Source organism: Methylorubrum suomiense, from assembly GCF_022179765.1.
GTDB lineage: Bacteria > Pseudomonadota > Alphaproteobacteria > Rhizobiales > Beijerinckiaceae > Methylobacterium > Methylobacterium suomiense.
The window spans coordinates 1-689,385 of the sequence record NZ_BPRE01000001.1 but is presented as its reverse complement, the minus strand read 5'-3'; the positions used below and the strand labels follow the sequence as shown (position 1 = coordinate 689,385).

Sequence of the window (689,385 nt, the reverse complement as noted above, 5' to 3'; positions counted from 1 at the left end):
GGCGACCAACGCCCATTCGTCGTCGGACACATCAGACGGGTAGGCTTTCCGGGACTGGCTCATGACCCATCATCTGAGCCGTCCAGCCGATAGATCCATAACAGCCTCTAGAGCCTGCGCGACTAGACCCGGCCGCGCCAGTCGGCCGAGCAGCGGCGCGTAGCGCTCTGGGCCGAACAGCGCCAAGGGCACGGTGCCCCGCGCGATCGAGTAGATCCCGTTGCCGGCGCCGTAGAGGATCAGTGCAAGGGCGACCAGCGGCAGTTCAAAGGCCAGCAGCGTCACACCGAGCGCGACCAAGCTCATCGCCGCTGTCAGGGTCCACAGCGGGTGATGCCGGCCCTTGAACGACATCTCGACGATGCGGGCGGCGACCTGGGACGGCCCAATCAGCGCGCCGAACGTGACGGCCGAGGCCAGTGGGACGCTCCGCGCCTGCAACAACGTCAGCACATGCGCCGAGAGCAGGCTCATCACCCCGCCGCCGAGGATCAGCACGCCGGCCATTAGCAGGAACGGCCGGCGTTCCTTGGGCGCCAGGGCGACCACGGGTGCCGGGCCGTCGTTCGCCCACGCCGGTCGGACCGGTGCCGGTGGGATCAGGCCGAGGATCAGCGGCAGCGACACTACGAGCTGTAGGCCGGCATAGACAAAGCAGGCCCAGCGCCAGCCGCCTTGATCGAGCAGGAACGCCGACAGCGGCCAGCTCACCGTGCTGGCGAACCCGCCCCATAGGGTCAGGGTGGTGATCGCCGGACGCGCCTCGGCGCCGTAGAGGCGGCCGAGGGTGGCGAAGGCCGGGTCATACAGCCCGCAGCCCATTCCGAGGCCCAGCAGCAACCAGCCCGCTAGAAACACCCACAGAGCCGGCGCTAGGCCGAGCACGACCAGGCCGGAGGCGAGGAGTACGGCCGCGACTGCCAGGACCGGCCGGCCACCGCGCTCGCTGATTATACGGCCGACCTGCGGCGAGACCAGGCCGGCAGTGAGCAGGCCGAGGGACAAGCCGCCGAAGATCCAGGCGAGCGGCCAGCCGGTATCCGCCGCAATCGGCGCGGCGAGGACGCCGAGCAGATAGAACGAAGAGCCCCAGGCGAGGATCTGCACCACACCCAGGGCTGAGATCACCGGCCAGCGCCTGTCCCGGCCCACCAGGCTACTGCGTCCCGAGCACGGGCAGCCAGGCCGCCAGCGCCAGCAGCGAGACCAGCAGCACCGGCGGCGTGATGACCAGGCCGACCTTCATGTACTGGCCCCACGTGATGCGCTGGCCCTTACTGGCCAGCACGTGCAGCCAGAGCAGGGTCGCCAGGCTGCCGATCGGCGTGAACTTCGGGCCGAGATCGCAGCCGATCACGTTGGCGTAGACCATCAGCTCGCGGGTCAAAGGTGTGAGATCCGGGGCCTGCTGGATCGACAGCGCTCCGATCAGCACGCTCGGCATGTTGTTCATCACCGAGGACAGGATGGCCGCCGCAAAACCGGTGCCGACAGTGGCAACCCACGGCCCCTGCCCGCCCAACCAGACCAGGCCGTTGGCCAGCTCGTCGGTCAGGCCGGCGTTCCTGAGGCCGTAGACCACGAGGTACATGCCGAGGCTGAACAGCACGATCTGCCAGGGCGCGCCGGTCAGCACCTTGCGGATCGGAATGACCCGCCCGCGCAGCGCCAGGCCGAGCAGCACCGCCGCGCCGGCACAGGTGACGACCGAGACCGGCACGCCGAACGGCGCGGTGATGAAGTAGGCGAGCAGCAGCATGCCGAGCAGCGGAAAGGCCGCCTTGAACACCACCGGATCGCGGATCGCGTCTCGAGGCGGTTCCAGCTCGCCGACCGGGTAGGTCGCCGGCACGTCGTGCCGAAAATACGCCCACAGCACCACCAGCGTGGCGAGGAGCGAGACCAGGTTCACCGGCACCATCACGGCGGCGTAGCGCCCGAACGTCACGTCGAAGTAGTTGGCCGAGACGATATTCACGAGGTTGGAGATCACCAGCGGCAGGGAGGTCGAGTCGGCCACGAACCCGCAGGCGACGATGAACGCCAGCGCCGCCGCCGGGGGGAACTTGAGGTGCAGCAGGATCGCCAGGACGATGGGGGTCAGCAGCAGCGCCGCGCCGTCGTTGGCGAACACCGCCGCGATGGCGGCCCCGAGCAGGATCACCAGCGGAAAGAGCAGCCGGCCCCGGCCGCCGCCCCAGCGGGCGATGTGCAGGGCCGCCCAGTGGAAGAACCCGGCCTCATCGAGCAGCAGCGAGATGATGATCAGCGCCACGAACGTGAACGTGGCGTCCCAGACGATATGCCAGACCACCGGAATATCGCCGGGATGGATCACCCCCGTGGCGAGGGCGACGGCCGCGCCGGCCAGGGCGCTCCACCCGATCCCGAGCCCCTTGGGCTGCCAGATGACGAGAACGAGGGTGACGAGGAAAATGGCAAGCGCGAGCATCGGGATCGTTTCTTTTTATCGGTTGGATTGAGGCTCAGGCGGTGGCGACGCGTCGGCCGTGCTCGTCCACGACCCGCTCACCGTCCTCCTTCACGAACTCGCCCTGTTGCGCCGGCAGGAGATCCAGCACGGCCTCGGAAGGCCGGCACAGTGCGACGCCCTTGGGCGTGACCACCAGCGGGCGGTTGAGCAGGATCGGATGCGCCTCGATCGCGTCGAGCAGCTGGTCATCGGTCAGCGCCAGATCGCCCAGACCCAGCTCCGCGTAGGGCGTGCCATTTTCCCGGAGCACATCGCGCACCGCCAGGCCGGCGCGCGCGAGGAGCTGCACCAGCAGCGCCCGCGCAGGAGGGGTTTTCAGGTACTCGATCACGTGCGGCTCGATGCCGGCGTTGCGGATCATCGCCAGGGTGTTGCGCGAGGTGCCGCAGGCCGGGTTGTGGTAGATCACCACGTCCATCACGCGACCTCCGGCCGGGGCGACGTGGTGCCGGCCAACTGGCCGATCTCGCGGACCTTGGACGAGAGCGCCACTTGGTCGAGGCTTCGGAGCGGCAGGGCGACGAAGGCCGTGATACGGTTCTTGAGGTAGCGCTGTGCGGTCACAAAGGCCCGCTTGCGCTCGATCTCCGAGCCATCGGCCGCAGCCGGATCCTCGATACCCCAGTGCGCCGTGACCGGCTGGCCCGGCCACAAGGGGCAGGCCTCGCCGGCTGCGTTGTCACAAACGGTGAACACGAAATCGAGCTGCGGCGCCCCCGGCGCGGCGAACTCGTCCCAGCTCTTCGAGCGCAGGCCCTCGGTGAAATAGTCGGTTTCCTGCAGGGTTTGCAGCGCCAGCGGGTGCGGCTGCCCCTTAAGCTGGCTGCCGGCGGAGAACGCCCGGAAGCGCCCCTGACCGTCCTTGTTCAGCATGGCCTCGGCCAGGATCGAGCGGGCCGAGTTGCAGGTGCACAGAAACAGCACGTTGTAGATGCGATCAGGCATGGGCGACGTCTCCGGTGGGGGTGCAGCAGGCCACCAGGGCTTCCACCGCCGGGGTGCAGACCTCCGGCCGTCCCTGACAGCAGTCGCGCATCAGGAAGGCGATCAGGTCGGACAGCGCCGGATAAGTCGCACTGTAGATGATCGAGCGCCCGTCCCGCCGGGACTGGATCAGCCCGGCACGGCTCAGTTCCTTGACGTGGAAGGATAGGTTGGTGCTGGACACGCCGACCTCGCCGGCCAGCACGCCGGCCGCCAAGCCGTCCGGCCCAGCGGTGACGAGGGCGCGCACGATGCTCAGGCGGTATTCCTGTCCGAGGGCGGCAAACGCCGCCACGGCTTGCGTGCTGTCCATCATTGATGCAGTATCTCAATTATTATTGAAACGTAGATGAAAGCTCTGCCTTGGACAAGCCCCAGCAGCCGTTCAACGATGGAGTGCCGAACCTCTCAGAGACGCATTTCGAGGTGCCCGCAGTGGAACGGCTGCACCCGGCGCAGCCGTTCACCCACGCGCCCCGCTTCCTGATCCTCTACGGCAGCTTGCGCGAGCGTTCGTTCAGCCGCTTGCTCGCCTACGAGGCCGCCCGCCTGCTGGAAGCCATGGGCGGCGAGGTGCAGATCTATGACGCCCACGGCCTACCGCTGCCCGACGACACGACGGCGGACCATCCGAAGGTGCAGGAACTGCGGCAGCTTTCGATCTGGTCCGAAGGCCAGGTCTGGGTCTCGCCGGAGCGGCACGGCAATCTCACTGGCGTGATGAAGAGCCAGATCGACTGGCTGCCGCTGTCTGAGGGCAGCGTGCGCCCGACCCAGGGCCGCACCTTGGCTGTGATGCAGGTGTCCGGCGGCTCGCAGAGCTTCAACGCGGTGAACGCCCTTCGCGTGCTCGGCCGCTGGATGCGGATGATCGCGATCCCGAACCAGTCGTCGGTGCCGATGGCCTACAAGGAGTTTGACGACGCCGGCCGGATGAAGCCGGGGCCGCTCTACGAGCGCGTGGTGGACGTGTGCGAGGAGCTAATGAAGTTCACGCTGCTGACCCGCGAGCGGGCCGACTACCTCGTCGACCGATACAGCGAACGGAGAGAGCGGGAACCGGACCGGCTCAAGGCTGTGGCCGCCGACATCGGCTTCGTGAAGCGGTAATCGATCGGGGCGGGGTCGTGGCTGCCGACATCAGCTTAGAAAGAGCGTCCGGCGGCTGCGCCTGAGACATGTAAACGGCGCGTGCGGCAGAGGCCACGACGCGCCGTGAGTGGGTTCCGGGTCTCAGGAAGGAACTGCATTCATCATACGCGATCGGGGCGCTTGCGATCGTGTCACTTCAGCCACAATCCCTCCAGACGAGCCGTCATCGGAGTGTCATGCTAGACTAGCTCGTCGAAAGAACACCACGCCGCCGAGGCGGTGCTAGGGGCAACAGGTGCGATATGGCCTCGATTGAAGAACTCGCGAATACCTTGCGCAGGGTCGCTACCAGCGGCATGAAACCCAAGGCGCTCCTGGCTGCCGTGCGCGAGAAGTACCCTGAGGCGACCAAGAAGGAGGTCATCCGGGCGGCCTTCTATGCGCTAGCCGAAAGCCAGAGCGGCGATCACAGCGAACTGCACAGCTTCGCCTTGGCAGAGCGGTGTGGGGATGAGGACGACCCAGTAAGGGCAGCCAAGCTGCGCCGAAAAAAGAAGGATCGGCAGACCGAGCCAGAGGTTCAGGCCCCTCATTGATATCCGCTCCGCGGGCACAGGCAACTTGGTGTGCAAGCCTCTCTTGGTGGAGCTCAATGCTTGTCTGCACGAACCGGCCGAAGGGTATGTCGTCTGTCCTGGGGTCGCGGGCAACGGCTTGCAGGACCTCTTCCAGCGCCACGATGCGCTCGCTCGGCCTGCGGTAGGCTTGTTCTAGTTCATCCAGGGCGGCTTCGATTCGGGCCTGCATGCACTTACCTGCCTCAACTAGGATCTGTCGGCCTCGGCGTCGGGTGATCAGAACCGATCCATTCCTTCCGAGAGGGCTTGTCCGCCTCAAGCGGAGTCCTAGTCGACTCCTTCAATGAGGACGGCGGGGAGGCAGTTGAATCGCAAACGGAGGCTCTCCGTTCCTTCGCATATGACGCGCAACAAGCGCCGCCACTCGCACGAATGAATCACCGCTTTGGGGCGGCCGGCTCATTCCATTCGTTGTACGAAGGTTGTACGGCCGGAGTTTGCAGCTAGCTTCTGACGAGCCCTGCATGCGAGCCAAACGATTGGTCTGACTGGTAAATTTGATTGGAGCGGGCGATCGGGATCGAACCGACGACATTCAGCTTGGGAAGCTGACGTTCTACCACTGAACTACGCCCGCACCGGCAAGCTCCGCCGGTGGCCCGGAGGCGGGCGGAGCGTTGCGCGTTCTGGTTCTACGACTTGGCGGGCGGCTGTCCACCCTAAAAATGCGTCAGACCCCGTCCGGCCGGCGATGCGCGCCCGCGGTTCGGCCGGCGATCAGCCCATAGACCAAGCCGGAAGCCGCGCCCGTCGCGAGCAGGAGAATCGAGAGTCGCGCTTCGGCGACGGCCGCCGCACCGGTGGGTGGGGGGACGGCACCGCGGGCGAGCCAGGGCAAGGCGGCCGTCAGCGCGGCGCAGGCGCCGCCGTACCAGAACGGCGAGCGCAGACCGAGAATCTCACCGATCGCCGCCGTCAGGAGCGGCGGCAGCGCGAGGAGAAGGGCGAGCGCCTGGGCCAGGATCGCCAGCATCGCGGTGGCCATGTCCGGCGGGAGCCCGGCCACGAGGTCGGTGAAGCCTACCAGAAGTCCGGCGAGGCCGAGGCGACCGAACGCGTCACGCAGCGCCGGATCGAGCAGGGCTCCGCCGGCGAAGACGAGGACGCCCGCGGGCAGCGCCAGCAGCAGCGCCAGGACGCCCGTGACAAGACGCGTCAGCATCCGCAGCGCGACCGGCCTCAGCCGACGCCGGTCGGACCGTCGATCACCCGGCGCACCCGGCGGGCCAATTCCATCCGCTTGTAGGGCTTGTTGATGATCTCGAACTCGGTGCCGCCCGCATCGGTGCGCTCCAGGGAGGCCTCGGCATAGCCCGTGGTGAGCAGCACCTTGATCTTCGGCTGCCGCTCGCGGGCGGCGCGCGCCAGCATCACGCCGTTCATGCCACCGGGCATGATCAGGTCGGTGAACAGGAGGTCGATGCGCGCCTCGCCGTCGAGCACTTCGAGCGCCGCCTTCGGGCCGTCGACGACGGTGACCTTGTAGCCGAAATCCTCCAGGATCGTGCCGGCCGTGGCGGCCACGTCCGGCCGGTCGTCCACGACGAGTACGGTCTCGGTGCCGTGCCGGTCGGCCGCGCGCTGGGTCGGCAGACGCTCCTCGTCGACCTTCTGGTCGGAGGCGGGAAAGAGGATCCGCACGGTGGTGCCGTGGCCGACCTCGGAATACAGCTTGACCGAACCGCCCGACTGCTTGGCGAAGCCGTAGACCATGGCGAGCCCGAGCCCGGTGCCCTTCCCCTCCCCCTTGGTGGTGAAGAACGGCTCCATGACGCGCTTGAGGATCTCGGGCGGCATGCCGGTGCCGGTATCGGTCACCGACACGACGACGTAGGCGCCGCGCGGCACCGTCTTGTAGAGGGCGGCGTCGTCGTCCTCGATCAGCAGATTCTCGGTGCGGACCGTGACGGTGCCGCCGTCCGGCATGGCGTCGCGGGCGTTGATGAGCACGTTGAGCAGCGCGACTTCGGCCTGAGTCGGGTCGATCCGGGTCGTCCAGAGATCGGGCGCCAGAACGCTCTTGAGCACGATCGTCTCGCCGAGCGTCGTGCCGGTCATCTCGCTCATGCTCTCGACGAGGCCGTTGAGATTCAGGAGACGCCCTTCGAGGCGCTGCTTGCGCGAGAAGGCCAGCAGTTGATGCGTGAGCTTGGCGGCCCGATCGGTCGCCGCCCGCACCGCCTCCCCGGCCCGCCGCAACCGCACCGGGTCGATCTCCGGGCGCTCGAGTTGGGCGAGAATCACCTCGTTGTGGCCGGACACGACCTGCAGCAGATTGTTGAAGTCGTGGGCGATGCCGCCGGTGAGCTGGCCGAGGCTCTCCATCTTCTGCGCTTGATAGAGGGATTCCTCCGCGTCGCGGCGGCGTGAGACGTCGAGCTGCGAGCCGAAGAAGTAGACCAGATCACCCTGACGGTTGAAGACCGGCGAGACGAACAGCGCGTTCCAGAATGAGGAGCCGTCCTTGCGGTAATTCAGGATCTCGGTGGCGAATTCGCGGTGTTCGGCAATCGCCTCGCGCACCTCCGAGACCGTATCGCGATCGGTGTCCGGCCCCTGCAGGAAGCGGCAATTGCTCCCGATCAGCTCCTCGACCGTGTAGCCCGTCATGCGCACGAAGGCGCGGTTGGCGAAGATGATCGGATTGTCCGGCTGATGGGGGTCGGTCACGATCATCGGCATCCGCGTCGTCTCGACGGCGGCGAAGAAGATGTCGTGGTGCTGATCGACGACGCCGGACGGCCCGCTGCCGGAGACCGACGGATTTTTGCCGGGCGTCTTCGGCTTCTCGGGTGAGGAGGGCATCGTGTCGGAATTCCCGCGGGTCGCGACCCTCGGGGGCCGGTTCGCCTCTCAATCCGACGATGCCGGAGGTCGTTCCACGGGTAAAGGCTATGGAGACAACCGGTCAACGATGCAAAGTCACGCACCCACGAATGAAAAATTGAACCGGATGCCAGGGAACTAAAACAGCATTTCGCCAAGTCACCATTGTATGAAACCATACAATGGTGACTTGGCGATGCCGAGACGCCGGGGAAGACGTTCCGGTACCGGCCATGCCGGCTCCGGAACGCTCTGCGCTCAGACGTGGATCGCGCGCTTGTCGACGGCGAGCGCGGCTTCCTTCACCGCCTCGGTCAGGGTCGGGTGGGCATGGCAGGTTCGTGCGATGTCCTCGGCGGACGCCGCGAACTCCATCGCCACGGCGACCTCGGCGATCAGGTTGCCGGCATCGGCCCCGACGATGTGGACCCCGAGCACGCGATCGGTCTCGGTATCGGCCAGGATCTTCACGAAACCGTCCGTGGTGCCGTTGGCCTTGGCGCGGCCATTGGCCGTGAAGGGAAACTTGCCGGTCTTGTAGGCGATCCCGTCCTTCTTGAGCTCCTCCTCGGTCTTGCCGACCGAGGCGACCTCCGGGAACGTGTAGACGACGTTCGGGATCACGCCGTAATTCACGTGGCCCGACTGGCCGGCGAGGATCTCGGCCAATGCCACGCCCTCGTCCTCGGCCTTGTGGGCGAGCATCGGCCCGGCGATCACGTCGCCGATGGCGTAGATGCCGGTGACGTTGGTGGCGTAGTGGCTGTCGGTCTGAACGCGGCCCTTCTCGTCGGTCGCGACACCGACGGTCTCCAGCCCGAGCCCCTCGGTATAGGGGACCCGGCCGATCGCGACCAGAACCACGTCGGCCTCGATCGTTTCCGCCTCGCCGCCCTGGGCGGGCTCGACGGTGACCGTCGCGCCCTTATCGGCCACGGCGACGCCGGTGACCTTGGTCGAGAGCTTGAAGGTCATGCCCTGCTTGGCCAGGATGCGCTGGAACTGCTTGCCGACTTCGCCGTCCATGCCCGGCAGGACGCGGTCGAGATACTCGATCACGGTCACCTCGGCGCCGAGCCGACGCCAGACCGAGCCGAGTTCGAGGCCGATCACGCCCGCGCCGATCACCACCAGCTTCTTCGGGACTTGAGCGAGTTCCAGGGCGCCGGTGGAGGAGACGACGGTCTTCTCGTCGATCTCGACGCCGGGCAGCCGCGTCACGTCCGAGCCGGTGGCGATGACGATGCTCTTCGTCTCGAGCATCTGGTTGCCGCCGTCGTCAGAGATCACCTCGACGCGGCCCGCGCCGGCGATGCGGCCGCGGCCGTGGTAGCTGTCGACCTTGTTCTTCTTGAGCAGGAACTCGACGCCCTTGGTGTTGCCGTCGACTCCGCCCTGCTTGAAGGCCTGCATCTTCGTCAGATCGAGCTTCGGCGTGCCGACATCGATGCCGAGCTCACCGAAATGCTTGTTGGCTTCCTCGAACGCCTCGGAGGCGTGCAGCAGCGCCTTGGACGGGATGCAGCCGACATTGAGGCAGGTGCCGCCATGGGTCGCCCGCTTCTCGACCACGGCGGTCTTCAGCCCGAGCTGGGCCGCGCGGATGGCGCAGACATAGCCCCCGGGGCCGGTGCCGATGACGACGAGATCGTAGGACATGTGTTTCCTGGTCTAGAGGATTCATTCGGCGGCGGTACGCCGCGCACGGAAGCGGGCGGCCATCTCCTCGACCATTTGCGTCTCGATGCGGGTGCGCGTCGCAGTCGGACAGAAGTCGATCTCGTGGCCGGGTTCATCGAGGCGCCAGCCGAACGTATGCCCGTGCTCACCGAGCGCCACGGTTTTGAAGAAATCTCGATCTTTCAGCGGAGCGAAGATTGGGCCCGTGGCGATCTCATCCGAGAAGTCGAGCGTACCGCTCAGCCTATCGTCGAAGGTCACGCGGATGACGGGGTAGCCCAGTGCCTCGACCGAGGCGAAGCGATGCAGTTTCATCAGATCATGCCTCCGTCGTAGCGACCGGCCTGAATCTCATCCCAAATATAGGCGACCTGATCGCGGTTGTTCTCCAGCCAGCGCTGCACTGCCCTCATCTTCGGACGGGGCAGCGTGCCGTGCAGCACCTCCCCCGTCGCGATCGAGACCAACGCCTCCTTACCTCCGAAGAAGACGTGCAGGTGCGGTGGAACGTGATCCTTATGGTAGATCACCACCCGCACGCCCTCGACGATGGCAATCGTCGGCATCGTAGAGCGCCGCCGATCGGTCGATCTCAGAGATCGAGGACAAGGCGCGCCGGATCCTCCAGCGCTTCCTTCACCCGCACGAGGAAGGTCACGGCCTCCTTCCCGTCGACGATGCGGTGGTCGTAGGACAGGGCCAGATACATCATCGGCCGCGCCTCGATCTTGCCGTTGCGAACGACCGGCCGCTCCTCGATGCGGTGCATGCCGAGAATGCCCGATTGCGGGGCGTTGAGGATCGGGGTCGACATCAGCGAGCCGTAGATGCCGCCGTTGGTGATGGTGAAGGTGCCCCCCTGCATCTCCTCGATGGAAAGCTTTCCTTCGCGCGCCTTCTTGCCGAACCCGCTGATCTTCTTCTCGATGCCGGCAATCGACAGGTCGTCGGCGTCGCGCACCACCGGAACGACGAGGCCCTTATCGGTGCCGACGGCGATGCCGATATGGTAGTAGTTCTTGTAGACGAGGTCCTGCCCGTCGATCTCGGCGTTGACCGCCGGCACGTCCTTGAGCGCGCCGATCACCGCCTTGGTGAAGAAGCCCATGAAGCCGAGCTTCGTCCCGTGCTTCTTCTCGAACACGTCCTTGTACTGGCTGCGCAGAGCCATCACCGCGCCCATGTCCACGTCGTTGAACGTGGTCAGCATCGCCGCCGTGTCCTGGGCGGACTTGAGACGCTTGGCGATGGTCTGCCGCAGCTTCGTCATCCGCACGCGCTCCTCGCGGGCGGCGTCGTCCGGAGCGGACGGGGCGCGCGGGGGCGGCGGGGCTTTCGCCTGCTGAGCCGGCGCCTTGTCGCCGCTCGAAGAACCGCCCTTGGCGATGGCGGCGAGCATGTCGCCCTTGGTGGCGCGCCCGTCCTTGCCGCTGCCGTTGAGGGAGGCCGGATCGACCCCCGATTCACGGGCGAGCTTGGCCACCGCCGGGCCGCTCGCATCGGCCCCGCGTCCGGCGGCGGCGGGCGGAGCATCGCCGTGGCTGCCGTAGGAAGCGGAGGATTCCTGAGCCGGCTTCTCGGCCTTGGCGGAGTTGGCTTCGCCCGTCTCCTGACGCGCCTCGGCCTTGGTCTCGGCGGGCTCCGCGCTCTTCGGCGCAGCCTTGGCCTCGGACTTGGGCTCCGACGAGCCGGCGCCCTTGCCGCCTTCGACGATCGAGCCCAGCACGGCGCCGGGCTCCACCGTCTCGCCGTCCTTGACCAGGATCTCGCCGAGCTGGCCCGCGGCCGGGGCATTGACCTCGAGCGTGACCTTGTCGGTCTCGAGTTCCACCAAGGGCTCGTCCGCGGCGACGGTGTCGCCGGGCTTCTTGAACCAGCGGCCGATCGTGGCCTCGCTCACGGATTCGCCGAGCGTCGGGACGAGGATATCGGTTGCCATGCTCTGTTCGCGCCCCCTCTTCGGGGGCCTCCTGTCAGGATCGGGATGAGGGAAAAGCGGGCCTCAAGGGATGCTCACGGCTGCCGCAGGATCAGGGAGGGGACGGGCGCCGCCGCGTAGGCGAAACCGGCACGGGCCGCGATGACGGGATCGTCGGCGCCGAGGGCCAGCGCGCCGGCCTCGTCCTCGGCCTCGACCAGCGCGAGCCCCCAGGTGCTGTCGGGCTCGAACACCGGGCCCACCGCGATCGCCCTCCCCTCCCCCGCTCGCGCGATCCAGTAGGCCGCGTGCTCGGAGAACAGCGCCTTCTCCGCCTCCGTCGCGTCGAACGGGAAGCTCGGACGCGGCGGGGTCAATCGGAGGAGGAAGTAGGGCATCGCCTTTGGCCCGTGCGTTCCGACCCGTCAGTTCGCCAGGGCCTCGTTGAGGAAGGCCTGGAGCTGGGCGAGGTGCTTCGACATCAGGCCGACGGCGGTCGAAGCCGAGGCCGGGCGTCCGACATAACGCGCCCGCTTCGAGGCGGAGCCCGCCTGTCCCAGCACCCAGTCGAGATAGGGCTCGACGAAGGTCCAAGAGCCCATGTTCTTGGGCTCCTCCTGGCACCACACCACCTCGGCGTTGCGGAACCGGGTCATCTCGGTGGCGAGCGCCTTGAGCGGGAACGGGTAGAGCTGCTCGACGCGCATCAGGTACACGTCGTTGACGCCGCGCTTCTCCCGCTCGTCGTAGAGATCGTAATAGACCTTGCCGGAGCAGAGCACGACGCGGCGGATCTTGTCGTCGCGCACGAGCTTCACGCCCGACTCGTCCTGCTCGGCGTCGTCCCACAGGATGCGGTGGAAGGTCGAGCCCTCGGCGATGTCCTCGATCTTCGACACCGCCCGCTTGTGACGGAGGAGCGATTTCGGCGTCATCAGCACCAGCGGCTTGCGGAAGTCGCGCTTCAGCTGCCGGCGCAGGATGTGGAAGTAGTTCGACGGCGTCGAGCAGTTGGCGACCTGCATGTTGTCCTCGGCGCACATCTGCAGATAGCGCTCCAGACGGGCGGAGGAATGCTCCGGCCCCTGGCCCTCGTAGCCGTGCGGCAGCAGCAGCACGAGGCCGGACATGCGCAGCCACTTGCGCTCACCGGACGAGATGAACTGGTCGATGACGACCTGCGCGCCGTTGGCGAAGTCGCCGAACTGCGCCTCCCACAGCACGAGCGCGTTCGGCTCGGCGAGCGAGTAGCCGTACTCGAAGCCGAGCACCGCTTCCTCGGAGAGCATCGAGTTGATGACCTCGAGGATCGCCTGACCTTCCTTCACCGAGTTCAGCGGCGTGTAGCGCTGCTCGTTCTCCTGATCGATCACCACGGCGTGGCGCTGCGAGAAGGTGCCGCGCTCCACGTCCTGGCCGGACAGGCGCACCCGGTGGCCCTCGGTCAGGAGCGAGCCGAAGGCGAGGGCCTCGGCCGTCGCCCAATCGATGCCGACGCCCGTCTCGACCGCCTTGGAACGGTTGTCGAAGAAGCGCTGGATCGTGCGGTGCAGGTGGAAGCCGGGCGGGGGGGTGGTGATCCGCTTGGCGATGTCCCGCAGGGTCTCGGCGGGCACGCCGGTGCGCCCGCGGCGGGGATCGTCCACGTCCTCGCGCACCGCCTTGAAGCCGGACCAGCGCCCGTCGAGCCAGTCGGCCTTGTTGGCCTTGTAGCCGCCGGCGACGTCGAGCTCGCTCTCCAGCATGGCGCGGAACTCGGCCTTGCGGGCGTCGAGCTGCTCCTGAGACAGGTCGCCCTGCGCGACGAGCTTCTTGCCGTAGGTCTCCAGCGCGGACGGATGCTTCCGGATGAGCTGGTACATCTTCGGCTGGGTGAAGGCCGGCTCGTCGCCCTCGTTATGGCCGAAGCGGCGGTAGCACAGCATGTCGATCACGACCGGCTTGCCGAATTTCTGTCTGTACTCGGTCGCGACTTTCGCCGCGAAGGTCACCGCTTCGGGATCATCGCCGTTGCAGTGGAAAATGGGCGCCTCGACCATCTTCGCCACGTCCGACGGGTAGGGCGAGGACCGCGAGAAGCGCGGATCGGTGGTGAAGCCGATCTGGTTGTTGATGATGAAGTGGATCGAGCCGCCGGTGCGGTGGCCCTTCAGGCCGGACAGGCCGAAGCACTCCGCCACCACACCCTGGCCGGCGAAGGCCGCGTCGCCGTGGATCAGCAGCGGCAGCACCCTGCGGCGCTCGACATTGGGCTTGGCCTTCTGGTCCTGCTTGGCCCGCACCTTCCCCAGCACCACCGGATCGACGATCTCGAGGTGGGAGGGGTTCGCCGTGAGCGAGAGGTGGACGTTGTTGTCGTCGAAGGTGCGATCGGAGGAAGCACCGAGATGGTACTTCACGTCGCCCGACCCCTCGACCTCGGCCGGCGAGGACGAGCCGCCCTTGAACTCGTGGAACACCGCCCGGAAGGGCTTGGCCATCACGTTGGTCAGCACGTTCAACCGGCCGCGATGGGCCATGCCGAGCACGATCTCCTCGACGCCCAGCGCGCCGCCGCGCTTGATGATCTGCTCCATCGCCGGGACCATCGCCTCGCCGCCGTCGAGGCCGAAGCGCTTGGTGCCGGTATATTTGAGATCGAGGAACTTCTCGAAGCCCTCGGCCTCGATGAGCTTGTTCAGGATGGCCCGGCGCCCCTCGGGCGTGAAGGAAATCTCCTTGTCCTTGCCCTCGATGCGCTCCTGGATCCATGCCTTCTCCTCGGGATCGGAGATGTGCATGAACTCGACGCCGAGCGTCTGGCAGTAGGTGCGCTCCAGGATTCCGACGATCTCGCGGATCGTCGAGAATTCCATGCCGAGCACGTTGTCGAGGAAGATCTTGCGATCCCAGTCGCTCTCCTGGAAGCCGTAATGCTGCGGGTGCAGCTCCTCGTGGTCGCCGCGGGGGGCGAGGCCGAGCGGGTCGAGCTTGGCGTGAAGATGGCCGCGCATGCGGTAGGCGCGGATCAGCATGATCGCGCGCACGGAATCCTTGGTCGCCTGCTCGACCGAGACGCCGGTCGCGGCCACGATCGCCGCGCCCTTGGCCGAGTCGCCGGGCTTGCCCGGCTGCGCCTTGGCCTGGATCTTCTCGCCGAGGGCCTTCTCGAGCGCACCCCAATTGCCGTCGAGGGCGGAGACGATCTCGCCGTTCAGCGGCACCGGCCAGTTGGGCTTCTCCCAGGAGGCACCCTCGGCATTCTTCTTGACCAGGGCGTCGTCCTCGCCGAGTTCGGCGAAGAATTTCTGCCACTGGGGATCGACCGAATTCGGATCGCGGGCATAGGCCGCCTGAAGCTCCTCGATCCACGCGGCGTTGGCGCCGTAGAGGAAGGAGGTTTCGAGAAGCGCTTCGTTCGCGTCCTGGCGTGCCATGGCTGCCTGTCCTGTCCGCTCGGGCGGCCCGCGCGTCGTGCGGGCGGCCACGGTCCAAGTCCGATCCGGCGCGCCGTCGGTCGCGGAGCCTAGAGCCCCGCGTCGCGCCTCCGGATGGAATCGGGGCACGGATGCGCCCCGACGATCTCGTTCATATGGGTGGCGCGCGTTTGCGTGCGGTGCAACACAGCCGCGCGGAACCCGGTTACAGAGGTGCTCAACCCTTCAGCACTTCGACGAGGGTGCGGCCGAGCCGCGCCGGCGACGGCGACACGCGGATGCCCGCCGCCTCCATCGCCGCGATCTTGTCCTCGGCGCCGCCCTTGCCGCCGGAGATGATCGCGCCGGCATGGCCCATGCGGCGGCCCGGAGGCGCCGTGCGGCCGGCGATGAAGCCGACCATCGGCTTCTTGCGCCCGCGCTTGGCCTCGTCGGCCAGGAACTGCGCCGCCTCTTCCTCCGCCGAGCCGCCGATCTCGCCGATCATCACGATCGACTGGGTCTTCTCGTCGGCCAGGAACAGTTCCAGCATCGAGATGAACTCGGTGCCCTTCACAGGATCGCCGCCGATGCCGACCGCGGTGGTCTGGCCCAGGCCCTCGACGGTCGTCTGGAACACCGCCTCGTAGGTCAGCGTGCCGGAGCGCGAGACGATGCCGACGGAGCCCGGCTTGAAGATGTTGGCCGGCATGATGCCGATCTTCGACTCGCCCGCGGTGACGACGCCGGGGCAGTTCGGGCCGATGAGCCGCGACTTCGAGCCCTCGAGCGCGCGCTTCACCCGCACCATGTCGAGCACCGGAATGCCCTCCGTGATGCAGACGATCAGCGGGATTTCCGCCGCGATCGCCTCGCAGATCGCGTCCGCGGCGCCGGGCGGCGGCACGTAGACGACGGAGGCGTCGGCGCCGGTGGCCTCGCGGGCCTCGGCGACGGTGTCGAACACCGGCAGGCCGAGATGGGTCGAGCCGCCCTTACCCGGGGAGGTGCCGCCGACCATCTTGGTGCCGTAGGCGATGGCCTGCTCGGAGTGGAAGGTGCCGTTCTTGCCGGTGAAGCCCTGGCAGATGACCTTCGTGTTCTTGTCGATCAGAATGGACATCGGTCAGCTCAGCCCTTCTTCACCGCGGCGACGATCTTCTGCGCGGCGTCGTCGAGATCGTCCGCGGGGATGACGTTGAGGCCCGAGCCGCGGATAATCGCCTTGCCCTCCTCGACGTTGGTGCCCTCCAGGCGCACGACGAGCGGCACTTCGAGGCCGACCGCCTTCACCGCCGCGAGCACGCCGCGGGCGATGACGTCGCACTTCATGATCCCGCCGAAGATGTTGACGAGGATGCCCTTCACCTGCGGATCGGCGGTGATGATCTTGAACGCCGCCGTGACCTTCTCCTCCGAGGCGCCGCCGCCCACGTCGAGGAAGTTCGCCGGCTCCTCCCCGTAGAGCTTGATGATGTCGAGGGTGGCCATGGCCAAGCCCGCGCCGTTGACCATGCAGCCGATGGTGCCGTCGAGGGCGATATAGGCGAGGTCGTACTTGGAGGCCTCGATCTCCTTGGCGTCCTCTTCCGTCTCGTCGCGGAGTGCCACGATCTCCGGGTGCCGGTAGAGCGCGTTCGAATCGAACGAGATCTTGGCGTCGAGGCACTTGAGATGGCCGTCGCCGGTGAGGACCAGCGGGTTGATCTCCAGCATGCTCATGTCCTTGGCCGTGAAGGCCGCGTAGAGCTTGTTGGTGAGTTCGCCCGCTTCCTTGGCCTGCGGCCCGGAAAGCCCGAGAGCCTTGGCGACCGCGCGGCCGTGATGCGGCATGATGCCGGTGGCCGGATCGACCGAGAAGGTCACGATCTTCTCGGGCGTATCGTGGGCGACCTGCTCGATGTCCATGCCGCCCTCGGTCGAGACCACGAAGGCGACCTGTCCGGTCTCGCGATCGACCAGCATCGACAGGTAGAATTCGGCGGCGATGGCCGCGCCTTCCTCGATATAGAGGCGGTTGACCTGCTTGCCGGCGGGGCCAGTTTGGATCGTCACCAGCGTCTGGCCGAGCATCTCGGAGGCGAATTGCTTCACCTCGTCGATGGACTTGGTGACGCGCACGCCGCCCTTGGCGCCCTCGGGCGCGCCCTTGAAGGTGCCCTTGCCGCGGCCGCCCGCATGGATCTGGCTCTTCACCACCCAGACCGGACCGCCGAGCTCGTTCGCCGCGGCTTCCGCCTCTTCCGGCTTGAAGATCGCCACGCCGCGGGAGACGGGCAGGCCGAACTCCTTCAGGACGGCTTTGGCCTGATATTCATGGATGTTCATCGGGACCCTCGTCGGACGGGCAAGTGATAAGGCGCGGCGGGCGGCCCTCCCGCCGCCCGGTCTCCGGCCGGATGGCGTTGGCTCAGGCCAGCTTCTCGTTGATGCCCTGACAGGCGGCGATCAGGCCCTTCACGGCGCCGACCGACTTCTCGAACATCGCCTTCTCGTCGTCGTCGAAGGTCACTTCGAGAACGCGCTCCACGCCGTTCTCGCCGATCACCACCGGCACGCCGACATAGAGGCCGTCGACGCCGTACTGGCCCTCGAGATAGGCGGCGCAGGGCAGGACCCGCTTCTTGTCCTTGAGATAGCTCTCGGCCATGGCGATGGCGGAGGCCGCCGGGGCGTAGAAGGCCGAGCCGGTCTTGAGCAGGTTGACGATCTCGCCGCCGCCCTTGCGGGTGCGCTCGACCATGGCGTCGAGCTTCTCCTGGGTGGTCCATCCGAGCTTGACGAGGTCGGTCAGCGGCACGCCGGCCACGGTCGAGTAGCGGGTGAGCGGCACCATGTCGTCGCCGTGGCCGCCGAGCACGAAGGCGGTCACGTCCTCGACCGAGACCTTGAACTCCTCCGCGAGGAAGTGGCGGAACCGGGCGGAATCGAGCACGCCGGCCATGCCGACGACCTTGTTGGCCGGCAGCCCCGAGAACTTCTGCAGCGCCCACACCATCGCGTCGAGCGGATTGGTGATGCAGATGACGAACGCGTCGGGAGCATGCTCCTTGATGCCGGCGCCGACGGCTTCCATCACCTTGAGGTTGATGCCGATGAGGTCGTCGCGGCTCATGCCGGGCTTGCGCGGCACGCCCGCGGTGACGATCACCACATCGGCGCCCTTGATCGCGGAATAGTCGCTGGCGCCCGCATATTTGGCATCGAAGCCGTCGACGGGGGCGGATTCGGCGATGTCGAGCGCCTTGCCCTGCGGCACGCCGTCGACGATGTCGAACAGCACGACATCACCCAATTCCTTCAGGCCCGCGAGATGGGCCAGCGTGCCGCCGATCTGTCCGGCGCCGATGAGGGCGATCTTGCTGCGTGCCATGGGTGGTCTCGCCTCCGGTCGTAATTCGTGACGGTTCGGTCCTGCCCCGGTCTCGTGAATGCTGCGGTGCGGCCGAACCTTTGCCGATCAACGCTGATGCGGCCGGTGTTTGGCCGAAAAGCCACAGGGCATCAACCCGACCAAAGGGGAGGTAAGCAGGTGTCGGGCCAGCCCGCGAAAAGCGAACGAGCAACCGACCCGTGATAGAAACTGATTTAAATCAATAGTTTGCTGCGCATCCGCCCGCCGCCGCACGGCCGACGAAGTGTCCGTGACACAACTTCGTGTCTGTCATTCGAACCGGAATGCCCACTTCGCATCGCAATGCCGTTCTCAGAACGTACCGGTGCGCAGCGCCCGCTGGATCGACTGGATCACCGCACCGAGGCGGGCGTCGAGCAGGTCGCGCGGCACGTCCGAATCGTGCTGGATCGCGACCGGATGGGTGAAGCGGTAGCTGGCATCGAAGATCACGGCGATCGCCCGTTCCCGATCGCGGGCGGCGAACACGCCGGTGCCGATCCCCTCCTCGACGATTCGCTCCACCAAGGCCCGCAGGCGCACCCGGTGGCGCCGGGCGATCGGGCGGGCCGCGACGGCGGCGTCGAGATGGACGGCGAACAGGTGCGGCTCGCGCACCAGCATCTCGCTCTGCGCCGTGGCCAGCGCACCGAGGAAGCGCTCGATCTTGTCGTCGGCCGGGTCCGGCGCGTCGGCGATGTCGGCGAGTTCGGTTTCCAGCTCGCGCAACCAGCGCCCCGCCACCGCATCGAGCAGCGCGTCCTTCGAGGGGAAGTAGCGGTAGACGTTGGCGTGCGTCATGCCGGCCTCCGCCGCCACCGCCACGACGGTGACGCGTTTCGGCCCGAGGCGGGCGAGATGCTCGCTGGCGATGGCGAGAAGGCGCGCATCGGTCGAGATCGGAGTCGGACGGGCACGGGCGGCAGGGCCGCTGAGACGGGGAGGACGCGATTGGTTTCCCCGTGGATCGTTTCCGGAACTGACCGCCTCGCGATCACTGTCGTTCAGGGTAAAGGGGAGTGAGACGTTTCCGAACGGCAGCATGATATCCCGGGCACGAAGCGACAAGCGTGGGGGCACTCGACCGGACCCGGTCGAGAGCGGTGCCGTCCCACGCATGCGCGAGCCTTCCTGCCCGCGCCGCGCTTGGCAAGTCTTTCCGCACAAGGAATCGGTGTGGAGGCTGCGCTCTATGCGCGCAAAAGCTACGCAGCCCCCCGTGCGGGGCTTCCGGCGCCGGGCCTCGCACTGTACCCGGACGGCTTCGCCGCTCCCGCAAAACCGTCTATGACCGCCCGATGACCGCCCCCGAGACGCCGGCGCCCCTGCCCGGCGAACCGATCGAAGCGCGCCTGCGCCGTGGCCTCGGGGCCCGGTCGATCGTGCTCGTCGGTTTGATGGGGGCCGGCAAGAGCACGGTCGGGCGCCGCCTCGCCTCGCGCCTCGGCCTCATGTTCAAGGATGCCGACCACGAGATCGAGGCCGCGGCCAAGCTCACCATCGCCGACATCTTCGCGATCTATGGCGAGGCGAGCTTTCGCGAAGGCGAGGAGCGGGTGATCGCCCGCCTTCTGCGCGAGGGGCCGATGGTACTCGCCACCGGCGGCGGCGCCTTCATGCGCGAGGCCACCCGCGCCCGGATCGCGGAGGGCGGCATGTCGGTCTGGCTCAAGGCCGATCTCGACGTGCTGATGCGCCGCGTGCGCAAGCGCAACACCCGTCCCCTCCTTCAGACCGAGGACCCCGAAGCCACCATGCGCGCCCTGATGGAGGTGCGCCATCCGGTCTATGCCGGGGCCGATCTCACGGTGCTCTCCCGCGACGTCTCGCACGATCGGGTGGTGCAGGACGTGATGGAGGCCCTCGACCTGCATATGAACCCGTCCGCCCCCCGCAGAAGCCCCGCCATGCCACAACCCTTGCGTGTCAACGTTCCGCTGAACCAGGGCCGCGATTACGACATCCGGATCGGCCGCGGCCTGCTCGACGAGATCGGGATCGAAGCGCGCGATCTCGGTGCGCGCGCCGCCGGCATCGTCACCGACGAGACCGTGGCGGGCCTCTACGGCGAACGGGTCCAGGCGAGCCTGGAGGCGGCGGGCCTGCGCTGCGGGATGATCACCGTTCCGCCCGGCGAGGCGTCCAAGAGCTACGCGGAGTTCGCCCGCGTCAGCGACGGCTTGCTCTCCCACAAGATCGAGCGCGGCGACCTCGTCGTGGCCCTCGGCGGCGGCGTGGTCGGGGATCTGGCGGGCTTCGCTGCCGCGAGCCTGCGGCGGGGCGTCCGCTTCGTGCAGGCGCCGACGACGTTGCTCGCACAGGTTGATTCGTCCGTCGGCGGCAAGACCGGGATCAACTCGCCGCTGGGCAAGAACCTGATCGGTGCGTTTCACCAGCCCCGCCTCGTGCTGGCCGATACCGCGACTCTCGACACGCTGTCGGAGCGGGAGATGCGGGCCGGCTACGCCGAGGTGGCGAAGTACGGTTTGATCGGCGACGCCGAGTTCTTCGAATGGTGCGAGACCAACTGGTCCGGCATCTTCGCCGGCGGCCCGGAGCGAGACGAGGCGGTGGCTGCCTGCTGCCGCGCCAAGGCCGGCGTGGTCGTGCGGGACGAGCGTGAGGATGGCGAGCGGGCCCTGCTCAATCTCGGACACACTTTCGGGCACGCCCTGGAGCGCCTGACAGGCTACGATTCCGCCCGTCTGGTCCATGGCGAGGGCGTCGCCATCGGGCTGGCCCTGGCCTTCCGCTTCTCCGCCCGTCTGGGCCTCTGTGGCGGACAGGATGCCGGCCGGGTCGCCAACCACCTCGCCCTGGCGGGTCTTCCGACGCGTCTGCAGCAGGTGCCCGGCGGGGTCGGCGACCCTGACGCGCTTCTCGATGCCATGGCCCAGGACAAGAAGGTGCGCGACGGTCGCCTCACCTTCATTCTCGCCCATGGCATCGGTCAGAGCTTCATCGCACCGGATATCGATCGGGCGGAGGTGCGGGCCTTCCTGGAGGACGAGCTGCGCGGGTAACCCCCTCCCCCATCGTCCCGCCCATCATCCTGAGGTGCGAAGCGAAGCGCCGCATCGAAGGAAGGCTCCAAGATCGCGCGAGACGCTGAAGCTCTCCCTCATGGCCCCGCCGACGCGGGCATGTCGGAATGAAGGGGAGGGACGGGAGAGGCGCTCGCCTCAGGCGCGCTTCAACCGCCTCCCGAAAATCGCGGTACCGACCCGCACATGGGTCGCCCCCATCTGGATCGCTGCCGCGTAATCCGCGCTCATGCCCATCGACAAGATCGGCAGGCCCTGTTCCCGGGCGATGCGCGCCAGCAGCGCGAAATGGGGCGAGGGCGGATCCTCGGCGGGCGGAATACACATCAGTCCGTGGATCGCGAGCCCATGGGTGTCGCGGCACTCGGCGAGCAGCGTCTCGACTTGATCCGGCGCGACGCCGGCTTTCTGCGCCTCGTCGCCAGTATTGACCTGGATCAGCAGCTTGGGCGCCCTCCCCGCCCGGTCGATCTCCTTCGCCAGCGCCGCGGCGAGGGAGAGCCGATCAAGGGAATGGATCACGTCGAACAGGGCCACCGCCTCGCGAGCCTTGTTCGATTGCAGGGGGCCGACGAAGTGCAGTTCCGTCTCCGGAAATTGCTCCTTCAATGCCGGCCATTTCGCCGTCGATTCCTGCACGTAGTTCTCGCCGAACAGGCGCTGCCCGGCGGCCAAGGCCGGCAAGATCCCCTCCGCCGGCACGGTCTTTGAGATCGCGATCAGGTGGACGCTGGCCGGATCGCGCTCGCTGTCCTGCGCCGCGCGGCGGATGCCGGCCTGCACCTCGGCCAATCCTGCAGCCACGTCGGCCTCACCGACGGGAGGCATGGCGTCGAGGGATGTCGACTGTTCGCTCATTCCATGTTCCTTGCCGTATTCTTTGGCCGTCTTCCTGGGGCGCGGGTCGCTGGCGTTCAAGGCAGGCCCCAGCGTTTCGTTGACCCTTCGCGGGACGGATATGCTAGGTGCCGATCCCGAAGGCGATGCCCCCTCGGGACCCGCCCCCGTTCTCCGCTGATCCGGCGCCGTTCATGACCGACACCGCACATCCCGCCCCGAGCCTCGAACGCTACAACGCCAAGGACGCCGAGCCGCGCTGGCAGCGGGCCTGGGACGAGGCGAAGCTGTTCGAGACCCAGAACGACGACCCGCGCCCGAAATACTACGTCCTGGAGATGTTCCCCTACCCGTCAGGGCGCATCCATATCGGTCACGTGCGCAACTACGCCATGGGCGACGTGGTGGCCCGTTACAAGCGCGCCAAGGGCCACAACGTGCTTCATCCGATGGGCTGGGATGCCTTCGGCCTGCCGGCCGAGAACGCCGCCATGGAGCGCAAGGTCAACCCGCGCGACTGGACCTATGCCAACATCGCCACCATGCGCGGGCAGCTGCAGAGCATGGGCCTGTCGCTCGACTGGAGCCGGGAGATCGCGACCTGCGATCCCGACTATTACAAGCACCAGCAGCGCATGTTCCTCGATTTCCTCGACAAGGGGCTGGTCACGCGCCGCACCGCCAAGGTGAACTGGGATCCGGTCGATCACACCGTGCTGGCGAACGAGCAGGTGATCGACGGACGCGGATGGCGCTCGGGGGCCTTGGTCGAGCAACGTGAACTGACGCAGTGGTTCTTCAAAATCACCGACTTCGCTCAGGATCTCAGCGATGCCCTCGATGGGCTGGAGCGTTGGCCGGAGAAGGTCCGGCTGATGCAGAAGAACTGGATCGGCCGCTCCGAAGGTTTGGAGGTCCGCTTTGCCCTCGCCGCCCCCTTCGCCGGCACCGAGGAACTGACGGTCTACACGACCCGGCCCGACACCCTGTTCGGCGCGAAGTTTCTCGCGATCTCGGTCGATCATCCCTTGGCGAAGGCACTTGCCGAGAACGGCCCGGACGGTGAAGGCCTGAAAGCCTTCGCCGACGAATGCCGACGCATCGGCACCGCCCAGGAGGCGATCGATACGGCGGAGAAGCTCGGCTTCGACACGGGGCTCAAGGTCCGCCATCCGCTCGATCCGTCCTGGGAACTGCCGGTCTATGTCGCGAACTTCGTGCTGATGGAATACGGCACCGGTGCCGTGTTCGGCTGCCCGGCGCATGACCAGCGCGACCTCGATTTCGCGAACAAATACGGGCTCGGCAACACGCCCGTGGTCTGCCCCGAGGGGCAGGATCCCGCGAGCTTCACGATCACCGACACCGCCTATGACGGTGATGGCCGGATGATCAATTCGCGCTTCCTCGACGGCATGAGCACGGACGACGCGTTCCGTACCGTTGCCGATCGGCTAGAGGCAGAGAGCCTGAACGGCACGCCGGTCGCGCGTCGCAAGGTGCAGTTCCGCCTGCGCGACTGGGGCGTCTCCCGCCAGCGCTACTGGGGCTGCCCGATCCCGATCATCCACTGCGAGTCCTGCGGCCCGGTGCCTGTGCCGGTCGAGGATCTACCGGTGAAGCTGCCGGACGACGTCTCGTTCGACCAGCCGGGCAACCCGCTGGAGCGCGACCAAGCCTGGCGGCAAGTGCCCTGCCCCCGCTGCGGCACGGCTGCCCGGCGCGAGACGGACACGATGGACACCTTCGTCGACTCCTCCTGGTACTACGCCCGCTTCACTGCGCCGTGGCTGGCGGATGCACCGACCGACCGTAAAACCGTCGATCATTGGCTCGCCGTGGACCAGTATATCGGCGGCGTCGAGCACGCGATCCTGCACCTCCTCTACTCGCGCTTCTTCATGCGGGCGATGCGGGCGACCGGCTGGGCCGGTATCTCCGAACCCTTCGCTGGCTTGTTCACGCAGGGCATGGTGGTTCACGAGACCTATAAGGACCCGGCCGGTGCCTGGGTGCCGCCGGCCGATATCCGTTTCGAAACGGAGGGCGGCCAGCGCAAAGCGTTTCACGTGAAAACCGGCGAGCCGATCGAGATCGGCCCGACGGAGAAGATGTCGAAGTCGAAGAAGAACGTGGTCGACCCCGACGACATCATCGCCAGTTACGGCGCCGACACCGCACGCTGGTTCATGCTCTCCGACTCACCGCCCGAGCGCGACGTGATCTGGACGGAGGAGGGCGTGCAGGGCGCTGCCCGCTTCGTGCAGCGCGTATGGCGTCTCGTCCACGGAGCGGCCGCAGCGAACGGGGAGGGAGGGGCTACCGACCTCGTCCTGCGCAAGGCGGCCCATAAGGCCCTGGCTGCCGTCGGTGAGGACGTGGAGCGGCTCCGCTTCAACCGGTGCGTCGCCCATATCTACACGCTTGCCAACGCCCTGGACGAGGGTTTGCGTACCGGTGCATCCCGGGCCGCGACCGGGGAGGCAGCCCGCATCCTCGTGCAACTCATTGCCCCGATGATGCCGCACCTCGCCGAGGAATGCTGGCGCGTGCTCGGGCAGACCGGACTCGTCGCCGACGCGCCGTGGCCCGAGGCGGATCAAGCGTTGCTGTTCGAGGATGAGATCACCCTCCCCGTCCAGATCAACGGCAAGAAGCGCGCGGACGTCACCGTCGCGCGGGACGCCGATGCCAAGGCGGTCGAGGCTGCGACCTTGGCTCTCGATGCCGTGCAGAAGGTGTTGGAGGGACGAGCGCCCAAGAAGGTCATCGTCGTCCCAGGGCGGATCGTGAACCTCGTGGTGTAACCGATGCCCCCTGCCCTGCCGGAGCGGGCCGACACGATCTACGCTCCTGCCAGCGGCTTCGGTCGTGCGGCGGTGAGCGTCGTCCGGATCAGCGGTCCGGCGGCCGCCGCCGCGCTCTCTGCCCTGGCGGGCGACCGCCCGGAGCCGCGGCGGCTCTCGCTGCGTCGCCTACGCGATCCTGCGTCGGGTTCGTTGCTCGATCAGGCTCTCGTCGTTTGGCTGCCTGGCCCCGGTACGGCCACCGGCGAGGATATGGCCGAACTCCATTTGCATGGTGGTACCGCCGTGCGGGAAGCCGTGCTGCAGGCTCTGCGTTCCGTGCCCGGGTGCCGGCCTGCGGAGGCCGGTGCCTTTACCCGCCGTGCCTTCCTCAACGGGCGGATCGATCTGACCGAGGCCGAGGGCATCGCAGACCTGATCGATGCGGAGACCGAGGCGCAGCGGCGCCAAGCCCTGCGCCAACTCGATGGTGCCCTGGGTCGCCAAGTGATGGCGTGGCGCGACAGAGCCATCGATCTCCTCGCCGCCGCTGAGGCTGCTCTGGACTTTGCCGACGAGGGTGACGTGGACGAGGTAGGCCTCGACGCGGCGCAGGCCGAACGCGCGGCTTGCCTCTCGCGGGAAATCCGAGAAGCGCTGGCCGATGGGCGCCGGGGCGAACGCCTACGGGAGGGGTTCTTCGTCGTCCTGGCCGGTCCGCCGAATGCCGGTAAATCGACCCTGCTCAACGCTCTGTCCAAGCGCGATGCCGCCATCGTCTCGGAGATTCCCGGCACCACCCGCGACGCCATCGAAGTCCGCTGCGATCTCGGCGGCTTGCCCGTGACCCTCGTCGATACGGCGGGGCTGCGCGAGACAGACGATCCGATCGAGGCCGAAGGCGTGTCCCGCACCCGACGACGCATCGAGACGGCGGATCTTGTTCTGCACCTGATCCCGGCGGATGCTCCGGAGCCTGCATCGCTGGGGGGAATGACGACGATCCGGGTACACACCAAATCCGACCTCACGACGGTTCGGCTGCCGCAGGACGGTGCACTGGCGATTTCAGCGCGCACCGGTGCCGGTCTCGATGCCTTGCTCGATGCGATTCGCCAGCAGGCCCAGGCGTCTCTCGGGGGCGATGCATTGGTGACCCGCGAGCGCCATCGCGATGCGCTCAACCGTGCCATCGTTCACTTGGATCGCGTGGCCAGCGCGGCCCCCGACCATCCGCCCGAATTGATCGCCGAGGATCTACGCTTGGGCGTCCGAGCCCTCGGCGAAGTCGGTGGCCATGTCAGTGTCGATAACATGCTGGATCGACTCTTTGCCGGCTTCTGTATCGGCAAGTAAAATTTATTTGCCGGCTTATATATGATCTCAGGTTCGGCTTGACGTCCGTATCCTTCGGTCATCCTCCCGCGACTCAGAAGGCATCGTGACCCCAATCACTCGTCCGATTGCGAATCGTCACAGCCTAGCCAGTCCCTCCCATCTCACCCACAAGCTTCGAGGGGCAGGGCAGCCGAAGAGGGAAGGACGAGGAGCAAGAACACGGCTTTCGTTTCCCCAAGACAAACTCTCTCCGAATTTATGGCCACTGATGGTGACGAGGTGGAGGAGGCATCAGACGCCGTGTCGACGGTGTCAGATCCCTCCCCTATCGACCGCCCGTGATTCGAGCGACGAATCGCGTTGACCGCCCGGCGCACCCACGCGTAATCAACCCGTCATGCACCCTTCTCTGACGAGCTACGACGTCATCGTCGTCGGCGGCGGCCATGCCGGCGTCGAGGCTGCGGCCGCTGCGGCGCGGGTCGGTGCCCGCACCGCCCTCGTGACGCATCGTGCCGCGACCATCGGGGCCATGTCGTGCAACCCCGCCATCGGCGGCCTCGGCAAGGGCCATCTCGTGCGCGAGGTCGATGCCCTCGATGGATTGATGGGCCGCGTGGCCGACGCCTCGGGAATTCAGTTCCGCCTTCTCAACCGGCGCAAGGGTCCGGCGGTGCGCGGCCCTCGCACCCAGGCCGATCGAGCCCTCTATGCCCGTGCCATGCAGGCGGCGATCGCCGAGACGGCGGGTCTCACGGTGATCGAGGGCGAAGTCGACGATCTGATCATCGAGGGTACCACCGTCGCCGGTGCGGTGTTGGCGGATGGGCGACGTCTGTCGGCACGGGCCGTTGTCCTGACCACCGGGACCTTCCTGCGCGGGCTGATCCATATCGGCGAACGGCAGGTTCCGGCTGGCCGCGCCGGGGAGGGGCCCGCGCTCGGGCTGGCCGAGACGCTCGATCGTCACGGCTTCCGCCTCGGCCGCCTCAAGACGGGTACACCGCCGCGGCTCGACGGACGCACCATCGATTGGGCCGCCCTGGAGATGCAGCAGGCGGACGAGGATCCGGTCCCGTTCTCGACCCTCACCGAACGGATCACGACGCCCCAAATCGCGTGCGGGATCACCCGCACGACGCAAGGCGTGCACGATCTGATCCGGGCGAACCTGCACCGTTCCCCGATGTATTCCGGCGGCATCAGCAGCCGCGGCCCGCGCTACTGTCCTTCGATCGAGGACAAGGTGGTGCGTTTCGGGGACCGTGAAGGCCACCAGATCTTTTTGGAGCCCGAGGGTCTCGACGATCCGACCGTCTACCCGAACGGCATCTCGACGGCCCTGCCCGAAGAAGTTCAAACCGCCATCATCGCCGCGATTCCGGGCCTGGAGCGGACCCGTATCCTGCGGCCCGGCTACGCCATCGAATACGATTACGTCGATCCGCGCGAGCTCGACGCGACGCTTCAGACCAAGCGGCTGCCCGGCCTGTTCCTGGCAGGACAGATCAACGGCACCACGGGCTACGAGGAGGCGGCAGGGCAGGGGTTGGTCGCAGGCGTGAATGCCGCGCGCTTGGCCGGCGGCTTCGATCTCGCCGTGTTCGACCGGGCCGAGTCCTATCTGGGCGTCATGATCGATGACCTCGTCACCCATGGGGTGAGCGAGCCCTACCGTATGTTCACCTCGCGCTCGGAGTATCGCCTCTCGCTCCGCGTCGACAATGCCGATGAGCGGCTGACACCCCGCGGCGCGGCGCTCGGTTGCGTGGGTGCGGTCCGGGCCACCCATTTTGCCGCCTCTCAGGAGGATCTAAGGGGCGCGCGCGCCCAGCTCGATGCATTGAGCCTGACCCCGAACGAGGCGGCCGGTCACGGCCTCTTGCTCAACCGTGACGGCCTGCGTCGCAGCGCGTTCCAGCTTCTCTCCTATCCGGAAATTGGATGGGAGCGCCTTGCCGCGATTTGGCCGGATCTGGCGGAAGTGCCGCCGCGGACCGCCGAACGCCTTCGCACGGATGCAACCTACGCGGTCTATCTCGACCGTCAGCAGGCCGATATTGCCGCGTTCCGTCGTGACGAGGCGGTCCGCCTCCCGGCCTCCCTCGACTATGCTGCCATTGCCGGTCTGTCGAACGAGATGCGGGCCAAGCTCGATGGCGTCCGCCCGACCACGCTGGGGCAGGCCGCGCGTATCGAGGGGGTGACACCTGCGGCGCTGACGCTCCTGGCCGCGCATGCGCGGCGCGGGCGCCTACAGGCATCGGCATAGCTCGAAATGATCTTACCATCGTATCGACGTTCTGTACCTGGGATGCCTGGCGTGACCCGGGACGGGAGGGGCATCCATTCGGCTGCCTGCCACTTCCAGTCTTCGATGAGCATCGTCGAAGGATTTCGTTTCGATGCGTTTTCTCCATTCGTGACCGCCGCATGACCTCCGGCCAGCGCGCACGCGTTCTCGCTGCGCATAATGTTTCACGTGAAACAGCATCCGCGCTCGACATCTATGTGGAGCAGCTTGCACGTTGGCAGAACGTCAAGAACCTCGTCGGCCCAGCAACGCTGAGCGAGGTCTGGCATCGGCATGTCGCGGACGCCCTCCAGCTCCTGTCTCTGGCACCCACCGCGAACAGCTGGGTCGACCTCGGATCCGGTGCGGGCATTCCCGGTCTGATCCTGGCCATTGCCGGACGGGAACGGCAGGACTTCCATGTTGCGCTCGTCGAAAGCAACGCGCGCAAATGCGCCTTCCTTACCGAAACGGCTCGGCTGACCCGCGCGCCGGTCACCGTGCATAACGGGCGTATCGAAGCGGTCATCGGCAAACTTGCCGGTGCGGACATCGTTTGTGCTAGGGCGCTCGCGCCGCTGACCCAATTGCTGTCCTGGACCGAGCCTCTGTTGAAAAGCGGCACAGTCGGTCTGTTTCCGAAGGGCCGTGATGCAGCCGTGGAATTGACCGATGCGGACAGAGAGTGGACATTCGCCCGCGACCTGATTCCGAGCCGTACCGACTCGCAGGCACGAATCGTGCGCGTCACGTCGCTTTCCCGCGTGGACTCATGACCGATTCTTCACAGCCCAAGCCGCTCCGGGTGCTGGCGCTCGCCAATCAGAAGGGCGGCGTCGGCAAGACCACCACGGCGATCAATCTGGGCACTGCGCTCGCTGCCATCGGCGAGCAGGTGCTGGTGATCGACCTCGATCCCCAGGGCAACGCCTCGACAGGTCTCGGTATCGACCGCCGTCGCCGTCGAGTCTCGACCTATCATGTCATGGCCGGCGAGGCGCCCTTGGCGGAAGCGGTGACGCCGACCGCTGTTCCGCGCCTCTCGGTCGCGCCCTCGACTATGGATCTGCTTGGCCTCGAACTGGAATTGGCGAGCGCTCCGGATCGCGCCCACCGCCTGCGAAACGTCCTGCGCGATCTCACGCAGACGCCCGGCGCGGAGCCGATCACCTATGTCCTGATCGATTGCCCACCCTCGCTCAATCTTCTGACGATCAATGCGTTGGCCGCATCGGATGCGGTGCTGGTGCCCCTCCAATGCGAGTTCTTCGCGCTGGAAGGCCTGAGCCAGCTTCTGCGCACCGTCGAGCAGGTGCGGGGCGCCCTGAACCCGAAGCTTCAGATCCAGGGCGTGGTGCTCACCATGTATGACCCGCGCAACAACCTCTCGGCCCAGGTGGTGGCGGACGTGCGCGGCTTCCTCGGCGACAAGGTCTACGAGACCATGATTCCGCGCAATGTCCGCGTCTCGGAAGCCCCCTCCCACGGCAAGCCGGTGCTGCTCTACGATCTGAAATGCGCGGGATCTCAGGCCTATCTGCGCCTCGCATCCGAGGTTATCCAGCGCGAGGGCCGGGCACCGCCGCCCGCGGCCGCCGCGTAACAGACCCAACAGAGTAACGGAGTTTTCCAGTGGCGATGGCGGATGATGCGGGCCGGCCGCGGCTCGGACGTGGCCTCGCGGCCCTGATCGGCGATTTCTCCGACGACGCGCCGCGGGAGGATTCCCGCCCGCCCCAATCGCAGCGCAAGGTGGCGGTGGAGTTCCTGCGTCCGAATCCACGCAATCCCCGGCGCCGGTTCTCGGAGCCGGAACTCGACGAGCTTGCGGCCTCGATCCGCCAGCGCGGCGTCATTCAGCCCATCGTCGTCCGGCCCCTGCCCGCCGTGCCGGGGACCTTCGAGATCGTCGCCGGCGAACGCCGTTGGCGCGCCGCTCAGCGAGCCGGTATCACCGAGGCGCCGGTCGTCGTCGTCGAGATCGACGACCGTACCTCGCTCGAATACGCGATCCTCGAGAACGTTCAGCGAACCGACCTGAACGCCATCGAAGAAGCCGCCGGCTATGAGCGGCTGATGGGAGAGTTCCAGTACACCCAGGCCGAATTGGCGGAGTTGTTGGGCAAGAGCCGCAGCCATCTCGCCAATACGCTGCGGCTGTTGCAGCTCCCGCCCGCGATTCAGGATCGGGTCACGGCCGGAGAGATCACCGCCGGCCATGCCCGCGCGCTGCTTTCCGTGCGCGATCCGGAGGGAATCGCTCGACGCATCGTCGCCGAGGGCCTCTCTGTCCGCGAGGTCGAGGCTCTCGCCGCGGCGGACAATTCTGTGTCCGAAGCGCCGCGACCCGGACGACCCCGACGTGCCTCGGGCAGCGATACGACCCTTCGATCGCTGGAGGATGTGTTGGGCCGCGCTCTCGGCCACGCGGTGGCCGTGAAGGACAAAGCGAGCGGGGAGGGGGAGATCCGCATTCGCTACGGCAGCGCCGAGGAGCGCGACGCGCTCTGCCGCAAACTCAGCGGCTCGGGTGCGGAATCGTAAGCCGATACGCTTTACTAGTCGCTGTCAGATTTGATTTGCCGATTAAGTTCGTATGATAGATTGGATTAAATTATCCAAGTAATCGTGTAGGTTAATCCGATCGACAGCGCAGTACTCCTCGTCTAAGAGCCTCCGGCCCTTCCGCTCGATGCGGAAAGCCGCTGGAGGTACGACCATGTTCAACATGTTCAAGTCGCAATCGTCCCTCGACCTCACACCACGCAATTGCCTGACTGTCGCTCTGCTCTACTGCATGGGTTCCGACGGGGAACTCGATCCTGAGGAGCTGGGGCATCTGATGTCCGTGCTGGGCCGAAACACCACCCGGCAACAGCTCGACGCCGCCCTGCGCTACGCCCGGTCCACGCCGCCGCAGCAATTCCTCGCCGATGCCACGCCGCGGCTGCGGCCGGATCAGCGCCTCTGCATCGTCCTCAACATGATCGACAGCGCCATGGCCGATGGCGAGGCGGAGCCCGGCGAGCAGCGTCTCATCATGGATTTCGCCCGGAGCTTCGGTCTGAGCGAGGCTGATCTGACCCCGCATTTCCGGACCCTCGTCGCGAAGAACGACCGCGCGGTTCTCGACCGCTGAGGGCACCGCCTCCCTTGCTCAGGGCCGCCGCCGGGCCGCCTCGATCGCGATGCGCAGGAACATCGCCTGCGCCTGAGCGTGGGCAAGGTCCGGCTCGGCGCGGCGGCAGGCCAGCACGCCGTCCTGCAACCATGCCACCGCTTGACGCAGACCATCCGCCGACCAGCGGGCGAGCTGCGTCTCGGCGGTCGCCTTGCGACGGAAATGGAGGCCGCGCCAATTGGCAACGAGTTGGCTCGCGCTGCCCCGGGGATTGTCGAGGCGCAGCGACAGCAGCGTCATGGCATGGCGAAGGCCCGCGCCGAGCATGACCGAAGGATCCATCCCCTCGTGGCGGAAGCGGCGATAGGTGCGCTCGGCCTCCCCCGGGCGGCCGGCGAAGGCCGCATCGATCAGCACGTTGAGGACGCTGGCACCGACATCGCTGACGATCGCTTCCACGTCCTCGACGACGACACTGCCGTGACCGCGGGCATAGAGGGCGAGCTTTCCGATCTCGGACAAGCTGGCCCGGCGGTCGCTGCCGAGGCTGCCGACGAGGAGATCACGGGCATCCCGGTCGATGCGCAGACCGTCGTCCTGCAGCGTTCGGTCGATCAGATCGGCGAGCGTGCGCTCGTCGTCCGGATAGCAGGGGAGGGCGAGGGCCTTCGGTGACCCTTCGCAGAGTGTGCGCAGCGGCGCGGAGCGGGCAAGGTCGCCGGCCTCGACGACGATGCGAGCGCCCTCGATCGGCGCCTTCAGCACGGCATCGACCGCGGGAGCGTAGTTGCGGCTGCCCGAGCGCACCCAGATGGTGCGCGCACCGCCGAACATGCCGAGGGTGCCGGCCTCGTCCACGAGACGTCCGGGATCGCCCGCCAGCACGTCGCCGTCGAGACGGATCAGGGCGAAGGGATCGTCCGGATCCGCCACCAGCTTGGTGATCAGCCGCGCCGCCCGATCGCCGACGAGGCCGGTATCGGGGCCGTAGAGCAGAATGACCGGCACCCGCGGATCGGGGCCGCGCCGGATCAGCCCCTCGACATCGCCCGCTTTGACGGCCGTCATGAGGTCGCCCTCATGGGCTCAGCTGTTCGGCTTCACGGCGAGGACGGAGGCGATGCGGGTCTTGATCTGCTCCGCCAACACCTTGGCCAGCCGGATCTCGGCGTCGCGGGCGGCCCTCAGGGAGGCGAAGCGCTGGATCGACCGGTCGTAGGTCGCGGTCGAGGTCGCGACGCCCTCGGTGATGACGCGGCGTCCATCGACGCTCTCCAGGGCGTAGCGCACCGTTCCGACGATCGTGCCGGCCTCGGCGCGGGCGGTGGTCGAGGAGACGATCGGGGTCTGCACCTGCTCGCTGCCCTGCATCTTGAGACGGTAGCGCTTGGGCGGACCGGCTTGGCCGGAGCCGTCGAGGGCGAAGATCAGCTCGCTGCGCAGGTAATGTCCCAGACGCTCCTGATCCTGCGCCATGACGACGTCGTCGACCTGGATCGCCGCCAGAACTGTCTGCATCGACTCGCCCGAGGCGGTCGGTCCGTAGAGGGGACGAAAGCAGGCGCCGAGATTGAGCGCGAGCCCCAGGGCGAGCGCGAGCCGCGCGAGCCGGGCCCCCGGCCTGTCCGTCGCCACACCCATCCGATGCCTCACGGCTGCTCCTTGACCCGACGCGTGCACGGCTCCGCTTGTACGGCAAGCCGCCCGCCCGGTCATCCTGCCAGAACCATGCTTTACGAAACCTCTGCGGCGAGACGATGATCGTCCGGCGGGTGGGTCGCGCGCTTGCGCGCGAGGCGGCCGATCCCCATTTCTCCTCTACCGCAACCACGCTTCGATCAACGCCTTGACGCTGGACGAACGCGCGGCGTAAATTGGAACAAATGGCGAACAAACGAGCCCTGTCCTGGTCGGTTGCGCTGCGCGACCTGAGGGACGACCGAACCCGGAGAGCGGATGTGCGCGAGGAGCGTCTGCGAACGATGGCGGGCCTGCGCGGCAGCCCGGCCCTATCCCTGAGCGCGTGGCGCGGACGTTCGGGCCGGCGCTACGTCGTCGGCGTTCACGATCTCGCGGCGCCCGATGTCGCCCCCGCAGAGGTGGCTGAGATGGGTCCGGCGGTGCTGATCGCGGTCCGCCGCGATCGTGCCGGCATCGCCCAGCCCGTCTCGGTGACGGCCACCAGCGAGAGCCCGCGTGAGCGGCTGACCCGTGGTTGGCTCACCCGGGTCCGCCAGAAGGGCGCGACCGAGATGCACGTCCACCGCCTCGCCGAGGGCGAGGAGGAGCGTCGTGCCATCGTGGCGGATCTGGCGCTCGATGATGAGGCGGCCTCCGCCTGAAGCACCCGTCGCGGCGTTCCGCTGCGACACAGCGCACTTGCCTTGCGCGCGCCCGATCTCCAAACACGGGCGCGCCCGGATGCTTCGCCGGGCCGCGCAGGACGAGGCCGATGGCGCAGATTGACTCTCCGATCCCCGGCGGAACGGCCGAGCGGCCGCGCAGGCGGATCGGCCTGTTCCTCCCCTATATCCTGCTCGCTGCCCTCGTGCTGGCCTGGACGGTCGGCTGGTTCGTGATCCGGGCGCGAGCCGAGAGCGAGATGGATGCGTGGCTCGCCCACGAGGCGCAGGAGGGCCGGCAGTGGACCTGCGCCGACCGCTCCATCACCGGCTTCCCGTTCCGCCTCGAACTTCGCTGCGCATCGGTGCGCTTCGCCCGCTCGGACGGCCGCTTCTCGCTCGGGCCGATCACGGCGGTCGTGCAGATCTACGATCCGCGCCACCTGCTGCTCGAGGCCACCGGCCCGTTCCGGGTCGAACAGGGCGATCTGAGTGCCGATGTGAGTTGGAACGCGCTGGAAGCGAGCTTCCACGGCGCCTCCGACGGTTTCACCCGGGCTTCCGTCGTGCTGGATGCCCCGAAGGGCGTCGTGAACACGCCCGATCCCGGTCCGATCGATTTCGCCGCGCGTCATCTCGAACTGCATGCCCGCCCAACGCCCGGCCGCTTCGCCAGTGACGGCGCGGTCGACGTGAGCCTGCGCCTCGCCCAAGCCGCCGTGCCGCGCCTCAACGTCCTCGCGGGCAGCACCGACCCCGCCGATATCGACCTCGACACCACCATCGAGCAGGCCGCCGTGCTGCGCACCGGCACGGTGGCGAACGAATTGGAGACGTGGCGGCAGGCCGGTGGACGCCTCGACGTCACGCGTCTCTCGATCGCCAAGGGCGAGCGCCGGCTTCAGGCGAAGGGCGCCGCCGCGCTCGACCCCGAACACCGCCCGGAGGGCCGGTTCGAACTGCGCGCGGTCGGGTTGGAGGCACTGGTCGGGCAGGTGATGGGCCAGCGCTACGGGGCGGATAAGGGGGCGCTGATCGGCAATCTTGTCGGCCAGTTCCTCGGCGGCCTGCGCCGGAAGGAAGATGGCGAAGGCCGTGCGGCGGAGACCGGGACCGACGCGCTCAAGCCCCTGCCGACGCTCAAGCTCGGCGATGGCCGCCTGATGCTCGGCCCCTTCGCGGTGCCGAACGTGGTGGTGCCGCCGCTCTACTGACGCTGCGGGCCTCGCCCCCATCGTCGAAGGGCTGCCTCGGAGCAGCCCCCATCGCCGCTTCATCACGGCCTCATCGGATGGCCGTGCCGGCTATCGGATGGTGCGGCTACGACCCGGCGCCGTGACGCGACGTCCCCACTGCGACGTCGGGGAGGGCGCTCTCGCTGCGGACCGAACCGGACGGCGCGCCGCCGCGGGCCCGTCCGAAATCCGCCTCCGCCGTCTCCTGGCCCATGGCGACGATGCCGCGGCGGATCGTCCGGGTGCGGGTGAACAGCTCGTGCAGCGCCTCGCCGTCCCCCCAGCGGATCGCGCGCGACAGGGCGGATAGATCCTCGTTGAAGCGCCCGAGCATCTCCAGCACCGCGTCGCGGTTGGTCAGGAAGATATCGCGCCACATGGTCGGGTCGGAGGCTGCGATCCGGGTGAAATCGCGAAAGCCGCCAGCGGAGAACTTGATCACCTCGGACTGCGTGACCTCTTCAAGATCGGCCGCCGTGCCGACGATGTTGTAGGCGATCAGGTGTGGAACGTGGCTGGTGATGGCGAGCACGAGGTCGTGGTGCTCCGGCGTCATGGTCTCGACGATGGCGCCCAGGCCCTGCCACAGGGACCGCACCCGCTCGACCGCGGATGCCTCCGCGCCCTCGGGCGGGGTGAGGATGCACCATCGGTTGGAGAACAGGGTGGCGAAGCCCGAATCCGGCCCGGAATACTCGGTGCCCGCCACCGGATGGGCCGGCACGAACGTGTTGGCATCCGACAGATGCGGCGCCACGGCGGCGACCACCGCCGCCTTGACCGAGCCGACATCCGAAACCACGGCGCCGGGCTTCAGATGCGGCGCGATCGCCTCCGCCACCGCGCCGATGGCGCCGACGGGCACGCACAGGATCACGAGATCGGCGTCCCGCACGCCCTCGACCGGATCGCAGGTCGCGGTCTCGGCGAGGCCGAGCGCTCTCACCCGCTCGATCACCGCCGGATCGCGGTCGATGGCCACGATGGTCCGGGCGAGTCCGTAGGTGCGGGCGCCGCGGGCGATGGAGGAGCCGATCAGACCCAGACCGACGATGGCGATCCGCTCGACGACCTCGCTCACGCGCGGTCTCCGCCGAGGAAGTCGGTGAGGGCGGCGACGAAGGCCCGGTTGGACTCCGCGCTGCCGACCGTCACCCGCAGGGCGTCGGGCAGGCCGTAGGCGGTGACGCGACGCACGATCACGCCGGCCTTGGTGAGATGCGCGTCGGCTTCCGCCGCGCTGCGGCCGGGGGTGTCGGAGAAATGGACGAGAAGGAAGTTGCCGACGCTCGGCGTGACGGTCAGACCCAGAGCGTCGACCTCTCGGGTGAGCCAGACGAGCCACTCGTCGTTGTGGGCGACGGCCGCGGCGATATGGGCCTCGTCGGCGATGGCCGCAGCCCCCGCCGCGATGGCGCCGGCCGACAGGTTGAACGGGCCGCGGATGCGGTTGAGCGCGTCGACCACGCCCTCGGGACCGACCATCCAGCCGATGCGCTGCGCGGCCAAGCCGTGGATCTTCGAGAAGGTGCGGGTCATCACGACGTTGCCGGCTTCCAGCGCCAGTTCCAGGCCGGCGCTGTAATCGTTGGCCCGCACATATTCGGCATAGGCTCCGTCGAGCACGAGCAGCACGTTGCCCGGCAGCCCGGCATGCAGCCGGCGCACCTCGTCGAAGGGCAGGTAGGTACCGGTCGGGTTGTTGGGATTGGCCAGATAGACGATGCGGGTGCGCGGCGTCACTGCGGCCAGGATCGCATCGACATTCGCCGTGAGATCGGTCTCCGGTGCCACGACCGGCGTGCCCCCCGCCGTCAGGATGGCGATGCGGTAGACGAGGAAGCCGTGCTCGCAGAAGATGCCCTCGTCGCCGGGGCCGACGAAGGCGAGCGCCAGCAGGGTCAGGAGTTCGTCCGAGCCCGCACCGCAGACGATCCGGGCCGGATCGAGCCCGTAACGCGCCCCGATCGCCTCGCGTAGGCGCGCGGCGCTGCCGTCGGGATAAAGCGCCAGCGTCGCGGATTCCGCCCGCAGCGCCTCGACGGCGCGCGGGCTCGGCCCGAGCGGCGTCTCGTTCGAGGACAGCTTATGGATCTTGGCCACGCCCGGCGCGGCGCTCTTGCCGGGCACATAGGCTTCGATGGCGAGCACGCCCGGACGGGGGAGGGGGCGAAGCGCGGAGGGAGATGAGGACATGGTGGCAGCGTGGGGCGGCGAAGACGATGGCCGTCCCTCTACAGCATTTCGGGCCGGCGCGAGAGCCGGCCTATCGCTCGGCCGATGAGCCGACAGGCGCCGACTCATCCGGGATCGTGATCCGCGTGCGGTCGGGATCCGCCCGGCCGATCGGTCGGATCGGAACGCCGCAGGTTATTTCGGCTTCGCCTCGGGGGGCGTGGTGCCCGGCGGCAGCAGAAGGTTCTTGGTCACCGAGCCCTCCGGGCCGTACTCGCCGGCCACCGCGAGGCAGGCCTGCTCGCGGTTGAGATTCATCTGGTTCGACATCAGCGTGAAGATGCCCATCACCCGGTTGCCGAACGGCCCGCGCGGGCTGACATCCTCGGGCTTGGTGTTCTGCTTGGCGAGCAGCGCTTCGAACTCGCTCGTGCTGAGCACGTAGCCGCAGACATTGACCGCCGAGAAGATGTAGGCGGCGAATTCCAGCGCACGGGGGCTGGGCGCATTGCGGATCGGCCGGGGCGGGGCGGCGTCTTGCGTGCTGCCCTGCGCGGGCGGCGTCGCCGCGGGGGGCGTTGCCGGCTCCTGCGCGGCCGCAGGAGAGAGTAAGCCGCCGACAAGGGCGGCGGCGAGCAGAAGACGGGCGGTCATCGGACGTTCCTCGAAGCCACGGATTCTCACGATCCGCTTAGGAAGAGAGACCCGAGATAGTCCGACGCGCCGTCGTGTCAAAGCCGGGCCAGGGCCCGGAAACGGGCCCTGCGGCGCTTCACCACTTGTAGCTGATGCTTCCGAGCACGCGGCGTGCTTCGCCGTAGAAGCACTCGTTGGCGGAGATACAGGAAGAAACGAACCGCCGGTCACCGATATTTGTCGCGTTGATTGCCGCGCGCCAATTGCCCCATGTGTAATGCACCTGAGCATCGAAGAGCACATACTCGGGGACCACCAGCGTGTTGGCTACGTTGGCGAATGAACTTCCCACATAGCGCACGCCGCCACCGAAGCCGAAGCCGCGCCAATCACCACTTGGGATCGTGTAATCGGCAAAGATTGATGCCAATACCTCCGGGATACGGGTCGGCGTGCGCCCAACCTGATCCGCCTCGCCCTTGAGCGTGACGAGGTCGTAGGCGGTAAAGGCGCCGACGATGTTGAGTCCCTGGGCAAGATTGGCGACGGCTTGAACCTCGACGCCGCGCGAGCGCACCTCTCCGAGCTGCGAGCTGAAGAAGGTCCCCGGTACGGGCTGCACCACGTTCTGCCGCACGAGATCGAAGGCCGCGGCTGTCAGGAAGAAACCGTAGCCGATCGGCTCGAACTTGACACCGACCTCGACCTGTTCGCCGTATTCCGGCGCAAAACTGCGACGGTTTGCGTCCGAGCCGATCTGCGGCTGGAATGATGTCGAGTAGCTCACGTAGGGCGCAAGACCATCGACAAAATTGTAGATCAGGGCCGCGCGGCCACTGAAAGCCTCGTCACTGCGTTGGCTACTATTGGCGGGGGTCAGTCGGTCCCGCACAACGTTGTCGGCAAAATCCTGCCGTCCACCGAGCACGAGGGTCAACTGATCGGTAAGCTTAATCTGGTCCTGCGCGTAGATGCCGATTTGCTGGAAGGTGTCGGCATTCACAAGATAAGGCGCCGGCCTGCCGCGGATCTGTCCGTAGACCGGGTTGATAATGCTCAGGCCCGGCACGGGATAGAAGTTCGTGAAGTTGGTCCCTTGATTATCGTGCAGGTCGTAACGCTTGTAATCAAGCCCAAGAAGAAGATCGTGCCGGAAGTATCCGTCGAAGAAACGTGCCTCGGCTTGATTATCGACCTGAAAGATGCCGACCTTGGAGCTTGTCAGGAACTGGTAGCGGTTCAGAGTCGTCTCGGCCGCATCCACGTAGCCGGTCTGATTGAGGTATGAATTCTGGAAGCCGTCGCTGAATGAATAGCGAAGGTTTTGCCGGAAGGTCCATGTCGCGTCGATGGCATGCTCGAATTCATACCCGGCAAACACCTGCTCGCGCTGGAACGTGTTGAGCGCCGGATCACCGACGTTGAGCGAGCGTGGGATACGCAGACCGCTCGCATTCGGACGTACCGTTCCCGAATAGGGCAGGAAGTTCGCCGTAACGGCTGTCGAGTCGCGCTGATAGCTCGTCAAAATGGTGAGCGATGTTCCTGCATCCGGACGATAGGTGAGGGCTGGAGCGATATAGCCACGGTCGTCAGGCGCACCATCGACCTGCGTACCACCCTGACGGCCAAAGCCGGTCAGCCGATAGAACCATTTGCCCGAATCATCGGCAGGGCCGCCGATGTCGAAGGCGCCATAGACCTGACCAAATGAGCCGCCGCCGACCTCGACATAGCCGAACGGTTGGGCTGTCGGGCGTTTGGTGATCTGATTGATGATACCGCCTGGATTGCCGGCGCCGAAGAGAACGGCAGCGGGACCGCGCAGCACCTCAATGCGCTCCAGGCCGAACGTCTCTACCTTGAAGGTGCCAAAGCCATAGTTCAGCACCTGAAGCCCATCACGGTAGATACCGTAATCGCTCGCAATGAAGCCACGCAGCGTGAAGTAATCAACACGGGTATCAGCACCGAACGTACCGGAATAGACACCAGCCGTGTATTGCGTCGCCTGCGTTAGCGTTTGTGCCTTCTGTGCATCGATCTGCTCGCGCCCCACCACAGTGATCGATTGCGGCGTTTCGATCAGCGGCGTGTTGGTCTTGGTCGCCGTCGCCGAGCGGGTCGCGACGTAGCCATCGACGGGCCCGCGCGGATCCTCGCGCAGCGGGCGTCCACCGGCGACGGGCGGGCCGGGGACGGTACGGCCGGTTGCGGGATTGCCGCCGGCGCCACCGCCCGCGACCGAGATCTCTTCGAGCTGCGTGCTCTGTTGCGCGTGGGCGCCGACGGTCAGGGCCATCAGCGAGGCGCTCGCCAGGGCCGCCATTCGCAGTCTGGACGAGCCGATGAGTGTGTGAGCCGACCGCATCGCCGTGATTGTCCCATTTGCCCGAACCAGCGGATCCAGCCGATTGCGTGCCCCACACGCGACCGAATCCCTAGTTTGGAACTATGCTAAACTACTGTTATTACTGGCTTTTTGTAAGCTCAGCTGTAGTCAGGCAGGACGGGACGGACAAGGCGCGGGCCGGAACAGCAAGGGTGATAGCCGGGGCCTGTAGCAGGCACGCCACAGGATTGCGCGCAATTCGCGCATCGGCCGCCTTGGCGATCCGCGAAGTTGTACTTTGACGAAGATCCTCAATCCCGCCGTTGCGGCGAGCGGTGCGGAGGATTTCTTTCAAGAGATCGAGCCGGGTGGGCGATCGGTTCGAGGCCCCTTCACTGGCACAGCCCGCCAAGCGGCCTCGCTTTCGATGAGTCCGCTACACCGTCACCTGTGTCCCGACCTCGACGACGCGGCCGGTGGGGATCTGGAAGAAGTCGGTGGCGTCGTTGGCGTTCTTGGCCAGCGTGATGAAGATCCGGTCCTGCCAGAGCGGCATGCCCGAATGGGCGGCGGGCCGGATCGAGCGGCGCGAGAGGAAGAACGAGGTCGACATGATGTCGAACTTGAAGCCCTCGCGCTTCAGGAGCGCCAGCGTCCGGGGGATGTTGGGCGTCTCCATGAAGCCGAAGCGCATCACCACCCGCGAGAAGCCCGGCCCGACGGGCTCGATCCGCACCCGCTCGGATTCGGTTGCGCGGGGCCGGTCCATGGTCTCGACGGTGAGCACCACGTTCTTCTCGTGGATGACCTTGTTGTGCTTCATGTTGTGCAGCAGCGCCGCCGGAGCGATGTCGGGATCGCTCGTCAGGAACACCGCCGTGCCCTTCACTCGGTGGTAGGAGGTGCTCTTCTCCAGCATTCCGACGAGCTCGATCAGCGGCACGTCGGTCTTGCGGGTCTTGTTGACCAGGATCGCCACACCCCGCACCCAGGTCCACATCATCAGCATCAGGCCGCCCGCGAGCAGCAGCGGCACGTAGCCGCCCTCATGCACCTTGAGCAGGTTCGAGAGCATGAAGAGGAATTCGATGACGATGAAGGGTGCGATCGCGATCGCCGCCACGATCGGCGTCAGACGCACCACCTTCCACAGCACCACGTAGGCCATGGCGGCGGTCAGCAGCATCGTGCCGGTCACCGCGATGCCGTAGGCCGAGGCGAGGGCCGAGGACGAGCGGAAGGTCACTGCCAGGATCACCACGCCGAGGGCCAGCAGCATGTTGATCTGGGGCAGGTAGATCTGGCCCGAATGCGCCTCCGAGGTATGGCGGATCTCCATGCGCGGCAGCATGCCGAGCTGGATCGCCTGCCGCGACAGCGAGAAGGCGCCGGTGATGACCGCTTGGCTCGCCGTGACGGTGGCGATGGTGGCGAGCAGCACCATGGGGATCAGGCCCCATTCCGGCACCAGCTGATAGAACGGATCGGTCGTGTCGGGCTTGGCCAGCACCAAGGCGGTCTGGCCGAGATAGTTGAGCACGAGGCAGGGCGCGACGAGGAACAGCCACGCCACCTGGATCGGCCGACGCCCGAAATGGCCGAGATCGGCGAACAATGCCTCCGCCCCCGTCACCGCCAGGAACACCGCCCCGAGCGCCACCAGCGCGCCGGTGCCGTGGCCGAGGAGGTAATGCAGGGCGTACCAGGGATTGAAGGCGGCGAGCACGCCGGGATTGCCGACGATGTAGGGAATCGCGGCCGCGGCCAGCGCCAGGAACCAGATCACCATGATGGGACCGAAGAAGGTCGCGACACGGGCGGTGCCGTGGCTCTGGACGGCGAACAGCCCGACGATGATCGCCACCGTGATCGGCAGCACGTAATGGTCGAAGGCCGGCGTGACGAGCTTCAACCCCTCCACCGCCGAGAGCACCGAGATCGCGGGCGTGATGACGGAATCGCCGTAGAACAGCGAGGCCCCGAGCAGGCCCAGCATGAACACGATCTTGGAGCCGCCGAGCGCTTGGCGGGCCTTGGCCATCAGCGAGAGGATGCCGCCCTCGCCGTTGTTGTCCATGCGCAGGAGGATGGCGACGTACTTGATCGTGACGATCAGCAGGAGCGCCCAGATGATGAGCGAGGTGGTGCCGATCACCTCCTCGGGCAAAAGGATGCCATCGACGCGGGAAGGCGCGAGCGCCTCGCGGAAGGCGTAGAGCGGGCTCGTGCCGATATCGCCGTAGACGACGCCCACGGAGCCGACGGTCAGGGCCCAGAAGCCGGTTCGGGCGTGGCCGTGGGCCGAGGCTGCGGAGGCGTCGACGGCGCCGGCGGCGGTCGCGACCGGACCGCCCTCGCCGGGCGCCGGCCCACCGACGACGGGGGCTGCGGTGGAATCGGCCGGCAGGCTCGGGCTGGCTGGCTGGGTCATCGGACCGTAGGGTTCGGGTGCGCGCGTCGTCCGGAAGCGTCTGCCGGAGCCGCGTGAAGGGAATGCGTCGGTCGCCCGGATGAGCGCCGACCCGCCGCCGGTTCGGGCCGCGGAGTCATGCCCCGTGCCGTCGCCGCGGGGCGCCCGGGCAGGCCGGGCATCGCCGTGCCCGGAAGCGCGGGGTCGGGGACGGCAAGGTTCAGGCCGGGCATCGCGGCCTCGCGGGGCTGGCGGATCGAGCCAGCGTTAGCATGGGGTGCGACGCCCGAAAACGCCCCTGACGGGTTCCGGGGCCTGGCCCCCTCACGTCGGCCATCCGTAGGCAGAGCGCGCTCACGCGCGCTCCGGCTCACTCGGCGGCGTCGCGCTTGCCCTGGCCGAAGCGACGCTCGATGTAATCGATGACGATGCCCTCGAAATCCTTGGCCAGCGTCGCACCGCGCAGGGTCATCGCCTTCTTGCCGTCGATGAAGACCGGCGCGCTCGGGCTCTCGCCGGTGCCGGGAAGCGAGATGCCGATATCGGCATGCTTCGATTCGCCCGGCCCGTTGACGATGCATCCCATCACCGCGACGTTCAGGCCCTCGACCCCCGGATAGGTCTTCTTCCATTCCGGCATGGACGTGGTGATCCAGTTCTGGATGTCGCGGGCCAGTTCCTGGAACGTCGTGGACGTCGTCCGGCCGCAGCCGGGGCAGGCGGCCACGAGCGGCACGAAGGTGCGGAAGCCCATGGTCTGCAGGAGTTCCTGCGCGGCCTTGACCTCGACCCCGCGGTCGCCGCCGGGCTCGGGCGTCAGCGAGTAGCGGATCGTGTCGCCGATGCCGTCCTGCAGCAGGACGCCGATGGCGGCCGAGGCCGCGACGATGCCCTTCGAGCCCATGCCGGCCTCGGTCAGGCCGAGATGGATCGCGTAGTCGGAGCGGCGCGCCACCTCGCGATAGACCGCGATCAGATCCTGCACCGCCGAGACCTTCGCGGAGAGGATGATGCGATCCTTCGGCAGGCCGAGCGCCACCGCGCGGTCGGCGGAGGTGAGGGCGGACTGCACCATCGCCTCGCGCATGACCGCGCGGGCATCGATGGGGCGGGGCGACTTGGCGTTCTCGTCCATCAGATGCGTCAGCAGCTCGCCGTCGAGCGAGCCCCAGTTCGCGCCGATGCGGACCGTCTTGCCGTACTTGATCGCCTGCTCGATGATGGTCGAGAACTGCGTGTCCTTCTTCTCCTTGAAGCCGACATTGCCCGGATTGATCCGGTACTTGGCCAGCGCCTCGGCGCAGGCCGGATGGTCGGACAGGAGCTTGTGGCCGATATAGTGGAAGTCGCCGATCAGCGGCACGTGCACGCCGATCCGGTCGAGGCGCTCGCGGATCTTCGGCACCGCCGCGGCCGCCTCGTCGCGGTCGACGGTGATGCGCACCAGTTCCGAGCCGACCCGGGCGAGCTGGGCGACCTGAGCCACCGTGGCATCGATATCCGCCGTGTCGGTGTTGGTCATCGACTGAACGACGATCGGTGCGCCGCCGCCGACGGTGACCGAGCCCTCGCCCTCACCGATGCGTACGCCGACGGTGCGGTGGCGCGGGGCGGGCCCGGCGATCTCCGGACCGCGCAGGTTCGGGCTCTGAGCCTCGATCGGGTTTGCCAGGGCGTCGGGAGCTTCCATGACTTCCATCGTGCCTTCGCGGGTCGTCTGTTGTCCGCGCGTGCCAGCCTCGGGCGTTCCGCAGGCGCGGATGGGATCTTATCCGAATCCGGCGCGATCCGCGACGTGTCGCCTCAAGCCCGCGCGAACGGATGCGCGGCGCGCCTTGCGCTCAAGGCCGCTTCCATGTCGCATCCCAGGCGGGATGTCGAGCGTGGGTGCCGTGAATGCAAGGATGTCCCTGCGCCCACGCGCGTTAACCTGTATGCATCGGTCCTCCGCGAGGCAAAGAACCGCACGGAACCGATTGCTGCTTTGCACCATCTGTGGAAGCACCGCAACAATCGTGCGAGATCCGATGGACAGGACCAGCCCAGAGACGAGCGCCGCCGCCGTATCGCCGGAAACGTCCCGTGACGACGCTCACGACGACGCTCACAATCCCGTGACCGCGGTCCCGAGCCCGATAGCTCACACCACCCGCCCCGGGGAAGACTTTCGGGGGCTGGCCGGGCCGCGAGCCGAGAAGGCGGTGTCGCTGGCGCTTCAGGGCGGCGGCTCGCACGGGGCCTTCACCTGGGGCGTGCTCGACGCGTTGATCGAGGACGGTCGCGTCGCCTTCGAAGCGGTCACCGGCGCGAGTGCGGGGGCGATGAACGCCGTCGTCCTCGTCGACGGCTGGCTCGCGGGCGGGCCGGAGGGGGCACGCGCCGCCCTGGCGGCGTTCTGGCGCGAGGCGAGCCTGGATGCCGATCTCAAGCCGGTGCAGCAGACTTGGATCGACGGGCTGTTCCACGTCTGGAAGGGCAATCCCTTCGTCGAGGCTTGGCTGAAGGTGCTCAATCCCGGGCCCTATGCGGCCAATCCCCTCAACATCAATCCCCTGCGCGGCGCCCTGGAGCGGGTGGTCGATTTCGAGCGCTTGCGCGGGGCCAGCACCGCGAACGTGTTCGTCTCGGCCACCAATGTCTGGACCGGCAAGCTGGCTGTGTTCGATCGGGAGCGCCTGACCGCGGACCACGTCATGGCCTCGGCCTGTCTGCCCACCGTGTTCCAGGCGGTCGAGATCGACGGCGTGCCCTACTGGGACGGCGGCTATCTCGGCAATCCGGCGCTCTATCCGCTGCACGAGGCGCGCACCCGCGACATCCTGCTGGTTCAGATCAACCCGGTGGAGCGCCGCGAGACGCCCCGCTCCCCGCAGGATATCCAGAACCGGCTCAACGAGATCACCTTCAACGCCAACCTGATGCGGGAATTGCGTGCCATCGATTTCGTGCACGGCCTGATCGAGGAAGGCGGCCAGCAGGTGGAGGGGCTGGAGCGGGTCTTCCTCCACCGCATCGACGGGACCGACCTGCTCGACGATTATGCCGCCTCCTCGCGCCTCGACGCCCGCTGGCGGATGATCGAGCGCCTGCGCGACAAGGGCCGCCAGGCCGCGCAGACCTGGCTCGCGGAGGGCTACGACGAGGTCGGGGTGCGCTGCACCCTCGATCTGAAACAGGCCTATCAGTAACGCGGAGGCCCCGTGCGGATACCGGGATCCCCGCGGGGCCGATCCTTCCGTCAGGCGGAAGGACGGAGGCTTCAGCTCTTCTTGCGCTGAGACGCGTCCTTCGGTGGGGTGTAGGCGTCGATCGCGCGGCGGCAATTCTCGGAGAGCTTGGACCAGTTGGTCTTGAAGCACTGATCGGTGGCCGGATCATCCGGATCGAGATTGCCGCAATAGCTCAGGTAATCGCCGGTGCAGTACTTCTTCAGGGTCTCGTTGCCGCGCTTCGATTGCTGCGCCTGCGCCGGTGCGACCAGGAGGGCGGTCACGCCCGACAGCACGAGGGCAAGGGACGTCAGCTTCAAGGCCATGATGTTCGCTCGATCGCGGTTCAAGGGATAGATCCGGCGCGATGAGCCTGCCGCATGTCCGAAACAAGGCGGGCCGCGACCATCGCGAAATGGCTTTTCCTGTTACGGATTTGGACACAGGCCCGCAAGGGAGCCCACGGACCCGGCACATGCGCCCGAGGCGGGAAGGTGCCGCCGCGCACGAAGGATTTTCTCTAGGCGTGCGCCTCGGGGCCGACGCGAAGGCGGCGTCAGCGGTCCGCCATCGCGGCGGCCGGGAAGGCGCCGACATTCGGCAGGTGATCGCGCCGGGCCAGGGCGTCGGCCACCTCGCCGATGCGGCGGCGCAGTTCGGCGGTGTCGTCGCCGCGGGCGGCCAGGGCCGACCGGGCCTCATCCAATTCCGCTCGCAGGGCCTCCCGCTCGGCGCGCAGAGTCGCGATATCGGCCGGCGCCGGCGCCGCCGCCGCGTCGAGCGCCGCCTGCGGATCGGCGGCCTGGCTGCGACGGGCAGCCTTCAGGCTGTCGAGGACGGCGCGATGCGCCTCCTCCAGGGCGTGCAGCGTGGCGAGGCCGGCTTCGTGCTCGTCCCGGGACGATGCGAGATCCTGATCGAGACCGGCGATCCGCTCCTGCGCGCGGGCGAACTCGGCCTCGCTGCGCAGCCGCGCCGCGATCGCGGTCTCGGCCTCCATGGTGCGGGCCCCCAGAGCCGCCATGTCGGCGTGGCGCTTGGCGGCCGCGGCTTCGGCCCTGCGCTCCAGCCGGCGCTGCGCCACCGCGAACTCGGCGCGCAGATGGTCGCGCTCGGCGGCGACCTCGGCGGCGCTCACCGGCAGGGTCGCCTCGATCCGCCGCCGGGCCAGCCGGGTCGCACGGGCATTGACGGTGGGCAGGGCGATCAGGGCGCACAGGCTCGCCAGCAGGAAGCCGAGGCCGAAGATCATCACGGTCTCGATCACGCGGGCAGCCCTCGTGCGGCGTTCGGCCGATCCATCCGGCCGCGGGTCTTTTGCCCGGGTTGCCGCCGCGGAGGCAAGCGTCTCCCCTTAAAACGGGTTCCAGGTCGCGCGGCTCGTAAATTTGAGGTAGCCGACATTGATGCCGAGCCGGGCGCCGACGCCGGAGCGGATCGGCACCACGACCACGTCGCCGTCGGTGACGGCGGTCATGCCGAAGCCGCCGATGAAATAGGCCGAGCCGGCGACGCCGCCGAAGCGGCGGTAAAGGGCGGGCAGGGCCGGCAGATTGTAGACGAGCATCATGGTGCGCGCACCGTCGCCGCCGACGTCGAATCCCAGCGTCGGACCCTGCCAGTAGATCCGGCGCTGCCCGGCATTGCGGGTGTAGAGCGTGCCCTCGCCGTAGCGCAGGCCGCCGACGATCGCGCCCGACGCCTCCTGGCCGAGGATGTAGCCATTGGGCTCGCCCCAGCGCCGGGTCGCCTCCTCGATAGTCAGCGCGAGCCCCCGCGACACGCTGCCGAAGAAGCGGTGGCCGTTGTCGATGATCTCGGAGGGGCGGAAGGATTCGGGGCGTCCCCCGTCATCGACGGCGGCCGCCGGGGCGGCGGCGGCCATCAGGCCGGCGGCGAGGCCGAGCAAAGCGGCGCGGCGGCTCGTGCTCCGGATGGGATCGTGCGGCATGGTCGGTCTCCCTCGGCGGCGCCCGATCCTCGGTGCCGGAGACCCCGTGCCGGGACGCGACACGGGCGCTCCGGCCGGGCCGGGCCCGGGGAGAGAGCGCGCAACGATGGCTCGATCAAGTCAAGTTCCGGTTAACGAAGGGTTAAGCGCGCCCGCCTCACCCCCGCAGGCCGACGTCGAGCGCTTCCCCGGCGCGGCGGCGATCGAAATAGGTGACGGCGGTGTCCCGGGGCAGGTCGAGGTCGTCGCGGTAGCGGGCCGAGCCCAGGGCGGCGAAGGGGCCGTTCCGGTAGAAGCGGGCGTAATGCCCGTAGGTGACGATGCCGCCATCCGGCCCGATCACGTGGCCGCCGGCCATGGTCAGCACGTGGTCGCCGGCCGCCGTGTCCCACTCCATGGTGGGGGCGCAGCGGATGTAGATGTCGGCCTCGCCCGCGGCGATCAGGCAGAATTTCAGCGCGGAGGACGTCACCCGGCGCTCCCCGACGGCGAGGCGCTCCAGGCAGGCATCGGTGGCACTGTCGCCGTGCAGGCGACTCACGAGGGCGACGAGGCCATCGGCGGGCGCCTCCCGCACCGTGACCGGATGGAAGGCGGTGGGGCGCCCCTCCCGGATCGAGGCCTCGCGGGCGGTGAGGCCCGCCGCCCAGACGCGGCCGAGGCCGGGCGCGGCGAGGGCGGCGGCGACCGGCCGGTCACCCTGCACGAGGCAGATATTGACGCAGTACTGCTCGTTGCCGGCCAGGAAGTCGCGGGTGCCGTCGAGGGGATCGACGAGGAAGAACAACGGCGCGGGCGGCGCCGTGCAGGACGTCTCCTCGGCGATCACCGGGATGCCGGGAAAGCGCGCGGTCAGCGCCGAGACGATCAGTTCCTCGGAGCGGGCATCGGCGAGGCTCGCGGGCGAACCGTCCGGCTTGACCACGTGCGGGCAGTCGCCGCCGTGGAAGCCCCGCAGGATCCGTCCCGCCTCGCAGGCGATGCCCGCCAAGGCCTCCGCCACGGGATCGCGCAGAGCCTCCGGCACGGGGGCCGTCGGGGAAAGCGCGGGGAGCGGATCGGGGGGGGTCATCGCGGGGTCATGATGCGGTTAGGGTCGGGCGATCGATCGCGGGCAGGGCACACAAGCGGGCGCCGGGGCGACCCGGCACGGTTCGGCAAGCAAGGGCCGGGCAAATGGCGCGTCCCGGCCTGACTCGTTGCTGAACGGTGTCCCGCGCGTCCTGGCGGATCGACCCGCGCAGGCCTCTTCGGGCCCGATTTGGGACAATTCGAGACGGATCGGTCCCATTTCGGGCTGCCATCCGGTTGAAGCGTCCGCCCAAGCAATCGTGAAGGAAACCGTCGGGGGATCGGGAGGGATCCGTGGGGTCGGGCGCTCCCGAGCGATGACTGCATCGGCGCCAAAGGAAGGCGTGATCTCGCCTTGAGCGTCGGAAGGGAGGCGGGTCGCCGACAGCGCTCGCCGGTCGGGCGGGTGGGGTGCGCCTTCCCAAAGCCGCCTTCCATGACTATCGGTGCCCGGGTGCCCGCGCCGAACGCAGCCTTGCGGCCGCGGACCAGCGGGCGGCGAACTTGGACAAGAACGCGCGGCTTGCCGCGACATCCGGCATCGGAGCCGGCAACGGAGCGTGCCATGAGCGGCCCCAGCACCAGCCTCACCCTCGACGCCCTCGACCTGTCGGCGCTCCTGTGCTCCCGCGTCTGCCATGACGTGATCAGCCCGATCGGCGCCATCGTGAACGGACTCGAGGTGCTGGAGGACGACAACGACCCGTCGATGCGCGAATTCGCCCTCGACCTGATCCGCAAGAGTGCCAAGACCGCCTCGGCCCGGATTCAGTTCGCCCGCATCGCTTTCGGGGCGGCGGGCTCGGCGGGCGCCTCGATCGACCTCGCGGATGCCGAGAAGGTCTCGCGGGCGATGTTCGCCGACGAGAAGACCCAGCTTTCGTGGAGCGCCCCGCAGGCTCTGTTTCCGAAGAACAAGGTCAAGCTGCTTCTCAACTTGGTCGTCATCGCCTCGACCGCGATCCCCCGCGGCGGCCATATCGACGTGAAGGTCGCCGGCGACGGCGATGCGCCGACCTTCACCCTGCGCTCCAAGGGCAGCCATGCCCGCATCCCGAACCATGTCGAGGCGCTGATCGCCGGCACGCCCGAGGGCGGCACGGTGGACGCCCACGGCATCCTGCCGTTCTATGCCGGCCTCGTGGCCCGGGCCGCCGCCATGGACGTGCGCTTCGTCATCGAGGGCGACGAGGTGACGGTCAGCGCCACGCCGACCGAGGCCAAGACCGGCCTGCCCGGCGCGCCCGCCCCGAGTGTCGAGGACGAGCGCCCCTCCGACAGCGCGCCGCCCTCGGACACGCAGCTCGCTTAAATCGTGGCGGGCGGAATCTGCTACGGCTTATCTGTGCTTTCCGCCCTTCACGAAACCCTTCACTAACTTTCCAAGGCGAGAGTGCTCGGCGCACATCCTTTCGTGCGCGTTTGACGAGTGCCTGTCATGGACGATCTGCTTCGCGAGTTCCTGGTCGAGAGCGCCGAGCATCTGGACACGGTCGACGCGGAGTTGGTCCGTTTCGAGCAGGATCCGAACAACCAGCAGATCCTGCGCAACATTTTCCGCCTGGTTCACACCATCAAGGGCACCTGCGGCTTCCTCGGGCTGCCGCGGCTGGAGGCTCTGGCCCATGCCGCCGAGACGCTGATGGGCCGCTTCCGCGACGGCTATCCCGTCAGCGGCGCCTCCGTGACCCTGATCCTGGCGACCCTCGACCGCCTCAAGGCGATCCTCGCCGACCTCGAAGCCTCTGGCACCGAGCCCTCCGGCTCCGACGACGACCTGATCGGCGCCCTCGATCGCATGTCGTCCGAGGAGGCGCCGGCCCCCGCCCCGGCCCCCGTCGCCGCACCCGCCGCCGTCGTGCTGCCGCCGCCGGTGGAACGCGAGCTCAAACCCGGCGAGGTCTCGCTGGACGAGCTGGAGCGCGCCTTCCTGGAAGCGCCCGGCCCCGACGACTTCGCTCTCGAACCCGCTCCGGCCCCCGCCGCCTACGCCCCGGCCCAGGAGCCGGCCCGGGAACTGCCCGCCTTCGAGATGGCCTCGGACATGGCCGCCGAGGAGGCGCCTGAGCCGGCCGCCCCCCGCGCCTCCGCCGCCGCCTCGGGACCTGCCGAGGGCGGCGAGGGCGCCATCGCCAAGGCGCAGACGATCCGCGTGAACGTCGACACCATCGAGCACCTGATGACGATGGTGTCGGAACTGGTGCTGACCCGCAATCAGCTCCTCGAGATCGCCCGGCGTCACGAGGATTCCAGCTACAAGGTGCCGCTCCAGCGGCTCTCCCACGTCACCGCCGAGCTGCAGGAGGGCGTCATGAAGACGCGCATGCAGCCGATCGGCAATGCTTGGCAGAAGCTGCCCCGCGTCGTGCGCGATCTCTCGGCCGAACTCGGCAAGGGCATCGAACTGGTGATGTCCGGCGCCGAGACCGAACTCGACCGGCAGGTGCTCGACGTCATCAAGGACCCGCTCACCCACATGGTGCGCAACTCGGCCGACCACGGCATCGAGGCCACCAACGAGCGCATCAAGGCCGGCAAGCCCGCCCGCGGCACGATCCGCCTGTCCGCCTATCACGAGGGCGGCACGATCACGATCGAGATCGCCGATGACGGCAAGGGCCTGGACCTCGCCGCGATCCGCAAGAAGGCGGTCGAGCGCAACCTCGCGCCCGCCGCCGAGATCGAGAAGATGACCGACGCGCAGGTCGCGAAGTTCATCTTCCACGCCGGCTTCTCGACGGCCAAGGCCGTCACCTCGGTCTCCGGCCGCGGCGTCGGCATGGACGTGGTCAAGACCAACATCGAGACCATCGGCGGCGTGGTCGACATCGCCACCGAACTCGGCCGCGGCACGACCTTCACCATCAAGATCCCGCTGACGCTGGCCATCGTCTCGGCGCTCATCGTCAAGGCTGGCGCCCAGCGCTATGCGGTGCCGCAGATCGCCGTGCTCGAACTGGTGCGGGTCGATGCCAAGGGCGCGAAGGAAGGCGCCAACGCCATCGAGCGGATCAACGGTGCGCCGGTCCTGCGCCTGCGCGAGCGGCTCCTGCCGATCGTCACCCTCGACGGGCTGATGCGCGGACAGGCGACGGTGGAGGAGGGCGAGGTCGTCGAATCCGGCTTCGTGGTCGTCGCCCAGGTCGGGCGCCAGCGCTTCGGCGTCCTCGTCGACGAGGTCTTCCATACGGAAGAGATCGTCGTGAAGCCGATGTCGTCCAAGCTCCGCCACATCCCGCTATTTGCCGGCAACACCATCCTCGGCGACGGCGCCGTGGTGCTGATCGTCGATCCCAACGGCGTCGCCCGGCTCGTCGGCCAGAGCGCGCAGTCGGGCGCCGCGGCGGAGAGCGAGGTCGAGGAGGTCGAGACCGGCGACGCCAAGGCGACGCTCCTCGTGTTCAAGAGCGGCGCGGGCGGCTTCAAGGCGGTGCCCCTCTCCCTCGTCACGCGCCTGGAGGAGATCGATGCCACCAAGATCGAGTGGCTTGGCGGTCGTCCGCTGATCCAATATCGCGGCCGCCTGATGCCGCTGGTGCCCGCCGACCCGTCGATCCCGCTGCGCTCGGAGGGCAGTCAGTCGCTCGTCGTGTTCTCCGACGGCGACCGGGCGATGGGTCTCGTGGTCGACGAGATCGTCGACATCGTCGAGGAGCGGCTCGACATCGAGATCGCCGCGGACCGCTCCGACCTCATCGGCTCGGCGGTGCTGCGGGGCCGCGCCACCGACATCATCAACATCGCCCACTTCCTGCCGCTGGCCTACGACGACTGGGCGCGGGGTCCGCGCAAGACCACCACCAAGGCGCCGTCCCTCCTGCTAGTGGACGATTCGGCCTTCTTCCGCGACATGCTCACCCCCGTGCTGAAGGCGGCGGGCTATGCCGTGAGCGCGGCGGCGAGCGCCGACGAGGCCCTCAAGACGCTCCTGTCCAACCCCTCCATCGATGTCGTGGTCAGCGATCTCGAGATGCCCGGCCGCAGCGGCTTCGACCTCGTCGGCGCCATGCGCAAGGCCGGCGGGCGCCTCGCCGAGATGCCGGTGGTGGCGCTGACCGGGACGGTCGGCCCCGAGGCGATCGAGCAGGCGCGCAGCCTCGCCATCAGCGACCTCGTGGCGAAGTTCGACCGCTCCGGTCTGCTGGCCGCCCTCTCCGAGATCGGCGAGCCCGCCCTCGCCAGCGCTGCCTGATCCCGTCCTGTTGTGAGAGAGTCGACCGCCATGCAGGCCGCCAACGCCAACATCGCCCCCGCCGACACCACCGACTACGTGACGGTGTTCGTCGGAGAGACCATGTTCGGACTCACCATCGACCGGGTGCACGACGTGTTCGTGCCCGCCGGCATCACCCCGGTGCCCCTCGCCCCGAAGGAGATCGTCGGCCTGCTGAACCTGCGCGGGCGCGTCGTCACCGCCCTGTGCCTGCGCCGCCGCCTCAGCCTGCCCGACCGCGAGGCCGGCGCGGCGCAGATGGCGATCGGCCTGGAGCAGACGGGCGAGACCTTCGCGCTCATCGTCGACGGCGTCGGCGAGGTGCTGAAGCTCGGCGCCGAGACCCACGAGCCGGTGCCGATCAATCTCGATCCCCGCTGGCGCGACATCTCGCTCGGCGTCCACCGTCTCGACGGACGCCTGCTCGTCATCCTCGACGTCGACGCGCTGCTCGCCTTCGGCGAGGCCGGCCGCGACGCCAAGGTCGCGTGAGGGGAGATTCGATGAGGACCGGTCTCGTCGTCGACGACTCGGCGGTGATCCGAAAGGTCGCCCGCCGCATCCTCGAAACCCTCGACTTCAGCGTCCGCGACGCCGAGGACGGGCAGAAGGCCCTGGCGCTCTGCGCCGAGGAGATGCCCGCGGTGGTCCTGCTCGACTGGAACATGCCGAACATGGACGGCTACGACGTCCTGCGGCACCTGCGCCAGTTGCCCGGCGGCGATCGTCCGAAGGTGCTGTTCTGCACCACCGAGAACGACATCGGTGCCATCGCCCGGGCGCTGCGCGCGGGCGCCGACGAGTACATCATGAAGCCCTTCGACCGGGAGATCATGATGGCCAAGCTCGATCAGGTCGGCTTCACCGTGCGCCTGCCCGAACACGCCTGAGCGGCCCCGGCCGGCGGGCGCCGGACGCGCCGACGCTCCCGAGCCAGCCGAGCGGCCCGGGGAGGCCGCAGGGCTTCTCTCCCCTTCCTCCCACGGAGGCACGAAACGCATGTCGGCCATTCCGGCCTTCGCCCCTGGAACCGCGCCGCGCAGCGCGGTCAAGGTCCTGGTCGCCGACGATTCCGCCGTGGTGCGCGGACTGGTCTCCCGCTGGCTCGGCGAGGCCGGCCACGACGTGGTCGCCACCGCCCCGAACGGCCGCGCCGCCGTCGACGCGCTGGCGCGCTGCGCCCCGGACGTGGTGCTGCTCGATATCGAGATGCCGGAACTCGACGGCATCCAGGCCCTGCCGCTGATCCTGGCGCGCCAGCCCGGCGTGCAGGTCGTGATGATGTCGACGCTGACCCAGCGCAACGCCGACGTGTCGCTGCGCTGCCTCTCGCTCGGCGCCGTCGACTACATCCCCAAGCCCGAGAGCAATCGCGGCGTCACGACCTCCGACGGCTTCCGGGCCGATCTCCTGGAGCGGATCCGGGTGTTCGGCGCCGCCCGCGCCCGGCGCCGGCCCGTTCCCGCCGCGGTCGAACCCACCGCCTCGACGCAGCCCGCGCCCGCCCCGGTCTCGCGCCTGTCCGGTACGGTGACCCTGCGCCCGCGGCCGCGCACGATGACCGCCCCGCGCGTCCTGCTGATCGGTTCCTCGACCGGCGGCCCGAAGGCGGTCGGCGAGGTGCTCGAGAAGATCGGCGCGGCCACCCTGCGCCGCCTGCCGGTGCTCATCGTCCAGCACATGCCGCCGGTCTTCACCGCCGTCTTCGCCGACCATCTCGGCGCCCGGGTCGGCCTGCCGGCGGCCGAGGGCAAGGCGGACGAGCGGGTGCAGCCCGGCCGCATCTACGTCGCCCCCGGCGGCCGCCACATGCGGCTGTCGGGCACCGCGTCCGAACCGGTGATCCGCCTCGACGACAGCCCACCGGTGAATTTCTGCCGCCCGGCGGTGGACGTGCTCTTCCTCGACGCCGCCGCCCTCTACGGAGGGGCAACGCTCAGCGTGATCCTGACCGGCATGGGCTCGGACGGCACGGCGGGATCGCGCGCCCTCGTGGAGGCGGGTGGTCAGTTGCTAGCCCAGGACGAGGCCACCAGCACGGTGTGGGGCATGCCCGGAAGCGTCGCCAAGGCCGGCCTGTGCCACGCCGTGCTGCCGTTGCCGGAGATCGGCCCGGCCCTGCGCACCGCCCTCGGCGGGAGCGCGGCATGACCGAGGCGGATTTCGCCTTCCTGCGCGACTACCTGAAGAAGCGCTCCGGCCTCGCCCTGGGGCCGGAGAAGCGCTACCTCGTCGAGAGCCGGCTCTCGCCGGTCTGCCGCCGCTTCAATCTCGCGACCCTGTCCGATCTCGTCGGCACGCTGCGCCTGTCGCGGGAAGGCCCGCTGGAGCGGGCGGTCGTCGAGGCGATGACGACCAACGAGACGTTCTTCTTCCGCGACCGGGTCCCCTTCGACCTGTTCCGCGACGTGCTCCTGCCCCGCGCGATCGCGGCGCGCGGGGCGACCCGGCGCCTGCGGATCTGGTCGGCGGCGGCCTCCACCGGCCAGGAGCCGTATTCCCTGGCGATGCTGGTTCACGAGGCGGCCGCCCAGCTCGCCGGCTGGCAGATCGAGATCGTCGGCACCGACCTCTCGACCGAGGTGCTGGAGAAGGCCCGGCTCGGCCTCTACAGCCATTTCGAGGTGCAGCGCGGGCTGCCCGTCCAACTGCTGGTGAAGCATTTCACGCAGGTGGGCGAGCAGTGGCGCATCAGTCCGAAGCTCGCCGGCATGGTGAGCTACCGGCCGCTCAACCTGCTGCAGCCGTTCGAGCATCTCGGGCAGTTCGACATCGTCTATTGCCGCAACGTGCTGATCTATTTCGACGCCCCGACCAAGGCCGACGTGCTGGAGCGGATCGCCAAGGCGCTCGCCCCCGACGGAGCGGTGCTGCTCGGCGCCGCCGAGACGGTGATCGGGCTCACCGAGGCGCTGGTGCCCGACGGCCAGCATCGTGGCCTCTACCGCCAGGGGGCGACGCACCGGGCGGCCGCGCCGCAGAGACTCGCGGCGGGGTTTTGAGGCGAGACGACTTCTCTCGGTTGCACAAGCGCGCAGTTCGGCTCATCTTCCAACGATGACCGTCGAAGCTTTCTACCGCTTGCGCAGAACGGAGCCGGCCGCCGGATTCCGCGAGTTCGACATCGTGGAGCTGACCGCCGACGTTGTAACGGATGACGGGGATCCGATGAAGGCCGGCGCCCAGGGTACGATCGTGGGCAGTTGGGACGACGGTTCTTTCGAGGTCGAGTTTCCGGAACCGGAAGGCGCGTTGGCGACGGTCGCGGCGAGAGATCTGCGTCCCGTGGTGTAACGCCTCGCATGGGCTGGCCAGACGACCCGATCACCTGCACGGTCCACCGAGCCAAGATCACCGAATATCTGCTGAACCTCGACCATGCCCATGGAGCAGCCAAGGCGAGATTCTTCCTCGCCTTCGGTTATCGGCCCGATTCTCCCGAAATTCTATCGGCTTCGCTTTTGGTCCACGCGCATCCGATGCGCCTGACGCGGGATCTGATCACGGCCGAAGGCAAGCGCAAACTGGTCTTCGTCGGACCGATCCAGGCTCCCGACGGGCGACAGCCCTGGATCCGCACCGTGTGGCAGATCAACGATGCGGGTGAGGCGGCTTTCGTCACCGCCGTGCCGGTGAAAGGGCGGAGCGGGCCCGACGGCGGACCGATGGCGGGAGCCTGATGCTCCCGGCCACAGATCGCGGGCAGCTCACCCAAAATGCCGCGACAGCACCTCGCGCACGGCCTCGACCATCCGGTCCACCGGCACCGAGACCTGGGCGGGCCGGGCGGCCTTCCACTCGGCGTTGCTGGCGATGGCGGCGGCCGCCTGGGCGCCCTGGATCAGATCCTTGATCTGGACCTCGCCGGCCTCGCGCTCGTTCGAGCCCTGGATCACCACGGCCGGAGCCCGGCGGCGGTCGGCGTACTTCATCTGCGCCTTCATGCCCGCAGCGCCGAGATAGAGTTCCGCCCGGATGTTGTCCGCGCGCAGGCGGGCGACCAGGGCCTGGTACTCGGCGACGTTCTCGCGATCCAGGACCAGCACGACCACGGGGCCGGGCTTGGCCGCGCCCTCGACCAGGGGGCTCTTGGTGAGGCGCAGCGCCGAGAACAGCCGCGAGACGCCGATGGAGAAGCCGGTCGCCGGCACCGGCTCGCTGCGGAAGCGGCCCACCAGCCCGTCGTAGCGTCCGCCGCCCGCGACCGAGCCGAAGCGCACGGTCTGGCCGTCCTCGTTGGTCACGGGGAAGGTCAGCTCGGCCTCGTAGACCGGGCCGGTATAGTATTCGAGGCCGCGCACCACGGAGGGATCGGCCCGCACCCGGTCGGGGCCGTAGCCCGCCGCCTCGCACAGCCGCATGATGGCGTGGAGTTCGGCGATGCCCTCCCGGCCGGTCTCGGAATCCCCGACCACCGCGTGCCAGGAACCGAAGAACTTCTCCCAGAAGGCCAGCCGGTCGGCGCCCTCGTGCGGGGCGGCCTCGAAGCCGACATAGGCGAGGATGCGCTCGATCGCGTCGTCGGCGAGTCCCGCGCCCTTGGTGAAATCGCCGCTCTCGTCCTTCCGGCCGGGCCCGAGCAGTTGGCGGACGCCGTCCGCGCCCAACCGGTCGAGCTTGTCGATGGCGCGAAGCACCGTGAGCCGCTGGCTGGCCTTGTCGGCCCCGGCGAGGCCGATCGCCTCCATCACGCCGTCCAGGACCTTGCGGTTGTTGACCTTGACCACGTACTGGCCGCCGAGCCCGAGCCGGTCGAGCGTATCGGCCATCAGCATGCAGGTCTCGGCATCGGCCGCGACCGAGGCCGCCCCGACGATGTCGGCGTCGAACTGCATGAACTGGCGGAAGCGGCCGGGGCCGGGCTTCTCGTTGCGGAAGACGTAGCCGGCCCGGTAGCTGCGATAGGGTTTGGGCAGGACGTCGAAATTCTCGGCGACGTGCCGGGCGAGCGGCGCGGTGAGATCGTAGCGGAGCGAGAGCCACTGCTCGTCGTCGTCCTGGAACGAGAACACCCCCTCGTTCGGCCGATCGAGGTCGGGCAGGAACTTGCCCAGCGCCTCGGTGTACTCGACGAACGGCGTTTCCAGCGCCTCGAAGCCGTAGAGTTCGAAGGTCTGCCGGATCGTGTCCAGCATCCGGCCTTGCGCGAGCAGGTCGGCCTCGGTGCGGTCGGGAAAACCGCGCGGCAGGCGGGGTTTCAGGGTCTCGGCCTTGGCCATGTCGTCGCCGATCAGAAATTCTTCGAAAATGAGGCCCGGCTCTATCGCAGGCGGCGGCGCGGCGGCAAGCCGAGGCAACGGAGCACGGGCATCCCATTCAACCCCCTCAGAACAGCCGGCTCCCATCCGGCACGGGAAGGTCGGGGCGAAACAGCACGACGGCGCCGGCCGCGTCGGCGAAGCCCAGCGTCAGCACCTCGGACAGGAACTTGCCGATCTGTCGGGGCGGGAAATTCACCACCGCGGCCACTTGCCGGCCGATCAGGTCGTCGGGCGTGTAATGTTCGGTGATCTGCGCGCTGGAGCGCTTGTGGCCGATCACCGATCCGAAATCGATCACGAGCTTGAGGGCCGGCTTGCGGGCTTCCGGAAACGGCTCGGCGGCGATGATCGTGCCGATGCGGATATCGACGGCCAGGAAGGCGTCGAACCCGATTGTCTCGGATTCCGGCGCCTGCGGATCGTGGGTGACGTGCATGTCAGGCGAGCAGACGGTGGGCGAGGAGGGCTGCCAGCCCGAGCACGGCGAGCGGCATCTGGAACGGGCGCAGCCGCTCGAAGAACAGCGGCGCCTCCCCGCGTCGGGCCGCGATCGGATCGAGCACCGCGATGGCGACGTAGCCGACGATCAGGAGCCCGAGGGCGGCCACGACGAAGCCGAGGGCGAAGGCCACGAGCGCGCTGAAACCGAGGAGGAACAGCCCGAGCATCGTGACGATCTGCGAGACCCTGGCCCCGCCCTCGGTGCGGAAGCTGACGCCCCGGCGCACGCCCGACAGGAACAGCAGGATGGCGCAGCCCCACAGCAGGGTCAGCGTGAAGATCGCCGCGCCGGCCTCCCCGCGCAGCAGCCAGACGAGGGCGCCGCCGGCCAGGAAGGGCAGCATCGGTCCGTAGCCGAACACCACGCTGAGCCAGGGCACGGCCCTGGGCTCGTAGGCGTGGATCGTGCGGCCGTCGCGGCGATCGGTCAGGGGGCGGTTCATGGGGTCCGTCGCTGAGGCATTCCCGCCGGAAACGGGCGGGTCGTCCGCCTGTTCCGGTGGACTCGGACGAGCGGCGCTCCGGCGATGTCGTGGAGGGCCATCCGGGCTGCGGGGATGCCTCAGGCGGCTCCCTCGGCGGTGCGGGCCTCACGGCGGGCGGTCCGCCGCGCGTGGCGGCGCTGTGCGCCGCTCTCCTCCGTGGTGGCGGCGAGCCACCAGACCAGGCCGAACGCCGCCACGCCCGCCGCACCGAGGGCGAGGAAGCTGCCGGTCCAGCCGAGCCAGCCCTGAGCGAGCCCGCCATACCACGCCGAGAGCGCCCCGCCCGCGCCCTGCACCGCGTTGACGCATCCGAGCACGGTCTGGGTGCGGCCGGTGCCCCAGGTGAGATCGGCCACCACCACGGGCACGGCGACGCCGATGATCCCAGAGCCCACGCCGTCGAGCACCTCGGCGAGGATCAGCCAAGTGGGGTCATCGACGAAGGCGCAGATCGCGGCGCGCACCGGGAGCACGAGGCAGGCGGCGATGAGAAGCTGGCGGCGGCCGCGCCGGTCGGCGAGCGAGCCGGCCAGAAGCGCCACCGGCACCATCACGAGCTGGGCCACCATGACGTAGCGGGCGGTCCAGGCGACCGGATCGCTCGTCGTGTGGACGAGCTTCTGCCCGAGCAGGGTCAGCATCCCGCCATTGCCGAGCTGGAACAGGGCAAGCGCCACGGCCAGCACGAGGAGGCGGGTGTCGGAGAAGATCTGGCTATAGGACGAGCGGTCCGGGGCCTGCTCGTCCTCCTCCTTCCAGCCGAAAGAGCGGCGGCAGTTCCAGGCATCGGCCGGCATGGCGAGGGTCGCCGCGATGGCCGCCGCCGCCATGGCGCCGAGCACCCAGAAGGCCACGGCCGGTCCGAACCGGGCGGTCCCCAGGGTGATGAGGCCGGCGGCGAACAGGATGCCGAGATGATTGAAGGCCTGGTTGCGGCCCTGCTGGCGCGGAAAGGCCTCCTTGCCGACGATGCCGAGGGTGAGGGCCGTCACGGCGAGCAGCAGCAGCGTGCCGCCCGCCGCCGCGAGAAACTGCGCCGCCAGCACCGGCACAAAGCCGTGGGCCGGCATCAGCAGCAGGGTGCCGGCCAGGATCGCGGCGCAGGAGAGGACGACCAGCAGGCGCGGACGCTCGACCCGGTCGACCAGGGCCCCGAAGGGCCCGCTCAGCAGCAGGGCGCCGCCGCCGACGAGCGTGGTGACGAGGCCGATCTCGGACGGGCTCCACTGCCGCTGCTGCGCGAGCCACGTGCCGAGGAATGGCCCGAGCCCTCCCTGGATGTCGCCGATGAAGACGTTGATCAGGGCGAGATGGGTCGTGGGCGTCATCGGATCCTTCGGTCGAGCCTGGAAGACGCCCCTCCGCTCACGCGGCGCGGGCATCCTTGCTCGGCCATAACGCCCGGAGCAGACGGTTTTCTCATTTGCATCGGCCCGCGACCGGCACCCTGCGGGGAAGCGTGACCGTAAGCACCTGGGCCGGAACGGCGTTTCGCAGCTGCGGCGTGGCGCCTCAGCGATGCGCGAGCCAATTGCCGAAGCCTTCGGCGTAGTCTTCGGCGGCGCGGTCGAAGAGGTCGTCGGCACCCATCGATTGCAGGAGGGCGTCGCCCAGCACGCCGCCGACGCCCTGGCCGGCATATTTGCGACCCACTGCGCCGCGATAGGTCGTCAATTGTGCACCGGTGCGGGCGTCGATCACGTCGATATGGGCCGTAATCGTCGGATAACCGCCGATGACGATGCGGCGAGCCGCCGAGGGGATATCGATGAGGAGGACCGTCGCGACGAGACGTACCGGTCGCGTCCCCGGAGGCCGCTCAGCGAGCACGCGGACGAGCTTCGCTTTCAAGCGGGCCGTCGCGAGACTGCGCAGATGAGCGCGGGCTTCCGGTGTCGCCGTCAGCGCCGGGTCGGTCTGCGAAAGCTTGCGGTCGCGCAGGTAATCGTCCTCCGCCGAGGACCAGTCGATTCGCGCCTCGGGTGGGACCACGACCTCCAGGCCGACGACTTTCAAGTCCGCCGCCTCCTGCGGCGATAGGGTGTTGGGCGTGACGGTGACGCAGGCGGACAGGCCGACGGCCAGGAGCAGCGCGACAGCAAGGGGAAAGCGGAACATGGTCGGCAGCTCGGAGCATCTGCCGAAATGGCAGAGAAGTTCCGCCTACCACAACCAAAACGGGCATAATGTGGCGCCCCGGCCACAGTCCGGCGGGCGTGAATGGCCCTGCATCACCGACGAAAAAAGCCCCGGCGCGTCGGCGCCGGAGCTCGTGTCGTGGACGGACGTCGCTTCGCTCAGGAGGCGAGCGGCGCGCCCTGGCCCTGGGCGGCCTGGGCCTCTTCCATCTTCTGACGGTAGAGGCCGACGAAATCGATCGGATCGATGTAGAGCGGCGGGAAGCCGCCGTTGCGCACGGCTTCGGCGACGATCTGGCGCGCGAAGGGGAACAGCAGGCGCGGGCACTCGATCATCACCGCCGGATGGATCTGATCCTGCGGGATGTTGCGCATCCGGAACACGCCGCCATACTTCAGTTCAAACTTGAACAGCACGTCGTTCTTGATCTTGGCATCGCCTTCCAGCGACAGCTCGACCTCGAAATCCGCTTCGGCGAGTTGCTGGGCGTTGACGTTGACCTGAATGTTGATCTGCGGCCCACCCTCCTGCGGCTGCAGCGAGCGCGGCGCGTTCGGGTTCTCGAACGAGAGATCCTTGGTGTACTGCGCCAGCGCGTTGATCGCGGGGGTGAGGTCGCCGTCCTGGGCGCCGTTGCCGTTGGGTGCCGCGGTGTCGGCCATGACGAGTGTCTCCTCCTCGCGTCGTTGCTGCGCGGCTTCGAGGGCCGGCGCGCCTGACCGGCGCGGGCAGCGCGCTAACATGCCGCTTTCCCGCGAACAAGCCGGTGCCCTCGACCCTGTGTCCTGGCCCCCGCGCGAGAGGGCAGTGGAGCCGCGCGGTGCCGGCCTGCAGCGATTGCTCCGCCGGCCCGCCTGGAATCGCGCGCGGTCTCACCCATATCACGGCAAGGTCACGCGGTTCTCGACGCCGGAGACATTCACCTTCAAGATGCTGCGCCTCCGGCTCGATCCCCGCGCCGGGCTCGGCTAAGAGCTTCGAAAGCCTTTCGCGAGACGTCCCCTCGGGCCGCTGGCGGCTGCGGGTGCGTCGCCCCCGGGCCAGGCCGCGAGATCGGATCGCGCGGGGTCTCCCCTCCGGCAGCCCTCGGGTGTCAGCCTCACGCGTGCGACGGGCACGATTCGGATCGGTGATGCAGGATTCCTTCGACGCAACCACCCTGATTTTCCTGGCGCTCGCCGTCTTCGTCATCTGGCGGCTGCGCTCGGTCCTCGGCCAGAAGACCGGGACGGAGCGCTCGCCCTTCCGCCCGGTGGAGCGCAACCGCACCGAAACCCCCGGCAACCGGTCCGAGGGCGACAATGTCGTGCGCCTGCCCGGTGCCGATCGCGGCCAGCCCCCTGCGGCGCAGAGCGCGGCACCGCGCGACTGGCGCGGCATCGCCGAGCCGGGTTCGGCGGTCGCCCGCGGCCTGGAGCAGATCGTTCAGGTCGAGCCCGCCTTCGATCCGCGGGCCTTCCTGGAGGGCGCCAAGGGCGCCTACGAGGCTATCGTCACGGCCTTCGCCACCGGTGACCGCAAGACCCTGCGGGCGCTTCTGTCGCGGGAGGTCTGCGAGGGCTTCGAGCGGGCGATCTCCGAGCGCGAGAAGCGCCGCGAGACCGCCGAGACCACCTTCATCTCGATCGACAAGGCCGAGATCGTCGCCGTCGAGGTCAGGAACCGGGTCGCGCAGGTCACCGTGCGCTTCCTCTCGAACCTCATCACCGCCACGCGCGACGCCGAGGGCAAGGTGATCGACGGCAATGCCGAGACCGGCGTCGAGGTGCCCGACGTGTGGACCTTCGCCCGCACGCTCGGCGCGCGCGATCCGAACTGGCAGCTCGTCGCCACCGACGCGGGCGGCTGATTCCCTCTCGGCGCGATGTCGTTCCGACACGTTCTCCCTCGGGCCGCAGCGGTCTTCGTCGCTGCGGCCCTTTCCGTTCCGCTCGCCCGCGCGGAGGCACCGCCGCGCGTGGGCGACGGGGTACTGGAGCCGGTAGCGTTCTCCGCCCTTGCCGGCTGGCGCGAGGACGATGCGGCGGCCGCTCTCGACGCCTTCCGCCGTACCTGCGCCGCGCCGGGGCCGAACCCGCCCCAGGCCACGAACGTCACCGGCGACCCGGCCGACCTCGCCGCCGCCTGCGCGGCGGCGGCCGACCTGCCCGCGGACAAGGCCAAGGCGTTCTTCGAGGCGCGGTTCTCGGCCTACCGGATCGTGCGGCCGGCCTCCGGCGCCGAGCCCGAACGGCGCCTGGGCTTCCTGACCGGGTATTTCGAGCCGGAGCTGGTGGGCTCGCTCGAGCCCGGTCCCGGATACACCGCGCCCGTGCTGGCGCGCCCGGACGACCTCGTGACGCTGGCGCCCGGCGAGACCACGCCGGGGCTCGATGCGATCTACAAGGCGGGCCGCCGCACGGCGACCGGGCTCGAGCCCTATCCCGACCGCGCGGCCATCGAGGACGGCGCCATCGCGGCCCGCACCAAGCCCGTGCTGTGGCTGCGCGACGCGGTCGATCTGTTCGTGTTGCAGGTGCAGGGCTCCGGGCGGGCCCGCCTGCCCGACGGGCGCTCCGTGCGCGTGCTCTACGACGGCAAGAACGGACAGCCCTACACCTCCATCGGCAAGCTGCTCGTGGCGGAAGGGCACTTGCCGCTCAACGGGTTGAGCCTGGAGCGCTGGACGACGTGGCTGCGGGCCAACCCCGACCATGCCCGCCGGCTGATGCGGAAGAACGCGTCCTACGTCTTCTTCCGGGTCGAGCCGGTGGAGGATGCCCGCCTCGGGCCCCCCGGCGCCGCCGGCGCGCCCCTGAGCCCCGGCCGCAGCGTGGCGGTGGACGGCACTCTGTGGCGCTACGGCCTACCGTTCTTCCTCGAGGGCAAGCTGCCGGGTCAGCCCGGCCGCGGGCATCTCGTGATCGCTGCCGATACCGGTTCGGCCATCGTCGGCCCGGCGCGCGGAGACCTCTATGTCGGCACCGGTGCCAAGGCCGGAATCGCCGCGGGCGACCTGCATGACCGCATGGGCTTCGTGGTGCTCCTGCCGAAACCCGGAGCGACGCCGGCGATCGCGGAGCCCCGGCCATGAGGCCGCCACGGCGGCGCTCGCTCTCTCGCGAGGAGGCCTATCTGTGGGGTGAGATCGCCAAGCTGATCACGCCCCTGCGGGCGCGGGCACGGCCGAAGAAGCCGGCGCCCGAGGCCGGGCCGGACGCGGTGGCACCCGTGACGCCGGCTCTCGCCGATCCCTCTCTCGCAAAATCAGCCGCCGCCAAATCTACCCCCGCCAAGTCTGCTCCCGCCAAGCCTGCCACCCCTCGGCCCGCCACCCCCAAGCCGAGCCCCACGAAGCCGGGCCTCGCCAAACCCGATCCCGCCGCCGCGGTGCCGCCGACGGTGCGGCCCGCGGCCCAGGCGACCCCGCCCGCCGCCAAGCGGCCGGTGAAGCTCGGCGATCTCGCCGGCCTTCCCGCCGGTCGGCCCGCGGCCGCGCGGCCTCCCGCGGCTGCGCCTCCGCCGGGGCTGGAGCGCAAGGAGCGCCGCGGCCTGGAGCGCGGCACCCTGACGATCGAGGCGCGCATCGACCTGCACGGGCTCTATCAGGCGGAGGCGCATGCCGCCCTCGTCGGCTTCCTGATGCGGGCCCGGGCGGCCGGGCATGCTCGCGTCCTCGTCGTCACCGGCAAGGGAGGAGAGGCCTTCTCCGATGCGGGCTTCTCCGAGCGCGGCGTGCTGCGCCGGAGCGTGCCCCACTGGCTGCGCGGTCCGGAATTGCGCGGCCTCGTCCTCGGCTTCGAGGAGGCCGCCCGCCACCATGGCGGCGCGGGCGCGCTCTACGTGCGGCTGCGACGGCGCTGAGATGGCTCGTCCCACCGCCTACCCGGCTGCTTGGAACCTGCGCGCGGGACATTCGCTACCCGGCACCCCTTGAGCCGCCCCGCGAAACGCGATAAGGACGACTGCTTTCCAATTGCAGCCGTGTCGCATCCCTGGGGCTTCTTCCAAGCCAAGAGGAACCGATGCGTGGGCCGGACCGCTGCGCTCGCAGACGCGCCGGACCTGGGGCGTCTCCCCGGCGCCTAGCCCTGCTTTCCGACCGGCCGATCCTTCCCCCGCCTTCGTTGGTTGCATCCCCCCACATGACGTCACAGAACGACGCTCTCGCCCCCGTCGATGCCCCGTCCGAGGACGGCCCCGTGGCCGTCGAGGCCGCGGTGCGGCGCGAGGTGCGCCTGCAGGATCTCAAGTCCAAGTCGCCGACCGAGCTCATCGCCTTCGCCGAGGAGGTCGAGGTCGAGAACGCCTCGACCATGCGCAAGCAGGAGCTGATGTTCGCGATCCTCAAGCAGCTCGCGGCCAACGAGACCGAGATCATCGGTGCGGGCACCGTCGAGGTGCTGCAGGACGGCTTCGGCTTCCTGCGCTCGAACGATTCGAACTACCTGCCGGGCCCGGACGACATCTACATCTCGCCGACCCAGATCCGCCGCTTCGGCCTGCGCACCGGCGACACCGTCGAGGGCCCGATCCGCGGACCCAAGGACGGCGAGCGCTACTTCGCCCTGATCAAGGTCAACACGATCAACTTCGAGAACCCGGAGAAGATCAAGCACAAGGTCCATTTCGACAACCTGACGCCGCTCTTCCCCACCAAGCGGTTCAAGCTCGAGCTGGACAACCCGACCAAGAAGGATTTCAGCCCCCGCATCATCGACATCGTCTCGCCGATCGGTAAGGGCCAGCGCGCCCTGATCGTGGCGCCGCCGCGCACCGGCAAGACTGTGCTGATGCAGAACATCGCGCAGTCGATCACCCTGAACCACCCCGAATGCTACCTCATCGTGCTGCTCATCGACGAGCGCCCGGAAGAGGTGACCGACATGATCCGCTCGGTGAAGGGCGAGGTGATCGCCTCGACCTTCGACGAGCCGGCCACCCGTCACGTGCAGGTCGCCGAGATGGTGATCGAGAAGGCCAAGCGCCTCGTCGAGCACGGCCGCGACGTGGTGATCCTCCTCGACTCGATCACCCGCCTGGGCCGGGCCTACAACACGGTGGTGCCGTCCTCCGGCAAGGTGCTGACCGGCGGCGTCGACGCGAACGCCCTGCAGCGGCCCAAGCGCTTCTTCGGCGCGGCCCGCAACATCGAGGAGGGCGGCTCGCTCTCCATCATCGCCACCGCGCTCATCGATACCGGCTCGCGCATGGACGAGGTGATCTTCGAGGAGTTCAAGGGCACCGGCAACTCCGAGATCATTCTGGACCGCAAGGTCTCGGACAAGCGCATCTTCCCGGCCATCGACATCACCCGCTCCGGCACCCGCAAGGAGGAGCTGCTGGTGCCGCCGGATGCGCTCAAGAAGACCTACGTGCTGCGCCGCATCCTCAACCCGATGGGCGTCACCGACGCGATCGAGTTCCTCATGGACAAGCTGCGCCAGACCAAGAGCAACAGCGACTTCTTCGACTCGATGAACACCTGAGGCGGCGCTATCCGCGCCGCACGAGCAAGAGCCACAAACGGAATGGGTCGGGATCGGCGTCAGGCGCTTTTCTCGGCCCCGCCGCTTTCGAGCGGATCAGCACCGTCGAGGGGGTTTGACTGACGGCGGAGATCCGGATCGGAGCCCACCCAGGAACGGACGCGCATCACGGCAGACAAGTACGGCCGCGAGTCGTTCTCTGACGACCAGCAACATCCTGCATCCTTTGTGAAATTCGCGTAAGGCGCGAACCATCGCCCCGCGCCGACGTTGGCCCGCATCGATTGCCCGCGGTCACCGGGGAGACGGCGCATGGCCTCCGACAACGTATCCGACCTCATCGTCGAGACGCTCCAGCTGGCGGGCGTGCGGCGGATCTACGGGCTCGTCGGCGACAGCCTCAACGGCATCACCGAGGCGATCCGGGCGCGCGACGTGATCGAGTGGGTCCATGTCCGCCACGAGGAGGTCGCGGCCTTCGCCGCCGCGGGCGAGGCGCAGGTCACCGGCGAGCTCGCGGTCTGCGCCGGCTCCTGCGGACCGGGCAACCTCCACCTCATCAACGGCCTGTACGACGCCCACCGCACCCGCACGCCGGTCCTGGCGATCGCCGCACATATCCCGTCCTCCGAGATCGGCCTGAACTACTTCCAGGAAACGCGGCCCGAGCAGCTGTTCCGCGATTGCAGCCATTTCTGCGAGCTGGTCTCCGATCCGGCGCAACTCCCCAACGTGCTGGAGGCCGCGATCCGCAGTGCGGTCGGGCAGCGGGGCGTCGCCGTCATCGTCATCCCCGGCACCGTCGCGCTCAAGCCCGCGCCCGAGCGGACGCTGGCGGCGGCCTCGACGCTGCGGCCGCGCGCGCCGATCGTCGTGCCGCAGGCCGACGAGCTCGAGCGTTTGGCCGAGCTCCTCAACAACTCGAAGAAGATCACGCTGCTGTGCGGGCGCGGCTGCGCCGGGGCGCATGCCCCCCTGATGCGGCTGGCCGAGCGCCTGAAGAGCCCGATCGTCCACGCGCTGGGCGGCAAGGAGCATGTCGAGCACGACAACCCCTACGATGTCGGCATGACCGGGCTGATCGGCTTCTCCTCGGGCTACGCGGCCATGGAGGCCTGCGAGACCCTGCTGATGCTGGGCACCGATTTCCCCTACCGGCAATTCTATCCCGAGCATGCCCGCATCGCGCAGATCGACATCCGCCCGGAGAATCTCGGGCGACGCTGCCGCCTCGAACTCGGCCTCGTCGGCGACGTGGCGGCGACCATCGAGGCACTGCTGCCGCTTCTGTCGGGCAACGACAGCACCCGCCACCTCGACGCCAGCCTGAAGCACTACGTCAAGGCCCGCGAAGGGCTGGACGATCTCGCCACCGGCAAGCCCGGCCGCCGGCCGATCCATCCGCAATACCTGACCCGGCTCCTCAGCGAGGCGGCGACGGACGACGCGGTGTTCACGGCCGATGTCGGCACGCCCACCGTCTGGGCGGCGCGCTACCTCGCCATGACGGCTGGGCGGCGGCTGATCGGCTCCTGGGCGCACGGCTCGATGGCCAACGCCCTGCCGCACGCCATCGGCATCCAGGCGGCGAGCCCGGGCCGGCAGGTGATCTCGCTCTCGGGCGACGGCGGCTTCGCCATGCTGATGGGCGACATCCTCACCCTCACGCAGGAGAAGCTGCCGGTGAAGGTGGTGATCTTCAACAACGGCACGCTCGGCTTCGTCGAGCTGGAGATGAAGGCCGCAGGCTATCTCGAGACCGGTGTCGAACTGCAGAACCCGGACTTCTCCGCGCTCGCCCGTTCCGTGGGCATCCATGCCCGGCGGGTGGAGGATCCGGGCGATCTGGAGGGCGCGATCCGGGATATGCTCGCCCATCCCGGCCCGGCGCTCCTCGATGTCGTGACGAACCGGCAGGAGCTCGCCATGCCGCCGAAGCTTCAGGCCGAGCAGGTGAAGGGCTTCAGTCTCTACGCGCTGCAGGCGGTGATGAACGGACGGGGCGACGCCATCCTCGATCTCGCGAAGAGCAACCTCATCCGCTGAACATCCCGATCAGCGGGCGTCGACCATCTCGATCCGGCAATTTCTCCCATCCTCGTCCTCATCCTGAGGTGCTTCGCCGAAGGCGGAGCCTCGAAGGAGGGCTTCAGGGATCGCGCGTCAGCTGGAGCCCTCCTTCGAGGCCTCCGCTTCGCTCCGGCGCCTCAGGATGAGGGAGTTTGGTCGGAGAATCCGATTGGGACGGCTTTCACGAGCCTCGGGAGCCCACGGTTTCCTCCTTCTGCCGGACGGATTCCACCCGCAGCACCGTCCCCTCGACGCCGGACACCCGGACCTGTGTTCCGGCGGGCAGGTCCGGTCCGGCGAGGCGCCAGAGGGTGTCGTCGAGGCGGACGCGCCCTTCGCCCGCGACGATGCCGTTCTCCAGCCGGAAGCTGCGGCCGATCAGGCGGTGGGCTCCCAGATTCAGCATCGGCGCCCGCTGCCGGTTGAGGCGGCTCGCCAGCACCACGGCGGCGACGGCGAGCACCGAGAACAGCAGCAGCTGCCCCTGCCAGGGCAGCCCGAAGGCAGCCTCCGCCAATCCGGTCAATCCGGCGGCGAGGCCGAGCCAGACGAGGAAGACGCCGGGCAGGGCGAGTTCGCCACCCACGAGCAGCAGCCCGGCGATGATCCAGATCCAGGCGGGCCCGAGCGCGTCGAGAGCCGCCACGGATCAGACCTTCGGGGGAGCGGACGGGGTGGCGGGGACGCGCGGCGGCAGCCCGCCGCGGCCCGCCCCGCCGCTTCCGCCCTCTCCGAAGACCGAGCGGGTGATCTCGGCGATCCCGCCGAGGGTGCCCGCGAGCCCCGCCGCCTCGATCGGCACCACGACGACGCGCTGGTTCGGCGCCGTCGCCAGCGCGCGGATCGCCTCGACATATTTCTCGGCGACCAGAAAGTTCGCGGCCGCGAGATCGCCCTTGGCGATCGCCTCGCTGACCATGGCGGTGGCCTTCGCCTCGGCCTCCGCCCCGCGCTCCCGCGCCTCGGCATCGCGAAAGGCGGCCTCGCGGCGCCCCTCCGCTTCCAGGATCGCCGATTGCTTGCGCCCTTCCGCGCGCAGGATCTCGGCCTGGCGCTGACCTTCGGCCTCCAGCACGGAGGCACGCTTCTCGCGCTCGGCCTTCATCTGCCGGGCCATGGCACCGGCGAGATCGGCGGGGGGCAGGATGTCCTTGATCTCGACGCGGTTCATCTTGACGCCCCAGGGCGCAGCGGCCGCGTCGAGCACCCGCAGCAGCCGCTCGTTGATCTCGTCCCGGTGCGACAGCAGCTGGTCGAGATCCATCGAGCCGACCACGGTGCGGATATTGGTCATGGTCAGGGTCAGGAGCGCCATCTGAAGGTTCGAGACCTCGTAGGAGGCGCGCGCGGCATCGAGGACCTGATAGAACACCACCGCGTCGATCCGCACGCCCGCATTGTCCCGGGTGAAGGCCTCCTGGCTCGGCACCTCGACGACCTGCTCCATGATGTTCACCCGCCGGCCGATCCGCTCGACATAGGGGATGATCAGGCCGAGCCCGGAGCCGAGCGAGCGGTCGTAGCGCCCGAACCGCTCGACGGTGTGCACGTGACCCTGTGGGATCGTGCGGATCCCGATGGCGAGCGTCACGACGACGAGCAGGGCGAGGACGACGGCGAAGGCGCTCAGGCCGAGCGAGATGGTCATGAGCTCCCGTCTGTCCGTTCGCCGCGCGAATCGTGCGCCGCGTGCAGTGTAGAGCATCGTCCGGCAGACGGTATCCGGGCCGCCGCGCCTGGCCGCGCGGCCGCTGCCCGGTTTATGCGGCGGTCGCCCTCCCGACGCAGGCGCCGGCCGATCCGGAACGCGGGCTCACCGCTTCCACACGCCCAGCCGCTCGGTGCGGGCATGATCCTCGGCGGCGACGAGTTCGGGCGTGGCCTCCGAGGAGGCACGGCCGCCGCCGTTGAACAGCACGACCTCCGACACGTCGCGGCCCTCGACGGTGCAGACATGGGCGCTGCTGCCCGCCGCCGGCAGGCAGGTGACGGGCCGTCCGCGCAGGTATTTCGCGAGTTCGTCGGCCTGTCCGCCGCGCACCCATTCGACGCCGAACAGCCGCACGAGCTTGCCGCCGACCCGCAGGGTCGCGGTGTCGATCACCTCGGCGGCGCCGACGACGGCGTTGGCGTTGGCGGTGCGGGGTGGCTCGGCAGGGCGCTGCTCCGTCTCGGGGGGCGGCGTTCCGGCAGCGTTGGGAGCCGCGTCCGTCGGGGCGGCATCGGGCGCGGATTCTCCGGCGGGTGCCTGCGGGGCGGCATTGCGCGAGGCCTGCCTCTCGGACTGCGTCTCGCCGACGCCGTCCTCCCGCCCGGTCAGGACGAGGGCGGCCACCAAGGCCGCGCCCGCCAAGGCACCCAAACCCATGAGCACCACCGGCCGGCGGCTGCCCGCCGCCAGCCCGTCATCCACCCAGTCGCGCAGCCGCACCGCCGTCTCGCGGGACCGGACGGAAGCGGTGCGCAGGCCGCCACTCAGACGGTTCCTCAAGGCGGCTCCGCCGAGAGCGGGTCCGGCCAAGGCCGTTCCGAAGCGGGCGCCGTTCGCGGCCCCGCCGACCGGCGGGGGGGCGGACGAGGAGGTCGTCAAGGGAACAGCGAAATCGGGCGTCGTCGATGCCACGGGGGACGGCGCGGCGGGTGCCGGACGAGCCTTGGCCCTGAACCGCTCGGCCAAGCGGTGGCGCCAGCCCTCGACGGTTTCGCTGGCGGCACTCGCGAGGGCCCGGCTGCGCTCCGCCGAGGTGTTGGCCAGCGAGCGCGCCAGGGCGGATTGCGTCTCGACGAAGCGGGCGCCCGCCGCCCGCACGTCGGCGATCGGATCGCGCGGCGGCTCCGCAGGCTCCGGCGGCGGCAGGGCCGGCAGGACCAGCGCCGGGTGCTGTTCGGCCAGTTCGTCGACGAGGTCGTGGATGGTGAGCGGCACCCCAGCGCCTTCGCCCTCGCCCCGAAATCGGACCGCGCCGGAGCGATCGACGATGCGGTAGCCGGGCAGCCCGTCGGCGGGCTCGACGAAGCCCTCGGCGATCAGGGCGAGCGTGCGGCGCGCCACCGGACGGACCCGGCGGCGGTCGAGTTCGGCCAGGATGATCTGACGAATGCGGCGGTCATCCTCCGAGACCGGCATCTCGGGCGGAGATGCGATCTCCGCCCCGCTCCTCGCTGCGGCCTTTGCCGATCCCTTCACGCGCGGGTCACTCCGTCTCGCCGGCCGCTTCTCGGACCGGTCCCGGTCTCGCGCCTCCTCCTAGCACAATCGGGCGGGCCGGGCGGAACCGCAGGGCGGAGCCAAGCGCCGCCTTCCCCGCGGGAACCGCCGGTTGGAGGATCGCCCGCCGCCGTGCCACGCCCCTGCTGCCCCGTACCGGTCAGGCGCCGCCACGTCCGCCGACCGAGGCGCTGAGGGCACCGCGGCGCAGCACCCTACTCGTCTCCTCGACGATGACCGGGCGCCCGCTCGCGAAGCTCACCGTCAGCACCAATTCGCCCACGCCCTGCGAGCGGGCGCCGCGGCCGGGGCTTTCGGCGGTGAACTCGTGGATCGTGCGCACGAGGCAGGTCGCGGTTGCGGCATTGCACGAAACCCGCGGATCACCCTGCGGCTCGTAACGCCGCTCCGGCCAGCGCCGGGCGAAGCGGCGCTTCTCCGCCATCAGCGCGGCGAGCGACATCATGCGTCCATGGAAGCGGACCTGGGGGGCGTAGAAGCGCGGCGCCGCCGCAGCCATCCCGTCGCCGGGGCTCGACACGCTATCGAGATAGGCATCGCTCAGGCGCTGGGCCGAACCGGCCCATTCGGAGAAGCGCGGATCCGGTTCCGCGCGGGCCATGCCCTGCATCTCCCGCGGCGGCGTGAAGACCGGCGGCGCGACGCGGGCCGAACGCGGCGCCCGGCCCGCGGCCTCGCGGGCCGCCGCCTCCCGGGCCGCCTGCCGCCGGGCCTGCCGCTCCTCGCCCGCGCGGCGGGTGCCGCGCGCGGTGCGATGCGCGGCCGGGGTGTCGCCCGTGGCCGCCGAGCGGGTCTCGCGCCGGGACGGGGCCGTCGCCTCGGCAGGGGGCGAGGCCGAGGGAGGGGTCTCCGACCGTGTCACCGGCTGCGGCTCAGACTTCGGCTTGGCCGGCGCATCCGCTGCCTTGGCCGGAGGATCGACCCAGCCCGGTCCCTGCTGGGCGGCGACCGGCGACGACAGGGCAAGGACCGCCAGGGCGGTCGTAACGAGGAGGGGGCGCATGGCATCACCGATCGGTCAGGCGCGAACTGAAGGAACGCGGCCCGTCGCATGCGCGGTTCCCGTCCCGCGCTGCCGTCGGCGCATTCTCCGGAACCGTTGCTGATTTGCATCGGACAAGGCGGCCGACCCTTGACCCTTGCCGGATGCCGGTCCTCCTCCCCGAACCCTTTGCCCCAACCCTTGCCCTCCCGCCGGAACCTCCCACCTTGGGCGGGAGCCTTCAACCGGATCGCCGCTCCCCCTCGGTGGAGCGAGGGCGCGGTGGGCTCTCCAGAGACGGGTCCGGGCCCCTCTGGCGGCCGAGGCGTCGGTCGCGATGTCGGACCCCTTCGCGACCCGAGCGCTGACGCGGCGCGACTGCGTGCGAGACGATCTTGCCGGCCGCGATCAATCTGCCACTCGCCCTCCGCCCCCGAGCCCAGGGAGGCATGCCATGAGCCAGGCGGACGGAACACCGCGCCGCGCCCTGCTGCTCGTCAACGGCAAGGCCCGCAGCGGCGGGGCATCCCTCGACGCGATCCGGAACATCCTGCGCGAGGGTGGGCTCGATCTCGTCGAGCCGGAGAACAACCGCGACTGCCACGAGACCATCACCCGCCACGCGCCCTCGGTCGATCTCGTGGTGCTGGGCGGCGGCGACGGCACGATGAACGCCGCCGCGCCCGCGCTGGTGGAGACGAAGCTGCCCTTCGGCATCCTGCCCCTCGGCACCGCCAACGACCTCGCCCGCTCCCTGGGCCTGCCCCTGGAGCCGGAAGCCGCGGCGCGGGTCATCCCGACGGCCCCGGAGAAGGCGATCGATCTCGGCTGGGTCAACGGGCATTACTATTTCAACGTCGCGAGCATCGGCTTCTCCGCCGACCTCGCCGGCGAGCTGACCGCCGAGGCGAAGAAGACCTGGGGCACCGTGGGCTACGCCATCGCGGCCTTCCGGCTGCTGCGGCGCGCGCGGCCCTTCACTGTGACGATCGAGCATGACGGCACCACCGAGAAGGTGACCACGATCCAGGCCTCGGTCGGCAACGGGCGCCATTACGGCGGCGGCATGACGGTGCAGGAGGATGCCACCGTCGATGACGGCAAGCTCGATTTCTACAGCCTCGAGGTCGACCATTGGTGGCGGCTGGTGGCGCTGCTGCCGGCCCTGCGCCGCGGCACCCACGGACAGGCCGAGGACGTGCGCGCCTTCGAGACGACCGAACTCAAGCTCACGACCCGCAAGCCGCGGGCGGTCAACACCGATGGCGAGTTGACCACCTGGACGCCGGCCCACTTCAAGGTGATGCCGAAGGCGGTGCGCGTGCTCGCGCCCCCGATCGAGACGGGGGCGAACCGCATTCCCCTTCCCTTCAAGCTCTGACGCCGGACGGACCGACCGTGGACAGCCTGCTGCAACTCGCCGCCGACCCGACCGCCTGGGCGGCGCTCGCCACCCTCGTGGTCATGGAGGTGGTGCTCGGGATCGACAACCTCATCTTCATCTCGATCCTGACCAACAAGCTGCCGCCCGAGAACCAAGCCAAGGCCCGGCGCATCGGCATCGGGCTGGCGCTGATCCTGCGGCTGGCCCTCCTCGGCACGGTTGCCTGGATCGTCCACCTGACCGAGCCGGTCTTCGAGGTGTTCGGCAAGGGCTTCTCCTGGCGCGACCTCATCCTGATCGCCGGCGGCCTGTTCCTGCTCTGGAAGGCCACCAAGGAGATCCATCACACCGTCGATCCGAACCCGGAGGAGAAGGCCGGAAGCGGGGCGAGCATCGGCTTCGCCGCGGCGATCGGCCAGATCCTCGTGCTCGACCTCGTCTTCTCGATCGACTCGATCATCACCGCCGTCGGCATGACCGAGCACGTGCCGATCATGGTGATCGCGGTCGTCACCGCCGTGACCGTGATGCTGATCGCCGCCGATCCGCTCTCGCGCTTCATCGCGGCGAACCCGACGGTGGTGATGCTGGCGCTGGGCTTCCTCATCATGATCGGCATGACGCTGATCGCCGAGGGCTTCGGAGCGCATGTGCCGAAGGGCTACATCTACACCGCCATGGCCTTCTCGGCGGGTGTGGAGGGCCTCAACATGCTGGCACGCCGCCGTCGGCAGAAGAAGGCCGGAACCGCCTGAGCCGGCGGCGGCGCAGGATCGCCGCCGCACCGGACGTCACCAGGACTGCCGGGGCCTCGCTCCGGCGGTCGACGCGGCAGCGAGCGGGTTCGAGGGCCGGATCAGCCGCCCGCCTGCCCGCGCAGCAGCGGGCAGATACCGGCGCATTTCCCATGCCCCGGCAGGGCGTGGCGCAGGCAGCAGACCCGGCGGCGCGGCGCCTCGAGTCCGGCCAGGGCATCGGCGCGCATCAGGGTCAGGGCGGTGCAGGCCTCCTGCGGCCAGCGGAGCGCCCGCAAGGCTTCCTCCACCTCGCCGGCCCGCTCCGGCGTCTCGCGGGCCAGGGTCCCGAGCGTCCAGAACAGGTAGCCGCCCGCATTCTCCCACAGGAGACGCACCGACAGCCCGGTCTCGGCGCGCAGGAGCCGCACCGCCGGGGCGACGCATTCGGCGAGCAATCGATCGACCTGCATCGGCAGCGGGGCCGGGAGCGGACGTTCGGGCCCGAGGTGGAAGGCTTCGGGCAAGCCGTTCCCGGCGGCGAGGCGCAGGCGATCCGGTGCCAGCGCCAGCCCGAGCCGCGCCCCGGCGGCGAGCCCCGGCGCGATCAATCCGGCGAAGAGATAGGCGCTCCACAGCGACGCCACCGCCCGGCGCTCGCCCCCGGGATGCGTGTCGGCGAAGATCGCCAACGCATCCGACAGCGCGCCGCACGCGGCCAGATCCGGCAGCGTTCGCGCTTCCGGATCGGGATCGAGGCGCAGCCGGCCCGCGAAGACGGCGAAGCCTTCCGGCAGGGCGCCGTCGAGGGCGGCTTGGGTCGGAGGCCTGAGAGGACGGCTTGTCTCACCAGCGATAGATCAGGCTCCCGATCACCGTTGCCGGCGCGCCGCGATAGCAGTAGCCAGCTTGGCAGTTGTAGTAGTTGCGATCGAGGACGTTATAGCCGTTGATCTGCGCGCGGAAACCTTTGTATTTCGGGTCGATCGCGGCAAAATCGTACGCCACCAGCGCATCGAACAGCGTCACCGTCGGGTTGCGGAACGTGTTGAGTTCGTTCCCGAAGCTATGGGTCGTGAAGCGCGTGCCGCCACCGATGGTCAGGCCGGCGAGCGGCGAGGCAGGCGGGAACAGGTAGGTACCGAAGGCCGAGAACGTGTCGCCTGGGATGCCGGAGAGCGCGTTGCCGGAGATATCGATCAGCCGCGTCGAATCGTTGGGATCCGGCGTCGACTGACGCAGATAGCGCAGATCGAGATGGGTGTAGGCCAGCGTCAGATTGGTGCCGGGCGCGAAATTGGCGATCAACTCCATCTCGAAGCCGCGCGAGCGCACGGCACCGGACGCGATCTGCGCGGTGAGATTGTTCGGGTCCGTGCGCAGCACGCTGCTCTGCACGATGTCGAAGCCGGCGACGTTCGCCTGAATGTTCGTGTTCGGAATCAGATACTTGACGCCCGCTTCGATCTGATCGCCGGTTGTCGGCTTGAATGCGCGTTTGGCGGCATCGAAACCGATCTGCGGCGCGAAGGTCGTTGCATAACTCGCATAGGGCACGAGACCGGGCGCGAGCAGGTAGCTGAGACCCGCGCGGCCCGTGAAGGCTCGATCGTCCTGGGGCTGAGTCCCTGGGGTTCCTTCCGCGCGGTTGGTTTGGAACACCCAATCGTGCCGTCCCGACAGCGTCAGGATGAAGCGGTCGAGCTTGGCTTGATCTTGAAGATAGACGCCGACCTGATCCTGACTCTGGAAGTTGCGCGGGCCGAGCGGTGGTGCCGTGATGGGTTGGCGCCCGTAATTCAGGGTGAGAAGATCAAGATCCGGAGCGACCCCAAATCCGCTGCGGGTGTTGAAGTCGTAATGCGCGTAGTCGACGCCAGCGAGAAGCGTGTGCTGGACCGGGCCGGTCGCGAGATGGGCTTCGATCTGGTTGTCGAGCGTGACTTGGTTCAATTGTTCCTTCAGAAAGCCGGTTCCTCGATTCGCCAGCGTGCGCGCATCGTTCAATGAATTGATCTGCACATAGGCGTAGGAATTGGCGACGCCATAATAGCGGGCGTTCTGACGGAACACGAGATCGGGCGAGAAGCGATGCTCGAAGGCGTAGCCGATCCGGCCCTGCCGCTGCTTGAAGTCGGTGAGCGCAGGATCGCCCGAATAGAGCCGGGTGATCCGACCGTTTTCGTTAAAGAACGCCGGGTTTCCAGGCAGCTTATTCTCTTGGTACTCGCCCAGGAACGTCAGAGTGGTATCGGCTGAGGGCTTCCAAGTAAAAGCCGGAGCGATGTAGGTTCGGTCGTCGATGGCGCCGGGTAGGAAGGTGTCGGCCTGCCGCCGGATGCCGGTGATCCGGTAGGCCATCGTGCCGTCGCTTCCCTCGACCGGGCCGCCCAGATCGAAATTGCCCTGGAAGCGGTTGTAGTTGCCGCCTTGGAACTGCACTTCGCCGAAGGGCGTGAAGAGCGGGCGCTTGGTCGTCGCATCGACGATGCCGCCGGGCGAGCCGAGTCCGAAGAGGCCGGAGGCCGGGCCGCGCAGGATCGTGGCGGCCTCCAATCCGTAGGGCTCGATCCGCGGCAGCGTCAGACTGGAGCCGATCTGGCGCAGACCGTCGCGGAAGATTCCGTTGTAGGTCAGGTCGAAGCCGCGCACGTAGAAGGAATCGAAGCGAGGATCGAAGCCGAACACGTTCGATGAGGCACCGGCGACGTAGCCGAGCGCCTCGGTGACCGTCTGGACATTGCGGTCGTTCAATTGCTCGCGGGTGACCACCGTGACCGATTGCGGGGTCTCGATCAGCGGCGTGTTGGTCTTGGTCGCCGTCGGGCTGATCTGCGCGGTGTAGCCGACGACCCCGCTCGGCCCGCCCCCGCCACCGCTCGTGACGGCACCGTTGCCGAGGGCTGGCCCTTCGGTCAGCTTTGCCCCGGACTCGACCGTGATCGTCTCCAGCGACGTGCTGGCCTGTTGGGCGAGGGCCGGGCTCGTCAGTGCGGTGCTGGCGACGAGCAGAGCGGCGAGGTGCGCGGGGGCGTGGTGGCGGGTGGATGCAGGCATGGACGACTCGTGAAGCGGCAAGCCCCCTCGGTGCCGACGTCCACGCGCGTCATCAAGAGCAATACAATTGCTAGATGAATCTATAATAATTATAAATCTAACCGCCGCGGCGATTGATAAACAAAATCAGAATACTGCAGCGCAAAGCTCTAAAGGGGCAATCAGCAGAACTGTCCCGCCTGTGACCTAAGCGCAACAGATCTCTCCACTCAGAGAAGGGGTTGGCGAGCGGCGGCGTCCTCGCGGGCGCAGACCGCCGGGTCGGGCTTGGCACCGCCCGCCGCGAGCGCCTTCTTCAGGTCGGCCCTGGCTCGCTCGAGATCGGCACGGAAACCGGTATCGGCGAGCAGCACCGCGACGAGCGCCGAGGCGCCGGTGCGGGCCGCGACCACGTCGCTCAGCCAGTGGACGCCGCACACCACCCGGCTCTCCCCGTAGAGCCGGCTGCGCACGAGGAGCTGCGTCGCCTTTTCCGGGATCAGGTTCGCCATGATGAGACCGTAGGCCCAGCCCTGGCTCGCATGCCCGGAGGGATAGCTGTAGCTGTCGGCGAGTTCGGGCGAGCGGGCGACGCAGATCGGCGCGTCGTTGCCGACGAAGGGCCGCAGGCGGCGGTAGCGACGCTTGGTCTCGCGGGTGGCGCGGGCGATGTCGAGACGGGCCCGGTCGAGCAGTCGCATCAGGTCGGGCACGCGGGATTGTTCGAGCCGCTGGCCGAGGACGCAGGCATAATCCTCCAGCAGGGCCGCGCCGCCCTCGGCGACGTCGTTGGTGGCGAGCGCCCAGCGCTCGCTGCCCTGATAGGCCCGCGTCGCGTTGAAGGCGGCCCGATCCGCCGCCTCCGCCACCGAGTGGCCGGCGGGGGGCGGGGGCAGGATCGCGACGAGGTTCGGTGCGGTCGCGTCGGTGAGATAGGCCTTCGGCGCCGGCGCCCCCGGATTCAGCTTGTCCCTGTCCAGCGAGGGCGCGGATGTCTCCGGAGGCGGAGCCGCCTGCGGGGCCTCGGTCTGCGCCGCCAGGGGCAGCGCCGAACAGAGGGTCGTCAGAAGGACGGTCAGCAGGGCGGCGTGGCGGACCGGCGGACGGAGCATCGAACGAGGCACTTTCGAGAATCGGATACTGATCGAATCCGCATTTCTCTATGATGGACGTACGACAGCTTTGTCACAGTCCTGCAACATCCTGTTTCCTGACAGCTTTTCCGCGTTGTTCCCGATTTCGTGACCGCCGTGTCGTTCGGAGAATGGCGGATCAGGCGGCTTTCGGGCGATTCCGGCGAGCGGCCGGACCGGGGCCGGAGCCGTATCCGACCCCGTTTCATCGGGCCGACATCGCCGGCCCTTGCCGTGCCGCTCTGTCCCGCGACGAACCGGCCCCCATTCCGTCGGGGCGAGCTCCGGGCCTCAGCCGCGGATCGCCGCGGCGACCTCTCGGGGAAACTTCTCATGCGGGCTGAGAGCCCCCGGCACGGTGCGGGCCTCGACCCCGGCGGTCGCGATCAGCGCATCCATCTCGCCGCCCGAGCGACGGGGCGCCCGTTCCGGCCGCAGCACCCGCACCGGCGGAAGATCATTGCCGAACAGGGCCAGGAATTCCGCGCGGGAGCCGACCGGATCGAGCCCGCCGGTCACGAAGGCCGCCGTGCCGAAGCGTCCGCCGCTCTGGCGGGTGATGCGGTGCTTGGCCCGGATCACCTCGGGGGTCACGTGGGCGGCCTCCGCGTAGACATGGGCGCGCATCATCCGGCCGATGATCGGTGGGCTGATATTGATCCGGTAGAGCGCCTCGCCGACGAGCGGCATCTCGATGGCGCGGCGGATGCGCCCGAACCACTTGGCGCGCCGCTCGCCCATCGCGGTCGGCAGCGGCCCGCGCCAGGTCGGCGCCACCAGAACCAGCCGCCCGAAGGCGTCCGGGTGGCGCCGCGCGGCCGCCACGAGATAGGGCGCGGCGTGGCCCGCCGCGACGGCCAGCGCGTAGGGTCCGGGCGCGGCGGCGAGCAGCGCATCGAGGAAGGCGTGGTAGGTCGCAGGCGCGAGCGGCACCCGGGCGCGGGCCTGCGCGCCGAAGCCCGGCCAATCGGGCACGAGGCAGTGATGCCCCCCGGCCAGTTCGCGGGCGAGGGGCCGCATCTCCTCCCGGGCCGAGATCGAGGACAGGGCCGGCAGGAGCAGGGCGGCCGGTCCCGTGCCGATCTCCGTGCACGGCGTCGGGACGGATTGCCCCACGACCGTGAGGTCGAGAATGCGGGTCGTGAGCGTTGGATGGGAGGTGCCGGCCGTCGCCATGATCAAGCGGGTGTCCTGCTCGTCGAGCCGCCTCCGACCTGATCGCATCAGGCCGGCGGCCCTCAGTTCCGGTTACGTCGCGCGTTTCGACGAATCGGCATCCGCTTCCCCGAAACCGCCACCGAACTATGGACGGCCCGCGCGAGGATGTCCGCCGCCGGGAGGGAAGCGGCGGGACGAACGGACCTCCAGCTCCCTCCGACGCGTCGCGGGCGGGCCAATGCCGCCGCGACGCGATGGCCGTCGTTCCATCACGGCGTGCGGAGCGCCCCGCACACCGTCCCGCGCCTCAGGTCCGCAGCAATTCGTTGATGCCGGTCTTGGCGCGGGTGCCGGCATCGACGCGCTTGACGATCACGGCGCAGTAGAGACCGGGGCCGGGCGTGCCGTCGGGTAGCGGCTTGCCCGGTGTCGTGCCGGAGACGACCACCGAATAGGGTGGCACCCGTCCGTAGAAGGTCTCGCCGGTGGTGCGGTCGATGATGCGGGTCGAGGCGCCGATATAGACGCCCATCGACAGCACCGAGCCCTCACCGACGATCACGCCCTCGGCCACCTCGGCGCGGGCGCCGACGAAGCAATTGTCCTCGATGATGACCGGGTTGGCCTGGAGCGGCTCCAACACGCCGGCGATGCCGGCGCCGCCCGAGATGTGACAGTTCTTGCCGACCTGGGCGCAGGAGCCGATCGTCACCCAGGTGTCGACCATGGTGCCTTCGCCGACATGGGCGCCGAGATTGATGAAGCTCGGCATCAGCACCGCGCCCGGCGCGATGTAGGAGCCGCGGCGCACGAAGCAGCCCGGCACCGCGCGGAAGCCGGCGGAGCGGAACTCGGCCTCGCCCCAGCCCGAGAATTTCGACGGCACCTTGTCCCACCACGGCGACGAGCCCGGGCCGCCCTCGATCGGCACCATGTCGTTGAGGCGGAAGGAGAGCAGCACCGCCTTCTTCAGCCACTGGTTCACCTGCCAGGACTCGCCGGCCTTCTCGGCGACGCGGGCCTTGCCGGAATCGAGCAGGTTCAGGGCCTCCTCCACGGCCTCGCGCACCGCGCCGGTCGTCGCGGTCGAGACGTTCGCGCGATCCTCCCAGGCGGCTTCGATGGTCTTTTCGAGATCGGCGTGGGAGGCGGCTTGGGACATCGTCAGGTTCCGGCGGTTCGCGACGCGAAGGATCGGGCGTGCTTACAAAAGCCGCACCCTCCTGTCACCGCTCTCTCGGCACGAGATCCCGCAGGCGCCCGCCGACTCGCGAGAACCCCTGAACGAGGTCGCGCAACTCCCCGGCGATGCCGTCATGGACCGCCACGGCGACCTCGGGAAACTCACGCAGCACGCGGCTCATCACCGAGGGCGTCAGGCGCATCACGTCCGCCGTCTCCACGGCCCGGGCGTCCGCCGGCCGCTCGACCTGGCGGAACAGGGCGTTGCGCCCGATCAGCCCGGAGCGGGCAACCAGGGTCGCCGGCGCATCGTCGCGGCGAGACTCGACCGCGATCGTGCCGGACATCACCACGTAGCCGCCGTCGGACGGCTCGCCGCGGGCGAACAGGCGTTCGCCGGCCTCGAGCTGACGCCGATCCCCGGCAAAGCTCAGGAGGCGCAGGGCGTCGCGATCGAACAACTCGAACACCGGAGCGGCGGCCAGGATCGCGATATCGTCGTCGAGCCCCAACGCCTGTCCCGCCCCTCGGCCGATCCCGTCACGGCCCGGTGAAGCTTAACCGATACGGAACGCGCGCGAAACGCCGCCGCCGATTTCCTTTGCCGGGGCGCGCGAAGAGCGCCCCGCACAGCGGCCTCGGCTCTGCCGGGGCGTCGCGCGAAGCGAAGAGCCAACCAGCGGCTGCCGGCGCCTAAGGCTCCTCAGGGCAACAGCTTGTACCCGCCCCCCTCGGTGACGAGGATCGCGGCGGTGGCCGGGTTCGGCTCGATCTTCTGGCGCAGCCGATAGATATGCGTCTCGAGGGTGTGGGTGGTGACGTGGGCGTTGTAGCCCCACACCTCCGCCAGCAGCGTGTCGCGTCCCACCACCTCACGGCCCGCCCGGTAGAGGTAGCGCAGGATCGCGGTCTCCTTCTCGGTGAGCTTCAGCTTGGAGCCGCGCTCGCCGACGAGCAGCTTGGCGCCGGGGCGGAAGGTGTAGGGACCGATGCGGAACACCGCGTCCTCGCTGGCCTCGTGCTGGCGCAGCTGGACGCGGATGCGGGCGAGCAGCACCGCGAACTTGAACGGCTTGACCACGTAGTCGTTGGCGCCCGCCTCCAGGCCCTCGACCATGTCGTCGTCGGATTCCTGGGCGGTCAGGACGATGATCGGGCCACGATAGCCGTTGCGGCGCATGGCCCGCACGGCCTCGCGTCCATCCATGTCGGGCAGGCCGACATCCATCACGACGAGGTCGATGCGCTCCTCCGCCACCCGGGCCATGGCTCCGGCGGCGGTGCCCTCGCCGATGACGGAAAATTCCTCGTAGGCGTCGATCTGTTCCGTCAGTGCCTCGCGCAGGGCGTCGTCGTCATCGCAGACGAGGAGGCAATAAGGGTTCGACATCGACGACGTGACTTTCGGCAAGCTCATCCGGTGACCCGAGCCCAGAGGCTCGGGCAGGCGACAGAAAGGAGATCATGACGGAGGACTGGTCCGAGAGCATGTGCCCAAAGGTCCACCGTCGGCAGCGCCCGTACGGCCCTGCCTGAGCGTTAATTTAGATCATTCACGCCTCTAGACCATCCAGCACGTATGCTTATGCAGCATTTTCGCCATGTTCGACGGTCTGTCTCGCGCGCTAACGCACAGCCCGGACGGGCAAAAGGGCGACAACGCTACGGTGAAGGAACGAACCGGACATGACGCATGTCGGGCCGGGAACGGGCGGAAAGCGGAGGCCGGCGGCGCTGGCGATGGTGCGGGTGCATCCTCTGCCGGGCTCGCCCGATGCGGGCCGGCTCGTGGCGGGGGCGGCGGTCATCCCCTGCGCGCTCGGACGCTCCGGGGTACAGGCGGTCAAGCGCGAGGGCGACGGGGCCTCGCCCCGCGGCGTGTTTCGCCTGCGCGGTGGGTATTACCGGCCGGACCGCTTTCCCGTGCGGCCGGCGAGCCCGCTGCCGCTGCGGGCGACACGCCGGGACGACGGCTGGTGCGACGCCGCGCAGGATCGACGCTACAACCGGCCGATCCGCCTGCCGAGCCCGACCAGCGCCGAATCGATGTGGCGCGACGACGGGCTCTACGACCTCGTGCTCGATCTCGACCACAACCGCGGCCCGATCCGCCCCGGCCGGGGATCGGCCATCTTCATGCACATCGCCCGCGAGGGGTTTCGGCCCACGGAGGGCTGCGTCGCCCTCAGGCCCGCGGATCTCCGCCGCCTGCTGCGGCGACTCGGGCCGAAGACGCGGATCGCGATCGGTCCGGTGCCGGCCCGCCCGAAACGGTCGAAAGGCCGTTGAGCGCCTGATCCGGGGCGCCCCCTTACGACGAGGCGGCCTCCGCTGCATCGGAATGTGCTCCGCGCGGCCGGCGCATTCGCGTTCGCGGACGAATCCGCGTATATGAGAGAAATTCCAGCTACCAAGGTCATTTCCATGGCGACGGCGTCGTTCGACACCGCCCGGCGCGAGACGCGCGCCGTTCCTCCGATCGAGAAGGCCCCCGAGGTCACGGCACTCTCACGCCTGCCCGGCCGCAAGCGCTCGCTCGTCGGCCTGTCCCGGGCCGACCTGAAGCAGGCATTGCTCGAAATCGGCGTGGCCGAGCGCGAGACGCGGATGCGCGTCTCCCAGGTCTGGCACTGGATCTACGTGCGCGGCGCCCGCGACTTCGCCGAGATGACCAATGTCGGCAAGGGGCTGAAGGCGCAGCTTGCGGACGCCTTCACCCTGGACCGGCCGGAGGTCGTGAGCGAGCAGGTCTCGCGGGACGGCACCCGCAAATGGCTGCTGCGCATGGCGCCGACCGGCGCCCACGATCACAATCGCGGCGCCGAGATCGAGTGCGTCTACATTCCCGGCGACGATCGCGGCACGCTCTGCGTCTCGTCCCAGGTCGGCTGCACGCTGACCTGCTCGTTCTGCCACACCGGCACGCAGCGCCTCGTGCGCAATCTCTCGACGGCGGAGATCGTGTCGCAGCTCGTGGTCGCCCGCGACGCGCTCGGGGATTTCGCCGGGCAGATGCCGAGCAAGGATGGCGGCGAGGTCGGGCGCCTCGTCACCAACATCGTCTTCATGGGCATGGGCGAGCCTCTCTACAATCTCGACGCCGTGATCGACGCGGTGGCGGTGATGTCCGACCAAGAGGGCCTGGCCCTGTCGCGGCGCCGCATCACGGTCTCGACCTCCGGGGTCGTGCCGCAGATCGAGCGTCTGGGCCTCGAGGCGAACGCCATGCTGGCGATCTCGCTGCACGCCGTGCGCGACGATCTGCGCGACGAGCTGGTGCCGCTGAACCGCAAATACCCGATCGCCCAGTTGCTCGAGGCGTGCCGAAACTATCCGGGGGTGAGCAACGCGCGGCGCATCACCTTCGAATACGTGATGCTCAAGGGCGTCAACGATTCGGATGCGGATGCCCGCGCCCTGGTGCGGCTCCTCAAGGGCATTCCGGCCAAGATCAACCTGATCCCGTTCAATCCCTGGCCCGGCTCGAAATACGAGTGCTCGGACTGGGAGCGGATCGACCACTTCTCCGAGATCGTCTTCAACGCCGGCTACGCCTCGCCGGTGCGCACCCCCCGTGGGCGCGACATCCTGGCGGCCTGCGGCCAGCTGAAGAGCGAGACGGAAAAGCTGCGCGCCCGCGCCCGGATGATGCTCGAAGAGGGCCTCGGCGCCGAGGGGTTTTACGCGGGCGGGGACGATTGAGGAGTCCCCCCTCCATCCCGTCCCCCTCATCCTGAGGTGCCCGCCCAGCGGGCCTCGAAGGAGGGCTCCAGATGTCTCAGCGAGCCCTGGAGCCCTCCTTCGAGGGCGCCGCTTCGCGCCGCCACCTCAGGATGAGGGCGGTGGGTTGGGATGAGGATCCGGCAGCCGGTGAGACCCGGCCGCCTCGTCTTTCGAGAGAAATCAGAACCCGCGATTGGCGATCGAGGGCAGCGAGGGCTGCGTGTAGGCGCGGTTCACGTCCTTGCGGTCCATCGTGCCGTTGGTGTCGTTCGAGCGGCGGTAATTGCCGGTGTCGAAGCTCTGCGACAGGCCCGAATTGCCGGACTCCGTGCTGCTGCAGGCGGCGAGACCGCAGGCCAGGGCCGCGGCGAGGACGAGGAGCGTGGGGCGCATCGGACTGTTTCCTGAAGGGGCCGAAGCGTCGCCGCTCCGGCCGGTCCGTCGGCTTGCCCCGCCGGGGCCCGACCCGGCAAGGGCAAAGTGCCGGCGCGGGGGCGATCCCGCGCCGGGTGTGACCTATTCGGCCGCCGCCTTGAGGTACCGGCCGGGATCGTAGTTGAGGATCGGCCCGAGCCAGCGCTCGACCTCGGCCACGTCCATGCCCTTGCGCAGGGCATAATCCTCGACCTGATCGCGCTCGACCTTGGCAACGCCGAAGTAATGCGCCTGCGGATGGGCGAGGTAGAGGCCCGACACCGACGAGCCCGGCCACATGGCGTAGGACTCGGTGAGCTTCACGCCGATGCGGCGCTCCGCCTGGAGCAGGTCGAACAGCGTGACCTTCTCGGTGTGGTCGGGCTGGGCCGGGTAGCCCGGCGCCGGCCGGATCCCGTCGTACTTCTCGTGGACCAGCTCGTCGGGCGTGAAGGTCTCGTCGGGTGCGTAGCCCCAGAACTCGCGGCGGACGCGTTCGTGCATCCGCTCCGCAAACGCCTCGGCGATGCGGTCGGCGAGCGCCTTGACGAGGATCGAGCGGTAATCGTCGTTCGCCCGCTCGAAGCGCTCGGCAATGCGCACTTCCTCCAGCCCCGCCGTCACCACGAAGGCGCCGACGTAATCGGCGATGCCGGTCTCGGCGGGCGCCACGAAGTCGGAGATCGAGGTGTTGGGGCGCCCGTCGCGCTTCGACAGCTGCTGGCGCAGGCCGTGGAAGGTGGCGAGCTTTTCCGAGCGGCTCTCGCCGGTATAGAGCGCGATGTCGTCGCCGACGCTGTTGGCCGGCCAGAAGCCGATCACCGCCTTCGGGTTGAACCAGCGCTCCTCCACGATCTGTTTCAGCATCGCCTGCGCGTCCTCGAACAGGGCGCGCGCCGCCGGGCCCTGTTCGGGATCGTCGAGGATCGCGGGGTAGCGCCCCTTGAACTCGTAGGTCTGCAGGAACGGCGTCCAATCGATATACGGAACGAGGTCGGCGACCTCGTAGGAGCCGTAGACGCGGGTGCCGGTGAAGCTCGGCTTCTTCGGCTGATAGCCGGACCAGTCCACCTTGAAGGCGTTGGCGCGGGCCTTGGCCAGCGGCAGGCGCTGCTTGTCGAGTTCCGAGCGGGCATGCGCGTCGGCAACCTTGGCGTATTCCGCCCGCACCTTCTCGATGGTGGCCCCACGCGTCTCCTTCGAGATCAGGCTCGACACCACGCCCACCGCGCGGCTCGCATCGGTGACGTAGACCGCCTGCCCCTTGGCGTAGGACGGATGGATCTTCACCGCGGTGTGGACGCGGCTCGTCGTGGCACCGCCGATGAGAAGGGGCATGTCCATGCCCTCGCGCTCCATCTCGGCGGCGACGTGGACCATCTCGTCGAGGGAGGGGGTGATCAGGCCCGACAGGCCGACGATGTCGACCTTCTCGCGCTTGGCGGTCTCCAGGATCTTGGCGGCCGGCACCATCACACCGAGATCGATGATCTCGTAGTTGTTGCAGGCCAGCACGACGCCGACGATGTTCTTGCCGATGTCGTGGACGTCGCCCTTCACGGTCGCCATCAGCACCTTGCCGGCGGCCTGGCGCTGACCGGTGCCGCCATTGGCCCGCTTCTCCTCCTCCATGAAGGGTTCGAGATAGGCCACCGCCTGCTTCATCACGCGGGCGGACTTCACCACCTGCGGCAGGAACATCTTGCCCGAGCCGAACAGGTCGCCGACCACGTTCATGCCGGCCATCAGCGGGCCCTCGATGACGTGGAGCGGGCGCTCGGCGCCTTGGCGCGCCTCCTCGGTGTCCGCAACGATGTACTCGGTGATGCCGTTGACCAGCGCGTGCTCGATGCGCTTCTCGACCGGGGCCTCGCGCCAGGAGAGATCGGCGGTCTTGGCCTGGGCCGAGGCGCCGGTCTTGAAGCGCTCGGCGGCCTCCAGCAGGCGCTCCGTGGAATCCTCCCGCCGGTTGAGGACCACGTCCTCGCACAGCTCGCGCAGCTCCGCCGGGATCTCGTCGTAGACCGCGAGCTGGCCGGCATTCACGATGCCCATGTCCATGCCCGCCTTGATGCAGTGGAACAGGAACACCGCGTGCATCGCCTCGCGCACCGGCTCGTTGCCGCGGAAGGCGAAGGACAGATTGGACACGCCGCCCGAGATATGGGCGTGGGGCAGCGTCTCGCGGATCGTCCGCGTCGCCTCGATGAAGGCGACGCCGTAGGGATTGTGCTCCTCGATGCCGGTGGCGACGGCAAAGATGTTCGGATCGAAGATGATGTCTTCCGGCGGGAAGCCGACCTGCTCGGTCAGGATCCGATAGGCCTTGGTGCAGATCTCAACCTTGCGCTCGTAGGAATCCGCCTGGCCCTGCTCGTCGAAGGCCATCACGACCACCGCCGCGCCGTAGGAGCGGCAGACCTTGGCGGCCTCGATGAACTTCTCCTCGCCCTCCTTCATGGAGATCGAGTTCACGATCGGCTTGCCCTGAATGCATTTGAGGCCCGCCTCGATCACCTCGAACTTCGAGGAATCGACCATCACCGGGACGCGGGCGATGTCCGGCTCGGCGGCCACGAGGTTGAGGAACTCGACCATCGCCTTCTGGCTGTCGAGCAGGCCCTCGTCCATGTTGACGTCGATCACCTGGGCGCCGGCCGCGACCTGATCGCGGGCCACATCCAGCGCGGCGGCGTAATCGCCGTTGGTGATGAGCTTCCTGAACTTGGCCGAGCCGGTGACGTTGGTGCGCTCGCCGACATTCACGAAGGGAATCTCCTTCGTGAGCACGAAGGGCTCAAGGCCGGAGAGCCGCATCAGGCGCGGGATCTCGGGAATCGGGCGCGGCGTCTTGCCGGCGACGGCCTCCGCGATGGCGCGGATATGGTCCGGCGTGGTGCCGCAGCAGCCGCCGACCATGTTGACGAGGCCCGACTCGGCGAACTCGCCGACGAGCTTGCCCATGGCCTCCGGGCTCTCGTCGTAGAGGCCGAACTCGTTCGGCAGGCCGGCATTCGGATAGGCGCAGACCAGGGTGTCGCAGAGGCGGCTGAGCTCGGCGATGTGGCCGCGCATTTCCTTGGCGCCGAGCGCGCAGTTGAGGCCGAAGGTCAGCGGCGAGGAATGCCGCAGGGAGTTCCAGAACGCCCCCGGGGTCTGGCCCGAGAGGGTGCGGCCGGACAGGTCGGTGATGGTGCCCGAGATCTGGATCGGCAGACGGATGCCGGTCTCGTCGAAGACCTGCCACGCGGCGGCGATCGCCGCCTTGGCGTTGAGCGTGTCGAAGATCGTCTCGATCAGGATGAGTTCGGCGCCGCCGTTGAGCAGGCCGCGCACCTGCTCGACATAGGCCTGCTTGACCTGATCGAAGGTGACGGCGCGGTAGCCGGGATTGTTCACGTCCGGCGAGATCGACAGCGTGCGGTTGGTCGGGCCGATGGCGCCGGCGACGAACCGGCGGCGGCCGTCCTGCTTCTCGGCCAGTGCGGCAGCCTCGCGGGCCAGCCGCGCGCCCTCCGCGTTCAGCTCGTGGATGATCGATTCCATGCCGTAATCGGCCTGGGCGATCGTCGTGCCGGAGAAGGTGTTGGTCTCGCAGACATCGGCGCCGGCGAGGAAATAATCGAGGTGGATCTGACGGATCGCGTCGGGCTGGGTCAGGATCAGGAGGTCGTTGTTGCCCTTCTGATCGTGACCGTGGTCCTTGAACCGCTCGCCCCGGAAATCCTCTTCGGAGAATTTCAGGCGCTGGATCACCGTGCCCATCGCCCCGTCGAGGACGAGGATTTTCTCCGCCGCGCGCTCGCGGAGCGCGCGCTCGATCTCGGTGCCGTCGACGGGGGGGAAGGTGGTCATGTCGGACGATCCTGGATTTTCCGGGATGGCGATGGCCGAAAGCGTCGGTCCCATCAACCCACCTCATCCCGAGGTGCCGGAGCGAAGCGGAGGCCTCGAAGGAGACCTCCGGAAGGCACGGTGAACCCTGGAGACCCCCTTCGCGGCCGAGCTAACACTCGGCATTTCAGGAGGGGATCAGGGGGGAGAAGCGGGCGGTTACGCCGCCTTCGCGGCCGCCTTCGGGGCCTGCGAGCGCAGGCCGAGCAGGTGACAGATGGCGTAGACGAGGTCGGAGCGGTTCATCGAGTAGAAGTGGAAATCCTCCACGCCCTGGTCGACGAGGTCGAGCACCTGCTCGGCGGCGACCGCGGCGGCCACGAGGCGGCGGGTCTCGACGTCGTTCTCCAGCCCCTCGAAGCGGGCGGCGAGCCAGTAGGGCACGGAGGCGCCGGTGCGGCGGGCGAAGTTGGCCGCCTGCTTGAAGTTCTGCACCGGCAGGATGCCCGGGATGATCGGGATCTCGATGCCGGCGGCACGCACCTTGTCGAGGTAGCGGAGATAGATCTCGTTGTCGAAGAAGAACTGGGTGATCGCCTGATCGGCGCCCGCATCGACCTTGGCCTTGAGGGCGTCGATATCGGCATCGAGCGAGGCGGCCTCCGGGTGCTTCTCCGGATAGGCCGAGACCGAGACCTTGAAGTCGCCGATCCGCTTGATGCCGGCCACCAGATCGGATGTCTGGGCGTAGCCGCCGGGATGCGGCCGGTAGGTGTAGCCGACGCCCTCGGCCGGATCGCCGCGCAGGGCCACGATGTGGCGCACGCCCGCATCCCAATAGGACTGCACCACCGCGTCGATCTCCTCCCGCGTGGCGTTCACGCAGGTGAGATGGGCGGCGGGCTTGAGGCTGGTCTCGCGCACCATGCGGGCCACGGTGTTGTGGGTGCGCTCGCGGGTGGAGCCGCCCGCGCCGTAGGTCACCGAGACGAATTTGGGCTGCAGCGGCGCCAGTCGCTCGATCGAGGACCAGAGGATCTTCTCCATCTCCTCGGTCTTGGGCGGAAAGAACTCGATCGAGACGCGGATTGGGCGGAAGCCGTCGCGGCTGGCGCGGTGCTGGGAAGCGCTGGGCATCGGATCTCGTCCCTTCGTGTCCATTCGGTCTTGTTGTCGGATCATGTCTCAGTCGTGTCGGCTTGGCCGTCTTGATCTTGGCCGTCTCGTCTTGCCCGTCTCGTCTTGCCCGTGACGAAACCGCGTCGGGCCCCGATGTCAGGCCACCGCCCGCTCATCCTGCGCCGCCGGACGGATCGCGGCATCGTGGGCGAGCCAGAGCGTGACGGTGAGCGGATGCTCGGTGCCGTCGTCGGGAGCGAGATGGCGGCTCTCGACCCGGCCGAGGCCCGCCTGGACCAGCCAGCCCGTCACCTGCTCGGCACTGAACCCGAGGCGGCGATGGGCCTGGGTCTCGCGCAGCTGTTCGAGGCTGTGGGGCGCGAAATCGACCACGAGAAGGCGTCCGCCCGGAGCGACGAGGCGGGCGGCCTCGCGAAGCGCCCGGGCCGGATCGTCCAGATAATGCAGCACCTGATGCAGCACCACGAGATCGAAGCCCGCCCGGCCGAAGGGCGGCGCGTGCAGGTCGCCCTGGCGCAGATCGACCCGCGACAGGCCGGCCTGCTCCAGGTTCGCCCGGGCGACGGAGAGCATGGCGTGGCTCGAATCGAGTCCGGTGGCGCGGCCGGCGCGGGGCGCCAGCAGAGCCAGCATCTTGCCGGTGCCGGTGCCGAGATCGACCACGTGACGGATCGGCCGGTCGCCGAGGGCGGCGAGAACCGCCGCCTCGACGGTCGCCTCGGGGACATGGAGCGAGCGCAGCCGGTCCCATTTGGGGGCGAGGCGGGCGAAGAAGGTCTGGGCGGCCTCGGCGCGCTGCGCCCGCACCGAATCGAGCCGGGCCCGATCCTCGGAGAGCGGCGGCGCCTCGCGCTTGAGCGCGGCGATCAACGGCTCGACGAAGCCGATCGCCGCCTCCCGCAGGCGGAAGAACGCCCAAGCCCCCTCGCGATGGCGCTCGATCAGCCCGGATTCGACGAGAAGCTTGAGATGGCGCGAGATGCGCGGCTGCGACTGACCCAGGATGTCGGTGAGGTCGGAGACCGACAGCTCGCCCTCCGCCAGCAGCGCCAGAATGCGCAGGCGTGTCTCCTCGGCGGCGGCGCGCAACACGGCGAGGGCCTCGGCAAAAGGCACCGAAGCCGTTGGCGAAGCCGTCCCGGGGCTGCTCTCGCTAGACATAAAGATATCTTTATATTCGTAGTCGAAGGGGCGCAAGCGAATTCGCATGGGCCGGAGACCCGCAGGCCAGGATCTGCCGCGGCGGCCCCGCGCCGGGCCCCCGTTTCGGTTCGCCCGCTTGAGCTTCCCCCGGGCAGTCTTTAACCAAGTTGGGCAGCCTCCCGCGGCCGGGAGCCCGGCGGGCGCGATCGTTCCAGCCCGACCGGACGAAGGCCGAAACCGAGGCCAGACGTGGGCCGAGACACGGGCCAAGACGAAGGACCGGGATGATCGTCATCGAAGAGGGCCTGCCGACGCCGCTCGGCGCGCATTTCGACGGCCGCGGCGTCAACTTCGCCCTCTTCTCGCAGCACGCGACGGCGGTCGATCTCTGCCTGTTCGAGCCGGGCGTGCGCCACGAAACACGCACGATCCGGCTGCCCTGCCGGACCGACGACATCTTCCACGGCTACGTCCACGGCCTGCTGCCGGGCCAGCTCTACGGCTACCGCGTGTCCGGGCCCTGGGAGCCCGCCGCCGGTCACCGCTTCAACCCGGCCAAGCTCGTCCTCGACCCCTATGCCCGCGAGATCTCCGGCCGCATCCGCTGGCACGATGCGATCTTCGGCAATCGCCGCGGCGGCGTCCGCGAGGAGCAGCTCGACCGCCGCGACAGCGCCCCGTTCCTGCCGCGCTGCGTCGTGACGCGGCCGGACACCCCCGAGCCGGTGACGCTCTCGGCACCGCGACCGCTGCACGAGACGGTGATCTACGAGGCCCACGTCAAGGCGCTGACCATGACGCATCCGGCGCTCTCGGAGGCGGAGCGCGGCACCTATCTCGGTCTCGCGCATCCGGCGATCATCGAGCATCTGCTCAAGCTCGGCGTGACGGCGCTCGAACTCCTGCCGATCCAGGCCTTCGCCGATGACCGCTTCCTGGTCGACAAGGGTCTCGTGAACTTCTGGGGCTACCAGCCCTACAACTACTTCGCCCCCGAGCCGCGCTATCTCGGCGAGGGCGATGCCAGCGGCCTGCGCTTCGCGATCCGCGAACTCGCCGCGGCCGGCATCGAGACCCTGATCGACGTGGTCTACAACCACACGGCGGAGGGCGACCATCTCGGCCCGACGCTCTCGTTCCGCGGCATCGACAATGTCAGCTATTACAAGCTCGACCCGAACAATCGCCGCCGCAACATCGACTGCACCGGCTGCGGCAATACCCTGAACGTCGCCCATCCCCGCGTCCTGCGGATGGTGCTCGATTCCCTGCGGCATTGGGTGACCGTCTACGGCGTGGCGGGCTTCCGGTTCGATCTGGCCTCAAGCCTGGGCCGCGCACCGCACGATTTCACCCCCGAGGCCGCCTTCTTCCAGGCGGTGGCGCAGGATCCCGTTCTGTCGCGGGTGAAGCTCATCGCCGAGCCCTGGGATATCGGCATGGGCGGCTACCAGCTCGGCGGCTATCCCTATGGCTGGAGCGAGTGGAACGACCAGTTCCGCGACAACCTGCGCGGCTTCTGGCGGGGTGACCGCGGCACGCTGGCCAAGCTGACCCAGGGGCTCTCGGGCTCGCGCGAGATCTTCCTCCCATCCGGCCGCTCGCCCCTGGCCAGCATCAACTTCGTCGCCTCCCATGACGGCTTCACGCTGGCCGACGTCGTCGCCTACGAGGAGAAGCACAACGAGGCCAACGGCGAGGGAAACCGCGACGGCCACGGCCACAACCTCTCCTGCAATTACGGCGTCGAGGGGCCGACCGACGATCCGGCGATCCTGGGGAGCCGCGCCCGCCAGAAGCGCAACATGCTGGCCTGCGTGTTCTTCGCCCAGGGCGTGCCGATGCTGCTGATGGGCGACGAGCGCTCGCGCACCCAGAACGGCAACAACAACGCCTATTGCCAGGACAATGCGCTGAGCTGGATGGATTGGGAGACCGACCCCGATCCGGCTTTGGCCGAGTTCGTCGGAAATCTCGCGCAGCTCCGCCGCGTCTGCCTCTCCCTGCGACGGCGCCATTTCCTGAGGGGCGCCGAGGTCGAGGGCACCGGCCTCAAGGACGTGCACTGGCTCTCCCCCGACGCCGCCGAGATGGACGCCGCCGCCTGGGCGGACGGCGAACGCCAAGCCTTCGGCATGCAGATGAGCAACGACATCGCCGGCTCGGAGCGCGTGTTGATCCTGATGAACGCCGCGACCGCGCCCTGTCCCTTCGTTCTGCCCCTGGAGCTCGGCGGCCCGTGGCGCCCGGTCTTCGACACCACCCTGCCGACCGGCACCGTGCCCGAGGGCTCTCGGCCCCCGGTGGAAGCCGGCGGTACGGTCGATCTGCCCGAGCGGGTCGTGCTGGTGCTGAAGGCGGCGCCGGCCCTGGCCTGAGCCCCTTCTCCTCGGCTACTATTTCTACCTGAGGATGTATTTTCTTGTAAAGCAATCAAATTGAGATGACGCTTGCCGTCCGATTCGCGGAGGGAGCGTCCATGTCCGATCCGAGATTGCCGTCCGAAATGGACGATTACATGCGGTCGCTCGGCTGGGGCGAGCATCACGATCAATGGCATTACGAGCAGCGCTACGATTTCTGGCGGCATCTGGCGGCACGCGGCGATGCCGGTGCCGCGCAGGTCGTCGCTTACGGTGACGCCAAGGGCTGGAAGCGCGCGGCGCATCAGGAAGGAGCCCCCGGCCACGGGTTGCACTTCCTGGCCATGCACCGGGCGATGTTTCAGCTCCTGGCGGAGCGGTTCCCGCAGCACCGCCCGTATCTCGCCGGATGGCCGACGCCGCCCCAGGATCCGGCCGACCGGGACGATCCGGTGCCCGGCGGCGTGCCGTTCGCTCCTGAGAAGGCCCAGGGCATCGTCGTGGTCGAGACCCAGCCATCCCGGTTCGCCACGGATGACGACTTCGCCCTCTTCCTCGAAACGGATCTCCGGCCGACCCCCACCGATCCGACGAACCGGACCCCGGACCGGCAAGCCGGCCTGCACAACTGGCTCCACAACCGCTGGACCGATCCCGACAGCCCGGTCAATCTCGGCGACCCGACGGTGAACATCTTCAACGCCCGGTTCTGGCGGCTGCACGGCTGGATCGATCGGATGTGGTCGGCCTACCGGACCGCGCGGGGCGCCTCCGACGACGAGCCGCGCTACCGGGAGCTGCTGGACAGCTACCGGCACATGATGGCGCATGGCGGTCATCACGGCATGGCGATGGCCGGAGCGGCCGCCGCACCGCGCCCCGAGCGGCTGCGCCGCGCCTTCTCCGATTGAACATCCTGCCGGCATCCGGCCACCGGCGGATGCGGTCTCAAGATCGGACGCCTCGCCCTGGATACGCTCGGCGAGCGAGACCGCCCGATCACGTTGCTCACGGATAACCCCGCGCGCCATCTCGGCTTCGCGGGGGCTTCATGGCATCGTGAGCGCCGAGGCCGGAACGGGAGCGGAGATATGCAGGCAGGCGGCGGCGGAGCGGCTGCGGTCACGGTGGTCGATCATCCGCTCGTCCAGCACAAGCTGACGATGATGCGCGACCGCGACCGCTCGACGAAGGGATTCCGCGAGCTCCTCAACGAGATCGGCATGCTGCTGGCCTACGAGGTGACCCGCGATCTGCCGCTGGAGGCGATCTCGATCGAGACGCCGCTCCAGCGCATGGAGGGCCGCCAGATCGCCGGCAAGAAGCTCGTCCTCGCTCCGATCCTGCGCGCGGGCGTCGGCTTCCTCGACGGAATGCTCTCGCTGATGCCCTCGGCCCGCGTCGCCCATATCGGGCTCTACCGCGATCCGGACACGCTCCAGGCGGTCGAGTATTACTTCAAGAGCCCGTCCGACCTCGCCGATCGAACCGTGCTGGTGCTCGATCCGATGCTGGCCACCGCCAACTCGGCGGTGGCGGCGGTGGAACGGCTGAAGAGCCGGGGGGCGAAGGATCTGCGCTTCGTCTGCCTGCTGGCCGCCCCCGAGGGGATCGCCCGGTTCCAGGAGGCGCATCCGGACGTGCCGGTCTGGACGGCGGCGATCGACAGCCATCTCAACGACCACGGCTACATCGTGCCGGGCCTCGGCGATGCGGGCGACCGGATGTACGGCACGCGTTAGAAAAAAGACCTAACCCACCGCGCAGACCGTGCGGCAGCACCGTGTGGCCCGGCGCGAAGAGCGCCGCGCGCAGCGGCCTCGGCGTCAGCCGAGGCGTCGAGCGGAGTGAACACCCTGAGGCCGAGGACGCGGCCGCCGGCGCTTGAGGCCCAACTTATCGCGTCGGGATCGGCGTCTCGCCGCGGTAATCGTAGAAGCCGCGCTTGGTCTTGCGACCGAGCCAGCCGGCCTCGACATATTTCACCAGCAGCGGGCAGGGGCGGTACTTCGAATCCGCCAGACCCTCGTAGAGCACCTGCATCACCGACAGGCAGGTATCGAGGCCGATGAAATCGGCGAGCTGCAGCGGGCCCATCGGGTGGTTGGCGCCGAGCTTCATCGCCGTGTCGATCGACTCGACCGAGCCCACGCCCTCGTAGAGCGTGTAGATCGCCTCGTTGATCATCGGCAGCAGGATGCGGTTGACGATGAAGGCCGGGAAATCCTCCGACATCGTCGAGGTTTTGCCGAGCTTGCCGATGAAGGCCTTGGCCGACTCGTAGGTCGGATCCTCCGTGGCGATGCCGCGGATCAGCTCCACGAGCTGCATCACCGGCACCGGGTTCATGAAGTGGATGCCGATGAAGCGGTCCGGCCGGTCGGTGGAAGCGGCGAGCCGGGTGATCGAGATCGAGGAGGTGTTGGTCGCCACCAGGGCGTCGGGCTTGAGCGACGGACAGAGATCTTGGAAGATCTTGCGCTTGGTCGCCTCGTCCTCGGTCGCCGCCTCGATCACCAGATCGCAGGGGCCGAGATCCGCATAGGCGCGGGCCACGCCGATCCGCTCCAGGGCGGTGCGGCGCTGGTCCTCGCTGAGGCTGCCCTTCTGCACTTGGCGGGCGAGGTTCGCCTCGATCTGCGCGAGGCCGGCATCGAGCCGGTCGGCATCGCGGTCGTTCAGCCGGACGTCGAGGCCCGAGGCCGCGCAGACATGCGCGATGCCGGTCCCCATCTGGCCGGCACCGATGATGCCGACCGTCTTGATCTCGATGCCCATACCCGTCTCGCGTCTCACCTGCTGCGGCATCGCCGGGCGAACCGCCTGTATACCATGCGGCACTGCAACAAATGCGTCAAACCGGCTGTTCACCGAATCCGTACGGGTGTTGTCCGCGCCCGCCGGGGCAGGCGCGGAAACGCGCGACCTTTAGCGGTCCTTCGCCTTGGCGATCTCGGCCTGCAATTCCGGCACGACCTGGAACAGGTCGCCGACGAGACCGTAATCCGCCACCTGGAAGATCGGCGCGTCCTCGTCCTTGTTGACCGCGACGATGACCTTCGAATCCTTCATGCCGGCCAGATGCTGGATCGCGCCGGAGATGCCGACGGCGACGTAGAGGTCGGGGGCGACCACCTTGCCGGTCTGGCCGACCTGCCAATCGTTGGGGGCGTAACCCGCATCGACCGCCGCGCGGGAGGCGCCGACCGCGGCGCCGAGGGCGTCGGCCAGCGGCTCGATCAGTTCCTTGAACTTGTCTGCCGAGCCGAGCGAACGGCCGCCGGAGACGATGAACTTGGCCGAGGCCAGTTCCGGCCGATCGGACTTGGCGATCTCTTCGGATTTGTAGGCGGCGCCGAGCGCGTCGGGGGTCGCGGCCGAAACCGCTTCGACGGCCGCCGCCGCGCCGCCCTCTTCCGTCGCCTTGAAGGCGGCGGTGCGCACGGTGATGACCTTCTTGCCCGCGCCCGCCTGCACGGTCTGGATCGCGTTGCCGGCATAGATCGGCCGCTCGAAGGTATCGGGCGAGACGACCTTGATGATGTCGGAGACCTGGGCGACGTCGAGCAGGGCGGCGACGCGCGGCAGGGTGTTCTTGCCGGTCGTGGTGGCGGCGGCGACGATCGCGTCGTAGCCGTCGGCGAGCGAGACGATCAGCGCCGCATTGGTCTCGGCGAGGTCGTGATCGTAGGCGCCGTCCTCGGCATTGAGGACCTTCTCGATCCCGTCGAGCTTGGCCGCGGCCTCCGCCGCCGCCTTGGAGCCGGCACCGGCGACGAGGGCGTGGATGGGGGCGCCGAGCGCCTTGGCGGCGGTGAGGGCCTTGAGGGTGCCGTCCTTGATCTTGCCGTCGGCGTGCTCGACGTAGAGGAGCGTGGTCATCGGAAGGACTTTCGGAAGAGGGGAGGGGGCGCCGCTCGACCCGGAGGGAGCGGCGCGTGAATCGCGGGGACGATCGGAAGATGCCGGATCAGAAGACCCCCGCCTCGACCTTGAGCTTCTGAACGAGCTCGGCGGCGGAGCCGACCTTGACGCCCGCCGAGCGGCCCGGCGGCTCGGCGACCTTCACCACGGTCAGCTTCGGGCTGACATCGATGCCGAGCGCGTCGGGCGCCAGTTCCTCCAGCGGCTTCTTCTTCGCCTTCATGATGTTGGGCAGCGAGGCGTAGCGCGGCTCGTTGAGGCGCAGATCGGTGGTGACGATCGCCGGCAGCTTGAGCGCCACCGTCTGCAGACCGCCATCGACTTCACGGGTCACGTCGATCGTGCCCTCGCCGAACTCCACCTTGAACGCGAAGGTGCCCTGGGGCCAGCCGAGCAGGGCCGCGAGCATCTGGCCGGTCTGGTTGGAATCGTCGTCGATCGCCTGCTTGCCGAGGATGACGAGTTCCGGATTCTCCTTGGCGACCACCGCCTTGAGGATCTTGGCGACGGCCAGGGGCTCGCAATTCACGTCGGTCTTCACCAGGATCGCCCGGTCGGCACCCATGGCCAGCGCCGTGCGCAGGGTCTCCTGCGCCTGCTGCGGTCCGATCGAGACGGCGACGATCTCGGTGGCCTTGCCCTTCTCCTTCAGGCGGATCGCCTCCTCGACGGCGATCTCGTCGAAGGGGTTCATCGACATCTTCACGTTGGCGAGTTCCACGCCCGACCCGTCGGCCTTGACGCGGATCTTCACGTTGTAGTCGACGACCCGCTTGACGGGCACGAGAACCTTCATGGCAGTCGCTTTCCTCCGCGCCGTCGGATGGCCAACCGGGCGCTCATGAGGCGGCCGCGTCTGGCTCGACGGCAATCAGATCTTGATTGTCAGGGCGGCGGGACCGTAGCGAGGCGATTTCCCGCTTGTCAACGCGCCTTATGGGCAGCGTGGTCCTGCGAAAATCAGCGGTTCTGGCCCGGCACCCAGAGCACGTCGTCGGCCCCGTCGCGATTGGCCGCCCGCCCGGCGACGAACAGGAAGTCCGACAACCGGTTGAGGTATTGCAACGCTTCCGGCGAGATCGCCTCGCTCTCGTTGGCGGACAAGGCCACCACCAGGCGCTCGGCCCGTCGGCAGACCGTGCGGGCGAGGTGGAGCGCGGCGGAGGCCGGAGAGCCGCCGGGCAGCACGAAGGATTTCAGCGGCGGAATGTGGGCGTTGAGCGCGTCGATCTCGGCTTCGAGGCGCTGCACTTGGGCGGCCACCACCCGCAGGGGCTCGTAGCCAAGGGGCTCTTCGCTCGGCGGGGTCGCGAGGTCGGCGCCGAGATCGAACAGGTCGTTCTGGACCCGCGCCAGCATCGCGTCGAGGGCCGGCTCGGCGTGCAGCCGGGCCAGTCCGACGCAGGCATTGGTCTCGTCGACGGTGCCGTAGGCCTCGACCCGCAGATCCGCCTTCGAGCGGCGCTCACCGTTGGCGAGCCCTGTCGTCCCCTTGTCGCCGGTGCGGGTGTAGATGCGGTTCAGCTTGACCACGACGTCCCTCCCCACGGGCACGAAAAACCCGCCGGGCGATGGTGTTTCGCGCGCGGCGGGTCTTTGCAAGCGGGAAAACCGCGACCTCTGCGCCGATCGGGCGCTGGAAGCCGAGTACGATGAATGCCCCGCGCAGGCGGTCCCGGGACCGCGATCAGAACGTGTAGCCGACCTTGCCGCCGAAATTGGTCAGGCCGCGGTTGTCGCCGCACAGGCCCGCATTCGACATGTGCTCGACGGTGGCCATCACGCTCCATTGCGGGGTGATGCGGAAGCCGAGCGCGGCGGCCTCCCGGAAGAGGGGATTGCAGCCCAGCGTGTTGAAGCCGTAGGGCGTTTCCCCCTTCGGCCCGACATAGCCGTTATGGGCGGCGCCACCGAAGAAGCCTTCGATGAAGACGCGGCGTCCCAGCGTCTCGGGGAAGAGATCGACCGTCCAGGTGCCGCCGAGATAGGCGTAGCTGGTGCGCCCGCCGGTGTTGTAGCTGCCGCCGACGGTCGGACGCGGCACGAAGGCCTGCCAGAACGGATCGAGGCTGACGACCGGCTTGGCGAACAGGATCTCGCCGTTGACGTTGGCGGTGCTGAAGCCCGGCAGCTTGCCTTCGGCGCTTCCCGGATCCTGCACCGAGCCGCCGATGCGGATCTCGGACACGAAGCTGTAGGGCTGCACCGGCGCGGCGTAGGGCATCGGCGCGGGCGCCCGGGCGCCGCCGAGATCGGCAGCCTGCACGGCCGTGACGGCCAGCGCACCGGCCGCGAGCAGGGCCGTCGTCCGGGCAAGGGGAAACATCATCGGCGGTACATCCATTAGAACCGCTCTCGAATACCACGCGGCCCCGGACCCATCCCGCGGATTCATCCATCGATTACGCTTTGCTTCGGCGGTGGGGCGCGCGCGCCACACTCGGCGGCGGGCAGCCGTGCCGGACGTTGTCGCCCGCGCGTCGCTTCACGCAGGGCGGGTACAGATCAGGCGGTGCGCCACCAGACCACGCCCATGATGACGATGATGGCCACGAATTGCAGGAGCACGCGCAACCGCATCAGCTTCTGCGAGAGGTTGGCGCTCCCGCCGCGCATCATGTTGACGAGGCCGAACAGGAGGACGGCGGCCACCGCGAGGCAGGCGAGGAGAACGAGCTGATTGGCGGACATGGTGTGCGTTTCGTTCCGGTAGGAGCCTGGGCGCGCCGCGCGGGCTCATAGGGGTTGCGCGAGGGCCTGCCGCTCAGTTGCGGCGCAGCAGGCGCTCGAAATAGTCGAGTTCCTCTTGCGGGCGCGAGGGGTCGCCGAGCTTGCGCCGCAACTCCTCCATGATCCGGCGGGCGCGCTGCACCGCCGATTCGTCGGCGGTCGGCACCCGCACCCGGCCGTCGGAGATGTCGCGCCCGCGGGTCGGGCGGCCGAGCGGATCGTCGTCGGCGGCGCCGGGGCGGCCCTGCTGGCTGGATTGCTGGCCCTCGCCCTCACCCTGGCCTTCGCCCTCGGCCATCTGCTGCATCTGCTTCTGCATGCCCTCGGCGCCGCGCTTCAACCCGTCGAGGGCGCGACCCTGGGCATCGACCGCGTCGCCGCTGCGGCCCTGGCCGAGGGCGTCCTCGGCCTCGCGCATGGCATCCTCGGCATCGGCGAGGCCCTCCTCACCCTGGAGGCCCTGCTGCTTCATCCGGTCCTTGAGATCCTGAAGCTGCTCGCGCAGGCCCTGCTGGCGCTGGCCCATGCTCTGGCCCTGCTGCCCCTTCTGGCCCTGGCCCTTCTGACCTTGCCCCTGCTGCCCCTGTTCGCCGGGCTGGTTCTGGCCCTGCTGTCCCTGTTGTTGCTGGCCGCGCTGCCCCTGCTGGCCCTGAGGCTGGCCGTTCTGCTGTTGCTGCTGGCCCTGCCGCTGGCGCTGACCGGGGCGGGGGCGCTCCTGGCCCTGCTGCCCATCCTTGTAGGTCTCGTCGCGCAGGTCCTGCTGGTCGCGCGACATCTGGTCGAGCTCGTCGAGCTGCCGATTCATCTCCGCCATGCCGTCGCCGGACTTCTGGCCCTGGTTCTCGGCGCTCTGGAGATTCTCGAGGGTGTTGCGCAGCTGTTCGAGCAGGCGCTGGGCCTCGGCCGTGTCGCCGCGCTGCATCGCGTCTTGCATGTCCTTCAGCATCTTCTCCAGATCGTCGGGGGTGACGGTCTTGGCGCCCTGCTGCTGCTGGCGCTGCTGACGCTCGGATTGCTGCTGGCGGTTCTGCGGATTCTGCCGCTGGCGCTCGGCGAATTCCTTCATGAACTTGTCGAGGGCCTGCTTCAGATCCTCGGTGAGCTTCTTGACCTCCTCGTCGGGGGCGCCGCGCTCGATCGCTTCCTTCAGCCGGTCCTGGGCGGCGCGCAGCGCCTTCTCGGCATCGGACAGGTCCCCGTCCTCGATCTTGAGGGCCATTTCCCACAGCAGGTCGGCGACGCCGATCAGGTCGTCATCGGTCTGGGCTGTGCGCAGGCGCTTGGCCGCAGTGGTGAGGCCGAGGAAGATCGCGGGTTCCGGCGTGAACTGGTCGGGCGCGATCAGGAGCGCGTCCAGAGCCGTCTGGACGCGCTTGCGGTCGGTATCCGGCGCGGTGACGAGGCGGCGCCGCTCCTCCGCCAGGGAACGGGCGAGCGCCTTGCCGAAGGGGCGCGCCGGGAGCGTCGTCTCGGCGGGCTGCGTCCGGCCTTCCTGCCCGGCCTCGTCGCGCACCACGAGCGTCAGCCGCACGCGGGCCCCGGACCACGGATTGTCGGTGAGGTCGACGAGGGTCTTGGTGTCGTGCTCGCCGGTGGCGTCGGCGGGCAGGGCGAGGGCGATCTTCGGCACCGGCACGAGCGAGCGGCCGGGCTTCAGCGGTTCGACCAGCCCCTCGGCGGAGGCGATGCCGTAATCGTCCTTGGCCCGATAGGTCAGGGAGAAGGTGCCGCGCCCGTTCACCTCCAGCCCGCCGACCTGGCTGACCTCGGGCGCAAGATCGGGAATCGTCTCGACGACGAGGCGCTGGGGCTCGGAGCCGGAGGCGGCGATGCCGAGTTCGGCCGTGCCGCCAATGAGGCGGAAGCGCTCCTCGCGCAGCGAGGTCCGGGCTTCGGCCGCTTGGCCAGTCCCTTGGCTCAGGGCGCGGCGCGGGGCGGGCCTGTCGGTGCCCGCCTCCTTCTCGACCGGGACCAAGGCGGCATTCGGGGTCAGCTGCGCTTCACCCTGGCCGGCGATACGCACGATCAGGGTCGAATTCACCGGCGCGCGCAGGCGCTGAACCGCGTCCTTGCCGCCGGACATGGCAACGATCAGCGGCGGCACCCGCGTGTAGATCGGCGGATCGATCCAGCCGTCGACCCGGAAGCTGGGGGCGGCGGCCGGGGGCTCGCGCCAGTCGAAGGCGGCCGCCACACGACCGCGCCATTCCGGACCGGCGACGAACAGGGCCGCGAGCGTCGCGACCAGGGCGCCGGCCCGCAGCGCCCGGGGATCGTGCCGGGGCATGTCGGGCCGCGGTCGGCCGACGCGCAGCCGCGCCACGGCGGCGGCGGCCCGCGACTGGTGCAGGGCCCAGAGCGCCCGGGTCGCCGGATCGGTCCCGCCGACGGCGAGCGTGTCCTCGATCGCCGAGGCGGGATCGTGGGCGAGCCGGCTTCCGCTTCCGCCGGTCCGGGCAGCCTCCCGGTCGATCCGGGTCAGCGCCTCGCGCCGGCTCGGCCGCGCGATGCGCAGCAGCGGCACGAAGGCGGCGAGGGCGAGCAGCGCGAACAGGCCGAGCCCGATCATGCGCCAGACCGGCGACAGATCGAGCCAGAGGCCGAGCCAGGAGACGGTGAGGAACAGGAGCCCGACACCCAGCGGGCGCCACAGCACCGGCCAGACGCGTTCCCACAGGCCCGCCGCCCGTGCGCCGGCCACGAGCCGGTCGAGGCGCCGCCGCGCGTCGCCGTGCTGCGGCCCGGCCTCAGGGCTCGTCCGTTGCGCCTCGGTCATCGTGATCGGTCGCGGCTCCCGCATCGTCGGTCGGAAGCTAGCATGGTGGCGGGCCGGCACCATCGGGTCAAATCCGCCCAGCCGCGCTTGGCCGCCACGGCGTCCCTCCCCCTCCGCAAGGGAGGGTTTTACCCCAGCCAGTCGGGCATTCTGTCGAGGCGGATCAGATCCTCGTAGCTCGGCCGCGGGCGCACCACCGCCGAGCGGTCTCCCCTCACCAGCACCTCGGGCACGAGGCGGCGGCTGTTGTAGGTGCCGGCCTGGACCGCGCCGTAGGCCCCCGCGCTCATGACGGCGATCAGGTCGCCGGCCCGGACCTCGGGCATCTCGCGGGCCAGCGCGAGGTAATCGCCGGTCTCGCAGACCGGGCCGACCACGTCGGCGGTGATGCGGGGGGCATCGGGCGCGGCCCCGACGACCGGGCGCAGGCCGTGGAACGCCTCGTAGAGGGTCGGGCGGATCAGGTCGTTCATCGCCGCATCGACGATGACGAAGGTCTTGGCCTCGGTCGGCTTCACGTAGACCACGCGGGTGACGAGGATGCCGGCATTGCCGGCGATCATCCGGCCGATCTCGAAGACCGGGCGCAGGCCCAGGGGCTGGAATTGCGGGCGCAGGATCGCCGCCAAAGCCGCCGGGTCCGGCGGCGGGGCATTGTCGTCGCGGTAGGGGATGCCGAGGCCGCCGCCGAAATCGACGTGATGCAGCGCGTGCCCGTCGGCGAGCAGGGCGCCGGCCAGTTCGCAGAGGCGGCGCGCCGCGCTCGCGAAGGGGGCGAGATCGGTGATCTGGCTACCGATATGGGTGTCGACGCCGACGAGTTGCAGCCCCGGCATCCGGGCGGCGCGGGCATAGACTTCGCGGGCGCGGGTGATCGGGATGCCGAACTTGTTCTCGGACTTGCCGGTCGAGATCTTGGCATGCGTCAGCGCGTCGACGTCGGGATTGACCCGGATCGAGACCGGCGCGCGCTCGCCCCGTGAGGCGGCGACCTCGGACAGGGCCGCCAGTTCCGGCTCACTCTCGACGTTGAAGCAGAGGATGCCGGCCTCCAGGGCCGCGGCCATCTCCTCCTTCGTCTTGCCGACGCCAGAGAAGACGATGCGCTCCCCCGGAACGCCCGCGGCGAGGGCGCGGCGCAGCTCGCCCTCGGAGACGATGTCCATGCCGGCTCCCCGGCGGGCCAGGGTCGCGAGCACCGCTTGGTTGGAGTTCGCCTTCATGGCGAAGCACACCAGCGCGTCGTCGCCGGCGAAGGCATCGGCGAAGACACGGTAATGCCGCTCCAGCGTCGCGGTGCTGTAGCAGTAGAACGGGGTGCCGACCTCCGCGGCGAGCGCGGTCAGATCGACATCCTCCGCGTGGAGGCGTCCGTCGCGGTAATGGAAATGGTGCATGGCAGGCTTTGTAAGGGCCGCGCGGCGCTCCGGGAGGCCCCCGGCGCATCGCTGTCGCCCGCGTCTTTAGAGCACGATGCGGAAAAGTGGAATCCGGTTTTCCGGAATCATCGTGCGACCGCAAAGAGATAGAGCGTGCCGCTGTTTCCGTGGAAATGCAGCGCGCGCTCCCTCGGAGGCGCCACCCGAAAGTGGTTCGTCGCCCGGCGATCCGCCGCGATCAGAGGATCGCGTCGAGGATGAACGGTTCCTTCGGCACCCGGTAGCCGCGCTTGGCACCGCGGGAGGTGGTGACCGGCACGCCGTCGGCGGCCGGCGGAATCGCCGCGGGGCTCAGCTCGTCGCCGGCCTGCACGGCGTCCGGATCGGGTGCAGCGGCCCGGTCGCCGACGCCGACGCTGGTGGTCGGCAGGGCCCGCGGCGAGGCCAGCGTGCCCGGTCGCGCGGCGGCCGGAGCGACATTCGCCGAGGCGGTGCCGGGAGGCTCCAGCCCACCACGGCGCCCGCAGGCGGTGCAGGCGAGCGCGACGAGGCCGATCGCGATCAGGGCGGACAGACGGGAGGACATCGGCAGTTCCGGCACAGGTTTCGGCGACAGCTTAGCCGTTGCCGGCCCGCCGCGCGAGCCCGGCAGGGCCACAGGTCTGCCGAACGCGGCAAGCGCGGCCGGATCAGGAACCGAAGGCGGTCGCTACTCGGCGGCGGCTGCCGCCTTCGGCGGTTCGCGCTCGACGGTGCGGAAGGATTCGAGCTCGGCCATGAAGCTGCGGGCCCACCAATCCACGTCCTCGCGCAGCATGCGCTCGGCCATCGGCTTCCAGCGCTCCAGCCGCTCGGCCCGGGGCATGTAGAGCGCCTGCCGGATCGCCTCCGCCACCTCGAAGCGGTCGTAGGGATTGACCAGGAGCGCCTCGGGCAGCTGGCGCGCCGCGCCGGCGAACTTGGACAGGACGAGGACGCCCGGATCTTCCTCGCTCTGCGCGACGACGTATTCCTTGGCCACCAAGTTCATCCCGTCGCGCATCGGCGTGACGAGCCCGACCCGGGCGGCACGGTAGAGGCCGGCGAGCACCGGGCGGGGATAGGCCTTGGTGACGTACTGGATCGGCGTCCAGGCCGGCTCGCCGAGCGTCCCGTTGATGTCGCCGACCTTCTCGTTCACCTCGCGGGAGAGCTGCTCGTATTCCGGCACCTCGCTGCGGGATTTCGGCGTGATCTGGATGTAAACGACGTTGCCGCGCTGATCGGGGTTCGAGGCGAAGAAGCGATCCACCGCCTCCATGCGCTCGGGCACGCCCTTCGAGTAATCGAGCCGGTCGACGCCGATGAGAAGCTTGCGGGTGCGCAGACCCGCCATGGTCTCGCGCACGACCTTGTTGGAACCGGCCCGATCCGCCGCCTCCTTGAAACCGGCCACGTCGATGCCGATCGGGAAGGAGCGGATGCGGGTGCGGCGCCCATCGACCATCAGGGCGCCGCCGCCCAGCGGGATCCCCCGCATCGTGTCGATGAAATTGCGCGAGAGGTTCTGGACGTCCGCGTCGGTCTGGAGGCCGATCAGATCGTAATCGGCCATGGCGCGCAGCAACTCGTTGCTCGCCGGCAGCGTGTTGAACACGTCCGCCGCGGGCCACGGGATGTGGTGGAAGTAGCCGATCGGGTTGGCGATGCCCTGGCCGCGCAATTCACTCGCGAGCGGCAGCAGGTGATAGTCGTGCACCCAGATCAGATCGTCCGGCTCGACGAGCTTGGCGAGCGCACGGGCGAAGTTCTGGTTGACGCGCTGATAGCCGGCGTAATCCGAGCGCGAGAAGGTGCCCAGGCCGATGCGGTAATGCATGATCGGCCACAGGGCCCGGTTGGCGAACCCGGCATAATACTCGCGGTGATCCTGGGGCGAGAGGTCGAGCACGGCATACTGGATCGGACCGCGGTCGATCAGCTCCGGTTCGGAGCTCGCATCCTCGCAGATATTGCCGCTCCAGCCGAACCAGAGGCCCTCGTAGGAGGAGAACGCCTCCTTGACCGCCACGGCGAGGCCGCCGGCGGAGACCGCGTCTTTGCCCTCGGCGGGCACGGCGACGCGATTCGAGACGATGATCAGACGTGCCACGAACCCGGCTCCGGTCCTCGTTGCAGCGGATGCAGGGAATGCGCCCGCCTGTAGAGTCTTAAACGTCCGTGGGAAAACGCGCGGAACCCTCGCGTGATCCGTCGTGGCGCAGCCAAGCGCATCACCTCCCGCCGGTCAAGCGAGCAGAACGGGTTCCGACGCTCTGCCGCATGACCGGAGCGGAGGTTCGGCCCCCCCGTCACCGATCCGACACGGGACGGCAACGAATCAGCCATACGTTGCGCCGCGCGCCCCGTCACAAGCGCTGGCACAAGTCTTTGCACGGTCCCGCGCATGACCACAGACGGCGCTCCTCCCAGAGCGATGCATCGTCACCCGCCCACCGAAGCGCAACGGGATGTCTGGAAGGGGAACCCCGCCGCAGGGCCATTGGTTCTCCGGCCGAATCCTATTGCGGCCGTCGCACCCGGCGCCGGTCGCTCTTTCCGCTTCTTCGTTGCAGGAGTTGAGACCATGACTGCCTCCGCGTCACCGGATCCCGTCGGCGGGGCCGATCCCGCCGCCCGCCAAGCCGATCTGAAGGATCTGCGCCACGACGTCGAGGATACGGCTCATGTGGCCGTCGAGCGCGGCCGGGGCCTCGCGGCCGCCGCCCGCCAGCAGGCCTTGGATTACGTCGACCAGCGCAAGGGCGAAGCCGCCCGCTCTGTCGGCGATCTCGCGAAGTCCGTGCGCGATTCCGGGCAGACCTTCGAGGATCGCCCTAATATCCGCGCCTTCTTCGACAGCGCCGCCGACGGTCTCGATGACCTCGCCGGCTCGATCGAGCGGCGCGGCCTCGATGACTTCTACGCCGAGGCCGAGGCCTTCGCCCGGCGCTCGCCGGTGACGACGGCGGTGGCGACCTTTGCGGCGGGCTTCCTGTTGGCCCGCTTCGTCAAGGCATCGGGCCAGACCGAGCGCAGCGACCGGTACGACGACGGCTATCGGGCCTGAGGACGGAGACGACCACGATGGCAAGTCCTCCCCCCCCACCGCCGCCCTCGTCCTCGATCCAGGCTTTGATCGCGGACGCCCTGCGCGAGGCGAGCGAACTCGCCGGTAAGGAGATCGCGCTCTTCCGCTCCGAGATGACGAGCAATGTCCGCTCGCTGTTCGTCGGTCTCGGCATGATGGTCTTCGCCGCGGTGTTCGCGGTGACCGCGATGCTGGTGCTGATCGGCGCATTGGTGAAATACGTCGCGACCCTCGTGAACTCGGAATGGCTCGCCGCTCTCCTCGTCGGCGGCGTACTGCTCCTCATCGCGGTGATCCTCGGCATCGTCGGCGCCCGGGCGATGTCGCTCTCCAATCTTGCTCCGACCCGGACCACGCGGCAGGTCCGGCAGGATGCCCGCGCGCTGACGGAAAGGGTTTCGGGATGAGCGAATCGATCTCGGATCTCGAAAAGGACATCGAGCAGCGCCGCGCCCGGCTCGACGAAACGATCGACCGCATCCAGGGGCGCCTCAACGCGTCGAGCCTCGTCGACGAGATGCTCGGTTCGGCCCGGCGTACGCCCTATAGCGGCTTCTACGACGAGGCCCTCGACACGGTTCGGCGCAATCCTGTGCCGGTGCTGCTGATCGCGGCGGGCGTCGGTCTCCTCCTCAATGGGATGCGCAACGGCCGCCAGCGGGCGAGCCGCGCCGTGGTCCCGGTGGAGATCAAGCCCGTCACCGTGACCGGTGCCGACCGCACCTACGATCCCGACGCTCCGGCCGGGAGGCCTCCGCACGACCTGTCCGGCGAGCGACAGATCTGACCCCCGACCCCGCTTGAGCCCGCCTGCGGCGCCGGGATCGACCCCGCGCCGCCGCACCGCCCGAAATCGGAGCCCATCATGACGCAGAATCCCACCTCAACCCTTACGCCGGAAGGCACGCCGGTCGAGACGCTGCCGGAGCACCTGGCCGCCAAGGCCGGCATGCCGCGCTCCGGGAGCCTCGACCATACCCTGCACGCCGCCTCCGAGCGCGCCACCGCCCAGGGCCGCGACGCCAATGCCCGCCTTCAGCAGGGCCTGCACGACACGACCCGTGAAGCGTCCAACGAGGCCGCGAACCTGCGTGACCGCGCGGCGGAGCAGGCCTCGAACCTGCGTGATCAGGCCGCCGACAAGGCTGCGGAGTTGCGCGACCAGGCGACCGACAAGGCCGCGGAATTGCGCGATCGCGCCGGCGAGACGCTGCGCTCGGCACGCGAGCGGGCCGGCGAGACCTACGAGGAGGCCCGCTCCTGGGCCGAGGACCGCTACGACACGCATCGTCAGAACGCCGCCGATCTCGCCGATCGCGGCGCGCGGCAGCTGCGCCGCGGCCGCACCGCCACCGAGGAGTTCATCTCGGAGAATCCGTTGCTTGTCGGCGTGGTCGGTCTTGCCGCCGGCCTGCTGCTCGGGGCGCTCCTGCCGCGCACGCGCCAGGAAGATCGGGCGCTCGGCCCCTACGCCGACGACCTGCGCGACCAGGGCGTTCGCTACGCCCGCGATCTGACCCAGCGCGGCCGCTCCTTCGTCGAGACCGCCCTCGACCCCGAGAACATCGACGCCGCCGTCCAGCGTGCCTCGGCTCCCCCCTCAGGTCCGGCCACCGGTCGGGACGAGCGCGACGAGGCGGAGCGGACGGCGCACCGGCTCTGAAGACCCACCCATCCCTCTCATCCTGAGGCGGCGACGCGCACAATTGCCCTCGAAGGAAGGCTCCGGACGTCTCAGCAATCCCCGGAGCCCTCCTTCGAGGCCCGCCGCGGCGGGCTCCTCGGGATGAGGGCGAGGCTGGGATCGGCCGCTTCGATGCGGTTCATCGATAGTGGCCGGCCGGACAGGCTCGCGATGCGTCGCGCCTTCGGATAGCCTGGCGTCCATGACGCACGACGCGCCGCGGCTGCTCGCCTGCGGGGACACGGCCTTCACCATCGAGTTCGGCGCCCGGATCGACCCCGCGCTGTCGGCCCGCGTGCTGGCCCTCGACGCGGCCCTGGCGGCACGGGCGCTCCCCGGCATCCGCGAGACCGTGCCGACCTACCGCTCGCTCACGGTCCATCTCGATCCATTGACGGCCGACCCGGAGGCGCTCGGCCGCGCCGTCCTGGCGCTCGCCGAAGAGCCGCTGCCGCCGGTCGCGGCGTCCCGGCTCTGGCGCATCCCGGTCGTCTATGGCGGCGCGTTCGGCATCGATCTCGAGGCGGTGGCCGCCCATCACGGCCTGGATCCGGTATCCGTGATCGAGCGCCACGCCGCGCCCGAATATCGCGTCGCGATGATCGGCTTCCTGCCGGGCTACGCCTATCTCGAAGGGCTCGATCCCCGCCTCGCCCTGTCGCGCCGTCCGCATCCGCGCCCCGTCACGCCCGCGGGCACCATCTCCATCGGCGGAGCGCAGGCGCTGGTGGCGAGCATCGCCGCCCCGAGCGGCTGGCACCTGCTCGGCCGCACGCCGGTCCGAACCTTCGTGCCGGATCGCGATCCCGTCTTCCTGCTGCGACCCGGCGACCGGGTGCGCTTCGTTCCGACCCCGGCCGAGGACTGGGAGAGGCTGTCAGCGGCGGCCGAAGCCGGCGAGACGGTGGCCGAGTGGAGCGAGGCATGAGCCGCATCCTCCATCTCCTGCGCCTCTCCGGCGCGGCCTCGATCCAGGATGGCGGCCGGCCCGGCTACCTGCGCGACGGCCTGTCCGCCTCCGGCCCGATGGACCGGTTGGCGCACGAAGCCGCCAACCGTTTGGTCGGCAATCCGCCGGGCGCGGCGGCGATCGAGTGGGGGCTCGCCGCGGCGACGCTGCGCGTCGAGGGTGGGCCGGTGCGGCTGGCTTTGGCCGGTGCCTGCGGGCCGCTGCTCCTCGACGGCGAGCCCGTCGCGGACCACCGCTCCTTCGTGCTGCGGGAGGGCGCCGAACTGACCCTCGGGCGGCCGCGTACGGGCGTGTTCGCCACCCTCGCGATCGCTGGCGGCCTGGCTCTGCGTCCCGTCCTCGGCAGCGTCGCACTCCATCGCCGCGCCGGGATCGGCGGCCGCGACGGAGGCCCGCTGCAGGAGGGCGACCGCCTTACGCTCGCCGGCCCGGCGCCCGCGGGCGAGGCGGATGTCGGCCTCGATCCGGTCCCGCTCGAGAGCGACCGGCCGGTCCGCGTCGTGCTCGGGCCCCAGGACGATCATTTCACGCAGGAGGGCGTCGCGACCTTCCTGACGGCGACCTACACGGTCTCGGGCCAGGCCGACCGGATGGGTTATCAGTTCGACGGACCGGCCATCGCCCACGGCGCGGGCGGCTTCAACATCGTCTCCGATGCGACCGCGATGGGCTCGGTGCAGGTGCCGGGGTCCGGCCGCCCGATCGTGCTGATGGCCGACCGCCAGACCACCGGCGGCTATCCGAAGATCGCGACGGTGATTTCGGCCGATCTCCGCCGGATCGCCCAGCGACGGCCCGGCGAGACGGTGCGGTTCGAGGCTATCGATCTCGCCGCCGCGCGGCGATGCGCCCAGGCACGGGCGGCCGCACTCGATGCCCTTCCGGGACATCTGTGCCCGGTCGCGGGCGAGGCGGAGCGGTTGATGGCGGCCAATCTGGCGGGCGCGGCGGTGGATGCGCTCGGCGACGATGCGGCATCCTGATCGGTGACCGATCTCGCCCTGCCGCGTTGTCCGCCCGTGTCGCGCGAACCCTCCGAATCCCCCCGCCTCGGCTTCTGCTGCACCTTCATCCCGGATCCGGACCCTGAGCATAAGACGCTCAAGGCCGCCAAGGACGCGGCCAAGCTAATGAATCTCGGCACCGTAACCATGGCCAACCTCCAGCGTCTCGGCCCGGCCGAGCGGCGGAAGAAGCTGGAGGACGTGGTCCGCCACAATCTCGCGGCCCTGGAGCGGCAGGTCGCCTGGGTCGCCGCACGCCCGCCGCTGGAACGGCTCCTGCGCATGGCGAGCTCGCTCCTGCCCGGCTACACCCACCCGACGGCGATGCCGCTCTATGCCGAGCCCTCGTTCCGCGCCCTGATCGAGGCCGGGCTCGCCCGCATCGGCGAGCGGGCGCGCCAGGGAGGCGTGCGCCTCAGCATGCATCCGGGGCCGTTCTGCATCATCGCCTCGCGCAACCCGAACGCGCAGGCCAACGGCATCGCCGAGTTGGAGTACCACGCCGAGATCATGGCGATGCTGGGCTACGGCTCCGGCTGGCACCCGCATGGCGCCCACCTGAACATCCATGTCGGCGGGCGCGAGCCCGGCATCGAGGGCTTTCGCGAGAGCCTGTCGCTGATCTCGGAGACGGCGCGCAACCTGCTCACCGTGGAGAACGACGAATCCCTGTTCGGCCTCGATGCAGTCCTGCGCCTGGGTGACCGCATCCCGGTGGTGTTCGACATCCATCACCACTGGGTCGAGAGCCGCGGCGATTACATCGAGCCGGACGATCCCCGGATCGCGGCCGTGATCGCCTCCTGGCGTGGGGTGCGGCCGGTGAGCCATATCAGCGTGTCGCGCGAGAGCGTGCTGGCGGACCACGATCCCGGCGCCCTGCCGGACTTCGTCGGACTCTCGGAGCAGGGCCATTCCTGGCGCGATCTCGCCGCCCATTCCGATAAAATGTGGAACGAGGCCGTCAACGCGCTGGTGGCCCGCCACCTCGCCTGGACCGATTTCGAGATCGAGGCCAAGGGCAAGAACCAAGCGAGCGTCCCGCTCGCCGCGCAGATCGGGGGACGCCTCGGCGGCATCCGCGCCGCCGCCTGACGCAAGTCCCGGCGTCGCGCCCCATGCGGTCATCGCCGGGGGCGGGCGCCAACCGCCCTCGCGGCGCTTCGGCTCGCCGCCCGGGATCGTCATGATCGATCGTCTCGGCTACTGGCCGGACCGGAGGCGCGCCCAAGGTCAGGGTGACCAGGGCTGCGCCGGTAAGTTGACGGCAGCGCCCGACCCGAAAGGCCGATCATGAAGACAGCCGACTGCGACATCCTGATCCTGCCGGGCTATGCCGGCTCCGAGGAGGAGCATTGGCAGAGCCGCTGGGCGGGCCGCCTCAAGACGGCGCGGGTGGTCGAACAGGCGGATTGGCACCGGCCGGATCCGGAATCCTGGCGCGCGCGCATCGTCGAGGCGGTCGAGGCGGCGCATCGGCCGGTGATCCTGATCGCCCACAGCCTCGGCGTCGTCGCGGCGGTGGAGGCGGCGCCGCTTTTCCCCCCGAACGTGGTGCGCGGGGCGCTGCTCGTCGCCTTCCCGGACATCGAGGCTGGCACCGACCTGCCCGAGAGCGTGCGCGCCTTCGCCCCCGTCCCGCGCGACCCGCTGCCCTTCCCCTCGCTGCTGGTAGCGAGCCGCACCGATCCGTATTGCACCTACGCGCGGGCCGAAGACTACGCCTATGCCTGGGGCTCCGCCCTGGTGGATGCGGGCGAGTCCGGCCACATCAACGTGGCGAGCGGGCATGGACCCTGGCCCGAAGGCCTGATGCGGCTCGCCGGCTTCCTGAAGAATTTATAAGCCGTCGAAGCGAGCGATCGGCTCTGCCATGGGCTTGGCCGTCAGGAACTCCCCCGCCCCGGCCGGCGTTGGCCAAGCATATCCCAAATCACATCAGGCTGCCCGATGGCCCAGCGGCATCGGGGCGGCGAGAGAGGAATTCCATGGCGCCGATCGAGAACCCCACCGAAGCTCGCCAGGGCGAGAAGGGCAAGCCGGTCCTCTACGTGCTCATCGCCAGCTTGGTCCTGCTTGCGGTCGCGACCGTCGGTCTCCTGAGCTGGAACCGGGCCGAGTCGCCCGCCGACTATGCCGGCAAGAGCCAGGAATCGGCCCGTGAGATCACGACGGGCTCCGTCAACAAGGCGCCGTCCTCCAACAGCGGCAACGTCCCGGCCGAGAACCCGGCCTATCCGCAGCCGGCGCAGAAGAAGGCCAACTGAGCCCCACACTTCGACGCTTCGAGCAACAAAGCCCCCGGACACCGCGTTCGGGGGCTTTTTCATGCGCCGCTCCCCGCCATGTCCCCTGCCGGCAGGGATGAACGATCCGACCGCAACCTCGACGGGGCCGACCTTCCGCGCCATGTGTCGGGGAGCCCGGAACGCCGCAGGAGCCCGTCGATGACCCAATCCCCGCCCGAGACCATGCGCCAGATCCGCTTCGGCGGCGCGGGCGGGCCGGAGGTGATCGCGGTCGAGACGGCGCCGGTGCCGCGGCCCGGAGCGGGACAGGTCCTGATCGAGGTCGTGGCGGCGGGCGTCAACCGGCCCGACATCATGCAGCGCCAGGGCAGCTATCCGCCGCCGAAGGGCGCCACCGAGATCCCCGGTCTGGAGATCGCCGGACGCATCGCCGCCCTCGGCGAGGGCGTCGGCGGTTTCGCCCTCGGCGAGGAGGTCTGCGCCCTCGTCATCAGCGGCGGCTACGCCGAATTCGCCGTGGCCGAAGCCGGGCAGGTGCTCAAGAAGCCGTCCTCCCTCTCCCTCGTCGAGGCTGCGGGCCTGCCCGAGACCGTCTTCACGGTCTATTCCACCGTCGTCCAGCGCGGGCGGCTGAAGGCCGGCGAAACCTTCCTGGTCCATGGCGGGTCGAGCGGCATCGGCACCACCGCGATCCAGATCGCCAAGCAGCACGGCGCGCGGGTGCTCACCACGGCGGGCTCCGCCGAGAAGTGCCGGTTCTGCGAGGAGCTGGGCGCGGATGCCGCGATCAATTACCGCGAGGCCGATTTCGCCGAGGAGGTGAAGCGCCTCACCGACGGAAAGGGCGTCGACGTGATCCTCGACATGGTGGGCGCGGCCTACCTGCAGAAGAATATCGCCTCCCTCGCGGTCGAGGGCCGGCTGGTCCAGATCGCCTTCATGCAGGGCTACAAGGCCGAGAGCCTGACCCTGACCCCGATCATGCTCAAGCGCCTGACGATCACCGGGGCGACGCTGCGGGCGCAATCCAAGGAGGCCAAGGCCGCCATCGCCGACGGCGTGCGCGGCGAGGTCTGGCCGCTGGTCGAGGCGGGAAAGATCCGCCCCATCGTCCACGCCACCTTCCCGCTCGAAGACGCCCGGAAGGCCCACGAGCTGATGGAGACCAGCAGCCATTCGGGCAAGATCCTGCTGACGACCGGACGCTGATCGCTCGACTGCCGGGCATCCTGCATCCGATCCCCTCATCCAGAGGCGCCGCGCAGCGGCCTCGAAGGAGAGATCCGGGAATCGCGGGCGGGCTTGAGACCCTCCCACCCATCCCCCTCATCCTGAGGTGCTTCGCCAAAGGCGGAGCCTCGAAGGAGGGCTCCAGACGCCGCGCGATACGCTGGAGCCCGTCTTCCAGGCTGCTCCGCAGCACCGCAGGATGAAGGTGTGGGTGGGAGAAAGCGAGAGAGCCGGGCGAAGCCTTCCCGAACGGCGCGGAACTCCGATCCGGTGCCGGTGTTCGTCAGAACCCGCCGCTTCCGGCATTCTGACCTCGCAGGCCCTCCATGCGGCATCTTCCGATCGCCCTAGCGCTCGTCCTGACCCTTCCGGCCGCGCACGCCCTGGCGCAGTCCGGCCAGCGCGAGGGCCCATCCGCCGTCCCCTCGCCGCCGAGCCCGAAGGCCTCCGCCACCGGTGACGCGCCCGTATCGGGCCCCGGTACCGGCGGCACCCCGAACCGTCCGGCGGTGGTCGGTGGCACACCCGGTGCCGTGATCGGTGGGACGCCGACGAGCGGCCCGCCCGGCACCGGCGGTGCAGCCGGCGGCCCGTCGATCAGCGGGCAATAGAGCTCCGGCCCGAAAGGGGGAACCGGCTTTGGGGAAGCCGGTGCAGCAGGGGAATCGCGCGCGCCGGCTGGCCGCGGCCGGGCCGGGGGCTAGATCGTCTCGCATGACGCTCCGACTTCGCCTCGCCCTCGCGTTCCTCGTTCTCGCAGGCCCGGCCTGGGCGCAGGCGGACGTCACGCCGGGCTCCCTTCCCACCGCTCCCGAACCGCCGCCGATCCAATCGGATGCGGCGCGGTTGCTGCCGGTGCTGGCGACCCGCGGCATAGTCTCGTCGCAGGAGGCGCTGGCGACCCGTGTCGGGGTCGCGGTGCTGGAGAAGGGCGGCAACGCCATCGACGCGGCGGTGGCGGTGGGGTTCGCCCTGGCCGTGACCCTGCCGCGGGCGGGCAATCTCGGCGGCGGCGGCTTCATGATGGTCCACCGGGCCGCGAACCGCGAGACGGTGGCGATCGATTACCGCGAGACCGCCCCCGCGGCGGCAACGGCCGACATGTTCCTGGACGCCAAGGGCGAGCCCGACCGCGCCGCCTCCACCCGCGGCGGCAAGGCGGTCGGGGTACCGGGCACCGTGCGGGGCTTGGCGGAAGCGCATCGCCGCTACGGCTCGGGCAAGCTGACGCTCGCCGAACTCATCGCGCCGGCCGAGACGCTCGCCCGCGCGGGCATCCCGGTCGAGTCGGGGCTCGCCGATTCCCTGCCCCGCGCCTCCGGACTGCTCGGGGCGTGGCCGTCGAGCCGGAAGATCTTCTTCGAGGGCGATCATGTCCTGCCGCGCGGGGCGACGCTGAAGCAGACCGACCTCGCCGACACCCTCAAGGCCATCGCCGAGCGCGGGCCGGACGCCTTCTACGAAGGCGCGATCGCCCAGAAGATCGCGGATGCGGTGCAGGGTGCGGGCGGCATCATGACGGCGGCCGATCTCGCCGCCTACCGGCCGGAGATCCGCCAGCCGGTGCGCGGCACCTATCGCGGCTACGAGATCGTCTCGATGCCGCCGCCCAGCTCCGGCGGGGTCCACCTCATCGAGATCCTCAACGTGCTGGAGGGGTACGATCTGGCCAAACTCGGCACCGGCAGCGCGGCCGCACTGCACCTCATGGCGGAGGCGATGAAGCCCGCCTATGCCGATCGCGCCACCTGGCTCGGGGACCCAGCCCGCACCAAGGTTCCGGTGGCGGGTCTCACGTCCAAACCCTACGCGGCCGCGATCCGCGCAACGATCGACCCGGAGCGGGCGCGGCCCGCCACGGAGGTGAAGGCCGGCGACCCGCTGCCCTACGAATCGGACCAGACCACCCATTTCTCGGTGGTGGATGCCGAGGGCAACGCGGTCTCGAACACCTACACCCTCAACTTCTCCTACGGGATCGGGCTGGTGGCCGAGGGCACGGGGGTGCTGCTCAACAACGAGATGGACGATTTCTCCGCCAAGACCGGCGCGCGCAACGCCTACGGCCTGGTCGGGGGCGAGGCGAACGCGGTGGCCCCGGGCGCCCGCCCGCTCTCCTCCATGACGCCGACCTTCGTGTTCCGGGACGGCAAGCTCTATCTCGTCACCGGGAGCCCCGGCGGCAGCCGCATCATCACCACGGTGCTGCAGGTGATCGTCAACGTGCTCGACTTCCGGATGAACCTCGCCGAGGCGGTCGCCGCGCCGCGCATCCACCATCAGTGGCAGCCCGACATGCTGATGGTGGAGGAGGGCGTCTCTCCCGACACCCTGGCCCTGCTGCGCGCCAAGGGCCATCCGGTGAAGGTCGGGGCGAGTTCGGGCTCGGCCAATTCGGTGATGGCCGAGGACGGATTCCTCGCGGGCGCCTCAGACCCACGCCAGCGGGGGACGCTGGCGGAGGGGCATTGAGACACGCGGCGGTGGGCAAGCGCGGGCGCGCGAGCTAAAGGAGCGCCAGCCTCTCCGGACCGCCGATGCTCCTCCTCCGCTCGCTCGCCTTCAACCTCTGCTTCTATGTCGCGACGGCGCTGATCGCGATCGGGGGCCTGCCCGCCTTCGTCTCGCGCCAGGGCGTGATCCGGGTGGCGCAGTTCTGGGGCCGGACGGTGCTCTGGCTGCTGCGGGTGGTCGGCGGCACCCGGGTCGAATTCCGCGGCCTGCACAACATCCCGCCGGGGCCGCTGCTGGTCGCCGCCAAGCACCAATCGGCCCTCGAGACCCTAGCTCTGACGATCCCCTTCGACGATTTCGCCTACGTCCTCAAGCGCGAGCTGATGTGGACGCCGATCGTCGGCTGGTATTTTGCCCGCGGCGGCATGGTGCCGATCGATCGCGCCAAGGGCAGCAAGGTCATGGCAGCGATGAACGCGTCCGCCAAAGCCGCCATCGGTCAGGGCCGCCAGCTCATCATCTTCCCCGAGGGCACCCGCCGCCCGGCCGGCGCGCCGCCCGCCTACAAGCAGGGCGCCTCCCATCTCTACACCGCGCTGAACGTGCCCTGCCTGCCCGTGGCGCTCAACACCGGGCTGTACTGGCGTCGCCGGGGCTTCCGCCGGATGCCCGGCACCACCGTCATCGAGTTCCTGCCCGTCATTCCGCCGGGGCTGCCGCGCATCCAGTTCCTGAACACCGTGCAGGAGCGCATCGAGACCGCCTCCACCGCCCTGCTGGCGGAGGGCCGCGCCGACCTCGCCCGCCAGGGCCACCCCGTCGCGGTGCCGGTGGGCGGCGCCGAGCCGTCACCGGACGGGTCCGGGACGCTGTGAGGCGGCGCCCCTTTTTCGATCAAATCCCCTCATCCTGAGGTGCCCGCCTCGGCGGGCCTCGAAGGAGGGCTCCAGAAATCACCGCGATCCCTGGAGCCCTCCTTCGAGGGTGCCGCTTCGCGCCGCCACCTCAGGATGAGGGGGATGGATGGGGGAAGCGCGACGCGTCCCGCCCGCGCAGGATGATTCGGCGGCCAGGGAAGCCTTCGATCAGAGCGAGGCAGCGCTCACGCCGTTTTCGATTCCACATCGCGGTGTAGTGCAGAAACTCCAGAGTCAGTTGCTCCGGGCAGCCCTGCGGCCCCTCGGGACGCACACGACCGAGGCTCGACAGGGTGCGCCGCAGGACGCGAGCGGTACAGAGCCAAGCCGGCCGATCGAGATAGATCACCGTGTCGGCAGCCGCTAAGCGGGGACCGATCGTGCCGAGATAATTGCCGTCCGCGATCCAGGACGGAAGGGTGGCGATGCGCTCGACTTCGTCGCGGAACGCGTCCGATCCCGCCTCCACCCAACCCGGCCGCCAATAGGCATGGTCGAGATGGAACACCGGGAGCCCATGCCGGGCACCGAGGCGTCGGGCGAGGGTCGTCTTCCCGCTGCCCGGTGGACCCAGCACGACGATGCGCCGCGAGGCCGGATCGAGCCGCTCGCTCACGCCTTCGGACGACCCCGCCGCAGCAGGAACACGCCCTGCGCGCCGATCAGGTTCCAGAACCACCACGGCATCGAGAAGCGCATCGGGCGGCCGCGCACGTCGAGCGCCGTGGCCTTCTCGATGCGGGCGCCGACGAGGCGACACAGGCCGACGAAGTCGCGGATGGTGCAGTGGTGGATGTTGGCCGTCTCGTACCACGCCTCCGGCATGGTCTCGGTCACCGGCATCCGGCCACGGAAGGCGAGTTCGGCCCGCACGCGCCAATGGCCGAAATTCGGGAACGAGATCACGACCTGCTGCCCGATGCGGAGCAGATGCTCCAGCACGATCCGGGGGTTGCGGGTCGCCTGGATGGTCTGGGACAGGATCACGACGTCGAAGGCGCCGTCGGGATAGTTGGCGAGATCGGTGTCGGCGTCGCCCTGGATCACCGGCAGGCCGCGGGCGAGGCAGGCGTTGACGCCCTCGCGCGACAGCTCGATGCCGCGCCCGTCGACCCCGCGCCGGTCGCGCAGCAGCGCCAGAAGCGAGCCGTCACCGCAGCCGATATCGAGCACCCGCGCGCCCGGCGGCACGAGGCCGAGCACGACGATATGGTCGATGCGCGCCCCGGCCTCGCGGGGCAGGCCCTCGGCGGCGTCCCACGGGGCATCGGAAGCGGCGTCGGTGAAGCGTTCCGTCTCCACGGCGGTGTGTCCGCCGCTCACAGGCCGCGCGCCCGCGCCGCGGCGTCGATGAAGCCGCGGGCGGCGGAGAACATGGCCGGCTCGTCGAGGAGGAAGGCGTCGTGGCCCTTGTCGCTTTCCACCTCGACGAAGGCGACGGGGGCGGCGACCGCGTTGAGCGCGTGGACGATGGCGCGGGAATCGGCCGTCGGGAACAGCCAGTCGGAGGTGAAGGACATCACGCAGAAGCGGGTCTTGGAGCCGCGGAAGGCCTCGGCCAGCACGCCGCCATGGTCCTCGGCGAGGTCGAAATAGTCCATCGCGCGGGTGAGGTAGAGATAGGCGTTGGCGTCGAACCGCTCGACGAAGGAGAGCCCCTGGTGGCGCAGGTAGCTCTCGATCTGGAAATCGGCGTTGAAGGAGAAGGTCGGCGCGGCCCGGTTCTGGAGTCGGCGGCCGAACTTGCGGTGGAGCGCCGGCTCCGACAGGTAGGTGATGTGCGCGCCCATCCGGGCGACGCCGAGCCCCTTCGAGGGCCGGGTGCCGGCTTCGAGATAGCGGCCGTCCTCCCAGGCCGGATCGGCCATGATCGCCTGCCGTCCGACTTCGTGGAAGGCGATGTTCTGCGCCGAGTGGCGCGGGCCGGTGGCGATCGGCATCGCGGCGAAGACCCGCTCCGGGAAGAGCGAGGCCCATTGCAGCACCTGCATCCCGCCCATCGAACCGCCGATACAGAGGAAGAGGTCGGGCACGCCGAGCCGGTCGAGCAGCATCGCCTGGGCGCGGACCATGTCGCGGATCGTCACGAGCGGAAAATCGAGGCCGTAGGGCCGGTCGGTCGCCGGATCGAGGGAGGCGGGACCGGTCGAGCCCATGCAGGAGCCGATCACGTTGGAGCAGACGACGAAGTAGCGATCGGTGTCGACCGGCTTGCCGGGCCCCACCAGGGTCTCCCACCAGCCGGGCTTGGCCGTCACCGGATGGCGATGGGCGAAATGCTGGTCGCCGGTCAGCGCATGGCAGATCAGGACCGCGTTGGAGCGATCCGCATTGAGCGTCCCCGCCGTCTGATAGGCGATCTGGAAGGGTCCGAGCCGGGCGCCGGAATCCATCGCCAGGGGCTCGTCGGCGGAGAAGCGCATCACCGGGCTGCGCGGGTCCATAGCCTGCGAAACCTCGCTGCCGCGGCGCGCATCGTCGCGTGGGGCGGTCCCGATGCCCGGCTCGGCCGTGTGGGTGAGGGTCGAATCCATCGCGCGTCCCGGATGCCGAGCCCGGAGCCGGCCCGCCGGAGGAGCCGCCCGTCCTCCGCGCATCCCGCAAGATTTCGGGAGTCCGGGCCGCGGCGCCTTCGACGGGGCAGCTCTCGGCCGAACCTGCACCGGAGGTAATACCCACCCGGTCAAGCGTCAACGCGCGGTCGTGCCGGCGAGGCGCCCCGAATGGTCCGAGCCGCGCGGCGCCACCCATGCGGCGGTTCGCCCGGCGGCGGCGGCGGGGCTTTCATGCTATCGATTGCGCACGATGCTTCGCTTCGCCCGCTTCGGCGACCCCGTTTCGGGCCAACCCGCCGGAGGTCTTCCATGAACCGCCGTCAGACCCTGCGTGCCGGCGCCTCGTTCCTCGGTCTCCTCGCCGCCGCGCGCTTCGCCGGCCCGGCCTCGGCCGAAGCCGCCAAAACCTTCGAGGTGACGAAGACCGAGGCCGAGTGGCGCCAGGCCCTGAGCCCGGCCGCCTACGCGGTCCTGCGCGAGCACGGCACCGAGCGGGCGGGGACGAGCCCGCTCAACAAGGAGAAGCGGGCCGGCCGTTTCTCCTGCGCCGGCTGCGACCTGCCATTGTTCGCCTCGGAGACCAAATTCGAGAGCGGCACCGGCTGGCCGAGCTTCTACCAGCCCCTGCCGGAGGCGGTCGGCACGCAGGTCGACACCGCCTACGGCATGCGCCGCACCGAGGTGCATTGCCGGCGCTGCGGCGGCCATCTCGGCCACGTCTTCGAGGACGGGCCGCGCCCCACCGGACTGCGCTACTGCATGAACGGCGTGGCCCTGCGCTTCGAGCCCGCCACCGACCAGAAGGGAGCCGCGCTGTGAACTCGGACACCCCCCGTCATCCGCATTCCCCGAAATCGCTGCTGCTTGGTGGCTTGGCCGGGCTCGGCCTGCTGGCCGCCACCGTGCTGCCCCTCGCGCCGGTCTCCGCCGAGGAAGCCGGTCGGCGCCTGCCCGATGCGGCGGAGCAGGCCCAGGAAACCGCCGGGCTTCGCACCGCGACCCTCGCGGGCGGCTGTTTCTGGGGCGTGCAGGGCGTGTTCCAGCACGTGAAGGGCGTGAAACAGGCGGTGTCCGGCTATGCCGGCGGCACCAAGGCGAGCGCCCGCTACGAGGAGGTCGGCACCGGCCGCACCGGCCATGCCGAGGCCGTCCAGATCACCTACGATCCGGCGGTCATCCGCTACGACGAGTTGCTTCAGATCTTCTTCTCGGTGGCGCTCGACCCGACCCAGGTGAACCGCCAGGGCCCGGATACCGGCCCGCAATACCGTTCGGCCGTGTTCCCGGCCGATGCCGAGCAGGCGCGGATCGCCAAGGCCTATATCGGCCAGCTCGACGCCGCGAAGACGTTCTCCCGGCCGATCGCCACGAAGATCGAGCCGAACGCCGCCTTCTACCCGGCGGAGGACTACCATCAGGACTACATGACCCTGCATCCGAACAACGGCTACATCGTCGCCAACGATGCGCCGAAGCTGCAGGATCTCAAGTCATTCTTCCCGGAGCGGGCGAACCCGCAGCCGGTTCTGGTCGGCAAGTCGAAGGCGTAAGCCTCGACTCACCCGCTGTGAGGGTGGACGTCGGGGAACGGCACCGTCACGTCTCATCCTGAACCTCCCACCCCTGGCCCTCCCCGAGAGGGAAGAGCAGGGGGAGGGAGCGCTCCGAAAGGATCAGTCCTTCTCGGGCTCGATCTGCTGGAGCCCGCCGATATGGCTCTGGGCGTAGAGCGGCAGACCGATCTGGCCGATCAGGTCGAGCTGCGTCTCGAGGAAGTCGATATGGCCTTCCTCGTCGGTGGCCAGTTCCTCGAACAGATTTTTGGAGACGCGATCGTTGATCGAGTCGCAATACTTGGCAGCTTCCAGGTAGAGCGCCCGGGCGCCATTCTCGGCCGCAAGATCGCACTCGATGATCTCTTGGACGTTCTGCCCGATCTTCAGCGGGTCAAGTTCCTGGAGATTCGGAAAGCCGTCGAGGAACAGGATCCGATCGATGAACCGATCGGCGTGGTTCATCTCCTCGATGGATTCCTTGCGCCAGAATTTGGCGAGGTTAACGTAACCCCAGTCGTTCAGCAGGCGGAAGTGGAGCCAATACTGGCTAACAGCAGTCAGCTCGCTGCGCAGGCCCCGGTTGAGATATTCGATGACCTTCGCATCACCCTTCATCGACCCTTACTCCTCTGACGAGAGGCGTCGGGACGATCAGACGATTCGTCTCAGGCAGCGACGCCCTCGGGGTCTCTTGTAGTTTGGAATGATCCCAAACTGCAAGCCGAATTGCAGCTGCTCGTACAATCATGCCCCGCCTGGTTGTCGGCCTCGGCCAGGGCGCTGCGCAGGATCGAGCGGATGGTGCGGGCGCAGCGCCCGCATTTCGCGCTGCATCCGAGGCAACCATACACTTGGGCGGGGGTGCGCGGACAGCCGGGCCCCGGCGTGAGGCACGCACGGACTTGTCCGTCGGAGAGGACGTTGCAAGAGCAGACGATCATAGGGGATCGCGGACCTGTCGTGCCTGTCGGAATCCGCCGGGAGACGGCGGTGCCGGAAGCCTCTCAATCCTTCTTCGAAAGACGCCGCCGGAAGCCGGTGTCGGACGCTCTCAGATTAGAATAATTGAAAAGTTCAAGCCTTTCAGGACTTTAGCGGCGACACCGAACCCTGGCAACTCTTGACACGCGCTCTTGAATGGCGCGCGAGACATCTCCCGTCCCTGTTCCGAGACGCGTGGGGAGATCGGTCAAACCCCTTGGGGAAGCCCACCGATCGAGCGCGGGCAAGGACTTGCCCGGCGAATCGATGAAACGGGATTCGCGGTGATGCGCTCAATGCGCCATCAGAACCGGCACCCGTGCCTGCGACAGGATGTGGCTGGTCGGTCCGCCGAAGATCATCTGGCGCAGGCGGCTCTGGGTATAGGCCCCCTTGATGATCAAGTCGCAGCCGACGCTCTCGGCGGTGTCGAGATAGAGCTCGCCCGGTGTCCGGCGTCCAGCCAACAGCTCCTTGTGCGAGGCCTCGATGCCCTCCAGGGCCAGGGACCGGGCGACGTCCTCGGCGCTCGGCCCCGGCACCATGCCGCCCTCGGCGCTGAGCACCAGGGTGCGACGGGCCCGGCGCAGGAACGGCATGGCGAAGGCGATGGCGCGGGCCGTCTCGGTGGAGCCGTTCCAGGCGATCAGGATCGACTCACCGAGGCATGAGGGCGCCTCGGGTGGGGCGAGGAGGATCGGGCGCCCGCTCTCGAACAGGGCGGTCTCGAAGGTCGTCATGCGCGGAGCGCCGTCCTCCGGGCCCGGCCGACCGACCACGGTCGCCGAGAACAGGCGGGCATATTGACCGAGAAACGCGTCGCCCGGCGGCACGTCGGGACGCCAGCGATAGCGCGCGCCGGCATTGGCGGACGCGTCCGGCGAGCACACGGCGCCGGGCTCGCGGCGCGGCAGGCCCGCAGCCTCCATGGCGGCGACGAAGCGGGCGCCCGCATCCTGCGCCTCGGCCTGGTCGGCCTCCTCGTCGCGCAGCCAGGTCATGCCGCCGACCATGTCGACCGGAACGTATTCGGCGAGCGCGGGACGCAGCGCGACCCCCTCGATCAGGCTGCCGAAGCGACGGGCCACGAGGAGAGCCGTCTCGAACACCGAGGGGAGGGCGTCGTGCAGCGTGACCGGGACGAGCAGGGTCTTCATGGCCAGCCTCCTCGAACGGGCAGGAGCCTCACGGTGCGGATTTCCGTCGGCAAGGGCGAGGGGAAAGAGGCTAGATCGAATTGGGTGCGCGGGGAACCGGACCCGTCGTCGCCATCCCCTGCCGAGATGGGCCGTGCCGCAGGTCGCGTATCCGTTAACCAAGATTCATCCTGACCTCGTCCGCGCCTGATGCGCGATGAGCCGCCCATGGCCGGGACGAAGTCTGATCTGAGCCGACAAGCTTGTCCGTATCCAACAAGACCTGAGATGCTCGAAATCAAGTTCGGGGAACCATGCGCGCAAACGGCGGTTGTCGGACCGAAGTCGATATCACGGCCTCGACCGGTTCAACCGGTCTGTGAGGCCAAGACCCATGTCGATCTTTCCTGATCAGAGGTTTCGTATGCTGAAGAATTACGCCATCGCCTCCGCGCTCGTCGCCGTCATGGCCACCCCTGCCTTCGCCCAGAGCTCGGGCGATTTCCGCGTGGATGCCCTGCAAGCCAATTCGTTCGAGATTCAGTCGAGCCAGATCGCCCTGCAGAAGAGCCGCAACCCGGCGGTGCGCGCCTTCGCGAAGGAAGCGATCCGTGACCATCACGCCGCGGCCGTGGCGCTGACCGGCGGCGGGCGCGACGCGGTCGCGGGTGGCATCGGCGGTCCGATCGGCGGCCTCATCGAGGCTCCGCTGCAGGTCGCGGGCGGCGCGGTCGGCGCGGCCACGGGTGCGGCGGCCGGTGCCGTCGGCGGTACGCTCCAGGGTGGTCCGGTCGGCGGTCTTCAGGGCGCCGGTGCCGGTGCGGCGCGCGGCGCGGCGGCGGGAAGCCAGGCTTTCGATATCGACACCACGGCGGGCACCGGTCTCGGCGGTCGCTTGAACCCGCAGCAGCAGCAGATGCTTGCCGAGCTGTCCGCTGCTCCGGCCGGCCCGCAATTCGACCGGCTCTACGGCCGCCAGCAGGTGATGTCGCACCAGATGTCGCTGCAGATGCACCAGACCTACGCCCAGTCGGGCCCGAACCCGGCCCTGCGCAACTATGCCCAGCAGGCCGTGCCGGTGCTGCAGCAGCATTACGCGATGGCCCAGCGCCTGCCGGGCGCCCGCTGAGTCCAGCGATCCATTCGGTAACGAAAGAAGCGGCGGGCCGAGAGGCCCGCCGCTTCTTTTTGCGTTCGACGATGGGGGAACGACCGGGCAGGGAATGAACGCCGCCCGGCCGATCCGGTCAGTTGCAGTTGATCAGAGCGGAGGGGCTCAGGGGCTGACCGTCGCGGTTGACGACCGGCCGAAACTCGCCGCTCTCCGGATCACGCACGCGCAGCTCGCCGGTGGCGATGCCGAAATGCGCGCCGTGCAGGTGAAGCTCGCCCGACTCGACGGCCTTGCGCACGAAGTCGAAGGTCATGAGGTTCTGCAGGCTCTGGCCGACCATCGCGTATTCGAGGCGGGTGAGGTAACCCTCCTTGTCCTTGTGATCGCCGGCATCGGCGAGGGTCTTCTTGGCCGGCTCGACCAGCGACACCCAATTGCCGATGTAGTTTCCCTGCGACAGCGGATCGGAGCCGAGGCCGGCGGCCTTGATGCCGCCGCAGGTTGCGTGGCCCATCACCACGATGTGCTTGACCTTGAGGGCCACCACCGCGAATTCGAGGGCCGAGGACGTGCCGTGATGGCTCTCGCCCTTGTTGTCTTCGGCGGGCGGGACGATGTTGGCGACGTTGCGGATCGTGAAGATCTGGCCGGGTCCGGTGTCGAAGATCACCTCCGGGGCCACGCGGCTGTCGCAGCAACCGATCAGCAGCACCTCCGGCTCCTGGCCGGCGCCGAGCGCCTCGTATTTGCGCCGCTCGTTCGGCAGGCGCTCACCGAGGAAGGTTTTGTAGCCTTCCGTCAGAACCTCAGGAAACATCGTGTCGCTCTCCGGTTATGGTCGGGTGCGGCAGCGCATCTGCGGCCCCGATCGACCTTTTGAGCGTCGGACGGGGAGTGCCGCATCAGGCGCCGCCTCGGGCGGAATGACCCCGTTGCCGGTGATGTCACCGGCCTCGGGGTCGTGCGTTACGCCAATTTAAACGCACAGGCGTGCCCGGAACGTCCCCAGTCACGATTTGTTGCGCCAAAGCCGCCAATCCGGCCGGTTCGACCCGCTCTTCGCTCGCGGCAAGTGCGTCAAGGCACCACCAGCGCGTACCGCGGACCGGATTGTCCTCCGTTTCCGCCAGCCGGCTCGTGTCGATCGTGTCGTTGGGCAGCCTCACCACGAAGTAGCGCTCGCGGGCGTAGCGCGGCTTGCGGAACAGGTGGAACGGACCGTCGCAGACCGCCACCATCGGCCCCAATTCGACATCGGCGACGCCGATCTCCTCCGCCAGTTCGCGGCGGCAGGCCTCCTCGTGCGTCTCGCCGGGCTCCAGCCCCCCGCCGGGCATGAACCAGAAACCGCGCGCATCCGGCTTGTCGGGGTCGATCGGGCGCACGGCCTCGTACTCGATGAGCAGCAGGCGCCCGGCCGGGTCGAAGACCAGGGCGCGGGCGATGTCGCGGGTCGGCGGATCGAGATCGCTCATCCGCCTCGCCTATCAGCAAATCCCGGCGTCTCCGAGACCTACTCCAAGACCGCCGGCAGGTGCCCAGATCACCACCGGCAACCCTTCCGCGTCGTGCTCGAAATCGGGCGGCAGCGGCATGGCGCGTCCCTCCGCGATGTCGCGGGCGACGACGAGGGCGGCCATGGCATCGACATGATCGTCGGCCGCCACGCCCGGCGGAGGGGAGGAGGCGACGAGGGCCGGGGCCAGACCCGCCGCCGCGAGCAGCCGCCGGCGCTCGGCGAGGCCCGCCGCCTCCTTCTTCCCGGCTGCCAGGGGCCGGTCGCCGTTGAGGCGGAAGAAGGCGACCTCCGGATGCACCTCGTGAACCCGCGTCCGGAAGTCCGGCTCCGCCCGCAGGAGCGCGTCCACCTCCTTGATGGACCGGACGATGTTCCAGCACTGGATCGAGGGGGCGAAGGGCGGCTCGGACAGCGCGCGCGACAGGGCCTTGGCCGCCTCGTAATCCGCGGCGTAGACCGCCGCCCGCGGCGGCACCGGGAACACACTGGTGCGCTTGCGACCGAGCAGCGCCCGCGCCGCGCGGTCGGCCGAACGTCCCTTGTCGCGGATACGCTCGGGCAGGCCGATCGGTATGTCGATGCCGACGACGTCCGGCGCTTCCGGCGCTTCGAGGACGTCGCGCACCCGGGCAAAGCGGGCGGCGCGCCAGCGGCTGGGATCGTCGCGGTCGAGGAGCAGGCCGGCCCAGGCACCGCGGCTGCCGTCCAATCCCGCGATCCAGCGCGCCATCGGTTCTCCCTCGACATTCCGACCGCTATTCGGGTCTCTCGGCGCGATTGCTCCCCCGCTCGGCTTCGAGGACAATCGCACCCACCACACCGATACGGGGCAAGCGCTTGCGCGAGGATGCGACGAAACGGTTTTCGGGGAAGGCCCATCCATGAAGGTCGGGCTCCGCATCCTCGATTCCCGGCTCCAGGGTTGGGGCTTTCCGCGTTGGGGCAGCCCCGGCTCGGCCGGGCTCGACCTGCATGCCTGCCTCGACGCGCCGCTCCTGCTCGCACCCCAGGCAACGGCCGTGCTGATCCCGGCCGGCTTCTCCGTGCGGATCGGCGATTCCGAATGGTGCGGGCTGGTCCATCCCCGCTCGGGGCGGGGCCATCGCGACGGCCTCGTGCTCGGCAACGGCACCGGGGTGATCGATGCCGATTACGAGGGGCCGCTCCTGATCTCCGCCTGGAATCGCAATCCCGCGGGCGATCCGATCCGCATCGAGCCGGGGGAGCGCATCGCCCAGATCGTGTTCACCCGGATCGTGCGGCCGGATTTCGAGCTGATCGAGGATCTCGTCGACGGTGAGAGGGACGAGGATGCATCGGGCCGGCGCGGTCAGGGCGGGTTCGGTTCGACCGGGCTTCGCTGACCGGGATAAGCTTGGCCGTATAACGACTTACCGGCTCGCTCGCGCGAACTTTTCCCCACCTCGTCCGTTGATCAGGCCGAACCCCCAAAGCCCGGACGAGACGCCATGGCCGCCCACGAGATCCTCGGTTATTTCGAGCATCGCAACGACGGTGCCTGGATCTGCGTGAAGCCGTTCACGCTCAACACCCGGTCGAGCCGGATCGATATCCGCCGCGGCATGCGCTTCGAGTACGGACGGCGCGTCGGCGGCCTCGACCTCGCGGAGTATCTGGAGCAACTCGGCTCGCAGTTCGGGTCGTAATCCGCCGCCCCGCTACGCCTCACAGACGATAGGCCGTCCGGCAAGCGCCCCAGTGGCGCCCGAGGATGCGGATCGGCGCATCGACCTCGCGGACGAGGATCATGTCGCGCCCGACCTCGCGACGATAGGCCTGCACGGTGAAGGGCCGCGTGGAGCGCGCGGCGGTGATGCCGGTCCGGTCGTCGAAGATGCGCCGATTGCGGCAATGGGCATTGTTCCAGATCGGATCGCCCGGTCGTTGCGGCTGCGACACCCGGGCATTGTGGACCGGCAGGAACCCGTTGCGGTCGGTCGGGATGCAGAACAGCATCCGCTCGTCGGCGACGAGCGGCGGTTCGATCAGCGGCGGCATCAGGCGCTCCAGCGGTGCGACCGCCTCGCTCAGGAATTGCTGCGGGTCCGTGCCGGGGATCGGCCGATAGGCCGTGTCGAACAGGGCCTCCGGCGTCAGGCGCCCGGCGGCGATCTCGGCCTCCATCGCCTCGGCCATGCGCGCGGCCATGTCCTGGGCGCGGGCGACCAGCGGTGCGTACTCGGCCTCGATCTCGGCGAGGGTCGCCCGCAGGGAGGCGTCGGCGGCAGCCGACAGGGTCTCGAAAGCGCAGTGCAGGCCGAGGGGGCTCGCCGCCACGACGCGGGCATCGAGCCGACCGATCCGCTCGATCTCCAGGGATAGGCGCGTGCCGGGTGCGGGCGCCGTTCCCTCCGGACGGACCAGGACACCGCCGAGGCTGAGATCCGCCGTCTGGCCGCGACCGTTGGGAAGCGTCACGGCGCGCTCCACCGGATAGCGGTCGAAGCGGCGGCGGTCGCCCATCTCGGTCTGGCGGATCACGGCGACGAAGCGACGACCGAGGGCCTCGGTCTGCGTCGCGGCCGCGGCACTGGTGCCCTCGGCCCGCACCGCGAGATCGTCCATTTCGACCGTGGCGGCGGTCGCGACCCCGGCATCGCGGCTGACGCCGGAGACGAAGTTCGCCGTCTGCTGCGCCTCGGCGGCGAGGGTGCCCACCGTGGCGGCCTGATCCTCGGCGATGCCGCGCACGGTGGCGAAGGCCGGACGCATCGCCTCGACCGCCCCCGCCATCGCGGCGATGGCCGAGCCCGAGGCGCTCGCTCCCTCGCGCAGGCGGGCGATCCGGTCGCGCACCTCGGCGGCGGCGCGGCCGGTCTCGACGGCGAGCGCCTTGACCTCGCCGGCCACGACCGCGAAGCCGCGTCCCGCCTCACCGGCCCGGGCCGCCTCGATGGTGGCGTTGAGGGCGAGCAAATTGGTCTGGCGCGAGACCGCCGCGATGGTCTCGACGACGCTGGCGATCTCGTGGCCCGCCCGCTCCAATTCGGCGAGGAGGTCGCGGGCCTGCACCGACCGATCGTTGGCCGTGGCGAGGTGGTGGCCGGCCTCGTCCATGGCATCGGCGATGCGCCCCGAAGTCGAGGACAGCGTCCGGCTGGTGTCGAGCATGCCCGCGGCCATTCCGGCGGCGCCCTCGGCGGCCGTCGACAGCTGCTCCATCTGCGCACGGATGCGGGCAACGCCGGATTGCATCCGACCGACTTCGTCGCGGGTCGCGACGATCGAGTCGCCGACGCCGGTGATCGCGCTCAAGACGTCGGCCTCGACCGCGTCGATCGTCGCGTGGTCGGCGAGGGTCGCCGGCTCGGATACGGCGGACGGCGCGACGTCGGCCGCCTCCACCGGGGACACGGACCCTGCCTCCGCCGACGCCGGGGCGGGAGAACGGGAGGATGAGCGCGAGAAGAAACCCATGCGTGTAGGCTGCACAGCTTAGGTTAACAACACCTTCCCAAACATGCAGCGCAATGATGAAAGCACTGCTCCAGACACCGGGATTCGAGACGACGCTGTTGCGTTGTCACACGGCCGAGCCTTGTTTCGAGATTCGCCGCTCCGCTCACCAATCAATGCTCGAGGATCGTATCTTGAGCGGAAGAGGCACAGCCTTCCAAGTCTCATCGCCGAGCGGTGCCCGAGGGCCGAAACATCCGCGCTTACTTGAGAGCGACGGGTCACGGGGGATACGGGTGCGTTGCCTTTATCGTCGCCGAACCCTCGCGGGGAACGGATCGTCGGTGATACGATTTGGGATGTGGGTCGATGGGCTTCGAGCGATCCTGCGGCCACTTTGACGCATCCCAATGCGAGGCTTAGGTACTCACGACAATGCCTGCCGCGACGGCCCATCTCATCCCGCTCCCCGTCGAGGAGACGGCCCCGACGACCCGTGAGCGGATTGTGGAGGTGGCGGCCCGTTCCTTCCGGGAGATCGGCTACCAGAAGACCACGGTCGCCGACATCGCCCGGACCCTCAAGATGAGTCCGGCCAACGTGTATCGCTTCTTCGATTCGAAGAAGGCGATCAACGAGGCGGTGGTCGAACGGGTGACCGGCGAGATCGAGGGCATGATCGCGGCGATCGCCGACACGCCGAAGCTCGACGCGCCCGAGCGCCTCGCCCGCGTGATCACGGCCTTGCACACCGATTGCCGCCGACGCTGGGAGGCGCATCCGCGCGTCCACGAGATGGTCGAGGCGGCGATGAGCGAGAGCTGGTCGGTCTGCCAAGCGCATGTCGACCGGATCGAGGCCGTGTTCCGGCGCATGATCGAGGACGGCGTGCGCGAGGGCAGCCTCACGGTCGCTGATCCCAAGGCCGCCGCCGCCTGCCTGCACGCCGCGATCGTGCGCTACTGCCATCCCCTGCTGGTGAGCCGACAGCACGGCACCGCCCTGCCGCCGCTGCCCACCATGATCGCGTTCCTGCTCGGCGCCCTCGGGGTGTCCGGGCGTTAGGTCGCCGGTCGGCGCCGCCTCACTCCGAGGCGGCGCCCGGCGTCGGGGCCGGCTCCGACACGTTCGGCTGCGGACCGTCATAGCCCTCGATCACCACGATATCGGCCTCGGCCCCATCCTTCTGCAGGGCGCGGGCGGATTGGTAGAGGTCCGATTTCCAGCAATCGAGCGCCGCCTCGTAGCTGGGGAACTCGACGATCACGTTGCGGGCCCGTGCCGTGCCGGCCACCGCCTCGTAGGCGCCGCCCCGCACGAGGAAGCGACCGCCGAAGCGGGCAAAGGCGGCACCATTGGCCGCCGCATAGGCCTTGTAAGCCTCCGCGTCCCGCACATCGACCCGGACGATCCAATATCCCCTTGCCGTACCTTGGGTCATGCTCACGCTCCCTCCATCTCGGCGACGATCCGTTCCGCAATCCGACGGGGATCGTCGGCTCCGGTGATCGGACGCCCGACCACGACATGATCGATGCCGGCCGCGCGCGCCTGCCCCGGCGTCATCACGCGCTTCTGGTCGCCCAGGGCCGCATCGGCCGGGCGGATGCCCGGCGTCACGATCAGGCATTCGGTCCCGACGACCCGGCGCACCGCTTCCGCCTCGACCGCCGAGCAGACGATGCCGTCGATGCCGATGTCGCGGGCCTGGGCCGAGCGCTGCGCCACCAACTCCGTCACCGGCAGGGCGTATCCGGCCTCGGTCGCGTCGGCGTCGTCGTAGGAGGTGAGCACCGTCACCGCCAGGATCTTGAGGCCGTTCCCGCGCCCCTTCACGGCGGCCCGCATGGTCTGCGGATAGGCGTGCACCGTCAGGAACGTCGCCCCGAGGCCGGAGGCCGAGCGCACCCCTTCCTCGACGGTGTTGCCGATGTCGTGCAGCTTGAGATCGAGGAAGGTCTTCTTGCCTTGCCGGGCGAGGCGCTCGGCGAAGGCGAGGCCACCGGCATAACCGAGGCGATAGCCGATCTTGTAGAAGGTCGCCGCGTCGCCGATGCGCTCGACGAGCCGCTCGGCCGCGGCGACGTCGGGCAGGTCGAGGGCGACGATCAGGCGGTCGCGGGGGTCGGCGATGTCCGGCATCAGGCGCTCGAAGGAAAAGAACCGCGGGCAGCGATCCTCTCCCCGGGCGCGTCTGTCAACGCAGGTCCCATCACGGCGGCGACCTCCGCCCGCAGCACCGGCAGCAGCTCCGCCTCGAACCAGGGGTTCTTTCGCAGCCAGCCGTTGTTGCGCCAGGACGGGTGCGGCAGCGGCAGGATGCGCGGCCGCGACGAGGCCTCGATAATGTCACGCCAGCGCGCGACCGTCGCGGTCAGGCCGCCGGGCGGGCGGCCGAGATGCCAGCCCTGCGCGTACTGACCGATCACCAGGATCAGATCGAGCTCCGGCAAGCCGGCCAGCAAAGCGGAGCGCCAGGCGGGCGCGCATTCCCGCCGGGGCGGGCGGTCGCCGCCCTTGGCATCGAGACCGGGAAAGCAGGCCCCCATCGGCAGGATCGCCACCCGCGCGGCGTCGTAGAACGCGGCCTCCGAGAGGCCGAGCCAGGCCCGCAGGCGGACGCCCGAGGGATCGCAGAACGGCACGCCGCTGCGATGCGCCCGGTTGCCCGGCGCTTGGCTCGCAATCAGCAGGCGGGCTGTGGCGCTGCCCTGCACCACGGGGCGCGGCTCGTGCGGCAGGGCCGCCCCGAAGCGGGGCGCGTCGCGGCAGATCCGGCAGGCGCGCAGGGCCGCGGCGGTGGTGGCGAAGGGGTCGGACAGCATGACGCCCGGAAGATGGGGCAGGCGGGCCCACCCCACGATGCGTCATCCGCGCCCCATGGGACGACGCGGCTCGAAGCCCCGATGACGTATCGGCCTCTCGCGACCGCAGGAGGTCCGCCTTGCGGACCCCGATCACCGAGCCCGCATGCGGTTCTAGCCCTCGCCGGGCGCGTCCTCGATGTAGAGTTCCTCCAGCAGCACCTTGATCACCGCGACGAGGGGCAGCGCCAGCGCCACGCCCCACAGCCCGAACAGCACGCCGAGCAGGAGCTGGCCGGCGAAGATCGTGGCCGCCGGCAGGTCGAGGGCGCGGCGCTGGATGAAGGGTGTGAGGCCGTAGCTCTCCGCCGCCTGCACCGCGAGATAGACGCCCGCCGCCCCGAGCGCCGCATTGAAGCCGGAGGCGAGGCTGCTCAGCACGATGATGGCACCCGCGATCATCGGGCCGATGGTCGGCACGAAGGCCAGCAGGCCCGCCTGCAAGCCGAGGATCAGCGCGCCGCCGATGCCGAGGAAGGAGAGCCCGGCCCAGGTGAGGGCGAAGATCGCCGCCATGGTCAGAAGCTGGCCGAACAGCCAGTGCCGCAGGGTCTCGCCCGACCCGTCGAGGACGCGGGCGCCCTTGTCGCGGTGGCGCACCGGCACGAGGCGCAGGGCCCCGTTCCGGTAACTGCCCGGATCGGCCGCGATGGCGATGCCCAGGAAGGCGATGACGAGGACGTTGCCGAGGGCGTTGAACAATCCGAGCACGACGGTCGCCGCCGGCCCGAGCACGCTGCCGGCATCCGAGAGAAGAGAGCCGGGGCTCTTCAGGGCACCCGAGGCGAGGCCCGCAAGGCCGCCCTGCTTGCGGCCGTTGTCGTCCTTGCCGTCCTCGTCCGGCTTGGGATCGGCTTTGGGCGCCGCGTTGCCCGCCTCGCCGCCGCCCTGCTGCGAGAAATCGAGCTCGATGCCGTGATCCTTGAGCCAAGTCCGCACCGTCTCGGATTGCTGGCGCACGGTGGTGCCGAGGTCGCGCGCCTGGCTCGTCACCGTGGCGCCGCCGAAGGCGACGAGGCCGAGGGAGAGGCCGGTCAGCGCCAGCACGACGAGGGTCAGCCGTAGGGCCCGCGGCAGCGGCAGGATATGGCCCAGCGCCCGGGTCAGTCCGTCGAGGAAGACGGCGAGGAGAATGCCGGAGAAGATGAGGAGCAATGTCGCCGCGGCGGTCCAGGCCAGCCAGAGCCCGGCCGCGAAGGCGACGACGGCGATGCCGGCGGCCGCGAGCCGGCGCGGCCCGATGGAGGAGGGTTCGCTCATCGGGGATGTCATCTCTTGCGCGAAGTGTCGGGGAGACGTGTCGGGGATTGGGGCCGAATCGTGCCCGCGTTCAGGCCCAGGATTCGGCGGCGGCCTCGTCGGCGGCCGTCGCCTCGACCCAGCCGCCGGTGGTGCCGTCGGCGAGGTGCTCGCGCTTCCAGAACGGGGCGCGGGTCTTGAGATAGTCCATCAGGAAATCGGCCGCCCCGAAGGCCGCCTTGCGGTGGGGCGAGGCGGTGACCACTAGCACGATGCCCTCGCCCGGGCGCACGAGGCCGTGGCGGTGGATCACCCGCACGGCCTGGACCGGCCAGCGGGCGCGCGCTTCCTCGACCACGCGGCCGATCTCCGCCTCCGCCATGCCCGGATAATGCTCCAGTTCCAGGGCGGCGAGGCGCCCGCCCTCGTCGCGGCAGAGCCCCGAGAAGGTCACGACCGCACCGGCGCGCCCCATCAGATCCGCTTCGACGCGGGCGATCTCGGCGGCGGTGTCGAAGGGCTCGGACTGGATGCTGACCGGATTCATCGCACTCGACTTGAAGGGCCGTGCCGGACGCCGGCAGAGGGCTGAAGGCCTCGGCGCGGGTCTCGACCTACCCCAACGCCCCGTGCGCCTATATGGCTCATCGATGCCAACGCGCCACGGCGCGCCGGCCTTGCCAGCAGACGAGCCGCCCGTGACGCCCGACCTGATCCTGCCCTACGACGGCGTCCTCCCCGTTTTCGCCTCGCGGCCCGTGTGGTGCGGGCGCGGCAGCACGGTGATCGGCACCGCCTCCCTCGGAGCCCAGGCCTGGCTCGGCGACGACAGCGTGATCCGCAGCGATGGCCAAGTCATCACCGCGGGGGAGCGCTTCTGGCTCGGGGCCCGCTCGACCGTCCACATCGCCACCGAATCGCTGCCGACCCATATCGGCGACCGGGTCACGGTCGGTCGCAACGCCGTGGTGCATGCCTGCACCGTCGGTTCGGACGTGGTGATCGAGGACGACGCGATCATCCTCGACGGCGCGACGGTCGGCGACGGCGTGCTGATCGAGGCCGGCGCCACCATCTTCCCGCGCTCCACCCTGGAAGGGGGCTTCGCCTATGGCGGCAACCCGGCCAAGCGCCTGCGCCCGGTGACGCTCGCGGAGATCGCCGAGCGGGCCGAGCGGCTGCGCGAGGCCGCCGACGAGAGCGCCACCGGCCCGGATCCGGTTCCGCCGGAGGTGGAGGAGAGCGTGTTCGTGGCCCGCACGGCCCGGCTGTCGGGCCGCATCGCCCTGGGCGCGGGCGCCACGGTGCTGTTCTCCTGCGAGCTCGCCGCGGAGGTCGGCCCGATCGTGGTCGGCGCCGACACCAACATCCAGGACAACACGGTGATCCGCACCCGCGGCGAGGGCGTGGTGATCGGCCGCGACACCACCATCGGCCACAATGTCCGCATGAATGACTGCCGGATCGGCGCCCGGTCGCTCATCGGCATCGGCTCGGTGCTGGCGCCGGGCACGGTGGTGGCCGACGACGTGATGCTCGCTGGCGGCTCGACCACGGATCCGGGCCAGCTGCTCGAAGGCGGCCATCTCTGGGGCGGACGCCCCGCGCGCATCCTCGGCGCCCTCGATCCGAAGAAGCGGGCGATGATGGCGCATATCGTCGAGGGCTATTGCCGCCACGGGCGGGAATACCGGGCCCTGCAGGACGCGGAAGGGTAGGGCGGCGGGTCTGCGGAAACCCACCACTTCCCCTCCTCACGATTTCCTCACCGTGAAGCGGTCAGCTCCTTGATCCGCGAGGCGAGCGCCTCCATCGCGAACGGCTTCGTCAGCACCGCCATGCCGGGCTCGAGATGGCCGTTGCCGATCACGCTGTTCTCGGCGTAGCCCGTGATGAACAGCACCTTGAGGTCCGCCCGCCGCTGGCGCCCGGCATCGGCCATCTGGCGGCCGTTCATGCCGCCGGGGAGGCCCACATCGGTGACGAGCAGGTCGATCCGCATGTCCGATTGAAGCAGCTTCAATCCCGCCACGCTGTCGGCGGCCTCGATGGCGGTGTAGCCGAGATCCTCCAGAACCTCCGTCACCAGCATCCGCACCGACGGCTCGTCGTCGACGATCAGCACCGTCTCGCCCTGCCGGGCCCGCGCCGTCTCGCCGAGCGTCGGCGCCGTCTCGTCGGTGTCGGCCTCGCCGTCATGGCGCGGCATGTAGAGGCAGACCGTCGTGCCCTGGCCGAGCTCGGAATAGATCCGCACCTGCCCGCCGGACTGCTTGGCAAAGCCATGGATCATCGAGAGGCCGAGGCCCGTGCCCTGACCGATGGGCTTCGTCGTGAAGAACGGCTCGAACACCCGGGCGACCACCGCCGGGCTCATGCCGGTGCCGGTATCGGTCACGCACAGCGACAGGTACTGGCCCTCCGGAATGTCGTGAGCAACCGCCGCGGGTCGATCCAGCCACTTGTTGGCGGTCTCGATGGTGATGCGCCCACCCTCCGGCATGGCGTCGCGAGCGTTGATGCAGAGGTTCAGCAACGCGTTCTCGAGCTGTCCCGGGTCGATCAGCGCCGGCCACAGCCCCGCGGCTCCGACCATTTCGAGCGCGATCTCCGGGCCGATGGTTCGGCGGATCAGATCCTCCATGCCGGCGATGAGGCCGTTCACGTTGGTGGGCTTCGGCGTGAGCGTCTGGCGGCGGGAGAAGGCGAGCAGGCGGTGGGTCAGCGCGGCGGCGCGCTTGGCCGCCCCCTGCGCCACGCTCATGTAGCGGTCCATGTCGTGGAGCCGGCCCTGGCTCATCCGCGCCTGCATCAGCTCGAGCGAGCCGGAGATGCCGGCGAGGAGATTGTTGAAGTCGTGGGCGAGGCCGCCGGTGAGCTGGCCGACCGCCTCCATCTTCTGCGATTGCCGCAGCGCCGCCTCGGTCTGCGCCAACACCTCGGTCTGCGCCCGCTCGGCGGTGATGTCGCGGCCGATCGCGTAGGTGACCTCACCCGCAGGCGCCGCCACCCAGGAGATCCAGCGTAGGGAGCCGTCCTTGTGGCGGTAGCGGTTGACGATCCGCGGCTGGCCCCCCTCCGCCGCCAGGATGGTGGCCTCGACGGTTTCGGCATGGTCGGCGGCGACGACGAATTCGTTGACGTGACGACCGACGAGTTCGTCCGGCCGATAGCCGAGCATCTTGGTCCAGGCCGGATTGACCCGCCGGAAGACGCCCTTGAAATCGAGAACGAGAAGAAGGTCGGGCGATGTGTCCCACAGGGTGTTCAGTTCGAGCGTGCGCTCCTGAATCTGTTGTTCGAGGGTTTCGTTAAGCCGGTGCAGGCGCTCCTCGGCACATTTGCGGGCGGTCACGTCGTTGAAGAAGATCGCGATCTGCCGCTCGGCGGGATCGCCCACCCGGATCGCCCGCACGTCGAACCAGCGCTCGAACGTGTTCGCGTAATTCTCGAAATTGGCCGGCTCACCGGTCCAGGCGACGCGGCCGTAGGTCTCGAACCAGAACCGCTCCAGGTCCGGCGCGAATTCCGTGACCCATTTTCCGCGCAGATTGACCCCGGCCTGCCGCTCGAAGGCCGGATTGGCCTCAAGGAAACGGTAATCGACCGGACGATCCTCGGCGTCGAACTTCACCTCGACGATGGCGAAGGCCGTCTCCATGGTCTCCACGAGCGCCCGGAACCGGTCCTGGCTCCGGCGCAGGCGCTCGAACGCATCACGCTGGCGGGTCTGGTCGCGGACGATCTTGGCAAAGCCTTCGGGAGCGCCGTCCGCGCCGCGTAGGAGCGTCATCTCGCCCGATGCCCAGAACCGGCTGCCCGCCTTGCGCCGATGCCAGCGCTCGTCGCCAGCGCGACCCTCGGCGAGCGCGAGGCGCATCTCCTCGCGGTGACGGCCCTCGGCCCTGTCCTCGTCCGTGAAGATGCGCTCGATCGATGCGCCCACGATCTCCTGATGCGGCCAGCCGAAGATGCGCTCCGCACCCCCGTTCCAGTCCGTCACGATGCCGTCGAGATCGATGACGATCACCGCGAAATCGATCGCATTGTCGATGACATGCTGGAGGTGGTGGCGCGCGGGCATGGGCCCGTTTAGCGAATTATGGGGCAAAAAAAGAGATTGTCGTAGCGATCTCTTTGATTTTGCAAATGTCTTTGACCGTACAATCCAAGTACGGCCAAGATGCTTGGACGGTCAGGTTGGCATGCGCATTCGCCCCGGCGACCGTTTCTTGGAAGCAAAGTCGCTAGCCGCAGGCGATCTGATCGCAGCGCCGCACCGCCGCGATCATCCGGGCGAGCGATTTGACGCCCGGATGGCCCAGCACTCCGGTATTGCCCAGCACGTAGGACGGGGTTGCGGTCAGCCCGAGATTGGCCGCCACGTTCATGTGGGCGCGCAGGGCTTGGCGCACCTCCTCGCTGTCGGCGATCTGTTCGAGCTCGGCCCGGGGCACACCGGTCTTGGCCGCGGTCTCGAGGGCCTTGAGACCGTCGATCTGCCCCCTGGTGGCCAGCAATTGTCCGTAGAAGGCGAAGGCGGCCGCCGAGCCGAGCTTGCGCTGCACCGCGAGCGAGACCTTCGCGGCCTGGGCCGACATCGGCGACAGGATCGGGTTATGGACGAGGCCGATGCGCAAGGCCGCGTCGCTGCCCGAGAGCGCGGTGAGATCGGCCGCCGCCTTGCGGCACCAGGGGCAGTTGTAGTCGAAGAACTCGTAGAGCGTGACCTCGGCCTCGCGGGGCCCGAGATAGGTGACGCCGCGCAGTTCCTGGATCTGGCCGGTGATCTCGCCCGGCAGCCGCATGTTCGCGACCGGACGGCCCTCGTCGTTCTCGACCTTGAAGAACTGGCCGTAGCTCTGCGCGGCGGCAGGCCCCGCGACCGCGAGGCCGAGCGACGTGGCGAGGAAGCGGCGGCGGGAAAGAGGCATCGCGAACGACCGGAACAGCAAGGAATGAAGCGCAGGATAGGGGCAAGAATGGTTTAAGTTCGGCTTCGACCCTTCCGCCGTTCCGTCACGAGCCATGAGACCGCGTGGCCCTCAGGCGAGAACCTGCAGGCCGTGCTTCTGGACCACGGTCAGAAGCTCTTTGAGAGATCGATCTCTTCAACCCCCCTCATCCTGAGGTGCTGCGAAGCAGCCTCGAAGGAGGGCTCCAGGGATCGCAGCACCTCCTGGAGCCCTCCTTCGAGGCTCCGCTTCGCGGAGCACCTCAGGATGAGGACGAGGATGGGAGACGCACCAATCCGAGATCGATTTTTCTTGGAGACACAAGTCAAGCAGACCCTGAGACGCCGGCCCGAAGCCGCGTCGCAGGATGGGAGAACGGTATCACGTTCACCCATGCATCCTCACGCCGCCTCCGCCGTCGCCGCTCGCTCCTTCGCCAGCTTCGTCACGCCCACCTGATCGACCTTGCCGGTGCCCAGCATCGGCAGCGTCTCCAGCACCGCCACCTCGGCGGGGATGGCGAGGTCGGAGGCGCCGCGGCCCTTGGCGAAGGTCTGGTAGGCCGCGCGGGTGGCGCCCTTCGCTTCGGTGAACAGGATCAGGCGCTCGCCCTTGCGGGCATCGGCCACCGCCGCGACCGCGCTCGGGGCGTCGGGCCAGAGTTCGGCCGCCAGGGCCTCGACGCCGGCCAGCGAGACCATCTCCCCCGCGATCTTGGCGAAGCGCTTGGCCCGGCCCTGGATGGTGATGAAGCCGTCGGCGTCGAGCCGGACGATGTCGCCGGTGTCGTGCCACCCCTCCGGCGGCGGTTCGAGCTGGCCGGGTTTCTCGGCGCGCAGATAGCCCAGCATGATGTTGGGGCCGCGCACGGAGAGGCGCCCGCCCTCGTCGATGCCCGGCACCGGCTCCAGCCGCGATTCGATGCCCGGCAGGAGCCGGCCGACCGTGCCGAAGCGGTTGAACATCGGCGTGTTGAGGGCGAGCACCGGCCCGCATTCGGTGACGCCGTAGCCCTCCAGGATGCGCAGGCCGAACTTCTCCGCCCAGGTCTTGCGGGTCGTCTGCTTCACCGGCTCGGCACCGGCCACGACGTAGCGCAGGGAGCGCAGATCGTAGGAATGGGCCATCCTGGCATAGCCGGTGAGGAAGGTGTCGGTGCCGAACAGGACGGTGGCGTTCGAGCCGTAGATGAGTTCGGGCACGATCCGGTAGTGCAGGGGCGAGGGATAGAGGTAGACCGGCACGCCGGAGACCAGCGGCAGCACGAGGCCCGCCGTCAGACCGAAGGCGTGGAAGACGGGCAGCACGTTGAACACCTTGTCGCGCGGCCCGAAATCGATCCGCGCGGCGACCTGGGCGGTGTTGGCGAGCATGGCGCGATGGGCCAGCACCACGCCCTTCGGCGTGCCCTCCGAGCCAGAAGTGAACAGGATCGCGGCCGGATCCGCGCCCCGGCGCTCGACGAGCGGGCGGCGGGGGCTCAGGAAGCCCCGGATCTTGTCGCCGGTGCCGACGCTCGCCCGCACGTCCTCCAAGTAGATCAGGCGCACGGAATCCTTGATCCCGTCGATGAGCGCGCCGAGCCGGCCCTTCTCGATGAAGGCGCGGGAGGTCAGGATCGTGTCGACCTGCGCCGCCTTGCAGGCCGAGAGGACGGCCGCCGGCCCGGCGGAGAAGTTGATCATCGCCGGCACGCGGCCCGCGCTGGCGAGCGCGAAGAAGGTCACCGCCGCGCCGTTGGCGTTGGGCAGCATCAGCCCGACCGGCTTCTTCGCGTCCGGCAGGAGCGCCTGCAGCTTTCGGCCGAGGATGTTGGCGCCCATCACGAGGCGCGAATAGCGCATCGTGCCGGTGACCGGGTCCTCCAGGGCGGTGCGACGCCAGCCGTGGCGCTCGCCGGCCTCGATGAGGGCGGCGAAGACGCCGCGCTCGATGTCGGCGGTCTCGAAGACGAGATCCGACATGATGTCGTAGAGGGCAGCCCCCGCGGCGCGGCGGCGGTTCTTGCCCTTGAGGGCCGGATCGACCGTGAGCCGCACCGGCGGCATGATCGTCACGGTGATCTTGGGCCACCACGCCCGGCGCACCTGATCGCGCTTCAACCGCGAGAAGACCGTGCGCTCCGGCCCGTCGATCTTCACCGGCACCACCATGGCGCCGGACTTGTCGGCGATCAGCCCCGCCCCGTCATAGACCTTCATCAGACTGCCGGTGACGGTGAGCCGGCCCTCGGGGAAGATGATCAGCGTCTCGCCGGATTTGACCGCGTTGATGAGGGTGCGCGTCGCGAGCGGCCGGGTCGGATCGAGGGGCATCGCCTTGGCGACGCTGAGGAACGGCTTCACCCACCAGCGCTGCGCGATGCCGTGATCGATGGCGAAGACCGGATCATGATCGAGCAGCGACAGCGCCAGCGGCGCGTCGAGGAAGGAGACGTGGTTCAACGCCACGATCGCGTTCGGCCCCGCCTTCTCGACATTCTCCAGCCCCTTCACCTCCAGGCGGTAGATCGCGCGGAACAGGATCGAGAGCGCGTCGCGCAGCGGGTTCGTCGGCAGGGTCTTGAGAATGACGGCGCCGGCGATGAGGTTCAGCACCGCCACCAGCACGAGGAGCTGCGCCATCGAGAGGCCCGCGGCCTGGAGGATGGCGAGCCCCAGCGTGCCGCCGACCATGAAGGCGGCGGTGAGCACGTTGACCGCGCCGATGACGCGGGCGCGCTTGGCCTTCTCGGTCCAGGCCTGCACCGCGGCGAAGGAGGGCACGACATAGAGGCCGCCCGCCACGGCGAGCCCGGCGAAGTCGAGGGCGATGCGCAGGCCCGAGCCACTCGTGATGAAGTCGAGGGCGCCGATGGGCTCGGCCCCGGGCGGGGGCACGTGCGAGACCGCCCAGGCGAGATCGAGCCCGAACAGGCCCATCAGCACCGCGCCGACGGGCGTGGGCAGGAGCACGATGCGCCCGCTGGCGAGCCAGGAGGCGAGGCCCGAACCGACCGCAATGCCGACGGAGAAGATGGCGAGCAGGGTGGTCGCGACGATCTCGGTGCCGTTGAGTGTCTGCCGGACCAGCGTCGGCAGCAGCGAGAGCACGACGACGCCGACCAGCCAGAACCAGCTCACGATCACCGAGCCGCGCCACAGCCGCGTGTCGGACCACAGATCCTTGAGGAGGTCGGCGGTGGAGCGGGCGATGTTCGGATCGACCCGCAGGTCGGGCGCGCCCTCTCCGGTCTTCGGGATCGCCCGGGCGGCGAGCCAGCACAGGACCGCCATGCCGAGCAGCCCGGCGCCGAGCCCCAGCGCGTGGCCGCCCATGGCCATGGCGAGCCCCGCCGTGATGGTGCCCAGCAGGATGGCGAGGAAGGTCGCGGCCTCGACCAGCGCGTTGCCCGCGGTCAGTTCCTCGCGCCGCAGGTGGTCGGGCAGGATGCCGTACTTGATCGGCCCGAACAGGGCCGCGATGATGCCGAACAGGCCGAGCGCGCCGAACAGCAACGGCACCGAATGCAGCCAGAAGCCCAGCACCGAGAGCAGGGCGGCGAAGATCTCCACGAATTTCAGGCGGCGGGCCAGCAGCGCCTTGTCGTAGCGGTCGGCGAGCTGGCCGCCGAGGCCCGACAGGATGAAGAACGGGCCGACGAACACGGCGCTCGCCAGCGTCACCAGCACGCTGCCCTTCTCCCCGCTCTCGGCATTGACCTGGAACAGGATCAGCAACGCGAGCGCGTTCTTGAGGAAGTTGTCGTTGAACGCGGAGAAGAACTGGCACCAGAACAGCGGCGCGAAACGCCGCGTCGTCATCAGCGTGCGGAACATCGTGGTCTCCCGGCTTCCGGCATGACTGCCCGCCGACGGGCGGGGCGTCAAATCGAGCCTTTGCACGATGTTCAAATTATCTGGGTACGGTTCTCCCGCAAGGTTGATTTTGCACGACGTGCAATCTATCGCCGCCGGGCGTGCGAGCCCGCACGTTTTTCGGCTTTTCCCACCCACACCCTCATCCTGAAGTGCTGCGAAGCAGCCTCGAAGGAGCCCTCCAGGAATCGCTGAGACTTCGGGAGCCCTCCTTCGAGGCCCGCTGACGCGGGCACCTCAGGATGAGGGGTGAGGGTGGGACGGGCCCGAGCCGATGAGCTGCCCGAACCGCCATGCAGGATCAACCGGCACCGCCCCCTCGCAAAAGGGCCGTCCGCAGCAGCGGGCCGCGGGGCGAGCACGACCGGGACGGCTTCGTCGCGCTCGTGGCGAGCGCCGCCGAGAGTCTCGTGCGGCACGAGGGCTTCCGCGCGCTCGGGATGCGGCGGCTGGCAAGCACCATCGGCTACGCGCCGAACTCGATCTACAACGCCGTCGGCGACCTTGATCAGGTGGTGCTGCGGGTCAATGCCCGCACGCTGGAACGCCTGCACGGGGCATTGGAAGCCGTCATCGATCCCCGCCGGCCCCCGCGGGACAACGCCCTGGCCCTGGCCGATGCCTATCTCGTGTTCGTGGCCGCCGATCCGCGGGTCTGGAGCCTGCTGTTCGAGCATCTCGCCGCACCCGATCAGCCGTTCCCGGACTGGTACGCGGCGGCGCTGGCGCGGCCGGTCGGCCGCGTCGATGCGGTGCTGGCGCCGCTGATCGCCGAGCCGGCGGAGCGGCGCCGGGCGGTGGCGGCCCTGTGGGCGGCCCTGCACGGACTCGCCTCGCTCTCGACCTCGGGCAAGCTCGCGGTGCTGACGCCCGACGCGCCGCGCGAACTGGCGCGGCTGCTGGTCGGACGGTTTCTGGGGTGAGAATTCAGGCTTTCGCCGCGACGACGTGGGAGAGATGCGTTGCAGCGGCCTTCAGCGCGGCACGAAGACCGGTATAGAGCCCGCAATCGTCCCGTTGACCGGATCGCCCTCCCATGACCCAGCCCCCCGTCCCGACGCTTCGCCACTTCGAGGCGGTGGCCGAGCGCTACGACCTGATCCTCTGCGATGTCTGGGGCGTGCTGCATGACGGGCGCCGCGCCCATGTCTCGGCGGGCGAGGCGTTGATCCGGTTCCGAGCCTTGCCGGGGCCGCGGGCGCGGCGGGTGATCCTCGTCTCGAACGCGCCGCGTCCCTGGCCGGGCGTGCAGACAATTCTCGACGGCTACGGCGTGCCGCGGGAGGCCTACGACGCGATCCTCACCTCCGGCGACCTGACCCGGCGGCTGATCGCCGAGCATCCCGGCGAGCGGGTGCACCATCTGGGGCCGGAGCGCGACGCGCCGATCTTCGACGGGCTCGACCTGACGCTGGTCCCCGGCCACGAGGCGCAACGCGTCGTCTGCACCGGCCTGTTCGACGACGACACCGAGACCGCCGAGGATTACCGCGAGACCCTGGCGGAGTTCCGGGCCCGCGACGTGCCGATGATCTGCGCCAATCCCGATCTCGTGGTCGAGCGCGACAAAAAACTCATCCCCTGCGCCGGCCTGATCGCCCAGGCCTACGAGGCGATCGGCGGCGCGGTGGTCTATGCCGGCAAGCCGTACCGCCCGGTCTACGAGACGGCGCTCGCCATGGCGGGCGAGCTCGACGGAACGCACCCGCCCGAGATCGCCCGCACCGTCGCGGTGGGCGATGCGATCCGCACCGACATCGCCGGAGCGTCGGGCTACGGCATCCCCTCGATCCTCGTGGCCCGCGGCATCCACGCCGAGGAACTCGGCGTCACCGCCGACCACCACAGCCTCGGCGACATTGCCGAATGGCTCGCCGCACAGCCGGTGCGGCCCGATGCCGTGATCGAGCGGCTGACCTGGTAGAGCAGCGGCCCGAAAGGTGGTCGCCGGCTTTCGGGACACAGCCGACACGGCCCAAGATCTCCGGCCGTTATCCCTGCGCAGTCAAAAGCCGGTCCCCCGGTTGATCCACAGGTCGCCAACAGGGCGGGCGGTTGCTATGGGGGCTCGGATCCAAGCGGGACCGAGGACCCATGACGAGACCGGAGGCAGGCGGACCCAGCGGGGCGGAAGCCGTGCGCCACGAGCGGCTGCGAGCGCATTTCGCGGCCTGCGGCTACGTGCCGGCCTCGCCGCCGGTGCTGCAGCCGGTGGAACCCTTCCTCGAACTCTCGGGCGAGGACATCCGCCGCCGCATCTTCGTGACCCAGGATTCGACCGGCGCCGAGCTCTGCCTGCGGCCGGAATTCACGATTCCGGTCTGCCGCCTGCACCAGGCGCAGAGGCCCGGGGAGACGGCCGATTACAGCTATCTCGGCCCGGTCTTCCGGCTGGCCGCCGGGGAGCCCGACGAATTCGTGCAGGGCGGCATCGAGTCGATCGGGCGCACCGACACCCCCGCCGCCGACGCCGAGGTGATCGGCCTCGCCCTCGAAGGGCTCGACCTGCTCGGGCGCACCGAGACCGCGGTGCGGCTCGGCGATATGGGGCTCACCCACGCCTTCCTCGACGCGCTCCAGGTGCCGCCGGTCGCCAAGCGCCGGACCCTGCGGGCGATCGCCGCCGGCCGGCCGCTCGCCGAGGTCGCCAACAATGCCCAGACCGAGGATCCGCATGCGGGCCTCCTCGCCGCGATCCAGGGCCAGGATGCCGGCGCCGTGCGCGGCTTCGTCGAGGACGTTCTGTCGATCGCCGGCATCTCGCAGGTCGGCGGGCGCAGCGCGGGCGCCATCGCCGAGCGTTTCCTCGCGCGCGCCGCCGCGCAGGCGCAGGGCGGGGCGGGTCTGAACGCGGGCAACCGCGCGGTGATCGAGCGCTACTGCGCCATCAGCGGCGACCCGGACGCCGCGGCGGCCTCTGTCCGCGCCCTCGCCCGCGAGGCGGGGCTGGAGCATGCCGGGCTGGAGGCTGCGCTCAGCCTGTTCGAGGAGCGCACCGGCTTCATGGCGGCGCGCGGCCTGCCGATCGAGCGGTTCCGCTTCTCCGGCGGCTTCGCACGCAATCTCGACTACTACACCGGCTTCATCTTCGAGGTGACGGCAGAGGCCGGCGGTCCGACGCTCGTCGGCGGCGGGCGCTACGACGGCCTGCTGCAGCAGCTCGGCAGCCCCGTGCCGCTGCCGGCGGTCGGCTGCGCCTTCTGGCTGTCCCGGTGTGCGGAAGGAGCCTCGGCATGAGCGAGCAGCCCCTGGTTCTGGCCGTTCCCTCCAAGGGCCGGCTTCAGGAGAACGCGACCGCCTTCTTCTCCCGGGCAGGCCTCAAGCTCGTCCAGAAGGCGGGCGGGCGCGAGTATCGCGGCACGCTGGCCGGTGTCCCGGGCGTCGAGGTGCGCTACCTCTCGGCCTCCGAGATCGCCGGCCAGCTCGCGAGCGGCACCGCCCATCTCGGGGTCACCGGCGAGGACCTGATCCGCGAGACGCTGCCCGACCCGTCCTCCCGCGTGGAATTGCTGACGCCGCTGGGCTTCGGCCATGCCAGCGTCGTGGTGGCGGTGCCCCAGGCCTGGATCGACGTGCGCGCCATGAGCGATCTCGACGAGGTCGCGAGCGAGATGCGCCTGCGCCAGGGCAAGCGGCTGCGCATCGCCACGAAATACGTGAACCTGACCCGCCGCTTCTTCGCCGAGGCCGGCATCGCCGATTACCGCATCGTCGAGAGCCTGGGCGCCACCGAAGGCGCGCCCGCTTCCGGTTCGGCGGAGATCATCGTCGACATCACCACCACCGGCGCGACCCTCGCGGCCAACGCCCTCAAGATCCTCGACGACGGGGTGATGCTGCGCTCGGAGGCCAATCTGGTGGCCTCGCTCACGGCGTCCTGGGGCGAGACCGCCCGCGGGGCGCTCCGCACCGTGCTGGGCCGCATCGCGGCGGAGGAGCGGGCCCGCACGACACGAGAGGTGCGCGCCGGCCTGCCCGAATCCGGTGCGATCGATCTGGCCACCATCGCCGGCCTGCACGAGGCCGAGCTGCCCTACGGCGCCCCGCGCGGCGCCGACGGCGAGATCGTCCTGCGCTGTCCGGCCGATGCCGTGTTCGACCTCTCCGACGCGCTGGTCCAGGCCGGGGCGCGGGCGGTGACCGTGCGCCGGATCGACTACGCGTTCCAGGCGGAGAACCCGCTGGCGGAGCGGCTGCTGGCACGCCTCTGACGGCGTCTCCCCGCCCTTCATCCTGAGGCCGCTTCGCGGCACCTCAGGGTGGGGGCTTCGGATGGGATGACGCGGTGTGCCGGACTACTGCCCGCCCTGCTTGGCGAATTCCGACAGCACGCTGCGGAGGATCTTCAGCCGGCTCTCGTAGGCCGCCGTCAGACAAGCCACGTCCGCCTTGCAGGCGCGACGATCCGCGAGCCACGTTTCCTGGTCCTCCTGCATCTTGGTGCGGTTGCCCATCGGCAGCAGGTCTTTGAGGATGTCGAAGCGCACGCCCATCTCGACATCGAGGTCGTTGAGGGCGCGGGTGTCGCAGACCGCGCGCTCGTCCGGCGTCTCGGCCTTGGCGCAGGGAAAGCTCGCGGCGAAGGCCGGGCCGGCCACGAGACTCAGCATCAGGGCGAGGATCGGCGCGCGCATCGAAAGGTCTCCCGGTGGCGAACGGCCACGCTTGAGCCGTCAACCCGCGAGCGGCCCGGAGGTGCCGCCGGGCCGGACGATTCGGCCGCGCGCCGTGTTCAAAAACTCACGACCACGGCTTCACGATCGCCAATATGACGATGAGGATCATCAGGACCGTCGGCACCTCGTTGATGATCCGGTAGAAGCGCTGGCTGCGGGTGTTGCGGTCGGCGGCGAAGTCCTTGACCGCGCGGGAGAGGAAGCCGTGTACGCCGCTCATGGCGATCACCAGGGCGAACTTCGCGTGCAGCCAGGGCGCGGCGTAGTAGCCGCTCTGCCACGCGAGCCAGAGGCCGAGCAGCCACGTCGCGATCAGGGCCGGCGTCATGATCGCCTTGAGGAGCCGCCGCTCCATCACCTTGAAGGTCTCGGACTGCACCCGCGAGCCCGCCGGGAGGCCGGCGTGATAGACGAACAGGCGCGGCAGGTAGAGCATCGCCGCCATCCAGGCGATCACCGCGACGACGTGAAAGGCCTTGATCCAGGGGTACAGGGTTTCGGTCACCGGGCGGTGTGCTCCTGATTACGCAACGCGGAAAAACTCGTCTCGACCCGCATGGCTCCCGATCCGCGGATCGGGTGAACGCGGCCGGCGGGAATCCGCCAGCCTCTCCGTGCAGCGTCGATCGGACTCAGCGGCCCGCGCGCAGGCGCGCCAGCATCCGCTCGACATGGGCGACCGGCGTCTGCGGGGTGATGCCGTGGCCGAGATTGAAGATGTGCGGCAGGCCCGCCGTCGCCTCCAGGATCGCGTCGACCGCGGCGTCGAGCTTGTCGCCCCCCTCGATCAGCGTCTCGGGATGCAGGTTGCCCTGGGTGACGGTGGTGGCCGGAATGCGGGCGCGGAGCGCCGCGAGATCGACGCCCCAATCGACGCCGACCGCGTCGGCCCCGGTCTCCGGAACAACGCGGGCATGGCCGTCGAGGCCCGAGCCGCGGGCGAACACGATGATCTTCGCCTGCGGAACCTGAGCCCGGATGCCTTCGACCATGCGGGCGATGGGGCCGAGGGAGAAGCGCTTGAGCGCATCGCCGTCGGGCGACTCGGGCAGAACGCCGGCATGGGACTCGAAGATCTGCACCGCATCCACGCCGGCGCGGAACTGGCGGACGAGATACTCGGTCTGGACCGTGACCAAGCGATCGAGAAGCGCGTCGAGAAGCGCCGGATCGGCGGCGGCCAGCGCGCGGGCCGGGGCGAGGTCGGGCGTGCCGCGTCCGCCGATCATGTAGCTCGCCACTGTCCAGGGGGCGCCGCAGAAGCCGAGCAGCGTCGTCTCGTGGGGCAGGGCCCCCCGGATGCGCGTCACCGCCTCGAAAACCGGCGCGAGGTGGGAAAAGATCGCGGGATCGCCGGCCTCGCGCAGGCGCTCGAACTGGGCCCGGCCTTCGAGGGCGTCGAGGCGCGGACCTTCGCCCTCCACGAAGCGCACGTCCTGGCCGAGCGCGTGAGGCACCACGAGGATGTCGGAGAACAGGATCGACGCCTCGAAGCCGAAGCGGCGGATCGGCTGCAGCGTCACCTCGGTGGCGAAAGCTGGATTGTAGCAGAGATCGAGGAAGGAACCGGCCTCGGCCCGGGTCGCCCGGTATTCCGGCAGGTAGCGTCCGGCTTGGCGCATCATCCAGGCGGGCGGTGGCGAGATCGCCTCGCCGGAGAGCACGCGCAGAACCGGCCTGTCCATCGTCGCGTCCGCCATGCCGTCTCCCGCCCGCTCGGATACCGTGTCGGCGAACCGGAGAGGGCTCGGCCCTCGCCGTCCCCAACCCGGCCCTTCTTAAAGAAAGAGAGATTCTAGACTCTCTGTTTTTTCTCTTGGACGTTGGATCGTGGTGCCGCAAGCGCGTCCACAGGCCCTCCCCACAGCCGCGGCGTTAATCGGCTCTTAACAGATTGCCTCTAATCTCCCGGATAGGCCAAGCTTGCCAGGAGCTTGTGAGCCCGAGTGTGGCCGCCTGCGGCCGACGGTCCCGGATTCTCCCATTCGGCCGATTCCGGCAAGCCGTGCCGGACGCCGTGTTGAGGGCGGAGTCGACAAGTTCCCGCCCGCCCGGGAGTCGGCCCGGTTCGAAGCCGGCTTATCCCCATCCATCGACTCCTGCCGGGGCTGCTGGGGACAGACCCGTGGTTCGGACTCGGTAATCCATTCGAATCACACTCGTTTTCTGTGACATCGATCATCCCGACAGCCCCATCGCCGTCATTCCGGGGCGTCGCAGACGAACCCGGAACCCACCCGTGATGCGCCGCTTCACGAAGCCTCGCCCCTGGTCGTGGATCCGGGGTTCCGGTGCGCGGCCCTGAGATGACGGGGCGGGGTGGATCGCCGGGTTCGGATGAAGGCGGCGCATCCTCGCGCAAGCCCAGAACCGAGGCTCATCGGAACGGTCCGGCTTCCCTGCGGGCCCGCGCGCCTCTAAGCATCGCAAAGCGGGCCGCTTCGGGCGGCCCCGGATGCGTCATCGAAAGTCGATCCTCTCGCGATGAGCCGCAGTTACTTCCACCTCCATCTCGTCTCCGATTCCACCGGCGAGACCTTGATCAATGTCGGGCGTGCCGCGGCGGTGCAGTACGAGGGCATCTCGGCGATCGAGCACGTCTATCCCCTGGTGCGCTCGAGCCCGCAGCTCGAACGGGTGATCTCCGAGATCAAGGCGGCGCCCGGCCTCGTGCTCTATACGCTGGTCGGTCACGAATTGACCGAGCGGCTGGAGGAGGCCTGCCGCGAGACCGGCTCGCCGACGCTCAACGTGCTCCAGCCGGTGCACGCGCTCCTGCGCTCCTATCTCGGCGCGACCTCGACCGAGCGGCCCGGCGCCCAGCACATGCTCAATGCCGAGTACTTCAAGCGCATCGACGCGATGAACTTCACGCTGGCCCACGACGACGGCAACCTGCCCGACGACCTCGACGAGGCGGACGTGGTCCTGGTCGGCGTCAGCCGCACCTCGAAGACGCCGACCTCGATCTACCTCGCCAATCGCGGCCTCAAGACCGCCAATCTCCCTCTCGTGCCGTCGATGCCCCTGCCGCCGAGCTTCGACCGGGTGCGCAAGGCCCTGATCGTCGGCCTGATCGCCAGCCCCGAGCGCATCGTCCAGATCCGGCAGAACCGCCTGCTCAGCCTGAAGGCGGACGACAATTCCTCCTACGTCGATCGCGAGGCGGTTGCCGACGAGATCACCGCCTCGCGCCGGCTCTGCGCCAAGTATCGCTGGCCGACGATCGACGTGACCCGCCGGTCCATCGAGGAGACGGCCGCCGCGATCCTCGACCTCTACCGCGAGCACCGCCTGAAATTCATCGCCACCTGATGCCGATGCCCGACGAGACGGGCTTCGCCGCTGGCGAGCTGCGCGACGCCGTCGCGGCCGGACGCGGCCGGCTCACGGATCTCAGCCTGTCCTCCCGTGCACGAATGCCGCCGCCGGACCTGATGATCGGGGCGATCCATGCCGGGCTGCTGCGCGACTATTTCGGGCAGACCGTGGTGCTCGGCGCCAGCCTGTACGAGGTGACCGATGCCGAGGTGGCCGCCGAGGGAGTCCTCTTCCTCGACGGCGCGGTCCAGTATTGCGGGCAGCTCAACATCTTCCCGGTCGACAGCGAGGCCCGCTTCCGGACGCTCGCGGCGCGCCGGTCCGGCCTGCGGCCGGTGAGCATGGCGGATCCGGTCGTGCTGCTCGCGGGCCCCGGCCATCACATGTACGGGCACTGGCTGGTGGATTTCCTGCCCAAGCTGTTCCTGCTCCACCGGGCCGGCCACGACATCGCGCGGCTGCGCTACCTGCTGCCGGCCGACACGCCGGCCTTCGCCCGGACCTGGCTCGGGCTCCTGGGGATCGGCGCGGACCGGATCGTCGCCTACGACCGCGAGCGCGACCGCGTCGCCTGCCGCCGGCTGCTCGTGCCGACGGCCCTGCGCTTCATCGGCCGCGCCTCGCCGCTGATGCGCGAGGCCGCCCGCTTCCTGCTCGACCGCGTCACGCCCCGATCCCGCCCGGGCTGGCGCCTCGGCCGGAGCGGCCGGGCACGGCCCGCTTTGCGCAGGCTCCTGATCTCCCGGTCGGACAATGCCGACACGCACAATCGCCGCACCCTGACGGAGCGGGCGGAGCTGGAGGCGGGCGCGCGGGCGCGCGGTTTCGAGATCGTGCGGCCCGAAGGTCTGAGCGTGCCGGAGCAGGTCGCCCTGTTCCGCTCGGCCGACGTCCTCGTCGGCGAGTACGGCTCGGGGCTGCACGGCTCGCTGTTCGCCCTCCCCGGTGCGACCATCGTGTCGTTCCGCGACAACGGGACCGAACTCGGCTTCCTGCAGAACTCCCTCGACCACGCGCTCGGCCATGCCAGCGGCTACGTGTTCGGTTCGGCCCGGACGGGGGAGGGGTTCTTCTCGGTGCAGCCGCAGGATATCGACTTCGCCTTCGACTGGATCGACGCGCATCGCCTGCGCTGAGGCATCGGGCGATCGCGGGGCGATCCGCCCGATGGACCGGGGGCCGCCGACGCCCGGACCGGACATGACGGCACGATCGCGGCAAGCGATGACCCTCGCTGACGGAGACCACCCGCCTTGACGCTCGCTTCCCCCTGGCGCCCCGCCGAACCGCTGGTTCTCGCCTCGGGCAGCCGCACCCGGCGCGATCTCCTGGCGGGGGCCTCTCTGCCCGTCGAGGCGGTGCCGGCCGCGATCGACGAGCGGGCGGCGGAGCGCCAAGCCGGCGGCCTCCCGCCCACGGCCCTGGCGCTCCATCTCGCCCGCGCCAAGGCACGGGACGTGGCCGGGCGTCGTCCCGGCCGGATCGTGGTCGGCGCCGATCAGGTGCTCGAACTCGACGGCGCGATCCTGCACAAACCCGCCGACCGCGCGGCGGCGGCGGCCCATCTCGCCCGTCTCCAGGGCCGGACCCATGCCCTGCATTCGGCCGTGGTCCTGATCCGCGGCGAGGCCGAGGACGGCTTCGTCGAGACGGCATCGCTCACGATGCGCGCCCTCGACGAGGCGGGGATCGACGCCTACCTGAGATGCGCCGGCGATGCGGTCACGGCGTCGGTCGGCGCCTATCAGCTGGAGGGCGTCGGCATCCACCTGTTCGAGCGGGTCGAGGGCGCGCACGAGACCATCCTCGGTCTGCCGCTGCTGCCGCTGCTGGCACGATTGAGGGCAATGGGCCTGCTGGCCTTCTGAGAACGGGCGGCGGCATGCGCGATCCCCTGCAAGGTCCCTTGCAAGAGTCTCGGCAAGATTCCCGGCATGATCAGGCGCACGGGCATTCGCACGCGCCCGATGATGCCCACGATCACCATCACGACCATGGCCACGGCCATGCGCATGGTCACGTCCACGCCCCGAAGGATTTCGGCCGGGCCTTCGCCCTGGGCATCGCGCTGAATGTCGGCTTCGTGGTGGTCGAGGCGGCCTACGGGTTCCTGTCGAACTCCATGGCCCTGGTGGCGGATGCCGGCCACAACCTCTCCGACGTGCTCGGGCTCGCCGCCGCGTGGCTCGCCTCGGTGCTCGTGAAGCGAACGGCCACCGCCCGCTTCACCTACGGCCTGCGCGGCTCCTCGATCCTCGCCGCCCTGTTCAACGCGGTGACGCTGCTGGTGGCGACGGGTGCCATCATCGCCGAGGCGATCCAGCGGTTCCTGGCGCCGGCGCCGGTGGCGGGGACGACCGTGATGGTGGTGGCCGGGATCGGAATCCTCATCAACGGCTTCACCGCTTGGCTGTTCGCCTCCGGCGGCAAGCACGACATCAACATCCGCGGCGCCTATCTGCACATGGCGGCGGACGCTGCCGTATCCCTCGGGGTGGTGCTGGCCGGATTGGCGATCCTCGCCACCGGCTACGACTGGATCGACCCCGTGGTGAGCCTGATCATCGCCGCCTTCATCATCATCACGACCTGGGGTCTGCTGATCGAGAGTCTGCGCATGGCGCTCGCCGCCGTACCCCCGCGCATCGATCCCCAGGCGGTGCGGGCCTGCCTCGCCGGCCGTCCGGGCGTGGTCGGCCTGCACGATCTCCATATCTGGTCGATGAGCACCACCGAGGTGGCGCTCACCGCCCATCTCGTCGTGGCCGACATTCCCGAGGGCCGTTTCCTGAAGGAGACGGCGGAGGCCTTGCGCGCGCGCTTCGGCATCCACCACACCACCCTCCAGATCGAGCTGGAGGGTCGCACCGCCTGCACCCTGGCCCAGGATTGCACCGCATGACCCGGAAAGCCTTCGTCATCGGGCATCCCATCGCCCATTCCCGCTCGCCGATGATCCACGGCCACTGGCTCGCCGAGCACGGCATCGACGGCACTTACGAGCGCATCGACGTTCCTCCGGAGGCACTCGAGGCCTTCATCCGCTCCCTGCCCCGATCCGGCTTCGCCGGCGGCAACGTCACGATCCCGCACAAGGAGACGGCGTTCCGCCTCGTCGATTCCCTGACCGAGCGGGCCGAGCGGGTCGGGGCGGTGAACACGCTCGTCGTCGAGGGCGACCGGGTCGTCGGCGACAACACCGACGGCCTCGGCTTCATCGCCCATCTCGACCACAGCCTCGGCGTGGACTGGCCAGAGCGGGCCGGGCATCGCGCGGTGGTGCTCGGGGCCGGTGGCGCGGCGCGCGGCATCGTCGCCGGGCTGCTCGGGCGGGGGATGCGCGTCCAGATCGCCAACCGCAGTCCGGACAACGCCCGGTCCCTCGCCGCCCTCGATCCGGAGAAGGCGCAGGCGCTGCCCTGGGACGCCCTGCCCGAGGCGCTCCCAGAAACGGGGCTTCTCATCAACGCCACGTCGCTCGGCATGGTCGGGCATCCACCGCTCGATCTCGATCTCGCCGCCCTGCCGGCTCGGGCCGCGGTGGCCGATATCGTCTACGTGCCCCTTGAGACGCCGCTGCTGGCCGCCGCCCGCGCCCGCGGCCTCGCCGCGGTCGATGGGCTCGGCATGCTGCTGCATCAGGCGGTGCCGGGCTTTGCCGCATGGTTCGGCGTGCGCCCCGAGGTCACCCCGGCCCTGCGCGAGATGATCGTCGCGGACCTCGTCGGGAAATGAGCGGCGGCTCGCAGACACCGCGCAAGACGCCGCGCTTGCCGTTCGTTCTCGGCCTCACCGGCTCGATCGGCATGGGCAAGTCGGCCACCGCCGCGATGTTCACCGCCCGCGGTGTGCCGGTCCACGATTCGGATGCGGCGGTCCACGCCCTCTACGGGCCGGGCGGCGCGGCCGCGGGGGCGATCGGCGCGGCCTTTCCCGGAACGCTGACGGCGGAGGGCGGTGTCGATCGCCCGGCCCTGCGCGAGGCCGTGCTCGGCGACCCGGACAAGCTGCGGCGGCTGGAGCAGATCGTCCATCCCCTCGTGGGCGCGCAGGCCCGCGCCTTCCTCGACCGCCACGCGGCGGAACGCCTCGTCGTCCTCGACATCCCGCTCCTGTTCGAGACGGGGGGCCAAGCGCGCTGCGACGCGGTCCTCGTCGTCACGGCGCCGCCCGAGGTGCAGCGCGCCCGGGTGCTGGCCCGCCCCGGCATGACGGAAGGCGCCCTCGACGCGATCCTCGCCAAGCAGATGCCCGATGCCGAGAAGCGGCAACGGGCCGATCACGTGATCGACACGAGCCGCGGCTTCGCGGCGGCCGAGGCCGAGGTCGAGGCGCTGATCGCGCGTTTGGGCGGTGCCGACCCGGCCTCGAATCGATGAGCGCGAATGCACCGATCGACCCGACCCTCCTGGCCCTCCGCCGGGGCGATCTCGCCGGCACCCGCGCGCTGCGGCTGACGGGGCCGCTCGATGCCTTTCCCGACGAGGTGTTCGGCCTCGCCGAGACGCTCGAACGGCTCGATCTCAGCGGCTGCGGGCTGACGGCTCTCCCCGACGGGTTCGGGCGATTGCGTCGGCTGAAGGTGCTGTTCTGCTCGGGCAACCGCTTCGATCGGTTGCCGCCCGTCCTCGGCGACTGCCCCGAACTGGCCCAGATCGGCTTCCGTGGCACCGGGCTGCGGGAGGTGCCGGGCGAGGCCCTGCCGATGCGGCTGCGCTGGCTCACCCTGACCGACAACCGGATCACCCATCTGCCCGACGCGCTCGGCGCGCGGCCGCAACTGCAGAAGCTGATGCTGGCCGGCAACGCGCTCGACGCGCTGCCGGCCACGCTCGAGGGCGCGCCAAACCTCGAATTGCTGCGGCTGTCCGCCAATGCCTTCGCGACGCTGCCGGCATGGCTCGCGCATCTGCCGCGGCTCGCCTGGATCGCCTGGGCCGGCAACCCGGCCGAGGGCGGGACGGTGCAGGCCCGGGTCCCCGACGTGCCCTGGTCGCGGCTGGATCCCGGAGCCCTGCTCGGCGAGGGCGCCTCCGGCCGGATCGTGGCGGCGACCTGGCGGGCGGAGGAGGGGGAACCCGCTCGGCCCGTCGCGGTGAAGCTGTTCAAGGGGGCCATGACCAGCGACGGGCTGCCCGAGCGCGAGATGGCCGCCTGCCTCGCCGCGGGCCAGCATCCGAACCTGACCGGAGCGCTCGGGCAGATCGTCGATCATCCGGACGGCGCGCAGGGCCTGCTGATGCCGCTGCTGCCGGCGGATTGGCGGGTGCTCGCCGGTCCGCCGAGCCTCGAGAGCTGCAGCCGCGACGTCTACGATCCGGCCCTGCGCCTGCCGCTGGCCGCGGCGCTGCGGATCACCCTCTCGGTCGCGCGGGGGGCGGCCCATCTCCACGCCCGCGGCCTGCTGCACGGCGATCTCTACGCCCACAACACGATCTGGGATGGGACGGCGGGCACGGCGGTGCTGAGCGATTTCGGTGCCGCCTCCCTGTTGCCGCCCGGCCCCGCGGGCGCGGCTTGGCAAAGGATCGAGACCCGCGCCTGGGGCCTGCTTCTGGGCGAGTTGCTCGATTGTTGCACGAGCGATCCCGCGACCCTCGCCGAGCTGCGAGACTTGGAGCGGGCCTGCATTCAGGCGGATATCAGGGCACGGCCCCTCATGGCCGAGGTGGTGCAGGCTCTCTCCGCACACATCGGCGAGGCCTGTCCGGACGAGTAACCATTCCGGGTTAGAACCTCTCGATCCGCATCCCTCCGGCCGAGTGCGAACACCATGCTGCGCGAGATCGTCCTCGACACCGAGACCACCGGCACCGACGCCAAGGGCGGTGATCGGCTCATCGAGATCGGCTGCGTCGAGCTGATCAACCACGTCCAGACCGGCCAGACCTTTCACCAACTCGTCAACCCGCAGCGGGCGGTCTCCGAGGGGGCCTTCGCGGTTCACGGCATCTCGGACGCGATGCTCGCCGGCAAGCCGGTCTTCGCGGACATCGTCGATGCCTTCGTGGCGTTCTGCGGCGATGCGCGGCTGGTGATCCACAACGCACCCTTCGATGTCGGCTTCCTCAACATGGAGTTCGGGCGTCTCGGTCCCGCCGCTCCGCCGCAGATCGTGCTGGAGGACGTGGTCGACACGCTGCTCTTGGCTCGCCGCAAGCATCCGGGCGCGGCCAACAATCTCGATGCGCTGTGCAATCGCTACGGCGTCGACACCACGCGCCGGGTCAAGCACGGGGCGCTGCTCGACGCGCAGATCCTCGCGGAGGTCTATGTCGAGCTGCTCGGCGGCAAGCAGACGAGTCTCGGCCTCAGCGTCGCCGAGCCGGTGGAGACCGCGTCCGCCCTCGCGGCCGTCGAGTCGGGCCCGGTCGGACCGCGACCGATCCGCAGCCGCCTTGGCGACGCCGAGCGCGAGCGCCATGCCGCCTTCGTCGCGGGTCTGGGAACCAATGCGGTCTGGCGCGAATACCTCGGCGACCCCGAGACGGCTTGACCGTCACACGCCCGCATTGCTGCATTGCAAAACGTTTCATCTTGCGGCGCAGCATATTCAACCCCATACCATCCCTGTGGATGGCGGCGGGATGGACGGGACGATGGAAGCGCTCGAGGACATGGGGCACGAGACCCCGATCCGGATCGGAACGCGGGCGGCCGACAGCGAGAAGATCACGGTCAATCTCGGCTATGTCGATCTCGGCCACGTCGATCTGCTCGTGTCCGAGGGCGCCTACGCCAACCGCAGCGACTTCATTCGCACTGCGGTGCGCAATCAGATCGCCCATCACGCCGACATCACGCGCCAGTCGGTCGCCCGCAAGGCGGTCGAGCTGGGGATGCGGCATTACGGACGGGCGGAACTGGAGGCTGCTCGGTCATCGGGCACCACCCTCGACATCCGGGTGCTCGGCCTCGCGGTGATCGCCGCCGACGTCTCCCCCGACCTTGCCCGCGCCACCATCGCCTCCCTCGAAGTGCTGGGCAGCCTCCAGGCGAGCCCGGCCGTCAAACGGGCGCTCGCCGACCGCCTGCGCTGATCCCTCAACCCCCTCGTGACCCGGGCGCGTGCGCGCGCCCGTCGCCGACCCGGAAAGCGAGACCCCATGACCGATCATTCCTCGACCCTGATGTCCGATATGGCCGAAGCGACCCGGCTGACCCGGGCCGGACGGCTCGCCGAGGCCGCCGCCTTGATCCAGCGCAGCCTCGGTGCCGCCGGGCTGCCGGGTGCGGGCGGCACTGCGAGGAACGAGATCGCTGCCCGGCTCGAAGGTTTGGCCGGGGCGGCGGACCCCCGTTCGCAGGGTTATTCCGACGCCCAGGCCGCCGTTCTGCCGGAGCGGCTGCGCGACGGCATCGACCAGATGATGCGCAGCCTGCGCACGCTGGCTCCGGCCCTGAACGGCCTCGCCGGCGGCGAGGGCCGCGGAATGCCGCGCGAGGGAGATCCGTCCGTTGACCGGTCGTCCGACGGCGGACAGTTCGTCGCGCGCAGCTTCTCCAACGCGGCGGGGGCGCGGGATTACAAGCTGTTCGTCCCGAGCCCGCGGCCGGGCCCCCGGCCGCTCGTCGTGATGCTGCACGGCTGCACCCAGTCGCCCGACGATTTCGCGGCCGGCACCCGCATGAACCTGCTGGCCGAGGAGGAGGGCATCTACGTGGCCTATCCGCGCCAGTCGGGCCGGGCCAATGCCCAGCGCTGCTGGAACTGGTTCGAGCCCGCCGACCAGGGCCGGGAGATGGGTGAGACGGGCATCATCGCCGGGCTCGCCCGCGCCATCGCCACCGAGCATCCGATCGACCGCAGCCGGATCTACATCGCCGGGCTCTCGGCGGGCGGTGCGGCGGCGGCCAACATCGCCCGGGCCTATCCGGACCTGTTCGCCGCGGTCGGCGTCCATTCGGGCCTCGCGGCGGGCTGCGCCCGGGATCTGCCCTCGGCGCTCTCGGCCATGCGGGTCGGCGCGCCGGGCTCCGAGGCACCCGGAGGGGCTTCGGGTTTCGGCGCCGGCTCGGTCGCGCAGTCGCTGCGCGTGCCCACCATCGTCTTCCACGGCGAGGGTGACGGCACGGTCAGCCCGCGCAATGCCGAGGCCGTGCTGGCCCAGGCGGGTGTCGCCGGGCTGACGCCCCGGTCCGAGCGCGGCAGCAGCGCGGGCCATTCCTACCTGCGCACCCGCTACGCCGACGAGGCCGGCCGGGTGCAGGTCGAGTCCTGGTCGATCCAGGGGGCGGGCCATGCCTGGGCCGGTGGCAGCGCAACGGGCAGCTACACCGACCCGAACGGACCGGACGCCTCGCGGGCGATGCTGGACTTCTTCCTCGGCCACAGCCTGCCGAGCCGGAGAGATTGAGGTCGGGTTCTGGGCGCCCGACGGACGAAAGCCGCGACGGAGCGGCCACTCACGGCTTAGTCGGAGCCCCCAATCGCGGCCGCGTTTCGAGCGCGGCCGCAAGGCCCTCGGGATAGAGACTGACGCCCGCGTCCAGGATGTCGGGCCGGAACCAGCGCGCCGTGCAGGGCGCGCCGTCATCCTCGCGGAACAGGATGACGTCGCGCTCGTAGAGGGTCGCGTCGTGGAGCCGGAGATCGGCCGCGAACACGATCTCGTGGCCGAGCGCACCTTCATGGCGAAAGATGTTCTCGAAGACCGACCAGGGGCCGGTGATCGTCACGTCGCAGCCGAGTTCCTCTTGGAACTCCCGGATGAGAGCCTGTTCGCGGGTCTCGCCGAAGGCGATGCCGCCGCCCAGGGGACGCACGCCCATGAGGCGGCCGCCATCGTCGCGCACCTCCGCGGCCAGCAACCGGTCGCCGCGCCATGCCAGCCCGATCACCGTGGCGCGGATCTGTTGGAGCGGGCGCCACATTGTCACCGGTTTCCGGCCTCCCGCCATTCCGCCGCGGCCACGGCGAGCGCGTCGTGCCACGTCGCCCGGTCCGCCGCCTCGACCGTGAGCGTGACGGTTCGCGGCAGCACCAGCGCGCTCGCCAGCTCGCCGGCGAGGAGGCTGATCCCCTGATACTGGGCGAAATGGGCGAAGGTGACCGAGAGCCCGAGCGGATCGGGCGCGATGCCGGCCACGGCCAGCAGCTCCATGGGAACGGTCAGGCCGCAGCGCAGGGCCTTGGACAGGGCCTCCTTCAGGCACCAGAGCCGCATCAGCCCCTCGACCTCCGACCCGTCGAGGCGAGCGGCCATCCGCCGTTCGGCCTCCGTCATCTGGCTTGCCAGCGCGGGGACGGCGTCGGCGCGCACCCATTCGAGGTCGATCCCCATCGGGCAGCCCTCGGGAAAGGCGACCGCCAGCGCCACCGGCCCGGCATGGGACAGGCTGACGCCGAGATTGCGCAGACCTTCCCCCGACAGGACCGGCTGTTCCAGCACGCCGGGCCGGATCGCCAGCGCCCGCGGGTCGATCTCGGGATGGAGCCGCGCCAGCGCCTGCTTGGCCGCGAAGCGCCCGGCGAGCAGGCCGTGACGGCGGCGGGCATGCAGCCGGTCGGTGACGAGCGCCGCCTCGTCCGGATGCAGGAATGTCTCGCGGTTCGCGTCGAGCCAATCCAGGGAAGCGGCGGCCAGCGCCAAGCTCGCGCGCAGGGGCTCGCCTCGGCCGGTGAGGGTGAGGGGGACGGTGCGGACGAAGGGGCCTAAGGGCTCGGCGGATGGTCCGGTCATGGGCTGCCGATCCGATCAATCAGACTGTCCCACCCACCCCCTCATCCTGAGGTGTGGAGCGTAGCGAAGCCTCGAAGGAGGGCTCCAGCGGATCGCGCGATCCCTGGAGCCCTCCTTCGAGGCCGCTGGCGCGGCACCTCAGGATGAGGGGGTGGGAGAAAGCTCGACTCGGCCTCACCGAAGCGCGTGCTCCGGGCCAAACAAACTCTTACGCCTCCCGGTCATAGCGGAAGGCGTGCGCCACCCGTGGCATGCCGATCTTGTCGTAATAGGTCTCGACGCCCGGCGCGGCGGTGAGCAGCACGCTCGCCTCCGGACCCGCCGCCCGGCGCGTCTCCGCGATCAGCGTTTGGCCGATGCCGAGGCCCTGCACGTCGCGGGCAACCGCGAGGTCGGACAGGTAGGCGCAGAACGCGAAGTCGGTCAGCGTGCGGGCGACGCCGACGAGGCGCCCGCCGAGACGGGCGGTGACGATCAGGTCGGAGCCCGCGAGCATCCGGCCGAGCCGGTCGAGGGATTCGGCCGGGCGGCGCGGGGCGAGGCCGGAGGCGACGAGCACTGCCTGAAACTCGACCGCGCCGAGATTCGGCTCCAGCGCGTAGACGACGGCCTCGTCCGCCCGGTCACCCGTCCCCTCGCCCGCCATCCCGGCCTCAGGCCTCGCCGGTCTCGCTGGCGAAGCGGCCGTGGCAATGCTTGAACTTCTTGCCCGAGCCGCAGGGGCAGAGTTCGTTGCGGCCGACCTTGCCCCAGGTCGAGGTGTCGGTCGGGTCGCGCTCCAACACCGCCGCGTCCGCCGACAATTCGCGGGCGGCGTAGCCGTAGGCCGGGCCCGCGCCGCCATCGCTGCCGGTGCCGTCGAAATCCATCTCGTTGCGGCCGGTGGCCGGGTCGCGATGCTCCTCGAACATCGGCAGGGCCTGCGCCCCGCCGAAGCCGGCCTGTTCGAAGGCGCCGCCGGCCTGCGCGTCGGGCTCCTGATAGAGGATCTCGACGCGGGCGAGCTGCGCCGTCACCTGCTCGCGGAGCGCCGTGACGAGGCCGTTGAAGAGTTCGAACGCCTCCGACTTGTACTCGTTGAGCGGATCGCGCTGGGCGAACCCGCGCCAGCCGATCACCTGCCGCAGGTGGTCGAGCGTCACGAGATGCTCGCGCCACAGGTGGTCGAGGGTCTGGAGCACCACCTGCTTCTCGATATAGGCCATGACGTCGGGCGTGTTCTTCTCGACGCGGGCCTCGTAGGAGGCGTCGGAGGCCTTCTTCAGACGCTCCCGGATCTCCTCGTCGGCGATGCCCTCTTCCTTGGCCCATTCCTCGACGGGAAGGTCGAGATTGAGCAGATCCAGGCTGCGCTCCTTCAGCCCCGCCACGTCCCACTGCTCGGCATAGGCGTTCTCGGGGATGTGGACGGCGACCACGTCGTCGATGACGCCGTGGCGCATCTCGTCGACGGTCTCGCGCACGCTGTCCTGGCCCATCAGGTCCCGGCGCTGCTCGAACACGACCTTGCGCTGGTCGTTCATGACATTGTCGTACTTGAGCACGTTCTTGCGCATGTCGAAGTTGCGCGCCTCGACCTTCTGCTGCGCCTTCTCGATCGCCTTGTTGATCCAGGGATGGATGATCGCCTCGCCCTGCTCCAGGCCGAGGCGGGTGAGCATCCCGTCCATCCGGTCCGAGCCGAAGATGCGCATCAGGTCGTCCTTGAGGGACAGGTAGAATTTCGAGCGACCCGGATCGCCCTGGCGGCCGGAGCGGCCGCGAAGCTGGTTGTCGATGCGCCGCGACTCGTGGCGCTCGGTGCCGAGGATGTAGAGGCCGCCCGGCAGCGCCTTCTTGCGGCCCGCCTCCGGATCGGCCGGCTCGCCCGAGGCCAGCACCTTCTCGCGGTTCTCGGCGATCTCCTTCTTGAGCGCCTCGATCGCCGCCTCGCGCTCGGGGCCCTCGGCCAGTCCGCCGAGTTCCTTCTCGATGCGCATCTCGAGATTGCCGCCGAGTTTGATGTCGGTGCCGCGGCCGGCCATATTGGTCGCGATGGTGATGGCGCCCGGCACGCCGGCCTCGGCCACGATGTAGGCCTCCTGCTCGTGGAAGCGGGCGTTCAGCACGGCGAAGCGCTTGGTCACCCGGTTCTCGCGGGCGGCGGCGTAGACGTCGGTGAGGGCGTTCGGGTCGGAATAATCGAGGGCCTTGTAGCCGGCCTTGCGCAGGAGGTCGGCCAGCACTTCCGACTTCTCGATCGAACCGGTGCCGACGAGGACCGGCTGAAGGCGGCTATGCGCCTTGTCGATCTCCTTGATGATCGCGTCGAACTTCTCCTCGACGGTACGGTAGACCTCGTCGTCCTCGTCGACGCGCTCGATCTCCTTGTTGGTCGGGATCTCGACCACGTCGAGCTTGTAGATTTCGGCGAACTCATCCGCCTCGGTCGAGGCGGTGCCGGTCATGCCGGCGAGCTTCTTGTAGAGGCGGAAGTAGTTCTGGAAGGTGATCGAGGCGAGGGTCTGGTTCTCGGGCTGGATCGTCACCCGCTCCTTGGCCTCGAGCGCCTGGTGCAGACCTTCCGAGTAGCGCCGGCCCTGCATCATGCGGCCGGTGAACTCGTCGATGATCACGACCTCGTCGTTCTTGACGATGTAATCCTTGTCGAGCGTGAACAGGGTGTGGGCGCGCAGGGCCTGGTTCACGTGGTGGACGAGGGTGACGTTGTGGGCGTCGTAGAGGTCGCCCTCCTTGAGAAGGCCGGCCTCGCGCAGGGCCTCCTCGATGAACTCGTTGCCGGCCTCCGTCAGCGAGACCTGGCGCTGCTTCTCGTCGAGGTCGTAATGCTCCGCGACCAGCTGCGGCATGATCGCGTCGACGGCGACGTAGAGTTCCGAGCGGTCGTCGACCGGGCCGGAGATGATGAGCGGCGTGCGCGCCTCGTCGATCAGGATGGAATCGACCTCGTCGACGATGGCGAAGTGGTGCCCGCGCTGCGCCATCTGCGACAGCTCGTACTTCATGTTGTCGCGAAGATAGTCGAAGCCGAATTCGTTGTTGGTGCCGTAGGTGATGTCGCAGGCATAGGCGTCCTTGCGCTGCGTATCGTCGAGTCCGTGGACGATGGTGCCGACGCTCATGCCGAGGAAGCGGTAGACCCGGCCCATCCACTCCGCGTCGCGGGAGGCGAGGTAGTCGTTGACGGTGACGACGTGGACGCCCTTGCCCTCCAGCGCATTGAGATAGACCGGGAGCGTGGCCACCAGCGTCTTGCCCTCGCCGGTCTTCATCTCCGAGATGCCGGATTCGTGAAGCACCATGCCGCCGATCATCTGCACGTCGAAATGGCGCTGCCCGAGGACGCGCTTGGCCGCCTCGCGGACCGTGGCGAAGGCGGGCACGAGCAGGTCGTCGAGACGCGTGCCGGCGGCGAGCTGGTCGCGGAAGCCCTGGGTTCGGGCACGCAGCTGCTCGTCGGAGAGCGCGGCGAGTTCGGGCTCCAGGGCATTGATCGCGGCGACGCGCGGGCGAAAACCCTTCACTCGACGGTCGTTGGACGAGCCGAAAATCTTCTTGAGGGCACCGAGCATCGTGAACCTACGGTCCTGAAAAAAGTCGCGCGGCGGCGTTCCGTCAGAACGCCGCCGGCCTCGCGTTGGGCGGGCTTATAGAGGTAAATAGGGCGCCCCGCATCCGGAAGTGACGGGGCGAAGCTGAAGAGTCGTCGTGAGGTCTGAAATGGACCGGCCGACGCGCCGATGCCGGGCCCGGCCGAAAAAGCCCGCGGTGTCACGAGACCGCGCGCGGGTGTCCTGCCACGCTTGCCTTTGACCGGAAGAGGTTCCACCTCTGGCGCGCTGCGGCAGCCGCCGCGTGCCGAAAGATCAAGCCCCGCGCGAAGACCGGCCGGAAGATGCCGGCCCGCGGCGGCCTCGCCCAAGGACGAGCCGTTCCCGATGACGATCCCGACCCTTCTCCGGCGCGTGAGCGCCGCCGCCCTCCTCCTGGCGCTGCCGTCGCTGGCGCACGCGCAGGGCGCGGCCCCAGGCACGTCTTCGCAAGGCGCGGCCGAGTCGGCAGCCGCCGCGCCCGCCCCCGATGCGGTGGTCGCCAAGGTGAACGGTCAGCCGATCACGGGCGCCGATCTCGCCCTGGCCGCCGAGGATCCGGCCCTGTCGCTGCCCGGCGTGGACGAGGCCGCCAAGAAGAATCTGCTCGTCGATTACATGGTCGATCTCAAGGTCGGCGCGCAGGCGGCGGAAGCCGCCAAGGTCGGCGACAGCCCGGACTTCAAGCGCAAGCTCGCCTATTTCCGCGACAAGCTCCTGCTCGACGAATATCTCGAGCGCGAGACCAAGAAGTCGGTCACGCCGGAGGCCGCCAAGGCGCTCTACGATCAGACCGTGAAGTCGATGAAGCCCGAGGAAGAGGTGCGCGCCCGCCATATCCTCGTCGAGAGCGAGGACGAGGCCAAGAAGATCGCCGCGCGGGTGAAGGGCGGCGAGGATTTCGCCAAGATCGCCGGTGAGGTCTCGAAGGATCCGGGCTCCAAGACGGAAGGTGGCGATCTCGGTTTCTTCACCAAGGACCGGATGGTGAAGCCCTTCGCCGAAGCCGCCTTCAAGCTCGCGCCGGGACAGGTGTCCGACCCGGTCAAGACCCAGTTCGGCTGGCACGTGCTGCGCGTCGAGGAGAAGCGGGTGAAGCCGGTGCCGAGCTTCGACGAGATGAAAGAGCAGATCGACCAGTACCTGACCCGCAAGGCGCAGCAGGATACGATCATTCGCCTGCGCGAGGCGGCCAAGGTCGAGCGCACCGACGCGGCGCCCGCCGCCACGCCGCCCGCCGGCGAGACGAAGAAGCCGTAAGGCGAGGGGCCTTCAGGTCACGGACGGCATCACCATCGGGCGGTGCCGTCCCCTACGAAGGGATGCCGCGGGGTCGATCGGCCTTCGGCATCTCACGATCATGAAACAGGGCGGAAGGCGGCTTAATCCCGGTCAAAGGGCCGTAAGGTATGCATTGGCGGAATGTCGGGTTTTCGGCATGTGGCATACCAAATCCCAGTGTGCAGTGCGATATAGGCTTCAACGCAACGCACCCAAACATGGACCTGCCCCGATGATCGCTCTTCTGGTTCTCACCGCTGCCGTCGCCAACGTCGCTCTCGTCGTGCTGCTTGCCGATCGCTTCGGCGGTGAGGGTGGGGTCCACGCCTCCGCTGGCGAGCTGACCAGCCTGCAGACGACCCACAGCGCGACCCCGGCTCCCGCCGCGACCTACGCTCCAGCCAACGAGAACGCTGCCGCCGAGGCCGCTCGCCGCGCCGCGTAAACCCGAAGACACCGTTGTCCGATCAGCCCCGCCCCTGTGGCGGGGCTTTTTGCATGTGCGAAGGGTTCATCTATTTCAGCCGAGTCGCCAGTCGATCGGCGCCCGGCCGTGGTCCTCGAGCCATGCGTTCGCGCGCTGGAACGGGCGGGATCCCGGGAAGTCCCGCGCGCGGTTGAGCGGGGACGGATGGCCCGAGGCGACGATGCCGTGGCGGCGTGCATCGATCAGCGCCTCGCGGGCACGGGCTTGCGCGCCCCAGAGCAGGAACACCGTGGGCTCGTCGCGGGCGGAGACGGCCTCCACCGCCTCGTCGGTGAGCTGCGACCAGCCGAGCCGCAGATGCGCCCCCGCCTTTCCGGCCTCGACGGTCAGGGCCGAATTGAGCAGCAGCACGCCGCGCTCCGCCCAAGGGGTCAGGTCGCCGGTCGAGAGGTCGGGTTTGGCGCCGTCGGGAGCCAGTTCGGCGAGGATCACCTTGAGCGAGGCCGGCAGACGGCGCGACCCCACGTAGGAGAAGGCGAGCCCGTTGGCGTCGCCCGGCGTCGGATAGGGGTCCTGGCCCAGGATCACCGCCTTGACGGCGGGAAGCGGCGTCAGCGTCAGCGCCCGGAAGATCGCGGAAGGGTCGGGCAGGATGCGGGCACCGGCCGCCACGCGGGCATCGATGGCCCCCGCGACCGCGTCGGCCGCCCCCTCTCGGAAAAAGGGCAGGGCGAGCCAGGGAGAACCGCTCGCGCGGAAGGCGGCCAGCGCGGCCGCAACCGGGGCGGAGGTCGGATCGATCACGGAAAGACCTTCTACGGCAAGACCTTGAGTCGCGGCCCCGTCTCCGCCGGGAGCGGGGCTTGGGCGCGGATATAGGTCATCACCGCGTTGGCCAGCAGTTTCCCATCCGTCGCACCGATCAGGGTGCGGCCATCGGCCAGCATCCCGTAATCGTTGCCGCCGCGCAGCATAAAGTCGTTGGCGGCGACGCGGTAGGTGCGCGTCGCGTCGAGGGGTTCGTCGCCCACGCTGACCGCGGCGACGCGCCGGCCGGGCGGCGCCGATCCGTCGAGGGTCACGGTCAGGCCGGAGACATGGAGGAAGCGGCCAGACGCGCGGCCGAGATCGCGATAGCCGTTCTCCAGGGCCGCGCGCACGGTCGCCCCATCGAGCGCCACCAGCACCACCGTGTTGCCGAAGGGCAATTCGCTCAGGATGTCGCGCCGGGTGATCGCCGCGCCCGCCGGGTAGAGCCGGTCGCCGCGGATGCCCCCGCCGTTCATCAGGCCGATCTCGGCACCGGTGCTCATCCGCACGGCATCGGCGACGAGGCTGCCGAAGCTCGCCTCCCGCGACCGCACGCTGGCAACACGGCTGTCGAGGGGCGCCTGGGTCGTGCCGAGCGCCACGTCGAGTTCCCGCGACAGATCCCCTTCGAGGCGTGCCACCAGCGCGGCGGTCTCGGGATCGGGCGTCACCTGAGCGGTGTCGTGCACGCGGAAGGCCGCGCGCCAGCGCAGGGGGTCGTCGCCGGCGGAGGTGACGAAGACGTCCACCGCCGTGACGTAATGGGCATCGTGACTCGACTCGACCAGCACCGCCTGCCCGTCGTCGCGCACCACGAGATCGTGGTCGTGACCCGAGAGCAGGATGTCGACGATGCGGGCGCGCAGGATCGCGTCGTCGGTTGCCCGCGCGGTGTGGCAGACGCCGATAATCATCTGGGCGCCCGCCGCGCGCAGACTCTGCGCCTGGGCGGCGAGCGTCTCGATCTCCGGACCGAAGCGGAGATCTCCGGACTGGGATTTCTCCGGGGTCGATTGAAGCGCGATGCCGACGAGACCCAGGCGCACGCCGCCGCGTTCGATCAGCGCCGAATCCTTCACGCCGGGCAGCGGCCGGCCCGCGCCGTCGCGGAGGTTGGCGGCGAAGAACGGGAAGCGCGCCTCGGCCAGCCGCTCGGCGAAGATCCCGGGGCCGAAATCGAATTCGTGATTGCCCGGCACGAAGATGTCCGGGGGCGCGAGATTGTGGAGCGCCACGATATGGGCGCCCTTGTCGAAGCCCGACATCAGCGAGGGCGAGAAGCAATCCCCCGCATGGGCGTAGAGCAGCGGCACGCCGCGGGCCCGCTCGGCCTTCACCACGGCGTTGAGCCGGGCGAAGCCGCCGCGGCCCTCGGCCTCACCCATGGCGTAGATGTCGTTGACGAGGAGCAGGGTGAAGGTCGGCGTGGCGGCCCGCGCCGTACCGGCCGCGATCAGGCCTGCGCCGATACTCGCCCCGAGCCCCGCCACGGTGGTGCGGCGGGTGGGGTGGCGGGTCGCCCGATCGGATCGCATCGGCGCCTCAGCGCCTCAGCGCCGGGCGAGCCCGTCCCGTACCGCCTTGGCGTTGCGCCGCAGAGCCGGCCAGATCCAGGCGCCTGAGGCCAGGAACAGGCCCGCCGACATCGGCTTCAGTTCGACGGCCAGACGCTGGGCGAGGCCGGGATTCTGAAGCGGCACGGGCGGCGCGTCGGTCTTGCGGTAGACCACCGTGGTGTCCTCGCGCCAGTACTCGGTATGCGGCACGAGGCCGGCACGGCGGGCGAGGAGATCGAAGGTTTCGCGCACGTAGCCGTGGACATGGGCGAAGTGGAATCGCTCGTGCGGCGGCTTGGCGGTGGCGGCCATGTTCGGCACCGCCGCGTAGAGAATGCCGTCGGGCTTCAGCCAGCGGCTCAGCCGCTCCATCGTCTCGGCGGGGTTGCGCAGGTGCTCCAGCACGTGATGCGTGGAGATCACGTCGAAATGTCCGGCCGGGAAGCGATCCGGGTCCTCCGCCTCGGCCAGGACCTCGATGCCGTGCTGCCCGCGGGCATAGGTCGCGTAGTCCTGGCCCGGCTCGACGCCGATCACCGTGCAGCCGCGCTTCTTCGCCTCGGCCAGGAATTCGCCGGAGCCCGACCCGAAATCGAGGAGCCGCGCGCCGGGCGTGAGCTTGGGGGCCAGCAGATCGGCGCGGAAGACCGCCTCGCGGGCGGAGCGGTTGAGGTGGTGCCGCGGCGGGCCGCCGGCAAAGGCGAGCTGGTAATCGGCCCGGTAGGCGGTGGCGTAGTACTCGGCCAGCTCCTCCGGCGTCGGCATCGGATCGGTGCGGATCAGGCCGCATTGGGTGCAGGCGATCGAGCGCAGGGTCTTGAGCCGCCGGTCAGTCTCGGCGACGGAGATGGCCTCGCGCGATCCGCACAGATTGCACGCCGCCGCCGCACCCTTGTACGGGTAGCCGGTAAAGGGCACGAAGTGCTGCAGGAAGTAGCGGGGGGACTGCATGTCGCGCTGGCCTCCGGAGCGATTTCGGGCGAAGGGTTCGCCACATTCTCCGTCTCTCTTCGCCCCAAGACGCGCGAACTGACATTCGTGGTCTTGGATGGTCGCCTGCTCTAGATCGAACGGCGGGACCGCACAACCTGATCGCTCTGGCCTCGGACGGCCCTGCGTCGACGGAGGCGGTATGCCCGTGACCGGAAGCCCGATGAACGAACGCGTCGAACCCCAAACCCTGCTGCGCGAGCCCGTGCGGGTCGCGCCCACCGCCCTGCCGCCCGACCATCCGGCCGTACGGACCGGCCGCGTCGGCGTGCTCCTGATGAATCTCGGCACGCCCGAGGGCACGAGCTACTGGCCGATGCGCCGGTACCTCAAGGAATTCCTCTCCGACCGCCGGGTCATCGAGGTGCCGCGCCTGATCTGGTGGCCGCTCCTCAACCTCATCATCCTGACGAAGCGCCCGGGGCCGAAGGGCCGCGACTACGCCAGCATCTGGAACAACGAGCGGGACGAGGGCCCGCTTAAGACCATCACCCGCGGCCAGTGCGAGAAGCTCCAGGCGGCGATGGGCGACACGGTGCTGGTCGATTGGGCGATGCGCTACGGCAAGCCCGAGGTGTCGGTCCGCATCCAGGCCCTGCTCGACGAGGGCTGCGACCGCATCCTGCTGGTGCCGCTCTATCCGCAATACGCGGCGGCGACCTCGGCCACCGCCTGCGACCAGGCCTTCAAGGCCCTGATGCAGATGCGCTGGCAGCCGACCGTGCGCGTCTCGCCGCCCTACCACGACGATCCGGTCTACATCCAAGCCATGGCGGATTCGATCCGCGAGGGCTTGGCCAAGCTCGATTTCGTGCCGGAGGTGATCCTGACCTCCTTCCACGGCGTGCCCAAGAGCTACCTGCTCAAGGGCGACCCCTACCATTGCCAGTGCCTCAAGACCGGCCGCCTGATCCGCGAGGCGATGGGCTACACCCCGGAGCAGATGCGGGTGACCTTCCAGTCGCGCTTCGGCAACGAGGAATGGCTCAAGCCCTATACCGACGAGACCGTGCAGGCCCTGGCCAAGTCCGGCGTGAAGCGCATGGCGATCGTCGCCCCGGGCTTCACCGCGGATTGCCTGGAGACGCTGGAGGAACTCGATGGCGAGAACCGCCACTATTTCGAGGAGAACGGCGGCGAGAACTACGCCTTCATCCCCTGCCTCAACGACTCGGATCTCGGCATGCGGGTGATCGAGCACGTGGTGCGGCGGGAGCTGCAGGGCTGGATCTGATCCGGTGACGGCGCGCTCCGGCCTCGTCGCGATCCTGCCCTGCCGGGATCTCGACCTGTCGGAGCGGTTCTACGAGCGGCTCGGTTTCACCCGCGATGCCGGTCAAGACGATTGGCAGGACACGTACCGCATGCTGAGCCGCCCCGATGGCTCGCGGCTGCATCTCCGGCGGGCGGAGCCGGGTTGGCTGGCGCCCGAGCGTAATCCCTTCGGGCTCTATCTCTACGCCGAAGATGTCGAGACGATCGCCGCCCTCGTGTCCTCGGAGATCATCGGGGCCCGAGGGCCCGAGCGAACATCCTGGGGAACGCTGGAATTCGCGATGTCCGACCCGGACGGTGCACTGGTACGGGTCGGCAAGCCGCTGCGAAGATGAGTCTTGCAGTCGGGCATGCCGTTAAACCGCCCGATCCATGCCCTGACTTCGCCTTGCGCACCCCCGGAGCCCATGCTAGGCGACAGCCGCGCCGCGGGGAGACCCTCTTGGGCCTTCCGTGCCCGGCGCCATTCCAATCCCCACGGTCCTGAAGCCTCTGCCGTCGCGGGCGGGAGCGGGCTGAAGAGCGGCGGGCAAGGACAAGAGAGAGCGACGGGTGGCGCAGAACGGTTCCGAGGGTCCCCTGGTGGCAGGCGTTGCCGGTCGCTACGCATTGGCCCTGTACGAGCTGGCCCGCGATGAGCGGCAGGTCGACGACGTCGCCAAGAATCTCGAAGCCTTCGATGCGCTCTACAAGGAGAGCGCGGATCTCCGCCGCCTCGTGAAGAGCCCGGCCTACTCGGCCGAGCAGCAGACGGCCGCCATCGGCGCCCTGCTCGACAAGGCCGGCATCACCGGGCTGGCCGCCAACTTCATCAAGCTGTCGGCCGCCAACCGCCGCCTGTTCGCCCTGCCGGACATGATCCGCGCCTATCGTGAGCAGGTGCGCGAGGCCAAGGGCATCGTGCGGGCCGAGGTCCGCGTGGCGGAGAAGCCCTCCGACGCGATCATCGAAGAGATCAAGGGCTCCCTGCGGGATGTCGCCAAGACCGAGGTCGAGATCGATCTCCACGTCGATCCGGCCCTCATCGGCGGCATCGTCGTGAAGATGGGCTCGCGCATGGTCGACGCCTCGCTGCGGACCAAGCTCAACAACATTCGCCTTGCCATGCGGGAAGCGCGCTGAGGCTGTTCAAGCCTCGCTGAGCCCCCGATCCGACGAAACAGACACGTATCCGACCTTAAAGAGGCCCGACGATGGACATCCGCGCCGCCGAGATCTCCGCGATCCTGAAAGAGCAGATCAAGAATTTCGGCGAGGAGGCCGAAGTCACGGAAGTCGGGCAGGTGCTCGCGGTCGGCGACGGCATCGCCCGCGTCTACGGCCTCGACAACGTCCAGGCCGGTGAGATGGTCGAGTTCGAGTCGGGCGTGCGCGGCATGGCCCTCAACCTCGAGCAGGACAATGTCGGCGTCGTGATCTTCGGTTCCGACCGCGAGATCAAGGAAGGCCAGACCGTCAAGCGCACCGGCGCCATCGTGGACGTACCGGTGGGCAAGGGCCTGCTCGGCCGCGTGGTCGACGGCCTCGGCAACCCGATCGACGGCAAGGGCCCGATCCAGTCGACCGAGCGTCGCCGCGTCGACGTGAAGGCGCCGGGCATCATCCCGCGCAAGTCGGTGCACGAGCCGATGGCCACCGGCCTCAAGGCGATCGACGCCCTCATCCCGGTCGGCCGCGGCCAGCGCGAGCTGATCATCGGCGACCGCCAGACCGGCAAGACCGCCATCGCCCTCGACACCATCCTCAACCAGAAGCCGGCCCATGCCGGTTCGGACGAGAACGCCAAGCTCTACTGCGTCTACGTCGCCATCGGCCAGAAGCGCTCGACGGTGGCCCAGTTCGTGAAGGTGCTCGAGGACCAGGGCGCGATGGAATACTCCATCGTCATCGCCGCCACCGCCTCCGACGCCGCGCCGATGCAGTTCATCGCGCCGTTCTCCGGCTGCGCCATGGGCGAGTATTTCCGCGACAACGGCATGCATGCCGTGATCGTCTATGACGACCTGTCGAAGCAGGCCGTCGCCTACCGCCAGATGTCGCTGCTCCTGCGCCGCCCGCCGGGCCGCGAGGCCTATCCGGGCGACGTGTTCTACCTCCACAGCCGCCTGCTCGAGCGCGCCGCCAAGATGGGCGATGCCGCTGGCAAGGGCTCGCTCACCGCGCTGCCGGTCATCGAGACCCAGGCCAACGACGTGTCGGCCTACATCCCGACCAACGTGATCTCGATCACCGACGGTCAGATCTTCCTCGAGACCGACCTGTTCTACCAGGGCATCCGCCCGGCGGTGAATGTCGGCCTCTCGGTGTCGCGGGTGGGCTCCTCGGCTCAGACCAAGGCGATGAAAAAGGTCGCCGGCAAGATCAAGGGCGAGCTGGCGCAGTACCGCGAGATGGCGGCCTTCGCGCAGTTCGGCTCCGATCTCGACGCCTCGACCCAGCGCCTGCTCAACCGCGGTTCGCGCCTCACCGAGCTCCTGAAGCAGCCGCAATTCTCGCCGCTGAAGATGGAAGAGCAGGTCGCGGTGATCTACGCCGGCGTCAACGGCTACCTCGACAAGCTCCCGCTGCCGAAGGTCCGTGCCTTCGAGGATCAGCTGCTCGGCACGCTGCGCTCCAAGCATGCCGACCTGCTGAACGCGATCCGCGACTCGAAGGACCTGTCCGACGAGAACGCGAACAAGCTGAAGAGCGTCGTCGAAAGCGTCGCCAAGTCCCTCGAGGGCTGACGCCCACGCGGACGGCACGGATCCCTTCCCGCGGGAGGGGATCGAGGACGGCGGCCCGTCAGGCTTGCCGTCCCGGACGACACCCCCATCGGCTCCTCTCCCCTGAGGGAGAGGAGAGGCCCTTCCGAACGGACCCGGACGCCCCTCGATGCCTAGCTTGAAGGATCTGCGGAATCGCATCACCTCGGTGAAGGCGACGCAGAAGATCACCAAGGCGATGCAGATGGTCGCCGCCGCCAAGCTGCGGCGCGCCCAGAATGCCGCCGAGAACGGGCGTCCCTACGCCGAGAAGATGGCGAACGTGCTCGGCAATCTCGCCGGCAACCTGATCGGCGGCGTCGATGCCCCGCGCCTGCTCTCGGGCACCGGCCAGGACCGTGTCCACCTGCTCGTGGTCTGCACCGGCGACCGCGGCCTGTGCGGCGCCTTCAATTCCTCGATCGTGCGCCTTGCCCGCGAGCATGTCCGCAAGCTCGAGGCCGAGGGCAAGACGGTCAAGATCATGACCGTCGGCAAGAAGGGCCTCGACATCCTGCGCCGCCAGTACCGCGACCGGATCATCGAGAGCATGGATATCCGCGGCACCAAGCCGGTGGATTACGCCTTCGCCTCGGAGATCGCCGACAAGATCGTCGCCCGCTTCAATGCCGGCGAGTTCGACGTCGCGACGTTGTTCTACTCGGAATTCCGCTCGGTGATCTCGCAGATCCCGACCGCCCAGCGCCTGATCCCGGCCGAGTTGCCGGCGACCGACGGCTCGACCACCACGGGCGCCGGCGCCGACGCCGCCATGGAGTTCGAGCCGTCCGAGGAGGCGATCCTCGAGACGCTGCTGCCCAAGAACCTGACCGTCCAGGTCTATCGCGCGCTGCTCGAGAACGCCGCCTCCGAGCAGGGTGCCCGGATGAGCGCCATGGATTCGGCGACCCGCAACGCGGGCGAGATGATCAAGAAGCAGACGCTGGTCTACAACCGCACGCGTCAGGCCATGATCACCAAGGAACTCATCGAAATCATCTCGGGCGCGGAAGCGCTCTGATCCACCACACGCGCCCGCACGCATTCGAAGGACAGGCATCATGGCCAACACCGCCGCCCCCACCAACGCCAAGGGCAAGATCACCCAGGTCATCGGCCCCGTGGTCGACGTGCAGTTCGAGGGTCACCTGCCGGAGATCCTGAACGCGCTGGAGACCAAGAACCAGGGCAACCGCCTCGTCCTCGAGGTTGCCCAGCAGCTCGGCGAGAACACCGTCCGGTGCATCGCCATGGACACCTCCGAGGGCCTCGTGCGCGGCCAGCCGGTCGAGGATACCGGTGCGCCGATCCGGGTGCCGGTGGGTCACAACACCCTCGGCCGCATCATGAACGTCATCGGCGAGCCGATCGACGAGGCCGGCCCGATCCAGGCCGACACCTTCCGTGCCATCCACCAGCCGGCTCCGTCCTACGACGAGCAGTCGACCGAGGCGCAGATCCTCGTCACCGGCATCAAGGTCGTGGACCTGCTGGCTCCCTACGCCAAGGGCGGTAAGATCGGCCTGTTCGGCGGCGCCGGCGTCGGCAAGACCGTGCTGATCATGGAGCTGATCAATAACATCGCGAAGGCCCACTCGGGCTACTCCGTCTTCGCCGGCGTCGGCGAGCGGACCCGCGAGGGCAACGATCTCTACCACGAGATGATCGAGTCCAACGTCAACAAGAACCCGAAGGAGAACGGCGGCTCGGCCGAAGGCTCCAAGTGCGCGCTGGTCTACGGCCAGATGAACGAATCGCCCGGCGCCCGCTCCCGCGTCGCCCTGACCGGCCTGACCATCGCCGAGCAGTTCCGCGACGAGGGCCAGGACGTGCTGTTCTTCGTCGACAACATCTTCCGCTTCACCCAGGCGGGCTCCGAGGTGTCGGCGCTGCTCGGCCGCATCCCGTCGGCGGTGGGCTATCAGCCGACGCTCGCCACCGACATGGGCGCCCTGCAGGAGCGCATCACCACCACGACCAAGGGCTCGATCACCTCGGTGCAGGCGATCTACGTGCCGGCGGACGATCTGACCGACCCGGCCCCGGCCACCTCGTTCGCCCACCTCGACGCCACGACGGTGCTGTCGCGCTCCATCGCCGAGAAGGGCATCTACCCGGCCGTGGACCCGCTCGACTCGACCTCGCGCATGCTCTCGCCGGCGATCCTCGGCGAGGAGCATTACGACGTCGCCCGCCGCGTCCAGCAGACGCTGCAGCGCTACAAGTCGCTCCAGGACATCATCGCGATCCTGGGCATGGACGAGCTGTCCGAGGAGGATAAGCTGACGGTGGCCCGCGCCCGCAAGATCGAGCGCTTCCTGTCGCAGCCGTTCCACGTCGCCGAGGTGTTCACCGGCTCGCCGGGCAAGCTCGTGGCGCTCGAGGACACGATCAAGGGCTTCAAGGGTCTGGTCGAGGGCAAGTACGACGACCTGCCGGAGGCCGCCTTCTACATGGTCGGCTCCATCGAGGAGGCCCAGGAGAAGGCCAAGAAGCTCGCCGCGTAAGCGGGCGACTTTCCCCTTCGGAGGCGCGCGGGTCCTCGGACGCGCGCGCCGCTCAACCTCTCGCGGACACCTGACGCATGGCCACCTTCCAGTTCGATTTCGTCGGCCCCGAGCGGACGCTGTATTCCGGCCAGGTCGAGGCGGTGCAGCTGCCCGGTTCCGAGGGTGAGATGACCGTGCTGCCGGGCCACGCGCCGGTCATCACCTCTCTCAAGGTCGGGGTCATCACGGTCACCGAGCACTCCGGCGCCGGCAAGCGCATCTACGTTCAGGGCGGTTTCGCCGATATCGGCCCGAAGGCCGTGACGGTGCTGGCCGAGCGCGCCGCGCCGATCGAGGAGATCAGCCCGGCGACGATCGATCAGGAGATCGAGGCCGCCGAGATGGCCCGCGACGCCACGCAGGATCCGGCCAAGCGCGAGGAGCTCAACAGCCAGATCGTCCAGCTGCGCGAAGCCCGCTTCACGCTGAACCTCTGATCCACGCGCACGATCGATATTGCCGAGGGCGCCGGGAAACCGGCGCCCTCGCTGTTTTCGGGGTTCGCGCCGTGGCGTCCTCCTGCGGGCAGGTTTCCACGATGCCCGCCGCACGACCCTCCGCCTCTCACCCTTGCCCCTGCGCCGCGTCACGGGGGAGGGGGGACGGCGCGTCGATGGCCGCCAGTGCATGCGCGATGAGCCGGTCCCGGGCCGCCGCGTCGTCGGGGCAGCCCTCGGCCAGCCACCGGCTCCGCGCCGCGCGCAGGGCCGCCCCCACGCCCGGGCCCGGCGGGACGCCCCGCGCCACGAGATCGGCACCGGTCACCGGCAGGACCGGCCGCGTGCCGGCCTGGGCGATCCGGTCGAGGGCGATCCGGGCGCCCGGCGTCACGAGCGGGCGCGGCTCGCCGTCGAGGATGCGCAGCACGGCCCGTGAGGGAACGGCACCGTGTTCGGCGACGAGGGCCGGCACCTCCGCCGCGTCGAGGGCGGATCGGGCCCGAAGCGCGACGAGGGCGTCGGCGTAAGCGGTGAGATCGGCATGCTCGGCCTTGGACAGGCGCAGCCTCTCCTGGAGCCGATCGGCATCGTCCCGCGTCAGCACGGCCAGTGCCCCGAGGCGGATCACCGCATCCGGTTCGGCCCGTGCGAGCCGACCGATGTCACCGACACCGCCGGTGATGCGCAGGAGCAGACCCGTCTCGCTCAAGGTTGCGACGGCCTCGACGGCGCGGGGGGCGAGCAGCAGCTTCAGGAACTCGGCCCGCACCCGCTCCCGCGACAGGCGGTCGAGGCTGTCGCGCGCCGCGATGGCCGCCGCGAGCCCCTCCGGATCGGGCGCGCCGGCCCCGTAGCGGGCATGGAAGCGGAAGAAGCGCAGGAGCCGCAGGGCATCCTCGCGCAGGCGGGTGGCGGCCTCGCCGATGAAGCGCACGCGGCCCTCGGCCAGATCGGCCACGCCCCCGGTCGTGTCGTGGAGCCGCCCGTCCGCCGAGAGCGACAGCGCGTTGATGGTGAAGTCCCGCCGCTCCGCATCCCGCGCGAAGTCGCGGCCGAACCGGACCACGGCGTGGCGCCCGTCGGTCTCGACATCCTCGCGCAGGGTCGTGACCTCGTGCGGCTCGCCCTCCACCACCAGGGTGACGGTGCCGTGCTCGATCCCCGTCGGCACCGCCTTGAGCCCGGCCCTGCGGGCCCGCGCGATCACGGTCTGCGGCAGGAGCGTGGTGGCGAGGTCGATGTCGCTCACCATCCGCCCGAGCAGCGCGTCGCGCACGCAGCCGCCGACGAGGCGGGTCTCCTCACCGGGCATGGCCAGGGCGGCGAGGCAGGCTTGTACGCCGTCGCGGGCGAGAAGCCGGGCCGGGCCGCCGGGGTCGAGGCCGGGCGGCAGCACCGTCACTGGAAGTGGCCCGGCACCAAGCGCCCGTTCTCGTAGCGCGGCGGCACGTAGCCCTCGGCGTGGCGCTCCCCCGTCAGCCCGGCCATCAGCAGCGAGGCCACCACGACGAACAGCCCGGCGAGAACGAGGCGGGTCCATTGCGGCCTCCACTCGGCCCCGTCGAGGGGCGAGCGGCGGGCGAGAAGCAGCCATCCGGCGAAGAGGACGAAGGGCAGGGAGAACAGGGCGACCTGTTCGAGGACGAGGCGCAGCATCGGTTTCTTTTTGTCAGGTGTCGGGGCCGTCCGTCAGGCGTAGAGGCGCTCGTAGAGGTTATGCACGATCCCCGCCGTGACACCCCAGATCAAGTGTTCCCCGTGCGGGATGGCATAGAAGTAACGCGTCCGGCCCTGCCATGCCCGCGACCGGACGAGATGCCGCGCCGGGTCCATCAACAGGCCGAGCGGCACCTCGAAGGCGAGGTCCACCTCGTCGCGGTTGAGGGTGAGGGCGGCGTCCGGTGCCACGAGGCCGACCACCGGCACCACGAGAAAGCCCGTCGCCGAGAGATAGGGATCGAGATAGCCGAGCGGGCGCACCGCATCGGCGGGCAGACCGATCTCCTCGCGGGCCTCGCGAAGCGCCGTGTCAATCGGCGAGACGTCGCCCGGATCGACCTTGCCGCCGGGAAAGGCGATCTGCCCCGAATGGTCGCGCAGATGGGCCGCGCGCCGCGTCAGCAGTACGCTCATGCCCTCGGGCCGCTCGACCACCGGCACCAGCACCGCGGCATCCCGATGCGGCGCGGCCGGCGCCGTGGTCGGGCCGCCGGGATCGAGATCGTGGTCGCCCCGGGGGTTGGAGAGCGGCACACCGGGGCCGGGCGGCACGTGGGAGAGGCCCGCCTCCGCCCGTGCCAGGAAGCCGGCGCGGCGAAAATCGGCGGGATCGATCGATTCGGCCTGGCCGGTCGGTGCGGCGGCGCGCTCCGCCGGCCCCTCGGGCAGCTTCATGCGGCGGCCCCGGCCGGGGCGATGCGGTGGAACGCGCCGCCGGCCCATAGGCCGAGCCAAGTCTCGCCCTCGATATCCCGCTCCTCGACGAGGTCGACGAGGTCGTAGGTCAGCGCTCGGCTCACCAGGGCCGTCAGGCCGCCGCGCACGAGGATGTAGGGCTTGAGACCGCTCTCCCCGTCCTCGAAGCGCAGGGGATGCGCGGCATCGGCCGCGACGAGATCGTCGACATTGGTGCGGAAGGCGATGCGGCGGTCCTCGCCCTCGCCCTCGATCGCCATCTCGACCGCGGTGAACGGCGCATCGTCGACCTGGATCCGCACCTTCTCGACCGGCGTCACCAGCACGGTCGAGCCGTCGGGCTCCTTCCGCAGGATCGAGGCGAACAGCCGGACGAGCTTCGGCCGCCGGATCGCCGATCCGTTGTGGAACCATGACCCGTCGGAGGCGATGCGGATGTCGATCTCGCCGCAATGCTCCGGGTTCCAGCGTTCGACCGGCGGCGGCCCGCGCTTGGGCAGGTCACCCAGGGCGGCGCTGAGACGGGCGAGGGCGGGATCGGGGGCATCGTCGCTCATGCCCGAGACATATAGGCAAGGCGCCCGGCGCAGGGAAACGCCTCGAGGCTCGCACTTCGAACGCGGCGCCGAGGCCCGGCAGGCCCTCTGCGGCGTGCGGGCCAACCGGCGCGATCGATCGCCGCCGGGTCCTTCGCCGACGATTGTTCCACTGGGACCGGTTACCGGCCGGGCTTCTCCTTCAGCACCTTCCAGATGCCGGTCACGGCGACGAGCGCGCGCCCGCCGCTCGTCAGTGTGCCGCGCACGAAGACGAGGGAGGAGGTTTGGCGCACGATTTCCGGGACCACCTCGATCAGGTCGCCGATCCGGGCCGCGTCGACGAACTGGCTCGACATCTCGACGGTCACGCAGGGCGCGTCGTTTGCGGCCTCCCGCACCACGATGCTGAGCGCCCGGTCGGCGAAGGTCAGCAGCATGCCGCCATGGACGATGCCCACGAGATTGCCGTGCCGCTCGTCGGTGCGGACCGCGAATTCGCGTCGTCCCGCAATGGTGCGGTGATGGACCGGCCCGACATGGGCGATGAAGCCCGGATCGGTGAAGGCTTCCCAGCCGGCCGGAAACGCCGCGCTCTCCTCGTCGGTCATCAGGGCTCCGCCTCCGCGCCAAAAGTCCGGGTCGGCCCGCGCGAGATGCAAGATGTCGCGGGGCGCCTGCTCTCAGGTCTCGACCGGCCCATATAGAGCGCATGCCGGCGAAGTGGGTCGCCGGTCCGCCGAAAGCGTGGGCGGCAGAACGGGACTCGGGAGCCCTGACCGGCCCGACGGGATCGGTCCCGGCTCTAGCGCCCATCCGCCGCGCGGCAGCGCCGCGCTTGCGTTCGATGCAGGTTCGGCGCCAGACTTGCACCTTTCCTGGGCGCCCGGATCTCCGCGCCGCCCGGCATTCGGAGATTCGACCGCATGGCACAGGGCGCCGGTTCGGCCAGCACGACGAGCCTCGACGACGGGATCGTCGCCACCGCCGAGACCTGCCTGTCGGCGATCCACGAGGCGCGGGAGGCGATCCACGGGGTCATCTTCGGCCAGGAAAAGATCGTCGATCTGGCCCTCGTGACGATCCTGGCCGGCGGCCACGGCCTGCTCGTCGGCCTGCCGGGACTGGCCAAGACCAAGCTCGTCGAGACGCTGGGCACCGTGCTCGGGCTCGATGCACGGCGCGTGCAGTTCACGCCGGATCTCATGCCCTCCGACATCCTCGGCACCGAAATCCTCGACGAGGATGCCGAGCGCCGCCGCTCTTTCCGCTTCGTGAAGGGGCCGGTCTTCACGCAGCTGCTGATGGCCGACGAGATCAACCGCGCCAGCCCGCGGACGCAATCGGCCCTGCTCCAGGCCATGCAGGAGCATTTCGTCTCGGTGGCGGGCGAGCGGCACGACCTGCCGCGCCCCTTCCACGTGCTGGCGACCCAGAACCCGATCGAGCAGGAGGGCACCTATCCGCTGCCCGAGGCGCAGCTCGACCGCTTCCTGCTGGAGATCGATGTCGGCTATCCCGACCGCGCCGCCGAGCGCCGCATCCTGATTGAGACGACCGGCGTCGAGGACGCCAAGGCCCGGACCGTGATGACCACCGAGCAACTGCTGACCGCGCAGCGCCTCGTGCGGCGCCTGCCGGTGGGCGACGCCGTGGTCGACGCGATTCTCGACCTCGTCCGCTCCGCCCGTCCGGAGGGCGGCGATCCGAGCGTGGCCAAGAAACTGCTGTGGGGCCCCGGCCCCCGCGCCAGCCAGGCGCTGACGCTCGCCGTGCGCGCCCGCGCCCTGATCGAGGGCCGCGTCGCCCCCTCCGTCGCCGACGTGAAGGCGCTCGCCGAGCCGGTGCTCAAGCACCGCATGGCCGTCACCTTCGCGGCCCGCGCCGACGGCGAGAGCGTGACCGGCCTAATCGGCCAGCTCGTCGCCAAGCTCTGACGGAACGGACCCCATGGCCTCCACCCGGCTCGTCGAGGCCGAGAGCCGCCGCCCCGGGCGGCCCGAGACCGGCGGGGCCCTCGACCTCGCCGGGCGCATGCCGCGCCTCGTGCTCGAATCCCGGCGCGTCTCCGGCACCCTGGCCCATGGCCTGCACGGTCGGCGCCGGGCCGGGCCGGGCGAGAGCTTCTGGCAGTTTCGCCCCTTCGTCACCGGGGAGGCCGCCGCGCGGATCGACTGGCGCCGCTCGGCCCGGGACGACCGGCTCTACGTGCGCGAGCGCGAATGGGAGGCCGCCCACAACATCTGGATCTGGATCGACCGCTCCGCCTCCATGGGCTTCGCCTCGGACTTGGCCCAGACCTCCAAGGTCGAGCGGGCCCTGGTGCTGGGTCTCGCGCTGGCCGACACCTTCGTCGATGGCGGCGAGCGGGTGGGGCTCCTCGGCCTCACCCGGTCGAGCGCCGCCCGCGGCATCGTCGAGACCCTGGCCCAGTCGCTCGTCAACGATCGCGCCGGGCTGAATCAGGATCTGCCGCCGCCGGCGAGCCCCGGCCGTTTCGACGAGACGGTGCTGATCAGCGACTTCCTCACCCCGCTCGATGCCGTCCGTGCCTCGGTGCAGACCATCGCGGCCCGCGGCACCCACGGCCATCTCGTGGTCGTGGTCGACCCCGTGGAAGAGACCTTCCCCTTCACGGGGCAGGCCGTGCTGCACGACCCGCAGGGCAATACCAGCCTCGACATCGGCGAAGCCGGTGCCTGGGGCGAAGCCTATCGCCAGCGCATCGGCGCCCACCGTGACGGTCTCGCCGAGATCGCCCGGCAGCGGGGCTGGACGCTGACGATCCACCGCACCGACCGGCCCGCGACCGAGGCGGCGCTGCGCGTCCTCACCCTCGTCGCCGCCGCGCGCGGGCTCGGCTGAAAGGCAAGGCGTGTTCGGGATTCCCCTCACCTTCGCCGCTCCGCTGGCGCTCGCTGCCCTCGTCGCGCTGCCTGCGCTCTGGATCCTGCTGCGGGTGACGCCGCCGCGCCCGCGCCGCATCAGCTTCCCGCCGCTGGCGCTGATGGCCGACATCCTGCCCAAGCGGGAGACCCCGGCCCGCACGCCGCCCTGGCTCCTGATCCTGCGCATCCTCGCCGCCGCCTGCCTGATCCTGGCGGTGGCAGGCCCCGTCTGGAACCCCTCCGGCATCGGCGCCGCCTCCGGGCGGAACCCGTTGCTCCTGATCCTCGACAACGGCTTCACCGCCGCCCACGACTGGCGCGACCGCCTGCGGGCCGCCACCGACGAGATCGAGGCCGCCGCCCGTGACGGGCGCCCCGTCGCCCTGGTCGCGAGCGCGGAGAGTCCCGCGCCGTTCGAGGCGCGTCCCCCGGCCAATGCCCTGGAGCGGCTGCGGGCGATCAAGCCGCGCCCGCATCTGGCCGATCGGGGCGCGCATCTGGCTTCCATCGGCGCCTTCCTGGAGCGCGTGCCCGGCGCCTCGATCCTCTGGATCGCCGACGGCGTGCGCGGGGCCGGCGACACGGACTTCTCGAAGTCCCTCGGCGAACTCGCCAAGCGCCACGGCAGCGCCGTGACCCTGCTCAAGGCCGATCGCCCCCCCGCGCTCGCCCTCGAAGGCTCACCGCAGCAGCCCGGCGAGAAGCTCGCTGCGCAGGTGCTCAGGGCGGAGCCCAACGGCCGCGATTCCGGCCTCGTGCGGGCCTTGGATCCGAAGGGCCTGCCGCTCGCCGAGAGCCGCTTCACCCTGGAGCCGGAGGCCCGCGAGGCGACCGTGACCTTCGATCTGCCGGTGGAGCTGCGCAACGCCATCGCCCGGCTGGAGATCGAGGGCGAGGGTTCGGCCGGCGCCGTGGTGCTGATGGACGAGCGCGGCCGCCGCCGCCGCGTCGGCCTCGTCTTCGGCGGCACCCTCGATCAGGCCCAGCCGCTGCTGGCCCCGACCTACTATCTCGCCAAGGCGCTCGCGCCCTTCGCCGATGTGCAGCAGCCCCGCGGCGGCCAGGGCACGTCGGAGGCCATCGCGCAGATGCTCGACAATCAGGTCTCGGTCCTCGCCCTCGCCGATGTCGGCGCGCTGGATGAGCGAACCCTGGCGCGGGTCGAGCAGTTCGTGGAGGAAGGCGGGCTGCTTCTGCGCTTCGCCGGGCCGCGCTTGGCGGCAGGCAACGACCCGCTCGTGCCGGTGCGCCTGCGCCGGGGCGGGCGTTCCCTGGGCGGCACGCTGTCCTGGGATCGGCCGAAGACGCTGGCGGCTTTCGCCCCGGAGAGCCCGTTCGCCGGGCTCAATCCGCCGGCGGATATCGGCGTGCGGCGCCAGATCCTGGCCGAGCCCGACGGCGATCTGCCGGGCAAGACCTGGGCGGCGTTGCAGGACGGTACGCCGATCGTCACGGCGCAGAAGCGGGGCCAGGGGCTGATGGTGCTGTTCCACGTCACGGCCGACACCACATGGTCGAACCTGCCGCTGTCGGGTCTCTTCGTCGACATGCTGCGCCGGGTGGTCGGGCTCGCCGGCCCCTCGGCGAAGCTCGGCGAGGGCGAGGGGCGGCAGGCCAAGGCGGCTCTGCTCGCGCCGCGCCTGACGCTGGACGGGTTCGGCGCGCTCGGCTCCCCGCCCGCGAGCGCCACCGCGGTGCCGGCCGATTTCGCCGACCGCGCCGGCCCCGAGCATCCGCCGGGCTTCTACGGCGCAGCAGAGGGCGGCATCGCCGTCAACGCTCTGCGCCCCGGCGACCGCCTCGAACCCCTCGACGTCGCGGCGCTGACGGGCGCCCGGATCGGCTCCCTCGCCGGCGCCGAGACCGTCGATCTGCGCGCGGCCCTGTTCAGCCTCGCCCTCATGCTCCTGGCCCTCGACACCCTGGCCGGGCTCTGGCTCGGCGGTTTCCTGCGCGGCCCCGGCCGGCTCGCCCGCGGGCGCGCCGCGCCCGCCGCCCTGCTCCTCGTCGCTCTGCTGGGCGCCGGGCTTGTCGCGACCGCGCCGCCGGCCCTGGCGCAGACACCCGCCGCCAACCGGCCGAACGGCACCGAATCGGCCCTCGCCACCCGTCTCGCCTACGTGGTGACTGGCGATTCCACCGTCGACACCGCGAGCCGGGCCGGCCTGAGCGGGTTGACCCAGATGCTTGCGGCCCGCACCGCCCTGGAACCGGGCGAACCGGCTGGCCTCGACCCCGAGAAGGACGAACTCGCCTTCTATCCGCTGATCTACTGGCCCATCGTCGCCGGCCGCCCGCAGCCGAGCGAGGCGGCGATCCGCAAGATCGACGCCTTCATGCGCAACGGCGGCACCGTGGTCTTCGACACCCGCGACGCCCAGACCGCCCGGGCCGGCGGCCCGCCGACCCCGGAGACCGCCTATCTCCGCAAAATGCTCGGCACGCTCGAAGTGCCGGAGCTGGAGCCGGTGCCGCCCGACCACGTGCTGACCAAGGCGTTCTACCTCGTCGATTCCTTCCCCGGCCGCACCGCCACCGGGCAGACCTGGGTGGAGACGATCCCCCCCGCGGCGGAGGGCGGCGAGCGCCGCCCCGCGCGGGCGGGCGACGGCGTCACTCCGATCATCATCACCGGCAACGACCTCGCCGCCGCCTGGGCGGTCGGCCGCAACGGCGAGCCGCTCTATCCGGTCAACGGCGACCAGCGGCAGCGCGAGATGGCGTTTCGGGGCGGCATCAACATCGTGATCTACACGCTGACCGGAAACTACAAGGCCGACCAGGTGCATGTCCCGGCGCTGCTGGAGCGGCTGGGCCAGTGATCCATTTTTCAGACACGCGGCCGGCGCCAAACCCTTCCCGCTCTGCGGGGGAGGGGGCAGGGCTCTCCGCGCTTCATCCTGAAGGCCTGAGCCCATGCTGAGCCTCAGCTTCACGCCCCTCGTCCCCTGGCCGGTGCTGGCCGCCTTCGGCGTGCTCGCGGGCGTGCTCGTCGTCGTCGCGATCCTGGCCCGGGGGCGCACGGCGCTCCTGCGCGCCGTCGCCCTCGCCCTGGTGATCGCGGCGCTCGCCAACCCGTCCCTGGTGCGCGAGGACCGCGACCCGGTGAAGGATGTCGCCGCCATCGTGGTCGATCGCTCCGGCTCGCAGAGCCTGGGCGAGCGCCCGGCCATGACCGATGCGGTGAAGACCGAACTGGAGCGCCGCTTCGGCGCGCTCACCAACATCGAGCCACGCTTCATCGAGGTCGGCGACGCCCAGGGCGGGGAGGGCGACGACGGCACCAAGCTGTTCACGGCGCTGACCCAGGCGCTCGCCGACGTGCCCGCCGAGCGCATCGCCGGCATCGTCATGCTCACCGATGGCGTGGTCCACGACATCCCGGCCTCGCTGGAGACGCTCGGTCTCAAGGCGCCGCTGCACGTCCTGGTCACCGGCCGGTCCGACGAGCGCGATCGCCAGATCCGCATGCTGGAGGCGCCGCGCTTCGGCATCGTCGGCAAGGACGTGACGATCCGCGCCGAGGTGATGGAGCGCGGCGGCACCGGCCACGCGACCGTCAGCGTGCGCCGCGACGGCGAGGAGATCGACCGCCAGAGCATCGCGACCGGCACGCCGTTCTCGCTCACGACGCATATCGAGCATGGCGGCCCGAACGTGATCGAGATCGAGGTCGAGCCGCTGCCGGGCGAGCTGACCACGGTCAACAACCGCGCGGTCCTTCCCATCGAAGGCATTCGCGAGAAGCTCAGGGTGCTGCTCGTCTCCGGCGAGCCGCATCAGGGCGAGCGCACGTGGCGCAACCTGCTGAAGTCGGACGCCTCGGTCGATCTCGTCCACTTCACGATTCTCAGGCCGCCGGAGAAGCAGGACGGCACGCCGATCTCGGAACTGTCGCTGATCGCCTTCCCGACCCGCGAGCTGTTCGTCCAGAAGATCAAGGATTTCGACCTCATCATCTTCGACCGCTACGCCAATCAGAGCGTGCTGCCCTCGGCCTATTTCGACAACATCGTCCGCTATGTCCGCGAGGGCGGCGCCCTGCTGATCGCGGCGGGGCCGGAATTCGCCGGACCGGCGAGCCTCGCCCGCACGCGGCTGTCCGCGGTGCTGCCGGGCGACCCGTCGATGAAGGTGGTCGAACAGCCGTTCAAGGCCGCGCTCACCGAGACCGGCCAGCGCCATCCGGTCACCCGCGCCCTGCCGGGCTCGGAATCGAATCCGCCGGCCTGGGGCGACTGGCTGCGCATTGTCTCGGCCCAGACCCGGGCCGGGATCCAGCCGATCCTGTCCGGCGCCAATGGCCTGCCGCTGCTGGCGCTCTCGCGGGAGGAGAAGGGGCGCGTCGCCCTGATGCTGTCGGATCAGGCTTGGCTCTGGGCCCGCGGCTATCAGCAGGGCGGACCCTATCTCGACCTGCTGCGGCGGCTCGCCCACTGGCTGATGAAGGAGCCCGCCCTGGAAGAGGAGGCGCTCCGCGCCCAGACGACCGGCCGCGGTCGCGAGGTGCGCGTCGAGCGTCAGACCATGGCGGAGGAGGCCGGGCCGGTCACGATCACCGGCCCGACCGGCAAGGAGCGCACGCTGGCGCTGTCCAAGGCCGAACCCGGCCTGTTCAGCGCGACCTTCGAGGCCGAGAGCTTGGGCCTGCATACCCTGCGCTCGGGCAACCTCGTCGCCTTCGTCAGCGTCGGCCCGGCCAATCCGCGCGAACTCGCCGACGTGTTCAGCGACACCGACCGCCTGAAGGGCGTGGCCGAGGGTTCCGGCGGCACCATCCGCCGCGTAGCGGCGGCGGGGGGCGGCATCGAGGTGCCGCGCCTGCAGGTGATCCGCGGCGGCCGCCTCGGGGGCGCCGACTGGATCGGCTTCCGCCCCAGCGACAGCGCGACGGTGCGCGGCGTCGAGGTCTATCCCCTCGGCATCGGCCTCTGGGCGCTGGTGGCCCTGGCCGCGGCGGTGCTGGCGATGTGGCTGGTGGAAGGGCGGCGCGGGCGGGCGGTGTAGGGCCGCGGGACGGCGCTGTCGTAATCAATCGTCGGAGGACGCCGATCCGTCGTTCTCGGGATCGAGGCTGTACAGGGCCTCGAAATCCCGTCCTCCGTAGAACACGTTGGTGACGAGGATCCGATCGGGCTCGATCCTGTACGCGATCACAGCCCTGTGCTCGAAGGGTACCGTCCGCAATCCGGGCTCCAGATCGTCGCGAGGACGGCCGCCTCGGGGCGCATCGCCGATGCGTAGGCAGCGATCCCTGATCCGCTTCACGAAGCCTCGTGCGGTCGGGACATTCTGACTGACGTGCAGCACAATGCGGAAAATGTCCGCAAGGTCGCGCAGAGCCTCTGGTTGAAGCTCGACGTGCAGCCTACGCACGGGATGCGTCGTTCTCCGCTTGGGCGAACAGCGCCTCCAAATGCGCGTCCACCTCCTCAAGGCTTAAGGCCGGGCGCGGGTCGTCCAGAGAGCGCCGGATGCGGGCGCGGATGACGTTCAACCGCTCGGCATCGTCCCGGCGCCGGCGCTGCCACAGCCGCACGGCGTCACTCAGCACGTCGCTGGTCGAGGCATACTCGCCCGCCTCGACGCTCTCCCGCACCGCGCGGAGCTGTTCGGGGGTCATCGTGATGCTGATCGTCTCGGACGATGGCATGGCCGGTCACCTTCCTCGGAGGTTCCGGGATGGTCGCATAGGATCGAGCTCAACGCACGCCGTTCGTTGCAATGGGCGGTTGCCAGGAATTTGGGGCCGGACGCTCCAGAGATTGGCCGGCGCTGTCGCCCGAATGCCGACATCCGCCCTTATCGGCCGAATGTCCGCGACCGGCCGTTTCACGGGGCGGGCTAACCTGTGTAAGCCCGGGTCCTATGACCGAGCGACTTCCCTTTCTGGCCGGCGGCGGTGAAGCCGCCCGCATGATCGCCGAGCGCGATTGGTCGGGTCATCCCCTCGGCGCTCCGGAGACCTGGCCGGAATCGCTGCGCACGGCGCTGAGCCTCGTCCTCAACTCCCCCGAGAGCATGATCCTGGCCTGGGGGCCGGACCTGCATTTCTTCTTCAACGACACCTACTTCCCGCTGCTCGGCCCGCGTCTGTCCTGGGCGATGGGCGAGCGGTTCGATCGCGTCTGGGCCGATGGCTGGGATCAGGCGAAGCCCATCATCGACGAGGCCTTCGCCGGCCGCAGCCGCCGCTTCGAGGATCTGCCCTGGAAGCTCGCCACCGACCGGGGCGAGGCCGACACATGGTGGTCGTTCTCCTATTCGCGGGTGCTGGACGGGGAGGGGCGCATCGCCGGCCTGTTCATCTTCACCAACGAGACGACGAAGCGGGTGCAGGCCGAAGCGCGGCGGCAGGAGGTCGAGGCGGAGTTGCGGGCCGAGCGCGACCGGGCGCAGGGCGTGCTCGCCAATATGGGCGACGCCTTCCAGCTGCTGGATCGAGATTTCCGCATCCTCGACGTCAATGCCGCGGCGATGCGCATGGAGACGCGGCCCCGGGAGGCGATCGTCGGGGGCCTGCAATGGGAGGTCTATCCCGATGCCGATCCGGCCTTCGAGGAGGCCATCCGGCGCGCCATGGCCGAGCGCGTGCCGGTGGCGCTGGAGCACCGCTACACCTGGCCCGACGGACGCTCCGCCTGGATCGACCTGCGCGGCTATCCTGTGCCCGAGGGGCTCGCCCTGTTCTACCGGGACGTGACCGCCCGGCAGGAGGCGGCGGAGCACTTGCGCCGCAGCGAGACGCTCCTGGCCGCGACCCTCGACGCGCTGCCGGTCGGTGTCATCATCGCCGATGCGCAGGGGCGCATCCTGCGCGACAACGCCGCCAACCGGACGCTCTGGGGCATGCCGCCGGAGACCGGGAGCTGGGAGCAGTACGGCGAGTGGGTCGGCTACTGGCCCGAGACCGGGGAGCGCCTGCGCGCCGAGGATTGGGGCATGACCCGCGCGATCCTGCACGGCGAGACCGTGCGGGGCGAATTGATCGAGATCGAGCCGTTCGACGGGTCGGAACGGCGCCAGTTCCTCAACAATGCCGCGCCGATCCGCGACACGACGGGCGCCATCGTCGGCGGCGTGGTGGCCGAACTCGACGTGACCGAGCGCATCGCCGTCGAACGGCGGCTGCGGGAGAGCGAGGCTCTGGTCCGGGAGCATGCCGAGCGCGTCCAGCTGGCGCTGGCGGCCGGGGCGATCATCGGCACATGGTTCTGGGACGTGACCGCCGACCGCTTCACCGTGGACGACGCCTTCGCCCGCGCCTTCGGCCTCGACCCGGCCCTGGGCCGGGTGGGGCTCAGCCTGGAGCAGGTGGTGGCGACGGTCCATCCCGACGACAAGGCCGGACTCGCGCGGGCGATCGAGGCTGCCATCCGCCGGGGCGGCGCCTATGCTCACCAGTACCGGGTGCGGCGCACGGACGGGCGCTATTACTGGATCGAGGCCAATGGCCGGGTCGAGCACGGCCGTGACGGTGGGCCGACCCGCTTTCCTGGCGTCCTCATCGATGTGGAGGAGCGCCGCGCCGTCGAGGCCGAGCGCGACCGTGCCAGCGCGCTCCTGCGGGAGAAGGCGGTCGAATTCGAGACGCTGGCCGACAACATCCCGGTCCTGTGCTGGATGGCGCAGGCCGACGGGCAGATCTACTGGTACAACCGTCGCTGGTACGCGTATTCCGGCACCGATTTCGCCGCGATGCAGGGCTGGGGCTGGGAGGCGCTGCACGATCCCGCCACGCTCCCTGCCGTGGCGGCGCGCTGGCAGCACTCGCTCGCCACCGGCGAGCGCTTCGAGATGACCTTCCCCCTGAGAGGGGCGGACGGCATCTTCCGGCCGTTCCTGACCCGCATCGTGCCGATCCGCGACGAGGCTGGTGCGGTGATCCGCTGGTTCGGCACCAATGTCGACATCACCGAGCAGCGCGCGGCCCAAGACGCCCTGCGCGACCTGAACGAGACCCTGGAGGAGCAGGTCGCCATCCGCACCCGCGCCCTGATGCAGACCGAGGAGGCGCTGCGGCAATCGCAGAAGATGGAGGCGGTTGGCCAGCTGACCGGCGGCCTCGCCCACGACTTCAACAATCTTCTCGCCGGCATCTCCGGCTCGCTGGAACTGATGCAGACCCGCATCGGCCAGGGGCGGCTCAAGGACGTCGATCGCTACATGGGCGCGGCGCAGGGGGCGGCCAAGCGCGCCGCCGCGCTGACGCACCGCCTGCTCGCCTTCTCCCGCCGCCAGACGCTCGATCCCAAGCCCACCGACGTGAATCGCTTGGTCGCCGGCATGGAGGAGTTGATCCGCCGCACGGTGGGGCCGACCGTGACCATCGAGGTCGTCGGCGCCATCGGCCTCTGGCCCGCTCTGGTCGATCCGCCCCAGCTCGAGAACGCGCTGCTGAACCTCTGCATCAACGCCCGCGACGCCATGCCGGAGGGCGGACGCATCACCATCGAGACCGCCAACAAGTGGCTCGACGACCACGCCGCGCGCCGCCACGACATGCCGCCGGGCGCCTATCTCTCGCTCTGCGTGACCGATACCGGCACCGGCATGAGCCCGGCGGTGATCGCCAAGGCGTTCGACCCGTTCTTCACGACGAAGCCCACCGGGCAGGGCACGGGCCTCGGCCTCTCGATGATCTACGGCTTCGCCAAGCAGTCCGGCGGGCAGGTGCGGATCTATTCCGAGCTCGGCCAGGGCACGACGGTCTGCCTCTACCTGCCGCGCCATCACGGCGCGGCCGCCGAGCCCGATCCCTTCGGCCCCCTGGTCGACGCCCCGCGGGCCGAGCAGGGCGAGACGGTGCTGATCGTCGACGATGAGCCGACCGTGCGGATGCTGGTGACCGAGGTTCTGGAGGATCTCGGCTACACCGCCATCGAGGCCGCCGACAGCGCGGCCGGACTCCAAGTGCTGCAATCGGACGTGCGGATCGACCTGCTCATCACCGATGTGGGCCTGCCCGGCGGCATGAACGGTCGCCAGATGGCCGATGCGGCCCGCGTCTCGCGCCCCAGCCTGAAGGTGCTGTTCATCACCGGCTACGCCGAGAACGCCGCGGTCGGCAACGGCCATCTGGAGCCCGGCATGGCGGTGCTGACGAAGCCCTTCGTGATCGAGGCGTTGGGGCTGCGGATCCGCGAGATGATTGCGCGGGGGTAGGGCGCCGGCCCGCCGGATCGGTCAGCCGCCCGCCCAGGCCTCGACCGTGCGGCCGCCGAAGATCTGCGTCTTCGGCAGCGCGAAGATGAAGTAGGGATTGAGGCTCGGCGGGGCACTGGCCGCGTCGAGGCGCTCCTGCTGCTCCGCGCTCAGGCTCACCTCCAGGGCCGCGACGTTCTGCGCGAGCTGCTCCGGACGGCTCGCCCCCACCAGCACCGACGACACGCCCGGCCGCCGCGCCACCCAGGCCAGCGCCACCTGCGCCATCGGCCGCCCGACCTCCTCCGCCACCGCCCGGAGGGTGTCGACGATGCGGAAATTGGTCTCCGTGAACAGCCTGCCGCCGAAGGGATTGTCGCCGTTGAGGCGACCGTCGCTGCCGCTCGCGGCCGTCGCGCCCGCCCGGTCGGGCACGGAGCCCGCCGGCCCGGCCCGGTCCAGCATGTCCCGGCCGTACTTGCCCGTCAGCAATCCCGCCCCCAGCGGGCTCCACGGCACCAGCCCGAGACCGAGCGCCCGGCCGGCGGGCAGGATGTCGAGCTCCACGCCGCGGTCGATGAGCGAGTAGGCGTATTGCAGCCCGATCGGCGCGGGCAGGCCGTGGGCTCGGGCGAGCGTCGCGATCTGCGCCGCGTACCAAGCGGGCGCGTTGGAGAAGCCGTAATAGAGGATGTCGCCGCGGGACACGGCGTCGGTGAGCGCCCGCAGCACCTCCTCCGCCGGCGTGGTGCGGTCCCAGACATGGGTCCAGTACAGGTCGATCCGGTCCGTGCGCAGGCGGCGCAGCGATCCCTCCAGGCCGGCGCGGATGTTGCGGGCGCTGTTGCCGCCGGTGAGCGGCGTGCCCTGCTCGCGGGAGAATCCCGATTTCGTCGCGATCACCAGCCGGTCGCGCAGGGAGCGTTCGGCCATGAAGGCGCCGAGCATCGCCTCGCTCTCGCCGCCCGAATACACGTCCGCCGTATCGATGAAATTGCCACCCGCCGCGACATAGGCGTCGAACATCGCCCGCGAGGCCGTCGCATCGCTGCCCCAGCGGCCGGCGCCGAAGGTCATGGTGCCGAGTGCCAGGGGGCTCACCGCCAGGCCCGAGCGGCCCAGGGTCCGGTAATGCGTCAGGTCCATCGCGGCGTCTCCTCGTCGAGAGCCGGAGATAGCGCCGGGCGCGGGAAGCGATTAGCCGTGATCGGCGGCAAGCGCTTGTGAAGGGCATTCAGCAATGCGGCGGGGGACGCTGGACGATCTCGCGGCCTTCGCGGCGGTGGCGCGCAGCCGCAGCTTCACCCGCGCGGCCGCCGAACTCGGCGTCTCGGCCTCCGCCCTCAGCCACGCGATGCGGGCGCTGGAAACGCGCCTCGGCGTCCGCCTGCTCGCCCGCACCACGCGCAGCGTCGCCCCGACGCCGGCGGGCGAGCGCTTGTTGCGCTCCCTCGATCCGGCCCTTGCCGAGGTCGCCCGCGGGCTCGCCGCGCTGGCCGACTGGCGCGGCGCGCCGTCGGGCACGCTGCGGCTGACGACCTTCGCCTACGCGGCGCGCACGATCCTCGAACCGGCCCTGCCGGGCTTCCTGCTCGATCACCCGGACGTCTCGGTCGAGGTCATCGTCGACGACCGTCCCGTCGACATCGTCGCGGCCGGCTTCGACGCGGGCATCCGCTTCGGTGAAACGGTGGAGCGCGACATGGTGGCGGTGCGGGTCGGGCCCGATCTGCGCACGGTGGTGGTCGGGACGCCCGCCTATTTCGCGCGCCTGCCCCCGCCCGCGACCCCGGCCGATCTCGAAGCGCATTGCTGCGTGAATTACCGCCTGCTCGGCGGCGGCGGGTTGCTGCCCTGGGAATTCGCCGGCGAGGGCCGGGAATGGCGCGTGCGGGCGTCGGGCCAGCTCATCGTGAACGACGGCGCCCTCGCGGGGGCGGCGGTGCGGGCGGGCGCCGGCCTCGGCTACATGCTGGAGGGCGAGGTCGCGGACGACCTCGCCGCCGGTCGGCTGGTCCAGGTATTGGACCCGTGGTGCCCGCCCTTTCCGGGCTGCCACCTCTACTATCCGAGCCGGCAGGTCACGCCCGCCCTGCGCGCCCTCGTCGAGGCCCTGCGCTGGACGGGCGGTGGTGCCGCCGGGGCGGGGTGACCGCCCCGTCAGGCGGCCCGCACGGTGGCCAGGAAGTGGGCCACCTCGCCCGAGAGATGCTCCGACTGGCGTGACAGTTCGGAGGCCGAGGCGAGCACCTGCGTGGCGGCGGCGCCCGTATCTTCCGAGGCGCGGGCCACGCCGACGATGTTGCTCGTCACCTCGGCGGTGCCGGTCGAGGCCTGGGCGACGTTGCGCACGATCTCTTGCGTCGCGGCACCCTGCTCCTCCACCGCCGCGGCGATGCCGGTCGCCACGCTGCTGATCTCGCGGATGCGCCCGGCGATCCCGCCGATCGCGGCGACGGCCTGATCGGTCACGCCCTGCACCTGACCGATGCGCTGGCCGATCTCGTCGGTGGCCCGCGCGGTCTGGTTGGCGAGCTCCTTCACCTCGGCGGCGACCACCGCGAAGCCCCGGCCCGCCTCGCCGGCGCGGGCCGCCTCGATGGTGGCGTTGAGGGCGAGCAGGTTGGTCTGCCCGGCGATGTTGGAGATGAGGCCGACCATCGCCCCGATCTGCTCGGCGGCCTGGCTGAGTTCCTGCACCAGCCGCGTGGTCTGGTCGGCCTCGGTCACGGCCTGCTGCGCGAGGTTGGCCGAACCCGCCACCTGCCGGCCGATCTCCAGGACGGAGGTGCCCAGTTCCTCGGCGGCGGCGGCCACCGTCCCGACATTGGCGGCGGCCTCCTCGGCGGCGGCGGCCACGGCGGTGGATTGGGCGGTCGTCTGCGTCGCGGTCGCGGTCATGGTCTGTGCCGTGGCCTGCAGCTCGGTGGCGGCGGACGAGACCGTCCCGACGATCGATCCGACCGCCCGCTCGAAATCGTTCGCGAGCTCGACCATGGTCCGCTTGCGCTCGACCGCGGCGGCCTCGTCGGCGACGCGCTGGATCTCGGCCTGCTCGGCCGCCTTCTGGGCCACCATCGCCTTGATGCCGTCGACCGCACGGGCCACCGCACCGACCTCGTCGCCGCGGGCCGCTTCCTTGATCTCGGCGTCGATCTCGCCCTTCGCCATCCGCTGGAGCACGCCGACGAGGCTGTCCAGGGGCCGCGAGATGCCCACCAGGGCGACGAAGAACGCTGCGGCGAGGCCGACCAGCATGCCGAACACGGTGACGCCGATCAGGGTGTAGCGGGTGTTGTTGGTCTGCTCGGTGAGGATATCGGAGCCCCGCTCCATGTAAGCGGCGATGTCCTCCGCCAGCTTGCCGCCCTCGGCGATGATATCCGCATAGGTCGGATCGATGGTGCGGTGGACGAGGTCGATGGCTTCGCCGTTTCGGTTGAGGGCGCCGAGGCGGCGCACTTCGGTGGCGTCGCCCACGAATTTCTCGATGCGGGTGCTGATCTGCTCGACGCGCGCGGTGTAGGTCGGTGCTTGTTCGCGCAGATCGGCCAGCGCCTTCTGGATCTTCGGCGCCGCCGCCTCGAACCCGTCATTGGCCGCCTTGATCTGCCCGTCCTCGGTCTCGGCGATGATCCGGTAGACCCAGTAATTGAGTTCGTACATCAGCCGGTTGGTGTACCGGACCGTTCCGACGGCCCGCGCTTCCTGGACGATGAAACGGCTATAGGCATCGTCGATCGCGAACATGCGCGATTGCGCATACCAGACGCAGCCGCCGACGATGACGGCAATCAGGGAGATGACCGACGCGAGCTTGGGGAGGACTTTGACGCGAGCGAGCAGAGACATGGGCGCTTCCTTGCAGATGCGACCATGATCGCCGCCGAATGCTTAATGGCAGCCTAAGAAATAACATTTCCTGTGTTTTGGGCGCGCGTCCGAGGCTGGAGATGGGCGCTGCTCAGCGGACGGTATCCGCCGATACAACCGGTTGAGGTTGCGGGCTCATCGGGTGCGGGCCAACGCCCGTTCGGTCCGCTGAGGCTCAGGTCACGGGCTACTCCATTTCGCTCCGCGCACGATCCTTTCGAACCGGAGATGGTGGGCGGGAACGGATCGATTCCGCTGAACCGATGCGCTCTTTCAGCGGTCGCCCGATCCGAGGGCGCTTGCGGCTGGGTTCGCAGCTCACCGCATGCCGCCGCACCCATCGCCCGCCGACCCGATGATGCACGGGATGCAGAGGTCCCACGCACGGCGCAATGGGGGGAGCAGAAACCAGTCTTACCAAGGGATATGAGCATAGCGGAGACGCGATGCGGAATTATATGATAGAAATCTGTGTTAAAGTTCGCGGAATTCGTGTCTTTCGATCATGCGCCCACCTCCATAATCAGAAATAATGAAAAAAATTATTTGTAGAGGTGCCGCAAAATCGCTCGGGGCGGCGCATCGCCGAGCTGCCATACACAATCGGCTTCGCCTGCTGACCGCATATACCCTCACGAACGAAGTAAAATTGCTTAGCGGCGCAGCTATTCAATGAATGTCGATCTGATCTGTCTGACCGTCATTTTTGCTAATGATAATACTGATTAACGAACTGCCGGTATAGTGTTCGTAGATAAACTCGATAAATGGAATTGTTTGCAGCAAATTGCAGAAGAGGACGGCTTGCCGGTATGACGTATCCATTTTCATGGCATCGAAAGTTGTTTGTACTATTCGCCTTATCGCTTGCGTTCGCGAGCACCGTCATCACATCCGCATGGGCTGATGTCGATTTCACCGGTGGAAATGGATCGGGGCCGATCAAGGCATCCCATTCCAATCTATGCTTGGGTTTGTCGAGCGGCAGCACTGCAGCCGGTGCGCAGATCATTCAAGAAACTTGCAACGGCAGCGCCGCGCAGTTCTGGCAAGCGAAGCCATTCGGGAGCGGCTTCACCGTCGTGAATCTGGCGACTGGCCAATGCCTCGATTCGCAAATTTCGAACACGGCCGGCGGTGCGGTGATTCAATGGCCGTGCAACGGCAGCGGCCAGCAGACATGGTCGGTCAAGGCCCGCGGCGGTGGAATCGGGCTCGTCTCGGCCTATTCGGGGCAATGCCTCGATGTGTTCGGCGGCTTCAAGGACAGCGGAACGAAGATCATCCAATGGGGGTGCCATAGCGATGCCAATCAGACGTTCGTCCCCGTCGCTCTCGCAACGGGCGACGGCAGCGCCCTCGCCGAGAGCAGCGGGCGCAGTCCGATCAGCTTCGCAAATCGAACGGGTGCCGGGCCGATCAAGGTCGCCCATTCCGGCCTGTGCCTGACGGTCCCAGGTGGCAGTACCACGGGCGGCACGCAACTCGTTCAAGAGCCCTGCAACGGGAGCATCGCGCAGACGTGGCAGGTCAATCGCTTCGGTGACGGCTTCAATGTCGTCAATCGGGCGACCGGCCTCTGCATCGACTCGCAGATCTCGAAAGTTGCGGGCGGCGCTATCATCCAATGGGCCTGCAACGGCATGGCTCAGCAGACATGGTCGGCCGTGGCACAAGGTGATGGGTTCAGCCTGACTGCGGCCTATTCGGGCCAGTGCCTCGATGTCTTCGGCGGCGACAAAGAGAGCGGCACCAGGCTGATCCAATGGAACTGCACCGGTAACACCAATCAGACATTTATGGCCGGCTCAGCGACGAGCGACGGCGGTAGCCTCGCGGGCGACAATCAAGGCGGCGGCGGTGGATCGAATCCGGCCGGCAGCGCGCAGATCGGTGGAAACGGTGGGTCGATCTCACCCGGCGCATCGCCCCCCGCTGCCACCGGCCTGATCGTGGCCCGTCATTCGGCGATGTGTGTCGCGAACCCGAATGCACAGATGGCGGCCGGAACCGGCCTGGTTCAATGGACCTGCGAGCCGAAGGCCACGCATATGGATTGGCGGTTCGTCCCAGTCGGCAACGGCTACGAGATCCAGAACGTGAAGTCGGGCCTCTGCCTCACTGTCTCCGGGGGCGCCACGGCCAACGGAGCCGGCACGTCGCAGCAGGCCTGCAACAGAAGCGCCGGCAGTCTCTGGACGTTCCGGAAGGTCGGAAGCTTCTTCGAACTGGTCGCGGCCCATTCGGGACGATGCCTCAACATCTTCGACTCGTCGCGTACGGACAATGCCGCGGTGATCCAGTGGGATTGTACGGCGCAGGACAACGCCTTGTTCTCGCTCGTTCCGCCGGCCGCGCCATCGTTCTGGACGGCGCCGACTTCGCTCGGGATCGTTCCGGCCGCAGCGACGATGCTGCCTTCGGGCAAAGTCATGATGTGGGCGGCGGAGGCCAAATATTACTTCTCCAACGGTAACGGAACGTGGTTCACGGTGTACGATCCGAAGACCGGCAGCTCCGAGGATACTTATATCGCGAACACCGAACATGACATGTTCTGCCCCGGGACAAACCTGCTGGCGGATGGTCGTCTGGTTGTCGCCGGGGGCATCACTTCGGGTGCGACATCGATCTACAATCCCGATACCAACCAGTGGAGTTCAGGTCCGAAACTCAACATTTCGCGCGGCTACAATTCCAGCGTGACGCTCTCCACCGGCGAAGCCATGACTTACGGCGGCTCGTGGTCGGGTGGCCCCGGTGGGAAGAATGCCGAGGTCTGGTCGCCCGAGACCGGCAATTGGCGCGTCCTCTCGAACGTCCTCGGCAATGCCGGTGCGGAATCGGGCAACAACATTTACCGCAACGACAACCACTTCTGGATGTTCGCGGTGTCGAACGGATCCGTGTTCCGTGCTGGGCCGAGTCGGGAGATGCATTGGATCGGCACCCAAGGGAACGGGACGCTGACCAGTGCCGGTAGACGGAGTGACGATGCCCACTCGATGAACGGCACCGCGACGATGTTCGACGTCAACCGGATCTTCAAGGCTGGCGGCGCGCCCAGTTACGAGAACGATCCGGCGAACGGGCTGACCTACACGATCGACATCAGCGGAGGCTCGGGAACCACCCCCGTGGTCAAGGCGGCGCCGCCTCTCGCCTTCGCCCGAGCCTTCCACAACAGCGTGGTCCTGCCGAGCGGGGACGTCGTCGTGGTGGGCGGTCAAACGATGCCGGTCCCCTTCACGGACACCACCGCGATCTATCATCCGGAGATGTGGTCGCCGACGAAGAACACGATGGTGCGTCTTGCGCCGATCGATGTGCCGCGCACCTACCACAGCGTCGCGCTCCTCCTCACCGATGGGCGCGTGCTCTCGGCGGGGGGCGGCCTGTGCGGGAATGGCTGCTCTCAGAACCACCCCGACCTGCAGATCCTGACACCGCCCTATCTCTATGCCGCCGATGGGAGCCTCGCGAGCCGGCCGGTCATCGTCAGTGCCCCCGCAAAGGCCTTTCTCGGGCGACCGATCACGACCGTCACGGACCGCGCGGTCGGCAGCTTTGCCCTCGTGCGCCTCGGCAGCAACACGCACACGGTGGACAACGATCAGCGCCGCGTGCCGCTGACGATCTCCTGGTCGAGAGGGACGCTGTACGGCCTTGCGTTGCCGGCCGATCCGGGGATCGTGACGCCCGGCAACTGGATGCTGTTTGCCCTCGATGCGAACGGCGTCCCGAGCGTCGCGAAGGTCATCCGCATCCGATAGGTCCGCCCGTGAACGCACTCTTCTTCATCCGGGGAAGAGCGTGCCGAGACAGGAACGAGAGCCGTGTCCGATCAATCTCGATCGGACACGGCTCTCCGTTGAGCCAGGACATCGCGGGCTCAGGGGAGAGCACATACAAATCGTTGTTGCGATTCGCGTTTTCTTCCTGGGCTTGCGCTTCCCCGCGCAGGGGGATCGCGATGGCACGGCCGTTGTCGCTCTCGGATTCACATCGGACACGGATCGCGCCGCACCTGCCCCATGGTCCACCGAGCTGAGTTCGGGTCGAGGGCAGCGGGTCGCAGCGCTGGGTTTGGCGGCGGCTGCTCGCTAAGATCGCCGCCGCAGGGCCTATCCCCGGTGCGTTGCTGCTCGATGCCGCGCACGTGAAGGCACATCGCCCGGCATCGGGCGGAAGCAGGGAGCCTGGATCTCGGGTCCGCGGTCGCGGCGCCGGACAAGATGCGCCGCGCGATCCTACGCCAGGGCGCCCAGCCGCCGCCCGGCCCACAGCGTCCCGGCGGCGCCGGCGAACATCGCGACGCCGAAGACCCAGCCGGAGACGGCGCCGGCCATGATGCCGGACAGGAGCGTGCCGACGCTGCAGCCCAGTCCCGTCATCGCGCCCCAGCCCAGCAAGACGCCGCCGGCCAGACCCCGGAACACCTGTCCGCGGCTCGGCACGGCCGGACGGAACTGGCCGGCGACGAGCGCCGCGGCGAAGGAAGCGAGCACGAGGCCGCCGATGAACAGGCCGTTGGGGGTGAGAACCGCGTCGCGCAGGGCGGTGGCGCAGCCGCGAAAGGTGTCGAGGCCTTCCAGCCGCTCCGGTAATATTCCGAAGGCGCCGGCCGCCTGACGCGAACGCCCGCCGATCTCGGCGGTGACGCCCAGCGGCCCGATCCGGAGATAGCTGAGCGTACCGAGCGCTCCGACTGCGAGCCCGCCGAACCAGACCGGCCAGCGCGCCACGAACACCGCGTGGAGCGGATCGGCCGCGTGGCGCGGCTCCGGCGCGGGCAGCCGGCGCAGCAGCGGCCACGCCAGGGCGGCGAGAAGCGCGAGGGAGAGGGCGAGACTGCCGGCGTAGCCCAGATGGCGCGGCAGCCAGAGCACCGGGGCTTCCGACAGGCTGGCCAGGTAGAGCGGGTTCCAGGTCAGGAAGCCGAGGACGAAGCCGAGCCCCGTGCCGAGCAGCGCGAACGGCGCCGTCGGCGAGCCTTCGCCCAGCCGGTAGAGATGGGCGCTGATGCAGGAGCCCGAGATCGCCATGCCGGCCCCGAAGGCGAGTCCGGCCAGCGCCAGCACGGGACCGACCGGGGCGATATGCGCGTCCGGCGGCAACCGCGTGCCGGACGGGTCCGGCATCCAGGCACCCAGCACGACCGCGTAGCCCGCGACCCCCACGGCGAGCGCCGCCAGGATGCCGAGCATGCCCCGGGGATCGCCGCTCACGAGGAAGTCGCGCCACTGGCAGTAGAAGCAGAAGCGGCTGCGCTGGAGCACGAGGCCGAACAACGCGCCGAAGACGAGCGAGAGGGCGAGCCGGGTGCCCCCCGCCCCGCCCGAGAGCCGCCACGCGGCCGCCGCGAGCCCGGCCGCGACCAGGCTCGCCAAGGCTGCCCGCAGCGGTTTTCCGCGGGCGACCGTGCCGGGCGCAGGCCCGGCCGGGCTCGGCGCCAGGGCCGGCACGAGACTGGCCCGGCTCAGATGCCGGGCCGGCTTAGCGGCGATGCCGAGCGAACCGACCGGCTCCGCCAGAGCGTCCGACCGGCGCAGGTGCCGGTTCGCTTGCCACTTCACTTGCCGCCCCAGACCGTCCCGGCTAGGTTCACCACCGGCACGCCCACCGCGTTGCCGTACTCGGTCCAGGAGCCGTCATAGTTGCGGGCGTCGTAGCCGAGGATGCGGCTCAGCACGAACCAGGAATGGCTGGAGCGCTCGCCGATGCGGCAGGAGGTGATGATCGGCTTCGAGCCGTCGATGCCCGCCGCCGCGTAGAGCGCCTTCAGTTCTTCCTTGGATTTGAGGGTGCCGTCCGGGTTCACCGCCTTGGCCCAGGGGATGTTGACCGAGCCGGGGATGTGACCGGCGCGGATCGCCAGTTCCTGGATGCCGGCGGGGGCGATGATCTTGCCGCTGAACTCGTCGGGGGAGCGGATGTCGAGGATCTGCTCGTCCCGCTCCTTCTTCGCCACCGCCAGCACATCGGCGAAGCGGGCGCGGAGCTTCCCCGAGGGCGCTTGCGCGGTGAAGGTCGAGGCGGGCACCTCGGCGGTGCGGGTGTCGAGCGGACGCTTCTCGGCCTCCCATTTTTTGCGACCGCCGTCGAGGAGCTTGACGTTGTCGGTCAGGCCATACTGGGCGAACACCCAGGCGCCCCAGGCCGCGAACCAGTTGTTGTTGTCGCCGTAGAGCACCACGGTGGTGTCGCGATCGACGCCGAGGCGCCGGGCGAGCGCGGTGAACTTGTCGGGGCTGGCGATGTCGCGGCTCACCGTCTCGACGAGGTCGGTGTGCCACGCGACGTTCTGGGCATTCGGGATATGCCCGCGCTCGAACACGCCCGGCTCCACGCTGACCTCGACGATCCGGAGATTCTTGGCATCGAGATTCTTCTCCAGCCACTCGGTGGAGACGAGCGGGCTGCTGTTCGCCGCGCTCTCCTTCGCGGGTTTTGTGGCCGGTTCCTGGGCCGCGGCCGGGGCGGCGGGCAGGAGGACGGCGGCGGCGACGGCGAACAGGAAGGCGGATTTGCGCAGCACGGGTGAGGCTCCGGACAAGGCGGCAGCGATCGACCGGAGCGGCGGCGGCCGTTCCGTCGGGGGCTTGCTTCGAGGGAAATTGGGCAGGTCCGGCGGTGCTCCGGCCGCACCTCGAGGACAGGATCCGCTGGCGGGACCCGTTCCGAGGAGGGCCGGTCGTGACCGGACCGCACATCAATGTCGCCGCGCCTTAGCCATCCGGTCAACGAAATAATCGTCCGTTCTTCGGGAGTTTACGCGTGTCTATTTCTGCCCGCACCCGAATTTTCATGAAGGATTATCTTGGGCAATTTGGACGTGGTTCGACTCACGTCCCGATCCGCCCGAAAAAGCCCGCGATCTCCCGCGCCGCCGCGTCGGGCCGCTCCCGATGCGGGAAATGGCCCGCGCCTTCGAACGGCGCGAGATCGAGCTGGGCGAACGTTTCGCCGAGGCGGTCGGTCCAGGCATAGGGGAAGAGCGGGTCCTGCGTGCCCCAGCGGATGCCGGTCGGCACCGTGATCGGGGCCGTATCGGGCACCTCGCCCTTCAGCATCGCGAGCCGCCCCGCCTGCTGGCTCAGATACCAGTTGAAGCCCCCCTGCAGGTTGCCGGGCACCAGGAAATTGTCGGTGAAGGTGTCGAGCACATCGTCGAACGCGTGCGGATTGCCGCCGGCCCAATGCGTCAGGAAGTGGCCGATATAGGCGCGGCACGCCTCGCGCGAGGCGCCCACCACCTGCGCGGCGAAGGGCTGGAGGTGGAAGGACTGGTACCAGATCTCGGCCAGCATCTCCGGCTGGGCGAGCCGTGGACCGATGCCGGGATAGGGGCAATCGAAGAAGAACAGGCCGGTGAGCCGCTCCGGCGCGCGGCGCCCCAGGGCCTGACCGACATAGGCGCCGACATCGTGGCCGACGAGGCCCGTCCGCTCGATCCCGAGGCCATCGAGAAGGCTCAGGATGTCGGCGGCGTGCACCTCCGGGCCGGCTTGGTCCGACGGGCCGGGATCGGGCTTCTCGCTGGCGCCGAAACCGCGCAGATCCGGAGCGATCAGGCTGAACCGATCCGCGAGGCGGGCCATCACCGGCTCCCAGGTCAGCCAGAATTCCGGCCAGCCGTGCAGGAGCACCAGGGGCGGGCCCTCGCCCGTGCGCGCCACGTGCAGCCGCACGCCGTTGGCCATCACCGTCTCGTGCCGGATATCCATCAGACCCGCGTCCCCCATTCCGCGCGGGGGCAACGCGGCGGACCCGCCGCGCCGTTCCGCGGCGTCGGCGACACGGTGCCGACATCTTCGCGGGCGGCCGCTTGACCGGACAAGCTCAGCTGTTTCAATGCGCGCGCTCCGCCATCCGGCCGGGGACGAGGCGCGCGAGGCGGCAGATGGCGACGACGTTCCGGTGGTTCGCGCTCCCGCTCGCCCTGGGTTTCGGCCTCACGGCGTCCGGTTGCACGGGTTTCGCCTACATCTCCAAGACCTACGTCTCCCAGGTGCCTCAGGTCGTCACCATCGGCTGCAACGAGCCCTACGAGATCTACGACAATCGCCAGAAGCGCCGCGTGCTCGTGGTCTCGAACGCCCTGCGCGAGGTGACGGGCTGCGATATCGGGCGCCTCGGCGAGGGCCGCTCGCCCGCCGAGACCCGTGCCACCCGCTTCCGCACGGCCGCACGCACCTATCTCGACGAGACCGTGCGCGAGGATTGCACGATCACCGGCGAGACCGTCTTCAGCGACCTCCAGGCTGAGTTCGCCTATACCTGCGACGCGCCGGTCGAGCCCCGGGGCACAAAGGTGCCGCGCCTGCCGGGCCGACGCATCCAGCGCTGACGGTTTCGCGCGTCACCGCGCGGGACGGCGGTCGACCTTCGCCCGATGCAACAGGTCGAGCGCAGCGCTAGGACTCGGCCGGGCCGACGAAGGTCCGCTCGGTCGCGTCGCCCGCCGCCGCCAGCAGCGCCCGGGCGAAGGCCCGCGCCTCGCTCCGGTCGAGGCTCAGGATCGCGGTGACGGGACGCCCGCCGAGATCGGGCAGGCCGAGTTCCAGGCGCACGCCGTCGCCCTCCGCGGTCGCGGACAGGCTCCAGCCGCGCTCCCCGCCCTGGCCGGACTCGCTCATCGGGACGAATCCTCTCCGAAGCGCCCTCCGGCGAAGCGAATGCCGGTTCTGCGAAAGAAAGCGCGTGAGAACAGAGGCCTAGAGCCGTATCCGGCGTGATGCAATCGGCTTGGACGCGACTTCGGCTCCGGGGCTGCCCAGGACCGGTCCCCGTGATCCAGGCCGGACGCCCGTGCCGGGCAGGGCCGCGGGTGGCGCGATTGACGGGCGGGGCCGGGGATGATGTGTGCGCCGCGACCCGCCCGCGGGACGACATTCTTTTCTCAGAGAGAGCAGGGACGACCGACATGTCCGAGATCTGGTTCCGCACCGGCGAGGCGACGGTGCTCGCCGCCGAGGGGCAGTACACCGACGCGATGCCGGAGGTGCTGATCGGCTCGACCCGCGGCCCCGTGGGACAGGCTTTCGCCAGCATGCTGGGTCAGGTCCAGGGCCATACCCGCATGTTCGTGGTGCGCGACCTCAACCAGCTGGTCCGCCCCTCCACGATCATGACCACCAAGGTCACGATCCACACCGCCGAGTACGCGGAGCTGCTCGGCGGCGTCGTGCAGGCGGCGACCGGCGACGCCATCGTCGATTGCGTGATCGAGGGAATCCTGCCGAAGGACGGTCTCGACGAGCTCTGCATGATCATCACGATCTGGCTCGACGAGCGCTGCGGCAGCCACGAGGATCTCGACCGCAAGGATCTCTACCGCACCAATTACGAGGCGACGAAGCTCGCCATCGGCCGGGCGATGCGCGGCGAGCCGACGATCGACGAGCTGATCGCCAACCGAAAGACCGTCAAGCACTACGCCCTGGAAGGTGTGATCGAGTATTGATTGGCGCGAATGTGCGGGACGCGGCCCGGGCCGCGTCCTGTTCGAGCGGACCGGCGGCCGGCCCATGGCCGAAGCCGGTCCTGCCCGGAGGTGAAGACCCTCGGGATCGCTCATGAAGAGCGCCACGGTCTCAGACCGGCGCCGAGGCCTGCGGAGCGCGGGTGCGCACGGCACACGCAAGGCGAGCGGCGGCCTCCGACCCGACAGCCGCACCCTCTCTTGACAGGGAGATGCCTCGCTCTCGTTACGACGACCGCACGAGGGGGATGCACATCATGATCTGGGTCAAGGACCAGAGGTGCCGGTTAACTTATATCTGTGAGGATTGGTATCGAATCACCGGTCAGGAGCCGGACGAGTCCCTGGGATTCGGTTGGCTTGCCGCGATCCACCCTGACGATCGCCCTCTGATCGAACACAGTGTCAAGGAAGCCTGCCGACATCGCGTCGAGTTCATGATGCGGTTTCGGATCAGACGTCAGAACGGATCCTACGTCTGGATCATCGACGCGGCCACGCCCTCGTTCGCCCCCCTGACCCATGACTTCATCGGTTACTTGGGGCTGATCAGTCAGTACCAGGACGATACGCAGGATTTGACGGCCAAGGCCGAAGTCGGCGCGTTCAAACCGGGGCGAGCGGCTGCCGAATTCGGGCCGGTTTCAAAGCTCGACATCATCGCCGATCACTTGATCATGGCGAAAGCTGCATCGGTCGGCTGTGCGCCGGAAGTCATGACGGCGATCGACGGCGCGCTGCATGCGGCCGGCCGCGCTCTCGTCGTGGAAATGCAGAGAAACACGCAGCCGGAATCGCTTCACTGATTCTCGGCCGCCAGGAGACGGCGGAGTTCCGCATAGGCCCGTTCGCGGACCTCGTACGAGGTTCGCAGCAGGGTGCCCGGTTCACCCTGAGCCTCAGGAAGATCGTCTAGATCGCGCTTATTGCCGTCCTGTCTCAGAACCTTGGCGGCCTCGCAGCGCCATGTCGCATCGGCGACGTCGAACAGGAGCTGTGCTGCTGCTTGATCGCCGCCGGGGACAGTCTGGCCGTCAACGCAATTGCTGGCGATAAAGTCGTGCATTTTTGAGTTGTGCGCCATCTACTTGTTGCGGGGGCCGCTCTTAAGCGATTTCCGTCCGTTGTCCAGCGTATTCCAGTCCATTCGACTGCCTAGTCCGTGAAAACACGGAAATTTGAAAACAACTGTAGGGTCGTGGTGTTGCACTCGCCGATCGGTCGTTTAACGCGATCGTGTCGTCCCTCGGTCGAGCTCACGAGGTGGATGTTTCACCCGATTCAAGCTGCCGCTGACCGAACGGGCACCGTAATCGTTTCACGTTCTGATGAGTGAATAAAGGAAATAACTGCCCGGAATCCAATCAGGTTGATTTCAGCCAAGCCGCTGCTTAGGCGATGAGATCGTTACTGTTCCCATCTGGCCTCGATCCGCTGTCCGGTTTTGTTGAGTGTTCCAAGAGTGGGACCGGCAACAATTCTGCGATTTCAGCCAGACGAGGAGCTTTGCGGAAGTGGTGGGACAGGTGTGATGGGTTGGTAACCGGTTGCGCTAAAAGGTAAGAACAACAATGACGCGTGCCAGTGTGCTCGTTGATATGGAAATATTTGTGGAAGTGGCCAAGCACCGCAGCTTCAGCCGTGCCGCCGTGGAAATCGGTATCCCGATCTCGTCCCTGTCGCGACGCCTCAAGAGGCTGGAGGAAAGCATCGGGGTACGGCTGATGGATCGTACGACCCGGAGGATCACGCTGACGTCCTACGGCGAGGCCTTCTACGCTCAGGCTGTTCGGGTCGTCGAGGAAGCGCAGCGTGCTTATGACGACGTCGCGGCCGATGCGCGTGGGCTTCGTGGACTTCTCAAGATCGTGGCGCACCCGAATGCTTGGCTCTTGAACAGCTTCGCATCCTTCATCTCCGAATACCGGTCGACCAACGACCTCGTCGAAATCCAGCTTGATCTGAGCCACGGGCCCATCGACCTGATGGGCGACCGTTACGACCTGGCCGTGATGCTCGAACCTCCCAAGGAATCGGCACTCATCGTGCGAAAGATGCGCGACGTCGAGAATGGTATCTTTGCCGCCCCCGGCTATCTGGAGGATTGGGGGCGCCCCCATACCCCGTCCGATCTCGCGGATCATCATGTCATCGTGTCCGGCCAGGGATCGACGTGGTCGCTGAGCCGAGAGGGGGAAACGGTATCGGTCGCGGTGGCCGGCCCGGTTTCCTCCAACTCCCCCACGCTGACCCATCGGCTGGCCCTGGAGGGGCATGGATTGTTTGCCTCCGACATCCTGCAAGCTCGGGAGGATGTCGAAAGCGGGGCCTTGGTCCAAGTCATGCCGGCCTGGAAGCTCGAGACGACCTCGCTCTACATCGTGACGACGTCGCGCCTGCTCTCGGCCCGCGCCCGCAGCTTCATCGATTTCGTCCTGTCCCAAGAAATCCGCCCTCAGGCCGCCTAGAGCAGAGTCCGACGCAGAGATCCGGTTCGCCGAAGGTCGGCTCGCAAAGGGCGCCGGCACATGATGCAAGGCGGCAGATCCATCGCGGTCGCAAGAGGGGCACCGCCCGTTCCGGATGCCGGTCGTCCCGTGGTCGAGCAACCGATCGTCCGCCCCGAGTGGACGGCACCGAGCGCCGAGCGGCCGCCAAGCGGGACTTTCCCGACCGGTGCGGTGTCGCGTTGTGAGGCAGGGCCCCGAGCGGCGCCGGCCGGATGCGGCGAGCGGCCTTACGGGGCTGGTTTCGCCGAACGGGACCCGCCGGGCATGCGGGGATCGTCAGAACTCGATTCCCTCCTGCGCCTTCACCCCCGCGGAGAAATGGTGCTTCACGCTGCCCATCTCGGTGACGAGATCGGCGGCCTCGATGAGGGCCGGCTTGGCGTTGCGGCCCGTGACGACGACGTGGAGATCCGGCCGGCGCGCCCGCAGATCGGCGACGACGGTGTCGAGGTCGAGATAATCGTAGCGCAGCGCGATGTTCAGCTCGTCGAGGACGAGCAGGCGGATGCTCTCGTCCGCCATGAGGGCGCGGGCCGTCTCCCAGGCGTTGCGGCAGGCGGCGATGTCGCGGGCCTTGTCCTGGGTCTCCCAGGTGAAGCCTTCGCCGAGGGCGTGCCAAGCGATCTGGTCGCCGAAGCGTTGCAGGGCATGCGCCTCGCCGGTGTCCCAAGCGCCCTTGATGAACTGCACCACGCCGACCCGGTGGCCGCGCCCGAGCATGCGCAGCACCAGGCCGAGGGCCGCCGTCGTCTTGCCCTTGCCGGGGCCGGTATGGACGACGAGCAGGCCCTTCTCGATCTTCTTCGAGGCGACCTCGGCGTCCTGCACCGCCTTGCGCTTGGCCATCTTCTCGCGGTGGCGGTCGTCGTCGCTCATGAGCGGTGTCCTGTCGGGTCGGGGGAAGGCTTCACCGTCAGCGGCAGGCCGGCGACGGTGAGGACCACGCGGTCGGCTTGCGCGGCGAGCCGCTGATGCAGGCGCCCGGCCGCGTCGCGAAACCGGCGGGCGAGGGCATTGTCCGGCACGATGCCGAGGCCGACCTCGTTGCCGACCAGCACCAGGGGGCCCGGCGCGGCGGCGCAGGCGCGGGCCAGGGCCTCGGTCGCGGCCTCGAGGTCGGCCTCGGCGAGCAGGAGGTTGGTGAGCCAGAGCGTCAGGCAATCGACCAGCGTCGGCCCGGTCGCGGCCCTGATCGCCTCGGGGAGGGCGGTCGGCACGTCGAGGGTCTGCCAGCCGGAGGGACGCCGCGCCCGGTGCTCGGCGATGCGCGCCCGCATCTCGTCGTCCCAGGCCTGGGCGGTGGCGAGGTAGAGCCAGGGGGCGGGACAGGCTTCGATCAGCCGCTCGGCGTGAGCGCTCTTTCCCGAGCGGGCGCCGCCGAGCACCAGCGTCATCCGGTCGGGAGGGCGAGTATCCATGCGCGCCGGTTTGCACCGGGCGCGGTCGATCACGCAATGGCGCTTTGCAAGGCACCCTCACCCGCGTTAGAACGATGAAAAGGACGGTGCCCCGGCAACGGGGTGAAAAGGGAATGCGGTGAGGGACGATCCCGAAACCGCAGCTGCCCCCGCAACTGTGAGCGGCGAGTTCCTGCCGAGAGCCACCGGGGCGACCTGGGAAGGCGGCAGGCGCGATCGAGCATCTCTCGGGAGCTTCCTGAGGCGCTCGGCAGCCGTGAGCCAGGAGACCTGCCGTCCCGCGAAAAGACTTTTCTCGAATGCCGCCGGTGGGGCGGCCGGAGCCCGTGACCTATGACGACCGCGACCCTTCAGACCTCCGCCCTCCGCACCGGCGAGAGCGCCCGCACCCTGCTCGTCGCCGCCTTCCTCGGCCTCGGTCTCGTCTTCGTGGCGGGCTTTGCCCCGGCGGCGGTGCTGCACAATGCGGCGCACGATTTCCGCCACGCGCAGAACTTCCCCTGCCACTGATCGCTTTCCGACGCGCGAAAGCGGTTCCATGATTCTCCGGTTGGTGTCGGCAGCGCTCGTTGCCGGCTTCCTCGCGTCCGTCGTCACGACGGGCCTGCAGCTCGCGCTCACCTCGCCCCTGATCCTTCAGGCGGAGACCTTCGAGGGCGGCCATTCCCATGCCCAAGCGCCGTCCCCCGCCATCGCGCCCGCCGCGCTGATCGTGCACGCCCATGCTCATGCCCATGGTCCGTCGCAGGATCCGGCCCAGGGCGGAGCGGAGAAGCCCGACGCGTGGCAGCCCGAGCCCGGCCTTCAGCGCATGGCCTTCACCGGCCTCGCGACGCTGATCGGCGGCGTCGGCTACGCGCTGCTCCTCGCGGCGGTGATGCTGGCGCTCGGCCGCGAGCCGACCCCGCGCAGCGGGCTGGCCGTCGGGATCGCCGGTTTCCTCGCGGTGGCGCTCGCCCCCGCGGTCGGGCTGCCGCCGGAACTGCCGGGAATGGGGGCAGCGCCCCTCGTGCTGCGGCAGAGCTGGTGGATCATGACGGTCGCGGCGACGGGGATCGGCCTCTACCTTATCGCGGTCCGGCGGGTGCCGATCACGATCCTCGGCGGCCTCGTCCTGATCGTCGCCCCGCATCTCGCCGGCGCGCCGCAATCGATCGACACGGTCAGTTCGCAGGTGCCGCCGGCCAGCGCGGCGCAGTTCGCGGCGCGCTCCCTCGCCATCGGCTTCGTCTTCTGGGCGCTGATCGGCCTCGCCTATGGCTGGGCCTGGGGCCTGTTCGGGCGCGAGGCGAGTGACCGCGCGCATGCCTGAGGACCCGCGCGAGACCGTTCTCTCCGTCTGCACCACCTGTCGGGCGGCGGGCGATCCCGCCGAGCCGCGGGCCGGCGCGCGGCTGCTGGCCGCCCTGATCGCCGAGGCCGCCCGCGAGCCGGTGCCGGGTTTGGCCATCGAGGGCGTCGAGTGCCTCTCGGTCTGCAAGCGGCCCTGCTCGGTCGCGGTCGCGTCGGCCGGTCGCTGGACCTATGTCTACGGCGATTTCGACGCGCTGGAGAATCCGCAGGATTCCGCCCGCACCATCCTGGCGGGCCTGCGCCGCTATCAAGAGACTCCGGACGGCCTCGTGCCCTGGCGCGAGCGACCGGAGGCGTTTCGCAAGGGCGTCGTCGCCCGCATCCCGCCGCTGACCCCGACACGAGCGGAATCCTGACCCTCATGGCCATCCTCGAAAAAATTCCCTGCACCATCGTCACCGGCTTCCTGGGAGCCGGGAAGACCACGCTGGTGCGCCACACGATCGAGCAGGCCCGCGGCCGGCGGCTCGCCGTCATCGTCAACGAGTTCGGCGATCTCGGCTTCGACGGCTCGTTCCTGGCCTCCTGCGGCGTCGAGGGCTGCACCGAGGATTCGGTGGTGGAACTGCCCAATGGCTGCATCTGCTGCACCGTGGCCGACGATTTTGTGCCGGCCCTCACGAAGCTCCTCGACCGGCCGGAGCCGCCGGAGCACATCCTGATCGAGACCTCCGGCCTCGCCCTGCCCAAGCCCCTGGTCCAGGCCTTCCAGTGGCCGGCGATCCGCTCGCGGGTGACGGTGGACGGCGTCGTCGCCGTGGTGGACGGCCCGGCGGTCGCCTCCGGCCTGTTCGCCGAGGATCCGGACGCCCTGGCCAACCAGCGTGCCGCCGATCAGGCGGTGGATCACGACAATCCGCTGGAGGAGGTGTTCGAGGACCAGATCCTCTGCGCCGACCTCGTGGTGCTCAACAAGTCCGACCTTCTGGACGAGGCGGCCCGCGACAAGGTCCGCGCCGAGATCGAGGCGCATCTGCCCCGCGCCGTCGAGATCGTCGCCACCGAGCACGGTCGCCTCGATCCGCGGGTGCTGCTCGGGATCAGTGCGGCGGCCGAAGACGACCTCGATGCCCGCCCCTCCCATCACGGCGAGGGCGAGGACCACGACCACGACGACTTCGAATCGGTGGCGCTCCCCATCGGCGTCGCGGGCAGCCCCGAAGACCTCGCCGCCCGCGTCGAGAAGGCCGCCGAGACCGAGGGCGTGCTGCGCATCAAGGGCTTCGCCGAGGTAAAGGCCAAGCCGATGCGTCTCGTGGTGCAGGGGGTCGGCCGCCGCGTCGCCCACCATTACGACCGTCCCTGGAAGGGCAGCGAGCCCCGCGACGGCCGCCTCGTCGTCATCGGTCTCAAGGGTTTCGACAAGGACGCGGTCGCCGCCGCGCTGCGGGGATGATCTTTTTCGCAGGGCGACAGCCGCACCGGCAGGCAGGTCCATGATGGGCCTGCGGCGGCGCGCCTGGGCCTTGCTGCCGGCCCGGCAGCCCGCCTCTGCGCGGGCGACCGGCATGCCTGCGGATCGAGCCGGGAGGACGGGCGCGCCATGCACCTGATCCGCATCGATACGGTCTCCCTCGACGAGGGCGAGGCGGCGATCGATCTCGGCCAGACCCCCGGCGAGATCGTCGTCCTGTCCTTCACCGATACCGATCTCGCGGCCATCGCCCGCGCCCACGCATCCGATCCGGACCTGCCGTCGTTGCGGCTCGCCAAGATGGCGCAGCTGCGCCATCCGATGTCGGTCGATCTCTACGTCGATGCGGTGATCGCGCGGGCGAAGGTGTGCGTGATCCGCTGCCTCGGCGGCCTCGATTACTGGCGTTACGGCATCGAGCGGGCGAGTGCCGCCGCGCGGGCGAACGGGGTTCGGCTCGCGGTCCTGCCCGGCGACGACCGGCCCGATCCCCGTCTCGACGCCTTCTCGACCCTGCCGCCGGAGACCTGCGCGACCCTCGACGCCTATTTCCGCGCGGGCGGACCGGGCAACCTGACCAACCTGCTGCGGCGGCTCGCCGTCGAGGCCGGCCACGCCCTCGCGCCGGAGCCGCCCCGCGCGCTGCCGCGGGGCTTCGCCTGGTGTCCCGGCTGCGGCCCGGTCTCCGTCGAGCGGGGGGCGGAAGCCGCCGGAACGGGACCGCTGGCGCTGCTCCTCGTCTACCGCTCGGCCGTGCTCTCGGGCGAGACCGCGCCGGCCATCCACCTCACGGCCGCCCTGCGGGAGCGCGGGATCGGTTGCCTGACGCTGGCGGTGTCGAGCCTGAAGGACCCGGAGGCCGTCGCGGTGCTGCGGGCGACGCTCAGTTGCCATCGGCCCGACATCGTGCTGGCCGCCACCGCCTTCTCGGCCCGCGACGATGCCGGCTTCGTCCTCGACGCCGCCGATTGCCCGGTGCTCCAGGCCTACACGATCGGAGCGCCGCGCGACGCGTGGGCCGCCTCCGGCCGTGGCATGAACGCCTCCGATCTCGCCATGCAGGTGGCGCTTCCCGAATTCGACGGGCGCCTCTCCGGCTTCCCGATCTCGTTCAAGGAGGAGGGCGCGGCGATCGAGGGGTTCTCGGAGCGCCGCGCCGTGCCGGATGCCGCCGGCATCGCCGCCCTGGCCGACCGGGCCGCGGCCTGGATCCGCCTGAGACGGACCCCCCGCGCCGAGCGCCGCCTCGCGATGGTGCTGTCCGATTATCCGGCCCGCGGGGGCCGGGCCGGCTACGCGGTGGGCCTCGACACGCCGGAAAGCGCGCGGGCCATCGCCGCCGATCTCGCCGCGGCGGGCTTTTTCGCGGGCGCTTTGCCCGATGCCGAGTCCTTGATGGCAGGGCTGACCGAGGGCGAGGCGGGCTTTCCCGTGCCGCTCGCCGCGTACGCGGCGTGGTTTGCCGGCTTGCCGGAGGAACGACAGGCAGAGCTGACCGGGCGATGGGGCCGCCCCGGGGACGATCCGTCCTGCCGCGACGGGGCGTTCCGGTTCCGCGCCTTGTCCCTGGGGACCCTTACCCTCTTCCTCCAGCCCGACCGCGGACGCGCCGCCGACCGCAAGGCCGGCTATCACGATCCCGACGAGCCGCCGACCCACGCCTATCTGGCCTTCTATCTGGGTCTGCGGACCAGCGCCGATGCGCTGATCCATCTCGGCACCCACGGCACCACCGAATGGCTGCCCGGCAAGGCCGTGGCCCTCTCTCCCGATTGCTGGCCGGCCCTGGCGATCGGGCCGTTGCCGGTGGTCTATCCCTTCATCGTCGACGATCCGGGCGAGGCCGCACCCCTCAAGCGGCGGCTCGGGGGCGTGGCGCTCGGGCATCTCACGCCCACCGTCGAGGCGTCCGGCCTGACACCGGAGGCCGCCGCGCTACGCGAATTGGTGGAGGAATATTCGGCGGCGAGCGTCCTCGATCCGCGCCGCGCCGCCTTGATCGCCTCGGCGATCCTCGACGAGGCCGCCTCCGCCGGGCTGCTCGCGGGGGCCGGCATCGATGCCGATACGCCCATGGCCGACGCGCTGACCGCCCTCGACGCGCATCTGTGCGATCTCGGCGAGACGCCGATGCGCGATGGCCTGCACGTCTTCGGTCGTGCGCCGGAGGAGGCCGCCGAAGCCGTGCGGGCGAGCGCCGAGGCCGAACGGAACGCGCTCGTCGCGGCCCTCGACGGGCGCTTCGTGGCGCCGGGACCCGCCGGCTCCCCGTCGCGCGGGCGCAGCGACGTGCTGCCGACGGGCCGCAACCTCACCACGCTGGACCCGCGCGCCCTGCCGACCCGCGCCGCGACCCTGCTCGGCGCGAAGGCGGCGGACGCGGTGGTGCGCCGCTACCTGCAGGACGAGGGCGAGTATCCGGCCCGCATCGTCATGGATCTCTGGGCCTCGCCGACGCTCCGTACCGGCGGCGAGGACGTGGCTCACGCGCTCAGCCTGATGGGCGTCCGCCCGGTCTGGGATCACGCCTCGACCCGCGTCACCGGTTTCGAGGTGCTGCCGCTGGCCCTGCTCGACCGGCCGCGCATCGACGTCACCTGCCGCGTCTCCGGCGCCTTCCGCGACACCTTCCCGGAGACCCTCGCGCTGCTCGACCGCGCCGCCCGCGCCGTCGCCGCCCGCGAGGAGGAGGACGACGAGAATCCCCTCGCCGCCGCCCGCCGCCGGGGCGAATCCGCCGCCCGCATCTACGGCGCGGCGCCCGGCCGCTACGGCGCGGGCGCGGCCGAGACCGCGCTCGACGGGGCCTGGGAAGCGCGGGCCGATCTGGGCGCGGCCTATCTCGGAGCCACCACCCATGCCTATGGCGATGCCGAGGGCCTTGATGCGGGCTTCTCGGCCCGCGTGGCCGCGGCGGATGCCTATGTCCACGCCTTCGACGTCGCCGAGCGCGACCTTCTGGACGGCGACGCGGCCGCCGACGCCATGGGAGGGTTCTTCTCCGCCGCGTCCGCGGAGGGGCGTGCGCCCGCCCTCTACAGCCTCGACGTATCGAACCCGGAGGCGCCGCGCACCCGCACCGCCCGCGAGGACGTGGCCCGGCTGATCCGGGGCCGGCTGTCCCATCCCCGCTGGATCGCGGCGCAGCTGCGTCACGGCTATCGCGGGGCGCAGGAATTCGCCCAGGGCATCGACGCCGTGTTCGTGCTGGCCGCCGCCACCGACGCGGTGGCGAACGACGATCTGGACCGGCTCTACGGCGCCTGGATCGCCGATCCCGAGGTGTTCGAGGCCTTGCGCGCCGCCAATCCCCGGGCGACGCGGGCGATCCTCGAACGGTTCGACGCGCTGCGGGCCCGCGGCCTCTGGCAGAGCCGCCGCAACGCCGCCCCCGCCGACGCCCTGATGGCCGCCGAATGAGCGCCCGCCGCACCCTGCCCGAGGGCGCCCGCCGGGGGTGGTGCCCGTCGCTGGCCCGGCCGATGCCGACCGGCGACGGCCTGCTCGCCCGCGTCCATCCGCCCCTCGGGCGGCTCACCCCGGACCAGATGCGGGCCCTGGCCGAGGGCGCCCGCACCCACGGCAACGGCCATATCGACGTGACCGCGCGGGGCAATCTCCAGATCCGCGGCGTCAGCGAGGCGAGCGCGCCGCGCCTGGCCTGCGCGCTCGCGCAAGCCGGCCTCGGCGACACCCGCGACGACGGCGGCCCGCAGCGTCTGACGCTGACCGCGCCCCTCGCCGGCCTCGACGGGAGCGAGACCATCGACGTGCCCGCGCTCGCCCGCGCCGTCGAGGCGGTGGGCCTCGCGGTCCCGGGGCTTCCGGCCAAGACCCTCGTCGCGGTGGATGGCGGCGGCGCCTTCGGTCTCGGGCCGGTGGAGGCCGACTTCTTTCTCTTCGCCGAAGGGCGGGCGCAGGTTGCCTTCGGCCTTGCGGGCGCGGATGGGCCGATCCGCTGCGGGGTGCTGCCGGAGCTCGGGGCGGCCGGGGCGCTGGGCCTCGCGCTCGCGGCCTTCGCCGGTACCGGGCGGCGCCGGGTGCGCGACCTCGATGCGCAGCAGCGCGCCCTGGTCGCGGCGGCGGCGGGTTTCCATCCCCTCGCGCCGAGCCCGCTCGCGCCCGCGCCGATGCCGGCCGGACCGGGGCCGGCTGCCCTGCCGGAGGGGCGCGCGGCGATCCTCGTCCAGGCGCCGTTCGGCCGCTGCACCGCCGAGCGGCTCGAACGGGCGGCGGCGCTCGCCGGGCCGGACGGGGCACGGCTGAGCCCGGAGCGCGGATTCGCATTCCTCGCCCCCGGGACCGCCGACGCCACGGCGATCCTGCAGGCGGCCCTGGCCGAGGCCGGCTTCATCGTGAGCCCGGACGATCCCCGCCGCACGGTCTTCGCCTGCCCCGGCGCGCCCGCCTGCCGCTCCGGCACCACCCCGGTGCCCGATCACGCGGCGCGCCTCGCCGCCGTGCTGGCGCCCCTGGCAAACCCCGGTGGGGCGACGCGGTCCGACCCTGGGCCGACGGTGCATGTCTCGGGCTGCGCCAAGGGCTGCGCCCATCCGGGCCGGGCCGACCTCACGTTGGTGGCCCGCGACGGCGCCTACGACGTGGTGCTCGGCGGCGAGCCCGGCGATGAGCCGGCCACGCGTCTCGCTTTCGAGGCGGCGCTGGACCGGATAAGGAAGGCCGCCGCGGCCGGTCGCCCGGCGCTGGATCTCGCTTTTCGGGACGACCTGAGATGAGTGCCCACCCGAATGCGCGCTACGATTACATCCGCGACGGCGGCGCCATCTATGCCCGCTCCTTCGCGATGATCCGCGCCGAATCCGACCTCGCCCGATGGTCGGGGGCGGCCGAGCGCGTCGTCGTGCGCATGATCCACGCCTGCGGCATGACCGACCTGCCCCGCGACGTCGAGATGTCGGACGGTTTCGCCGTGGCCGGCGAGGCGGCGCTGAAGGCCGGCGCCCCGATCCTGTGCGACGTGCGCATGGTGGCCGACGGCGTCACCCGCGCGCGCCTGCCGGCGAAGAACGAGGTTCTCTGCACCCTCGGCGATCCGCGGGTGCCCGCCTTGGCCGAGCAACTCGGCACCACCCGCTCGGCCGCCGCCATGGAACTGTGGCGCGAGCACCTGCCCGGCAGCGTCGTCGCCGTCGGCAACGCGCCGACCGCCCTGTTTCGTCTGCTCGAACTCCTGGACGAGGGCGTCGCGCCCCCGGCCGCCGTCATCGGCATCCCGGTCGGCTTCGTCGGGGCGGCGGAATCGAAGGAGGCGCTGGCGCGGGACGGGCGGGTGCCCTTCGTCGTGGTCCATGGCCGCCGGGGCGGCAGCGCCATGACGGCCGCTGCCGTCAACGCGCTTGCGAACGAGATCGAGTGATGGAGGGCAGCGTGCGCATCGACGCCCCGGCCGAGACCGACGGCGCGGGCGAGGCCCTCGTCACCCGGAAGACCGGCACGCTCTACGGGGTCGGCATGGGGCCGGGCGATCCCGACTACCTCACCGTGAAGGCGATCCGCGTGCTGGAGCGCGCGCCGGTGCTCGTGCATTTCTGCAAGCAGGGCAAGCGCGGCAATGCCCGCACCATCGCCGACGCGGTGATGCGCGACCCCGCCCGCGAGTTTCCGCTCGCCTATCCCTACACCACCGAGTTGCCGCCGGATCACCCGGATTACGTCGCGGCCCTGGCCGGCTTCTACGACGAGGCCTCCGACCGGCTCGCCGACCATCTCGGCGCCGGCCGCGACGTGGCGATTCTGTCGGAGGGCGATCCCTTCTTCTACGGCTCGTTCATGCATCTGTGGCGCCGGCTCAAGGACCGCTTCCCCGTCGAGGTGATCCCCGGCGTGACCGGCATGTCGGGCTGCTGGACCCGGGCCGGCACGCCGATCACCTGGGGTGACGACGTGCTCACCATCCTGCCCGCAACGCTCCCGCGTGCCGCCCTGGCGGAGCGCCTGCGCGGGACGGACGCCGCCGTCATCATGAAGCTCGGCCGCCATCTGCCGAAGGTGCGCGCCGTGCTCGCCGAGACCGGCTTCCTCGACCGTGCGGTCTATGTCGAGCGGGGCACCATGGCGGGCGAGCGGGTGGTGCCGCTGGCGCAGAAGCCCGACGATGTCGCCCCCTATTTCTCGATGGTGCTGGTGCCCGGCGAAGGCCGCCGGCCGTGAGCGCGGCGGATTCCGGTGGACGCGTCACCGTGGTCGGCCTCGGACCCGGCGACCCGCGCCTGTTGACGGAGGCCGCCCGCGCCGCCCTCGACGCCGCCCAGGACCTGATCGGCTACCACCCCTATGTCGCCCGCGTGCCCGAGCGCGCCGGGCTGGTGCGGCACGCCACCGACAACCGGGTCGAGCTCGACCGCGCCCGCCACGCCCTCGAACTCGCGGCCGCCGGCCGCCGCGTCGCCGTGGTGTCGGGGGGCGATCCCGGCGTGTTCGCCATGGCGGCGGCTCTGTTCGAAGCTATCGAACATGGTCCGCGGGAATGGCGCGCCCTCGACATCCGGGTCGAGCCCGGCATCACCGCGATGCTCGCCGCCGCCGCCCGGCTCGGCGCGCCCCTCGGGGGCGATTTCTGCGCGCTCTCGCTGTCGGACAATCTCAAGCCCTGGGAGGTCGTGACGGCCCGGCTCGAAGCGGTGTTCCGCGCCGGATTCGCGGTCGCCCTCTACAACCCGATCTCGTCCGCCCGGCCCTGGCAGCTCGGCCGCGCGCTGGCCCTCGCCGCCGAGATCCTGCCGGCCACCACGCCGGTGATCTTCGCCCGCGCCGTGACCCGCCCGGACGAATCGGTCCGCGTCCTGACGCTGGCGGAAGCCCGCACCGCCCCTGCCGACATGGCGACGATGATCCTGATCGGAACGGCGGCGACGCGCCTGATCGAGCGGGAGGGACAGGTGCCGTTCGTCTACACGCCGCGCAGCGTCGCCGGTTGAGGAACGAGGCGACGGCATTCGGGCCTCGAACCCGGCCGATGCGATCTCGGGCGGCGGATCTGCGTGGCAGGGGGCCGGGGTGCCGATGGCTCGCAGGGCCCGAGATCAGCCGTCGGCCTGGAATGCAGCTCCGGCGGTCATGCTGCCTAAGCAGCTTTTCGGCATATTTCCCTTCTATAGGAATTTTAGCATTGACAGCGCGACGCTCCTGAGCTAGAGATATCCCACGCTCAAGAAGTGTGGATGGAGACCCCGCGATGCCGCGACGCTCCGGACCCCGCCGCGAGCCCGAGCCGCACTCTCCCGACAAGCCGCCTGCGCTGCGCAGAAGGCCGCCCCTGACCGCCCAGCGGTTGCGGGCGCGGTTCCTCGTCCATATCGCGCGTCAGATCGATCGGTTCGACGCCGCTCTCGATGCGGAGGCGGCACCGTCCGGGTTCGACTCGGCGAAGGTGCTGCGGGATCTGCGCGGGTTGAAGGCGTTGCTCGACGAAGTGAAGGCGGAGGAGGCGGGGCATGACGCGGTCGCGCCTTCCGTCGATCTCGTGGCTTTGCGCGCGGACATCGCGCGACGCTATGCGGCGTTCGAGGCGCACGAACCGGACGGCGCGCTTTCTGGAGAGCCTGCCCCGGACGCATCTCCAGGCCCTTGAGATCGATTGGCTCCATCTGGCCCGGGACGATCAGCTTCCCCCACCGGGCGACTGGACGACCTGGGCGGTGATCGGTGGGCGCGGTTCGGGCAAGACCCGCACCGGTGCCGAATGGGTGCGGGGCCTCGCCTACGGTGATCCGGTCTTCACCGAGATCGCCGTCGGGCGCATCGCCCTGATCGGCGAGACCTTCGCCGATGTGCGCGACGTGATGATCGAGGGGCCTTCGGGGGTGCTGTCCCTTCCCTCGCTCGGCCATGCCCCACCGTCGTGGCAGCCGTCCCGGCGGCGGCTCGTCTTCGGGAACGGTGCGGTGGCGCTCGCTTTCTCGGCGGAAGAGCCGGATTCCCTGCGTGGCCCGCAATTCGGTGCCGCGTGGTCCGACGAGGTCGGGAAATGGCGGGAGGCCGAAGCCGCCTACGACATGATCCAGTTCGGGCTGCGGCTCGGGACGCGGCCCCGCGGGCTCGTCACCACGACGCCGCGGCCGATCCCCCTGATCCGCCGGTTGCTCGCCGATCCGCGCAGCGTGGTGACGCGCTCGCACACCGCCGACAATGCCAGAAACCTCGCACCGTCCTTCCTGGATGAGATCGTCGGGCGTTACGCCGGCACGCGGCTCGGGCGTCAGGAACTCGATGGCGAATTGATCGAGGATCGGGCGGATGCTCTCTGGAGCCGCCAGGGGATCGAGCGGGCCCGTGTCACGGAGGCGCCCGCCCTGCAGCGGATCGTCGTGGCGATCGATCCGCCCGCCTCGTCGCGTGCCGGGGCCGATGCCTGCGGGATCGTCGCGGCCGGTCTGGCTGCGGACGGCACGGCCTATGTCCTCGCCGACGCGACCTTGGAACGGGCGAGCCCCGCTGCCTGGGCACGGGTGGCTCTGACGCTCTATCATCGGCTCGAGGCCGACGCCCTCGTGGCGGAGGTCAACCAGGGCGGCGAGATGGTGACCGCCGTTCTCGCCGAGGCGGATGCCGACGTTCCGGTGGTCCCCGTCCGCGCCACGCGTGGGAAGCTGGTCCGGGCCGAGCCGGTCTCCCTGCTCTACGCCCAGGGCCGTGTGCGCCATGTCGGCCCGCTGCCGCAACTCGAAGACGAGATGTGTGATTTCGGTCCGGGCGGTCTGTCCGGTGGTCGTTCACCAGATCGGCTGGACGCGCTGGTCTGGGCTCTGACGCATCTGATGCTGACCCATCGCGCAGAGCCGCGCGTGCGCCGCCTGTGAGGCCGCGCGACCGTCGCCGTCATGGTTAATTTCACGTGAAACATTGTCGTCGGGAGGAGTCCCATGCCCGGTCTGTTCGCGCGCTTGGCCCGTGCCGCCGGTTACGCGCCGCACGTCAAATCGGCGCCGATGCTCGCGTTGTATGGGGACGGACGGGCGGTCTGGACGCCGCGGGATTACGCGGCGCTTGCCCGGGAGGGCTTCCAGCGCAACGCCGTCGTCCACCGTGCCATACGCTTGGTCGCCGAAGCGGCGGCCTCTGCGCCGCTCACGCTCAGCGGCGCGGACGAAGCGCATCCCCTGATCGCCCTGTTGTCACGGCCGAACCCGCGCGAGGGCGGCGCGAGCTTCCTCGACCGGGTCTACGGACACCTGCTCGTCTCGGGGAACGCCTATCTCGAGGTCGTGGCCATCGACGGCGAACCCCGCGAGTTGTTCTGCTTGAGGCCGGATCGGATGCGGGTGGTGGCGGGTGCCGATGGTTGGCCCGTGGCCTACGCGTACAGCGTCGGCGGTCGCACCGTTCGCTACGACCAGACCGGCGATGTCCCGCCGATCCTTCACCTGACCCTGTTCAACCCCCTCGACGACCATTACGGCCTCTCGCCGATGGAAGCCGCCGCGGTGCCGCTCGACATCCACAATGCGGCGGGTGCCTGGAACAAGGCGCTGCTCGACAACGCGGCCCGTCCCTCCGGCGCCCTCGTCTTCGCCCCGGCGACCGGTGCCGCGCTGAGCGACACGCAGTTCACACGGCTGAAGGCGGAACTGGAGGCGAGCTATCAGGGCGCGGGCAATGCCGGACGGCCGCTGCTGCTCGATGGCGGCCTCGATTGGCGCCCGCTCTCGCTCACGCCGAAGGAGATGGATTTCGTCGAGGCGAAAGCATCCGCCGCCCGCGACATCGCCCTGGCCTTCGGCGTGCCGCCGCTGCTGTTGGGGCTTCCCGGGGACAATACCCACGCGAACTACGCCGAGGCGAACCGCGCCTTCTACCGGCAGACGGTGATTCCGCTGGTGCGCCGCACGGCGGACGCGATCGCCCGCTGGCTGGAGCCCGCGCTCGGTCCGGCCCGCCTGGAGCCCGACCTCGACGGCATCGAGGCGCTGGCGGCGGAGCGGGAATCGCTGTGGCGTCGGGTGCAAGCGGCGGAGTTCCTGTCGGTCGCCGAGAAGCGCGAGGCCGTCGGCTACCCCGCGGAAGCCGCACAACCGGGAGCCTGACGGCCCCGGCGGGCTTCGAGCCGAACGCGCCCTCATCAACAACCTGAGGCTTCTGCCATGGATGGCCATTTCACCGGCTATGCCAGCCTGTTCGGCGTGCCCGATCTCGGTCGCGACGTGGTCGCGCCGGGCGCCTTCGCCGCGAGCCTTGCCCGGCGGGGCGTGTCCGGGGTGCGCATGCTCTGGCAGCACGATCCGGCCGAGCCGATCGGCAGCTGGCTCTCGCTGGAGGAGGATGCTCTGGGCCTCCGGGTCTCGGGCCGGCTGAACCTCGCGGTCCAGCGTGCCCGCGAGCTCGACGCGCTGATGCGCGAGCGTGCCCTCGACGGGCTCTCGATCGGGTTCCGGGCCGTGCGGGCGCAGCCGGAGCGCGGCGGACGGCGGCTGATCGCCGTCGATCTCTGGGAAATCTCGCTGGTGACCTTCCCGCTTCAGCCCGGCGCCCGGATCGCCCGCGCGTCGCGGCTCCACGCTTCACGGCCGTTGCCGCGCCTTCGCCCCGCCCTCCGGCCGCCCGCGAGAGCCCGCGCCTGATGGGCCGATCCGCCTCACAGCTTCACCCCGAGAGGATGTCATGACCGAGATGCGCTTCGAAACCAGTGCCTCGTCCGGCCTGCCGGAGAACAAGGCCCTTCCCCTGGGCAGGGATGGGGCGATCGAGGAGTTTGCCCGCGCCTTCGAGGCCTTCAAGGAAACGAACGATGCGCGGCTCGCCGAGATCGAGGATCGGCTGACCGCCGATGTCGTGACCGAGGAGAAGCTGGCGCGCATCGACGCCGCCCTCGATCAGGCGCGGCACCGCCTCGACCGCATCAGCCTCGACCGTGCCCGGCCCCCACTCGGCGGAGCGGAGCCGCCGCGCGACCCCACCGCCACCGAGCACAAGGCCGCGTTCGACCTCTATGTCCGCGCCGGTGAGAGCGGTGGCCTCAAGCGGCTGGAGGAGAAGGCCCTGTCCGCCGGCTCCGGGCCGGACGGCGGCTATCTCGTGCCGCCGACCATCGAGCGCGAGGTGCTGCGCCGATTGGCCGAGATCTCGCCGATCCGCTCCATCGCCACGGTGCGCGTGGTGTCCGGCGGGCAGTACAAGCGCGCCGTCACCGTCAACGGCCCGGCCTCCGGCTGGGTCGCCGAGACCGCGCAACGGCCTCAGACCGACTCGCCGACCCTGTCGGAGCTGAGCTTCCCGGCGATGGAACTCTACGCCATGCCGGCGGCGACCCAGACGCTGCTCGACGATGCCGTGCTCGACATCGATGCCTGGCTTGCCGACGAGGTCGAGACGGCGTTTGCCGAACAGGAAGGCGTCGCCTTCGTCACCGGCAACGGCGTCGCCCGGCCGAAAGGGTTCCTGGCCTACGACACCGTGGCGAACGCATCCTGGACATCGGGCAAGCTCGGCTTCGTCGCCACGGGGGCGGCGGGCGCCTTCCCGGCGAGCAATCCGACCGACATCCTGTTCGACCTGATCTATTCCCTGCGCGCCGGCTATCGCCAGGGCGCGAACTTCGTGATGAACCGCCGCGTCCAGAGCACGATTCGCAAGTTCAAGGATGCGGACGGCAATTATCTCTGGCAGCCGCCGCTCGCCGCCGACCGGGCCGCGACCCTGATCGGCTTCCCCGTGGTCGAGGCCGAGGCGATGCCGGATCTCGCCTCGGGCAGCCACTCCATCGCCTTCGGCGATTTCCGCCGGGGCTATCTGGTGGTGGACCGCGCCGGATTGCGGACCCTGCGCGATCCCTATTCCGCCAAGCCTTACGTGCTGTTCTACACCACGAAGCGCGTCGGCGGCGGGGTGCAGGACTTCAACGCGATCAAACTGCTGCGCTTCGCCTGACGCTTCACGTGGAAAGGGCAGGTCTGAGGATGTCAGACCTGCCCTTTCGGTTTCGGTTCGGGATGCCGCCGTCCGTGAGAGGACGCCGCGCTCGTCGGTTGTCGCTCAGCGGGCCGAGCGTCGGCCGGGGCGAGCGACCCAACGGGTTTCCCCCGGCTGAGCCGCCACGTCGGCGGGGAGGGCTTCCATCTCGGCGGCCCGGTTGGAGATCCAGCTAGTGTGCTCGGCGGTCGGCGTCACGGCGGTGAAACCACCGCAGGCAGTGCGGGCGCGCCGATCCTGGCGCATGGCGCCGCTCGACCAGCTCACCACGCCAACCATCTGCCCGCCGCGCAGGATCGGACCGCCGGAATCGCCCAGACAGGCACCGGCGCCCGCAGTCTCGGCCAAGCGACGGGCATCGGTGACGACGGTGACGCGGTTGGCGACCTGCAGCGAGCCGATCGAGACGAGCTGGGCGGTGCGCAGCGTCCGCGCGGTGCCGCGGCGGTTCTCCGCCAGAACACCGTAGCCGGCAATGTCGACGGAATCGCCGGTGCCGATCGCGCCGCTGCGGGGATCGAGCGGACGGAAGCCGGCACCCACCGGGCGTTCCAGCTTCAGCATCGCGAGGTCAATGCCCGGTTGCTCCTCCGGCGTCGTGCCGGGGACGAATTCGGGATGCATGGAGGCTGCGACCACGCGCAGGCGGCGCTGGCGGAAGTCAGGGTCGACCACGAACACTTGGTAGCTCGCCTTGCGCATCACGCAGTGAGCGGCAGTGAGCACGAGATCCTGCGCGATCAGGGTGCCGGAGCAGATCTCGCCCTGGCTGCTCTCGATGCGCACCACCGACGCGCGCAATCCCCCCGGATCGCGGCTGGTATGACCTTCGACCACGGCCTGGGCCGAGAACGGCACGAGGCCGATCACGGCTCCAAGCAGACAGGCACGCAGGGGGCTCAGAGCCATCGAGGTTCTCCGAAGATCCGGGCGGTTCCAAAGCCGGACACAGCCAAGCGTATCTGAACGGAATTCGGCGGCCAAGGTCAGGTTCCAAAGTAGAAACGACGCGGCGATCAATTTCCGCTCAGCGAAAATCCGATCACCACCGCGCCGAAGCCCCCCAACCGGCCAAAGTTCGATCGATCCAGTCGCGCTGGGGGCCGAGCAGCACGGCCTGGGTCAGGCCGCCGCAAGCATCCTTGACCCAGGCGGCCACCGCCACGACCGCCTCGCCGTCGAGGACCGGACCGCCGGAATCGCCGTTGCAGCCACCCGCGCCGTGGGTCTGGAGCCAGACCAGGATACGGCTTTGGCCATAGGGCTCGACCGCGACGAGAGCCGCGCCGCGGTAGCGGCCGATCGAGCGGCGGTCGTTCGCCCGCGCCGCGCCGAAGCCGGCCAGCGTCAGAGCGGCGCCGGCCCGCGGTTGGCCCGTGCTCAAGGTCGCGGGCTCGAAGCGCGATGGCAGCGCCGCCTTGGTGCGCAGCAAGGCGAGATCGATGGAGCGGGTCCGCCCGCGGATCGCGTCGCCGTCGTAGCCCGGATGCACAGCGCGCGCGGTGATTTCGGCGAGCACGGGACGCCCGGCCTCGTCGCGATAATGGACCCGGTTGTCGGACACGCCCGCCACGCAATGGCCGGCGGTCAACACGGTGTCGGGGGCGAGCACGATGCCGGTGCAGACCCCGCCGCCGGAGGTCAGCACCATCACGGCGGAGCGACCGCCGGGCAGGTCCGCTCCCTCGCGGCCGCCGACGATGGCCGAGGCCGGCGATGCGAGGGTGCTCGCGACGGCGAGGACCGACAGCGCATCCCGCAGGCGCCTCAAAGGCGCGCGGCGGTCGGACGGGATCGACGCAATCATCTTCGACAATCGGTTCACGGGAGGGCGGCATGACCCCGATACGCGCGGCGGAACTCGGCGTCGAGCCGGTGAGCCTTGCCGAGATGCGCACCTTCCTGCGCCTCGGCTCCGACGAGACTGCCGAGGATGGCCTCGTCCTTGCCCTGATCGCGGCGGCCCGGGCCGCGGTCGAGACGGCGTCTCGACGCCTGCTCCGATCGGCCCGATTCCGGGTGCCGCTTCAGGTTTGGCCGCGCGACGGCCTGCTGCCGCTGCCGTTGAGCCCCCTCGTGGCGGTCGAGCGGGTCGGCCTGAGCGGATCGAGCGGCGTCGTGGAAGAGATCGCGCCCACCACGATCCGCGTCGGGCCCGATCCTTGGGACGCGACCTGCCTGCTGTTCGGGTCGGATCTGCCGACGCTCGACGGTCGTACCGCCCTGGTTGAGGTCATCGCGGGCTGCGGCGGCAACGGTCCGTCGGTACCGGAGCCGCTCCTCCAGGCCCTGCGCCTGACGGTGGCCGATTGGTTCGAGAACCGGGGCGATGCCGGCGAGGCCGGTGAACCCCGCACTCTTCCGCCCGCCGCCGCCGGTCTCGCCGCGGCCTGCCGTCGGATGCGGCTGTAAGCGCGCCGCTCGACCCGCCGACCTCCGTCCAAGGAACGGCGCGCATCATCCACATCGGGAGATCGTTCGATGACCCACGGGCCCCTCGGCGCGCGGCGGCGGCGCCTCGTGCTCGAACGACCGGTGGACGAGCCCGACGGGTTCGGCGGTCGGCTGCGCCGGTACGTGGCCGGCCCGATCCTGTGGGGGGCCGTGGAACCGGCGGGTTCGGCCACCGCACCGCAGAGCGGCCGACCTGGGCTCTACCGGATCCGCCTGCGCTACCGCCCGGACGTCGTCCCGGCCATGCGGTTGGCCGACGGACCGCGCCGCTTCGCCATTCGCTCCGCCGACGATCCCGACGGGGCGCGCCGCGCCCTGGTCTGCACGGTCGAGGAACTCATCGAGGAGGTCCCGCCATGGGTGAAGCCCTGAGCCCTCTGCTGGCGATGCGCGCCGGCATCCTGGCCCGCCTGCGCGGCGACGCGGCGCTCGCCGGGCTGATGGGCGGCGTGGTGCGGCTCTACGACGAGCCGCCGCGCGGGGCGGCACCGGTCTACGCCCTGTTCGGTGACGGCGAGGTCCGCGACGACTCCGTCGAAGGTGCGCGCCGCCATCGCCACACTCTGGCGCTGCTCGTCGTCGCCAAGCCCGGCTCGACCCGCACGGCCCTCGATGCGGCCGAGCGCATCGCCGTGCTCCTCGACGATGCACCGCTCGAACTCGACGGACATGCCCTCATCCTGCTGCGCCTCGCCGCCCTGTCCGCCGCCCGCGACGAGCGCACCGGCGAGGCCCGCGCCACGCTGACCTTCGAGGCCGTGACCGAGCGCCCGACGACCTGACCTCGAAGCCCACCCGGACGAACAGGGAGCCGACCATGAGCGCACAGAAGGGCAAGGATCTTCTGATCCGGATCAGCGACGGCGCGAGCGGCTTCACCGCCGTCGCCGGCCTGCGCGCCCGCCAAATCGCCTTCAACGCCGAGACCGTGGACGTGACGAATGCCGATTCCGCCGGGCGCTGGCGCGAACTGCTCGCCGGGGCGGGCGTGCGGCGCGCGGCGATCGCGGGAGCCGGCGTGTTCCGCGACGCGGCGTCCGATGCGCAGCTGCGGCAGATGTTCTTCGACGGCACCATCGATCGCTTCCAGATCGTGGTGCCGGCTTTCGGCACGATCGAAGGGCCGTTCCAGATTTCGAGCCTCGAATATCGCGGCGACCATGCGGGGGAGGTGACCTACGACATGGCGCTCGATTCCGCCGGTCCCCTCGGCTTCACGGCGGCCTGAGACGATGGCGAACCGCAGACGCGGCGAGGTGCCCCTCGTCCTTGGGGCCGAACGCTACACCCTCTGCCTGACGCTCGGTGCCCTCGCCGAACTGGAGGATGCCTTCGCCACCGGCGATCTCGCCGGCATCGCCGAGCGATTCCAGCGGGAACGATTGAGGGCCCGCGACCTCATCGTCCTCCTCGGTGCGGCCCTGCGCGGCGGCGGTCACGCCCTCGACGACGCGGCGGTGGCGGCCCTGCCGCTGGCGGGCGGCTTCTCGGCGGTGACCGCAGCTCTCGGGGAGGTGCTGGAAGCCGCCTTCGGCACTGCACCGGACCCTTGAACCCCACGGGTGGGACGGCGCCGGAGAATCCCCTCTCCGCCTTCCCGTGGGAGACCGCGCTGGCGCTGGACCTGTCGGTCCTGCGCTGGCGCCCGCGCGACTTCTGGGCGGCGACGCCCCGCGAACTCGCCGCTGCCGCGGGCCTGCAGGCCGACCGGTTCGGCGCGGCTTTGGGCCGGGCCGACCTCGACCGCCTCGTCGCCGCATACCCTGATCCGGAGACCGCCCGATGACCGGCAGCGACAGCGACCGCGGCACCGCCGAGCGGGTGCGCCAACTCGAAACACTGGACCGTCTCGCGCAGAAATTCGGGCAGAGTCTGTCGGCGGCCTTCAGCCAGAATCTGAATGCCGGGCGCCAGCTCGACAGTGTGCTCGGCACCCTGACGACCAAGCTCGCCGGGGTCGCGACCCAGGCGGCGCTCGAGCCCGTGAAGGCGGGAGTGAAGGGCCTCGTCGATTCGCTCCTGAGTTCGGCCGCTAGCGCCCGCAGTCCGGTGGCGTTTTCCCGGGGCGGTGTTCTCGACGGTCTCGGGTCGGACGGCGGGGCACGCCGTGTCCGACCCTTTGCCGGCGGCGGGGTCGTCGCCGCACCGACCTACTTTCCGATGACCGGCGGTGATCTCGGCCTGATGGGGGAAGCGGGCCCGGAGGCGATCCTGCCGCTCCGGCGCGGCAGCGACGGCCGCCTCGGCGTCGCCGCGGGCGGCAGCGAACGCCCGGTCGCCGTCACCGTCAACATCGCGACGCCCGACATCGAGGGCTTCCGACGCTCGGAAGCCCAGGTTGCCGCTCGCCTGGCCCGCGCCGTCGCTCGCGGGCGGCGAGCCTTGTGAGGGGGCTCTCGCATGCCGACCGATTTCCACGAGGTGCGCTTTCCCCTCGACGTGGCCCTGCGCGGCAGCGGCGGCCCGGTGCGACGCACCGAGATCGTCACGCTGGCCTCGGGGCGCGAACACCGCAACAGCCGTTGGGCGGATTCCCGCCGCCGCTACGATGCGGGCCTCGGCATCCGCACGCTGGACGCGCTTCACGCCGTGTTGGCCTTCTTCGAGGAGCGGCGCGGGCGCCTCTACGGCTTCCGCTACCGCGACCGGGTCGATCATCGGTCCGGCCCACCCTCGGGCCCGATCACTCCGATCGACCAGCGCATCGGCATCGGCGACGGCACCACCCGCGTCTTTGCCCTGGCCAAGACCTACGGAGAGGGCACGGCACCCTACCGTCGCACCATCGCCAAGCCGGTGGCCGGTTCGGTGCGCATCGCGGTCGCTGGCATCGAGGTGCCGTCGGCGCAGGTCGCCTGCGAGCCCGCGACCGGACTCGTCACCTTCGCCGCCGGCGCGGCTCCCCCGGCCGGCGCGTCCGTCACCGCCGGTTTCGAGTTCGACGTCCCGGTCCGCTTCGACACCGACGAGCTGTCCATCGACCTCGCGGCCTTCACGGCCGGCGAGGTGCCGCGGGTGCCGCTCGTCGAGATCGTGCCGTGAGCCTCGGGGAACGCAACGCTTGTCCCGATCGCCCCGCGACCGTGATCGCCCGCTGGGCACACGGAACGGGACGCCGTTCGGTCCTGGGCATCCTCGCGGAGAGCTGAACCGATGCGCATTCTTCCCGCCGCCCTCGCCGCCCGCCTTGCGGAAAACGCCACCACCCTGTGCCGCTGCTGGGCCCTGCATCGTCGCGACGGGCGCAGTCTCGGCTTCACCGATCACGACCGCGACCTGAGCTTCGGCGGTCTCGTCTACGAGGCTCGAACCGGGCTGGAAGCGGCGGAAGCGTCCGCCGAACTCGGCTTCGCCGTCGGCGGCGGCGAGGTCGCCGGGGCGCTGACCTCGACGGGCATCGCGGAATCCGATGTGGCCGCCGGCCTCTATGATGGGGCCGGCGTCGAGACCTGGCTGGTGGATTGGGCGATGCCGGAGGCGCGTCTGCTCCTCGACGTGGCGACCCTGGGCGAGCTGCGCCGGGCCGGCGGAGCCTTCGTCGCGGAGCTTCGGGGGTTGATGCATCGCCTCGACGTGCCGACCGGACGCAGCTTCCGGGCGACCTGCGACGCCGATCTCGGCGACGCCCGTTGCGGCGTGGCGTTGAGCGATCCGCGCTACCGCGCCGAGGGCAGGGTGGTCGCCGTCCCCGAACCGGGGCAGCTCGTGGTGGCGTTGGCGGCGATGTTCGCCCCCGATTGGTTCACCGGCGGGCGCCTCGCCTGGATCGATGGCGCCAATGCGGGCGGCAGCGTCGATCTGCGCAGCGAGACACGGGACGGCGCCGACCTCGTCCTCGATCTCTGGGAGCCGCCGCCGCACCCCGCCCTGCCGGGGGACGCCGTCCGGCTCACGGCGGGCTGCGACAAGCGCCTCGCCACCTGCCGCGACCGTTTCGCCAACGCCCTCAACTTCCAGGGCTTCCCGCATATGCCGGGCAACGATTTCGTGCTGCGCGGCGTCGAGGGCGATCGAGACCGCCCCGACGGTTCCAGCCTGTTCCGCTGAGGAGACGACGATGGATCGCGCCCTCGCGGACCGGATCGTCGCGGAAGCCCGCGGCTGGGTCGGAACGCCCTACCGGCATCAGGCCTCGCTCAAGGGCGTCGGCTGCGACTGTCTCGGTCTGCTGCGCGGCGTCTGGCGCGGCGTGCTGGGTTCCGAGCCCGAAACCGCGCCGCCCTACGCCGCCTCCTGGGTGGAAGTCGATCGCGGCGACGATCCCCTCGCCAGCGCCGCCGGCCGTCATTTCGTGCCGGTCGCGACCCCACTTCCCGCTTATGTCCCACAGCCCGGCGACGTGCTGCTCTTCGCGTTTCGCGCGTATTTGCCGGCAAAACACTGTGCCGTCGCCACCGGTCCGGCGGCGATGATCCATGCCCATGACGGCGCGGCGGTGTGCGAGGTCGCCCTGACGCCGTGGTGGCGCCGCCATCTCGCCCACGCCTTCCGCTTCCCCGGCATCGGCTGACGCACGGTCTCGAGCCCCGCTCGACGCTTGGCCCCTCGACCGACGGCGAGGCTCGCTTCCGCACGGCCCTCACGCTGGCTCGTACCGCCCGCGCGCTTTCCCTGGAACGGAGGACCCGCCATGACGACGATCGTCCTTCAGACGGCCGGCGAGGCGGTCGGCAGCGCACTGGGCGGCCCGATCGGCGGAATGATCGGCCGCGTCGTCGGTGCGGCGGGCGGTGCCGCTATCGACGTCGCTCTGTTCGGCGGGGCGGGACGGGCCCGCTCCGTCGAGGGACCGCGCCTGACCGAATTGGCCGGTCTCGCCTCCACCGAGGGGGCACCGGTCCCGCGCTTCTATGGCCGGGCACGCATCGGCGGCACCCTGATCTGGGCGACGCGACCCCTGGAAGTCGCCAACACGACGGTGGCGCGCACGCGCTCCGGCGCCAAGGGCGGGAGCGGCGGGCAGAAGAGCGTGCGCACCGCCTACAGCTATTTCGCCAATCTCGCGATCGGCCTCTGTGCCGGTGAGATTGCCTGGGTACGCCGGATCTGGGCCGACGGGACCGAACTCGACCTGACGACGCTGAACGTCCGCATCCATACCGGCAGCGCGACGCAGGCCCCCGACCCCCTGATCGTCGCCAAGGAGGGAGCGGGCAATGCGCCTGCCTATCGCGGCCTCGCCTACATCGTGTTCGAGCGCCTGCCGCTCGCCGCCTTCGGTAACCGCGTCCCGCAATTCGCCTTCGAAGTGATCCGCCCGGTGGAAGGACTGGCCCGCCGGATCCGCGCCGTCTGCCTGATCCCCGGCTCGACCGAGTTCGGGCTCGATCCGGTTCCAGTCAGCGAGGATGCGGGCTTCGGCGTTACCAAGCCGGCAAACCGTTTCCAGCTGCAGGGACAGAGCGACGTCATCGCCTCCCTCGACGCGTTGCAGGCGCTCTGCCCGAACCTCGTCCGGATTTCGGTGGTGGTGAGCTGGTTCGGGAACGACCTGCGGGCCGGCCATTGCACCCTGACGCCGCGGGTCGATGCCGAGCGGAAGACGACCAAGGGGGCCGAATGGGTGGTCGCCGGCTACACGCGGAAGAACGCTCCCGCCACCTCGCGCTCGGGCGACGTGGCGGCCTACGGCGGCACGCCTTCGGATGCGAGCCTGACCCGCCTCGTGGCCGAACTGACCCGTCGCGGTCTCGCTCCCGTGCTCTACCCATTCGTGATGATGGACGTGCCCGCCGGCAATGCGCTGCCGGATCCCCGCAATCCCACCGGGTATCAGCCGCCCTATCCCTGGCGCGGGCGCATCACCTGCCATCCCGCCCCTGGCCGGTCGGGCAGTCCGGACGGAACCCGAGAGGCGGCCGACCAGGTCGCCGCCTTCTTCGCGGGGCCGCAGGGCTACCGGGCGATGATCCTGCACTATGCCGGCCTCGCCGCCGGTTGGGCCGCAGCGGGCTCGCCGCTCGCGGGTTTCATCCTCGGCAGCGAGTTCGCGAGCCTCACCCGCGTGCGAGGGCCGGGCGGCCTCGCCCCCGCCGTCGAGCAATTCCGCAGGCTCGCCGGGGAGGTCCGTGCCCTTCTCGGCGCAAGCGTCGCTCTCGTCTACGCCGCCGACTGGACCGAGTACGGCGCGCAGGTGGACGAGGGCGGGGCCTCGGTGCGCTTTCCGCTCGACCCGCTCTTCGCCGATCCGGCGATCACGGCCATCGGCATTGATTATTACCCACCGCTCACCGATTGGCGCGACGGCACCGACCATCGCGACGCGGCGGCGGCCGGAAGCGTCTACGACCGGGCCTATCTGAGAAGCCGCCTCGGCGCGGGGGAGGCGTTCGACTGGTTCTATGCAAGCCCCGAAGACCGCGCCGCGCAGAAGCGGACGCCGATCACCGATGGCGCGTACGCCCAGCCGTGGATCTACCGGGCCAAGGATCTGGTCGCGTGGTGGTCGAACCCGCATGTCGAGCGGGTGAACGGCATCGAGACCGGCCCGACGCCCTGGGTGCCGACATCGAAGCCGATCTGGCTGACCGAGATCGGCGTTCCGGCCGTCGATCGCGGGACCAATGGGCCGAACGTGTTCCCCGATCCGAAATCGTCGGAGAACGCGGCGCCACCGTTCTCGCGGGGCCACCGCGACGACCTGATCCAAGTCCGCGGCCTCGAGGCGATCCTGACGCGGTTCGACCCGGCGGCAGACGATTTCGAGCCGGCTCATAATCCGGTCTCGCCCCTCTACGGCGGCCGGATGATCGCACCGGAGGACGTGTTCGTCTGGGCCTGGGACGCGCGGCCGTTCCCCGCCTTCCCGGCCTTCCGCTCGGTGTGGTCGGACGCCCAGAACTGGGCCCTGGGGCACTGGATCACCGGCCGCATCGAGGGGCTCGACCTCGACCGTCTGATCGCCGCGATTCTGACCGATCTCGGCATCGACGCGCCGGCCGCGATCGACGCCACCGGTTTTCTCGACGGCTACGTCCTTGATCGCCCGCTCTCGGCGCGCGAGGCGCTCGAGCCCTTGGCCCGGCTCTTCGGCCTCGACGTCTCGGTCTCCGCCGGGATCCTGCGGGTGCGCGGCGCGGACAAGGACTGCCTTCCGGTGACGGTCGACGCTGCCGATCTCGTGCTGACGGAGCGGGAAGACGCACCCCTGCGCCTCGTCCGGGCGGAGGAGAGCGAGCTGCCCCGAACCGTCGAGATCGATTTCTCCGACGGCGAGAGCGCGGAATATCGCCGGGCCACCGCGGCGGCCCGGCGCCCCGGCGGGACTCGGCGGCGGGAGGCGCGCATCGAGGCGGCCATCGTGACCCGGCGCGACGCGGCGCAGGTCCTGGCGGAGGCCCTGCTCGACGCGAGCCTCGCCGGGCGCGAGACTGCTTCCTTCGGCGTGAGCCCGCGCCGGATCGATCTGGAGCCCGGCGACCGTCTGCGCCTACCGGGCGGTGCCCTCCATCGCATCGCCCGCATCGACGATTCGCCCCAGGGCCGCCGGATCGAGACGCAGGCGGTGCCGCGCGGCGGTCGCGATGCAGTCCAGGGCCGCTCGACCCCGCTGCCGGAGCGGTCGCCCCCAGCCCTGCCCGGACCCGTCTTCGCCCGCGTCCTCGATCTGCCGACGACGCGGGGCGACCCGAGCCCGCTCTCCGCCCTCGCGGTCGCCGCCGAGCCTTGGCCCGGCGCCGTCGCGGTCTGGCGTTCGACGGGGGAGGGGGCGCCCTTCGCGCTCCATCGCCTCGTCGATCATCCGGCCTGCCTCGGCGAGACCCTGTCGACGCTGCCGCCCGGCCCGCTCTGGCGCTTCGATCGCAACGCCCATCTCGACGTGCGGCTTCGCCACGCGGAGGGTTTGAGCGCGATCGGGAAGGCTGCGGCCCTGTCGGGCGCCAATCTGTTCGCCCTGGTCGGGCCGGAGGGGGCGATCGAGATCCTGTCGGCGGCGGGTGCCGCGTTCACGGGATCGGACACGTGGCGGCTGACGACGCTGCTGCGCGGGCTCGGCGGCAGCGAGGCCGCAGCCGCTCGCCCGGCTCCGGCCGGCTGCCTGATCGTGCGGCTCGACGATGGCGCGGTCATCCCCCTGGTCGAGCGTCTCGACGAGGCCGGCCGCCCCTTCCTCTACCGGGTCGGTCCGGCGGACCGCGACCCGGCCGATCCGGTCTTCATCGGATTTGCGGCCAGTGCGGGCCTGACGGCCTTCCTCCCGCTGAGCCCGGTCCATCTAAGGGCCCGGCGCGAGGCCGGCGGTCTGCGGCTCAGCTGGACGCGCCGGGCCCGGCGCGAGGCCGATGCCTGGGAGCCCGCCGACGTGCCCTTCGACGAGGCGTCGGAATCCTACGCCATCGACATCCTCGATGGCGGTGGCGCCGTCCTGCGCAGCCTCACCAGCACGGTCGCGCATGTCCTCTACGCGGACGAGGTCGCCGATTTCGGCGGCCCCCGCACCGAGATCGCGTTCGCGGTGGCGCAGGTCGGCCTCGTCGGCGGGCGTGGTCCCGCACGACGGGCGTGGGTGCGCGTGCGCAGCTGATCCTTCGCGGGTCCCTCACGGAGTCGAGCATGGTGGAGAACACCCCCAGCCTGGCCCTGCCGCTGATCGCGGCGGGGCAGGCCCAGAAGCATGTCACCCACAACGAGGCCCTCGCGCTTCTCGACGCGCTGGTACAGCTCGCGGTGATCGACCGGGATCTGGCCGTCCCGCCCGGACATCCGGAGGAGGGCGACCGCTACCTCGTCGCCGCCGATCCGTCGGGCGCCTGGGCCGGTTGGGCGGGGCGCATCGCCCGCTATCAGGACGGGGCGTGGTTCTCCCTCGTGCCGCGTTCGGGCTGGCTCGTTTTCGTTGCCGACGAGGCTGAGATCTACGCGTTCACGAACGGTGCGTGGTCCCCGCTCCGGCCCGCCCTGACCGCGCTTCAGAATCTGACGCGTCTCGGCCTCGGCACGGCCGCCGATGCGCAGAACCCATTCGCCGCCAAGCTCAACAAGGCGCTCTGGACGGCGCTTACCACGGGCGAGGGCGGGGACGGCGATCTCCGTTATACCCTCAACAAGCAGGCGCCGGGGCACGTGCTCTCGCTCCTGCTGCAAACGGGCTTTTCCGGCCGCGCCGAGATCGGACTCGTCGGCAACGACGATCTCAGCCTGCGCGTGAGCCCGGACGGCGGCACTTGGACCACCGTGTTCACGGTCGAGCGCACGACCGGTGCGGCCCTCTTCGACAAGGGAATCCTGCGGGAGGAGCTGACCGTCTTCACCGCGTCGGGCGCTTGGACGAAGCCGGATTGGGCCCGCACCGTCACGGTCACCGCCATGGGCGGCGGCGGGGGCGGCGGGGGTGCCCGGCGCGGCGCGGCGGGCACGGTCCGCAACGGCGGGGGAGGGGGCGGGGCCGGTGCTCTCAACAGCGAAACCTTCGCGGCCTCCGAGATCGGCGCGACGCTGACGGTGACGATCGGCGCGGGCGGCGCCGGGGCGCCGGCCGTCACCACCGACGACACGAACGGCGCCTCCGGCGCGGCGGGCGGCGCGACGAGCGTCCACGACGGCTCGGGCTACGATCTCGTGCGCGCCTTCGGCGGCAGCGCGGGCGGCGGCGGGACGAATTCCGTACCCGGCAGCGGCGGAGCAGCGGGCGGGGGTGCCTCCCTCGAATCCGTCGGCGCGGGCGGTGCGGCCGGCAGCAATGGCGTCACCGGCGCCAGCGGCACCGCTGGACTGCGCGGCGCGGGCGGCGGCGGCGCGGGTGGGGGCCTCACCGGGGGCAATGTCGCCGCCCCCGGACGGAACGCGGGAGCCGGCTACGCCGTCGGAAACGGTCGCGAATCCGCCGGTGGCAGCCTCGGCGCGGTCGGTGCTGCGGGTGCGGCGGGCCAGGCCAAGAGATGGCCGCGCGGCGCGGGCGGCGGCGGGGGCGGCGGTGGAGCCGGGGCCGCGGACGGTTCGAGCGGCGGCGGCCGGGGCGGCGCGGGCGGCCTTCCCGGTGGCGGCGGGGGCGGGGCGGGCGCCGCCGTCAACGGCGCCGCCACCGGAGCCGGCGGCCCCGGCGGGCGCGGTGAAGTCTGGATCCTCGCCCGCGGGTGAGGCGACGGCCGCTGCCTCCCCATCGCCCCCCAACTTCTGTCGAGAGAACGCACCATGGATCTCAGCCCCATCGGCCGCGCCGTGCTGGTCGCTCGCGAAGGGCGTCGGCTCGAGGCCTACCGCGACAGCGTCGGGATCTGGACTATCGGCGTCGGCCATACCGCTGCCGCCGGTCCCCCCCTGCCGCGGGCGGGCCTGCGGATCACCGCTGCGGAATGCGACGCGATCTTCGCCCGGGACATCGCCCGCTTCGTCCGCACCGTCGCCCAGGCCCTCCCGGAACCGCTGCCACAGCACGCCTTCGACGCGCTGGTCTCGCTCAGCTTCAACATCGGCCCGGCGGCCTTCCTGCGCTCCACCGTCCTGCGCCGTCTGCGCGCCGGCGACCGGGCGGGCGCGGCGGAGGCCATGCTGCTGTGGAACCGACCCGCCGTGCTGATCCCGCGCCGGCAGGCCGAAGTCGACCAGTTCCGCACGCCCTACGAGACCGCCCTGCCGCGCCCCCGCCGCAGCGATCCGCCGCTCGCCGCCTCCATCCAGACCGAGCCCGCAGAGACGCCATCGCCCGGCTGGGTCGCGCGCCTGCGGGCGTGGCTCGGCAGCCGCCGCTGAAACCTGTCCGCTCCCGAGAAAGGATATCTGTCATGGCTCTGCCTGAACCGGCCACCCGGCGCTCCGCATCCGGTCTGCGCGGGCTGCTGCTCGCGGCCGCCGTCGTGATCGCCGCGCCCCGGGCCTGCACCCCCGCCCATGCCGCCGACGCCGTCGTCGTGCTGCCCTGGGGCGATGGCCTGGTTGCCCTCGCCCACGCCCTCGCCGGGCTGACCGGGCCGGTGCTCGCGGCCGTCGTGGCGGCCTTGATCGCCCGCATCGCCGGGCCCTTGCGCCTCCTCGTCACCGATGCCCTGGTGGAGCGGCTGGTGCGCAACGCCACCGACTACGCCCTCAACGCCGTTGCCGGCACGGTTCGCGGGCGAACCCTGACCGTCACCCTCGGCTCGGCAGTGATCGCCCGCGCGGTGCAGCGGGCGCTGGACGAGGCACCGGCCTGGCTGGTCCGGGCCGCGGGCGACGGGCCGGGGATCGCCGCCAAGGTGTTCCGCGCCCTGCCGCTGGAGGCGGACGCGACCGCCGCCAACACCCTGCACGCCGCCCTTGACCGCGTCCCCGGTTCCGCCCCGCGCCGGCCGCGCACCTGATCCCAAGGCGGCCCGACTCCCAAGGCGGCCCGAAGCGGGCCCGCCTCGCAAGCCGCTCCGGAGCGCCGCCGTGGACAAGATCGCCATCGAGGCCGCCCGTCTGCTGTTCGCCGATGGCGGCGCCGGCTGGATCGTCGCGGTGCTGCTCGGCATCGCCTGCCTGCATCTCTACCGCGACAGCCTGCGCAGTCTGGAGGCGCGGATCGAGGAGACCGGCGCCACGGCGGCGGCCCTGGAGCGGGCCTCGCAGACCAACATCGCGGTGGCTGCGGCTCTCGAGAGCCGGACGCGAACGCTGGAGGATCTGACCCGGCTCTCCGCCGAGATCGCCCGAGACGTCGAGCGCAGCGATCTCCGCACCCGCGACAAGCTCGAAGAGATCCTCCGGCGATTAAACGATCTCCCGCATCGCCCGCGGTCCTGATCGGACGATCCATTCGGGGGGGGACATGGGACGAGCCGCCTTCGCCAACCGGTTCGATCCGGGTGCTCACGGACGGCGGTGCCTTGCGCGGCGCCGGATCCGGGCCGCGACGGCCCGCTTCCGGATCGCGCTTCGGGACTTCGAGGATTCGATCCGCGCGCTGCACGGGGCCGCACACGATTATGCCCGAGACCTGGCGGCTGCCGGTCCGACGCCGCGAATCACGCGCGATGGTGACTCCGTACCGCATACCGGGCGGTCGGGCGGCGCAGGGCGCCGTGGGGAACCGTCACGGCCATCTGAACTTAACCCGCACCGAAGCTCGCCCGAGACCATGGCAACCGACCGCAAATCCACATTTCATCTTCCCGGTCGGTGTCGCGTCCCGAACATTCAGGACGCATTCAGTGCTCCGGCGCGAATGTCGTTTTCAATGCGCCAAGCTTTCGCCCTGTTGATCGTCGTCTCGACCGTCGCGGTTTTCGCGACGGATGCGGTCGGTCCTCTTGCCGAGGAGACCGGCGCCCTTGCGCCGGCGCCGCAGATCCGCGAGCCGATGAATCGCGGAGACGACTGTCTGTCGCCCGCCGATCTGCGCGAGGCGGTGGCCGACAAGCGCGTGGTCCCGCCGATCGCGGCGATCCGCGCCGCGCGTCAGGCGATTCCCCGGGCCGAGATTCAGCGCGCCCGGCTGTGCCGGCACGATGCCGGACTCGTTTACCTGCTCACCGCCTTGCGTCGGGACGGGCAATTCGTCCAGGTCATGGTCGACGGCCAGTCGGGGCAGGTCAGCGGGCAGTGGTAGGCCATCCCCAGCCGCCGGCCTTCAAGAAATCGCCGGTGCGTCGGGGGTGCACAAGGATTGAGAAACGTCGCTCCGGATAAGGTATTCCCGACGACGTTTTGAGGATCGAGGAGTGACCGACCGTGCGTCTGCTCGTGGTCGAGGACGACCGTGACATCAACCGCCAGGTGGTGACTGCGCTGGAGGAGGCCGGCTACGTCGCCGACAAGGCCTTCGACGGCGAGGAAGGGGGGTATCTCGGCGAGAACGAGCCCTACGACGCCATCATCCTCGACATGGGCCTTCCCAAGGCCGACGGCGTCACCGTGCTGCAGAATTGGCGCCGGGCCGGGGTGAAGACGCCCGTCATCATCCTGACCGCCCGGGACCGCTGGTCCGACAAGGTCGACGGCTTCGATGCCGGCGCCGACGACTACGTCACCAAGCCCTTCCACATGGAGGAGCTGATGGCCCGCGTGCGCGCGATTCTTCGGCGCGCGGCCGGTCATGCCAGCAGTCAGATATCCTGCGGTCCCGTCACCCTCGACACCCGCTCCGGCCGCGTCTTCGTCGACGGCAATCCGGTGAAGCTGACGAGCCACGAATATCGTCTGCTCTCCTACCTCATGCACCATACCGGCCGCGTCGTCTCCCGCGCGGAACTCACCGAACACCTCTACGATCAGGATTTCGACCGCGATTCCAACACCATCGAGGTCTTCGTCGGGCGCCTGCGCAAGAAGCTGGCGGTGGATCTGATCCAGACGGTGCGGGGCTTGGGTTATCTCGTTGATCCGAACCAGCCGGGCGGGAAGGGGTGAGGGGGCGAAGCCCTCGCTCAATTTCGTGGCAACCGCGCGGACCATGTCCTAAGGTCAAGGCGTGCGAGCCGAGGGCGCAGTCCACGGCTGGAGCGCCCCACTTCTCCGAACGGGTCCTTCCTGTCCCGATGCGTGCGACGACCCAGAAATTTCCTGAGCGGACCCGCCTCGGCAGCTTCTTCGCTGGTCTGAGCGCGCTGGTTTCCGTGTGGCCGGCCTCGGACCCGGCACGCTATCCACATCGCGACGAGGCCGATGCCCTGTTGAGCGATGGCCTCAGGATCGGGAATGACATGCGGGTCGTGATCGAGCGTGAGCATATCCGTGCGCAAGCCGAGGCGGAGTAGCGCACCGGCCCGGCAAGCGGGACCGACCGATCAGGGAAGTTCCGAGACGCAGCGTGACCGGACAGTCGTTGTCGAACGCGGGGTATCCTGGCGTGGCCCCCTGCCGCCGCCGGCCGTCCTCGACGATTTTCGAAAGCTCGTGCCGGATGCGCCCGAACGCATTTTCCGGCAGTGGGAAGGTGAGTCGGAGCATCGACGCTCCTATGAGAAGGCAGCGCTCGAAGCCTCCATCCGGCGCGATCTGATCGGACAGATCAGCGCGACCGTGTTCGCTCTTTCGGCCCTGGCGGTCTCCGCGTTCGCACTCTGGATGGGTGAACCCTGGGTCGCCGGAACGATCGGTGGCGGGACCATCGTTTCCGTCGTTGGGGCCTTCCTGTACCGACGCGGCTCGGGCAGGACGAAGGACAAACAGTAGAAGCCGCAATGACCGACCGCCTCGCCTGGCTTCCCCTGCGCCGCCGCTCCATCGCGGTCCGGCTCGCGGTCTCCTCGTTTCTGTCGAGCACCGCGATCCTCGTCATCGCGGCCTTCATCCTCACGACGCTCTACCGTGAGAACACTGAGCGGGCCTTCGACAGCCGGTTGCTCGTCTTCGCCAACAATCTCGCCACCGACCTCGTCTCCCCGAGCGATCCCGAGACGCGCTCCTTCTCGCTGGGCGATCCGCGCTTCGACCTGCCCCTGTCGGGCTGGTACTGGCAGGTCGGGCGGCCCGACGCGAAGCCGCGGGACCTGCGCACCTCGCGCTCGCTCGTCGGCGTCCCGCTGAAAGGTCCGGATCAGGCCGGCACCGCGACGATCGGCCAGATTCGCCAGGGTTATGGACGGGGCCAGGACGACCGGACGCTGCGCATCGTCGAGCGCGACGTCGATGTCGGTACGGAGGGGCGCTACACGGTGCGGGTCGCAGGCCCCGCCGACGAAATCGTGAACGACGTCGAGCGCTTCCGCTTCTCGCTGTTCATGACCTTCGGGCTGCTCGGCTTCTCGCTGGCGGCGACCGCGCTCCTGCAGATCCGCTTCGGCCTCGCACCCCTGCGCAAGCTGCGCACGGCGCTCGGCACCATCCGCCGTGGCGAGGCCGACCGGATCGACGGCGAGTACCCGCGCGACATCGCTCCGCTGGCCGGCGAGATCAATCTCCTGATCGAGACCAATCGCGAGATCCTGGAGCGCGCCCGCACCCAGGTCGGCAACCTCGCCCACGCTCTCAAGACGCCGCTCTCGATCATCGTCAACGAGGTCGGCAGCAGCGATGCGCCGCCGGAGCTGTCGGAGAAGATCCGCGAGCAGGCCGCGGTGATGCGCGATCAGGTGAACTACCATCTCGACCGGGCGCGCGCCGCCGCCCTGGCCGGGACGCTGGGCACCTCCACCGAGGTCGAGCCGGCGCTCGCCGGCCTCGTGCGCACCTTCGGCAAGATCTATCGCGACAAGGACATCGCCTACGAGGTCCGCGTCTCGCCGGGCCTGCGCTTCCGCGGAGAGAAGCAGGATTTCGAGGAGATGATCGGCAATCTCGTCGACAACGCGTCGAAATGGGCCCATGGCCGCGTCTCGATCGCGGCGACGCCGATCGGGGGCGACGATTATCCCCACCTCATCGTCGCCGTGGAGGATGACGGGCCGGGCCTGCCCGAGGAGGACCGCGCCGCTGTGCTCAAGCGCGGACGCCGCCTCGACGAGACCAAGCCGGGCTCCGGCCTCGGCCTGTCCATCGTCGCCGACTTGGCCGCCCTCTATCGCGGTCGGTTCCGCCTGGAGGCCGCCGGCCTGGGCGGGTTGCGGGCCGTGATCGAGGTGCCCGGCGACGCGCCCGCCGGGGCGGGGCAGCGTTGAGTCACAGAAGAGAATCGAGATTGACCGGCCAAGGTTACGCCCGGCCGGACCTATGCTAAGGCGCTACCTTCGCGCCTTGCGCTTCGCGTGACGACGTGTCGCCCGAGGGCGATGTCGTGCGGACCCTGCTCCGGCACTACACGGGGCCGAGCTAGTATTCAGGGGCCAATGACGGCGATCTGGTTCATTCTGGCGGCCATGACCGGCGCGGCCGTCTTCGCGCTGCTCTGGCCGATGTCGCGCCGCCGCCGCCAGGAGGTGGCTGGGGCCGAGCTCTCGACCGAGGCCGGCTTCTACGAGGATCAACTCGCCGAGATCGAGCGGGATCTCGCGCGCGGGCTGATCGCACCGGCCGAGGCCGAAGCCGCCCGCACCGAGGCCGCGCGCCGCCTCCTGCGCGCGAGCCGCGAGGAGAGTGCGGCGAAATCGACGCTGGCGCCGCTGGCGGAGCCGCATCTGCGTCAGCGCCGCGCGGCCTCCGCCTTCGCCCTGTCGACGATCCCCCTCGTGGCGCTCGTGGTCTACGGCTTGTACGGCTCGCCGAACCTTCCCTCGCAGACCGATGCCGACCGGAGCGCGAGTCGCGCCGGGGCGCAGGATCTGATGACCGCCATCGGCCAGATCGAGGCGCGTCTCGCGAGCCACCCGGACGACGTCCGCGGCTGGAGCGTGCTCGGCCCCGTCTATATGCGCCTCGGGCGCTACGACGACGCGGCCCGGGCCTATGCCGCCATTGTTCGCCTTAAGGGCGAGGACGCCTCCGCGCTCTCCGACTGGGGCGAGGCCCTGGTCGTCGCCGCCGACGGCGCGGTTTCGCCGGAGGCCCGCAAGGTGCTGAGCCGCGCCGCCGCCGCCGATCCGAAGGCCCCCAAGGCCCAGTTCTACCTCGCCCGCGGCGACGAACAGGCCGGCGACGTGGCCGGCGCGATCCGTCGGCTCGGCGCGCTCGCCGACGGGGCGCCCACCGACGCGCCCTGGCTTCCCACGGTGCGCGACACTCTGGCCCGCCTCAAGGGAGAGACCGCAGCGCCGGCGACGCCGGAGGGCGGCCCGAAGCCTGAGCAGCCCGGGGGCGGCGCGGCGGCCGGCAATTCCTCGGTCGCGGGCCCGGCGGCCAGCATCCAGGCGCTTCCGCCCTCGGAGCGGATCGACGCGATTCGCGGCATGGTCGAGGGGCTGGAGCGGCGCTTGGCCAAGCAGGGTGGAACCGCCGACGAGTGGCTGCGCCTCGTGCGTTCCCACGCGGTGCTCGGCGAGCGTGACAAGGCGCTCGACGCGCTGGTCCGCGCCCGCGAGGCCCTGAAGGGTGACGAGGCGGCCCGTGCTCGCTTGGACGCGCAGGCCCGTGAACTCGGCCTCGCCGAAATCCGCCCCGGCGGCATGCCCGGATCGGCCGAGGCATCCTCCGACGCCAAGCCGACCGAGACCGGTCCGTCGGAGTCCAGATCCTCCGACGCGAAGCCCCCGGGCGAGGCGCCGCGCGGTGGGGGGATGGATTCCGATGCCGCCGCCAATGCCATCCGGACGATGCCGCCGGCCGAACGGGAGGCGGCGATCCGCGGCATGGTCGCAACGCTCGACCGGCGATTGGCGGCCAAGGGCGGAAGCACCGACGAGTGGATGCGCCTCGTGCGCTCCTACGGGGTGATCGGCGACCGGGCCGCCGCGATCCAGGCGCTCGACCGGGCCAAGATGGCCCTCGCCGCCAATCCGGTCGCGGTGGAACGGCTCGACGCGCTCGGCCGGGAACTGGACCTCGTGGCCAAGCCCTGAAGGGCACCTCTGACAATCGGTCCCGCCCGCTCAACCTTGACCCGAGGGGCGCGCGGGCCGAAACCGTTCAAGCGAACAACTCTAAGAAAGATGTCAGGCCGCCCTTCGAGCCCTGCCCGAAGGCCAGGAACGCGCCGACGAACCGGGACGGAACCCTGTGACCCGCAAGAGCCGCCGCCTGATCCTCATCGCCTGCTGCGGGGCCGTGCTGGCCCTGGCGCTGGGGCTGATCCTGTCGGCGATGACCGGCTCGATCGTGTTCTTCCGCTCGCCCACGGAAGTCGCCGCCCAGGGCGTGGCACCGGGAACCCGCTTCCGCCTCGGCGGCCTCGTGACGGAGGGCTCGCTCAAGCGCGGCCCCGACCAGAATGTCGAGTTCTCGGTGACCGATACGGGCGCGACCGTGCCGGTGCAGTATCGCGGCCAATTGCCGGACCTGTTCCGCGAGGGCCAGGGTATCGTCGCCGAGGGCACCCTCGATATGGGCGGCGTGTTCCGCGCCGACACCGTGCTGGCCAAGCACGACGAGAACTACATGCCCCGCGAGGTCGCCGACGCTCTGAAGGCGCAGGGGCGCTGGCAGGAGGGCGGCGGCAAGCCGCCCGCGGAAGCAGCCAAAGAGACCCCGAAAGATGCCGCGAAGCCGGCCGCCGACGCGACCCTCGGCCAGCGCAGCGAGCGGTAGCCCCATGACCACCAACCGGATCGTGTCCGCGCGGGAGACCCATTCGTGATCGTCGAGCTCGGCCATTACGCCCTGGCGCTCGCGCTGGCCCTCTCTCTCGTCCAGGCGGTGATGCCGGCCTGGGCCGCCCGCTCCGGCGATGCGGCGTTGCGCGAGGTCGCGGTGCCGGCGGCGCTCGGCACCTTCGCCTGCATCCTGTTTTCGTTCTGCGCGCTCACCTACGCGCATGTCGCCTCGGACTTCTCGGTCCAGAACGTCGTCGAGAACTCTCACACGGCCAAGCCGCTGATCTACAAGATCTCCGGCGTGTGGGGGAACCACGAGGGCTCGATGCTGCTCTGGGTGCTCATCCTCGCCCTGTTCGGGGCCTGGGTCGCCACCGCCAAGAATTCCGTGCCGGCGGTCCTGCGCACCAACACCCTGATGGTGCAGGCCTCGATCACCTTCGTGTTCGTGCTGTTCATCATCACGACCTCGAACCCGTTCAGCCGCGTCGCCCCGGCGCCGCTCGAGGGCAACGACCTCAACCCGCTGCTGCAGGATCTCGGCCTCGCGATCCATCCGCCGCTGCTCTATCTCGGCTATGTCGGCTTCTCGATCACCTTCGCCTTCGCCGTCGCCGCACTGATCGAGGGGCGCATCGACGCCGTCTGGGCGCGCGCCGTGCGGCCCTGGACCCTGATCGCCTGGAGCTTCCTGACGCTCGGCATCGCCATGGGGTCGTACTGGGCCTATTACGAGCTCGGCTGGGGCGGCTGGTGGTTCTGGGACCCGGTCGAGAACGCCTCGCTGATGCCCTGGATCGCCGGCACGGCGCTGTTGCACTCCACCGTCGTCATGGAGAAGCGCGACGCGCTCAAGGTCTGGACGGTGCTGCTCGCCATCCTGACCTTCTCGCTCTCGCTGGTCGGCACCTTCATCGTCCGCTCCGGCCTCCTGACCTCGGTCCACAGCTTCGCTTCGGATCCGAGCCGCGGCGTCTTCATCCTCGGCATCCTCGCCCTGTTCATCGGCGGCTCCCTCAGCCTGTTCGCGTGGCGGGCGCCGATGCTGCGCCAGGGCGGCCTGTTCGCGCCGATCTCCCGCGAGGGCGCGCTGGTGATGAACAACCTTTTCCTCGTCGCCGCCTGCGCCACGGTGTTCGTCGGCACGCTCTATCCGCTGCTGCTGGAGATGCTGACGGGCGACAAGATCTCGGTCGGCCCGCCCTTCTTCAACTGGACCTTCATTCCCCTGGCGCTGCCGCTGCTGTTCATCGTCCCGTTCGGCCAGGGACTCGCCTGGAAGCGTGGCGATGCGGCGGCGGCCGCCCAGCGCCTGCTCGCGGCCTTCGCGGTGGCGCTCGTCGTCGGGCTCGCGGCCGCCGCGATGACCTGGGGCGGGCCGGTCATGGCACCGATCGGACTCGGCATCGGCGCCTATCTCATCATCGGCTCGGCCCTGGAGATCTGGGTCCGTGCCCGCGGCACCAGCCAGAGCCGCAGCCGCGATCTCGGCACGACGTGGCGCCGGGCGATCGGCCTGCCGCGCTCGGCCTGGGGCACCGCCCTGGCGCATGCGGGCGTCGGCGTCGCGGTGCTGGGTATCGCCGCGCAGGGCTGGGCCACGGAAGGCCTCGGCACCATCCGCCCCGGTGGGCAAGTGACGGCGGGTTCCTACGTCGCCACCCTCGACCGGGTCGGCCCGAAGAAGGGTGAGAATTACGAGGAGACTGCGGCCTTCCTGACCCTGCGCACCAAAGCCGGCGATTTCGTCGGCACGGTCGAGACCGGCAAGCGTTTCTACCCCTCCCGGCGGATGACGGTGACGGAAGCCGGGCTGACCACGATCGGGTTCAGTCAGATCTACGCGAGCCTCGGCGAGGTGATGCCCGACGGGTCGATCGGCCTGCGGCTCTACCACAAGCCTCTCGTGCTCCTGATCTGGATCGGCGCGCTGATCATGGCGGCGGGCGGCGGCCTGTCGCTCACCGACCGGCGCATGCGCGTGGGCGCTCCCGTCAAGGCGCGGGCGAAGCTGCCGCCGTCCGCGGTGCCGGCCGAATGACCCGTCTCCTCGCGCGACTCGCCCTGGTCCTGCTCCTCGTCCCGGCACCTGCCCTGGCGGTGCAGCCGGACGAGGTGTTGAAGGACCCGGCCATGGAGGCGCGGGCCCGCCAGATCTCGGAGGGCCTGCGCTGCCTCGTCTGTCAGAATCAGTCGATCGACGATTCCGACGCGCCGCTCGCCAAAGACCTGCGCCTGATCGTGCGCGAGCGCCTGAAGGAAGGCGATTCCAACAATCAGGTCGTCGATTACGTGGTCGCCCGCTACGGCGAGTTCGTGCTGCTGCGGCCCACCTTCGGCTGGCACACGCTGCTGCTTTGGCTGAGTCCGCTGCTCGCGGTGGGGCTCGGTGCCTTCGGCATCTGGCGCCTGTCGCGCCGCCAGGCCCCCAAGGCGGAGCGCCTGTCGGAGGCCGAGGCCGCCGAGGTCGAGGCGCTGCTCAAGCGGCCGTGACGGCGCGCTCGTCGAGCGTCCGCACCTCCGACCCCTCCCGCATGACGACGACGCGCCGCACGAACCGGGCGATGTCGGGGACCGAGCCCGGCACCGTCAGCTCCACCACCCGCTCGCCGCGGGAACGCTTCCTACGCCACTGGGCATAGGGATAGGCGTCGAGCGGCAGGAAGGTGTCGGCGCCGCGCGGGGCCGGAAACTGCCCGGTCGCTCCCGAATTGATCGGGGACAGCTCGATCCGGTCCGCATAGGCGGCGACGAAGGGCGCGGCCTCGATCTCTAGAACCTCGTGGGCGTGGTCCCGATAGGCGCGTCCGGCCAGCAGCGTCTAGACGCGCTTGCGGCTCAGCCAGAAGAACACCCGCCCGTTGAGCCGCGCGTGCCAGTCGGCCGGGACGAGGCCGTCGCGCAGGCAGCGGGTCAATGCCTTGTCGTTCAAGGGCTTCTGGTCGCGCAGCACGATCCGCCCGAGATCGGCCCGCTCGAGCACGATGCTCTCGGGGCGGCGCCGGAGAGCCGCCTCCCGCGCCGCGCCGTCGATGGCGAACAGGTCGAGCGCGGCCACCGGACTGAGCAGGCCGTGACGGCGGATCGTCGGCCATGCCCCGGCTTCCGCCATGTGGAACAGTGTCGGGCAGTCGCGCAGCCACTCGGCGCGCTCGTCCGCATTCATCGGCGCTTCCTCGTCGTCCCCGTGCGGCGCGCCCTGCTTTCGCCCGATCGACCGGGCAGGACTCGGCATCGACCGCCATCCTCAACGCAGCGAAACCCGATCCGAGCGCCATGCCGATCGCCGCACATCTTCGCCGCCTGCTCCTCGCGCCCCTGGCCGGCGTCGCCCTATCCCAGGCCGCGCAGGCGCATCCTCACGTCTGGGTCACGGCCAAGGCCGAGGTCGCCTACGAGGGCGGGCGCGTCGCCGGCATCCGGCACAGCTGGAGCTTCGATGCGGCCTATTCGGCCTACGTGACCCAGGGGCTCGACACCAACGGCGACGGCAAGCTCTCGCCGGAGGAACTCCAGGGACTTGCCACCGAGAACACCACGAATCTCACCGAATTCGCCTACTTCACCAAGCTCAAGGTCGCGGGGCGGGAGCAGGCTTTCGCCGATCCCCGCGAGGCCCGCATGAGCATGGAGGGCGATCGGCTGACCCTGAGCTTCCTGCTGCCGCTGAAGGCGCCCACCGCGCAAGGACGGGGCGTTGCGGCGCTGGAGGTGTACGACCCGACCTATTTCGTTTCCTTCAGTCTCGCCGAGGGGGCGGATGCCGTGCGCCTGCCGGGCGCCGCCGCCGGCTGCACCACCACCGTGACGCGGCCCAAGACCGTCGAGCCCGCAGTGGCCGAGGCTGGCAAATCGATGACCGAGGCGATGTTCGAAGCCCTCACCTCCGCGTCGAATTACGGCGAGCAATTCGCCAACCGGGCCATCGTCGCATGTCCCTGACGGCGGCCCTGGCGCCCAAGGAGCGGATGGGAAGCCGGCTGTCTCTCCGTCTCGCCCTCGCCGCTGGGGCGGTTCTCGCCGTCGCCGGTCTGCTGGCCATCCTCTCCTGGATCGTCGGGCCGACCCTGCCGGCGTCGCCGCCGCGCTCACCCTTCGGCATCGGCTTTCGCGAGGCCGCGCCGGCGGCGACCGGTCTCGGCGGATGGCTGCTCGCGGTCCAGTCGAACTTCTCGCGCAACCTGCAAGGGGCCGTGACGGCCTTGAAGGCGGGTGGCGACGGATGGGGCGGCTGGTGGCCCCTCGTCGTGATGGGCTTCGCCTACGGCGTGTTCCACGCGGCCGGGCCCGGACACGGCAAGGCGGTGATCGCCGGCTATATCGTGGCGGGCGAGCGCAGCCTGCGCCGCGGCTTCGCCCTCAGTGCCGCCGCCGCCCTCCTGCAAGCCTGCGTCGCCATCGCCATCGTCGGGATCGGCGCCCTCGTCCTCAAGGCAACGGCCAGCGGCATGACCCGGGCCGGCATCCTGATCGAGACCGTCAGCTTCGCCCTGGTGGCGCTGCTCGGCGCCGCGGTCACGTGGCGCAAGGCCGGACGGCTCGCCGCGCTGGCGACGGATGCGCCTGCCGCCGCCTGCGCTCCCGGCTGCGGCCACGTCCACCTGACCGACGCCGCCGCCCTGGACCGGCTCGACGGCTGGCGCGAGCGGGCCGCCGTGGTGGTTGCCGCCGGAAGCCGCCCCTGTGCCGGGGCGGTGCTGATCCTCGTGTTCGGTGCGAGCCAGGGCATGCTGGCGGCCGGAATCGCCGCGACGCTGGCCATGGCGCTCGGCACGGCGCTCACCACCGGCGCGCTCGCGAGCCTCGCGGTCTTCGCCAAGGCGCTGGCTTTGCGCCTCGCGGGCGGGCGCGGCCGGGCCGGAGCGCTCGCGGTCGGCGGCCTCGAACTGATGGCTGCCGCCTTCGTGCTGGTGCTCGGCCTCGCCCTCGTCCTCGGGATCGCCTCCGGCGCCGGCGGCTGAACGTCCTCTCGCCAAGGACGGCCCCGGCGTGGCAGGCTGACCGCCCGATCCGGAGGAGAGCCCCCGCGTGACCACACCCGGCGATGCCCTCGATGCTTTCGCACCCATCCTGAACTGGCGGCTCCTGAAAGGCTCGCACGCCTTTCCGGGGCCGGACGGGGGCACCTGCATCAACGAGGCGGCGATCGTCGCGGCGGGCCTGCCCTACCGGACGATCCGGGGCACGGAGGATTGCCCGCCCTGCTTCTCCCGCCCCCTCGCGGCCTACGCCCTCGGCCTCAACGACGCGATGCCCGAAGCCGAGCGGCAGGGGCTGATGGTGTTCGTGCTGCGCCTCTCGGGTTCGGCCGATCGCCCCGAGATCGAGGCGGCCCGCACCCGCTTCCTCGCGCTGGAGAGCGTGCGTCGCATTCTGCCGCCGCTGCTCGACCGGGCCGGTTTGCCCGCGCTCGCCGCCCGCTGCGAGATCGCGGCCGATGCGGAGGCGGCGCTTGGAATGGCGAAGACCGCCGAAGTGCAGGGCGGAGCGCTGTCCCACGCCGCCGCGGGGCGCCGGGCCTGGATCGTCGGAGCCCACGCATCGGCGGTCGCCCGCACCGCGACGGCGGCGATCCGGGCCTTCACCGATCCGCGCTGTGCGGCGGAAGTGGCGGAGGGCGCAGCGCCCTTCGCCGACGGCATCTGGGCCAGCGCCATGGGCATCCTCGACGGGGCCCTCGGCATCGGCCGGCAGGCTCCGGCGATCGATCCGACCTCGGCACGGGACCGTCTCGACGCGGCCCGCGCTCAGGCGTAGGCGCGCGGGCGCGGCGGCTCGGCCAAGTCGATCTCCATCGATTCGCAGTTGGCGAGCCAGCGCCCGGTCAGGTGGTAGAAGAAGGTGCAATGGCCGACGACCGCGATGGTCTGCTCCGGCCGTGCCCGAAGCCATTCCTGGAAGCCCAGGACGCGCTGGTCGAACAGAGTGCGGGGCTCGACATGCCACCCTTCGGGCCCGGCCGCGCCTTCGGCGTACCACCACGTCTCGGGCAGGTGATCGACCTGAAAATCCGGGAATTCTTGCGCGAGGACCGAGGCCGCGCGACCGATGTCGCAACTGCTCTCCTGGCATTCGCGGTGCAACACCTCGACCAGCACCTTGGGGGTCGCCGGGTGGTCCGCGAAGAGGCCCGCCGTGGTCTGGAGCGCGCGGGTCAGCGGCGAGGTGACGACGAGCTCGAACGGCACGTCGCGCAGCCGCGCGCGGGCGGCGGCGACCTGGGCGTGGCCGCGCTCCGAGAGGCGGGCGTCGATATGGCCGGGATCGCGCCCCGTCGCCTCGTGATGGGCGTTGAAGGTCGATTCGCCGTGGCGGATGCAGATGATGCGAGTGACGGATTGAGTCATGGGGCGGATGTAGGCGGCGGGCCCCCGCGGGCCAGCCATTGCGGCGGCGGGTCTCGCCCCGTTTCGAGTCACGGCCTGCCCTGCACCCTGCTGAGCGGCCGTTCGACGATCCAGGGTGAGCTGTTCGGCATCCGGGCGGCCCTGTTCTCCGGCCGCGGGGCACTGGCGGGCGGCACGCATGATGGGCGGATCGACCCCGGCATGGCCTGCGAGCCGTAGTACCGCCGCCTCCTCGACTGGGTGCGAGCGGACGGGCTCGCCGGGGAGTGACACGGCTCAGGCCGTGCTCGACAGCTTCATCAGCACGAGGCCGCCGACGATCAGCGCGGCGGCCAGAACCCGCATCGCGCTCAGCTCCTCTCCGAGCACCGCGATGCCGACCACGAAGGCGCCGATTGCGCCGACCCCGGTCCAGACCGTGTAGGCGGTGCCGAGCGGAAGCGTCCGCATCGCCCAGGCGAGCCCGGCGAGACTCACCGCCATCGCCCCGACGGTGACGAGCGAGGGCCAGAGCCGCGAGAAGCCGTCGGATTGCTTCATCGAGAAGGCCCAGACGACCTCGAACAGGCCGGCGGCGATGAGGATGATCCAGGCCAAGGCGGCCTCCCGGCGCGTGTCGCCGGGCCGTCCCGGTCTTGGACCCGAACTTGGCTCGCAAGCGGGGAGGACGTGGCCTCGCGGGCGTAGCTAAGGCACGCGACCCGGCTATTCCAGCCGCACCACCACGCTGTCGCTGGACCCGGCCGCATCCATCACCGAGATGCGCGCGAAGCCCGCGCCCTCCGGGCTCCAGTCCGATTGCCGGCGCAGGCTCTCGGCGACCGGGAGGCCGTCCACCATCCAGGTCAGTGGCGGCTGGCCGCCGAGCGCCTTGAGGGCGAGGCGGGCTTTTTCCCCTGCGCCGAGGCCGAGATCGACCCGCGCGCCGTCGGGCGGATAGGCGATCTTCAGCGGCACGCCGAGCGTCGCCGCGAGGGTCTTGGGCGCATCGCGGCGGATGTGGCGCAGCGGTGGAGGCAGGGCGATGGTCGCGGCCACCAGAGCCTCGCGCGGGCGCGGCAGCGGCTCGGGCTCCCCGCCGAACCGGCTGAACGCGTCGAACAGCATCGGCGCGGCGGCGCTGCGCCCGACGAGGCCCGGCACCGAGGCGCCGTCCGGCCGTCCGACCCAGACCGCGACGGTGACGCGGGCGTCGAACCCCAAGGCCCAGGCGTCGCGGTAGCCGTAGGAGGTGCCGGTCTTGAAGGCGAGCCGCCCCGCAGGGGCATTCTCCGGGGGCGGGGCGCCGCGCAGGATGTCGGCCACGTACCAAGCGGAGACCGGATCGGCGACCGCGCGTTCGGGCGCGGCGGGGCTCGGCGGCCCGTCGAGGCGATGCCGTAGGCTCGGCACGCTGCCGCCCCTTGCCAGCCCGGCATAGAGCCGGGCGAGGTCGGTGAGCGTGATGCCGAGCCCGCCCAGCGCCACCGGCAGGCCGGGCGCGGTGTCGCGCGGCAGCAGGATCGAGGCGCCCGCTCCCCGCAGCCGCGCGACGAAGCGGGCCGCACCGACGGTCTCCAGCAGATCGACCGCGGGGAGATTGAGCGATTGCTGGAGCGCGACGCGGGCCGTCACGGTCCCGCGATAGCCCAGGTCGAAATTCTCGGGGGCGTAGCTCGCGGCGAAGCGCGCCGGGCGGTCGTCGAGCAGGGTTTCGGGATGGGCGAGGCCGTTCTCGAAAGCGAGCGCGTAGATGAAGGGCTTGAGCGCCGAACCCGGCGAGCGCACCGCGGCCGTGGCATCGACCGCACCGGCGCGGGCGCCGTCGAGATAGCCGGCGCTGCCGACATGGGCGAGGACATGGCCGCTGCGATTGTCGACGACGAGGATCGCCGCCGACAGGGCCGGACCCAGAGCGGTCGCGCGCTCGGCCGCCAGTGTCTCCAGGCTTGCCTGGAGACGGGCATCGAGCGTCAGGCGCTGCACCCGCGCATCGGGATCGGCGGCGACCGCCTGCTCGGCGGCGTGGGCCGCGAGCATCGGAAACCGCTTTCGCGCGGTGGGCACCGGCTCGGCCTTGGCGGCGTGGGCTTCCTGCGGTGTGAGCAGGCCGCGCGCGGCGGCGATATCGAGCACCCGGTCGCGGGCGCGCCTCGCCGTTGCGGCGAAGCGGTCGGGCCGGCGGGTCTCGGGCGCCTGCGGCAGGGCGACCAGCAGGGCGCTTTCGGCGAAGGACAACCGGGCCGGCTCGCGGCCGAAATAGGCGAGGCTCGCCGCGCGCAGGCCTTCCACCGGGCCGCCATAGGGGGCGAGGGCCAAGTAGAGGTCGAGCACGCCCGCCTTGCCGAGGCGGCGCTCCAGCTCGACCGCGCGGATCATCTGCCGGAGCTTGGCGCGAAGCGAGCGCTCCGCCCGCGGCTCGACGAGGCGGGCGACCTGCATGGAGAGCGTCGAGCCGCCCGACACGATTCTCTGCGCGGTGAGCAACTGCCATGCGGCGCGGAGGGTGGCCGCCGGGTCGATCCCCGGATGGCTGTCGAAGCGGTGATCCTCGTAGGCCTTGAGCATGGCGAGGAAGCGCGGATCGACCTCGCCTGCGGTGACGGGCAGGCGCCAGCGCCCGTCGGCGGTGGCGAAGGGGCGCAGCAACTGCCCCTTCCGGTCGAGGATGACGGTGGAGCGGAGGGAGGCTGCGGTCAGGTCGAGGGGCGGGAGGGCGGCGGCGGTGCGCCACAGGGTGAGGGCGGGGAGGGCCAGAGCGGCGAGCACGAGAAGGGCGACGAGCGTCCCGACGCGTCTCCCTCCGCCCTCTGCGGGGGAGGGCGGCCTCCACGAGGTCGGGAGAGGAGAGCAACGTTTCCGCTTGGCTGCGTCCGACGCGAAATCTCCGGAAGCGTCGCTCCCCTCTCCCGCCTGCTCCGCAGGCACCCTCCCCCACCCAAGTCGGGCCTGCCCGACTTGGGCAGCTGCTTGCAGAACTCGGGCAAGCCCGAGGGCCGGCGGGGGGAGGGTTCGATGGGGCATCGCGCCTCATGGCCTACTTCGCCGACACCACCTCGACCGATCCGAACGCGGAGCGCCCGAACCGCTCGGGGCGGTACATGTCCTCGACGCTCGCCCCCGGATGCACGTAGGTGCCCGGCGAGACGACCCGCACCGTGTAGGCCGCCGAGAAGAAGGCCGATTGCTCCGGCGTGCGGTCGTAGGCCGCCACGAAGCGGTCGTCGCGGAACTCGGTATGGACCGGCAGCACGTCGCTCTTGGCGAAGCTCAATCCCGAGAGCGCGTCCGCGTCCAGAAGCTTCGGGTTGTCGATCTCCAGGCCCGCGGGCAGGCGATCGACGAGGAGCAGGCGCGCGGCGCTCGCCTTCGCCTCGGTCACCGTCAGCACGACGACGAGGCGGTCGTTCTGTCGGAGCGGCTTGCCGGTCTCCACCGGGCTGCCGTCGAGACGATAGAAGGCGCGCTCGACCGTGTAGCCGTGGGCGGCGGCGGGCTCCGGCGTGATCGGATTGCCGGAGACGCTGAGCGTCACCGGCACCGGCTCGCGGCCGGCATTGGCGATCCGCACCGGCCGCGCCTCCAGGGCCGGCGCCCGGTAGAGCCGCGAGAACGGGCCGGTCTCGGCCTTGCCGTCGATCGTCAGCCCGAGCGCGTCCGATTCCTTGGCGAGGCCTTGCGCGGCCAGGACCATCCAGGCGTTCTCCTGCGTGCTGGTCGCGCGGGCGTCGCCGCGCTCCTGACCGATCACCGCGGCCACGGGCTGGAGCGTCTCGCGGGCAAAGCCGGTCTCGGCGGACAGCGCCAGCAGGGCCGCGCCATCGCGCAGGCGGGAGCCGTAATCGGCGCGGTAATCGCCGTTGTCGCGGCCCGCCTGCAGCGCCTTCACCGCCGCGTCGAAGGCCTTTTGCGCCCGGCCCCTGTCCCCGAGCAGGGCGAGGGCGGCGGCGAGCTGCCCGCGCCCGAGCGGCGTGGCGAAATCCGCGATCTTGGTGTCGGCGAGGTAGCGCAGGTCGCCCATCACCGGCCGGCCGTTGCGGGCGAGCACGTAGGCCGCGTAGGCCAGATCCATCCCGCCATTCTCGACATTCGTGGTGTTGGCCACCGTGTTGCGCAGACGGTCGAGGGCGCTGTTGAACGCGGTCTGCGGCACCGCGAAACCGCGCTCGCGGGCGCGGGTGAGGAAGTCGGTCACGTAGGCATCGAGCCACGTGTCGCCCGCGTTCTCCGTCGACCACAGGCCGAAGGCCCCGCTCGAATCCTGGCGCGCCAGCACCCGCTCGATGGCCCCACGCACCCGCTCGTCCACGGCGCCGTCGAGGCCGAGTTTCTCCGTGGCAGCCAAGCCGTTGACGTAGAGGAGCGGGAGCGCCCGGCTCACCGTCTGCTCGGAGCAGCCATAGGGGTAGCGGTCGAGGGATTGCAGCAGCGCCGCCACGTCGATCCCGGCGAGGCGGTTGGCCGCCACCGAGACCGCGCCGGTGCCGGGCAGGATGTCGGCGAGCAGGTCCGCCGTGATGTCGAGGTTCGCGCCCGGCTCCAGCGGGTGCACCGAACGGCGCACCAGCGCACCGGTGCCGGGGCCGATGGCTAGGGCGAAGGATTGGCCGGCACTCCCCTGGATGCCCGGGCCGGTCAGCGTCAGGTCGAGCCGGGTGAGGCCGGGCCCCGCGGCGGTGATCGGGATCACGATCTGCCCCTTGGCGCCCGCCTCCAGCCGGAGCGTCGAGTGCAGGGCCTCGCCCGCCACCACGACGGGACCCGACAGGTCGAGATCGACCGTGTAGTCGCCGGCCCCGCCCTCGACATTGTCGAGCGCCACGAAGAAGCGCGAGCGGTCGCCGACATTGAGGAAGCGCGGCAGCGTGCCGGTGAGCACGACGGGATCGCGCACGATCACGTCGGCCTGCGCCTGACCCACCCGCGTCTTGGTCCAGGCGGTCGCCATCAATCGGGCGGTGCCGTTGAAGGCCGGCAGGTCCAGCGGAATGCGTGCCGTCCCATCGGCGCCGACCGTGACGACACCGGAATAGAGCGCCAACGGCGCCTGCGTCGGCGGCGTATCGGCGAGTTCGGCCGACCCGCCGTCGCCGCCGGAGCGGATCGCCCCGAGCGTGCCCTGCATGCCGTCGATCAGGTAGCCGTAGAGATCGCGCAACTCCGGCCCGAGCGCCTTCTGGCCGAAGAAGTACTGGAACGGGTTCGGCGCCTCGTAGCGGGTGAGGTTGAGGATGCCGACATCGACCGCCGCCAGCGTCACCCGCGCCTCCTCGCCGGCCTGAAGCCCGGCGATCTTGACCGGCACGGTCAGCGTGCCGCGGGGCCGCACCTTGTCCGGCGCTTCCAGCGAGACGGAAAGGCCGCGCTTCTCCCGGTCGATCGAGAACCATGCGAGGCCGAGTGCCCGACCCGGCATGCGCTTGGCCGCCTGATCCAGCGGCCGATAGGCGGTGGCGACGAGGTAGGCGCCGGAGCCCCATTCCGCCTTGACGGGGATATCGACCGTGGTGCCGCCCTCGGCGACGGTGACGTCGCGGATCTCGTGGACGTGATCGCTCACCACGGCAAGCGTCGCCGTGCCCGCGAATTTCGGCGCGAGCCGGGCCCGGAGGCGTTCACTGGACGCGTAGGCGGCCTTGTCGAGGGTCAGGTCCAGAAGATCGGGCACGTCGGCGCTCTCGGAGCCGCCCCAACCGACCGAGAATGTCACGCTCGCCGCCGCCTGCGGCTGGCCCGGCACGGTGGCCTCCAAGCGGTACTGCCCGAGGCCGACCGGCGCGGCGATGCGGGCGGGGGCATCGGCCGAGATCGCCGCGCGCCCGTCGGCGACGCGGCGGCTCGACTTCACCGGCTCGAAGCTCCAGCGCCCGTCCTCGCGGTACCATTGATAGGTTCGCTCGAGCTTCGACAGCGTCCAGACCACGCCGTCCTGGGGAAGGCGTCGCCCATCGGGGGCGGCCATCACGAGATCGAAGGTCGCGGTCGCGCCGTCCGAGAGCTCGCTGCCGAATCCCTTGCGGATCGCCAGAACGGGGTTCGAGGGCAGGATCGGCAGGGTCACGCTGCGGCTCAAGGCCCGCCCGCCCGGCTCGCCGACGGAGAGAGTGATCTTGGCTTCCAGCGGCCGGGGCGCCGCCAACTCCTGCACCGGCACGGTGAGGCTCGCCTGCCCCCGCGCGTCGGTGGTGGCCTTGGCCTCGGCCTCCGTGGTGGTGGCCTCCACCGCCTCGTCGTCGAGGCCGATGGAATAGCCGTCCAGGCCCTTGATGCCGGACGCGGTTGCGGGTTGCACCGCGACCGTGGCCGAGACGTCGAGGCCCGCGCCCGGTGCGCCGTAGAGGTAGCGGGCCGCCACGTCGATGGTGGCAGGCTCGCCGCGCGTCAGCGTCGGCGTCCGCGGGGTGAGGCTGACCTCCAGCCGCTCGGGGACGTAATCCTCGACGAGCCAGCTCGCCTCGCCGACCGGGGGCGCCTTCGGATCGGTGTAGGCGGAGACCCGCCACGTGCCGTGCATAGCGCCGGCCATCAGCGGCAGCGAGAGGGCCCGCCCGCCGAGCCCCGCGTCGGCGACCGCCGCGCGGCGATATTCGACACCGTCCGGCCGCTTCACCACGAGGGTGAGGGGCAGCCCCGCCACCGCCGCGCCCTGCGGATCGCGCAACAGGGCGGTCAACTGCACCGTCTCGCCGGAGCGGTACACCCCGCGCTCGGGGAAGACGTAGGCCTCCGCGCCGCCCGGCGCCACACGGCCCTTCACGCCGCGGTCGGACAGGTCGAAGGCGCCCTGCGCCAAGTCGAGGAAGCCGTAATCGTCGCCGATCTGCGCCACGACGAGGCCCGGCGCCAGCCCGCCCTCGCCGCGGGCCAGCCCGCCGGGGAAGGCGGCGTGGCCCTGGCCGTCGGTCTTGGCGGTGGCGAGCACGTCGTTGTTGCGGGCGACCAAGCGGATCTCGGCCCCCGACACCGCCTTGGCGCTGGCGAGCGAGCGGACCAGCACGTGCACGCCGTCGCGTCCCTTGAAGGCGGTCAGCCCGAGATCGGAGACGACGAACCATTGCGTTGCCTGGGTCTCGTACCCGCCCTCCTCGTCCGACGACGCATCGGTGGTGCCGGTGGGCTTGGCGAGCATCAGGTAGAGGCCGGGCTCGAGCGTGCCGACCGCCTGGAGCACGGGGAAGGCGGTGACCGCCTCGCGGTTCGTCTCGGCCTTCGCCGTGTCGAGCGTCCCCTTCCAGACCCGCTGGCCCTTCTGGTCGGCGATCCCCTTGGCGGTCGCGCCGCTGAGCTGGCTCAGGAACTCTTCCGAGCGAAGGGTCGGCAGCAGGCCACGGTCGCCGATGCGCAGCACCTCCACGTCGAGTGTGGGCGCGTTGACCGAGACAAGCGGCACGCCGGCCTGTCCGGTGCGCGGCAGGACGTAGTTGCGGCCGGTGAAGCGGACCTGGGGGGAGCGGTCGCGAACATAGACCTCGTAATCCGCGGCCTTCAGGAGGTTCTCGCCGACGGTGGAGGGCAGGCCCTGGCGCAGAACGAAGGCGTAGCGCTCGGAATGCTTCAGTCCGTCGACACAGAGCTGCTGGCCCTCCGCCGTCACCGCCGCGTTGCTCGCGCCCGAGACGGCGACGAAGGGGGCGTAATCGGACTTGGGTAGGAGCGCCTCCGAGAAGGTGAAGCAGACTCGCGGCGCGGCGGCGTCGGAATCGACCTTGTAGTCGAGGATGCGGAAGCCGTGCTCCTCGCGCAGTTTTTCGTAGGTGCCCCGCGTCGGCGCATCGTCCTTGAGCGCGAGGCTCGCCCGGTAGGCCTCCATCGCCGGGCGCCACTCGTTCTGCGCCGCCTGGACCTCGCCGAGGCGGGCGAGCGCGCGGGCCTCGTCGGCGGGCGTCCTCGCCTTGAGGTAACCCTGGTAGGCGGCGGCCGCCGCGCGGTTCCTGAGCTTGAGCCGGGCCGAATAATCGCCGCGCTCCTCGTCGGCGCCGGCCACGGCGGCGGTGCGGGCATAGTCGAGCCAATTCCGGATATCGCTTGGGTCGGCCGCGATGGCCGCGGCATAGGCATTCATCTCGGCATCGGGTTCGGCCTCGTCGCTCTTGCCCGCGGCCTCCGCCTCGCGGCGCCACTGGGCGGCCGTCTTGGCGCCGGGGGGCGCCTCGGCCTTCAGCGTCGCCTCCAGGCGCACGCCCGCGCTGGCGAGCGCCTCGCGCAGGAAGCCTTTCTGGACCGGGGCCGTGGCGGATTTCTGCGGTGGTGCGGGGCGGAGCGCCTGGGCGGCGGCGGGCGGGATCGCCGCCAGGGACGCTGTCATCAGCGCCGCCGACAGCACGGCGAGGCGCCGGATCCGGTTGCCCTGGGACATGCATCGCCTCCCCGACCGGCGCCGTGCGGTCTCGCGCGATCCCGTGCGCCGTCGGTGGCACGCTATCACTTGGAACGGGCGCCGCAACGCTCGTCACAGCTTGTCGGGGCGCGCCCGAGACGGGCATCATTCTCCCGGCGACGCGCCCGCGCGTCGGGACGGACGACGGCGATGCGACAGCGGATGGCAGCGATTCGAACGGGCCTTGCGGCGCTGGCCGCCCTCGGGCTCGCCTTCGACGCTTCGGCGCAGGCGGTCCCTCCGGCACCCGCCGCCAAGCCCGCGGTGCCCACCCCCAAGCCTGCCGCGCCCGCGCTCGATCCCACCTTCGAGGCGGCGCGGTCGGCCTTCGAGGCTCTGCTCGAGCCCGAGCGGCGCGCGGTGCAGGACGCGCTGGTCTGGACCGGCGACTATAACGGCGTGACCACGGGTGGCTTCGGGCGACGGACCTTCGACGGCATCGCCACCTATCAGCGGCGCACCGGGGCCCCGCCCACCGGCCAACTCGCCGCGCCGGAGCGGGCGGCCCTCGCCGCGGCGGCCGATGCGGCGCGGAAGGCGGCGCGGTTCCGGATTCAGACGGACGCTGCGAGCGGAGCCGCGATCGGCGTGCCGGAGCGCCTGCTGTCGAAGCGCAGCCCCCTGCCCGGCGGCACCCGTTGGCAGAGCGCCGATGGCCGCGTGACCCTCGACACCCGATCCTTTCCGCCCGGCACGACCGATCTCGACGCGCTGTTCGAGCGCGCCACCGCCGCGGCGCCGGAGCGTAAGGTCACCTACAAGCTGAAGAAACCCGACTTCATCGTCGTGACCGCCGAGACCGCGACGGGGCGCTCCTATGTCCGCTATGCCCAGGGCGAAGCCGGCATTCGCGGCTTCGCCCTGGGCTACGACCGGGCCCTTGCGGGCGAGGTCGAGCCCCTGGTGATCGCGGTGGCCAACAGCTTCGCGCCGTTTCCCGCAGCGGAGCCGCCCGCGCCGACGCCTCCGGCGGTCGCCTCGGCGAGGTCCGACCCCACGCCCCGACCGGGGCCCGGCCCCGCCGTCACGCCGGCCGCGCCGCCGGCCGAAGCGCGCGCCTCCGCGACGGGGTTGAATCTCGGCGGCGGGCACGTCCTGACGACGGCCTCCGCTCTCGACGACTGCCCGGCCCCCCGGATCGGCGGGTTGCCGGGCCGGAGCGAGGCACGCGACGCGGCCAATTCCCTGGTGCTGCTGCGGGTCGAGGGGCTCGGTGGCGGCGCAGGTCCGGTTCTTCGAGCGGATGCCGTCGGTGCGGACGAGGCGCTGCTGGTCCTCGCGGCGGGAACGGGCGGGGGCCGGAGCGTCGCCCCCGGCATCGCCGGACCCGGCGGCGTGTACGCGCCGCTCCAGCCGGGGGCGGGCGGCGCGCCGGTTCTCGATCGGGCGGGCCGACTCGTCGGCCTCGTCGCGCGGGCGCCGGTGGCGCCGCGCCTGATCGCCGGGGTGATGCCGCCCACGCGCTACCCGACGGTGCCGGCCACCGCCGTGGCCGCCTTCCTGAAGCGGAGCGGAATCGGATCTGCCCTGCCACCCTCTGCGGCGCCCGTTGCCACGGCGACGCCCGGTGCGGCCGTCGCGCCGGTTCTCGCCGCGGTGGTCGATCTCCAATGCGGGCCGTGAGCCCCGCACGACGATCCCGAAAGCCGGAGAGGCAGGGTCATCGCCTCGGTCGAGCGATGGCGCCACCGTCCCCGGGAACGGAAGGGGGAGCGCTTCGTGCAGTATCGGGGAAAGGGCCGCAGCCCTCCGGTCAGTCGACGACGACGGCGACGAGGGAAAACAGGCCGGCCAGCAACAGGTTGCAGGCGATGAGGACGACGACCGTCATGGAACGTTTCGTTCTTTCGAGGGAGGACCGGGAAGTCGGGAAGGCACGCCTGTCCGGGGATAGCCGGAGAAGCTTGAGGATGTGTTCCCTCACGTCCGATTGCGGCGGCGGCGGGGCCTCACGTGCCCGAAAGCGGTGCATCGAGAACACACTCGCTCCCGATCGGCCTCTGCGCTTGAATGGACGCTGAACCGGCTCGCACCGGCCGGCTCTCGGAAAGTTGTTAAGGTTGTTTTAACCGATGTGATTCCGCCGGCGTCCTGTTTCGGGACACTTATGGCATGGCCCTTCTGAGCGACTCCCTCCTGACCGCCGCCGGCCTGTTCGGTTTCGGCGCGACGTCCGCACCCGTTTCCGAGGCATCGGCAAAGGCCGAGCCCGAGAGGAGAAACCCTTCGTCCGACGGGCTCTCGTCGGATGATCCCTTCTTTCTTGCGATCGCCGAGGCGCTCCAGGAGGCCGGCTACCTGGATTCCTGAAAACCCGGCGATTAAGCCTCGCCGACGACCGGCGCCCATTCCGGGGCCGGTGCCGGAGGCCGACACGCATGACCGCACCCCGCGACGTCCCGCAGACATCCGCGCAGGACGTTCTGGCCGCGGTGGGCAATACGCCGCTGATCCGGCTGCGCCGTGCCTCGGAGGAGACCGGCTGCACCATTCTCGGCAAGGCCGAATTCCTCAATCCGGGTCTCTCGGTGAAGGACCGGGCCGCCCTCTCGATCGTGCGCGACGCGGAGAAGCGCGGCCTGATCCGGCCCGGCGGCACCATCGTCGAGGGCACGGCGGGCAATACCGGGATCGGGCTCGCCCTGGTGGCGGCGGTGCGCGGCTACCGCACCGTCATCGTCATCCCCGAGACCCAGTCCGCGGAGAAGAAGGAGACGCTGCGGCTCGCCGGTGCCCGCCTCGTGGAGGTGCCCGCCGTCCCCTTCGCCAATCCCAACAACTACGTCCACGCCGCCCGTCGCCTCGCCGAGCGCCTGGCCGAGACGGAAGAGGCCGGCGCCTTCTTCGCCGACCAGTTCGACAACGTCGCGAACCGCCGGGCCCATATCGAGGGGACGGGCCCCGAGATCGTCGCGCAGACCGGCGGGGCCGTCGACGGCTTCGTCTGCGCCGCCGGAACCGGCGGCACGCTGGCGGGCGTGGCGGAGGCGTTGCGGGCCGCCAAGCCCGGCGTGACGATCGCGCTCTCGGATCCGGAGGGTTCGGCGCTGCACAGCCTCTACAGCACCGGGACGCTCAAGGCCGAAGGGTCCTCGATCACTGAGGGCATCGGCCAGGGCCGGGTGACGAAGAACCTCGAGGGGTTCGCCCCGGACCTCTCCTTCCGGATTCCCGACACGGAAGCGCTCGAGATCGTTTTCCGGCTCATGCGGGAGGAGGGCCTGTCGCTCGGGGGCTCCTCGGGCATCAACGTGGCGGGCGCGATCCGGCTGGCCCGTGCCCTGGGGCCGGGCCACACCATCGTGACGATCCTGTGCGATGGGGCGGCGCGCTACGCCTCGAAGCTGTTCAACCCCGCCTTTCTCACGGAGCGCGGCCTGCCCGTCCCGGACTGGCTCGGCGCGCCCGCGGGCGACCTGCCGGACTGGCGAGCCTGAAGGGCCTTCGGCCCGGCTCGTCTGGCCTCCCCGCCCGTGCGAGGCGTGGGCCGAAGCCGTCCCGTGCTCCGCAACCCGCCGGAACCACGGCCTGTTCGCCGCGCGGTGGGCGGGGTGAGGCGGAGCACGCGGCGATCGCACGGACGTCGTGTGAAGGGGCCGAGGCGCTATCCCCGCGTCTTTCCGAGGCGCGCGATCAGCGCCTCGATGCGCTCGCCGACCGGTTCGGTGAGGCAGCCGGCGTAGAGGCTGCGCAGATTCTTGCCGAGATGGCGGCGCACGCCCTGGCTCAGCGGCGGCGCGGCGGCCTCCGCCTTGGGCTTCGTCTCGGTGACCGTCTTCGTCACGGATCGTCTCCCATTCTGGCCCCTCGGAGCCGGCATCCTGGCAGGCGACGGTTAAGGCGGGTTTTACCGGTATCGTTGACGGGTGGTTCACCACGGGGCGTTCTGGGGAGCCCCCGACATGCGGACGGCGCCCGACCCTTGCGGATCGGACGCCGTCTCGAGTTCTCAGGTTCCGTTATGCCGCGACCTCTTCCGACGAAGCGGCAGCCGTGTGCCTGGATTGCGCCCTAGAGCGTGCTGCATTTCTACGGAAACAGCAGCACGCTCTATCTCTTTGTGGTCGCACGATGATTCCGGAAAACCGGATTCCACTTTTCCGCATCGTGCTCTAGCGCGTCGACGGCAGGAGCAGGTCCGGCAGCCAGAGGGCGATGCCCGGCACGAGGCAGAGCAGGACGATCGCCACGGCCATCAGGATCACGAAGGGCAGCGTGCCCCAGATGATGTCCTTCAAGGGGATGTCGGGCGCGATGTTCTTGATGACGAAGATGTTGAGGCCTACCGGCGGGTGGATCAGGCCCATCTCCATGGTGATCGTCATCACGACACCGAACCAGACGAGGTCGAACCCGGCGGCCTTCAAGGGCGGCAGGATGATCGGCGCCGTCATCAGGATGATCGAGACCGGCGGCAGGAAGAAGCCGAGCGCGATCACCAGCGACAGGATGGTGGCGAGCAGCACCCAGGGCGAGAGCTGCATCGCGACGATGGCCTGCGCCGCCGCCTGAGAGATGTGGAGGTAGCTCATCACGTAGGCGTAGAGGAGCGACATGCCGATGATCAGCATCAGCATGGTCGATTCCCGCAGCGTCGCCGTGAGGATCGGGTCGAGGTCGCGGAAGCGCCAGACGCCGTAAATCACCGCGATGAGCGCCAGCGCCAGCAGGCCGCCCAGCCCCGCCGTCTCGGAGGGCGTGGCGTAGCCGCCGTAGAGCGCGACCATGACGCCGGTGAGCAGCACCACGAAGGGCAGCACCCGCGGCAGCGTCGAGAAGCGCTCCCGCATGCTGTAGGTGTCTTCCTTCAGGATCGGGTGCTGCGTGCCGGTCCGCTCGTAGGCCAGTTTCGCGGCGGCGAATTCCGAGCGGAAGCGGAACACCGACCAGCCGGCGAACAGCGCGACCAGGAGGAAGCCCGGCCCGATGCCGGCGAGGAACAGGCGCCCCAGCGATTGCTCGGCGGCGACCGCGTAGAGGATCATGGTGATCGAGGGCGGCAGCAGGATGCCGAGCGTGCCGCCCGCGGCGATGATCCCGGCGGCGAAGCCCGGCGAGTAGCCGCGCTTCCGCATCTCCGGAATGCCGGCCGAGCCGATCGCCGAGCAGGTGGCGGGCGAGGAGCCGGCCATGGCGGCGAACAGCGCGCAGGCGAAGACGTTGGCGATGCCGAGGCCTCCGGGGATGCGATGCATCCAGGCATGCATCGCCGAGTAGAGGTCCTGGCCGGCGCGCGAGCGCCCGATCGCCGCGCCCTTCAGGATGAAGAGCGGGATCGAGAGCAGGGTGATCGAGGCCATCTCCTCGTAGACGTTCTGCGCCACCGTATCGAGCGAGGCGGCGGGCATGAACGCGTACATGAAGGCGAGCGCGACGAAGCCGAGCGCGAAGGCGATGGGGATGCCCGACAGCATCGCCCCGAGCGTCGCCCCGGCATAGAGGAAACCGATCGCGGCGGTGCTCATCGGTGTCCTCCGGTCTTGGTGGTGAGGGGTGCGCCCGACAGGGAAGCCGCGTCGTCGCGGTTCTTGTTGAGATCGGCGCCCATGCCGATCTTGCGGCCGGCAAAGCCCGCGGCCCACGGTCCGTAGAGGAGGGCTTGCGCGATCTGCAGGACGAGCTGGAGCGTCAGGAGGCTCATGCCCGCCGACATCAGGACGTAGGGGATCCAGAGCGGCGGCCCCCAGGTCGATTGCGAGATCTGGCCGTCGACCCAGGCCTCGTGGAACAGGCTCCAGCTCTTCCAGGCGAAGAAGGTCACGAAGGCGAGGCTCACCCCATCGACGAGGATAAGACGCACCCGGTTGACCGCGGGGGAGAGCAGGCCGGTCAGCGCCTCGATGGCGACATGGCCGCGCTTGGCCTGCACGCCCGCCGCCGAGAGGAAGGTCGCGCCGACGATCAGGAACACGGCGCTCTCGTCCTGCCACTCGGTGGGCTCGTGCAGGACGTAGCGGATCACCACCGAGTAGCTCAGGACGAGGCAGGCCGCGACCAGCGCGAGGCCGCCGCAGACCAGGATGACGTGATTGAGCCGGCGCAGGGTCCGGTCGATGACCCCGAGAAGGCCCGGAACCCGCGGCTCCTCGGCCTTGCGGGTCTCGGAGGCGGCCGAGGCCGCGTCGAAGGCGTGGCTCATGCGACCTGCTCCGCCAGCTTGAGGAGTTCGGCGCAGGACGCGTTCTTGTTGGCGAAGTCCTTCCAGGCGGTGTCGCGGGCGATGTCGCGCCACTTGCCCAAAGTCGCCTCGTCGAGCTGAACGACCTTCGCCCCCGCCTTGGAGAACACCTCCTCGACCCGGGTGTCGTCGGCCTTGGCGCCCTCCTGCCCGAAGCTCTCCAGCTCGCTGCCGACCGCCATGATCAAGTCCTGCTGGTCCTTCGGCAGGCCGGAGAACACGATCTTGGACATCATGATCGGCTCGAGCATGAACCAGTAGGAGCGCTCGCGGCCCGAGGTCAGCGCTTTGGAGATCTCCTCCAGGCGGAACGAGATCAGGCTGGTGGAGGAGGTCAGCACCGCGTCGCAGGCCCCGGTCTGCATGGCGGCGTAGGATTCGTTCGAGGGCAGCGAGAGGGTGGCGGCGCCCGCCTGCTTCATCATCAGGTCCATCTCGCGCGAGCCGCCGCGGACCTTCATGCCCTTGGCGTCGTCCGGCGTCAGCAGCGGGCGCTCGCGGCTCGCGATGCCCCCGGCCTGCCACACCCAGGAGACGAGGACGATGCCCTTGGCGTCGAGGATCTCGGTGAGCTTCTTGCCGACGGGGGCGGTCTTCCAGGCGAGGGCTTGCGCGTAGGAGGACACGAGCGCCGGCATCAGGCCGATATTGAGTTCGGGGACCTCGCCGCCCGCGTAAGGGGAGGGATAGAGTGAGAGGTCGAGCGCGCCTTTGCGCATGGCGCTGAACTGGGCGTTGGTCTTCATCAGCGACGAGCCGGGATAGACCTGCACGTCGATGGCGCCCTTCGAACGCTCCTTCACGGCGGCGGCGAACTTGCGGCACATCCGATCGCGGAAATCCCCCTCGTCGATCGAGCCGCCGGGGAATTGGTGCGAGATCTTCAAGGTCGTGGCGGCCTGGGCGGTGCCGCGGCCGAAGGTCAGCAGAGCCGGTGCGGCGAGGCCGGCCGCGAGCAGGTGGCGGCGGTTCAGCGTCGAGGCGCTTGTCATGGCGTTTCCTTCCGAAATCCGCTTTCGCGGGTTCGCGCGCGGTATCCGCTTGTCGCGGTTCTATTGTGCGCTGCAAAATATTCTTGCTGCGCAACATAATATACAAGATCGCGCCATCTTGCATATTTTGTCAACCGCTCCGAATATGCTCTAGCAGGAAATCGCCGACGAGCTGCCGCCATGAATCAGACCCAGCGCCTCCGGCAGACGATCGAGGACGAGATCGTCGACGGGCGCCTCGCCGTAGGGTCCCGCCTGGACGAGACGCAGCTCGCGGAGCGGTTCGGGGTCTCGCGCACGCCGATCCGCGAGGCGCTCCTGCAACTTGCCGCCACCGGCCTGGTCGAGACCAAGCCGCGCAAGGGCATGGTGGTGAGTGCCCCGGAGCCGGGCCATCTCCTGGAAATGTTCGAGACGATGGCGGAGTTGGAGGCATCCTGCGGACGGCTCGCCGCCCGCCGCCTCACGCCGGAGCTGGAGGTCGAGTTGAAGGCCGCCCTCGAGGCCTGCCGCCGCGCCGCCGCCGAGGGCGATCCGGAAGCCTATTACGGCGAGAACTACGTGTTTCACACGGTGGTCTACCGGGCCTGCCGCAACGCCTTCCTGTGCGGCCAGGCCTTGGCGCTGCACCGGCGCCTCTCGCCCTATCGCCGCCTGCAACTGCGCACCCGCCACCGCGTGGCGCAATCGCTCAGCGAGCACGAGGCGGTGGTGACCGCGATCCTGGCGGGCGACGGCGCCACCGCGGCCGAGCAACTGCGCCGCCACGTGCTGATCCAGGGCGACGGCTTCTCCGAACTCGTCGCCAACCTGCGGGCCCTCGATACCAGCGCGGCGTGAGGCGCCGCCGGAGTCCCATCGAAGCCCTGAATAGAATTTCTATCTTGAGGTGTACTGCGCGACAGCGGGTGGCGCACGGTTGGCCCTCCGATGGAGCGGTTCGCGGCATGACCTTGACACCGCTCTTCGAGGCAGGCGCGATCGTGATGGCCCATGCCGGAGCCGCCCTGGCGGCCCTCGGGCTCGGGTCTGCCCAGCTTTTCCTGCCCAAGGGAGGAGCGCGTCACCGCATCCTCGGTTGGGGCTGGGTCGTGCTGATGGGGCTCGCCGCGGCGAGTTCCTTCGGCATCGGCGGCCAGCAGTGGAGCCCGATCCATCTCCTCTCGGCGGCGGCGTTGATCATGCTCGCCGTCGCAATCGTCCATGCCCGCGCTCGACGCATCGAGGCGCATCGCTGGACCATGATCGGATTGTTCGTCGGGGCCCTGGTGATCACCGGCCTGTTCACCCTGGTGCCGGGTCGCGTGATGCACGCCGTGCTGTTCGGAACGTGACGCGCCGGCCCGGACGGAATGGTGTCACGCGTCGTCGGTTCAGCTCCGAAACCCGAGCAGTTCGATTGCCTGACTGGCCCCTCGGGAAAGGCGGCCTCTAAAAGGAGCTACCGGCGAGTGTGAGGCCCGGTTGAAACAAGAAGGGGAATGCCGCAACCATCGAAAACATTATTCCAAAGCAAAAATCACGATACCCTGAGAGGCGAATATCGCTCGATGAGCGAATTGGATCTACCTATGTTAGGGATCGTCATAAAACTTCTTGTTGTTAATACGTCATTAGTATGACAAACGAAATGATGCCTAATCCGTAGGCACAAGGGCGGCTGGCGGATGCAGCGTTTCTGCCCCTCAGAAGTCAACCATGTCCTGGCTCAACAATCTCCGGCTGCTCGGCAAGCTGGCCATTCCAGCCGCCGTGATGCTCATCGTTTCCGCCGGCATCATCCTGTTGGCGCGGGATAAGTTGGCGACACTGGCGGAAAACACGCAGCACATCGTGGACGTCAATGCAGCCCGTGCGGTCATTTCTTTGCAGATGAACGTTGCCCTCGATGAGGCATCCATCAGCGAGAAGAACACGATCATCGAGACCGAAGATGCTGCGCTGGCTGCTCAGGTCGAGAACTTCAAGAACTCCAAGCAGCAGGCGCTCAATGCCATCGATCGGCTCATTGCACTTGCCGATACAGAAGCGCGGCGCGCGACCAATCTCGGCATCAAGGACGATTTGAACCTGTTCTTCGCCGCCGCGGAGCGGTCGATCGCGCTCGGCGTGAAGAACAACAACGCCGAGGCGTCCAAGGTGTCCAACACCGAGGTTCGTTCCGCACGCCGGAAGGTCGTCGAGTCGGTCACCAAGCGCGTCGAGACCAATCTGCGCGACCTCGAGGCCGCGAAGGCGCGGGCGGCGGAGATCGCCGGGGCGGCCTCCGTCACGCTCACCGGTCTCGCCGTGGCAGGATTGCTGGTGGCGTTCGGCCTGCTCGCCACCATTGCCATCTGGGGCGCCGTCCGGCCGATGGGTCGGCTCGTCGACGTCCTCCAGCGTATGGCCAAGGGCGACATCGATGCCGAGATCGCGGAGGCCCGCCGCGGCGACGAGATCGGCGCCATCGGCAAGGCTGTCGAAGGCATCAAGGCCATGGTCGCGCAGAAGGCGGCCGAGCAGGCGGAGATCAAGCGCATCGCCGACGAGGCGGCCGCCGTCGAGCGGAAGCGCACCATGTTGGAACTGGCCGACCGCTTCGAGCGGGCCGTCGGTGGCATTGTCGGCATGGTCTCGTCGTCGGCCACCGAGCTGCAGGCGACCGCTAGCACAATGACCGCCACGGCCACCGAAACGGCGAGCCAGTCCACCACGGTCGCGGCGGCCGCGGAGGAGGCAGCCTCCAACGTCAGCACCGTCGCCGCCGCCGCCGAGGAACTGGGCGCCTCCGTCCAGGAGATCGGACGCCAGGTCCACGGATCGGCCAGTCTCGCGCAGACGGCCGCAGGCGAAGCGGACCAGACGGCGCATTTCGTCGGCGAACTGAGCCAGGCCGCGACCCGGATCGGCGATGTGGTGAGCCTGATCTCGAACATCGCCGGACAGACGAACCTGCTGGCCCTCAATGCCACGATCGAGGCAGCCCGCGCGGGTGAGGCCGGGCGCGGCTTCGCGGTCGTGGCCAGCGAGGTCAAGGAACTCGCGGCCCAGACGGCCCGGGCCACGGGCGAGATTTCGGGCCAGATCGCCCAGATCCAGGGAGCGACGAGTCAGGCCGTGACGGCGATCGGGACGATCACGAGCCGGATCCGGGAGATCAACGCGATGACGACGACGATCGCCGCCGCGGTGGAGGAGCAGGGTGCCGCCACACAGGAGATCGTGCGCAACGTCTCGCAGGCGGCCAGCGGCACGGGCGAGGTGACGAGCAACATCGCCGGTGTGGCACAGGCCTCCGAGGAAACCGGCGCCGCCGCCAGCCAAGTGCTGTCCGCGGCATCCGAGCTCTCGCGCCAGTCCGAGCATCTCGGCGCGGAGGTGGCGCGCTTCCTCAACACGGTGCGGGCCGCCTGATGAGCGGGGCCGAGATCCCCACCCTGCCGACCATGGGCCTCGCGACAGGGCAGGTCAGCCGCCTCGTCACAGAATTGGCCGAGGCACAGGCAGCGGGGGGCGATCTCGGCTCCGAAGTGCCGGCTCTCCGGGCCGACCACGAGGCGCTCCTGAACCTGTACGGCGATCTGGAGCGCGAACTCGCCGGGCTGCAATCGGCGTTGGATCAGCTCGGTGTGCGGGGCCGTCTCGCCGGGGCGACGCTGCAGCCCTTGCTGGACGAGGTTCGACACCTCGCCAAGACGGCCCGCTGCGCCCCCGAGCGAGGCCAAGACGGCCAAGCTTGACGCCTCAAGCGGGTGACGACGACAGGCCGTCCGCCGAGCCGCGGATTGCGGTGGACCGACGGGCATGAACGCCAGCGATTGACGAAAATGCGAGGGGCTAGAGCGGCGCTTGACCGCTTTCGGCTGCGGGCAGGGCGGGCTGCTCGTCGGCTCGAACCGGCACGGGCGGCATGTCCCCGGCAAGGATGCGGATCATCTCACGGCGGCTCTCCAGCACGATGGCCGGGGGCTCGCCCACGATCCGGCACCAAGCCGACACGAACTCCGCGGCCGACATCAGCGTCAAAGCTTCCGCCGAGGGGAGATCCCCACGGTCCGTCATCCGATCCTCTCCGTTGACCGTATCGATTGACGGAGCAGCGCCGCATTTGGTTGCGCGAGGCTGCCAGAATGGTGAACGGGAGCTTGGGCCAAAACCTCAGCCGTCCGCGACCTCAACCTGATCGCCGACACCCTCGGTCTTGCCGCTGAGGCCGGGCACCTCGTCCAACTGGCGCAGGCTGGTGAAACGCCCGCGCTCTTCCCGGTAGCGGACGATCTCATGCCCATGGCCCTTGAGGGCGGGCACGGCGTCCAACTCGGCGGCCGTGGCCGTGTTCAGGTCGATCATGGAGGCCCCTTCGGTTGCGGCCTCGCCCAACGCCGGTGGCCGATCCCCGTTCCGGTGAGATCGTTCGTTGCAGACCGGTGTGCCGCGGCCAACGATCCCCCGGTCCAAACGGCCTCCAGCTCTTCTTGAAGCCGATCGAGACGCTGAAGGGCGATCGTTTCTCCCCACACGCTGATCAGAGCCGGGACGGAAGCCGTCCTTCGAAGGGGAATGCCGATTGCGGTTCGACGCGGCGCATCGCTTCGAACATCGGCCCTCGACTTTCGGGAAGGCCGGCGCGGTACGATACGCTCGGCGCCGGCCCGAACGGGAAGGCGGGGCCGTCAGCTGTCGCGGCCGCCTGAGACCAGCCGGTGCAGCTGCTTGAGGGCGAGGTCGTGCCCCGCATCCAGGGAGAGCGGCCCCACGAAGCCCCCGTCCCGGTCCATCATGTAGACCATCAGGGCATGTTCCAGGGTGAAGCCGCCATCCGGCAACGGCACCCGCTTCACCTCGGCGCGATAGGCCTGCGTCACCTGCGCGATCGCCTGCGGGCTCCCGGTCAGGCCGGTGATCCGCTCGCTGAACGAGGCCATGTAGTCCCGCATGATCTCCGGCGTGTCCCGCTCGGGATCGACGGTGATGTAATAGGCGTGAATGTCGCCGCCCTCGCGCGCGAACCGGTCGAGCAGATTGCCGAGATCCGCCAGGGTCGTCGGGCAGACGTTCGGGCACTGGGTGAAGCCGAAGAACACGAGGTAGGGCTGGCCCTTGAGGTCGCGCGAATCGAGCACGCCGCCCTTCGAGGATTCGAGTCGGAACGCGCCGCCCACCACGGAGATCGGCGGCGGCTTCGGCCCCCACGGCAGGAAGACCACCGTCGTCCCGACGATGGCGGCGAGGCCGAGGGCGAACAGGGCGAGGATCAGGCCCCCGCCCCGCTGCGGCCCCCGATGGGGGCCATCGGCGGGCTCAGTGGGCATGGTCGTGCCCCTTCTCATGCCCCTTGTCGGGCCCTTTGGCCGCGATGCCCTCGACGACGAACTCGACCGGCACCGTGCCGGCCCGCTCGAAGGTGAGGGTGCCGGCGATCCGCTCACCCTGCTTGAACGGCTGCTTCAGGTCGAGAAACATCAGGTGGTTGCCGCTGGGCGCGAGGGTCACCGTGCCGCCGGGCGGGATCTCGAGGCCGTTCGGAAGCGGCGCCATCCGCATCACGCCGCCCTCGCTCGACATGCTGTGCATCTCGGCGCGACCGGCCGCGGTCACGCTCGCGCCGGTGAGGCGATCCGGGCTGTTCCCCGTATTCGTGACGGTGAGATAGCCCGCCGCGACCTTGGCGCCGCCGGGCGTGGCGCGGCTCCAGGGATGGCCGATCTTGAGGGGGCCGGCGGAGTAATCGTGGGCTGAGAGCGGTCCCGCCGAAAGACCCGTGAGGGCAAGGCAAAGGGTGATGCTTCGTGCGAGGGCCGGCAGCGGGAGGGCGGACAGGCGCATGGTTCGTCTCCGATGGTGAAAGTCCCGGACGCGGGGCTCGGCGCCAGGGCGTGGAGGCTGAGGGACAGATAGGGAGCCCCGCCGATCGACGGGGCTCGCCGGGCCGGACGCGGCGTCGCACGCCGCGCTCACATCAATGGTGATGCTGATGACCGCCGGATTCGGGGGCTGTCGCGCCGGGGGCCTGGGCACCGATCGGAGCCACCGTGAAGGTCACCGGAACGGTGCCGGCTCGCTCGAAGGTGAGCGTGCCCGACACGGTCTCGCCGGCCCGCAAGGCTTCGGTCAGGTCGAGGAACATCAGGTGCAGCCCGCCGGGCTTCAGCGCGACACCCGCGCCGGGGGCAATCGTCAGGCCGCCCTCGACGGGGGCCATCTTCATCACCCCGTTCTCCGTCGACATCGTGTGAATCTCGCCGCGCCCGGCGCGGGCGATCGTGGCGCCGGTCAGCCGGTCGGGCTCCGAGCCGGTGTTGCGCAGGGTCACGTAGCCGCCCGCAACCTTCGCCCCGCCCGGCGTGGCGCGCAGCCACGGGGTCTCGATCGCGAGCGTGCCGGCCCTGGTCTCGGCGCTCGCCCCGGTCTCGGTTTTCGCGGGTGTCGCGGGGGCGGGTGTCGCGGCGGTCGTCTGAATTCCCGGCGCCATACCCTTGGCGGCCACGATCCGAACTGCGGGCGCGGGATTCTTGAGCGCACGGGCGTCCTGCCCCTGCGCCGGGATCTCGCTCCACCGCGTGCCGCCCCCGGGGCAATCCTGCTCGACCGGGAAGTAGATCGTCGCCCCCGGCTCGAAGGCGTCGGAGACCCGGGCGAAGAAGGTGAACTCGTCGACCTGATCGTCCGGCAGGCTGCCGCCGCTCCACGTGATCGTGGTCACACCCTCCGTGACGGTCCCGTGGAAGGACGGGTAGGGCTTGGCATAGGCCGACCGCGTGGTGGCGATGGTCCAGCCGGGCTTGGGCATCGGCTTGGCGCCGGTCACGCCCTCGGGGATCGAGACGCTGACGCGGGTGGTCGGCTGGCCGTCGCAGCCATGCATGATCTGGACGACGCCGCGATAGGCGGCGTTGGGCGCGGCCTCCTTGCGCTCCAGCAGGGCATGGGCCGAAGCGGCGGACGCGAGAAGCGGGACGAGGAGGAGGGTGGCGACCGGCAGGGCGGTGCGCGGATGGGCGTGGAACATGGTGGGATCCGAAAGCTGACAGCGAGGGCCGCGCGCGATCCGGGCTGCCGGCTCGGCAGGGGAGGGCGCGGCGGGGCGGGGTCCCGAACCGGTGCGCGGGCGGCATCGGCTTCCGGGAGCGGTCGCGGTCAGGCGAGCGGAGGCGCGCGGGCCTCCGCAAGTCGAAGAGGCGAGGCGCGGGATGCCTGCGCCGTGCGGCCCCGCCAGCCGGGCAAGGCCGCGTTCTCCGCCGTCCAGGCGACGAAGCCCGCAGCGGCGGGCGGTGGGGCGGCGGACGGAGCATGACCCGCCGCCGTGCAGCAGGCGGCGTGGAACGCCCCCGGGACGGGCTTGCCGTCCGGGGCCTTGTTGGTCCTGTCCGGCGCAGCGGCGCAGAGAAGGCCGGGCGCGCCCGCGACCGGCAGGGTCGCGATGCCGCCGAGCAGCGCCTGGAGCACCAGCGCGTAAAGTGCGACGACGGCCGTGAGCGCGCGCAGGCAGCGCGGCGCGCATCCCGTCCGGTCGCGGCTCTTCGTCGGCATGAGCCGAGAAGTAGAGCAGCCGCGTGCGGGCCGCCAGCGGATTCGCGGTGCTCCAAGGTCGGCGGGGGACCGAGCCGCGTGGCCCGCGCGCGTCAGGGCGAGAGCCACGTGCGCCACGACACCCGCGGCGCCACAATATGGCCCGGAACGGCATGGCTTCTTAACGTTGAGACCGCAACAACGTCGGCACGAGGACTTGGCGGGACTGTTGTCCCTGCCGATCCGACCGAACCGCACCTTCATCCAGAGCCCCGGATCGATGCTGCAGACCGCGCGCCCCACCCGCTCCCTCGCCTTCGCCCTCGCGGCCGCCACGCTCCTCGCCGGGCCGGCTTCCGCCCGCGAGCCGGGCTTCGCCCAGGCCGAATGGGCGCAGGACTATTCCTCGCCCTCGACCATGCAGGTCACCCGGTCCTCGACGCCGATCCTGTCGCCGCAGACGGTCGCCGCCACCGAGGCGATGGCCGAGAAGTATCATGCCATCGTCGCCCGCGGCGGCTGGCAGCCGGTCTCCGGCGCGGCCGGCCTGCGCATCGGCTCCCGCGGTGTGGCGGTCGCCGCCGTCCGCCAGCGCCTGATCGTGACGGGCGACCTCGACGCCAATGCCGGCGGCGCGGGCGTCTACGATTCCTACGTCGCGGCCGGCGTGAAGCGCTTCCAGGCCCGCCACGGCCTGTCGCAGACCGGCCAGATGAGCCCGGCGACCCAGGCGGCGATGAACGTGCCCGCCGACATCCGCCTGCGCCAGCTCGAGACCAACGTGATCCGCCTGCGCTCCTATTCGGGCGATCTCGGCCGGCGCTTCGTCATCACCAACATTCCGGCCGCCCTGGTCCAGACGGTCGAGAACGGTCAGGTCGTGACGCTGCATGCGGCCGGTGTCGGCAAGATCGACCGGCAGTCGCCGATCATGAACACCAAGGCGGTGGAGATCAATTTCAACCCGACCTGGACGGTCCCGGCTTCCATCGTGAAGAAGGACCTCATCCCGAAGATGCAGAAGGATCCGAACTACCTGTCGGACAACAAGATCCGCATCCTCTCGGGCGGCCAGGAGATCTCGCCGCGTTCCGTGAACTGGAACTCGGACGAGGGCACCCGCTACACCTACCGCCAGGATTCGGGCGCCGACTTCAACTCGATGGGCGTGGTGCGCATCAACATCCCGAACCCCTACGGCGTGTTCATGCACGACACGAACACCCGCGGCGTGTTCGGTGACGATTTCCGCTTCATCTCCTCGGGCTGCGTCCGCGTGCAGAATGTGCGCGAGTACATCACGTGGCTTCTCAAGGACACGCCCGGCTGGGACCGCGCCGCGGTCGAGCGCGCCGTCGAGGGCGGCCAGCGCATCGATGCCCGCCTCGCCCAGCCCGTGCCGGTCTACTGGACCTACATCACCGCCTGGGCGACCCCGGAGGGTACGGTCCAGTTCCGCGACGACATCTACAAGCGCGACGGCGTGAATGTGCCCTCGACCATCGAGGCGCCGACCCCGGTGGCGAGCGCCGCCGCGACCCAGCCCGAGACCTTCGAGCCGGGCGACGAGTAAGGCCGTTCACGACGCAGACCGATCCCGGCCCCCGGCCGGGATCGGCTTTTTTCCGTTGTGGCGTCCCCGTGGGACCCGAACGTAGCCTCCGCGACGATGAAGGTTCGCTCGCAAGCGGGCAGAGACACGGCGCGCGGCGTGGGGGCGTCTAACCCCCCGGTCCCGGCAGCCCGTGACGGCAATCTTCATGAACCCCGCTGCGACCTGAGAGCGAAGTGCGAGGCTGGTGGCCCGCAAACGGCGCGATCAGGCTCGTCGATTCCCGGCCTTGTCGACCGTCCCGAGGGTCGGCGATCGTCTATCCGTCTCATCCCGTCGCCTCGGCCACATCGGGCTTCCCCCCGTTGGCGGAACCGTCCATCCATGTGACCTGGCGCACATCGCTTCGGTCCGGTGGAGCCGACGCGGATTAAAGGCGAAGGCGCCCGCGTTAACTCGACATGGTGCCAGATCGCATGCGCTCGAAACGCCCCGAAATCGTCGATCTCCTCGTGCCGTTGCGGCGCTACGCCCGCTCGCTCACGCGGGATGCGATCAAGGCGGACGACCTCGTCCACGACACTCTCGTGCGGGCGCTCGAATCCCGGGCGAATCTGCGGCCCGACACCAATCTGCGCACGTGGATGATGACGGTGCTGCACAACGTCTTCATTGACGAGCAGCGCCGCAAGCGGGTCGAGGCCCGGCATGCCGACGTGCTGGTGCAGCTCTCCGACGACGTGGCCCCGCCGGCCCAGGAGGGGCAGGTGCGGCTGATGCAGATCCGCAAGGCCTTCGAGAGCCTGCCGGAGGAGCAGCGCGCCGCGCTCCACCTCGTCACTCTAGAAGGCATGGCCTATGCGGATGCCGCGGATGTTCTCGGCATTCCGATCGGCACCCTGATGTCGCGGCTTGGCCGCGGTCGCGCCGCCCTGCGGGCCTTCGAGGAAGGGAGCCGCAAGTCCCGCGGCTCGGCGAGTGCCTCGGACGAACCTTCCGAGCGAGGGCCGCCGCGATTGCGCCTTGTCGGTCGGGAAAGCGCGGCCTGAACCGGCGTTTACCGAGTATGAGCGGGCGACGCGCCTCGGAGGTGGGGGGCGGGCTCAGGAGAGGCATCGAGCCAGAAGGTCGAAAGTCTTGGCTGGCAGAAAGGACAATCGGAGTGGGCTGATGGTCGACCCGATCACGCAAACCGATCTCATTGCCTATATCGATGGCGAACTCGACCCGATGCGTCGCGTCGAAGTCGAGGCCCATCTCGCGCGCCATCCGGAGGACGCCGTCGTCGTGATGGCGGATCTGCGCGATCGCGATGCCCTGCGTGAGGCCTTCGCCGAGCCCACGACCAACGGACCCGAGCGCCTGCGCTCCGGCGCCCGCCGCATCGACCGCGCCCTGGCCTGGCAGCGGGTCGGCAACCGTCTGCGCCGTGCCGCCGCCATCGTCGTGCTGGTGGGAGCTGGCTGGCTGGCGCATACCGAAATCGGGACCTTCGGCGTGCCGAACTCCATCGCTTCGCCCATCGATCCTGCCCTGGCCGAGGAAGCGCAGCAGGCGCGCGAGGCGGTGCAGATCCGTGCTCGCGCGGTCTCGCAGCGGGCAACCTCAGCCTACGACACGGCCGACCTTGAAGCCGCCACGGGGGTCGATCTCCCGGACATGCCGAACGGCTGGGTCGTCCGCGACGTGCAGATCTTCCCCGGTCGGCACGGCACGGGGGTCGAGATCGAGATCGAGACCAAGGATCTCGGCGAACTCTCGCTCTTCGCCAAGCGCAGCAACGGCGCGATCGTTCCCGAGGGAAGCGAGCCGGTGGCGCGCTCGGGCGACGGCGCCACCGCCTACTGGCGCAACGGCCACACAGCCTATGCCCTCAGCGGTCCCCGGGACGATCCCGGCCTGCACGCCGCCGCCGCCCGTCTCGCCGCCGTCCGGCACTGAGCCGACACATCGAACGCGGCCGATGGAGGCCGCGGCCGGTCACTCTTGCGGGAGTGCCCCTACCCATCGCTAACCGTACGCATTATTCATGATGCGTCCGTTGCAGCCTCGGGTTCATGCGCCTCTTCGGCCTCATCGTTCTGGCCCTTGCCGGCCTCTACGGCCTCGTCGTCCTGTCGCTCGCGCTGGGGCAGAGGCGGCTGATCTATCCCGGGGCATGGATGGCGACGCCGTCCGTCGCCGGGGCGGTCGCCGGAACCGAGACGATCACCCTCCGCACCTCGGACGGCCAGAGCCTGCACGCGCTCTGGCGTGCACCGCGGCCAGGCTGCGGCGTCGTGGTGAGCTTTCACGGCAATGCCTCGATCCCCGAACCCCATGCCCAACGGTTCTCCGAAGGGGTGTGGCGACAGGGCGGCTGGGGCATCCTGGCGCCGACCTATCGGGGTTATCCGGGCTCCACCGGCCGTCCGAGCGAGGACGGCCTGATCCGCGACGGGGTGGCCGCCTATATCGCGGCCGCGGAGCGGGCACCGGGCGCCCCGATCCTGCTGCACGGCCATTCCCTCGGTGCCGCGGTCGCCGTCGCTGTGGCGGAGCGGGCGCCCCATCTCGGCCTCTACCTCGAAGCGCCGTTCGACTCGCTGAGCCATCTGGTCCATCTGCGGTTTCCGTTCGCGCCGAGCCGCTGGCTGCTCGCCGATACCTACCGCTCCGACCAGCGCATCGCCGGCCGCACCGAGCCGGTCCTAATCGTCCAGGGGGTGGAGGATCCGGTGGTGCCGGCCAAGCTCGCCCGCCGTCTCGCCGACGCGGCGGGCCCGCAGGCCGAGTTTCTCCTCATCCCCGGGGATCACATGTCGATCCTGGGGGAGGCCGACGCCCGGGCGGAAGCGCAGTTCCGCGCCCGGCTGGAGGGCCGTTGCGCCGGCGTGCCCGCTACGGCGGCGGTGCCCGACCCGCTCGCTCAGCCATAGGCCCGCAGCGGCGCTGCCTCCAGCGCCTGCAGCGCCATGCGGTAGGTCATGTCGTGCGAGGACAACGTGTCGGCGATGAAGCGGTCGAGGGCCGTCATGCCCCGCGGCGTCAGGCCAAGACCGGTCCGGGCGGCGCGAGCGACGAGGCCGTGTTCCTCCCCCGCCGCCAACACGTTGCGGACATGCGAGCGGGAGAAGCCGAAGCGTGGCCGCAGCCCGGCAAGATCGCCCTCGCGCACTGGCGCCGTGGGGGCGGTATGGGTGGCTTCCCACAGCAGCAGCAACACCCGCACGCCGTTGTTCATGGAATGGAACGGCAGGAGGTCGGTATTGGCCGCCAGGAAGCGCCCGATGACCGGAAACATCGTGGTGGAGGCGCCGCGCTGCGCCCGCTGAAAGGCCGGATCGCGGGTCAGGGCAAGCCCGTATCCGGTTTCGGGATAGAGCAGCCGGAGCGCACCGTAATAGGCGGCGAGGACCTCGCGGTCCCAGGCCAGAAGGGCTGCGGTAGGGCGCAGCAGGCGCACCCGCCCGTCCGCGGGCGAGCGCTCCATCGTGAGGTAGCCCGTCGCGACGAGGCGGGCGACGATCTCGTCGATCTGCCGCGGGCTGGTGAGGCCGAACACCGAGACGGATTGCTTGAACCGCGCGAGGGTCGGCCACGTCGCTCGATCCGCCGGATCGAACACGGCATCGTTGCAGACGATGGCGCCGAGGGCGGCGACGCGGCCCGCGGTGCTCTGCCAATGGCCCGGCAGGACGGTGAGTTCGTAATGCGCCATCGTGGTGGCGATGTAGACGGGCCGCATCTGCGCGAAGCCCGGATGGGCCAGCACTTCGCCGGTGGTCCGATGGTCGATCTCCGGGATGAAGCGCCGGAACAGGGAATCGTCCGGCTCGGCCGCCTTCCCATCCTCCTCCTGGTTCTGCTGCACGTGTCGTCTCGTCGCCCCCGCCGGAAGGGTGGCGAACCGTCGTCTCGCGTCCTGCCGGGCGGCTCGGCCAAGCAAGGCGGACAGCCGCCGCGACGCGAACGCCGCGGCAGCGTCACTGTTCCCCGGGGCGCGTTCGAACGTCCTCGGGGATTCCTGAGCGGTCAGGGATTCTTGCGCCCACGGTGATCCGGATCGACGCCGCCTTCCGGGGTCGTCTCGTTCTCCACATCGCCCTCGAACGTCGAGTCGGCCTCCAGATCCGCCGGGTCGGTTCCGGTCAGACCCCTGGACTGGCCGATACCGGGATTGCCCTTCAGGTCGGCATCGGTCGGCGTGTCCGTCTTCAGATGCTTCGACATCGCGGATCTCCTTGTCGCGTGAGACCGGGCAACCGCATCCGGCCGGCGCCGTTCCAGGCTGCGATGTCGCGGTGACCTCACAGGACGGCGGACAGAACCTCATCGAGGGTCACCGTGCGTCCCGCCTCGCGAGAGAGACGCAGCAGGGTGGATTGGCGGAAGCGCGGGTCGGCGGTGACCTCCCGGCCGAGCCAGCCGGGGGTGGAGAAGGCCTGCGCCTCCTCTTCCAGTTCGACCTCAGCCAGGATCATGCCGGCGAGGGCGCCGCCGTAGACATCGACCTCCCAGACGAGGCCGCCATGGAGCACCCGGTGGCGGGTTTTCTCGATCAGGCAGGTGTCGCAGACCAGGCGCAGCATGGCCTCCCCGTCCGCCCAGGGGATCTCGTACTCGAATTCCGGCCGGCCGAGGCCCTTGCGCTCGCCCTTGACGGTGAGGAAGGCGCGCTCGTCGTCGAGCCGCACCCGCACCTTCCCGTTCTCGAATTGCCCGATCAGGCCGTCCGTCAGCCGCCGCCGGCCGATCACGCCCGCCTTCCAGCCGTCATCGACGACCAGAAACTTCCGCTCGATCTCGAAACGCATCACAGGTGGTTCGCTGGATGACGGAACCGGCCCGCCTCCTTCAGCCGGATCCGACTAGGGCAAAACCCGATTGTGCGCCATCCGGTGCCGAGCTCCCGGCGAATGCGGCCGGCGCGGGGCTTGCCGCCCGGTCGCCGCTCAGCGCCAGAACGGCTTGGCATCGATCAGTTCCGCATGGGCCTCCGCGGCCTGCTCGAGCAGATCCGCGCTCCGGGCCTCGATATCCGCGGCGGTCATGCCGGCAGCGAACAGGGTCGAGGCGCCCGCCTCGATGCCGCCCTCCCGCACGACCTCGTCGCGCACCACGTCGTGGGCGGTGGCGATATCGTTGAGGGCGCCGAGTTGGTCCTGCAGGCCCGACAGCGCCTTCCCGAAGGCGGCGTGGCGCCGGGCGGCCTTGCGGCCGGGATAGAGCGTCGCGAAGAATTCCGCGCCGTAGCGCAGCTTCTTGGCGGCGATCCGCACCCGGTGGCGTTCCTCGGGGCTGAGGCGGTCGAGATGGCGGCCGCGCTTCTTCACCTGTCGGCGGCGGCGGTCGAGTTCGCGGTCGGCGAAGTCGCGGGCCGGCTCGTCGCGACGCACCGGCCGGTCGCCGCGTTCGTCCCGCAGCCAGGGGCCGGCATTGATCCAGCCGATCAGATCCAGCAACAGCGAGCGCCACGCCTCGGAATCGAGCAGAACTTCGACCTCGGCATAGGCCTTGCCGCGCGCTTCCTCCAATTGCCGCTCCAGGCCGAGCAGGCCGACCTCGTCGGGATGGCGCTCCCGCTCGGCCGGCAGGGTCGTGCTGAGGAAGACGTCGAGGTTGCGCGCGCGTCCCAGCGGCTCGGTCATCCGCTTCAGGTCGGCCTGCAGCCGCTCGCCCATCGCGTCCTCAACCAAGTCGCCGAACAGCGAGAAGGCCGAACGCAGGCGCCGGATCGCCACCCGCATCTGGTGGAGCGCGCTCGCGTCCCGCCGCTCCAGCAGGATCGCCTCGTTGAGCCGCATGTGGCGCAGACAGGCATGCGCGATGGTCCGGAAGGCGTCGGCGGCGGTCGCCTCTTCCCGCAGCGGCACCGGCTCCGCCTTGTGGACGCGATCGATGTCGCCGGACGCCAGGGCGTAGCCCCGCTCGGCCTTGGTGCGCACGCCGAGCCGCACCGGGACCAGGGCGCCGACCGCGTGGGCCAGGGCGAACAGGTCGCTGGCCTCGCCGTCCTTCAGTTCCAGCTCGATCTCGCAGATCGGTGCGATCCTGTCCCCGGCGGCGGGCGCCTCGACGCGGCCGACATCCAGGGCGATCTCGATCGTGGAGCTGCCCTGCCGCACCAGGAAGGTCTTGCGCGTCACGGCGGTGGTGAAGAGCGGCTCCAGCACGGCATCCCGTTCGAGGATGTCGGCGAGCGGCGTGTCGGCCAACAGCCCGAGATCGGGTTGCGCGCCCGCGATCGGGTGCTCCCATTCGGGCCGCGCGAACAGGCCGTCGCCCTCCCCCTTGAGGGTCTGGACATGGCGGTCGCCGATCCGGCGGACCCGCAGACCGAGACCGCCCGCCCGCAGAGCCCGGTCCGGCGTATCGTAATAGACCGAGGCAAGTTGTGCCTCGCCGCGCTCGGAGGCTTCCCGCAGCAGCGGATGGTCTTGCAGCTGGGCGATGTCGGACACCTCGCATTCCAGCTTCAACTCGATCTCCCGCGGCTCGCTCATCCGGTTCGTCCCGATCCCTGTTCCGTGTGTCTTCTGCCGCGGCGCGGCAATGCCTTCCACCTCGCTCAACGCGGCAGGATGCGGATTGGATCGGGTGCGCGACCCGGCTCCGTCCACGCCCGGCCCGACCGACACGAGACGCGCCGCGCGGCGTCGGGGAGACGGCTTTATCGGGAACTCATGACGAAGAGATCGCCATCGGGCCTCACCCGCGCCGACCCGCTGGGCTAAGGACGCCAGATGTTCCGCGATCGCCGCCCGTGCGATCGGCGCGAAAGTCCACTACATCCGTGCCGCCGGTCGCCCTAGACTCTTCGTGGGTGACCGTCCCCCGGACGGCGTGTCTCGTCCCGAGCCGCCGCACCGCGCCCGTTCCGAGCCTGCCAGAGCCTGCCCATGACCCTCATCGCACCCTCGATCCTCGCCGCCGACTTCGCGCGCCTCGGCGAGGAGACGCGGGCCATCGCCGAGGCCGGGGCCGACTGGATCCATCTCGACGTGATGGACGGACACTTTGTGCCGAATATCAGCTTCGGTCCGGCGATCGTGAAGGCATTGCGGCCCTGGACCGACAAGCTCTTCGACGTCCACCTCATGATCGCGCCGGCCGATCCCTACCTCGCCGCCTTCGCCGAGGCGGGCGCCGACGCGATCACCGTCCATGCCGAGGCCGGTCCGCATCTCCACCGCTCGCTCCAGACGATCCGGGGATTGGGCAAGCGCGCGGGCGTGGCGCTCAATCCCGGCACGCCCGCCGCCATGATCGAGCCGGTGCTCGACATGGTCGATCTCGTGCTGGTGATGACGGTCAATCCCGGCTTCGGCGGCCAGAGCTTCATCGGCTCGGCACTGGAGACGGTGTCCCGGGTCAAGGCCCTCGTGGGCGGCCGCTCGATCGGCATCTCGGTCGATGGCGGCGTCACACCCGAGACCGCCGGCCCCGCCGCCGCGGCCGGCGCCGACATCCTGGTCGCCGGCTCCGCCGCCTTCAAAGGCGGCCCGGCCGCCTACGCGGCGAACGTTGCGGCGATCCGCGCGGCGGCGGAGACGGCCACCGGTCGGGACGGCGCGCGATGCTGAAGGCCCTGATCTTCGACGTCGACGGGACCCTGGCCGAAACCGAAGACCTCCACCGGCAGGGCTTCAACCGTGCCTTCGAGACCCTCGGTCTGCCCTGGCACTGGTCGCCGGAATTCTACGCCGATCTCCTGAAGGTGATGGGCGGCAAGGAGCGCCTCGTCCACTACATCGAGCGCTTCCATCCGGACGAGGCGGAGGCGCTGAAGGCTCGCCTGCCGGAGATCCACGACCTCAAGACCTACTATTACGGCGAGCTTGCCGAGGGCGGGCAACTCGGGCTGCGGCCCGGAATCGGACGGCTGGTCGGTCAGGCGCGGGAGCGTGGCGTGCGGCTCGCCGTCGCCACCACGACGAGTCGGCCGAACATCGACCTGCTGCTCCGCCTCAATTTCCCCGGTGCCCATCCGTTCGACGTGATCGCGGCGGGCGACGAGGCGGCGCAGAAGAAGCCTGCTCCCGACATCTTCGCCCTCGCGGTCCACCGCCTCGGCATCGATCCGTCGGAAGCCATCGCCTTCGAGGATTCGGCCGCCGGCATCCGCTCGGCGCTCGGCGCCGGCCTGCCGGTGCTCGCCACCCGCAGCCGCTACACCCACAGCCACGCGCTGGACGGTGCCTTCTCGGCAGTCTCCGATCTCGGCGAGCCGGGAGCGCCCCATACCCACCTGCACGGCGTCGCGTGGCCGGGCGGGGTCGTCACCCTCGACGCGCTCGCCGACTGGCACGCCGGCCACCTGCACGGCGCCGCCTGACGCGCCCGGACCAACCGGGCCCGGGAACATCGTGCGCTCCTCTGTGTGAGAGCCGTCTCAGCTGAGCGCCGGCTGCCCGTTGGAGGCCGAGAGGCCGCCATCGACCGGCAGGTTCACGCCGGTGATGAAATGCGCATCCTCGCTCGCCAGGAAGGCGATGGCGCCGGTGATGTCGTCGGGCTTGGCGCCGCGGCCCATCGGGATGCGCTCCTCGAACTTGGCGACGAGTTCCGGCTGGTCCTGCATGCCGGCGGTGAAGGGCGTGTAGACCAGGGACGGATTTACCGCGTTCACCCGGACACCGCTCTTCGCCTCGTCCAGGGCGACCGCGCGGGTGAAGTTCGTCACCGCGCCCTTGGCGGCACAGTAGAAGCTGTGGTTCCAGTCACCGCCCAGGCCGGAGACCGACGAGACGTTGACGATGCAACCCCGGCTCTGGCGCAGATGCGGCAGGGCGAAGCGGGTCATGTAGAACACGCCGTAGAGGTCGGTCTCGATCACCACCGAGAAGTCCTTCAGGTCGCCCTCGTCGACCTTGCCGAGATGATCCTTGCCGGCATTGTTGACGAGCACGTCCAGCCGGCCGAATTGGTCGATCGCCGCCGCGATCAGCTCCTTGCAGCGATCCGCGTTCGACAGGTCGGCGGCGTGCACGAGCGTGTCCTCCGCGCCGATCTCACCCGCGACCTTGCGCAGGCCGTCCTCGTTCAGATCGGCGAGGACGAGCTTGGCCCCCTCCTGCCCGAAGCGGCGCGCCGTGGCCTCGCCGATGCCGGAAGCGGCGCCCGTCACGAGCACGACCTTGCTGGAAAAACGACCCATGATTGTCCCGCTTCCCTCCGACCGATGCCGGGTTCGCTGCAATTCCGGCTCAACGGGAGGCGGTCAGGCGGGTTCCGGCGGCGAAATCACACGTGAGGGAGGGAGAAGGGGCGAGAGCCGGATCGTTGCGACCGTTGTGGAAACCGAGGTCGACCCTCAGCGTCCGTTCCACGGTCGCCGCATGAACGCCGCGAGGGCATCCACGACACCGGCAGCGAGCGGTTTGTCCGGCTCCCCATAGGTCGCAACATTGGCCGCTTGATCGTCGGACGCGACGCGCTTCAGGACATGGTTCGTGTCCGGGAGAAGGACCAACTCGGCATCGGGGCGCGCCCGGTGCAAACGTTCCGCGTCGGCCCGCCCGACCTGGATGTCGCGCAGACCCTGGAGGATCAAGGTCGGTCCCGGAGTGGTCGCGATCAGTTCGGCGGGATCGTGTGCGAAGGCGCTGATCAGGAAGCCTTGTATCTCGGGCCGAAACAGCGGCTGCAAGGCTGGATCGATGTCGTCCGATGCCACCCGCTGCCCGACCTCAAGCTGAGCGATGACGGCCTCGGCGCGTTCGCGGATCGGTGCGTTGGCAGGGTTGCCGGCGATCTGCGCGCGGAGCACGTCGCCGAGCTTGCGCCCCATCGCCGAGACGAGCAGCAGCCCGCAGAGGTCGGCCCCTTGCCGGGCGGCGACCAGCGCGGCCAGGGCACCCTCGCTGTGCCCCAGTACCCAGACGCACGGCGTTCCCATCTGCTCCCGGATGGCGGCGGCCCAAGTCCGAATGTCGGCGGCGTAATCCTCGACGGTGACAGCGTTGGCGTCCGGGACGGCGCGCGCGCTGCTGAACAGGCCGCGCTTGTCGACGCGAACGCTCCTGATCCCGCGCGCGGCCAGCCCCTCCGCGATCAGGCGGTACGGCGATGCCCGGATACCGAGCGGGTTGTTGCCGTCACGGTCGGTCGGTCCTGAGCCCGGAACGATGAGGACGACGGGGCCATCGGCGTCGGCGGGTCCCGACACCGTTCCCGCGAGCGGCCCGGCGGGGCCCGGTGCCTCGATCGAACCCGAATCCCGCATCGGCGCTGCCTCCGAACGGGCTATGGCCAAGGCCATCAGGCAGGCCACAACCCAGCATCTCGGCCTTCGCTCCAACCCAACGGCCCTGCTCTCGACGGGATCGGCCGGGACGGCATGAGCGCCGCCCGCATCCGGCAGCGTAGCACGGGGATGCACCGGTGGGGCCTGCCCGGCGGTCGATGTTCGCCCGCGCCATCGGTTCCGTCCGAGGGCCGCCGGATCGCCGGCCATCGGCCGATGCCATGGCCGTAGCCCGGGTCGATGCGCGATCAGCACCAGCACCCTCGTGCGATCAGGGGGCGCTCATCGGTGAGCGGCATTTTCCCCCTGAAGGGCATGCGTGACGATGGCCGACCTCCTGCGGCGACATCCGTCGGCCAGCGGAGGGCCGGCGATCATGTCGGCAGCTTCCGCGGCAGCCACAGCCCCGCTGCGACCGCCACCAGCAGCGTGGAGGCGCCTGCGAGGCCGGCCACCGCGTGTAGCCCGGTGACGAAAGCCTGCTTCGCTTGAAGCGCCGCCTCGGGCGGAAGGCCGGGGTGAGCCAGCGTCTCGTTCAGTGTGCCGGCTAGGCCGGGGCCGAACAGCCGGAAGCAGAGGGCGGAAACGGACCCGAGCAGAGAGATGCCGAGTGCGTTGCCCAACTCGTTGCTCGTCTCGGCGATCGAGCCGGCCGCACCCGCCCGTTCGGCGGGCACGGCGGACACGGCGATCTCGGCGACCAAGCTGAACGACAGCCCATAGCCGAGACCCGCCACGATGGTCGAAGCGATGAGGGCGGGACCGCCCGTCTCGACCGTGGTGAGGAGAAGCAGGAGCACGCCGGTGCCGATCAGGGCGTGCGTTGCCACCAGCGCGGCTTTGCGACCGACGCGCTCGACGATTCGGCTGGTGCCGATGCAGGTGACCGTGAGCGTGATCGCACCGGGCAATGTCAGGAGCGCCGCGGCGAGCACCGGATGGTCAAGCACCGCTTGCAGGTAGATGCCTGAGAGAGAGCCGGTCGCCGACCAGACGACGAGCGACAGCAATCCCGTGAGGATGGCGATGGTGAAGACCGGATCGCGGAACAGGTTGAGATCCAGCAGCGGATCGTCGATCCGTCGCTGCCGGTCGATGAACAGCGCCAGCGCGCCGAGGCCGAGGCCGCCGACGAGCGCCTGTCGGCTGCCGAAGCCGTCAGCGGCCGCCGTCTTCACCGACCAGACGGTGAGCAGGAGCCCGAGGAAGGAGAGGAGCAGGCTCGCAAGATCGATCCGGCCGCTGCCGGCGTCGCGCACCTCGCGCAGGAACACGGGCGCCGCCACGAGGAAGACGACGACGACGGGAACGTTGATGAGGAACACGACGCCCCACGCGAACGACTGGAGCAGCAGGCCGCCGAGCACGGGGCCGATTGCGAACCCGGCCGCGAAAGTCGCCGCGAAGAGTCCGATGGCCTGCGCTCGCTCGCGAGGATCGGGGAACAAGGCGCTGACGATCGCGAGGCCGGAGGGCAGAAGCGTCGCGCCGCCCAACCCCATCAACGCCCGGCAGGCGATCAGCGCTGCGGGCGTTTCCGAGAACGCCGCGCCGAGCGAGCCGAGCCCGAAGACACTCGCGCCGATCATGATGAGTTTCAGCCGCCCGTGTCGGTCCCCGATGGTGCCGAATGCGATCAGCAGCGCACTGACGAGAAAGCCGTAGATGTCGAGGATCCAGAGTGTCTGATCCGCCGTCGGTTTCAGCGCGGCCGTGACGCGCGGTATCGCGAGATAGAGTACCGAGCCATCCATCGCCACGAGCAGCACGAGGCTGAGGACCGTGAGGAGCCCGAGCCACGATGACCGGCGGGACGGCAGCGCGATGGCATCGATCATGGGCGGGCTTCTCCGTACGATGGACACACGACCGCCCATGCCGCGCGGATCGCTCCGGCGGGTTGCAGCCCGATGCCCAATGCTATATACTAAAAGTAGGCTACGATCGGTATATAGGGATGTCAACCGCACCGTCGTCATCGCGCCGTATCCGCCTCAGCCGAGAGGACCGGCTGATCCAGCTCCTCGACGTCGCCTGGCGCATCATCCGGGAGGACGGCACGGATGCCCTGACCCTCGGCCGGCTCGCCGAGCAGGCCGGCGTCGCCAAGCCGGTCGTGTACGATCATTTCGGTACGCGCAGCGGTTTGCTGGTCGCGCTCTACGAGGCGTTCGACCGGCATCAGACCGCCATCATGGATGCGGCCTTGGCCGGCGCCGGGCCGACGCTTGCGGAGACGGCCGCCGTGATCGCCTCGTCCTACGTCGATTGTGTTCTCACGCAGGGGCGCGAGATCCCCGAACTGCTGGCGGCGCTCGCGGGATCGCCGGAACTGGAGGCGACGAAACGAAGCTACCTGGCGGCGTTCATGGAGAAGTGCCGAGGGGCGCTCGCTCCCTTCACGAACAGCCGCACCCTCGCAACGGCCAGCCTCTGGGCGATGCTCGGAGCGGCCGAGGCGCTGTCGAAGGCCGCCGTTACCGGGGAGATCACGCCCGAGCAGGCCAAGGATGAGCTGCATCGGCTGATCGTGGCGACGGTCGGGAGGGATGGAAGCGTAGAGATTGTCCCGGCTCGTTAACGCGAAGCGGGCTCCGATCGATGGGCGAGGGACAGCCTGGAACGATGACTGTGAACCTACGCCCGGCCACGTCGGTCGATGCCGTGGATGGCAGTCGCGTCCTGCGGCGCGCGATTGTCGAACTCTGCCATGCCGATCACGGGGGTGATCCGGCTCTGATCGCGGCCTGGATCGCCAACAAAACCCCTGAAAACTGGCTGGCGTGGCTGATGCAGCCGGGCGCTTCGCTTTTCGTGGCCGAGCGCTCGGCCGCGCTGGTCGGGGTGGGGATGGTCGATGCGGGTGGGATGATCCTCCTCAACTACGTTGCACCCGAGGCGAGGTATCGGGGGGTGAGCACCGCGTTGCTCAAGGCGATGGAGCAAGCCAGCATCGAACGTGGCGCGACCGCCTGTCGGCTGGAGACCACGAAGACCGCCAGACCTTTCTACCGAAGCCGAGGTTATGCGCCTGTCGTGGCGGACACTCCGATGATCTTGGCCAAGAACCTCGCCTGAAGTCCGCTGGGGATCCCCCGGCCATCGTCCCGGAAGTCGTGGGAATGGGCCCTCGCCCCGGCGCCGGCCCGAATCACCTTTCCATCCACCGCCCGGCGCAACGACTCTGTGGACCGTGACGAAACGGAAGGGGACGGCGTGGGACCCGGCCGGGCCGAACGGCGTTTGGAGGGGAGCCCGGTCCTGAACCGGCTCATCAGGGATCCTCGATGGCCAAGTCCAAGCCCGCCCCGCGCCGCAGCGACGCCCCGGAGCCGAACGCCGTCCCGCTGGTCCCCACGGGGGCGCTCGCCGTCTCTCTCCTCGGCCTCCTCGACGGACCTCGGCCGCTCGTCCACGTGGCGCGCGACGGGCGCAGGCTCGACGAGGTCGCCGCCATCCTGCGGGCGCTCGCGCCGGAACGGCAGATCGCCGTCTTTCCCGAATGGGATTGCCTGCCCTTCGACCGCGCCTCGCCCTCGCGCGGGGTGATGGGAACGCGCGCCGGCGTGCTGCGCTGGCTGACCGACCGGGACGCCCTGCCCGACATTCTCCTGACCACGGCACCGGCCCTGCTTCAGCGGGTGCCACCGGCGCAGACGTGGCGCGAGGCCCATGTCGAGATCCGCGTCGGCGACCGCCTCGATCCGGAAGCCCTGACCGCACAGTTGCGGCGCATGGGCTACCATCTCGACGACCGGGTGGACGAGCCCGGCGAGGTCGCGATTCGCGGCCGGACCATCGACGTGTTTCCCGCCGCCGCGCCGCTGCCCTGCCGCGTCGAGCACGCGAACGGGCGCGTCGCGGCGATCCGCTCCTACGACCCGGTCTCGCAGCGCTCCCGCGTCGAGACCGATCGGCTGGTGATCGATCCGGCCACCGAGATCGTCCCCGGCCCCGATTCCGACATCGCGGTGACGCCGTTCATCGGCGAGGAGCACCGGCTGGCCCGCTATTATCCCGCGTTGTCGACGGTGCTCGATTACGTGCCGGAGGCGCGCCTCGTGGTCGAGTCCGGTGTGGAGGGCCGCGTCTCCGCCGCTTTCGAGCAGCTCGAGGAGGCACGGGACGAGCTTGGATCGCCGGGCGCCGAGAGCGACACGCTCTATCTCGACCCCTCCGATTGGGCGGATCTCGTCGCCCGCCACGGCATCGCCACCGCCGATGCGGCGGAGGGCGAGGCGGTCGCGCTGTCCCCCTTCGTGCGAGAGAGCCGGCCCGAGGCCGCCTTCGCCCGGACGTTGAAGGAGCGCCTGAAGGCCGGTGACCGCATCGTCCTGACGGGGCCCAAGGCACCGCTCCGCCGGCTCGTGCGCGCCGCCGCCGAGCAGGACGGACGGACCCTACGCCTGATCGACGGCTGGAGCGAGGTGGCGGCGGCCGCGCCCGGCGCGATGCTGGCGATCGAGACGCCGATCCAGGCGGGGTTCCGGGTGCCGGAGGTCGGGGCGACCGTCATCGCCGCCGCCGACCTGCTCGGCGGATCGGATGCGGGCACGCCGCGGCAGGCCGCGATTCTGCCGATCGGCGAGGTCGAACTGCGGATCGGCGACGTGGCGGTGGACCGCGATCACGGCCTGTGCGTGTTCGAGGGCTTGGACGCGCTCCCCGGCGACGATGCCAGCGAGGGGGGCGGCGAGGATGCCCTGCGTCTGCGCTTCGCCGACGGGGCGATCCGCATGGTGCCGGCGTCCCAGGCCGACCGCATCTGGCGCTACGGCTCGGAGGTCGAGGCCGTTTCCCTGGACCGCCTCGACGGCGGCAGCTGGGGCCGGCGGCGGTTGGAGACGGAAGCCACCCTGGCCAAGGCCGCCCGCGCGATGCTGAAGGCCGCGGAGGAGCGCCGCACCGCCCGCGCCCCGCGCCTCGTCCCGCCGCCGCGGGAGATGGAGCGCTTCGCGGCCGGTTTCGGCTTCGCCCTGACCGGCGATCAGGCCAGGGCGGTCGAGGACACCCTGGCCGATCTCGCCACCGAGGTGCCGATGGATCGGCTGGTCTGCGGCGATGTCGGCTTCGGCAAGACAGAAGTGGCCCTGCGCGCGGCGGCGGCGGCGGTCTTCGCCGGGCGACAGGTCGCCGTCATGGCGCCGACGACGGTGCTGGCGCGCCAGCATGCCGAGACCTTCCGGCGGCGCTTCGCCCGCTTCGGCATCGCGGTGGCGCAGCTGTCGCGGCTGGTGGCGCCGGCGGAGGCGCGACGGGTGCGCGAGGGCCTCGCCGACGGTTCCGTGCGCCTCGTGGTCGGAACGCAGGCGCTCGCCGGGCGCGGCGTGCGCTTCCACGATCTCGGGCTGTCCATCATCGACGAGGAGCAGCGCTTCGGTACGAAGACCAAGGCGTCCCTGCGCCGGGCCGCGGGCACCGCGCATCTCCTGACGCTGAGCGCGACGCCGATCCCCCGCACCCTCCAGGCGGCGATGGTGGGTCTGCAGAGCCTCAGCGTGATCGCCACGCCCCCCGCCGTGCGCCGGCCGATCCGCACGGTCATCGCGCCGTTCGCGGACGATACGCTGCGCGCCGCGCTCAACCGCGAGCATGCCCGCGGCGGACAGAGCTTCGTCGTCTGCCCCCGCATCGAGGACATTGCCCCGATGGCCCGGCGCCTCGCCGCCCTCGTGCCCGATCTCGACGTCGTGACGGCGCATGGCGAGATGAAGCCCGCCGAGATGGACGCCGCCATGGTCCGCTTCGCCGACGGCGAGGGCGACGTGCTGCTCGCCACCAGCATCATCGAGAGCGGCCTCGACGTGCCGCGCGCCAACACGATGCTGGTCTTCGACGCCGAGCGGTTCGGGCTGGCTCAGCTGCATCAGCTGCGCGGGCGGGTCGGGCGCGGACAGCGGCGAGGCAGCGTCCTGCTGTTCGGTCATCCGGACAAGCCGCTGAGCCCCAGCGCCGAGAAGCGGCTGCGGACGCTGGAGGCCCTCGACCGGCTCGGCGCGGGCTTCGCCATCGCGGCCCGCGACCTCGATCTGCGCGGAGCGGGCGACCTCGTCGGCGAGGCCCAGGCCGGACATGTCGCCCGCGTCGGCCTCGGGCTCTACCAGCACCTGCTGCAACTGGCGCTGCGTGCCGCCAAGGGCGAGCCCGCCGAGGATTGGAGCCCGGACCTGCGGATCGGCGTGAGCGGGCGGGTGCCGGCCGACTACATCCCGGAACCCGAAATCCGGCTGAGCCTCACCATCCGCCTCCTGCGCCTGCGCAGCCGCAACGAACTCGACGCCCTGCGCGACGAGGTCGAGGACCGGTTCGGCGCGCCGCCGGAGCCGGTCGAGGCCCTGTTCACCTTGGCGGCCCTGCGCATCGGATGCCTCGGTCTCGGCATCGCGCGCCTCAGCGGCGGCCCCCAGGGGATCGCCGCCGATTTCCACGCCGACCGGGCGGTGCCGATGATGCCAGTGTCGGACGCCGTGACGCTGCGCGAGCGGCGGGTGGTCTGGCGCCGGGGTGGCGGCGATCCCGCCGAGCGCGCGCGTCAGGCTGCCGCGCTTCTTCGCCACTTGGAGAAGGCAGGAGCGCGGCACAGGTGACGGCAAAGGCCTGCGCGCCGCAGGACCTCGCGTCAGGAGCCCCATGTCGACGATCGATCGCGCCACCCTCGACCGGCTCGTCGCTCTCGGCCGCGCGCGGGGCGAACTCTCCGCCGACGATCTTCAGCGGTTCCTGCCGATCGATGCGATGGATGTGGACGCCCTCGTCCTCGTGATGCTGGAACTGGACGCGGCGGGCGTGAGCGTCGAGCCGGAAGCGTTCGGGCCGCGGGGCGAGCCGCCGGTGGGGCCGGTGCCCGAGCTGCCTGCCCCCGCGCGGGGCGCCCCGGCCCGAAATCCGGCCGTGGAGGCGGCCGCGCGAACGGGGGCATCCGGTTCCGCGCGCGGTGCCATGAATGCGGGAGCGGCGACCGGCACCGCCTCGGCCGGATCCGCGGAGGCGCAGCCGGCCGACCGGATCGTGCTGTTGGCCGGGCTCGTGGCCTTCGTCGTTCTGGCGGGCGGGCTGCTGCTCCTGTGAGCGCCCGGCGCGTGCCTATCGCCGCCCGATGAGCCGCTTCATCTCCGCGCGGGCGCGATGCTCGAAGCGTGCGAGGTCGGCGCGCCGCTCCAGCGGGAACAGGCTGGCGCCGGGGGGCAGGGCCAGGATCTCGGCGATCCGGGCCCGCTCGGGATAGAGATGCTCCAGGGGCGAGCCGGGCAGCGTCGCCGAATCGAGCCGATCCGCGAAGGCGGTGTCGTGCAGGGCGCGCACGATCTGATCCTCCAGCACCAGCCCGGGAGCGTAGCTGCGCAGGGTTTCGTCGTAGGCGATCTTCAGGAGATAGGCGGTGCGCCCGGCCACGAGGGCGAGGCTCGCGGCGATCACCCGGCCGTCGAGCCGCACGCAATCCGCCCGCACCGTCGGCGGGTCGGCCGGTGCCGTCTCGTCCTGCCGGAACAGGGCGCGGGCGAACAGGGCGCTGTCCGGGCGGCTTGCCAGGGCCGTGCCCGCGGCGCCCTTCCAGCCGGCGGCCTCAAGCTCCAGGAAGGCGTCGAGCGCCCGCTCCAGCGCCGGCCCCGTCGTCGCCACCTCGAAGGTCAGCGCCCCCGCCTCCCCGAGGCGGCGGCGGCGGCGGCGCAGATCCTTGAGGCGGCTCTTGTGGGGATGGTCGGCGAGGAAGGCGGCATGGTCCGCGCGCCGGTCGAGGACCGGGCGCTCGAAGCTCCCCACGGTGGCGACCTGCCAGCCGGCCCGCTCCATCGCGGCGACCAGCCCCGCGCCGAGACGGCCCTCGACGGGGAGCAGCGGCCAGCGCCAGCAGCGTCCCCCCGAGGCGCGGGCGAGGCCCGTCACCAGGGCATCGAGCCGGTCGTCGAGATCGGGACCGTCGGCGACGAGGGGGGTGGTCTCCGTCACGTAGGGGGAGAGGAAGGGCTGCGCCACCGCGCCGCCGAGCCCGGCGATGTCGGCCCGCAGGACGAAGGGCAGCAGCGCCGACAGACCGTCGGGACCGCGCACGGTGACCGCGGCGAGATCCGCCGGCCCGAGCCCGCTCGCCCGATGCGCCTCGACCGGGCGGCGGGCGTAGAACGGATGCGGCGCGACGGCGTGCCGGGTAAGGGCGTCCCAGGCTACCGCCTCGATGGCGGCGACGGGTTCGATGGCGGCCTCGAACGGGACCGGCGGGGCGGAGCGCAGCGGGAGGCCCATGGTCAGGCAGCACCGTGGCCGCGGGTGAAACTTGGGAGGAAGGGGAGGGGGAAAGCGGGTGTCGCGATCCCGTGCACGGCATAGGCGCCCGCCGCCATGGCGAGCCCGCGCAGCGCGCTGGCGCCGGCCATGGCGAGCGCCGCCCCGATCACGCCGAGCCAGGGAATGAGGACGAGGCAGAGCAGGACCGCGAGTGCCAGCATGGCCACGGTGATGGCGACGCAGAGCCGTTCGCCGCCGAGCATGGTCAGGATGTCCTCGCCCGGTCCGAACAGGCTCGCCGTGACGCCGCCAGCGACCAGGATCGCCAGCACCGGCAGGCTGTCGTGGAAATCGGAGCCGAACAGGCCGAGCAGCAGCGGGGCGGCGGCGAGCACGCCGAGGCCGACCAGCGCGGTGCCGAGGAAGGTCCAGCGCGCCTGCGCCCGCACCAGCCCGGCGAGCCCGGCCTCGTCGCCCTCGGCGCGGGCGGCGGCGAAGCGCGGCGCGGTGGCCGCCGAGGCGGCGTAGGCGACGAAGACCACGAATTGCTGGATGCGGGTGGCGGCGAAGTACAGGCCGACCGCGGCGGGCGGGGCGAGGAAGCCCAGCAGCACCACGTCGATGAAGCCGAAGGCGCTGGTGGCGAGTTCGGCCGCCGCGATCGGCAGGCAGGCGCCGAACCAGATCCGCCAGCGGTAACGCCGGGGGCCGGCGGGGAGGTGGCGGCGCAGACGCGCCAGCAGCAGGACCCCCTGGATGGTCGCCGCAATGCCGGTGGCGACGAGGGTGCAGGCGATGGCGACCCAGGCATGGGCAGGGGCGCCGAACAGGACGGCGCCGGCCATGCCGACCATGATCAGGCCCTGCCGCATCAGATAGGGCGGGGCGATGGCGAGCATCGGCCAGCCCTGGCTGCGGGCCACCCCTTCGAGATAATCCTGGAAGGCGAAGAGCGGCACGACGAGGACCGCGACGAGGACCGGGCCGCCATAGGGGCCGTCGAGCAGATCGTGCCGGATCTCGGTGAGGGCGAGACCGGCGAGGGCGAGACCCAAGCCGCCCGCCGCGCTGGCGAGCGCCCCGCCCAGCAGGAAGCCGCGCACCGCGTCGAGATGGCCGCGGGCCCGCTCGACGGGCAGGAAACGGCAGGCGCCCTGGGCAAGCCCCAGGGTCGCAGTGTGGCCGAGGATCGCGATCCAGACCCAGACGGTGGCGAAGATGCCGTATTCCGCGCCGCCCATCATCCGGGCCATCAGCACCTGCGCGAGATAGGCGCAGCCGGCGGCGGCGATGCGCAGGCCGAACACGCCGACCGCCGCCCCACCGACGCCCGATCGGGCCGCCAGCAGCCGGGCGCGTGCCCGCTCGGGGAGAGACGGGGCGCCCCGGAGGGAGCCGGCCGCCAACTCGTCCGCCGCCATGGCTGCACCCTCCCGCGGCGCCGGATGCGGGAAGGCCGACGCGCTCTCGGTTCACCCTAACCAGGGCGGTGTTTCAACCAGGTTAAGCCGCGCCTCGGTCCCGTTCGGTCTTCGCCGTCCGGTTCGAGGCTTCGCACCGTCGTCTCCCTGACCGGCCCCGGGTTTTTTGCGGTCGTCCATCCTTTCATCTGTCGGGACTTCCAGGAAACCGAGAGCGGTTCGATCAACATTTCGGTCGCAACTACGGTGCACTGCTTTCGAGCATCGCTCTCTTGTCTGCCCCCAGCGGCTCTACGGCCGATGAGCTTCCGATTTACAGTTGATGGGGGGATTTGTTTTGGATATGCCCGCTGCAGCTCGGTAATACGGGTCAATTGTTCACAATTATATTGATTTGGTTATAGAAGGCGGCTCGAAAACCGACATGACGAAGATTGATAAAACGCGCCATTCAATGATTACGGCTCGATCATTCTTTCATCGCATGGCTAGAGCGTCGGCGGTCGGTTCCCGTGCCCTGTGCCGAGTCAAGCTTGGCCATGAATCCGCCGGAGACCGTACGAAGCGGGGTCGCGCCCGCTTCTTGATAGGGGCCATGCTCATCCTCGGTGCCGGCCCCGCCGCCGCACTCGACGGCCAAGATCTGCTTGCGAAGCTGCGCCTGCAAACGGAACGATCCGGCTTTGTCCTGGCGGCCGAACGCGTCGAGGAAGTCGGGCGCAACCTTGTTCTGCGCGGCTTGCGGATTACGGCGACCGGCGGTCTCGATCTGCCGCCCCTGGAGGCCGGCGAACTGACCCTCGAAGGCGTCACGCCGCGCGCGGATGGCGGCTACACGATCGAGCGCATCGCCGTGCCCGACATCGCCATCGACGACGAGAAGAGTCACTTCGTCCTCCGCAACACGGTCTTCACCGGCTGCCAGATCGCGCCCAAGCCCGAGGGCCGGGCGTTGCAGGATCTGACCTATTGCCGATCCTTTGCGATGGGCCCGGCCGAGATCGGTGCCGGCGGTGTTCCGCCGGTCGCGACCTTCCAGCGGGTGACCTACGCGGTTCGCGAGCAACCCCGAGACACCGGCCTGACGTTCGAGTTCCGGGCGGACGGCCTTTCGTACAATTTCGAGGCTCTCGGCGAGGCCGCCAACAGCGAGGAATGGAAGAAGGTCGGCCTTCCAAAATCGCAGGGAAGCGCCGGCCTGAAAGGGCGCTGGTCGCTCGCGGACGGCCGCCTGGTGCTCGAAGAGGGGCAACTGGCCATGGACGGCTTCGGGCGTCTCGCCGTCGCCTTCGATCTTTCCGGTTATACGCTGGACGCGCTCTCCAAGATGCGGAAGGCGGTCGATCCGGCCACGATCGATTCACGCGATACCACCCGGAAGCCGTCGGTCGCCGCGCAGGCGGCCATGCTCCAAATGTTCGCCGGATTGACGATCAACGGCGCATCCCTGCGGTTCGAGGAGGGCGGCCTCACGAAACGGCTCTTCGCCTTCCTGGCCGAAAAGCAGAGTTTGTCGCCGCCGCAGCTCGTCACCGTCCTCAAGATCGCTGCCGCGGGTGAGGTCACGAAGCGCGCACAGATGCTCGGGCAGCCTCTGTCGGAGGCCGCTCTGCGGGCCGCCAATGCCTACCTCTCGGATCCGCGATCCCTGACCGTCACCCTCGCCCCGGCTTCCCCCGTGCCGGCCATTGCCCTCCTGATGGCGGCCCAGGGCGAGCCGGAGAAGCTGGTGACGCTTCTCGGCGTCAAGGCCCGGGCCAACGACTGATCGCCCGCGCCTCGCCGGATCGGCTCATCCGCCCCGATCCGCTCGCGAAAACGCCGCGACCCGACCCCTCCCATCGACCGAAGGAAACATCATGACGTGGATGCCGGCATTCCTCTTGGCCCTCGCCCCCTATGCCTTGGTCCCCAGTGCAAGCGCCTCGGCGCAGGACAGCAGCCGTGCCTACCTCGAACACAGAAACGATCTCGGCCTCATCGCCTATTGCAGTGACAAGGGGTGGCTCCCGGCCGATTCCGCGCAATTCTTCGAGATTGGCATTGCGGAGATCTACGGCAAACCATCTCCGACCCCGAAGGGCGATCTTCACGAGCGGAAGGGCCGCGAGGGCATTTCCTATCTTGAGGGCGAGGAGCAAACCCTCGCGGAACTGGCCGCCAAGAACAATGTCGAAGTTGCCGAGGTGTGCGAGCAGTACAAGGTTCAAATCAAGCTTGGAAAAGCAATCGCCGCCGGCAAAAAAGCAAAATGAACGAGCTTTTCCTATAGAGAGGCAGTCAGTGCTGCGGGCGGATGCGGAGCGCGTCGGGTCGCGGTGATCGCCCCAGGGAACCCTTTCGCGGAGTTGACCGGGAGGCCGAAGAGTCCGGCCTCGACCTGGGCGGCGGCCCCACCTCCGAGAGGAAGCGCCGCCCGACCGGGCCATCCGCACCTGCGCGAGATCGGCGCCCGCTCGGGGAGGGACGGGCCGCCCCGGAGGGAGCCCGACGGCTGACTCGTCCGCCGCCATGGCCGCGCGCTCCCGCGATGCCGGATACGGGAAGGCCGATGCGCGCTCGGTTCGACATCACCCGGGCGGCGTTTCGACCAGGGCAAGCTGCGGGACGGCCTCTCTCTGACCTGCGCCGTCGCCCGGTTCCCCGCTCAAGTCTCCGCCCAAAATTTCGCCCAGGCCGACGCGTCGAGATCGCAGGCTCCGGCCGCCAGCACCGCGTAGACCCGCTCGCCTCCGGGCCCGGCGGGGTCCGCCGAGGCGAGGCGCAGACGTGACAGGAGGTGGGAGGTCCAGGTCGCCCAGCCCGGCTGGTCCGGGTGGGCGCGCCCTCGGAACAGGAAGGAGACCTTGTCCCCCGATCCGGCAAGGCGGAAGATCAGGTCGCGGTGATAGCCCTGGGTGGCCACGTTCGCGAGCAGCACGCGGCAGCCGTCGCGCGCCCCGGAGGCCGCCGGCAGGTCGACGAGCCCCGCCTCCACTTGCGCCGAGAACCCCGCCTCGGCGAGGAAGGCCCGCATGCCCTCGCGGATTGCGTCGTCGCCCGCTTGGCTCGATGCGCGGGCCTCGGGCAGGGTCCAAAGCTTCAGCGGCACCGAGGCCGCGAGCAGGACGAGGAGGAGCGCCCGGAGAACGGATCGCGTCGAAACTCTAGGCCGCATGGCGCGCCATCCGGCGAACGGTCGGTGGGGAGACTTCCCGATCGTGTCGGCACATTCCGAATTCGAAGACGCAGAGCATCACGGCCACGAACAGCCAGTTCGCCACGCTCGCGCCGAGGCCGCCATGCAGCATGTCGTGATGCGCCGGAAAGGCGGCGATCAAACTGATGCGGCCGACATTGAGGGCAATGATCAGGCCGGCGCAGAGCCCGCACCAGGGCAGGCCGCGGCGCAGCCCGATGCCGCGTAGCGTGCAGAACATCGTCCAGCACAGGACGACCAGGGAGAGGTTGAGCATCGAGGAGCAGCTCGACTCGATCCAGAGATGCGTGCGTCCGTCGGCGAGGGCGAGGGTGTTGCCGAGCCGCGGCAGGCCGAGCACGGCGCTCACGAGCATCGCGTCGAGGGTCAGGACGACCCCGCTGCACAGCGACAGGGCGAGCTTGCCCCAGAACATCGGGACGCCGACGGCGAGGAGCAGCCATCCGCCCCGCGCGGCTGCGGAGTCCCGCGCCGCGTGCGCCACGACGTTGAGGGCCATCAGCGTCAGCCCGATCCAGGCGACATGACGGAGCGGGACGAGGATCAGGGCGAGGACGGCGAGGTGAATCGCGAACTCGGTTCGTCGCATCCCCCGGTCGGGCTCGGCCGCCAGCAGCCGGGCGACGAGTGCCAGGGCGATCCAGACGATGGCGCTGATGCCGAAGGTTCCCATCACCGCACCGGACAGACCCGATGCCGCGACCGCGTCGCGCACCGGGTGGAGAAGGGCATTGAGGAGGCCGACGACGAGCAGGGCGAGACGCGCCTCGCGCTCATTGAGCAGCGCCTTCCGGGCCGCCGGGGCATCGGACGCCACGCTTGTCACCATCCGCTCCGCTTCCGCCACGACGGCACCAAACGGCGCAGCGCCCGAACGCGCCGCGCCGAGATCCGCCGATTGGCCGCTCGCCTCAGAGATTCTGTTCCTTGGCCCTGACTTATTGGGCGTCCGACTTGGCGGCGCGGCGGCGCATCAGCATGTAGGCGCCGGCGGCGACGAGGAACGGCAGGCCGACGGCCGCCTCCGGACCGGGCGCGCCGCGGCCGCCACCGAACAGGCCTCCCAGGAAGCCGCCATGACCGGCGGCGGCCGGCGTGGCGGCCAGCGCGACGATGCTGGCGATGCCGACGATGTTGAGAATTCGCTGCATGTTTGCCTCCTCCGAGCCCATGCTCGAGCAACACTTTGCTTAGCCTGAGTGCTGCGGAGGCTCATCGTGGCGGTCTACGTAGCCGGGCCACCGATATGACGTGAGGCCGTCGCCGTCGAAAACGCTCGCGACCGTCGTTCGGACAATTCTCCATCTCGGGGCATGCCGCCGAAGCATGGAATTGGGACGGGGGACATCCCGGTCTCCTGGCTGGGAGCCGTGATCCGCCCGCGCGGTCGCTTCGACGGGTGAGCCTGCCGCACGCAAAGGCCGGCCGGGCGGGCAGCCCGAAGGATGGGGGCGGTGGGAAGCCGTCGCTCAAGCCGGGATCGGCCTGCGGGGGGGAACGGCCTGACTAGTTCCCTCGTGGGACGGCATCGGAGGATTCGCGACCCGTGGCGGGGCGGGTCGCGGTGCCGGTCCGGTCGGGATCCGCTTCCGGCTTGGCCGGGTCCGATTGCAGCAGCGAGAGGGTGATCGCGCGGGTCGCGTGCTCGGCCATGCAGCGCAGGCCCAGATCGTTCAGCCGGAACCGGCGCCCCAGCATGTGCGCCTCGTCGGTGCTGCGGGTCGAGAGGTAGCGCATCGCCGCGTAACGATGGACCAGCGGCACCGCCTCGCGGCGCGCGACCTCCTGCACGGTGCGGACCATGCGGTTGTAGTAATCGTCCTCGGCGAGGCTCGCGGTGAAGACCGGATCGATCAGCACGATGTCGATGTCGTGCGACATCACCCACTTGACCGATTCGTCGAGCGCTTCGGCGAAGGAGTCGATATCGACCCGGGCGAGCGCGTCGTTGGTGCCGACCTGCCAGACCACGAGATCGGGTTCGACCTCCGCCACGATGGTGCGCAGGCGCTCGCCCGCCCCGCTCGCGACCTCGCCGGGCAGGGAACGCGCCTCGACATCGATCTGCACGTCGGGCAGCGCGCTCTCCAGCGCGTTCTCGAGCTTGACCGGATAGCTCGACGCGGCGCCCAGGCCCGCCGAGGACGAGCCGATCGAGAGCACCCGGACCGGCCGCTTCTCCTTGAGCGCGGCCTTGACCGCCTTGAGCTTGGCGAGGGTGTAGAGCTTGGAGCCGGGCACGCGGCATTCCGGCGAGAGGCTCTGGTCGAGCGCCTCCGCTGTCTGTGCCGGGGCCGACATGGTCGGAGCCGGAGCGGCCGGCAGCGTCTCGGCGCGGGCCGGCACCGAGGCGAGGAGACCGATCCCGAGGGCGAAACTCAGGCCGGCGGAGAGGCCGAGCGCGGGGCGGCGCCGTCGGGCGGCGTCCGTGGGGCGCGCGGCTTGCGGGCACGCCATTCGACGAACCATGCGGTGAAACCCAGTGCGAACAGGCCGGACCCTACGACCGAAATGTCAACGAAGATACCGCCTCCGGTCTGGAAGCGCACGAACTGCGCGGCCAGGCTTAACAGTGAACCCATTGAGAAGACCGCGAGGGAATTGCGGCCCAGGCCCGAGAGGAAGCGGGCGAGCGGCATCACCCTTGGCGCGATCAGGCCGTAGACCGCCTGAAAAGCCAGCACCACCCCGCAGAAATGGATGAGCCGGCCGGGCGAGAGATACGTCTTGTCGAAGGTGAAGACGAGGCGCGGCTCGGGCACCAGCATCGGATCGGGGCGCAGCTCCAGCACGGCGAGGACGAAGCCGAGCGCCACGAGGGCGATGCCGAGCGGCGTCAGCCGCCGGGCCAGGGACCGCAGCCGCGGGCTCTCCCGACTCGTCTCGTTCGCGAGGAAGCCGAGCACCAGCAGCAGCTGCCAGCAGAGCGGGTTGAAGAACCAATCGCCCTCGCCCGGCCAGGACGGAAAGTTCCACTCGAACACGAGGCTCGCGCCGTAGAGCGACAGCGACAGGGCGAGCAGGAGCGCCCGGCTCAGGCGGCCCACCAGCACCACCAGGGGCGCGATGGCGATCAGCACCACGTAGAGCGGCAGGATGTTGAAGAAGCCGAGCTGGTGCGTGAGCAGCACGATGCCGACCATGGTCTGGATCGGGTCGCCGAAGAAGCCGCCGGCATTGTGCCATTCGAGGATGAGCGGATTGTCGAGGTAGAGCGCGCAGCCCGCGATCATGGCGAGCGCCAGCGACATGATCACGATCTGCGCCCGGTACACCTCGATCGTGCGCGACAGGAGCCGCAGCACGGTGGTGAGGCGCGGCTCGGGCTTGCCGTCGCGCCCCCGGGTCGCGAGCCCGATCGACCAGCCGGCCAGGAACACGAACAGCTCGGCGGCATCCGAGATGCCGTATTGCGAGAAGGTGTAGCGCTCGAAGAAGTTGCCCGGGATGTGGTTGACGAAGATCGTCACGAGGGCGACGCCGCGCCAGAAATCGATCGCGTTCGGCTCGCGCATCAGGCTCCACGTTCCGGCGGTGTGACGGCGAAGCAGCAGGATCCCGGCCTCCCGGGTCGGGACTCGGCTCCCGTCCGGTACCGTCCCGGGACCCGCGACCCGGAAGCGGAAGGCGCGTTCTGATAGACCGCACCGGGGCCGCTTGGAAAGCCACGGAGCGGTGATCCCTGGCTTCGAGATCCGGGATTGCGCCGCCATCCGAAGCCGCCGCCATCCGTTCCGGGGGCGCGACGGGCGCCAGCCCGAAAATCACCCCCGACATCGTCCCGAGACGCGTCGCGCGGTCGCGTCGAGCGGGACGACCGAAGATGAGGGGCACGGGCGAGGCATGCGGGCAAGATTTCGTGGCCCGCTCTGCCAACTCGCCACCTGCGGAAAACCTCTCTATAAGCCGCGCTTCGCGCGAGGCGGGAGGGCCCGCGCGCTTCACCTTTTGAGGTGAGCGGAGAGAGTGTCATGACCGAGCGGTGGACCCCGAAGACCTGGCGCAACCTGCCGATCCAGCAGGTGCCGTCCTATCCGGACGCGGACGCGCTCCAGGCCGTGGAGAGCCAGCTCTCGAGCTTTCCCCCGCTGGTCTTTGCCGGCGAGGCCCGCAAGCTGAAGGCGGCGCTGGCGCGCGTCTCGACGGGTCAGGCGTTCCTGTTGCAGGGCGGCGATTGCGCCGAAAGCTTCGACGAGCACTCGGCCGACAACATCCGCGATTTCTTCCGCGTCTTCCTGCAGATGGCGATGGTGCTCACCTTCGCGGGCGGCTCGCCGGTGGTGAAGGTCGGCCGCATCGCCGGTCAGTTCGCCAAGCCGCGCTCCTCGCCGACCGAGACGCTGGAGGGCGTGTCGCTGCCGAGCTACCGCGGCGACATCATCAATGGGCTGACCTTCACGGAAGAGGCGCGGATTCCCGATCCGAAGCGTCAGCTCGAGGCCTACCGGCAATCGGCGGCGACGCTGAACCTGCTGCGCGCCTTCGCGACCGGCGGCTACGCCAACCTCGAGAACGCGCATCGCTGGATGCTGGGCTTCGTGAAGGACAGCCCGCAATCCTCCCGCTACCGGGACGTGGCCGAGCGGATGTCGGACGCGCTCGACTTCATGCGCGCCATCGGGATCAACCCGGAGACGCACCAGGAGGTGCGCACCACCGACTTCTACACCAGCCACGAGGCCCTGCTGCTCGGCTACGAGGAGTCGCTGACCCGCGTCGATTCGACGAGCGGCGACTGGTACGCCACCTCCGGCCACATGCTCTGGATCGGCGACCGCACCCGCCAGCCGGACCACGCGCACGTGGAATACGCCCGCGGCATCAAGAACCCGATCGGCCTCAAATGCGGGCCGAGCACGACGCCCGAGGGGCTGATCCGCCTGATCGATCTGCTCAATCCGGAGAACGAGGCGGGCCGCCTCTCGCTGATCTGCCGCTTCGGTGCCGACAAGGTGGGCGACCACCTGCCGAACCTGATCCGCGCGGTCGAGCGCGAGGGCCGTTCGGTGGTGTGGGTCTGCGATCCCATGCACGGCAACACCATCGCGGCGGGCCGCTACAAGACGCGGCCCTTCGAGCGGGTGATGCAGGAGATCGAGGGCTTCTTCGGCGTCCATCGTGCGGAAGGGACCATCGCCGGCGGCATCCATCTGGAGATGACCGGCAAGGACGTGACCGAGTGCACGGGCGGCGCCCGCGCGCTCACGGCCGACGACCTGCAGGACCGCTACCACACCTATTGCGACCCGCGCCTCAACGCGGAGCAGGCGCTGGAAGTGGCCTTCCTCACGGCGGAGCTCGTCAAGCGCGAGCGCGCCGAGATCGAGCATCCGCGCCTGGACGCGGCGGAGTAAGGTTCTGACACGGGCGTCGGCGGGTCATTCGGCCTGCCGACGCCGTCGCCGCTCCGCCCGCGCCAATTCCTCGGCATTGAGAAAACCCGTCGCCGCGGCGATCTCGGCCGCCGGCATCGCGGTCTCGCGGCGCAGGCGATGCGCCTGGTCGAGGCGCAGGCCGAGATAGTGTCGATGCAGGCTCGTCCCGAGCCGCTCGCGAAACAGCCGCTCCAACTGCCGCACGCCGATCCGGGCGAGGTCGGCGAGCGCCTCGCGGGTCAGCGGGGCTTCGAGATTCTCTTCCATGACGGCGAGCACCCGCAGGAGCCGGGGATCGCGCAGGTCGAAGCGCTGGCGCAGGGCCATCCGCTGCGGGCTCAGGCCCTCGCGGATCTGGTTGTGCAGGAACCAGTCGGCGACGCCCGCCGCGAGGCCAGGGCCATGGTCGCGCCCGATCCGGTCGAGCATCATGTCGAGCGCCGCGATGCCACCCGAACAGGTCATTCGGTCGGGACCGACCTCGTAGAGCGAGCGCACCACCTCGACCCGCGGAAACCGCTCGCGGAAGGCCGGGATATGCTCCCAATGGAGGGTGCAGCGCCGACCGTCGAGAAGCCCCGCCCGCGCCAGCAGGTAGGGTCCGCCGGAAAGGCCGCCGATCACCGCCCCGGGCCGCAGGCTGAGCCGGCGCAGCCATGCGAACAGGGCCGGATCGTCGAAGTCCGACGGGTTGCCGCCCGCGCAGACGAGAATCCAGTCGGCCCCCGGTGATTCGGCGCCGATCGCCACGTCGGGGGCGACCGTCAGCCCGTTCGAGGCGGGCACGGGGCAATCGCCGGGCGCGGCGTGCCACCAGCGGTACAGGATGCGGCCTGACAGGGCGTTGGCCGCCCGCAGCGGCTCGACCGCCGCCGCGTAGGTCATCAGCGCGAAATCCGGCACCAGCACGAAGCCGACCGTCGTCGGCGCGGGGTCGGGGAGGGGGGCGGCGCACATTCTGCCGCGATCTGCGGGAAAGACGTCGCGATTTGCAAGGGGCGATCGGCCGAGCGGGCGTATGTAGGGCTTCGTGCCGAGGGGCGGTGGATCCCATCGATCCAATCCAACCCCCTCATCCTGAGGTGCCGCGAAGCGGCCTCGAAGGAGGGCTCCAGTGTATCGCGCGATCCCTGGAGCCCTCCTTCGAGGCCCCTTGCCGAGGCAAGGGGCACCTCAGGATGAGGGGATTTGGTGGGACTTCGCCACCGTCTCCACCGGCGATCCAAGAGAGTCGTGGCGATGCGCTATTCCCTCTTCAGCGTCCTCGGACAGGCCCTGCGGGGCCAGCGGGACTGGAAGCCCCAGTGGCGCGACGCGGCGCCGAAGGCCGAATACGACGTCGTCATCGTCGGCGGCGGTGGCCACGGGCTCGCCACCGCCTATTACCTCGCCAAGGAGCACGGCATCACCAACGTCGCCGTGCTGGAGAAGAGCCATGTCGGCTCCGGCAATGTGGGCCGCAACACCACCATCGTGCGCTCGAATTACGGGCTGCCCGGCAACATCCCCTTCTACGAGCACTCGATGAAGCTCTGGGAGGGGCTGGAGCAGGACATCAACTACAACGCCATGGTCAGCCAGCGCGGCGTGCTGAACCTCTACCATTCGGACGCCCAGCGCGACGCCTATGCCCGGCGCGGCAACGCCATGCGCATGGCCGGCATCGACGCCGAACTGCTCGACCGCGAGGGCGTGCGGGCGATGGTCCCGTTCATCGATTTCGACAATGCCCGCTTTCCGGTGAAGGGCGGCCTGCTGCAGCGGCGCGGCGGCACCGTGCGCCACGACGCGGTCGCCTGGGGCTATGCCCGGGCGGCCAGCGACCGCGGCGTCGACATCATCCAGAACTGCGCCGTCACCGGCATTCGCCGGGAGAATGGGCGCGTCACCGGCGTCGAGACCAGCCGCGGCTTCATCGGCGCGAAGAAGGTCGGCCTGTCGGTCGCCGGCTCCTCCTCGCTCCTGGCCGCCATGGTGGACATGCGGCTGCCGATCGAGAGCCACGTCCTCCAGGCCTTCGTCAGCGAGGGCGTGAAGCCCTTGATCGACTGCGTGATGACCTTCGGCGCCGGCCATTTCTACGTCAGCCAGTCGGACAAGGGCGGCCTGGTCTTCGGCGGCGACATCGACGGCTACAATTCCTACGCCCAGCGCGGCAACCTGCACACCATCGAGGACGTGATGGAGGGCGGCATGGCCCTCTGGCCGGGGCTGGGCCGCCTGCGGCTGCTGCGCCACTGGGGCGGCATCATGGACATGTCGATGGACGGTTCGCCGATCATCGACCGCACCGATATCGGCGGCCTCTATCTCAATGCCGGCTGGTGCTACGGCGGCTTCAAGGCGACGCCCGCGGCGGGCTTCTGCTTCGCCCACACCATCGCCCGCGACGAGCCGCATCCCCACAGCGCCGCCTACCGCCTCGACCGCTTCGCGACCGGTCACCTCATCGACGAGAAGGGCATGGGCGCCCAGCCCAACCTGCACTGATTTTTTGCGTCCCATCCAAACCCCTCATCCTGAGGTGCCGCGCTCCGGCACCTCAAGATGAGGGGGAGGAATGAGATCGGCCCGAGCAACGCCAACGAGGACGGACGAAGAGCCATGCGCATCCGATGCCCCTATTGCGGCGAGCGCGACAACGGCGAGTTCAGCTATCTCGGCGACGCCGCGCCCGTCCGTCCCGACGGAATGGACGCCTCATCCGAGGCGATGCACGACTACGTCTACCTGCGCGACAACCGCGCCGGGGAGATCCGCGAGCTCTGGTATCACGCCGCCGGCTGCCGCTCCTGGCTCGTCGTGACCCGCGACACCCGCACCCACGCCATCACCGACGTTCAGCCGGCCCGCGAGGTCGCCAAGACCCGCCGCGCCGAGACTCGCCTCGCCGAGACCCGCACCGTCACGCCCGCCGGGAGTGCCTCCCATGCTTGACCGCACGCCGACCTTTCCGCTCCCCGTCCGCGAGGCGGAGCAGGCGGGTCCGCCCCAGCCCTTCCGCACCGCCTCCGGCGGCCTGATCGACCGCCGCCGGGCGCGCGACTTCACCTTCGACGGGCGCCAGCTCACGGGCTATCACGGCGACACGCTGGCCTCGGCGCTGCTCGCCAACGGCGTGCGGCTGGTCGGACGCTCCTTCAAGTATCACCGGCCGCGCGGCCTGCTCTCGGCGGGTTCGGAGGAGCCGAACGCCCTGGTCGAGCTGCGCACCGGCGCCCGCCGCGAGCCCAACACCCGCGCCACCATGGCCGAACTCTACGAGGGGCTGGAGGCGACGAGCCAGAACCGTTGGCCCTCGCTCGCGGTCGATGCGCTCTCGGTGAATGCCCTGCTCTCGCCGGTCTTCGCAGCGGGCTTCTACTACAAGACTTTCATGTGGCCGGCCGCCCTGTGGGAGAAGCTGTACGAGCCGATGATCCGGCGCGCGGCGGGCCTCGGCCGAGCCGCGAATGCGCCCGATCCCGATACCTACGAGCACGCCCACGTCCATTGCGACGTCCTCGTCATCGGCGGCGGCCCGGCCGGCCTGTCGGCGGCCCTCGCCGCCGGGCGTTCGGGCGCCCGCGTCGTCCTCGTCGACGAGGATTTCCGGCTGGGCGGCCGTCTGCTGGCGGAGCGCCGCGAGATCGACGGGCTCTCCGGCTCCGATTGGGCCGCGCAGGCCGTGGCCGAGCTGGAGAGCCTGCCCGAGGTGCGGCTCCTGCCCCGCACCACCCTGTTCGGCGTCTACGATCACGGGGCCTACGGCGCGGTCGAGCGGGTCTCCGACCATCTCGCCGTGCCGGCCGCCCACGCGCCGCGCCAGCGGCTGTGGCGGATCGTGGCCAAGCGCGCGGTGCTCGCCGCCGGCGCCATCGAGCGCCCGCATATCTTCGGCGGCAACGACCGGCCCGGCGTCATGCTGGCCGGCGCGGTGCGGACCTACCTCAACCGCTACGGCGTGCTGCCGGGCGCCCATCCCGCCGTGTTCACGTCGAGCGACGACGGCTGGCGCACGGTCGCCGACATCGCCGCAGCGGGCGGGCGCGTGGCCGCGGTGGTCGATTCCCGCCCCGACGTTCCGGTGGCCCTGCGCCGCATGGCGGAGGCTGCGGGGGCGCAGGTGGTGGCCGGGGGGCAGGTGATCGGCACGCGCGGGCACCTCGCCCTGTCGGGCATCGAGGTGCGCGACGCCTACGGCAGCACGCTCCGCATTCCCTGCGATACGCTGGCCATGGCCAATGGCTGGAACCCGGTGGTCCATCTGGATTCCCACCTCTCCCGCCGTCCGGTCTGGGAGGAGGCGATCCACGCCTTCGTGCCAGGCCAATTGCCCACCGGCATGGTCGCGGCCGGCGCGGCCTCGGGCCGATTGACGCTGGCGGATGCCCTGGAGAGCGGCGCCCGACTCGGCGCCGAGGCGGCGGAATCCTGCGGCTTCGCGGCCGAGACCGCCGGGACGCCCCGGACCGATCCGGAATCGACCGCCCACACGCCGCTCTGGCGCGTCGCCAAGCCCAGGGGCAAGGCCTTCGTCGATTTCCAGAACGACGTGGCGGCCTCCGATGTCGAACTCGCCCACCGGGAGGGGTTCCGCGCCGTCGAGCTGCTCAAGCGCTACACCACGCTCGGCATGGCGACCGATCAGGGCAAGACCTCGAACCTCGCCGGCCTGTCGATCATGGCCGAACTGACCGGCCAGAACATTCCCTCGGTCGGCACCACGGTGTTCCGTCCGCCCTTCACCCCCGTCGCCATCGGGGCCTTCGCCGGTCATCACCGCGGCAAGGAGTTCCGCGCGAGCCGGCACGTTCCGAGCCATGCGTGGTGCCTTGAGAACAACGCCCAGTTCCTGGAGACCGGCCTGTGGCTGCGCCCGGCCTATTTCCCGCGGGCGGGTGAGACCGACTGGCTGCAGACGGTCGTGCGCGAGGTCGAGACCGTGCGCAGCAGGGTCGGCCTGTGCGATGTCAGCACCTTCGGCAAGATCGACATCCAGGGCCGCGACGCGCTGACCTTCATCGAACGGGTCTGCGCCAACCCGTTCGGCACCCTCAAGGTGGGCCGTTCGCGCTACGCCCTGCTGCTGCGCGAGGACGGCTTCGTCCTCGACGACGGCACCGTCTCGCGCCTGGCCGAGACCCACTTCGTGATGACGGCCTCGACCGCCAACGCCGCGAAGGTGATGCAGCACCTCGAATTCTGCCGCCAGTGGCTCTGGCCGGAACTCGACGTGCAGATGGTCTCGGTGAGCGAGCAATGGGCGCAATATGCCGTGGCCGGCCCGCGGGCCCGCGACGTGCTGCGCAAGATCGTCGATCCGCAGCACGACCTCTCGAACGAGGCCTTCCCCTTTTTGGGGGCGGCCGAGATCACCGTCGGCGGCGGTATCCCGGCGCGGCTGTTCCGCATCTCGTTCTCAGGCGAACTCGCCTACGAGATCGCGGTGCCGGCGGGCTACGGCGACGCGGCCTGGCGCGCCATCCTGCAGGCGGGCCTGCCCTACGGCATCTGCCCCTACGGCGCGGAGGCGCTCTCGGTGATGCGCATCGAGAAGGGGCATGCGGCGGGCGCCGAGATCAACGGCCAGACCACGGCCCGCGACCTCGCGCTGGGGGGCATGCTCGCCAAGAAGAAGGACTATATCGGCCGCGTGATGAAGGAGCGCCCGGCGCTGACCGATCCGGAGCGGCCGATCCTCGTGGGGTTCCGCCCGGTCGATCCGAGCCAGCGCCTGCGGGCGGGGGCCCATTTCCTCGCCCTCGGCGCCGAGCCGAGTCTGACCGCCGACGAAGGGTACATGACCTCAGTCGCGTTCTCGCCGTCGCTTCGCCACTGGATCGGGCTCGGCCTGATCCGTCGGGGCAACGAGCGCCACGGCGAGCGGGTGCGCGCCTACGATCCGGTGCGCGGCGGCGATGTCGAGGTCGAGATCTGCAACGCCGCCTTCGTGGATCCGGCGGGGGAGAGGATGCATGGCTGAGATCGCGACCCTCTGGCGGCCCCGCGGGGCCTGGGACCTCTACGCGCAGATCGGCCGGCACGGCCGGCGCGACGGTCCGGCCGGGCTGATCGTCGCCCCGCGCGAGGGGCTGGCGCTGGCGAGCATCACCGCTGCCGACGGCGCCGGGGATGGGCTCGCCGAGGCGATCCGGGCGCGGTTCGGATTGTCGCTTCCGGAGCCCGGTGCGGCCCTGTTCTCCGGCGAGACCGGGCTCGTCTGGTCCGGCCCCGACCAGTGGCTGGCGCTCGCCCCCGCCCGCGGCGACCTCGACGGGCTCGGCGCGGCGCTCCAAAACCTCGCCGCGGTGGCCGACCAGAGCGACGGACGGGCGGTGCTGCGGCTGTCGGGCCCGGACGCGCGCCGCGTGCTGGAGAAGGGCGTCTCGGTCGATCTTCATCCCCGCGCCTTCGCGGCCGGGCGCACGGCGGTGACGGCGGTGGCCCATATCGGCGTGCAGCTCTGGCAGCGCGACGACCGCCCGACCTACGAGCTCGCCGTCGCCCGCAGCTTCGCCGGAAGCCTCTGGTCCTGGCTCGAGGAGGCCGCGGCCGAATTCGGATGCGAGGTTCGCGCGAGCGCCTGAGGCGTCTCGCCCGCGCGACGGAATGCGCGGCCCGACGAGAGCCGACGGCCCGCTCCGTTCGGGCCGTACGGTCTCAGAAATCCGTGTGCAGCCGCGTCCCGAAGAAGTCCGCCGGGCCGCGGTCGCGGTTGTAGGCCGGGTTCTCGACGTGCTGGTAATCGAGGGACACGGTGACGCCCTTGGTTAGGTTCATCGCGTAATAGACCTCGACCGCTCGCTCCGGGCTGTAGTTGAGCCGCCCATCGCCGATCAGCAGGCCGAGGCCGCCATTTGCGAAATAGGCCCGATGCGTGCGGGAGATCGTGTTCGTCGAGGCGCCGAAGCCCACCGTGTCCTGCGGGCGGCCCCAGGCGGAGCCTTTCAGGGACAGGCCGCCGGAGATCGAGCCGTCGACATCGGTGAAGGACAGGCTCTCGTTGCGCCCGTCATTGGCGCTGGCGCGGGCGAACAGGCCGAGATCGGCGGTGAGCGCCTGCTCCAGATTGACGTAGACCCCGCTCTTGCGCCGCGGGGCGCGGGTGGCGATCACCGCCTCGTTGATGTCCGCGAAGGCGCCGCCCTGCGTCAGGGCCACCACCTGCCGGAAATCGGCGGTGTTGCCGACATTCGAGAACAGGCCGAGGCGCAGCCGGCCCGGCTGGTCGAGGGCGGGAAGCGTGTAGCGTCCCTCGAACTCGATATTGGTGCCCGCCCGCTCGAACACCCGGGGGTCCAGCACGTCGGAGGAGGGCTCTTTCGGCACCTGGGTGTAGGCGGCACGGACCGCGAACTCGGCGCGGTTGTACTCGACCATCAGCCCCTGCGTGAAGCCGGGGAGATTGGCGGGGAAATCCCAGGCGGCGGAGGCCCACAGGCCCCAGTTCATGAAATCGACCCGCGGGTCGTGGGCGTAGAGATTGCCGTCGAAGAAGTCGCCCAGGGCGAACTTGCCGGCGATCACCGTGATGCGCTCGACATCGCGGGTGCCGGCGATCGAGTTCGGCCCGTCCGGCACCGCCTCGGTCTCGCCGCCGAGGCCGAAGGTCTGGCGGACGAAGTAGCGATTGGAGCGCAGCTTCGGGAAGGGGGCGCCGGCCTTCTGCGCCTCGCCGTTGACGAAGCCGGCGACGCCGAGCGTGCGCGAGAGGCCGAAGCCCTGGCTGAATTCCGGATTGTAGTAGAGCTCGGTGCCCTCCCACAGCTTGAGGCCAAGGAACAGCGTCGCGGTGGTGGTGGCCTGCGCCTGATCCGGCACGAGGCTCTGCGGCCCGCGATAGGGCGCGCGGAAGCCGCCCACCGCCTGGTTCACGAACGTCGTCTGGCCGTGGAGCGAGAAGCGGCTGTCCTTCGGGCCCTCGTCCTCATCCGGCTGGAGGACCAGCGCCTGCGGGTGCCAGGTCAGCCGGGCCATCATCTTGTTGGAGACGAAGGCGGCGCGGGTCGTCACCGGCCCGCCATTCGGGCCCGGCACCGTGCCGAGATCGAACCGGCGGGTCTCGCCGAGGTCGCTGTAGCGGTAGTCGATCCCGAGCGAGAGATGCGGATGAACCGCGAATTGCACGCCGGCGCCGAGCGTGAAGCCCAGGGAGGATACGTCGCGGGAGGCGGTCGCGGTCGGGCCGCCGTCGAGGTCGGGATAGGTGGCGAGCACGCGTCCGCTGGCGGCGGTCAGCCCGGCGCTCGCGTAGACCAGATTGTTGCCGAAGGCGTAGCCGAGACGGCCGCGCAGCGCCCCGAACAGGCCGGTCTTCTCGCGGATCAAGGCGAAGGGGGGATCGATGCCCTCGTAGCCGAAGCCGGGGGCGTCGGAGCGCACACCCCGCTTGAGATTCGTGCCGACGAGATCGGCCTCGACCCCGTAGACGAAGGCACCGGTTTGCCAGTTCCAGCCGGCAAAGGCGCCGCCGACCACGGTGGTGGCATCGGCCCCGAGGTCGCGGCTGCCCGTGGCATCGCCCGTGGCGACGCGCGGCACGCGCCGGGCCCCGATCGTGGTCGGACCGAAATCGTAATTGCCGAAGGAGGCGCCCGCGCTGCCCTGGAGGCCGAGATAGGGACCGGACCAGTCGATCGCAGCCGCCAGGGCCGGGCGCGCCGCGAGGTCGGCGGCCTGCGCCCCTGATGCACCGAGCCCGACGAGAGCGGCGAAACAGGCTGCCCCCGTGCGGCATGCCTTGGCGCGGATGACTCGGCCTTCCGTGACGCGATTCGTCCGCAACCCCGCTGCCCCCCGCACGCTTCACGGGGCGGGGTACCAGATGCTCCCGCCTCCGTAATCCGGGTCGCATCGTTCCGTCGCGAACGGTTGCAGATGCGCCACGGCGCGACAAAGGCGGTATTCGTCCGACAGGACGATGACAGTCGGCGAAACGATCAGGAAATCGCGCGGGAGACACCGGATGGGCGCGGCGCGGCCACTTGCCGCTCTCAAGCGCTGCTGTAGGTAGACGGTGCCTGGACCCCCATCAGGTTAGGCAACCGACTTGAAGGGCGCATCGGTGACGATGCGCCCGCTTTCGTTTCACGGCATCGATCGGTGCCGAAAGGGCGGCCGAGACGCCTATTCCGCCGCGGCCTTGGCGGCGGCGGGCTTGGCGGCCGGCTTCGCGACGGGCTTGGGTGCCTCGGGCTGGATCGCGGCCTGCTGGTTCACGTCCGGCACGCGGGTCCAGGTCTGCGAACCGCACAGCACCTTGAGCATGCAGCCCTGCACGTTCAGCTCGGCCTCGCTCTCCCGCTCCAGGCTGACCTGATAGATCTTGCCCTCGTCGGCATTGTAGATCTCGCCCGCAAAGGCGGCATCGTCGGGCTTGAGGTTGTCGAGCAGCGTCAGGCCGATGATCGGGCGGGCGCGCTTCTTCGGGTCGGGGTTCTTGGCGTCGGTGCGCGGCGCGCCGGCATCGTCCGTGGGCGTCTTGAGCCACACCACCTTGCCGCAGGCATTGGCGCCGCTGGGGCCGCAGCGGTCGATCCGGATCTTGGCGCGGCCGTCGCCCGTCAGCCACGTGCCGGACAGGTCCTTGGGGGCGGCGTTCGCGGCGGTCGAGATCAGCAGGGCCGAGGCGGCGAGGCCGAGGCGGGCGGAAAGACGCATGGAAGGCTCCTGAGGCGGTGCCCCGGAAGGGGCGGGGGCTTACGGAGATCGATGGACCCGCCCTCCCGGAGGAGGAGCGGAACGTTCGCTCGCGATGAGGCCTCCGCATTCCGGCGAATTTTCGGCAGTGTTGCGCAAAAGCCATGGCGAGGCTGGACGGCCCCCGCTGTCCTGATCCTTCTGATGATCACGAAGGTCCGATGGGCCGCTTCGGTTGAGGACGGCCGAACCCGCCGCTATAAGCCGCGCGCGCCGGCTGCCCCTCTGCGCGTCGCGCGATCCTTCTCTTCTCAGCACCCGGACTGGACTCATGGCCCTCGAGCGCACCTTCTCCATCCTCAAGCCCGACGCCACCCGCCGCAACCTCACCGGCGCGGTCAACGCCGTGATCGAGGCCGCCGGCCTGCGCATCGTCGGCCAGCGCCGCATCCTCATGAGCCGCGAGCAGGCGGAGACCTTCTACGGGGTGCACAAGGAGCGTCCGTTCTTCGGCGAGCTCGTCGAGTTCATGACCTCGGGCCCGGTCGTCGTGCAGGTGCTCGAAGGCGAGAACGCCGTGGCCAAGTATCGTGAGGTGATGGGCGCCACGAACCCGGCCCAGGCGGCCGAGGGCACGATCCGCAAGCAGTTCGCCGAGTCCGTCGGCGAGAACACCGTTCACGGCTCGGATAGCGTGGACAACGCCAAGATCGAGATCGCCCAGTTCTTCACCGACGCCGACATCGCGGCGTAATCTGATCGCGTCGCATCCGGTCGGGTGCGACGCGATCCGGCGGGCGACCGCTTCGAGGTCGAGGAAGCCGTCTTGGCCGTCGGGCGAGCGTCGCCCGGCGGACTCACCCGCGCGCCAATCGCGCCGCGGGCGCCGCATTCTCGTCGCGGTGTGACTCTCCTGCGCTAGCGGTGCGGCCAAGCTTGGCCGGAAACAGGATCCCGACGATTTCCCGTCATGACGGATCCCGCTTCCATGCGCTCACCGCTTTCGCGCACCGGCCGCCTCGTGCTCGCGGCCGGCCTCGTTTCGCTGCTCGCCGCCTGCAACAGCGCCGGGCGCACCGGGCAGTACGCCGCGCTCGAGGGCTACACGCCCGACCCGACGCTCAAGACGGCCTCGAAGAGTAACCTCACCGGCCGCGTGCGCAACGCCTGCACGGTCGTCCAGTCTCGCCTCCAGAAGGTCGAGCAATCGACGCTGGCCGCGCCCTGCGGCTGCTACGCCGACCGTACCCTCGCCGCCCTGGACAAGGACGAGGTCGCCTCGTACCGCGCCACCGGCTACTTCAACGACACCGCCACGGCGAAGGCGCTGAGCGCCCTCGACAGCTGCAAGCTGCCGCGCCCGGTCTGATCTTCGAGCAAACCGGTTTCTCGGTCGGCCTCAATCGCCGGGGCGGGCCTCCACAGTCTTAAGGCTTCCGCTTCGCTGGAGCATCGTGCCGGATATCGGATCCGGCGCGGTGCTTCAGGCTGTTGCGCCGCATCGGCTTTTTCCTGAAAGCCGGTTCCCCCTTTCGGGCCGATGCTCCAGACGGACGCGGCTCAGAGCCGAAGCTTACGCTCGCACGGTTTCACGCGTGGGCCTCGTCCGGTCTATCTCCCGGTCATGACGCGGCTGGGATCGGCCTCTCACCGCACCACGTAGACCTGCGTCCCCACCGAGACACGCTCGATCAGGTCGGCGATGTCGTGGTTGTACATGCGGATGCAGCCGTAGGACGCGAAGGTGCCGATCGAGCTGGGGCGGTTGGTGCCGTGGATGGCGTATTCGCCGCCGCGCAGCGTCATCGCCGCCACCCCCATCGGATTGCCCGGCGAGCCGCCGCGGATGAGGTTGGGCAGCCAAGGCTTGTCGCGCTTCACCTCGCGGGGCGGCGACCAGTCGGGCTGGTAATACTTGCCGTCGATCTCGGTCGCGCCGCTCCACTGCTTGCCCGGCTTGCCGACGGCCACCGCGTAGCGGATCGCCGTGCCGTCGCCGTTGACGAGATAGAGCCGACGCTCGCCGGTGCGCACGACGATGCTGCCCCGCGCCATGCCGTCCGCGAACGGGACGATCTCGCGCGCCTGCGCCGTGCCGATCAGGCACAAACCGGCCATGAGCGAACCCGTCAGGGCCGCCCTGTACTTGCCTGTTCCGAACATCGAAGACCGCCTTTCCGAGCGTGACCGTAACTCGGAAGACGTTGGAGCGTTCCACCTTGCCGCATTGCTTCACAGACTTCGGCGTCGGGGCGCTATGCACCGTCGCTTTAAGTCACGGAGAATGCCGAACTGGCAGGTTCGCGCGCATTTTAAGTGTCGCGGTAAGCAGCCTCCGCTCACCGCTCGTGCAGATGGGCGGATTCCGGAGCGCGCGCCTGCCAGCCATGGCGGACGAGTTCCGGATCGGCATGCTCCTCCTGCGGGCGGCCGACGCAGAGATAGGCGACGAGGTCCCAGGCCTCCGGCACGTCGAGGAGGCGGGTGATACGGGCGGGTTCCAGGATCGAGACCCAGCCGACGCCGAGGCCGTGGGCGCGGGCGGCGAGCCAGAACGCGTGCACGGCGGCGACCGCCGAGTAGCGCAGCATCTCCGGCATGGTGGCCCGGCCGAGGCCGTGGCCGGCCTCCGTGGCGCCGTCGCAGAACACGGCGAGGTGAACCGGGGCTTCCTTCAACCCGGCGAGCTTCAGGCCGGCATAGAGGGCACGGCGCGCATCCGTGTAGCTGTCCCGCGCCGCCGCGTTGCAGCGCTCGAAATCCGCCGTCACGGCGGCCCGTCGGGCCGGGTCCGAGACCCGCACGAAGCGCCAGGGCTGGCTGTTGCCGACGGAGGGCGCCAGGGCCGCTAGGCCGAGGCAGGCCCGGAGCACCTCTTCCTCGACCGGATCGGCGCGGAAGCGGCGCACGTCGCGCCGCCACGCGAACAGGTCGCCGAGCCGCGCCCGAAAGGCGGCGTCGAAGACCGGCGGGCCGTTCTCGCGAGGATCGGGGGCATCGGGCATGCTCCGGCTTCTGGCGCCGAAGCGGGCCGCTGGCAACGGGCGCGCCCTTCGGGTGTGTCGGGCGGAGGCTTCGGACGAAAAAAGGGCGGCGCTCCGAAGAGGCCGCCTGAAGTCCTTGGGTCTCGAAACCTCCGGGTGTCGGCGAGCCGGATCCGGAATGACGCCCGAGGGCTGGGGAGCTCGGGTTTCGGGCGCCACCCCGAGGACGCGCCGACGAGGTTTCAGGTCACACATGATCGTGTTCCGGTGACCTTGGCAAGGCGAGATCGCGGCGGGAGCGTGGCCGAGATAGCCCAGAGTGCGACCGCGCACACGGTGTCGTCATGGTGGTTGCACCGAAGCCGGCAGGGCAGCCCGGCCATGCGTGGCCGGCGAAGCACCTTGTCGGCACGGGCCGGGCGGCCCATCATTCCCGGAGAAGAACCGGCGGCCCGATCCGGGCCGATGCGCCAGGGAGCGACGATGAGCGAGGGGCAGAGCGCCGAGCACCGCCCGAGCGAGCGGGACGCCCAGCGGGAAAAAGCTGTGGGCTCGCAGGTGATCCCGTTCCCATCCGCCACGACACCGCAGGTCGCCTTCCAGCGCGACGAGCTGCGGATCCTGTTCAATCTCTATGGCCGCCGCGTCGCCGAGGGCGAGTGGCGAGACTACGCGCTCGATTTTCGCCGCGACAAGGCGGTGTTCTCGATCTACCGGCGCACCTCCGAGATGCCGCTCTACCGGATCGAGAAGGATCCGAAGCTCGCCCGTCGCCAGGGCGCCTACGCGGTCATCGCGGCAAGCGGCCTCGTGATGAAGCGCGGCCACGACCTCGCACGGGTCATCGGCGTGCTGGAGGGCCCGCTGAAAGCGGTGTGATCCGGCCGGGCCTACGAAGGGGTTATCGGCTCGATTCCCCCTTCGTCGGCGTTCCCGGTCGTCAGGCCTGGCGCAGCCGGGCCGCCGCCTGCGCCAAGCGCCGGATCGCGGCCGGATCGGGTTTACCCGCCGGCACCACCCAGCTTCCGCCGACGCAGAGCACCGAGGGGTGGGCGAGCCAGTCCGGTGCGGTCGTCTCGGTGATGCCACCGGTGGGGCAGAAGCGCACCCGATGGAACGGCGCCGCCAGGGCCTTGAGCGCCTTCAGCCCGCCCGCCGCCTCCGCCGGGAAGAACTTGAACCGCTCGAGCCCGTGGTCGAGGCCACGCATGATGTCGGCCGAGGTCGCCACGCCCGGGAGATAAGGGACGCCGGAGGCGGTGGCGGCTTCGGTGAGGGGCGCGGTGAGGCCGGGACTGACGATGAACTTCGCACCCGCGCCGATGGCGGCGTCGAGGTCGCGGGCGTTCAGCACGGTGCCAGCGCCGACCACGGCACCCTCCACCGAGGACATCGCCCGGATCACGTCGAGGGCGGCGGGGGTGCGCAGGGTCACTTCGAGGGCGGTCAGCCCGCCGGAGACCAGGGCCTCGGCGATCGGCACGGCATCCGCCGCATCCTCGACGACGAGAACCGGGATCACGGGGACGGAGCGCATCAGCGCGTCGATGGGGCTCATGTCGGTGTCTCCCGGTGGTTCTCGTCGTCAGAGGCCCGCAGCCGCCAGCATCGCCGAGCCGCCGCGCTCGGCATCGTCGGCGCCGTGGCGCATGAAGGCGAACAGCTCGCGGCCGGTGCCGAGGCCGGGCGGCGGCGGGGTGGCGTCCTCGCGGGCATCCCATTCCGCCGGATCGACCAGCACCTCGAGCACGCCGTCCTCCGCCGAGAGGCGGATCACGTCGCCGTCGCGGATGCGGCCAATTGGGCCGCCGCCGACCGCCTCGGGGCTGAGATGGATCGCCGCCGGCACCTTGCCGGAGGCGCCCGACATCCGCCCGTCGGTCACCAGCGCGACCTTGTGGCCGCGGTCCTGCAGCACCCCCAGCGGCGGCGTCAGCTTGTGCAGCTCCGGCATGCCGTTGGCCCGCGGCCCCTGGAAGCGCACGACCACGACGACGTCGCGCTCCAGCTCGCCCGCCTTGAAGGCGGCGATGACGTCGTCCTGATCGGAGAAGACGCGGGCCGGAGCCTCGATGGTGCGCCGCTGCGGCTCGACCGCGCTGGTCTTGAAGGTGGCGCGCCCGAGATTGCCCTTCACCAGCCGCATCCCGCCATCCGGCTGAAACGGTGTCGCGGGCGGGCGCAGCATCGTGTCGTCGAGGGGCTCGGCGGGGGCGTCCTCGAATGTCAGATCGTCTCCCTCTCCCGAAAGCTTCGGGTCGCGGGCGTGGTCGCGCAGGCGGGTGCCGGCCACCGTCAGGATGTCGTCGTGCAGGAGCCCGGCATCGATCAGCGAGGCGATGACGTAGGACATGCCGCCGGCGGCGTGGAAGTGGTTCACGTCGCCCGCGCCGTTCGGGTAGACGCGGGCGATGAGGGGCACGACGCCGGACAGGCGATCGAAATCCTCCCAGTCGATGACGATGCCGGCGGCGCGCGCCATGGCCGGCAGGTGGATCGCGTGGTTGGTCGAGCCGCCGGTGGCGAGCAGGCCGACGATGGCGTTGACGATCGCCTTCTCGTCGATGCAGCGCCCGATCGGCCGGTAATCGTTGCCGTTCCAGCCGATCTCGGTCAGCCGGTGGATCGCCGCGCGCGTCACCGCCTGGCGCAGGCGGGTGCCGGGATTGATGAAGGAGGCGCCGGGCATGTGCAGGCCCATCACGTCCATCATCATCTGGTTGGAATTCGCCGTGCCGTAGAAGGTGCAGGTTCCGGCGCCGTGATAGGAGGCGGACTCGCTCTCCAGAAGCTCCTTCCGCCCGACCTTGCCCTCGGCGAAGAGCTGGCGGATGCGCTGCTTCTCCTTGTTGGCGAGGCCCGAGGGCATGGGACCGGCCGGGATCAGGATCATCGGCAGGTGGCCGAAGCGCAAGCTCCCGATGATCAGGCCCGGCACGATCTTGTCGCAGATGCCGAGCAGGGCCGCGCCCTCGAACATGCCGTGGCTGAGCGCCACGGCGGTCGAGAGGGCGATGACATCGCGGGAGAACAGCGACAATTCCATGCCGCGCTGGCCCTGGGTGACGCCGTCGCACATGGCGGGCGTGCCGCCGGCGACCTGGGCCGTGGCCCCCACCTCGCGGGCGAAGATCTTGATCTGCTCCGGGTAGCGCCCGTAGGGCTGATGCGCCGAGAGCATGTCGTTATAGGCGGTGACGACGCCGATATTCATGGCCCGGCCCGCGATGATCGCCGACTTGTCCTCGCCCGACGCCGCGAAGCCGTGGGCGAGGTTGCCGCAGGCGAGCTTCGGGCGGTGCACGCCGGCCTCGCGCTCCCGGTCGATCAGGTCGAGATAGGCGCGGCGGCTGTCGCGGGAGCGGGCGATCACCCGCTCGGTGACTGCGGCGACCTCGGGATGAAGCTCCGGCATGGCGTTTCGCCTCGTTCGTTTCGCGGGGTGCACGCAAGAACGGCGCCCGGCTCGCCCGTCCTTACCATGGAGCGGGTCGAAACGGGATTGCGGCCGATGGAGCGATCGGTCCGGGTGTCAGGACTGGCGGCTGCCACCCCACCCATCCCCCTCATCCTGAGGTGCGAAGCGTAGCGAAGCCGCGAAGGAGGCCTCCAGGGATCGTTCAGAGTTCTGGAGGCCTCCTTCGAGGCCCGCTCGCGCGGGCACCTCAGGATGGGGAATCGGATGGGATGAAGGGGCGGCGGAGCGAGCGGCCCTCAATCCGGCAGCGGCGCCTCGACGGTGAAGACGAGGCCGCGGGGGCGGTAGTCGATGGCGGCGCGGCCGCCGAATTCGGCAGCGAGCACGCGCTCGATCATGCGGGTGCCGAACCCGACCCGGGTCGGCTTCTCCACCATCGGGCCGTCGAGTTCCTCCCAGCGCAGCCGGAGCAGGGCGGGCGTCGGCCCCTGGCCGTCGGCGGAATCCTGGCTGGGCCGGGCGCCCGGAGGCTTGCCGTCGACCTCCCAGTTCAGGATCACCCGGCCGGAATCGTTGGAGAGGCCGCCATATTTCGAGGCGTTGGTGGCGAGTTCGTGCAGGGCCATCACCACGGCGAGCGTCAGGCGCGGCGACAGGCGCACCTCCGGCCCACCGACCCGGATGCGGCCCCGCGGGGTCACCCGGAACGGGCTGAGCGCGGTCTCGACCGCCTCGGCCAGGGTCGCACCGACATCGTTCTCGGAAGTGAGGATGTCGTGGGCGCCCGCCAGCGAGTTGAGGCGCGCGTCGAGCGTCTTCTGCGCATCCTGGATCGAGGCGGCGTTGCGCAGGGTCTGGTGGGCGATCGACTGCACCGTGGCGATCGAGTTCTTGACCCGGTGCTTCATCTCGGCGGCGAGCAGCGCGCGCTGCTCGTCGGCGCGCTTGCGCTCGGTCACGTCCAGCGAGATGCCCGCCATGGAGAGCGGCGCGCCGTCGGCCCGATAATAGGCTCGGCCACGCAACTGAACCCAGCGGACCTCGCCGCCCGGCCCGGTGACGCGATGCTCGACGTCGTAATCGGACCGCCGGTCGATGGCGGCCTGCATCGCGGCCTCGAGCTTCGGGCGATCCTCCGGCACCACGGCGGAAACGAGATCGTCGTAGGTGAAGGGCTCCTCGGCCGAGCGGCCGAAATTCAGCTTGCACAGCTCCGAGGCGACGAGGCGGCGCGCGCCCAGATCGAGGCTCCAGGCGCCGAGGCGGCCGGCGGCGAGCATGAAGTGCAGGCGGTTCTCGCTGCGGGTGAGATCGTCGTTGCGGCGCTCGACCTCCTGCTCCAGGGCGTCGCGGTCGCGCTGGAGCCGCACCAGACGGTCGCGCTCCAGCGTCACGTCGAACTGCGAGGCGAAGAAGTAGGTGAGCTGCCCCTCCTCGTCGAAGACCGGCGAGATCAGCAGCCGGTTCCAGAACACCTCGCCGCTCTTCTTGTGGTTCAGCAGGTCGATCTCGATCGGAACGCGCCGCTCGATGGCGTCGCGGATCCTGTCGACATCGGCGCGGTTCGTCTCCGGCCCCTGGAGAAAGCGACAGTTCTGGCCGAGGATTTCCTCGCGGCCGTAGCCCGTGAGCTTGATGAACGCGTCGTTGACGAAGACGATCGGGTTGTCGGGCTGGCTCGGATCGGTGATCAGCATCGGCATCCGGGTCGCCCGAACGGCGGCGGCGAAGGGGTCCGAGCTCTTGGCGACGCGGTGAAGTTCCGCGTCGATCCGGTCGTGCTCCTGGCGGCTGGTCACGGTCAGCGTTGTCCCGACGATTCCTTGGGGCGGTCGAACAGGCGGCCCCCCACGCCTTTCGGACGGGCAGCCCCATATCATCTCGGGCGCCACAATCGCATCACAGACGCGAGAGCGCTACCGCCCGTCACCCCTTCGGCGGGCCCGCGTAGAGCCCGGCATGGCTCTCCCGCAAAACATTCTTCTGCACCTTGCCCATGGCGTTGCGGGGCAGATCGTCGGCGAACAGCACGCGCTTGGGGCACTTGTACTTGGCGAGCCGCTCTTCCAGCGCCGCGAGGATGCCGGCCTCGTCCGGAGCGTTCTCGCCCGCCACCACCACGGCGGTGACGCCCTCCCCGAAATCCGGGTGGGCCAGCCCGATCACCGCCGATTCGACCACGCCGGGCAGAGCATCGATCTCGGTCTCGATCTCTTTCGGATAGACGTTGTACCCGCCGGTGATGATCAGATCCTTGCCCCGGCCGACAATGTGAACATAGCCGTCGCGATCGATCTTGCCGAGATCGCCGGTGATGAAGAAACCGTCCGCCTTGAACTCGGAGGCGGTCTTCTCGGGCATGCGCCAATAGCCCAGGAACACGTTGGGGCCCTTCACCTCGATCATCCCGACTTCCTCGGGGCCGAGCGGCGCGCCGGTCTCGGGCTCGACCACCCGCAGGGTCACGCCGGGCAGCGGGAAGCCGACCGTGCCGGCCCGCCGCGCGCCCTCGTAGGGGTTCGAGGTGTTCATGTTGGTCTCGGTCATGCCGTAGCGTTCGAGGATCGCGTGGCCGGTGCGCTCCGACCATTCGCGATGCGTCTCGGCGAGCAGCGGCGCCGAACCTGAGACGAACAGGCGCATGTGCGCGGCGGCTTCGCGGGTCAGGCCCGGCTCCTTGAGCAGCCGCGTGTAGAAGGTCGGCACGCCCATCATCGCGGTCGCCCGCGGCATCAGCTCCAGGATCTTCTTCGCGTCGAGGCGGGGCAGGAACAGCATGGTGCCGCCGGTGGCGAGCACGATGTTGGTGGCGACGAACAGGCCGTGGGTGTGGAACACCGGGAGCGCGTGGATCAGCACGTCGCGTTCCGTGAAGTGCCAGTACTGCGCCAGCGTCAGGGCGTTGGACACGAGGTTGTCGTGGCTCAGCATGGCGCCCTTCGAGCGCCCGGTCGTGCCCGAGGTGTAGAGGATGGCGGCGAGATCCTCGGGCCCGCGGGCCAGGTCGGCGAAATCGGTCGCGGCGGCGTCCGCCGCCTCGGCCATGCTGCCGTGCCCGTCGCCGCCGAGGGTGCGGATCTGCGCGACGCCGGCCTCGCGGGCCACGGCCGTGAGATCCGCCTCGCGGGCCGGATCGCAGACGAACAGGGCCGGCTCGGCATCGCCCAGGAAGTAGGCGATCTCGGCTCCGGTATAGGCGGTGTTGAGCGGCAGGAAGATCGCCCCGGCCCGCACCGCGCCGAGATAGAGGAAGATCACCTCCGCACTCTTCTCGACCTGCACCGCGACCCGGTCGCCGGGTCGCACGCCGAGGCCGACGAGGGCGTTCGCGTAGGCCCCCGAGCGGGTGAGGAGGTCGGCGTAGCTGTAGCGCCGGCCCTCGGTGACGGCTTCGATGAAGGTGGATCCGCTCGGATCGGCCGGGAGATGCGCGCGCACGAGATCGAACAGGTGGTTGCCGGCTGCCTCCGCCATCGTTTCCGTCTCCTACCCCGTCCCGATTCTTGTCTCCGCGACCGCATTGGCGCAGGGCGGCGCGCGGTTCAAGCGGAGCAGGCGGTCGGGGTCCCGCTCAGTCGGTCGGGATGCGGCCGACCGAGCAGAGGGTGCGCAGGGCTCCCGCGCTGTCGGTGTAGCAGCTCGCCGACCAGCCGTTCTGCTGGATGAAGGATTTGCGGCCCTCGCGCAGAGCCGTCTCGTAGGCCCGCGTGAGGATCGGCCCGATCGCCGCCGCCGGCTCGCCGATCACGGATTCCGAGGCGAGGGTCAGGTCGCGAAAATAGGCGGCGGACGGGGAGGGATCGCCCGAGGCGGCCTGCACGATCGGCTCGGCCCGGCAGGTGAGATTGAGCGTGACGCCGCTCGCCGTGCGCACGTCGATGCTCGGGCCCGTCCGCCGCCCCGGCTTCTTCGCGCCGGTGGCCTGGGCGATGGTCTGGGCGAGGGCGTCGCACGTGTCCGCCCGGCCGGGGGAGGGGGCGAGCAACGGGAGCGCGAGAAGGGCGGAGAGGAGCGAGCGGCGCATGGCGTCCCTCTATGCGCGCAGCCCAACGCAAGGAGCAAGACGGCGCGGCTTCGCCCGACCGCCCGGCTTCGCTATAGCCGAGATGCGAGCGGGCCGCCGATCTTCGAGGAATCCCCATGACGGTGTCGAGCGACGACGAACTGGCGGCCCTGAAGCGGATCGGGCGCATCGTCGCCGAGACGCTGGAGGCGATGGGAAGGGCCATCGAACCCGGCATGACCACGCGCGACCTCGACGCGATCGGCCGGGCCTGCCTGGAGGGGGCCGGCGCGCGGTCGGCGCCGGAGACGGTCTACGGCTTTCCCGGTGCCACCTGCATCAGCGTCAACGAGGAGATCGCCCACGGCATTCCCGGGGATCGCCGGATCGGGCCGGGCGATCTCGTCAACATCGACGTCTCGGCGGAGAAGGACGGCTATTTCGCCGATACCGGCGCCTCGTTTCCCGTGCCGCCGGTGACGCGGGCGGTCGAGCGCCTCTGCAAGGATGGACGCCGCGCCCTGTGGACCGGCCTGCGCCAGGTCGGCGCCGGCAAGCCCGTCGCCGGCATCGGACGGGCGGTGGGCACCTTCGCCGCGAAGAACGGCTACACCCTGGTGCGCAATCTCGCGAGTCACGGCGTCGGCCGCGCCCTGCACGAGGAGCCCACCGAGATCGCCACATGGCCCGACGCGTCGGAGCGCCGGATCATGGGAGAGGGGCTGGTGCTCACCGTCGAGCCGTTCCTGTCGCTGGGCGCCGACTTCGCCGAGAACGGCGACGATCCCTGGACCCTCTACAGCCGGCCGCGCGCCCGCACGGTGCAATACGAGCACACGGTGGTCGCCACCCGCAACGGGCCGCTGATTCTCACGATGGCGGGAGCGTGAGAGAGAACCGGGGGCGAGCGGGCTTGACCGTTCGGCCGGAGCCGCCGAAACCTGCCCCGCCGCGCCGGTAGACGCGCGGGCGAGCCGGGAGGAACGAGATGCCTGCGACGTGCGCCGTGGGACGTTTGCCGTGGCCGATCCTGCTGGCGGGCCTTTTGCTCGCCGCACCGGCCGCAGCCCAGCAGCCTGCGCCGGCCGATGCGCCCGCGCCCCAGGCGCGGCCGGCTCAGGCCCAGCCCAGACCTCAAGCACAGGGCCGTTCGAAGACCTCGGTGCCCCCGATCCAGATCTGGGACGCGCGCATCGAGGGGGGCGACCTGCGGATCAGCGGCAGCATCCGCAAGAGCAATCAGACCGTGGTCCTCGACGACGACATCTCCGTGCTGTCCGACCGGCGCGGGCGCTTCGAGTTCCGCCTGCCCTATCGGCCGGCCACCTGCGTGGCCGTCGTGAAGTCGGGCGAGGACGAGCGCGAGGCGGTGATCGCCAATTGCGCCCCGGAGGGACAGCCGGGCAAGGCGGGCGAGCCGGGTCCGCAGGGTGTGGCGGGGATCCAGGGACCGCCCGGTCCCGACGGTATCCAGGGACCGCCCGGCGCCCCGGGGCCGCAGGGGCAGAAGGGCGAACGCGGCGAGGCAGGCCCGGCCGGCGCGCCGGGTCCCGCGGGCCCGGCCGGCCCCAAGGGGGAGGCCGGCCCGAAGGGAGAGACGGGTCCCAAGGGAGAGGCCGGGGCCAAAGGTGAAGCCGGGGCCAAGGGTGAGGCGGGTGCCAAGGGAGAGGCCGGGGTCAAGGGCGAGGCCGCCACTGCGGCCGCGAGCCCGTTCCGGGTCGTGCGCACGCAGACCTGTCCGGAGACCGGCTGCACCCTCGCCTGCGATTCCGGCGAGGTGGTCGTCTCCGCGGTCTGCCTGAAGGGCGGGCCGGCGCAGTTCGAGGCGGCAACCTCCGCCACCTGTCCGGCCGGCAGCGGCGGCATCACCGGGCTCTGTGCCAAGCCGTGAGCGATCCCTGGAGCCCCGTTCGGGGCTCCACACGCAGGATCACGGGAAGGCGGGGTCGCGCGACGAGGGTCGCGCGCGCCGTCAATCCGGCAGGGCGATGAACCACTCGTAGGGGCCGGTCAGGCGATCGATCATCGCGGGTTGCAGCTGGAAGCCCGCGGGATCGTCCTCGATCAGGCCCGAGACCTGAGAGGCGTGCGCCTCCACCGCCCGGCGCTTGGCCGCCCGCTCCGCCTCGACCGCGAGGCGATAGCCCGACGGGGCCGCCCCGACCTCGCGCTCCGGCGGCAGGGTCCAACCCCAGACCGGGTAGGCGTAGAAGGCCGATCCCGGCAGATGCGCCTGGGCGAGATCGACGATGGCGGCGGAGGCCGTGTGGTCGCAATGGGGATCGTGCCGCCACGTCACGAACACGGCCCGCGCGCCGGCCTCCCGCGCGATGTCCGCGATGCGCGCCGCCGCCGCCTCGGCCTGCGGTCCTTCGCTCGGCACGCCGCCATCGGGCAGGCGCAGGAAGTGGATATGCTCCGCCCCGAGTCCCAGGGCCGCCATGGCCGCCACCGTCTCGGCTTCGCGCAGGCTCCGCAGGCGGTCGTGCGGATAGGCCTTGGAGTTCGGGTGCGAGCCGCAGCCGTCGCTGACGATGACGACCCGCACGCTCCGGCCGCGGGCCAGGGCCTGCGCGATCAGCCCGCCGCAGCCGAGGCTCTCGTCGTCCGGATGCGGCGCGACCACGACGAGGCCGCCCTCCGGCAGGATCGTCTCGAACGCCGCCACCGGCAGGGCGGTCACGGCCTCAAAGAAGGCATCGGCGCGCATGGGCTCCTCCCGTCGTTCGGTTGATGGGTCCGGTCCGGGCGACCGTTCGGGCGCGAGCCGCCTCAATCGGCCCGTGCCGCGAGATAGCGTGTAAACCCGCGGGCGCGCAGGTCGCAGGCCGGGCAGGTGGCGCAACCATAGCCCCAGGCGTGGCGCTCGCCCCGCTCGCCGCGATAGCAGGTGTGGCTCTCCTCGACGATGAGGTCGACCAGCGCCCGGCCGCCGAGTTCCTCCGCGAGCGACCAAGTCTGCGCCTTGTCGAGCCACATCAGGGGCGTGTGCAGGACGAAGCGGCGCTCCATCCCGAGATTCAGCGCGACCTGCAGCGCCTTGATCGTGTCGTCGCGGCAATCGGGATAGCCCGAGTAATCGGTCTCGCACATGCCGCCGACGATGTGGCGCAGGTCCCGCCGGTAGGCCAGGGCGGCCGCGAAGGTCAGGAAGGCGATGTTGCGCCCCGGCACGAAGGTATTGGGCAGCCCGTCCCGCTCCAGCGCGATCTCGCTCTCGCGGGTCAGCGCCGTGTCGGAGATCTCGCCGAGCGCCCCGAGATCGAGGGTGTGGTCGCGCCCGAGCCGACGCCACCAAGACCGGTCGAGGGCGGTCATCCCCCGGCGCAGGGCCGCGCGACGGTCGAGTTCGACCCGGTGGCGCTGACCGTAATCGAAGCCCAGGGTCTCGACCCGGGGGAAGCGGTCGAGCGCCCAGGCGAGGCAGGTGGCCGAGTCCTGGCCGCCGGAGAACAGCACCAGGGCGCCGGCATCGTTGCCCGTTGCGCTCTCCGCCATGGCTTATCAGCCCTCGTATTCGGCCCAGGACATCGGCGTCTCGAAGACGCGCACGTTCGACAGCCCGGGGATTGCCGGCTTGGCCTGATGCCAGATCCAGGCCGCGATATGCTCGGCGGTCGGGTTCTCAAGGCCCTCGATGTCGTTGAGGCAATGGTGGTCGAGCCGCTTCAGGAGCGGGTCGAAGGCGCTCTCGATGTCGTAGAAATCGATGATCCAGCCGGTCTTCTCGTCGATCTCGCCGGAGACCGTCAGTTCGACGCGGTAGGAATGCCCATGCATGCGGTGGCAGCGATGCGTTTCCGGCACGTTGGGTAGGCGATGGGCCGCCTCGAAGGTGAAGGCCTGCGTGATCTTCATGCTGTCTCAGCCGGCCGCGGGAGCCGGCACCGGGTTAGTGAAAGGCGGCGCGCCGCCAGAATCACCGATATGTCATCGAACCTCCCGGAATGCACGCGCGACCCCGGTATGCCTGCCGGAACCGGCACCCGCGCCGGCCGGTTCGTGAGGTTCACGGGATCAGGCCCACAAGCGCGTGCTCCGGGATGCGGCTGAAGATTCGCCCATTCGGGGTGGCGCCGGAAGCACGCGGCAATCTCCGATCGGGATGTCCCGCCCGCTTCCTCGACGCTGCGCCGCGCCGCCCGCACGGCTGACGATCGCGAGACCACCGAACAACTGCCGACGAACGGCCATCGAGGGATCATCATGAGCGGAACGGCACTGATCGCCGGTGTCGGCGGCATCGTCGGCAACAATCTGGCGCGCCATCTCGTCGCCACCGGCTGGACCGTCCAAGGGCTCGCCCGGAATCCGCCCGGCGACATCCCGGGCGTCGAGCCCATCGCGGCCGACCTGCTCGACCCGGCGGGCCTCGGAACGGCGCTCGCCGGGCGTCGTCCGAGCCACGTCTTCGTCACCACCTGGCTGCGCCAGGAAACGGAGGCCGAGAACATCCGGGTCAACGCGGCGATGGTTCGCAACCTCCTCGACGCGGTCCGGCCCGCCGGCACCACACAGCACGTCGCGCTGGTGACCGGCCTCAAGCACTATCTCGGGCCGTTCGAGGCCTATGGCCAGGGGACCTTGCCGGCCACGCCCTTCCGCGAGGAGCAGGGCCGGCTCGATGTCGAGAATTTCTACTATGCCCAGGAGGACGAGGTCTTCGCCGCCGCGGAGCGCGACGGGTTCGGCTGGAGCGTGCACCGACCGCACACGATCATCGGCTACGCTCTCGGCAACGCCATGAACATGGGCGTGACGCTCGCCACCTACGCCACGCTCTGCCGGGAGACCGGCCGTCCGTTCCGCTTCCCCGGCTCGGCGGTGCAGTGGAACGGCCTGACCGACATGACCGACGCGCGGTTGCTCGCCCGGCATCTCGCCTGGGCGGCGACGACGCCGGCGGCGCGCAACGAGGCCTTCAACGTCGTCGACGGCGACGTCTTCCGCTGGAGCTGGATGTGGAGCCGGATCGCCGCGTGGTTCGGCGTCGAGCCCGCGCCCTTCGACGGCGAGCCCAACCCCCTGGAGGTGCAGATGGCCGGGGCGGCGGCGCTCTGGGCGGAGATCGCCGCCCGGCACGGACTGATCGAGCCGGACCTCAACCGCCTCGCCTCCGCCTGGCACACGGATGCCGATCTCGGCCGCCCGATCGAGGTGGTGACCGATATGAGCAAGAGCCGCCGCCTCGGCTTCCTCGATTACCAGGCGACGGACGAGGCGTTCTTCGATCTGTTCGAGCGGCTCCGGGCCGCGCGGGTCATCCCGTGATCACCCTGTGAGGCTCGGCCCCGGTTCGACGTGAAGCGTGCAAACCGCCCCGACGGAAGGCCGTGATTGTCCGATCCACCCCCTCAGGATGAGGTGCCGCGAAAGCGGCCTCGAGGGAGGGGGTTGGATGGGAGAAGCCGGTCGAACGGACCCTCACGGGATCCCGATGATCTTGTGGGTCTGCAGCGACAGCCGCCAGCGGGCGTCCGACCGGCAATAGGCCACCGCTGCGGCGGTGTTGGCCGCCGCCTCCGGCCCATCCATCGGCTGGAGGAAGCGGTGGCGGAAGGGCAACTCGGCGAAGCGCTCAGGGGGAGCCTCGGCCTGGGGGAAGACGAGCTTGAGTTCGTGGCCCGAGGTCTGGGCCAGCGGGTTGCCGGCCTTGGGGCTCACGCAGATCCAATCGATGCCGGGCGGGGCGGGCAGGGTCCCGTTGGTCTCCACCGCCACCTCGAAGCCGCGGTCATGGACGGCGGCGATCAGCGCTTCGTCGAGTTGCAGCAGCGGCTCGCCGCCGGTGAAGACGACGTAGCGGTTGGCCTCGCCCCCGGCCCAGGTGGCGGCGATGGCGTCCGCCAGGGCCGCGGCGTCGGCGAAGCGTCCGCCGCCCACGCCGTTCATGCCGATGAAATCGGTGTCGCAGAAGGTGCAGGCCGCCGTCGCCCGGTCCTCCTCGCGGCCCGACCAGAGATTGCAGCCGGCGAATCGGCAGAACACCGCCGCGCGCCCGGCTTGGGCGCCCTCGCCCTGGAGGGTGTGGAACAGTTCCTTGACCGCGTAGGACATGCCGATTTCGCTGCGTTGCGCGTCTGCCCATACAGGGGCGCGGGGAACCGTGTCACGCCGCGCGTAATTCTGCGGGCACAACCCTGCCGACGAGCTTATCCGTTGGTGATCCGACGGTTTCTGCCATGCTCTCGCCACGGAGGGCACGTTGATGATCGCGCAATCCTTGCGCCGGACCCGCGCTTGTCCCTCGGGACGGAGCGACGCCCCGGCGCCGTCACACCGTTTCCTGCCCCCTTGCCCGAGATGAACCCGATGGTGAACCGAGTCTGGGGACGCCTGATCGCACGGCTCGCCGTGCTGGCGGCGGTGGCCGGCCCCCTGGCCGCTCCGGCGGCGGCGGTGACGACGCCGATCCTCGTGGTCGAGGCCGATTCCGGCAAGGTGCTCTACAGCCAGGGGGCCACCGATCCCTGGTATCCGGCCTCCATCACCAAGCTGATGACCACCTACGTCGCCCTCGACATGGTGCGCCGGGGCAAGGTCTCGCTCGACACGCTCCTGACCGTCTCGCCCGAGGCCGCGGCCGAGCCGCCCTCGAAGATGGGCTTCAAGCCCGGCACCCAGATCACCCTCGACAACGCCCTCAAGATCATCATGGTCAAGTCGGCCAACGACGTGTCCTGGGTGATCGCGGAAGGTCTCGGCGGATCGGTCGACGGTTTCGCCGACATGATGAACGAGACCGCGCAGCGGATCGGCATGCGCGAGAGCCGCTGGTACAACCCCAACGGCCTGCCCGAGCCGCGGCAATGGACCACCGCCCGCGACATGGCGATCCTGGCGCGCGCCCTGATGCGCGACTTCCCCGACCAGCAGGGCCTGTTCTCGATCTCGGCGATCCAGTTCGGCAAGGCCGTGATGGCCAACCACAACGGCCTGCTCGGGCGCTATCCCGGCGCCGACGGGATGAAGACCGGCTTCATCTGCTCGGGCGGCTTCAACGTGGTGGCGAGCGCGACCCGCGGGGGGCGCCGCATCATCGCCGTGGTGATGGGTCAGCCGACCGCGCGCGAGCGCGACATCAAGGCCGCCGACCTGTTCGATTACGGCTTCAGCCAGTCCGCGGGCTGGACCGCGCAGACCCTCGAGACCCTGCCGGCCTCCAACCTCGCCGCCCCGCCGGACCTGCGGCCCTATATCTGCGACAAGCGCAAGCCGCTTCCCGTCGACGAGGGGCCGGGCGCGCTGACGGCGGGCGCCGACGCCACCGCCACCCAGCTGTTCGGATCGGCCACCGCCGACACCTCGAACCTCGCCTTCGCGGCGCTGAGCGCCGCCAATGTCCGCGGGCGCAGCCTGCCGCCGCGCGCGCCGCTTCAGCCGATCGCGGTCTGGACCGGCCGCAGCCCGGCCGAGGGCGCCGCCGCCCTGGTCCAGGCCGAGCAGGAGGCCCAGGCCTCCAAGGAGGCCGCGCGCAATGCCAAGCTCGAAGCCGTGCGCGTCAAGCGCGAGGAGGCGAAGGCCGCCCACGCCGCCAAGGTCGAGGCCGCCAAGCAGGCCGCTGCGGAGAAGGCCGCCAAGGCCCGCGCCGCCGCCGTGACGGCGCCGAAGCCCGCCGCGAAGACGGCCGCCAAGGACAAGGTGCCCGCCGCCGCCAGCGCCTACACCGCCGCCGAAGCGCCGGCGAAGGCTGTGCCCAAGCATGCCGAGAAGCCGGCAGCGAAGAAGCCCGAGGCCAAGTCGGAGGCAAAGCCGGCCGCCAAGAAGACCGAAGCCAAGCCCGCCGCGAAGAAGGCCAAGGGCAAGGACGACGACGCCTGATCCTGTCCCGACCCGGCGCCGTCCCCTCCCTGCAACGGAGGAAGAGGCGCCGCCGCGGCTTGTCCGGTAGAGAGGGTGGAATCGCGGCTCTGTCGCCGCTGCTTCCGGACGTCGGCCCATGACCCAGACTGATCCCCGCCGCCCGGCGCCGATTCCGCTGACCGTCCTCACCGGCTTCCTCGGCGCCGGGAAGACCACGCTCCTCAACCGGCTGCTCGCCGATCCGGCGCTCGCCGACACGGTGGTGATCGTCAACGAGTTCGGCGAGATCGGACTCGACCACCTGCTGATCGAGACGGTCGATGACGGGATGATCCTGCTCGGGGCGGGCTGCCTGTGCTGCACCGTGCGCGGCGACCTCATCAACACCCTGGAGGATCTGCTGCGCCGCCGGGACAACGGCCGCATCGCCGCGTTCCGCCGGATCGTCATCGAGACCACCGGGCTCGCCGATCCCGCCCCGATCCTCCACGCCCTGATCTACCATCCCTACCTATCGCTGCGCTTCCAGCTTCAGGGCGTCGTGACGGTGATCGACGCGGTCAACGGTCAGGCCACCCTCGATGCCCACCCGGAGGCCCGGCGGCAGGCCGCGGTGGCCGACCATCTCGTGCTGACCAAGGCGGATCTTCCCAGGGCCGAGCCCGAGGCGCTCGCGGCGCGCCTCTCCGCCCTCAATCCGGGCGCGGCGATCCAGGGGCCGGACGTTCCGGCGGAGCGCCTTCTCGGCGGCCTGTTCGGGCTCGACGGCAAGCACGGCGATGTGCGGGCATGGCTCGGGGCGGAGGCGCCGGAGGATCATCACGACCATGCCGGAGGACACGGTCATCACGGGCATGATCATCACGGCCACCACCATCACGACGTGAACCGTCACGATGCCGCGATCCGCGCCTTCCATCTCACCAGCGACACGCCGGTGCCGCGCCCGGCCTTCGAGATGTTCCTCGATCTCGTCCGCTCGGCGCACGGGCCGAAGCTGCTGCGCCTGAAGGGGCTGGTGGCTTTGGCCGACGATCCCGAGCGGCCGGTGGTGGTGCACGGGGTGCAGCACATCGTCCATGCCCCCGTCACGCTGCCGGCTTGGCCCGACGACGACCGGCGCTCGCGGCTCGTCATGATCGTCCACGATCTCGACCCGGATTTCGTGCGCCGGATCTGGGACGCCTTCCTGGGCCGCCCGGCCATCGATGCGCCGGACCGTGCCGCGCTCACCGACAACCCGCTGGCGATTCCGGGGGGCTGACGCGAGGGTTCGGCCCTGGAGGCGCGCCTCGACCCGCGAGAGGGACGATCCCTCTCGAGACCCCGGACCTACTCGTCCTCGCCGAACTTGTCGGCCAAGAGGGCCTCGATGGCGTCGAGGGCGGCCTCGGCATCGTCCCCCAGAGCCACCACGGCGATGGTGGTGCCCTTGGCGGCACCCAGGGTCAGCAGGCCCATGATCGAGCGCCCGCCCACGGTCTCGCCGCCGCGGGTCACCGTGACGGCGGCGGCGTAACGCTCCACCGTCTGCACGAACTTGGCCGAAGCGCGGGCATGGAGGCCGCGGCGGTTGATGATCGGTAGGATGCGGCAGAGCCCACCCTCGGGGATCTCGGGCTCCGGCTCGATCTCGCCGTCCACGCTCTCGCTCATCGGCCTTCGTGCTCCCTCCCGGATCGGGACAGAGTGGTTAAGCCGGCTCTCGGGCGAAGGGAAGGCGCTGTCTCGGCGATTCCGGTGGGGCTACTTGCCCGCCAGAACCCGCGAGGCGACGTTGATGTACTTGCGTCCCGCCTCCTGGGCATGGAGCACCGCGTCGCCGAGGCTCTCGGCCTCGCGCACGCTGGCGAGCTTGATCAGCATCGGCAGGTTGATCCCGGCGACCACCTCGACCTGGCCGCCGTTCATACACGATAGCGCGAGGTTCGAGGGCGTGCCGCCGAACATGTCGGTGAGCACGACGACGCCCGCGCCCGAATTGACGCGACAGACCGCGGTCATGATGTCGCCGCGGCGCAATTCCATATCGTCCTCAGGGCCGATCGTGATGGTCTCGATCTGCTTCTGAGGCCCGACGACATGCTCCAGGGCGGCCTTGAACTCGGTCGCCAACAGGCCATGGGTGACGAGCACCATTCCAATCATCGAAGCGTGTTCCGACGCCCTGTGAGCGGAGACGCCATCTTGTGCAGCGCAAGGTGAAGCGCAACCCGGTCGCGGCGAATTGCTCGACGCAACGCCCTCACCATGACATGGCGGCGACACCGGCGCTACACATCGCGGACCTCACCGGGCACGAGAGCCGCCGGGTGCGTCCGTAAGGCCACGCTGGCGTCAAGCGCCTCCCGAATCAGGTATTCCCTCGGTTGGTCCCGTGCAAGGGACAGCCGCGGCAGGCTTACCCCCAAAAGACCCTCGCTCAGGAGACGCTCCGTCGCAGCCGGTCCCGCGGGCATCCGCTCGGGCGCTTCGACCAGATCGACCACGAGCCGCAGCACTGCCGCCTCCGCATGGGCCGCGAGCCGCCGCAGGCCGTGGCCGCGGATCTCGATCAGCCCGGCGAGCGTCGGGTGCGGCCGCGCGACGAGGCGCCCGTGACGCGCTTGCAACCGAATGCGGTCGTCGCCGACCAAGCGGGCATGGCGTCCCTCCAGGGCGGCGCGGTCGAGCAATGCGAGGCAGAGCGACGACTTGCCCGCGCCCGCCGGGCCCCGCACCAGCACGCCGGCCTCCCCGAGGAGGACGCAGCTCGCGTGGAGGGTCAGCGCGTCGGTCGGGGCGCTCACGCCGCGAGGTCGTCGCCGAAGCGGTCGGCCCGGGGCGCCACGGGCAGCCGCACGGTGAAGCGGGCACCGCGCACGGTCGGATGGCCCTCCTCGTCGGCGGGGCCGGGGCGGTTCTCGGCCCGGATCGTGCCGTGATGGGCCTGGATGATTTGGCGCGAGATCGACAGGCCGAGGCCGGAATTCTGTCCGAAGCCCTGCTCGGGCCGGTCCGTGTAGAAGCGCTCGAAGATGCGCTCCAGCGCATGCTCGGGAATGCCGGGGCCCTCGTCCTCGACGATGAACTCGACCTCGTTCTTCAGGCGGCGCAGCGCCACCCGCACCTGGGCACCGGGGGGCGAGAACGAGCGGGCATTGTCCAGCAGGTTGTTGACGACCTGACCGAGGCGGCTGTCATGGCCGATGATGCGGAACGGATCCTCCACATCGCCCGGCGGACGCTCGATGTCGAACCGGATCAGGGCCGCCTTGGCCCGTCGTCGCTCGTTGGCGACCGAGGTGACGGTGGTCAGCAGCTTGCCGAGATCGACCCGGCGCGCCTCGGCGCGGGCGAGCTCCGCATCGAGGCGGGAAGCATCGGCGATGTCGGAGATCAGCCGGTCGAGGCGCTTCACGTCGTGCTGGATGATCTGCATCAGCCGGCTGCGCGACTCGTCGGTCTTGGCGAGCGGCAGGGTCTCGACCGCGCTGCGCAGGCTCGTCAGGGGGTTCTTCAGCTCGTGGCTGACATCGGCGGCGAAGCTCTCGATGGCGTCGAGGCGGCGGTAGAGCGCCTGGGTCATGTCGCGCAGCGCACCGGACAGATGGCCGATCTCGTCGGTGCGGGCGGTGAAGTCGGGGATCTCCTGGCGCGACTTGATGCCTCGGCGCACCCGCTCGGCGGCGTCGGCCAGCCGGCGCACCGGACCGGCGATGGCGCCGGCCAGCAGGATCGACAGCACCAGCATCACCGCCGCCGCCACGAGGAACACCTGGAGCAGGCCGAATCGCTCGGAGGCGATGACGCGATCGATATCGCCCCCTTGCGTCGAGACCATCAGGACGCCGCGCACCGAGCCCGAGCGTTGAATCGGCACCGCCACCGAGACGATGGTCTCGCCGCGCTCGTTGCGCCGGGCGATGGTGCCGCGCGCGCCGGACAGGGCGGCCTGGACCTCGCGGAAACCGCGCCCGTCCTGCGGCCCCGCCTCCTCCTGGCCGGAGCGCTCGCTGACGACGAGGCCGAGAATGCGGGTGCCGATGAAGTCCCAGGTCCGCTCCAGCACATTGGGCTTCGGCGGCCGCACTGCGGTCTCGTTTCGGCCGACATCGCCGCGGGCGGACAGCGAGCGGGTGTCGAACAGGAGGCTGCCCTCGCGGTCGTAGACCCGCGCGCGGTTGCCGGTCGGCGTCACGAGGCGGCGCAGCAGCGGTGCGACCTTCTCCGGATTGAGCGAGAAGGCCAGGGAGGACGGGTCGTCGTCGAAGTCGCGGCCCTCACCCGCCTGCTGCTGCAGCAGCTTGTCGGGATCGACCCGGATCGTGTCGGTATCGACTGAGGCCTGGGCCGCGATGGCCAGGGAGATGATGTCGCCCTGGATCAGCAGGCTTTGGACCCGGGACTGGATCAGGCCCTGGCGGAACTGGTTCAGGTACAGGAAGCCGAACAGCAGGACGATCAGCCCGACGAGGTTGAGCACCACGATGCGGCGCGTCAGGCTGGAGGAGGCGCGCTGTCCCACCGCGTTCCACAGGTCCCGCGGCCAGGTCAGCGGCGGACGGGCGAAGGATTCGAGCAGGCGCACCAGGGCATGGCGGCGGGCGCCGCCCTGGGAATCTGGGTCTCGGGACAGGGGAGCGAGCATCCGCGGGCGGGCCTTCAAATCGGGGCCTTGGGCTTGCGTATGGGCGCTCAACCTTCCTTGAAGCGGTAGCCGACGCCGTAGAGCGTCTCGATCATGTCGAAGCTCTGGTCGGTCACCTTGAACTTCTTGCGCAGGCGCTTGATGTGGCTGTCGATGGTGCGGTCGTCGACATAGACCTGATCGTCGTAGGCCGCGTCCATCAGGGCGTTGCGGCTCTTCACGACGCCGGGACGCTGCGCCAGCGCCTGGAGAATCAGGAATTCGGTGACGGTGAGCGTCACCGGCTCGCCCTTCCAGGTGCAGGTATGGCGCTCGGGATCCATCATGAGCTGGCCACGCTCGAGGGAGCGGGCGGCGGCGGCGTCGGCGTCGCGTGCCGGGGCGCCGGGCGTCCCGTCCTTGGGGGCGAAGCGCCGCAGCACCGCCTTGACCCGCTCGACCAGCAGGCGCTGCGAGAACGGCTTATGGATGAAGTCGTCCGCGCCCATCTTCAGGCCGAACAATTCGTCGATCTCCTCGTCCTTCGAGGTGAGGAAGATCACCGGAAGGTCCGATTTCTGCCGCAGGCGCCTGAGAAGCTCCATCCCGTCCATGCGCGGCATCTTGATGTCGAAGATGGCGAGGTCGGGCGGGGAGTGGCGCAGGCCGTCCAGCGCCGAGGCGCCGTCGGTGTAGGTCTGGATCCGGTAGCCCTCGGTCTCCAGCGCGATCGAGACGGAGGTCAGGATGTTGCGGTCGTCGTCGACGAGGGCGATGGTCGGCATGCGAAATCCTTGACTGGACGGCGCGGCGCCGCGTCTCCCGTGCGGAAGGGCGGCGGCGCGGCACGCAACCCGCCGGGAGCGGTCGTGATGCCCCGCGGCGGGTCTCGTCCTTTACGACCATCGTTCGAAAAAAGCGAGCGGGGGTCTAAGCTTGGCCGTGACGGACCGGCGCGTTCGTGATCGCCGGCACCGCCTTTTCCGGCAGGATGCCGCACCCGCCGGAGGCCCCGCGCCCTCGTGCGGCGCGGGCGCGACGCGCTATGCTCGGGTCCGAACCGGGCGCCGACGGATCCGGGCGTCCGGGAGGGAGTTTTTCATGAACGACGACGCGACGCCCCCGGCCCCCGAGCGGCGCGGCCCGGCCGAGCCCCTTCCCGCGGCGCAGGCGCCGTTCGACGCCATCGGGCTCGCCCGGCAGCTGCTGCGCGGCGTGCGCGCGGGTGCCCTCGCCACGCTCGACGCCCAGGACGGCACGCCCTTCGCCTCGCTCGTCACCATCGCGACCGACCACGACGGCACGCCCTTGATGCTGATGTCGCGGCTCTCGGCGCATACGCGCAACCTCGACAAGGACCCGCGCTGCTCGCTGCTGTTCTCCGTCGGCGGCAAGGGCGATCCGCTGGCCCATCCGCGCCTGACCGTGACCGGCCGCGCCGCCCGCACCGACGAACCGCGCATCCGCGAGCGGTTCCTGGCCCGCCATCCCAAGGCCAAGCTCTACGCCGACTTCCCCGATTTCGGCTTCTTCGCCCTCGATCCGAATGCGGGCCACCTCAACGGGGGCTTTGCCAAGGCCGCGACGCTGACGCGGGACGAGCTGCTCCTCGATCTCGCCGGGGCGGAGGCCCTGGTGTCGGGCGAGCGCGGCGCGGTCGAGCACATGAACGAGGATCACACCGACGCGCTCGCCCTCTACGCGGCCGCCGTCGGCGAGACCGGCACGGGGTGGCGGCTGACCGGACTCGATCCGGAGGGCATGGACCTGCTCGCCGGCGACCGCACCGCCCGCATCTCCTACCCGGAGCCGGTGCGGGACATGGGGTCCCTGCGCAAGGTCTTGGTCTCCATGGCGAATGCGGCGCGGTCCGGCGCCGAGACTACCGGCTCCTGAGGATCAGCCGATCGCCCCGCACCTCGTAGGAGGGCAGGCGCGTCAGGAAGCTCTGGCCGAGCAGGTTGCCGGTCAGCGCGCCCGGCCGGCTCACCACCGCGTCGACCTGGCGCTCGGTGATCGGTCCGACCCGAATCGAATCGAGCCGGATCGGTGCGGTCATCGCGATGCCGTTGGCGGTGGACACGCGGAGTGTGTAGTCGCCCTCTGCCGGGCGGATGCCGAGGGCGGCGGCGTTCTCGGCGGTGAGCACCACGCTGCTCGCCCCCGTATCGAAGGCGAAGCGCTGCTCGGCGCGGCCGTTCACCTCGGCGATCACCGCGAAATCGCCGTCCGCGCGGCGGGTGATCGTGACCTCGCCGCCGGGGCCGACCACGGCCGTGCCGGGGCGCAGGGCCCCGATCAGGGTGGCGCCGACCCGCTGGGCGTCGTCGCGATAGGCATAGGCGCCAACCGCGAGCGCCCCGAGGCCGAGCCAGATCAGGGCCGCCCGGATCGTGTTCCCCGGCATGGCCAGGGCGTGGCGCCAGCGCCCGGCGGTGATGAGGAGCAGCAGCGCCGAGAGTGAGACGAGGCCGGCGAGCTGATCGGAATCGAGCCCCATGACGGGGCCGCCCTCGTGGTTGGCGATCAGGACGACGAGGCCGATGGCGAGGATCGCGAGCCCGATCCACCTCATCGCACGCGCGCCCCGCGCCCCGGATAGGCCCGGGCCAGCCGATCCGGCAGGATCGCCATGATCGCGCGCCGCTGCGGCTCGGACAGCGAGCCCCACAGGCCGATCTCGTCGCGGGTGCGGCCGCAGCCCTCGCACAGGCCGTTCCGCGCATCGAGCACGCAGACCTTGGTGCAGGGTGAGGAGGGCTTGGGAGACAGGGGGGCGATCATGGCCCTGGCAGATGGGACGGAGCGGGGCCGCGAATCAAGACGTGCGGGCGTAAGCAGCGGTAGCGCGCTGGGTGGCGAACACGCGACACCATCACCCAGCGCGACCGTTCCGACCGAATCGATCCGGCCTGTCGGTTCGCCGTCGAGCAAACCGGGATCCACGACGGGATTCGATCCCGGCAGACGGCGTCCCAGGTTTCGCTGCTCGGCCTCGGACTGCGCCGGGGTGTCCGGGGTCGCATCGCGTCGGCCTCCCCGTTCGCCTCGGAGTCGCTCCTTCGTTCTTCCGCGCTACGCCGTCGCTCCCACCAGGGCGAGCAGCACCGCGATCTCGCCGAGTTGCTGGCAGGCGCCGACCACGTCGCCGGTCTGGCCGCCGATCTTGCGGCGGGCGAGGGCCGAGAGGGCGAAGGCGGCGGCGGGCGCGAGGACGAGGCCGAGACCGAGGCCGAGCGGCGGCAGGCCCAGGGCCGCTCCGACGAGGGCCAGGGCGAGGCAGAGACCGCCGACGACCGCGAGGGTCACTTGGCTCGGACGGCCGACAGCGGCGCCCGCCCCGCCCGGCCGGGCGGGGGGCAGCCACGCGATCGGGACCAGGGCGGCGCTGCGGGAGACGGAGGCCGCGTAGAGAAGCGCGACCGAAGCGAGCCAGCCGGAGCGGTCGAGCAGCGTGGCGAGCGTCGCCGCCCGGAGCGCCAAGCCGAGGAACAGGGCGGTGCCCCCGAAGGCGCCGATGCGGCTGTCGCGCATGATCTCCAGGCTGCGCTCGGCGCTCCGACCGCCGCCGAAGCCGTCGGCCACGTCCGCGAGGCCGTCCTCGTGCATCGCGCCGGTGACGAGGGCGAGGGCGGCCAAGGCCAGGGCGGCGGCCACGAACGGGCCGAGCCGGATCTCCCAGGCCAGGACCAGCACGAGGGCGGCGGGCAGCGCCAGCAGCAGGGCCGCGATGGGAAGCATCCGCGGCACGGTGCGGAAATCCGGGATGCCGTAGGGGGCCGGCTCGTCGGGCAGCGGCGGGATCGGCAGGCGGGTGAAGAAGCGCAGGCAGGCGGCGAGGTCGTAGACCCAATCCGCGCCGGGAAAGGGAGGGCCGGGATCGCCGCCGCTGCGCTCGACCATTCCGGCTCCCCAAGGCGGTGATGCGCCCATTGCCGATGCGGCGCGCGGGCGCGGCCGCCTGTACCGCGGGCCCGCACGCTTCTATAGCGCTGGCGGGTCCGCGCCCGCTACGCGCCCCATCCGCCGTCCCGCCGCAATTTTCGGCAGCCGAGGCTCCCTGCGATGACCGAGAACGCCGCGCCGTTCGCCGATATCCGCCGCCTGATCGCCGAGATGCCCGGCCCCGACACGGATTCCGTCGCCGCGGTCCGGGCCCGCGATGCAACGTTGACCAAGCCGCCGGGCGCCCTCGGGCGGCTCGAAACCCTCGTGGAATGGCTGGCCGCGTGGCAGGGCAAGGCGAAGCCCACCCTCGACCGGCCGCTGGTCTGCGTATTCGCCGGCAGTCATGGAGTGACGGCCCGCGGCGTCTCGGCCTTCCCGCCGGAGGTCAACCGGCAGATGCTCGACAATTTCGCGGCCGGAGGGGCCGCGATCAACCAGCTCTGCGCCGCCTACGGCCTCGGCTTCCGGGTGTTCGACCTCGCCGTCGATCTGCCGACCGGCGATATCTGCGAAGGCCCGGCGCTTGATGAGAAGGGGTGCGTCGCCACCATGGCCTTCGGCATGGAGGCGGTCGCCGCCGGCACCGACGGCCTCGCCATCGGCGAGATGGGCATCGGCAACACCACCGTCGCGGCAGCGATCTACGCCGCGCTCTACGGCGGCGATCCGGCCCATTGGGTCGGGCGCGGCACGGGGGTGGATGCGGGCGGCCTCGCTCGCAAGGCGGAGGCCGTGCGCCTCGCGCTCCAGACCCATGCCGGCCATCTCGACGATCCGCTCCAGGTGCTCGCCCGTCTCGGCGGCCGGGAGATCGCCGCCATGGCCGGCGCGATCCTCGCCGCGCGGCTCCAGCGGGTGCCGGTGGTGCTCGACGGCTACGTGGCGACCGCCGCGGCCGCCGTGCTGCACGCCCTCGACGCATCCGCCCTCGACCATTGCGTCGCCGGCCATCTCTCGGCCGAAGGCGCCCATGCGGAGGTGCTGGAGCGGCTCGGGCTCGAACCGCTCCTGTCGCTGGGCATGCGCCTCGGCGAGGCCTCCGGCGCCGCCCTGGCGATGAGCCTCCTCAAGGGCGCGCTCGCCTGCCACCGCGACATGGCGACCTTCGAGCAGGCGGGGGTTTCGGGCAAGGCGGGTTGAGCGGTTGCTCGAACGCCCCCTCCCACCCAAGCCCCTCACGATGAAAGGGAAAGTGCGGGAGATACGCTTCAGGCGATTCCAGCCAGATGCAGCCCGACGCCCGCGGCGGAGGCCGCGAGCAGCGTCGGGATCACGCCCGCGCGGAAGCGGAACACCGCCAGGATCGCGGCGGCGCTCAGGACCAGCGCCGGCCCCTTCAGGCTCGACCAGACCGGGATGTCGAGCCGCAGCCCGAAACCCGGATGCAGGCTGCGGATCTCCGAGAACAGCAGGTGCAGCGCGAACCAGACCGCGAGGTTGAGGATCACCCCCACCACCGCCGCGGTGATGGCCGCGAGCGCGCCCGACAGCGACCGGTTCCCCCGCAGGGCCTCGACATAGGGGGCGCCCGCGAAGATCCAGAGGAAGCAGGGCAGGAAGGTCACCCAGGTGGTGAGCAGCCCGCCGAGCACGCCCGCGACGTAGGGGTCGAGCCCGCTCGCCTGCCGGAAGGCGCCGAGGAAGCCGACGAACTGGGTCACCATGATGAGCGGGCCGGGCGTCGTCTCGGCGAGCCCCAGCCCGTCGAGCATCTCGCCGGGTTTCAGCCAGCCATAGGTGTCGACCGCCGCCTGGGCGACGTAGGCCAGGACCGCGTAGGCGCCGCCGAAGGTGACGATGGCCATCTTGGAGAAGAAGACCGCGATCGCGCTGAAGACGTGGTTCGGCCCGAGTCCGATCACCAAGGCCAGCACAGGCCCGAGCCAGAGCGCCAGGAGCGCAGCCGAGAGCATCAGCGTTCGGCGCGGAGCGGGCCGGGCATGGGCCGGCACGCCGAGGCCCAGCAGGCTGTCGGCATCGGCCAGGCCGTTCTCCGCCGCGCTGCCGTGACCGCCGGTGCGGAAGCTTTTCGCCCCGGCCCGCGTCCCCGCATAGCCGATGACGCCCGCCGCCAGCACGATCAGCGGGAACGGCACGTCGAACAGGAAGATCGCCGCGAAGGCACCCGCCGCGATCCCGCGCATCGCGCCGTTGCGCAGGGCCCGGGCGCCCAGCCGCACCACCGCCTGAAGCACGATGGCGAGCACCGCGCATTTGAGGCCGAAGAACAGGCCGCCGACGATCCCGACCCCGCCATAGGCCGCGTAGATCAGGCTGAGACCCATGATCGAGACGAGGCCGGGCAGCACGAACAGCCCGCCCGCGATCAGCCCACCCGCCGTGCGGTGCATCAGCCAGCCGATATAGGTGGCGAGCTGCTGCGCCTCGGGGCCGGGCAGCAGGGTGCAGAAGGACAGCGCGTGGAGGAAGCGCCCCTCGCCGATCCAGCGCTTCTCCTCGACGAGGATGCGGTGCATCACCGCGATCTGCCCGGCCGGGCCGCCGAAGCTCAGGAGCGCGATCCGGGCCCAGACGCGGGCCGCCTCGGTGAGGGTGACGCCGTGATCGGGCATATGCGCCGCCGTTTCGGCGCGTGCGGCGGCCTGATCCAAGGCGCCTAATCCCGCATCCGCAGGGCCGCCTCGATCATCCCGGCAAGCGCCAGGGCCCGCCCGTCATCCCCGAAGCGGGCAATCACCTGAACCCCGAGCGGCAATCCGTCTCCGGGCACCGGGACGGTGACGCAGGGAACACCCATCAGCGTCCAGAGCCGGTTGAAGCGGGCATCCCCCGTGGTGGCGCGGTCGGGCGCGCGGCCGACGGCGGACACGGTCAGGATCGCGTCGAAGTCCGCGAACATGTCCTTCAGCTGGCGGCGCGCCCGGTGGGCGTCCCGGCGGGCCGAGTCGTACTGCGCGGCGGTGAGCGCCTGCGCCCGATCGAGTTGGGCCCCGAGCACCGGCGGCAGCGCCGCGCGATGGGTCGCATATTCCCAGGCCAGCGCTTGGCGGGCCTCGAAATCCTGCACCGTCGGATGGGCGGCCCAGGCGCGGGCGAAGGGGTCCGGCAGCGCAAGGTCGAAGACGCGCGCGCCCGCCCGCTCGGCGGCCCGGCCCGCGCGGGCGAGCGCCGCGAGGGCCTCCGCATCGGCCTCGCCGGCGAAATCCTGGCGACAGAGTGCGATCCGAGGCGCCGACGGCGCCTCCGTCTCGATCTCGCGCCGCTCGACGATCAGGGCCAGCGCGCGGGCGAGGTCGGGCACGCCGCGGGCGAACAGCCCCACCGTGTCGAGGGCCCAGGAGAAGGTCTTCACCCCCACCGTCGGGATCAGCCGGAACGAGGGCTTGATCGCCGCGATCCCGCAGAAGGCGGCCGGGCGGATCACCGACCCCCCGGTCTGGGTGCCGAGCGCCAGCGGCAGGAGTCCAGCGGCGATCGCGGCGGCCGAGCCGGAAGAGGAGCCCCCCGGCGTGCGGGCGGGATCGTGCGGGTTCGCCGTCCCGCACGGGTCGAGTCCGGCGAAGGCGGTGGTCGCGGTCTTGGCGAGCGGCACGGCGCCGAGCGCCCTGAGCCGCGCCACCACCGCCGCATCGGCCCGGGGGCGCCAGCCGGCATGGATCGGCGAGCCGTGCTCGGTCGCCATGTCGGCGGTGTCGATGATGTCCTTGATGCCGACCGCGATGCCGGCGAGCGGACCCTCCGCCGGAACGGGACCCTCCGGTGCGGTGCGAAGGATCGCGCCGAGGCTCCCGTCGCGCTTCGTGATCGCCGCGCGGGCCCCGCGGATCGCCGCGTCCGGCGAGAGGGTGCCGGACTCGATGCGGGCGCGGAGATCGAGAAGCGAGATCATGCTCCCGGGGTGGGGCGCGGGCGCCCGTCCTGTCAACACCGCTCCACAGGGGCGATGCGCCGGAGCCACGGTCCGGACGCGTCCGTCCGCATCGTTAGCGGAGCATTTACGGAAAGGCGCGCAACGTCGCCTCATGTGGCGTAAAGTGTTTGCGTTCTCGGCTCTGGCGCTGTTCGGCGCGGGCCTCACCGGTTGCGCGATCAACCGCTTCGAGCGCCGTGAGGCGTGGCGCGACCAGGCGGAGCAGGCTTGCATCGCCCGGAAGCTGGTTCAACCGACCTCGTGGGTCTCGCTGGCGCGCGAGATCGACGGGCCGGGCCCCTGCGGCATGCAGCAGCCGTTCCGGGTGACCCGGCTCGGCAACGGCACCGTCGCGCTCAAGCAGCGGATGACGCTGGCCTGCCCGGCTTTGGCCGAGGCCGAGGCGTGGCTCGCCGACACGATCCAGCCCGCCGCCAATCTCTATTTCGGCGTGCCGGTCGCCGAGATCAACGCGGGCTCCTATTCCTGCCGCGGGCGCAACAATCAGGTCGGCGCCAAGCTGTCCGAGCATTCCTTCGGCAACGCCGTCGACATCATGTCCTTCACCCTGGCCGACGGCCACGTCATCACCGTCAAGGGCGGATGGCGCGGCACCGAAGCCGAGCAGGGTTTTCTGCGCGAGGTCTTCGTCGGGGCCTGCGCCCGCTTCACCACGGTGCTGGCGCCGGGCTCGAACGTGTTCCACTACGACCACATCCACGTCGATCTCGCCCGCCACGACCCGCGGGGCCTGAGGCGCGTCTGCAAGCCGCTGCTCAAGTTCGAGTCGCAGCTCTACGCCGCCGACGGCACGCCGCGACCGATGGCGACGCCCCGCCCGCCCGCGCGCCAGCCGGCGGCGCCCCAGGCACCGGTTGATGTGGAGGAAGACGATCCCTACGGCCTGTCGCCGACCTCGTCGCGGAATGGCGGCGCCCGCTTCGCGCGGAGTCCGAGCCCCTCGGCGCCCTCGGCCTACGCCGCCGCGCCGCCTTCGGCCCGGCCCCGCGTGGCCGCCGCCCCCGCCGCCGAGGACGAGGCGGAGTCGATGCCCGCGCACGGCCCTTCGGACGAGCCGATCTACTGAGGCCGTTCGAGCGGTTCGGCATGCCGACATCGACACGGCGTCCCACCCACTTTCCTCATCCTGAGGCGGCGGCGCTTCGCTCCGCACCTCAGGATGAGGGGGGAGGGGCGTCTCTGAGGCGTTCCGGCACTGTGCCCCCCAAACCCCAACCGCTGCCAAAACGACCGCTCCACCCGGCATAAGCTTGACTTGGGAGCGCCGCCCGTCATCGTCTTTCGCCATCCTCAACAGGCGGACCCGACCGGCATGCGCCCGAACCTTCCCCTCGCCGTCCTGGCGTTGGGCCTCGTCACGGTCTCCTCCGTGGTCCCGGCCTTCGCCCGCTCCGGCCGCGAAGAGATCTCGCCCGCCGAGGAGCAGACCTTCCCCTACGATGCCCAGATTCCCGGCTGCCAGGATGCCGAGGTGCTGGAAACGGTCTCGACCCAGTTCGCCGAGAAGGAGGCGAAGTTCTGGAACTCGTCGCTGACGATCCTCTCCTATGAGCGGATCGAGCGCACCGCATGGCGGCCCTACGGCGTCGACTTCATCCCCCGCCGCTACTGCTCGGCGGTCGCCACAACCTCCGATGGGGTGCGCCGCAAGGTCGATTACTCCGTGCGCGAGAGCATGGGCTTCATCGGTGCGTCCTGGGGCGTCGATTTCTGCGTCCACGGCCTCGACCGCAATCTCGCCTACGCCTATGCCACCGCCTGCCGGATGGCCCGGCCCTGACGACGAGGCAGCGACGCGCGCGGGCACACGCTTGACTTGCGTTCTCGGCCCGGCATCGTCCGGTCGTCGATCCGCGCTTTCGAGACCTCCATGCTCGCCCGCTCCCTCGCCGCGCTCGCCCTGGCGCTGACGCTCGCCCCCGCCGCGGGGGCACAGGATTTCGGCGGGTTCCGCCGCGGTGGCGGCGGCGGCGAGCCGGGGGCGTTCGATTTCTACGTGCTCGCCCTGTCCTGGTCGCCGACCTATTGCGACGGAGAGGGGGCGCGCCGCGACCGCGACGGCCAATGCGCCCCCGGCCGCGGGCTCGGCTTCGTCGTTCACGGTCTCTGGCCGCAATATCAGCGGGGCTATCCCTCGAACTGCTCCGCGGTCGAGCGTTCGCTCACCCGCAACGCCGTCGAGGCCGCGGGCGAGATCATGCCGAGCGAGGGGCTCGCCCGCCACGAATGGCGCACCCACGGCACCTGCTCCGGCCTCGATCCGGTCGCGTATTTCAAGGCGGTGAAGACCGCCCGCGAGGCGGTGACGGTCCCCGACGCCTTCGTGAAGCCGAGCGGCACGATCCAGACCGCGCCGATCGACATCGCCCGGCAGTTCGTCGCGGCCAACCGGGGCTTGCGCCCCGACATGATGTCCGTGACCTGCCGCCGGGGGCAGTTGCAGGAGGTGCGGATCTGCTTCTCCAAGGACCTGCGCGGCTTCACCCCCTGCCCGGAGGTGGCGCGCCAGAATTGCCGCGCGGGTGAAGTGACGATCGAGGCGGCACGCTAGGGCGCTCTATTTTTCTCGGTCAGAGCCGCACGCTCTATCTCTCTGTGGCCGCACGATGATTTCGGAAAACAGGATTCCCTGTTCCGCATCGTGCTCCCGAGCATCGGCGTGCGTCAGGCCCGGCGGATCAGGCGCGAGACAATACGGCCGAGCCGGTGGCGCAGCCGGGTCAGCCCTAGCCGTATCGCCTGGCGTCTGGTTCCCATCAGCCGGTCGAAGGCGAGGCCGAGGGGCAGGTCGGCGAGCTCGCAGGCCGAGGCGTTCAGGTGCTGGTAGTGCTGCCCGCGTTTGGCCGCGAGGATCAGGAACCACGGTCGCAGCGCGCCCTGGCCGTCGAGGTCGAGATTCAGTTCCAGCACCCGCAGATGCGGTCCGCCGAACACGATGTTGCTGAGCCCCGCACCATGGGCCGCCACCACGTGGGTCGCCCCGGCGAACAGGCGGATCTGATCGGCCATGGTGAGCCGTTCGAGCTGCACCCGCTCGAAGCCGTGCAGGGCGAGATGCCGGTCGAGGGTGCGGATCGCCCGCGGATCGAGCAGGCGGGAATCGCGCACCCGCTCGATGAAGATGCGCCGCGGGAGCGGACGGGCCGACTCCGGAGGCACGGCCCGGACCAGGGTCGCGAACGTGTCGAAGGTCTCGTCGAACAGGTGGAGAGCGGCGGGCTGGTCGTGGTTCGGCCAGATCAGGTGGAGGTTGCGCGGCCGGTAGAGGCCGTCCGGCACCCAGCGGACCTGTCCGGCCTGCCCGCTCAGGGCGAGAAGCTGGTCGAGCATCGCCGGGCGATCCCCGGTGGCCTCGGAGCGGCGGGCCGGCAGCACCGCCGCCGCCCCCGGCAGCTGCGCCAGGGCGAGCGGCAGCTTCGGCAGCGCCAGCATCAGGAGATGGAAGTGATTGTCCCAGGCGCAGTCGACGACGGTGACCCAATCCTCGTCGATGTCCTGGGCCGCCTGAAGGCGCTCCGGCGTCAAGGTCGGATCGGCGCGGGCGAACATCGCGGTCTCGCGGACTTGGCGCCCCTCGGCCGTGAAGGCGATGCCGTCGACGCCAGGGCCGAACAGCAGGCAGCCGCGGGGAATCGTGACCACGTCGAGCCGCATGGGCCGGGTTGTGCCGCGGTAAGGAACCTGCTTCAGGAGGGCGGACGGGCTCTGGCCGCCGAAGGAGGCGACGACCGCTTCGTCGATGCGGGGATCCCGCCCGACGGCGATGGTCCGGCGCTCGGTGAGGTCCGTGACGGCGATGGGCAGCGCCGGGCTCATCGGCCGGATCGGTCCCCGTCGGGCGTCCCGTCCCCGAACCCGCGCAACAGGAAAGCTGGCATCATGGTCCGATCGCGACGGAACGAGGATCGGGCGGAGCCCCCGGCCGTCCGGTGAACTATCGCCACGCCTTCCATGCCGGCAATTTCGCCGACGTTCTCAAGCATCTCGTGCTGGTGCGGGTGCTAGCACACCTCGCCGCCAAGCCGAAGCCGTTCCGCGCCGTCGACACCCATGCGGGCATCGGGCTCTACGATCTCGATGCCGACGAGGCCGGGCGCACAGGCGAGTGGCATGACGGGGTCGGCCGGCTCGACACGCCCTTTCCGCCCGAGATCGAAGCGCTGCTCGTTCCCTACCGGGAGGCCCTGGCGGCGGTGCGGGCCCGCCACGGCGCCACGGTCTATCCGGGCTCGCCCGCGATCATCCGGGAGGCCCTGCGGGCGGGCGACAAGGGCGTGTTCGTCGAATTGCACCCGGTCGATGCCGCGACGCTCGCCGCGCGCTACGCCAGCGATTCCCGCACCAAGGTGCTCCATCTCGACGGTTGGACCGCCCTCAACGCCCTGATCCCGCCGCCGGAGCGCCGGGGGCTCGTGCTGATCGACCCGCCCTACGAGGAGCGCGGCGAGATCGACCGGCTGGGCACGAGCCTGCTCAAGGCCGCGCGCAAATGGCCGACCGGGATCTTCCTGGGCTGGTATCCGATCAAGGATCCCGCCGGGATCGACCGGATGGCCGCCGCGCTCGATGCGGGTCTGGAGCGGCCGGCTCTGCGCCTCGACCTCATGATCGAGCGGCCCGACGACCTGACGCGGCTGTCCGGCACCGGATTGATCGTCATCAACCCGCCCTGGACGCTCGCCGCCGAGGCGGAACAGTTCCTGCCCGCCCTCGCCGAACGGCTGGCGCGGAGCGGCTACGGCGCGTTCCGCTGCGAGCGGCTGGGGCCCGAGGGGTAGCGCGCCGCCCCGGCCGGGTAAGGCCCGGCGCCGGCGTCAGTGGAGGGTGTCGTCGCCCTCCGGCGGTGTATCGACAGCTTCCGAGAAGGGAAACTCGAACACCGTCTCGCCGGACGCGTCCGCGACGATCAGGCTCGCGGTGATCAGCCGGCTCGTATCGGGTTCCTCGGACAGGCTCTCGCGGATCGTCGCCCGGGCGACGCGCCACGCATGGTCGGGATCGTGCAGCTCCACGCCCTCCTCGTCGGTGAGGAGGGCGTCGCCGATCCGGGTGTGGAAGAAGTAACGGGGCATCCGCGCAACCCTCAGGCGGCCACCCGGCCCTCCAGCGGAAACACCTTGGCGGGGTTCATCAGCCAGGCGGGGTCGAACACGTTGCGCACCCGCATCTGCTGCTCGAGGTCTTCCTGAGCGTATTGGAAGCGCATCAGCTCGCGCTTCTCGATGCCGACGCCGTGCTCACCGGTGAGGCAACCGCCGACCTCGACGCAGAGCTTGAGGATCGCGTCGCCCGCGGCCTCCGCCTTCTGCAACTCGCCCGGCTTGTTGATGTCGAACAGGATCAGCGGGTGCAGGTTGCCGTCGCCCGCGTGGAACACGTTGGCGACGCGCAGGCCCTGATCGGCGCAGATCGCACCGATGCGCTCCAGCACCGGGCCGAGCTGGCCGGTCGGGATCGTGCCGTCCATGCAGATGTAATCGGAGATGCGGCCGGTGGCGCCGAAGGCGGATTTCCGTCCCTTCCAGATCGCCGCCGACTCGGCCTCCGACTTCGAGACCCGGATGCTGGTCGGGTTGAAGCGCGCCGCGATGGCCTCGATGCGGGCCAGCATGTCGGTGCATTCCTCGTCCGACCCCTCGACCTCGATAATCAGCATCGCGGCGGCGTCGCGCGGATAGCCGGCTCCCGAGAAATCGTCGGTGATGAGGATCGCCTCCCGGTCCATGTACTCGATGGCGACCGGGATGATGCCGGCGGCGATGATCGCGGCGGTGCAGGCACCGGCATCCTCCACCGACGAGAAGCCGACCAGGGCGGGCCGGGCCCCCTCCGCCGCCCGCAGGATGCGCACGGTCGCCTCCGTGACGATGCCGAGCTGTCCCTCGGAGCCGCAGATCAGGCCGAGCAGATCGTAGCCGCCGGCATCGAGATGCTGGCCGCCGAGCTCGACCACGGTGCCGTCGTTGGTCACCAGCGTCACGCCCATGAGGTTGTTGGTCGTCACGCCGTATTTCAGGCAATGGGCGCCGCCCGAATTCATGGCGATGTTGCCCGCGATGGTGCAGGCGAGCTGGCTGGACGGATCGGGGGCGTAGAAGAAGCCCTCATGCGCCACCGCGCCCGAGATCGCGAGATTGGTGATGCCGGCCTCGACCCGCGCGGTGCGGTTGGCGAAATCAAGATCGAGAATGCGGGTCATCTTGCCGACGCCGAGGATGATCGCGTCCTCCTGCGCGATGGCCCCACCCGCGAGGGAGGTGCCGGCCCCCCGCGGCACCACGCGCACGCCGTTGGCGTGGCAGAAGGCCATGACCCGCGAAACCTCCTCGGTCGTGGAGGGCAGCACCACGGCGAGCGGCATCTTGCGGTAGGCGGTGAGCCCGTCGGTCTCGAAGGCGCGGCGCTCGTCCTCGGTGGTCACCAGCGCCTCGGGGGCGACGAGCGCGGCTAAGCCTTCGACGATCGCCTCGCGACGGGCGACGACGTCCGCATCGGGGGTGGGAAAGGCGATCGACATGGCCGGCATCTCCTCGAATTGTTCTGTGGGCACCGTAGTCGGATTCTTGCCGAGGCGATTGCGCACACGTGTCCGCGTTGCGTCAGCCATCTTCGACAGGATCGGGCGCCGAATAGACATCGAGTGTAGCGCGAAACGCCGGGCGGCGCACGCCGCCGTACCGTCGCGCGGGGGCCGGAACCCTGAGGTGCCTGACATGCGTTACCGGGTGTCAGCTCGACTGGACGGTGGCACAGCTTAGTCTATATCTGTTCTAAGGCAGGAAGCTCTGCCGCAAGCGGGGGCACGTGGGTCGCCCCCCGGAGGAAAAAACACGATGCGTCACCTCATCCTCGGCGCCGCTCTCGCAGTGCTGATGCCGATCGCAGCCCAGGCCGAGGGCGATGCCGCCGCCGGCGAGAAGGCGTTCGCACCCTGCAAGGCCTGTCACAACTTCGAGAAGAACGGCGTCGGCCCGAACCTCAAGGGTGTCGTCGGGCGCAAGGCGGCTTCGGCCGAAGGCTACAGCTACTCGCAGGCGCTCAAGGATTCCGGGCTCACCTGGGACGAGGCCAACCTCAAGGAATGGCTGATCGGCCCGGCCACCAACAAGGTGAAGGGCACCAAGATGGCCTATCCGGGCCTCAAGGACGAGAAGAAGGTCGAGGACGTCATCGCCTATCTCAAGTCCAAGTCCTGATCCCGAAAGGGTCCGAGGGCCCGGCTGCAGGCAGCCGGGCCTTTTCGGTTTCGCTCATACCGTGCGGAGGGTGAGCGAAACTCGCGGGGCCCGCATCGCCCAAGGCCGTGCGGGTCTTTCTCAGGAACGAAACCTCTGCACGCGCGCGCCGGAACCGGCCGCATCCAAGGAGGAAAACGACAATGCGTCATCTGATCCTCGGCGCCGCTTTCGCGCTGCTTCTGCCCGTCGCCGCCCAGGCCGAGGGCGATGCCGCCGCTGGCGAGAAGGCTTTCGCGCCCTGCAAGTCCTGCCACAACTTCGAGAAGAACGGCGTCGGTCCGCAGCTCAAGGGCATCGTCGGCGAGAAGGCTGGCCAGGGCCGTGACGGCTACGCCTTCTCCGAAGCTCTGAAGAACTCGGGCCTCACCTGGGACGAGGCCAATCTCAAGGAATGGCTGATCGACCCGAAGAAGAAGGTCCCCGGCACCAAGATGGTCTTCCCGGGCATCAAGGACGAGAAGAAGGTCGACGACATCATCGCCTACCTCAAGACCAAGTCCTGACCGGACGCGTTGCGCCGGATTCCGTGTCCGGCGCCTAACGGAAAAGCCGCCTCGGTTTCGAGGCGGCTTTTTGTCGAACTGGGACGCAGGTCCGCCGCGCCGAGGATTCCGATCAGCCGTGTTCGGCGACGGCATCCGTGCCAGCCGCACCGACATGCAGGGAGTCGCGCATCATCGCGAGGCTCTCCAGCAGCGTGCGGCGTTCCGCCAGCGACATGCCGGTCATGCCGCCGACCGTGTTGGGCACGCAGTCCATCTGTCCCTTGAGGCCACGCCCCTTCTCGGTCAGGAAGATGCTGACCTGTCGCTCGTCCGGCCGGTCGCGAGCCCGGCGGACATGACCCGAGGCTTCCAGCCGCTTCAGCAGCGGCGTGAGCGTGCCGGAATCGAGGAAGAGCCGGCTACCGATCTCCTTGACCGACAGGCCCTCTTCTTCCCAGAGGACCAGCAGCACGAGATATTGCGGGTAGGTCAGCTCGTGATGCGCGAGCAGGTTGCGATAGGCGCGGCCGAAGGCGTGCGCAGCTGCGTAGACGGCGAAGCAGAGCTGATTGTCCAGTCTTTGCGGGTCGTCCCGTCCCAGGTCACTCATCGTCGATCCTCACTACGCGTCGCGTCCCGCCTCGATCTCCGTGGGTTGTGAGTCGAACACGGCAGGGCACGGGCGGCGAACCACCTCAAGTATGATCGGCCCCCGGAAGTGCCAACCCGCCGAAGGCGAGTCTGGCTCCGCGCACGCACGATGAACCGCACGAACATCAGCCCAACACGCCGGAAATGCGCGAAGGCCGGGATGATCGCGCGGCGGACAGCGTGCGACAGACCTAAGTGCCAGACATTAGAGGAACATCTTGCAGGGCACAATCAAACTGTGCGCAGCGCAACCCCCCGCTCAGGTGATGGCTCCAATGCGCCGTCCGGTGGTGGACTTGGTTGGGTGCCTCACGCCTCCCGACGGGCCGCCGGGACCGGGGTGAGGCGCGTGATGCGGAGCGACGTGATGCGGTTGCGCGCCTTGCGCAGAACCTGAAATCGGAAGCCGTGGAAGTTGAAGGCGGTGCCGGCATCCGGGATGGCGCGGGCCTCGTGGATCACGAGGCCGGCCACCGTGGTGGCCTCGGCATCGGGCAGGTTCCAGTCCATCGCCCGGTTGAGGTCGCGCACCGCCACGCTGCCCTCGGCCAGCACCGAGCCGTCCGCCTGCGGCCGGACGCCGGAGACGGCGACATCGTGCTCGTCGGCGATGTCGCCGACGATCTCCTCCAGGATGTCCTCGAGGGTCACGAGCCCCATCACCTCGCCGTACTCGTCGACCACCAGGGCGAAGTGCGTCTTGCGGTTCAGGAAGGCCTTGAGCTGGTCCCGCAGGGTCGTGGTGTCGGGCACGAACCACGTCTCCAGCGCCAAGGCCTCGACCTTGAGGCCCGCCGCGACGCCGCCCGCGGCATCCAGCGCCCGGAGCAGATCCTTGGCGTGCAGCACGCCGACGATGTTCTCGTGGCTGTCCCGCCAGAGCGGCATGCGAGTGTAGGGCGAGGCCAGCACCGCCCGGACGATCTCCTCTGAGGAGAGGCCGGCGTCGATGGTGCGCATCTTGGTGCGGTGGACCATCACCTCGGCCACCGTCAGCTCGCCGAGATCGAGCAGCCCGCCCAGCATGTCGCGCTGCGCCTTCTCGACCCCGCCCTCGCGGTGGAGCAGGGCGACCTGGCCCCTGATCTCCTCGGTGGGCGTGAGGATCGAGCGGCCCGCATCGATCGACAGGCCGAAGGGACGCAGGAGCATCCGAACCAGCGCCTCGACGGCGAGCGCCAACGGCCCGAGCAGCCCCACCGCGAAGGCGACCGGCCGGGCGGAGGCGAGGGCGATCCGGTCGGGATTGTTGATCGCGAGGGTCTTGGGCAGCACCTGCGCGAAGGCGATGACGAGCACCGACAGGGCGGCGGTGGCGTAGAGCACGCCGACTTTGCCGAACAGGTGGACCAGGACGCCCGTGGTGAAGGCCGCCGCGCCGATGGCGACGACGTTGTAGCCGATCAGCATCGCGCCGATGAACCGCTCGCGCCCGGCCAGGATCCGGTTGACGATGCCGGCCTGCCGGCTGCCCGCATTCTCCAGAGCCAGGATTCGGGCCCGGGAAGCGGCGGTGAAGGCGGTCTCGGCGCCCGCGAAGAAGGCCGACAGGATCAGCGCGATCCCGACGATCCCCGCCGCGAACCAGAATTCGGTGTGGTCGTCCATGGGCGCGGCGCGTCCGGTCCTCGGCCCGCACGCGGGCGGCGGGCGGCACCGGGGCAGTATAGCGCGAACCGGGACTGTTGGGGCTTCGAACGACGCCGGAGCGCCCCGCTCGCCGCCGCGGGGGGGCGGGGCAGGGGGATCAGCCCTTGCCGTCCTCCGCCGTCGGCTCGGCCGGACTGTCGATGGTGCAGCCGACCGCCTGGACCGCGGCGTCGGCGGCGGCGCGCTGGCTCGGCAGGGCGGCGATGACCCGGACCACCGCGAAGCCCCGGCGGGCGGGCGCGACGATCCGCACGTCCCGGGTCACCTCGCCGGCGACATCGTTGGCGAGCGCCTCGTCCAGCTGCGCCCGGGTCATCACCACGAGGTCGAGGCCGCCGCGCACCGCCGCCTGATCGGTCAGCGCGTAGAAGGCGCCGCGCCGGGCATGGACCGAGACCGAGAGCATCAGCGTCCCCGCCTGGGCCGAGACCCGCATCGGCCCATCGTCGAGATCGTAGGAGCAGACGCCCACCGACACCGCCGGATCGGGGTTGGGCAACCAGGATTCCTGCGGCGGGGCCTCGCCGGACAATCCGTGGATGCGCAAGGGGTGGTCGAGGGTCTCGGAGGCCTGCGCCCGGGAGAAGGCGTCGCTCTCCGCGAAGCGCGGGATCGCCAGCACGGTCGCGACGTGGACGAGGCCGGCCAGCACCAGCCCGGCGGCGGTGGCGAGGAGGAACGGGCCCCGTCTCATCGGGCGCATCCCACGCGCGCGATCGCCGGCAGGCTGTCCCGGTCGAGCGAACTGACGCTCGCGGCCACCGGCGTGTCGTAGAGGCGCAGGGCGAGGCGCACCGGCCCGCGCGGGCGCGGCATCGGCAGCCAATTGCCGGGCTGGACCTCGGGGGAGAGAAGGATCGCGAACAGTCCGTCGGCCTCGCGGAGGATCTCGGTGGAGGTGAAGCCCTCGCGGATCGGCGCCTGCTCCGTGGCACCGCGGCCGGTGACGGTGAGCGTCCAGGCGCGGGCCGGGGGCGTCATGCCCGAGAGCCGGTAGGTGCAGGCGGCGTCCAGCGCCCGGCCGTCATCGTCCACGGCGGCCGTGAGCAGCATGCCCTCGCCGACCGCGAGGGGAATGTCGCCGCGCCGCGCGTTGACGGCACGCGAATAGGGGTCCGCATCCAGGGACCCGGCCTTGGGCCAAGCCGTCCAGCTGCCGATCGCGGTGCCGCCGAAGGGGTAGCCGCCGCTCGTGGCGTAGTCGGCGCTGACGAGGCCGAGGATGCCGCCGAGCGTCAGCGCGTAGACGACGAGCCCGACCCGCGAACTGCGCGAGACCGCGCCGCGCAGATGCGCGCCGAGGCCGGAGAGCGTCCCCCGCCGTGCGGGCGTCCGGGCCGCCGGGCCGGATCCGGTCGGTGCCTGCATGTCCATGCCGGAGCGCTCAGGGCGTTCCGAAGCCGGTGGCGCGGGCGCCCTCGGCGACATCGACCGGGGCGAGGCCGGGCACTTGGCGCTGCGTGCCGAGGGCGCCCTGGCGCGCCGGCCGGTCCGCGCCCGGCTGCGTCGCGGCCGACCGCTCCGCCTCGACGCTGCGGAACAGGCCGTTGAGGCCGGACAGGACCTCGAAGGAGCGGCGCGACAGCCGTCCGCCCGCGCTCGCCGCCGTACCCGTCGTCTCGGCCTGGGCCACCTGGGGGCTGCCCTTGCGGTCGTTCAGCCCCGGTATCGGCTTCAGCTCGATGCCCTGATGCGCCGGTGCCATGATCTCGTGCCACGTCATCGCGGGGAGCGAACCGCCGGTCATCTTGTTGGTCGGGCTGTGGTCGTCGTTGCCGTACCAGACGGCGCCGACGTAATTGCCGGTGTAGCCGACGAACCACGCGTCGCGGTAGCCGTTGGTCGTGCCGGTCTTGCCCGCCACCTTCACGCCCTCGATCTGGGCTTTGCGCGCGGTGCCTTCCTCAACCACCTTGTTAAGCATGTAGTTCATGTCGGCGGTGACCTGGGACGACAGCACCTGGACCGGCTTCTCGTCCGCGTGGCGGTAGATCACCTCGCCGCTCGAATTCTTCACTTCGACGGCGGCGTAGGGCTTGGCGAGCCGACCGCCATTGGCGAACACGGCGAAGCCCGCGGCCTGATCCATGACCGTCACCTCGGTGGCGCCGATCGGCAGGGACGGCGTGTCGGTCAGCGGCGTCGTCACGCCCATCGCCTTGGCGAGCTGGATCACCTTGGCGCGCCCCGCCTTGGCGGCATTCCACTCGTGGGTGATGCCCATGCCCTTGCCGATGGCCGTGGTGATCTTGATCGGGATCGTGTTGACGGATTTCGCCACCGCGAGCCACAGCGGCTGGCGGCCGGAATAGGAACGGCCGTAATTCTGCGGGCACCAATTGCCGACGCAGACCGGCGAATCGACCACGGGCGAATCCGGCTTGTAGAGGCCCGAGGCCAGGGCCGCGGCGTAGACGTAGGGCTTGAACGAGGAGCCGGGCTGGCGCAGCGCGTCGGTGGCGCGGTTGAACTGGCTCTCGCCGTAATCGGCCCCGCCGACCATCGCCCGGAGCGCCCCGTCCGGATCGAGGATCACCACGCCCGCCTCGTCCACGTCGTACTGATCGCCGAGGCGCCGCAACATGCCTTCGACCGCCTGATCGGCCGACCTCTGGATGGAGAGATCGAGCGGCGTCTTGACGGTCAGCACCCGGTCGGAGCGCAGCTTGCCGGCATCGGCCATCCGCCGGACCTCGTTGAAGGCCCAGTCGAGATAGTAGTCGGCGGTGATGTCGCGGGTCCGCGTGACCGGGGTGGCCGGGTTGCGCAAGGCCGTCTGGATCTGGCCCTCCGTGACGAAACCCGCCTCGACCATGTTGTGCAGCACGTCCACCGCCCGGCCGCGGGCGGCGGGCAGGTTGACGTTGGGGGAGTACTTCGTCGGCGCCTTGAACAGGCCCGCCAGCATCGCGGCCTCGGCCAGGGTCACGTCCTGAAGCCGCTTGCCGAAATAGTAATCGGCCGCCGCCACGGCGCCGAAGGTGCCGCCGCCCATATAGGCGCGGTCGAGATAGAGCTTGAGGATCTGGTTCTTGGTGAGGTGGCTCTCCAGCCAGAAGGCCAGGAACGCCTCGTTCACCTTGCGCTCCAGCGAGCGCTCGTTGGAGAGGAACAGGTTCTTGGCGAGCTGCTGGGTCAGCGTCGAGCCGCCCTGCGTCCCGCCCTTGCCGGACGAGTTCGAGACGAGCGCGCGGGCGGTGCCGATCGGGTCGATGCCGTAATGCTCGTAGAAGCGCCGGTCCTCGGTCGAGAGCAGCGCCTTGATCATCAGTTCGGGGAAGTCGTCGAACTTGAGCGAGTCGTCGTGCTTGATGCCGCGCCGCCCGACCTCGGTGCCGTAGCGGTCGAGGAAGGTGACGGCGAGATCCTGGGCTTTCAGCCAGTTGTCGCTCGTGAGGTTGAAGGCGGGCTGGGCCAGGAACAGCAGCAGCATCGCCCCGGCCGTGCCGATGGTGATGCCCTCGCTGGTCAGATCGAGGGCGACGCGCTTCCAGCCACGGAAGGCGAAGATCTGCATCCGGGCCTGGAAGCGCTCATAGGCTTCGGTGGTGGAATGGCCGCCCTCGTAGAGCCCGGCATTGACCCAGGCATCGAAGGCGAGCGCGCCCCGGGAGAGCCGTGTCTTCAGCGACTGGAGGCTGGGCAGGCGCACGGGCTGATCCGCTCTTCTTCCATTCGAGGCCGGCCTGGAGCACCCGGCCTTCCGTCCGCGACGATCCCCCCACGTTCTGTATCAGGACAGGGGCGAGGCTGCGAGCTTTCGTATCCGTTAAGGAACGCAGCGTCCGCACCGCCGGCCCATCCGGCGGGTCTTGAGTTTCACTTAACCTTAACGGGGTCGATCCGGCTCCAACCTCACCGCCGATCCGGGCACAGGTGTGGCGGAGGGCGGGCGCCGGATCGCCGCGGCCCCGTCATGACGGCGGCGAATCATGGAGCGGCCGCGCTTGCCCCTTCCCCCGCCATGCGGCAGGAGGGGCCCCGTCCCGGAATGGAACGTGACGAAACAGGGCGAGGCGCCGAGATCATGGCGGAGCGCGGCGAGGGGCCGTTCTGGCGGACCAAGACCCTCGAAGAAATGAACCCGGCGGAGTGGGAGAGCCTGTGCGACGGCTGCGGTCGCTGCTGCCTCCTGAAGCTCGAGGACGACGATACCGGCGAGATCCACCACACCGATATCGGCTGCACCCTGCTGGACGCCCATGCCTGCCGCTGCCGCGACTACCGCAACCGGGCCAAGCGCGTGCCGGATTGCGTCCGGCTGACCCCGGAGGCCGTGCGCGAGATCCCGTGGCTGCCGCCGACCTGCGCCTACCGTCTCGTGCGCGAGGGCCGCGACCTGCCGGGCTGGCACCCGTTGATCTCCGGGCGCAGGGCCAGTGTCCACGAGGCCGGCATCTCCGTGCGCGGACGCGTCTCCGGCAACGAGGAGGAATTCTTGGAAGAGGAGTATGTCGAGCGGATCGTGGCTTGGCCCGGCGAGGCGGCCTGACGCCGCAATTCCTATGCGGCCCGCGGCAGCGGGGCCGGGGCCGCCGCCGCGGCGAGCCCGAGATCGAGCATCCCTTCCACGCCCTCTCGCCAGAGCGAGAGCATCGTCGGCCGCGTGAGGCGCAGCTTCGCCTCGCTCTCGCCGTCGCGGAGGCGAAGTTCCGCGCCGAGACGGCCGGCGAGGCGCCGCATCGCCGCGTTCGCGGGCAGGCAGCGCAGGTGGAGTTCGCGCACGGCGCGGTTCCGGGCGGCTTCGGCCAGGCGCTCCAGTAGCAGGCCGCCATGACCGGCCCGGCGAAAGCCCGGCTCGACGGCGAGCGCGCCCTCGGCCCGGACGCCGAACCGGCCCGACCGTCCCTCGACGCCGAGGGGACGCAGTTCCGCCAATCCCCGCAGGACGCCGTCGACGAAGAGGCCGAACATCAGCCCCGGCGCCCGCATCGCGCGGTCGGCATGGGCCGCCACGGCGCCGTCGCCGAGGGCGGCCATGAAGCGACTCGCGCGGGCTTCCGGGTCGAGGCGCAGGAAATGCGCCCGCACGGCAGCGGCGTCGCTCGGCCAGAGACGGCGGCAGATCGTCCCCGCGGCGGGCGGGGTGCGGGAGGAAACGTCCGATAAGGACATGAGACGCGACTTCACTTCAGTGCCTGCTCGACGCATGTCGATGGCGGCGACGCTCCCCCTCCCGGGGCGGAAACTGGCGACGAACCGGATTTGTTGCAACGCAGCAAAATGCCGAATCGGCCGGTTGGGCTGCATGGCTGCCTTGTGCGCGCCGGTCTGCCCCCGAGCCGGCGGCGCCCGCGTCTCGGGCCTCGGGAGACGGATCACCGGATCATGACGTGGCATGCCACGACGGCCCGCCTCGGGCGGCGTTCCCCGGTCCGCGGCGGCCCTTCGGCTTGATCCGGATCGGAGGGCGCGGCACTAGGAGACCCTTCGGCCGGAGAGGGCCGCTCATCGACGCGGCCCGGGATGCCCACGGACAAGCTCGCCCCTTCCGACCACGCCGTCGCCGGCGCGGTCTCCCCCGGCCCGGTGCGTCAGCGCTACGACGCCCTCGTCGCCGCCCGGACGATCGAGCGCGACCCGGCGCAGATGCGCCTCGTGACGGCTCTCGACGACCTGGTGCAGGCCCTGTCGCGGCGGCGGCGGGCGAAGAAGGGCAGCGCGCTCGGCTGGCTGTTCGGCCGCAAGGACGACGGGCCGGAGCCGACCAAGGGGCTCTATGTCTGGGGCTCGGTCGGCCGCGGCAAGACCATGCTGATGGATCTGTTCCACGAGGCGGCACCCGGTCCGAAGCGGCGGGTGCATTTTCACGGCTTCATGGCCGACGCGCATGAGCGCATCCATGCCCATCGGCAGGCGGTGAAGAGCGGCGAGGCCAAGGGCGACGATCCGATCCCGCCGGTCGCCGAGGCGCTCGCGGCGGAGGCCACGCTCCTGTGCTTCGACGAGTTCACCGTCACCGATATCGCCGACGCGATGCTCCTCGGCCGCCTGTTCGCGGCCTTGTTCCGGCACGGCGTCACGGTGGTGGCCACCTCGAATGTCGAACCCGACCGGCTCTACGAGGGCGGGCTCAACCGTGCCCTGTTCCTGCCCTTCGTGGCGGAGCTGAAGGAGCGCGTGACCGTTCTGCGCCTCGATTCCCGCACGGATTTCCGCCTGGAGAAGCTCGGCGGCGCTTCGGTCTACCATGTGCCCGCGGATGCCGCCGCGGCGGAAGCCCTCGACGCCGCCTTCCGCGGGCTCACCGGCAAGGCGAAGGGCCGCCCCGGCACGATCCGGGTGAAGGGCCGCACGGTGACGGTGCCGGAAGAGGCGGGGGGCGTGGCCCGCTTCACCTTCGACGATCTGTGCCGAAACCCGCTGGGTGCCTCCGATTACATGGCGCTCGCCGTCACCTTCCACACACTGATCGTCTCCGGGATCCCGGTGATGGGCGAGGCCGAGCGCAACGAGGCCAAGCGCTTCATCACGCTGGTTGATACGCTCTACGACGCCAAGGTGAAGCTCGTCGCCTCGGCCGAGGCCGAGCCGCCGAGGCTCTACACCGCGACGGACGGCCGTGAGGCCTTCGAGTTCGATCGCACCGTCTCCCGTTTGATCGAGATGCGCTCGGAGGCCTATCTGGCCGAGCCGCACGGGCATGGCTTGTCGGAATCGAGCGCCGGCCTCGTCGAGACCTGACGGTTTTGACACTCCCCCTTCCCTCCATCCCCGCATCCTGAGGCGCGAAGCGGAGCGAGGCCTCGGGATGCGGGGGGTGAATGGGAGATGCGTGGTGCCGGACAGCCCTATCGCGTCCGCGGCAGCGGTCGGCTGACATAGGGCGAGCCGGCCAGCAGGAAGCGCCACGGCGTCTCGGCTGCCTTGGTGATGCCGATGCGGGTCGTGGCCGCCACCGCCACCGGACCCTCCGGCGGACCCCAGGCGAAGGGCGCCCGGTCGAGCGCCGCGCCGTCATGCGAGGCGTCGATGCCGAGGGCCTGGGCGAGGCGGCCGGGGCCGGCACAGAGCCGTCGCGGATCGTCGAGGCCGCGGCGGGCGCGCATGGTGTCGAGACCCGCCGATGGGGCGAGCGCCCGGAGCAGCACGGCGCTGCCGCTCTCGCAGACGAGGTTCAGGCACCAGTGCAGGCCGTAGGAGCGGTAGACATAGGCCCGCCCCGGCGGCCCGAACATGCTGGCATTGCGCCGGGTCGGCCCCGCGAAGCTGTGGGAGGCGGGGTCGGTGCGGTCATAGGCTTCGGTCTCGACGATGGTGCCGCCGACGCCCTCGACGAGGAGGACATGCCCGATCAGCGCCGCCGCGACGGTCGCGGCGGGGCGGTCGAAATCGGCGATGTCCATCCGGCGCCCTCAGGAGGCTTTTCGCGAACACTCCGCCCGCACGCGGGCGATGCCGGCGGGGCCGAGGTCGAGGGCGAGCCGCACGGCCTCTTCCAGGAGCGCCTGGGGCGTCGTGTCGGCCCGGGCGGCGGCGCGGGACAGGGCCCCGACGAGATCGGAGGGGAGCTGGACCGGACTGGTCTTGGCCTCGACCTTGGCCTGAGCCGAGCTCGGCGGCGCCGAGACGGGCATCGTGGCGGAGGCCGAAGCCTCGCTGGTCGCGGAAGCGGCGACCGAGGAGGATGCGGCCGCGGACGCCGCGGTGGTGGCGGCGGACGACGTGCCCGTGATGCCCAGCAGCGCCTCGCGGCGCCCCTGCGCGGCGAGGCGGTCGGCGCGCTCGTTGCCCGCCTCGCCGGCATGGCCCCGCACCCAGGTCCAGCAGATGTCGCGGGCGGCGGCGAGCGCATCGAGGCGCTGCATCAGGTCGATGTTCTTCACCGGCCCGGTGGCGGTGCGCCAGCCGCGGGCCTTCCAGCCACGCATCCACTCGGTGACGGACTTCACCACGTACTGGCTGTCGCAGCGCATCTCGATCTGCGCGCCCGCGGGGAAATGCTCCAGCGCGCTGATCGCGGCGGTCAGTTCCATGCGGTTGTTGGTGGTGGCGCGCTCGCCCCCGCACAGCTCGACCGTGCCGGCGGGGTCCTGGATCACGACGCCCCAGCCGCCGGGGCCGGGATTGGGGTCGCAGCCGCCATCCGCGTAGACGATGGTTCGCATGGGGTCCTGGGTGCTTCGGGCTCGGGACGGCCTAATACTTGGCCACGACCGGCGGAGCCAGGGCCACCGGCGCGGCGCCTTCGACGAGCCCGCAGCGCTCGGCGGCCTCCCGCGGCAGCAGCGGGTCGAGCAGGCCACGGCGGCCTTCGAGGAAGGCCAGGGCCTGTTCGGCGGGCACCGCCTCTCGGCCGGGCATCTCGACCAGAAAATGCTCAAGGGCATAGCGGTAGCGCGCGATGCGGAGCCCGGTCTCCAGGCGCACCCAGGCGACGAGGCAGCGGTTCTCGGCGACCCGGATCGCGGCCTGGCGCAGATCCTCCTCGTCGAGGCTCCGAGCGAGCGGCAGCGCCCGCAGGCGCATCGTGTCCGCCTCGAACACGCGGGCGGCGATGGACGTGAAGGAGGGAATCAGCCGACCATCGGCGGTGGCGTCCTCGGACAGGCGGCGGTAGCGGGAGTAGGGAGAGCGAAACCCCTCGCCGAGCAGGCCGTCGTGGTAGGACGCCAAGTCGTCGGAGCGCCACGCGGTCGGAAGCGCCCGCATGCGGGTGAGATTGGCCAGAGCATCCTCGAACGCCGCGCGCCCCTGCGCCGGCATCAGGAAGCGCCACGCCCGATCACGGAGGATTTCCTCGTCGTCGGTCAGCGGCGAGCGGGAGACCTGAAGACCGCGCTCGCGGGCCGCGATCGCGCCGGTGGTCTCGACGAGGCCGTTCCACGCGCTCTTGGACGGCCGCCCGAAATCGCCCTCCTGGGCGCAGGCGGCGAGCGAGGCCGCGAGCAGCGCGGCGAGAAAACGGGGTCCGCCCTCGTGGATCACGAGCGGCGGCGCTGCGGGACCGCCGGGGCGTCCGCGTCCGGCAGCCTCTCGTAGCGCACGCCCGTGAAGAGCAGGATCTGGCCGCGGGGGGCATCGTCCTCGCGCCGGGGACGCCGCGTCGCGGCTGCGGCGAAGGGGATCACCGCCGCGCTGCGCTCGCGGCCGGCGGTCGAAGGTCGTTGGATTGAAGGCGTCATGAGCCTGTCCCGTCATGCTGTGAAGTCGGCGTCCGCCCGCCCCGGCCCGCCGCGACGGGTCGGACAGGGTGCGGCACGGCCACCGTGGACGGGCTGGTCCGTCCGGCCGGGCTTTCGACGCAAGCTCACCACGACGTGGTTAACGGAATGTTTCGCTGGCCGGCCCGAGGCGTCTCATCCGCGCCGGCGGCAGCGGCGAGGCGTCGCAGGTGGCATCCGCGCGACACCGGCCTGCTCCTTGCTTCGAGGTCCGTGCCCATGGCGGGCTTATCCTCCCTTCGACTTCGGCCCCGCGCGCGATCCGCTGCGGGGCCTTTTTTCGTGGGCGGATCGCCGTCGCGGTGGGTCGATCACCGTTCGGCGGAAGCGGGGCAGGACGGCGCCGGGGGGCCGATGCTGCGCTTGCTAACGCGGCGGGATGACCGATATGCGGGGTCGTGAGCCCCTCTCGATCGAGCGAAGGACAAGGCAGGATGCGTCCGGACTTCTCACGACTTGGCAGACGATCCCGTACGCTGCGGGGATTGTCGGTGGCTCTGCGATTCGCCCCCCTCGCCCTCGTGGCCCTGGCCGTCACTCCGGCCCAGGCCCAGCGCGAAGACCAGGGGCTGCAGCTCGGCTGCGCCAACGATTACTTCCGCCTCTGCGCGGGCGTCGATCCGAACTCTGCGGACGCCGAAGCCTGCATGACCCGCAACCGCTCGCGCCTCTCGCCGGAATGCCGTTCGGCCATTACCGATTACGACAAGCGCACGGGCGGTGGCTCGCAGCGCAGCGGGCGGACCAAGGGCGCCGGACAGGCGGACGACTGATCACCCGGTAGGCGTGAGGCGGGCGGCGGGATGAAGACGCGGGGACGAGCATGGCGTTGACCGTCGCGGTCCAGATGGACCCGATCCAGTCGATCCGCATCGCGGGCGACACGACGTTCGGCCTGATGCTGGAGGCCCAGCGGCGCGGCCATACCCTCTACACCTACACGCCCGACCGGCTCTCGCTTCAGGGGCGGCGCGTGACCGCCCATGCGGCGCCCGTGACGGTGCAGGATGTTGAGGGGGCGCACGCCACGCTGCGCCCGCCGGAGCGGATCGACCTCGCCGAGGTCGATGTGGTGCTGATGCGTCAGGACCCGCCCTTCGACATGGCCTACGTCACCGCCACCCACATGCTGGAGAAGATCGCCTCCCGCACGCTGGTGGTGAACGATCCGGCGGAAGTCCGGAACGCGCCGGAGAAGCTGTTCGTCCTCGACTTTCCCGACCTCATGCCGCCGACCTTGATCTCCCGCGACCGCGCGGAGATCGAGGCGTTCCGGGCCGAGCACGGCACCATCGCGATGAAACCGCTCCACGGCCATGGCGGTGCGGCGGTGTTCCGGGTCTCCGAGGAGGATCCGAATTTCGGCTCGATGTTCGACCTGTTCGCCGCGACCTTCCGGGAGCAATGGGTCGTGCAGCGCTTCCTCGAGAAGATCACCGAGGGCGACAAGCGCATCATCCTCGTCGAGGGCGAGCCCATGGGCGCGATCAACCGGGTGCCGGCGAAGGGCGACATCCGTTCGAACATGGTGCGTGGCGGCGCGGCCGGCGCCTCCGACCTGACGGAGCGCGAGCGCGAGATCTGCGCGATGATCGGCCCGGAGCTGCGGCGGCGCGGCCTGATCCTCGTCGGCATCGACGTGATCGACGGGCATCTCACCGAGATCAACGTCACGTCGCCGACGGGCGTGCGCACGATCAAGCGACTCGGCGGGCCGGACCTCGCGGGGCCGATCTGGGACGCCATCGAGACTCGCCTCGCGGCCCGCCGCCTCGTCGCCTGAGACGTCCGGCGGAACGCGCCCTGGGACTCGGTGCCGACCACAGCCTCTTCGAGCGCCCTTCGCTTCCCGTCGGATCGCGCCGCGTGACCACGCTCGGTCCGATGACGCGGGGCCCGCTTCCGTGCCCCCCGGTCTCGCCGCATCGGCTCTCGCGAAGCGTGCTGGCGGATTTCAGGTCCAGGATGATTCCCTCGCCTCTCGGACCGCATCGGCCCGAAAGTCGGCGTCCGCCTCTCGGGCCGATCCTCTAGCGAAAGATCGGCAAGCCGCTGCCGATCAAGGCGAGACCGAGGATCAACAATCCACCAGCGATGGATTCGGCGATCGACACGTGTTCATCGAAGCGATGGGCGATGCCGGCCAGAAAGGCTCCGGCAACGAGGCAGACGAGAGAAGCCACGATCATTCCCTCACACGCTCTCGCGGCGGGGGCGCCGTCCGAAAGGACGCTCCCGTTCGTGCGGGGTCCACCAGATCATCGGTAACATCCGTATAAAAATGAAAATTCCGAGTCGGGGCGCGGCCAGTTCCCTGCAATCCTTCCAATATCGACATCGACAATCGTAGGTCAAACAAATCTTTTTGGCCGAAATGCGTCTCATGGGTGGATGAGGATTTGACCAACTTGAAATTGTATTGTGAGATATCGAAATACTGCAATGATCATAATCTGTGTTAAGTGGCGATGTTAGCATTGAGCAATGAGACGAAACATATGTGCGGAACATGCATCCCATCGATGCAAAAATTCGATTGGATCAATCAGAAATCATCGATCCGAATACAGAACAATCTCTGATGACAGGGCGTAGTGATCGCGAGCTACGGGAGCGGTTGTCATGCTGAGCATGAGATCGTCGCGCTGCGCGCCGCCAAGACGCGCGATCCCGTCATGGCCCGCGACGACGCGCCGGCGGTGACGGATGTCCCTCCCGCGGGTCGCGCCGAAACGCCCCTCACGCCTCCGCCCGCGGCGTGGCGTTGAGTTCGGCCCAATCGAGTTCCTCTTCCAGCACGGAGAAGGCGTCGTCGCCGATCCGTCCGTCGCGGCGCATCGCCAGGATGCGATCGCGGGCGGCATGCACGGCCCGGCGGCGCGGCTCGTCGGCCGGGAGACTTTCGGGGGCGAGGCCCTCCTCATGGGCCTCGGCCTGGGCCAGCACGGCGTGGAACTCCCGGCGCAGGGCGTCGGCGGCCTCGGAGGTGTCGTTCTTCAGGGTCTCGACCGCGGCGCCGTAGGCCTCGGCCCGGGCCCGCCCGACCTCGCGCCCGACCGGATCCGCATCCTCCAGCCCGAGTCGCTGCAGCAACGGGCGCAGGGTCAGCCCTTGGAACACGAGGGTACCCAGCACGACGCAGAAGGCGGTGAGCACGATGAGGTCCCGATGGGGGAACCCGCCGCCCCCCGGCCCGCCCTCGGGCAAGGCCAGGGCGGCGGCGACGGTGACGAGACCCCGCATCCCGGCCCATGACACGGCGAAGCCCGCGCCCATTCCGAGATCGGCCCGTGCTTCATCCTTCCCCGCGCCGGGCTCCCCGAACCGCATCCGCCGGATGCCGCTGGCCGGCAGCACCCAGGCGATGCGCACGACCATCACGGTGACGAGGATGCCCGCCGCCACCAGCAGGTAGGAGAATTCCTGCGCCGCGCTCAACCGCTCCAGGATCGGCCCGATCTGGTTGCCGATCAGCACGAAGGCCAGCACGTTGAGGACGAAGATCACCGTCTCCCATACTGCGTTCGAGATCACCCGCTGGCGCGGGGCGGTCTGGTCCGGGGCGCGCCGGGCCACCGTGATCGCGAAGCTCACGACGGTGAGGACGCCGGACAGCTCGATCTCCTCGGCGGCGATCCAGAGACCGAAGGTGACGACGAACTGGAGCACGATGGTGCTCGGCGCATCGGCGAAGCGGCGCAGCACGCGCAGGTAGACGAGGGCCGCGAGCGGCCCGGCGATCAGGGCGCCGACGACGCTGAGCAGGAAGGCGGGCGCCACCTCGCCGAGCGAGAAATGGCCGGTGATCGCGGCGGCAACGCCGAGGCGATAGATCAACAGCGAGGCCGCATCGTTCAGCAGGCTCTCGCCGCGCAGGATCGTGGCGAGCCGGTGCGGCAGCGGCACATGGGCGAGCACCGTCAGGGCCGCCACCGCGTCCGGTGGAGCGACGATGGCGCCGAGAACGATCGCGGCGGGCAGCGGCATGTCCGGTACGAGCCAGATCGCCACCGCCGCGACCGCGGCCGTCGTCACCAGCACGGCGCCGATGGCGAGCCCGGCGATGGGGCGCCAGTTGCGCATCAGGTCGCGCAGGGAGGTGTCGTAGCCCGCATCCATCAGCACGGGGGCGAGGAACAGGGCGAGCGCCAGGTCCGGGTCGAGGCTGAGATTCGGCACGCCGGGCAGGAAGGCGAGGCCCGCCCCGCCGAGCGCGAGGAAGGCCGGATAGGGCGCGCCGAGGCGGCGGGCGAGGGCCGCGAGCAGCACGGCCCCGAACAGGACGCCGACGATCCAGTAGAACACGAACATGGGAGGCCGGCAGATAGGGCGGCCCCGGCGGCGCCGCGGCGGTGGCGACGAAACGCCGCCCGATCCTCTTTCTTTCCCGCTTCCCTCCCGAACCCGTCAGGCCGGCAGGGCAGCGATCAGGTCGCGCAGGGTCGTGATGGTCGAGGAATCGGCGACGCCATCCACGCGGGCGGGGCGGAAATGGCGCTGGAAGGCGGTGACGACCGCGCGCATTCCCTCGTCGAACCGGCCGGTCACCGGCTGGTCGTAGCCGTAGAGGGCGAACATCGCCTGGAGCGCCGCGATCGGCTCGCCCGCCTCGCCCATGGCGAAGAAACGTCCGTCGCGGATCGGGGCCGGCGCCACCCAATGGCCGATCCCGGCCGCCGCGAGGCGATCCCAGGGGAAATTCTCGCCGGGATCCTCCTTGCGGGCGGGCGCCACGTCGGAATGGGCCAGCACCCGCGCCGCCGGGATCGGATGGCGGGCGAGGATGTCGGCGCAGAGGGCGGTCACGGCCGCGATCTGCACCTCCGGATAGGGCGGCAGGCCGCCGTCATGGCCCGGATGGACGATCTCGATTCCGACGGAGCGGGAATTGATGTCGCCGATCCCCGCCCAGGACGCCCGCCCGGCATGCCAAGCCCGCTCGGCCTCCGGCACGAGTTGCACCACGCACCCGTCCTCGAAGACGAGGTAATGGGCCGAGACCTCCGCCTCCGGGTCGCGCAGGCGCGCGAGCGCGCCCTCGGCCGTCGGCATGCCCGTGTAGTGCAGGATCAGCATGTCGATCCCCGCGGCGATCCGCGGGCCGCGATTGGGCGAGGGCAGGACCTCGGCGGCGGGGGCGTCGGCGGGAAAGGTCACCGCAGGCCCCGCTCGGCACCGATCCGGTCCCAGGCCGCGTTGATCGCCGCGAGCCGTCGCGTCGCGATCGCCACCGCCTCGGGCGGCAGGCCGCGGGCGAGCGCCCGGTCCGGATGAGTCTCGGCGACGAGACGCCGGTACTGCGCCTTGAGAGTCGCGTCATCCGCGGATCGCTCCAGGCCGAGGACGAGATAGGGGTCGTCGGACAGCCGGACATGGCGCGCGGCGATGCGACGGAAGCCGTCCTCGTCGAAGCCGAAGATGCCCGCGACCGCGCGCAGATAGCGCTCCTCCTTTTCGTGGATCGCTCCATCGGCCTTGGCGATGTGGAACAGGCCGTCGAGGACGTCCTCCAGAAGCGCGGGCTCCTCGCCGAAGGTCGTGGCAAGCTGGCCGGCATAGGCCTCGAACCCATCGGTCGTCGCCTTGGCGAGGTCGAACAGGCGCTCGACGCCGGCCCGCGCCTCGGGCTCGACCTGAATCACCTGACCGAAGGCCTGAACCTCCGAATCGGTCACGACGCCGTCGGATTTCGCCATCTTGGCGGCGAGCGCGACGAGGCCGGTGGTGAACACCACGTCCCGCGGCGTCGGCCCGAACGGCGCGCCCTCGCGATCCACGAGGAAATGACCGGCCACGCCACCCACGAGCGCGCCGATCGGCCCGCCGACCAGCACGCCGAGCCCGGCTCCGCCGATCTTGCCCCAGATGCCTGCGCTCATCGGCCGGCCTCGTCACCGGGCGTTGGGAAGATAGCGGGACGGGGCACGGGCGGTCGGACGCTCCTCGGGGATCGGTCGCCGGAGTGTAACGCCGCAAAGCGGCCCGCGGTGCAAGCCCAGGGGAACGAGCCTATCCGGAACAAGGCTGCACGAAACAGGAAGGGCCGGGGCTCCTCGCCCCGGCCCCTCCCATCATGTCCGGTGTCGCGATCAGCGGCAGTAGACGTTGCCGAACTCGTCGCGGTAGGTGCCGTAGGGGCAGCGCGGCGCCGTGGCGGCACCGGCGATGGCGCCGCCCGCGCCACCGATCGCGGCGCCGGCGAGCGCGCCGCCGGCCCGGCCCGTGGCGAGGCCGCCCACCGCGGCGCCGAGGCCAGCGCCGAGCACACCGCCGCCGAGCGCGCGATCCTGAGGCGTGTTGCAGGCGCCGAGCGAGAGGGCGAGGCTGCCGGCGAGCGCGGCGGCGATCAAGGTCTTCATGGTCGTGCAACTCCCTTGTGCATCGGCGCTCCGGCCTCGTCGCGGGACGACCCCGCCGGGCACCGGTGGTCTCACAGCACCGGCAGACGAAACGGCCAAGATTGCGGCTGGTTCGCGCCGGGACATGACATTTCGGCCCGCGCCTGCCATCTGATGCGCACCTGTTGCAAAAACGTCGGTCTGCGCCGTCCGCGCCCGCCGCCGTTCCTTCGACCGAGGATGCCATGCCCACAGCCCGTCAGATCGTCCGCAAGGCCGCCGTCCGGCCCGATCAGGTCGTCGACACGGTCACCCTCGATCACGCGGCCCGCGCGCAGGGCCATGCCCATTTCCACACGGCGGGCGGGCTTTGCATCGATCTGGCCCTGGAGCGGGCCTCGGGCCTGGAGGATGGTGATGCGCTGCGCCTGGAGGACGGGCGGCTCGTCGGCGTGCTCGCCGCCGAGGAGGCGCTCCTCGAAGTGCGCGCGGGCAGCCCGGCCCGGCTCCTGCGCCTCGCCTGGCAGCTCGGCGGCAGCCACGTCCCGGCCGAGGTCGGCGCCGAGGTGCTCTACGTGCCGGCGAGCGCGGCGGAGCTGGTGCGCGGCTCCGGCTGCGCCGCCGAGCCGGTGTCGCGGGCCTTCCGCCCCGAGAAGGCCGCCCACGACCACAGCACCTGCGGCCACGATCATTCGCACGATCATGGACACGACCACGGGCACCATCATCACGCCGAAAAGCATGATCATGGGCACGATCACGCACATGACCACGGGCATGACCACGGTCACGCGCATTCCCATGATCATTCGCACGACCATGATCACTCCCATGACCACGCGCACGGGCATGACCACGATCACGACCGACACGGCCACCGGCACTGATCCGCGCATGATCGCGCAGGATCTCCGCTTCTCCGTCGCCCCGATGATGGATTGGACCGACCGGCAATGCCGGGCGTTCCACCGGGTCCTCTCGCGTCGCGCCCGGCTCTACACCGAGATGGTGACCACCGGGGCGGTGCTGCACGGGGATCGCGAGCGGCTGCTCGGCTTCGACGCGGTCGAGCAACCGGTGGCGGTGCAGCTGGGGGGCTCCGATCCGGGCGATCTCGCCCGCGCCGCGCGGATCGCGGAGGCGTTCGGCTATGCCGAGGTCAATCTCAATGTCGGCTGCCCGTCGGACCGGGTGCAGGATGGCCGCTTCGGGGCCTGCCTGATGCGCGAACCGGCGCTGGTCGGCGATTGCGTGGCGGCGATGAAGGCCGCCGTCTCCGTGCCGGTGACGGTGAAGTGCCGCCTCGGGGTCGATGATCAGGACACGGAGGAGGCCCTCGACGCCCTGGCCGGGGCGGTCGTGGCGGCGGGGGTCGACGGGCTGATCGTGCATGCGCGGAAGGCTTGGCTGAAGGGCCTGTCGCCGCGGGAGAACCGCGACGTGCCACCCCTCGATTACGGGCGGGTCGCGCGCCTCAAGGCGACCCGGCCCGATCTGCCGATCGCGATCAATGGCGGCGTCCGAACGATCGGGGACGCCTGCGACCGGCTGGCCGAAGTCGATGGGGTGATGATCGGGCGCGCCGCCTATACCGAGCCGGCGCTCCTGCTCGAGGTCGATCCCGAGATCTTCGGCGAGCCCGCGCCCGTTCCCGATGCCTTCGCGGCGGTCGAGGCGCTGGCGCCGACGATCCACGATGCCCTCGCGCGCGGGATGCGGCTCCACGCCTTCACCCGCCACATGCTCGGCCTGTTCAACGGGCGGCCCGGCGCGCGGGCCTTTCGCCGGCACCTCGCCACGGCCGGGATGGCGCCGGATGCCGACCTCTCGACGCTGCGCGCGGCGGTGGCGAAGGTGTCGCGCGAGCGTCCGCCGGCCCGGGCGGCCGAGGCCGCGTAACGGCCGTCCGGCGCCGGGCCGTGCGCCCCGCCGGGCAGACCCTCAGGCCGCGCGGCGCCCGCCGCCGTTCCAGGTTTCCAGCAGGGCGGGCACCTCGGAGGCGGGCACCGGCGGGCTGAACAGGTAGCCCTGCGCCTCGTTGCAGCCCTCCTCGCGCAGGCGGGCGAGCTGCTCGGGGGTTTCGACGCCCTCCGCCGTCGTGATCATGCCGAGGCTGGAGGCGAGGCTGATGACCGCCCGCACGATGAAGCCGGAGCCGGGCTCGGCCATGAGATCGCGGGTGAAGCAGCGATCGACCTTCATCTTGTCGAAGGGGAAGCTGCGCAGGTAGCTCAGCGACGAGTAGCCCGTGCCGAAATCGTCCATGGCGATGCGGGTGCCCAGGCCCCGCAGCCCGTGCAGGATCGCGACCGTGGCGTTGCCGTTCACCAGCAGCACGCCCTCGGTGATTTCGAGTTCGAGGCGATGGGCGGGCAGATGGCTCTCGGCCAGGGCGTCCCGCACCATGGTGATGAGCCCGACGGAGGTGAACTGCGCCGCCGAGACGTTCACGGCGAGCTTGAGGTCGTCCGGCCAGCCCGCCGCCTCGCGGCAGGCGCGGCGCAGAACCCATTCGCCCAACGGCACGATCAGGCCGATCTCCTCGGCGAGCGGCACGAATTCGGTGGGCGAGACCCGGCCGCGCAGGGGATGATTCCAGCGCAAAAGCGCCTCGAAGCCGCAGATGCGCTCGGCCGTCAGATCGTAGATCGGCTGGTAGTGCAGATCGAAGGCCTCCGCCTCGAAGGCGGCGCGCAGGTCGAGTTCCAGGGCGCGCCGGGCCTGGAGGCGGGCATCCATCTCGGCCTCGAAGAAGCGGTAGATGCCGCGCCCATCCGCCTTGGCGCGATAGAGCGCGACGTCGGCGCATTGCATCAGCCGGTCCGGCTCAAGCCCGTCGCCGGGGGCGAGGGCGATGCCGATGCTCACGCCGACCGTGACGGCGTGGTGCGTCAGGGTATAGGGCGCGCTCACCACCTCGATGATCCGACGGGCCAGGGTTCCGGCTTCCGCCGCGCTTTCGACGCAGGCCTGAATGATCGCGAACTCGTCGCCGCCGAGCCGTGCCACCGTGTCGACGTCGCGCAGGCAGGCCCGGAGGCGGTGCGTCACCGCCCGCAGCAACTCGTCGCCGACCCCGTGGCCGAGGGTGTCGTTGACCTGCTTGAAGTTGTCGAGGTCGAGGCACAACACCGCGAAGCCGGTGTTGCGGCGGGCAAGGGTGATGGCGCCCTCGATCCGCTCCCGCAGGAGCAGGCGGTTGGGCAGGTCCGTCAGGGCATCGTGCCGCGCCATATGCGCGATGCGGGCCTCCGACTGCCATCGCTCGGTCACGTCCTCGTAGAACGACGCGCTGCCGCCGCAGGGCAGGGGATGCGACTCGATGGCGACGACGCGCCCATCGGCGAGGCGCTGGATCCGGGCGGACATGGAATCGGCCCGCATCGCCCCATCCTCCTCGGCGAAGGCTCCGTTCGGGAGTCGGTCCGGATGAGCGCCCGCCGCCGCGTTGCGGGACAAGACCTCGGTGGGGGCCATCCCCTCGATGATGCTGCCGGGCGGCAGGCGGAAAATCTCGTGGTAGCGCCGGTTCACGGCCAGCAGCCGGTACGCGGCGTCGTAGAGCAGGAAGCCCTGGGGCATGGTGTCGAGGGCCGTCTCGATCCGGTAGAGGCGCTCGCTCAATTCCGCCTCGCGCCGCGTCAGGGCGGTGACGTCGAACAGCAGGGTCAGCCTGCCGCCATCGGCGACGGGCACGTGCTCGGCCCGGAACCGTCGTCCGTCCCCCGTCAGCGCCTCCTCGTCGCGTCCCCCGTATCCCGAACCGGCCAGGACCGTGCCGGCGGGTGCCGCCCAGGCCAAGCGCCCGTCGGCGTCGGTCAGCCGCATGGGGATGGTTGCGCCGGCGGCGAGCGCCGCACCGATCCGGGTCTCGGGGGCGGAACGGAGGGCGGCGAGCTGCCCGGCCAAGTCGTCATAGGCCGTCCGCAGGCCGGCGATCCGTGCGAGCAGGGCATCGAACTCGGCGAGGCCGGTCCCCTCGGTGGAGACATCCGCGGCGGCAAGGCGTCCGGCGATGGCGGCGCTGTCGGCGAGGCTCCGGGCCAGGCGGGCCAGGATCACGATGACGAGACCGAGCGCCACCGCTGCGGCTAGGCCGACGATCGCGCTCCCGAGGACGGGGCCGAGCTGCGCTCCCAGGGCGGTCGTCACGAGGGCAGTCGCGGCGAGGGCGACGACGATCAGGCCGATCCGGAAGCCGGCCTGCGCGATGCGCGCGCGGATCGTTGCCGATCCGGGTCGAGCGGCATCGGCCCGCGTCCCAACCCGATCCTCCATGGGAGGCCGCACGACCCTTTCGGCACGCTGTTCGGCAGGCGATCGCATGATGGTCAGGGGCCGGCTCCTTCCAGGGGCCAGAATGCGCGCGCTGACGTTAAGAGGGTATCACAAAATGCCCGTTGAAGTCGTTTTTATCCCGGCGATTGCCGCAAAACGAGCGTTTTGCCGGGGCGGCGGGGGAGGCGTCCGGGAGAGCGCCCGCGATCAGGGCACGCCTCGCGCCGATTCGGGACGGGGATCGCGGCCTTCCGTCGGGGCCTGCCCACGTGATTCGGCTTTGCAACCTTGGGACGTGTCTGCCCCGCATCCGCGCTCCGGGCGGTGAGGCGGATCCTCAAAGCGCGGGCGGATCGGTGCCCGGCGCGCCGCCGACGCGGTGTGGCGCCGGACGATTCGACTCTCAGAACTTGCCGAGCAGCGGGAAGTCCTGGCTGAGCGTCGATTCCGTGGGCAGCGGCGCGTCGCGGCGGCGGGGCTTGCGGTTCAGCACCTGCTTCAGCTTGGTCTTGAGCAGATTGATGTCGAACGGCTTGAGGATGAAGGCGTCGGCGCCGGCCACGTGGGCGAGGTTGATGTCCTCGAAGTCGAACGAGGTCTCGGTGAGGATGAAGGGCGTGTTCATCAGCGCATCGTCCGCCCGGATCTCGCGCAGGAGCTGCAGCCCGTCCATCGGCTCCATGTTCAGATCCGAGATCACCAGAGCGTAGCGCCGCCCGCGCAGGCGCTCGAGCGCCTCGGGACCGTCGGTCACACCCTCCACCTCGGGGAAGCCGAGGCGCGTCATCAACTCGATGACCAGCCGCATCAGCTTGGGCTGGTCGTCGACGATCAGGATGGGAAGCGTGTCGCTCATGGATTCGGGGGGCCCTTCGGAGGCGTCTGCCTCACACGAACAGGTGGTCGATGCCCTGCTTGGCCATCGACTCGGCCTGGAGGGTGACGGCGAGGCCGTGGATGACGGCCCCCTTCGGCGTGCCCCGCTGGAGCATGGGCAGCAGACCGGACTTGGCGAAATGCACCTCGTTCGCCGCCGAGCGCGTCACCGTGGTGAACGAGGTGACGAATTCGCGTTTGGAGATCTCGCGCCACTCGACGATCTGAACGTCGCGATGGCGGTTGTCGCTGGCGATGCGCTGGAACGTCTCGTGGACCGAGAGCCGCTCACCCTCGATCACCTGGACGGCGAACGGGCCGTCGATGACGAGGAAGCTCGTGATGACGGCGAACTCGTTCTTCTTCTGAGCCTGCCGGGTGATCTCGCCGATCTGCTTGGTGCGAGCAGCGGGATCGGCCGAAAGGTTCAGACGTGAGAAGTAGATCAGGTGGACGAGGCTCGTCCGCTTGCTTTTCATCTGTCTCGTCCGAGCGATCCCGACCGGAAGGATAGCGCGCTCCCCATAACGGGGCGTAAACGGCATTTCGGCCCGGCAGGTTCTGCCGGGCCGAAATGTCGGCTTGGTCCGAATTTGCCGGGTATTCGATCGAACGCTCTAACGAAATCAATACCTTGGGCATGGCATGGCGGTTGCTGAACCGGTGTTCCAGGAGACGGCCGCCCCGAGCGGTTCTTTCGGAGAAGCCAGGGCCATGGACATCTTTACCGCGCTGCAGACAGCGGTTTCAGGCTTGAAGGCGCAGGCCTTCTCCCTCGACAACATCTCCGGCAACATCGCGAATTCGCAGACCACCGGCTACAAGCGGATCGATACCAGCTTCGTCGATCTCATCGCCGAGCAGGATCCCAAGCATCAGGTCTCCGGCTCGGTCTCGGCCTATTCCGAGATGACCAACTCGATCCAGGGCTCCCTGAAGGAGACCGGCGTCGCGACCAACATGGCGCTCAACGGGGACGGCTTCTTCGTTGTCCAGAAGAAGACCACCGATTCCGGCGGGGCGACGAACTTCTCCGCGTCGAACCTCTTCACCCGCCGCGGCGATTTCGCCCAGGATAAGGACGGCTACCTCGTCAACGGAGCGGGCTCCTATCTCAGCGGCGCGAGTCTCGATCCGGCCACCGGCCAGACGATCTCGGACGGCCCGATCCGGATCTCGAACGGGCTTCTGCCGGCCAAGGCCACGGCGACGATCGCCTACGCGGCCAACCTCCCTCGGACGCCGACCACCACCCAAGCCAAGATCAATGACGGCCTCCTGCCGGCCTTCGCCGCGGATCGGGATGCGCGGGTGCTCTCCGGCACCGGAACCGGCAAGGTCGACGCCTCCGATGCCCAGACCCTGATCGACAACAGCATCGGCGGCCCCGAACTCACCGTCTATACCGCCGCGGGCGCGCCGGTGAGCCTGAAGACCCGGTGGGCCAAGGTCGCCAATGCGAGCGGCGACACGAAGGACACCTGGAACCTGTTCTACGCCGACAAGCCGGGCGTCTCGGGCAGCCAGACCGGCTGGACCAATCTGGGTCAGGCCTTCCAGTTCGGCGCCAGCGGGCAGCTCTCTGCTCCGACCGGCGGCACCCTGACGATCCCGGACCTCACCATCGACAATACCCCGGTCGCCTCGCTGACCCTCGATCTCAGCGGCGGCCTGACCCAGTACGCCTCGTCCGGCGGCACGGCGACGACCAGCACTCTGAAGCAGGACGGCTACGCCTCCGGCTCGCTCAACGTGGTCGAGGTCGGCGAGGATGGAGTGATCCGCGGCACCTACTCGAACGGCAGGACGCTCGATCTCGCCCGGGTCCAGGTGGTGCAGTTCACCAATCCCGACGGACTGAAGGCCGACTCGCTCGGCAACTACCAGCAGACGACGTCCTCGGGCGAGCCCCTCGTCGGGTTGCGCAACAGCACGGTGGTGGGCGCCAATGTCGAGCAATCGAACACCGACGTCGCCGCGGAATTCTCCAAGATGATCATCACCCAGCAGGCCTATTCGGCCAACACCCGGGTGATGTCGACCGCGCAGAGCATGCTCTCGGATCTGATCAACGTCATTCGCTGAGGCGGCTTTCTCCGCCTCGGCGGCGGAGATCGCCGCGCCCGGTTGACCGACCGGACGCGGCATCGGGCATGAAGAGGGAGGGCGGCCTTGGCCTTTGACGCGTTCACGACGGCAACGGCGGGCCTGCGCCTGACGCAGTCTCAGATCGGGGTCGTCTCCCAGAACATCGCCAATGTCGGCACCGTCGGCTACGTCCGGCGCAGCCTTTCGCCGATCACCACGGGGCCGGGCAATTCGGGCGTGGCCTCCGGCACCATCACCCGGGCGATCGACGCGGCGGCGCTCAAGCAGCTGCGGTCCGAGACGTCGGGGGCGGCCTACACCTCGACGATGTCGGGCATCCGCACGCAACTCGACGCGCTCTACGGCCGGCCGGGCGATCCGTCCGCCCTCGACGGCATGTTCAACAGCTTCACCCTCTCGCTGCAATCGCTCGCCGCCAACCCGACCTCGACGGCGGCCCGCAGCACCGTGATCTCGGCGGCGTCCGGCCTCGCCTCGACCATCGGGACGGCCGCCAACGGCGTGCAGGCTCTGCGCTCGGGCCTCGAGGCGCAGCTTGCCACCGATACGAAGGACGCCAGCAATCTGCTCGCGCAACTCGCCAAGCTCAACGTACGCCTCGGCACCACGCCGGAGAGCGATGCGGCCCGCCCCGAACTCGAGGACCAGCGTGATCAGGCGCTGAACAGCCTGTCGGCCCTGATGGACATCAACGCGGTGACCCAGAACGACGGCAGCGTCAGCGTGCTGACGGGGTCGGGCGTGACCCTGGTCGATCACGAGAACGCCGCGACCCTGAGCTTCTCCGGCCGAGGCACGCTCGCGGCGGGGGCGCTCTACTCGAACGATCCGAGCGAGAGCGGGGTCGGCACCATCGTCGCGACGACCCCGGGAGGCGGCAAGATCGACCTGATCGATTCGGGCGCGATCCGCTCCGGCTCGATCGCGGCGGCGGTCGAGCTGCGCGACACCGTGCTGCCCCAGGCCCAGCGCCAGCTCGACGATCTCGCCGCAGGCCTCGCCCGATCGATGTCGGACCGCGTCGCCACCGGCTCGAAGCCCGCCGACGGCACGGCGGGGGCCCTCGACATCGACCTGACCGGCCTGTCCTCGGGCAACGCGATCACCCTGACGGTGCAGGACGGCGGCACGCAGCGCAACATCATCCTGATGCCGTTCTCCGGCACCCCGCCGGCCTCGGTTCCGGCGGCGGGGACGGAGGATTCCGAGGCGACCGTGATCCCGTTCCGGCTGCCCGGCAGCGGAGCCGGCGCCCCCGCGACCATGGCTGCGGCCATCGGTCAGGCTCTGTCGGGGGGCGGCTACGCGGTCTCGGCGGCGCCGGGCGGTGCCAGCGGAGCGGTGCGCATCGTCGCCAGCGGCAGCGCGAGCCTGATCGCCGCCTCGGCCAGCGTGACGCAGGTCAGCTCGGCGGCCGATATCAACAGCGGCAAGACCCAGATCCCGCTCTTCGTCGACGGCAAGGCCGGAACCCTGTTCACCGGTTCGTTCGAGGGGGGATCGCAGCTCACGGGCTTCGCCCAGCGCATCAGCATCAATCCGGCGGTCGCGGGTAACGCCGCCGCCCTCGTCGGCATCACCGGCACGGGCACGAGCACGGGGGACGCGACCCGGCCGCAGGCGCTCTACGACGCCGTGACGACGACGCGGCGCACCTTCTCCTCGGCGAGCGGAATCGGCGGCATCGACGCGCCCACCACCTCCAGCGTGGCGACCTTCGTGCAGGACGTGATCGCGATGCAGGGCTCGGCCGCCGCCGCCGCCCAGGATCTCGACGAGGGTCAGAGCATCGCCCTCTCGACCGCGCAGGGACGCTTCGCCTCGACCTCCGGCGTCAGCATCGATCAGGAGATGTCGAACCTGATCGCGCTGCAGCAGGCCTACACGGCCAATGCCCGCGTGCTCACCGCCGCCCGCGACATGCTCGACACCCTGATGCGGATCTGACGGAGGCCCCGCGCCCATGACGACCATCGCCTCCTTCGCCGCCGGCACCTACCGCTTCGACCGTCAGGCGTCGGGCCTCACCGAGATGAAGTCCCAGCTCGACGACCTGACGCGCCAGCTCTCGACCGGACGCACCGCCGACACCTATGGCGGCCTCGGCCCCGGCCGCACCACCAGTCTCAGCACCCGCGCGGCGATCAGCGCCCAGGACGGCTACCTCGCGGCGATCACTTCCGCCGACACGCGGGTGAAGCTGACGAGCGCCAGCCTGACCCAGCTCAAGACGTTGACGGACAGCACCCGCTCCAGCCTGAACGGCCTTCTCGCCTCACAGAACCAAGCCCTTCCGGCCACGAGCGTGCAATCGGCCGACAACAGCCTCTCGGCGGCCATCGACGCCCTCAACCAGCAATCGGGCGATGTCTACGTCTTCTCCGGCCGGGCGACCGACACCCGCCCCGTGGTCTCCCGGGAGACGATCCTGAACGGTGATGCGGCGAGCGGCCTCGTCGGACTCAAGACGCTGATCGCCGAGCAGAAGCAGGCCGATCTCGGCCCGGCCGGCAACGGTCGCCTCACCCAGGCGAGCAGCGGGACCGCCATCACGCTGACCGAGGACGGCAACGCCCAGGCGCGGGCGAATTTCGGCTTCTCCCTCGTCGGCGCCAGCGGCTCGGCGGGCGGCGCCATCACGACCACCCTGACCGCGGGAACGGCGCCCACCGTCACCCCGGTCTTCGCGCAGAATCCCAGCGACGGCATGCGGGTCCGGGTGGCGGTGAACCTGCCCGACGGCAGCCAAGCGACCTACGATCTCACCGCCCGCACCAGCCCGCTCGCCGGGTCCACCGATTCCTTCGCCATCGGGGCAAGCCCCACGGAGACCGCCGCCAACCTGAAGAATCTGCTGGCGAGCCTGCCGGGGGCGGGGGCCATCGCCAGCGCGCAGAGCGCGACGCCGCCGGGATTGTCGGCGACCTTCTCGGGAGGCAGCTCCGCCTCGATCAAGCTGTCGGTCGCCGATATCCCCAAGGACGGCGACACGGTCACGCTGAAGCTCGCCCTGCACGACGGCACCACCCAGACGATCCAGCTGACCGCGCGGCCCAGCGCGGACGCGGCCTCACCCACGACCTTCGCCATCGGGGCGAGCCGGGAGGAGACCGCCGCCAACCTCTCTCGGACGCTGTCCAACGCCCTGAAGACCACCGCCGGGACCGAATTGGCGGCGAGCTCCACCCTGCGCGCCTCGACGAACTTCTTCGAGGGCAGCCCGACCGCCGGCCTCGCGCCGCGCCGCGTATCCGCCGACGGCAACGGCTACGCCTCCCAGGCCAGCACCGGCACGGTGATCTGGTATCAGGGGGACGACGCAGCCGATCCGCGGGCGACCGCGAGCGTGCAGGTGGGGGCGAGCCGCATCGTCGAGATCGGGGCTCAGGCCAACGAAGCGGCGATCCGCAAGACCCTCGCCGGCCTCGCGGCGGTGGCGGCGGAGAACTTCACCGACGCCACCGGGACGGTCGATACCGCCCGCTTCCGGGCCACCGCCGAGCGGGTGTCGGGCGCTCTCACGCCGGCGGCGGATCGGGCCGGCCTCGAAGCGCTCGGCACGGATTTCGGTATCGCGGCGAGCAATATGGCCAACGCCAAATCCGTCGCCTCCGCGACCCGGGCGACCCTGGAGAACGCCCTCGACGGCATCGACACGGTCTCGACCCAGGAGGTCGCCGCCAAGCTCGTCAGCCTGCAGACCCAGCTCCAGGCGAGCTACAAGGTCACGTCGATGCTCTCGGAACTGACCCTGGTGAATTACATCAAGTGACGAGGGTGGGGCACGGTCGCGACCTCATGCCCCTTCATATTCTGTTCGACCGGCTCATCCGATCTAGGACCTCAGGATGAGGGTGAGGATGGGGCTCCTTGCGGCATCGAACCGGTCCGCTGGGCCTCACGCGCCCCTAAGGCTCGCCAGGTCCAGTGGCAGCGAGCGCAGGCGCTGGCCGGTGGCCGCGAAGATCGCGTTGGAGATCGCGGGCGCCAGCACCGGCACGCCGGGCTCGCCGATGCCGGTGGGGGGCATGTCGGAGGGCATGATGTGAACCTCGACCCGGGGCATCTCGGAGATGCGGGTGGGCTGGTAGCTGTCGAAATTGGTCTCCTGCACCACGCCGTCCTTCAGGGTGATGCGGTTGCGCAGCACCGACGAGAGCGCGAAACCGACCGCCCCCTCGACCTGGGCCCGCACCACGTCCGGATTGACCGCGATGCCGATATCGACGGCGGCGACGATGCGATTGACCTTCACGCCGGACTCGCCCGCCGTCACGTCCGCCGCCATGGCGACGTAGGAGCCGAAGGATTGGTGGACCGCGACGCCCACGCCGCGACCCTTCTCGGCACCCTTCTCCCCCCAGCCCGCCTTCTCGGCGGCGAGGCGCAGCACCCCCGACAGGCGCGGCGCCCGGGTGAGCAGCGACAGCCGGTAGGCGACCGGATCGGCGCCGGCCGCGTGGGCCAGCTCGTCGATGAACACCTCCATCACGTGGGCGGTGTGGGTGTGGCCGACCGAGCGCCACCACAGCACCGGCACGCCCTCGCGGCCGTTATGGACCTCGAAGCGGTAGGCCGGCAGGCCGTAGGGGGTGTCGGAGGCGCCCTCGACCGTGGTGCCGTCGATGCCGTTCTTGACCAGCATCGCCTCGAACGGCGAGCCGATCATGATCGACTTGCCCACCATGGTGTGGCGCCAGCCCGCGACCTGGCCCTTGGCGTCGAGGCCGGCCTTGACCGTGTGGTAGACCTGCGGCCGGTAATAGCCGCCCGCCATGTCGTCCTCGCGGGTCCAGACGAGATGGACCGGAGCCTTGCCGTCCCAGGCCTTCACGATCGCGGCGGCCTCGGCGAAGTAATCGGCGCCGGGCGTCGCACGGCGGCCGAACGAGCCGCCGGCCCATTGGGTGTGGAGCCGGACCTTGTCCGTCGTCACGCCGAGGGTGGCCGCCACCACCGCCTGCTCGATCGTCTGGATCTGGCAGCCGGCATAGACATCGAACGAGCCGTCCGCCGCCCGCTCGATCGTGGCGTTGAGGGGCTCCATCGAGGCATGGGCGAGGTAGGGGAAGGAGAACTCCGCCTCCAGCACCTTGGCCGCGCCCTTGATCGCCGCATCGGCATCGCCCGCCTGCGAGGCGACGAGGCCGGGCGTCCGGGCCGTCGCGCGGTACTCGGCGAGGATCGCGTCCGAGGAGCGCTTCTCCGCGGCGGATTCGTCCCACTCGATCTTGAGGGCCTCGCGGGCCTTCATCGCGGTCCAGGTGTCGCGGGCGATCACGGCCACGCCGGACGGGATCGTCACGACAGCGAGGACGCCGGCCATGCCCTGGGCGGCCTCCGCATCGACCTTCCGGACGCTCGCACCGAAGCGCGGCGGGTGGGCGACGAGCGCCGTCACCTGTCCGGGCCGGCGGATGTCGAGGGAATAGATCGCCGAGCCGTCGGTCTTGGCGGCCGAGTCGATCCGCGGCACGCCCTTGCCGATCAGGGTCCACTCGGAGGGCGCCTTGAGGCGCGGCTCCTGCGGCACGGCTTTGGCCGCCGCGGCCTCGGCGAACTCACCGAACCGGCCCTGCTTGCCCGATTTGTGCGAGAGCACGCCCTTCGAGACCGTGATCTCGGAGGCCGGAACGCCCCATGTGTCGGCCGCGGCCGCGACTAGCATGGCGCGGGCCGCCGCCCCCGCCTTGCGCAGTTGGAACCAGGAATTGGCGATCGCCGTGGAGCCGCCGGTGCCCTGCACGGGACCCATCAGGAGGTTGTTGTAGAGCTTGGCATCGGCGGGCGCGAAGGCGACGCGGATCTGCGCCCAGTCGGCGTCGAGCTCGTCGGCCAGGATCGTGGCGAGCCCGGTCGTGTTGCCCTGGCCCATATCGAGATGCTTGATCATCACCGTGACGGTGTCGTCGGCGGCGATCCGCACGAAGGCGTTGGGCTGGGCCGGGCCCTTGGACAGGTCGGGCCCGCCGCCTTCCGCCGCGCGGGCGCCGCGGAGGTCGAGCCGGAAGGCGAGCAGCACGGCGCCCATCGCCGCCCCGCCGAGGAAGGCGCGCCGGGAGGCCACGGGCGCGTCGGTAAGATCGAGCTTGAGCATGCCGGGCTCCTGCGAAGGGGATGAGGGCCTGAAGCGTCGGCCCGGAGATGACAGCCGCCGGCTCTCGGAACGAACCGCCGCGGCGCGAACGGTTAGGCGAGGGAGCGGGCGGCTTCGTGAATGGCGGCGCGGATGCGCTGATAGGTGCCGCAGCGGCAGACATTGCCGTCCATGGCGGTATCGATATCGGCATCCGTGGGCTTCGGATTGTCGGTCAACAGACCGATCGCCGACATGATCTGGCCGGACTGGCAATAGCCGCACTGCACCACGTCGAGCTTGCGCCAAGCGCCCTGCACGGCCTCGGCCACCTTGCCGTTGATGCCCTCGATCGTGGTGATCTTGGCCTCGCCGACATCGCCGATCCGGGTCTGACAGGACCGCACCGGCTGCCCGTCCAGATGGACCGTGCAGGCGCCGCATTGCGCGATGCCGCATCCGTACTTGGTGCCGGTCAGGTCGAGCCGGTCGCGGATCGCCCACAGCAGCGGCATGTCGGGATCGGCATCGACCTCGCGGGCCGTGCCGTTCAGGTTGATGGTCAGCATGCCACCGCTCCGGAATTTGGAATCGTTCCGATTCTGAACCCGCATGCTGCTCCCGGATGTGCGCCAGCGCACCTGAATACAAGATAGCCGGTTCGGAAACGGTATCCGGACAATTCTCGCGACCGCCGAAGCCGCTTCTTAACGGTTCGAGGGCACCTTGAGGTCTCCCGTTTCCGGCCGGCCCGCCGCCGCGATGCCGGCCCCTTCTTCGTATCGAACCCACAGGCATGGCCGATCTCACACCGGAGATGGTGCAGCGCGGCCGCGGGCCTTCCTCGCAGGAGGTGGCCAAGCGGCGCGGCATCGCCCGCGATATGCGCTCGGCCCGCGAGCGCCTGACCTCGACCAGCGGGTTGGAGCGCGCCTTCGACCACGAGCTGCTGCGCCTCTACGCGCAGTATCGGGCCGGGGCCGGCCTGCCGCTCCTCGTTCTGGCCCTGGCGCTCGCCGCCGCCTCGCTGATGTGGCTGCGCCCGTCCGTGGCCGCCCTCGGATGCGTGGCTGCCTGCGGCACGCTCTTGGTGACGGCGTGGCTCTGCCACCGCTTCCTGCGCCAACCGCCCGAGACCCTGTCGCTGGTGCGCTGGCGGCGCATCTTCATCGCCGCCGAGTTCGGGCAGAGTTTCGCCTGGGCGATGCTGTTGCTGGCGGGCGCGCCGGATGCGCGCACCTTCGCGCTGTTCGGCCTCGTCATCCTCGCCGCGGTGACGACGATGCTGGCGGCCACCGTGCCGATCGCCGCCGTCTCCGGCCTCATACCGCTGATGCTCGCGGCGCTCTCGTTGCTCCTGCACTCCCGCGACATGGACACAGTGCTGCTCGTGGTGATGACCGTGTGCAGCCAGCTGTTCTTTGCAGGCCTTGCCCGCCGCCTCTACGATTCGGCAGTGGGCACGCTGCAATCGCGGGCCGAGAAGGACGCGATCTTCGCCGAGCTCGAACAGGCCAAGGCCAATTCGGACGAGGCGCGTCGGCGCGCCGAGGAGGCGAACCTCGCCAAATCCCGCTTCCTCGCCACGATGAGCCACGAGCTGCGCACGCCCTTGAACGCGATTCTCGGCTTCTCGGAGGTGATGAAGAACGAGGTGTTCGGCGTTCACACCGCCCCGGCCTACAAGGAATACGCCAACGACATCCACGACAGCGGGATGCATCTGCTGACGCTGATCAACGAAATCCTCGACCTCTCGCGCATCGAGGCCGGCCGCTACGACCTGACCGAGGAGGCGATGCAGCTCGCCCACACGGTCGAGGAATGCCGCCACATGATGGCTCTGCGCGCCCGCTCGAAGGGCCAGACCTTCTCGAGCTTCGTGGACGAGACCCTGCCCCGGCTCTGGGCCGACGAGCGCGCGGTGCGCCAGATCGTGCTCAACCTCCTGTCGAACTCGGTGAAGTTCACGCCGCCGGGGGGCGAGATCGTCATCAAGGTCGGTTGGACCGCGTCTGGCGGGCAATATGTCAGCGTCAAGGATTCGGGCCCCGGCATTCCCGAGGACGAACTCGGCACCGTGATGTCCTCGTTCGGGCGCGGCTCGCTCGCCATCAAGACCGCCGAGCAGGGATCGGGCCTCGGTCTGCCGATCGTGAAGGGCTTGGTCGACCTCCATGGCGGCCATTTCCAGCTCAAGTCGAAGCCCCGCGAGGGCACGGAAGTGATCGTCACCTTCCCGGCCAGCCGCGGCATGGACGCCCTGCCGGCGGTCGATCTCTCCCCTCCGGCGGCGGAGCCGGCGCCGGTCCGGAAGGCACGGGCCCGCGCGGCCTAGAGCATCGGCCCGAAAGGTGGGTACCGGCTTTCGGATAAAGGCCGATGCGGCACGACAACCGAGAGCATCGCCCCCAAGGTGGGTGGCGGATTTCAGTGAAAAGCCGATGCGGCACAGGGGCTTGGAGAAGCCTTCAGTAGCTGGAATCCAGGGCGCTTCTCGATGGCGCGCTCGTCGGAACGGTCTTCCAAGGATCGCGTGAGGACCACGGGCCCTGTTCCCCTTCAAGAGGGCCGGACACGTAGCCCCCTTCAGCCAGAAGGCCCGGAGCGTTTCCGCTCCGGGCCTTCTGTCATGACCTCGATCGGTGCCCGCCTTACTCGGCGGCGTTCGGCGTATCGCTCGGCTCCGGCGCCGTCTCGCCTTCGGCCCCCTTGTAGCGGGTGCGGCGGCGGCGCTTGGGTGCGGGCGCCTCGTCGGTGGGCGAGGGCGCAGCCTCGGCGTCAACGGCGGGCGGCACCTCGCGCTGGGCGGCGGAACGCGGCGTCTCGGCCTCCGGCGCCTCGGTGGGGCGCACCGGCGACGGGTTGCGGGTGGCCGTCATCAGGAAGGCCGGCAAGGCGTTCTGATCCGTGGCCTCTGGGATGCGCGGCTCGGCGCGGCGACCGCGACGGGGCGGCGCATCGGGACGAACCGGAGCATCGGCCCGCGGCTCCTGACGCACCGGCTCCTGCCGAACGGTCTCGGCCCGGGGGGCCTCCTGCCGGAATTCCTGCCGTGCCGGCTCCTGGCGCGAAGCCTCCTGACGAGACGCGTCTTGGCGAGACACATCGGGGCGCGGCGATTCCTGGCGCGCATAGTCCTGGCGTGCCGGCTCCTGACGGGCGGCGTCCTGATCGCCGCGACCGTTCTCGAACCGGTCCTGCCGGAAGTCGCGGCGACCCTGCTCGGGGCGCCCGCCGTCCTGCCGTCCACCGTCTTGGCGTCCACCGTCCTGGCGCCCGCCCTCGTAGGAACGCCCGCCCTCCTGCGGCTGGCCGTAATCCGGGCGATAATCCTGCCGGAAATCCTGGCGTCCGCGATCACCGCGATCCTGCCGGTAATCGCCGCGCTCCTGATTGCGGTCCTGCCGATCCTGGCGCTCGCCGCGGAAATCCTGGCGCGGCTCGCCGCCCCGGTTGTAATCCGGGCGATTGCCGTCAAAGCGCTGGCCCCGGTCGTTGCCGCGATCGTTACGGTCGCGTCCCTGGAAGCGTTGCTGCCCCCGGTCGTTGCCGCGGTCATTGTTGCGATCGTTGCGATCCTGCCGGCGGCCGTCGAAATCGTGGCGCTCGAACGGCTGCGGGGCCTGGGTCGGGTCGCCGTATTCTTCGCCACCGTAGCCGAAGCCCTGGCGGCCACCCTCGGCGGCGGCGGGCACGCCCTCGTCGTCACCGTCCTCGTCCTCGTCGAAGCCGTTGCGGGCATAGCCCTGTGCGGCCTGCGGACGGCCCTGCTCCTGGGCGGCACCGGTGATGATGCGGAAGTAATGCTCGCCGTGCTGGAAATAGTTCTCGGCGGCGATCGGGTCGCCGCTCGCCAGCGCGTCGCGGGCGAGCTGAGCGTATTTGTCGGCGATGTGCTGGGCGTTGCCGCGGATTTTGACGTCGGGCCCGTTCGACTCGTAGGAACGCGTCAACGGGTTCGGACCCTTGGGCCGGTTGTTGTTGCGGCCCCGCATCCGTCGGTTCTGGTTTGGTCTCATCGGCCTCGATTGACCCTTGTTACCTGTCGCTCAGCATGACTGACAGCGCGGCCCCGGCGTTCGCGGACAGCGCGCAGCGCGACCGCGCTGCATCCGCGATGTCCGCCGCTCGTCCGGTGGCTGCGCTCGCTCTCAGGCGCGCCGCAAGACATCCCTCGACTGTCAGGTTCGATCCCACCGAGCCTGGGCGCGCTTGCCGGGCCGCGTCCCTCGATGGTGGGAAGACCGTCCGAACCCGGAGGATGCGGTCAAAACCGATCCTACCGCAGCCCATCTTAACGGGCCGTTCGCGGTCTGTGTCCCTAAGCTAGTGACTGCCGCCCACGACAACAAGCATTTTTTCGTAATTCTGGCCGGTTATGCCAGTTTCGCGGTGACTCGGCGGCGCCGCGCATCCGGCCTCGTGCCGCTTCATATGGCCGCCAAGGATGGCCGAAGCGTGACGACCCGCGCCTGGCCGGCGAGATCGTGGGCGAGCGTGATCTCGCGAAATCCCGCCGCTTCCGCCAGGTCCGTGACGGCCTCCGCTTGGTCGTAGCCGATCTCGAGCGCGACGGCCCCGCCCGGCGCCAGCAGTCCCGGCCGCCGGGCGATGCCCGCGAGGATGGCCCGATAGGCGTCGAGCCCGTCCGTCCCGCCATCGAGGGCGGCCATCGGATCATGGCCGCGCACCTCGGCCTGCAGCGTCGGGATCACCCCGGACGCGATGTAGGGGGGATTCGAGACGATCAGGTCGAACGGGCCCGAGACGGCGTCGAGCCAGGAGCCGCGCAGGAAGGCGGCCCGCCCGCCGACGCCGTTGGCCGCGGCGTTCGCCCGCGCGGTCAGCAGCGCCTCCTGCGAGCGGTCGAGGCCGATCCCGAAGGCGTGGGGGCGCTCGTGCAGCAGGGCGACCATGATGCAGCCCGAACCGGTGCCGAGATCGACGAGGCGCAGCCGACGGTCCCGCTCGGGCAAGAGGCGCAGGCTTGCCTCCACCAGCGTCTCGGTGTCGGGGCGCGGCACCAGCGTCTCGGGCGACAGGGCGAAGGGAAGCCCCCAGAACTCCCAGGCGCCGACGATGCGCGCTACCGGCTCCCCCGCGAGCCGCCGCCCGGCGGCCGCTTCCAAGGCCTGGGCCCCGGCCGCGCCGAGCGGCGTCCGGCCCTGCAGGAGCAGGTCGGCGGCGGAGAGGCCGAGAGCGTGCTCGGCGAGGAAGCGCGCCTCCCCGCGCGGATTGGCGATGCCGGCCGCCGCGAAGGCCTGGACGAGCCGCCGCAGGGCGGCGTCACGGGCAAGGGTGGGGGAGAGGTCAGGTGTCATGGCGTGGGGGTGCGTTGGCCCCGTCAGGCCATGCCCTCGGCGGCGAGCAGCTCCGCCTGGTGTTCGGTGATGAGGGCGTCGATGACCTCGTCGAGCGCCTGGCCCGCCATGACCTCCTCCAGCTTGTAGAGGGTTAGGTTGATGCGGTGGTCGGTAACGCGGCCTTGCGGGAAATTGTAGGTACGGATGCGCTCCGAGCGGTCGCCCGAGCCGACCTGCGCCTTGCGGTCGGCGGCCCGCGCCGAATCCTTGGCCGTGCGCTCGGCGTCGAACAGTTTCGCCCGCAGCAGCGCCATCGCCCGGGCGCGGTTCTTGTGCTGCGAGCGCTCCTCCTGAACGAACACCACCACGCCCGACGGGATATGGGTGATGCGGATCGCCGATTCGGTCTTGTTGACGTGCTGACCGCCGGCACCCTGCGCCCGCATGGTATCGATCTTCAGGTCGGCCTCGTTGACGACGACGTCGACTTCCTCGGCTTCGGGCAGAACCGCGACGGTGGCGGCCGAGGTGTGGATGCGCCCCTGGGTCTCGGTGTCGGGCACGCGCTGCACCCGGTGCGCCCCGCTCTCGAACTTGAGGCGGGAGAACACGGAGCGGCCCTTCACCTCGGCCACGACCTCGCGATAGCCGCCGACGGTGCCCTCGCTTTCGGAGATGACCTCGACGCGCCAGCCCTTCGACTCGGCGTATTTCGCGTACATGCGGAACAGGTCACCCGCGAACAGGGCCGCCTCATCGCCGCCGGTGCCGGCGCGGATTTCGAGGATGGCGCTCTTCTCGTCAGCCGCATCCTTGGGCAGCAGGATGAGCTGAAGCGCCCGGTGGGCCCGCTCCAGGGCCTCTTCCGCCTCCGGCTTCTCGTCGGCGGCGAGGGCGCGCATCTCGGGATCGCCCCCGGGCTCGTCAATCAGCGCCCGGATGCCGGCGAGATTGGCCTCCGCCGCCCGGTAGTCGCGGATCGCGGCCACCACGCCGTCGAGTTCGGACAGCTCGCGGGAGAGCTGCACGATGCTCTCGGGCGTGCCCGATCCGTCGGCGAGCTGCGCCGTGACGAACTCGTGCCGGGCCAGGATGGCGTCGAGGCGATCGGAGGGAATGGGGGTCACTGAGTCTTCGATGTCACGTCGTGGAAAGGTCGCTTCCCTACTTCACTGCCGCGACGAGGGCGAGTGCCGCCGGGAGCATGGGCGTTGCCGCTTCGGGGCCATTCGGGCAGTGGGGCGGGCGCACGCTCTCTTGCAACGGCCAAGGCGCCTCGGCAACCAGTGGTTTACGGCCCGGACTGAGTCGAGAGCGTCGCACCGCAGACGGCCGGATGCGAGGCACGCCCCTCACACCGGCACGCCGTGCGCCTTGGCATAGGCCGCGAGCGCCGGCCGGAGGGAGGCGCCGTCGGCGACGCGGGTCAGTTCGGCCTCGATCAGGTCGGCGACCTCGCCGGCATGGGCCGACAGCACCATCGCCTTGACCGGGCCGATGGCGGCGGGCGACATCGAGAAGTCGCGGAAGCCCAGGCCGATCAGGGCCAGGGCCTCCAGCGGCCGCCCGCCGATCTCGCCGCACACCGTCGCCGGGCAGCCCTGGGCGGCGGCCCGCTGGGCGATCATGCGGAAGGCGCGCAGAGCCGCGCCGCAGAGCGGGTCGAAGCGGTTGGCGACGCGCCGGTTCTCGCGGTCGACCGCGAACAGGAACTGCATCAGATCGTTGGAGCCGACCGAGAGGAAATCCGCCTCGCGGGCGATCTCGTCGATCTGGAACAGGAGCGAGGGCACCTCGACCATCGCGCCGAGGCGGCACTCGCTCGGCAGGGTGTAGCCGTGGCGGCGTAGATGCGCCTTCTCGCGCTCGACGATGTCGCGGGCGCGGGTGAATTCCTCCACCGTCGCGACCATCGGGAACATGATCTTGATCGGGCGGCCCGCCGCCGCCTTCAGGAGTGCGCGCAGCTGCACCCGCAGCAGCGCCGGCCGATCGAGGCCGATGCGGATCGCCCGCCAGCCGAGCGCCGGGTTCTCCTCCTCGAGGGCCGGCATGTAGGGGAGGATCTTGTCGCCGCCGATGTCGAGGGTGCGGATCGTCACCGGGAGGTCGCCGGTGGCCGAGAATACCGCCTCGTAGAGCGCCTGCTGCTCGGCCGCCGAGGGCATCCGCTCGGCCACCATGAATTGCAGCTCGGTGCGGAACAGGCCGACGCCCTCTGCCCCGGTCTCGTGCAGATGGGTGAGATCGACCAGCAGCCCCGCATTGAGATGGAGCCCGATCCGCACCCCGTCGCGGGTGGCGGCGGGCACGTCGCGCAGAGCCCGGTACTGCTCCTGCCGCCGGGCGCGCAGGCGCACCATCTCGGCATAGGAGGCCTCGATCTCCGGGGTCGGCCGGATCTGAACGTCGCCGGACAGGCCGTCGACGATGATGGCGTCGCCGGAATCGCACAGGCCGGTGGCGTTGGCGATCTCGCCGACCGCCGGGATGCCGAGCGCGCGGGCCACGATGGCGATGTGGCTCGTCGGCCCGCCCTCTTCCAGCACGACGCCGCGCAGGCGCGCCCGGTCGTAGTCGAGGAGCGCCGCCGGACCCATGGAGCGGGCGACCAGGATCGCGTTCTCGGGCAGGCCCCCGGCGCCCCTGTCCTCCTGGCCGACGAGACGGCGCAGCAGGCGGTTGGCGAGATCGTCGAGATCGTGAAGCCGGTCGCGGAGATAGGGGTCGCTCTGGCGCAGCATCCGGGCGCGGTTGTCCGACTGCACCCGCTCGACGGCGGCCTCCGCGGTCAGGCCCGACTGGACCGCCTCGCGCATCCGGCGCAACCAGCCCTTGTCGTGGGCGAACATCCGCACGGTCTCGAGCACCTCGCGGGATTCGCCCGAGCCGATGCCGTCGCCGCGCTCGACCAATTCGTCGATCGCCGAGCGCACCTCCTCGATCGCCGTCTCCAGCCGCTCGACCTCGCGCTCGACATTCTCGGCGATCAGGGTCTTCACGACGATGCGCGGCTCGTGCAGCACCACGTGGCCGAGCCCGATGCCGTCGGCGAGAGCCACGCCGCGCTGGCTCACCGGGCGGCGCGCCGCGGTGCCGGCTCCCGGCGCCAGGGCCTGCAGCTCGCCGGAGGCGATCATCTCCGAGAGCACCATAGCGGTGGTCTGGAGCGCCTCGATCTCCTCCTCGGAATAGACCCGGTAGGTCTTGTTCTGGACGACCAGAACGCCGAGCGTGTTGCCGGCCCGCAGGAGCGGCACGCCGAGGAAGGCGTGATAGATCTCTTCCCCCGTCTCCGGCCGGTAGGAGAAGGCGGGGTGGGACTGCGCGTCCGAGAGCGCCAGCGGCTCGGCGGTCTTGGCGATCAGGCCGACGAGGCCCTCGTCGGCGCGCAGGCGGGTCAGGTGGACCGCGTCGCGGTTGAGGCCCTCGGTGGCGAACAATTCGAGGGTGTTGTCGTCGCGCACCACGTAGACCGAGCACACCTCGGCGATCACGTTGGCCGCGATCAGGACGACGATCCGATCAAGGCGCGCCTGCGGGCTGACCGGCTCCGCCATGGCTTCGCGGAGCCGGCGCAGCAGCAGGCGCGGGCCTCCGGGCGCAGCGGGCATCGGGATCGTCAATCCGGGTCGCTAGAGCATCAGGCCGAACCGGCCCGATCCTCCAGGCTGTATGTTTCGCGTCGGCCCGTCCGAAAACCGGCCTTCCGCGTCTCGGGCCGATATCGGCGCAACCCTCGCGTGCGGGGTCGCGCCGGCCAGAACGGTCAGGCCTGGTCCAGGCCGTATAGCGAGTGGAGCGTGCGCACGGCAAGCTCCGTGTAGGCCGCGTCGATGAGCACCGAAAACTTGATTTCGGAGGTGGTGATCGCCCGGATGTTAATACCCTTCTCGGCCAACGCCCGGAAGGCCTTGGCGGCCACACCCGCGTGCGAGCGCATGCCCACGCCGATGGCCGAGACCTTGACCACGTCGGTGGCGCCCTCGATCTGGCCGAAATGGATCGTCTCGCGCTGGGCGTCGAGGATCGCGCGGGCGCGCTCGAAATCCGCCGCCGGCACCGTGAAGGTCATGTCGGTGGTCGATTGGTCGCCCGACACGGTCTGGATGATCATGTCGACGTTGATATTGGCATCCGCTAAAGGCCCGAAGATCGCCGCGGCGATGCCGGGGCTGTCCTTGACGGCCCGAAGCGTGATCTGGGCCTCGTCCTTGGCGAAGGCGATGCCGGTGATGGTCTGCTGTTCCACGATCTGATCCTCGTCGCAGATGAGGGTGCCCGGCCGCGCGGCATCGGGGGGATCGAAGGAGGAGCGCACCGTGGTCGGCACGCGGTGGATCATGGCGAGCTCGACCGAGCGCACTTGGAGCACCTTGGCGCCGAGCGACGCCATCTCCAGCATCTCCTCGAAGGTCACGCGCTCCATGCGCTTGGCCTTGGGCACCACCCGCGGATCGGTGGTGTAGACCCCGTCCACGTCCGTATAAATGTCGCAGCGCTCCGCGCCGATGGCCGCGGCGATCGCGACGGCGCTCGTGTCCGAACCGCCGCGCCCGAGCGTCGCGATTCGTCCCGTGCCCGCATGCACGCCCTGGAACCCCGCGATCACCGCGACCTCGCCGCGACGGAAGCCGGCATCGAGATTCGCCGGGTCGATCGCCTCGATCCGGGCGGAGCCGTGGGCGTCGGAGGCGTGGATCGGGATCTGCCAGCCCTGCCAGGAGCGGGCCTTGATCCCCATCTTGTTGAGGGCGATCGCGAGCAACCCCGAGGTCACTTGCTCACCCGAAGCCACGACGGTGTCGTACTCGGCTTCCGAATAGAGCGCGTCGGCGTCCTTCACCCAGGCGACCAGCTCGTTGGTCTTGCCCGACATCGCCGAGACCACGACGGCCACCTCGTAGCCGGCCGCGATTTCGCGGGCGACGTGGGCCGCCACGTTGCGGATACGCTCGACATTGGCGACGGAGGTGCCGCCGAATTTCATCACCAAACGGGGCATGTCGCGTCCGGTCTGCTCCTCGTCGCCCACGGTTCGTCGCCAAGGTGCCGGTGGGACACCGGCTCGCGCCGCATCATCTGCGGAAGACGAGGGCGCGGCTGTACCGGGGATGCGCCCGGCGGGTACAAGGGGGCCTCGGCCGTGTCAATCGGACGGCCTCAGGTTGAAACGATACGAAAGTTGAGCGGGATGACGAGCGCCTCCATCGATCGGGACGAAGTGGCGCGTTTCGATGCGCTGGCCGCGCGCTGGTGGGACGAGCGCGGGCCGATGGCGGTGCTGCACCGGTTCAATCCCGTCCGGGTCGGCTACATCCGCGACGAGGCCTGCCGGGTGTTCGGGCGCGATCCGGCGGCGCCGTTCCCGCTCGACGGCCTGACCGTGGTCGATATCGGCTGCGGCGGCGGCGTGCTGTCCGAGCCGCTGGCCCGGCTCGGCGCCCGGGTGACCGGACTCGATCCGGCGACCGCCAACATCGCGGCGGCCCAGGCCCACGCGGCGGGCGAGGGGCTCGACATCGATTACCGCGCCGAGACGATCGAGGCGGTCGTGGCCGGCGGCGCGCGCTTCGACGTGGTGCTTGCCATGGAGGTGGTCGAGCACGTCGCCGACCGGGCGGGCTTCCTGCGGGCGGCCTCCACGGCGGTGAAGCCCGGCGGGCTCCTGTTCGCCGCAACCATCAACCGGACGATGCGCTCCTTCGCGCTCGCCATCGTCGGGGCCGAATACGTGCTGCGTTGGCTGCCGCGGGGCACGCATGATTGGGAGAAGTTCGTCACCCCGGGCGAGCTGAAGGCCGATCTCGAGGCCGGTGGCCTGACCGTCACGGACACGACCGGTGTCGTCTTCAATCCGCTGGGCAATTCCTGGCGGGCGAGCCGCGACACGGGGGTAAACTACATGGTGGCCGCGCACCGCCACGCCTGAACGAAGCGGGCCGATCGCCGTTGACCCGTCCTCAGGACGATGACGGGACAAGCGCGAACCATGCTGGAGAAGCTGCCGCACGCCGTGGGCGAAGCTCTGTCGAAGGTGAGGGCCGGCAGCGAGAAGGCCGCCTTCCACACCCTCGCGGAGCACGCGCCCGACCGCATCCGGGTCACGAGCCCGGCCTTCCCCGAGGGCGGGCCGATCCCCGCCCGCTACACCGCCGACGGCAAGGGCGTCTCGCCGCCCCTGGCGGTCGAGGGCGTGCCGGCCGAGGCGGCGGCCCTCGTGCTGTTCGTGGAGGATCCCGATGCACCGGCCCTGCACCCCTTCGTCCACCTGATCGCCTGGAACCTGCCGCCGCGGGACCAGACCCTTCCCGAGGGCGCCTTCGCGAGCCCGGCCGGGGAGGGCACCCGGCACGATCTCGGACGCAACTCGTTCCTGACGGACGGATGGCTGCCGCCGGACCCGCCGACGGGGCATGGCCCGCACCGCTACCTGTTCCAGGCCTTCGCGCTCGCCCGCACCCCCGATCTCTCGGCCTCGCCGGGCCGGAGCGCGCTGCTCGACGCGCTCAACGGCAACGTGATGGCCAAGGGGATGCTGACGGGCACCTACGAGCGGACCTGACAGCTTGCGCGACGCCCGCCCCAATGGGCATGAGGGGGGCGTCGAGGCGTTCCGTCGCGCGACCGGACAGGGATGCGTCGGCACTCGCGAAAGTGAGGCGGAGAGCGGAACGGTATGAAGGCCCTGATGTGCACCCGGCTCGGCGGGCCGGAGGATCTGTCGATCGAGACCGTGGCCGATCCCGTGGCCGGGCCCGGCGAGGCGCTGGTGCGGGTGCGGGTGGCCGCGCTCAACTTCTTCGACACGCTCATCATCGCGGGCAAGTATCAGGTGAAGCCCGAACTGCCCTTCTCGCCCGGTGGGGAGGCCTGCGGCGTCGTCGAGGCCCTGGGGGCGGGCGCCGAGGGGTTTTCCGTCGGCGACCGGGTGATGGTCCATCTCAGCCACGGCACCGCCCGCGAGCGCATCGCCGTGCCGGTGGCGCGCCTCGCCCGCGTGCCGGAGGCGGTCTCCGACGCGGTCGCCGCGGGGCTCTCGATCACCTACGGCACCACCCTTCACGCCCTGGCGGATCGCGCCCGCATCCAGCCCGGGGAGACGCTGGTGGTGCTCGGCGCCTCGGGCGGGGTCGGGCTCGCGGCGGTGGAACTGGGCAAGCTGCTCGGCGCCCGCGTCATCGCCTGTGCCTCCTCGCCGGAGAAGCTGGAGATCGCCCGCACCCACGGCGCCGACGACGTGATCGATTATCGGGCGACCAATCTTCGCGAGGAACTGCGTCGGCTGACGGGTGAGCGCGGCGTCGACGTCGTCTACGACGCGGTGGGCGGGGATCTGGCCGAGCCGGCGATGCGCGCGCTCGGCTGGAAGGGCCGCTTCCTCGTGATCGGCTTCGCGGCCGGGGAGATCCCGAAATTCCCGCTCAACGTCATCATGCTCAAGGGCATCGACGTGCAGGGCGTCCATTGGGGCGCCTTCGTCGAGCGCGAGCCGGCCCAGCACCAGGCGAACCAGGCGCAGCTGCTCGCCTGGGCGGCGGAGGGCAAGCTCACCGTGAAGGTGCACGGAACCTACCCGCTCGAGGCCTATGCCGAGGCCCTCGGGATCCTTAAGCGCCGCGAGGCGACCGGGAAGGTGATCCTGCAGATCGGCTGACGCTCGGTCGCTTGCCCAGTCGAGCGCCAAGGAGAACGTCAGGTCCGTCATGGGTGTCGAGAGGGCAAGGTTCCGACAGGACGGCAGGGTTCCACCCTGCACCCGCGAAAGGGCTCGCCCTTTCGAAGCCCCGGATTCGGCGTCAGCTTTGCCGGGCGAGCGCTGCCGCGATGCGCGCCGCGCCCGGACCGCCGCCCGTGGGTACGGCGTGGCGCCGATCGATCGCGGCGCGACCGCGATGGCTCGCATGGGTGATCGCGATGGCAAGGGCATCGGCCGCGTCGGCGATCTTGAACTCGGCTTTGGGCAGCAGGAACCGCACCATCGCCTGGATCTGGACCTTCTCGGCATGGCCCGAGCCGGTCACGGTCTTCTTGACGAGGTTGGCGGCATATTCCGCCACTGGCAGCCCGGCCAGCGCCGGCACCAGCAGGGCGACCGCGCGGGCATGGCCGAGCTTGAGCGTCGCCTGCGCGTCCTTGTTGACGAAGGTCTCTTCCACCGCGACCTCGTCGGGGGCGTGGTCGGCGACGATGCGGGTCAGACCCTCGTGCAGTTCGCGCAGGCGCAGCGCCAGGGGCAGGTCGCCGTCGGAGGTCACGACCCCGCAGGCTTGGTAGGACAGCTTGGTGCCCCGCGCGACGACGAGGCCCCAGCCGGTTCGGCGCAGGCCGGGATCGATGCCGAGGATGCGGACGTCGTCGGTCATCGGGAACCTCCGGTCACGCGCCGCCGTGGCGCGCGACCATCTCGCGCACATATCGTGAACGAACGGTTCCGGCAAACGCTCCCGTCGCCTGATCGGCAACAATCGGAGGGCGTGTGACCTGCCTCGTCCCACCCTGTCCCTGATCCCAAGGTGCTGAAAGCAGCCTCGAAGGGGGGTAGGAAGAGGCTCAGTCCACCGCCTTGAATTCCCCTTCCAGCCGCAGCGCCACCTCGTCGCCGAGCACGGGAAGGAAGGCGTTCACGCCGAATTCCGAACGCTTGATCACCGTCCAGCCGTCGAAGCCGACGGTGTAGAGCTTGTCGACCGGGTGCGGCCCGGCCTGATTGAAGGTGGCGTCGAACGAGACGGGTTTGGCCACCCCGCGTAGCGTCAGGGTGCCGTTGACGCGCGCCGTGGTCGGGCTCGTCGGCTCGACCGAGGTGCTGACGAAGGTCGCCTCGGGGAAGGCCTCGACATTGAGGAAGTCCGGTGCCTTCAGGTGGGCGTTGAGCTTGTCGTGAAGCGCGTTGACGCTGGCGGTGCCGATCTTGACCGAGAGGCGGCTCTCCGCCGGCTTCTTCGGATCGAGGGTCAGATCGCCCGACACGTCGGTGAACTGGCCGTAATAGGTCGAGTAGCCGAGATGGCTCAGCGACCACGTGATCTTGCCGTGGGCCGAATCGAGCCGGTAGCGCCCGGCCTTCACCTGCATCGGATCCTTGGTGAGCGCGGGTGGGGCGTCCTGCGCCGCGGCGGGAGCCGAGACGGCGCTCACGAGGAAGAGGGCGAGGAGCGTGCGCTTCATGCAGTCACCTTGTCGGTTGGGCCGCGCTGACGGATATGGCGTTCGGGCGGGCGCGGCAACGGAGCCGGGCGCCGATCCGAACACATGATCGGTGGTTCGAAATGATCGGGAAGCTCAAGGGGCTGGTGGATTCCTACGGCGAGGACTTCGTCATCCTCGACGTGAACGGGGTCGGCTACGTGGTGCATTGCTCCGCCCGGACCCTCCAGCGCCTCCCGCCGCCCGGCGAGGCCACCGACCTCGCCATCGAGACGCATGTGCGCGAGGACATGATCCGCCTCTACGGCTTCAAGTCCGACGCGGAGCGGGAATGGTTCCGCCTGCTCCAGACGGTGCAGGGGGTCGGCACGCGGGTGGCGCTCGGCGTTCTCTCGGTGCTGGAGCCCGGCGCCCTCGCCAGCGCCATCGCCACCGGCGACAAGGGCGCGGTCGCCCGCGCCCCCGGAGTCGGCCCACGGCTGGCCGCCCGCCTCGTGGCCGAACTGAAGGACAAGGCGCCCGCCTTCGCTCCCATCGATCCGGCGCTCGTGGCGCTCACGGGCGCGGTCGAGGACCGCACCGCGCCCCAGCCGGTGGCGGACGCGATCTCGGCGCTGGTCAACCTCGGTTATCCCCAGGTTCAGGCCTCGGCCGCCATCGCCGCGGCGATGAAGTCCGCCGGCGAGGGGGCGGAGGCCAAGACGCTGATCCGCCTGGGCCTCAAGGAACTGGCCCGGTAGCCGATTTGCCGCCGCGCCCTGCGGGCCACTGCAAAGGGCATTGAAACCAAGCCCTCGGACGGCGTTGAGCCGAGAAGGGCGCATGGGGCGTCGAAGCGCCGAGGTGGCTCACAGGCCGTCGTCGAAGGGCGGCGGCTGAAGCCGCTGCCACGCGGCGGCGATCTTCTCGGGCTTCAGGTCGAGCGCCTGCGCGCAGGCCAGCAGCCTCGGCTCGTCGCCCATGACATGGTCGAGGACGGCCGTGAGAAAGCCCGGATCGCGGGCGCTCTCGCGCAGGGTGCCGGGGTCGAGCCCGCTCTCGACGACGAAGCGGGTGAGCCGCTCGTCGTCGCCCGCAAGCCAGCCCAGCACTTCGATAGCGAGACGCTCGCTGCCGGCATCCGTATGATCAAGTTTGCGTTTCATCAACGACTATCAGTTTAAAGAGTGTCCGGGGGCTGTGCCAGGTGACGGAGCGCGGTCGGACCGCCTCGGAGCAGGTCATGAAGAAAACCGTTCTCATCGTTGAGGACAACGAGCTGAACATGAAGCTCTTCAACGATCTGCTGGAAGCGCACGGCTACGCGACGCTGAAGACCGCCAACGGTATCGAAGCGATCGAGCTGGCCCGCGCCCACCATCCCGACCTGATCCTCATGGATATCCAGTTGCCCGAGGTGTCGGGGCTGGAAGTCACCAAGTGGCTCAAGGACGACGATGACCTGCGCGACATCCCCGTCATCGCCATCACGGCCTTCGCGATGAAGGGAGACGAGGAGCGGATACGCGAAGGCGGCTGCGAAGCCTACCTGTCGAAACCGATCTCGGTCGCGAAGTTTTTGGCAACGGTCCGTCGGTACATTGGCGAAGACGGTACCGCCTGAGTCTCCCGAGACGCCCGGGCGGCCGGTCAGCCGCGTAGCGGAGGAACGATGTCGGCCCGCGTCCTGATCGTTGACGATCTCTACCCCAACGTCCGTCTGCTCGAGACGAAGCTGTCGCTCGAATATTACGACGTGGTGGTGGCCATGAACGGCCCCGACGCCCTCACCATCTGCGAACGGGGCGGCTGCGATGTCGTCCTGCTCGACGTGATGATGCCGGGCATGGACGGCTTCGAGGTCTGCCGTCGCCTGAAATCGAATCCCAACACCGCCCATCTGCCGGTGGTGATGGTCACGGCCCTCGACCAGCCGGCGGACCGTCTGCGCGGCCTCGATGCCGGCGCGGACGATTTCCTGACCAAGCCCATCGACGACACCGCCCTGATGACACGGGTGCGCAGCCTCATCCGCCTCAAGGCGGTCACCGACGAATTGCGCAGCCGCGCCCTCGCCACCCGCAGCCTGGGCGGGACCGATCCCCTGGCGCTCGCCGCCGCCGACACCGGTGAGAACGCCAAGATCCTCCTGGTCGAGGACCGCGCCAGCGCCATCGACCGGATCGGGACCGCCCTGTCGCAGCATCACCGGGTGACCGTCGAGACCGATCCGCATCGGGCGCTGGTGCTGGCCCCGGAGGCCGGTTTCGAGGTCGCGCTGGTCAGCCTCGATCTCGAGAATTTCGACGGCCTGCGCCTGTGCAGCCAACTCCGGTCGCTCGACCGGACCCGCAACCTGTCGCTGATCATGCTCGGGGAGATGGACGAGAAGGCCCGCATCACCCGCGGCCTCGATTTCGGCGTCAACGACTACCTGCTGCGCCCGATCGATCGGAACGAACTGATGGCCCGGGTGCGCACGCAGGTGCGCCGCCGCCGCTTCACCGAAACCCTGCGCGGCGCGCTTCAGGCCTCGGTGGAACTCGCCGTCACCGACGACCTCACCGGCCTGCACAACCGCCGCTATCTCGATCGGCAGATCGGTCCGGTCTTCGGCGACGCGATGCTGCATCAGAAGGGGCTCGCCTGCCTGTTGCTCGATATCGACCGGTTCAAGTCGATCAACGACACCTGGGGCCACGAGGCCGGCGACGAGGTGTTGCGGGCCTTCGCCGAGCGCATCCGCCAGCAGGTTCGGCCGATGGACATCCTGGCCCGTTACGGCGGCGAGGAGATCGTGATGGTCGTTCCCGGCGTCGACCTGCCGGAGGCCCAGGCCATCGCCGAGCGCATCCGCGAACGCATCGGGGCCGCGCCCTTCACCGTCCAGCGCGGCACGCGCGACATTCCGGTCACCGTCTCCATCGGGGTCGCCGTGCGCCGACCGACCGATACGAGCCCCGCCGACATCCTCGGACGTGCCGACGCGGCGCTCTATCGGGCCAAGGATGCCGGCCGCAACCGGGTCGAAGCTGCCGCCGCCTAGAGCGGCGATCCGGCGCCGGGCCGATCATCGAGCAAACCGTCTGCCGTCTCTGGCCGCATCGACGAGGGACGGACCGGGCCGAAGGCGGGGTCGCCGACGGACATCACCCGGACGCGGCGGTTGACGGACGGCCCGTGCTCAGCCGGCGCCCGGATCCGCCTCGTTGCCTTGGCCCGGAGCGCCCGGCTTGCCATCGGTCTTCTCGTTCGGGTCCTTGACGGCGTCGGGAGCGCTGTTGGCGGGCTTCTCGCCCGTCCGGCGCTCGTCGCCGTCCTCGGAAGATCCGTTGTCGCGGTCGCTCATCGGTCCGGCCCCTCCCTCACAGTCTCAAACCAGATCGCAGGCGCTTTTCACGGGCGCGTGTCACGGTCTCTTGGCCCGTTCCGGTTCGCCCGCGATCGGCTCACCCTGGCGGGGGCCGGCCGCCGCCTTGCGGTCCGAATGACCGCCGGAAGAACCGCCGATCGCCGGCGGCGTCCGCCCCTCGTCGGCGCCGCCCCACTCGCTCGTCCGCTCGTCGTCGCTGCGCCCGCCCGAGCCCTGGCCGGTGATCGCCGCCTGCTCAGGGGTCTGGTGGCCGCCGCTGGCCGGGCTCGGGCCGCGCGAGCCCACCGCCTCGTCGGGCTTGCGGGTGCCGACATTGGTCAGATCTTCGTGCGGCCGGTTCTCACTGCCCATCGCGGCCTCCCTGGCGCGGCGCCTCCTCGCTGCCGACGGCGGCGGTGGCGCGCTCGATCGCCTCCGCGGCGGCGGCGTCCGGTCCGCTCGGTGTGGGGGAAGGCGTGAACGAGGGATCGGAGATGCGGCGCATGTTTTCCGGCGGGGTCTCGGCCTCGGTCTGATCGGTCGCGTCCTGGCCCGGTGTGCCGGAGGCGATGCGCGCGGCCTCGGCGGTGCCGTCGGGATTGCCCTTGAGGTCGGCCTGGGTCCGCGACGGGATGCCGACATCGAGGGGGGAAGCGGTACCGAAATCCTGGCCGTTGCGGTCCGCGTAGGCATCGAACTCTTTCAGCGACGGCCGGGTGCGGTCGGTGTCGGTCATGGAAACTCTCCTCGGATGTGCCGGGACAACCACCCGGGACCGGAGGAGTTGCGGCGCGGGCCCTGCGACAGGCCCGCGCCACTGGCCTCAGGGCGTCAGCCGATGCCTTCGAACAGCACCGAGGAGATGTAGCGCTCGGCGAACGAGCAGGCGACGGTGACGATCCGCTTGCCCTGGAATTCCGGCCGGGAGGCCAGTTCCAGCGCCGCCGCGACGTTGCCGCCGGTGGAGATGCCGCCGGGGATACCCTCAAGCTTGGCGAGGTCCCGGGCGGTGTCGACCGCCTGCTGGTTGGTCACTTGGAGCACGCCGTCGAGAATGTCGGTGTGCAGGTTCTCGGGAATGAACCCGGCGCCGATGCCCTGAATCTTGTGGGGGCCGGGCTGGCCGCCGGAGATCACCGGCGAATCCACCGGCTCGACCGCGAACACCTTGAGGCCCGGCAGGCGGGGCTTCAGCACCTCGCCGACGCCGGTCACCGTGCCGCCGGTGCCGACACCCGCCACGAAGGCGTCGAGCTTGCCGTCGGTGTCGTTCCAGATCTCCTCGGCCGTCGTCTTGCGGTGGATCTCGGGATTGGCCGGATTGGCGAATTGCTGCGGCATCACCGCGCCGTCGATCTCGGCGAGCAGTTCCTCGGCGCGGGCGATGGCGCCCTTCATGCCCTTGGCGCCGGGGGTCAGCTCCAGCTGCGCGCCCAGGAAGGCGAGCATCTTGCGCCGCTCCAGCGACATCGTCTCGGGCATCACGAGGATCAGGCGGTAGCCGCGGGCGGCGGCCACGAAGGCCAGGGCGATGCCGGTATTGCCCGACGTCGGCTCGACCAGCGTGCCGCCGGGCTTGAGCCGGCCGGAGGCCTCCAGGGCGTCGATCATGTTGACGCCGATGCGGTCCTTCACGCTCGCGATCGGGTTGAAGAACTCGAGCTTGAGCAGGATCTCGGCATCGACGCCGCGCTCCTTGGTGAGCCGGTTGAGGCGCACGAGGGGGGTGTTGCCGATGGTCTCGGTGATCGAGCCGTATACGCGGCCGTGGCCGGGCTTGCGCGCGGTGTCTGTCATGGCTGTCCACTCCCTGGTCGGCAAATTGGGGGAGCCGGGATGCCCGTGGCGCGCTGCTTCGCGCCGATCGGCCCCGGCTTTCCGCGCGCAGGGCTGTAGCTGATTTCCCAAGAAGCGTCGAGGTTTACCGGATCTTGGCGGGGAAAGTCCGTCTTCGCGTCAGCGCGGAGAATACTCTTCTCCCGCAAGCGATTTCGACGACAATAATGTCATCCTGCCGTGATCCGGTCGGGCGGCTCTAGACCGGCGCGAGCGTGGCGGCGAGCACCAACAGGGCGATGCCGGCGCTGGTGGCCCAGGCGGCCAGCAGGGCGGCGCCCTCATGGTGGGCACGGAGGAAGACGTAGCGCGGCAACGCGACCGTGCGCGGCACCACCTTCGGCACCACGCGGGGCATTGCGTGCTGGTGAAGCCGGTCGATCCGCATCCCGTCCTCCGCTGAAGGCCGGTCGCGCGGGCGGCGCCACCGGTGACGGGGTCAGGAAACGGCCGCGATGGCTGACGGGGAATGAATCCGCGGGAACGACCGCGGATCGTCGTCAATGCGGGCTTAACGACGGGTCAGAGGGTGCGATCGAAGCGCAGTTCGCCGTTCTGCGTGCGGATCACCAGCTGCGAACCGACGAGGTCCCAGGCACCCGAGGTGCGCAGGGCGACCAGGAAGGCCTGTTCGCTGGCGGCGAGCGCCTTGTCGCAGCTCTTCTTGGTGAGGGCGAGCGGGCCGACCGCGAGATGCTGCTCCCGCAACGGGAAGGCGGTGGCCGTGAAGGTGTTGCAGCCGCCATAGCCGCGGGCGCGGTACTGGCTGTCGATGATGAAGGTCGGCCGGTCGCTGCCGTTGAACGGCTTGCCGTTGAGGCTGACGGCGGTCCAGGTCGCGCCGAGCGGGAACATCTTCTCCTGCGCCTTCGCCCCGGGGACGTATTGCGGCTTCTTCTCCGGCGCGCGTCCGCCCTGGCCGAAGCCGGTGATGGCGTTGTTTCCCTGCTGCGCCAGGGCCGGCCCGGCGGCCAGGGTGGCGACGGCGACCGCGCCGGCCAGCGCGGCGGTCAGTGTGCTGTTCATGTCCTCGAACCCCCTCTCTCGCTCGGCTGCCTCGCCCAAAGGACGTCGCGTGCGGGCATTCCCGTGCCCGTCATCGCACCGGCGGCCGGATCGGCGCAGGACGACTCGCGCCTCCGGCGGCGGTGATGCGGGGAATCGTCAGAGATTCAAGCACAATTATGGTCGCGGCATGCGTGCCGGACCCTGTTCACAGTCCGAGGGCACCGCCTCGACGCCGGGACGCCCGCGCGGACGGCTTTCTCGTTCCGGCGCCGAAACGATTGCCGCGCTCGCTCTGTTGTCCGGTGCGGGGCCGCGCGAGGCTCCGGCGACAGGATGGACGGGAGAGCGGCTTGACGGGATCGGACGAAGCGGGCGCGAAGGGCTATGGCGGCGGCGACCTCAACACGATCGGGCCCGGCCAGTCCCGGGCGGCGCGCGGCCTGCTCGGCTGGAGCACGGCGGATCTCGCCCGCGCCTCCGGCCTCGACGAGGGGTTCGTCACAGGCTTCGAGGCGGGCACCGGCGATCCGGCGTCGGGGCAGATCGAGGCTCTGCGCAGCGCGCTGATGCGGGAGGGCGTCGTCTTCACAGGCGGGGATGGCGTGCGCCTCTCCGACCGCCAGAAGGGCGGCGACGAGGGCACCCGCCTCGGCGATCTGACGACCGAGAACGACCGCTGAGAAACCTTCAGGCGGTGGCGAGGGCCTTCAGATCGAAGGCCGGATCCGCCGCCTGCTCCGGCGTGAGCGAGCGACCGGCGGCGATGATCCGCCGGGCGGCCATGTGGTCGGCCGGGCGGTCGACCGATTCGACCGCGCTCAGGCGCCCGTCGCGGAAGCGGAACACGGAGAAGCCCGCGCCGGACCGGCGCGTCACGCTCGCATCGTCCGGGCTCCCCAGCCCGGCGATCTGCAGCTTGCGCGGGCCCTGGTCGCTCCAGAACCACGGCACCGCATCGTAGGCGGTCGGCCGTCCGGTCAGGCGCGCAGCGAGGCAGCGGCCCTGATCGACGGCGTTCTGCACCGACTCGATCCGCACCCGGTCGCCGCCGGGCAGGCCGGCGGCGAAGCGGGTCGGGAAACGGGCGCAGTCGCCGATGGCCGAGATCGCCGGATCGGCCGTCGCCAGGAACGGATCGACCTCGATGCCGTCGCGCACCGGCAGCTCTGCGGCTTGCGCGAGTTCCTGATTCGGCACCACGCCGATGCCGACGAGGACGAGATCGGCGGGCAAGCTTCGGCCATCCGCGAGGGCGACGGAGGCGACGCGACCGTCGGCGCCCTCGATGGCACTCACCCCGGCTCCGAACAGGATCGTGACGCCCGCCGCCTCGTGGAAGGCGCGGAACGCAGCCGAGGTCTCCGGCGAGACCGCGCGGGCCATGACGCGGGGGGCCGCCTCGACCACCGTCACCGACAGGCCGCGGGCGGCGCAGACCGCGGCGAATTCGAGCCCGATGAAGCCCGCCCCCACCACGACGATCCGTTCCGCGCGCTCCAGAGCCGTCTTCAAGGCGTCGGCCTCGTCCAGCGAGCGCAGGCCGTACACGCCGGACAGCGTGGCGCCCGGCACCGGCAGCGCCCGGTTGCGGGTGCCGGTGGCGAGGATGAGATGGTCGTAGGCGAGGCTGTCGCCGTCCGCCAATTCCACCCGGCGCCCGGCCCGGTCGATCCCGGTAGCGCGGGCGCGGCGATGGGCGATGGCGTGCTCGGCGAAGAATGATTCCTGCCGCAGCAGCAGGCCCCGGGCGTCGGTCTTGCCGGCGAGATAGGCCTTCGACAGGGGCGGGCGCTGATAGGGGGGCTGGGCTTCCTCGCCGATCAGGGTGAGGGGGCCGGCAAACCCCGCCTCCCGCAGCGAGGCGGCGGCCTGGAAGCCGGCCTGACCCGCCCCGACGACGACGATGCCGCTCACTCCCCCGCCTCCGCGGCGAGGCCGGCCCCGTTCCGTTCGGTGGACAGGCGCGGGGCCATCTCGGCGTCCATGCCGGCGAGCGCCTCTTCGGGCAGGCGGGGCAGGAAGCGGCGGCCCTCTCGCGCCAGATAGTCCCAGAAGGCGTCGGCGGCCGGGCCCAGCACCTTGTCGGAGCGGCGCACCACGTACCAGTCCCGGCGGATCGGCAGGCCCTGCACGTCGAGCAGCGCGAGGCGTCCGCTCTCGACCTCGGACGAGACCGTGTGACCGGACAGGAGCGCGATGCCGAGCCCCGCCATCACCGCCTGCTTCAGCGTCTCGTTCGAGCCGGCATCGATCCCGAGCTTGGCCCGGCGGATCATCACGCCGTTCATGAACTCCTCGAACACCGAGCGCGTGCCCGAGCCTTCCTCGCGGACGAGGAAGGATTCCTCCGACAGATCCGCTCGGGTCAACCCGCGCCGTCCCGCCAGGGGATGGTCCGGGGCGGCGATCACCACGAGGGGATGGGGCCCGAACGTCTCCGCCTCGATGGCGAAGTCCCGGGGCGGGCGGCCCATGATCGCGAAATCGATGTCGTAATTGCGCAGGGCCTCGATCGTGCCCTGGCGATTGCCGACGGTGAGCGCGATCTCGACCTTCGGGTGGCTTTCCATGAAGCCGGCGATGACCGCCGGGGCGAAATATTTGGCAGTGGACACCACGCCCAGAGCGACCCGACCGCCGCCGCCCCCTTTCAAGGTGCGAAGCCGGTCGGTACAGGTTTCCAGCACGGTGTTGATGCTGTTGATCGCCCACAGCATCTCGCGGCCGGCATCGGTCGGCTTCAGGCCGGTGGGCGTGCGGTCGAACAGCAGCAGCCCCGCCTCCTCCTCGAGCTGGCGGATGCGCGCGTAGAGGGCGGCGGACGTGACGTTGAGCTCCTGCGCCGCCCGCGTCATGGTGCCGAGCCGCGCCACCGCGGCGACCGCCTGGAGCTGCTTGAGCGAGAGATTACGCATGATTCGCTTTTAGTTTTTTTGCGCGTCACCACAAGTTTTTTCAAAATCATTCCCCGACTGCTTCACAGCCGCTGGCGCAGCCGCCACACCGCGGCGTATCATCGAGACGGACAAGCTGCCGGGAACGGCAGGCGCCGCCTTCGCGCGGCGGTGACGGGAGCGAGCGCACAGACCGATGACGAAGCCGACCGGGTCATCCCTCGACGAGCATCTCGACGCCGAGGTCGCGCGCGACGCGAGCCTCGCCGATACCGCCGCGACGATCCGCGCGCTCGCGGCCGCCGCCATCGACGTGAGCGCGACCTGCGGGCGCGGTGCGCTCGCGGGCGATCTCGGCGCGCAGGGCGAGCACAACAGCGACGGCGACGTCCAGAAGGCGCTCGACGTCATCGCCCACAAGCGCTTCATGCAGGCGCTCGCCGAGGCGCCGGTGGCCGAGGTCGCCTCCGAGGAGGCCGACGACGTCGTGGTGCTGAACCCCGACGCGCCGCTGGCGGTGGCGATCGACCCCCTCGACGGCTCGTCCAACATCGCCGTCGGCATGGTGGTCGGCACCATCTTCGGCATCCGTCCGAAGGTGGCGGGCGGGGACGATCCCAATGCCTCGTTCAAGACGCCGGGCACCACCCAGACGGCCGCCGGCTTCGTCGTCTACGGCCCGGCCACCACCTTCGTGCTGACGCTGGGCAACGGCACCCGCATCTTCACCCTGGAGCGGGCCGAGGGCGTGTTCCGCCTCACCCATGACGCCCTGAAGGTCGTCCCGTCGGCCAACGAATACGCCATCAACGCCTCGAACGCCCGCCACTGGGATGGCCCGATCAAGGCCTTCATCGAGGATTGTCAGCGGGGCTCGGAAGGCCCGCGCGACCGCGACTTCAACATGCGCTGGACCGCGGCCCTGGTCGCCGACGCGCAGCGGGTGCTGATCCGCGGCGGGGTGTTCCTCTATCCGGGCGACAGCCGGAAGGGCTACGGCCAGGGTCGCCTGCGCCTCCTCTACGAGACCGCGCCGATGGCCTTCCTGATGGAGCAGGCGGGGGCCGCCGCCACCGACGGGCGCACCCGCGTCCTCGACCTCGTGGCGACGAAGATCCACGAGCGCTCGCCCCTGGTGTTCGGCTCGACCGAGGAAGTGGCCTGCGTGGCCACCTACTATGACGGGCGCCAGCCCGCCGCCGGCCGCTCGCCGCTGTTCGGCCAGCGCGGCCTGATGCGCAGCTAGCCGCCCCTTCGACGCGTCATCCCTTCAGTCTCGTAGCATCATGTCGGCGCGTCACCCCATCATCTCGGTCACCGGCTCCTCGGGAGCCGGCACCACCTCGGTCCGCAACACCTTCGAGCAGATCTTCCGCCGGGAAGATGTGAGCGCGGTGTATATCGAGGGCGACGGCTTCCACGCCTACGACCGCGACACGATGCGGGCGATGATGGCGCGGGAGCCGACGCTGAGCCATTTCGCCCCCCGCGCCAACCTCCTGCCGGAATTGGAGGAGGTGTTTCGGAGCTACGGCGAGAACGGCACCGGGCGCACGCGCCACTACGCCCACGACGCCCATGATGCGGCCCGCTACGGCATCCCGGAGGGCACCTTCTCCGACTGGGAGCCGTTCCAGCCCGGCTCCGACCTGCTGTTCTACGAGGGTCTGCACGGCTGCGTCGTCGACAACGCCGTTGACATCGCCCGCTACCCCGATCTCAAGATCGGCGTGGTGCCGGTAATCAACCTTGAATGGATTCAGAAGCTGCACCGGGACCGCTCGACCCGCGGCTACTCCACCGATGCCGTCACCGACGTGATCCTGCGGCGGATGCCCGATTACGTGCAGACGATCTGCCCGCAATTCTCGTGGACCGACATCAACTTCCAGCGGGTGCCGATGGTCGACACCTCGAACCCGTTCATCGCCCGCTGGATCCCCACCGCCGACGAGTCGATGGTGGTGATCCGCTTCAAGGATCCGAAGGGGATCGACTTCTCCTATCTCGTGTCGATGATCCACGACAGCTTCATGAGCCGGGCGAATTCCATCGTGATCCCCGGCGGCAAGCTCGACCTCGCCATGCAGCTGATCCTGACGCCGATCATCATGCAGCTCGTCGAACGGCGGCGCCGGCTCGCCTGACGGTCTCGCGCCGGCCGGCGCGCGAACCCAGCGCCGCCTCCGCCCGATCAGGCTCCCGCTGCGGCAGCGCCCGTTCGCGCATGGTCCCCGCGCAGGATGCTGCCGGCCAAGGCGCCGGTCCTTGGTGCCGGGCAGTCCGGCGAGGGCTGCGGATCCGGACCGGGCGTCGCCATCGCACCCGGCTCGGCTGCACATGGAAAAACCCGCCAAGTCTCGCGACCGGCGGGTTGAATCTCTGGCGACCCCGGTAGGGCTCGAACCTACGACCTGCCGCTTAGAAGGCGGCTGCTCTATCCAGCTGAGCTACGGAGTCGGGGCGCCGGGTTCAGAAGCCACGGGAGCCGCCGCCGGTCAAGCGACGGCCCGAAAACGCGTCAGTCGAGATGGTTGCCGTAGCGCTCCACATGGGCGGCGAGGCCCAGGCCGTGCTCGCGCACGAGGCGCTCGGCGAGGTCGGCGTTGCGAGCCTCCAGCGCCTCGATGATGCGCACGTGCTCCCGGATCGATTCCGAGGCGCGGTCGCCCTGGCGCAGGGCCGTGTTGCGGATGCCGCGCACATGGACCAGCAGGTTGCCGCACAGATCCTGGATCACCGCGCAGCCGCCGAGCCGGATGATCTTCTGATGGAAGCGGATATTGGCCTCCGAGTACTCATCGAGATGGTCCGACGGGCGGCCCTCGAAGAATTCGGGGAAGGAGCGGCGCAGGCAAGCGAGATCCTCGTCGGGCGCGTTGGCGCAGGCGAGCCGGGCCGCCATGCTCTCCAGGGCCGCCCAAGCCTGGATCATGCCGACGATCTCGCGCTTGGTCTTCTTGACGACGAACACGCCGCGCCGCGGCTCGTTGCGCACGAAGCCTTCCTGCTCCAGCACCGTCAGCGCCTCGCGGATCGGCGTGCGCGAGACGCCGAGCGTCTGCGACAGGCCGCGCTCGTCGAGACGGACGTCGCCGGTCGCGCCGTAGATGTCCATGTTGGTGATGGCCGATTTCAGCGCCTCGTAGGCCAGCGTTCGCAGGCTGGTGGCGGGCACGATCGGCTTGATCGAGAGATTTTCCATCGCGTCCGATTCGACCTTGCGTCCGAGGGGATGCCGTCCGGGCGGGGAGGGCCGCGCGGGTCAAGCTTGTCGCCTCCTGATGTGGAACACAAGAAGACGATTGTCACGAGTCGCGGCGTGCTCCGGCTTGTGCGCAGCTTTGCGTCCGGCGCAGCCCCCGCCTCCGATTTGTTGACGTCTGGCATCTGGTATGCCAGAAACCACGGACGAAGTCGACAGCCGTCGCATTCGTCGGACGCGGGCCAGGGGCCTGCCAACCGGCGGCGCCAGGGGCGGACTTCGCGCAACGGTACGCGGGGCGACGCCATCGCCTCCCGGACCGGGATCGATAAGAAGCTTCTGGGAGGAGACCTCGCGATGGGCAAGGCTCTCGACGGCGTGCGCATCCTCGATTTCACGCATGTCCAGTCCGGTCCGACCTGCACGCAGCTGCTCGCGTGGTTCGGAGCCGACGTGATCAAGGTCGAGCGCCCGGGGGCGGGCGACGCGACCCGCCAGCAGCTCCAGGACATTCCGGGCGTGGACAGCCTCTATTTCACGATGCTGAACCACAACAAGCGCTCGATCACGCTGGACGCCAAGACCCCGAAGGGCAACGAGATCCTGTGGCGGCTGATCGGCGAGTGCGACGTGCTTGTGGAGAATTTCGCGCCCGGAGCCCTGGACCGGATGGGCCTGACCTGGGCCAAGCTGCAGGCCGCCAATCCCGGTCTGATCCTCGCCTCGGTCAAGGGCTTCGGTCCGGGCCGCTACCAGGATTGCAAGGTCTACGAGAACGTCGCCCAATGCGCGGGCGGCGCCGCCTCCACCACCGGCTGGCGCGACGGGCTGCCGATGGTCTCGGGCGCGCAGATCGGCGATTCCGGCACCGGCCTGCATCTGGCGCTCGGCATCGTCACGGCCCTCTACCAGCGCACGCAGACCGGAAAGGGCCAGCGGGTCGACTGCGCCATGCAGGACGGGGTGCTCAACCTGTGCCGGGTGAAGCTGCGCGACCAGCAGCGCCTCGGCGAGGGCCCGCTGATGGAATACAGCCAGTACGGCGAGGGCGTGCCCTTCGGCGATGCCGTGCCGCGGGCCGGCAACGATTCCGGCGGCGGCCAGCCCGGACGCATCCTCAAATGCAAGGGATGGGAGCAGGACCCGAACGCCTACATCTACTTCATCACGCAGGGCGCGGTCTGGGGCCCGATCTGCGACATCATCGGCGAACCAGACTGGAAGACCGATCCGGCCTACGCGACGCCCAAGGCGCGGCTGCCGCATCTCAACGAGATCTTCACCCGCATCGAAGCCTGGACGATGAAGCACGACAAGTTCGAGGCGATGGAGATCCTCAACGCCTATGACATTCCGTGCGGCCCCATCCTGTCGATGCGCGAGATCGCCGAGGACGAGGCGCTGCGGGCCAACGGCACCGTGGTTGAAGTCGATCATCCGACCCGCGGGCGCCATCTCACCGTCGGCAACCCGATCAAGCTCTCGGAAAGCCCGACCGAGGTGACCCGCGCGCCGCTGCTCGGCGAGCATACCGACGAGATCCTGCGCGAGGTGCTGGGCTGTTCGGATGCCGAGATCGGCGAGATCTTCGGCTCGGGCGCCGTCGGTGCCGTCCACCGCATCGCCGCGGAATAAGTCCGCAATCGGCCCGCGGGGATCGTATTCGCCGCCCCGCGCCCCATATCTCGAATAACCCTCCGCGCAATCCGGTGCCTTGGGCAGTGAACTCGGGCAGCGAAGCGGAGGCTCTTATGGCGAACACGAACAACAACGGCACAGCGCAATCGGTCACGACCAAGGATTTCAACGAGCGCGTCAAGCGGACCTTGGTCGACAAGCTCGATCCGCAACCGAAGGCGAAGCCGGCTCCGCGCCGCTTCCGCACCACGGCACCCGTCGCCGCCGACTGAGCCGATCCTCGGCGTCGTATTGCCAAACCCGATAGCGGCCGCGTCTGTCTTCGATGACGCGGACCGCGCCGGGGGCTGGTCGACGCCGGGCTACCTTCTTCGATGAGGCCGTGACGCCGACCCGTTCACGCCAGCCTTCTCGGATCGCACGTGTTCTCTCAGGCTTTGTTTGGCTCCCAAGAATTCTTGAGAGCAGCCGCCTACGCGACAGCAATCGGTGACCGGTTTTACGGTTGGAACTTGACTTCCCTATCCGCTGGTATACCAGATACCAAAAGGTTGCGGAGCCTGACTCGGTCTCGGATCAGTCAGCGCCCCGACGCGGCAAGGGGAGGACCGGCGATGTCCGACGACGCTCTGGCCTATCTGGTGGAAGCCTTCGGGCACGTGACCGACGCCGAGTTGCAGCGCTTCCTCGACACCACACCCGTCATTCCGCAGCCATCGTCCGATCTTCGCGAACCCGTTTTCGCGGGCGCGATCCTGGTCGAGAGCCCCGAAGTGATTCAGGCCGCCCGGGCGTAGTTTTCGCTGGGATCGGCGGCGTCGCGAGCGGGGAGGTCCGGCTCCTGAATCGTCAGCCGGTCGGCCAAAGTCACGACGGCAAGGCACTGAAGCGCGAACAGGAAGGTGAGGGCCGCGAGCCAGGTGGCGAGCATGGGTATCTCCCGAGCAATGCTGCACTGCAGCTAAACGGAGATATGGCCTGCGTTCGTGGATATGAAGTACAAAATACCAGATGCCACCATGCGCTCGGTGCATGCCGATCGCCTTTGAACCCTCCGCCAATGGCCGACCCGTCGGTCGATAGGTGTCACGCGCGACCCGTCAGCCGCTCGCTCACCGCTCAATCGGCAACGGTCGATGACGATGCTCTGTACGAGAGCGACATGAGCGCTGCCGCGCTTCCGAAATCCATCGGCGGGTCAGGAGCGGGTCGAAACTGACCTGCCACTAAGATCGCGCCTCGTCCCTGCTCGGGCACCGTGATGACCGATTAGGGACTTGGCCTAGCCCGGGGGAACTCGCCCGCGCCGGCCACCACGATCGCGGTGCGACAAGGAGCGCGATCGCGAGCGTCGTTCCGCCCCGTTTCCCGTCGCATCCGATGGGAGGGAGCCGCTTCTCGTATCCGTCGCCGGGCGGATCGACGAACGAACATGGGATCGGTCAGCGGGGGCCGCCCCCGCCGAAGCCGCCGGGCCCACCGCCGCCGCCGAAGCTTCCCGGCCCACCGCCGAAGCCGCCGGGGCCGCCCCTCCCGAATCCGCCGGGACGAGCACCCCCGATCCCGGATGGGCCGTCGAACCCACCCGGAGCAGGGCTGCCGAAGCCGCCGGGAGATTGTCCTGGGGCCGGCCGCGTGTCGATCGGATAACCGCCGGGCCCGAAGCCGGGCCCGGCGCCGCCGCGGCCCGGGCCGACGCCGCCGGACGGATCGCGGCCGCCGGGGCGTAGGGACGGTGCCGCGTCCCCGCCGGGGCGGCCGCCCGCCGGCCCGTGTTCCGGGCGGGCGCCGCCGGGTTGGCCCGTGCCCGCCGGTCCGGTCCCCGAGCGCGGTGCGCCATCGCCGCGCACGGCTTCGGCCCTCATCCGTCCGTCCCGGGCAAGGCCCGCCTCGATCACCGTCGGCCCGGCACCGGGCTGCGGACCCGCGCGCCCCGCCATGGTGAGGCCCGAGCCAAGGCGCGTGCCGCCGCCGCCGGGCACGACGTACCCTTCCACCGAAGCGCGGGCGAGGCCACCCGGGAACGGCCGACTGAGGTCGCGGGCCGAGGTGACGGAAAATCCTGCTCCCGTGGGCTGGCCCTCGACGAGGACGCGCCGTCCCGCGAGCCCGGTCTTGAGCCCCTCCAGCACGAGCCCGCCGATGCGCATCGTCCCATCGGCGCCGCGCCGCGCCGGCCCGGCGACCCGGTCCGGCCCGTCGGGTCTGGGCTCGATCAGGCTCGCCACGATCGTGCCGTCGCCCCGGCGCTGGCCGCTGACCGCGACCCGCGTGCCCACGGCGAAGGATGGCTGCGCTGGCAGCCCGGCGGTCGAGACCGCCTGCCCGAGCACCGTCAGGCGGCCGGGCGCGCTCGCCTCGATCGGGCCGACCACCTCGCTCGTCACCGCGATGGCCCGCGTGGTCAGTCCGCCTTCGGGACCGCGGGCGACGACGCGCACGACGTGACCGATCCGGAGATCGGCAGCACGGGCCGCGCGACCATCGATGGTCACGCGCACGTCCGGTGGGTAGGCGATCCGCAATCCGTTGACCACGATGGAGCCGAACCGACGGATCGTGCCGATCACGCCCGTCCCGCCGATGCCGCGGTCGCCGCTCGGAAGCTCGGCCTCGTCGGGGCGCGCCCCGGTGCCGCCGATGCCGCGATCCTGCGGGGCCTCGCCGCCGGTCTGGCCCCGCGCCGGTCGCTGCCATCCGAGTGCGGTGACCGCCAGCAGCGTCAGAAGCCCGCGCCGGGTCGGATGCGAGGGACGGCTCAAGGCGTGCGGCCTCGCTCGACCTGGGCCGGATCCGGTGTTTCGGCGCCGGGCGGCGCCACCGCCTCGCGATAGATGTAGATGCCGAAATTCCAGCGGTGGCGGCCGCCCGCATCCTCGGCGCAGGCCGTGTGCGCCTCGGCATTGGCCTGCTTCAGCGCCTCCATGGCGATCTCCCGCGCCCGTTCCTCCAGGCGCGCGGCGAGCCCGTCGGAGAGGCCGTCGTAATGCACGGCGCGCTCGAAGAAACGGGGGGAAGGGCCCACGACGTTCTCGACCGCCGCGGCGAGGTGGTCGTGGAGGTTGCGCCCGAAATAGTAGAGCTGCGGCTCGCCTCCGCCGCGGGGCAGGTAGGCGGCCTCGAGGAGCTGCACCCGGCCCGCCTCGTCGAGCGCGGCCACGCCCCGATCGAGCCATTCGTCCAGGACCGCACGCGGACGCACGTCCTTCGTTACGCTCGCGACCAAGCTCTCGAAGGACGGTGCGCCGCCCTCCGCGGTGCGGGGCAGCGGCAGGGGACGCCCGGCCGGATCGGTGAAGTCCGGTGCGGCGAGCCAGCGGGCGATGATCCGGCTCGTCCGCGAGACAGTGGCCGGCACCGGGCTCACCGGTGCGCCCGCGCCGCGCAGGCGCCGCACCTCCTTGCGGTGGATGCCGGTCAGCAGGCTCACCCGGCTATCGGTCTGCTCCTTGCCGGGTAGGGCGAAATCATACTCGGCCACGTTCACGTAGAGTTCGCGCAGCAGGTTCGTCAGGGCCGGAAACGTGATTCCGCGCTGAACCAGAAGGCGCACGAGGGGCCGCAGCAGACGGGCTACCGGCCCGTGCAAGGCGCTGCCGTCCGCGCTCGGAACAGGATCGGTCGGCTCTGACATCGGCCGAACCTACCGACTTCGCTGTGGGACACAATCCCACGAGGTGCGCCCCCACACGCTTGCCAACCGATTCCGCGTTGACGTGGGATTTTTGCACACGCATATTTTCGTGGTCAATTTTCCCACAAACCCAGAGCGACACGATGATTGAGTTGAGACCGCGTCTCGCCTCGGGCGAGCCGCCCCTGGTGATCGGATCCGTGTCGCGCCCCCTCCGCGACGGCTCGCTGCGCCCGCTGCTTCGCGGCTTGGTGTTCCTGGCTGCGATCGGTCTGTCCGCTCTCGGGCCGCTGGCCGCCAGCATCGTCTCGGACGCGCGTCCCGACGCGGGGCGCCATGCCCGCCTCGCGGAGTTGGCCCGATGAGGTCCGCCGCCCTCACCGGAATGTCCGCCGGTGCCCGCCCCATGCCTCGCTTCGACGACCGCGAGCCCTGCGGCGGCGAGACCGTGATCGATCTCGCGCTGTGCCTGATCCTAGCCTTCGCCGTGGTCGGCCTGCTGCTCCTGGCAGCGCTCTGAGCCCCACGCCCGGACTCCCAGAAGACGAAATCCGAAGGACATCGCGCGCATGACCCGAATCCGACGCACGACCCTCCCGACCCTGGCCGGACTTCTCTTCGCCGGCGGGGCGTCCGCCGCCGATCTACCGCCGCGCGCAGCACCCCCGCCGCCGCCGATCCCGCCGGCCTTCACCTGGACGGGCTTCTACATCGGCGCCAATGCCGGTTACGGCTTCCGCGGGGGAGCTTCGACCTTCAGCGATGCCACATACGGCAGCGTCACGGAGGCCAAATCCGGCAATGGCTTCGTCGGCGGTGGACAGGTCGGCTACAATTATCAGTTCACGCCGGGCTCTGGCCTCGTTCTCGGTGCCGAGGCGGATTTCCAGGGCACCACGTTCGGCCGCCGCGGTGACGGCACGCTCGGCACGACGCCCTATTACGGCGTCTCGCCGAGCCTCGATTGGTTCGGCACCGTGCGCGGACGCGTCGGCTACGCCTTCGACCGCTGGCTCGTCTACGGCACCGGTGGCGTCGCCTATGGCGGCGGCAGCGCCTCGTCCTACGCCGCCGCCTATCCCTACACCCTCCCGGACACGACCCGGCTCGGATACGCCGTCGGCGGCGGCGTCGAGTACGCTCTGACCGACAAGGTGTCGGTCAAGGTCGAGGGCCTCTATGTCGATCTCGGAAAGCGCAGCCCCGGCGCCACGGTCTACGACGCGACGGTGCCCGCTTATTACGGCACCGGCCGCTCCGAATCCGGCTTCGGCCTCGTGCGCGGAGGTTTGAACTGGCGCTTCTGATCTTTCTCGCGAACGACGTCGCCATCGGGCGCTGCGACGGGGGCGACGGGTGCCGAAATGAACCAGAGCCGCGAAAAACCGTTGAAATCGCTCAGTCGGCCCCTCGGCGATGGCGAAGGCCGCGCCGTCCGGTGGCGGCGAGGGGAGCGTTTCGAACGGAGAAGACGACTTTGACCATTCCCTCATTGCACCGCGCGGCCCGGCGGATGTCCCTCGTGGCCGGGCTCTCGGCTGCCCTCGTCGGTGTTCCGCTCGCGGCGTCCGCCCAGGATCTGGCGGCGACGCAGGCTCCGGACGTCGAGCTTCCGGCCGGGCCGGATCTCGGCAAGGGCCTCGGCAAGGGTCTGCCCAAGGGTGCGCTGGTGTTCCACGGCAATTATTGCGGCCCCGGCAGTCGCGGCGCCGGCCTGCCGCCCGTCGACGCCCTCGACCGGGCGTGCATGCATCACGATGCCTGCTCACCCCCGGTCGGCCAGGGCCTGCCGTCCTGCGCCTGCAACGACCAACTGGAGCGTGAGGCGTCGCTCATCGCCCACACGCCCCGGATCCGCGACGATCTGCGCACAACTGCCGAGTTCGTCGCCGTCGGTGCCAAGGTCATGGCCTGCGAGCCCTGACGCGAAGGGCCGGACGCAGCAAGCGCCCGGCCTCCCCATCACGCCTCGGGGGTCTCCATCGCGATCCCGAGGCTGTCGAGACCTTCTTCGAGAAGGGCAGCGGCGTCCGGTGTGCCGAGCAGTTCGCGCACGGGGCTGTCGCCCGCCTCCTCGCGCTCCTTGGCCATGCGGACGGCCTCGCCCCATTCCGCCGCCTCCAGATCGCCGCGCCCGATATAGAGCAGGGCGATCAGGTTGCTCCGCTCGTCCTCGTTGAGACCGACCACCATGGAGCGGATTTCCTGCTCGGTCGCATCGTCGGTGCCGCCGACGAGCACGTCCGTGGCGCCGTCGTCGATCGGGTTCGAGCCCGAATCCGGGTCGGTCGCTCCCTCTTTCGCCTCGACCGCCCGCAGCCGCAGGATAATCTCGGTGACCTTGTCGAGGGCGATGTCCATATCCGACTCCAACTGAGGGTTCTCTCGCCGCCGCGCCCACACCATCGGGCGCGCGGTCGCGCACGCAGTGAACCCCGAAAGGCCACCTCCGGTTCGAGCTGTTGTCGCGGATGCGGCGAGGCGCGCAGCCCTCAGGCGGCGGCCTGTCGCGGAGTCAGTCGCGCTTCGATGCGAGTTCTTCGGCGCGCCGATGCCACATCAGCATCAGGCCGGAGACGATGAGCCAGGGACACGCGATCCCGATGAAGAACAACATGAGCGTCTCCCAGGCGGCGGGCGCTGTTCTCAGGGGTCGCCGGCCCGGCTTCGCGCCGGAGGCGGCGACGGCCTGCTGCCCTGTTCCGCTTCGAGGATGATAGCCGGCGCTGCCCTTCCGGCAAGGCTTGCGACGGCATAAAGTCCGCGCAGCGATCCTTCGGTTTCACGGTTTGCGCTTCGGGCGTCCGTCTTCATCCCGGGGCCACGCGGCAGGACCCGGTTACACCTCCCGACGCCGATCAGCCGAACAGATCCGGCCGTCGCAGGCGCAGGGCCAGGACCAGGGTGTAGGTCTTCATGTCGGCGAGTTGCCCCGCATCGGCCAGGGCGGCGAGGTCGGCCAGCGGCATTTCCGTGACGGTGATGCCCTCGTGTTCCTCCGCGAGGCCGCCGCCCGCGCCCGTGCGGTCGGCTTCCGTGTAGGGGCCGAGATACAGGTGCATCCGTTCGGTCGAGACGCCGGGCATGGTCCACACCGTTGCCACCGGCTCCAGGTGGCCGAGCTGCAATCCGGTTTCCTCGTAGGCTTCGCGCCGGGCACCCTCCTGGGGGTCGGCCTCGTCGAGGAGACCGGCGGGCGCTTCCAGCAACTCGGGCAGGGCGGCGGCGAAGAAGGGGGGCGTCCGGAACTGGCGGATCACCACGGCGACCCGGCGCGCCGCATCGTAGGGCAGCACGCAGACCGCCTCGCCGTGATCCTCGATTTCGCGGGTGACCTCGTGCCCGTCCGGCAGGGTGACCTCCGCGATCAGGAAGCTCGCCCAGCCGTCATGGACGGTGCGGGTTCCGCGGATTTTCGGGGGCGCACTGTCGGGGGGCATGGCGTCTCCTCAGGTCGATGTCCCGCCTGGAGCCGGGCGGCGGATCGTGAAGCGGAAGGCGGCGCCGTCCCGCTCCTGCGCCTCGAGCAAGCCGCCTTCCTCGCGCACGGCATGGGGAATGTCGATGCCCGCGAGCGGATCGGTGCAGGTGACGACGAGCCGCCGCCCCGGTGCCAGAACCCGCAGGGCCTTGCGCGTGCGCAGAGCGGGCAGAGGGCATTTCAGCCCGCTGAGGTCGAGGGCGATCGGGAAATTGGGGGAGGGCGGGGCGTCGGACATCGCCCTCGGCCCATAACACGGCGAAGGCCCCGCCGGCGCGTGCCGACGGGGCCTTCGATGCTTCAGGTCTGGCGGTCTTACCAGCCGTAGCCGTATCCGCCGTAATAGCCGCCATAGGCCGGGTAGCCGTACCCGCCATAGCCCCCGTAATAGACCGGCCGGGCATAGCCGTAGCCGCCATATCCGTAGGCCGGGTAGCCGTATCCGCCGTAATAGCCGTAGCGCGGGGCCGCGCTCGCCGCGAGGGCGCCGCCGATCAGGCCCAGCGCCGCGCCGGCGAACAGCGCGCCGCCGACATTGCTGCGACGGCGATAGCCGTAGCCGCCCCCGTAATAGCCCCGGCGCCAACCGACATGGTCGACATTGGTCTTGGTCCCGCCGACGAGGTCGCCCGTCAGCGCCGGCAGCGGCGCGGCCTGGACGGGGGCGGTTCCGACGACGGCCAAACCGGTGGTGGCGAGGCCGGCCAGCATCAGGGTGGTGATGCGCGACGACATGGGTACCTTCTCCTGAGGTGTCACGAGCACGCTCAGGAACATTTCTTCAACCGTTGGGTTCCCTCGGGTTGAGCTTGGCCGTAGCAAGTGTGTGCCCTACCGCACAATCCGGCTCCGGTGCGGGCCCGGCACGGGATCGGCGCGGCCGTCAGAACGTGCAGACGGTGAAGGCCGGATCCACGCATTTCGACCAGGGGCCCTCGTACTCGCCGAGCAACACCTCGGCCCGGCTGCGCCCGGCCGCGACGATGGCTTCCAGCGGCTGGAGATAGACGGCCTCGTCCCGGCCCGACGCGTCGCGGCGTGCCCGTGCCTGAAGGCCGGCGCGGGCGATGGCCAGCGCCTCCGCCGCCACCGCGCCGAGGCTGCGCCCGCCGATGCTGGCGGCGAGCCCGAGCCGAGGCACGGCGGCGCGCAGGGATTCGCGCTCGGACGCCGTCCAGCCGCGCACGAGGTCCCAGGCGGCGGCCAGCGCCCCCTCGTCGTAGAGAAGCCCGGCCCAGAGGGCCGTCTGCGCCGCGATCATCGCCGGCCCGCCGACATCGGCGCCGCGCATCTCGAGGAAGCGCTTGAGGCGCACCTCGGGGAAGACCGTGGAGGCGTGATTCGCCCAGTCCGAGACGGTGGCCCGCTCGCCGGGGAGCTGCGGCAGGCGTCCCTCGAACAGGTCGCGGAACGAGGCCCCGGAGACGTCGTGATAGGTCTCCCCGCGCTTGACGAAATACATCGGCACGTCGAGCAGCCAGTCGGCATAGGCCTCGTAGCCGAAGCCGTCCTCGAAGGCCTGGGGGAACATGCCGGTGCGGTCCGCATCGGTGTCGCGCCAGATCTCGGAGCGGCGCGAGAGGAAGCCGTTCGGTCGCCCATCGGTGAAGGGCGAGTTGGCGAACAGGGCGGTCGCCACCGGCTGCAGCGCGAGACCGACGCGGAGTTTCCGCACCATGTCGGCCTCGGACGAGAAATCGACGTTCACCTGCACGGTGGCGGTGCGCAGCATCATGTCGAGGCCGAGCGTGCCGACCTTCGGCATGTAGCCCCGCATGATGCGGTAGCGGCTCTTCGGCATGAACGGCGTGCCCTCGCGCGTCCATTTCGGGCTCATGCCGAGATCGAGGAAGCCGATGCCCAGAGGTTCCGCCGCGCGGGCGGTCGCCGCGAGATGCTCGTCGAGTTCGGCCACGGTCGCGTGCACGTCCGGCAGCGGTGCCCCCGACAGCTCGAACTGCCCGCCGGGCTCGATCGAGATCGCGCCGCCGCCCTCGTTGCTCGCCAAGCCGATGATGGTGCCGGCATCCAGGATCGGCTCCCAGCCGGTCTCGCGGCCGAGATTGTCCAGCAGCGCCCGAATGCCGCGCTCGCCCTCGTAGGGCACGGGCGTCCGATCGGCTTTGTAGAATGGGATCTTCTCGTGTTCCGTGCCGAGCGCGAAGCGCGTCGCCGGTTTCTCGCCGTCGGCGAACCAGGCGATCAGTTCGTCCCGCGAGGTCAGCGGGGTCGTGTCGGACGTGTCGCGCGCCATGCGCTGCCTCGTCGAGCCGGTGGAGGGGCAGGCGCGAAAAAAGGCCCGATCAGAAGACCGGGCCCGCGATCGGCCGTGCCGGAGATGTCGTGTCCTTAGAGCAGGCCGCAAGCGCCGACAACGCGGGGCCGCGTCACGGGATCGGCATGACGGGAGCCCCGGTGCTAACGCGCATCTCCCAGCACCGCCTGAACCAGCGCCATGACGGCGACCGCCGCCGTGTCCGCCCGCAGGATGCGGGGGCCGAGCGAGAGCGCGACGGTGTTCGGGCGCGCGGCGATCAGGGCCCGCTCCTCTTCGTGAAAGCCCCCCTCGGGGCCGACCAGCACGGCGAGCGGCGGGGCGCCGCCTGCCGCGCCGCGCAAGGCGGCGACCGGGTCGGCGACCGGGGCGTCCTCGTCGCAGAACACCAGCAGGCGCTCGGGCTCCAGCGCGTCGAGCGCCGTGGGCAGGCGCACCGGCTCGGCGATGTCGGGGATCGCCAGGATGCCGCATTGCTCGGCGGCCTCGATCGCGTTCGCCCGCAGGCGGTCGAGCTTGATCCGCTCACCCTGGGTGAAGCGGGTGAAGACCGGGCGCAGGGTGCCGGCCCCCATCTCCACGGCCTTCTGGGCCATGTAGTCGAGCCGGCCGGTCTTCAGAGGGGCGAACAGGTAATGGAGGTCGGGCGGGGCGGGCTGGGGGCGGGTCCGCGCGACGATCCTCAGATCGGCGCTCTTGCGGCCGTTGGGAACGAGGTCGGCCCGCCACTCGCCGTCGCGGCCGTTGAACAGCAGCACCGGCTCACCCTCGGACTTGCGCAGGACGGTGAGCAGGTAATTGGCCTGCGCCCGCTCCAGCGGCAGGACGCGCCCCTCCGCCAGATCCGCCTCGATGAACAGGCGCGGCGCGGTGAAGTCGTAGAGGGCCATGCCGGCCTCCTCGCGTGGCGCCCCGGCGCTGTCAATCGGCGGAGCTGATGCGAAAGAGCAACACGGCGCGTTTTTCCGCGCTTTGCCCACGGCCTCGACCGCCCGAAGGCCCGCGGCACCATTGGCGCCACATTCCCGTGCAGGAACATCCTCACGAAACATCGCAAAGCCCGATCACCGGATTCGAGGCGCGCACCGCGCCGGAATCCGGTTCGGGCGGGCGCTGCGGAAGCGGGGGCGACACCCGCCGCGGCAAGCGGGAGAAGGACCGAGCCCTATGACTGCGCTGTCTGCCACCTCATCCAAGTTCACCGCCCTCGCCGGCGCGTTCGCGACCCTGGCGCTCCTGTCCGGCCCCGCACTGGCCCAGGGTGCCTTCGGCCAGATGCCGGCGCCCTCGATGGATGCGGCCCCGGCCGAGGCGGCACCCGTTGCGCCGCCGATGAGCATGCCGATGCCCTCCGCCGCAGCGCCGGCCCAGCCCGCGCCGCAGGGCGGCACCGATTGCAGCGCCATCCAGAAGACCCTGATCGAGCGCAAGAACCTCGTCGGCAAGGCCAATGCCGCCTCGAATTCCAAGCAGAAGATGACGCCGCAGGCGGCCTGCGCCCTGTTCGGCCAGCTTCAGGCCAACGGCACCACCGGCATCAAGTGGATCACCGCCAACAAGGAATGGTGCTCGATCCCGGATTCCTTCGCCGAAGGCTTCCAGGCCGACCACAAGCGCGTGGGTGAGATCCGCACCAAGGTCTGCACCATGGCGGCCCAGGCCTCGAAGATGGAGGCCCAGGCCCGGGCCCAGGCGCAGAACGGCGGCGGTGGTGGCCTGCTCGGCGGTCCCGGACTGAGCGGCAGCTTCAAGATGCCCCAGGGCGCGCTGTAAGCCGGGCGCATCGCCGAAGCCGCTCAAGCACCGACCGCGTTGCGTCCCCCTTCGGAGCCTGCCGGCCGCGTCGCCGACGCGGTCGCCGGCCATTGGGTCGATCGGCTCGCGCCGTCGCGCGCCCGACCCTATCTCCGCCTCGCCCGGATCGAACGGCCCGTCGGCTGGTGGCTGCTGCTGCTGCCGTGCTGGTGGTCGGCCGCGCTGGCCGGGATCGCGGCCGGGCGAGCGCCCGATCCGCTCCACCTGATCCTCTTCCTGATCGGCGCCGTCGCGATGCGCGGGGCCGGCTCGACCTACAACGACATCGCCGATCGCGATCTCGACGCCCAGGTCGAGCGCACCCGCTCGCGGCCGCTCCCGTCGGGGCAGGTGAGCACCCGCGCGGCGGCGGCCTTCCTCGTGGCGCAGGCGCTGGTGGGCCTGTGCGTCCTCCTGCAATTCAACGGCACCGCGATCCTCGTCGGGATGCTCTCCCTCGCGCCCGTGGCGATCTATCCGTTCATGAAGCGGGTGATGCCGCTGCCGCAGGGCGTCCTCGGCCTCGCCTTCGCCTGGGGCGCGCTGATGGGCTGGGTCGCCGTGTTCGGCCGTCTCGATGCGCCGGCCCTGTGGCTCTATGCCGGCACCGTCGCCTGGATCGTCGGCTACGACACGATCTACGCGGTGCAGGATATCGAGGACGACGAGATCGCCGGCATCAAGTCCTCGGCCCGCCTGTTCGGGGCGCGGTTGAAGCCCGCGGTCGGGCTCTGCTACGCGCTCGCCGCCGCCCTGATGGTGCCGGCACTCTGGGGGGCCGGGGCGCATGGGCTCGGCTGGCTCGGCCTCGTGCTGTTCGCCGCCCACCTCGCGCAACAGGTGCTGCGGCTTTCACCCCGCGACGGGCGGCTCGCCCTCACCTTGTTCCGCTCGAACCGTGATGCGGGGCTGATTCTGTTTGCCGGGCTCGCCGCGGATGCGGTGTGGCAGGCGATGGGCTGAGGCATCGCCTCGACTTCCGCGCGCGCCATATCCAGCAGATGAGCGACACCGACCTCCATGCCCCGGCCGACGATCCGACCGCAGAAGGCGCCCGGGCTCGGGCGCAGGGGCGCCCCCGCGACGCTTGCCCCTACGCGCAGAACTCGTCCGAGCGCACGGCGTGGCTCGAAGGTTACGATGGCAGCCCGATGGATCGGGCGCCCGATCTGCCGATGGACAACGGATAGACCGAGGCTTTGAACCGCAGCGGTTGCGTGGCACCTCGGCCCGCATCCATGATGCCCAGAGGGATGCCCTCTTTGCGGAGAGTTTTGCGCCCCTGTCCGAGACGCTCGCGTCCGCGGCACGGCGGCACGGCGGCACGGCGGCACGTCGAGCTGGTCAGAGCGTGGTGCCTCTGGGTTTCCTGTTGCCGCTGGCGCGCCCTCGCTTCCGGGACGGTTTTGGCCGAGGACGACAGCGACCACGATCAAATCGAGGCTGCCGCGCGAAGTTTCGAAGGGCAGAAGCTCGTAGAATTCGCGCTCGATAGGGCCGCGCCGGGCGACCTTCGGATTCGATCGCGGGGCCGCTCTCGAAACGGACCCCTACGCAAAGGACGACGGGGAGATGTGGTGGCTGTATCGGCCGGATGGACGCGTGTTGAGCTATCGCGCCGACGGTGCGGCCAGCCTCGATCCCGGTGATACCCCTCCGGATCGCGTCACTTGGCGCCCGGTGGAGCGGGGCGTAACGATCTCGTCGTCGTAAGCGCCGTCAGCCCCGCGAAAACATCTCGTTCTCGCCGCGGTGGATGCAGGGGCGGGCCGGCAGGCGGGTGGCCTTGCGGCGGGTGAGGAAGCGGGGGCGGCGGCCGCTCAGCGAGCCGTTGCGGCGGCGCTGGCGGCTGCGGCCCAGGGCGAGGCGGCCGATCTGCTGCGAGACCGGCACGAGGCTGCCGTCCTCGCGCAGCAGCATCCGCGGAAGACCGCCCTTGGCGGAGAGGTCGCGCCACTGCGCCACCACATATTCCTCGGTGAACGGGCCGAGGCGCATCAGCACCTCGCCCTCGGCATCGACCAGCAGCAGCGCGAAGCGATCCTCGCCGGTCGCCTCCGCATCGGCGAAAGCGAGGGCCACGCCGACGGCGGCGCTGCCCATGGACGCGCCGAGGATCGGCAGCGGCGTCGGCGCGACGGTCACGGCGGCACGGATCGCGCCGTCGTCGCAGGTGGAGGGGCAATCCAGAGCAGTGATCTCGAAAGTCATCATCGGTTCGATGCCTTGTCCCTGGTCGCGGTCTCTGTTGGACGCGCTGTCATGACAAGCATATGGCCCGGTCTCACCCCCAAGGCGCCTTAAAAGTGAGCGTTAAGCGATGGTGGATGGCCCCGAAGTCTCCGGAATGCTCAACGGACCCTTGTCGCGCTCGGTAAAAGCGCGGTGTATCGAGCCGGGCCGGCGAACGGCGTCGGCCACGGCACGGCAGGGCTGCGACCGTCCGTCCTTGTGACGGGGGCGGCTTCCCCCTTAGAACGGTCCTTAGGACGCGGAGCCGTTCCGCTGGCCCCGGCGCGGGCGATTCCTTGCATGCAAGCCGATGGCAAGCGAGCCCATGACCGACACGACATCCTCGCCCGGGGCGCCCTCCGTCGCCGCGCTGGCTCCGCTCCTGCGGGCGGCGGTGCATGAGGCGGCGACCCTGGCGCTGCCATTCTTCGAGCGCGGCGCGCAGACGCGCGCGCGGGTCTGGTCGAAGGCCGGCGGTTCGCCGGTGACGGAGGCCGACGTCGCCGTCGACACCTTCCTGAAGATCCGCCTCTCGGAGATCGAGCCGGGGGCGGCCTGGCTGTCCGAGGAGACGAGCGACGATCCGGTGCGGCTCGATGCCGGCCGGGTCTGGATCGTCGATCCGATCGACGGCACGCGGGCCTTCCTGTCCGGCCACCCCGACTGGTCGATCGCGGTCGCCCTGCTGGAAGCGGGTGAGCCGGTGCTGGGCGTGGTGTTCGCCCCCGCCACGGGGCGCTTCTACGAAGCCGCCGCTGGATGCGGCGCCACCCTCGACGGTGCGCCCATCCATGTCTCGGACCGTGCCGCGCTGGAGGGCGCGCGCATCACCGGTCCCAAGCCGATGCAGGACCGCCTCCTCGGCGGCGCGGCTCGTCTCGGGGCAGAGCCCAGCGTGACGCGGGTCGAGCGGGTGCCCTCGTTGGCCCTGCGGCTCGTGCGGGTGGCCGAGGGCGTGATCGACCTCGGCCTCGTCTCGAAGGATTCGCGGGATTGGGATTTGGCCGCCGCCGACCTGATCCTGCGCGAGGCGGGCGGCTTGGTCTGCGACCTCGACGGGCAACCGACGGTCTATAACCGTCCCGAGCCGCGCCATGGCGAGTTGATCGCCGTGCCGCGGGCGATGCGCGAGCCCGCTCTGGCAGCACTCGCGCGTGGCGCGTCGGCTTGAAATGCAATCCGACGAGCGGGAAACCGTTCGTCGGGACGCGCAAGCGTCATGGGTTTGAGGGTGCCGACCCGCCCGTTGGAAGGGGCCGGAGACGGCGTCCGCTTACGCCGCTTCGCTCAGCCGCACGGCGCGCGGCGAGAGGTTGAAGCGCGTCGCCAGGTGCCAGCGCAGTTCGCGCGGCGAATGATACTCGTAAGAGGAGTCGATCAGGTGGCTGAGATCGGCCGGGGCGTTGCGGGCCGCGGTGTCGATCAGGCGCTCCACCCGAAAGGTGGCCGCGTCGGTCACGGGCGAGCGGGCGCCGATATGGCGCTGAAACTCGAACTGCATTGTTGTTTTGCTTTCTCTCACCGGATGTCGCGGTCCTTCGAGGCCGGCCGGTGTCGTTTCTGGTTGTCGTTGATCAATGTGTCGTGCGTTGTTGCGCGGCACCCGCGATCCGCTGGACGGGCGGGAGCCGCATAGCGAGGGGACGAGGCGTATCGTCCCCGGCGAGGCGGATCAGACCGCCTGCAGGTTGCCGGCGGCGTCCTTGCCGCTGCGCTTGTCCGTCAGAACCTCGTAGGACACCTTCTGGCCCTCGACGAGATTGCGCAGGCCAGCGCGCTCGACAGCGGAGATGTGGACGAACACGTCCTTGCCGCCGTTATCCGGCTGAATGAAGCCGTAGCCCTTGGTCTCGTTGAACCACTTGACAGTTCCAGTATCCACGAAAACTTCCTTCGTTCTGGCTCGCACACGCGCAAGTAAATGCGCGCAGCGAGCGCGTCGTTTCATCCGCCGATGTACGGATAGACGGGATGCGGGCCGTGAAAAGCACGCGGTTTGGCGACCGCCGCTCCCGTCACATCCCTATGTAGGCCCAGGATGCGGCCTTAACAAGGCGGGAAGACGTTTCACGGCCCGTTCGGGACGCCGCAGGCAGGGCGCGCCCCAGCATTGACAGGCACCTTACGCCAATGCCTCACCCTGTGACAAAGCCGGATGTGGGTGCATATATGAGCAACGGTCCAAGGCGGTTACGCCGGGGCATTCCCCATCGCAGTCGGGCGGTTCATGGCGGGCATCTCGGTTTCCCTCGAAGGCGCGAACATCCAGCTCTCCTTCCAGAAGGATGAGCAATCCACGGCAGTGGTGATGGATGCGCGCGCGGCCCGCGCGCTCGTGCGCGCCGTCGGGCAGCTCCTCACCGCGATCGACGACGTTGACGAGGTCGATCTGCCCGATGAGAACAGCGACGAGGACATCGCCATGCTCGACGTGACCTCCTCGGCGATCGAGGTCGGCACCGACGAGCAGGGTCAGGCGGTGGTCGCGCTCCAAGCCGGCGCCCTACCGCCGTTTCAGCTGCGGCTGACCGATGAGGAGGCCCGCCACGTGGCCACCAGCCTCAGCGAGATCCTGGCCGCGCCGCGGGACGTGCGCACGTCCCACGGCGGTCACTGAAGCACAGCCCACTTCGATCCGGATCGCCGGAGCCCGTTTCGTCCGAACCCGAGCCATTACGAAAGGCCCCACACGCGCATGCGGGGCCTCTCGCTCTCGTCTTGGATGAGCGGGCGTGGAAGCCCGAGAGCAGATTCCCGCTCTCTCAGACGCCGGGACGGCCGCGCGGACGGCGAACGCGCGCGGCGCTGGGCAGCGCCTCGGGCACCAGAGTGACGATGACCGGGTTCGGCACATGGTCGAAGGCGGCGCCGTTATAGGCGTCCACCCCCATGCCGATCACGCCGCCGGCCAGCAAGTTGCCGGCGAAGCCCGCTGCGCCACTGCCGGCGAGCTTGGTTCGCACCGGTACGGTCTGCGGTCGATAGCCCGGCAGCGTGAAGGTTGCGTCGAACTCCTCCGAGCGTGGGACGTCGAGGGAGCAGGGCGTGCTCGGGCAGGTGCGGTTGGTCGAGGTGGTCATCGCGGCACCGGCCGGCGTCGAGGTGAACGTAATGACCTCCGACGTCCCCCGCGTGATGCTGCCGCAGGCCGACACTCCCGTCGCGACGATCGCGGCGAACAGACACTGACGAAACATGGAAGGAGCCCCCTCTGCCGCCTCTCCGGGCGGACAGCGCGGTTGTCCGCCGTGGGACAAGGCAACGCAAGGGTGCTGACCGGAGGAGATAAAAAGCGCTGCTGAAACAGGGGTCTTGTCGCAAAAAAGTAACAAAAGACCGTTCCCGCGCGAGGGGCGGGAACGGTTGTGGCATCGCCTACATGCGGATGCCGGGGTCGGTCGGTCCACCGGGGAGATAATCGGGCTCGGAACCTTGGGCCCTTGGGCTCGCCGATGCCGGGATCGTTCACCGGGTAGGGCGAGCGGGGGCCGGTCGGGCCGATATCGGGCTGATCGTCCGGTTGGGGCGGCGGGGGCAGATCACCGGGGATCGGTCCGCCGGGCGTCGGATCGGGCGTGGGAATGCCGGGATTGGCCATGGGCCTCCTCCTGCTGCAGCTTCGGGAATAACGGTCCAACACCCTCTCGCCATGGGGGTTCCGTCATCGACACCGGGGGATTGGCCGCAGGAACCGGTTCCGGATCGGATCGTTGGCCCGCCACATCCGACATTGATGGAGCAAGGCATGCCCGATATTCGCGAGGCAAAGATCCTTATCGTCGCCACCGACGGCTTCGAGGAGAGCGAACTCACCGTCCCGCAGACCAAGCTGACGGAGGCCGGTGCCAGCGTTCACGTCGCGAGCCCGCAATCTCGCCAGTCCAAGGAGACGATCCGTGGCTGGGACAAGACCGACTGGGGCAAGGACGTCACGGTCGATCTCGACCTCGAGAGTGTGAATCCGGCCGAGTACCATGCACTGGTGCTGCCCGGCGGACAAATCAACCCGGACAAGCTGCGTCTGGAGCCCAAGGCGCTCGACGTGATCCGCAGCTTCCTCACCGACGGCAAGGTCGTGGCTGCGATCTGTCACGGGCCGTGGCTGCTGGTCGAGACCGGAGCGGTCAAGGGCCGCACGCTGACCTCGTTCCCGTCGATCAAGACCGACGTGATCAACGCGGGCGGCAATTGGCAGGACAAGGAAGTGGTCACCGACGGCGGCATCGTCACGAGCCGCAACCCGAACGATCTCGACGCCTTCGTCGCCAAGATCATCGAGGAGATCCAGGAAGGCCGCCACGAGCCGCGTCAGCTCGCTGCCTGATCGATCCACGCAGAAACCATGAAGATGCCGCCGGCCCTCGGGTCGGCGGCTTTTCTATTTGAACCGTGAAGTGAAAGCGGCTCAGCGCTTGGCCACAGCCTTCTGCGCCTTCGCCCGCTCGCCGGACGCGCCGGCCATCAGCTTGGCCAAGTGTTCCTGATCGAAGCCGTCGGTGCTGGCGGCCTGGACGGAGGCGCCGGCGAAGGACTCGGCCTTGCGCGGTGCGATCGAACCGGTGCTCACGGGATCGGGTAGCGCCGCGACCGGGAGGACGGGCGCCGCGGCGGGTTCCCGCTGGAGGCGCAGGGCCCAATGGGCCGCGGTGGACAAAAGGGCGATGGCCAGGATCGCCTTGATGCCGTTCGTCAGGAAACGACGCATGGTGGTGGGCCGTCGAACGCGAGGGGAACGCGACCGGTTCCCCGGCCTGGCGGCATCATCGCGCAGGATCGTAAATGAACCGCTGCCGAGACGCCGCCAAGCCCGTGCCGGATCGGGTCAGGTCCGATGCGCGGCCTTCGCGTGCGCGTCCGTTTTCGGGGCCGCGCCCTCCGTCTCGCCGCGGGTCCGCCACAGGCTGTAGGCGATGCCGGCGGCCAGCAGGACCACGGTGACGGCCAGCGACACCCACGGCGGCAGATGCACGAGATCCAGCGTGTCGGCCACGATGATCTTGGCGCCGATGAACAGCAGGATGAAGGCGAGCGCCGTCTTGAGATAGGCGAAGCGGTCGACCATCGCGGCGAGGGCGAAATAGAGCGCGCGGAGCCCCAGGATCGCGAAGATGTTCGACGTGTAGACGATGAACGGATCGGTGGTGATCGCGAAGATCGCCGGCACGCTGTCGACGGCGAAGATGACGTCGGCGACGTTGACGAGCACCAGAGCCACCGCGAGCGGGGTCAGCCAGCGCACCTCCTTGCCGGTCTCCGGATCGGGCTTGCGGACGACGAAGTGTTGGCCGTGCGGCTCGTCGGTGACGCGCACCCAGCGCTTGAGCAGGCGGAAGGAGGCGCTGTCGCGCACGTCCTTCTCCTCGTCCTCCTTCGAGACCAGCATCTTGATGCCGATGTAGAGAAGGAAGACCGCGAAGATCGACAGCACCCAATGGGCTTGCTGGACCAGGGCGGAGCCCAGCCCGATCATCAGCCCGCGCAGCAGCACGGCGGCGAGAATGCCCCAGACGAGGACCCGGTGCTGTGCGGCCAGGGGGACGCCGAGCGAGGAGAGAATCACCGCGATGACGAAGACGTTGTCCATCGACAGCGACTTCTCGATCACGAGACCCGTCACGTATTCCTGGCCGGCTTGCGGCCCGAGCATCCACCACACCCAGCCGCCGAAGATCAGGCCGAGGGTGAAGTAGAAGGCGGTGAGGAGAAGGCTCTCCTTGACGCCGATCTCGTGATTCTTGTCGCGATGGAGCAGGCCGAGATCGAAGGCGAGCAAGCCCGCCACTAGGGCGTGGAAGCCCAACCACATCCAGACGGGTTTGCCGAGCCACTCGTAAGTGAGAAAGTCCATGGCGCTGGGACCTGATGCTTCTGCCGAAGGGAGAGCATCGGCTCCGACATCACGAGAAGCGCTGGTGCGGCCTCGGGCGATGGATCCACCGGGCTGGATCAGCTCGTGGAAGGCTCCCGATACAGGGGGAGCGACGCGAGAGGCACGCCCGCGCGTCCCGCCAGAGGGGCCCGCAGCCGATAAGGCGCAGTTAGAGAGGCGCGGGCGCCGATTCAAGGGCAAGGACCGTTCCCCGCGTTCACAGTTGCAGCATCACCCCATCGCGGTCGCCAAGGGACGAGATGGGCTGGGACGTGGTCGTCGTCCGAGCCCTCCGGGCACGGATCCATCCCTGGCAGGGCGGCGAAGTCGCGAAAGCCACCGATCCGTCACGTCCGCGCGCCCGGTCACGCTTGACAGCGGCTGCCCGCGCGCGTCCTCCCGGCATCCATGGATACGGATCGCAGGGGCATGGCGCAGGAGATCGCGGTCGTCGGCGGGGGCCCGGCGGGGCTGATGGCGGCCGAGACCCTGGCCAATGCCGGACGCAGCGTCACCGTCTACGAGCGGATGCCCTCCGTCGGGCGCAAGTTCCTCATCGCCGGTCGCGGCGGGCTCAACCTGACCCATTCGGAGAAGCTGCCGGCCTTCCTGGCCCGCTATCATCCGTCCCCGGCCATACTGGCCGCCGCGATCCAGGCCTATCCCCCCCAGGCCCTGCGGGATTGGTGCGAGGATCTCGGCCAGCCGACCTTCGTCGGGTCGAGCGGGCGGGTGTTTCCCCGGAGCTTCAAGGCGTCGCCGCTGCTGCGGGCGTGGCTTGCGCGTCTCGCCGGACGCGGCGTCACGATCCGGACCCGCCATCGTCTGACCGGGCTCGGCGCCGATGGCACGCTCACCTTCGATACACCGGAGGGCGCCTATCATGTCCGCCCGCGGGCGACGCTTCTGGCACTCGGCGGCGCGAGCTGGCCGCGGCTCGGCTCGGACGGCTCCTTCGTGCCGCTGCTGGAAAACGCCGGATTCGCGGTCACCCCCTTGAGACCGGCCAATGTCGGCTTCGCCGTGGCTTGGTCGTCCCACATCGCCGAACGCTTCGCCGGGGCGCCGCTCAAGCGCATCGCGGCCCGGATCGACGGGACGGCGGCGCGCGGCGAGGCGGTGGTGACGGCCGGCGGGATCGAGGGCGGCGTGATCTACGCCCTCGGCCGACCGATCCGCGAGGCGGTGGAGCGCGAGGGGGCGGCCCGCCTTGTCCTCGATCTGCGACCCGACCTCGACACGGCGGCCCTGGCCGGGCGCCTCGCCCGCACGCGCCCCGGCGAGAGCCTCTCGACGCGCCTGCGCAAGGCGGCGGGGCTCGATCCGGTCGCGGCGGCGCTGCTGCGCGAGGCGCACGCCAATGCCCTGCCGGCCGACCCGGCCGCCCTGGCGGCGGCGATCAAGTCCGCCCCCCTGCGTCTCACCGCGCCGGCTTCGATGGACCGGGCGATCTCGACTGCGGGCGGCCTCGCCTTCGACGAACTCGATGAACGCTTCATGCTGCGCGCCCGCCCCGGCCTGTTCGCGGCGGGCGAAATGCTCGATTGGGAGGCGCCGACCGGCGGCTACCTGCTCCAGGCCGCCTTCGCCAGCGGCCGGGCGGCCGCGCGGGGGATGCTGGGCTGGCTCGGCGCGTGGAGCTGACCGCTCTTCATCCCCGTTTCAGGATCGCCCCGGCACAACGCGCCGATCATTCGCCGGAAACCGAGATCCGTGAGCAGCATCAGCGTCGTCACGCTCAACAAGGGGCGCGAGGCCCATCTGGCGCGCCTGATCGAGGGGCTTGCCCACGGCAACGCCCCGGCCGAGTGCGTCGTCGTGGAGATGGGGCGCGATCCCGCCCCGCTGCCCGAGACGCCGTTCCCGCTGCGGCGCGTCGCCCTTCCGAGCGAGGGCCTGCCGCTTGCCGCCGCCCGCAACGCGGGGCGCAGGGCGGCGCGCGGCGACATCCTCGTCTATCTCGACGTCGATTGTATCCCCGCCGCCGGGCTGGTGGCGGGCCTGGCCGCCGTGGCCCAGGTGCAGGACGCGCTCGTCTGCGGGCCGATCCGCTACCTGCCGGCGGGAGCCGTGCGGGACGGCTGGACGGAAGCGGACCTGATGCGCCTGGGGATGCTGCACCCGGCGCGTCCCTTCCCGGAGACCGGGTTCGCGCCGACCGACAATCCCGGCCTGTTCTGGTCCCTCGCCTTCGCGGTGCGGGCCGCCACCTGGGACCGGCTGGACGGCTTCGACGAGGGGTTCGACGGCTACGGCGCCGAGGACACCGATCTCGCCTTCCGCGCCGCCGAGGCCGGGGTGCCGGTGCTGCTGGCGGGCGTGCCGCCGGCCTTCCACCAGCACCACCTGTCCTGCGATCCGCCGCTCCAGCATTTCGCCGACATCGTTCGCAACGCCCGGCGCTTTCGCGCCCGCCACGGGCTGTGGCCGATGGACGGCTGGCTCGATGCCTTCGCCGGTCTCGGCCTGATCGCGGCCGAGCGCGAGCCCGACCTCACCGTGCTGCGGCCGCCGTCCCCGGACGAGGTCGCGGCGGCGCGTGTGCCGGCCGACCGGCCGTTCTAAAGGGCACAGCGATCGTGCCGCGGATCATCGCTGCGGCGCCGACCACTCCATGTCGAGCCGCAGGCGCGTGCGGAACAGGACGGCGCCGGCCGGATCCCGGATCTCGGCGGCGATGATGCGCTCCCGCTCCCGAAGCATGGCGGCGCGGCGCCTCGGACCATGCACGGCCTCGCGTGCGAGTTCCGGAAGCAGCGCCACGACCGCTGCGCAGGCCTCATCGAGACTCATGAATTCGAGTCCGTCCTCGTCGCGGGTAAACGTATCGCCATCGACGACGTCGATATGAAGAAGCATGGCCACATCCGCGAAAATTGACTTTGATGGTATTTTGGCTTCCGGAATATGTCCTTAACCTTTCCGATGTTGCGGCGACGCGTCCCGGCTTATTCCTTTCACAAGTCTGTGCTTGCGCGCGGTCCCTATTCGCCGGCCACGGCTTCGAGGCTGGCGCGATCGAGGAGGCGCAGGCGACCGCCTTTCAGCTCCAGAAGTCCCGCACGACGCAGTTCCTGCAGAACGCGGTTGACGTGGACGGTGCTGATGCCGATGCATTCGGCAAGATCGACCTGCGTCAGCGGCAGCGGGCCCTCGTTGCGGTCGGCCAATCCCACGGCGTGCAGCCGGTCGAGGATCTCGAAAAACAGGCGCACCAGCCGCTCCACGGCGAGCCCGATGCCCAGGGCCGTCAGCCAGCTGCGGCTGCGCGCTTCGGCCTCCAGCTTGGAACGCCGCAGCGCCAGCGCAACGGCGGGATGATGGGCGATCAGATCCTCCACCGCCGCCTGCGGCACTCGGGCCACCCGGCAGGGTGAGAGCGTGGCGATGCCGTGGTCCCAGCGTTCGAGATGGGCCAGATCCGGGTCGCACAGATCTCCCGGCAGCAGCAGGGCAAGGATCTGGCGGGCGCCGGAGGCCCGCTGAACGTAGCGGCAGGCAATCCCCTCGAGAATGAGAAAGGCACCCTCGGCCGCATCGCCCTGGCGTACGAGGTCGGTATGCGCGGTGATCATCGCCTCTCGGATGGCGAGGTGCGACAGGGCGGCGAGGTCGTCGCTGGAGAGAGGAGCATGGGCGCCGAGGCGCCGGGCCAGAGGGCCGGCCATTCCATCGAGCGGTCCCAATGGGGGACGCAGCGCGATGTCGAATTGCGATTGCAGACGGGATTGCAGGCTGGTCATGGTCTGCTCCTCGCCGGCAGCGGCGGCGCCACCGTATCGACGATGTCGTCCGTCCAGGCCGGTCGACTCAGGAAGGGGATGTCACGGAGTTCGGACGCGCGCCCGGGCATCTCCGTACAGGCGGCGTGGCCGACCCTGGGCATTCCCCGTCGGCGCGGATTCCCGAGCATGGCCCAGCCCGCTCCGTCCCGCTGTTCCTGTACAAAAACGATGCTCAGCATCGTCCGGTGCAGCAAGAAGAACCGTGTCTCCGGCGATCTTCGGGGTGGTCCGAGCGCATGCCGGTCCGCTCTCGCACCAGCATCCGTGAGATCGGAAGCGATGATCGGAGCCGCTTCAACCAAAACTACACGGCGATGGCTGGCGGTCTTCTCAACATATGTTTGCTTGAAGTCGTACATGCGAAGACTTGGCAAGCCGGAAACGCTCATGAGATAGTACTAGCTGACCGACTCAGGGGCGGGAATAGGTTCCGGCGCCTTTGTCCGGAATCGTACTGGACGCGGTTCGTTGCGATCCAAAATCGCCGGGATCGCGCTTCCCGAGGTCCGCGCCGGAGCAGTTTGAATCGGTCACGCTGTCCGGCGCTCGACTGCGCGACGTCTCTGCTCGACAATCCGAATCCCACTGGATCGGAGCACATCCGAGGCCAACGCGTCCCCCGATACCTATATAGATATCATCGCCTGCCGAATTGTTCGGGCGCAGGCGGCTGGGAGACGGCGTGCGCTCTTGCCCCAAACGGGAGCCGGGCCATGCCACAGCTTCGACAATCCGCTCTTCGCAATCGGCTTCTCGCTGCCTTGACGGCGGAGGACTTTGCCCGGCTCGCCCCGCATCTGGCGGAAACGCCGATGACGATCCGCGAATGCGTCATCACATCCGATCAGCCGATCGCCCATGCCTATTTCCTGGAGGATGGGCTCGTCTCGCTGATCGCGGACACCCGCGAGGGGCGGGTCGAGATCGGTCTCGTCGGACGCGAGGGCATGATCGGCGTGCCGCTTCTGCTCGGCACCGATCGGACCCCGCACAACGCCATGGTGCAGGCCGACGGCACGGCTCTCCGGATCGCTGCCGCCGAACTCTGCGCCGCACTCGATGCCAGCGCGGCACTGCGGGGCGTGCTCGGGCGTTACGTACAGACTCTGATCGTACAGGTCGGGCAGACCGTCTACGCCAACGCCGACTACAACATCGAGGCGCGCTTGGCGCGTTGGATCCTCATGACGCAGGACCGCCTCGGCCGGGACGAACTGCCGATCACGCACGACTTCATGGCGATGATGCTGGGCGTGCGTCGACCGGGCGTCACGACGGCCCTGCACATCCTCGAAGGCACCCGATTGATCCAGGCGAAGCGCGGCCGCGTCATCGTGCTGGACCGGGCCGGTCTGATGGATTTCGCGAGCGACAGCTACGGTCCGGCGGAAGCGGAGTACGAGCGGCTGTTCGGGGAGGGATGACGCTGCCCCGCTACTTCCTCAACATCCGCCGCAACGGCGTGCTGATCCGCGATGAGGAAGGCGATGATCTACCCGATGCCGCGGCGGCCCGCGCGCTCGCCCTCGAGACGCTGCGGGAGATGCTGCGCCTGCCCCATGTCTACGGCCCGCCGCGCGAATGGAAGCGGAACGTCTTCGTCATCACCGACGAGGCGGGCACCGTACTGGAAGAAGTGCCCTACGATGTGCTGCTCTGATCCGGGCCACTCTCGGCGCCGTTGCGGCGCAGGGGGCCGATCAGGCGCTCGTACTCCGCCTCCGCCGGCCCATAGGCCGGACCCGCGGCCTCGATCAGGCCGGGGCGGTTCAGCACCCGCACCCGCCCGCGCTGCGCCCGGACCAGCCCCGCGCCCTCAAGCATCTGCAGGGCGACGGTCACCGTGGGCCGGCGCACGCCCAGCATCAACGACAGGAACTCGTGCGTGACCGAGAGATCGTCGCTGTCCTGCCGATCATGGTACATCGCGAGCCAGCGGGCGAGCCGCTCCTCGGCCGGCGCGCTGGCATTGGCGAGTGCCGTCTGCGCGGTCTGGACCAGGAAGGTCTGAGTGTAGCGCAGCAGGAGCAGGCGCAAGGTGGCGCTGGCCTCGATCGCCTGCGTCAGCGCCTCGGCCTCGATCCGCAAGCCGGCGCCGGACACCTGCATGAAGGTCTGGTGCGGCACCCGATTGCTGCCGAGCACGAGGACGGTGCCAGCGAGCCCGTCCCGCCCGAACAGACCAATCTCGATGCGATTGCGCTCCTGCATGCTCGCGATCACCGAACACAGCCCGGTCTCGGGAAACACCGCGTGAGTGATCGGCCGGTCGGGCTCGATCAACACCATGCCGACGGGCAGATCCACCGGCTGCAGATGCGGATGCAGCAGCGCGAGATCGTCCGCGCTGAGTTGGGCCAACAGCCGGTTCTGGGGGATCGAGTGAGCGGGCAAGGAGTTTGGTCGTAAGCTGAGCAAAATGAAGCTCTCGGCGCATAACCGATTGGTCGGCGAACGCGATGGGAAATTGCTCACAAGCTGAGAATCGTCTGAAAACGGACATTTCCAGACAACCAGTGATTAACATGCATCAGGACTATCGATATTGAACCGATACGCATCTCATGTGTTCGGTACGGTGTCGTACAGAGATCGGACACCAAGATGTACAGGGTCGAATGCATCGGGGCGGACCGGCCCGAACCGAGCCTGCACGACACGGCGAGCGAAGCGCTGCTGGCGGTCTACGATCTGCGGGCGGCTCGGACCGACGCGCCCACGATCACCGACGCATCCGGATCGACCTTGACGGAGGTGCAGCTGGCCATGCTGGCCCTCGTCGAGCGCGTGCAGCCCTAAGCGGTGTGGTATCCCTGACGCGGGGCGCGGGTCCCGCGAACCCCGCCGGCGTCCTTCCCGACGCGACATCGTCGCGGGTTCCGTCCCGTCAGCCCCGACACAAAGCCTCGATCGAGGCCGCCGTGCGGGCGAGGGCGTCGGGCTCGACGAGGGCTCGGATACGGGTGGGGTCGAGAGCGAGCCCCCGCGCGACGAGGCTCGGCCACGCCTCGACCTCCGGCCAGCCGGGATGGACGAGGGCCGCACCGAGCCGCGCGAGCCCCTCCGCCTTGGCCTCCTGTTCGCCGTAGGCGCGGGCCTCCGGGAGGCAGAGGAAGCGCTTGCCCTGCGCGGCCACCGCGGTGACGAGACCGTCGCCCGCGCCGCCGATCACGAGCGCGGCGGCGGCGAGGTGGGGGCGCACGTCGCCGACCCAGCCGTGACAATGCAGGTTTTTCGGGGCCGTGCCCGCGCCGGTCACGGGGCCGAGCACGTGCCACTCACGATCCGGCACGCGGGCGGCGGCCTCCGCGAGGCGGGGGAACGCGCCGCCCTCGCCGCCGCGGCCGAACACGACGACGATGCGCCCGTCCTCGGGCTGCGAAGGCGCCGATTCCGCACCGAGGAAGCCGGCAAAATCCGTCTTGTCCCGAACCCATTCCGGCACGTCGCCGCCGTCGAGCGACGCCGGAAACGGCGCGAGCAAGCGGCTGGCTGCCCGAAAGGCTTCGAGATGGGGCGTATCGGTGCGCGACCCCGAGAGCCGTACGACGAGGCTCGGCACCGACAGGAGCCGGGCGAACAGCGCGACCTCGCAGGAGACGTCGACGATCATCAGCGCCGGGTCGTTCTCGGCGGCCCAGGCGGCGATCCGCCCCATGCGGGTGCGGATCCCTGGATGGTTCAGCGGCGCGTAGTGGAAGGCGTCGGGCCGTCCGGCCGCCCCGTCCCGCCCATCGAAGGTGTCGGCGAGGCGGTCGTCGGGCAGGTCGAGCACGGGGCCCGGCGCGGCGGCCGTATCGATCCCCGCGAAGGTGCCGATCAGGGTGCAGGGTCGTCCGAGCGCCCGCAACGCGTGACCGAGCGCCACCGCGCGCTGCCAGTGCCCCGCCCCCTGGTGATGGACATAGTAACCGACGGGTCGCGTCACGCCGCGGCGTCCTGCCGGAGTTGCGCCGCCAGCGCGTCGAGATCGGCCAGCGCCTGATCCAGCCCGCATTCGGGCGCCGGGGGATCGTTCGGCGCGAGGTGGGCCATCGTGCGCTCGACGAAGGCGATGTCGTTGGGGCAATCGGCCAGGATGGCGGCGCGGTCCTGCGCGTCCAGCCCCAGGCCCGCGAGGGTGTCGATGGCGGCGCCCTCGCGCCAAGCCCGGCGCAGGCGGGCCCGGCGCAGGATCAGGTCGCGCCAGAAGCCCGCCTCCGGCAGGCGATAGGCTTCGCCGCCGCGCACCACGCGGGCGCGGCGCAGCATCTCGACGGCCATGCCGCCCTCCGCGCGCCCGGCGGTGCGGGCCGAAACCTGCACCGAGACGGCGGGACAGTGGCGCAGGCGGCCCCCCGCCCGTTGAACGGCCGCCACCAGCGCGTTGTCCTCGCCCCGCGGCAGGGCCGGCAGGCCGCCGACCGCGCGGTAGAGCGAGGCGCGCAGCGCGAGACTGCCGCCGGTATGATCGCCGTGGCGCGGGGCCGGATCGTGCGGAGGCGGATCCAGGCTGTCCTCCAAGAGGCGCACGCCCGCCCAGTAGCGCTCCACCTGGGCGTGGAAGGCGGCAAGCACCGGATCGGTGTCCCCGAGATCGTCGCCCTCGTCGTCGATGACGAGGCGTCCGCCGACGATCTCGGCGCCCTCGAGGGCGCGCAGGTTCGCGACGACCCAGGACGGATCGAGCCGGGCATCGGCGTCGGTGGTCAGGAGCACGCCGTCGGGCGCGCCGTCAGCCTCCAGCCATTCGGCGCCCAGATCGAGCGCCCGGCGTCGAGCGGTGCCGACATGGGCCTCGGCGCCGGCGAAGGTCGCTTCGATCAGGCGCAGGTCGATCCTGTCGAGGGGTAGCCCGCGCGCGACGGCGACGGTGCCGTCGGTGCAATTGTTGGCGACCACCACGACCCGCAAACGGTGGACGGAGGAAAAGCCGTCCTGCCGGTCGAGCGCCCGCAGTAGCCGCGGCAGCCGCTCGGCCTCGTTGCGGGCCGGGATGCAGATGACGGCCGGGCCGGGAAGCGGCGCCATGGCGGTCAGGCGATCAGGCGTTCGAGGACGGGCCGCGTCGGACGCCGCGCGGGCGTCTCGCCGGCCAGCACCTCGCGATAGAGATCCTCGTAGCCGTCGGTCATCACGTCGGCGTCGTACAGCGTCTCGGCACGGCGGCGGCAGGCGCGTCGGTCGAGGCCAACCGCGCGGGTGATGGCGCGGGCGAGATCCGCCACATCGTCCGCCCGGGCCAGCGCACCGGATTGGCGGTCGACGATGTCGGGGATCGCCCCGCGGGCGAAGGCCGCGACCGGCGTGCCGCAGGCAAGCGCCTCGGCGACGACGAGGCCGAACGGCTCCTCCCAGCGCGGCGATACGATGGCCGCCCGCGCGCCGCCGAGCTGGCCAGCGAGTGCGGCATGGGAGAGATGCCCGACATAGGTCACGCCCTCGCCGAGCCTCGGGGCGATCCACTCGTCCCAGTAGCGCGGGTTCGGCTGCGGGCCGGCGAAGCGCAGGGGGATACCGGCCGCGCGCGGCATCGATCGCCAGATGCGTGCCCTTCTCGGGCACGATCCGCCCGCTCCAGAACACGTAACCGGCGGGATCGGCGGCGGGGCTGAAGGCGAAGGTCGAGAGATCGATGCCGTTGCCGATGATGCGGGCGTTCGGCGCCAGCTCGGCCCATTCCTGTGCCAGCGAGGGCGAGACCGCGGCGAAGATCATGCCGGGCTTGGCCGCCAGCACGCCTTCCGTCAGCGAGTCGAAGGGCGGGGTGTGCAGCGCCGTCACCATCGGTGCGACCAGATGGTTGCTCGCCTTGAGCGGCAGGGGGTGGAGGCTGTTGTTGTGGATCACGTCGAAGCCGCCCTGGGCGATCGCCTCGACGATCCGCTCGTAGGCGGCGTGTTCGGCGCGGGCGATCCGCTCGAAGGCGACGGGGTCGCCGAGCGCGTCGCCGGTCGGCGGGCAGACCGGATCGGGCACGAGCGCCGGATCCGAGCCGGCGGCGGCGAAGAGGGTGACCCGGTGCCCGCGGCGGCGCAGGGCGCCGGCCAAGTGATGCGTGTGCATCTCCAGCCCTCCGAGATAGGGCTGGCCGATCGGGAACTTGAGATGAGCGATGACGGCGATCTTCAAGGGAGGCGTCCGGCGTCGGCGTTCTATGGGACGGACCGCAGGGACTCCCACGGCCAGGCTTCACGCCTCACCATCGCTCGCGCCGTTCGAACGTTGGATGAACGGCGAATTCATTGTGCAGAGCTTTTTCTCCACGGCCGCGGTCGGGCACGAGGCCGCAGGGCGATTTTTTGCCGACTTTCGATGATGGCCGGCGCACGCCCTCTCTGCGCCGCAGGGCCATGAGCCTCCGGGCGGTTCGGCGTTTCATTCTGACACTTCGGAGGCAGCCGAGGGCGGGAAGGACAGGAAGGGCAGCCGTTATGCTGCCCTGCCCAGAGGCTCGGCTCGTGAAACGGAAGCCCGTGCTCGGCGACGCGTGAGCCATCCATGCGACGGAGCGGCGCCATCGCATGTCGCGAGGGTCGTCATGCGGAAGTGCGGGGGGACTGCCGTCACCCTGCTTTCCGCCGGACACGATCCGCTCAGCAGGTCGGCATCAGCCCCTTGAGCCGCGCCAGGATGTCCTCGCCCGCGCAGGGGCGGGCGATGAACTGGGCGCCGGCCGGCATGCGCTCGGGATCGGGGGCGGCCCGGCCGGAGACGATCAGGATCGGCAGGTCGGGTCGGGCCTGGGCCACGGAGGTGGCGAGCTCGAAGCCATTCACGCGCCCCGACAATTCCACATCGGTCACGAGGCCGCAGATGTCGGGTCGGTTCTGCAGGATCGAGAGCGCGCGCTCCGCGGAGGCGCATTGCACCGTGTCGTAGCCGCCATCCTCCAGCACGTCGCCCAAATCCATGATGGTCAGTGCCTCGTCCTCCACCAGGAGGATAACGGGGCGATCGCCCTCGCGCGCATCGTCGCGCCGGTCTTGCGGGTTCGTCGTCTCGATCTGGCTCGCCACCTGGCTCTCCCCGATTGCCCCCACGACCCAAGTTGTTCGCCGGCTTGTCCGTTTCCGGCGCTGAAACCATCCGGGGGCCGCGATGATCCAACGAGAAACCCCGCTGCGGGTTGCAGGGTCCCGCGCTCGCGCAGCGAGGTCAACCCGGAGCGACTTGCCTGGCCTGCGATCGCTCGCGAGGATCCATTCCGGTCTCGTCTGGTCTCGGGCGTCGCCGGTCTTTTCCGGGGCCTTCGCTATTCCTGGCTTCTACGCTTCGTTCGCGGCTTCGATCGGTTGCGGAAGGATGTGCGCTGTCCGAGATGCCTGGAAGAGACCGGGATCGGCGCGATCGCGTCTCAGGCGAGAGCTCTGGTCTCCGCCACGACCGCCGCGATCAGCCGGTCGAGGTCGTCCTCCGGCACGGTCAGGGCGGGCGTCAGGTACAGGATGTCGCCGAAGGGCCGCACCCAGACGCCGCGGGCGACGAGGCGTTGCTTCAGCGCGGTGAGATCCGGTGCCTCGGCGAATTGCACCGCGCCGATGGCGCCGAGCACGCGTACCGCCCGTACGCCCGGCGATCGGGCGAGCGGACGCAGGCCGTCCTCCAGCCGCGTCGCGATGGCGCGGGCCTGCTCCAGGCGCGGCTCGGTCTCGAACAGGTCGAGGCTGGCATTGGCCGCCGCGCAGGCCAGCGGATTGGCCATGAAGGTCGGCCCGTGCATCAGCGCGGCGGCGGGATCGTCCGACCAGAAGGCGGAGAAGATCTCGGTGGTCGCGACGGTGGCGGCGAGTGCCATCGTGCCGCCGGTCAGGGCTTTGGACAGGCACAGGATGTCGGGCACGATGCCGGCCTGCTCGCAGGCGAACAAGGTGCCGGTGCGGGCGAACCCGGTGAAGATCTCGTCGGCGATCAGCGGCAGACCGTGTCGGCGGGCGAGGCGGGCCACCGTGGCGAGCACTTCGGGCGGATGGGTCAGCATCCCGCCCGCCCCCTGAACCAGGGGCTCGACGATCACGGCCGCGAGTTCGTGGCGATGACGGGCGAGCGCGGCGTCGAGCGCGGCTTCCTGATCGGCCGTCCGCGGCAACTCGCAAAAAACCTGGGTCGGCAGGTAGGCACCGAAGCGGCGATGCATCCCCTCCTCGGGGTCGCAGGCCGACATCGCCCCCATCGTGTCGCCGTGATAGCCGCCGCGGAAGGCGAGCACCCGGGTGCGGCCGGTCTTGCCGCGGTTGAGCCAGAGCTGCACCGCCATCTTCAGCGCGACCTCGACGGCGACGGAGCCGGAATCGGTGAAGAAGACGTGGTTCAGGTCGCCCGGCAGCCGCTCGGTCAGGCGCTGCGCCAGCCGCTCGGCCGGGGCGTGGGTGAGCCCGCCGAACATGACATGCGGCATCGCGGCGAGCTGATCCGCGACGGATGCCGCGATGTGGGGATGATTGTAGCCGTGGACGGCGGTCCACCACGAGGCGATGCCGTCGATCAGCTCGCGCCCGTCGGCCAGCACGATGCGGGAGCCCCGCGTCGCCACCGCTTCGAGCGGCGGAGCGGCACTCTTCATCTGGGTGTAGGGCCGCCAGAGAGGATGGCTGTCGCGCGCGGTCATGGCGTGCGGGATTGGGGGGTCGAAGCCGCCGAGTCAAACGTGCGCCGCTTCTCGCCTCCCGATCTCGGGCAGCCCCCGAGATCGGCGAGCGTTTGCCCGAGTCAGGCTGGTCCGACTCGGGTGGGCGAGGGGAGCCGTCTCCTACTCCGCCGCCTCGGCATAGGCCTCCGGCGGCGGGCAGGAGCAGACGAGGTTGCGGTCGCCGTAGGCGTTGTCGACCCGGTTCACCGGAGGCCAGTACTTGTCCATCCGGAGCGACCCGGAGGGAAAGCACGCGGCCTCGCGGGAATAGGGACGGTCCCACTCGCCGATCAGATCCTGCACCGTGTGGGGAGCGTGTTTGAGCGGATTGTTCGCCCGGTCCATCCGCCCGTCCTCGATCGCCCGGATCTCCTCGCGGATCGCCAGCAGGGCGTCGCAGAAGCGGTCGATCTCGGCCTTGGTCTCGGATTCGGTCGGCTCGATCATCAGCGTGCCGGCGACGGGCCAGCTCATGGTCGGCGGGTGGAAGCCGCAATCGATCAGTCGCTTGGCGATGTCCTCGACGGTGATCCCGGCGCTCTTCTGGAACGGCCGGACGTCGATGATGCATTCATGCGCCACGCGGCCCGCCCGGCCCGAATAGAGGATGGGATAGGCGCCGGAGAGGCGCGCGGCGATGTAGTTGGCGTTCAGGATCGCCACCCGCGTCGCCTGGGTCAGGCCGCGCCCGCCCATCATCAGGCAGTAGCTCCACGAGATCGGGAGGATCGAGGCCGAACCGAAGGGCGCCGCCGAAACGGCCCCCTCCTCGCCGCTCCGGGGATCGGAGGGCAGGAACGGGATCAGGTGCGTCTTCACCCCGATCGGGCCCATGCCCGGCCCGCCGCCGCCATGGGGGATGCAGAAGGTCTTGTGCAGGTTGAGATGGCTGACATCCGCACCGATGTCCCCGGGCCGCGCCAGCCCGACCATGGCGTTGAGGTTCGCCCCGTCGAGATAGACCTGTCCGCCCTGCGCATGGACGATGTCGCAGAGTTCCCGCACCCGCGCCTCGAACACGCCGTGGGTGGAGGGATAGGTGATCATGCAGGCCGCGAGTTTCTCGGCATGCTGTTCGGCCTTCTTCCTGAAATCCTCGACGTCGATATTGCCGTGCGCGTCGGCGCCGACGACGACCACGCTCATCCCGCACATCTGCGCCGAGGCCGGATTGGTGCCGTGGGCCGAGGACGGGATCAGGCAGACCGTCCGGTGCGGCTCGCCCCGCGACAGGTGATAGCGGCGGATGGCGAGCAGCCCGGCATACTCGCCCTGCGCGCCGGAATTGGGCTGCATCGAGATCGCGTCGTAGCCGGTGATCGCGCAGAGCTTCTCCGACAGGTCGTCGATCAGTTCGCGGTAACCCTCCGCCTGATCCGGCGGCACGAACGGGTGCAGCTCCGCGAATTCCGGCCAGGAGACCGGCAGCATCTCGGCGGTGGCGTTGAGCTTCATCGTGCAGGAGCCGAGCGGGATCATCGCCCGGTCGAGGGCGAGGTCGCGGTCCGCGAGGCGGCGCATGTAGCGCGTCATCTCGCTCTCGGCCCGGTTCATGTGGAAGATCGGGTGGGTGAGGTATTCCGAGGTCCGCTCCAGCGCCGCGGGCAGGCGCGGCGCCGGATAGGCGTCGTCGTAGGCGAGATCCGTCCCGCCGAAGGCGCGCCACACCGCTTCGACGATGTCGGAGCGGGTGCGCTGATCGACGCTGATGCCGATGCGGTCGGCGCCGACCTTGCGCAGGTTCACCCCGTTCTCGACGGCGCTTTTCAGGATCACGCCCTGGAACGGCCCGACCTCGACGGTGATCGTGTCGAAGAAATTTCTGGGACTCACCGTGAAGCCAAGCTGTTCAAGGCCAGCGGCAAGTCGAACGGCGTCGCGGTGCACGCGCAGCGCGATGGCCTTCAGCCCCGCCGGCCCGTGATAGACGGCGAACATCGAGGCGATGACGGCGAGCAGCACTTGGCTGGTGCAGATGTTCGAAGTCGCCTTCTCGCGGCGGATATGCTGCTCGCGGGTCTGGAGCGCGAGGCGGTACGCGCGGTTGCCGCGGGCATCGACCGAGACGCCGACGATCCGCCCCGGCAGCGCCCGCTTGTGGGCGTCGCGGGTCGCCATGTAGGCGGCGTGCGGGCCGCCGAACCCCATCGGCACGCCGAAGCGCTGCATCGAGCCGACCGCGATGTCGGCCCCCATCTCTCCCGGCGGTTTCAGGAGTGTCAGCGCCAGCGGATCGGCGGCGACCACGGCGAGCGCGCCGGCGTCATGAAGCGCCGCGATCCTGTCCGAAAAGTCGTGGATGGCGCCGTTCACGCCCGGATACTGGAACAGCGCCCCGAACACGGTGCCGGGGTCCAGATCCGCGAAGGGATCACCGACCACGATCTCCCAGCCGAGCGGGGCCGCGCGGGTCCTCAGGACGGCGATGGTCTGAGGCAGGCAGTCCTGATCGACGAAGAACACGGCCTTGTCGGATTTCGCCACGCGCTTGGCCATGCCCATGGCCTCGGCCGCGGCGGTGGCCTCGTCCAGCAAGGACGCGTTGGCGACGTCGAGCCCGGTCAGGTCGCAGACAAGGGTCTGGAAGTTGAGAAGGGCTTCGAGCCGCCCCTGGCTGATCTCCGGCTGGTAGGGCGAGTAGGCGGTGTACCAGGCCGGATTCTCGAAGATGTTCCGCTGGATCGCGGGCGGCATCGTCGTGCCGTGATAGCCTTGGCCGATCAGCGAGACGAGGAGCCGGTTCTTGTTGGCGGTCGCCCGCAGCTTCTCCAGCGAGCGCCGTTCGGTGAGGGAGGTGCCGATATCGAGATAGGCGGCCTGCCGGATATCGGGGGGGAGGGTCTCGTCGATCAATGCAGGAAGCGACGTCGCGCCGACCGTCTCCAGCATCTGGTCGATTTCGGAGAGCTTGGGGCCGATGTGACGCCGTGCGGCGAAGTCGAAGGGATCGTGACGATCGTATTTCATGGGGGAATCCTCGTGGGCAGCCGATGGCCGCGGCGTCAGGAAATGGCGGTCGAGCCGATGGCGGGTGCTCCGCTGCTCCCATTCCCACCCATCCCCTCATCCTGAGCTGCCGGAGCGCAGCGGAAGCCTCGAAGGAGGGCTCCGGAAGTCGCATGATCCCTGGAGCCCTCCTTCGAGGCCCGCCAAGGCGGGCACCTCAGGATGAGGGGGATGGATGGGATGAGCAGCAGCAGCGGCGGCCCTACTTCGCGAAGTCCGCGTAGGCCGCCTCGTCCATCAGCGCGTCCATGTCGGACGGATCGTCGAGCTTCAGCCGGTAGAGCCAGCCCGCCCCCTGCGGATCGCCGCCGATCGAGGCGGGATCGCTGCCGGCCGCCTCGTTCACTTCGGTGACCTCGCCGGAGAGCGGGGCGTAGACGTCGGAGGCCGCCTTGACGGACTCGACCACAGCGGCCGCTTCGCCCTTGGTGAGTTTGGCGCCGACCTTGGGCAGCTCGACGTAGACGAGATCGCCGAGTTGCTCGGCCGCATGGGCCGTGATGCCGATGGTGGCGGTGTCGCCGTCGAGGCGCAGCCATTCGTGCTCGTCGGTGAAACGCAGCATGGTTCGGTTCTCCTGCAGAGGGGGGAGGGGATCAGCCGCGCTTGAAGCCGGCCGGGACGAAGGGAAGGCGCGAGACGACGAGCGGCAGGCGCGTTCCGCGCAGCTCGGCGAAGACGCGGGTTCCGGGGGCTGCGAGCGCCGCAGGAACGAAGCCCATGGCCACGGGGGCCTCGAGGCTCGGGCCGAAGCCGCCGGAGGTGACGTGGCCGATCGCCTCGTCCGCCGCCGCGTCCGCGAAGAGCATCGCCCCGGCCCGCACCGGCGCCCGGCCCTCCGGCCTCAAGCCGACGCGGCGCCGGGCCGGGCCCCTGGTGATCTCCTCGAGGATCCGTGCGGCCCCCGGGAACCCGCCCACGCGGGCCCCGCCGCTGCGGCGCACGGGCGAGATCGCCCAGGCGAGCCCGGCCTCGACCGGACTGGTGCCGGGATCGATATCGGCGCCGTGGAGCGGCAGGCCGGCCTCCAGGCGCAGGGAATCGCGGGCGCCCAGGCCCACCGGCAGCACCGATGCATCGGCGATCAAGGCCTCAGCCAAGGCCTCGGCGGCCTCCGCCGGGACGGCGATCTCGAAGCCGTCCTCGCCGGTATAGCCGGAGCGGCTGACGAGGCAGGGCGCACCGAAGATCGCGACCTCCCGCACGTCCATGAACCGCATCGCTTCGAGATCGGCCGGGTGACCGAGCAAGCGCCCGAGGGCGGCGGCGGCGTTGGGCCCCTGCAGGGCGATGAGCCCCCCCAGCACCGGCTCGACCGCGACGCTGTCCGGCAGGGTCGCCCGAAGATGGGCGGTGTCCGCCGCCTTGTTGGCGGCGTTGACCACGACGACGAGGCGCCCCGGCAGGTGGGCCACCATCAGGTCGTCGAGGATGCCCCCGGCCGCATCGGTCAGGAAGGCGTAGCGCTGGCGCCCTTCGGCGAGCCCCAGCACGTCGATCGGGATCACCGCCTCAAGGGCGCGTGCCGCCTCCGCGACCTCGCCCGAGCGCGGCCTCAGCACGATCTGGCCCATATGCGACACGTCGAACAGTCCAGCCGCCCGGCGGGTGTGACGATGCTCCTGCAGCAGCCCCGCCGGATACTGAAGCGGCATCGCATAGCCGGCAAACGGCACCATCTTGGCGCCGTGGCGCAGATGGAAGGCGTGCAGCGGCGTCTGCGCGAGCGGCGGTGCGACGGAGATGGATTCGGACGGCGACGACGCCCCGGCGGCGTTCGGACTCATCGGGCAACCCCACGACATGCGGCGCTCGCCGGCCGGTCGGCCGAGCGAGGTGCCCCCATCTGTCGCGGTTACCTGAGAGCTTCCCCTCAGCCCTTCGGGCTCAGGGTTTCTCCTTCGGTGGGCGCCGGACGGCGCCTCTCTCCAGATTGTCCAACGATACGGTGATTGTGCCTGAGAGTTTCCGGGGGTGGTTGCTCCGTCGGCGCCATAGCCCCTCTCGCGAGCGGCCTGGGCTCTCCCGTATCGTCTGTATCGGACGTGCCCAAGGTTGCACGGGGCGGCACACGGCGCAAGCCGGTCCGCGGCCGCGACCGGCTCGGTTGGGTAACAGCCGACGGTCGCTTGCAAGCACCGATAGCGGCCCGGCGCGGCGACGGCGCGGCTGCGGGATCCCGCCCCGCGCCGGGACCGGGGCCAATCAAGCGGTGGCGATCAGCGCCGCATGCTGCGGAAGCGACAGTAGCGGCCGAGGGCTTCGTATCCCGCCGGGCAGCGGCGCACGCAGGCGCCCGCGGCGTATTTGAGCGGCGGGGGGCAGGCCCGGCGAAAACGCTGTTCGCCGAAGGTATAATCCTGCGCGGGACCGGCCCGGACCGGAGTTGCCAGGGGAAGCGCGATCACGGCGAGGGCGAGGGCGGCGAGGGAAAGGCGCATCGGTGAGATCCGGCTCGGTCGGGGCGTCGGGCGGGCAACGCCCCGGAGGCCGGTGGGTTCGGGGCCGTCGATCCTCGTGCCGTCGCCTGGGCAGGGCTCTTCCCAGGCGGCGCTTGACATCGCCCGCTCCCCCGTCGCTTCAGGCATCATGTCCGACAGCCTCGACGCCTTCGCTGCCGAAAAACTCGCCGGCCTCGACGCGGCCTCTCTGCGCCGTCGCCTCGTCCCCACGGCCCGAGGCCCGGCGGCCGGGGCGGAGCGGGCGGGGCGCACGCTCGTCTCGTTCTCGTGCAACGATTATCTCGGCCTGTCCCACGATCCGCGGGTGATCGCCGCCGCCGCCGAGGCGCTCGCCCGCTACGGTGCCGGTGCCGGCGCGTCGCGGCTCGTCACCGGCAACAGCCCGCCGCTCGCGGCGCTGGAGGAGCGGCTCGCCCGGCACAAGGGCAAGGAGGCGGCCCTGGTGTTCGGCTCCGGCTATCTCGCCAATCTCGGGATCGCGCCGGCCCTGGTCGGCCCCGGCGACCTGATCCTGATCGACGAACTCGGCCATTCCTGCCTGTTCGCGGGCGCGCGGATGTCGGGGGCGCGGGTCGAGGTATTTCCCCACAACGCCCTCGAGGCCCTCGAGGCGCTGCTGCGCGCGCATCGTGGATCGGTTCGGCGCGCGCTGATCCTTACCGAGCGGATCTTCAGCATGGACGGCGACCGCGCGCCGTTGCCCGAGATCCTGACGCTGGCCCAGGATTACGATGCCTGGACGCTCGTCGACGACGCCCACGGCCTCGGCGTGGTCGAGCCCGGACCCCGGGCGCCGCTGGAGATGGGCACGCTGTCGAAGACCCTCGGCTCCTACGGCGGCTATCTCTGCGCCTCGCGGGCCGTCATCGACCTCCTGACGAGCCGGGCGCGAAGCCTCGTCTACACCACCGGTCTGCCCCCGGCCTCGGCGGCGGCGGCGCTGGCGGCGCTGGCCATCGTCGAGAGCGAGCCTGAGCGCGCCGCCCGGCCGCTGGCGCTCGCCCGCCGCTTCACCGCGCGGCTCGGTCTGGCCGAGGCGGAGAGCCCGGTCGTGCCGGTGCTGGTCGGCGAGGCCGAGGCCGCCCTGGCCCTGTCGGCGGCTCTGGAGAAGCGCGGCTTCCTCGTGGTGGCGATCCGCCCCCCGACGGTGGCGCCGGGCACCGCCCGCCTGCGCGTCGCGTTCTCGGCGGCCCATAGCGAGGAGCAGGTCGATGCCCTGGCCGACGCCCTCGCCACCCTGACGCCGGACCGGCGCTGACCGGATTATCGCCGGCCCGGCTCGTGGATCGGGCAGCCGTTATGCTCGGCGCGGAAACCGGCGGAGGCCGGGTAGGCGGCGCGGCGTGCCCGCATGATCGCGCCGAGCGGACGGTGCGCCTCGACCCCGTGCCAGGGATTGAAGGCGAGCCCGTCGTCGATCCGCCGCACCTTGTCCTCGCTCCAGGAATCCTGGCGCGGCACGGTGAGCCGCGCCACCGCGACGTAGGGGCTCTCCTCCTCCGGCCAAGGCACGGAGGCATCCTCGACCGGCATCGAGTCCTCGCCCGTGCGCAGCTGCGCCCGCAACTCCCACACGCCCTCGTGCTCGGCGAAGAAGGCCCTGACCGCCTCGCGCAATCCGTCCGGCTTGCCGTTGACGTTGAGGGCGGCGCCGGTCAGCGCCGTCAGCTCGGGTGAGACGGGGGCGACGGCGACCTTGGCGACGTAATCGCCCCAGCGCACCGGCACCTGACTGAAGAAGGTCTCGCCGAGGATATGCGTCTCGGGATGGCCGCCCATGGAGATCAGGGTCGGGCTCTTGGTGCCCACGCTCTCCAGAACGGTCTCGACGCCGCGCAACACGGCGGAGAAGGCCTTCTTGAACACCTGCGGGGTGTCGGTCGTGGCCGCCAGCAGCTTGAGGCTCTTGAGGAAGGCCGCGTCGTCCGGCGCCGTGAAGGCGGGCGCGTTGGCCATCACGAAATCCTGCGTCGTCCCCTCGGCCCCGGGCAGCCGTTCGCCCTCGATGCCGACGAGCTTGAGCGCGAGCCCCCGCGGGGTCGACACGCTGTCGTCGAGGATGTCGCCGGGATTGGTCGAGAAACGCAGGATCGCGTCGTAGGTGCGGGCCTTCGCGAAGGCACCCTGCGCCAGTTCGAGGGGCAGATCGGGCAGAACCTCCAGCCGGCCCTCCAGCAGGCCGTGGCTCTTGGCGTGCACCCCGCGTACCGCCCGGCCGTAATCCTTGAAGGTGGTGCCCTGAATCTTGGCGAAGGTCGCCAGCATCTGCGCGTGGATGTCGTCCTCGTCGGTGCGGAGCTGCTCGACGGAGGGGTGATAGGGGATCGGAGCGTTCACGCACCTTCTCCGTGGAACCGGCCGCCCCTGGGACGGAGCATTTGCCGGAACCAACCCAAGGTGAAACGTGGCCGTTCCGGCGCTCCGCTCACGCTTTCGCGACGGGACCGTCGAGGGGGGCGAGCCGGGGCTCGGGCGCGAGCGGGCCGGTCGCCGGCCGCCGGGATCGGGTCAGCGCCTGGGCCAGACGAGGGAGATCCCCCGAAGGCGCCGTGGACACCGTCGGATCCTGGCCGAACAGGCGCGCGTCGAGGGCTTCGAGATCGCGGGCGATCGCCGGGTCCGCCCGCCAGAGGGCGGCGAGCTCGGGATGCGCGCGCATCGCCTCGCCCAAGGCCGCGCGGAAGGCCCGGGCGTCGTTCGCGGCGGCCGCCCGCTTGAGGGCGCGCGCCTCGCCCCGGTCGAGGCGCCAGCGACCCTGCCCGGCGCCGAAGCCGATCAGGGCGAGCCCGAGGCCGAAGGCGGCCAGGGCCGCCGCCGCCAGCACCGGCCAACCCGCGGGGGCGGGCGGCTTCAGATCCTCCTCCCGGTCGGGCAGGCCGCCGCCGATCTGGCGGGCCGGAATCTCGGCCTCGCGCATGGTGCGCGAGACGGTGTCGAACCAGGGGATCTTGATGGCGTCGAGCGGGATCACCTCCGGCACGCCGGGCTTCACGTCCCATTGATAGGTCGCCCGCGCCACCGGGCCGGAGGGCGTGATGATCGTCTCGCGCTTCACGGGGCCCGCGAAGGTGACGATGCCGCGGGTGCGCATCACCGGGCGCGGCGGCAACCCCTCGGCCAGCATGCCCTGCGCCTCCAGCACGACGATGCGCCGGGCGGTCTCGCCCATCTTGATCGTCTCCGGATCGGGATCCCAGTGATCGGTGATCGAGACGTCGCGGGCGGGCAGCCACCAGGGCTCGGGCGCGTCCGGCCCGCCGCCCTCGCCGGTCCAGGTCGCCACGGGGAAGGGCACCGGCTCGGAACGGACGTCGATCTGCTTGCGCTCGCCGTTGTCGTTGATGGTCAGGCGGTGGATGAACGGATCGATGGTGAAGGTGCCGGTGTGCTGCGGGAACACCGCGATGGTGCGCTGGAATTCCAGGGCCATCTGCCCGTCGGGCATCCGGGTGCGGCCCCAGGTGTCGCGCCCGAGCTGTGTCCAGGAGAAGTTCACCAGCGCGGGTTGGCGCACATCCTCCAGGAGGATCTGCGTGCGGTAGACCCCGCGCAGGCGCAGCAGCACCATCTCGCGGGCATAGGCCGCGCCGCCCGGGGGCAGCTCGGGCGTCACCGTGAAGGTGAGATCGCCGGGATCGATGGCGCAGGCGGGGGTGGCGAGGAGGAGCAGGGGCAGCAGGAGAGCTGCGACCCGACCCCGCTCTCGAAGAGCGGCGAGGGAAAGAGCGCGGATCGTTCGCGACAGAATCACCACGGGTTGCTGCCTCCCGGGATCGCGGTACCGGCCTCGACCCGGCGGGCCTGCTCGGCCTTGAGGCGCAACTTGAGGAAGCGGCCGGGCTCGTCCGGCAAAGTCTGAAGCCACAGCCGGTCGGGATGGATCTCGTGCGCCTCGAAGCTCTTCGTCACGCGACGGGCTTCCTTCTCCGGAGCGGCGGCGACCATGGCCGAACCCGCGCCCTGGCGCCCGCGCCCGGCGGCGTCGCTCGCCGAGCCGCGGGCCTGCCCCTTGCCGGACTCGACCGATTGCTGCTCGGACTTGCCGCGGCGGGCGACCGGGCTGGTGCCCGGCAGGGAGGCGGAGGAGCCCGCCTCCTTGTTGCCGGCCAGCCCCTCGCCGCTGGCGGTGGCCTTGATGTCGTCGTTCTGGTCCTGGTTGGCGGTGTTGCCGTAGCGGGCGCCGTACTGGGCCGAGGCGTTGGCGATGCCGCCGCCCTTGCCTCGATCGATCTCTTCCTCGAGCGCCTTGGCGATGAGCGAGCGATTGGCCTGGGCGTCGGCGTCGCGCGGGTTGTAGGCCAGGGCCTCGTCGAAGGCGTCGAGCGCCCCCTTGAGGTCGCCCGAGCGGGCGAGGGCGTTGCCGAGATTGTAGGCGCCGCGCCGCCCCTGCGTCCGGTAGATCGCGATCGCCTCGCCGTAGCGCCCGGCCTCGTAGAACGCGGCGGCGCGCCAGGCCGGCTGATCGAAGACGGAGAGCGCCGCGCCGGGAAAGCCCGTCGCCAGCAGCGTGCGGCCGAGCAGGGTGCGCGGCTCGGAGATCAGCAGCAGGCCGAGGATGCTCGCGGCCGCCAGGACCAGCCCGCCGAGGCGGGCGGCCTTGCGCCAGTGGCGTGGGAAGGCGCCGGGGGCGAACCGGGTCAAGGGCCGCGCGGTGGCGAGCGTGCGGGGATCGAGGGGCGCCGTCATCACGCGCTCCGACGGAACAGGAGGAGGGCCGGCACCAGCGCCAGCAGCAAAAGCCAGCGGCCGAGATCGGCGAAGGCGAGCACGCCGTAGCCGCCCGCGGCGAGGTGCTGGGCGGTCGAGGCGCCGACCCGGTCGAGCACGGCCTGCGGCGCGTCGATATCGGCACTCTTGCCGCCGCCCGAAGCGGCGAGGCGATCGAGGGCGGTGCGGTCGGTCGCGGGCGCGCCGGGGGGCAATGCCTTGCCGGCCGGCACGAACAGGCTGTGCAACTGCCAACCCTTGGCCCGGATCGCCGCCGCCTCGCGTTCGGCGGCCTGCCCGATCCCGTCGCCGTCGGTGATCAGCACCACGTCGGCGGCGACGACGTTGGCCTCGGCCAGGATCCGGCGGGCCAGCGCGAGGCCGCGCTCGGGATGGGTGCCGCGATCGGGCACGGTGTCGGCGTCGAGGGCGAACAGGGTTGTGCCGATGGCGTCGCGGTCCGTGGTCGGCGAGACGGCGGTGTAGGCGTCGCCCGCATAGACCAGGAGCGCCACCGAGCGGGTGCCGGCGGCCTCCGCCACCGATTCCGCCGCCTGCCGCGCCTCCTTGAAGCGGCCGCCCTCGGTGACGGAGCGGGACAGGTCGAGCACGATCACCGTGGCGTCGAGGTTGCGGAAGGTGGTGGCCTCGGGCCGCTCCACCGCCGGGCCGGTCAGCGCGACGGCGAGGATGCCGGCGGCCAGAGCCGCAGCGAGATTGGCCTGCCGCCGCCCGCCGAGCACCGCACCACGACGGGCATGCAGGGCCATCAGCGCGGGATCGACCGCCTTGGCCCAGTCGCCGAGCGGGGCCGAGCGCCACGCCGCCCGCAGGGCCAGGAGGACGACGACGGGCACCGCGAGGAACCAGAGCGGGCGCAGCAGGGTCAGGCTCTCGATCATAGCCGGCGCCTCGTCGCCAGCAGCGCCGCGGCGCAGAGCAGCGCCAGGGCTCCGGGCCAGGGCCAAAGATCCCGCCGCAACGGCAGCGGCGGAGCCTGGGCACGTCCGCCCTCCAACGTGTCGATGGCGTTGGCGACGCTCTCGAGATCGTCGGTGGACTTCACCCGGAACGCCCGGCCGCCGCTCGCCTCGGCCATCGCCCGCAGGGTCTCGACATCGACGACGTCCTGCTCGTTGTTCGGATTGTCGGCCATGTCGATCGGCCCCAGCGCGATGGTATAGACCCGCACGCCGAGATCCTTGGCGAGTTCCGCCACCTCCTTCGGTGCGGTCTGGCCGGCATTGTTGGCGCCGTCGGAGAGGAGCACCACCACCTTGTCGCGGGAGGGGGGAGGGCCGCCGCCCTCGGCATTCGCGACCTGGGCCGGCGCCAAGCGCTTGAGGGCGAGGCCGAGGCCGTCGCCGATACCGGTGGAGCGGCCGACGAGGCCGATGGTGGCCTCTTCCAGGGTGCGGGCGACGCTCGCGGTGTCGAAGCTGGGCGCGGCGGCGACGAAGGCCTGATCGGCGAACTCGACGAGGCCGATGCGGTCGCCGGCGCGACGGCGGATGAACTCGGCACCGACCCGTTTGACCGCGGCGAGGCGGCTCACGGTCTCGCCGTCGAGGGCGAAATCCTTGCGCTCCATGCTGCCCGAGAGATCGAGCGCCAGGATGATCTCGCGGCCCGAGGCGGGGAGCGCGGTGGCGGGCAGGACGAGGCGCGGGCCGGCGAGCGCCACCACGAGGGCGACCCAGAGCGCGCCGGTGAGCCAGAGGCGCCGCCGGCCGCGGGCCGCGATGGCGCCCGCGCTCTCGGTGTCGCCGACGAGGGAGGGCGGCACCCGAAGCGCCCCGCTGCCCCCCTCGCGCTCCGGTGGAATGAGCCGGGCGGCCAGCAGCGGCAGGGGCAGCAGCAGCAGCGCGAGCGGCGTGGCGAAATCGAAGGCCGAGGCGAGGGCGGTGAGCCAGGCGGGCATCGGCTCAGGCCCTGATCCGCGAGAGGAGACGGGTCAGGCCGCTATCGATCGCGTCCGGGTCGATGGAACCGGGACGCCGATACAGACCCTCGGTGAAGGCCTGTCCGGGGCCGTTGCGAAAGAAGTCGGTGGCGAAGGTGGCGTCGAGCGTCTCGGCCCAGGCGGGCCCGCGGGCGCGGGCGGCGTCCTCGCCCTTGAGGGTGCGCACGAGGCGGCGCAGCAGGCGCGCCTGGGCCACCCGCCGGGGCTCGGGCGCCAGCCCCCGTGCAAGCGCCAGTTCCCGCAGGGCCGCCCGCCGCACGGAGGCACCGCGCCGGGCCCGGAGAATGCGGATCAGACCGACGAGGAGCGCGAGGCCGAAGCCGAGCGCGATGGCGGCCACGACTTCGGGCTGTACCACCCCGCCGCCCCCGGAGGGCAGATGGAGGCCGCGCAGGGCGGAGAGGTCGGGGGGAGGGGCGCCGGCGGTCATCCCTCTTCCCTCTGCTCCGCAGGCGCCGTCCCTCGCGGAGGGGTGAGGATCACGCGGCTGCGCCCGTCACAGCACCGCATCGAGCCGCTCCATCAGGGGGGCGTAGCTCTCCGGGCCGCCCTCCACGTCGATGCGCAGGCCCTCGACGCCGCAGGCATGGAGCTTCGCGAGACGGTCGTCGGCCTCCGCCGCGGCCGGGGCGGTGCGGCCTGTCTGGACGGTGCCGCGACGGCCGTCCGGCATGGCGTAGGGATAGAAGCCCGGCGGGCGGATGCGCTCGAAGGCGTCGCTGACGAGGAGCAGCCGGATCGAGAGCCGCTCGGCGATCGCGGTGAGCAGGCTTTCCATCTCGGGGCCCGGCGCGTCGAGGGCGCTGGCGATCACGAGATGCCCGCCCGACGGCAGCAGCGATCGGACGAGGGCGAGGGTGTCGGTGAGCGGCGGGTCGTCCTTGCCGGATCCCGCCAGCGCCGCGGCATGGGCATGGGCCAGCGCCCCGGTCACCGCCGTCATCGCCCGCTCGCCGCCGGCCGGGCGCACCACGGCGGGCTCGCCCGCCGAGGCCACGATCAGGCCGATGCGTCCCCCGTCGCCGACGATGCGCCAGCCGAGCAGGGCCAGGGCCTCCGCCGCCGCGACCGAGCGCAAGGCGCGGCGCGTGCCGAACAGCATGGAGGGCCGGAAATCGGCCATCAGCACCACGGCGCGGTCGCGCTCGTCATGGTGGGTGCGCACGTGCAATTCGCCGGTCCGCGCGGTGGCGTTGCGGTCGATGAAGCGGCGATCGTCGCCCTCCGACCATAGGCGCACGTCGTCGGGCTCGGAGCCGCGACCGCGCTTCCGCGTGACGATGCCGCCGGGCAGCCCGGCGATGGTCTTGGTCGAGGGCGAGACGCCGCGCCGGGCGAGATGGCGCAGGCTCATCAGTCCGGCACCCGAAAGATGGATGCCGGGGGCACCGAACGGATCGTCGGTCGCGGGCGCCGCAGTGGCGGTCATGCGGCTACAGCGCCCGTGTCCGCTCGACCAACCCGGCGACGATGCCCCGCGTGGTGCGCCCCTCGGCGGCGGCGCGCCAGGTCAGGCCGATGCGGTGCGAGAGGGCATCGGCGGCCAGTTCCGCGATGTCTTCGGGCACCACGTGGTCGCGGCCGTGGAGATAGGCGCGGGCCTTGCCGGCCACCATCAGAGCCAGCGTGCCGCGGGGCGAGGCCGGATGCTCGATCGCCGCGCGCAGCTCCGGGGACACCGCGTCGGTGCGGGTGCCGGCTACCAGCCGCACGAGGTAGTCCTTGAGCGCGGGGGAGACGTAGGTGGCGAGCGCGGCCTCGCGGGCGGCGATCACCTCCGCCACCGACAGCTTCACCGGCATCGCGTCGGCATGGTGGTTCAGCTCGCCCTCGACGAGGTCGAGGATGCGCCGCTCCGAGGCCTCGTCCGGCATCTCGACGACGACGTGGAGCAGGAAGCGGTCGAGCTGTGCCTCCGGCAGGGGGAAGGTGCCGGCATGCTCGATCGGGTTCTGCGTGGCCACGACCATGAACGGGTCGGGCAGACGGTGGGTGTGGCCCGACACCGTGATCTGGCCCTCGGCCATCGATTCCAGCAGCGCCGACTGCACCTTGGGCGGCGCGCGGTTCACCTCGTCGACGAGGATCAGCGAGTGGAACAGGGGCCCGGGCAGGAACTCGAACGTGCCCGCATCCTGGCGCCAGACGGTGGTGCCGGTGAGGTCGGCGGGCATCAGGTCCGGCGTGCATTGCACGCGGGCGAAGGAGCCGTCGAGACCGTCCGAGAGCCGCTTCACCGCACGGGTCTTGGCGAGGCCCGGTGCGCCCTCGATCAGCAGGTGGCCGCCGGTCAGGAGCCCGATCAGCAGGCGCTCGACCAGCTTGTCGGCGCCGATCAGCCCGTGGGCGAGCCCGTCGCGGAGCTGGAGGAGACGGTCGCGCACGCCGGATCCGGAGGACGGGGCGGGTGCCTTCGCGGGCGCTTCGGCGAGAGCCTGACCGCTCATGCGCGCACGTCCGCAGCCAGGGTCGGATTCGACCTCGGGGCGTCCGCAGAAAGGGCGGCCTGCCTCATGCGCATCTCCTCGGCATGGGCTTATTCTTAGGATGCCCATAGCGTGTCCGGTGTGCCTGCAGCCGCGCCGCGCCGTCAATCCCACGGCACGCCGCAGCCGCCCAGGTCGGGCGATTTGCCCGTGAGACGGCATCCCTGTCGGTTCAACAGGTTGCGAGACCTCGTCGAACGGCGTCACGCAAGCGTCATGCTCGTCCGTCAGCGGAGAGCGCCCACGAACACGGACGACGATGCCAGGCCCCTTCTCCTTTCCGACGCCCGAAACCCTCAACTCGGCGATCAGCCTCGCCACCGCCTTCGGCCTCGGGACCCTGATCGGCGTCGAGCGGCAGTATCGGCAGCGGACGGCGGGCCTGCGCACGGCGGTGCTGGTGGCCCTGGGGGCGGCCGCCTTCGTCGATCTCGGCATGCGGCTCACCGGCGGCGACGGCGCGACCCGCGTCGTGGCCTACGTGGTCTCCGGCATCGGCTTCCTGGGGGCCGGCGTCATCATGAAGGAGGGCATGAACGTGCGCGGCCTCAACACGGCCGCCACGCTCTGGTGCTCGGCCGCGGTCGGCGCCTTCGCCGGCGCCGATCTGCCGTTGGAGGCGACCTTCGTGACGGTGGCGGTGCTGGCCGGCAACACGCTTCTGCGACCGCTGGTGAACCTGATCGATCGCATCCCGATCGACGAGAGCGCCACGGAGGCGACCTACGAGGTGCAGGTGACGGTGGCCCCGGACCATTCCGGTCCCGCCCGCGACCTCTTGGTCGAGCGGTTGGAGGCGGCGGGCTACCCCGTCAGCGCCATCGAGGTCGAGGAGCGCGGCGAGGAGGCGGTCGACGTGATCGCCACGCTGACCGCCACGACGGTGCGGGCGAAGGATCTCGACGCGGTGTCGACCGCGCTGGAGGCCCGGCCCGAGGTGCGCCATGCGACTTGGTCGGCGCAGTCGGGGGATTAACAGCGGAAGCCGCACCCCCTCCCATCCAACCCCCTCATCCTGAGGTGCCCGCCTCGGCGGGCCTCGAAGGAGGGCTCCAGAGATCGCGCGGCCGGCTGGAGGCCGCCTTCGAGGCTTCGCCTTCGGCTGCGCATCTCAGGATGACGGATGGGTGGAAGGAGCGAGGCAGCGGCCCTCACGACGCCGCCGCGATCTCCTGCTCCACCGCGGCCGGGTCGAGCACGTAGCGGCGCGAGCAGAACTCGCAGGTGATCGCGATGCTGCCGTCATCGGCCACCATGTCCCGCCGCTCCTGGGGGCTGAACGAGCGGATCATGCCCATCACCCGCTCCTGCGAGCAGCGGCAGCGCTCCACAAGCCCCTGAGGCTCGAACACCCTGACGCCGCGCTCGTGGAACAGCCGGTAGAGCAGCCGCTCGCTCGACACCGCCGGATCGATCAACTCATGGTCCTCGATCGTGCCCACGAGGCTGCGCGCCTCAGTCCACGCATCGTCCTCGCCCGGTTGCCCGGTCAGGATGTCGTGACCCTCCGGCGCGTCGCCGGGGGGCAGGTCGGCCTGACGCAGGCGGTCGGGGGAGGTCGGCAGGAACTGAACCAGCAGCCCGCCCGCGCGCCAGCGGCTCTCGCCACCCTCCATCTGCTCGGCGACGGCGAGGCGCACCAGCGTCGGGATCTGCTCGGATTGGCGGAAATACTGATGCGCCGCCTCCTCCAAGCCCTGGCCGTCGAGGGGAACGACGCCCTGGTAGCGGCTCTGGGTCGGGCCCTGGTCGATCGTCATGGCGAGATGGCCGCGCCCCATCAGCTCCGCGGCGCGGGCCTTCGGGCCGAGCGCGGCCACGGCCTCCGCCTCGAACCGGGCGGTGGCGCGCAACCGGTCGGGGGCCTCGAAATCGACTACGAGGAGCCCCACGGGCCCGTCGCTCTTGGTCTGAAGCTGGAAGCGGCCTTCGAGTTTGAGCGCGGAGCCGAGCAGGGCCGTCAGCGCCGATGCCTCGCCGATCAGCCGGGCGACCGGATCGGGATAGCCGTGGCGGCGCAGGATCGTGTCGATCGAGGGGCCGAGCCGCACCGCGCGCCCGCGCAGGTCGAGCGCCTCGACGGCGAAGGGCAGCACGGCGTCGTCACCGCCTTCGAGCGCGGTCGTGGAGGAGGGGGCGTGTCCGGAGCTCATGGGCTCGTCTTCCGTTAGCGGCTTGGGTCCTGCGGGCGGGGGGCGCGGTGCCGAGGGGCAAGGTTCGGGCAAGGGCCCGCCTCGGGAGCGAATTCACCATATGGGGCCTGCGCCGCCGCAACGCGAGCCCGAGGATCGCCCCCGGTGACGGCGCCGATGCTGCGGCCCCGTAGCTCGCCTATTCCCGATGCCTTCCATGCACGCGACGCCTCGGCCGCGCGACGGCCCATGCCCCGCCGATCGAAACAGCGTGGGAGCACGCATCGGCGGTCAGGATGCGCGCCGGATCGGGGATGCGGTCGCCATCGAACGCGCTACGAACAGTATAACATAGTTGATTGATCGATGTTGGTCCCTATTGATGTGTTTTATGTTTGTGTATGTTCGTCATTTTTTCGGGATTGAATTTCGGAACGGTGCTCGATGCGTGTGGTTTTGAGGTATATGGACAGTAAAGGAGTTGATGTCTTGACCCAATCAAATGGCAATCAGGGTAAGTCTGAGCATCGTGGTGGCTCCGGCAACTTCGCCGAGGATCGCGAGCGAGCATCCGAAGCCGGCCACAAAGGTGGCCAGAAGAGCGGCGGCAACTTCGCCAACGACCGGGAGAAGGCCTCCGAGGCCGGGAAGAAGGGCGGAGAGGCGAGCCACGGCAATCGCTCTTAGGGCGTCGCCCGAGGGAAAGCCTCGCGGCTCGCCGAGCCGCGAGGCGCGACAATGATCCGAAGACGCTTTTCCGATCCGGAGCTGATCGGGAGGGCGTCTTCGGGCTGTCGTGGCGCCTGGGGGCCTCGACCGCTTCGCGGACTGATCCGACCGCCGGATGGGGCGATCCGCGCATGCGCCTCGCGGCACCGCAGGAGGGCCGGTGAACGCCCCGCCGTTCGAATCTCTCCTGCGATGGCGCCGATCCAGGCGAAGGCGGCATTCCGCGCGATCACGAAAAAATGTTTCTTAGGAACCCTCCTCTATTCTGGCGCTAGCGGGACAGGCTGGCCCGACCGTCCCGGCCCGAGGGGATCCGGCCCTTTGCGCGCACCCACCATCCTGGTCGCCGACCCCGACGAGGAGGCTCGCCTCGCCCTGGTCGAAGCGGTGCGTCGGACAGCGCCGGACGCAGTCGTCATCGAGGCGGCCGACGGTCTCGATCTCGGTCGCCTGCTCGCACGCGAGCGGATCGACGTGCTCTTCATCGACGTGGCCTTGCCGCAGACCAACGGCGCCGACATCGCCCGCTGGCATCGGTCGAGCACGCCGCAGGGGTTGATCGTCCTCGTCACCGATATGCTGGCGCCGCGCTGGTCCTCCGTCGCCACGCGGCTCGGCGCCTACGAGGTCATCCTCAAGCCGCTCGGCGACCATCACATCGCCCGCGTACTCGAGGCCGCCCGGGCCATCGCCCGCCGGATCGACCTGCTCGTGGTCGATCATGGTCGCGCGACCCGTACGCTGATCCGGAAGCTGCTCGAACAGAGCCATTTCAGCTTCAACATTCTCGAGGCCGCGGGCGGGCGGGAGGCGGTGCGGCTGACCGAGCGGCGCGCCGTCGATCTCGCCATCATCGAGATGGATCTGCCGGACTATCCCGCCCTGGAAGTCGCCTGCCGAATCAATGACCGGCATCCCGAAGCGCGTCTGCTGATGATGGGCGCCGCGATGGAGGAGGGCATGCGGCGCCAACTCGCCACCTTCGGGGCGTCGGGCTTCCTGCGCAAACCGTTCCACTTCTTCGATGTCGACAAGGCCGTGCACGAGAGTCTCGGCCTCTGGCACCCCTATCTCATCAACGCCCAGAAGCGCGACGAGGCCCTCGCCGCGGAAACCGTCATGCCGCCCCTGCGGCAGCAGGTCGGCTGAGCGGCGTGACCGCGCCGCTCTCTCCCCGGGTGCAGCTCGATGCCTTCATCGCCCGGATCGAACAGGCCGTGCGGGACGGCGACCGCGCCCTGCAATCGCAGCTCGTGCTGCAATCGGCCGACCTCCTGACGCGGCGCTGGTCGCGGCTGCCGGTCGCGGAGAAGCCGGCCTTCGATGCCCTGCTCCTGGGCCTGTGCGGGCAGATCGATGCGATCGCGCGGGAGGCCTTCTCCGAACGGCTCGCCGATCTCCGCCTCGGACCGCCCCGCACCACGCGGGCCCTGGCGCAGGATGCGTCCGCCTCGATCGCCGCCCCGTTGCTGAAGCGCTGCGTCAGCCTCCCGTTGGACTGCCTGAGCGCGATCGCGGCGCAGGGCAGCGAGGCGCATCGCTTCGCCCTGGCATCCCGCGCCGAGCTGGCCGCAACCGTGACCGACATCCTCGTGCGCCGCGGCGGTGGGGCCGTCGCCGCCCGACTCCTCGACAATCCGGGGGCTCGCTTCTCCGAGATCGGCCTCGCCGGTCTGATGGAGCATGCCCGCGAGAGCGAGGCCGTCACCCTCCGCCTCGTGCTGCGGCCGGACCTGACGCCGACGCACCGCTCGGCCCTCCGTGCGCTGACCCGGACACGGGCGCTGGCCGAGCTTCGGTTCGACCTCGATGGCGACGATGCCGGCGAGACCCTGATCGCGACGGTCACCGAAATCCTCGCCCAGCCGGTCTCCGAACCGCGGCTGTCGCGGTTCGGGGCGTCCGAAGCCTTCGTGCGCCAGCGCTTCGCGGCGGCGCCGCCCGAGATGGGGCATTTGCAGCGCTGGGCGGTCCTGCGCCGGATCGAGGACGTGCTGGCCGGTCTCGCGCGCGCCGCCGGACTGCCGCTGCCCCTCACCGTCGCGGCCTTCGATGCGGCGGATCCGTCGGCGCTCACCGCGATCCTGCGCGGGTTGGAATCGCCATGGACCCTGCTCAAGACCCTGCTGATCCTGCGTCACGGCATCGACGGTGCCGCCGCGATCAGCGGCAGAGCCTATGCGTATCACCGCCGCCTCGGCGCGCTCGCCGCCCGCCGCCTGATCCGCCTCGCGGCCCTCGACCGGGGTCATCTCGCCTTTCCCGACGCGGATCGGGCGTAGCGGCCATCGCGTCCAACCCGCCTCGTCGCGCGGCCGATTCTGCTTCGAGGAACGAGGCGCCGGGCGGTCCCGGACGGGGGCAAGCGCCGGCACCGTCCCATCGCGCCGCGCCAATGGCATCGCGGATGCCTTCCTCTCACGATTGACAAAGATATATCTTAGACGCATCACAACGATAAACGTCATTTCGTCGATGGAACGCGTCATGAGACATGGCATGGAGCACGGGCACGGCCCCCATCGTGGCCGCCGACACGGTCCGCCCGGCTGGGAGGAGGACGGGCAGGGAGGCTTCGCCCGCGGGCCGCGCGGTCGCGGCGGGCGGCGTCGGATGTTCGACGCGGGCGAGCTGCGCCACACCCTGCTTCTGCTGATGGAGGGCGGGGAGCGCCACGGCTACGATCTGATCCGCGAGATCGAGGGGCTCACCGGCGGCGCCTACGCGCCGAGCCCCGGCACCATCTACCCGACCCTGACCCTCCTGGAGGAACTCGGCCATGTCGAGGCGAAGGCGTCCGAGGGCTCCCGCCGCCTGTTCGCGATCACGGCCGACGGCCTGTCCCACCTGAGCGCCCACCGCGCCGAGGCCGAGGCGGCCCTCGAGCGTCTGCGCGCGCTGGCGGCGGGCGAGGGGCCGTCCGCGGCCGATCCGGTCTGGCGGGCGATGCAGAACCTCAAGACGGTGCTGGGCCAGCGCCTCCCGGGCCAATCGGACAAGGCCTTCCTGTTCGAGGTCGCCGATCTCATCGACGAGGCCGCGCGCAAAATTGAGCGTCTCTGACCCGGCCCCGGCCATCCCGCGGGAAGGGGGATGGCCGGTCGGGCCCGGGCCCTCGTGGGCGCTCGGGCTCGTGCCGTTCTTCTGCCTCTCCGTCACCTTCGGGGCGACGCTCGGCTTCCTGGCGAGCGGGGCGCCGCTGATCCTGCGCGTGCGCGGGGTCGAGCTCGCCGAGGTCGGCCTGCTGCAGCTGATCAACCTGCCGGTCGGCCTGACCTTCCTGTGGGCCGTCGGGATCGATCGCCTGCGACTGCCGATCCTGCCGCACCGGCTCGGCTGGATCGTGCTGATGCAGGGATTGGGGATCGCCCTGCTCGGCGTGCTGAGCTTCGGCGAGGCGTGGCCGCTCGCCACCCTGTTCGTCCTGGCGCTCGCCACCTGCTTCTGCCTCGCAACCATGGACATCGCCCTCGAGGCCCTGGTGGTCGAGACGGTGGGGCCGGAGCGGCGGCCCTACGTCACCTCGGCCAAGCTCGGGGGGGCGTCGCTCGGCGGCCTCGTCGGGGCGGGGGTCCTGATCGCGGCCTATGACCGGATCGGCTGGCAGGCCGCGGTCCTGACAGTCGCCGGGTTGAACGCGCTCTGCCTTCTGCCGATCCTGCTCTATCCCGAGGGTCGCCTGCGCCGGAACGGTCCCGCGCCGGAGCGCCGGATCGGTCTCGCCCGGCTCAGTCGGTTGAGCGGGCGCGTCCTGGTGCTCGGCCTCTATTTCGCGGCCCTGTTCGCGCTGACCGGAATCAACAGCCTCGCCCTGATCGATCTCGGCGTGCCGCTCGCCCAGGTCGGCCTCGTCACGGGCAGCCTGGCGGCGGGCATCAACCTCGTCATGGCCCCGGTCTCCGGCCTGCTGGTGCGCCGGTTCGGCATCGTGCCGCTCATCACCGTCTCCGCCACGGGGGTCGGCGCCGCGGGAATCGTGATGCTCGGGGCCTGCGCCCTCGGTTCGGGCGGGCTCGGCATCGCCGCGGCGATCCTCGCGACGCTCTGTGCCGGCGGCCTCGGCGTACCGGTCTTCACGATGATCTATCGCTGGGCCCAGGGGCCGCAGCCGGCGACCGATTACGCGCTCCTGTTCGGGGCGGCGTTCTTCGCCGCCATGCCGCTGCGGGTCGGCGCCCCGGCGCTCGCGGGCGTCGTGGGCTGGCCCGCCTACTTCGCCCTGTGCCTGCCGCTCTACGGGATCGCCGTGGCCCTCCTGCGCCGGGTCATCACCCGTACCCTCGACGCCGACCGGGCAGCGGCATGAGGGCACCCCCGTGTCCCGAGGGCTGGCTCGCGGGCCGACCCTTCGCTATCCGGCGCCCAGCGCCCTCGTTCGAACCAGAAATCAGGCGACACCCCCTCCCATGCTGAAGGATTTCTTCGCCTATTACCGGCCGTACCGGACCCTGTTCCTCGTCGATTTCGGCTGCGCCGTGCTGTCGGGCCTGCTGGAGCTCGGCTTTCCGATGGCGGTCAAGGCGTTCGTCGACGTGCTGCTGCCGCGCCAGGATTGGGGGCTGATCGTCCTGGCGGCTCTCGGGCTCGCGCTCCTCTACGTGGCCAATGCCGGGTTGATGGTGGTCGTGACCTATTGGGGCCACGTGCTCGGAATCAATATCGAGACGACGATGCGCGAGCGCGCCTTCGCGCATCTGCAGAAACTGTCGTTCCGCTTCTTCGACGGGCAGAAGACCGGCCACCTCGTCGCCCGCGTGACGAAGGATCTCGAGGAGATCGGCGAGGTCGCCCATCACGGGCCGGAGGACGTGTTCATCGCCGTGATGACGCTCGTCGGCGCCTTCGCCCTGATGGCGTGGGTCCACCCACCCTTGGCGCTCGCCACCGCCGCGATCCTGCCCGTGATCGCCTTCGTGACGATCCGCTACGGCGGGCGCATGACCCGCAACTGGCAGGCGCAGTACGGTCGCGTCGGCGCCTTCAACGCCCGCATCGAGGAGAATGTCGGCGGTATCCGCGTGGTGAAGGCCTTCGCCAACGAGCCGCACGAGCGCGCCCTGTTCGCCACCGACAACGCGAAGTACCGCGCCGCCAAGCTCGAAGCCTACCGGCTGATGGCCGCCGCCCTCTCGATCAATTACCTCGGCCTGCGCCTCGTGCAGATCGTCGTGCTGCTCGGCGGCGCCTACTTCGTCGTGCGCGGCGACCTGACGGCGGGCGGCTTCGTCGGCTTCCTGCTTCTGGTGGGCGTCTTCTATCGGCCGCTGGAGAAGATCGGCGCCGTCGTCGAGACTTATCCGAAGGGCATCGCGGGCTTCCGACGGTACCGCGAACTCCTCGCCACCGAGCCGGACATCGCCGACCGGCCCGGCGCCCGGACCGCGCCGCCCCTCAAGGGCGACATCCGCTTCGAGAATGTCAGCTTCGGCTATTCCGCCGACCGGCCGGTGCTGCGCGGCGTCGATCTCGACATCCGGGCCGGCGAGACGGTGGCCTTCGTCGGCCCCTCGGGGGCGGGCAAGACGACCCTGTGCTCGTTGATCCCGCGCTTCTACGAAGTCGAAGGCGGTCGCATCACCATCGACGGCCACGACATCCGCGACCTGACGCAAGGGTCGCTCCGCGGCCGGATCGGCATCGTGCAGCAGGACGTGTTCCTGTTCGCCGGGACCATCCGTGAGAACATCGCCTATGGCCGGCTCGACGCGAGCGAGGCCGAGATCCTGGAGGCCGCCGCCCGCGCCCGGCTCGACGGGCTGGTCGCCTCCCTGCCCGAGGGGCTCGACACGGTGATCGGCGAGCGCGGGGTGAAGCTGTCGGGCGGCCAGAAGCAGCGGCTCGCCATCGCCCGCGCCTTCCTCAAGAATCCGCCGATCCTGATCCTCGACGAGGCGACCTCGGCCCTCGACACCCAGACCGAGCGGGAGATCCAGGCCTCCCTTACCGAGTTGGCGCGGGGGCGCACCACCCTCGTCATCGCCCACCGGCTCGCCACCATCCGGCATGCCGACCGCATCGTCGTGGTGGCCGAGCACGGCGTCGCCGAGCAGGGCCGGCACGAAGCCCTGCTCGGCCAGGACGGCTATTACCGCCGCCTCCACGCGGCGCAGGTGGGCGATCTGTGGGAGAACGATCCGCCGCGAACGGCGGCCGAGTAGGGCGCGCCGCGCTCAGCCCGGCCTGCCGGCCTCCGCCAGCAACCCGTCGACGAAGGCGGGCAGGCCGGTGCGGCGGCTGCGCTTGAGCCGCTCGGCGGTGAGGATCGCCTGGAGCGAGCGGAAGGACTCGTCGAGATCGTCGTTGACGATGACGTAGTCGTACTCGCTCCAGCGCTGCATCTCGTTGCGGGCATTGGCGAGGCGCCGCTCGATCGTCTCGGGGGAATCTTCCGCCCGCCGCTCCAGCCGCTGGCGCAACTCCGAGAAACTCGGCGGCAGGATGAAGACGGTGACGACATCCTCCTGAAGGCGCTGCCGCACTTGGCGGGTGCCCTGGTAGTCGATGTCGAAGATCATGTCCCGGCCCTGCGCCAGCGTCTTCTCCACCGGGCGGCGCGGCGTGCCGTAGAAATTGCCGTGGACCTCGGCCCATTCGAGCAGGTCGTCGCGGGCGCGCAGGTCCTCGAACGCCTCGCGGTCGATGAAGCGGTAATGGCGCCCGTCGATCTCGGACGGGCGGCGCGCCCGCGTCGTGACCGAGATCGACAGGTCGAGACCCCAGCCGCCATCGGTGGCGATCGCCCGGGTCAGCGTCGTCTTGCCCGCCCCCGAGGGCGAGGACAGAATCAGGATCAGGCCGCGCCGCCCGGCCCTGGCATCCTGCCCGCCCTCCGTTCGACCTTCCGTCATCCTGCTTCTCATTCGACGTTCTGCACCTGCTCGCGGAATTGCTCCACCACGGCCTTCAAGTCGAGTCCGATCCGCGACAGCGCGATGTCGTTGGCCTTGGCGCAGAGCGTGTTGGCCTCGCGTCCGAGCTCCTGGGCCAGGAAATCGAGCCGCCGTCCGATCGCCCCGCCCGCCGCCAGCAATTCGCCGGCCGCGTCGACATGGGCGCGCAGGCGGTCGAGCTCCTCCCGGACGTCGGCCTTGGCGGCCAGCAGCACCGCCTCCTGATGCAATCGGTCGGGGTCGAGGCCGGTGCCATCGGTGAGCGCCGCGACCGTGGCGGCGAGGCGCGCCCGCACCGCCTCGGGGCGCCGGGCCGGGCAATCCTCGGCGGCCTGCGTCAGACGGGCGATCTCGGCGAGCTGGCCCTCGACGATCCCCTTCAGCGTCGCGCCCTCCGACCGGCGGGCGGCGGCGATGTCGCTCACCAGCCGCTCCGCGCCCGCGGCGAGATCGCGATTCAGGGCCTCAGGGTCGGCGGGCGCCTCTGCCTCGACCTCCACGACGCCCCGCACCGACAGGAGCCCGTCGAGGGTCGCCGGGGCGATGCCGGCGGGTCGCGGTATCCGCGCGACCGAAGCGGCGAGGTCGGCCAACAGGGCTTCGTCGATGCGGACCCGCGCCGCCGTCTCTGGGCGGGTCAATGTCAGGCCGAGCTGGCACTGGCCACGGGCCAGCGCCTTGGAGAGCGCTGCGCGGGCCGCCTCGCCGGCCGCCTCGAAGCCGTTGGGCACCCGCACCCGGATATCGAGCCCGCGCCCGTTCACCGTGCGGATTTCCCAGAGCCATTGCACCGCGCCGGTGGTGCCGGCGGCGCGGGCGAAGCCCGTCATGCTCGCGATCGCTGCGCCCAATCCGTCCTCCGTCGCGGAACCGGCCTCATCGAGGCCCGGTTGCCCGAATACGCGGTTTGGGACGGACGACGCAACGCGGCGTGAAATCAGACCGCGATTGCGCCGCAGCAATGTCGGGGCAATCGCGACTGCCCAAAAAACATGCACGTTTAAAGCTTGCGCAGAAGCCTCTTGTCGAAGCAGGCGCGAATACTGTGCATCGTCTTGACGCTTATTGCATGAATTTCTAGCTTTCGAATCGATAGTGATCTCCGGACCTTCCTCGCAGGGGCGGACCCAGCAGGGACCAACATGATGAACCCGTTCGACATCAAGAATCGGTTTCGGGCGCGCCTGCGCGCCGCCGACGCCCAGAAGAACCGCCTGCGTGCCCGCCTCCTGGAAGAAGGCACCCGGGCGCTCGCGCCGGTCACGGAGGCGCTGACGCTGATGGCGGAGGTGCTGGAAGAGGACGGCGTCGATCACGGCCGGATCGTCTGCCCGGTGCCGGAAGTCGATTGCGACGATTTCGTCGGCTTCACCGCCATCCTGCGCAATGCCGCCGACAAGGAGCACCGCATCGGCGTGAAGTACGGCCCGGTTCTCGGGGGGCGCAACTACATCGCGGTGACCGGCCTCGGCGCCGAGTACGACGAGCGCCTCGCGACGCTGGCCAGCAATGGCGGCCCGAGCCTCGGCCGCTCGGTGGGCAGCGACGTGCACGTGGAGGCCGATCGGGGCAGCGACCTCGCCGAGGTCCTGCGCGAGATGGTCGAGGATTTCTTCGCGGGCCATGCCGAGCCGGCGATCCGCACCGGCACCGCCGAGGCCCGTGCCCGGCTGGCCCTGGTGCAGTAGCCGGATCGGATCATGCCCGGACGAGGCGGTCCATCCTCGTTTGGGGTGGACCGCACTGGGGCAGCGTCGCGTCGGCGACCGCTGCCTCCGGCCGGTCAGGCTTGCGACACCGTCGCCTTGCGATTGCGGGTGCGGGCCGCGCGGGCCATGGCGATCAACTCGTTGGCGGTGAGACTGCGCAGGGGAAGGTCGTCATTGCCGGGCATCGCCGTGGGGACCCGCTCCGGCTCCTTGGAGGGCGGCGGGGGACGCAGGTCCCGGCTTGGCCAGAGTGCGCGGAAACGGGATGCCTTCCGGGTTGCTGCCTGCGCCATGCCGTCTCCTCGTGCGGGTTGCCGGCACCGACATAATTAAGCTTAGCCGTAAGACCATTCTTGACGAGCGCGCATGTGCTGCTTCGCGGCGAAAAATCCGCCGCCCTGCCGGTCATCCGTCACACCGATGCAAACGCGCCGCGCCGCTGCGTGAAATTTGTTTCTTGATCCCGGCGCCATTGCCCCCTGCCACCCCGCGGGCGAAGAAGGCTTGGCCGGTCCGGCCCCCTCGCCGTGACCTGGGCGCGAATCAGGGCGCCGTCATTGATGCCGACCGACGCCGAACTGGCCCAGCCGATCCCGTCCCGCACCGGGGCGTTCGCTGCGCGCCGCGTCCACCCCCGCTGGCCCCTGCCGGTGCTGCCTTTGCGCCTCCTGCTGGCGCTTGCGTTCGGCACCCTCGGCATCGTCTCGACGCTCGTTCTCGCGCTTCTCGTGCACGGGCAGGCGACCGCCCGGTTGGAGGAGGAGGTCGGCGCGCAGCTCGACGAGCTGACCGCGCATATGGCCCGCACCCTCGATCAGGGGATGTTCGAGCGCTGGCGCGACGTGCAGGTCGCCGCCGCGCTCGACACCCTCCGCGCGCCGGACGCGCCGCTCCCCGCCAAGCGCGCCGTGTTGGAGCGGCTTCAAACGACCTATCCGGCCTATTCCATCCTTCTCCTCACCGACGCGCGCGGACGCATCGTCGCCACCAGCAACGGCCTGCTCGAGGGGGCGGACGTGGGCGCGCGCGACTATTTCCAGGCCGGCCGCGAGCGGCCCTTCGTCGGCGATGTCCACGATGCCCAGCTGCTGGCCAAGCTGATGCCGCAGGCGAACGGCGAGCCGCTGCGCCTCGTCGATCTGGCCGCCCCCGTCCTCGCCCCGGACGGCACCTTCGCCGGCGTCATCGCGGCCCATCTCGACTGGGCCTGGGCGCGGAATGCCGTGGCCGATTTCGAGCGGACGCTGACCCGGCAGCGGGCCGGCACCGAAATCCTGCTCCTGGCCCGCGACGGCCTCGTGCTGCACGGACCGCCCGAGCTGCTCAGGCGGCGGCTGCCGCCCCAGACCCTCGCGGGCACGCGTCACCTCGGCGGCGGCGCCAAGTCGAGCATCGGTCCGAAGATCGGCCCCTGGCCGGATCAGGCGGCCCCCTTCCTCTTCGCCACCGAGCCGACCCGCGGCTACCGCGATTATCCCGGTCTCGGCTGGACGGTGGCGGCGCGGATCGATGCCGGGCGAGCGCTCGCCCCGGTGCGGGATCTGAGCAAGGCGATCACGTTCTCCGGCCTCGTCGTGGCGCTGGCCGGATCCCTGCTGGCATGGTGGCTCGCCGGGCGGCTCGCGCGCCCGCTGAACGCCGTCTGCGCGCAGGCCGACCGGCTCGGACGTGGCGAACCCCTCGCCGTCCTCGCGCCGACGGTGGTGAGGGAGATCCGCGAGATCGGGCAGGCCCTCGACGCGTCGGCGCGGGAGCTGCGCCAGCGGGAGACGGCCCGTCGTCTCCTCGTGGACGAACTGAACCACCGGGTGAAGAACACGCTGGCCACCGTGCAATCCTTCGCGTTCCAGAGTTTCCGCGGGCTCGACGGCGCGGCGGCGCGGCAGAGGCAGGCCTTCGAGGGACGGCTCCTGGCGCTCTCGGCGGCGCACAACATCCTGACGCGGGAGCATTGGGCCGGGGCCGGCCTGATCGCGGTCGTCGAGGAGGTGCTGCGCCCGTTCCAGGTCGGGGGGACTCCCATTTCCATGTCGGGTCCGGACCTACGCCTGCCGCCCCGCGTGGCGCTCGGGCTCGGCATGGTGCTGCATGAATTGTGCACCAACGCGGCCAAGCACGGTGCCCTCTCGGTCTCCGACGGCCGGGTTGCGATTACGTGGCGGGTGGGGGCGCCGGAGGGCGGAGTGCGCCGCCTCCACCTCGTCTGGCGGGAAACCGGCGGGCCTCCGGTGGCCGCGCCGACCCGGCGGGGTTTCGGCTCCCGGCTGATCGAGCGCGGTCTGTCGGCGGAACTCGGCGGTCATGCCCGCATCGATTTTCCGGTCGACGGCGTCGTCTGCGAGATCGTGTCGAGCGTCGAGGCGGCGTGAGGCACAGGCCTGGAGGAGGGTGACGAACGCCGCATCCGCGATTGGGCCCTGAATCGCTCGTTCGCACCGACTCTTCCGAAAGCCGGTTCCGGCCTTTCGGGCTGACGCTCTAGAGCACGATGCGGAAAAGTGGAATCCGGTTTTCCGGAATCATCGTGCGACCACAAAGAGATAGAGCGTGCCGCTGTTTCCGTAGAAATGCGGCACGCTCTAGTCGGAGGGTGATGTCCGGTCCTCCGCGTCACAGACGCGTCGCAGGTTTCGCCAATCGCCCTCGCTCAGCAGGGAATCCGTGCCGGCCTTGCCCGCACCGGGCGTCGCCCGGATCGCCGTCGCCCGCTCGGCGGTGTAGGGGTGCGAGCGCAGGAGGCTGGCAAGGCCGCCGGGTTTCTCGTCATTGGCCGCGGTGATGCGCTCCAGAATGCCGGCAAGCGCCCGCCCGTCACCGCCCGCGCGGTCGACGGCGGCGACCGCCGCCGCATCCGCCGCACGCTCGGCCTCGCGCGAGTAGCCCGCCGCGATCGCCGCCTGACCCGCCGCCACCAGCACGGTCGAGCCGGTGAGGTCGCCGAGGACGAGGCTGAGCAGGAACGAGGTGCCGCTCGCCCGGATCAGCGAGCGGATGGGGTCACGCGCCGCCAAGTGCCCGAATTCGTGGGCCAGAATCGCGGCGAAGGCGTCGGCGCTGTCGGATTTCTCGATGATGTCGGACAGGACGATCACCCGCCCGCCGGGAAGGGCGAGGGCGTTGGCGATCGTGCTGCGCCGGACGCTCACCTGCGGGGCGACCGGCAGATCCATCGTCCCGGCCAACCGCGCGACGAGCCGGTCGAGCGCGGCGCGGCCCACCGGATTCGCACAGAGCGGCGGCGTGCCGAGCAGATCGACGACCTGCGCCTCGACCGCTCGCCCGAACTGCGCCTCCATGGCCGGAGGAACCTGCGGGGCGAGACGATCGGCCGCCGCCGGTACGCCGTAGATCGCGATCAGCACCACCGAGAGGCCCGCAGCGACCGACCAGAGGACGAGCCGTACCAGGCCACCCTCGCGCTCGGTTCGCCTCAGGCCGGGGCTGCTTGTGGCGAGATGCGCGGCGAAGGCCGCATCCTCGAACTCCACGCTGCCGGATGCGCTCGCATGGCCGATCCGGGTCAAAGGCGGCGCCGTGTCGGCGGCGCGCAGATCGAGCAGGCTCCAATCGAGGCGGATCGCCTCGCCCACGATCTCCAGCCGCTCCCCGAGGCGCAGCCGCACGGGATGGGCCCGCGCGCTCAGCCCGTCGAAGTAGAGGCCGGTGGTGGTGAGGCTCTCCATCGGTCGCGTCAGAAGCCGATCTCCAGCGCACCGCCGACGTCGAGCGCGTCGGCGAGGCCCTCGTTGAGCCCGCTCGCGGGATTGCGGCGCGATGCCAGCACCGCTTCGAGCGCCCCGACATTCTCGATCTCCGTCGAGCTCGCCACCGCTTCCCAGAGCCGCAGGGTCACCACCCGAACATAGAGCCAAGTCGCCGCCAGCGCGGCGCCGAGATAGACCAGGCCGATGCCCGCGAAGATGGCGGTCTGCTGGCCGAAATTCGCCGTCGGGTCCATGGCGAAGGGCATGAGTGTCGTGACGATGAGGCCGATGGCGGCGAAGAAGCCGATGACCGACAGGAAGTAGAGGATGTAAGGCCAGTAGAACTGGCGCGCCTTCAGATGCGAGGTCAGGCGTGCCTCGCCGAGATGCGTGGCGGCCAGGAAGGCGCGGGTCTCGCGGGCGCGGTAATAGGGCATGAGCCCCAGGATCGCGATGATCGCGAAGCCGAGGGCGGCCATGGTCACGCCGAAATACGTTCTCACGGCGGTGCCGGCATATTTCGGATTGATATCGAGATTCTTCGGCGCGCCGTTCGGATCGGTCACGAACAGCTCGAAGGGTGGGTCGAAGTTCATGGCGTTCAGCAGCGCCAGCACGCTCGCCAGGAGCCGCAGGGCGGCGCAGAGGTAGAGCGCCAGCCAGGGCCGCAGGGCCGAGCCCCCGGTGGCGGTCGAGCGCAGGCGGCTCTGCCCGATCAGGGTGTGATCGATGCGGTAGCGTTCGAGGGCGGCGCGCATGAACGGAAAGGCGAGCCCGGCGGTCAGGAGCGTGACGAGCCACCAGAGGCCGGCGCGCCCGACATAGGCCAGCGCCGAACCGTCCTGGCCGAGGCGGATGCCGCGCCAGCGGGTGCGTGAGGCGCGGTAGCGTCGCCCGCGGAAGACCGCGTATTGCCCGAGCAGGAAGAGGAAGACGGCGGAGAGAGCCGGCACGAAGGCCGCGAGAGGCGGCGCCGCCAGACCGAGCAGGAACAGGACGACGTAGACCGGCACCAGGATGGCCAGCGCCACGAGGAAGCCGAGGAACAACTCCTTGCCGCGACCGAGATACTCGGCCGGGCTGCCGGCCACGATCGTCCGGCTCCAGAAGAAGCGCCGCAGGTTGGTGATGTACCAGAAGCGGTAGATCGAGAAGGTGACGAGGGAGAGCAGGAAGCCCTTCACGACGATGCCGGTGAGGCCCGCCGCCTTTCGATCGAAGGTGACCGAGCCTGTCCGGCCCAACCGCCCGTAGTCCTGATTCATTCCTGTCCAACCCCCAAACTTGATGTGGCGGCAGACTATCCGAGCTTTGGCGAGATGCACGCGAAAAAACGCCGCCAGCTCCAAGAATAGGAACTGACGGCGCTTCTTTTTATACTGATTATAATGACTGTCCCGGCGAGTATTCTTTAGGTCGACAGCCTCAAGGATTGGGATTGCCGCCCTAGCAGCAGCGAAAGCCCGAGGTATTGCCGACGCCGAAACGCGCGTTCTCGCGATTGCGGAAGAACTCACGCTCGGTCATCGGCGCCTGATCCGGGTGGGTCTTCTGGATATGGGCGACGTAGGTGCCGTAATCGCCCTGGCCCACCATAAGGCGCGCGCCGTCGCAGATGCATTTGTTGAACGCCTTCAGGCGATCGCGAAAGTTCTGCGACGATGCTGGTGCGGTCATGGTGTCACTCCGCCGGGGCGAGCTTGGAATCGGCTTCCAGAGCCGTCCAGCGGTCGCTGCGATAGGCCTTGAGGCAGGCCTTGGCGCCGAACACCACGATCGCCACGACGAGGCACACGAAGAACACGGCGAGCACCGTGTCGACGCGGTCGTTGAAGACGATCTTGTGCATGTCGTCCATGCTCTTGGCCGGGGCCAGCACCTTGCCCTCGGCGATGGCCGCCGAGAAGCGGTCGGCGTGGCTGAGGAAGCCGATCTTCGGGTCGGGAGAGAAGATCTTCTGCCAGCCCGCGGTCAGGGTGCAGATGCAGAGCCAAACGGTCGGGATGATCGTGACGAACGCGTAGCGCTCGCGCTTCATCTTGAAGATCACCACGGTGGCGAGCGTCAGCGCCACCGCCGCCAGCATCTGGTTCGAGATGCCGAACAGCGGCCACAGCGTGTAGATGCCGCCCAACGGGTCGGTCACTCCCTGGTAGAGGAAGTAGCCCCAGGCGGCGACGCAGAGCGCGGTGGCCACCATGCTGGGCGCCCAGGCCGAGGTATCCTTGAAGCGCGGCGAGAGCAGGCCGAGCAGATCCTGCAGCATGAAGCGCCCGGCGCGCGTGCCGGCATCCACGGCGGTGAGGATGAACAGGGCCTCGAACAGGATCGCGAAGTGGTACCAGAAGGCCATCATCGCCTTGCCGCCGATGGCGGAGGAGATGATGTGGGCCATGCCGACGGCGAGCGTCGGGGCGCCGCCGACGCGCGAGATGATCGAGTGCTCGCCGACATCCTTGGCGGTTTGGGCGATCGTCTCGGCCGCGATGGGGAAGCCGAGCTTGGTCGTCACGGCCGCCGCGGCGGTCTCCGGCGTGGTGCCGAGCAGGGCGCCGGGGGAGTTCATGGTGAAGTAGATGCCCGGATCGATCACGCTCGCGGCGACCAGCGCCATGATCGCGACGAAGCTCTCCATCAGCATGCCGCCATAGCCGATGAAGCGGGTGTCCATCTCGTTGTCGACGAGCTTCGGCGTGGTGCCCGAGGAGATCAGGGCGTGGAAGCCCGAGACCGCGCCGCAGGCGATGGTGATGAACAGGAACGGGAACAGCGAGCCCGCCCAGACCGGGCCGGTGCCGTCGACGAACTTCGTCATGGCCGGCATCTGCATGTGCGGGGCGACGACGACGATGCCGAGCGCCAGACCGATGATGGTGCCGATCTTGAGGAAGGTCGAGAGGTAGTCGCGCGGGGCGAGCAGCAGCCACACGGGCAGGATCGCGGCGACGAAGCCGTAGCCGATCAGCATCCAGGTGAGCTGCGTGCCGGTGAAGGTGAAGGCCGGGCCCCAGACCGGGTGCTCGTTGATCTGGCCGCCGCCGATGATCGCGGCCATGAGCAGGACGAAGCCGATGATCGAGACCTCGCCGATCTTGCCCGGCCGGATGTAGCGCGCGTAGAGGCCCATCAGGATCGCGATCGGGATCGTGGCCGCGACCGTGAAGGTGCCCCAGGGGCTCTCGGCCAGCGCCTTGACGACGATCATCGCCAGCACCGCCAGCAGGATCACCATGATCATGAAGGTGCCGAACAGGGCGATCACGCCGGGGATGACGCCGAGCTCGGCCCGGATCAGCTCACCCAGCGAGCGCCCGTCGCGGCGCATCGAGATGAACAGGACCATGAAGTCCTGCACCGCGCCCGCGAGCACCACGCCGGCGAGGATCCAGAGCATGCCGGGCAGATAGCCCATCTGCGCGGCGAGCACCGGGCCGACCAGCGGGCCCGCGCCCGCGATCGCCGCGAAATGGTGGCCGAACAGCACGGTCTTGTTGGTAGGGACGTAGTCGAGGCCGTCGTTGTGGCGGTGGGCCGGGGTCTCGCGCTTGGGATCGAGGCGCATCACCTTGTCGGCGATGTAGAGCGAGTAATAGCGGTAGGCGATCAGGTAGACGCAGACGGCGGCCACCACGACCCACAGGGCGTTGATCGACTCGCCGCGCTGCGTCGCGACGATGGCGAGCGCCGCCGCGCCGAGCGCTCCCACCAGGGCCCAGGGCCCGTGTTTCTGTACCGCGCCCATTGACGCCTCACTCCGTGATGGCCGCATTCTTGATTAAGGCGGCCTTGACGGACCTTGTTTGGCGCAATTTTCTCCCTGAGGCCAGTTGCAGAGGCTACACACTCCGCGATCCTTCAACGGGTACTTCGAGCGCGCTCTTGCAGTCCCGGCAAAAGCCTCACTCCAGCACGATGACGCGGTTGGGCAATTCGTTGCCGGCCTTGTCCCCGGGGAAAGCCGCTTCCAGCACCCCGCCGACCCGCTCCACCGCCACGACGAGGCCGGGCCCCAGTTCGCCGCGTCCGGCCGCCGCGAGGAGATCGCCCAGGACCACGCGCCATTCCCCGTCGGGGATGCGGGCTCGCACCGCGGAATCCGCGACGATCTCGGCGTAGCGCTCGGCCAAGGCGACGTAGATCAGGACGCCGGTGCGCCCCCGCGTGGCGGGGAGCCCGTGCGCCAGGAACTCGTGGCGGGCCGCCGCGCGGGCCCGCTCGTGCCGCCAGGGGCGGGGGGTGAGGGCGATGCGCACCCGCTCGTTCAGCGTGGCAGCCAGCGCCGCGAGCACGCCGCCGGCCTGGGCCAGCGCGATCTCGGCGGCGGAGAGATGCGTCAGCAGGATCAGCGGCCAGGGCAGGGCGAGCGCCACCGCGAGCGCCAGGGCGAGGGCGGGCGAGCGGTAGAGTCCGGCGCGGGCCGCCACCAGCACGACGATTTCGCCCGCCGTGCCGGCCTCGGCCCGGCCGATCGCCCGCGCGATCCGCGCGCGCTCGGCTTCGCTCAGGATCACCGCGCTACCAGTCACCGGAGGCTCCCCCGCCGCCCGACGAGCCGCCCCCGCCGGAGAACCCGCCGCCCCCCGAGAAACCGCCCCCGTCGGAGAAGCCTCCGCCCCAGCCGCCGGATGAGCCGGGGATGAGCACGATGCCGCCGCCGCGCCCACGCCGCCCGCCGGAATTCATCCGCGCCATGACGAGGACGACGACGATGATGACGAGGATCCAGAACCCGACCGTGACGGGATCGACGCTGTCCTCGCGGACCGGTGCGCGCCGCTGCCACTCCTCGGCATCGCCCGACAGGATCGAGAGGATCGCGTCGATCCCGGCCTCGACGCCGCCGGAAAAGTCGCCCTGCTTGAAGCGCGGCGTGATCGCGGTGGTGATGATGACCTTGGTGAGGGCGTCGGTGAGCGCGCCTTCCAGCCCGTAGCCGACCTCGATGCGGACCTTGCGCTCCGTCGGCGCCACGAGGAGCAGGACGCCGTTGTTGGTCTTGGCCTGTCCGAGCTTCCAGGCCCGGAACAGGCGGTTCGCGAAATCCTCGACGGTGAGGCCCTGGAGCGAGGGCACGGTGGCGACCGCGACCTGATCGCCGGACTTGTCGTCGTGTGCCTTAAGCTTGCCCTCGATCCGCGCCTCCGCCTCCGGCGAGAGGATGCCGGCGCCGTCGACGATGCGCCCGGTGAGGGGCGGAAGGTCGGGCTCGGCGGCCAGCGCCGGGGCCAGGGCAAGCAGCAGGAAGGCCAGCGAGGCCGCCAGCCGGGCGAGGACGCCCTGCGCGCGCGGGTTCACCCCTCGGCCGGGGCTAGAATTTCACGTTCGGCGCGCGCTCCGAGCCGGGCGTCGAGGTGAAGGTCTCCATGGGCTTCGCTTCGGGGTAGAACCACGAGGCGATCCAGCGGCCGGGGATGGTGCGGATCTCGGTGTTGTAGGCCTGGACCGACTGGATGTAGTCGCGCCGGGCCACCGCAATGCGGTTCTCCGTGCCCTCCAGCTGCGATTGCAGGGCCAGGAAGTTCTGGTTGGATTTGAGATCCGGATAGGCTTCGACCGAGGCGAGCAGGCGTCCGAGCGCGCCGGAGAGCTGATTCTGCGCGTCCTGGAACTGCTTGAACTTGGCCGGGTCGTTCACCGTCGAGGCATCGACTTGGACGCTGGTGGCCTTGGCGCGGGCTTCCGTCACCCTGGTCAGCGTCTCCTGCTCCTGCTTGGCGTAACCCTTCACCGTCTCGACGAGGTTGGGGATCAGGTCCGCCCGGCGCTGGTACTGGTTCTGCACCTCGCTCCAGGAGGATTTCGCCTGCTCCTCCAGGCTCGGCACCCGGTTGATCGCCCCGCAGCCCGAGAGGCAGAGCGACAGCCACAGGGCGGCGAGCGCGCTGGCGATCCGGCCGAGCACGGGCGTGCGAAGCGCCGCCGGGGGGCTGAGGCTGACGGACATGGGCGGCATCTCTCCAGGGGGCGGGCGTCCGGGAAGCGGGGCCTTGCCGCCGGGAGATAGGTGCGGCGGGCCGCCGCGGGAAGGCGGGGGAGTGAAGATCGAGCGGACGAGGGGATTGGGGCGGGATGCATCGCATATCCCTGCCGCCATTCCGGCCTTGCGGAGGGAAGCCTGGACGAACGGCGGCGGCGCAAGGTGACGTGTTCCCCCGCCTCATCCTGGGATGACGAACCCGTCGCGACGCGGGCCAACGGTTGACAAGGCCGGGCCGATAGGGCCGCTGTGCCTGCCATGGACGAGGCTTCCGACGACGCAATCCCGTCGCGTCCCACCCGGCCACGGGTCGCGATCACCTATTGCACGCAGTGCCAATGGCTCCTGCGCGCCGCCTGGATGGCGCAGGAACTTCTGTCGACTTTCCGCGACGATCTCGGCGAGGTCGCGCTCCGGCCCGCCACCGGCGGGGTCTTCGCCATCGAGCTCGAGGGGGAGACGATCTGGGAGCGTGTGCGTGACGGAGGCTTTCCCGACGTGAAGACCCTCAAGCAGAGGGTGCGCGACCGGCTCGACCCGAGCCGGGACCTGGGACATGTCGATCGTGCTGCGCACCGATCCTGAGACCCGCGCCGAGGCGGAGCCGTCGGCGGGGAGGGGCTCCGCTCCGGCGGAGCCCGCGGCGGCTGCCCCGGTCCGCGCGCCGCGGGAGGCGGGCCTTCGCCGCCTGCTGGCGCGGCTCGGCCAGCGCGGCTTCTCCACGCAATTCTACCTGATCATGCTGGTGATCGCGCTGATCGGCCCGGGGCTGATCTTCACCGCGATCCTGCTCGCCCGCTACGCCGCGACGGAGCGCGCCCGTTTCGAGCAGGACGCCCGGGAGAACGTGCGCGGCATCGCGCTCTCGATCGACCGCGACACCGCCGGCCTCGTCTCGGTGCTCCAGACGCTCGCGACCTCGCCCCGGCTCAAGGACGGCGAGTTCACCAATTTCGAGAACCAGGCGCGTCTGGTGCGCGACGCCACCGGCCTCGACATCGTGCTCCGCCGCCTCGACGGCCAGCAAATCGTCAACACCGCCCTGCCGACGGGCGCGCCGCTCCCGGTCACCACCCTGCCGGTGGATCACGAACTCCGCGCCAGCGGGCAGCGCTCGATGGTGACGGGCTATCTCGCGGGGGCGACTCCCGATCAGGCGTCCTACGCGGTCGCCGTGCCGGTGCGGATCGACGACGCCGTCACCTACCTCCTCAGCTTCGCCGTACCGGTGAGCCGCATCGAGGGCATCCTCGCCCGCGAGCAGGTGCGGGGCTGGGTCTCGGGCGTGTCCGACCGCGACGGCATCGTGCTGGCGCGCCTGCCCGAACTGCCCGGCGTGATCGGACGCCCGCGATTGGCGACGCTCCGCCAGAAAACGACCGGCACCCCCGGAGTCTGGGAGGGCCGCGACCGCGCCTTCAAGCCCGTCACCGTGGTGGAGGCGCGCTCGCGGCTCAATGGCTGGACCGCGGCGGCGAGCATTCCGCGGGAACTCGTCGACGAGCGGCTCCACCGCTGGCTCTGGGCCTTCAGCGGGTTCGGCCTGCTCGTGCTCGCGACCTCCTCGGTGCTCGCGGTGCATCTCTGGTCGCGGGTGTCCAAGCCGCTCCGCCAGCTCGCCGCCTCCGGTCCGGCCCTCGCCCGCGGGCAGGCGATCCCGCGCATCGCCTCGCCGATCCACGAGATCCGCCGGCTCGGCGACGTGCTGTCGGAGGCCTCCCTTCGCTTGCGCACCCGCAGCGAGGAGCGCGACCGGGCCCTGGCCGAGACCCAGCGCGGCCTCTCGGCCCTCAAGGAGAGCGAGGCCCGCTTCCGCCACATGGCCGATTCCGCGCCGGCCCTGATCTGGATGACCGACGAGATCGCTCAGGTGGTCTTCGCCAACATGCATTTCGACCATCTGTTCGGTCGTCCCGCCACCGAGATGGCGGGCTCGGGCTGGGAGTCGATCGTCCATCCGCCGGACCTGCCGGTGTTCCTCGCGACCTTCGAGGAGGCGTTCGAGAGCCGCCGGCCGTTCCGGGCGGAGATGCGGGTGATCGACCGGACCGGCGAGATCCGCTGGCTGCGCTGCGAGGGCGTGCCGCGCCTCGACGATGGCGGCACCTTCCTGGGCTTCACCGGGTGCAGCGTCGACGTCACCGACGCCAAGCGCGCCGAGGAGCATCTGCGCCTGCTCATCAACGAGCTGAATCATCGGGTGAAGAACACCCTGGCCACCGTGCAGTCGATCGCGATGCAATCCCTGCGCGGCCTCGACGGCGAGGAGGCGGAGGCCGCCCGCGCGGCCTTCGAAGCGCGGCTCCTCGCCCTCGCCCGCGCCCACGACGTGCTGACCCGCGAGAGCTGGGAGGGCGCCGAACTGAAGACCGTCGTGGCGGATGCGATCCGCCCGCTGGAGGCGGCCGACGGCCAGGAGGCGCGCTTCGCCGTCCTGGGGCCGCGCCTGCGGCTCGCGCCGCGGTTGGCGCTGTCGATCGCCATGGCGCTGCACGAACTCGGCACCAACGCGGTCAAGTACGGCGCCCTCTCGCGCGAGGGCGGCAAGGTGACGATCTCGTGGACCGTGCAGCGCACGCCCGACCTCCACCTCTCGCTGCGCTGGAGCGAGGCCGGCGGGCCGCCGGTGAAGCCGCCGACCCGCCGCGGCTTCGGCTCGCGGCTGATCGAGCGCAGCCTCGCCCGCGAACTCGCCGGTACCGTCGAGCTGATCTACGAGCCGGAGGGTGTGGTCTGCACCATCGAGGCACCGGTGCCGCCTCCGGGCCTGCTGGAACGCAAGGGCGGGACGGAGCTGGCGGCGGCCAAGCCCCTTCCGCTGGCGGGGTAAACCGTCGGGCCGGATGTCGTCTCCGATCCCACGCCCACGGGCGCTTGAAGCATCGGCCCGAACGCCGATGCCGACCTCTCGTGCCGATGCTCTCGGCGGAGTTACTGCAGCGTCGCCGGATCCGGCCCGATCCGCCCGTCCGCCCGGTCGAGCCCGGCGATGGCGGTGTGGTCGTCCTCCGTCAGGCTGAAGCCGAATACGTCGAGATTCTCGGAGATCCGAGACGGCGTGGCGGATTTCGGGATCGCCACGAAACCGTTCTCGACATGCCAGCGCAGGACCACCTGCGCCGCGGTCCGGCCGAGCCGGCCGGCGATGCGGGCGATCACCGGATCGTCGAGGATCTGCGCCTTGCCCAGCGGGCTCCAGGCCTCGGTGACGATGCCGAGGCGGGCATGGGCGGCCCGCAGGGCGTGCTGCTGGAAATGCGGATGCAGCTCGATCTGGTTGAGGGCCGGGCTGACACCGGTCTCGGACACGAGGCGGTCGAGCTGTCCCTCGGTGAAGTTCGACACGCCGATCGAGCGGGCCCGGCCCTCCTCACGCAGGCGGATTAGGGCGCGCCAGCTGTCGAGATAGAGCCCGCGATCCGGGCAGGGCCAATGGATCAGGTAGAGGTCGACCGCCTCGACCGCGAGCCGGGCGAGGCTCGCCTCGAAGGCGTGCAGCGTCGCGTCGTAGCCCTGGTCGTCGTTCCAGAGCTTGGTCGTCACGAACACGGCGGAGCGCGGCACGGTGGTCTCGCGCAGGGCGCGTCCGACCCCCGCCTCGTTGCCGTAGACCGACGCCGTGTCGACCGAGCGATAGCCGCTCCCGAGCGCCGTGCCGACCAGGGCGGGCGCCTGTGTCTCTTCGAGCCGATAGACGCCGAAACCGATCTGCGGGATCGCCTGCCCGTCGTTCAGCGTGATCTGCGGGACGGGGTCGTGGAATGCCATGAGGCTTGCCTGTGCACGGTCCGAGACGAAGTTCGAAGAGCATCCGGGCATCGGCAATATTTTTCTTGTCGTACAGCCACCCCGCTGCCGGGGCTGGGCTGCGTCAGGATCAGGGCCGGCGGCGCTCGCCCGCCATGCTCGCGCCGGCCTCGTCCTCCTCGCCGGGCTGCCGGATGAGGTGGAGATAGGTCGGGTCGAAGTCGCAGAAGGCCCGCAACCGCCCGACATCCGGCACGTGGAGCCGTCGGTCCTGGAGCCGGACTAAGCCCTCGCTGCGCAGGTCGCGCAGGATGCGGCTCACATGGATCGTGGTGATGCCCAGGATGTCCGCGAGCATCGGCTGGGTCATCGGCATCGCGCAGTCGTTCGGGCCGGCCGCGCCGACGATCTGCTGGCGCAGCAGCAGCTCGCAGAACAGGTGGGCGATGCGCCGGTCGGCGGCGCGCTGGCCCATATTGGCGAGCCATTCCCGCAGGATGCTCTCATCGACGAGCGTCGCCCACCACAGGGCGCGGGCGAGCCGCGAGTCGCGGAAGACCAAGCTGTCGACCTTGTCCTGGGGGACGTCGACGACGGTGCAGGCGGTGAGCGCCGCGATGTAGTGATCGGAAGGCCCCAGCACGATCGATTGCAGATCGCAGAAATCACCCGGCATCAGCAGGCCGAGGATCTGGCGCCGCCCGTCCCCGACGAGCTTGTAGCGGAAGGCGAAGCCCTCGACGACGAGATGGACGCCCGCCGCCGGCTCTCCGGCCCGGACGATATCCTGTTGCGGTTCCAGCGTGCGCCCCGGGCGGAACAGTCCGGCGAGGAGGGCGCGGTCACCATCGTCGAGATCGACGCCGTGCCGCAGCTTGCGGATCAGCGGATTGCTGCGCGGAATCGCTACGAATGCATCCATGGGCGCACAACGCGGAAGACGCCGCTGCGTTTCGCCGGCATGCTCCCAAAACGGTCGTTCAGGCCGCCTTCCAACGCCGGGCCGCGTTGTTGCCGAAGGCGCGGGCGTAGAGGCCGCAATAGTTGAGCGCCGCCTGGTCCCAGCCGAACTCGCGCGACATCGCCGTGCGCCGCATGGCGTTGAGCCGCTTCTTCTGGCCGAATGTCGCGAAGGCGCGGGTGATCGCCGAGGTCAGGCCCCGGGGCGAGGCGTCGGCGAAGGTGAAGCCCGTCACCCCGTCCTCGACGGTATCGTTGAGGCCGCCGGTGCGGCGCACGATCGGCAGGGAGCCGAAGCGCTGGGCATACATCTGCGCCAGTCCGCAGGGCTCGAAGCGCGACGGCATCAGCAGGAAGTCGCTGCCGGCGAAGATGCGGCGCGCCTCGGTCTCGCGGAAGCCCACATGGACGCCGACATGGTCGGGATGGCGGCCGGCGAGATCGCGCAAGGCTTCCTCGAAGCGGCCCTCGCCCTGGCCGATCACCACCAGCTGACCGCCCTCGGCGACGATGGATTCCGCCGCGGCGATGCTGAGATCGATGCCCTTCTGATGGACGAGGCGGGAGACGATGGCGAAGAGCGGCCCGCGCGAGACCGCCATGCCGAACTGCTTGCGCACCTCGTCGGCATTGGCGCGCTTGCCCTTCCAGTCATCCGCCTCGAACGGCGTGGCCAGATGCGGATCGGTGCGCGGGTCCCAGCTCTCGTCGATCCCGTTGAGGATGCCGGTGAGCCGTCCCTGCGCCGCACGGGTCCGCAGCAATCCGTCGAGGCCGCAACCGCCCTCGGGGGTGGTGATCTCGCGGGCGTAGGTGTCGCTCACGGTGGTGACGTGCGAGGCGTGGTAGAGGCCCGCCTTCAGAAACGACAGCTGGCCGTAGAACTCCACCCCGTCCATCTGGAATGCGTAGTCCGGCGCCCCGATCCGCCCGAGATGCTCGCGCGGAAACAGTCCCTGATAGGCGAGGTTGTGGATCGTCAGGACGCTCGGACGGCGGATGCCGAGCCAGGCCATGTAGGCCGGTGCCAGGGCGGTCTGCCAATCGTTGAGATGCAGGAGGTCGGCCGACCAGAAGGGGTCGAGGCCGGCGGCCAGTTCGGCGGCAGCGCGGCCGAGGCGGGCGAAGCGCAGGTCGTTGTCGCCGAAATCGCCGCGCGCATCGCCGTAAGGCGTGCCATCGCGTACGTAGAGATCGGGAGCGATCAGCACGTAGACGCCGAGTCCGTCCGGGGTCGTGCCGTAGCCGAGATCGCAGGCCGGCACGCCCGCGAAGGCGCCGAGCCGGGCCACGATGGTGAGACCCTGCAGTCCGGCCAGTACGCTGGCATAACCGGGGATCAGCACCCGCACATCGTAGTGACGCCGCAGGGCACGCGGCAGCGCGCCCGCGACCTCACCGAGGCCGCCGGTCTTCACGAAATCCGCCATTTCCGGCGTGGCGTAGAGAATGCGGGGGAGAAGGGAGCGTTCGTTCTGAAGTTCGGAGCCGAATGCGGAATGCGTCGGTAACTCGGCAGCGAGCCGCTCGCCGAGATCCACATACGCCATCGGCTCGCCCCCACGCACCTGACGACGTCTACGAACCGGTTCGTTCGCTACCGCCGCGCTCAGCATCACAATGCTCCGGAAGGGCTTCTGTTCCGTTGCATCGCACAATTCAGGCCATGTTCAGATTAACATTCGCCGCCGGACGTCTGCAGTTGCGTCATGGAACTCATGCGTTGCGCGCGGGCATCATCAGCTGGACGGATGCGCACGCAGAACCACGCCCTCGTCGGGAGACAGGTGCAGCACATTGCCGGTCGCCTCGCCCGCGCGTCCCGGTCGGGTCGAGAGCAGGACGCTCCAAGTCTCCTGCTTGGCCGCATCGTCCTCGAGGGGAATACTCCGTTCGGCGCTCCCGAAATTGAGCAGGATGCGCAAGGTTTCGTCACCCTCGAATCGCTCGTAGGCAAACACTTCGGTGGCAAGGCTGGGGGGGAGGGGGACGCTCCGCCAGCCGCCGACCGACAAAGCGGGATGATCGCGGCGCAGCGACAGCAGGCGTCGGTAGAGGGTCAGAATCGAGCGGGAATCGTCTCGCATCGCATCGACGTTGCGCCGCTCGGCATCCTCCGTCTGCGGCAGCCACGGCTCGACGGCACTGAAGCCGGCATGCCGGCTGTCGTCCCACTGCATCGGTGTGCGCACCGGGTCACGTCCGTGGCCGGGCTCGTTGCGTTCCCAGGGATCCTGCACGCGGTCCGGGGGGATCGGCACGTGACCGAGGCCGATCTCGTCACCGTAATACAGCGTCGGCGTCCCACGCAGCGTCAGGAGCAGCATGGCGGCGACCCGCGCCTGCGCATCGCCGACGCGGGCGGCGATGCGGGGGCGGTCGTGGTTGCCGAGCACCCAATTGGGCCAGCCGCCCTCGGGGAGCGCCGCCTCGTATTCCGCCACCAGGGCGGCAACGGCATCGGCCTGCCAGGGTGTTTCGAGAAGCTGGAAGTTGAACGGCAGGTCGGCCGCTTCCAAATCCGGACCGTAATAGGTCACGAGCCTCTCGACCGGCAGGTAGATTTCGCCGATCAGCACCCGCTCGCCGAACTCCCGAAGCACGGCGCGCATGCCGCTGATCACCTCGATCACCTCCGGCCGATCGCAGGAATACACCTGGGAGAACCGGTTGATGCCGGGCTGATGCGGCGCGAAGTCCGGGTTCTGCGGATTGTCGCGGAATCCCTCGTCCTTGATGAGGTGCCAGATCACGTCGACGCGAAAGCCGTCGACGCCCCGCTCCAGCCAGAAGCGCAGCACGTCGTGCATCGCCGCGCGCACCTCCGGATTGCGCCAGTTGAGGTCCGGCTGCTCGGCGAGGAAGGCGTGGTAGTAATATTGGCCGCTCGCCTCGTCCCGGGTCCAAGCCGGTCCGCCGAAATTCGAGAGCCAGTTGTTGGGCGGTCCGCCATCCGGCGCCGGATCGCGCCAGAGATACCAGTCGCGCTTCGGATTCTCGCGGCTCGCCCGACTTTCGACGAACCAGGGATGCGCGATCGAGGAATGGTTCGGGACGAAATCGAGGATGACTTTGAGCTTGCGCCGATGCGCCTCGGCGATCAGCGCATCGAAATCCTCGAGGGTGCCGAAGAGCGGATCGACCGCCCGGTAATCGGCCACATCGTAGCCGAAATCGGCCATCGGCGAGCGGTAGAACGGCGAGATCCACACCGCATCGACGCCGAGCCAGGCGAGGTGCTCGAGCCGCGCGGTGATGCCGGGCAGATCGCCCACACCGTCGCCGTTCGTGTCCTGAAACGAGCGCGGATAGACCTGATAGACGGTCCCGGTCTTCCACCAGATCGTCTCGGGCATCGAACCTCCCGGGCGTCGGCACCGGGGTCGTCCCAAGATGGGACGCCATCGGTACGCTTTCTTACAAGTGGGGTAGGGCCGTTCAGCTAGTCTTCAAGTGAGAGGGCTCAATTCGCGGTCTGGGGCCCTGCGAAACCGGGGATCTTGTGTCAACCAGGACACAGCCTCACGGGCACGGCGCTTGCAAAGGCGATCTCGGCCCGATGTATCTCGACAAGTCTCTGCATCCGCAACACCGTGCGGGCGCAGGGCCGTCGGTCCTCGTCCCGCCACAAGAAGCGGGCAGGGTACGATGCATTTCCGATCAAATCGGCTGCGACGAAGGGGGTTAGTCCAGTGCTGAACGAAACTTTGTCCGTTCTCGTTCGGAACGGCGAAGCGGATACATCCGCTTCTTCCTCGAAATCGGTCAAGGCCGCCGCCACATATGTGAAGCCGCGCCACGCCGATGATCGCGATCCCGTGGTCGCGCTGCGCGAGGATATCCGCGCCAAGCTCATCTACGTGCTCGGCAAGACCCCGGAGAGCGCGCGCGACCGCGATTGGTTCGCCGCGACCGCGCTGGCGCTGCGCGACCGGATCGTCGATGCCTGCCACGAGGGGCAGGCCGGCACCGTGCCGGACAAGCGCGTCTATTACCTCTCGCTCGAATTCCTCATCGGCCGGCTTCTGTCGGACGCGATGAACAATCTCGGCCTCGTCGAGGCCACCAAGCAGGCCCTGCGCGATCTCGGCGTCGACCTGAACGAGGTCGAGGGGGCCGAACCCGACGCCGCCCTCGGCAATGGCGGTCTTGGGCGGCTCGCCGCCTGCTTCATGGAGAGCATGGCGAGCCTCTCGATCCCCGCGATCGGCTACGGCATCCGCTACGACCACGGCATCTTCCGTCAATCGCTGGAGGATGGCTGGCAGCGCGAGGCGCCGGAGACGTGGCTCTCCGAGGGCAATCCGTGGGAATTCGCCCGCCAGGAATCGACCTACAAGATCGGTTTCGGCGGCCATGTCACCATGACGAGCCACGGCGATCACCATATCCGCCGCCACTGGCACCCGGCCGAGACCGTCAACGCGGTGGCCTACGACATTCCGGTCGTCGGCTGGCGCGGTCAACACGTCAACATGCTGCGCTTATGGAAGGCGGAGTCGGACGCCCCCGTCGAACTCGCCCGCTTCAACGCCGGCGACCATGTCGGCGCGGTGGCGGGGCGCGCCCGGGCCGAGGCGATCTCGCGGGTGCTCTACCCGAGCGATTCCTCCGCCGAGGGGCAGGAACTGCGTCTGCGCCAGGAATACTTCTTCACCTCCGCCTCGCTGCAGGACCTCGTGCGCCGGCACGTCGCCGAGCGCGGCTCCCTGCGCACCCTGCCCGACCACGCCGCGATCCAGCTCAACGACACGCACCCGGCCATCGCGGTGCCGGAACTGATGCGCATCCTGCTCGAGGAGCACGACTTCCTCTGGGAGGAGGCGTGGCAGGTCACCTCCAACACCCTGCACTACACCAACCACACCCTGCTGCCCGAGGCGCTGGAGACCTGGCCGGTGGAGCTGATGGAGCGGCTGCTGCCGCGCCACATGCAGATCATCTACCTGATCAACTGGCTGCACCTCGAAGCCCAGAGCAAGAACGCCAAGGGGGGCGCTGCCCACATCGCCGCCGTCTCGCTCATCGACGAGTCGCACGGACGGCGCGTGCGCATGGGACCGCTGGCCTTCCACGGCTCCCGGCGGGTCAACGGCGTCTCGGCGCTGCACAGCGAGTTGTTGAAATCGACGGTGTTCAAGGATCTCCACGAGATCGAGCCCGAGAAGATCATCAACAAGACCAACGGCATCACCTTCCGCCGCTGGCTGCACAACGCCAATCCGGAACTGACGGCGCTCGCCGTCGAGACGATCGGCGCGGGCGTGCTCGACGATCCGACCGAACTCACCAAGCTCGTGCCCTATGCCGACGATGCGGAGTTCCGCACGCGCTACGCGGCGATGCGCAAGCTGCGCAAGAAGCGTCTCGCCCAGGTGATCGCCGAGCGCACCGGCATCGCGGTCGATCCGACCGCCCTGTTCGACGTGCAGATCAAGCGCATCCACGAGTACAAGCGCCAGCTCCTCAACCTCGTCGAGACGGTGGCCCTCTACCAAGCGATCAAGAAGGCGCCGCACAAGGATTGGACGCCTCGCGTCAAGATCTTCGCCGGCAAGGCGGCGCCGAGCTATGTCCAGGCCAAGCTCATCATCAAGCTCGCGGGCGACATCGCCAAGGTCGTCAACGAGGATCCGGATGTCGGCAATCGGCTGAAGGTGGTGTTCCTGCCGAACTATTCGGTGAGTCTCGCCGAGGTGATCATCCCGGCTGCCGACCTCTCCGAGCAGATCTCGACCGCCGGCATGGAGGCCTCGGGCACGGGCAACATGAAGCTCGCGCTCAACGGCGCGCTCACCGTCGGTACGCTCGACGGCGCCAATATCGAGATCAAGGATCACGTCGGGGCGGAGAACATCTTCATCTTCGGCCTCGACGCCGAAGGCGTGCTGCAGCGCATCGACGAGCCGGCCTACGCCAACAAGGCGATCTCGGCCTCGCCCCGTCTCGCCGCCGCGCTCGATGCCATCGGCAGCGGTGTCTTCTCGCCGGACGAGCCGCGCCGCTTCGCGCCGCTCATCGACGAGCTGCGCCACCGCGATCGCTACCTGACCACCGTCGATTTCGATGATTACTGGCGCGTCCAGCGCGAGATCGATGCCGCGTGGCGCCGTCCGGCTCAGTGGTGGCGCACCGCCATCCTCAACACCGCCCGGATGGCGTGGTTCTCCTCCGACCGCTCCATGCGGGAATATGCGGAGGAGATCTGGCAGGTGAAGCTCGACTGACGCTCACGTCTCGATCGGAAACGCAAAGCGGGCAGGGGAGGCGGGTGCCGTCCCTGCCCGTTTCATGTCCACGCCTCTCCCACCCATCCCCCACATCCTGAGGTGCCGCGAAGCGGCCTCGAAGGAGGTCTCCAGGGATCGTGCGGCTGGCTGGAGCCCTTCTTCGAGGCTCCGCCTTCGGCGACGCACCTCAGGGTCAGGGGGATTGGGTCGGCCTACGGTACTGCCGATCCATCGGCCGTGCCGTGCCTTCCGAGAGAATCAGCGCGCGTTGTGCGGCCAGGCCGTGGCCGAGGCGAACAGGCCGATCCCTTCGCCCGCGCGACCACCCGCAGATCGACGGGCGCTGCGGACGAGGGCGGCGAGGAGGGTGATGATGCCCGGATCGCGGTCGATCGTCTCGACCTCCGGATGGACGGGCTGGGCGGTCAGAATGGTCAGCATGGGCTCGGATCCCCTGTGCGGCTTGGATCCTGGGCGTCGCTCCCTTGTTGCGGTGCAATATAGGCGCTTCTCCGATGGGCGCGCCCCATGGGATGTCCGCCGCAGACCTGCATGCAGGTCATGCCGACGCGCCGAGACCTTCACAGTTTTGCAATATTCTCCTGTCTCGCCCTGTTGACCGCGTCGCGCCGAACCGTCATCCGCTCGTCACTTCCAGGCATCACTGACGCCGCTCTCATACGACGAGCAGCCCGACGAGGAGGGTTCCACATGTCCGACGGTCAGCAGAAGGATTGGCCCGTCCACGGCCACATCACCGGTCCGATCGTGATGATCGGCTTCGGTTCGATCGGTCGCGGCACGCTTCCCCTGATCGAGCGGCATTTCACCTACGACAAGAACCGTTTCACGGTGGTCGAGCCCTCCGACGCGCACAAGGATCTCGCCGAGCAGCACGGCCTGCGCTTCGAGCAGGTGGCGCTGACGAAGGAAAACTACCGCGATGTCCTGACCCCCCTTCTCACCGAGGGCGGCGGCCAGGGCTTCTGCGTGAACCTCTCGGTCGACACCTCGTCGCGCGACATCCTCGAGCTCTGCCGCGAACTCGGCGCGCTCTACATCGACACCGTGGCCGAGCCCTGGGCCGGCTTCTACTTCGACAAGAGCCTCACCCAGGCCGACCGCACCAACTACGCGCTGCGGGAGAACATTCTCGACGCCCGTCGTGCGTCGCCGGGCGGCCCGACCGCGGTGTCGTGCTGCGGCGCCAATCCCGGCATGGTGTCCTGGTTCGTCAAGCAGGCGCTCCTGAACATCGCCAAGGATACCGGCGTCACCGATCCGGAGCCCAAGACCCGTGAGGAATGGGCGGCGCTGATGCACAAGGTCGGCGTGAAGGGTGTCCATATCGCCGAGCGCGACACTCAGCGGGCCAAGCATCCCAAGCCCATGGGCGTGTTCGTCAACACGTGGTCGGTCGAGGGCTTCGTCTCCGAGGGCAACCAGCCGGCGGAGCTCGGCTGGGGCACGCACGAGACCTGGAAGCCGGCGAATGCCGAGGGCCAGACCAAGGGCTCGCGCTGCGCGATCTTCCTGCTCCAGCCCGGCGCCGACACCCGCGTCCGCACCTGGGTGCCCACCGTCGGCGCGCAGTTCGGCTTCCTCGTCACCCACAACGAGGCGATCTCGATCGCCGACTACTACACCGTGCGCGAGAACGGTGAGGCGGTCTACCGCCCGACCTGCCACTACGCCTACCACCCGGCCAACGACGCCGTCCTCTCGCTCCACGAGATGTGGGGCAATGCCGGCAAGGTGCAGGAGACGCAGCATATTCTCGACGAGAACGAGATCGTCGACGGCATCGACGAGCTCGGCGTGCTGCTCTACGGCCACGAGAAGAACGCCTATTGGTACGGCTCGCAGCTCTCCATCGAGGAGACCCGCCGCGTCGCCCCCTACCAGAACGCGACGGGCCTTCAGGTGACCAGCGCCGTGCTCGCCGGCATGGTCTGGGCCCTGGAGAACCCGGAGGCCGGCATCGTCGAGGCCGACGAGATCGATTTCCGCCGCTGCCTCGAAGTGCAGACGCCGTATCTCGGCCCGGTCGTCGGCGTCTACACCGACTGGACCCCGCTCACCGACCGCCCCGGCCTGTTCCCGGAGTACATCGACACGAGCGATCCCTGGCAGTTCCGCAACGTGCTGGTCCACCGCTGAGGTGAGACGGGGCCGCCCGCGACAGGGCGGCCCCGCGATGCTACGCTGCAGGTCTTGTGGCGGAGGCTCGGGCGATGGCTGTTGCGGTTCGGCGCGACACCCGTATGCGGGTGGCCGAATACAAGGAATGGGTGGCCGCCCGGCCCGAAGGCGAGCGCTGGGAGCTGATCGACGGCGTGCCGGTGATGATGGCCCCGCCGGCTTACCGGCATCAGCAGATCGTCTCTAACCTTGAAGCGGCCTTGCGTCGCCTCGCCCGTCCGCGAGGCTGCTGGGCCCTGTCCAACCTCGCCGTCCTGAGCGACGCGTTCGACGATTATGCGCCGATCCCGGATGCGCTGGTGCACTGCGGGGTCGCACTGAAGGACGGCTACGTGAGCGATCCGCTTCTGGTGGCCGAAGTGCTCTCGCCCTCCACCATGATCAACGATCGCGGATACAAGGCGGACTTCTATCAATCGGTCCCGTCTCTCCAGACGCTCCTTCTGATCTATCCGGACGAGGCACGGATCGAGGTCTGGCGACGGGCGGCCGAGTGGACTCTGCGATTTGCCGGCTCCGGCGAGTCCATTGACCTGCCCGAACTTGGCGGTGCTCTCGCCGTGGCAGATGTCTACGACGGGATCGACTTCTGAGCGTCGATGCCCGCATTGGCTGCTCGCCGAGCGGATGCTAGCCTCCACGAGCTCCTCTGGAGGATCGGCAATGGCCGTGGCGGTTCGGCGCGACCCCGGCATGGGCGTTGCGGAGTATCAGGAATGGGGCGCGGGGCGGCCCGACGAGGAGCGTTGGGCGCTCATCGACGGCGAACCCATGCTCATGGCGCCGCCGAGCGAGCGGCATCCGATGAACGTCGCGAACCAGCTTCGACATCTCGCATCGGTTGCGCGTGATCGCGGTGGCCGTGCGATCCCGGGAATTGCGGCGCTGAGCGATGCGATGGATACCTTCGCACCGATCCCGGACGTGATGATCCGGTGTGGGTCGATGCTGCGAGAGGGCTACGCCCGCGATCCCGTCCTCGTGGCCGAGATGCTCTCTGCCTCGACCATGAGCCGCAAGACCGATTTCTGTCGCAGCATCGCCTCGCTTCGGGTGCTCCTGATCGTCTATCAGGACGAGCCGCGCATCGAAGCGTGGCGTCGAGAGGCGGGTGGGGATGGGACGAAGCAGGCCCGTGGCCCCGGCGAGACGATCGATCTGCCTGAACTCGGCGGCCGGCTCGCCGTTGCCGACATCTATGACGACATCGACTTCTGACGCGAGCGGTCCGCCCTTGCCCCATTTCGAAGATTTCTACGCCAACAAGCTGCGCGGCTCCCTCGGCGTCACCGACGCCGAATCCGTGCTCGACCTGCGCGAGGCCAACCGCCCGACGGCGGAGGCCTCGATCGGCGACATGCTGGAGCGCAGCCGCTTCGCCAAGGGCAAGACGGTGGCGGTGCGCCTCGCCGCACCGCCGGAGGGCGGGGGCGAAACCCTGTTCCAGCCGGTCGGGCGCCTGCTGCTGGACGCCAAGCGGCGGGGCTGGATCGAGCGCCTGCAGACCTTGCCGGCGGGCGACGGGCTCGGCTTCTACGTGGCGCTGGCGGGCAAGCCCGCGCGTGAGCGCGACTGACCCGGATGGCCTGGAGTCGGAACGACAACGCCCTCGAACATCTCGCCCGCTTCGGCTTCGGAGCGCGCGGTCTCGTCTATTGCGTCGTGGGCGTCCTTGCCCTGCTCGCGGCGCTCGGCCAAGGTGGCGCGGCCGGTGACAGCAAAGGCGCGCTGCGGGCCGTGCTCGGCGGGCCGTTCGGTGCCGTCGTGGTCGGGCTGATCGCCCTCGGTCTCGCGGGGTTTGCGCTCTGGCGCCTCGTCGAGGGCGTCACCGATGCCGACCATCGTGGCAATGCGCCCAAAGCGCTGGCGGTGCGGGGGGCGCACCTGATCAGCGCCGTCGTCTATGCCGGCCTCGCCCTCACCGCCGGCCGGCTCGCCTTCGGCATCGGCCGGGCCTCCGCCGGCGGGGACGGGGTGCAGGACTGGACCGCGTGGCTCCTGCGCCAGCCCTTCGGGCCCTGGCTCGTCGGGCTCGCGGCTCTGGGCGTGGCGGCGGCCGGGTTCGCCTACGCCGCCAAGGCCTGGAAGGGCAATGTGACCGACCGGCTGTCGCTGCCCGGCGACGGCGAGCGCTGGGCGAAGCCCGTCGGCCGGTTCGGCTACGCGGCGCGCGCCGTCGTGTTCCTCATCATCGCGGGCTTCCTCGCCACCGCCGCCTGGACGCAGGGGCTGTCCGAGGCGCACGGCCTGTCCGGTGCCTTCGCCGCGCTGAGGGCGCAGCCCTATGGCTGGGTGCTGCTCGCGGTCGTTGCCGCAGGCCATTTCGCCTTCGGCGCCTTCGGCCTGATCCAGGCGCGCTACCGCCACATCGACGCGCCGGACATGGGGGATGCGGACGCCGCGCTGGCCCGGGCGAAGCGCGCGGTCGGGTGAACCGGGCGCCCACGCCGAACTTCGAAGCGGGTGCCGAAGGGCTTCGTGTGGGCGTGGTGGGCCGTACCGATGATGCGTGACCCTTCGCGCCGGCCATCGGCCAAAGGAAAGGGCCGCCCGAGGGCGGCCCTGATCGTCGTCGCTGGGAAGCGCTCAGTACCCGTAGGCACCGTAGCCGCCGTAGCCATAGACCGGGCGGCGATAGCCGTAACTCTCGTATCCGTCGTCGTAGCCGCCGTAGCCGACCGGAGCGTAACCCCCGTACCCGCCATAGCCACCACCATAGCCGCCGTAGCCTATGGCTGAGCCGAGAGCGAGGCCGCCGAGGAGGCCCAGGCCGAGACTGGAGCCCCGACCGTAACCGCCACGGTAACCACCGTAGCCACCGCGATATCCGCCGCGGTAGCCACCGTAGCCGCCCCGGTATCCTCCGAACCCGCTCCCGCGGTAACCACCGCCGTAGCCGCGACCCGCGAAACCGCCGCCGCCGAAGCCGCGACCACCGCCGAAGCCGCGACCGCCACCGAAGCCCCCGCCGCCGCCGTGGAAGCCGCCACCGCCGAAGCCCCCGCGCGCTTCGGCCGGAGCCGCCGCGAGGACGCCGAGACCGAGGAAGGCGCTCGCCGCGAGAGCGGCCTTGCGCATCATCATGTGATTGTGTGTTTTGCTCATGATGGTCCAACCCACGCGTTTGGGTTGTGTTCATCGTCCGTGTGACGAAACGCACAGATTATCGGAGCGGGCGCTCACGCGCGTCGACATCCTTCTTACTTGGTCGGGCGAAAGGTTCCGAGGGACCGGGTCGAACGGGACCGCAACTGTTCCGGGAAGTGGTGGCGAGGGCGGCGGATCTCCCCCATCCTGTTCGGATCGGCTGCGCGGGAGCGGAAGCGGACGGTTGGCCCCCTCTCGATGCCGGAACGAAGCACGACCGACGAAGGGGCCGCGTTGACATCCCCCGGAGCGACGTCGATACCGCGGCCCGCATTCACAAAAAGCACCATGCAGAAGCGCACCCTCAAGACGGCGGTGATGGTCGCCCACGATCTGGCCGCCACCGCGGCGGCCGTGGTGCTGACGTTCGTCTTTCGCTTCCAAGGCGAGCTGCTGGCGGAGCGCCTGCATGCCCTGCCGCTGCTGCTGCCGCCGTTCCTGGCCTATGCGGCGCTGATCTACGCGTGGTTCAAGCTCTACCGCACCAAGTGGCGCTTCGCCTCGCTGCCCGATCTCGCCGGCATCGTCCGCGCCGCCAGCGTGATGGCGCTGACGCTGCTCATCCTCGACTACGTGCTGGTCTCGGCAAATCTCTACGGGTTCTACTTCTTCGGCAAGATCGCCATCCTGCTCTACTGGGTCCTGCAGGTCTTCCTGCTCGGCGGTCCCCGCCTCGCCTTTCGCTACCTCAAATACGCCCGATCCCGGCAGAGCCACGCCCGAACCGCCACCACGCCGACGCTGCTGCTCGGGCGAGGCGCCGACATCGAGGTGGTGCTGCGGGCGATCGAGTCGGGCTCGGTCAAGCGGCTCTCCCCCAAGGGGATCCTGTCGCCCCGCGCCGACGAGGCCGGACAGATGATGCGCGGCGTGCCCGTGCTCGGCGGCTTCCGGGATCTGGAGCAGGTGGTGGCCGATCTCGGCAATCGCGGCCTGCCGGTGCGCCGCCTCGTCGCGACGCCGAGCGCCCTGGCGCCGGAATCCGAGCCCGACGACCTGATCGCCCGTGCCCGGCGGCTCGGCCTGCCGCTCGCCCGCGTCACCAGCCTCGGCGAGGGGATGCGGGACGCCGAACTCGCGCCCCTGGAGATCGAGGATCTGCTGCTGCGCCCCACCGTCGCCATCGATCGGCCGCGCCTCGAAGGGTTCCTGGCCGGCGCCCGCGTCGTGGTGACCGGCGGTGGCGGCTCGATCGGCTCGGAGATCTGCGCCCGCGCCGTCGCCTTCGGCGCCTCGGCCCTCCTCGTGATCGAGAATTCGGAGCCGGCGCTGCACGGCGTGCTGAACAGCCCGGCCCTGCTCCAGGCCGAGGCCGAGGTGCAGGGGGCCATCGCCGATATCCGCGACGCCGAGCGGCTCGGTGCGGTCATCGCCGCGTTCCGCCCGACCTATGTGTTCCACGCCGCCGCGCTCAAGCAGGTGCCGTATCTGGAGCGCGACTGGGCCGAGGGCATCAAGACCAACGTGTTCGGCTCGATCAACGTCGCCGCGGCCACCGTGGCGGCGGGGGCCCGGGCGCTCGTGATGATCTCGACCGATAAGGCGATCGAGCCGGTCTCGCAGCTCGGCGTCACCAAGCGCTTCGCCGAGATGGTGGCCCAGGCCCACGATGCGGAGCAGGCAGGCACGGGATCGACCCGCCTCATCGCCGTGCGTTTTGGCAACGTGCTGGGTTCGGTCGGCTCGGTGGTGCCCGTGTTCAAGGCGCAGATCGCCCGCGGCGGCCCGCTCACCGTCACCCACCCCGAGATGGTGCGCTACTTCATGACCGTGCGCGAGGCCTCCGACCTCGTGCTCACCGCCGCCTCCCACGCCGATGCGGAGGGGCGGGGCGCCACGGGCGAGCAGCGTGCGGCGGTCTACGTCCTCAAGATGGGCCAGCCCGTCCGCATCCGGGAATTGGCCGAACGGATGATCCGGCTCGCGGGCTTCGAGCCCGACGAGGATATCGAGATTCAGGTCACCGGCGCGCGGCCGGGGGAGCGCCTGAACGAGATCCTTTTCGCCCGCGAGGAGCCGCGGGTGACGCTCGACGGCATCGACGGGGTGATGGCAGCCAAGCCGGTCTTCGCCGACCGTACCGTTTTGGATGCCTGGATTCTTCGCCTGCGGGAGGCCGTGGCGGCCGGCGACCGGGCGGCGGCCGAGGCGGTGTTCGAAGAGGCGATCCCGGATTTCCGCCATCGGGCGCGGGCAGTGCCTTCACCTGTGTCGAACGAGCTGTCAGGTTCCACGTCGGACGATGAGTCTGCCGAGCGGCCACACATCACGAGCGCCTCAACGGTTTGACCTCCGCATTGCGAGGAGAAGTCGCAGCATTCCGGCGCTATACAACCTCCAAAAAGCAGCTCCGCTAGCCACCTGTGTGTCGCGAGATCGCTGCTTCACCCGATGGTCTTGCGCTTCAAGTATTCGAAGGCCGATGACACAGCTGCGCCTGTCGTGTCGGCGACGTTCGACACCGTTTCGAGTGCCGTCGCTCCGAAGCCGACTTCCGTTGCGATGGGCGTGTGCGGCGCTGCCGTGTCGGGGCTGAGGCGGGACGCCGCGAGCTGAATGACCCGGCGGTCATTCTCCATGAGCGTCGCGATGTCGACATCGGTCATCGCGATCAAGCTCGTTCCGTCGACAAAGCGAACTTCGATCAATGCCTTCTGCTTCGGCCCTTCATCAAGTGCATTGAGCCCCGCGCCAAGGGCAGAGGCAGCCACATTAACCGGAGCAGTGAGATCCAGCTGCTGTGCCAGCGCTACCCCACCTCGAAGACTGTTCAACACCTGCGTGACAGTTGATTGCTTTTGGCCAACGCCGCCATGTACGATGATTTCCGCGATCATCTCGGCACCGCGTTCCGAGGACCCGGGTAGCTTGAAAAGACCCGTGTCGTACTCGCCCTGACCCCTTCCGCATTCGCCAGCCACGATCGTCAGGTCCGCCATGAATGATCGCTCGTGATTCAACCCCAGAGTGTGACCGTTTTAGTCCAGAATTGTTGGCTAGGAAATCAGTGCTAGCTGCACACAACCGTTCCGACCTAGATCGCAGTCGCATAATAATCGAGCGGCCATCGCCCAGTTCGACTTGGGTCTAAAGTGCCGTATCCGTGTGCTGCACTAGTGGTCAACTCGCGCCGCAAACTGCCTGCGCCGGTACAAGCGAATACGGCAAACAATCGATAACCGTCAGTTGACCGATTGCGCAGTTGACGGGCCGATGAACGCGGTCGGAACGGCGCTGATGCTCGGCCAGAACGGTGCAAGTTACGGCACCGTCGCCTCACACGCCTTCGCCCCGGCATAGGCGTTCATGATCGCGGAGAGCAGGCCGGGGAAGCGCGCTTCCACTTCGGCGCAGCGCGAGTGGTTGCGCATCTCCACGCCGTGGCGCTCGGACCGGATTAGTCCGGCTTCGCGCAGCACCTTGAAGTGGCTCGACAGAGACGATCTCGGGATCACCCGGTCGCCGAGCGACGACACGGCCGAACAGGCCTGAACGCAGCCGGCCTGCGTGATGCTGGCAAAGATCGCGGCGCGGGCAGGATCGGCGAGGGCATGCAGGATCGCTTCCGGCCGTACGTCCTCAATCGCAGGGTGAAACAGCGGTCGCATCATTCATCCATATGGGGTCTTGAACCGCGCTCCCTTAGTTCCGAATTTCTGAACTATGGGGCAAGGGCGACCGATCCGGTGCCGATCCCTGCGGAAGGGTAACACACATGGCAAAGCTCGATAGCAAGGTCGCCGTGGTGACGGGCGCCTCGAAAGGCATCGGTGCGGCGATCGCCAAGGCGCTGGCACGGGACGGCGCGAAGGTCGTCGTCAATTATGCGTCGAGCAAGGCGGGAGCGGACGCCGTCGTCGCGGCCATCGCGGCGGCCGGCGGCCAAGCGATCGCCGTGCAGGGCGACGTATCCCGGGCCGCCGAGGCGCAGGCCCTGATCGAGGCGGCAGTCGGGCAGTTCGGCCGGCTCGACATTCTCGTCAACAACTCGGGCGTCTACGAATTCGCGCCGATCGAGGAGGTGACCGAGGAGCATTACCACCGCCTGTTCGACATCAACGTGCTCGGCGTCCTGCTGACGACGCGCGCCGCCGCGCAGCATCTCGGAGAGGGCGGCAGCATCGTCAATATCTCGTCGGCGGCCACCCGCGTCCACATGCCGACCACGGTGGCCTATACGGCGACCAAGGGCGCGCTGAATGCGATCACCGGCGTCCTCGCCAACGAGCTGGCACCGCGGCGGATCCGCGTCAACGGCGTCAGCCCCGGCCTCGTCGTGACCGAAGGAACCCATACGGCCGGCGTCATCGGCTCGGAGATGGAGGCCGGCCTCGTCGCGCAGACGCCGCTGGGCCGCGCCGGCCAGCCGGACGATATCGCCGGCGTCGTCGCGTTCCTCGCCTCGGACGACGCCCGCTGGGTGACCGGCGAGGACATCGTCGCCAGCGGCGGCGTTCGCTGACCGAAGGTCTTGCATCGCATCGGCCCGAAAGCCGGCTCTCCCCTTTCGGGCCGATCCTCTAGCCACCGGCCCGCGCCAGGGCCGCGAGCCCGTCGCGCGTCGTCTGCACCGGCTGCCAGCCCAGGGCTGCCAACCCATCGGCGCGGGCGACGAGCGAGCCGGAGAGGCGGTCGAACACCTCCTGCCGTCCGGTGGTGCGGCAGGCGAGGTCGATCAGCGGGGTGGGGCAAGGCAGCAGGCCGGGCCCTCGGCCGAGGCCGGAGCGCATCGCGGCGATCATCTCGGGCAGGGTGAGGGGATCGGGATCGGCCACGATCAGCGGGCGGCCGATCGGGGCCGGCGCATCGAGCGCCGCCACCACGGCGCCGGCGAGGCTCTCCAGCGAGACCAGCGAGCGGTGGCCCGTCAGGCTCGCCAGAGGCAGCGGGTAGGGGGAGCGGGCGAGCCGGAGGAGTGCGGCCATGTTGCCCTTCACGCCCGCGCCGTAGACGAGCACCGGGCGCAACGCCACCCAGTCGAGCCCGATCTCGGCCAGCGCCTCTTCGGCCGCGAGCTTCGAGCGGCCGTAAGGATCGGTCGGGGCCGGCGCATCCGCGTCGGTGAGCGGGGTCGCGGCACTGGGGCCGGACTGCGCACGGATCGACGACAGGAACACGAAGCGTCCCACCTTCGCCCGCTGGGCCGCCTCGGCGAGCTTGCGCGTCGCCTCGGTGTTCGAGTTGCGGAAATCGTCCTCCGGCGCGCCGGACATGGCGTGGGCGAGACCCGCCGAATGCACCACGGCATCGACGCCGCTGAGGGCGGCGGCCATGTTCATCGGCCGGGCGAGATCGCCCACCACCGCGCTGCTCGCCCCCTCCGGCACCGCCACGGGCCGGCGCAGCAGCACGCGCACCCGGTCGCCCCGGGCCGAGAGCGCGGCGAGCAAATGACGCCCGATGAAGCCCGTCGCCCCCGTCAGCGCGATCAGTCGTCCCGTCACGCCCCATCTCCCTGTGCCGCTCGTCGCGGTGCCGCGAACTGGCGCAGAAGCCCCGCGACCAGCCCCGCCGCCAGGGCGAGGCCTCCGAGCGTGACCGGCCAGGACGGCCAAAGCAAGGTGACGAGGGCGATCCCGGCCAGGGCGCTCTGCAGGACGAAGACGCGGGCCACCACCTTCGGCACCGAGGCGCCGTTCACCGTGGCCACCTGATAGAAATGGCTGCGATGCGCCTGCCAGATCGCCTCGCCGCGCCGCAGCCGCCACAGCAGCGTCAGCGTCGCGTCGGCGACGGGATAGAGCGGCAGGATCAGCGCGGCGGCGAGCCCGCCCTCGGCGGCTAGACGAAACAGCAGCCACGCCACGATCAGGCCGACGGGCAGCGAGCCGACATCGCCCATGAACAGCCGCGCCACGGGCCGGTTGAACGGGGCGAAGCCGAGGAGCCCGCCGAGCAGGGCGCCCGCGACGAGCGCCGGTTCGGCCGCGTATCCGCCGACGATGCCGAGGCCGGCGAGGAAGGCGGTGAGCGGCACGAACTCGGCGACCGTCATCCAGTCGAGCCCGTCCATGAAGTTGACGAGGTTGACGAACCACAGGCCGGCGACGAGCGCCGCCGGCCCTTCCAGCCAGACCAGCCCGTCCGGCAGGAGGCGCCCCTGCGCCGTGGTCACGACGGCGGCGACCGCTCCGGCCTGGATCGCAAGGCGGATCGAGGCCGGCAACGGACGGATGTCGTCGACCGCGCCGATGCCGGCGAGCAGCAGCACGGCGAGCGCCAGAACCGGCAATTCCGGGCCGTCGCGCCCGAGACCGGCGATTGCGGCCAGGAGCATCGTCACGATCAGCGCCGCGCCGACGATGGCGATGCCGCCGCCCTGCGGGGTCGGCACCGTGTGGCTCGATCGGGCGTTCGGCCGGGCGAGGGCGTAGCGCTGCAGCAGAGGCCTCAGCAGCACGATCAACCCGGCGGAGAGCCCGGCCGCCAGCGGGACGGCGAGGAACGGGGCGAGATTCATGCGGCGCGCGCCCCGACGCAACGGCTGCCCATGCGTTCCCGCTGCGGGACGGCGGGCGGGCGAGGGTGGATGTCGTCCGGGCGTATCATGCCCCCGCTCTAACCGGCGCCGGGCAAGCGGGCGAGGGCTCGGCTTGTTTTGGCCGCAAAGCCGCGCGATCCGCTCAGGCCGCGGACCTCAACTGAGCGGTGGGTCGGGTTCCGCGCCCTCGTGCGGGCGCCTTGCGAGGGCAGGGCTCCGCCGATACGACTCTGGCCGACCGCTTCGCCGTCATCCCGTCCCGCCGCCTCGCCTTCGCCGGTCCAAGAAAAGCCCGTTGCGCACCCTGTCCCCGGCCCTCGCGGCCCTGACGGTTCTGGCTGGCCTGATGGTCGGCCTCCTCGGGGCTCTCACGCCCGCCCGCGCGGTCGAGGCCGTGCGCGTCACCCTCGACGCGCCGGCGGTGGATCTCACGCCGATGATCGAGCGCTACCGCTCGGACGGCGACCTGATTCAGATCTCCACCGCCCCGGGCAAGGATGGGATCGTGCGGCGCATCGCGGTCAAGGCGCGCGAGCCCGGCGCCCGGCCCGACTGGATGGTGTTCGCGCTCACCAACGACACCGACGAGCAGATCGACCGCCTGCTCGTCGCCCCGCATTTCCGCCTCGTGGGCTCCGGCGTGGTCTGGCCCGATCTCGGCGGCTCGCGCATCGCCGCCATCACGGCGAGCGAGGGCATCCGCCCCGAGCGCGACGAGAGCCTGGATGCCGACCAGTTCCTGATCACCATCGATCCGGGCACGACGGTCACCTACGTCGCGGAGCTGAAGGGCCCCAACGTCCCGCAGGTCTATCTCTGGGACCAGGATGCCTATCGCAAGAAGACGTCGGGCCTGACCCTATACAAGGGCATCATCATCGGCATTGCCGGCCTGCTGGCGCTGTTCCTCACAATCATCTTCGTCGTGAAGGGGGCGATCATCTTCCCCGCCGCCGCCGCGTTGTCCTGGGCGGTGCTTGCCTATGCCTGCATCGATTTCGGCTTCCTGCAACGGGTCTTCCCCGTCACTGAGGGCGCCGAGCGGATCTACCGCGCCTCCGCCGAGGCGGTGCTCGGGGCGACGCTCCTCGTCTTCCTGTTCGCCTACCTGAACCTGTCGCGCTGGCACGTGCGCTACAGCCACGTCGCCTTCTTCTGGCTGGTCTTCCTCGCCGGTCTGGTCGGGCTCGCGGTGTTCGATCCCCCCGTCGCGGCGGGCGTGGCGCGCATCTCCATCGCGGCGGTGGCGGGGGTCGGGCTTCTGCTGATCCTCTATCTCGCCGTCCATAACGGCTACGACCGGGCGATCCTGCTCGTGCCGACCTGGCTGCTGCTGCTGTTCTGGGTGGTGGCGGCGGGCTTCGCCATCACCGGGCAGATCGGCTCGGACCTCGTCCAGCCGGCGCTGATCGGCGGCCTCGTGCTGATCGTGATGCTGATCGGCTTCACCGTGATGCAGCACGCCTTCGCGGGCGGGGGGTTGAGCCACAGTCTCGTCTCCGACACCGAGCGCCGGGCGCTGGCCCTCATGGGCGCGGGCGACATCGTGTTCGACTGGGACGTGCCGGGCGACCGGGTCTTCGCCGGACCGGAGATCGAGGCGCAGCTCGGCCTCAAGCGCGGCGCGCTGGAAGGGCCGGCGGCCAACTGGCTCGGGCTCCTGCATCCCTTCGACGTGGAGCGCTACTCGGCGGCCCTCGATACGGTGATCGAGGAGCGGCGCGGTCGCATCGTCCACGATTTCCGCCTGCGCTCGGCGGCCGGGCCCTACGCGTGGTACCGGCTCAAGGCCCGCCCCGTGATCGGCACCGACGGCGAGGTGATCCGCATCGTCGGCACCATCAGCGACGTCACCGAGATCAAGACCGCCGAGGAGCGCCTGCTGCACGACGCCGTGCATGACAGCCTCACCGGCTTGCCCAACCGCGAATTGCTGCACGACCGGCTCGACGCGGCCCTGGCGCTCGCGAGCCAGGATCCGCGCCTGAAGCCGGCGGTGATCGTGATCGACATCGACCGCTTCAAGGCGATCAACGACGCCATTGGCCTCTCGGCGGGCGACTCGATTCTGCTCACCCTGTCGCGCCGGCTCGGGCGGCTCCTGCGCCCGCAGGACACGCTGGCCCGGGTGGCGGGGGACGAGTTCGCCGTGATCCTGCTCTCCGAGCGCGAGCCCGACCGCATCCTCGCCTTCGCCGAGATGATCCGCCGGGTAATCGCCACCCCGGTCACCTATGCGGACCGCGAGGTGTTCCTCACGGTCTCCGTGGGCGTCGCCCTGCACGATGCCGGGCCGGGCACGGCCGGCCAGCCCAAGCGCGACGAAGTGGTCAAGAGCGCCCAGATGGCCATGATCCAGGCCAAGCGCGGCGGCGGCGACCGCATCGAGATCTTCCGCGCCAACATGCGCACCGACCCGTCCGACCGGCTGATGCTGGAGGCCGACCTGCGCAAGGCGCTGGAGCGCAACGAGATCCGCGTGCTGTTCCAGCCGATCGTCCGTCTGGAAGACCGGACGGTGGCGGGCTTCGAGACGCTGCTGCGCTGGGACCATCCCAAGCTCGGGCGGATCGCGCCCGCGACCTTCCTGCCGGTGGCCGAGGAGATCGGCGTCATCGTCGCCCTCGGCAATTTCGCCATCGAGCGCACGGCCCTCGAACTCGCCGCGTGGCAGCGCTCGCTCGATGTTGAGCCGCCGATCTTCGCCTCGGTCAACGTCTCCTCGCGTCAGCTTCTGCGCCACGATCTCCTGCATGACGTGAAGACGGTGATCGCCCGCACCGGCGTGCTGCCGGGCTCGCTCAAGCTGGAACTGAGCGAGGGGCTGGTGATGGAGAATCCCGAATACGCCGCCCAGATGCTCACGCGCATCCACGATCTCGGCGCGGGACTTTGCCTGGACGATTTCGGCACCGGCTACTCGGCCCTGGCCTATCTTCAGCGCTTCCCCTTCGACACCCTCAAGATCGACCAGAGCTTCGTGCGTCAGATGGGGCAGGGCCGTACGGCGATGCTGCGCTCCCTGGTACGGATGGCGCAGGAACTCGGCCTGTCCGTCGTCGCCGAGGGCGCGGAATCCGAGGAGGATGCGCAGGGCCTGCAGGAACTCGGATGCGACTACGCTCAGGGCGCGGCCTTCGGCGAGCCGATGACCATGCTTCAGGCCCGCCAACTCGTCGGCGCCGCGCCCGAGGCCGCCTGATCACGCGACGGTGCGGCTGAGGCATCCGGTTTTTTAAACCTCCCTTAACCATACGAGAGCAAGGTCATCGCCATGTTCATGGGACGCCGATGCGCGTGCCCAACCGGCCCGAGGATGACCGATGAACGAGGCGCACAGACGCAGGGAGCCGGTCAACGGGAGCAGCGCGGTGCGGCGCCTGATGGCGCGCCCGATCCACGCTCACATCGCCGAGGCCGCCCGCCCCAGGCCGATCGCTCCCGACGTGACCGCGTCGCCCCCGGCAGACGAGAGTGTCGCTCCGGCCGCCCCTGCGACGGAGGACCTCGTGCGCCTGCGCATGGAAGTCCTGATGATGAAGGCAGCGCTCGCCGCCGAGCGCCGCGAGAGCGAGGCCCTGCGCTCCAGCCTGGGGCTTTCCGCTGCCGACACCCTCGGGGATGAGGCCCGGGCCGAGCGCGAGCGCTGGGCCGGCTTGGTGGGACGCCTGATTCACGGCGGACTCTGACGCCTCGCCCTGCGGGGCGGCGGATCGATCGACCTACCCCTTTCACAAGACAATTCGGAGCGGGATGCCCGCCATGCGTGCTCCCACGAGCGCTCGTTGCTCCCTCGTCGTGAACGGCCAGACCCTGCGGGTCTCGCCGGGGGACACCTCCCTCGAAACGGCCCTGGCCGATGGCGTGATCGCGCCCATGCAGGGCCTGCACGGTTCCGTCCTGATGGGACAGGCGGCGGCACCCGCGGCGCGGCGCCTGACGGTCCGCGCCCGACGTGCGGAGAGCCCGACCGTCTCGGCGCCCGACGCCACCCCCCTGATCCATCCGGCCAAGGCACCGGCGCGGGCGCTCCTGCGTCGCACCGGCACCGTCGAGGTGGTGACGGCGCTCGCGCCGCGCATCCTCCAACTCGTCGTCGTGCTGGACAAGCGCCTGGCCTTCGAGCCGGGCGATCAGGTCTGCCTCACCCTCGAAGGCGGGCGGCCGGTGACGCTCGCGCCGACCCTCAGCGTCGAGGGCGGGGCCGAGTTGAACGAACTGGTCTTCCATCTGCGCGGTGAGTGTCCGGAGGATATGGAAGCGCTGTTCGGTGCCGTTCCGGTCCCCGGCCTGCCGGTCAAAGCCAAGGGCCCTCTCGGCCACGGCACCTACCGGCCCGGGGGCGGGCGCCTCGTGCTGGTCGCCGCCGAGACGGGCTTCGCCGGCATCTGGGCGATCGCGCGGGCGGCCCGCTACATCGAGCCGGCCCGCGAGATCTGCCTCGTGGCGGGCGCGCGCGATCCCCTCGACCTCTACATGCGCCCGGCACTGGAATGGCTGCGGGCGACCGGGGTCAACCGCATCACCCTCGCCGCCGACCGCCATCGCCAGCGCCCGCCGGACGTGCGCCCCGGCCCGCTCACGGCCCACGTGCCGACCCTGCGCACCACGGACGCCGTCCACGCCTCCGGCTGCGCCTCGACCGTGGGTGCGGTGGAGGTGCTCGCCGCCGCCGCCGGCGCACGGTTCTACCCGATCCCGGTCCCGCCGGGGGCGTGAGGCGCGCGGCGGAGGATGATTCTCAAGTTAGCTCTGATCTGCTTTCTTAAGGCCGGGCTCGCGCCTTAGCGGGGCGAAAGCCGTCCATCCCAGCCGTGCCAGATCCGTGACGAATGCACGCTTCTCCCCTCACTCGGGAGGTAATTCCAAGGAACGTCCGGCGTAGAGAAGCCGCAGGATGATCACGGCACCGTCCCGTACCGTAAAGGCAATCGACACGCGACGTTCGAAGCCCGTGATGCGCAGCCCAGGCCGAATGTGGTCGTATCGGGTGCCGCGCTCCGGAAACTGACCGAACGCGCGGACGTAATCATCCAAGCGGGCCATGTAAGCTTCTGCTGTCGCTTCTCCGGCCCTATCGGCGATGAAGGCATACAGCTCATCGAAATCGGCCTGCGCCTGCGCCGAGAACAGAACGTGGTGTGGCATCACGCCTTGGCGGCTTTGGATTTCCGTGCCCGGTAACGTTGGGCCGCACCGCTCAGCACCGTGTCAGCGGGCGCGAGCGGTTCCGTACCGGCCACCACCCGGTCATAGACCGGGACCACCTCCTCGTTGAGCCACCGCTCCATTGCCGCATCACGCGCCTGCAGGGCCCGCAGCCCGTCGCGGATGACCTCGCTTTCCGTCGCGTATTCTCCCGCCGCGACCTTGGCCTTGACCATCTGTGCCATCTCGTGAGGCAGGGTGATGCTCAGGGATTGGGTGGTCCGCATGGCCCGTGCTCTCGTCCGACATCCGCGACAAGATTTAATCGTAACATCATCGCACGCCGCGTTCACCCACGTCCGCAAGTTCCGGTCATGCCGGCGATGAGTCGATGGTGGATATGGATGCGAGATCCGAGACGTGACGCGACTTGCCTCGCGCGTTGTATGGGCGCCTCAACGGCCCAAATCGGCGTCGAAGACTCCATCCGCGACCGCCGCCCCGCACCGTGCAGACGACAGGCTAGTCCGGACCGGAACCGTCCGTCTCACCAGCCCTGAGGAGGTCTCGGCGCGCCGCCGGTGCGGGTCGAGGATTCGGCCGCGGGCGATGTCGAGTCGGGGGAGGGGGCGCCGGGCCCGGTCCGCGACGGGGGCAGCGCATCGGTCAGGAAGCGCGGCCGATCCGGCGCGCCGCCGGTGGACGCCGGGCGGGGGACCGTCGGCACGGCCGGCTGCGTCGTGGCGACCGGAGCGGGCTGCGCGAGATAGGGCGGGTTCGGCGCTCCCTGCGGAACGGTCACGAGGGTGCGGCTTCCGTTCACCGCGACGGCCGGGGCGGCCGGAGCAGGCGCGTCCGGGACGGTCGGCGCGGCGGCCTCGACGGGCTGCGGCGTCCGCGGCCTCGGAGTCGCGAGGCGACGGCGGCGCAGTCCCGCGCTCGGATCGGATGTCGGGCCGAGCCGCATCCGCACCAGATCCGCGAGGAGCGCCTCGGCACTGGATTGCGGGCGACAATGGAGAACGCGCAGCGAGGCCGAGACGGGCCCGCGCAGGGCGCCGCGGCCCAGCTCGACCCGCTCGAGCCCGTCGATCCATTGCCATGCATAGGCGCAGCCCTCGCCCAGGGCGACGCCCAAGGGGCCGTAGGCGTTGTGCACCGGCCGGCGCAGGATCCGATAGGGACCGCCTTCGAGGCTCGCGAGTTCGGCAGCGATGCCGGCCCGGCTCGGCTTCGCCATCGCCGGATCGTCCCAGGTGCGGCCCGAAGCGATGGTCAGATCGATCCGACCGCGGGACTGTCCGAGGATGATGCGCTGCCGGAGTCCGGCGCTCGATTGGGTCTCGGTCACGGAGGCGGCGCCACCGCTGTTCGGCAGGGAAACGAGAGGCCGGTTGCCGGTCGTCGGCAGGGTGCTGAACGCCGTCTCGTATCGTGGCCCCGCCCGGCGGGCCGTCGAGGTCTGGCACGCCCCGACCAGCGTGAGGCCGAGCAGGACGCCGCCGATCCGCAGCACCGTCCGTCCGGTCGGCCGATGCCGGGCTTGGAAGAGCGTCGCTTCGGTCATCGGTCCTGTCCTGGGATGCGCGCCTCGCCGCGTCCCGCAGCCGCCGTGTCGAGCGGTGCGAAACGCTGGCCGTCCCGGACTTGGAGCGAGCGCGACGCGCCCGTCTGAACGGATTTCGATGCTTCGGCCTGCGCCAGCGTACCAATCGCCGGTGCCGGCGGTCCAGCCTGGAGGCTCGCCCGATCCGTGCCGTTCCAGCCTGCCAGCAACGTGAAGCCGTAGCGCTCGTAGGGCATCGGGCCGACGCCGACGACGCGGCGGGCCACCAGCGGCGGGGTGCTGCGCACCTCGCGGAGATACTCTCCGTCGCGGGCACGGCCGGGCAGGGATCCGGGCTCGCCGAGGCGCAGCGGATTCTCGGCGGCGACGGCGATCGGAAACTCTCCGCGCAGCACCGGCAGCGGGCGGATGGCGGTCGTGGCGGCGACAGCCGGCTTGGGAACCTTCACCTTCGCGGGGGCGGCGGCGGTGGGCGCCGCCGTCGGCGCCACGGCGCAGGGGCCGGTGTCCCGCGCCTGCGGATCGGGTTCGGCGAAGATGAGACCCACGACCTTGGGGAACAGGCCGTCGTAGCGATTGACGATCTCCAGGTACTCCCGGGTCCGCTTCAGGCGGGACAGACTGAGGGCGTAGCCGAGGACGGAGGCCTCGCGGGGCTTCCAGCTCACCGCCCGCTGGAACCAGTCGGCGGCGGCGTCGAACTGGCAGGCATTGTAGGCGTACCAGCCCAAGGCCTGCGCGCCCTCGGCCGAATTCGCCGCCAGGACGACCTTGGCGAAGCGGTCGAGCCGCTCGGGTTCGAGGGCGGAGCCCGCGCTCTCGCCCAGGATGCGCTCCACCATGTCGAGGTAGAGGGCGAGATTCGTCACGGACGCGGCGCGCCACGCGAAGGCGGCATCCTCCGCCTCCCGGCTCTGGCCGAGATCGCGCAGGGACAGGGCCAGGCCGGTCGCCACGGCGGCGTCGCCGCCGCGGCTCTGGGCCAGCTTGAACCATTCGAGCGCTTCGCGGAACTGCCGGCGATGATAGGCGTACCAGCCGAGCAGGGCGATCTGGGACGGGTTGCCGAGGCGGCGGGCCTGCTCGCCGATCACGGCGAGATCGGCGGGCTCGATCCGCCCGGCCTGTTCCCCGTGGAGGGTCGCCGCCATGCGGGCCCTCGTCACGTCGGGGCGGATCGCCCGGAACTCGTCGATGCCGTCCGCTCCCCGGATTCCGGTGGCCAGGAGCGGTTCGACGGACGCGATCGGCATCGTCGCCATGGCCTTCTGAACCGTGGCGAGACGCAGGGCCGAGTCGGTCTGCTCCTTGAGAAGGACGCCGTAGATCGCGGAGGCTTGGGCGATGTCGCCCGTGCGGGCATAGGCTTCCGCCAAGGTCCAGGCGATGTCGATGTCGAGATTCTGGATCGGCTCCTGCGAGGCCTTCATGCGGGCGATGATGTCGTCCCAGGCTCCGTCCCGGACCGCCGTACGGGCGGCGCTGCGCAGGGTTCCGCGATTGAGCTTGCGGGCGAGATCGTCGGAGGGCTGCCAGCCCGGATCCGCCGATTGGCGCACGCTGATGGCTTGGCGCAACTCGTCGAAGCGCCCCGCCGTGAAGAGATCCCACATCGGGGCTTCCTCGGGCGGGCTCGGCTTCAAGGTGTCGAGATCGGCCGGAACCGTCCAGTTCGGATGGCGGCGGCGCAGCCGCGCGATCTCGGCCTGGACGCGCTCGCCCTGGCGCTGGGCGGCGTAGAACCGCAACGCGCTCTCGTCGATGATCTCGGCGCCACCCGAAGCCTGCGGCGTTTCGAGGATGACCGGCGCCCGGCGTTCGTCGAGCTGGAGGACGCCGGAGCGGACCGGGGCCGGTTGCGCGGCCGCCGTCAGCGGGCAGGCCAAGCTTCCGACGATGGCGAGCAGGACCGGCCCGGCAATGCGCGGCGGGATCAGCGGCCGAGACATGGCCGGTACCTCATGTTGGCAGCCGTCAAGGCCAGGAGATGAAGTGTGGCGGGGTAGTAGTTCTCGGAGGCGGCCGGTTCCTGCAGGTCCGCAGGCAGCGGCGTCCCGTCGACGGCGCAGGCGACCAGGGCGGGAATCGCCGCGTAGCCGGGCTCGTTCATGCGTCCGGCCACGGCACCGCTCGCGGTGTCGATGATCGGGAGCCCGGCTTGGTCCGCGTCGGCCCAGAGCGCCAGCAGCGGCTCGTAATAGCGGCGCTCCCCGACACCCGCCATGGCGAGATAGAGCGGCAGCCGCACGGCGTTGTAGGAGAATTCCGGCGGGAAGCCGGAGGCGGGCTGGGGCTGGCCGCCCCGCATCGAGATCCATTCCGTCGGAAGACGCGCCTCACCGAAACGCGCCCGCAGGAGGAGATCCCGCCCCGCCGCGCTCAGGCGATCCCAGTCGAATTCCGGCGCCACGGCAGCCAGCCGGGGGAAGGCGGGGAACACCCAGTAGGACAGGTTGATCACCGGACCGTCCGGCCGATCCTCGGCCGAGAAGCCGTTCATGGCCGGCAACAGCAGCGGCGGGCCCTCGGACCGGAAGAGGACCGTGCGCCGGGCGATATCGACGGCGATGCGGCGCGACGCGAGGCGATAGCTCTCGTCCGACCAGCCGTCGCCCGCCTCGGCCAGGGCCCAGGCGACCAGGATGTCGCCGTCCGTCGCGTTGTTCATGTCGGCGACGGCGGGCCGCTTGTCGGGCTCCCAGCGCCAGGCGAGCAGCGCGTCGTCCCGCACCATCAGATTGGCCCGCGTCCAGCCCCAGATCCTCTGGAAGGTATCGCGGTCGCCGGCCGCCACCGCGAGTAGCATCCCGTAGCCCTGGCTCTCGCTGTGGCTGATGCGCCCGTTCCCGGAATCGACCACGCGGCCCTGATCGGTCACGAAGCGCGTCTTGTATCGGCGCCAGCCCGGCACGTTTCCGAGGCTGTTCAGCATGGGAAGCGTCTCGGCGGTTTCGGCAAGAGCCTTTTCAGGAAGGGCCTTTTCGGGAAGGGTTTTGGCGGGCGGCCGCGTTTCGGTGGGGGCTGGCTCGGCCGGTGCCTGGGCGAGGACGGCCGCGGGCGCGAGGGACATGAGCAGCGCGGCTGCCAGGGCGCGGGTCCGGTCCGCCATCATCGCTCGTCCTCCCGGTTCCCGTGTCCGATCCGGCCGCTGCCCCCGGCGCTCGCGCGCCCCACGTTGCGCAGCATCGCCGAGGTGCTGAGACCGAGGCTGATCGCGGCCGCGAACAGGATCAGCACGAAGAGGCTCGGATTGGTGGAGAACCAGCCGGCCACGACGAGACGCAGATTCCCGAGAGAGGGCGGACCGGTCTCGACGAGGCGGACCTGCTTCGCGTCGTGGACGCTGAGCGTCCCGTCGGTGGCGTCGAGAGTGGCGACACGGCCCTCGATCCGGTTCCAGATTGAGGGAGTCGTCAGGCAGAGGGCGGAGGCCTGGAGGCTCGCGGCATTCGGTGCGGTGAACACGGTGAGCAGCGTACTCGGATCGCGGCCCGGCAAGCCCTGACCGACGATGAGGGAGGCCTGCGCGCTCACCTCGATCTCCGGCTCGCGGACCTGATCCTCGGCCCAGCCGAGTGTGGTGCTCCAGCCGTCCCGCGTTGCGGCCGTGAGCCTCGCCGTGAAGGCCGCCGCCTGATCGGCGAGACGGGATTGTGCCGACGGTCGGCTCGTCCACTCGGAGGCGAGATCGTGGGTTTCCGGTTCGGAGGCCGCCGGGCGGGTGCGCGTCAGGGCCGGGTTGGGCGAATGGGGTCCGGGGGCCGGCAGGGTGCAGGCCGGCGGGCGGTCGTTGCGCAGCCGGTCGAGGCTGGCGCCGTCCATGACGGTCACGCGGCGCGTCGGCGCGCCGAGCGACGCGGTGGCGGCCCTTCCCTCCCAGATCTGGCGGATCCGATCCGGGTTCAGTCCCACCGCCCGCAGGATCTCGGGTTCGAGGGAGCGGGCGGGCGCCACCACGACGGTCGGGGTCCGCCCTTCGAGGGCGCGATCGTTGGCGAGTTCGAAGTCGATCGGTTTCTCGGCGGAGACCGCCATCTGGACGGCGAGCGTCGCGGCGGCTGACATCGACTCGCGATCCGGGTTCGGCACGACGAGGCGCGGGCGAAGCTCGGGCGCGACCTTCGGCAGGCCCCCGCCGAGCGTCGCGGCGAGGTCCGGCAGCCGCAGAGCCTGGGCGAGGCGCGGCGTCGTCAGGGTGGAGCGGTCGAGCAGCAGGAACCGCCGACGCGCCGGCCCCTCCTCGCAGACCCGGTCGGAGGCGGTCGGCAGCAGGGCCCTGATCTCGACGCGGTTGCGCCCGGGCCGCCAACGGCTTAGCGGCAGGGCCACGGTCGCATCGCGGAAGACATCGCCGTCGGCGCGGGCCAGGGGCAGGCTCGCCACGTTGCGCCCGTTGAGATCGACGACGATCTGCGCGCCGAGTTCCAGGCCCGCCGCGTAGCCGCCCGCGAGGTCGAGGGCGACCCGATCGTAATCCGCCGGCACAAAATCCGTCGGCAGGGTCACGTCGAAGCCGGTGCGGAACAGGCGACCGGCGAAATCCCGGCCCTGATGTCCCAACGTCGACAGGGCGACTGTCTCGCCGCTGCGGATGCGGACGCCGCGCGCCTGGGCGAGGGCGCTGAGGCCCTGCGAACTGCCGGCCGGATCGCGCGTCGCCGTCGCGGCGAGGATGCGCATCGCCGCATCAATGTCGGTGGGCGTGTCGCCCGCCACGAGGATCCGGGCCGCCCGCTCCCCCTGGGCCGGCTCGAAGGTCATGGGCTGGCGGGTGAGATCGGCGGCCTCCCCATCGGAGCCGCCGACGACGATGTCGAGGCCGGCCGGTCCCCCCGGCTCGGCGGCGAACTCCACCGCCGTCTGCGAGAATCCGCCCGCGAGCGCGACCCGCTGGGCGAGCCCGATCAGGCGCTCGAACGTGGCGAAGCCCGGCCGGTTGCGCAGCACGATGCGGATCGGGACGACGCCCCGATGATCGGGGGCGATGGCGGGGAGATCGCGCAGCGAAGCCGCCCCGATGGCGCCCGGCGCCGAGACGAGGCCGGTCCAGGCCGGCTCGATCTGGGTCCAGAGCTCGTAGGTCGCGTCGAGGGAGCAATCGACCCGATGGCGCTGGACGCCGCTGATCGCGACGGCGTTGTAGCCCGGCTTCAGCAGATCGGCGGGGATGTCGAATTCGAGGATGCGGATGGCGCCCGGCGCCTTGATCTCGCTCCGGCCGATGGCGACGCCGTTGACCGTCGCGGTCAGGAAGGACACGTCGGGCACCACCGAGATCGCCGCGAGATAGCCGATGCGCAGGCGCAGGCGCTCGCGGGACTGCGTCTCCGTCAGGTAGACGGGCCATTGCAGGCTGCTCTCCTCGCCGCTGAGCCGCAGCCCCGCCGACAGGGCCGGGAACGGGCGCTGCGGCAGCGCCGCCGCCGGAGCCGGCGCCACCGGGCCGGTTTCCACGCCCGCCCGGGCGGGGCCGCGGCTGGCCGACGGGCCGTCCGGAACGGTGAGGACCTGCGGCGCACCGCGGCCGAGGAAGCTCTGCGCCGAGGCCGGGGCAGTGGCCGCGACGAGCAGCCCTGCCAGCGTCAGCGCGGTGGCGCGGTGCGGTGCGGGTTGGCGCTGGCGGATGGCGGGCATTGTCGGGCTCGGTCTCGACTTCGAGGACGGGTCTTGCACGCGGTGAGGCTCAGCCGGCACGGGTCGGCAGCAGCGCCGGTTCCGGCCGGTCGGCGGTGCGGCGGTCGCGTTCGGGTCCGCCGGTGGCGGCCTCCGACTCGACCATCTGATGGAGCCAGCCCGGGGATCCCTCGGACGAGGGGGCTGCCGCGTTGCGGGCCTCCGCCGCGCGAGCGGATGGCGCATCGGCGGGGCGACCCGCATCGGCGGCGCGCTGGCGCTCGGCCTTGCGCGGCCGGGCGGCAGGCTCCTCGGCCTTGGGGGCGGCGGTGGTCGTCATCAGGTAGGCGAAAGCCCTGACCGGGCCGGACAATCCCCAGCGGACGAATTGCAGCGTCCCGGACACGATGTCCTTGTGGGTGCGCCGCCGCATTTGGAAGCGGCTCATCGCGCCCGCGTCGCTGTACATCAGGTCGGCAAGGGCGAAGTAGCTGCCGGGCGTGAGGGTCTCGAAGACGAGATCGCACACCGATTCTTCGCCCGCTGCGGTCACGCCGACGAGGCGCACCGGGATCGTCCGGGCATGGCTCAGGAGCGGAAGGTTGGCCTGCGGCAGCGCCGAGAGCGTCCCGACCATGGTGTCGCCGCCCCGGCGCACCGGCACGACGGCGTCCATGCGGATCCGGCAGCCCGCGCCCGAAATGCGCTCGACGGTGACGTCGAGGGCCATCCCGTTGAGATTCAGCACCGCCGGCCGGTCGACGGCCAGGGAGGGGGCCTTCTCGGTCTGGCGCCGCTCGGCGGCCACGCCCAGGGCGGCACCGGCGGTGATGAGGTTGAACAGGTTCCACAACCCGACCACCAGCATCAGGTTCGTGACCCCGGGCTCGAAGGTGTAGCGATAGGCCGATACCAGCGCCCCGATGGACAGGATTGCGAAGACGAGGAAGTAGGGCAGGGCCAGGGGCGACAGCTGATCGTGGTCGAGATTGACGTTCTTGGCCGTCACCTTGAACGTGGGCTTGCGGGGCGAGATGATGACTGAGGCGGTCGCCTTGATCAGGAACAGGCCCTGAACGTATTCGTACAGTTCCGAGACGAAGGGCCACCGCACACGGCCGTAGAGATAATTCTGCATCATCAAGTTCACGACGATGTAGGTCGCGGTGTAGGCGATCGCCTCATCGACGTTGGCGACGACGATCTTCATGTCGAAGAAGATGTACAGCAGCGGCGCGGCCATGAAGACGAGGCGCGGCAGCGGGAAGAACCAGAACGTCATGCTCGAGAGGTAGCAGAGCCGCTGGATCGGCTTCAGACCGCTCTTGAGGACAGGGTTCTTCAGCAGCATGATCTGCAGCATGCCCTGGCACCAGCGCGAGCGCTGACCGATGAAGTCCGACAGGGTTTCCGGCTGCAGGCCGGCGATCAGGGGCTTGTCGACGTAGATGCTGGTCCAGCCGCGCGAATGCAGCTCGAACGCGGTCTCGCAATCCTCGGTGATGGTGATGCCGGAGAAGCCGCCGGCCTCGTCGAGCGCCCGGCGTCGCAACAGGGCGGCCGAGCCGCAGAAGAACGAGCCGTTCCACTTGTCGAGGCCGCACTGGCCCACCGCGTAGAACATCTCGTTCTCCGACGGCATCCGATCGAAGGTCTTCAGGTTGCGCTCGATCGGATCGGGATTGAGGAAGGCGTGCGGCGTCTGCACCAGGAACAGCCTGGGATCGACCGCGAAATGGCCGATCGTGTCGCGTAGAAACGAGCGGAAGGGGACGTGGTCGGCATCGAGAACGACGACGATTTCCCCGACCGAGTTCTGGAGGCCGTTGTTCAGGTTGCCGGCCTTGGCGTGCAGGTTGCGCCGGCGGGTCAGGTAGGAGACGCCGAGATCGGCGCAGAGCGCCTGCAGCACCTTGCGGCGGGCCCGCGCCTCCTCGGCCTTGCGCGGGTCGGGATCGGCGCATTTCTGGTCCGTGCCGCCATCGTCCAACAGCCAGACGGTGAATTTGCCGGCCGGATAATCGATGGACTTGGCCGCTGCGAGGGTCGTCGCGAGGATGTGCCGGTCCTCGTTGTAGCTCGGCACGAAGATGTCGACGGTCGGGAGGTCGTCGTCCTCGTCCTGCGGCGGCGGTGCCCGATACAGGGGCGCCGCGTTGATCACGAGACTGACCGCCAGGATATAGAAGCAGTAGAGTTCCGCTCCGACCAGAAGCAGACCCGCACCGAAGTTGATCGGATCGCTGAGCGGCGGCAGGGTGCTGGAGAGCCGCCAGTAGATGTAGCGCAGCACGACGAGACTGCCGATGGCCAGGAAGGTCAGCCGTCCGGTCTGTCCCTTGGCGACGAGCCACAGGAGGGCCATGAGCACGATGGCGCCGATGCTCATTTCGAGCTGGACGGTCGTGCTGAGCGGTTGAGACAGGAGCAGCAGCGTCAGCGCGGCGCTGATCAGCCAGGTGGCACGGGTGAGGAAGGGAGGCATCGGGCCAATCCCGGTCAGTCGATCAAGCGGGAGAGGGCGGCCCGTCGTGGCCGCCCGTTCGGTCTCAGAAGGCGATCCGGCCGTCGATGCTGGTGTAGTATCCGCCCTTGCGGATGCGATCGAAGGCGTAGCCGGCCCCGAGGGAGAACTTCATCGGCCCAACGGCGAAGCCGGTCACGTGTCCGCCCGCCCGCCAACCGTTGAAGAAGTTGTCTCCAAGGAGCGTGACCTCCGGACCGATGAACACACCGGGTGCGATGGCGAACCCGGCCCGCGCCCGCGCATAATAGGCGTTGAACAGCGTCGAGTAGGACGCGTTCACGGCCAGAAGCGTGTTGTCCGTGGGATTGACGTAAAGGTCGGCCGCGACCTTCACGCCCAGACCCGTGCCGACCACGGGATTGCCGGGATCGACGATCGACAGCTCGTTGCTGCGCACGTTCATGCCGACATAGCCGGCGAGCGCCGCCTGCTGCCAGATCCACTCGTAGCCGAGCAGGAGCGTCCCCTCCTGCTGCACGCCGGTGACGGTCTGGCGCACTGCGGCGCCGGGATAGCTGTAGGTTCCGGCCACACCCTGCAGGCGCACGCGCAGGCCGCTGTCGAGCAGCGTGGCGACCGGGGCAATCGTGGCCGTGATCGTACCGAAGGCGGAGCTGTTCGTGGTCACCGTGGCGCTGGCATCCACGGCCACGATCCAGTCCTCGCGCGCGACTTCCCGCTCGACCCCCGTATACCAGTCGGCCCCGCGCGCTCCGCCCGCTGGCAAATCAGCTGCGCGCGCTCCGCCCGGCGCGAGCGCCAGGCAGCCGAGTAGAATCGTCAAATGTGTTGGACTGTGAAACACGCAGGCCCCCAATGCTCGCGTGAAATCGGCTATTTTTGTGTCGGATCCAGGAAGCATTCATAGTGTTAACAAGTGGTTAACGCAGTCATGAATATGGCCCATGCGATGCCGATAGAGTCATTTTGGCATTAGCCATCGCATTGGTGATTCGACCATTCGAAAAATATCATATGGAACATATCGGGAGATTTTTTCGCGATGCCTGAGCACTGCGATAAGATTGTTTCTCCGCTCTTGGGTTCGAAATATCTGCTGTCGAGTCTTGAAGCCGCGGGGCATATTTCTGCCAAAAATGATGGCAAATCTGTTGCGATAATCGGCACAACGATGCGTTGGACGCGATGATCGGTCGAAATCATGGGCAGATCGGCCAGCCAAGCCGTCAGATTGATGGGGTCGGCGTCAACGCTTCGACCGACAGCCATGCGCCGTGAAGGTGGTGGCCTCCTCGAACGCGGCCGGGGCTTGGTTTGGCTGTTGGCCCGCTTGTCGTCCCTCCGCTGCCGACTCAGACAATGTCCCTTCTCGCAAGCCGAGCCCCCGAAATCCGGTCAGGTCACCCGTCCCGCCCCATCGAGACGGTGGGAGGGTGGCGAGCGCGATCCGTCACCCCGCCGCGTTCGGCTCAACCCCGCATGCGCCTTACGGGCGGCAGGTCGGTCTCCCGCGGCGGCACCCGCGCCATCTCGGGTCGCGCGGATTCGCGGATCAGCGTGACCACGCCTTCGAGGGCCGCCGCGAGCGTGAAGGCCGCGGCCTCCGTACGGGTCGGCCCAGGACCCGGTCGGCTCGAGGCCCGAACGCGATGCGACGGCACCGCGCCGCGCAGGGCCGTGGCCGGAATGCGCCCGCTTCGGCCGCAGCCCTCGGACGCGTCGCCCATGAAGGTTCCAAGTGCCGCGATCGCCGCCGTGAGGGCGCTGTCGAGGTCGGGGCCGCCGCTCTCGAGGCGTGAGGGGGCGGCCGCCGACGACGGAGGCGGGGCGGTCTGCGCCTCGCGGGCCGGCTCCATGTAGGCGCGGCTCAGGGCGTAAAGGCGGGTCGAGTCGGCGCGGCCGGCCGCAAAGCGAAGGGCGAGCCGGCGACCGGAGATGCGCTCGCCGCCCGCGCGGGTGCGCACGACCACGTCGCGCACGGCGTGCCGGTCGGCCCGAACCGTGGCGAGGGCTTGGCCGAAGGCCGGCCGATCGTCGGGTTCGAGATGGGCGAGCACATCGCTCAGGGTGCAGGCGCGTTCGGAAGCGGCCTCGTCTCCATCGGTCCAGATCACCTGCCCGGTGTTGAGATCGATCTCCCAGCAACTCGAACCCGAGAGGTTCCGAATGGCACGAATGCGGTCGCGGCTGCGGGCCAGGGCGATGCGCTTCTCCTGGAGAAGGCGCTCCCGGCTCAGGCTCAGCTCGACGAGGGCGCGCAGGCGGGTGGTCAGATCGTGGAGGTCGCGGGTCAGGATCCAGCCCGGCCTCGACCGCCCGGTGTCATGACGGCAGAGCGCCGAGGCATAGGCGAGGTTTCGCGTCAGACATCCGCCGACGAGCCATCCGAGGCCCGCCATGAGGAGGACGGCGGCGAGCAGAAGAAGGACGGGGGAGCCGGGCATGGGCGGTTCCGGCGCGCGCACGCTCACGAGCCATCCGACGCCGCCCTGGCGGACATCGCCGACCGTGACGCTGGCTTCCGAGCCATGCATCTCCGGGCCGGACCGGTGGAGGACGCGTCCCGAACCGTTCAACACCTGAATCGACAGGCCCTGCGCCCCATCCGCCAAGGCCCGCCGGGCCGTGGTGACCACGGCATCGACCCAGCTCTGATCGAGCTGCACCGCGACGATACCGGCAGCGGAGGTGCCGCCGCCCGCAGGGGCCGCAACGATCAGGTTGCGCGCCACCGCAGCGCCGGCTCGGCTTCCCTCCGCCGATTCCCCGATCACCACGCCTTGAAGGGATCGTGCGAACCACGGACTGCCGGATACGTCGCCCCCGACGATCCGTTGCGCCGAGGCTGCGAGGATCCGTCCGCCCCGGTCGGCGAACAGGATGTTGGCGTCGTCCGGACGAAGCCGGCGCCACGCGGCGAACAGGCGGCCCGCCGCATCGCCCGCCGCTTCGGGCGTCTGCGCGGCAAGGCTCTCGCCGACCAGGCTGAGATCGCGCCCGACCGAGAGCAGCGCCTCTTCGATCCGCTCCGCGATCAGTGCCGCGCTCTCTCGCCCGCTTCTGCTGCCGCGAATGCCTCCGCCGTTCCCCGCATCGCCCGTTCCGACCACGACGAGGCCGCCGAAGCCGGTGGCCAACGCGAGCAGCAAGGCGAGCAGGCTGCGGATCGAGGAGAAGAGCCCTTGTGTCACGGAATGGCCGGCCAAGAGGAGAGCAGGGGGCAACCTCGAAGCGAAGCGGCTTGCTAGAGCATTTTAGATAATGGTTAACGCATCGTTAACGTGGAGATATCGAGCAATTTTCGGAAGCTTACGTTCGATAGAGGGCCCCGAAACGTCCATCACGGTCACTGTCATGAGTGATACATCGGGCGTCGAAGATTAGAATTTTCTATTCAAAGCTTTTTTGAACGGATTGTCGTCATATTCGGAAGATGTAGCTATGTAATCAATATTGAAATGGAAGTTATGGGTCGGTTTGTTGCGATTTGTCGGTGAAGTCGTTGTTCGTATGAGCGATCTTTCCAGCGGGTGAGACCCGACATCACCGTCCTCTCGGACGGTCAATCTTCGCTGACGGGCATCCGTAGCAGAGAGAGCCGAGTGGTTTAGAATAGTTCTGTTTTGTTGCGTTAAAAGCACGTAATCGATTTTGCATTATGAATCTGCTTGTTCACGTATGCGTGATGCCTTAGTCGAGAAATAGATGAGTGATCGTCTTCGAAGGTTATAACCGTTCCAATTTGGGCATTTAAACTTTCGAATGACGGTCCTCAATGCGAGGGCATGTGCGTGCGTGACTTGAATTCGGTGTCTTCAGCAAGGTCAATGTGCGCATTGATCGGTGCTGCCTCGCTCGGACTGTGCTGGATAGGCTCGGTCTCGGATGCAAGAGCGCAAGCCGCCACGCAGCTCGAAGAGATCTCGGTCGCGGGAGAGCGCGTCGGGTCCGGAAGAGCAGGGCAGGGGGTCGGGCTTCTGAGGGACTTGCCGCCCCCCTATGCGGGCGGGCAGATCGCGCGTGGCGGATCGCTCGGCGTGCTCGGCACCAAGGATGTCCTGAACACACCATTCAGTACGGTCAACTTCACCCAGCAGATCATTCAAGATCAGCAGGCACGTACTGCTGCCGATACGCTCGTCAACGACGCGTCGGTTCGCCTCACGACGGCGAGCAACGGGTTCAGCGACGAGTTCGTCATTCGTGGATTCCCCGTTCAAGCCCAGGATGTTGGCCTGAACGGTCTCTACGGTTTGGTGTCCTCGAATCGCGTTGCGGCGCAGTACATCGAGCGCATCGAATTGCTGAAGGGGCCGGGCGCCTTCATGTACGGCATTCCGCCGGGCGGCAGCGTCGGCGGCAGCATCAACATCGTCACCAAGCGGGCGCTCGACCTGCCCTTCGTTCAAGTGACGCCGCAATTCATCGGCGCCGGCAATTTCGGCGTCCATCTCGATGCCAGCACGCGCGCCGGCGAGAACAAGGAATGGGGCATCCGGTTCAATGGTCTGGGGCGCACCGGCGAGGCCACGATCAACGACGGCAACCTGCAAACGGGGCTCGGCGCCCTGTCGCTGGATTATCAGGGGGAGCGTCTGCGCTGGGCGCTCGATGCCATCTCGCAGAACGACGACACGCGGAATTTCCGTCCGCAGATCAATTTCCTGTCGGATATTCCGTTCATCCCCCGTCCCCCCAATGCCCGGAGCAATTGGTTTCCGGGAACGGAACTCCGGCAGAGAGACAATACGATCGCGTCTTTCCTGGAGTATGACCTGACGGATTGGCTGACCGTCTATGGCGGGATCGGCTATCGCGCCGGGAGCAACCGGCAGACCTTCCCCGATTCGCGCGTCTTCGGAATTTCAAACGGTGTCGATCAGTTCGGCAATTTTCGTCTGATCAACGCCTTTTACGATTCCTACAGCAGCACCGTGAGCGGCAATGCCGGCGCGAAGGCGCGCTTCGACACCGGATTCGTCAACCACGCGATGAACCTCGTGTTCACCGGGTTCAGCCGGGAGGACGGCTACGCCTATGTCGCGAACACGCCCGACGAGTCGGTGCCGTCGAACATCTACCGGCCGTCTCCGCTCCCCGCGGTCAACGGCGCGCGCATCGCGCCGCAGCGATACGCGGACACGACGCTCACCAGCGTGGCGCTGGCCGACACGATGTCCGTTCTCGACGACACCGTCCTGCTGACGGCGGGTGTCCGCTACCAGGTCGTGGACCAGACGGGCTACGATCCCTCCACCCAGGCACGGACCAGCGGGTACAACGCCGATGCCACCTCGCCGCTCGCCGGCATCGTGGTCAAGCCGTGGAAGAACGTCTCGCTCTACGCGAACTATGCCGAGGGCTTGACCGCGGGCACCGTCGTCGGTGCCGGCTACAGCAATGCCGGTGCGATCCTCGCGCCCTTCAAGTCGGACCAGCAGGAGGTCGGGGTCAAGATCGATTGGGGCACCGTCACGACGACGGCGGCGCTCTTCCAGATCAGCCGACCCGACTTGGTGCAAACGGCAGCCAACGCCCTGGCCTACAATGGCGAGCAGCGCAATCGGGGCCTGGAACTCTCCGCCTACGGCGCGCTTCTGCCGAGCCTGCGGGGCTTTGCCAGCGCCACGTTCCTGAACCCGGAACTCACCAAGCCGATCGATCCCCTGCAGCGGGGCAACCTGGCCGCCGGCGTGCCGGATCTGACCGTCTCAGCCGGTCTCGAATGGGACACGCCCTGGGTTCCGGGCCTCGCCGTGAACGGAAGGGTGCTCTACACGTCCGGCTCCTACCTCACGAGCGCCAACACGGTGCGCTTTCCCGACTGGACGCGGTTCGATCTCGGCTTCCGCTACGCCTCGCTCGTGGCGGGGCGGCCCGCCGTGTTCCGCTTCAACGTCGAGAACGTCGCGGACAACCGGTACTGGCTCACCACGGGCACCTTCGTGACCGTCGCGGCGCCGCGCACCTTCGTCGTGTCCGCGTCCTTCACCTTCTGACGGACCTGCCGACGCATCTCTGCCGGGACCGGCATTCGGGGACATGCGTGCTGGCGGCGGATCGCGAGCGATCCGCCCAAGAGCCAGTCCGTTCAATCGCTCTGAGGATGGACCTTGGGATGTGCAGTTCCGGCGACCTTAGGCGGAGCAATCCTTGAGGTCTGCGAAGCCTGCTGTTCGGCTTCTGCGCGTACGCCTCTCCCGAGCATCAAGCTGAGAAAAACCTCGGCGCTGCTGATGGCACGGGCCACTAGTGAAGTAATTGTCTCTGAAAGTCAGATGGCGGAGGGAGCGGGATTCGAACCCGCGATACCGTTTCCGGTATACACACTTTCCAGGCGTGCGCCTTCAACCACTCGGCCACCCCTCCGGAGCCCACCGGGGACCGGCGTGAGCGTTCGGGCTCGGTGCGGTCCCGCGCGGCGGGCGTCGTGCTGTAGCCGGGGCATCGGCTTCTGGCAAGCCGCTGCGTTTCCGCTTTGGGGACCATCGCCCTTCGGCGTGATCCCCAAAGCCCCGGCCTCCTGGATCAGGCGATGCGGCGGGGGCGCTCCGTCGGGGTTCCCGGCGGCACCGGGGCCGGGGGGATCGCCGACGCGGAGGCGGGCGCGGGCGATGCCGAGGGCGCGGCCGCGGTCCCGGCGCCCGTCTCCAGGAATCCCGGCTTGGAGGCGGGCGTCATCGTGCCGGCCGGCAGGGCCGTCGGCGTCGTGCCCACGGAGGCCGCGGGGGGCGCCGCTGCGAGAGAGGCAGTCTCGGCCTCCGCTGCCGGAGCGTCCTCCTCCTCCGGGCCCATCAGGATCTCCGGCGGTGTCTTCCAGACGAAGGCGTCGAGGCGGCCCGTGGTCGGGGAGATCGGGGCCCAACGCTCGGAGATCACGCCGTCGGCGACCCAGGACGGATCGCGCGGCGCGCGGGCGGCGCGGGCGAGCCATTCGCGGGACCGGCCGCTGTCGGCCCCATGCTCGGCGGCCTCGATCCGCGCCATCATCCGGCAGACCCGCACGGTTGGGCGATCGTCGAGGAGGGGGGCCAGCGTCTCTCGGGCGCGGCCGAACTCCTTGGCCTCGGTCGCCGCCTGCGCCAGCACCAGCCGCGCCTCGGGATCCCAGGAGGAGAGTTTGGCCAAGGTCTCGGCCCGGGCCACGCGGTCGCGGGCGGAATCGCCCGTGCGCAGGTTGAGATAGACCCGGCCGAGCTCGGGATGCGGCGTCGCCTTCCAGGCGGCCTCGATGATCTTGGCGGCCTTGCGCAGATCGTTGCGACGGGCGAGCAGCCGCCCGGCGATGACGGCGGCGGGCACGAGGTCGGGGGCGAGCTTGACGGCCTTGAGCGCCTGCTCGGTGGCGGTGTCGGGTGCGCCGGCCTCGTTGCTCTGGGCGGCCGCCGTGAGCAGCACCGCGCGCTGGCGGCGGGCGGCGTGCTTGTCCATGAGGCCGAGCGACGCCCGCCGCTCCACCGTCTCCGTCGCCGCCGACCAGTCGCCGTCGGCGCAATGCGCCTCCATCACGGCCTCATTGGCCCAGGTGACGCTCGGGGCGAGCCGCGCAGCCTCGACGGCGTAGGCGCGGGCGGTCGTATCGTCCTCGCGGCGGCGCGCCTCGACGAACAGGCCGCGCAGGCCCAGAACCCGCGTCTCGGGATCGTCGGCCATGCTGCGGAAGGCGCGCTCGGCGGCGTCCCGGTCCCCCGAGATCTGGGCGGCCTGCGCCTTGAGCAGCAGGGTGAGGGGCTGCGAACCGAGCAGGCGCTCGGCGTCGCTCGCATGCCGGCGCGCGGCCAGCGGATCGCCGGAGCCCACCGCGATCATGCCGCGGGAGAGCGAGGCGAGGCCCTTGTTGCGGCGACGCTCGCGGGTGGAGCGGCTGATGCTCGCCGGCAGGCCGATGACGCCGGTGACGATCGCCCAGATCAGGGCGACCACGATCGCCGCCACCAGCACGCCGGTCAGCGCGATCGCGAGGCTCATCTGAACGTCGTAGCCGTTCCAGGCGACGTTCACGGTGCCCGGATGGTCGGCGATCCAGACGGCGCCGTAGGCCGCGAGGGCCAGAAGGGCCAGGAAAACGAGGGCGCGCCACATGGGTCAGGGCCTCCTTGGAAGCACGGCGAGCGGGCGCTCGCGGCCCGGGCAAGCTGGAAGGGGAAGCGGGCGCGCGGAACGCGGGCCCGTCGTCGGAAACAACGTCATCGGCTCGGGCGGTCTAGCGAGCCGGGGGAAGGCCGGTGAAGGCGTCGGCGAGCAGCGACTGCGCCGCCCGGCCGGCCTCGGCGCGGGCCGCGAGCCGGGTGCCGAAATCGCCGGCCTGCGCCTTGGCCTCCTCCGGCAGGGCCGCGAAGGCCGTGGCGGCGGCAGGCAGATCGCCGTTGTCGAGGGCGGTCTGGACCTGCTGGGTCGAGACCTCGCCGCCCGCGCCACCCTGGCTCGGAGCGGGGGCGTCGGCCCGCTTCACCTGGACGAGGGAGCTCGCCATGTTCATCAGCCGGTCGCCGACGCTGCCGCTCTCGGCCACCGTGCGGGCCTGAGCCGCGCGCTTGGCTTCCGCGATCTTGGCCGCGATGCCGCGGAACTCGGCCGCGAGCTTGGCGGCGGTCGGCGCACCCTTGTCGGCGAAGGGCGCCAAAGCCGCGACGCGCTTCGAATCCGCCGGCTCCTGATTGCGCAGGCTGGCGAGCGCCTCCGGATAGGGCTGGCCGGCATCGAGCGACGTGGCGATGCGATCGGCCGCGACGATCCGCAGGGCGGATTGCACGGTCGCCGCCTTGGCGGTCTGGTCGAGGGCCTTGTCGAGGCTGGCGAGCTTGTCCGCCTGCTCCTGCAGCCGGCGGTCGATACCCTTCACGCTCTCTTCGGCACGGGCCTGTCCGGCTTCCGCCGCCTGCTTGCCGGCCTGGGCCGCCTCCTGCACCGCCTGGGTCGCCGCCCCGATCTTCGCGTCGAGGGATTTCTGCACCTCGTCGAGGCGCTTGGCGAGGCCGGCATCGGCGGTCTCGTTGGCCTTGGTGCGCGACTCGATCTCGCCCTGCAGCGCCGTGAGCTTCTGCGTCAGGTCGGGCGCGGCATTCTTGGATGCGGCGTCCTTCGTCGCGGCTTCGACCGCCTTGAGCCTCTCGTCGAGGCCGGCGAGCGCGGTTCCGTCGCCCGTCGGAGCCGCGACCGCCTTCGCCTCGGCGTTGCCCTCGCGGCCCGGCTCTTCCTGGAGCGCCGAGACCCGCTGGTCGAGCGCGTCGAGGCGCGCGGCGAGGTCGGCCGGGACAGCCGGGGCCGGCGCTGCGCCCTCCGGCGCGGGAGCGGCCGGCGCGGACCCGGCCTTCTGCAGGGCCTCCTGCGCCCGCTCGCCCGCCGACTTGGCGGCGGCCTCGGCCCGGCCGACCGCCTCGGGCAGGGGCTTCAGCGCTTGCTCGTTGGCCGCGATGCGCTTGTCCAATCCGCCGAGCGCGTCCTTGGTGGCCAGGCCGGCCACCGCCTTGTCGAGATTGTCGAGGCGCGGATCGCTCGAGCGATGATAGGTCGTGACGCCGTAGAGGAGGCCGGCGCCGATCAGGCCGCCGAGGAGGCCGGAGGCCGCCACCGCGCCGAGGCCCGGTCCCGCCTTGGTCGTGGCGGCGGGCGGTGCCTTGGTCTCGCCCCGTGCCGCGTCCCGGGCGGTATCCTTGGCCGCATCCGGCCGCGTGCCGCCCTTGTCGGCCCCCTTGTCCGCTCCTTTGCCGGCCTCGGCCGGATCCGGGACGCGCTTGGCCTTCATGTCGAGGATCGGCCCGTCGGTCAGCGAGGCGGCCTCGGTGACCCGGGTCGGTCCCGCGTTGGACGGGGAGCCGGATGGGTTGCCGGCGGTGGTGCCGGACGGTCCGGTCCCCGGACGTCCGGCACCGGCCGGCGGAACCTCCGGCTTGATCGCGCTGCTTCCGGTCGCCCCCGGCTTGGCGGGGCTGTCGGGCTTGACCTCGCCCGGCTTGGCGGCGCCGGAGGCCGGCGGGATCGCGCTGCTGCCGGTCGCACCGGGCTTCAACGGCGCGGCGCCCGGGGCGGTGTTCGAGGCCGCACCGGTCGCAGAGGGCGTCGCGCCCGTCGGCTTGCCGGGCTCGGTGGTCTTCACGGGCTCCGAAGGCTTGGCGGCGGAGGCCACCGGCGGCACCGCGCCGCTGCCGGTCGTGCCGGGCTTCGACGGCGTGCCGAAGGAAGAGGTCCCCGAAGGCGGGTTCGACGGCGCCCCCGTGGACGATCCCGGCGCAACGGCGCTCGCGGGCTTGGCGGGTTCGGACGGCTTGCCCGGCTCGGACGGCCTGGGGCCGGACCCGACCGGCGGAACGGGGCTGCTGCCGGTGGCGCCTGTTTTGGCAGGCTCGGAGGGGCGTGCGTCCTGCGGGCGGCCGGGGGCGCCCGTCGTTCCACCGCTCGACGAGGAGGGGCTGCCGGGCAGGGCGCTGCTTCCGGTCGCACCGGGTTTGGCGGGCTCGGATCTGTTCAATTCGGGCTTGCCCGTGGGCGGAACCGTGCCGGGCTTCGTGGGAGAGGAGGCGGGGGACGCGCCCTTGTCCGCAGGCTTCGGACCATCCTTGGGTGAAGTCACCGGCGTTCGCTCCCTTGGCCACCGCGAGGCACCGCGCTCCCATAGAGCGGTCGAGCGGCACCATCCATCCGAAATCGTTCTGCTCCCGTCCCCGAAGCTTGCGGACGTCCCTCACGGGACATGCCGCTCAATCCGGAGCCGGAAGGCCGGCGAGGAGGGCGTCCTCGCTCGGTCGTGTCGCCACAAAATGGGCCGCGAGACCGAACTCGGCCAGTCCCGCTTCGACATCCGGCGACAGGCAGTAATGCGCCAGAGCCCGAAACGCTCCGGCCAACCCCGCCTCCCGGCACAATCCGGCGGCCACCTGAGCGCTGCGCCGGGAGTAGTGGAGCGCCGCCGCCGGCCGGGTTTCGTCCTCGGCGCGAAGGGCCCGCGCCACCGCGTCGGGCAGGGCTTCCTCCGCGCGCGCGGCGTAGGCGTTCCACACCGTGACGGAGAACCCCGCCGCCGCGAGGCTCGCGGCCGGCTCCGGCTTGCGGTCCTCGCCCGCGGCATGGAGCAGGGTGCTGCCGGGCGCCAGCGTGTCGGCCACCAGGGCCGCGAGATCGCCCGCATCGCCCTCCGCAGAGTGAACGCGCCGGAACCCCGCGCGCCGTGCCCGCTCGGCCGTGCGGGCGCCGACCGCGAGGACCGGCAGATCGCGGGGCGCGGCATCGGTGGCGGCAACCGCGTTGCCGCTCGTCAGGATCAGGCCGTCGAAGCGTCCCGGCGGCAGGGACGTTCCGGTCGGGACGATCCGCAACACCGGCACCACCAGAGCCGCATGGCCGAGACCCTCGAGGCGCCGGGCCGTGCGTGCGGCGCCGGGCTCGGGCCGTGATACCCAGATCCGCATGCGAGGCCCCCTGATCGACGAAGCGCGCGGCACGGAAAACCCCGAGGCCTTCCCTGTCGGAGGCCGCGATTTTTGCGTAAACCTCGCCGGTGAGGCCGAGAAGGTGGCGCGCGGGCTCCCGACGCGCAACCGCACCGCGCCCGATGAAGGCCCGATAGAGACCCGATGAAGATCCTCGGCATCGAAACGACCTGCGACGAGACCGCCGCCGCCGTGGTGGCCCTCGATGACGGCGATCGCGGGAGGATCCTGGCCAACGAGATCCTGAGCCAGATCGCGGAGCACGCGGCCTATGGCGGGGTCGTGCCGGAGATCGCGGCGCGCGCCCATGTCGAGGTGCTCGATCGGCTGATCGCCCGCGCGCTCGATCGGGCGGGAACGACGTTGTCGGATCTCGACGGCATCGCGGTGGCCGCCGGGCCGGGCCTGATCGGCGGTGTGCTCGTCGGCCTCGTGACGGCCAAGACCCTGGCGCTGGTCGCGCGCAAGCCGCTGCTGGCGGTCAACCATCTGGAGGCGCACGCGTTGACGCCGCGCCTCACCGACGGGCTTGCCTTCCCCTACCTGCTGCTCCTCGCCTCGGGCGGACACACCCAGCTCGTCGCCGTGAAGGGCGTCGGGGATTACGTCCGGCTCGGCACCACCATCGACGACGCCATCGGCGAAGCCTTCGACAAGGTCGCCAAGCTCCTGGGTCTTGCCTATCCCGGCGGGCCGGAGGTCGAGCGGCTGGCGGAGACCGGCAATCCCGAGCGCTTTGCCCTGCCGCGGCCGATGCTGGGGCGGCGCGAGGCCGATTTCTCGCTCTCCGGCCTCAAGACGGCCCTGCGCATCGAGGCCGAGCGCCTCGCCCCGCTCGCGAGCCGCGACGTGGCCGATCTCTGCGCGAGCTTCCAGGCGGCGGTGGTGGATGTGGTCGTGGACCGGGTGCGGGTGGCCCTGCGCGGCTTCGGTGCGGTCGCGGGCCATCCGACCGCCCTGGTGGCGGCCGGGGGCGTCGCGGCCAACGGCGCGATCCGCCGCGCCCTCGCCGCGCAGGCCGGCGAGGTCGGTCTGAGCTTCGTCGCACCGCCGCTGCCGCTCTGCGGCGACAACGGCGCGATGATCGCCTGGGCCGGCCTCGAACGGCTGCGTCTCGGTCTCGTCGACGACCTGACCGCCCCGGCACGGGCCCGCTGGCCCTTCGCCAAGGCGTCGTAGCCTGCTTCGCCCGGCGCCGAGCGGCCGATCAGGCGATCGCCCGGGCGGCGGCGGTCACCTTCTGAACGGAGGCATCGATCTCGCCGGCGGCGGCGGCAATGCCCTCGGCGTTGCGGCGGACCGCATCGACGTTGCGGGCGGCGGTCTGCATGTTGGTCGATATTTCCTGGGTCACGGCGGCCTGCTCGGTCACCGCCGAGGACACGCTCATCGAGATCTCGGACAGGTTGCCGATGGTCGCGGCGATCGATCGGATCGCCTCGACCGCGCGGTCGGTCGAAGCCTGAACCGCCGTGATCTGATGGCCGATATCCTCGGTCGCCCGCGAGGACTGGCTCGCCAGGGCCTTCACCTCGGTGGCGACCACGGCGAAGCCGCGGCCCGCCTGTCCGGCCCGTGCCGCCTCGATGGTCGCGTTGAGCGCCAGGAGATTGGTCTGGTCGGCGATGGAGCGGATCACCGAGACGACCTCGCCGATCCGCTCGGCGGCGGAGGTGAGACCGGCGACGATCCCGGTCGCCTCCTCGGCTCGGGCCACGGCCTCGTTGGACGCGCTCTGAGCCTGGGCCGCGTGTCGGCTGAGTTCGGAGATCGAGGCGGCAAATTCCTCGGAGCCCGCAGCGACCGCCTGGACGTTGCCGGAGGTCACGGCCACCGCGTCCGCCGTCTCCTGAGCCTGCCGCGTCACGTCCGACATCGCCAGGGTGATGTCGCCGAGGTCGCTCCGGATCGAGCGCTGGCCCTCGGCCCGTCGGAGGCGATCCGCGACCTGCTCGGTGACGTCGCTGGCGAACTTGACCACGGCGCAGGGGCGGCCCTCGCTGTCGAAGACCGGATTGTAGGAGCCGTAGATCCAGACTTCGCGCCCGCCCTTCGCGATCCGGCGGAACTCGCCTGCCCGGTAGCTGCCGGAGCCGAGCGCCTTCCAGAAGCCCGCATAGTCGCCGCCCGCAACCTCCTGCGGGTCGACGAACAGGCTGTGGTGCCGGCCGCGGATCTCGTCGAGATGATAGCCCATTGCCGTCAGGAACTTGTCATTGGCGTCGGTGATGGTGCCGTCGGGGGTGAAGTGGATCACTGCCTGGGAGCGGTTGATGGCGGCGATCTGCCCCTCGTAATAGGCGTTGCGCTGCGTCTGCGCGGTGATGTCGGCGGCGAACTTCACCACCTTGAAGGGGCGTCCCCGCCGATCGAGGACGGGATTGTAGGAGGCCTGAATCCAGACTGATCGTCCGCCCTTGGCGACGCGGCGGAACTCGCCCGTGCGGAACTCGCCCCGTCGCAGGGCCTCCCAGAACGCACGGTACTCGGCCTGATCCCGTTCGGCCGCCGGCATCAGCACGCTGTGATGGCGGCCCTTCAACTCGTCGAGGCGGTAGCCGATCAGGGCCAGGAAGGCCGCGTTGGCATCGGTGATCGTGCCGTCGAGCGCGAATTCGATCCGGCCCATGGATCGATCGACGGAGGCCAGAAGGGAATCGACATCGGAACGGAACATCGGCACGGCACGCCTTCACCGGCGCCATGATTGGCTGCCGAGGTCGAAATCTTGCAGATGAACCTTATCGTTTTGTAAAAACCGCGATCGATCCCTATTCGACAAGAATTCGTAGGTCAGCGCAGCGATCACGAAGCCGTGCGGCTCGGTCAAATACAAAATTTTTCCGGTCGGAACTAGGCTGGACTGCCTAGTCCGCTGCCCAGATCCGCCCGTCAGGGTATCAGTGTCCCTCCGGAGGCGCGTCTGGATTGCCCTCGAAGCGGTCGCGGTGGGCGGCGGTGCGGGCGAGCAGGAGCAGTGTCACGGGGGTCGTCACCGTGAAGAACAGGCCGATCAGGGCGTCGCGCAGGACGAGACGCTCCTCGATCAGCGACAGCAGCAGCATCGATCCGCACAGGATCAGGGCCATGCCCAGGGTCGCGCCAAGCGTCGGGGCATGGACGCGCTCGTAGAAGGTCCTGAGGCGGATGAGGCCGAGCGCGCCGGTCAGCGCGAAGCCCGCGCCGGTCACCGTGAGCAGGACGACGATCCACGCGGCCCAGAGGGGCAGTCCGGCGCCGTTCACTGGATCACCTCGCCCTGCATCAGGAACTTGGCGAGCGCCACCGTAGCGGTGAAGCCGATCATGCCGATGATCAGGGCCGCCTCGAAATAGAGGCCGCTGCCGGTGCGCATGCCGTGGACCACGATCGCCAGCATGCCGTTGAGGTAGAACGTGTCGAGGCCGAGGATGCGGTCCTGGGCGCGGGGCCCCCGCAGCATCCGCCAGGCGGCCAAGGCCATCGCCAGGACCAGCATGCCCTGGGCGAGGCCGAGGCCCCAATCGAGGATCGTCACGCTGTTCATGCGAAGATCTCCATCAGGGGACGCTCGTAGCGATCCTTGATCCGGCGCTCCCAGGCGCTGTCCTCGGTGTAGTCGAGGACGTGCAGGAGCAGGCAGCCGGTATCCGAATCGTACTGGACCCAGAGCGTGCCGGGCGTGGCCGTGAGGATCACCGCCAGGATCGTGAGGCCGACGGGCTCGCGCAGCTCGAGGGGGACGGTGACGAATCCGGTCTTCCGCTCGCCGCTCCGCAGGCCGAGGATGACGCGGGCGACGTCGATGTTGGAGCGGATCATGTCGTAGAGGACGAGGATCGCGAGCCGGGCGAGGGTGGCCGGCGCGCGCAGCCGCACCCGGCGGGGCTCCAGAGCGCCCATCACCGCCGGCACGGTGAGCCCGACGACGAGCGCCAGCAGCACGTTGCCGGGCGTCGGCGGGGCGTTGAGCAGCAGCCAGGTCAGGGTGAGTGCCGCCGACAGCAGCGGGTGGGGCAGGATCCGGCTCAACGCCCATCTCCTTGCGCTGCGCCGAGGACGGCCTGGATGTAGTCCTGCGGCTCAGCCAGCCACGCCACCGTCGCATCGGCATAGGCGAGGACCGGGCCGCCCCATAGGGCAAGCGCCATGCAGGTGAGGAGCAGGCCCGCGATGGCGGCGAATTCCGGCGCGCGCAGCACCGGCGGCGGGTCGTCGCTCGGCACCCACAGGCTGAAGATGCCGAGCCGCACCAGGGGCATCAGGGTGCCGAAGCTCGACAGGGTCAGCGCCGCGATCAGCCCCCAGGCCGAGGCCGTCATCGCCCCGCCGGTGAGCCCGGAGAACATCGCCAGCTTGCCGACGAAGCCCGCGAGCGGCGGCACGCCGGCGAGCATCAGCGTGCAGACGAGGAAGCCGATCCCGAGGATCGCCACGGCGGAGGGGATCGCCCGGCCGATCTCGGTGGCGTCGGGGTCGTCGAACGGATCGCGGTACTCGTCGGCGAAGACGGGCTTGGCCGCTTCCGCCGGGTCGCGGCCGCGCTGGAGGATCTCGGCGAGCAGGAACAGGGCGCCGGCCGCGAGCGTCGAGCCGACGAGGTAGTAGAGCGCCCCCGCCAATGCCCGGTCGCTGCCGGTTCCGAGGGCGGCTAGCACCGTGCCCGACGAGATCATCACGGCGTAGCCCGCGGCCCGGGTCAGCTCGCGGGCGGCGAGGATGCCGACCGTGCCGAAGGCGATGGTGGCGAGCCCGGCGGCGAGGAGAACGCCCTGGGCGAAGCCGGCGGACAGGCCCTCGCCGAACAGGAGCAGGCTCAAGCGCACGACGACGTAGACGCCCACCTTGCTGAGGATGGCCAGGATCGCCGCCGCCGGGGCGCTCGCCGCCGCGTAGGTGGTCGGCAGCCAGAAGCCCAGGGGCCAGGCGCTGCACTTGATCAGGAAGGCGATGCCGAGCACCGCGCAGCCGACCTCGAACAGGCCCGTCTCGCCGAGGGCGGGCGCCGCGAGGCGCCGGGCGAGATCGGCCATGTTGAGGGTGCCGGTGGTGCCGTAGATCAGGCTGACGCCGACGAGGAAGAACAGCGAGGCGACGAGATTGACGGCGATGTAGCCGAGCCCGGCGCGGATGCGCGTCTCGCCCGAGCCGTGCAGGACGAGGCCGTAGGAGGCCGCCAGCATCACCTCGAAGAAGACGAAGAGGTTGAACAGGTCGCCGGTGAGGAAGGCGCCGTTCACGCCCATCACGAGGAGGAGGAACAGGCCGTGGAAGCGCGGTCCCGCCCGGCCCCAGCGGGCGAAGGAGAAGACGAGGGCGCACAATCCCAGGATGGCGGCGAGCGCCAGCATCATCGCCGAGAGCCGGTCGACCACCAGCACGATGCCGTAGGGCGCCGCCCAGTTGCCGAGCCGGTACACCTCCGCCGTCAAGCTCGCGCGGCCGACGAGCAGGAGGGCGATGCCGAGCAGGATCAGCATCGTCGCGAGGCTCAAGGCGGCCTTCAGCTCGCGGCGGCGCTCGTCCATCAGGAACATGGCGCCCGCGACCGCGATCGGCAGCACGATGGGTAGCACCACGAGGTGGTCCGACCAGCCGCTGGCCTGGGTGATGGAAACGGGGCCGGTCATGGATGCGGGTTCCCCGGATGCGGTTCGGCCCGATGCGGCTCGCGGCCGTCGACATGATCGCTGCCGGTGACGCCGCGGGCGGCCAGCAGCACCACGAGGAACAGGGCGGTGAGGGCGAAACCGATGACGAGAGCCGTCAGCACCAGGGCCTGCGGCACCGGATCGTCCACCGAGACGATCTCGGGCACGGCGCCCAGCACCGGCGGCGCGCCCACGGTCAGGCGGCCCATGGCGAAGATGAAGAGATTGACGGCGTAGCTCAGCAGCGACAGGCCGAGCACGACCTGAAAGGTGCGCGGGCGCAGCATCAGCCAGACGCCGGAGGCGGCGAAGATGCCGATCCCGGCCGACAGGACGAACTCCATCAGGCGGGTTCCTTCTCGGCGGCGCGTTCCGCCGCGTCCCGGGCCTCGGCCTCCGCCTCGGCGGCGCGGGTGCGGCGCAGGGATTGGTGGGCGAGGGCCACGAGCATCAGGGCGCTCGCTCCCACCACGAGCACCATGATGCCGAGATCGAACAGCAGCGCGCTGGCGACCGGCACCTTGCCGAGCACGGGCGGCTCCCAATAGGCGAAGAAGGCCGTGAGGTAGGGGCGCCCGAACAGCCAGGAGCCGGCGCCCGCCAGCACCGCCACGAGGAGACCGGCGCCGATCCACGAGATCGGCTGGATGCGCAGCCGTTCCTCCACCCACTGCGCCCCGTTGGCCATGTATTGCAGCATGAAGGCGACGGTCATCGCGATGCCCGCCGCGAAGCCGCCGCCGGGCAGATCGTGGCCGCGCAGGAACAGGTGCAGCGCCAGCAGCACGATGAACGGGAACAGCCACGTGATCACCACGCGGGGCACCAGCAGCGCGTCGGCGGTGGTGTGGCCGGGCTCGCGCCCCTCGCGGGCGTCGTCGTAGGCGTCGTGGCGCACCTGCTGCGCCGGCCGCTCCAGGCTGTCGGGGGCGGGGCGGAACCGCCTGAGCAGCGCGAAGACCGTGAGGCCGACGACGCCGAGGACGCAGATCTCGCCTAGAGTGTCGAAGGCGCGGAAATCCACGAGCAGCACGTTGACGACGTTGCGCCCGCCCGCCTGCGGATAGGCCTCCTCGACGAACCAGCGGCTGATCCCGTCGACCGCCGGGCGCGTCATCACCGCGTAGGCGAGGCCGGCGAGCCCGAAGCCGACGAGCCCGGCGATGCAGAGGTCGACGAGGCGGCGCCGACGGCCCCGCGCCTCCTCGGAGGCCGGGACGGCGATCGCCTGATCGCGTTTGGGGAGCCAGCGCAGGCCGAGCAGCAGCATCACCGTGGTGACGATCTCCACGAGGATCTGCGTCACGGCGAGATCGGGGGCCGAGAGCCACAGGAAGGTCAGGCTGCTGACGAGGCCCGCGCCGCCGACGAAGATCGCCGCCGAGAGCCGGTGGTACTTCGCCCGCTCCGCCGCCCCGATGGCGCAGGCCGCGCCCACGAGCCACATCAGGGCGAAGGCCGGATCGAACTCGGTCATGCGTCCCGGCGCCGTCAGGTCGAGCCCGCGCGCGGTGCCCGCGGCGAGGCTCGCCGTCAGGGCGGCGAGGAACAGGATGCGCAGCTGCGGCTGGAGCCGCTCGGTGCCGAGCCGCGCCTCGAGCCAGCGGGCGCCGCGGACGAGCCCGGTCATCGCCCGCTCGAACAGCCAACCGCCGTCGAGACGGTCCATCAGCCACGGCCCGCCGCGCGGGTTCGTGTTGATGCGCTTGCCGAAGACGAAATAGAGCACGACGCCGCCGACGAGGGCCACGACGCTCATGGCCAGCGGCGCGTTGAAGCCGTGCCAGATCGCGAGGTCGTAATCGGGGGTCCGGTCGCCGAGCACCGCGCGCACCGCACCTTCCAGGGCCGGGCCGATGGTGAGGTTCGGCACGAGGCCGATGGCGATGCAGGTGAGGACCAGGGCTTCGATCGGGATCCGCATCCAGCGCACCGGCTCGTGCGGTTCGTGCGGCAGGTCGTGCGGGGCGGGTCCGAAGAAGGTCTGGCGGATGAAGCGCAGCGAGTAGAGCATCGTGAAGGCGCTCGCGAGGGTCGCCAGCACCGGAAGCGCGAGGTGGAGCGGGTGGTCGCCCGCGTTGTCGACCGCCTCCGACAGGAACATCTCCTTCGACAGGAAGCCGTTCAGGAGCGGCACGCCCGCCATCGCAGCCGCCGCGACCATCGCCAGGGTGGCGGTGTAGGGCATCGCCCGCCACAGCCCGCTGAGGCGGCGCATGTCGCGGGTGCCGGTCTCGTGGTCAATGATGCCGGCGGCCATGAACAGCGACGCCTTGAAGGTCGCGTGGTTCACCACGTGGAAGATCGCCGCGACCACGGCCAGCGGCGAATCGAGGCCGAGCAGCAGGGTGATCAGCCCGAGATGGCTGATGGTCGAGTAGGCGAGCAACCCCTTCAGGTCGTGCTGGAAGATCGCGCTCCAGGCGCCGACCAGCATCGTCGCCATGCCGGCGGTGCCGACGATCCAGTACCAGCTCTCGGTGCCCGCGAGCACCGGCCAGAACCGGATCATCAGGAAGATGCCGGCCTTCACCATGGTGGCCGAGTGCAGGTAGGCGCTGATCGGCGTCGGCGCCGCCATGGCGCGGGGCAGCCAGATGTGGAACGGGAACTGCGCCGACTTGGTGAGGGCGCCGGCCAGCACCAGGATCAGGGCCGGCAGGTAGAGCGGGCTGGTGCGGATCGTATCGCCCGAGGCCAGCACCGTCTCGAGATCGTAGCTGCCGACGATCTGGCCGATCAGCACCATGCCGACCAAGAGGCACAGGCCCCCGGCGGCGGTGATGGTGAGCGCCATCCGGGCACCGTCACGGGCGGAGGCGTTGTCGGACCAGTAGCCGATCAGCAGGAAGGAGACGACCGAGGTCAGCTCCCAGAACACGACGAGTTGGATCAGGTTGCCCGACAGCACGATGCCGAGCATCGCGCCCACAAAAGCCAGGAAGTAGCAGAACAGGCGCGGCACCGGATCGGCGGCGGCCATGTAGTAGCGCGCGTAGAGCACCACGAGCGCGCCGATGCCGAGCACCAGCATCGCGAACAGCCACGACAACCCGTCGAGGCGCAGGATGAACCGGACCCCGAGCGTCGGAAGCCAGTCCAGCGTCCAAGTGATGGGGCCGGCTTCGCCGATCTGCGGATAGAGGCTCGCGATGCAGGCGAGGCTGACCAGCATCACGCCCCCCGCCACCGCGGCGGCGGCGTTGCGCGCCGAGCCCGGCAGGCCGATCGCCACGAGGCTGCCGAGGAAGGGCAGGACCGCGGCGACGGCAACGAGCAGGGAAGGCGAGATCGCTGAGGGCAAGAACCGGGCTCGCGGGCACGGGCGCCACCCTTGCGGGCAGCGCCGTCATCCATCGGGTATGGGGTGCTTCTAGCAGAACGTCGGGCGCAGCGAACCGCATCCCCGTCGTCATTCGGGTTCGGTACCACCCCTGCGGGACGGGCATAGCTCCGTCGCGCGACAGGCTTCGGGCGCGGAGCATGGTCGCCGGATCATCGATGCGGCCCGCGCAACCTGGCGCCGCTCCGGAAACGAGCGCTCCCACGGGTGGTTACCCAGGAGCGCCCCTCCGCCCGCGACGCAACGGGGCGGCACGGCACGACCGCACCCGAAAACGGCGTCGACAAAGGATCGCTGCTCCGCATGGTTGAACGCTCACGCCCGCGCGATGTCGCCCTCGTCCTGAGCGGCGGCAACGCCCTCGGCGCGTACCATGCCGGCGTCTTCGAGGTTCTGCACACGCAGGGCATCCGGCCGTCCTGGCTCGTCGGCGCGTCGATGGGCGCGATCACCGCCGCCCTCATCGCCGGCAACGCCCCCGACGATCGGATCCCCCGGCTGCGGCAATTCTGGGAGGAGGCGACGCAGCAGACCGGGATCGGCGCTCCCGCGCCCTTGAAGCCGCGGCAATATTCCAACGCCCTGCACGCCCTGCTGACCCTGACCTGGGGCCGGCCGGGCATCTTCCGGCACCGCTTGCCCGGCCTGTGGTCGGCCCTGCCCTGGATCCCGAACGACGTCGCCCTGTTCGATCACACGCCCCTGCTCGACACCTTGCGGCGCCTCGTGGATTTCGAGCGGCTGAACGGCGGGGAGACCCGCTTCACCGTCGCCACCGTCGATGTCGCGACCGGGGAGGAGGTGTTCTTCGACACGCAGCGCCAGCGGGTCCGGCCGGAGCACATCCTGGCGAGCGCGGCGATCCTGCCCGCCTTCGCCCCCGTCGAGGTGGAGGGCCGGCTCCTGTGCGACAGCGGCTACACCAACAACCTGCCGCTCGATCCGCTGTTCGAGCGGGAGCCGGAGCGGGACCTGCTCTGCATCGCCGCGGATCTGTTCAGCCTCAGGGCGCCCCGCCCCGCCTCCCTGGACGCGGTGCTGGAACGGGCCAACGACCTCATCTTCGCCAGCGCCGGACGGCGCGCCATCGCCGGCCTCGCCCGTGAATACGCCCTGCGCGAGCGGCTCGACCCGGCGGGCCCGGCCGTGACCCTGCTGCACGTCATCTACAAGGCCGGGGCCGATCAGCTGGCGGCGAAGAGCTTCGACTTCTCACCCTCCTCGATTCGGGACCGGTGGGAGGCGGGCCGGCGCGACATGACCCTCGGCGCCGAGCGGCTGGGATCGCTGCCGCCGGCTCAGGGCCGCTTCGTCTACGAGAGCGTCTGATCGTCTTCGAGGCCCGCCTCCGGTCGGCTCACATGCCGACGCGGTCGAAATCCAGCGCCGAGGCGCAGAGCGCCACCTGAGTCCGGTTGCGCACGCCGAGCTTGCGCATGATCTCGGAGACGTGGGCCTTTACCATCGAATCGCCGATGCCGAGTTCGAACGCGATCTGCTTGTTGAGCTTGCCCCGCTTGATCATCGACAGCACGTTCATCTGCGCCGGCGTCAGCGCCGCGATCCGCGTCGAGGCATCGACGGCGTCGCTCGCCTCGCAATCGTGCGTGTCGGGGAGATCGGGCACGAAGATCGAGCCCCGCATGATGCTCTCCAGCGCCTCCATATAGGTCGCCCGCGTCGCGGATTTCGGGACGAAGCCGGCCGCGCCCAGCCGCAGCGCCTCGCGCACGATCCGCCCTTCCTCCAGCCCCGAGCAGACCAGGATCGGGATGCGGGGAAAGCGGATCCGCAGGGACATCATCCCGTCGAAGCCGGTCACGCCCTTCATCGACAGGTCGAGCACGATGACGTCGATGCCGGGCCGCTCGGTCAGGACGGTCTTGGCCGCCTCGATCGAGTCCGCCTCGTCGATACGGGCATGGGGCAGCCCGAGGCGGATCGTGCTGCGCAGGGCTTCGCGGAACAGCGGATGGTCGTCCACCAGGATGATGTGCATCGCGCCAACTCGTACGGGGGCGCCCCCGGCCGCAGACCTTGCGTGCCGGCGCGTCGCCTGAACTGTAAAAGTGATGAGCGACCCTCCTTGCGAGCGTCAAGAGTGTGATTTCAAACAAATTATTTATGACGATTGGACCGCTTCGCCAGTCGTTCTGGGCAAGTTTGGCCGGGATAAACTTGCAATCATAAGAATACCATATGAGGTATGGACAAAAGTTAGCGTGCGACGGGCAATCTTTCCCGCCATACCTCTCAGCGAGCCCGGCTTCGGGACGCCAAGCTCTCACGAAGCATCCACCGCCAGCCTTCGTGGCGGATCCTCGGATGACCGGATGCTTCCGTGGGGCTCCCGCAGGTCGGCTCCCCATCAAAAGCCTAAAGACGCGGTCCGGCGCGCGGCGCCCGCGACCGCCAGGGAGAGACGCATGGCCAGGAAGACAGCGGGGCACGCGCCCCGCACGCTGATGCTCGCCACCGCTTCGTCACTGATCCTGTCCGGCCTGCTGCTCGCGGCGCCCGCCTCGGCGCAGAAGGCCGAGACCAAGGCCGAGCCCAAGGCCGAGAAGGCTTCGACCGGCGGCGGCGTGACGTGGGAGGACATCCTCAACGATCAGAACACCGACAAGGACGTGCTGATGTACGGCATGGGCATCAAGGCCCAGCGCTATTCCGGCCTCGACAAGATCAACACCAAGAACGTCAGCCTTCTCAAGCCGCGCTGGTCGTTCTCCTTCGGCGACGAGAAGCAGCGCGGCCAGGAAGGCCAGGCGCTGGTGCATGACGGCGTGATCTACATCACCGCCTCCTACTCGCGCATCTTCGCGCTCGACGCCAAGAGCGGCAAGAAGCTGTGGTCCTTCTCCGCCCGCCTGCCCGACGACATCCGTCCCTGCTGCGATGTCGTGAGCCGCGGCGCCGCGATCTACAACGGCAAGATCTATTTCGGCGCGCTCGACGCCTCGATGTACGCGCTCGATGCCAAGACCGGTAAGGTCGTCTGGAGCAAGAAGTTCGACGATCACGCCGCCGGCTACGCCTATACGGGCGCGCCGAACATCATCAAGGACAAGAAGACCGGCAAGGTCGTCCTCATCCACGGCAATTCGGGCGACGAGTTCGGCGCGCAGGGCAAGCTCTACGGCCGCGATCCCGAGACCGGCGAAGAGATCTGGATGCGGCCCCTCGTCGAGGGCCATATGGGCCGCCTCAACGGCAAGGATTCGACCCCGACCGGCGACGCCAAGGCGCCGTCCTGGCCGAACGACAAGGACGGCAAGAAGGTCGAGGCCTGGAACCACGGCGGCGGCGCACCCTGGCAGACCGGCGTCTACGACGAGAAGACCAACACCTTCGTCATCGGCACCGGCAACCCGGCCCCGTGGAACCACCATTACCGCTCGGGTCCCGGCGGCGATTGGAAGCCCTACGACAGCCTCTACACCTCGGGCCAGATCTACATCGACCCGTCGAACGGCGAGCCGGTGGGCTTCTTCCAGCACACCCCGAACGATGCCTGGGACTATTCGGGCAACAACGAGATCATCCTCTTCGACATGGAGAAGGACGGGAAGACCGTTCGCCTCGGCGCCCATGCCGATCGCAACGGCTTCTTCTTCCTGACCGACACCGACAAGCTCACGGCGCGCGACGGCCAGATCAGCAAGCAGACCGCCCTGGTCGCCGCCTATCCCTTCGTCCGGGACATCACCTGGGCGACGGGCTGGGATCTGAAGACCGGTCGCCCGATCGAGGTCGAGGGTCAGCGCCCGCCGGCGCCGGAGGAGGGCCAGGCCAAGGGCAAGGCAATCAAGGTGACGCCGAACTTCCTCGGCGGCAAGAACTGGAACCCGATGTCCTACTCGCAGCAGACGGGGCTGTTCTACATCCCGTCGAACGACTGGACCGAGGATTACTGGACCGAGAACGTGACCTACAAGGCGGGCTCCGCCTATCTGGGTCAGGGCTTCCGCATCCAGCGCAAGTTCGACACCCATGTCGGCGCGCTCCGCGCCCTCGACCCGAAGACCGGCAAGATCGTCTGGGAACACCTGGAGGCGATGCCGCTCTGGGCCGGGACCATGACGACCAAGGGCGGTCTCGTGTTCACGGGCACCTCGGACGGCTTCGTGAAGGCCTTCGACGCCAAGACCGGCAAGCAGCTCTGGGCCTTCCAGACCGGTTCCGGCGTGGTCTCGGTTCCGACCACCTGGGAGATGGACGGCAAGCAGTACATCGGCATCTCCTCGGGCTACGGCGGCGCGGTGCCGCTGTGGGGCGGCGATATGGCCGACCAGACCAAGCTCGTCAGCCAGGGCGGCTCGTTCTGGGTGTTCGAACTGCCGACCGACACGGCATCCGCCCAGTGATCGACGGCGCGGGAGGGGGCACCCTCCCGCCGCCACGGCGATCCGGACCGGCGCCCGAATGTGCCGGTTCGGCCTCGACACCCGCATGATCCAAGCCAATCGAGGAGCTGACCCGATGTCGGCCCGGACCGACGGCGCCCGGCGCGCCCTCCTGATCGCCGGCCTGCTCGTGCAGGTCTTGCCCGCGCAGGTTCTGCCCGCGGCGGCGCAGACGGTGGTTCTCAACAAGGTGGAACGGCCCGACCCCTGGCTGGTCGGCGGCTGCACCATCGGCCCCAACGCGAAATGCCCCGGCGCCGACCTGCGCCATGCCGATCTGAAGAACGCCGATCTCGGCGGGGCCGACCTCAGCGGCGCCAACCTCGCCCGCGCCGATCTCCGCGGGGCCAACCTGCGCGGCGCCGTGCTGACCGGCGCGAATCTGAGCGGGGCCCAGCTCCAGATCGCGTTCATGCAAGGCGTGAAGGCGCGCGATGCCCGCTTCGTCGGGGCCAATCTCGACCATGCCCGCATCGTCGGCGGCGATTTCAGCGGCAGCGATTTCACGGTCGCGGATCTGGAGATGGTCCAGGCCAAGCGCGCCCAGTTCGTCGGCGCGCGCTTCATCGACACCGATCTGCAGGAGGCCAAGTTCTACGAGGTCAACCTGACCAATGCGGTGATGGACGGCGCCAAGATCCGCTTCGCGATCTTCCAGGACGCCTGGATGCAGGATTGCAAGGGCTGCCCGGTCCATTGGCAGACCGACAAGCCCGTCTGGGAGGCCTACCCGGCCGCGACCGCCCCGAAGCACGAGGACGAACCGCAGGCGGCCAAGTGATCGTTGGGCAAGTGATCGTTGGGCACGCGATCGCGAGGACGATGGCCCTGGCGATGCTCGGCACGGTCCTCCCGCTCCTGCCGGCCGCTCATGCCGCAGGTGAGGCCGAGGCCGGGATGCGCGCGGCCTTCGCCAAGTGCCGCGGGACGGGAGACGGTGCCGAGCGGCTCGCCTGCTACGACCGCCTCGCCGCGCTCCTCGCGCCGCCCCGCTTCCAGGGCCGGTTGACCGCCCAGACCGAACCCTTCGCGATCGAGGCGCCGACGGTGCTTCGCTACGAGAGCGATGGCCCGATCTTCGTCCTGTACCTCAAGGATGCGGCCGGCGGCATCGTTCAGAACCTGCATATCGGCGGCGGGGGCACCGCCACCCACCGCATCGACGCGCCCGGAACCTACTCGCTGCAGATCAGCGGGTCGGAGACTTGGCGCATCTGGCTGGATCCGGTCCCGTGATCCGCCGCGCATCCCGTTTCCATCCAGACGAAAGGCATCCGCCGATGATCCGCACGCTTCGGGCCGCCGCCCTCGCTCTGCCGCTGGCCCTACCCCTCGGCTTCGCCGCGACGACGCTCGTCCACGCTCACGGCGACGGAGCGCCCCAATCCATCGACACGACCGGCCTGGAGCCGCTCGGCGACGATGATCGCGACAAGAATCCCTATATCGGCAACGCCAAGGCGATCGAGATCGGGGCGTCCGGCTACAACAAGAACTGCGCCCGCTGCCACGGCATCGACGCGAAGTCCGGCGGCATGGCCCCCGACCTTCGGGAACTCGATAAGACCGAGGCCTCCGACATCTACTTCCTGACGCGCGTGCGCGGCGGTGCCCAGCGCGACGGCCGCTACCGCATGCCGCCCTTCGCCGACATCCTGAGCCAGGAGGCGATCTGGGCGATCCGCACCTACATCGAGAGCGAGGCGGACAAGGATCCGGCGATCGCCGCCAAGATCAACTGAGCGCGCGGATGTCCGTCCGGTCGGCCCCGGCGCTTGCGGTCCTCGCCGCGGCCCTCTTGCTCCCCGCGGCGGCGCGCGCCGAGGTCAAGGAATATCAGATCCGGCGCATGCTGATGCTGAAGACGGACTGCACGGTGACCGGACTCGACAGCGCCCGCGTCGCGGACGATCCGCACACCCGCGAGCGCTTCCTCGCCACCTGCGAGAATGTCAGCCACTATCCCGACGGGGTCGAGATCGTCTGTCCCGAGACGGAGGACGAGCGGGACTGCACCCTGCTCACCGCCAAGCGGGAATTCCCCCATCTGAGGCTGCTGGCGCGATGAGCGGGCCGGTGCAGACCCGCTCCGGGCATTGGCCCGGCCGCGTGTCGCTCGGCCTGCACTGGGGCGTCGGCTTCGGCGTGCTCGGCCTGATCGCCTTCGGCTTCTGGCTGCGCACCGTTTCGGGCGGGCCGGACAAGACGGCGCTCGTCCAGATCCACAAATCGTTCGGTGTGATCGTGTTCGTCCTGGCGCTCGCCCGCGTGGCGTGGCGGGTGCGCGAGGGCTTTCCGGCGCCCGCCGGGCCGCACGCCGCCTGGGAGCGTCGGAGCGCGATCGCGCTGCACGTCTTCCTGGTCGTGGCGACGCTTCTGATGCCGATCTCCGGCATCCTGCGGTCGCTGGCCTATGCCCGGCCGGTCTCGGTGTTCGGGCTTCCGGTGATCCCGAAACTGTTCGAGGCCAAGCACGAGACGCTCTACGCCCTTGCCGCCAACCTCCATGACGGGCTGGCGCTCGCGCTGAGCGCGGCCCTGGCGCTCCATGTCGGTGCCGCCCTCAAGCACCATTGGGTCGACCGCGACGGCACGCTGCTGCGCATCCTCGGCCTGCATCGCGAGGGCAAGCCGTGAGGTCGCTCCCGTTCGCCCTGCTTCTCGGCCTCGCGGCGGGCGGCGCCCTCGCGGGCTCGGATTTCGACAGCGACGAGACCACCGGCTACCGGGTGCAGAATTACCGCGCCCCGGTGACGCGCCCGGTGGAGGGCGGGGCGCGGATCGATCTGACCGATCTCGACCGCCTGCGCGACGACGGTGCGGTGCTCGTCGACACCATGCCCCAGCGCGGCGGTTACGATCCGGCCACCGGCGCGTGGCGTCTGGTCGATCGGCGCGCGACGATTCCCGGCGCCACTTGGCTGCCCGAGACCGGGCGCGGCAGCCTGAAGCCGCGGCTCGCCGCCTATTTCGCCCGCCATCTCGCGCGCCTGACCGACGGCGAGCGGGGGCGTCCATTGGTGTTCTTCTGCCTCGCCGATTGCTGGATGTCGTGGAACGCGGTCAAGCGCGCCGCCGCCCTCGGCTACACGCGGCTCTACTGGTTCGCGGACGGCACCGACGGCTGGGCGGAGGCCGAGCGCCCCCTGGTCGACGCGGTGCCGCCGCCCGTCCCGCCCCTCCAAGACCGCTGAAGGCGATCTCCCGCCATGCCCGTCCTCCCCGTCTTCCGACCCGTCGCGGGCCGGTTCGTCGCCCCCGCGGCGGCGCCGTCGAGCGGCAGCCGCGACCCGCTCGACTCGCCGCTCTGGCCGAGCATGGCCGAGCGCTTCCTCGGCGAGCGCCGTGCGGTGTTCGACGATGCGGTGCAGGTGAGGCTGCCGCCGGTCACCGAGGATCAGACCCAGGTGCCCGTCACGGTCGATGCGCGGGCGCTGGGCCGGGCCGACGAGCTGCTGGTCATCGCCGATCTGAACCCGTTCCCGCTCACCCTGCGCCTCGAGACGCCGGCGGCCCAGCCCTTCGTCGCCTTCCGCATGAAGATCGAGCAGGGCACGCCGATCCGCGCCGCGGTGCGCAAGGGCGATGTCTGGCATGTCGGCGGGCGCAATCTCGATGCGGCGGGCGGCGGCTGTTCGGTGCCGCCGGTGGTGGAGAAGAAGGTCGATTGGAAGAGCCTCGGCGAGACCCGCGCCCGGATCTGGAGCGAGGCGGACGGCCTGCGCCTGCGGCTGCGCATGACCCATCCGATGGATACCGGCATGCTCGCCAACATCCCGCTCTTCATCGTCGAGGATCTGAGCGTGGCCGACGCGGCCGGCACCGTCCTGGCGCGCCTCACCCTGCAGGAGCCGGTCGCCGACAACCCGACCCTGACGCTGCTGCCGGACCGGCCGGCTGCGGGCGAGGCCCTGACCCTGCGGGCGCGCAACACCAACGGCGCGGTCTTCACGGTGCGGGTGCCGATTCCGCCGGAGACGGGCGCGGCCGGATCGGTCGCCGGTCGGGAGGGACGGCTGTGAGTGCTGAGACGACGACTCTGACCCGCCGCGCCGGCCTTGCCCTCGGGCTCTGCGCCGCCGCTTCACCCTGGCTGCCCGGTTTCGCCTCGGCGGCGCCGCTCGCCTACACGCTGGCCCCGATCGAGATCGCCCCGCGGGTCTGGACGATCTACGGCGCCCCGGAGCCGATCACCCGTGCCAATGGCGGGGCCATCGCCAACATCACCATCCTCGATACCGGCGACGGGGCCGTGCTGATCGATGCCGGCCCCTCGCACCGCTACGGCACGGCGCTCAAGGCGCTGGCCGAACGCCTGACGGGCAAACCCGTGGTCCGCGTCTACCTCACCCATCTCCATGCCGACCACGTGCTCGGGGCCACCGCCTTCGAGGCCGGAACGGTGAGCGGCGGCCCGGCCCTGCGCGGCGACCTGAAGCGCGCCGGCACCGACCTCACCAACGGGATGTACCGCGTCGCGGGCGACTGGATGCGCGGCACCGGCGTGCCCGAGCCGGGGCGCGTCGCGGAGGGCGGCGTCGAGACGATCGGCGAGCGCCGGTTCCGCATCCTGCCCCTCGCCGGCCATACCCGCGAGGATCTGTGCCTGTTCGAGGAGCGTTCCGGCCTGCTCTTCCCCGGCGACCTCGTCTTCCTCGATCGGGCTGCCACGACCCCGGATGCCGATCCCGAGCGCTGGCGCGGGGCACTCACGACCCTGGCCGAGATCGACCACAGCCTGCTGATCCCCGGCCACGGCCCGGTCGAGGCCGGGCGGCGGGGCATCGACCAGACGCGGCGCTGGCTCGACACGGTCGAGGCACGGATCGGCGAGGGCTTCGCCCGCGGGCTCGACGTGACCGAACTGATGGAGGCGCCGCTGCCGGACTGGACGGACGGCCTCGCGGTGGCGCGCTACGAGTTCGCCCGCTCGGTGATGCATCTGCTGCCGGGGCTGGAACGCCGCGACCTGCCGCGCCTCGCGCCGGCCTGATCGGCCCGACCATAGGCCGGAGGCGGGGCGACCCACGGAACGCGGCCACCCCGACATCGTTGTTCCGGCCACACCCCCTGCGGGGACGACAGGAGCAGCGACATGCGGATCATCGCGACGGCATCGGCCATGACGGTCGTGACTTTGATGAGCGTCGGAACGGCGGATGCGAAGGGCTGCATCAAGGGCGCCATCATCGGCGGCGTGGCCGGGCATTACCTCGCCGAGCGGGGCGTGGTCGGTGCGGTCGCGGGGTGCCTGGCCGGACGCGCCCTGGCGAACCGGCAGGCGCGGCGCCAGCGTGAGATCGACTACGGGTCCCGCGTCCAGCCGCGCGGCGCGGGCTACGGCGCCCCGCAGGGCTATCCGCAGCGCAGCTACGGCTACTGAGCCGCTTCGCGAGAACCGGAGACGGGAGCGCCCCGGCGGCGGTCCCGTCCTGCCGTGCCGAGCATCAGGCAACGCTCTTGCTTGGGTGTTCCCGCCAGGCCCCCTGACCGGGTCGGATGCCGGGAACGCACGATGACGACGCCCTCGACCGCGCTCGACAAGAGCCTCAACGCCTTCCACCTCTGGGGCATCGCCGTCGGCCTCGTCATTTCCGGCGAATATTTCGGGTGGAGCTACGGCTGGGCGCAGGCCGGCACGCTCGGCTTCCTCGTCACGACGGTCGCGGTGGCCGCGATGTACGTAGCCTTCATCTTCAGCTTCACCGAATTGACCACCGCGATCCCGCAGGCGGGCGGGCCCTTCGCCTACGCGCTGCGCGCCTTCGGGCCGACCGGCGCGGCGATCGCCGGCTACGCCACGCTGATCGAGTTCGTCTTCGCGCCGCCCGCCATCGCCCTGGCCATCGGTGCCTATCTCAACGTCCAGTTTCCGGGGCTCGACCCGAAGCACGCCGCGCTCGGCGCCTATCTCGTGTTCATGGGGCTCAATATCGTCGGGGTGCACATCGCCGCCACCTTCGAACTCGTCGTCACCGTGCTGGCAGTGGCCGAACTCCTCGTCTTCATGGGTGTCGTCGCCCCGGCCTTCAGCGTGTCGAACTTCATCGTCGGCGGCTGGGCCGGGCAGGACAGCTTCAGCCTGGGCGCGCTCGGCGGCATCTTCGCCGCGATTCCCTTCGCGATCTGGTTCTTCCTCGCCATCGAGGGGGTCGCCATGGCGGCGGAGGAGGCGAAGGATCCCAAGCGCACGATCCCCATCGCCTACATCTCCGGCGTGCTGACCCTGACCGCACTCGCCTTCGGCGTGATGCTGTTTGCCGGCGCGACCGGCGACTGGAAGTCGCTCTCCGATCTCAACGATCCGCTGCCGCAGGCGATGAAGCGGGTGGTCGGCGAATCGAGCGGCTGGCTGCACATGCTGGTCTGGCTCGGCCTGTTCGGGCTCGTCGCCTCGTTCCACGGCATCATCATGGGCTATGCCCGCCAGATCTTCGCGCTCGCCCGCGCGGGCTTCCTGCCCGGCGTCTTCGCCCAGGTGCATCCGCGCTTCCGCACCCCGCACCGCGCCACGCTCGCGGGCGGTGTCGTCGGGATCGCGGCGATCTACAGCGACAGCCTCGTCAGCGTCGCCGGGCAGTCGCTCACCGCCAGCATCGTCACCATGGCGGTGTTCGGGGCGCTGACCATGTATGTCGTGAGCATGCTCGCCCTGTTCCGGTTGCGCCGCAGCGAGCCCGGCCTGGCCCGACCCTACCGGGCGCCGCTCTATCCCGTCGCGCCCGGCTTCGCGCTGGTCATGGCGGGCATCTGCCTCGTGGCGCTGATCGTCTACAATCCGCTGATCTTCGCGATCTTCGCCGCCATCATGGTCGTCGCGGTCGTGCTGGCGCGGATCGTCGGCAAGCCTGCGGCGGTGGGCCCGGTTTCGACCTTCGACCCGGCGATCTAAACCCCGCCCATGCAGATCGGCATCCTCGAAACCGGCCATCCGCCGGAGCGCCTCGGCGGGCGCTTTCCGTCCTACGGCGCGATGGTCGAGGCCCTGATCGGCGACGGGCATCGTTACGAATGCTTCGACGTGACCGCGGGCCGCTGGCCCGCGGCGCCGGACGTCTTCGAGGCCTATGTCGTCACCGGTTCACCGGCCTCGGTCTATGAGCCGATTCCCTGGGTGGTCGACCTGCTGGCCTTCCTGCGCGACCTCGACCGCAAGACCAAGCTGGTCGGCCTGTGTTTCGGCCATCAGGCCCTGGCGCAGGCCTTCGGCGGCCAGGTGGAGCGGTCGGAGCGCGGCTGGGGCCTCGGGCTGCACGCCTATACGGTGATCGAGCGCGCACCCTTCATGGACGACGCGCAGACCATCGCCATCCCGGTGAGCCATCAGGATCAGGTCGTGGACCTGCCCCCCGGCGCGCGGGTGTTGGCGGGCAGCGCCTTCACGCCCTACGGCGTGCTGGCCTACACCGACCGGCCCGCCCTCTCGTTCCAGTGCCATCCGGAGTTCCGCCCGGACTACGCCCGCGCCCTCACCGACGGTCATCGCGCGGGCGAGCAATCCTCCGGCCTCGTCCAGACGGCGCTCACCTCGCTCGAGGGATGCCCGGACAACGACAGGGTGGCCGGCTGGATCCGGCGATTCCTGAGGGACGACGCCAGCGCTCCGCCGGTGTCGTGATTCTGCTTCGGTGATCGGTGGAAGCGCGAATGGTGCGGGTAGAGGGAATCGAACCCCCACGCCTTTCGGCTGGCGATTTTGAGTCGCCCGCGTCTACCAATTCCGCCATACCCGCGACGCGGTACGCCTCATGGCACAGGCTGGGGCCTCAGGGCCAGACCGAATTTTCACATGGGGCCTCATGCCCTCGCATCTGACCGCCTTCTGTGCTGAAAGGGCGGCGCTTCCCTTCACCGGATGAGGAACCATGATCCGCCGTCTCTACGAGTGGATACTCGCGCTCGCGGCCAAGCCCTCGGCGCCCTGGGCGCTCGGGGCGGTGTCCTTTGCCGAGAGTTCGTTTTTCCCCGTGCCGCCCGACGCCATGCTGGTGCCGATGGCGGTGAGCCGGCCCGACCGGGTCTGGTTCTACGCCACCATCGCGACCGTGGCCTCCGTGCTCGGCGGATTGTTCGGCTACGCCATCGGCGCGCTGCTGTTCGATTCGGTCGGGGCGTGGCTGTTCAAGATCTACGGGCTCGCCGACAAGGCCGAGACGTTCCAGCAATCCTACGCCACCTACGGACATTGGGTGATCCTGCTGAAGGGGCTCACGCCGATCCCCTACAAGCTCGTCACCATCACCTCGGGCTTCGCCCATTACTCGCTGTTCTGGTTCACCGTCCTGTCGGTGATCACCCGCGGGGCGCGGTTCTTCCTGCTGGCCGGCCTGCTCGGGCGCTACGGCGTCGGCATCCGCGCGGTGCTCGACCGGCACCTCAACGTGGTGGCCGGCCTGTTCGCCGTGGTGATCATCCTGGGCTTCGTCGCCTTCAAGGTGCTGCTGTGAGACTGCGCCCGGTCGCGCTGGCGCTCGCCCTCGCGGCGGCTCTGACGGTCGGCGCCGCGCTCGTGTTCGAGCACGGCTTCGGCTACGTGCCGTGCAAGCTCTGCCTGACCGAGCGGATTCCCTACTACCTCGCAGCGCCGCTGGCGCTGGTGGCCGCTTTCCTGCCGCCCCGGCCGGCCCGTGCCCTGCTCGGGCTCGTGGCCCTGGTGCTGCTCTACGGGGCGGGGCTCGGCGTCTACCATGCGGGTGCCGAATGGGGGTTCTGGCCCGGCCCGACCGATTGCGGCGGTGGCTCGGGGGCAGCGCCCGAGGCGGTCGGCGACTTCCTCAAGAGCCTCGAAAGCGTGCGGCCGGTCGATTGCTCCACCGCCGCGTGGCGCTTCCTCGGTCTCTCGCTCGCGGGCTGGAACGCGCTCATCGCCGCCGCGCTCGGCCTCGCGGCAGCGGCGGCCGCCCTCGGTCTCGCTCAGCCCTCGACCGGCCCGCACCAGCCGGGCAGGTAGCCGGCTTCCGGTGATTTCGCGTAGCGCATCGCCCGCTCCAACGCCGCCGTGAAATCGTCGGCGATGGCTTTGGGCTTCACCTTGCGGCGCAGGAAATCGGCCCAGAGGAACTCGCTGAACGGCGTCGTGTCCTTGGCGAAGCCCCCGGCCCGGCGCAGCTCGCCCGCGAGACTGCGATACGGATCGTCGGCGAGATCCGCGATCGTCTTGGGAATGTCGGAGAAGTCGGCCCGCACACCCTTGTCGTCGTAGGGGTGGACCCAGGATTTGTGGTCCGCCACGGTCCAGAACGCGTCCTTGCTCAGCTTGTGCAGGTCGGCCACCACCGTCACCAGCACGCTCTCCACGCCCTCCGCCTGCAAGGCCCGGGCGAGGTGGTGATGGTCGATCACGTAGTGGTGCTTCTTCGGCCCGAGCAGCACGGGAATCATGTGCGAGCCGAGGAAGGCCGCCTTCTTGTCTGCGTCGTGGTCACGCCAGCGTCGGCGCTTCTCCTCGACCTCGCGGTACCCGACCGTCATCTGGGTCGGTCGCAGTTCCGAGATCGGAACGGGTTTGAGCAGGGGTTCGCGCGGCGCCATCGTATCCGTCCGTGGGTCGTTGGACGGCAAAGCAAGCGCGCGCGGGCGCGACGACAAGCGGTTGAGCGTCACGTTCGCGTGAGACGCGACGCGGCTGGCCAGCCCTGGCTCCTCGGGACAAGGCGGGAGGAGCCCCCTCGCTCTGCCGCGCGGAGGCTATCGGCGAAAGATCGATGAGTCGGATGTCGAGCCTTTTTCATCGTTCATTGCGTATGCGCGCTAGGTATTCCGCATCGGTCATTTTTTGAGAAGGTCAATCCACTTATCTTGCACTTCACGGTTTCAGTAGTATTCTCAGATTGCTGGAGATTTATTGTCGGCGACATGTGTTCGTCGACGTTCGACGGCTATCTCGTCTGCATAGAGCGGCGGTGCCTCGACCGGAGGCCCGAATGGTCATGCCGCTCTCCGCCACCCTGCCCGCTGGCCGCGCATCCGAAGGCTCGGCCGAACCCTTGATGGGGCTCGATCTGCTGAGATTCGCCGCGGCGGGCCTCGTCATGGCGTTCCACCTCGCCTGCACCGCCTGGCTCGTCCCCTCGAGCGAGGCGGCCGAACTCCTCGGCCGGCCGATGGCCTATCCCTGGCTCCTGCCGGTGAGCGCGATCGGATGGATCGGCGTGCCGATCTTCTTCGTCATCTCCGGCACCGTCATCGCCTATTCGGCCTCACGGGCCGGCGCCTCCGCCTTCCTCCTCAACCGGTTTCTCCGGCTGATGCCGGGCATCTGGATCTGCGCCACCGTCACTTTCATGCTGGCTCTGGCCTTCGCGCCGGATGCCCCGATGGTGCTGATCGAGCGCTACCTGCGCACCCTTGTGCTGTTTCCCGTGCCCCGCTGGATCGACGGCGTGTACTGGACCCTCGGCATCGAGGTCGCCTTCTACGGACTCGTCGCGGCGCTGCTGATGCTCGGCCGCCGCGACCAGATCGAGCGGGTGATCCTGGCCGTCGGTCTCGTCAGCGCCGCCGCATGGTGCCTGGCCGCGAGCCCGCTCTGGCCCGGCCTCGACCGTCTCATCAGCACCCGCATCGCCAAGCTCACGCTCATCACCCACGGATGCGATTTCGCCATCGGCGTCCTGATGTGGTGCGGGATGCGCCAAGGCTGGACCATCCCGCGCCTCGTCGGACTCACCGCCTGTCTCCTCGGAGCGCTGCTGCAGATCCGTTACGACGCGTTCACGGTGGCGACGCTTCTCGGTGTGAGTCCGTCGGTTGGCGCCGCCACGGCGATCTTCCTGGGGTCTCTGATCCTCTGCCAAGTGTCGGGGGCCGTGAACGCTCCGTTGATCGCGCGGTTTCCCGGCCTCGCCCCGCGGCTGCGCCGGCTCGGTCTGGCCACCTATCCGCTCTACCTGCTCCATACCGTCGTCGGCGTGCTGACGATGCGGCTCATGGCCGGGCTCGGTCTCTCCGCTCCGGTCTGCCTCGCCGCGGGTGTCACCGCCGCGATCCTGATCGCGCTGCTCGTGTCCGAGCATGTCGAGCCGCCGCTGCGCCGGAGGATGCGGTTGGCGCTCGCATCCGCCCAAGAGGGCGCTGCCCAGATGGTGGCCCTGCGGCGCAGGCGCTCCGCGTGAGTGGCGGGCGCGATCAGCCCGCGTAACCGCCCATGGCGCAGATCTTGGTCCACTCGGCTTCGGTGACGGGCTGGACCGAGAGACGGGAATTGACGACGAGCATCATCGCCTTCAGCGCCTCCTCCGCCTTGATCGCATCGAGGGGCACGGGACGCGGCATCGGCGCCACCGCCCGCAGATCGACCATGCCGAAGCGACCGGATTCGTCGGTGTGGTCCGGGTAATAGGGCTTGATGACCTCGACGATCCCGACGACCGCCTTGCCTTCGTTCGAGTGGTAGAAGAAGCCGCGTTCGCCCACCTGCATCGCCTGCATCTGCTTCTTGGCGAGATGGTTGCGCACGCCGTTCCAGAACGTTCCGGCCTCGCCCGCCGAGACTTGCTGCTCCCAGGACCAGGTCGAGGGTTCTGACTTGAACAGCCAATAGGCCATGGGGGAAGGCGGCTCCGTGGACGACGCCCCCGCTTACGGGAATTGCGGCCGCGCTTGAAGCGGGAGGGCGGTGGCGACCGCAGAGGTCCCGAATGTTTGAGGCCGTCATTCCGGGCCGCCGAAGGCGAACCCGGAATCCGCGATAGGCCGCGACGTCTCATACCGCCGCGCATCACGGCGGGATTCCGGGTTCCGCGCAGCAGCCCCGGGATCACGGTGGTGGATGGGGATCTCGATGTCTAACCGAGTGCCCGCTGCCAGAACGCGAGGCTGTCCGCATTCACCGGAGAACCGGCCGCTCGCACCCGCCGCATCACCGTTTCGAAAAACGCCTGGGCCGCCTCGTCGCCGCTGAGGTCGCGCAGCGCGGTGAGGATGCGGGTGATGCGCAGGTGATTGTGGTCGTAGGGGCGCAGCCAGCCGTCGGTGTCCTCGTAGAAGCGCGCCATGCGGGCGGCGGCGGCCGTCAGGCCCGCGCGTGCCGCCGCATCGGTCCGGATGGCCTCGGCATCCGCGGGGGTGAGCACGGGGGCGCCGGGCACCGCGCGACTCGCCTCGGCCAGGGGAAAGCACCATTGGATGAAGTCGTGCACGCCCTCGATGCGGGCATCGCCGAAGGCGAGCACGTCGGCGAGGCGGCGGCCCGCGCCGTCGCGGCCGGTGCCGGCGAGGAAGGCGTGGAGCGGGCCGCTCATTCCACCTCTCCCTTGAGGGGGCGCGAGAGCAGGCGGCTCATGGCGGCATCGACCGTGAGGTCGCCCGCGACCACCGCCGCCACCGCCTCGGCCACCGGCATCTCGACCTCGCGGGCGCGGGCGAGGCCGACCAGCGCGGCGGCGGTGAAGGCGCCTTCCGCGAGCTTTCCGCCGGCGGCCTCCTGCGGGCCCGCGCCCCGGCCGAGACGCTCGCCGAAGGCGAAGTTGCGCGATTGGGACGAGGATGCGGTCAGCACGAGGTCGCCCAGTCCCGACAGGCCCATCAGCGTCTCGGCCCGTCCCCCATAGGCGCGGGCGAACCGCATCAGCTCGGCGAAGGCGCGGGCGATCAGCGCCGCGCGGGCGCTCTCGCCGAGCCCCCGGCCGGCGACGATGCCGGAGGCGATGGCGAGCACGTTCTTGCCCGCGCCGCCGATCTCCACGCCGCGGACATCGTCGGTATGATAGAGCCGGAAGGCCGGTCCCGAGAGCAGGCCGGACAGGCGCGCCGCCTCGCGCCCGTCGGTGCAGGCCAGCGTCACGGCGGTGGGAAGACCACGGGCCACATCGACGGCGAAGCTCGGGCCCGAGAGCACCGCGACCGGACGCTCCGGCCCGACCATTTCGGCGGCGACCGCGCTCATGAAGCTGTCGCTGTCGCGCTCGATTCCCTTGGCGCAGAGCACGAGGGGCGCGTTGGGGCGGAGGACGGGCGCCAATCCCCCGAGCACGCCCCGCAGTGTCTGGGCCGGCACGACGAGGAGCACGGTGCCGGCCTCGACGAGCGTGCCCGTATCGGCGGTCGCCCGCACCCGCTCATGCAGGCCGATCTCCGGCAGGTAGCGCTCGTTGACGCGGCTCGCCTGCATCCGCGCGGCGGCCGCCCCGTCGCGCATCCACAGGGTGACGGGATGCCCGGCGGTGGCGGCGGCGTTGGCGAGCGCCGTGCCCCAGGCCCCGCCGCCGATGACGGCGACGCCCTGCGCCCCCTCCGTTGCCTGACCCATCCCGCGCTCCGCCTGTTCCGGAAAGGGCCGTCGCGGCGACGACCCGGCACGCCAGCTAGATGTGCGTTCGGGCAGGCTTGTCCATCGGGATCGGCCGCGATCGGTGCAGGTCTGCCCGGAACCGGGCTCAGGCCGCGCTCGGTCCCGTCTCGAGCGGCGCGGGGGTGCGGGTGCGGATGTCCATCGGGTTGCCGCGCCAGACGATCGCCGTGCGGGCCCAGGCGCTCGCCCAGATCGCCGGCAGAAGGGCATCGCGCACCAGGAAGGCGAGCAGGAGCCTGGGTGAGCGGGGCCAGCCGGTTCGGACGGCGAGCCCGTATTCGGCGCCGTACCAGACCGCGCCCGCTCCCGCGAGGAGGGCGCTCGCTTCGGTGCCGCCGAGGACGACGGCGGCGAGCGTCAGGGGCAGCAGGGCACCGATGAAGATCTCGGGGGCGAAGAACAGCGGAAAGGTGACGCGCCGCAGCCGTGCCCAGCGCACCTGCCGGGACCAGACCTCGCCGAGGCTGCGCCGCCCCAGCGGCTGGCGGAACGGCGCGGCCACGAGATGGACCCGGCATCCGGCGGCGCGCACGAGCTTGGTGGCGGCCGCGTCCTCGGCGATCTCGGCATTGAGGGCGCGGATGCCGCCCCGTGCCTCCAGGAACGGCTTGTGCCAGAGCATGCTCTTGCCCTGGGCGAAGCCGAGGCCCAAGGCCTCGCCGGCATATTGCCAGCGCGCCTGCAGGGTGTTGAGAAAGGCGCATTCCACGAGCGCGAAGAACCCGTCCGGCCGGTCGCCGATCGGGGTCGAGCAGACGAGGCCGGTGTCGCTGCGCCACGCCCCCTGCATCTGCTGGATGTAGTCGGCCGGCATCATCACGTTCGAATCCGCCAGGATCACCCAGTCGTGGCGCGCCGCCTCCCAGCCGCGAACGCAGTTGTTGAGCTTCGGATTGCCGCCGATGCGCTCGTCGCCGAGGATCAGCCGCGACGGGATCCCGGGATGGTCCGCCCGCATCAGTTCCAGCATCGGCAGAATCGGGTCGGCGGCATCGGCCACGCAGAAGATCAGTTCGTAGGCCGGATAATCGAGCCGGAAGCTCGCCCGCAGCGTCTCCTCGCTGAAGGCCTCGATGCCCCGCAGCGGTCGCACCACCGAGACGGGGACGCCGGGCGGAAGGATCGAGGGTCGGCCGCGCCGTCCGATCCGCACGGCCGCCACCGCGAGGCTCGCGAGGTTGACGAGCACGATGGCGAAGGTTGCGCAGAGGACGAAAACGGCGAGCGTGCCGCTCTCCGGCAATGCGGCCATGCGGGCGTCTCCCAAAGGCCCGGAATGCGGGCATGCGGCATCGGGCGCTCCGGCGCCCCTCTTCACGCCCGTAGCAGGGCCGCCGTATCAGGCGTGTGACACCGCCCCCGACATGCTCGAAGGCCGGAACCCGTCAGAACCTGTCGGAATCGTTGCCAGAGCCCATTCCCGAGCCATCGCCGTTGCCGCCGATCGTGTTCCATCCGGCCTACGAGGCCGAACTGCCGGCGGACCATCGCTTCCCGATGGGCAAATACGGCCGGCTCGCCGCGCTTCTCCGCGAGCGGGGGCTGGTGCCGGACGGCTTCGTGACCCCTGAGCCCGCCGACGCGGCGCTGCTCGCCGGTGCGCATGATCCGGCCTATGTCGCGGCGGTTCTGGCGCTGCGGGTGCCGCCCGCGATCGAGCGGGCGATCGGCCTGCCGGTCACGGACTCGGTCGTGGCCCGCTCCCGCGCGTCGTCCGGCGGCACGCTCTGCGCCGCTCGTCTCGCTCTGGAGCATGGGCTCGCGGGGAGTACCGCGGGGGGCAGCCATCACGCCCGGCGCGCGGGCGGAGGGGGCTTCTGCGTGTTCAACGACGTGGCGGTGGCCGCCCTGGCGCTCCGGGGCGCGGGGCGGATCCGGCGGGCGCTGATCGTCGATCTCGACGTGCATCAGGGCGACGGCACCGCCGATTGTCTCGCCCGCGAGCCCGATCTGTTCACGCTCTCGGTCCATTGCGAGCGGAATTACCCGACTGACAAGGTACCGGGCGACCTCGATATCGGCCTGCCCGACGGTCTCGGCGATGCGGATTATCTGGCGGTGCTGGAGGCACGTCTGCCGCCGTTGATCGACGGTTTCTCGCCTGATCTGATCTTCTACAATGCCGGCGTCGATCCGCATGCCGAGGACCGCCTCGGCCGGCTGAACCTCACCGATGGCGGCCTTTCGGCCCGCGACCGCTTCGTCGTCGGCCTCGCGCGGTCGCGGGGCATCCCGCTCTGCGCGGTGATCGGCGGCGGCTACGGCAAGGATGTCGACGCCATCGCGGCCCGCCACGCCCTCGTGTTCGAGGCGATGGCCGAGGCCTCGCCATAGGAGGCGGCCATCGTCGGCAGGTCCGAAGGCGCCGGCGGGCGAGCGTCCCTCAGGCGGCGTTGGCCCGCGGCACCATCGCGCGGGACCGGTGCGGGATGTCCTCGATGAGATGCGGGATCTCCCCGGCGGGCCGTGCCGGGCTGTAGAGGAAGCCCTGCGCGCTGTTGCAGTGCTTGAGCCGCAGCAGATCGGCCTGCTGCACCGTCTCGACCCCTTCCACCGTCACGTCGATGGCGAGATCGCGAGCAATGACCATGATCGCCTCGATCACGGTCAGGCATTCGCGGCGGCTGATCAGGTCGCGCACGAAGGCACGGTCGATCTTGATCTTGTCCACCGGGAACTGGGTCAGGTAGCTCAGGGACGAGAAGCCGGTGCCGAAATCGTCGAGGGCGATGCGGACGCCGAGGCCGCGCAGGCGGTTCAGGTTGTCGATGACCGTCGGCGTGCTTCCGAGGAAGATCGTCTCGGTGATCTCCACCTCCAGGCGGTGGGCCGGAAGCCCGGTCGCCCGGAGCGCCTCTTCGACCTCGTCGACGAAGCCCGGCAGGCGGAAATGGATCGACGAGATGTTGACGGCGACCCGCAGGTCGTCGGGCCAGGTCGCGGCCTCGGCGCAGGCCGTGCGCAGCGCCCAGCGGCCGATCTCGATGACGAAGCCGGTGCTCTCGGCGATCGGAATCAGTTCGGCCGGTGAGATCGGGCCTTCGCCAGGCCGGGTCCAGCGCAGCAGCGCCTCGAAGCCCACCACCTCCCCGTCATCGGTCAGGCTCGCCAGCGGTTGATAGTGCAGAGCCATCTCGCCATTCGTCAGCGCCGCCCGCATCGCCACGCCGAGTTCGCGGTGGCGATGGGCCCGCCGCTCCAGGCTGGCGTCGAAGGCGTGCCAGCGCCCCTTGCCGGTTTCCTTGGCGGTGTAAAGGGCGAGATCGGCCTTGCGCAGCAGACTTTCGGGATCGGCGGCATCCTCAGGCGCGCGGGCGAGTCCGACGCTGACGCCGATCTCGGCGCGGACGCCGTCGATCCAGTAGGGCTCGCCGAGTGCGACGACGCAGCTCTGCGCCAGCGTTTTCGCCACCGCGCCATCGCCCCGATGCAGGATCGCGAACTCGTCCCCGCCGAGGCGGAATCCCTGCGCGGAGAGGTCCGTGACCGCGCCGGTGACCGCGCGGATGCGATCGGCCACCTGCCGCAGCAGGGCGTCGCCCGCGCCGTGGCCGGCGCTGTCGTTGACGAGCTTGAACCCATCGAGATCGAGATAGAGCAGGCTGGACATCGGTCCGTCCGGGCGCATCGCGTCCCGGCAGGCCGCCTCCGCGACCTCGTGGAAGACGGCGCGGTTCGACAGGCCGGTGAGGGTGTCGCAGGAAGCGAGATAGGCGATCCGCTCCTCGGCGGCGCGGCTCGCCGTCACGTCCGAGCCGACCCCGCGGAAGCCCGCGAAGCTGCCGCGCCGGTCCTGGAACGGCTTGCCGCTGAGGCGCAGCCAGCGCAGGCCGCCGGGACCGGTCACGGCGGCGAGGCGCTCGCGGAACGGCTCGCGGGCCTCGAGGCACGCCAGGATCTCGGGCGTCCCGTCTCCCTCCTCTTTCGTGGTGCCTCCGAGCAGCATCGCGAGGCTTCCGGAATGGAGGTCCGCCTCCGGGCGGCCCAGGGCCTGAGCCATCCCCGACGAGACGTGCTGGAGACGCCCCGTCTCGTCGGTCTCCCACAGCCAATCGCTGGTGCTGGCCTCGAACTCGTTGAGCAGAAGGCCGATGGTCTGGCTCTGGTCCTCGACGCGCAGCCGGTCGAGGATGCGCTCCTGCGACAGCCGGCTCATCCGTGCGACGCTGGCGAGGATGAACCCCGCATAGACGGCGAGCATGGGGCCGATGCCGAGAAGGACCGCTTCGCCCGCACGGACGAGACCGGCGAAGCTGCCGAGGATGAGCGGCACTGCGAACAGGAGCGACACGGCCAAGAGCGGCCGGAACACGTAGGCGTCCGAGATCAGCCCGGCCACCGCCACGATGATGAGCAGTCGTTGGTTGTCGTCGGCGGAGGCGAACAGCATCATTGGCACTGTCCCCCACGCGACGCCGAGCGCGGCGGAGATGGCGGCGGCGATGCGGTAACCGAGGGTGACGCAGGTTTTGGACAGCCCTGCCGCATGGCCCCTCCGGTAGAGCCGATTGGCGTAGACCATGAAGCCGGTGACCGTGGCCACCGTGGCGGAAAATCCCAACAGGTAGATCGGGGAAGCGCTGTCCCAGAACAGGGCCGAGACGGCCAACGCGAGGGCCAGATGCGTGATCGCAGCGATGTTGGCGAGCTTCAGGGTCTCGTCGAGGAGATCGGCCCGGATCTGCTGCCGGTAGCGCTCCGGCGCCGGCTCGGCGAGGGCCCAGCGCAATCGGTGGGCGAGCCAGCCCTCGTCGGCCGCGCGTTCCGGCGGCCCGGCGGTGGTCTCGTTCTCAGCCGACACGACGCGGAACCACGCGCATGGGCATGCCGCCCCGGGGCCGCAGGGTGATGCGGAACTGCGCTTCCGGCATCGCGTCGCGGTCCGGCACGAAGCGGAAGGTCGGCAGGAGCGCGGCGAGTATGACGATGCATTCCGTGATCGCGAGCCCCATCCCGATGCAGACCCGCGAGCCGGCGCCGAACGGCAGGTAGGCGTAGCGATCACGCCCCGCCTGAATCGCCGGGGCGAAGCGGTCGGGGTCGAACGTGTCGGGCCGGTCCCACAGCGCACGGTTTCGGTGCAGGGCGTAGATCGGAATCTGGATGACTTCACCCGGTGGAATGCGCGTCTCACCGAGCCGCACCTCGGCCGTGGCGCGACGCACGATCAGGGGGGCGGGCGGGTAGAGCCGCATGGATTCCATGAGCACCTGCCGCGTGTAGGTCAGTTGCTCGACGCCCGTGGGATCCTCGGCGATGGGTTTGCCGAGCCCGGCGATCTCGGCGAGCATGCGTGCCTCGATCTTCGGATGCGCCGCGAGGAGCCGCAGCGTCCAGGCGAGGGCCAGAGCCGTCGTCTCGTGCCCAGCGTTCACGAAGGTGAGGAGATTGTCGATCAGGGCGGCCTCGGACAGGCCGAGGCCGGTCTCGGGGTCGCGCGCCTCCAGCAGCAGGCCGAGCAGATCGCCGCCGGTCTCGCCGCGGGCGCGCCGCCGGGCAATGGTGCGGGCGATCTCGTCGCGCATGAAGCGCGCGGCCGTGGCACCGCGGCGGGCACCGGGATGCGGCATCCAGGTCGGCGCGTTCAACTGGGCGAGGGCGATCTTCCACGGCGTCTGGGCGATGTAGTCGTCCAAGGCACGGCCGAAGGGGGCGACCGCGATCTCGCAATCGCCCGAGATCATGGTGGCCACGATCACCTCGAAGGTCGTGCGCATCAGCTCCGGCAGGATGTCGGTGACGGGCGCTTCCGCCGTGGCCGTCTCCTGCCAACGGCGGCGCGTGGCCTCGGCTGCCGCCGCGATGACCGGGACGAAGCTGCGGATTCGGTCGGGGCGGAACATCGGCGCCGCGGTCCGGCGCTGCCCCCGCCAAGAGGCGCCGTCCGCCGTGAGGATGCCGAGGCCCAAGGCCGGGGTGAGCGCCCGCAACATGGAGTTCTCGCGCTCCAGTGCGTCCGCTTGATCGACGAGCAGGCTGCGAATGAGGCGTGGCTCGCAGATATAGGTGACGCGCTGCCCCAGGAAGCGGATGGCCACGGAAGGCTGGGCATAGACCTCCTCCGGCCATGCATCGATGACGCTGTCGAGCATCGTCGCCATTAGGCGTGGTGCGGCCATGGCTTCGGCGATAGCCCCCCTCCACGAGAGCGGGCGCTCGTCACGGGGCCGGAATGTTGTCGCTGCCAAAGCCATCGTAGTCTCCGATGGTCATCAGTAAGTCTGGGAATTATAAATAACACCTTAACACGGCTTGGCATTTAGTCTGGTATATGTCTATATCTTGCGATTCCGGCCGGCTGAAGATTGAATAGGTGCGGAATTGTTCCAGTCTGTCGGCGATTCCCGGTCTTCAGGATTCTCCCTGCGTGCCGACCCGATCGACCCGCGCCTCGGGTCGGCTGTCGGTGGTGGCGTAGTAGGGCTTGATATCGAGAAGGGGCGTGCCGTCGATGCAATCGAGGCCGCGCACGCTCAGCGTCCCATCCGCGACGGACAGAAGTTCGACCACCGACAGGGCAATCGGGTTCGGCCGGGCGGGCGAGCGCAGGGAGAAGGTGCCGCGGCTGCCCTCGGCGTGACGCGGTTGCTGGCGCACGAGATCGCGGGCGGCCCGGTCCATCCAGTAGAGCACGATGAGATGGGTCGCCCCGCTGACGTTCTGGAGGCCGGGACGGTAGCGCGGATCGACCTCCAGGGTGCAGACCGCCTCGGTCTGGCGGCCGTTCTTCGGGCATTCGGCCCGGCTCGCCCAGGGCGTGCGCACCCGGCCGATGAAGTAGAGCCCGGCATCGTAGCCTTCGGGCAGCGCGACGGTCTCCTCGCCGGGGCGGCGCTCGGCATTTTCATGCATTGCGGTCTGGTCCCTCATGCGCCGTCGCCCGCTCGCCGTCCCTCCCCGAGCGGCTTGTCCGCCGCAGGGCCCGGGCCGATGTAGAGGTCGCCACAGCCGAAGGGGAGGGGGCATGCTCAGCGACGAGTTGCGGCCGATGGAGGCGATCGCCGATCCGGAGGCCGCCGTCGAGCGGCTGGAAGCCCTGCATACGGGGGCGACCCAGGCGCTCCGGGCCGCGCTCGCGCGCTACCTCGAGACGCGCCAGCCGCCCGCCCCGGAGGAGCGGCTGCGGTTCCGCTATCCGGAACTGCGCCTGTCCTACCGGCCGACGGGACCGTTGCCCCGTTTGGAGCGCGCCACCGCCAAGTTCCAGGCACCGGGCCTCTACGCCACCACGGTGACCCAGCCCGGCTATTTCCGCGCCTACCTGCTGGAGCAGCTGCGCCCGCTGGTGCGCGATTACGGCGCGGCGATCGAGGTCGGCCTGTCCGCCCAGGAGATTCCCTACCCCTACGTGGTCGAGCCCGGCACCGATCTCGGCGGCAGCGGCGTCAGTGCCAGCGATCTCGCCGCCCTGTTCCCGGTGCCGCTCCTCTCCGTCGTCGGCGACGAGGTTGCCGACGGGCTGTGGGTCGAGCATCCGGGGGAGCCGCGTCCGCTCGCCCTGTTCGATGGGATCCGCACCGATTACTCGCTGCGCCGGCTCGTCCACTATACCGGATCGGATTGGAGCGAGATCCAGCCCTGGATCCTGCTCACCAATTACCACCGCTACGTCCATAACTTCGTCCGCCACGCGCTGGACCGTCTGGCCGCGGGGGAGGGGGAACGCCTCGTCCTGCCGGGCGGCGTGACGGTCTCGCGCGGGGATGCGGCCGGCGCCGACCCGGATGCGCTGATCGCCGCCTCGCCCTGGCACCGGTTTCAGATGCCGGCCTACCACCTCGTCGCCCGCGGGCCGGATGGGGCACCGCAGGGCACCACCCTCGTCAATATCGGCGTCGGTCCCTCCAACGCGAAGACCATCACCGACCACCTCGCGGTGCTGCGCCCGCATTGCTGGCTGATGGTCGGCCATTGCGGCGGCCTGCGCCAATCGCAGACCATCGGCGATTACGTGCTGGCCCACGGCTATCTCCGCCGCGACCGCATCCTCGACGACCTCGTGCCCCCGGACATCCCGGTGCCGGCCCTCGCCGAGGTGCAGATCGCCCTGCAATCGGCCGCCGCGGCGGTGACCGGGGAACGGGCCGAGGCTCTCAAGCGGCGGCTGCGCACCGGCACCGTCGTCACCTACGACGATCGCAACTGGGAGCTTCGCTTCAGCCAGGAGCGACGGCCGATCAACCTGTCGCGGGCCATCGCCGTCGACATGGAGAGCGGCACCATCGCGGCGCAGGGATTCCGCCTGCGAGTGCCCTACGGCACGCTGCTCTGCGTCTCGGACAAGCCGCTCCACGGCGAGATCAAGCTGCCGGGCTCGGCCAGCGCCTTCTACGAGCGGGCCGTGACCGAGCATCTCCAGATCGGCCTCGCCACCCTCGACACGCTGCGCGCCGATCGGGCCGGGCTGCATTCGCGCAAGCTCCGGAGCTTCGACGAGCCGCCGTTCCGTTAGACGATCAACGCGAAAGGCGGCCCCGGCTTTCGGGAGCGGTCGGACGGTCACAAGCAATGTCCCTCGGGGGGAGGACGGCGCGGCGGTCAGGCCGCCCGCACCGTGGCGAGGAAGCGGGCGACCTCGCCGCGCAGCTGCTCGGACTGGCGCGAGAGTTCGCCCGCCGCGCCGAGCACCTGCATCGCCGCCGCACCGGTCTCTTCCGCCGCACCCGCGACGCCCGCGATGTTGCCGGTCACCGCGGAGGCGCCCGCGGAGGCCTGGGCCACGTTGCGGACGATCTCCCGCGTCGCCGCGCCCTGTTGCTCGACCGCCGCCGCGATGCCGGCGGCCACATTGTCGATGTCGCGGATGCGGGTGGTGATGCCGCCGATCGCCGAGACCGCCTGACCGGTCGCGCTCTGGATGCGACCGATCTGCTGGGCGATCTCCTCCGTCGCCCGCGCGGTCTGGCCGGCGAGTTCCTTCACCTCCGCCGCGACGACCGCGAAGCCGCGCCCGGACTCCCCGGCCCGCGCCGCCTCGATGGTGGCGTTCAGCGCCAGCAGATTGGTCTGTCCGGCGATGGACGAGATCAGGCCGACCACGTCGCCGATGCGCGCCACCGCCCCGTCGAGTTCGTGCACCATGGCCGAGGTGTCGCCGGACGCGGTGACCGCCGCCTGTGCCAGTGCGGCGGAACTCGACGCCTGCCGGCCGATCTCCTCCACCGATGCGCCGAGTTCCTCCGCCGCCGCCGCGACGGTGTTGACGTTGGCAGCCGCCTCCTCGGCGGCCGCGGCGACGGTGCCGGCCTGGCTCGCGGTCTCGGTCGCCGTCGCATTCATGGTCGAGGCGGTGGCCTGAAGCTCGGTGGCAGAATCCGACACGATGCCGACGATGCCGCCGACGGCCTGCTCGAACCGGTCCGCCAACTCGATCATCGTGCGCCGCCGCGCCTCCGCCGCCGCCGTATCGGCGATCTGGCGCCGCTCGGCCTCCTCGGCGGCCTTACGGGCGACCATGTCCTTGATCCGCTCGACGGCGCGGCCGACCTGACCGATCTCGTCGCCCCGTCGCGCTTCCGGGATATTCGCCTCGATCTCCCCCTCGGCCATCCGGCGCAGGACGGCGACGAGCCGTGCGAGGGGGCGGGTGATGCCGAACACGACGATGGCCGCCGCGAGGGCGAGCGCCAGGAGCAGCGCCAAAGTCGAGCCGACGATCTGAATCGTCCGGGCGCTCGACGTCTCGTCGATGACGGCCTGCTTTTCGGCCTGCATCTCGCGATCGATCCGGGCGATATGATCGTCGATCAGTTGCCGCAGTTGGGCGCGGACCGGCGCACCCTCTTCCTGCGCCACTTTCGTCGCGCCGAGACTGTCGTAGCGCAGGCCGAGCTCGGTCGAGCGCATGAGGATTTCAAAGAAGGTCTGGGCCGACCGGCGCATCTCTTGGTTGTACGCACGGCGCTCCGAATCATCCGAGAGCTCGATCAGCCGGTCGATTGCGGCATAGGCTGCCTGGATCGCCTTCTCCTGGCGGACCTTGTGGTCGCCCTTCTTCTCGAAATCGGTCTCGATGATGATGTTGCGGTTCTGAATCGTCGCCTCGGCGAGGGTGATCTGAGTCCGCAGGATGTTCTCCTGGCGCACGGCCTGAACATCGGTGAGGTGGCGGATCCGATCGACGACGGTATCCAGGGTCTGACCGGCGACGATCACGGATCCGATCGATGTCGCGACGAGGAAGCCGAACGGCAGGACGACCTTCAGGAGGATGCGGGTATCGGCGACGATCGTCACTTTCTCTGCCTCGGGTTTTGCTCAGTCCGGGCATACGCTGATTGATGTAAGTTAATTTCGGCTTAGGCCGGCTCACGGTGCCGAGGCCGCGACGGCGGTTTCCACGGTCTCGGCGCGGGCGCCCTCAGCGCTCCCGCTGCCACAAGCCCGCCCGCTCGGCGCGGGCCTGATCCTCGGCCTCGATGAGGTCGGGAGGCGCGTCCTCGGTCGCCCGTGCCCCGCCGGCGGTGACGATCAGGGCGGCGAGGTCGTCGCCGTCGAGGCGGCAGCGCATCTCGGCCTCTCCCGAACAGACCACCTCGCGTCGCCTCAGGTATCGGGCGAGTTGGCGGGCCAGCGCCCCGCCTTCGCCGACGACGCCGAGGAGGCGCACCGTGCGGCCGCGAATCGAGAGGGTGCCCGTGTTGACCACTTCGGGCACGCCGCGCACCTCGCCGCCGGCATTCGGGATCGGGGCGGGCGGCAGGGGGGGAGCAGGTGCCGGGGCGACGGCGGTCGCCGGCACGGTCTCGGCGCGCGCCGCCGAGGGGGCCGGGCGCTTGCGACCCTTGAGCACCTTCTGGGCCCGCTCGACGAAATCGTGGAAGACGCGGGCCGGGATGTCGCCGCCGGTCACCTTGTTCATCGGCGCATTGTCGTCGTTGCCGACCCAGACACCGACGATCATGTCCGGCGTCAGCCCGACGAACCACGCATCGCGGAAATCCTGGCTGGTGCCGGTCTTGCCGCCCACCGCGACGCCGGAGACCCGCGCGGCCTTGCCCGTGCCCGAATCCACCACCGCCTGGAGCGAGTCGAGGATCATGGTCTGCACCTGCGCGTCCATCGCCGCGCCCGGCTTCGGCGGGCTGCGCTGGTAGAGCGGCTGCGGGACGCCGCCCTTGATCGCGCGCACGAGATAGGGCTCGACCGGCACGCCCGGTCCCAACACCCCGGCATAGGCGCGGGTCATATCGATGAGGGTCACGTCCGCCGAGCCGAGGGCGAGGCTCGGAACGTTGGGCAGTTCGGTCTGGACGCCGAGCCGGCGGGCCTCGGCGATGACCGCCGGCATGCCGACCTCGTCGCCGAGCTGGGCCGCGATGGTGTTGACTGAGAGCGCGAAGGCCGAGCGCAGCGGCAGCGCCCCCCGGAAGCGGTTGTTGGAATTCTGCGGTTCCCACTCGCCGATCTGGGTCGGGCGGTCGACCAGCACGCTGTCGGGGAAGTAGCCCTTCTGATAGGCCGCGAGATAGACGAACAGCTTGAAGAGCGAACCCGCCTGCCGCTTGGCCTGGGTCGCGCGGTTGAACTGGCTGTCCTCGTAGTCGCGCCCCCCCACCATGGCGAGCACCGCCCCGTCGGGGGCGAGCGCCACCAGCGCGCCCTGGCCGACCTTCTTCTTGGCTCCTTCCGCATCGAGGCGACGGGCGAGCACGCCCTCGGCCAGACTCTGGAGGTCAAGATTGAGGGTCGAGCGCACGGTGATGTCGCCGGGCTCCTGCGTCAGGCGCCGCACGTCGGCCTGAAGCGCGTCGAGATAGTAATTGGCGCCGGGCGGCGTCTCGGAGGGCGTGTGGAGGGTGAGCTTCTCCTTGCGCGCCTTGTCGGCCTCGGCCTGGCTGATCGCGCCGGTCTCGACCATCGCCTGGAGCACGAGGTCGGCCCGCTCCTTGGCGCCGCCGAAATTCCGGGTCGGTGCGAGCTGCGAGGGCGCGCGCACGAGACCCGCCAGCATCGCGGCCTCCGGCAGGGTCAGCCCCTGCGCGCCGTGCCCGAAATAGCGCCGGGCCGCGGCATCCGCCCCGTAGGCGCCCGCGCCGAAATAGGCGGTGTTGAGGTAGCCGACCAGGATCTCCGGCTTCGACATCGTGCTTTCCAGGCGCAGCGCCAGGAACGCCTCCTGGATCTTGCGCCGGAGCGTCTTCTCCTGATTGAGCGAGGTGAGACGGGCATATTGCTGGGTGATGGTCGAGCCGCCCTCGCGCACGCCGCCACCGGCGGCGTTGCGCCACAGCGCGCGCATCAATCCGCGCAGGTCGATGCCCCAATGGCTGTAGAAGCGCCGGTCCTCGATCGCCACGATCGCCTCGGCGAGCCGGGGCGGCAGGGTCTTCTCGGTCAGCTTCTCGCCCTGAAAGACGCCGCGGGTGGCGAAGGTGCGGCCATCATCGGCTTCGACCACCAGGGCCCTCTGCCCGGCCTCGGGGACGACGCCGCCCAGGGGCGGCAGCGTCGCGAAGGCGGCCAGGACATAGGCCGCCAGCACCGCGATGGGCAGCAGGAGGGCGACCAGGGCCACGGCGATCAGGGGGCGGCGACGCAGGCGACCGATGAGCCCGGAGCGGGCCGCAGGCGATCCGGAATCGGGGGCCGGGGTCGGCGCCTGCCTTCGCGCCGGCATCTCCTCCGGGGCTCGTGTCCGGGCCGGGCTGCCGTCGCGGCGGAAGATCGGCGCGGCGGCGTCCGCCGCGGATCCGGCGGCCGTACCGGCCTTTCGCGCCGCGTCCCGGCTCTGCCGCCAGAGGCTGCGGCCGGCACTGCCCGCGAGACGACCGAGCTGGCGTGCCAGCAGACCCGCGGTCCGCGCCGCCTCGCGGGCAGCGTCCTGCGCGTCGTTTCGATCGCGTCCCGCGCCGTCCGGGCTGTCCGGTCCCTGTGCCGTCATCGAGACCCGTTCACGCCCGCAACTCCCCCGATCGAGGACCCCGAGGTCGACCTTAGCGGAGGGACGAGGGCTCGGGCTACGGGGGAAGCCCCGGCTGCCGCGCAGCAACGAACCCGGTGGCCGGAAGGACACGCCGGGCTGCCGTCATCCGCCGGTCAAGGCCGTGCGGGCGCGACCGATCCGGTGTGACGGCCCCGCAGGGAGACGGCGAGGATCAGCAACGCCACGCCGAAGGCGAACGCGTAGGCGCCGAGCCACCATGTCAGCACCAGGGCCGAGATTCCGGGATTGATCAGGAGCAGAATTCCGAACAGCACCGAGACGATTCCGCCGAGGAGGAACCACCAGCGCCCGTAATGCCGATGCAGGCGAAACGCCGCCGCGATCATCAGGCTGCCGCTCAGCAGCGCCCAGAAGGCGACGAGGTAGACGAAAGCCCAGACCGCGGCCGCCGGCACGAGGAAGGCGGCCACGCCGACGGCGATGTCGACGAGACCTTCGAGCAGCAGGAAGCCGTAGCGCTCGTGGCGCTGCGCCGCCCGGATCGCGGCGGCGATGGCGAAGGCCCCGTCCACGACCATGTAGGCGGAGAAGAACAGCACCAGCGACAGCACGAAGGCGCCGGGCGCCACGAAGGCGACCACGCCGAACAGGATCGCCAGCACCCCGCGCAGGGCCACCAGCCACCAGTTGCGGGCGAGCATCGCGCTCATCGCGTCGAGGCGTGCGGTGCCGACGAGAGGCACGCCGGAGGTCGAGGTGGGGGGCAGCGGGGAGGGGCCGGAGGTCATGGCGCCGTCTCCATGGTTCCCGGGGTCGTTCCCTGGGATTGGCCTTCGCTGAACGCTGCCCTGCGCGGCCTCGTTCCGCACCGCGACATCGCAGAAGCGGAACCGGAAGGCGGATTCGATTTTAATCCCGTGAGGCGGGTGGCTTTTTTCTTTCGCGCGAGCCTGGGCGAGTCGGCCCCTCGCGCAGGCTCCATGAACGATGCTCGACGAACGGCAGCCCCCGTCCGGCCATGCCCGGACCGACGAGACTCTGCGCGCGCCCGGCTCGGACGAGTCGCGCGCGCTCAAGGAGAGCGGCGAAGCCGCGTCCCAGGACGCGTCCGCCTCTCAGGGTGACGACACCGAACCCGAAGAGAAGCGACCCAACATCCTGCGGCGGCATCCGCTCTGGTTCGTCCTCGGTGGGATCGTCCTGATCGTGCTGGGGGTGGCGGGCTATCTCTACTGGCTTTCGGCGATCCACCCTTACGAGTCGACCGACGATGCCTTCGTCGATGCGCGGCAATTCGCGGTGGCCCCCAAGGTCTCCGGCTACGTCGTCGATGTGCCAGTCACCGACAACCAGCACGTGGTGCCCGGCGACGTCCTGTTCCGGATCGACCCGCGCGATTATCGCATCGCCCTCGATCAGGCGAACGCCCAAGTCGCGGCGGCGGAGGCCTCGATCCGCAACATCGACGCGCAGGTGGAGGCGCAGCGAGCCCAGATCGACGTGGCGAAGGCGCAGGTGGATCAGGCCGAGGCCGCGCTTCAGTTCGCCAACGAGGACGCCGATCGGTACCGCACGCTCGCCCAGCGCGGCGCCGGCACGGTCCAGCAATCGCAGCAATCGACCTCGAACCTCCAGCAGCAGCAGGCCAATCTCGGCCGCGCCAAGGCCAGCGTCGTCGCGGCGCAGAAGCAGATCGGCGCGCTCGACGCGCAGAAGGCGAGCGCGAAGGCAAGCCTCGCCCAGGCGGAGGCCCAGCGCGCCCAGGCGACGTTGAACCTCGGCTACACCACGCTCACCGCGGCGCAGGCGGGCCGCGTCGTCCGGCTGACCGGCGCCAGGGGGCAATACGCGCAAGCCGGGCAGAGTTTGTCGATGTTCGTGCCCGACGACATCTGGGTCGTCGCCAACTTCAAGGAGACGCAGGTCACCGACATGCGTCCCGGTCAGCCGGTGGAGATCGAGATCGACGCCTATCCGGGCCGCGCGATCAGCGGCCACGTCGCTTCGGTGCAGCCCGGCTCCGGCACCGCCTTCAGCCTGCTGCCGGCGGAGAACGCCACCGGCAACTACGTGAAGGTGACCCAGCGCATCCCCGTCAAGATCACCGTCGAGAACTGGCCGCAGGACGTGGCCATCGGACCCGGCATGTCGATCGTGCCGACGGTGAGGGTCCGGTGAGCGCGGCGACCGCCGCCGACGGAACCGCGACAGCGGCGGGCGGACACAATCCGTGGATCATCGCGGTCGTCGTGGCGCTCGCGACCTTCATGGAGGTGCTCGACACCACCATCGCCAACGTGGCGCTCCGCTACATTTCCGGCGGCCTCGCCGTCGGGCCGGACGAAGCGGCCTGGGTCGTCACGAGTTACCTCGTGGCCAACGCCGTCACGCTCACCGCATCGAGCTTCCTCGCCAAGCGCTACGGTCGCAAGGCGTTCTTCCTCTGGAGCGTGGGGGTGTTCACGCTCTCCTCGATCCTGTGCGGTTTCGCCTGGAGCCTCGAATCGCTCCTCTTCTTCCGCGTGCTCCAGGGCCTCGGCGGCGGTGGCATGGCGCCGCTGGCCCAGTCGATCCTCGCCGACTCGTTCCCGCCGGAGAAGCGGGGCCAGGCCTTCGCCCTCTACGGCGTCGCCATCGTCGTGGCACCCGCCATCGGGCCGACCATCGGCGGTTGGCTCTCCGACAACGCGTCCTGGCACTGGTGCTTCCTCATCAACGGCCCGATCGGCCTCGGCGCGCTCTGCCTGATGTACTGGGTGATCGAGGATCCGCCGAAGGCGGTGGCGGAACGTCGGCGCCTTCGGGAACAGGGCGTGCGCTTCGATCTCGTCGGCTTCCTGCTGGTCGCGACCTTTCTCGGGGCGCTGGAGGTCGTGCTCGACGAGGGCCAGCGGAAGGATTGGTTCGGCTCGAACCTGATCGTGACCTTCGCGCTCATCGCCGGCCTCGCCTTCGCGGCGATGATCCCCTGGCTGCTCACCCGGGACAATCCGGTGGTGGATCTGCGCCTGATCGGACGGCGTCAGTTCGGCGCCTGCTTCCTCGTGATGCTCGCCACCGGCGCGATCCTGATTTCGACCACGCAGTTCCTGCCCCAGCTCACCCAGGAGCTCTACGGCTACACCGCGACCCTGTCCGGCCTCGTGCTCGGTCCCGGCGGGGCGGTGACCGTCGTGATGATGTTCGTGGCCGGGCGCCTGTCCGGTTTCATCCAGCCGAAATGGCTGATCGCCACGGGCGCCTGCGTCATCGCCGTCGGTATGCTCGACCTCACCCGGCTCAACGGCCAGTCGAGCTTCTCATTCTTCATGTGGTCGCGGATCTATATCGGCATCGGCCTGCCGATGATCTTCCTGTCGATCACCTCGGCCTCCTATCAGGGCATCGACAAGGGCCGGACCGATCAGGCCTCGGCGCTGATCAACGTCGCCCGCAATGTCGGCGGTTCGATCGGGGTCTGCATCGCCCAGAACACGCTGGCCTATCGCCAGCAATTCCACCAGAGCCGCCTCGGCGAGCACGTCTCCTCGGTCGAGCCCGCCTATCGGGAGACCCTCGGCCAAGCGACCGCCTACTTCTCGCAGCGCGGCTTCGCCGGGCCGGATGCCGAACGGCAGGCCCTGGCCTGGATCGCCCAGCAGCTCCAGACCCAGGTGGCGCTCTGGGCCTATATCGACGTGTTCAAGGTGCTCTCGATCATGGCGATGACGGCGGTGCCGTTGGCGCTCCTCCTCAAGAGCACCAAGCCCGGCGGGCAGGCGCCCGTCGGACATTGAGCGCTGCGGCACTCTCGGCAACGGGAAACGCCGGGAGGGCACCGGGCTTCGGCAGGACGTGGCGCGACCCCCGGAAGCCCGAGGGATCACTGCACCGTGTGGGTCGCGAGGGCGGGGGCGACCACCCCGTCGAGGCGCAGGCGGGCATCAAGGATCGGGGTGTCGGACACCTCTTCCTGCGGCTGGCCGGCCAAGGCGGCGATGGCCTGATACTGGTTCATCCGCTGATCGATCATGCCGTCGAGCCGCTCGTGGACCTCGGCCACCGTGAGGCTGCGGCGCTTGCCGCCGGCCTTGGCCGTGAAGATCGAGCGGTTGGCCCGCGCGGCGCGGCCGAACACCTTCTGGGCAACCTTGTCCGGATCCTCGGCGCTGAGCGAGAGGAACTTGCCGGCGCTCGCCGTGCCGAGGAAGTGAGCGAGGTAGAGCTCGGTTGTCTTGAGGGCGCGTCCGATCCGGGCCTCGATGCGGGCGCGGTCGCGCTTGATCAGTTCGCCCGCCATCAAACCGGCGACGTAGGGATCGTTGCGTAGGTCGAGCACGCGCTTGCGCAGCCCGGCATCGGCGATGGTGATGGCCCCGCCGCGACCCTTCACGGCGGCGGCCTCCGTCTCAAGTCCGTACCGCGCGCCGTAAGTGCGGATCATCTCCAGCCAAGTGCCGGTGACGAACTGGAACAGCCCCTGAGCCGAGGAGGCGGAAGACTTCACGTCGGTGTCGAAGCTCGATTCCTTGTCGGCAAGCGCCATCATGTAGACGGGATCCACGCCGGTCGCCTCCGAGGCCCGAACGATGGTCGCCGCCAGATCGCGCGGAACGCTCATGTCGCCGAAGCGCAGCACCGTGTCCTCGCCCTCGCGGGATCCGGTCATCGCACCCTGGATGCGCTGGATCGGCGTGGTCACGGCGTCGTCCTGGTCGAGGAGAGCCGCTCCGCCCCATTCGGGCTCGGCGCCGGCCGGGCGGAGGTCGGCCCGCACCAGGGCCGGAATCGACGGAGCCGGCATCCTGGCGGACTCGCTCTCGAAGGACGCATCGGCCGCGCGCGGGACGGAGAGCAAGAGGAGGCCCGCGAACACCGCGAGCGAGAGGCGGGCGGCATTGCCGGCCCGAGACGCGTTGCGACGCGCGACGGCGCCAGTATCAGCGAGCGACCCGCAAGGCACGAGTCGGCTCACGTCGTCGGCGCGGTGCGCCGGCTCCGGGTAAACCCCCATCGGTCTTCCTTGTTGGTGCCTCGGCGTTCTTTTCGGCCGGGCTTCTTTTGACCGGTCGGTGTTTCGCCGCCGGGTGTGACCACAATGGGACCACCTCGTGATACAAACGTGGTCGCGTTAATGGGCCGTTAAGCCACTGTGTTTACGTTATTTTAACGATATCGCGGGCCCCCCTGCGACGTCCCCCTGCGTCAAACAAGGCGCTCAGACCGCCGGAACGCTCTACCGGGACCCTAGTTGTCATGGGCCGCGCGGCGGCCAGTTAGGGTTCATCCTAAGGCGTCAGCGCCACACAGCAGAAAGTCGGGTACATGGGCATTCAGACCGGTCGACGCGTCGGAGTGGCGTTCGTTGGCATGGGCGGTGCGGTCGCGACGACCGCCATCGCCGGAATCGAGACGATCAAGTCCGGCTCGAACCGTCTGGACGGCCTGCCGCTCGCAGGTGTGCCCGTGCCGGGCATGGCCGATTACAAGGATCTGGTGTTCGGCGGCTGGGACCTGAATGGCGACGACCTCGCCTCCGCCGCCACCGGTCACGGCGTGCTGACCCGCGAGGATATCGAGAACGGCGCCCAGGCGCTCAAGGGCATCACTCCCTGGCCGGCGGTCGGCTCGGCGAAGTTCTGCAAGAACATCGATGGCGGCAACCGCATCGTCGCCAAGGACCACCGCGAGGCCGTCTCGGTCATCGCCAACGACCTCAACCGCTTCCGCAAGGAGAGCAACCTCGACGACGTCGTCGTGGTGAATCTCGCCTCGACCGAGCGCTGGCCCGACCTGTCGCAGGCGGTGCTCAACTCCTCGGAAGCGTTCGAGAAGGGGCTGGATTCGAGCGACGAGTCGATCTCGCCGGCGATGCTCTACGCCTATGCGGCGATCAAGAGCGGCGTGCCCTATGCCAACTTCACCCCCTCCGTCGCCGCCGACGTGCCGGCCCTCTTGGAGCTCGCCCGCGAGCTGAACGTGCCGGTCGCCGGCAAGGACGGCAAGACTGGCCAGACCATGATGAAGACGGTGCTGGCGCCGGCGCTCAAGGCCCGCGCGCTCCATGTCGACGGTTGGTTCTCGACCAACATCCTCGGCAACCGCGACGGCTTGGCGCTGAACGACAAGGACTCGCTCCAGTCCAAGCTCAACACCAAGGGCACCGTGCTCGATTCGATCCTCGGCTACCCGGTCGAGGACCATCTGGTGCACATTCACTATTACCGCCCGCGCGGTGACGACAAGGAAGCCTGGGACAACATCGACGTCACCGGCTTCATGGGTCAGCGGATGCAGATCAAGGTCAACTTCCTCTGCAAGGACTCGATCCTGGCCGCTCCGCTGGTCATCGAGATCGCCCGCGTGCTGGATCTCGCCAAGACCCGCGGCGACGGCGGCGTGCAGGAGCAGCTCTCGACCTTCTTCAAGGCGCCGATGGTCAAGAACGGTCATGGACCGGAGCACGATTTCGGCAAGCAGCAGCGGATGCTGTTCGATTGGCTGGGCGTGCACTGAGGAAGTCCCGCCCGTGGCGGATTCTTCTCAGATCGAGCCCGCGGCGCCCCTGGCGCTGCGGGACCTCCTCGTCGAGCTGGGCGACCTGAAGCGAGTCCGCTCGGCGGGTCGTGACGGCTCGATCGCCGAGCGCTTGTTCGCCCAGGGCTGGTCGGCCTTGACCGGCGGCGCGCGCCCCGAAACCGTCGCCCTCGACATCACCGCCAAGGCGCTGGCGGCCGCGCGACTCTGCGATCTCGACGCGGCGTTTCTCGCCGCAGCGGGCCTCGACGAGACTCAAGCGTCCGACATCCTCGTGGCGGGGCTCGACGCGGTGTCCGAGCCGCTCGATCCGGCGCTGCGGGAGCGCCTGCGGGATGCCCTGCGCCGCCCGGCCGATCTGCCGGCCGGGCCCGTGCCCGCCTTCGTCGGTGCGCTCGCGCAGCAGCCGCGGGCGGGCGTGACCTGTCCGGGCAAGCCGCGCATCCTGCTGGAGCCGCCGGAGAACCACGCCGAGCATTGCCTCGTCGTGGCGGTTTACGGTGTCCTGCTCAGCCCGTTCTACCGGGCCGATCCGACCACCGTGTTCCTCGCCGCGATGGCGCATCACTTCCACAACGCCGCGATGCCGGATGCCGGCTTCACCGGCGAGATGCTGCTGGGCGATCACCTCTGGCCGATCGTCGGACGCTGCTCCCAATGGGCGCTCGACGAACTGGAATCGGAGCTGCGGGAAACCGTGGCGGCGGCCCGCCTCGTCCTGCCCGACGACGCGACGGCGGAGGGACGCGCCTTCCACGCCGCCGATTCCATCGACCGCGTCCTGCAGATCGCCCAGCATCTGCGGGCGGCCTCGCTCACCATGGACACGGTGCTGGGCGAGATGGAACTGGTCCATGCCGGGCCGGTGAAGGCTTTCCAGGATCGCGTGCTGACCGATATGCGGATTCCGTGACACAGCGCATCCCTCGGCTGCTCCGGCCATGATCCCCTTCGATCTGCTCTCCCCCGTGACCGGTCATCCGCTGAAGGCCGACGGCGCGCATGCCCTGCGCGACGTCGAGACCGGGGCGCGCTGGCCGGTGATCGACGGCATCCCGTATCTGCGCACCGGCCGTGAAAAGCTGATCGCGGTGGCGCTCGAAGCCCTTGATGCGGGCCGCGAGGACGAGGCGCTGATCCTGCTGCTCGCGGATCAGGACGATTGGTGGACCGGTCCGCCAGCCGATCCGGACGATCTGCGCCGGCTCATCGCCGAGCGCGAGACGACGACCCTGCGCGGGGCGGTCGATCTCCTGGGGTGGGGCCGGGTCGGCGATTACTTCGTCAACCGCTGGACCGACCCGACCTTCCTGGCGGGCTTGAGCCTGCTGGAGGCGCATTGGAACGCTCCGGTCTGCGCCTTCGAACTGGCCTGCGGCATCGGCCATTACTTGCGCGAGCTGAAGCGCCGTGACGTGAAGGTGGCCGGAGGCGACGTGGTGTTCGCCAAGCTCTGGGTCGCCCGGCACTGGGTCGTCGGCGAGGAGGCGCAGTTCGTCTGTTTCGACGCCGCCTCACCGCATTGGCCGATCGCCGACGCGCCGGTCGATCTCGTGATCTGCAACGATGCCTTCTACTTCCTCGACGACAAGCCCGGCGTGCTGGCCTGCCTGCGCAAGACCGCGGGCGAGGACGGTTGGCTCGCCGTGAGCCATATCCACAACAGCGGCCGTCCCGGCTTCTCCGCCGGAAAGGCGATCTCGTCCGCCGAGATCGAGGAACTCTTCCCCGACGCCCTGGTCTACGACGATGCCGAGCTGACCCGCGCCCTGGTCGAGGCCCGCGCGCCGCAGCCGCAGGAGCCCGGCCATCTCAAGACCTGCGAGGCGTTCTCCGTCGTGGCGGGCCCCGGCATGCGTCCGGCGCCGCGCGCCGTGATCGACGGCATCACCCTGCCGCCTCCGGACGCGCAGCTCCACCTCAACCCGCTCTACGCACCCGAAGCGGAAGGCTACGCGATCCGCTGGCCGTCCGAGCGCTACGAGGCGGAATACGCCGATCAGGCCACCTACCCGCTCCGTTCCAACGGTCCGCAGGCGATCGTCTGGAAGGGCACACCCGACGCGCCCGAGGTCGATCGAGTGCGGCGGCGCGAATATGTCGATCTGCCGGAGCGGTGGTGATGGCCGAGATGACGCAATCCGTCGGCTGGGGCATCGTCGGCTATGGCTGGGTCGCCCGCGATTACATGGCGCCCGGCATCCGTGCCGCCGGGCATCGCCTCGTCGCGGTGGCCGATCCCGGCGCCGCCTCCCGAGAGGCGGCAGAAGCCGAGGGCGCACGGGCCCATGCTGATCTGGCCGGCCTGATCGCCGAGCCGGAGGTGGAGGCGGTCTACATCGCCACCCCGAACCATCTCCACCGCGGCGCCGTGGAGGCGCTCTGCGCCGCCGGCAAGGCGGTGCTCTGCGAGAAGCCGATGGCGGCGACGCTCGCCGATGCCGAGGCGATGGCGGCGGCGGTGCGCCGGACAAGCGCCTTCTACGGCACCGCCTTCGATCAGCGTCACCATCCCGGCCATGCCGCGATGCGCGCGGCGATCCGCGAGGGGCGGATCGGCACGGTGACGGCGATCCGCATCGTCTATGCCTGCTGGCTCGACCGGGCCTGGACCTCGTTCCAGGGCCAGCCCAACTGGCGCATCGACCCGGCCCAGGCCGGCGGCGGCGCCCTGATGGATCTGGCGCCGCATGGCCTCGACCTCGTCGACTTCCTCCTCGGCGAACCACTCGTCGAGATCGCCGCCATGACCCAGGCCCGCGCCCAGGATTATGCGGTCGATGACGGTGCCTTGCTGATCGGTCGCACCGAGGGCGGGGCGCTGGCCCAGCTCAACGTCGCCTACAATTGCCCGGACGCCCTGCCGCGCCGCCGCCTGGAGGTGGTCGGCACGAAGGGCCTGCTCACCGCCATCGACACGATGGGCCAGACCGCGGGCGGCTCGGTGACGTTCACCGACGGCGCGAGCGGCCGGAGCGTGCCGATCTCCTTCGACACCCAGGCCTCGCCCTTCCTCGAACAGGTGCGCGCCTTCGGTCGCGCCCTGCGTGAGCCGGAAGCCCGTGCCGCCTGGGACGCCGAGCGCGACCTTCACACCATGCGGCTGATCGCCCGTGCCTACGCGGCGGCCGGCACGCCGGCGGGCCGCGACGCGGCCTGACGTGATTAGGAAGGATATTCGCCCCATCCCCTACACTCCCCCTCATCCTGAGGTGCTGAGCGTCGGCTCAGCCTCGAAGGAGGCCTCCCATGATCGCAGGATTACCGGAGGCCTCCTTCGTGGCTGCTGCGCAGCAGCTCAGGATGAGGGCCGTGGATGGGAAGGGGCGGCTCTAGGATCGGAACGGACATGACCGAGACCCTCGACCGGGACGACCGCGTCCGCCACGCGACGCTCGCCGCGCCGCGCGCCTATCGACGCGGCGCCCCGCGCGTCATCGAGGGCCTGCCCGAACGGCTGCCCGAGCCGGTGCGCGCCTACCTTGACGTGCTGCCCGAGGGCCGGGTCGTCGGGTTCAACCTCGCCGGCCTCGACCGCACCGGCATTCCGGTCTGGTTCGTGGCGCTCTTCCTCGAAGATCCGTTCTATGTCGGCGCCATGCCCTCCGGCATCGGCTACGGCGCCACCGACGACGAGGCGCTGATCGGGGCGGTCGCCGAGATCGCCGAGAATCTGATGCCCTCCGTGGCGCTGCTGCCGCGCCTGCGCGCGCGGGGCGGCGACAACGAGGATCAGCGCTCCTACCACGATCTCGTGCGCGTCTACGGCGCGGGGGCGGTGGCCGATCCGCTGACGCTCGGCCTGCCCGCCGGCTCGCCGGTCGACCGCGATACGCCGCTGGACTGGACGAAGGCGATACGGGCGCGGACCGGTGAGTCCGTCTGGGCCCCCCTCGACGTGGCGGCGACGGATTACTTCGAGCTGCGCCAGGGCTACCAGCCCTTCACCAATCTCATCACCAACGGCCTCGGCGCCGGTCCGGACGTGGACTTCGCCCTGGGTCACGGCCTGCTGGAGATGCTTCAGCGCGACGGCAACGGCCTGCTGTTCCGGGCGCTGGATCAGGGCGTGATGCTGGACCTCGACGGCATCGGCCCCGAGACCCGCGCCATGCTCGATCGCCTGGAGAGCCTCGGCATCCGGGCGCTGCCGAAGTTCGCCACCGACCAATTCGGCATGACCAATCTCTACGTCGTCGGCTACGACGAGGATCCGGCCCGCACGCCGGCCCCCATCGCGCTGTCGGCCTGCGGCGAGGCCTGCGACCCCGATCGCGAGCGCGCTCTGCGCAAGGCGCTCTTGGAGTTCCAGGCGGCGCGTGTGCGAAAAACCTTCGGGCACGGGCCGCTGGCGCTCGCCGACACGGTGGCCCCCCCCGGCTACGTCGAGTCCTTCATCCAGAAGGCCCTGCCGAGCCTCGACCTGGAGGAGAGCCGTGCGCTCCAGGCCATGCTCGCCTGGATCGACCTTTCGCCCGCCGAATTGCGCGGGGTCCTGAGCGAGACGGTCTATTCTCAAGCCAGCACCAAGGCCTTCTCGGACTTACCGACCACGTCCGCACCGGACGGTCATGCCCGCGGAAAGATCGCCCGCGAACGGCTGGAAGCGGCGGGCTTCGATGTGCTCTACGTCGATTGCTCCCCGCCGGGTGGCGGCATCGGCGTGGTCAAGGCGATCGTGCCGGGGCTCGAGGTCGAGACCATGAGCTATTACCGGATCGGCGAGCGCAACACGCAGAAGCTGATCGAGCGCGACCATCCGCTGATCCGCTTCGGCACGCCCACCGACACCCTGCTGCCCGTGCGCCTGACCCCGGAAGCCATCGAGCGCTTCGGCGGCCAGCCGCTCTTCGACGTGGCGCTCGCGGAACAGATCGTCGGCTCGCATTATCCGCTCTACCGCGAGCCGGAATCGCACCACGCGCCGTTCCGCTACGAGCGCCAGGGCCGGCGGGCCGAACGGAGGTCGGCATGACCCTCCGCTTCGCCTACAACACCAACGGCACCGCCAATCACCGCATCGAGGACGCGATCCGCCTCATCAAGGATGCCGGCTATGACGGCGTCGCCCTGACGCTCGACATCCACCATCTCGATCCGTTCGCGGACAATTGGGTGGTCGAGGCCGACCGCATCGCCAGCATCCTGAGCCGGCTCGAGCTCGGCTCGGTGATCGAGACCGGCGCCCGCTTCCTGCTCGACCCCACCGCCAAGCACGAGCCGACGCTGGTGACGGCGGATGCGGCGGGCCGGGCCCGGCGGGTCGGCTTTCTCAAGCGGGCGATCGAGATCGGTAAGATCCTGAATTCCGAGGCCGTCTCGTTCTGGGCCGGCGTGCCGAAGCCCGGCGTGGACCACGACGAGGCCCGGGGCTGGCTGGTCGAGGGCCTGCGGGAGGTCGCCGCGTTCGCCGCCGAGAAGGGCATCGTCGCCGCGCTGGAGCCCGAGCCCGGCATGCTGATCGAGACCCTCGACGATTTTTCGCGAATCGACGTGCCCGGGCTGCGTCTCGCCCTCGATACAGGGCATTGCTTGGTCACGCAGGAGCGCGACCCGGCCGCGGCCGTGCACGAATTCGCCCCGCGCCTCGGCACGGTGGCGATCGAGGACATGAAGCGGGGCGAGCACATCCACCTGCCCTTCGGCGAAGGCGACATGGACGTGCCCGCCGTGCTCGACGCCCTCGACGCGATCGGGTTCGAAAAGCTTGTCTGCGTGGAGCTGTCGCGCGACTCGCACCGGGCCGATGTGATGGTGGGCCAAGCCCTCGAATATCTGCGCACCTGCCGCCGTCCCGGCCCCGGCCTGCCCCGGCCGGACGAGACGCCCCGCGAGATCCCCGTTCCCGGACTGCCCCATTGATGAGAATCTGCTTCGTCAGCCGCCGTTACTTTCCGGCGATCTCCGGCATGAGCGTCTACGCGCAGAACCTCCTGCGCGAGGTCGCGGGGGCCGGCCACGATGTCACGATGATCTCGCAATATCGCGGCGACGAATTCGGCACGCGGGTCTATGGCGGCGGCCCGCCCCCGGCTGTGCCGGGCGTCCACGTCATCGGCTTGGAGCAGCGCGGCGAGCAAACCAGCGGCGATTTCGAGCGCGACATCGATGAGATCATCGCCACCATCGAGGCCGAGCACGCCAAGACGCCGTTCGACGTGCTGCACGCGCAATACGGCTACCCCACGGGCTGGGCGGTGCTCGTCGCCGGCAAGCGGCTCGGCCTGCCGACGGTGGTATCGATCCAGGGCGGCGACGGCCACTGGGTCGGCTCCTGCTGCGAGACCCACCGCGTCGCCATGGTGGAGGTGCTGGCCCATGCCAACGCCCTCCTGATCGGTGGGCCGTCCTTCGTCGAGGAGGTCTGCGACCGGTTGGGCTCGGACCCCGCCCGCTTCACCATCGTGCCCGGCGCCGTCGACACCGCCCGGTTCACGCCGGGCGAGCGCTTCCAGGCGGAGCGCGAGGACGAGGAGCCGGTGCGGCTCCTCTATCACGGCCGCGTCGACCGTCGGAAAGGCGTGCTCGACTTCCTCGACGCCCTGGAGCGCCTGTGGGAGGCCGGCCAGCCCTTCGACGCGACGATTTCCGGCATCGGCCCCGATGTGGACGCCGCCCGCGAGCGGGCCGAGGCCATCGGCTTCACGTCGCATCAGGTGCGCTTCACCGGCTACGCCGATTACGACACCGTGCCGGACCTCTACCGGCAGGCGGATGTGTTCGTCTCGCCGACCTATGCCGAGGGCTTCTCCAACACGATCCTGGAGGCGATGGCCTCGGGGCTCGCCGTGGTCTCGACCCATTCGGTGGGCGTCTCGGATTGCCTGCGCGACGGGGAGAACGGCCTCCTCGTGAATCCCGGCGACGTGCCGGCCCTCGCCAAGGCGCTCGGCCGGGTGGTGGAGGACGATGACCTACGTCAGCGCCTCGCCCGGGACGGGCTGGAGGAGTGCCGCCGGGTCTATTCGTGGAGTGCGGTCGGGCGCCAGATCATGGAGGTCTACGCGGCGGTCGCCGGGCAGCGGCCGCAGACCGACTTCTCCGACACCCTGCCCGAGGATCCGTCCTGCCGCTTCCGCGCCGAGCCGCACCTGCTCTGATGCCGATAGCGCTCGCGATCTCGCCCCATCTCGACGATGCCGCCTTTTCCGCGGGCGGAACGCTGGCGCGCCTGGCGGCGCAGGGCTGGCAGGTCGTGATGGTGACCGTCTTCACCGCCTCGGTGGCGAATCCTGAGGGCTTCGCGTTGGCCTGCCAACTCGACAAGGGGCTGCCGCCCGAGATCGACTACATGGCGCTGCGCCGGGCCGAGGACGTTCGGGCGGCCGAGGCCCTCGGCATCGAGGCGCCGGTCCATCTCCCGTTCCGCGAGGCGCCCCATCGCGGCTACGGCTCGGCGCCGGAGCTGTTCGCGGAGCTGCGTCCCGACGACAGCGTCGGCCTCAACCTCGCCGACGCCTTCGAGCGGCTGGTGGCCGACACGCGGCCTGACCTGATCCTCGCTCCGCAGGCCGTCGGCGGCCATGTCGACCACGTTCAGGTCGTGCGCGCCTTCCGCGGCGCGCAGCCGCCCCTCCCGGTACTGTGGTGGCGCGATTTCCCCTACACGGTGCGCGACGCCCGACCGAAGGAGCCCCTGCGGGCCCTATTCGAAGCCCATCCCGAACGGGCGGTCCGCCTCGATGCGGAGGCCGAGCGGCGCAAGGCGGCGTCCTGCGCGGCCTATGCCTCGCAGATCGGCTTCCAGTTCGGCGGGCCCGAGGGCCTGAGCGGCCGCCTTGCCGCGGAGGAGGGCACCGAGCGGTTCCGGGTGCAGGGGCGGCTTCCGGACGGGATTTTGGACTGACGCATTCGGCCCGGACGGGCCGCGCGGTGCGTCGGCGACCTGTCGTTTCGCACAATCCCGCCGGGCGGTGCCCGCTCCTGCTTCGGCGGATGCGCATCAGGCGCGGATGACCGGGTGGAGGGCCGAGCCTTGTACGATCCGCCCGCCGCCCCCAAGAGTCTCGCCGATCCGGCCGCCCTCGACGCTCGTCGCGCGCTGCTCGACGGCCCCCACATCACCCCCCTGCGCGCGCTCGCCCGACGCATCGCCGCCGAGCGCGGCGCCCCCGTGCCCGATCCCGATCCCCTCGACGGCGGTGTGGGCGCCCGGCTGCTGCTTCTCCTCGAGACGCCCGGACCCTCGATCGGCCGCACCGGCCTCGTTTCCCGCGACAACGCCACCGGCACGGCCGCCAATCTCTTCCGCTTCCTCGGCGAGGCGGGCCTTGCGCGGGCCGACACGCTGATCTGGAACGCGATCCCCTGGGTGATCCACGCGCCGGGTGCCCTCAACCGCGCGCCGCGCCGGGCGGAGGCGGTCGCGGCGACGCCCTACCTCGCTCCGCTCCTGGCACTGCTGCCCCGGCTCGCCGTCGTCGTGCCGGCCGGGCGCTTCGCCGCGCAGGTCGCTGCCCCCTTGGCCGATCTGCGGCCGGACCTGCCGGTGATTCCCGTGCCGCATCCGAGCCCGACCTATGTCTGCACCGCACCGAGCGTGCGCGCGCGCATCCTGGCGGGCCTGCGCGCGGCGGCGAGCCATCTTGCCGAGACCGGGTGACCGCCGCGAATTCGGCCGCAATCCAGGCGCAGGGCGGGTGTGCACCTCGAGTCCGGTCGCTGGCCTTTGGCCGACATTGACCCTAAATGCGCCGGGGCGGGCATGCAGGGCACCCGCTCGGGTCGCGACCCGCGCCGACGACTCGAGGCGGGCGACCAGCGGAGGCGTGCACCGATCTCAGATGACATTTGCCGGAAAGCATAAGCCGGCGGCTCAGGCCGAGCCGGTCGAGGCCACGTCGGGCGGTGAGGCCGGGGAGCCGCGCGGCAAGCGTGGGCGCTACGCCTGGATCGGCACGCTGGCGAGCATCGTCCTCATCCTCGCCTCGCTGTTCGTGCTGTGGAAGCTCTCGGAGGAGATCACCTGGGCCGAGCTGCACAAGGCGTTCACGGAGGTCACCAACCGCCAGCTCGCCTTGGCGTTCGGCGCGGTCGCCGTCAGCTACCTGTTCCTCACCTGCTACGACGCGCTGGCGCTCCGACAGCTTCGGCTCAAGGTGCCCTACCGCATCACCGCGCTCGCCTCGTTCACGAGCTACGCGGTGAGCTTCACCCTCGGTTTCCCGCTGATCACGGCGGCGACGATCCGCTACTGGATCTACTCGAAGCGCGGGCTGTCGGCGGCCAAGATCGCCGCGCTCACGGTCATCGCGGGCTTCACCTTCTGGCTCGGCATGGGCGTGGTGCTGGGGCTCAGCCTCATCATCGAGGCGGGCCAGCTCGCGAGCCTTACCTTCCAGAGCATTGGGGTCAATTCGAGCGTCCGTCTCAACCAGATCCTGGGTTTCGGCGCCCTGGGCTCGGTGCTGGGCTACCTCGCCTGGGTCTCGGTCAAGCGGCGCTACATCAAGGTGCGCCAGTGGCAGCTGGAACTGCCCGGCGCCACCGTCTCCTTCAGCCAGATGCTGGTCGGCATCGGCGATGTCTGCGCGGCGGCGGCGGTGCTCTACGTGCTGATGCCCGAAGGCATGGCCCTCGGCTTCACCACCTTCCTGGCGATCTACGTGCTCGCCGCCATGCTCGGCATCGCCTCGAACGCACCCGGCGGCATCGGCGTGTTCGAGGCGACCATCCTGATCGCCCTGTCCTACCTGCCCCGCGACGAGGTGCTGGGCTCGCTGCTGCTGTTCCGGGTCTGCTACTATCTCGTGCCCTTCGTCCTGGCGCTCCTCATGCTCGGCGCCTACGAGGGCCTGTCCCGGTTGCGGCGGCGCCGGGCGGCGAACGATCCGTGACGTCCCCCGTCGCGCGCGCCGAAATCTGATCGGCATGGCTTCGGGCTCGTCGCAGCCGGCCTGGATCGGCGCCGCCGCGGCCGTCGCCGTCATCCTCTCCGCCGAGGCGCTGGCCGGGCATGTCGACACCGCCCTGATCCTGTCCGCGGGGCTCGCCCTGGGTATCGGCGGCCTGCTCGGCCGCGGCCGGCGCCCGGTGACGCTGCCGCCACGCGAGCCGAGCCTCCCTGCGCGCCACGCGGTGGCCGAGGCGCTTCTCGCCAATATCCCGGATCCGGTCATCCTGGTCGATCGCCGGGTCGTCGTGATGGAGGCCAATCCCGCCGCACGCCGCCTGCTGCCGGGGCTCAAGCTGCGCCATCCGCTCTCGTTCTTCCTGCGCGCGCCCGACCTCTTGGACGGCATCGAGGAGGTTCTGCGCACCGGCACGAGCCTGACCATCGACTACGTCGTCCGCCTGCCGACCGAGCGCGCCTTCGCGGTCCAGATCGGTGCCCTGCGCATGCCCGACACGGCGGGCGGCGGCGAACCGAACATCGTCCTGTATTTCCGCGACCTCACGGAGGCGCGCCGTCTCGAGGCGATGCGGGTCGATTTCGTGGCCAATGCCAGCCATGAGTTGCGCACGCCGCTCTCGGCCCTGCTCGGCTTCATCGAGACGCTCCAGGGCCCGGCCCGCGACGACGTGCGCGCGCGCGAGCAGTTCCTGGGGATCATGCGCACCCAGGCGCAGCGGATGACCCGCCTCATCGACGATCTGCTCTCGCTCTCGCGGATCGAGTTGCGCGAGCACGTGGCCCCGACCCGGCCGGTCGATCTGGCCCGGATCGCGCGTCAACTCGTGGACATGCAGGTGCCGCTCGCCCGCGAGCGCGGCGTGGATCTGCGCATCGAGGCTCCGGACGCGCCGATGCCGGTGCTGGGCGAGCGCGATGAGCTGTCGCGGGTCATCGAGAACCTGATCGAGAACGCCATGAAATACGGCGGGAGCGGCGGCGTGGTCACCGTCGCCCTTCAACGGCTGCCCGGGACGGAGGGACGTCCGGACCGGATCGAGCTGCGCGTCACCGATGCCGGGCCCGGCATTGCCCCGGAGCATCTTCCGCGGCTCACCGAGCGCTTCTACCGGGTCGATGTGGCCTCGAGCCGTCAGCAGGGTGGAACGGGACTGGGCCTGGCCATCGTCAAGCACACGCTCAACCGCCATCGCGGCCGCCTGACGATCGAGAGCGCGCTCGGCGTCGGCACGAGCATGCGGGTGACCCTGCCGGAATATCGGCCGGAGCCCGTCGAGGATCCGGCCGATCCCCTCGCGGAGCGTCAGGGGCGCGGCGGGGCGGCAGGCTCGGTCGAGGGCTGACGCTCTGCCGCCAGATGCGCTAGGAACGCCGAAACCGTCGGACTGACCAGGCGGCGCGAGGTGTGCAGCGCCCGGACCTCGTTCGGCGGTCCGCTGCGACATCCCGGGCGACCGTCGAGCAAGCTCATCCCCGCCCCCTGCCAAGACCGCACCGCGACCGGGTCTCCACCACCGCGGCCACCCGCGATTGCCGCGCCGCCTGATCGGACAGGAGCGGTCGCTCCGTTTCCCATCCGCGGGACGAAGGCTCAGGGCGGGAAGCGCGGCGACGATCCGATGGGGGTTGGACCGTCGGGAAAAACAGGAACGGGGCCGTACGCCGTCCGGTTGGCGCAATAGATAATCCCTTGCCTCGCTTTCGGAGCGGCTTGGACATGACCCACCATTCCGACACGATGCAGGCCTGTCTCGATGCCTGCCTCCACTGTTATCGGACCTGCCTCGGCATGGCCTCCAACCACTGCCTCGAGGTGGGTGGACGCCATGTCGAGCCGGAGCATTTCCGCCTGATGCTCGCCTGCGCCGAAGCCTGCCGGGCCAGCGCCCAGTTGATGCTGATCGGCAGCCCGGTTCATCGGCACCAATGCGGGGCCTGCGCCGAGATCTGCGCGGCCTGCGCCCGTTCCTGCGAGGAGGTCGGCGGCATGGAGGCCTGCGTTGCGGCGTGCCGATCCTGCGCGGAGCAGTGCCGGGCGATGGCCGCCTGAGGCATTGAGCAGTTCCCGGACTTTAGCGCCTTGACCTTCCCATCATGGGAAGCACCATCTGTGCGGGTATGGACGCTGTTGCAAATCACCCCGATGCCCTCGCCGCTGCGGAAGAGCCGCGACGCCTGAGCCTGCCCGTCGCGGGCATGAGCTGCGCCTCCTGCACGGGACGCGTCGAGCGGGCGCTGGCCGCCTTGCCGGGTGCGCGCGACGTGTCCGTCAATCTCGCGACCGGCCGGGCGAGCCTGACCTTGTCCGGGGATACCTCACCGACCGGGGTCGCCGAAGCGATCCGGGAGGCGGGCTACGAGGTGCCCGAGACCGTCACCGCTGTTTCGATCGAGGGCATGAGCTGCGCGTCGTGCTCGGCCCGTGTCGAGCGCGCGCTGCTCGGGCTGCCCGGCGCGGTCTCGGCCAGCGTCAACCTCGCCACCGGGCGGGCCGAGCTGCGCCACGCCGCCGGCACCCTGGCGCTCGCCGATGTCGAGGCGGCCGTGCGCGCCTCCGGCTACACGCCCCATGCGGTCGACCGTGGTGCCGGGACGACGCCCGCGGAAAGGCAGGCGCGGGAAGAGGTGGCCCTGCGGCGCGATCTCGGGATCGCGGCGGCGCTGGCGGCCCCCATCGTCGTCCTCGACATGGGCGGCCACCTGATCCCCGGCTTCCACCATGCCCTCGCCGGCTGGCTCGGCGCGGGGACGGTGCCGTGGCTCCAGGCGGCGCTCGCTACCCTCGTGCTCGCCGGGCCCGGCCGGCGCTTCCTGCGCATCGGTGTGCCGAACCTCCTGCGGGGCCAACCCGACATGAACGCCCTCGTCGCCCTGGGAGCGGGAGCGGCCTACCTCTATTCCCTGGTCTCGGTCGCCGCGCCCGCGTTGCTCCCGGCCGGCGCGGCGCATCTCTATTTCGAGGCGAGCGTCCTCATCATCACCCTGATCCTGCTCGGCCGCACGCTCGAAGCCCGCGCCCGCGGTCGGGCGGGCGCCGCCATCGCCCGGTTGATCGACCTCTCGCCCCGCACCGCCCGCCGCCTCGAGGGCGATGCGGAACGCGAGGTTCCGGTGGAGAGCCTGCGCGTCGGCGATCGTGTGCGGGTGCGCCCCGGCGAGCGGGTGCCCGCCGACGGGACCGTCGTGGCGGGCGAGTCCTACGTGGACGAGAGCATGATCTCCGGCGAGCCGGTGCCCGTGCGCAAGGGCGCGGGCGCCGACGTCGTCGGCGGCACACTTAACACCACCGGCGGCTTCGACGTCGCCGTCAGCCGCACCGGAGCCGACACGGTGCTCGCCCGCATCGTCCGCATGGTCGAGGAGGCGCAGGGCGGCAAGCTGCCGGTTCAAGCGCTCGTCGATCGGATCACCCTGTGGTTCGTGCCCGCCGTGATGGCGGTCGCCGCGCTCACCGTCATCGGCTGGCTCGCGTTCGGCCCGGCGCCGGCTTTGGGCCACGCCATCGTGGCGGGCATCGCCGTACTCATCATCGCCTGCCCCTGCGCCATGGGACTCGCGACGCCGGTGTCGATCATGGTCGGGACCGGCCGCGCCGCCGAGCGCGGCGTGCTGTTCCGCCAGGGGGCGGCGCTCCAGGCCCTGCAGGAGGCCCGCACGATCGCCCTCGACAAGACCGGCACCCTGACGGAAGGCCGCCCCCGCCTGACCGATCTGCGGCCCGCTCCGGGCTTCGCGCGGTCGCAGGTCCTGACGCTTGCCGGCGCCGTCGAGGCGCGCTCCGAGCATCCGATCGCCCGCGCCGTGACGGAGGCCGCGCGGGGCGAGATCGGCGCCCTCCCGGAGAGCACCGACTTCGTGGCGGTCCCTGGCCACGGTGTCACCGCGCGTGTCGAGGGGGCGGCGGTGGCGCTCGGCAGCCGCCGTCACATGGAGCGGCTCGGCATCGCGGTCGCTCCGCTGGAGCAGGAGGCGGAGCGCCTGGCCGGCGAGGGACGGAGCCCGATCTATCTCGCGGTCGAGGGACGGCTCGCAGCCCTGCTGGCGGTGGCCGATCCGGTGAAGCCCGAGGCCCGGGAGGCCATCGCGGCCCTGCGCGCCCGCGGTCTCACCGTGGCGATGCTGACGGGCGATGCCCGCGCGACGGCCGAGACCGTCGCCCGGTCGCTCGGCATCGACGATGTCCGCGCCGAACTCCGGCCCGAGGACAAGGTCGAAGCCCTGCGGGCCCTGCGCGCGGTGTACGGGCCGCTCGCCTTCGTCGGCGACGGCATCAACGACGCGCCCGCCCTGGCCGAAGCCGAGATCGGCATCGCCATCGGCACGGGCACCGACGTGGCGGTGGAGAGCGCCGACGTGGTTCTGATGTCGGGGGCGCTCACCGGTCTGGTCGAGGCGGTCACGCTCTCGCGCGCCACCATGGCCAATATCCGCCAGAACCTGTTCTGGGCCTTCGCCTACAACGCCGCGCTGATCCCGGTGGCGGCCGGCCTGCTGGCGGTCTTCGGCGGGCCGCTCCTCTCACCGGTCCTGGCGGCGGGGGCGATGGCGCTCTCCAGCGTGTTCGTGGTCGGCAACGCCCTGCGGCTGCGCCGGGCCGGAGGAACGTCATGAGCGTCACCATCGGCGAGGCCGCCCGCCTCAGCGGCGTGTCGGCCAAGATGATTCGCTACTATGAGGAGACTGGGCTTCTCGGCCCCGCCGAGCGCACCGCCTCCGGATACTGCGTCTACGGCGAGAGCGATCTCCACGCGCTCCGCTTCGTCCGCCGCGCCCGCGACCTCGGCTTCTCGATGGCCGAAATCGCCGATCTGCTGGCGCTCTGGCGCGATCGATCCCGGGCGAGTGCCGCGGTCAAAGGGCTGGCGCTTGCCCACGTCGCCGACCTGCGCCGCCGCATCGGTGAACTGGAGGCCATGGCCCGTACCCTGGAGACCTTGGCCGAGCGCTGCTGCGGCGACGGACGCCCGGATTGCCCGATCCTCGACGATCTGGCAGGCAGACAGTGACGGCGGGCCGGGACCGGATCGGCGCCCGCTCGACGGGCGGGCCGCGTTTCCGGCGCGCAGGCCCGCCAAGCCGCATTCCGACGATCACGCTCCGGCCTCGCGCGGCCGGGCGGCGAAGCCGGCCCGTCGCCCCACCCGCGGCCGGTCCGCTCAACAAGCTTCGCCGTTGACCCGGCCTTGGCCTTCTGCTTGCTGGGGACGATCCGGGACGTTCGGACGTTGCTCCGCAAGGATTGGGATCCATGCCCGTCATCGACCGCATCGCCGGCCTTGCCGATGAGATCGCCGCCTGGCGGCGCGATCTCCACGCGCATCCGGAGCTGCAATACGACGTGCACCGCACCGCCGGGTTCGTCGCCGACCAGTTGCGGGCCTTCGGCTGTGACGAGGTCGCCACCGGCATCGGTCGCACCGGCGTCGTCGGGGTGATCCGCGGCCGGGGTCACGGCTCCAACCGCGCCATCGGCCTGCGCGCGGACATGGACGCGCTGCCCATCCAGGAGGCCCGCGATCTGCCCTATCGGTCGACCGTGCCGGGGACGATGCATGCCTGCGGCCATGATGGGCACACCGCCATGCTGCTCGGCGCCGCCAAGTACCTTGCCGAGACCCGCGACTTCGACGGGCGCGCCGTGCTGATCTTCCAGCCCGCCGAGGAAGGGGGCGGGGGCGGCGAGGCGATGGTGAAGGACGGCATGATGGAGCGCTTCGGCGTCGAGTCCGTCTACGGCCTCCACAACATCCCCGATCAGCCGCTCGGCACCTTCGCCATCCGCCCCGGCCCGATCATGGCCTCGACCGACCGCTTCACGATCCATATCGAGGGGCGGGGCGGACACGCGGCCCTGCCGCACGCGGCGGTGGACACGGTGCTGGTGGGAAGCCACGTCGTCGTCGCCCTGCAATCGATCGTCGCCCGCAACGTCAAGGCGATCGATGCGGCGGTGGTCTCCGTCTGCGCCGTGGAGGCGGGGCACGCCTTCAACGTGCTGCCGCAGCGGGCCGAACTGCGCGGCACCATGCGGGCGCTGACGCCCAAGGTGCGCGACCTCGTGCTCCGCCGCATCCAGGAGATCGTGGTCGGGGTCGCCGCCGCCTTCGGCGCGCGCGCGACCGTCGATTTCGCCAGCGGCTACCCGGCCACCGAGAACCACCCGGCCGAGACCGAGTTCATGGCGGACGTGGCCGCGCAGGTGGTGGGCTCGGACAATGTCGAGCGGGACGTGGCGCCGATGATGGCGGCGGAGGACTTCTCCTACATGCTGGCCCACCGGCCCGGCGCCTACATCTTCATGGGCAACGGCCCCTCGGCCGGCCTCCACCACCCGGATTACGACTTCAACGACGCGGCGATCCCCTACGGCGCCTCGCTCTGGGCCCGGATCATCGAGACGGGTTTACGGAGCGGGGCGTAATCGCTCCGCCGTCATTTCGGGTGTCGCTGCGCGGCCCCGGAACGACGGCGGAGAAGAGAGGACGCTTGCCCGTGGACCGCGTCTCCACGAGCTCATCCCCCGAAACGAAAACGGGCCCCGCAGGGCTCGCCATCGTCCGAAATCGGAGAGAAGTTCTTACCGGTAGGGATTCATGCCGGTGCGCGAGACGTAAGAGGTCGGGTCGATCCCGTCGATGAACGAGAGGTCGACATTGCGGATCGCGGTCGAACGGGCGCCGATGAACGGGCCGTTGGTGATCGGGTCGGGCAGGATGCCGTTGCCGAAGCGGTCGTTGCGGCCGTAGACCGGGTTGAGCTGGTTCGAGGCGGCGATGAAGGCCGGGTTGGTGGCCGGGTTCGACACCGAGCCGTTGCCGGGCTCCACCACGTTGCCGGCATCGAGCCAGGAGCGCGGACGGATGCGGATCGGCAGGGGCTGGCTCACGCGCACATAACCGGGGTTGCCGTAGGGACCCTGGGCCTCGGCGCCGGTGCCGAAGCCGATTGCCGCGAGGGTCATGGCGCCCAGGAGGGCGATCTTGGTCGAGCGCATGGCACACCTTGTTGATTGCGAAGGGACCGTATCGGGGCCTTCGTTAAGAATCCCGTCTTGCTGTGGAGTAGACGTTCAGGCGTGGCCGTTGTTCCCCGATTGTGGCCGCGCTTCGATCATTTCCGCCGCGCTTTCGCCGTAATGTGCCGGGCGGCACCCGTCGCCGCAGTCGCCCCGGCCATGGCCGCCACGGCGATCGATCCGGTCCGGTCGCCCGGAACCGCCTTGGCGACCGTGTCGGGCCCGCAGGCGGTCTCGCCCGTTGATCCGCCCGTCGATCCGACTTGGCCCGCCGCCTCCCCGGCGCCGAGCGCCGCCGCGACCCGGCCCGACAGGGCGATCCGGTCGATGGCGCAGGCGACCTCCCGCTTCTCCGGGGCCTGTCCGAGAATGCCGCAGAGCCAGCCATCGAGATGGACGGTGTTGAGCGCGAGACTGCGGAAGCCGGTGCAGGTCCGGGTTCCGTCGCCGCTCAGGACCGTCTCCAGGGTCTCGAAGGTGCCGTAGCGGGTCGCCACCACGTTGCGTTCGCCGGTGCGGGTCACGGCGAGGCCGCGCCCGTCGGCGGCGCGGCGCACCAGCGTCACGAACAGGCTCGGCGGCGACTCGGTGCGGGCCCCCGCATCCGTCGCGGTCACGAGAAGCCAGGGCGCCTCGATGGCATCGAATCCGCCCTGGCTCACACTATCCTCGCGCTGGCCGCGTGTGGCATCCCAGCGGCTCGGCTCCGCGCGGGGGGGCGGTGCGGACGGGCTGAAGGCGGCATCGGTCAGGGTCAGGAGGGGTTCCGTCGCGGCGATCTGCCGGGGCGCGATCCGCTCCGCCCGCGGCGGATCGGTCCAGCTCCGGGCCGGCTCCGGGGCGCGCAGGCGATCGCGGGCCGCGAGCGACAATCCGGCGATCAGGGCGGCGCAGACGCTGAGCTGAAGGACGAGGCGGGTCCGCGACAGGCGGCGGGGCCGGGCCAGACCGTCGAGATCGGGCGCGCGCTCGCGGGATCGGTCGAGCCGTCCCTCGGGACCGGCGTCGCGCATGTCCGCGACGAAACCGTCGGCAGGGGAGGGGGGCATGGCGCGGCCTCGGCGTGGTGGATGGGGTCGAGGCCATCCTGCCCCTGGACCTCCCACCGGCGGGTTGCCGCGCCGGGCGGCATCCTCGTGATTCTCGGGCGATGGTGAATCGCCCGTTTCGGCCGTCCCACTCCGTCACGACGCCGTCACGGATCATTGCCGGCCTGCGCTCCGCCCCCTTGACAGTCGGGCCCGGCGGGCATCTTGCTCCGCGCGCCGGATCTCTCGCCCTGTCCGCGTCGGGGCGGGCGCTTCGGCCTATGGATTCCCCTGATGGTCCGCTCGGCGCATCCGCCGACCGGAACGGGGAGCGGGCCGGTCATCGCGCAACAAATCCCGCCCGCGCAGCGGAGTTGGACAGATGGGTTACAAGGTCGCCGTCGTCGGAGCCACGGGCAATGTGGGCCGCGAGATGCTCGACATCCTGGCCGAGCGCGCCTTCCCGGCCGACGAGGTCGTGGCGCTCGCCTCGCGCCGCAGCCAGGGTCAGGAAGTTTCTTTCGGCGACAAGATCCTCAAGGTCAAAGTCCTCGATACCTACGATTTCTCCGACACCGACATCTGCCTGATGTCGGCGGGCGGCGAGGCCTCGAAGGAGTGGAGCCCCCGCATCGGCCAGTCCGGTTGCGTGGTGATCGATAACTCGTCGGCCTTCCGATACGACGCCGACGTGCCGCTCATCGTGCCCGAGGTGAATGCCGACGCGGTCGAGGGCTTCACCAAGCGCAACATCATCGCCAACCCGAACTGCTCGACGGCGCAGCTCGTCGTGGCGCTCAAGCCGCTGCACGAGGCGGCGACGATCAAGCGCGTCGTGGTCTCGACCTACCAATCCGTCTCCGGCGCCGGCAAGGACGCCATGGACGAGCTGTTCAGCCAGACCCGCGCGGTCTTCACCGCCGGCGAGGTGGTGCAGAAGAAGTTCACCAAGCGGATCGCCTTCAACGTCATCCCGCACATCGATGTGTTCATGGAGGACGGCTACACGAAGGAAGAGTGGAAGATGGTCGCCGAGACCAAGAAGATGCTCGATCCCAAGATCAAGCTCACGGCGACCGCGGTGCGCGTGCCGGTCTTCATCGGCCATGCCGAGTCGGTGAACGTCGAGTTCGAGCGCCCGCTCTCTCCCGAGCAGGCGACCGAGATCCTGCGCTCGGCCCCGGGCGTGCTGGTGATCGATAAGCGCGAGAACGGCGGCTACATGACCCCGCACGAGGCGGCGGGCGAGGACGCCACCTACATCTCCCGCATCCGCGAAGACGCCACGGTCGAGAACGGCCTGAACTTCTGGTGCGTCTCGGACAACCTGCGCAAGGGCGCGGCCCTCAACGCGGTGCAGATCGCCGAGGTGCTGGTGAACCGCAAGCTGCTCAATAAGGCCAAGCGGGCCGCCTGACGCCTCACGCGGGATCGATGACCTCGCGAAGCGCCGCCCCTCGGGGCGGCGTTTTCGTTTGAGCAGTACCGATACAACACCAATCCCAGCATAGGACATCATTCTTGTAAACTACCAAAAGTTGTAATATGCATATCTTCCTGTCGCTCGCACAGGAGGGTTGCGGCATGAACCATCGTGAGAGCCTCCGCACCGAGAGCGCGGCCATACGAGGCCTCCTGACAAGGGCATCCCTCGAGATCGAGGCGGTCCGACACGAACGCATCTTGCGGCGCGCGTTCTCCGCCGATCAGCCACGGGCCCCCGCTGGCCAGCCGGATGGCGGCCAATGGATCCCTGCGGGCGGCGGCCAGGCGATTGGCGTGCGATCCGGTGGATCCGGCGACGATGTCGCCCACCGCGAGCAGACCGTTCTGGATGATGGGACGCGTGTCCTCTCGCTGCGCATCCGGTCCGGTCGCCGCGACTACGACACGCAGGATATTGTCACGGCGCCGGACGGCCAGAGCCGGATCTTCGAGACCTCGGGGCTGACGCAGACCATCCGCGACGGCGTGACCGGGGCGGTGCTCGGGCGCAGCACCTTCACCGCCGCGGGCGCGGAGCCGGAGGCGTTCGTTCAATCGACGTTTCTTCCGGCGGTCCCTGCCGCGACAGCAGCAACAATCAGGCTCGTGGGGTCGCTCTTCGCGGTCCTGTCGACGCGGAACGATCTATTCGGGAAAGCCGTCCTTGGCCTTACGGCGAACGAGTACGCGGTCGATCTGACCGAAAACACGGTGAGGGCCGCGTTCGCGGGCCGCATCGATCAGCGAACGCTCGACGCAGCCTGTCGTCGGAACGGTGAGGTCGAGGCGTTGGCTGAGCAGGCCGTTCGGAGCGTGCGCGCAAGCGGGCTGTATCGTTCGGCACAGGACTTCGGCGACAAGGTTCACGCTTGGATCGCTGCCGTTGTGAACAAGCAGGGCGATCCGAATTTTGTAGCGAAGATTTCTTTCGGCAAAAACTCTGAGAAAACGTCCTATGGGGACAGATACTCAACCAGAATCGATCTTTTCGAGAGAACTGCGCCGGGAATGACCTGCGTCTACGATTTTAAGACTGGGAGCGCCACCATCAGTAGCAATCGCGCGCTCAAGCTTGTTGCCGCCGCGGGCAGGCATTTTCCTGATACGGTTCGGGTTATTGTGATTCAGGTGAAGCCTCGCTCATGACGACCGCTCGGCAGGTCCGGCGGCTTGTCCGCCCGCTCTTGAAGCGCCATCCGGACCTTGCTCTCGTCGCCAGCCATTCGCTGTGGCTGACACCCGTGACGCACGTCGCCAAGGTGATCCATATCGGACGGACTTCGTCGGCCCATTATTGCGATCCGAAGTGGTGGTTGCTCCCTCTCTTTCTTCCTAATACGAACCCTATGAAGCGCGTCGGCTTTTGCTGTGTCGATATTTATCCGCCGACCGATGATTCGAAATCATTAGACCTTTGGTTCTGGGATAATCCGATCATGTCGAGCGAGCTTCTTGCCCGTATCGAGAAAGCTCTTCGCCTCATGAGAACGCTGGATGACTTGCGATCATGTCGGTCATTTACCGAGGCACATATGAATTATACGTGGGGTAAGACCTTTAATGAGAATTTAGTATATGACATTGCCATGGGTAATTTGAGTCTAGCCCGATGCTGGTGGCAAAAGGTTAAGACGAGTTATCCCCGCCTCTGCGAGCGCATCCACGAGATCGGCCCGCCGCTGATGGATGACGACCGCACCGCGCTCGCCGCAGTTCTGCATCGCTGGGAGCGTGAGAACGTGGCGGGGACGGCGGTCGAGCCGTTCTGGACGCCGACGCCGTTCCCGCTTGAAAAGACCGGTTGAGCCGGCGCGTCGACGCGCTTCGCGATCACCCGTCCCGAACCGCCTCCAGCGCATCGACATCGCCGCCGCCGATCAACCGCAAATGCGCGGTGATCCGCTCCACCGGCCAGTCCCACCACGCGATCCGTTGCATCCGCGCGGCGTCCGCCTCCGACAAGCGGCGGCGCACCATGCGGGCCGGGTTGCCGGCGACGATGGCGTAGGGCGGCACGTCTTGGCTGACCACCGCATGCGCGGCCACCACCGCCCCGTCGCCGATGCGGACACCCGGTAGGATCGTGCTCTGAAAGCCGAGCCACACGTCGTGGCCGATCACCGTATCGCCGCGGTTGGGAAAGTTCAGTTCCCCCTCGAAGCGGCCGGTCCAGTCGCCGCCGAAGATCGGAAAAGGGTAGGTCGAGAGCCCGTCGAGGCGATGGTTGCCGCCGTTCATCAGGAAGCGCGTGCCCGCGGCGAGGGCGCAGAACCTTCCGATGACCAGCCGGTCCCCAATGAAGGGGAAGTGGTAGAGGATCGCGTCGAGGAACGCCTGCGGCCCGGCCGGGTCGTCGTAATAAGTATAGGCGCCGACCTCGACATTCGCCGGCAGGGGAAGGTTGCGGATGAAGGTCACGCGGTTCTGCCCCGGCATCGGGTGCAGGACGTCCGGATCCGGGCCGGGGCGATGGGGCATGGGACTCTCCTCTCGCGTCGGGATCTAGATGGGCGCGGCGGATGGCGGGAGCGCGGCGGGGTCCATCGAACCGCTTGAATTCTGCGCGCGTCGGAGCTAAGTCACGTCCCATCATTTCTGGTGCAGTCGATAGGCTGCTTGCGGGAGTGGGTCCTCCGGGGCCCGCTCTTTTTTATTTCCGCAGGCCCGTCTGCACCCGAGCAGTCACCTTTTCCTCGAGCCGAATGGGCCGGAACGACAGCATGGCGGAGCCCACCGAGAAGCGTCTGGTCGGCGAGACGGGTGTCGCCGCACGCGTCGCCCAGGTGGTCGAGGGACCGATCGAGGGCCTCGGCTTCCGGCTGGTGCGGGTGAAGGTCTCGAACGCCAATGGCTGCACCGTGCAGATCATGGCGGAGCGGCCCGACGGCACGATGGGCGTGGACGAGTGCGAGACGGTGAGCCGGGCGATCTCGCCCTTGCTCGACCTCGAAGACCCGGTCGGCGGCGCCTACTACCTCGAAGTCTCCTCGCCCGGCATCGACCGGCCGCTGGTGCGCGTCTCGGATTTCGCGCGCTGGGCCGGCTACGAGGCGAAGGTGGAGCTGGCCGTGCCGCTCGACGGGCGCAAGCGGTTTCGCGGCATCATCGACGTCCCGAGTCCCGACGGCACGACCGTGGCGATCGATCTGCCCGACGTGAAGCCCGGCCTGCCGAGCCGGATCGAGTTGCCGCTCCGCGATCTCGCGGAGGCGCATCTCGTCCTCACCGACGACCTGATCCGGGAATCCCTGCGCCGCGGCTCGGCCCCGCCCCAGGACGGCGACGACTTCGACGAGGAGACGGAGGAGGACGAGGCCGAAGGGGCCGAAGAGGCGCCTCAGTTCCGCGTCATTCCGCAGCCGAAGCGCCCGAAGCCGAAGGCAGACAAGCCGGTGAAGGCCAAGGGACTCAAGACCGCGCAGAAGCCGGGGGCCAAGGCGAAGCCCGGCGCGGGCGTCGTCACCAAGGCCGCCCGTCTGAAGAACCGCGACACCCTTCACTGACGCCAATCCGGCCGGGAACCCAGCCCCGGACGGACATCCACGAGACCGCACAAGAGGATAGACCCCATGGCCGTCGTCAGCGCCAACCGGCTCGAACTCCTGCAGATCGCCGACGCGGTGGCCCGCGAGAAGGTGATCGACCGCCAGATCGTCATCGAGGCGATGGAGGAGGCGATCGCCAAGGCCGCCCGCTCCCGCTACGGCGCCGAGACCGACGTGCATGCCGAGATCGATGCGAAGAGCGGCGCGCTGCGCCTGTCGCGCCACCTGCTCGTGGTCGAGCAGGTCGAGAACGACGCCCGCGAGATCACGCTGGCCCAGGCTCAGCGCTACAATCCCGGCGCGCTCGTCGGCGACGTCATCTCCGACACCCTGCCGCCCTTCGATTTCGGGCGCGTCGCCGCGCAATCGGCCAAGCAGGTCATCGTCCAGAAGGTCCGCGACGCCGAGCGCGCCCGCCAGTACGACGAGTACAAGGACCGCATCGGCGAGATCCTCAACGGCGTGGTCAAGCGTGTCGAGTACGGCAACGTCATCGTCGATCTCGGCCGTGGCGAAGGCATCGTGCGCCGCGACGAGATGATCCCGCGCGAGACGTTCCGGCCGGGCGACCGCATCCGCTCCTACCTGTTCGACGTCCGCTCGGAAGTGCGCGGCCCCCAGATCTTCCTGTCGCGCTCGCACCCGCAATTCATGGCGAAGCTGTTCGGCCAGGAAGTGCCGGAAATCTACGACGGCATCGTCGAGGTGAAGGCGGTCGCCCGCGATCCGGGCTCCCGCGCGAAGATCGCCGTGATCTCCCGCGATGGCTCGATCGATCCCGTCGGCGCCTGCGTCGGCATGCGCGGCTCGCGCGTCCAGGCGGTGGTCGGCGAGCTTCAGGGCGAGAAGATCGACATCATTCCGTGGTCGCACGATCAGGCGACCTTCATCGTCAACGCGCTCCAGCCGGCGGAAGTCGTGAAGGTGGTGCTCGACGAGGAGGCCGACCGCATCGAGGTGGTGGTGCCCGACGATCAGCTGTCGCTGGCGATCGGCCGCCGCGGCCAGAACGTGCGCCTCGCCTCGCAGCTCACCGGCTGGGATATCGACATCCTCACCGAGGCCGAGGAGTCGGAGCGTCGTCAGAAGGAATTCGCCGAGCGCACGCAGGTCTTCATGGAAGCGCTCGACGTCGACGAGACCGTCGGTCAGCTCCTCGCGGCGGAAGGCTTCCGGAACGTCGAGGAAATCGCTTTCGTCGACGTGGGCGAACTGTCCGGCATCCAGGGTCTCGACGAGGAGACCGGGGCCGAGATCCAGGCTCGCGCCCAGGATCACCTCGCCCGCATCGAGCAGGAGCAGGACGACCGCCGCCGCGAGCTCGGCGTCGAGGACGATCTGCGCGAGATCGACGGCGTCAACACCGCGATGATGGTGGCGCTCGGCGAGAACGACGTGAAGTCGATCGAGGATCTGGCCGGCTGCGCCACCGACGACCTCGTCGGCTACACCGAGGGGCGCGGCCCCGAGGCCGTGCGTCATGCGGGCTTCCTCGACGGTTTCGAGCTGTCGCGGGCCGAGGCGGAGGCCCTCATCATGGCGGCCCGCGTCAAGGCCGGCTGGATCGAGGCGCCCCCGGAGCCCGAGGCTGAGGCCGAAGAGGGCGAAGACGCCGAGGGCACGGAGGGCGAGGAGGTGGCCGAGGACGAGGCGCAGCCCGATTCGACCCCGGCCGCGCAGCCCGAGTCGCACAACGCCTGAGGGATGCACGGGTGAGCGGGCATTCCAGCATGCAGGTGGAGGCCGAAGAGGCACCTCCCCTCGACCGCGGCCCCGGCCGCGGCCGGGAACCTGCGCGCACCTGCATCGTCACCCGCGTCGTCCAATCGCCCGAGGCGATGATCCGCTTCGTGATGGGCCCCGACGGTGCCGTGGTGCCAGATCTCCGTGCCCGCCTGCCGGGCCGGGGCGCCTGGGTGACCGCCACCCGCGACACGGTCGCGGCGGCGGTGAAGCGCCGCGCCTTCAGCCGGGCCTTCCGCGCGAACGGGGCGCAGGTTGCCCCCGATCTGCCCGACCGGGTCGCGGAGGGTCTGCGCGTCGACATGCGACAGGCGCTGGCACTGGCCAACAAGGCCGGCTGCGTCGTCACCGGTTTCGGCAAGGTCGAGTCGGCGATTCTCGGAAGCGAGAGCGTCGCCGCCCTGATTCACGCCTCCGACGCGAGCCCGGATGGCCGTCGCAAGCTCGCCGCCGCCTTGCGACGGCGCCACGGCGACGCCATATCCGCAATTCCCGTGATCGACGACCTGTCCAACCCCGAATTGGACATGGCCTTGGGCCGGGATCATGTGATACACGCTGCCCTCGTCGCGGGAGCCGGCACCACCGGCTATCTCGCGCGTTGGCGTCGGTTCCGGACCTTCGAAGGTATGGCGTCGGCGTCCGAGGCGGGCGCCCCGCTCGGTGCCGGCGCGACCGCCTTCGATTCGCACGACGATGAAATGACGTTGACTCGGCCGGGCGCGCCCGCCGCCGGCCGCAGTGACGATGGAAGCCCTCAGGGTTCAGACTGAATGAGCGATACGAACAATCCGGGTGACAAGACGCAGAACAGGGCCCCCTCGAAGCCGTTGACGCTGAAGCGCCCGGTCGAGCAGGGGACCGTGCGTCAGAGCTTCTCCCACGGGCGGTCGAAGTCCGTCGTGGTCGAGACGGTGAAGCGGCGCACGATCGGCGCCGCCCCCGGAACGGTCACGCCCCGCGAGCCCGTCGCGGCTCCGCCGCCGCGTCCGGCCTCGGTTGCGCCCGCGCCGGCTCCGGCGGCCCGTCCTGCTGGACGCTCCGCCTCAGGGGTCGTCCTGCGCACGCTGAGTGAGCAGGAGCGGGATGCCCGCGCCAGCGCTCTGGCCGATGCCCAGCGCCGCGAGGCCGAGAACCGCGCCCGCGCCGAGGCCGAGATCAAGGCGCGCCAGGAGCGCGAGGACGCCGAGCGCCGCGAGCGCGAAGCTGCCGAGGCTCGCCGCCGCGAGGAGGAGGAGCGTCGCCGTCAGGAGGACGAGCTCCGCCGCAAGGCTGCTGAGGATTCGCGCCGCCGCGCCGAGGAGGAGGCCGCCCGTGCGGCTGCCGCTCCGGCGCCCGAGCCCGAGCCGGCAAGTCAGGCCGCTGCCCCGGCAGCTCCCGCTCCCGCCGCCGCTCAGGCCCCCGCCGCGTCGTCGGCGGCTCCCGCCGCCCGCCCGGCTGCCGCCGCTCCGGCGCGTCCCGCAGCGCCGGCGCGCCCGGCAGCTCCGGCCGCGCCGCGCCCCGCGGCGGGTGCCGCCCCGGCCCGTCCGGGCATGCCTGCCCGTCCTGGTGCCCCTGCGCGTCCCGCCGCTTCCGCGGCACCGCGTCCGGCAGCACCGCAGGCACCGGCCGAGCCGCGTCGCGTGATCACCGCGGACAACCGCAAGCCGCGCGATCTCAACTTCATGGCCAAGCCGGCCCCGGCACCGGAGCCCGAGAAGGCTCCGACGCCGACCACCGCCGCCCGGCCTGCCGGTGCGGGGGCGGCCCGCCCCGCCGCGCGCCCCGGCGCTCCGGCGATGGAGGACGAGTCGGACACGAAGCGCGTGATCCGTCGTCCGGGCATGCCGCTCAAGATCATCACGCCGCCCAAGACGCCGAAATCGCCGGGCGGCGACCGCAACCGCGGCCGCCTCACCATCGCCAATGCGACCTCCGGCGAGGACGAGCGCACGCGCTCCGTCGCGTCGTTCCGCCGCCGCCAGCAGCGGATGAGCGGGCATCGGCACGAGGAAGCCAAGGAGAAGATCGCCCGCGACGTGACGATCCCCGAGACCATCACCATCCAGGAACTCGCCAACCGCATGTCGGAGCGGGCCGTGGACGTCATCCGTCTGCTGATGAAGCAGGGCCAGATCCACAAGATCACCGACGTGATCGATTCGGACACGGCTCAGCTCATCGCCGAGGAGATGGGCCACACCGTGCGGCGCGTCGCCGAGTCCGACGTCGAGGAGGGGCTCAGCTCCGACGAGCCGGATCTCGAGGAGGATCTGGAGCCGCGTCCGCCGGTCGTCACGATCATGGGTCACGTCGATCACGGCAAGACCTCGCTGCTCGATGCGATCCGCAAGGCGAACGTGGTCGAGGGCGAGGCCGGCGGCATCACCCAGCATATCGGCGCCTATCAGGTGTCGGCGCCGTCGGGTGATCTCGTCACCTTCATCGACACCCCCGGCCACGCGGCCTTCACCTCCATGCGCGCCCGCGGCGCCAAGGTGACGGACATCGTCGTGATCGTGGTGGCGGCCGACGACGGCGTGATGCCCCAGACCGTCGAGGCGATTCAGCACGCCAAGGCGGCGGGCGTGCCGCTCATCATCGCGATCAACAAGATCGACAAGCCGGATGCGAACCCGCAACGGGTCCGCACCGAGCTGCTCCAGCACGACATCCAGGTCGAGTCGATGGGCGGCGAGACCCTGGAATTCGAGGTCTCGGCCAAGACCGGCGACGGTCTGCCCGACCTGCTGGAGGGCCTGCAACTCCAGGCCGAGATCATGAACCTGCGCGCCAACGAGAAGCGCGACGGCGAAGGCACCGTGATCGAGGCTCAGCTCGACCGCGGCCGTGGCCCCGTGGCCACGGTCCTGGTCCAGCGCGGCACGCTGTTCACCGGCGACATCGTCGTCGCCGGCGCCGAGTGGGGCCGCATCCGCGCCCTCATCGACGACACCGGCAAGCACGTGCCGTATGCGGGGCCGTCGGTCCCGGTCGAGGTGCTCGGCTTCAACGGCACGCCCGATGCCGGCGACCGCGTGATCGTGGTGGCCAACGAGGCCCGGGCCCGCGAGGTCACCGAGTACCGCGCCCGCATCAAGCGCGAGCGTCTGAACGCCCGCACCGGCGGAGCCAACCGCTCGCTCGTCGACATGATGCGCGAGGCTAAGGAAGGCGCCAACCGCAAGGAACTGCCGATCATCATCAAGGGTGACGTGCAGGGTTCGGTCGAGGCCATCAACGGGGCGCTCACGGCGCTCGGCAACGACGAGGTCGGTGTCCGCATCCTCCTGTCGGGGGTCGGCGGCATCACCGAGTCGGACATCACGCTGGCCAACGCCTCCAAGGCGGTGGTGATCGGCTTCAACGTGCGGGCCCATAAGGAAGCCCGCAACGCGGCCGAGCGCGACGGCACCGAGATCCGCTACTACAGCATCATCTACGACCTCGTGGACGACATCAAAGCCACGCTGTCGGGCATGCTGCCGCCGACGCTCCGCGAGGAGAAGCTCGGCGAGGCGCAGATCCTGCAGATCTTCGACGTGTCGAAGGTCGGCAAGATCGCCGGTTGCCGCGTCATGGAGGGTGTGGTCCAGCGCGGTGCCCATGTCCGCCTCCTGCGCAACGACGTGGTGATCCACGAGGGGCGGCTCTCGCAGCTCAAGCGCCTCAAGGACGATGCCAAGGAGGTCACCGCCGGTTACGAGTGCGGCATGTCCTTCCAGAACTACCAGGACATGCGGGTCGGCGATTTCATCGAGTGCTTCAACATCGAGGAAATCAAGCGCACGCTCTGAGCGGCGTCCGTCTTCGCAGGCGATCCAAATGTGTCGGCGGATCGGTGAGGGAAAAACCCGCCTCGATCCGTCGGCTTAGGATGCCGATAGCCCCGCTCATTTTCGTCATGTCAGCTTGCGCCACTCCTGCCGTGGCGGAGGTCTGCGATAAGTTCGCAGGCGACGACTGGCCCTCCAATCCTCCTGCGCCGGGGTTTTTCTCCTGGCAGGGTAGCGCTCAACTGCTGGCGATCGTGATGTTCGCCGTGCTCATGATCGTATGGCTGCGATCGAAGACCCTGGCTTGGGTCTTCGCAGCCTGTGCGGGGCTACTGACGGCACTGATCGTGACCGCACCGTTCCTCGACGATGATGACATGACGCGTGCGGCGATCGCCGAGGGGTGCGTGGTCTCACTCACCCCCACAGGTGAGTTGAGTCGAGTAATTCTGTTTGCTTCCTTGGCCGTGTTCTTCGTCTGGATGGCGCGCGGTCGGACCTTGCTTCGATGAGACGATAGGATGGTGAACAAGCAGCCCCGTGAGGCCGGACCGAGCCAGCGCCAGCAGCGCGTGGCCGAACTCGTGCGCCACGCGCTCGCCGAGGTACTCCAGCGCGGCGACATCCAGGACCCGGTGCTCGGCTCGCATGTCGTCACCGTGCCGGAGGTGCGCATGTCGCCTGACCTCAAGCTCGCCACCGCCTACGTCATGCCGCTCGGCGGTCAGGACGAGGCGCCGGTGATCGCCGCGCTCGAGCGCAACCGGAAGGTCCTGCGCCAGGAGGTTGCCCGGCGGGTGAACCTCAAATACGCACCGGAGCTGCGCTTCCGTCGCGATGAGACCTTCGACGAGGCGGCCCGGATCGACCGGCTCCTGCGCAGCGACAAGGTCCAGCGCGACCTCGCGAGCGCGCCGCGCGACGACGACGAAACAGATCCGCCCGCGGGCGATTGATCAGGATCGGGGCGGTGTCCGAAGATGCCGCCACCTGACGAATCCGGGCCCCCGGGACGGGCCCGATGACGGGACGATTCTTCCCGAAACACACCCGTCGATTGAGGACAGGATGCAGGACGAAATCTCTTCCGAAGCGTCGGCCGAGGCGCCGCAGGCTCCGCGCGGTGAGGCGCGCCGCCACGACGGTCCGCCGCGTTCCGGCCGCCGGCCGCAGCGCGGGCGCCCGCGTCACGACCGTCCGAAGAAGAACGACGTGAGCGGCTGGGTCGTGCTCGACAAGGGTGTCGGCATCACCTCGACGCAGGCGGTCGCCATCGTGAAGCGCCTCTTCAACGCCAAGAAGGCCGGTCATGCTGGCACGCTCGATCCGCTCGCCTCGGGCATCCTGCCGATCGCGCTCGGCGAGGCGACCAAGACCGTTCCCTTCGTCATGGATGGCCGCAAGGCCTACCGTTTCGAGGTGAGCTGGGGCGTCGAGACCGATACCGACGACGCCGAGGGCAAGCCCGTGGAAACGAGCGATCAGCGCCCGACCCGCGAGGCGGTCGAGGCGGCTCTGCCGACCTTCGTCGGCGAGATTCAGCAGGTGCCGCCGCGCTACTCCGCCATCAAGATCCAGGGCGAGCGCGCCTACGATCTCGCCCGCGACGGCGAGGTGGTGGAACTCGTCGCCCGCACGGTCCAGATCGATCATCTGTCGGTGGTCGAGCATAGCGGCGACCGCACCGTGATCGCCGCCGAGTGCGGCAAGGGCACCTATGTCCGGGCGCTCGCCCGCGATCTCGGCCGGATGCTCGGCTGCTACGGCCACGTCTCCGCCCTGCGGCGCACCCGCGTCGGCCCCTTCGAGGAGGCGACCGCCTGCAGCATCGCAGCGCTGGAGGAGAGCACCGAGGCGCAGCTGCGGCCGGTGGAGACCGCCCTCGACGAGGTGCCGTCGGTGGCCGTGAGCCGCGACATGGGCCTGCGGCTGATGCGCGGCCAGCCGGTGATCCTGCGCGGCCAGGATGCCCCGGTGGAGGGCAAGGCCTACGCGACCTGCGGCGGCGTGCTGGTGGCGGTCGGCGACGTGGAGCGCGGCGAACTGGTGCCGCACCGCGTGTTCCACCTCGGCGGGACCGCCCCCCAGGCACGGAACTGATTTTTTTGGGATGTGGCTGCCGGCTTCGCTCGGTAGCCGGACGAGGCAGCCTTCTCCCCAGATGGGGAGGAGGCCGGAAGGGTCGGGCAGCGGGCTCCGCGCCCGCCGTCTCGAATCGCCCTCACACCTGACCCCTCCCCCGGAAGGGGGAGGGGATCGGCTCCACTCAGACGCCGCGGGCCGTCTCCAGCTCGCGCAGGATCGCGTCGCCCATCTGCGCCGTGCTGATCGTCTCCTGGCCCTCGGCGGCGATGTCCCGGGTGCGGGCGCCGGACGCGAGCGCCTTGGTGATCGCCCCCTCGACGAGATCGGCGGCCTCGCCCAGGCCGAACGAGTAGCGCAGGCACATGGCAAGCGAGCCGATCATGGCGATCGGGTTGGCGAATCCCTTGCCGGCGATGTCGGGGGCCGAGCCGTGCACCGGCTCGTAGAGCGCCTTGCGGGTACCGCGGGCATCGACCGCGCCCAGGGAGGCCGAGGGCAGCATCCCCAGCGAGCCGGTCAGCATCGCGGCCACGTCCGAGAGCACGTCGCCGAACAGGTTGTCGGTCACCAGCACGTCGAATTGCTTGGGCCGCCGCACCAGCTGCATGGCGCAATTGTCGGCGAGCACATGCTCCAGCTCGACATCCGCATAATGCTCGGCATGGACCTTGGTGACGACCTCCTTCCACAGGACGCCGGTCTTCATCACGTTGTTCTTCTCGGCGGACGCCACCCGGCCCGAGCGCTTGCGGGCGAGGTCGAAGGCCACGTGGGCGATCCGCTCGATCTCACCCGTGGTGTAGACCTGGGTGTCGACGGCGCGCTTCGAGCCGTCGGGCAGCGCGGTGATCTCCTTGGGCTCGCCGAAATAGACGCCGCCGGTGAGTTCGCGCACGATCATGATGTCGAGGCCCTCGACCAGCTCGCGCTTGAGCGCCGAGGCGTCGGCCAGGGCCGGGTAGCAGATCGCCGGGCGGAGATTGGCGAACAGGCCGAGATCCTTGCGCAGACGCAGGAGGCCCGCTTCCGGGCGCAGGTCGTAGGCGATGCCGTTCCATTTCGGGCCGCCGACGGCGCCGAGCAGGATCGCGTCCGCGGCGTCCGCACGGGCCAGCGTCTCGTCGGAGAGGGGTTTGCCGTGGGCATCGATCGCCGAGCCGCCGACATGGCCGTGCTCGGTCTCGAACGAGGCCAGTCCGGTTTTCCCGAGCCAGCCGACGACCTTCTCGACCTCGGCCATCACTTCGGGACCGATGCCGTCGCCGGGCAGGAGCAGGAGCTTGTAGGTGGACATGGCGGCCTCGGAACGGTTGGCAGGACGTCCCGCGCCTTATCGGTGCGGCGATGCCGCCGCAAGTCGCGCCGACACGGGGACGCGTTGCCGGCTCGTCGCCCTTCCCCGCACCGTCATTAGCGGGTTCGCATGCGGCGACCCGGAAGGCCGGTGACTCAGTGGGCGAAGATCGCCGCGATCTCGTCCGGCCCCAAAACCCGATACGCTCCGGCGGCCAAGTCCTCCGGCAGGGTCAGCCCGCCGACACGGTCGCGGTGGAGCGCGTCGACATGGTTGCCCATGGCGGAGAACATGCGCCGGACCTGGTGGTAGCGCCCTTCGTGCAGTGTCACCACGCAATGGGTGGCGTCCTCGGTCTCCATCTCCACCGGCAGCAGCGGCCGATCCTCGCCCTCCAGCATCAGTTCGCCGGACGACAGGATCGCCGCCTCGTCGCCCTGGAGCGGGCGCGCGAGCGTCACCCGGTAGCGTTTCGCGACCTTGGCCTTCGGCGCGATGATCCGGTGCAGCAGGGCGCCGTCGTCGGTGAGCAGAAGGAGGCCGGAGGTTTCCTTGTCGAGGCGGCCGACCGTGGACAGGGCCGGGTCGCGGCGACGCCACCGCTCGGGAAGCAGAGAGTAGACGAGCGGCCCCGCCTCCTTGTGCGAGCAGGTTACGCCGAGGGGCTTGTGCAGCATCAGGCACAGGCCCGGCAGCGGATCGAGCGGTTCACCCATCACCGTCATGCGGCCCGGGAGGTCGGGGTCGAGGGGAATGCGCGCCGAGGCATCCCTCAGCGCCGCGCCGTCGCGGACCACGCGACCGGCACGGGCGAGGCCTTCCACCTCGCGGCGCGAGCCGTAGCCGAGATTGGCGAGCAGCCGGTCGAGGCGCAGCGCCTTCATGCCAAACCCCTCACTTGCGGGCCTCGAACAGCTTGTAGCCCCCTTCCGTCGCCATCGGTGTGACGGTCTTGAAGGCCGCCCGCAGGGGCGCTTCGTAGGGCAGGTGGGCGTTGGCCACGAGGTAGAGCGTCCCGCCATTGCGCAGGGCGGCGGCCGCGCGGCCGATGAAGGCCTTGCCCAGGGCCTGATCCTCGGCACCGCCGTCGTGGAAGGGCGGATTGGTCACGACGAAGTCGAGGCCGGACAGGGTGGGGTCGGACCCCCGCAGATCCGCCCAATGCACGCTGGCGCGGGCTTCGCCGACATTGCGGCGGGCCATGTCGATGGCGCGGCGGTCGATATCGATCATCGCCAGCGACGCGACCTTGTCCGAGCGCAGCACGGCCAGAGACAGGATGCCCAGGCCGCAGCCGAGATCGGCGCCCTTGCCCGACAGCGTCGGCAGGTGGCGCAGCAGCAGGGCCGTGCCGGGATCGAGCCGATCCCAGGAGAAGATGCCGGGCTGGGTGCAGAGGGCGAGATTGTCGACATGGCGCGGGCGCCCCGCCTGGATCGCCTCGTCGAGGCCGGTGGGCGCGGCGGGCCGCATGACCGTGCAGATGCGGTGATGGCGCTTGGCGTCCTCGGCGACGGCACAGCCGAAATTGCGCAATTCCTTGCCGAGCCGGGTGCCGCCCTTGTCCTTGGGCGCCAGAGCCGTGAGCTGCCCGCCGGGTTTGAGGCCCCGCAGCGCCAGGGCCAGCGCGTAGCGGCGCTCGACCGTACCGGCGGGCGCGAGCAGCACCGCGCGATCGAGGCTGTCCGGCGCGATGTCCTCGAGGCGTTCCGAGCCGGGGATCAGCGGAGAAACCTGGGCGGCGCCGTCCGGCACGGAGGCGAGCTCCGTCGGCGGCAGGCCGTGAACGATGGCGTCAGGGGCTGGCGGCATGGACTCGCATCATTATGGCTTCGGTTTTCGCGATCCTCATCCTCCCATCCATCTCCCTCATCCTGAGGTGCTGCGAAGCAGCCTCGAAGGAGGGCTCCAGGAATCGCGCGGCGGGCTGGAGCCCTCCTTCGAGGGCGCCGCTTCGCATCGCCACCTCAGGATGAGGGCAGGTGGTGGGATGGGCGTCGATCGACCAAGAGGAAAGATCACCCCGTCGGGAATTCCAGCCCCATCTCGCGGTAGCGGGCGGGATCGTCGGCCCAGTTTTCCCGCACCTTCACGTGCAGGAACAGGTGGACCTTGGCCTCGGCCACCTCGGAAATCTCGATGCGCGCGGCCTGCCCGATCGCCTTGATGGTCTGGCCGTTCTTGCCGAGCACGATGGAGCGCTGGCTCTCGCGCTCGACGAAGATGGTCTGCTCGATGCGCACCGAGCCGTCGGGCCGGGCCTGCCACTGGTCGGTCTCGACGGTGGAGCGGTAGGGCAGCTCCTCGTGCAGGCGGTCGTAGATCTTTTCCCGGGTGATCTCGGCGGCCAGCATGCGCAGGGGCGCGTCCGAAACCTGATCCTCCGGGTAGAGCCAGGGCGAGGGCGGCATCCGCTCGGCCAGGGCTTGCCGCAGGCGCTCGATCCCGTCGCCCTTGAGCGCGGAGATCATGAAGGTGTCCTCGAACGGCACCTGCTGATTGAGCGTGGCGGCGAGTTCGAGCAGGCGCTCGCGCGGGATCAGGTCGATCTTGTTGAGGATCAGGATCTTGGGTCGCTTCACCTCGGGCAGGCGGCGCAGGATCGTCTCGACCTCCTCGTCCGCCCCCTTGCGGGCATCGACCAGCAGGCAGACCGCGTCGGCATCCGCCGCGCCGCTCCAGGCCGAATGCACCATTGCCCGGTCCAGCCGGCGCTTGGGCGCGAAGATGCCGGGGGTATCGACGAGGATCACCTGCGCGGCGCCCTCCATGACGATGCCGCGCACGAGCGCACGGGTCGTCTGTACCTTTCGCGAGACGATCGAGACCTTCGTGCCGACCAGCGCATTGAGGAGCGTGGACTTGCCGGCATTCGGCACGCCGATCAGCGCGACGAAGCCGGCCCGCGTGTCCTCCCGCCGGGCCTCTGGCTGCATCTCCTGAGGTTTGCCGTCGTCGGCGTCGTCCCTGTCGTCAACCATGGGTTCCGTCCTGATCCTGGGTGCCGCCGATGCCCTCGCGGGACAGGACGGAGCGGGCGGCCTCCTGCTCGGCCACGCGCTTCGAATTGCCCTCGCCGTAGCCCGGCTCGATTCCATCGACGCGCACCGCGATCCGGAAGACCGGGGCGTGGTCGGGGCCGGAGCGGTCCACCACCTCGTAGACCGGGATCGGGAGGCTGCGCGCCATCGCCCATTCCTGCAACGAGGATTTGGCGTCGCGCCCCCGCGGTGCGCCGGTCACCTCGCCCGGGCGGAAGGCCGCCTGCACGATCGCCTTGGTGGCCTCGTAGCCCGCATCGAGGAAGACCGCGCCGAGGATCGCCTCGCAGACATCGGCCAGGATGGTCTGGTTGCGCCGTCCGCCCGTCTGGACCTCGCCAGGACCGAGATTGAGATGGGGCCCGACCTCCCAGGCCTCGGCCACCGCCGCGCAGGTCTCCCGCCGCACGAGCCCGGCGAGGCGTCGCGACAGCTCGCCCTCCTCGGCTTCGGGGAAGGCCGTGTAGAGGCTCTCGGCGATGGCGAGTCCGAGCACGCGGTCGCCGAGAAATTCGAGGCGCTGATAGCTGCCGACCCGGCCGGTATGACCCGCCTTGCTGACATGGGTCAGGGCCAGCGGCAGGAGCGACGGGTCCGTGAATCGGTGTCCGATGCGGGCTTCGAGCACATCGAGGCCCGGGCGCGGCCGGTGGGCCCGCCGGGCACGGTTGGAGCGCGAGGCGCCCTCGTCGGGCGCGCTCAACGCCGACCGCCCGCCGGAGCGGGGCTTCCTGTCGATGCCGCGATCACGGACGTGCAGATAGGAGTCAGTGGATCGTCGTGAAGAGGCGGTTCCAGCGCACGTCGGACGGCCAACGCCAGAGCTTCCAGGCGGGCGTGCGCTCGTCGATCGAGAAGAAGATCATCTCGGCGCGGCCGACGAAGTTCTCGAACGGCACGTAGCCGACGCTGGAGAGATCGCGCGAATCCGTCGAGTTGTCGCGGTTGTCGCCCATCATGAAGTAGTGCCCGTCCGGCACCGTGTAGACCGTGGTGTTGTCCCAGAAACCGCGGTCGCCGTCGCGCTCGATCACCCGATGGGTCACGCCGCCGGGCAGGGTTTCCATGTACTGGACCACCTTCACCGGCTGCTCGAACGCGTCGAAGGTCTCGTAATCGGCGATCCGCTCACGCTTGACCGGCTTGCCGTTGATGTTGAGTACGCCCTCGATCACTTGGATCTTGTCGCCGGGCAGGCCGATCACGCGCTTGATGTAATCGGTGGCGTTGTCCTTGGGCAGCTTGAACACGGCGATGTCGCCGCGCTTCGGTTCCGCCCCCCAGATCCGGCCATGCGCCTCGATCGGAAGATATTCGGACAGCGGAAGAGAGTATTTCGAATATCCGTACGTGTATTTCGACACGAACAGATAGTCGCCGATCAGGAGCGTCGGGATCAGCGAGCCCGAGGGAATGTTGAACGGTTGAAACAGCAGCGTGCGCACCACGAGCGCGATCAGCAGCGCCTGGACGCCGACCTTCACGGTCTCGCGGATGCTCTCCCAGGTGCCGGGTTCCGCCGCCCGGATCTCCGATTTGCTCTCGCGATCCACGCGTGCGTGTTCCATGTCTCTGTTGCCGTCGCAGCCCCTGGCGTCGAGGCCCGGCTCAAGACCGTCCATCGCAACCGCTCTGCTGGGCCGGGGGTCTAGACCATGCGCGGTCCGCCCGCAACGCGAGGATAAGCCGGCCGAGCGCTGTATTCAGTTCAGGCGCGCGGCACAGGAACCGCTTCGATGATCACGAAGGCTTGCGCCAGAGGGGGTTCATCAGTCAGCGTGATATGCAGCCGCGCCTCGAAGCCTTCCGGAACCATGCGGGCCAAGTGCTCCCGCGCACCTCCGGTGAGATGCAGCGTCGGTTGGCCGCCGGGCAGGTTCACCACCTCCATATCCCGCCAGAACACCCCTTGGCCGATGCCGGTGCCGAGGGCCTTGGCGCAGGCCTCCTTCGCGGCGAAGCGCCGGGCATAGGAGGGGGCACGGGCGGCTCGCCGGTCGCATTTCGCCCGCTCGCCCTCCGTGAAGACCCGGTGGGTGAAGCGGTCGCCGTACCGTTCGAGGGAGTTCTCGATGCGGCGGATGTCGCACAGGTCGGTGCCGATACCGAGGATCATGCTGTCTTCCTGGCCTGCATCCGGACGGGCCCGGCGGCCCGGCTGCTTCCGTGCCGGGCCCTGCGGGATCCGCTCATCGCCGCGCCCGGTCCATCGCCGCGCGCATGTCGTGCACCGCCTGGCGCAGCCCGACGAAGATCGCCTCGGCGATGAGGGCGTGACCGATGTTCAGTTCGCGGATCTGCGGCACGGCCGCCACGGGACCGACGCTGTCGAGGGTCAGGCCATGACCGGCATGGATCTCGAGGCCGAGCCCGGCGCCGTGGGCGGCGGCGCGGACGATCCGGTCGAGCTCGCGGGCCACGCGCGGGGCGTCGCCCGCCACCGCCGCCTCGCAATAGCTGCCGGTATGCAGCTCGACCACCGGCGCCTTCAGGGCATGGGCCGCCTCCATCACCGCCTCGTCGGGCTCGACGAACAGCGACACGCGGATGCCGGCCTCCGACAGGGTGGCGATGCGCGGCGCGAGATGGGCGCGGCCACCGATGATGTCGAGGCCGCCTTCGGTGGTGCGCTCCTCGCGCTTCTCGGGCACGAGGCAGGCGGCGTGCGGCCGGGTGTGGAGGGCGATGCCGACCATCTCGTCCGTCGCCGCCATCTCCAGGTTCAGCGGCACCGGAAGAGCCTTCAGGGCGGCGATGTCGGCATCGCGGATGTGCCGGCGATCCTCCCGAAGGTGGGCGGTGATGCCGTCGGCACCCGCCGCCACGGCCTCCTGGGCGGCGCGCACCGGATCGGGCACATGCCCGCCGCGGGCGTTGCGGACGGTGGCGACGTGATCGATGTTCACGCCCAGGCGCAGGGACGACACGGTTTGGCTTCCCACGTTCGATCGGGATCGGGGCTGCCGGTTTAGCGGCTGCGCCAGGGGCATGGAAGCGGCCCCGGAGCGGGGCTCGCGCCCGGCCTGCGGCGGCGGGCGCGGTTGCGCGGGCGGCGGAAGTGCCCAGATTGAGGCGCGGCCGTTTCCGGCCCGGAACGCGAAACCCTCGAGCGCGCATGCACGGTACGTTGTCCCGGCCGGACATCCCGCGGCCCCGGCCGGCCGCCACCGGGCTGCCGCTGACCCTGCGCTTGGCTTTGCGCGAGCTGCGCGGCGGGCTCTCCGGCTTTCGCGTCTTCATCGCCTGCATCGCCCTGGGCGTCGCCGCGATCAGCGGCGTCACCTCGATCGCCGCCTCGCTCTCGGGCGGGCTCGGCCGCGAGGGGCGCCGGATTCTCGGCGGCGACCTCACCTACGCGCTGGTCAATCGCGAGGCGAGCCCGGCCGAGCGCGCGGCACTCGCCGCGAAGGGGCCGGTCTCCGAGGTGGCCACGCTCCGGGCCATGGCGGTGGCGGGGGAAGGCGCGGCGCTGGTCGAGCTGAAGGCCGTCGACGCGGCCTATCCGGCGGTCGGCACGGTCGAGACCGATCCGGCGCAGCCCCTGGCCGATCTGCTGGCCGAGCGCGACGGGGTCTACGGCGCGGTGGCCGATCCGGCCCTGCTGACCCGCCTCGACCTGAAGCCGGGCGACCGGGTGACGCTGGGCGGCTTCCCGGTTCAGATCCGTGCCGCGCTGACCGCGGAGCCCGACAAGATCGCCGCGGGCGTCGGCTTCGGCCCGCGATTGATGGTGTCCCTGGCGGCGCTCCGTGCCACCGGCCTGATCCAGCCCGGCAGCCTCAATCAGTGGAGCTACCGCCTCCAGCTGCCGGGGCTCGACGATGCCGGGCTCGCGGCCGTCGATGCTTCGATCCAGAAGGCCCTGCCCGAGGCGGGCTTCCAGATCCGCTCGCGGGTCAATGCCGATCCGCGCTTCGCCAAGGGCATCGAGCGCTTCACCCAATTCCTGACATTGGTCGGACTCACGGCGCTCATCGTCGGCGGGGTCGGCGTCGCCAATGCCGTGCGGGCCTTCGTCGATGGGCGGCGCGAGGCCATCGCGACCCTCAAGAGCGTCGGTGCGCCGGGGTCTCAGGTGGTCGGGCTCTACCTCGTGCAAGTCATGCTGATCGCCGCCCTGAGCACGATCATCGGTCTGGCGCTCGGCGCGGCCCTGCCGTTCCTGCTCGATGCGGCCCTGCGCGACCAACTCCCGCTGCCGCTCAATCCCGAGATCGCGTTCGGGCGCCTCGCCCTCGCCGCCGCCTACGGCCTCCTCACCGCATTCGCCTTCGCCATCCTGCCGTTGGGCCGGGCCCACGACGTGCCGGTGGCGAGCCTGTTTCGGGATAGCGTCGACCCCACCCGGCGCCGACCCCGGACGCGCTACCTCGTGGTCCTCGCCCTCGCCCTCGCGGCCTTGGCGGGGCTTGCCCTGGCCACCGCCTTCGACCGCAAGGTCGCCCTGACCTTCATGCTCGCCGCCGGGCTCGCCTTCGGCGGCCTGCGCCTCGTCGCCTCGGGCATCATGGCGGTCGCCGCCCGCCTGCCCCGACCTCGGGCGATGGCGCCGCGCATGGCGCTGGCCAACCTGCACCGACCCGGTGCGCTGACGCCCGCAGTAGTGCTCTCGCTCGGCCTCGGCACGACGCTGCTGGTGACGCTCGGCGCCATCGACGCCAACATCACCCGCGCCCTGGAGAGCTCGCTGCCCGGCCGCGCCCCGAGCCTGTTCTTCCTCGACGTGCCGTCCCGCGATGCGGAGGCGTTCTCGGGCTTCCTCGGCGCCCGCGCGCCCGACGCCAAGATCGAGCGCGTGCCGATGATGCGCGGCCGTATCACCGCGCTGAACGGCGTGCCGGCCGCCCAGATCAAGCCGCCGGAGGATGCCGCCTGGATCCTCGACGGCGACCGTGGCATCACCTACGCGGAGCTCCCGCCCGAGGGATCCCAGATGGTTGGAGGCGCGTGGTGGAGCGCGGAGGAGGGCCGGCAGGCCCTCGTCTCGTTCGAGGCGGAGGCGGCGCGGGCGCTGGGGCTCACGGTCGGCAGCACCGTCACCGTCAACGTGCTCGGGCGTTCGATCACGGCGAAGGTCGCCAATCTCCGCAAGGTGGAGTGGCGCTCGCTGGGCATCAACTTCGTGATGGTGTTCTCCCCCGGCACGTTCCGGGGGGCGCCGCATGCCGATCTCGCGACCCTGACCCTGCCGCACGGCCCCGATCCGAAGCTGGAAGCCGAGATCGTGCGCGACGCCGCCAAGGCCTTTCCCTCGGTCACCAGCGTCCGGGTCAAGGACGCGCTCGATGCCGTCAACGACCTCGTCCACAAGCTCACGCTGGCGATCCGCGGCGCGAGCGTCGTGGCGATCCTCACGAGCCTGCTCGTCCTCGCCGGAGCCCTCGCCGCCGGGCACCGTTCGAGGCTCTACGACGCCGTGGTGTTGAAGGTGCTCGGCGCCACACGCGGCCGGCTTCTCTTCGCCTACATCCTCGAATACGGTGCCCTGGGTATGGCCACCGCCGTTTTCGGAATCCTCGCCGGAACCCTGGCGAGTTGGGGCATCGTCACGCGGGTGATGCGGCTCGACTTCCGGCCCGATCTCGGCGGGGCGTTGATGGTGGCGGGGCTCGCGGTTGCCTTCGCCGTCATCGTCGGCCTGGCGGGGACTTGGCGCATCCTCGGCCAGAAGCCGGCACCCTATCTGCGACAGTTCTGAGATTCAGACGGCAACGTCGCAAGACAAGGTTTAATCCGATCGTCTGGTCGAAAAACTTCCGCCGATAGAACGACTTGAAATCTCGGCCGTGAGCTTCAAGCCCCTCTTGTTTGTCTCCGGCCGAACGAACATATTCAGCGTCGAGGCGCGCCCGACGCGCCGGGGTTCGCGCGTGGACCTCGTATCCATCCCGCGCCGGGAGCTTCCAAGGGAAACTTTCATGGCATTCGACAACAGCCCGTTCCGCTACGGTGCCCAGCCGCAGGGATACGCTGGCTCCCAGGTCGAGGTCGACCAGGGCCTGCGCAGCTTCATGCTGGGCGTCTACAACAACATGGTCGTCGGCCTCGGGATCTCCGGTCTCGTGGCGCTCGGCCTCAACATGCTGGCCGTGGCCGGCTACCAGGGCACCCGCCCGCTGCTCACGCCGTTTGGCCAGACGCTGTACAACAGCCCCCTCAAGTGGGTGCTGATGCTGGCGCCGCTCGCCTTCATCTTCGTCTTCTCCTTCCGGATGGACCGGATGTCGGCCGCCTCGGCGCGCACGATGTTCTGGGCCTTCGCGGCGGTGATGGGCGCCTCGATGTCCACCCTCCTACTCGTCTTCACGGGCGGTAGCGTGGTGCGGGTGTTCTTCATCACGGCGGCGAGCTTCGGCGCTCTGAGCCTCTACGGCTACACCACGAAGCGCAGCCTGTCGGGCATGGGTTCGTTCCTCATCATGGGCGTGATCGGCCTCGTGATCGCCTCGCTGGTGAACATCTTCATGGCCTCGAGCGCGCTGCAATTCGCGATCTCGGTGCTCGGCGTGCTGATCTTCGCGGGCCTCACGGCCTACGATACGCAGAAGCTCAAGGAGATGTACCTGTACAGCGGCATGGACGCTGAGGGTGCGGCCAAGATGTCCGTGAACGGTGCCCTGACGCTGTACCTCGACTTCATCAACATGTTCCAGTTCCTGCTCTCGCTGGTCGGCGACCGTCGCTAAGCGAAACGCACACTGAAACGCGGAAGAGCCCCGGCCGGAAGGCCGGGGCTTTTTCTTGTGCGGCTCACCCCGCCATCGCCCGCTCCAACTCCGAGAAGACCCGCGGCTCGGTGCATTGGCCGACATTGAAGCGCAGGTAATCGCCCGCGCTCTGGCTCAGGGAGAAGACATTGCCCGGCGCCAGCACGACGCCGCGGGCGAGGGCCCGGCGGGAGATGTCGGCTGCATCGAGACCGCCCGGCAGGCGCGCCCAGAGGAACATTCCGGCGCTCGGGACCGACTGCACCGTGAGCCCGGCTTCCGTCAGACGCCGCACCACCCGCCCGCGGGCATCGGCCAGACGCGTGCGCAGGGCGTCGAGGTGATGACGGTAACTCCCTTCGACGAGAAACCGGTGGATCGTCGCCGCCGCGAGATGCCCGTCGCTGAGCGACACCGCGAGCTTGAGGTCGACGAGGCGCTCGACCCAGTCGCCACGCAGGGCCACCACGCCCATCCGCACCCCGGTCGAGAGGGTCTTGGAGAAGCCGCCGACATGGATCACCCGGTCGAGCCCGTCGAACCCGGCGAGCCGCGGCCCCGGCTCGACCTCGAAATCGGCATAGGCGTCGTCCTCGACGATCAGGGTGCCGTGCACCTCGGCCAGCCGCAGGATGCGGTGCACCACCATCGGTGACAGGGTCGCCCCGGTCGGGTTCTGTAGGCCGGAATTGGTGACGTAGAGCCGGGGCTTGTGCTCCGCCAGCACGCGCTCGAAGGCGGCGAGATCCGGTCCCTCCGGACCGAACGGCACCCCGACCATCCGCAGGCGGTGGGCGCGGGCGAGCGCCTGGAAGCTGAAATAGCAGGGATCGTCGAGCAGCACCGTGTCGCCGGGCTCGGTGAGGAAGCGCAGGGTCAGGTCGAGCGCGTGCGTGGTCGAGTCGGTCAGCACCAGTTGATCGGGATGGGCGAGGATGCCCCGCTCGGTGAGGCGGCGCGCCATCAGTTGCCGCAGGGGCGCATGACCTTGCGGCGTGTCGTAGAACATCACCGCCTCGCTGCGGCGCGCGACCTGCCGCAGCGCCCGGCGCAACGCCTCCTCGGGTAGCCAGTCCGGCGGCAGCCAGCCGCAGCCCGGCTTGAGATGGTCCGGGCCCGCCTCCAGCGATTGCCGGGTGATCCAGACCGGATCGACCGCCCGGTCGAGGCGGGGCCCTAGCGCGGCGAGGCTGAGCGGCTCGGCGCGGGCGGCCACGTAGAAGCCTGAACCCGGCCGCGACAGGATGGCGCCCTGCGCCGCCAACCGGTCATAGGCTTCGACCACGGTCGATTTCGAGACCTCCATGCTCTCGGCGAAAGCCCGCACCGAGGGCAGGCGGGCGCCCGGCCCGAGCGCACGGCTCTGGATCCGGGCCTCGATGGCCCGCATCACCGCCTCCACCCGACTGAGATTCGCCTCGCGCGGCAGCTCCGTCATGGTCGATCCTCCGAACCGTACCGATCAATGTCCCGGACAGTTCAATGGAATTGTACTGTAACTGTCCCTGTCGGAACAGGGCAGCCCTCGGCATACCCGGCCCCTGATCAGACCTGACCGGAGACCCACCATGACCTTCACCGAAGACATCCTCGCTCGCCGGAGCGGCGCCACCGCCTTCCTTGGCCGTCGCATCCGCGACCTCATCGTGCTTGCCGCCGGCGCGGCCCTCGCCCTGCCGCTGATCGTGCCGTTCGCGTGATCCGGCCCACGGTCGTCGCGCTCGACGCTCCGACGGAGACGCGGCCGACCGGTGCGCTCGTCGACGGGCTGATCGGTGTGGCGATCTTCAGCGGATCGCTCCCGGCCACGCGGCTCGCGCTGACAGGGTTCGACCCGCTCTTCCTCACCTTCGCCCGCGGGGCGCTGGCCGGTCTCGCCTCCGCCGCGCTCCTGGCGGCGATCCGGCCGCCCCTGCCGGCTCGGGGCGATCTGCCGACCTTCGGGTTGCTGTCGCTCTGCGTGGTGCTTGGTTTCCCGCTGCTGACGGCGCTGGCCCTGATGCGGGTCGAATCGGCCCACGCCGTCGTCTTTATCGGCCTGCTGCCGCTCGCCACCGCCGGCTTCGGCGCGTTGCGGGCCGGCGAGCGCCCGTCGAGGCGCTTCTGGCTGTACGCCTGCCTCGGCAGCACCGTCGTTGCGGGCTTTGCCCTGCGCGGTGGGCTGACCCTGGAGCCCGCCGACGTCCTGATGCTCGCCGCGATCCTGGCCGGTGGACTCGGCTATGCCGAGGGCGGTCGTCTGTCCCGTCGCCTCGGTGGCTGGCCGGTCATCGCCTGGGCGAATGTCGCGGCACTGCCCGTCACACTGCCGCTGGCTGCGTGGTTCGCGCCGCCGCAAATGGACGGCATCCCGGCCGCAGCCTGGGCCGGGCTCGGCTACGTCTCGCTGTTCAGTATGCTGATCGGCTTCGTGTTCTGGAACCGGGGCCTCGCCCGCGGCGGCATCGCGGCGGTGGGTCAGCTCCAGCTGCTCCAGCCCTTCCTCGGACTGGCCCTCGCCGCCCTGTTGCTGGGCGAGCGGATTGAGCCGGCCATGGTCGTCGCCGCCCTCGCCGTCGTGGCCTGCGTCGCGGCGGCCCGCCGGGCGGCCTGACGCGGCCATCTTCGGATGGGAGCCGGCGATCCGCCCATCCGGGGGCACTGGAGTCGTGTCGAGAGGCCGGGAGGGCGACGGAAAAACCGTTCAACCGTCCGCGCAATTGGCCTCGAACAGGGTCTTGGCCCGCTGCATCGCCTGAAAATCGGCGGGACTGGTGGGGCTGCGCAGCTCCGGTCCCTCGGGCAGGCGCGCCAGGATATTCTCCGAGAGATCGGCCACGAACGGGCGGGGGCCGGTATGGGCCCCCATGCGGTTGCGCAGATCGACCGTTCCGCAGACGGCTCCGGCCCGGCCCTTCCGCAGGCCGGCGATGCGGGCCTCCGGATCGCGTAGCGCGCGCCCGGCCAGCACCAGGATCGTGCTGGCCGCGGCCGGACCGACGGCGGCGTCGGAGCCGTCCACGATGGTCTGGGCGGAGGCGGGCGGTGCGCAGGCGAGGAGGGAGAGTGCCAGCAGAGCGACGGGAAGCCGAAGCATCGTCAGCGTCCCCGATCAGCTGCCCTTGGCCAAGACCTCGACGTCCTCGTCCCGGCCGCTCTCGACCTTGAACTCGCGGGTATAGACCTGCCCGTCATGGCGGGCGATCAGCACGTAGTCGCCCTCCGCCAGGGTCACGGCGGGAAAGGCACCGATCGCCTCGCGGATCGTGTCGCCACCCGGCGTCAGCACGCTGAAGGCGGTTCCGGCGAAGGCCTCGGTGCCGGGGGCGGCGACGAGCTTCAGGATCACGGTCGCGGCTTTGTGGTTGAGCGTTGCGTCGGTGATCTTGCCGGTCTCGACCTTGAGGTCCGCGCGCTGGATCGCGTTCGACTCACCGTAATTCGACACGACGTGGTAGACGCCCTCGGGCAGGCGCACGATCTCGCCCGCCTTGATCCCGCTGCGCACGAGGCGCCCCTCGGAGTTGGTGCCGGCCGGCACGAAGACCGAGAAGGCGAGCTGGTTGGGCGCGATGATCTGATCACCGATGGCGCCGGAGAGCTTGAGCGCCCCGGCGGCGATCTTCAGCTGCTCCGTCACCGGCTGGCCGGACAGGGTGATGCGCTTCGAGGCGCTGGCATAGCCGTAGGTCACGGTGGCGACGTAGGCACCCGCCGGCAATTTCAGCGTCGGGGCGGCATCGGTCGAGCGGGCGATGATGGCCGGACGGCCGGTCTCGCCCTTGTCCTCGAAGATGCGCCAACTCAGTCCGGAGCGCACCGGTTGGTTGGAGCCGACGAAGCTCGCCGAGAGCGACAGGTCCGCCTCGCCCTCGGGGACGGGCGGCGGCAGCATCGGCGACGTGATGCCGGGGGAAGGCAATCCTGGGCCGAACGGGTCCTGCGCATGGGCTGCCAGCGGGCTCGCGAGGCAGACCACAACCGCGACGGCCTGCCGGCCCCGACGCCCGCGTCCCATCGTCCTGATCTCCCCGACATGCCGCCTGAACGTGGGTCGGCTCTTGAAACCCGACCGTGGCGGCGGCAAGGCGGAGGCACCTTCGGCCCGAGCCCGCGGATTGTCCATGGCCTCCTCCCCCGCTGCGACCCCAGCCGCCACCCACGACATGCTGCGCACCCGACGCTCGGTGCCGCCGATCCAGCTCGACGGTCCCGGTCCCTCGGCGGAAGAACTCGACGGCTGGCTCGCCATCGCCGCGCGGGTGCCCGACCACGGCAAGCTCGCGCCGTGGCGCTTCCTCGTCATCGAGGGCGAGGCGCGCCATCGCCTCGGCGCGATTATCGCCGACACTCACGCGAAGGACTTCCCCGATGCGGACGAGAAGCGCCTCGATCAGGAGCGTCGACGCCTCGCGCACGCGCCTCTGGTGGTCGCAATCGTCTCCCGCGCCGGCCCGCACATCAAGATTCCGGAATGGGAGCAGGTCCTGTCCGCCGGTGCGGTCTGCATGAATTTCGTGGTGGCGGCCAACGCCGCCGGCTACGCGACGGCGTGGCTCACCGAGTGGTTCGCCTACGACCGGCGGGTGCTCGATGCGCTGGGTCTCGAGCCTTCCGAGCGGATCGCCGGCTTCATCCATGTCGGCCGCGCCCGCGAGGTGCCCTCCGACCGGCCGCGCCCGGACCTCGCGCAGATCGTCACCCGCCTCTGAGGGGTTTGCGATGCATTACGAAGCGGACGCCCCGAGCCTGCCGCACAATCCGCTGAAGGCCATCATCGCCCCGCGCCCGATCGGCTGGATCAGCGCCATGGACCGGCAGGGGCGGGTGAACCTCGCCCCCTACTCGTTCTTCAACGCGGTCGGCGGCGAGCCCGACATGGTGATGTTCTCCTCCTCCGGCCGCAAGGACGCCATGACCTTCGCGGAGGAGGGCGGGGAGTTCGTGTGCAGCCTCGCGACCTACGATCTGCGCGAGGCGGTCAACGCCACCTCGGCGCCCCTGGCCCGGGGCGACAGCGAATTTCCCTTCGCCGGCCTCACGCCGGCCCCCTCGCGCCGGGTGCGCCCGCCGCGGGTGGCGGAATCCCCGGCGGCGATCGAGTGCAAGTGGCTTCAGACCGTTCCGCTGGTGCCGCTCGACGGCGCCGAGCCCAACAACTTCCTCGTGATCGGGCAGGTGGTCTCGCTCTACGTCGACGACCGCTTCGTGAAGGACGGGCGCGTCGATACGGGCGCCATGCGCCCGATCCTGCGGGGCGGCTATTTCGACTATTTCACCACCGAGTCGAGCAATCGCTTCGAGCTGCGTCGCCCCAAGGGCGGGGGCGGCTGAAACGTCAGTCGACGATTCTCAGGATGCCCTCGACGCGGGCGATCCAGGCGCGGACGCCCGGATACGGCGCGAGGTCGAACCCGCCCTCGTGGGCGAGTCGGGTGTAGGCGACGAGCGCCACGTCGGCGAGGCTGAGCGCCGCCCCGACGAAGAACGGCTGCGAAGCGAGCGTCTTCTCCATCAAGGCGAGCGCCGCATGGCCGCGTTCGGACAGCTTCGGATCGATCTCGGCCTCGGGCTTGCCGAGATAGAGCCGCTGGAACCGGCGCACGGCGATGTAGGGCTCGTGGCTGTACTGTTCCCAGAATAGCCATTGCTGCATCTTCGCCCGCGCGAACTCGTCCGCCGGGATCAGCGCCGAGCCCCGGGCGAGGTAGCCGATGATCGCGTTCGACTCGGACAGCGCCCGCCCGTCCTCCAGCACCAGCGTCGGAACGCGCCCATCGGGGTTGAGGGCGAGAAAATCGGGCGTGCGGCTCTCGCCCCTGAGGATATCGACCTCGCGCCAATCGAGCCCGACCCCAAGATGGGACGCGACCCACGCGACCTTGAGGCAGTTGCCGGACTTGCGGTCGCCGTAGACGATGAGCATCGAAGAGCCCCGATCACGCGAAGCCTCAGCAGAGCTGCCGCGCAGGGCCGTGACAAGAGCTGACTTCGACCGATCAGGAACGATCAGGCGACCGAGGGCCTTGGAGCGTGCTGCTGTTTCGGGGAAGCAGCACGATCTGTCTCTTTGTGTCCGAACGGCGATTTCGGAAAACCGGATTCCACTTTTCCGCATCGTGCTCGGGTCGCACGGGGGCCGGTGATACCCACCGCATCCGCACCTCGCGCCGCTCCGTTACGGCGATGCGGACGAGAGAGCCTCGGGATCGCGGGTGATCAGCAGCTCGAAGCCGTCCCGACGCGCGGCCTCGATCCCGTCCGGCGCGAGCGTCACCAAGGCCGTGACGCCGGCCGCCGCCGCGGCGAGGCGCACCAGCCCGCGCGCCTGTCGGACCGTCTCGCCCGCAGCCTCGGCGCCGAGCGCATCCGCCAGAGCCACCGTGTCGAGGCCCAGTCCCGCGAGTCGGGGACTCGCACCGACGAAGCTGCGCGCCTCCAGCACCCCGAGCGGATCGCCGATCTGCGCCAGGATCGGCAACCCTCCATCCGGCCAGCCATGCTCGGCCTCGTGCACCGCGAGGCGGGCGCCGAGCGCCGCCACGTCGCGGCCGGAGCGGGCCCGATCGAGCAGGATCGCGTCCGGCGCGGTCGTGGGCAGCGCCGCATCCGGCCCATCGAGTGCGTGGATCAGCATCGCCGCCCCGATCCGGTCGCGCAGGTCCAGCGGGACCGGGCCCTCGATCACCAGCGCATCCGCCCCGCAGGCCAAGGCGGCGGCGAGGCCCCGCGCGTCGTCGCCCGCGCAGCGCAGGGCCAAACGGCTCGTCCGGAAACGGGAGGGGCAAGGTACGGGGATCATTCAAGCTTTCTTTACCATACGGGGCGGAAAGTCAGTCTTCGAGGAGCCGATCGCCGGTTCCTGCGGGCTGCGTCATGTTCCTGTTCACCAATGCTCCCGTCGGCACGCGCGAGACCGGACCCGCCGTCTCGCCCGCGCGCCCGGCGACGGGCACGGCGTCGAGCGGCGAGGTGATCGCGGCGATCCGCGACGGGGCCCAGACGAGCGGCGTCGGCTTCGACTACCTGCTCGCCACGGCGCAGCGCGAATCGAGCCTCAACCCGACCGCCAAGGCCGGCACCTCGACGGCGACCGGCCTGTTCCAGTTCATCGAGCAGACGTGGCTCGGCGTGATGAAGAACGCGGGCGGAAAGCTCGGCCTGTCCACCTATGCCGACGCCATCACGGCGCGCTCCGACGGCACCTACTCGGTCTCCGATCCCGCGACCCGACAGGCGATCCTCGATCTGCGGCGCGATCCGAAGGTGTCGGCGACGATGGCCGGCGCCCTGACCCAGCGCAACCGCGAGGCCTTGGGCTCCGCCCTGGGACGCGAGCCGACGGCGGGCGACCTCTACGCCGCCCACGTTCTCGGGGCGCGGGGCGCCACGACGCTGATCGCTTCGGCGCAGGGCAGTCCCGCCCGCTCCGCCGCCCTCGACCTGCCGGAGGCCGCCGCCGCCAATCGCGGCCTGTTCTACGACAAGGCCGGGCGCCCGCGCTCGTCCTCCGAACTCTACGCGCTCCTCACCACCGCGACCTCGGGCGCGCCGACCCCCGTCGCGACGACCGCCGGCCTGTCCGATCCGCCTACCGCCTACGCCTCGCTGGAGGGCGGCATCCGCTCCTTGTTCCAGACCGATCGGCGCCAGGGCGCGATCTCGGAGAGCGTCGCCAAGATCTGGCAGGGACGCGCCGCCAGCGTCGAGGCGAGCCGTTCCGGCCCATCCTATTTTCCGCGCTCCGACGGCACCGAGGACGTCCCCGCCGTCGTCCCGACGCCGGAACCGCCCTCGACCGGGTCTGCGACCTCCGCCGCGCCGATCGTGGTGCCGCTGCCGCCGCGCCGCCCGGCCGGCCTCGGCACGGCCGCGACGCCGATGGCTCTGACCGCCGCCGCGCCGTCTCAGACGTCCGATGCGTCCGCCGCGGCCGCGCGCCCGGCAAAGACCATCCTGTTCGACCTCTCTTCCTACCGCCTTCGGAACGGCCCATGATCCTCCGCCAGTTCCTCACCCTCACGCAGCACGCCTCCGCCGAAAGGCGAGCCGAGGCGGCCGGCACCCTGGCGCGAGCCTATCTCGACGGCAGCCTCGGGCCGGACGCCGCCTGGGAGGCCAAGACGGCGCTTCTGGCGCTCCTCGACGATCCGGTGCTCGCCGTGCGCCGCGCGCTCGCCGAAGCCTGCGCCGATTCGGCGAGCGCGCCGCGACCGCTCGTGGTGGCGCTCGCCTCCGACCATCCCGAGATCGCCTGCCTCGTGCTCGCCCGCTCGCCGGTGCTGATGGATGCCGATCTCGTCGATTGCGTCGCGATCGGTTGCGAGGCGGCGCGCTCCGCGGTCGCCGCCCGGACGGATCTGTCGAGGCCCGTCGCCGCCGCCCTCGCCGAGGTGGCGGGTCTGCCCTCCCTGGTGGCGCTCGCGAAGAATCCGAGGGCGGCCATCGGCACCGCCGCCTTCCTGCGGATGGTCGACCGCCACGGCGAGGATGCGGCGCTCTGCCAAGCGCTGCTTGCCCGGCACGACCTGACCATCGAGGTGCGCCACGCCGTCGTCGCTCGCCTGGCCGAGCAGCTCGCCCGCGTCGGTCAGGATGCCGGCTGGATGAATTCCGAACGCGGCGCCCGCGTCGCCCGCGACGCCCGGGACGCGGCGGCGCTCGCCCTCGGCGACGAGGCCGGCGAGACCGGGCTCGCTCGCCTCATCACCCATTTGCGGGTGCAGGAGCAGCTCACCGCCGGGTTGATCCTGCGGGCGATCCTGTCCCTGCGCCTCCCCTTCGCCGAGGCGGCGCTCGCGGAATTGAGCGGCCTCAGCCGCGCTCGCGTGGCCGGTTTGATGTTCGAGCCGTACGGTGCGGGCTTCACCGCCCTCCATCGCCGGGCCGGCCTGCCGATTCTGCTTCTGCCGGCGATCCAGGCGGCGCTGACCGTGTGGCGCGAGGCCGCCGACGGCCGCAACGGTCCGACCGGGCCGCGGCTCGCCCGCTCGATGATCGAGGCGGCCTTGACCGCCTGCGAGACCCTCCCCTTCGCCGAGGCCCGTGGCCTCGTCGCCCTCCTCGCCCGCTTCGAGGCGGAGGCCGCCCGGGACGAGGCCCGATTGTTCGCCCAGGAGCAGATGGAGGCGCATAGCCGCGACGAGGCCGCCCCCCTGCTCGCCGTGCCCGAGGCCCTGGCCGCGACCGGTGCCGATGGTTGGGCGGAGATGCTGGCCGAGGCCTGGGCGGCGTCCGAGACGCGGGCGCTGCCGGAGGTGATCGAACTCTCCGCCGCGGACGCGGCTTCCGCGCCGAGCCGTGGCGAGCGCCCTTCCACCGAACCAGCCGTGCCGACCGCGGCGTTGCCCACCTCACACGAGCTGGAGGCGGGTTCGCTCGCGCTCGCTCTCCCCGAGGCGGAGATGCCGGATGCCGACGCCGCGTGGCCGCTGGCTCCCCGGCCGGAGGAGCGCCTCGGGGCGTCGGTCGCCGCCGAAGCGCCGTCCGTAGCCTTGCCCGAAACCCTGCTGGCCGACCTCTCGGAGGCCTTGGTGGCCCACTTCCTCGCCGAGCGTCCCGCTTTGACGGCTCCGCCGCAGGCCGTGGCGGAAGAGGGACCGTCGGTGGCTCCGGAGGTCCGCGCCGAGTCGAGGCTGTCGGCGCGCCCCCGCGAGATCGCCCTGGCCGTCACCGCCGGCATGATCCCGCAGGAACTGGTGCTGAGCTACCGTGACGACCGCATCCGCGAGCGTCTGGCCGCCTGACGCGCTTCCTTCGGCTCATATCTGAGCAGGTGAGTCCGCGCCTTATGCGGGTTGTTCGCCCGGTCGCTCAGGCCGCCAGATCCTGTGCCCGCCGCAGATCGTCGACGAAGGTGCGATAGGCCGCTTCCTTGGCCGCCTCGTCGGGCAGGCGCAGCAGGTAGGACGGGTGCACGGTGATGAACCCGCCATAGGGACGGCCGAACTCCGCCGGCCCGCGGGCGCGGGTGATCGGGATCTGCTTGCCGGTGAGGGCCAGAACCGCCGTGGCGCCGAGCGCCACCACGAGCTTCGGGGCGACGAAATCAAGCTCCCGGTCGAGCCACCAGCGGTAATGGCTCACTTCGCCCGCCGTCGGCTTCTCGTGGATGCGCCGCTTGCCCCGCAGCGTGAACTTGAAATGCTTGACCGCATTCGTGAGGTAGGCCTCCGACCGCTCGATCCCCGCCTCTTCGAGGGCGCGGGAGAGAAGCTGTCCCGCCGGCCCGACGAAGGGCCGGCCCTGCCGATCCTCCTGGTCGCCGGGCTGCTCGCCGACGAAGGCGATGCGCGCGCCGATCGGGCCCTCGCCCAGCACCGCCTGGGTCGCGCCCGGCACCAGCGGCTCCGAGCGGGCGATGATCGCATTCAGGGCCTCCAGCGAATCCGGCTCATCCTGCGCCATTCGCTCCACGGCCCGGACGGGGTCGCGCTTCTCCGGCATCGTCGGTGCCCTCTCGATCATTGCCTGCGCCCGCGCGCCGGCAGCCCGCACCAGCGCGGGAATCGCGGCGGTCTCCGGCATGTTCCGCCAGTACTTGCGGGGCATCTCGGCGCGCATGGCGTCGAGATTGAGCCGCGCCGGGTTGAAGGTGCTCTCGTAATAGTCCCGCCAACCCGCCTCGAATCCATCGCCCTCCGGCACGTCCTCCCGCCGACCCGGCGGTCCGAAGCGCAGGGTGCCGTCCCAGTGAGCGGACGCCTCCGGGGTCAGGATCGACCAGCGCAGGTTGCGGAAGCGATCGACGAAGAAGGGGGCGGCCGCCTCCAGGATGTGATTGTCGGGCTCGAACCAAGCCACGTAGCGCTCGTCCGCCCCCGGCACGCGGCGGAAGCGCAGGAAGGCGTGCATCTTGTGAAGGTCGCGACCGATCGCCTTGCGCATCCGGTGGAGGCGGTGGACCAGCGGATCGCTCGCCACCTCCATGAGGGCCCGCTCGCCCCGCGTCACGCGCCAGAGGAGCGCGTAGAGCAGGCCGTAGCGCTCCGGATCGCGGTGGGGCACCACCATCGGAATCAGATCGGTCACCGCGCGGGGCAGCGCCAGCGGCGGGGCGTCGGCGGGCGCGGCCTCCGCCCCGAACAGGCTGAGGCGCTCGGTCTGCCAGACGACGGCGTCCGGGGCGATACCGGCGGCGATCAGGCGCCGAGCGGCCGTGCGGAAGCCCGGCAGGTCGGCACCCGGGGCGAGGGTGGCGACGTGGATCGCGCCGGCGGACCGTGGCCCCGAGGGACAAGGCTCCGAGAGCTGGTCCATCAGAACAAGCTCAACTGTTCCGCCGGCTCCGCCAGCTTGGTGCGCAGATCCAGCCGATCGGTCAGCGTCGTCGGACGAAAGTCCTCGGCGATCAGGAAGGGCCGCGCCCGCTTGAGCCCGGAGGTCAGCCGGGCCACGTCGTCGAGGCGTAGGCGCCCGTGGCGGCGCGCCTTGATGATGGCCTCCACCGCCCGGGCCCCCAGCCCCGGCACCCGGAGCAGCATGGTCTTGTCGGCCCGGTTCACGTCGACGGGGAAGAGATGGCGGTTCTTGAGCGCCCAAGCGAGCTTGGGATCGATGTCGAGGGCGAACATCCCGTCATCGGCCGCATTCGCCACGTCGTCGGGGGAGAACTCGTAGTACCGGATCAGCCAATCGGCCTGATAGAGCCGATGCTCGCGCCGGAGCGGCGGGGCCTGCGGCGGCAGGGCCGACGAGGCGTCCGGGATCGGGCTGAAGGCGGAGTAGTAGACGCGTTTGAGATTGTAGCTGCCGTAGAGGAGCGCGCTCTTGCGGATCAGCGCCTCGTCGGTGGTGGCATCCGCCCCGACGATCACCTGAGTCGATTGCCCGGCCGGGGAGAAGCGGCGCTTCTCCTCCCTCGCCTGAACGATGCGCTCGCCGATCTGCCCCATCGCGCTCTCGATCGCCGCCCCGTCCTTCTCGGGGGCGAGGCGGATCAGGCTCGCCTCGGTGGGCAGTTCGAGGTTGATCGACAGCCGGTCGGCGTAGAGTCCGGCCTCCTCGATCAGCCAGGGGCTCGCCTCGGGGATCGACTTGAGATGGATATAGCCGCGAAAACCGTGCTCGCGCCGCAGCTTCTTGGCGACGCGGGTCAGCATCTCCATCGTGTAGTCGGGCGAGCGGATGATGCCGGATGAGAGGAACAGCCCCTCGATATAGTTGCGCTTGTAAAACTCGACCGTGAGGGTCACGACCTCTTCCACCGAGAAGCGGGCGCGCGCGACGTTCGAGGAGCGCCGGTTGACGCAATAGGCGCAGTCGAACAGGCAGTAATTCGTCAGCAGGATCTTCAGCAGCGAAACGCAGCGCCCGTCCGGGGTATAAGCGTGGCAGATGCCCGCCCCCGTGGTCGAACCGAGGCCGTCGGCGCCGGCCTTGCGCTTGGGCGCGCCCGACGACGCGCAGGAGGCGTCGTACTTGGCGGCATCCGCGAGGATGCGCAGCTTGCGCGCGAGTTTCTCATCCATCGAACGGAAGATGAACACGTCCGCGTGAGGATCAATGCGGCGCGTTGCCTTTCGCACCGGAAAACGGCTTCCCCGGCGGACCGGGGAAGCCGAGGCGGCTCAGCCCTGGCTGAGGGTCTTGTCGAGGGTGATCTCGGCGTTCAGGAGCTTCGAGATCGGGCAGCCCTTCTCGGCATTGCCGGCGAGTTCGTCGAACTTCGCCTGATCGATGCCGGGGATCACGGCCTTCAGGGTGAGGGCGGATTTCGTCACCTTGAAGCCGTCGCCATCCGGCACGAGCGTGACCACCGCCTTGGTGTCGAGGGAGGTCGCCTTGAGGCCGGCCGACTGGAGCTGGAAGGCCAGAGCCATGGTGAAGCAACCGGCATGGGCCGCCGCGATCAGCTCCTCGGGATTGGTGCCCGGCTCGTTCTCGAAACGGGTGTTGAAACCGTAGGGATTGTCCGAGAGCACGCCCGACTGGGTCGTGATCTTGCCCTTGCCGGTCTTGCCGTCGCCCTCCCAGTGGGCGCTCGCGTGGCGGTCGGTCATGCCTGTCGTCCTTGGTCGTTGTGCGGGCCTCCCCGCGTCGGGGGCGAGGTGGGGCGATATCTCCGGAAGTCGAGGGTTTTCGGCACCTCCCACGAGAGGCCGTGGAGGGATCGCGGGCGCCCCGCCGTCGCCGGTCGGTCCTACAGGTCCTCGTCCGCGTCCCCACCGATGACGTCGCGCGCGAGCGGGTAGGGGAAGCCGGCCCGTGCCATGGCGGCGAGATCGCGCTCCCGGTTCGCCTCCCGTGCCCCCGGCGGACGATGGGGGCCGAGGCGGCGGCGGCGGGCATAGGCCAAGGCCGCCTTCCGCTCGGTGTCGGCCTCCTCGTCCGCCCCCGTCTCGACCCGATCCTCGGCCTCCTGCCGCTCGTCGGCGATGGCGGCGGCGATCGTGTCGGCGTCGATGCCCTTCTCGGAGAGCTTCGCCCGCGCCTGCCGGGTCGATGTGCCGCGCCGCCGCAGGCGCGCGAGGCGGGCGGCGGCGAAGCGCGCGTCATCGATGAGGCCGGCCCGTTGAGCCCGCGCCACCATCTCCTCGATCAGCCCGGCATGGGCGTCGGCCGATTCGTCGCGGGATCGGCAGCGCCGTTCGACCCGGCGGGCCAGCACCCGGCGCAGCATTTCCGAGGAGGCGCCGTACCGGTCGAGGTAGTGCAGCGCCACGCGCTCCAGCCACGCGGCACTGACCGGCGGCTCGGGTCTTGCCTCCCGCTCGGCCGGTCGTCCCTCGCCGTGACGATTGCGTGAACCCTTCGCCCCGATCATCCGTTCTTCACGTTCCCGCCAGGTTTTCGACCCATGATTTTCCGATGGATCGCTCTGGAATGCGAGGGCTCCGCCTGCGGGCGGCGGCCGTCCTGATGCGGCGCGAGTGGCTGTTCGTGCTGCTCGCCCTGGGCTTCGCGGCCGTCGCCGGCCTCGTCGTCACGCTCTCACGCCCCACCGTTCTCGCCGTCGCCGTCGGGCCGCGCGACGGCGCCGAGGCCGCCCTGATCGAGGCTTATGCCAAGGCGCTCGTGCGCAATCACGAAGACGTCCGGTTGCAGGTGACCGCCCATGACGACGTGCGCGACAGTGCCGTCGCCCTGCAGAAGAACCACGCGGACCTCGCCGTGGTTCGTCCCGACGTGCTCTTGCCCGACAACGGGCTGACGCTCGCCATCCTGCACGACGAGGCACTGGTCGTCGCCGCCCCCGAAGCGGCCGAGATCGAGAGCTTTTCCGATCTGTCCACGCGCCGCCTCGGTGTGGTGGTGCGCCACGACGCCGACCTGTCCTTCGTCACGAACCTCCTCGACTTCTACGATTTCAAGCGCGCGGGCGAGGCCGAGCTCGCGGCGGCGGAGCCGCTCGCCGCCGGCCGCGTCGGGCTCGTGCCGCTCAAGGCGACGGAGGTGACCCAGGCGCTCGAGACCAAGCGGGTCGATGCCGTCGCCGTGATCGCGAGTCCCACCGCCAAGGCGACCCTCGGCATGCTGCGTGCCGTCGAAGCGGCCTCGGCGGATCGCAAGATCGCCCTCGTCGGCGTACCGGACGGCAAGGCGATCACCCAGCGCCTGCCGGAACTGCAGACGGTGACGCTCTCGGCGGGGACCTTCGGCGGTCGGCCCAAGCGCCCGGAAGAGGATGTCGAGACGGTCGGCGTGTCCTATCGCCTCATGGCGCGGGGCGCGGTGAGCCGCGTCGCCGTGGCCTCGGTGGTGCAGCACCTGTTCGAGTGGCGCTCGCGGCTCGCGGCGGTCGCCCCGATCGCCAACGCGATGAAGGCGCCCGACTACGACACCACCGTCACGGCGACCAGCGCGCGTCTGCCCAACCACCCCGGCGCGGTCGATTATTTCGAGCGCGAGCAGCAGACCTTCCTCGATCGCTACGAGGATTGGATCTACCTCTTCGCCTTCTTCGGCGGCACCCTCGGTTCGGGTGTGGCGTGGCTGGGCCAGCGTCTCGCCCGCAAACGCCGCGAACGGATCGACGTGGTGCTCGACCGCCTGCTCGACATTCTGGCCGAGGCCCGCGAGGCCCGCACGGTCGAGGTCCTGGACGCGCTGACCCGCGAGATGGACTCCCTCATCGCCGACGTGGTCCGCCAAGCCCGCGAGCGCGTCATCGACAGCCGGATGATCTCGGCGCTCATCCTCGCCATCGACGCGGTGAACGGTGCGCTGGACGACGGGCGGCGCATGCTCGATCCGGCGAGCGCGGCGGTCGGTGGAGCCCGCTCCCGCACCGCGCGGCTGCTGTCCCTGAGCATGCCCGCGGCGGAGTAGCATCCGGGCGTCGGATCGAAGCGCCTGTCGCGGATCCCGTAAGCAGGGACGCCTATCGGGTTTGGGAAAGGGCCGGACTGGGCCTCGCCTAGCCCACGCCGACCGGATGCTTGACCACGAACGGCGTGCGCATCGTGACCAATTCCTCGCCGAGGGTCGGATGCACCGCGATGGTGCGGTCGAAATCGGCCTTGGTGGCCCCCATGGTCACGGCGATGCCCACCGCCTGGATGATCTCGCCGGCATCCGGCCCCATCACGTGGACGCCGACCACGCGGTCGCTGGCGCGCTCGACGATCACCTTCATGATGACGCGCTCGTTGCGCCCGGACAGCGTGGCCTTCATCGGCCGGAAGCTCGCCTTGTAGACGTCGATCTCGCCGTAGCAGCGCCGTGCCACGTCCTCGTTGTGACCGATCACGCCGATTTCCGGCGTCGAGAACACGGCGGTGGCGATCAGGCGGTGATCGACGCACCAGGGCTTGTTGCCGAACACGGTATCGGCGAAGGCGTGGCCCTCACGGATCGCGATGGGCGTCAGCGCGGCCCGCCCCGTCACGTCGCCGACGGCGTAGATCGAGGGCACGCTGGTGCGGGAATCCGCCTCCACCGGAATGGCGCCGCGGTCATCGAGGGCGATGCCCACCCGTTCGAGGCCGAGCCCCTCGACATTCGGACGGCGGCCGGTCGCCACCAGCACGCAATCGACGTCGAGTTGCTCGCCGTCGTTCAGGGTCGCGCGGATCGCGGATCCGGCGCGCTCCAGCCGTTCGACGGTGCGGCCGAGGCGCAGATCCATGCGCTCCGCATAGGCCTCGCCGAGCGCCCCCGCGATCTCGGGATCGAAGCCGCGCAGCAGGGTTTGGCCGCGATGGAGCAGGGTGGTCTTGGTGCCGAGCCCGGCGAAGACGCCCGCGAATTCCACGGCGATGTATCCGCCGCCGACCACGAGGATGCGCTCGGGCTGGGTTTCCAGTTCGAAGACGCCGTTCGAATCGATGGCGAGTTCCGCCCCGGGGATCAGCGGCTCGTGGATCGGACGCGCACCCACCGCGATCAGGATGAACTTCGCCCGCACCCGACGGCCGGAGCCGGTGAGGCGCACCGTGTGCGGATCCTCGATCACCGCGCGCTCGGGCACCACCTCGACGCCCGATCCGGCGAGGTTGCGCCCGTAGATGCCCTCCAGCCGGGCGACCTCGGCGTCGCGGGACGCCTTCAGCGCCGCCCAGTCGAAGCGCGGCGGCTCGATGTGCCAGCCGAACCCGGCGGCATCCGCGAACTCGTCGGTGAAGCGCCCGGCATAGACCATCAGCTTCTTCGGCACGCAGCCGCGGATCACGCAGGTGCCGCCGACGCGGTATTCCTCCGCCAGCATGACCTTGGCGCCGTGGCCGGCGGCGATCCGCGCCGCGCGCACGCCGCCGGAACCCCCGCCGATCACGAACAGGTCGACGTCGAAGCCTTCGCTCATCGCATTCTCACTCGTTCGATGCCGGCCGAGCCGTGACGGCCATGCGCAGCCACGCCAGGGCGGCGCCGCATCCGGCGGTCCACCAAGCCTGCCACGCTCCGTGCTCGACGAACATCACCGCCACCGCCGCGCCGAGCAGGCCCAGGGCCACGGCGAACAGGCCGCGCGGCAGGGTCGCCGCCGCTCTCAAGGCCAGAAACGCCACTAGCGCCCCCAGGATCGCGCCGACGAGGCCGAGTTCCGCCCAGATCTGGAGGAAGCTGTTGTGGGGATGACCCAGCATCATCATCCGCTGCATCTCCGGCCCGACCGTCGCGGCGGCCGGCACCGCGTCGAAGCGGGGAGCGGTGCCGTAGCCAGAGCCGAAGATGGGCGCCTGCGCCACCGCCGCGCCGAAGCTCTGCGCGACCGTGACGCGGATCCGCGACGAACTCTGCGTCAGCCGATCATGCGCCGCGTCCGGCATGAAATGAACGAGGATATCGCCCTCGACCGGTGCCAGGGCGAAGGCGAGGGCGAGCACCAGGGCGGCGATCGACAGGCCGACCCGCTTCGGCGTCAACCGGGCGAGGACGAACAGGCCGAGCCCGGCGAGCAGGCCCAGGGCCGCCGCGCCGCTGATCGAGCGCAGGATCGCCAAGGCCGAGACCACCAGCAGGGCGAGGGCGGCGATGCGATGCCCCCGCAGCATCAACAGGGCGGCCAGCGGCCCGGCCAGCAGCACGGTCGTCAGCAGGGGTCGGTTGAACATGAACAGGGCCGCCCGCTGCCCCAGCGCCTCCTGCAATGCCAGGTCGGTGGCGAGGCTCGCCACGATGAACAGGCAGGCGATGGCGAGGCCTGCGGCGGCGAGTAGGGGCCCCCAACCCGGCATCCGGCCCGGCGCGAGGCGGACCAGCAGGTAGGCGCAGAGAACCGCCGAGGCAAATTCCGAGAATGCCCGCGCCGACAGGCCGGGGAAGGGACTCCAGGCGAAGGTGACGAGGCTCCAGCCCAGGAAGGCCAGGATGGCGAGCCCGAGGGGCGCGGTCAGCGGGCGTAGGATCTGGCCGAAGGCGTCCGCGCCGCGCTCGGCCACCGCGCCCGCGAGGAACAGGCTCGCGGCGATCCCGATCACCAGCGGGCTCGATCGGTTGGCGAGCGCCATGGCCACGGGCATCAGCGCCAGCGCCACGGTCCCGGCGGCGTCGAACCGCGCGGCGACTCCCGGCCGTCCGATCCTCACTGGAGCGAGTGGCCGCGCTTGCCCATCTCGGCCCGGGTGCGGACCATGATGTATTCCGAGACCTCCTGGGTCCAATCCTGCATGGCACCGACCATGTCGTCGAGGATCGGCGGCTGGGTCTCGACGTAACGCTTGCCCGCGGGCGAGCGGAAGAAGACGATGATATCCTTCAATTCAGCTTCGGTCAGGCGCTTGGCATAGATGCGCGCCGCGATCTCGATCAGCCGGTTCTTCTGCAGGGTCATCTCGGGCTCGAGGCCTTTCAGCACCTCGTCGAGATCCTTGCCCAGGTCGGGCCGGGTGACCGCATTCTTGCGGATCTGATCCGCCATGGTCGGAATGATCGAATCGAACGAGCGGCTGATCCCCGAGCTCATCATGACTTCGCGGGCGAGGGCGAGATGGGAGGGGGTGATCTCGGGCTCCGCCGGGGTTTGCGGCGCGGGGGTGCCAGGTTTGGCGGTCGGCTTCTGAGTGGGCGCCGGGGGCTTGGCGGCTTGCGCGAGGGCGGCCTGCGGCGCGCCCATTGCGAGGAGGAGGCCGGCCATGACGGCAAGACGGGGCAGCATGCGGAAAAAGCTCCGAAATGGGCGACGGACGGGAGCCGCCGGAAGAATCACGAACGACCGAGGACGGTGACGACGGCCTGCGTGCCGGAGGCCTCGGCGAGGAAGGCGGTGTCGGCGATGCCGAGGAATAGACCGTGCTCGACCACGCCGGGCACCGCCCAGAGTCGGGCCGAGAGGCCTTCCGGATCGGGGATGCGGCCCAGATGCGCGTCGAGGAGGGCATGGCCTCCATCGGTGAGGAGGGGCGCGCCCGCGGCATCCAGCCGACGGGTGATCCGCTTGCCCGCGCAGCCGCTCTCGGCCAGCGCCGCCTCGACCGCGCGCCAAGTCGCGCCCAGGCCGAAGACGTTGACCTCGATCGGCAGGGGGAAGGCCCCGAGCGTCTCGACCCGCTTGGCCGCGTCGGCGATCACCACCATGCGGCGGCTCGCCACGGCGACGATCTTCTCGCGCAGCAGCGCCGCGCCGCCGCCCTTGATGAGCCGCAGCTGACCGTCGCACTCGTCGGCGCCGTCGATGGTGAGGTCGAGTTCCGGGAGCTCGTCGAGGGTCGCCAGCCGGATGCCCTCGCGCTCGCAGGCGATCCGCGTCGCCTCCGAGGTCGGCACGCCGATCACGTCGAGGCCCGCGCGCACCCGGTCGCCCAGCAAGGCGATGAAGGCGGCGGCGGTGCTGCCGGTGCCGATGCCCAGCCGCATGCCGGGCTCGACGAGGGCAAGGGCGCGTTCGGCCGCGGCCCGGCGCAGATCGGGCGCGCTCACGGGGTCATCTCCGGGATCGGCTGCGGGTGCGTCATGGGCGGATCGGTCCCGGTTGGCTGCAAGGACGGGCAGGCCCCTAGCATGCCTCCCCGTCGCGGCAAAAGCCGGACGAGAGGCGGTGCGAGCCTGCGTCGCTCCCGTGAGGGGGATGCCGCGCGAGTCCCGCGCCGCCGCCTGTGTCCGCGGTTCAGGGCCGGCCCTGGCCGCCGCTCTGTCCACCCTGGGGCGGCGTGGCGCTCGGGCCGGCGCGGCCGGGGGCGGGGCCGGTCGCCGCCGCCCCCGCGCCGCTCGCGGTGCCGGCGGGCGGCGGGCCGGCCTGTTCGGTGCACACCACCAGCTCCTGGCGGATCTGCACGTAGCAGGCGCTCATGGTCCCGGTGCGGAGGTTGACCCGGTAGATGCCGGATTCGCGGGCATGACGGGAGGCGATCAGCCCGTACTCGCCCGGCGCCTGCGGCCCGGCACCTTCTCCCGCCGCGAAGCAGAGGGTGACGCCGACGCTGTCGTCGCGCAGGCCGTACTGGCAGGAGGTTACCTCGCCGGTGGCGCGGTCGATCCGATAGATCCGGTTGAGATCGACCGCCGGTGCGGCGACGAACTCGTAGGAGCCGGCGGCGCGCGCGCTGCCGGAGCCGCAGGCGAGTGCGGCGAAGAGGGCGCAGCCCGCGAGGCGGGCGGGGGAAAGGGCCGGATGGGGGCGTTGGGCCAGGGTCATGGACGATGCCGGGGTGAGGAGCGGGGATTACGGGGACAAGTCGCGGCGCGATACGACACCATCAGGCGCCGGATCCATGGCGGAGCTTGGGCGGGAGCGTGAAACGGGGGGCGGCAGGAACGCAACAGAAGCGCGCGCGCTAACGCTCGGTCAACCGCTGGGGTTGATCGTTGGGGAGACGACAGCTAGCCAGCTTGACAGTGTTTGGATCCGGGACGCCGATGACCGTTCTTCCTCCCATCGCGGTGTTCGATCTCGACGGGACGCTCGCCGAGACCGCGGGCGACCTCGTCGGCACCCTCAACGTGATCCTCGCCCGCGAGGGCCATGCGCCCTTGCCGCTGGAACAGGCCCGCGACCTCCTGGGCGCCGGCGCCCGTGCCCTGATCCAGCGGGGCTTCGCCGTGGCCGGGGCGACCCTCAGCCCGGAGCGACTGGAAACCCTGTTCGAGGCGTTCCTGGAGCATTACGGCGCGCATCTGACCGACAATTCCACCCTCTTCCCCGGCGTCGTCGCGGCGCTCGACCGGCTGGAGGCCGAGGGCTTCGTGCTCGCCGTCTGCACCAACAAGGTCGAGGCGCATGCCGTGGCCCTGCTGGCGGAACTCGGCGTGCGGGCGCGCTTCCCGGTCATCGTCGGCAAGGACACCTTCGCCTTCTCCAAGCCCGATCCGCGCCACATCACCGCGACGATCGCCCGAGCCGGCGGCGATCCGACCCGCGCCGTGATGGTCGGCGATTCCCGCGCCGACGTCGCCGCCGCCCAGGCGGCCGGCATCCCGGTGGTGGGTGTCACCTTCGGTTACACCCCGGTGCCGATGCGCGAGCTGCAGCCCGATTGGGTGATCGAGCATTTCGACGAATTGGCGGACGCGGTCGCCGCGCTGGTGCCCCATGCCTTTCGCCACGCGGTGGTGAAGCCGGCGGCCTGAGAGCCTGATCGACTGGCTCTGGCCTTATCAATCCTCTCATCCGAGGTGATCAGCCTTCGCCCGAGCACCTTGGGGTGAGGAAGAGAATTGGAATCGTCGCGGCCTCAGGTCGGTTCGATTTCGACGAGACAGGTCAAACAGGCCCTCGCACACGCCGAGTTTCCGCAGCCGTTTCTTCGGGGCGCGGCGGACCGGCCTGCGTTTCGGTCGCGATGACCATGCCCATTTCATGCAAGCGAGATCCCGATCGCGATGTGCGGCATCTCGGGGACCATCGCGCCTGTGCTGGCCGGCAGCCGGCGATGCCGGCGGCAGCTTCTGCGAGACGGTTCGGCATCGCTTTCTAATGCGCCTGCGATGCCGTGTCGGTGCCGCTCCGCTTGCACCGGGCCGATGGCTGCGCCACTGAACCGGGGCCGGGAGTTCCCGGCGGCGCGAGAGGCATGATGAGCGACCCGACCCCCTTCGAGCTGACGCTGGAGCGCATCGCGCTGATCCGGCGCATGGTCGTTGCCTGGAACGCGGCCGGCGAGGGCGCGCCGATCATCCATCCGGACGCGCCCTATGGCAGCTTGGATCGCGACGACGACATCTTCAACGTCACCGGGGACGACGAGGGGGCCGAGGAAGAGCACCGGGCGATGGGCGACGCGCTGGCGGTGTTCCTGCAGCACGCCGTGCTGAAGCCCGGGCGCTACCAGTATCACAATCCCCTAGCGAAGCTGTCCTCGACGGCCGTCTCCGACGTGTTCCGCGACGGCGAGACCGGCGAGACGCCCGAGCACATCACCTTCGAGGTGACGCCGGCTCACCTCGCCCTGATCCCGCGCCTTCAGGTCCGGTGGGACATCGAGGCCGATGGGCCCGCCATCGATCCCGCGCAGCCCTACGGCGCCGGGGTAGAGCCGGAATCCGAGCGGCTGCACCGCGAGATGCAGCCGGCGATGCAGATTTTTCTGCGCTACGGCGATCTCGCGCCGGGCTTCTTTCGGAAGGGCGCGGCGGGCTGGGAGACAGCCTGAACGCTGGTTCTGCGACGCACCCCGTCACGCCGCACCTCCGCCGTCGACCCCGAAACAATCCGGGTCCCGCTTCGCGGGCCCGGAACGGCGGCGGAATGCCGGATGCGGACGACCAGCCCCGGGCCGACGCCCGTCAGCCCTCGCGCTTCTTGCGCTGCGCCAGGGTGCGCAGCCGCAGGGCGTTGAGCTTGATGAAGCCCGCCGCGTCGCGGTGATCGTAGGCCACGGCGCCTTCCTCGAAGGTGACGAGATCCTGGTCGTAGAGCGAGTGCGGGCTTGTCCGGCCGATCACGTGGACGCCGCCCTTGTAGAGCTTCAAGCGCACCGTGCCGGTAACCTTCTCCTGGCTCTTGTCGATCAGCGCCTGGAGCATCTCGCGCTCCGGCGAGAACCAGAAGCCGTTATAGATCAGCTCCGCGTATTGCGGCATCAGCTGATCCTTGAGATGGGCCGCGCCGCGATCCAGCGTGATCGACTCGATGGCACGGTGGGCCGGCAGCAGGATGGTGCCGCCGGGCGTCTCGTACATGCCCCGGCTCTTCATGCCGACAAATCGGTTCTCGACGAGATCCAAGCGGCCGATGCCGTTGGCCCGTCCCAGCTCGTTGAGCTTGGCGAGCAGGCTCGCGGGCGACAGGGCCTCTCCGTCGATGGAGACGGCGTCACCGCGCTCGAAACCGATAGAGATGACGGTGGGCTGATCCGGCGCCTCCTCCGGCGAGAGGGTGCGGGAATAGACGTAGTCCGGCACTTCCACGGCCGGATCCTCCAGCACCTTGCCCTCGGACGAGGCGTGCAGGAGATTGGCATCGACCGAGAACGGGCTCTCGCCGCGCTTGTCCTTGGCGATCGGGATCTGATGCTGCTCGGCGAAGGCGATGAGCTGCTCGCGCGAGCGCAGGTCCCACTCGCGCCAGGGGGCGATCACCGTCACGTCGGGCTTCAGCGCGTAGTAGCCGAGTTCGAACCGGACCTGATCGTTGCCCTTGCCGGTGGCGCCGTGACAGACCGCGTCCGCCCCCACGCGCTCGGCGATCTCGATCTGCTTCTTGGCGATGAGGGGGCGGGCGATCGAGGTTCCGAGCAGGTAGACGCCCTCGTAGACGGCGTTGGCCCGGAACATCGGGAAGACGTAGTCGCGGACGAATTCCTCGCGCAGGTCCTCGATAAAAATGTTTTCCGGCTTGATGCCCAGGAGCTCGGCCTTGCGCCGCGCGGGCTCCAGCTCCTCACCCTGGCCGAGATCGGCCGTGAAGGTCACGACCTCGCAGCCGTAGGTCGTCTGCAACCACTTGAGAATGATGGAGGTATCGAGGCCGCCCGAATAGGCGAGCACGACCTTCCTGACGGCTTTGTTCGGGCTGGCGTCGGACATGGGCGGTGGCTCTGGAGAGGGATCTGGCGCGTGGGCCAGGCTGATCTGCGGCTTAACAGCAGGCCGGATCGCCGCGCAACCGCGCGAGCGCTGCCCGGTTGTCCGGCTGCGGCCCGCCTTGCGCAGCGACGCCGCATCTTTTGGTGTCGTGGTTGCGCGATCGCGCCTTGCGGATGGGCGATCCCGGAACGACGATGCGGACATCCGGTAGGAGACACGCTGAATGACGCGGCGGCCGACCCTGGAGTTCTGGTACGAGTTCGCCTCGACCTATTCCTACCTTGCGGCCATGCGGATCGACGCGCTGGCGGAATCCGCGGGCGTCGCGATCCGCTGGCGGCCGTTCCTGCTCGGGCCGATCTTCGCGTCGCAGGGGTGGACCAACTCGCCGTTCAACCTCTACCCGGCCAAGGGCCGCAACATGTGGCGCGACGTCGACCGCGAGGCGGCCCGGTTCGGCCTACCGCCGGTCACGCGCCCCAACCCGTTTCCGCAGAATTCGCTCTCGGCGACCCGTGCGGCGATCTACGGTGCCGATCACGATTGGCTGGTGCCCTTCTCGAAGGCGGTGTTCGAGGCCTGCTACGCCCGAGGCGAGTCGATCGCCGAGCCGGCGGCGGTGGCCAAAGTCCTCGACCGCATCGGGCTCGACGGGACGGCGATCCTCCGGGCCGCCTCATCGGAGGCGAACAAGGGCCGCCTCAAGGTCGCGGGCGAGGAGGCCCGCTCCCGCGGCATCTACGGCGCGCCGAGCTTCCTGGCCGAGGATGGCGAGCTGTTCTGGGGCAACGATCGACTGGAACAGGCGCTGGCCTGGGCCGCGGGCGACCGGCCCGCGGGGCTGCGGTAATCATCGGCGTCTCCCATCGATCCTCCTCATCCTGAGGCGCCCGCCTTGGCGGGCCTCGAAGGAGGTCTCCAGGGATCGCCGAGACGTCTGGAACCCGCTCACGCGGCATGTCGGGATGGGGGAATCGGGTGGGCGGGAGGAGCCGGCAGCTCCTTAGCCCCTCTTCAAGTCGCGCCCCCGCGTCTCCGGCAGCAGCAGGGCCGCCACCGTGCCGACGAGGCTGAAGGCGGCCAGGTAATAGGCCGGCATCATCCGGTCGCCGGTCGTCGCGATCAGCCAGTTGACGAGATAGTTCGTGCTCCCCCCGAACAGCGAGACCGATACCGCGTAGACGATCGACAGGCCGGCCGAACGCACGGCGCGGGGGAGCGATTCGGGAATCGCCACAATGATCGCCGCCGCATTGATCGAGGAAAGCGCCGAGAGCAGGAAGGTGACGGCGTAGACGGCGGGCGCCCCCGGCTCGCGCAACAGCCACCAGAATGCCGGCACGGCGAGGAGCAGGATCAGGGCGCGGGGCCAGATCAGCACCGGTCGCCGTCCGTAGCGGTCGGCGAGCCAGCCGCCGAGCAGGGGGAAGGCGACCGAGGCGAGGCCGAGCGCGATCGGCACGGCGTTGGCGGCCGTCTCGGAGAGGCCGAGGGTCGCACCGGCATAGACCGGCATGTTGGTACCGATGGCGTTCGAGACCGTCGAGGCGGCGATCACCAGGAAGGTGAGCCCCAGCAGCCGCCCGTGCTCGCGCAGGAGCCGCATCACCACCGCGCCGGTCGAGGCGGCGGCATTCGGATCGTGATCCGCCCCCGCCGTCTCGGGCAGGTGGCTACGGATCACCAGACCGACCGGCACCACGAGGAGGCCGAGGCCGAACATCACCCGCCAGCCCCAATCCGCCATCGCGGCATCGCCCAGGACGAGGGTGAGGCCGGTGGCGAAGACGCCCGCGAACAGGGCGGCGCAGCCCTGGCTCGCGATCTGCCAACTCGCCACGAAGCCGCGGCTTTCCGGCGGGGCGGCCTCGACCAGATAGGCGGTCGAGGGCCCCACCTCGCCGCCCAGGGCCAGCCCCTGGATCAGGCGCCCGGCGATGACGATCACCTGCGCCCAGCCGCCGAGCACCGCCGTGCCGGGACAGGCGGCCAGCATCAGCATGCCGACCGCCATGAGGCCGATGGTGAGCAGCATGGCCGGCTTGCGGCCCGCCCGGTCGGCGAAGGCGCCGATCAGCACGCCGCCCACCGGGCGCATGACGTAGCCGATGCCGAACAGGGCGAGCGAGGCGAGCAGGCTGTCCGTGGCGCTGCCCCCGGGAAAGAACGCGTCGCCGATCGCCTTGGCGAAGAAGGCGTAGATCGTGAAATCGTAGAATTCGAGGGCGTTGCCCAGCACCACGGCGCCGACCGCCTTGCGGTCCAGGCGAGGGGGCGTCGTCTCCGCCGGGGTTGCGGTGTCGTGGACGTTCATTCCGGTCCCTGATCTCGCTGATGCCGAGGCATAGGCGGCCGGGGCTTCAAGCGGGACGGCCCCGCGCCTGTTCCCGCAGCCCGGCCCCGCAGGTAGAACGGGCCGGCCGTTCCGCGACCGGGCGGCGATGCGGGACAGGCGCCATGCAGGACGAAACCCGACACGATCGCGCGAGCGAGGCCGCCGAGCCCGGTCGCCGCACCTTCCTCAAGACGAGTTTGGGCGCGGGCTTCGCGCTCGCGGTGCAGCCGGTCTCGGCCGCGACGGTGACGACGCCGACCGATGGCCTGACCGCGGGCGAGGTGAAGGTGCCCTCGCTCGGCGTCGAGATCCCGGCCTATCGGGCGATGCCCGCCTCGGGCGGGCCGTTCCCGGTCATGCTCGTGATCCAGGAAATCTTCGGCGTCCACGAATACATCAAGGACGTGTGCCGGCGCTTCGCCAAGCTCGGCTACTACGCCATCGCCCCCGACCTGTTCGCCCGCCAGGGCGACGCCACCAAGGCCGACATCCCGACGATCCGCACACAGATCGTGCCGAAGGTTCCGGACGCCCAGGTGATGAGCGATCTCGACGCCACCACCGCCTTCGCCGCGGCGAGCGGCGCGGCGGACGTGGCGCGGCTCGGCATTACCGGCTTCTGCTGGGGCGGCCGCATCGTCTGGCTCTACGCCGCGCACACCGACAGGCCCAAGGCGGGCGCCGCCTTCTACGGCATCCTCGGCGGCGCGGCCTCGCCGCCCTCGGAATTGAAGCCGCGCAATCCCGTCGACGTGGCGGGCGCGCTCAAGGCGCCGGTGCTCGGCCTCTACGCGGGCAAGGACGACAACATTCCGATGCCGATCATCGACCAGATGCAGGCGGAACTGAAGGCGGCGGGCAGCCCCTCGCGCATCGAGGTGTTCCCCGACGTCCCGCACGGCTTCCACGCCGATTACCGACCGACCTACCGCGAGGACGCCGCGACCGAGGCCTGGGCCAAGGCGCAGGCGTGGTTCAAGGCGAACGGGGTCGGATAGGGCGGTTCGAACGCCCCTTCGGGCCGCTTCTCAAAAGCGCGCCCCCATTCGGAGATGCCCCTTGCCCCAAGCGTGGGGCCTCGAAGGAGGCGGAAGCGGGGAGCGTCTCGCGCGCCGTCGATGTCAGGCGGCCGCCGGAACCGCCACCCGCGGCCGCGTTCCGATGAACAGGGCCATCATCGCGGCAGCGAGGCAGAGGAGCCCCGCCGAGACGAAGGCGGAGAAATAGTCGCCGGTGCCGGTGCGGACCGCGCCCGCGGCCCAGGCAGCGCTCGCCGCGCCGACTTGGTGGGCGGCGGCGATCCAGCCGAACATCAGCGCGGCGTTCTCCTCTCCGAAGACCTTGCCCGCCAAGCTCACGGTCGGCGGCACGGTGGCGATCCAGTCGAGGCCGTAGAACACGGCGAACAGGGACAGGCCGTAGACGCTCAGATCGAAGGAATAGGGCAGGAACATCAGCGAGAGGCCGCGCAGGCCGTAATACCAAGCCAGCAGCCGGCGCGGGTCGTATCGATCGGTCAGCCAACCTGAGGCGGTGGTGCCGACGAGGTCGCACAGGCCCATCAGCGCCAACACGCTGGCCGCCGTCACCGCCGGGATGCCATGGTCGTTGCAGGCCGGGATCAGGTGGGTGCCGATGAGGCCGTTGGTCGAGGCGCCGCAGATGAAGAAGGTGCCCGACAGGAGCCAGAAGTCCCGTGAGCGCAGCCCCGTGGCGAGACCCTGCAGCGCGCGCCGGGCCGGATTGATCCCACCCCGCGGTGCAGGCTGGATCGCGGTCTCGCCGAAGCGGGCCAGGCCGAGATCGGCCGGGCGGTCGCGCATCAGCCACGCGACCAGAGGCACCAGGGCGAGCGCGGCGAGCGCGACCGTGAGCGCCGCCACCCGCCAACCCTGATCGACGGAGAGGTGGGCGAGAACGGGTAGGAAGACGAGCTGGCCGGTGGCGGCACTCGCGGTCAGCAATCCGACCACGAGGCCGCGATGGCGCCCGAACCAGCGCGACGCGACCGTGGCGCCGAGCACGTTCGCCACCATGCCGGTGCCCGCCCCCACCACGAGGCCCCACAGCAGCACCATCTGCCAGACCTGCTGCATGAACACGGTCGCGGCGGTGCCGGCCGCCAGCACGACCAGCGTCGTGCAGACCGCGCGGCGCAGGCCGAACCGCTCGATGATCGCCACCGCAAAGGGCCCGATCATTCCGTAGAGGAAGATGTTGAGGGCGATGCCCCCGCTGATCGTCGCCGTGCTCCAGCCGAATTCCCGCTCCCACGGCACGATCAGCACGCCCGGCGTCGCCCGCACCCCCGCGCCGACCAAGAGGACGAGGAAGGTCACGCCCGCGACGATCCAACCGTAATGCAGGCGCGCGGGTGCCGAAGATGGGGAGGGCGGCATGGGCTCGGTCCGATGGTCCGGAAGGAGGGCGGTCAGGCGTATTGCGCCTCGCCGTTGCCGAAGGACCAGTTCTCCTTCGGCACCTCGACGAGCTGGATGAGCACGTCTTCCCGGCGCAGGCCCACGCGTTCGTGCAGACCGTCGGCCACGGCCTTGTAGAAGGCCTTCTTCAGCTCGACGCTGCGCCCGGCATTGAGGGTCACCTGGATCATCAGGGCGTCGCCGCTGCGCGCGATCCCGAGATAGGTCGGGTCGATGACGAGGCCGCCCGGCGCATGCTCGGTGATGACCTGGAAGCGGTCGTTCTCCGGCACGTTCAGCGTCGTGCGCATGGCCTCGTAGACCACGTCGCCGACACTGTGCCGGTATTCCGGGCTCTTGCCCTGGGGCAGGTCGATGCGAACGAGCGGCATGGCGGGGCTCCGGTCAGTCGGTTTGCGCGGAATCGAGGCGGGCGAGCCGGCTGGCGAGGTCGGCGACGGCCGCGGGTGGAAAGGCGGTCTCGACGCGCGCCTGCGCCGCCCGCCACAGGGGCAAGGCGGCGGCGAGGGCTGCGCGGCCCGCCTCGGTCAGGGCGGCGACGCGCTCGCGCTGGTCGGCGGCGTTGACGGTCAGCCGCACGAGGCCCCGTCGCTCCAGCGGATCGAGGTTGCGGCCCATGGTCGAGCGGTCGAGGGCCGCTTCCGCCGCGAGGCGCGTCACGCCCACCGGCCCGAGCCGTTCGAGGATGCGCAGGATCGAGAATTGGGTGATTCGCAGCGAGGCCGGCTGCAGGGCCGCGTCGTAGGCGGCGGTGACCGCGCGGGTGACGCGGCGCAGGTTCGCGCACAGGCAGGGCGAGTCGGCAGCCATGAAGCGGGTATATACCCATTTCTCTCGGCCGCAAGGCGCGGCGCGATCCTGGCCGTGAGGGGTGAAGGCTAAACCGCCGAGGGGAGCGCGTCGTAGCGGACCCGTGCCTCGCGGATCGCGGGATGCGCCTGCTCGGCCCAAGCGACCAGGGCCGCCACCGGCACCAGCAGCGACCGTCCCAATTCGGAAAGCCGGTACTCCACGCTCGGCGGCTTGGTCGGGAAGACGTGGCGCGTGATGAAACCGTCGCGCTCCAGATTGCGCAGGGTCTGCGTCAACATCCGCTTCGAGATGTCCGGGACGGCTCGGGCAAGGCCGTTGAAGCGCTGCGGCCCACAAGCCAACGCGATCAGAACCAGGGTCGTCCACTTGTCGCCCAGATGGTCGAGGACATCTCGAACCGGACACCCCTCGGCGCCGCAAGCATGCATCTGCCACGTGGCGAACTGCGCCGCCAGCGCGGCCCCGGCGGTGGCGCTGTGATCGCTCATCAATCGGTTCCCCCGAGGTTACCTTGTCCCCGAAAGGTGCCTCCTTACGGTGTTTCCCGGTCTCAAATAAGAACCTTGTTCTCCTAAGAGACCGGAGTACATCCATGTCATCCACGTCCCCCACCGTGTTCGTCACCGCCGCCGGCGGTCAGCTCGGCCGCCGGACCGTAACGGCGCTGCTGGAGCGGATCGCGCCCGATCGCGTGATCGCCGGCCTGCGAAACCTCGATTCCGAGGCGGCCGCCCAGTTTCGCGCCCGCGGCGTCGCCGTCCGCCTCGCCGATTACGACCGGCCGGACACGCTCGCGGCGGCGTTCGAGGGAATCGACCGCCTCCTGCTGATCTCCTCGAACGAGATCGGGCAGCGGGTGCAACAGCACGGCAACGCCATCGAAGCGGCGCGCGGGGCGGGCATCGGTATGCTTGCCTATACGAGCGTCCTGCGGGCCGACAGGTCGTCCCTTGCTCCGGCCGAGGAGCACCGGCAGACGGAGCGAATCCTGCGGGAATCCGGTCTCCCGCACGTTCTGCTGCGCAACGGCTGGTACAGCGAGAATTACACGGCCTCGATCCCGAGTGCCCTGACCCATCAGGCCCTCATCGGCAGTGCGGGCACGGGTCGGATCGCCGCCGCCGCCCGCGCGGATTACGCCGAGGCTGCGGCCGTCGTGCTGACCGATGCGGGCCAGGGGACGGCAGAGATCTACGAATTGGCGGGCGACGAAGCCTTCACCCTGGCCGATTTCGCCGCCGAAATCGCCCGGGCCTCCGGACGCCCCATTGCCTATCGCGACCTGCCGGAGGCGGCGTATCGCGACATTCTGCTCGGGGCGGGCCTGCCCGCGCCGCTCGCCGCCCTCATCGCTGGTTCGGACGCCGCCGCCGCCGAGGGCGCCCTCTTCGATGATGGCCATGCCCTCTCCCGGTTGATCGGACGGCCGACCACGCCGTTCGCCGCGAGCATCGAAAAGGCCCTGGCTGGCTGAACCGCGACGGCGGGGACGTTATCGGGGGGGGTTCGCAGGTGCGGGACGCCGGCTACGGATCGTGCTATCGGCCCGCTCGTCGCGAGTTCCTTCGCGAAGTCTCTCGTGGCTCCTCGGACGGCCCCCTCCCTTGCGCCTCCTCGTCGTCGCCGTCGGTCGTCTGAAGAACGGGCCGGAGCGGGATCTCACCGCTCGTTACCGGGAGCGCGCCGCCGCGCTCGGCCGGGGGCTCGGCGTCACGGCCTGCGATCTGACCGAGATCCCAGAATCCCGTGCCCGCCGCGCCGCCGACCGGGTGGCCGAGGAAGCCGATGCGATCCTCGCCCTGGTGCCGGGGGACGCCGCGCTGATCGCCTGCGACGAGCGCGGACGCTCCGACTGGCCGAGCGAGCGGATCGCCGCCCGGATCGGCGCGTGGCGCGATGCGGGTCGACCCGCTCTCGCCTTCGTGATCGGCGGGGCGGACGGGCTGCACGAGCGCGTGCGGGCCCGGTCCGACCATATTCTCGCCTTCGGAGCGGCGACACTGCCCCACGGACTGGTGCGCGTGCTCGTGCTGGAGCAAGCCTATCGGACCCTCACCATCCTGGCGGGCCATCCCTATCACCGCGGCGATCCCGACGCATGAGGCATTTCCGGACGAGGGCGGCGCTCCTCCTGGCCGGCTGGGTCGCTGCCGGTCTGCCGGCATGGGCGCAGGAGGCCGGGCCAGGAAACGGGCAAGGCGCCGGGCAAGGCAGCGGAAATGCCGACGCCATGCGTCAGGCTCAGGAGGAGCGCGACCGTCGGGCGCAGAATCTCAAGCAGATCGAGGATGCGCTGGCCGCGAGTGCCGGCAGTCGCGCCGCTTTGGAAGCCGAGATCGCGACGATCGGCTCGGACCGGGCCAAGCTCAGTACGGCGCTGCTCGATGCCGGCCGGCAGGCCCAGGCGACCGAGGATCGGCTGAACCGGCTGGAAGAGCGCCTGCGCTCGCTCACCGACAGCGACGCGGCGATCCGCAAGTCGCTCAATTCGCGCCGGGCCGTCATTGCCGAGATTCTGGCCGCGCTCCAGCGCATGGGCCGGCGCCCGCCGCCGGCGGTTCTGGTGCGGCCGGAGGACGTCTTGGTGGCGATCCGCACCTCGATGCTGCTGGGCGCCGTGGTGCCCGAGCTGCGCGGCGAAGCCGAGACGCTGGCCGGTGACCTTGCCGAGCTGGTCCGGGTGCGGGGCCTCATCGCGGCCGATCGCGAGGCCCTGCGGAAGGATCTCGCTGGCTGGGCCTCGGAGCGCCAACGCCTCGACGCGCTGGTCGCCGCCCGGCGCGCCCGGCAGGTGCAGATCGAGAGCGACCTCACGCAGGAGCGGCGCAAGAGCACCGAACTCGGCACCCAGGCCAAGACCCTGAAGGATCTCGTCGACCGGATGGAGAACGAGCTGTCCGCCGCCCGCCGTGCCTCCGACGAGGCGCGGGCGGCGGAGGAGCGGGAGCAGCGCAAGACGCAGGAGAAATTCGCGGCGGCCAGCGCCCGCGATCCCGCCAAGCTCGCTCCCAAGGTGAAATTCGCCGATGCCCGCGGCGATCTGCCCAGGCCCGTCAGCGGGACGCTGGTGCGCGGCTTCGGCCAACCGGACGGACAGAGCGGAACCACCCGCGGCATCTCGCTGCGGACGCGGCCGAAGGCCGTCGTCTCCGCACCGGCGGACGGCTGGGTGTCCTTTGCCGGCCCGTTCCGCTCCTACGGCCGTCTCTTGATCATCAACGCGGGCGACGGCTACTATCTCTTGTTGGCGGGCATGGACCAGATCAACGTCGAAGTCGGCCAGTTCGTACTGGCAGGCGAGCCGGTGGCTGCCATGGGCGAGGGCGGCGGCCCCGCTGGCGTGTCGCAGGCGAGTGCGTCACAGAGGGACGATGATCGGAACGATCCCGTCCTGTACGTCGAGTTCAGGAAAGACGGCGGCTCCATCGATCCGGAGCCGTGGTGGGCGAGAAGTTCCAGCGAGAAGGTTCGCGGATAATGCGCAAAGTGTCCCTCGTGTTGCTCGGCGCCGCCCTCGGGATCGGTGCCTCGGCTCTGTCGACCCAGACGCAATTGCTGTCGGGCACGAGCGCGGTCGCGGCCTCCGCCGAGACCTACCGGCAGCTCAGCCTGTTCGGCGACGTGTTCGAGAAGGTGCGGACCGACTATGTCGAGAAGCCCGAGGAGTCGAAGCTGATCGAGTCGGCGGTCAACGGCATGCTGACCTCGCTCGACCCGCATTCGAGCTACATGGACGCCAAGGCGTTCCGTGACATGCAGACCACCACCAAGGGCGAGTTCGGCGGCCTCGGCATCGAGGTCACGATGGAGGACGGCCTGATCAAGGTCGTCTCGCCCATCGACGACACCCCGGCCTCGAAGGCGGGTCTGCTGGCCAACGACATCATCACCCAGATCGACGACGATCAGGTCCAGGGTCTCACCCTGAACCAGGCGGTCGACAAGATGCGTGGGCCGGTGAACTCGCCGGTGCGGCTCAAGATTAGCCGCAAGGAAGCCAAGGATCCGATCGACGTCACGCTCAACCGCGACATCATCAAGATCCGGCCCGTGCGCTCGAAGGTCGAGGGCGGCGATATCGGCTATGTGCGCCTGACCCAGTTCAACGAGCAGACCTTCGAGGGTCTCAAGACCGCGATCGACAAGCTCCAGACCGAGATCGGCAACGACAAGCTGAAGGGCTACGTCGTCGATCTTCGCAACAATCCCGGCGGTCTGCTCGACCAGGCCGTGATGGTCTCCGACGCCTTCCTCGATCGCGGTGAGATCGTCTCGACCCGCGGCCGCAACCCGGACGAGACCCAGCGCTTCTCGGCCAAGGCGGGCGATCTCGCCAAGGGCAAGCCGATCGTCGTGCTGGTCAATGGCGGTGCGGCCTCGGCCTCCGAGATCGTGGCCGGCGCCCTCCAGGATCACAAGCGCGCGACCATCATGGGCACGCGCTCCTTCGGCAAGGGCTCGGTCCAGTCAATCATCCCGCTCGGCGGCCAGGGCGCCCTGCGCCTCACCACCGCGCGCTACTACACGCCGTCCGGCCGCTCGATCCAGGCGAAGGGGATCGAGCCGGATCAGGAGGTGCTGCAGGACGTGCCCGACGATCTGAAGGGCAAGGACGAGACCAAGGGTGAGGCCGGCCTGAAGGGCCACCTCAAGCAGAAGGACACCGAGGAGCGCGGTGGTTCTTCGGCCTACATCCCGCCGGACCCGGCCAAGGACAAGCAGCTCATCGCCGCGGTCGACTTCCTGCACGGCATCCAGAAGGGTGCGGCCAACGTGACGAAGCCGGCGACCCAGAACTGATTTTTCGCAACCCGGCCGCGCGGTCGCGGCCGGGATTAGCGAAAGATTAACCATGACGGCCCGCAATGCCGGCTCCAACCGGCGCTGCGGGCCGTTTTCGTATCGCGCCCCGTGCCGGTTCTGCGAAAGGTCGCCAGAGGCGAGAGCGGGTGAGCGAGTCGGCCGACGATATCCTGACGAAGCCCCTCGGGGTCGGGGTCAAGGCCGGGGCGAAGACCGGTGGTCTGCGCCGCCTCCCGCGCCCGACGGCCGCGCACGCGGCGGGTGCGGCCTGCATCGCCCTCGCCCTGCTGGCCGGGAGCGTGGCACTTCTCGGCGATCCGCGGGGCGGCGAGCCCCGCGCCAGCGCCGTCATCGAGCGGCGCGAGCCCGCCGCACCGCCCGTCGTGAAGGTCGCCCCGCAGCAGGTGGCCGAGGCGGCTGCGAAGCCGGCGGATTCTCCTCAATCCGCCCAGGAGGTCGAGCAGGCCTCGGGCGTCAGCGTGTTCCGGCCGGCCGGTGCGACGGCCCCCGATGCGCCGGTCATCATCCGCGTGCCGAACGCGACCCAGATCCGCCTGAACCCCGCCCCCGATCCGCGCCTGACCGAGCGCGGGCGCAACGGACCGCTGCCGAAGATCGGTGAAGGCAAGATCCGTCCCCTCGACGTCTATGCCCGCCCGGAAGAGCCGGGCCAGGGGCCGCGGATCGCCATCCTGGTCTCGGGGCTCGGGATCGGACACACGGCCACGATGAGCGCCATCGCCCGGCTCCCGGCGGCGGTGAGCCTCGCCTTCTCGCCCTATGGCAGCGATCTCGAGAAGGCGGCATCGCGGGCCCGCGAGGCCGGACACGAGATCCTGGTCCAGCTGCCGATGGAGCCGTTCGACTATCCCGACAGCGATCCCGGGCCGCAGACCCTGCTCGCCGGCTCCCGCCCCGCCGAGAATCTCGACCGGACGAGTTGGGTGCTGAGCCGGTTCCCCGGCATCGTCGGCGTGGTCAATCTGATGGGCGCGAAGTTCGCGGGCGAGACCGGCGCGCTCGAGCCCGTGCTGAAGGAGCTTGCCGGGCGCGGCCTCGGCTTCGTCGATGACGGCACCGCGCAGCGCGCCCTCGTCGCGGGGTCGGCCGCCAAGGCGAAGCTTCCGGCAGCCCGTGCCGAGATCGTGATCGACGCCATCGCCCGGCCGGAGGCCATCGATGCGGAACTCGCCCGCCTCGAAGCCCTCGCCCGCCAGAAGGGCTTCGTGCTGGCCTCGGGCAGTGCCGCCCAGCTCACCATCGACCGGCTGTCGCGCTGGACCCGCGACCTCGAAGCCCGCGGCGTGCGGCTGGTGCCGGTCAGCGCGGTCCTGCGGCAGGCCCCGGCCGCCGGAGAGCTGTCGAGCGCGTCTCCCTGAAATCGGGCCGCCGGCCTCGTGCTCTCCATCTCCTGAGCGGGATCCCGGCCACCGGACATCAGGTCGGCGTTGCCGCTGGCGCGCGCGCCGTCCTATGGTCGCGCCGCCATGGAAAATCCGAGTCACGACCACCCGAGCGACCCTCGTCCCGGCGACGACCTTCCGTCCCGGCCGGAGGGCGACGCGCTGCCCTATCGCCCCTGCGTCGGCGTGGCCCTGTTCAACCGGGACGGGCGCGTCTTCGTCGGCCGGCGCAAGTCGGAGGCCGGGCCCGAGCACGTGGCCGACGGCCATGCCTGGCAGATGCCGCAGGGGGGCATCGACCCGGACGAGCCGCCGCTCACCGCCGCCCTGCGCGAACTCCACGAGGAGACCAACGTGCCGGCCGAGGCCGTGACGCTCCTGGGCGAGACCCGCGACTGGCTGGCCTACGATCTGCCGGTCGACGTGATGAAGCAGGCCTGGAAGGGCCGCTACCGCGGTCAGCGCCAGAAATGGTTCGCCTTCGGTCTGACCGGGAGCGAGGACGTGATCGACGTCGATGCCCCCGGCGGCGGTCACCACAAGCCCGAATTCGACGCGTGGCGCTGGGAGCGCCTGGAAGCGCTGCCGGGCCTCATCATTCCGTTCAAGCGGCCGGTCTACGAGGGGGTCGTCGCGGCGTTTGCCGGTCTAACGGGTTGGCACGCGGCGGGGGACGCGTCGTGAAGCAAGGGCGCGCCCGCAGCTGACGATGCGCTGGTGGACGATCCCACTCCTGGCGGCCCTCGGCTGGTTCGCCTACACCCTGACGCCGTTCTGGTCGCTCTACGGCCTCGCTCAGGCGGTGCAGACGGGCGACGTGGCCGCGGTGGCGCAGCGCGTCAATTTTCGCACCCTGCGCCTCTCCCTGGCCAAGCAGGTCTCGGCCGCGATCCGCGCCGAGGGTGCCGCCGAGCCGCGGGAGCGGCAACGCCTCGCCGATGCGGCGGCGGCCCTGGCGCTGCCGGTGACCGAGGCCCTGGTGACGCCGCAGAACGTGGTCGATCTCCTCGATGACGGCTGGCCGCAGGCGCTCGATCTGCCGGAGGCCACCAATCGGCACGATCGCCGGGACGGCCTGCGCATCCCCGATGCCGCCCGGGCCCTGCGCTATTACCTCGCTTCCGAGATGCGCGGCTTCCGCTCCGTGGTCATCGCCGTGCCGCCGGATCGTCCGCGCCAGGAGCAGTTCCGAATCCGCATGCGCCTGCACGATTGGGGCTGGCGACTCACCGATATCGAATTGTCCGAGGATCTGCGGGGGCGCATCGCCGATCGGATCTCCGCCGGGCTCGCCCGCCTGCGCGAGCGGTCGGGACAGGAGAAGGTGGGACAGGAAAAGCCAAGTCAGGACAAGCCAAGTCAGGAGAAGGCCGCCCCGGAGCCCGTTCCGCAGCGGGGGCGGTGACTTCGGGCGATCGGTGACGCGGATGTCACTGGACGAAGGTTCGGCGCAGCTTAATTGAGGCGGGCCGCCTGAGAGCGGTTACGCTTCGTGGAGCGCACCCTTGAGCGCAGCGTCGGCCCACGGTTCCACGGACAATTCCACGGACAATTCGCCCGCGGAGGATACGGATCACGGCCCGGAGCGCCGGCTCGGGGCCGGGTTGCTGCTGGCCACCCTCGGCGTCGTCTACGGCGATATCGGCACCAGCCCGCTCTACGCGTTCAAGGAGGCGGTGCGGGCGGCGAGCCACGGGGAGCCACCCTCGGCGGTGGCCGTGACCGGCGCGGTCTCGCTGATCCTGTGGTCGCTGATCCTGATCGTCTCGGTGAAATATGCCGTCCTGATCCTGCGCGCCGACAACAAGGGCGAGGGCGGAATCGTCGCGATGCTCGCGCTCCTCGGAGCCCGCCACGCCGAGGCCGGCACCCGCCAGGGGCTTCTCCTCGTCGTCGGCCTCGTCGGCGCTGCGCTCCTCTACGGCGACGGGGCGATCACCCCCGCGATCTCGGTGCTCTCGGCGGTGGAGGGGCTCAAGGTCGATGCGCCCTCCCTCGACCGCTACGTCGTACCGATCACCCTGGTGATCCTCGTCGGCATCTTCCTGGTGCAGAGCCGGGGCGCCGCCTTCATCGGGCGCATCTTCGGGCCGGTGATGCTGGTCTGGTTCGTGGTGCTGGCGCTCCTCGGCATCGGCGGCATCCTCCAGGCGCCGCAGATCCTACGGGCGATCAATCCGATCGCGGCGGTGGAGTTCGTCGGTCATGCCGGGCTCGGCGTCGGCTTCGCCATGCTGGGGGCCGCCTTCCTCGCCGTCACCGGCGGCGAGGCGATGTATGCCGATCTCGGCCATTTCGGTGCCAAGGCGATCCGGGCCGCGTGGTTCGGCCTCGTGCTGCCCGCGCTGATGATCCATTATTTCGGTCAGGGCGCGATCCTGCTCGCCGATCCCGCCGCGGCGGAGAACCCGTTCTACCGTCTCGCACCGGACTGGGCGCATTACCCGCTGATCGGGCTGGCGACCCTCGCCACTGTCATCGCCTCGCAGGCGATCATCTCGGGCGTGTTCTCGCTGACCCAGCAATCGGTGCAGCTCGGCTTCCTGCCGCCGATGCGTGTCGTCCACACCGCACCCGACGAGCGCGGCCAGATCTACGTGCCGACGGTGAACTGGCTCTTGGCCGCCGCCACCCTCGCGGCGGTGGTGATCTTTCGTTCCTCCGACGCACTCGCCGGCGCCTACGGCATCGCCGTGTCCCTCCTGATGGCGATCACGACCCTGCTCGCCGCACTCGTCGCCCGCAAATGGGGCTACGCCCTGCCCGCCGTCATCGCGGTCAACGGCTTCTTCCTCCTGATCGACCTGATCTTCCTCTCGGCCAACAGCGTGAAGATCGTCGAGGGCGGCTGGTTTCCCCTGGTGCTGGCCGGCGCGGTCGCGTTCCTGATGCTGACATGGCGCAAGGGCAACCATTGCATGGAGGAGGCGCGGATCAACCAGCGCCCGTCGGAGGCCGACTTCATCGAGCGCCTGCGCACCGACCCGCCCATCACCTTGCCGGGCTCCGCCGCCTTCCTGTCCTCGGCCACGCACGGAATCCCGCTGCCGATGGTGCGGGTGGTCGACCGCCTCGGCGCGCTCCATACCCGCGTCCTGATCGTCACCGCCCTGTTCGAGGAGACGCCCACCGTGCCGCCGAGCGAGCGGGCGGAGGTCAGCGCGATCACCCCCGACATCCACCGCGTGATCCTGCGCTACGGTTTCATGCAATCCGCCTCGGTCCCCGAGGGCCTGCGCTGCGCGGTCGCCTCGGGCCAATTGCCGGAGGATCTCGTCGAGGACCTGACCGTCTTCGTCGGACACGAAACCATCATCCCGGTCTCCGACCGCCACGGCATGTCGGATTGGCGCGAGGCCCTGTTCGCGGTGATGCAGAACAACGCCGAGCGCACCGGCGCGCATTTCTGCGTGCCGGCCTCTCAAGTGATCGAGATCGGGACCGAGATCGAGATCTGAGCCCGTGGCTCAATCGTCCGGCTGTGCCTTCATCCGCAGCTGCGAGGCGACGCATTCGCGCATCGCATCCTCGATCCGGGCCTTCTGGGCGTTCGCGTAGCCCGCGACTTCGTCGATGCATTTCACGAAATAGCCGGCGGTGAAGCTCTCGTTGACGGCGACGAACGATTTGCCGAAGCGGCTCGCGAGCTGAAGGCGGTCCATCGCCGAGCTTTCTCGCCAGGCTTGCAGCGTATCGGTCATCGACAAGGCCTGGGCGGCGCCCGGCATCAGCAGCACGATGGCGAGGGCGGGGATAATCAGACGGTGCATGTGCGAGATTGTCCCGGAAGAATTTTCTGATTTTCCTGGCTAAGGTCGACAATTAAGCCTATCCAAGACTGTATTTTCATCTTGGTTTTGCAATAGTATAACCTGCATCGACGCGTGCAAAGGCCGATCTTCGGTGTAAATTTCTTAAATTACCCTGAGATGATGGTGCTTGGTCGCGGCGCGATCCATCTCGCGGCCTGATTGCGAAAGCCGAGCCGACGACCCGGTCCTGCGAGCGATCACGCCTGTGAGACCCGTTTCAAATCCTTCATCTCATCACATCTCCTCATCCTGAGGTGCCGCGCCAAAGGCGGAGCCTCGAAGGAGAGTTCCAGGGATCGCGCGATTCGCTGGAGGCCTCCTTCGAGGCTTCGCTTCGCTCCGCACCTCAGGATGAGAGTGAGGGCTCGCCGGAATCTCTAGGCCAACCCGGCGGCGAGATCGGACGGGACCGGGTCGCCCGGTTGAGCCCGCTTCGCCGGGCCGGGGCGCGACGACTCCGTGCCCGTGCGATGGGCCGCCTCGGTCAGCAGGGTCTCGATCAGGTCGGATTGGGCGACGACGCCGCACAGGCGATCCTCGGGGCCGATCACGGGGAGATGGTGGTGTCCGCCCCGGGCCATCCGGACCGCGACTTCGGCCAGGGTCATCTCCGGGCGCAGACACATCACCTCGGTCGTCATCACGTCGGCGGCGCAGCCATGGGGGGCGCGGCCCCGGCCGAGCGTCAGATGCCAGCGCCGGGCGAGCCCGAGGCGGGGGCCCTTTCGATCCCACTCCGCCTTGTCCATCAGGTCGGTCTGGGTGAGGACGCCGAGCACGTGGGCGTTCTCGTCGGTGACCGGAAGCATCTTGATGTGATGCCGCCGCAGCAGCGCCAGCGCCTCGCTCAGCGGCGCCTCGGGGGCGATGGCCACGACGTCCCGGGTCAGGATGGAGGCGCAGGTCTCCGGGCCGGAGCGGCGGACCAGGGCGCTGAGCTGAGCCCGGCGCAGCAGCGCCTCCAGGTCGCCCCGGCCGATATCGAGCACCTGATCGAAATCTTCGAGCGCGGCGTCGATGTCTCCCGAAGTCAGGCCCATGGCGGAGGCGGGCGCCGGGGTGGCGGGCGCCGAGGCCGGCGCGTGCGGATAGGACCGGCCGGTCAGGTTGTTGAACGCGACCGCCACCGCCAGGATCAGCAGGGAATTCGCGCCGACCGGCCAGAGCACGAAGCCGTAGCCGAGATCGTGGATCGCGGGGCCGCCGAGCACGGCGGTGAGGGCCACGGCGCCGCTCGGCGGATGCAGGCAGCGGAAGGCCATCATCAGGCCGATGGCGAGGCCGCCCGCGAGCCCGGCGGCGATGAGCGGATCGGGCACGAGGCCGGCGATGGTGACGCCGACCAGGGCCGCGATCAGGTTCCCGCCGATGATCGACCAGGGCTGGGCCAGGGGGCTCGACGGCACCGCGAAGAGCAGCACGGCGGAAGCGCCCATCGGGGCGATCAGGGCCGGGAGGGCGCTGCCGGTTCCGATCGACGCGCGGGCGATGAGCCCGGTGCCGAGAAGCCCGAGGAGGGCGCCGCAGGCGGCCCGCAGCCGCTCCCGATTGCTGACGGGGGCCTGCTGCGGCAGGAGGCGACGAAGGACGACATTCACCGGCACGGGTCACCGCAGGCTTGGGGCTGGAGGACGCAGCCCGAAGGGATGAGCCGGCTCTCGGCGGAAAGCCGGGACGTGCGAGGAGAGGGCAGACGGCTTCCCCCGCGTGAGGCGCCCGGCCCGTAGGCCGGACAAGAAAGGCCGGACCGTAAGGAGGGCGGTCCGGCCAAGTCACACGGAGGAGAAAAACAGCCCGGACCTAGGTCCGGTCAAGCACTTCCGGGGCGGATCACCGTCCCGGAAGAATCATGGTCGAGAACTCAGACCGCGCGGGCCTCGTGCATCGCGGCGATCTGCTCGGAGGTGTAGCCGAGGCTGGCGAGAACTTCGTCCGTATGCTCACCGAGCAGGGGCGAAGCCTTGATGTCGACCTTCATGTCCGAGAACTTGATCGGCGAGCCGACGGTCAGGTACGAGCCGAGTTTCGGATGCGGGACCTCGACGATGGTGCCGCTGGCGCGCAGCGACGGATCGGCGGCGATCTCCTTCATCGACAGCACCGGCGAGCACGGGATGTCGAACTTGCGCAGGATGTCGACGGCCTCGAACTTGGTCTTGTCGGCCAGCCAATCCTCGATGAAGGCGAAGATCTCGAAGATCTTGTCCTGGCGGGCGCGGGCGGTGTTGTAGGCCGGATCGTCGATCCACTCGGGCTTGCCCAGCGCCTTGCAGATCGGGGCCCAGGCGTGACCCTGGATGGTGAAGTAGATGTAGGCGTTCGGGTCCGACTGCCAGCCCTTGCACTTCAGCACCCAGCCCGGCTGACCGCCGCCGCCCGCGTTGCCGCCGCGCGGCACCACGTCGGAGAACTCGCCGTGCGGATATTGCGGGTATTCCTCGAGGTAGCCGATGGCGTCGAGGCGCTGCTGGTCGCGCAGCTTCACGCGGCAGAGGTTGATGACCGAGTCCTGCATCGACACGGCGACCTTCTGGCCCTTGCCGGTCTTGTTCTTGGCGTGCAGCGCCGTGAGGATGCCGATGGCCAAGTGCATGCCGGTGTTGGAATCACCGAGGGCGGCGGCCGACACGGTGGGCGGGCCGTCCCAGAAGCCGGTGGTCGAGGCGGCGCCGCCGGCGCACTGCGCCACGTTCTCGTAGACCTTCAGGTCCTCGTAGTGGTGGCCGTCGGAGAAGCCCTTCACCGAGGCGAGGATCATGCCGGGGTTGAGCGACTGGATATGGGCCCAGGTGAAGCCCATGCGGTCCAGCGCGCCGGGGCCGAAATTCTCGACCATCACGTCGGATTCGCGGATCAGCTTCTCGAGCACTTCCTTGCCCTGGGGCGTCTTGGTGTCGAGCGTCAGCGACCGCTTGTTGGAGTTCAGCATCGTGAAGTAGAGCGCGTCCGCATCCTCGACATGGCGCAGCTGATTGCGGGTCACGTCGCCGGCGCCGGGGCGCTCGACCTTGATCACGTCCGCGCCGAACCACGCGAGCAGCTGGGTGCAGGCGGGGCCCGCCTGGACGTGGGTGAAATCGATGATCCGGATCCCGTCGAGCGGCTGGGACATTGCGGCATTCTCCCTATGACGACTTCGTTGGAGGTTGTGTGAAGTCTTGAAACGAAAGGTCTTGTTCTTGTTGTGAGACGCACCCGCCTGGGTTCAGGCGAGCACGAGGGTGCCGAGCGCTTCCTCCAGCTCCGCCATCCGGCGGCGCAGGCGGCGCTCCTCCTCGAAGCGCTCGGTCTCGTCGCGGATGACCGCGACGATCCCGTCGACCTCCCCGTCGGCCCCGTGCAGGAGCGAGACGGTGAAGGCGATGGACAGGGTGTGCCCGTCCTTGTGCAGGGCCGGCACCTTGAGCAGCGTCGTCCCGTAGCGGGTCTGCCCGGTCCGCATCGTCTTGGCGTAGCCGTCCCAGTGGCGCCGCCGATGGCGCTCCGGGGTGATGAGGTCGAGCGTCTCGCCCATCGCCTCGGCTTCGCTGAAACCGAAGATCCGTTCGGCGGCCGGATTCCACGTGACGATCCGGCCGTCCGCGTCGGAGATCACCACCGCGTCCCCCAGGGCCGTCACCAGCCCCGAGACATCGACGGCCGGTGGTGGGGATGTCGCCGCGGCCATGGCCTCGCGCTCCTTCCTTGTCCGGGTCTGCCGGGAGGAAGCGGGCTTCCTCCGGTGGCGTCTCGTTGGCATCTGGTATACCAAATACGGAAACGGGGTCAAGGTCGCGAAAGCGCTCGGCAACAATGCCGGGGGGACGCGGTTGAGACTGGCGGGGAGAGAGGAACGGCCATGTCGGAACGACCCAGCATCAGCATTCGGCAGGTCGAGCGCTTCGCCTTCCGCGTCGAGTTCGGCCCCGCCTTCGAGTCGCTGCTGACCGACGAGCCGGTGCCCATCGGCGCGAGCGAGGGACCCTCGCCCGAGCAGGTGCTGATCGCGGCGGTGAGCAACTGCTTGTGCGCCAGCCTCGTCTTCGCCCTCGGCAAGTACCGTCAGGACGGCGGTGGCGTCAGCGCCCAGGCGAGCGGCCGGCTCGGGCGCAACGCGGATGGGCGCCTGCGCCTGGACGGCATCGACGTCGCCATCGCCCTCGGTGCCGAAGCGGCGGCGATGGACCGGATCGATCGGGTGCTCGAACAGTTCGAGCGGTTCTGCACCGTTTCCGAGAGCGTTAAGGCCGGTATCCCGGTCTCCGTCTCGGTCGAGGATGGGCGGGGCACGCGCCTGAAATAGCCGCCCTTCGAGCGGCGTCAGAGGGAGGATGACCATGAGTGAGACGGCTAAGGAACCGGGCGATCTGGCCCGGCTGTTCCACGCGCGGGCCAATGCCGGCGATGTCGAGGGGCTGGTGGCGCTCTACGAGCCCGAGGCCGTCCTCGCGGCGGGGGAGGTGGTGGCGACCGGCCACGACGAGATTCGGCGCTTCTACGCCGATCTCCTGGCCCGCAAATCCGACTTCCCAGCCCCTGAAACCTTGCCGGCCCTGCGCAACGGCGATCTCGGCCTCACCTTCGCCCGGCTGCCCAACGGCTCGCTCTCGGTCGAGGCGGCGCGCCGGCAGCCGGACGGGCGCTGGCTCTGGGCCATCGATCAACTCAAGATCCGGCCGGCCAAGAAGGACTGAGCGGGGCGAATCGATCCGAAGGGACGGGACGTGCTGCCTGGGCGAGCGCCTCTGGGCACGACCGGGACCGGGGCAGCGGGGCGCCGGATTGGACAAAAGACAGTGAGCCGGCGCGATCGCAACGTGCCTTGGCCGGACAACGTGCGGCTGTGGGCTTGCCCTCGACGCCGGCTTGCCCACTCTGTCCGCAACGCCGCGGGTCCCGACCCCACGGGGTGTAAAGGAGACGGTGTTGAGGGGCGTAAGGGAAGACGACCTGGCGATCGGGCTGCGCATCAAGGCAGCCCGTCGGCGCCAGGGACTTGCGCTCCGGGACCTCGCGCTGGCCGCGTCCGTGACGCCCGCGCAGATGGAAAAGTACGAGAGCGGGGCGAACCCGATCTCCGCCGCGCGTCTCGCCACGCTCGCCGAGCATCTCGGGATCAGCGCCGACGATCTTCTGGGCCTCGGCAGCGTGGAGGCTGCGGCCCCGCTCGTCTCGGAGGAAGCGCAGATGCTGGCCGAGGCCTTCGACCGTTTGCCGCCGGGCCAGCTCAAGGAGGGCGTCTACCGCCTCGTTTTGGCCGCGGCCGCCGACACCGTAAAGCCGCGCTGCGACCCGCACTGATCCGGTGCCGAGGCGGATTTCATCCAAGACGGTGAGCTTGGCCGGTCAATCCTCGGTTGGATTTGTGAATTCCTGCCAAGACGGGCTAGAAGGTCTAAGAATTGCTTGAAAACGGGCGTGACTTCGGTGCGCCGCTTCCTGATCCGGTCGGGACTGCGGAGGATCTTGCTCTCGTCATGAAGCGCGACATCAGCCTCACCGAGACCCTCGACGTCCTGGCGGCGGCGCCGGACCTCGACGCGCTCAACCCGCTGCTGCTCGACCTGCGCGACGCCTACGGGCTCGCCAACATCGTCTACCACGCCACGCACCTGCCGGCCTGCCTGCAGCCCAACCCGATCCTGATGCTGTCCTACGATCCCGGTTGGGTCAGCCGCTATGTCGGCGAGGATTACTTCGCCCTCGATCCGGTGGTGCAGGCGGGGCGGAGCGGCTTCCTGCCGATCGACTGGGACGGCCTCGATCGAACCTCGATCGGTGCGCGCCACGTGTTCAAGGAGGCCGACAGCTACGGCGTCGGGCGCCGTGGCATCACCATCCCGATCCGCGGTCCGAACGGAGAGCGGGCGATCTTCACCCTGACCTCGAACATCACCCTGGACGAGTGGGAGCGGAAGAAGCCGTCCTATCTGCGCGAGTATCACGCGGTCGCTCATTTCTTCCATGAGCGGGCGGTCCAGCTGAGCGGCCTGCGCGCCGCCCGTCCGCCGCGATTGTCGCGGCGCGAGCAGCAATGCATCCAGCTCCTCGCCCTGGGGCGACAGGCCAAGACCATCGCCTTCCTGCTGGAGATCTCCGAACCTGCCGTGCGGCTCTATCTCAAGACCGCCCGGCACAAGCTCGGCTGCGCGACCATGACCCAGCTCGTCGCCCGCGCCATCGCCCTCGACCTGATCGACGCCTGATCGATCCGCCGCCGGGCAGGACCCGGCCGATCCGTCGCTTCGTCGCCGTCCCGTCATGGGGTGGCGCCCTGCCGCGTAACGTGTCCGAGCGAGCGCCGAACGGGGCCTTCCGGCCCGTTTGACATCAGCTCGACGGCCCGTCGATCTCTCAATTTCGATAGATTGTCGAAGGCCGGGCCTCCGGGAGATCTCCTGATCACAGGAGGTTTACCCGATGATCAAAATTTTCTCCGGCGCCGACCGCGACCGATTTTCTCAAGATTTCGACCAGATGTTCCGGGCCCGCGCGGCGATCTTCAAGGATCGTCTCGGCTGGGAAGTCGATGTCGAGGACGGTCTTGAGATCGACCGTTACGACCGCTGCGACGACACCGTCTACCTCGTCGCCTCCGATGCGGACGGTCACCTCACCGGTTCGCTGCGCCTCCTGCCGACCACCGGCGACACGATGCTGCGCCACGAATTCTCGGATTTCTTCGACGAGCCGGTCGATGTCGAGAGCCCGACGGCCTGGGAATGCACCCGCTTCTGCGTCCACCCGCCCCGCCGGGGCATGCGGGCGGAGGCGATGCGCACGGTCTCCTCGGACCTGCTGATCGGCCTGTGCGAGCTCTGCCTGAACTCGGGCATCGAGCACATTGTCGGCCTCTACGACGAACGGATGACCCGGATCTACCAGCGCATCGGCTGGACGCCGGACCCGCTCGCAGAATCGCGCTCCCACCGAGGCCACCTCATCGTCGGCCTGTGGGAGGCGACGCCCCGCGCCCTCGACCGGATGCACGCGCTCTCGTCGCGCGGCCGCACCCTGCCGGTGCAGCAGGCCGCCTGAGCCGGTCTCCCCTGAAGCGCATGCCGCCCGCCAGCGCGGGCGGCCCCCCACGCCGACCCATCACGGATGCGACGATGCCGCCGAACGCTGTCGAACAGGCGAAACACTTCTTCCGAACCTACGCGGACACGGTCATGCCGCTGCACGAGGCCCTGGTGCGGGCCTGCTGCGCCGAGGCCGAGGTGCCCGAGGACCTCGCCCTGATCCTCGAAGATATCGGGCACGATTACGTGGCGCTCTCGAACCTCATCAACGAGGCCCTGCAGGCGCGCCGCGTCCGCGAGCCGGCGTGAGACGACCCGGACGCTCTGGAGCCGAGCCCCGCTTGTGCTATGAAGGCGGTGTGATGCGCGCTCACCGCCCCTTCTGGCATGCGCTCGCCGCGATCCTGCAGATCGCGGCGCTGCTCGCGCTGTCGATCGCCGCCCCGGCCCATGCCCGAGCCCATGCTCCGGGCATCGGGGTCAAGCATGTCCATGCATCCGTCGATGCGCATGCGCATGCGAACCACGCCGGGATCGACTGCGCGGGAGCCCATCACGGCCCCCATGACGGCGCCCATGCCGTCAAGGTCGGCTCCGACGCATCGACGCCGGCCGGCGACGGTCATTCGGGGCAATGCTGCGGGCTGCATTGTCCGTTCCACATCCCCTTCGTCGGCGTCGCCGACGTGACCGTGGCGCTCCGCTGGAACACCGAGCGGGCCTTCCGGCGCCCGCGCGACGCGGCCTTCGTCAGCGTCGTTCCCGAAACGCTGCCCGAACCGCCCCGATCCTTCGCCTGAGAACGGCGCGGTGATGCGCGCCTTGCGCGGCCGCCCGGCTGGGCGCCGCGCGCGTTCCCGCTCGCGAAGGATCGACCTCTCATGCGTGTTTCACTCGCCCCGCCCCTGCGTGCGACCGCTCTGCGCGCGGCGATCGTGGCGCTCGGCCTCTGGGCCCAGGCCGCGACCGCCCACGAAGGCCACGACCACGGCTCCGACACCCCACCCGCCGCCGCGGTGAGTGCCCCGCGGGGGGCATCGAGCAGCGAGAGCCTCGAACTCGTCGCCATTGCCCGCAACGGCCGTCTCAGCGTCTTCCTCGATCGGGTCGGCACCAACGAGCCGGTGACCGACGCAGCGATCACTGCCGAGACGCCGGAGGGGCCGGCGGACGCCGCGGCGATGCCCGACGGCAGCTACGGCCTGCCTGCCCCTTGGAGCCTGCATCCCGGCGAGCACGAGGTGCTGTTCACGGTCAGGACTGGAGGGGCGAGCGACATCTTTCCGGTCTCCCTCACCGTCCCGGAACCGCCCACGCCGTCCGCCGCCGGCCCCGATGCCTGGGCGATGGGCCTCGCCGCAGCCCACGACTTCCGCCGTCATCTCGAGGAGGCCGATCCGCTGCCCTTCGCGATCGGTGGCGCGGGCTTCCTTCTCGGAATCGTGGTGACGCTGCTGATGCGCGGACGTCGGCGGGGCCCCGCCGCCGCCCTCGTCGTGTTCGCCCTCGCGCTCGCCCTGGCGCCTAAGGCCTTCGCCCATGAGGGGCACGAGGGCGGTGGAACGCCGATGGCCGCGACGGGCGGTCAGGATCTCGCCCGGCGCATGCCGGACGGCGCGATCTTTGTGCCCAAGCCCACCCAGCGGGTGCTCGCCCTGCGCACGGTCGTGACCACCTCCGACACCCTGAGCCGCACGGTCGAGCTTCCGGGCCGGATCATCCCCGATCCGAGTGCCAGCGGCGTCGTCCAGTCCTCGGTGGGCGGGCGGCTGTCGCCGCCGGAATCCGGCCGCTTCCCGCGGCTCGGAACGCGGGTGACCAAGGGCGAGGTGCTGGCCTATGTCACGCCCCCGGTCCAGGCGGTGGACGTGTCCGACATGCGCCAGCGCCAGGGTGAGCTGGACCAGCAGATCGCCATCACCGAGCGCCGGGTCGAGCGCTACCGCAAGCTCGCGCCGGGGGGCGCGGTCTCGCAGGTCCAACTCGACGACGCGCTCGCCGAGCTGAAGGGGCTGGCCGACCGCCGCGCCGCCCTCGACGCCATCCGCCAGCATCCCGAGGCCCTGACCGCCCCGGTCGACGGGGTCGTCGCCGAGGCGAGCGCGGTGGCGGGCCAGATGGCGAGCCCCGGCATTCAGGTGTTCCAGATCGTCGAGCCGCGCCGCCTGTGGGTCGAGGCGCTGAGCTTCGACGCGCTCGCCACCGGCCAGGATGCCACCGCGCGGCTCGCCGACGGCCGGACGCTGCACCTCGCCTTCATGGGGGCGGGGCTTGCCGACCGCAGCCAGGCGGTGCCGATGCATTTCTCGATCGAGGGCGCCCCGCCGGAACTGCGCACCGGCCAGTTCGTCACCGTGCTGGCGGCCCTCGACACGCAGCAGACCGGGCTCGCGCTGCCCCGCACCAGCGTGGTCCGCGGCGGTAACGGCCAGAGCCTCGTCTACGAGCACACCGCACCGGAGCGCTTCGAGCCGCGCGAGGTGAGGGTCGAACCCCTGGATGCCGGCCGCGTGCTGGTGGTCTCCGGCGTGGCCCCGGGCAAGCGCATCGTGACCCAGGGGGCCGAACTCCTCAATCAGGTCCGCTGAGGAGGTCGCCGTGTTCACGCTCCTCGTCTCGCAATCGCTGCGCAACCGCGTCCTCGTCCTGGCGCTCGCCGCCGTGCTCGTCGTCTACGGCGCCTTCACGGTGACGAAGCTGCCCGTCGACGTCTTCCCCGATCTCAACCGGCCGACCGTGACGATCATGGCCGAGGCCGAGGGGCTCGCCCCCCAGGAGGTCGAACAGATCGTCACCTTCCCCCTCGAGACGCAGATGAACGGCCTGCCCGGCGTCGCCCGCGTCCGCTCGGTCTCAGGCGTCGGCCTGTCCGTCGTCTATGTCGAGTTCGACTGGGGCACCGACATCTACCGCAACCGCCAGCAGGTCGCCGAGCGCCTCGCCATGGTGCGTCCGCAACTGCCCCCCGACGTCACGCCGATGATGGGGCCGATCTCCTCGATCATGGGGCAGATCGTGATGGCGGCGCTCAGCGGCGGCTCGGTCTCGCCGATGCAGTTGCGGGAACTCGCCGATTTCACCATCCGGCCCCGCCTCCTCGCGATCCCCGGCGTCGCCCAGGTGATCCCGATGGGCGGCGAGGTGCGCCAGTTCCGGGTCGCGCCCCAGCCGACGGCTCTGCGGGCGCTGGGCGTCACCTACACGCAGCTGGAGACGGCGCTCGCGCAGTTCGGCACCAATACCGGCGGCGGCTTCACCGACCAGTATGCCCGCGAATACCTGATCCGGAATCTCAGCCGGACCATGAATCTCGACGACCTGCGCAACATGGTCGTCGCCACCGTCAACGGACGGCCGATCTCCCTGCGTCAGGTCGCGGACGTGTCGTTCGCCGCGAAGGTGAAGCGCGGCGATGCCGGTTACATGGGCGCGCCCGCCGTCGTCATCTCGGTGGAGAAGCAGCCGGGCGTCGACACCGTGCGGCTCACCCGCGAGATCGAGGCGGCCCTCGCCGACATCACCGCCAGCCTCAATGCCTGCGGTTCCGCCACGACCGAGGCGGCCGGCGAGGCCTGCGCCTTCAAGGGCGTGCGCGCCGATCGCCTGATCTTCCGGCAGGCGAACTTCATCGAGACCTCGATCCGCAACGTCGAGACGGTCCTGATGGAGGCGGTCGTCGTCGTGGCCGTGGTGCTGTTCGCCTTCCTCCTCAACCTGCGCACCACCGCGATCTCGCTCGCGGCGATTCCGGTCTCGATCCTGGCCACCGCCATCGTCTTTCATCTCGCCGGGCTGTCGATCAATACGATGACGCTCGGCGGCCTCGCCATCGCCATCGGCGAGCTCGTCGACGACGCGGTGGTCGACGTCGAGAACATCTTCCGCCGCCTCGGCGAGAATCGGAGAGCCGGCAATCCGAGGAGAGTCTTCGCCGTGGTGGTCTCCGCCTCGAACGAGGTGCGCTCGGGCATCGTCTACGCCACGATGGTGATCGTGCTGGTCTTCGTGCCGCTCTTCGCGCTGTCGGGCATCGAAGGTCGGCTCTTCGCGCCCCTGGGGCAGGCCTACATCGTCTCGATCCTGGCGAGCCTGCTCGTCTCGATCACCCTGACCCCCGTGCTGGCCTATTACCTCCTTCCGGGCTTGAAGCGGTTGGAGGGGCACGAGAGCGGCCTGATCCGGCTGCTCAAGCGCCTCAACGCCGCATTGCTGCGAGCCCTTCTCGGCCATGCCCGGCCCGTGATGGTCTCGGCCGCCCTCGCGGTGGCGGCGGCGGGCCTCGCGGCGGCCTTCCTGCCGCGGGCCTTCCTGCCACCCTTCAACGAGGGCTCGTTCACCGTCACCATGGCCTTCAACCCGGGCATCTCGCTCGCGGAGAGCGACCGGATCGGCGGCGTTGCGGAGCGTCTGCTTCTGGAGATGCCCGACGTGAAGTCCATCGGTCGCCGCACCGGCCGGGCCGAGCTCGATGAGCATGCGGAGGGGGTTCATTCCTCCGATCTCGAGATCGACCTGAAGCCCGGGGCCCGGCCCAAGCCCGACCTCGTCGCCGAGATCCGCGACCGCCTCGCAGTGCTGCCGGTCTCGGTCAATGTCGGGCAGCCGATTTCCCACCGCCTCGACCACATGCTCTCGGGCGTCCGCGCCGAGATCGCCCTGAAGATCTTCGGCGACGATCTCGACACCCTGCGCAGCCTGGCCGAAGACCTTCGGCGACGGCTCGGCACGATCCCCGGCATCGCCGACCTTCAGGTCGAGAAGCAGGTGCTGATCCCGCAGCTCGAGATCCGCGTCGACTATGCCCGCGCCGCTCTCTACGGGGTGCAGCCCGCCGCGCTGATCGAGCAGCTGAGCCGGCTCTCGAACGGGCAGGTGGTGTCCCGCGTGGTGGACGGCACCCGCCGCTTCGACGTGGTGATGCGGCTGCCCGACGCGATGCGCACCACGCAGCGCCTCGGCGACCTCCTGGTCGAGACGCCCTCCGGCTGGGTGCCGGCGCGTCAGATCGCCGATATCCGCGAGACCGATGGGCCGAACCAGATCCTTCGCGAGAACGCGCGGCGGCGCATCGTGGTGCAGGCCAACAGCGTGGCCGGATCCGATATGGGGGCTATCGTCCAGGGCATCCGCCGGGAGATCGCGGCAACCGCGCTCCCCAACGGCTACGCCACGAGCCTGGAGGGTGCGTTTCAGGCGCAGGGGGAGGCGAGCCGGACGATCGGCCTGCTCTCGCTCCTGTCGCTCGCCCTGGTCTTCGCGCTGCTCTACAGCCGCTACCGCTCGGTGGTGCTGACGCTGATCATCCTGGGTAGCATCCCCCTGGCGCTGATCGGCTCTGTGGCGGCCCTGTGGCTCGCCGGCCAGCCGCTCTCCGTCGCCTCGATGATCGGCTTCATTACCCTCACCGGCATCGCGACCCGAAACGGCATCCTCAAGGTCAGCCACATCCTCAACCTCGCGGTGTTCGAGGGACTTCCCTTCGGCCCGGACCTCGTGATCCGCGGCAGCCTGGAGCGGCTCGCGCCCGTCCTGATGACCGCGCTCGCGGCGGGCGTCGCCCTGGTGCCGCTGCTGATCGGCGCCGATGCGCCGGGCAAGGAGATCCTGCATCCCGTGGCGGTGACGATCTTCGGCGGCCTGATCAGCGCGACCCTGCTCGACACGGTGCTGACGCCGATCCTGTTCCTCGTCTTCGGCCGTGCCCCGTTGGAGCGCCTGCGCCGGGAGGTGCAGCGAGGCGCACCCGACGGGACGCGAAATCCCGCATCCGAGGTCTCCGAGACCGCTCCCGCCGGAGCCTTCTGAATCCCCCTCACGCCGCTCCGAAAGCCGCTTCAGAAAAGGACCGTCATCATGCGCACCACCGTGACCGCGCTCGCGCTCGCCCTTCTCCTGTCCATCCCGGCCCACGCCGCCGGCCCCAATGGCGGCCGGGTGACCATGGCCGACGATCACCCGGTCGAACTCGTCGTCAGCGACACCGCGCTCACCTTCTTCGTCAGCCACGAGGACGGGAAGCCGATCGACACGGCGGGGGCCACGGCCAAGGCCTATATCCAGGCCGGCGGAAAGACCGAGACGCTGCCGCTGAAGGGGGCGGCGCCGAACCGACTGGTCGGCGATCTCAAGGCGCCCATCCCCCAGGGGGCCAAGATCGTGCTCTCGGCCAAGGTACACGGGCACGGACTTCAGGCCCGGTTCGAGCCCTGATCGAAGGCAAGCGGGATCAGGCCTGCTCCAGCCGGGCCGTCAGCGATCGTGCCGTGAGGCGAGGGGCGAAGGGGAGTCCTGCCAGGACGGCCGAGCGGCGCACCACGTCGCCGGCCCGCGGGCGGCCGACGCCGACGATGCTCTCGACCCATGCGGCGAGGCGGACGGGCGGACGGGCATGGGGGCGCCGCATCCGGCCGAGCGCCAGATCGGGCCGGGCGGTGCCGACGAAGCGGTCGAGGCTGCGGATCCAGCCCTCCGACGGGATATCGCCCGCTTCCAGGCAGAGCAGCCAGTCCCGCCTAGCGGCCGCCGCCCCCGCGCTCCACGGATCGGTCCCGGGCGGCCTGACGACGAGGCTCGCTCCGCTGCCCTCGGCGATGGTCTCCAAGGCCTCGCTCGCCGTGTCCGTCACGATCACGGCGTCGCCCACGAGCCCCGCCGCCACGCCCGCGACGAGCGCGCTCAGCGTGTCGGCGAGGCTCTCGATCGCCGCGTCGGCGGGACGTCCCACGAGGATCAGGCCGGAGATCATCGGCGCGCCAAGTATCCTGTTCCTGCCGGAATGAAGGGTCGATGCATTCGGTGTCGCGCCGCATCGGCCTTTCTGCCAGGGCCGGCCGCTACCATTCGGGCGATGCTCTAGGCCATGCCGGCTTCACTGGCGACAGATGTGTATTTCCGGGGATGCACGAATCTTGTGCAGTCGCGGCGTTCATGTTCATGATATGTTCCTTGGAGATCCAGAAAGGGACCAGGGACGATGGGGGGTATGCCGGATGCGGCTTCGGTTCGGCTCGCCGGCAACCGCATCGCCGCGGAGGGGCGGCGCGGGCGCGGGGCGACCGCCAACCCGGACGGCCGCTTCGAGGCGGCGCGGCGCGAGGCGTTCGACGACGGCTGGCATCCGGACGAGGCGACGTCCCGGCGCACGGAGGTGACGGTCGAGCGCGCCCGCACCATCATCACCCGCAACGCCTCGCCGGACATCTCGTTCGACCGCTCCATCAACCCCTACCGGGGCTGCGAGCACGGCTGCATCTACTGCTTCGCGCGGCCGAACCACAGCTATGTCGGGCTCTCGCCGGGGCTCGATTTCGAGACCAAGCTGTTCACGAAGCCCGATGCGGCCGCGCTGCTGGAGCAGGAGCTGTCGGCGCCGGGATACCGGCCGCGCACCATCGCCCTCGGCACCGCGACGGATCCCTACCAGCCGATCGAGCGGGAACACCGCATCACCCGCGCGGTGCTGGAGGTGCTGGCCCGCTTCCGCCATCCGGTCGGCATCGTCACCAAGTCGAACCTGATCCTGCGCGACCGCGACATCCTCGCCGAGATGGCGGCGCAGGGTCTCGTGAAGGTGGCGATCTCGGTCACCACCCTCGATCCGACTCTGGCCCGGCGGATGGAGCCGCGCGTTCCCCATCCGGGCAAGCGTCTGGAGGCGATCGAGGGCTTGGCCGCTGCCGGCGTGCCGGTGATGGCGATCGTCGCGCCGATCATCCCCTCGCTCAACGATCATGAGATCGAGGCGATCCTGGAGACGGTACGGGCGGCGGGCGCCCGCGAGGCATCCTACGTGCTGCTGCGTCTGCCGCACGAACTGGATGACCTCGTCGGCGACTGGTTCTCGGAGCATTATCCGGGGCGGCGCGAGCACGTGTTCTCGCTGCTGAGCGGCGCGCGGGGCGGCCGAGCCTACGATGCCACCTTCGGCACCCGCATGATCGGGCAGGGCCCCTATGCCGACCTGATCCGCCGCCGCTTCGCCCTGGCCAAGCGCCGGCTGGGATTCCCGGAGGAGCCGCTGCGGCAGACGACCGAGCTGTTTCGCCCGCCGCCGCGGGCGGGGGAGCAGCTGGCGCTGTTCTGAGCCGACGGCACCTCAGGAGGAGGATGCGAGGGGGATCGATCGGTGCGGGACGCCGTCCCCGAACCGCCCCGTGAAACTCACCCGGTGATGGGGGCTGCGGCCGAGCGTCGAGAGGCCGGCGAGATGGGCGGCGGTGCCGTAGCCGGCATTGCGCTCCCAGGCATAGGCGGGGTGCCGCTCGGCGAGCCGCCGCATCAGGTCGTCGCGAAAGGTCTTGGCGACGATCGAGGCGGCGGCGATCTGCGGCACGAGCCGGTCGCCGCCGATCACCGCGCGGCAGGGCTGGGTCAGGCCGGGGATCGTGTCGCGGCCATCCACCAGCACCGTCCCGTCGACCGACAGGCGCTCCACCGCCCGGCGCATGGCGTCGAGGGTGGCGGCGCGCACGTTGATCCGGTCGACCAGGGCCCGCGATCCAGCGGCCAGGGCCACCCGGGCCCGCGCGCGGATCAGCGGCGTCAGCGCCTCGCGGGCGGCGCGGTCGAGGCGCTTGCTGTCGTCGAGGCGGGCCAGCAAGTCGGGCGGGAAGGCAAGGGGATCGAACCACACGGCCGCGACCATCACCGGCCCGCACAGGGCGCCGCGCCCGACCTCGTCGCAGCCGATCACGGCCGGATAACGCGCGGCGAGGGCGGGATCGAAGGGACGCATGCTGTTTGGATGAACCGGGCGAGGGAATAGCGCGAGGAGATTGTGGGCGGGGACCTGTCTCGCATCCCGGCCGGTGCCGGTCATCCCATGAGCCCCGAAAAAGCGGAGGACGACGCTCCGCTCAGGCGAACCGCTTGCCTTCGGCCTCCTCCCGTCCCGTCAGGTCCGGTGGGGCCGCATCCCCCTCGTCGATGCGCCCGCCCGTCGCCACGCGCCGTCGCGCGTGCATCGGGCCGACGGCGTGGGCGAGGACGATGTTGTCGAAGAACTGGTTTGCGCTCTCGGCCCAGGTGTAGCGCAGCGCCTCCTGCCGGCAGCGCACCCGCGGCACGTTGAGCGCCGCGAGCGCCGCCGCGCGCAGATCGGTGTCGAGGGCGCCCGCGCCGGTTTCGCCGATCACGTCGAGCGGCCCGGTCACCGGAAAGGCCGCCACCGGCACGCCGCTGGCGAGGGCTTCGAGCAGCACGATGCCGAAGGTGTCGGTCAGGCTCGGGAACACGAACGCGTCGGCCCCGGCATAGGCCCGCGCCAGCGCCTCGCCCGTGAGCGCGCCGAGGAAATGGGCGTCCGGCGCCATCGCCTGGAGGCGAGCCCGGTCGGGTCCGTCGCCGACGACGACCTTCGAGCCCGGCAGGTCGAGGTCGAGGAAGGCGGAGAGATTCTTCTCCACCGCAAGCCGTCCGACCGAGAGGAAGATCGGGCGCGGCAGTCCCGGAAAGGCGCTGTCGTCGCGCGGGCGAAACAGGTCGGTGTCGACGCCGCGCGTCCAGCGCATCAGTCCCGTGAAGCCCCGCCCGGCCAGTTCCCGCTCCAGCGAGGGCGTACTCACCATGGTGCCGCTGCCGGCCGCGTGGAAGCGGCGCAGCCACGCGTAGCTCCAGGCTTCCGGCACGGGCGCGCGGGCGGCGAGGTATTCCGGGAAGCGGGTGTGATAGCTCGTGGTGAAGGGCTGTCCGAGCCGCAGGCAGGCCCCGCGCACCGCGTGGCCGATCGGGCCTTCGGTGGCGATATGGACATGGGTGGGGGCGAGCCGGTCCCAGCGGGCGAGGACCCGGCCCTTGGTGACGAGGGACAGCCGGATCTCGGCATAGCCGGGCATCGGCAGGGACGCGAAATCGGCGGGGGTGAGCAACACCGTCTCGATCCCGAGGCCGGCGCCGGCTTCCGTCATGCGCTCGATCGAGCGCACCACGCCGTTGACCTGTGGATGCCACGCATCGGTGGCGATGAGGAGCCGCATCGCGAACCGTCAGGCGACGGCGCGGCGGATATCGGCGGGCTCGTAGGCCTCCGCCGCCGCGCTCCGCTCGCGCAGCAGGGTCGGATAGTGCAGCACCTCCATCCGGCCGTCGTAATGCTCGACGATGCCGGTGCAGGATTCCACCCAATCGCCGGTATTCAGATAGGTCAGCCCCTCGATCTGGCGGTGGGCGGCGTGGTGGATATGGCCGCACACCACCCCGTCCGCGCCCTGGCGCTTGGCTTCCGCGGCCAGGAAGGTCTCGAACTGGCCGATGAAGTTGACCGCGTTCTTGACCTTCAGCTTGGCCCAGGCCGAGAGCGACCAGTAGGGGAGGCCGAGGCGGCGGCGGACGCGGTTGACCACGGTGTTGACGGCGAGCGCCGACGTGTAGGCCCAGTCGCCCAGATGGGCGAGCCACTTGGAGTGGCGCACCACCATGTCGAACTGATCGCCGTGGATGACGAGGTAGCGCTTGCCGTCCGCGGCCTCGTGGATCCGGCTCTCGGCGATCTCGACGCCGCCGAAGGTCATGCCGATGTAATCGCGCAGGAATTCGTCGTGGTTGCCCGGCACGTAGACGACGTGGGCGCCCTTGCGCACCTTGCGCAGCATCTTCTGCACCACGTCGTTGTGGTCCTGGGGCCAGTACCAGCCCGAGCGCAGCTGCCAGCCGTCGACGATGTCGCCGACGAGGTAGATCGTGTCGGCATCGACCTCGCGAAGGAAGTCGAGCAGCAGGGCCGCCTGGCAGCCCTTGGTGCCGAGATGCAGATCGGACAGGAACAGCGTCCGAACGCGGATGGTCGTCTCCGGATCCTGTGACACCAGCACCTCCGGCCTCAATCGGCCAGAGCCAAAACCCAATCCGATCTCAGTTTGATGACGGCGGACGCCGGAGACCGGAAGGATCCTTCCCGCAGCGGCCAGGGGACCCTGCGGGTCGCTCGAGGATGGCCGGGGCGAGGATCGGGCGTCGCCCGCCGGGGCTTCGCGCAGGGGCCGCCTGCGGGCCGCGCATACGAAAATCTTTTTGTTTTTCAGTTCAGTTTTTTCGGTTTTGCATCTTGCGCGAGGGGGCGCATAACGGCGGCCAAGGTCATCCGCCGCGCGCGGGCCGTCGAGGCTCGCGCGGGAGGCGCCCGCCAGAGGTGCAGGATGACCGCGACGGGTTGGGGACGCCGACGGCTATCAGCGGGAGCGCGCTTGAATGCGCCGCGAGGCTGACGCATCGAGGGCTCGGTTCTTTCGGAGGCGACCGGCGTGTTTGCACGCGCCGCGACGCGGGCGGGATCATAGCCGCTTCGCCGCTCCGGGCCGGTCGACGATCCGACATCGCAGAGTTACGGTTTCCTTCGGTGGACGCTTCGTGCGCGCCGCTGGGCCGATGACGTTTCGCGGCGGGCTCGCGCCCGCCATCCAGGATGGGCCGGCGCGCGGTCGCGCGGAGGCTGGCCCGCAAGTTTAAGCGGAGGAGACATTCATGGCGGCAACGAGACGTCCGGGACGCAACCACCTGTTCGTTCCCGGCCCGACCAACATTCCGGACCGCGTGATGCGCGCCATGATGGTGCAGTCCGAGGATCACCGTTCGGTCGACTTCCCGTCGCTGACGAAGCCGCTGTTCGAGGACACCAAGAAGGTCTTCGGCTCGACCGACGGCACGATCTTCCTGTTCCCGGCCTCCGGCACCGGCATCTGGGAATCGGCCCTGTCCAACACCCTCGCCCGCGGCGACAAGGTCCTGGCCTCCCGCTTCGGCCAGTTCAGCCACCTCTGGATCGACATGGCCCAGCGCCTCGGCCTGGACGTGATCGTCCAGGAAGAGGAGTGGGGCACCGGCGCCAAGCCCGAGAAGATCGAGGAGGCCCTGCGCGCCGACAAGAACCACGAGATCAAGGCCGTTATGGTGGTCCATAACGAGACCGCGACCGGCGTGACCTCGAATATCGGCGCCGTGCGCAAGGCCATCGACGCCGCCGGCCACCCGGCCCTGCTGTTCGTCGACGGCGTGTCCTCGATCGGCTCGCTGCCGTTCAAGGCCGACGAGTGGAAGGTCGACTGCGCCATCGCCGGCTCCCAGAAGGGCCTGATGCTGCCCGCCGGCCTCGGCGTGATCTGCGTCAGCCCGAAGGCCCTCAAGGCCGCGGAAGGCCAGTCCGGCCGCAACGACCGGCTCGCCCGCGTCTACTTCGACTGGGAAGACCACAAGAAGCAGAACCCGGCCGGCTACTTCCCCTACACCCCGCCGCTGCCGCTGCTCTACGGCCTGCGCGAGGCGCTCGCCTGCCTGTTCGAGGAAGGCCTGGAGAACGTCTATCACCGCCACGCCGTGCTCGGCGAGGCGACCCGCCAGGCCGTCGCGGCCTGGGGTCTGAAGACCTGCGCCAAGTCGCCGGAATGGAACTCCGACACCGTCACCGCCATCCTGGCGCCCGAGGGTGTGGACGCGGCCAAGATCATCAAGCACGCCTACGTGCGCTACAACCTTGCCCTCGGCGCTGGCCTCAGCCAGGTCGCCGGCAAGGTGTTCCGCATCGGCCATGTCGGCGATCTCAACGAGCTGTCGCTGCTCGGCGCCATCGCCGGTGCCGAGATGTCGCTCATCGACAACGGCGTGAACGTGACCCCCGGATCCGGCGTCGCGGCGGCCTCCAGCTACCTGCGCGAGAACCCGCTCAACAAGGCCTGATTTCAGAAGCGGCGCCGGTTCCAACGGCGCCGCTTCCACTAATTAACGCCGGGTGAGGAAACAGGGTCGGCGGACGCCAGCGCCGGTCGGCCGGAAGGGGTCCAGAATGACGAAGAAAGTCGTGTTCCTTGACCGCGAGTCGCTCGATGCGAAGGTTCGCGAATTCAACTTCCCGCACGAGTACAAGGAATACGAGTCGACCTGGACGCCGGAGGAGATCGTCGAGCGGCTCCAGGGCGCCGAGATCGCCCTGATCAACAAGGTGCCGATGCGCGCCGACACGCTGAAGCAGCTTCCCGACCTCAAGCTGATCGCGGTCGCCGCCACGGGCACGGACGTCGTCGACAAGGCCGCCGCCAAGGCGCAGGGCATCACCGTCGTCAACATCCGCAACTACGCGTTCAACACCGTGCCCGAGCACGTGGTGGGCCTGATGTTCGCGCTGCGCCGCGCCATCGTCCCCTACGCCAATTCCGTGCGCCGCGGTGATTGGAACAAGTCCAAGCAATTCTGCTATTTCGACTATCCGATCTATGACATCGCCGGCTCGACGCTCGGCATCATCGGCTACGGGGCGCTCGGCAAGTCGATCGCCAAGCGGGCCGAGGCGCTGGGCATGAAGGTGCTGGCCTTCGACGTGTTCCCGCAGGACGGCCTCGTCGATCTGGAGACGATCCTGACGCAGTCGGACGTCATCACCCTGCACGTGCCGCTCACCCCCGACACCAAGAACATGATTGGGGCCGAGCAGCTGAAGAAGATGAAGCCGTCGGCGATCCTCATCAACACGGCCCGCGGCGGGCTCGTGGACGAGGCGGCGCTCCTGCAGGCGCTGAAGGACGGCACCATCGGCGGCGCCGGCTTCGACGTGGTGGCCCAGGAGCCGCCGAAGGACGGCAACATCCTCTGCGAGGCCGACCTGCCGAACCTGATCGTGACCCCGCACGTGGCCTGGGCGAGCAAGGAGGCGATGCAGATCCTCGCCGACCAGCTCGTCGACAATGTCGAGGCCTTCGTCGCGGGCAAGCCTCAGAACGTCGTCGAGGCGTAGGAACAACCACCCCTGTCGTCGTTCCGGGGCCGCGTGGCGGAGCCCGGAACCGGAGGGGCGCGCCAGAGGCGTGCAATCCACGACTCGGCACAAAGGATCGGTGCGCGTCGCCGCATCACGGGTCGATTCCGGGCTCGCTTGTCAGCGTCCCGGAATGATGGGTTTGAAGGGGTGGCCCGGGGGCCATTCAAGGAAGCGCTCCGCGTCTCGCGCGGACACCGACTCTCAGAGGTATCATGTCCAAGAAGCTGCTCTTCCAGTTCGACACGGATCCCGCGCCGAGCGTGTTCGACGTCGTCGTCGGCTACGATGGCGGTGCCGACCACATCACCGGTTACGGCAACGTCACGCCCGAGAACGTCGGCGCCTATGTCGACGGCACGATCTACACCCGCGGCGGCAAGGAGAAGCAGTCGACGGCGATCTTCGTCGGCGGCGGCGACATGGCGGCCGGCGAACGGGTGTTCCAGGCGGTCAAGAAGCGCTTCTTCGGCCCGTTCCGCGTCTCCTGCATGCTGGATTCGAACGGCTCCAACACCACCGCCGCGGCGGGTGTCGCCCTCGTCGTCAAGGCGGCCGGCGGTTCGGTGCAGGGCAAGAAGGCCGTGGTGCTCGCCGGCACCGGCCCGGTCGGGATGCGCTCGGCGGCCCTGCTCGCCGGCGAGGGGGCCGAAGTCGTGCTCTGCGGGCGCAAGCTCGACAAGGCGCAGGCCGCGGCCGATTCCGTGAACAAGCGCTTCAAGGTGAACGTCACCGCCGCCGAGACGCCGGACGACGCCTCGCGCTCGGAAGTCGTGAAGGGCGCCCATCTCGTCTTCGCCGCCGGCGCGATCGGCCTGGAATTGCTGCCGCAGGCGGCGTGGCAGAACGAGGCCTCGATCGAGATCGTGGCCGATTACAACGCCCAGCCCCCGCTCGGCATCGGCGGGATCGACGCCACCGACAAGGGTAAGGAATACGGCGGCAAGCGTGCTTTCGGTGCCCTGGGCATCGGCGGCCTGAAGCTCAAGCTGCACCGCGCCTGCATCGCCAAACTGTTCGAGTCGAGCGAAGGCGTGTTCGACGCGGAAGAGATCTACAAGCTGGCGAAGGAGATGGCGTGATGGCCGAGAACGAGACCATCGCGAAATTCCTCGACGGGCTGGCGAGTTCGGCTCCGACCCCCGGCGGCGGCGGTGCCGCCGCCATCTCCGGTGCCATGGGTGCGGCCCTCGTCTCGATGGTGTGCAACCTCACCATCGGCAAGAAGAAGTACGTTGAGGTCGAGGCCGAGCTGAAGGGTGTCCTGGAGAAGTCCGAGGCGCTCCGGAAGACCCTCACCGGCATGATCGCCGACGATGTCGAGGCGTTCGATGCGGTGATGGGCGCCTACGGGCTCCCGAAGAACACCGACGAGGAGAAGGCCGCGCGGGCGGACAAGATCCAGGCGGCGTTGAAGACCGCCACCGACGTGCCGCTCGCCTGCTGCCGCGCCTGCCGCGAGGTCATCGATCTCGCCGAGATCACCGCCGACAAGGGCAATCTCAACGTCATCTCGGACGCGGGCGTCGCGGTGCTCTCCGCCTTCGCCGGCCTGCGCTCGGCAGCGCTCAACGTCTACGTCAACGCCAAGGGCTTGGACGACCGTGCCTTCGCCGAGGAACGCCTCAAGGAGCTGGAAACGATCCTGGGCGAGGCGGCCGCGCTGAACGAGCGGGTCTACGAGGTCGTCAAGGGCAAGGTGAGCTGACGAACGGGAGAGGGCCACGGCCCTCTCTCCCATCCCGACCCTCATCCCGAGGTGCCCGCGCAGAGGGCCTCGGAGGAGGGCTCCAGGGATCGCTGAGACGTCTGGAGCCCTCTTCGAGGCTCCGCTTCGCTCCGTACCTCGGGATGAGGTCTTGAGTGGGATCGGCGACATCCGATCAGCCGACCGATCACTTTAGAAGCCCGCTAAGTCTTTGACGGGCAAGCAAACTAAAGCACTACAAAAGAAAATATTGAGAGCAGACCCGCTTCCCGAAAAGTAATTTTTCCGCGAAGGTCGCTCCAACGAAACGCGAGGAAACGCGAAGGAGGTCTCGATGGACGTTCACGAGTACCAAGCAAAAGAGCTGCTCGCGAGCTTCGGGGTCGCCGTACCCAAGGGCGCCGTGGCCTTCAGCCCCGACCAGGCGGTCTACGCCGCGACCGAACTCGGCGGCTCGTTCTGGGCGGTCAAGGCCCAGATCCATGCCGGTGCCCGCGGCAAGGCCGGCGGCATCAAGCTCTGCCGGACCTATAACGAGGTGCGCGACGCCGCCCGCGATCTGCTCGGCAAGCGTCTCGTCACGCTCCAGACCGGACCCGACGGCAAGCCGGTACAGCGCGTCTATGTCGAGACCGCCGATCCCTTCGAGCGCGAACTCTATCTCGGCTACGTGCTGGACCGGAAGGCCGAGCGCGTCCGGGTCATCGCTTCCCAGCGCGGCGGCATGGACATCGAGGAGATCGCCGCCAAGGAGCCCGAGGCCCTGATCCAAGTGGTCGTCGAGCCGGCGGTCGGCCTCCAGCAATTCCAGGCCCGCGAGATCGCGTTCCAGCTCGGGCTGAACATCAAGCAGGTCTCGGCCGCGGTGAAGACCATCATGAACGCCTACCGGGCGTTCCGCGACTGCGACGGCACCATGCTGGAGATCAACCCGCTGGTCGTCACCAAGGATGACCGGGTTCTGGCGCTCGACGCCAAGATGTCCTTCGACGACAACGCCCTGTTCCGCCGCCGCAACATCGCGGACATGCACGACCCGTCCCAGGGCGACCCCCGCGAGGCCCAGGCCGCCGAGCACAACCTCAGCTATATCGGCCTCGACGGCGAGATCGGCTGCATCGTCAACGGCGCCGGCCTCGCCATGGCGACCATGGACATGATCAAGCACGCGGGCGGTGAGCCGGCGAACTTCCTCGACGTCGGCGGCGGCGCCAGTCCCGACCGCGTCGCGACCGCCTTCCGGCTGGTCCTGTCGGACCGCAACGTGAAGGCGATCCTGGTCAACATCTTCGCCGGCATCAACCGCTGCGACTGGGTCGCGGAGGGTGTCGTGAAGGCGGCGAAGGAAGTGAAGATCGACGTGCCGCTGGTGGTGCGTCTGGCCGGCACCAATGTCGAAGAGGGTCAGAAGATCATCGCCGAGAGCGGGCTCGACCTCATCACCGCCGACACCCTGACGGACGCCGCCAAGAAGGCCGTCGAGGCCTGCAACGGCGCCAAGCGCTAACGGAACGGGGAGGATCACGCCATGAGCATTCTCATCGACGAGAAGACCCCGATCATCGTCCAGGGCATCACGGGCGATAAGGGCACCTTCCACGCCAAGGAAATGATCGCCTACGGCTCGAACGTCGTCGGCGGCGTCACCCCCGGCAAGGGCGGCAAGACCCATTGCGGCGTCCCGGTGTTCAACACCGTCAAGGACGCGGTGGCCGCCACCGGCGCCACCACCTCGATCACCTTCGTGGCGCCCCCCTTCGCCGCGGACGCGATCATGGAGGCGGCCGATGCCGGCCTCGCGCTGGTCTGCTCGATCACCGACGGCATCCCGGCCCAGGACATGATGCGGGTGAAGCGCTACCTGCGCCGCTACCCGAAAGAGAAGCGCACCATGGTGGTGGGCCCGAACTGCGCCGGCATCATCTCGCCGGGCAAGTCGATGCTCGGCATCATGCCCGGCCACATCTACCTGCCGGGCAAGGTCGGCGTCATCTCGCGCTCCGGCACCCTCGGCTACGAGGCCGCCGCGCAGATGATGGCGCTCGGCATCGGCATCTCGACCTCGGTCGGCATCGGCGGCGATCCGATCAACGGATCCTCCTTCCTCGATCACCTCGCCCTGTTCGAGCAGGACCCGGAGACCGAGGCCGTGCTGATGATCGGCGAGATCGGCGGTCCGCAGGAGGCCGAGGCCTCGGCCTGGATCAAGGAGAACTTCTCCAAGCCCGTGATCGGCTTCGTCGCCGGTCTCACCGCGCCGAAGGGCCGCCGCATGGGGCACGCGGGCGCCATCATCTCGGCCACCGGCGACAGCGCCGCCGAGAAGGCCGAGATCATGCGCTCCTACGGGCTGACCGTGGCGCCCGATCCAGGTTCCTTCGGCCAGACCGTCGCCGACGTTCTCGCCCGCGCGGCCTGAGCGGATTTCCCTCCCCCTCGCGGGGAGGGGTCGAGGGTGGGGGTCGGGCAGACGGCACCGCTTCGCCTCGTCCGGCACCACCCCTCCCTCCTTCCCGCACGGGGGAAGGAGAGGCGCCCCGTGAATGGAGGCGATCCATCGTTCTGTGGGCACGGCCCGCAAAGTCGCAAAAAAGAACCTCGCCCGGGGGGATTCCCATGACCAAGACGCTGCACGCCCGGCCGTCAGCCGCGACCGATTCGAGCTTCGCGCCGCCGGTCATCACCGGCACTGCGACCGAGGATGCTCTCGACATCCTGTTCCACGCCCTCCTCGACGTGGCGCGCCGCCACGATCCCGAACTGGAGGACGTGCTGCACGGCCGCGCCGACATCTCGTCCTACACGCCCGAGATGCTGGCCCGCGCCCTTCAGGTGCAGGGCATCTGGTTCCAGCTCGTCTCCATCGCCGAGCAGAACGCGGCCATGCGCCGCCGCCGCCATGTCGAGCGCAGCCAGGGCCGCGAGGCGCTGAGCGGCTCCTTCGCCAAGGTGCTGGCCGACGCTTCCGCCAAGGGCATCGCCGCGCCGCAGATCCACGCGCTGCTGAAGAACCTGCGCATCCGCCCGACCATCACGGCGCATCCCACCGAGGGCAAGCGTGTCACCGTGCTGGAGAAGCTGCGCCGCATCTACCTCGTTCTGCGCGAGCTGGAGCTGCCGCGCTGGACCGAGCGCGAGCGCAACGGCCTGATGAACGAACTGCGCGACCAGATCGAGCTGATCTGGATGACGGGCGAACTGCATCTGGAGAAGGCCACCGTCGAGCGCGAAGTCGCCTGGGGTCTGCACTTCTTCGACGAGTCGCTGTTCGAGATGCTGCCCGAGATGCTGCTCTCCCTCGAAGAGAGTCTCGCGCAGTATTACCCGGACGAGACCTTCGAGGTGCCGCCCTTCTTCCAGTTCGGCAGCTGGATCGGCGGCGACCGCGACGGCAATCCCTACGTCACGGCCAGCGTGACCCGGGAGACCCTCCAGCGCAACGCGCTCGCCTCGCTGCGGCGCTACCGCGACGGCATCACCCATCTCGGGCGCGTGCTCTCGATCACCGAGCGCTCGTTGCCCGTGCCGGAGAGCTTCCGCGCCGAACTGGCGAGCCTGCTGGCGGAATCGGGCGACGGCCGCGCCATCGCCAACCGCAACCCCGGCGAGGCGTATCGGCAGTTCCTGTCCTGCGTGCTGCGGAAGCTCGAAGCGACCATCGCCCGCAACAAGGGGGCCCGCTCGGTCGGGCCGGATTACCCGAGCGCGGACGGGCTCATCAACGACCTGCGCACGCTCGAGAAGGGGCTCGCCGACGCCAAGTGCGGTTCGCTCGCCACCGACATCGTGCGGCCGGTGCGCCGGATGGTCGAGATCTTCCGGTTTTCGACCGTCCGCCTCGATCTGCGGGAAAATTCCACGCGGACGACCAAGACGCTGCATGCCCTCTGGAAGCTGCGCAACGGCGACCGTGAGCCGCCCGCGCTCGACGCGCCCGCCTGGAAGGAATGGCTGCTCACCGAGCTCGCCCGGCCGCGCAATCCGGAGACGGGCTTCGAGGATTACGCCGACCGCCTGCCCGACGACGCCCGCGAGACGCTGGCGACCTTCGCTCTGGTCGGCGAGATGCGCGAGCAACTCGACCGCGAGGCCTTCGGTGCCTTCATCCTGTCGATGACGCGCTCCACCGTGGATGTGCTCGGCGCCTATCTCCTCGCCAAGGAGGCCGGCATCTTCCTCGACGCGACGGGCACCGAGATCTGCCCGCTGCCGATCGTGCCGCTGTTCGAGACCATCGACGATCTGCGTGCTGCGCCCACCATCATGAAGGAATTGCTCGGCGTTCCCGTCGTGCGCCGCTCCACCCGCTGGCAGGGCGGGGTGCAGGAGGTGATGATCGGCTATTCCGATTCGAACAAGGACGGCGGTTTCGTCGCCTCGAATTGGGAGCTGTACAAGGCGCAGACCAAGCTGACCGATCTCGGCCGCCAAGCGGGCGTGCCGATCGCCTTCTTCCACGGGCGCGGCGGTTCGGTGAGCCGCGGCGGCGTGCCGACCCATCGCGGCATCGCCGCCCAGCCGCCGGGCTCGATCAACGGGCGCTTCCGGATCACCGAGCAGGGCGAGGTCGTCTCGTTCAAATACGCCAACCGGGGCACCGCGGCCTACCAGATGGAGCTGCTCGCGGCCTCGGTCTTCGAGCACGCGCTCCACTCCGAGAGCAACGGCAGCAACGGGCGCTCGGAACTCGACGACGCGCTGGAAGCGCTCTCGGGCGCCTCGCGGGCGGCCTATGTCAACCTGCTCCAGGCGGACGGCTTGGTCGATTACTTCCAGGCGGCGAGCCCCCTCGACGAGATCGCGCTCCTCAATATCGGATCGCGTCCGGCCCGACGCTTCGGCGCCAAGTCGCTGTCGGATCTCCGGGCGATCCCGTGGGTGTTCGCGTGGTCGCAGAACCGCCATGTCATCACCGGCTGGTACGGCGTGGGCTCGGGTCTCCAGAGCTTCATCGACGTGCGGGGCGAGCAGGGCGAAGCGCTTCTGCGGCGCCTGTTCGAGCATTCGCGGGTGTTCCGTCTCGTCCTCGATGAGGTCGAGAAGACGCTGCTCATGGTCGATCTAGAGATCGCCCGCGATTACGCGGGTCTCGTCGAGGACGAGGGCGTGCGCGCCCGCATCTTCGGCATGATCGAGCGGGAATACGCGCTGACGAAGGCGATGGTGCTGCGCATCAGCGGCGACGGCGAACTGGCCCAGCGCTTCCCCCAGTTCCGGGAGCGCCTGCACGGGCGCCTGCCGACCATCAATCAGGTCAGCCGCGAGCAGGTCGAATTGCTGCGCCGCTATCGCAGCGAGACCGACGAGGACAAGCGCGAGGCGGTGAAATCCGCTCTGCTCCTCTCGATCAACTGCATCGCGGTCGGCTTCGGCGCGACCGGCTAGAGCATCGGCCCGAAAGGTGAGTGCCGGCTTTCGGATAAGCCGATGCGGCACGAGAACTCCGCGCATCGGCCCGAAAGGTGGGTATCGGCTTTCGGGATGAGGCGTGGAGGCGAACGAACAGGCTCACGTGTCGCTGGGCTCGGCTAGACGGCCGGGCCCCGCGCGCGAGATAGACGGCGCGACGCGCAGAACTTGCGGGTGCCGAGGCTAGACGGTCTCAAGAACGGAGGAATCACGATGAGCTTTACCCTGATCCAGCAGGCGACCCCTCGCCTGCACCGCTCGGAACTCGCTGTTCCCGGCTCGAACCCGACCTTCATGGAGAAGTCGGCGCAGTCCGCCGCCGACGTGATCTTCCTCGATCTCGAGGACGCGGTGGCCCCCGACGACAAGGAGCAGGCCCGCAAGAACATCATCCAGGCCCTGAACGAGATCGATTGGGGCTCCAAGACCATGATGATCCGCATCAACGGTCTCGACACCCACTACATGTACCGGGACGTCGTCGACATCGTGGAGGCCTGCCCGCGCCTCGACATGATCCTGATCCCCAAGGTCGGCGTGCCGCAGGACGTCTACGCGATCGACGTGCTCGTCACCCAGATCGAGCAGGCCAAGAAGCGCGAGAAGAAGCTCGGCTTCGAGGTGCTGATCGAGACCGCGCTCGGCATGGCCAATGTCGAGGCGATCGCCCAGTCCTCCAAGCGCCTCGAGGCGATGTCCTTCGGCGTGGCCGATTACGCCGCGTCGTGCCGCACCCGCTCGACCGTGATCGGCGGCGTCAATCCCGACTATTCCGTGCTCACCGACAAGGATGAGGCCGGGAACCGCGAGACGCATTGGCAGGATCCGTGGCTGTTCGCCCAGCAGCGCATGCTGGTGGCCTGCCGCGCCTACGGCCTGCGCCCGATCGACGGCCCGTTCGGCGATTTCTCGGACAAGGACGGCTACCTCTCGGCCGCCCGCCGCTGCGCCGCCGCCGGCTACGAGGGCAAGTGGGCGATCCACCCCTCGCAGATCGAGCTCGCCAACGAGGTGTTCACGCCCTCCGAGAAGGAGGTCGAGAAGGCCCGCCGCATCCTCGAAGCCATGGAAGAGGCCGCCAAGGCCGGCCGCGGTGCGGTGGCCCTCGATGGCCGCCTGATCGACATCGCCTCGATCCGCATGGCCGAGGCGCTGATCCAGAAGGCCGATTCGATGAAGAAGTGAGTTCGCTGCGAACTCGGGATTGAGGAGATGGCCGGGTTCGCCCGGCCATTTTCTTTGGTGAAGCGCCCGGATGCTGGATTCTCTGGCCGAGCCGACGGGAGCAACACTGCCGTACCGTATCCGCGCGTCACGCGTCGCGGATAGCCGCGCTTCGGCGATCCCTGATCAAGCCGGACGGCTTGATCCGGCCGCCCGACCAGTCTGAAACGGATGGACGGACTCGCGGCGCGTGCTGCCTATTTCTCGTACTTGATATAGGCGAAGCGCGGATCGGTCGGCGTGCCTTCCAGCGCCCCGCCTTCCGCGCCGGGCTGCCACGCCACCACCTCCTCGATCTTCTTCGCCAGCGCGAAGTCCTTCTCGGTGATGCCCTTGGCGGCGTGGTTCATGAGCCGCACCTCGACCCAGGCATAGGAGGCGGTGAGATCCGGGTGATGCCACGCCGCCTCCGCCATATGGCCCACCGTGTTGATCACCATCAGCGTGCTCTTCCAGGAAGCGGTCTTGTAGGTCCGGCGAATCCAGCCCTCCTCCAGCCGCCATTGCGGCAATTCCTCCTTCAGCCTCCGCTCGACCGTGGCCTCGTCGAACACCGCTTCGCGCGCCTGCGTCATCGTCGTCTCCCGGTCTGCCGCTCGCTGTCGTCGTCGGAAAGGGTGCGACGGGCCGGCGGGCCGCGCAAGCGGGGGGCGGCATGAGCGGATCACGCCTGCGTGTCGCATGGGAAAGGCCGGGGCCGGCTGTGGACGGCGGGGGGGGCAGCCCTTATGAGATTCTTCAAGAGGATGGCGGTCCTGCGGGGCGCAGCCGAACAAGCGGGAGGTGACGCCGATGCTGTCACGGCGCGGAGTGCTCGCAGCCGGAGCGGCGGCGCTGGCTGGACTCGGGTCCGCCCGCGCGGGGGCGGACACGTTCCGCCTCGGCGTCCTGCCATTCGGCACTGCCTCCTGGGAGGCCGCCGTGATCAAGGAGCGGCGCCTCGACGAGGCCAACGGCTTCACCCTCGAAACCGTCAAGCTCGCCGGCAACGATGCCGCCCGCATCGCTTTCCTCGGTGATCAGGTCGATGCCATCGTCGGCGACCTGATTTGGGCGGCCCGCCTCGGCAACGAGGGCAGGGGGGTGCGGTTCACACCCTATTCCACCACCGAAGGGGCCCTGATGGTGCGGGAGGGCAGCCCCATCACCGACCTCAAGGGCCTCACCGGCAAGCGGCTCGGCGTCGCGGGCGGGGCCCTCGACAAGAACTGGATCCTGCTGAAGGCGCAAGGACGCGAGACATCCGGTCTCGACCTCGAATCCGCCGCGCAGATCGCCTATGGCGCACCGCCCCTCCTGGCGCAGAAGCTGGAGACCGGCGAGCTCGATGCGGCGCTCCTCTATTGGCAATATTGCGCGCGCCTCCAAGCCAAGGGTTTCAAGCGCCTGATCTCGGCCGACGACGTGATGCGGGCCTTCGGTGCGCAGGGGCCGGTGGCGCTGATCGGCTACCTATTCGAGGGCCGCACCGTCGCCGACCGCGCCGAGGTGGTGAAGGGCTTCGCTCGCGCCTCGACCGCCGCCAAGGATGCCTTGGCGAACGACCCGGCCGCCTGGACGAATGTGCGCCCGCTGATGGCGGCGGACGACGACGCCACCTTCGAGGCCCTGAAGCGCGAATTCCTCTCCGGCATCCCGCGCCGCACGGTCGGGGCCGAGCGGGCCGACGGCGAGCGCATCTACGCCACGCTCTCGCGGCTCGCGGGGGCCCAGCTTCTCGGCTCCGGCAAGACCTTGCCGCCGGATCTCTACCTCGACACCTCCAAGGGTTGAGGGCGGCGCCCGCGATGTTCGTCCCGGCCGCCTGACCCGAACGCATGGCCCTGCTCGCGCGCCTCGCTTCGCTCGCTGTCCTGCTCGCCTTCTGGCAGGGCATCTCGGTCTATGCCGATGTCCGGACCCTGCCCGCGCCGAGTGCCGTGTTCGCCTTCATCCTGCGCGAGGCGCAGAGCGGCGCGCTGCTCTACAATGTCGGCGTGACCCTCGCCCGCGTCGGCATCTCCTTCGTCATCGCCATGAGCCTCGGCGTGTTGCTCGGCATCGTCCTCGGTCGCTCGCGCCTCGCGGATCGGCTGCTCGACACGCCGCTGCTCGTGGTCCTGAACACCCCGGCCCTGGTCGTCACCGTTCTGGCCTATGTCTGGCTCGGCCTCACCGAGATCGCGGCGATCATCGCGGTGGCGATCAACAAGCTGCCCAACGTCGCCGTCATCATGCGCGAGGGCGCGCGCGGGCTCGATCCCGGCCTGGAGGAGATGGCGCGGACCTATCGGTTCGACCGCCGAACCTGGATCGGCCATGTGCTGCTGCCGCAGCTTCAGCCCTTCATGGTCGCGGCGGCCCGCTCCGGCATCTCCCTCGCCTGGAAGATCGTGCTCGTGGTCGAGCTGCTCGGACGCCCGAACGGCGTGGGCTTCGCGATCAACTACTACTTCACGCTCTTCGACGTGACGGCCGTGATCGGCTACAGCGTCGTCTTCATGAGCGTGATGCTCGCCATCGACGCCCTGATCCTCCAGCCCCTCGACGCCCATGTCCGCCGCTGGCGCTGAGCCGACCACCGTCGCTTCGCCGGCCCTGCTGACGGTGCGGGTCGACCGCAAGGTCTATCGCCGTTCCCGCACCGAGCCGGTCGAGGCGGTGCGCGGTCTCTCCTTCTCGCTGCACGCCGCCGAGATCACCTGCCTGATCGGTCCCTCGGGCGCGGGAAAGACCACGACCCTGCGCATCCTGCTCGGGCTCGACCACGATTTCGAGGGGGCGGTGTCGCCGGATCCGGCTGCGGCCGGCATCGCCATGGTGTTTCAGGATCCGCGCCTGCTGCCCTGGCGGACCATCGAGCAGAACGTGCGTCTCGGCCTGCCGCGGGAGCGGCGCGGGCGCGATCTCGACGAATTGTTCGAATCCCTCGGGCTGACGCCGTGGCGCGGGCGCTTCCCCGGCGCCTTGTCGCTCGGCATGCAGCGCCGGGTGGCGCTGGCCCGGGCGCTGGCCTTGGAGCCGCGCATCCTCGTGCTGGACGAGCCGTTCGTCTCCTTGGACGACACCGCCGCCGCCGGTCTGCGCGCCCTCGTGGTCGATACGGTGCAGCGGACGCGCACCAGCATTCTCATGGTCACCCACAATGTGGGCGAGGCCTTGGAGATTGCCGACCGGTTGCTGCTGGTTTCGCCCCGCCCGGCGAGCCTGCTGGCGACGGTGCCGATCGACCGGCCGCGGGGGCAGCGTGATCGCCGCTTCCTCGAATCGACCCGTGCCGATCTGGCGGCACGCTTCCCGGGCGTGATCGCACAGTAAGACCGCCCGATTCCCGCGGTTCGCGCGATTCTGCCGCTCTCCCGTCCCCGCAGGCGGGAGGATGCGGCAAGGCAACGCACGAGGGTCCGCTCATCCACTGCCACGTTTCAGGGACTTCGGTCCGCGACCGAACCGTGAGCCGGATGAGGCGCTTGCGCCGCCGTCACGGACGGGCCGGAGAACGCGATTTCGACCGGCGAGCTGTGCTGCGACCCATGCATGGCGTCCGGCCTATTGCCGGATTTGCCCATCGCCACATTCCGAAAGCGCATGGTGGTCGACGTAAAGCAGAGATTCCTTCCAAGTTGAAACAGTAACTTTTGCGCTGCGTACAATTTTGTGCGGCGCAATAAGGGATCTGTGACAAGAAAATTTCTCACAATGTCTTCGCTGTCCTGCGACATTCGACCAGCGAAAGCATGTTGACGGCGCCCGAAATTTTCTTAGAGTTCGTTCAAGCTTCGGACTGAGGGAGCCGCCAGGGATGCGGCTCCAGCCGGGTAAGTGGTTGATGAATAGGGTTAATCCTATGTCGTCGGTCGCATGTCGCGAGCTGCCGGAGCTCAATTGATCCCTGTCGCAAACAGCAGACCAGTCTTCAGTGGGAATGCTTTGTGCTGCCCGCTGCGGATAAAGGTCTGTCGGAGGAATCCATGAGAGCGGTCCATCTTCTCGCACTCGGTGCGGGCATCGCGGCGGCCACCCCGGCGCTGGCCAATGACAGCGTCCTCAAGTCCATCGCCAACCCGGCGGAGCAGGCGCTCCAGACGGTTGACTATGCCAACACCCGCTATTCCAAGCTCGACCAGATCAACGCCGGCAACGTCAAGAACCTCCAGGTCGCCTGGACCTTCTCGACCGGCGTGCTGCGCGGCCACGAGGGCTCCCCGCTCGTCGTCGGCAACATCATGTACGTCCACACCCCGTTCCCGAACATCGTCTACGCCCTCGACCTCGATCAGGGCGCCAGGATCGTGTGGAAGTACGAGCCGAAGCAGGACCCGTCGGTCATCCCGGTGATGTGCTGCGACACCGTCAACCGCGGTCTGGCCTATGCCGACGGCGCCATCCTGCTGCACCAGGCCGACACCACCCTCGTCTCGCTCGACGCCAAGTCCGGCAAGGTGAACTGGTCGGTCAAGAACGGCGACCCGTCCAAGGGCGAGACCAACACCGCCACCGTGCTGCCGGTGAAGGACAAGGTCATCGTCGGCATCTCCGGCGGCGAGTTCGGCGTGAACTGCCACGTCACCGCCTACAACCTCAAGGACGGCAAGAAGGTGTGGCGCGGCCACTCCCAGGGTCCTGACGCCGACATGATCATGGATCCCGAGAAGACCACCCATCTCGGCAAGCCGGTCGGCAAGGACTCCTCGCTGAAGACCTGGGAAGGCGATCAGTGGAAGACCGGCGGCGGCTGCACCTGGGGCTGGTTCTCCTACGATCCCAAGCTCGACCTCTTCTACTACGGCTCGGGCAACCCCTCGACCTGGAACCCGAAGCAGCGTCCGGGCGACAACAAGTGGTCCATGACCGTGTGGGCGCGTAACCCCGACACCGGCATGGCCAAGTGGGTCTACCAGATGACCCCCCACGACGAGTGGGATTACGACGGCATCAACGAGATGATCCTCACCGATCAGAAGATCGGCGGCAAGGATCGCCCGCTGCTGACCCACTTCGACCGTAACGGCTTCGGCTACACCCTCGATCGCGCGACCGGCGAACTCCTCGTCGCCGAGAAGTACGATCCGGTGGTGAACTGGGCCACCAAGGTCGACATGGACAAGGACTCCAAGACCTACGGCCGTCCGCTGGTCGTGTCGAAGTACTCGACCGAGCAGAACGGTGAAGACGTGAACTCGAAGGGCATCTGCCCGGCCGCTCTCGGTTCGAAGGACCAGCAGCCGGCGGCGTTCTCTCCGAAGACCAACCTCTTCTACGTCCCGACGAACCACGTCTGCATGGACTACGAGCCCTTCAAGGTGACCTACACCCCGGGCCAG

At 69.9% G+C, this 689,385-nt stretch carries 647 protein-coding genes, 4 tRNA genes, 4 pseudogenes and 2 riboswitches; of the genes and pseudogenes, 321 read left to right on the top strand and 334 right to left on the bottom strand.

Translation table 11 applies throughout. The features are described from left to right. Positions 1–69: 69 nt before the first annotated feature. From MFF26_RS03275 to MFF26_RS03255, 5 genes are read right to left on the bottom strand one after another with little or no spacing between them, the layout of a single operon-like run. A complete protein-coding gene (locus MFF26_RS03275; RefSeq protein WP_238307443.1) occupies positions 70–1,128 on the bottom strand; it encodes an MFS transporter in 1,059 nt (352 codons plus the stop codon). Between the two features lie 28 nt (positions 1,129–1,156). Further along, positions 1,157–2,452 carry an arsenic transporter gene (locus MFF26_RS03270; RefSeq protein ID WP_137830853.1) on the bottom strand — a complete coding sequence of 432 codons (1,296 nt, stop codon included), beginning with the start codon at positions 2,450–2,452 and terminating at the stop codon, positions 1,157–1,159. A gap of 34 nt (positions 2,453–2,486) precedes the next feature. After that, entirely contained in the window at positions 2,487–2,912 is a 426-nt protein-coding gene (arsC, locus tag MFF26_RS03265; protein ID WP_137830854.1) for an arsenate reductase (glutaredoxin), read from the bottom strand. Beyond that, the gene (locus MFF26_RS03260) at positions 2,912–3,439 is read right to left on the bottom strand and encodes an arsenate reductase ArsC (RefSeq protein WP_137830855.1); all 528 of its coding nucleotides are present in this window, start codon (positions 3,437–3,439) and stop codon (positions 2,912–2,914) included. Before MFF26_RS03260 ends, arsC begins: the two co-directional genes overlap by 1 nt. Continuing rightward, a complete protein-coding gene (locus MFF26_RS03255; RefSeq protein ID WP_444543612.1) occupies positions 3,432–3,791 on the bottom strand; it encodes an ArsR/SmtB family transcription factor in 360 nt (119 codons plus the stop codon). The genes MFF26_RS03260 and MFF26_RS03255 overlap by 8 nt, the downstream gene beginning before the upstream one ends. A gap of 50 nt (positions 3,792–3,841) precedes the next feature. Between MFF26_RS03255 and arsH the strand changes: the two genes are divergently transcribed. After that, complete coding sequence (arsH, locus tag MFF26_RS03250) at positions 3,842–4,588, top strand: arsenical resistance protein ArsH (protein ID WP_137830857.1); 747 nt, start codon at positions 3,842–3,844, stop codon at positions 4,586–4,588. Positions 4,589–4,872: 284 nt separating this feature from the next. Further along, positions 4,873–5,166: a hypothetical protein gene (locus MFF26_RS03245; RefSeq protein WP_238307442.1), complete on the top strand. Its 294-nt coding sequence runs from the start codon at positions 4,873–4,875 to the stop codon at positions 5,164–5,166. A gap of 544 nt (positions 5,167–5,710) precedes the next feature. On the opposite strand, the gene MFF26_RS03240 is transcribed toward MFF26_RS03245, so the two are convergent. The 13 genes from MFF26_RS03240 to MFF26_RS03180 form a co-directional block, all read right to left on the bottom strand. After that, positions 5,711–5,785 (bottom strand) — tRNA-Gly (locus tag MFF26_RS03240). A 93-nt stretch (positions 5,786–5,878) separates the two neighbouring features. Beyond that, a complete protein-coding gene (locus MFF26_RS03235; RefSeq protein ID WP_137830479.1) occupies positions 5,879–6,370 on the bottom strand; it encodes a hypothetical protein in 492 nt (163 codons plus the stop codon). Between the two features lie 17 nt (positions 6,371–6,387). Further along, positions 6,388–8,013, bottom strand: coding sequence for a hybrid sensor histidine kinase/response regulator (locus MFF26_RS03230; protein ID WP_137830480.1), 1,626 nt, complete (start codon positions 8,011–8,013; stop codon positions 6,388–6,390). Between the two features lie 279 nt (positions 8,014–8,292). Continuing rightward, the gene (lpdA, locus tag MFF26_RS03225) at positions 8,293–9,693 is read right to left on the bottom strand and encodes a dihydrolipoyl dehydrogenase (protein WP_137830481.1); all 1,401 of its coding nucleotides are present in this window, start codon (positions 9,691–9,693) and stop codon (positions 8,293–8,295) included. A gap of 21 nt (positions 9,694–9,714) precedes the next feature. Next, a complete protein-coding gene (locus MFF26_RS03220) occupies positions 9,715–10,029 on the bottom strand; it encodes a DUF2442 domain-containing protein (protein ID WP_137830482.1) in 315 nt (104 codons plus the stop codon). After that, positions 10,029–10,280 carry a DUF4160 domain-containing protein gene (locus tag MFF26_RS03215; RefSeq protein ID WP_137830483.1) on the bottom strand — a complete coding sequence of 84 codons (252 nt, stop codon included), beginning with the start codon at positions 10,278–10,280 and terminating at the stop codon, positions 10,029–10,031. Before MFF26_RS03215 ends, MFF26_RS03220 begins: the two co-directional genes overlap by 1 nt. A 26-nt stretch (positions 10,281–10,306) precedes the next feature. Further along, a complete protein-coding gene (odhB, locus tag MFF26_RS03210; protein WP_137830484.1) occupies positions 10,307–11,653 on the bottom strand; it encodes a 2-oxoglutarate dehydrogenase complex dihydrolipoyllysine-residue succinyltransferase in 1,347 nt (448 codons plus the stop codon). 74 nt (positions 11,654–11,727) lie between these two features. After that, the gene (locus MFF26_RS03205) at positions 11,728–12,030 is read right to left on the bottom strand and encodes a YciI family protein (protein WP_137830485.1); all 303 of its coding nucleotides are present in this window, start codon (positions 12,028–12,030) and stop codon (positions 11,728–11,730) included. Positions 12,031–12,057: 27 nt separating this feature from the next. Then, a complete protein-coding gene (locus MFF26_RS03200; protein ID WP_137830486.1) occupies positions 12,058–15,048 on the bottom strand; it encodes a 2-oxoglutarate dehydrogenase E1 component in 2,991 nt (996 codons plus the stop codon). Between the two features lie 217 nt (positions 15,049–15,265). Next, positions 15,266–16,150: a succinate--CoA ligase subunit alpha gene (gene sucD, locus MFF26_RS03195; RefSeq protein ID WP_137830487.1), complete on the bottom strand. Its 885-nt coding sequence runs from the start codon at positions 16,148–16,150 to the stop codon at positions 15,266–15,268. Between the two features lie 8 nt (positions 16,151–16,158). After that, positions 16,159–17,355, bottom strand: coding sequence for an ADP-forming succinate--CoA ligase subunit beta (sucC, locus tag MFF26_RS03190; protein WP_137830488.1), 1,197 nt, complete (start codon positions 17,353–17,355; stop codon positions 16,159–16,161). Positions 17,356–17,437: 82 nt separating this feature from the next. Beyond that, a complete protein-coding gene (gene mdh, locus MFF26_RS03185; protein WP_137830489.1) occupies positions 17,438–18,400 on the bottom strand; it encodes a malate dehydrogenase in 963 nt (320 codons plus the stop codon). Between the two features lie 333 nt (positions 18,401–18,733). After that, positions 18,734–19,465: a TetR family transcriptional regulator gene (locus tag MFF26_RS03180; protein WP_137830490.1), complete on the bottom strand. Its 732-nt coding sequence runs from the start codon at positions 19,463–19,465 to the stop codon at positions 18,734–18,736. 254 nt (positions 19,466–19,719) lie between these two features. Here MFF26_RS03180 and aroB point away from each other — a divergent pair, with 254 nt between their 5' ends. After that, positions 19,720–21,444 (top strand): 3-dehydroquinate synthase, encoded by a 1,725-nt coding sequence (gene aroB, locus MFF26_RS03175; protein ID WP_137830491.1) that lies wholly within the window; start codon positions 19,720–19,722, stop codon positions 21,442–21,444. Positions 21,445–21,603: 159 nt separating this feature from the next. Here the strand turns inward: aroB and MFF26_RS03170 are convergent, their stop codons facing one another. Then, positions 21,604–22,323 (bottom strand): YggS family pyridoxal phosphate-dependent enzyme, encoded by a 720-nt coding sequence (locus tag MFF26_RS03170; protein ID WP_137830492.1) that lies wholly within the window; start codon positions 22,321–22,323, stop codon positions 21,604–21,606. A gap of 173 nt (positions 22,324–22,496) precedes the next feature. On the opposite strand from MFF26_RS03170, the gene leuS reads away from it, so the two are divergent. From leuS to MFF26_RS03135, 7 genes are all read left to right on the top strand, one after another. Continuing rightward, a complete protein-coding gene (gene leuS / locus MFF26_RS03165) occupies positions 22,497–25,109 on the top strand; it encodes a leucine--tRNA ligase (RefSeq protein WP_137830493.1) in 2,613 nt (870 codons plus the stop codon). Between the two features lie 3 nt (positions 25,110–25,112). After that, the gene (gene mnmE, locus MFF26_RS03160; RefSeq protein ID WP_137830494.1) at positions 25,113–26,444 is read left to right on the top strand and encodes a tRNA uridine-5-carboxymethylaminomethyl(34) synthesis GTPase MnmE; all 1,332 of its coding nucleotides are present in this window, start codon (positions 25,113–25,115) and stop codon (positions 26,442–26,444) included. A gap of 379 nt (positions 26,445–26,823) precedes the next feature. Beyond that, on the top strand, positions 26,824–28,698 hold the full coding sequence (gene mnmG, locus MFF26_RS03155; protein ID WP_137830495.1) for a tRNA uridine-5-carboxymethylaminomethyl(34) synthesis enzyme MnmG: 1,875 nt from the start codon (positions 26,824–26,826) through the stop codon (positions 28,696–28,698). A 161-nt stretch (positions 28,699–28,859) separates the two neighbouring features. Then, the gene (gene rsmG / locus MFF26_RS03150; RefSeq protein WP_137830496.1) at positions 28,860–29,495 is read left to right on the top strand and encodes a 16S rRNA (guanine(527)-N(7))-methyltransferase RsmG; all 636 of its coding nucleotides are present in this window, start codon (positions 28,860–28,862) and stop codon (positions 29,493–29,495) included. After that, positions 29,492–30,322 (top strand): ParA family protein, encoded by an 831-nt coding sequence (locus tag MFF26_RS03145; RefSeq protein WP_137830497.1) that lies wholly within the window; start codon positions 29,492–29,494, stop codon positions 30,320–30,322. Before rsmG ends, MFF26_RS03145 begins: the two co-directional genes overlap by 4 nt. Positions 30,323–30,357: 35 nt before the next feature. Next, entirely contained in the window at positions 30,358–31,263 is a 906-nt protein-coding gene (locus MFF26_RS03140; RefSeq protein WP_137830513.1) for a ParB/RepB/Spo0J family partition protein, read from the top strand. Positions 31,264–31,438: 175 nt separating this feature from the next. Next, positions 31,439–31,858, top strand: a complete 420-nt coding sequence (locus MFF26_RS03135; RefSeq protein WP_137830498.1) for a tellurite resistance TerB family protein — start codon at positions 31,439–31,441, stop codon at positions 31,856–31,858. A gap of 18 nt (positions 31,859–31,876) precedes the next feature. Here MFF26_RS03135 and holA read toward each other — a convergent pair whose 3' ends face one another. Together holA and lptE are read right to left on the bottom strand one after the other, a co-directional pair. After that, complete coding sequence (holA, locus tag MFF26_RS03130; RefSeq protein ID WP_137830499.1) at positions 31,877–32,908, bottom strand: DNA polymerase III subunit delta; 1,032 nt, start codon at positions 32,906–32,908, stop codon at positions 31,877–31,879. Positions 32,909–32,926: 18 nt separating this feature from the next. Continuing rightward, on the bottom strand, positions 32,927–33,481 hold the full coding sequence (gene lptE / locus MFF26_RS03125) for an LPS assembly lipoprotein LptE (RefSeq protein ID WP_137830500.1): 555 nt from the start codon (positions 33,479–33,481) through the stop codon (positions 32,927–32,929). Positions 33,482–33,723: 242 nt separating this feature from the next. On the opposite strand from lptE, the gene MFF26_RS03120 reads away from it, so the two are divergent. Both MFF26_RS03120 and MFF26_RS03115 read left to right on the top strand, forming a co-directional pair. Then, complete coding sequence (locus MFF26_RS03120; protein ID WP_238307441.1) at positions 33,724–34,182, top strand: hypothetical protein; 459 nt, start codon at positions 33,724–33,726, stop codon at positions 34,180–34,182. A 110-nt stretch (positions 34,183–34,292) separates the two neighbouring features. Next, on the top strand, positions 34,293–35,396 hold the full coding sequence (locus MFF26_RS03115; protein ID WP_137830501.1) for a DUF2125 domain-containing protein: 1,104 nt from the start codon (positions 34,293–34,295) through the stop codon (positions 35,394–35,396). A 106-nt stretch (positions 35,397–35,502) separates the two neighbouring features. On the opposite strand, the gene MFF26_RS03110 is transcribed toward MFF26_RS03115, so the two are convergent. From MFF26_RS03110 to ispG, 6 genes are all read right to left on the bottom strand, one after another. After that, a complete protein-coding gene (locus tag MFF26_RS03110) occupies positions 35,503–36,498 on the bottom strand; it encodes a prephenate/arogenate dehydrogenase family protein (RefSeq protein ID WP_137830502.1) in 996 nt (331 codons plus the stop codon). Next, the gene (locus tag MFF26_RS03105; RefSeq protein ID WP_137830503.1) at positions 36,495–37,613 is read right to left on the bottom strand and encodes a pyridoxal phosphate-dependent aminotransferase; all 1,119 of its coding nucleotides are present in this window, start codon (positions 37,611–37,613) and stop codon (positions 36,495–36,497) included. Before MFF26_RS03105 ends, MFF26_RS03110 begins: the two co-directional genes overlap by 4 nt. Positions 37,614–37,787: 174 nt before the next feature. After that, positions 37,788–38,246: a hypothetical protein gene (locus MFF26_RS03100; RefSeq protein ID WP_137830504.1), complete on the bottom strand. Its 459-nt coding sequence runs from the start codon at positions 38,244–38,246 to the stop codon at positions 37,788–37,790. Positions 38,247–38,364: 118 nt separating this feature from the next. Beyond that, positions 38,365–40,599 (bottom strand): TonB-dependent siderophore receptor, encoded by a 2,235-nt coding sequence (locus tag MFF26_RS03095; RefSeq protein WP_137830505.1) that lies wholly within the window; start codon positions 40,597–40,599, stop codon positions 38,365–38,367. Positions 40,600–40,996: 397 nt separating this feature from the next. Beyond that, positions 40,997–42,991 carry a potassium transporter Kup gene (locus tag MFF26_RS03090; RefSeq protein WP_137830506.1) on the bottom strand — a complete coding sequence of 665 codons (1,995 nt, stop codon included), beginning with the start codon at positions 42,989–42,991 and terminating at the stop codon, positions 40,997–40,999. A gap of 349 nt (positions 42,992–43,340) precedes the next feature. Next, on the bottom strand, positions 43,341–44,669 hold the full coding sequence (ispG, locus tag MFF26_RS03085; protein ID WP_137830507.1) for a flavodoxin-dependent (E)-4-hydroxy-3-methylbut-2-enyl-diphosphate synthase: 1,329 nt from the start codon (positions 44,667–44,669) through the stop codon (positions 43,341–43,343). A 328-nt stretch (positions 44,670–44,997) separates the two neighbouring features. On the opposite strand from ispG, the gene MFF26_RS03080 reads away from it, so the two are divergent. Further along, positions 44,998–46,158 (top strand): patatin-like phospholipase family protein, encoded by a 1,161-nt coding sequence (locus tag MFF26_RS03080; protein WP_238307440.1) that lies wholly within the window; start codon positions 44,998–45,000, stop codon positions 46,156–46,158. Between the two features lie 71 nt (positions 46,159–46,229). Here MFF26_RS03080 and MFF26_RS03075 read toward each other — a convergent pair whose 3' ends face one another. From MFF26_RS03075 to MFF26_RS03060, 4 genes are all read right to left on the bottom strand, one after another. After that, positions 46,230–46,505, bottom strand: a complete 276-nt coding sequence (locus MFF26_RS03075) for a 3',5'-cyclic-nucleotide phosphodiesterase (RefSeq protein WP_137830509.1) — start codon at positions 46,503–46,505, stop codon at positions 46,230–46,232. A 230-nt stretch (positions 46,506–46,735) separates the two neighbouring features. Beyond that, positions 46,736–47,431: a hypothetical protein gene (locus tag MFF26_RS03070; protein WP_238307460.1), complete on the bottom strand. Its 696-nt coding sequence runs from the start codon at positions 47,429–47,431 to the stop codon at positions 46,736–46,738. 102 nt (positions 47,432–47,533) lie between these two features. After that, positions 47,534–48,130: a DUF1134 domain-containing protein gene (locus MFF26_RS03065; protein WP_137830510.1), complete on the bottom strand. Its 597-nt coding sequence runs from the start codon at positions 48,128–48,130 to the stop codon at positions 47,534–47,536. A gap of 157 nt (positions 48,131–48,287) precedes the next feature. Beyond that, entirely contained in the window at positions 48,288–49,202 is a 915-nt protein-coding gene (locus MFF26_RS03060) for a 3'(2'),5'-bisphosphate nucleotidase CysQ family protein (RefSeq protein WP_238307439.1), read from the bottom strand. A gap of 564 nt (positions 49,203–49,766) precedes the next feature. On the opposite strand from MFF26_RS03060, the gene chpT reads away from it, so the two are divergent. From chpT to MFF26_RS03020, 8 genes are all read left to right on the top strand, one after another. Beyond that, positions 49,767–50,513: a histidine phosphotransferase ChpT gene (gene chpT / locus MFF26_RS03055; protein ID WP_137830512.1), complete on the top strand. Its 747-nt coding sequence runs from the start codon at positions 49,767–49,769 to the stop codon at positions 50,511–50,513. A gap of 126 nt (positions 50,514–50,639) precedes the next feature. Beyond that, positions 50,640–53,393: a hybrid sensor histidine kinase/response regulator gene (locus MFF26_RS03050; protein ID WP_238307438.1), complete on the top strand. Its 2,754-nt coding sequence runs from the start codon at positions 50,640–50,642 to the stop codon at positions 53,391–53,393. A 30-nt stretch (positions 53,394–53,423) separates the two neighbouring features. Next, complete coding sequence (locus tag MFF26_RS03045) at positions 53,424–53,906, top strand: chemotaxis protein CheW (protein ID WP_137831634.1); 483 nt, start codon at positions 53,424–53,426, stop codon at positions 53,904–53,906. 11 nt (positions 53,907–53,917) lie between these two features. Next, complete coding sequence (locus MFF26_RS03040) at positions 53,918–54,304, top strand: response regulator (RefSeq protein ID WP_137831635.1); 387 nt, start codon at positions 53,918–53,920, stop codon at positions 54,302–54,304. Between the two features lie 109 nt (positions 54,305–54,413). Beyond that, positions 54,414–55,565, top strand: a complete 1,152-nt coding sequence (locus MFF26_RS03035; protein ID WP_137831636.1) for a protein-glutamate methylesterase/protein-glutamine glutaminase — start codon at positions 54,414–54,416, stop codon at positions 55,563–55,565. Further along, a complete protein-coding gene (locus MFF26_RS03030; RefSeq protein ID WP_137831637.1) occupies positions 55,562–56,416 on the top strand; it encodes a CheR family methyltransferase in 855 nt (284 codons plus the stop codon). The genes MFF26_RS03035 and MFF26_RS03030 overlap by 4 nt, the downstream gene beginning before the upstream one ends. A 55-nt stretch (positions 56,417–56,471) precedes the next feature. Beyond that, positions 56,472–56,708, top strand: coding sequence for a DUF4926 domain-containing protein (locus MFF26_RS03025; RefSeq protein WP_137831638.1), 237 nt, complete (start codon positions 56,472–56,474; stop codon positions 56,706–56,708). A gap of 8 nt (positions 56,709–56,716) precedes the next feature. Continuing rightward, a complete protein-coding gene (locus tag MFF26_RS03020; protein ID WP_137831639.1) occupies positions 56,717–57,094 on the top strand; it encodes a DUF6883 domain-containing protein in 378 nt (125 codons plus the stop codon). A 27-nt stretch (positions 57,095–57,121) separates the two neighbouring features. Here MFF26_RS03020 and hisS read toward each other — a convergent pair whose 3' ends face one another. From hisS to secB, 6 genes are all read right to left on the bottom strand, one after another. Then, complete coding sequence (gene hisS, locus MFF26_RS03015) at positions 57,122–58,633, bottom strand: histidine--tRNA ligase (RefSeq protein WP_238307437.1); 1,512 nt, start codon at positions 58,631–58,633, stop codon at positions 57,122–57,124. A 106-nt stretch (positions 58,634–58,739) separates the two neighbouring features. Beyond that, positions 58,740–59,111: a tRNA-binding protein gene (locus tag MFF26_RS03010; protein WP_137831641.1), complete on the bottom strand. Its 372-nt coding sequence runs from the start codon at positions 59,109–59,111 to the stop codon at positions 58,740–58,742. A 1-nt stretch (position 59,112) separates the two neighbouring features. Then, entirely contained in the window at positions 59,113–59,619 is a 507-nt protein-coding gene (locus tag MFF26_RS03005; protein ID WP_137831642.1) for a DUF3429 domain-containing protein, read from the bottom strand. Between the two features lie 119 nt (positions 59,620–59,738). Next, positions 59,739–60,989: an MFS transporter gene (locus MFF26_RS03000; protein WP_137831643.1), complete on the bottom strand. Its 1,251-nt coding sequence runs from the start codon at positions 60,987–60,989 to the stop codon at positions 59,739–59,741. A 184-nt stretch (positions 60,990–61,173) separates the two neighbouring features. Continuing rightward, the gene (locus MFF26_RS02995; protein ID WP_137831644.1) at positions 61,174–61,779 is read right to left on the bottom strand and encodes a hypothetical protein; all 606 of its coding nucleotides are present in this window, start codon (positions 61,777–61,779) and stop codon (positions 61,174–61,176) included. A gap of 179 nt (positions 61,780–61,958) precedes the next feature. After that, complete coding sequence (gene secB / locus MFF26_RS02990; RefSeq protein ID WP_137831645.1) at positions 61,959–62,462, bottom strand: protein-export chaperone SecB; 504 nt, start codon at positions 62,460–62,462, stop codon at positions 61,959–61,961. A gap of 470 nt (positions 62,463–62,932) precedes the next feature. On the opposite strand from secB, the gene MFF26_RS02985 reads away from it, so the two are divergent. The 5 genes from MFF26_RS02985 to poxB all read left to right on the top strand — a co-directional run bounded on the left by MFF26_RS02985 (position 62,933) and on the right by poxB (position 69,314). Beyond that, positions 62,933–63,649 carry a Tim44/TimA family putative adaptor protein gene (locus tag MFF26_RS02985; protein WP_137831646.1) on the top strand — a complete coding sequence of 239 codons (717 nt, stop codon included), beginning with the start codon at positions 62,933–62,935 and terminating at the stop codon, positions 63,647–63,649. A gap of 15 nt (positions 63,650–63,664) precedes the next feature. Beyond that, complete coding sequence (gene mltA, locus MFF26_RS02980; protein ID WP_137831647.1) at positions 63,665–64,873, top strand: murein transglycosylase A; 1,209 nt, start codon at positions 63,665–63,667, stop codon at positions 64,871–64,873. Further along, positions 64,870–65,643 (top strand): Smr/MutS family protein, encoded by a 774-nt coding sequence (locus MFF26_RS02975; protein WP_238307436.1) that lies wholly within the window; start codon positions 64,870–64,872, stop codon positions 65,641–65,643. The genes mltA and MFF26_RS02975 overlap by 4 nt, the downstream gene beginning before the upstream one ends. Positions 65,644–65,924: 281 nt before the next feature. Further along, positions 65,925–67,268, top strand: coding sequence for a transcription termination factor Rho (rho, locus tag MFF26_RS02970; protein ID WP_137830430.1), 1,344 nt, complete (start codon positions 65,925–65,927; stop codon positions 67,266–67,268). Positions 67,269–67,580: 312 nt separating this feature from the next. Continuing rightward, the gene (poxB, locus tag MFF26_RS02965) at positions 67,581–69,314 is read left to right on the top strand and encodes a ubiquinone-dependent pyruvate dehydrogenase (protein WP_137830431.1); all 1,734 of its coding nucleotides are present in this window, start codon (positions 67,581–67,583) and stop codon (positions 69,312–69,314) included. A 205-nt stretch (positions 69,315–69,519) separates the two neighbouring features. Here poxB and MFF26_RS02960 read toward each other — a convergent pair whose 3' ends face one another. The 4 genes from MFF26_RS02960 to MFF26_RS02945 form a co-directional block, all read right to left on the bottom strand. After that, a complete protein-coding gene (locus MFF26_RS02960) occupies positions 69,520–69,984 on the bottom strand; it encodes an NfeD family protein (RefSeq protein ID WP_137830432.1) in 465 nt (154 codons plus the stop codon). Between the two features lie 3 nt (positions 69,985–69,987). Next, positions 69,988–70,986 (bottom strand): SPFH domain-containing protein, encoded by a 999-nt coding sequence (locus MFF26_RS02955; RefSeq protein ID WP_137830433.1) that lies wholly within the window; start codon positions 70,984–70,986, stop codon positions 69,988–69,990. Between the two features lie 165 nt (positions 70,987–71,151). Next, complete coding sequence (locus tag MFF26_RS02950) at positions 71,152–72,525, bottom strand: thermonuclease family protein (RefSeq protein ID WP_137830434.1); 1,374 nt, start codon at positions 72,523–72,525, stop codon at positions 71,152–71,154. A 181-nt stretch (positions 72,526–72,706) separates the two neighbouring features. Next, positions 72,707–73,570, bottom strand: a complete 864-nt coding sequence (locus MFF26_RS02945; protein WP_137830435.1) for a hypothetical protein — start codon at positions 73,568–73,570, stop codon at positions 72,707–72,709. A 433-nt stretch (positions 73,571–74,003) separates the two neighbouring features. On the opposite strand from MFF26_RS02945, the gene MFF26_RS02940 reads away from it, so the two are divergent. Both MFF26_RS02940 and MFF26_RS02935 read left to right on the top strand, forming a co-directional pair. Then, complete coding sequence (locus tag MFF26_RS02940) at positions 74,004–74,930, top strand: lipid kinase (protein ID WP_137830436.1); 927 nt, start codon at positions 74,004–74,006, stop codon at positions 74,928–74,930. Between the two features lie 17 nt (positions 74,931–74,947). Then, complete coding sequence (locus MFF26_RS02935; RefSeq protein ID WP_137830437.1) at positions 74,948–75,688, top strand: TerC family protein; 741 nt, start codon at positions 74,948–74,950, stop codon at positions 75,686–75,688. A 101-nt stretch (positions 75,689–75,789) separates the two neighbouring features. Here the strand turns inward: MFF26_RS02935 and fhuF are convergent, their stop codons facing one another. From fhuF to MFF26_RS02900, 7 genes are all read right to left on the bottom strand, one after another. Further along, on the bottom strand, positions 75,790–76,359 hold the full coding sequence (gene fhuF, locus MFF26_RS02930; protein ID WP_171015515.1) for a siderophore-iron reductase FhuF: 570 nt from the start codon (positions 76,357–76,359) through the stop codon (positions 75,790–75,792). A gap of 154 nt (positions 76,360–76,513) precedes the next feature. Further along, on the bottom strand, positions 76,514–78,724 hold the full coding sequence (locus MFF26_RS02925) for a TonB-dependent siderophore receptor (RefSeq protein ID WP_137830439.1): 2,211 nt from the start codon (positions 78,722–78,724) through the stop codon (positions 76,514–76,516). Between the two features lie 209 nt (positions 78,725–78,933). Further along, positions 78,934–79,815 carry an acid phosphatase gene (locus MFF26_RS02920; RefSeq protein ID WP_137830440.1) on the bottom strand — a complete coding sequence of 294 codons (882 nt, stop codon included), beginning with the start codon at positions 79,813–79,815 and terminating at the stop codon, positions 78,934–78,936. A 312-nt stretch (positions 79,816–80,127) separates the two neighbouring features. Continuing rightward, on the bottom strand, positions 80,128–81,012 hold the full coding sequence (locus tag MFF26_RS02915) for an alpha/beta fold hydrolase (protein ID WP_238307459.1): 885 nt from the start codon (positions 81,010–81,012) through the stop codon (positions 80,128–80,130). 289 nt (positions 81,013–81,301) lie between these two features. Next, positions 81,302–82,156, bottom strand: coding sequence for a 2,3,4,5-tetrahydropyridine-2,6-dicarboxylate N-succinyltransferase (gene dapD, locus MFF26_RS02910; RefSeq protein ID WP_137830442.1), 855 nt, complete (start codon positions 82,154–82,156; stop codon positions 81,302–81,304). Between the two features lie 64 nt (positions 82,157–82,220). Further along, a complete protein-coding gene (locus MFF26_RS02905; RefSeq protein ID WP_137830443.1) occupies positions 82,221–82,688 on the bottom strand; it encodes a cyclic nucleotide-binding domain-containing protein in 468 nt (155 codons plus the stop codon). 191 nt (positions 82,689–82,879) lie between these two features. Next, complete coding sequence (locus tag MFF26_RS02900; protein WP_137830444.1) at positions 82,880–83,566, bottom strand: response regulator transcription factor; 687 nt, start codon at positions 83,564–83,566, stop codon at positions 82,880–82,882. A 296-nt stretch (positions 83,567–83,862) separates the two neighbouring features. Between MFF26_RS02900 and MFF26_RS02895 the strand changes: the two genes are divergently transcribed. Further along, positions 83,863–84,465 (top strand): L,D-transpeptidase family protein, encoded by a 603-nt coding sequence (locus tag MFF26_RS02895; protein WP_137830445.1) that lies wholly within the window; start codon positions 83,863–83,865, stop codon positions 84,463–84,465. A 135-nt stretch (positions 84,466–84,600) separates the two neighbouring features. Further along, positions 84,601–85,878 carry a dual-specificity RNA methyltransferase RlmN gene (rlmN, locus tag MFF26_RS02890; protein ID WP_137830446.1) on the top strand — a complete coding sequence of 426 codons (1,278 nt, stop codon included), beginning with the start codon at positions 84,601–84,603 and terminating at the stop codon, positions 85,876–85,878. Between the two features lie 201 nt (positions 85,879–86,079). Here the strand turns inward: rlmN and MFF26_RS02885 are convergent, their stop codons facing one another. From MFF26_RS02885 to MFF26_RS02870, 4 genes are all read right to left on the bottom strand, one after another. After that, positions 86,080–86,292 (bottom strand): hypothetical protein, encoded by a 213-nt coding sequence (locus tag MFF26_RS02885; protein WP_137830447.1) that lies wholly within the window; start codon positions 86,290–86,292, stop codon positions 86,080–86,082. Positions 86,293–86,415: 123 nt separating this feature from the next. Beyond that, positions 86,416–90,168, bottom strand: a complete 3,753-nt coding sequence (gene metH, locus MFF26_RS02880; RefSeq protein WP_137830448.1) for a methionine synthase — start codon at positions 90,166–90,168, stop codon at positions 86,416–86,418. A 198-nt stretch (positions 90,169–90,366) separates the two neighbouring features. Then, positions 90,367–91,284 (bottom strand): methylenetetrahydrofolate reductase [NAD(P)H], encoded by a 918-nt coding sequence (gene metF / locus MFF26_RS02875; protein WP_137830449.1) that lies wholly within the window; start codon positions 91,282–91,284, stop codon positions 90,367–90,369. A 138-nt stretch (positions 91,285–91,422) separates the two neighbouring features. Next, positions 91,423–92,448, bottom strand: a complete 1,026-nt coding sequence (locus MFF26_RS02870; protein WP_137830450.1) for an ArsR/SmtB family transcription factor — start codon at positions 92,446–92,448, stop codon at positions 91,423–91,425. 266 nt (positions 92,449–92,714) lie between these two features. Here MFF26_RS02870 and glgX point away from each other — a divergent pair, with 266 nt between their 5' ends. The 3 genes from glgX to upp all read left to right on the top strand — a co-directional run bounded on the left by glgX (position 92,715) and on the right by upp (position 96,535). Beyond that, complete coding sequence (gene glgX, locus MFF26_RS02865; RefSeq protein WP_137830451.1) at positions 92,715–94,808, top strand: glycogen debranching protein GlgX; 2,094 nt, start codon at positions 92,715–92,717, stop codon at positions 94,806–94,808. Between the two features lie 101 nt (positions 94,809–94,909). Next, a complete protein-coding gene (locus MFF26_RS02860) occupies positions 94,910–95,704 on the top strand; it encodes a hypothetical protein (protein ID WP_137830452.1) in 795 nt (264 codons plus the stop codon). Positions 95,705–95,884: 180 nt separating this feature from the next. After that, positions 95,885–96,535, top strand: a complete 651-nt coding sequence (gene upp / locus MFF26_RS02855; RefSeq protein ID WP_137830453.1) for a uracil phosphoribosyltransferase — start codon at positions 95,885–95,887, stop codon at positions 96,533–96,535. A gap of 154 nt (positions 96,536–96,689) precedes the next feature. Here upp and MFF26_RS02850 read toward each other — a convergent pair whose 3' ends face one another. From MFF26_RS02850 to MFF26_RS02805, 10 genes are all read right to left on the bottom strand, one after another. Continuing rightward, positions 96,690–97,571, bottom strand: coding sequence for a 3-hydroxybutyryl-CoA dehydrogenase (locus MFF26_RS02850; protein ID WP_137830472.1), 882 nt, complete (start codon positions 97,569–97,571; stop codon positions 96,690–96,692). A 150-nt stretch (positions 97,572–97,721) separates the two neighbouring features. Next, positions 97,722–98,675, bottom strand: a complete 954-nt coding sequence (locus tag MFF26_RS02845) for an electron transfer flavoprotein subunit alpha/FixB family protein (protein ID WP_137830454.1) — start codon at positions 98,673–98,675, stop codon at positions 97,722–97,724. Positions 98,676–98,763: 88 nt separating this feature from the next. Next, positions 98,764–99,513 carry an electron transfer flavoprotein subunit beta/FixA family protein gene (locus MFF26_RS02840; protein ID WP_137830455.1) on the bottom strand — a complete coding sequence of 250 codons (750 nt, stop codon included), beginning with the start codon at positions 99,511–99,513 and terminating at the stop codon, positions 98,764–98,766. Between the two features lie 164 nt (positions 99,514–99,677). After that, positions 99,678–100,250, bottom strand: a complete 573-nt coding sequence (locus MFF26_RS02835) for a cob(I)yrinic acid a,c-diamide adenosyltransferase (RefSeq protein WP_137830456.1) — start codon at positions 100,248–100,250, stop codon at positions 99,678–99,680. A gap of 154 nt (positions 100,251–100,404) precedes the next feature. Further along, entirely contained in the window at positions 100,405–101,046 is a 642-nt protein-coding gene (locus MFF26_RS02830) for an acyloxyacyl hydrolase (protein ID WP_373324333.1), read from the bottom strand. Between the two features lie 176 nt (positions 101,047–101,222). Further along, on the bottom strand, positions 101,223–101,408 hold the full coding sequence (locus MFF26_RS02825; RefSeq protein WP_137830457.1) for a twin transmembrane helix small protein: 186 nt from the start codon (positions 101,406–101,408) through the stop codon (positions 101,223–101,225). Positions 101,409–101,481: 73 nt separating this feature from the next. Then, on the bottom strand, positions 101,482–104,223 hold the full coding sequence (locus MFF26_RS02820) for a TIGR02302 family protein (RefSeq protein ID WP_137830458.1): 2,742 nt from the start codon (positions 104,221–104,223) through the stop codon (positions 101,482–101,484). 128 nt (positions 104,224–104,351) lie between these two features. Beyond that, a complete protein-coding gene (lysA, locus tag MFF26_RS02815) occupies positions 104,352–105,620 on the bottom strand; it encodes a diaminopimelate decarboxylase (RefSeq protein ID WP_137830459.1) in 1,269 nt (422 codons plus the stop codon). Positions 105,621–105,840: 220 nt separating this feature from the next. Further along, complete coding sequence (locus MFF26_RS02810) at positions 105,841–106,188, bottom strand: hypothetical protein (RefSeq protein WP_137830460.1); 348 nt, start codon at positions 106,186–106,188, stop codon at positions 105,841–105,843. 123 nt (positions 106,189–106,311) lie between these two features. Further along, complete coding sequence (locus MFF26_RS02805; RefSeq protein WP_137830461.1) at positions 106,312–107,733, bottom strand: alpha,alpha-trehalose-phosphate synthase (UDP-forming); 1,422 nt, start codon at positions 107,731–107,733, stop codon at positions 106,312–106,314. A gap of 474 nt (positions 107,734–108,207) precedes the next feature. Between MFF26_RS02805 and MFF26_RS02800 the strand changes: the two genes are divergently transcribed. The 13 genes from MFF26_RS02800 to MFF26_RS02740 all read left to right on the top strand — a co-directional run bounded on the left by MFF26_RS02800 (position 108,208) and on the right by MFF26_RS02740 (position 119,177). Further along, positions 108,208–108,690 carry a hypothetical protein gene (locus MFF26_RS02800; RefSeq protein WP_137830462.1) on the top strand — a complete coding sequence of 161 codons (483 nt, stop codon included), beginning with the start codon at positions 108,208–108,210 and terminating at the stop codon, positions 108,688–108,690. Positions 108,691–108,707: 17 nt separating this feature from the next. Continuing rightward, complete coding sequence (locus MFF26_RS02795; RefSeq protein ID WP_137830463.1) at positions 108,708–109,118, top strand: phage holin family protein; 411 nt, start codon at positions 108,708–108,710, stop codon at positions 109,116–109,118. Beyond that, complete coding sequence (locus MFF26_RS02790) at positions 109,115–109,498, top strand: DUF3618 domain-containing protein (RefSeq protein WP_137830464.1); 384 nt, start codon at positions 109,115–109,117, stop codon at positions 109,496–109,498. The genes MFF26_RS02795 and MFF26_RS02790 overlap by 4 nt, the downstream gene beginning before the upstream one ends. 78 nt (positions 109,499–109,576) lie before the next feature. Continuing rightward, positions 109,577–110,374 (top strand): DUF883 family protein, encoded by a 798-nt coding sequence (locus MFF26_RS02785; protein ID WP_137830465.1) that lies wholly within the window; start codon positions 109,577–109,579, stop codon positions 110,372–110,374. 223 nt (positions 110,375–110,597) lie between these two features. Further along, positions 110,598–111,323, top strand: a complete 726-nt coding sequence (gene pxpB, locus MFF26_RS02780; RefSeq protein WP_137830466.1) for a 5-oxoprolinase subunit PxpB — start codon at positions 110,598–110,600, stop codon at positions 111,321–111,323. Further along, positions 111,320–112,348, top strand: a complete 1,029-nt coding sequence (locus MFF26_RS02775) for a 5-oxoprolinase subunit C family protein (RefSeq protein WP_137830467.1) — start codon at positions 111,320–111,322, stop codon at positions 112,346–112,348. Before pxpB ends, MFF26_RS02775 begins: the two co-directional genes overlap by 4 nt. 3 nt (positions 112,349–112,351) lie before the next feature. Then, entirely contained in the window at positions 112,352–113,464 is a 1,113-nt protein-coding gene (locus tag MFF26_RS02770; protein WP_238307435.1) for an apurinic/apyrimidinic endonuclease family protein, read from the top strand. 198 nt (positions 113,465–113,662) lie between these two features. Continuing rightward, positions 113,663–114,214: an RBBP9/YdeN family alpha/beta hydrolase gene (locus MFF26_RS02765; RefSeq protein ID WP_137830469.1), complete on the top strand. Its 552-nt coding sequence runs from the start codon at positions 113,663–113,665 to the stop codon at positions 114,212–114,214. 143 nt (positions 114,215–114,357) lie between these two features. Next, positions 114,358–114,636, top strand: a complete 279-nt coding sequence (locus MFF26_RS02760) for a hypothetical protein (RefSeq protein ID WP_137830470.1) — start codon at positions 114,358–114,360, stop codon at positions 114,634–114,636. Between the two features lie 180 nt (positions 114,637–114,816). Continuing rightward, the gene (locus MFF26_RS02755; RefSeq protein WP_137830471.1) at positions 114,817–115,827 is read left to right on the top strand and encodes an NAD(P)H-quinone oxidoreductase; all 1,011 of its coding nucleotides are present in this window, start codon (positions 114,817–114,819) and stop codon (positions 115,825–115,827) included. A 347-nt stretch (positions 115,828–116,174) separates the two neighbouring features. Beyond that, entirely contained in the window at positions 116,175–116,459 is a 285-nt protein-coding gene (locus tag MFF26_RS02750) for a hypothetical protein (protein WP_137828922.1), read from the top strand. Positions 116,460–116,562: 103 nt separating this feature from the next. Next, entirely contained in the window at positions 116,563–118,320 is a 1,758-nt protein-coding gene (gene ggt / locus MFF26_RS02745) for a gamma-glutamyltransferase (protein WP_137828923.1), read from the top strand. A 65-nt stretch (positions 118,321–118,385) separates the two neighbouring features. Further along, a complete protein-coding gene (locus tag MFF26_RS02740; RefSeq protein ID WP_137828924.1) occupies positions 118,386–119,177 on the top strand; it encodes a lysophospholipid acyltransferase family protein in 792 nt (263 codons plus the stop codon). 130 nt (positions 119,178–119,307) lie between these two features. On the opposite strand, the gene MFF26_RS02735 is transcribed toward MFF26_RS02740, so the two are convergent. Genes MFF26_RS02735 through metX form a run of 3 tightly spaced genes read right to left on the bottom strand, consistent with a single transcriptional unit; the run spans position 119,308 to position 121,753 of the window. After that, positions 119,308–119,835 carry an AAA family ATPase gene (locus tag MFF26_RS02735; RefSeq protein ID WP_238307434.1) on the bottom strand — a complete coding sequence of 176 codons (528 nt, stop codon included), beginning with the start codon at positions 119,833–119,835 and terminating at the stop codon, positions 119,308–119,310. Beyond that, positions 119,832–120,521, bottom strand: coding sequence for a methionine biosynthesis protein MetW (gene metW / locus MFF26_RS02730; protein ID WP_137828925.1), 690 nt, complete (start codon positions 120,519–120,521; stop codon positions 119,832–119,834). The genes MFF26_RS02735 and metW overlap by 4 nt, the downstream gene beginning before the upstream one ends. A 17-nt stretch (positions 120,522–120,538) precedes the next feature. Further along, positions 120,539–121,753: a homoserine O-acetyltransferase MetX gene (metX, locus tag MFF26_RS02725; protein WP_137828926.1), complete on the bottom strand. Its 1,215-nt coding sequence runs from the start codon at positions 121,751–121,753 to the stop codon at positions 120,539–120,541. Positions 121,754–122,083: 330 nt separating this feature from the next. On the opposite strand from metX, the gene msrB reads away from it, so the two are divergent. Together msrB and msrA are read left to right on the top strand one after the other, a co-directional pair. Next, a complete protein-coding gene (msrB, locus tag MFF26_RS02720; RefSeq protein WP_137828927.1) occupies positions 122,084–122,593 on the top strand; it encodes a peptide-methionine (R)-S-oxide reductase MsrB in 510 nt (169 codons plus the stop codon). After that, positions 122,590–123,324: a peptide-methionine (S)-S-oxide reductase MsrA gene (msrA, locus tag MFF26_RS02715; protein WP_238307433.1), complete on the top strand. Its 735-nt coding sequence runs from the start codon at positions 122,590–122,592 to the stop codon at positions 123,322–123,324. The genes msrB and msrA overlap by 4 nt, the downstream gene beginning before the upstream one ends. A 123-nt stretch (positions 123,325–123,447) precedes the next feature. Here the strand turns inward: msrA and bfr are convergent, their stop codons facing one another. The 3 genes from bfr to MFF26_RS02700 form a co-directional block, all read right to left on the bottom strand. Then, positions 123,448–123,945, bottom strand: coding sequence for a bacterioferritin (gene bfr, locus MFF26_RS02710; RefSeq protein WP_137828928.1), 498 nt, complete (start codon positions 123,943–123,945; stop codon positions 123,448–123,450). 50 nt (positions 123,946–123,995) lie between these two features. Continuing rightward, on the bottom strand, positions 123,996–124,271 hold the full coding sequence (locus MFF26_RS02705) for a (2Fe-2S)-binding protein (protein WP_137828929.1): 276 nt from the start codon (positions 124,269–124,271) through the stop codon (positions 123,996–123,998). A gap of 333 nt (positions 124,272–124,604) precedes the next feature. Continuing rightward, the gene (locus MFF26_RS02700; protein WP_137828930.1) at positions 124,605–125,468 is read right to left on the bottom strand and encodes a universal stress protein; all 864 of its coding nucleotides are present in this window, start codon (positions 125,466–125,468) and stop codon (positions 124,605–124,607) included. Positions 125,469–125,871: 403 nt separating this feature from the next. Between MFF26_RS02700 and MFF26_RS02695 the strand changes: the two genes are divergently transcribed. Next, entirely contained in the window at positions 125,872–126,576 is a 705-nt protein-coding gene (locus MFF26_RS02695) for a DUF4142 domain-containing protein (RefSeq protein WP_137828931.1), read from the top strand. Positions 126,577–126,694: 118 nt separating this feature from the next. On the opposite strand, the gene MFF26_RS02690 is transcribed toward MFF26_RS02695, so the two are convergent. The 3 genes from MFF26_RS02690 to MFF26_RS02680 form a co-directional block, all read right to left on the bottom strand. Continuing rightward, a complete protein-coding gene (locus MFF26_RS02690) occupies positions 126,695–127,378 on the bottom strand; it encodes a carbonic anhydrase (RefSeq protein ID WP_137828932.1) in 684 nt (227 codons plus the stop codon). A 127-nt stretch (positions 127,379–127,505) separates the two neighbouring features. Further along, positions 127,506–128,036, bottom strand: a complete 531-nt coding sequence (locus tag MFF26_RS02685) for an NUDIX hydrolase (RefSeq protein ID WP_137828933.1) — start codon at positions 128,034–128,036, stop codon at positions 127,506–127,508. A gap of 12 nt (positions 128,037–128,048) precedes the next feature. Continuing rightward, the gene (locus MFF26_RS02680) at positions 128,049–128,810 is read right to left on the bottom strand and encodes a DUF429 domain-containing protein (protein WP_137828934.1); all 762 of its coding nucleotides are present in this window, start codon (positions 128,808–128,810) and stop codon (positions 128,049–128,051) included. A 151-nt stretch (positions 128,811–128,961) separates the two neighbouring features. On the opposite strand from MFF26_RS02680, the gene dut reads away from it, so the two are divergent. Together dut and MFF26_RS02670 are read left to right on the top strand one after the other, a co-directional pair. Next, positions 128,962–129,444 (top strand): dUTP diphosphatase, encoded by a 483-nt coding sequence (dut, locus tag MFF26_RS02675; protein WP_137828935.1) that lies wholly within the window; start codon positions 128,962–128,964, stop codon positions 129,442–129,444. Between the two features lie 105 nt (positions 129,445–129,549). Continuing rightward, a complete protein-coding gene (locus MFF26_RS02670; RefSeq protein WP_137828936.1) occupies positions 129,550–129,747 on the top strand; it encodes a hypothetical protein in 198 nt (65 codons plus the stop codon). Positions 129,748–129,766: 19 nt separating this feature from the next. Here MFF26_RS02670 and MFF26_RS26425 read toward each other — a convergent pair whose 3' ends face one another. Further along, the gene (locus tag MFF26_RS26425; protein WP_281405165.1) at positions 129,767–131,455 is read right to left on the bottom strand and encodes a methyl-accepting chemotaxis protein; all 1,689 of its coding nucleotides are present in this window, start codon (positions 131,453–131,455) and stop codon (positions 129,767–129,769) included. A gap of 477 nt (positions 131,456–131,932) precedes the next feature. Between MFF26_RS26425 and MFF26_RS02655 the strand changes: the two genes are divergently transcribed. Next, a complete protein-coding gene (locus tag MFF26_RS02655) occupies positions 131,933–132,562 on the top strand; it encodes a TetR/AcrR family transcriptional regulator (protein ID WP_238307432.1) in 630 nt (209 codons plus the stop codon). A gap of 19 nt (positions 132,563–132,581) precedes the next feature. Here the strand turns inward: MFF26_RS02655 and MFF26_RS02650 are convergent, their stop codons facing one another. The 5 genes from MFF26_RS02650 to MFF26_RS02630 all read right to left on the bottom strand — a co-directional run bounded on the left by MFF26_RS02650 (position 132,582) and on the right by MFF26_RS02630 (position 136,147). Next, positions 132,582–132,938 (bottom strand): DUF1330 domain-containing protein, encoded by a 357-nt coding sequence (locus tag MFF26_RS02650; RefSeq protein ID WP_137828939.1) that lies wholly within the window; start codon positions 132,936–132,938, stop codon positions 132,582–132,584. Between the two features lie 2 nt (positions 132,939–132,940). Next, on the bottom strand, positions 132,941–133,639 hold the full coding sequence (gene pyrF / locus MFF26_RS02645) for an orotidine-5'-phosphate decarboxylase (protein WP_137828940.1): 699 nt from the start codon (positions 133,637–133,639) through the stop codon (positions 132,941–132,943). Further along, positions 133,639–134,322 (bottom strand): uracil-DNA glycosylase family protein, encoded by a 684-nt coding sequence (locus MFF26_RS02640; protein ID WP_137829031.1) that lies wholly within the window; start codon positions 134,320–134,322, stop codon positions 133,639–133,641. Before MFF26_RS02640 ends, pyrF begins: the two co-directional genes overlap by 1 nt. Positions 134,323–134,475: 153 nt before the next feature. Further along, positions 134,476–135,633, bottom strand: a complete 1,158-nt coding sequence (locus MFF26_RS02635; RefSeq protein WP_137828941.1) for an AI-2E family transporter — start codon at positions 135,631–135,633, stop codon at positions 134,476–134,478. 58 nt (positions 135,634–135,691) lie between these two features. Further along, positions 135,692–136,147 (bottom strand): molybdenum cofactor biosynthesis protein MoaE, encoded by a 456-nt coding sequence (locus tag MFF26_RS02630; RefSeq protein ID WP_137828942.1) that lies wholly within the window; start codon positions 136,145–136,147, stop codon positions 135,692–135,694. A gap of 151 nt (positions 136,148–136,298) precedes the next feature. On the opposite strand from MFF26_RS02630, the gene MFF26_RS02625 reads away from it, so the two are divergent. Further along, positions 136,299–137,318 carry a gamma carbonic anhydrase family protein gene (locus tag MFF26_RS02625; RefSeq protein ID WP_137828943.1) on the top strand — a complete coding sequence of 340 codons (1,020 nt, stop codon included), beginning with the start codon at positions 136,299–136,301 and terminating at the stop codon, positions 137,316–137,318. Positions 137,319–137,365: 47 nt separating this feature from the next. Here the strand turns inward: MFF26_RS02625 and MFF26_RS02620 are convergent, their stop codons facing one another. From MFF26_RS02620 to MFF26_RS02610, 3 genes are all read right to left on the bottom strand, one after another. After that, the gene (locus MFF26_RS02620; protein WP_137828944.1) at positions 137,366–139,684 is read right to left on the bottom strand and encodes a hybrid sensor histidine kinase/response regulator; all 2,319 of its coding nucleotides are present in this window, start codon (positions 139,682–139,684) and stop codon (positions 137,366–137,368) included. 163 nt (positions 139,685–139,847) lie between these two features. Continuing rightward, positions 139,848–140,534, bottom strand: a complete 687-nt coding sequence (locus tag MFF26_RS02615) for a DsbA family protein (RefSeq protein ID WP_137828945.1) — start codon at positions 140,532–140,534, stop codon at positions 139,848–139,850. 422 nt (positions 140,535–140,956) lie between these two features. Continuing rightward, a complete protein-coding gene (locus MFF26_RS02610; protein WP_137828946.1) occupies positions 140,957–144,373 on the bottom strand; it encodes an acyl-[ACP]--phospholipid O-acyltransferase in 3,417 nt (1,138 codons plus the stop codon). A gap of 332 nt (positions 144,374–144,705) precedes the next feature. Here MFF26_RS02610 and MFF26_RS02605 point away from each other — a divergent pair, with 332 nt between their 5' ends. From MFF26_RS02605 to hisG, 4 genes are all read left to right on the top strand, one after another. Then, positions 144,706–145,335: a TetR/AcrR family transcriptional regulator gene (locus MFF26_RS02605; protein ID WP_171015448.1), complete on the top strand. Its 630-nt coding sequence runs from the start codon at positions 144,706–144,708 to the stop codon at positions 145,333–145,335. A gap of 113 nt (positions 145,336–145,448) precedes the next feature. Continuing rightward, complete coding sequence (locus MFF26_RS02600; protein ID WP_137828947.1) at positions 145,449–146,336, top strand: TIGR01459 family HAD-type hydrolase; 888 nt, start codon at positions 145,449–145,451, stop codon at positions 146,334–146,336. 170 nt (positions 146,337–146,506) lie between these two features. After that, positions 146,507–147,649, top strand: coding sequence for an ATP phosphoribosyltransferase regulatory subunit (locus MFF26_RS02595; RefSeq protein WP_137828948.1), 1,143 nt, complete (start codon positions 146,507–146,509; stop codon positions 147,647–147,649). Further along, complete coding sequence (gene hisG / locus MFF26_RS02590) at positions 147,646–148,623, top strand: ATP phosphoribosyltransferase (protein WP_137828949.1); 978 nt, start codon at positions 147,646–147,648, stop codon at positions 148,621–148,623. Before MFF26_RS02595 ends, hisG begins: the two co-directional genes overlap by 4 nt. A gap of 84 nt (positions 148,624–148,707) precedes the next feature. On the opposite strand, the gene MFF26_RS02585 is transcribed toward hisG, so the two are convergent. The 3 genes from MFF26_RS02585 to hemE all read right to left on the bottom strand — a co-directional run bounded on the left by MFF26_RS02585 (position 148,708) and on the right by hemE (position 150,788). Beyond that, a complete protein-coding gene (locus MFF26_RS02585; protein WP_137828950.1) occupies positions 148,708–149,046 on the bottom strand; it encodes a lysozyme inhibitor LprI family protein in 339 nt (112 codons plus the stop codon). A 106-nt stretch (positions 149,047–149,152) separates the two neighbouring features. Next, on the bottom strand, positions 149,153–149,593 hold the full coding sequence (gene hemJ / locus MFF26_RS02580; protein ID WP_137828951.1) for a protoporphyrinogen oxidase HemJ: 441 nt from the start codon (positions 149,591–149,593) through the stop codon (positions 149,153–149,155). Positions 149,594–149,720: 127 nt separating this feature from the next. Further along, complete coding sequence (gene hemE / locus MFF26_RS02575) at positions 149,721–150,788, bottom strand: uroporphyrinogen decarboxylase (protein WP_137828952.1); 1,068 nt, start codon at positions 150,786–150,788, stop codon at positions 149,721–149,723. Positions 150,789–151,572: 784 nt separating this feature from the next. Here hemE and MFF26_RS02570 point away from each other — a divergent pair. The 10 genes from MFF26_RS02570 to MFF26_RS02525 all read left to right on the top strand — a co-directional run bounded on the left by MFF26_RS02570 (position 151,573) and on the right by MFF26_RS02525 (position 160,766). Continuing rightward, positions 151,573–152,403, top strand: a complete 831-nt coding sequence (locus tag MFF26_RS02570) for a pyruvate, water dikinase regulatory protein (protein ID WP_137828953.1) — start codon at positions 151,573–151,575, stop codon at positions 152,401–152,403. Between the two features lie 5 nt (positions 152,404–152,408). After that, a complete protein-coding gene (locus MFF26_RS02565; RefSeq protein WP_137828954.1) occupies positions 152,409–153,545 on the top strand; it encodes a glycosyltransferase family 61 protein in 1,137 nt (378 codons plus the stop codon). A 117-nt stretch (positions 153,546–153,662) separates the two neighbouring features. Then, on the top strand, positions 153,663–154,277 hold the full coding sequence (locus tag MFF26_RS02560; RefSeq protein ID WP_137828955.1) for a Maf family protein: 615 nt from the start codon (positions 153,663–153,665) through the stop codon (positions 154,275–154,277). A 38-nt stretch (positions 154,278–154,315) separates the two neighbouring features. Continuing rightward, positions 154,316–155,311 carry a cation diffusion facilitator family transporter gene (locus tag MFF26_RS02555; protein ID WP_238307430.1) on the top strand — a complete coding sequence of 332 codons (996 nt, stop codon included), beginning with the start codon at positions 154,316–154,318 and terminating at the stop codon, positions 155,309–155,311. Next, the gene (locus MFF26_RS02550; RefSeq protein ID WP_137828957.1) at positions 155,308–156,144 is read left to right on the top strand and encodes a shikimate dehydrogenase; all 837 of its coding nucleotides are present in this window, start codon (positions 155,308–155,310) and stop codon (positions 156,142–156,144) included. The genes MFF26_RS02555 and MFF26_RS02550 overlap by 4 nt, the downstream gene beginning before the upstream one ends. Then, positions 156,141–156,788, top strand: a complete 648-nt coding sequence (gene coaE, locus MFF26_RS02545) for a dephospho-CoA kinase (RefSeq protein WP_137828958.1) — start codon at positions 156,141–156,143, stop codon at positions 156,786–156,788. Before MFF26_RS02550 ends, coaE begins: the two co-directional genes overlap by 4 nt. Then, the gene (locus MFF26_RS02540; RefSeq protein ID WP_137828959.1) at positions 156,785–158,128 is read left to right on the top strand and encodes a leucine-rich repeat-containing protein kinase family protein; all 1,344 of its coding nucleotides are present in this window, start codon (positions 156,785–156,787) and stop codon (positions 158,126–158,128) included. The genes coaE and MFF26_RS02540 overlap by 4 nt, the downstream gene beginning before the upstream one ends. A 54-nt stretch (positions 158,129–158,182) precedes the next feature. Further along, a complete protein-coding gene (dnaQ, locus tag MFF26_RS02535) occupies positions 158,183–158,905 on the top strand; it encodes a DNA polymerase III subunit epsilon (protein WP_137828960.1) in 723 nt (240 codons plus the stop codon). Between the two features lie 103 nt (positions 158,906–159,008). Then, complete coding sequence (locus tag MFF26_RS02530) at positions 159,009–159,449, top strand: ribbon-helix-helix domain-containing protein (protein WP_137828961.1); 441 nt, start codon at positions 159,009–159,011, stop codon at positions 159,447–159,449. Positions 159,450–159,515: 66 nt separating this feature from the next. Continuing rightward, complete coding sequence (locus MFF26_RS02525) at positions 159,516–160,766, top strand: extracellular catalytic domain type 1 short-chain-length polyhydroxyalkanoate depolymerase (RefSeq protein ID WP_137828962.1); 1,251 nt, start codon at positions 159,516–159,518, stop codon at positions 160,764–160,766. A 49-nt stretch (positions 160,767–160,815) separates the two neighbouring features. On the opposite strand, the gene MFF26_RS02520 is transcribed toward MFF26_RS02525, so the two are convergent. From MFF26_RS02520 to secA, 4 genes are all read right to left on the bottom strand, one after another. After that, complete coding sequence (locus tag MFF26_RS02520) at positions 160,816–161,289, bottom strand: NUDIX hydrolase (RefSeq protein ID WP_137828963.1); 474 nt, start codon at positions 161,287–161,289, stop codon at positions 160,816–160,818. Beyond that, on the bottom strand, positions 161,286–162,092 hold the full coding sequence (locus MFF26_RS02515; protein WP_137828964.1) for a 4'-phosphopantetheinyl transferase family protein: 807 nt from the start codon (positions 162,090–162,092) through the stop codon (positions 161,286–161,288). Before MFF26_RS02515 ends, MFF26_RS02520 begins: the two co-directional genes overlap by 4 nt. 208 nt (positions 162,093–162,300) lie before the next feature. Further along, positions 162,301–162,738 carry a GNAT family N-acetyltransferase gene (locus MFF26_RS02510; protein ID WP_137828965.1) on the bottom strand — a complete coding sequence of 146 codons (438 nt, stop codon included), beginning with the start codon at positions 162,736–162,738 and terminating at the stop codon, positions 162,301–162,303. Between the two features lie 7 nt (positions 162,739–162,745). Then, positions 162,746–165,664 (bottom strand): preprotein translocase subunit SecA, encoded by a 2,919-nt coding sequence (gene secA / locus MFF26_RS02505; RefSeq protein WP_137828966.1) that lies wholly within the window; start codon positions 165,662–165,664, stop codon positions 162,746–162,748. A 366-nt stretch (positions 165,665–166,030) separates the two neighbouring features. On the opposite strand from secA, the gene MFF26_RS02500 reads away from it, so the two are divergent. Both MFF26_RS02500 and MFF26_RS02495 read left to right on the top strand, forming a co-directional pair. Beyond that, positions 166,031–166,942, top strand: coding sequence for a peptidylprolyl isomerase (locus tag MFF26_RS02500; protein ID WP_137828967.1), 912 nt, complete (start codon positions 166,031–166,033; stop codon positions 166,940–166,942). Between the two features lie 253 nt (positions 166,943–167,195). Further along, positions 167,196–167,408 (top strand): hypothetical protein, encoded by a 213-nt coding sequence (locus MFF26_RS02495; protein ID WP_137828968.1) that lies wholly within the window; start codon positions 167,196–167,198, stop codon positions 167,406–167,408. A 75-nt stretch (positions 167,409–167,483) separates the two neighbouring features. On the opposite strand, the gene MFF26_RS02490 is transcribed toward MFF26_RS02495, so the two are convergent. From MFF26_RS02490 to MFF26_RS02480, 3 genes are read right to left on the bottom strand one after another with little or no spacing between them, the layout of a single operon-like run. Further along, positions 167,484–168,191: a uracil-DNA glycosylase gene (locus MFF26_RS02490; RefSeq protein WP_137829034.1), complete on the bottom strand. Its 708-nt coding sequence runs from the start codon at positions 168,189–168,191 to the stop codon at positions 167,484–167,486. Positions 168,192–168,205: 14 nt separating this feature from the next. Next, the gene (locus tag MFF26_RS02485; protein WP_137828969.1) at positions 168,206–169,735 is read right to left on the bottom strand and encodes a bifunctional metallophosphatase/5'-nucleotidase; all 1,530 of its coding nucleotides are present in this window, start codon (positions 169,733–169,735) and stop codon (positions 168,206–168,208) included. Between the two features lie 15 nt (positions 169,736–169,750). Then, on the bottom strand, positions 169,751–170,707 hold the full coding sequence (locus tag MFF26_RS02480) for a class I SAM-dependent methyltransferase (RefSeq protein ID WP_137828970.1): 957 nt from the start codon (positions 170,705–170,707) through the stop codon (positions 169,751–169,753). 202 nt (positions 170,708–170,909) lie between these two features. Between MFF26_RS02480 and hemH the strand changes: the two genes are divergently transcribed. From hemH to MFF26_RS02445, 7 genes are all read left to right on the top strand, one after another. Continuing rightward, positions 170,910–171,980 carry a ferrochelatase gene (hemH, locus tag MFF26_RS02475; RefSeq protein ID WP_137828971.1) on the top strand — a complete coding sequence of 357 codons (1,071 nt, stop codon included), beginning with the start codon at positions 170,910–170,912 and terminating at the stop codon, positions 171,978–171,980. A 4-nt stretch (positions 171,981–171,984) separates the two neighbouring features. After that, positions 171,985–172,356, top strand: coding sequence for a VOC family protein (locus tag MFF26_RS02470; protein WP_137828972.1), 372 nt, complete (start codon positions 171,985–171,987; stop codon positions 172,354–172,356). A gap of 217 nt (positions 172,357–172,573) precedes the next feature. Further along, entirely contained in the window at positions 172,574–173,143 is a 570-nt protein-coding gene (locus tag MFF26_RS02465) for a F0F1 ATP synthase subunit delta (RefSeq protein ID WP_137828973.1), read from the top strand. Positions 173,144–173,214: 71 nt separating this feature from the next. After that, entirely contained in the window at positions 173,215–174,747 is a 1,533-nt protein-coding gene (gene atpA / locus MFF26_RS02460) for a F0F1 ATP synthase subunit alpha (protein ID WP_137828974.1), read from the top strand. A gap of 148 nt (positions 174,748–174,895) precedes the next feature. Then, complete coding sequence (locus MFF26_RS02455; protein ID WP_137828975.1) at positions 174,896–175,786, top strand: F0F1 ATP synthase subunit gamma; 891 nt, start codon at positions 174,896–174,898, stop codon at positions 175,784–175,786. Between the two features lie 40 nt (positions 175,787–175,826). Next, positions 175,827–177,272, top strand: a complete 1,446-nt coding sequence (gene atpD / locus MFF26_RS02450; protein WP_137828976.1) for a F0F1 ATP synthase subunit beta — start codon at positions 175,827–175,829, stop codon at positions 177,270–177,272. 77 nt (positions 177,273–177,349) lie between these two features. Continuing rightward, a complete protein-coding gene (locus MFF26_RS02445; RefSeq protein WP_137828977.1) occupies positions 177,350–177,751 on the top strand; it encodes a F0F1 ATP synthase subunit epsilon in 402 nt (133 codons plus the stop codon). Positions 177,752–177,878: 127 nt separating this feature from the next. Here MFF26_RS02445 and MFF26_RS02440 read toward each other — a convergent pair whose 3' ends face one another. The 5 genes from MFF26_RS02440 to MFF26_RS02420 all read right to left on the bottom strand — a co-directional run bounded on the left by MFF26_RS02440 (position 177,879) and on the right by MFF26_RS02420 (position 181,316). Then, positions 177,879–179,147 carry a CCA tRNA nucleotidyltransferase gene (locus tag MFF26_RS02440; RefSeq protein WP_238307456.1) on the bottom strand — a complete coding sequence of 423 codons (1,269 nt, stop codon included), beginning with the start codon at positions 179,145–179,147 and terminating at the stop codon, positions 177,879–177,881. 5 nt (positions 179,148–179,152) lie between these two features. Next, on the bottom strand, positions 179,153–179,410 hold the full coding sequence (locus tag MFF26_RS02435) for a DUF6111 family protein (protein WP_238307429.1): 258 nt from the start codon (positions 179,408–179,410) through the stop codon (positions 179,153–179,155). 33 nt (positions 179,411–179,443) lie between these two features. Continuing rightward, positions 179,444–180,148, bottom strand: a complete 705-nt coding sequence (locus MFF26_RS02430; RefSeq protein ID WP_137828979.1) for a CoA pyrophosphatase — start codon at positions 180,146–180,148, stop codon at positions 179,444–179,446. Further along, entirely contained in the window at positions 180,145–180,726 is a 582-nt protein-coding gene (locus MFF26_RS02425) for a DUF1285 domain-containing protein (protein ID WP_137828980.1), read from the bottom strand. The genes MFF26_RS02430 and MFF26_RS02425 overlap by 4 nt, the downstream gene beginning before the upstream one ends. Positions 180,727–180,887: 161 nt before the next feature. Then, positions 180,888–181,316 (bottom strand): PaaI family thioesterase, encoded by a 429-nt coding sequence (locus MFF26_RS02420; RefSeq protein ID WP_137828981.1) that lies wholly within the window; start codon positions 181,314–181,316, stop codon positions 180,888–180,890. Between the two features lie 315 nt (positions 181,317–181,631). Between MFF26_RS02420 and MFF26_RS02415 the strand changes: the two genes are divergently transcribed. The 4 genes from MFF26_RS02415 to MFF26_RS02400 all read left to right on the top strand — a co-directional run bounded on the left by MFF26_RS02415 (position 181,632) and on the right by MFF26_RS02400 (position 188,600). After that, a complete protein-coding gene (locus MFF26_RS02415; RefSeq protein WP_137828982.1) occupies positions 181,632–182,642 on the top strand; it encodes an AAA family ATPase in 1,011 nt (336 codons plus the stop codon). A gap of 13 nt (positions 182,643–182,655) precedes the next feature. Continuing rightward, positions 182,656–183,570 carry a DUF58 domain-containing protein gene (locus tag MFF26_RS02410; protein WP_137828983.1) on the top strand — a complete coding sequence of 305 codons (915 nt, stop codon included), beginning with the start codon at positions 182,656–182,658 and terminating at the stop codon, positions 183,568–183,570. Between the two features lie 10 nt (positions 183,571–183,580). Beyond that, entirely contained in the window at positions 183,581–186,415 is a 2,835-nt protein-coding gene (locus tag MFF26_RS02405) for a DUF4159 domain-containing protein (protein WP_137828984.1), read from the top strand. 94 nt (positions 186,416–186,509) lie between these two features. Continuing rightward, positions 186,510–188,600 (top strand): hypothetical protein, encoded by a 2,091-nt coding sequence (locus tag MFF26_RS02400; RefSeq protein ID WP_137828985.1) that lies wholly within the window; start codon positions 186,510–186,512, stop codon positions 188,598–188,600. 24 nt (positions 188,601–188,624) lie between these two features. Here the strand turns inward: MFF26_RS02400 and MFF26_RS02395 are convergent, their stop codons facing one another. Then, the gene (locus MFF26_RS02395) at positions 188,625–188,969 is read right to left on the bottom strand and encodes a type II toxin-antitoxin system RelE/ParE family toxin (protein ID WP_137828986.1); all 345 of its coding nucleotides are present in this window, start codon (positions 188,967–188,969) and stop codon (positions 188,625–188,627) included. Next, the gene (locus MFF26_RS02390; protein ID WP_137828987.1) at positions 188,962–189,246 is read right to left on the bottom strand and encodes a ribbon-helix-helix domain-containing protein; all 285 of its coding nucleotides are present in this window, start codon (positions 189,244–189,246) and stop codon (positions 188,962–188,964) included. Before MFF26_RS02390 ends, MFF26_RS02395 begins: the two co-directional genes overlap by 8 nt. 215 nt (positions 189,247–189,461) lie before the next feature. Between MFF26_RS02390 and MFF26_RS02385 the strand changes: the two genes are divergently transcribed. Beyond that, positions 189,462–192,758, top strand: coding sequence for a hybrid sensor histidine kinase/response regulator (locus MFF26_RS02385; RefSeq protein WP_238307428.1), 3,297 nt, complete (start codon positions 189,462–189,464; stop codon positions 192,756–192,758). 21 nt (positions 192,759–192,779) lie between these two features. Here the strand turns inward: MFF26_RS02385 and MFF26_RS02380 are convergent, their stop codons facing one another. Beyond that, positions 192,780–193,883 carry an aldo/keto reductase gene (locus MFF26_RS02380; protein ID WP_137828989.1) on the bottom strand — a complete coding sequence of 368 codons (1,104 nt, stop codon included), beginning with the start codon at positions 193,881–193,883 and terminating at the stop codon, positions 192,780–192,782. Positions 193,884–193,977: 94 nt separating this feature from the next. Here MFF26_RS02380 and MFF26_RS02375 point away from each other — a divergent pair, with 94 nt between their 5' ends. After that, the gene (locus MFF26_RS02375; RefSeq protein ID WP_137828990.1) at positions 193,978–194,889 is read left to right on the top strand and encodes a LysR family transcriptional regulator; all 912 of its coding nucleotides are present in this window, start codon (positions 193,978–193,980) and stop codon (positions 194,887–194,889) included. Positions 194,890–194,897: 8 nt separating this feature from the next. Here the strand turns inward: MFF26_RS02375 and MFF26_RS02370 are convergent, their stop codons facing one another. After that, positions 194,898–196,589 carry a methyl-accepting chemotaxis protein gene (locus tag MFF26_RS02370; protein ID WP_137828991.1) on the bottom strand — a complete coding sequence of 564 codons (1,692 nt, stop codon included), beginning with the start codon at positions 196,587–196,589 and terminating at the stop codon, positions 194,898–194,900. A 788-nt stretch (positions 196,590–197,377) separates the two neighbouring features. Between MFF26_RS02370 and MFF26_RS02365 the strand changes: the two genes are divergently transcribed. Together MFF26_RS02365 and MFF26_RS26600 are read left to right on the top strand one after the other, a co-directional pair. After that, positions 197,378–200,383 (top strand): RICIN domain-containing protein, encoded by a 3,006-nt coding sequence (locus MFF26_RS02365; protein WP_137828992.1) that lies wholly within the window; start codon positions 197,378–197,380, stop codon positions 200,381–200,383. A gap of 299 nt (positions 200,384–200,682) precedes the next feature. Next, positions 200,683–200,841 (top strand): annotated as a pseudogene (locus MFF26_RS26600) (IS5/IS1182 family transposase); the annotation flags it as partial. Between the two features lie 19 nt (positions 200,842–200,860). On the opposite strand, the gene MFF26_RS02355 reads toward MFF26_RS26600, so the two are convergent. From MFF26_RS02355 to MFF26_RS02345, 3 genes are all read right to left on the bottom strand, one after another. Further along, positions 200,861–202,012: a YeeE/YedE family protein gene (locus MFF26_RS02355; protein WP_238307455.1), complete on the bottom strand. Its 1,152-nt coding sequence runs from the start codon at positions 202,010–202,012 to the stop codon at positions 200,861–200,863. Positions 202,013–202,182: 170 nt separating this feature from the next. Further along, entirely contained in the window at positions 202,183–203,148 is a 966-nt protein-coding gene (locus MFF26_RS02350; RefSeq protein WP_137828993.1) for a sulfurtransferase, read from the bottom strand. A 307-nt stretch (positions 203,149–203,455) separates the two neighbouring features. Beyond that, the gene (locus tag MFF26_RS02345) at positions 203,456–204,340 is read right to left on the bottom strand and encodes an alpha/beta fold hydrolase (RefSeq protein WP_137829036.1); all 885 of its coding nucleotides are present in this window, start codon (positions 204,338–204,340) and stop codon (positions 203,456–203,458) included. A 173-nt stretch (positions 204,341–204,513) separates the two neighbouring features. Between MFF26_RS02345 and MFF26_RS02340 the strand changes: the two genes are divergently transcribed. Then, positions 204,514–204,960, top strand: a complete 447-nt coding sequence (locus tag MFF26_RS02340; RefSeq protein WP_137828994.1) for a hypothetical protein — start codon at positions 204,514–204,516, stop codon at positions 204,958–204,960. A gap of 67 nt (positions 204,961–205,027) precedes the next feature. Here the strand turns inward: MFF26_RS02340 and MFF26_RS02335 are convergent, their stop codons facing one another. Continuing rightward, complete coding sequence (locus MFF26_RS02335) at positions 205,028–205,249, bottom strand: hypothetical protein (RefSeq protein ID WP_137828995.1); 222 nt, start codon at positions 205,247–205,249, stop codon at positions 205,028–205,030. A gap of 287 nt (positions 205,250–205,536) precedes the next feature. Here MFF26_RS02335 and fae point away from each other — a divergent pair, with 287 nt between their 5' ends. Continuing rightward, positions 205,537–206,076, top strand: coding sequence for a formaldehyde-activating enzyme (fae, locus tag MFF26_RS02330; protein ID WP_137828996.1), 540 nt, complete (start codon positions 205,537–205,539; stop codon positions 206,074–206,076). A gap of 230 nt (positions 206,077–206,306) precedes the next feature. Continuing rightward, a complete protein-coding gene (locus MFF26_RS02325; protein WP_137828997.1) occupies positions 206,307–206,900 on the top strand; it encodes a PAS domain-containing protein in 594 nt (197 codons plus the stop codon). Here MFF26_RS02325 and MFF26_RS02320 read toward each other — a convergent pair. Beyond that, positions 206,894–207,178: a hypothetical protein gene (locus tag MFF26_RS02320; RefSeq protein ID WP_137828998.1), complete on the bottom strand. Its 285-nt coding sequence runs from the start codon at positions 207,176–207,178 to the stop codon at positions 206,894–206,896. The genes MFF26_RS02325 and MFF26_RS02320 overlap by 7 nt on opposite strands. Positions 207,179–207,665: 487 nt before the next feature. On the opposite strand from MFF26_RS02320, the gene MFF26_RS02315 reads away from it, so the two are divergent. Next, positions 207,666–208,562, top strand: coding sequence for a LysR family transcriptional regulator (locus tag MFF26_RS02315; protein ID WP_137828999.1), 897 nt, complete (start codon positions 207,666–207,668; stop codon positions 208,560–208,562). Positions 208,563–208,880: 318 nt separating this feature from the next. On the opposite strand, the gene cobO is transcribed toward MFF26_RS02315, so the two are convergent. Continuing rightward, positions 208,881–209,480: a cob(I)yrinic acid a,c-diamide adenosyltransferase gene (gene cobO / locus MFF26_RS02310; protein ID WP_137829000.1), complete on the bottom strand. Its 600-nt coding sequence runs from the start codon at positions 209,478–209,480 to the stop codon at positions 208,881–208,883. Then, positions 209,477–209,998 (bottom strand): bifunctional adenosylcobinamide kinase/adenosylcobinamide-phosphate guanylyltransferase, encoded by a 522-nt coding sequence (cobU, locus tag MFF26_RS02305; RefSeq protein ID WP_137829037.1) that lies wholly within the window; start codon positions 209,996–209,998, stop codon positions 209,477–209,479. The genes cobO and cobU overlap by 4 nt, the downstream gene beginning before the upstream one ends. 91 nt (positions 209,999–210,089) lie before the next feature. After that, positions 210,090–210,314, top strand: a riboswitch (cobalamin riboswitch). 41 nt (positions 210,315–210,355) lie between these two features. Here cobU and MFF26_RS02300 point away from each other — a divergent pair. From MFF26_RS02300 to MFF26_RS02235, 14 genes are all read left to right on the top strand, one after another. Then, the gene (locus MFF26_RS02300) at positions 210,356–210,532 is read left to right on the top strand and encodes a CbtB domain-containing protein (protein ID WP_137829001.1); all 177 of its coding nucleotides are present in this window, start codon (positions 210,356–210,358) and stop codon (positions 210,530–210,532) included. Positions 210,533–210,560: 28 nt separating this feature from the next. Beyond that, positions 210,561–211,334: a CbtA family protein gene (locus MFF26_RS02295; protein ID WP_137829002.1), complete on the top strand. Its 774-nt coding sequence runs from the start codon at positions 210,561–210,563 to the stop codon at positions 211,332–211,334. Next, positions 211,327–211,731, top strand: a complete 405-nt coding sequence (locus MFF26_RS02290; RefSeq protein WP_137829003.1) for a DUF1636 family protein — start codon at positions 211,327–211,329, stop codon at positions 211,729–211,731. Before MFF26_RS02295 ends, MFF26_RS02290 begins: the two co-directional genes overlap by 8 nt. A 5-nt stretch (positions 211,732–211,736) precedes the next feature. Beyond that, positions 211,737–212,771 (top strand): cobalamin biosynthesis protein CobW, encoded by a 1,035-nt coding sequence (cobW, locus tag MFF26_RS02285; protein WP_238307426.1) that lies wholly within the window; start codon positions 211,737–211,739, stop codon positions 212,769–212,771. Between the two features lie 147 nt (positions 212,772–212,918). After that, positions 212,919–216,209: a cobaltochelatase subunit CobN gene (cobN, locus tag MFF26_RS02280; RefSeq protein WP_238307425.1), complete on the top strand. Its 3,291-nt coding sequence runs from the start codon at positions 212,919–212,921 to the stop codon at positions 216,207–216,209. Continuing rightward, positions 216,206–217,525, top strand: coding sequence for a precorrin-3B synthase (gene cobG / locus MFF26_RS02275; protein ID WP_137829006.1), 1,320 nt, complete (start codon positions 216,206–216,208; stop codon positions 217,523–217,525). The genes cobN and cobG overlap by 4 nt, the downstream gene beginning before the upstream one ends. Next, on the top strand, positions 217,522–218,166 hold the full coding sequence (locus tag MFF26_RS02270; protein ID WP_137829007.1) for a precorrin-8X methylmutase: 645 nt from the start codon (positions 217,522–217,524) through the stop codon (positions 218,164–218,166). Before cobG ends, MFF26_RS02270 begins: the two co-directional genes overlap by 4 nt. Continuing rightward, positions 218,166–218,960 carry a precorrin-2 C(20)-methyltransferase gene (locus MFF26_RS02265; RefSeq protein WP_137829008.1) on the top strand — a complete coding sequence of 265 codons (795 nt, stop codon included), beginning with the start codon at positions 218,166–218,168 and terminating at the stop codon, positions 218,958–218,960. The genes MFF26_RS02270 and MFF26_RS02265 overlap by 1 nt, the downstream gene beginning before the upstream one ends. Then, positions 218,957–219,727, top strand: a complete 771-nt coding sequence (cobJ, locus tag MFF26_RS02260; RefSeq protein ID WP_137829009.1) for a precorrin-3B C(17)-methyltransferase — start codon at positions 218,957–218,959, stop codon at positions 219,725–219,727. The genes MFF26_RS02265 and cobJ overlap by 4 nt, the downstream gene beginning before the upstream one ends. A 257-nt stretch (positions 219,728–219,984) precedes the next feature. After that, a complete protein-coding gene (locus MFF26_RS02255; RefSeq protein ID WP_137829010.1) occupies positions 219,985–220,380 on the top strand; it encodes a hypothetical protein in 396 nt (131 codons plus the stop codon). Next, entirely contained in the window at positions 220,304–221,608 is a 1,305-nt protein-coding gene (locus MFF26_RS02250; RefSeq protein ID WP_137829011.1) for a DNA-packaging protein, read from the top strand. Before MFF26_RS02255 ends, MFF26_RS02250 begins: the two co-directional genes overlap by 77 nt. A 63-nt stretch (positions 221,609–221,671) precedes the next feature. Beyond that, entirely contained in the window at positions 221,672–222,832 is a 1,161-nt protein-coding gene (locus tag MFF26_RS02245) for a phage portal protein (RefSeq protein WP_137829012.1), read from the top strand. 57 nt (positions 222,833–222,889) lie between these two features. Then, positions 222,890–223,366: an HK97 family phage prohead protease gene (locus tag MFF26_RS02240; protein WP_137829013.1), complete on the top strand. Its 477-nt coding sequence runs from the start codon at positions 222,890–222,892 to the stop codon at positions 223,364–223,366. Between the two features lie 40 nt (positions 223,367–223,406). Next, complete coding sequence (locus MFF26_RS02235; RefSeq protein ID WP_238307424.1) at positions 223,407–224,672, top strand: phage major capsid protein; 1,266 nt, start codon at positions 223,407–223,409, stop codon at positions 224,670–224,672. A 105-nt stretch (positions 224,673–224,777) separates the two neighbouring features. On the opposite strand, the gene MFF26_RS02230 is transcribed toward MFF26_RS02235, so the two are convergent. Continuing rightward, on the bottom strand, positions 224,778–225,623 hold the full coding sequence (locus MFF26_RS02230) for a S1 family peptidase (RefSeq protein WP_137829015.1): 846 nt from the start codon (positions 225,621–225,623) through the stop codon (positions 224,778–224,780). 133 nt (positions 225,624–225,756) lie between these two features. Further along, positions 225,757–226,521 carry a S1 family peptidase gene (locus tag MFF26_RS02225; protein ID WP_137829016.1) on the bottom strand — a complete coding sequence of 255 codons (765 nt, stop codon included), beginning with the start codon at positions 226,519–226,521 and terminating at the stop codon, positions 225,757–225,759. 29 nt (positions 226,522–226,550) lie between these two features. Here MFF26_RS02225 and MFF26_RS02220 point away from each other — a divergent pair, with 29 nt between their 5' ends. The 24 genes from MFF26_RS02220 to MFF26_RS02105 all read left to right on the top strand — a co-directional run bounded on the left by MFF26_RS02220 (position 226,551) and on the right by MFF26_RS02105 (position 247,618). After that, entirely contained in the window at positions 226,551–227,126 is a 576-nt protein-coding gene (locus tag MFF26_RS02220) for a head-tail connector protein (RefSeq protein ID WP_137829017.1), read from the top strand. Between the two features lie 69 nt (positions 227,127–227,195). Then, entirely contained in the window at positions 227,196–227,540 is a 345-nt protein-coding gene (locus MFF26_RS02215) for a head-tail adaptor protein (RefSeq protein ID WP_137829018.1), read from the top strand. Beyond that, positions 227,525–227,950 carry a DUF3168 domain-containing protein gene (locus MFF26_RS02210; RefSeq protein ID WP_137829019.1) on the top strand — a complete coding sequence of 142 codons (426 nt, stop codon included), beginning with the start codon at positions 227,525–227,527 and terminating at the stop codon, positions 227,948–227,950. Before MFF26_RS02215 ends, MFF26_RS02210 begins: the two co-directional genes overlap by 16 nt. A 35-nt stretch (positions 227,951–227,985) precedes the next feature. Beyond that, on the top strand, positions 227,986–228,396 hold the full coding sequence (locus MFF26_RS02205; protein ID WP_137829020.1) for a phage major tail protein, TP901-1 family: 411 nt from the start codon (positions 227,986–227,988) through the stop codon (positions 228,394–228,396). 4 nt (positions 228,397–228,400) lie between these two features. Next, on the top strand, positions 228,401–228,721 hold the full coding sequence (locus tag MFF26_RS02200; RefSeq protein ID WP_137829021.1) for a gene transfer agent family protein: 321 nt from the start codon (positions 228,401–228,403) through the stop codon (positions 228,719–228,721). Beyond that, on the top strand, positions 228,718–228,954 hold the full coding sequence (locus tag MFF26_RS02195; protein ID WP_238307423.1) for a phage tail assembly chaperone: 237 nt from the start codon (positions 228,718–228,720) through the stop codon (positions 228,952–228,954). The genes MFF26_RS02200 and MFF26_RS02195 overlap by 4 nt, the downstream gene beginning before the upstream one ends. After that, positions 228,951–229,556 carry a phage tail tape measure protein gene (locus MFF26_RS02190; RefSeq protein ID WP_137829023.1) on the top strand — a complete coding sequence of 202 codons (606 nt, stop codon included), beginning with the start codon at positions 228,951–228,953 and terminating at the stop codon, positions 229,554–229,556. The genes MFF26_RS02195 and MFF26_RS02190 overlap by 4 nt, the downstream gene beginning before the upstream one ends. Before the next feature lie 12 nt (positions 229,557–229,568). Next, the gene (locus tag MFF26_RS02185) at positions 229,569–230,210 is read left to right on the top strand and encodes a DUF2460 domain-containing protein (RefSeq protein ID WP_137829024.1); all 642 of its coding nucleotides are present in this window, start codon (positions 229,569–229,571) and stop codon (positions 230,208–230,210) included. Between the two features lie 111 nt (positions 230,211–230,321). Continuing rightward, positions 230,322–231,215, top strand: a complete 894-nt coding sequence (locus MFF26_RS02180; protein WP_137829025.1) for a phage/gene transfer agent baseplate hub protein — start codon at positions 230,322–230,324, stop codon at positions 231,213–231,215. A gap of 10 nt (positions 231,216–231,225) precedes the next feature. Continuing rightward, positions 231,226–231,678 carry an NlpC/P60 family protein gene (locus MFF26_RS02175; RefSeq protein ID WP_137829026.1) on the top strand — a complete coding sequence of 151 codons (453 nt, stop codon included), beginning with the start codon at positions 231,226–231,228 and terminating at the stop codon, positions 231,676–231,678. A 120-nt stretch (positions 231,679–231,798) separates the two neighbouring features. Continuing rightward, the gene (locus MFF26_RS02170; protein ID WP_238307422.1) at positions 231,799–235,692 is read left to right on the top strand and encodes a baseplate multidomain protein megatron; all 3,894 of its coding nucleotides are present in this window, start codon (positions 231,799–231,801) and stop codon (positions 235,690–235,692) included. A gap of 29 nt (positions 235,693–235,721) precedes the next feature. After that, entirely contained in the window at positions 235,722–237,245 is a 1,524-nt protein-coding gene (locus MFF26_RS26420; RefSeq protein WP_283207387.1) for a DUF2793 domain-containing protein, read from the top strand. A 54-nt stretch (positions 237,246–237,299) separates the two neighbouring features. Beyond that, positions 237,300–237,857, top strand: a complete 558-nt coding sequence (locus MFF26_RS02160) for a lysozyme (protein ID WP_238307421.1) — start codon at positions 237,300–237,302, stop codon at positions 237,855–237,857. 32 nt (positions 237,858–237,889) lie between these two features. Continuing rightward, on the top strand, positions 237,890–238,444 hold the full coding sequence (locus tag MFF26_RS02155; RefSeq protein ID WP_238307420.1) for a hypothetical protein: 555 nt from the start codon (positions 237,890–237,892) through the stop codon (positions 238,442–238,444). Between the two features lie 70 nt (positions 238,445–238,514). Beyond that, positions 238,515–238,868, top strand: a complete 354-nt coding sequence (locus tag MFF26_RS02150) for a hypothetical protein (protein ID WP_137831567.1) — start codon at positions 238,515–238,517, stop codon at positions 238,866–238,868. A 433-nt stretch (positions 238,869–239,301) separates the two neighbouring features. After that, positions 239,302–239,673 carry a PepSY domain-containing protein gene (locus tag MFF26_RS02145; RefSeq protein ID WP_137831568.1) on the top strand — a complete coding sequence of 124 codons (372 nt, stop codon included), beginning with the start codon at positions 239,302–239,304 and terminating at the stop codon, positions 239,671–239,673. 122 nt (positions 239,674–239,795) lie between these two features. Then, complete coding sequence (locus tag MFF26_RS02140) at positions 239,796–240,473, top strand: response regulator transcription factor (RefSeq protein ID WP_137831569.1); 678 nt, start codon at positions 239,796–239,798, stop codon at positions 240,471–240,473. A gap of 128 nt (positions 240,474–240,601) precedes the next feature. Then, positions 240,602–240,820: a hypothetical protein gene (locus MFF26_RS02135; protein ID WP_137831570.1), complete on the top strand. Its 219-nt coding sequence runs from the start codon at positions 240,602–240,604 to the stop codon at positions 240,818–240,820. Beyond that, positions 240,786–241,238, top strand: coding sequence for a DUF2335 domain-containing protein (locus MFF26_RS26415; protein WP_137831571.1), 453 nt, complete (start codon positions 240,786–240,788; stop codon positions 241,236–241,238). The genes MFF26_RS02135 and MFF26_RS26415 overlap by 35 nt, the downstream gene beginning before the upstream one ends. Positions 241,239–241,246: 8 nt before the next feature. Beyond that, positions 241,247–242,662 carry an ATP-binding protein gene (locus MFF26_RS02125; RefSeq protein ID WP_137831572.1) on the top strand — a complete coding sequence of 472 codons (1,416 nt, stop codon included), beginning with the start codon at positions 241,247–241,249 and terminating at the stop codon, positions 242,660–242,662. 168 nt (positions 242,663–242,830) lie between these two features. Continuing rightward, positions 242,831–244,435, top strand: a complete 1,605-nt coding sequence (gene ccmI, locus MFF26_RS02120) for a c-type cytochrome biogenesis protein CcmI (RefSeq protein WP_137831573.1) — start codon at positions 242,831–242,833, stop codon at positions 244,433–244,435. A gap of 157 nt (positions 244,436–244,592) precedes the next feature. Continuing rightward, the gene (ccmE, locus tag MFF26_RS02115; RefSeq protein ID WP_137831574.1) at positions 244,593–245,120 is read left to right on the top strand and encodes a cytochrome c maturation protein CcmE; all 528 of its coding nucleotides are present in this window, start codon (positions 244,593–244,595) and stop codon (positions 245,118–245,120) included. A gap of 45 nt (positions 245,121–245,165) precedes the next feature. Continuing rightward, positions 245,166–247,166: a heme lyase CcmF/NrfE family subunit gene (locus MFF26_RS02110; RefSeq protein ID WP_137831575.1), complete on the top strand. Its 2,001-nt coding sequence runs from the start codon at positions 245,166–245,168 to the stop codon at positions 247,164–247,166. Continuing rightward, a complete protein-coding gene (locus MFF26_RS02105; RefSeq protein ID WP_137831576.1) occupies positions 247,163–247,618 on the top strand; it encodes a cytochrome c-type biogenesis protein in 456 nt (151 codons plus the stop codon). The genes MFF26_RS02110 and MFF26_RS02105 overlap by 4 nt, the downstream gene beginning before the upstream one ends. Here the strand turns inward: MFF26_RS02105 and MFF26_RS26595 are convergent. Further along, positions 247,605–248,291, bottom strand: a pseudogene (locus MFF26_RS26595) (DUF7002 family protein). The gene MFF26_RS02105 and the pseudogene MFF26_RS26595 sit on opposite strands and share 14 nt — an antisense overlap. A gap of 110 nt (positions 248,292–248,401) precedes the next feature. Between MFF26_RS26595 and MFF26_RS02095 the strand changes: the two are divergent. From MFF26_RS02095 to MFF26_RS02085, 3 genes are all read left to right on the top strand, one after another. Then, entirely contained in the window at positions 248,402–249,067 is a 666-nt protein-coding gene (locus MFF26_RS02095) for a DUF1007 family protein (protein ID WP_137831578.1), read from the top strand. Then, complete coding sequence (locus MFF26_RS02090; RefSeq protein WP_238307418.1) at positions 249,058–250,086, top strand: nickel/cobalt transporter; 1,029 nt, start codon at positions 249,058–249,060, stop codon at positions 250,084–250,086. Before MFF26_RS02095 ends, MFF26_RS02090 begins: the two co-directional genes overlap by 10 nt. Positions 250,087–250,153: 67 nt before the next feature. Beyond that, on the top strand, positions 250,154–250,882 hold the full coding sequence (locus MFF26_RS02085) for a hypothetical protein (protein WP_137831580.1): 729 nt from the start codon (positions 250,154–250,156) through the stop codon (positions 250,880–250,882). Here the strand turns inward: MFF26_RS02085 and MFF26_RS02080 are convergent. Beyond that, positions 250,873–251,472: a histidine phosphatase family protein gene (locus MFF26_RS02080; protein ID WP_137831581.1), complete on the bottom strand. Its 600-nt coding sequence runs from the start codon at positions 251,470–251,472 to the stop codon at positions 250,873–250,875. The two genes, MFF26_RS02085 and MFF26_RS02080, sit on opposite strands and share 10 nt — an antisense overlap. Here MFF26_RS02080 and MFF26_RS02075 point away from each other — a divergent pair. Further along, positions 251,464–251,691 (top strand): hypothetical protein, encoded by a 228-nt coding sequence (locus MFF26_RS02075; protein WP_137831582.1) that lies wholly within the window; start codon positions 251,464–251,466, stop codon positions 251,689–251,691. The genes MFF26_RS02080 and MFF26_RS02075 overlap by 9 nt on opposite strands. A 57-nt stretch (positions 251,692–251,748) precedes the next feature. On the opposite strand, the gene sugE is transcribed toward MFF26_RS02075, so the two are convergent. The 3 genes from sugE to MFF26_RS02060 form a co-directional block, all read right to left on the bottom strand. Next, positions 251,749–252,069, bottom strand: a complete 321-nt coding sequence (sugE, locus tag MFF26_RS02070) for a quaternary ammonium compound efflux SMR transporter SugE (protein ID WP_137831583.1) — start codon at positions 252,067–252,069, stop codon at positions 251,749–251,751. A gap of 108 nt (positions 252,070–252,177) precedes the next feature. Further along, complete coding sequence (gene pbpC / locus MFF26_RS02065) at positions 252,178–254,220, bottom strand: penicillin-binding protein 1C (protein ID WP_238307417.1); 2,043 nt, start codon at positions 254,218–254,220, stop codon at positions 252,178–252,180. Positions 254,221–254,488: 268 nt separating this feature from the next. After that, positions 254,489–259,807, bottom strand: a complete 5,319-nt coding sequence (locus MFF26_RS02060) for an alpha-2-macroglobulin family protein (RefSeq protein WP_238307416.1) — start codon at positions 259,805–259,807, stop codon at positions 254,489–254,491. Between the two features lie 183 nt (positions 259,808–259,990). On the opposite strand from MFF26_RS02060, the gene MFF26_RS02055 reads away from it, so the two are divergent. The 3 genes from MFF26_RS02055 to MFF26_RS02045 all read left to right on the top strand — a co-directional run bounded on the left by MFF26_RS02055 (position 259,991) and on the right by MFF26_RS02045 (position 263,265). Then, positions 259,991–261,451, top strand: coding sequence for a peptidoglycan-binding protein (locus MFF26_RS02055; RefSeq protein WP_238307415.1), 1,461 nt, complete (start codon positions 259,991–259,993; stop codon positions 261,449–261,451). A gap of 489 nt (positions 261,452–261,940) precedes the next feature. Beyond that, a complete protein-coding gene (locus MFF26_RS02050; RefSeq protein ID WP_137829509.1) occupies positions 261,941–262,138 on the top strand; it encodes a hypothetical protein in 198 nt (65 codons plus the stop codon). Positions 262,139–262,206: 68 nt separating this feature from the next. Further along, on the top strand, positions 262,207–263,265 hold the full coding sequence (locus tag MFF26_RS02045; RefSeq protein ID WP_137829510.1) for a cysteine synthase A: 1,059 nt from the start codon (positions 262,207–262,209) through the stop codon (positions 263,263–263,265). 167 nt (positions 263,266–263,432) lie between these two features. Here MFF26_RS02045 and MFF26_RS02040 read toward each other — a convergent pair whose 3' ends face one another. From MFF26_RS02040 to dctP, 4 genes are all read right to left on the bottom strand, one after another. Continuing rightward, positions 263,433–263,612 (bottom strand): hypothetical protein, encoded by a 180-nt coding sequence (locus MFF26_RS02040; RefSeq protein ID WP_137829511.1) that lies wholly within the window; start codon positions 263,610–263,612, stop codon positions 263,433–263,435. A 328-nt stretch (positions 263,613–263,940) separates the two neighbouring features. Then, positions 263,941–265,293: a TRAP transporter large permease gene (locus tag MFF26_RS02035; protein ID WP_137829512.1), complete on the bottom strand. Its 1,353-nt coding sequence runs from the start codon at positions 265,291–265,293 to the stop codon at positions 263,941–263,943. After that, the gene (locus MFF26_RS02030) at positions 265,290–265,967 is read right to left on the bottom strand and encodes a TRAP transporter small permease (RefSeq protein WP_137829513.1); all 678 of its coding nucleotides are present in this window, start codon (positions 265,965–265,967) and stop codon (positions 265,290–265,292) included. Before MFF26_RS02030 ends, MFF26_RS02035 begins: the two co-directional genes overlap by 4 nt. After that, entirely contained in the window at positions 265,964–266,998 is a 1,035-nt protein-coding gene (gene dctP, locus MFF26_RS02025; RefSeq protein ID WP_137829514.1) for a TRAP transporter substrate-binding protein DctP, read from the bottom strand. Before dctP ends, MFF26_RS02030 begins: the two co-directional genes overlap by 4 nt. 180 nt (positions 266,999–267,178) lie before the next feature. Here dctP and MFF26_RS02020 point away from each other — a divergent pair, with 180 nt between their 5' ends. From MFF26_RS02020 to MFF26_RS02005, 4 genes are all read left to right on the top strand, one after another. Beyond that, positions 267,179–267,838 carry a GntR family transcriptional regulator gene (locus MFF26_RS02020; RefSeq protein ID WP_137829515.1) on the top strand — a complete coding sequence of 220 codons (660 nt, stop codon included), beginning with the start codon at positions 267,179–267,181 and terminating at the stop codon, positions 267,836–267,838. Positions 267,839–267,945: 107 nt separating this feature from the next. Next, on the top strand, positions 267,946–268,332 hold the full coding sequence (locus MFF26_RS02015) for a DUF2306 domain-containing protein (RefSeq protein WP_137829516.1): 387 nt from the start codon (positions 267,946–267,948) through the stop codon (positions 268,330–268,332). Between the two features lie 364 nt (positions 268,333–268,696). Next, positions 268,697–270,394: a methyl-accepting chemotaxis protein gene (locus MFF26_RS02010; RefSeq protein ID WP_137829517.1), complete on the top strand. Its 1,698-nt coding sequence runs from the start codon at positions 268,697–268,699 to the stop codon at positions 270,392–270,394. Then, a complete protein-coding gene (locus MFF26_RS02005; protein WP_137829518.1) occupies positions 270,394–270,720 on the top strand; it encodes a hypothetical protein in 327 nt (108 codons plus the stop codon). The genes MFF26_RS02010 and MFF26_RS02005 overlap by 1 nt, the downstream gene beginning before the upstream one ends. Positions 270,721–270,817: 97 nt before the next feature. On the opposite strand, the gene MFF26_RS02000 is transcribed toward MFF26_RS02005, so the two are convergent. From MFF26_RS02000 to MFF26_RS01975, 6 genes are all read right to left on the bottom strand, one after another. After that, the gene (locus MFF26_RS02000; RefSeq protein ID WP_137829519.1) at positions 270,818–271,042 is read right to left on the bottom strand and encodes a hypothetical protein; all 225 of its coding nucleotides are present in this window, start codon (positions 271,040–271,042) and stop codon (positions 270,818–270,820) included. A gap of 96 nt (positions 271,043–271,138) precedes the next feature. Then, a complete protein-coding gene (locus MFF26_RS01995) occupies positions 271,139–271,330 on the bottom strand; it encodes a helix-hairpin-helix domain-containing protein (protein WP_137829520.1) in 192 nt (63 codons plus the stop codon). Positions 271,331–271,653: 323 nt separating this feature from the next. Then, positions 271,654–272,292, bottom strand: coding sequence for an SCO family protein (locus MFF26_RS01990; RefSeq protein WP_137829521.1), 639 nt, complete (start codon positions 272,290–272,292; stop codon positions 271,654–271,656). Further along, positions 272,282–272,806, bottom strand: coding sequence for a copper chaperone PCu(A)C (locus MFF26_RS01985; protein ID WP_238307414.1), 525 nt, complete (start codon positions 272,804–272,806; stop codon positions 272,282–272,284). The genes MFF26_RS01990 and MFF26_RS01985 overlap by 11 nt, the downstream gene beginning before the upstream one ends. 133 nt (positions 272,807–272,939) lie before the next feature. Then, positions 272,940–273,989 (bottom strand): DUF1775 domain-containing protein, encoded by a 1,050-nt coding sequence (locus tag MFF26_RS01980; protein WP_137829523.1) that lies wholly within the window; start codon positions 273,987–273,989, stop codon positions 272,940–272,942. Between the two features lie 128 nt (positions 273,990–274,117). Continuing rightward, complete coding sequence (locus tag MFF26_RS01975; RefSeq protein WP_137829524.1) at positions 274,118–274,510, bottom strand: hypothetical protein; 393 nt, start codon at positions 274,508–274,510, stop codon at positions 274,118–274,120. A gap of 259 nt (positions 274,511–274,769) precedes the next feature. On the opposite strand from MFF26_RS01975, the gene MFF26_RS01970 reads away from it, so the two are divergent. The 4 genes from MFF26_RS01970 to MFF26_RS01955 all read left to right on the top strand — a co-directional run bounded on the left by MFF26_RS01970 (position 274,770) and on the right by MFF26_RS01955 (position 278,959). Continuing rightward, positions 274,770–276,062: a L,D-transpeptidase family protein gene (locus MFF26_RS01970; RefSeq protein WP_137829585.1), complete on the top strand. Its 1,293-nt coding sequence runs from the start codon at positions 274,770–274,772 to the stop codon at positions 276,060–276,062. Positions 276,063–276,517: 455 nt separating this feature from the next. After that, positions 276,518–277,090, top strand: a complete 573-nt coding sequence (locus MFF26_RS01965) for a sigma-70 family RNA polymerase sigma factor (protein WP_137829525.1) — start codon at positions 276,518–276,520, stop codon at positions 277,088–277,090. A 121-nt stretch (positions 277,091–277,211) separates the two neighbouring features. After that, positions 277,212–277,982 carry an anti-sigma factor family protein gene (locus tag MFF26_RS01960; RefSeq protein WP_137829526.1) on the top strand — a complete coding sequence of 257 codons (771 nt, stop codon included), beginning with the start codon at positions 277,212–277,214 and terminating at the stop codon, positions 277,980–277,982. 116 nt (positions 277,983–278,098) lie between these two features. Continuing rightward, entirely contained in the window at positions 278,099–278,959 is an 861-nt protein-coding gene (locus MFF26_RS01955) for an alpha/beta hydrolase (protein ID WP_137829527.1), read from the top strand. On the opposite strand, the gene MFF26_RS01950 is transcribed toward MFF26_RS01955, so the two are convergent. From MFF26_RS01950 to MFF26_RS01935, 4 genes are all read right to left on the bottom strand, one after another. Continuing rightward, positions 278,950–279,894 (bottom strand): MarR family transcriptional regulator, encoded by a 945-nt coding sequence (locus MFF26_RS01950; protein WP_137829528.1) that lies wholly within the window; start codon positions 279,892–279,894, stop codon positions 278,950–278,952. The genes MFF26_RS01955 and MFF26_RS01950 overlap by 10 nt on opposite strands. A gap of 161 nt (positions 279,895–280,055) precedes the next feature. Beyond that, positions 280,056–280,253 (bottom strand): hypothetical protein, encoded by a 198-nt coding sequence (locus MFF26_RS01945; protein ID WP_137829529.1) that lies wholly within the window; start codon positions 280,251–280,253, stop codon positions 280,056–280,058. 77 nt (positions 280,254–280,330) lie between these two features. Beyond that, a complete protein-coding gene (locus MFF26_RS01940; RefSeq protein WP_137829530.1) occupies positions 280,331–280,837 on the bottom strand; it encodes a CYTH domain-containing protein in 507 nt (168 codons plus the stop codon). Between the two features lie 138 nt (positions 280,838–280,975). Further along, on the bottom strand, positions 280,976–282,526 hold the full coding sequence (locus MFF26_RS01935; RefSeq protein WP_238307413.1) for a CYTH and CHAD domain-containing protein: 1,551 nt from the start codon (positions 282,524–282,526) through the stop codon (positions 280,976–280,978). Positions 282,527–282,922: 396 nt separating this feature from the next. Here MFF26_RS01935 and rpe point away from each other — a divergent pair, with 396 nt between their 5' ends. Together rpe and MFF26_RS01925 are read left to right on the top strand one after the other, a co-directional pair. Continuing rightward, complete coding sequence (gene rpe / locus MFF26_RS01930; RefSeq protein WP_137829532.1) at positions 282,923–283,606, top strand: ribulose-phosphate 3-epimerase; 684 nt, start codon at positions 282,923–282,925, stop codon at positions 283,604–283,606. Beyond that, complete coding sequence (locus MFF26_RS01925; protein ID WP_137829533.1) at positions 283,600–284,358, top strand: HAD-IA family hydrolase; 759 nt, start codon at positions 283,600–283,602, stop codon at positions 284,356–284,358. The genes rpe and MFF26_RS01925 overlap by 7 nt, the downstream gene beginning before the upstream one ends. A gap of 57 nt (positions 284,359–284,415) precedes the next feature. Here the strand turns inward: MFF26_RS01925 and budC are convergent, their stop codons facing one another. The 3 genes from budC to MFF26_RS01910 all read right to left on the bottom strand — a co-directional run bounded on the left by budC (position 284,416) and on the right by MFF26_RS01910 (position 288,107). Then, positions 284,416–285,180 carry a meso-2,3-butanediol dehydrogenase gene (budC, locus tag MFF26_RS01920; RefSeq protein ID WP_137829534.1) on the bottom strand — a complete coding sequence of 255 codons (765 nt, stop codon included), beginning with the start codon at positions 285,178–285,180 and terminating at the stop codon, positions 284,416–284,418. Positions 285,181–285,336: 156 nt separating this feature from the next. After that, positions 285,337–286,248: an alpha/beta hydrolase gene (locus MFF26_RS01915; protein ID WP_137829535.1), complete on the bottom strand. Its 912-nt coding sequence runs from the start codon at positions 286,246–286,248 to the stop codon at positions 285,337–285,339. A 395-nt stretch (positions 286,249–286,643) separates the two neighbouring features. Beyond that, the gene (locus tag MFF26_RS01910) at positions 286,644–288,107 is read right to left on the bottom strand and encodes an MFS transporter (protein WP_210236202.1); all 1,464 of its coding nucleotides are present in this window, start codon (positions 288,105–288,107) and stop codon (positions 286,644–286,646) included. A gap of 119 nt (positions 288,108–288,226) precedes the next feature. On the opposite strand from MFF26_RS01910, the gene MFF26_RS01905 reads away from it, so the two are divergent. The 4 genes from MFF26_RS01905 (at position 288,227) to MFF26_RS01890 (ending at position 293,337) form a co-directional block, all read left to right on the top strand. Further along, the gene (locus MFF26_RS01905) at positions 288,227–288,850 is read left to right on the top strand and encodes a TetR/AcrR family transcriptional regulator (protein ID WP_137829537.1); all 624 of its coding nucleotides are present in this window, start codon (positions 288,227–288,229) and stop codon (positions 288,848–288,850) included. Positions 288,851–288,894: 44 nt separating this feature from the next. Then, on the top strand, positions 288,895–289,347 hold the full coding sequence (locus MFF26_RS01900) for a GNAT family N-acetyltransferase (protein ID WP_171015466.1): 453 nt from the start codon (positions 288,895–288,897) through the stop codon (positions 289,345–289,347). 209 nt (positions 289,348–289,556) lie between these two features. Then, positions 289,557–292,856, top strand: coding sequence for a helicase-related protein (locus tag MFF26_RS01895; RefSeq protein WP_238307412.1), 3,300 nt, complete (start codon positions 289,557–289,559; stop codon positions 292,854–292,856). Between the two features lie 43 nt (positions 292,857–292,899). Further along, positions 292,900–293,337, top strand: coding sequence for an RNA polymerase sigma factor region1.1 domain-containing protein (locus MFF26_RS01890; protein WP_137829540.1), 438 nt, complete (start codon positions 292,900–292,902; stop codon positions 293,335–293,337). Positions 293,338–293,352: 15 nt separating this feature from the next. On the opposite strand, the gene MFF26_RS01885 is transcribed toward MFF26_RS01890, so the two are convergent. Beyond that, on the bottom strand, positions 293,353–294,510 hold the full coding sequence (locus tag MFF26_RS01885) for a GNAT family N-acetyltransferase (protein WP_137829541.1): 1,158 nt from the start codon (positions 294,508–294,510) through the stop codon (positions 293,353–293,355). Positions 294,511–294,512: 2 nt separating this feature from the next. Then, complete coding sequence (locus MFF26_RS01880) at positions 294,513–295,913, bottom strand: lipopolysaccharide biosynthesis protein (protein ID WP_137829542.1); 1,401 nt, start codon at positions 295,911–295,913, stop codon at positions 294,513–294,515. Between the two features lie 595 nt (positions 295,914–296,508). Between MFF26_RS01880 and MFF26_RS01875 the strand changes: the two genes are divergently transcribed. Beyond that, positions 296,509–297,681, top strand: coding sequence for an aq_1923 C-terminal domain (locus MFF26_RS01875; RefSeq protein ID WP_137829543.1), 1,173 nt, complete (start codon positions 296,509–296,511; stop codon positions 297,679–297,681). A gap of 91 nt (positions 297,682–297,772) precedes the next feature. Next, positions 297,773–298,168, top strand: coding sequence for a hypothetical protein (locus tag MFF26_RS01870; RefSeq protein ID WP_238307411.1), 396 nt, complete (start codon positions 297,773–297,775; stop codon positions 298,166–298,168). Between the two features lie 392 nt (positions 298,169–298,560). Here the strand turns inward: MFF26_RS01870 and MFF26_RS01865 are convergent, their stop codons facing one another. From MFF26_RS01865 to MFF26_RS01845, 5 genes are all read right to left on the bottom strand, one after another. Then, on the bottom strand, positions 298,561–299,070 hold the full coding sequence (locus tag MFF26_RS01865; RefSeq protein ID WP_137829544.1) for a hypothetical protein: 510 nt from the start codon (positions 299,068–299,070) through the stop codon (positions 298,561–298,563). Beyond that, positions 299,060–299,929: a hypothetical protein gene (locus MFF26_RS01860; protein ID WP_171015467.1), complete on the bottom strand. Its 870-nt coding sequence runs from the start codon at positions 299,927–299,929 to the stop codon at positions 299,060–299,062. The genes MFF26_RS01865 and MFF26_RS01860 overlap by 11 nt, the downstream gene beginning before the upstream one ends. 121 nt (positions 299,930–300,050) lie before the next feature. Further along, the gene (locus MFF26_RS01855; RefSeq protein WP_137829546.1) at positions 300,051–300,263 is read right to left on the bottom strand and encodes a hypothetical protein; all 213 of its coding nucleotides are present in this window, start codon (positions 300,261–300,263) and stop codon (positions 300,051–300,053) included. Positions 300,264–300,618: 355 nt separating this feature from the next. Beyond that, complete coding sequence (locus MFF26_RS01850) at positions 300,619–301,569, bottom strand: SGNH/GDSL hydrolase family protein (RefSeq protein ID WP_137829547.1); 951 nt, start codon at positions 301,567–301,569, stop codon at positions 300,619–300,621. Then, complete coding sequence (locus MFF26_RS01845; RefSeq protein ID WP_137829548.1) at positions 301,491–302,627, bottom strand: OpgC family protein; 1,137 nt, start codon at positions 302,625–302,627, stop codon at positions 301,491–301,493. The genes MFF26_RS01850 and MFF26_RS01845 overlap by 79 nt, the downstream gene beginning before the upstream one ends. A gap of 456 nt (positions 302,628–303,083) precedes the next feature. Between MFF26_RS01845 and MFF26_RS01840 the strand changes: the two genes are divergently transcribed. Next, entirely contained in the window at positions 303,084–304,466 is a 1,383-nt protein-coding gene (locus tag MFF26_RS01840) for a class II 3-deoxy-7-phosphoheptulonate synthase (RefSeq protein ID WP_137829549.1), read from the top strand. 24 nt (positions 304,467–304,490) lie between these two features. Here MFF26_RS01840 and MFF26_RS01835 read toward each other — a convergent pair whose 3' ends face one another. Further along, positions 304,491–305,444 (bottom strand): GlxA family transcriptional regulator, encoded by a 954-nt coding sequence (locus tag MFF26_RS01835; RefSeq protein ID WP_137829550.1) that lies wholly within the window; start codon positions 305,442–305,444, stop codon positions 304,491–304,493. Positions 305,445–305,726: 282 nt separating this feature from the next. On the opposite strand from MFF26_RS01835, the gene MFF26_RS01830 reads away from it, so the two are divergent. The 4 genes from MFF26_RS01830 (at position 305,727) to MFF26_RS01815 (ending at position 311,056) form a co-directional block, all read left to right on the top strand. Then, positions 305,727–306,977, top strand: a complete 1,251-nt coding sequence (locus MFF26_RS01830) for a sarcosine oxidase subunit beta family protein (RefSeq protein ID WP_137829552.1) — start codon at positions 305,727–305,729, stop codon at positions 306,975–306,977. Between the two features lie 114 nt (positions 306,978–307,091). Beyond that, positions 307,092–307,424, top strand: a complete 333-nt coding sequence (locus MFF26_RS01825; protein WP_137829553.1) for a sarcosine oxidase subunit delta — start codon at positions 307,092–307,094, stop codon at positions 307,422–307,424. After that, entirely contained in the window at positions 307,417–310,452 is a 3,036-nt protein-coding gene (locus tag MFF26_RS01820; RefSeq protein WP_137829554.1) for a sarcosine oxidase subunit alpha family protein, read from the top strand. Before MFF26_RS01825 ends, MFF26_RS01820 begins: the two co-directional genes overlap by 8 nt. Beyond that, positions 310,445–311,056, top strand: coding sequence for a sarcosine oxidase subunit gamma (locus MFF26_RS01815; RefSeq protein ID WP_137829555.1), 612 nt, complete (start codon positions 310,445–310,447; stop codon positions 311,054–311,056). Before MFF26_RS01820 ends, MFF26_RS01815 begins: the two co-directional genes overlap by 8 nt. 73 nt (positions 311,057–311,129) lie before the next feature. On the opposite strand, the gene MFF26_RS01810 is transcribed toward MFF26_RS01815, so the two are convergent. Together MFF26_RS01810 and MFF26_RS01805 are read right to left on the bottom strand one after the other, a co-directional pair. Next, on the bottom strand, positions 311,130–313,253 hold the full coding sequence (locus tag MFF26_RS01810) for a carbohydrate porin (RefSeq protein WP_373324330.1): 2,124 nt from the start codon (positions 313,251–313,253) through the stop codon (positions 311,130–311,132). A gap of 342 nt (positions 313,254–313,595) precedes the next feature. Beyond that, a complete protein-coding gene (locus MFF26_RS01805) occupies positions 313,596–314,129 on the bottom strand; it encodes a DUF2147 domain-containing protein (protein WP_137829556.1) in 534 nt (177 codons plus the stop codon). A 310-nt stretch (positions 314,130–314,439) separates the two neighbouring features. Here MFF26_RS01805 and ndk point away from each other — a divergent pair, with 310 nt between their 5' ends. Both ndk and MFF26_RS01795 read left to right on the top strand, forming a co-directional pair. Next, entirely contained in the window at positions 314,440–314,862 is a 423-nt protein-coding gene (ndk, locus tag MFF26_RS01800) for a nucleoside-diphosphate kinase (RefSeq protein ID WP_238307410.1), read from the top strand. Between the two features lie 234 nt (positions 314,863–315,096). Next, positions 315,097–315,477 (top strand): hypothetical protein, encoded by a 381-nt coding sequence (locus MFF26_RS01795; protein ID WP_137829558.1) that lies wholly within the window; start codon positions 315,097–315,099, stop codon positions 315,475–315,477. A 278-nt stretch (positions 315,478–315,755) separates the two neighbouring features. Here MFF26_RS01795 and MFF26_RS01790 read toward each other — a convergent pair whose 3' ends face one another. Both MFF26_RS01790 and bluB read right to left on the bottom strand, forming a co-directional pair. After that, entirely contained in the window at positions 315,756–316,271 is a 516-nt protein-coding gene (locus MFF26_RS01790; RefSeq protein ID WP_137829559.1) for a L,D-transpeptidase, read from the bottom strand. Between the two features lie 176 nt (positions 316,272–316,447). Next, the gene (gene bluB, locus MFF26_RS01785) at positions 316,448–317,113 is read right to left on the bottom strand and encodes a 5,6-dimethylbenzimidazole synthase (protein ID WP_137829560.1); all 666 of its coding nucleotides are present in this window, start codon (positions 317,111–317,113) and stop codon (positions 316,448–316,450) included. Between the two features lie 462 nt (positions 317,114–317,575). Here bluB and MFF26_RS01780 point away from each other — a divergent pair, with 462 nt between their 5' ends. Next, positions 317,576–317,971, top strand: a complete 396-nt coding sequence (locus MFF26_RS01780) for a DUF2794 domain-containing protein (protein WP_137829561.1) — start codon at positions 317,576–317,578, stop codon at positions 317,969–317,971. Between the two features lie 61 nt (positions 317,972–318,032). Here the strand turns inward: MFF26_RS01780 and eda are convergent, their stop codons facing one another. The 5 genes from eda to MFF26_RS01755 all read right to left on the bottom strand — a co-directional run bounded on the left by eda (position 318,033) and on the right by MFF26_RS01755 (position 324,534). After that, positions 318,033–318,650, bottom strand: a complete 618-nt coding sequence (gene eda, locus MFF26_RS01775; RefSeq protein ID WP_137829562.1) for a bifunctional 4-hydroxy-2-oxoglutarate aldolase/2-dehydro-3-deoxy-phosphogluconate aldolase — start codon at positions 318,648–318,650, stop codon at positions 318,033–318,035. Positions 318,651–318,677: 27 nt separating this feature from the next. Continuing rightward, positions 318,678–320,507, bottom strand: coding sequence for a phosphogluconate dehydratase (gene edd / locus MFF26_RS01770; RefSeq protein WP_137829563.1), 1,830 nt, complete (start codon positions 320,505–320,507; stop codon positions 318,678–318,680). Between the two features lie 299 nt (positions 320,508–320,806). Next, positions 320,807–322,309, bottom strand: coding sequence for an HWE histidine kinase domain-containing protein (locus tag MFF26_RS01765; protein WP_137829564.1), 1,503 nt, complete (start codon positions 322,307–322,309; stop codon positions 320,807–320,809). 127 nt (positions 322,310–322,436) lie between these two features. Next, positions 322,437–323,984: a malonate--CoA ligase gene (locus MFF26_RS01760; protein ID WP_137829565.1), complete on the bottom strand. Its 1,548-nt coding sequence runs from the start codon at positions 323,982–323,984 to the stop codon at positions 322,437–322,439. 97 nt (positions 323,985–324,081) lie between these two features. Beyond that, positions 324,082–324,534, bottom strand: coding sequence for a hypothetical protein (locus MFF26_RS01755; protein ID WP_137829566.1), 453 nt, complete (start codon positions 324,532–324,534; stop codon positions 324,082–324,084). Between the two features lie 116 nt (positions 324,535–324,650). Here MFF26_RS01755 and map point away from each other — a divergent pair, with 116 nt between their 5' ends. Both map and MFF26_RS01745 read left to right on the top strand, forming a co-directional pair. Further along, on the top strand, positions 324,651–325,403 hold the full coding sequence (gene map, locus MFF26_RS01750; RefSeq protein WP_137829567.1) for a type I methionyl aminopeptidase: 753 nt from the start codon (positions 324,651–324,653) through the stop codon (positions 325,401–325,403). A gap of 98 nt (positions 325,404–325,501) precedes the next feature. Next, entirely contained in the window at positions 325,502–326,404 is a 903-nt protein-coding gene (locus MFF26_RS01745; protein ID WP_137829568.1) for a collagen-like domain-containing protein, read from the top strand. Positions 326,405–326,485: 81 nt separating this feature from the next. Here the strand turns inward: MFF26_RS01745 and MFF26_RS01740 are convergent, their stop codons facing one another. From MFF26_RS01740 to queD, 3 genes are all read right to left on the bottom strand, one after another. Continuing rightward, a complete protein-coding gene (locus MFF26_RS01740) occupies positions 326,486–327,223 on the bottom strand; it encodes a PIG-L deacetylase family protein (RefSeq protein WP_137829569.1) in 738 nt (245 codons plus the stop codon). A 62-nt stretch (positions 327,224–327,285) separates the two neighbouring features. Continuing rightward, a complete protein-coding gene (gene queC / locus MFF26_RS01735) occupies positions 327,286–328,011 on the bottom strand; it encodes a 7-cyano-7-deazaguanine synthase QueC (protein WP_137829570.1) in 726 nt (241 codons plus the stop codon). A 6-nt stretch (positions 328,012–328,017) separates the two neighbouring features. Continuing rightward, positions 328,018–328,371, bottom strand: a complete 354-nt coding sequence (gene queD, locus MFF26_RS01730; RefSeq protein WP_137829571.1) for a 6-carboxytetrahydropterin synthase QueD — start codon at positions 328,369–328,371, stop codon at positions 328,018–328,020. Positions 328,372–328,719: 348 nt separating this feature from the next. Between queD and MFF26_RS01725 the strand changes: the two genes are divergently transcribed. Beyond that, a complete protein-coding gene (locus tag MFF26_RS01725; protein WP_137829572.1) occupies positions 328,720–329,784 on the top strand; it encodes an SDR family oxidoreductase in 1,065 nt (354 codons plus the stop codon). 153 nt (positions 329,785–329,937) lie between these two features. Here the strand turns inward: MFF26_RS01725 and queE are convergent, their stop codons facing one another. Next, positions 329,938–330,570, bottom strand: a complete 633-nt coding sequence (queE, locus tag MFF26_RS01720; RefSeq protein ID WP_137829573.1) for a 7-carboxy-7-deazaguanine synthase — start codon at positions 330,568–330,570, stop codon at positions 329,938–329,940. Between the two features lie 255 nt (positions 330,571–330,825). Between queE and MFF26_RS01715 the strand changes: the two genes are divergently transcribed. Next, positions 330,826–332,334 carry a D-alanyl-D-alanine carboxypeptidase family protein gene (locus tag MFF26_RS01715; RefSeq protein WP_137829574.1) on the top strand — a complete coding sequence of 503 codons (1,509 nt, stop codon included), beginning with the start codon at positions 330,826–330,828 and terminating at the stop codon, positions 332,332–332,334. Positions 332,335–332,452: 118 nt separating this feature from the next. After that, positions 332,453–333,580, top strand: coding sequence for a CobW family GTP-binding protein (locus MFF26_RS01710; protein WP_137829575.1), 1,128 nt, complete (start codon positions 332,453–332,455; stop codon positions 333,578–333,580). A 68-nt stretch (positions 333,581–333,648) separates the two neighbouring features. Here MFF26_RS01710 and MFF26_RS01705 read toward each other — a convergent pair whose 3' ends face one another. From MFF26_RS01705 to MFF26_RS01685, 5 genes are all read right to left on the bottom strand, one after another. After that, the gene (locus MFF26_RS01705; RefSeq protein WP_137829576.1) at positions 333,649–333,972 is read right to left on the bottom strand and encodes an HPr family phosphocarrier protein; all 324 of its coding nucleotides are present in this window, start codon (positions 333,970–333,972) and stop codon (positions 333,649–333,651) included. Positions 333,973–334,062: 90 nt separating this feature from the next. Then, positions 334,063–334,464 (bottom strand): PTS sugar transporter subunit IIA, encoded by a 402-nt coding sequence (locus tag MFF26_RS01700; protein ID WP_137829577.1) that lies wholly within the window; start codon positions 334,462–334,464, stop codon positions 334,063–334,065. Positions 334,465–334,589: 125 nt separating this feature from the next. Continuing rightward, positions 334,590–335,105, bottom strand: coding sequence for an HPr kinase/phosphorylase (locus MFF26_RS01695; RefSeq protein ID WP_137829578.1), 516 nt, complete (start codon positions 335,103–335,105; stop codon positions 334,590–334,592). Then, entirely contained in the window at positions 335,102–336,946 is a 1,845-nt protein-coding gene (locus MFF26_RS01690) for a sensor histidine kinase (RefSeq protein WP_137829579.1), read from the bottom strand. Before MFF26_RS01690 ends, MFF26_RS01695 begins: the two co-directional genes overlap by 4 nt. Before the next feature lie 47 nt (positions 336,947–336,993). Continuing rightward, positions 336,994–337,710 carry a response regulator transcription factor gene (locus MFF26_RS01685; RefSeq protein WP_056248322.1) on the bottom strand — a complete coding sequence of 239 codons (717 nt, stop codon included), beginning with the start codon at positions 337,708–337,710 and terminating at the stop codon, positions 336,994–336,996. Positions 337,711–338,026: 316 nt separating this feature from the next. Here MFF26_RS01685 and MFF26_RS01680 point away from each other — a divergent pair, with 316 nt between their 5' ends. Next, complete coding sequence (locus tag MFF26_RS01680; protein WP_137829580.1) at positions 338,027–338,821, top strand: HugZ family pyridoxamine 5'-phosphate oxidase; 795 nt, start codon at positions 338,027–338,029, stop codon at positions 338,819–338,821. Here MFF26_RS01680 and MFF26_RS01675 read toward each other — a convergent pair. The 3 genes from MFF26_RS01675 to cobS form a co-directional block, all read right to left on the bottom strand. After that, positions 338,808–339,500, bottom strand: a complete 693-nt coding sequence (locus tag MFF26_RS01675; protein WP_137829581.1) for a retropepsin-like aspartic protease family protein — start codon at positions 339,498–339,500, stop codon at positions 338,808–338,810. The genes MFF26_RS01680 and MFF26_RS01675 overlap by 14 nt on opposite strands. After that, positions 339,497–339,709, bottom strand: coding sequence for a DUF1289 domain-containing protein (locus MFF26_RS01670; RefSeq protein ID WP_137829582.1), 213 nt, complete (start codon positions 339,707–339,709; stop codon positions 339,497–339,499). Before MFF26_RS01670 ends, MFF26_RS01675 begins: the two co-directional genes overlap by 4 nt. A 291-nt stretch (positions 339,710–340,000) precedes the next feature. Then, the gene (cobS, locus tag MFF26_RS01665) at positions 340,001–340,828 is read right to left on the bottom strand and encodes an adenosylcobinamide-GDP ribazoletransferase (RefSeq protein WP_137829583.1); all 828 of its coding nucleotides are present in this window, start codon (positions 340,826–340,828) and stop codon (positions 340,001–340,003) included. A 162-nt stretch (positions 340,829–340,990) separates the two neighbouring features. On the opposite strand from cobS, the gene cobT reads away from it, so the two are divergent. Next, positions 340,991–342,013, top strand: a complete 1,023-nt coding sequence (cobT, locus tag MFF26_RS01660) for a nicotinate-nucleotide--dimethylbenzimidazole phosphoribosyltransferase (protein ID WP_137829584.1) — start codon at positions 340,991–340,993, stop codon at positions 342,011–342,013. Between the two features lie 68 nt (positions 342,014–342,081). Here the strand turns inward: cobT and chrA are convergent, their stop codons facing one another. Both chrA and MFF26_RS01650 read right to left on the bottom strand, forming a co-directional pair. Next, a complete protein-coding gene (chrA, locus tag MFF26_RS01655) occupies positions 342,082–343,446 on the bottom strand; it encodes a chromate efflux transporter (RefSeq protein ID WP_137830621.1) in 1,365 nt (454 codons plus the stop codon). A gap of 44 nt (positions 343,447–343,490) precedes the next feature. Then, a complete protein-coding gene (locus MFF26_RS01650) occupies positions 343,491–344,723 on the bottom strand; it encodes an amidase family protein (RefSeq protein ID WP_238307409.1) in 1,233 nt (410 codons plus the stop codon). Positions 344,724–344,856: 133 nt separating this feature from the next. On the opposite strand from MFF26_RS01650, the gene MFF26_RS01645 reads away from it, so the two are divergent. The 3 genes from MFF26_RS01645 to MFF26_RS01635 all read left to right on the top strand — a co-directional run bounded on the left by MFF26_RS01645 (position 344,857) and on the right by MFF26_RS01635 (position 347,316). Continuing rightward, on the top strand, positions 344,857–345,831 hold the full coding sequence (locus MFF26_RS01645) for an extensin-like domain-containing protein (protein WP_137830590.1): 975 nt from the start codon (positions 344,857–344,859) through the stop codon (positions 345,829–345,831). Positions 345,832–346,077: 246 nt separating this feature from the next. Continuing rightward, positions 346,078–346,545 (top strand): hypothetical protein, encoded by a 468-nt coding sequence (locus MFF26_RS01640; RefSeq protein ID WP_137830591.1) that lies wholly within the window; start codon positions 346,078–346,080, stop codon positions 346,543–346,545. A gap of 90 nt (positions 346,546–346,635) precedes the next feature. Then, positions 346,636–347,316: a ribonuclease T2 family protein gene (locus MFF26_RS01635; protein WP_137830592.1), complete on the top strand. Its 681-nt coding sequence runs from the start codon at positions 346,636–346,638 to the stop codon at positions 347,314–347,316. 113 nt (positions 347,317–347,429) lie between these two features. Here the strand turns inward: MFF26_RS01635 and MFF26_RS01630 are convergent, their stop codons facing one another. After that, positions 347,430–348,581 carry a glycosyltransferase 61 family protein gene (locus MFF26_RS01630; protein WP_137830593.1) on the bottom strand — a complete coding sequence of 384 codons (1,152 nt, stop codon included), beginning with the start codon at positions 348,579–348,581 and terminating at the stop codon, positions 347,430–347,432. Between the two features lie 113 nt (positions 348,582–348,694). On the opposite strand from MFF26_RS01630, the gene MFF26_RS01625 reads away from it, so the two are divergent. After that, a complete protein-coding gene (locus tag MFF26_RS01625; RefSeq protein ID WP_137830594.1) occupies positions 348,695–349,543 on the top strand; it encodes a 23S rRNA (adenine(2030)-N(6))-methyltransferase RlmJ in 849 nt (282 codons plus the stop codon). Between the two features lie 36 nt (positions 349,544–349,579). Here MFF26_RS01625 and MFF26_RS01620 read toward each other — a convergent pair whose 3' ends face one another. After that, positions 349,580–349,837: a DUF6894 family protein gene (locus MFF26_RS01620; RefSeq protein WP_137830595.1), complete on the bottom strand. Its 258-nt coding sequence runs from the start codon at positions 349,835–349,837 to the stop codon at positions 349,580–349,582. An 11-nt stretch (positions 349,838–349,848) separates the two neighbouring features. Beyond that, positions 349,849–351,282 (bottom strand): FAD-linked oxidase C-terminal domain-containing protein, encoded by a 1,434-nt coding sequence (locus MFF26_RS01615; RefSeq protein WP_137830596.1) that lies wholly within the window; start codon positions 351,280–351,282, stop codon positions 349,849–349,851. Between the two features lie 316 nt (positions 351,283–351,598). Here MFF26_RS01615 and MFF26_RS01610 point away from each other — a divergent pair, with 316 nt between their 5' ends. Further along, a complete protein-coding gene (locus MFF26_RS01610) occupies positions 351,599–351,961 on the top strand; it encodes a c-type cytochrome (RefSeq protein ID WP_137830597.1) in 363 nt (120 codons plus the stop codon). Positions 351,962–352,143: 182 nt separating this feature from the next. Beyond that, positions 352,144–352,506 carry a c-type cytochrome gene (locus tag MFF26_RS01605; RefSeq protein WP_137830598.1) on the top strand — a complete coding sequence of 121 codons (363 nt, stop codon included), beginning with the start codon at positions 352,144–352,146 and terminating at the stop codon, positions 352,504–352,506. A 112-nt stretch (positions 352,507–352,618) separates the two neighbouring features. Here MFF26_RS01605 and MFF26_RS01600 read toward each other — a convergent pair whose 3' ends face one another. From MFF26_RS01600 to MFF26_RS01580, 5 genes are all read right to left on the bottom strand, one after another. After that, positions 352,619–353,098, bottom strand: coding sequence for a MarR family winged helix-turn-helix transcriptional regulator (locus MFF26_RS01600; RefSeq protein WP_137830599.1), 480 nt, complete (start codon positions 353,096–353,098; stop codon positions 352,619–352,621). 350 nt (positions 353,099–353,448) lie between these two features. Continuing rightward, positions 353,449–354,747, bottom strand: coding sequence for an HlyC/CorC family transporter (locus MFF26_RS01595; RefSeq protein WP_137830600.1), 1,299 nt, complete (start codon positions 354,745–354,747; stop codon positions 353,449–353,451). 139 nt (positions 354,748–354,886) lie between these two features. Next, complete coding sequence (locus MFF26_RS01590) at positions 354,887–355,483, bottom strand: DUF1254 domain-containing protein (protein ID WP_373324328.1); 597 nt, start codon at positions 355,481–355,483, stop codon at positions 354,887–354,889. Continuing rightward, positions 355,480–356,163 (bottom strand): DUF1214 domain-containing protein, encoded by a 684-nt coding sequence (locus tag MFF26_RS01585; protein ID WP_373324327.1) that lies wholly within the window; start codon positions 356,161–356,163, stop codon positions 355,480–355,482. Before MFF26_RS01585 ends, MFF26_RS01590 begins: the two co-directional genes overlap by 4 nt. A 10-nt stretch (positions 356,164–356,173) precedes the next feature. Further along, positions 356,174–358,441, bottom strand: coding sequence for a transglycosylase domain-containing protein (locus tag MFF26_RS01580; RefSeq protein WP_137830602.1), 2,268 nt, complete (start codon positions 358,439–358,441; stop codon positions 356,174–356,176). Between the two features lie 375 nt (positions 358,442–358,816). On the opposite strand from MFF26_RS01580, the gene MFF26_RS01575 reads away from it, so the two are divergent. Beyond that, on the top strand, positions 358,817–359,281 hold the full coding sequence (locus tag MFF26_RS01575; RefSeq protein ID WP_238307452.1) for a YcgN family cysteine cluster protein: 465 nt from the start codon (positions 358,817–358,819) through the stop codon (positions 359,279–359,281). Positions 359,282–359,292: 11 nt separating this feature from the next. Here the strand turns inward: MFF26_RS01575 and MFF26_RS01570 are convergent, their stop codons facing one another. Beyond that, positions 359,293–359,904 carry a GNAT family N-acetyltransferase gene (locus MFF26_RS01570; protein WP_137830603.1) on the bottom strand — a complete coding sequence of 204 codons (612 nt, stop codon included), beginning with the start codon at positions 359,902–359,904 and terminating at the stop codon, positions 359,293–359,295. A gap of 351 nt (positions 359,905–360,255) precedes the next feature. Here MFF26_RS01570 and zapE point away from each other — a divergent pair, with 351 nt between their 5' ends. Next, complete coding sequence (gene zapE, locus MFF26_RS01565) at positions 360,256–361,473, top strand: cell division protein ZapE (protein WP_137830604.1); 1,218 nt, start codon at positions 360,256–360,258, stop codon at positions 361,471–361,473. 107 nt (positions 361,474–361,580) lie between these two features. Here the strand turns inward: zapE and MFF26_RS01560 are convergent, their stop codons facing one another. From MFF26_RS01560 to MFF26_RS01545, 4 genes are read right to left on the bottom strand one after another with little or no spacing between them, the layout of a single operon-like run. After that, positions 361,581–362,135: a DNA-3-methyladenine glycosylase gene (locus MFF26_RS01560; protein WP_137830605.1), complete on the bottom strand. Its 555-nt coding sequence runs from the start codon at positions 362,133–362,135 to the stop codon at positions 361,581–361,583. 9 nt (positions 362,136–362,144) lie between these two features. Beyond that, a complete protein-coding gene (gene rnhA / locus MFF26_RS01555) occupies positions 362,145–362,897 on the bottom strand; it encodes a ribonuclease HI (protein ID WP_238307407.1) in 753 nt (250 codons plus the stop codon). Positions 362,898–362,928: 31 nt separating this feature from the next. Beyond that, positions 362,929–363,714 carry a hypothetical protein gene (locus tag MFF26_RS01550; RefSeq protein WP_137830624.1) on the bottom strand — a complete coding sequence of 262 codons (786 nt, stop codon included), beginning with the start codon at positions 363,712–363,714 and terminating at the stop codon, positions 362,929–362,931. Continuing rightward, complete coding sequence (locus tag MFF26_RS01545; protein ID WP_137830607.1) at positions 363,714–363,914, bottom strand: hypothetical protein; 201 nt, start codon at positions 363,912–363,914, stop codon at positions 363,714–363,716. The genes MFF26_RS01550 and MFF26_RS01545 overlap by 1 nt, the downstream gene beginning before the upstream one ends. Before the next feature lie 473 nt (positions 363,915–364,387). On the opposite strand from MFF26_RS01545, the gene MFF26_RS01540 reads away from it, so the two are divergent. Next, complete coding sequence (locus MFF26_RS01540) at positions 364,388–364,726, top strand: hypothetical protein (RefSeq protein ID WP_137830608.1); 339 nt, start codon at positions 364,388–364,390, stop codon at positions 364,724–364,726. A gap of 50 nt (positions 364,727–364,776) precedes the next feature. Then, entirely contained in the window at positions 364,777–365,736 is a 960-nt protein-coding gene (gene gshB, locus MFF26_RS01535) for a glutathione synthase (protein ID WP_137830609.1), read from the top strand. A 247-nt stretch (positions 365,737–365,983) separates the two neighbouring features. Here the strand turns inward: gshB and MFF26_RS01530 are convergent, their stop codons facing one another. The 5 genes from MFF26_RS01530 to MFF26_RS01510 all read right to left on the bottom strand — a co-directional run bounded on the left by MFF26_RS01530 (position 365,984) and on the right by MFF26_RS01510 (position 370,312). Next, a complete protein-coding gene (locus MFF26_RS01530; protein WP_171015524.1) occupies positions 365,984–366,142 on the bottom strand; it encodes a hypothetical protein in 159 nt (52 codons plus the stop codon). A 550-nt stretch (positions 366,143–366,692) separates the two neighbouring features. Next, on the bottom strand, positions 366,693–368,264 hold the full coding sequence (locus MFF26_RS01525; protein WP_137830610.1) for a cation:proton antiporter: 1,572 nt from the start codon (positions 368,262–368,264) through the stop codon (positions 366,693–366,695). A gap of 96 nt (positions 368,265–368,360) precedes the next feature. Then, on the bottom strand, positions 368,361–369,110 hold the full coding sequence (locus MFF26_RS01520; RefSeq protein WP_171015525.1) for an N-acetylmuramoyl-L-alanine amidase: 750 nt from the start codon (positions 369,108–369,110) through the stop codon (positions 368,361–368,363). Further along, positions 369,107–369,832 carry a TerB family tellurite resistance protein gene (locus MFF26_RS01515; RefSeq protein WP_137830611.1) on the bottom strand — a complete coding sequence of 242 codons (726 nt, stop codon included), beginning with the start codon at positions 369,830–369,832 and terminating at the stop codon, positions 369,107–369,109. Before MFF26_RS01515 ends, MFF26_RS01520 begins: the two co-directional genes overlap by 4 nt. A gap of 210 nt (positions 369,833–370,042) precedes the next feature. Next, the gene (locus tag MFF26_RS01510; protein WP_056240730.1) at positions 370,043–370,312 is read right to left on the bottom strand and encodes a YMGG-like glycine zipper-containing protein; all 270 of its coding nucleotides are present in this window, start codon (positions 370,310–370,312) and stop codon (positions 370,043–370,045) included. Between the two features lie 224 nt (positions 370,313–370,536). On the opposite strand from MFF26_RS01510, the gene MFF26_RS01505 reads away from it, so the two are divergent. Both MFF26_RS01505 and dusA read left to right on the top strand, forming a co-directional pair. After that, positions 370,537–371,178: an urease accessory protein UreE gene (locus MFF26_RS01505; RefSeq protein ID WP_238307406.1), complete on the top strand. Its 642-nt coding sequence runs from the start codon at positions 370,537–370,539 to the stop codon at positions 371,176–371,178. A gap of 7 nt (positions 371,179–371,185) precedes the next feature. Next, complete coding sequence (gene dusA / locus MFF26_RS01500) at positions 371,186–372,190, top strand: tRNA dihydrouridine(20/20a) synthase DusA (protein ID WP_137830626.1); 1,005 nt, start codon at positions 371,186–371,188, stop codon at positions 372,188–372,190. A gap of 42 nt (positions 372,191–372,232) precedes the next feature. Here dusA and MFF26_RS01495 read toward each other — a convergent pair whose 3' ends face one another. From MFF26_RS01495 to MFF26_RS01485, 3 genes are all read right to left on the bottom strand, one after another. Next, complete coding sequence (locus MFF26_RS01495; protein WP_238307405.1) at positions 372,233–374,581, bottom strand: putative bifunctional diguanylate cyclase/phosphodiesterase; 2,349 nt, start codon at positions 374,579–374,581, stop codon at positions 372,233–372,235. Positions 374,582–374,972: 391 nt separating this feature from the next. Beyond that, positions 374,973–375,425 carry a response regulator gene (locus MFF26_RS01490; RefSeq protein WP_137830613.1) on the bottom strand — a complete coding sequence of 151 codons (453 nt, stop codon included), beginning with the start codon at positions 375,423–375,425 and terminating at the stop codon, positions 374,973–374,975. A gap of 31 nt (positions 375,426–375,456) precedes the next feature. After that, positions 375,457–375,924, bottom strand: a complete 468-nt coding sequence (locus MFF26_RS01485) for a BLUF domain-containing protein (protein ID WP_137830614.1) — start codon at positions 375,922–375,924, stop codon at positions 375,457–375,459. Positions 375,925–376,159: 235 nt separating this feature from the next. Between MFF26_RS01485 and MFF26_RS01480 the strand changes: the two genes are divergently transcribed. From MFF26_RS01480 to MFF26_RS01470, 3 genes are all read left to right on the top strand, one after another. After that, positions 376,160–377,530, top strand: coding sequence for a flagellar hook protein FlgE (locus MFF26_RS01480; protein WP_137830615.1), 1,371 nt, complete (start codon positions 376,160–376,162; stop codon positions 377,528–377,530). A gap of 87 nt (positions 377,531–377,617) precedes the next feature. Beyond that, positions 377,618–379,501: a flagellar hook-associated protein FlgK gene (gene flgK / locus MFF26_RS01475; protein WP_137830616.1), complete on the top strand. Its 1,884-nt coding sequence runs from the start codon at positions 377,618–377,620 to the stop codon at positions 379,499–379,501. A gap of 16 nt (positions 379,502–379,517) precedes the next feature. Next, positions 379,518–381,326, top strand: a complete 1,809-nt coding sequence (locus tag MFF26_RS01470) for a hypothetical protein (RefSeq protein WP_137830617.1) — start codon at positions 379,518–379,520, stop codon at positions 381,324–381,326. 126 nt (positions 381,327–381,452) lie between these two features. Here the strand turns inward: MFF26_RS01470 and MFF26_RS01465 are convergent, their stop codons facing one another. Then, entirely contained in the window at positions 381,453–383,651 is a 2,199-nt protein-coding gene (locus tag MFF26_RS01465) for a xanthine dehydrogenase family protein molybdopterin-binding subunit (RefSeq protein ID WP_137830618.1), read from the bottom strand. A gap of 92 nt (positions 383,652–383,743) precedes the next feature. Further along, positions 383,744–384,199, bottom strand: a complete 456-nt coding sequence (locus MFF26_RS01460; RefSeq protein WP_137830619.1) for a (2Fe-2S)-binding protein — start codon at positions 384,197–384,199, stop codon at positions 383,744–383,746. 227 nt (positions 384,200–384,426) lie between these two features. Between MFF26_RS01460 and MFF26_RS01455 the strand changes: the two genes are divergently transcribed. Next, on the top strand, positions 384,427–385,968 hold the full coding sequence (locus MFF26_RS01455) for a sensor histidine kinase (protein ID WP_137830620.1): 1,542 nt from the start codon (positions 384,427–384,429) through the stop codon (positions 385,966–385,968). Between the two features lie 316 nt (positions 385,969–386,284). Here the strand turns inward: MFF26_RS01455 and MFF26_RS01450 are convergent, their stop codons facing one another. The 5 genes from MFF26_RS01450 to MFF26_RS01430 form a co-directional block, all read right to left on the bottom strand. Continuing rightward, on the bottom strand, positions 386,285–387,628 hold the full coding sequence (locus MFF26_RS01450) for a DUF4167 domain-containing protein (protein ID WP_137831463.1): 1,344 nt from the start codon (positions 387,626–387,628) through the stop codon (positions 386,285–386,287). A 435-nt stretch (positions 387,629–388,063) separates the two neighbouring features. Beyond that, positions 388,064–388,954 carry a peptide chain release factor N(5)-glutamine methyltransferase gene (prmC, locus tag MFF26_RS01445; RefSeq protein WP_137831464.1) on the bottom strand — a complete coding sequence of 297 codons (891 nt, stop codon included), beginning with the start codon at positions 388,952–388,954 and terminating at the stop codon, positions 388,064–388,066. 23 nt (positions 388,955–388,977) lie between these two features. Then, positions 388,978–390,063: a peptide chain release factor 1 gene (gene prfA, locus MFF26_RS01440; protein WP_137831465.1), complete on the bottom strand. Its 1,086-nt coding sequence runs from the start codon at positions 390,061–390,063 to the stop codon at positions 388,978–388,980. Between the two features lie 225 nt (positions 390,064–390,288). Next, the gene (gene ptsP, locus MFF26_RS01435; RefSeq protein WP_137831466.1) at positions 390,289–392,550 is read right to left on the bottom strand and encodes a phosphoenolpyruvate--protein phosphotransferase; all 2,262 of its coding nucleotides are present in this window, start codon (positions 392,548–392,550) and stop codon (positions 390,289–390,291) included. Between the two features lie 155 nt (positions 392,551–392,705). Then, positions 392,706–393,941: an aspartate kinase gene (locus tag MFF26_RS01430; RefSeq protein WP_137831467.1), complete on the bottom strand. Its 1,236-nt coding sequence runs from the start codon at positions 393,939–393,941 to the stop codon at positions 392,706–392,708. A gap of 180 nt (positions 393,942–394,121) precedes the next feature. On the opposite strand from MFF26_RS01430, the gene ubiG reads away from it, so the two are divergent. The 3 genes from ubiG (at position 394,122) to MFF26_RS01415 (ending at position 396,593) form a co-directional block, all read left to right on the top strand. Further along, complete coding sequence (gene ubiG / locus MFF26_RS01425; RefSeq protein WP_373324326.1) at positions 394,122–394,868, top strand: bifunctional 2-polyprenyl-6-hydroxyphenol methylase/3-demethylubiquinol 3-O-methyltransferase UbiG; 747 nt, start codon at positions 394,122–394,124, stop codon at positions 394,866–394,868. 60 nt (positions 394,869–394,928) lie between these two features. Further along, complete coding sequence (locus MFF26_RS01420; protein ID WP_137831469.1) at positions 394,929–395,501, top strand: YbhB/YbcL family Raf kinase inhibitor-like protein; 573 nt, start codon at positions 394,929–394,931, stop codon at positions 395,499–395,501. Between the two features lie 114 nt (positions 395,502–395,615). Then, positions 395,616–396,593, top strand: coding sequence for an NADPH:quinone oxidoreductase family protein (locus MFF26_RS01415; protein WP_137831470.1), 978 nt, complete (start codon positions 395,616–395,618; stop codon positions 396,591–396,593). Positions 396,594–396,735: 142 nt separating this feature from the next. Here the strand turns inward: MFF26_RS01415 and ruvC are convergent, their stop codons facing one another. Continuing rightward, the gene (gene ruvC, locus MFF26_RS01410; protein ID WP_137831471.1) at positions 396,736–397,302 is read right to left on the bottom strand and encodes a crossover junction endodeoxyribonuclease RuvC; all 567 of its coding nucleotides are present in this window, start codon (positions 397,300–397,302) and stop codon (positions 396,736–396,738) included. Between the two features lie 187 nt (positions 397,303–397,489). Continuing rightward, positions 397,490–398,107: a YceI family protein gene (locus MFF26_RS01405; RefSeq protein ID WP_137831472.1), complete on the bottom strand. Its 618-nt coding sequence runs from the start codon at positions 398,105–398,107 to the stop codon at positions 397,490–397,492. A gap of 101 nt (positions 398,108–398,208) precedes the next feature. Here MFF26_RS01405 and ruvA point away from each other — a divergent pair, with 101 nt between their 5' ends. Beyond that, on the top strand, positions 398,209–398,826 hold the full coding sequence (ruvA, locus tag MFF26_RS01400) for a Holliday junction branch migration protein RuvA (RefSeq protein WP_137831473.1): 618 nt from the start codon (positions 398,209–398,211) through the stop codon (positions 398,824–398,826). A gap of 108 nt (positions 398,827–398,934) precedes the next feature. Here the strand turns inward: ruvA and MFF26_RS01395 are convergent, their stop codons facing one another. Continuing rightward, complete coding sequence (locus tag MFF26_RS01395; RefSeq protein WP_137831474.1) at positions 398,935–399,231, bottom strand: DUF3572 domain-containing protein; 297 nt, start codon at positions 399,229–399,231, stop codon at positions 398,935–398,937. A 77-nt stretch (positions 399,232–399,308) separates the two neighbouring features. Here MFF26_RS01395 and MFF26_RS01390 point away from each other — a divergent pair, with 77 nt between their 5' ends. After that, positions 399,309–399,689, top strand: coding sequence for a response regulator (locus MFF26_RS01390; protein ID WP_137831475.1), 381 nt, complete (start codon positions 399,309–399,311; stop codon positions 399,687–399,689). A 48-nt stretch (positions 399,690–399,737) separates the two neighbouring features. Then, positions 399,738–401,111, top strand: coding sequence for a PleD family two-component system response regulator (locus MFF26_RS01385; protein WP_137831476.1), 1,374 nt, complete (start codon positions 399,738–399,740; stop codon positions 401,109–401,111). 138 nt (positions 401,112–401,249) lie between these two features. Here MFF26_RS01385 and MFF26_RS01380 read toward each other — a convergent pair whose 3' ends face one another. The 6 genes from MFF26_RS01380 to MFF26_RS01355 form a co-directional block, all read right to left on the bottom strand. Beyond that, positions 401,250–401,414 carry a hypothetical protein gene (locus MFF26_RS01380; RefSeq protein WP_171015587.1) on the bottom strand — a complete coding sequence of 55 codons (165 nt, stop codon included), beginning with the start codon at positions 401,412–401,414 and terminating at the stop codon, positions 401,250–401,252. 60 nt (positions 401,415–401,474) lie between these two features. Next, positions 401,475–401,789 carry a hypothetical protein gene (locus MFF26_RS01375; protein ID WP_137831477.1) on the bottom strand — a complete coding sequence of 105 codons (315 nt, stop codon included), beginning with the start codon at positions 401,787–401,789 and terminating at the stop codon, positions 401,475–401,477. Next, complete coding sequence (locus MFF26_RS01370) at positions 401,779–402,153, bottom strand: hypothetical protein (RefSeq protein WP_137831478.1); 375 nt, start codon at positions 402,151–402,153, stop codon at positions 401,779–401,781. Before MFF26_RS01370 ends, MFF26_RS01375 begins: the two co-directional genes overlap by 11 nt. A 95-nt stretch (positions 402,154–402,248) precedes the next feature. Next, the gene (cysK, locus tag MFF26_RS01365; protein WP_137831479.1) at positions 402,249–403,214 is read right to left on the bottom strand and encodes a cysteine synthase A; all 966 of its coding nucleotides are present in this window, start codon (positions 403,212–403,214) and stop codon (positions 402,249–402,251) included. A gap of 238 nt (positions 403,215–403,452) precedes the next feature. Continuing rightward, the gene (locus MFF26_RS01360) at positions 403,453–403,611 is read right to left on the bottom strand and encodes a hypothetical protein (protein ID WP_238307404.1); all 159 of its coding nucleotides are present in this window, start codon (positions 403,609–403,611) and stop codon (positions 403,453–403,455) included. A 164-nt stretch (positions 403,612–403,775) separates the two neighbouring features. Beyond that, entirely contained in the window at positions 403,776–404,279 is a 504-nt protein-coding gene (locus MFF26_RS01355) for an META domain-containing protein (protein ID WP_137831481.1), read from the bottom strand. Positions 404,280–404,611: 332 nt separating this feature from the next. On the opposite strand from MFF26_RS01355, the gene MFF26_RS01350 reads away from it, so the two are divergent. After that, the gene (locus MFF26_RS01350) at positions 404,612–404,941 is read left to right on the top strand and encodes a helix-turn-helix domain-containing protein (RefSeq protein WP_373324325.1); all 330 of its coding nucleotides are present in this window, start codon (positions 404,612–404,614) and stop codon (positions 404,939–404,941) included. A 7-nt stretch (positions 404,942–404,948) separates the two neighbouring features. Here MFF26_RS01350 and MFF26_RS01345 read toward each other — a convergent pair whose 3' ends face one another. Together MFF26_RS01345 and MFF26_RS01340 are read right to left on the bottom strand one after the other, a co-directional pair. Beyond that, positions 404,949–406,175, bottom strand: a complete 1,227-nt coding sequence (locus MFF26_RS01345; protein ID WP_238307403.1) for an NAD(P)/FAD-dependent oxidoreductase — start codon at positions 406,173–406,175, stop codon at positions 404,949–404,951. Next, complete coding sequence (locus MFF26_RS01340; RefSeq protein ID WP_238307402.1) at positions 406,172–407,176, bottom strand: LysR family transcriptional regulator; 1,005 nt, start codon at positions 407,174–407,176, stop codon at positions 406,172–406,174. Before MFF26_RS01340 ends, MFF26_RS01345 begins: the two co-directional genes overlap by 4 nt. A 175-nt stretch (positions 407,177–407,351) precedes the next feature. On the opposite strand from MFF26_RS01340, the gene MFF26_RS01335 reads away from it, so the two are divergent. Together MFF26_RS01335 and MFF26_RS01330 are read left to right on the top strand one after the other, a co-directional pair. After that, complete coding sequence (locus MFF26_RS01335; RefSeq protein WP_137831483.1) at positions 407,352–408,401, top strand: class 1 fructose-bisphosphatase; 1,050 nt, start codon at positions 407,352–407,354, stop codon at positions 408,399–408,401. A 40-nt stretch (positions 408,402–408,441) separates the two neighbouring features. After that, a complete protein-coding gene (locus MFF26_RS01330) occupies positions 408,442–409,302 on the top strand; it encodes a phosphoribulokinase (protein ID WP_137831484.1) in 861 nt (286 codons plus the stop codon). Between the two features lie 236 nt (positions 409,303–409,538). On the opposite strand, the gene MFF26_RS01325 is transcribed toward MFF26_RS01330, so the two are convergent. Then, positions 409,539–409,615: transfer RNA gene (locus MFF26_RS01325), tRNA-Arg, on the bottom strand. Between the two features lie 61 nt (positions 409,616–409,676). Then, positions 409,677–410,360, bottom strand: a complete 684-nt coding sequence (locus MFF26_RS01320; protein ID WP_137831485.1) for a GntR family transcriptional regulator — start codon at positions 410,358–410,360, stop codon at positions 409,677–409,679. 357 nt (positions 410,361–410,717) lie between these two features. Between MFF26_RS01320 and frc (MFF26_RS01315) the strand changes: the two genes are divergently transcribed. The 3 genes from frc (MFF26_RS01315) to MFF26_RS01305 all read left to right on the top strand — a co-directional run bounded on the left by frc (MFF26_RS01315) (position 410,718) and on the right by MFF26_RS01305 (position 412,795). After that, positions 410,718–411,995: a formyl-CoA transferase gene (gene frc / locus MFF26_RS01315; protein ID WP_137831486.1), complete on the top strand. Its 1,278-nt coding sequence runs from the start codon at positions 410,718–410,720 to the stop codon at positions 411,993–411,995. A 116-nt stretch (positions 411,996–412,111) separates the two neighbouring features. Next, entirely contained in the window at positions 412,112–412,270 is a 159-nt protein-coding gene (locus MFF26_RS01310) for a hypothetical protein (RefSeq protein WP_171015591.1), read from the top strand. A 342-nt stretch (positions 412,271–412,612) separates the two neighbouring features. Further along, positions 412,613–412,795, top strand: a complete 183-nt coding sequence (locus MFF26_RS01305; protein WP_137831487.1) for a hypothetical protein — start codon at positions 412,613–412,615, stop codon at positions 412,793–412,795. Here the strand turns inward: MFF26_RS01305 and MFF26_RS01300 are convergent. The 3 genes from MFF26_RS01300 to MFF26_RS01290 all read right to left on the bottom strand — a co-directional run bounded on the left by MFF26_RS01300 (position 412,777) and on the right by MFF26_RS01290 (position 415,632). Further along, a complete protein-coding gene (locus MFF26_RS01300; protein WP_171015589.1) occupies positions 412,777–412,929 on the bottom strand; it encodes a hypothetical protein in 153 nt (50 codons plus the stop codon). The genes MFF26_RS01305 and MFF26_RS01300 overlap by 19 nt on opposite strands. Before the next feature lie 511 nt (positions 412,930–413,440). Beyond that, entirely contained in the window at positions 413,441–414,760 is a 1,320-nt protein-coding gene (locus MFF26_RS26410; protein WP_171015592.1) for a DUF5666 domain-containing protein, read from the bottom strand. After that, positions 414,757–415,632 (bottom strand): DUF6502 family protein, encoded by an 876-nt coding sequence (locus MFF26_RS01290; RefSeq protein ID WP_137831488.1) that lies wholly within the window; start codon positions 415,630–415,632, stop codon positions 414,757–414,759. The genes MFF26_RS26410 and MFF26_RS01290 overlap by 4 nt, the downstream gene beginning before the upstream one ends. A gap of 143 nt (positions 415,633–415,775) precedes the next feature. On the opposite strand from MFF26_RS01290, the gene MFF26_RS01285 reads away from it, so the two are divergent. The 4 genes from MFF26_RS01285 (at position 415,776) to MFF26_RS01270 (ending at position 417,556) form a co-directional block, all read left to right on the top strand. Beyond that, positions 415,776–415,997 carry a hypothetical protein gene (locus MFF26_RS01285; protein ID WP_137831489.1) on the top strand — a complete coding sequence of 74 codons (222 nt, stop codon included), beginning with the start codon at positions 415,776–415,778 and terminating at the stop codon, positions 415,995–415,997. Beyond that, positions 415,994–416,152, top strand: coding sequence for a hypothetical protein (locus MFF26_RS01280; protein ID WP_171015590.1), 159 nt, complete (start codon positions 415,994–415,996; stop codon positions 416,150–416,152). The genes MFF26_RS01285 and MFF26_RS01280 overlap by 4 nt, the downstream gene beginning before the upstream one ends. 49 nt (positions 416,153–416,201) lie before the next feature. Further along, the gene (locus MFF26_RS01275) at positions 416,202–416,939 is read left to right on the top strand and encodes an outer membrane protein (RefSeq protein ID WP_238307401.1); all 738 of its coding nucleotides are present in this window, start codon (positions 416,202–416,204) and stop codon (positions 416,937–416,939) included. 206 nt (positions 416,940–417,145) lie between these two features. Then, positions 417,146–417,556 carry a phospholipase A2 family protein gene (locus tag MFF26_RS01270; protein ID WP_137831500.1) on the top strand — a complete coding sequence of 137 codons (411 nt, stop codon included), beginning with the start codon at positions 417,146–417,148 and terminating at the stop codon, positions 417,554–417,556. Between the two features lie 38 nt (positions 417,557–417,594). Here MFF26_RS01270 and MFF26_RS01265 read toward each other — a convergent pair whose 3' ends face one another. From MFF26_RS01265 to MFF26_RS01240, 6 genes are all read right to left on the bottom strand, one after another. Next, a complete protein-coding gene (locus MFF26_RS01265) occupies positions 417,595–417,993 on the bottom strand; it encodes a DUF3775 domain-containing protein (RefSeq protein WP_137831491.1) in 399 nt (132 codons plus the stop codon). A gap of 497 nt (positions 417,994–418,490) precedes the next feature. Then, positions 418,491–419,072, bottom strand: coding sequence for an NUDIX domain-containing protein (locus tag MFF26_RS01260; RefSeq protein ID WP_137831492.1), 582 nt, complete (start codon positions 419,070–419,072; stop codon positions 418,491–418,493). Positions 419,073–419,081: 9 nt separating this feature from the next. Further along, positions 419,082–419,351 (bottom strand): sulfurtransferase TusA family protein, encoded by a 270-nt coding sequence (locus tag MFF26_RS01255; RefSeq protein WP_238307400.1) that lies wholly within the window; start codon positions 419,349–419,351, stop codon positions 419,082–419,084. A gap of 77 nt (positions 419,352–419,428) precedes the next feature. Beyond that, positions 419,429–419,848 (bottom strand): hypothetical protein, encoded by a 420-nt coding sequence (locus MFF26_RS01250; protein ID WP_137831494.1) that lies wholly within the window; start codon positions 419,846–419,848, stop codon positions 419,429–419,431. A 148-nt stretch (positions 419,849–419,996) separates the two neighbouring features. After that, positions 419,997–421,367 carry a glutamate--cysteine ligase gene (locus MFF26_RS01245; protein ID WP_137831495.1) on the bottom strand — a complete coding sequence of 457 codons (1,371 nt, stop codon included), beginning with the start codon at positions 421,365–421,367 and terminating at the stop codon, positions 419,997–419,999. Positions 421,368–421,531: 164 nt separating this feature from the next. Further along, entirely contained in the window at positions 421,532–422,278 is a 747-nt protein-coding gene (locus MFF26_RS01240; protein WP_137831496.1) for a 16S rRNA (uracil(1498)-N(3))-methyltransferase, read from the bottom strand. 277 nt (positions 422,279–422,555) lie between these two features. Between MFF26_RS01240 and MFF26_RS01235 the strand changes: the two genes are divergently transcribed. From MFF26_RS01235 to MFF26_RS01225, 3 genes are read left to right on the top strand one after another with little or no spacing between them, the layout of a single operon-like run. Further along, a complete protein-coding gene (locus tag MFF26_RS01235; RefSeq protein WP_137831497.1) occupies positions 422,556–423,161 on the top strand; it encodes a hypothetical protein in 606 nt (201 codons plus the stop codon). Positions 423,162–423,200: 39 nt separating this feature from the next. Next, positions 423,201–424,145: a 4-hydroxybenzoate octaprenyltransferase gene (gene ubiA / locus MFF26_RS01230; RefSeq protein ID WP_238307399.1), complete on the top strand. Its 945-nt coding sequence runs from the start codon at positions 423,201–423,203 to the stop codon at positions 424,143–424,145. Positions 424,146–424,183: 38 nt separating this feature from the next. Beyond that, positions 424,184–424,372 carry a ribosome modulation factor gene (locus MFF26_RS01225; RefSeq protein ID WP_137831499.1) on the top strand — a complete coding sequence of 63 codons (189 nt, stop codon included), beginning with the start codon at positions 424,184–424,186 and terminating at the stop codon, positions 424,370–424,372. A 529-nt stretch (positions 424,373–424,901) separates the two neighbouring features. Here the strand turns inward: MFF26_RS01225 and MFF26_RS01220 are convergent. Continuing rightward, positions 424,902–425,396, bottom strand: coding sequence for a DUF6101 family protein (locus MFF26_RS01220; protein WP_238307398.1), 495 nt, complete (start codon positions 425,394–425,396; stop codon positions 424,902–424,904). Between the two features lie 343 nt (positions 425,397–425,739). Between MFF26_RS01220 and MFF26_RS01215 the strand changes: the two genes are divergently transcribed. After that, entirely contained in the window at positions 425,740–426,585 is an 846-nt protein-coding gene (locus tag MFF26_RS01215) for an inositol monophosphatase family protein (protein WP_137830376.1), read from the top strand. A gap of 102 nt (positions 426,586–426,687) precedes the next feature. Here MFF26_RS01215 and MFF26_RS01210 read toward each other — a convergent pair whose 3' ends face one another. Together MFF26_RS01210 and MFF26_RS01205 are read right to left on the bottom strand one after the other, a co-directional pair. After that, positions 426,688–426,915 carry an AsnC family transcriptional regulator gene (locus MFF26_RS01210; protein ID WP_137830423.1) on the bottom strand — a complete coding sequence of 76 codons (228 nt, stop codon included), beginning with the start codon at positions 426,913–426,915 and terminating at the stop codon, positions 426,688–426,690. Positions 426,916–427,086: 171 nt separating this feature from the next. After that, a complete protein-coding gene (locus MFF26_RS01205; RefSeq protein ID WP_009866236.1) occupies positions 427,087–427,296 on the bottom strand; it encodes a cold-shock protein in 210 nt (69 codons plus the stop codon). A gap of 345 nt (positions 427,297–427,641) precedes the next feature. On the opposite strand from MFF26_RS01205, the gene MFF26_RS01200 reads away from it, so the two are divergent. Further along, complete coding sequence (locus MFF26_RS01200) at positions 427,642–428,031, top strand: hypothetical protein (RefSeq protein WP_137830377.1); 390 nt, start codon at positions 427,642–427,644, stop codon at positions 428,029–428,031. Positions 428,032–428,176: 145 nt separating this feature from the next. Here the strand turns inward: MFF26_RS01200 and MFF26_RS01195 are convergent, their stop codons facing one another. Beyond that, the gene (locus MFF26_RS01195; protein WP_137830378.1) at positions 428,177–428,611 is read right to left on the bottom strand and encodes a translation initiation factor 2; all 435 of its coding nucleotides are present in this window, start codon (positions 428,609–428,611) and stop codon (positions 428,177–428,179) included. 178 nt (positions 428,612–428,789) lie between these two features. Then, positions 428,790–429,012, bottom strand: a pseudogene (locus MFF26_RS26550) (hypothetical protein). Positions 429,013–429,159: 147 nt separating this feature from the next. Between MFF26_RS26550 and MFF26_RS01190 the strand changes: the two are divergent. Beyond that, positions 429,160–429,738 (top strand): type 1 glutamine amidotransferase domain-containing protein, encoded by a 579-nt coding sequence (locus tag MFF26_RS01190; protein ID WP_137830380.1) that lies wholly within the window; start codon positions 429,160–429,162, stop codon positions 429,736–429,738. Positions 429,739–429,819: 81 nt separating this feature from the next. Here MFF26_RS01190 and MFF26_RS01185 read toward each other — a convergent pair whose 3' ends face one another. Both MFF26_RS01185 and MFF26_RS01180 read right to left on the bottom strand, forming a co-directional pair. Then, positions 429,820–430,119, bottom strand: coding sequence for a hypothetical protein (locus tag MFF26_RS01185; RefSeq protein ID WP_137830381.1), 300 nt, complete (start codon positions 430,117–430,119; stop codon positions 429,820–429,822). Between the two features lie 117 nt (positions 430,120–430,236). Beyond that, positions 430,237–431,262, bottom strand: coding sequence for a TerC family protein (locus MFF26_RS01180; protein WP_137830382.1), 1,026 nt, complete (start codon positions 431,260–431,262; stop codon positions 430,237–430,239). A 429-nt stretch (positions 431,263–431,691) separates the two neighbouring features. On the opposite strand from MFF26_RS01180, the gene MFF26_RS01175 reads away from it, so the two are divergent. Both MFF26_RS01175 and MFF26_RS01170 read left to right on the top strand, forming a co-directional pair. Further along, positions 431,692–432,927, top strand: coding sequence for a TIGR03862 family flavoprotein (locus MFF26_RS01175; RefSeq protein WP_137830383.1), 1,236 nt, complete (start codon positions 431,692–431,694; stop codon positions 432,925–432,927). 69 nt (positions 432,928–432,996) lie between these two features. Beyond that, positions 432,997–433,848, top strand: a complete 852-nt coding sequence (locus tag MFF26_RS01170) for a glycosyltransferase family 2 protein (RefSeq protein WP_137830384.1) — start codon at positions 432,997–432,999, stop codon at positions 433,846–433,848. Positions 433,849–433,872: 24 nt separating this feature from the next. On the opposite strand, the gene MFF26_RS01165 is transcribed toward MFF26_RS01170, so the two are convergent. The 3 genes from MFF26_RS01165 to MFF26_RS01155 all read right to left on the bottom strand — a co-directional run bounded on the left by MFF26_RS01165 (position 433,873) and on the right by MFF26_RS01155 (position 435,427). Beyond that, complete coding sequence (locus tag MFF26_RS01165; protein ID WP_137830385.1) at positions 433,873–434,142, bottom strand: DUF6894 family protein; 270 nt, start codon at positions 434,140–434,142, stop codon at positions 433,873–433,875. Between the two features lie 125 nt (positions 434,143–434,267). Further along, the gene (locus MFF26_RS01160) at positions 434,268–435,026 is read right to left on the bottom strand and encodes a Crp/Fnr family transcriptional regulator (RefSeq protein ID WP_137830386.1); all 759 of its coding nucleotides are present in this window, start codon (positions 435,024–435,026) and stop codon (positions 434,268–434,270) included. Next, positions 435,023–435,427 (bottom strand): hypothetical protein, encoded by a 405-nt coding sequence (locus MFF26_RS01155; protein WP_137830387.1) that lies wholly within the window; start codon positions 435,425–435,427, stop codon positions 435,023–435,025. Before MFF26_RS01155 ends, MFF26_RS01160 begins: the two co-directional genes overlap by 4 nt. Positions 435,428–435,781: 354 nt before the next feature. On the opposite strand from MFF26_RS01155, the gene MFF26_RS01150 reads away from it, so the two are divergent. Next, positions 435,782–436,492, top strand: a complete 711-nt coding sequence (locus MFF26_RS01150; RefSeq protein ID WP_137830388.1) for a Crp/Fnr family transcriptional regulator — start codon at positions 435,782–435,784, stop codon at positions 436,490–436,492. Next, positions 436,489–436,728: a DUF6894 family protein gene (locus MFF26_RS01145; protein WP_137830389.1), complete on the top strand. Its 240-nt coding sequence runs from the start codon at positions 436,489–436,491 to the stop codon at positions 436,726–436,728. Before MFF26_RS01150 ends, MFF26_RS01145 begins: the two co-directional genes overlap by 4 nt. Here MFF26_RS01145 and MFF26_RS01140 read toward each other — a convergent pair. Continuing rightward, the gene (locus MFF26_RS01140; RefSeq protein WP_238307396.1) at positions 436,710–437,462 is read right to left on the bottom strand and encodes a Crp/Fnr family transcriptional regulator; all 753 of its coding nucleotides are present in this window, start codon (positions 437,460–437,462) and stop codon (positions 436,710–436,712) included. The two genes, MFF26_RS01145 and MFF26_RS01140, sit on opposite strands and share 19 nt — an antisense overlap. Positions 437,463–437,672: 210 nt before the next feature. Between MFF26_RS01140 and MFF26_RS01135 the strand changes: the two genes are divergently transcribed. Continuing rightward, a complete protein-coding gene (locus tag MFF26_RS01135) occupies positions 437,673–437,867 on the top strand; it encodes a hypothetical protein (protein WP_137830390.1) in 195 nt (64 codons plus the stop codon). Between the two features lie 88 nt (positions 437,868–437,955). On the opposite strand, the gene MFF26_RS01130 is transcribed toward MFF26_RS01135, so the two are convergent. The 9 genes and pseudogenes from MFF26_RS01130 to MFF26_RS01085 form a co-directional block, all read right to left on the bottom strand. Further along, complete coding sequence (locus MFF26_RS01130; protein ID WP_137830391.1) at positions 437,956–438,996, bottom strand: glycosyltransferase family protein; 1,041 nt, start codon at positions 438,994–438,996, stop codon at positions 437,956–437,958. Then, the gene (locus MFF26_RS01125; protein ID WP_137830392.1) at positions 438,993–440,078 is read right to left on the bottom strand and encodes a glycosyltransferase family 2 protein; all 1,086 of its coding nucleotides are present in this window, start codon (positions 440,076–440,078) and stop codon (positions 438,993–438,995) included. The genes MFF26_RS01130 and MFF26_RS01125 overlap by 4 nt, the downstream gene beginning before the upstream one ends. A 5-nt stretch (positions 440,079–440,083) precedes the next feature. Next, a pseudogene (locus MFF26_RS26545) lies at positions 440,084–441,179 on the bottom strand (glycosyltransferase family 4 protein). 464 nt (positions 441,180–441,643) lie between these two features. After that, a complete protein-coding gene (locus tag MFF26_RS01110; RefSeq protein ID WP_137830394.1) occupies positions 441,644–442,066 on the bottom strand; it encodes a response regulator in 423 nt (140 codons plus the stop codon). A gap of 338 nt (positions 442,067–442,404) precedes the next feature. Next, the gene (locus tag MFF26_RS01105; protein WP_137830395.1) at positions 442,405–443,655 is read right to left on the bottom strand and encodes an adenosylmethionine--8-amino-7-oxononanoate transaminase; all 1,251 of its coding nucleotides are present in this window, start codon (positions 443,653–443,655) and stop codon (positions 442,405–442,407) included. A gap of 141 nt (positions 443,656–443,796) precedes the next feature. After that, positions 443,797–446,643 (bottom strand): aminomethyl-transferring glycine dehydrogenase, encoded by a 2,847-nt coding sequence (gene gcvP / locus MFF26_RS01100; RefSeq protein ID WP_137830396.1) that lies wholly within the window; start codon positions 446,641–446,643, stop codon positions 443,797–443,799. Between the two features lie 241 nt (positions 446,644–446,884). Further along, positions 446,885–447,247, bottom strand: a complete 363-nt coding sequence (gene gcvH, locus MFF26_RS01095) for a glycine cleavage system protein GcvH (RefSeq protein ID WP_137830397.1) — start codon at positions 447,245–447,247, stop codon at positions 446,885–446,887. Between the two features lie 31 nt (positions 447,248–447,278). Then, positions 447,279–448,469, bottom strand: a complete 1,191-nt coding sequence (gene gcvT, locus MFF26_RS01090; RefSeq protein WP_238307448.1) for a glycine cleavage system aminomethyltransferase GcvT — start codon at positions 448,467–448,469, stop codon at positions 447,279–447,281. Between the two features lie 149 nt (positions 448,470–448,618). Further along, positions 448,619–448,720: riboswitch (glycine riboswitch) on the bottom strand. A gap of 181 nt (positions 448,721–448,901) precedes the next feature. Next, positions 448,902–449,123, bottom strand: coding sequence for a hypothetical protein (locus MFF26_RS01085; protein WP_137830398.1), 222 nt, complete (start codon positions 449,121–449,123; stop codon positions 448,902–448,904). Positions 449,124–449,271: 148 nt separating this feature from the next. On the opposite strand from MFF26_RS01085, the gene MFF26_RS01080 reads away from it, so the two are divergent. Continuing rightward, positions 449,272–450,402, top strand: a complete 1,131-nt coding sequence (locus MFF26_RS01080) for an aminotransferase class I/II-fold pyridoxal phosphate-dependent enzyme (protein ID WP_137830399.1) — start codon at positions 449,272–449,274, stop codon at positions 450,400–450,402. Positions 450,403–450,407: 5 nt separating this feature from the next. On the opposite strand, the gene MFF26_RS01075 is transcribed toward MFF26_RS01080, so the two are convergent. The 8 genes from MFF26_RS01075 to MFF26_RS01040 all read right to left on the bottom strand — a co-directional run bounded on the left by MFF26_RS01075 (position 450,408) and on the right by MFF26_RS01040 (position 458,261). Beyond that, positions 450,408–451,481 (bottom strand): catalase family protein, encoded by a 1,074-nt coding sequence (locus tag MFF26_RS01075; protein WP_137830400.1) that lies wholly within the window; start codon positions 451,479–451,481, stop codon positions 450,408–450,410. Between the two features lie 88 nt (positions 451,482–451,569). Then, the gene (locus MFF26_RS01070) at positions 451,570–452,892 is read right to left on the bottom strand and encodes a BatD family protein (protein ID WP_137830426.1); all 1,323 of its coding nucleotides are present in this window, start codon (positions 452,890–452,892) and stop codon (positions 451,570–451,572) included. Continuing rightward, positions 452,892–453,830, bottom strand: coding sequence for a tetratricopeptide repeat protein (locus tag MFF26_RS01065; RefSeq protein WP_137830401.1), 939 nt, complete (start codon positions 453,828–453,830; stop codon positions 452,892–452,894). The genes MFF26_RS01070 and MFF26_RS01065 overlap by 1 nt, the downstream gene beginning before the upstream one ends. Then, positions 453,830–454,753 (bottom strand): vWA domain-containing protein, encoded by a 924-nt coding sequence (locus tag MFF26_RS01060; RefSeq protein ID WP_137830402.1) that lies wholly within the window; start codon positions 454,751–454,753, stop codon positions 453,830–453,832. The genes MFF26_RS01065 and MFF26_RS01060 overlap by 1 nt, the downstream gene beginning before the upstream one ends. Then, a complete protein-coding gene (locus MFF26_RS01055) occupies positions 454,750–455,772 on the bottom strand; it encodes a VWA domain-containing protein (protein ID WP_137830403.1) in 1,023 nt (340 codons plus the stop codon). Before MFF26_RS01055 ends, MFF26_RS01060 begins: the two co-directional genes overlap by 4 nt. Positions 455,773–455,776: 4 nt before the next feature. Then, a complete protein-coding gene (locus MFF26_RS01050; protein ID WP_137830404.1) occupies positions 455,777–456,244 on the bottom strand; it encodes a DUF4381 domain-containing protein in 468 nt (155 codons plus the stop codon). A 66-nt stretch (positions 456,245–456,310) separates the two neighbouring features. Then, positions 456,311–457,243 carry a DUF58 domain-containing protein gene (locus MFF26_RS01045; RefSeq protein ID WP_137830405.1) on the bottom strand — a complete coding sequence of 311 codons (933 nt, stop codon included), beginning with the start codon at positions 457,241–457,243 and terminating at the stop codon, positions 456,311–456,313. A gap of 4 nt (positions 457,244–457,247) precedes the next feature. Then, a complete protein-coding gene (locus MFF26_RS01040) occupies positions 457,248–458,261 on the bottom strand; it encodes an AAA family ATPase (protein ID WP_137830406.1) in 1,014 nt (337 codons plus the stop codon). A 298-nt stretch (positions 458,262–458,559) separates the two neighbouring features. On the opposite strand from MFF26_RS01040, the gene MFF26_RS01035 reads away from it, so the two are divergent. Beyond that, the gene (locus MFF26_RS01035; RefSeq protein WP_137830407.1) at positions 458,560–459,276 is read left to right on the top strand and encodes an MgtC/SapB family protein; all 717 of its coding nucleotides are present in this window, start codon (positions 458,560–458,562) and stop codon (positions 459,274–459,276) included. 175 nt (positions 459,277–459,451) lie between these two features. Here MFF26_RS01035 and MFF26_RS01030 read toward each other — a convergent pair whose 3' ends face one another. After that, on the bottom strand, positions 459,452–460,453 hold the full coding sequence (locus MFF26_RS01030) for an Hsp33 family molecular chaperone (protein ID WP_137830409.1): 1,002 nt from the start codon (positions 460,451–460,453) through the stop codon (positions 459,452–459,454). Between the two features lie 468 nt (positions 460,454–460,921). On the opposite strand from MFF26_RS01030, the gene MFF26_RS01025 reads away from it, so the two are divergent. From MFF26_RS01025 to MFF26_RS01000, 6 genes are all read left to right on the top strand, one after another. Further along, the gene (locus MFF26_RS01025; protein WP_238307395.1) at positions 460,922–461,119 is read left to right on the top strand and encodes a con-10 family general stress protein; all 198 of its coding nucleotides are present in this window, start codon (positions 460,922–460,924) and stop codon (positions 461,117–461,119) included. Between the two features lie 363 nt (positions 461,120–461,482). Beyond that, complete coding sequence (locus MFF26_RS01020; RefSeq protein ID WP_238307394.1) at positions 461,483–462,310, top strand: response regulator; 828 nt, start codon at positions 461,483–461,485, stop codon at positions 462,308–462,310. Positions 462,311–462,315: 5 nt separating this feature from the next. Further along, on the top strand, positions 462,316–463,443 hold the full coding sequence (locus MFF26_RS01015) for a DUF2336 domain-containing protein (RefSeq protein ID WP_171015513.1): 1,128 nt from the start codon (positions 462,316–462,318) through the stop codon (positions 463,441–463,443). Positions 463,444–463,648: 205 nt separating this feature from the next. Continuing rightward, complete coding sequence (locus tag MFF26_RS01010; RefSeq protein WP_137830412.1) at positions 463,649–464,224, top strand: PadR family transcriptional regulator; 576 nt, start codon at positions 463,649–463,651, stop codon at positions 464,222–464,224. Between the two features lie 13 nt (positions 464,225–464,237). Beyond that, complete coding sequence (locus MFF26_RS01005) at positions 464,238–465,467, top strand: MFS transporter (protein ID WP_137830428.1); 1,230 nt, start codon at positions 464,238–464,240, stop codon at positions 465,465–465,467. A 100-nt stretch (positions 465,468–465,567) separates the two neighbouring features. Further along, the gene (locus MFF26_RS01000) at positions 465,568–467,319 is read left to right on the top strand and encodes an ABC transporter ATP-binding protein (RefSeq protein WP_137830413.1); all 1,752 of its coding nucleotides are present in this window, start codon (positions 465,568–465,570) and stop codon (positions 467,317–467,319) included. Between the two features lie 12 nt (positions 467,320–467,331). On the opposite strand, the gene gmk is transcribed toward MFF26_RS01000, so the two are convergent. Next, positions 467,332–468,009: a guanylate kinase gene (gene gmk, locus MFF26_RS00995; RefSeq protein ID WP_238307393.1), complete on the bottom strand. Its 678-nt coding sequence runs from the start codon at positions 468,007–468,009 to the stop codon at positions 467,332–467,334. A gap of 8 nt (positions 468,010–468,017) precedes the next feature. Next, the gene (locus MFF26_RS00990) at positions 468,018–468,881 is read right to left on the bottom strand and encodes a YicC/YloC family endoribonuclease (RefSeq protein ID WP_137830429.1); all 864 of its coding nucleotides are present in this window, start codon (positions 468,879–468,881) and stop codon (positions 468,018–468,020) included. Positions 468,882–469,193: 312 nt separating this feature from the next. On the opposite strand from MFF26_RS00990, the gene MFF26_RS00985 reads away from it, so the two are divergent. Further along, the gene (locus MFF26_RS00985) at positions 469,194–469,739 is read left to right on the top strand and encodes a hypothetical protein (RefSeq protein ID WP_137830415.1); all 546 of its coding nucleotides are present in this window, start codon (positions 469,194–469,196) and stop codon (positions 469,737–469,739) included. 95 nt (positions 469,740–469,834) lie between these two features. Here the strand turns inward: MFF26_RS00985 and MFF26_RS00980 are convergent, their stop codons facing one another. Continuing rightward, the gene (locus tag MFF26_RS00980) at positions 469,835–470,053 is read right to left on the bottom strand and encodes a hypothetical protein (RefSeq protein ID WP_137830416.1); all 219 of its coding nucleotides are present in this window, start codon (positions 470,051–470,053) and stop codon (positions 469,835–469,837) included. Positions 470,054–470,320: 267 nt separating this feature from the next. Between MFF26_RS00980 and MFF26_RS00975 the strand changes: the two genes are divergently transcribed. Then, positions 470,321–472,129, top strand: a complete 1,809-nt coding sequence (locus MFF26_RS00975) for a sensor histidine kinase (RefSeq protein WP_137830417.1) — start codon at positions 470,321–470,323, stop codon at positions 472,127–472,129. Between the two features lie 210 nt (positions 472,130–472,339). Here the strand turns inward: MFF26_RS00975 and MFF26_RS00970 are convergent, their stop codons facing one another. The 7 genes from MFF26_RS00970 to MFF26_RS00940 all read right to left on the bottom strand — a co-directional run bounded on the left by MFF26_RS00970 (position 472,340) and on the right by MFF26_RS00940 (position 479,408). Continuing rightward, positions 472,340–473,443 carry a M48 family metallopeptidase gene (locus MFF26_RS00970; protein ID WP_137830418.1) on the bottom strand — a complete coding sequence of 368 codons (1,104 nt, stop codon included), beginning with the start codon at positions 473,441–473,443 and terminating at the stop codon, positions 472,340–472,342. Between the two features lie 8 nt (positions 473,444–473,451). Further along, positions 473,452–474,729, bottom strand: a complete 1,278-nt coding sequence (locus MFF26_RS00965; protein ID WP_238307391.1) for a DUF898 family protein — start codon at positions 474,727–474,729, stop codon at positions 473,452–473,454. Positions 474,730–474,910: 181 nt separating this feature from the next. Then, positions 474,911–475,141: a YbdD/YjiX family protein gene (locus MFF26_RS00960; protein ID WP_137830420.1), complete on the bottom strand. Its 231-nt coding sequence runs from the start codon at positions 475,139–475,141 to the stop codon at positions 474,911–474,913. A 4-nt stretch (positions 475,142–475,145) separates the two neighbouring features. After that, positions 475,146–477,206 (bottom strand): carbon starvation CstA family protein, encoded by a 2,061-nt coding sequence (locus MFF26_RS00955; RefSeq protein WP_137830421.1) that lies wholly within the window; start codon positions 477,204–477,206, stop codon positions 475,146–475,148. Positions 477,207–477,363: 157 nt separating this feature from the next. Continuing rightward, entirely contained in the window at positions 477,364–477,990 is a 627-nt protein-coding gene (locus tag MFF26_RS00950; RefSeq protein ID WP_137830422.1) for a TPM domain-containing protein, read from the bottom strand. Then, positions 477,980–478,726 (bottom strand): TPM domain-containing protein, encoded by a 747-nt coding sequence (locus tag MFF26_RS00945; RefSeq protein WP_238307447.1) that lies wholly within the window; start codon positions 478,724–478,726, stop codon positions 477,980–477,982. The genes MFF26_RS00950 and MFF26_RS00945 overlap by 11 nt, the downstream gene beginning before the upstream one ends. 46 nt (positions 478,727–478,772) lie before the next feature. Continuing rightward, the gene (locus tag MFF26_RS00940; RefSeq protein ID WP_137830337.1) at positions 478,773–479,408 is read right to left on the bottom strand and encodes a LemA family protein; all 636 of its coding nucleotides are present in this window, start codon (positions 479,406–479,408) and stop codon (positions 478,773–478,775) included. Positions 479,409–479,699: 291 nt separating this feature from the next. Between MFF26_RS00940 and MFF26_RS00935 the strand changes: the two genes are divergently transcribed. After that, positions 479,700–480,026, top strand: coding sequence for an Rdx family protein (locus MFF26_RS00935; RefSeq protein WP_137830338.1), 327 nt, complete (start codon positions 479,700–479,702; stop codon positions 480,024–480,026). Positions 480,027–480,129: 103 nt separating this feature from the next. Beyond that, the gene (locus tag MFF26_RS00930; RefSeq protein WP_137830373.1) at positions 480,130–482,271 is read left to right on the top strand and encodes a sensor histidine kinase; all 2,142 of its coding nucleotides are present in this window, start codon (positions 480,130–480,132) and stop codon (positions 482,269–482,271) included. A 101-nt stretch (positions 482,272–482,372) separates the two neighbouring features. Here the strand turns inward: MFF26_RS00930 and MFF26_RS00925 are convergent, their stop codons facing one another. The 4 genes from MFF26_RS00925 to MFF26_RS00910 all read right to left on the bottom strand — a co-directional run bounded on the left by MFF26_RS00925 (position 482,373) and on the right by MFF26_RS00910 (position 487,504). Continuing rightward, positions 482,373–483,209 (bottom strand): aldo/keto reductase, encoded by an 837-nt coding sequence (locus tag MFF26_RS00925; RefSeq protein WP_137830339.1) that lies wholly within the window; start codon positions 483,207–483,209, stop codon positions 482,373–482,375. 109 nt (positions 483,210–483,318) lie between these two features. Further along, on the bottom strand, positions 483,319–484,110 hold the full coding sequence (locus tag MFF26_RS00920) for a Crp/Fnr family transcriptional regulator (RefSeq protein WP_137830340.1): 792 nt from the start codon (positions 484,108–484,110) through the stop codon (positions 483,319–483,321). A gap of 58 nt (positions 484,111–484,168) precedes the next feature. Beyond that, positions 484,169–485,698 (bottom strand): glycogen synthase GlgA, encoded by a 1,530-nt coding sequence (gene glgA / locus MFF26_RS00915; RefSeq protein WP_137830341.1) that lies wholly within the window; start codon positions 485,696–485,698, stop codon positions 484,169–484,171. 189 nt (positions 485,699–485,887) lie between these two features. Continuing rightward, the gene (locus tag MFF26_RS00910; protein ID WP_238307390.1) at positions 485,888–487,504 is read right to left on the bottom strand and encodes an alpha-amylase family glycosyl hydrolase; all 1,617 of its coding nucleotides are present in this window, start codon (positions 487,502–487,504) and stop codon (positions 485,888–485,890) included. A gap of 336 nt (positions 487,505–487,840) precedes the next feature. Between MFF26_RS00910 and MFF26_RS00905 the strand changes: the two genes are divergently transcribed. Beyond that, the gene (locus tag MFF26_RS00905; protein WP_137830343.1) at positions 487,841–490,375 is read left to right on the top strand and encodes a glycogen/starch/alpha-glucan phosphorylase; all 2,535 of its coding nucleotides are present in this window, start codon (positions 487,841–487,843) and stop codon (positions 490,373–490,375) included. Between the two features lie 261 nt (positions 490,376–490,636). Here MFF26_RS00905 and MFF26_RS00900 read toward each other — a convergent pair whose 3' ends face one another. Beyond that, entirely contained in the window at positions 490,637–490,819 is a 183-nt protein-coding gene (locus MFF26_RS00900) for a hypothetical protein (RefSeq protein WP_137830344.1), read from the bottom strand. 270 nt (positions 490,820–491,089) lie between these two features. Between MFF26_RS00900 and MFF26_RS00895 the strand changes: the two genes are divergently transcribed. From MFF26_RS00895 to MFF26_RS00875, 5 genes are all read left to right on the top strand, one after another. Beyond that, entirely contained in the window at positions 491,090–492,538 is a 1,449-nt protein-coding gene (locus MFF26_RS00895; RefSeq protein ID WP_238307389.1) for a homospermidine synthase, read from the top strand. 74 nt (positions 492,539–492,612) lie between these two features. Next, positions 492,613–493,173, top strand: a complete 561-nt coding sequence (locus MFF26_RS00890; protein WP_238307388.1) for a Uma2 family endonuclease — start codon at positions 492,613–492,615, stop codon at positions 493,171–493,173. Positions 493,174–493,243: 70 nt separating this feature from the next. Beyond that, a complete protein-coding gene (locus MFF26_RS00885) occupies positions 493,244–493,798 on the top strand; it encodes a Uma2 family endonuclease (RefSeq protein WP_137830347.1) in 555 nt (184 codons plus the stop codon). A gap of 16 nt (positions 493,799–493,814) precedes the next feature. Further along, a complete protein-coding gene (locus MFF26_RS00880; RefSeq protein WP_137830348.1) occupies positions 493,815–494,156 on the top strand; it encodes a hypothetical protein in 342 nt (113 codons plus the stop codon). Between the two features lie 5 nt (positions 494,157–494,161). Further along, positions 494,162–495,013, top strand: coding sequence for a DUF1206 domain-containing protein (locus MFF26_RS00875; RefSeq protein ID WP_137830349.1), 852 nt, complete (start codon positions 494,162–494,164; stop codon positions 495,011–495,013). A gap of 153 nt (positions 495,014–495,166) precedes the next feature. Here MFF26_RS00875 and MFF26_RS00870 read toward each other — a convergent pair whose 3' ends face one another. After that, entirely contained in the window at positions 495,167–495,685 is a 519-nt protein-coding gene (locus tag MFF26_RS00870; protein WP_171015511.1) for a hypothetical protein, read from the bottom strand. A 330-nt stretch (positions 495,686–496,015) separates the two neighbouring features. On the opposite strand from MFF26_RS00870, the gene MFF26_RS00865 reads away from it, so the two are divergent. Continuing rightward, a complete protein-coding gene (locus MFF26_RS00865) occupies positions 496,016–498,016 on the top strand; it encodes a polysaccharide biosynthesis protein (protein ID WP_238307387.1) in 2,001 nt (666 codons plus the stop codon). A gap of 95 nt (positions 498,017–498,111) precedes the next feature. Here the strand turns inward: MFF26_RS00865 and MFF26_RS00860 are convergent, their stop codons facing one another. After that, the gene (locus MFF26_RS00860) at positions 498,112–498,666 is read right to left on the bottom strand and encodes a hypothetical protein (RefSeq protein WP_137830350.1); all 555 of its coding nucleotides are present in this window, start codon (positions 498,664–498,666) and stop codon (positions 498,112–498,114) included. A gap of 321 nt (positions 498,667–498,987) precedes the next feature. Further along, entirely contained in the window at positions 498,988–499,335 is a 348-nt protein-coding gene (locus MFF26_RS00855; protein ID WP_137830351.1) for an ArsR/SmtB family transcription factor, read from the bottom strand. Positions 499,336–499,442: 107 nt separating this feature from the next. Between MFF26_RS00855 and MFF26_RS00850 the strand changes: the two genes are divergently transcribed. Continuing rightward, a complete protein-coding gene (locus MFF26_RS00850; RefSeq protein ID WP_137830352.1) occupies positions 499,443–500,189 on the top strand; it encodes a glucose 1-dehydrogenase in 747 nt (248 codons plus the stop codon). 58 nt (positions 500,190–500,247) lie between these two features. Here the strand turns inward: MFF26_RS00850 and MFF26_RS00845 are convergent, their stop codons facing one another. Next, on the bottom strand, positions 500,248–501,171 hold the full coding sequence (locus MFF26_RS00845) for an NAD-dependent epimerase/dehydratase family protein (protein WP_137830353.1): 924 nt from the start codon (positions 501,169–501,171) through the stop codon (positions 500,248–500,250). Next, on the bottom strand, positions 501,168–502,187 hold the full coding sequence (locus tag MFF26_RS00840) for an MraY family glycosyltransferase (RefSeq protein WP_137830354.1): 1,020 nt from the start codon (positions 502,185–502,187) through the stop codon (positions 501,168–501,170). The genes MFF26_RS00845 and MFF26_RS00840 overlap by 4 nt, the downstream gene beginning before the upstream one ends. 367 nt (positions 502,188–502,554) lie before the next feature. On the opposite strand from MFF26_RS00840, the gene MFF26_RS00835 reads away from it, so the two are divergent. The 3 genes from MFF26_RS00835 to MFF26_RS00825 all read left to right on the top strand — a co-directional run bounded on the left by MFF26_RS00835 (position 502,555) and on the right by MFF26_RS00825 (position 506,927). Beyond that, positions 502,555–505,410, top strand: a complete 2,856-nt coding sequence (locus MFF26_RS00835) for an EAL domain-containing protein (RefSeq protein WP_373324337.1) — start codon at positions 502,555–502,557, stop codon at positions 505,408–505,410. Positions 505,411–505,531: 121 nt separating this feature from the next. After that, positions 505,532–505,897 (top strand): hypothetical protein, encoded by a 366-nt coding sequence (locus MFF26_RS00830; protein ID WP_137830356.1) that lies wholly within the window; start codon positions 505,532–505,534, stop codon positions 505,895–505,897. A 73-nt stretch (positions 505,898–505,970) separates the two neighbouring features. Continuing rightward, entirely contained in the window at positions 505,971–506,927 is a 957-nt protein-coding gene (locus MFF26_RS00825; protein ID WP_238307386.1) for a ferredoxin reductase domain-containing protein, read from the top strand. Positions 506,928–507,056: 129 nt separating this feature from the next. Here the strand turns inward: MFF26_RS00825 and MFF26_RS00820 are convergent, their stop codons facing one another. The 9 genes from MFF26_RS00820 to MFF26_RS00780 form a co-directional block, all read right to left on the bottom strand. Then, entirely contained in the window at positions 507,057–507,356 is a 300-nt protein-coding gene (locus tag MFF26_RS00820) for a type II toxin-antitoxin system RelE/ParE family toxin (RefSeq protein WP_137830358.1), read from the bottom strand. Continuing rightward, entirely contained in the window at positions 507,356–507,643 is a 288-nt protein-coding gene (locus MFF26_RS00815; protein ID WP_137830359.1) for a type II toxin-antitoxin system ParD family antitoxin, read from the bottom strand. Before MFF26_RS00815 ends, MFF26_RS00820 begins: the two co-directional genes overlap by 1 nt. Positions 507,644–507,903: 260 nt before the next feature. Beyond that, positions 507,904–508,923 carry a cellulose biosynthesis protein BcsN gene (gene bcsN, locus MFF26_RS00810; RefSeq protein ID WP_137830360.1) on the bottom strand — a complete coding sequence of 340 codons (1,020 nt, stop codon included), beginning with the start codon at positions 508,921–508,923 and terminating at the stop codon, positions 507,904–507,906. Further along, positions 508,920–510,872 carry a tetratricopeptide repeat protein gene (locus tag MFF26_RS00805; protein WP_137830361.1) on the bottom strand — a complete coding sequence of 651 codons (1,953 nt, stop codon included), beginning with the start codon at positions 510,870–510,872 and terminating at the stop codon, positions 508,920–508,922. Before MFF26_RS00805 ends, bcsN begins: the two co-directional genes overlap by 4 nt. Continuing rightward, positions 510,857–512,035, bottom strand: a complete 1,179-nt coding sequence (locus MFF26_RS00800) for a family 8 glycosyl hydrolase (protein ID WP_137830362.1) — start codon at positions 512,033–512,035, stop codon at positions 510,857–510,859. The genes MFF26_RS00805 and MFF26_RS00800 overlap by 16 nt, the downstream gene beginning before the upstream one ends. After that, a complete protein-coding gene (locus MFF26_RS00795) occupies positions 512,032–514,557 on the bottom strand; it encodes a cellulose biosynthesis cyclic di-GMP-binding regulatory protein BcsB (RefSeq protein ID WP_137830363.1) in 2,526 nt (841 codons plus the stop codon). The genes MFF26_RS00800 and MFF26_RS00795 overlap by 4 nt, the downstream gene beginning before the upstream one ends. 49 nt (positions 514,558–514,606) lie before the next feature. Beyond that, positions 514,607–517,021, bottom strand: coding sequence for a UDP-forming cellulose synthase catalytic subunit (bcsA, locus tag MFF26_RS00790; protein WP_137830364.1), 2,415 nt, complete (start codon positions 517,019–517,021; stop codon positions 514,607–514,609). Positions 517,022–517,085: 64 nt separating this feature from the next. Next, entirely contained in the window at positions 517,086–517,790 is a 705-nt protein-coding gene (gene bcsS / locus MFF26_RS00785; protein ID WP_238307385.1) for a cellulose biosynthesis protein BcsS, read from the bottom strand. A gap of 703 nt (positions 517,791–518,493) precedes the next feature. Then, positions 518,494–520,215: a response regulator gene (locus MFF26_RS00780; protein WP_137830365.1), complete on the bottom strand. Its 1,722-nt coding sequence runs from the start codon at positions 520,213–520,215 to the stop codon at positions 518,494–518,496. Positions 520,216–520,851: 636 nt separating this feature from the next. On the opposite strand from MFF26_RS00780, the gene MFF26_RS00775 reads away from it, so the two are divergent. Further along, complete coding sequence (locus MFF26_RS00775) at positions 520,852–523,023, top strand: TonB-dependent receptor (RefSeq protein WP_238307384.1); 2,172 nt, start codon at positions 520,852–520,854, stop codon at positions 523,021–523,023. Between the two features lie 280 nt (positions 523,024–523,303). Here MFF26_RS00775 and MFF26_RS00770 read toward each other — a convergent pair. From MFF26_RS00770 to MFF26_RS00755, 4 genes are all read right to left on the bottom strand, one after another. After that, positions 523,304–523,393 (bottom strand) — tRNA-Ser (locus MFF26_RS00770). A 159-nt stretch (positions 523,394–523,552) separates the two neighbouring features. After that, positions 523,553–525,106: a heme biosynthesis protein HemY gene (locus tag MFF26_RS00765; RefSeq protein WP_137829486.1), complete on the bottom strand. Its 1,554-nt coding sequence runs from the start codon at positions 525,104–525,106 to the stop codon at positions 523,553–523,555. Between the two features lie 121 nt (positions 525,107–525,227). Further along, positions 525,228–527,594 (bottom strand): COG4223 family protein, encoded by a 2,367-nt coding sequence (locus MFF26_RS00760; RefSeq protein ID WP_238307383.1) that lies wholly within the window; start codon positions 527,592–527,594, stop codon positions 525,228–525,230. A gap of 127 nt (positions 527,595–527,721) precedes the next feature. Further along, on the bottom strand, positions 527,722–528,429 hold the full coding sequence (locus MFF26_RS00755; RefSeq protein WP_137829485.1) for a uroporphyrinogen-III synthase: 708 nt from the start codon (positions 528,427–528,429) through the stop codon (positions 527,722–527,724). Between the two features lie 165 nt (positions 528,430–528,594). On the opposite strand from MFF26_RS00755, the gene tsaD reads away from it, so the two are divergent. After that, on the top strand, positions 528,595–529,629 hold the full coding sequence (gene tsaD, locus MFF26_RS00750; protein ID WP_137829484.1) for a tRNA (adenosine(37)-N6)-threonylcarbamoyltransferase complex transferase subunit TsaD: 1,035 nt from the start codon (positions 528,595–528,597) through the stop codon (positions 529,627–529,629). Positions 529,630–529,657: 28 nt separating this feature from the next. On the opposite strand, the gene MFF26_RS00745 is transcribed toward tsaD, so the two are convergent. From MFF26_RS00745 to MFF26_RS00715, 7 genes are all read right to left on the bottom strand, one after another. Further along, on the bottom strand, positions 529,658–531,127 hold the full coding sequence (locus tag MFF26_RS00745; protein WP_373324323.1) for a methyl-accepting chemotaxis protein: 1,470 nt from the start codon (positions 531,125–531,127) through the stop codon (positions 529,658–529,660). A 223-nt stretch (positions 531,128–531,350) separates the two neighbouring features. Continuing rightward, on the bottom strand, positions 531,351–531,695 hold the full coding sequence (mnhG, locus tag MFF26_RS00740; protein WP_137829482.1) for a monovalent cation/H(+) antiporter subunit G: 345 nt from the start codon (positions 531,693–531,695) through the stop codon (positions 531,351–531,353). Further along, positions 531,692–531,976 carry a K+/H+ antiporter subunit F gene (locus MFF26_RS00735; RefSeq protein WP_137829481.1) on the bottom strand — a complete coding sequence of 95 codons (285 nt, stop codon included), beginning with the start codon at positions 531,974–531,976 and terminating at the stop codon, positions 531,692–531,694. Before MFF26_RS00735 ends, mnhG begins: the two co-directional genes overlap by 4 nt. Then, positions 531,973–532,461, bottom strand: coding sequence for a Na+/H+ antiporter subunit E (locus MFF26_RS00730; protein ID WP_137829480.1), 489 nt, complete (start codon positions 532,459–532,461; stop codon positions 531,973–531,975). Before MFF26_RS00730 ends, MFF26_RS00735 begins: the two co-directional genes overlap by 4 nt. Continuing rightward, entirely contained in the window at positions 532,458–534,059 is a 1,602-nt protein-coding gene (locus tag MFF26_RS00725; RefSeq protein WP_137829479.1) for a monovalent cation/H+ antiporter subunit D, read from the bottom strand. Before MFF26_RS00725 ends, MFF26_RS00730 begins: the two co-directional genes overlap by 4 nt. Further along, positions 534,056–534,424, bottom strand: coding sequence for a Na+/H+ antiporter subunit C (locus tag MFF26_RS00720; RefSeq protein WP_137829478.1), 369 nt, complete (start codon positions 534,422–534,424; stop codon positions 534,056–534,058). The genes MFF26_RS00725 and MFF26_RS00720 overlap by 4 nt, the downstream gene beginning before the upstream one ends. Beyond that, positions 534,424–537,372 carry a monovalent cation/H+ antiporter subunit A gene (locus MFF26_RS00715; protein WP_137829505.1) on the bottom strand — a complete coding sequence of 983 codons (2,949 nt, stop codon included), beginning with the start codon at positions 537,370–537,372 and terminating at the stop codon, positions 534,424–534,426. The genes MFF26_RS00720 and MFF26_RS00715 overlap by 1 nt, the downstream gene beginning before the upstream one ends. A gap of 354 nt (positions 537,373–537,726) precedes the next feature. On the opposite strand from MFF26_RS00715, the gene MFF26_RS00710 reads away from it, so the two are divergent. Further along, on the top strand, positions 537,727–538,752 hold the full coding sequence (locus MFF26_RS00710; protein WP_137829477.1) for a patatin-like phospholipase family protein: 1,026 nt from the start codon (positions 537,727–537,729) through the stop codon (positions 538,750–538,752). Positions 538,753–538,780: 28 nt separating this feature from the next. Here MFF26_RS00710 and MFF26_RS00705 read toward each other — a convergent pair whose 3' ends face one another. Then, the gene (locus tag MFF26_RS00705) at positions 538,781–539,422 is read right to left on the bottom strand and encodes a response regulator transcription factor (protein ID WP_137829476.1); all 642 of its coding nucleotides are present in this window, start codon (positions 539,420–539,422) and stop codon (positions 538,781–538,783) included. Positions 539,423–539,849: 427 nt separating this feature from the next. Here MFF26_RS00705 and MFF26_RS00700 point away from each other — a divergent pair, with 427 nt between their 5' ends. The 12 genes from MFF26_RS00700 to MFF26_RS00645 all read left to right on the top strand — a co-directional run bounded on the left by MFF26_RS00700 (position 539,850) and on the right by MFF26_RS00645 (position 549,447). Beyond that, positions 539,850–541,790, top strand: a complete 1,941-nt coding sequence (locus tag MFF26_RS00700; protein ID WP_238307382.1) for a PQQ-dependent methanol/ethanol family dehydrogenase — start codon at positions 539,850–539,852, stop codon at positions 541,788–541,790. Positions 541,791–541,905: 115 nt separating this feature from the next. After that, complete coding sequence (locus tag MFF26_RS00695) at positions 541,906–542,610, top strand: pentapeptide repeat-containing protein (protein WP_137829475.1); 705 nt, start codon at positions 541,906–541,908, stop codon at positions 542,608–542,610. Positions 542,611–542,651: 41 nt separating this feature from the next. After that, positions 542,652–543,065 carry a hypothetical protein gene (locus MFF26_RS00690; protein WP_137829474.1) on the top strand — a complete coding sequence of 138 codons (414 nt, stop codon included), beginning with the start codon at positions 542,652–542,654 and terminating at the stop codon, positions 543,063–543,065. A 44-nt stretch (positions 543,066–543,109) separates the two neighbouring features. After that, on the top strand, positions 543,110–543,571 hold the full coding sequence (pedF, locus tag MFF26_RS00685) for a cytochrome c-550 PedF (RefSeq protein ID WP_137829473.1): 462 nt from the start codon (positions 543,110–543,112) through the stop codon (positions 543,569–543,571). 8 nt (positions 543,572–543,579) lie between these two features. Next, on the top strand, positions 543,580–543,897 hold the full coding sequence (locus MFF26_RS00680) for a hypothetical protein (RefSeq protein ID WP_137829472.1): 318 nt from the start codon (positions 543,580–543,582) through the stop codon (positions 543,895–543,897). A gap of 8 nt (positions 543,898–543,905) precedes the next feature. Beyond that, on the top strand, positions 543,906–544,466 hold the full coding sequence (locus MFF26_RS00675; protein WP_238307381.1) for a cytochrome b: 561 nt from the start codon (positions 543,906–543,908) through the stop codon (positions 544,464–544,466). Continuing rightward, positions 544,463–545,023 carry a rhodanese-like domain-containing protein gene (locus MFF26_RS00670; RefSeq protein ID WP_137829470.1) on the top strand — a complete coding sequence of 187 codons (561 nt, stop codon included), beginning with the start codon at positions 544,463–544,465 and terminating at the stop codon, positions 545,021–545,023. The genes MFF26_RS00675 and MFF26_RS00670 overlap by 4 nt, the downstream gene beginning before the upstream one ends. Positions 545,024–545,038: 15 nt before the next feature. After that, the gene (locus MFF26_RS00665; protein ID WP_137829469.1) at positions 545,039–545,851 is read left to right on the top strand and encodes a quinoprotein dehydrogenase-associated SoxYZ-like carrier; all 813 of its coding nucleotides are present in this window, start codon (positions 545,039–545,041) and stop codon (positions 545,849–545,851) included. Further along, positions 545,848–546,822, top strand: a complete 975-nt coding sequence (locus MFF26_RS00660; protein ID WP_238307380.1) for a quinoprotein relay system zinc metallohydrolase 1 — start codon at positions 545,848–545,850, stop codon at positions 546,820–546,822. The genes MFF26_RS00665 and MFF26_RS00660 overlap by 4 nt, the downstream gene beginning before the upstream one ends. Positions 546,823–546,924: 102 nt before the next feature. Beyond that, positions 546,925–547,212, top strand: coding sequence for a hypothetical protein (locus MFF26_RS00655; protein WP_137829467.1), 288 nt, complete (start codon positions 546,925–546,927; stop codon positions 547,210–547,212). A 132-nt stretch (positions 547,213–547,344) separates the two neighbouring features. Then, a complete protein-coding gene (eat, locus tag MFF26_RS00650) occupies positions 547,345–548,721 on the top strand; it encodes an ethanolamine permease (RefSeq protein WP_137829466.1) in 1,377 nt (458 codons plus the stop codon). Positions 548,722–548,730: 9 nt separating this feature from the next. Beyond that, complete coding sequence (locus MFF26_RS00645; RefSeq protein ID WP_137829465.1) at positions 548,731–549,447, top strand: glutamine amidotransferase-related protein; 717 nt, start codon at positions 548,731–548,733, stop codon at positions 549,445–549,447. A 30-nt stretch (positions 549,448–549,477) separates the two neighbouring features. Here MFF26_RS00645 and MFF26_RS00640 read toward each other — a convergent pair. Further along, a tRNA-Leu gene (locus tag MFF26_RS00640) sits at positions 549,478–549,562 on the bottom strand. A 132-nt stretch (positions 549,563–549,694) separates the two neighbouring features. Here MFF26_RS00640 and MFF26_RS00635 point away from each other — a divergent pair. Together MFF26_RS00635 and MFF26_RS00630 are read left to right on the top strand one after the other, a co-directional pair. Next, complete coding sequence (locus tag MFF26_RS00635; RefSeq protein ID WP_137829464.1) at positions 549,695–550,276, top strand: YqaA family protein; 582 nt, start codon at positions 549,695–549,697, stop codon at positions 550,274–550,276. After that, positions 550,273–550,779, top strand: a complete 507-nt coding sequence (locus MFF26_RS00630) for a disulfide bond formation protein B (RefSeq protein WP_137829463.1) — start codon at positions 550,273–550,275, stop codon at positions 550,777–550,779. The genes MFF26_RS00635 and MFF26_RS00630 overlap by 4 nt, the downstream gene beginning before the upstream one ends. Here the strand turns inward: MFF26_RS00630 and MFF26_RS00625 are convergent. Continuing rightward, positions 550,743–551,360, bottom strand: coding sequence for a ParB-like protein (locus MFF26_RS00625; RefSeq protein ID WP_137829462.1), 618 nt, complete (start codon positions 551,358–551,360; stop codon positions 550,743–550,745). The genes MFF26_RS00630 and MFF26_RS00625 overlap by 37 nt on opposite strands. A gap of 398 nt (positions 551,361–551,758) precedes the next feature. On the opposite strand from MFF26_RS00625, the gene MFF26_RS00620 reads away from it, so the two are divergent. Beyond that, positions 551,759–552,943: an acyltransferase family protein gene (locus MFF26_RS00620; RefSeq protein WP_238307379.1), complete on the top strand. Its 1,185-nt coding sequence runs from the start codon at positions 551,759–551,761 to the stop codon at positions 552,941–552,943. A 13-nt stretch (positions 552,944–552,956) separates the two neighbouring features. On the opposite strand, the gene MFF26_RS00615 is transcribed toward MFF26_RS00620, so the two are convergent. The 4 genes from MFF26_RS00615 to MFF26_RS00600 all read right to left on the bottom strand — a co-directional run bounded on the left by MFF26_RS00615 (position 552,957) and on the right by MFF26_RS00600 (position 556,372). Beyond that, positions 552,957–553,376 (bottom strand): EVE domain-containing protein, encoded by a 420-nt coding sequence (locus tag MFF26_RS00615; protein ID WP_137829460.1) that lies wholly within the window; start codon positions 553,374–553,376, stop codon positions 552,957–552,959. A gap of 239 nt (positions 553,377–553,615) precedes the next feature. After that, positions 553,616–554,071, bottom strand: a complete 456-nt coding sequence (locus MFF26_RS00610) for a hypothetical protein (protein ID WP_137829459.1) — start codon at positions 554,069–554,071, stop codon at positions 553,616–553,618. Further along, a complete protein-coding gene (locus MFF26_RS00605; RefSeq protein ID WP_137829458.1) occupies positions 554,068–555,078 on the bottom strand; it encodes an NAD(P)H-dependent glycerol-3-phosphate dehydrogenase in 1,011 nt (336 codons plus the stop codon). Before MFF26_RS00605 ends, MFF26_RS00610 begins: the two co-directional genes overlap by 4 nt. Positions 555,079–555,205: 127 nt before the next feature. Then, the gene (locus MFF26_RS00600) at positions 555,206–556,372 is read right to left on the bottom strand and encodes a ceramide glucosyltransferase (protein WP_238307378.1); all 1,167 of its coding nucleotides are present in this window, start codon (positions 556,370–556,372) and stop codon (positions 555,206–555,208) included. A 182-nt stretch (positions 556,373–556,554) separates the two neighbouring features. Here MFF26_RS00600 and MFF26_RS00595 point away from each other — a divergent pair, with 182 nt between their 5' ends. Continuing rightward, entirely contained in the window at positions 556,555–557,454 is a 900-nt protein-coding gene (locus MFF26_RS00595; protein WP_137829456.1) for a histone deacetylase family protein, read from the top strand. A gap of 49 nt (positions 557,455–557,503) precedes the next feature. On the opposite strand, the gene MFF26_RS00590 is transcribed toward MFF26_RS00595, so the two are convergent. The 3 genes from MFF26_RS00590 to tsaA form a co-directional block, all read right to left on the bottom strand. After that, positions 557,504–559,921 (bottom strand): putative bifunctional diguanylate cyclase/phosphodiesterase, encoded by a 2,418-nt coding sequence (locus MFF26_RS00590; RefSeq protein WP_238307377.1) that lies wholly within the window; start codon positions 559,919–559,921, stop codon positions 557,504–557,506. Further along, positions 559,911–561,239, bottom strand: coding sequence for a cytochrome P450 (locus MFF26_RS00585; protein WP_238307376.1), 1,329 nt, complete (start codon positions 561,237–561,239; stop codon positions 559,911–559,913). The genes MFF26_RS00590 and MFF26_RS00585 overlap by 11 nt, the downstream gene beginning before the upstream one ends. A 232-nt stretch (positions 561,240–561,471) precedes the next feature. Beyond that, positions 561,472–561,972 carry a tRNA (N6-threonylcarbamoyladenosine(37)-N6)-methyltransferase TrmO gene (gene tsaA / locus MFF26_RS00580; RefSeq protein ID WP_137829502.1) on the bottom strand — a complete coding sequence of 167 codons (501 nt, stop codon included), beginning with the start codon at positions 561,970–561,972 and terminating at the stop codon, positions 561,472–561,474. Positions 561,973–562,084: 112 nt separating this feature from the next. Between tsaA and MFF26_RS00575 the strand changes: the two genes are divergently transcribed. Continuing rightward, a complete protein-coding gene (locus tag MFF26_RS00575) occupies positions 562,085–563,572 on the top strand; it encodes an AMP nucleosidase (protein WP_137829454.1) in 1,488 nt (495 codons plus the stop codon). 86 nt (positions 563,573–563,658) lie between these two features. On the opposite strand, the gene MFF26_RS00570 is transcribed toward MFF26_RS00575, so the two are convergent. The 3 genes from MFF26_RS00570 to MFF26_RS00560 all read right to left on the bottom strand — a co-directional run bounded on the left by MFF26_RS00570 (position 563,659) and on the right by MFF26_RS00560 (position 568,794). After that, the gene (locus tag MFF26_RS00570; RefSeq protein ID WP_238307375.1) at positions 563,659–565,356 is read right to left on the bottom strand and encodes a methyl-accepting chemotaxis protein; all 1,698 of its coding nucleotides are present in this window, start codon (positions 565,354–565,356) and stop codon (positions 563,659–563,661) included. Positions 565,357–565,480: 124 nt separating this feature from the next. Continuing rightward, positions 565,481–568,003, bottom strand: coding sequence for a PBP1A family penicillin-binding protein (locus MFF26_RS00565; RefSeq protein WP_238307374.1), 2,523 nt, complete (start codon positions 568,001–568,003; stop codon positions 565,481–565,483). A gap of 155 nt (positions 568,004–568,158) precedes the next feature. Then, positions 568,159–568,794, bottom strand: coding sequence for an HdeD family acid-resistance protein (locus MFF26_RS00560; RefSeq protein WP_137829452.1), 636 nt, complete (start codon positions 568,792–568,794; stop codon positions 568,159–568,161). A gap of 199 nt (positions 568,795–568,993) precedes the next feature. Here MFF26_RS00560 and MFF26_RS00555 point away from each other — a divergent pair, with 199 nt between their 5' ends. Together MFF26_RS00555 and MFF26_RS00550 are read left to right on the top strand one after the other, a co-directional pair. Continuing rightward, a complete protein-coding gene (locus MFF26_RS00555; protein WP_137829451.1) occupies positions 568,994–570,184 on the top strand; it encodes an HlyD family secretion protein in 1,191 nt (396 codons plus the stop codon). Then, on the top strand, positions 570,181–571,782 hold the full coding sequence (locus MFF26_RS00550) for a DHA2 family efflux MFS transporter permease subunit (RefSeq protein WP_238307373.1): 1,602 nt from the start codon (positions 570,181–570,183) through the stop codon (positions 571,780–571,782). The genes MFF26_RS00555 and MFF26_RS00550 overlap by 4 nt, the downstream gene beginning before the upstream one ends. Before the next feature lie 86 nt (positions 571,783–571,868). On the opposite strand, the gene MFF26_RS00545 is transcribed toward MFF26_RS00550, so the two are convergent. Beyond that, the gene (locus MFF26_RS00545) at positions 571,869–572,999 is read right to left on the bottom strand and encodes a transglycosylase SLT domain-containing protein (RefSeq protein WP_137829450.1); all 1,131 of its coding nucleotides are present in this window, start codon (positions 572,997–572,999) and stop codon (positions 571,869–571,871) included. Between the two features lie 311 nt (positions 573,000–573,310). Between MFF26_RS00545 and MFF26_RS00540 the strand changes: the two genes are divergently transcribed. The 15 genes from MFF26_RS00540 to MFF26_RS00470 all read left to right on the top strand — a co-directional run bounded on the left by MFF26_RS00540 (position 573,311) and on the right by MFF26_RS00470 (position 590,796). Beyond that, entirely contained in the window at positions 573,311–574,501 is a 1,191-nt protein-coding gene (locus MFF26_RS00540) for an inositol-3-phosphate synthase (protein ID WP_137829449.1), read from the top strand. Between the two features lie 55 nt (positions 574,502–574,556). Then, entirely contained in the window at positions 574,557–575,435 is an 879-nt protein-coding gene (locus tag MFF26_RS00535; RefSeq protein ID WP_238307446.1) for an HD domain-containing protein, read from the top strand. 28 nt (positions 575,436–575,463) lie between these two features. Then, positions 575,464–576,645, top strand: a complete 1,182-nt coding sequence (locus MFF26_RS00530; RefSeq protein ID WP_137829448.1) for a class I SAM-dependent methyltransferase — start codon at positions 575,464–575,466, stop codon at positions 576,643–576,645. Positions 576,646–576,653: 8 nt separating this feature from the next. Next, complete coding sequence (locus MFF26_RS00525; RefSeq protein WP_137829498.1) at positions 576,654–577,682, top strand: Gfo/Idh/MocA family protein; 1,029 nt, start codon at positions 576,654–576,656, stop codon at positions 577,680–577,682. A 189-nt stretch (positions 577,683–577,871) separates the two neighbouring features. Continuing rightward, positions 577,872–579,497, top strand: coding sequence for a YcaO-like family protein (locus MFF26_RS00520; RefSeq protein WP_137829447.1), 1,626 nt, complete (start codon positions 577,872–577,874; stop codon positions 579,495–579,497). Further along, a complete protein-coding gene (locus MFF26_RS00515; RefSeq protein WP_137829446.1) occupies positions 579,494–580,384 on the top strand; it encodes a sugar phosphate isomerase/epimerase family protein in 891 nt (296 codons plus the stop codon). Before MFF26_RS00520 ends, MFF26_RS00515 begins: the two co-directional genes overlap by 4 nt. Further along, the gene (locus tag MFF26_RS00510; protein WP_137829445.1) at positions 580,384–581,622 is read left to right on the top strand and encodes a glycosyltransferase family 4 protein; all 1,239 of its coding nucleotides are present in this window, start codon (positions 580,384–580,386) and stop codon (positions 581,620–581,622) included. The genes MFF26_RS00515 and MFF26_RS00510 overlap by 1 nt, the downstream gene beginning before the upstream one ends. Further along, complete coding sequence (locus MFF26_RS00505) at positions 581,619–582,368, top strand: PIG-L deacetylase family protein (RefSeq protein WP_137829497.1); 750 nt, start codon at positions 581,619–581,621, stop codon at positions 582,366–582,368. Before MFF26_RS00510 ends, MFF26_RS00505 begins: the two co-directional genes overlap by 4 nt. Before the next feature lie 129 nt (positions 582,369–582,497). Beyond that, complete coding sequence (locus MFF26_RS00500; protein ID WP_137829444.1) at positions 582,498–583,124, top strand: uracil-DNA glycosylase; 627 nt, start codon at positions 582,498–582,500, stop codon at positions 583,122–583,124. Positions 583,125–583,305: 181 nt separating this feature from the next. Further along, complete coding sequence (locus tag MFF26_RS00495) at positions 583,306–584,358, top strand: lysylphosphatidylglycerol synthase domain-containing protein (RefSeq protein WP_137829443.1); 1,053 nt, start codon at positions 583,306–583,308, stop codon at positions 584,356–584,358. Between the two features lie 34 nt (positions 584,359–584,392). After that, positions 584,393–585,718: an ATP-binding protein gene (locus MFF26_RS00490; protein WP_137829442.1), complete on the top strand. Its 1,326-nt coding sequence runs from the start codon at positions 584,393–584,395 to the stop codon at positions 585,716–585,718. A 374-nt stretch (positions 585,719–586,092) separates the two neighbouring features. Continuing rightward, positions 586,093–586,425 carry a four-helix bundle copper-binding protein gene (locus MFF26_RS00485; RefSeq protein ID WP_137829441.1) on the top strand — a complete coding sequence of 111 codons (333 nt, stop codon included), beginning with the start codon at positions 586,093–586,095 and terminating at the stop codon, positions 586,423–586,425. 68 nt (positions 586,426–586,493) lie between these two features. Further along, positions 586,494–588,986 (top strand): heavy metal translocating P-type ATPase, encoded by a 2,493-nt coding sequence (locus MFF26_RS00480; protein WP_137829440.1) that lies wholly within the window; start codon positions 586,494–586,496, stop codon positions 588,984–588,986. Continuing rightward, the gene (gene cueR / locus MFF26_RS00475) at positions 588,983–589,381 is read left to right on the top strand and encodes a Cu(I)-responsive transcriptional regulator (protein WP_238307372.1); all 399 of its coding nucleotides are present in this window, start codon (positions 588,983–588,985) and stop codon (positions 589,379–589,381) included. Before MFF26_RS00480 ends, cueR begins: the two co-directional genes overlap by 4 nt. Positions 589,382–589,623: 242 nt before the next feature. Then, the gene (locus MFF26_RS00470) at positions 589,624–590,796 is read left to right on the top strand and encodes a M20 aminoacylase family protein (protein WP_137829438.1); all 1,173 of its coding nucleotides are present in this window, start codon (positions 589,624–589,626) and stop codon (positions 590,794–590,796) included. A gap of 156 nt (positions 590,797–590,952) precedes the next feature. Here the strand turns inward: MFF26_RS00470 and MFF26_RS00465 are convergent, their stop codons facing one another. Together MFF26_RS00465 and MFF26_RS00460 are read right to left on the bottom strand one after the other, a co-directional pair. Then, positions 590,953–591,369 carry a hypothetical protein gene (locus tag MFF26_RS00465; protein ID WP_137829437.1) on the bottom strand — a complete coding sequence of 139 codons (417 nt, stop codon included), beginning with the start codon at positions 591,367–591,369 and terminating at the stop codon, positions 590,953–590,955. A gap of 116 nt (positions 591,370–591,485) precedes the next feature. Then, entirely contained in the window at positions 591,486–592,439 is a 954-nt protein-coding gene (locus tag MFF26_RS00460) for a hypothetical protein (protein WP_210236199.1), read from the bottom strand. 361 nt (positions 592,440–592,800) lie between these two features. Between MFF26_RS00460 and MFF26_RS00455 the strand changes: the two genes are divergently transcribed. From MFF26_RS00455 to MFF26_RS00445, 3 genes are all read left to right on the top strand, one after another. Further along, positions 592,801–593,835 carry an aspartate-semialdehyde dehydrogenase gene (locus MFF26_RS00455; RefSeq protein ID WP_137829436.1) on the top strand — a complete coding sequence of 345 codons (1,035 nt, stop codon included), beginning with the start codon at positions 592,801–592,803 and terminating at the stop codon, positions 593,833–593,835. Positions 593,836–593,963: 128 nt separating this feature from the next. After that, positions 593,964–595,049, top strand: coding sequence for a hypothetical protein (locus tag MFF26_RS00450; protein ID WP_137829435.1), 1,086 nt, complete (start codon positions 593,964–593,966; stop codon positions 595,047–595,049). Then, positions 595,046–595,708: a hypothetical protein gene (locus MFF26_RS00445; RefSeq protein WP_137829434.1), complete on the top strand. Its 663-nt coding sequence runs from the start codon at positions 595,046–595,048 to the stop codon at positions 595,706–595,708. Before MFF26_RS00450 ends, MFF26_RS00445 begins: the two co-directional genes overlap by 4 nt. A gap of 25 nt (positions 595,709–595,733) precedes the next feature. Here MFF26_RS00445 and MFF26_RS00440 read toward each other — a convergent pair whose 3' ends face one another. Next, positions 595,734–596,381, bottom strand: a complete 648-nt coding sequence (locus MFF26_RS00440; protein WP_137829433.1) for a CatB-related O-acetyltransferase — start codon at positions 596,379–596,381, stop codon at positions 595,734–595,736. A gap of 242 nt (positions 596,382–596,623) precedes the next feature. Between MFF26_RS00440 and rimP the strand changes: the two genes are divergently transcribed. The 7 genes from rimP to truB all read left to right on the top strand — a co-directional run bounded on the left by rimP (position 596,624) and on the right by truB (position 605,046). After that, positions 596,624–597,406: a ribosome maturation factor RimP gene (rimP, locus tag MFF26_RS00435; protein ID WP_137829432.1), complete on the top strand. Its 783-nt coding sequence runs from the start codon at positions 596,624–596,626 to the stop codon at positions 597,404–597,406. 66 nt (positions 597,407–597,472) lie between these two features. Continuing rightward, a complete protein-coding gene (nusA, locus tag MFF26_RS00430) occupies positions 597,473–599,149 on the top strand; it encodes a transcription termination factor NusA (RefSeq protein ID WP_137829431.1) in 1,677 nt (558 codons plus the stop codon). A 29-nt stretch (positions 599,150–599,178) separates the two neighbouring features. Beyond that, positions 599,179–599,964, top strand: a complete 786-nt coding sequence (locus MFF26_RS00425) for an RNA-binding protein (protein ID WP_137829496.1) — start codon at positions 599,179–599,181, stop codon at positions 599,962–599,964. Next, complete coding sequence (gene infB / locus MFF26_RS00420) at positions 599,965–602,967, top strand: translation initiation factor IF-2 (RefSeq protein WP_238307371.1); 3,003 nt, start codon at positions 599,965–599,967, stop codon at positions 602,965–602,967. Positions 602,968–603,047: 80 nt separating this feature from the next. Beyond that, complete coding sequence (locus MFF26_RS00415; RefSeq protein ID WP_137830807.1) at positions 603,048–603,458, top strand: hypothetical protein; 411 nt, start codon at positions 603,048–603,050, stop codon at positions 603,456–603,458. A 12-nt stretch (positions 603,459–603,470) separates the two neighbouring features. Next, on the top strand, positions 603,471–603,902 hold the full coding sequence (gene rbfA, locus MFF26_RS00410; protein WP_238307370.1) for a 30S ribosome-binding factor RbfA: 432 nt from the start codon (positions 603,471–603,473) through the stop codon (positions 603,900–603,902). 112 nt (positions 603,903–604,014) lie between these two features. Continuing rightward, complete coding sequence (gene truB / locus MFF26_RS00405) at positions 604,015–605,046, top strand: tRNA pseudouridine(55) synthase TruB (RefSeq protein WP_137830805.1); 1,032 nt, start codon at positions 604,015–604,017, stop codon at positions 605,044–605,046. A 166-nt stretch (positions 605,047–605,212) separates the two neighbouring features. Here truB and leuB read toward each other — a convergent pair whose 3' ends face one another. The 8 genes from leuB to MFF26_RS00365 all read right to left on the bottom strand — a co-directional run bounded on the left by leuB (position 605,213) and on the right by MFF26_RS00365 (position 612,293). Beyond that, positions 605,213–606,325, bottom strand: a complete 1,113-nt coding sequence (leuB, locus tag MFF26_RS00400) for a 3-isopropylmalate dehydrogenase (RefSeq protein ID WP_137830804.1) — start codon at positions 606,323–606,325, stop codon at positions 605,213–605,215. A 155-nt stretch (positions 606,326–606,480) separates the two neighbouring features. Further along, on the bottom strand, positions 606,481–607,209 hold the full coding sequence (locus MFF26_RS00395; protein ID WP_238307369.1) for a pseudouridine synthase: 729 nt from the start codon (positions 607,207–607,209) through the stop codon (positions 606,481–606,483). Between the two features lie 10 nt (positions 607,210–607,219). Further along, the gene (locus MFF26_RS00390) at positions 607,220–608,137 is read right to left on the bottom strand and encodes a class I SAM-dependent methyltransferase (protein ID WP_137830802.1); all 918 of its coding nucleotides are present in this window, start codon (positions 608,135–608,137) and stop codon (positions 607,220–607,222) included. A gap of 206 nt (positions 608,138–608,343) precedes the next feature. After that, the gene (era, locus tag MFF26_RS00385; RefSeq protein WP_137830813.1) at positions 608,344–609,261 is read right to left on the bottom strand and encodes a GTPase Era; all 918 of its coding nucleotides are present in this window, start codon (positions 609,259–609,261) and stop codon (positions 608,344–608,346) included. A 37-nt stretch (positions 609,262–609,298) separates the two neighbouring features. After that, a complete protein-coding gene (rnc, locus tag MFF26_RS00380; RefSeq protein WP_137830801.1) occupies positions 609,299–610,069 on the bottom strand; it encodes a ribonuclease III in 771 nt (256 codons plus the stop codon). A gap of 64 nt (positions 610,070–610,133) precedes the next feature. After that, positions 610,134–610,934, bottom strand: coding sequence for a signal peptidase I (gene lepB / locus MFF26_RS00375; RefSeq protein ID WP_137830800.1), 801 nt, complete (start codon positions 610,932–610,934; stop codon positions 610,134–610,136). Positions 610,935–611,074: 140 nt separating this feature from the next. Then, the gene (acpS, locus tag MFF26_RS00370; RefSeq protein WP_137830799.1) at positions 611,075–611,482 is read right to left on the bottom strand and encodes a holo-ACP synthase; all 408 of its coding nucleotides are present in this window, start codon (positions 611,480–611,482) and stop codon (positions 611,075–611,077) included. A 73-nt stretch (positions 611,483–611,555) separates the two neighbouring features. Next, positions 611,556–612,293 (bottom strand): pyridoxine 5'-phosphate synthase, encoded by a 738-nt coding sequence (locus MFF26_RS00365; RefSeq protein ID WP_137830798.1) that lies wholly within the window; start codon positions 612,291–612,293, stop codon positions 611,556–611,558. A 188-nt stretch (positions 612,294–612,481) separates the two neighbouring features. On the opposite strand from MFF26_RS00365, the gene MFF26_RS00360 reads away from it, so the two are divergent. Then, the gene (locus tag MFF26_RS00360; RefSeq protein ID WP_137830797.1) at positions 612,482–615,064 is read left to right on the top strand and encodes an ABC transporter permease; all 2,583 of its coding nucleotides are present in this window, start codon (positions 612,482–612,484) and stop codon (positions 615,062–615,064) included. Between the two features lie 220 nt (positions 615,065–615,284). Next, positions 615,285–616,052 carry a Bax inhibitor-1/YccA family protein gene (locus tag MFF26_RS00355; protein WP_137830796.1) on the top strand — a complete coding sequence of 256 codons (768 nt, stop codon included), beginning with the start codon at positions 615,285–615,287 and terminating at the stop codon, positions 616,050–616,052. A gap of 64 nt (positions 616,053–616,116) precedes the next feature. Here the strand turns inward: MFF26_RS00355 and MFF26_RS00350 are convergent, their stop codons facing one another. After that, positions 616,117–617,511 (bottom strand): aminotransferase-like domain-containing protein, encoded by a 1,395-nt coding sequence (locus MFF26_RS00350; RefSeq protein WP_238307368.1) that lies wholly within the window; start codon positions 617,509–617,511, stop codon positions 616,117–616,119. Between the two features lie 130 nt (positions 617,512–617,641). On the opposite strand from MFF26_RS00350, the gene MFF26_RS26405 reads away from it, so the two are divergent. Together MFF26_RS26405 and MFF26_RS00345 are read left to right on the top strand one after the other, a co-directional pair. Further along, on the top strand, positions 617,642–617,773 hold the full coding sequence (locus MFF26_RS26405; protein WP_281405179.1) for a hypothetical protein: 132 nt from the start codon (positions 617,642–617,644) through the stop codon (positions 617,771–617,773). After that, positions 617,773–618,666 (top strand): DMT family transporter, encoded by an 894-nt coding sequence (locus MFF26_RS00345; RefSeq protein WP_238307445.1) that lies wholly within the window; start codon positions 617,773–617,775, stop codon positions 618,664–618,666. Before MFF26_RS26405 ends, MFF26_RS00345 begins: the two co-directional genes overlap by 1 nt. Positions 618,667–618,756: 90 nt before the next feature. Here MFF26_RS00345 and MFF26_RS00340 read toward each other — a convergent pair whose 3' ends face one another. Together MFF26_RS00340 and MFF26_RS00335 are read right to left on the bottom strand one after the other, a co-directional pair. After that, positions 618,757–619,149, bottom strand: a complete 393-nt coding sequence (locus MFF26_RS00340) for a hypothetical protein (protein ID WP_137830794.1) — start codon at positions 619,147–619,149, stop codon at positions 618,757–618,759. A 15-nt stretch (positions 619,150–619,164) separates the two neighbouring features. After that, the gene (locus MFF26_RS00335; RefSeq protein ID WP_137830793.1) at positions 619,165–620,070 is read right to left on the bottom strand and encodes an RgsD C-terminal domain-containing protein; all 906 of its coding nucleotides are present in this window, start codon (positions 620,068–620,070) and stop codon (positions 619,165–619,167) included. A 106-nt stretch (positions 620,071–620,176) separates the two neighbouring features. Here MFF26_RS00335 and MFF26_RS00330 point away from each other — a divergent pair, with 106 nt between their 5' ends. Further along, positions 620,177–620,764, top strand: coding sequence for a nitroreductase family protein (locus MFF26_RS00330; RefSeq protein ID WP_137830792.1), 588 nt, complete (start codon positions 620,177–620,179; stop codon positions 620,762–620,764). Between the two features lie 10 nt (positions 620,765–620,774). After that, entirely contained in the window at positions 620,775–621,386 is a 612-nt protein-coding gene (locus tag MFF26_RS00325) for a flavin reductase family protein (protein WP_137830791.1), read from the top strand. 4 nt (positions 621,387–621,390) lie between these two features. Here the strand turns inward: MFF26_RS00325 and MFF26_RS00320 are convergent, their stop codons facing one another. After that, complete coding sequence (locus MFF26_RS00320; protein WP_137830790.1) at positions 621,391–621,978, bottom strand: glutathione S-transferase family protein; 588 nt, start codon at positions 621,976–621,978, stop codon at positions 621,391–621,393. 252 nt (positions 621,979–622,230) lie between these two features. Next, positions 622,231–622,854: an aldolase/citrate lyase/malate synthase family protein gene (locus tag MFF26_RS00315; RefSeq protein ID WP_137830789.1), complete on the bottom strand. Its 624-nt coding sequence runs from the start codon at positions 622,852–622,854 to the stop codon at positions 622,231–622,233. A gap of 74 nt (positions 622,855–622,928) precedes the next feature. Between MFF26_RS00315 and MFF26_RS00310 the strand changes: the two genes are divergently transcribed. Continuing rightward, positions 622,929–624,050 carry a lytic transglycosylase domain-containing protein gene (locus MFF26_RS00310; protein ID WP_137830788.1) on the top strand — a complete coding sequence of 374 codons (1,122 nt, stop codon included), beginning with the start codon at positions 622,929–622,931 and terminating at the stop codon, positions 624,048–624,050. Further along, positions 624,047–625,798 carry a DUF2336 domain-containing protein gene (locus MFF26_RS00305; protein WP_137830787.1) on the top strand — a complete coding sequence of 584 codons (1,752 nt, stop codon included), beginning with the start codon at positions 624,047–624,049 and terminating at the stop codon, positions 625,796–625,798. The genes MFF26_RS00310 and MFF26_RS00305 overlap by 4 nt, the downstream gene beginning before the upstream one ends. Positions 625,799–625,865: 67 nt before the next feature. On the opposite strand, the gene MFF26_RS00300 is transcribed toward MFF26_RS00305, so the two are convergent. The 4 genes from MFF26_RS00300 to MFF26_RS00285 form a co-directional block, all read right to left on the bottom strand. Next, positions 625,866–627,311, bottom strand: coding sequence for a UdgX family uracil-DNA binding protein (locus tag MFF26_RS00300; protein ID WP_238307367.1), 1,446 nt, complete (start codon positions 627,309–627,311; stop codon positions 625,866–625,868). Further along, positions 627,311–628,522: a putative DNA modification/repair radical SAM protein gene (locus MFF26_RS00295; protein ID WP_137830785.1), complete on the bottom strand. Its 1,212-nt coding sequence runs from the start codon at positions 628,520–628,522 to the stop codon at positions 627,311–627,313. The genes MFF26_RS00300 and MFF26_RS00295 overlap by 1 nt, the downstream gene beginning before the upstream one ends. Before the next feature lie 99 nt (positions 628,523–628,621). Beyond that, positions 628,622–629,053, bottom strand: coding sequence for an OsmC family protein (locus MFF26_RS00290; protein ID WP_137830784.1), 432 nt, complete (start codon positions 629,051–629,053; stop codon positions 628,622–628,624). Positions 629,054–629,193: 140 nt separating this feature from the next. Further along, on the bottom strand, positions 629,194–629,817 hold the full coding sequence (locus tag MFF26_RS00285) for a RecX family transcriptional regulator (protein ID WP_373324322.1): 624 nt from the start codon (positions 629,815–629,817) through the stop codon (positions 629,194–629,196). A 95-nt stretch (positions 629,818–629,912) separates the two neighbouring features. Between MFF26_RS00285 and MFF26_RS00280 the strand changes: the two genes are divergently transcribed. Beyond that, positions 629,913–631,322 (top strand): TAXI family TRAP transporter solute-binding subunit, encoded by a 1,410-nt coding sequence (locus MFF26_RS00280; protein ID WP_137830810.1) that lies wholly within the window; start codon positions 629,913–629,915, stop codon positions 631,320–631,322. A gap of 88 nt (positions 631,323–631,410) precedes the next feature. Here MFF26_RS00280 and gorA read toward each other — a convergent pair whose 3' ends face one another. From gorA to MFF26_RS00255, 5 genes are all read right to left on the bottom strand, one after another. Further along, positions 631,411–632,796, bottom strand: a complete 1,386-nt coding sequence (gorA, locus tag MFF26_RS00275) for a glutathione-disulfide reductase (RefSeq protein ID WP_137830783.1) — start codon at positions 632,794–632,796, stop codon at positions 631,411–631,413. 7 nt (positions 632,797–632,803) lie between these two features. After that, positions 632,804–633,955 (bottom strand): O-antigen ligase family protein, encoded by a 1,152-nt coding sequence (locus tag MFF26_RS00270; RefSeq protein ID WP_171015533.1) that lies wholly within the window; start codon positions 633,953–633,955, stop codon positions 632,804–632,806. A gap of 62 nt (positions 633,956–634,017) precedes the next feature. Next, complete coding sequence (locus MFF26_RS00265; RefSeq protein ID WP_137830782.1) at positions 634,018–634,590, bottom strand: DUF2059 domain-containing protein; 573 nt, start codon at positions 634,588–634,590, stop codon at positions 634,018–634,020. A gap of 47 nt (positions 634,591–634,637) precedes the next feature. After that, positions 634,638–635,351: a ribose-5-phosphate isomerase RpiA gene (rpiA, locus tag MFF26_RS00260; RefSeq protein WP_137830781.1), complete on the bottom strand. Its 714-nt coding sequence runs from the start codon at positions 635,349–635,351 to the stop codon at positions 634,638–634,640. Between the two features lie 187 nt (positions 635,352–635,538). Then, positions 635,539–636,066, bottom strand: coding sequence for a hypothetical protein (locus MFF26_RS00255; RefSeq protein ID WP_137830780.1), 528 nt, complete (start codon positions 636,064–636,066; stop codon positions 635,539–635,541). Positions 636,067–636,287: 221 nt separating this feature from the next. Here MFF26_RS00255 and gph point away from each other — a divergent pair, with 221 nt between their 5' ends. Both gph and MFF26_RS00245 read left to right on the top strand, forming a co-directional pair. Beyond that, positions 636,288–636,998 (top strand): phosphoglycolate phosphatase, encoded by a 711-nt coding sequence (gene gph / locus MFF26_RS00250; RefSeq protein WP_238307366.1) that lies wholly within the window; start codon positions 636,288–636,290, stop codon positions 636,996–636,998. A 446-nt stretch (positions 636,999–637,444) separates the two neighbouring features. Then, positions 637,445–638,020, top strand: coding sequence for a hypothetical protein (locus MFF26_RS00245; RefSeq protein WP_137830778.1), 576 nt, complete (start codon positions 637,445–637,447; stop codon positions 638,018–638,020). Positions 638,021–638,153: 133 nt separating this feature from the next. Here MFF26_RS00245 and MFF26_RS00240 read toward each other — a convergent pair whose 3' ends face one another. Next, entirely contained in the window at positions 638,154–639,395 is a 1,242-nt protein-coding gene (locus MFF26_RS00240) for an argininosuccinate synthase (RefSeq protein WP_137830777.1), read from the bottom strand. 223 nt (positions 639,396–639,618) lie between these two features. Here MFF26_RS00240 and MFF26_RS00235 point away from each other — a divergent pair, with 223 nt between their 5' ends. Beyond that, a complete protein-coding gene (locus tag MFF26_RS00235; protein ID WP_238307365.1) occupies positions 639,619–640,245 on the top strand; it encodes a 2-hydroxychromene-2-carboxylate isomerase in 627 nt (208 codons plus the stop codon). Positions 640,246–640,398: 153 nt separating this feature from the next. On the opposite strand, the gene MFF26_RS00230 is transcribed toward MFF26_RS00235, so the two are convergent. Continuing rightward, positions 640,399–641,709, bottom strand: a complete 1,311-nt coding sequence (locus MFF26_RS00230; protein WP_137829747.1) for an MFS transporter — start codon at positions 641,707–641,709, stop codon at positions 640,399–640,401. 143 nt (positions 641,710–641,852) lie between these two features. Between MFF26_RS00230 and MFF26_RS00225 the strand changes: the two genes are divergently transcribed. After that, positions 641,853–642,728, top strand: a complete 876-nt coding sequence (locus tag MFF26_RS00225; RefSeq protein ID WP_137829746.1) for a dienelactone hydrolase family protein — start codon at positions 641,853–641,855, stop codon at positions 642,726–642,728. A gap of 123 nt (positions 642,729–642,851) precedes the next feature. On the opposite strand, the gene MFF26_RS00220 is transcribed toward MFF26_RS00225, so the two are convergent. The 4 genes from MFF26_RS00220 to MFF26_RS00205 all read right to left on the bottom strand — a co-directional run bounded on the left by MFF26_RS00220 (position 642,852) and on the right by MFF26_RS00205 (position 645,472). Continuing rightward, entirely contained in the window at positions 642,852–644,129 is a 1,278-nt protein-coding gene (locus tag MFF26_RS00220) for an MFS transporter (RefSeq protein ID WP_137829745.1), read from the bottom strand. Positions 644,130–644,161: 32 nt separating this feature from the next. Continuing rightward, positions 644,162–644,542 (bottom strand): tautomerase family protein, encoded by a 381-nt coding sequence (locus tag MFF26_RS00215; RefSeq protein WP_137829744.1) that lies wholly within the window; start codon positions 644,540–644,542, stop codon positions 644,162–644,164. 13 nt (positions 644,543–644,555) lie between these two features. Further along, on the bottom strand, positions 644,556–644,981 hold the full coding sequence (locus tag MFF26_RS00210) for a MarR family winged helix-turn-helix transcriptional regulator (protein ID WP_137829743.1): 426 nt from the start codon (positions 644,979–644,981) through the stop codon (positions 644,556–644,558). A 68-nt stretch (positions 644,982–645,049) separates the two neighbouring features. Then, positions 645,050–645,472 (bottom strand): winged helix-turn-helix transcriptional regulator, encoded by a 423-nt coding sequence (locus MFF26_RS00205; RefSeq protein WP_137829742.1) that lies wholly within the window; start codon positions 645,470–645,472, stop codon positions 645,050–645,052. Positions 645,473–645,576: 104 nt separating this feature from the next. Between MFF26_RS00205 and MFF26_RS00200 the strand changes: the two genes are divergently transcribed. The 8 genes from MFF26_RS00200 (at position 645,577) to MFF26_RS00165 (ending at position 654,648) form a co-directional block, all read left to right on the top strand. Further along, positions 645,577–646,458 (top strand): SDR family oxidoreductase, encoded by an 882-nt coding sequence (locus MFF26_RS00200; RefSeq protein ID WP_137829741.1) that lies wholly within the window; start codon positions 645,577–645,579, stop codon positions 646,456–646,458. Positions 646,459–646,588: 130 nt separating this feature from the next. Beyond that, positions 646,589–647,086, top strand: coding sequence for a 23S rRNA (pseudouridine(1915)-N(3))-methyltransferase RlmH (rlmH, locus tag MFF26_RS00195; RefSeq protein ID WP_137829740.1), 498 nt, complete (start codon positions 646,589–646,591; stop codon positions 647,084–647,086). Then, entirely contained in the window at positions 647,083–648,462 is a 1,380-nt protein-coding gene (locus MFF26_RS00190) for a murein hydrolase activator EnvC family protein (protein ID WP_137829739.1), read from the top strand. The genes rlmH and MFF26_RS00190 overlap by 4 nt, the downstream gene beginning before the upstream one ends. Next, positions 648,462–649,784 (top strand): S41 family peptidase, encoded by a 1,323-nt coding sequence (locus MFF26_RS00185; RefSeq protein ID WP_137829738.1) that lies wholly within the window; start codon positions 648,462–648,464, stop codon positions 649,782–649,784. Before MFF26_RS00190 ends, MFF26_RS00185 begins: the two co-directional genes overlap by 1 nt. 149 nt (positions 649,785–649,933) lie before the next feature. After that, positions 649,934–651,166 carry a divergent polysaccharide deacetylase family protein gene (locus MFF26_RS00180; protein ID WP_137829737.1) on the top strand — a complete coding sequence of 411 codons (1,233 nt, stop codon included), beginning with the start codon at positions 649,934–649,936 and terminating at the stop codon, positions 651,164–651,166. Between the two features lie 108 nt (positions 651,167–651,274). Beyond that, on the top strand, positions 651,275–651,874 hold the full coding sequence (locus tag MFF26_RS00175; RefSeq protein ID WP_137829751.1) for an RNA pyrophosphohydrolase: 600 nt from the start codon (positions 651,275–651,277) through the stop codon (positions 651,872–651,874). Between the two features lie 25 nt (positions 651,875–651,899). Continuing rightward, on the top strand, positions 651,900–652,595 hold the full coding sequence (locus MFF26_RS00170; protein WP_137829736.1) for a DUF2939 domain-containing protein: 696 nt from the start codon (positions 651,900–651,902) through the stop codon (positions 652,593–652,595). Positions 652,596–652,794: 199 nt separating this feature from the next. Continuing rightward, on the top strand, positions 652,795–654,648 hold the full coding sequence (locus MFF26_RS00165) for a potassium transporter Kup (RefSeq protein WP_171015472.1): 1,854 nt from the start codon (positions 652,795–652,797) through the stop codon (positions 654,646–654,648). 9 nt (positions 654,649–654,657) lie between these two features. Here MFF26_RS00165 and MFF26_RS00160 read toward each other — a convergent pair whose 3' ends face one another. From MFF26_RS00160 to MFF26_RS00145, 4 genes are all read right to left on the bottom strand, one after another. After that, the gene (locus MFF26_RS00160; protein ID WP_137829734.1) at positions 654,658–654,960 is read right to left on the bottom strand and encodes a hypothetical protein; all 303 of its coding nucleotides are present in this window, start codon (positions 654,958–654,960) and stop codon (positions 654,658–654,660) included. 419 nt (positions 654,961–655,379) lie between these two features. Next, positions 655,380–656,600, bottom strand: a complete 1,221-nt coding sequence (locus tag MFF26_RS00155) for an HPP family protein (RefSeq protein ID WP_137829733.1) — start codon at positions 656,598–656,600, stop codon at positions 655,380–655,382. Between the two features lie 263 nt (positions 656,601–656,863). Next, a complete protein-coding gene (gene frc, locus MFF26_RS00150) occupies positions 656,864–658,114 on the bottom strand; it encodes a formyl-CoA transferase (RefSeq protein ID WP_137829732.1) in 1,251 nt (416 codons plus the stop codon). A gap of 93 nt (positions 658,115–658,207) precedes the next feature. Next, complete coding sequence (locus MFF26_RS00145; protein ID WP_137829731.1) at positions 658,208–658,669, bottom strand: PAS domain-containing protein; 462 nt, start codon at positions 658,667–658,669, stop codon at positions 658,208–658,210. A gap of 171 nt (positions 658,670–658,840) precedes the next feature. Here MFF26_RS00145 and MFF26_RS00140 point away from each other — a divergent pair, with 171 nt between their 5' ends. From MFF26_RS00140 to MFF26_RS00095, 10 genes are all read left to right on the top strand, one after another. Then, complete coding sequence (locus MFF26_RS00140; protein ID WP_137829730.1) at positions 658,841–659,284, top strand: OsmC family protein; 444 nt, start codon at positions 658,841–658,843, stop codon at positions 659,282–659,284. A gap of 34 nt (positions 659,285–659,318) precedes the next feature. Continuing rightward, the gene (locus MFF26_RS00135; protein WP_137829729.1) at positions 659,319–659,675 is read left to right on the top strand and encodes a YybH family protein; all 357 of its coding nucleotides are present in this window, start codon (positions 659,319–659,321) and stop codon (positions 659,673–659,675) included. Positions 659,676–659,907: 232 nt separating this feature from the next. Continuing rightward, entirely contained in the window at positions 659,908–660,282 is a 375-nt protein-coding gene (locus MFF26_RS00130; protein ID WP_171015471.1) for a helix-turn-helix domain-containing protein, read from the top strand. A 176-nt stretch (positions 660,283–660,458) separates the two neighbouring features. Further along, positions 660,459–661,187 carry a helix-turn-helix transcriptional regulator gene (locus MFF26_RS00125; RefSeq protein WP_137829727.1) on the top strand — a complete coding sequence of 243 codons (729 nt, stop codon included), beginning with the start codon at positions 660,459–660,461 and terminating at the stop codon, positions 661,185–661,187. Between the two features lie 214 nt (positions 661,188–661,401). Then, positions 661,402–662,019: an acyl-homoserine-lactone synthase gene (locus tag MFF26_RS00120; protein ID WP_137829726.1), complete on the top strand. Its 618-nt coding sequence runs from the start codon at positions 661,402–661,404 to the stop codon at positions 662,017–662,019. A gap of 74 nt (positions 662,020–662,093) precedes the next feature. Further along, positions 662,094–662,312 carry a hypothetical protein gene (locus MFF26_RS00115; protein WP_137829725.1) on the top strand — a complete coding sequence of 73 codons (219 nt, stop codon included), beginning with the start codon at positions 662,094–662,096 and terminating at the stop codon, positions 662,310–662,312. Between the two features lie 53 nt (positions 662,313–662,365). Next, entirely contained in the window at positions 662,366–662,803 is a 438-nt protein-coding gene (locus MFF26_RS00110; RefSeq protein WP_137829724.1) for a hypothetical protein, read from the top strand. An 81-nt stretch (positions 662,804–662,884) separates the two neighbouring features. After that, a complete protein-coding gene (locus MFF26_RS00105) occupies positions 662,885–664,591 on the top strand; it encodes an efflux RND transporter periplasmic adaptor subunit (protein WP_137829723.1) in 1,707 nt (568 codons plus the stop codon). A gap of 10 nt (positions 664,592–664,601) precedes the next feature. After that, positions 664,602–667,808 carry an efflux RND transporter permease subunit gene (locus MFF26_RS00100; RefSeq protein ID WP_137829722.1) on the top strand — a complete coding sequence of 1,069 codons (3,207 nt, stop codon included), beginning with the start codon at positions 664,602–664,604 and terminating at the stop codon, positions 667,806–667,808. 48 nt (positions 667,809–667,856) lie between these two features. Further along, positions 667,857–668,213 (top strand): hypothetical protein, encoded by a 357-nt coding sequence (locus MFF26_RS00095; protein ID WP_137829721.1) that lies wholly within the window; start codon positions 667,857–667,859, stop codon positions 668,211–668,213. A 16-nt stretch (positions 668,214–668,229) separates the two neighbouring features. On the opposite strand, the gene MFF26_RS00090 is transcribed toward MFF26_RS00095, so the two are convergent. After that, positions 668,230–668,748: a glycosyltransferase family protein gene (locus MFF26_RS00090; RefSeq protein ID WP_137829720.1), complete on the bottom strand. Its 519-nt coding sequence runs from the start codon at positions 668,746–668,748 to the stop codon at positions 668,230–668,232. A gap of 237 nt (positions 668,749–668,985) precedes the next feature. Between MFF26_RS00090 and MFF26_RS00085 the strand changes: the two genes are divergently transcribed. Beyond that, positions 668,986–670,086, top strand: coding sequence for a PA0069 family radical SAM protein (locus MFF26_RS00085; RefSeq protein WP_238307364.1), 1,101 nt, complete (start codon positions 668,986–668,988; stop codon positions 670,084–670,086). Positions 670,087–670,098: 12 nt separating this feature from the next. Here the strand turns inward: MFF26_RS00085 and rnhB are convergent, their stop codons facing one another. The 3 genes from rnhB to MFF26_RS00070 form a co-directional block, all read right to left on the bottom strand. Continuing rightward, on the bottom strand, positions 670,099–670,737 hold the full coding sequence (gene rnhB / locus MFF26_RS00080) for a ribonuclease HII (protein ID WP_137829718.1): 639 nt from the start codon (positions 670,735–670,737) through the stop codon (positions 670,099–670,101). Between the two features lie 121 nt (positions 670,738–670,858). Beyond that, positions 670,859–671,977 (bottom strand): glycosyltransferase family 4 protein, encoded by a 1,119-nt coding sequence (locus MFF26_RS00075; RefSeq protein ID WP_137829717.1) that lies wholly within the window; start codon positions 671,975–671,977, stop codon positions 670,859–670,861. Between the two features lie 9 nt (positions 671,978–671,986). Further along, a complete protein-coding gene (locus MFF26_RS00070; protein WP_137829716.1) occupies positions 671,987–672,805 on the bottom strand; it encodes a UDP-2,3-diacylglucosamine diphosphatase in 819 nt (272 codons plus the stop codon). Positions 672,806–673,460: 655 nt separating this feature from the next. Between MFF26_RS00070 and MFF26_RS00065 the strand changes: the two genes are divergently transcribed. The 8 genes from MFF26_RS00065 (at position 673,461) to MFF26_RS00030 (ending at position 684,043) form a co-directional block, all read left to right on the top strand. After that, complete coding sequence (locus MFF26_RS00065; RefSeq protein ID WP_137829715.1) at positions 673,461–674,669, top strand: aminotransferase class V-fold PLP-dependent enzyme; 1,209 nt, start codon at positions 673,461–673,463, stop codon at positions 674,667–674,669. Positions 674,670–674,775: 106 nt separating this feature from the next. Then, the gene (locus MFF26_RS00060) at positions 674,776–675,720 is read left to right on the top strand and encodes a D-2-hydroxyacid dehydrogenase (RefSeq protein ID WP_137829714.1); all 945 of its coding nucleotides are present in this window, start codon (positions 674,776–674,778) and stop codon (positions 675,718–675,720) included. Between the two features lie 236 nt (positions 675,721–675,956). After that, a complete protein-coding gene (locus MFF26_RS00055; protein WP_238307363.1) occupies positions 675,957–676,823 on the top strand; it encodes an NADP-dependent methylenetetrahydromethanopterin/methylenetetrahydrofolate dehydrogenase in 867 nt (288 codons plus the stop codon). After that, positions 676,823–677,449, top strand: a complete 627-nt coding sequence (fchA, locus tag MFF26_RS00050; protein ID WP_137829712.1) for a methenyltetrahydrofolate cyclohydrolase — start codon at positions 676,823–676,825, stop codon at positions 677,447–677,449. Before MFF26_RS00055 ends, fchA begins: the two co-directional genes overlap by 1 nt. 334 nt (positions 677,450–677,783) lie before the next feature. Then, on the top strand, positions 677,784–678,956 hold the full coding sequence (locus tag MFF26_RS00045; protein WP_137829711.1) for a malate--CoA ligase subunit beta: 1,173 nt from the start codon (positions 677,784–677,786) through the stop codon (positions 678,954–678,956). Positions 678,957–678,977: 21 nt separating this feature from the next. Beyond that, positions 678,978–679,868, top strand: coding sequence for a succinate--CoA ligase subunit alpha (sucD, locus tag MFF26_RS00040; protein WP_137829710.1), 891 nt, complete (start codon positions 678,978–678,980; stop codon positions 679,866–679,868). A gap of 197 nt (positions 679,869–680,065) precedes the next feature. After that, a complete protein-coding gene (locus MFF26_RS00035; protein WP_137829708.1) occupies positions 680,066–682,834 on the top strand; it encodes a phosphoenolpyruvate carboxylase in 2,769 nt (922 codons plus the stop codon). A gap of 237 nt (positions 682,835–683,071) precedes the next feature. Then, positions 683,072–684,043 carry an HpcH/HpaI aldolase/citrate lyase family protein gene (locus MFF26_RS00030; RefSeq protein WP_137829707.1) on the top strand — a complete coding sequence of 324 codons (972 nt, stop codon included), beginning with the start codon at positions 683,072–683,074 and terminating at the stop codon, positions 684,041–684,043. Positions 684,044–684,279: 236 nt separating this feature from the next. Here the strand turns inward: MFF26_RS00030 and MFF26_RS00025 are convergent, their stop codons facing one another. Then, positions 684,280–684,657 carry a 4a-hydroxytetrahydrobiopterin dehydratase gene (locus MFF26_RS00025; protein WP_137829706.1) on the bottom strand — a complete coding sequence of 126 codons (378 nt, stop codon included), beginning with the start codon at positions 684,655–684,657 and terminating at the stop codon, positions 684,280–684,282. 217 nt (positions 684,658–684,874) lie between these two features. On the opposite strand from MFF26_RS00025, the gene MFF26_RS00020 reads away from it, so the two are divergent. The 4 genes from MFF26_RS00020 to xoxF1 all read left to right on the top strand — a co-directional run. Then, the gene (locus MFF26_RS00020; RefSeq protein WP_137829705.1) at positions 684,875–685,855 is read left to right on the top strand and encodes an ABC transporter substrate-binding protein; all 981 of its coding nucleotides are present in this window, start codon (positions 684,875–684,877) and stop codon (positions 685,853–685,855) included. A 44-nt stretch (positions 685,856–685,899) separates the two neighbouring features. After that, the gene (locus tag MFF26_RS00015) at positions 685,900–686,634 is read left to right on the top strand and encodes an ABC transporter permease (protein ID WP_137829704.1); all 735 of its coding nucleotides are present in this window, start codon (positions 685,900–685,902) and stop codon (positions 686,632–686,634) included. Then, positions 686,615–687,379 (top strand): ABC transporter ATP-binding protein, encoded by a 765-nt coding sequence (locus MFF26_RS00010; RefSeq protein ID WP_137829703.1) that lies wholly within the window; start codon positions 686,615–686,617, stop codon positions 687,377–687,379. The genes MFF26_RS00015 and MFF26_RS00010 overlap by 20 nt, the downstream gene beginning before the upstream one ends. 653 nt (positions 687,380–688,032) lie before the next feature. Then, positions 688,033–689,385: lanthanide-dependent methanol dehydrogenase XoxF1 (gene xoxF1 / locus MFF26_RS00005; protein ID WP_238307362.1), on the top strand; the 1,353-nt coding region annotated here is incomplete at its 3' end.

What these genes read in the sequence shown, in the direction of transcription:
- MFF26_RS03035 (WP_137831636.1), top strand. Translation starts at nt 54,414, where the DNA reads ATGTCGGCCATTCCGGCCTTCGCCCCTGGAACCGCGCCGCGCAGCGCG.
- MFF26_RS01545 (WP_137830607.1), bottom strand. Translation starts at nt 363,914, where the DNA reads ATGACGCCTTCAATCCAACGACCTTCGACCGCCGGCCGCGAGCGCAGC.
- MFF26_RS01185 (WP_137830381.1), bottom strand. Translation starts at nt 430,119, where the DNA reads ATGCGTCGTTTCCTGACGAACGGCATCAAGGCGATCCTGGCCATCGCC.
- cobG (WP_137829006.1), top strand. Translation starts at nt 216,206, where the DNA reads ATGAGCGCCCGCCGCACCCTGCCCGAGGGCGCCCGCCGGGGGTGGTGC.
- MFF26_RS03135 (WP_137830498.1), top strand. Translation starts at nt 31,439, where the DNA reads ATGTTCAACATGTTCAAGTCGCAATCGTCCCTCGACCTCACACCACGC.
- MFF26_RS00925 (WP_137830339.1), bottom strand. Translation starts at nt 483,209, where the DNA reads ATGGCATTCCACGACCCCGTCCCGCAGATCACGCTGAACGACGGGCAG.
- MFF26_RS02830 (WP_373324333.1), bottom strand. Translation starts at nt 101,046, where the DNA reads ATGATGTTTCCCCTTGCCCGGACGACGGCCCTGCTCGCGGCCGGTGCG.
- MFF26_RS02750 (WP_137828922.1), top strand. Translation starts at nt 116,175, where the DNA reads ATGCGGCATCTTCCGATCGCCCTAGCGCTCGTCCTGACCCTTCCGGCC.
- MFF26_RS01880 (WP_137829542.1), bottom strand. Translation starts at nt 295,913, where the DNA reads ATGGCGGCGGACGAGTTGGCGGCCGGCTCCCTCCGGGGCGCCCCGTCT.
- MFF26_RS02245 (WP_137829012.1), top strand. Translation starts at nt 221,672, where the DNA reads ATGCCCGGTCTGTTCGCGCGCTTGGCCCGTGCCGCCGGTTACGCGCCG.
- MFF26_RS02105 (WP_137831576.1), top strand. Translation starts at nt 247,163, where the DNA reads ATGACCCGTCTCCTCGCGCGACTCGCCCTGGTCCTGCTCCTCGTCCCG.
- metF (WP_137830449.1), bottom strand. Translation starts at nt 91,284, where the DNA reads ATGCCCAGCGCTTCCCAGCACCGCGCCAGCCGCGACGGCTTCCGCCCA.
- MFF26_RS00330 (WP_137830792.1), top strand. Translation starts at nt 620,177, where the DNA reads ATGGCCTCCTCCCCCGCTGCGACCCCAGCCGCCACCCACGACATGCTG.
- MFF26_RS03140 (WP_137830513.1), top strand. Translation starts at nt 30,358, where the DNA reads ATGGCGGATGATGCGGGCCGGCCGCGGCTCGGACGTGGCCTCGCGGCC.
- MFF26_RS02840 (WP_137830455.1), bottom strand. Translation starts at nt 99,513, where the DNA reads ATGAAGGTTCTCGTGCCCGTCAAGCGGGTCGTCGACTACAACGTGAAG.
- MFF26_RS02320 (WP_137828998.1), bottom strand. Translation starts at nt 207,178, where the DNA reads ATGGCGCACAACTCAAAAATGCACGACTTTATCGCCAGCAATTGCGTT.
- MFF26_RS01215 (WP_137830376.1), top strand. Translation starts at nt 425,740, where the DNA reads ATGACCGACACGACATCCTCGCCCGGGGCGCCCTCCGTCGCCGCGCTG.
- MFF26_RS01225 (WP_137831499.1), top strand. Translation starts at nt 424,184, where the DNA reads ATGAGCGACACCGACCTCCATGCCCCGGCCGACGATCCGACCGCAGAA.
- MFF26_RS01395 (WP_137831474.1), bottom strand. Translation starts at nt 399,231, where the DNA reads ATGAAACGCAAACTTGATCATACGGATGCCGGCAGCGAGCGTCTCGCT.
- MFF26_RS00815 (WP_137830359.1), bottom strand. Translation starts at nt 507,643, where the DNA reads ATGCGGACCACCCAATCCCTGAGCATCACCCTGCCTCACGAGATGGCA.
- MFF26_RS00390 (WP_137830802.1), bottom strand. Translation starts at nt 608,137, where the DNA reads ATGCCGCCAGCCCCTGACGCCATCGTTCACGGCCTGCCGCCGACGGAG.
- MFF26_RS00200 (WP_137829741.1), top strand. Translation starts at nt 645,577, where the DNA reads ATGTCATCCACGTCCCCCACCGTGTTCGTCACCGCCGCCGGCGGTCAG.
- MFF26_RS02230 (WP_137829015.1), bottom strand. Translation starts at nt 225,623, where the DNA reads ATGGCTCTGAGCCCCCTGCGTGCCTGTCTGCTTGGAGCCGTGATCGGC.
- MFF26_RS00395 (WP_238307369.1), bottom strand. Translation starts at nt 607,209, where the DNA reads ATGAAGGCGCTGCGCCTCGACCGGCTGCTCGCCAATCTCGGCTACGGC.
- MFF26_RS00020 (WP_137829705.1), top strand. Translation starts at nt 684,875, where the DNA reads ATGCTGTCACGGCGCGGAGTGCTCGCAGCCGGAGCGGCGGCGCTGGCT.
- MFF26_RS02325 (WP_137828997.1), top strand. Translation starts at nt 206,307, where the DNA reads ATGCCTCGCTCTCGTTACGACGACCGCACGAGGGGGATGCACATCATG.
- frc (WP_137831486.1), top strand. Translation starts at nt 410,718, where the DNA reads ATGGGCAAGGCTCTCGACGGCGTGCGCATCCTCGATTTCACGCATGTC.
- MFF26_RS01235 (WP_137831497.1), top strand. Translation starts at nt 422,556, where the DNA reads ATGACTGCGCTGTCTGCCACCTCATCCAAGTTCACCGCCCTCGCCGGC.
- MFF26_RS03255 (WP_444543612.1), bottom strand. Translation starts at nt 3,791, where the DNA reads ATGGACAGCACGCAAGCCGTGGCGGCGTTTGCCGCCCTCGGACAGGAA.
- MFF26_RS00800 (WP_137830362.1), bottom strand. Translation starts at nt 512,035, where the DNA reads ATGATGGCGGACCGGACCCGCGCCCTGGCAGCCGCGCTGCTCATGTCC.
- MFF26_RS00890 (WP_238307388.1), top strand. Translation starts at nt 492,613, where the DNA reads ATGGCTGTTGCGGTTCGGCGCGACACCCGTATGCGGGTGGCCGAATAC.
- MFF26_RS02000 (WP_137829519.1), bottom strand. Translation starts at nt 271,042, where the DNA reads ATGACGGACCGTGGGGATCTCCCCTCGGCGGAAGCTTTGACGCTGATG.
- MFF26_RS01330 (WP_137831484.1), top strand. Translation starts at nt 408,442, where the DNA reads ATGTCGGCGCGTCACCCCATCATCTCGGTCACCGGCTCCTCGGGAGCC.
- MFF26_RS02785 (WP_137830465.1), top strand. Translation starts at nt 109,577, where the DNA reads ATGACGCAGAATCCCACCTCAACCCTTACGCCGGAAGGCACGCCGGTC.
- MFF26_RS01050 (WP_137830404.1), bottom strand. Translation starts at nt 456,244, where the DNA reads ATGACCGCCGGCGCCCCTCCCCCCGACCTCTCCGCCCTGCGCGGCCTC.
- MFF26_RS00980 (WP_137830416.1), bottom strand. Translation starts at nt 470,053, where the DNA reads ATGGCGCAGGCAGCAACCCGGAAGGCATCCCGTTTCCGCGCACTCTGG.
- MFF26_RS01160 (WP_137830386.1), bottom strand. Translation starts at nt 435,026, where the DNA reads ATGACCAGCCTGCAATCCCGTCTGCAATCGCAATTCGACATCGCGCTG.
- MFF26_RS03245 (WP_238307442.1), top strand. Translation starts at nt 4,873, where the DNA reads ATGGCCTCGATTGAAGAACTCGCGAATACCTTGCGCAGGGTCGCTACC.
- cueR (WP_238307372.1), top strand. Translation starts at nt 588,983, where the DNA reads ATGAGCGTCACCATCGGCGAGGCCGCCCGCCTCAGCGGCGTGTCGGCC.
- MFF26_RS00965 (WP_238307391.1), bottom strand. Translation starts at nt 474,729, where the DNA reads ATGAATCAGGACTACGGGCGGTTGGGCCGGACAGGCTCGGTCACCTTC.
- sucC (WP_137830488.1), bottom strand. Translation starts at nt 17,355, where the DNA reads ATGAACATCCATGAATATCAGGCCAAAGCCGTCCTGAAGGAGTTCGGC.
- MFF26_RS00245 (WP_137830778.1), top strand. Translation starts at nt 637,445, where the DNA reads ATGAGCGACCCGACCCCCTTCGAGCTGACGCTGGAGCGCATCGCGCTG.
- MFF26_RS00105 (WP_137829723.1), top strand. Translation starts at nt 662,885, where the DNA reads ATGCGTGTTTCACTCGCCCCGCCCCTGCGTGCGACCGCTCTGCGCGCG.
- MFF26_RS02500 (WP_137828967.1), top strand. Translation starts at nt 166,031, where the DNA reads ATGACGATCCCGACCCTTCTCCGGCGCGTGAGCGCCGCCGCCCTCCTC.
- MFF26_RS03215 (WP_137830483.1), bottom strand. Translation starts at nt 10,280, where the DNA reads ATGCCGACGATTGCCATCGTCGAGGGCGTGCGGGTGGTGATCTACCAT.
- MFF26_RS02255 (WP_137829010.1), top strand. Translation starts at nt 219,985, where the DNA reads ATGCCGCGACGCTCCGGACCCCGCCGCGAGCCCGAGCCGCACTCTCCC.
- aroB (WP_137830491.1), top strand. Translation starts at nt 19,720, where the DNA reads ATGACCGCCCCCGAGACGCCGGCGCCCCTGCCCGGCGAACCGATCGAA.
- MFF26_RS00185 (WP_137829738.1), top strand. Translation starts at nt 648,462, where the DNA reads ATGCGCAAAGTGTCCCTCGTGTTGCTCGGCGCCGCCCTCGGGATCGGT.
- MFF26_RS00975 (WP_137830417.1), top strand. Translation starts at nt 470,321, where the DNA reads ATGCCGACCGACGCCGAACTGGCCCAGCCGATCCCGTCCCGCACCGGG.
- MFF26_RS00695 (WP_137829475.1), top strand. Translation starts at nt 541,906, where the DNA reads ATGTCGGCCCGGACCGACGGCGCCCGGCGCGCCCTCCTGATCGCCGGC.
- lpdA (WP_137830481.1), bottom strand. Translation starts at nt 9,693, where the DNA reads ATGTCCTACGATCTCGTCGTCATCGGCACCGGCCCCGGGGGCTATGTC.
- MFF26_RS00025 (WP_137829706.1), bottom strand. Translation starts at nt 684,657, where the DNA reads ATGACGCAGGCGCGCGAAGCGGTGTTCGACGAGGCCACGGTCGAGCGG.
- metX (WP_137828926.1), bottom strand. Translation starts at nt 121,753, where the DNA reads ATGGATTCGACCCTCACCCACACGGCCGAGCCGGGCATCGGGACCGCC.
- MFF26_RS02755 (WP_137830471.1), top strand. Translation starts at nt 114,817, where the DNA reads ATGACCCAATCCCCGCCCGAGACCATGCGCCAGATCCGCTTCGGCGGC.
- MFF26_RS02390 (WP_137828987.1), bottom strand. Translation starts at nt 189,246, where the DNA reads ATGCCATCGTCCGAGACGATCAGCATCACGATGACCCCCGAACAGCTC.
- MFF26_RS01190 (WP_137830380.1), top strand. Translation starts at nt 429,160, where the DNA reads ATGCCCGATATTCGCGAGGCAAAGATCCTTATCGTCGCCACCGACGGC.
- MFF26_RS00315 (WP_137830789.1), bottom strand. Translation starts at nt 622,854, where the DNA reads ATGATCCCCGTACCTTGCCCCTCCCGTTTCCGGACGAGCCGTTTGGCC.
- dnaQ (WP_137828960.1), top strand. Translation starts at nt 158,183, where the DNA reads ATGCTGCGCGAGATCGTCCTCGACACCGAGACCACCGGCACCGACGCC.
- MFF26_RS02430 (WP_137828979.1), bottom strand. Translation starts at nt 180,148, where the DNA reads ATGAAGCTGCCCGAGGGGCCGGCGGAGCGCGCCGCCGCACCGACCGGC.
- MFF26_RS02035 (WP_137829512.1), bottom strand. Translation starts at nt 265,293, where the DNA reads ATGAGCACCGCCGCGATCGGTTTCCTCTATGCCGGGGCGACGCTCGGG.
- MFF26_RS01490 (WP_137830613.1), bottom strand. Translation starts at nt 375,425, where the DNA reads ATGAGCGACACGCTTCCCATCCTGATCGTCGACGACCAGCCCAAGCTG.
- MFF26_RS01465 (WP_137830618.1), bottom strand. Translation starts at nt 383,651, where the DNA reads ATGCTCAAGCTCGATCTTACCGACGCGCCCGTGGCCTCCCGGCGCGCC.
- MFF26_RS01910 (WP_210236202.1), bottom strand. Translation starts at nt 288,107, where the DNA reads ATGATCGATGCCATCGCGCTGCCGTCCCGCCGGTCATCGTGGCTCGGG.
- leuB (WP_137830804.1), bottom strand. Translation starts at nt 606,325, where the DNA reads ATGTCCACCTACAAGCTCCTGCTCCTGCCCGGCGACGGCATCGGTCCC.
- MFF26_RS01420 (WP_137831469.1), top strand. Translation starts at nt 394,929, where the DNA reads ATGCTGGAGAAGCTGCCGCACGCCGTGGGCGAAGCTCTGTCGAAGGTG.
- MFF26_RS03090 (WP_137830506.1), bottom strand. Translation starts at nt 42,991, where the DNA reads ATGACCCAGCCAGCCAGCCCGAGCCTGCCGGCCGATTCCACCGCAGCC.
- ccmI (WP_137831573.1), top strand. Translation starts at nt 242,831, where the DNA reads ATGACGGCGATCTGGTTCATTCTGGCGGCCATGACCGGCGCGGCCGTC.
- MFF26_RS02365 (WP_137828992.1), top strand. Translation starts at nt 197,378, where the DNA reads ATGGAATTGTTTGCAGCAAATTGCAGAAGAGGACGGCTTGCCGGTATG.
- MFF26_RS00455 (WP_137829436.1), top strand. Translation starts at nt 592,801, where the DNA reads ATGGGTTACAAGGTCGCCGTCGTCGGAGCCACGGGCAATGTGGGCCGC.
- MFF26_RS03000 (WP_137831643.1), bottom strand. Translation starts at nt 60,989, where the DNA reads ATGACGCCCACGACCCATCTCGCCCTGATCAACGTCTTCATCGGCGAC.
- MFF26_RS01710 (WP_137829575.1), top strand. Translation starts at nt 332,453, where the DNA reads ATGACCCAGACTGATCCCCGCCGCCCGGCGCCGATTCCGCTGACCGTC.
- MFF26_RS00120 (WP_137829726.1), top strand. Translation starts at nt 661,402, where the DNA reads ATGATCAAAATTTTCTCCGGCGCCGACCGCGACCGATTTTCTCAAGAT.
- MFF26_RS02870 (WP_137830450.1), bottom strand. Translation starts at nt 92,448, where the DNA reads ATGTCTAGCGAGAGCAGCCCCGGGACGGCTTCGCCAACGGCTTCGGTG.
- MFF26_RS01630 (WP_137830593.1), bottom strand. Translation starts at nt 348,581, where the DNA reads ATGAGCCCGGCGCTGCCCATCGCCGTCACGGACCTCACCGAGCGCCGG.
- leuS (WP_137830493.1), top strand. Translation starts at nt 22,497, where the DNA reads ATGACCGACACCGCACATCCCGCCCCGAGCCTCGAACGCTACAACGCC.
- MFF26_RS01370 (WP_137831478.1), bottom strand. Translation starts at nt 402,153, where the DNA reads ATGACCGACACCGACCGCACCCGGCCGTCGCTGAAAGAGTTCGATGCC.
- mnmG (WP_137830495.1), top strand. Translation starts at nt 26,824, where the DNA reads ATGCACCCTTCTCTGACGAGCTACGACGTCATCGTCGTCGGCGGCGGC.
- gcvP (WP_137830396.1), bottom strand. Translation starts at nt 446,643, where the DNA reads ATGAAATACGATCGTCACGATCCCTTCGACTTCGCCGCACGGCGTCAC.
- MFF26_RS00295 (WP_137830785.1), bottom strand. Translation starts at nt 628,522, where the DNA reads ATGGATGAGAAACTCGCGCGCAAGCTGCGCATCCTCGCGGATGCCGCC.
- ruvC (WP_137831471.1), bottom strand. Translation starts at nt 397,302, where the DNA reads ATGACCGACGACGTCCGCATCCTCGGCATCGATCCCGGCCTGCGCCGA.
- MFF26_RS01355 (WP_137831481.1), bottom strand. Translation starts at nt 404,279, where the DNA reads ATGAACAGCACACTGACCGCCGCGCTGGCCGGCGCGGTCGCCGTCGCC.
- MFF26_RS00075 (WP_137829717.1), bottom strand. Translation starts at nt 671,977, where the DNA reads ATGCGGCTCCTCATCGCCACCGATGCGTGGCATCCACAGGTCAACGGC.
- zapE (WP_137830604.1), top strand. Translation starts at nt 360,256, where the DNA reads ATGCCCACGGACAAGCTCGCCCCTTCCGACCACGCCGTCGCCGGCGCG.
- MFF26_RS00690 (WP_137829474.1), top strand. Translation starts at nt 542,652, where the DNA reads ATGGCCCTGGCGATGCTCGGCACGGTCCTCCCGCTCCTGCCGGCCGCT.
- MFF26_RS01380 (WP_171015587.1), bottom strand. Translation starts at nt 401,414, where the DNA reads ATGAGCGACCGCGACAACGGATCTTCCGAGGACGGCGACGAGCGCCGG.
- ruvA (WP_137831473.1), top strand. Translation starts at nt 398,209, where the DNA reads ATGATCGGGAAGCTCAAGGGGCTGGTGGATTCCTACGGCGAGGACTTC.
- gorA (WP_137830783.1), bottom strand. Translation starts at nt 632,796, where the DNA reads ATGAGCGAAGGCTTCGACGTCGACCTGTTCGTGATCGGCGGGGGTTCC.
- MFF26_RS03200 (WP_137830486.1), bottom strand. Translation starts at nt 15,048, where the DNA reads ATGGCACGCCAGGACGCGAACGAAGCGCTTCTCGAAACCTCCTTCCTC.
- MFF26_RS00220 (WP_137829745.1), bottom strand. Translation starts at nt 644,129, where the DNA reads ATGCCGCCCTCCCCATCTTCGGCACCCGCGCGCCTGCATTACGGTTGG.
- MFF26_RS02485 (WP_137828969.1), bottom strand. Translation starts at nt 169,735, where the DNA reads ATGCGATCCGATCGGGCGACCCGCCACCCCACCCGCCGCACCACCGTG.
- MFF26_RS00970 (WP_137830418.1), bottom strand. Translation starts at nt 473,443, where the DNA reads ATGGAGAGCCTCACCACCACCGGCCTCTACTTCGACGGGCTGAGCGCG.
- MFF26_RS01430 (WP_137831467.1), bottom strand. Translation starts at nt 393,941, where the DNA reads ATGCCCCGTTTGGTGATGAAATTCGGCGGCACCTCCGTCGCCAATGTC.
- MFF26_RS01895 (WP_238307412.1), top strand. Translation starts at nt 289,557, where the DNA reads ATGGCCAAGTCCAAGCCCGCCCCGCGCCGCAGCGACGCCCCGGAGCCG.
- MFF26_RS03260 (WP_137830855.1), bottom strand. Translation starts at nt 3,439, where the DNA reads ATGCCTGATCGCATCTACAACGTGCTGTTTCTGTGCACCTGCAACTCG.
- MFF26_RS02885 (WP_137830447.1), bottom strand. Translation starts at nt 86,292, where the DNA reads ATGCGCCCCACGCTCCTCGTCCTCGCCGCGGCCCTGGCCTGCGGTCTC.
- MFF26_RS02670 (WP_137828936.1), top strand. Translation starts at nt 129,550, where the DNA reads ATGGCCGCCCACGAGATCCTCGGTTATTTCGAGCATCGCAACGACGGT.
- MFF26_RS00340 (WP_137830794.1), bottom strand. Translation starts at nt 619,149, where the DNA reads ATGCTTCGGCTTCCCGTCGCTCTGCTGGCACTCTCCCTCCTCGCCTGC.
- hemH (WP_137828971.1), top strand. Translation starts at nt 170,910, where the DNA reads ATGAACGAACGCGTCGAACCCCAAACCCTGCTGCGCGAGCCCGTGCGG.
- MFF26_RS03005 (WP_137831642.1), bottom strand. Translation starts at nt 59,619, where the DNA reads ATGAACCGCCCCCTGACCGATCGCCGCGACGGCCGCACGATCCACGCC.
- MFF26_RS00235 (WP_238307365.1), top strand. Translation starts at nt 639,619, where the DNA reads ATGACGCGGCGGCCGACCCTGGAGTTCTGGTACGAGTTCGCCTCGACC.
- MFF26_RS00625 (WP_137829462.1), bottom strand. Translation starts at nt 551,360, where the DNA reads ATGGCGCCGCGCGAACCCCTGCTCAAACCCGTTCCGATCTCGGAACTG.
- lepB (WP_137830800.1), bottom strand. Translation starts at nt 610,934, where the DNA reads ATGGAACACGCACGCGTGGATCGCGAGAGCAAATCGGAGATCCGGGCG.
- dctP (WP_137829514.1), bottom strand. Translation starts at nt 266,998, where the DNA reads ATGACAAGCGCCTCGACGCTGAACCGCCGCCACCTGCTCGCGGCCGGC.
- MFF26_RS01675 (WP_137829581.1), bottom strand. Translation starts at nt 339,500, where the DNA reads ATGAGGTGGATCGGGCTCGCGATCCTCGCCATCGGCCTCGTCGTCCTG.
- MFF26_RS00820 (WP_137830358.1), bottom strand. Translation starts at nt 507,356, where the DNA reads ATGCCACACCACGTTCTGTTCTCGGCGCAGGCGCAGGCCGATTTCGAT.
- acpS (WP_137830799.1), bottom strand. Translation starts at nt 611,482, where the DNA reads ATGATCCTCGGTATCGGCACCGACCTGTGCGACATCCGCCGCATCGAG.
- gcvT (WP_238307448.1), bottom strand. Translation starts at nt 448,469, where the DNA reads ATGAGTCCGAACGCCGCCGGGGCGTCGTCGCCGTCCGAATCCATCTCC.
- MFF26_RS00230 (WP_137829747.1), bottom strand. Translation starts at nt 641,709, where the DNA reads ATGAACGTCCACGACACCGCAACCCCGGCGGAGACGACGCCCCCTCGC.
- MFF26_RS00310 (WP_137830788.1), top strand. Translation starts at nt 622,929, where the DNA reads ATGTTCCTGTTCACCAATGCTCCCGTCGGCACGCGCGAGACCGGACCC.
- MFF26_RS03010 (WP_137831641.1), bottom strand. Translation starts at nt 59,111, where the DNA reads ATGCACGTCACCCACGATCCGCAGGCGCCGGAATCCGAGACAATCGGG.
- MFF26_RS01940 (WP_137829530.1), bottom strand. Translation starts at nt 280,837, where the DNA reads ATGCGTTTCGAGATCGAGCGGAAGTTTCTGGTCGTCGATGACGGCTGG.
- MFF26_RS00205 (WP_137829742.1), bottom strand. Translation starts at nt 645,472, where the DNA reads ATGAGCGATCACAGCGCCACCGCCGGGGCCGCGCTGGCGGCGCAGTTC.
- cobS (WP_137829583.1), bottom strand. Translation starts at nt 340,828, where the DNA reads ATGGTCGAGCGCAGCGGCGGCGATCCCGGCCCTCCCTTTCCCGGCGCG.
- MFF26_RS01715 (WP_137829574.1), top strand. Translation starts at nt 330,826, where the DNA reads ATGGTGAACCGAGTCTGGGGACGCCTGATCGCACGGCTCGCCGTGCTG.
- MFF26_RS00855 (WP_137830351.1), bottom strand. Translation starts at nt 499,335, where the DNA reads ATGCGACCGCTGTTTCACCCTGCGATTGAGGACGTACGGCCGGAAGCG.
- MFF26_RS01700 (WP_137829577.1), bottom strand. Translation starts at nt 334,464, where the DNA reads ATGATTGGAATGGTGCTCGTCACCCATGGCCTGTTGGCGACCGAGTTC.
- MFF26_RS01310 (WP_171015591.1), top strand. Translation starts at nt 412,112, where the DNA reads ATGGCGAACACGAACAACAACGGCACAGCGCAATCGGTCACGACCAAG.
- MFF26_RS02210 (WP_137829019.1), top strand. Translation starts at nt 227,525, where the DNA reads ATGGGTGAAGCCCTGAGCCCTCTGCTGGCGATGCGCGCCGGCATCCTG.
- MFF26_RS01265 (WP_137831491.1), bottom strand. Translation starts at nt 417,993, where the DNA reads ATGGACATCGCCCTCGACAAGGTCACCGAGATTATCCTGCGGCTGCGG.
- MFF26_RS01645 (WP_137830590.1), top strand. Translation starts at nt 344,857, where the DNA reads ATGTGGCGTAAAGTGTTTGCGTTCTCGGCTCTGGCGCTGTTCGGCGCG.
- chrA (WP_137830621.1), bottom strand. Translation starts at nt 343,446, where the DNA reads ATGCCCGATCACGGCGTCACCCTCACCGAGGCGGCCCGCGTCTGGGCC.
- MFF26_RS00140 (WP_137829730.1), top strand. Translation starts at nt 658,841, where the DNA reads ATGTCGGAACGACCCAGCATCAGCATTCGGCAGGTCGAGCGCTTCGCC.
- ptsP (WP_137831466.1), bottom strand. Translation starts at nt 392,550, where the DNA reads ATGCCCGCTGCGCCCGGAGGCCCGCGCCTGCTGCTGCGCCGGCTCCGC.
- dusA (WP_137830626.1), top strand. Translation starts at nt 371,186, where the DNA reads ATGATCGCGCAGGATCTCCGCTTCTCCGTCGCCCCGATGATGGATTGG.
- MFF26_RS01795 (WP_137829558.1), top strand. Translation starts at nt 315,097, where the DNA reads ATGCGCTCACCGCTTTCGCGCACCGGCCGCCTCGTGCTCGCGGCCGGC.
- tsaA (WP_137829502.1), bottom strand. Translation starts at nt 561,972, where the DNA reads ATGCATGAAAATGCCGAGCGCCGCCCCGGCGAGGAGACCGTCGCGCTG.
- MFF26_RS00585 (WP_238307376.1), bottom strand. Translation starts at nt 561,239, where the DNA reads ATGGCCGCACCACGCCTAATGGCGACGATGCTCGACAGCGTCATCGAT.
- MFF26_RS03060 (WP_238307439.1), bottom strand. Translation starts at nt 49,202, where the DNA reads ATGACCCCCCCCGATCCGCTCCCCGCGCTTTCCCCGACGGCCCCCGTG.
- era (WP_137830813.1), bottom strand. Translation starts at nt 609,261, where the DNA reads ATGCAGCCAGAGGCCCGGCGGGAGGACACGCGGGCCGGCTTCGTCGCG.
- MFF26_RS02340 (WP_137828994.1), top strand. Translation starts at nt 204,514, where the DNA reads ATGGCGACGACGTTCCGGTGGTTCGCGCTCCCGCTCGCCCTGGGTTTC.
- MFF26_RS02445 (WP_137828977.1), top strand. Translation starts at nt 177,350, where the DNA reads ATGGCCACCTTCCAGTTCGATTTCGTCGGCCCCGAGCGGACGCTGTAT.
- MFF26_RS00680 (WP_137829472.1), top strand. Translation starts at nt 543,580, where the DNA reads ATGTCCGTCCGGTCGGCCCCGGCGCTTGCGGTCCTCGCCGCGGCCCTC.
- MFF26_RS00555 (WP_137829451.1), top strand. Translation starts at nt 568,994, where the DNA reads ATGCTCGACGAACGGCAGCCCCCGTCCGGCCATGCCCGGACCGACGAG.
- MFF26_RS02215 (WP_137829018.1), top strand. Translation starts at nt 227,196, where the DNA reads ATGACCCACGGGCCCCTCGGCGCGCGGCGGCGGCGCCTCGTGCTCGAA.
- MFF26_RS00620 (WP_238307379.1), top strand. Translation starts at nt 551,759, where the DNA reads ATGCCGCTCTCCGCCACCCTGCCCGCTGGCCGCGCATCCGAAGGCTCG.
- MFF26_RS01605 (WP_137830598.1), top strand. Translation starts at nt 352,144, where the DNA reads ATGCGTCATCTGATCCTCGGCGCCGCTTTCGCGCTGCTTCTGCCCGTC.
- MFF26_RS02010 (WP_137829517.1), top strand. Translation starts at nt 268,697, where the DNA reads ATGTCCTGGCTCAACAATCTCCGGCTGCTCGGCAAGCTGGCCATTCCA.
- metH (WP_137830448.1), bottom strand. Translation starts at nt 90,168, where the DNA reads ATGACCACCTTCCCCCCCGTCGACGGCACCGAGATCGAGCGCGCGCTC.
- MFF26_RS02315 (WP_137828999.1), top strand. Translation starts at nt 207,666, where the DNA reads ATGACGCGTGCCAGTGTGCTCGTTGATATGGAAATATTTGTGGAAGTG.
- queE (WP_137829573.1), bottom strand. Translation starts at nt 330,570, where the DNA reads ATGTCCTACGCGGTCAAGGAACTGTTCCACACCCTCCAGGGCGAGGGC.
- frc (WP_137829732.1), bottom strand. Translation starts at nt 658,114, where the DNA reads ATGTCCCAGCCGCTCGACGGGATCCGGATCATCGATTTCACCCACGTC.
- MFF26_RS01635 (WP_137830592.1), top strand. Translation starts at nt 346,636, where the DNA reads ATGCTCGCCCGCTCCCTCGCCGCGCTCGCCCTGGCGCTGACGCTCGCC.
- MFF26_RS01705 (WP_137829576.1), bottom strand. Translation starts at nt 333,972, where the DNA reads ATGAGCGAGAGCGTGGACGGCGAGATCGAGCCGGAGCCCGAGATCCCC.
- MFF26_RS03040 (WP_137831635.1), top strand. Translation starts at nt 53,918, where the DNA reads ATGAGGACCGGTCTCGTCGTCGACGACTCGGCGGTGATCCGAAAGGTC.
- MFF26_RS00055 (WP_238307363.1), top strand. Translation starts at nt 675,957, where the DNA reads ATGTCCAAGAAGCTGCTCTTCCAGTTCGACACGGATCCCGCGCCGAGC.
- MFF26_RS00265 (WP_137830782.1), bottom strand. Translation starts at nt 634,590, where the DNA reads ATGCTGCCCCGTCTTGCCGTCATGGCCGGCCTCCTCCTCGCAATGGGC.
- MFF26_RS00255 (WP_137830780.1), bottom strand. Translation starts at nt 636,066, where the DNA reads ATGACCCTGGCCCAACGCCCCCATCCGGCCCTTTCCCCCGCCCGCCTC.
- MFF26_RS01915 (WP_137829535.1), bottom strand. Translation starts at nt 286,248, where the DNA reads ATGCGGGATTCGGGTTCGATCGAGGCACCGGGCCCCGCCGGGCCGCTC.
- MFF26_RS01805 (WP_137829556.1), bottom strand. Translation starts at nt 314,129, where the DNA reads ATGCGTCTTTCCGCCCGCCTCGGCCTCGCCGCCTCGGCCCTGCTGATC.
- MFF26_RS02525 (WP_137828962.1), top strand. Translation starts at nt 159,516, where the DNA reads ATGACCGATCATTCCTCGACCCTGATGTCCGATATGGCCGAAGCGACC.
- MFF26_RS00110 (WP_137829724.1), top strand. Translation starts at nt 662,366, where the DNA reads ATGCGCGCTCACCGCCCCTTCTGGCATGCGCTCGCCGCGATCCTGCAG.
- MFF26_RS02080 (WP_137831581.1), bottom strand. Translation starts at nt 251,472, where the DNA reads ATGACTCAATCCGTCACTCGCATCATCTGCATCCGCCACGGCGAATCG.
- MFF26_RS01055 (WP_137830403.1), bottom strand. Translation starts at nt 455,772, where the DNA reads ATGCCCGCCTGGCTCACCGCCCTCGCCTCGGCCTTCGATTTCGCCACG.
- chpT (WP_137830512.1), top strand. Translation starts at nt 49,767, where the DNA reads ATGAGCGGCCCCAGCACCAGCCTCACCCTCGACGCCCTCGACCTGTCG.
- MFF26_RS00355 (WP_137830796.1), top strand. Translation starts at nt 615,285, where the DNA reads ATGGCATTCGACAACAGCCCGTTCCGCTACGGTGCCCAGCCGCAGGGA.
- MFF26_RS00425 (WP_137829496.1), top strand. Translation starts at nt 599,179, where the DNA reads ATGCAGGTGGAGGCCGAAGAGGCACCTCCCCTCGACCGCGGCCCCGGC.
- MFF26_RS01650 (WP_238307409.1), bottom strand. Translation starts at nt 344,723, where the DNA reads ATGATCTCGCTTCTCGATCTCCGCGCCCGCATCGAGTCCGGCACCCTC.
- MFF26_RS00415 (WP_137830807.1), top strand. Translation starts at nt 603,048, where the DNA reads ATGCCGATAGCCCCGCTCATTTTCGTCATGTCAGCTTGCGCCACTCCT.
- fchA (WP_137829712.1), top strand. Translation starts at nt 676,823, where the DNA reads ATGGCCGAGAACGAGACCATCGCGAAATTCCTCGACGGGCTGGCGAGT.
- bcsA (WP_137830364.1), bottom strand. Translation starts at nt 517,021, where the DNA reads ATGCCTCCCTTCCTCACCCGTGCCACCTGGCTGATCAGCGCCGCGCTG.
- MFF26_RS00910 (WP_238307390.1), bottom strand. Translation starts at nt 487,504, where the DNA reads ATGCCCGAGACGATCTGGTGGAAGACCGGGACCGTCTATCAGGTCTAT.
- MFF26_RS01450 (WP_137831463.1), bottom strand. Translation starts at nt 387,628, where the DNA reads ATGCGGGGCCGCAACAACAACCGGCCCAAGGGTCCGAACCCGTTGACG.
- MFF26_RS01530 (WP_171015524.1), bottom strand. Translation starts at nt 366,142, where the DNA reads ATGATCGTGGCTTCTCTCGTCTGCCTCGTTGCCGGAGCCTTTCTGGCC.
- MFF26_RS02415 (WP_137828982.1), top strand. Translation starts at nt 181,632, where the DNA reads ATGGCACAGGGCGCCGGTTCGGCCAGCACGACGAGCCTCGACGACGGG.
- glgX (WP_137830451.1), top strand. Translation starts at nt 92,715, where the DNA reads ATGATCGTCATCGAAGAGGGCCTGCCGACGCCGCTCGGCGCGCATTTC.
- MFF26_RS00835 (WP_373324337.1), top strand. Translation starts at nt 502,555, where the DNA reads ATGGTCGGCCTCCTCGGGGCTCTCACGCCCGCCCGCGCGGTCGAGGCC.
- secA (WP_137828966.1), bottom strand. Translation starts at nt 165,664, where the DNA reads ATGCTCGGTGCCCTCAAGAAGATTTTCGGCTCGTCCAACGACCGTCGA.
- MFF26_RS00575 (WP_137829454.1), top strand. Translation starts at nt 562,085, where the DNA reads ATGCTCAGCGACGAGTTGCGGCCGATGGAGGCGATCGCCGATCCGGAG.
- MFF26_RS03205 (WP_137830485.1), bottom strand. Translation starts at nt 12,030, where the DNA reads ATGCCCTACTTCCTCCTCCGATTGACCCCGCCGCGTCCGAGCTTCCCG.
- MFF26_RS01890 (WP_137829540.1), top strand. Translation starts at nt 292,900, where the DNA reads ATGTCGACGATCGATCGCGCCACCCTCGACCGGCTCGTCGCTCTCGGC.
- MFF26_RS00160 (WP_137829734.1), bottom strand. Translation starts at nt 654,960, where the DNA reads ATGCACCGTCTGATTATCCCCGCCCTCGCCATCGTGCTGCTGATGCCG.
- MFF26_RS01870 (WP_238307411.1), top strand. Translation starts at nt 297,773, where the DNA reads ATGACGTGGATGCCGGCATTCCTCTTGGCCCTCGCCCCCTATGCCTTG.
- MFF26_RS26405 (WP_281405179.1), top strand. Translation starts at nt 617,642, where the DNA reads ATGACCTTCACCGAAGACATCCTCGCTCGCCGGAGCGGCGCCACCGCC.
- MFF26_RS00135 (WP_137829729.1), top strand. Translation starts at nt 659,319, where the DNA reads ATGAGTGAGACGGCTAAGGAACCGGGCGATCTGGCCCGGCTGTTCCAC.
- MFF26_RS02915 (WP_238307459.1), bottom strand. Translation starts at nt 81,012, where the DNA reads ATGGCGACGGCCGGCACCTCCCATCCAACGCTCACGACCCGCATTCTC.
- MFF26_RS01855 (WP_137829546.1), bottom strand. Translation starts at nt 300,263, where the DNA reads ATGCAGCGAATTCTCAACATCGTCGGCATCGCCAGCATCGTCGCGCTG.
- MFF26_RS01835 (WP_137829550.1), bottom strand. Translation starts at nt 305,444, where the DNA reads ATGTGCGCCGCCCCCCTCCCCGACCCCGCGCCGACGACGGTCGGCTTC.
- glgA (WP_137830341.1), bottom strand. Translation starts at nt 485,698, where the DNA reads ATGGCGTATGTGGATCTCGGCGAGCGGCTCGCTGCCGAGTTACCGACG.
- MFF26_RS00125 (WP_137829727.1), top strand. Translation starts at nt 660,459, where the DNA reads ATGAAGCGCGACATCAGCCTCACCGAGACCCTCGACGTCCTGGCGGCG.
- MFF26_RS01790 (WP_137829559.1), bottom strand. Translation starts at nt 316,271, where the DNA reads ATGTTCGGAACAGGCAAGTACAGGGCGGCCCTGACGGGTTCGCTCATG.
- MFF26_RS02620 (WP_137828944.1), bottom strand. Translation starts at nt 139,684, where the DNA reads ATGCCCGCGCGCCACCACCTCCAGCATGTCATCGACAATGCGATCGAT.
- MFF26_RS02125 (WP_137831572.1), top strand. Translation starts at nt 241,247, where the DNA reads ATGACCGACCGCCTCGCCTGGCTTCCCCTGCGCCGCCGCTCCATCGCG.
- MFF26_RS02765 (WP_137830469.1), top strand. Translation starts at nt 113,663, where the DNA reads ATGAAGACAGCCGACTGCGACATCCTGATCCTGCCGGGCTATGCCGGC.
- MFF26_RS00325 (WP_137830791.1), top strand. Translation starts at nt 620,775, where the DNA reads ATGCATTACGAAGCGGACGCCCCGAGCCTGCCGCACAATCCGCTGAAG.
- MFF26_RS01595 (WP_137830600.1), bottom strand. Translation starts at nt 354,747, where the DNA reads ATGGACGACCACACCGAATTCTGGTTCGCGGCGGGGATCGTCGGGATC.
- MFF26_RS00755 (WP_137829485.1), bottom strand. Translation starts at nt 528,429, where the DNA reads ATGCGGATCTGGGTATCACGGCCCGAGCCCGGCGCCGCACGCACGGCC.
- MFF26_RS00440 (WP_137829433.1), bottom strand. Translation starts at nt 596,381, where the DNA reads ATGCCCCATCGCCCCGGCCCGGATCCGGACGTCCTGCACCCGATGCCG.
- MFF26_RS02825 (WP_137830457.1), bottom strand. Translation starts at nt 101,408, where the DNA reads ATGTCCGCCAATCAGCTCGTTCTCCTCGCCTGCCTCGCGGTGGCCGCC.
- MFF26_RS01830 (WP_137829552.1), top strand. Translation starts at nt 305,727, where the DNA reads ATGCGCTATTCCCTCTTCAGCGTCCTCGGACAGGCCCTGCGGGGCCAG.
- MFF26_RS01280 (WP_171015590.1), top strand. Translation starts at nt 415,994, where the DNA reads ATGAGGTCCGCCGCCCTCACCGGAATGTCCGCCGGTGCCCGCCCCATG.
- MFF26_RS00545 (WP_137829450.1), bottom strand. Translation starts at nt 572,999, where the DNA reads ATGGGGGTTTACCCGGAGCCGGCGCACCGCGCCGACGACGTGAGCCGA.
- MFF26_RS00305 (WP_137830787.1), top strand. Translation starts at nt 624,047, where the DNA reads ATGATCCTCCGCCAGTTCCTCACCCTCACGCAGCACGCCTCCGCCGAA.
- MFF26_RS02295 (WP_137829002.1), top strand. Translation starts at nt 210,561, where the DNA reads ATGATTCTCCGGTTGGTGTCGGCAGCGCTCGTTGCCGGCTTCCTCGCG.
- MFF26_RS01885 (WP_137829541.1), bottom strand. Translation starts at nt 294,510, where the DNA reads ATGGGCCTCCCGCTGCGCTCCGCCCCGCCGGTCCCGTTCGAGGCCGCC.
- MFF26_RS03095 (WP_137830505.1), bottom strand. Translation starts at nt 40,599, where the DNA reads ATGCGGTCGGCTCACACACTCATCGGCTCGTCCAGACTGCGAATGGCG.
- MFF26_RS00115 (WP_137829725.1), top strand. Translation starts at nt 662,094, where the DNA reads ATGCCGCCGAACGCTGTCGAACAGGCGAAACACTTCTTCCGAACCTAC.
- MFF26_RS00270 (WP_171015533.1), bottom strand. Translation starts at nt 633,955, where the DNA reads ATGCCCGTGGCCATGGCGCTCGCCAACCGATCGAGCCCGCTGGTGATC.
- bfr (WP_137828928.1), bottom strand. Translation starts at nt 123,945, where the DNA reads ATGAAGGGTGATGCGAAGGTCATCGAATATCTCAACCGGGGCCTGCGC.
- MFF26_RS03045 (WP_137831634.1), top strand. Translation starts at nt 53,424, where the DNA reads ATGCAGGCCGCCAACGCCAACATCGCCCCCGCCGACACCACCGACTAC.
- MFF26_RS00225 (WP_137829746.1), top strand. Translation starts at nt 641,853, where the DNA reads ATGCAGGACGAAACCCGACACGATCGCGCGAGCGAGGCCGCCGAGCCC.
- MFF26_RS00045 (WP_137829711.1), top strand. Translation starts at nt 677,784, where the DNA reads ATGGACGTTCACGAGTACCAAGCAAAAGAGCTGCTCGCGAGCTTCGGG.
- MFF26_RS00540 (WP_137829449.1), top strand. Translation starts at nt 573,311, where the DNA reads ATGGGCATTCAGACCGGTCGACGCGTCGGAGTGGCGTTCGTTGGCATG.
- MFF26_RS00940 (WP_137830337.1), bottom strand. Translation starts at nt 479,408, where the DNA reads ATGTCCGTCAGCCTCAGCCCCCCGGCGGCGCTTCGCACGCCCGTGCTC.
- MFF26_RS01875 (WP_137829543.1), top strand. Translation starts at nt 296,509, where the DNA reads ATGCTCATCCTCGGTGCCGGCCCCGCCGCCGCACTCGACGGCCAAGAT.
- MFF26_RS02265 (WP_137829008.1), top strand. Translation starts at nt 218,166, where the DNA reads ATGGAGGGCAGCGTGCGCATCGACGCCCCGGCCGAGACCGACGGCGCG.
- MFF26_RS01685 (WP_056248322.1), bottom strand. Translation starts at nt 337,710, where the DNA reads ATGCCGACCATCGCCCTCGTCGACGACGACCGCAACATCCTGACCTCC.
- MFF26_RS02955 (WP_137830433.1), bottom strand. Translation starts at nt 70,986, where the DNA reads ATGACCATCTCGCTCGGCCTGAGCGCCTTCGCCGTCGTCCTCGCCCTG.
- tsaD (WP_137829484.1), top strand. Translation starts at nt 528,595, where the DNA reads ATGAAGATCCTCGGCATCGAAACGACCTGCGACGAGACCGCCGCCGCC.
- pxpB (WP_137830466.1), top strand. Translation starts at nt 110,598, where the DNA reads ATGACGCACGACGCGCCGCGGCTGCTCGCCTGCGGGGACACGGCCTTC.
- MFF26_RS01745 (WP_137829568.1), top strand. Translation starts at nt 325,502, where the DNA reads ATGCCTGCGACGTGCGCCGTGGGACGTTTGCCGTGGCCGATCCTGCTG.
- MFF26_RS01415 (WP_137831470.1), top strand. Translation starts at nt 395,616, where the DNA reads ATGAAGGCCCTGATGTGCACCCGGCTCGGCGGGCCGGAGGATCTGTCG.
- MFF26_RS00850 (WP_137830352.1), top strand. Translation starts at nt 499,443, where the DNA reads ATGGCAAAGCTCGATAGCAAGGTCGCCGTGGTGACGGGCGCCTCGAAA.
- MFF26_RS02800 (WP_137830462.1), top strand. Translation starts at nt 108,208, where the DNA reads ATGACTGCCTCCGCGTCACCGGATCCCGTCGGCGGGGCCGATCCCGCC.
- bcsN (WP_137830360.1), bottom strand. Translation starts at nt 508,923, where the DNA reads ATGACCGAAGCGACGCTCTTCCAAGCCCGGCATCGGCCGACCGGACGG.
- MFF26_RS01245 (WP_137831495.1), bottom strand. Translation starts at nt 421,367, where the DNA reads ATGGCGCGCGACACGTCCGACACGACCCCGCTGACCTCGCGGGACGAA.
- MFF26_RS00765 (WP_137829486.1), bottom strand. Translation starts at nt 525,106, where the DNA reads ATGTGGCGCGCCCTCGTTTTCCTGGCCCTTCTGGCCCTCGCGGCCTAC.
- MFF26_RS00960 (WP_137830420.1), bottom strand. Translation starts at nt 475,141, where the DNA reads ATGACCGCACCAGCATCGTCGCAGAACTTTCGCGATCGCCTGAAGGCG.
- MFF26_RS00775 (WP_238307384.1), top strand. Translation starts at nt 520,852, where the DNA reads ATGTGCGCATTGATCGGTGCTGCCTCGCTCGGACTGTGCTGGATAGGC.
- MFF26_RS01040 (WP_137830406.1), bottom strand. Translation starts at nt 458,261, where the DNA reads ATGAGCGGTCAGGCTCTCGCCGAAGCGCCCGCGAAGGCACCCGCCCCG.
- MFF26_RS02055 (WP_238307415.1), top strand. Translation starts at nt 259,991, where the DNA reads ATGGCAGCGATTCGAACGGGCCTTGCGGCGCTGGCCGCCCTCGGGCTC.
- map (WP_137829567.1), top strand. Translation starts at nt 324,651, where the DNA reads ATGACGGTGTCGAGCGACGACGAACTGGCGGCCCTGAAGCGGATCGGG.
- MFF26_RS02385 (WP_238307428.1), top strand. Translation starts at nt 189,462, where the DNA reads ATGACCGAGCGACTTCCCTTTCTGGCCGGCGGCGGTGAAGCCGCCCGC.
- MFF26_RS26420 (WP_283207387.1), top strand. Translation starts at nt 235,722, where the DNA reads ATGGTGGAGAACACCCCCAGCCTGGCCCTGCCGCTGATCGCGGCGGGG.
- MFF26_RS00830 (WP_137830356.1), top strand. Translation starts at nt 505,532, where the DNA reads ATGAACGAGGCGCACAGACGCAGGGAGCCGGTCAACGGGAGCAGCGCG.
- MFF26_RS02775 (WP_137830467.1), top strand. Translation starts at nt 111,320, where the DNA reads ATGAGCCGCATCCTCCATCTCCTGCGCCTCTCCGGCGCGGCCTCGATC.
- MFF26_RS02685 (WP_137828933.1), bottom strand. Translation starts at nt 128,036, where the DNA reads ATGAGCGATCTCGATCCGCCGACCCGCGACATCGCCCGCGCCCTGGTC.
- MFF26_RS01690 (WP_137829579.1), bottom strand. Translation starts at nt 336,946, where the DNA reads ATGCTCGCTCCCCTGTCCCGAGACCCAGATTCCCAGGGCGGCGCCCGC.
- upp (WP_137830453.1), top strand. Translation starts at nt 95,885, where the DNA reads ATGCAGGCAGGCGGCGGCGGAGCGGCTGCGGTCACGGTGGTCGATCAT.
- MFF26_RS02145 (WP_137831568.1), top strand. Translation starts at nt 239,302, where the DNA reads ATGCGCCAAGCTTTCGCCCTGTTGATCGTCGTCTCGACCGTCGCGGTT.
- MFF26_RS02940 (WP_137830436.1), top strand. Translation starts at nt 74,004, where the DNA reads ATGAGCCAGGCGGACGGAACACCGCGCCGCGCCCTGCTGCTCGTCAAC.
- MFF26_RS01615 (WP_137830596.1), bottom strand. Translation starts at nt 351,282, where the DNA reads ATGTCGATCGCCTTTCCCACCCCCGATGCGGACGTCGTCGCCCGTCGC.
- MFF26_RS00460 (WP_210236199.1), bottom strand. Translation starts at nt 592,439, where the DNA reads ATGCCCCCCTCCCCTGCCGACGGTTTCGTCGCGGACATGCGCGACGCC.
- holA (WP_137830499.1), bottom strand. Translation starts at nt 32,908, where the DNA reads ATGACGGCCGTCAAAGCGGGCGATGTCGAGGGGCTGATCCGGCGCGGC.
- MFF26_RS00705 (WP_137829476.1), bottom strand. Translation starts at nt 539,422, where the DNA reads ATGCACATCATCCTGGTGGACGACCATCCGCTGTTCCGCGAAGCCCTG.
- MFF26_RS01000 (WP_137830413.1), top strand. Translation starts at nt 465,568, where the DNA reads ATGCTGAAGGATTTCTTCGCCTATTACCGGCCGTACCGGACCCTGTTC.
- MFF26_RS02895 (WP_137830445.1), top strand. Translation starts at nt 83,863, where the DNA reads ATGACGCATGTCGGGCCGGGAACGGGCGGAAAGCGGAGGCCGGCGGCG.
- MFF26_RS02610 (WP_137828946.1), bottom strand. Translation starts at nt 144,373, where the DNA reads ATGTTCCGCACGCTGATGACGACGCGGCGTTTCGCGCCGCTGTTCTGG.
- MFF26_RS00870 (WP_171015511.1), bottom strand. Translation starts at nt 495,685, where the DNA reads ATGAGCAAAACACACAATCACATGATGATGCGCAAGGCCGCTCTCGCG.
- MFF26_RS00525 (WP_137829498.1), top strand. Translation starts at nt 576,654, where the DNA reads ATGACGCAATCCGTCGGCTGGGGCATCGTCGGCTATGGCTGGGTCGCC.
- MFF26_RS00860 (WP_137830350.1), bottom strand. Translation starts at nt 498,666, where the DNA reads ATGGCGGACCTGACGATCGTGGCTGGCGAATGCGGAAGGGGTCAGGGC.
- MFF26_RS02795 (WP_137830463.1), top strand. Translation starts at nt 108,708, where the DNA reads ATGGCAAGTCCTCCCCCCCCACCGCCGCCCTCGTCCTCGATCCAGGCT.
- MFF26_RS01560 (WP_137830605.1), bottom strand. Translation starts at nt 362,135, where the DNA reads ATGGACATCGCCGATTTCGACCGCCCCGCCGCGACCGTCGCGGCGGCG.
- MFF26_RS01725 (WP_137829572.1), top strand. Translation starts at nt 328,720, where the DNA reads ATGAGCGGAACGGCACTGATCGCCGGTGTCGGCGGCATCGTCGGCAAC.
- MFF26_RS01080 (WP_137830399.1), top strand. Translation starts at nt 449,272, where the DNA reads ATGTCCGACAGCCTCGACGCCTTCGCTGCCGAAAAACTCGCCGGCCTC.
- MFF26_RS01760 (WP_137829565.1), bottom strand. Translation starts at nt 323,984, where the DNA reads ATGGCGGAGGCAGCCGGCAACCACCTGTTCGATCTCGTGCGCGCGCAT.
- poxB (WP_137830431.1), top strand. Translation starts at nt 67,581, where the DNA reads ATGGCCTCCGACAACGTATCCGACCTCATCGTCGAGACGCTCCAGCTG.
- MFF26_RS02995 (WP_137831644.1), bottom strand. Translation starts at nt 61,779, where the DNA reads ATGTTCCGCTTTCCCCTTGCTGTCGCGCTGCTCCTGGCCGTCGGCCTG.
- mnmE (WP_137830494.1), top strand. Translation starts at nt 25,113, where the DNA reads ATGCCCCCTGCCCTGCCGGAGCGGGCCGACACGATCTACGCTCCTGCC.
- MFF26_RS00885 (WP_137830347.1), top strand. Translation starts at nt 493,244, where the DNA reads ATGGCCGTGGCGGTTCGGCGCGACCCCGGCATGGGCGTTGCGGAGTAT.
- mltA (WP_137831647.1), top strand. Translation starts at nt 63,665, where the DNA reads ATGTCGTTCCGACACGTTCTCCCTCGGGCCGCAGCGGTCTTCGTCGCT.
- MFF26_RS01945 (WP_137829529.1), bottom strand. Translation starts at nt 280,253, where the DNA reads ATGTCGAAGCATCTGAAGACGGACACGCCGACCGATGCCGACCTGAAG.
- MFF26_RS01925 (WP_137829533.1), top strand. Translation starts at nt 283,600, where the DNA reads ATGCTGAAGGCCCTGATCTTCGACGTCGACGGGACCCTGGCCGAAACC.
- eda (WP_137829562.1), bottom strand. Translation starts at nt 318,650, where the DNA reads ATGAGCCCCATCGACGCGCTGATGCGCTCCGTCCCCGTGATCCCGGTT.
- MFF26_RS02300 (WP_137829001.1), top strand. Translation starts at nt 210,356, where the DNA reads ATGACGACCGCGACCCTTCAGACCTCCGCCCTCCGCACCGGCGAGAGC.
- MFF26_RS01335 (WP_137831483.1), top strand. Translation starts at nt 407,352, where the DNA reads ATGACGAAGCCGACCGGGTCATCCCTCGACGAGCATCTCGACGCCGAG.
- rnhB (WP_137829718.1), bottom strand. Translation starts at nt 670,737, where the DNA reads ATGCGTCCCTTCGATCCCGCCCTCGCCGCGCGTTATCCGGCCGTGATC.
- MFF26_RS02595 (WP_137828948.1), top strand. Translation starts at nt 146,507, where the DNA reads ATGACGAGACCGGAGGCAGGCGGACCCAGCGGGGCGGAAGCCGTGCGC.
- cobN (WP_238307425.1), top strand. Translation starts at nt 212,919, where the DNA reads ATGCACCTGATCCGCATCGATACGGTCTCCCTCGACGAGGGCGAGGCG.
- MFF26_RS03025 (WP_137831638.1), top strand. Translation starts at nt 56,472, where the DNA reads ATGACCGTCGAAGCTTTCTACCGCTTGCGCAGAACGGAGCCGGCCGCC.
- MFF26_RS01030 (WP_137830409.1), bottom strand. Translation starts at nt 460,453, where the DNA reads ATGAGCTCCGGACACGCCCCCTCCTCCACGACCGCGCTCGAAGGCGGT.
- MFF26_RS01340 (WP_238307402.1), bottom strand. Translation starts at nt 407,176, where the DNA reads ATGCGTAATCTCTCGCTCAAGCAGCTCCAGGCGGTCGCCGCGGTGGCG.
- MFF26_RS01975 (WP_137829524.1), bottom strand. Translation starts at nt 274,510, where the DNA reads ATGCCGACGAAGAGCCGCGACCGGACGGGATGCGCGCCGCGCTGCCTG.
- MFF26_RS01935 (WP_238307413.1), bottom strand. Translation starts at nt 282,526, where the DNA reads ATGAGCGAGCCGCGGGAGATCGAGTTGAAGCTGGAATGCGAGGTGTCC.
- MFF26_RS03230 (WP_137830480.1), bottom strand. Translation starts at nt 8,013, where the DNA reads ATGCCCTCCTCACCCGAGAAGCCGAAGACGCCCGGCAAAAATCCGTCG.
- MFF26_RS02900 (WP_137830444.1), bottom strand. Translation starts at nt 83,566, where the DNA reads ATGTCGAACCCTTATTGCCTCCTCGTCTGCGATGACGACGACGCCCTG.
- MFF26_RS01180 (WP_137830382.1), bottom strand. Translation starts at nt 431,262, where the DNA reads ATGGACTTTCTCACTTACGAGTGGCTCGGCAAACCCGTCTGGATGTGG.
- sucD (WP_137829710.1), top strand. Translation starts at nt 678,978, where the DNA reads ATGAGCATTCTCATCGACGAGAAGACCCCGATCATCGTCCAGGGCATC.
- MFF26_RS02615 (WP_137828945.1), bottom strand. Translation starts at nt 140,534, where the DNA reads ATGCCTCTTTCCCGCCGCCGCTTCCTCGCCACGTCGCTCGGCCTCGCG.
- MFF26_RS01460 (WP_137830619.1), bottom strand. Translation starts at nt 384,199, where the DNA reads ATGCTGACCATCAACCTGAACGGCACGGCCCGCGAGGTCGATGCCGAT.
- MFF26_RS00605 (WP_137829458.1), bottom strand. Translation starts at nt 555,078, where the DNA reads ATGGGTCAGGCAACGGAGGGGGCGCAGGGCGTCGCCGTCATCGGCGGC.
- MFF26_RS02250 (WP_137829011.1), top strand. Translation starts at nt 220,304, where the DNA reads ATGCGGCGTTCGAGGCGCACGAACCGGACGGCGCGCTTTCTGGAGAGC.
- MFF26_RS01045 (WP_137830405.1), bottom strand. Translation starts at nt 457,243, where the DNA reads ATGACCGCCACTGCGGCGCCCGCGACCGACGATCCGTTCGGTGCCCCC.
- hisG (WP_137828949.1), top strand. Translation starts at nt 147,646, where the DNA reads ATGAGCGAGCAGCCCCTGGTTCTGGCCGTTCCCTCCAAGGGCCGGCTT.
- MFF26_RS03220 (WP_137830482.1), bottom strand. Translation starts at nt 10,029, where the DNA reads ATGAAACTGCATCGCTTCGCCTCGGTCGAGGCACTGGGCTACCCCGTC.
- MFF26_RS01585 (WP_373324327.1), bottom strand. Translation starts at nt 356,163, where the DNA reads ATGGACATGCAGGCACCGACCGGATCCGGCCCGGCGGCCCGGACGCCC.
- MFF26_RS01740 (WP_137829569.1), bottom strand. Translation starts at nt 327,223, where the DNA reads ATGCGCGCCGATGCCTTCTTTGAGGCCGTGACCGCCCTGCCGGTGGCG.
- MFF26_RS03100 (WP_137830504.1), bottom strand. Translation starts at nt 38,246, where the DNA reads ATGACCGCCCGTCTTCTGCTCGCCGCCGCCCTTGTCGGCGGCTTACTC.
- gmk (WP_238307393.1), bottom strand. Translation starts at nt 468,009, where the DNA reads ATGACGGAAGGTCGAACGGAGGGCGGGCAGGATGCCAGGGCCGGGCGG.
- MFF26_RS01985 (WP_238307414.1), bottom strand. Translation starts at nt 272,806, where the DNA reads ATGCGCCTGTCCGCCCTCCCGCTGCCGGCCCTCGCACGAAGCATCACC.
- MFF26_RS01375 (WP_137831477.1), bottom strand. Translation starts at nt 401,789, where the DNA reads ATGGGCAGTGAGAACCGGCCGCACGAAGATCTGACCAATGTCGGCACC.
- hemE (WP_137828952.1), bottom strand. Translation starts at nt 150,788, where the DNA reads ATGGCGGACGCGACGATGGACAGGCCGGTTCTGCGCGTGCTCTCCGGC.
- rho (WP_137830430.1), top strand. Translation starts at nt 65,925, where the DNA reads ATGACGTCACAGAACGACGCTCTCGCCCCCGTCGATGCCCCGTCCGAG.
- odhB (WP_137830484.1), bottom strand. Translation starts at nt 11,653, where the DNA reads ATGGCAACCGATATCCTCGTCCCGACGCTCGGCGAATCCGTGAGCGAG.
- MFF26_RS00010 (WP_137829703.1), top strand. Translation starts at nt 686,615, where the DNA reads ATGTCCGCCGCTGGCGCTGAGCCGACCACCGTCGCTTCGCCGGCCCTG.
- MFF26_RS01540 (WP_137830608.1), top strand. Translation starts at nt 364,388, where the DNA reads ATGCGTCCGGACTTCTCACGACTTGGCAGACGATCCCGTACGCTGCGG.
- MFF26_RS00895 (WP_238307389.1), top strand. Translation starts at nt 491,090, where the DNA reads ATGTCCGACGGTCAGCAGAAGGATTGGCCCGTCCACGGCCACATCACC.
- MFF26_RS00350 (WP_238307368.1), bottom strand. Translation starts at nt 617,511, where the DNA reads ATGACGGAGCTGCCGCGCGAGGCGAATCTCAGTCGGGTGGAGGCGGTG.
- MFF26_RS00840 (WP_137830354.1), bottom strand. Translation starts at nt 502,187, where the DNA reads ATGAATCTCGCCCCGTTCCTCGCCGTCCCGCTGGCGGCCGGGCTCTCC.
- MFF26_RS00015 (WP_137829704.1), top strand. Translation starts at nt 685,900, where the DNA reads ATGGCCCTGCTCGCGCGCCTCGCTTCGCTCGCTGTCCTGCTCGCCTTC.
- MFF26_RS01620 (WP_137830595.1), bottom strand. Translation starts at nt 349,837, where the DNA reads ATGCCCCGTTACTTCTTCCACACCCGGATCGGCGACGCCCTCCTCACC.
- MFF26_RS00875 (WP_137830349.1), top strand. Translation starts at nt 494,162, where the DNA reads ATGGCCTGGAGTCGGAACGACAACGCCCTCGAACATCTCGCCCGCTTC.
- MFF26_RS02095 (WP_137831578.1), top strand. Translation starts at nt 248,402, where the DNA reads ATGCCGATCGCCGCACATCTTCGCCGCCTGCTCCTCGCGCCCCTGGCC.
- MFF26_RS00985 (WP_137830415.1), top strand. Translation starts at nt 469,194, where the DNA reads ATGATGAACCCGTTCGACATCAAGAATCGGTTTCGGGCGCGCCTGCGC.
- MFF26_RS02860 (WP_137830452.1), top strand. Translation starts at nt 94,910, where the DNA reads ATGTCCGATCCGAGATTGCCGTCCGAAATGGACGATTACATGCGGTCG.
- prmC (WP_137831464.1), bottom strand. Translation starts at nt 388,954, where the DNA reads ATGACACCTGACCTCTCCCCCACCCTTGCCCGTGACGCCGCCCTGCGG.
- MFF26_RS01195 (WP_137830378.1), bottom strand. Translation starts at nt 428,611, where the DNA reads ATGTTTCGTCAGTGTCTGTTCGCCGCGATCGTCGCGACGGGAGTGTCG.
- MFF26_RS01815 (WP_137829555.1), top strand. Translation starts at nt 310,445, where the DNA reads ATGGCTGAGATCGCGACCCTCTGGCGGCCCCGCGGGGCCTGGGACCTC.
- MFF26_RS00735 (WP_137829481.1), bottom strand. Translation starts at nt 531,976, where the DNA reads ATGAACAGCGTGACGATCCTCGATTGGGGCCTCGGCCTCGCCCAGGGC.
- MFF26_RS02605 (WP_171015448.1), top strand. Translation starts at nt 144,706, where the DNA reads ATGCAGGATCAACCGGCACCGCCCCCTCGCAAAAGGGCCGTCCGCAGC.
- MFF26_RS02925 (WP_137830439.1), bottom strand. Translation starts at nt 78,724, where the DNA reads ATGCCTGCATCCACCCGCCACCACGCCCCCGCGCACCTCGCCGCTCTG.
- MFF26_RS02235 (WP_238307424.1), top strand. Translation starts at nt 223,407, where the DNA reads ATGACCGAGATGCGCTTCGAAACCAGTGCCTCGTCCGGCCTGCCGGAG.
- MFF26_RS01640 (WP_137830591.1), top strand. Translation starts at nt 346,078, where the DNA reads ATGCGCCCGAACCTTCCCCTCGCCGTCCTGGCGTTGGGCCTCGTCACG.
- MFF26_RS02975 (WP_238307436.1), top strand. Translation starts at nt 64,870, where the DNA reads ATGAGGCCGCCACGGCGGCGCTCGCTCTCTCGCGAGGAGGCCTATCTG.
- MFF26_RS01385 (WP_137831476.1), top strand. Translation starts at nt 399,738, where the DNA reads ATGTCGGCCCGCGTCCTGATCGTTGACGATCTCTACCCCAACGTCCGT.
- MFF26_RS02335 (WP_137828995.1), bottom strand. Translation starts at nt 205,249, where the DNA reads ATGAGCGAGTCCGGCCAGGGCGGGGAGCGCGGCTGGAGCCTGTCCGCG.
- MFF26_RS00795 (WP_137830363.1), bottom strand. Translation starts at nt 514,557, where the DNA reads ATGCCCGCCATCCGCCAGCGCCAACCCGCACCGCACCGCGCCACCGCG.
- MFF26_RS00610 (WP_137829459.1), bottom strand. Translation starts at nt 554,071, where the DNA reads ATGAGCGGCCCGCTCCACGCCTTCCTCGCCGGCACCGGCCGCGACGGC.
- MFF26_RS01290 (WP_137831488.1), bottom strand. Translation starts at nt 415,632, where the DNA reads ATGTCAGAGCCGACCGATCCTGTTCCGAGCGCGGACGGCAGCGCCTTG.
- MFF26_RS02680 (WP_137828934.1), bottom strand. Translation starts at nt 128,810, where the DNA reads ATGGCGCGCTGGATCGCGGGATTGGACGGCAGCCGCGGTGCCTGGGCC.
- hisS (WP_238307437.1), bottom strand. Translation starts at nt 58,633, where the DNA reads ATGGCCAAGGCCGAGACCCTGAAACCCCGCCTGCCGCGCGGTTTTCCC.
- MFF26_RS03070 (WP_238307460.1), bottom strand. Translation starts at nt 47,431, where the DNA reads ATGATCTTCGGCCTCGGCTTCCTGCTGGCGAGCCTGTGCGCCCTGATC.
- MFF26_RS02850 (WP_137830472.1), bottom strand. Translation starts at nt 97,571, where the DNA reads ATGGGCATCGAGATCAAGACGGTCGGCATCATCGGTGCCGGCCAGATG.
- MFF26_RS01575 (WP_238307452.1), top strand. Translation starts at nt 358,817, where the DNA reads ATGGCGGAGCGCGGCGAGGGGCCGTTCTGGCGGACCAAGACCCTCGAA.
- MFF26_RS01510 (WP_056240730.1), bottom strand. Translation starts at nt 370,312, where the DNA reads ATGAAGACCTTGATCGCCGCCGCGCTCGCCGGCAGCCTCGCCCTCTCG.
- MFF26_RS02650 (WP_137828939.1), bottom strand. Translation starts at nt 132,938, where the DNA reads ATGACCCAAGGTACGGCAAGGGGATATTGGATCGTCCGGGTCGATGTG.
- MFF26_RS01305 (WP_137831487.1), top strand. Translation starts at nt 412,613, where the DNA reads ATGTCCGACGACGCTCTGGCCTATCTGGTGGAAGCCTTCGGGCACGTG.
- MFF26_RS02425 (WP_137828980.1), bottom strand. Translation starts at nt 180,726, where the DNA reads ATGAGCGACGATGCCCCCGATCCCGCCCTCGCCCGTCTCAGCGCCGCC.
- MFF26_RS02760 (WP_137830470.1), top strand. Translation starts at nt 114,358, where the DNA reads ATGGCGCCGATCGAGAACCCCACCGAAGCTCGCCAGGGCGAGAAGGGC.
- MFF26_RS03050 (WP_238307438.1), top strand. Translation starts at nt 50,640, where the DNA reads ATGGACGATCTGCTTCGCGAGTTCCTGGTCGAGAGCGCCGAGCATCTG.
- MFF26_RS00285 (WP_373324322.1), bottom strand. Translation starts at nt 629,817, where the DNA reads ATGATCGGGGCGAAGGGTTCACGCAATCGTCACGGCGAGGGACGACCG.
- MFF26_RS01165 (WP_137830385.1), bottom strand. Translation starts at nt 434,142, where the DNA reads ATGCTTCTTCATATCGACGTCGTCGATGGCGATACGTTTACCCGCGAC.
- MFF26_RS01900 (WP_171015466.1), top strand. Translation starts at nt 288,895, where the DNA reads ATGACTGTGAACCTACGCCCGGCCACGTCGGTCGATGCCGTGGATGGC.
- MFF26_RS01470 (WP_137830617.1), top strand. Translation starts at nt 379,518, where the DNA reads ATGACGACCATCGCCTCCTTCGCCGCCGGCACCTACCGCTTCGACCGT.
- MFF26_RS00085 (WP_238307364.1), top strand. Translation starts at nt 668,986, where the DNA reads ATGCCGGATGCGGCTTCGGTTCGGCTCGCCGGCAACCGCATCGCCGCG.
- budC (WP_137829534.1), bottom strand. Translation starts at nt 285,180, where the DNA reads ATGGGTCGTTTTTCCAGCAAGGTCGTGCTCGTGACGGGCGCCGCTTCC.
- MFF26_RS02375 (WP_137828990.1), top strand. Translation starts at nt 193,978, where the DNA reads ATGCGGCGGGGGACGCTGGACGATCTCGCGGCCTTCGCGGCGGTGGCG.
- MFF26_RS02495 (WP_137828968.1), top strand. Translation starts at nt 167,196, where the DNA reads ATGATCGCTCTTCTGGTTCTCACCGCTGCCGTCGCCAACGTCGCTCTC.
- MFF26_RS00510 (WP_137829445.1), top strand. Translation starts at nt 580,384, where the DNA reads ATGAGAATCTGCTTCGTCAGCCGCCGTTACTTTCCGGCGATCTCCGGC.
- pedF (WP_137829473.1), top strand. Translation starts at nt 543,110, where the DNA reads ATGATCCGCACGCTTCGGGCCGCCGCCCTCGCTCTGCCGCTGGCCCTA.
- MFF26_RS02810 (WP_137830460.1), bottom strand. Translation starts at nt 106,188, where the DNA reads ATGTCCTCCCGTCTGTCCGCCCTGATCGCGATCGGCCTCGTCGCGCTC.
- MFF26_RS02220 (WP_137829017.1), top strand. Translation starts at nt 226,551, where the DNA reads ATGACCCCGATACGCGCGGCGGAACTCGGCGTCGAGCCGGTGAGCCTT.
- MFF26_RS01820 (WP_137829554.1), top strand. Translation starts at nt 307,417, where the DNA reads ATGCTTGACCGCACGCCGACCTTTCCGCTCCCCGTCCGCGAGGCGGAG.
- MFF26_RS00280 (WP_137830810.1), top strand. Translation starts at nt 629,913, where the DNA reads ATGCGGCGCGAGTGGCTGTTCGTGCTGCTCGCCCTGGGCTTCGCGGCC.
- MFF26_RS01200 (WP_137830377.1), top strand. Translation starts at nt 427,642, where the DNA reads ATGGCGGGCATCTCGGTTTCCCTCGAAGGCGCGAACATCCAGCTCTCC.
- MFF26_RS00825 (WP_238307386.1), top strand. Translation starts at nt 505,971, where the DNA reads ATGCGTGCTCCCACGAGCGCTCGTTGCTCCCTCGTCGTGAACGGCCAG.
- MFF26_RS01390 (WP_137831475.1), top strand. Translation starts at nt 399,309, where the DNA reads ATGAAGAAAACCGTTCTCATCGTTGAGGACAACGAGCTGAACATGAAG.
- MFF26_RS01155 (WP_137830387.1), bottom strand. Translation starts at nt 435,427, where the DNA reads ATGTACGACTTCAAGCAAACATATGTTGAGAAGACCGCCAGCCATCGC.
- MFF26_RS02005 (WP_137829518.1), top strand. Translation starts at nt 270,394, where the DNA reads ATGAGCGGGGCCGAGATCCCCACCCTGCCGACCATGGGCCTCGCGACA.
- pyrF (WP_137828940.1), bottom strand. Translation starts at nt 133,639, where the DNA reads ATGCCGGACATCGCCGACCCCCGCGACCGCCTGATCGTCGCCCTCGAC.
- MFF26_RS02160 (WP_238307421.1), top strand. Translation starts at nt 237,300, where the DNA reads ATGGATCTCAGCCCCATCGGCCGCGCCGTGCTGGTCGCTCGCGAAGGG.
- infB (WP_238307371.1), top strand. Translation starts at nt 599,965, where the DNA reads ATGAGCGATACGAACAATCCGGGTGACAAGACGCAGAACAGGGCCCCC.
- MFF26_RS00215 (WP_137829744.1), bottom strand. Translation starts at nt 644,542, where the DNA reads ATGCCGCTCGTTCGCATCGACCTGCCCCAGGGCAAGAGCCCGGAATAC.
- MFF26_RS02540 (WP_137828959.1), top strand. Translation starts at nt 156,785, where the DNA reads ATGAGCGCGAATGCACCGATCGACCCGACCCTCCTGGCCCTCCGCCGG.
- fae (WP_137828996.1), top strand. Translation starts at nt 205,537, where the DNA reads ATGTCCGAGATCTGGTTCCGCACCGGCGAGGCGACGGTGCTCGCCGCC.
- MFF26_RS02515 (WP_137828964.1), bottom strand. Translation starts at nt 162,092, where the DNA reads ATGACCGGACCATCCGCCGAGCCCTTAGGCCCCTTCGTCCGCACCGTC.
- MFF26_RS02270 (WP_137829007.1), top strand. Translation starts at nt 217,522, where the DNA reads ATGAGTGCCCACCCGAATGCGCGCTACGATTACATCCGCGACGGCGGC.
- MFF26_RS00175 (WP_137829751.1), top strand. Translation starts at nt 651,275, where the DNA reads ATGGAAAATCCGAGTCACGACCACCCGAGCGACCCTCGTCCCGGCGAC.
- MFF26_RS00210 (WP_137829743.1), bottom strand. Translation starts at nt 644,981, where the DNA reads ATGGCTGCCGACTCGCCCTGCCTGTGCGCGAACCTGCGCCGCGTCACC.
- MFF26_RS00865 (WP_238307387.1), top strand. Translation starts at nt 496,016, where the DNA reads ATGCAGAAGCGCACCCTCAAGACGGCGGTGATGGTCGCCCACGATCTG.
- MFF26_RS01405 (WP_137831472.1), bottom strand. Translation starts at nt 398,107, where the DNA reads ATGAAGCGCACGCTCCTCGCCCTCTTCCTCGTGAGCGCCGTCTCGGCT.
- MFF26_RS02410 (WP_137828983.1), top strand. Translation starts at nt 182,656, where the DNA reads ATGGCCTCCACCCGGCTCGTCGAGGCCGAGAGCCGCCGCCCCGGGCGG.
- MFF26_RS02045 (WP_137829510.1), top strand. Translation starts at nt 262,207, where the DNA reads ATGACCGCACCCCGCGACGTCCCGCAGACATCCGCGCAGGACGTTCTG.
- queC (WP_137829570.1), bottom strand. Translation starts at nt 328,011, where the DNA reads ATGGCGGAGAGCGCAACGGGCAACGATGCCGGCGCCCTGGTGCTGTTC.
- MFF26_RS00600 (WP_238307378.1), bottom strand. Translation starts at nt 556,372, where the DNA reads ATGGCCGCATTGCCGGAGAGCGGCACGCTCGCCGTTTTCGTCCTCTGC.
- MFF26_RS00335 (WP_137830793.1), bottom strand. Translation starts at nt 620,070, where the DNA reads ATGGGACGCGGGCGTCGGGGCCGGCAGGCCGTCGCGGTTGTGGTCTGC.
- MFF26_RS01610 (WP_137830597.1), top strand. Translation starts at nt 351,599, where the DNA reads ATGCGTCACCTCATCCTCGGCGCCGCTCTCGCAGTGCTGATGCCGATC.
- coaE (WP_137828958.1), top strand. Translation starts at nt 156,141, where the DNA reads ATGAGCGGCGGCTCGCAGACACCGCGCAAGACGCCGCGCTTGCCGTTC.
- gcvH (WP_137830397.1), bottom strand. Translation starts at nt 447,247, where the DNA reads ATGCTGCGTTTCACCGACGAGCACGAATGGCTGCGCCTCGACGGCGAC.
- MFF26_RS00450 (WP_137829435.1), top strand. Translation starts at nt 593,964, where the DNA reads ATGCATATCTTCCTGTCGCTCGCACAGGAGGGTTGCGGCATGAACCAT.
- MFF26_RS01680 (WP_137829580.1), top strand. Translation starts at nt 338,027, where the DNA reads ATGAACGACGACGCGACGCCCCCGGCCCCCGAGCGGCGCGGCCCGGCC.
- MFF26_RS00495 (WP_137829443.1), top strand. Translation starts at nt 583,306, where the DNA reads ATGACATTTGCCGGAAAGCATAAGCCGGCGGCTCAGGCCGAGCCGGTC.
- cobW (WP_238307426.1), top strand. Translation starts at nt 211,737, where the DNA reads ATGGCCATCCTCGAAAAAATTCCCTGCACCATCGTCACCGGCTTCCTG.
- MFF26_RS02400 (WP_137828985.1), top strand. Translation starts at nt 186,510, where the DNA reads ATGCTGAGCCTCAGCTTCACGCCCCTCGTCCCCTGGCCGGTGCTGGCC.
- MFF26_RS03270 (WP_137830853.1), bottom strand. Translation starts at nt 2,452, where the DNA reads ATGCTCGCGCTTGCCATTTTCCTCGTCACCCTCGTTCTCGTCATCTGG.
- MFF26_RS02695 (WP_137828931.1), top strand. Translation starts at nt 125,872, where the DNA reads ATGCTGAAGAATTACGCCATCGCCTCCGCGCTCGTCGCCGTCATGGCC.
- MFF26_RS02845 (WP_137830454.1), bottom strand. Translation starts at nt 98,675, where the DNA reads ATGACCACGCTCCTCTACGTCGAGCACGCCGACGGCAAGATCAAGGAC.
- MFF26_RS02655 (WP_238307432.1), top strand. Translation starts at nt 131,933, where the DNA reads ATGCCTGCCGCGACGGCCCATCTCATCCCGCTCCCCGTCGAGGAGACG.
- MFF26_RS01505 (WP_238307406.1), top strand. Translation starts at nt 370,537, where the DNA reads ATGCCCACAGCCCGTCAGATCGTCCGCAAGGCCGCCGTCCGGCCCGAT.
- MFF26_RS03170 (WP_137830492.1), bottom strand. Translation starts at nt 22,323, where the DNA reads ATGAGCGAACAGTCGACATCCCTCGACGCCATGCCTCCCGTCGGTGAG.
- MFF26_RS00300 (WP_238307367.1), bottom strand. Translation starts at nt 627,311, where the DNA reads ATGGACCAGCTCTCGGAGCCTTGTCCCTCGGGGCCACGGTCCGCCGGC.
- MFF26_RS00360 (WP_137830797.1), top strand. Translation starts at nt 612,482, where the DNA reads ATGCACGGTACGTTGTCCCGGCCGGACATCCCGCGGCCCCGGCCGGCC.
- sucD (WP_137830487.1), bottom strand. Translation starts at nt 16,150, where the DNA reads ATGTCCATTCTGATCGACAAGAACACGAAGGTCATCTGCCAGGGCTTC.
- MFF26_RS00145 (WP_137829731.1), bottom strand. Translation starts at nt 658,669, where the DNA reads ATGGCCGCGGCGACATCCCCACCACCGGCCGTCGATGTCTCGGGGCTG.
- MFF26_RS03120 (WP_238307441.1), top strand. Translation starts at nt 33,724, where the DNA reads ATGGCGAACAAACGAGCCCTGTCCTGGTCGGTTGCGCTGCGCGACCTG.
- MFF26_RS02015 (WP_137829516.1), top strand. Translation starts at nt 267,946, where the DNA reads ATGACCTTGACACCGCTCTTCGAGGCAGGCGCGATCGTGATGGCCCAT.
- MFF26_RS00035 (WP_137829708.1), top strand. Translation starts at nt 680,066, where the DNA reads ATGACCAAGACGCTGCACGCCCGGCCGTCAGCCGCGACCGATTCGAGC.
- MFF26_RS01960 (WP_137829526.1), top strand. Translation starts at nt 277,212, where the DNA reads ATGGTCGACCCGATCACGCAAACCGATCTCATTGCCTATATCGATGGC.
- MFF26_RS00645 (WP_137829465.1), top strand. Translation starts at nt 548,731, where the DNA reads ATGCAGATCGGCATCCTCGAAACCGGCCATCCGCCGGAGCGCCTCGGC.
- MFF26_RS00990 (WP_137830429.1), bottom strand. Translation starts at nt 468,881, where the DNA reads ATGACGGGCTTCGCCCGCGCCGCCGGCACCACCGGCGCGGTGCAATGG.
- MFF26_RS00445 (WP_137829434.1), top strand. Translation starts at nt 595,046, where the DNA reads ATGACGACCGCTCGGCAGGTCCGGCGGCTTGTCCGCCCGCTCTTGAAG.
- MFF26_RS01240 (WP_137831496.1), bottom strand. Translation starts at nt 422,278, where the DNA reads ATGGCCCTCTACGACTTCACCGCGCCGCGCCTGTTCATCGAGGCGGAT.
- MFF26_RS02945 (WP_137830435.1), bottom strand. Translation starts at nt 73,570, where the DNA reads ATGCGCCCCCTCCTCGTTACGACCGCCCTGGCGGTCCTTGCCCTGTCG.
- MFF26_RS02020 (WP_137829515.1), top strand. Translation starts at nt 267,179, where the DNA reads ATGAATCAGACCCAGCGCCTCCGGCAGACGATCGAGGACGAGATCGTC.
- cysK (WP_137831479.1), bottom strand. Translation starts at nt 403,214, where the DNA reads ATGACAGACACCGCGCGCAAGCCCGGCCACGGCCGCGTATACGGCTCG.
- MFF26_RS00655 (WP_137829467.1), top strand. Translation starts at nt 546,925, where the DNA reads ATGCGGATCATCGCGACGGCATCGGCCATGACGGTCGTGACTTTGATG.
- MFF26_RS02820 (WP_137830458.1), bottom strand. Translation starts at nt 104,223, where the DNA reads ATGACCGAGGCGCAACGGACGAGCCCTGAGGCCGGGCCGCAGCACGGC.
- MFF26_RS00095 (WP_137829721.1), top strand. Translation starts at nt 667,857, where the DNA reads ATGCGCACCACCGTGACCGCGCTCGCGCTCGCCCTTCTCCTGTCCATC.
- MFF26_RS00030 (WP_137829707.1), top strand. Translation starts at nt 683,072, where the DNA reads ATGAGCTTTACCCTGATCCAGCAGGCGACCCCTCGCCTGCACCGCTCG.
- MFF26_RS00615 (WP_137829460.1), bottom strand. Translation starts at nt 553,376, where the DNA reads ATGGCCTATTGGCTGTTCAAGTCAGAACCCTCGACCTGGTCCTGGGAG.
- MFF26_RS02290 (WP_137829003.1), top strand. Translation starts at nt 211,327, where the DNA reads ATGCCTGAGGACCCGCGCGAGACCGTTCTCTCCGTCTGCACCACCTGT.
- MFF26_RS00470 (WP_137829438.1), top strand. Translation starts at nt 589,624, where the DNA reads ATGCCCGTCATCGACCGCATCGCCGGCCTTGCCGATGAGATCGCCGCC.
- ndk (WP_238307410.1), top strand. Translation starts at nt 314,440, where the DNA reads ATGGCCCTCGAGCGCACCTTCTCCATCCTCAAGCCCGACGCCACCCGC.
- MFF26_RS01250 (WP_137831494.1), bottom strand. Translation starts at nt 419,848, where the DNA reads ATGTCGTCGCGCATCACCACCCTGATGCTGGCCGGCCTCGCCACCACC.
- MFF26_RS02510 (WP_137828965.1), bottom strand. Translation starts at nt 162,738, where the DNA reads ATGGCGGGCGAGGGGACGGGTGACCGGGCGGACGAGGCCGTCGTCTAC.
- dut (WP_137828935.1), top strand. Translation starts at nt 128,962, where the DNA reads ATGAAGGTCGGGCTCCGCATCCTCGATTCCCGGCTCCAGGGTTGGGGC.
- MFF26_RS01320 (WP_137831485.1), bottom strand. Translation starts at nt 410,360, where the DNA reads ATGGAAAATCTCTCGATCAAGCCGATCGTGCCCGCCACCAGCCTGCGA.
- MFF26_RS00920 (WP_137830340.1), bottom strand. Translation starts at nt 484,110, where the DNA reads ATGGATGCATTCGTAGCGATTCCGCGCAGCAATCCGCTGATCCGCAAG.
- MFF26_RS02790 (WP_137830464.1), top strand. Translation starts at nt 109,115, where the DNA reads ATGAGCGAATCGATCTCGGATCTCGAAAAGGACATCGAGCAGCGCCGC.
- MFF26_RS02060 (WP_238307416.1), bottom strand. Translation starts at nt 259,807, where the DNA reads ATGTCCCAGGGCAACCGGATCCGGCGCCTCGCCGTGCTGTCGGCGGCG.
- MFF26_RS02480 (WP_137828970.1), bottom strand. Translation starts at nt 170,707, where the DNA reads ATGCAGTCCCCCCGCTACTTCCTGCAGCACTTCGTGCCCTTTACCGGC.
- MFF26_RS01150 (WP_137830388.1), top strand. Translation starts at nt 435,782, where the DNA reads ATGCCACAGCTTCGACAATCCGCTCTTCGCAATCGGCTTCTCGCTGCC.
- MFF26_RS02570 (WP_137828953.1), top strand. Translation starts at nt 151,573, where the DNA reads ATGAGCCGCAGTTACTTCCACCTCCATCTCGTCTCCGATTCCACCGGC.
- cobO (WP_137829000.1), bottom strand. Translation starts at nt 209,480, where the DNA reads ATGAGCGACGACGACCGCCACCGCGAGAAGATGGCCAAGCGCAAGGCG.
- MFF26_RS02380 (WP_137828989.1), bottom strand. Translation starts at nt 193,883, where the DNA reads ATGGACCTGACGCATTACCGGACCCTGGGCCGCTCGGGCCTGGCGGTG.
- MFF26_RS02090 (WP_238307418.1), top strand. Translation starts at nt 249,058, where the DNA reads ATGTCCCTGACGGCGGCCCTGGCGCCCAAGGAGCGGATGGGAAGCCGG.
- dapD (WP_137830442.1), bottom strand. Translation starts at nt 82,156, where the DNA reads ATGTCCCAAGCCGCCTCCCACGCCGATCTCGAAAAGACCATCGAAGCC.
- MFF26_RS02565 (WP_137828954.1), top strand. Translation starts at nt 152,409, where the DNA reads ATGCCCGACGAGACGGGCTTCGCCGCTGGCGAGCTGCGCGACGCCGTC.
- MFF26_RS03075 (WP_137830509.1), bottom strand. Translation starts at nt 46,505, where the DNA reads ATGGCCTTGAAGCTGACGTCCCTTGCCCTCGTGCTGTCGGGCGTGACC.
- edd (WP_137829563.1), bottom strand. Translation starts at nt 320,507, where the DNA reads ATGCCGGAGCTTCATCCCGAGGTCGCCGCAGTCACCGAGCGGGTGATC.
- MFF26_RS02185 (WP_137829024.1), top strand. Translation starts at nt 229,569, where the DNA reads ATGCCGACCGATTTCCACGAGGTGCGCTTTCCCCTCGACGTGGCCCTG.
- MFF26_RS01135 (WP_137830390.1), top strand. Translation starts at nt 437,673, where the DNA reads ATGTACAGGGTCGAATGCATCGGGGCGGACCGGCCCGAACCGAGCCTG.
- MFF26_RS01210 (WP_137830423.1), bottom strand. Translation starts at nt 426,915, where the DNA reads ATGCAGTTCGAGTTTCAGCGCCATATCGGCGCCCGCTCGCCCGTGACC.
- rsmG (WP_137830496.1), top strand. Translation starts at nt 28,860, where the DNA reads ATGACCTCCGGCCAGCGCGCACGCGTTCTCGCTGCGCATAATGTTTCA.
- MFF26_RS00725 (WP_137829479.1), bottom strand. Translation starts at nt 534,059, where the DNA reads ATGACCGGCCCCGTTTCCATCACCCAGGCCAGCGGCTGGTCGGACCAC.
- rnhA (WP_238307407.1), bottom strand. Translation starts at nt 362,897, where the DNA reads ATGCGAACCATCGTCTACGCGGATGGCGGCTGCGACCCCAATCCCGGC.
- MFF26_RS01955 (WP_137829527.1), top strand. Translation starts at nt 278,099, where the DNA reads ATGCGCCTCTTCGGCCTCATCGTTCTGGCCCTTGCCGGCCTCTACGGC.
- MFF26_RS00700 (WP_238307382.1), top strand. Translation starts at nt 539,850, where the DNA reads ATGGCCAGGAAGACAGCGGGGCACGCGCCCCGCACGCTGATGCTCGCC.
- rlmN (WP_137830446.1), top strand. Translation starts at nt 84,601, where the DNA reads ATGGCGACGGCGTCGTTCGACACCGCCCGGCGCGAGACGCGCGCCGTT.
- MFF26_RS01480 (WP_137830615.1), top strand. Translation starts at nt 376,160, where the DNA reads ATGGACATCTTTACCGCGCTGCAGACAGCGGTTTCAGGCTTGAAGGCG.
- MFF26_RS00520 (WP_137829447.1), top strand. Translation starts at nt 577,872, where the DNA reads ATGACCGAGACCCTCGACCGGGACGACCGCGTCCGCCACGCGACGCTC.
- MFF26_RS02635 (WP_137828941.1), bottom strand. Translation starts at nt 135,633, where the DNA reads ATGACATCCCCGATGAGCGAACCCTCCTCCATCGGGCCGCGCCGGCTC.
- MFF26_RS00560 (WP_137829452.1), bottom strand. Translation starts at nt 568,794, where the DNA reads ATGACCTCCGGCCCCTCCCCGCTGCCCCCCACCTCGACCTCCGGCGTG.
- MFF26_RS01850 (WP_137829547.1), bottom strand. Translation starts at nt 301,569, where the DNA reads ATGGCGTGCCCGCAAGCCGCGCGCCCCACGGACGCCGCCCGACGGCGC.
- MFF26_RS01065 (WP_137830401.1), bottom strand. Translation starts at nt 453,830, where the DNA reads ATGACGGCGCCCCTCGATCCCCGCACGCTCGCCACCGCGCGGCCCTTG.
- MFF26_RS01525 (WP_137830610.1), bottom strand. Translation starts at nt 368,264, where the DNA reads ATGTTCGTGTTCTACTGGATCGTCGGCGTCCTGTTCGGGGCCGTGCTG.
- secB (WP_137831645.1), bottom strand. Translation starts at nt 62,462, where the DNA reads ATGGCCGACACCGCGGCACCCAACGGCAACGGCGCCCAGGACGGCGAC.
- MFF26_RS00530 (WP_137829448.1), top strand. Translation starts at nt 575,464, where the DNA reads ATGATCCCCTTCGATCTGCTCTCCCCCGTGACCGGTCATCCGCTGAAG.
- MFF26_RS01485 (WP_137830614.1), bottom strand. Translation starts at nt 375,924, where the DNA reads ATGAAAAGCAAGCGGACGAGCCTCGTCCACCTGATCTACTTCTCACGT.
- MFF26_RS02205 (WP_137829020.1), top strand. Translation starts at nt 227,986, where the DNA reads ATGAGCGCACAGAAGGGCAAGGATCTTCTGATCCGGATCAGCGACGGC.
- MFF26_RS02435 (WP_238307429.1), bottom strand. Translation starts at nt 179,410, where the DNA reads ATGCTGCGCCTCGTCCTCGAACAGGTCGCCCTGTTCTCCCTGCCCTTC.
- MFF26_RS02175 (WP_137829026.1), top strand. Translation starts at nt 231,226, where the DNA reads ATGGATCGCGCCCTCGCGGACCGGATCGTCGCGGAAGCCCGCGGCTGG.
- mdh (WP_137830489.1), bottom strand. Translation starts at nt 18,400, where the DNA reads ATGGCACGCAGCAAGATCGCCCTCATCGGCGCCGGACAGATCGGCGGC.
- arsC (WP_137830854.1), bottom strand. Translation starts at nt 2,912, where the DNA reads ATGGACGTGGTGATCTACCACAACCCGGCCTGCGGCACCTCGCGCAAC.
- MFF26_RS01845 (WP_137829548.1), bottom strand. Translation starts at nt 302,627, where the DNA reads ATGCGCGAGCCGAACGCGATCGATTTCTGGCGCGGCGTCGCCCTCGTG.
- MFF26_RS02030 (WP_137829513.1), bottom strand. Translation starts at nt 265,967, where the DNA reads ATGAGCCACGCCTTCGACGCGGCCTCGGCCGCCTCCGAGACCCGCAAG.
- MFF26_RS02740 (WP_137828924.1), top strand. Translation starts at nt 118,386, where the DNA reads ATGCTCCTCCTCCGCTCGCTCGCCTTCAACCTCTGCTTCTATGTCGCG.
- MFF26_RS00485 (WP_137829441.1), top strand. Translation starts at nt 586,093, where the DNA reads ATGACCCACCATTCCGACACGATGCAGGCCTGTCTCGATGCCTGCCTC.
- MFF26_RS01825 (WP_137829553.1), top strand. Translation starts at nt 307,092, where the DNA reads ATGCGCATCCGATGCCCCTATTGCGGCGAGCGCGACAACGGCGAGTTC.
- MFF26_RS01275 (WP_238307401.1), top strand. Translation starts at nt 416,202, where the DNA reads ATGACCCGAATCCGACGCACGACCCTCCCGACCCTGGCCGGACTTCTC.
- lysA (WP_137830459.1), bottom strand. Translation starts at nt 105,620, where the DNA reads ATGCACCATTTCCATTACCGCGACGGACGCCTCCACGCGGAGGATGTC.
- MFF26_RS01010 (WP_137830412.1), top strand. Translation starts at nt 463,649, where the DNA reads ATGAGACATGGCATGGAGCACGGGCACGGCCCCCATCGTGGCCGCCGA.
- MFF26_RS03115 (WP_137830501.1), top strand. Translation starts at nt 34,293, where the DNA reads ATGGCGCAGATTGACTCTCCGATCCCCGGCGGAACGGCCGAGCGGCCG.
- MFF26_RS02225 (WP_137829016.1), bottom strand. Translation starts at nt 226,521, where the DNA reads ATGATTGCGTCGATCCCGTCCGACCGCCGCGCGCCTTTGAGGCGCCTG.
- MFF26_RS02600 (WP_137828947.1), top strand. Translation starts at nt 145,449, where the DNA reads ATGACCCAGCCCCCCGTCCCGACGCTTCGCCACTTCGAGGCGGTGGCC.
- truB (WP_137830805.1), top strand. Translation starts at nt 604,015, where the DNA reads ATGCAGGACGAAATCTCTTCCGAAGCGTCGGCCGAGGCGCCGCAGGCT.
- gshB (WP_137830609.1), top strand. Translation starts at nt 364,777, where the DNA reads ATGGCGTTGACCGTCGCGGTCCAGATGGACCCGATCCAGTCGATCCGC.
- MFF26_RS01125 (WP_137830392.1), bottom strand. Translation starts at nt 440,078, where the DNA reads ATGGCGCCGCTTCCCGGCCCGGCCGTCATCTGCATCCCGGCCCGCAAC.
- MFF26_RS01865 (WP_137829544.1), bottom strand. Translation starts at nt 299,070, where the DNA reads ATGCGGCCTAGAGTTTCGACGCGATCCGTTCTCCGGGCGCTCCTCCTC.
- MFF26_RS00635 (WP_137829464.1), top strand. Translation starts at nt 549,695, where the DNA reads ATGATCCGCCGTCTCTACGAGTGGATACTCGCGCTCGCGGCCAAGCCC.
- MFF26_RS01255 (WP_238307400.1), bottom strand. Translation starts at nt 419,351, where the DNA reads ATGTCCGACGCCCCGCCCTCCCCCAATTTCCCGATCGCCCTCGACCTC.
- MFF26_RS03145 (WP_137830497.1), top strand. Translation starts at nt 29,492, where the DNA reads ATGACCGATTCTTCACAGCCCAAGCCGCTCCGGGTGCTGGCGCTCGCC.
- MFF26_RS01220 (WP_238307398.1), bottom strand. Translation starts at nt 425,396, where the DNA reads ATGATGACTTTCGAGATCACTGCTCTGGATTGCCCCTCCACCTGCGAC.
- rimP (WP_137829432.1), top strand. Translation starts at nt 596,624, where the DNA reads ATGGCGGAGCCCACCGAGAAGCGTCTGGTCGGCGAGACGGGTGTCGCC.
- MFF26_RS02530 (WP_137828961.1), top strand. Translation starts at nt 159,009, where the DNA reads ATGGAAGCGCTCGAGGACATGGGGCACGAGACCCCGATCCGGATCGGA.
- MFF26_RS02190 (WP_137829023.1), top strand. Translation starts at nt 228,951, where the DNA reads ATGACCGGCAGCGACAGCGACCGCGGCACCGCCGAGCGGGTGCGCCAA.
- MFF26_RS02170 (WP_238307422.1), top strand. Translation starts at nt 231,799, where the DNA reads ATGACGACGATCGTCCTTCAGACGGCCGGCGAGGCGGTCGGCAGCGCA.
- MFF26_RS01285 (WP_137831489.1), top strand. Translation starts at nt 415,776, where the DNA reads ATGATTGAGTTGAGACCGCGTCTCGCCTCGGGCGAGCCGCCCCTGGTG.
- MFF26_RS01905 (WP_137829537.1), top strand. Translation starts at nt 288,227, where the DNA reads ATGTCAACCGCACCGTCGTCATCGCGCCGTATCCGCCTCAGCCGAGAG.
- MFF26_RS02550 (WP_137828957.1), top strand. Translation starts at nt 155,308, where the DNA reads ATGACCCGGAAAGCCTTCGTCATCGGGCATCCCATCGCCCATTCCCGC.
- MFF26_RS01570 (WP_137830603.1), bottom strand. Translation starts at nt 359,904, where the DNA reads ATGTCCTTATCGGACGTTTCCTCCCGCACCCCGCCCGCCGCGGGGACG.
- MFF26_RS00490 (WP_137829442.1), top strand. Translation starts at nt 584,393, where the DNA reads ATGGCTTCGGGCTCGTCGCAGCCGGCCTGGATCGGCGCCGCCGCGGCC.
- MFF26_RS01260 (WP_137831492.1), bottom strand. Translation starts at nt 419,072, where the DNA reads ATGCCCCCCGACAGTGCGCCCCCGAAAATCCGCGGAACCCGCACCGTC.
- MFF26_RS03030 (WP_137831637.1), top strand. Translation starts at nt 55,562, where the DNA reads ATGACCGAGGCGGATTTCGCCTTCCTGCGCGACTACCTGAAGAAGCGC.
- lptE (WP_137830500.1), bottom strand. Translation starts at nt 33,481, where the DNA reads ATGGGTGTGGCGACGGACAGGCCGGGGGCCCGGCTCGCGCGGCTCGCG.
- MFF26_RS01995 (WP_137829520.1), bottom strand. Translation starts at nt 271,330, where the DNA reads ATGATCGACCTGAACACGGCCACGGCCGCCGAGTTGGACGCCGTGCCC.
- MFF26_RS00745 (WP_373324323.1), bottom strand. Translation starts at nt 531,127, where the DNA reads ATGTTCCGTTCCGATGTCGATTCCCTTCTGGCCTCCGTCGATCGATCC.
- cobT (WP_137829584.1), top strand. Translation starts at nt 340,991, where the DNA reads ATGACCGAGAACGCCGCGCCGTTCGCCGATATCCGCCGCCTGATCGCC.
- MFF26_RS00900 (WP_137830344.1), bottom strand. Translation starts at nt 490,819, where the DNA reads ATGCTGACCATTCTGACCGCCCAGCCCGTCCATCCGGAGGTCGAGACG.
- MFF26_RS01035 (WP_137830407.1), top strand. Translation starts at nt 458,560, where the DNA reads ATGCCAGGCCCCTTCTCCTTTCCGACGCCCGAAACCCTCAACTCGGCG.
- MFF26_RS01175 (WP_137830383.1), top strand. Translation starts at nt 431,692, where the DNA reads ATGGATACGGATCGCAGGGGCATGGCGCAGGAGATCGCGGTCGTCGGC.
- MFF26_RS01085 (WP_137830398.1), bottom strand. Translation starts at nt 449,123, where the DNA reads ATGCGCCTTTCCCTCGCCGCCCTCGCCCTCGCCGTGATCGCGCTTCCC.
- MFF26_RS00240 (WP_137830777.1), bottom strand. Translation starts at nt 639,395, where the DNA reads ATGTCCGACGCCAGCCCGAACAAAGCCGTCAGGAAGGTCGTGCTCGCC.
- MFF26_RS02370 (WP_137828991.1), bottom strand. Translation starts at nt 196,589, where the DNA reads ATGTCTCTGCTCGCTCGCGTCAAAGTCCTCCCCAAGCTCGCGTCGGTC.
- MFF26_RS00805 (WP_137830361.1), bottom strand. Translation starts at nt 510,872, where the DNA reads ATGTCTCGGCCGCTGATCCCGCCGCGCATTGCCGGGCCGGTCCTGCTC.
- queD (WP_137829571.1), bottom strand. Translation starts at nt 328,371, where the DNA reads ATGAAGATCACGCAGGCCTTCACCTTCGAGGCGGCCCATCGCCTACCC.
- MFF26_RS00090 (WP_137829720.1), bottom strand. Translation starts at nt 668,748, where the DNA reads ATGATCTCCGGCCTGATCCTCGTGGGACGTCCCGCCGACGCGGCGATC.
- MFF26_RS03180 (WP_137830490.1), bottom strand. Translation starts at nt 19,465, where the DNA reads ATGCTGCCGTTCGGAAACGTCTCACTCCCCTTTACCCTGAACGACAGT.
- MFF26_RS01145 (WP_137830389.1), top strand. Translation starts at nt 436,489, where the DNA reads ATGACGCTGCCCCGCTACTTCCTCAACATCCGCCGCAACGGCGTGCTG.
- ispG (WP_137830507.1), bottom strand. Translation starts at nt 44,669, where the DNA reads ATGGAAGTCATGGAAGCTCCCGACGCCCTGGCAAACCCGATCGAGGCT.
- MFF26_RS01300 (WP_171015589.1), bottom strand. Translation starts at nt 412,929, where the DNA reads ATGCTCGCCACCTGGCTCGCGGCCCTCACCTTCCTGTTCGCGCTTCAG.
- MFF26_RS02585 (WP_137828950.1), bottom strand. Translation starts at nt 149,046, where the DNA reads ATGCGCGCGCCGATCCTCGCCCTGATGCTGAGTCTCGTGGCCGGCCCG.
- MFF26_RS00170 (WP_137829736.1), top strand. Translation starts at nt 651,900, where the DNA reads ATGCGCTGGTGGACGATCCCACTCCTGGCGGCCCTCGGCTGGTTCGCC.
- MFF26_RS00320 (WP_137830790.1), bottom strand. Translation starts at nt 621,978, where the DNA reads ATGCTCATCGTCTACGGCGACCGCAAGTCCGGCAACTGCCTCAAGGTC.
- MFF26_RS01590 (WP_373324328.1), bottom strand. Translation starts at nt 355,483, where the DNA reads ATGAGACGGGGCCCGTTCCTCCTCGCCACCGCCGCCGGGCTGGTGCTG.
- atpD (WP_137828976.1), top strand. Translation starts at nt 175,827, where the DNA reads ATGGCCAACACCGCCGCCCCCACCAACGCCAAGGGCAAGATCACCCAG.
- cobU (WP_137829037.1), bottom strand. Translation starts at nt 209,998, where the DNA reads ATGACGCTGGTGCTCGGCGGCGCCCGCTCGGGAAAGAGCGCTCACGCC.
- MFF26_RS02705 (WP_137828929.1), bottom strand. Translation starts at nt 124,271, where the DNA reads ATGATCGTCTGCTCTTGCAACGTCCTCTCCGACGGACAAGTCCGTGCG.
- MFF26_RS00710 (WP_137829477.1), top strand. Translation starts at nt 537,727, where the DNA reads ATGGTTGAACGCTCACGCCCGCGCGATGTCGCCCTCGTCCTGAGCGGC.
- gph (WP_238307366.1), top strand. Translation starts at nt 636,288, where the DNA reads ATGACCGTTCTTCCTCCCATCGCGGTGTTCGATCTCGACGGGACGCTC.
- MFF26_RS01780 (WP_137829561.1), top strand. Translation starts at nt 317,576, where the DNA reads ATGAGCGAGGGGCAGAGCGCCGAGCACCGCCCGAGCGAGCGGGACGCC.
- MFF26_RS00665 (WP_137829469.1), top strand. Translation starts at nt 545,039, where the DNA reads ATGCCCGTCCTCCCCGTCTTCCGACCCGTCGCGGGCCGGTTCGTCGCC.
- MFF26_RS02700 (WP_137828930.1), bottom strand. Translation starts at nt 125,468, where the DNA reads ATGAAGACCCTGCTCGTCCCGGTCACGCTGCACGACGCCCTCCCCTCG.
- msrB (WP_137828927.1), top strand. Translation starts at nt 122,084, where the DNA reads ATGAACCGCCGTCAGACCCTGCGTGCCGGCGCCTCGTTCCTCGGTCTC.
- MFF26_RS01600 (WP_137830599.1), bottom strand. Translation starts at nt 353,098, where the DNA reads ATGAGTGACCTGGGACGGGACGACCCGCAAAGACTGGACAATCAGCTC.
- MFF26_RS02920 (WP_137830440.1), bottom strand. Translation starts at nt 79,815, where the DNA reads ATGCTCCGTCCGCCGGTCCGCCACGCCGCCCTGCTGACCGTCCTTCTG.
- MFF26_RS00480 (WP_137829440.1), top strand. Translation starts at nt 586,494, where the DNA reads ATGGACGCTGTTGCAAATCACCCCGATGCCCTCGCCGCTGCGGAAGAG.
- MFF26_RS00935 (WP_137830338.1), top strand. Translation starts at nt 479,700, where the DNA reads ATGGACGAGGCTTCCGACGACGCAATCCCGTCGCGTCCCACCCGGCCA.
- MFF26_RS03235 (WP_137830479.1), bottom strand. Translation starts at nt 6,370, where the DNA reads ATGCTGACGCGTCTTGTCACGGGCGTCCTGGCGCTGCTGCTGGCGCTG.
- MFF26_RS02640 (WP_137829031.1), bottom strand. Translation starts at nt 134,322, where the DNA reads ATGCTGTCCGACCCCTTCGCCACCACCGCCGCGGCCCTGCGCGCCTGC.
- bluB (WP_137829560.1), bottom strand. Translation starts at nt 317,113, where the DNA reads ATGCCCGATGCCCCCGATCCTCGCGAGAACGGCCCGCCGGTCTTCGAC.
- MFF26_RS01840 (WP_137829549.1), top strand. Translation starts at nt 303,084, where the DNA reads ATGACCGAGCGGTGGACCCCGAAGACCTGGCGCAACCTGCCGATCCAG.
- MFF26_RS00515 (WP_137829446.1), top strand. Translation starts at nt 579,494, where the DNA reads ATGACCCTCCGCTTCGCCTACAACACCAACGGCACCGCCAATCACCGC.
- MFF26_RS02135 (WP_137831570.1), top strand. Translation starts at nt 240,602, where the DNA reads ATGCGTGCGACGACCCAGAAATTTCCTGAGCGGACCCGCCTCGGCAGC.
- MFF26_RS00955 (WP_137830421.1), bottom strand. Translation starts at nt 477,206, where the DNA reads ATGGGCGCGGTACAGAAACACGGGCCCTGGGCCCTGGTGGGAGCGCTC.
- MFF26_RS01360 (WP_238307404.1), bottom strand. Translation starts at nt 403,611, where the DNA reads ATGCCCCGCGTGGTGCCGAAGGTGGTGCCGCGCACGGTCGCGTTGCCG.
- ggt (WP_137828923.1), top strand. Translation starts at nt 116,563, where the DNA reads ATGACGCTCCGACTTCGCCTCGCCCTCGCGTTCCTCGTTCTCGCAGGC.
- MFF26_RS02455 (WP_137828975.1), top strand. Translation starts at nt 174,896, where the DNA reads ATGCCTAGCTTGAAGGATCTGCGGAATCGCATCACCTCGGTGAAGGCG.
- atpA (WP_137828974.1), top strand. Translation starts at nt 173,215, where the DNA reads ATGGACATCCGCGCCGCCGAGATCTCCGCGATCCTGAAAGAGCAGATC.
- MFF26_RS01990 (WP_137829521.1), bottom strand. Translation starts at nt 272,292, where the DNA reads ATGCCCACTGAGCCCGCCGATGGCCCCCATCGGGGGCCGCAGCGGGGC.
- rpe (WP_137829532.1), top strand. Translation starts at nt 282,923, where the DNA reads ATGACCCTCATCGCACCCTCGATCCTCGCCGCCGACTTCGCGCGCCTC.
- MFF26_RS02180 (WP_137829025.1), top strand. Translation starts at nt 230,322, where the DNA reads ATGCGCATTCTTCCCGCCGCCCTCGCCGCCCGCCTTGCGGAAAACGCC.
- MFF26_RS01060 (WP_137830402.1), bottom strand. Translation starts at nt 454,753, where the DNA reads ATGATCGAGAGCCTGACCCTGCTGCGCCCGCTCTGGTTCCTCGCGGTG.
- MFF26_RS00290 (WP_137830784.1), bottom strand. Translation starts at nt 629,053, where the DNA reads ATGACCGACCGCCACGCGAGCGCCCACTGGGAGGGCGACGGCAAGACC.
- MFF26_RS02690 (WP_137828932.1), bottom strand. Translation starts at nt 127,378, where the DNA reads ATGTTTCCTGAGGTTCTGACGGAAGGCTACAAAACCTTCCTCGGTGAG.
- MFF26_RS00465 (WP_137829437.1), bottom strand. Translation starts at nt 591,369, where the DNA reads ATGCGCTCGACCAAGATCGCCCTCCTGGGCGCCATGACCCTCGCGGCA.
- MFF26_RS00065 (WP_137829715.1), top strand. Translation starts at nt 673,461, where the DNA reads ATGGCGGCAACGAGACGTCCGGGACGCAACCACCTGTTCGTTCCCGGC.
- MFF26_RS03065 (WP_137830510.1), bottom strand. Translation starts at nt 48,130, where the DNA reads ATGCCGCACGATCCCATCCGGAGCACGAGCCGCCGCGCCGCTTTGCTC.
- MFF26_RS02155 (WP_238307420.1), top strand. Translation starts at nt 237,890, where the DNA reads ATGGCTCTGCCTGAACCGGCCACCCGGCGCTCCGCATCCGGTCTGCGC.
- MFF26_RS00060 (WP_137829714.1), top strand. Translation starts at nt 674,776, where the DNA reads ATGACGAAGAAAGTCGTGTTCCTTGACCGCGAGTCGCTCGATGCGAAG.
- MFF26_RS02985 (WP_137831646.1), top strand. Translation starts at nt 62,933, where the DNA reads ATGCAGGATTCCTTCGACGCAACCACCCTGATTTTCCTGGCGCTCGCC.
- MFF26_RS03105 (WP_137830503.1), bottom strand. Translation starts at nt 37,613, where the DNA reads ATGTCCTCATCTCCCTCCGCGCTTCGCCCCCTCCCCCGTCCGGGCGTG.
- MFF26_RS03020 (WP_137831639.1), top strand. Translation starts at nt 56,717, where the DNA reads ATGGGCTGGCCAGACGACCCGATCACCTGCACGGTCCACCGAGCCAAG.
- MFF26_RS02240 (WP_137829013.1), top strand. Translation starts at nt 222,890, where the DNA reads ATGGATGGCCATTTCACCGGCTATGCCAGCCTGTTCGGCGTGCCCGAT.
- MFF26_RS02200 (WP_137829021.1), top strand. Translation starts at nt 228,401, where the DNA reads ATGGCGAACCGCAGACGCGGCGAGGTGCCCCTCGTCCTTGGGGCCGAA.
- MFF26_RS03080 (WP_238307440.1), top strand. Translation starts at nt 44,998, where the DNA reads ATGGACAGGACCAGCCCAGAGACGAGCGCCGCCGCCGTATCGCCGGAA.
- nusA (WP_137829431.1), top strand. Translation starts at nt 597,473, where the DNA reads ATGGCCGTCGTCAGCGCCAACCGGCTCGAACTCCTGCAGATCGCCGAC.
- MFF26_RS00720 (WP_137829478.1), bottom strand. Translation starts at nt 534,424, where the DNA reads ATGGAGTTCGTCCTGTCGGCCGGGATCGGCATCTTCGCCGCCTCCGGC.
- MFF26_RS01965 (WP_137829525.1), top strand. Translation starts at nt 276,518, where the DNA reads ATGCGCTCGAAACGCCCCGAAATCGTCGATCTCCTCGTGCCGTTGCGG.
- MFF26_RS01455 (WP_137830620.1), top strand. Translation starts at nt 384,427, where the DNA reads ATGGCCGATCTCACACCGGAGATGGTGCAGCGCGGCCGCGGGCCTTCC.
- MFF26_RS01970 (WP_137829585.1), top strand. Translation starts at nt 274,770, where the DNA reads ATGCTGCAGACCGCGCGCCCCACCCGCTCCCTCGCCTTCGCCCTCGCG.
- MFF26_RS01270 (WP_137831500.1), top strand. Translation starts at nt 417,146, where the DNA reads ATGTCCCTCGTGGCCGGGCTCTCGGCTGCCCTCGTCGGTGTTCCGCTC.
- MFF26_RS00190 (WP_137829739.1), top strand. Translation starts at nt 647,083, where the DNA reads ATGAGGCATTTCCGGACGAGGGCGGCGCTCCTCCTGGCCGGCTGGGTC.
- MFF26_RS02050 (WP_137829509.1), top strand. Translation starts at nt 261,941, where the DNA reads ATGGCCCTTCTGAGCGACTCCCTCCTGACCGCCGCCGGCCTGTTCGGT.
- eat (WP_137829466.1), top strand. Translation starts at nt 547,345, where the DNA reads ATGACGACGCCCTCGACCGCGCTCGACAAGAGCCTCAACGCCTTCCAC.
- MFF26_RS01515 (WP_137830611.1), bottom strand. Translation starts at nt 369,832, where the DNA reads ATGAGCGCAGGCATCTGGGGCAAGATCGGCGGAGCCGGGCTCGGCGTG.
- MFF26_RS01105 (WP_137830395.1), bottom strand. Translation starts at nt 443,655, where the DNA reads ATGACCGCGCGCGACAGCCATCCTCTCTGGCGGCCCTACACCCAGATG.
- MFF26_RS01755 (WP_137829566.1), bottom strand. Translation starts at nt 324,534, where the DNA reads ATGCGCCGCTCGCTCCTCTCCGCCCTTCTCGCGCTCCCGTTGCTCGCC.
- MFF26_RS02420 (WP_137828981.1), bottom strand. Translation starts at nt 181,316, where the DNA reads ATGACCGACGAGGAGAGCGCGGCGTTTCCGGCCGGCTGGGAAGCCTTC.
- MFF26_RS01980 (WP_137829523.1), bottom strand. Translation starts at nt 273,989, where the DNA reads ATGTTCCACGCCCATCCGCGCACCGCCCTGCCGGTCGCCACCCTCCTC.
- MFF26_RS00565 (WP_238307374.1), bottom strand. Translation starts at nt 568,003, where the DNA reads ATGACGGCACAGGGACCGGACAGCCCGGACGGCGCGGGACGCGATCGA.
- MFF26_RS01670 (WP_137829582.1), bottom strand. Translation starts at nt 339,709, where the DNA reads ATGATCGCCCCCCTGTCTCCCAAGCCCTCCTCACCCTGCACCAAGGTC.
- MFF26_RS02630 (WP_137828942.1), bottom strand. Translation starts at nt 136,147, where the DNA reads ATGAATCCGGTCAGCATCCAGTCCGAGCCCTTCGACACCGCCGCCGAG.